Below are 922746 nucleotides of genomic sequence, written 5' to 3'. Positions count from 1 at the left end.
CCGCTACGGCCGGATGGCCGAATCGCCGTTCCGCTTCTACCGGGGTGCCGCCGCGATCATGGCCGGCGACCTGGCCGGCACACCCGACTCGGGTATTCGGGCCCAGCTGTGCGGCGACGCGCACATGCTGAACTTCCGGCTGCTCGGCTCCCCGGAACGGAACCTGCTGTTCGACATCAACGACTTCGACGAGACGCTGCCCGGGCCGTGGGAATGGGACGTCAAGCGGCTGGCGACCAGTCTGGTCATCGCCGGCCGGGAGAACGGCTACTCCGACAGCGAGCGCGCGTCGATCGTGACGTCGGCGGTGCGCAGCTACCGCGAGCAGATGCGCGCTTTCGCCGGGATGCGCACCCTCGACGTCTGGTACGCGAGGGTGGACGAGACGCACCTCCAGGCGCTGGCGGAGGGCTCGCTCCACACCCGCGGCCGCAAGAACGTGTCAGAGGCGCTGAGCAAGGCGCGCGGGCGCGACAGCATGCAGGCGTTCGAGAAGTTGACCGAGGTGGTCAACGGCCGGCGCCGCTTCGCCGCCGTGCCGCAGCTGATCACACCGGCTTCGGAACTGCTGCCGGGACAGGAACAGGATTCGGTCGAGGACCAGATCCGGGACGTCGTCGGACGGTACAAGCTCAGTCTCCAGTCGGACCGCAAACACCTCCTGCAGCAGTACTCCATCGTCGACATGGCCCGCAAGGTGGTGGGCGTCGGCAGTGTCGGCACGCGCTGCTGGATCGTCCTGCTGCTGGGCCGCGACGGCGATGACCCGCTGATCCTGCAGGCCAAGGAGGCCGGTGACTCGGTGCTCGCCGCGTACGCGGGCCCCAGCGAGTACGCCACCGGGGGCGAGCGGGTCGTGGCCGGCCAGCGGCTGATGCAGGCTGCGAGCGACATCTTCCTCGGCTGGCAGCAGACGCACGGGCTCGACGGCCTCGAACGGAGCTTCTACGTACGCCAGCTGCGCGACTGGAAGGGCATCGCCGAACCCGCCCGGATGGTGCCGCGCGGCATGCGGGTCTTCGCCGGCCTGTGCGGCGTGACCCTGGCGCGGGCGCACGCCCGGTCCGGCGACCGGATCGCCATCGCGGCGTACCTGGGCCGTAGCGGCGTCTTCGACCAGGCGCTCGTGCGGTTCGCGGAGCGCTACGCCGACCTCAACGAGCGCGACCACCAGCGTCTCGTGGACGCCATCGCGTCCGGGCGGGTGACCGCCGTCGCGGCCTGAGCCGGACCGGGCCGGCGCTTCGGCCAGTCGGCTGACACGGCGGGCGAGGTGCCCGGCCGCCTCCCGCGGCCGTGGCACTCTGCGCGCATGACAGCGGCGCAGGCGGGCCCGGCCGGGGCGGCGGGGAACGCGGGGAACACGAAGCTCATCCTGCTGACCCTCGCGGCCGGGCAGTTCCTGATGGCCCTGGACAGCTCGGTGATGAACGTCTCGATCGCCACGGTGGCGGAGGACATCGGCACCACGGTGAGCGGTATGCAGGGCGCGATCACGGCCTACACGCTGGTGATGGCGATGCTCATGATCAGCGGTGGCAAGGTCGGCGCGCTCATCGGCCGCAAACGGGCGTTCATGATCGGCTGCGTGATCTACGGACTCGGGTCCCTGACGACCTCGCTGGCCCCGAACCTGACGGTCCTGCTGCTGGGCTGGTCGTTCCTGGAGGGTGTGGGAGCGGCGCTGATCCTGCCGGCGATCGTGGCGCTCGTCGCCTCGAACTTCGGCAAGGCGCAACGGCCCGCCGCCTACGGCCTGGTCGCGGCGGCGGCAGCGGTGGCGATCGCGGTCGGACCGCTCATCGGCGGCGTCGCGACCACCTTCTTCTCCTGGCGCTGGGTGTTCGCCGGGGAGGTCGTGATGGTCCTCGTCATCCTGCTGCTGGCCCGGCGGATCGCCGACGCGCCCCCGGAGCACCGGCCGCGGATCGACGTAGTCGGTGCGGTCCTGTCCGCGGCGGGCATCGGGCTGTTCGTGTTCGGCATCCTGCGGACCAGCGAATGGGGCTGGTTCCGGCCCAAGGCCGGGGGCCCCTCGTGGTTCGGCGTCTCGCCCGTCGTCTGGCTGGTGATGGCCGGGCTGCTGCTGGTCTGGCTGTTCTTCCGCTGGGAGACGCGCCTGGTGGCGCGCGGTGTCGAACCGCTCGTCGACCCGGAGCTGCTGAAGAACCGGCAGCTCTCCGGCGGACTGACGATGTTCCTCTTCCAGTACCTCGTCCAGATGGGCGTGTTCTTCGTCGTCCCGCTCTACCTGTCGGTGGCGCTCGGCCTGTCCGCCCTCCACACGGGCGCGCTGATCCTGCCGCTCTCCATCACCCTGCTGGCCGCCGCGGTCGGGGTCCCCAAGTTCAGCCCGAACGCCTCACCCCGGCGCGTCGTGCGGCGGGGGATCCTGGCGATGTTCGCCGGCGCCGTCATCCTCATGGCCGCCCTCACCCCGGATTCCGGCGCGGAGGTCGTCACCGTGCCCATGCTGCTCATCGGGCTCGGGATCGGGCTGCTCGCCTCACAGCTCGGGGCCGTCACCGTGTCGGCCGTACCGGACGAGAAGAGCGCCGAGGTCGGCGGCATCCAGAACACCGTCACCAACCTCGGCGCCTCGATCGGCACCGCCCTCGCCGGGTCGATCATGATCGCCGTGCTGACGTCCTCGTTCCTCACCACCATCGACCAGAACCCGGCGATCCCGGCCGACGTCAAGACCCAGGCGCACACCGCCCTCGCCGGCACTGCCCCTTTCCTGTCGGACGAGCAGCTCAGTGAAGCCCTCGAAGCGGCGGGTACGGATCCGGTGGTGGCCCAGGCCGCACTCGACGCGAACGAGAAGGCACGGATCGAGGGTCTGCGGGCCGCACTCGCCCTCCTGGCTCTGGCGGCCCTGCTCGCCCTCTTCTTCACCCAGCGCATCCCCGCGGCCCAGCCGGCAGCGGGGCGCGGCCCGGCCGACGCCCCGTCATGACGGGTGCGGGCTCGGTGTCGTCCCGTCGGCGGGGGCGGACGTGTCCTCGGCGAGGAAGTCCACCACCGCGAGCACGAAGAGGAGAGCGAGGGCGAGTCCCACGACCACCCAGCCGGTGGGGTAGGACCACAGGACGTACACGAGGACGGCGATGGCCACCAGACCCCAGGTGAACCAGGAGCGGTGGCGCCGGATGAACGGGCCGACCGGGCCGGTACGCAGGCCCAGCCGGTCGGCGGTGGCACGGGTGGCGACGATGCCGGAGTGCCAGATCTGGCGGGCCGCCGTGGCGTACTTGCCGGGACCGGAGAGCCAGGCGGCGAGGGCGATCACGATGCCGAGGACCACGACCATGCGGATCGTCGTGCGCAGCAGGCGGATCATCGCGTCGTAGACGGAGCCGGCCGCGGCCTGGGAGACGGTGTCCGGGAGCGCGTTGAGGTAGACGGTGCGGAAGACGGTCAGGCCGAGCCCGAGGACGGCGACGGAGAACGCCACCGCGAGGGCCGCGGTGACCAGGATGCGGCGCCGGTGGGCGGAGAGCAGGACGCCCGCTGCGACGAACAGCACCGCGATGATCGGCAGCCACACGCCGAGGATCTGGAGGAGCCTGAAGCCGGTCTTGACCCGGCCGATGTCATTGGACTGCACGACGGTGAAGTCGGTGTGGATCTCGGGGATCTTGGCCGCGACGCCCATGCCGGCGTCCACCAGCCGCGTTTTCACCTGTTCGATCACCGGTGCGAGGTCGACGGTCACCGCGTCGTTCTTGATCTCCACGGCGCCGTCGCCGCTGCCGGTCAGGGCTTTGACGAGCGAGGTGTGGATGGTGCGGTTGGCATTGGTCCAGATCGTCTCGAACTGGTCCGAGGCGATGACGTCCTGCGCCTTCTCCTTCACGAAGCTGCTGACCGCGCCTTCCAGCGAGCTGCCGAGCTTGCCCAGTGCCTTCTGGAGCAGCGGCCGTTGGTCGGGGGCCACGTCCTCCAGCAGGGTTTCGAGGTCGAGGTGCTCCATCAGGGCGGCGGTGACGCGGTTCGCGGCGGCCGCCTGGACGTCCGGGTCGGACGCCAGTGGGGCGACCGTGGCGACGTAGCGGTCGGTGTTCCCGACGATGCTGGACGTCCAGGACGCGACGATGCCCAGGGGAGCCAGCACGCAGCCGATGATGATCAGGACGGCGGACAGCAGCGACTTCATCCGGTGCTTCGGCGGAGTCCGCTGCGCGGCCTCCGCTTCCAGGGCCGCGACCCTGGCCCGCAGTGCCACGAGTTCGCCCGCGCTCTCGTCACCCTGCATGGCTGACCTCCTACGGGGTCGGGAGCCGTGGATCCCGGAGGGATCGGTGGATGAGCTGTACCTGCACCGGAGCAGGCGGTGGCGGCTCCCCTTTGCCCCACAGCCTGCCCCGGTGCGCCGGGGACGGCATCTGCAGTTCGGCCGTACGAATGAACGCGGCGGGCGACAGGAACGCGGCGGGGGACGCAGCGCGGTCAGGGGTTCAGTGGAGGTGAACAGCTGCGGGCGCACTGGGCGCTGCCACGCGGCGGGAGGAAGTCCGTAGAGACCGGACGATCAAGGGAAAGGGGAGTACCCACCTCTTTCCACTCTCAAGTTATAACCCACAGGGGGGCTTGCGGCAAGGCCCCGTTCGTACCGCAGAATCGCTCCTCAAAGCCAGGACCTGCGAAAACGGGAGATCCCCATAGTGCGTGTGCTGTTGTCGGTTGACGGGTCGTTCGATGAGTCCGCGGGTGTACCGCCGCAGATCGGAGCTACTGACATGACCTCCCTGACCACCAGTGCGTTCGACCTTCCCGCCCGCCTCTCCCCCAAGGCCGACCCGGCGCTGATCGGCGGTGACGAGAAGCACTTCGCGGCCGTCGCGCAGAGCCTCGAACGGACGATCGCCGAGCTGTCCGACCGCTTGGAAGCCCTGCGCCGGGCCCCCGGCGGCCTGGGCCGGGAGGCGATGGACCGGGACGTGGAGATCCACCGGCTGACGGGTCGTCTGCGGGCCCTGCGACGCTTCGGGTTGGACCTGTGCCTCGGACGAATGGTCAGCGAGGACGACCCCGAGCCCGTGTACGTCGGGCGGCTCGGCCTCACCGACGGCGCGGGGGGCCGACTGCTGATCGACTGGCGCTCGCCCGCGGCCGAGCCGTTCTTCGCCGCGACCCACGCCAACCCGATGGGTCTGGCGAGCCGCCGCAGGTACCGCTGGACCCGCGGCCGGATCGGTGACTACTGGGACGAGGTGTTCACCGCCGACGCCTTCGAGGGGCACGCCGCGCTCGACGACCAGTCCGCCTTCATCGCCGGACTGGGCAGCAGCCGGTCGCCGCGGATGCGTGACGTGCTCGCCACCATCCAGTCCGACCAGGACGCGATCATCCGCGCCGGTTCGCGCGGCGCCCTCGTCGTCGACGGCGGTCCGGGCACGGGCAAGACCGTCGTGGCGCTGCACCGCTCCGCCCACCTCCTCTACTCCGACCCCCGCCTCGGTCACCGTCGGGGCGGCGTGCTGTTCGTCGGTCCGCACCAGCCCTACCTGGCCTACGTCGCCGATGTGCTGCCCAGCCTCGGCGAGGAGGGCGTGCAGACGTGCACGGTGCGGGACCTCGTCGCCGAGGGGGCCGGAGCCGGGGCCGAGGCCGATCCGCGGGTGGCGTTCCTGAAGTCGTCAGCGGACATGGTGAAGGCGATCGAGAAGGCCGTCCGGATCTACGAGGAGCCGCCCGCCGAGGGGATGACGGTCACGACCCCCTGGTCCGACGTCTGGCTGAGCCCGGACGACTGGGCCGAGGCGTTCGAGGCCGTCGCGGGCACTGCGCACAACGAAGCGCGCGAGCAGATCTGGGAGGAGCTGGTGACGATCCTGCTCGACAAGTTCGACGACGAGGACCTCTCGCCCGACCTGTTCGGCAGATCGCTGCGGTACGACGAGGAGCTGGTCGCGGCGCTCGACCGCGCGTGGCCGACGATCGATGCGGCCGACCTCGTCGGGGACCTGTGGTCGGTGCCGTCCTACCTGCGGATGTGCGCTCCGTGGCTCAGCCGCGAGGACGTGGCGGCGTTGCAGCGCGCGGACGCCCGGGCCTGGACGGTGTCCGACCTGCCGCTCCTGGACGCGGCCCGGCAACGGCTCGGCGACCCGGAGTCGGCACGACGGCTGCGGCGGCGGAGCGCCGCGGTGGCGGCCGAACGTGAGCGGATGTCCGGGGTCATCGACGACCTGCTCGCGGCCGACGACGACGGTGAGGGCGCGGTGACGATGCTGCGCGGCAAGGACCTGCAGGACAGCCTGATCGACGAGGGCGCGCTGCCCGGGGCCGACCCGGACCTGCTCGCCGGACCGTTCGCGCACGTCGTCGTCGACGAGGCCCAGGAACTGACCGACGCGGAGTGGCAGATGCTGCTGCTGCGCTGCCCGTCCCGCAGCTTCACCATCGTCGGGGACCGCGCCCAGGCCCGGCAGGGGTTCACGGAGTCGTGGCGGGAGCGGCTGGAGCGGATCGGGTTCGACCGGATCGACGTGGCCTCCCTGAGCATCAACTACCGGACGCCCGAGGAGGTCATGGCGGTGGCGGAGCCGGCCGTCCGCGAAGCGCTCCCGGACGCGAACGTGCCGACCTCGGTCCGCAGCAGCGGCATTCCCGTCGTGCACGGCTCCGTCGCGGATCTGGACGCGGTCCTCGACGGCTGGCTGGACGCGCACGCCGACGGGGTCGCCTGTGTCATCAGCGCCGAGGGCAGCGGGGCCGGGGCCTTCCGGGAGACCTCCCGGGTCCGGTCGCTGACCCCGGGGTTGTCGAAGGGGCTGGAGTTCGACCTCGTCGTCCTCGTCGACCCGCAGACCTTCGGCACGGGGATCGAAGGAGCGGTCGACCGCTACGTCGCCATGACCCGGGCGACGCAGCGACTCGTCGTCCTCACGAGTTCCTGACCCGGTCGTACGACAGCCGCGGTCCGCCCCCGGCCCCCGGCCGGGCGGACCCGCGGCGCCGGAGCACCGGGGCCACCAGGATCAGGAGGACCGCGGCGCCGTACGCGGTCGCGCCCAGCGCCGGCCGGTGGCCGAAGACCGGTGCGAGGAGGTAGACGGCCGCGCCCGCGAGGGCGAGGCCGAGCCATTCCCCGCGTCCGTCCAGGGCCACGAGGGCGATCAGGAGCAGGGCGTACCAGGAGTAGCCGGGGGTGAGGAGCGCGAAGGCGCACCCGGTGACCAGGAGGGCGCCGCTCCACGGCCGCGCGGGGTCGCCGCGCCGCATCACGTACAGGGACACGCCCGTCATGGCGGCGAGGAGCACCGGGAGCGTCCAGCCGTCGGGCAGGACGAGGCGGAGCAGGGCGTAGCGGGAGCCGGCGGAGGGGTCGTCGTAGCCCTCCTCGTCGACGTAGCCGCCGAGGTAGCCGAGGACGGAGTCGTGCGAGAGCAGGACGTAGGGCAGGTAGGAGAGCAGGGTGAAGGCAGCTGCGGGGACCAGGACGGCGGCCGCGTCGCGGACCCGGCGCACCCCGCAGAGCGCGCCCGGTAGGACGACGGCGGGCATGAGTTTGGTGGCGACTGCGGCGCCGAGGACCAGGCCTCCCGCTGCCCGGAGGCAAAGGCCGCGCTCGGCGACGAGACCGAGGCCGATCACGGCGAACAGCACGCCCAGGACGTCCACGTGCGCGTTGTTCACGGCTTCGATCGGTACGGCGGGGCACCAGGCCCAGTACGCGGCCCGGCGCGGGTCGGGGCCCCGGCGGCGCAGGATCAGCAGCAGCGCGCCCGTCACGCCGAGGGAGAGGAGGCCGGCGCCGATCTGGAGCGGCTTGTGCCGGGCTCCGGCCGGGGCGAGCCGGTCGACCGCCAGGAAGTACGCCTCGGCGACGGGCGGGTAGATGGTGTGCACGGCGGGCCGGTTGATGCGGGTGCAGTGCGGGACGGGGCCGCCGCCGGGAAGCGGGGCGCGGTCCGGGCCCGCGCAGGCGGCGCCCGTGGGAAAGAGCCAGGCGTCGCGCAGCCGGGCCGGTCCCGGGTCCTGCGGGGCGTGGTCGTACGGGGAGATGCCGGCCGATTGGACCCGCCCGTCCCAGGCGTAGCGGTAGGAGTCGGTGCTGGTACGGGGCGGGGCCACCAGCCCGGTCGCGGCGACGGCGAGGGCCCCGGCGAGGAGCAGGGGCCGGGCGCGGTCGGCCGGGACCCGGCGCAGCGCGAGCAGGGCGAGGGCGAACAGCGCCCAGCAGGCCGCGTACCGGAGGAACAGCCCTGCGGCGTCGGTGAAGTAGCCGTCGTGGCGGATGGTGAGGACGAGGGCGGCGGTCAGGGCGACGAGGGCCGCGACTGCGGTCGGGACGGTCGGGACGGTGCGCGGTTTCACCCCCGCAGCGTTCCAGCAACGGGCCCGCACGGGGCGTCCGCCGTCCCGCACGTCCGCATTCCGTAAGGTGTTCCGCCCGCCCACCGGGGCTCCGGCGAGGGTGTCATGGGCCCATGCGCTTCCCTCCGCCCCCGAACCCGCCGATCACCTTCACGGCGCGGCTGCACGACGCCCGTACCGCAATGGTGATCGGCCGCCTGCTCGGGCTCGCCGTCGTCGTCTGTTTCGCCACCGGTGTGCTCAGCCACTTCCTCCAGCACCCGCCGACCTGGCTCGCCGACCGGCTGCCGAGCCGCCCGTACTGGGGTTACCGGCTCAGCCAGGGCCTGCACGTGGCAGCGGGCATCGCCGCGGTCCCGCTGCTACTGGCCAAGCTGTGGACGGTCTACCCGCGGCTCTTCGCGTGGCCGCCGGTGCGGTCCGTACGGCACGCGCTGGAACGCCTCTCCGTGGCCGTGCTCGTCGCCGCCGCGATCTTCCAGCTGTTCACCGGGCTGCTGAACACCTTCCAGTGGTACCCCTGGCCGTTCTCGTTCGTGCCCGTGCACTACGCCGTCGCCTGGCTCCTGCTGGGAGCGCTGCTGCTGCACGTCGCCGTTCAATGGCCGGGGATCCGCGACCACTTCACCCGCCGTTCCCCGGGCACCCTGGCCCTTCCCGAGGCCGACGGGCCGGACCGGCGGCAGCTGCTGGCGGCCGTCGCGGCGGGGGTCGGTGCGGTCACGCTGACCACGGTCGGGCAGTCCGTCACCGCGCTCGGTCCGCTGGAGCTGTTCGCTCCGCGCAGCCCGGCCCATGGTCCGCAGGGGCTGCCGGTGAACCGTACGGCCGCCGCGGCGGGCGTCACCGAGGCCTCGCTGGACGGCTGGCGGCTGACCCTGGCCGGGCCGCGCCCGGCCGTCCTCACCCTGGCGGAGCTGCGCGCGCTGCCGCAGCACGAGGTGACCCTGCCGATCGCCTGCGTGGAGGGCTGGAGCACGTCCGCCCGGTGGACGGGGGTGCGGGTACGGGACCTGCTGGAGCGGGCCGGAGGGGGACCGGACGCACGGTGCCGGGTGGTGTCGCTGGAAGTGGCGGGCGCGTACCGGGTGATGGAGATGGGCCGCCTGTACGCACAGGACCCGCTCACCCTGCTGGCGCTGCGCCTGAATGGTGAGGTGCTGTCCCTGGACCACGGCTACCCGGCGCGGATCATCGCCCCGAACCGGCCGGGCGTGCTCCAGACCAAATGGGTCGGCCGACTGGAGGTGGCGTGATGGCCTTCCGGTACGCGGTCGGCGGCTTCGGCCTGGTCGTCATGGCCTTCGGCGGCTTCCTGCTGGTGGTCGAGCCCGAGCCGTGGCGGATCGCCCTGTGGCTCGCGGGCGGGGTCCTCGTGCACGACGGCCTGGTCGCCCCGCTGGTCATCGCGGTCGGGGCGCTCGGCGCGGCGGCGGGTGTGCGCCTGCGCGGGGTTCCGCGCGCCGCACTGGTCGTCGCGGGGTCCCTGACCGTGATCGCCCTGCCGCCGCTCCTGCGCCCCGGGGGCGTGGCCAACGCGTCGGTGCTGCCGCTGGACTACCCACGGAACTGGCTGCTGGCGATGGCCGCGATCGGCGTGCTCGCGGCCGCGCACGCGGGAGCGCGCGCGTGGGCGCGGGCGCGGGCGCGGCGGCGGCGCGCGGCCCTGCGGCACTGACGAGGGGCACGACGAAGGGGGAGTTGATGCCCGTGCGGCACCGACTCCCCCTTTCTCCTGACCTGTCAGCGCCGCAGGTCCACGAAACTGCGGCCCGCGGCCTGCCAGCTCGCGGACCGGGTCCAGCCGGCGTCCGTGGCTTCGCCGCACAGGGCGCGGGCGCCGAGCCGGGCCCACCAGAAGGGCGCCCCGTGGCCGCCGCGGCCGTCGTCGACGTGGACCTCTACCCGTTCGTCGACATCAGCGGTGGCCACCTCGACCAGCAAGGTGCCGTCCGGCGCGGCGAGTTGGGCGGCGCGGTGGAGCAGTGCGGCCGGGTCGCCGCCGATGCCGATGTTGCCGTCGATGAGCAGGACCGTGCCCCAGCGTCCCTCGCCGGGCAGCGGATCGAAGACCGACCGGCACAGGGCGCTGCCGCCGGCCCGCGTCGTACGGGCCACGGCCTCTGGGGTGATGTCCACGCCGAGCGCCCGGTACCCGCGTGCGGCCAAGGTGGCGACGAGGCGCCCGGGGCCGCAGCCGATGTCCAGGACGGGCCCCGTGCAGCGGGCGAGGACGCCCTCGTCGGCCTCGTCCGGTTCGGCGCACCACCGCTCCACGTCCAGCGGCAGGAGCCAGCCGTCCGAGCGCCGCAAGTAGAGGGGGCCCTGGCCGGCGCGCAGCGCGTCGGCGTAGGGGTCGGCCCGCCAGGCGAGGGCGGGTTCGGCGAGCTGGGCCGTCATCGGGTCACCGGGCACAGGCCCGAGTGCAGGGCGGCGAAGCGGGTACCGGGCACGGCGGCGGCGACCCGCGCCGCGTCGGCCGGGGTGTCCACGTCGCACAGCTGGGGCAGGTCCCGTACCGCCCGCCCGGAGGCGGTCAGTCGGGCGCGCTGCAGCCCGCCCGTGGTCGGCAGGGACATCGGCACTCCGAGGAGCAGGGCCGGGTCGGGCTCGGCCAGGCCGAGCGCCCAGAACCCGCCGTCGTCGGCGGGGCCGAACCAGGCGTCCGCCTCGCCGAAGTCGAGGCCGCGGGCGAGGAGGTCCGGGGTGACCTGCGGGGTGTCCATGCCGATGAGCAGGGCCGGTCCGGCGGCCCGGGCGAAGGCCGCGGCCAGCCTGGCGTCGAGCCCGCCGGCGCACTGCGGCACGACCTCGATGCCCTGGGGCAGCCAGGGACCGGGCGCTCCGTCGAGTACGAGGACGCGCCGCCGGGCCGGGGTGTCGAGTACGGCGGCCAGGGTGTCCTGGAGCGCGGCGCGCGCCAGGCGGGCGGCCTGCTCGGGGGTGAAGTGCGGGGTGAGGCGGGTCTTGACCCGGCCGGCGACGGGGGCCTTGGCGATGACGAGGAGGGTGCTCATCCGGAAACCCCCTCGGTGGGCGCGGACCGGATGCCCGGGGGCTCGGCGAGCACCTTGCGCATGTCCCGTACCGCCTGCCAGGTGCCCCGCCAGGTGCCGGTGACCTTGGACTTCCCGGAGCGGGGCAGGTAGGGGACGTCGGTCTCGGCGACGCGCCAGCCGGCGTCGGCGGCCCGTACGACCATTTGGAGCGGGTAGCCGCTGCGCCGGTCGGTCAGTTCCAGGTCGAGCAGCGCCTCGCGGCGCGCGACCCGCATCGGTCCGAGGTCGTGCAGGCGCAGTCCGGTGCGGCGGCGCAGCATCCGCGCGAGCGCAAGGTTCCCGGCACGGGCGTGCACCGGCCAGGCGCCGCGCCCCTGGGGGCGGCGGCGGCCGAGCAGCAGGTCGACCTCGCCCGCTGCGACGCCCGCCGCCATGGCGGCGAGCAGCCCGGGGTCCATGGAGGCGTCGCAGTCGCAGAAGCAGACCAGGTCGGCGCGGGCCGCGAGGAGCCCGGCGTGGCAGGCGGCGCCGAATCCGCGCCGGTCCTCGTGCACGACGGTGGCGCCCAGGTTCCGGGCGATCTCCGCCGAGCCGTCGGTCGAACCGTTGTCGACGACGATGGCGCGCCACCCGGCCGGCACGCGTGCCAGCACCCAGGGCAGCGCCTGCGCCTCGTCGAGGCACGGCAGTACGAGGTCCGCGCGGAGCGGAGCACAAGCTGATGAAGTCACCCTCCACACCGTAGGAATCAGGTCCGGGGAAAGGGGGCCCGCAGACCTTACGAAACGCGGACGCCGTCCCGCAGGAGGGGGTCTGCTCCACACCCGGGCCCGTGCGGGTGACAGCCTTGGGGCATGGCAGTGAGCGATGTGGACAGTACGAACGAGGGACCCGGCCCCGAAGGGACCGCCCGGGCCGGTGCCCTGGGCAGCGTTCTGGTCGTGGACGACGATCCGACCGTCTCGGAGGTCGTGGCCGGGTACCTGGAGCGGGCCGGATTCGCGGTGCGCCTGGCGGCGGACGGCCCGGCCGGTCTGCGTGCCGCCGAGGAGCACCGCCCCGACCTGATGGTCCTCGACCTGATGCTCCCCGGGATGGACGGTCTGGAGGTCTGCCGCCGGCTGCGCGCCGGGGAGAACGGCGGCCGGCCCGTCCCCGTCATCATGCTCACCGCGCGCGGCGACGAGGACGACCGGATCCTGGGCCTGGAGGTGGGCGCGGACGACTACGTGACCAAGCCCTTCAGCCCGCGGGAGCTCGTGCTGCGGGTGCGCTCCGTACTGCGCCGGGCGCAGGCCGGTGCCCCGGCCGGTACCGCGCAGGGCGGTCCGGAGGGCGGTCCGCGTCTCGCGGTGGCCGGCCTGGTGCTGGACCCGGCGGCCCGCCGGGTCCACAAGGAGGGCCGGGAGCTCGCGCTCACCCTGCGGGAGTTCGATCTCCTCGCCTACTTCCTGCGCCACCCCGGCCAGGTCTGCGACCGGGAGCGGCTGATGCGCGAGGTCTGGGGCTGGGACTTCGGCGACCTGTCGACGGTCACCGTGCACGTCCGGCGGCTCCGCGGCAAGATCGAGGACGACCCGGGGAACCCGCAGCTGATCCGGACCGTCTGGGGCGCCGGATACCGCTTCGAGCCGGCTCCCGACACCGGGGCCGCTCACGCCTTCCGGACGGAGGACGGCCATGCGTGACTTCCTGCTGATCGCCCTGTACGCGCTCCTCGGCGCGGGCGCCGCCGGGCTGATCGGGGCCGTGGCGCTGCGGATGCTGCGCCGGCGCAGCGTCGCCGTCTCCCTCACGATCGTCGCGGCGGTCGCCGTGACCGCGATGCTCGCCGGAACGCTGACCGTGGCCTGGGCGATGTTCCTGTCCTCCCACGACCTGGCCGTCGTGACCACGGTCGTCGCGACGGCCGCGGTCGTCTCCATGGCCACCGCGCTGCTGCTGGGCCGTCAGGTCGTGCGGCGCTGCCGGGAACTCGTCGGCGCGGCCCGGGTCTTCGGGGAGGAGGGTACGTTCGTGGCACCGGCCGTGCCCGCGCCCGCCGAGTTCACGGCGCTGAGCCGCGAGCTGGCCCTCACCAGCGAACGGCTGGCCGCCTCCCGCGAGCGCGAGCGGGCCCTGGAGGCCTCGCGGCGCGAGCTCGTGGCCTGGATCTCGCACGATCTGCGCACCCCGCTGGCCGGGCTGCGCGCCATGTCGGAGGCGCTGGAGGACGGCATGGCGGCCGATCCGGCCCGGTACCACCGGCAGATCCGTACCGAGGTCGACCGCCTCAATTCCATGGTCGGCGACCTGTTCGAGCTCTCCCGCATCCACGCGGGCGCGCTGTCCCTCACCCTGACCCGGATGTCCCTCCATGACCTGGTGGGCGACGCCGTGGCCGGCACCGACGCGCTCGCCCGCGAGCACGGCGTACGGCTGGTCGGCGAGGGGGTCGCCTCGCTCCCGGTGGAGGTGGACGGCAAGGAGATGACCCGGGTGTTGTCCAACCTCCTGGTCAACGCCATCCGTCACACCCCGGCCGACGGGACGGTCGCGATCGCCGCCGAACGCCGCGCGGACTCCGTGGTGCTCTCGGTCACCGACGCTTGCGGAGGCATCCCCGAGGAGGACCTGCCGCGCGTCTTCGACACGGGCTGGCGCGGCACCCCGGCCCGTACCCCTCCCTCGGGCGCGGGCCTGGGCCTCGCGATCGTCAGGGGGATCGTCGAGGCCCACGCCGGCCGCGCGGACGTCCACAACGTGTCCGGCGGCTGCCGCTTCGAACTGACCCTGCCGGCCGCGACCGGCTAGGGTCCGCCGCTCGTCAGGTCGAGGTCAGAAGAACATCCAGGCCGGGGTCAGGCTGCCGTTGATGGTGAACATGACTTCCCCGGCCAGACACGGTGGGTCTTGGTTCGCGACGGCTGCGGCCTGGGTGGGGTCGCCGTAGTTGCCCATCCAGCGCCAGGTCTTGAGCGCCTTCTTCGCGGTGATGCGCTGCTTGATCGCCACCCCTTCCTCCACGGAAAGGACTCGATCCATAGCGATTTCACCGTTCTGGTCCGCCATGCCATTCCTCCTGCTTCGATACTGAGCGTAGTGAGACGATTACATTCTGTATCCAACCGTACCGATGTGCTAGCCCCGAGGTCGGCGTGTCGGCCGCAGACCTGCAGGGTCTACCGCATCGGCCGATCGGCTTCGGCTTCCGGACCCCGGACCCCGGGCCCCGGTCCCTATTGCCGGGCCATTGCCGCCTGTTAGGCTGATCGACCTCGATCCGCAGCCGTGGTCCCTTCGGCACGGGATACGGCTACGGCCGTCCGGTGTCCGGCCAGGTGCAAGATCTCCGCCAACGCGTGGAAGGGTCTTGCCATGGACGGGTTCGAGCACGACGAGAAGGCGCCGCCCGGCGAAGCCAGTTGCCTGTTGACCGTCGTCAGCCCCCGCAAGGACGAGGGCAACAGCCCGACCGGGATCGTCGGCCGGCACCTGGCGCGGCAGTTGCTCGCCACGGGCCGGCACGTGCGGGTACTGGCCGAGCCCGACCAGTGCGACGGCTGGCCCGGGGCGGTCGAAGTCGTGGAAGGGTCCATCACCCGACCGCTGGAGTGCGCCCGGGCCTTCGACGGCGTCGGGTCCGTGTTCCTCGCCGGTGCCCGTCCGTCGACGGTCAAAGAAGCGCTCGCTCTCGCTCGGGACGCCGGCGCCGCGAAGGTCGTGCTGCTGTCGTCGCACGGGCCGGAGTACGAGGAGGCGAACCCGCCGGAGACCTGGTACTGGCTGGCGATCGAGAGGGCGGTGGAGCATTCGGGCATGGCCTGGACGCACATCCGGCCGTCGGCCGTGATGGGAGCCGTCATCGAGGGCACCTACCCGGCCACGGGGTCGGACTGGCCCGACACCGTCCGGGCCGACGGGGTGGTACGGGAGGCCTTCCTCGGTGAGGGGCACTACCCGTTCATCCACGAGGAGGACCTCGCCGCGGTGGCGGCCGCCGCCCTGACCGGTGACGACCACGTCGGGACGGTCATGGAGGCGGTGGGCCCGCCACTGAGCACCCGTGCACGGATACGGAGCATCGCCGCGGCACTCGGCCGTGACATCGCCATGGTCGATCTGGCGCCCGACGAGGGCCGCGCGGCTTGGCGCGCCCTCGGCTGGCCCGAGGGCGCGATCGACGTGACGCTGCACGCACTCGAGGTGTACGGCGCCCAGTACACCGAGCTCCTGCGGTGGACGCTCGACCAACGGCCGTCCGTACAGGACGTCATCGGCCGCCCCCCGCGCACGTACGACGCATGGGTGAGCGAGAACATCGACTCGTTCCGCTGACCTCGGCCGGCGGTCCGGGACCTGCGTACGTGCGGCGGGCCCCGGACCGTCAGCCCACCTTCCAGCCGACCTCGGCCGCGGTGCCGGTCGTGACGGACTTGCCGGCGGTCAGGGGCAGCTCGGGCTCGGAAACCTCCTGGCAGGGCTCGAACGCGGCCCCCCAGGCAGGGGCGAAGAAGGACGCGCGCTGCTGGTCGGTGCCGTGCAGGAGCAGCTTGAAGTCCGCTCGGATGACCAAGGTCTGCTACGCCTGTGTCACGGTCCCGTCGCACGGGAAACGGCCTGACCGGTGGCCAGTTCGGTCATGCCCGCGGCGAAGGGGACGGCCGGTCGCCAGCCCAGTTCGCGGCGCAGGCGCGCCGAGTCGGCGGTGATGTGCCGGACGTCGCCGAGCCGGTACTCGCCGGTGACGACCGGGGCCGGGCCACCACAGGCGGCGGCCAGCGCCCCGGCCATGTCACCGACGGTCCGCGGGTCGCCGCTGCCGACGTTGTACGCCGTGAAGCCCGCGGCTCCGGCGCCCGCGTCCGCCCGGGCAAAGTGCTCCAGCGCCACCGCGTTGGCCGCGGCCACGTCCCGCACGTGGACGAAGTCCCGGCGCTGTCCGCCGTCCTCGAAGACGCGCGGCGCCCCGCCCCGCGCGAGCGAGGACCTGAACAGCGCGGCCACCCCCGCGTACGGGGTGTCGCGGGGCATCCCCGGCCCGTAGACGTTGTGGTAGCGCAGCGAGATGACGCGTCCGCCGGTGGCCCGGGCCCAGGAGGACGCGAGGTGTTCCTGGGCGAGCTTGGTCGTGGCGTAGACGTTCCGGGGGTCCGTCGGAGCGTCCTCCGTGACCAGCCCCGGCGCCAGGTCGGCGCCGCAGACCGGGCAGCGCGGCTCGAACCGCCCGGCCCGCAGATCGCTCTCGGCGCGCGGGCCGGGCCGGACCGTGCCGTGGGCGGGGCACTCGTAGCGTCCCTCGCCGTAGACGACCATCGACCCGGCGAGCAGCAGCCGCGGCACCCGCGCCCGTGCCATCTCGGCCAGCAGCACCGCGGTGCCCAGGTCGTTGGCCGAGACGTAGCCGGGCGCGTCCCCGAAGTCCTTCCCGAGCCCCACCTTGGCCGCCTGGTGACAGACCGCGTCCACGCCTGCCAGCGCCTGCGCCACGGCATCCGGGTCCCGTACGTCCCGCCCGTCCCGCCCACCCTCCGCCAGGTCGAAGACCACCGGCTCATGGCCGCGGCCGATCAGCTCGGCGACGATGTGCGAGCCGATGAAGCCCGCGCCTCCAGTCACAAGTACGCGCATGCCCCGACGCTAAGCCGCGGACGGTCCTGCGCGACGCGCACCGGGCCGCACGTCACGGATCCGTAAGGACCCGGCCGGCGGCCCACCCGTGTCCGATCAGCGGACGGGACCCGACAGCGGTCCGGGGAGCGCCGGCAGGCTCGGGGGCAGTACGCGCGGAGCGGCCGGGACCTCGGCCGACGGGATCTCGGCGGAGCGGTTCTTCGCGGCCGGGTCCGGGGCGTGCGGCGCGGTGGTGCCGCACAGGGACCGGTCGCGGTAGTCCCGCATCGCGGCATCGGCCGGATGCGGGTCGAAGGCGGTGCCGTCCGCGTTGGGGCGCTGGTACTTCATAAGGTTGTACCCGATGGCGAACTGGCGGCGGCCGTCCGGGCTGGACAGGGCCCAGGTGCCGGCGCCGAAGACTCCCCCGTCATGGCCCCAGGCCGGGCCGCACGGCGTGTCGATGGAGTAGATGCCGAGGCCGTAGTGCATGACCACGGCGCCCGTCTCGTCCTTGACGTCGACGGTGGTGCGCATCTGGTCCAGCTGGCGGCGCGACAGGAGGTCGCCGCCCAGCAGGGCGCGGTAGAAGGTGTTGAGGTCCTGCGGGGTGGAGACGAGGGCCCCGGCGGTACCGGCCCAGGTCATGTTGTAGTCGCTGTAGTCCCGCGGCGGGTCTATGAGCCCGTAGAAGCTCTCGTACATGCGGGCGTGGGCCCCGCGGATGCGCGGGTCGGTACCGGGGAAGTAGGTGTCGCGCAGCCCCGCGCGCCGGATCACGTCCCGTGTGATCACCTGCTCCGGGTCCTGGCCCGTCACCTTGCGGAGCACCTCGCCGAGCAGCAGGTAGTTGGTGTTGGAGTAGGACCAGTCGGTGCCGGGCTCGAACAGCTGCGGCCTGGCCACCCCGTAGCCGATCAGCTCGGCGGGCTTGATCGTGCGGTAGCGGTGCTCGTCCAGGCTCTCCGTGGTCAGCTTCAGGAGGGAGGGGAAGGCGTCGCCGATGTAGTCGTGGATCCCGCTGGTGTGGTTGAGGAGCATGCGTACGGTCACCTTGCGGCCGCGCTCGCCGGGCAGCAGCTCGGGCACGTAGTCGCCGACCGGCCGGTCCAGGTCCACCCTGCCCTTCGCGGACTGCTGGAGGACGGCCACGGAGGTGAACGTCTTGGTGACGCTGCCGACGCGGTGCCGGAGGTCGGGGCGGACCTTGCGCCCGGTGGCGACGTCGGCGAGGCCGGCGGCGCCGTCGAAGCGCTCGCGGCCGTCGCGGACCCCGGAGTAGACGCCGTACACGCCCGCCTCCTGGATCGCGTTCAGCCCCGCCTGCAGCTGCGGCCGGTCGAGGCGCCGGCCGGCGTCCTGGCCGTAGCCGCTCGACGATTCCAGGACGGCGGCGCTCGCGGCCGGCGCGAGGCCCGCCAGCAGGGCCAAGGCGACGGCGGTGGCCGAGGCGGCGCGGCGCAGTCGCGGTGCGGGTCGGTCGGCAGGGCGGGTGTGGGGCACGGCGGCTCCTCGTCGGTGGCCCGGTGGGGCCCGGCGATCTTGGTCCCTTCAATTCTTCGCTCCGGACCCGCGCCGTGACCTCCTCCGTCAGGACGAATGGGGCATCAACCTCCAGAAGGAGAAGCACCTTGACAGGCCATTACATTTGTCACGCCCCGCTCCCGCGCCCGCCGCCCCGCCCGGCGCGCCACACCCGGGCCCGCGCACCCCCTGACCAGCGGAATGTGACTCCGCCCACCCTCCCTTGACCGGAGAAGGAAGGGCTACCTAACTTCGATGTCATGGCCCCCCACGACCGCACCCCGCCGTCCGACGCCTCCGGTGCCCCCGACGCGTCCGAGCTGGTCGATTTCGCCGTCGACCTCACCTCTCAGGAGGTGCTCCGGCGCGCCCAGGTGATGGCGGCCCTCGGCCCGGACTGGGATCCGATGGAGGTGCTCCTCGGTGAGGAGGCCGCCTACGACCTGCTCTATTCCGGGCTCGACGCGCAGCAGCAGCGCCTCTACGACGACCTGGTGGCGGCCGGTGTGCTGCCCGCGCGCGGAGACGGCCGTGCTGCCGCTTGACCCGCAGGCCGACCCCGGGCGACGTGCCTGGGTGGCCTGCCCGAAGTGTGCGGACGCGCGCGGCTGCGAACCCTGTGAGCAGCGGCGTACCTGCTCCACCCACTGGCGCTACCTGCTCACCAACACCGGCAGCATGCTCCACCTCCAGTGCCCCGGGTGCACCCACGTCTGGGTGCACGAGAGCGGCTTCGGAGCCACCCGCTCCGTGTGGAATCGCGGCACGGGCGCCCGACCCGGCTCCTGACCGCCGCGGCGGTCAGGAGCCGACCGCTAAGCGGGCCCGAGCAGGTCCAGGAGCGGGGCCAGTCCGCCCGGCCGCCGGTCGACCGGGAGGTGCTCGACGAAGTGCACCGGACAGCCGAGCGCCCGCGCGCCGCCGTCCGCCTCGACGCTGTCGCCGACCATCAGCACATCGGCGGGGGCCAGGCCCAGCCGGTCGCATGCCGTTCGGAAGATCACCGGATCGGGCTTCTGGATGCCCAGCTCGAAGGAGAGCACGTAGGCGTCGACCAGTTCGTCGAGCCCGTGCGTGCGGAAGACCGGTCGCAGGTCCCATCCGATGTTGCTGACCACGGCCACCGGCAGCCCCCGGCGGCGCAGTGCGCGCAGGGTGGGCCCGATGTCCGGGTAGGGGCGCCAGGCGGCGGGGGTCATGTGGCGGTCGTAGAGGGCCTGCTCCAGCTCCGGGTCCGTGATCCCGGCGGCGCGGGTCAAGCCGCCGTAGGCCGCCCGGTGCTGCTCGGCGCTGATGTCCCGCTGCTCCCACAAGGTGTCGAGGTGCGCCGGCACGTGCCGGGGCGACGGCCCGCCGGGCAGTGCGCCGTACTCGGTCAGCCGCCGCGCCGTCTCGCCGAACGCTTCCTCGGCCAGCGGGACGCCGGTCTCCGCGAGGGCGGCGGCGAGCCACTCCTCGGTCGACTCGACGCGCAGCAGTGTGCCGGAGAAGTCGAACATCACTCCTTTGATCATGTGGTGATCGTAGTCCGGTCACGGCTCAGGTGGTCGGGTGCAGCCTGAACGCGACGGGGGTGGTCGGTGAGTCCTCCGGACCCCCGTCGATGGCGGCCAGGGCGCTGCCCGCCAGCCAGGTCCGCCAGTCCACGTTCCAGTCGCCGAACCCGTTGTCGAAGGGCGCCATCTTCGCACCGCCGCTGTTGACCACCTCCACGATGTCCCCTTCGCGGACGGTCTCGAAGAACCAGGCGGCGTTCTCGGTGCTCATGCCCGTACAGCCGTGGCTCACGTTCTCCTCGCCCTGCGCCTCGACCGACCAGGGCGCGGCGTGGATGTACTCGCCGCTCCAGGTCACCCGGGTCGCGTAGGAGACGGGCAGGTCGTAGAACTCGCTGGTGCCGCGCTGGATGCCGACCGTGTCACCGCGCATCCGGACCTTGGACTCCTTGCGCAGCACGACCTTGATGCCGCTGCGGGTCCGGAAGCCCTCCTTGCCGGTGGTGACCGGGATCGTCCTGATGACCCGTCCGTTGCGGCGCACGGTCATCCGGTGGGTGGCGGAGTCGGTGACGGCCTCGATCCGGTCCGCGATGGTGAACTGCACCGCGTCGGAGGGGCCGCCGTAGTCGTGGTCCCCGACCTCGACCCCGTCGAGACCGCTGCGGACCCGGACGACGGTGTGGGCGGGCCAGTACGTACGCGGCCGGAAGTGCAGGGTCGATTCGTCGACCCAGTGCCACGCGCCCTCGACCTGGGGCTCCGAGGTCACCTGTAGGGCCCGTTCCAGCCGGGCGCGGGCCGGGAGGTCGTCGGCGGGCACGGGGCGGCTGAGGCTCGCCGTCACGATCTCCCCGGCTCCGTACGTGCCGGGTTCCGGCCCGAACTCGACCGTCAGCCTGCCCCCGTCCGGGGGCGGCGCGGTCCGGAACGCCATGGTCACGCCGACCGGGGTCCCGTCCCCGTCCAGCGCTCCGACCTGCACGGTGTAGCTCTCCCCCGCCCGCATCGGCTCGCTGTTGAGCCAGCGCTCGTTGTCCGGCGCGAGGGCGCCGGCCAGGTGCCGGCCGCGCCCGTCGCGCACGGTCACGTCCGTGAGGCGGCCCGCGTCCGCGAGGGCGATCTGGAGCGGCCCGCCGGAGTCCGTGGGGAGGACCTCCACCCGCGCGTCCCGCGCCGCGTCGCCGAGGGAGGGTTCCTTCAGTACGGATCCCATGCCGCGGGCGGTGGCCCGTACCCGCTGCTCCTGCCAGCCGCTGCACAGTCCGGGCCGGAACATGCGCACCGTGCAGGGCCCGTCGTCGGATTCCCGGCCCTCGTCCAGCACCCGTCCGACCAGCAGGGTGACCGCGGCCTCGCGGGGCACCCCCGCGAGGGCGGGCACCGAGGTGTCAGCATCGGGCGCCCGGCCCGGCGCTGCGGCGACGACCAGCATGGCCCCCGTCACAGCCACGGCGCCCCACGCCTTGGTCGGTTGTCTCCGTCGCATTCGTGGCATAGCCGTATCAAACCGACGTGGCGCCAAAATGATGATCATGCCTGCGGCGCTGCGGCCGAACGGGCACCGAAGAGAACTCGTACGGAGCACAGAACAGCCCCCGGACGAGCGGGGACCGGACGCCTGCCCGATACTCGCGTGCCCCCGGGGGACGTTCCCGCGACAATGCGGTCATGGTCATCCGCACAGTACGACGGGACGAACTGACGCTCCTCCAGGACATCGAGAGGGCCGCGGGGCGCTCCTTCCGGGACATCGGCATGCCGGAGATCGCCGACGACGAACCGTTGGCGCTCGACGAGCTCGACGCCTACCGACGGGCCGGACTGGCGTGGGTGGCGGTCGACGGGGCCGACGCCCCCGGCGCCTATCTGATCGCCGAGCACGTCGACGGCAACCTGCACGTCGAGCAGGTGTCCGTCCATCCCGACCGGGCGCGCCGCGGGCTCGGCCGGAGCCTGCTGGAGCACCTGGCGGAGTTCGCGAGGCGCGGGGGCGTGCCCGCCCTGACCCTCACCACCTTCACCGAGGTCCCGTGGAACGCCCCGTACTACGCGCGCTGCGGCTTCCGACCGATCGCGGACGCGGGGCTCGCTCCCGGCCTGCGGGAGATCCGCGAGCGCGAGGCGGCGCACGGCCTGGACCGGTGGCCCCGCGTCTGCATGCGGCGGGACCTGTGACACCGCCTGGAACCGGCCAGATGATCGGTTCCGCCGGGCGTGGAACTGTTGGCAATTCGATGAGGGATACGTGATGTTCGAAGGAAAGTTGGTCAGGCTGCGTGCGCTGCGCTCCCAGGACGCGGAGCACCATCTCCGCTGGCGCAACGACCCGGAGGTGGTGCGCTGGGCCGCGGCAGGTGACCCGTGCTTCGGCCCGGTCACGGCGGAGGCCGTCGGGCTCAGCTTCGACAGCATGCTGCGCCTGGTCCCGAGGGAGTCTGCCGTGTTCACGGTCGAGGACCTCGCGACCGGAAGGGTCATAGGCATGGCCGACTACCGGGACCTGGACCCGTACGCCGGAGTGGCCACGCTGGGGATCACCATCGGCGAACGGGAGTTCTGGGGTTGCGGCCACGGCAGGGACGCCGTACGGCTGCTCGTGGACCACCTGTTCGGCGCGTACGGCCTGAGCCGCCTGGAACTGGACACCTGGAGCGGCAACGAGCGCGCCGTGCGCGCCTTCACCGGGTTGGGCTTCCGCGAGGAAGGCCGCCGCCGGTCGGCCGCGCTGGTGGAAGGCAAGCGCTACGACCGCGTGCTCTTCGGAATGCTTCGACAAGAGTGGGCGGACCTTGCATGAGCGCGTGATCGTTCAGGCCCAGCGGCCGCTCTTGCCAGCAGGACGCGCGCGGTCCAAGGTTCGCTGTCATGATCACACAGATAGTGACGCTCATCGGTGTCCTCGTCGGTGCCCTGACCTCGTTCCTGGCGACGACCATGGCCGAGCGCACCCGACACCAACGGTCCATGGCGACGCGCTGGGACGAACGCAAACTCGACACGTACATCGAGTACGCCGCGTGCGTGAAGGAGATCTCGAGCACGGCCAAACGAGCGCGCCAGGCGGCAGCAGGAACGGATGTCCGGCGGGAGCACCTCGCCGCGATGGAGACGGCCGAGCTGAGGAGGTCCGTGCTGTTCGAAACCCTCGTCCTCCTGGCGTCACCAGCAGCGATCGAGGCCGCCCACGAAGTCAACCTCGCCCTGTGGCAGGAGGAAATCGCGACCAGAAACGACGGCGCCACGTCCCTGGAAGGGGATCTGATCGCCCTGATGAACCGCTATCACGAACAGGCCCGGGTCGATCTGGGCGTTCCTCGCACCGCCTGGCGGGGGTAGTGCTTCGTTGGCCGGCCGGTCTCGCGGGACCGGCCGACGTCGCTCGTCGCCGCTCTAGACGCCGGCCGAGGCCATCTCGATGATCGATCGGTAGTGGGCGGCGGCGGACACCACGCATGCGCGGTAGGTGCGGTTGTCCCTGACCACCAGGAAGTAGTCCCTGATCTGCTTCCAGTACTGGCGCAGGTAGCCGAGGCCCGGCACGAAGCCCGGGGGCCTGGGCACCAGGGCGAAGGCTTCGGAGCACTTCAGGATGCCACCGGTCACCTCCGACAGGACGTCCACCACATCGGCGTTCATGTTCCAGCCCGCGGCCAGTTGCGGGGTCCAGATGGAGCCGGCGATCTCCCGCAGCCGCTCCTGTTCCTCCGGGGTCGGGTCGTTCGGGGCGACGGGGGCGACCGTGCCGACCGGGTGGCCGCCGAGGGGAGCGGCCGCCTGCGCGGGCCCCGCGGCACCCACCCCCAGCAGAGCCCCCGCCGCGATCAGCGCGACCGCCGAAAGCCTGAGTGAACGTACCGCCATGTGTCCGCCCCTCCCGCGTTGCCGGAAGTCCCCTCCCAGGACCGGGCGTCGAGACTTCCACGGCCCCCGCACGCGGTCAACGGCGCCCGGACGGTCATGGCCGGATCCGTACGCGTCCGTACGCGTACGCACCCGCGGGCCTTCGCCGAGCGCGAACCGGCGTCGCGGAGGTGCTCGCGATGTGCTGAGGTTGCCCGATGGATCTTCTTGTACTGGGCGGGACGGCATGGCTGGGCCGTGAGATCACGCGGCAGGCGCTGGCGCGGGGCACGCGGTGACCTGTCTGGCGCGCGGCGAGAGCGGCGCCGTGGCGCCCGGTGCGCGGCTGGTGGCGGCGGACCGCAACGAGGAGGCCGCCTACGCGGAACTCCTCGACCGCGACTGGGACGCCGTGATCGAGGTGTCCTGGCAGCCGGCCTTCGTCCGCGGCGCGCTCGCGGCCCTCGCGGGGCGGGCCCGGCACTGGACCTACGTCTCCTCCATCAGCGCCTACGCCGACCACAGCGCGGTCGGCGCCGACGAGTCGGCCGCGCTGCTGGCACCGGCCGAGGGCGACCAGGTGGGGCGGGAGGAGTACGGGGAGGCCAAGGTCGCCTGCGAGGAGGCTTCGCGCACCGCGGTGGGAGACCGGCTCGTCATCGCCCGGGCCGGCCTGATCGGCGGCCCGGGCGACGCGAGCGGGCGGTCGGGGTACTGGGCGGCGCGCTTCGCGCGGGACGTGGACCAGCCCGTGCTCCTCCCCCGGTCCCCCCAGGTGGTGCAGACCCAGGCGATCGACGTGCGCGATCTGGCGGGCTGGCTGCTGGACCTGGCGCAGGAAGGAACCACCGGGACCTTCGACGCCGTCGGTCCCGTCGTCCCCTTCGACGACTGGGTCGCCCTGTCGGCCCGCGCGGCCGGGTACACCGGACCGGTGGCGCAGGCGGATCCGCAGTGGCTCTTCGACCAGGGCGTCGGGCCGTTCATGGGCCCGGAGTCGATGGCCATGTGGATGCCGGATCCGAAGTGGGCCGGCTTCTGCGCCCGCAGCGGAGCCGCGGCGCACGCGGCCGGGCTGCGCGACCGCCCGCGCACGGAGATGCTGGAGGACGTCCTGCGGTGGGAGCGCACCGAGGGCCTGGAGCGCCCCCGCCGGGCCGGCCTGAGCACCGCCCGCGAGCGGGAGCTGCTCACCGCACTCGCCGACGCACCGGAGTGACGCCGCGCGGGGGCCCGGGCGGACCACCGGGCCTTCGCCGCGAGCGGACGGCGGACGGCTGGCGGCGGGCGGCGGGCGGCGCGTCGACCGGGGCGGCCGGCCGCCGCTCCCCACGGAGGTCGCGACACCGGCTGCGGCTCGCTCCAGTCCGTACCGCCGGACCGACTCCTCCTCCTGGGGAAGGTCGCCACGAAGTCCAGGTCCCGTACGGCCACTTAGTGCATCAGCTGCGCGTACGGGGCCGTGAGCGCGGCGTCCCGGGGATGGCCGAGCCGCGTCAGCGTGGCCACCGCCGCCACGAGCGAACGGTGGACCGGGGAGAGCTCCGCCAACTCCCGTGCGGTGGACCAGCCCAGCATCCGTAGCAGCGGGTCGACCTCCGTGCGCGCGGTCGCCGTGGCCTCGTCGCCGCCGTCGCCGTCGCCGCGCTCACCCTTGCCGTCGGCCTGTTCGGCCTCGTGGGGCAGGGCCCACAGGGCCGCGCCCAGACGCATCGTCCGGCCCAGGGACTCGGCGTCGACGTGCCCGAGCACCTGTCGGACCCTCGCCACCGGCACCTGGCCGACCTGGATCACCGCGCGCACCAGCCGCAGCCGGCGCAGATGGCCCGCGCCGCCACGTGGGGCTCTGGCACAAGTCCTCCGTCGTGCCGCAGGGTTGGAGCCGCGGCCGGCGCGCGGCCGACCGGTTCGCGCACCGCTCGCCCGCGGCCGCGCCGGATCAGTGAACGCAGCCCGCGGTCACCGCCGTGGCCTGGTCGCCACGGTGGCCGCGACGGTGACGGTCCGGGTGCAGGTGCCGCTCGGGTAGTGCTCCAGGAGGGCGTGGCGCAGCTCGGACTCGAAGGCGTCCTTCCGTTCGCCGAACAGGGCCGGGTTGGAGCAGGCGCGGGAGAACTGCAGGCCGATCACCTGGTCCACCGTGCAGCGCGTGGACCGCTCCCACGCGGTGGTCTCGACGCGGGAGAACGCGGACTTCGCCAGGTGGTCCTCCGCGTCCCGCACTTCCTCCGTGTCCACCGGTTCGTCGCTCGGTCCGGCCCCCGGCCGCGTCGCCGCTCCGTGCGCCGCTCCGTGCGCCGTGCCGTGGTCGGGTCCGAGGAAGCGGGCGCGCACCTCGTCGACGACGGCCGGCCAGGCCGCCGCCACGGAGGTGACGACGACGATCCCACCGCGTGGCGCGAGCACGGCGTCCAGGTCGACCGGCACCTGCACCCGGTCCATCCGGTGGAACGCCCCGCCGATGACGCACAGGTCGATCCGGGGCAGGCACAGCCGGCCGATGCCGGCGGCGTCGCCGCGCAGCCAGGAGATGTTCCTGCGGCCCTGCTCCTCGGCGAGCCTGCACCCTTCGGCGAGCATGGCCGGCTCCGGGTCGACGGCGTAGACCTGCTCGGCCAGCGGCGCCAGCGGCAAGCTGATCGTGCCCGGTCCGGCGCCGAGGTCCAGCACGGTCTGGGAGCCGTCGAGCGCGAACCGGTCCACGAGGAGCGCGTAGAGCTCCGCCGGGTACGGGGGCACGTAGCGGGCGTAGTACGGGGCGGCGGACGCGTACGGGGTGCTCATGGGGTCCTCCCTGGCCGGGGTTGCATCCGCCGATGGTGGAGCACAACCCGGCCCTCGGCAGCGTCTGGCCCCGCAAATCCCCCGTACGGATGCCTGCCGTTCACCTGCGCCCGGTGTCGGATCAGTTCTGCGGGGTCAGCCGCTCCCACAGGAAGGTGTGGACGAGGGCCTCGTTGAAGGCCGTCTGCCGGTGGTCGGTGGCACCCGCGTGGCCGCCCCCGAGGTGCTCGTGGAAGAGGACGGGATGCCCGTGCTCGCGCAGCCGGGCGGCCATCTTGCGGGCGTGGCCGGGGTGCACCCGGTCGTCGCGGGTCGAGGTCAGCAGGAGCAGCGGCGGGTACGCGGGCCCGTCCGCCCGGATCTGGTGGTACGGGGAGATCCCCTCCAGGTGCGCCCGGTCGGCCGGGTCGTCGGGGTCCCCGTACTCGGCGATCCAGCTGGCTCCGGCGAGCAGCTTGTGGAAGCGGAGCATGTCGAGCAGCGGCACGTGCGCGACGACCGCGCCGAAGAGTTCGGGGTCGCGGGTGAGCATGGCGCCCATGAGCAGCCCGCCGTTGCTGCCGCCCTCGATGCCCAACTGCGCGGGGGTGGTGATGTCCCGGGCGGTGAGGTCCCGGGCGACCGCGGCGAAGTCCTCGTAGGCCCGGACCCGGTTCGCGCCGAGGGCCGCCTTGTGCCAGCCGGGCCCGTACTCGTGCCCGCCGCGGATGCCGGCGACGACGTACGTGCCGCCGCGCGCGAGCCAGGCCCGTCCGGTGACCGCGCTGTACTGCGGGACCATGGAGATCTCGAAGCCGCCGTACCCGTAGAGCAGGGTGGGGCCGGGACCCGGGCGGTCCTCGGGTCCGACGACGAAGTACGGCACCCTCGTGCCGTCCGCGGAGGTCGCGAAGTACTGGCGCACGGCGAGACCGGCGGTGTCGAAGAGCGCCGGAGCTTGCTTGAGGCCCTCGCTCTCGCTGTCGTCGCCGGCCGTGCCCCGGTAGAGGGTGGCGGGCTGGAGGAAGCCCGTGACGTGGTGGAAGTACTCGTCGCCGACGTCGGGGTCCGTGTCCGTGACCGAGGCGGTGGACAGCGGCGGCAGCCCCGGCAGCGGTGCGCGGCGCCAGCCGCCCTCGCCCGGAGTGAGGAGCTCCATCCGGGAGGAGACGTCGGCGCGGGTGCTGAGGATGAGGTGGTTGCGGGTCCAGCTGTACCCGGCGAGCGCGGTGCGCTCGTCCGGGGTGAACAGCACCTCGGCCTCGCGCTCCCCCGCCAGGTAGGCGTCGAGGTCGAAGGCGAGCAGACTGCCCGCGCCATGGCCGAGCCACGGGGACTTGGTGGTGACGGTCAGCCACCGGCGGTGGACGGAGGCGCCCGCGTCGTCCGGGACGTCGATCTTCAACGGCGGGCCGGCGGAGTCCTCCTGGAGCAGGAAGAGCTCCTGGTTCCAGAAGTCGATCTGCCGGTGGACGAAGTCCCGTTCGAAGCCGGGGGTGTCGTCGTGCCATCCGGACGCGGACAGGTCGGTGGGCCGGCCCTCGTAGACCAGCTGGGCGTCCGCGAGGGGTGTGCCGCGCCGCCAGCGGCGCACCTGGAGCGGGTAGCCGGACGCGGACATCGAGCCGGCACCGAAGTCCGTTCCGATCCACACCCGGTCGTGGTCGATCCATCCGATCCGGGTCTTGGCCTCGGCGACGGTGAACCCGCCCTCGACGAATTCCAGGGTCTCCAGGTCGAACTCGCGCACCACGCAGGCGTCCGCGCCGTCCCGGGACAGCAGGACGAGGGCGTGCCGGTGCTCGGGGGCCAGGACCCGGCTGCCCGCCCAGGCCCATTTCTCGCCCTCGGTCTCGGCCAGCGCGTCGAGGTCCAGGAGCACCTCCCAGGCCGGCCGGTCCGTCCGGTACTCCTCCAGCGTGGTCCGCCGCCACAGGCCGCGCACGTGGTCGGCGTCCTGCCAGAAGTTGTAGAGGTGGCCGCCCCGGCGGACGGTGTAGGGGATCCGGCCGTCGTCGTCCAGCACCTCGCGCATCTCCTGCTCGAGGACCTTGAACCCGGGTGAACCGGTCAGCTCGTCCACGGTCTCGGCATTGCGCTCCCGCACCCAGGCGAGGGCGGCGTCGCCGGATACGTCTTCCAGCCACAGGTAGGGGTCTACATCGCTCATCAGGCGATTGTGCAGGAAGCGGGGGCGGGTGTCCGCCGCCCGGCCCCCTCGGCCCGCGCCGGCCCTTCAGCCGTCGCCGGCCCCTCAGCCGTCGTCGGCCGCTCCGCCGTCGTCGGCGGTCGGGCCGTCGGCCGTGCGGCGGGCGTCGCGCAGCGCCGTGTGCACCGACCAGGTCACCGAGACCAGCGGGACCGCGACCACCGCGCCGACCACCCCGGCGGCGATGGCCCCCGCGACCACCGAGATCGCCACCACCAGCGGGTGCAGACTCACCGCCCGGCTCATCACCAGCGGATGCAGCAGATGGCCCTCGATCTGGCCGATGACCACGATCAGCGCGACCACCAGGCCCGCGACGAACGGCCCCTTCGCGGCCAGCGCGACCACCGCGGCGACCGCCAGCGCGACCGGCGATCCGACGAGCGGGATGAAGGCGGCGAAGAACTCCAGCAGGGCCAGCGGCACGGCCAGCGGGACCCCGAGGAAGTACAGCGCCAGCCCGACCAGGACCGCGTTCGTCGCCGCGACGAGGACGATCCCGCGGGTGTAGCCGGTGAACGTGCGCCAGGCCGCGCCGCCGCCGATGCCCACGCGGGTGCGCACCGACGGGGGCAGCTGCGCGCAGAACCAGGACCACTGCCGGTCACCGCCGTGCAGGAAGAAGAAGGAGGAGAAGGCTGCGAGGGCGAGCACGGTCAGGACGTGCACCAGGCGCCCGGCTCCGCTGAGCGCCTGGCTGAGCAGCGTGGAGCGGTGGCTCGACAGGTACGCGCCCAGGCGGGACTGGAGGTCGGTGAGCGCGTTCGGGTTCAGCCGGAAGGGTGGTCGCTCGAGGTACTCCTCGATGCTGTCGAGTCCCTCGCGGAACTCCCGGGCCAAGGTGGTACTCTCCCCGGCCACCGCCGTGCCGACCAGGGCCAGCACGCCCAGCAGGAGCAACGCGCTGCCGAGGAGGGTGACGGCGACGGCGACCGACCGGGGCAGCACGCGCGCGAGGCGCCGGGTGGGCCACCACAGCAGGGCGGTGACGACGAGGCCGAGGAAGAGTGCCACGGTGATCTCGTGGAAGCGGCCGAGCACGGCGAAGACCGCGTAGACGGCGGCGCCGACCACCAGCAGGCGCCAGGCGTACGACGCTGCCGTACGCAGGAACGCTGACACCGGCGGCATGACCCATGGGTGCCACACCGGGCCCGTGATGCCACGCGCCGGGCGCCGGATTCGCCCGTCCGTGATCGGTACGGGGCCGATGCGCAGAAAATCCGTTGCCCCGGCCGGGGCCTCCACGGACGATGGCATCTCGTGAGCACTTCCCGATGGACCGCCGTACTGCCCGATTTCACCCCGTTCCGTTCCGGCCGTGACTTCAGGCTGCTCTTCTACCAGGGCACGGTGACGTACTTCGGTTCGTTCATGGCGATGATCGCGCTGCCGCTGCAGATCAAGCACCTGACGGACTCGCCGCTGGCGGTCGGCGCGATGGGTGCGGTGGAGCTCGTTCCGCTCGTGGTCTTCGGGCTGTACGGGGGCGCCCTCGCCGACGCGGTCGACCGGCGGCGGATGATCCTGCTGACCGAGGCCGGGCTCGGGGTGCTCGCCCTGGTGCTCCTGGTGAACGCGCTCCTGCCGGATCCGCTGCTGTGGCCGCTGTACGTGGTCGCGGCGGGGGTGTCGGCCCTGAGCGGGCTCCAGCGGCCGGCCCTGGACTCGCTGATGGCGCGGATCGTGCCGCACGAGCAGCTGGCGGCAGCGGCCGCGCTGGGCGGGCTGCGCTACCAGTTCGGGGCGATCGCCGGTCCGGCGCTGGCCGGTGTGGTCGTCGCGTTCGCCGGTCACGCCGCGGCCTACTCCGTCACCGTCCTCGGGTTCCTCGCCTCCGTGCTGCTGTGCCTGCGGCTCAGTCCGGCGCCCCCGGTGAAGGGGGCCGAGCGTCCGTCGCTGCGCGGGATGGCCGAGGGCGCGCGCTACGCGTGGAGCCGGCCCGTACTGCTGGGGACGTACGCCGTGGACCTGGCGGCGATGTTCTTCGCCTTCCCGAACGCGATCTACCCCTTCCTCGCGGACGAGCTCGACGCGGTCTGGGCGCTGGGGCTGATGTACGCGGCCGGGGCGGTGGGCTCGCTGGTGCTCGGCATGACCAGCGGCTGGATGTCCCGGGTACGCCGGCACGGGCTGCTGGTGGTGTTCGGTGCGGCGGTGTGGGGCCTGGCGATCGCGGGGGCCGGCGCGTCCCGCGGCATCTGGCTCGTGCTGCTGTGCCTGGCGGTGGCGGGCGCGGGCGACATGGTGAGCGGACTGGGCCGGGCGACGATCTGGAACCAGACGATCCCGGAGGAGCTGCGGGGCCGGCTCGCGGGCATCGAGGTGCTCTCGTACAGCGTGGGGCCGCAGCTCGGGCAGGTCCGGGCGGGCACGATGGCCGGCTGGACCGGTACCCGTTCGGCCTTCTGGGGCGGCGGGCTGGCCTGCGTGGCGTCGGTGGCGGTGCTGGCCGCCCTGCTGCCGAAGCTGATCTCCTACGACGCCGAGACCGACGAGGACGCGCTGCGCCGCCGCGCGGCCCGCGAGTCGGAGCGGACCGGGGCGCCGACCTGAGGCCGGGACCGGCTCAGACGCCACTGGTCGCGGTGATCCTCCCGTCGGCGACGGCGGCGGTCAGCAGCGCGTGATCGGCGCGGGTGCGGTCCGCGTAGCGGAGCGCGAAGCCGGCCACGGCGCGGTCGAAGGTGTCGGCACCGCCGAGGTAGCCCGCGATGGCGATGCGGTCGCCGGTGCGGGCGTGGGCGCGGGCCAGGGCCCTGGCGCAGAGCTCGGCGTACCGGGCGAGCAGGCCCGGGGGCATGCCGGCGAGATCGGCCGACCCCTTCATGTCGCGCAGCTGCCGGCCGTAGAAGTGGCGCCCGGCGGGTCCGGTCGTCCAGCCGAGGAAGATGTCGCCCGCGGCCTGCATGCGGCGCTGGCCCGCGACCACCCGGTGCCCTTGGTGCTCGTGCTCGTCGTCCGGAAGGTGGCCCTGCAGGACGGACGGCACGGCTTCCTTGATCTGGAGGAAGAGCGGGTCGTCGGCGTCGCGTCCGAGGAGCAGCACGATGAAGCAGCGGGTCCCCACGCTCCCGACGCCGACCACCTTGCGCGCCACGTCGGCGAACCGGAAGCGGTCCAGCAGGAGGCGGCGTTCCTCGGGGAGGGTGCTGCGGTACTTGTCGAAGATTTCGTCGACCTCCCGCGAGTCCGCCCGGGCGAGGGGCTCCAGCAGCGGCGGGTCGTGGATGATCCGCCGGCGTCCGTCGCGCACCTCGGTGAGCTTGCCGAGGGCGCGCAGGCTGGTGCGGCGGCGGGCGCGCGCCAGGTTGGCCTCCACCCGGTCGCGCACTTCGCGCTTGCGGATGAGGGGCAGCAGGTCGGCGGTGTCGGTCCGGTGGTACCAGACGTCGAGCTCGCGGTGTCCGGCGAGCTCCCGGATCGTCTCCCGGTAGGCCCGGGCCACGCCGAGGGCCGCTCGCGCGGCGCGGTCGTCGCCGTGCCCGTTGTCGCGGGCGGCCACCGCGACGCTCGCGGCGAGCCGTTTGACGTCCCATTCGAAGGGGCCCGGGAAGGTCTCGTCGAAGTCGTTGAGGTCGAAGAGCAGGGCGCGTTCCGGAGAGGCGAACATCCCGAAGTTCAGCAGGTGTGCGTCCCCGCACAGCTGGACGGTCAGGCCGGTCTGCGGTGTGGTGGCCAGGTCGGCGGCCATGACGGAGGCCGCGCCGCGCAGGAAGGCGAGGGGAGATGCGGCCATCCGGCCGTAGCGGATCGGCAGCAGTTCGGGCACCCGGTCGGTGGCCTGCCGCTGGAGTACCCCGACGGGGTCGGGCCGGTCCGGCGAGGCGGTCCACCGCCCGTGCGCGGCACGGCCGGTGATCTTGCGGACGGCCCGTCCGCGCCGGAGCCGCTCAGCTGGACTGGTCATGCGCCGTTCCTCCTCGCCGGTCCCTCCTCATCCTCGCCGCACGGCTCCGGTCCCGCATGTCGCCGTCCCCGGAGCGGTCCGGGACGGCTCCGGGGACGGCTCCGGGACGGCTCCGGTCAGCCCTCGTTCTCGGCGAGGATCCGGTCGGCCGCGTAGTGCGGGCAGTTGAGGACGTGCCAGGTCACCGACAGTGACCCCGCTCCGGTCCGCAGGGTCCGCACCACTCCGTCGGCGGCGGTGGCCTTGCAGAAGGGGCACATGACGGTCTCCGGGCGCAGTAGATCGAACATGCCGTGTCCTTCCCGCAGCTTTCTCACACCGGACCAGTCCAGAACTATCAAATCCGGCGCCATTCGGCCGCAGTACCCACAAGTACGGATGGATATCTGGGGCCATGGCCGCACGGAAAGTGCGGCAGGACGGGAAGCAGGGGCATCCACGGGCGGCCGCCCCGGTCGGCGAGGACCCTTACGGCGGACCGGAGTTCGCCCTCGGAGCGGGGCGGGGCGGCCGGGCCCGCCCGTCACCCCGGCGCGGCGGATGACGTCGTACGGGTTGCGCGGGAGCGGGGCGGTGACGGAGCGGTGACGGGGCGCCGCCCGGCACCGCGCCGGGAGGTTCTTCGCAAATAGGGCGCACTCGCCGATACACCTACGAATCCAAGGTCATGCAGGGCCTCCGGGCTCGAATCCCGCGAGCATCTGTTCCAGCGCCGCCTGGTCCGGCCCCGTGAAGGGATCGAGACCCGGGACCGCGGCGATGGTGTCGATGAACTGCGTGGTCAGGCCCACCGCGGGCGGCAGGTGCGTGCACAAGATGGTCTGCGGGTCCATCGAACGCAGCGGGTCCACCGTGGTCAGGAACCGGTCCGGGTCCACCATCTGCACCCAGGGGCTGTCCACGCTCGCCCACAACCGCTGGGCGGCCCTGAGGTCCTCGGCCGGCACCTGGCCGACGTCGGTGCTCGTGGCGATGTCCGCGCTGGGCATGGGTCCGCCGAAGCAGTCGGAACTGAAACAGGTCCGCGAACGGTCGTCGTAGAAGCCGACGGTGGCCGGGTTGTCGAACAGCGGGGGCCGGAAGGCGTGCAGTGTCCGGTCGCCCACGTCCAGGCTCTGGCCCGGATTGAGGAAGTACACCCGGTCCATGGGCAGGGGCCGCTCCGTGGACATGATCCCGGCGCCCAGGAACGTCGTCACCAGCCGCGCTCCGGGTGCGGCTTCGAGCAGTGCGAAGAGGCCGCCCGTGTGGTCGCGGTCCGGGTGGGTCAGCCAGATCCACCGCACGTCGGCGGGATCGACCACCGAGCCGAGCGAGTCGAGGAAGTCCCGGTCGGGCAGGCCGAGGCCGGTGTCGACGACCACCGGCTGCTCGGCGTGCAGGACGAAGGCGTTGATCGGGAGGAATCCGATGCCCGGAACCTCCAGGCAGTCCGCGAGGACGGTGGTGTCGGGTCCCACCTTGTGCGTGCCCATGGCGTTCTCCACAGCTGTGCGGGGTACGGCTCCTTCCTCCATCGTGGCGCTCCCCGCTTGCGCCCGCGCGCGGGAGGCGGTAGCGGTACGGGCGGGGGCCGGCTCAGTTCGCGCAGTCCGTGTCCCGGGCCGGACGGCGGCCGCTCGTGAGGAACTCGGTGACGGCGCGGTCGCCGCACGCGTTGCCGTTGCCGAGGTACAGCCCGTGGCCGCCCTGCTCGACGGTCACCAGCCGGGCCCGGTCGCCCAGCGCCTCGCGCATCTTCAGGCCCCCGGAGAGCGGGGTGGCCGGATCCCGGCGGCTCTGGAGCATGAGGATGTTGGACGGGCCGTCGTCGGTGATCCGGGTCGGCTTCTGCACGGGGGTCTGCCAGAAGGCACAGGGCAGTACGTTCACCGGCATGCCGGCCGTGAGCGGGTACCGGGCGCGGTCCGCGTCGACCGCCCGCCGGTACGAGGCCGCGGACGCGTCCGGCCACGCCACGTCGTTGCAGATGACGCTGACCATGAGCGCGGCGTCCTCGTTCCGAATGGGCGCGGCGAGCTCCTTGGGGAGCACCGGGGTCGCCGCCGGGTCCTGCGCCGCCTGCACGAGTCGGGCGAAGGGGGCGAAGGCGGCGTCGGCGTAGAGCGCGTTCTGCAGGGCCTGACGCAGGCCGTTGCCGGTCAGCGGCACTCCCGGGGTCGTCGTCGTTCTCGGTTCGCGGTCCAGCCGGGCCGCGAGCGAGACGACGAGCGGCTCCACCTCCTGCGCCGCCGCGGCCAGTCGCAGGCCGTCCCGGTCCCGGTCGGGGTGGGTGGCCCAGGCCGCGAAGTCGGGGAGGCGGTCCGCCGCGCCCTGCGACATGTTCGCCAGCCAGCCGCGGGCGACCCGCTTCGGGTCGGGGTCGCCGCTGCTGTCGAGGACCCAGCGGTCGGTGCGCCGGGGGTACTTCTGCGCGTACACGGCGCCCACGTAGGTCCCGTACGAGGTGCCCCAGGCGGAGAGCTTCTGCTCGCCGAGCGCCTCGCGGAAGCGGTCCATGTCGCGGACCTGGTTGGCCGTGGTGAAACTGCGCAGCTCGGGGCCACCGCTGCGGGCGCAGGCCTCGGCGATGCGCCGGGACCGGGCGATGTTCTCGGTGATCTCGCCGTTCGGGCCCGGCCAGGAGCGCAGGCTGGTCAAGTACCGGTCCTCGGGGGCGAGGTCGCAGCTCGCGGTGGTGCTGGCGCCCACTCCGCGCGGATCGAAGGCGACGAGGTCGTAGGCCCCGGCGAGCTCCCGCCGCAGGGCGTCGCCCTTCTGCGTCAGGCGCTGCACACCGGACCCGCCCGGTCCGCCGGGTATCACGACCAGCGTGCCGCGCCGGGTCCCGGGACGGTCGCTGCGGATCCTGGAGACGGCGAGGGTGAGCTGCCGGCCGTCGGGATCGTCGTAGTCGAGCGGGACGGGCAGCTCTGCGCACTCCTGGGCGGCGGGCGCGTCCGGATGGGTGCAGCGGTGCCAGTCGAGCTGCGGGGCGGCGGGGGCGGGCCGGGCCACGGCCGGGGCGGCGGTCGCGGTCAGAGAGGCCGCCACGGTGGCCGTGGCGAGGGCGAGGAGCAGGGCCTTGTGCGGGTAAGTCGTCATGCCCCAAGCCTTGTTGATCTCGCCTCGGGGTCCCATCCGGCTTCCCGGTCGGCTGCCGCTGGGGCTAACCCCCCGCTCCCGCGCCCCGGCGGCTCAGGGGAGCGGCACGCCCCGGGCCGTGATCCAGAGCTCGTACCACTCCTCGTGCGTGAGCTCGGGTTCCCGTAGCGCCGCGTCGCGGCAGGCACGGATCCGCTCGGGGCGCGCGCTGCCGATGACCGGCGCGATGGCGGCGGGGTGCCGCATCAGCCACCACAGCAGGACCGACTCGGGCGTGGTGTCCTTCTGCCGGGCCAGCTCGGCCAGCAGCTGCGCGGTGGCCTGCTCGGCGGGCGTCTCCTCGCGTCCGGTGAAGCGGCCCTGCGCCAGAGCGCCCCAGGCCTGGAGGCGGATGCCGTGGTCGTGGCAGTGCTCCAGCGTGCCGAACGGGAACCCGTTCTGCGCGGATTCCGGTGTGTTGAGCAGGACTCCGGCCTCGACCCAGGCACGGCTGTGCAGGCTCATCTCCAGCTGGTTCGCCACCAACGGCACGTCGAGCCGGGCCTGGAGGTGGGCGATCTGCGCGGCACCCATGTTGGACACGCCGAAGCCCCGTACGAGGCCCTGGCGGTGCAGGGAGGTCAGCGCGGCGGCGATCGAGTCCACGTCCGCCAGCGGATCGGGGCGGTGCAGCAGGAGGACGTCGATCACATCGGTCCGCAGCCGGGTCAGGCTCTCCTCGACGCGCCGCGTGATGCTCTCCCCGCGCAGGTCGTACGTCCCCGGGCGGTCCTCGTCGCCCAGCCGGATCCCGCACTTGGTCTGGAGGGTGATGCGCTCGCGCAGCCCCGGTGTGCGCGCGAGCACCTCGCCGAAGACGGCCTCGGCCTTCCCGTGCCGGTAGATGTCGGCGTGGTCGAAGGTGGTGATCCCGCTGTCGAGGGCTGCGCCGACGGCCGCCTCGGCGGCGTCGATGTCCGCGGGCCCGTACGGTTCGGGGTCCCAGCTCCCGCCCAGGCCCATGCACCCGTACAGCACCCGGTCACCGCTCGGTCTCGTACTCGCGTTCGTCACCACCCCACCCTAGGCCGAGGCCCGTCGAGGGCCTGCGGTGGGGGCGAGCTCCGGGTCCTGGCGGACCATGCGGTGGTCCGCCAGCTCGGCTTCGGCCGCGGCCCGTTCCGCCTGCGGGCCCGAGGGTCGTCGCCTCGGCGGCCGTGAGGGCCCGGCTGGTCGTTTCGTGCCGGGCCAGGAGGTCGCCGTGGTCCGCTGCTGCCGGCGGTGCTCGCCGGTGACGGCCTCCGGTCGGCCCCGACCACGCCGGAGCGGTGGGGGCCGGGCCGTGGCCACGCGCCGCTACACCGCTGCGACGACCGGGCCCTGCGCGGCCCTGGCGTGCTGCATGGCCGTCAGCCTGCGGACGAAGAGCACGGCGAGGACGGCGGCCACGATGTCGAGGACGTCGCCGGCCAGCATCGTCGTGGCGGCGCTGCGCGTGGCCTCGATGGTCTCGGCGCTGGCGTAGGAGCGGCCTCCGTACCAGCCCAGGACCTTGGCGAGCACGAAGGTGCCCCACCAGAGGTTGACCAGTGTCAACCGGAACCACGGGCGCTGTCCGTCAGCGCCGAAGGGCGTGCTCGACGTCCAGGTGGTGACGGCGATCCGGTACGGCAGCACGAGGTTCGCGAACGGTATGAACCAGGCGCCGATGGCCCAGCCCCGCGGGAGCTTGTCCGCGCCCGGAGCGAGGACCTCGGCGTTCGTGCGGACCCGATGGAACCAGATGATGAAGACGATGCCGGTCACGATGGCGATTTGGCCCTGGAACATGCCTGCCCTGCCCGCAAGACGGTAGCCGTGGTCCAGCTCGGCGTCGCTGACCGCGGCGGATTCCGCCAGCAGCCTTTCCATGAGCGCGCGGGTGTTCCAGTCGGCGTGCCCGGCGAAGACGTCGAACCCGATGACCAGGGCGAACAGCACGGTCAGCGCGATGGCCAGGCCCACGGGCGGGCGCAGCCGTACGCCCTGCACATCGGGGGCCGCGTACGGGGAAGGCGTCGGCGGGCCGACCGGAACTGCGGACATGCTGAAGAACCCCCGGGGGAACAGAACACGGAGTGACGCGCCGGACCGGCGGGCCAGCAAGGAACTTACGCCAGCCGATCGCTCCGCGTCACGCGCGTTTGGCCTGGTCTTGCGACGTGCACCGCACGGCGTGCGGCGCGATGCGGAAGGGGTCGTGCCGGGCCCGATGCACGCTCTGACCGGCTCATACCCAATGATGTCCGAATGCAGAGACACACGGAGACCGGGCGGTGGTCGCGACGACGGTCGCTCCGCCGCCGGTTCGGCCGCACGGCGGCGACCCTGAGCCTGTTGACCGCGGTGGCGTGCACGTCGGCGCAGACACCGGAGTCGGCCACGGGCTCAGGTGCGGGTGCCGGCAAGGCCGACGAGGTCTCCGTGGCCACCTGGAACATGTGCGGGGTGCGGCAGTGGGGCTGCGAGAAGACCGGCGGCCCGAAGGAGAAGCTCCAGCAGCTGCGCGACCTGATCGGTGATTCCGGCGTCCAGGTCCTGCTGTTGCAGGAGGTGTGCTCCGAGGACCTGCAATCCTTCGCCCGCAGCCTCGGCCCGCAGTGGCACTCGGCCTTCGAACCGTACGCCGAGGTCGACTCGGCGGGCGGTCGCAAGCCCGTCGGCTGCACCGGGCAGGGCCGGGGCCAGGCGGGCTACGGTCTGCTGGCCGGCTCCCCGCTCGCCGACGTGGAGGCGATACCGAGCGAGCAGCCGACGGTGGGACTGCACCGCGGGATCCTGTGCGCGCGGGTCCCGGCCCAGCGCCTGCGGGTGTGCAACGCGCACCTCTCGCTGCGGGAGAGCGACGCCGACCACCCGGACTGGGACTTCCGCGACGACCAGCTGAGCTCGCTGGTCGCCGCCGCGTCGACGGACGCCGCCACGGTCTTCGGCGGCGACTTCAACACCCCGCCGCCGGTGAGCGACCGGAACACCTCCGCCTGGATCTGGCCCTCGGAGGCGTACACCACGTACCGCGAGTGCGACCAGAAGGGGGGCTCGAAGAAGGGGCGCGCCACCCTCAAGGACGGCACGAAGATCGACTACCTGTTCACCCAGCTCCCCCGCACCGCCTGCGAGGTGGTGGACACCAAGGCCTCCGACCACCGGCCGCTGGTGATGCGGGTGACCCGTCCCGAGGACCCGGCCACGATCAGTACCGTGGGTTGAAGAAGGCCCCCTGCGCGGGCACGGGGTAGGAGTTCATGATCAAGGTGAAGGGGACGGCCGTCCACGGGGAGGCGTTGCCGACGGCGTCCACCGCGATGGCCTCGACGAAGTGGTCGCCCTGGTTCCAGGCCCAGCCGGGCTCCCACACCCAACTGCCGTCGGCCCGTACCTCGCACGTCCCCAGGGCCGCTCCGCCCTCCTGGAAGTCCACGCGGACGGCGCCCGGCGCGTAGCCCGCGAAGCCGACGGCGGGGCCCGGCAGCTGCTGGTGGGCCGCCGGGGCGGTCACCGACAGGACGAGGCGCTGCGCCGGCCCGGGCATCGGCGCGGGCGCGGGGTCGTACTCGGGCAGGGCCGCGGACGCGTTCTCGACGGCCGTGAAGACCGCTTCGGTGCGCTCGGTCTGGTAGTTGTTCGCGTCGGCGGCGAACAGCCTGACGACGTGCCTCCCCTTGGGCCAGGGGCTGCTGCGTTCCCAGACCCAGGTGCCGTCCGCGGCAACGGGCGCGGAGCCCTTGTGCTTGCCGTCCTGCCAGAAGCTGACGCGGACGGCGCCCACGGCGGTGCCGCTGAAACGGACCAGGTTCGCGGGGACCCGCTCCTCCGTCGTCGGGGTGAGCACCACCGGCCGGGGGAAGGACTCGTCCTTCTGCACCAGGGAGGTCTGGGTCAGGAACGCGTCGATGGCCGACGTGTCGCGCTTGGGCTCCTCGTAGCCGTTGCGGACCATGCCGAACCGGGGGGCGATGCCCTCGACGAGGAGGTTCAACAGCCCTATCAGGGTGGGGAGGTTGCGCAGTGTGACTTTCCCGTGGTCGGTGATGAGGGGAGAGTCGTTGTAGACGAAGTTGAAGTTCTCGTGTGCCTGGAACAGCCTGACGAACGGCTCCACCTGGCTCGTGTACTGCTCGTCCTGGGGCGAGGTGACCAGGTAGATGTTGGCGGAGCGGTTCGCTCCGCTGTGCACCAGGTCGGGGAGGACGGAGTCGAGGACCCGTACGTTGTGGTCCGTCGCCTCGCCCATCATCACCCGGACCGCCTCGGGGTTGCCCTCCTTGACGCGGGTGCCGATCTGGAACTGGGGCACGCTGGCCACGATGTTCCTGAAGCCGTACTTGAGGCCGAAGAACAGGGCCGCGCTGCCGCCCTTGGAGCTGCCGAACATGGTCACTTGGTCCGGCGAGAGCGACAGGGCGCCCATGACGCGCGAGATGAGCCCGGCGACGGACTGCTCCAGGGAGAAGTCCATCCCCTTGCACAGGTAGTAGGTGTTCGCGCCGTCGAACAGGTCGCGGACCCACAGGATGTTGGAGCGGAGCAGGTCGAGCTTGCCGTTGGCCCAGCCGTACTCGTTGGTCGCGTAACGGTTCGCGAAGACGACGACCAGATGGCGGTTGCCGTTGCGCGCGTGGGAGAACCGGTACTCGATGGGCACCGCCCCGGAGGAGTCCACGCCGGTGAAGACGCGGCGCGTGCTCTGGGCTGTCTTAGACATGCTCGGAATCCATTCTTCTCGCCGGCTGGCGCGGCACCTGACCGAGGGTGCCTCCGTTCCAGGGACCTGCCTGACCTGCCTGACCCGTCTGCCCCGCCCCGCCCCGCGGACCCGCCGGACCCGCCTCGCGGCCGCGGACGGCTCCGACGGCGGGGGCCTGGGCCCGGGCGGGGTCGAGGTCCCCGCCGGCGATCAGGATGCGGTCGGTGAGCCGGGCAGAGGCGTAGCCGTCGTCGAGGTCGCAGAACTCCTGCTGGAACCAGCGGTAGCGGGCGGCGTAACCGTGCTGGATGCGGTCGATGTTGCGGATCGCCCCGATCAGCTCCGGGGAGGAGTACACGAGCGGGCCGGGGGCGGACTGCTCGAAGTCGAAGTAGAAGCCGCGCAGGGTGTCGCGGTAGTGGTCCAGGTCGTAGGTGAAGAAGAGGATCGGCCGCCCGGTGTTGACGAAGTCGAACATCAGGGAGGAGTAGTCCGTGATCATCACGTCCGCGATGAGCGAGAGGTCCGCCATGTCCGGGTAGTCGGACACGTCGAAGACGAAGCCGTCGCCGGCGCCCGGTACGGGGTCCACCACGTTGGGGTGGCGCCGTACGAGCAGGACGTGGTCGTGGCCCAGCTGCGCCTTGGCCTCGTCGAGGTCGATGCGGAAGTCGAGCTTGTACTTTCCGGGTGCGTAGAACTGGTCGTCGCGCCAGGTCGGCGCGTACATGATGGCCTTCTTGCCGGGCGGCAGGCCGATGCGGCGGCGCACTTCGGCCGCCCGCTGCCCGGAGTCCGCGCGGCGCAGGACGTCGTTGCGCGGATAGCCGCTCTCGACCATCTCGCCGGGGAACTGGAAAGCCCGCTTGAGGATCGGGGTGCTGAAGCTGTTCGGGGACACCAGCATGTCCCAGTTCTGCACCTCCTTCTCCACGCGCTCCAGGTACCGCTTGTCCGCGAAGTGCACGGCTTCGATGTCGTGTCCGATGCGCTTGAGCGGGGTGCCGTGCCAGGTCTGTACGACGACCTGTCCCTCGCGCTTCTCGAACCAGTCCGGCAGGTGGTTGTTGGCCACGACGTACTTCGCCCGGGCCATGGCCTCGTACCAGTCGGGGGACCACATGCGCACGGGCCGTGCGGAGGGGGGAACGTCCACCTGGTCGTCGCGCACCACCCACAGGTGTTCGAGGTCCAGGCCCCGGCGGACCATCTCCTCGTGCAGCGCGCGCGGGCTGTCGGAGTACTGGGTCCCCTTGAAGGCGTCGAAGAGCACGGCCTGCATCACAGGCTTGCGGCGGGCCGCCGGATACGTCTTGGTGCGCATCAGCTTCTGCCGGTAGGGGCCGCGGGCCTCGTCCGGCATCGCCGAGTGGACCAGCAGCGAGAGCCGGTCGTAGGCCTCCGACTGGAGCTCGTAGCGGCGCTCGTTGCTCGCCATGTCCTGGGGCAGGGTGGGGATCAGATCCTGCGTCATCTTGATCATGAGGTCGCCGGAGCGGTTCTCCGGGGTGACCGCGGAGGGGTCCTGGCGGCGCAGGAAGAAGTCCCAGCGGCCGGAGGCCAGCGGGATGTCGCCGGCCAGCGTGCGCATCGCGGCGGGGGTGACGACGAAGCGGAACTCGTCGCCGTACCAGGTGATCGGGGCGACGCGTTCCGCGCCGTGCGCACGGGAGCGCACGACGACGTGCGCCATGGCGTACTCGGACGCGTCGAGCATGTCCTGCGCGGCGTAGCCGACGACGACCTCCAGCGAGCCGTCCTCGCGCCAGGTGGCGGACTTGGCCAGCGGCAGGGTGTCCCGTTCGAACAGCACCACGTAGCCGGAGCCGTTGCGGTGCACGAAGACCTCGCGGTCCCCGCCGTCGGTCTGCAGCCCGGCCGGCATCCGGTAGTGGCCGTCGGTGGCGTCCTCCGCCATGACGGGGTAGATGGCCGCCTTGCGTCCCTCGACGTGGAAGGTGGTCTTCCAGCCGTTGGCACCGGTGTTCCAGGTCTCCGGGATGCCGTCCGAGGAATGGGTGCGGTGTCCGGGGACGAGCGCCTTGACCGGGATGCGGGTGACGAAGAGGTACCAACCCTCGCCGCCCGGCGTGAAGTTGACCCACGAGTCGTGGCGGCCGGCGCCGCTCATGCTGGTCACCCGGAACTTGGCCCACTCGGGGAGCTTGGGACCGAGGTAGACACCGCCGAGCTCGATGTGGTCACCGACGATGCGGTGCCGGGTGATGCGGCAACGGACCGTCTCGACGCGGAGCTTGAGCTTGCCCTGGAGGAACAGGGGCACCACGCGGACGTTCTTGTCCACGTACCGGTAGGGCGGGTTGGCGGCGCTGCCGGCGCCGCCCCGGGCTATGCCCTTGTAGCGGAACAGGCCGCGGCTCAGGACGCCCGCGGCGACGTCCCAGGTCCCCTCGACCCACTCGCCCTTGCGCTTGAGGCGGCTGGTGTCGAAGCTGACCTGGAAGCCGGACCAGTCGTAGCAATAGCGGTTCTGGTTCGAGTACTCGGTGGCCTGCGGGTAGTAGGTGGTCTTCGCCTTGGCGACGACCACGCGGCCCTGCTTCTTGTTGCGCAGCGCGATCGCCTTCATCGACATGTGCCGCTTGTGCACGTTGATGAAGCGGACGTACGCGGACCCCTCCAGGGTCAGGTGGTCGTTGTCGTCCCAGGCCGCCCGGATCAGCGAGCCGTGGAGCGAGAGTTCCTTGTCGAGCCGGTAGGCGCTCTTGTCGAGGCCGATCGAACGGTCGCCGAGGTAGGGGTAGTTGAGGTAGCGGTGGAAGCGTCGCTGAACGGGCAGGGGCCCGCCCTTGCGCTCGAACTCGACGACGTCGAGCAGTTCCTTCAGGCGCCCCTCGCGCACCAGGAGCCACTTCACCCGGGCGTCGGCGGGGAGGTCCTGGATGATGTCGGCGTCGGCCTCGTCCAGGAACTCGTTCGCCCACTGCATGAAGGCGTCCTGGTACTCCTCGTCGGCGTCCGGCAGCACCTTCAGGTGCAGCATCAGGTCCGACTTCAGGCAGGCCAGGTCGTACTTGCGCTTGTGGTCCGAATAGGACCGCGCACGGTGGCCGGCGAGGAAGCGGCTGACCGACTGCACCGCGGAGACACGGTCCTGGAGGTTGCTGAACTCGGTGTGCCGCTGGGTGATGGAGGGGGCCGCGCCGCCCTCGCGCCGACGCCAGAAGTAGACGATGTCCGTGAGGATGTCGACCTTGGCGGCCCGGAAGTGGGCGAACATGTTGACCCAGGAGTCCTCGTACATGACGCCCTCGGGGAACGCGATGTAGTGGTAGTCCCAGAAGGACCGGCGGAACACCTTGTTCCACACGGTGCGGTCGTAGATGAGGTCCGGCAGCTTGGTGATGTGCGTGCCGCGCCGGCTCTTCTGCATGGGCGCCTTGTGCAGGGGGGACTGCCACCTCTTGGTGGAGTTCATCATCTGCACGTTGCCCGACACGAAATCGGAACCGGAGCTTTCGAGGGTCTGCACGAGCAGCTCGTAGGCGTACTCGGGTATGACGTCGTCGCCGTCGACGAACGCGAGGAATTCGGCCTGCGGATGAGCGGCTCGAATGCCGACATTGCGGGCATGCCCCGGACCCATCGACTCCTGGCGCAGGAGTCTGAACCTGGGGTCGCGGCGGGCGAAGTCGGCGGCTATGGCCGTCGAGGAGTCGGTCGAGCCGTCATCGACCATGATCACTTCGAGTGCCGAGAACGTCTGCCGGGCTATCGATTCCAGACATTCCTGGAGGTATATCTCAACGTCCTGGAAGGGCACGACAACACTCAGGCGGGGCATACCTGCCACTCAGAAAGCTCCTCGATAGACACACTTCTCACGGCGCACCGGAAGTTGCCGGGACGCACCGCCAGACCCGCCCCTGAATCTGGTCACCCACCGCTCCCCGAACACTCGACCAGCCCCACCGCAGTCGACCGCACACTTATACGACCTTGACAGCGTCTGCGCAGCGTAGGGCAATCACTTAATGGCGAGCAAGTATTCATGAGCGCCTCACCCGCCCGAAGCTTCACGTTTGCGAATGAGCGGCGACTTCCCGCACCCGCGAGGCGGGTCAACTCCCGGTAGGCCCAGGGTGCGGGGCCCGGAAGCGTTGCTCCGGTCGCCCCAGGACGGGCATTCGGGTGAGGTGGATCACCCCACCCGACACCACGGGCCGAAGGCGAGGCCGGGGTCCGTCGGATCCTGCCGGGCGACCAGCAGCCCACCGTCCATGTCAATCATCGCGATCGTGACCGAGCCGCGGGCATCGAGCGAGATGGCCGGCAGCCCCGCGCACCGGTCCCCCACGGGCGCCCACCACGTGCCGTACTGCTCGCCCTCGGTCGGATAGGCGGCGATCTCCGGGTAACCCTCGGCCCCCCGCTGCAACAGGACGGTGCAGTCGTACCCGCCGATGCGCGTACGGGCGACACCCACCGGGCCCACGCCGCCCGCGCCCCCCAGCGGCATGAGTGCGGGCGACGGACCGGCGGGAGCCTGGGGGCGGTAGGCGATGACGCCGCCGTCCGCCGGGTGGCGCCAGAAGTACGTGCCGGTGCCGGGACCCGTCTCGCAGGAGCTGTACGTCCCCTCCACGGCATCGGCCTTCATGCGCCCGAGCCATCTGAAGTCGCTTCCCGGCACGTCCTGGCCCCAGTACGAGGCCCCGCCCCGGAAGGTGACCAGGAATTCGGCCCGGCCCTGGGCGGTCACCAGGGGGACGACGGACCCGCGCACCCATTTGCCCTGATAGTCGGCCCATTTACCCCATATGCCATCGGCGCGCCGGGTCCGGCCGCGCGCTCCCACGCCGAACCGGGTGGTCAGGACGTGGAGCGCGCCGGTGCCGTCGGGAAGCACGATCGGGTCTCCGGGCGGCGGCAGGGGCGCCCCCGACTCCGCCCCCGGCTCGGGCTGTTCCTGCCCCTGGGGCTGCTCCGGACCGCTCCCCTGCTCCCGCTTGCGTTCCGGGAACGGGTTGCCCACCGCGCGCCAGTCTCCGAGCGGGCGGCCGGTCTGGTACTGGGTGGCGATGATCAACTCACGGCCGCCCGGCGCCCCTTCCCGGAAGCGGGTGCCGGCGAACCAGACGAACCCGTTGGAGTCCTGGGCCAGCGTGAACCGGCCCGCCCATCCCTCGACGGGGAACAGCTCGGGGCCCTGCCAGACGTCGGAGCCGGGCGCGGACTCGGTCCAGCGCACCAGACCTTCGGCGCAGCTCGCGTAGGCGGTGAGCCGTCCGTCCCGTCCCAGTCGGAGCCAGCCCCGGGCCGCGCTCCCGCCGTCGGCTGCCGCGGCTATCTCGGAGCCCGGAACCGCAGGCGCGGCGGAGGTGGCACCTCGGTCCGCTTCCATACGTCCGCGTCGTGCCATGTCCTGCCTACACCTGCCCCAACTCGTACCTTTTGCCCCGCCTTCCCGGCGGACCGTTGGACAATTTACGGCAGAGGGGCAACCGGCGGGTGCCGGGGGCGGATGTCCACGACAGCCTCCGCTTCCGTGCAACCTAGCCTGATCCGCCCGCCTTCACCAGCAGCTGCCGGTCGCCCTTCGCCGCAGGTCGTAGCGTCGGCCGCGAGGCCGAAAAGCCGGGTACGGGTACTACGTGGGGAGTACGCCTGAAACGCTACGCCGGGGTGACGCGGCTGACGGCGGACGCCGTCTAGCGTGGCTGTATGGAAGAGCTGCGCGAGCGCCCGGGTCCCCCGTGGCGGCGGTGGGTGGAGCGGACCGGGCGGGGCCCGGCCTGGCGCTCGGCGCTGCTCGTGGCCGTCTTCACGCAGATCGGCGCGGGGTGGGCGGCGCACGCGCAGAGCGGGCGCGTGGCGCTGGACGGCTCCGCCCGGCTCCTGCTGCTGATCGGTCCCGCCCTGCTCGTGGTGCGGCACCGGTACCCGGTGGCCGTGGCGTACGGGGTCAGCGTCGTCACCCTGGTCTATGTGGGCGCCGGTTACCCGTACGGGCCGGTGTTCCTCAGTCTCGCCCTGGCCTGCTTCGCCGCCGTCGTCGCCGGACACCGCCGGGCCGCCTGGGGCGCCGTCGGTCTGTTCTGGGCCGGACACCTGCTCATCGGGCACTGGCTCTACCGCTGGCTCCCGCCCGCCGGGGACGGCCCGGCGCCCTGGACGCAGGAAGTGGGCGTCACCGCATGGGTGCTCGCGGTGCTCGCCGTCGCGGAGCTGGTGCGCGTGCGCCGGGAGCAGTGGGTCCGGGAACGGGCCGAGCGGGCGGCGGCCGAGAGACGCCGGGTGGACGAGGAGCGGCTGCGGATCGCGCGGGAACTGCACGACGTCCTCGCCCACAGCATCTCGGTGATCAACGTCCAGGCGGGGGTCGGACTGGCCCTGCTCGACTCCGATCCGGAGCAGGCCCGTACCGCGCTGGCCACCATCAAGGCGGCGAGCAAGGAGGCGCTGGGCGAGGTCCGGCAGGTCCTCGACACCCTGCGCTCCCCCGGCGAGGCGCCGCGCTCCCCCGCGCCCGGTCTGGACCGCCTCCCCGAGCTCGTGGGGCAGGCCGCGGCGGCCGGGCTGACCGTGGAGGTCTCGGTCGAGGGGGAGGCCAGGGCGCTGCCTCCCGGCGTGGACCTCGCCGCCTTCCGCATCCTCCAGGAGGCACTGACCAATGTGGTGCGCCACTCGGGGTCGCGCACCGCCCGCATCCGCCTCACCTGGCAGCCGCAGGCCCTGGAACTACGGGTGGACGATGACGGCCCGGCCACGGGCGGCACGCCGGGCGGCGGCAACGGCCTCGTCGGGATGCGCGAACGGGCCTCGGCCCTGGGCGGCACCGTCGAGGCCGGCCCGCGACCGGACGGCGGCTTCCGGGTGATCGCCGTGCTCCCGCCGACGGCCGACGCGTTCAAGGAGGACCCGTGATCCGCGTACTGCTCGCCGACGACCAACTGCTCGTCCGGGCCGGGTTCCGGGCACTGCTCGACGCCCAGCCCGACATCGAGGTGGCGGGCGAGGCCGCCGACGGCGAGGAGGCCGTTCGGTTGGTCCGGGAGCTGCACCCCGACGTCGTGCTGATGGACATCAGGATGCCGGTGCTGGACGGACTCGCCGCGACCCGCCGGATCGGCGGGGACGGGTCCCTGGCCGACGTGCGGGTGGTCATGCTCACCACCTTCGAGCTCGACGAGTACGTCTTCGAGGCGATCCGGTCGGGCGCCTCCGGCTTCCTCGTCAAGGACACCGAGCCGGAGGAACTACTGCGGGCGGTACGGGCGGTGGTCGCGGGCGACGCCCTCCTGTCCCCCGGCGTCACCCGCCGCCTGATCGCGGAGTTCGCGGCCCGCTCGAAGCAGCCCGCCACGGCGACCGGGCTGGGCCGACTCACCGATCGGGAACGGGAGGTGATGGCCCTGGTGGGCATGGGCCTGTCCAACGAGGAGATCGCCCGCCGCTTGGTCGTCAGCCCCCTCACCGCGAAGACGCACGTCAGCCGCACCATGGTGAAGCTGGGCGCCCGCGACCGCGCCCAGCTGGTCGTCCTGGCCTACGAATCCGGCCTGGTCCGCCCCGGCTGGCTCGGCTGAACCACCGTCCGGACCCCCACTGCGGTCCGTGTCGGTCGAACGCCTCCGGCGCGACCTGGGTGCGTGGCGGCCTCGGCACGGTCTCTTGGATCTGTCCGTGAGATCGTCGTGCTCGTGATGGAGTCCTGGGTGATCGATGACGACAGCCCTGTCCCGGTGTCGTCCGAGGTGGTGCTGGAGACCGTTCGGGCGAGGATCGCCAGCGATCGACTTGAGACGTGGCTGACCAGTTCGTCTGGTCAATCGCTGGCCTTCGTGACGAACACCCAGCGCGCGATGGTGGTGCTGTTCGATGGCGAGGACGGCGAGCAGCATGCGGTAGACCCAGGAGCGAGCGGATCGAGCGAGGGATTCGCCCTCTCCAACGGGCAGCACGATGAGTACCCGGATGAGGACACCGTGCCGATCGGTGAGGCGTTCAGGCTCGTGGAGCACATCGTCAGCACGGGATCCTGGCCTGCCGACGCGCGCTGGGTCGTCGATCGCTGAAGCGTCGACCCATCGCCGGACCCACAGCAGACGCCGGGCACCCGTCCACCCCGTGGCACTACCCGCAGTACGCCCTCGCTCAGCAGTCGTAGCCCTTGAGCGTCTTCGCGGCACCGGTGGCCGACTTCAGGTAGTCGTTCTCCGATTTCAGGCTCTCGTTCTCCGCCGTCGACTCCGCCAACTGCACGACCAGTCCGGCAGCCATGGACAGGAGCCCCTCGTTCTCCATCTGGAGCTCCTCGCAATCTTCCTGAAGCCTCTTCTTGTACTTCCAGGCGAGGACCCCGATGGTGGTGGCGGCCAGAACGCTGGCGCTGGCCTTGACCACGACCCTGGCCTTGCCGAACTTCCCTGCGACCGGCCCGGCGTCCTCCTTGCCGATGCAAACGTGGCCCGTCTGGTGCGAGTGCTGTTGAGCCTCGCCGAGATCGTCGCTCTGAAACGAGCACGATCCGCAGTGGTAATGGGTCATCAGTTGCTCCTCTCCCCCGGGGAGAGGAGCCTGCCACAGGACACGTGCCTCCGGCGACCAGTTGGTCATCCTCCGTACGCCCACCGACGCTGCGGGAGGGACAGGAGGGTCCATGGCCCGCCACGGGTAGCTCGTTCAGGCCTCTGGCCAGCGGAGATACGTCGGTTACCGGCCCAGGAGGTCGAGGTGGGCCGGACCTGCTGGTTGCCGGGATGGAGCCCGGGCAATTTCTGGTCGCTCCCGAGGGCCCGGCGGAACTGGCGCTCGACGGTGCCCTGGACGGGGACGTCCTCCGTCGCACCAGCGCCCAGGTCAACGCGGCGCCCCTCACCGGAACGCGTCCCAGAGCTCACGTTCCGGTGAGGTCAACTTGTCGTTGGGGAGCACCCGTATGCCGAACACGGCGCCGGCGCCCGGCACTCGCCTCGATGACCCCGCCCTTCAGTGTCCGAGCGACAGCAGCGGGACGTCGTTTCCGTTGAAGTACCACAGCGCACTCGTGTACCAGAGGACCACCACCACGACCACCAGCGCGCCCCCCGCCAGTGGCAGGGCCCAGCCCGGCAGGCGCCGGCTCCGTACCAGCAGGACCTTGGCGGCGAAGGCCCCGTAGAAGAAGCAGCCCGCGATCGAGTGCACGGCCACGCGCGAGCCGTTGAGCTGCACGCCGTACGCCTGGATGCAGTGCACCGTGATCGGGACGGTGAGAACGAACAGGACCACACCGACGATCCGGTGGGTGAGCGGCACCGGGCCCGGCACCCGGTGCACCCCGGGCAGCCGGCCGTACATCCACAGCGCCAGCAGCAACTGGACAGCGGCCAGCCCCAGGACGCCGGTGGCGAGCTGTGCCTTGAGGCGCACGGCATCGGTGTCCGCCCGGCCGAACAGCGTCGCGGTGTAGTCCGGCGTGTTGGTCCGACCGAACAGGAAGACGGCGACGAAGACCGCGACGGCAGCCGCGAACGCCAGTGCGAGAGCGAGCCTGCCTTCCGGGCGGCGCAGAGCGGGCCGGGCGTGCGACATCGTGCCTCGTCTCGGAACGCTGGGGGTTTGCGGTTCGCCATCCCTTGTACTCGCCCGGTGCGGCAGATGGCGGCCGACGCGGCCGTAGCGCCCCCGGCTCGTCGTCGACACGGCCGCAGCGCGCGGCGAGGGCGGTGTACCGCGGCCCGATCCCTGCCCGGCCGCCCGACGCAGGTCCGCGCACGCCCATGACCCGTGGCGAGGGTGTCGGGCGTCAGCAGACCGATCGGTACGGCAGGTCGGGCACGTTCTGCTCCCACTGCGCGCGGGTGAGGTCCCGGCCGACCCGCTCGCACAGCACCCGCGCCACGGTCTTCGGTTCGAGGTCGAAGACGCGGTGCGGGTGCTTCGAGGACGAGACGTGCAGCCGTCCCCGGGAGTCGAAGGCGAGGGCGCGCAGCAGTCCGGCGGACCCGCGCAGCGGATCGCCGAGACGGCGCCGGGCGGGTACGTCCCACAGCTGGATCCGGCTGTCGCCGACGATCGCGGCCAGGGTCTTGCCGTCGTGGGAGAACCGCAGCCCCGCCACCCGCCCGCCGAAGTCGTCGCCGCGGGTGGCCGCCGTACTCGACAGGCCTCCCAGGCGGCGGCGTCCCTCGCCGTCCCAGAGCGTGACCGTGCCCTGGAGGAGGCTCACCGCCAGCACCGAGCCGTCGTCGCTGAACTCCAGGTCCTGGATGACACCGGGGCCGAGGACGCCTCGCTCGACGGCCCGGGTGGCGAGGTCCACGCGCTCCCCCGCAGAGGTGACCAGGAGGGAGCCGTCGGGGCTGATCGCGAGGTTGGCCGCGCCGACGTCCGCGATCGTGTACTCCAGGCGGCCGGAGCCGAGGTCCCACAGTTGCAGGGCGCGCGTGATGGAGGCGGACCCGTCGTGCTCGGTGACCGCGACGGCCAGCCGGGTGCCGTCGGGGGTGAACGCGAACCCGCGTACGGAGACCAGGGGTTCGGGCAGGGTGAGCTCCGTGCGCAGCCGGTTCTCGCGGGTGTCCCACACCGTCACCCGAGGCTTGCCGTCCACGTGCCAGGAAGACGTGGCGAGGAGCCCCCCGTCACCGGAGTAGGCGGACGCACCGTCGTCGTCCCTGTCATCCGCGTCCGCGATGGACGACATGACCGGGTGGTGCGGCAGCCTGCGTTCCTGGCCGTCGGCGGTGCTCCACAGCCGGAAACGGTCCTCCGCGTCGCTGTCGGTGGCTCCCACGGTCGCGAGCGTTGCCGCGTCCGGGGCGAAGACGGCCTCGGGGACGTTCGCCTTGGCGGCCGCGTCCTGGAGTCCGTACGTCAGGTCCAGCGAACGGACCTGGCGGTCCCTGGCCACGTACCGCAGCAGCCGGCTGTCCGCATCGAAGGCGACGGACAGGTTCATGCCCCGGCTGTCCGTGTCCAGCCGGGGATAGCCGAACAGGACGGACGAGGTGGAGGTCCCGCTGTCGGCCCACACCTTCAGCTGGGTTTCGGTGACCTCTACGGCGAGCGCGCCGTCCGGGCTGAGGGCCGCCACCGAACCCGCGCCGAACCAGCGTACGGCGGTGCGCGAGGACACGTCCCACAGGGTGGAGGTGGCGCCGGTTCCGGTGTGGATCAGGCGCTTGCCGTCCGCGCTGAAGGCGAGGCTCTGGCCCTGCCCACAGGTGATCGTGGGATAAGGGGGCTCCCGGCGCAGTTCGACCGTCTGCCCGGTGGCCGTCGAGTACAGCTGCACGGGCCTGCCCGCCGGGCAGTGGGCGTAGGTCGCGCCGTCCTGGGACAGGGCGACGGCGCCGTCCCCCGGTGTGCGCAGCACCGGCCGGCCGGAACGGCCGTCGACGAGGAGCGCCTCGTCGGGAACCGTGGTGGTGACCGCGACCCAGGCGGCCTCCCGGGCCATCGCGACGACCTTGGGCGTCGGGCCGTCCGGGAGGAGCAGCGGGCCGGCTTCACCGGTCTTGAGGTCGATCAACCGGACCCCACGGCTCATCGGCTGCGCCGCGACGGCCCCCGTGGGATCCACGGCAGGCGGCATGTCGGGGGTGCCCTCGGGCAGGTCGGCCCGGCCCGTGCGCTTGCCGCTGACCACGTCCCAGACCTCCACGCTCGTCTGGGCGTCGAAGACGGCCAGGGTCCGGCCGTCGAGCAGGATGTCCGCGTGGTCGTCGTAGAAACCGGTCGAGACCTTGGCGAGGTTGTTGACGACGCCCCGCTCGTCCTGGCCCAGGGATCCGTACAGGGCGGCCCGCGCGTCGTCGACGGGGGCGATCCGCCAGGCCGCGACGCTGAGCAGGGCGGCCATCTCGGGGTCCGAGGTGCGCAGGCTCTCGGCGATGGAGGCCATCGTACGGGCGGACGCCTGACGGGCCCGTTCGTCGCTGACTCCCTTCTGCTGCCAGGCGACCAGGCCCGCCACGAGCGCGAGGGACAGCAGGGCCGCCGCGCCCGCGCGCAACCGCCGGGTACGCCTGCGGCGCGCTGCGGCCGCCTGGCGGCACGCCTCCAGGAACGCGCCCTCCAGCCGGCTCGCACGGTGCCGGCCCGGTGCCCCGGCCACGCAGGCGCGTGCCGCCTCCGGGGCGCTCCCGGCCGGGAGGTCCTCGGCCCGCCGGCCCTGCCCGTCCCAGTGCCCGGCGGCCGCGGTGAGCCAGCGCAGCAGGAGCAGGGCTTCGCGGTCGTCGTCCACCCAGTCGCGCAACCGCGGCCAGGCGCGCAGCAAGCCGAGGGAGGCGAGGCGTGCGGCGTCGTCCTCGAGGACGAGGAGCCGGGCCCCGGCGAGGGAGCCGAACGCGTCGCGCAGCGCGCTGCGTTCCTCGTACGGGCGGCCCTCGAGCCATTCGGCCGTAGCGGCGGTACGGAGGGTGTCCTGGGAGCCGTCGACGGCGGCGCCGGGGACGATCAGGCGGAGCGCGATCTCCCGTACGGCCTGCTGGACCGGCTCCGGCAGGCGCTGGTACGTGGTCTCCGCGGCGGCGCCGAGCGCCGGCTCGGCCGCGTCGGCGGTGGCGTCGCGCAGGCGCCCGGCGTTCTCCCGACCGGCGGCGAGCAGGGCCGCATCGGCCGCGTCGGCGGGTCCGCCCAGCATCCTCAGCAGGAGCGCGGTGGCGGTGGGGCGGTCCGCCGGGGCCTTGGCCAGCGCCTCGCCCACCAGCTCGCGCAGCGCGGGCGGCAAGGGGGTGAGGTCCGGGTGGTGTTCGGTGACCCGTACGACGACTTCGCCGATGTTCTCGCCGCGGAAGGGGTCGCGTCCGGTGGCCGCGAACAGCATCACCGCTCCCCAGGCGAAGACGTCGGCGGCGCCATCGGCGCGGCGCCCGGTGAGCACTTCGGGGGCCATGTAGCCCGGTGTGCCCATCAGGTGTCCGGTGTCGGTGAGCGACATGTCCGCGGTGCGGGCGATGCCGAAGTCGATGACGCGGGGGCCGTCGGGGCCGAGGAGGACGTTGTCCGGTTTGAGGTCGCGGTGGACGACACCCGCGCGGTGGATGGCGGCCAGGGCGGTGGCGGCCCCGGTGGCCAGCCGCACCAGCGCGTCGCCGGTGAGCGGACCCGAGTCGCGGACTGCCTTGCGCAGATCCCGGCCGGGGACGAACTCGCTGACGATGTAGGGTCGTTCGCCGTCGGTTCCGCTCTCCAGGACCCGTGCCGTACAGAAGGACTCCACGCGCTGCGCGGCGAGCACCTCCTTGGCGAACCGGCCCGCGATGTCGGGGCGGGCGACGAGTTCCGGGCGCAGCACCTTGACGGCGACGCGCTGCCCGGCCTCGTCGTAGGCCTCGTACACCGTCCCTTGGCCACCGGCGCCGAGCCGGGCGGCGAGCCAGTACCCCGCTATCCGTTCCGGATCCTCGCTGGTGAGCAACTCGGCCATGATTCCCCCTGGTTCAGCGTCCCCCGGGTGCGCGCGCGGAGGGTACCAAGCGGTGGGGCGACCGGGTAGGGGGCCTTCGTCAGCGCACTTGGATGCCGGCGCCGTACGGCTTGCCACCGCTGTGGCAGATCGCCGTGCTCGTGGTGCCCACGCGCCGCCACGTCGGGTCGTACACCGTGTAGTCCCTTGCCAGGGGCCTGTCGCACCGGGTGTAGACGCGGAACTCTCCCGTTCCGTTGGTGCAGGTTCCCGCAGCGGTCGTACTCGACTTGTACCAAGTGCTGCAGTCGTACGGATCGGCGGCGGCAGGTGTGGCACCCGCGACCGCCAGGCAGGCGCCCAGAACCATGCAACTGATCAGTGACAGAACGCGTTTCATCTGGCTGGTCCCTTCCCGATGACCGGTGCCTTCATGCCTTCAGACGCCGGGTCCGTCTTCCACTATGGGGCCCCTGGTACGGGTGGTCAGCGGCCGATGACCTTGTCCGCGCGGTCCGACTGGGGCCCCAGTTGCTTCAGTTCGGCCAGGAGTTCGCTCTGACCCGTCAGGAGCTCGGTCAGGATGCGGCGCGCCGCGCGCAGGAGGTCGGCCACGTCGCCGCCGGCCAGGGCGTAACTGACGGTCGCTCCGTCGCGGATGGAAACGACGATGCCGGACCGGCGCAGGACCGCCAACTGCTGGGAGAGGTTCGATGCCTCGACGTCTATCGCGGCGAGGAGGTCGCGTACGGGTACGGGGCCGTTCTGCAGGAGTTCCAGGACGCGGATGCGGACGGGGTGCCCGAGCATGCGGAAGAACTCGGCCTTCGCCTGGTAGAGGGGGACCTGCATTCCCATGAGTGCTCCTGCTGTTGCTTCAGACCTTGCTTGGGGGCGCGGGGCTTCCAGTCGACCGACCACCCATACATTCGTACGGACGGGCCCACGCACGCCCGGGGATTACCTGTTTCAGATGTGCCGGATTGAAGAATTCTTCAACTCGTGGGCATGCGTGGGCGCAAAAATGCCGGACTCAGAGCTCCAGGGCGGCCTCGACTCGCTTGAGCTGGTGACGGGCCATGGCCAGGTTGGACTGGGACTTGTCCAGTACGACGTACAGGAACAGGCCGCTGTGCCCCCGACCCTTGAGCAGCCGGATCAGGTGGTACTGGCCGCCGAGGGTGATGAGGACGTCCTCGATCTCGTCCTTCAGGCCCAGCATCTCCATCGTGCGGACCTTGGCCCGGATCACGTCCGTGTTGCCCGCGGCGGCGACCGTGAGGTCGAGATCCTTGCCACCGCCGAGGGTCCCCAGCGCCATACCGCTGGTGTAGTCCACCAACGCGGCTCCCATCGCGCCCTCGATCGACGTCATCGTCTCCTTCAAAGAGACCTCAACGTTCGCCATCGGATTCGCTCCCTTGCCTTCTACGGACTCCGCCCGGTGCTCAGTTCCTGGCAACACCGGACTGCTTGTGATCCAGACGTTACCGAGCGTGCGCGGCTGCGTACGGGGAACGGGGGATTGCGTGAAATGTGCGCATTACCCCCTGCTGTCCACCCCTGCTGCCCCGCGAGGCCCGGCCCGCACGCCCGTACCCCGGGTACTCCCGGGGAAGTACCCGGGGTGCAGCCGGCCGTACGACGACCGGAGCGGGCTTTGCGAGGAGTCTCGGGATGAGACGAAACGTCCGTGCTTCCGAGGAGACGAATCGAGATGGATACCTTCACCACCCTCGCCCACGACGGGCCCGGCCCGTGGATCCTGTTCCTTCCGCTGATCTGGGCGGCGGTCGTGGTCGGTGTCGTCACCGTGCTGCGCCGCACCGTCCGGCGCGGGCGCCACGGGGCGCCGAACTACGGTGAGCGGTCGCCGATCGCGGTCCTGGGGCGGCGCTTCGCCGCCGGGGAGATCGACGAGGAGGAGTACTGGCGGCGGCTGTCCGTCCTGGACGAACAGTTCGGCCGGTCCCTCAAGGACGGGGCTGCGTGACCCCGCCGAAGCCGGCCGCGAGACGGTCCAGGGTCGTGCGCATCCCGGCGCGGTTGACCGCGATGCGCCGGTCCGGGCTGGTGCCGGCGAACACCGTGCCGAGCAGCACGGTCAGCCGGGAGCCCCGGCCGGTGCGCAGGTCCTGCCAGGTCTCCGTGACGCGCGTGCGCTGGCCCTCCGGCTCGAAGCGGTATCCCCAACGTGCGATCGGCAGACCGAAGATGCCGACGTCGAAGGTGAATTCACCGGATCCGTCGGGCGTCTGCGCCGGTGCGCGCAGGGCCTGGATCCGGCCCACCGTGAACCAGAGGAACGGCCCTCTCCGGTTGAGCCCGACGAAGCGGCTGCCGGAGCGGGCCGGCGGCCGGGGCACCCAGACGCGGCGGCATTCGGGGCTCCAACGGCCCATGTTCCGCAGGTCGGACACCATCCGGTGGACGTCCGCAGGAGCGGCGTCCACCACGACGTGCTCTTCCAGGCTCCACCGGCGCTCGCTCACGATGCCCCTCCCCGAGATCGTCCCCGCTCCACGCCTGGAGTGTAGGCAACGAGGAGGGCCTCGGCGACGGCGGTGCGGGCATAGAGCACGGAGCGGCCGGCCCGGTGGGCGCTGACCAGGCCCGCGGCGCGCAGCGCGGTCAGGTACTGGGACACTCCGGCGGCCGAGAGCCCGGTACGGCGGGCCAGTTCGGTGGTGGAGGCGGGGGTTTCCAGTTCGGTCAGCAGCCGGGTGCGGGAGCGGCCGAGCACGGCGGCCAGGGCCTCGGTCCGGCCGGCGGGCCGGGGTTCCCACAGTGAGCCGGTGCCGCGCGCCGGATAGGCGAGTTGCGGCGGTTCCGGGGGCGTCACGCGGGTGAAGGGGACCGGTCCGGTGAAGACCGAGGGGATCAGCAGCAGCCCGGCGCCCGCCGTCCCGCGGGACAGGGGGCGGTGCCGGCGGGACAGCCGGAGCGCGTCGTCGCCCCAGCTCACCGAGGGGTGCAGGTCGTTGAAGAGGCGGCCCGCTCCGTGCTCGGCGGCCTGCCGGGCCCGGTGGAAGACATCGGCGTCGAGTACCGCGCGGATCCGCGCCCAGTAGGGTGCCAGGGCCAGCTCCCAGTAGGTCCCGATCTCTTCCGCGACCCGGGCCAGGCGGGCCCGCGGGTCGGCGTACAGGGTCCGCGTGCGCGGGCCGAGGGCTCCCCGTTCCCGTCGCAGGCGGTCGAGGTCCTGGCGGACCCGGGAGGTGGGCGTGGCCCGGATCCTGACCAGTTCCTCCGCCAGGGTGGGCGCCGGCCCGGTGGGCGCCGGGTTGAGGAAGTCGGGTACGTACCCCGCGGGCGGGATCAGTTCTGCCAGCCAGCCCCGGTCGAGGTCGGCGGCCGCCAACCGCGGCCGCACCTGCTCGGTCCAGGGCCGGTGCACGGGGGACCTGGCCCCGGAAGCCAGCAGCCGGTAGCTGGGCCCGACCTCCCACATCGGTGAGACCGCGAACCGCATCTGCGCGAGATCGCTCACGGAGAACGCCAGCTCGGCCCGCACCGCTCCTCCGAGGATTCAGTCATGCCCTAATCAATGGCCTGGCAGCCTACCGGGTGGCGATCATCCGGGCATGACCTCACAGACGACGGCCGCCGACGCGGCGGGCACCTGGAACCTCGGCGACCTGAAGATCAACCGGATCGGCTTCGGCGCGATGCGCCTGCCCCAGACCGGCGAGGCGTTCGCGGACGACGCCGTACCCCGGGACCGCGGCCAGGCGATCGGCGTACTGCGCCGGGCGGTCGAGCTCGGGGTGAACCACATCGACACCGCCGCGTTCTACTTCTCGCCGCTGCGCTCCGCCAACGAGCTGATCAACGCCGCACTGTCGCCCTATCCGGAGGACCTCGTGATCACCACCAAGGTCGGACCGGGCCGCGACCCCTCCGGGGTGTGGAGCCACGCCACCCCGGAGCGGCTGCGCGGCCAGGTCGAGGAGAACCTGCGCCAGCTCGGCCGCGACCACCTCGACGTGGTGAACCTGCGCATCGTCGGGACCGGCTCCATCGCCGAGCGCTTCGGCGCGCTGGCCGAACTCCGCGAGGCGGGCCTCATCCGCCATCTCGGCATCTCCAACGTCACGCCCGAGCACCTCGCCGAGGCCCGCGCCATCGCGCCGGTGGTCTGCGTACAGAACATGTACGGGATCGGGGTGCGCCCCGAGCACGACGGGTTCGTGCGCACCTGCGGCGAGCAGGGCATCGCGTTCGTCCCCTTCTACTCCATCGCCGGGACCGGACGGCAGGCCGGCGCGAGCGGTGCCGAGCACGAGGAGGTGCGTGCCGTCGCCCGGGCGCACGGCGCGAGCCCGGCGCAGGTACGACTGGCGTGGACGCTCGGGCGGGGGCGACACGTTCTGGCCATTCCCGGCACCGGTGACCCGGATCACCTCGACGCGAACGTGGCCGCGGGGGCCCTGCGGCTGTCCGAGGAGGATCTGGCCGTCCTGGAAGCCGTGCACCACGGCTGACCGGACCGGCCGGCAGGCCCCGCTCAGAGGTCGTCGGTCGGCGGGTCGGCCTCGTACACGTGGGGGGTGTCCCACTCCCAGTCCAGTAGTTCGGTGCCGCCGAGGACCACCTCGTCGGGGTCCGGCATGCCGGCGCGGCGCAGGAACTCGATGACGTCCTCGTCGGAGCGGGCCAGGCCCAGGGCCTCCTCTCCGTTCGAGGTCCGCAGGGTCACCTGCCGGCCCCCCGACGGGAAGATCCGGTGCACGACGACGGGTGCATGATGCATACCCCCAGCCTCGCCCCGTCGGCCCGGCCCGGCACCTCAGGGGGTACGGCCGACGCCGGCGGCGCGGTCGCCGCGCGTGGGGATGCGGAACGTGGAGGGGTCGGGGTAGGTGGCCTTCTCGGCCTGCACGACTTCCTCGATCGCGGCCTTGAAGGCGGGCTCGAAGAAGTCGACGGCCAGTAGCAGCCGCAGCCCCTCCACGGTGGGATCGAGCAGCGGGCGGGCCATGCGGGCACCGCCGCCCGCAAGGCCGGGGAAGCCGGCCCGGGCGGTCTCCGGTCTCTCGCCCGCGCGCTCGTCGAGACCGGCGGCCGCGTAGCCGGCGATCAGCGCGAGTTCGGCGAGGTACTTGCGGGCCCCGAGGGCCATCTCCTCGGCGCCCTGCAGGGTCTGGACGGAGCCGCCCGCCACTTTGAAGTCGTCGCTGATCCGCTTGAGGCCGCGCGCCTCGTACACGGCGCGCGCCTCCTCGAAGAGCCGCCCCGCCTCGTCGACCGCCTTCATCGCCGTCACCAGCTGGTCGATGTCGATCTCGCGCTTCACATTGCCTCCTGGTCCGGAACTGTGCTGCCCCGACCGTAGGAGGCAAAGCCACCGGTGCGGAACACCTGTGCGCAGTCCGTTATCTGTGCACTCGGAGCCGTCCGGGACCCCTCCCCCGGTACCCGCGTCAACTCGCCATGCGGTCTTGCGACTTGAAGCCCGGGTCCCAACAATGCGCATGACAACCGGAGGATCTTCGGTCGCATTGTCAGCAGAGGGGAACCCCCACATGAACAAGCCTCTCACCGGCGCATTACTCTCCCTGCTCCTTCTGGGAGCGGCGGCCACCCCCGCCGTGGCCGCGCCCACCACCACACCCGCGCCCCCCGCCACAGCAGCCCCCGCAGCCCCCGCCCCCGAGGCCACCGCCGCCGCGGTCGACTTCGCGGGCACCGTGGCCCTCAGCAACTGTTCCGGTTCCGTCGTGCGCGCGCCCGGCTCCCAGCCGAACGACCTCGCGCTGGTCCTGTCCAACGGGCACTGTCTGGAGTCGGGCTTCCCCGCGGCCGGCGAGGTCGTCAAGGACCGCCCGTCCAGCCGCTCGTTCTCGCTGCTCAACTCGGCGGGATCGAAGGTCGGAACGCTCCGCGCGAGCAAGATCGCGTATGCGACGATGACCGACACCGACATCTCGATCTACCAGCTCACCCGCACCTACGCCCAGATCCAGAGCCAGTACGGCATCACCGCGCTCACCCTCGAGGGCGCACGCCCGACCCAGGGCTCGGCGATCAAGGTGGTCTCCGGCTACTGGAAGCGGATCTACAGCTGCAACGTGGACGGCTTCGCCTACCGCCTCAAGGAGGGCGACTGGACCTGGAAGGACTCGGTCCGCTACACCTCCGCCTGCAACACCATCGGCGGCACCTCCGGGTCACCGGTGGTCGACACGACGACCGGCAAGGTCGTCGCCGTCAACAACACGGGCAATGAGGACGGCGCCCGCTGCACGGTGAACAACCCGTGCGAGGTCGACCAGAACGGCAACGTGACGGTCCGCCAGGGCATCAACTACGCGCAGCAGACGTACATCGTCGTCCCCTGCATCGCGCCCGGCAACAAGATCGACCTGAACCGCCCCGGCTGCGTGCTGCCCAAGCCGTAATCCCGCGCGTCCCCGCCCGACCGGAAAAGCCCCACGGCCGGGCCCCGGGCGGGGATACTCGGAGGCGTGGAACTGCACATCGATCATCGCTGGCTGCTGGAGCGGCAGGAGGCGCTGTTCAAGGACGTGGCGGTGGCCGACCACTCCGCCCTGGTCGCCGCCGTGGCCCGGCACCGGGTGAACACGCCCAGCCTGGAAGTGGACGACCCCGACGCCTACTGGCGCGCGGCCGCGCTGCTCGACGCGATCGTGCTGCTCCGACCGCTCCCCGACTCCAACGAATACTTCGCCTACGGGGTCGCCGTCGCGTACATCGAGGCCTGTGGCGAGGCGGTGGACGCCACCTACGAGCAGTGGCGCGACCTCATCACCGACATCCGCATGCTGCGCGCCACCGTCTTCGACGTGGCCGCCCGACTCCGCTCCTGGCAGCCGACGCAACCGGTGTGACGGCGCGGAGGACACAGCGCACGTGGCGGGCGCGAGGGCGCAGCGGACGTCGCGGTCAGCGCCTGCGCTGGGCGGGGGTGCCGACGAGGAGCGCGTCGGACACGAGGCGTGCGCCGCGGGAGAGCCGGCCCAGCTGCTCCAGCTCGATGGCGTACATCCTGATCGAGTTCTCGATGACCGACTCGGCGATGCCCATGGTGGGCAGCTCGGCGCGGCTGGTCTGCAGGGCCGTCCGCACCGCGCGCATCTCGTGCTGCAGCTGGAGCTGGACGTGCCGCGCCAGGAGCGCGTGGTGGCGAGTGAGGGTCAGGTAGCCGCCGTAGCGGGCCGGGAGCAGATCCCGCAGCCAGCGCGTGGCACTGCGCTCCCAGTCGTGCGTCCCGGGCGCCTTGACCTGCATGGGCCAGTCAGGGCTGAGGGTGTACGTGGCCGTCTGAGGCATTCTCGTCACTTCCGAGTGGAGTCGAACTCTGATCGAGACGTTCTTGGGGGGCGGCCTCGGCCCAGGGGTTGACCGAGGCCGCCATGGGCGCTCTGCGGGGATCCAAAGCCTGGACCCGACACGCGGTCGCGACCTGAGGAGGTTCGTCGTACCGCGAGTACGTTCGGGAGGACATGGGGGTCCTCCTTGGCATCTGGTGGATCCGGAGCGCCGTCGCCAGTAAACATATATACCGTCGAGTAAGCAAGCGTATGAAAAATTTCATGCACCGCGAGGGCTGAATATCGCCTGGTGAAGCAGGACGGTACGACCTAAAGGAAGAAGCCGTGCTGGTCGGCCACGTGCTCGTAGCCCTCCAGTCGGGCCTGGGTCCGCTCCGGGTCCGCGTCGGCCATCGCCTGCAACAGGGCCGCGGACAGCATTCCGGGCGCCGCGTACGAGTCGAAAACCAGCCGGGACCCGGTGCCCGCGGTCAGGGACACGTCCGCCTCGTCCACCAGCGGCCCCAGGGTGGGGTCCGTGATCAGGACCACACGCAACCCCGTACTGCGGGCGGCGCGGATGGCGGCCAGCGTCTCCTTGGCGTGTCGCGGCATCGCGAAGGCCAGCACCCAGGTCCCGCCGGCCGCCCTGGACTGCAGCAGCGCGTCGAAGGCGACGCTGCCGCCGCGGGTCACCAGGCGCACGTCGGGGTGGATGCGCCGGGCCGCGTAAGCGAAGTACTCCGCGAGCGAGACCGAGATGCGCAGGCCGAGGATGGTCAGCGGCACGGAGGCGGCCAGCTCGCGGCCGATGTCGAGCACCTGGTCGGTGTCGGCGAGCAGCCTGCGCACGTTCTCCAGGTTCTCGATCTCGGCGTCGACGGCTTCCTGCAGCTCGTTGCGGCGGATCTGCGCGCGGGTGTCCGGGGCGCCGGCGACGGCGCTGAGCGCGATCGGCTGCAACACGTCCCGCAGGGCGGGGTAGCCGCTGAAGCCGAGGGAGGCGGCGAACCGGGTCACGGAGGGCTGGCTCACGCCCACCCGCTCGGCCAGTTCGGTGATCGAGAGGAACGCAGCCTCGGTGAGGTGGTCGATCAGGTACTGGGCGATGCGGCGCTGGCCCGGTGACAGGCGGCGTCCGTCGAAGAGCGCGAGGAGCCGGTCGGCCGGAGGACGGACCTCTTCGGACGACTGACCCCCTGGTGTGATCGCAGCCGCTTGTGCGCGTGCCTGCTGCCCCGATGACACTCGAGGGCCTCCCTAACTGATGTCACTCGCGCTCCAACATAGCTCACCCCCTGTGGCCGATGATGATCAGTCCTGGGCGCGCGCGGTCACGGGGGCGTCGGTGCGGTCGCCCAGGAACTCGTACCAGCGGCGCTGGAGGCACAGGTAGCGGGTGTCGGCCTCGACGAGGTCGAGGAAGGAGCCGATCGTAGTGGTGAGGCGCTCGCCGAGGCCCGGATCGGCGAGGGCGCCGTCCTCGGTGAACGCCTGGTGGGCCCCCGCCAGGCTGAACATGTCCGGGTAGACGCGCGCACCGAGGTGCTCCAGCGGTACCCGCAGGGCCCACAGCCCGCGGTTGCCGCCGACCATCGAGGGCGAGGCCGACACCAGCAGGGTCTGCTTGTCCTTGAAGGGCTGCGGGCGGTAGCGGGAGACCCAGTCGATGGCGTTCTTGAGCACGCCCGGGACGGAGGCGTTGTACTCGGGGGAGGCGATGATCAGCGCCTGCGCGGCCTCGATCCGCGCGCACAGGGCCAGGGCCCCTTCGGGCAGTCCCTCGTCGGCCTCCACGTCGCCGTCGTACGGCGGCATCGGGAAGTCGCCGAGCGTGGCGGCCCGTGCGGTGGCGCCCGCCCGGGACACCAGGGCGGCGGCCAGGGAGCCGAGGCGGGCGTTGACCGATCCGGTGCGGGAGGAACCGGACAGGACGAGCACGTGCAGGGAGGTACGGGCGTGCTCGCCGTCGTGCGGACGGGCCGGATCCGCCGGGAAGTGGTCGGTGTCGGTCGGGTTCATGCCGTCTTCTCCTGCTCTCTTCCTGCGCTCTGCGGTGATCGGCCACACGCGGCGGGACCCGCACACTCCGGTGTGCGGGTCCCGTCCGGGCCGCGGGTCACTTCGCGCCGGGGTTCTCCCAGCGGTAGAACTCGTGGGCCATGGCGTCCTTCGGGCTGCGCCAGGTGTCCGGGTTGTGCGGGCTGATGTAGGCGGTCAGCCGCTCGCTGAGGTCCCGGAACTCCGGGTGCTCGGTGACCTTCGCGATGGCCGGGCCGGGCGGCCGGTCCGACTCGATCAAGTGCAGGTAGACGTCGCCGAACTGGAACAGGCTGCGGCGCGTGACCCCCACCAGGTGCGGGAGTTCACCCGCGTCCGAACCCGTGAAGAGTTCGGCGATGTCCGGGGCCGATCCCGGCGCCATCCGGGCGACGATGAGGGCGCGGTGCGTCTGGTTCATCCGGGTGCTCGCCTTTCGTCTCAGACTCGGCTGACGGCGGGGGCGCGGCCCTCGCGCTGGCGCTTCTCGATCTTGTCCCGGATGAGCGCCATCTGGATCGGGGAGTTGCGGTTGATGTTGTCGGTCATCCACGCGTCGTCGACGGGGGCGTCCGGCTTCATCGCGAAGTCCTGGGTCCACTTCATCCGGGTGCCGCCGGGCACCTTGAAGTACTGCCAGTGGATGTCCATGTGGGCGAACGGGCCGGTCTCCACGCGCCGGGCGCGGACGGTGAGGCCCTTGCGGTCGACGGTCCGCTCCGAGACCCAGCTCCACACCTTGCCGTTCTCGTCGGGGTGCATGGTCAGGCGGAAGCGGGTGGTGTCGCCCTTCTCCTCGATGACCTCCAGGGAGGCGTACTCGCTGAACAGCTGCGGCCAGCTGGGGAGATCGTTGGTCATCTCCCAGACGAGGTCCACGGGCGCGTTGACGGTGATCTCGTTCTCGGTGTGTCCTGGCATGTCAGGCTCCTGTCATCAGACTGTGGTTGACGAGGTCGAGGAATTCCCCGGGGGTCTTGCAGCGGTCGGCGCGGGTGGGCAGGGCCCGCCCCCGCCGGTTCTCCAGTTCGCCGACGATCCCGAGCAGGCCCAGCGGATCGAGGCCGTACTCGTCGAAGGCGGAGTGCGGACGGCTCGCCAACTCCGCGGGATCGACGGTGATGCCGGCCTTCTTCATGAGGGCCGCCAGTTCCTCCAGGGTCAGCCGGTCGGACATCTCGGTGCTCCCTTCTCCTACGAGCCCTTGCGGACGACGAGCGCGGAGTTCGACCCCATCCGGCCGCGGCTGAGCACCAGCGCGGTGCGCAGCTCCGCGGTGCGGGCGCGGCCGGTCACCACGTCGAGGTCGTGGCACACGTCGTAGACGTTCGGGGTCGGCGGGACGATGCCGTGCTCCAGGGCCAGCACCGCGGCCGCGGTGTCGAGGGCGGGAGCCGCGCAGTACGCCCTGCCGGTACCGGACTTGGGCGCCGTGACCGGTACCTTCCGCCCGTACGCACCGAGGGCGTCGGCGAGGGCGGCCGCCTCGGCCGCGTCGGCCTCCGGGGTCCCTATGGCGTCGGCGAAGACCACGTCGATCTCCTCGGGCGCGCAGTCGGCTTCCCGCAGGGCGCCGCGGATGGCGTGGGCGAGTCCCTCGCCGGACGTGTCCCGTCGCCGGGTGCCGGTGAAGGTCGCGCCGTGGCCGGCCAGGACGGCCCGTACGGTGGCGCCGCGGCGGCGGGCCTCGTCCTCGTCCTCGACGACGAACATCGCGCCGCCCTCGGCGGGGACGAATCCGCAGGCCTTGTCGGTGAACGGCCGGTAGGCGCGCTCGGGGTCCTCCCCCGTGCTCAGCCCCTCGTACTCCAGTTGGCAGACGATGGAGTACGGCGCCAGCGGTGCCTCCGTCGCCCCGACCAGCATGGCCCGGCTGCCCTGGCGGATCCCGCGGACGGCGTGCGCGAAGGCGTCCAGTCCGCCCGCCTCGTCACTGGCCACGACCCCGCAGGGGCCCTTCAGCCCGCGCCGGATGGAGATCTGTCCGGTGCTCGCGGCGTAGAACCAGGCGATCGACTGGTACGGGCCCACGAAGCGCGGCCCCTGCTCCCAGAGGTGCTGGAGCTCGCGCTGACCGAACTCGCCGCCGCCGGATCCGGCGGCGGTGACGACGCCCACGGAGAAGGGGTCGCCCTCGTAGTCGGCCCGGCCGAGCCGGGCGTCCTCCAGGGCGAGGTCGGCGGCGGCGAGGGCGTGGTGGGTGAAGCGGTCGGTCTGAACGAGGAAGCGGTCCTCGACCATGGCGCCGGGGTCAAAGCCCCGGACCTCACCCGCGACGCGCAGCGGCAGGTGCTCGCAGCCCGCCCTGGTGACCCGGTCCAGTACGTTGAGTCCGGACTGGGTCGCCTTCCAGAAGGCGTCGGCGCCCACGCCGTTGGGCGCGACGACTCCGATGCCCGTGATGACCGTACGGCTGGTCACGAGACCTCCTCCTTCGGTCGGGTCATGACCACGGCGGACTGGAATCCGCCGAAGCCGCTGCCCACCGAGAGCACGCTGCGCAGCTTCCGGCCGCGGGCGACGCGGGGTACGTAGTCCAGGTCGCACTCGGGGTCGGGCGTCTCGTAGTTCGCCGTCGGGGGTACCACCTGGTGGGTCATGGCGAGTACGCAGGCCGCCAGTTCGATGGCGCCGATCGCGCCGAGGGAGTGCCCCACCATGGATTTGATGGAGGTCATCGGCGTCTTGTAGGCGTGGTCTCCCAGGACCCGCTTGACCGCCGCGGTCTCGTGACGGTCGTTCTGCTTGGTGCCGGAGCCGTGCGCGTTGACGTAGTCGATCTCGTCGGCGGCGACGCCGGCCTCGGCAAGGGCGGTTTCGATGGCCCGGGCCATCTCCAGGCCCTCCGTGGTCAGCCCGGTCATGTGGTGGGCGTTGCCGAAGGTGGCGTAGCCGCCGATCTCGCAGTAGACGGTCGCACCGCGGGCGCGGGCGTGTTCCAGCTCTTCGAGTACGAGGACGGCGCCGCCCTCGCCGAGGACGAACCCGTCCCGGTCGGCGTCGAACGGCCGGGAGGCGTGGGCCGGGTCGTCGTTGTTCGGCGAGGTCGCCTTGATGGCGTCGAAACAGGCCACGGTGATGGGCGATATGGGTGAGTCGGAGGCGCCCGCGATGCAGACGTCCATCCGGCCCTCCGCGATGGAGTGCACGGCGTACCCGATGGCGTCGAGTCCCGAGGTGCAGCCGGTCGAGACCGTCTGGACCGGGCCCCGCGCACCCGTCTGCTCCGCCACGGCGGAGGCGAGGGTGGCGGGGGTGAACGCCCGGTGCAGGAACGGGCCGGCCCGCTTGTGGTCCACGTCCCACCAGGAGCCGGACTGGCTGACGGCCACGTAGTCGTGTTCCAGCCGGGTGGTGCCGCCGACGGCCGTGCCGAGGGAGACTCCGGTCCGCCAGGACTCGTCCGTGGTGAGGTCGAGCCCCGCGTCCTTCACCGCCTCCCGGGCGGCCACCAGGGCGAACTGGATGTAGCGGTCCGCCCGGTCCGCCTCGCCCGGTTCGAGGCCGTGCGCGGCGGGGTCGAAGTCGACCTCGGCGGCTATCCGGGAACGGAACCCGGCCGGGTCGAAGAGGCTGATCCCGCGCGTCGCCGTACGGCCGTTGGAGAGCAGGTCCCAGAAGTCGCGGACGCCGATCCCGCCGGGCGCGACGACACCGACTCCGGTGACGGCCACCCGCCGGCGGGTCACGAGACCGCTCCCGTGCGGTCCGGCGGCTGCTCCCACGCGGTGCTCTCCGGGTGCGGAGCCTGCTCGGTGTCCACGTGGCCGAGCTCGGGGCGCGGGGCCAGCGGGCCGAGGTGGAAGACCATGCGGGCCTCGGTGTCGCCCACGTTCCGGAAGCGGTGGCGCGTGTTGAGCGGGACGAGCAGTCCCTGGTCGGTGCGCAGCGGGTGGGCCTCGCCGTCGAGGTCGACCTCCAGCCGGCCGCTGACCACGTACACGAACTCCTCGGAGTACGGGTGGTAGTGCTCCGCGATCGACTCCCCGGGGGCCATGATCGCCAGGCCCATGAAGCCGCTGGTGGAACCCACGGAGGTCGGGGTGAGCACCGCCCTGAGGTCTCCGCCGCGCCGGCGGTTGGGGGGCGTCTCGCTGAGGTCCACGATGCGTGGGCGCTGTTGGGTCATGGCGGGTTCCTCCTGCGTGTGGGGAGAGCCTGGGTGCGGATGGATCGGGATCGGGGGGTGGAACAGGGGGGTGGAACAGGGGGCCGGTTGGCCGGGGAGGATCAGGAATCCGCGGGTGCCCGGCGGTCCGTGATCAGGTTCATGGTGTGGCCGGCGGTGCGGACCCGCCTGCCGACCCGGGCCGTCAACCGGTCGAGCACCGCCGCCTTGCGCGGTCCCGAGACGCCGAGGGTGGTGTCGGGCTCGGCATCGAGCGGGCCGCGGACGTCGATGAGCCGGACGACGATGTCGTCACGTTGGAAGATGCTGCTGCTCCGAACGGGGCTGCCCGGGTGGTGTGCGGCCGCCTCGTCCTGGCGGGCCAGGAACTTGGCGAGCGCGACGCCGCAACCGGGCTTGGCCGGGTAGAAGAGCGCGTGCCGCTGGACCTCGGCGGACTCGGGCTCGGGTGCGGCGATGTGGTGGACCGCCGGGAGCGCCGCACGCATGAAGAACATGCGCGCGGACTCCGGGTCGTTCAGGTTCCGGTCCTGTTCGAGGTAGGGGTTGATGGCCTCCTCGACGGCGCGCACCTCGGGCTGCTCGGAGACGTGCCGCAGGGCCGCCATCAGGTCGCCCTGGACCTCCACCGTCCGTACGACCCGGTTGCCGTGCATGAACAGGGACGTGCGGCACAGGCGGGTGTGGTCGTCGACCCGGGCCTCCGGGGAGGCGTAGCTGGAGAGGATGGACGCGACGTCCTGCTCGCTGCCCGGCTTGACGGTGAAGGTGAGGGCGTGGCGCACGATGCCGGCACCCAACCGGGGGGTCTGCTGCAGGCGCGCCGTGGCCGGACGGGCCTCCTGGCCGTAGCCGCGGCCGGTCTCCCGCAGGACGGTGAACTTGAGCGGGCGCATGGCGCGGGCGCACGCGCCCAGCGGCTTCACCTGTTCGGCGTGATGGTCGCTGTTGACCCATGCGAGGTACTGCGGGGCGCTTTCCCACTCGCTGGTGATGAGCCATTGGGAGGGATTCTCGAAGGACTGGCACAGCTGGTCGCTGATGTGGCCCGGAACCGACGCGATGTCGTGGCGGAGCTGTTCGTACGCCTCGAAGAACTGCTGCTGGGTCCCCTCGTGGAGGTCCATCAGCAGGACGACCCGGAGCATGGAGCCGTCGAAGGCTGACTGCGACACCCGTTCGGACAGGGTGGTTGTCATCTACTCACTCCTTCATGAGGGGGTGGAGATCCATCGCGTACGGACCCCTCGTCCGTCACCGGTGGCGTCCGCCCGGGCCGGCGGCCGCCTCGGTGGGGAACGGCAGGCCGGCGCGTCTCAGGGGGAGCCGCTGTCGCTCATCGTCATCCGGGTGGGGACGTACCGCTACATGTCCGGATCAAGCGGGTGACAACCGGCGAATCAACTGGGCCTGATCCCGGATCGCGGGCATAAAGAGTCCACTCCCCCACACAGAAAACAGGAGCCCGCAGCTGATGGAAGACAACGCCGATGTTCGCGTACCGGTTCTCGTCGTGGGCGGCTCCCTCGTGGGCCTGTCCACCTCGCTTTTCCTGAGCCGCCACGGAGTGAGGCACCTGCTGGTCGAGAAGCACTCCGGCACCTCCGCGCACCCGCGGGGCCGTGGCATCAACGCCCGGACGATGGAGCTGTTCCGCACGGCAGGGGCGGAGCGCGCGATCCGCCGGGCGGCGTCCGTACTGGAGGGAAACCAGGGCATTCTGCAGGCCCGCTCGCTGACCGACGGCGACCACAACTGGCTGGTCAAGTCGATCGATCCGGCCGGGGCACTGGCCCGGTTCAGCCCGACCGGCTGGTGTCTGTGCAGCCAGAACAACGTCGAGCCGGTACTGGCCGAACAGAGCCGCGGCATGGGCGCCGACGTGCGGTTCTCCACCGAGCTGATGAGCTTCGACCAGGACGCCACGGGGGTGAACGCCGTGGTGAAGGACCGGGAGACGGGCGAGCACATCACCGTGCGCGCCGACTTCCTGATCGCCGCGGACGGGCCGCGCAGTCCCGTCCGGGAACAGCTGCGGATCCCCCAGACGGGTAACGGCGAGCTGTTCCACAACGTGAGCGTCACGTTCCGCTCGGAGAAGCTCGTCGAGGTGCTGGGCGACCTGCGCTTCATCGTCTGCTACCTGATCCGCCCGGGGGCCGACGGAGCGCTGCTGCCCGTGGACAACAAGAAGCAGTGGGTCTTCCACGCCCCGTGGCACCCGGAGCAGGGCGAGACCCTGGAGGACTTCACCGACGAGCGGTGCGTGGACCAGATCCGCGACGCGATCGGCGTACCCGACCTGGACGTACAGATCGGCGGCAAGGCCCCGTGGCATGCGGCCGAACGGGTGGCGCAGCGGTATTCGTCCGGACGGGTGTTCCTGGCCGGGGACGCGGCCCACGAGATGTCCCCCACCGGGGCGTTCGGCTCCAACACGGGGATCCAGGACGCGCACAACCTGGCGTGGAAGATCGCCGCGGTACTGGACGGCTCGGCGGGCATCGGACTGCTCGACACCTACGAGGCCGAGCGGCTGCCGGTGGCCAAAGCCACCAGCGAGCGGGCTTCGGCCCGTTCGGCGGAACACAGCCACCCGGGGTACGCGCCGCCGCCCACCATGGGCGGCGGGCCGGGCAGCGGGGTCCTGACCACCGCCATGGGCTACTGCTACCCGAAGGGCGCGCTCGTCGGCGGCGCGCCCGAGCGGCCCGTCATCCCGGAGACCCTGCGGCTGGTCGGCGACACCGGGACCCGGGCCCCGCACATGTGGGTGACCCGGTCGGGTGAGCGGATCTCCACCCTGGACCTCTACGAGCGTTCCTTCGTGCTGCTCAGCGGCGCGGGGACGCCGTGGCAGGCGGCCGCGCAGCAGGTGGCGCAGCAGCTGTCGGTGCGGCTGGAGGCCTACACGATCGGCTCCGGGCCGAGTGTGGACCTGGTCCAGGAGGGGCGCTCGGACTGGACGGAGGCACACGCGATGAGCGCCGAGGGCGCCGTGCTCGTACGGCCGGACGGATTCGTGGCCTGGCGCTCGGAGGGAGCCGTGGCCGATGCCCCGGCGACGCTGCGCGAGGTCCTCTCGACGGTGCTGCGCCGGGCGTGACCACCTCGTCCCCGTTTCCGCCGGCCGTGCGTGCGGCCGGCGGAAGCGGTTCAGCGGCAGGCCCAGCAACCTGCCCAGCAGCCGGAGGCCGGTACGGCGGTGCGCCGGCGGCCGGGCCCGGCGCCCGCGGCCGCGTCGCCGCCGCCGGAGGTCCGCCCGGCGTAACACGCGACGACGACCGCGATCGCGGCCAGTTCCTCAGGGGCGGCGACGCCCCTCTCCACACGCAGCAGGCTCGCTATCGGGACATCCTTCGACATCGGCACGGCCTCTCTCACGGGGGCTGCGCGTGCGCCCGGTCGCATCGCGAGGGGCGGACCGGCTCGACTCCGGCGCGGGCTGCACACGGGTGGCTCGGCGCGCTGACGGGACGTGTTCCGCGTGAGCGAACCGGCCTGCGGACTCCGGTGGGACCACCTGGAATCCTGTCGCGACCGACGCTACAAGAGCGTGCCGTGCGCGGCACTTTGGACAGGTCGTGGTGACCGGCCACCGGCCGCTGCTGTGCCGGGGCTGCGCCGGCAACCTGTACGCCGTCTGCACCATGGACCACGCGGGCGGGAACGCGGGCGGAAAGTCGGCCGGGAAGTCGGGCGGGAAGTCGGCCGGCGCCGCGGTCGGGCAGTGGGAGGTCGACCACGAGATGCCCGTGCCGTGCCCGCTGTCCGGCCTGCTGCCGCTGACCGGGACGGCGGCTTCCGTCCATGACCTGCCCGGCGCCGAGGAGGTGCTCGGTCCGCCGGTGTGACGTACGGCGAGTTGGTCCGTACGGGTGAGCGTCCCGCCGCCGACCGTCGACCGGCGGCGGCGGGAGCTCCGGTCGGTGGCGCGGCCGCGCCTCGGCCAGGGGCGTCCCTCGTTCACTGGTTGAACTCGCCCTGCCCGTAAATGCTGTGCCGGTTCAATCTCTTGACGGCCCGTGAGGGCGCGGAGGACAGTGTCCAGCGGCACCGCTTGAGAGCGCTCTCAAGCTGTCCCATCCACTGACCCTTCCCCCCGCACCGCGCTTCGACGCGCTCCAGAGAGGGCACCCATGCACGAGACATCCGGCAGGAAGCAGCCGACGGCCCGGCGGGCCGCCTTAGCCGCGCTCAGCACGATCGCCGTGGTCGCGGCAGCCGCCGCGGCCGTGGTCCTACCCGCGAACGCCGCGGCTCCCCCCGCACCGGCCGGCTGGTCCCGGGTGTTCCTCGACGACTTCGACGGACCCGCGGGATCCGGGGTGAACACCGCCGACTGGCAGTACACCACCGGTACCTCCTATCCCGGCGGACCCGCCAACTTCGGAACCGGCGAGATCGAGACGATGACCGCCGACCCCTCCAACGTCTCCCTCGACGGCACGGGCAACCTGCGGATCACCCCGCGCCGGGACGCCGCCGGCAACTGGACGTCCGGCCGCGTCGAGACCCGGCGGGCCGACTTCGAGCCCCCGGCGGGCGGCACGCTCCGGTCGGAGGCCCGCATCCAGATGCCGAACGTGACGGGCCCGGCCGCCAAGGGCTACTGGCCGGCCTTCTGGATGCTCGGCGCCCCCTACCGGGGCAACTGGTGGAACTGGCCGGGCATCGGCGAGATCGACATCCTCGAGAACGTCCAGGGCCTCAACAACGTCTGGGCCACCGTGCATTGCGGCACGAGTCCGGGCGGCCCCTGCAACGAGACCTCCGGAATCGGCGGCCAGCGCGTCTGCCCCGGCGCCAGTTGCCAGGCCGGCTTCCACACGTACGCCGTCGAGTGGGACCGCTCGACCGCGGTCGAGGAGATGCGCTTCTACGTCGACGAGTTCAACTTCCATACGGTGCGGGCCGATCAGGTCGACGCGACGACCTGGACCAACGCCACGAACCACGGCTACTTCATCATCCTGAACGTCGCCATGGGCGGCGGCTTCCCGGACGCCTTCGGCGGCGGCCCCGACGCGGGCACCCAGCCCGGACACGCGATGGTCGTGGACTACGTGTCCGTCCTGCGCTCCACCGGCGGCACCACGCCGCCCACCACCCCGCCCACCACTCCCCCGACGACACCGCCCACCACCCCGCCGACCACGCCGCCCGGTCACCGCGACGCGTACACGGCGATCCAGGCCGAGTCGTACGACGGCCAGTCGGGCGTGATCAAGGAGAGCACCACGGACAGCGGCGGCGGCCAGGACCTCGCGGCGATCGGGAACGGCGACTGGGCACTGTTCCGGGGCGTCGACTTCGGCTCCACCCCGGCCAGGCAGTTCTACGGGCGCGTGGCCAGCGGTGCGGCCGACGGGGTCAGCGGGCTGGTCGAGGTACGGCTCGACGACCCGGCCTCGGCTCCGATCGGCAGCTTCTCGATCGCCTCCACCGGCGGCTGGCAAGCTTGGCGCACGGTGCCGGCGAACATCACCGCGGTCACGGGCACGCACGACGTCTACCTGACCTTCGCCAGCGGCCAGCCCGCCGACTTCGTGAACGTCAACTGGTTCGACTTCGGCCATTGATGCGCGGCGGCGCCGTCCACGCGGCACTCCGCGCGGACGGCGCACCGACTGTCCGTCCCGACTTCCACGTGCCGAAGCGCGTGCGCATCGCAGGCTCGGGAGCAGCTCGTCTCAGCTCGGCCCCGAAATCACCGGCCGAGCCGGTCAACAGGTCCAGCGCTGCCGTACGCAACAGGACTTCCACGTCCGGATCCGGGCGCCGTGCGGTGCCCGAGCTGCACCGGATCCCCGTAGTGTCCCCCGCCGGCACGAAGGAACGCCCCACCCTGTGCTGCGCTTGCGCCACCCCAGAGGGCCCGCACCGGTGACGCCTCGGTCCGGTTGCCCACCGGGGCAGGGGTACGCGCTCGGTCTGTCGGCCGAACGGAACGTACTCCGGACCGGCTCCGCTCGGGTCACCCGCACCCGCCGGCAACAGCGATGACGGGGGCCTGCATCATGACTGACCATCGGAACAGGTCATCGGGGGAGCCGTCATGCAGTTCCTCGTCCACGAGCAGCCGGTCGGGCGCGCCTCGACCAACTACATCGCGCGCGCCGACCTGGCCCCCTTCGGCCTGGACGACCACGTCGAGCAGCTCTGGCTCAGCGCGGTCGGCGACGGGACCTACGAGGTCGCCTGCATTCCCTTCTCCACCTACGGGATCGCCCTGCGCGACGTCGTGGTGCTCGACGACGACGGCTACGTCAGCGAGGTGGTCAGGAAGTCTTCACAGCGCACGCTGCGGCTCGTGTTCACTCCCGACCTGCCGCCCGCCGATCTCCAGAAGGCCGCTGACGAGATCAAGACCGAGATCGTCGCGGCAGACCTCCTGAGCGAGTGGAACGGCGCGCGCTCCCTCGCGGTCGACGTCCCGCCCGACGTCGACCCCTCCCACCTGTTCGCCGCCATGGAGGCAGCGGTCAACGCCGGCCACGCCTTTTGGGAGTGGGCCGACGCGATGCCCTTCGCCGGCCCCTCGTGACGGCTCCGCACTGCGCGAGCCGGGCGCCCCCAGCGCATGCCCGTCCTTGGACTTGCAGCCTCACGATCACGACGCGTCGATCCCTACGGAGCGCACGGGAGCTCCCCGGGTGAGGTCTGTAGGGTCCGGCACGTACACGGCGTTCGGCGGCGGGGCCGCAGCATCGTGCTGCCCGTCCGTTGCCCCTGACCTCTGCCTTGCCGCACGCCGTTTGGGCGTCATATGACGAGATCGTGCGCGCGACTCAGGGTTGCGCCTGCTTCAGCAGGCCCTTGACGGAAACCTCCGAATTAACGGAGATCCAGTAGAGTCCGTACCTCTCGCGCTCTCTTTCCAATTCGTTCTCGTCCAGGCTTTTATATATGTCATAGATCGACCGATTCTTCTTCTCTTTCTTAAAGTCAAACGACGAGATAAAGGCGTCTGGCTCGACTTCCGGGGACCAGAAAGCCGCCACATAGCGCGGTTTGCGTGTCAAATTGATCAAATTGACATTGTAGCGCACCCTGCCGTGATGCATAAGGAGCTCACCACAGCCGTCGGGCGGGCAATAATATCTCCCTTCCGACTTCATCCAGGAGAGTCTCTTGTATTGGAATTCCTCGTCGAGCTTCCCGCGGTCTTGCCTCAGGATGGCGAACTGAAGAACGGCGTCCAGCGTCTCGTACTTGATGTTCTTGGGGAGCGTGATAATTTTCTCCATCCTGAATTCTTCCCCGGACTCTAGTGTTGACCCAGGACCCTGGAACTGCCCGGCTGAAATGACCTCACCTTTGACTTTGCTCTCGAATGCCTGCGCCTCAGAGACCCACTGCGACCGCACGCTCGCCTCATCGTCGTTCCATTCCTTCAGCCCCTCGCCTGACTCGGAGAACTTAGCCGAGTATCCCCAGACCGTGTAGTCATCGACGACGATGTAGACCGGGATCCCTCCGGTGTTCTTTGCATAGAGCTTGAGGGGGACGTGAATGTAGGGCGAATCGGCGCCTGTCTGCGGTGTCCCGAATTCGGCTTTAAGTACGAAATGTAGGGGGGCCACAATGGGTTGATAGAGAATCGAATAACCGAGGCTGATGGCTGTCAGGAGTGCTGTGACGGCAACGCCAACCGCGAACTTTCTGGGGTGCGGTATCCCTCTCCACACCTTTTCGCGGATGAGGGTGCGGAGGGCCCACAGCGACCAGAGCCACAAGGCAAGGACGAGCAGGACAGTGGCTATGAATTCTTGTTCCTGCAGCCACAGAAAGAGGAGAAGGGTCGTGGTGACCAGCGCCATGGACACACCGAGAAGGACCAGTGCTCCGGACAGCCTGACCTGCCTGCGGCCCCAGTAGTCGACGACCGCAGGCAACGCGATGGCCTGAACGGCGCCCGCCAACAGGAACAGAGCACCGACCAGACGTTGCGCGAACGTCAGTGCTCCCCAGGCGTCTACCCAGCCGATGACGACGTGCAGAGCCAGTGAGCCGAGCAGCCCCACCAGCATGAGGACGATGACCACACGCCGTCTCCAGCCCCTGTCGTCGGGCCAGACACTGCTGTCGCCGCCGCGCCAGTAGACGCGCGAGGGGTCGTCGAGGTCCATGTCGTCGGGGTAGCCGAGGCGGCCGAGTACCCTCCGCAACTCCCGGGAGGACCAGGCGCTGCCCACCGTCTTACCGAGGATGGTGATCCGGCGTAGACCGCGCCGGTCAGGTGGCTCGACGATCACCCATGGTCGTATGCCCATGGGGTCAGGCTCGGCGTCCCGCCCGCCATGTGCACGGCGAGCTGCTGCGTTCGAATGAATCAGAGGATCGGACGAAGGTGCTCCAAGCCGTGGGCGAGACTGCGAAGGGAGAGGCGGGTGGCGTCCTTGAAGTCGCGGACATGGACGGTGTGGAGGCCGGCGGCGACCTCGACCCAATCGTCTCGCTGGCTGAGCGACGCCCGTCGCCTTCCGCCGGATCCACTCGCGCGCCACGGTCCTGACGGTCGCCTCGTCGCCGCAGATCCGGACGTCCGCGATCCCGGGCAAGTACGTGCGCTCGGTTTGCTCGCGGCGGGCACGCGCGGCGGCCATCAGATGAAAGCCACGTAGGCGACGACAGCCAGATCGCGGGGCCCGCCACAGCTCGATGTCGTCCTCGCCATCCGGGCCGGCATGGAACAGGCCGCGCAGGGACCGGTCGGCGATCCGGGCGCGCACCCGCCAGTGCGGATCCATGTCAGGCATCCCGCGTAGGCCCCAGTGCAACTCCGAGTAGGACAAGCCTGCATTGACATGCCGACGTGAACTTGGCCCCATTGAGCTGCGGTGACCTACAGCTGTCTTTCCGGTCCCGGCGTAGTTGCGAGACGGACCGGAGCCACGGTGTGGCCCCGCTCCGCGATCCCGGCCGCATGCATCGAGACATCTGAACTGTTCCTAACGGAGGCCACGTCGAGGCCGGGGAAACGCCGTACCTGGCTGCTGCCAGCGAGCTCGCCGAGGAGGTCGCCGTCCCGGGCCGCCGGGGGTCGGGCGTGCTCGGCTCGGGAGCGGGGTGGGGCGCGGCCTCCGGTGGACGGCCGGCGCGCCCCGGGACAGGCTGGTGAGCGACCGCAGCCGAAAGCCGCGCCCAGGAGGACGACCGTGCCCGACGAGGAACCCCGCGCCGAGCTGGACGCGCGGTACAGCGACGAGCGGGCGACGGCCGTGCCCTGGCGGGAAGCCGTCACCCGACTGGCCGCGGCGGAGCTGTACTGGCTGACGACCGTACGCCCCGACGCACGGCCGCACGTCACCCCGCTGATCGGGGTCTGGGCGGACGGCGCGCTGCACTTCTGCACCGGGCCCCAGGAGCGCAAGGCCAAGAACCTCCGCGCCAACCCGCACGTCGTCCTCACCACCGGGACCAACACCCTCCACGAGGGATTCGACCTGGTCGTCGAGGGTGAGGCGGCCCGGGTCACGGATCCCGACCGGCTGCGCCGGCTCGCCGCCGCCTGGGAGGCGAAGTACGGCGCCGAGTGGCATTTCGAGGTGGGGGACGGCGTGTTCGTGAATCCGGACGCGGGCGAGGCCGTGGTCTTCGCGGTCCGCCCCGGCACCGCCTTCGGTTTCGGCAAGGGCGGCTACAGCCAGACGCGCTGGCTCTTCTCCTGACCCGCGGCCGCCGCGGACGGCCCGTCCCGCGAGAACCCCGACGTCGGCGGGGTTAGGCTCGGAGCAGGTCGCGAAGGGGATGGTGCGCATGTGTCGCTGGCTCGCCTACTCGGGTTCGCCCATGCTCCTCGACACCGTGCTCTACCGCCCCGAGCACTCCCTGATCAACCAGAGCCTGCGGGCCAAGATGGGCGCCGAACCGACCAACGGCGACGGTTTCGGCATCGGCTGGTACAGCGCGGACGGCAACGGCACCCCAGCGGTCTTCCGGGACGTCGGCCCGGCCTGGAACAGCCGCAACCTGCAGGAGCTCTCCGCGCACGTCCGCTCACCGCTGTTCTTCGCGCACGTCCGTGCCTCGACGGGGTCGGCCGTCCAGCAGTCCAACTGTCACCCCTTCCGCCACGGACGCTGGCTGTGGATGCACAACGGCGCGATCGCGGACTTCCACCGGCTCCAGCGCGACCTGTGCATGGCTGTCGACCCGGCGCTCTTCCCGTCCATCGAGGGGTCCACCGATTCCGAGGTGATGTTCTACCTGGCGGTCACTTTCGGTCTCGACCAGGACGCCCCGGGTGCGGTGGCCAGGATGGCGGGGTTCGTGGAGCGCCTCGGCAAGGAGCACGGCGTACCGGAACCGCTCCAGATGACGGTGGCGGTGAGTGACGGCGTGCACGTGTGGGCCTTTCGCTACTCCAGCCAGGGAAAGTCCCGCTCGCTCTTCTACAGTTCCCGGGCCGAGACCGTCCGGCACCTGCACCCGGAGGTGCCCTACCTGAGGGAGGTCTCGGACGAGACCCGCCTCGTGGTGTCCGAGCCGCTCGGAGACCTGCCCGGAGTGTGGAACGAACTCCCGGAGAGCAGTTACGTGGTGATCCCCTCGGGGCCCGACTCGGACTACCTCCCCTTCGTCCCCGAATTCTGACCGCCCCCCGACCTCCGGGTCACGCGTCCAGGGGGCGCCAGGCCGGGCCGTCCCCGTCCTGTACTACGTGTCCGAACACCACGTCGGCGAAGTGGACGCCGAAGCCGATGGTGCCGGGCTCCGCCAGCTCGGCGACGAGGCGCTTGCGGTGGCAGGCGGTGCGGGCGCCGTCGTGGTCGAAGCCCGAGGACCATGCGGGGTGGTCGATCTGGAGGGGCGAGTGCACGGCGTCCCCGAAGGCGATCAGGCGGCGCCCGCCGCCGGTGATGACGTACTCGGCGTGTCCGACGGTGTGGCCGGGGGTGATCCGTACGCGCACGCCGGGGAAGACCTCCTGACCGTCCGTGATCGTACGTACGCGCGGTGCCAGGGCCGCGACCTGCTCGGTCATGCCCTGGGCCTCCAGGAGGTCGCGCCGCTCCCATTCGGGCTCGGACACCAGGTACTCGGCGTGGGCGAACACCGGCCGGTCAGCGCCGGGCGCGGAGTGGCAGGCCCAGCCGAGGTGGTCCGCGTGGAGGTGGGTGAAGGCCACCGCCTCCACGTCCTCGGGGCTGCGACCGAGTTCGGCCAAGCTGCGCACGAGCGCGCCGCCCCGGATCGTGGCGAGCGGGCCCTCCGGGGCCTCGTGCGACTGCGGGCCGAAGCCCGCGTCGATCAGCAGGGCGCGGCCGCCGTGCTCCACGAGCAGTCCGCCGACGCTCCCCACCAGGTGGCCCTCGGGGTCCAGGTACTGCGGATGCGCGGCCCACACCTCGTCGGTGCTGTCCTGGAGCAGCGACAGCGGCCGGAGCCGTACGTCGCCGTCCGGCACGTAGGACACCGTGGTGTCGCCCAGCCGTATCGAGCGGATTCCCGCCGGACGGCGCAGTCGCTCGTCCTGAGCCATCGTCATGTCAGCCATGGGTCATCTCCCGTGAGTTGCCATCAGGTCGCCGCGGTCCGCCGCGACGACGATCACCATAAGCATCAAGTTCGAATCATTCAAGCTGTAAATATTTCTGCTTCACGGACTTGCTAGGGTGATGGCATGACGACGCCCCCGGAGCTGCAGGCCATCGCCGAGCGACAGCTGTGCGGCCTGGTGAACGGACTGGCCCAGCGGATCTCCGAGCACGTGCGCGAGCGCGCCGCGACCCTGGGCCTCACCGCGTCGCAGGCGACCGCGCTGCGGGAGATGAGCGGGCCGATGACCATGCGGGAGCTCGCCGACCGCATGAGCTGCGAGCCCTCCAACACCACCTTCGTCGTCGACAAACTGGAGAAGCAGAGCCTGATCGAGCGCCATCCGCACCCCACCGACCGCCGCGCGAAGCAGCTCGTCCTCACCGCCGCAGGGATCGCACTGCGCGAGCGCCTCCTCGCGCTGCTCGCCGTGGACTCGCCGCTGTCCGGCCTCACCACGGAGGAACAGGGCGTCCTGCGGGGGCTGCTGGAACGGGCCGCCACGCGGCCGTAACCCGCCTGCGGGGCAGCAACCGGGCGCGGTCACCGGTTACCCTGCTGCCCGTCGAGACCACCACCCGTGGACACCGTGGAGGAGCATCCGTGACCGAGCCGCGTCCCGACAGCCGCCCCACCCTGGAGGCCGTCGCGGCGCACGCCGGGGTGTCGCGGGCCACCGCGTCCCGCGTGGTCAACGGCGGCGACGGGGTCCGCGCACATCTGGTGGACCGGGTCCGCACCGCGATCCGCGTGCTCGGGTACGTCCCCAACCACGCGGCCCGCACCCTGGTCACCCGGCGCACCGGGGCAGTCGCGGTGATCATCGCCGAGCCGGAGGTCCGGATCTTCTCGGACCCCTTCTTCTCGCGCCAGGTCCGCGGCATCGCCAAGGAGTTGACCGCACACGACGCACAGCTCGTCCTGCTCCTGGTCGAGGACCGCGGCGACTACGACCGGATCGAGCGCTACCTGGCCGGCGGCCACGTCGACGGGGCCCTGGCCTTCTCCCTGCACACCGACGACCCGCTGCCCGCCATCACCCGCCGCATCGGCATGCCCACGGTCTACGGCGGCCGGCCCGGCTGGACCACCGGGAGCGGGGAGGACGACGGCGAGGGCGTGGTCTACGTCGACGCCGACAACCGCGGGGGCGCACGGGAAGCCGTACGGTACCTGCTGGCGCAGGGCCGGAGGCGGATCGCGCACATCGCCGGCCCGCTCGACCAGACCTCGGCCGCCGACCGGCTGAGCGGCTACCGGGACGCGCTGGCGGCGGGCGGCCCGGAGTTGTTCGCCGAAGGGGACTTCACCCCGGCGGGCGGGGCCCGCGCGATGGCGGAACTGCTGGACCGGGACGCCGGTATCGACGCCGTCTTCGCCGGGAACGACCTGATGGCGACCGGCGCCCTGCGCGTACTGCGGGAGAGCGGCCGGACGGTGCCCGGGGACGTGGCGCTGGTCGGCTTCGACGACGCCGAACCGGTGGCGGAGAGCGCCGACCCGCCGCTGACGACCGTACGCCAGGACATCGAGGGCATGGGCCGTCTGATGGCACGGCTGCTGATGCACCGTCTGAACGGCGGTCCGGACGGGCGGCCGGCGGCGCCCGATCCGGTGATCACCGCCACGGCACTGGTGCGGCGCGCGTCGGCCTGAGCCGGCGGCGGACCGGGCACCGGACACCTCGCAGGGGCCCGCGGGACGGCGGGCCCCTGCGAACGGGGAGCGGGCGTTCCCGGATCAGCGCCGGGCCGGGCACTTCTTCCAGGAGAAGTGGTACACGCTGTTGATGCTGCCGTCCGTCGAGTCGAGTGCCATGAAGCTGGTGTGCGCCGGGTCCGAGGTGCCCACCTCGGCGCGCAGCTCGGTGTTGATGTTGAAGTTGCGCTGCTCACCGCAGGGTGCGAAGACCAGGGCCTCGACGCCCGTGGTGTCGGTCGCCTGCCAGTTGTCGACGAGCTCGCCGTTGAACTTGTGGGTGCGGTACGCGGTCTGGCTCATGCCCTGGAAGTAGTAGCTGGCCTTCTGCGTGCCGACCGCGCCCGGTGCGAGGCTGCCGAAGCCGCGGTAGTCGACCTTGGCCACGGCGTAGGTGTACCCCTGGGGGACGTGGACGTCGAGGGAGAGGAGGCAGTTCTTGCGGGCCTCGACGGCGGAGACGCCGCCGCCGGCCTGGGCCAGGTATTCGCTGTAGGTGACGGTGAAGGCCGAGTTGTCCGGCGACACGGCGACGGCGGCACTGCCTGGACGGCAGCCCGATCCGTTCACGGAGGCGACGTCCACGGTGACCTGGTCGGTGGGGGCCGAGGGCGCCGGGGACGAGGCCCCGGCGGCGGGGGTGAGCGCGAGGAAGGTCGCGGTCACGGCGGCTGCGGTGAATCCGGTGCGGAGGGACTTGATCACACCGCCATGGATAGCGGTCCGCAGCGGCCCCGGCCGGGCGACGGGCACGCGGTCTCACCTCGATGGCCGAAGCCCATCACCGGAGAAACGATAAATCTACTCAAACCCCTCCGCCGGATGGCCCCAGGTGGCGCGCAGCGCCGAGTCGCACCGGTCGATCGTTGCGATATTTCCTAATATCGGCGGCGTCCTTGAGGCAATCAGCGGGTTCTGGAGCCGGCCGGGGCGCCGGGCCCTCCTGCGGTGAGGAGTCCCATGTCCCGCACACCACGCCCGTCCCGCGCACCACGACCACGCCCCACCGCCCTGTCGGCGCTGGCGCTCGCCACCGCAGTGACCACCGCCCTGACCACCGCCCTGACCATCGCCCTGGCCGCAGCCGCCCCGGCCTTCGACCCGGCCTTCGCCGCGGCCCACCACACGGGCGACGAGGCCGGGGTGCTCGGCGAGGAGCACGCCCGCGCGCACGCACGACTGCGCGAGGCGGCCAAGGGCAATCAGGGCTATCCGCAGTCGAAGCGCACGTCGAGCCTGTCCTCCCTGGAGGCGTCCCAGCTCAAGGGCAACGCGAAGTTCGACGCGGCCCGGTTCGGCCGGTTCACCCGGTTCTTCCCCTCGCCCGATTTCGGCGTCCACGTGGCCCAGCTGCCGACGGGCAAGGTGCTGCTCTTCTCCTTCGAACGCGTGGAAGCCGATCCCACCAAGGAAACCGGGCCCACCAACACGGTCGGCCGGACCAACGCGGGCCGCGCCTACCTCTGGGACCCCGCGAGGGGGACCGGGGCGAAGGCCTTCAAGAACGTGCCGCCGCCGGTGGTGCTGATGCCCGACGGCGCCTACGCCCCGCGCCCGGCGCCGTTCTTCTGCGCCGGTCACTCCTACCTCCCCAACGGGATGGTGGGGGTGTTCGGCGGGAACGTCGGCGGGAAGGGCGGCAGCGGCGCCAAGCTGTCCTTCGTGTTCGACCCGTGGACCGAGAAGTGGTTCCGCAACCGCGACATGTCCGTGGGCCGCTGGTACCCCTCGGTGGTGACCGGGCCGGACGGCCGGCAGATCATCATGTCCGGCCAGTCCGAGCGCGGTACGGGCACACCCACTCCGGTGGTGGAGCGCTTCCCCGCGCTCGGGCGGCCCGTGCCCTGGCGTTCGTACGACATCCCGGCGAACGTCCCCGCGGAGCGGCTCCGGTCGCAGGCCCCCTTCCGCAACGACTATCCGCACCTCTTCTCGCTGCGGGACGGGATGATCTACGGGCTCGGCCGCGACGCCGACCAACAGTGGCTGTTCGACCCGGTCGGGGACACCCGCACCGACCTGCCGCGGCGGCCCGCCGACTTCCGGGGCTACGGTTCGGCCGTGCCGCTGCCGGCCGGCTTCCGGGGCCCTGACTCCGTCCTGGTGCTCGGCGGCGACCCGCGCGACCCGCTCACGTACCGGCTGTCCGGCGGCCGTTGGAGCATCGAGGAGCCGAGGGCCTTCGGCCGCACCCAGGACGGGACCCTGATCCTGCCCGACGGGACGCTGCTCACGGTGAACGGCGCCCTGGACACCCGGGACTACGGCAACGGGCCCTTCAACCCGAAGGCCGACCTGAAGTACCGGCAGATCGAACTGCGCGACGCGCAGGGCCACTGGAAGCTGGGGCCGGCCCAACGACTGCCCCGCGGCTACCACTCCAACGCCCTGGTCCTGCCGGACGGCCGGATGATGGTCACCGGGGACGAGCTCCAGCAGATCGCCAACGACCCCGACATCAAGGACGGGATGGACGGCAGCATCGAGCTCTACGAGCCCGCCTACCTGCACCGCGGCGCCCGGCCGGCGCTCGACCGGGCCCCGACGGGCGACCTCGGCCACGACACGGACTTCCAGGTCACGAGCTCGACGGCGAAGGACGTCACGCGGGCCGTGCTGCTGGCGCCGACGACCGTCACCCACTCGGTGAACACCAGCCAGCGCCACCTGGACCTGCGGATCACCGGTGTCCACGGCTCCACGATCGGACTCCGCACGCCGCCGGGCGCGACCGACGCCCCGCCCGGGTACTACATGCTCTTCCTGCTCGACGCGAAGGGCGTCCCCAGCACCGCGAAGTGGATCAAGCTGGGCACCCGCACCCGCACCCGCTAGGCCGGGGCCAACCGTACGACGGCCGCGCGCCCACCCGTACGGACCCGGCAGTCGAGCGGCCCCGTCAGCAGGGCCGCGTCGTACGGGAGCAGCTCCGCGCGGTCACCGGCCCGTTCGAGTACCGCCGGCCCCTCCAGCGCGACCACCAACAGCGTCCCGCCCGGCGGGACCGCGGCGTCGAGCGCACCCCGCACGACGGCGGTCTGCGCCTCCACCGCGCCCCTGCGGTACATCACGTTGAAGTTCACGACCGGGCCGGAGAGCAGCCGGCACTCGGTCGGCTCGTCCCCGGGGAAGTCCTGCGGCGCGAACCGCTCGTCCACGAGTCGGCGTACGCCCGCCACCGTGAGGTCCATGCCCGCGCCCTCGGCGAGGGTCAGGGTGCGCTCGATGCCGGGGAAGCCCGAGAACGGGCCGTCGGCGGCGACCTCGGCCAGGCTCACGCGCCAGCCGAAGGCGTCCATGTCCGCGCCTTCGGGCCAGACCGCGATCTCCCGGGTGACTCCCCCGCCGTTCTTCCAGACGGTGGCGGTCCGGTCGGCCGCCCGCAGGACGCGCAGCGCGCCGGCTCCGCTCACGCCGCCGGCCCGGCCAGCCGCTCGCCCAGCTCTGCGGCATCGGCGAGGAACCACGTCTGCGTCCCGCGGTTGCACTCGCGGACGAAGTCGCGCAGCGCCGGACTGGCCTCAGTGTGGCGCGAGATGTCGCCCAGGACGACGATGCCGACCCGGTACTGGACGAACTTCTGGATGATCGCGCCGGCGACGCGGGTGCTCAGCCGGAAGAACTCGTCGTCGAACCGCCCGGCGGGGATGACGACCCACTGGGCGCCCTGGTAGCCGGCGTCGCCGATGAAGTCGAGGGCCTCGCGTTCACCGGCGATGACCTCGCCCTCCGCCTCGCACATCAGCACGGACACGTCGTTGATCGTCTGCAAAGTACTCATGGAGGCCGAGGCTACTTCAGGCGCCCTTCTCCATCGAGGGGCGCAGGCGGCCCAGCAGGGCGTAGAGCGTCGCGCTCTCGGCCTCGTCGAGCGTGTCCAGCGCGCCGTGCACGGCCTGCATCTCCTCGCGCACGCGGCGGATGACCTCGCGGCCCGCATCCGTCGCGACGACGTTCTTGACGCGTCGGTCGGCGGGGTCCGGCTCCCGGCGCACCAGCTCGCGGGCCTCCAGCCGGTCGACGATGCCGGTCACGTTGGAGGCGTCGCACACCAGCAGGGTGGCGAGGCCGCGCATGGGTACGGGGCCGTCGAGCTGGGCGAGGACCCGGGCCTGGGTGGAGGTCAGGCCGTGCTGGGCCGCGGCGGCCGCGAACTCGCGCCATTGGGCGGTGCCGATCGCGGCGAGCAGCTCCAGCAGCTGGAGCTTGGTGGGGGTCTGCGTGGCGGTGTCGCTCATACCTGGAGCGTACTCAGGATGCTTCACATTATCAATTGTTTACTTGACCACCTTAACTATCTACGTCTACCGTCGGTCGAGTTACTTGAGAAGGTCAAACATCTGCGTTCCGAAGCTCTTCAGCTCCGAAACACGAAGAAGGTTCACCCCAGCCATGAGCACCCCCTCTCCCGCCACCACAGCCTCCGGGCACCGGAACGAGACGGTCATCGTCTTCGCCCTGAGCCTGGCCGCCATGGTCGTGTCGATGATGCAGACCCTGCCGGTGCCGATCCTCGGCCTCATCCGTGAGGACCTCGGCACCACCACGGCCAACGTGAGCTGGGTGACCACCGCCACCCTGCTGTCGGCCGCCGTCTTCACCCCGCTGCTGGGCCGGTTCGGTGACCAGCACGGCAAGAAGCCCACCCTGGTCGCCGTGCTCGGCGTCATGGTCGCCGGCTCGGTCATCTCCGCACTGGCGACCTCGCTGCCGCTGCTGATCCTGGGCCGGGTGCTCCAGGGAGCCGCCACGGCGATCTTCCCGCTGGCCCTGTCGGTCCTGCGCGAAGAGGTCCGGCCGCAGAAGCTGCCGGGCGCGATGGCCCTGGTCAGCGGCACGCTCGCGTTCGGCAGCGGGCTCGCGCTCGTCGCGACCGGGCTGCTCACCTCCGGCTCCGGCGCGGACTACCGCAACGCCTTCTGGATGGCGACCGGCTTCGCGCTCCTCGCCCTGCTCGCGGTGGTGTTCCTGGTCCCCGCGACCCGCCACAAGACCGGCGGGCGCACCGATTTCCTCGGCGCACTGACCCTCGGCATCGCGCTGCTGCTGCTCCTGCTGCCGATCTCCCAGGGCCACGAGTGGGGCTGGGGCTCCGCCCGCACGCTGGGCAGCTTCGCCGGCGCCGCCGTCATGGCCGCCGTCTGGGTGCTCGTCGAGCGCAAGGTGAGCGAGCCGCTCGTCGACATGAAGATGTTCGTCCACCGCCCCGTGCTCATGGCCAACCTGGCCGGTGTCCTCGTCGGCTTCGGCATGTTCGCGAACTTCCTGGGCGTCTCGTACCTCGTCCAGATGCCCGAGGCCCTCACCGGCTACGGCTTCGACGCGTCCATCCTGCGCGCCTCCGTGCAGTTCCTGCTGCCCGGCGCCATCGTCTCGCTGCTCGCCTCGCCCGTCGGCGGCCAGATCGTGCGCCACCGGGGTCCGCGTACGGCGCTGGCCCTGGCCGCGGCCCTCGGCGCGGCCGGCTTCGCCTGGCTGGTCCTGGACCACCAGCACAGCTTCTCGGTGATCGGCGCCGGGCTCGTCGTCGGTGCGGCCGTCAGCTTCGGCTACGCCGCCATGCCCGCCGTGATCATGTCCAGCGTCCCGCACCACCAGAGCGGCATCGCCAACGGCATCAACTCGATCTCCCGCTCCACGGGCAGTGCGATCGGCAGCGCCGTCGTCACCACGATCCTCGCCTCCAAGACCATCGAGCACCTGCCGGCGGGGGTCCCCCCGCTGCCCGCCGAGTCCGGGTTCACCCTCACCTTCGGGATCGGGGCGGTGGCCTTCGCGCTGGTCGCACTGATCAGCTGGATCGGCCTGCGCAGCGGGCAGGGCACCGTGGCGGCGGCCGCCGGACAGCCCGCGGCAGTACCCGGGACGGCGGAGCAGGCCGAGCAGGCCGGGACGGCGGAGAAGGCGGACGCCACCCGCTGACCGACCGCCCGTCCCGTCACCCGACCCGCCGGCCCGGGGGTCCGGCCTCCGCGTGTCGCTCGCGGCGGTCGGGCCCCCGGGCCCCGCATGGTGGGTGCATGAAGGCTACGGACGTCATCGTCGACGGTTTCGGACGCATCCGGGAGATCGTGCACGAGGTCGTGGAAGGGGTCCCGCCGGAACTGCTCAACGCGCGCGTTGACCCGGCGGCGAACTCGGTCACCTGGCTCATCTGGCACCTGACCCGGATCCAGGACGACCACATCGCGGACGCGGCCGGCGCCGAGCAGATCTGGGACTCCGGCGGCTGGTCGGACCGGTTCGCGCTGCCGCTGCCCGCCGGGTCGACCGGGTACGGACATTCGCCGCAGGACGTCTACACCGTGCGGGTCGACTCGGGCGAGCTGCTGCTGGGGTACTTCGACGCGGTGCACGAGCGGACCGCCCGCTTCGTGCACGGGCTCGCCGCCACCGACCTGGACCGGGTGGTCGACGAACGCTGGGATCCGCCGGTCACCCTCGGGGTACGCCTGGTCAGCGTGCTGGGGGACGACCTCCAGCACGCCGGGCAGGCGGCTTTCGTACGGGGCGTGCTGGAGCGGGAGCGGGGCCTGTGACGGGGCCTCGCGGGCGCCGTCGGCGTACGGGGGGGCACGCTCAGCACCGGCGGTGCCACCATGCCAGCTCCGGATCCGCCGCGGGATCGTGGTGCGTTCGCCCGAGCAGCACCTCGTCCAGACGCTCGACCTGCACCCGCAGTTCGGCGGCGGCCTTGGGCGGCAGCATGGACAGGGCCTCGTGCAGCTTGTCCCGGGCCCAGCCTTCGCCACAGCACGGGCAGGAGAACTCGGCCTCCCACCGTCTCCACCGGCGTTCGACGCCGTGGACGCGGACCGACCACACGCTCAGTGCGACGGACACGATGCCCGGCGCCAACCGACCCCGCTCGAGCACGCGGACGGCGGCGTTCGCCGCCCCCGACAGGCCGGGGACATCGCGATAGCGCACCCAGGGGCCCCTCCGGCCGCGTCCCTGCGGCCGAACCGAAGCCGGCGTTCTACGCGGCACGGCCCCTTCGGACATCTCTCATGGACGACATCTTCCTACAGCCACGATCGGCCGGACAGGACCGGGTCCCGCTGCCCGGGCCGCGGCGCCGCCGAGCGCGCCGCAGGACGTACGGAGGGCCGGGACCCCGTCCGGGTCCCGGCCCCTCGCGCTACGCTCCGCTCGCGTCGAGCATGCCCTCGCGCTCGACGATCTTCACGCGCTCGCGGCCCTGGGGCTCGCCGAGCGCCTTCTCGGCCGCGTCCAGCCGGTACCAGCCCTCCCACGTCGTGTAGCGGACGCTGCGCTCGGCGAGGAAGGCTTCGACGGCCTCCGGGGCCGGGGCGGCCGGCTCGCTCAGGCGGCCCTCCGCGTGGTCGGCGAGCAGGTTCGCCACCGTCTCGTTCGCGTCGCCCTTCGTGTGGCCGATCAGGCCGACCGGACCGCGCCGGATCCATCCGGTGACGTACGTCGACTGCAGGTGGCCACCGGCTTCGATCACGCGGCCGCCCTCGTCCGGGACCGTGCCGGACTCCACGTCCCAGGGGAGCTTGGGCAGCTCGTCGGAGAGGTAGCCGACGGCCCGGTAGACGGACTGGACGTCCCAGTCGGTGAAGGTGCCGGTGCCCTTGACGTTGCCGGTGCCGTCCAGCTCGGTGCGCTCGGTGCGCAGTCCGACGACCTTGCCGTCCTCGCCGAGGATCTCGGTGGGCGACTCGAAGAAGTGCAGGAACAGCTTGTGCGGGCGCTCGCCGATGTCGCGGATCGCCCAGTTCTCCAGGGTCTTGGCGACCATGTCGGCCTGCTTGTTGCCGCGACGGGTGGCTATGGAGCCGTCGTCGTAGTCGATGTCCTCGGGGTTGACGATGACCTCGATGTTGGGCGAGTGGTCCAGCTCCCGGAGCTCCATGGGGCTGAACTTGGCCTGCGCCGGACCCCGGCGGCCGAAGACGTGCACCTCCAGGGCCTTGTTCGCCTTGAGCCCGTCGTAGACGTTCGCCGGGATCTCGGTCGGCAGCAGTTCGTCGGCCGTCTTCGCGAGGATGCGCGCGACGTCGAGGGCGACGTTGCCGACACCGAGCACGGCGACCTTCTCGGCCTCCAGCGGCCAGGTGCGCGGGACGTCCGGGTGGCCGTCGTACCAGGAGACGAAGTCGGCGGCGCCGTAGGAGCCGTCGAGGTCGACGCCCGGGATGGTCAGCGCGCGGTCGGCCGTGGCACCGGTGGAGAAGATCACGGCGTCATAGAAGGACTGCAGCTCGTCGAGGCTGATGTCGTTCGGGTAGTCGACGTTCCCGAAGAGGCGCACCTGCGGCTTGTCGAGCACCTGGTGGAGGGCGGTGATGATGCCCTTGATCCGGGGGTGGTCGGGGGCGACGCCGTAGCGGATCAGGCCGAAGGGCGCGGGCATCCGCTCGAAGAGGTCGATGGACACACCGGGCTCGACGGCTGCCTCGGACTTCAGCAGCGCGTCGGCGGCGTAGATACCGGCGGGGCCGGCACCGACGATTGCTACCCGCAGAGGGCGAGGCATGGCAGAGGTTCCCTTCGAGCGACGGCAAGGTGGATCAAAGGGAACCCTAAACGAAGGTAAACCTAACTCGGCACCCGGTGTCTCTTTATGGCCACATAATCAAAACTTATGACCTCCCCAAGGACACCTTGGGGCATCGAGGAACTCGCTGGTCAGCAGGGACGCCAGCTGACAGACTGAAACCGCTTGATCACCCCAGGAGGACAACATGGCTGACGAAACCGACACCCCGCAGGACGAGTCCCCGGCCGAAGCCGCCAAGCGCAAGTTCCGGGAGGCCCTGGAGCGCAACGCGGCGAACGCCCAGTCCCAGCAGGCCCACCAGAGCCGGGCGAAGGTCCAGGGCGCCAGCAGCGGCCCCGGCGGCAAGAACAAGAAGGTCCGCCGCAAGACCGGCTGACCCTCGAACCCGAGGAGCTCGCCCCCGCCGCCACGGCCGGGGGTGGCTCGACCCGGCATTGGGCCACTCGGGTGAGTGGGGATAACCCGGGGCACCGTCGACAGTTGATCAGCACGTCCCGCCGAGGGCAGCCATCACACGCGACAGTGCGACCAGAAGGATCCCCACATGCTCAAGAAGTTCATGGCCACCGCAGCCGCCACCGCCGCCGTGCTCGGCGCGGGTGCCGCAGTCGCCTCCCCCGCGATGGCGATCGGCAACGACAACGGCGTGAACACCGTCAACGGCAACGGTTCGGCCCAGATCTACGGCAACCAGGAGACCCACGGCAAGATGAGCCCGCAGCTCGGCGCCATCCAGGGCTCGCTCAACAAGCTCTGCGTCGGCCTGCCGGCCAAGGTCAACGCCCAGTCCCTGCTCGCGGTCCTCGCCAACGTCGGCGTCCAGGACGTCAACGTCCTCGCCAGCCCGCAGAACCAGCAGTGCACCGAGAACTCCACCCAGGCCAAGGGTGACGAAGCGCTCTCGCACATCGCCAGCAACATCCCGGTCCTCTCCGGCAACCTCTCCGCGGGCAGCTGATCGGTTCGATCGCGCGCCGGTGTCACGCGTCACTCGCGACACCGGCGCGTTTCCTTTGGTCTAGACCTTGGCAGGTTCCGGCCATTTTCGCTTCAGTGGGCACCATTGCCCCCACGGCAAGTCCCCCCACTGAAGGAGCAGTTACGTGATGCGTGCGCTTCGCCTCCGCGCCCTCGCACTCGCCGCCGCCTCGGCCCTCACGGCCGGCCTCGCCCTCACCCTCCCCTCCTCCCCCGCCGTCGCCGCGACCCCCTGCGCCGGCGCCTGGACCTCCTCCGCCGTCTACACGGGCGGCATGAGCGCCTCGTACGGCGGCCACAACTGGCAGGCGAAGTGGTGGACCCAGGGCGAGACGCCCGGCACCACCGGCCAGTGGGGCGTCTGGTCGGACCAGGGCGCCTGCGGGAGCGGGGGCCAGGACCCGGATCCGGGCAACCCCACCGGATTCGTGGTCTCCGAGGCCCAGTTCAACCAGATGTTCCCGAACCGGAATCCCTTCTACACCTACAACGGCCTGGTCTCGGCGCTCTCCGCCTACCCCGGGTTCGCCAAGACCGGCGACGACACCACCAAGCGGCGCGAGGCCGCAGCCTTCCTCGCGAACGTCTCCCACGAGACGGGCGGACTCGTGTACATCGTGGAGCAGAACACCGCCAACTACCCGCACTACTGCGACGCGAGCCAGCCGTACGGCTGTCCCGCCGGACAGGCCGCCTACTACGGCCGCGGGCCCATCCAGCTCAGTTGGAACTTCAACTACAAGGCGGCCGGTGACGCGCTCGGCATCAACCTGCTCGCCAACCCGTACCTCGTGGAACAGGATCCGGCGGTCGCCATGAAGACGGCGCTCTGGTACTGGAACACCCAGAACGGCCCGGGCACCATGACCGCGCACGCCGCCATGGTGAACGGCGCGGGCTTCGGGGAGACCATCCGCTCGATCAACGGCTCCCTGGAGTGCAACGGCGGCAACCCCGCCCAGGTCCAGAGCCGCATCTCGAAGTACCAGAGCTTCACGCAGCTGCTCGGGGTGACCCCCGGGAACAACCTCGGCTGCTAGCCAGTGCCTGACAAATGATCACGGGCTGGTTCGCGGAGCCAGTGGATCAGCGAGGCCAGGACGACGCCGGCACGGTAGCGGTCGGCGAGCTTGTCGAATCTCGTCGCGATCGTAGAGCTCCCTGTCGAAGGCGGGCGGCCGGCCGCCGAGGCGCCCTCGGCGTCGGCGGTTGGCCGCTTGGTCGCGGCGCTTGTCGCCCAGGACTCGGGGCGATTTCGTGCGCGGGCGGCCGGTGTCGGCTCGCGGAACGCGGATCCCGTCGAGGACCTGACCGAATGCGGTGGCGTCGTCGACGTTGCCGGGCGTGAGCACGATGGACAGCGGCAGTCCCCGGCCGTCGACGGCGAGGTGGACCTTGGTGGTCAGCTCGCCTCGGGACCGGCCGAGGGCCTGGCGCGTCTGCGAGCCGACCGGATCTTCCAGTTCGTCCCCGTCCGCAGCCTCCTTTTACGTGCGCCGGCGGCGTGCTGGTGAGCACGGTTGATCGTGGAGTCGACGGCGACGGTCCACTCCACCCGGCCCATCGCGTCGTCGCGGACCTGCACATGCTCCAACAGCCTTGCCCACGTACCGTCCGCCTCCCAGCGGGCAAACCGCTCATAGACGGTCTGTCACGGAGCCCCGGTCCGCAACGGCCACAGCACACCATTGACCACCTGCCGGTGATCACGCCACGGCCGACCACGCCCATCCACCTGCGCCAACAAGGGCTCCATCCACTCCCACGCCGCCTCCGCCACACCGACCTGCCACAAGATCAATTTTCAGACAGGTGGCCTTAGCATGGGCACGCCATCCCCCGTGCCGTGTCCAGCCGACGGAAGACACCCATGCGCCTCCAGCGGATATCCGCCGCGACCGCGGCCCTCGCCGCGCTCACCACCCTCGCCACCGCCTGCGAGGACTCCCCCAAGCCGGGCCCGCCCGCCGCGAGCCCCTCCGCGAGCGCTCCGGGCGCCGCCCCCGCCTCCCCCACGGCCGCCGGCGCCGGCGCCGCGCCCGCCACGCTGGCCGGGGCGCAGGCCCACGTACAGCAGTACACGTCCTGCGAGAACCTCAGCACCGACCCGAACGACAGCCGGGTGCCGCTGAGCGGGTTCATCGGCGCCGGGGACTGGGGCATCACGGAGCGCGGCGTCTGCACGGACGAGAAGGCGCGGGGCGAGATCGTCCTCTTCCTGACCCCGGACATGAAGGCCTTCCAGCAGGCCGCCAAGGACCACGCCGCGAAGCTGCTCGCCGAGGGCCGGGACGACACCGACCTCGCCAGCCGCACGGTCATCGGCAAGACCTTCGCCCTGACCGCGCTCAAGACCGCCACCGCCGTGTCCCTGGTCAACCCGCCCAACTCCGACCTGCGCATCCTGAGCTGCAACCCCAACGTCTTCGTCCCGGAGGGGTTCAAGAAGGAGAAGGCCCTGGTCGAGGGCTGCTTCCTCACCGACTACGTCAACAGCCCCGACGGCCAGGGCAGCCCCCACCGCGGGGCGGTCCGCGACCCCTCCACCGAGGGAGCCGCGAAGCCGGGCCAGCCGTCCACCGGCAGCCCGGGCCTGCCGAGCGCCGGCAGCATCGCCGAGCTGAAGCAGCTCGTCAGCCCTCACACCGTCGACTGCACGAAGATGACCGTCACCGACGAGCACATTCAGTCGATCGACTACATGCCGGTTGTCGACGGCCCCCCGAGCGCCTGGGGCGTCAAGCAGCGGGCCGTCTGCGGCGAGCTCGGCGGGGAGCGGCGCGCGCACAACCTGAACTGGCTGGACACCGTCTCCGACATGAAGACCCTCCAGACCAAGGCCAAGGCGGCACAGCTGGCCGACCTGAAGGACGACGGGCGCCTCAAGGCCACCGCGAGCAAGCTGCTGGTCGGCACGAACATCGCCGTGGAGACCAACAACGCGAACGTCCGCCGCGGGCTGTACCAGCTCCAGTTCCTGTACCTGAACTGCGAGACCGGCTTCACCGCGCCGGCCGGCTACCGGCTGGAGAAGGCCCAGGTCGAGGGCTGCGTCCTGACCAACTACGAGCGCCCGAGCTGACACACGGCCGTCCGGGGCGTGCGCGGCGCGCCCCGGGGGGTATCGACTGGGGTGTTCCGCCATCCGCGCACCAGAAGCACCAGAAGCACCAGAAGCACCATGTCACTCTTCATCCCGGATTTCGACGAGACAAGCCTTAGGCCGTGTCGATCAGGGCGTGCGCAGCGCGGTGGCCAGCTGGGCCCGTGAGCGGACGTCGAGCTTCTGGTAGATCCGGGTCAGCCGGGCCTCCACCGTCTTGACGCTGAGGAACAGCTTCGCCGCGGCCTCCTGGTTGCTGGCGCCCTGGCTGACCAGCAGCGCGAGCCGGGTCTCGGCCTCGGTCAGGGTCGCGGCCGCCGGTACCCGCGCCGCGGCGCCGTCACCCGGGGCCGATTCCTTGGCGAGCTCCGTCCAGGGGGCGGCCCCGGCCCGGTCGAAGACCTCGGCCGCGGCCCGGAGCGCCGCGCGGGCCGGTGCGCGCCGGCGTCGGCGGCGCTCCACCCGCGCGAGGGCGAGCAGCGTACGGCCGCGTTCCAGCGGCAGCCGCAGGGCGTCGAAGCGCTGGGCGGTGGTCTCCAGCAGGTGCACGGCCCCGTCGGCGTCGCCCTGCGCGGACAGGCACAGCCCGCGGGCCCGGTCGAGGGCCGCGACCACCCCGGTCCGGCCGAGGCCGACGGCGACCGTGCGGACGGAGGCCAGCAGTCGGGCCGCCTCCTCGGGTGCGTCGGCGGCGATCAGGGCTTCGGCGAGCTCCCCGTGCCAGCGCAGGATCGAGGGGTCCACCACCTGCTGGGCGGCCTCCAGTTCGGCGACGCGGCGCAGGGTGGCGACGGCCTTCGCCGCCTCTCCCGTGGCGAGTTCGACGAGGCCGAGCGCGTGCAGGCTGCGGGAGAGGAAGACCTGGTCCTGCTCCTCCTGCGAGGCCTGGATGCCGCGCCGGGCGTAGCCGGCGGCCCGGGCGAAGCTGCCGCCCATGGCCTCGGCCATCGCGGCGACGTACCAGGCGGGGCCGGGCGAGAGGCCCGCGTCGATCGTGAGCTCGAGGGCCCGGCGGGCGTGGGCGGAGGCGGCCTCGCACCGGCCGCTGCGCAGTTCGACCTCGGTGAGGCTGCGCAGGACCTCGAAGACGTCCTCGGCGGAGCCGGTGCGCTGGACGGCGGGCAGCAGGACCATCAGTTGGCGACGGGCGTCGTCGAGGCCGTCGTCGAAGAGGGCGTGCCGGACGGCGAGGTACTGGGGCGCGTTGCGCATGCCGAGCGGTACCTCGGGGGCGGGCAGGGCGAGGGCCTCGGCGAGGATCGCCTCGGCTCCCGGGTCGCCGAGGATGCGGCCCATGCGGGCCCGTACGGTCAGGGCCATGGCCTCGGCGACCTGGTCGCCGCCGAGTGCGGCGAGCGCCCCGGCGCGGGCCGCGGCGTCGCGGGAGCGGACCGGGTCGCCGTCGCTGAGGTTGTGCTTCCAGGCGATCCGCAGCTGGACGGCGGCCTGGAGCGAGGGGTCCCCGGCGGCCTCGTCCATGGCGTACGCGATGGTCTCGTCGAGGGCGCCCAGGGCCTGGCCGGCGGCGTCGATCACGGCGAGCCGGGCCCGTACCCGGTCGGCGGGCGAGGCGTCGCGGGCCAGGACGGCTCCGGTGGCGCGGCGGGCGAGGTCGGCGCGGCCGGACCAGCCGGCGTCCTCGGCGGCCGCGACCAGGCGGGCCAGTTCCGCGCCGGCCAACGAGGACGGCGTGCGTTCGGCGGCGAGCAGGCCCAGTTCGGCGGCGAGGGCGCGCTGGCCCCGGCGGCGGCAGGCCGCGGCGGCCTCGGTGATCTCCTCGGCGAGCCACTGGTCGGGGGTGTCCACGGCCAGCGCGCGGTGGCGTACGGCCTGGACGGGATCGTCGACGGCGGCGGCCAGGGCCGCGTGTCCGGCGGCGCGTTCAGGCCAGCCGGCGTCGGCGGCGAGCGCGGTGGGCAGGGCGCCGGCGGTGAACTCCACGGAGCCGTCCTCGCCCACTCTGACCAGTGCGGCCCGTTCCGCCTCCGCCAGTTCGGCCTCGGCGTCGGGGCGGCCGGCGCGGCGCAGCAGGGAGATGGTGGGGCGGGTGGCGAGGGCGGCGAGCAGCAGGGTGCGGCGGGCCTGGGCGGGGGCCCCGGCGAGGAGCCGGCGGGCCACCTCGCGGGCCTGCCCGGAGACGGGCAGGGGGTCGGCGTGGTGGGCGCTGCTGTCGCGGGCCTCGGCGGCTTCGGCGAGGGAGTGGCCGAGGGCGAGGGCGAGGCGCGGGTTGCCGCCGCTGGCCTGGTGGATCCGGCCGGCGAGGCGGGCCGGAAGGCCGTGGCGGACGAGGAGTTCGGCGACCTCGTCGGCGCCCAGCGGGGGTACCCGGATGGCGGGGACGCCGGGGCCGCAGAGGGGTTCGCCCACCGGGACCCCGCCCTGGACGCATTCGGCGACCAGGACCCGGACGCGGGGCGGGGTGAGGCGCAGGGCGAAGCGGAGCAGGTCGGTGCTCTCGGCGTCGAGCCACTGGGCGTTGTCGAGGACGAGCAGGACGGGGTCGCGGTCGGCGAGGGTGCGCAGCACCTCGACCACGGCGAGGCGCAGGGCGATGTGGTCGCGGCCGGCCCGGGGGGCGTCGGCCTCCCGGCGCAGGAGGGCGATGGCGGTGCGCTGGGGCCCGGAGAGCTGTTCCAGGGCGCCGCCGGGTACGGAGGCGAGGAGGGCGGCGGCGGACGCCTCGGGTATCCATTGGTCGGCAGCCTCGGGGGCGAGGCAGAGCACGGTCTCGCGGCGCGATTCGGCCGCGGCCGCGACGGCGCGCACGACCTCGGTCTTGCCCGCGCCGGCGGGTCCGGTCAGGAGGGCCCGGCCGTGCGCGGTCAGCGCGCGGTCGACCGCCCTGATCAGTTCTCCGTGTCCGACACTTGTGTCAGCGTGCCCCGTCGCCGCCACCACGCACAGCCACCAGCCTCTCGGTCCCCAGCTCCGGCGCCCTTCCTGTGAGAGGCGACAATACGAGGTCGAGTGGCGGGCGGACACGGATTGTGACGCAGAAATCAGTCGCGTGCCGGGAAAACCCGTCGGCCCTGCCGATACGAGGTGTATCAGCAGGTCCGCGGGCTCGCTTTGGTCCGTACTATCTGGCCGTCAGGCCGAGTTGGCTCCTGATCAGAAGGTCAGGTTCCAGGAGTCGATCTTGCCGGTGTCGCCGCCGGCGTTGTCGTTGACCCGCAGCTTCCAGGTGCCGTTCGCGACCTCGGAGGAGGCGTTCACGGTGTAGACCTGGTTGATGTTGGCCGTGCTGCCGCCGGAGCGGTTGTGCAGGTTGTAGACGCTGCCGTCCGGGGCGATCAGGTCGACCTTGAGGTCACCGATGTAGCTGTGGACGATGTTCACGCCCACCTTGAGGGCCGCCGGGGCCTTGCCGGTCACACCGGTGACGGTGATCGGGCTCTCCACCGTGGCGTTGTCCGCGATGGCGTAGTCCGTGGTGTTCTCGCGGCCCGAGGTGGGCGGGGTCGAGGTCACGGCGGCGACGGTAGCGGCCGCGTCGGCGAGGCCGGCGCCGCAGCCACCGGTGCAGGTACCGGCCAGCGGGCGGGAGTTGGTCTTGATCGCCGACTCGATCTGGGCCGGGGTCAGCGAGGTGTTCGCCGACTTCAGCAGGGCGGCCAGGCCCGCGATGTGCGGGGCGGCCATGCTGGTGCCCTGGTAGGGCTTGTAGCTCTCGGCACCGGGGGTGGTGGTGCCAGCGTTCAGGGTGGAGAGGATCGCGTTCTCGGGGGTGGTGACGGTGCCGGGCGTGTCGGTGGCGCGGCGGGTCTCACCGCCCGGGGCGGCGATGTCGATGATCGCGCCGTAGTTGGAGTAGTACGAGCGGTCGCCGGCGCGGTTCGTCGACGCCACGTTGATCACGTTGTTGCAGCTGGCGGGCGAGTAGCCGGACGCGTTGGCGTTGCTGTTGCCGGCGGCGACCACGACGGTCGTACCGCGGGCGACGGCCGCGTTGATGGCGTTCTGGTAGCTCGTGCCGCAGGCACCCGGGCCGCCGAGGCTCATGTTGATGACCTTGGCGGGGGTGGCGTTGGCCGGGACGCCCGCGACGGAGCCGCCGGAGGCCCAGGTGATGGCGTCGACGATGTCCGAGGTGGCACCGCCGCACTTGCCGAGCACGCGGACGGGCTGGATCTTCGCGCCGTAGGCGATGCCGGCGACGCCCTTGGAGTTGTTGGTGGCCGCGGCGATGGTGCCCGCGACGTGGGTGCCGTGCCACGAGGAGGTGCTGGCCTTGGAGCCGACACCGCACTCGCCGTCGGTGGCGTTCCAGTCGCCCTCGTCGGCCGGGTTGGCGTCGCGGCCGTTGCCGTCGCGGGCCTCGGAGGAGGTGGAGATGAAGTCGTAGCCGGCGACGATGTTCGGCGCGACGTCCGAGTGGGCGACGTAGCCGGTGTCGATCACGGCGACGGTGACGCCGGAGCCCGTGGTCTTGTCCCAGGCACCGGGGACGTTCATGCCGGCGGTGGACTCGAAGAGGTCCCACTGCTTGGCGTACTCGGTGTCGTTCGGGGTGACGGCCTGGGCGTAGGCGCGGGTGTCCGGCTCGACGTAGGCGACGTCCGGGTCGGCGCGGAACTGGGCCATCACGTCCGCCGCGTCGGCCGGGGCGGTCGCACCACCCAGGTTGACGAGGGCGGCTCCGGTGCCGAGGCGACGGTCGAACTTCGCCTTCTTGTTGCCGGCCTTCTTGCCCTTGGCGGTGGCGTCATCGGCCGCCGCGGTGTTCGAACTGGCCTCGGTGGCCGAGGACTTGTATCCGACGATGAGGTTCTCGACGGGCGCGGTGGGGGCGACCGTGGCGGCGGGGGCCGCTGCGGGGGTCTCGGCGGCCAGGGCCACGGAGGCGGTCGCGGAGCCGGCGAGCAGGGTGACGGACATGGCCACCACGGATATGAGCCGACGTCTGGAAGAGTGCACGTGTTCCCCTTCGAGGGCCGTTTCCGGGCGTGCCGGAGCGGCCGGTCAGTGCAGTGTGGGAGGTTCCGGCGGCCGCGGGACCGGGAGCGAGTTGGTCGAGCTCGCCCCGGCTCCGCCGCGCGCCACGTCGCCCGAGCCGCAACAGCGGGGCTGGGCAACGGCGGTCCCGGCTCTCCCCCCGACCGGTACGGCCTTCACGCCATGTGGGGTGGGCGTGTGTGCCGTAAGGTCAGGAGAAGATCGCCGGTGGGCAGACAGTAGGCAACACGGGGATGAACTCGATACGGGGAAAACCCTTGTCCGCCCCCTGCGACTCCCCCCGGGGGTCCCTCGACAGGGGCTCTGACCAGGTACTTTCATCGTCCGCGCGATCATCGCGCAGGATGGGGGCGCAGACCGGGACGGTAACCGGAGGCGGTGCTACCGCGGCGGGAAGAGCCTGCGGAAGTACGTCCAGCTGGTCTCGTTCGGCTCGCTCCACTTCTCCGGCGCGTGGGCGAATTCGGGGTGGTGCTCGGCGATGTACGCGCGGGTGCGCTCCGGGACCTGCGCGTACGAGTCCAGCTTGCGGCCGCGGCAGTGGAAGGTGAGGCCGCCGGGGCGCTGCCCCTGTTCCATCCAGGGCAGCCACGGCGACATCCGGGTCCAGGACATGGTGGCGGGGACGCTCACCGCGTCGGTGGTCAGGGTGGCCGCGGGTGCGAAGAACTGGAACAGTTCCAGGGCGCGGTAGGTGTCGTCGGCAGAGTGGGCCGGGTACTGCGCGACCGGCAGGGGCGAGGGGTAAGCCAGCGGGATCTCCAGGCTGAAGCAGACCTGGTCGCCCAGTTTCGTCAGGGGGACCGGGAAGGGCCGCCACTTCTGGTTCGCCGGATCGTTCCAGACGTGGACCACCTGCTTGTCCTGCCAGGTCTCCAGGATCTCCCGGGTCCCGGGGTCGAGGTAGAACGCGGCCTCCCTGGACAGGAGTTGGTATCCGCCGAGCTCCTCGTCCGCGACGAGGCGCGCGACGTTGAGCCCTTCGAAGCCGAAGAGGCGCCGGTAGGGCTCGCCGGGGGCCCAGGAGTGGACGTCTCCGGTCCACCAGTAGGTGACCTCCGCGCCGTCGAGCGAGGCGCGGGTGCGGGCGAATGCGTGCAGGAGCTCGGCGGGTGTCAGCTCTGATGTCATACGGCCCACTGTGCGCGGTGGCCGCACGGCCGGACAAGCGGCCCCACGGACAACCCCTTTGGGCTGCCCCGCCGGTGACGCCTCAGGCAGCGCGACGCACGTGCAGATGGCCGTCGAGGGGGTAGGCGGGGGGCGCGGCCGCCAGCGTCCTGTCGTAGGCGTAGCCGCACTTGGCCGCGACGCGGCAGGATGCGGGGTTGTCCACCTGGTGGAGCAGTTCGAGGCGCTCCAGGCCGTCGGCCCGGAAGGCCTCCAGGGACCAGACGGTGAGGGCTTCCAAGGCCCGCGGCGCCACACCCCGACCCCGTGCTTGCGCCGCCGTCCAGTAGCCGACCTCGGCGGAAGCCTTGCCGGACGCCACCTCCTTGAGGACGACGTTGCCCACCAGCCGCGCCGGCGCCGCGCCCCGGGCCGCCTCCAGGACGGCGAATCCGAACCGGACCCCCGCCGCCCAGCCCCGCTCCTGGGCCCGTACCCACCGCAGTCCGTCGTCCTCGCTCGCCAGCCCGGGATCCGGGGCGGCCTCGACCAGCGCGGCGACGTCCTGCACGCGCCAGGGCCGAAGGACGAGGGCGGGAGCGGTCGGTGTGGCGGCGGCCTCGAGCGTGACGGAAGTGATCATCAGCCGATCGTAGCCAGTGCGGCCGGGCGGGCGGCGGCGGGCGACGGGCGGCGGGCGACGCGGGGTGACCATCTGTCGGAACGGCAGCGGGCCGTGCACCCGAATCAGGCACCTCGGGGGCGCTCGGAATGGGGTCGTGCGCGGCTCCGGCGGGCCCGCGGACGCGATTCGGCCGTGGTGCGCACCCCCGGTTCCGACCGGCTCCGGGCAGCCGCTCACCCACCCGTCCAGGGGCTCGACAAACCGGCTCTGACCTGGTGTTTTCCTTGGATTCACCTAGGCTGGGGAGATCTGCCGGACACCATCGGAGGGGACTTCATGAGTGACGAAGCGATCACGTACGACGCCAGCCACATCCAGGTGCTGGAGGGGGCCGAAGCCGTGCGCAAGCGGCCCGGGATGTACATCGGCTCGACCGGCGAACGCGGTCTGCACCAGATGCTCTTCGAGGTCGCCGACCGGGCGGTGAACGAGGTCGTGACCGGCCGCGCGGGCTCCGTCGGCGTGACCCTGATGGCCGACGGCGCCGTACGGGTCACCGACGACGGTCCGGGCATCCCCTTCGGGGCCGCCGAGGACCCCGACGGCCCCGGTCTCGAAGCCCTGTTGACCGACCTGTCGGCCGGGGCGAGGCCCGGCGACCGTCGCGCCGTGACCATGAGCCTCTTCGGCTTGGGGCCCGCCGTCACCAACGCCCTGTCCAGCCGGCTGACGGCCGAGGTACGGCGCGAGGGGGTCCTCCGGGTCCAGGAGTACGCGTGCGGCGTCACCGTCGCGCCGCCCAGCGCCGCGGGTCCGGCGACGGGAAGCGGGACCACCATCACCTTCCGGCCCGACGCCACCCTCTTCGGGACGACGGAGTGCTCGTTCGCCGTGCTGGCGGAGCGCTTCAGGGAACTGGCCTTCCTCAACCGGGGCCTGGACATCTCGCTGACCGACGAACGCCCTCCGGGCGGCCCCCAGACGGCGCGGTTCCGGTTCCTGGGCGGGGTGCGGGACTTCGTCGTGTCCCTCCGGGCGCAGCCGGGGACGCCCGTGCACACGGACGTCATCGGCTTCGAGCAGGAGGACCCTCGGATGGCGGGGACGATGGAGGTGGCCCTGCGGTGGTGCGGCTCCCGCGAGGAGCGGGTCCGCAGCTTCGTCAACAGCATGGCCACTCCCTACGGCGGCACCCATGAGGCGGGCCTGCGCGACGGGGTGGCGGCCGCGCTCGACGCGTACGCGCGGGCGCGGGGGCTGCTGACTGCGGCGGACCCCGACCTCGGCGCCGACCGCATCGGCGAGGGCCTGACGGCGATCGTGTCGGTCAAGCTGGACCACCCCGAGTTCGTCGGCGCGACACGCGGAGTACTGGGCAACGGCCCCGTACGCGCCTGTGTCGGGGAGGCCGTGCGGGAGCACCTCGGCGCCTGGCTGGAGCAGAACCCGAAGCAGGCGGTGGACGTCATCACCGAGATCCTGCGGGCCGACGCCCTCGACTGAGTGCTTGTCGCGTCCCGGCCGGCAGGCCGGCGGGCCAGCGGTCGGCCGGGGCGCGACGGTTCAGGCGTACCTCTCGAAGAGGGCCTGGACGTAACCCTCCAGCCTCTGCGTCAGGACACGGGCCGTCAGGTCGACCCGGCCCAGTTCGCGCCAGGGCACGCCGACCTTCTCCGCGTCCGGGGCGAAGCCCAGCGCGTCCAGGAGCCGCCAGTAGAGGTGGGAGGTGCGGTCCTCGGTCAGGGTTCCTCCCGCGGCGACGTAGCGGTCCGCGAAGCCCATCCCCGCGGGAACCCCGTGCAGCAGGGCGAGGGCCGTCGAGCAGTGCGCCACGTCCAGGTCGGCGGGCCCCCAGGAGGTCTCCACCCAGTCGACGACGCCGCTGATCCGAAGGTCCTCGTCCGTGCCGGTGAAGAGAACGTTCCCGGGATGGAAGTCCCGGTGCAGAAAGCGACCTCGATGGTCCGGCGGATCCCGGCGGATGACGTCGACCGCCCGCCGCCACAGCTCGGGCCGCCGGGTGTCCGCGGGCGGGCTCACCCGCTCGGGAGAGGCCCAGGCCTGATACGTACGGGGTCGCTCGTGCGCGGGTATCGGCAGCTGGTGGATGCGCACCAGTTGGCGGGCCAGCAGCTCCGCGCGGGCATCGGCGTTCCGATCGTCCACGCGCACGGTCCCCGGCAACAGGGACATCAGGAGGGAGGGGTGGTCGCAGTGCTGCGCCGTCGCGTCCACCGCCACCAGCGTGGCCGCGGGCAAGTCCGTATCACCGAGCAGGCGCAGGATCGCCGCTTCACGGGTCAGCAGGCCCTCCGCGTGCCGGACGAAGAAGGGCTTGACGAAGGACCGCAGGACGAGCGAGCGCCGTCCGCCCGGGCCGCTGAGGTCCAGGCGCCGCATCTGTGAGGTCCAGCCGCCGCGCAGCGGTACCACCTGCTCGATGCGTTCTGCCGCGGGCAATCCCTTCTCCACCCAGGAGCGCGTGGCACCCCAGCCCTCACCGGCTAAATCCGCGCCCATGCCCTCGGCCCCCTCGCCCCCGCTCATGGAGGCAGACTATCCGTCCCGGTGAACCATTGGCCTCACCTTCCCGGGCCGGCGGGCGGTCCGCGGAGCGTATGCATCACGGCGCCGTGCCCGTCATGCGGATGACCAGTTGACGGCAGGGGCGCTACCGGCAACCGTGACCGGCATGGGGAACGAACACCGGCTGCTCACTCTCGCCGTCTGCCTGGTCCTGGCCGGCGGACTGATCGCAGCGGTACTGGGGGCGTCGCGGGCGGCCGGTCCGCACGCCGGGACGGCGGACGGGCGGCCGGTCGCGTCCGACTACGTGGACATACGCGATGTCCCGCGCCTTGCGGCAACCGCTCCCGCCCCCGGGTCCGAGGGATCCGCCGGGTCGATGGTGGTGGATTGCGGCCGCAACGAGCAGGGCCACTACAACGAGGACAACCTCGTGGTCTCGCCCGGCCTGCTGGGCGGCGCCCATCACACGCACGCCTACGTGGGGAACCTCTCCACCAACGCGCTGTCGACGGAAGCCTCTCTGGACGCGGCCGCCACGAGCTGTGCGGGCGGCGACCGGTCCACGTACTACTGGCCCGTGCTGCGGCGCCCCGACCGCCCGGGCACGCGCCCGCACGAGGATTCGGCGGGGCACGGGAACGTCGGCGAGATCCTGCCGGAGACCTCGGTCCTGGTGGAGTTCCGCGGCAACCCCGTGAGCAAGGTGGTGCCGATGCCGCGCTTCCTGCGCGCGATGACCGGTGACGCCGTCGCGTACACGGCGGACACCGAGGCCGACGTCCGGGCCCGCTGGGGGTGTTCGGGCTCCCCGGACCGGGCCACCACCCGCTACCCGCGCTGCCCCGCGGGCGAACGCGTCACCCGCACCCTGGTCTTCCCGAGCTGCTGGAACGGCCTCGACACCGTCGGCGAAACGCACCGCTCGCACCTGCTCTTCACCGCCGCGAACGGCGTCTGCCCGAAGGACACCTTCCCGGTGCCCGAACTGCGCGTCTCCCTCGCCTACGACATCCCCCCGGGGCTGAACGTGGCCCTCGACTCCTTCCCCGAGCAGCGGCACAGCCCGAAGACCGATCACGCGATGTTCGTGAACGCGATGACCGACCGACAGATGGCCGCGGTCGTCCGCTGCCTCAACGAGGGCCGCGCCTGCCGGACCTGAGTGACGCAGGTCACGTGAACCGAATCCGTCCCGGTGGCGTGTTCCGACCGCACCACATATGCGAGGAAGACGGAGAGGGTGAGATGGCCGGACCACTGTGGCCCCGCACTCGGCGGGGCTCGACCGATGAGGCACTGATCAAGTCGGTGTACGAGGAGCACGGTCACGCCCTGCTCGCGTACGCCACCCGGCTGACCGGAGATCGGGCCGCCGCCGAGGACGTCGTACAGGAAACGCTCATCCGGGCCTGGCGCCACTCCGAGGTGCTGGTCAACGGAAAGGGCTCGGTGCGCGGCTGGCTGCTCACCGTGGCCCGCAACATCATCACCGACCGCTACCGGGCCAAGGCCGCCCGGCCGCCCGAGGTCTCGGGAGCCTCGTCCGCTCCCCCGGTGGAGGCGGACCACGCCGACTCCGTGGTGGACAGCATGACGGTCCTGGGGGCCCTCGATCAGCTGTCGCCGGAACACCGCGACGTCCTGAAGGAGTTGTACTACCGACAGCTCAGCGTCGCAGAGGCCGCCGACAGCCTCGGCATCCCGGCGGGTACGGTCAAATCTCGCTCGCACTACGCCCTCAAGGCGCTGCGCGACGTCTTCAAGAGCGACGGATTCAGGGACATCGGTTCCAGAGAAGGAAAGCGATCGGGCAGGCCGCCCCAGCAGCCCGCCGGACTGCGTGAGGTGGTGGCATGAACCGGCAGAGGCACGAGGAGGAACTGCTCGGCCCCTACGTACTCGGTGTCCTGGACCCCGAGGAGATCCGCCGGGTCGAGGAACACACGAGCGGATGCGTGCAGTGCCGGGAGGAGGTGGCCGCGTTGCGCGAGATGGAGGCGGCTCTGGGCGAGGTGCCCGACGAGGCGTTCCTCGACGGACCGCCGCACGGCGGTGACCTGCTGCTCCAGCGCACCCTGCGGCAGATGCGCGGTGAGCGGGCCGGTGATGCGCGGCGGCGGGCGGGGCTCGCGGGACTGGCGGTGGCCGCTTCGCTGGCCGCCGTGTTCTGGGCCGGTACCCAGCTGGGCACGGGCGATCCGGACGCCGTCGCGCTGCCTGCGCCGCCGTCCCCGACGGCCACGGCGAACCCTTCCCCACCGCCCGCCGGGACCAAGGTGCTCTCCGCGACCGACAAGGCCACGGGTGCGCGGATGACCGTACAGATGACGCCCGCCACCAAGTGGGTTCGGGTGCACGCGGCGGTCACGGGCGTGCCGCCGGGCGAGCGGTGCCGGCTGGTCGTGGTCTCCAAGAACGGGACGCGGACCACCGCCGCCGGCTGGGTCACGGGCAGCCAGGAGAACGGAGAGGCCAAGGGCGCGGCGCTGGACGGTTCGGCGGCCGTGGACCCGGCGGACGTCAAGGCGATCCTGGTCGAGAACGAGTCGGGCCGGACGTTCGTGTCCGTTCCGGTCTGACCGGACCGTTCCGCTGACCGGACCGTTCCGGTCGGCGGAACGGTCAGGCCGGAGCGCGGGCCGGAACGTGACGGAGCCCGGGAGCATATCCAGCTCCCGGGCTCCTGTGTGCCACCCAATTGCGCACACCGGCACGTTTAAGAGTCGCGGATCATTCTTAGATCGACGTGTTCTACCTTTGAACTACCGCGCCACGAGGAGAGGCACAGAGGGGACTTGAACCCCTATCCATCGATGATCGTCCACGCTCGGTCGATCCGGTGTTCGGCGGCGAATACTGAGACTGGAGCGATAATCTGAGATTGAAGGGCCGCCTCTACCAGCTTGGGCCACCCCGGCTCGCAATGCCGGGGGAGGGATTCGAACCCCCAACTGACACCCTCGTTCAGCTTCAACATCAGTTTCAGCTTGCGCTCTCGCGCACCTCCCGCAGACATACGGGAGGGGTTCTGTGGGCTACCTGAACAGGTAGCCGAACACCGCGTCGCCGACCCGCTGGTCGGTGACCTCGGCGCTGTTGGCCTCCTCGCGGGCGTACTTGACGGCCTGCTGGAGCTTCTCCACGCGGTCGATCAGCTCGTTGACCCGCCGGGCGGGCAGCGCACCGGAGAACTTCACGGTCGTCCAGTACCCGACCGGAACGTCCTCGTAGTACACCTCGACCTGCGCCGGGTGCTTCTCGGTGGCCTCGGCCTTCACGTGGTTGCGCGGCACCTTCTTGGTACGGATGGTGCGCACCGCGTCCGTCTTCCAGGAGTCCGTGGACGGGTCCAGGTTCCAGGATTCGGAGGCGTCCAGCACCGGCAGCTTCCGCACGAAGGTGTGCATGTCGGTGAGCTGCTTCTCCAGGAAGAGCAGGTACGGCACGGGCACCTGCGCCAGCAGGACCGTCCCGTCCACGACGACATCGGCGGCCGCGGTGCGGTTCGCCCAGTCCTTGGTGGCCGTCACGTCGAACAGCCGCGTCAGGGTCCCCGCCGTCGCCCGCAGTACGTCCTCGGCCTTGACCTGCACCCGGGTGGACTCGGGCGGCAGCTGCTCGCCCTCCTCGTCCTTGGGCTGGTAGGTCCGGGAGATTCCGGCCAGCAGGGCGGGCTTCTGGACGTCGTGGTGAGCTTGGGTGAGCTCCTGGAGGGACTTGGACTTGACGCCCTTTTCCACTGCGATGATCTGATTCAGCTTCGGCACGTGATCAACCTAGCAGTCGATTGTCCGATCATTCACCGGGATTTCCGGCACGCCCGCGCGGTCCAGCAGCCGGCGCATGTCCTCGGGCGGAAGCGCGGGGTTGGCGGCCGCGGCGGCCGCGGTGTCCGGGTCGTCGAGCAGTTCGCGGATCCGGGCCACGGGGAGCCGGGGGTCCCGGGCGGCGGCCCCGCGCGTATCGGGGTCCCGGCTGAGGCGGTCGAGGAGTTCCGGTGCCAGGCCGGGGTCGCGCAGGGCCAACCGCCGGCGCTGCGGGTCGGGCGAGTCGCCGAAGCGGGCGGCGAGCCCGGCGGCGGGGAAGCCCGGCCGGACGACCAGCATGCCCACGGCGCGGTGGGTGCCGTTCAGGTAGAGGTCGAGGAGCAGCTCGGGGGGCGGTTCCGGGTGGAACTCGGCGAGCAGCAGGCGTACGGCGAAGTCCTCGTCCCCCGCGAGCAGTTCGACGGCGTCGGCCGGCAGGCCGAGGCAGACCGCGGCGCTGCGGCGCAGCCAGGTGTGCGCGGACCGGGCGCACCGCCGCAGGAACTCGGCGTCCTCGCGGCGCTCCCACACCCAGTCGAGCGTGCCCAGCCGGGCTTCGGCGTTCACGGTGTAGTCGATGGCGGCGCGCTCGGCCTCACCGAGCTCGGGGCGGGCGGAGACCGCCAGCCGGACCCGCGGGTCCGGGTCGACGGCGAGGCGCGCCACCAGGTCGGGCGGAAGGCTCGGGTTGCCGGCGATCGCCGGAAGCCGTTCTCCCGCGGCGACCACGCGTTCGGCGAGCTCCCGGCTGAGCCGGCCGTTCCGCAGGACGTCGGTCACCCGCCAGTCGTCCCCCAGTTCCCCGACCAGCCAGGTGGTCCGTTCCTCGTCCTCGTGGCAGACCCGTTCGGCGGCCTCCCGCCGCACGTCGTGGTCGTCGTCGTGGAGGAGACGCTGCCGTGCGGCGTCCGGGAGCTCGTGCCAGGCACGTCGGCAGGCGGCCCGGCGGAACATCGGATCCTCGTGGTCCGCGAGCCCCGCCAGGACGTGGGCGGGCGTGCCGCCCCACTCGACCAGCTCCCGGCGCACCAGGGCCCTGGGATGGTTCGCCAGCCGCTCGTAGGCCCAGTCGGGCAGCGGGGCAACCTGCTGCCGGTAGGTCAGGGGGCCGACCGCGAGCGCGAGGTGGACCCCCGGGGCCGGGTCCTCGACCAGCCGGGCGCGCTGGTCGGGGTCGGCGTCGCCGTTCTCGGCGAGGGCGATCCGGACGTGGCGGTCCGAGTGGACCAGAACGGCCTCGACCACCTCCTGCGGCAGAACGGCGCGCCGCGCAACCGCCCGGCGCACCCGCTCGTCTTCGTGGCGGAGCAGTCGCACCAGCACGTCAGCCGGTGCGGCCGCGTTCCCTACGAGCCCGTGCAGCTGCCCCGTCCACCGATCGCCCATGCTCTTGGTCCCTCCCCCGTTGCCGAAGCGGGATCGTAACAAGGAAGCCCACAGCCGGACCGATCATCACATTGCGGTCCATGACATCCTGTGACGTCATGACTCGCCGGACGTATCGGCGGACGTCCGGGGAATATGGGGAAGGTCCATGAGGCTCTGCTTCCTGGTGGAGGAGCACTACCGCCACGACGGCATGCCCAACGAGGTGATCCGGCAGCTGACCGCGTGGGGGCACCGGGTGGACGTCGTACGGCCGGGCGGCTCGCTCCTGCGCATGACCGAGGTGGTGGACACGGGTGCGCACGATGCGTGGGTCCTCAAGACGGTTTCGGGCGGCCCGGGTCTGACGCTGCTCGAAGCGGCCGCCGCGGCCGGGACGACCACCGTCAACGACGCCCGGTCGATCCGCGGCGTACGGGACAAGGCGCTGGCCGCCGCTCTCGGACGCGGCCGCGGGCTCCCGCTGCCGCCGACGTACGCCGTGGCCCGCCCCGAATTGCTGAGGGAGGTCCCGGCGGCGGAGTACCCGCTCGTCGTCAAGCCCGCCGACGGCAGCTCCGGGCGCGCCGTGCACCTGGTGTCCTCGCCGGAGCGGCTGGAGTCGCTGCTGCCCGTGCTCGCGGGCGAGGGCCTGCTCATCGCCCAGCCGTACGTGCCCAACTCGGGGACGGACATCAAGGTGTACGCGGTCGGCGGGGAGCTGTTCGCGACCGAGCGGTGCTCGCCGCTGCACCCGGACCCCTCCGTGCGGGAGCGCCGCGTGCCGCTGTCGGCCGAGGTGGCGGCGATCGCCGCACAGGTGGGGTCGGTCTACGGGCTGGACCTGTACGGCGTGGACGTGCTGCTGGGCCCGGACGGGCCGGTGGTCGTCGACGTGAACGACTTCCCGAGCTTCCGTCAGGTGCCGGACGCGGCCGCGCGAGTGGCCCGGGCGGTCCTGGAACTGGCGCGGGCGGGCGGCCGCGCGCAGCAGCCGTTGCCCGTGCCGCTGCCGTACCCGCTGCCCCTGTCGATCCCGGCGCAGGTCTCGGCCGTGGGGGGCGACGGCGCGTGAAGATCGGTCTGATCACCCCGGAACCCGGGCATCCGCTGCTGGCGGACACCACGGCCCTGCTGGCCCCGGAACACGAGGTCGAGGCCCTCGATCCGCTGGCCCCGGAGGACGTGCCGCTGCCGCTCGCCGAGGTGTACCTGCTGAAGTCGCGGACGCCGCACGCGCTGGGTCTCGCACGCTCCCTGGAACGGCGGGGAGCGGCCGTGGTGAACTCCGCCTCGGCCACCGCGCTGTGCCAGGACCGCACGGCGATGGCCGAGCTCGCCCTGCGGGCCGGGCTCCCCTTCGCCGCGACCCGTACCCACGACTCCCTCGGGGCGTGGGCGGCCGGGGCCCGGCCGGACGCCCCCGTGGTGGTCAAGAGCCGGTACAGCCGCCGGGGCGACCTCGTCGCCCGCGTCGACGACGCGGCACGCCTGCGGGAGTTGGCGCGGGAGTGGCCGCACGAGCCCGTCGTGGTGCAGGAGTACGCGCCCAACAGCGGCTGGGACCACAAGCTGTGGGCCATAGGGGACCAGGTCTTCTCGGCCCTGCGCCGGTCCGAGCTCTCCCCCGGCGGCCGTGGCCCCACCCGTCCCCTGCCCCTGGCGGAACTGCCGTCCGGCTGGGCCGATCTGGTGCGCGAGGTGGGCGCGGTGTTCGCGCTGGACGTCTACGGCGTGGACGTCATCGACACCGGCGGCGGAACACCGCTGATCGTGGACGTCAACGCCTTCCCCGGTATCCGGGGCCAGGCCGGGGCCCCGGAGGCCCTCGCGGCGCTGGCCCTGCGCCGCGCCGCGGGGCGGACCTGAGCGCGGGGCCGGCAGGTCCGGACGGGGGAATGCGCGGGGCCTGACGGCCCTGGCCCGGTGTCGTGGCGCGCAGCGGCGGCGGACGCCGTGAGGATCGGGGCATGGGCGTCGTCCTGCCGGTCCTCTTCGCGGTGTTCGCGGCGTTCAGCAACGCGCTCGCCACTGTGCTCCAGCGGCGCGCCGCGCTCACCGTGCCGCAGAGCGACGGCTTCCGCCTCGGCCTGGTCCTCGATCTGCTGCGGCGTCCGCTGTGGATCGGCGGCATCCTGGCCGTGATCGCGGCGGGGGCCGGGCAGGCCCTCGCGCTGGCCACCGGCGCACTGGCGCTCGTACAGCCGCTGTTCGTACTGGAGCTGCCGCTCGCGCTGCTGATCGCCTCGCTGATGACGCGGCAGCGGCTGCCGCGGGCGATGTGGCTGGCCGTGGCGGGGGTGGTGGCGGGGCTCGGGGTCGCGCTCGTGGCCGCCTCGCCCATGGGCAACCGGACGCACGTGCCCGCCGAGCGTTGGGTGGTGGCCCTGACGGCGTGCGCGGTCGTCGTGGCCGCCCTGGCCGTGGCCGGACTGCGCCTGCCGCCCGGCCGCGCCCGGGCCGGCTGCCTCGGTGCCGCCACCGCCGTCTGTTACGCGCTCACCGCCGCGCTGATGAAGTCCGCGGTGCACGTCCTCGACGACGACGGCTTCGTCGCCTTCCTGACGACCTGGGAGACGTACGCCTTCGGGGCCAGCGGCATCTGTGCCCTGCTCCTGCTGGAACACGCCATGCAGGGCGGCCCGCTGGTCGCCTCGCAGCCCGCACTGACCCTCGGCGACGCGAGCATCAGCATCGCGCTGGGGGTGGTGCTGTACGAGGAACACCTGCGGTCGGGCTGGTGGTTGCTCCCCCAACTGCTGGGCATCGCCCTGATCTGCGCGGGCGTACTGGCACTGGCCCGGACCGGGGAGGGCGCGCCGTGAGGCCCGGTAGCCTGCCGGTCGGTCGAGCGGAGGGCGGGATCCATGCGAGCGGTGGTCTTCGAGCGGTACGGCGAGCAGGCCGAGGTGCGGGAGGTGGCCGAGCCGGGTCCGCCGGCGGGCGGGGTGGTGGTGCGGGTGGAAGCCACCGGGCTGTGCCGCAGCGACTGGCACGGGTGGATGGGGCACGACCCGGACATCGTGCTGCCGCACGTCCCCGGGCACGAACTCGCCGGTGTGGTCGAAGCCGTGGGGTCCGGCGTCATGAACTGGCGGGTCGGCGACCGGGTCACGGCGCCGTTCGTGTGCGCCTGCGGCAGCTGCGCCGACTGTGCGGCCGGTGACCACCAGGTGTGCGCGCGGCAGACGCAGCCCGGGTTCACGCACTGGGGGTCCTTCGCCGAGTACGTGGCCCTGGACCGCGCCGACGTGAACCTGGTGGCCGTCCCCGAGGAGCTCTCGTACGCGACGGCGGCCGGTCTCGGCTGCCGCTTCGCGACGGCGTTCCGGGCGGTGGTGGCGCGGGGCCGGGTGGCGGCGGGCGAATGGGTGGCCGTGTACGGCTGCGGTGGGGTGGGGCTCTCCGCCGTGATGATCGCGGCGGCGGCCGGGGCCCGGGTGGTCGCCGTGGACACGGCGCCGGGGGCGCTGGAGTTGGCGCGGGAGTTCGGCGCCGTGCACTGCGTGGACGCCCGGGACGGCGCCGACACCGCGCAGGCCGTCCGGGACGCGACCGGCGGGGGCGCGCACCTGTCCCTGGACGCGCTGGGATCACCGGCGACGGCGGCGGCCTCGGTGGCCGGGCTGCGCCGGCGCGGGCGGCACGTACAGGTGGGACTGCTGCCGGCGGCGGCCGGCGCGGCCGCCCTGCCGATGGACCGGGTGATCGGCTGGGAGCTGGAGGTCCTCGGCAGCCACGGCATGGCGGCGCACGCCTACCCGCCGATGATGGAAATGGTCCGCGGCGGGGTGCTGCGGCCGGACCTTCTGGTCACCTCGACGATCCCGCTCGAGGCGGCCCCGGCGGCGCTGGCCGCCATGGGCACGGCGGCCGGGCGCGGGGTCACGATCATCCTGCCGGGGGCGGCGGCGCGCGGCTGAGCCACGATCGCCCGACCCGAACGGGCGTGCGTGCGTGCGGGACGGGCGGGTGGTGGGCATGGGTTCCGGAGAGCGGGTGGCGGGCGCCGTGACCGTGGCGCTGGCGGTCGCCCTGACGCTGGCCGGCTGTTCCGGCGGCGCTGAGGGACCGGACGCCGGGAAGCCGGGCGCCCCGGCCCCGACCCCGTCCCCCGCCCCGCCGGCCCCCTCCCCCTCGGAGCCGGCGACCGGGCAGCCGGGCGCTCCGGCTTCGACGCCGGCCGCGGAACCGAGTTCTTCGGCCACCGGCGGGTCTGGGCCGGGGCGGACCCCTGCGGGCCCGTCGCAGATCCCGCAGGACCCGAACCGTGGAGCCGATCCGCCGCCGGCGAGCCGGAAGCCGACGCCGTTCGACCCGAAGGACCCCTCGGTCCCGAACTACACGGTGCCGCCTCCCGTGCGGTAGCCGGCGGCTCAGGGCTGCCCGGGCAGCGGTGAGCGTGCGTACGCGCCCGACAGCAGGTGGCCCGCCCCCGGTGCCACCGCGTCCAGGTCCAGGGAGCGCAGCAGCTGGTGGGCCGTGCAGACCGCCGCGGACACCACCGGTTTGCCGAGGAGCTGCTCGGTCTCCTCGATGGCGCCGAGCGAGGGCATCTGCACGCATGCCGAGAGCACGACCGCGTCGGCGTCGGCGTACTCCAGGGCCCGGGCGAGACCCGGCAGCCGGGCCGGGTCGTGGGCGGCGACGTCCAGGTTGTCGGGAATTTCGAGGGACTTGTGGTCGAGTACCTCGATGCCCTCGTGCGTCAGGTAGTCCACGACGGTCCGCGTGAGCGGGCGCATGTAGGGGGCCAGCAGCACGATCTTCCGGGCGCCGATGGTGTGCAGCCCGTGGACGAGGGCTCCGGCGCTGGTGACGACCGGGGCGGGCGCGCCGTTCTCTGCGGTCCGGGCGCGCAGGCGCTGCTCCGAGATGCGGTGGTAGCCGAGGCCCATGCTCATGATGGCCACCAGGCAGGCGTAGCCCAGTACGTCGACCCGGGCGTCGGAGAGTTCCACGGCGCAGCGGTCGGAGTCGGCGTCCATGGCCCTCAGCTGTTCCGGGGTCACGTGGGTCATGCGCATCCGGCTGGAATGGAAGGTGAAGCGCTCGTCGGGGACGACGGCTTGGCGGCCCCGGAGGATGGCCGGCACCTCCGTCTCCATGGTGACGTTGGAACTCGGCACGATCTGGCCGATGCGGTAGGTGCGGGGTGACACGGGTACTCCTTCTTGCCCGGGCGGGTCAGCGGGCGTCGACGACGGGGTTGGTCAGGGTGCCGATGCCTTCGACCGTGGCCTCGACGGTGTCACCGGGGCGCAGGAACTCGGGCGGGACCATGCCTGCGCCCACGCCGGACGGTGAGCCCGTCGCGATGACGTCGCCGGGCTCCAGGGTCATGCCGGAGCTGATGTCGGCGATGAGGCGGGCGATGGGGAAGAGCATGTGCCGGGTGTTCGACTTCTGCTTGGTGACGCCGTTGACGCGCAGCGAGAGGTCGAGGGCCATCGGGTCGGGGATCGCGTCGCGGGTGACGACCACCGGGCCGAAGGGGGCGTAGGAGTCCTGGCCCTTGGAGAAGAACCACTGTCCGGAGCGGCGCTGGTCGCGGGCGCTGATGTCGTTGACGATGCTGAAGCCGAAGATGTGCTCGTACGCGTCCTCCTCGCTCACCCGGAAGGCGGTGCGGCCGATGACCACGGCGAGTTCGCACTCCCAGTCCAGCTGGGTGGTCAGGTCGGCGTTGTGCAGGATCGGCGCTCCGGGGCCGGTGACGGCGGTGGCGGGCTTGCCGAAGAGGACGGGGCGCGGCGGCAGGTCCTTGTCGGTGTCGAGACTGCGGCTGGACTCCTCGACGTGCTCGATGTAGTTGAGTCCGACGCCGATGATCTTGCCGGGTCGCAGGGGGGCCCGCAGGGACACGGCCCCGATCCGGTGGACGGCCTCGGCGGGCCAGGCGGCGGGTCCGGCGGCCAGCAGTCCGCGCGCGGCCTCCTGGGCGCCGGCGCCGGCCCGGATGAACGACAGCAGGTCCGGGGGCAGTTGCGCGCCGGCCCGCCGGGCCAGGGTGGTGAGGTCCACGACGAGGTCGTCGACCTGGGCGCCGAGACGCACCGAAGCATCGTCGAGGGTGTAGCTGACCAATCGCATGGGGGCTCCTTGCGTATGAGGGGGTGCGGGGCGGAGCGGTTCAGGTGGTGGGCTGGTGGCCGCCGTTGTCGGCGTACGCCTCTTCCCGGTGGAAGCCGAGCGAGCGCATGACGGGGAAGTCGTTGAAGGAGAAGAGGCAGGCGTCCTCGGCCGGGTCGAGGTTGTGGTGCTCGTGCCAGGCCCAGGACGGGACGCAGAAGATGTCGCCCTGCTTCCACTCGAAGCGCTGTCCGGCGATCACCGAAACGCCGTGGCCCTTGGCCGCCGTGTAGATCACCGAGCCGGTGTGGCGGTGGGCGAGGGTGGCCTGGCCGGGGCGCAGCAGCTGCATGTGGGCGCCCATGGTCGGCATGACCGGGCCACCCGTCACCGGGTTGGTGTACTCGGCGATGACCCCGTCGTACGGGGAGCCCTCGGTCGCCTTCGCGAGGCCCCGCAGGGCTTCGTACGTGGGCTCCCAGGGATAGGCGAGCAGCGGCGAGTAGGGCCGGGTCCACTTCTCCGCCCCGTAGGGCAGCAGGTTCGCCGCGTAGGTCAGGACCGAGGAGTTGATGACCTTTCCGGGGGTCTGGTACAGCTCGGGGTGGACCTCGTAGAACCCGGCGTCCAGGGCGTTGACCAGGGGGATGTCGAGTCCGTCCTGCCAGATGACGGGGGCGTCGTCGGCGTCGTTGCCGTGCTCGTGCCAGGTGCCGTTGGGGGTGATGGCGAAGTCGCGGGGGCCCACCTTCAGCTTCTGGCCGTCGACGATCGTCCAGGCCCCGGTGCCCTCGTGGACGAAGCGCAGGGCCGCCGCCTGATGGCGGTGTGCGGTCATGGCCTCGCCGGGACCGATGATCTGGAGCCCGGTGTAGAGGAGTCCGGCGGCGGCGCTGACCTCCTTGCGGCCCGGGTTGACGAGCATGACGACCCGGCGGCCGGCGTCGTCGCCCTTGACGAGGCCGAGGGCCTTGTGGACCAGGGGGCGCAGGTCGGCGTAGCGCCACAGCACGGGCACGGACCGGGGCTGCGGGTACCAGGGCTCGATGTCGTTGGCGACGGTCCACAGGGCGCCCGCGTCGAGGGTGCCGAGCTCCTCGTAGTACGCGGTGAGCTCGGGGGTGTCGAAGACCCGGGCACGGCCGAGCACGGTGTCGTCCTGCTCGATGGTCATACGTCCTCCTCGGGAGCGGCGGGAGCAGCGGGAGCAGCGGGAGCGGTGAACGCCTCGGTCGGCGCGGCGGCAGCAGCGGGCGCGGTGAAGGTGACCGGCGGCCTCGGGCGGTTGTCCACTTCGAGGCGGAAGACGTCGAAGCGGTTGTAGTGGCCGACGATGTCGTGCATCTGCTTGGGCTGGATGCACCGGGCGAGGTCGATCTCGCCGTAGACGATGCCCTCGTCGTCGACGAGGGGCTCGGTGACCGGTCGGCCGTCGGGGCCGAAGATCCCGGACAGGGCGCTGCGGGGGCGGGTGAACTGCTTCCGCAGCTCCTCGTCGTCCCCGGCGACGGCGTCCACGATCTCCGGGGAGACGGTGGAGCAGGCGACGACGGAGAAGACCTTGCCCTCGAAGCTGTGGGCGGCGGTGCGGACGGCGATCGCGTCGGCCATGTCGTAGTCGGCGGGGGCGACGGGCAGGGCGATGTAGCAGGAGGCGTGGACGAGTTCGCCCTGCGCGAGGAGGGCGAAACGGGCCAGGGTGTTGGTGTTCTCGCCGCAGGCCAGCGCGCCGAGCGGGCCGACCGGGGTGTCGTGGACGACCAGCGAGCTGCCGTCGCCGCCGGTCCAGGTGAGCTTCTCGGCCCAGGTCGGCACCAGCTTGCGGTGCACGCCGAGGAGTTCGCCGTCGGGTCCGATGGTGAGCAGGGTGTTGTAGAGGACGCCGAGGCTGTGCGCGGCCCGCTCGTTGACCCCGATGACGAGGACGACGCCGTGCCGGCGGGCCGCCGCGCGCAGGGTGTCGACGTGCGGGCCGGGGACGTCGACGGAGGCGCGCTGGAGCCGCTCGAACCAGGGGGAGCCCTGGACCGGGTTCATCGTCCAGTTCCAGTAGGGGTAGCCGGGGACGAACGCCTCCGGGAAGACGACGAGTTCGGCGCCGCCCGCCGCGGCCTCGGCGATCAGGGCGACGGCCTTGTCGACGGTGGCGGCGGGATCGAGGTAGACGGGCGCGGCCTGGACGGCCGCTGCCGTGAAGCGGGGCGGGTGGTCCCTGTCCATGGGCGGGGGTACCTCCGGGCTCAAGGGTGGGCGGGAACGGCTGTGCGGGGCAGCCAGCGGCGGTGGACGGACTCGGCGGGCTGCCGCAGGAGTTCGAGGCGCGGCGGGATCCGGTCGGTGCGCGCCGACGGGAGCCGCCCGCTGCCCGCCCGCCAGGCGCGGGCCCAGGGCGCTGCCGGGCCCTGGTAGCCCTGGGCGGCCGCGGCGTGCAGGGTCCAGAGCGGGTCGTGGAGCTGGGCACGGCCGACGCCGCACAGGTCCGCCCGGCCGGCCAGGATGATCGAGTTCACGTCGTCGTAGGTGGAGATCGCGCCGACGGCGATGGTGGGGACCCCGGTGGCGTTGCGGATGAGGTCGGCGTACGGGGTCTGGTAGCTGCGGCCGTAGCGGGGACGCTCGTGCGCGACGACCTCGCCGGTGGAGACGTCGATGGCGTCGGCGCCCGCCTCGGCGAGCGCGCCCGCGATCCGGACGGCGTCGGCCTCGGTGGTGCCGCCCTCGGCCCAGTCCGCGGCGGAGATCCGCACGAGGAGGGCCTTGCCGGCCGGCCACGCCTCCCGTACGGCGCGCAGCACCTCGAGGGGGAGCCGCAGCCTTCCGGCCAGATCGCCGCCGTACGCGTCGGTGCGCAGGTTGGTCAGCGGGGACAGGAAGCCCGACAGCAGGTGTCCGTGCCCGTACTGGAGTTCCAGCGCGTCGAAGCCCGCCCGGTCGGCCCGCCGGGCCGCGGCCACGAAGTCCCGTACGAGCGCGTCCATGTCGGCCCGGTCGGCCTCGCGCGGCACCGGGCTCCGCTCGTCCCAGGGCAGTGCCGAGGCGGCGACCGGCCGCCCGCCGCCGTGGGTGGCCGCGCGACGTCCGGCGTGGGTCAGTTGGATGCCGAGGCAGGTGTCGCTCTGGCCGTGGACGAAGTCGGTGAGGCTCCGCCAGGCCGCCTCCTGTTCGTCGTTCCACAGGCCGGGGCAGCCGGGGGTGGCCCGGCCGTCGGCGCTGACGGCCGTCATTCCGGCGAGGACCAGCCCGGCACCGCCGACGGCCTGCGTGCTGAGGTGGACGAGGTCGAAGTCGCCGGGGACCCCGTCGCGCGCGGTGTGCAGGGCGGTGGGCGGTACGACGACCCGGTTGCGCAGCAGCAGGCCGCCCAGCGGGTAGGGGCGGAACATCGGCGGCACGGCCGAGGAGCGGTTGACCGCGGTGGTGAAGCCCTCGTCGCGCACGCGCAGCTTGTCGTAGGTGACGCGGCGGCTGCGGGTGAGGAGGTTGAAGGCGAACTGGTGCGGGTCCTGGCCGGTGTACCGGTCGATGTGCTCGAACCATTCCAGGCTGGCCTGGGCCGCGCGCTGGGTGGATTCCACGACCGGCCTGCGCTCCTGCTCGTACGCGGCGAGGGCGGTCGGCACGTCGGGGTGCTCGTGCAGGCTGGCCGCGAGCACGAGGGCGTCCTCCATGGCGAGCTTGGTGCCGGAGCCGATGGAGAAGTGCGCGGTGTGGGCGGCGTCGCCGAGCAGGACGACGTTCTCGTGCCGCCAGGTCCTGTTGCGGACGGTGGTGAAGCGCAGCCACTTGGAGTTGTTGGGGATCAGGCGGTGGCCGTCGAGGTGGCCCGCGAGGAGTTCCTCGCAGCGCCGGATGCTGTCCTCGTCGCTGGTGCCGGGCGGATGGTCGCGGTCGGCGAACTCCTCGAAGCCGGCGCGCCGCCACGCGTCCTGCGCCATCTCCACGATGAAGGTGGAGCGGGTGGCGTCGTAGGGGTAGGCGTGCACCTGGAGGGTGCCGAAGTCGTGCTCGTCGACGATGAAGGTGAAGGCCTCGAAGACCTTGTCCGTGCCGAGCCACATGTAGCGGCCGGACCGCTCGTCGAGGTCGGGGGCGAAGGTGTCGGCGTAGGCGGCGCGGGTGGCCGACCGAACGCCGTCGCACGCCACCACCAGGTCGTAGTCGGCGGCGAGTTCGGCAGCGGGCGGGGACTGGGTGCGGTAGCGGACGTCCACCGCCAGGTCGGCGCAGCGCTGCTGGAGGATGCGCAGGAGGTGCTGCCGGCCGAGGGCGGCGAAGCCGTGGCCGCCCGAGGTCAGGGTGCTCCCCCGGTGGCGGACGTCGATGTCGGTCCAGCGGGCGAACTCGGCCGACATCGCCTCGTAGACCTCGCGGTCGGCCTGGGCGATGCCGTCGAGCGTCTCGTCGGAGAAGACGACCCCGAAGCCGAAGGTGTCGTCGGGGGCGTTGCGTTCCCAGACGGTGACCTCCCAGTGCGGGGAGAGCTGTTTGGTGAGGGCCGCGAAGTACAGTCCGCCGGGCCCTCCTCCTATGACTGCGACGCGCACGGCGTGCCTCCTGCTGATGGTGCGGTGGTGAGTAGTTCCGGTTGCTGCGGTCCCGCCGTGCCGAGCAGGTCCCGTACCTCGGCGGGCCAGGGGGTCGCCCCGGTGGCGTGGGCGGCCGAGTGGGCGATGACCATGCGGCCCCTGGCCGCCTCGCCGCCCTGCGCGCCCCGTACGGTGAAGGCGTAGTGCAGGGAGGCCGTGCCGACCTTGGTGACCTTGAGTTCGGTGCGCACGGCGTCCCCGAACCAGAGGCGGGCCCGGTAGTCGGCCTCGAAGTGGACCCGGGGCGTGCTGCCGAACAGGTGCGAGAGGCCCAGGCGCTGGAGCAGGACGGCCTCGGCCGCCTCGACCCAGCGCACGACGGTGGAGTGGTGGTAGTGGCCGGCGGCATCAGTGTCGGTCCACTCGACGCGGCGTTCGACGACGACGCCGGCCGGCTCGACGGGCGCGGGAGCAGGGGCTGCCTCGGGGGCGGCGTCGGGGCCGGGGATGGCTTCGGCGCCGGGGGCCGCTTCGGGGCCGGGGGCGGCTTCGGGGCCGGGGGCGGCTTCGGTGCGGGCGCGTTCGCGCAGTTCACCGCGCCGGAGCTTACCGGTGCCGGTGCGCGGGAGCGCGGTGACGAACTCGACGGCGCGCGGGTACTTGTACGGGGCGATGGTCTGTTTGACGTGGGTCTGGAGCTCGCGGACGGTCGCCCCGTCGGCCGGGACACCGGCGCCCAGGACGACGTACGCCTTCACGAGCATGCCGCGCCGGGCGTCCGGGGCCCCGACCACCGCGCACTCCTCGACGTACGGGTGCGTGACGAGGGCCTTCTCGACCTCGGGGCCCGCGATGTTGTAGCCGGAGGAGACGATCATGTCGTCGCTGCGGGCGACGTACCAGAAGTAGCCCTCGGCGTCGCGGACGTAGGTGTCCCCGGTGATGTTCCAGCCGTTCCTGACGTACGAGGCCTGGCGCGGGTCCTCCAGGTAGCGGCATCCGGTGGGACCGGTGACCGCGAGGAGGCCGGGTCGTCCGTCGGGGACGGGGTCGCCGTTCTCGTCGACCACCGCGGCGCGGTAACCCGGAACGGGACGGCCGGTGGAACCGGGGCGGATGTCCTCGTCGGCCGCGGAGATGAAGACGTGCAGCATCTCGGTGGCGCCGATGCCGTCGATGATGCGCAGGCCCGTGGCGGCATGGAACTCGTGCCACACCGCGGCCGGGAGCGGTTCGCCGGCGGACACGCAGCGGCGCAGCCCGGCCAGTCGGTCCACCGCCCCCGCCTCCATGATCGCGCGGTAGGCCGTGGGCGCGGTGAACAGCACGGTCACGCCGTGCTCCGCCACGAGTTCGGCCAGCTGTAGCGGAGCCGCCTGTTCGATCAGCAGGGTCGCGGCCCCGGCGTGGAGGGGGAAGACCACCAGCCCGCCGAGCCCGAAGGTGAAGGCGAGCGGCGGTGTGCCGGTGAACACGTCGTCCGGGCGGGGTTTGAGGACGTGCCGCGAGAACGTATCGGCGTTGGCCAGGACGTCACGGTGGAAGTGCAGGGTCGCCTTCGGCCGACCGGTCGTACCGGAGGTGAAGGCGATCAGCGCCACGTCGTCCGCGGCCGTGACCACGGTGGTGAACCGGCCGTCCTTGGCGGCGCAGCGCGCGGCCAGGTCGTCCGGCCCGGGACCCCCGTAGGTGAGGACCGGCGGGCCGGGCGGACCGGGGCGGCGGCCCGGGTCGAGCTCGTCGGCGTAGCGGTGGTCGCACAGGGCGAGCGAGGGCCGGCTGATGTCGGTGAGCTCGGCGAGTTCTCCGGCGCGCAGCATCGGCATGGTGGTGACGGCGACCCCACCGGCTTTCAGGACGCCGAACCAGGCGGCGACGAGCCAGGGGTTGTTGGGGCCGCGCAGCAGGACGCGGTTGCCGGTCCGGAGGCCGAAGTCCTCGGTGAGGACCTGGGCGACCTGGTTGGCGCGGTGCTGCAGTTCGCCGTAGGTCCAGCGCTCGGTCGGGGTGAGCAGACAGGGGCGGTCGGGGCCGTGCCGCTCGACGGCGTCGTCGAGCAGGCGCTGGGCACAGTTGAGACGGTCCGGGTACTCCAACTCCGGTAGTTCGAAGTGGAGTTCGGGCCAGAGGAGGAAGGGCGGAAGCCGATCACGACAGAAGGAATCGGCGTATGCGGAAGGGGAGAGCTCCATGGGGCGGCACCTCGATCAGGGAGCAGCGGGGAGATGGGTGCACCGTATGTTGAATATTTGGCGACCGTCAACACATCGCTATACGAGAGCAGCCTCCAGGCACCCTGCCGCGACTCAGAGGACGGGGATGCGGACCCGGACCGCCTTGCCGAACTCCTGGGACACGACGAAGAGTTCGCCGCCCAGTTCGGCCGTCAGCAGCTGCACCATCAGCAGCCCGCGCCCGTCCTCGGACTCCGGGTCGACCTCCGTACGGGGCGCGGGCAGCCGCGGCAGCGCGGAGCCCCGGTCGGCGACCTCCAGTCGGAGCCAGCCGCCCCCCTCCGCGACGGCGACCCGCATCCGCCCCGCGACGCCCGCGTGCCGGACGACGTTCCCGACGAGTTCACTGACGACCACCGACAGGGCGTCCAGCACGTCGACGGGGACCCGCCAGCCGTCGAGGACGGCCCGCACCCGGGACCTGACCTGCGGAACGCTCGCGGCGACGGGGTCGGAAACCCAGTGGACGAAGCTTCGGGCCGCGGGGACCGCAGAGGGGTCGGCGATGGTGAGCATGACGTGCTCCCGGAGGGGGAAGGCGGCGGCGCCACTGCGGTAGCTCGTGTAACTGATCCCAAACATGGATCGTTTCTGGGCTTGTGGTCAGCGGAAACGCGTCGCTAGAGTCCTTGATTACACGTGTAACACGCTACGCCTCCCCCGGTGACTCGCGCAAGCATTCCGGACAAACGACGCGAAGCCTGCGTCCGTCCCACCGGCCAGAGAGCCACCGCTCCACCGGGACTCCGCTCCACCGCGCCACCGGGACACCGCCGAATTTGGAAGGGCCGCAATGACGCAATCTCCTCCCGTTCCTCCCGCCGAGATCGACATCGCCGACATGACCTGGCCGCCCCCGCCGTACCGGTCCCCCGTACCGCCCGTGACGGGCGCGGACGGCGTCCGCCGCTTCGACGGGATCACCTACGCGACCACGCCCGGCTACCGCCCCCGGCTGCTCGACGTCCAGGTGCCCGCCGGCGAGGGCCCGTTCCCGGCGGTCGTCTGGATCCACGGCGGCGGCTGGCTGGACGGCGACCGCCGCTACCCGCCGCCGACCGTCCCCGCCGACCTGCTGCACGGGGCGGTACGGGCGGCCGGCCTCGCACTCGTCTCCATCGACTACCGGCACAGCCTCGAAGCGCCCTTCCCGGCCCAGCTGCACGACGTGAAGGCCGCGATCCGCTACGTCCGCGCGTTCGCCGGTGACCTCGGCATCGACCCGGACCGCATCGGCGTCTGGGGCGAGTCGGCGGGCGGTCACCTGGCCGCCCTCGCCGGCCTCGTCGGCCCCCACAGCCCGCAGGGCGCGGCGCTGGAAGGCGCGGAAGGCGTCGGCTCCGGCGAGACCGGGGTGCGTGCCGTCGTCGACTGGTACGGCGTCGCCGACCTCGTCACCCTGGCCGAGCACCCCCTGCCGCCCATGCCGACGATGCCCGGTACGGAGTTCCCCGATCCCTACGAGGCCCTGCTCGGTGCCACCGTCGCCGAGCGGCCGGACCTGGCGCGGGCCGCGAGCCCAGTGACGTACGCGGACGGCTCCAATCCACCGCCGTTCCTGCTCGTGCACGGGACGCACGACGGCCTGGTCCCGTACAGCCAGAGCGAGGCCCTCGCCGCGGCCCTCGAGAGCGCCGGGGGCGAGGTCACCCTGCAGCCCGTGGAGGGCGCCGACCACATCTTCCTCGGCTCCTCCGACATCCCCGCCATCGTCGAGGGGGGCGTGGCCTTCCTGGCCCGGCACCTCGGCACGCGGGTCTGACGGCGCCGGTCCCGCACCCCTGTTCCGCCGCGGGGGCGCGGCCACGGCCGCGCCCCCGCGTTCCCTCCGCGTTCCTCCGCGTTCCCGTCACAGCGCACCCGGCCGCGGGCCCCGCCGCGGTCACGAGAGGCAGCCATGTCCGGCAACCCGACCACCACCACCCCGTACGGCAGACCCGCCGGACCGCATCGATCCGGTGGGCCCGGCCGGCGCGCCGGGGCCGGGGCGTCGCGCCGCCGCGGCGTCCTCGGCGCGGGCCTCCTGCTCCTGGGGGCCGCCGTACTGCCGGCCCTCGTCGTCCGCGCCGACACCGTGGATCCGCCCTTCCAGGAGCTGGACGACCGGTGGCTGATATGGATGGGCGGCCCCCACGAAGGGCCGTACCGGGCCGCCGCGGCGGCCCTGGACCTGTTCGGCGGGCCGCTCGGGGCGCTGCTGCCGCTCTCCCTGCTGATCCTGCTGCTCGTGCGCAGGCGCTGGGTCTCGGCCGGCTTCCTGCTCGCGGCCGCCCTCGGCGGCAACATGCTGGTCGTCCAGGGCCTCAAGCACCTGGTGGACCGGCCGCGCCCGGCCGACCCGCTGGTCCGCGTCGACCACGGCTCCTTCCCGTCCGGCCACGCGGCCACGGCGGCGCTCCTGGTCGTCGTCCTCGGGGTCCTGCTGGTCCCGGCCGCCCGGCGGCGGGCGTGGTGGATCGGGGGTGCGGCCTTCACGCTGGCGATGATGTGGAGCCGTACCTGGCTGCACGCGCACTGGCTCAGCGACACGGTGGCCGGGGCCGCGGCGGGCGCGGGGGTGGGACTGGTGGCGTGGTGGCTGTTCGGTCCGGCGCTCGCCCGGGAACGTGCCCGCGCCCACGACCGCCGGGGGGCGGCCGCGGGCGCGGGTACCGCCTGAGCGAGCGGGTCCTCCGGTCCGCGCACCGGCCGGGCCGGTTCCGGTCCCCGTGGCCGGGGACCCCTGCCGAGGGCGCGGAGGAGGCACGGTCGATGCTGTGACGGCCGTGCCCCGACGAGCAGCTCGGACCACGATGACCGACCACCTGCAGGCCGTGTTCGACATGGTGGGCCCGGGGCCCGACCGGCCCGGCGATCCTGACGCCTGGCTTCGTCTGGAGCAGGAGATCGGACGCGAACTCCCCGCGGACCACAAGTCGATCATCGACGCCCACGCCCCTGTCCTGCTCCACGGGCACCTCTACCTGACGTCCCGGGCGGACCTGGGCGGGACGATCCGGGAGGACGCGGAAACCTGGAACGAGTGGCGTGCCGGGGAGTCCGAGGCCCTGGCGCCGGACGCGGGACGACCGGCCCGCGAGACGTACGGCCCGGAACGCGGCAAGTGAGACGTCGCGCCGCCCGATCGAGGCCGGGTCGCCCGGACGGCCGTCACTGGTACGGGACGTCGATGCCGGCGGCGCGCAGGTTCGTCTCGACCAGTGCGTTCAGTCGGGCGATGGCCGGCGCCCGGTCCTCGCGGTGGTGGTTGACCAGTCCGTACCGGGAGGCGGTGTCGGACCGGCCCCGGGACGCCGTCGGCATCGTCAGGAGCGCCCGGTCGGCCAGCAGCTTGTCGGTCAGCAGCGACGCCAGTTCCTCGATGCGCGGGTCGTCGGGGTCCCAAGACGCCGCATCCGCCCCGCGTCGGGTCAGCTCCACGTGCTCCGGGTCGTCGAGCGAGCGGTGGAGCCGGGTCAGGAAGCCGTCGAAGACCTCCGGTACGAGTGCCCGGGCCAGCACCAGGGCTTCTCGTTGCGAGGCCACGTAGTCGGGTCCGAAGCCGAGCTCGGCGAGTCGGTCCAGGACCGCGCGGGCCCGGTCGGGCAGCAGGACGCGGTCACCGTCGGTGAGTCGGTGCAGCGTGTCCCGGCGTGCGATCAGGTCCTCGATCCGTTCGTCGAGCCGGCGACGGACGTCGTCCAGGGCCGCGGCGAACCTCTCGGGATCGGCGTCGAGGAGGTCGGCTATCTCGGCCAGCGGCACGCCGGCCGAGGCCAGGGTCCGGACCTGGACCAGCCGGAGCAGGTCGGCCGATCGGTAGCGCCGGTAGCCGGAGCCGTCGCGGTCCGGCTCGGCGACCAGGCCGAGCCGGTGGTAGTGCCGCACGGTCTTGATCGTGACGTCGACGAACGCCGCCGCCTGACCGATCGTGAGCCCGTCTGTCATCGGCTCAGCACACCTCCTGGTCGTGGGGGTTCCGGGTGATCGCGCGGGGGGCGATCACCGGGGCGAGGGTAGCCCGCACCGACCCTTGTCCGCGACGGGTGTTGACCTTGACCTCGGGTCAGGGTGCAGGGTCGACGCACGGCCACCTCGAAGGGGTCGTGGAGCCGCCGGGGCTGCCCTCGGGGCTGGCCCGGGCTGCCCCCGGGGATCCGACACCGTGGACAAGGGGAACCATGAGACGAACGAGCGACAGCGGACTGTCCGAAGCAGGGCTGCGCAGAGTGCGCAAGGTGCTGGCGCGGCACGTCGAGTCCCAGCGGATCCCCGGGCTCGTCGCCCTGGTCAGCCACGGCGGCCGGACGTGCGTCGAAGCGATCGGGACGATGCGCCACGACGGTGGCGCGCCGATGCGCCGGGACACGATCTTCCGGATGGCCTCCACGTCCAAGCCGGTCACGATGGCGGCGGCGATGGTCCTGCTCGACGAGTGCCGACTGCGGCTGGACGAACCGGTGGACCCCTGGTTGCCCGAACTCGCCGACCGGAGGGTGCTGAAGCGGCCCGACGGCCCGCTCGAGGACACCGTTCCGGCCCGTCGGCCGATCACCGTACGGGATCTGCTGACCTCCACGTTCGGGCTCGGAGTGGACTTCGCGTTGATGGACTCCCCGATCCGGGCCGCGGCCTTCGAGCGTCTCGACTACAGCGTGGCGTCCGGGCCGGCGCCCGGGCCGGACGAGTGGATGCGCCGCCTCGGCGAGCTGCCGCTGTCGTACCAGCCCGGCGAGCGATGGCAGTACGACCTCAGCAACGAGGTGGTCGGCGTACTGGTCGCCAGGGTCACGGGCCGGCCGTTGGAGGCGTTCCTGCGCGAACGCGTCCTCGACCCGCTGGGGATGGCGGACACCGGCTTCCACGTGCCCGCCGACCGGATCGACCGGCTACCGCCCCTGTACGGGCCCGATCCGCAGACCGGAGAGTTCCTTGTGTGGGACGAGGCGGCGGGCGGAAGGTCCAGCCGGCCCCCGGCGTTCCAGGGCGCCGGCGGCGGGCTGGTCTCCACCGTCGACGACTACCACGCCTACTTCAGGATGCTGCTGAACCACGGCGTACACGACGGCGAACGGATCCTGTCCCAGGCCGCCGTCGAGCTGATGACCACCAACCGCCTCACGTCCGGGCAGCAGGCCGCCCGGGACGCCATGTACGCGAACGTCGCCCACATGACGGTGGGGCAGGGACTGCACGGCGGCTGGGGCTTCGGAATGGCGGTACGCACCCACCGCAACGGCTACGCGCCCATCGGCCAGTTCGGCTGGGACGGCGGTACCGGCACCACCGCCCACGCCGATCCGGAGCATCGGCTCACCGGAATCCTGCTCACCCCGGTCGGGATGTCCACCCCGGATTCGTCGCGGCTCATGCACGACTTCTGGACCACCCTCTACCAGGCCGTGGAGGACTGACGGAGGCCACCAGGTCAGGAGGTCAGCAGGCCAGGCGGTCAGGACGTCAGGCGGTGGACCAGGACCGGCTTCACCGCCGGCACCGGCGCCGCCGTTCCGGTCTCGATCAGTTCGTGCACCGCGTCCGCGATCTGCGCGGCCGACGGCATGTCCAGCCGGACCGTGGTGAGCGCGGGCTGCTGGAGCGTCGAGAGGACCAGGTCGTCACAGCCGACCAGGGCGACCTCGTCCGGCACGGTGATGCCCTCGGCCTGCAGAGCGTGCAGCAGCAGGGCGGCGTACTCGTCGTTGTAGGTGAAGGCGGCGTCCAGACCGAGGCTCCGCCAGCGCCGGGCGAGCGCGCTCGCGGACTCCCGGGTGTAGGACAGTTCCAGCGGAGTAACGGTGGCCAGGTGCCGCGCAGCCACCGACTCGGCGCCCGCGAGGCGGGGCTCGGCGAGGGTGCCGAGGCCGCGTTCCTGGGGCATGACCACGCCGATCCGGGTGCGACCGCGGGCGATGAGGTGCTCGGCCGCGGTGGCACCGATCCGGGTGTGGTCAAAGCCGACGGTGTACACCCCCTCGACGGGACGGGACGCGAAGGCCAGCAGGCCGCGCACCCCCGCGCGGACCAGTACCTCGGCCGCCTGGGCGGTGAAGCGGTCGCCGTCCAGGGCGACGACGGCCGCGGGGCGCAGTTCGGCCCAGGCCCGGGCGGCGTCGAGGGGGTCGGCGAAGCGGCCCGCGTGCAGGACGGCCGTGTAGCCGAAGCGGTCGAGTTCGCTGTGCAGGTCGTCGACCCAGTCGCTGACGAGGCGGCCGATCGCGGAGATCGACGAGGGCATCAGGACGAGGTTGCTGCGGCCGGCGCGCAGGGACCGGGCGGCCGCGTGCGGTACGTAGCCGAGCTGCTTGGCCGCATCGAGCACCCGGGCACGGGTACCGGCGCTGACCCGGTGACCCTGGGTGTCGTTCAGGACGAAGGAGACCGTGGCGCGCGACACCCCGGCGAGGCGGGCCACGTCGGCGCTGGTGATGGATGCGGGGACGTGGGTGTCTCTGGTCATCGTCCCTCGACGCTCCTTCTGCTCGGATCGAGCATCCGTTCGAGGACCGGTCCGACTTGAGCACCGGTTTCGCTCGGGTGACTCCTTCCTTCTCAGGTTACACGAGTTAAATCAAGGGGGCGGGGGTGTGCAGGAGCCTGGAGGCTCCCGCGAGATCGGCGAGGGCGGTCACGACCGAGTCGAAGCGCATCGTCGTGCGGGTGCGCGTGTCGTACGGCCGCCACTGCGGCAGGTCGGGATGGTTGGGGTCGCCGGTGCGGACGAAGGCGATCCAGGCACGGTGCATGGCGTACGCGAGGCCGTCGCGGACGGCGGGGGCGAGGCCGGCCAGGAAGGGCGCGTGCGACCACTGGTCGAAGTTGTCGAAGACGAAGGGGAGTTCGAGGCAGTGCGCGGCGCCGAGACGGCCCTCGTAGGCGGGGGTCGGCAGGTCGAACTGGTAGGCCCATACGGGCCTGCCCGTCTCGGCGCGCGCCTCGGCCAGCCGCACCGCCGGCACCCGGAAGAGCTCGTCCGTGATGAGGTCCATCAGGACGTCGACGGGACGGGCTCCGGGCCGGGCCCGCTCGTACGCCGCGTACACGCCCGCCGCGGCTTCGCTCCCGAAGGTGTCCGCGATCCGGTCGGTCACCTGCTCCCGGGTGGCGGCGGCGTACCCCTCGTCGAGGGCGAAGCCGAAGTTGGCCTCCTCCCGCGTCCAGCCGATCATGACGTCGACGCCGACCGCGGCCCCGCTCAGCAGGGCCTCGGCGGGGTGGCCGCAGAGGGTGACTCCGTCGATCACGGGCAGGAACGGCGTCGGCCAGTACCCCCACCGCATGGTCTGCCCGAACAGCCCGGCGCCCGCTCCGATCAGCTCGGGCCAGGGCAGCTCGCGCAGCTCCGCCAGGTCCTTGGCTCCGGCCAGCTCCAAGTAGGCCGCGGTGCGCTCCAGGTACGCCTCCGGGCCGGGGAGGTCCAGGCCGAAGGGCGGGCTCTGCAGGATCACCCGCCGGATCAGGCCCTCGGCCTGCGGGTGACCGGCGAGGGCGGCGGTGGACACCGCGCCGCCGGATTGCCCGGCGACCGTGATGCGGTCCGGATCTCCGCCGAAGGAGGCGATGTTCTCCTTCACCCAGCGCAGGGCGGCGAGTTGGTCGGTGAGCCAGAAGTTGCCGCCTTCACCCGCCTCGCCACGTCCACCCGCCTCGCCACGTTCACCCGCCCCACCGCCTTCCCCGTCACCGGGGTAGAGGTAACCCAGCGGTCCGATGCGGTAGTTGATGCTCACCACGACGAGGTCACCGTCACGCGCGAAGGTCGCGCCCGAGTAACCGGGCAGCGAGCCGGAGCCGGACACGAAGCCCCCGCCGTGGATCCACATCAGGACCGGGCGCCGGGCGTCGTCGACGGCGGGCGTCCAGAGGTTCAGGGTCAGGCAGTCCTCGTCGAAGGGGGGCACCCCGTGCCCGCCGAGCACCGGGTCACCCCCCTCCACGTACATCTGCGGCGCGCTCGGGCCGTCGACGGCGGCGTCCCACGTGCCGCTCCAGCCGGCGTGCGGCTGCGCGGGTCTCCAGCGCAGGTCACCGACCGGCGGGGCGGCGTAGGGCACGGCCCGGAAGACCGTGACCCCACCCTCGTTCGCGCCGCGCAGGCGGCCTGCGGGCAGGTCCACCACCGTCCGGTCCCGGCCTGGGGGGTGAGGCATGAGCCGTTCCTTCCTCGCTGCCGCGCGCGGGGTGCGCGCTGCCGATCGAGAGTATGGCGCAATTTTGTCGAACGTCAACGCTGCTCAATAATTTGAGCTCCGGGGCGCACGCCTCACAGCCACAGGCTGTTCGAGGCCATCCGTTCGGACTCCGTCTCCAGCAGCGGAGCGAAGGCCCGCCACAGGACGAGACAGGTCCCGACGCCGACGAGGGCGCCGGCGACGGTGTCGCTGAGCCACTGGGCGTGGAGCCAGGTGCGGCTGCCCATCATGGCGAGGACGTACGAGGCTCCGAACGCCCACCACCAGCGTCGCGCGCGCGGCGGGAACAGCACCACCGCAACGGAGACCACCAGCGTCACCGCGCTGAACACCTGCCCGGAGGGGTACGAGCCGTCGCTCACCAGCACCCACGGGTGCGGCGGACGCGGCCGGTCCGCCACCTGCTTGAGGGGCAGGAGCACGACGAGGTTGGCAACGACGGTGACGGTGAAGACGAACAGCCCCGAGCGCCAGCGCCCGTAGACGCACAGGCAGCCGATCACCAGCAGCGGCAGGACCGTACCGAGCGGGCCGCCGAGCCGGTCGAGGACGGTGGCGAGGCCACCGAGGCCGTCACCGCCGGCGCCGGAGGACCCCGCAGTGGCGGAGTCGTTGACCGAGGCCGCCCAGCGGTCGTCGAGCCCCTGGAAGAAGGGCCGCCGGTCCAGCCGGAGCAGCAGCCCGGCCAGCAGCGCGAGGGCCAGGAGGGCGATGCCGAGGCCGAACGCATGACGCGGCGGGGCCGCCGGAAGGTGGTGCCGGGGCGGACGGACCGGCAGGGGCGGCCGGGACGGCGGCGGGGAGGAGGGCGAGGGGAGCATGGCGGGCCTTTCGCGGTCGTCTCCCCAGGCGGTGGGGGCACGCGGAGAGCAGGCACGGGACGGTGGAACGCAAGGGCGGACGCCGGGAGCGCCGTAGGGGAACACCTTCGGGACACGACTTCGGGACACGACTTCGGGGGCGACCGGAAGCCACGGGAACGCGGCGGCAGGCGCAGGGCCCCGGTGGCGCCGGGGGCGGGGGCAGCGCAGGGGGCGGGCGGGAAGCCCATCGGCGACGGGATCGTCGCGGTGCGGCACGGAGTATTGCCGATGCGTCACGACCGCCACAAGAGCAAGAGGACTTCTTGACACATCTGCCGCACCGGGCTGCTGCGACAGCTGGTTACACGTGACGTCACGCCGCCCCTCCCCCAGGGTCACGATCTGCACAACGACCCGCCGCGGGGCCTGGCGAAGCCTGGGAATGGGTGCTACACAGTGTCCACCGCACTTGGTGACACGTGTAACAACATCACGTTACGAACGTCGTCCGCCACCGCACGCCCCGACGGCGACGCCGTCCCGCGCCCGTTCACGGGCCGCCCCCTCTCGCACGCTCCCCTCTCGCACGCTCCCCTCTCGCACGCCACCTCCCCGCTCCGTCCCCCGAGGAGTCGTCATGGCCACGCCCGAAGTCGTCGAACCGTCCGTACCACCGACCGGGGAGCCCGCTCCCCGGCGTGGTCTCCTGTTCCTCCTGCTGGTCGCCAACTCGGCGATGATGGCGCTCTACATGGGCGTCGGCTCCGTCCTGCTACCCACCCAGGTCGCGGCGATCGCCCCCGACGACAAGGTCGCCGTACTCGGCCTGATCGGCGGCGTCAGCGCGGTCTTCGCCACCGCCTTCAACCCCATCGCCGGCGCCCTCTCCGATCGCAGCGGGCGCCGCAACCCGTGGATCGTGGGCGGTGGCCTGGCCTCGCTCGTCCTCCTCGCCCTCCTCGGCAGCGTGCGCACGGCGCTGCTCGTCGGCATCGGATGGTGCCTGATCCAGGCGACGATGAACGTCTACCAGGCAGCGGTCACCGCGATCGTGCCCGACCGGATCCCCGCGGCCCGCCGCGGCACCGCGTCCGCACTGGTCGGACTCGGCCTGCCGATCGGCGGTACGGTCGGCGTGCTCATCGCCTCCCGGACCGCGGACCAGCTGCGCACCGGCTACCTCGTCCTCGGTGCCGTCGTCGCCGGGTCCGCCCTGCTGCTCAGCGCCTTCTGCCGGGACGTCCCGCGCACCGGGCCCGCCGCCGCGACGCCCGCCCGGCCCAAGGGCGCCCAACTGGCCGCCTTCCTCTCAGCCCTGGCCAACCACGACTTCCGGTGGGCCTTCATCGGCCGGGCCCTGATGGTCCTCGGCTACTTCTCCGTCGTCGGCTACCAGCTGTACATCCTGGGCGACCACATCACGCTGCCCGACGGACTGACCCCGCCCGCCGCCATGGCCGTCCTCACCCCGGTGTCGATGGTCGCGATGGCCGTCTCCACCGTGGTGGGCGGTCTGTTGTCCGACCGCTGGAACCGCCGCAAGGTGTTCGTCGGCGTATCGGCGGCCCTCGCCGGGCTCGTCATGGTGGTCCCCGTGATCAGCCCGACCTGGACCGGCATGCTCGTCTTCAGCGCGCTCAACGGTCTCGCCTTCGGCTGTTTCATGGCGGTCGACACCGCGCTCGTCACCCTGGTCCTCCCGCGGGCCGAGGACGCCGCCCGCGACATGGGCGTCCTCAACATCGCGAACGCCGGGCCGCAGATCATCGCCCCGTTCGTCGCCTCGGCCGTCGTCACCGGCCTGGGCGGCTACACCCCGCTCTTCCTCGTCGGCGGGGCCCTCTCGCTGGTCGGCGCGCTCGCCATCCTCCCGATCCGCAGCGTGCGCTGACCCCTTGCCGGGCCCGCCCGTCCGCAAGCTCCGGCGGGCGCACGCCGAGGGTCGTGCGCCCGCCGGTCCCCACCCCTGCTCACCCTCGCCCCCCTCCCCTCCCAAGGAGCACCTGTGAGACGCAAGCGAGTTCTGCCGCTGGCCGCGCTGCTGCTGTGCACGCCGGCCCTGGCCGGCACGGCCCCGGCGGTCGCCGCGCCGCAGACCGCGCCCGCCGGCCCGTTGCGGATCCTGCTCACGAACGACGACGGCTACGACGCCCCGGGCATCCGCAAGGCCTTCGAGCGGCTGACCGCCGCCGGGCACGACGTCACGATCGTCGCCCCGCTCACCAACCAGAGCGGCACCGGCACGAAGATGATGAGCGCCCCGACGATCACCGTGAAGCACCCCGAGCCCAAGGTCTGGGCCGTCGACGGCACCCCGGGCGACTCCGTCGCCTTCGGGCTGGCCGAGGTGTTCGCGGGCGACGCCCCCGACCTGGTCGTCTCCGGTACCAACTTCGGCCCGAACGTCGCCGGCCTCGCCACCCACTCCGGTACGGTCGGCGGCGCCGTCGCCGCGCTGGAGCACGGCGTACCGGCCATCGCGCTGAGCACCGGGGGCGTCAGCGCGCCCGACCCGGTCACCACGGTCAACGCGATGGGGCCGACGCTCGACTTCGCCGTCAAGCTGATCGACCGACTGCGGACGCGGGCCCGGTCCGGGCCGCTGCTGCCCGAGGGCGTCGGCCTGAACGTCAACCACCCGGTGGTCGGCGCGGACGGCAAGGGAACGGCCGCGGGTGTGTCCCCGACCTTCCAGGATCCGCAGACCCTGCTCGAACCGGACTTCACCGACGCGGGCGACGGCACCTGGAAGATGACCGTCAAGGTCGACCTGCGGCCCGCCGCCAAGGGCAGTGACGTCGAGGCCGTGACCGCGGGCCGGATCGCCGTCAGCCCGATGAACGCCGACTGGAACACCGGGCCGGCCGACCGGGCCGTGACCTCAGCACTGATCGCCGGGCTGCGCCCCTGACGGTCCCGGCCGGGGCGGAGCCCGCACCCCGCTCCCGCCCCGGCCGGATCGCCCCGATCCACCCCGATCCACCCCGATCCACCCCGGCACGACATCGGCTCGGCTTCGGCACGCACCGGCAACATTCCAGGAGGACGGATGAAGAGGCCCGGGACACGGCTGCCTTCGGCAAGGTCCCTGCTCGGTACCGCACTCGCCCTAATGGCACTGCTCGCCTCCGCACCACCCGCGGGGTCGACCCCGTCCGGCGGATCACCGCACCCGGTGGTCACCGTCGCGCAGGGCACCCTGCGCGGCCAGTCCCAGGGCGGCGCGCAGGAGTTCCTCGGCGTCCCCTACGCCGCTCCCCCGGTCGGGGACGCACGGCTGCGAACCCCCGCGCCCGCGCCCCGCTGGCACGGGGTCCGGGAGGCCACCCGGCAGTCCCCGGCGTGCCTGCAGTTCTCGCCGTTCGGCCTGAGCGATCCGGCGGCCGTCAGCGAGGACTGCCTGTACCTGGACGTGTACCGGCCCCGGACCGCCCGCCCCGGAGCCCGGCTCCCGGTGATCTTCTGGATGCACGGGGGTGCGTACAGCCAAGGAACGGGCACCCAGTTCGGCGGGCGGACGACGGCCGACCTCACCGGGAGCGTGGTGGTCAGCATCAACTACCGGCTGGGGCAGCTCGGCTATCTCGCGCTGCCCGAACTCGGCCGGGAGAACGCCCTGCGCTCCGGATCCTTCGGGCTGTTGGACCAGATCGCGGCGCTGCGCTGGACCCGGGAGAACATCGGCGCGTTCGGCGGGGATCCGGGCAGCGTGACGATCTCCGGACAGTCGGCGGGCAGCGGTTCCGTCTGTGCGCTGCTGGCCGCCCCGTCGGCCGCCGGCCTGTTCCACCGGGCCGTGCTGCAGAGCGGTCCGTGCACGCTGCTGGGCACTCCGGACAGCGCGGACGCCGAGGGACAGTCGCGGTCCTTCGCCGCACGGGCGGGCTGCACCGCTTCCGCCGAGGTGGCCGCGTGCCTGCGCGCCGCCTCCGGAGCGGCGCTGGTGGAGGCGGCCCGTACGCTGCCCTCGCGGGGTCCGGCCTCCGGCGACGGGCTGCTGCCGGTCGCTCCCGCGCAGGCCATCGGGAGCGGTGCGTGGAACAAGGTGCCGGTGCTGATCGGGAGCACCCGCTCCGAGGCCCGCTTCTTCGTCGCCCTGACGCAGCCGTACCTGACCGCCGAGCAGTACACGGCGCAGATCCTGGCGGATCACGGGGCGGCCGGGCCCGAGGTGCTCGCACGGTACCCGGTCGCGAAGTACGGTTCGCCGTACCTGGCGCTGTCCGCCGTCATGACGGACTCGACCTTCGCGTGCCACACCGCGTGGACGGCGCAACTGTTCGCAGCCCAAGTGCCGACGTACGTCTACGAGTTCGACGACCCGCGGTCGCCGACGCTCGCGGGCGCGCAGGTACCGGGCCTGGACGAGTCGAACGCGCACAGTGCGGAGCTGGCCTATCTGCACGACTTCACGAGGGGCGAGCGCCCGCTGACGCCGGTGCAGGTCGCGCTCGGGAACCGGATGAAGCGCTACTGGGCGGCGTTCGCCCGCTTCGGTGCGCCCGTGGTGGCGGGCCAGACCCCGTGGCCGCCGACCGGTGCCGGAGCCGGAGCCGGAGCCGCCACGGTGCTCACCCTCGACCCGGCGGCGACGCGGACGAGCACCACGTTCGGGGCGGAGCACGGTTGCGCGTTCTGGCGGACCCAGCCTCCCCGGCCGCTCTGACACCGTGCCGGGGGGGTGGGAGCGGCGCTTCTTCGGTGAACGGGCCCGCTTCCTCCTCGCGGCCGGGCCGCCGCCGGACTCTGCTTGCCGGTGAACAACAGGGCCTGACAAGCTTCGCGGCATGGAGTCCCGCGAGAGTCCCGAGAAGAGCCCTCTGCTCCTGGTGGACGTCTGCCCTGGTCTCGTCGGCGAGGTAGCAGCCTTGCTGAGGGACTCACGTCCTGGAGACCCGATCGCGGACTCGATCTCGGGCCTGCCCTTTCACGGGATCTGCCGCAACTACGTATTGACGGCTCCGGAGGGGACGCCATCGCCGTGGGTCATCGCACTGGAGCGTGAGGCGGAGACGGTGTTCCTGCTGGGTGTTGATCCGTCTCAGTCCGTTGTCACTTGGGTTGATGTACTGGACGGACGAGATCCGCCGCCCGCCGTTCCCCTGTGATGGTGGGCTGGGCGACTGTACGCGCCTCGCCGGTGGCGAGGACGCGCCCGACGTCGTAGCGGGTGGCGGGCCGCCGGTTCTACGAGCCGAGCGGTTCGCCGGGGCCGGCGCGGGTGGGGTTCGGTTCACCGGAAGCGGCGTAGGAGCGCCTGCCAGCAGCGTCGACGTCGTCCGTGGCGGCGCCGGTGCCTGACCACCACGGCCGGACGGGCCCGTTCGCCCCACCGGTGGGTAGCTCCTCGACCGTCAGGCGGATCGCGGTGCCCGCGGTGATCGGCAGCGGGCCCGCATCGTCGAGCCGCGCGGCCCGGGGGGCAGCCGGGGACGGGCAGGTCCCACGCCTGCGCGGTCGCTGCCCCGTACCGGTCGGTGTGGGTGACGGTGACCGCGGTGGCCCCACCCCACGGGGCCGGGTCGCCGAAGACGAACGCGCCGCCGTGCTCGGGCGGGCGCGCCGTGCGGCGGGCAGATCCACGGCGGAGCCGGCCCAGCACCTCGGCGGGAAGATCCCTCAGGAGATGGGCGATGCGGGGCGCGTCGTAGCCGGCATCGAGGACGACCAAGATGTTCGCGGCACCCAGCCGGGCGACGTCAATCCGACCGAGGTTGATCCCGAAGTGCAACGCCCTGTGTCCGCGCCGATGTTCGGGAGCGACCGCCAGGTCCACGAGAGTGCGGACCGGACCATCGGTGCATACGTCCCGTTGAACCTCGCACTCGACCAGACCCACGATCCCCGCCTCCGTGCCGCAGCGACCCCGCCCACAGGATCTGGCTCCGGCCCGTGGCAGGTCCGTTCGATGACCAGACGTCAAACGGCGAGCTCGGCTTGCTCTTTGACCTTCGGCCGGGCCCCTGCCGTTTGGCCGCTCGCGAGCCAGTGGCAGAGTGAGCCGCATGATCGGACGCCTGTACACCGTTGTCATCGACTGCCCGGACCCGGATGAACTCGCCGGTTTCTACGAGAAGCTGCTGTCGCTCTCACGGCAGGCCGACACCGGCGAGTTCGTCGTGCTCCAGGACGCGGCGGGCACCCCAGTGGTCCTCTTCCAGCGGGTGGAGGGCTTTCGCGCGCCGCGGTGGACGGATCCCGCGCGTCCTCAGCAAATGCACATCGACGTGATGGTCACGGACCTCGACATAGCTGAGGCCCAGGTACTCGCCCTCGGCGCGAAGCTGCTGGATGGTTCGGACAAGCCGATCGGATACCGCGTCTACGAGGACCCCGTCGGCCATCCCTTCTGCCTGATCACTCCCGAGGGAGCCTGACACCGAGGCGGCCCTCGTCTGATCACGTGCTCCGACCAAGGTGCACCGATCGGAACCGCAGAAGCGGCACGCTTCCGGGACGAGTTGTTCGAGCTCGCTGACGCGGTGGTGTGTGCGCCGGGTGCGGTGCACTCGGCAGTCGAGCTGACGCTCCTGCCGCTGCCCCGGTGCCCCGGCTGGCCCTACTCGTTCGTCGCCGTGCTGGAGATGGGCGCCCCGTCCTGGACGCAGATGCTGGATGCGGTCCGACTCGGCCCGGCCGACGACGCCACTGCGGTGACCGCAGCCCAACTCCGTGACGTCGTCGAACAGCTCGTCGCGGCAGGCCAGTGGGTACCGGGCGAGCCCGACGTCGTCCTCGTGACGGACACCGGCTACGACGTCACCCGCCCGGCACGGGTCCTGCGGGACCTGCCCGTCGAGCTGGTCACCACGGGTCTACGCCCCGAGGGGAGGCCGGCCGCCGAAGCACCGGCCGGAGCTCCGCTTCGCCGAGCCCGAAACCTGGCCCGAGCCCTCCGTCACCACCCGCACGGCCACCGCGAACTACGGCAAGGCCGTCACACAGGCATGGGACCGTCAGCCGGTCGGTGCTGACCGGCTTTCCCCATGGGTGTCGCAGGTCCTGGACGAGGGCCGGGCGAGCCGGAGCTGGGTGTGGGCGGCGGTGATCGGCCAGGTCCAGCGGTCGGCCGCTTCTGGTGCGCGCAGTCCGGGCCGGGTCCGGCCGAGGGCCAGCTCGAACAGACGGAAGGTGTGACACCTGGAGACGAGGAGGCTCAGTCGGGCAGCGCCACGGTGAGGTCCACTTCAATGAGCTGCCCCGTGAAGCCGAGTTGGGCAACACCCAACAGCGTGCTGGCGGTGGTGAACGCCGGCCCGAGAGCTGAGTCGGTGAGCCGACGCCAAGCGACGCCCAGAACGTCTCTGTCGTCGCTCCGCACATAGATCACCGAGCGCACCACATGTTTCGGCTCGGCATCAACCGCAGCCAAGGCAGTGAGTGCGTTCACCACAACCTGCTCGACTTGCACCTCTAGCGATCCGGAACCGACGAGGGAACCACTCCGATCGAGCGGGCACTGCCCCGCCAGGTAGGCCGTACGACCGGTCTCCACCACGGTGATGTGGTGATAGCCGGGCGTCTCGTGCAGCTGCTCGGGGTTGATACGAGTGATCTTCGCAGTCATGCCCGCGAGTTTGACCGGCTGACCGCCGGTGCGCATCGCATTTTGTTCCACCGAGCAACACGCACAGCATCCAGAAGGTTGAAGATCAAGCTCAGCTTGTTCTTTATCTACCAAGATCTTCCGGGCTTGCCGATGGCCTTGAGGGTCTCGGGGCTGGACGTGGCTCGTCCTGGCCGCACACGCGCAACTCCGCCTCGCCCGGCCACTCGCACGGGACCTCCGCCGACCGTGGGAACGACCGGCGGAACCGAACAAGCTCACCCCGGCCCGCGTCCGCCGGGGGTTCAGGAACCTGCGCGCACGGACGGGCACGCCAGCTCGTGCACCGAAACCCACCCGACCGGGCCCCGGCCGCCCACTCGGCTCGCAGAACCAGCAGCCCGCCACCCGCTACGACGTCGGACGCGTCCTCGCCACCGACGAGTCCTACACCCGGCCCTCACACCACAAGGTCGGCACCAAGCCCCGGCGCACTGGATGAACGTCAAGCCTAGACTCTGACGATGATCGAGATCCTCGACAACCTGGACGTGCTGTCCCTACCACACCTCGACCTCACGACCGTCAAGATGGGCGGAACGGCGCTGGGAGCACCAGCCACCAGCATTCCACGCCGGATCATCACCCAGGCGCAGTCCTCCGTAGTCGCCCGCGGCGGGACCAACATCGACAGCGAGTACTACGACGCCGACGGGCGGCGGCTGACCCTCGACGAGGTCATCGACCACGCTGCCCAGTCAGACGGGTTCTTGTACTGCGCCGACAAGCTCACCTACAAGATTCGAGCCGGAGCCGTCGTCGGCTTCGCGATCTACGGACCTCATCTCTCCCATTTCGCCCACCTGACCTCGTACGAGGATCTCCTGGCCGTGTTCGGCACACCCGACACGGCTCACGAAGACGAGGCATACGGCGACCTCATGGGCTACGACAACTACTACTGGGGCGCACACAAGCATGTGCGGTGGGACGCCTGGGACGACCGAATAAGCCTGATCAACCTGGGCGCCTTCGAGGGCAACGCAGGTCCGTGACCTTGCCGGATCCAGGCTCCAGAGTGTGCTCCGGCTTGACCTTGATACTGACTGCCCGTCGTGGAACTGCCGCACTGACGTTAAACGTCAAGCTTAACCGCCTCGCCGAGGTGTACAGCATCACGAACAGCGCCGCGCCCGCGGAGATGCCAGCGCGGCCACCAGCAGCACAGGGCCGTCCTCGCATGACGGTCCCCAAGGCGCTGGCCACCGATGACGACGAATCAGAGGTCGTCACCGACTTCGCTACCGGCTACTTCGCCCGCCGGGACCAGGAGCAGCGGCACCGCGAGCGGGAGGCGTCGTACCTGGCACAGCAGGAGGAGCCGGAGCACGGCCCGCGGAAGGTGGCCCCCATCGGCTACCTCATCCCGGAACCACCTCCGCCACCTCCTCCTCCGCAGCCGCGACCGCAGGCGTACCAGCGACTCATCCAGCCGAGGTGACCATGAAGTGCTTCAACCCCTTGCGCCGGCCGCGGCACGCCCCTGCCGAGCCGATCATCGACCTCTCGACTCCTGAGGCCCGCGGCGACTACGCCGAGGCCCTGGCGGCCAAGGAGGCCGACTACCAGTCGAGGCTGGCGCTGGTGGACTTCTCCCGGCCGCCTTCCCCGCCGGTCGTCCGTCGCCGCGGTGACGGTGACCCGCCGCCGACTTTCGCCCGGGCGCGGAAGGCGGCGCGGCCCGTACCGCCGCGGGCGTCGGGCCTGCCCGATCTGGTGGACTGACGATGCGACGTACGCGTACGCGAGGCGACCAGCGACGGACCATGCTGCGGGGCGGCCCTGTGTTCATCGACGCCGACCTCCCCGTAGAGGAACCGGAGCCGGAGCCCGTACAAGAAGTTGTGAGCCCCGTTCGGGTGCTGGCTGAGCAGACCCTCGCCGAGCCCCCGCCGAGCTGCCCCAGGGCCCCCTACCGCCCCGAGGGGCCGCCGTCCTGGATGGTCTCCCCGGTGCCGGTGCTCAACGGCTCCGGTACTCCCGTCGCTTGGTCGGACGAGCAACCGTGGCGCGAGTGGGAGAGCCGTGTAGGGGCCGCGGCGTACGAGCTGCAACGCGAAGACGAGCGAGACCGGTTGCGCGAGGCCGCGGAGGGACGCGTGGCACAGCCCTGGACGGGCTACGAGGCACACGACCCGCTCGCTAAGACGAACGCCGTCGTCAACCACCTGCGGAACAGACTCACCGCCCAGCAGCGGCCCAGCGCGGACTCGTCAGGCCCTGGAACAGGACCGCACCGCCGAAGAAGGCGGAAGAGGAACTACCCGAAGCCCAGTGCTCCTTCACCCCTGTCGGCTGGTGGGAGTAACCCGCCGGCCCCTGACTTTCCGTACCCACCGAAAGAGAGCCCCACCATGGCCCGAGCAAGCCTCGGCGATCCGCTCGTACGCGACGAGACCGCACAGACCCCCGTCCCGATTCCCACCCCCACGTGGTACTCCGCCAGTGCTGACGGCGCCGCGGTACAGCCCCCGCTGCGTCCGGTACGCAAGGGCGATCCGCTCCCGGGCGGGTACGCCGCCGAGCGGGAGATCCAACTGTTTTGGCGCATGCCGCCCGGAACCGTCGACGGGTCGATGGCGCCGGGCTCCAAGGGCGTGGATGTGGTCCAGGTTCGCGGCTATCTCGTTTTCGTGGGTTCGCTGCCGATGCCTTCCCCCGGGCCCGCACCCCCACCCCAACACCCCCCGCCCCGGCCCCCGTTCCCGCAGGCCAGTGCCGTCCTCCCCCGCCCGTTGTCGTAGGCTGCGCAAGCGTGACTACCGGAACCGGCGGCATACTCGCCCCACTTGAACCCCAGGACCCCCGCGAGAACGCCGGCTACCGGCTGCTCGCCCGGATCGGCGAAGGCGGCATGGGGACCGTCTACCTCTCGCACACGCGCGGCGGCCAGCCGGTGGCACTGAAGCTCATCCGCCGGGAGTTCGGGCAGGACCCCGACTTCCGGCGCCGTTTCGAGCAGGAAGTGCAGGCCGCCCGCCGGGTGCAGGGCTACCACCTCGTCCCGGTCCTCGACCACGACACCACCGGCGCCACGCCCTGGCTGGCGTCGGTGTTCGTGCCGGGGCTGTCGCTGCACGACGCCGTGAGCACCTACGGTCCGCTCCCGCTGGACACCGTCTTCCAGCTGGTCGGCTGCACGGCGCGGGCGCTCGCCTCCATCCACGCGGCGGGGGTCGTGCACCGCGATCTGAAGCCCGCCAACCTCCTGCTCGGCGCGGCCGGTCCGTACGTCATCGACTTCGGGATCGCCCGGGCCGCCGACAGTACGCAGCTCACCCGGACCGGCGGGGTCATCGGCACCCCGCAGTACATGTCCCCCGAACACGCGCTGGGCGCCGAGGTCACCACCGCGAGCGACCTGTTCGCGGTCGGGCTCATCGCGGCGGTCGCGGCCACCGGGCGGCACCCGTACGGGGAGGGCGGGGCCACCGCCCTCGGTGTGCGGATCGCCAACACCGACCGGCTGCCTCCGGACCTGAACGGCTACCCGGCGGAGCTGCGGCCGTTGCTGGAGCGCTGCCTGACGGCGGATCCGGCGGAGCGGATCGGTACGGACGAGCTCGCCGCGATGTGCGAACTGTTCGTCGGGCGGCCGCTGAACGATTTCGACGGCTGGCTCCCGGAGCCGGTCGGGCTGGAGATCGCCCGACGGGTGCGGGCCGCGGAGAACCCGCCGGTGCCCACGGTCGCGGACGCGGGCGCGGGTACGGGCCGCGCGGGCGTTGGCGCGGGCGGATCGGGTACGGGCGGTACGGGCGCTGGTCCCGCCGGCGCCTTCGGCGGGGTGTACGGGGCGCCGACGGTGGGCGCGCCGCCCCGGCCCGCGGGTCCCCCGCCGGCCGCCGGCCACCCGACGCACCCCCCGGTGCCGGGCCCGGCGCCCGCGCCGGCCCCCGGACCGAAGCGGTTCCGGGGCGTGCTGATCGGGGCCGGCCTCGTACTGGCCGTCCTCGCGGGCGCCGGCGCGGTCCGGCTGCTCGACGGCGGCGGCGCCGCGAAGGACGACGCGAAGCAGGAGGGGCCGGTCGCGCCCGCCTCCTCCGACCAGGCGCAGGTCCAGGCCCCGGCTCCGGCCCCGGTCTCGTCCGGGCCCAAGACCGCGCCCTCGGCCTCCTCCTCGCCGAAGTCCGCGTACACGCCGGTCTTCCAGGACAAGCCCCTGACCCTGCGCGCGCCCTCCTCCAGCACCGGGACCCACGTCGACCTGGACGCCCCGCAGATCTTCCCGAAAGGAGCCATCGGCAAGACCCAGGGCATGGAGCTCACCTACCAGGACTGGGGCGACGCCGATCTGCGCTTCCTGACAGCCATGGGCAAGAGCACCGGCACCACGCCGGAGGAGTGCCGGGACGCCGTCGCCACCAACACCTTGGCCTCCAGGGTGGGCAAGGACGAGCTGAAGGCGGGCAAGACGCTCACGAAGGGGACGGTGCTGTGCACCGTCACCGGTGACAACAACCTGGCGATGCTCCGCATCACCGAGGTCGTGCTCGACACGAGCAAGGGGTCCATCGGCCCCATGCCGGACTACGTCACCGCACTCACCCTCTGGAAGATCGGCTGACGCCGTGGGCCGGGGCTCCCGGGGAAGCCCCGGCCCACGGACGTTGCCCTAGACGCCGGCGCCGGCCCCGGCCCGGCGCCGCGACGCGGCGAAGCCCAGCGCCACGTCGGCCGCCAGGAACACCAGCAGGCTGATCCCGAGCAGCGGTACGAACCAGCCCACGAGGGCCGTCGCGGCGGCCAGCGGCAGCAGCACCGTCACCGGCAGCTTCCGCCACGCTCCGCGCGGCTGCGGCCGGCCTGCCGACAGCTTGCGCTCCTTGGTCGGGCGGCGCAGCCACCACATGCGGTAGCCCCAGACGACCATGAACATCAGCAGCACCGCGAGCGCGGCCAGCGCCAGCTGGTTGGCGAGACCGAAGGTCAGGCCCATGTGCAGGTCGATGCCGAAGCGGGTCAGCTGGGGGAGCAGCGGGTAGTCGGCGAAGCGGAGTTCGTCCATGACCCGGCCGTCGGCGGGGTCGATGGCGACGGAGTCCAGGTGCACCGGCACCTGCTTGTCCTGCTCCTTGACCACGTACCCCTTGCCCTTCGCGGGCAGGGTGATCCGCAGGGACTCGGTGACCCCCGCGGCCCGCGCGGCCGCGACCGCGCCGTCGATGCCGATGGCGTCGGCCGGGGTGGGCGGCGCCGTCTGCGCGCCGTCGCCGGCGCCGTGCCCCGCGTGCTCCCCGCCGGCGTCCGCGGCCGGGGCGCCGGGCACCTTGGCGGCGTGCGGCCCACCGGTCGAGGGGTTCGTCTTCCACGTCGTACCTCCCAGGAACAGGGGCAGCACCCTACCGAAGCCGGGCAGCACCGCGCCCCGCCTTCGATGTGGCCCGCGGTGACATGGGCGAGCGTGCGGGTCGTCAGGGCCGGGTGCCCTGGACGATGAGGGTGCCGATGTGGCCGGACGTCGGCGCGTCGAGTTCGCGAGCCAGCACCTGCTCGAACCCCGCCGCGCGCATGAAGTCCTCCCACGCCTCCAGGGTGTAGCTGTACCGGTAGGTGAACATGGCCGGTCCCGCGAAGCCACCCTTGTACATGCCCTGCGGACCGTAGGCGCGGGGATAGCGGGCGGCTGGGAGAAGACGAAGCGTCCGCCGGGGTTGAGCTTGACGTTTTTGGTCCGCCATCGAACGGGGCTCGAACTTGTTCGGGGTTTCCCCTGTTCACGGCGTGTCCACGAGGCCAGGGCCTGATCCTGCGGGCAGAGGTCGGCGCGGCGCGTGGAGGCTGGATCGTGGGACAGGTCGAGCACGGGGTTCAACCAGACGCGTTCACGGCGGTGACGGCGTTCCGCACCGAGCTGTACGCCTCCCTGCTTGCCCGGGGCGATGCCCTCTTCGAGCTGTGTGACGCGTTGTTGTGTACCGACGGTCCAGTTCGCACGCTCGTGGACCTGGCCCTCGCGCCGGAGCACCGGCGAGGGCACGGCGCCCTCTACGCCGGACTGAACCAAGGCCGGATCGACGTCGCCCGGCTCCGCCGTGCCCTGGTCGGGGTGCCGCTGCCCCGCGCGGCCGACGGGCGTCTGGTGCTGGCGGTCGACGTCTCGCCGTGGCTACGGCCGGACGCCGACACGTGCTCGGACCGTTCCTTCTGCCACACCTTCGGCCGGGGCCTGGGCAAACACCAGATGGTTCCGGGCTGGCCGTACTCGATCGTTGCCGCGCTGGAGAGCGGCCGCACCTCCTGGACCGCCCTCCTGGACGCGATCCGGCTGGAGCCCGGCGCCGACCTCGCGGCCGTCACCGCCATCCAGGTCCGCGAGGTCGTCGAACGCCTCATCGCAGCGGGCCAGTGGCAGCGGGGCCAACCGGACGTCCTCGTCGTCCTGGACGCTGGCTACGACGCGCCTCGGATCGCGCACCTTTTGGCGGACATGCCGATCGAGGTCTTGGGCCGGCTCCGCTCGGACCGGGTGATGCGCAAGCCGGTCCCAGTCCCGTGGATCTGCCCGCCGCAGGGCGGTCGCCCGCCGAAGCATGGCGGCGAGTTCGTGTTCGGCGACCCGCACACCTGGGGCGAGGCGGCGGCGGTCACCTCCACGACCACGGAGCGGTACGGGATCGCGACCGCGCAGGCGTGGGACCGGCTCCACCCCCGGCTGACCCGCAGAGCCGCGTGGGGGAACCACGAAGGGCCGCCGCCGATCATCGAGGGCACCGTAATCCGGTTGACCGTGGCGAAACTGCCCAGCGGCGGGGTCAACAAGCCGGTCTGGCTGTGGTGGTCGGGCGCCGGGGTCGCTCCCGAGGACGTCGACCGGTGTTGGCAGGCGTTCCTGCGAAGGTTCGACGTCGAGCACACGTTTCGCCTGCTCAAGCAAACCCTCGGCTGGACTCGGCCCAAGCTCCGCGACTCCGCCGCGGCCGACCGCTGGACGTGGCTCGTCCTGGCCGCACACGCGCAACTCCGCCTCGCCCGGCCACTCGCACGGGACCTCCGCCGACCGTGGGAACGACCGGCGGAACCGAACAAGCTCACCCCGGCCCGCGTCCGCCGGGGGTTCAGGAACCTGCGCGCACGGACGGGCACGCCAGCTCGTGCACCGAAACCCACCCGACCGGGCCCCGGCCGCCCACTCGGCTCGCAGAACCAGCAGCCCGCCACCCGCTACGACGTCGGACGCGTCCTCGCCACCGACGAGTCCTACACCCGGCCCTCACACCACAAGGTCGGCACCAAGCCCCGGCGCACTGGATGAACGTCAAGCCTAGACTCTGACGATGATCGAGATCCTCGACAACCTGGACGTGCTGTCCCTACCACACCTCGACCTCACGACCGTCAAGATGGGCGGAACGGCGCTGGGAGCACCAGCCACCAGCATTCCACGCCGGATCATCACCCAGGCGCAGTCCTCCGTAGTCGCCCGCGGCGGGACCAACATCGACAGCGAGTACTACGACGCCGACGGGCGGCGGCTGACCCTCGACGAGGTCATCGACCACGCTGCCCAGTCAGACGGGTTCTTGTACTGCGCCGACAAGCTCACCTACAAGATTCGAGCCGGAGCCGTCGTCGGCTTCGCGATCTACGGACCTCATCTCTCCCATTTCGCCCACCTGACCTCGTACGAGGATCTCCTGGCCGTGTTCGGCACACCCGACACGGCTCACGAAGACGAGGCATACGGCGACCTCATGGGCTACGACAACTACTACTGGGGCGCACACAAGCATGTGCGGTGGGACGCCTGGGACGACCGAATAAGCCTGATCAACCTGGGCGCCTTCGAGGGCAACGCAGGTCCGTGACCTTGCCGGATCCAGGCTCCAGAGTGTGCTCCGGCTTGACCTTGATACTGACTGCCCGTCGTGGAACTGCCGCACTGAGGTTACTGAGCTTGTAGTCGTGGTGTCGTCAGTGTGAGTCCGGTTCCGGTGAGGCATCCGTCGATGATGTCGCTGCGGTATTGGATCTGGCGGAGGCCGTGTCGGAGCCGGCGTATGAGGTGGCTCGGGTCGGTGAAGGCCGTGTTGGCCTGGGTGGTGCGGCGGAGGATTGACCAGATGCCTTCCACGGGGTTGAGGTCAGGCGCGTAGGCCGGCAGGTGGTAGGCGGTGAGCCAGTCCTGCGCGTTGATGAAGGCCTTCATCCGGCGGTCTTTGTGGACGTTCAAGTTGTCCCAGATGAGGACGATGGGTGAGCCGAGTTGCTGGTGGGCGGCGATGAGGAGGTCGCGGTACTCGGTCCAGGCGAAGCTCTTGCGGCCGCCGCTCTTGTGATCGGCATGCTGTTTGGGCCGGTAGACGAGGCGGGAGCGTTCGCCGGGTCTGTAGCAGCACAGGGCTGCGATGGAGAAGCGCCGCTGGGAACGGCCGCGGACTCGGCTGACCGGTGTGGTGCCACGCTGGCTCCAGGTGCGGGAGGTCGGCGGCGTCATCGAGAATCCGGCTTCGTCGCTGAGTAGGCCCGGGGCGCGGTGCCGAGATTGCTCCCGGCCCGTTTCCCCGGACCTCTCGCCGAACCCGCCGTGCGCCTCTCGACGCAACGGGCTCTCCACGGTCTCTGCCGTCAGGTGGTTGCAGTGGCCCAGGGGCTGGGAATCGTGTTGCCGCGGTAGCGATACCGGGTGACCGGGATCGCGCTGATCTTCCGCAACTCGATCTCGCCCGCGCTGATCGGCAGCCATCGCCCGGTGGGGGTGGTGAGCCTTCTGCGGACGTCCGACCAGTTCCAGTGATGCCGCTCTTGCAGCAGCCGGATCACTCGCCACCAGACGAGGTTGTCCAGATTACTGAAGGTGCGCTTCGCAACGGCATGCCTGAAGTAGTTGGCCCATCCGTGGGTGACCCTGTTCAGATTGATCAGCACCACGGCCAGGTCCTGCTGCGACGTTCTGTGGGTGAGGGTACGGATCTTCGCCTTCACCGACCGGACGGGCCGGTCGGCGATGAAGGTGTAGACGTACCACTTGTCCGTTCCGCGCTTGCGGCGCCACTGGATGTGGAACCCCAGAAAGTCGAACCCCTCGCTCAGGTGCACCAGTTGGGTCTTGGCTTCCGAGAGCCGCAACCCCATCGGTGCGAGGACCTGGGCGATCTCCTCGCGCAGTGCCTCGGTGTCCTGCCTGGTCCCTTTGACCAGGACGACGAAGTCGTCCGCGTAGCGGACCAGCCGCCACGAGGGCAGGCCCTTGGCACTCCGCCGTTCGCGCCGACTGCTGGTGGACAGTTCCCCGTCCGGTTCCCATGCCCGGTGCAGGTGCTCATCGAGCACCGACAGGGCGATGTTCGCCAGGAGAGGGGAGATGATGCCCCCTTGCGGCGTGCCGGTGAAGGTCTCCTGCTGTTCACCGAGTTCCGTGAGGAGACCGGCCTTCAGGAACGCCTTCACCAGCGCCAGTACCCGCTTATCCTTGACCCTCATCCGGATACGGTCCATCAGCGCGACGTGGTCGATCTCGTCGAAGCACGCCGCGATGTCCGCGTCCAGCACCCACCGATAGCCGTGGGTGCCATAGAAGTGGATCTCGGCAATCGCGTCCTGTGCCCGCCGCTTGGGCCGGAACCCGTAGGAGACCGGCTTGAAGTCGGCCTCGAAGATCGGCTCCAGCACCAGCTTCAGCGCGGCCTGGACGACCCGGTCGGCGATCACGGGAATCCCCAGCCGCCGAACCTTCCCCGACCCGCCTGGTTTGGGAATCTTGCGTTCCCGCACCGGTAGCGGCCGGAACGAGCCCTGCCTGAGCTGGGCCCGTAGGTCGTCCAAGAATCCGGCGACCCCGAATCGCTCCTCAACGTCGGCGGCCGTCAGGCCGTCCACGCCGGGAGTGCGGGCTCCCCGGTTGCCGGCGACCCGGTCGAACGCCGCGATCAGCGTCGCCGGGTCGTGCACGAGGTTGAACAGATCATCGAACCGGCGGCCGGGATCGGCCGCCGCCCAACGGTGAAGCTTGGCCTGCATCTCCGATACCCGCTGGCGTGGACCCACCAGGTCCGCCTCCAGCAGAGCGCCGCTGTTCAGCGGTGCGTCTTTCGGCATTGCAGTCTCCATCCCTTCTCGATACCGCTGCCGCCCTTCCCCATGTGCGCGGGCTCTCCCCGGCTCGGAGTACTACGGCGGCTCCGCCCCACCCGGACCGTTCGGCGGTCGATGCGCCTATCCCCAACCGGGCACTGGCTGTGCACGACAGGGGAGTTGAGAACAGGTGGTTCCCGTGTTCACTGCGATTCGCTCGTTGGAGTAGGAGCCCGACTGTGTCCCTGCGGCATCGCCACGAGTACGCCGTAGACCTTCCTCGTGGCCTCCCGAACGGCTTCGAAATACCGGTCAAGGAGTTCCTCACTGCCACCAGGCAGCGAGTGCGCACCGCTTCCGGCCCAGATCCGCCAGGTTCGAGCCGGTGTAGTCGTTAAGAGACGTAAAGACGCCGGTTCCTCGCGTACTCCTCTCCATCCCGCTCGCCGGACCCGCACCATCTGGCAGTACTGGCACGTCCCGGCTTCGTCAGGGCCGCTCCCGCCCTCCCCGGCATCACCCGGATCAGGCTGCCCTCAGCTCCACCTCCCTGCTACGACAGGTCAGCGGTGAAGGTCTCTCACCTCCACACGAATCACAGCGCCTCACGGCGCAACTCAAAGACGATCCAGGCCCCGAGCGCCGCCGCGGTGTTTCCACGTGCGGCCACACGTCCTTCACCCAGCCGGCCACCGCCGCCTCGTCGCGCTCGACCGCACGACGGGCCGGAACCTGATGACTCCAGCCGTGTCTCCGCAGCATCTGCGAGATCCCCGACAGGGTCATCGACTTGTGGAACCGCCGACCGATCAGCGTCTTGATCCTGGCCAGCGTCCATCTCTGGTCCGGCCAGCCATGCGCAACCGGGCCCCTGGCCAGCTCCTCCTCGAGCACGGCGAACAGTGCGTCGCTCAGTTTCGGCCTGGACGCCGAGCCGCGGGACCGAACCCCGTTCCGGCCTGCCGCCTTCCAGGCCTGCCGCCACCGCTGGACCGACCGGACGCTGACCCGTAACTCCTTCGCGACGTCCGTACTGCCCCGCCCATCGGCGAACATAGCCGCTGCTTCCATCCGGATCCGCTCACGGAAGGCTTGCCTCTCCGCGGTCAGACCCCCACCCTGCGGATACCTCATACACCCGGCATACCGCGACGATCACCGATCGTCAGCCCCTACGACAACCCACCTTCAAGGTCAGTAAACGTCAAGCTCAGCTTGTTCTTTATCTACCAAGATCTTCCGGGCTTGCCGATGGCCTTGAGGGTCTCGGGGCGCTTGACGGTTTTGCCGACGTCGTAGCGGGGTGCCCGGTGTTTGTTCTTGGCGCCGGGTGGCCGTCCGGGTCCGGCGCCTTGAGGTTTGGGAACACGGGCCGGGCAGGCGAGATGAGCGCGGATGTTCCTGAACCCTCGGCGGACCCGGGCCGGGGTGAGCCGGCCGGAGGTGGTGGGCTTCTCCCAGGGCCTGCGGAGGTCCGCGGCCAGGGGCCGGGCGAGCCGGAGCTGGGTGTGCGCGACGATCAGGAGCCAGGTCCAGCGATCCGCGGCGTCAGGAGTACGGAGTTTCGGGGTGGTCCAGCCGAGGGTCTGTTTCGCGAAGCGGAAGGTATGCTCTAGATCGAAACGGCGGAGAAACGCCTGCCAGAAGCGGTCCACGTCATCCGCGGTGGCGCCGGTCTTGGAGGACCATAACCACACCGGCGGAGCATCCCGGTCCTTCGACAGGTGCTCAACCTTCAGGCGGATCAGCGTCCCTTCAACCAAGGGCAGTTCGCCTTCGTGGTCCAGCCATGAGGACCGGTGGGTGAGCCGTGGGTGGACCCGGTCCCATGCCTGGGTTTCGGCCTTGCCGTAGTTGGTGGTGTCCGTGATCGTGGTGATGGCCGGCTCGGGCCAGGTCTCCGGTTTGGCGAAGCGGAATTCCGGGCCGTGCTTAGGCGGTCGGCCATTGACGCCGTGCATCCTCGGTGGCTTGGGCAGGCGCATGACGCGGTCGGAGCGAACCCGGCCGACGAGCTCGACCGGCAGGTCGCGCAGGACCCAGGCCAGACGGGTGACGTCATAGCCCGCGTCACTGACGATCACGATGGCCGGGTCCCCGGCCTTCCACTGGCCGGCGGTGATGAGCCGCTCCACGACACCTCGCAGTTGGTCGGCCGTGATGGCGGTCGCGTCGTCCACTGGCCCCAGCCGCACCGCATCCAGGATCGCGGTCCAGGACGTGGCGCCCGGCTCCAGCACAGCGACGAAGGAGTACGGCCAGCCCGGAATGAACTGCGAGGCCGTCTTCGCACGGCCGTAGACATGACAGAACAGCCGGTCCGCCGAACAAGGCGCGTCCGAACGAAGCCACGGCGAGACATCGACCGCCAGGACCAGGCGTCCGCCGTCGAACCGCGGCAGCGACAGCCCGGCCAGCGCCATACGCAGCTGGTCGGCGTCGATCCTGCCGTGGTTCAGGCCGCCGTACATCGCTCCGTGGCCACGTCGATGCTCGGGCAGCAACGTCAGGTCCACCGGCGTCTTCACCGCCCCGTCCGCACACAGCATCGCGTCCACCAGCTCGAACAGCTCGTCGCGTCGCGCAGTCAGACACTCGTAGAACTCACCCCGGAAGCGTGACGCTTCCGCGAGCGCCTCCCTCCGGACAGCATCAGGCAGCAGACTCACCCTCACGGCCTTCGTCTTGGGTCACATGCACCTTGGTCGGAGCACAGGATCAAACGAAGGCCGCCCCCACGTCCGGCGAATCCACACGTGAGCCACCTAGTTCGAAGATCATTCGAGCTGACACACGGCTCCGTCACACTGTCTCGGCGCTGATGACGACGTCAACCGCGCGAGCCCATCCCTGCGGATCGTCAACCGAGACCCGAACCCGCCGCCTACCTGGCTTCCCGAGCAGGGAAGTGGTGAATCGGCTCTCGCCAACGACATCCCCCACTACGAGCCGACCGTCACTCAGCAGAAGATGCCCGTCGAACACGGTGGTCAGAGGCTCTCCGTCACTTCCGTGGTCATCCGCGTCACCATGATCCTGAAAGACTCGAACCTTGACCAGCGCAACCTGGGCCTGCACCCGAACGATGAGGTGCGTGTCGCACGCAGCGGCAGGAGCGCCGTCGAGGGCCAACGTGGTGGGGATCCACTCGGTCGAACCGAGCGCCATCACCGGGTGATTCACATACAGGTCTACCCCTGCGATCTGCACAGCCTGACTCCCAGTCCATCCGCGACATTCAGCGGAGGATAGAACCAGGCACTGACAAGAAGGCCCCGAGGTTAAAGAACAAGCTCAGAGCATGTTCTTCAAGGTCGGACCGGGCCGGTGGTGACATGGGGCAGCGGGGCAGCGGCGCGCCATCCGCCCCGAGCAAATCCGATGGCTCCGACTGCCTTCCGGCGACAAGACTGCACCGGTGAACGCCCTGCCACCGCCGACCGACCCGCTCCTCCTGCCGGTACGGGACCCGCGCGCCCGCGACCTCGTTCTCGACTACGCGGACATGCACGCCCTGGTTGCCGCACTGGTCCTGCCCGGCAACGCGTCGATGTACGTCATGAGCGCGATGGAAACCTCCCGCGAGCTCATCCGGCACTCCTACTACCGGTACGAGTTCGCCACCGTTGCCGTCACGCATTCCCTCTTCGCCCTGGAGCACGTCCTCGCCGAGCGTCTGGCCACGGAGGAACCGCTCCACCTCCTCATCGAGCGGGCCACCGGCGCAGGGCTCATCACGGCTGGACTCGCCGCCGAACTCGACCGCAGCCGACTGCTGCGCGACAAGCTCACGCAGGGCGCCGCCTCAAGTGCCGCCCTCGACCCGCTCCGGGCCGTCGCACTGGTGCGTGCCGTCTTCGATGCCGTCTCCTTGCTCCTTAGCCCGCCGTCCACGGCAGGGGCGACGGCCGCCGACGTGGGCGGAGCACGGCCCGACGGCGGCCTCGCCCGGCTGTGGGAGGACCACCGGCACGCACTGTTCCCCGACGGCTTCCGCGGCGTGGACTTCGGCGGCGTCGACCTGGTCCTCCTGGACGCCGACGTCGCCGGCCTCGTGGACAGGGAGCTGACGGGCGGACTCGACGGCAGCGGCATCGCCTACCTCTGGGGCTGCATCGCCGACCTCGACAAGATCGTTCCTCTGATCAACGAGGAGTACTGCGCCTCCTACTTCGCGCACCTTCGGACCATGGCCCAGGTGGCAGCGGCGCCCTACATACCCACCGCGACCTGACCACCGGCGTTGAAGCAGACTCGGGGTCTGCCGCGACCTCGTCGGGGTCCGGCTCGGTCGCGTTCTACCGTGACGAACGAGTACGGCCGGCGGGGATCATCAGATGTCTCTCCCCGCCCGGCCGAATGGGTGGCAGAACAACCGCCCCGCGCTGCACCCGGCGGCCGGCCGCCACCCGTTGCTCGGCTGCGCTGCTCGGGGCGGTGACCAGGGCGCCGACGGCCAGGGCGAGTACGCCGGTGGCCGGACGCGCATCCGTGCGTGAGCGGATCCCCCTTCCGCCCTCGCAGCGCATGCCGTGCCCCTGGCACCGCGGCGAGGGGGGCGCAACCGCTCCCGTCAGGCAGCCGGGGGCCGGGGGCGTCGCTGCGCCCACGGCCGGACCTCCTCCAGTTGCGCCGCGACCCGCAGGACGGTCACCTCGTCGTCCCGGCGGCCCACCAGTTGCACGGCGAGCGGCAGACCGTCCTCGCCGAGGCCCGCCGGGACGGAGGCGGCCGGGTGCCCCGTGACGTTCCACAGTGCGGTGTAGGCGACCATCGGGCGCGAGCGCGCCAGCGCCGTCAACAGCCCGGCACCGTCCAGCGCGCCCACCGGCCGCGGGCGCTCGGCGACGACCGGGGTCAGCAGCAGGTCCATGGTGGTGAACATGCGGTCGGCTCGCTGCGCCAGCCGCTCCCCCGCCCGGATCCCGCGCTCCACGGCGGACTCGGGGACCAGCCGGGCGAGCGCGAGGGTCCGTCGGGTGCGCCGTTCCAGCAGGTCGGGGCGCTCGACGGCGTCGGCCTCCGCCCGCACTCCACCGCAGAACTGCGCGGCGAACGGGGCCGTCGCGTCGGGGTAGCGGGGGTCGACCTCCCGTACGTCGTGGCCCAGTTCGCGCAGCGCCCGTACGGACTCCAGGACGGCCCCGACGTGTTCCGGATGCGGGCGCACCCCGGGCACGGCCGGCTTGACCGAATAGCCGATGCGCAGCCGGCCGGGCGGGGTCTCCAGGGCCTCCACCCAGCTGGTGGTCGCGGGGCTGGCGCTCCAGCGGTCGGCGGGGGTGGTTCCGGCGAGCACGTCGTAGAGCAGGGCGGCGTCGCCCACGCTGCGGGTCAGCGGCCCCACGGTGCCGAGGGCGTACCAGAGGTGCGGGGTCGGGGCGGTGGAGACCCGGCCGCGCTGGGGTTTGAGGCCGAACAGGCCGCAGCAGGCGGCCGGAATGCGGATGGATCCGCCGCCGTCGCCGCCGAGGGCCGCCCCGACCAGTCCGGCCGCGACGGCGGCGGCGCTGCCGCCGCTGGAGCCGCCGGGGGTGCGGGTGGTGTCCCAGGGGTTGCGGGTGTGACCGTGGGCGGCGGATTCGGTGAAGGGCCACTGGCCGAACTCGGGCATCGTCGTCTTGCCGATGACGACGGCTCCGGCGGCGCGCAGGCGGCGTACCGCTTCGGAATCGGCGGTGACGGGTGTCCGGTTGGCGGATCCGCCGAAGGTGGTGACCTGACCCGCGACGTCCAGTTCGTCCTTGACGGCGACGGGGACGCCGTGGAGAGGTCCGGTCGGCTCCGCCGCGTCACGGGCATCGGCCTCGGCGAGGGCCTGCTCGGCGAGGACGACGCGGAAGGCTCCGAGGACGGCATCGGTCCGGGCTATCCGGCGCAGCGCGGCCTCGACGAGGGCGCGTGAGGTGGTCTTTCCGGTGCGCACCAGCTCGGCCTGGTGCGCGACCCCTTGGAACATCAACTCCGCGTCGTCCCGGTCCTGTTCCTGCCGCCGTACGCCGTCCTCGGCCATGGACACCACCCTTTCCCCTTACCTCTCGGTAACTCCGGTGCAAGGCTGGTGTCCCGGCGCTCGCGCGTCAACCCCGGCAGGGGTAGCGGCGGTGGGCGGGCGGATCAGGCGTGCGGGGCGGCACCTACAGGGGGTAGCCGTCGGGGATCTTCGCGCAGGGCGCGTATATCCGGAAGACGAGCGTCCCGGTGTACTTGTACCAGTCCACGTGGACCTGGTCGCCGGTGTCCTGGTTCTCGTATCGAAAGCCCGTGCTGGAGACGTTCTGACTGATGAGCTTCCAGCCCTGCTGCGAGAGCCGGGAGCGGACGCGCTCCTGGGCCGTCCGGGCGGTGTCCTCCGGAAGGCCGGTGGTCTCCCGTTCGACGCTGAACGTGTGGACGTCCCCGCGGGCGCTGTCGATGTGGGCGAAGGCACGCAGTCCCCGGTAGTAACAGGCGCCCGTCTCCATCCGGTCGGATGGAGAGCGGGGCCCGGCGGGCAGGGCCAGATCGTTCTCGACGCGCTCGGCCTCCGCGCCGAGCCGTGTGGCGACGACATGCGGATCGACCTCGGGGTACGGTGCGCCGTTCCACAAGCGGTACGCGCCCCAGCCGGCGAGGAGGCAGCACATGACACCCCCGAGCGCCAGCGCCACGAGGACGGGACGGGAACGCGGGCGGCGGCTCGGGCGCGCCGGCACCGGTGCGGAGACGTACCAGGCGGAAGGCATGGTCAGAGCCTAGAGGGACGGGTCGAGCGGCATATCGGGGCGGGTACTCAGGTCGGCGTGAGTACCCGCCGCATCCGTCCGCCGCATCCGTCCGCCGCGACCGGGCCGCGCCGGGGCCGGGCCAGGCCAGGCCAGGCCGGAGCCGGGCCGCGCCGGGGCCTGGCCGGAGCCCGGCGGTGAAGTCCTGCGGTCAGGACGCCGCGGCCGGGGCCGTACGGCGGCCGCGGACGCGGAGCACCACGACGGACGTGGCCGTCAGCGCCACCACGACGGCCGCCAGCGTCAGGAGCCAGACCGGGACGCCGCCCACCGTGAGCAGCTCGTCGTGGTAGATCGCCCGGCGGTACGGGGTGTCCTTGGCGGTGGCGCGCAGTTCGTGGTCGGCGTCGATCTGCCCGGGCTCCGGGAACCGCTGGTCGATGGCGGTGAGGAAGACGGGCTCGGCCCCCGCCAGTGCGGCGAGCGGGCCGTTCTCGGGGCGGATGGTCCCCGCGAAGGTCACCTCGGGTGCGGAGCCGCCGATCGGGGAGGCGGGCTCCATGCGGTGGTCGGCGAGGACGTACAGGCCGAGGGCCTGCGGTGTTTTGGCCATCCGGGAGAGCCGCATCGGGTAGACCAGCCGGTCGCTGTCGAAGCGAATCCGCAGCGGGTCCAGGTCTCCGCGCAGCGGTCGGCCCTGCCCGCGCGGGGCCAGCCGTACCGCGACGTACTCCCAGCCCTGGTCCACGTACGGCTTGACCTCGGTGGCGAGGCGGTCGGGGAGCTTGAAGCCGTTGCTCTCCAGCCAGTTCTTCAGGGCGTCCGGGTCGGTGGCGGTGAGCCGGGCGACGTCGAAGGCACCGAGCTGTTCGCGGCCGACGACGCCGACCGGCGGCGCCGCGGCGCCGGGCGCCGGGGCTCCGGCACCGTCCCGCATGCCGCCGGAGGAGAAGGGCCAGTCCCGGTCGCGCGGCCAGAAGTAGCCCCGGGTCTTGTGCTCCGGCCGGGTGAGCCGATCCAGTTCGTCGAACATCTTGCCGTCGCCCAGCTCCACCGTGGCACGGCCCGGCACCGGCATGATCCAGGCGGCCCGGTGGGCGTCCCCGCCGACGGTGAACCGCATCACGATCTGCTCCGTACGGCCGTCCCAGCGCACCACGGAGGTCTCCCGGTCGACGGCGATCCGGGACTGGCCGTCGGGAACCATGGCCCCGCACCCGCACGCGTAGGCGGGGTTGACCAGTGCGCCCAGCTGGGTCGCGAGCAGGGCGAACAGGAGTGCCACAATTCTTCGTTTCATCCTCACGGGGTCTGTGACGAAGGCCCCCGTGATCCGGTTCCGACCCCCCTCGCCGACCACTGCGACCTGGCCTCATACTGTGCCCCATGACGGGGAGCGAGAAGCGGCAGCAGGCTCTGCTGCGCCGGTCCGCGGTGCTGCGCAGCCCGCTGGTTCCGGATGCCGTGGTGCTGGAGATCGCACGGCACGACTGGGAGTCCATCGAGTGCGGCTGCGGCCGCTCGGCGGGCCATCTGGTGGACGCCGTACGGGATGCCGCCGAGGGGCATCCTTCCGCGTTCCACGCGTTGGAGGGCCACGTCTTCTTCGCCGAGCACCTGAAGCCGCCCGCCCCGGCGGTGTGCGGTGTGCTGATGGCCGTATGGGCCGCGCACCCGCCCCGGCGGGCGACCCGCGAGGCCCTGCTGTGGACCCTGTTGGCCCTGCTGTGCACGGTGGACGACGGCGGCACCCACGAGGCCGGACTGTACGGGCAGTGCGCCGCCTTCATCCGTACGGGTATCGACGGCTTCCGCCGTGAGATCGCCGCCGACCCGGGCTCCGGGAGCGCCGCCTACGCGGAGGGCATCCTGGACATCCTCGGCCTGCCGGCCTGAGTCCGGAGGTCAGCCGGCCGCCGTCACACAGCGCCGTAGCCGTGCCACGGTGACGTCCTCCAGGGACTCGGCGAAGGTCCGCGGCGGTGACGCCGGGACCGCCAGCAGGGACGGGACCACCAGGACCGCGCAGCCGGCCGCCTCCGCGGAGGCGGCGCCGTCCGGCGAGTCCTCCACTGCGACGCAGGCCCCCGGTGCGAGGCCGAGGCGCCCGGCGGCCGCCCGGTAGGGGTCCGGGTGCGGCTTCGTGCGGGCGGTGTCGTCGGCGGACAGGGTGAAGGCGAAGGGGACATGGGCCAGGGAGCCCCCGACCACCGAGTCGACGACCACCCGCGGTGACGCGCTGACCAGCGCGAAGGGCACGCCCTCCGCCTCCAGTGCGGTCAGCAGCCGCTGGGCGCCGGGCCGCATCGGCGCCCCGGCCTCCACCCCGCGGAAGAAGCTCTCGGTGAGCGCCGCCGCCACCTCGGCCGGGTCTCCTCCTCCCGAGACCCGTACGAGGTGGGCGGCGGTGTCCTCCACCGCCCGGCCGACGACTTCCGGCGCGTCCGCGTCGGTGAGCCGGTGGCCGAGGCCGTCGGCTATCCCCTCGGTGGTGCGCCACCACAGCACTTCGGTGTCGACGAGGGTGCCGTCCATGTCGAACAGGACCGCGGCGAGGGTGCTCACGCGGACCCGGCCACGACGAGCACCGGCCGCTCGGCCAGTCCCACGGCGGCGCGCGCTCCCGGCACCAGCGCTCCCGCGTCCCGCGAGGGAAGGTCCGCCTTGACGCCCACCCCGCCCGGCAGTTCCAGGTGGAGCCGGGTGACGGAGCCGAGGAAGGAGGCGGAGACCACGGTGGCCGTGCCCTCGGCGTCCGCGGTGACGGTGACGTTCTCGGGGCGTACGAGGACCTGCACCTGCGGCGTCGTGGGGACCGGGCCGTCGACGGGCAGGCGTACGCCCGCCACCTCCACGAGGCCGGAGTCGGTGAGCCGTCCGGGCAGCCGGTTCATCGTGCCGACGAACTCGGCGACGAAGGGGGTGGCCGGGCGGTCGTACAACTCGGCCGGAGCGGCGCACTGCTCCAGCTTCCCGGCGTTCAGGACGGCGACCCGGTCGGCCATCGACAGGGCTTCCTCCTGGTCGTGGGTGACGAAGACGGTGGTGATGCCGAGGGAGAGCTGCAGGCGCCGGATCTCCTCGCGCAGGTTCGCCCGTACCTTGGCGTCGAGCGCGGAGAGCGGCTCGTCGAGCAGGAGCACGCGCGGGCGCAGGGCGAGGGCGCGGGCGAGGGCGACGCGCTGCTGCTGCCCGCCGGACATCTGGTGCGGGTAGCGGTCGCCGTGGTCGGGCAGGCCCACCAGGTCGAGGAGTTCGGCGGCGCGCTCGCGGCGCTCGGCCGCGCCGACCTTGCGCACGCGCAGGCCGAAGGCCACGTTGTCGCGGGCGCTCAGGTTCGGGAAGAGGCTGTAGGACTGGAAGACCATGCCGGCGTCGCGGCGGTTGGCCGGGACCCGGGTGATGTCCTGTCCGTCGACGAGGACCTCGCCGGAGTCGGGCTGCTCGAAACCGGCGACGACGCGCAGGGCGGTGGTCTTCCCGCAGCCGGACGGGCCGAGCAGGGCGAGGAGTTCACCGGGTTCGACGGTGAGGTCGAGCCCGTCGAGGGCGACGGTGGACCCGAACGCCCGGCGCAGGCCGCGGAACTCGACGCGCGCGCCCGCGGGCCGGTCGGGATCCGCCGGCTTCCTGGCCGCGGGAAGGGTGGTGGGCGTGGTGGACATGGACTCAGGACTCCTTGCGGGAGGTGGTGGCGGGTGCGGCCGCGGCCGTGGAGGGGGTGGTCCCGGCCCGGGAGAGGGCGATCAGCAGCAGCCAGGTGATCAGGAGGCTGAGGATGGAGACGGCCACCGACATCCGGGCCTGCGCTCCGGAGATCGAGACGATCCACACCGCGAAGGGCTGGAACCCGAGGAGGGAGGCGATGGTGAACTCGCCGAGCACCAGGGCCAGGGTGAGGAAGGCGGCGCCGGCGAGGGAGGCCCGCAGGTTCGGCAGCAGTACGCGCAGGACGACGTACGGCCAGCTCGCGCCGCAACTGCGGGCGGCCTCGACCAGGGTCGGCACGTCGACGGCGCGCAGGCCGGCGTCGAGCGAGCGGTAGACGAAGGGGAGCGCCAGGACCGTGTAGGCGAGGACCAGGACGACGGGGAACCGCTCGTTCTGGACGGCGATGAAGGTCTGGTAGAGCGGGGTCCGCGACAGGTGTTCGGGTCCCCAGCGCAGCACGGTGGTGATGCCGGTGACCAGCGCGATCGGCGGCACCACCAGCGGCAGCATGCACATGACCTCGACGACCGGGCGCAGCCGCGGGGAGCCGATGCGTACGGCCACCAGCGCGGGTACGGCGAGCAGCAGCGACAGTGCGATGGTCGCGGCGGCGAGGCCCAGGGAGAGCAGCAGGCTCTCGGTGAAGCCGTCGGCGGAGAGCAGCTCGGTGTACGCCTCGAAGGTGATGCCGTGGCCGGGCACGTGCACGGTGAAGACGAAGGAGGCGACGAGCGGGACGAGGAAGTAGGCGCCGGTGAGGGCGAGGACGGCTCCGCGCCAGATCGTGGGGCGTGGCCGGTTTGGCCGGCGGGCCGGGGTCCGCACCGGGGCCCCGGTCTGCGGTTCCCCGGTGTCCCGGGCGCCGTCGGAGTACCGGGTGGTCGGGGTCATCGCAGCCATCGGGCGCTCCGTCGCTGGAGGGGCAGGTAGACGGCCATGACCAGGCCGGCGATCAGGATCATGTCGAGGCCGAGGGCCAGCGCCACGTTCTCCTGGCCGGTGAGCACGTTCCCGGACAGCGCGTCCGCGATCTTGAGCGTGACCAGGGGGACGGAGCCGCCGACGAGGGCCGCGGCCGTGGCGTGGGCGGCGAAGGCCGTGCCGAAGAGCAGCACGAAACCGCCGAGCAGGGAGGGCGCGAGCACGGGCAGGCCGACGTGGCGCCAGAACTGCCGTGCGGTGGCTCCGCTGCTCTGCGCGGCCTCGCGCCATTGCGGGCGCAGTCCGTCCAGCGCCGGGGCGATCACCAGCACCATCAGCGGGATCAGGAAGTACAGGTAGACCACGGTGAGGCCGGTGAAGGAGTACAGGTTCCAGCCGAGTTCGGTGAGGTCGGCGAGCTGGGTGACGACGCCGGAGATCCCGACGGTGGCGATGAAGGCGAACGCCAGCGGTACGCCGCCGAAGTTGGCGAGCACCCCGGAGGCGGTCAGCGCGGCGCTGCGCAGGCCGGCGGAGCGGGAGGTGACCACGGCCTGGGCGATCACCACGCCCAGGACGCCGCCGACGAGTGCGGTGAGGGCGGAGAGCTGGACGCTGCCGATGAGGGAGCCGAGGTAGGGGCCCTGGAGGGAGCGCGCGAGGTGCTCACCGGTCACCCGGGTGGCGCCGCTCGTCGGGTCGGTGCGGGTGACCGCGCCGTAGGCCATGGCGCCGAGCGGGATGCCGAAGCAGAGTCCGGTGAAGGTGAGCAGCGGGAGGGTCGCGAGCCAGGTGCGCGGGGGTCGGTGGTGGAGGACATCAGGAGAGGGCCTTGTCCCACTTCTCGGCGAGGGTGGCCTTGGCCTTGTCGAGCTCCTCGGAGGCGGGGAAGGTCGGGGTGCCCTGGACCTGCGGGAGCTTGGCGACGGCGGCCTGGTCGGCGGTGCCGTCCTGGGTCATGCCGGGGAGCAGGACCGGGCGGGCGTACCCCTTGAGCCACAGGTTCTGGCCTTCGGCGCTGTAGAGGAACTCCAGCCACAGGCGGGCGGCCGCCGGGTTCGGGGCCTCCTTGTTGATGGCCTGCGAGTAGTACTGGGCGTAGACGCCGTCGGTGGGGACGGCGACCTTCCAGTCGACGCCCTTGCCCTTGAACTGGTCGGCGTAGCCGGCGTTCAGGTAGTCCCAGTCGATGGAGATGGGCGTCTCGCCCTTCTCGACGGTCGCCGGGGTGGACTCGACCGGGATGAAGTTCCCGGACTTCTTCAGCTGCCCGAAGAAGTCGATGCCGGGCTGGATGTCGGCGAAGGAGCCCTTGTTGGCGAGGGCCGCCGCGTAGACGCCGCCGAAGGCCGAACCGGACTTGGTGGGGTTGCCGTTGAGGGCGACCTTGCCCTTGTACTCGGGCTTGAGGAGATCGGCGAAGGTCTGCGGGCAAGTGGGGATGCGGGCGGCGTCGCAGCCGATGGAGATGTAGCCGCCGTAGTCGTTGGTCCAGCGGCCGTCGGCGTCCTTCTGGCCGGCGGGGATCTTGTCCCAGGCGGTGACCTTGTACGGGGCGAAGAGGTTCTCGGCCGCGCCGCTGCGGGCGAAGGCGATCCCGAGGTCCAGGACGTCGGGGGCGCGCTTCTGGCCCTTGCGGGACTTGACGGCGGCGATCTCGTCGGAGCTGGAGGCGTCCGGGTTCTCGCTGTTCACCTTGATCTTGTACTTGGCCTCGAAGGCCTTGATGATCTCGCCGTAGTTCGCCCAGTCCGGCGGCAGCGCGATCACGTTGAGCTCGCCCTCCTTCTGCGCGGCGGCGGCGAGGGCCTCCAAGGAGCCGAAGTCGGCGACCGAGGTCGCGGCGCCCGGCTGCACGCCGTTCTTGGCGCCGTCGGCGCCGCCGGACTTCTGGTCGGGTGCGGCACCACACGCGCTGAGCGTGGTGAGTACGGCGGCGCTGAGCAGAACGGCCGCACCGCGACGGGCGGAGGAACTGAGCACGGTCTCTCCCGGAGACGAAGGTGGATTCACTTGTCTGAACAAGTTGGCTCCAGTTCGCCCGGGCCCGCTGTACGGACGGTGAACGGCGCCTGTCGCCCGGAGCACGTCTCGAGGAAGAGAGAAGAATGACCGGAAGGAGTCGTGACAGAACCTGTTGGGATGATCATGGGAGACCGGTGCACAGCGATTCCGGCACGGCACCGCCGGAACACGGCCAGCAGGGGGCGAAGGGCATGAGTACGAGCGCGGGCACGGCCAGGTACCTGGAGATCGCCGAGGCGCTGCGCCGGGAGATCCTCTCGGGCGAGCTCCCCGTGGGGGCGCACCTGCCCTCGGAGAGCGACCTGGCGGCGCACTGGTCCGCATCGCGCGGGACGGTCCGCCAGGCGGTCGCCACCCTCGCCGCGGAGGGGCTGATCGGCTCCCGCCAGGGCGCGCGGCGCATCGTCCTGCGCCGGGAGCGCAGGCACAGCTTCGGCGAGCTGAACAGCTTCGCCCAGTGGGCCGAGGGGCTCGGCCACCGGGCCGCCAGCCGCTTCCTGTCGCGCACCCGCAGGCCCGCCACGGCCGAGGAGGCGGACCGGCTCGCGCTGGCCCCCGGTACGGAGGTCCTGGCCGTACTGCGGCTGCGGCTGCTCGACGGGGAGCCCACCATGGTGGAGCGGACCGCCTACGCCGACTGGGTCGCGGCGGCCGTCGAGGCACTGCCGGTGGACTGCCGCTCCGTCATGGACAGCCTGGCCGAGGGTTCCGGGGTCACCGCCCACTACGGCGAGCACCTCATCGACGCGCTTCCGGCCGGCAGCGAGGACGCCCGGCTGCTGGAGATCCGGCGCGGTAGCCCGCTGCTGCGCCAGCGGCACGTCTCCGCGACGGCCACCGGCCGCCCGATCGAGTGGTCCGACGACCGGTACCGGGCCGGCAGCGTGACCTTCAGTGTGAGCAACTCATCGGTAGCAACTCCCTTGGAGCGGCGCGTCGGAGACCAGTGACCGCATCAGCCGGCGGCAGCGGCGGTCTCGGTGATCGCCCCGGGCAGCCAGTCGGCGACGTGACCGGAGCCGAAGCCCAGGGCCGAGGCCCGGCCGTTGTCCATGGCGTAGGCGCGGTCGAAGGAGAAGGGCGAGGCGGCGGCGCCCGCCCCGACCACCCGGTACCGCGGCCGTCGCCCGACCCGCTCCGCCACCGCCTCGCAGAGCGCGAGCACGTCGGGCGCGCCGTGCGAGGCCGCGTTGACGGGCCCGGTGAAGGTCTGTCCCGCCGTCCAGTGCAGAAATTCGGCCATCTCGTGGTGATGGATGAACGAGGTGGCGTACGGGGCTTTGTGGACGTCGACGGGGGTCCCGGCCGCGATCCGCTCCACGTAGTGCGCGAGCCGCCCGGTGAACTCCGCCGGGCCGCCGCCGAGGACGTGCGCGGCGCGCACGCTGACGTACGGGAAGGCCGGGTCCCGCAGGAAGACGGCCTCGGCCTGCCGTTTCCCTTCGGCGTAGACGTACGCGGGCCAGGGCCCGGGGGCGCGGCCCGCAGCCCCCGGGAGCGGCAGCCGCGCGGGGTCGAGCGACGCCTCGGTGACCGGGACGGGGACGGCGGGGACGGGTACGGCAGGGGCGGGGACGGCAGGGGCGGGGACGGGGCCCACGGGACCCGGGCCGACGGGACCGGCGGGGAGCGTGGCCGGGTCGTAGACCTCCATCGTCGAGGTCATGACGTAGCGCCCGGTCCGCCCGGCGAACACCCGTCGGGCGACGGCGGCCTGGAGCGGTGTGTAGCAGACCTGGTCCACGACGACGTCGAACTCGCGCCGGCCCAGTGCTGCCCGCAGCGCTTCCTCGTCGTCGCGGTCGGCGACCAGGCGGTCCACGCCGCGTGGAGGTGCGCCGGAGCCCCGGTTGAGGACGGTCACCTCGTCGCCCGCCTCGCGCGCCCGGGTCACCAGGGCCTTTCCGAAGTACCGGCTGCCGCCGATGACAAGAATTCGCTTCATGCGTTCGACTGTGCCGCTGTATCGTCCCCCAGCGGAACCGACCAGCCGCTGAACGCATCGTAAGGAAAACTGATGATCGATGTGCACCGGCTGCGCGTCCTTCGGGCGGTGGCCGAGCACGGCAGCTTCAACCGGGCCGCCGGCGCCCTGCTGTTGACCCCGTCGGCCGTCTCGCAGCACATCGCGGCGCTGGAGCGCGCGGTCGGCCACCCGGTGGCGGTGCGCAGCACGCGCGGGGTCACCCTCACCGAGCCCGGCCGGCTGCTGGTGGAGGCCGCCGAGTCGATCTCCGCCGAGCTGGACCAGGTCCGCCACGCGATCGACCGGCTCACGGCGGAGCGGCCGCGCCTCACCGTCGCCACCTTCACCAGCGGGGGCCGGCACCTGCTGCCCGCGGCGCTGCCCCGGTTCGTGGAGACGCATCCGGAGGTGGAGCTGACGGTGCTGGAGAGCGAGCCGGAGGGCGCGGCGGCGATGGTGCGCGGCGGAGCGGCCGATCTCGCGCTGGCCTACCACTTCGACGGGCCGCCGCCCGTCCGCCCGGGTGAACGCCCGGGGCTCGACTGGGTTCCGCTGATGGAGGATCCGCTCTGGCTGGTGCTGCCGCCCGGCCACCGTCTCGCGGACCGGCCGTCGGTGGGTCTGGCCGAACTGGCTTCCGACCGCTGGGTGCTGGGCTGCCTCAAGACGGAGGGCTTCCTGCGCCGGTACGCGGAGCTCGCCGGCTTCGACCTCCGGGTGGCCGCCTCCACCACCGACTACTTCTTCGCACAGACCCTGGTCGCAGCCGGGGTCGGGGTCTCCCTGGTCCCGCACGTCTCGCTGTCCACGACAGGGGAGTTGATCGCGGTCCGCATCGAACCCCCGCGTCCCACCCGGCACATCGGGCTGGTCCTCCCCCGACGGCGGCGCCCGCACCCCCCTGCCCAGGCGTTCGCCGCAGCCCTGACCGCTGCCGCCGCCTCGACCCACACGCCGACCGGAGAGCGCCCTTGAACCATCTTCTGTGCGGACTGGCAGCCAATCCGGCGCTGCCGCCCGAACTGGTCGACCGACTGCTGACGCGCGCGCTGGAGGAGGCGGGGACCTGCCCCGACCGGGACGACGCCGACGAACTGCTCCACGATCTGACCGACCGCACCGATCTGCGCCGCGACCAGGTGCTGGCGCTCGCCGCGTACGCGAGGAGCACCGCCGTGCCCCTCGCCTACAGCGGGACGCTCACCGCCGCCGACGTGGATCCCGTGTCCTGGCCGTACGCGGCCATCGCCCTGATCGACGAGGGCCGCGGGCACCCCGAGTGGCCCCGTCTCCTCGCGGCGCACCCGGACGCCGAGATCCGCTGGAAGCTGGCTTCCTGCCCCGGCCTGCCGCCCGACGTCGTGGACCTGCTCGCCGCCGACCCGGATGTGGACGTGGTCGAGGAAGTGGCCCGCTGGACGGAGTCACCCGTCACCGCCCGCCTCGCTCACCACCCGGACCCCCGGGTCCGCATCGCGGTGGCGTTCAACCCCACCACCCCGCTCGAAGCCGTCCTCGCCCTGGCCGAGGAACCCGAACTACCCCTGCAATGGGCGCTGTCCGAGCGCACCGATCTGCCACAGGCGCTCTACGCCCGACTGGCCGCCGACCCGAACGACGGGGTCCGGGCCGCGTACGCGCGCAACCCCGGGGTCGGCCCGGAGCTGATCCGCGTCCTGGCCGCCGATCCGGAGATCCAGGTACGGCGCGCCGTCGCGGAGCATCCGCACGTGCCGCTCGACCTGCTGGCCGAGCTCGTCGTCGGCGACCGGGCGGCGTGGAACGCGCTGCCGCGGATCTCCGCCGCCACGCCGGCCGAACTCGCCGAGCTGGCCGGCTCCCGCCACGCGGCCGTACGGATGCTCGTGGCGCAGCGGCGCGACCTGCCCCCGCAATTGCGCGACGCGCTGGCGGTCGATCCGGACGCGTCCGTGGTCAGGGCCGTCGCACGGCACCCCGGCCTGTCCGAGGAGCTGCTGCGGGCCATGGTCGCGCGGCACGGCGTGCAGGTCCTCGCCGCGGTGGCCGCCAACCCGGACGCGTCCGGTCCGCTGCTGGAGTACCTGACGCAGCACCGACCGGGTGTGCGCAAGGCGCTCAAGGAGGTCGCCAAGCACCCCCACGCGACCGGCCCGGCCCTGCTCGCCTGCCTGTCGGACCGTACGTCCCGGCCGCTGGCCGCCGCCCACCCGGCGCTCCCGCCCGAGGCCATCACCGGGCTGCTCGCGGACGAGGACCACCGGGTGGCTGAGGAAGCGGCGGGCAACCCCTCGCTGCCGCGCGCCGTGATGCTGGAGCTGGTGCCCTGACGGTCCGTCGGCCGCGTCACCCCGCGGGCGACGGAGGGTGTCCCAGACGCGGGGCGGTGACCGAGCCGGGGGTCACCAGGCCCGTCTCGTAGGCGAGGACGACGGCCTGGGCCCGGTCGCGCAGCGACAACTTCGCGAAGATGCGGGCCACATGGGTCTTCACCGTGGCCTCGCTCAGCGTGAACTCGCGGGCCAGCTCGGCGTTGGAGAGCCCGTGGCCCATCAGGGTCAGCACCTCGCGTTCGCGCGGGGTCAGCGCGGCCAGCTCCTGCCGGGCGGCGTCCGCCGCCGCGGGGTCCGCGGCGCCCGCGCCCGGGCCGCAGCGCTCCACCAGGCGGCGGGTGATCGACGGGGCGAGCAGCGCGTCGCCCGTGCCGACCAGGCGGACGGCGGCGGCGAGGTGTTCGGGGGTGACGTCCTTGAGCAGGAAGCCGCTGGCCCCGGCGGCGAGGGCGGCGTACACGTACTGGTCGAGGTCGAAGGTGGTCAGCATGATCACCCGGCAGTACGGGGCTTCGTCGAGGATGCGCCGGGCGGCCTCCAGGCCGTCCATGTTCGGCATCCGGATGTCCAGGAGGACGACGTCGGGGCGCAGTCGGCGCACCGCGGCGACCGCCTCCACGCCGTCGGCGGCGACGCCGACCACGTCGATCCCGCGGGCGGTCAGGATCAGCCGGAAGCCGGTGCGGACCAGGTCCTGGTCGTCGGCGATCACCACACGGGGCGCGGGCGCAGGCGCGGGCACGGACGCGGACGCGGGCACGGACGCGGGCACGGGCGCGGCCGTCTCGTCCGGCGCGGTCACGGCCGCTCCAGCGGGATCCGGGCGCGCACCCGGTAGCCGCCGCCGAGGCGGCGGCGGGCGTCGAGGTCGCCGCCGTAGACGGCGACGCGCTCGCGCAGGCCGAGCAGCCCGCGGCCGGTGCCCTCGGCCTTCGGCCGGTCCCGGCCCCCGGCGGATGCCGGTGCGGGCGCGTGCCCCGTCAGCACGCTGGGTCCGCCGCCCAACACCTCCACGCGCAGCGCGTGCTCCTGGTACCGCACGGTCACCTCGGTCCTGCCTCCGTCCCCGTGTTTGAGCGCGTTCGTGAGCGCCTCCTGGATGATCCGGTACGCCGTGACGTCGATCCCGGCCGGGAGCGGGCGCGGCTCCCCGGATATGCGCACCTCCACCTGCAGCCCGGCGAAGGCGAACCGGTCGATCAGCGGGCTGAGCCGGGCGAGGCTCGGCTGCGGCGCCAACCGGGTGGCGCCCGCGGCCTCGTACGGTTCGTCCGCGCCGTCCTGGGCGGGGGCGAGCAGGCCCAGCAGGTGCCGCAGTTCGGTCATCGTGTGCCGCCCGGCCCGCTCCACGGCGCCCATCGCCGCCGCGGCCTCCTCGGGCAGGGTGGCGAGCACCTCGCGTGCGGCCCCGGCCTGGACCACCATCAGGCTCACGTTGTGGCTGACGATGTCGTGGAGCTCCGCCGCGATCCTGGCCCGTTCGGCGTCGACGGCGCTGCGGGCCGCGCCCTCGCGCTCCCGCTCCAGCAGCCAGCCGCGCTCCTCGAGCGCCACGCGGTGGCTGCGCCGGGCGCGCATCAGGGCCACGCCGAGCGCACCTGCGGCTGCCGCGGACACACAGGCCGCGACCACGGCGATGACCGTCCCCACCTCGAACTCCCCCGCCCCGTAAGCCTGGACGCCATTGTGCCGGACGGCCGGCATACATCCCCAGGATGACCTGCCCGTACGGTTACATCCGGGGGCCGACGCCGTGACCGCGGGCTCCGCCTTAGGTTCGAGCCATGACAAGTGATCATGACAATGCGCGGCAGGTCGTCGTACGACTGGACGGTGTGCACAAGGAGTACGGCGACGCGAAGGCCCTGGACGGTCTGTCGCTGGAGATCCGCGCCGGGGACGCGGTGGCCGTGATGGGCCCGTCCGGCTGCGGCAAGTCCACACTGCTCAACATGGTGGCCGGGCTCGACCGGCCGACCTCGGGCACCGTCGAAGTGCAGGGCCAGGACCTCGGCGGGCTGAACGAGACCGGGCTGGCGCTCTTCCGGCGCCGGCACATCGGCATGATCTTCCAGTTCTTCAACCTGATCGACGACCTACCGGTCCTGGACAACGTGGCGCTGGCCGCCCAGTTGACGGGCGCTCCGGCCCGACAGGCGCGCCGCCGGGCCCTGGAGCTCCTCGACGAGCTCGGCGTGGCCGACCGCCGCAACACCTATCCGGCGACGCTCAGCGGCGGGGAGCGCCAACGGGTCGCCGTGGCACGCGCCCTGATGAACCGTCCGGCGCTGCTGCTGGCGGACGAGCCGACCGGCGCCCTCGACAGCCGTTCGGGCGAGCAGGTGATGGACCTGCTGATCGACCTCAACCAGATCGGCCAGACCCTGCTGATCGTCACGCACGACCCGCAGTTGGCCACCCGGTGCGCGAGCCGTCTGGTCGAGGTCGCCGACGGCCGGGTCGCCCGGCAGAGCGCGCTGGAGGCGACCGCGTGAGCGCCGTGTGGCGGGCCTCGCGCGCGGCGGTGCGGCGCCGCAGGCTCCAGACCTTCGTCATCGGACTCGTCGTGCTCTGCTCGACGACGACCGTCCTCCTCGCACTGGGGCTGCTCGACGCCGCTTCCAGCCCCTTCGACAGGGCGTACGCCGCCCAGCGCGGCCCGCACACCGTGGCGACCTTCGACACGGCGAAGGCACCGCCGGAGCAACTCGCGCGCACCGCCCGGCGGCCCGGGGTGGAGGCCGCTGCCGGGCCGTTCGAGCAGACCGTCCTGGACGTTCCCGCCGGCTGGCTGTGGCTGGCGGGCGGCTCCCTCACGGTGGTGGGCCGGGCCGACCCGGGGGGCCCGGTGGACCGGATCGAGCTCCTGGAGGGCCGTTGGGCGACCGCGCCCGGCGAGATCGTCATCGGCTGGAACTCGTACGGCTCCCCCGGACCACGGCCGCTGGGAACCAGACTGGAAGTCCCCGGATCCGCCCCGCTGACCGTCGTCGGGGTCGCGGCCGGCGTGAGCAGGTCGGCGGGCGCCTGGGTCTCGCCCGAGCAGATGACCGCGCTGCGTCCGTCCGCCGCGCAGATGCTCTACCGCTTCACGCACTCCTCCACGGACGCCCAGCTGGCCGCCGCGTTGGCCGGGGCGACGGCCGAGCTGCCCGAAGGTTCGCTGACCGGCACACAGACCCATCTCGCCCTCCAGCAGGCCTTCTCGACCCTGGCTGGTGCCTACCTCCCCTTCATGACGCTGTTCGGTGTGCTCGGACTCCTGGTGTCCGCCCTGATCGTCGGGAACGTCGTCAGCGGGGCGGTGGTGTCCGGGTACCGGCACATCGGCGTGCTCAAGGCACTGGGCTTCACCCCGAACCAGGTCGTGGCCGTGTACCTGACGATGACGGCCGTGCCCGCGGTCGTCGGCGCCGTCCTCGGCACCCTGCTCGGCAGCGCACTGGCCGAGCCCGTCCTTCGGGTCGCGTTCTCCGGCATCGAGACGGGCCGTGCCGCCGTCGGCGACGTCGGTGCGTGGGTGTCCGTCGTCTGCCTGCTGGGGATGCCCGCCCTCGTCCTGCTCACCGCCCTGGTTCCCGCGCTGCGGGCGCACCGGCTGCCGGCGGCCCGGGCGATCAGCGCGGGCGGCGCCCCGCGGACCGGGCGGGGCCTGCGCGTGCAGCGCCTGCTCGGCGGCACCCGGCTGCCGCGTCCGGTCAGCCTGGGCCTCGGCCAGCCGTTCGCCCGGCCCGGACGCACCCTGATGACCATGGCGGCCATCGTCCTCGGCGTCACCACGGTGACCCTGGCGACCGGCCTGACCAGCACGATGCTCGCGTTCGGCGAGGCCGGCCGGGGCGACGGCGCCCGGATCCACGTGGAGGCGGGCGGACCGCTCAACGACCGGCCCGTTCCGGTGTTCGGTGACGGCCCGACCGAGGAACGGCTGCGGTCCCTGCCCGGCGCGACGGGGGTACGGGCCCGCGGGCTGGCCCAGGTGAGCCTGGTCGGGCAGGTCCGGCCCGTCTACGCCAACTTCTACCGCGGGGACGACCCCGCGGCCGCGGGCCGGATCGCCAGGGGACGGGAGGCGCGGGCGGCCGGCGAGATCACGGCCGGGCCCGCCTTCCTGACCCAGAACGGGCTGGAGGTCGGCGACCGGGTCACCCTGGCGATGAACGGCAGACAGGTGGCGGCGACCGTCGTCGGTGAGCTCGTGGAGGGCAACGCGCGGGCCCTGGACGCCACCTGGCAGACCTTCCTCCAGCTTTCACCGGGGGCCCGCGCCGCCGAGTACGAGGTGCGCCTCGCGGCCGGGGCCGACGTGCCGGCGTACGTGGAAGCGGCCGAGGCGGTCGATCCCGACCTGCGCGTATCGGTGCTGGACACCCGCAACGCCGCCACCGTCACCGTCGTCGCCTTCTCCTCGGTGTTCACCGTCCTGCTGAGCACCGTGGCGGCGCTCGGCGTCTTCAACACGGTCCTCCTGAGCATCCGGGAGCGCCGCCGGGACCTCGGCATGCTCAAGTCGATCGGGATGACCCCGCGGCAGGTCGTGGCGATGACCGTGACCTCGGTGGCGGGCGTGGGCGCGCTCGGCGGGCTGCTCGGTGTTCCGCTCGGGTTGATCGCGCACCGGCTGGTCGTGGACCACGTCGGGGTGGTCAGCTTCCCGGAGTCGATGAAGGACGTCTGGGACGCCCCGCTCGTGGCCGGCCTGCTGCTGGCGGGGGTCGCGATCGCCGTCCTCGGTGCGCTGGTTCCGGCCCGGTCGGCGGCCCGGATGACGATCGCGTCGGCCCTGCACACCGAATAGGGCGGCGCTCCGCGGCGGTTTATCCGTTCGCGTCCCCGGTGACCGGGCGGATAGTTTCGAAGCCATGCGAACACGTCCGGCCGACGCGCTGCTCCTGATGCTTCCCCCGGTGGTGTCCTGATGCCCCGTCACCGCAGGAAGGCCCGGCGTCTCGTGGTGGGCGGGGACGCGTACACGTGGTCGGTGCGGCACGCCCACCACCGGCCGGTCACCGGCCCGGCCCAGGACTGCCGCGAGACCGTCACCGTCCACCTGGCCGGGGCTCCGGGGTGCCTGCGCGTCGTCTTCCGGAAGAGGGAGCCCGGGAGGTTCTCCCCGAGCGGCTATCTGGGGCGGTCCGGAGAGGTCGCCCGGATCGACGGCGGGAGCCTGAACCTGTACGAACCGGGAACCGCCCTGGCCCTGATGGAAGCGGCCCGGGCCCAGGGATGGCGGCCCGGCGGCGCTTCGAAGGAGTTCGACGGCTGGTCCCTCTTCGACGCCGCGGTCGCGGCGCGGCCGCCCGGCTGAGGCGGCGACGGCCGGCGTCGTCGGTCCGAACGCGCCGTGAACTCCCTCTGACGTCCCGCCCCGTCCCCTCCTGTCCCGCCCCGTCCCGCCCGTCCCGAGTGAATTCGTCACTTCCCCGGGCCGGGGGTCGTTAGGGCCTGGGGGTTGACTCGGGGGCGAAGGGATGACGGAATGCGGCAGTTTCCTCTGGAGATGCACCACATGGCACCCGGCCGGGTGGTCGAGTGGCGGCTCAGGTCCACGGCGGTGGAGGCCGCCGACACGGGTGACCCGGTGGGTAGGAAGGCGTCCTTCAACCAGGACAAGCACTTCACCGTCGCCGAGGAGAGCAGGGCCGCCGACGACCCGGTCGCGTCGTGGGTCGCGGTGACCTTCGAAGTGACCGGGCGGCTGGACGAGCAGGCCCTGGCGCAGTCCCTGCTCTCCTTCGTGCAGCGGCACGAGGTCCTGCGGTGCGCGTTCCGCCGCCTGGCCGGCGAGGTGGCCTGCGAGCCGTTCGACCCCGCCGGGCTGACCCTCGAACCGCATCAGGTGGGCACCTTCGAAACCTCCGACCTGTTGCGCGACTTCCTCGTCGAGCGGTTCAAGCGGAGCATCGACACCCTTTCCTGGCCGCTGTTCATCATGGGTGCGGTGGAGCGCGAGGACTCCGCGACGGTCTACCTCGCCTTCGACCACATCGTCTGCGACGGCATGTCGATGCCGATCGTGGCCCGCGAGGTGTCCATCGGCTACGAGGCCCTGTGCCGCGGCGAGAGCGCCGAACTGCCGCCCGCACCCAGCTACCTCGACTTCGCCGAGGAGCAGCGCCGCCGCTACCTGTCCATCGACACGAGCGACGAACGCCTTGGCTACTGGAAGGCGTTCATGGGGGAGGGCGGCGAGTTCTTCCCGCGCTTCCCCCTCGACCTCGGTGTCGAGCCGGGCCGGATGTACCCGATCGTCAACGAGTCCTCCACCCTCCTGGACGCCGCCGAGGCCGAGGTGTTCGAGAAGACCTGCCTGGCGGCCGACGGCAAGCCGTTCATGGGGGTGCTCGCCTCCGTCGCCGTCTGCTTGCGCGAGGCCGGCGGCCCGGGCGTCTACCGCGGCTTCATGCCGGTCAGCGAGCGCGGCCGGGACACCTGGGCGCATTCGGTGGGTTGGTTCGTGAACACCCTGCCCATCGAGTTCGACGCCTCGCCCGGCCGGGACTTCACCCAGGTCATGGCCTCCGTCCGGGCCGGCTTCAGCGAGATGATGAGCCATCTCGACGTGCCGTTCGTCCGGGCGTGGCAGTTGCTGGCGCCTGAGGAGTTCGCGGCCCGCTCCTGGCCGTACCCGGTGAACTTCTTCTCGTACATCGACATGCGCAAGTGCCCCGGGGCCGAGCGCCACCACGAGTGGCGGCCCACCACCCACGTGTGGTCGGCGCGGGCCAACGGGGCCTGTTCGTGGTTCCAGCGGGACACGGACGGGATGCACATGAACTCGATCTACGTCGACACCCCGGCGGCCCGCCGGACCATGGGCGACTTCCAGGAGGGGCTGCGCCTCACCGTGCAGGAGATCGCCCGGTCCGGCGGGTTCCGCCGGCCCATCGCGCTGACCACCCCGCGGCGGCCGCTGCGGACCCCGCTGGACGTGGCGGCGATCGCCCGCCGCGGCTGAGCCGCGGCCGCATCAGACGGGCCGGGCCGCCGCCCGCAGACGGGCCGGCGAGGTGCGCCGCAGCAGGGCGATCCCGACGGCGAAGGCCCAGTAGACGAGCAGGGCGGCCGTCAGTGCCGTGTTGCCCCAGCCCACGGCGCTGTAGAAGCGGGCGGCGTCCGTCCCGAAGAACAGTGAGGGGACGAAGGCGAGGTTGACCGCGGCGACGGCGTGGGCCGTGTACCCGGTCCAGCGCGGCAGGACCCCAGCGCGCAGGATCGCGTACCCGGCAGCGGTGAGGAGGACCGCCGTCAGCAGCCGGGCGGCCGAGCCGTGCAACAGCATGTTGGCGTGGGCCAGCGGGCCGTCCACGGTCGGGTCGAGGCGCCCGCCGGGGTTCTCCAAGGCGATGCCCGCCTCGACGGACGCGGCGACCAGGGTGATGGTCACGTAGGCCAGTCCGGCGCCGAGGACCACGGTGGCCGGCCAGGCGAAGGCGGGGCCGGCGCCGCGGATGACGTGGCGCAGGCCCGCGAGGAAGACGAGCAGGGCCGCGCAGGTCAGGAGGTTGAGGAAGATCCGGGCCAGGACGTTGTCGGCGGGCGGCGGTCCGGAGTGGACGAAGTACAGCGGTACGGCGACGGCGGCGAGTCCGCCCGCCGCGATGCCGCAGATGCCCGTGAGTCGTAAGACGTGGTTCTCGTTCATCGGTTTCCCTCTGTCTCTGTTGCGGGTGGGGACTTCTCGATGCCGTCGAGCAGGCGCGCGATGCCGCAGGCCACGATCGGGGCGACGGCGCCGTCCTCCCCCTCGTCCAGACCCGGCTCGCCCGCGAGCGCACAGAGCGTGGGGAAGGCCCCCGGGTCGAGGCGCTCGGCGAGGACCCGTCCGTACGAGGCGGCGCCGGCCGGGTCGAGTTCGGTGGCGATCCGGGCCAGGTCGCGCACGGCGCCGGAGATGAAGGTGGCGAGCGGGATCAGCTCGCCGCGGTCGGCGCCGGAGCGCGCGAGGGGACTCAACAGCGCCTCGAACCAGGCGAGTTCGTTCGGTCCGACCGGGGCGCTGACCGTCGGGACCCGCACCATCCACGGATGGCTGCAGTACGTCGCCCAGAGCGCGTCGACCCAGGCCTCCACCTCGGCGCGCCAGCCCGCCCCGGTCGCCGCCGGCGGGCGGCCGCTGGCGACGTCGACCATGGCCGCGAGCAGGTGCTCGCGGCCCGGTACGTGCCGGTAGAGGGCCATCGCCGTACAGCCCAGCTCGGTGGCCACGCGCTGCATCGACAGCGCGCCCAGCCCGTCGGTGTCGACGACGGCCACGGCCGCGTCGACGATCCGGCGGGGGGTGAGGCGCGGGCGGCCCCCGGTGGTCCGCTCGGCGTCGACCCGCCACAGCAGGTCGGCGACGGCGGCGAGATCGGGCGGGGCGGCGGATCCGCCCGGCTCCCGGGGCTCACGGGGCATCGGGGCCCCTCCTCTCCGACGGCTAGCGGCGCGAGCGGTGCCGCATCGCACCCCAGCAGATGTTTACGTCATACACAAAGTATATGACGTAAACACGCTCGACAAGGGGGTGGGGAATCCGGGCCGCCCCCGGACCGCCGCGCCGCTCAGAGGCGGGCCGCGCGGGCCAGCAGCAGGATGCGTTCCTGCGCGTTGCGGGTGAGGGAGGCCGCCCGCTCGAACTCCGCGCGGGCCTCCTCGGTCCGACCCAGCCGCTCCAGCAGGTCTCCCCGTACGCTCGGCAGCAAGTGGTAGGCGCGCAGGGCCGGTTCCCCGGCCAGGGCGTCGACCAGCGGCAGGGCCGCCTGCGGCCCCTCGGCCATCGAGACGGCCACCGCCCGGTTGAGCTCCACCACCGGGGACGGGAGCAGTTGGACGAGCCGCCCGTACAGGGCGGCGATCCTCGACCAGTCCGTGTCCTCGTAGCGGACCGCTGCCGCGTGGCAGCCGGCGATCGCGGCCTGGACGGAGTACGGGCCTCTCCCCGCCCGACCCAGCGCCCGGGCGCCCCGGTGGATGAGCATGCGGTTCCACCGGGCCCGGTTCTGGTCGGCGAGCAGCACCGGTTCCCCGGCGGGTCCGGTGCGGGTGGCGATCCGGGAGGCCTGGAACTCCAGCAGCGCGGCCAGCCCGTGCACCTCGGGCTCCTCGGGCATCAGGGCGGCCAGTACGCGGGCCAGGCGCAGGGCGTCCTCGCACAGGGCGGGGCGGACGAGGTCGTCCCCGGCGGTGGCCGCGTACCCCTCGTTGAAGACGAGGTAGATGACCTCCAGGACCGAGGAGAGCCGTGCGTCGCGGTCGGCGCCGTACGGGACCTCGAAGGGCACCCCCGCCTTGGCCAGAGCCCGCTTCGCCCGGACGATGCGCTGGGCGACGGTGGCCTCGGAGGTCAGGAACGCGCGGGCGATCTCCTGGGTGGTCAGCCCTCCCATCAGGCGCAGGGTGAGCGCGATCCGGGCCTCGGTGGCGAGGACGGGGTGGCAGGCGGTGAAGATCAGGCGCAGCAGGTCGTCGTCGATGTCCTGCGGATCCGCCGGCTCGGCGGGCGGTGGCACGTCCTCCAGACTGCGGCCGACCTCCGCGAGCTTGCGCGCGTAGGTCTCCTTGCGGCGGACGAGGTCGATCGCGCGGTGTTTGGCGGTGGTCATCAGCCAGGCGCCGGGCCGGTCCGGGACCCCCGTCCGGGGCCACTGCTCCAGCGCCGCGACGAGGGCGTCCTGGGCGATCTCCTCGGCGATGCCGACGTCCCGCACGACGCGGGCGACACTGGCGATGATCCGCGCGGACTCGATCCTGAACACCGCTTCGACCGCCTGGGCCGCACTCACTGCCGTCACGGCCACCCATCAGAGCAGCCGTGACGGGGCAGGGCAAACGCGGCGCGGGCGCGCCGGGATCACATCTCCTGGATCTCCCGGACCTCGGCGCTCACCTTCCATTCCACCGGGTGGATCTCAAGGAACCGCCGGGTCCACTCGATGGCCTCGGCCTTGTCCTTGCACTGGGTGAGGGAGTAGCCGCCGACGACCTCCTTGGTCTCGGTGAAGGGTCCGTCGGTGTAGCTGATCTTCCCGCCGGACCAGCTGAGCCGGGTCCCCGCGGAGGTGGGGAGCAGCCCTGCGGTGTCGAGCATGACCCCGGCCTTGGTGATCTCCTCCAGCAGCGCGCCCATGCGCTGCTCGAACTCGGGCGGGAACTCGTCGCTGGGCAGGTCCTGCTCGTCGATGCGGATCATCGTCAGGAAGCGCGGCATGGTGGCTCCTCGGTCAGGAGGGCGGGGACTCTCCCCGCCTCTCACCCCTGCGTCGAACGGGAGACGCCCGGATCGACAGCCTCCGGGAAATTCTTCGAAGATTTTCCCGGCGCGGCCACCGAAGTCCCCCGTCCGGCCGACGCACCGGGGCACCGGGCGTCCGGACGGGATGTCACGACCGGACCTCACGGAGCCCACCCACACCTGGCTACTCACGAGTAGGATCGCGGGTCCGGACACCTTCGAGAGGATCCCCCGATGCCCCGCGTCTCCTCCCCCCGCCTGCTGGCCGGCCTCCTGGCCACGATGGCGGTCGCCCACGCGGCCGTGCCCGGGAAGTTCGACGCGATCATCCCCCGTTCGCTGCCGGGCAGCCCGCGCGCATGGACGTACGGGAGCGGGGTGGCCGAGCTCGCCCTCGCCGTCGGGGTCGCCCATCCGCGCACCCGCCGGGCGGCCGCGCTGGCCACGGCGGCGTTCTTCGTCGGCGTGTTCCCGGCGAACCTGAAGATGGCCGCCGACGCGCGCCACGCCTCCCCCGCCGTCCGGGCCGTGACGCTGGGCCGGCTGCCCCTACAGGTGCCGCTGGTGCTCTGGGCCCGCAAGGTGAGCCGGAACGCCTGAGGCCACCGGACCGGCCCGTGCACCGGCTACCGGGCGGACCCCGCCGTCAGCGGCTGTCTCCCGTCCAGTCCCAGTGGCCCGGGTCCCCCGTGCGGCGGCGGTAGTGGGCGCGGCCGCCCGCTCCGTAGCGCCCTATCTCCGTGGGGAGCCTGGCCTCTTCGGCGAGCTGGGGGCCGCTCCAGCCGGTGATGTCCAGGAGGAGCCCGTCGAGCGGCCCGCCGACGAGCTCGCCGTAGGTGTGTCCGGGTCGCGGTCCGGGGTCGGGGTCCTCGTGGTCGGCGCCGTATACCCGGCGCCGGAGCATCCTGTCGTCCATGCCGCTCAGTTTCACAGCCGCCACTGACAACGGCCCCGGCGGCCGCGGTCCGGTGGGGCGGCGATGATGGGGGCCGCCCTCCCGATCCGGGGAGGCGCACGAGCGAGGAGCGACACGCATGGCACGTCGGGTGCACCAGCCACTGGAGGACCAGGAGTTCGACTTCATCCTCTCGATGACGACCGGGCCCGTTCTCGCGTACTTCTGCGGCTCCTGGCCCAAGGCCGTCGAGGCGTGCCGCGCGATGGACGCCGTCGTCGGGGAACTGATGGAGGAGTACGGGACGCGGTTCACCGCCGTCCGCACCGACATGACCCGCTGCCCCGGGCCGACCGGGCGTTACGGGGTCGAGGGCGCGCCGACCGCCGTGCTCATCAAGGACGGTGGGGCGGTCGCGAGCCAGGCGGGGCCGATGACGCTCGAGGAGTTCCGGGCGTTCCTGGACGCCCACCTCTGAGGGTTCCGGCGTTCCGGGCTTCTGGAGTTCCGCGGTTCCGGGCGCTCAGAGCAGGGCTACGGCGCGTCGTTCCAGGGCGAGGGAGCCGTCCACCAGGCCGGCGAGCTCGTCGAAGAGGGCGCGCCGCCCCGGGGCGTCCGCGTCCGGGGCGGCCGCGCGCGCCAGTTCCGCGAGCCGGGACCAGTTGCCGGCCGAGTCGCGGAACAGGGCGGCCGCCTCCGGCCGTCCGGCGAGGTCGAGGAAGTCCGCGTAGAGCGGGCGGGTGGCGCCGGGGGCGGTCCACTCCTCCTCCAGGCACGCGTACAGCCGCCGGGTCCCCGAGAGGAAGGCCTCCGGGGAGCCGAAGCGGCGCTCCCAGCCGGTCCGGGTGCGGCCGTCGCGCAGTTGGGCGGCGAGCTTCTCCATCCCGGAGAAACCGAAGTTGACGTCGAACCTGTTGCCCAGCACCGGACCGGTGAGGCGGGCCGCGGTGGCGGCCACGGCCCCGTCGACGTCGGGCGGGCCGGTGGCGGGGCCGGTGGGCACGAGCATCCGGTGACGGCCCTTGCGGTGGCCGGTCCAGGCCTCGCCGAACTCACGCTCCGCGATCCGGTACGGGGCCGGGGCCCCGTCCTCGACGTAGAGGTCGTCGCCCTCGTACCCGGCGAGGACCACGGTGTACGGATCGGCTCCGGTCATCTCGTCCGAGGTACCGCCGTGCCAGGGCAGGCGGGACCGGTCGACGGTGCAGAACACCGGCCGTCCGGCGTCGAGGGCGGCGCGCACGCGGTCCCAGCGGGGCCGCGAGCTGTGGGTGACCTCGTAGGGGACGCGGAGCCGGTCGAGGGCGGCTTCCACCCAGGGGTCGGGGTGGGCCTGCGCGACGATCGTCAGCAGGGGCGGGTGCCCGGCGTACTCGAAGACGAAGTACATGAAGCCGATCCCGCCCGCGAGGCCCGCGATCAGTTCCTCCTCGTGCACGCTGCCGAGTGCGTGCCGGACGAGTGAGCTCTCGCGGTGCCGCCCGGTGCCGAAGTCCTCGTAGAGGAGTCCGGTGGGCTTCGGCCGGGGTGCCTGCTCGGTCATCGGGCCAGCGTAGCCGCGAGGTCCGACAGCCGGACTTCCTGTACAGTTGTCCAGGAAATACCGGCCGGTACGCCGGCACGGCGCAACCGCCCGTACATCGACCCCCCAGAAGTGGAGGCGGCCATGCACACGGTCGCATCGATCCTGATCGGCCTCGTGGCCGCGCTGCACGTGTACTTCATGGTCCTGGAGATGTTCCTGTGGCAGCGGCCCCCCGGGCGCGCGCTGTCCGGTTTCGACGCGGACACCGCCCGCCTCACGGCACCGCTCGCCGCCAACCAGGGCCTCTACAACGGCTTCCTCGCCGCCGGACTGGTCTGGTCGCTCGTGATCGACTCGCTCGCCACCCAGGTCTTCTTCCTCGTCTGCGTGGTCGTCGCCGGGATCTACGGGGCCGCGACCGCCAACCGCCGGATCCTCGTGGCCCAGGCGCTGCCCGGCGCCCTCGCCCTCGGCGCCGCGCTGCTGGCCGCGTGAGCCCGGAGGACCCGCGCACGGAGGACGGGCGCATGGAAGACGGGCGCACGGAAGACCCGCGCACGACCCGGACGAAGGGGCGACTGCGCGAAAGCCTGCTGGCCGAGTGCGCGGACCGGCCGCTCGCCGAGGTCAGCGTCTCGGCGGTGGTGCGCCGGGCCGGCGTCGGCCGCGCCACCTTCTACCTGCACTACGAGGACCTCACCGCGCTCGCCGTGGACGCCTGCGCGGACGTGGTGCACGCGGCGGTCGACGCCCTGCACGCCTGGCAGACCGGTCCGTCGCCACTCCCCCCGGCCCGGCCGCCCGCCGCGCTGGCCGCCTTCCTCGCGGAGGCGGCCGACCGGGCGCCGCTCTACCGGACCCTGCTCCTCCCGGGCGGCGGCGGCCCGCTCGGCAGGCGCCTCCACCGGGAGCTGCGCGCCCGGGCCCGGGCGGAACGGGCGGCGGTGGGCGCCCCGCACCCCGAGCTGGTCGCGTCGGCGGTCGCCGCCGCGTTCACCGGCGTGTTCGCGGACTGGCTGCACGAGGACATCCGGGCGGATCCGGAAACCCTGGCGGACCACTTGTGGCGGCTGCTCCTGGCCCTCCACCGCGCGATCGGGCCCGACGGCGGGCCGAGGGCGGCCCGGACCCGCTAGCGGGACCGTGCGGAACGCGCGAAGCCCCGCCGGGCGGGCCGGCGGGGCTTCGCGCCACGGGCTCGGCCCGTGAAGTGGACTACCTGAGGGGAACCACCTTCTCGGCCTGCGGACCCTTGGGACCCTGGGAGACGGAGTACTCGACGCGCGCGTTCTCCTCCAGCGACTTGAACCCGGTGGTCTCGATCGCGGAGAAGTGCACGAACACGTCGGGGCCGCCGTCGTCCTGCTGGATGAAGCCGAACCCCTTCTCCGAGTTGAACCACTTCACGATGCCTGTTGCCATCTGGCTGATCCTTCACAACGTTCCACTGCGGGCCGCACGCGCGGCCGTCTCGATCCTGCCCAACGGTCCCCCCGAGCACACGCTGGACGCGGCCAACCGGGGCGCGGCGCGCATTCGAACTTCTGGCCGCCTTGTCCGCGGAAAGGGGGAACGGCTCCGTGCGGAGCCCTTCGAGGGGCGCTCGGGCCGGGCCGCCGCGGCCGGACCCGGGCGCCGTTCACGCGCTGCTGTCCGCAGCGGGCAGCGGCGCGGCGGATCGGGGCCGAGGGGCTGCCGCGAGGGCCCGGCGCGGCCCACTGACGCGGCAGCCGAGGCAGTCGGCGTGCCCCGCTCGGGCGCCGGTGTCCCGGGTGCGCCAGTCCCAGTCGACCTCCGGCCGGGGTCCGCTCGGCTTGCCCCACCCGGCGAGGTGCAGCAGCCAGGTGACGATCCCGGCCACGACCACGATGCCGAGGCCGATCCAGATCCCGGGGATCCAGGCCGCGCACACGGCACCGCCCGCTCCGGCGAAGCCCAGCAGCGCCAGGGCGGTCCCGGTCCAGCCGGCCACCGTGTGGCCGAGGTCTACGTGGCCGTGCGCGCTCATGATTCTCCCTGGTCGGACCGACGGCAGTACGCTCGGAAGCGGGAAGCTTATTTCGCGAGGTAAGCATCTCACTTGCTAAGTAACTTAGATCCTAAGGAGTATGTGGGTGCAGGGCAAGACCCGCCCCCCGGCCACGGCCGGCGAGGCGATTGCGCGCATGGACCAGTACGTCGCCCTCGGCATCGTCGGCCAGCAGGAAGTGGCGCAGCTGCTCGGGCTCAACGTCACCGATCTGACCTGCCTGGGGCACATCCTGGGCGCCGGGGACGCCCCGCTCGCCGCCGGTGACCTCGCCGGACTGCTGGACCTCACCACCGGAGCCGTCACCGGCGTGCTCAACCGCCTCGAACGCGCCGGATACGCGCGGCGCGTCCCCGACCCGGCCGACCGGCGCCGGGTCCGGGTGGTGGCCGACCCCACGGCCGCCGCGCGGGTCGTCGCCGTGTACCAGCCGATGTACGACCGGCTGGCCGCCCTCTTCACCGACTACACCCCAGACGAGATCGCCGTGATCGCCGACTGGTTCGGCCGCGCGGCGGTCGAGATCCGCGCGCACTGTGCGCAGGTGCGGTCCGGGGAACTGACCGGGGAACTGACCGCCGGGGAGGCTTAGCCCCCGCTGGTACCATGGGCGGTTGACCATCTCCTTCTTTCTCCCCTCGTTCTCTCCGTCTCGAAAGGTCCTGCATGAGGAACCCGTCAGCTCATGGGCGCTTCGGTGTGAAGGGCGGTGCCAAGGCCGGTGCCCGGACCACCGCCAAGGCCCCCCGGACCCTCGGCCCGCAGGGTGAGTTCACGATGCACGCGCCGAAGGAGCCGGCGCTGGCGCCGGTGGAGTCCTTCGCCGAGCTCGACCTGCCCCTTGAGCTGGTGGAGACCATGGCCTCGCTGGCCGTGACGGAACCCTTCCCGATCCAGGCCGCGACGCTCCCGAACGCGCTGGCCGGCCGGGACGTCCTCGGTCGCGGCCGGACCGGCTCGGGCAAGACCCTCGCCTTCGGCCTGGCGCTGCTGGCCCGTACGGCGGGACAGCAGGCGGACCCGAAGCGTCCGCTGGCGCTGGTCCTCGTACCGACGCGCGAGCTGGCGCAGCAGGTGACCGAGGCCCTGGAGCCGTACGCCGCGGCCCTGAAGCTGCGGATGGCCACCGTGGTCGGCGGGTTGTCCATCGGCCGCCAGGTGAGCTCCCTGCGCACCGGCGCCGAGGTCGTGGTGGCCACCCCCGGGCGGCTCAGCGACCTGGTGGGGCGGCGGGACGTACACCTGGAGCGCGTGAAGATCACCGTGCTCGACGAGGCCGACCAGATGTGCGACATGGGCTTCATGCCGCAGGTCACGGAGATCCTGGACCAGGTGCACCACGCGGGCCAGCGGATGCTGTTCTCGGCGACCCTGGACCGCAATGTCGACCAGCTCGTCCGGAAGTACCTGAAGGACCCGGTCTCGCACTCCGTCGACCCGCAGGCGGGGGCGGTGTCCACGATGGACCACCACGTGCTGCACATCCACGCGGCCGACAAGGTCTCGGCGGCGACCGAGATCGCAGCCCGGGACAACCGGGTGCTGATGTTCCTCGACACCAAGCACGGGGTCGACCAGTTCGTGAAGCACCTGCGGGCGATGGGCGTACGCGCGGAGGGCCTGCACAGCGGCAAGTCGCAGCCGCAGCGCACCCGGACCCTGGCGCAGTTCAAGAGCGGGGCCGTCACCGTGCTGGTCGCGACGAACGTCGCCGCGCGCGGCATCCACATCGACGACCTCGACCTCGTGGTCAACGTCGACCCGCCCGCCGACCACAAGGACTACCTGCACCGGGGCGGCCGCACCGCGCGGGCCGGCGAGAGCGGCCGGGTGGTCACCCTCGTCACCCCGAACCAGCGCCGGGACATGGTCCGCTTGCTCTCCGACGCCCGGATCCGGCCGACGATCACGCAGGTGCGCTCCGGCGAGGCGGCGCTGACCCGCATCACCGGCGCCAAGGCCCCCTCCGGGGTCCCGCTGGCGGGCTCCGCGCCGACCGACGCCAAGGGCAAGCCCTCGGGCTCGGACCTGGCCTTCCGCGGCATGGGCACCCGCCCCGGCCGGGGCAAGGAGTCCCGCAAGACGATCGAGGCCCGCCAGCAGGCCGAAGCCCGCCGCGCGGCCCGGGTCCGCCGGGGCGTCTGACACGCGTACGCAGCACCACGCCCCCGGACCGGATCCCGGTCCGGGGGCGTGGTGTCAGCCCCGTCGGGTCGTCCCTTCCGGTGTCAGCCCCTGCGGCGGCGGTTGCGAGCCACGATCGCGCGGGTGACCACGGGCGGGAGCAGGTCCTTGGCCAGCTTGCGCCAGCGGACGCCGGGCCTGCGCGCGGCGGCGGGAGCGGGGGCGGGAGCGGGAGCGGGGACCGGCGCCGGTTCCGTCCGCGGCGCGGGGTGCAGCGGCTGGGGCACCGGCACGACCACGCCCCGGTCCTCGATGCGTACCAGCGGGCGGCCGTCGATCATCTCCACGTAGTGCCGGAGGTCGGCGCGCTCCTCCAGCCACGCGAGCAGCGCCGCCTGGTGGGGCTCGGGGTCCCCCCAGGTCGCGTAGAGCTTCATGGCCGAGACGCAGATGGGGCGCAGTTCGCCCGTGACCACCGCGGCCCACACGGCGGCCGCGACGCCGGGGGTGTGCTCGGAGCGGTAGTCGTCGAAGACCACCACGGCGTCCGGAACCGCGACCAGACGCGAGGACGCGATGTCCGTGACGACGTGCTCGTAGAGGTGCGAGGCGTCGATGTGCACGAACCGGCAGCTCGCCGGCTTGACCTGGTCGGCGACGACCGAGGTGGGGGCCTGGATAAGCGTCGGCAGCGCCTCGTGGAAGGCCAGGTAGTTCGTCTCGAAGCCGCGCCGCGTGAGCGTGGGGTAGGACTCGCGGTTCTCGGCGATGTTGAAGTCGTCCGTCGCGGGTGAGTCGAAGAGGTCACAGACGGTGAACTCCTCACCGGGCTGGAGGTACCGGCCGAGAAAGATCGCACTCTTCCCCATGAAGGCACCGAGCTCCAGCAGGTCGCCCGGCTGCCCCTCGCCGCTGTTCTGACGCGTCAGGAACCAGTCGAAGAGCGCCTGGTCGTAGGCCGAGAACCAGCCGTTGACCTCGTCGTACGTGGTGGGGACGAGCGGGGCTGGCTCACCGTCGGGGGTCGTGACGGAAGCTTGTGGAACGTGCGACACGGAGAGTCATCCTCCAGCGAAGTGGCATCGGTCTTCACGCTGATACCCGGCCGGGTAACGGCACCCTAAGCCCTGAACGGACGTGTGACGAGATGTGAGCAAGATCTTCCTGTTATTCATGCTCAGCGGACGGGGGCCCTCCGCGCGTGATGACCTTGAGCGGCACGCCCGGCCCGCGGGCAGTGCGGCCAGCGGCCTCGGCGCTCTCGCCCGGTGCGACGGCAAGGGCCTCCGGGTGGCGGCCCTGGCGCCGGCGCTCGGGCGGTGTGGCGTGGCGTCGCCGGAAGCGGCACGCCTCACTGGTCGAGTGGCAACTCCACCAGTTCTTCAGGAGGTTGGTCACCGCAACGCCGGTGGAGAGGGCTGCCGCGATCCGACGGCCAGACGATCAGGGTGTCGAACCCGGCCCTGCGTGAGTGCAGTTCGAGGGCTTCGAGGAGCGCCGATCCGATTCCCTTGATCCGCTGCGGCGGCATGACGAAGAAGTTGGTCACGTAGCCGATCGGCGTGTTGTCGCCGTACGGCTCAGGCACCCTCTCCACCGGGCAGAGGAAGACGTGGCCGCAGACCTCGCCACCGGTCTCCGCGACCCAGGCCAGCCAGCGGCCGTCGCCGAGCCGCTCGCGGATCCACTGCTCCGCCTCCTCCAGGGGCCGCGACGGGGCGGTGGTTCCACCACGGACGGCAGGCTGCCTGACGGGACGCACCAGCGGCTGCGACGATCGGAGGCGTGATCGCTTGGATGCACCGCACCCCACCCCGGCTGGTGTTATTGGTGTGCGTCGTTGCGGCCGGCCTGCTGGTCGGCGCAGCTGTGCACCTCACCGATCTGCTTCACCACGGCCTTCGGCCTTACGACTGGGCTCCGAGATGGCTCAACCTCTACTGGTCCTCGCTGGCGCTCCTCGACCCGCTCGCGGCTGCGCTTCTGATCGGCGGCAAGCGTCGAGGAACAGACCTCGCCTGCGTCATCCTGGCGACCGACCTCGCTGCCAACTGGTACGCGACCTACGGCATCCAGAGCAGCAACCTCGCTGCTCAGCCCGGCCTCCAGCGGTTGGTCGTCTTCGCCGCCCTCGTCCTGGGCACGGCGCCGTTCGTCCGACGGCGCCTCGCCGCATGAGCCGCTGCGAGAGACGGTCACCCCGGGGGCCTCTCGTCGCCATCGTCGGCGGCCCGATAGTGGTACGCGACCGCCCACCAGTCGTCGTCCGGGTCGGTGACACCGCGCCGCCTCCGGTCGTCGTCGGTGCCCCGGCGGATCCACAGCCGCAGCCTCTCGTCCCAGGGCCGCAAGAGCCGGATGGAGCTCCGTGCGGACCCGGTCCCGCAGCGGGTTCTCGCACACCGAGCGCCCCGAGGCACCCGGCGGCCACCCGGCGGCGACCCGCCCCTGGACGCCGCGCGGGCGCGCCAGCATCAGCAGCCCCGCCCACCGCGCATGTCATACCGGTTGGTCCAACCGATCGACACCGGCTCGGGATCGTAGCGGCGCACGGCTTCCGGCCGGGCCGCCGACAGCGGGTGGGCGAGCGGGGTCGGGCCGGGGCCGCGGCCCTTCTCGGTCAGCCGCGCCGCCCCCGGCCCGTCGATGTCGGGGTACCCGTCGAGCAGCAGCTCGGCGGCCGCCACGGTGAACGCGGATACGGTGAGGACGAGTTGGAGCGCGCGCCGAAGCCAGGTGCGCGAACACCGGGGCGGACACGCGGTTTCCGGCACGCCCGCCGGGGTCGGGCGGGTCCTGGTGCGTACGGCGGCCGGGTCAGGCCGGTTCCTCGACCAGCCCGAAGTCTTCGGGGAACTCCCGCAGGAACGCGCGGCGCGCAGGATCGCCCTCTTCCTCGGCCATCTGCCCGAGCACGTCGACGAACTCGCTGCGCTGGTCGTCCGACAGCCGGCCCAACAGGTGGGCCACCCACTCCAGCATCTTGACGGCGTCGTCCTGATCCATCTGATCGTCCTCGCTGCCATCGATGAACCGGAGGACGTCGACCAGGGCCTCCGTCAGAGCAAGGGTCAGCGACGGGTACACGGGCACGGATTCGGCCTCTCAGTAAGTGGACTAGATGGTGCGACCATCTGACCACACCCCACCGACATCGCCCCCGGCCGGTCCGGACGCGGGTGGGATCACGGCTCGCCCACCGTCACGTACGGGTCTCGCTCATGGATCCGTGTCACGCTGGTCGGGGCGGTTTCGCGGGACCAAGGCCCGGACCGACGCCCTGACCGGTTCAGAACGTGGTGCTGCGGCGCAGGCGTTCGACGGCCGCGTTGCGGACCCTGCGGGTGCGGGCGTCGGTGGCCAGCAGGGTCAGGGCCTCGTACGAGCTCAACAGGCGGACGGCGGTGCGCTGGCACCAGTCGGAGGCTGCGGTGAGCTCCTCGGCGGACCAGGGCTCACCCCGGGTGACGGCCTTGAGCAGGCTCCACTCCCGCAGCCGGCGCTCGGGGAAGGGCCGCCCGGCAAGGGCGGCGGCCATGGCCCGGGCCCAGGCGGCGAACTCCTCGTCCGCGAGCAGTCGTACGGCTCGCCGGTCGAGGTGGGTGACCACCGCGCTCTCGGCCATCACCCGGTCGGGATCGCGCAGTACGGCGACCACGACCTCCGCCTCGAACTCCGCGCCCGCGCCCGGGACCGGCGCCGCGGCCAAGGACTCCAAGTGGCGGACGTAGCGCCAGTGCTCGGGGGGCTCCTCGGCGTCGGGGCCGTTCATGGGGCCCCGCACCGGTATGCCCGTGGCGGGTCGCTGTTGGTCGTTTCCTCGCGCCATGGCACCCATTCCACACGATCACCACGAGCAGCCGGCGGTCAGGGTGCCGTCAGCGCCTGTTCAGCAGTGCGGAGCCAGCATCAGGGCCTCCGCACCGACCGGTCGGTAGCCCGCGGCCTGGAAGGCTCGGATGCTGCGCGCGTTCCCGGTGGCCTGTTGGGACCAGACCGGCTGCCCGTCGGGGACGAGGTGGCGGGCGGCACGGGCCAGCTCCCGGCCCAGTCCGCGGTGGCGCACGCCCTCGTCGACCTCGACCGCCGCCTCCCAGCGGCCCGCGACTCCACGGCCGAGGACGAGGACTCCCCCGGCCGCCGACCAGATCCGTACGTCGTGGCGGCGGCGCAGGGCCCTGCGCACGCGCGGGTGGTCGGGGTCGGTCGTCTCCACGAGCTCCAGTGCCGGTGCGCCGGGCAGCGGACCGGCGACGGTGAGCAGGTCGATCGTGTCGGTGCCGCGTCCCGTGCGGTCGAGCAGCGCGGCCAGGAACCGGGGGTTCATGGTGGCGGCCAGCGCGTCGCAGTCGAGGGCGGCGAGGGTGGCGCGGACCCAGTCCGGGTCCTCGTCCGTGAACACCACGGAGTGTGCGGTGAAGGCGATGACGCCCGCGTCGCGCCGGTGTTCCTGCGGGACCACGGTCGTGCGGCCGTCAGGGGGCGGGAAACGCCCCTCGGCGGCAGCGTCCAGGATCTCGGTCAACGTCCGCCCCATGACCGTCAGACCTGCTCGAAGTGGAACGACTTGATGAAACAGTCGCGGGGCTGGCCGATCGCGAAGAAGATGCAGTCCACCAGTGATTGCGAGGTGAGCGGGTCCTTCGCCGTGCGCGGCGCGCCCTCCCAGGACTCCGACAGCGGGTCGTGGTTGTCGAAGTCCGGCGGGTAGAGGGAGATGACGCGGACGCCCTGGTCGCGCAGCCTGCGGGAGAGGATCTCGGTGAAACCGGCCTGGGCGCTCTTGGCCGCGTAGAAGGCGGCGTGGGCGTCGGAACGGTGGTGGCCGGTCTCCCCGCAGCCGGAGACCATGGTGACGATGTCCGGCTTGGTCGACTTCAGGAGCAGCGGGAGGAAGGCCTTGGTGGCCAGGACGGTGCCGGTGGCGCCGGAGGCGAGGGTGTCGGTCACGTCCTCGTCGGACGCGGACAGCAGGTCCGTGCCGTGCTGGTAGCGGGAGCCGTTGTTGACGAGCACGTCCACGTGGTCGGTGCGGGCGGCGACCGCGGCGGCGAACTCCCGTACGGACGCGGGATCGGTGAGGTCGCAGGCGTAGGCGTGGACGCGGTCCGCGTCGTGGCCCTGGGCGCGGATCTCCTCGCGGACGCGCTCGGCGGCTTCGAGGGTGCGGGCGGAGAGGTGGACCTCGGCGCCCTCGCTCGCGAAACGAAGGGCGAGGGTGCGCCCGAAGTCGCGGCCGGCGGCCGTGATGACAACGCGGTGGTGCTCCAGTGCCATGTCTGCGCTCCTGATTCGTGGTCGGTACACATGATCTCAGGTGCGGGGCAGGGCGGTTGGGCCGGGGAGGGGGGGAGCGGGGAGGGGGACCGGGGAGGGCCGGGCCGTTCGGGACGCCCGGGGGCGCGGACGCGGACGCGTACCGGCCCTCCGCATCACGCTTCAGCCCTCGCCCGCCTCCTGGTCCGCCTCCGGCAGCGGAGCCCCAGTCTCCAGCAGGGTCTTGAGGCTGGACGCGAGCATCGGCCAGGCCCGTCCGCACATGCCGATCAGCGTTCCGCCGGGTTCGAAGTCCTCGTGCAGGATGGTCAGCCGTGCGAGGGTGTCGCCGACGGGCTCGATCTCGTACGTCACCTTCGTACGGCGCTCCTTCGCCAGTTCGGCCCGCAGTTCTTCGCCGATCCCGACCGAGGCCGCCCACTGCGGGGTGAAGGTGTGCCAGGTGTAGGAGAGCAGGCGGTCCGGGACGCAGTCGAGGACCACCTGCTCGGGGTCGCTGGTACGGGCCCCCCGCTCGACCCAGGCCATCGGCGAGCCCACCGCCCAGTCGGTCTCGAAGCTCAGGCCCCAGTACCGGCGGGTGAAGGCGGGCTCGGTGAGGGCCTGCCAGACCCTGGCGGGATCGGCCTGGATGTACAGGGTGTAGGTGATCGCGCTGTCGCTCATGGCCCCATGCTGCGGGACCACGGACCGCGGACGCCGGATTTCCCGATCATGGCGGTGGCCGCGGGGCGGGTCAGTACACGTGGAAGGCCAGCCCGCACAGCCCGAGGCCGGCCTGCACCGCGGCCCGCCACACACGGAGCGGGCCGTCCAGGACGCTTTCGCGGGGCTCGTGGTCCAGCCAGACCTGCTCCTGCGCCCGCACCCGCTCCGCCGGGCCGAATCCGAGGGCCCGCTCCACCGCGGGCAGTGCCCGCCGTGCTCCGGCTGCGGTCAGCAGGAAGTTCCCGCACCAGCCGGGCAGCAGGGCCGCGCGCTCGGGGCCGACGGCGTGGAACAGTGCGCTGACCGGGTACGCCTTGCCGTGCACCGACACGAACATCAGCTCCTGGTCCGGCTGTCGCTCCCAGACGTCGTCCACGAACGGGAACGCGCACAGGTCGTCGACGTGGCGGCCGGGACGGGTCAGGTCCTGGAAGGAGCGGATCGCCTCGTCCTCGGCCGGGGTGCACGTCCACCAGGTGCGGTGGTCGGGGAGCGGGGCACGCTGCCAGGCCGCCCAACGGCGGCGGGCCCGCGGGCACGTGCGGTCGGCCTCGATGGCCGCCGCCGTCCGCGGCGCGAGGTCCGCGATCACGGAGTCCTCGTGGCAGCTGATCGACCAGGCGCTCGTGAAACCCATGTGGTCGACGGTAGGGGGCGCCACTGACGGCGCCACTGACAGCGCCACTGACAGCCCACTGACAGCGCCCCCGGCAACGCCAGGCCGGCGCCGCCGACACTTCACCGGCGAGCGTCCTCCCCGGGGAGTTCCGTGGGTGGGGTGCGGGCGGGGACGGGGAGGCCGAAACGGGCGCGGGCGGCGTGGACCGCCGCGAGTTCGTCGGCGCCCGCCCGTCCCCAGTCGCTCAGTTCGCGGACCTGTTCGGGGGTGGCCAGCAGGCGTGCGTACTCCGGGTCCGTGCCCGGGGGGAGGCCGGTGAGGCGGGCCGTGGTGCGGGCGTGGGCGCCCTCTTCGCCGTGCCGGTAGCCGAGCGGGGCGGCGTCCTCGGTGGCTGCGGCCGTCGGGGGCGGGAGGTGGGCGGCGCCGGTGGCCCGGGAGATCAGCACCAGGACCCGGCCGTCGGGGGCGAAGAGCCAGGCCGACCGGTCCCGTACGGGCAGCCGCGCCGGTACCGGACCCGGGTGCCAGGCACCGTGCTGCGGGATCCGCCGGGTGCGCAGGACCCCGAGCCGGTCGAGGGCGGTCGGTGCGGTGGGGCGGCCGTCCTCGAGGAGGGCGGCACCGGAGCCGTTGATGCGGGCGCGCAGGGCGGACAGTGCGCGGCGGGCGTCGCCGTGGTCCATCAGGGCGGGCAGGTCGGCCGGTTCGGCGAAGTGGATGGCGGTGATCTCCTGGGCCGGGAGTCGGACGGCCTCGATCCGGTCGGGGGTCCAGGTACCGCCGTCGTAGACGTGCAGGATCTCGCCGGGGAAGCGCATCTCGGGCGGGAAGCCGGGGGTGTCGGCCGGGATCCAGTCCACGGCGAGGCCGCGCGGGTAGCGTCCGTCGACGCCGAGTTCCTCGCGCAGCTCCCGGGCGGCCGCCGCGGACGGCGCCTCGCCGGCGTCCACGGCCCCGCCGGGGAGCAGCCGGTCGGCACGGTAGTCGACGCTCTGGACGAGGATCCGGCCGCGGGTGTCGGTGACGAGGACGACGGCCGCGGTCCACACGGCGGCCCGCGAGGCCCCGTACTCCGCCGGGGTCATCCAGGTTCCCGTCCGCTCCCGCTCGTGTTCGTCGATCGCGTCGTGTTCGTCGATCGCGCCCTGGTCGGTCAGCTGCGGCATCGGACTCCGTTCACCGTGGGTGGACCTGCCGGCCTGTGCAACAGCGGGCACGGTCCCCGGGTTACGGCGCCCCGCCCGCCCTCTCCGACACGCAACGTCTTTGCCACCCCTATACCTCCTTATTACTTGGTTATGTACTCCCTGGTACGTTCCGGATGCGGACTGGCGGCGTGAAAGCCGTCGGTCCGACCAGCTTTCAGGCACCGCACGAACGCGACGGACCCGACGGACCCGACGGACCCAGGAGAGACCCCCACATGCGACGCGCCTCCCCCACGGGCACCGGCACCCCGGCGGAACCCGGCAGGAGGTGGACCGCGACGGGGATCGCCGGCGCGGCCGCGGGCGCCGCGGCCGTCGGCTTCGGCGGGCCGTACGCCGCCGGGCTGCTCCTCACCGGTGAGGAGGTCGCCGCGGGAACGAAGGTCCGCGGCGTCGCCATGGGCGGGATGAGCCGGGACGAGGCCCGGCAGACCCTCGACCGTGCGCTCGGCCCGGTCGCCGCGGCCCCGGTCGCGCTGCGGATCGGCGAGCGCACCGAGCGGGCCGACCCGGCGGCGCTCGGCCTGTCCCTGGACAGCGCCGCGACAGCCGACCGGGCCGCACGCACCGGTTCCGACCCGCTCACCGTGATCGGCCGGCTCTTCGCCTCCGGTGATCCCGATCTGGCCCCGGTGGTCCGCCTCGACGAGAAGGCGGCCCGCGCCGCCCTGGACGGCACCGGGAAGAAGACCGGGGTGCGGGCCCGGGAGGGCTCCGTCACCTTCGCCCAGGGCAAGGCCTGGGCGGTCGCCCCGGCCACGGGGATCGCCGTCGACGTGGACGGCTCGCTGGACGCCCTGCGCACCGGCTACCCGCGCACCTCGGACCCGGGCGGCGGAACCGAACCGCTCGCCCTGCCCGTTGGGCGGACCGAGCCGAAGGTGGGCCGGCCGGAGACCGACCGGGCCCTGAAGGAATTCGCCGAGCCGGCGCTGTCGGCCCCCGTCACCCTCGCGGTCGCCGGCCGGAAGATGTCCCTCTCCCCCGCCGTCCCCTCCAAGCACCTGAGCCTGAAAGTCGACGGCCGGGGCCGCCTCGCCCCCGTGCGCACCGGCGGCGGCCCGAAGTGCGAGCCCCAATCCCCGCTGGAGGGCTTCGACGTGGCCGTCGACCGCGTGTTCGTACGGGGCGGCAAGGAGGTCGGGCGGGAGACGATGAAGACCCGCCACACCCCGCGCGACCGTGTGACGTGCGGCGCGTGAGGGGCGCAGGCGCGCGGGCGGCGGCCCCGGCCACGGGGTCCGGCGGCCGGCTGGCCGGGGTCGACGCCGTACGCGGACTGGCCGTCCTCGGCATGTTCGCCGTGCACGTCGGCCCCAGCCCGGAGCCGGAGGGCGCCGGTTACCTCCTCGTCGCGGCCGACGGGCGCGCTCCGGCCCTCTTCACCCTGCTCGCCGGCTTCTCCCTGGTCCTCGCCCAGCGCGGACTGGACCCGGCTCAGCGCCCGCAGGGCTGGGCGCGCCGCTGGCGCCCGCTGCTGATCCGTTGCGCGCTGCTGGCCGTACTCGGCGTGTGGCTGGCCTCGTTGTGGCCCGGGATCCTGGTCATCCTGGCCTTCTTCGCCGTGTACTTCCTGGCGGCCGAGCCCTTCACCCGGCTGTCCACCCCGGTGCTCACCGTCGTGGCGGGCGTCTCGGTGGTGGCGGGCCCGCTGCTGTCGTTCCTGCTGGGCCCGGTGTTCGGGTACGAGGCGTCCGGGCGCGGGCTGGTCCCCGAGGTCGCCGATCTGGCCAGTTGGTCCGGGCTGGGTGCGGTACTGCTGGAGCTGCTGCTCACCGGGGCGTATCCGCTGGCCACGTACTTCCCGTACGTGCTGGTCGGCATGGCGCTCGCCCGGCTGTGCGAGGTGCGGGAGCGGTCCGTGGCCCGGCGGATGGCGGCGTGGGGCACGGTGGCCGCGTTCGCCGGATACGGCTCCGCGTGGCTCGCGAGCCACGTCTTCGGCGCCCGACAGCGGTTGCTGGAGACGATCTCCGTCCACCACCCGGAGGCCCTGGCCGCGGCCGATCCCGTACGGGAGGTGCTGCAAGGCCAGTACGGCGCCGTGCCCAGCACCTCCTGGGACTGGCTGCTGGTGGCCGATCCCTACAGCCAGACCCCGCTCGAGACCCTGGGCAACGCGGGGGTGGGCTGCGCCCTCATCGGCCTGTGCGCGCTCGCCGCACGGCACGGGGTGGGCGCGCGCCTGCTGCGGCCGCTCACGGTGCTCGGGGCGATGGCGCTGAGCGCGTACGTCGTCCACGCGCTGGTGCTGGCCGGTCCGGCACACGGCGCCGCGTCCTGGTCCGCCTGGTTGGCCTTCAGCGGCGCGGCCCTGGCCCTGACCTGGGCCTGGCAGCTGATCTGGGCCGAAAGCCCGCTGCGCCGCGGCCCGGTGGAACACGTGCTCCGGCTGGCCGCCTCGGGGCGTGGCCGGGCCTGAGCGCGCGCCGTCACCCGTCCGTGTGATGGGTTCGGCTCACGCGGCGCCGGTACGGCAGGGTGGGCGGATGCAGCTGCGCCTCGCCCTGCCCCTGCCCCTTGCCGCGCTCGTGTTGGCCACCGGGTGCCTGACGGTGCGTCCCGCCGCGCTGCCGGACGCGCCGCGAGCGGCGGAGCCCGCGGCGGCCCGTGCGCAGGAGCGGCAACCGACGCCCCTCGCACTGCCCTTGGGGCCGCTCCCGACGTCGCCGGAAGCCTCCTCGCCCGCGCCGCCCGCACCGCGCGCGGTCTCGGAGGCCGGGCCGCCACCGGCTCCGGCACCAGCGCCGGCCGCGGCCGAACGGCCGCACCGCCCGCGCCGGGTCGACACGAAGCCCCCGCGCCCCCGGCGGCCCGCCAAGCAGGTGAAGACCGCGGCCCCGGCGAAGCCCCGCAAGCGGCCGCCGACGGTGGCCAAGCCCCGGCCGGCGCCGCAGCGTCCGTACGACATGGCCTCCCTGTGCGAGGCGGCCAAGGGCATCGTGCATCCGTCCGTCGTCGCCCTCTGCCGCTGAGGGCGGCCGTGGTCCGCAGCGGCCGCGGGGATACCCTCGGAGCCGCGGAACGGACGACACGGGGAGCCAAGAAGATGTACGAGGCGGGGCCGTCGGCGGTGGATGCCGTGCGGGCGCTGAAGGAACTGGCGCGGGAGCGGCCGCACGAACTGGAGCTGTTCGACGGGTTCACGGACGCGGAGTTGGACGTCTGGGCCGTGGCGGTGCCCGAGGAGGTGCGGGCCGTCCTGCGGGAGATCGGCGGCTTGGAGACCGAGGACCACGAGTACCGCTTCGGACCGCGCGGCCGTGAGGTGTTCACGGACGGCTGCTGGACCCTGGGGGAAACCGACTTCGGCGAAGGCTCGCTGATCGTGGGGGTCGGGGGCGCCGGCTGGGGGCCCGTCGTCGCCGTCAACCCGTGGGGGTCCGACCCCGATGTCACCGTCGAGGCACCGGACTTCACCGCATGGCTCGCCGGCTTCGCCGAACGGTTCGCGGACGGGGTGGCGGACCGGCCGCGGGGGAAGTTCTCCGTTCCGGCCACCTCCACCGTCGAACTCGCCGAGGGAGCTGAGGGTGGCGAGGAGGATGAGGCGGGCCAGGGGCTCGACGCCGAGCTCGGCGCGCTCGTCGGCCGCGGCGACCCGCTCACCGATCTCGTCGACCTGCACGGCCTGCCGGGCTATCCGTGCGCCGTGGACTGGGAACCGTACTTCTCCACCTTCCACGACACGGCCGACACCGGAAGCAGCGAAATCCAGTTCCAGATCGTGGGTGGGGGTCGGGCCCTCCTGCTGCGCAGCGTGGTCAGCGGGGACTTCCTCGGCCGGGCCGTGCGCCGCCACCGCGTGCCGGCCGATGCCGCCCGGCGTGCGGTGGCCGAGCTGCGGGAACTGGCCGACGGCTGCCCCGGCTTCGTCGTGCTCGACGCGGGGTGCGCCGACTCCGTCATGGACGGCTGGGCGGTCCCGGTCCCCGAGGAGGTCCGGACCGTGCTCCGGGAGATCGGCGGAGTGGCGATCGCGGGAGTCCCGGCCCTGCGGCTGCTGCCCGGGGCGCCCGAGCACGCGGTGGACCCCGAACTGCACCGGATGCTGGGCGGTGACGGTTCGTACTGGCCGCTCGCCCGGATCGGCCACGGGCGCGGCCACGCCCTCGCGCAGATCCGCATCGACCCGGCGACCGGCCGGTGGGGGTACGTCGTCTCCGTGCCGGGCGACGGCGAGAGCCTGCGGGAGTACCCGGAGCTGGCCCTGCTCGCCGAGTCCCTGCCGGACCTGCTGCTGACCCTCGCACGGCTGGCCCGGAGGGCCGCTGCGGGCCCTGACTTCGCCGCGCGGATGGCCCGGGACACCCGGTGGCTGTTCCCCAACACCGGGGAGCCGTGGCCGCGGCCCGCCCCGGTCGGCGAGTGGGCCGGTTCGGCGGACCCGCTGCTCGCGGCGGCCACCGAGCTGCCGGACGGAACGCACGCCGCCGACCTGCGGGCCGTGCCGATCCCGAGCGACCTGTGCTTCTACCGGGCGGCCGGCTGGCCGTACGCGGCCCGGCTGGAGCGACTGCACTTCGCTGCGGCCGGCCAACTCGCCGCCGCCGTGCCCGTGCCCGTGCCGGTACCGGGCTGACGGCCCCGCGACCCCCGGGCCCGGTTCAGCCGACCGGCCCCGGCCCGGCTGCCCGGGGGTGGCGGGCGGTTTCGCTTGGATGGACCGGACGGGGCCCGACCGGAGCCCGTACCGCCCTCCACCCCCAGGGAGTCGCCATGACGAAGATCGCCCTCTTCGGCGCGACCGGCACCGTCGGAACCCGGGTGCTGCGCGAAGCGCTCCGGCGCGGCTACGAGGTCACGGCCGTCGTACGCGATCCCGCCGGGCTCCCGGACACCGTGAGCGGGACGGGGTCGAGGACCGGGACCGGGACCGGGACGATCGTGGTGGTGCGCGGCGACGTCCTCGATCCGGCGTCGGTGGCCGCGGTGGCGGCCGGGCACGACGTGGTGGTCAGCGCCTTCGGACCCGGCCTCGGGGACCCCACCGACCTGGTGACCGCCGCGAAGTCGCTGATCGGCGGGGTGCGGTCGCTCGGTGGGGACGCTCCGGCGCCGCGGGTGGTCATCGTCGGCGGGGCGGGGTCGCTGCGTACCCCCGGCGGCCCGCTGGTCCGGGACGGGGCCGGCGCTCCGGCGGCCGTCCTGGCGGTGATGCGCGCCCACGGCGACGCCCTGGACTTCCTGCGCACCGTGCCCGTGGAGCAGGTGCACTGGAGCTGTCTGAGCCCGCCCGCGCAGATCGCACCGGGCGAGCGGACGGGCACGTACCGGCTGGGGCTCGACGACCTGGTGGTCGACGAGGAGGGCCGGAGCCGGATCTCTACGGAGGACTTCGCCGTCGCCCTGATCGACGAGATCGAGCGCGACGCGCACGCGGGCCGACGGTTCACCGTCGCCCACTGAGCGACCGGGAGGGCGTGCACGAGGCGTGCGGACGGTGTTATTGGGTGGATGCGTCCGGTCGGGTTACCTACAGTGACGGGGCACCCGATGTCGAGCAGGAGCGGACCATGCGCATCCACTATCCCCGTACGCCGCACCTCCCCTGGTCCCCCGGGGCGGCGGCGGACGACGTCCGGGCCGTCGGACTGACGGGGTTGGCCGGGCGCGAGGTCGTGGTGACGGAGAAGCTCGACGGGGAGAACACCACCCTGTACGCGGACGGACTGCACGCGCGCTCGCTCGACTCGGCGCACCACCCCTCGCGGGCCTGGGTCAAGGGCCTCCAGGGCCGCATCGGCCCGGGGATCCCGGCCGGGAGGCGGGTGTGCGGGGAGAACCTCTACGCCCGGCATTCGATCCCGTACGAGGACCTGGACAGCTGGTTCTACGGGTTCTCGGTGTGGGACGGGGAGCACTGCCTGGACTGGGACCGGACCGTACGGTTCCTGCGCGGCCTGGGCGTTCCCACCCCGCGCGTGCTGTGGCGGGGCACCTTCGACGAGCGCGCGCTGCGCAAGCTGAAGCTCGACACGACGCGCCAGGAGGGGTACGTCGTGCGCACGGCGGCCGGTTTCGCGCGCGAGGACTTCGGCCGGTGCGTGGCCAAGTGGGTGCGGGGCGGCCACGTGCAGACGAGTACGCACTGGATGTTCGCGCAGGTCGTGCCGAACGGGCTCGGGCCGACGGCCCCGTTGTGGGCGGTGCGCTCGGGGGCCGAGGTCGATGTGCCCGGGCTGTCCGCCGCCCTCGGGATGAGCGGGACCGATGCCACCGCAGCCGCCGACAGCACCGGGGCCGCCGACGCGGACGAGGTCGCCGAGGTCGCGGCCCGGATCGACGGGGCGGGGCGGACCGGGGAGGACCGGCTGGCCGGTGTCCTGGCGGCCGTGCTCCACCGCGAGCCGCGGGCCCGGATCGCGGCGCGGATCGCTGCGGGCCCGGCCGGAATGGGGCTCGCGCGACGGGTCGCCGATCTGGTGGGGCTGTACCCGTACCTGCAACGGCCGTTCCCGGACGAGGACCGGCGGGCCGGGCTGGTCCGGATGGCCGCTGCGGCCGATCTCGGCGTGCTGCACGCGCTCGCCGGGGCGCTGGCGGACGGGCCCGAGGCGCGGGAGTGCACGGAATGGTCCGCGCTGTGCGCCGAGGAGGCCGGATTGCTCGGCCCGGATCCGTTGGAGGCCCTGCGGGCCGGGCTGCGCGAGGCGCTCGCCGGGCTGGGCACGGAGGCCGCGGACCGCTGCTGGGCCGAGGCGCGGCGGGCCTTCGCACGGGGCACGATCTCGGGTTCCGTGGTGGAGGAAGCCGTGGCGGCGACGTGGCAGTGGCGCGAGGGAACGTTCCCCCGGCTGGTGCAGCTGTGCGGACCTTCGGGCAGCGGGAAGAGCACCTTCGGCCGCGAACTGCCCGGGGTGGACGTGTACGTCAGTCTGGACGATCTGCGCACGGCCCGGGGGTCCCGTGCGGACCAGGGGGCCAACGCAGAGGTGTTGGGCGAGGGCCTGGACCGGCTCGACGCGGCCTTGGCCCGCGGCGGGACCGTGGTGTGGGACGCCACCTCGCTCACCGACCAGCAGCGCGGCCTGGCAGGCTCGGTCGCACGGCGCCGCGACGCGCTGGTCACCCACGCCGTGGTGCTCGTGGAGGAGGCGGAGCTGGTGCGGCGCAACGGCGTGCGCCCGCATCCGGTGCCGCCGCAGGTGCTCGCCTCGCAGGTGCACCGGTTCAGCCCGCCGTACGCCGGTCAGGCGCACCGGACGTGGTACATCGGTGCGGCCGGGGTCGTCGAGGACACGGCGGGCGGCCTCGCGGGCGGCTCCGCCGGCACGGGGCGGGGACGAGGGCACGGACAGGGACGAGGACGGGGAGCGCACTGATGCGTACCAGCGAGGAGCTCTACCACCAGGTCCGCTGGGACTCCCGGTTCGATCCGGCCCGGTTCGTGCTCGGACTGCTCCAGCGCGGGGCGGCACCGAAGCGGATCCCGCTGCCCTCCTTCGTGCCGGGCGGCGACATCCCCTGGCACCGGGTGCTGTTCGTCGAGGCGGACGGCGAGCTGGTGTGGGACCGCGCCACGGGCGTGGACCGGATCGATGTCACCGCGGCGGGCCGGGTCCGCGATCCGCGGCTGCTGCGGGCCCCGTTCTTCACCGCCCGGACCCCCCATGCGTGGGACCCGGCGGGCGGCGGCGCCTGGCGGCCCGCCGAGCCGGTGCCCGGCGGCGGCGCGGCCGCTGCCGCGCCCGCCTCGGTGCGGCTGCTGACCTGGAACACGCTCTGGGACCGGTACGACGCCCCGCGCATCTCCACCGCCCGGCGCAGGCCGCTGCTGCTGGCCGATCTCGCGGCCGCCGATGCCGACGTCATCGCGCTACAGGAGGTCGAACCCGAGCTGCTCGGGATGCTGCTGGCGGCGCCGTGGGTGCGGGCCTCGTACACCCTCGGTACGGATCCGGGCGGCCGGGACGTCGCCGAGTGCGGGCTGCTGCTGCTCAGCCGGCTGCCGGTGCGGGAGGCGGGGATGCACCTGTTCCGCCCGCACAAGGCGGTCACCGCCGTCACGGTGGACACCGCGGCCGGGCCCCTGGTCCTCGCGAACACCCACCTGACCAGCGACCACACCGAGAACGGCGACGTCCGGCGGGAGGCCGAACTGGCGCGGCTCGCCGAGGGGCTGGGCGGCGTCGAGGCCGGGGTGGCGCTGCTGGGCGACTTCAACGACGGCCGCCACGGCGCCCGGGGGCCCGCGGCCGCACTCGGCATGCGGGACGCCTGGAGCGACGTGCACGGGGCGACGGACGACACGCCGACCTTCGACCCGGTGGCCAATCCGCTGGCCGCGGTGGGCTCGCTGTCGGGCCGGGCGGCCCGGCTGGACCGGATCCTGCTGCGGTCCACGACGGCGCGGGTGGCCCGGGCCGCACTCCGCGGCGACTCACCTGCCCCCGAGGGGTTGTTCATCTCCGACCACTTCGGGGTGGAGGCGACGGTGGAGTTCGGGGAGCGGGGCGGTGCGCCCGCGCGCCTCGACGTACCGGCGACGGCACGGACGGCGGTGGCATGGCTGCCGCCGGCCCTGCCGGAGGCGGTACGGGAGCTGCGCCGCGAACTCGACCCGCAGGCCGGACGCTGGCCGGCGCACGTGAACCTGCTCTTCGGCTTCGTCCCGGAGTCCTCCTTCGTCGATGCGGTGCCGCTCCTGGCCGAGGCGGCCGCCGCGACCGGGCCGTTCCCCGTCCGGTTGGAGGGTGTGCACAGCTTCGGGCACCGTGAGGACGCCACGGTCTGGCTGGCCCCGGCCGCCTCCGGTGAGGCGCCGTGGCAGGAGCTCCGGCGCGCCCTGGCGGAGCGGTTCCCACGGCTGTCGGGGACGTACGGGTGATCACCAGGGCTACACCCCTCATCTGACGCTGGGGCGCAGCCGGGACCCGCAGCGCGCGGTCGCGGCCTTCACGGCCCGGCTCGGCGGCCCGGTGGCCGCGCGGGTCGGGGAGCTGGCCGTGCTCTCGCGGCGCGGGGACGGGCCGATGCGAGTCCGGGCGACGGTGGCGCTGGGGACGGGCGAGGTCCGTTGGGAGCCGGAGGGCTCGGACCGGCCGGAGACCGCGGACCGGCCCGGGCCCGCGGTCCGGGAGGAGGCCGCGGACCGGGAGGAAGCCGCCGGGTCGGTCACCGCGCGCGTCCGGGCGGCCCTGGGCGACGCGCAGGTGCACGTGGCCGGGTCGCGCCGCATGGGCTGTGCACTGCCGGAGTCCGACCTGGACCTCGTGGCGGTGCTGCCCGGTCCGGGCGATGTGGCCCTCGTACGGGACCGGGTGGCGGCGGCGCTGCCGGAGGCGGGGCGGCTGCGCGAGGTGACGGGGGCGCGGGTACCGGGACTGCGGTTCCGCGTCGGCGGGCTGTCGGTGGATCTGGTCGCGGTGGCCACCGGCGACCTGGATCCGGCGTACGCAGTGGCAGGGCGGGCGGAGCTGGGCGAGGCGGCCGCGCTCGCGCTGAGCGCGGTCAGCGACGCCGATGCCGTGCGGGAGGGGGTGGGTGCGCAGCGGCAGGCCGCGTTCGCCGGGCTGGCGCGGCGGGTGAAGGCGTGGGCGCGGGCCCGCGGGCTGGACTCGGCGCCGTTCGGCGGACTGCCCGGACTGGCCTGGGCGGTGCTCGCGGCGCGCACGGTGGAGGAGGTCGGGGCGCTGCCACCCGACGCCCTGCTGCGCGAGTTCTTCGGCAAGTGGGCCGCCTGGGACTGGCGGACGCCCGTCTCGCTGTCGGCGGCGGGCCCGGGCGCGGCGGAGGGCGGGCCGGACGCGGTCACGGTCCTCACCCCGTCGGAGCCGGTGCGCAGCTGCACGGCCCAGGTCGGGCCGGGCCTGCGCGACCTGCTGGTCCAGGAGTTGTACGCGGCCTGGGAGCTGTTGGAGTCCGGTCCGGCGGACTCCGTGTGGGCCCCGGGGCCACCGTCGTTGCACCGTCGGCACGCCGCCTGGGCGGTGGTGACCGTACGGACGGCCCCCGGGGCGGAGTTCGAGGAGACCCTGGGCCGGGTGCGCGGGCGACTGCGGGCCCTGCTCGGCGCGCTGGAGGAGGCCGGTGTCACGGACGCGCACGCCTGGCCCCGGCCCTTCGAGTCGGACCCGGCCCTGGCCCGCTACGCGATCGGCCTCGGCGCCGCTCCGCCCGACGCGGCGCGCCTGGCCGCCCTGGCCGGCCCCTGGCGGACCGGCCTGGCGGGGGTCGAGGTCTCCTGGGCGGCCGGCGGTGAGGTACCCGACCAGGTGTGAGGAGTGAGCGGTCAGGGGCCGTGGCTCAGGCGTGGTGGGTCAGACGTTGCGGGTCGTGGGTCGTGGGTCGTGGGCGCACGGGGGTCAGATCTCGATGATGATCTTCCCTGCCGTGTGACCTCCCTGGCTCAGCTCGAAGGCGGCCGCCAGCTCGCCCAGCGGGAACGTCGTGGCGACCGGTACCTTCAGCTGTCCGCTGTCGGCGAGCCGCCCCAGTTCGGCCAGGTCGCTGCCGACCGGGCGGACCCACATCCACTCGCCGCCCGCGCCGAGCACACTGGGGTCGGCGATGGAGGCGTGCCGGCCGTCGTCGTGGAGCACCTCCCGGGTGACGGCGCCGACGCCGCCGACGAAGTCCGCGACGACCGTGGGGCCGTCGGGTACGAGGGCCCGCACGCGCGCGGCGAGCCCGTCCCCGTACTCGATGGGTTCGGCGCCGAGTTCGCGCACCCGGTCGTGGTTGCGCGGGGAGGCGGTGCCGATGACCCGGGCGCCCAGTGCGCGGGCGATCTGCACGCCGAAGGAGCCGACACCGCCCGCCGCGCCGTGGATGAGGACGGTGTCGTCCTTGCCGGTGCCCAGGCGGGTGAGCAGCTGGTAGGCGGTGAGCCCGGCGAGCGGGAGGCCGGCGGCCTCGGCCCAGGTGAGGGAGGTCGGCTTGTGCGCGAGGGCGCGCACGGGCACGGTGACGAACTCGGCGAAGGTCCCGCCGTGCACGTAGTCCTTGCGGGCGTACGCGATGACCTCGTCGCCCTCGGCGTATTCGGGGGTGTCGATGCCGACCCGCTCGACGGTGCCGGCCACGTCCCAGCCCGGGACCACCGGGTAGACCACGTCCATCAGGGGGTCGAGCCCGCCCGCCATGATCTTCCAGTCGACGGGGTTGACGGCGGCGCACTTGACCCGGACGAGGACCTCACCGGGTCCGACCTTGGGCATCGGCAACCGGGTCTCGGAGAGCACCTCCGTCCCGCCGTACGTCTCGTACGCCATCGCCCGCATGGTTTCCTGGCTGCTCCGGCCCGACTGGGACATGTACCCGACCTCTCCGTGTGCTGGTGGAACCCGCCCCCGGCCCATCCCACCATGCACGAAGCGCCCGCCCCACGAAGCGGGGCGGGCGCGGCGCGGCGCGACACGGCGCGACACGGCTCGGCGCGACACGGCGCGACACGGCAGCGCGCTGCCGCGTGCTCACTCGTACTCGGTGCCGCCCTTGCGGGTCAGGTACGCCGGGCTGACCGCCTTGGCGATGGCGCGGCCGCCCACGACCGGGCTGTACCGTTCCGCCGCCGGCCGGATGACGACGCCCTCCCGCAGGTGCACCGCCTTCCCGGAGACGGTCTCGCGGCCGCTCGCCAGCTCCAGCACGGTGTCGAGGTCGTACGGGCCCTCGTACAGCCGCGGTACCAGCGGAAGCTCACCGTCCGTCAGGACGGCGGCCGGGTCCAGCCAGCGCGTGTGCCCGTCGATCTCGGCGGAGACGTCGAAGACGGCGTATCCGGGTGGCGCGTCGGCGGTACGGACGTCGGTCCCGTACGAGAGGTCCTGGACGCCCTTGCCGTACACCTCACCGAAGATCCCGACCCGGGACGCCCCGAGGCGGTCGGCCAGGGCCGCCGCGACCTCCGCCACGCGGTGCCCGCGTACGGCCCGCCAGTAGAGGTTGCGCTCGTCCTCCTTGAGCGCCAGCCCCTTCGAGCCGAACCCCTTGGAGGAGACGTAGGACCGCTCGCCCTCGGCCACGTACGTGAACAGGCAGGCGGTGCCGTGCAGTTTTTCGGTGAGGACGACCGGCTCGTCGGGCTCGAAGATGTGCGGGTAGCGCTGGAGGTTCTCGATGTCGACCCACGGCATGAGGTCGGCCGCGGCTTCGACGTCGCCGTTCATGGTCGTGGGTATCGGCGGGGCCCATTTGGTGATGCCGAGCAGCTCCGCGAAGTCCGTCCCTTCCTTGGCCGCCTGCGCCAGGTCCACATCGGCGAGCACGCGCGGCCTGCACACCAGTCCTTGCGAGAGTTCGCCGCGCAGCCGGACCGCCTTGACCCGGTCGGCGGAACCGCCCGCGAGCCGCCCGGTGAGGCCGAGCTCCTCGATCAGATCCGCCGGCAGCACGGCCTGTTCGGGGATGTAGACCGCGAACTCTCCCGTGCGGTAGGCACCCTTGGCGATCACGGCGCGGTACAGGCCCACCTGGGCCAGTTCCAGCGCATCCGCGTTCGGGTGCTCGTGGACGGTCAGTTCTTCGGCGGTGACGCGCAGGGTCGACATGGGACGGCTCCAACAGGGGTCGGGGACACGGCCGACGCCCGGTGGTGCGGCGCGTCGGTGACGACCACTCTGCTTCTGGCCATTTCCGCTGGTCCAGCGAATATCACGGTGTTAACCTGCCCGCCCCGGCACCCCTGTCGTCCCTGGCGTCCCGGGTTCCACGTCCCGCAGGAGGTCCCCGTGTCAGCTCGTCCGGTCACCGTCGTCACCGGCGGGAGCAGGGGCATCGGTGCGGCGACCTGTCTGCGGCTGGCCGCCGACGGGCACGATCTGGCGCTCGGATACACCCGGGACGCGGCGGCGGCCGGGGCCGTCGCCGAGCGGGTGCGGGCCGCCGGGGCCCGCTGTGTGACCGTGCGCGGTGACATCTCCCAGGAGTGCGCCGTGGAGCGGCTCTTCGACATCGCCGGCGCCGAACTCGGCGGGGTGACCGGGCTGGTGAACAACGCCGCGGTGACCGGCCCGCTGGGCCGGCTCGCCGATGCCCGCACCGAGGACCTGCGGCGGGTCGTGGAGGTGAACCTCCTCGGATACCTGCTGTGCTGCCGCCGGGCCGCCCGGGACATGGCGGCGGGCGGCGGCGGGGCGATCGTGAACGTCTCCTCCACGGCCGCCACCCTCGGCAGTCCCGGAGAGTACGTGCACTACGCGGCGACCAAGGCGGCCGTCGACGCGCTCACCGTGGGGCTCGCCAAGGAACTCGGCCCGGACGGGATCCGGGTCAACGCCGTGGCTCCGGGCATCATCGAGACCGACATGCACGCGGCGATGGGCGATCCCGACCGTCCGGCGAAGGCCGCGGCCGGGATCCCGCTCGGCCGGCCCGGCCGGCCCGACGAGATCGCCGGGGCGATCGCCTGGCTGCTCTCCGCGGACGCCTCGTACACGACGGGCACGGTGCTACGGGTCTCCGGCGGTCGCTGACCCCGTGGGACCGGCTGCCGGCAGGGCCGATCCGCGCGGCGGTCCGGCGCGGGACTCACATCCACGAGCCGTGCTGGAAGACCACCAGGAGAGCCAGCAGCATGACGAGGACGGCGCCGAGGCAGGAACGCGCGAAGGCCTTCGCCACGGCGTTCTCGTCCGGCGCGGGCGCGGACACCCGGTAGGGGTGCGGGGGCAGCGGCGGACCGGGTGGCGGGACCGGGACGGACAAGGGAACCCCCGTGGGCGCAGAGACGTTTCCGCCGGGAGCGGGGCTCACGAAAGCGCCCGCTCCTGCGTTCACCCTGTAGCTTGACAGAAGAACTGAACGCGTTCAATCAAATGGGTGAGGTTCCGTGCACCGCCTGCCGGATCGGCGGGCGGTCAGCCCATCGCCGCCCGGGTGGCCGGGCCGTAGACGCCCGGAGGGTCGCCCTTGATGGAGCGGTCGCGCTGCAACTGGCCGACGCCCCGCTTGGTCTGGCTGTCGTAGACCCCGGTGACGGAGACGTACGTGAACCCCTGCCCGCGGAGCAGCTCCTGTAGGGCGCGCACCTCGGAGCCGCTGTCGCCCATCCGCAGCGTTCCGGAGGAGCTCGGCGGGCTCGGGACCGAAGCGCTGGGCGAGGAGGGCGGTTTCGGGCCCCGGCTCGCGGACGCGCCCGGCTCCCGGGAGGGAGTGGGCGGTGCGGAGGCGGCAGCGGAGGCGCCGGGGGAGGATGCGGACGCGCTCGGGCCGGGTACGTCGGCCTCGGCGCCGGAGCCCGGGCCGCCCGCCGGCAGCTTCGGTACGGACAGCTCGGCGGGCGCCCCGGCCCGGGGCGGCTGCGGGTCGGAGCCGCTCAGCAGGATCACCAGGGCGCCCACCGCGGCGAGCGCCAACAGGGTCAGGGCGGCGAACGGAAGCCGGCTGCGGTGCCCCCGGCCGGCGCTGCGGCCCGCAGCCGGGGCGGAACCGGAGCCGGGCGCGGCACCGGGAACGGCGACCGGAACTCGGGATTCCTGGACGTGCGCGGGGCCGGGGAAGGCAAGGGGCCCGGTCTGCGGCCAGGCGGGCACGGTCGACCGGGGCGGCGGGCCCGAGTGGGCGACGTACGGGCGTACGAGCAGGTGGTCGTCGGGGACGATCCCGCTCTCATCAGGGTCCTGGCGCATGGTGGTCTCCCGGCGGGGACGGGGGCCGGCGCGGCGGTGCGGTGCCGGCCCCCACCCGGTCGGTCAGACTCCGCGCCGCCGGGCGGCGGGAGCCGGGGCCGCACCGGCGGCGGGGGCGCCGGGCGTGCCGAGTACGTCGCATGCGCTGTGTGCCGGAGAACCGCCGATTTCGGTCGGGTCGATCGACGGGCGAACGGATAGGGGCATCTGACGTATCTCCGAGGTGCGGCTCACGCTGTGGTGCTCGATCGGCGCACTCTTGCCCTCCGGCGGGGGCCGGGTCAAGCCGGGTGTCCGATCCGCCCCCGTCCATCCGATCTGTCGGGCGCGCCGCTCCCGCCGCTCCCCGAAATCAGCCGGGGGTGCGGGGGGTGCGGCGGATCGCCGCGACCCACACGGTGGCGGCCGCCGCGAACATCAGGGCGGCCCCGACGGGGGTGAGCAGCCCGACGGGCAGCAGCTCGGAGGTGATCAGGCAGAAGATGCCGAGCGAGACGGCGCAGACGGCCGCCCAGCCCTGCCACGGGGCGGCACCGGTCCCCGGTGCGGGTCCGACCCCCGGGGCGGGTCCGGCTCCCGGCCCGGCCGTGGGCTCGGGCCCCCCGAGCAGTCCGGGCCCTGTCAGTCCGGGCTCGGGCGGGCCCGACTCGGAGGGCGGCGCGGGATCGTTGCCGGGCGCGGCGGCTGAGGTCATGGATCGGCACTCCGTACGGTCGATCGGCGGGCAGGACACGGCGGTACGGGGAGCCGGGGGTCGCGCCTCCCCCTTCACCCGTACTGCCGTTCCAATTCCCCACGGGCCCCGGCCATTCCCGCCGGGCCGGTGTCACCCGCACGCGTGAGAGGAGGACCGGGCCGGCCCGGCCGTACGGCAAGGTGGTCGGATGCAGTTACGCCGTGCCGTGCCCCTCTCCCTCGTCGTGCTCCTCGCCAGCACCGGCTGCGTCTCCGTCGGGCCCGGGGATCCGGCTCCGGCTCCCGTACGGGGATCCGTACCGCCGGCCGAGGCGCCCGAGGTCCCGACGCCCCTGGCCCTGCCGTTGGGGGCCCTGCCCGAGGCCGCCGCGCCCGCTCCGGACCCGGCCCCGGACCCGGGCCCGAACCCGGGCGCGGACGCCCCGGAACAGGTCCCGAAGTCGGATCCGGAGCCGGCCCCGGAGCCCGCGCGCGAGCGGGTCGCGAAGGCGGCGCCGCCGCGGCGCAAACGGGCGCCCGGGCCGGCGCCGGCCCATCCCCGGCGGCGGCCGGCCCCGCCGCCCCGCCTGGACCAGCTGTGCGCGGCCGCGGAGGGCGCGGTACCGCCGTCCATCGTCGACCTCTGTCTGCGGCAGTACGGGCGCTGACCACGGCGTCCGTCGCCGGTGCGACGCTTGACCCTCCCCCTGTGTCAGACCTTGTAGTGGAGAGCGTCATGTTCACCATCGGAGACTTCGCCAAGCACGGCCGGGTGTCGGTCCGCATGCTGCGTCACTACGACGCCCTCGGACTGCTGCGCCCGGCGCGTGTCGACCCCTTCACCGGCTACCGCTCCTACGAGGCCGGGCAGCTCGCCCGCCTCAACCGGATCATCGCGCTCAAGGAACTCGGCTTCTCACTCGACCAGGTGGGGACGATCCTCGGCGAGCGGGTGGGTGCGGAGGAGCTGCGCGGCATGCTGCGGCTGCGGCAGGCCGAGCTGGAGACCGCCATGGCCGCCGCGGCGGCCCGGCTGGTCCAGGTCGAGGCGAGGCTCCGGACCATCGAGGAAGAGGGAACCATGCCCGCCGACGACATCGTCGTGAAGAGCCTCCCGCCCGTCCGGCTCGCCGAGCTGACCGGCACGGCCGGGAGTTACGAACCGCAGGACATCGGGCCGGTCATCGGGCCGCTCTACGAAGAGCTGTGCCGCCGGATCGAGGAGGCCGGAGTCGTCCCGACCGGCCCCGGCACCGCCTACTACGAGGACGCGGCCGCCGGCGGACCCGCGGGGGCCGTCCTCGTCCACGCAGGACTGCCGGTGGCGGCTTCGGTCCGCGCCGAGGACCTCGGGGGTGAGGTACGGATCGTCACGCTGCCGGCGGTGGAGCGGGCCGCCACCGTGGTGCACCGCGGCTCGATGGACGGCGTGTTGCCGACGTCGCAGGCCCTGGCGCGGTGGATCGATGCGCACGGGCACCGCTCGGCCGGGTACGCGCGCGAGCTGACCCTGGCCTGCCCGGAGGATCCGGACCAGTGGGTCACCGAACTCCAGGAGCCCCTGGCCGCCACGTCCTGACACCCTCGCCCCGCCCCGGTGCACGGACGGCGGGCCCCGCAGGTCCTCAGGGGCGGCGTCCGCAGGCGCGGGCGCACCGCCGGGCCGTGTCGCGCCGGGCCGTGCGCAGCCTGCGCACGGTGTTGTGGCCGCGCCGCTTCCACTCGCCCCGGGGCAGCGCGGCCCGCTGGCCGCCGCCCGCGATCAGGGCGTTGACCGGGGTCATCGGGTCGGCGGCCATCGCCTTGGCGAACAGGACGCCCACGACGAGCGGGACCAGGGCCACGGCCAGGGCCGAGCCGGCCGTGGTCACATGCTGCATGCGCGGGCTGGCGGCCCGGCCGCTCGGGGCGTCTGAAGTCATGTCCCCATTCGACCAGCAGCACGGCGTCGGGGAATCGGGGTGGATACTCAGGCCGTTGGGTGTGAGGTACTCAGACGGGCGGGATGGGTGGTGGGTGATGGCGGTACCCGGGCAGGGCTTCGAGCCCGCGACCGGCGACGGCCCGGCAGCGGCGCCCGGCGGGCGTGCGGCGGAGCTGCGCACCGCGTACGAGGGGTTGCTACAGATCCGCCGTCTGGTGAACGGCCCGGCGGGCGCGGCGGTTCCCGCGCCGTGGGAGGTACGGCAGCTGCCGCGCGCGGTGGCCCTCGTACTGGAGGCGGCGGGGATCGTGCCGTCGGCGCTGGACGCCCGGGGGGTGCGTACGCGGACGGGCTACCGCGTGGCGGCCGCAACGGAACCCGGGCGGGTGGAGGTGACCTGGCTGGGACCGGCGGGCGGCGGTGCGGCCGGGGAGGAACAGGAGCGGCTCGCGGCCTGCGCGGCCGTGCTGGAACGGCTGGGCTGGGTGTGTCTGCTGTACCGGGGCCCTCGACGGCGCCGCTTCCTGGAGGTGGAGCCCCCGGGCGGGCCGGGAGCGCCCGGAGGCGCCGCAGGGCCGGGCGGGAGCCCGCTCAGCTGAGGGTGAGCAGGACGACGTCCACCTCCTGGCCGCGGGCCATGGCGAAATCGCGGGTGCGGCCGGTGACGGTGAACCCGCACTTCTCCAGCACCCGGATCGAGCCCGTGTTGTCGGCCACCGCCCCGGCGTGCAGGGGGCGGGTGCCCTCCAGCCGGATCAACGCGGCCAGCGCCCGGGTGGCGATGCCCCGTCCCCAGTGCTCCGGGCCGATCACGTACGTCACCTCGCGCTCCTGCGGCGGCCCGAACACGGCGGCGTGGCCGACCACGACCCGGTCGGCCAGCACGGTGCGCAGGAGCACGGCCGGGTCGTTGCGCACCTTCGCCCAATGCGTGTCGAAGTGGCCCCGGTCGTAGTGGTACTTCCTGGTGATCGCCGCCATCTGCTGGAGGCCCGGGTGCGTCAACTGCTCCCAGAAGACGGCCAGGTCGTCGTCGTTCGTCTCGCGCAGCTCGATCTCCATGCGCGCTCTCCCTCTCCCCCGGTGTGCGATCTCGACGGCCCACCCTACGAGGTGCGCGGCGCGGGCCCGGTCCCGTATCAGGCGTAGCGTCCGGCCAGCGTGGTCACCGTCTCGGCGAGGGCGCGGCGCAGTTCGGGCGGGCCGAGCACCTCGACCTCCGTGCCCAGGCGCAGCAGGTCACCCACGGCGACGGCCTGGGACTCGACGGCGATCCGCAGCCGGACCCAGCCGTCCGCGTCGGCGGGGCCGGCATCGGCGAGCGCCCGGGTGCCGGCCGCCCCGAACTGCATCGGCAGCAGCCGCTGTCCGCGCGGGGACAGCCGTAGTTCGGCGGTCTGCTGGTGGAGGGCTGCGTGCAGGCGGCTGGTGGACTGCGACCAGTGCGCGGCCAGTTCGAATCCGGCGGGCCGTTCGAAGCGCTCCGCGGCGGTGTCCACCGTCAGGAACCGGGAGACCCGGTAGGTCCGTACGGCTCCGTCGGCATCCGCGACATCGGCGACGAGGTACCAGATGCCGCTCTTGAGGACGAGGCCGAGCGGATGCAGCTCGCGCCGTACCTCGCCGCGCCAGCGGCGGTAGTGGGTGCGCAGCACGTGCTGGTCCCAGACGGCCTGGGCGATCTGCGCGAGGTGCGGGACGGGGTCGGCCTCCCGGAACCAGCCGGGCGCGTCGAGGTGGAAGCGGTCCTGGATCCGGCGGGCCCGGGCGGCGAGCGCGGCCGGCAGCGCGGCCTGGAGTTTGAGCTGGGCGGCGGCCAGATCGGCGCCGAGGCCGAGCTCCTGTGCGGGTCCCGGTGCGCCGGCGAGGAAGAGGGAACCGGCCTGAGTGTCGGTGAGGCCGGTGAGGCGTGTGCGGTAGCCGTCGGCGAGCCGGTAGCCGCCGGCCGGGCCGCGGTCGGCGAGCACGGGGACGCCGGAGGCGCCGAGGGCGTCGATGTCGCGGTGGATCGTGCGCACCGACACCTCCAGCTCGGCGGCGAGTTCGGGGGCGGTCATCCGGCCGCGGTTCTGCAGCAGCAGGAGCAGGGAGAGGAGCCGGTCGGCGCGCATGGCGTCATTGTCACCCGTACCTGACAGAAGGTGTCAGGTACGGGTGCCAGCCTGGGGGCACGCCGGGCGGAGGGACCGTCCGGCCGCCCGGGAGGACCGTCATGCCCACGCCCGTTGAGACCGGTGGCCGCTTCACCTTCGCCAACTGGGAGGAGAGCCCCGTCGGCGCCGTGGACGCCGTCCCGCGGCTCGCCCACGCCCATGTCAACAACGCCTTCACCGGGGGGATCGCGGCCGCCGAGACCGCCTGCGACTACACGATCGCCTACACCGGGGAGAACATCGGCTCCTACAGCGGGATGGAGCTGGTCCGCGGCAGCGTCGACGGCCGCAAGGGCAGTTTCGTGCTGGAGGAGCGCGGCACCTTCGATGCCGGCGGCACGGTCTGTCGTTTCGAGGTGGTCCCCGGTTCCGGCACCGGGGACCTCGTGGGACTGACGGGCTCCGGAGGCTTCACCTACCGGCACGGCGACGCCTCCGTCGCGTACGCCTTCACCTACGACCTGGGTGAGAGCCCGTCCCGTTGAGGGCCCGGGCGTTGGCGGTCCCCCCGGTCGGCGGCAATCATGCCGGCGTCATCGCACCGTTGCGCTCCGCCCCGGCGGGAACGTTCGTGAGCGTGTCGCACCGAACGCGCGTGGCGGCGCTCCTCGAGGAATCGCCGCTCACCGCCGCAGCCGTCCTCGCGGACGTGCGGCAGCTGCTCGCACACGGCACCCGGCACCCGGCACCCGGCACCCGGCACCCGGCAATGCCACGCCGGGCCGGTGGCGTTGGCCGAGGACACGGTCGCCCCGGAGTCCGTCCGCGGTCTCGACGAGCTGATGGTCGACTGACGTCCGCTCCGCTCGTCGGGCCCCGCCGCCGGCGGGCGACCGGCGTTGTCAGTGGGTCCCCCTAGCGTCTCGAACATGACGCGGACCGCACATACCTTCGCCTACGCACGCCCTTCCTCACTGACCGCCGCCGAGGCGGGTCAGGCCCTCAACCTGGAGACGGCCGGGGGTCTGACCCCGGCCGGGGCGGACCCCCACCCCCAGTTCTTCGCCGGGTTCCTGAGCGCCCCTCAGGCAGCCGCGCGGGCCCTGCTCGCCGTCGCGGACGTGGCCGCGGCCCGCTACTACCGGCGCACCCTGCCCGCCTCGCTCGACCCGGTCGTCACCGGCAACGGCGACCGGCTGCGCTTCGAGTCCTTCTCCGGGTGCTGCGGGGTGTACGCCCGGCTCGACGTACTGCCGGAGGGTCTGCGCGGCGCCGACACCGGCCACGGCACCACCAACGTCGACGTCAACAACCCGCTGCGCGAGGCGTTGTCCCGGTTGAGCGGTGACGACCCGCTGCACCTGCGGGTCGGCCCCGACGAGATGGCGGTGACAACGCTCGACGGGCCGGTCGTGGAGAAGAAGGTTCCGCTGCCGGAGCGCTGGCTGCGCGGCTTCGCCGAGTCCCAGGCCGTCACCACCGGCTTCGACCTGCGGGCCGAACTGACCGCCGCCGAGGCGACGCGCTTCCTCCGTTCCCTGCCCCGTACGGCCGTGGGCGGCGGCGCCGCGAGCGGCGCCCTGTGGGTGGTTCCCGCCGGTCGTACGCTGCGCCCCACCACCCGGCCGGTGCCCGGCGCCGTCTGCCTGCCCGGCCCCGAGCGTCTCGCCGCCCTCCAGCGGGTGCTGCGGCACGCCACGGGCCTGCGCGTATACGGTCCGGCGCCGGCCGGGGCCGAACCCACCGCCTCCGCCTGGGAAGTCACCCTGCCCGGGATGCGGCTCACGCTCACCCTCTCCCCGGAGGCCGCCCGCGGCTTCTCCGGCGAGGGCGGCGTCCTGGAGGCCCTGGCCACCGACGCGGCGGCCGAGGACGCCGAGCTGATCTCCGTACTGCTCGCCTGGGAGCCGCGCATCGATCCGGCCGATCTGGCCGAACAGTCGGGGCTCCCGGTGGATCGCGTACGGGCGGCCCTGACCCGCCTCGGTACGGCCGGCCGGGTCGGCTACGACATCGCCGAAGCCGCCCACTTCCACCGCGAACTCCCCTACGACGCCCGCCGCGCCGAGCGGCACAACCCGCGGCTGGTCGCCGCCCGCTCCCTGCTGGCAGCCGGCGCGGTCACCCTGGGCGGGCCCGGTACCGCCCAGGTCACCTCCGGTGAACGCCGCTACCAGGTGCGCGAATCCGGCGGCGCACTCAGCTGCACCTGCCAGTGGTGGGCCGACCACCGGGGCCGCCGCGGCCCCTGCAAGCACGCGCTGGCCACCCGGATGGCCCTGCGGGCCGCCGCCTCCGCCGCCCCTTCCGCCTCCTCCGCCTCCTCTTCCGTCTCTCCCGTCCCTTCCGGAGCCGCACGATGAACCCCACCGCGACCCCCACCACGACCCCCGCCGCGCACCTCACCGAGGAGGTCCTCGCAGCCGTACGGGCGGGCCGCACCACCCAGCTGCCGGGCCTCCTGCGGCCGCTGGAACCCGTACAGCGCCGGGCGCTGCTCGCCGGCCTGAAGGAACTGCGCGGCGAACTGCGTTCCTCGCGGTGGGAGCGCTGGGAGGACCGCAACCGGATGAACCCGGCCCTGGTGGTGGCCGGAGCCGGCTGCACCACCGGGGCTGCGGCCGCGGCCACCTGGATCGGCGCCGCCGATCTGCGCCGCTGGGGGGCGCAGGCGCCCACCGCCGCACTGCTCGACGTCCTGTCCGGCCGGGATCCGAAGTGGCTCGGCGACCTCGCCCACCGGCTGGCCGCGCGGCCGGCCACCGCCGAACAGGACTACCCGCTGATCAGCGAACTCGTCCGGCTCGCCGGCGCTCCGCTGCCCACCACCGACGGCTGCGTGGAGGGCTGGGCAGCGGCCATGGGAGCCTCCCGTAGCCCCCTCGTGGTGGCCCTGCGCCGCGACCCCCACCTCACCGCGCTCGTCCCGCGGCTCTTCGAGACCGCCGAACCGGTCCGGTCCTTCACCTGGCCCCGGGAACCGCACCACCCCCACCACTGGCCGACCGCGCTGGCCGCCCTGGCCGAGGAGGGGCTCCTGGACCGCGCCGTGCTACTGGACGGGTGCACCGCACGGTTGCTGCGCGGCGGCAAGCCCGCCCAGCTCAAGCCCTACCAGGAGATCCTGGAAGCCCTCCGGCCGACCGCCGAGGAGGAACGGGAGCGGGTCGCCGACTGGATCGCGATGGCCGCCGACGCCCCGTCCGCCGTCGCCGGGACCGCCCAGCAGACCCTCGCCCGGCTCGCCGCGGCGGGCCACCTGGTCCCCCGCCGGCTCGCCGAGATGTCGGCCGCCGTCCTCTTCCGCCCCGAGAAGAAGCTGGTCCGCTCGCAACTCGTACTGATCGGCAAGGAGCTCACCCGCAACCCGGCCGCCGCTCCCGAGCTGCTGCCGGAGCTCGCCGAGGCGTTCGGGCACGCGGACACCGACATCCAGGAGCGCGCGCTGAAGCTGGTCGCCTCCCACCTCACCGACGATCCCGTGCTGCTCGCCGACCTCGCCGACCGAGCACACCTGTTGAGTCCGACCCACCGGGCCCGGGCGGTGGAGCTCCTCGGACCGGCCGCCGCTCCCACCGGGGAGTCCGGCCCTTACCAGGAGATCCTGCCGCCGCTCCCGGTCCCGGCTCCGCTCGCCCCGGCCCCGGAGACGGTCGCCGAGACCGTGGAGCTCGTCGCGGCGGTGATCAACGCGCGCGCCGCCACCGTCGAGGAGTTCGAGCGCGCCCTGGACGGGCTGGTCCGGCACGCGTACCGGGACCGTGCGGCCCTCGCCGAGGCGCTGCGGCCCGCGCTGGCGGACCGCTGGTGGCTGGACCCCGAACAGTCCCGTTACTACACGCAGGAGTTGCCCGGCCTGGAGCACGTGGCCGCCTGCGTCCTGGACGCGCCGCCCACGGGCACACCGGATCCGGCCCTCGTGTCCTGGCGCAGCGACTGCCACCACCCCGCGATCGGCGCCGCCACCCATGCGCGCGTGGCCGAGGCCGCGGAGCGCATCGCGTCCCGGCCGGTGCCCTTCCTCCTCGCCACGCCCACCGTGGAGACGGGCTCGCTGGACCCGCGCGTACTGGTCGCCCGCCTGGCCGAGTACGGCCGTCTCGGCGCGGACCCCGCGCCCGCGGACTTGGCCCAGGCCTTGCTGCGGGTCCGCCGCGACGCCTCCGTCATTCCCGAGGCAGCCGCCCTCGGCACGCCCGCGGGCGATCGGCTGGCCGCCTGGCTCGGCGAAGCGGGCCGGCCCGTGGCCGTCACCCGCCGTACCGCGCCCGCGGTGGAGCACCGGTGGGGCGGCGTGACGCCCGCGCGTCTCGTGCTGGACACGGCGCAGCGGACGACCGTGGTGCGCGAGTTCCCGCACCGGTTCCACGAGCTGGCGAAGGCCCGCACGGCGACCGACCGCTGCTGGGACGGCCGCGACGACACGTCGATGATCGCGGTCCTGCCCGAGGACCGGGAGGCCCTGGCCGCCTGGTGCCTCCCGGTCGTCACGGCCGGTGCCGTCAACGAGGCGCGCGAGTCGGCCGCAGCGCTGCCCCTGCTCGCCGCGGCCGGTGGACCGGCCGGCCCGGCCCTGCACCTGGCGGTCGCCACCGGGCTCGGCGCCCGGCACCCCGAGGACCGGCTGAGGGCCGTGGACGCGCTCCTCACCCTCGCCGCCCAGGGTGAGCTGGACGCCGTACGCCTCGGGTGCGATCTGGCCGAGCTGATCGCCCTGGGCACGGTCAAGCCCAGTCGGCTCGCCGACTCGCTGCGCACCCTCGCCGCCACGGGCGCGTACGCGACGACCTGGGCCGTGCTGGCGGCCGCCCTGCCCGCGCTGCTCACGGGGACGGCCGATCCCCGTGGCACCGGGGACCTGTTGTCGACGGCCGCCGACTGCGTGGAACGGTGCGGGGCGGCGGCGCCCGAACCGGTCGGGCTCGCCGCCATCACGGCCCGCGGCGGCACGTCGCGCCTGGTCGCCCAGGCGGCCCGGCTGCGTGACGCCCTCCGCCGCAACGAGGGGGTTCCCACCGCGGGCAACTGAACGGGGGCCGCACCGGAAGAATTGTTGAAAGCGGTCCAACTGTCCGGAAATATGCGGCCAATTTGGCGATGAGTGGACTGATGTTCCATCATCGTGACTGCACGTCAGCTTTCGGCGTGCGTCAGAGGGATACGGGGGCGCCGGGGGGTCCCCCGTTCACACCGGCCCGACTCCGCAGGCGAGTTCCGTCTCTCGCCGCGCCCCGCCGTGATTCCCGTTCCCGTTCCCGTCATCCAGGCAAAGGCTCATGTCCGCCCAGCAGCTCTCGGACCTCATACGTTTCGCCCGTCACAACTCGCCCTACTACCGCGACCTCTACGCGTCCCTGCCACCGCACGTCGACCGCCTCACCGACCTGCCGGTGGTCGACCAGCAGGACTTCTGGGCGGCCAACGCCCTGCACGACAGCCGTGTACTGACCGGCCCGCTCAGCGAGGCCACGGTCTACAAGACCGGTGGCACCACCGGGTCCCCCAAGTTCTCCGTCTACACCCGCGACGAGTGGCGCACGTTCGTCACCGCCTTCGGCGAGGGGCTCGTGGACACCGGACTGCGCCCGGGGCACCGCGTCGCCGACCTCTTCTACGCCGGGGAGCTGTACGCCAGCTTCCTCTTCGTCCTCGATTCGCTCGCCCACGCACCCGTGGACAACGTCCGCCTGCCGATCGGCGGCGGCGCGCCACTGGAATCGACCATCCCGACGCTGCGCGATCTCGCCGCCCAGGTACTGACCGGCACGACCACCACCCTGTGCCGGCTCGCCGAGCAGGTCGTCGCGTCCGGTGTCCGGATCGACTCGGTGGAGTTGCTCCTCTTCGGCGGCGAGGCCCTCTTCGACGACCAACGGCGGCTGCTGGCCACCGCGTTCCCGGGTGCCGAGGTCCGTTCCGTCGGATACGCCAGCGTCGACGCGGGCCTGCTCGGCCGCCCGGTGCCCGGTCCCGACGCCCGGGTGCACCGGGCCTTCACCCCGTACGCGGTCGTCGAGATCCTCGACGATTCCACCGACGAGCCCATCACCGAACCGGGGCGGCCCGGCCGGGTGGTCGTCACCAGTCTCTTCCGCCGCCTCATGCCGATCATCCGCTACCCCGCCGGCGACCGGGCCGAGTGGACCGGCACCGGGCCCGGCCACTTCAGGATCCTCGGGCGCGCCGAGGAGGGCGTGCGCGTGGGCCCCGTCTCCCTCTACACCCAGGACGCCCAGGACGCCGTGGCCGCGGCGGACACCGCGGGCCACGTGGTCGGCATGCAGCTCGTCGTCCGCCGCTGGGACGGCCGCGACGGGCTCGTCCTGCGACTGGCGACGGCCCCCGGTGACGACGCCCGCGACCAGGTCGCGGACGGCCGTGAGGCGCTGGCCCGGGCCGTCGTCGCGGAGCTGGAGACCGTACGGCCGCTGTATCCGGACAGCGTGCGTGCCGGGTTCGTGCACCCGCTGTCCGTGGAGTGGGCGCGCCACCGCGACCTCGCCGTCAACCCGCGCTCGGGCAAGCTCGTCCGCGTCCTCGACGAGAGGCCGACCGCATGACCGCCTCACCCGTGACCGACACGACCGACCCGACCGACACGGAGAAGGAGCCGGAGAAGGAGCCGCAGCCGCGGCCCGGGACCGGCGGTCGACGCGCTCCGCTGATCCTGCGCAACCGGGCCTTCGCCGCCGTATGGCTCGGGCAGGTCCTCACCCAGGCCGCCGTGCGCATGTTCCAGGTCGGCGTGTCCTGGTGGATCGTCGCCTACGCCGTGCCCGAAGCCCGGGGACTGGCCTCGGGGCTGTTCATGGCGGTCTGCACGCTGCCCGCCGTGGCGCTGGCGCCCGTCGTCGCCGGGGCCGTCGCGCGCATCGCGCACCGCTCGGTGCTGCGCACCGCCTCCGCCGTGGCCGGGGCCTCCTCGGCCGCCCTCGCGCTGTGGGCGTACGGCGGCGACCTGCCGCTCACCACCGTGTACGCCGCCGGTCTCGCCCTGGCCACCTGCCAGGCGTTCTTCGACCCGTGCCTGACCACGTCCGTCCCCGAGCTCGTCGACGACGCCGACATCGAGACGGCCACCGGCTTCGAGCTGTCCACCCAGTCCCTGGCCGGCCTCTCGGGAGCGCTGCTCGGTGCCCTGACCGTCGACCGGGCGGGCGTGGCCGGGCTGGCCGCCGGCTGCGCGGCCGCCTACCTCGGCGCCGCCGTACTCGTCGCGAGCGCCCGTTTCCGTACCGTCGCCGCGGGCGACGCGGACGGCGCCGCGGCCCCGACCCGGCGGCGCCCGCTCCGCCGCATCCTCGCCGAACTGCCCTCCGTACGGCGGATCTTGATCTGCTTCACCGCGGCGAACCTGTTCACCGCCGCCGTGTTCGTCGTCATCCCCCTCTACACCCGATCGGTCCTCTTCGGCGGGGGCGCCACCGTGGCCCTGCTGGAGGCCTCCCTGGGCACCGGTGCGCTCGTCGGCGCCTTCACCGGCACCCGCGTACCGGGACGGCCCACGGTCGCCGGCGCCTGGTGCCTGGCCCTGATGGCCCTCGCACTGGCGCTGCCCGGACTGTTCGCGCAGCGCCCGGTCGTCGCGGGCTGCCTGGCCGTGGCCGGCTGGTGCGCGGGGGCCGTCAGCGTGCGGTTCGTCGCCCTGTTCCAGCGGATGGTGCCGACGGCGGACAAGCCCGGCTTCTTCGCCGTGATGCAGGCCGTCCTGGGCGCCTCCCTGCCGGTGGCGTCCCTGGTGTTCGGCTCCGCCGGTGACTTCCTCTCCCCGCAGACGCTCTGCCTCGTACAGGGCATCGGGCTGCTCCCGGCCGCGTGCGCGCTGGCCCTGCTGGGCTCCCGTACGCCCGACCCGGCCGTCGCGGAACCCGCCGGAGGCGAGCGATGAGCCCCGTGATCACCCCGGCCGTCCGCGCGGACATCGCCGAGCTGCGCCAGCTCTACTACGCCGTCTACGGTCCGCACTACCCCGTGGCCCTCGGCACCGACCCGGCCGAGATGGCCCGGCTCATCGCCGACCCGCACTCCCTGTGGCTCGTCGCCCGCTGCGCCGACACCGGCGCCCTGACCGCGTCCGCCGCCATCCACGGCGAGGCGGGCAGCCGCACCGGCCGCCTGGAGGGCATCGCCGTGCACCCCGAGCACCGCTCGGCGGGCCTGGCCGCCGCCCTGACCGAGGCCCTGTGCGCCGGGATGCTGGACACGGGCCGTCTGGACTCGGTGTACGCGACCGTACGCACCGTCAGCGCCGGTCCGCAGCGCGTCGTCGCCCGCAACGGCTTCCGGCCGCTGGGCATCCTGCCCAACGCGGTGGACCTCAGCACCCGCGAGAGCCTCGCACTCTACGCGCGTCACGCCGCCGGAGTGCTCGACCGCCGGATCCCCGTCACCGAAGTACCGGCCCCGATGCTGCCGTTGCTGCGCACGGCCGAGTCCGCGCTCGGCATCGACTACCCCGGGGTCAGGGCCGCCGCCGGCCCGCTCCCGGAGCCCGCGCCGCACACGGCGGTCGAACGGCTGGAGGTGATCGAGGCACCAGCCTTTGTCCGCCGCCGTTTCCGCGAGCGGTTCCCGGGCGCCGGGGGCTGGTTCTACCCGCTGCACACCCCGAACGTGCTGCTCACTCCCGAAGACGGCCGGTTCGAGGTCTACGCCTACCTCAACCGCGCCGGCGGGTACGGCTGCCTCCTGACGGCCCACCCCGACCCGGCCGCTGCCGCGGCCCACCTCGAACCCGTCACCCGGGCCCTGGCCCGCGCGGGCGCCGGCTACGTCGAGGCCCTGGTGCCGCTCGCGCACCACGAGGCCCTCTCGGCCTTCCTCGCCCAGGGGTTCGTCGCCGGGGCCCTCTACCCGGCCATGCGCGCGGACGGCGACGGCTTCCACGACTACGCCGTGCTGTCCCGTTCCAGCGAGCGGATCGACTTCCGCGGCGTCGCCGTCGAACCGCCCCTCCAGCCGTACCTGGACTGCTACGTGTCGGCCTGGGCGTCGGCACACCTGCCCACTTCATCCGAGGTTGCCCCATGAGCCCCAAGAGCCCTGTGAACCCCCATCTCGCGCCGGTCTCCGTACCCGACCCAACCCTGCTGCCGCACGTGCAAGAGCTGTGCGACCTGACCGATCCGTACGCCTTCGGACCCGCGCAGGACGAACTGTTCGCCGCGGCCATGGCGGAGAGCAACGCCTGGCACACCGAGCGCTCCGCGTTCTTCCGCTCCCTGTACGAGGCCACTGCGCCGGCCGAGCCGTACCGTACGCCGCTCGTCCACGCGAACTTCTTCAAGCGGCACGAGGTGCTCTCCATCCCCCGCGAGGACGTCGAGCTGCACCTGACCTCCTCCGGAACCACGGGCCAGAAGTCGCAGATGTTCTTCGACGAGTGGACCATCCGCTCCGCCCAGCGCATGGTCGCCCGGATCTTCGAGCGCAACGGCTGGATCACCCCCGACCAGGAGGTCAACTACCTCCTCTACAGCTACGAGCCGGCCCCCTCCTTGAACCTCGGGACCGCCTTCACCGACAACTACCTGTGCGACTTCGCCCCCGCGCGCAGCGTCGCGTACGCACTGCGCAACACCGGCGGCGAGCACGAGTTCGACCCCTTCGGCTGCATCGCCGCACTGCGCCGCTTCGAGCGGGAGGACGCCCCGGTCCGCATCCTCGGCTTCCCGGCCTTCCTCTTCTTCACCCTGGAGCGGATGCGGGCCATGGGAATGCCTCCGCTGCGCCTGCCCGAGGGCTCCTTGGTCGTCCTCGGCGGCGGCTGGAAGGGGCACGCCGACCGGCGCATCGGCAAGGAGGAGCTGTACGCCCGCGTCACCGAGCAGCTCGGCGTTCCGGGTGAGCGGATCCGGGACACCTTCGGATCGGTCGAGCACTGCATCCCGTACATCGAGTGCGACCACCACCGGCTGCACGCCCCCGTCTGGTCACGGGTGACGATCCGCTCCACCCGCACGCTCGAACCCCTGCCCCACGGGGAACGGGGCTACCTGCACCTCGTGTCGCCGTACATCACCTCGGTGCCGGCGCAGAGCGTGGTCATGGGCGACCTCGCCTCCCTCCAGCCCGGCAGCGCGTGCGGATGCGAGCTGGAGACCCCCTGGTTCACCGTCCACGGCCGGGCCGGGGTGAGCCGCAACCGCAGCTGCGCGGTGGCCGCAGCGGAACTGATGAAGGGAATGGTGTGACCGTGAGCGTGCACCAGCACTACTGGCAGGGCGAGTTCATCGGCGACGAGGAGGCCGGGCGCCGGCTCACCGAGCTGCCGGCCGCCGTCGAGGCCGCGCTCGCGGAGGGCCTGGAGACCGAGACCGTCCTGGCCGCGTGCGACGCCCTCGCCACCGCGCTGTCGGACCCCGGGCATCCCGTACGGGCCCGGCTCGCCGCGCACCTGCCCGAGGGCGAGGACCCGGCCGTCCTGGCCGAGCTGGGCGGCCTCCTCGGCCGGCGGGAGCTGACCCGCAAGCTGCGCCGGGAGCTCGGCAGCGCGACGCCCGGCCGGTTGAACCGCGCCGATCCGCGCGAGACGGTCTACGAGGCGTGGGCGCCCGTCGGCCTGGTCGCCCACGTCGCGCCGGGCAACGCCGCGACGGTGGCGCCGCTGAGCATCGTCGAGGGCCTGCTCGCCGGCAACGTCAACGTGCTCAAGACCAGCAGCGACGACACCTTCCTGACCCAGCACCTGATGGCGGAGCTCGCCGCCCTGGACCCGAGCGGCGCACTGGCCGCGCGGATCGTCGTGCTGCGCTTCCCCTCCTCCCGCCAGGAGTGGCTGCGCCTGATGTGTGCGCCCGCGGACGCCGTCGCCGTATGGGGCGGGGAAGCGGCCGTCGAAGGGGTCGCGGCCCACGTGCCGGCCGGCTGCCGGCTGGTGGAGTGGGGGCACCGGATCTCCTTCGCGTACCTGACGGCCGACGCCTGGTCGGACGCCCGCACGCTCGACGCCCTGGCGGACGACGTCTGCCTGCTCGAGCAGGAGGCGTGCTCCAGCCCGCAGGTGGTCTACCTCGACACCGAGGACGAGGACGAGGTCTTCGGTTTCGCCGAGCGGTTCGCCGCGGTCCTCGCCGCCCGGCCGCCGGCCGCGGCGGGCGCTCCGGCCGGCGGCACGGACCCGGCGGAGGCGGCCGAACTGACCACCACCGAGCTGATGGCCCGGCTGGAGGAGCACCTGGGCCTGACCCGGGTGTTCGCCGCTCCCGACGGCTCGTGGCGGGTCATGGCCGACACCCGGTCCCCGCTGACCGCCTCGCCCCTGCACCGCAGCGTGTGGGTGAAGCCGCTGCCCCGCAAGCGGCTGATCGCCACCCTGCGGCCGATGCGCCGCTATCTGCAGACGGCGGGCATCGCGGGCAGCCCGGCGGACATCGCCGAGCTCTCCCGCACGGCCCTGGCCGCGGGCGTCACCCGGGTCACGCCGGTCGGCGCCATGCTGGAGAGCTACGCGGGCGAGCCGCACGACGGGGTCTACGCCCTGCAGCGCTACAGCCGCCGCGTCGCGGTCCAGGCCGAGCCGGCCGCCTTCGACACCACCGCCTGCCTGGACGACCTGGTGCGGCCCGTGGTGCTGCCGCGTCCCGCGGGGCCGCTGCTGGGCAAGGAGGACGTGCAGGAGCCGGCCCGCCGGCTGACGCGCGCCGATGCCGAGCTGTACTTCCGCAGCGGCGGCAGTACCGGCGCACCCGCGCTGTCGGTCTTCAGTTACGACGACTACGACACGCAGATGCACGCCGCCGCCCGCGGGCTGCTGGCCGCCGGCTACGACCCGGCCTCGGACCGGACCGCCAACCTGTTCTACTGCGGTGCCATGTACGGCAGCTTCATCAGCTTCTTCTCCGTCCTGGAACGGCTCGGCGGCGTGCAGTTGCCGCTGTCGGCGGGCCCCGACCACCGGGCCACGGCGCAGGCGCTGATCGACCACGGGGCCGACACCCTCTTCGGCATGCCCTCCTACCTGTGGCAGCTGCTGCACGCGCAGGAGGAGGCGCTGCGCGCGTACGGCGGCCTGCGCAAGGTGTTCTACGGCGGCGAGCACTTCACCGAGGAGCAGCAGCGCACCCTGAAGGACACCTTCGGCATCGAGGTCGTCCGCTCGATCACCTACGGCAGCACCGACCTCGGCCCGCTGGGCTACCAGTGCACCGAGAGCTCCGGCGGCGTCCACCACCTGCACGCCGACCTCCACACGATGGAGGTCCTGGACCTGGCGGAGGACCGCCCGGTGGTCCCGGGCGAGACGGGCCGGCTGGTCTTCACCACGCACGCCCGGCGCGGCCAGCACCTGGGCCGGTACGTGATAGGCGACCTCGGCCGGGAGGTCCCGGGCCGCTGTCCGTGCGGACGGCACGCGCCGCGCTTCGAGCTGCGGGGGCGCACCGGCGACGTGATGCGGGTGGCGACGTACTTCCTCAACTACCGGCGCTTCCTGGACCTGGCGCAGGAGCACGGCGGCCACCGGGGCGAGGTGCAGGTCCGGCTCGACTCCACCGACGCGCGGGAGCGGCTGACCGTACGGGTGGAGCGGGTCGCGGCGACGGATCCGGAGCGGCTGCGGGAGGTGTTCCTGGCCGGTTATCCGGAGCTGCGCTCGGCGGTGACGGAGCGGCTGCTGGACCTGGTGGTCGAGGCGGTGGACGGCGCTTCGCTGGACCGCAGCCCGACCAGCGGCAAGCTCCTCGCCGTCGTGGACGCGCGCGGCTGATGCGAGAGGGGGGCGCGGGACGGCTCGAAGGCTGTCCCGCGCCCCCCTCGTCCACGGGGCGCTCAGGTCACGGTGCGCCGAAGGTGAACGTCAGCTGCGGCGTCCCTTCGTTCGCCTGCGCCTCGGCGGACCACAGCCACAGGGCGTCCGTCCCGGTGCTGCTGAGCGCCAGGCCGTAGCTGCCGCCGAGCGCCGCCGCGACGCCCGCGGTGGTCAGCCCGGTGGTGTGCACCGCCGAACCGTCCGGGATCCCGGCGAAGGTGCCGAGCGCCGGACCACCCAGCGCGGGACGGTTGTTGTACGTGGTCCCGGCTTCGCTCCACGAACCGGTGACCGGGAGGACCGAGACGGTGTCCGTGGTGCCGGCGCCGCTCTGCGTGCTCGTCTTCACGCTGAGCACGGCCGACTTCAGTACCGTGCCGGCGGGCGCGGCGGGCAGGTCGAAGCGCAGGTAGCTCGCGTAGAAGGAGGTGCCGCGCACCGCGAGCGATCCCGAGGTGCCGTAGTTGGTGGCGGGCGCCCCCGCATTGGCGTAGGTGTCCTCCGCGGCGGCCACCTGGACCACCGAGTCGGCCGGGGCGGTGGCGAGTGCGTAGTGGTTCTGCACCTGCGCCGCGCTGAGCACCGTGGGGTAGACGGCGGTCTCGTCGAGCCGGCCCGCCCAGTAGTCGCTCGTGGGCCGGTCGGGCCAGCCGCCGAGGCTGTCGCCGCCGGCGTGCCAGTAGCCCGAGAAGTTCTCGTGGGTGGTGACGGCGAGGGTGCCCCTCTGGACTCCGTCCACGTAGAGGGTCATCCCGCCCGGGCCCTGGGTGGCGACGACGTGGTGCCACTGGTTGTCGTTGTAGGCGGCGGAGGTGGTGATGGTGCGGGTGGCTCCGGTGTAGACGCCGTAGACCAGCCGGCCGTTGTTGGTCATGTAGATGTGCTTGTCGTACTGACTGCTGCCGCGCGTCTGGTTGTTCCCGAAGCCGATGAGCTTGCCGCCCCGGGTGGTGTCCGTCCGGAACCAGGTCTCGAGGGTGTAGGTGTTGCCCACGGTCTGCCGCGCGTCCCCGTACACCTGGGTGTCCGTGCCGTTGAAGCCGATCGCGGTGCTCGCGCCGGAGACCGCGCCGGGCGTCTGCCGCAGGGCAGGGGCGTTCAGGTGCGTGCCGCTCCGGTTGCCGCCGGCCGAGGAGTCGGCGACGAAGGGCAGGGCCGATTCGTCGTAGCGCCAGTACTGCTGGGCTCCGTCGGTGCGGACCTGGTTCGGGTAGCCCTCGACCGCGGTCGGGACGGTCACGCTCGCCGTCGCGGACGGGGCACTGGTGTTGCCGGCCGCGTCGGTGGCCGTCACCCGGTAGGTGTACGACTGGCCCGCCGCCGCGGTGGTGTCGGTCCAGGAGGCCTGCGGCCGCTTGAAGAACAGCGAGTCGGCGGTCACCGTGGCGAGGGGGGTGGCGGCACCGTTGCGGTAGATCCGGTAGGTCAGCGCGCTGTCGTCGAGGTCGAGGCTGGTGCGCCAGCGCACCTGGACCTCACCGGGCCGGAAGCTGACCGCGCTCGCCACGGGCACGGTGGGTGCGCCGGTGTCCCCGGTGGAGGCGAACCGGGTCAGGCTCTGCTGCGCCGCGCCGTTGACGGTGGTGAACTCCCCGCCGACCCACAGGTACTGGACGCCGCCCTTGGAGCCGACGGTCATCACGCGCGGGCCGATGCCCTCGCCGATGCCGTCGTTGGTGTCGGGGGCCCAGCCGAGCTTGCCGGTCCCGGTGGTGGGTTGGGCGAGCAGGTGGTGGCGCTGGCCGTCGGGGAACTCGCCGACGCTGGAGCAGTCGTGCGCGTGCGAGGCGCTGTAGAGCACGCTCTGGTAGGGCAGGACGGCCTGGGTGGCGCCGAGGCAGGTGTCGCGCCAGCGCTGGCCGAAGTCGCTGAGGTTGAGGGCGATCCGACCGTCGAAGACCCCGCCGCCCGTGCCCTCGTTGGCGGTGTAGAAGCCGGAGGCGTCGGTCGCGATGTCCTTGACCACGGAGTTGGTCTCGATGAATCCGGCGTACGACTTGGTGAGTGCGCCGCTCGTCGCGTCGACGACGGCCAGTGCGTGGGTGTTCGTACCGTTGACGGTGAAGAAGTCGCCGCCGAGGATCACGTTGTCGCCGTCCGGGGTGACCTCGACGGCGCGACCGGGCTCGTCGGCATCGGCGGTGAAGGGCTTCAGCGCGCCGTCGGCCGCGCCGACGGCGGCGAAGCGCTGGCGCGGCTGGCCGGCGACGCTGAGGAAGTCGCCGCCCGCGTAGACGGTGTCGCCGGTGACGGCGAGGGCGCGCACGGTGGCCGCGAAGGCCGGGCGGAAGCCTTGTTTCACCGTGCAGCTCGCCACGTCGACGGCAGCGAGGCTGGAGACGGGGGTGCCGTTGACGGCACCGAAGTAGCCGCCGACGTACAGGGTCGCCTTGTCCGGCGAGAGGGCGAGCGCGCGGACCGTGGCGCTGCCCGAGCCGACGGTGAAGGACAGCTCGCAGGAGGTCGGGGCGCCGGTCGCGGCGTCGAGCGCGACGAAGTTCACGGCCGACCGCTCGTTTCCGGAGCCTCCGTCGGGCGGGCGCACGGTGGAGAAGGTGCCACCGACGAAGACCCGGCCGGCGGCCTCGGCGAGGGCCCAGACGACGCCGTCGGGCTGCCAGGTGGCCAGCGGGTCGGCGGTGAACGCGACGGGCGGGGTGACGGCCGCCGCCTGCGGGGCGAGGCCGAGGCCCGCCCCCAGGGCGGTGCCGGCCAGGGACAGGGCGAGCGCGGCCGCCGCCCCTCGGGATCTACGCATGAATCCCCCAGTTCGGTGTGCGGTACGGCCGTAGGGTGCGGCCGAACAGGCCATGGCCGAAAACCACCGAACAGCAGTCCACAGCCGTGCCTAAGGGCGCACCCTAGAGCGATTTGCGGCTCGATTCATCCCACTTGACGCATCGGATGCGAAAGAGCTCCGGCCCCCACGCCTGCCCCCGCCGTCACGCGCGGGGCTTCGCCCGGACGTGCATGCGCTCGCCCTGCCGCCCGAAGAGACTGAGGATCTCCACCGGCCGCCCGTCCGCGCTGGTGAACCAGTGGGGCAGCCGGGTGTCGAACTCGGCGGCCTCGCCGGGACCGAGGACCAGGTCGTGCTCGGCGAGCACGAGGCGCAGCCGGCCCTCCAGCACGTACAGCCACTCGTACCCCTCGTGCGTCCGCGGATCCGGCTCGCCACCCCGGTCGGGGATGAGCATCTTGTACGCCTGGAGGGGGCCCGGGCCCCGGGTCAGCGGAACGGCCGTGCCGCCGTTCGGGAGGGTGCGGGGGGTCAGCCGCACCCGGGGGTCCCCCACTTCGGGAGCACCCACCAGGTCGTCCAGGGGCACTTGGTACGCGGCCGCGAGCGGCAACAGCAGTTCCAGGCTGGGGCGGCGCTGGCCCGACTCCAGCCGGGACAGGGTGCTCTTCGAGATGCCGGTCGTCTCGGAGAGCGCGGCCAGGGTGAGACCGCGCCGGGCGCGCAGCCGTCTGAGCCGGGGGGCGACCTCGTCGAGGACCGCCTGGTGGGGGGATGGGGTGTCGTCCATCCGGCCATTGCACCCGGCCGTCCCGGAAACGGCAACAAGGTTTGCCGTCGGCCACCCGGCGCCCGCACCCTCCCGGCATGAACCCACCCACTGATTCCGCGACCGGACCCCGACAGCACCCCACCACCACCACCGGCGTCGGCGCCGACGATGACGCGGAAGCCGGCGCGCACCGGCCCGCGGTCCGGTGGGCGCTCGCCGGTCTCTCCCTGTCCGTGCTGCTGTCCTCGCTCGGCACCGGCATCGCCCACGTCGGCCTGCCGACCCTTGCGCAGGAGTTCTCCGCGTCGTTCCAGGAGGTCCAGTGGGTCGTCCTGGCCTATCTCCTCGCCGTCACCACCCTGGTCGTGGGCGTCGGGCGCCTCGGCGACCTCGTCGGCCGCCGGCGGCTGCTCCTGGCGGGAATCCTGCTGTTCACCGCGGCCTCGGTACTGTGCGCCGCCGCACCCACGCTCTGGCTGCTGGTCGCCGCCCGGGCGGTCCAGGGCCTGGGAGCCGCCGTGATGACGGCCCTCACCCTGGCGTTCGTGGGTGGGACCGTAGCGAGGGAGCGGACCGGCAGCGCCATGGGGCTGCTCGCCTCGATGTCCGCGGTGGGCACCGCCCTCGGTCCGTCGCTGGGCGGGGCCCTGCTCGCCGCGTCCGGCTGGCGTGCGCTCTTCCTCGTCAACGTGCCGCTGGGCATCGCGGCGTTCCTGCTCACCCACCGCCATCTGCCCGCCGACCGGCAGGAAGGCGGGGGCGACCGGCAGGAAGGCGGGGGCGACCGGCCCCGCTTCGACCACCTGGGGACGCTGCTGCTCGCGCTGACGCTCGCCGCCTACGCCCTCGCGATGACCGTCGGTGGCGGCCTCTCCGGCCCGCTCGGCACCGCCCTTCTGCTGGCCGCCGCCTGCGGGGTCGTCCTCTTCGTGGGCGTCGAGGCGAGGGCGGCCTCCCCCTTGGTCCAACGCTCGCTCCTGCGCGCTCCGGTGATCGGTGCGGGCCTCGCCTCGAGCGCGCTAGTGTCGACGGTGATGATGACGACGCTGGTGGTCGGGCCGTTCTACCTCGCCCGGACGCTCGGGCTCGGCCAGGCCCCGGTCGGACTCGTCCTGTCGGTCGGTCCGCTGGTCGCCGCGGTGACCGGGATGCCCGCCGGGCGCCTCGCGGACCGGTTCGGCGCGCAGCGCACGACCCTGCTCGGGCTCCTGACGATGACGGCCGGTTCCGTCGCCCTGTCCGTGACGCCGGCGTCGCTCGGTGTCCTCGGGTACGTCGCCCCGCTCGCGGTCCTGACCGCCGGCTACGCGGTGTTCCAGACGGCCAACAACACCGCCGTCATGGCGGACGCCGCCCCGGAGCGGCGGGGCGTCGTCTCCGGCATGCTGGGTCTCTCCCGCAATCTCGGCCTCGTCACCGGTGCGTCCCTCATGGGCGCCGTGTTCGCCCGCGCGTCGGCGACGGCCGACATCGCCTCGGCGCCCGCCGGTGCCGTGGCCACCGGCATGCGGTTCACCTTCCTGGTCGCGGCGGTCCTGATCCTGGTCGCACTCGCCGCCGTCACTGCGGCGGGCCGCGTCAGCGGGCGTCCGGACCCGGCAGGGGACGGCACAGCAGCGCGGCCGGGGAGGGGCGGGTGGCGGCGCGGGTGGTGAAGGCGATGCCCGCCGCGTACTCGGTGGGCGGGCACTGGCCCTTGTAGTTCCCGTAGGCGAACTCGCCGCCGGGGCCGCCCGCCGGGCGGTTGTCGCCCCGGTCGAACCACACCGTCCGGCCGCCCGCGGGGAGCGCCGTACGGGCCGGGGCGCACAGCCCCGCCGAGACCCGCTCGCCGCGCAGGCTGTAGCCGATGAGGAACTGGCCTTCCGGGCACTGGAACTTGGTGTATCCGGTGGCCCAGTCGCCGCCCGCCGGGACGTACCTCTCGTCGCGGACCACGGTGTGCCCGCCCGTCGGGGCGCGCAGGTCGGAGCTGGTGCACAGGCCGCGGCCACCGGTGTGGGCGAGCCCGGTGAGGCGGGCGCCGTCGGGGCAGACCGCCTTGCGGGCCCCGCTGTCCCAGTCCCCGGCGGCCCGGGTGCGCAGCGAGGCGTTGTGGTCGCGGTGGTCGGTGGTCAGCTGGTACCAGGCGGTGGTGGCGGGGACCGGTCCGGTGCGGCCGGGGGTGGTGACGAGCGGGGACCAGCGGGTGGTGCGCCAGTCCCCCGGGTCCAGGACTCCGGAGCGGCGGCCGGTCGCGTCGTAGCGCAGGAGCGCCCAGGTGTCGCCGCCGGGGGTGCCCTGGGCGGTGGTGCTCCAGCCGACGAGGGGCCAGTACGCGAAGTCGGCGTCGGAGCGCGTCAGGTACCCGGTGAGGCGGTCGAACCAGGCGCGCGGGGCGGCGGCGCCCTCGTCGGCCCCGATCCCGAACTCGCTGATCCACACGGGGGCGGTGAAGTGCGTGCCGGTCTCCGCGGACACGAAGAAGGCCTGGTCGTAGAGGGTCTGTTCGAGCTCCGCGGCGGTCATGTCCTGGTAGCGGGGGTCATGGGTCTCGCCCATGCCGGTCGCGCCGCTGTGCCGGGGGCCGGTGTACCCGTAGAAGTGGGCCGAGTAGACCAGCTTGTTCGAGGTGACCAGGGTGTGGGACAGGGTGCGTACGGGGGTGAGGGTGGGGCGGCCGTGCGGGAAGCCGTCCACGGGCAGACCGAACCAGTTGATGCCCTCGACGACGATCAGCAGGTTCGGGTTGGCCTCGGTGAGGATGCGGTCGGCGGCCTCCTGGGCGGCCGCGTGCCAGTCGTGGTTGTCGCCGAGGCCCCAGTTGGGGTCGTCGAAGAAGTCGCGGCGGACCTCGTTGTAGAGATCGGCGCCGACCACGCGCGGGTTGTCGCGGTAGCGGCGGGCGAGGAAGACCCAGTCGTCGGCCCACTGGGCGGTGGAGCGGCCGCTGTTCCAGCGTTCGTTGCCGTCGAGGCCGCAGCACCAACGGGTGGTGACGGTGTGGTTGTTGAGGATGACGGCGAAGCCGGCGTCGGTGAGGGCGGCGACCACGGCGTCGTAGACCTGGAGGGGCGTGCGGCCGCGCAGGGCCGGATTGGCGGCGACGGCGGAGTCCGGGACGGGGGTGGTGTCGCGCAGCATCTCGTTGGAGAAGGGCAGCCGGATGCTGTTGAGCCCCACGGCCCGGAAATCGGCGAGCAGGGTGGGCAGGGGGACGCGGTCCAGGCCGATCGGGATGCCGTGGGCGTTCTGCCCGCTGTGGTGCGTGGCGGGGTCGTTGCGGTCGCCCGAACCGTTCCAGGATCCCTGGGCCCCGTCCCAGTTCCCGGAGCGCAGGCGGAAGCGGTTGCCCTGCGCGTCGACGACGTACCGGCCCCGGGTGGACAGGGGCGGGGTCCAGGCCTCGGCGGGGCCCGTGGCGGCCCCGGGCCGGGCGGCGGCGTGGGCGGGCGGCGCGGACGGCGCCGTCAGGGCGCCGACCACCAGCAGGAGGGCGCAGAGGACCGCGCGTAAGAGGTTCTTCATCTCGCTCCTGCCGGAATTCGGCCGTCCCGGCGGGCGGCTGCCGCCGGCAGGTTACCGGCGGGTCGCTTCCGGGGGAAGGTGAAAGCGGGACGCTTTTCGGCGCGGATGACCTGCGGATGATCCACGGATGACCTGTGTCGGGCCCCGGGCGGCACCGGACGGCACCGGACGGCACCGATCGGAATCAGCCGGTGGACCCCCGGTCACGCACCGTCACCCTGCCGAAACGGCCCCGCGCGCGGCCGCACCCCTCTACCGTGCCCTGAGGTGATGTGGCACGGCACCGGAGGGCGGGGCGGATGGACGACGACGAAGACATGCGGCTGGCGGGAATGACGCCGGAGATTTCCCGCCGCACCCTCACCCTGCTGCGCGGCCTGGCGGGCCTCGAACCCCCCGAGCAGGTCCCCGAGGAGGCCATGGTCGTCGCCGACGCGGTCCTGGCCGAACACGGCACCGACGGGCTCCGCGTGCTGGTGATGACCCTGGCGGCCTGGGCGACGGCCCAGATCGAGAACGTCGCCGAGCTGAGCGGGCGCAGCCACGAGGCCGTCCTCGACGCGATGGAGCTGGCCTGCCTGGAGGCGAACGCCGAGGACACCCCCTAGGCGACCGTCCGGTGCCCCCGCAGGGCGGCGGCACCGGACGGTCGGGGTTGCGTCAGCTGGCGAGGGTGGCCACCGGCTCCAGGCCGTAGGTGCGGGCGTAGCCGTTCTCGATGCCCACGAGCAGGTCCACCACCTCGAAGTACCGGTCCCAGAAGGGGGTTTCGCGCAGCGCGTCGATCAGCAGCCGGTAGGCGTCGTGGTCGTCCGCCTCCCAGACCCAGACGTCGGTGACCCGCGCCGAGTAGAACTCCGTGTCGTAGAAGCGGGAGCGGACGCCGCGGGTGCGGGCCTCGATCACCGGAACGACCTGGGTGGTGAAGGCGTGGACGCGTTCGGCCACCGTCATCGCCAGCCACTCGGGCGTGGTCTTGACCAGTATGAACGCGGTGACCTGCGGCTCGGTTCGGTCAGTGGGCATCGACTGCCTCCGGCGTGGCGAGGACGGCGGGCTTGAGGGTCTGCGCGCACCACTGGGCGAAGCCGGTGGCCGGGCCCGGGCCCGCCTGTGGCGAGCGGGTGACGCCCGAGTCCAGGCCCTGGTCCTTGGCGCGCTTCATGTCGACCATGCCCTCGACGAACGCCGCGCCCAGGCCGTGGGCGAGCAGGGCGGACCGCATCGCGTCGAGCGACTCGCGCTGGTAGCGGACCGGACGGCCCAGTTCCGCGCTCATGATGCGGGCCAGGTCGTTGGGCGACAGGTCCTGCGGGCCGAGCACCAGCACACTGCCGACGCCGGTCCAGGAACGGTCCAGCAGCAGCCCGGCCGCCGTCGCGGCGATGTCGGCGACGGCCACCAACGGGGCCGGACGGTCCGGTGCGACGGTGTCGGTGAAGACCCCGTTCTCGCGGATCGAGTCGGCCTCCTCCAACAGGTTCTCGAAGAAGGACGGATTGGCCAGGGCGCGGTAGGCGACCCCGGAATCGGCGATCAGGTCGTCCATGGCCAGGGAGGCGGTGACCAGACCGGCCCGGCCGGCCTGGGGGGTGCCGCGGCCGAGCGCCGAGACGCCGACGACACGGCCGACCCCGTGGGTGGCGAACGCCCGCGCGGCCGGGCGGGTGAAACCGCTGTACGCCTCCTCGGGCGTGAGCGAGGCGTCCGGCGGCACCAACCAGAAGACGGCGTCGGCCCCGGTGAAGGCGCGCTCGACGGTCGCGGCGTCGCCGTGCGAGCCGGTGACCACCTGGACCCGTTCGCGCGCGGCTTCGGGGAGCCGGGCGGGATCGCGGACGACGACGCGCAACTCCTCTCCGTGCGCGGGCGCGGATTCGACCAGCAGCGACAGCAGCCGCCGGCCGATGTTTCCGGTGGGGGCGGTAATGACGATCATGAAAACCTCGGAGTCCGTAGCGAACCGGTGTGACCCCCTCATCGTGCGAAGGCCCACCGCATTGCCACAATGGGAACTTCAGCATCCAATCCTTGCCAGAAATGGAATAATGCCGGTGAGTAGCGCAGTTCCGCACCTCGACGCCAATCTCGCCGTCGCCCTCGACGCCCTCCTGACCGAGCAGAGCGTCACCCGCGCCGCCGCACGGCTGCGCACCTCGCCCGCGGCGATGAGCCGCACCTTGGCCCGGCTGCGCCGGGTGCTCCAGGATCCGCTGCTCGTACGGGCGGGCCAGGCGATGGTGCCGACGCCCCGCGCCGAGGCGCTGCGGGACGAGGCCGCCGCGGTGGTGCGCCAGCTGGAGGCACTGCTCACCCCGAGCGGCGGGATCGACCCCGCCGCCCTGCGGCGCACGTTCACCGTCCAGGCCTCGGACCTGGTCGGCGCGGCGCTGGCGCCGGGCCTGCTCGGGCTGGCCCGGCGCCGGGCGCCGGGGGTCTCGCTGCGAGTGCTGGCCGAAGAGTGGGAGGCGGGCCCCGCACTGCGTGAGGGCCGGGTCGACCTGGAGATCGGGGCCATCGACCACGTCGACCCGGAGACCCGGGTCGAAGAACTGGTCACGCTGCGCATGGCGGCCGGTGTCAGAGCCGGGCACCCGCTCACCGAAGGGGCCCTGACCCCCGATCGGCTGGCCGCGGCCGAGCACGTGGCGGTCAGCCGCCGGGGCCGCTTCACCGGTCCGCTGGACGCGGCCCTGGCCGAGCGGGGACTCAGCCGGCGGGTCAGCGCCGTCCTGCCCGGACATCTGGCGGCGATGGCACTGGCTGCGGTCGGCGACGTGGTCTGCCTGGTACCGACCCCGCTGGCGGGCGAGCCCCCTTCACCACTGGGCGACGCGGCACGCGCGATGGGGCTGCGGCTGCTGGACATCCCGCTGCCGCTGCCACCCCTGACGATCGGCATGGCCTGGCACCCGCGTCACAGCGCTGACGGAGCCCACCAGTGGTTGCGCGGCGCCGTACGCCGCGTCCTGCGCCCGACGCCCTAGGGGGCGCAGCAGGCCGCTGGAGCCGCCTTCCCGGACCGGCCGCGGAAGAAACCGCGTCCTGTCCGGCCGCGATATGGCGGGTGTCGGCGACACTGGGAGGGCAGGAGCGTCGTGGGGGGTCGTGATCGGAGGCCGTCGTGAGCACACCTTCCCCCATCCGGATCGCCGCCGTCCTGTCCACCGAGCACCGTGGACGGCTGATGTCCCAGGCCCGTGAGGTCAATTTCCCGGAGAGCGCGCGCATCTTCGACGAGGGCACCCGGGCGGATTCCTTCTGGATCGTGCGTTCCGGCACCGTGACCCTGGAAATCCCCGTCGCCGGCCGCCGGCCCGCGCCCGTGGAGAGCCTCGGCCCCGGCGAGCTGGTGGGCTGGTCCTGGCTGTTCCCGCCGTACGTGTGGCAGCTCGGCGCGGAGGCGATGACACCGGTACGGGCGTACGAGTTCGACGCCGCGACCGTGCGGATGCTGATGGACGCCGATCCCACCTTCGGCTCCGCGATCGGGCACTGGGTCGGGCGCGTCCTCGCGATGCGCCTCCAGCAGACCCGCACCCGCCTGCTGGAGCTGTACGCCCCCCGCCTCAGCAGCACCGCGTGACGACCTAGTCGCGCACGCCCGCCGTCTCGACCGCCCTGCGCCGTAGGCACAGCGCGGCGGGGACGACCGTGGAGACCACCGCCACGGCCGCGCACGCGCCGGACGTCGCCCCGAGGGCGCCCCACGGGATCACCAGGGCGCTCCTGACGTCCAGGAGGCCCAGTGCCGCCCGGACGCCGGCCAGGTTCAGGGCGGCGACCAGGGTTCCGGTGACCGTGCCGACGAGGACGACCAGCAGGGACTCCCCCGCCACCAGCCGCAGGACCTGCCACCGGGTGGCTCCGGCCAGGCGCAGCACCGCGAGGTCGCGGGCCCGGTCGGAGGTGGCCGTGACCAAGGTGCCCGCGAGCGCGATCCCCGTGTAGAGCAGGGCGATGCCGAGGACCAGCAGGAGGCCCGACCGGGTGGTGCGCCTGGTCCCGGGCCGGTTTTCGGACATCCACCGGTCCTTGGTGAGGACGCGGCCCCCGGCCTGCCGTGCGGCCTCGGCCAGCGCGGCGCCGACCGCCGCGCGGTCCGCGCCCGGGGCGAGGCGTACGTCGATCCGGTCCACGGTCGCGCCGGGGGCGTTGGCGGGGGTGACGTAGGCCCCGTTGCCGCCGGTGCCGACGCTCATCACGGCGGCGATCCGCAGGGCCTTGCGGGTACCGTCGCCGAGCCACACCTCGACGGTGGATCCGACGGTGTGCCGCTCCCATTCCTCGGTGACGATGACGGAGTCGTCGTCGAGGTCGGTGGCCGATCCGGCCACGAGGGGGAGTCGGGCCGTCCGGGCGAGGGCCTCGGGGTCCGCGGCGCGGGCGTCGGAGCGGATCAGCGCCGTGCCCTCCTCCAGCACGTGGACGGCGGTCGCCGCGGTGGCGGAGATCTCCGTTCCGGGTACGGTCCGGAACCGCTCGACCGCAGCCGGATCGAACCCGCCCGGGCCGGCCGTGACGACGTGGTCGGCGGTGGTCCGCTGCCGGATCTCGGTGGCCTTGGCCTCGTTCAGCGTGGCGGTGGTGCCCAGCAGGGAGCCGGCGAGGGCCACGGTGACCAGGACGGGGGCGGCGACAGCCGCCGTACGGCGGATGCCGGCCGCGGCGTTCTCCCGAATCAGCATCCCGCCGGCGCCCGGCAGCCGGGCGGGGAGCCAGGCGAACAGCCGGACCAACGGCCGCACCAGCACCGGCGACAGCAGCGCGAAGGCGACGATGAACAGCATCGGGCGGCTGGTGTACGTCTTGCGGTGGAGCAGGTCCGACGGGTCGCTGAGCAGGGCGTGGGCGAGGGTGGCGAGGCCCGCCAGCAGCAGTCCGGCGCCGAGGACCCAGCGGCCCGGGGTCATGGTCCGCGTCTCGTGGGCGGCTTCGCGCAGCGCCTCGGAGGGGGCGACCCGGCCCGCCCGCCAGGAGGCGGCGACGACTCCCGCGAGCGCGACGAGCAGGCCGGCCCAAAAGGCCGTGTGGAAGGGCCAGGTGGCGTCGCCGACGGCGAACCAGCGGGGTGCGAAGCCCTCGTCCACCAGGTACGAGACGAACACGGGCGCCCCGTACGCCCCGAGCAGGCAGCCCGCGGCGGAGGCCACCACGCCGAGCAACAGTGCCTCGGCGACCACCGTGCGCCGGATCTGGCCCGGGGTGGCGCCGGCCGTGCGCAGCAGGGCGAACTCCTTGCGGCGCTGGGCGACCGCGAAGGCGAAGGTGGAGGCGACGACGAACACCGAGACGAAGCCGGTGATGCCGCCCGCGGTGCCGAGTGCGGCGTTCACGGCGACCAGGGCCTCGCGCTCGCGTTCGGGGTCGGGGTCGGCGTGGCGGCGGTCCGGGCCGGTCAGGACCCGTACGTCGGCGTCCCGGCCCGGGAGCGCCCGGACGGCATCGCGCACGGCGTCCCGTACCGCGGTCGGGTCGGCTGCGACGACGAGGTGGTCGACGGCGGGCGAGAGCCGGGCGGCGCGGGCGTCGGTCCAGAAGACGGCGTCCTCGAAGCCGCGGTCGGCGACGGTGCCGACCACGGTCACGGGGCCGTGGTCGGTGCCGATCCGGGCCCCGGGCCGGGCCCAGCCGGTGGTGACGACCTCGTCGTCGGAGCGCGGGGAGCGGCCCGCGTCGAGGGTGTACGGGGCGAAGGCGGCGACCGACCAGGGATGGCCGACCAGTTGCTCCGGCCCGCCCTCGGCGCGAACGGGGAAGGACCGGTCCTCGGTGGTCGGGCCGAGGGCGGCCAGCCGCCGGGCGAGTTCGGGGGTGACGGGCCGGGGGTGGGCGAGCTTGCCGGTGCGCTCCCCGCCCGGGACGGGGACGCGCAGCACGTCGTCGCCCTTGACGACGACGGGGGCCTGGGCGAACCGCTCCGGGAGGCGCTGCGGGGCGTCCAGGGTGGCGGCGAGCCCGAGGCCCATGGTGGCGATGAGGCCGACGCCGAGGGCCAGGGCCACGAAGCTTCCGAGGAAGCTGACCCAACGGCCCAGAGCGGTGCGCAGGGCGATGGTCAGCACGGTGCTCCCTCCAGCGCGGTCATGCGGGCGGCGATGTCCTGGGCGCGTGCGCCCCGGAGTTCACCGTTCACCCGGCCGTCGGCGAGGAAGACCACGCGGTCCGCGTAGGAGGCGGCCACGGGGTCGTGGGTGACCATGACGACGGTCTGGCGTTCGGTGTCGACCATGGCCCGGAGCAGGGTGAGCACCCCGCGGCCGGTCTGCGAGTCCAGGGCGCCGGTGGGTTCGTCGCCGAAGAGCACCTCGGGGCGGGTGATCAGGGCGCGGGCCAGGGCCACGCGCTGCTGCTGCCCGCCGGACAGTTGCGCGGGCCGGTGCCGGGCCCGGTCGCCGAGGCCCACCCGGGCCAGGGCCTCGCGGACCTCGGCCCTGGCGGGGCGGCGGCCGGCCAGCCGCAGCGGCAGGGCGACGTTCTGTTCGGCGGTCAGGGCGGGCAGCAGGTTGAAGGCCTGGAAGACGAAGCCGATGCGGTCGCGGCGCAGCAGGGTCAGCCGGGTCTCGCCGAGCCCGCCGAGTTCGGTGCCGCCCACGCTCACACGGCCGGACGTGGGCCGGTCGAGTCCTGCCGCGCATTGCAGCAGGGTGGACTTGCCGGAGCCGGAGGGGCCCATGACGGCGGTGAAGGTGCCCCGGGGGACGTCGAGGGAGACCCGGTCGAGGGCGGTGACCGCCCGGTCGCCCGAGCCGAAGACCCGGGTGACGTCCTTGAGTTGGATCGCGTCGTTTTCCATGGCTCCAGCCAACCGTCGCGGACGGCGCGGCACAGCGGGCCCAGGCCGTGTCCCCGGGGTGGGGCCGGCCCTACCCCCGGAGGGGGTCCAGGCCCCTCAGGGCAGATCACAGGCGTGGTGCGGGAGGTTTCGGGGAGGTGTCCCGGTCGGTGTTCGGCCGATTCGGCGGTCCGCTCCCGCACAGGTCAGCCCGCTCGCACGGCTGCTGTCTGCAATCATTCGTACACGATGGGTGACGGAAAATGGGGGTCCGAACGGGCGTTCCCGGCTCGGGTCGGCAAGACTGCGTCCGCTATCCGAAACACCAACCCAAGGGAGTGTTCGAAATGCGGTCCATCGCAAGGGGTCTCGGGCTCGGTTCCGCCGCCATGGCGCTCACCGCGCTCACCGCGCTGGCCTGGCCGGGTACGGCCGGAGCCGCACCGACCGGTACGGAGAGCCTGTACGCGCCGTCCGCGCTGGTGCTCAGCGTGACGGCCGGGCCCGATGCCAAGAAGGGCACGGTCCTGCGCGCGGTGACCCTCGTCTGCGCGCCGGCGCCCGGCGGGACGCACCCGAACCCGGCCGCGGCCTGCGCCGAGTTACGTGCGAACGGCTCACGGCTCGACCCGCTGGCCGCACCGGCCGCCGGCGCCGTCTGTACCAGGGAGTGGAACCCGGTGACGGTGGCGGCCGTCGGCGTGTGGCAGGGCCGTCGGCTCAGCTACTCGTACACCTTCGCCAATCCGTGCGGCCTGCGGAACACCTCCGGCGCGCTGTTCGGCATCTGACCCTCGTGGAGCGGTGGGCCGGGCGGCGCCGTGCGACCGCCGTCCGGCCCGACTCGCAGGGGTCCCCGCCAATGCCGTCAACAGCACCGGATCCTCATCCCAGTTCGAGGCTGGTCACCCCGAAGAGCTCCGAGAGGGCGAGGTCCGGCGCCGGGCCGGTGTACATCCGGGCGGTCTCGAAGGCCGGGGCCAGGCCGAGGCGTTCGAAGAGCGCGGCGGCCGCCGGGTTGGCGTCCGGTACGTCCACGGACACCACCCCGTCGGGGGCGTGCCGGGCCAACTCCCGCAGCAGGGAGGCCGCCACCGCCGGGGTGGCCGCATAGAGCGGGCCGATCCGGTGGGCGGCGCTGGAGGGGCGGATCACGCCGAGACCCTCGATGTGGCCGTCCCGGACGGCGGCCAGGGCGGTGCGGCCGGGCAGCCCGGTCCAGGCGGACAGGAAGGCGTCCCGCGGCGCGGGGAAGAACCGCCGGTCGTAGGCGGCGAGCCGGCCGAAGGGCAGGGTGCCCGCGTCCACGACCTCGACCGCGCCGTCCTCGCCCCCCTGTGGGGCACCTTCGTAGCGGAAGTTGTTCCAGGCCGGACGGAAGCCCGATTTACGGTAGTTGGCCTGCTGGTCGACGACCCCGTCCAAGCCCACGAGCCGCCCGTCGAGCCGTTCCATCCCGGCGCGCCACAGCCGGATGCCGTACCCCTGGCCGCGGACGGCCGGCCGGGCGATGTAGAAGCCGATGAAGCCGAAGCCCGCGCCGTACCGCACGGCGGAGATGCAGGCCACCGGCTCGCCGTCCAGCCGCCCGACGAGGAACCCCTCCGGGTCGGCGACCGCGAAGGCGAACCGGTCCGAGTCCCCCGGGTTCCAGCCCTCCTCGTCGGCCCAGTCGCGGATCAGCCTCATGTCGGCGGCGCTCGCACCGACGATCTCGAATCCCGTCATGCCGGTGTTGTACCAGATGGGGCCGGTGTGCGCAGGGGTGCCTCATGAGCCGTCAGAAGGCGGACGAACGCGGCCTGATCGGCCTCCCGGTGGAGGTCGCTGACCTGCCCGTCCCCCACTTCGACGACGCGCCAGACCCCGTCCGCGCGCAGCGCGAGGTCGGTGGTCACGAAGGGGCAGCCCAGCGCCTCGACTGCCGCCCGGACCGGTTCGAGGGCCGACTCGAGGGCCGGTTCCGGGACCTCGCTGACCGGGCTGTCGGGGTGGGCGGTGACCAGCCGCGGCACCCCGTCCCGCCACCACACCCGTACCTCCGCGGCCGTCGCCTCCGGCGTGACGAACTGCTCGAAGGCCCGCACCACCACCCCGCCCGCCAGGAACTCGCCCTGTAGTTCGACGAAGCGGGCGACCACGCGGTGCAGCGCGGCCCGGTCGGCGAGGTCGGGCACGTAACAGGCCTCGTCCCACTCGTGCTTGCGGGACTTCACGTAGTCCTTGACGACGCCGGCTCCCGGCGGCAGGCCCGCCACCAGGGCCGCGAGGCCCTCCGAGTCCGGGACCGCCCCCGGCACCGCCGGCAACCAGCCGCTGACCGGGGTCAGGCCCGCGAAGGACTCGTACCAGCCGGGGAGTTCGTGCGCCCTGCGGTACGCCTCCGGGGTGACGACCAGCTCGCCACCGCGTCGACGCAGCGCCGCGTCCAGTGCGGCGTAATGGCCCGACGGGATCATCCAGCCGCGGTACCAGACGGCTCCGGTCCCCTCCGGCACGCGTGCGACGGCCCGTTCGGCGTCACCGGCCAGCAGTGCGTCGTGGTCGATGAGCAGGGCGGTGCCCCCGGCGTCGCGCAACTGCCGGGCCTGCGCCGCGAAGTGGGCGTCGGCCCGGCGCTCGTTCAACGGGTCGCGGCAGTAGAGGACGGTGGTGGTCGCGGTTGTCGTAGCCATGCACCCACCCTATGAGCGGCCCCGTCGATCACCGTACGGACTTCAGCCCGCGCAGATCACGTCGTCGAGCCGGATGGGGTTGGAGTCCAGACGTACGTACGCGGTGAAGGTGTCGGTAGTGCCGGAGGCCCAGTGGGTGGTCACGGTGGCCCAACCCACCGAGGCCATCTTCGCGACGGTGACCGGGCCGACGCTGATGTCCTGAGGCTCCTCCTGGGAGCAGAGCAGGACGTCGACCTCCTCATTGACCTGCTGTCTCTCCTTGAGGATCTGCGAGACCTGGTTCTCCCGGTCCTGATCGGAAGGACCGTGGTCACCGTAGAAGCCGATGAGGAACTCGCTGATCTGGGCGGCGGTGTGTCCCCTCCCCACGACGGCGGCGGGCGCGGCGAACGCGGGAACGGACGGCGTGATCGGGAGCGCGAGCAGGGGCAGCAGCAGGGCACCGAGGCGGTACGGCGTGAGCATCATGTCCGGTCTTGTACCCGCCGGGCCGTCGGATCGGGAGGGCGGGGCCCGGATCTCACTCCAGTGGGGGTCGGGATTCACCGCAGAAACGACCCTCCGGCGGGTGCGCGGAAATGGGCTCGCGGGCTGCCCGTACCCGTACGTAGGGTCGGTGCATGGGGAAGCCACTTGTCGCAGTGTTCAGCGGGGCCGGAATGTCGACCGACTCCGGAATTCCGGACTACCGGGGGCCCCAGGGCCTGTGGCGGCAGGATCCCGACGCCGAGAAGCTCGTGACCTACGCGTACTACATGGCCGATCCGGAGATCCGGCGCCGCTCCTGGCTGATGCGCGCCGAGATCGGCGCGCTCGGAGCACGGCCGAACGCCGCGCACCTGGCCGTGGCGGAGTTGGAGCGCGGTGGCACCCCGGTGCGGGTGATCACCCAGAACGTGGACGGGCTGCACCAGCTCGCCAAAATGCCCGACCGCAAGGTGTTCGAGCTGCACGGCAGCGCCCGGTCGGTGGTGTGCACGGCCTGCCACGCCCGATCGGGCATGGACGAGGCGCTGGCCCGGGTGGCCGCCGGGGAACCGGATCCCGCCTGCCTGGTGTGCGGCGGGATCCTCAAGTCGGCGACCGTGATGTTCGGCCAGCATCTCGACCCCGAGGTACTGGGGCAGGCGATCGCCGTGGCCAAGGGGTGCCAGGTCTTCATCGCCGTCGGGTCGACCCTGCAGGTGCAGCCCGCCGCGTCGCTCGCCGGGATGGCCGCGGAGGCCGGGGCCCGGCTGATCATCGTGAACGCGGAGGAGACCCCGTACGACCCGCTGGCCGACGAGATCGTCCGCGAGCCGATCGGCACCGCCCTGCCGGCCCTGCTGGCCAGGTTCACCTCGCCCTAGCCCCGGTTCTAGGTCCTGTCGTCACAGTGGCGTCGGCCGAGCCCGCAGCGTCCGGTGCCACGGGGTCTCCCCAGGCCCGCAGGGCCGAGGGGCAACCCGGGGGGTCCCCCGGACGGAGCCCGGGGGATCAGGTGCGCCGCCGGGCGGCGCGGGCCCGACGGGACGTTGACGGCAGGGCCTAGCCCGCGTCCGCCGCCCGGCGCATGTCCGCCACGTCCAGCTTCTTCATCTGCATCATGGCGGCGGTGGCCCGGGCGGCCCGCCCGGGGTCCGGGTCGGCGATCAGGTCGATGGCGCCCGGCGGAATGACCTGCCAGGACACGCCGAACCTGTCCTTGACCCAGCCGCAGACGCCCTCCTCGCCACCGTCCCCGGTCAGCGCGTCCCAGTAGTAGTCCGCCTCCGCCTCGTCGGCGCAGCGGATCTGGAAGGAGATCGCCTCGGTGAAGGGGAACTGCGGGCCGCCGTTGAGGCCGATGAACTGCTGGCCGTTGATCTCGAACTCCACGACCATCACGGAGCCGGCCGGGCCGGGGCCCGCCTCCGTGTACCGGCCGATCCGGCCGAGCTTGCCGTCCTTGAAGACGGACAGGTAGTAGTCGGCGGCCGCTTCCGCGTTGCCGTCGAACCACAGACACGTGGTGAATCCCTTGCCGCTCATTTCTGCCTCCGGGCCGGTGGATGGACGGTGGACACCGTCCCTCACATACAGACCGGCCCCGGACCCGAAATTCATCGGTGGGTCCGGGGCCGGTCCGCATTCAGCCGGTAATTCGCCCGTTCGGCTTACTTGGCGGGCTCCGCGCCCATCGCGAGCATGCGCTCGACGACGCGCTCGGCGGCGTTGCCCTCGTCCAGGTCGCAGAACTCGGCGCGGAACGCCGCCCGCGCCCCGGCGTACTCCGCCCCGACCGCGTCCGCGTTGCGCACGGCCTCGATCAGGCTCGCCGAGTCCGCGAGCAGCGGTCCCGGGGCCTTCGCCTCCAGGTCGAAGTTGAAGCCGCGCAGCGTGCCGCGGTAGTGCTCCAGGTCGTACGTGAAGAGCAGGATCGGCCGGTCGGTGTGCGCGAAGTCGAACATCGCGGAGGAGTAGTCCGAGATCAGCACGTCGGCGACCAGCAGCAGGTCGGTCGCGTCGGGCCAGCGGGACACGTCGACGACGAATCCGTCGCGGACGCCGTCGCGGACCTGCTCCGTCACGTGGTGGTGGCTACGGATCAGCAGGACGTGGTCCTCGCCCAGCTCACGGCGGGCCTGGTCCAGGTCGATCCGCAGATCGAGCTTGTAGCCGCCCGAGAAGCCCTCGTTGTTCTCGCGCCACGTGGGCATGTAGAGGACGACCTTCTTGCCCTCGGGCAGGCCGAGCCGGCGGCGGACCTCTGCGATCCGCTGCGCGTCGGGCCGCACCAGCGCGTCCGTACGCGGGGCGCCCGCCTCGATGACCTCGCCGTCGTAGCCGAGGGCGCGCTTGAGGAGGGGCGTGGCGTAGGAGCTCGGGGAGGCGAGCAGGGTCCACTGGGCGCTGTCGTGCTCCAGCCCCTCCAGGATCTCCGGGCTCGTGTAGTAGTCGTGGACGAAGTCGTGGCCGATCTCCTTGATCGGCGTCCCGTGCCAGGTCTGTACGACGACCTGGCCGGCGCGGCGCTCGAAGCGCCCCGGCACGGTGTCGTTGGTCACGAAGTAGCGGGCGCGGGCCATCACCTCCCACGACTCCACGCTGTTGTACTGCACGGCGCGGGCGGTCTCCGGGACCTCGGTCTGGCCGTCGCGGACCAGCCAGAGGTGCTCCAGCTTCTCGCCTCGGCGCACCAGTTCCTCGTGGATGGCGCGCGGCGAGTCGCCGGAGCCCTGCCCGTGGTGGGCGTCGTAGACGACGATGTCCTTGACCGGCAGGGCGCGCTGCGCCGGGTAGGTCTCGAAGCGGGCCACGCGCTGGGCGTAGTTGGAGCGGTCGTGCGGGCTGATCAGCGGGTCGGCGACCAGCACCATGCGGTCGTAGAAGCGGGTCTCGACCCGCATCCGGCGGCCCTGCACGGTGAGCGGGTGCGGCCCGGCGAAGAGCAGCCCGGGGCCCATCTGTACGGGGGCGCCGCGGTCGACACCGAGCAGTCCGGCGGTGGTCCCGCCCTGGGCGACCGGCCGCATCGTCGGCCACCAGCGGCCCTCGGGGAGCGTGGTGAGGCCGGCGTACGCCTCGGCGAGCACGGGCCGGAAGACGGCCTCGAAGGCGTCGCCGTCGCGGGTGACGGGGTAGCTGAACTCCACGCCGTTCGCGTTGTGCAGGACCAACTCGTACGGCTCGTCGGTCGGCGCGACGAAGCGGCCCCGCAGGGTGAGGGTGCCGTCTTCGGCGGCGACCCCGTCGACCAGCGGCGGGGAGGGCTGTACGGAGAGGGTCAGGTGTCCGGTGTTTCCGCGCTTGGCGAAGAGGGAGCGGCCGCCGTCCGCACCGGGCAGGGGCAGGACCAGGCCGTCGAATCCACCGCGCTCGTCGTGCACCATGCGGTGCTCGGTGCCGTCGGGACCGATGGCGGAGAGGCTCCAGGGCTCGGGGGCCCACTCGCCGGGCTCGCACTCGGCGTCCGGTACGGCGGCCAGGTCGGCCAGCGGGACGCGGGCGGTGAACGAGGCCCGGTCGGCGCCGGACGCCGCGCTCTCCAGCGGGAAGGAGAGCACCGTGCCCGTGGTGACGTGGACGGCCTGCAGCGCGGTGGATCCGACCGCCTCGGCGGAGAGTTCGCCGACGATCTCGACGGCGTCGTCACCCGCGGCGTGGACGTCCAGGGCGCGGGCGCGAACGATCTCCACCTGGATGGTGAGGGCGCCGGAGACCGTCGGGACGATCCGGACGTCGGGGGCCACCCAGTGCGGGGGCGGGTTCTGGCCGGTGTCGTTCTCCCCGCCGCGCAGGCGGGCGCGGTGCAGCCCGCCTGCGCCGGTGACGGCGATGGACGTGGTCCATATGCCCTGGTTCCACTTGCCGCCCGACTGGAAGATCGAGGGGTCGACGACGGCCGTGAAGCCGGCCCAGTCGGCGTGTCGCAGGGCGAGGTGCGGGGCCTTCACCGTGGCCATCGGGGAGGCGACGGTACGGGTGCTCACGACGGAGCGCTTGCGCTTGTTGCCCTCGCGGAAGACCAGCATCTTGCGGGAACCGAGGCGGCTCTCCGCACCGAGGTGGCCGGGCAGGGCGTAGCCGCGCAGCAGCAGCTTGCCGTCGGCCCAGGTGGCCTGCTCCAGGCGGCTGACGACGCGACGCTCGCGCGGACCGAGGGTGAGGATCTTGGCCGGAACCGGCGGACGGCCCTGCAGGAAGGGGTAATCCGCCTGCGGGCGGGCGAGGCCCTTGACCGGCACGCTGTAGCTGTAGTCGCGCTGGTGGTGCTGGAGCGCGATGAAGTCCTCGACGCGGCCTTCGCCGGCCAGGTACGCCTTGAGCCGGTCCGCGACGGTCAGGTCGGACCAGGGGCCGGTGCCGATCTCGCGGACGAGACCGCCGACCTCCTTGACGAACGCGGCGCGGAAGTCGGGGCCGCCCTCGCCGACGTACTTGTAGATGAGCGGGAGTTCCTCGCTCAGCACGTTGTGGTCGTAGTCGCGCAGGTAACGGGCGTACTTGGCGCCCTGCTTGGCCTTGAGGGACTCGCGGACCAGGCGGACGGACTTCACGCGGTCGATGAGGGAGATCGGGTCGGTGGAGCGCTGGGTGATCGAGCGCTCGCCGGTCTCGCGGACGCGCCAGTGGTAGACGCAGTCGCTGATGATGTCGACGCTGGAGGCGAAGTAGTGCGCGGGGATGCTGACCGGGGCGTCCTCGTAGAGGATGCCCTCCGGGTACTGGAAGCCGTGCCGGTCCCAGAAGCTGCGCCGGTAGACCTTGTTCCACGCGGTGCGGTCGGTGACCAGCGCCGGGAACTTCGAGATGTGGGTCTTCAGCTGGGTGCGGGCGAAGGCGGCACGGTGTCCCCAGGACTGCTGCATGCCGACGGAGCGGAAGCGCTTCACGTTGCCGCCCGCGAAGTCCGAACCCGTCTCGTCGAGCGCCTCGATGAGACGCTGGTAGGCGTAGTCGGGCATCGTGTCGTCACTGTCGACGAAGGCCAGGTACTCACTGTCCTTGTCGGCGTGACGGGCGCCCACGTTGCGGGCCGCACCGAGGCCCGCATTGTCCTGCATCACGACGCGGAAGCGCTTGTCCTTGGCGGCGAACGCCTTGGCTATGACGGCGCTCGTGTCCGTGGACCCGTCGTCCACGAGAATGACTTCGAAGTCTTCGAAGGTCTGGGATGCGATGGATTCCAGGCACTCGTCGAGGTAGAGCTCGACGTTGTAGACGGGGACGACGATGCTCAGGCGCGGCGGCATGGGTGGCGGTTTCTCCAGCGTTTTATGCTTTGTCGATGATCAGCTGCTCACAGCATCCTACTCTGTAACAGAGTCATAAACTCCACCCATATGGGGCATACGAAGCCAACCGCCAGGGCGGACGGCAAAGAATTCAGCCGTCCGCCACTTCGGCGATGCGGTTGGAGGCGGCCTGACCCTGCCCGGTGGGGCCGGTCAGACCTCCAGGTCCGCTTCGATCTTCTTCAGTTGATGCCGGGCCATCGCGAGGTTGGCCCGCCCCTTGTCGAGGGCCAGGTAGAGGAAGAAGCCCGTGGAACCGCGGGCCTTCATCAGCCGGATCAGGTGGTACTGACTGCCGAGGGTGATGAGGATGTCCTCGATCTCGTCCTTGAGGCCGAGCATCTCCATCGTGCGGACCTTGGCGCGCACCACGTCCGTGTTGCCCGCCGCCGCGACCGCGAGGTCGAGGTCCTTGCCGCCCCCGATCGTGCCGAGGGCCATGCCGCTGCCGTAGTCGACGAGCGCGGCACCGATCGCGCCTTCGATCGTGGTGGTGGCTTCCTTGAGTGCGGTCTCCACATTGACCATGAGAGGGTCCTCTTTCTCGTTTCTCTATGACTGGGACGTGAGGGACGTGTGACTGGCTGTAGCTGGATGTGGCTGTGGCGGCACGCGCCGGACGTGTCGGGCCCTGCCGCCGGCCGGAACGCGCATCACCCGGGCGGGGCTCCGGGACCCCGGCGCCCGAGGGTGTGGTCGATCAGTTCTGCTATCCGGAGACTCGAGCGCCGGGCTTCCAGGTGGAGGCGTCCGACGTTGACGCGCGGCTCGGCGGTCAGGGTGAGGACCGCCGCCAGGCCCGCCGCGTAGGTGGCGACGTACCCGTCCTCACCGCGCACGAGCAGTTCGCGGAAGGCGCCCTGACCGGTGCAGTCGCTGAGGCGCTGGGCCACCCCGAGGGCGGCGGCGGTCAGCGCCGCGACGGACTCGGCCTCGGCGGCGGCGCTGTCCTGGGCGAGCACGAATCCGTCGGCGCTCGCGGCGAGGGCACCGGTGAGCTGGGGTACCCGGGCCCGCAGCCTGCGGAGCTCGGCGAGTATCTCGGCCTCCGTCTCGGGGGGCACCGTACTCATGTCGGCCTTTCTCCTTTCGGGCTGCCTTCGCTCGGAGCGGTCGGCGCGCAGGGCCGGTCGCAGCGGGAGCCTCACAGACTTGCCTCCAGTGCGTCGCGTAACCGGCGGAGCAGCGCCACGTCCGGGGGTTGGGCCTCGGTCATCCAGTCGGGCAGGGGCGCCACGGCCGGTGGCGGGGCCGGGGTGTGCGGGGTCTCGACCAGTCCGGCCGCGGCCAGGCGCCGTACGTCGAGCAGGGTGTGGAAGGCGGGCCGGCCCAGGACCCACGCGAGGTCGGCCGGGGTGCGCAGGCCGTCGGCCTGGCCCAGCAGGGTCCGCTGCCGGGAGGTGATCGTCTGGCCCGGCGCGGCCGCCCGGGGTACGACCGGGGAGGTGTCCAGCAGGGGGTACGGCCAGACCGCGTCGAGCAGGTCCCGGCGGCGCCGGGTCTCCCGTTCGACGGCGGCGGCGGGAACGGAACGGACGGAGCCGATCCAGTGGGTGGCCCCGCGGCGGAAGCGGGAGGGCCCGCTGCCCGGGGAGAGTGCGAAGAAGGCGGCGTCGAATATGGCGGCGAGGTGGCATATCTCCAGCTCCCCGCCGGCGAGCCCGCCGCTGTCCACGAGGAAGCGGGCGACCTCGCCCCGGGCACCTGCCCGGTCCACGGCCTCGCGCCAGCGCTCGGGGGCGAGGCCGCCGCCGGTGGTGAGCAGTACGTCGAGACCGGGGGTGGCCGGGCTCTCCGCGTGGACTATTCGTCCGTCCTCCAGGAAGAGGGTGCCGCGGTCGCGGAGCAGGGCGCCGGTGGCGCGCTCCGCGGCGAGTCGGGTGAGAAGGGGGGAGACTGCGGCGAAGGCGTTCGCGGCCGTGGCGGTGGCCGGGGTGGTCATCTGAGAACCAGCCCCTCCGCCAGGGCACGGAGCCTGTGGCGCGCGAGGGCGAGATTGCCGTCCACGCGGTCGAGCCACAGGTGCAGGAATACGCTGCTGTCGAAGCTCGTCTCGACGAAGCGCAGTACGTGGTATCCAGTGCGGGTGGTGACGATCAGATCCTCGACAGGCGGGCCGGCCGGTAAGCCGGCGGACGAACCGGCGGAGGGAACGGCTCCGCCACCGTGTGCCGGGTCGGTTTCCGCCGGGGCGAAGGACTCGTACTCGGCTGCCGCCCGAGCCAGTTCGGCGGTCTCGGCGGCGGTGGTCTCGTGGTCACCCACGGGCGACTCCCCCGCGGTGCCGAGGGCCAGTCCGCTGCTCCAGTCGACCAGCGCGGCCCCACGCGCACCAGGCAGGGCCATGGCTTCGAGCAGGCATTCGTCGATCCCGGGCACGCGGGCTCCCCTCCCGGCCGGACGTGCTGAGTGCACGGTCGTACGGCGCGACAGGAGGGAACTTACTCAAGTTCCACTGTACGAAAGGGCGTTCTGGCATTTTCCGCTGGAACATGCCAGGAAGGGTGCGAGAGCTTGGCCGGAACGCGTCGGAATTTGATCACGACGCGAGCGGAAGATCGTCCGCGAGGCGGAACGACCCTCCCTCGCGCTGCACGTAGCCCTCATGGGTGAGGGTGCGCAGCAGGTGGTAGACGGTGGGCAGGGGGATGCCGGTGAGCCGGGCGAGCCTCTTGGCCGTCACCCCGCCTTCCGCGGACATCGCTTCCAGGAGGCGCAGTGCGCGCTGCACGGAGCCGATCAGGGTGGGTGTGCTGTCCTTCTGACTGTGGTCGCTGCCCATGACTAGTCCCCCTGCTCCGGTACGAGGCCTGGCAAACCCATCAAAGTGGCTCACTGGGCGCAAAACCAGCGGACTCGCGTAAACCTGAGCATAAGATCACCGCATCCCGGCCCCGGCGCGGAGCGCTAGCGCGTGCAGGTCACGTACGCGGGGAGCGGGGTGTCGGCGATCAGGTGGCGCGGCAGGGACAGCCCGAAGCGGCGTTCCACGACGGCGAGGGTGTGGCGGTCGCGGTCCGCGTCCGCCTCGTCGGCCGGACGGGCGCACGCGCCCTCCGGGGTGAGGATCCCGGCCGCGATCAGCTCCGGGAGTAGGAAGTCCGGCCGGTGGCCGCCGCGCCAGCACTCCTCGCCGAGGGCGAAGCAGCACACCAGCTCGCCGTCCCGGGCGTACGCGAACTGCTTGGGCGGGTGGTCGGACTGCGGGTCGAGGTGGACTGCCTCCACACCGCCCCGAGAGACCTCGGCGAGCCGTTCCGCTCCGGCCGGCTGACCGTGTTCGACGGCGAAGGCCCAACCGCCCCACCTGCCGACCCGGGCCACGCCGTCGCCGTCCACGGTCTCGGTGACCATGCTCCAGGCGTCGAACGCGCCCAGCGGCCCCGGGCGCAGGCCCGGCAGCGCGCCGAGCCGCGCGGCGAGTTCGTCGGGGGCTATCCCCCGGGCGAAGGTCAGGCCGACGAACCACTGGTCCCAGTCGGCCAGCCATCGGATCCCGACCGTCACGCCCTCTGCTGTGTCCGCCATGTCCGCACTCCCCACGGTTTGCCCACCCCGCCGGTGCTTGTTCACCGGCACGATAGTCAGTCCGCGGGCTTCTCCGGGAGGAGGCGCTCGACCATCGTCCGAATGAGCCCGTGCGCCGGGTGCGCATCCAGCATGGCGGGCGCGGTCAGGTCGTCCACGATCAGACCGAGCATCGCCAGGTACATCAGGACCACGCCCTGCCGGTCCCCCGGCAGGCCCGCGTCCAGGTGCCACCTGATGTTGGCCTCCAGCTCCAGGCCCTGGAAGGACGCGAGCTCCGCCTGGAGCTCGGGGCGCCGGGTGCCCTCCAGCCGGAGCTCCAGCATGGCGATGTGCACACTGCGTTCGCCCCGCATCCGTTCGAGGAGCCGGGTGAGCAGGACCTCGGTGTCCAGCGGGCCCTCGAGGTCCGCCGGGTCCGGGACCAGCCGCTCCCTGGTGCGGTGCAGGATCTGCACGAGCAGCTGGGAGCGGTTGGCGAAGTAGTTCGAGGCGGTGCCGATGGGCACGCCCGCCTCTGCGTCAACCGCGCGCAGGGTCAGGCCGCGCGAGCCCTCGCGCGCCAGGACTTCGATGGCGGCGTCGAGCAGTGCGGCGCGGCGCTGCGGGTTCTGGCGCATGGGCGGGTCCCTGGGTGTGGAGCGGCACATCGGGTGATCACTACAGGTGCAGTGATTCGCACACGGTAGCGGACGTGCCCGGTCCGGCCCCTCCCCACCACCCCCTCCCCCGTGTCAGGCTGCGCGTCATGGAGCGGATCATCGAGGAGATACGCGAGGACCTGTCCCGCCGGATCGCCGTGGCGGCGGACCGGCTCACCGATCGGACGCTGGCCGAGGACCCCGCCTACGCCGCCCTGCTCGGCCGGGCCGAGCTGCGCGAGCGGATCCACCACTCCCTCCGCCAGGCCGTCGAGGGGTTGCTCCGCAGCTCCCGGGGCCTGCCGGTGGAGCTCGCCGACGCCCGGGCCGTCGGCGCGCTCCGCGCCGAGCAGGGGCTGCCGCTCACCTCCCTCCTGCGCACCTACCGCCGCGGCGGTCGACTGCTCTGGCAGAGCCTCACGGAGGCCGTGACCGCGCACGACCGGGCGGCGCTGCCCCGGCTACTCCCCGGCGCGACCGCATTGTGGGACGTACTGGACCAGATGACGGACGCCGTGACGGAGTCGTACCGCCGGGCGGAGGCCGCGCACGGCGAGCGGGACCGGGAGCACCGGGCGGCTCTGCTCGACGTGCTGCTCGACGGCGGGGTCGGGCCGTCGGCCGCGGCCCCTTCCGCGCCCGCGGAAGTCGCGGCCGCGGAAGCGGCCGCCGCACGGCTGGGGCTGCCGGAGCGGGGCCGTTTCACGGTGGTCGTTCTGGCCGCCGACCCGTCCGGCGCACCGGTCGCACCGGTCGCCTGGGAGCCCGGAGCCGCCTCCGCTCCGCGCGTGCTGTGGCGCATCCGCGCCGACGGGGAGATCGGCCTGGTGGAGCTGGGCCACCATCCGCTGGAGTCCGTACGGGAACTGCTCGCGCCCCTCGGGGTGCGCGCCGGGGTCGGTCCGGTCGTCGCTGCGCCGACCGAGGTGGCCCGGGCGCACCGGCTGGCCGCCCTCGCGCTGCGCACCGCCCCCGAATCCGAGGGCCCGCGCACCGCACTGCTGGACGAACGGCTACCGGCGGCGCTGGTCGCGGCCCAGGCCGAGCTCGCCGGCCGGCTGCGCCAGGTGGTGCTCGGTCCGGTGCTCGCGCTACCCGCGCAGGACCGGCGGACGCTCCTGACCACCCTGGGCACCTGGCTGGCCTGCCGGGGCTCGACCACGGACGCCGCGCAGCGGTTGTACTGCCACCGCAACACCGTGTCCAACCGGCTGCGGCGCCTGGAGCAGCTCACCGGCCGCTCCCTGTCCGACCCCGGGCAGGTGGTGGAGCTGGCGCTGGCGCACGCGGCGGTGCTGCAGCGCGTCGGAGCGGAACCCGCTACCCGTCCCGCCGCGCCGGATCCGCGGCCCTCGCGGACTCCAGGAGGTACGGCACGTCGATCACCGCGACGCCCGGAGTGAACAGCAGTCGCGCCTTCAGCCGCAGGGCGTTCTGGTTGTGCAGGGGCTGCTCCCACCAGCGGCCCACCACGTACTCGGGGATGACCACCGACAGCATGTCCGTCCGGGAGCCGGCGGCCAGTTCCTCGACGTGGGCCATGATCGGGCCCACCACCTCCCGGTACGGCGAGTGCAGGATCTTCAGCGGCAGGCCGGTGTCGTGCGCGGTCCACGCCTCGCGCAGCCGGGTCGCCTCCTGCTCGTCCGCAGCGACGGTGACCGCCGTCAGGGTGTCCGGGCGCAGGCCCTGCGCGTAGCCGATGGCCTTGAGCGTCGGGGCCTGCACGGCGGCGACGAGGACCAGGACGTGGTGGCGGGCGGGCCTGCGCGGGGTGGCGTCGGGGGCGATGGCGACCTGCCGGGCGACCTGGTCGTAGTGGCGGCGGACGCCCTTCATGCCGAGGAAGAGCAGCGGCATGGCGATGACGACCAGCCAGGCGCCGTGGGTGAACTTGGTGAGCAGGACGATGACCAGGACCAGGGCGGTCAAGGTGGCGCCGACGGCGTTGATGGCGAGCCTGCGGTGGATGTGGATCCGCTCCTCCCGCGGAGTGGCGGGCGAGGCGAGCGCTGTGCGCCAGTGCCGGACCATGCCCGACTGGGAGAGGGTGAAGGAGACGAAGACGCCGATGATGTAGAGCTGGATGAGGCGGGTCAGTTCGGCGTCGAAGGCCACGATGAGGGCGATGGCGGCGAGCGCGAGGAGCACGACGCCGTTGGAGTAGACGAGCCGGTCGCCGCGGTTGAAGAGCTGGCGGGGCGCGTACCGGTCCTTGGCCAGGATCGAGGCGAGCATCGGGAAGCCGTTGAAGGCGGTGTTCGCGGCGAGGATCAGGACGCCCGCGGTGACGGCCTGGAGCAGGTAGAAGAGGAAGTTCCAGCTGCCGAAGGTGGCGCGGCCGATCTGGGCGAGGGCGGTGGAGGTCGCGGTGCCCGGGGGCAGGCCCAGTTCGGTGGGATCGGCCGCGACGTGCACCTGGTACGACATGGCGAGGGCGGTGATGCCGACGAACATCGTCACGGAGAGCACGCCCATCGCGGCGAGCGTGGTCGCGGCGTTGTCCGCCTTGGGCTTGCGGAAGGCGGGGACGCCGTTGCTGATGGCCTCGACGCCGGTGAGGGCGGTGCATCCGGAGGCGAAGGCGCGCATCGTCAGGAAGACCAGGGCGAGTCCGGTGTAGGTGTCGACCGGGATGATGGGGAGGTCGGCGGACTCGGCGCGGATGGTGTCGCCGGTCCCGAGCCGTACGGCGGCGACGGCGAACATGAGGTAGATGACGAGGACGAAGCCGTAGGTGGGGATGGCGAAGACGCGGCCCGACTCCCGTACGCCGCGCAGGTTCATCAGGGTCAGCAGCACCACGAAGGCGACGGACAGGACCACTTCGTGGTCGCTGAGCGAGGGAACGGCCGAGGTGATCGCGGAGACGCCGGAGACGACGGACACCGCGACGGTCATCACGTAGTCGACGAGCAGGGCGCTGGCGGCGGTGAGCGCGGCGGACTGGCCGAGGTTCTCCGAGCTGACGACGTAGGCGCCGCCCCCGCCCGGGTAGGCGTGGCAGGTCTGCCGGTACGAGGCGACGACGACGATGAGCAGGAAGACGATGGCGGCGGCCGCGTACCAGGTGAGGTGCAGCAGTGTGACGCCGCCGAGGGCGAGGATCAGCAGGATCTCCTCGGTGGCGTAGGCCACGGAGGAGAGCGGGTCGCTACAGAAGATCGGCAGGGCGAGTCTTTTGGGCAGCAGGGTCTCGCCCAGGCGGGCGGTGTCGAGGGGCTCGCCGACCAGCACGCGTTTCACATTGATGCGCCTCATTCGGGCATGATCGTGCATTTGATTCATGCATCATCCCTTTTGGGGCTTGTGTCACTCGGCGAGCTCCTCCGCCCGGTCCGCCAGCCACAGGTCATGGCGGGCACTGGGGGACTGCAGCAGGGAACGCTCCAGCAGCGCCTCGATCCGGGTCAGCCGCTTGCGGGCGCCGGGGACGGAAACGCCCAGCGCTGCAGCCGCCGGGAGGAGTTGGGCGTCGTGCGCCAGCCAGGCGCGGACCGTGGCACGGGCTTCCGCCGGGGCATCCGGTCCGGTCAGCGCGCTCAGATGGGTACGGGCCCACTCGGTCAGGCGCGGGTCGCGCAGCACGTCGTCGAGAGCGGGGGCGGCCCCGGAGGCATCGCCGGTCCCCGCCCCGGCTCCCGCACCCGGCCCGGCCCCGGCGCCGTTCTCCGACGTGAGCCGCAGGGCCAGGGAGAGCGCCGCCTGGTCCGCCAGCCGTGCGAGGTTCAGGCCGAGCAGCGCCTCGATCAGGCGGAGCCGGGCCGCCAGGGTGTTGCGGTGGATCTTCAGCAGCCGGGTGGCGTGCGAGGTGAAGTTCAGCCAGGCGTGGGCGGTGGCGCGCAGCTCCTGCGCGCCGGGGTCCTGGGGGCGCCGGGGCGCGTGCGCGTGCAGGGGCGCGAGCAGGGCCTCCGCCCAGCGGACCCCCGCCTCGTACGCGGCGAGGGCCAGTTCGGGGCCGGGCCCGAACCGGGCGTGTCCGTCACCGCTCGCCCGGGCGACGGCGAGCGCGTGGAAGGCCTGGGTGTAGGCGGCCGGTGCCTCGCTCAGGCCCGCCTCTGCGCTGACCCCGACCGCGCAGTCCGGCGCCGCCGCCACCAGTGCTTCGGCCAGGGGGTCGCCGGTGGCGGACACCGCGGCCGGGTCGGGCGGGGCGAGCACGATGAGGTGGCGCAGGTAGACCGGGCAGCGCACGATCCAGGCCCGGCCGCCCGTCAGTTCCCGGCAGATCCGCATGACTTCGCCGCGCCGTCCGGTGGGGCACTCGACGACGTACATCCGCATCGGGTCGGGCAGCTCGGAGCCCAACGTGGCGGAGATCTGGTGGGCGGTGGACAGCTGGCCGTTCATCAGCAGGTGGAGTACGGCTTCGCGGACCTGCGCCTCGGCGCGCCGGACCCGTTCCTCCCGCCGCCCGGCCGCCTCGGTGCGCAGCGCGAGGTCCAGCAGTACGGCTGCGTCCGCGAGGAGTGCGGGCGCGTCGGGGTGGTGCGGCTGCTCCAGTACGGCGGCCAGCGCGCGCCGGCCGTCCAGCGCGAACAGCAGGGTCGCGCGGTCGGCTCCGTGCAGGACCGCCGACCGTACGCCGCGGGCAGCCAGCTCGGCGGCACCGCGCACGGCGGCCTCGGGAGCCGGGCCGTGCTCCGCTGCGGCGTCCACCACCCCGACCCAGCCGCCGAGGTGGGAGGCGAGCCACTCCAACAGTGCGGCCGATCCCCCGGCGTGGACGAGCCGGTGGATCTTGAGGACGTCGTCGGACCGGGACACGGCCGCATTCAACCATCCAGCGCTGACTGTGCGCTGTGATACCGGTCTCGCCCGCTCACTGGGCAGGACGAACCCTGCGCATCTCCCGGCCTGCGCATAGGTTGGGGGACGAGCGGCAGGGTCCCGGCGGCTTCGATGGAATCGGACACGGGGGAAGCCACGGGATCCCGCTGCCCCTCACATCTTGCGCGCCGCGCTGCGGATGGCCTCGCGGATGCGGAAGTAGGTGCCGCAGCGGCAGATGTTGGCGATGGCGTCGATGTCCTCGTCCGTGGGCTCGCTCGTGCGCTCGAGCAGGGCGACGGCCGCCATGATCTGGCCGGGCTGGCAGAAGCCGCACTGGGCGACGTCCTGTTCGAGCCAGGCCTCCTGCACGGGGTGCAAGTCGTCCCCGTTCGCCAGGCCCTCGATGGTGGTCACCGCCCGGCCGGCGCACGCGGAGACGGGCACCACGCAGGGGCGGATGTCGGCGCCGTCCAGGTGGCTGGTGCAGGCCTTGCAGACGTCCACCCCGCAACCGTACTTGGGGCCGCGGACGCCCAGCATGTCGCGGAGCACCCACAGCAGGGGCAGGTCGTCGGGCGCGTCCACGGTGACGCTCCGCCCGTTGACGGTGAAGGTGTGCGAGGGCACTGCGTACTCCTGGATCCGGGACTAGCGGGGGTAGGGGGTGAAGTCGACGTCGAAGTCGAGAGGGAAGCTGCGCGGCTTGGAACCGGTGGCCCTGGCCCAGGCGTTGGCGATCGCACCGACGGCGGCGGGCACGCCGAGCTCGCCCGCGCCACCGGGCTCCTCGCCGGTGGCCGGCAGCACGAAGACCCGTACCTCGCGGGGGGTGTCGCGCTGCTTGGCCCAGTGGAACTGGCTGTAGCTGCCCTCCAGCGGAAGCCCCTTGTCGAGGTGCAGCCCGGCGCGCAGGGTGGTGGAGATCGCGTCGGTCAGGCCGCCGATCATCTGGGCCTCCAGTCCGCGCGGGTTGACCGGCAGGCCCACGTCCACGGCGATGACGGCCTTGGTGACGCGGACGTGGTCGGGGTCCCGGGTGTCGATCTCGACGAGGCACGCGGTGCGGGACTTGTACTCCTCGTGGAAGGCGATGCCCTGTGCGCAACCGGCCTCCATCGGCCGTCCCCAGTTCCCCTCCGCGGCCACCTTGTCGAGTACGGCGCGCTGGGCGTCGGTCTTCAGGAAGGTGCGTCGGAACCGGTACGGGTCCCGGCCCGTGCGGGCGGCGAGTTCGTCGACCACGATCTCCTCGGCTCCGCGCGTGTTGGCGGAGTAGACCGAGCGCCAGGAGGCGGTGGGGATCCCGGTGGGCACCTCGGTGAGGGCCTGGGTGGTGAGTCCGAAGTGGTACGGGGACTTCACCGTGGTCAGGAAGAGGGTCTGGGCGAGGGTGGCGTTGCCGATGCCGAGCGGCAGACTGGCCGCGGTGGCGGTGATGATCTCGCCCAGGCCGTGCCGGAAGTCGGTCTCGGCGGCGGCGACGCGGTGCTCGAAGCTGAGCACCTCGCCCAGCAGGTGGGTGGCGCGGATCTTGTGGTGGGTCGCGGGGCGCATCCGGCCGTGCCGGGTGTCGTCCACGCGGGTCCACATGAGCCGGACCGGACGGCGGCAGGCCTTGGAGATGCGGGCGGCTTCCAGGGCCGCGTCGAAGAAGAGCCGACGGCCGAAGGAGCCGCCGGCCTGGACCACGTGCACGGTGACCTTGGAGAGCGGCAGGCCGAGCTCGGCGGCGATGGTCTCGCGGGCCACGATCGGGGACTTGAGGCCGGACCAGATCTCGGCCCGGTCCTCGCGCACGTCGGCGATGGCGGAGTTGGTCTCCATCGGGGCGTGGCTGACGAAGGCGAAGTCGAACTCGGCGTCGACGTACGGGGTCAGCAGGGGCGGGACCAGCAACGGCGGGGTGGCGGCGCGCAGTTTGGCGCGGATCTGGTCGTCGGACAGCTGGTCGGCGGGTCCGGGCCCCCAGGTGACCTGGAGGGCCGCCTTGGCGTCGATGGCCTGCCCGAAGGTCTCGGCGACGACGGCGACCCCGGTCGGGACGGGCACCACGTGCAGGACGCCGGGCATGGCCCGGACGGCGGCGAGGTTGGTGACGGTGCGGACCGTGCCGCCGAGGGTGGGCGGGCGGCGCACGACGCAGGGCTTGGCGCCGGGCACGTCGAGGTCGAGGGTGTACTGCAGGGCGCCGGTGACCATGGCGCGGGCGTCGACGCGGCCGGTCGGCTTGCCCACGAGGGTGTGCCCGGCCCGCTTCTTGGGGGTGGCGCCGAGGACGATCAGGGTCGGGTCGGCGGCGGCCGCGGCGAGGTCGCCGTAGTCGGCGGTGCGGCCGTCGGGGGCGCGGACGGCGCCGCCGGCGGTGGTCAGTGCGGCCGGAGTCAGGTTCCAGCGGTGGGCGGCGGCCGCGACGAGACGGGCCCGGGCGGTGGCGGCGCACTGGCGGACCGGCCCGTAGAGGGAGCGGATGGAGTTGGAGGATCCGGTGAGCTGGTTGAAGAGCAGTTCGGGCCGGGCGTCGTCCAGTTCCACGCGTACGTCGGCCAGCGGCGCGTCGAGCTCCTCCGCGACCAGCATGGCCACGGCGGTGGTGAGGCCCTGGCCGACCTCCTCGCGCGGCAGCCGGAAGCGGATGGTGCCGTCCGCCTCGACGGCGAGCGCCAGCAGGGCCGAGGTGGGTGCGCCGGCCAGGATGAACAGGTCGCCCAGGTCGATCAGGTCGGCGACGGCCGGCAGGGAGGGCACCACGGCGTGGGCGGGCTGCGGGGCCAGCGCGTCGGCGCCGGCCCGGGTGACCAGGGCCAGGGTCGGTGCGGCCACGAGGTAGGTGAGGAAGGAACGGCGGCTCTGCCCCGCGGCGTGGTGCTGCCCGGTCATGTCGTTGTGTGTCCCCACGCTGCGCGGGCCCGCCCGCGCAGACCTCCCCCGGCTCATTACCGGCACGTAGGGTAGCGACCCGGCAGCGCGATGGGAAGGCCCGATCACGCCGCGTCATTTACGGCGACATCACTCCTTCGGGGGTATCTCGGGGGCCCGCCTTGATCCGTTCCTTACGCGATTCCCCGTCGGGCCGGGCTCGTACATCTCGGCCGTACGATCGAGCGACGGTCACCGGATGGTCTGATTCCGGCCGCTGTTCGCACGGCTCCACGACCCCGACCGGCTGGTCCCGTCACACCGCCCCGGAGTTCGCCTGACCGGATTCGTTCGCACGCCGCGAGCGGGGCGGCAGGCCTACGGCATATACCAGAAGCAAGAACGTAGCGGATGTTGCCAAACGTCTTACACACCGTCGCGCCCTGTGCAACAGTCGTTACCGGTCCTTCCTTCAGACTTGGCCGTGCCGCGCCTGTATCGGAGTTCTCATGCCGTCCCACCTGTTCGCGGACCGTCCCGCGCAGCCGCCCGAGCCGGGGTCGGTGGACGCGCTGATCTCGCAGACCCGACGGCTGCGCGGGGAAGTGGACGCGGTCCGCCGCGACACCGTCGTCGACGACGACGACGCCCAGGGCCGCTGGCAGCGCGCACTGTGCGATCTCGCCGTCCACCACCTCGACGACCTCCGCGAGCACCTGGGCCAGCTCAAGGAGGGCCTGCCGGCGGCGCCCGACATCGTCGAACAGCCGCAGGCGGCGCCCGAGGTTGGGCCCGAGGCCCAGATCCGCGTCGGCAGCGCCGAGTGGAACCTGCTGACCGACGAGGTCAGTTGGTCCGACGAGCTGTTCCAGATCTTCGGCCGTTCGCCCGAGTCCGGCGCGCTCCCCCTCGACGAACTGGGCTCGACCCTCTTCTCCGAGGACCAGCCGCTGCTCACCGCATGGGTCACCGCCTGCCTCGTGGACGGCAAACCGATCGACGGCGAGTTCCGCATCGTCCGGGCCGACGGCCGGGTCCGGACCTTACACATGAGGGCCGAGCCGGTACTCGACTCCGACGGCTGCACGGCATCGATGTGGGCCGTCCTGCGGGACGTGAGCGAACTGCGCCGGAGCCAGCGCGCGGTGCGCGAGTCGCGCGACTCGCTACAGCGTCAACGGGAGATCGCACAGACCGAGCGCCGGCTGGCGGTCGAACTACAGGAAGCCGTGCTCCCCCCGTGGCGCGGCTCCCTGCGGTTCCCGTACGGCAGCGCGGGCACGCTGGACGTGGCCGCGCACTACCTGCCCTCCGCGACCAGCGCGCTGATCGGCGGCGACTGGTACGACGCGCTCGAACTCCCCGACGGTTGCTCGATGCTGACGGTCGGTGACCTGACCGGTCATGGGGTGACCGCCACTTCCGGGATGGCGATGATGCTCGGCGCCCTGCGTGGCATGGCCATGGCGGGCATCGAGCCCGGCCCGCTGATGGGCTGGCTCAACCAGCTCCTGGAGACCTCCGTGCAGCCGGCGCTCGGCTCGGCCGTGTGCTGCCGCTACGATCCCGCGCGCCGGGTCCTCTCGTGGGCACAGGCGGGCCACCCGGCACCCCTGCTGTTCCGCCACGGGTCGGGGCGCTCCCTACTGCCGCCGGAGGGCGTCCTGCTGGGCGCGACCTCCGGAGCCTCGTACGGCCAGGCCGAGGAACACCTCGAAGTGGGCGACCTGCTGGTCCTGCACACGGACGGGCTCACGCCGCGCAGCATCGAGTTCAGCCGGGCGGACGGGACCGAGCGGCTGCTGGCGCTCGCGCCGCGGTTCGCGGTGGCGCGGTCGGCGCAGGAGTGCGTGCGGATCGTGATCGAGGAGTTCGGCGAGAGCGAGCGCGAGGACGACGCCTGCGTGCTGGTCGCCCGGGTCGGCGGGTAACGGGCTTCGAACTGCCGGACCGTTCGGACCGTCGGTTCAGCCACAGGGGCTTCAGGGCCGCGCCACGGGGCGCGGCCTTTCTCGTCTCCGTACGGGGCTTCGTGCACGGCGCGCGGCGAACCGTGCGGGGGCGGGCGTGGGACTACACCCCCGTACCGCGCGGGCCGCGCGGCGCCGGGGTGTCGGGGAGGGCCAGCTTGATCTCCTGGCGCAGGTCCTCGATGCGCGCGTACCCGGAGTACTGGGCGGTGAGCCGGTACATCTCCCGCAGCCGGTCCCAGGTCCGGTGCGAGGAGGTCTCGTTCATCGAGACCAGGGCGAGGCGCGCGTACCGGTCGGCCTGCTCCGGCTCGTCGGCGATGAAGCAGGCCGAGGCCATGGAGATGTAGTCGAAGATCTGCGAGCGTTGGTAGCCCTCGCCCCGCAGCCGCAGGGCCTCCTTGGCGTGGCGCGCGGCGATCGGCGCCGCGGCGGCGTCGTGGTCCGCGAGGGTCCGGTAGGCGAGGGCCTGCATGCCGTGCAGGTCGGCCTCGTCGAAGTGCTGCATCCAACTCGGCGGCGGTACGTCGCCCTTGTCGGAGACGAAGAGCTCCTCCGCTTCGCCCAGGGTGCGGCGCATGGCCTGGCCCTTGCCCATGGCGGCCTGCGCCCAGGCCTCGATGGTGTGCAGCATGGCGCGCGTGCGCGGGAGGGTCTGCTCGCCCGAGCCGGACTGGGCGAGCTTCATCAGGTCCAGGGCCTCGTTCGGCTTGCCCAGGTGGACCATCTGCCGGGCTGCGCGGGACAGCGCCTCGCCCGCGCGCGGCCGGTCGCCGCCCTCGCGGGCCGCGTGCGCGGCGATGACGAAGTACTTCTGCGCCGTGGGTTCGAGGCCCACGTCGTGGGACATCCAACCGGCGAGGACCGCCAGGTTGGCCGCCACCCCCCAGAGCCTGCGCTGGAGGTGGTCGGGGTGGTGATAGGCGAGCATGCCGCCCACCTCGTTGAGCTGGCCGACGACGGCCTTGCGCTGGAGTCCGCCGCCTCGGGACGCGTCCCAGGCGCGGAACACCTCCACGGAGCGCTCCAGGGCCTCGATCTCCTGGGAGCCGATCGGGGCGGCCTCGTAGCGGTCGTAGCCCGCTGGGTCGGCCTGGAAGGTTTCCCCGAAGTTCCGGGCCTCCTTGGCCAGGGCGGGGTCGGTGTGCAGCCAGTCGTACATGGCGTTGCTGAGGGCGGAGCCGGCGGTGAGCACCGCTCCCGCGCCCATCAGACCGCGACGGTTGAGCATGAGGTCCATTCCCGTGAATTCGGTGAGGACCGCGGCTGTGCGTTCGGGCGCCCAAGGCATCCCGTCGGGGTTCTCACGAGCCCCGTCCGGCTGCCGTCTGGAGGTGCGCCGCTGCCGTACGAACCCGAGGTCCTCGATGGTCACGACACGACCGAGCCGCTCGGTGAACAGTGCTGCCAGTACCGTGGGCACCGGTTCGCGGGGGGCCTCCCCCATGTCGATCCAGCGCCGCACCCGCGAGGTGTCGGTGGCCAGTTGGGGGTGGCCCATGGCCGCCGCCTGCCTGTTCACCATCCTCGCCAGTTCGCCCTTCGACCAGCCGGCCAGGCCGAACAGGTCGTTCAAGCGGGTGTTTGGACCTTTGCTCACGTCAAGCCCCCAGGTTCTCGGCTGAGTTGACAGTAGCCCGCTGGTAGGTGCCCAGCGACTATTCGCCAGGCTTCGCCAGGGCACGCCCGATGGTTCGCCACCTTGCCCCGGGTGTCAGGTAGGAATGCGCCTCCCCGACCCGGTTCACCGGCGGAACTCCCCAGGGTGAAGTACGGGATCCGGCGGGGTGGCGTACGCAACTCGTCGGCGCACGAAGGGATCCGTATCACCATGTACGCAGCAACGTCCTCCGTGTCCGCACCGGTCCGGTCGCACCGCACGCTCCCGGCTGGCGGCGGCCCCTACCTCGAACCCGGCCGCCCGGCGGCTCCGACACAGGGCGCCGTCCGGGCGCGGCGAATGCCGGGTACCGGATCCCTGCCCGTCAGCGGAAGAATCGACCTCTCGGGGCCGCAGGGGGCGCAGTTGCGCACCGCGCTCGCCTCCGTGCAGCGGATCTGTCCGGAGTTCGCCCCGGTGCAGGTACTGCGGCGCAGCGGCCGCTCGGTCCTCCTGGTCGGCACCACCGGACGGATGACCGCCGTCGCGAAGGTCTTACTGGACCACTCGCCCGAGTGGCGTGAGCGCTACCGGCACGAAATAGGGGCGTACCGGACCTTCGTCCGGCACCGCCCACCGGTCCGGGTCCCGCGGCTGATCGCCGCCGACCCCGAGAACTGCACGCTCGTGGTGGAGCGGATGGCCGGCCGGGTCGCGGCGCTGCAGCGGCACCCGGTGGAGCCGCCGCCGCGGGTGGACCTCCGAGCGGCCCTGGGCGCGGTGTCCCGGGTCAACCAGTGGCGGCCGCCGGCGGAGTCGTTCGGCACCCCGATGAACTACGCGCGGCGGATCGCCCGCGACTACGAGTTGGGCCTGCTGACCGACCGGGACCTCGGTGACCTGCAGAAGCTGCTGCACGGTGTAAAGCTGTCGGGCACGGCGCTGCAGTTCAACCACGGTGACGCCCTGCTGTCGAACCTGCTGCTGTCGCCGGCCGGTCCGGTCCTGCTCGACTGGGAGCACGCGGGTTGGTACCTGCCCGGGTACGACCTGGCCACGCTGTGGACGGTACTGGGCGACGCCCCGGCCGCCCGCGCCCAGATCAGCCGGCTCGCCCAGTCGGCCGGTCCGGCCGCGCGGGACGCCTTCCTGGTCAATCTGATGCTGGTGCTGACCCGGGAGATCCGGATGTCCGAGACGGCGGTGCAGCGCTCGATGTCGGCGACCGCCCCGAGCCAGCCCCTGCCGGTGGGCGCCCTGTCCTCCGGTGAGGAGCAGCGACTGCTGCTCCGCCGCCTGCACGACGATGCAGGGATGGCGCGCCGAGCGGTCCGCGCGGCGGTCGGCACGCGCTGACCGCCCCCCGAACGCGAAGCCCCGTGGCCCCCACCGCCACGGGGCTTCGCCGGTTCCGGAGTGCCCGTGGGCACCGCGGCGGCACGCAGCCGTGGCGGACGGAGCCCCCGGACGGGCCGCGGCCGGAGTACGGTCGGGCGGAGGTGAAGAGCAGGGCGGCGTTGTGGACTCCGCAGCCGAAGGCGTTCGCCAGTGCGGCGGGCACCGGCATCCGGCGGGGGCCGCCCGCGACCAGGTCCAGGCCGACCGCCGGGTCCGCGGATACTTGCCGGATGGATGGATCAAGGGATTCTTGGGTCAACACCACGCACGATTGGGCCGGCACGGTGGACGAGGACCATCTCGGTCGGATCCGCCGGAGGTCCGGGGAGTTCGTGCCGGGCGGGCCGGAGCACCTCGTTCTCGAGGTCGTCGCTTACGCCGCTGACGAGGCGGCGGGCCGGGGCGGCGGGCGGTGCGTGGTGACGCTGCACACCGACGGCTCGGTGTCGGTGAAGGATGACGGGCGGGGCACCGACACGCGGGTCGACGAGCACGGCCGGGTGGTGAAGAAGCCGGTCATGGCCACGAAGGACCTCCGGTTCTTCGACCTCCCGGAGGCGGAGCGGCTTCCGGACGGACATCCGCGTCGTGGCATGTCCGTGGTCGCAGCGCTCAGCGATTGGCTGATCCACACCAACCGCCGTGCCAACGGGTCCTGGAGCCAGCGCTACGAGCGCGGCGTCCCGGTGACCGACCTCCAGCCCGTCGAAGCCGACGGGACCACCGGAACCTGCGTCCGCTTCCTTCCGGACGAAACCCTGCGTTCGCGCTGGTCGTTGACCGCGGGTGAGCTGGCGCTATGGTCCGAGCACTGGCCCGACCTGACGGCCCGCCTCGAGGATCAGCGACACGGCGAGGACCGGCCGGGTCCGTGACCACGGGGCGGCGCGACCGGAGTGCACGGCGTGGAGGCCCTCCCCACCCTCCCCCTGCGCACGCGCCCGACGCCGGATGTCTTGACATCACATGATCCCCCGAACACCTTTTCTGACTCAGCATCAGAAATGCTGGAGGCACTTCCCCTCCTCCCCACACCGCTGGAGCCTGCCCATGTCCGCAAGCGCTTCACGCACCACCCCCGCCGCCCTCCCGTCCAGACGTACGGTCCTCGCCGGTACGGGGGCCGGGGTGCTCGCCGCCACCGTGCTGCCGTCCGCCACCGCCCGGGCCGACGGCGCCCAGGACGGGCCCGCGCTCGGCGAGTACGACGTCGTCGTGGTCGGCTCCGGGGCCGCCGGGATGACCGCCGCGCTCACCGCCGCCAAGCGGGGGCTGAGCGTGCTGGTGGTGGAGAAGGCCCCGACCTTCGGCGGATCGGCCGCCCGGTCCGGAGCCGGTATCTGGCTGCCCAACAATTCGGTGATCCTGGGCGCGGGGGTGCCGGACACCCCGCAGAAGGCGGCGACGTACCTCGCGGCCGTCGTCGGGCCCGAGGTACCGGCCGACCGCCAAGCCGCGTTCCTCGCCAACGGGCCGCGGATGCTGGACTTCGTGATGGCCAACAGCCCGCTGAAGTTCCGCTTCATGGAGGGATACAGCGACTACTACCCCCATCTGCCGGGCGGGCTGCCGAACGGGCGGTCCATCGAGCCGGACCAGATCGACGGGAACGTCCTGGGCGCCGAACTGGCCCGCCTGAACCCGGCGTACATGCCGGTCCCGGCCGGGATGGTGGTCTTCAGCCAGGACTACAAGTGGCTGAACCTGGCAGCGGTGAGCGCCAAGGGGCTCGCCGTGTCCACCGAGTGCCTGGCGCGCGGCACGAAGGCGGCACTGCGCGGCGAGAAGCCGCTGACGATGGGCCAGGCCCTGGCGGCCGGACTGCGGGCCGGGCTCCAGCGGGCCGGGGTGCCGCTGTGGCTGAACTGCCCGCTGGTGGACCTGGTCCAGGAGGGCGGCGCGGTCACCGGCGTGGTGGTGGAGCAGGAGGGCGTACGGGGCACCGTGAGGGCCCGGCGCGGGGTGGTCATCGGCTCCGGCGGGTTCGAGCACGACGCGGCGATGCGGGCGCAGTACCAGCAGCAGCCCATCGGCACGCAGTGGTCGGTCGGCGCGAAGGAGAACACCGGCGACGGGATCCGGGCGGGGCAGCGGGCCGGGGCCTCGCTGGCGCTGATGGACGACGCCTGGTGGGGGCCTTCGATCCCGCTGCCCGGGGAGCCGTACTTCTGCCTCGCCGAACGGACCCTGCCGGGCGGGCTGATCGTGAACGCGCACGGCGCGCGGTTCGTCAACGAGGCGGCGCCGTACAGCGATGTGGTGCACGTGATGTACGAGAGGGACCGGGGCGCGGTCGGCTCGCACATCCCGGCGTGGCTGATCGTGGATCAGAACTACCGCAACAGGTACCTGTTCAAGGACATCCTGCCGACGCTCCCCTTCCCGGACTCGTGGTACCAGGCGGGCGCGGCGAAGAAGGCGTGGACCTGGGACGCGCTGGCGGGTCAGATCGGGGTCCCGGCGGCGGCGCTGCGGGCGACGCTGGGCCGGTTCAACGCGCAGGCGTGGAGCGGCAACGACACGGACTTCCACCGGGGCGACACGGCGTACGACCACTACTACACGGACCCGGGCGTGCACCCGAACTCGTGTCTGGCACCCGTCTGGGTCCCGCCGTTCTACGCGTTCAAGATCGTGCCCGGGGACCTCGGTACGAAGGGCGGCATCGTGACGGACGCCCGGGCGCGGGCCCTGCGCCCGGACGGCTCGGTGATCCCGGGCCTGTACGCGGCCGGCAATGCGAGCGCTGCGGTGATGGGCCACAGCTACGCAGGGGCCGGATCCACGATCGGCCCCGCGATGACCTTCGGCTACGTGGCGGCGAACGCCATCGCGGACGCGTGACGCCCGCGACGGGGGATGCGGACGGTCAGCCCTGCTGGAAGAGCTCGGCGGGGAGCGGCTTCAGGAGGGCGTAGAGGTCATCGGTGATCGGGCGGTCCCAGCTGGCGATGGTGACCAGCACGTTGTCGCTGCGGTCGAACTGGACGCAGGAGATGCGGGACTCCGACAGCTTGATCTTCCGGACGATGAGGAGGTTGTCGCCCTGCATGACGGGGCAGTCCTCGACGCCGGTGACCTCGACGTCCTCGTCGTTCTCCAGTGCGTCGAGGAGCTGGGCCACCTCGAAGGGGATCTGGCCGTCGGTGAGGTCGCGGGCCGGGGATCCCTCCGGGAGGTTCCCGATGATCATCGCGGGGCCGCGTCCGCCGAAGAGGTCGTAGCGGAGGAAGACACCCTGGCAGCTGCCGTCGGGCGCGGGCAGCAGCCCGGCCCCGAGATTGCCCGGCCAGTCCCCCGGGTCCATGGCCAGGACGTCGAAGTCCGGGCCGGCGGGAGTGGCGGCGCGGTGGCGGCGGAGGAAGGACATGCCGCCATGGTACGTGGCCGCGCGGGTTTTCCGGCCCGGGGGCCCGCATCCGGGGAGCTGTCCGGTGCGGGCCCGCCGGCCCGGCTCGTCAGACCGGTGGGACGAGCGTGAACCAGTACGGGAGCAGGGCGGCGTCGCCGGTGACCTGCAGGGCGGTGGGCGGCAGGCGGCGCCAGAGGAACAGGGCGAGGTCGGAGGCGGTGCCGGAGGCCTCGACGTCCGCCGGGTCGGTGGCACCCGGCTCCAGCAGGACCTGGTCCCCCGAGAAGACGACCGTCCAGGATTCCGGGCCGTCGGTACGCCGGAAGCGGTACCTCTCCCCCGTGCCCGGCGGTGCCTGCTGCCAACCGCGGCGGGCCGGGGCCATCACCTCGATCGTCTGGGTCACGGCGTCGGCGGCCACGTCCGGGGCCAGGCGGCCCGCGGTGCCGGTCGCGGATTCGGCGTCCCAACGGTGCACGGCCAGCTCGATCAGTTGCATCCGGAGCCAGAATCCCGTGGTCTGTTCCACCGACCAGGTCCAGACCGTCGTGTCCGGCCCCAGCTCGTGGAAGAGCTCCGCCAGCTCCCGGGCGCCCTGCGCGAACCAGTCGGTCAGCCCGTCCGGGTCGTCGGGGACCTCGGGGAGGGTGAGGCCGGCGGGGTCGGGCGGGGCCGTCAGCCGTTCGCGCAGGACGTGCGCGAGGTAGCGGTGCACTCCGCCCAGGTGCCGGACCAGGTCGGCGACCGTCCAGCCCGGGCACGAGGGGACCGCGGGCACCGGCTCTCCGAGATCGAACGCCCGGCGCACGGCCTTCTCGAACGCCGCCGCCTCGGTCCGGAAGGGGGCGAGTCTTTCGGCATGATCCATACGAGCATGCCTGCCCACCGGGCGGCGGATCCGATCACGTTGAGCTACGGGCGAACGCCTCCAGCGCGTCCCTGAGCCCGGGCCGGTCGGTGCCCAGCTTGCGGCAGGCCGCCGACAGTGCCCAGTCCGGCGCGGGCAGCACCACGGCCTCCGGCAGGGTCTCCTTCTCGGTGCGCACCGCGAGGTCCGCCGCCTGCCGCTCCTCCTCCGTGAGCCCGTCCTCCCAGGCCAGACCGCACGGCAGGGCGCCGCCCAGTCCCAGCAGGGTGTCGGTGGTCTCCGCGGCCAGCCCGTCCGCACCGCATTCCCGCGCCGTCACCACGGCCTGCATCAGCACGTCCGCGTCGCGCAGCTCGGTGCCGAGCGCGGCCAGGGCGCAGGCCAGTTCGTAGCCCGCCGGTGAGGCCGAGAGCAGGGTGACCGCCTCCTGGAGGAGCCCGGCCCGCTCCTCGGGGGCGGCGACCTGCGCCGCCACCCGCAACGCCTGGCCGATGCCCGAGGCGGCGCCGAAGGCGCGGGCACGTCGGACGGCGTCGTCGGCCAGGGCGCGGGCCCGCTGCGGATCGTCCGCGGCCACCGCCCGGGCGAGGTGCAGCTGCCACGGGCACCAGGCCGGATTCTGGATGCCGCGCGGGGTCAGCCGCCGGTCGACCGCCTCCAGTTCGACGATCGCGGCCTGCACGTCGCCCCGGGCCAGCAGCAGTTCGGCGTAGACGGTCTGCGAGTCGGGGAAGACCACGGCCGCCGGGAAGGGGCTGCCGTACTCGTGCTCCCGGGCCAGCTCCCAGGCCTCCTCGGGGCGGCCCCGAGCGAGCAGGGTGGTGAGGAGGATGGCTATGGCGTACCAGTGCACGGGGGTACGCCGGCCGACCCGTTCGGCGAGGTGCAGTCCGGCCCGGGCCAGTTCCTCGGCCTCCACGAGCCGCCCGCGCCGGTAGCGGACGTAGGCCCGCAGGCTGTAGGCGAAGGAGAGGTGCGCCCCGCGCCAGCCGTGCCGTTCGAACTCGGCGGTGCCCGCTTCGAACAGCTCCTCGGCACGTCCGGGCCGGTCGGTGTACATGTGGGCCATCGCGACCAGGACCGGGACCTCGAATCCGCGGTCCTCGTGGGCCCAGCTGAAGGGCTGCTCCAGCACCCGTCCGGCGTGGTGCAGCACCACGTCGACCGGCTCGCCCCGCAGACAGGCGTCCCAGGCCCGCAGCCCGATGATGTACCGCTCGGTGAGGTCGCGCCCGGTCAGCCGGTCGGCGAGGCGGGAGAGCCGCCGGGAGCGGGCCGGGGAGTCGGTCTCGGCGGCGTTGAAGGCGTCCCACATGAACTGCTCGGACTGGAGGCGCAGCCGGGCGCGTACGTCCTGGGTGTAGGGGATCTCCCGCGCGAGTGATTCCGAGGCTTCGGCGAGCCGGTCGCTGTGCGCGAGGACTTGGGCGAGCCGGATGACGATGCCCTGGCGCAGGGCCGGGTCGTCGGAGGGCTCGGCGAGGGCGGCCCGCAGGTGGTTGACCGTGTTGGCGGGCTCGGTGAGCAGGGAGGCGCAGCCCAGTTCGTAGAGGACGGCGGCGCGTTCGTCGAAGTCCGGGGGTTCGAGCAGCGCGCGGGCGAGCTGGCGGCGGGCGGCCTCGGGGGCGCCGGCCCGGAGGTTCTCGCCGGCGGCCTCGCGCAGGGTGCGCACCACCCAGGGGTCGTTCTCGGGGTGGGTCTCCAGCAGGTGGCGGGCGGCCGCGGAGGAGCCGAGTCCGGCGTCGACGACGGCCGCCGCGGCCTTGCCGTGGAGGGCGACGCGGAGCGCGTCGGGGATGGCGCGGTAGATGGCGGTGGCGATGAGGGGGTGGACGAACTCCAGCCCGGCCTCGGCGTCGGGTTCCTCGGCGGCCGCCGCCGAGAGGATGCGGGCGTCGCGCAGCCGCCGGGTGGCGTCCACGGCCTCCTCGGCACCGAGTGCGGCGACCCGGGCGGCGATGTCCTGCGGGATGGCGGTGCCGAGGACGGCGCAGGCCCAGGCGAAGCGGACGGTGGAGGGGCCGAGCCGTTCGAGGCGGGCGACGAGGCCGCTGCCGCGCTGGGCGGCGGCGAGGTCGCGCAGCTGCGGGGCGTTCGCCTCGACCGGGGTCAGTCCCTTGCCGCGGACCTTGGCGGTGAGTTCGACCGCCTCGAAGGGGTTGCCAGTGGTGACGGCCCAGGCCTCCTGGCAGAAGGCGTCGTCGGCGTGGGGGCCGACGGCCTCGCGGACCAGGGTGGCGACGGCGGCCGGGGTGAGCGGGGCCAGGGGCAGCGGGCGCTGTCCCGCCCGCCCGGGCAGCGTACGGAAGGCGTCGGCGTGCTCGGGCAGTTCGTCGGGGCGGTAGGCGACGACGAGGAGCAGCGGGAGGTGTTCGGCGCGCGGGGCGAAGGCGGCGAGCCAGCCGAGGGACTCGGGGTCGGCCCAGTGGGCGTCGTCGAGGACGAGGGCGACGGGGGCGCGCTTGACGACGAGGTGGGTGAGCACCCAGTCGAGGCCGTCGCGCAGGCCTTGGGGGTCGGGCGGGACGCCCTGTTCGGGGGCGCAGAGTCCGAGGGCCGGGCCGACGATGGAGTACCAGCCCCCGAGGGCGGCGCGCAGCTCTTGCTCGGAGGTGCCGGCGAGCTGGGGCTGGATGAGCTGGCGGGCGACGTGGAAGGGCTGGCTCTGTTCCTGTTCGCCGCCGCGGGCGGCGAGGACGGTGCAGTTGCGGGCGAGGGCGCGGCGGCGCAGTTCGGCGAGCAGGGTGGTCTTGCCGAGGCCGGCGGGGCCGGAGAAGGCGAGCAGCGCTCCGCCCGCGTCCGGCCCGGGACCGGTGAGCTGGTCCAGGGCTTCGTCGACGATCGCGAGTTCGGCATCGCGTTCGACCATGGTGCGCCGTGTGCGGGTCCGGCGGTCCGTCATGGCTGGTACCCCCCAGGCCTGTTCGGGGGTTCAGCGTACGCCCGCGCGCAGCGCGGGGGATCCCAGTGCGGAAAAGAATCCGATCTTCTTTTCCGGGGAGCGTCAGTCCTGTAGGGAACGGGCCGCGAGGTCCTCGAGGACGGTCACGGCCTCGGCGGCCCGGTCGGCGGCCACGAAGAGGTGGTCGTGGTGGTAGCCGGCGATGACGTTGCAGCTCAGACCGTGTGCGCCGAGTTCGGTGGCGAAGGCGGCGGTGAGCCCGACGGCATCGAGGGCGGAGTGGATCCGCAGGGTGATCCAGCCGGCGGTGTAGTCGTAGGCGAGGCCGGCCGCGTCGGCGTCCTCCTGGCGCAGCACCAGGGTGAGGCCCTCGGGTTCGAGGACGGTGGCGACGGGGGTGGTTCCGGCGGGGACGGTGGTGCCGTCGACGGTGCAGAAGACGTACCGCCCCTCGTTCAGCTCGGGCCGCATGCCGCTCAGGAGTTTCCGCAGGTCGTGCTCTCCGCTCATGTGGCCACCCTACCGAGTGCTCGGGTCACGGCCGGTTCATCGGCGGCCCGCGGCCCCGCAGTGTGCCCGCCCCGCCGGGGCCGATGACCGCCTCCGCGGCGGCGTCGCCGTTCGTCCGGGGCCGGCAGGCCGGATCGAGACGTCGACCGTGGTCCCCCGATCAGCGGTCCAGCCCCGTACAGGTGGAGCGGGCCCGGTCAGGGGGGTCTTCGGCGTGGTGCCAGGACCAGCCCCGCACCTCGGGCAGCTCCTGCGGGTCACCGCCCGCCAGGCGTGCCGCCCGGCGCCGCGCCGCCGCCGGATCGCCGTCACCGAGGTGCGGGGCGGCGACGCCGAGCTGGAGCCACGGCCGACCGTCCCGTTCGGCCCGTAGGTCCGGGTGGATCAGCACCCGTCGTAGGCATCGTGGCGCCCGGCCCGGCCCGGCCCGGTCCGCGCGGCATCGAGCTCGCACTCCCACCGCCGCGACCGGTCCGCGTCCGCCCGGAGCCGCTCCGTCAGCAGGCCCGCCCCCGCCCGGCGGACCTCGCCCCGGTACGTGGCAGCCTCGAACCGGAATCCCGGCAGATCGACGCTCCCCCGGCCGGCCGGGTTCCGCCGGCCGTCCCGGACGACCTCGTCCCCCTCCCGTCGCACCGTCACGTCCAGCGCGCCGCAGCAGGTCTCTCCGTGCAGGAGGTCCGCGCCAGCCGTACCTCGTGGGGGTGCTCGTCGACCGCCGGGCTGCCACCCGACCCGAGCACGCCCCATGGATCCTCACCTGACCACCCCACCGAGGGACCGGCCAGGACGTCGCGCCCGTCGACCACGGGCCGGACCTGCACCCACCCCGCCGCCGCCGGCTCTGGCACCACGATGCGCAAGGCCGGTTCGCGATCCTCCCGGTACGCCCGGTACACCCCGCCTACGCAAGCCGCTTGCGCATCACGGTGCACATCGCCTCGTGGCGGCGCAGCGATCCGTCGGGAGCCCGCTCCGTCCACGCGTCGGACCGGCGGCCCCGGGCGACGTAGCCCAGCCGCTCGTACAGGGCCCGCGCCCGGGTGTTGTCCTCCTCCACGCCCAACTCGGCGTGGAGCAGCCCCCGGTTCCTGATCCGCAGCTCCGCCGCTCCGATCAGGAACGTGCCGATCCCGCACGACTGCAATGCGGGGTGGACGGCCAGCTGCCACAGCGTTCCGACGCCCTCCTCGGCCCGGTAGTCGATGCCTCCCTTGGCCACGGGGACGTCCGTCTCGGTGCAGACCGCGAGGTAGTCGACCTCGCCGAGCCGGGCGCGCTCCAACTGCCGCGCGACGCCCGCCAGATGCGTCTCGGTCCCCGCCCACCCGCACGACGCCAGGTCCGCACGCCTCAGGTCGCGCACGGTCAGCTTCAACACCACGTTGATCATCTTCACCGCCTCCGGCCAGTCAGCATCGGCGCCGCCCGCACCGGGCGCAACACCGTTTCCGCAGCTGGCCGCAGGCTCCGTCGGCGGGCTCCCGACCGCGGGGCCCCGCGGGGCCCGACCACGGGGCCCCCGGCCGGAGGATCGCAGCTCGTACACGGCCGCAGCTGGCCGTACGCGCGCGACGCCCCGGCCTGGGGGGGCGGGCCCGCGGGGAACGCCCGGTCGGGGTCAGGTCAGGTCGAACTCACCGCCCCGCGCGTTCAGTACGAACTTGTGCCACTCGTCCGGCGAGAAGATCAGTGAGGGGCTCTCGGGACGCTCGCTGTTGCGCATCGCGATGAAGCCCTCGACGAAGGCGATCTGGACGTCACCCACTCCCCGGCTGCTCGACTGCCAGTCCGCCCCGGTGAGATCGAGGTCCGGCTTCCCCCAACCAGCGAGGGGCTGTGAAGTCATGCTCTCGGCCACGTGCGTGCTCCTCCCGGTACGTCGTCCGGGGGCAAGGTTAACCACCGCAGCGGGTGCCGGACAGGCCACGGTGAGTCACCCGTGGCCGGTCCGGCCCGTCCGGCTCCCCGGCCGGCCCCTCCGTCGTCGGCCGGGCCCGTGTTCAGGAGGTCGGCTCCTGTGCCCCCACCAGCCACATGGCGAAGAACTGCGCGCCGCCGCCGTACGCATGGCCCAGCGCCCGACGGGCTCCCGGGACCTGGTGTTCCCCGGCCCGGCCGCGTACCTGGAGGGCCGCCTCCGCGAAGCGGATCATGCCGGAGGCGCCGATCGGATTGGTGGACAGCACACCGCCCGACGGATTGACCGGAAGGTCCCCGTCGAGTTCGGTGACCCCGGCCTCCGTGAGCTTCCAGCCCTCGCCCTCCGCCGCGAAGCCGAGGTTCTCCAGCCACATCGGCTCGTACCAGGAGAACGGCACGTACATCTCGACCGCGTCGATCTCCCGGCGCGGGTCGGTGATGCCGGCCTGGCGGTAGACGTCGGCCGCGCAGTCCTTGCCGGCCTGCGGGGAGACGAAGTCCTTGCCGGCGAAGAGGGTGGGCTCGCTGCGCATCGCCCCGCCGTGCACCCAGGCCGCCGGCTTCGGCGACCGGGCGGCGCCCGCCCGGTCGGTGAGGACCATCGCGCACGCCCCGTCCGAGGAGGGGCAGGTCTCCGAGTAGCGGATCGGGTCCCACAGCATCGGTGACGCCTGGACCTTCTCCAGGGTGATGTCGTGCTCGTGCAGGTGCGCGTACGGGTTCTTGATCGCGTTGCGCCGGTCCTTGTACGCCACCAGTGAGCCCACCGTGTCCGGTGCGCCGGTGCGCCGCATGTACGCGCGCACGTGCGGGGCGAAGAAGCCGCCCGCGCCGGCGAGCAGCGGCTGCTGGAAGGGGACGGGGAGCGAGAGGCCCCACATGGCGTTGGATTCGGACTGTTTCTCGAAGGCGAGGGTGAGGACGGTGCGGTGGACGCGGGCCGCCACCAGGTTGGAGGCGACCAGGGCGGTGGACCCGCCGACCGAACCGGCCGTGTGCACGCGCAGCATCGGCTTCCCGACCGCGCCGAGGGCGTCCGCCAGGTACAGCTCGGGCATCATCACCCCCTCGAAGAAGTCGGGGGCCTTGCCGATGACGACCGCGTCGATGTCCGCCCAGGTCAGTTCGGCGTCGGCGAGGGCGCGCGCCGCCGCCTCGCGGACCAGTCCGGCGATGGACACGTCGTGGCGGGCCGCCACGTGCTTCGTCTGGCCGATCCCGACGATGGCCACGGGCTCTTTACTCACCTTGCGTCCCCTTCCAGGACGGCGACCAGGTTCTGCTGGAGGCAGGGGCCGGAGGTGGCGTGGGCGACGGCCCGTCGCGATGCGCCGCGATGGATCCGGGCGGCCGCCTCGCCGATGCGGATCAGGCCGGCGGCCATCATCGGATTGGCGGCGAGCGCTCCCCCGGAGGGGTTGACGGTCACGTCGTCGGCGAGTCCGAGGGCCTTGCGGAGCACGACCTCTTGGGAGGAGAACGGCGCGTGCAGTTCGGCCGTGTCCACCGGGGCTTCGAAGACACCCGCGTGTTCGGCGGCGAGCCGGGTGGACGGGGAGTCGGTGAGGTCGCGCAGGCCCAGGCCGTGGGCCTCGATGCGGTGGTCGATGCCGGTGATCCAGGCGGGGCGTTCGCACAGCCGGCGCGCGAGGTCGCCGGCGGCCAGGACGACGGCGGCCACGCCGTCGCCGACGGGCGGGCAGTCTCCGGTGCGCAGCGGCCTGACCTGGTAGTCGCCCTGCGGGACGGGGCCGCGGAGCTGGGCGTGCGGGTTGGTGGTGGCCGCGGCCCGGCTGCGCGCTCCGACGGCGGCCAGGGCGCTCTCGTCGGTCTCGCCCGCGTCGATCAGGGCCTGGGCCTGGAGGGCGGCCAGGGCCACCGCGTCGGGCCAGAGCGGGGCGACGTAGTACGGGTCCAGCTGCCGGGTCAGCACGTCGCGCACCGACCCCGGTGAGGACTTCCCGTACGAGTAGACGAGCGCGGTGTCGGCCTCGCCGGTCTGGATCTTGACCCAGGCTTCGTAGAGGGCCCAGGCCCCGTCCATCTCGACGTGCGACTCGGAGATCGGCGGCCAGGCGCCGACCCCGTCGAGGGTCATGGTGAAGGAGAAGGCCCGGCCGGCCAGGTAGTCGCTGGAGCCGGAGCAGGTGAAGCCGATCTCGCCGGCCTTGAGGCCGGTGGCGGCCAGCACCTGGTGCAGGACCGGCATGACCATCTCGACTTCGCTGAGCTCGTCGGTGCGGCGCAGGTGGTCGCTCTGCGCGAAGGCGACCACCGCGACCTCGCGGGCGTATCGGGCCATCAGATGAGCTCCTTGTACGCGTCGTAGTCCGCGTCCGGTTCGCCGGTGGGGCGGTAGTGGTCGGGGTAGCGGCCGCCCTCGGTCCATACGGGCTCGACGCGCAGGCCCATGCGGACCTGGTCGTAGGGGATGCCGCCGATCCGGCCGTGGAGGGCGAGGTCGGCGCCGTCGAGGGCGATGTGGGCGTAGACGTAGGGGACCTCGATGTCGAGGTTCTTGGCCTTGATGTTGACGATGCAGTAGGTGGTGACGGTGCCGGCCGGACCGACCTCGACGCGGTCGGTGGTGGCCACGCCGCACGTGGGGCAGGCACCGCGCGGCGGGACGTACACCTTGTGGCAGGAGGGGCAGCGCTCGCCGACGGTCCGACGCTCGGAGAGGGCCGCGATGTACGCGGTCTGGGCGCGGCCGGGGCTGTAGACGTAGTCGAGGCGGGCCTCGGCGACGATGCCGGTGACGGCGTCGTCGAAGGCCCCGTCGTGCGGGACGGCCTCCCCGCCGGCGGGGCCGTCGTACGGTTCGAAGCAGGCGATGTCGGTGATGGCGCCGGTGCGCTCGGCGGCCCAGCGGACCCGTACGCGCATGCCGGTGCGGACGGCGTCGGGGCCGGGCGCGTCGAGGGCGTGCAGGAGGGCGGTGTCGGCGCCGTCGAGCTTGACCAGCACCCAGGCGAAGGGGGTGTCGAGGGGCTGTTGGGGGCGGGGCAGGTCGTTCCACGCCCAGGTGGTGACGGTGCCGGTGGCGGCGACCTCGACGAGCTCGCGGATCTCCTCGGCGGTGACGGGGTCGTACTCGACGGGCGGGACCATCACCGTGCCGGCGGAAGTCTTCACACCGAGGACGGTGCCCTCCCGCAACCCGGTGAGGAAGGCGCTCTGGACGGGCCCGAGGGACCGGGTGAACGGGAACTCGACTATGAGGGGCGCGCGGAGGATCTCCGGTGGGGAGGCAGCTGTCATGACGGTTCTCCGATGCGATCGATTCGGTGGTCTTCACTGAGAGGCCCTCGTCCAAGCCCCGCCGACGCCCTCCCCGCTCGGGGCGCCCCCTACCCGGCCCCGCCGGCCCCCTCCAGCCCCGCCGGCCCCCCTCCAGCCTCGCCGGCGTTTGAGGCGATCTTTCAGCCCCGCCGGCGTTTGAGGCGCGGGGGTCCGGGGGCAGCGCCCCCGGCAACGGCGCCGCACCCGAACACAGGCGCAGGCGCAGGCAACAGGCGGCAGCCACGGGCAAGGGCGGCCCGCGGCCCGACCCAGCCCGGCCCGGCCCGGCCCGAACTACTCGCGCCGATACACCGCGGGCCGCTTCTCCGCAAAGGCCCGCGCCCCCTCCCTCGCATCGGCGGTGTCGAAGATCGGCCACCCGCGCAGGAGTTCCGAGGCCAACCCCTCCCGCTCCGTCAGCTCGGCGGTCTCGTAGACCGACGCCTTGACCGCCTCCACCGCCAACGGCCCGCACGCATTGATCCGCTCCGCGATCTCCAGGGCCGCCGCCAGCGCCGTACCGTCCGGCACCACCCGCCCGACCAGCCCGATCCGCTCGGCCTCGGCGGCGGAGTACGGGCGGCCGGTCAGCAGCATCTCCAGGGCGTGCGTACGGGGGATCTGGCGCGGCAGCCGCACCGTGGAGCCGCCGATCGGGAACAGCCCGCGTTTGACCTCGAACAGCCCGAAGGTCGCGCCCTCGGCCGCCACCCGGATGTCCGTGCCTTGCAGGATCTCGGTCCCGCCGGCCACGCAGTAGCCCTCCACCGCTGCGATCACCGGCTTGCGCGGCCGGTGGTGGCGCAGCATCGCCTTCCAGTGCAGGTCGGGGTCGGCCTTGAGGCGGTCCCGGTACTGGTCGCCCGCCATGCCCTTCCCGGCCAGGGCCTTGAGGTCCATTCCGGCGCAGAAGTCCCCGCCCGCGCCGGTGAGGACCACCGAGCGGATCCCGTCGTCGGCGTCCGCCTCCAGCCAGCCGTCGTACAGCCCCACCAGCAGCGGAAGCGAGAGCGCGTTCTTCGCTTCGGGCCTGTTCATGGTGAGCACCAGCGTGGCGCCGCGGCGATCCACGGTCAGGTGTTCCGTCCCACCCATTGCCGTCCTCCCGTCTCAAGACCTAGAACAGGTTGCAGTAGGGGAGGGTGCAGTTCAATAGTTTTCTGACACTCAGTCAGATTTCTTGAGCGGTGCCCTTCCCAGTTGCCGTCTCCGGCGCTCTAATGACCGCCGGAACAGACCAGTCACGGGGTCAGGAGGAACGGTGGAGTACAACCTTGCCGACCTGTTCGAGTCGGTCGTGGACGTGGTCCCGGACCGCGAGGCCCTCGTATACGTGGACCACCCCGGGACCGGCGCCGAGCGCCGCCTGACGTACGCGGAGCTCGACGCGGCGGCGAACCGGATCGCGCACCACCTGCTCGACAGCGGCCTGACGGCCGGCGAGCACCTGGGACTTCACCTCTACAACGGGATCGAGTACCTGCAGACGGTGCTGGCCTGCCTGAAGGCCCGACTGGTTCCGGTGAACGTCAACTACCGTTACGTGGAAGAGGAGCTGGTCTACCTCTACAACGACGCCGATCTCGCCGCCCTCGTCTTCGAGGGCGAGTTCACCGAGCGGGTCGCGGCCGCACTGCCGCAGACGACGAAGCTCCGGCACCTGATCCGGGTCGGCCGGGCTCCCGACGGCGCCCCCGAGCCGTCGATCGCGCCGATCCCGTACGCGGACGCCGAGGCGGCCGGATCACCCGGGCGCGGGTTCGCGCCGCGCAGCCCCGACGACCTGTTCATCATCTACACCGGCGGTACGACGGGCATGCCCAAGGGCGTGATGTGGCGGGCCGAGGACCTCTTCTTCGCCGGGCTCTTCGGCGGCGAGCCCTCGGGCGAGCCGGTGAAGCGGCCCGAGGAACTGGCCGAGCGGGTCGCGGCTCGCGGCGCCGGGCTCACCTTCTTCCCCGCGCCCCCGCTGATGCACGGCACGTCGACGCTGACCTCGTTCATCGCCTTCAACTACGGCCAGCGAGTGGTCATCCACCGGAAGTACGCGCCCGAGGAAGTGCTCCGTACGATCGAGAAGGAGAAGGTCTCCAGCGTGTCGCTGGTCGGCGACGCGATGCTGCGACCGCTGATCGACGCCCTGAACGGCCCGCTCAAGGGCACGGACCTGTCGTCGCTGTTCAGCGTCTCCTCGTCCGGGGCGATCATGTCGGAGACGGTGCGCGCCGAGTTCCAACGGCTGGTACCGAACGTGCTGCTCCTGAACAACTTCGGGTCGTCCGAGTCCGGGTCCAACGGCCGGGCGACGGACGACTCCGGCCCGGAGAAGGGCTTCCGCCTGGAGGTCAACGACCGTACGCAGGTGGTGGACCCGGTGACGCACGAGCCGGTGGCGGTGGGCGAGCCGGGCCGCCTCGCCCAGCGCGGACACGTCCCGCTCGGCTACTACAACGACCCGGGGAAGACCGCCGAAACCTTCTTCCAGAAGGGTACGGAGCGCTGGGTGCTGCTCGGCGACATGGCGACCGTCGACGAGCAGGGCATCGTCACGGTGCTGGGCCGGGGCTCGCAGTGCATCAACACGGGCGGCGAGAAGGTGTACCCGGAGGAGGTCGAGCAGGCCCTGAAGTCCCACCCCGACGTGTACGACGCCCTGGTGGCGGGGGTCCCGGACCCGACCTGGGGCAACCACGTGGCCGCGGTGGTCCAGGTGCGGGAGGGCGCCGAGGCGCCGTCCCTGGACCAGATACAGAGCCACTGCCGCACCAGGCTGGCGGGCTACAAGATCCCGCGGCAGTTGGTCATCGCGCCCGCCATCCAGCGTTCCCCGAGCGGCAAGGCGGACTACCGCTGGGCAAAGGCGGTGGCGACGGAAGCGGACACGGCCTAACTGTCCACGCCACGCCACCCCGTCGCCGGGGCCCGTCTCAAGGATGGTGTCCCCGGCAACCGCCGTCACCGGTGCTCATCGTGCGGCCAACGGCGCCCTTGGCGCTGGATCCTTCCCAGCCTCGGGCTTGTCGTCTCCCGGGCAGCGGCCGGCCGACCATGACGATCGGGCGGGTGCCGGCGTAGATGACGACGTGGTGAGCCGTGGAGCAGCGGTAGTCCTTCGCGTGCTCGGCGATCGAACGGTCGCGGGTGGGTACGCGGCTGCCGTCCACCATGAGCACGGTGTTCCTACGGAACCGCTCGCGCGGCTGAAGCGCGATCTCCGGGCCGAGTGATCGACGGTCCAGTCAGCCGCCGACTTGGAGGCGCCGAGCAGCGGAGCGAGCTGCCGCGCGAGCGAGCTGCCGCATGCTCCATTTCGTACGCCAGTAAGCCGTGCCCAGGAGGATGCGAGCTTCGAACGGCAGACCCCACGGCCGTCCGCGCCGCGATTCCTTGGCGATCTCGCGACCAGCGACCAGCGACCACGAGGTAGCGCCTCGCCCCTCTGTAGTGGACCTTCAGCTACGGCCTCGTCTCCAGCCCTGCCGCCCGAACTCGACGTCACGGTCACGGTCTTGGCCAACGAGGAAGACGTCGGTGCGCGCGACATCCAGGAGTCGGTTCCCGGCCCGCGGTGATGTGAGCCGATGACGGTCACCGACTCCGGCCGCTCAGCTGGGCAGTTCGGCGCGACGGACGTCCGCCGAGAAGAGGCAGGCCACTGCCCCGAGACCGGCGGTTCCCCCGAACACGGCAAAGGCCGGAGCCGTCCCGAAGCCGGCCACCGCAGCACCGAAGACGGGTAGGGCCAGGGGGCCGACACCAAAGCTCGCGAGGCTCAACAGAGACATCACCCGGCCCAGATAGGCAGGTTTGCAAGCGGACTGCACAAGGGCGTAGGAGATACCGCCGTTCAGTCCGAGGGTCAGGCCCCCGACGGCTCCGAGAGCAGCCGCGATCAAGGGGCTCGGGGCCAGGGCGAGCGAGGCGATCGAGGCTGAACCGGCAGCGAGCGAGGCGATGTAGAAGACACCGGGGCGCGGCAGCCGGCCCATGGTCGTGAGCAGCAGCGCGCTCACGGCGGCTCCGACGCTGAACGTGCCGAGGGTCCAGCCGGCACCGGACGCTCCCCAGTCACGGTCACGCGCCAGCAGCACCAATCCGATGCTCAGGGGGGCGACACAGCCGAGTTCGACGACGACCAGGGCTAGGACGAGCATGCGGACAAGCGACTGTCTCCGCACGTACTGCAGCCCACTCGTCATCTCCTGCCACATTCCAGCGGCTTTGGCCTCTCCCGCTACCGCCTCCGGGTCGGGCTTCTCTTCGGGCAGCGCGCGTATGCGCACGGTGAAGAGCAAGGTCAACGACAGCGCGAAGAGACCGCCCGCGACAGCGAACGCAGCGGCGGGTCCGCTCAGGGCCATCACCAGACCGGCGAGCGGCGCCCCCAGGCTGTTGCCCAACCTGACTGCCAGGGACCGCATGCCCTGGACTCGCAGGACCTGGTCGGCGTCGGCGAGCCGGGCCGGAAGCGCGCCCACCGCGGGAAGAAACAGGGCGTCGGCCACGCCAAAGACAAGAGCGACCGCGACAAGCAGCCAAAGCCCCGGAGACGCCAAGGCAAGCACTGCTGCCGCGGCCAGGATCACCACGCAACGCACCGTGTCGCTGCCGATGATCACGTAGCGGGGACTGAAACGGTCCGCGATCACTCCGCCGCCCAGCATGAGAACGGCGCGAGGAACGGCGCCAACCGCCATGACGAGACTGACTTCCGCCGGTGTGGCGGTCCGGCTCGCCGCCCAGCCGAGAGCCAGGAAGAAGCAGCCGTTGCCCACCACCGAGGCGGTATAGGCAACCACCCAACGCACTACATTGGGATCGCGGTAGGCCGGCTTCGCTAACTCTCCACGTGCTGAAGTCTTGGTCGGTGGCATGCGCTCACTCCGGGTTCAGCGGGTTCGTGCGACTGTCATGTGGTCGTCTGACGGTTGCGGAACGCGATGCGCAGCATGGTCACCGGTGCCGCGCCGTCCGGGCGCAGGGAGGGGTCGCCGAGCCGCTCACCGTAGGAGCCCAGGATCTCCGAGAAGCGCTTCCCCACTTCGGCGAGTTCGGCGGCGGTCAGGTAGACGACGTCGTCGCCGAACCACTCCGCCCGGCGCCATTCGCTCGGTAGTTGGTGCCGGGTTTCGATCGCGCGCGTCATGTGCTCGAAGTAGCGCTCGGCCATGGCCGTGCTGAGTGCGTCGGCCGCCTCACCGTCGGCGTTCTGCCAGTTGGTGTACTGGGCCGTGGCGCGCCAGGGCTTCTCCCGGCCCTGACCGCCCTCGGCGTGTTCGACCAGGCCGTACTTCGCGAGCGTCCGCAGGTGGTAGGAGCAACTGGCGACGGACTCGCCGGTGAGCTCCGCGGCATGGGTCGCCGTGAAGGGCCCCTCGACCCTCAGCAGCGCGACCAGCTTCATACGGGTCGGGTGGGCGTAGGCGCGCAGAGCGCGGGGGTCCGTGAGGTGGACGGACCGCCGCAACCCCCCGGCGGCGTCGGGCGTGATCTCGGCCATGCTTCTAAAGATATCTTTCTAAAGAACTGTTTACAAGGGTGTCCGCCGAGCCCTCCCACAATCGCTGAGGCATGCCCAGGCTCCTAGCCTCACCGTTTCCGGTTGGGTGGAAGGCTGCGGCCAGTTCGTTGCCTCCAGGGCCGAGTAGCCGATATCCACAAGCGCAGGCGTCGACCGCCGCGGGTGAGGAGGGCGGCGACATGCAGCAACCGGTAACAGAGCTTGCCGCGCCATTCATGGGCGGCGAGGTGGTCGCACACATCCCACTCTCCGCGGGTGGTCGACCCTGTGCAGCCGGGGCCCGCCTGCGCTGTTGAGGGCGGTCGTGCGCAAAGGGATCACCCGCATCCAGGACGACCTCAGCGACCTCGGCGGGGATTCGCGCCGGAGGCGGACTTGGGAGGCATTTCGTCCGAACCGGTCGGAGAGTCCCCAGCACCAGCCCCTTGGCCGCCTAGGAGAACGCGGCGGCGCCAGAGGGCTTGGCGAGCTTCCGGGGTTCGGCAACCTCAGGTACGGCCGCCACCACCTACGACGCGTCCGGCAACACCCAGAACCTGACCTGGACGCCCGAGGACAGACTCGCCTCGGCCACCACCGGCGCGGGGACCTCAACCTGCGCCTACGGCACGGCAGGCAACCGCCTGCTGCGCAAGGACCCGGGCAAGACCACGCTCCACCTCGGCTCCACCGAACTCGCCCTCGACACCACCACCAACACGGATACCGGCACCCGTTACTACACGACCCCGGGGGGGCACGGTCTCGTCCGCACCTCCGACTGCCCCGGCCGCCTGGACCGGTGGAGCGCGGCTTCGTCGGCGGCACCCGGGACAGGACCACCGGACTCACCCACCTCGGAGCCCGCGAACACGACCCCGTCCTCGGCCGGTTCATCGCCGTGAACCCACTGATGGTCACCGACGACCCGCGGCTACTACACGGCCGAAGAAGGCCAGGAAGAGCTCCGAGAAGAAGACCCCTCTGGGGTTCACTCAAGCGAGCTGCTCTGCCAGTTGGGCCTGAACCAAGGATATCTTCGGCACATGGGAGGGATGGAAGAACCGCGTCCTGCCGGCGCTGGCCTTCGGGGCCTGCCTCGTGTTGGCCCTCGGTGACTGCGTGGTGGCGGGTGCGCTGGTTGCATTTGCCGCATTCGGCGGCGACTTACTGGCCACAGGGGAGGCGAACGGGGGCAGGACTCGGAAGATCTCTCCTGTGGACGGCTGCGGGCGGTACAGTCGCCGGCAGCATCGGCAGAGCAGCGACCGGGAGTTGGCGGGCTGCTCTTAGGAACAAGGCATTCCAGTACGAAACCGTGTCCGCATCCCGGACTGTCGGCGCTCCGTACAGACGAAGGTTCCCGGTCTCAAGGGGCCGGGAGGCGGAAGGAAGGTTTCGGTGAACGACACGTCCGGTACATACGCCACGACACTTGACCGCTCGGCCAAGCTGCTCGGTGCAGGAATCAATGCACATCTCTCGCTGGGGTTCTGCGGCGCGGGAAGCGCGAGCATAGCCGCCGGGCGCGGCTGCTGATGAGCGTGAAGGATAATACGTGAACATGAAGGAGAGAGAGCTGATCGCCTTACGGACCAGATCTTGGAAAATTCTGTCCGTGACCCTTCCTCCAACCCTCGGGATTTTCGGAACGGTGGCCGCGCTGAAGGGATTGGAAAGTGGTGGCGCCAGGGATTTCTGGTACGTAGTAGCCACTCTCCTGGCTCTCGCCGCCTTGATTCAGCGAATCCTTTCGTCTCGAGTTCTGCTCGAGCCGACCACTCTCACCGTCATAAACCCAGTCTTCACATACTCCTGCCCCCGGGAGTTCGTGCGATGGCCGGTCGTCGGTAGCGACGGCGGCCTGGAGATCCATCTCCGAGATGGAAGCGTCATCAATTCCTTCGCATTTGGAGGTTCACTCATCAGCCGAGCGCTGGGTACCGGCTCGAAAGCCGTGGGTGAGATTTCCGATTGGCTGAACACGCCACGCGGTGAAGTCGGGGATGAGATACACGTCCCGCGCAGAGAGTTGACGAGAACGTTGCTCCCGGAACTCACTTTCGCTCTGGCAGCCCTCTTCGCCGTGGTCGGCTTGGTCATCCGTACCGCCGCCTAGCGTAGTGCAGATCGAACTTCTGAATTCGCTCGAGAGCTCCGCCAGGTGCGCGTACGTACGGGGCAGGTCCCGGTCGATCCCAGCAGGGCGGACATCTCGCTACTGATGGCGGGAGTGGCGGCGGTGGTGGCCGTACCCCAGTGCGCTCGCGGCACTTGCACCGCCTCACCGCGGCGTGGACCGACACCGGCAGCACCAGCACCCAGCCCGGCCCGGCCCGGCCGTTCCCGCAATCGGCACCTGCACCAACAGCGCACCGCAGCCCGCAAGAGCGGCCGGGCGCTCGCTCAGGACGACGCAGGTGCGGGCGTGAGGGCCGGGGCGGAAGGCGCCGTGGGTGCGGTGGAGGTGTCGTCGCCTTCCACACAGGTCAGCGAGAGGAGGACCGGTGCCTGCCAACCCGGTGGCACCTCGCCCGAAATGCTGGTCAGGACCGTCCAGTTGTTCTTCGTCAGGGTCAGCATCTCCCCTCCCAGGTCGGGGCCGGGCTGCCAGCCGTGCTCGGAACGGGCCCGCGCGAAGGCCGCTGTCAGGGCGGCGTCCATCGTCTCCGGCGCGTGCCGTCCTGAGAGCCGTTCGTGGCACTTGCCCAGGCCCCCGGAGGGTTCCCTCTCCACCGTAATGCCCTCCGCCGCCAGTATGGAGGTCATCTCCGACACCACCGTGTCGGCGGGCAGCGGCGGACCCGAGAATCGCGGGGGCAGTGGGCCGAGGTCCCGCAGCGCGAACGCGCAGCCGGTCGCCGCTGCCGCCGTCAGCGCCGTCAATGCCAGGGACGCCAGGGCTGTGCGCGCCCGTATCCGTCGCACGATGATGTCGGTCCTCTCGGTTCGCAGTACGGCCGGCCAGTCTGCCACCCCTCCGATCTTGGCGAACCACCGGTGGGAAGGTCCGCCGCTGCGCAGCGAGTCGACGGGCTCGAAGCTCCTCGGCTACGGCCTCTTCGTCGCCCTCCTGGTCGCGGTCGGGAAAGCGCTCCCCCTCCTGAGCCTGCCGGAGCCGCTGACCTGGGCTCTGGTCGTCCTCATGGCCGGCGCCGGCCACCGCGCACGGAAACGCCGGCTCGGGTCCGCCGTCAGCAACTCCGCGGAGACCAGAGGGCGCGGGTTCAGGTGGGTCGGGGCCACCGTGCGGGCGAGAAGCGATCCGAGGATGGCGAACAGCGAGGCGAGCGCGGTCTGGTCGCCCTCGATGAGCCGCACCTTGGCCGCATGGAGGTACGGACCACTTCCAGCACGTCCGCGCGCAACCGAGCCCGGTGTACGGGATCGGTACGCCGAGGCTCCAGCTCGGCCTGGCGCGCCAGGGCCTGAAAGAGGTCCTCGAGGGCCGCGCAGATGGGCGAGCTGCGCGAGGGGCCGCGCACCTCACCGTCTCGTTCTCCGGCACCGCCCGGCACGCTTCGACTGCGCCGACAGCCATCAGGGTGGTGTGTTCGAGGGGCACCGAGCGGTTCAGCATGCGCCGATCGATCTCGGCGAGTGCGCCGATCACGCCGAGTGCGCCGAGAGGACGCCCAGGCAAGGGAACGGCCAGAGCAGCAGGCTGGACAGGACCGAGCAGCGGTGGTCGTCCAACCGCCGCTCCAGAAGTTCGGTCTCCGGGATCTCGGCGCCGGTCGGTGCCTGCGCGTTCAAGGTGCCTACCGTGCGGACGGCACGGGCGCTGACCGAGTTCGCCGCGTGTCGGCGCCTGGCGAGGCGGAAGACCCTCCCCCGAGGCATGCGCGATCGCCCCGTCCGCAGGGGAGCGACGAACCAGAAGGAAATCATGGCGCAGAGGCCGCTCGCACAGACGAGGTACACGAAAAGGCTCTTCAGCATGAGGACATCGTCCCGGCCCGCACTGACATCGCCGCTCCGTGCAGGCGCAGGGCGAACCGGGCCGCCGGGGCGGGGCGGGAGGCGCCGTCCGGTTCCGCGACCGGCTCCCGGTCCTCCTCCCCGTGGGCGCTGTCGACTCGTCCGCCGGTCTCCCGGAGTCGCCCGCGCTGCGCGGGTCGCACAGGATGGGACGGCGCTCGGCGTACGTGGTGAAGGTGGGCAGGCGGGCCATCAGAACAGACGATCACTCGTTCGAGTCATTGATTTAACCTGCGGATTCCTGGCAATCTACCGAATGATCGGTCGGTTCTCACGATGAGGTGACGGCATGGCGGTGTACACGGATCTCCACGACACGGGCGAGCGGCTGGGCCGCGACGAGCTGGCCGCCCTCCAGCTCACCCGGCTGCGCGCGACCCTGCACCGCGCCTACGAGAAGGTGCCCTTCTACCGGCAGGCCTTCGACAAGGCCGGCGTACATCCCGACGACTGCCGCTCCCTCGCCGACCTCTCGCTGTTCCCCTTGACCAGCAAGGCCGATCTGCGCGACCAGTACCCCTTCGGGATGTTCGCCGTGCCGCGCTCGCAGGTGCGCCGCATCCACGCCTCGAGCGGCACCACCGGGCGGCCGACCGTCGTCGGGTACACCGACGGGGACCTCTCCACCTGGGCGGACGTCGTCGCCCGGTCCATACGGGCGGCGGGCGGACGGCCCGGCCAGATCATCCACATCGCCTACGGGTACGGGCTGTTCACCGGCGGCCTGGGCGCGCACTACGGCGCCGAGCGCCTCGGCTGTACGGTCGTGCCCGCGTCGGGCGGGATGACGGACCGGCAGGTCCGACTCATCGAGGACTTCCGGCCGGAGGTCATCATGGTGACCCCTTCCTACATGCTGACCCTGCTGGACGAGATGGAGCGCCAGGGGATCGACCCGCGCGCCACCTCGCTGCGGACGGGGATCTTCGGCGCGGAGCCGTGGACCGAGGAGATGCGCCGGGAGATCGAGGAACGGCTCGACATCGACGCGGTGGACATATACGGCCTGTCCGAGGTCATCGGACCGGGCGTGGCGCAGGAGTTCGCGGAGACCAAGGACGGCCTGCACATCTGGGAGGACCACTTCTATCCCGAGGTGGTCGATCCGCTGACCGGCGCGGTGCTGCCGGAGGGCGAGCCCGGCGAGCTGGTGTTCACCTCCCTCACCAAGGAGGCCATGCCCGTCATCCGCTACCGCACCCGGGACCTGACGCGGCTGCTGCCCGGAACCGCCCGGCCGGCCTTCCGCCGGATGGAGAAGATCAGGGGGCGCAGCGACGACATGATCATCCTGCGCGGGGTGAACGTGTACCCGACCCAGATCGAGGAGGTCCTGCTGCGGACACCGGGCCTGGCTCCCCACTTCCAGCTGCGGCTGACCCGGGAGGGCCGGATGGACGCCCTGACGGTGCGGGTGGAGGCGCGTCGGGAGACGGACGCCGAGCGGCGGCAGGACGCTGGCGCCGCCGTGGTCCGGGCCGTCAAGGAGGGGGTCGGGGTCTCGGTCCGGGTCGAGGTGGTCGACCCGGAGACGCTGGAGCGTTCGGTGGGGAAGATCAAGAGACTGGTCGACCTCCGCGGAGCCGGGGAGGTCAGGGACACGCGTCCGGGCGGCTGAAACCACCCCTTCGGACTCATTTGGGGGTGGCTCCCGGGAACGGGTCGGCGCTCGGGGGTAGTGCATCAGGTGTGATCTCCACCCTCCGGCAGCTCTACGACCGGCTCCAGGGCTCCCAGATCGGGCTGGCCTGGAGCCGCGGCCGGGAGATGGAGCTGATGCACCGGGCGATGGGCTTCGCGGCCCTCGGCTTCCTCACCCTGGTGCCGCTGCTGGTGGTCGTGGCGGCCGCCGCACCTGGGAGCGGCTCGGGCTTCGGTCGCTGGCTCGGCCAGGCCCTCGGGGTGACGGAGGCCTCGCGGGTCCGGGTCGAGATGCTGTTCGGCGCCGCGGACCTGGCGCTGGAACGGACCACCGCGTTCGGTCTGGCCGCCCTCGCGGTGTTCGGCCTGACCTTCGGTTCGGCCGTGCAGACCGGCTACGAGAAGGTCTGGGACCTGCCGACCGCGCGTTGGCACACCATGTGGCTGCACGTCGTCTGGCTCGCCCTGCTGGTCTGCTACCTCGCCCTGCTCGTGGGGATTCCCTCTCCGTCGAACAACGCCATCGGCACGGTGCTCGGCGCCCTGGGGGACCTCGTCGGCACCTGCCTGTTCTTCATCGTCTCCCAGCGCCTGCTGCTCGGCGGCCGGGTCCGCTGGCGCGCCCTGGTGCCGGGAGCGGTCGCGACCAGCCTGGGGCTGCTGGGGTTGCGGATCTTCTCGCAGCTGGTGTTCTCCCCGCTCATCGCCTCCAACGCGGTGATCTACGGCCCCTTCGGCACCCTGCTCGTCGTCCAGTCCTGGCTGGTCGGGGTCGGCTTCGTGGTCTACGGCGGCGCGCTCGTCGGCCGGCTCGTGCACGAGCACCTCACCCGGCGGCGGCTGCGGCGCGACGGCCTCTACCCTCCCGAGGCCCCCGCCGCACCCCCTCCACGCCCCGACTGACCCGGCTCCCCGACCGGCCGTCAGCGGCCGGCCGTCAGCGGCCGGCCGTCAGCGGCCGGCCGTCAGCGGCCGGCCGTCAGCGGCCGGGCGTCAGCGGCCGGGCGTCAGCGGCCGGGCGTCAGCGGCCGGGCGTCAGCGGCCGGGCGTCAGCGGCCGGGCGTCAGCGGCCGGGCGTCAGCGGCCGGGCGTCAGCGGCCGGGCGTCAGCGGCCGGGCGTCAGTGGTTGGGCGTCAGTGGTTGGGCGTCAGTGGTTGGGGTTCGCGAAGCGGTCGCGCAGTTCCCGCTTGAGGATCTTGCCGCTGGCGTTGCGCGGGAGGGCATCCACGAAGAGCACCCGCTTCGGGGCCTTGAAATGGGCGAGTTTCTCCCTCGCGTAGGCCATCAGCTCCACCTCCGTCACCTCCCCCACCTCCCCGCGCGGGACCACCACCGCCGTGACCGCCTCGATCCAGCGCTCGTCGGGCAGCCCCACCACCGCCGCCTCGGCCACGCCCGGATGGGTGTAGAGCACGTCCTCCACCTGCCGCGAGGCGACCAGCACCCCGCCCGAGTTGATGACGTCCTTCACCCGGTCCACGACCGTGAAGTACCCCTGCGCGTCCCGCACCGCGAGGTCGCCCGAGCGGAACCAGCCGTCCCGGAAGGCCTTCTCCGTGGCCACCGGGTCGTTCCAGTACCCCAGACAGAGCTGTGGCGAGCGGTAGACCACCTCGCCCGCCGTTCCGTCCGGCACGTCCTTGCCGTCCTCGTCGACGACCTTCGCCTCCACGTGGCGCACCGGCCGCCCGCAGGAATCCATCCGCCCCTCGTGCTCCAGCGGTCCGAGCACCGTGGCCAGCGGGCCGATTTCGCTCTGGCCGAAGCAGTTGTAGAAGCCGAGCCCCGGCAGCCGCTCGCGCAGGCGTTCCAGGACCGGGACCGGCATGATCGAGGCCCCGTAGTACGCCTTCCGCAGCGCGCCCAGCTCACGTACCGCGAAATCCGGGTGATGGGACAGGCCGATCCACACCGTCGGCGGGGCGAAGAGGCTGTCGGCCTCCCCGGCCTCGACCAGGTCGAGGATCTGCTCCGCGACCGGCGCGTCCACGATCGTGTTCCGTGCTCCCACCGCCAGGTACGGCAGCAGGAAGACGTGCATCTGCGCCGAGTGGTAGAGCGGCAGTGAGTGCACGGGCCGGTCGTCCTCGGCCAGGTCCAGTGCCTCGATCGCGCTCTCGTACTCGTGGGCGAGGGCCCGGTGGGTCATCATCGCGCCCTTGGGCAGGGCGGTGGTCCCCGAGGTGTAGAGGAGCTGCGCCAGCGTGCTCGGATCCCGGTCGGCCTCAAAGGGCAGCGGCTCGGCCAGCTCCGCCAGGAAGGAGTCGGGGGCGTCGCGCAGCGCCCGTACCGGGTACCGGTCGGGAACGCGTCCGGCCAGGTCGGGGTCGGCGAGTACCAGGGCGCTCGCGGAGTCGTCCAGGATGTGCGCGAGGTCCTCGCCGGTGAGGTTCTGGTTGACCGGGACGTGGGTGAGTCCGGCCCGGGCGCAGGCGAGGTAGGCGAGGAGATAGGCGTCGCAGTTGTGGGCGAAGGTGGCGATCCGGTCCCCGGCGGCCAGCCCGTACCGCTCCCGCAGCACGGCGGCGCCGGTGGTGACGGCCGCGTCGAGTTCCGCGTACGTCCAACTCCGCTCGCCGTAGCGCACGGCCGGGCGGTCGGGAACCCGCCGCGCGCTGTCGTGCACCAGTCCGTCGACCGTGTTGTCCCGCACTGCCCGCAGTGCCCGCGCTGCCGTCATGCCGCGATCCTCGTCCTCCCGTACGCCCAAGGTCAATAACCGGATACCAAACGGGATGTTGACAGACCATCGGACCGGCTGAATGAGTGTGGGGGCACGGACGTACCGCCTGTCCAACGGGTAACCACGCCCATCCACAGGCTACTTGGGAGGACCGTTGCACCTCAGCACTCGTCCGATACCGATACTCCGCCGCGTCGCCCTCACGGGCGCCGCACTGCTCGCCGCGACGGCCGCCGTGCCCCAGGCCTCGGCTGCCCCGGTGCCCGACGACCGGACGGCCGCCGGCGGCGGTCTGTCCGCCGTCATCCGGTACACCGAGAACGGCATCCCGCACATCCTCGCCCGCGACTACGCGCGGCTCGGCTTCGGCACCGGCTGGGCCCAGGCCGCCGACCAGGTCTGTGTCCTCGCGGACGGGTTCGTGACCGTCGCCGGTGAGCGTTCGCGCTGGTTCGGTGCCGAGGCGGCGCCCGACTTCTCGCTCTCCTCGGCCACGAAGAACCTCTCCAGCGACCTGTACTTCAAGGGGGTGCGGGAGTCCGGCACGGTGGAGGCGCTGCTGGCGACACCGGCCCCCGCCGGGCCCACCAAGGACCTCAAGGAGCTGATGCGCGGCTGGGCCGCCGGGTACAACGCCTGGCTGGCCCAGAACGAGGTCACCGACCCGGCGTGCAAGGGCGTTGGCTGGGTCCGCCCGGTCACCACGGCCGATGTGGCCGCCCGCGCGTTTGCGGTCTCCGTCCTCGGTGGCCAGGGCCGCGGCATCGACGGCATCACGGCCGCGCAGCCCCCGGGCGCCGCGGGGACGCCGACCGGCCCGTCGGCGCGCCCGCAGCCCGCCGATCCGCAGCCCGCCGATCCGCAGGCCGCCGATCCGCAGGCCGCCGATCCGCAGGCCGCCGATCCGGCGGCCGCCGCCGAGGCCGCGCGGGAGTTCTTCGACACCGGTCGCTACGACATGGGCTCCAACGCGGTGGCCTTCGCCGGCTCCACCACGGCGAACGGCCGCGGACTCCTCCTCGGGAACCCGCACTACCCGTGGCACGGCGGGCGCCGCTTCTGGCAGTTCCAGCAGACCATCCCGGGTGAGCTGAACGTCTCGGGCGCCTCCCTGCTCGGCACCGCCGTGATCAACGTCGGTTTCAACGAGAAGGTGGCCTGGAGCCACACGGTCGCCACCGGCACGCCCGTGAACCTGCACCAGCTCGCCCTGGACCCGACTGACCCGACCGCCTACCTCGTCGACGGCAAGCCGGAGAGCATGACCCGGCGGACCGTCACCGTCCCGGTGGCGGGCGGTGCCCCGGTCACCCGCACCCAGTGGTGGACCCGCTACGGACCGGTGGTCTCCGACCTCGGACCGAGCCTGCCCCTGCCGTGGACCGCCCGGACGGCGTACGCGCTGAACGACCCGAACGCGGTGAACCTGCGCGGCTCCGACACCGCCCTGGCGATGGGCAAGGCCCGCTCGGTGGCCGGGATCCAGGACGCGCTGGGGCGCACGCAGGGCCTACCCTGGGTCAACACCGTGGCCGCCGACTCCGCGGGCGGCACCCTCTTCACCCAGACCCAAGTGCTTCCCCGGATCACCGACGAGCTGGCGGCCCGCTGCTCCACCCCGCTGGGCCGGGCCACGTACCCGGCCTCGGGGCTGGCGGTGCTGGACGGTTCGCGCGGTGACTGCGCGATCGGCTCCGATCCGGACGCCGTGCAGCCGGGCGTCTTCGGCCCGGCGAAGGCACCGACGCTACAGGGCGCCCCGTACGCCGAGAACTCCAACGACAGCGCCTGGCTGGCCAATGCCGACCGGCCGCTGACGGGCTACGAGCGGATCTGGGGCAACGTCGCCACCCCGCGCTCGCTGCGCACGCGCGGCGCCGTCGAGGACGTGTCCGCGATGGCCGCGAGGGGCCGGCTGACCGTGGCCGACCTGCAGGAACAGCAGTTCGCGAACCGGGTGCCGGCCGGTGACCTCGCGGCGGCCGACGCGGCGAAGGCGTGTGCCGACCTGCCGGGCAGGACGGCGACGGCGAGCGACGGCGGTGCGGTGGACGTCTCGGCGGCCTGCGGGGTGCTGGCGGGCTGGGACCGTACGACCGACGCCGCCAGCCGCGGCGCGCTGCTCTTCGACCGGTTCTGGCGCAAGCTGACGGCCTCGACGCCGGCCAAGGACCTGTGGCTGGTGCCGTTCTCGGCCGCCGACCCCGTACGCACCCCCCGTACGCTCAACCGGGCCGCGCCCGGCATCGGGCGGGCGCTCGCGGACGCGGTGGCCGAGTTGAAGGCGGCCGGGATCGCGCTGGACGCCCCGCTGGGCGAGCACCAGTTCGTGGTCCGGGGCGGACGCAAGCTGCCGGTGGGCGGCGGTACGGAGGCGCTCGGCGTCTGGAACAAGATCGAGGCGCCGTGGAACGCGGCGGCCGGCGGATACCCGGAGGTCACGCACGGCTCCAGCCACATCCAGGCGGTCGGCTGGGACGGCGGCCGCTGTCCCGTGGCGCGCACCCTGCTGACGTACAGCCAGTCCTCGAACCCGCTCTCGCCTTACTACGCCGACCAGACCCGGATGTACTCCGAGGAGCGCTGGGTCACGGCACGTTTCTGCGAGCGGGACATCCTCACGTCGCCGAAGCTGAAGGTGGTCCTGGCCCGCGAACGGCGCTGACGCGTGGCCCGCGTTCCTCTTCCCGGCCCCGACCCGGCCCGGGTCCCGACCCCGGCCCGGGTCCCGGCCCCGGTCCCTCACGGGCTGACGGCCAGGAAGAGGTACGCGGCCAGCAGCACGATGTGCACGCCGCCCTGGAGCAGCGTGGCGCGCCCGGGGACGATGGTGAGGGCGCTGACCACGACGGTCAGCGCGAGCAGCACCATGTGGATCGGGCCGAGGCCGAGCAGGAGCGGGCCGGAGAGCCAGATCGAGGCCAGGGCGATGGCGGGGATGGTCAGGCCGATGCTGGCGATGGCTGACCCGTAGGCCAGGTTGAGACTGGTCTGCACGCGGTCGCGGCGGGCGGCGCGAACGGCGGCGAGGGTCTCGGGCAGCAGGACGAGCAGAGCGATGATCACACCGACGACCGCCTGGGGCAGGCCGGCGGCCGCGACGGCCCGCTCGATGGTCGGGGAGACGGCCTTGGCGTCGCCGACCACCGCGACGAGCGCGATCAGCAGCAGGCCGAGGCTGAGGAAGGCGGTGCGGACGGTGGGCGGCTCGGCGTGACCGTCGGCGTCGCCGGAGCCCGTTCCGGTGTCCACGGGCAGGAAGTAGCTGCGGTGGCGGACCGTCTGGACGGCGACGAAGAGTCCGTAGAGGGCGAGCGAGGCGACGGCGGCGAAGATGAGCTGCGCGGCCGAGAACTCGGGGCCGGGCTTGCTGGTGGTGAAGGTCGGCAGGACCAGGCTGAGGGTGGCCAGCGTCGCGACGGTGGCGAGGGCGGCGCCGGACCCTTCGGGGTTGAAGACGGCGATCCGGTTGCGCAGGGCGCCGACGAGCAGCGACAGGCCGACGATCCCGTTGCACGTGATCATGACGGCGGCGAAGACCGTGTCCCGGGCGAGCGAGGCGGACTTGTCGCCGCCGTCGGCCATCAGGGTGACGATGAGCGCCACCTCGATGACGGTGACGGCCACGGCGAGGACGAGGGAGCCGAAGGGTTCACCGACCCGGTGCGCGACGACCTCGGCGTGGTGGACGGCGGCGAGGACCGCACCGGCCAGGCAGAGGGCGACGAGCGCCACGGCGAAACCGGGCAGGTCCCGCCCCCAGCTGAAGACGAGCGCGACCAGCGCCACCACGGGGACCACGACGGTCCAGTCGGTCAGGAAGGATCTGCGCTTAGTCGTACCCATATGTGCCAAGTTGCCAGATGCGTCCCTCAAGTGCGTCGCAAGGCACGCCTCCGGGGTCTTGACGTGGCGTTTCTCACGGATTACCCGGTGTGGCCGGTTCCGATCGCCCGGGCCGGATGATCGGGGGCCCGAGGATGGGGGCACGACCCCGGCGGACGCGCGGTCGGACGGGACCGAGGGCGAAACGACCGACCTGCACCGCACCGTGCTCTGGGCGCTGCTGCGCCACGTCTCCCCCGCGCCGGGGGCCGAGCGGCCGGGTCTCACCCGTGTGGTCCTGTGGGACGGCCATGCTCCGGGTACGTCGGTCGCCTACGACCTGCCCTGGTCGACGCGTACGACACCAACCTCCCGTGGGCCGGCGATCGAGGGGACACTGCGGCGGCTCGCCGCCGGGCCGCCGCCGGAGCCCGCCGTCCGGGACGGGCCGGGCATCCCCGTCGTTGACGCCGGCGCCGAGGCCGTGCGCTTCGGGGAGGATCCCGGGTACGACCGCAGCGACGCGCTGCACGCCGCGGTCTCCGTGCTGAGCCCGTTCTCCGTGCCCCCGGAGTCCGTGCCGGAGCCCGAGCTGCTGCTCGGCGGATTCCTGGTGACCGGCCCGGACACGGTGCGGCTGTACGTGGACCGGACCGATGGTCCGGCAGTGCCGGCAGGGCCGGCAAGACCGGCAGGCCGGCCGCTCGGATCGGCGTGGACGTGTCCCTACTGGACCTCGGGGGACGCGTACGAGGGGGGGTGCACCGCGCTGATGGCGGCACTGCCCTCCCTCGTACGGGGCGAGCTCGATCAGAACGCCTCGGAGGCCGAGGACCCGTACGGCGCCGGGGTGTGCGACTTCACGTACTGGTGACGTGGTCGGCCGGCGGGCTCACATCGCGCGCTCGTGGCCCTCCCAGTACGGATCGCGCAGCCGCCGCTTGTAGAGCTTGCCGTTCGGGTCGCGCGGCATCGTCTCGATGAAGTCGACCGTCTTGGGGCGCTTGTAGCCGGCGAGCTGCCGCTCGCAGTGGTGCAGGATCTCCGCGGCCAGGGCGTCGCCCGCGACGAAGCCCTCGGCCGGTTCGACGACCGCCTTGACCTGCTCGCCCCAGTCGGCGTGCGGGATGCCGAAGGCGGCGGCGTCCGCCACGGCCGGGTGGGTGAGCAGGGCCGATTCGATCTCAGCCGGGTAGATGTTGACCCCGCCCGAGATGATCATGTCGATCTTCCGGTCGCGGAGGAAGAGGTAGCCCTCCTCGTCCAACAGCCCCAGGTCGCCGACCGTGAAGAAGTCGCCGATCCGGTTCTTCCGCGTCTTGCCCTCGTCCTTGTGGTAGCTGAAGCCGCCGGTGTTCATCTTGAGGTAGACGGTGCCCAGTTCCCCGGCGGGCAGCCGGTTGCCGTCGTCGTCGAAGATGGCGAGTTCACTGATCGGCCAGGCCTTGCCGACGGTTCCCGGCTTCTTCAGCCAGTCCTCGGCGGTTGCGAAGGCGCCGCCGCCCTCGCTGGCCGCGTAGTACTCCTCCACACAGCCGCCCCACCAGTCGATCATCGCCCGTTTGACGTGGTCGGGGCAGGGCGCGGCGCCGTGGATGGCGTGCCGCATCGAGGAGACGTCGTAGGCGTCCTTCGTCTCCTGCGGGAGGGCGAGGAGCCGGTGGAACTGGGTCGGGACCATGTGGGTGTGCGTGCAGGCGTGCGTGTCGATCAGGCGCAGCATCTCCTGCGGGCTCCACTTGTCCATGAGGACGAGCGGGTGCCCGATGTGCAGGGCGGCGCCCGCGAATTGGAGGACGGCCGTGTGGTACAGCGGCGAGCAGACCAGGTGGACGTTGCCGTCGAAGGGCCGGATGCCGAAGATGCCGAGGAAGCCGCCCAGGTACGTCTCCTCCGGGAGCTTGCCGGGCAGCGGGCGGCGGATGCCGCGCGGGCGGCCGGTGGTGCCGGAGGTGTAGTTCATGACCCAGCCCAGCGTGCGGCCCTCGGGGACGGTCGCGGGCTGCCCGTCGAGGAGCTGCGCGTACGGCCGGAAGCCCGCGACCGCTCCGACGGCGTAGCGGTGGCTCGCGGGCAGGGCGGCCTCGTCGGCGGCGGCGGTGGCGGCGTCGGCGAAGCGCTCGTGGGCGATGAGGACCTTGGCTCCGGAGTCGGAGACGATCCAGGCGATCTCGGGGCCGACGAGGTGGTGGTTGACGGGGACGAGGTAGAAGCCCGCCTGGGAGGCGGCCAGATAGGCGGTGAGGAACTCGACGCCGTTGGGGAGGACGACGGCGAAGACGTCGCCCTCCTCCAGGCCGGCGGCGCGCAGTCCGTGGACGAGGCGGTTGACGTCGGCGTGCAGCCGGCCGGCGCTCCATTCCTCGCCCTCGGGGGTCACCAGGACGGCGCGCCCGGGGTCGGCGGCGGCCTGGGCCCAGAAGCCGTTGGGCGGCTGCTGGTCGGCGGCGGGGGTCGTGGACGTCGTCGCGGTCATGTCGGTCACGCCTCTCGGACTCGGCCGGCGATGCGGTTGATGCGGTCGATCGCCCTCTCGAACCCGCTGGTGAGGTCGTCGAAGACGGCCCGGACGCTGCGTTCCTCGGTCATCCGGCCGACGATCTGGCCGACGGGGGTGCCGAGCAGGGGCTGGATCTCGTACTTCTGGATCCGGGAGACGGCTTCGGCGACGAGCAGGCCCTGGAGCGGCATGGGGAGCGCGCCCGGGCCCGCCGGGTCGTCCCAGGCGTCGGTCCATTCGGTGCGCAACTGGCGGGCGGGTTTGCCGGTGAGGGCGCGGGAGCGGACGGTGTCGCCGGAGCCGGCGGCGAGCAGTTTCTCGGTGAGGGCGCGCGAGTGGAGGTCGGCCTCGGTGGTGGTGAGCCAGAGCGAGCCGAGCCAGGCGCCCTGGGCGCCGAGGGCGAGGCCGGCGGCGATCTGCTCGCCGCTGCCGATGCCGCCGGCGGCGAGGACCGGGAGGGGGTCGACGGCCTCGACGATCTCGGGGACCAGGACCATGGTGGCGATGTCGCCGGTGTGGCCGCCGGCCTCGTAGCCCTGGGCGACGACGATGTCGATGCCGGCTTCGGCGTGGCGGCGGGCGTGCTTGGCGCTGCCGGCGAGGGCGGCGACGAGGACGCCGTGGTCGTGGGCGCGCGCGATGACGTCGGCGGGCGGGGAACCGAGGGCGTTCGCCAGGAGTTTGATGGGGTAGTCGAAGGCGACGTCGAGCTGGCTCCGGGCGACCTGTTCCATCCAGCCGGTGATCCGCCAGCCGGAGGCCTCGCCCTCGGCGAGCTCGGGCACGTGGTGCTTGGCGAGGGTTTCGCGGACGAAGGCGCGGTGCGCGGCCGGGATCATCGCCTCGATGTCGGCTTCACCGATGCCGTCGACGGCCTTCTTGGCGGGCATGACGACGTCGAGGCCGTAGGGCTTGCCGTCGGTGTGCGCCTGCATCCAGTCGAGGTCGCGTTTCAGGTCGTCGGGGGCCGTGTAGCGGACCGCGCCGAGGACACCGAAACCGCCCGCTCGGGTAATCGCGGCGGCGACCGCCGGGAAGGGCGTGAAGCCGAAGATGGCGTGCTCGACACCCAGTTTCTTGCTCAGCTCCGTCTCCATGGGCGGCAGGATGCCGCAGCCCGGCGGTCGAGGGAAGAGATTTTCTGATGCAGTGTCAGATTCTTTACGGGTCGGTCGGTGCGGAGGGTGCCCGGTGGGCGGGCAGATACCCACTAGCGTGCGGAAGCGCCTGCGGCGCGCTCGGCGGATCCGGGAGGCCCGGGGCCCGTTCGCCCGCGGCGCGCTCGGCTGTTCCGGGAGGCTTCCGGGGCCCGGACCCCGGGCGGCGCCCTGGGCGGTGACGCCGCAGGGGTCGGCGGGGCAGTCCAGCCCCGTCGGCGTGTGAGGTGCGGAACCCGGGGCGGAGCGCCGGGAAACGGCAACGCGGGTCGGGACCATCCCAGCCCCGCCGGCATTGAGGCGCGGGCCCGGGGCGGAGCCCTGGGAGACGGCGCCGCAGGTGGACAGCGGACAGGAGGGCGGACATGACGGTACGCACGGGGGCTTTCGGCGTGGCGGGCGGAGGAGCCCGACCCGCACGGGCCGCAACGGGCGGCCCCGAGAAGACGAGCGGCCAGCCCGAGGGGACAGGCGGCCGGCCCGAGGGAACAGGCGGCCAGCCCGAGAGGACAGGCGGCCAGCCCGACGCGACAGGCGGCCGGCCCGAGAGGACAGGCGGCGGGCCCGAGGGAACAGGCGGCTGGCCCGAGAGGGCAAGCGGCCGGCCCGGAGCGGCCGGTGGCGGGTTGACGCGGCGACGGCTCGGGGCGCGACTGCTCGCCCTCGGCGGGGTGCTCGTCCTGCACGCCGCGCTCCCCGGCTCCGCGGGTGCCGCGGGTGCCGCGGGCGGCCCGGCGGAACGGCGCGCGCTCCAGGGCCTGCGGCTGCGGTACGGATCCGCCCGCCAGGCCGGGTTGCTGGAGAAGCACCTGGAGGGGGTGGCGGACGAGGCCCGGCGCTTCCTGGGCCCCTCCCCCGAACACCCCTACTACGCGGGGGCGGTGGTCCTCGCCGGCCGGGGCCGCACCATCGCCCTGCACCGTGCCATGGGGTACGCGGTCCGGTACGCGGACTACGACGGACGGACCGACCGGGTCAAGGAGTTCCCGGCGGCCGAACGGATCGCGATGGCCGAGGACACGGTCTTCGACCTGGCCTCGCTGACCAAGCTGTTCACCTCCGTCCTGGCCGTCCAGCAGATGGAGCGCGGGCGCCTGGAACTGGAGGCTCCGGTATGCCGGTACCTGCCGGAGTTCACCGGGGGCGGCAAGGAGATCGTCACGGTCCGTCAGCTGCTCACGCACACCTCGGGGTTGCGCTCCTGGGCGCCCTTCTACCAAGAGTCCACGCGGGAGGGGCAGCTGAGGCTGCTGTGGTCGGTCAGGCCGCAGGAGACCCCCGGGACCGTCTACCGGTATTCCGACCTCAACCTCATCGCGCTGCAACTGCTCCTGGAACGGATCACCGGTCGCACTTTGGACGTCCTGCTCCGCGACGAGATCACCGCTCCGCTCGGGATGCACCGCACTCGTTACAACCCACCGCGCTCCTGGCGCCGGGTGATCGCCGCCACCGAGGTGCAGCGCCCGCCCTGGTCCGGCCTGGACCGCGGGCTGGTGTGGGGCGAGGTCCACGACGAGAACGCGTACGCGCTCGGCGGCGTCGCGGGCCACGCCGGGGTCTTCGGCACCGCCTGGGACCTGGCCGTGCTCGCCCGCGCCCTCCTCGACGGCGGTGTCTACGCGGGCAAGCGCATCCTGCGCCCGGCCTCCGTCGAGCTGCTCTTCACCGACTACAACACGGCCTTCCCCGGCGACGACCACGGTCTCGGCTTCGAGCTCTACCAGCACTGGTACATGGGCGCCATGGCCACCCCGCACTCCGCCGGGCACACCGGCTTCACCGGCACCTCCCTCGTCCTCGACCCCTCCACCGATTCGTTCCTGATCCTGCTCGGCAACTCCGTGCACCCCGTGCGGACCTGGCGGGCCGGCAGCGCGCCCCGGGTCGCGGTCGGCAACCGCTTCGCCCGCGCCGTCCCGGTCCGCACCCGGCACGGCGGCGCGGCCTGGTTCTCCGGCATCCGGGCGGGCGCCTCGGGCACCCTCACGCTGCCGCCGCTCGTCCCGGCCACGGCCGCCGCCCGGCTGCGCTGCGCCGTGTGGTGGGACACCGTGCCCGGCGAGGGCGCCCTGCACCTGGAGGCCTCCGCCGACGGGGAGCACTGGGAAGCGCTGCCCTTCAGCACGCTGCGGTCCACCGGCGGCACGCCCGAGCAGTGGCCGCGGGGCTCCGTGAGCGGCTGGTCGGGCCGTGTCTGGCACCGACTCGAAGCCCCCCTCACGGCCGCTTGGGCGGGACGCGAGGTACGGCTGCGCTTCCGCCACACCGCGACCGGCCGCTACGTGGGGCGCGGGGCCTACGTGGACGTGGTCCGCGTGGCGGAACCGGGCCGCCTGCTCTTCGCGGAGGACCGCCCCGCCGACGCCGACCGCATCGAGGCCATCGGCTGGACCCGTTCGGCGGACTGACCTAGGCGGCGAGGTGGAGTGCTGCCCGGTAGGCGAGGCCAGGCCGCGCCGCTGCATCTCGACGTCGAAGCCGAGCGGGCGGCCGCCTCGGCGTCCTCGCCGCAGGCGGTGGCGGGTCTAGGCCGTCTCGCTCGGATCGTGCCGGGCCGCGACGCCCGGCACCGCACCTCGGTGCGTTGTCGGGGCGCCCGAGTACGTCCAGTACACGGGCGCCCCTCCGCCTTGCCCTGCTTCCCCTCGGCCCTGCGAGCCTGGGGAGACCCCAGGGCACCGGCCGCCGCGGGCTCGGTCGACAAGATCCCAAAGAGACGGCCTAGACGGACGGCTGCGGGATGACCGCGCGGATCCCGTGGCGTCGCAGGTGGGACCGGATGGCGCGGGAGGAGTAGGCCCGGTCCGCGAGCACGGCCAACGGCCGGGTTCGGGGCCGGCCGGGCCCGCTTCGTGGCACGCGGATGCGGGCCACCACCGCGTCGAGGCGGGTGCGTTGCCGGCGTGGCCCGCGGTGACGGTCAGGACCGGGGGCCGTGCACGGTCGTCGGCAGCCAGGTAGACCATGGCGCTCAGGCCGCCGCGTGAGCGTCCGAGGGCGTGGTCGGCGGGCTCGCTGCGGCCTTCAGCCCCTTTTTGCGTGCTCCGGCGGAATGCTGGTGGGCGCGGACGGCGGTGGAGTCGACCGAGACGGTCCAGCCGATGCCGTCATCGGCGTCCGCGGTCGCCAGCACGGCGGTCGGGATGTTCTGCCAGGTTCCGTCGACGGCTCATCTGATCAGCCGTTTGTGGGCGGTCTGGAGCGGGCCGAGCTCGTCGGGCAGGTCCCGCCCGGGCGCGTTGGCACGGTACTTCCACGCGATGGCCTCGAACGTTCGGCGGTGATCAGCCCACCGCCGTCCACCGACCGGATCGGCCGGCATCAGCGGCTCGATCCGGCCCCGCACCGCATCAGTGATCACTCATCGGGCCGACACATCCGATCGGCTGACCAACCCAGCAAAGGGACATCCGCGAGCCAGGAGACCCAGCCGGCTGCTCCCGCGGGGCAGTCGGGCCCTGGTCAGATCGTGACCGGGCCGTGGGCGGTGGCGAACTCGACCGAGACCAGGCCCGGTTCCTCATCCTCGACCCAGGTGACGTCGATCTGGTCGAGGGGGTGGTCGGCCGGTTCGCCGAGGAATTCGGCGATGGAGGCGGCGTCACCGGCGATGGAGACCCCGTGGATGGTGCTGGAGGTGCGCGGGTCGGCGCTCGGGCGCTCCTCGTTGGGGACCAACCACTGAAGGAAGTAGGGCAGTTGCGGGTCCTCCAGCAGTTCCAGCAGGCCGATCTGCTTCCACCTCAGGTCGAACCCGTCGGGGCGGACACGGTGGCCCTCGGCCGAGGTCCGGCCGAGGCGGGCCTCGACCGGGGCGATGTCGTCGACGGAGACCACCCAACCGAGCCAACCGCCGCCCTCGGCGGCGCGGCGCGCGACCGCCTGGCCGAAGGGTGCGCGGTCGGCGGCGGGGTGGTCCAGTGTGGTGACGACCTCGACGTAGGTGCCGCCGCTCAACGGGAGAATGAAATTGCGGGTGCCGAATCGCGGGTGCACGCCCCCGTCGACGAACCCGGCGCCGAGGGCCGATCCGATCCACTGGACGGTCGAGACGAAGCTGTCGCGGGCCACCGCATAGGACACGTGATCAAGTCGCACTTCGCCATCATCACCCGACCACCCGTACAAATCCCGACGCCACGCCCGCCACCCCGGCCCCAGCCGTGTCCGCGTCCGCGTCCGCCATGGATTCAGCCGTGGATCGGATCGATCATCGTCATCCCGGCGGGGAGGCCCGGTCGAAGCCGGGCAGCAGCGCTGCTGCCACAGGATTTCGATCCGGCATGCAGCACCCTGCGCACCGCACTTGCAAGAGACGACCTGGCCGACCCGCCGCCGCGGCAAGAAACCTAGGCCCTGTCGTCACAGTGGCGTCGGCCGAGGCCGCGGCGTCCGGTGCCACGGGGTCTCCCCGGGCCCGCCAGGGCCGAGGGGAAGCAGGGCAAGGCGGAGGAGCGCCCGTGTACGGGACGTACCCGCGTACGGGACGCACTCGGGCGCCCCGACCACGCGGCCAGGTGCGGTGCCGGGCATCGCGGGCCCGACAGGACCTTGACGACTGGGCCTAGTGCCGTACGAGGCAGAAGGGATGCCCCGCCGGGTCCGCGTAGATCCGCCAGCCGCGCCCGTCCGAGCCGTCGAGCAGCGTCCCGCCGGCGGCCAGCACCTCCTCCTGTGCCCGGTCCAGGTCCGGGACGCCGAGGTCCAGGTGGAACTGCTGGGGCCGGGCGGGGTCGGGCCAGCGCGGCGGGACGTGGTCCAGGGCCTGTTGGAAGGCGAGGACCAGGCCCGAGGGCGTGTGGAGCGTCGCCCAGCTCTCGTCGAGCGACCACCGCCGGTCCGGCTGGTTGACGTTCCCGCCCAGCAGGGACCGGTAGAACTCGGCGAGCGCCTGCGGCTCGGGACAGTCCAGGACCACGCATTGCAGTTCAGCGATCATGACCGGATCCTAGGTCTTACGCGCGGGGGCGCCCCGTCGATCGGGCCGGACCACGGGCCGGCGAGCGGCACCGGACGGCCAGACGACCTCCACCGGCGTCCCCTGCGCGCGGGCCGTCGCCACGGCGTCGCCCGTCCCGCCCCGCCTGCCGCCCGGACCGCCGTCCCAGACCGCGACCAGGAGCTCGGCCCGGCCGAGGAGCAGTCGGTTGGCAGCGGCGTAAGCGGTCGCACCCGCCCTTCGGTACGGCATGACCTTGACCTCGGCGGCTGCTCGCAGGAGGCGGTCGAACGCGGCGCCGTGCGGTCCGTCCAGCATGCGTGCGCGGTAGTCGGTCGAGGGGAGCACCGCCACCAGCCGCCCGCCCAGCGCGAGGACGGCGTCCGCGAAGACCGTGTCCGCGCCGGCGGCCAGGCAGGACATTCCGGTGAGCTCAGCGGCCGGGTAGCGGGCGAGCAGCGGGGCCAGCGCCCCTGCGACCAGGGGAAGGCTCGCCCCGGTGAGGTTCACGTGGCCCGTCACCGCGATGGTCGCCATGGCATCCCCGCTCCGCATCGAAGGACCGTCATCGAGCCGCCGAACGGCGACGCCCCATCATGCGGGTCCGGAACGGCCCCGGCCACGGAATTGGCCCTCGCGGAGCATCCGACCGGAAATGAGCCGCAGCGCCGCTGCCCCGGATCGGGTTCCGGGGCTGGCCGCCCGTGGCCGGATCCTCCGACGCGCGGGCCCGGAGCAGAAATCCAGTTGCTCGACCGAGCAGGTCGTGGATGCAATGGCCGGCATGGTGACCGAGGTCCGCCCGCCGCGACACGACGAGATGACTGCGTACTACCGGGCATTACCGTTCACAAACGGATTGCCGAGCTGGGAGCCCGCGGACGCGGCGTGGCACGGCGGCCCGGAGCCCTGGCCCCCACAGAACGCGCCTGCGAGCGCGGACCAGCTCGAGGAGTTGGCCGCGGCCGACATCAAGGACGACTCCTTCCACCCGGTCGCGGCGTTCGTCGACGGCAGGTGCGTCGGCGCATCCGGCACCCTCTCCTTCGAGGTGACGGTTCCCGGCGGAGGAACGGGACGCATGGCCGGCGTCACTTCCACCGGAGTGATCGCGACGCACCGCCGGCGCGGGTACCTGCGGCAGATGATGCAGGCCATGTTCGATGCGGCCCTGGAGCGGGGCGAGCCGTTGGCGATGCTCAGCGCGAGCGAGGGCAGCATCTACGGGCGGTTCGGATTCTCGCCCGCGACCTACCGCACCCGGTGGGAGCTGGCCCGTCACGAAGCCGCTCTCCTTCCGGCGGAGCCCGATCCCGGGTCGCTGGAGCTGGTCGACGCCGCGCAGGCGAAGCAGGCCTGGCCCCTGGTGCACGCGCAGGTGCGTGCCCACCGCGTCGGGGAACTCAGCCCTCTCCCCGGGCAGTGGGACGGGCTGTCCGACGGAGCGGACGGCACGAACGGGCCGCTGCGCTACCTCACCCACCGCGACCAGCACGGCCGTGTGGACGGCATCGCCAACTTCCGACTGCCGTGGTCTTCGACCACGGACCATGCCGGAAGTCTCGTGGTGGAGGCCCTGGAAGCGACGAACCCGGTGGCCTACCGTGCCCTGTGGGCACTACTGATCGACTTCGACCTCACCAAGACCGTCGTGGCGGCCGCCCGTCCGCGCGACGAGCCCCTGCGGTGGATGCTCACGAACCCGCGGGCGATGCGCATCACCCGCCAGACGGACAACCTCTGGGCGCGCCTTCTCGACGTCCCCCGCGCCCTGACGCAACGCTCGTACCTGACGCCCGGCGAGCTGAGGTTCACGATCGGCGACGACCGGATGTGCCGGGCGAACAACGGAACGTGGCACCTGAGGGCCGACGGCCCCGTGGCGACGTGCGTTCCCACCGACGAGACGGCAGACCTGACCATCACCCTCGCCGCGCTCAGCTCGCTCTACTTCGGGGGCATGTCGGCGCGCCACCTGGCGTGTGCGGGGCACATCACTGCGCACACCGACGGTGCGATCGGGCAGCTGGCCCGGATGTTCTGGACCGACCCCGAACCGCACAACTCCTTCGGCTTCTGACGGGGCGGTGGGCATCGGGCCCCGAGGGCCCGATGCCCGGGCCGGCCTGGAACGCGGGCCGGCCTGGAGCGCGGGCCGGCCGTCAGCGGTTCAGCAGCGTCTTCTGGAGCCAGTCGAAGACGACCTCGCAGTGCAGTTGCGGGGCCATGGGGGAACAGTGCAGCTGCGCGCCCTCGGCCGCCGTCAGTTTCAGGTAGTCCTTGGGCGAGGTGAGGGCGTCGTACATTCGGCGCGGCTGGCCGGGGTAGAACTGCTCGCCCTCGTAGTCCAGCACCAGGGTGGGTGCCTTGATGCGGCCGACGACGTCGGTGATCGACAGCGCCTGGATCCGGGTGGCGGGGGTGTAGAAGTCGGTGAACAGCTTTCCCCGACGGGCCTCGAGCATCGCGGGGATGGAGAACGGCTCGAAGCGCTTCTTCATCACGTCGGCCGCGTCCGGAGGCAGTTCGGGGACCACCTCCTTGTTCCAGATGTCGTTCGTCTCCTGCTTGTCCGGAGTGAGGATCTTCCGGATCTCCGGCGGGAAGCCCAGCCACGGCTCCACACAGCCCGGCATGGCCACCAGCGCGGCGATCCGGGTCTCGAACGCCGCCGCCCTCGGGGCGAGGTCCCCCGCCATGCTCAGCCCCGTGAGCGCGATCTTGTCCGGGTCCACGTCGGAGCGGGCCGTCAGCCAGTCGACGAGGGGCGTGACGACCTTCTCCCAGGTGGGCGTGAAGACGACCTGGTCCACGAAGAGCAGCTGCCCCTGGCCCGGCCCGTCGTAGACGAGCGCGTTCCAGCCCCGGTCCAGCGCGGCCGGGACCCCGTAGGTCCACATGTCCACGTTCTGGCCGTCGCTGCCGTTGGTCAGGATCACCGTCGGGCGCGGGGTGCCGGAGGTGTCGGGGCGGAAGAACCACACCGGCAGCGGCGTGGCGCCGTAGGGCACGTTCGCCTTCACCGGGGCGGGCTCGCACAGGCCGCAGAAGGTGTCCCAGGCCCCGCGTCCGGCCTTGTACAGCGCTTCCTCGCTGCCGGGGTCGTCCGAGCCCAGGACGAAGAACAGCGCCTGCGCGTAGTACTGGGCCGCGCGCAGCGCCCGGAACCGCTTGGTCTGGCCGTCTGCCGGGGCACCCGGGGGTGCCTCCAGGAGCTGGTCGCCGAGTGTGCGGAAGGTCTGCACGTACGTCTGCGCGGTCAGCCCGGCGGCATTGATCGTGTTCACGGCCGTGAGGACCTCGCCGACCTCGGCGGCGCCGGCGCCCGAGCCACCGAGCGCGAGGAGTCCGTTGAAGTTGTACGCCGGGTCCTTGAACAGCGTCATCGCACCCGGGGTGAGGCCGCCCGCGGCCGCGGTGGGCGGGGCAGAGCTGCTGGACGCCGCCGCCGGAGCGCCTGAGGCGCCGCCGCGGGTGCAGCCCGCCGCGAGGGCGGCGCCCGCCCCGGCGGTGAGCAGGGCACGACGGGTGGGGCCGGGGTGCCGATCACCGGATATGTGGTTCATGCCATCGGAACGTAGCCCCGAGCCGGCGCGGCGGCCTCCCGTCCCGTCCGGTGCGGACGGGACGGGGCATCCGGCCCCGTCCCCGGCCCGCCCCGAACCGCAGGTCGCGGGCCCCGTCCCGTCCTGTCCGCGCGGGCTTGCGAAGGCCGACCGCCTTGCGCCGGTCGGGGGAAGGGGCCCCGACCGGCCGGGGGGGAGGCCGATCGGGGCGGGCCCCGGCCGGCCAGGGGGGAGGCCGGCCGGGGCGTATCGGGAGGGGCGGGGACATCGGACACTCACCCGCACCACGTATGGATGAACGGTCAACCACCCCGGGAGGTTCCCGGCCCCGGTACCGAGCTCGCCATCCCCTCCCGGCCCGGAACGTCCTACGCTGAAAAGCGGCGGCCGAACCGGCGAGCGGCCCGCGGCCGCCCCCGTGGGCACCTGCCCCTCCCCCACTGCGCAGGTGCCCACCACGGCTTCGAGCGGCGGCGCCACGGCCCGAAGGACCCCGGCACCCTTCGGGTCAGGCCGCGTGGGCGAGGACCGCGTCGAGCATCCGCCGGGTGACGGAGGTCAGTTCGGCGAGGTCCGGGGCCGGGCGGGAGCGGGCGAGGGCGCCGGCCAGCCGGTCGTAGAGGAGCCCGTCCGTCCAGGCGACCAGCAGCTCGGCGGCCTCCTCGGACCGCCGCGCGCCGAGGGCGGCGAGGATGCCCGAGGCCCGGACCCGGGCCCGCTGACCCGCCCGGTGGAAGTCCGCCTCCAGTTCGGGATTGCGGGCCGCTTCCAGACTGAGTTCGAAGCGGGCCAACTGGCGCGCGCGGCCCTCCGTCAGCCAGCGGTACAGCAGCCCGGCCAGCGCGGCCGCGGCGCCCTCGCGGTCCGCCGCCGGGGGCGCGGGCGGACCCTCGGACGCGGGAGCGCCCCCGAGGTCGCGCAGGTCACCGGGGCCATCGAGATTACCCAGGCCGCCGAGGCCACCCGGGTCGCCCAGCTCACCGACGTCGGCCAGGTCCAGCTCGGCCAGCCGCTGGTAGCAGGCTCCGATCAGCGCCGTCCTCGTACGGAAGTAGTACGAGGTGCTCCCGGCCGGCAGCCCCGCCGCGCCGTCGACCGCGCGATGGGTCAGGCCCCGAAGCCCGGCGGCGGCGACGAGGTCGATCGCCGTGTCGGCGATCAGCGTTCTGCGATCCGCGGCAGGCGGGGTCTTGCGAGGGGTGGACATCGACACACTCTACATGTGTAGAGTGACGACATCGGACTCTACACATGTAGAGGATCCGGCCGGAGGAGTACCGAGGAAGAGGAAGCGGGGGACTCGTCATGTCGACGGTTCAGCGTCACGCGATCGTGGCAGGAGCGGGGATCGGCGGGCTCACCGCGGCCGTGGCCCTGCACCGACACGGCTGGCGGGTCACCGTGTGCGAGCGGGCGGCCGGGCCGACCGCGGTCGGCGCCGGGATCGTGCTCGCCCCCAACGCCCTGCGCGCCTTCGACACCATCGGCTTCGACCTCACCCGCTCAGCGGGCCGCACCGTACCCGCGGCGATGGGCCTGCGCCGCCCGGACGGCCGCTGGCTCAGCCGCGCCGACACCGCCGCGCTGGCCGCCCGCTTCGGCGGCCCGCCGCTCGCCCTGCACCGCTCGGCGCTGGCCGACGCCCTGGCGGCCGCCCTGCCCGCCACGGCGATCCGCTACGGCGTCGCCGTCACCTCGGTGGACGACGCCGACGGCGCCCCGGTGGTCCGCACCGACGCCGGCGACCTCCACGGCGCCGATCTCGTCATCGCCGCCGACGGCATCCACAGTCCCCTGCGCCGCCAGTACTTTCCGGACCATCCCGGCCTCCACCACAGCGGGGAGACCGCCTGGCGCACGGTCCTGCCCGCCACCGCGAGCGGCGCGGGGACGGCGACCGCCGAGACCTGGGGCCGCGGCGAGCGCTTCGGTGTGGTCCCGCTCGCCGACGGCCGGACCTACCTCTACGCCACGGCCGTCGTCCCCGCCGGCCATCGTCCCGCCGACGTCCGCGCCGAACTCCTGCGCCGCTACGGCACCTGGCACGACCCGATCCCGGCCCTGCTGGAGCGGATCGACCCGGCGGCCGTCCTCCAGCACGACCTGTACGACCTGGCGGCCCCGCTCCCCCGCTTCCACCACGGGCGCCTGGCCTGGCTCGGCGACGCCGCCCACGCCATGACCCCCAACCTGGGCCAGGGCGGCTGCCAGGCCGTCGAGGACGCGGCGGTCCTCGGCCACCTCCTGGCCGGCACCGATGCCGCGGGCGTCCCGGCCGCCCTCGCCGCCTACAGCGCGGCCCGCTGCGCACGCACCGACGCCATCCGCGTCCGCGCCCGCCGGGCGGGCCGGGTCGCCACCCTCACCCACCCCGTCGCGGTGGCCGTCCGCGACCTCGCCGTCCGCGCCACCCCGGCCCGGGCCGCGACCCGGGCGATGGCGGCGCTGTTCGAGGGATTCGCGCTCCCCGACGGAATGGACACCGTGCCCGCGGGCGTTGCCACTCGTTGATGAGGTTCGCTGACCGTTTCGACGCAGAGGCAGGCGGAGTCACATGACGACCGAAATCGACTGGGACCACCCGACCGACCCCCGGGAGGGAAGCTGGCAGCTGGACCACGTCAAGCTGTACGTGGGCTCGGGCGGCTCCGAGGGCCAGTACTGGAACGGCACCCAGACCCTTCTGCTCACCACCCTGGGCCGGGTGTCCGGCAAGCCCGTGCGGACCCCGCTCATCTACGGCGAGGCCGAAGGCGCCTACCTGGTCGTCGCCTCCAAGGGCGGCGACCCCGCGCACCCGCTGTGGTACCGGAACCTCTCCGAGCACCCCGCGGTCCGCATCCAGGTCGGCCAGAAGACCATGCAGGGCACGGCCCGCACCGCCACCCCCGAGGAACGCGCCGCGTACTGGCCGGTGATGGTCGGGCACTGGCCCGCGTACGACGAGTACCAGGCCAAGACGGACCGCGAGATCCCGATCGTCGTCATCGAACCCGCTGGATGACCCCGACGGAGGCGCCGGCGGGAGTCCGTCCCCCGCCGGCCCCTCCGGGGAGCGTCAGATCGAGCCGACGACCTTGCGCGGGCTGACGCGGACGACGACGCGCTCGGCGTCCTCCTTCGACGCCGGGTTGAAGTCCGCGTAGTCCTTGCCCGTGTACTTGCGCGACAGCTCGTTGATCAGCTCTTGGCCGCCCTCCGTGGTCAGTTCGGCGGTGCCGCGGACCTCGGCGTAGCTGTAGGGCGCGTTCGCCGGGTTGATCATGACCGTGATCCGCGGGTCCGCGCGCAGGTTCTTCTCCTTGCGGCGGCCGACCGTCGTGGAGACCAGCAGGTCGTCGCCGTCCCGGGTGAGCCAGGTGACCGACAGCTGCGGGCTGCCGTCCGGCTGGATCGTGGCCACGGTCGCGAAGACCGGGCTGTCGTCGATGAGTTTCTTCAGGTCGTCGGAGAGTGCGGCGGACACGGAGCGGTTCCTTCCCTCGGCTGACTGCCGTCCCCGGGCCGACTGGCCTCGGCGGGACCGGCAACGGACAGCCTGCAAAACCGCTGCCGCCCCGGGCAAGTTCCGCCGCCCCGTGCCGCACCGCGCGCCGCGGCGCCGGGCACCCCCGATTCCGGGGCGTGACCGGGCCGTGGGACCCGACCCGGTGGTCGGACGGGATGAGCACGATCCACCCGTACGGCCGAGTCCGGGCGGCCTAGTGCCCGAGTACCGCCATCGCCGCGTTGTGTCCGGGGACGCCGCTGACTCCGCCGCCGCGGACCGCGCCCGCCCCGCACAGCAGGACGTTGCGGTGGGCGGTTTCCACGCCCCACCGGCCGCCCTGGTCGGCGTAGGGCCAGGACAGGTCCCGGTGGAAGATGTGGCCGCCGGGCAGCCGCAGTTCGCGCTCCAGGTCCAGCGGGGTCTTCGCCTCGATGCACGGGCGGCCGTCCGCGTCGAAGGCGAGGCAGTCGGTGAGCGGTTCGGCCAGGTGCGCGTCGAGCTGCGCGAGGGTGGCCGTCAGCAGGACCTCGCGGGCCTGCTGGTTGTCGTGCCCGAACAGCCGGGCCGGCGCGTGCAGGCCGAAGAGGGTGAGGGTCTGGTAGCCCTGCTCCACCAGTTCCGGGCCGAGGATCGTCGGGTCGGTCAGGGAGTGGCAGTAGATCTCCGAGGGCGGTACGGAGGGCAGTTCGCCGGAGGCGGCCTCCGCATAGGCCCGGGCGAGCTCGGCGTAGCCCTCGGCGATGTGGAAGGTGCCGCCGAAGGCCTCGCTCGGGTCCACCGAGGTGTCCCGGAGCCGGGGCAGTCGGCGCAGCAGCATGTTGACCTTGAGCTGGGCACCCTCGGGGGCCCGCGCCGCACCCTCGGGCGGGGCTTCGCCGAGCAGTTCGGCCAGGGCCTGCGGCGAGGCGTTCACCAGGACCGTGCGGCCGACGACCCGGCCCTCCCCGGTCGCCGTGCGGAACACCACCTCGGCCGGGGCGACCCCGTCCGTGTCGATCCGCAGCACCTCGTGGCCGGTCGCGATCTCGGCACCGGCCGCCCGGGCCGCCGCCGCGAGGGCGTCCGTCAACGCGCCCATGCCGCCCACGGGCACGTCCCAGTCACCGGTCCCGCCGCCGATGACGTGGTAGAGGAAGCAGCGGTTCTGTGCGAGGGAGGGGTCGTGCGCGTCCGCGAAGGTGCCGATCAGCCCGTCCGTCAGGACCACCCCGCGGACCAGGTCGTCGGCGAAGTTCCGCTCCACCGCCTGCCCGAGGGGCTCCTCGAAGAGCATCCGCCAGGCGGCCTCGTCGTCGATCCGGGCCCGCAGCTCCGCCCGCGTGGGCAGGGGCTCGGTCAGGGTCGGGAACACCTTCTCGGCGACCCGCCCGGTGCTCCCGTAGAAGGCGCGCCAGCTCTCGTACTCCCGCTCCGAGCCGGTCAGCCGCGCGAAGGACTCCCGGGTGCGCTGCTCTCCGCCGCCGACGAGCAGTCCACCGGGTCGCCCGCCCCGTTCGGTGGGCGTGTACGAGGAGATCGTGCGGCGGCGCACCGCGAACCGCAGGTCCAGGTCGCGCACGATCTTCGACGGGAGCAGGGAGACGAGGTACGAGTAGCGCGAGAGTCTGGCGTCGACGCCCACGAAGGGGCGGCTGGAGATCGCCGCCCCGCCCGTGTTCCCGAGCCGCTCCAGGACCAGCACCGAGCGGCCCGCCCGCGCCAGGTACGCGGCGGCCACCAGGCCGTTGTGCCCGCCGCCCACGATCACGTCGTCGTACACGTCCCGCCCGAAGGTCGTCATGGCTCTTGGTAGCACACCTGGCCGAGCCGCTCCAGACAGTGGGCCTCGTCGGCGTGGGCGAGGGCCGTGTCGGGATGTTCGTCGCCGAGGGACCGCTCGAGGATGCCGGAGATGTCGCGGTAGAGGGGCAGCGCCTCGTCCCAGCGGCCCAGCCGGCCCAGCCCTCCGGCCAACTCCCGGCGGCTGACCAGGGTGTCCGGGTGCTCGGGCCCGAGCACCTCGGCGCGCAGGGCGCTCACCTGGCGCGCCTCGGCCACCGCTTCCGCCCAGCGCTCCAGCCGGCCCAGGTTGACGCCGAGGACGTGCCGGGCGCGCAGCGTCTCGGGGTCGGTGACCCCGTAGGCGCGGGTGCGGTCGCGGACCAGCCCCCGGAACAGGTCGAGGGCCTGCTGCGTGTTGCCGGTGCGGCCGAGCGCGATGCCGACCTCGTAGCGGGCGGCCAGGGTGTCGGGGTGGTCGCGGCCGAGCACCCGCTCCCGTACGACGCCGACCTCGTGGAAGGCGACCAGGGCCTCCTGCCAGCGCTCCAGGCGGCCGAGCGCGTACGCCGCCTCGTAGCGGGTCAGCAGGGTATCCGCGTGCTCGGCGCCCAGGACGGCCGCCCGGTCGGCGGCGACCTCGGCGGCGACGGCGTGGGCGTCCGCGTACCGGCCCAGCGCACCGAGCGCGCAGGCCAGGTTGTGCCGGCAGCGCAGGGTGTCGGGGTGGAGCGTGCCCACGGTCCGCTCGCGGGCGACGAGCACAGCCCGGTAGACGTCGTGCGCCTCCTGGTGGCGCCCGAGCCGGCCCAACTCGTACGCGGTCTCCTGGCGCGCCGCGAGGGTGTCGGGGTGGTCCGCGCCGAGCACCCGCGTGCGCCCCTCGGCCACGGCCGTGTACCCGGCGAGCGCCTCCTCGGGCCGGCCCGCGCGGCTGAGGGCGTACGCGCGCGCGTGGCCGGCGGCGAGCGCGTCGGGGCCGTTGCCCCGCGGGCCGGCGGGGCGCGGGAATCCGTACGCGGCGGTGAGCCGCGGGTCCTCTTCGGCCGCGGGACGGATGATGGTGGTGGTGCCGGGATGGACCGGGGGGTGCGCGCCGCGCGGGCGCGGCACCGGCTGGCCGCCCGAGGGGCGCGCGGCCGTCCAGGCTCCCGTGAGCACGGCCCATTCGCCGCTCGCCGGCCGGGCGTCGATGCCGGCCTTGCGGCCGGCGGTCATGCCGCGGGCCCAGGGCGGGAGCGGGGCCTGGGCGCCGGGCAGTCCGCCCGGTCCCAGCCGTGCCTCGACGAGCCGGCGGTGCACGTGGCGGGCGTCGCCCGGCCGGTCCTCGGGGCGCTTGGCGAGCAGGTCCAGGACCACCTCGTCGAAGTAGCCGGGCAGCTCGGGGCGGTGCTCGCGCAGCGGTACGGGCGCGTTGTCGCGGTGGCCGACCAGCACCGACCAGGAGTCGCCGAGGTCGAAGGGCGGGGCGCCGGTGGCGATCTCGTACAGGACGCAGCCGAAGGAGTAGAGGTCGCTGCGGTGGTCGACCTCGCCGCCCGCGATCTGTTCGGGCGACATGTAGTGCGGCGTGCCCATGGCCATGCCGCCGCCGGTGAGCTTGGCGGTGAAGCCGATGTCGTGGGCGAGGCGGGCGATGCCGAAGTCGCAGATCTTCACGGTGCCGTCGGTGAGCCGCATGATGTTGGCGGGCTTCAGGTCCCGGTGGACGACGCCCTGGTCATGGGTGTAGCCGAGGGCCGCGGCCATCTGCTCGGCGATGTCGACGACGACGTCCACGGGGAGCGGGCGCGTGTCGTTGTCCTCCAGGAGCTGGCTGAGGTTGCGGCCTTCGAGGAGTTCCATGACGAGGTAGAGCGGGCCGCCCGCGGCGCTGTCGTCGCCGAAGTCGTGGACGACGGTGACCCCGCGGTGCTGGAGGGAGGCGGCCACGCGCGCCTCGCGCCGGAACCGCTCGCGGAGCACCTGGGTGAAGTGGGCATCCTGCTCGGCGCCGATCGGCTTGAGGCACTTCACGGCGACCTGCCGGCCCAGCGATTCGTCCCGGGCGCGCCACACCTCGCCCATGCCGCCGCGCCCGATCAGATCGAGCGACCGGTAACGGCCCTGGATCAGTCTGGACTCCGCCATGTCTTAAAGCCGCCCCCGTTTTCGTGCTACGCCCTCCCCGGCCGGTCCAGTATGGCCGCTGATGTACGCAGTGTGTACGGCGAGGGGCGGCTCCCGGGGCCCATGCGGCGCATCGCTTTCAAGATGTGACCTGGAGGCAGCTGCCAGCGTAGACCTGCGGGAATGCTGCGCAGTACGCGCCCGGTGAGGCGCAGGCGCCGGGTGACGCTGCGCGGTGCCGGTGCGGACCGCCCGTACAGCTGGTGCGCCCAGCCCGGGAGGGAACCGTACGCCAGGCCGGCGACGGGCGGCCACAGCAGGTTTCGGCCACGTACGAGGAGGGGAGGGACGGGCGGGCCGCGCAGGAAGTCGTCCACGGCGAGGGCGTCGGGGCCGGCGGCGAGTTCGGGGCGGATCCGCTCGAAGTACGCGGCGAGCCCGGCGGTGTCGGCGGGGACCCCGGCCGGGTCGAGCCCGACGAGGCGGGCGTTCACGCGGTTCTCGTCGACGTAGCGGTCGGCCTGGGCGGGGGTCAGGGGGACGCCGGAGCGGCGCAGGACGTGCAGGAAGCTGTCGATCTGCGCGCAGTGGATCCACAGCAGCAGCTCGGGGTCGTCGACGGGGAAGCGTTCGCCGGTGTCCGGATCGGTGGCGGAGAGGTTGCGGTGGATCGTGCGGACGCGGAGGCCGGCGCGCTCGGCCGCCTCGGTGGTGCCGTAGGTGAGGGTGCCGACGAAGTCGGCGGTGCGCAGCAGCCGTCCCCAGGCGTCCGACCGGAAGTCGGAGTTCTCCATGACCCCGCGGACGGCGCGCGGGTGGAGCGCCTGGAGGTAGAGCGCCCGGAGTCCGGCGATCCACATCATCGGGTCGCCGTGGCACTGCCAGGTGACGGACGAGGGACCGTACAGCCCCGGGTCGGCGCCGGGGCGCGGCCCGTGGCGCGGCCCGGTCACGGTGGTCCCCATCCCGTACCTCCCCGTCGCAGGCGCCCGGCGGATCCAGCCTACCGATCCGGGGCGGCCGTCGGCGGCCGGCCGTCAGCGATGCGTACGGCCGGGGACGCGGCCGTCAGGGTCCCGTCGGGGGCGGGCCGGGGGCCGTGGAGGCGGGGACGGCTTCGGCACCGGAGCGTGCCGCCGCCGAGGGCGCGGTCCGTGGCGGCCGGGCCGCCCGTGGCCCGCCTGGCCATCGGGCCGGGGCGGGCCGGGGCGGGGCGGGCGTGGGCACGGCCGGGGTGGTCACGTACCGGGTGCTGGACGTCAAGCACGCCGGGGAGCGGGTGTTCGTGGCCGTGGCCGGCTGGATGGGCGACGACCCGCGGCCGGCGCCGTGCGGGGTCCGCTACGCGCCCCGGCTCATCGGCCGCCGCTCGGCGGCCGGTTCCCGTACGGCCACGGTCGTGGGCCGGCGCTGCGGGGCGGGCGGCATCCCGGCGGCGGACGTTCCGCTGCCCGCCGACGCCGGGCCCGGCGATCTGCCCGGGGTTCCGGTGGCGGGCGCGTACCAGCTGTCCATGGCCGCGGCCGACAACCTCGTGGGCCGCCCGCCGGCGATCGCGCCTCCGGGACGCCGGGCACGAGGACACGTCCGGGGCGTCGGCGGCATAGAGTTGCGGGGTGCAGCTCTACACGATCGGCGAGGCCGCCCAACTCCTCCGCGTCAGCACCGACACCGCCCGCCGCTGGGCGGACGCGGGCCGCTTCCCGACCTTGCGGGACGGCAACAAGCGGATGGTCGAGGGCGTGCACCTGGCCGCCTTCTGCGTGGCGCTCGCCCAGGAGGCGGCCGAGGGCGACGGCGAGTCCGCCACCTCGGCGCGCAACGCGCTGCCCGGGATCGTGACGGCGGTGACGCTCGGCGAGGTGGCCGCCCAGGTCGAGATCCAGTCCGGCCCGCACCGCGTGGTCTCCCTGCTGACCCGCGAGGCGGTCGAGGAGCTCGGTCTCGCGGTCGGCGTGCAGGCCGTCGCCCGCGTGAAGTCCACCAGCGTCCACATCGACCTCGACTGACGGCACGCAGGGGCCACCTCCCCCCACGCCCCGGTGCACGGGGAACCGGGTGGGACGCATCGGCAGGCCGCGGGCCGCGGCCCGGGGCCGGACCGTGACAGGGTGAAGGCATGACGACGCACCTCGAACCCCCGTCCCCTCCCCGCCCCCAGCCGTGGTCGGACACCGAGGCGGCCACGGCCCACCCGGACCTCCTCGCGGCGAAGGCCCTCGTCTACGACCCCTGCGGATTCACCTGCTCGCTGCCGGTCCCGGAGGCCGAGGGCGCCGCCTACGCCGCCCACGCCTTCACCCTGGACGGCCGCGCCGTCCGGTTCCGCGCGGCGAAGACCACCCCCACGAAGGTCGGCCAGTTCGTCACCGTCTGGAAGCGCTCCCCGGCCGGTCCCATCCAACCGTTCGACGCCGCGGACCCGGTGGACCTCTTCGTCGTCAGCACGCGCGACGGTGACCGCTTCGGCCAGTTCGTCCTCCCCCTGGAGGCGCTCCGCCGGCACGGTGTCGTATCGACGGACGGCTCCGGCGGCAAGCGCGCCTTCCGCGTCTACCCGCCCTGGGTGACCACCACCAACCGCCAGGCCGGCAGCGCCCAGAAGTGGCAGCTGGACCACTTCCTGGCCCTGCCGCAGGACGGGCCCGTCGACCTCGCCCGGGCCCGGGAGCTCTACGCGTGAGCCGGCCGACCAGCGGCACCTTGCACCACGTCGAACTGTGGGTGCCCGACCTCGACCGTGCGATCGCCTCGCTCGGCTGGCTCCTGGAGGCCCTGGGCCACACGCCCCACCAGCACTGGGCCGACGGCCGCAGCTGGCGGCTCGGGCCGACGTACCTGGTCGTCGAACGGTCCCCGGCCCTCACTTCCGACCGGCACGACCGCTGCCGGCCGGGACTGAACCACCTGGCCTTCCACGTGGAGGACGCGGCCGCGGTCGAACGCCTGGCCGAGGAGGCGACCGGCCACGGCTGGCGCCTGATGTTCCCGGACCGGCATCCGCACGCCGGCGGCCCCCAGCACTACGCCGCCTACCTGGAGAACGAAGACGGCTTCGAGGTCGAACTCGTCGCGACGCCCACCGCCGGCTGACCCCGTCAGGGGGCCGGATCGCGGCCCGTGGCGCGTTGCCAGTCCCGGTAGGCGGCGACGGCGGTGGGGAGCGTGGGGAAGATGCGCTCCGGGCCGACGGAGGACGTCAGGCCGTAGGCGTCGAGGGGGCGGCGCAGGTCCTGCTTGACGCGGGCGAGTGCGAACACGACGTCCCGCCGGGCGAGTTCCGAGCGCAGGGCCTCGACCGCGTCGAGGGCGGTGATGTCGACCTCGACGTTGGCCTCGGTGTTCAGGACGAACCAGTGGACGGGGTCGTCCTGGGCGGCGACCGAGGCCAGCGCCCGGCGGCGGAAGTCCTCGGCGTTGGCGAAGAACAACGGCGAGTCGTAGCGGTAGATGAGGAGACCGGGAACGGTGCGCGCGGTCGGATAGTCGTCGATGTCGTGCATGCCGGCCAGACCGGGCACCATTCCCTCGACCGCGTCGTGGGGGCGGGCGACCCTGGTGAGCAGTTCGGCGACGGACAGCGCCACGGCGAGGAGCACGCCGTACAGGATGCCGAAGGCGAGGACGCCGAGACCGCAGCCGAGCGCGAGCAGGAACTCGCGGCGGCGGAAGGCGGCCAGCCTGCGGAACTCGCCCACTTCGACCAGGCGTACGGCGGCGTAGACGACGATGGCGCCGAGGGCGGCGGAGGGGGTGTGGCTGAGCAGGGGGCCGAGGAAGAGGAGGACGGCGGCCACGCAGGCGGCGCCGACGAGGGAGTACATCTGGGTACGGGCTCCCGAGGAGTCGGCGAGGGCGGTGCGGCTGGCACTGCTGCTGACCGGGAAGCCCTGGAGGAATCCGGCGCCGAGGTTCGCCGTGCCGAGGGCCAGCAGCTCCTGGTTGGCGTCCAGGGGCCGTGGGTCGTCGTGCCGGGCGAAGGCGCGTGCGGTCAGGACGACGTCGGTGTAGCCGACCAGGAGGACACCGAGGGCCGGCAGCACCAGGTCGGCGAGGTCGGCCGGCCGGGGCAGGGCGAATGCCGGCAGGCCGGTCGGGACCGTGCCGATGACGTCGATCCCCTGGTTCTCGTCCAGCGCGAAGACCGCCACCACCGCGGTGGAGAGGGCGAGGACGACGAGCGGTCCGGGCAGGGGCCGTCGTAGCAGGGGCAGGGTGAACAGCAGGAGCAGGCAGCCCGCGGCCATCAGCGTCGTGGGCCCGTGCAGGTCGCCGATGTGGCGGAGGAACGAGAAGAGCTGGGGGAAGAACCCCGACCCGCCACCGCTGGTCCCGGTCAGGCGGGGCAGCTGGTCCACGATCATGATGAAGGCGACTCCGGCCAGGTAGCCGACGAGCACGGGCCGGGAGAGGAGGTCGGCCAGGAAGCCGAGCCGGACGGCCCATGCGACCAGGCAGAGCAGGCCGACGACGAGTGCCAGGGCTGCCGCGAGCACCGCGTAGCGCGCGGGGTCGCCGGCTGCCAGCGGCCCGACGGCCACGGCGGTCATGAGGGCGGTGGTCGACTCCGGTCCGACGGACAGCAGGCGTGAGGTGCCGCTCAGGGCGTAGAGGGCCATGGCGGGCAGCACGGCCCACAGCCCGACGACCGGGGGCAGACCTGCCACGCCCGCGTACGCCATGACCTGGGGAACCAGGTAGGCGGCGACCGTGATGCCGGCCAGGACGTCGCCCCGCAGCCACTTCCGCCCGTAGCCGCGGAAGGCGGGCGGGATCGCCGCGATCCGTCCGTGCTGGGGCATGGCACCTCCGGGACTCCGTGCGGGCCTGTGGCTCACCATCGTGCCGGGCGGAGGGCTGCGAGGAGGTGAAGCGCGCGAGCGGGCCGACCGCTACGTGCTGCTCTCCAGCAGCCGGAAGCCGGTGACCAGGTCGGGCCTGATCCGGATGGTGCCCGATGCGGCGCCCTCGACCCAGGGCCGCAGGAGGTGCGCGTAGCGCTCGATCTCGCCGGGAGCGGTGACGGCGGTGGCGTAGCCGGTGGCGACCACGCTCCACCCCAGGTGCGCGCCTTGGTCAATGGCATCGGCTTCGTAGGCGACGACCACTCCCGCGCCTTCCTGGGCCGCGAGCAGGGCCGCCAGTGTCGATCCGTCCGACACGCGGATGATGATGTCGCCGGCATCGAGAAGGTGGTTGACCGGACGCACGGCGGGCAGCGCGTGCCGGGTGAACACGAGCCGGCCCAGTGCGACGGTGCCCAACAGGTGCAGGGCCTCGTCAGCGCGGAGCTCTTCCATCTGTCGTCCCGGCGTGCTGACGGCAGTCGGGCCGGTGGTCGTGCCGGCCGTGTCGCTCTTCATCGTGGGCGTCCTTGGTCGAGCGGGCGGGATGCCAGGGCCCTGGCCCGCTGTTGGCTTCTCGAAGGGGCGTGGGCCCGGGGGCACGGCTGCGCAGCACCGCGGGCCGCCGGCCGTGCTCCTCGTCGTCGATCCCGCCCCTGGCGAACCGTTGCGCGAGGATCCGCTGGGCGACGGCCGCGAGCCGGCCGTCTGCTGCCAGGATCTCCGGCTGCACCGGGCCCCGGCATGGGCCGGTCGGCCCACAGCCGGGACCACAGGGCCCTGCCCACGACCGGCGTTACCACCAAGACTGAAGGCGGACTCGAACAGGAGGCCGCTCATGAGCACCCCGTCGCCCACCCGCATCTCCGAGGCGCTGCCCGCCGACTGCCGTTCCCGCCTGATGGAACTGGCCCGAGAGGTCAACTTCGCCGAGGGGACGCGCATCTTCCGCGAGGGCGGACGCGCGGATCGGTTCTGGATCGTCCGGTCGGGCACCGTGACCTTGGACGTCCACGTGCCCGGGCGGCGCGCCGCCGTCATAGAGAGCCTCGGCACCGGTCAGCTGGTCGGCTGCTCGTGGCTCTTCAAGCCGTACTCCTGGCGTCTGGGCGCCGAGGCGATGACGCCCGTCCGCACGTACGAGTTCGACGCGGCGCGCGTGCGGATGCTGATGGACGCCGACACCGCCTTCGGCTCTGCCCTCGGCCACTGGGTCGGGCAGGTCCTCGCCCACCGGCTGCAGGCCGCCCGCGTGCGCCTCCTCGACCTGTACGCGCCGTACGGCAGCGGCAGCTTCCTCTGATCGTCCGATCGTCCGACCGTCCGCACGGCGAAGGAGCCGGTCATGCCCGCATCCCGCTACACCGTCAGTGACGTCATGACGCACACCGCCGTCGCCATCGGCCGCGAGGCGTCGTACAAGGAGATCGTCGAGCTGATGCACCAGTGGAAGGTCAGCGCGGTCCCCGTCCTGGAGGGCGAGGGCCGCGTCGTCGGCGTGGTCTCCGAGGCGGACCTGCTGCCGAAGGAGGAGTTCCGGCGTACGGAACCCGCGCTGCCCGAGCAGTTGGAGGAGGCTTCGAAGGCCGGCGCGGTGCTGGCCGAGGAGCTCATGTCGAGTCCGGCGATCACCGTGCACCCCGACGCGCCCGTGGCCGAAGCCGCCCGGATCATGGCCCGCAAGCACGTCAAGCGCCTGCCCGTGGTGAACGCGCTCGGCATGCTGGAGGGTGTCGTCAGTCGCAGCGACCTCCTGAAGGTGTTCCTGCGGCCCGACGAGGAGCTGGAGGAGGAGATCCGCCAGAGCGTGCTCGCCGACCTGGCGCCCGGTACGACCTTGGAATTCGCCGTGCTGGACGGCGTGGTCACGTTGCGCGGCCCACTGCGGGACCGGGCCCTGGTCCCCCTGCTCGCGCGGGCGATCCGTGCGGTCGAGGGCGTGGTGGACGTCCGGATGGAGCTGGACGGCAAGGAGGGCACGGCCACCGCGGAGAGCACCCTCGCCGCCTAGGTCCTGTCGTCAAAGTGGCGTCGGCCGAGCCCGCGGCGCGCCCGACACCCCGGGGGTCCCCCGGACGGAGTCTGGGGGATGAGGTGCGGCGCCGGGCGTCGCGGGCCAGACGGGACGTTGACGACGGGGCCTAGCGCGGCTGGCGGGGCCGGCCTGCCTTGCTGCCGGCCGCGAGGTGCTTCGCGCGCCGTGCTGAGACAATTCCGATGGAACCGCACGGAACGGACCGAACCAGGGGCGATCATGTCCGATGATCCGAACGCCTCCGCCAAGGCGCCGGTCAAGGTGTTCCTCCTCGACGACCACGAGGTGGTCCGGCGCGGGCTGCGGGACCTCTTGGACGCGGAGCCGGACATCACCGTCGTGGGCGAAGCCGGCACCGCCGAGCAGGCACTGGCCCGCGGGCCGGCGCTCCGTCCGGACGTCGCCGTACTCGACGTCCGGCTGCCCGACGGCGACGGCATCACCGTCTGCCGCGAGCTCCGCGCGCGCATGCCGGGCCTGGCCTGTCTGATGCTGACCTCGTTCGACGACGAGGACGCCCTGCTGGACGCGATCATGGCGGGTGCCGCCGGCTACGTGCTGAAGCAGATCAAGGGCTCCGACCTGGTCTCGGCCGTACGCACGGTGGCCACGGGCCAGTCCATGCTGGACCCCGCGACGACCGCCCGTCTGATGCACTCCCTGCGCGACCCGGAAGCGGCGAAGCCACCGCAGGACGCCCGCCTGGCGGCCCTGTCCGAACGGGAGCGGGCCGTCCTCGAACTCATCGGCGAGGGCCTCACCAACCGGCAGATCGCCAAGCAGCTCTACCTGTCCGAGAAGACGGTCAAGAACCACATCTCACGGCTGCTGGGCAAGCTCGGAGTCGAGCGGCGGGTCCAGGCGGCCGTCATCGCCGCCCAGGTGCACGAGCACAACGCCGGGACGGCGAAGCAGCAGGAGCACTGACGACGGTCACGTCGTACGCGGTGACCTCGTAGACGGTCACCTCGTAGACGGTCACCTCGTAGACGGTCACCTCGTAGACGGTCACCTCGTAGACGGTCACCTCGTAGACGGTCACCTCGTAGACGGTCACCTCGTAGACGGTCACCTCGTAGACGGTCACCTCGTACGAGGTCACCGCTTCGGCGGGACCAGTGGCACCTTCCACTCCAGGCAGGTGCCCCGCTCCCCGTCGCCCCGCCCCCCGACCTCCATCCGGCCGCCCAGCCCTTCGGCTCGCTCCGCCAGGTTCCGCAGTCCGCTGCGCCGGCCGCCCCCGGACATCCCGGCGCCGTTGTCGGTCACGGTGATCGTCAGGTTCCCCCCGGCCGCGGCGATCGAGACCTCTACCCGTGTGGCCCGGGCATGGCGGGCGACGTTGGTGAGGGCTTCCCCCACCACGGCGAGGGCCTCGTCCGCGACGGCCGCCGGTACGTCGGTGTCGATCAGCCCCTCCATCCGCAGGGCCGGGGCGAAGCCCAGGACCGCAGCGGCCCCGTCCAGGGCCCGGACGAGGCGGGTGCGCAGCGTGGACGCCTCGCCGGGGGCATCGTGCTCGCGGAGCCCGAAGATGGTGGAGCGGATGATCTTGATGGTGTCGTCCAGGTCGTCCACGGCGCGCGCGAGGCGTTCGGACGCCTGGGGATGGTCGACGAAGCGCTGCGCGCTCTGGAGGGTCATGCCGGTGGCGAAGAGGCGCTGGATGGCCAGGTCGTGCAGGTCGCGGGCGATGCGGTCGTGGTCCTCCAGCAGGCTCAGCTGCTCGGCGTCGCGGCGCCGCTCGGCGAGCTCCAGCGCGAGGGCGGCCTGACCAGCGAACCCCGGCAGCGCGGCGACTTCGACAGCGGCGAACTGGGGGTGACCGTGCCGGCGGGCCAGGATCAGGACGCCGCTGAGCCGCTCCTTGGTGCCGATGGTGACGGCGACCGCCGGGCCGAAGCCCTTCCATCGCTCCGGTTGCACGGTCACGCACGCGTCGGTCGCCACGTCGGGGACCGTGATGAGGCCGTTGCGGGCCCCTCAGCTCGCCGGCGGAGCCGAGCAGGTAGAAGACGCCCGTGTCGGCGCTGGTGATGTCCTTGGCCCGCTCCAGCATGCCCTGGAGGACCTCGTCCTCGGGTGCTCCGGAGAGCAGGGCGCTGGTGATGTCGGAACTGGCCTCCAGCCAGCGCTCGCGCAGCCGTACCTCCTCGAAGAGCCGGGCGTTCTCGATGGCGATGCCGGCTGCGACGGCGAGGGTGGACAGCACCGCCTCGTCCTCGGCGTCGAACTCGGCTCCGCCGCGCTTCTCGGTCAGGTAGAGGTTGCCGAAGACCTCCTCGCGGACCCGGATCGGGACGCCGAGGAAGGAGTGCATCGGCGGGTGGTGGGCCGGGAAGCCGTACGAGGCGGGGTGCTGGGACAGCTCCGACAGTCGGAGCGGCTCGGGGTGGCGGATCAGCTCGCCGAGGATGCCGTGCCCGGAGGGCAGGTCCCCGATCTGCGCGCGGAGGCCGTCGCTGACTCCGACGGGCAGGAACTCGGCCAGCTTCTTGTGGTCCCCGATGACGCCGAGGGCCCCGTACTCGGCGTCCACGAGCAGCACGGCCGCCTCGACGATGCCGCGCAGCACCTGGGGGAGGTCGAGTTCCCGGCCGACCGACATGACGGCTTCGAGCAGGCCGTTCAGCCGGTCGCGGGTGCTCCTGACCTCGTCGATCCGCACCTGGAGTTCGTCCAGTAGCTCGTCGAGCCGCAGGCGCGGAGCACCGCTCCGGGCGGGCTGATCGCATGCGCTCATGCCCCACCTCCGGCCGGCAACGAGGACGACGGGGCCGTCGCCTCCACCGTAGCTCCGGGCCGCAGGACCTTCCCACTCGTCGCGACCGTACCGGGCCGACCGGCGGTCGGCGGTCGGCCCGGTACGGTCGGTCTGTGTCAGCCGGTGGGCACGGTGATCACCGGGCAGTGCGCCCGGTGCAGGAGGCCGTGGACGACGGATCCGATCCGCATGCCGGTGTAACCGCCGCGCCCGCGTCGGCCCACGACGACGGCCAGGGCGTGCTCGGCGGCCCGGGCCAGTTCCTCGACCGGGTGGCCGGTCAGGACCTCGTGCGTCACGTGCACGTCCGGGTACTTCTCGGACAGGCCGGCGGTGGCCTCGGAGAGCAGGGTGTGCCGGGCCCGCAGCGCCTCCTCCTCGGCGTCCAGCACGATCAGCGGCGGCTGCCACACGTGGACGACCCGCAGCGTCGCTCCCCGGAGGTCGGCCTCGTCGAAGGCGAAGGCCAGCGCGGCCGTGGCGGACGGGCTGCCGTCGATCCCCGCGACGACGTAGGGCGGCTGCTGGCTGATGTGCTCGGCGTCGCCCACGACGACGACGGGGCAGCGGGCCTGGGCGGTGACGGGCACCACGAGCGAGCCGGCGCTGAAGAACTCCGCGGTGCGGCTCAGGTGCCGGGAGCCGAGGACGATCATCCGGGCGTCCCGCGCCGCGCCGCCCAGGGCCGGGGCGGGAGAACCTCCCACCAGCTCGCCGGTGACGCTCGCCTCCGGGTGGCGGGCGCGCACCCAGTCGCACGCCGCTTCGAGCAGGTCGGCGGCGGCCCGCCGCAGGGCGATCTGGTCGGGGGTGTCGTTCTGCCCGGGGGTTTCGTCAGCGTGAGGGGTGTCGTGCCGGGGCGGTACCGCGAGGACCAGGCGCAGCGGGAGCCTGCGCCGGTGGGCTTCGTCGGCGGCCCAGGCCAGGGGAAGGTGCCACTCCCGATCCGGGTCGACGCCCACGACGATGCCGTGCCTTCCCGGCTGGTGGCCGTTCACGCCCGGCTCCCGAAATCGCCGCCGGTCCGGGGGATGAGGAGGACGGGGCAGTGCGCGTGGTGCAGCAGGCTGTGCGTCGCCTTGCCCAGGTTGGGGGCGAGCCCGAGGGGGCCGGGGGCCCGGCGGCCGCCCATGACGAGCAGGTCGGCGTGGCGGGACGCCTCGACCAGGACTCCGGCGACGGAGATGCTCTTCTCCGCGTCGGCCTGCACGTCCAGATCGGGGAATTCGCCGCGGATCACGTCCGTGGCGGCCCGCAGGGTCTCTTCGTGCCCGCTCGCGATCTCGTCGACGCCGTCGAGCATGCTGACCACCTCGCCGACCGACTGGAGGACGTTCCACACGTGCAGCAGCCGCAAGGAGGCCTTGCGCAGCTCGGCTTCCCGCGCGGCGTACCGGGCGATCTGGACGTCGTGCTCGTCGCGCACGGCGGCGAGGACCGTGCCGGTCTCGTCGGCCCCGTGGGTGCCCCGGACGACGATGACGGGGGTCATGGCGATGGCCGCGGTGCCCAGCCCCACCGATCCGAGCAGGAGGGAGTTGAATCCGCCCAGGCCCCGGTTGCCCACCACGACCGTGCCGTGGAGACCGGCGGCCCGGTGCAGGGCGGTGACGGCGTCCGCCCGGCTGAACTCGGTGGTCACGTTCAGGCCGGGGTACTCGGCCGCCACGGCCTTCACCGTGGCGTCCAGCAGCTCACGACCGTTGAAGCGGACCATTTCGACGGTTTCCGCCGGCAGGTAGAGGGTCCGGCCGTCGGTGTCGGCCCCGTAGACGACGTGGAGGGGACGGTCACGGCGCACCGCCTCCTGGGCAGCCCACAGGGCGGCGCTGCGCGCCGGCTCCGAGCCGTCCACGCCGACGATGACCGAGCTGGTGTCCGGGGTGCGGAAGGTGCTTTCCACGATTCCTCCCAACCGAGGATCCGATGAAGGACACCACTCACGCTGACACCTTCCGCGCTCCGGGAAGAGGGCCGCCCGGGACAGCCGAGGGGGCCAAAGGTCCCCATCGTCCCCCGTGTCGTCCGGGGCCCTTACGGCCCGGGACGGGACCGTTCGGCCCTCGATCTACGGGCGGGGGTCGGTGGAGGGTGGGGTCACACCCGACACCGGACACCAGCGTCGCGCGGCGCGGCGGAGCAGGAGGGCCCCATGAAGCGCATCAAGGTAGCGGACCTGATGACCGACGAGGTCGTCTCCGTGGCCCCGGTCACCGCCTTCAAGGACGTCGCGAAGCTCCTCGCCCAGTACGACATCTCGGGAGTCCCCGTCCTGGACGACGAGGACCGCGTGGTGGGCGTCGTTTCCCAGACGGACCTGCTGGCCCACACGGCGGACCCCCGCACGGCGGACCCCCACGCCTCCCAGCGGAACGGCTCGGGGACGGGACCGCCCACCGCGGGCGACGTCATGTCCGCGCCCGCGGTCACCGTCCACGCCGAGGACACGGTGGCCGACGCCGCGCGGCTGATGACCCGCCGGAGCATCGAACGCCTCCCCGTCGTGGACGTGGAGGACCGGCTCGTCGGCATCGTCACCCGCCGGGACCTGCTCCGCACGTTCCTGCGCCCGGACTCCGAGATACGCCGACGCGTCAGCGACGAGGTCCTCGTGGAGGTACTGGGCGTTCCGGCCGGTGACGTCGAGGTCCACGTGGTGGACGGCATCGTCACCCTGGACGGCCGTGTCGAGCTGCGCAGTCAGCTCGCAGCGCTCCTCAGCCTCGTCGAGCGCCTCGACGGGGTCGTCGCGGTGGCATCACGGGTCACCGCGCGCACCGACGACACGGCAACCGCCCACGCCGACCACGGCCGCCGCGCGATGCCTTGGTGATGCGGCGCCGGACCGCACGAAAGGAGTCGCAGCCATGAAGCACCTGCGCACCGTCGAGGACGTCATGACGCACGCCGCGATCTCCGTCGAGCGGGAAACCGCGTTCAAGGACGTCGTGGAAGCGCTGCGGATGTGGAACGTCAGCGCGCTCCCCGTCCTGGCCCAGGACGGAAAGGTGGCCGGCGTCGTCTCCGAAGCCGACCTGCTGATCAAGGCCCAAGGCCCCGGCGCGGCCCATGGCACCACCGCCGAGCAGCTGATGACCCGCCCGGCGGTGACCGTCACGAGCGGGGCCACCATCCCCACCGCGGCGCGTTTGATGGCCCGCAGACACCTCAAGCGCCTTCCCGTGGTCGACGGCGACGGTCGCTTCGTCGGCGTCGTCAGCCGCGGCGACCTGCTCAAGGTCTTCCTGCGCCCCGACCGTGACATCGGCGCCGAGGTCCGCGAGCTGATCGCGTACCAGCTGATCCCGCACCGTTCCGCCGAGGTGTACGTCCATGTGGCGGGCGGCATCGTCTACCTGCACGGGTCGCTGCCGGACCCGACGATGGAGGACGTCGTCGTGCGCGCCGCCGGCACCGTACCGGGCGTCGTGGACGTCAAGGCGGACTTCACCACCCCGGTGCCCATCACGAACGAGGCCGCACAGACAGGACCAGTCCCATGACCGCCACACCTCTCGACCCCGCCACCGTGGCCCGGCTCGTCGACGACGCCGTCACCGCCCCGTCCATGCACAACGCCCAGCCTTGGAAGTTCGTGTTCCGTGCGGGCAGCGGAACCCTGGACCTGTACGGCGATCCGGACCGCGCCATGACCCGGACCGACCCGAACCACCGGGCCCTCCAGCTCGGTTGCGCCGCGGCGCTGTTCAACCTGCGCGTGTCCGCGGCCCGGAACGGCCTTCCCGTCCGCGTACGGCTCTTGCCGGACGACGGCGAACCGTGGCTGCTCGCCACGGTGACCGTCGACGGAACGGCGGGCGAGGACCACCAGTTGGCCGCCCTGCACGGCGCCGTCCGGCGTCGCCGCACCAGCCGGTACCCCTTCGGCGACGAGCCGGTGCCCACCGCGCTGCTGGACGGCCTGGTGGCCGCGGCCCGCTTGGAGGGCTGCCGGCTGACCGTCCCGGACCCGTGGCACTTGGACACCGTGCTCGGGCTGGTCCGGGACGCGGAACACCGCGAGGAGATCGATCCGCTCGTCCGTGCGGAGACCGCGGACTGGGTCTCCCCCGTGCGGGGTGCTACGGGCGGGCGCCGCGACGGCATTCCCGCCGCCGCGTTCGGATCGAAGAGTTCCGCAGGCCCTACGCCCGTACGCGACTTCGGTCGGGCCGGGCCGGTGCCGGATCGTGGCTGGGCCGTGTTCGAGGAGCGGCCGCAGCTGGCCCTGCTCAGCACCTCGGGGGACACGAGGGTCGACTGGCTGCACGCGGGCCAGGCGATGGAGCGCGTCCTCCTCCAGGCCACTGCCGACGGCCTTGCCACCTCGATGACGTCCCAGCCCCTGGAATGGCCGGAGCTGCGGTGGACGGTCCGCGACCCGGTCGCGGCCATGGGACACGTACAGATGGTCCTCCGCCTCGGCTACGGACCTGTAGGGCCCGCCACGCCGCGCCGCCCGGTGACCGAGGTACTGGAAATCCGGGAGTAGGGGATCCGGGGGGAGAGGCGCCGGACGCCCCGTGGCCACTCGTTGCGGCTCCGTTTCGTTGCGGCTCCGTTCAGGGTGCGAGGTCTCGGCGCCGGAGCAGCAGATCGGCTAGGAGGACGCCCAGCGTCCCCACGCCGACCAGGATCCCGAGCTGGGGCCAGAGCACGCCGCCTCCGGCCAGGGCGTCGCCCGGGGCGTAGTAGTGGAACGGGCTGAGGAACCTGAGCGGGGCCGCCGGCCGCCATGCCAGCGCGATGAAGTTGACGGCGAATCCCACGGCTCCGATCGCGATGGTCGCGCCGATCACCTGGGCCCGCCGTCGTCCCCCGGCCGATACGGCCATCGCCGGCCCGATCAGGCACAGGGCGAAGCCGAGGCCCATGATCCCGGCGGCGAACACCCCGCCGATCGGCACCGCACGGCGGATGTCCGGTGACAGCGCCACCCCCACCGCCACCGTGAGGGTCGCGGCCGCGTTCAGGGCCAACGCCGCGAGCACCAGGGCGGCGGTCCGTTCGGCCAGCAGCCGGGTCCGGCTGACGGGCCGCACCATCACCAGTTCCACGGTCCCGGATTCCACGTCCGCCGCCACAGCGGCCGCGGCGAGCGAGCCGATCGCGGTGAGCTGCATGGCGATCCAGAACGGGTGCGTGAGGCCGGCGCCCAGCAGTCCGGCGTAACTGGCGATCGACACGTCACCGCTGGACCCGCTGAACGCGCGGTAGGCCGACGGCGGTCCCTTCCCGCCCGCGGAGAAGAGCTGCCCCGGAGGAACCGCGTTGGCGACCACCACGATGAGCGCCTCGAAGACGACCATGCCGACGAGCAGGGCGACCAGCATCCGGCGCCGCCGGTACAGGGCGAGCCACAGCAGGGGCCACCGCTCTCTCACGGCTCCTCCCGCCCGTCACCGTCGCGGTACAGGTCCATGAAGGCCTCGTCCAGACCGGCCTCCTCCACCGTGATGTCGACCACCGCCAGTCCGAGCAGGGTGCGCAGGGCCCCCACCACCTCGCTCGGCGGTACGAGCAGCTCCACCCGGTCACCCTGCCAGTGCGGGGCCCAGCGCTCGGCGCCGCCCAGTGGCCGTGCCCCCTGCCCGTCCGCGAAGGACAGCCTGATCCGTCGGGCACGGGCCTCGCGCAGGCCGGCCACGCTCTGGACCGTGACCAGTCGTCCGTCCCGGATGATCGCCACGCGCCCGCACGTACGCTGCACCTCCGGCAGGACGTGGCTGGAGAGCAGGACGGTGCGTCCAGCTGCGGCCGCCTCGCCCAGCAGGGCGAAGAACGTCTCCTGGACCAAAGGGTCGAGCCCCTCGGTCGGTTCGTCGAGCACCACCAGGCGCGGATCGTGCTGCATCGCTTGCACCAGGCCGAGCTTCTGCTTCATGCCCCGCGAGTAGCCTCCGACGGGGCGGGCGAGGACGGCGGGCGTCAGCCCCAGCCGATCGCACAGCTCGCTGCGACGGGGCACCGGAGCGCCTTGCAGCGCGGCCAGCAGATCGAGCGTTTCCGATCCGGAGAGTTCCGGGTACAGGCGCAGTTCACCCGGCAGGTAGCCCAGGTACGGGGTCACCCGGCGATGGTCGGCGATCGGGTCCAGCCCGAGCACCCGCACCCGTCCCCCGCTGGGCCGGAGCAGGCCGGTGAGGCAGCGCAGCGTGGTCGTCTTCCCCGCGCCGTTCGGCCCGAGGAAGCCGAATACCTCACCCGGTGCCACCGTGAGGCTGAGGCGGTCGATTCCCCTCACCGGTCCGTACCTCTTGGTCAGCCCGGTCAGCTCGATCGCCGGCCCGTCGCCCATGGTTTCAGTCTGGGCCTGCGGCGGGAGACGCGCCCGCGGTCTCAGTCATCGCCGGCCCCCTGGCCGGGCCGCAGGCGGCCGGACCACAGGGGCTCGATGCCCGCCCATTCGGTTTCCCAGGACCGTGCGCTGTGCGCGTCCACGATGCGCAGGCGCACGGCGACGAGGGCGCCGCCGACGAGCACGGTCCCGGCCAGCGCGCCGGCGCCGGCTGCCGCCGCGTTCAGGGCGATGTGGGCCCGGTCGGGCGGCGCTGCGGCCGCCCTGCCGTCGTCGTCGACCCACACGCGGACCGTGTCACCGCTGCGGGTCGCTGCCGGCACGGGGACGGCTTCCGTGTGCGTGCGGTGGGAGGGGTAGGACCAGGTGGCGGTGGCCACGGTGAGCGGCGGGCTGCTCGGCCGGTCACCGGCTCGCAGGGTGGCCCCGCCGACCGTGGTCGCCGTCACGGTGTGCCGGTGGCGCGCGGTGTCCTCAGCGGCACGGTGGCCGTCCGTCCAAGCGGCCCGCCCGAGGGCGAGACCGGCGATGACCGCCAGCAGGCAGGTCAGTGCGAAGGCGGCGTGCATACGGGTCCGGGTGCGGTCGGCCGCACGCCTGAGGGGGTTGCCCCTCGTCCCTCTCTTCCGTCGGTGCATGGCGCGCCTCCGTGCCGGTCCTCGCCGGTCCTCGCCGAGCCGCGGGCCCGTCCCTTCAGGCGGTGGCGAGCTCGGCGCTGATGTGGTGGGCCCACTTCCGGATCCGCTCGGGGTTGCGGAAGTCTCCGCCCTTGCCCTGGCGGGTCAGTGCCCTGGCGAGGAAGCCCGGGGTGTGGGCCGTGATGCTGCCGCCGAAGGTCATGTGCTCGCGCGCTCCGACCAACTGCATCTCCCGGGCGACGGCGGCGACCGGGGGAATGTCGTGCTCCTCGGCGGACCGGTCGAGCGGGCCGCTGCTGAACATCCACACCGGCCGGTGCCGCAGGGAGTCGGCGTTGCGTTCGGCACAGTGCTTGGCCTTGCTGCTCCAGTGGCCGGCGTAGAGGGAGCCGCCGATGACCACGGCGTCGTAGGTGCGAACGTCGTGAACCTCGTCGGCGGGCAGCACGACGGCGTCGAGACCGTCCTCGCGCAGGGTCTCGCCGATCCGTTCGGCGATGCCGGCGGTGGCGCCGTGCTGGGTGCCGTAGGCGACCAGGACTCGCTTGGTGCTCATGGCGGGTGCTCCTCGTTTCCGTGGTGGGGCCTGGTCCCACTGTCACGCGGCCGGCTGCCGGTCCGCTTGGGCCGGACGGATCCCTCCGGGGGCCGTTCGGTCCTCCGCGCGGCGGCTCCCGCGCGACCGCGGCGGTGGCCGCGTCACCCCTTGGGTAGCCGGAACCACCGTTCCTGGCCCGCGGCAACGCCTTCCTTCCGGTCGCCGGGCAGGACGACCGGCACCGGGCCCAGGAGCGACGGGGGGACGCTGATGCCGAGCCGGCCGGGCCGGAGCCGGATGCGGACGTCCCGGTGCCCCAGGTAGGAGATCGAGAACGAGGACCCTGGCACCTCGGAGAGGGGCACCGGGTCGATGTGCAGACCGTCGCCGTGGGGTTCGAGGCCGACGATGCCGCGCTCGACGAGGTCGAGGGTGCCGCCCATGGCGCCGAGGTGGATCCCTTCGCCGGTGGTGCCGCCCTGGACGTCGGTGATGTCGCCGAGCAGGGCTTCCTGGCAGTAGCGCCAGGCTTCCGGGCCCTGCTGCCGGGCGAGGACCCAGCCGTGTACGAGACTGCTGAGCGTGGAGCCGTGGCAGGTGCGCCGCAGGTAGTGGGCCACCGTCCTGCGCCAGAGGTCGTCGTCGAGGCGGTATCCGAGCCGGGTGAACAGGGATTCGAGTTCGGTGGGGCGGAAGAGGTAGCCGAGCATGAGGGTGTCGGCCTGCTTGGACGCCTGGTAGCGGTTGGGGGTGTCGCCCTCGGCTTCCAGGATGCGGTCCAGGCGGCGGATGTCGTGGTAGCGGGCGCGGTAACCGTCCCAGTCGAGCTCGGCGAGGTCTCCGTAGCCGTGGAACTGGCTGATCACGTCCTGGTGGAACGGCACGTACAAGCGGTACGAGACGTCCTCCCAGGAGCGGAGGTCGTCGGGGCCGATGCCGAGGTGCGCGAGGAGCTCGGCGCGTCGGGCTGCCGGGAGTTCCCCGTACAGTTCGAGGGCGCGGGCGAGCACCCACGCGGCGGTGACGTTGGTGTAGGCGTTGTCGTCTATGCCGGGAGCGGCGGCGTCCGGGTAGGCGTCGTGGTATTCGTCCGGGCCGACGACTCCGCGGATCCGGTAGCGGCCGAGGCCGATGTCCCAGGTCGCCGCGTCGGCCCAGAAGTGGGCTACGTGCAGGAGGAGTTCGGCTCCGGGGCCGTGCATGAAGCCGATGTCACCGGTGGCCCGCCCGTACCGCCACACGTTCCAGGCGATGGCCGATCCCACGTGGCGCTGGAGGTGGGAGTGGTCGGGCAGCCAGCGGCCGGAGCGCGGGTTGAGGTGCAGCCGCTGCGTCTCCTCGGCTCCGGAACTGCCGCTCTGCCAGGGGAACATCGCCCCCTTGACCCCGGCTCGGCGGGCGGCCTCCCGTGCCGCGGGGAGCCGTCGGTGCCGGTACATCAGCAGGGCGCGGGCGGTGTCGGGGAGGTGGAGGGCGAGGTGGGGCAGGACGAACAGCTCGTCCCAGAAGACGTGCCCCCGGTACGCCTCGCCGTGGAGGCCGCGGGCCGGGACGCCGACGTCGAGCTCCACGGTGTGCGGCGAGAGGGTTTGGAGGACGTGGAAGGAATGCAGCCGCAGCACCCGGCCGGTCTCACCGGGTACCTTCAACTCCCCGTCGTTCCAGAGACGTTGCCAGGACGCCCGGTGGGAGGCCAGCAGGTGGGCGAAGTCCGGTGCGTGTACGGCGCGGTCGATGCTCCGGCTCACGGGATCGGCCGGGGGACGGTCGAGCGAGCTGCACAGGGCAGCGGCCTTCACGACGACGACCGGGGCGGCCCGCCTGATCGGCAGGACGAACGTCTGGGTGGCGGTGGTTGCCGTGCAGGCCCTACCCACCGGCGCCAGCGGACGTGCTGTCGTCCGGACCGCGAGCCCGATCCGAACCCGTGAGGTGCTGGTGGTGCAGGACAGCCAGGCGGTGCCCTGCGCCTCCACCCCGGCCCGGTGCTCGACGAGGTGCCGCCCGGCCAGGGCGCGGTAGCGCTCGACGCCCGCGTTCGTGACGTCGCCGTCGAGTACGGACTCGATCTCGATCCTGCCGCGCCAGCCGTACGCCCTGAAGAGCGTGCGCTGCGCCGCCAGGTTCGGGTCGCCCATGTGGACGAGGCGGGTGTGCGTGACGCCCAGGCGGCGGCCCTCGGCGTCGTGGAAGAGCATCCGGCGGGTGAGCGTACCGCCGCGCAGGTCCAGCGATACGTGGCTGTGGCGCAGGGCCGGGTGGTCGGGCGTGAGCCAGTCGCCGGGCGGTGCGCCCTCGGGCAGGCAGCGGTACCGCAGGGCGGTCCAGTCCGGCAACCGGACCATGTCCTCGTTGGAGACCGTTCGTCCGCCGATGGTGGAGGTGAGCCGGTCGTAGCAGCCGGCGAGGTAGGTGCCCGGGTAGTGGACGCCGTCGGCGACGCTTTCGGGGGCTGAACCACGGGTGGCGAAGCGGCCGTTGCCCAGGGCGCACAGCGACTCGACCAGCCGCTCGGTCTTGGGGTCGTAGCGGTGGTACTCCCAGCGCCAGGGCGTGTTCACGGGCGGCGGGACCCTTCGAGGGCGGCGGGCAGTCCGCCGAGGTCGGGCAGGACGAGCTGGGCGCCGTACGTGCGCAGGGCGTCCCCCGTGCGAGGGTCGCCCCCGCGGTCGAGCCCCACCACCAGCCCGAAGCGGCCCCGGCGCCCCGCATCGACGCCTACGAGCGCGTCCTCCACGACGGCGGTGTGTGCGGCGGTGACGTCGAGCCGGCCGGCAGCTTCGAGGAAGAGCGCGGGGTCGGGTTTGCCCGGAAGGGCGAGCGCGGCCGCGTCCTCGCCGTCCACCAGGGCGTCGAAGTAGCCGATGAGCCCTACGGATTCCAGGAGGGCGCGGGCGTGCCGGGAAGCCGAGACGGCTGCGCACCGGATCGTCTTCTCCCGCAGTGCCCGGAGTACGGGCCGCACGTCGTCGAAGGTACGGACTCCTTCGGTCCGCACCATCGCGGAGAAGACCTCCTCCTTGCGGGCGGCGACCGCGTGGACGGTGGCGCACCCGGGCGGGTCCTCGGGCGTTCCGGGCGGGAGGTCGACGTGGCGGGCGGTGAGGAAGGCGCGTACGCCGTCGAGGCGGGAGCGGCCGTCGACCAGGTCCCGGTATTCGCGGACGGCATCGAACGGGCGCGGTCGTGCACCGCCGTGCGGTGCCTGCCACTCGGGGAGGCAGCCGTCGAAGGTCTCCTTCCAGGCGGCCGCGTGGCGGTCCGCCGTGGCCAGGAGCACTCCGTCGGTGTCGAAGACGACCGCGCGTAGGTCGATCATGAGTCGTGCACCACGCGACGGCCGGTGATCCGAGCCGGGGTGAGCTTCATCCAGTGGTTGCGCGGGCCGCCGGCCCAGGGCTGGGAGCGGGCCGCGGTGTTGAGGCGGTGGATCTCGTCCGGGTCCGTGACGGCCGCCAGTTCGCCCACGGCCAGCACGCTCCAGCCGGTGGCGGTCACGTCGTCGATGTTGTCGATCTCGAAGGCGACCTCGGTACGTGCCGCTGTGGCCGTGACGCCTTCCGCGGAGGTGCGGAAGGCGATGTCGGGCCCTGCGGTGAGGTAGTTGACGGGGAGGACGGCCGGGCCTTCGGGGGTGAAGACCGCGATGCGGCCCACGCCGTGCGTGTTCAGCAGCCGTCGGCATTCGGTCTCGTCCAGCGGTACGAGCACACTGTCGCGGTGGGCGCTCGCTCGACCGGCGACGCGCTCGGCGCCGGCGCCGGTCAGGTCGTCGACGGTGACGCCGAGTGCGTCGGCCATCCGCAGGAGCGTGCCGATGGCCGGACTGGCGGCGTGCTCTTCGAGGTAGGCGATGTACCGGCCGTCGGCCCCGCACCGACGCCCCAGTTCGTCGCGGCTCAGACCGAGGGCTTCGCGGCGGGCCGCCAGGCGGCGGCCCAGGTCGGTGCGTCCCGCCGTCCTGCCGGCTTCCTGCGGTGGGGTGCTCGGCACGTTCTTCACGGCACTCACGGCACTCACGGCTCCTGCGGCGGCACGGCGACCGTGTCGTGCTGCGGTCCGCCGAGCACGACCTTGAGGGCGCCGGTTTCACCGGCGCGGGAGAAGACGTCGTACGCCTCTTCCATCTGGTCCAGCTCGAAGCGGTGGGTGACCATCCCGGCCCCGGGCAGGCGGCCGGCGGCCATCATGCGCAGCAGCATCGGGGTGGAATGGGTGTCGACGAGGCCGGTGGTGATGGTGACGTCCTTGATCCACAGGTCTTCGAGGTGGAGGACGGCGGGCTTCCCGTGGACCCCGATGTTGGCGACCCGCCCGCCCGGGCGCACCATGCGGGTGCACATCTCGAACGCCTCGGGCACGCCGACGGCCTCGATGACCACGTCCGCCCCGAGCCCGTCGGTGAGGTCCTCCACCAGCCGCTCGGGCTCCTCGTCCGCGCTCGCGGTCGCATCGGCGCCGAGGTCGCGCGCGGCAGCGAGTCGGGAGGCGGCGAGGTCGACGGCAATGGTCCGCCCGGGACTGTAGAGCCGTGCCGTGGCGATGGCGGCCAGACCGATGGGTCCGGCACCGACCACGACGACGGTGTCACCCGGGCGCACGTTGCCGTTGAGCACGCCGACCTCGTAGGAGGTCGGGAAGATGTCGGCGAGCAGTACGGCGTCGTGGCCGGCCAGGGCGCTGGGCAGCGGGTGGACGGAGAGGTCGGCGAAGGGGACGCGTACGTATTCGGCCTGGGTGCCGTCGATGGTGTGGCCCAGGACCCAGCCGCCGCCTCCGCGGCACTGTCCGTAGTGCCCTTCCCGGCAGAAGCGGCAGCGGCCGCAGGCGGAGATGCAGGAGATCAGGACGCGGTCGCCGGGACGGACGCTGCGGACGTCGCCGCCGATCTCGACGACGGTTCCGACGGCCTCGTGGCCCAGGATCCGTCCGGGCGTGACGTCGGGGACGTCGCCCTTGATGATGTGCAGGTCGGTGCCGCAGATGGTGACGGCGTCGACCCGGACGATCGCGTCGGCGGCGTCCTTGACGGACGGGTCCGGTACGTCCTGCCAGGAAGTCTGCCCGGGCCCGTGGAAGACGAGAGCCTTCATGGCGCGGCCTTCTCTCTGTGTGTTCTTCGGAGTGTGCTTCGGGGTGTCCTTCGGGAGGGGTCACCGCCAGGCTGTGCCGCTGCGCCCGCGTCCCGCTTGGGCCGGTCGGCCCCTACCGGGGACCGGTCGGACCCCTCCCGAGGGGCCGGTCCGGTCCGGTGCGACGGTGGAGACCGGCGTCCGTCCCGAAAGGAGGGCTGCTGCCATGACCCGATCAGCCACGCCCCCCGCTTCCGCCCGCCCCGCCCTGCTCAGGTTCCTCGGCGGCGTGCGGAAGGTCACCGGCAGCACGTTCTTGGCCCAGAGCGACCACGCCCGGATCCTCGTCGACTGCGGACTCTTCCAGGGTGTCGCGGACCTGCGGCGCCGCAACCGGGACGGGCTTCCCCGCGATGCCTCGGACGTCCACGCCGTCGTCGTCACCCACGCCCACCTGGACCACTGCGGCTACGTGCCGCGCCCGGTCCGGCACGGGTTCCGGGGACCGATCCTGACCAGTGCCACCACCGCCCGTCTCGCCGAGATCGTGCTCCGCGACAGCGCCCGCCTGCAGCGGGAGGCCGCCGAGCACGCCAACCAGCACCGCTGGTCCAAGCACCGGCCCGCCAAGCCGCTCTACGACGATGACGACGTCGACCACACGGTGACGTTCTTCGACCCGGTACCGGTGGGCAGTGAGGTCGAGATCACGGCCGGCACGAAGCCGGTGCTGCACCACGGCGGTCACATCCTCGGCTCCGCCTGGGCCCACCTGACCCTGGAGGACGGCCCCGCCCTCGCCGTGAGCGGCGACCTCGGCCGCCCCGGACACCTGCTCCTCCTACCGCCCGAGCCCTTCTCCGGCGCCGACGTCCTGCTGATGGCGTCGACGTACGGCAACCGGCGCCACGACCACCACCGCGCGGTCCACGGCGAGGAGAGCGCCTCCGAGACCCTGCGCGACCGGATCGACCACGAGCTGGGCCGGACGGCCGTCTTCCCGAGGTCCGGGGAGGCCGTCCTGGTCCGCTGACCTGTTCGCCCCCGCCCCCGCCCCTTCCCCTTCCTCTTCCCCTCACGGCAGCGGCATCCCGCCCGCCTGCACCCGTACACACGCCGAGGACCTGCCATGACCTCCAGCCCGTACACCGTCGCCGACGTCATGACCGCGAAGGTCATCGCCGTCACCCCCTCGACCGGCTTCAAGGACATCGCCGCCGCGATGGAGCGGTGGAAGGTGACCGCCCTGCCCGTCGTCGAGGGCGAGGGCCGCGTCGTCGGCGTGGTCTCCGAGGCCGACCTCCTGCCGAAGGAGGAGTTCCACGAGCACGGCCCGGGCCTGATCGAGCAGATGCGCCGCCTCGGCGACACCGCCAAGGCCGGTTCCACCCGCGCCGAGAACTTGATGACCACCCCGGCCGTCACGATCCGCCCCGACGCCACCTTGCCCCGGGCCGCACGGCTCATGGCCGACCGGCACATCAAGCGCCTCCCCGTCGTCGACGCCGACGGCACCCTCATCGGCATCGTCAGCCGGGCCGACCTCCTCAAGGTCTTCCTCCGCACCGACGAGGAACTCGCCACCGAGATCCGCCGCACCGTCGTGGACCGCCTCTTCCCCCTCTCCCGTGAAGCCGTCAAGGTCACCGTGGCCCAAGGGATCGCCACCCTGACCGGCGAGGTGAAGGAGCCTGACCTGATCCTCCTGGCCGAACGCCTCACGGGCTCCGTCGAGGGCGTCGTGGACGTCCACTGCCGGCTCAACCACCCGGCCGAAGCCGGCAGTTCCTGACACCCCGACGACGTGAGCGTTCACTGATCGCGGCGGAACGACGTGAGATTCTGGCACGCATGACCCGGATCCTGACCCGCACGGACCTGTTGGAACTGCTGAACCCGTCGGACTGCATCCGGGTACTGCGCGACGGGTTCGCCGCCTCCGTGCAAAGCGCCCTGCCCGGCCAGCGGGTGCGCACCGACCTTCCCTTCCCGGGCACCGCGACCGCCCTGCTGCCCGGGCTGCTCCCCGGAACGGCCGCCTACACCGTCAAGGTCAACGCGAAGTTCCCCGGCGCGACCCCGGCCCTCCGGGGCGTGATCTGCCTCCACAGCGGCACCGACGGGGAACTGCTGGCCCTGCTCGACTCCGCGACCATCACGGCCTGGCGCACCGGCCTCGCCGCGGCCCTGGCCACCGACCTGATCGCCCGACCGGCCGACGACGGCGCCCGCACGGTCGGCGTGATCGGCGCCGGAGCCCAGGCCGAACTCACCGTCCGTGGACTGCGCACGCTGCGCTCATGGGACCGGCTCGTCGTCCATGACACCGATGTGCGGCGGGCGGCTGCCTTCGCGCAGCAGCACGATGGCACCGTCGCGTCCACGCCGACGGAGGTGGCCGCGGCGGCAGACGTGGTGGTACTGGCCACCTGGTCGCGTGAACCCCTGCTGTACCTGGAGGACTTGGTGCCGGGACAGCACCTGACCACGCTCGGCGCCGACGAACCCGGGAAGCAGGAAGTCGCCCCCGAAGTCCTCCTCTCCGCCCGACTGATCGTCGACGACGCCACGCTCGTCGCAACGCACGGCGCCCTCGCCAACGCCGGGTTGCCCTCCTCCACGGCCGCCGCCTCGCTCGGAGAGGTCCTCCGCGGTGAGGCCGTCGCCCGCTCCCACGGCCGGGAACTCACCGCCTATGCCCCGGTCGGCCTGCCCTGGCAAGACCTGGCCCTGAGCTGGCTGGCATTCCAGCAAGCCGATGCAGCGGGCACGGGAGCAACCCTCGACCTCCTGTCGTGACCCACTGGCGCCGCTGTGTGCGGGCGGCGCACCCACACCACGATCGGTCGCAGGTCCACCCCTTAGGGTCAGGGGACATGACGCCATCCACTGCCAGCAGCGCCTTCGACTCGCTCCGCCTCGACGCCCTGCCCGACCAGGACGCGTTGCGCCGGATCTACGAACTGCCCAAGGACACGGCCGTACGCAAGCAGATGACTGAACTCACCCAGCAGACGCGGCGGTTGATCGGATGCTCCTCACTGGTCCTGGTCGCCAGCGCGGACGCCGAGGGCAACTGCGACGTCTCCCCGCGCGGCGGACCCGCCGGGTTCGTCGCCGTCTTGGACTCACGGACGGTGGCGATCCCGGACGCGACCGGCAACAAGCGTCTGGACACCCTGCGGAACGTCGTCGCCACCGGACGGGCCGGGCTGCTGTTCGTCATCCCGGGGCGCACCACGACGCTCAGGGTGAACGGCCGGGCCTGCGTCTCCACCCGGCCGGAGCTGTTGGCGCAGCTGACCGCCGTGGGCAAGCCGCCGGCCAGTGCGCTGGTGCTGGGCATCGAGGAGGTCTACCCGCACTGCCCCAAGTCGCTGCTGCGCAGCGGGGCCTGGAAGCCGGAGCAGTGGCTGCCTGCGGACGCCCAGCCGACCTCGGCCGAGGTGACGTTGGCTCAGCTGCGGATGCCGGAGCTGACGATCGCCGACATCGAGCAGGCGGAGGCGGACTCGCTGAAGTACCGGTACGAGTAACGGCCGACCGCGGTAGAGCAGTCCGACGGCGGCCACGACGGCGGCGGCGCAGGCCAGGGCGGTGTTCTTGAGGCGGCGGGCGTCGTCGTGGTTGCCGAGGGCGAGTTCGCGGCTGACGTTGGTGGACGCGGCGCGGGAGAGGCCGACGGCAATCTGGAAGACGAGGTAGACCAGCTGGTGGACGGCCGTGCGCGCGGGGAGCGCGTCGGGGCCGAAGGAGCCCGCCATCAGGACGGTGACGGAGAAGGAGCCGGCCTCGGAGCCGTAGGTCGCGGCGGTCGGGATACCGATTCCGACGAGGCGCTTGACGGTGGCCGCGTCGGCCTTGGTGATGTCCAGTGTGAGGAGCGTTGCCAGCTCCTCGTTCTTCTTCGCGGAGTGCCCGGGTCCTGGCCCGGGTACTCCCCGCACTGCCGCTCCTGCTCCTGCTCCTGCTCCTCGCGCCGATCGGCCCCCGACGGGCACCCGAGGCCATCGACCGGCCCGCCACCGCCCCCTACGGTCGCGATGTCCTCAGCCGGCTGCGCCCCGGCGGCGCCGCCAAGGCGCTCGGTATCTCGGCCGGTCCATGACGATGGCGCGCCCCCTAGGACGAAGCCGAGTGCACCGCGCCGGCCCGGGCGGCCGTCGCGCACACCCGCCGGAGCAGGTAGTGCAGCTGGGTGCGCTCGCCCTTCGTGAGGGACGCCAGCAGGACGTCCTGCACCGACTTCATGTCGTCCTGCGTCGTCGTCAGAGCCGCCGTACCGGTCGGGGTGAGCGCCACCACCTCGTGGCGCCCGCCGATGTTGACGACCATGTCCTGTACCAGGCCCTGCGCCAGGAGATCGCGGATCACCCGCGAGACGTCCGCCGGTGGCAGGTCCATCTGCGTGGCGAGATCGCGCCGGGCGTGCGGCCCCCATTCGGCCAGCGTCCTGAGAACCGACTGGTGCAAAGTGCTCAGCCCGCCCGCGCTCAAACGCTCGGTCATCAACGCGTCCGCGGCCCTGCCCGCCGCAGCCAGGAGATACACGGTCTGCTCGGAGGGACTCGACGACCCGCTCCCCCTGTCGTACACGTCGCATCCAATCGCCGGGAGGGGGATGTCACCTCCGACCCGGGACACGCGGACAACGTCGGCTCCGGAACCGCCCGGAGCGCCGGGCCCGGAGGGCCAGGTGAAGTAAACCTAGGCGCAGCTTACTTACACCGGGCCCATTGGTCTACATTGACGTCGTCACTCGGCGGTCCGGTCAGCCAGGAGGCCCCGAGCGGCGGACTCCACGTACTCGTGGAGTCCGCACGCCAGCACCAGACCCAGCAGGGCGGAGACCGTCACCGCCGTCACCAGTCCGGCCACGGCCGCCTGCGTCCTACGGGCCGAAGGCCTGACCGGGACCGGCTGCAGCAGGGCTTCGACCCGCTGCGGGACCGGCCCGGTACTCACCGACAGCAAGGGGCCACGCCCCTTGCCCGCCTTCTCTGCGGACGCGGCGGCCAGCGCCGCGCGCGCGATCGCGGTCGCCGCCAGCCGCCGGTCGCCCACCGCCGAGGCCGCAGACTCGTCCGCCCACCGCTCCAGGTGGAAGTCCAGCGCCGGGCGCAGGGGCCGCAGGGCGGGGTGCACCGCGGCGGCCAGGTAGGCCGTGACGGACCACAAGTGATGGCGGCCCGTCAGGTGAGCCCGCTCGTGCCCGAGCAACACCTCGCGCTCCGCCGGGCCCAGGGTTTTGAGCATGCCCGTCGTCACCACGACCCGACCGTTGCGCCCCCGCCATCCCGGAAGCGCGAACGCCTGCGGCTCGGAATCCGGTACGACCAGGAGATCACCATCAGGCACGGCGTCGCCGGTGGACGCCCAGGCTCGGGCGAGCGTCGAGCGGCGTTCGTACCAGCGGCGGACGAGCAGCACCGCCTGGAAGGCCAGCACCGCACCGGCGACCGCCGCCACCGGAACGATGGCCGGCCATTCGGCAGCCGCCCGCGACAGCGGAATCTGCTCCAGGGAGGCGAGGAACGGTACGTGGAACAGGCCGATGAGCGCCGCGACGGTGCCTCCGGCCAGCAAAAGGGCGGCCCCGGTCAGCGCAGCACACGCTTCTCTCGGCGGCAGGAGCACGGCCAGCCGACGGGTGGCCGGCACCGCAGCCCAGGGAAGCACCATGGTCAGCATGACCACGGCCAGGACCAGGGTCATTCGCCGTCCCCGGACTCCAGGAGCAGACGCCTCAGCGCTTCCTCGTCGTCCCCGGACAGGGAAGAGACGAACCGCTTCAATACCAGGTCGCGTTGCGGCTCCCGCTCCAGCTCGCGGCGCATGCGCCCGGCCGCCAGCCCGGCGGCGTCGTCCGCCGCGGCGTAGGCGAAGCCCCTGCCCTCGCGGGTCCGTACGACCGTCCCCTTCTCGTAGAGGCGGGTGAGGATCGTCGTCACCGTCGTCCTGGCCAGGTCCCGGTCGAGCGCGGCGTTGATCTGCTGCGGCGTCAACGGCTGCTCCGCCGCCCACAGGACCGCCAGCACGTCCGCGACGAGTTCACCGTGCGGACGCCTCGCGTCGCCGCCGTCCTCCACCATCCTGCTACCGCCCCGCTGCCGCCCCGGACGGTACGCCCGGTCCGTCGAAAAAATAGGTTTGCCTTATCTAACTCTACGGGGGCCCGAGTTGCGCCCCGCCTCCCTACGCCGACGGGCGCCGCCCCCACCGCCCGGCCGATGGCCCGAGCCGTCAGGCGGCGGTCGCCCACCGGCTGCGCGGCGGCTGCGTCCGCGGTGCGCTCCGGCGCGCAGCCCCGGATGGCGGTGGTCGGCCAGTTCCTCCGTCGCCAGCAGAAGGTGGTGACGGCTCCTCAGAGCGCGTAGGTGTCGGGCTGTTCCTCCTCCAGGACCACGAGCTCGCTCCGGCTGCCCGCAGCGAGCACCCGCGCCTGCCGCAGCTGGCCAGTGGCGTGAGCCGGTGGCCCAGTACTGCCACCGGCCGCAGGTGCATGGCCCCGGGTACAACCAGCGGAGCCAGCACCGCGACGCTGCCTGCGGCAAACCCGGCGGGTCGACCAGACCAGCAGCCGGACGGCCCGCCTCGACGCGAGGCTCGTGACCAGCACGCGGCACACCGGACCGGCGAGGAGCGGCAAGGACACCAGCCGGCTCACGCGACGCCCCCGGCGTCGCCGTCCTCCAACAGGGCCCGCAACAGCGCCTCGTCCTCGTCGCTGAGCTGCGAGACGAAGCGGCTCAGCACGGTCACCCGGTCCTCGGTCGGCAGGTAGGCGAACCCCCGGCCGGACCGGGTGCGGGTGACCACGCCCTTCTCGTACAGACGGGACAGGATCGTCGTCACCGTCGTACGGACGCAGGAGAACCGAGCGCCTCCTGAACCTGTCCCGGCGTCAGCGGAGTCCGGCCGCCCAGAGCGCCGCCTGGACGCTCGCCCCCAGCCCACCGACGGGCTGCCGTTCCGCACGCGCATCCCTCATGGGAATCCCCTCACCACAACGGTCGCCTACAGTGACGTAGACCGTCTACATGGCTGTAGTCAATGATGTCGTCACCGCCCCGGTCCACTTACATCAGGGGAGCCGCCCACCATGGCCCCATCCGCCCACGTGGCAGTGCCACAGGCCGTGAACCTGCTCGACGCCGGATCCCTGCTGTCCGCATTCGGCGCGCTCGGCATCGCCGTCGTCCCCTTCGCCGAGACCGGCCTCCGCATCGGCTTCTTCCTGCCCGGCGACTCCCTCCTGTGCACCGCGGGCCTGCTCTGCGGGCCCGGCGGGAACCGCCCCGTCCACCTCTCGCTGCCCCAGATACTGGCCTTCGCCACCATCGGCGCGCTCCTCGTAGCGCAAGTGGGCTACCTGATCGGCCGACACGGCGGGCGCGCCCTGCTCGCGCGTGGCCGCAGTCGAAAACTCCACGACGGAGCCGCGCGAGCCGAGGAACTCCTCCAGCGCTACGGACACGCCAAGGCCGTCGCGCCGACCCGCTTCGTCCCGGTGGTGCGCACCTCGCTCAACCCTTTGGCCGGAGCCCTGGGCGTTCCTCTCCGCGTCTTCACCCTCGGGCAGGTCGTGGGCGGACTCCTCTGGTCCGTGGGTCTCGTCCTCGCCGGATACGCCCTCGGCTCCTCCGTACCCGAGATGGACCACGACCTCCTGCCGATCGTCGCCGTCGTCGCCCTCGTCTCCCTCACTCCGCTGGCCGTCGAAATGATCCGCCGCCGCGGGCCTCGCGCCCCGAACGGAACTGCGCATTGAGCCCGGTCTCCTGGCGACGGGTCAGCCGCGCAGGCGCTACGGCCTCCGCAGATGACGGCGATCTCCCGAACCCTGCGCCTCCGCCCTCCGGCCGACCCACCCCGGCCCCTGACTCCTCTGGACGGGAGATGCCCCAACACCCCGGTCACGCGGTGATCGTCGCCGCAGCGCTGCCCCTGGTCGTGAAGCACGGCACCTCGGTCACCACGTCGATGGTCGCCCGGGCCGCCGGGGTCCCGGCAGCCGCGGTCTTCACCGCGTTCCCCGACAAGACCGCCCTGCTGGAAGCCTGCGCAGCCGCGGCCCTCAGGGTGGACGAAGCGGTGGCGGCCCTCGCAGCGATAGACCTGGCCCAGCCACTGGAAACCCGACTGACATCGGCCGCCGTACACCTGCGCAGCTACGCGACCCGCCTGCTCCTGCTCGCTGATGCCGTGCCCCCGAGCCGGCCCTGGCTCCCCGAGCCCACGGAGAACTCCGGCGGGCCAGCCCGACACCAGAAGGAGCTCGCGTCGCTCCGAGAAGCGCTGACGGCTCTGTTCGAACCGGAACGTGAGCTCCTCCGGATGCCCGCGGAGCACCTCGCCCGGGTGTTCCAGTCGATGGTCTTGTCCGACGCTCCGTCCGGCCCTGCGGAATCCGTGCCGGCCGAAGAGCTGGTGTCGCTGCTCCTGTGGGGCGCGCTCCCCCCTCCCTGACCCGAAGCGGCAGCCGTCGGCGGCAGGCCGTGCTGCTGGCGGCGCTGGTCGCGTCCGCGCGCGGCGCACGGCGCACCATTCGGGGTGGACGAGGTCCTGCACCGCTGGGTGCTGGAACACCGCCCGCGCCGGGCGGTCGGACGGGCCGTGGCGATCACCGTGACGGGAAGCGAAGTGCCTGCCTACGTACTGGCGACGCTCGCCGGGGCCATGACCGTCAGGCGTCAGCGGTGGTGCGGGGCCGGGCCTGGCGGCCGCTCCTGATGATGCCGGCGCTGTGGGCCTCGGCCGTGGGCGTCAGCCGCGTGTTCCTCGGCATGCGGGACGGCTGCATCGAACAAAGGTGAAGGCACGTGGGCGCGATCAGTGGGGAACAAGCCGTGGTCCTGGGCATCGTGGAAGGGGTGACGGAGTTCCTGCCGGTCTCCCCCACCGGCCACCTCAAGATCACCGAAGGCCTGAGGTACGCATCCTCTCCGCCTGGGGACGCGGGCTGGCCGACCGGACGGGCCGTCACAAGCGCGGCGAGGACGACACCGACCTCAGGGACGCCATGCTGGTCGCCTCCTCCCAGATCCTCGCCCTGCGCTTCCCCTGCTTCTCCCGATCCGGCGCCACCATGTCCACCGGGCCTCATGTCCGACCCGGAGCGATCGCCTGGCTCCTGAAGTTCGTCGCCAAGCATTCCTTCAACGGATCGTCATCGGCGTACTCCTCCTCGGGCTGCTGGGCACCGGCGTCCTGCACGCCTGATCGCCAGGCGGGCCCGAGGGAGTCGTCACGCATCGTGTGACCAGGAGGTTGGCGCTCCGGTCGGCGTCCACGTCGGTCAGCTGGTGCGGAAACTGCCGGCGTACACGTCCGTACGGTTCTGTGGTGCGCCGGAGTGGGTCTCGGTGAGCACCGCCCGCACTCCCTTGTCGTCCGCCACCAGGCCTTGGTAGTCGCCGAGGAAGTAGCCCCCGGCGAACGGCGCCTCCAGCCAGTCGAAGATCCGCGAGATGCGTCGCTCGGTCCGGCGCTTCGGGTCCCCGTGCGGCAGGGTGGCCAGCTGGTAGGCGGTGGGCAGGGTGGTGGTGTCGCCCGGCTCGAGGAAGCGCAGGTCGTAGTAGGTGAGTGCGACCGTGCCCCGCTCGTCGACCGCGATCGACGGGGAGAAGGCCGGCACGTCCTCCGGGCTGATCAGCTCCGGGGCTCCCCAGGTGCGTCCGCCGTCGGTGGAGCGCACCAGCTGGACGGAGTCGAACCGGCCGCCGGAGAAGTCCGAGCCCTCGTACGCCATGTAGAGCGTGCCCGTCTTCGGGTCGACGGCCGGGCTGGGCAGGGTGGACCCGGCGCGCAGCAGCTTGGTGGGGTCGTTCGGGTCGACCTCCGGTACGGAGGTGTCCTTGGCCACGGTGACCGGGGCGCTCCAGGTCTCGCCGGCGTCGGTCGAGGTGACCACTTCGTAGCGGGCCTCGACGACGGTGCTCAGGTCCTCGGAGTAGGTGATCCGGTCGAAGAAGTCGTACAGGGTGCCGGTGTGCCGGTCGACGACGATCTGGTGGCCGATGGTCTGGGTGTTGGGCACGGTGCCGGTGTCGACGAAGGGCCGGGCCCCGCTCCACGTGCGGCCGCCGTCGCGGGTGACGGAGATGTAGCCCGGACCGTCGAGCGAGCTGGGGCCGGGCGGGTCGTTGTCGAGGCGGTTCCAGACCTGGTAGGCGGTGCCCTCGCGGATCGGGTCGGCGGTGAGCGAGGGCTTGTCGTTGAAGAACGGCTGCTCGTCGACGTGCGTGGTGGTGAGGTTCTGCCACGTGCGGCCGCCGTCGCGGGAGGTGGCTGCCAGGAGGCCGGTACGCGTGCTCTTGACGAAGTCGACGCCCTCGCCGCTCGCGTAGACGGTGCCGTCCGGTCCGGTGCTCACCCAGGGGTCGGTGGCCCGCTCGAAGTCCGCTCCGCCGGGGGCGCAGAGGCTGAACGGCAGCGTGCTCAGGTGGAAGGTGTGGCCGTCCGTGGTCCAGCTGGCCGCCAGGCCACGGGCGCCGCCGTCGCTCCAGCGGTCCTGCTGGAACACGGTGACCACGCGCTTGGAGTCGCGCGGATCGACGGACAGGTACGGCTCGACCTCGGTGGCCGGGTAGACGATGCTCTCGGGGGACCTTGCTCCGATGGTGCATTTCGCGTACGGGTCGCCCTGGGACACCTGGACCAGTGGCGTGCCGTCGGGGTTCCGGTCCGCTGCGGCGGGAGTCGCTCCGGTGACCGTGACGAGCAGGAGCGCGGCGGTGGTGACGGCGGTGAGGGGCAGGAAGACGCGCATGCGGGATCTCCTCCGGGCCTGTCGGCTGGGGCACGGGACCGCCGTCATCGGGGCGGCCCGGGGCGCGGAGGCGTACCGGAACGCGAGGGTGGTGCGACTCCGCTTGGTCCATTTCGGCGTTGCAGCCGGTGCCCTTGATGGGCCGAACGACGGAGTCGTCCCCAGGTATCACCGCCCGCGCCAGCGGGAAGGGTCCTCACCTCGTTCCACGGAACCCGTGCCTCCGGTACCGCCTCCGGACAGGCCGACCTTGCGAGTCCCTCTTCTGTCCCGGCGAGAAGTCCTCGTCACGCATCGCTAGCGGCGCACGCGCGGCATGCCGAGGCCGATCCAGGAGATGATCTCGCGCTGGATCTCGTTGTTGCCCCCGCCGAAGGTGAAGATCACGGCGCTGCGGTAGCCGCGTTCGAGCTCGCCGTGCAGGACCGCGCCCGCCGAGCCGTCCTTGAGGGAGCCGGCCGCGCCGACGATCTCCATCAGCCAGGCGTACGCGTCCCGGCGGGCCTCCGATCCGTACACCTTGACCGCGGAGGCGTCCTGCGGGGTGAGTGTGCCGGCCTGGACCGCGCCCACCATCTGCCAGTTGAGCAGCTTCATCGCGTCGAGCCGGGCGTGGGTGCGCGCGAGGCGGCCGCGGACCCAGGAGAGGTCGATGACCCGGCGGCCGTCGGCGAGTTTCGTCGCGGCGGCCCAGCGCTGGACGTCGTGGAGCGCCCGGATGGCCATCGTCCCGTGCGCGGCGAGGGTGACGCGTTCGTGGTTGAGCTGGCTGGTGATCAGGCGCCAGCCCTTGTTCTCCTGGCCGACGCGACGGCTCGCCGGGACCCGGATGTTCTCGTAGTAGCTGGCGGCGGTGTCGTGCGAGGCGAGGGTGTTGATGAGCGTGCAGGAGTAGCCGGGGTCCGAGGTCGGGACCAGGAGCATGGTGATGCCCTTGTGGGCGGGGGCGTCCGGGTCGGTGCGCACGGCGAGCCAGACCCAGTCGGCGGTGTCTCCGTTGGTGGTCCAGATCTTCTGTCCGTTGACGACGTAGGTTCCGGTCTCCTCGTCCCCCTCGCGCACGGCCCTGCACTTGAGCGCGGCGAGGTCGGTGCCGGCGTCGGGCTCGCTGTAGCCGATGGCGAAGTCGATCTCCCCGGCGAGGATCTTCGGCAGGAAGTACGCCTTCTGCTCGTCGGTGCCGAACTGCATCATGGTCGGCCCGACCGTGTTGAGCGCCATCAGGGGCAGCGGTACGACGGCCTGCGCGGCCTCGTCGAAGAAGATGAACTGGTCCATCGAGGTCATCCCGCGGCCGCCGTACTCCTTGGGCCAGCCGACCCCCAGCCATCCGTCGGCCCCGAGTCGGCGGATGGTGTCCCGGTAGAAGCGCTTCTGGGCGGCTGGGTCCTCGTAGCGGGCGTAGACGTCCTGCGGCACGAGCTCGGCGAAGTAGGCGCGCAGTTCGGTGCGCAACTGCTGCTGCTCAGGCGTGTATTCGAGGTGCACGGGCCCCTCCGGGGTCTCGCGGTCCGGCCGGTCGCTGTGGTGGCGGCGGTCAGAGTAGAACCTGTTCCAAGAATTCGGAAGGACCCGGGTGCCGGCCGATCAGAACCGGCGTTCATAATCGCGACCATGACGAGCCCACGCAGCAGAGCGGAATTCTTCGTCGAACCCGAGCGGGACGGCCGCTTCAGCGGCCCCGCGACCGGTGACGAGCGGCGGATGCTGGTCGCCTTCCTCGCGGACCACCGCGCCACCTTGGTACTCAAGTGCGCAGGTCTGGGTGCGGAGTTGGCGCTCCGGTCGGTGGAACCGTCCACGCTCTCCCTGCTCGGCCTGGTCCGGCACCTGGCCGATGTGGAGCGCCGCTGGTTCCGGCAGGTCCTGGCGGGGCAGGACGCGCCGCCCCTGTTCTCCTCGGCGCAGGATCCCGACGGGGACTTCGACGGAGCCCTGTCCGATCCCGCGGCGGTCGAAGCGGCCTGGAAGGCGTGGCGCGCCGAAGTGGCCTTCGCCGAGGGCTTCGTGGCCGAGGCGCCCGATCTGGACGTCGAGGCCGTCGACGCGTGGCGCGGGAAGGTGTCGCTGCGCTGGGTGCTGATCCACATGGTCGAGGAGTACGCGCGGCACAACGGGCACGCCGACCTCCTGCGCGAGCGGATCGACGGGGCCATCGGCATCTGAGACGCCCTGGGGCACCAACTCGCCTGAAACGTGGGTGTGGTGAGGCCGCCCGCAGCACAATGGGCGGATATGGACATCGACGCATGGCGCCGCGAGGACCCCGAGTTCACGCGGGCGGTGACGCAGATCCACGAGCCGGGCGCCCTCCCCACCGACCCCGGGATCCCGGCCCGGCACGCGTACTGGGAGTTGCTTCCGGGGGACGTACGGGCCCGGCTGCTCGAGAAGGCCGGCCGGTGCCTCACCTGGTGGGCCGGGCCGGATTCCGACGGGCGCCCCGCCGCTCTGGTGGTCGGGGACCGCGGGCTGTGCCGGGTCGGCCAGGTGCTGCGGGACGGGGCGGCGCAGTTCCGCGGGCAGCGCGCCCGGGTGGAGCCGGGCTCGCTGCACAGCCGCTCCTTCGACGGGAGGCCCGCGCCGGACGGACGCGCCACCGCTCCGGGCCTGCCGGGGGCTCCGGTCCTACGGTTGGACCTGGGCCCGGAGGCTCAGGGGGTACTCGGTCATTTCCCGCTCCCCGTACAGGACTTCCTGCAACGTCCCTTCCTCGCCGGGGAAGCCCGTGTCACCGCCGACTGGTACTACGACGAGACCGTCGAGCCCGAGCGGACCACCTGGTTCGTCGCCCTCGTCCTGTCCACCGAGCGCGCCCTGACGCTCGCCGAGGGCACCCGGACCATGGACCGGGGCGCCCGCCCGGACCAGGCCCGGTGGCACGGGATCCAGTACCACCGGGCCCGCCTCACACCGCGCTGACGCCCGACCCATCCAGCCTCGCCGGTGACCAGGGCGGCCGGGTCGATCCGCCCGTCGACGAGCCGGGGTGAGGGGGGCGCCGAACCCCTCGCGGGGCGGTGTGCCGGAGCCGGTTCAACATGCCGGGGAGCCCGACGCAGTTGACCACGACCGTGGGGCGGGCACGGGCCCCGGCCAGTTCGGCGCAGAGCGCCACCGGATCCTCACCGCCGGAGGGGTCGACCACTGCGGGCGCGCCCAGCCCGGCCGCCGCCGATCACCACGGCCGGGGTGCCGGGCGCCGCGGGCCCGGCCTGACCGGCAAGACCTCCGTAGGTCCAGCGAGTCCGGTACGGACCGCTCCCCCGGCGTCGACCTCCCAGGGCAGGCCGACGGACCCCGGTGCCGGCTCGGGAGCGCGTGCGCCGGGGCCGTGGGCCAGCACCCGGCCGGAGAACGCGTGGCCCATGACCACCGGGCCGGTCCGGGTCGAAGAGGAAGCTCGTGGTGCGCCGGCTCCCCGCCCGATGTCAGGTGAACAGGTACAGGACGTCGAAGTGGACGAGGTCGCGGGCCGTGTCGAAGAGGTACCGGCCCGAGGGGATCCCGTCCGAGGCCTGACTACCGGCGCCCTGGCCGTTCGCGTACGCGTCGAACCCGGGGCCGTGCTGCCAGGCCGCGCCGGCGGGCAGGTACGGCTCCAGCGCGGCGGGCAGGTCGGACGGCGCGCCGGCGGCGGCGAAGGCGTGGTCGGGCTTGCCGGTGATCGCGGCCGCGCCGCCGGTCGGCAGGTGGGCGACCCCGACCACGCGGACCCGGGAATCGGGGCTCGGGATGCTCCGGTCGTCGTCCGGGCCGTCGATGTCGTAGCCCAGCCAGTGCGCGTCGCTCAGCTCGCCCAGGAACGGCCCGAGCCGCCGGTTCAGCGGCTCCAGGTCGGTACGGACCTCGGGCCGGCGGGGCGGCTGGGGCCACAGGAGGTACGTCATGCCCGCGCCCACCGTCAGCAGCGGGAGGCCTGCGATCAGCAGGAACGTGCGGCGATTGGTACGTCCCCGCTGTGCGTCCATGATCGCCGCCCCCGTCGCCCGTCAGTTCAGGGCGCCGATCATAGCCGTCGCCGTCGCCGTCATCGCCGTACGGGCCGCCGTCAGGTACGGCCTGGGGTCCGCCGGGGTCAAGTGGGTGCGGATGGCTTCGGTCATCGCCACGTTCAGGGCGGTGCCGATGTTGACCTTGCGGATGCCGCCCGCGACGGCCGCCGTGAGCTCGGCGTCCGGCAGCCCGGAGGAACCGTGCAGGACGAGCGGGACGTCCACGGTCTTGGCCAGCCGGGCCAGCAGCACGTGGTCCAGGGCCGCGGTCCGGCTGGTCATCGCGTGGCTGCTGCCGATGGCGACGGCGAGGGCGTCGACCCCCGAGTCGGCGACGAACCGCCGGGCCTCGTCGGGGTCGGTACGGGCGCCGGGCGCGTGCGGGTCGAGCGGCGCGGCGCCGTTCTTGCCGCCGACCTCGCCCAGCTCGGCCTCGATCCACAGCCCGTTGGCGTGGGCCCAGTCGGCTGCGGACCGGGTGGCTTCCAGGTTCTCGGCGTACGGGAGTTGCGCGGCGTCGTACATCACCGAGCTGTATCCGGCGTCGCAGGCCCGCCGGAGCAGCTCGGGGCTCTTGACGTGGTCGAGGTGCAGGCCGACGGGGACCCCGGCGGCCTCCGCGCACGCGCCGGCGGCCCGGGAGATGGGCAACAGCTGCCCGCCGCGGAACTTCACGGCGTTCTCGCTCAGTTGGAGGATGACGGGCAGGCCGGCGGCCTCGGCCCCGGCCACGACGGCTTCGGCGTGTTCCAGGGTGATGATGTTGAAGGCGGCGACGGCCCGGCCGGCCGCGGCCGCCTCCAGGACCAGGTCGCCGGCACGGACCAGGCTCATCGGACCGCCTCCTCGCCGGTGGTGAGGATCACCGAGCGCGTGAGGTTGCGCGGCGCGTCCGGATCGAGCTGCTGGTGGGCGGCGACGGCGAGGGCGAGGCGGTGTACGCGGACCAGTTCGGCGAGCGGGTCGAGCCGCCCGGGCACCCATTGGGAGCCGGTGGCGCGCACCTGTTCGGCGAGCCCGTCGGGGGCCTCGTCGAGCGACCAGGTCACGGTGCCGGGCCCGGAGACGCTGATGGGCCCGTGCCGGTACTCCATCGCCGGGTAGGACTCGGCCCAGGACAGCGAGGCCTCGCGCATCTTCAGCGCGGCCTCGTGGGCGAGTCCGACGCTCCAGCCGCGGCCGAGGAAGGTGAACTGGCCCCGGCCGGCGATGTCGGCGGGCAGCGGCTCGACGAGGGCGGTGCGGGCGTCGGCGACCACGGACGGGGTGTGCAGTCCGACGTGGGCGCGCAGCAGGGTGAGGGCGGTGGTCGCGAACCGGGTCTGCACGACGGACTGTTCGTCGGCGAAGTCGAGGACGACCAACTCGTCCGCGGCGGTCATCACCGGGGTGGCCGGATCGCCGATGACCGCGGTCGTGGGCACGCCCGCGTCGCGCAGCCCGGCCAGCAGGTCCAGTACCTCGGTGGTGGTGCCGGACCGGGTCAGGGCCACGACCCGGTCGTAGCGGCGGTGGCGCGGGAACTCGGAGGCGGGGAAGGCGTCGGTCTCGCCGTGTCCGGCCTCCTCGCGCAGCACGGCGGCCGCCTGGGCCATGTAGTACGAGGTCCCGCACCCGACGATCGCGGTGCGCTCCCCCGGCTGCGGGAGCACCGCCCGGCGGGCCGGGGCCAGTTCGGCGGCCCGCTCCCAGCATGCGGGCTGCGTGCCCAATTCGTACGCGACGTGACTCATACAGGCTCCCTCGTGCGACAGGCGGGTCTGAATGCGTTGTGCGTGGAACGTCTTGCGCTTTCCTGCAAGGTAACTGGCACTTTCACGCAACTTCAAGCAACCACGGGGTGATCTGCTGGGTTAGTGTCGCGGGGTAGCCCGACTGAGGCCACGGACGAGCACGGGGCGAGCACGGGACGAGCACGGGAGGGGACGGCCGATGACCCGCAAGGAGCGCTGGCAGGCACTGCTGGACCTGCTGGTGGAACGGGGCGGGCTGGAGGTCGAACCGGCGGCCGAGACCCTCGGGGTGTCCGCCGCGACCATCCGCCGCGACCTCGACCAGCTCGCCGAGCAGCAGCTGCTGGTCCGGACGCGCGGCGGGGCGGTGCTGCACGGGGTCTCGTACGAACTGCCGCTGCGCTACCGGACCTCACGTCGCGCCGCCGAGAAGCACCGGATCAGCGAGGCGGTGGCGGCCCTGATCACCCCGGGCGAGGTGATCGGCCTGACGGGCGGCACCACGACCACGGAGGTGGCGCGCGCCCTGGCCGCGCGACCGGACCTTGCCCAGGGCTCGCCGGCGCTCACCGTGGTGACCAACGCCCTCAACATCGCGGGCGAGTTGGTGATCCGGCCACAGTTCAAGATCGTACTGACGGGCGGGGTGGCCCGCCCCCAGTCGTACGAACTGACGGGCCCGCTCGCCGAGCAGGTCCTCGGGCAGCTCGCCGTGGACACGGCGGTGCTCGGCGTGGACGGCTTCGACCCGCAGGACGGCGCGGCGACCCGCCACGAGGACGAGGCCTCGATCAACCGCCTGCTGTGCGAACGCGCCCGCCGGGTGGTTGTCGCGGCGGACTCCAGCAAACTGGGGGTCCGCGCTTTCGCCCGTATCTGCGCGACCTCGTCGGTGGACGTCCTGGTGACGGACACGGGCCTGGCGGCCGCGGTCGCCCGGGAGTTCGAGACGGTGGGCGTGGAGGTGGTCCGGGTGTGACCGGGCTGCGAGCGGGATGCGTGCGGGCTGCGACCGGGATGCGAGCGGGCTGCCTCCGCGGGCGGCGACCGGCGCGGCCACCGCCCACGAAGGCCCGGCGCGCTACCCCACGGCCTGCCGCGCATCGGCGAGCAAGGTCGCCAGGGTCATCTTGGTGACGTCGGCGAGGTAGCCGTAGTCGAGCGTGTCCGGCGTGTCCGACGTCTCGTGGTAGTGCGGGTTCCCTTCCCCCTCGTAGGCCCCGATCGTCACGTCGCCGTGCGCTTCGAACGGCATGTAGTCACTGGCGAAGATGGGGCCGAGCATGACCGGCAGTGCGGTGTGGTCCGCGGCGGCCTGCGCCATGACCGCGGCGAAGGCCTTTGACGCGGCGTCATTGTCCGGTACGGCGTTCCCCAGGTCGCGCTCCACCGTCACGGAACCGTCCACCGGCGGCCTCCCGACCATGTCCAGGTTCACGACCCGGTAGACCTCGCCGTCGGTGGCGTGGAGCTCCGCGGCATACTCCGTGGCACCCCACAGCCCCTGTTCTTCGCCGGAGAAGGCCACGAACTGGAGGGTGGAGGACAGCGCGACGGGGGCGAGCAGACGCGCGATCTCGAGCACCGCGGCCACACCGCTGCCGTTGTCGTCGGCCCCCGGCGCCCGTGCCGTGGTGTTGTTCAGGTCCGCCATGCGGCTGTCGTAGTGGGCGCACACGATGATGACGGGCCGACCGGCAGCCGTCCCGGGTTTGGTGCAGATCACGTTGTCGGCACTGTGACCGGCATTGGTCCACGTGCGCCGGACCACATCCGTGTACCCGGCCGCTTCGAACCGGCCCACGATCTCCTCGGCGGCCTGCCCGATGAGGGGCGAGAAGGTGTGGCGCGTGTGAAGGGCGGCGAGTGCCTCGACGGAGTCCCTCAGCTCGTCCGCCGAGACCGACTCGACCAGCGTGGTGGTGAACTCGTTCTTCTGCGTGGCCGCCCGCTTGCCTTCGGCCGGTGCCACGGGCTCGGCGACGCTGGGCGGGTAGCGCTTCTCGGGGGGTGCCAGCGGCAGCGCCGCACGTGTGTCTCGTTCCATCACAGGCCGCCTTCAGTCGGTGTTGAGGGCGGGTTGGCAGTAGGCGCAGCCGTTGTATCCGCGTGCGACCGCGTCTTCGGCACGGAGGAAGGGGATCTTGCTCCCGGCGCCGAGTTTCGACCAGTACGGGCAGGTGGAGACGTGGAGCTCGCCGCTGCGCGGATTGCCGAAGAAGAAGCCTTCGAGTTCCTTGACGGCGGTGATCTGGATGGTCATGCGGCCGGCGATCAGGCTGTCCTGGTACTGGGTGGCGATGAAGGGGTAGAGGCGGAGGTGGTCGGCGTGGTGGGAGAAGTCGATGGTGATGTCGGCTGCCGCCCGGTCGTCCGCCTCGAGGCGGAAGCCGTCGACGACCGCGGTGCTGCCGCCCTTCATTTCGAGCGTGGTGCGGACGGATCCCTTCTCGGTCACCTTGAGGTTGGTCAGCTCGGCGGACCCGACGATGCGGCTCAGCGTGCGGATCGAGATCTTGGTGTCGTCGGGCAGTGCCGTCGCGTCGAGGTGCCAGGAGCCGGAGGTGGAGGTCAGACCGCCGCGGAGGGCGATCGTCGTGCTGGTCTTGCCGCCCGGCGCGGCCATCTGCGGAACCACGTTGCGCTGCCCCACGTTGTTGTCGAACCTGATGACCCGGTCGTGCGGCACCGGCCCGTTGAGCGTGGCGGTGATGGCGGGGTCCGCAGCGCCGTGCACCACGGCCACCAGGCCCTCCTGCTCCACGATCTGCGGGGTCCAGCTGAAGGGCCCGACCCGTACGGACCCGCCGGGCGGGATCGGCTCGTCGATCACCAGGGTGCCCAGCGACTCGAAGTGCGTGGGCCAGATCATCCCCGTGCCCGGGTCGCACCGGAAGGCCTCGACCTGGAACCCGCCGCTCGCCGCCGCCTGGATCCCCCGGTTGTGCACCCGCACGTAGAGGAAGTTCGGCTGGTCGTTGATGGGCGCCTCGTGACCGAGTGCGGGGTTGTCGCCGGTGCTGATGTCGTTGTTGCGGACCCAGATGTCGGGGGAGGTCCAGTGCGGCGCACCGCTCGGCTGCGCGCCGAGGTCGGTGGGGTTGTCCGCGATGTACACGTCCACCGGCCGCCGTGCCCACAGCCCCTGGTTCACGAAGGCCTCGTCCATCACCTTGCTGTAGAGGCCACCGGTGAGGGCCGAGTCCGCGGTGATGCAGCCCTGGGCCATGCTGACGGCGTGCGCGAGGCCCGTGGAGGAGGAGTCCGGAACGATGAGCAACATCTCCAGCATCGTCTTGATCATCGCGTCGGCGGCTGTGATCCGTACGGCAGGATCGGTCGAGTCGCCCCCCATGCCCAGGTAGCACCGCCAGAGCGCCGTGCCCAGCATCGAGTTGCGGAGGTCGGAGGAGAAACCGTTGAACCCGGCGTCGTCGAACCGCTCGGAGCGGTCCAGCGTGCGCACCGTGCTCCACTGGTCGTTCACGTTGTTGTCGAAGGGGAACGTCTCGGTACGCCGGTGCTGCCCCGGGTTGAACCGGTCCCGGTAGATGGCGGGAAGCACGTCGCAGATGCTGTGCTCGTACGACCCGGACCCGCCGTGGTTGGCACCGAGCCAGTCGAACACGCCGTGGGTGTACTCATGGGCGATGACGCCGAGGTCGGCGGCATCGGGGGCGCCGCCCTCGCCGAAGCGGATCCGCGGGGGTGTCGTCGAGCCGAGCCACTCGCTGTTGTCCGCGCCGTTGGCCCCCTGGGCGTCGACGTCGACCTTGACCATGTTGGCATTGAGCGTCGTGTTTCCCAGGGTCCGGAGGTAGCGCGCGGTGGAGTCGAGCCAGTAGTAGGCGTTCGCACTCAGGAAGGCGCGGTTCTTGGGGTAGGTGTCGTACGAGAAGGAGGCTGACGTCTCCGCGGGTTGGGCGAAGGTCGGGGTGTCCCAGTCGTTGCACCGGAACCACTCCCCGTCGAGCCGGAACTTTCCACCGCTGGCGGGTGCGACCTCGGCCTGGACGTCGTGCCGGAAGCCGTTCAGCTTCGCCGCGCCGGACCCGGCGTGGAGCGTGCTGTCGTTGGACTCGGTCACGGGGTCGGGTGAGAAGACCTTGAGCGTGGCCGTCACGTACTTTCCCACGAGCTCGACCCAGAGCAAGGTGCCGGCGATGGCGTCCACGACGACGCGGAACTGTTCGAAGGGGCCGGTGGTCTCGACCACCAGATCGTGCACGAGGTGGAGTGCACCGTCCGGCTTCTTCCCCTTCTTCAGCAGCGCGACGGAAGCGGAGGGGTAGTCGCCCTCGGGCAGGGAGGGCCGGTCCGTGTCCCGCACGTAGACGAGTTCGTCCTTGATCACGTCGGCGGTTTCGAAGTCCTTCTTGAAGGGCGCGAGGGCGACCTTCAGGACGTCGGCCACCGTACGTGCGTCACCGGGGTCGGGAGCATCGGCGACGTCCATCTCCCCGGTGTGGTCGACCTGGATCACACTGGCCTGCTTGACATCGGCAACGGCCTGGACGGTGGCGCCCACCACCGGGAGATCGTTGTGGAACTGCTGGAAGCGCACGCGCAGCGTCGCCGCGCCTTCGGTCGATTCCACCTCGCGCAGATCGATCGAGCCGGTCTTCAGGTCTCCCGAGCGCGCCGCCATGAACGAGTCGATGGCCTTGCGCGCCGTCGACGCACGGGCCAGGGTCGCTCCCGGATCGACATATTTGCGCAGTACACCACCGGCATCCGCGTGTTCACCGACGTCGGGGACCATTCTCAGCGGCCGGTCGGCCTCCGGGCCCGGCATGTTCCTCTGCTGTTCACCGTTGTCCCGAGCCATGATGTCCTCCTCAACGCACATGCGGAGGGTAAGGAAACGCATCATCAGAGCGGGTGGATGCCCCCGGGCGCCCGTCGCGTGACCGTTCCGCTTACGGGAACCGCCGTGGACCATTGGCACTCTCAGCAAAAGCGTATCGTCGTCCGCCGACTCCTGCGACGCGAGCACGCGCCGCAAAGCCCCCCGCCCGCCCGGGAGATCGGGCTGCGGGCCGGACGGAACGCAGCTCGCGCCCCATGGCGCCCGGGACCGTCCGCTCGCGGATCCGGCCGCCGGACCCGGCGGTGCTCAGTGCGCCGGAAGTCGCTCCGATTCCCGGACCAGGGCGGCCAGGACGGGCGCGATCAGGGGGTGGTTCTCGCCGCCGCGGCGGGTGGCCGCGAAGACGCGGCGGGTGGCCGCCGGGCCCGTGACCGGGCGGACCTGGACCTCCTTGAGGTCCATGCCGCGCAGGGCCGAGCGCGGGACGAGCGCCACTCCGGCCCCCGCGCCCACCAGTGCCGTCACGGCGCGGAAGTCGTCCGAGGAGTGCACGAGCCGGGGCTGGAAGCCCGCCAGTTCGCAGGCGAGCAGCGTCACGTCGTGGCACGGGTTGCCGGGGTACTGGCCCACCCAGTCCGAGTCGGAGAGGTCGGCCAGCGACACCGCGGGCAGGTCGGCCAGCGGATGCCCCGAGGGCAGGACCGCGTCGAAGGGTTCCGCGTACAGCGGGAGGACGGACAGCCGCGCGTCGTCGGCGCCCGGGCCGCCCCGGTACTCGACGGCCAGCGCGAGGTCCGCCTCGCCGTCCAGCAGCTGCGGCAGGCTCTGGTCGCCCTCCGCGTCGCGGACCCGCAGCCGGATGCCCGGCCGTTCCAGCGCGAGCCGGGCGATGGCCGGGGCCAGTACTTCCGCGATGCCCGTCGCGAAGGCGGCGACGGTGACCTCGCCCGCCGAACCGCCCGCGTACGCGGCGAGTTCCGCCTCCGCCCGCTCCAGCTGCGCGAGCACCTCGTGCGCGTGGCCGAGCAGGATCTCACCGGCCGCCGTGAGCCGTACGCCGCGACCGCTGCGGGTGAGCAGCGCGTGGCCCGTCTCCTGCTCCAGCGCCGCGAGCTGCTGGGAGACGGCGGAGGGGGTGAGGTAGAGGGCTGCGGCCGCGGCGGTCACCGTACGGTGGTCCGCCACGGCCCGCAGGATGCGCAGCCGGCGGGGGTCGATCACCCCACCATTGTCTCAGGGTGCACGGACCCCTCCGACCTCCCGTTCCCCTCAGGCCCCGGCGGTCCCGAGGGCCGCACGGGCGTCGATGAAGGCGGCCACCGCGCGCTCGACGTCGGCCGTCGAGTGGGCCGCGGAGAGCTGGACGCGGATGCGCGCCGCGCCCATCGGCACCACCGGGTAGGAGAAGCCGATCACGTACACGCCGCGCTCCAGGAGCAGCTCCGCCATCCTGGCCGCCTCCGCCGCGTCACCGATCATGACCGGGGCGATGGCGTGGTCGCCGGGCAGCACTTCGAAGCCGGCCTCGGTCATCTTCGTACGGAAGAGCGCCGTGTTGGCCGCGAGGTGTTCGCGCAGGTCGCCGGCCGACTCCAGCAGGTCCAGGACCTTGAGGGAGGCCGCCGCGATGACCGGGGCGAGGGAGTTGGAGAAGAGGTACGGGCGCGAGCGCTGGCGCAGCAGCTCCACAATCTCGGCGCGGGCCGCGACGTAGCCGCCGGAGGCGCCGCCGAGGGCCTTGCCGAGGGTGCCGGTGATGATGTCGACGCGGTCCATGACGCCGTGCAGCTCGGGGGTGCCGCGGCCGCCGGGGCCGACGAAGCCGACGGCGTGCGAGTCGTCGACCATGACCATGGCGTCGTAGCGGTCGGCCAGGTCGCAGATCTCCGCGAGCGGGGCGACGTAGCCGTCCATGGAGAAGACGCCGTCGGTGACGATCAGCTTGCGGCGGGCGCCGCCCTCGGTGGCTTCCTTCAGGCGGGCTTCGAGCTCGGCCAGGTCGCGGTTGGCGTAGCGGAAGCGGCGGGCCTTGGAGAGGCGGATGCCGTCGATGATCGAGGCGTGGTTGAGGGCGTCGGAGATGACCGCGTCCTCGGCGCCGAGCAGGGTCTCGAAGACGCCGCCGTTGGCGTCGAAGCAGGAGGAGTAGAGGATCGTGTCCTCCTGGCCGAGGAAGGCCGAGAGCCGCGCCTCCAGCTCCTTGTGCACCTCCTGCGTGCCGCAGATGAAGCGGACGGAGGCCATTCCGTAGCCCCAGCGGTCCAGCGCGTCCTTCGCGGCGGCGACGACCTCGGGGTGGTCGGCGAGCCCCAGGTAGTTGTTGGCGCAGAAGTTGAGCACCTCGCCGGGGGCGCCGCCCGAGGTGACGGCGACGGCCGCGTTCTGCGGGGTGCCGATGACGCGCTCGGGCTTGTGCAGGCCGGCGGCGCGGATCTCGTCGAGGGTGGAGCGCAGGTCCTCGCGGACGGTCTCGAACATGGTGCGGTTCTCCTTGTGCGGCGGAGGGCGACGAGGGAGGGGGCCGGGCCCCGCGGAGGGGGGAGGGTTGCGGGGCCCGGCCGGGAGGGAGGTGGTTCGGTAGGCGTGGCGGGCGGGTGGTTACGCCGTCCAGTCCAGGATGATCTTGCCGCTGCGGGCGGTCGACGCCTCGTCGAAGGCGGCCTCGAAGTCGCGGTGCGAGTAGCGGCCGGTGATGACCGGGCTCAGGTCGAGCCCGCCCTCCAGCAGCACGGTCATCGCGTACCAGGTCTCGAACATCTCACGGCCGTAGATGCCCTTGATCGTGATCATCGAGGTGACCACCTTCGCCCAGTCCACCGGGAACTCCTGCGCGGGCAGGCCCAGCATGGCGATCCGGCCGCCGTGCGTCATGTTGTCGATCATGTCGCGCATGGCCTCGGCGCGGCCGGACATCTCCAGGCCGATGTCGAAGCCCTCGCGCAGGCCGAGCTTGGTCTGCGCCTCGGCGATCGAGGACTCGGCGACGTTGACGGCGAGGGTGGCGCCCGCCTTGCGGGCGATCTCCAGGCGCTCGGGGCTGACGTCGGTGATGACCACGCTGCGGGCACCGGCGTGCTTGGCCACGGCCGCCGCCATGATCCCGATCGGGCCGGCGCCGGTGATCAGCACGTCCTCGCCGACCAGCGGGAAGGACAGCGCCGTGTGCACGGCGTTGCCGAAGGGGTCGAAGATCGCGGCGACGTCCAGGTCCACGGGGGTGCGGTGCACCCACACGTTCTGGGCGGGCAGGACCACGTACTCGGCGAAGGCGCCGTCGCGGCCGACCCCGAGCCCGATCGTGCTGCGGCACAGGTGGCGGCGGCCGGCCAGGCAGTTGCGGCACTTGCCGCACACCAGGTGGCCCTCGCCGCTGACCAGCGCGCCGACCTCGATGTCCTGGACGTCCGCGCCCAGCGCCGCGACCTCGCCGACGAACTCGTGGCCGAGGACGAGGGGGGTCTTGACCGCGCCCTGCGCCCAGCCGTCCCAGGAGCGGATGTGCAGGTCGGTTCCGCAGATGCCGGTGCGCAGCACCTTGATCAGCACGTCGCCGGGGCCGTATTCGGGCTCGGGGACGTCCATGAGCCACAGGCCGGGTTCTGCCTTGTGCTTGACGAGTGCCTTCATGGGGTGGCTCCAGGCATGCGGAAGGGTACGCCGTGGGCGGACGGGCCCGAACGGCGGCGGTGACGTGCACCAATCTGCCGATCGGTGCGGTGATCAGTCCATCGAGACTTTCTTAAACGGGTCGACAGCGCAGCTTCACGCCTATGCTCCTCCCGTGACGGGGAAGGGGCTCGCGCTGGAGCTGGCGCGAGGGGAAAAGGGGAGGTGAGGGGCGTGCCGAGTCTGCGCAGCAGGGCGCTGTCGGCGGCGCTGATCGCGGTGGGGCGGCGAAGACGGTACGCGAGCGCGGAAGCCGTCCGGACCCGGGTGGCGGAGTCCGCCCGCCGGCCGGCCTCCCATCTGCCGCCGCGGTCGCTGGGGCGGGTCGCCGACATCTCGCGGACCTTCGTAGGGGCCTGGCCGGTGTACGACGTCTCCCCCCTCGGGGCGGAGCCGGCCGCCCACGTGCTGTACGTGCACGGCGGCGGCTACGTCCACGAGCTGGAGCGCCCGCACTGGGCGCTGATCCGGACCCTGGTGACCCGGGCGCGGGCGCGCGTGGTCGTACCCGCGTACATCCTCGCTCCGCGCGGTACCGCCGACCGGACCGTCCCGGTCGCGGCCGACCTGCTGAGCGGTCTGATCGCGAGCGGCGGCTCCGGCGGGACGGTGCTGATCGGCGACTCCGCCGGGGCCGGGCTGGCGCTGGCGGCCGCGCAGCGGCTGCGCAACCGCACGGGGGACCAGCCGTCCCGGATCGTGCTGATCTCGCCCTGGCTGGACGTGACCATGAGCCATCCGGACCAGGCGGCCATCGAGGCCGCCGATCCGCTGCTGGCCCGCCCGGGGCTGCTGGAGGCCGGGCGGCTGTACGCCGGAACCCTGGACGCCGAAGATCCCCGGGTGAGCCCGCTGCACGGCGGCTTCGCCGGGCTGGCGCCGATGACGGTGTTCACCGGGACCCGGGACGTGCTCACCACGGACAGCCGGGAGCTGCTGCGCCGGGCCCGTGCGGACGGAGCCGAGGTGGAGTTCCACGAGGCGGCGGGGCTGCCGCACGGGTACCCGCTGCTGCCCGTGCCGGAGGGGCGGGCGGCGCGCGAGCGGATCGTCGAGCTGATCCGGTCGACGGCGGAGCTGTGAGGGCACGGCGGTGACGGCGGAGCGCGGACGGCCTACACCGTGCAGGTCATCAGGGAACTGATCGGCCAGGCGCGGTACGCCGTCCAGTACGCCTCGTCCCGTTCGGCGTCGGCGGGCGGGGTCCGGTTCGGCTGCCAGCCGACGGTGACGAAGCCCGCCTCGACGGCGGCCTCGGCGAGGTCGGCGTGGGCCCACTCGCGGAATTCGAAGGGCACCGGCGGCTCGGTCAGGAAGTGCGCCTTGAGCAGCGGAGCGTCGCCGTCCGGGACCCGGTCGAGGATGCGCACTCCGTACGGCGACCAGTCCACGCGCGGGAACGCCCCCGCGTTGGGGACGATGGCGAGCAGCCGCCCGCCCGCCCGCAGATTGGCGCGGACGGACCGGAACATCGCGTGCAGGGACCTGCGGTCGGGCGCGTAGCTGAAGACGTACGCGGCGGTCGCCAGGTCGAAGGGGCCCAGGTGCGGGAGGCCGGCGGCGTCGGCGACGTGGTATTCGACGTCCGCCCGGTCCTTGGTCGCCTCGTGCGCGCGGGCCAGCCGGATCATCTCCTCCGAGACGTCGACGCCGACGGTCCGCCGGGCCCCGCCGCGGGCCAGCAGCCGGGTGTTGTATCCGTATCCGCAGGCCAGGTCGAGGGCGTCGAGCCCGCGCACCCCGCCGAGGGCGTCGAGGGCTCCGTGCAGGGTGTAGGTGTCGGCCGCGGAGAAGGCCGCCGTGCTCGTGGACTCCGCGTAGCGCTCGCCGATGGTGTCGTACTGGAACCGCATGCTCTGCCTTCCGGGGGCCTGCCGGGGGTGGGACGCCTGCGTATCGTGCCCCGCGGCGCCGTCCGGGCAGTGGTCCGCAATCCCGTGCGTCCCCCGGACGAGGGAAGCGGTCGGCCTATCGCGCCGGCCCGGAGCGCTCCGGGCCGGCCGTGGAGCGCTCCGGGCCGGCGGGGACCAGCTCGCGGGCGCAGGCGCGCAGCCAGGCGTGCGCCGGGTCGGCGTCGTGGCGCGGGTGCCAGGCCATGCCGAAGGGCAGGGGCGGCAGGGCGAGCGGGATCTCGAAGGCTGCCAGCCCCAGCGCGGCGGCGAGCGGCTCCACCTGGCTGGTCATCAGGCCGACCAGGTCGCTCTCGCGCAGGACGAACAGGGAGGCGGGGAAGGTCCCCACGCTGCCCACGACGCGCCGGGACAGCCCCTGCTCGGCGAGGGCGGTGTCCACCGGGCCTTCGAGGCGGCCGCGCCGGGAGGCGGTCAGGTGCTCGGCCGCGGCGAATCGGCGCGCGGTGATGCGACCGCGGAGCAGCGGGTGCCCGTGGCGTACGACGCCCAGCATGCGCTCGTCGGTGAGGTGCTCGACGCGCACCTCGGGGGAACGGGTGTCGACGACGCCGAGTTCCAGGTCGGCGACGCCCTCGCGCAGGGCGGGGACGTCCACGTGGCTCTCCGAGAGGAAGCGCAGCCTCACCCCCGGCGCCTCGCGGGTCACCCGGTTGAAGAGCGTGGCCGCGTACACGGCGGTGAAGGCGTCGTTGGCCAGCACGGTGAAGGTGCGGGTGAGCGTGGGCAGGTCCACCTCGGTGCCGGTGAGGAACAGGGCGCGGGCCCGGTCCACGACCGCGCGGACCTCGCCCTGCACGGCGAGCGCGTGCGGGGTGGGCACCATGACGCGGCCGGCCCGGACCAGGACCGGGTCGCCGAGGGCCTTGCGGATCCGGCCGAGGGTGCGGCTCATGGCGGGCTCGGACAGGTGCATGCGGGCCGCCGCCCGGGACACGCTCGCCTCCTCCAGGAGGACGTCCAGGGCGACGAGGAGATTCAGGTCCAACCCGGATTGCGTCACACGCATACATCCCTTGCACAACTTGCACTGGAAAGCAGATCGGTCCAACTCTACGGTGAACCACGGGTGATGGCCCCGGCCGGCCCGGACCGGCCCGCCGGCCCCACCCCTTCCCCTTCCTTTCGCCGTACCGTCCCCGACTCCGAGGAGGAGCCGTGCTCCGCCATGCCGTCACGCAGGATCCCGCCGTCCCCGCCCCCTCCCTCACCCGGCCCGCCCTGCTCGTCCTGTGCGCCTGCGTACTCGTCGCCCAGGGGATGGTCGCCGCCGTCAACCTGCTGATCCCCCAGCTCGCCGCGTCCGACCTGCATCCGGATCCCGGCGAGCTGCTGTGGTCGGTGGACGCCTACGTCATCGTCTTCGCCGCGCTGCTAATCCCGGCCGGGGCGCTCGGCGACCGGTACGGCCGCAAGGGCGCCCTGCTCTGCGGGCTCGGCCTGTTCGCCCTGGGCGGCGCCGCCAGCGCGCTCGCCCAGACCCCGGCCGTGCTGATCGCGGGCCGGGGTGTGTGCGGGGCGGGCGCGGCCCTGATCATGCCCGCCACGATGTCCGTCCTGGTCCACCTGAGTCCGCCCGAGCGCCGCGGCCGCGCCCTGGCCACCTGGACGCTGTCCGCGGGTCTCGGGGGCCTGGCGGGCAACGTCGGCGGCGGCCTGGTCGGGGAGTTCCTGACCTGGCGGGCCCTGTTCTGGGCGGTCGTCCCGCTCGCCGCCCTGCTCGCGCTCGCGGTCGCCCGCGCGGTCCCCCGTACTCCGTCGCAGCCCGCCGCCGCCGTCGACCCCCTCGGCGCGGCGCTGCTCGCGGGCGCGCTCCTCGCGGTGGTCTACGCGATCATCGAGGGCCCCACCCACGGCTGGGCCTCGGTGCAGGTCCTGACCGCCTTCGGCGCGGGTGCCGCACTGCTCTGCGCCTTCACCGGGCACGCCCTGCGCGCCGCCCGCCCGCTGCTGGACCCGCGGATCTTCCGCTCGCCCAAGCTGCGCGCCGGGGCGCTCGGCATCGGCACCGGCTTCTTCGGGCTCTTCGCCCTGTTCTTCGTCAATGCCCAGTACCTCCAGTACGCAAAGGGCTTCTCCCCCGCCCAGACCGGCTTCGCGATCGTCCCGCTCACCGTCGGCATGGCCCTGGTGCCCAGGTTCGGCGCCCGGCTCCAGGAGCGCACCGGACCGCGGCTGCCGGTCGGCGCCGGGCTCGGCCTGATCGGAGCGGGGCTGCTGCTGGTCTCCACCGCCGACGCGGGCACCCCGTACCCGCTGTACGCGCTCTACCTGCTGGTGCTGTCCGTCGGTACGGGCCTGTCCGCGCCCTCGTTGACGCTGACGGTGGTCACGGAGCTGCCCTCCCACCAGGCCGGGCTCGGCTCGGGGCTGAACACCGCGGCCCGGGAGATCGGCGCCGCCCTCGGGGTCGCGGTGGTCGGCACGGTGCTGGCCTCGCGCTTCCACGGGGACCCGCACGATCCGGCCCAGATCGTCGCCTTCACCGACGCGATGGGCACCGCGCTGCGCACGGTGGCCGTGGTGCTGTGGTGCGCCGCGGCCGTGGTGGTGACCGGGTACCGGACCTCGGGACGACGCGGGAAGGGCCGGGATGCACGAGCCACGGCCGAGGGCGCATGCTGACTGTGTGATGGCCAGAGCGGACAGCGCCGGCGCCGCGCCTGACACCACGGATGCCCCTGATGCGACGGCCCAGGTGCTCGCACGGGCCGCCATGAACGCGATGGAGGCCGTCGGTGGGTACGCGGCCGGCGTCTACCTGCGCTCGCCCACCACCGGCCTGCTCCTGATGGCCTTGTTCACCGGGCTGCCGCTCCAGCTGTTCCGGCCCTGGTGGCGGATGCAGGTGAACCGCCCGTACCCGGTCTCCGAGGCCTACCGGTCGGGGCAGGCCGTCCACCTGCCCGACGCGGAGTCGGCGATGCGCCGCTTCCCCCAGCTGACGGCCGGGCTGCCGTTCCCCTTCGGCTCGCTGTACGAGCCGGTAACCGGCGGGACGGAACGGTTCGGCGTGCTGGTGGTGCTGCGCGAGGCGACCCCGGGGATCCCGGTCGGGACCGCGGACCGCGAGCGGCTGCGAGGGGCCGCGGAGCAGCTGGCCGCCGACCTCACCGCGCTCGCGGCGGCCGGGGAGCGGACTCTCTGGGAGGGCGATCCGGTGGGCGTGCCGGCACCACCGCCCGAGGCCGGGGCCGAGGGCGCCCGCAGGGCCGCGGACCGGCTCGCGCAGGCCGTGCTCTCCCTGGACCGGGAGGGTCGGATCGGCTACGTGAACACCGCGGCGGAGGACCTGCTCGGCCTCGACGGGCCCCATCTGCGGGGACGGCTGCTGTGGGAGGCGCTGCCGTGGCTCGGACATCCCGCCTACGAGGACCACTTCCGGGCCGGTTTCATGTCCGGCGAGCCGGTGCACTTCCCCGCCCGGCGCGGCCGGCACGCGCCCGGGCAGTGGCTGTCGGTGGACTTGTACCCCGCGGCCGACGGCGTGACCCTGACCCTGGGCACGTCCGCGAAACCGGCCTACGCGCCCGAGTCGCGGGCCGGGCCGGACATGGACGCCGACGCCGACGTGGACGTGGACAGCGACATGGACGCGTACGCGGACCTCGACGCGTCCGCCGACGAGGCCTCGGCGCTGTACCGGCCGGTGGCCCTCGCCATCGCGCTGACGGAGGCGGTCACGGCCCGGCAGGTGTCGGCGGTGGTCACCGAGGAGCTGCTGCCGGCCTTCGGCGGCCGCCAGCTGGCGATCTACCTGCTGGACGAGCGGCATCTGCACCTGGCCTGGGAAACCGGCTTCCCGCAGGGCTTCCTCGACCGGTTCGACGGGGTCTCCCTCGACGTCCGACTGCCGGGCGTGGAGACGTTGACGACGGGCCGGCCGCTGTTCTTCGAGTCGATGCAGCACCTCGCCGCCGCCTATCCGGGCATCCCGCTGGACGCCGATGTCGGCGCCCGCGCCTTCCTGCCGCTGATCGCCTCCGGCCGGCCGGTCGGCTCGTGCATCCTCGGCTTCGACTCGCCGCGCGGCTTCAGCCCGGAGGACCGTACGGTGCTCACGGCGCTGGCCGGTCTGATCGCGCAGGCGCTCGCGCGGGCCCGGCGCTACGACAGCGAGGTGGAACTCGCCCGCGGTCTGCAGTCGGCGCTGCTGCCGCACCGGCTTCCGGTGCGCGAGCACGTGGACACCGTCGGCCGCTACCTCCCCGGCACCCAGGGCATGGACGTCGGCGGCGACTGGTACGACGTCGTCGAGACGGGCACCGGCCTGCTGGCCCTGGTCATCGGGGACGTCCAGGGCCACGGTGTGGCGGCCGCGGCGACCATGGGCCAACTGCGCAGCGCGGTACGGGCCTTCGCGCTCAGCGGCAGCACCCCGGCACAGGTGGTGAGCGGCACCAACCAGCTGCTCATCGACCTGGATCCGGGCCAGTTCGCGAGCTGCTGCTACATGTTGCTCGACCCGGCGTCGGGCTCCGTGACGGCCGCCCGGGCCGGGCACCCCCAACCGCTGCTGCGCCACCCGGACGGCCGGACCGAAGTGCTGGACCTGGCGGGCGGGGTGGTGCTCGGCATCGACCAGGAGGCCTCGTACCCGGTCACGGAACTGCGGCTGACCACGGGCTCGGTCCTCGCCCTGTACACGGACGGGCTGGTGGAGAAGCCGGGCCTCGACATCGACGTCGGGGTGGAGCGGCTGCGGACGGCCCTGGCGGCGGCCCGGCCGTCCCCGCTGACCGAGACCGCCGACCGGCTGATCAGCGAGGCGGGCAACACCGCCGACCGGCCGGACGACATCGCCCTGCTGCTGGCTTCCCGTACCGGCGGGGACCCGTAGGGGCGTCGTGCGGTCAGTCCGGGCTCGCCAGGGTGAGCGCGGTGTTCACCAGGCCGACGTGGCTGAACGCCTGCGGGAAGTTGCCGAGTTGGCGTCCGGCGAGGGGGTCGTACTCCTCCGCGAGCAGACCCACGTCGTTGCGTACGGACAGCAGCCGCTCGAACAGGGCGCGGGCCTCCTCCCGCCGGCCCGTCATGTGCAGGGCGTCGGTCAGCCAGAACGAGCAGGCCAGGAAGGCCCCTTCGTCCCCGGGCAGCCCGTCGACGGTGGAGCCCGAGGTGCTGTAGCGGCGGACCAGTCCGCTGCTGCCGAGTTCGGCGCGCACCGCGTCGACCGTGCCGATGACCCGCGGGTCGTCGGGCGGCAGGAATCCGACCCTGGGGATGAGCAGGGTCGCCGCGTCCAGCTCGGCGGAGCCGTAGTACTGGGTGAAGGTGCCCCGTTCGGGGTCGTAGCCCTTGGCGCACACGTCGCGGTGCACCTCGTCGCGCATGGCCCGCCAGCGTTCCACGTCCCCGTCCAGGGAGGGGTCGCTCTCCAGGGTGCGTACGGCGCGGTCGGCGGCGACCCACGCCATCACCTTGGAGTGCACGAAGTGGCGGCGGGGGCCGCGGACCTCCCACAGGCCCTCGCCGGGCCGGTGCCAGTTGCGTTCGAGGAAGTCGAGCAGCGCGAGCTGGATCCGCCAGGCGTGGCGTTCGGAGGGCAGTCCGGCGGACCGGGCCAGGTAGAGGGAGTCGATGACCTCCCCGTACACGTCCAGCTGGAGCTGGTCGACGGCGGCGTTCCCGACGCGGACCGGGGCGGAGGAGGCGTAGCCGCGCAGCCAGGGCAGTTCGCTCTCGGGGATCCGTCGCTCGCCGCCGATCCCGTACATGATCTGGAGGTCGGCGGGGTCGCCCGCGACCGCGCGCAGCAGCCACTCGCGCCAGGCCCGGGCCTCGTCGAGGAAGCCGGTGGACAGGAGCGAACCGAGGGTGAGGGTGGAGTCCCGGAGCCAGCAGTAGCGGTAGTCCCAGTTGCGGACGCCGCCGAGTTCCTCGGGGAGGGAGGTGGTGGCCGCGGCGGCGATGCCGCCGGTCGGGGCGTAGGTGAGGGCCTTGAGGGTGATCAGGGAGCGGGTGACCGCCTCCTGGTAGGGGCCCTCGTAGCGGCATTGCGAGGCCCATTCCCGCCAGTCGGCGCGGCTCTGCTCCAGTGCCTCGAAGGGGTCGCAGGGCTCGGGGCGCGGCCGGTGCGAGGGGTGCCAGGTCAGTACGAAGGCGACGCGCCGGCCGGCGGTGACCGGGAACTGGGAGCAGGTGCTGTTCGCCTCGCCCCAGGTGCGGACCGGGGGTTCGCTGCGGAACCAGGCGGAGTCGGGCCCGGCGATGGCGACCCGGTCGCCGTCGCTGCGGCGCACCCAGGGCACGACGTGGCCGTAGTCGAAGCGCAGGCGCAGGGTGCTGCGCATCCTGACCGTTCCGCTGATGCCCTCGACGATGCGGATGACGTCCGGGGCGACCTCGCGCTGGGGCATGAAGTCGGTGACCTTGACGGTCCCGGTTTCGGTCTCCCAGTACGATTCCAGGATCAGCGAGTCGTCGACGTAGGCGCGGCGGGTGCAGGGCTCTGCGATGGCGGCGTCGAGGGGGGCGATGCGCCAGTGGCCGTTCTCCTCCTCGCCGAGGAGCTTGGCGAAGCAGGCCGCCGAGTCGAAGCGCGGCAGGCACAGCCAGTCGATGGACCCGTCGCGGCCGACCAGTGCGCTGGTCATCAGGTCGCCGATGAGTGCGTAGTCTTCGATGGGTTGTGTCATTTGTGCGCTATTCCCCTGAATGTCCGGGGCCAATCAGCCCAGGCCCCGGACACCGCTCATGGGGTCGTAGTCGGTATCAGGAGATCGTGACGAACTGACCGATGCTCGGTACTCCCTGGGCGTCGAGGGCGAAGAGCATGTAGGTGCCCGGCAGGACCACACCGGTGTCGGCGGGCACGGACACCTGGTACGTGCCGCCTCCCGCGGCGGTGGACACCACGGGCACCCGGCGTTGGTCGTTGTCGGTGGAGTGGGTCGCGGCGGCGGCCCGCATCAGGACGAAGGACGCCACCGAGCCCTGGGTGCTCACCGTGAGCGAGGCACCGGGAGCCGCCCTGGGGGGCACGCCCGCGGTGATGGCGGGCCGCGGCTTCGGCGAGCCGTCGGCGTTGAGCAGGTACGGCGGGGTGAAGATCGCCCCGTCGGCGTGGTTGGTCGCGCAGTCGCCGCACAGACCGCCGCCGCCGGAGAAGATCCGCCCGTCGGGCAGCAGGTTGGCCACGCTGTGGTAGTTGCGCGGAACGGCCATGGTGGCGAGCGGGGTGAAGGCGCCGGTCGCCGGGTCCCACAGCTCGGGGGTCAGGACGGAGGTGGCGTCGCTGAAGGGCACCGGATAAGCCTGACCGCCGAAGACGGCCACCTTGCCGTCGGGCAGCACCACGCTGTTGCTGAAGGCGCGGGCGTGCTCCATGTCGCCCGTGCGGGCGGCCTGGACCTGGCTGCCCGAGATGCCCACGGTGTAGGCGCGCTGGGTGGCCGGGGTGTCCTGGTAGGCGGGCGAACCGCCCAGGGTGAGCAGTTTGCCGATGTCGTAGGCGACGGCGTTGCCGGTCATCGCGTCCGGGCTGTCGGCCCGGGTGCCGGCCGAAGTGACGCCGCCCTGGCCACTGGTGGAGATCCAGTTCATCTGCTTGCTCGGGCCCAGTTGCAGTACCTTGCCGCCCGAAGTGGCGTGCAGCCACATGTGGTTGTCGGCGCGGTAGGGTCCGGCCGGGTCGGCCGTGAGCGCCGGGGCGGCGGGAACGCCGGGCAGGCTGCGCCAGGTGCGGGTGTCCGGGGACCAGACCTCACCGGCCTTGTCGGTACCCGTGGATCCGCTCCAGGACCCGCCGAGGACGAAGGCCTCGCCGGTGGAGAGCAGGGTCATGGCCTGGTAGCCACGGGCTATGTTCATGCTCGTGGTGGCGGACCAGTTGTCGGTGGCCGGGTCGTAGATGCTCGCCTTCTCCGCGTTGCTGCCACCGGTGACCAGCACCCGGCCGTCGGCGAGCATGGCGATGCCGGGACAGAACATGTCGTGTCCGGTGTTGTCGATGCGGCGCTGGGTGACCTTGCCCGTCTTCAGGTCCAGGATCGCGGTCTGCGTGTAGCCGTTGCTGCCGCCGAAGCGGTCGACGGCGTACGCGGACCAGGCCAGGAGCTTGTCGCCGGGCAGGGCGGCGGTGGCCACCGGCACCAGCGGGAAGCCGGTGATCCGGCCCCAGGAGCCGTGGACGGCCGGGCTGGCCGGACCGCTCAGGCGGATCTCACCGGCGGAGGTCCACGGTCCGCGGCCGCCCGCCTCGCTGGTCACGGTCAGCCGGACGAAGCGGGCGGATGCGGCGCGGGTGAACGTGGCGGTCTTGACGGTTTCGTCGTCCCGCCAGGTGCCCACGGCCACCGGTGTGCCGAAGGTGACGCCGTCGGTGCTGGTGGCGATGGTGTACGCGCCCGCACGCCCGTTGGGCCCGGTGGAGCGGGGGTGGTAGACGAGGGCGGAGACGACCTCGGTGCGGTGCATGTCGATGGTGATGCTGTGCGGCAGCGGGGTGGGAGTGGGCGCGTACTTGCTGTGCCAGATGGTGTTGTCCTTGCCGTCCAGCACATTGGCCGCGCGGCCGTTCTCGCTGCCCGTCTCCTCGTCGCTCGCCGTGGCCGTCCATCCGGCGCGGGACAGGTCGATGGTGGCCGCCGGGGTGCCGGGGTCGCCCAGCAGGTCGATCTCGGCGGCGGAGGACCAGGGTCCGCGGCCGCCCGCCTCGCTGAGCGCGGTCAGCCGGACGAACCGGGCGCCCTGGGGGGCGAATCCGAGGGTCTTGGTGCTCGCGTCGTCCGCGAGCGTGCCGGTGGCGACCGGGGTCGCCCAGCTCAGCCCGTCGGTGCTGAGGCTGATGCTGTACTCACCGACGCGCCCGTTGGGACCGTTGGTGCGGGGACGGTAGATCAGGGCGGAGACGACCTCGGTGCGGTGCATGTCCACGGTGATGACGTGCGGCAACGGGGTGGGGGTGGGAGCCCACTTGCTGTGCCAGATGGTGGCGGTGTTCCCGTCGAGGACGTTGGCCGCGCGGCCGTTCTCGGCGCCCGTCTCCTCGTCGCTCGCCACGGCCGTCCATCCGGCCCGGTCGAGGATCGGAGCCGTCGGCTCCATCGCGTTCGCGGGGACGATGCCGTGGTGCGGCGATTGTTTGGCCGTCTGCTGGTCGAAGGGCACGGGCGCGGGACGGGGTGCCGGTGCGCGGCCGGCCGCTGCCGTGCTCGTGACCACGAACCACGGGGTCAGGCCGATCAGCAGGGAGCCGAGGCCGAGAGCGATGAGCAGGTGGGAACGGCGTATCGCGCGGTGAAAGGCGAGGAAGCGCCTGGACTGCAATCTGACCTCCTGGGGCGAACTGATGTGCCCCGTAGAACATAGGTGAGCACAGCAGCAAGTCGCCTGGAGTCAAAGAGAGTTGGCGCAAATCCATATGGCCGGTCACAATCGGTGGACACCGGGTGGGCCGCTGCGGCCCACCCGGCGTCCGCCGGTCAGCAGTTGCGCTAGTCGCGCACGAGGAGCAGTACGACGGCGAGGACCACGCCGAGGGCGACGGCGAGGGCGCCGTGCGCGAGGCGGTGGCTGCGCAGGACGGGCAGGAAGCGGTCGACGGCGTACCGTCCGGGGCCGGTGAGGGCGAGGGCCGCGGCGCCCGCGGTCAGCAGCAGCTCGTACTCGATGCCCTCCGGGGCGAAGAAGGCGCCGGCGCCGTGGACGGCGATCGCGTTGATGAGGGTGCCGACGACGGCGGCCCCGGCGAGCGGGGTGAGCAGTCCGAGGACGAGACCGAGCCCGCCGAGGGTCTCGGTGAGGCCGGCGAGGACCGCCATGGCGTCACCCGCGGGGTAGCCGCTGGCGGTGAAGAACTGGCCGGTGCCGCTGATCCCGCCGCCCCCGAACCAGCCGAAGAGCTTCTGCGAGCCGTGCGCCGCCATGGTCAGGCCGAGGACCAGGCGCAGGAGGAGCAGGCCGGTGTCGTGGCCCGGGGTGGAGAGGGCGGAGGTCTCGGGGCGTGCGGCCGGTGCGGCGGCCTGCGGCTTCGTCGCGGTGACGGAGGGGCTGGTCATCGGGGGGGTCCTTCCGGTCGGGGCGGCCCGGTGGGGAGGCAGGGAAAAGTTGTTCAAATTCGAACCGCTAGGCCCCGACCCTAATCCATTGATTCAAATTGGAACAACCCGTGTAGTCTGGGGCCATGGCTGAACCGAGATGGCTGGACGACCGCGAGATGCGCGCCTGGAGCGGGTTCCTCGCCGCATCGGCCCTGGTGAACCGCCGCCTCGACCAACAGCTCAAGGACGAAGCCGGGCTCTCGCACCCCCAGTACGAGATCCTCGTACGGCTCGCCGCCGCGCCCGGGCGCGAGCTGCGGATGACCGAGCTCGCCAACGGCCTGATCAACTCCAAGAGCGGGCTGACCTACCAGGTCACCCAGATGGAGAAGGCCGGCCTGGTCATCCGCCGCAGCTGCCCCTCCGACGTGCGCGGCGTCTTCGCCGTCCTGACCGACGCCGGCCGCGCCAAGCTGGAGGAGGCCGCCCCCGGCCACGTGGCGACCGTCCGGGAGGTCCTCGTCGACGTCCTCACCCCCGAGCAGCTCGACGCGCTCGCCGACGGACTGGGCGAGGTCGGCCGCCGACTGCGCGGCCAGGACACCTGAACGGATGCGGCCGCCGCCGAGGCATTGCCGGCCCGATATCGGGGTATAGGGCCGCCATGGACGGAAAGGTCTGGCTCGCCCTGGGCACGGTCATCGCGGTGGGACTCGCGATCGCCGCGGCCGTGCTGCTCGTACGGGTCTTCGCGGCCCGGCGACTGCTGGTCGACGCGGGGATCCCGCTGCGCGACAAGGCCCTGTTCTGGGCCGCGGTGATCTACACCGTCTCGCCGCTGGACCTGATCCCGGACCCGGTGTACTTGGACGACATCGGGATCCTGCTGCTGGCGCTGCGCTCGCTGCACGCGGCGGCCGGGGCCGTGCGCCCCACGAAGGAACCCGGCGCCGCCGCCTGAGGCGTCCGGTCAGACGTGCTGGTCGAAGAGGACCGGATTGCCGTCCGGGTCGACCACGAGGAAGCTGCCGGGGCCCGAGCCCGACTCGTCGACCTCGGTCAGGAACTCCACGCCCCGCGCCTTCAGCCGTCGCTGCACCTCCCGGACGTCGGTGAACGAGTCGAGCGCACGCGCGCTGCTGTCCCAGCCCGGGTTGAAGGTCAGCATGTTCTTCTCGAACATGCCCACGAACAGCCCGAGCACGACGTCGCCGTTCTTGAGGATCAACCAGCCCTGCCCGGGATCCCCGCCGAAGGCGGCGAATCCGAGGTTCTCGTAGAACGCCCTGGAGGCGTCGAGGTCGCGGACGGTGAGACTCACGGAGAATGCGCCCAGATCCATGCGCTCCAGCCTGGCCGCCCCCCGATCGGGCCGCAACCGCTCCCCGACCGGCGACGGGCGGGAAGCGGCAGGTCAGCCGGGGGTCAGCGGACGCCCTGGGGACGGAACTGGATGCTGATGCGGGGGCCGACGGCCCGCGCCGACTTGGGTACGGCGTGCTCCATGGTCCGCTGACAGGAGCCGCCCATGACCACGAGGTCGCCGTGCCCCAGCGGCAGCCGCAGCAGGGTGGCACCGCCGTCGCGGGGGCGGAAGGCGAGATCGCGCGGGTCACCGACGGAGACGATGGCCACCATCGTGTCCTCGACCCGGGAGCGGCCGGTCCGGTCGCCGTGCCAGGCGACGCTGTCGCGGCCGTCGCGGTACAGGCACAGGCCCGCGGTGGCGAAGGGCTCACCGAGCTCGGTGGCGTAGTGGCCGGTCAGCACCTCGCGGGCCTCCGTCAGCGAGGGGTGGGGCAGGGGCTCGCCCTCGGCGTAGAAGGCGAGCAGCCGGGGCACGTCCACCTCCCGCTCGTACATCTGGCGCCGTTCGGCGCACCAGGGCACGTCGGCGGCCAGCCGCTCGAAGAGCGCGTCGGCGCCGCTCAGCCAGCCGGGCAGGTGGTCGACCCAGGCCCCGGCCCCGAGGTCGGTCCGCCGCATGCCGTCGAGGGGGCCGAGCCGGATCTCGTCGCCCTGGTCGAAGAGGGACCCCTGAAGGCCCTGGACTGCGTGCATGGACCCAGCCTAACCCCATCACCCGAACACATGCTCGATTAACGTGCCGCGGCGCTTCAGCCCTGCGACGCCCCCGCCCCCGTGCCGGCCGACGGACGGCACAGCAGGGTGACGGCCACCGAGACCCCGGCGACGACGGCCATCGCGGCGCCCGGGGCGACGCACTGGGCCAGACCCCCGGCGACGGCGGCGCCGATGCCCTGCCACGTCATCCGGCCCGCCGACTCGACTCCCTGGACCTGACCGCGGATGGCGTCGGGGGTCTGTTCGAGGAGCTGCTCCTGGAGGGGCAGGGTGGCCGCGTACCCGACACCGGCGAGGAAGACGGCGACGACCGCTACCGGGGCGGGCGGGTGTACGGCGAACAGCAGGAAGGGGGCGGCGAGCAGCAGCCGCAGGGCGAAGGCGAGGCGGCGTCGCCGCTCGGCGGTGAGCAGTCGGCCGACGGTCAGGTCCCCGAGGAGCATGCCCGCCGAAGCGGCGGCGAGGAAGGCGCCCGCCCGGCCGGGGTCGTAGGACAGGAACAGGGCCTCGCAGCCGACGACCAGGCCGTTCGGAACCCACAGGTTCAACAGCAGCCTGCGGCGGCCGGGGTGGGCGAACAGCTCGGCGTTCGTCGTCCAGGTCCGGCGCAACCCGGGTCGGCGGGTGAGCCGGATCGAGCGTTCCCGGACGGTGGTGGCCACGACGCCCGCCCCGAGGGCGGTCAGGGCCGCGGCGACGACGAAGACCCCGTACGGGCCCAGGTACCGCAGCAGCGCGGCGCCGACGGCGTAGCCGGTGATCACCGTGGCGCCCGAGGTGACGTTCATCAGCGAACGGGCGGGCGCGTAGGCGGAACTGGGCACCACCTCGGCGAGCAGCCCCAGCCGGGTGCCGGTGCCGAGGGACTGGAAGAAGCCCAGCGTCAACAGCAGGGCGAACCGGGCCGCGAGCGGCAGCCCCGGGACCGCCTGGGCGGCGACGCCCACCAACGAGAGGAGTTGGAGCAGGAGGAGGGTCCGGCGGGGCCGTTCGCCGTCCGCGACGGACATCAGCGTCAGCGCGCCGAGCACCGTCGCGAACGTGGCGCCGTACATGCTCACGGCCGTCAGGAACGGGGAACCGGTCCGGTGGTTGACCAGCGCGCCGAGCGCGAAGCCGGACAAAGTGCTCGCGGTGACGGTGAGGGTGAAGCTGATGTACAGGCCGCTGAACTCCTTGTTGCGGAGCAGGGCGCGGTATCCGGTGGTGGTGGTGGCCGCAGGTGCGGCAGGACTGGTGGTCCGGTGTGAAGGCATGAAAAAAGCCTCCGGACACATGCACGGGGCATGCACGCCGAAGGCCAACGGGGTCATTTTAGCAGCCCTGCCGTCCAGTTGATGGACACTTCGGGTTCCCCGGGCCGTTCCGGATCCGCATTACCGCAGCGTAGGCGTGTGATCAGGGACTCACGGTCTTGGCCGCAGGCGCTGCGCGCGGTACCGTCACGGCGACATTTCCACATAGCGACGACGGCGAGACGGAAGCCCGGTGTGAATCCGGCATGGTCGCGCCACTGTGTGCTGCGACGGCATCTCCACGATGGCGTCGCAGCGAGTCAGACCCGAGGACCGTCGTCCTGCACCACCGTATGGGACGCGTTGTTCCCCGAGGAGGTTCCATCATGGCCGAGGCTCTCGCTTCCGCTGCCGTATCCACCCCCGCCGGCTCCCTGTCGGCTCCGCTGCCCGTGCGCGCGGTGCTGCCCTGGGCGCTCTTCGTCGGTCTCCTGATGCTCGTCGCCCTGTACTTCGTCGGTGCCGAACAGGGCGCCACGGCCGTGTTCGCCGGTGAAGGCGTGCACGAGTGGGTGCACGACGGCCGTCATCTGCTCGGCTTCCCCTGCCACTGAGAGGCCACGCACATGTACGCCTCTACTGTCAGAGGACTGCTGGTCCGCGGCATGCTCGCGGGCCTGATCGCGGGGCTCTTCGCCTTCGCGGTCGCCTACGTCGTCGGTGAGCCGCCGGTACGGGGTTCCATCGCCGTGGAAGAGGCCCAGGCCGCCCAGGACGCCGCGAGCGCCCCGAGCGCGCACGCCGGACACGGCGGTGACGCCGCGTCGGGCGAGGCCGCCGAGGAGGAGGAAGAGCTGGTCAGCCGACCGGTTCAGTCGACCTTCGGCCTGGCCACCGGTGTCCTGGTCTACGGGGTCGCGCTGGGCGGCATAGCCTCGCTCGCGTTCTCGTTCGCCCTCGGCCGCATCGGCGGGTTCAGCCCGCGGGCCACGGCGGCGCTCACCGCGGCGGGTGCCTTCGCCACGGTCTACCTGGTGCCGTTCCTGAAGTACCCGGCCACGCCGCCGGCGGTCGGCAACCCGGACACGATCGGTCAGCGCACCACGCTGTTCTTCCTGATGATCCTGCTCAGCGTGCTGCTCGGCATCGGCGCGATCGTCCTCGGGCGGCGGCTGGCACCGCGCCTGGGCAACTGGAACGCGACGCTGACCGCGAGCGCCGGCTTCATCGTCGCCGCCGCCCTGGCGTTCGTGTTCCTGCCGGACAACAGCGACGCCGTCCAGCCCGGTTTCCCCGCGGCCCTGCTGTGGGAGTTCCGGGTCGCCTCGCTGGCCGTCCAGCTCGTCCTGTGGGCCGTGTTCGCCGTCGTCTTCGGCGTCCTCGCCCAGCGGCTCCTGGCCGCGCGCGCCGACGGCGCCGAAGTGACGGCTCCGGCTCAGCAGGAGGCGCCCGCGCTCGGCTGACACCGGCCGCGCCGCCTGTGCCCGGGCCCCGCCGACCCCCTGTGGGGGTGGCGGGGCCCGGGCATGTGCGCACAGCGGCGCCCTACGATGTGCGCATGAGTGCGGGCAGGCATCTGGCAGGTGCACACGGTGCGCAGATCGCGCAGATCGCGCCGGGCGCACCGGACACGTCGGGCACATCGAGCACGCCGGGCGGGCCGGGCGGGCCGGAGCGGGGCGACCGGCTGGAAGCCGCTGCGTCCGTGCTCGCCCTGCTCGCCGACCGCACCCGCCTGGCCCTCATGGAGCGCCTCGGCCGGGGCGAGGCCGATGTCACCACCCTCACCGAGGCGTGCGGAGCCGCCCGACCCTCCGTCAGCCAGCACCTCGCCAAGCTCCGGCTGGCCGGGCTGGTCACCACCCGCAAGGACGGCCGCCGGGTCGTGTACGCCCTGGGTCACGGGCATTTGCGGCGGCTGGTGGACGAGGCCCTGAACGTCGCCGACCACCAGCTCGGTTCCCTCCCGCCGCACGACTGACCGCCGCGCGCCGGAAGCTGTCCCGCCACGATGGCGGCGAGCGCAAGCCCGAAGCCCACGAGCTGCACCGGGCCCAGTGTCTGGCCGAGCACCACGGCCCCGAGCAGTGCGGCGACCAGCGGCGAGAGCAGGCCGAGCACCGCGGCGGAGGTGACGGGGAGGCTACCGATGCCCTGGAACCACAGGACGAAGGTGGCCAGGCCGCAGACCAGGCAGAGCCAGAGGTAGCCGAGGAGCGCGGTCGGGCCGATGGCGGGCGGCGGCCCTTCGACGAGGAAGGTGACGGGGAGCAGGAACAGGCCGCCGGCCGTGAGCTGCCAGCCCGCGAAGGCGGTGGGGCCCATGCCGGCGGGCCGCCCCCAGCGCTTGGTGAGCGTCACCCCGAGGGCCAGCGTGGCCGCGGCGGCCAGGCCCGCCGCGATGCCCACGGTGTCGAACGCCGCGTCCGGGCCGATCACCACCAGGCCGATGCCCCCGACGCCGATCACGCCCCAGGTCAGGCGCCGGGCGGAGAGGCTCTCGTGGAGGACGGTCACGGCCAGCACGGCGACCATGAGGGGCATGGCCGCCGTCAGTGTGGCGGCCACACCTCCGGGCAGGCGTTCGGCCGCGACGAACAGCAGCGGGAACAGCAGTCCGATGTTCAGGGTGCCGAGCACCACGACGCGCCCCCACCAGGCCCCCCGGGGCGCTGTCCGGGTGAGCGCCAGGGCGATCAGGCCGGCGGGCAACGCCCGTAGCAGGCCCGCGAACAGGGGACGTCCCGGCGGCAGCAGCTCGGTGGTGACGATGTAGACCGTGCCCCACGTCAGGGGGGCGAGCGCGGTCAAGAGGGTGCGGGGCAGGTTCCCACGGGCCGTCCGTGCGGCTGGACTTGTCATGTCTCGGAGTCTCGTGGGGCCCGATCGATGAGTCCAACACATGTTTGTCAGCCCATCGATCGTGATCCACGATGGATCGATGGAGCTCCAGCAGATGCGCTACGTCCTCGCCGTAGCCGAGACGAACAGCTTCACCCGGGCCGCCGAGCGCTGCCTGGTCGTCCAGTCCGCCCTCAGCCACCAGATCGCGCGCCTGGAACGGGAACTGGGCGCGCGGCTCTTCGAGCGCACCAGCCGTCGGGTGCGGTTGACCCCGGCCGGTGAGGCGTTCCTCCCGGCCGCCCGTCAGTGTCTGGACGCCGCCGAGCGGGCGGCCGCCGAGGTCGCGGCGGCCGTCGGGGAGGTACGCGGGCGGCTCGCCGTCGGTCTGATCCCGACCGTCGCCGCGGTCGACGTCCCGGGGGCGCTGCGCGACTTCCGCCGGCAGTACCCGCACGTGCGCGTCAGCCTGCGGGTGGGCGCGAGCGAGGACCTGGTCGAGCGGGTCCGGGAAGGGGTCCTCGACGTGGCCTTCCTGGGGCTGCCGACGACCGCCCGGCCCCAGGGCGTCGCGGCCCGCGAACTCGCCCGGGACCGGCTCGTCGCCGTGGTCGCGCCGGACCATCCGCTCGCCGCCGAGCCGGCGGTGGACCTGCGCAGGCTCTCCCGCGAGGTGTTCGTGGACCTGCCGGCCGGCACGGCCGGACGGGTCCAGTCCGACCTGGCCTTCTCGGCCGCCGGTCTCACCCGTGACGTCGCCTTCGAGGTCACCAGCGCCGACTACATCGCCCGACTCGTGGGACCGGGTCTCGCCGTGGCCATGCTCCCCTCCGCCTACGCGCCCCAGCTCGCCGGCGTGGCGACCGTCGAGGTGACCGACGCCCCGGCCCGCGTCGAGTACGCCGTCTGGAGCCGGACCGGCCGCACCCCGGCGGCGGCCGCCTTCCTCACCGCCCTCGACGACCACGTCCTCGCGGGGGCCGCGGCCACGCCGGTGGACCGCGACGCCCGACCGGAACGGCGCACAACAGGTGCACAGGTGCGCACACGTTGACTACGCTGGATCCGACTGGTTCCACCGTGCTGTCATCGATCCGCCGACCGGGACGGGGACCGTGCTGTCCGTACTGCGCAACGACACCTACCGCCGGCTGTTCACCGCCCAGGTCATCGCCCTGGTCGGGACCGGCCTGGCCACCGTCGCACTGAGCCTGCTCGCCTACGAGCTCGCGGGCGAGCGCGCCTCGGCCGTCCTCGGTACCGCCCTCGCGATCAAGATGACCGCCTACGTCACCATCGCCCCGGTGATCGGCGCGGTCGCCGACCGGATCCCCCGCCGCGTCCTGATGACGGCCATGGACCTGACCCGCGCCGGTGCGGCGGTGGCCCTTCCGTTCGTCACCGAGATCTGGCAGATCCACGTCCTGATCTTCCTGCTCCAGGCGGCGTCGGCAGTCTTCACCCCGACCTTCCAGGCCACCGTCCCCGAGATCCTGCCCGCCGAACGCGACTACACCCGGGCCCTGTCGATGACCCGGCTCGCCTACGACCTGGAGAGCCTCTTCAGTCCGGTCCTGGCCGCGGCGCTGCTGAGCCTGGTCACCTACGACTGGTTGTTCGCCGGCACGGCCGTCGGCTTCCTCGCCTCCGCCGCACTGATCGTTGCCACGGTGCTGCCCGGACCCGCCCCGGTCGAGCGCACCGGCGGCTTCCGGACCAGGGCCGCCTTCGGCACCCGCCTCTTCCGGGCCACGCCCCGGCTGCGGGCCCTGCTCGCACTCGACCTCGCGGTCGCCGCCGCCGGAGCCGTCGTCCTCGTCGACACCGTCTCCCTGGTCCGCGGCCACCTAGACCGCCCGGCGGGCGCCGTCCCGCTCGCCCTCGGGGCGTACGGCGCCGGCTCCATGGTGACCGCGCTGCTCCTGCCCCGCCTCCTGCGGTCCTCCACCGACCGGTCGGTTATGCTCCGGTCCGCCTTCGCCCTCCCGGTCGCCCTGGCGGCCGGGGCCGCGCTCGCCGCGACCGGCCCGCGCGCGTGGTCCTGGCCCGCGCTCCTGGCCGTCTGGGCCGCGATCGGCGCCGCCAGCTCCGCCGTCCAGACCCCGGGCGGCCGGGTGGTCCGCCGCTCCACCGCCGACACGGACCTGCCCGCCGCGTTCGCCGCCCGCTTCTCCCTCTCCCACGGCTGCTGGCTGCTCACCTACCCGCTGGCCGGGTGGCTCGCCGCGGGGGCGGGGCTGCCGCTGACCGTCCTGCTCCTGGGCGCCGTGGCCCTGAGCGCCGCCGCGGCCGCGGCGGTGATCTGGCCGGCCCGGGACCCGTACCGGCTGGAACACGTACACCCCGACCTCCCGCCCGGTCACCCGCACCTCGTCGACGCCCGCCCGGCCACGGGCGGTTGGCGGCACGGGCACCACTACGTCATCGACCGGCACCACCACCGCTGGCCCGAAAAAACACCTGGCCGATCGTGCTGAGCGGCATTACGATCACCGCGATGACCACTCACTCCCTACACAGATCGGGGGTCCCGTCCACGCAAGGTGAGCGCTGATGCCCACCGATGACGTGCACGGGGATTCCCGCCTCTCCCTCTGGCTCCGCGTACGCGAGTACGCCGTGCCGGCGTCCATGATCGAGACCGCGACCGCCCGTCGCTCCGCCGGGGACTGGGCCGGGGCCTGCGCCGCCGCAGGCGTCGACGTCGACCTCGATCTCCGTTTCCTGGCGCGCTCGCGCGGCCACGAACTCGCGGCCCGGATCCGGGCCGACCTTCGCCACCTGGCGCCCGACCTGTTGCGCTGGCACCTGCCGCGCATCGCCCCCGACGGACTGCTGCGCCCCGGGCTGACCCTCACGCTGGCCCGGTACGACACGGTCGCGGGCGACGACCCGCATGCCGTGCGCCCCGTACCCACCGTGCACCTCGTGGCCAGGACCGCGCCCGCATGGGCGGACGGCGGTCAACGGATCAGCCTCGCCCTGTGGGACGGATCCCGCTCCGGGCAAGGCCGTTGGGCCGGCCCGCGCCACGATGCCCGTCCCGACCGACGGTTCCGCCTCGACCTGCACCGCCACCTGTGGGACGCCCGCAGGACCGACGAGCTGCGGGTCCGGTCCGGGGCCGACCGGCCGCCCGCCGAAGGCCTTCCCCCACTGGACCCCGAGCTCCTGGCGGCGCTCCCGCAAGGACACCGGTGCGCCGTCGACCGGTGGGCCGCCGAGGCCGGGATCCTGCTCCGCGCCGAGGGCCGGACCACCGGCAGCGTCGTCGTACGGCTGGGGGCCCGGCAGCGGCTGGTACTGGACCTGGCCGCGGACGGACCGGGGCCGCCCGCGGCGCGGATCGGGGCGGCGCCCGCCGACGGCAGCGCCTCCGCGCTACCGGTCCTGCCCGACGCTGCGGTCTGGACCCTGCCCGACCTGGACCTGATCCGCACCGGAGCCGTCGAGGCCGGGCGACTGCACCCGCTGGTTGCCCCGGCATTGGTACCGGACCGCACGCCGACCGGACCGGCCGGGACCGCGGACGAGGCGGGGCGCCCCCGCCTCGTCGAGTGCCGGGGCGCCCGGCACCGCATCGGCCTGGTCGACGGGGTACTGGCCGCACTCGACCACGACCCGGCCGAGATCCGCAGGGAGGAACTGCTGGCCGCGCTGACCGGCACTCCGCTGCCCTGCCTGCGGGCCATCGACGCGGCGCACCGTCGGCCCGACTGCCTCACCGGGGTCCGCGAACGCCTGGATCACGGCGACGTCGCCGGTGCGCTGGCCGTGGTGGAGGGGCTGCTCGGCTCCGACGCCCTGCTGCGCGCCGGAGCCCTGCGGGACGAGCTGGAAGCGGCCGCGCTACGGCGGATCACCTACGGGCTGTTCCGGGCGGGCCTGGCCGGGCCCGGCCCCGGCCGGATCCCCCCGGGGGCACATCGCCCACGGGACCACCGGCTCCGCCCGCGCCTGGCACGCGCCCGCTGACCCCGGGGCCTTCTCACCTCCCGCCCTCCCCCGGCTGGCCCTCCCCCCTCCCCCCTCTCCTCCGGTCCCCCGGACCGTCCCCCGTTCCTCACGAACCCACACAGGTGATCATCCATGCCCTCGCACACCCCGTTCCCGGCCACCGACGCCCCCGCTCAACTCGACGTCGCCGAGCGACTGCTGGCCCTGCTGCGCGACACGACCACCGAGCCGCGCCCCGACGACCAATTGGAGGCCCTGACCCTGGCCGTGGCCGCCGACCTGCCGGTACTCCTGTGGGGTGAGCCCGGCATCGGCAAGACCGCGGCCCTGACCCAGCTCGCCGAGAGCCTGGACCTGCCCCTGACCACGGTAATCGCCAGCGTGCACGAGCCGTCCGACTTCTCCGGCCTGCCCGTCGTCGGAGACGATCCCGCCGAGCAGGGCGTCCCGATGGCCCCGCCGGACTGGGCCGTGCGACTCGTACGGGCCGGGCGCGGGCTGCTGTTCCTGGACGAGCTGTCCACGGCGCCGCCGGCCGTCCAGGCCGCCCTGCTCCGCCTCGTGCTCGAACGCCGGATCGGTTCGCTCCAACTGCCGCCCGGCGTACGGATCGTGGCCGCCGCCAACCCGCGGGGCTCGGCGGCCGACGGCTGGGAGCTGAGCCCGCCCCTGGCCAACCGGTTCGTCCACTTCCAGTGGACCCACGACCACGACGTCGTGCTGCGCGGGCTCGGCGGGACCTGGCCCCGGACGACGCTGCCGCGCCTGGACTCCGGGAGACTGCCGGCCGCCGTGGACCACGCCCGTCGTGCCGTGTGCGGGCTCCTCACCACCCGCCCCGCGCTCGTGCACCGGCTGCCCAGCACCGAGACCCGCCGGGGAGGCGCCTGGCCGTCGCCCCGCAGCTGGGACATGACGATACGTCTGCTCGCCTTCGCCCACGCGGCCGGCTCCTCCAGGGAGGTGCTCTCCCTGCTGGTCAGGGGCACGGTGGGGGACGGTCCGGGGCTGGAGCTGCTGGCCTCCTTGGACCGGATGGACCTCCCGGACCCCGAGGAACTGCTCGCCGACCCGGCCGGCGCCGACCTGCCCGAGCGCGGAGACCGGCGCCAGGCCACGCTCGACGCAGTGGTGGCGGCGGTCCGGAGGCGCCCGGACAAGTCCCGCTGGGACGCCGCGTGGGCGCTGCTGGTCCGGGCGTTGGAAACCGGAGCCCCCGACCTGGTGGTCGTCCCCGCGACCACCCTCGCCGCGCTGCGCCAGGAGGACTGGGACGTGCCGGAGTCGATCGAGCGGCTCGCCGGAGTGGTGGACCTGTCCCGGCGGGCGGACCTGTCGCAGGAGCGGGCGGCGGCCCGGACCGGGGACCCGGTGGGGGCCGGCCGATGAGCGCACCGACGACGGGCACGCGGCGGGCGGGGGCGCAGCCGGCGGGTGCGCTGGACCTCGACAAGCTCTTCGCGGCCCGGCTGCACGCCGCCCGGGTCCGGCCCTACCTGGCGACGGCGCTGTTCGCCCTGCACACCGTGGAATCACGGCAGGTGCCGACGATGGCCGTCGACCGCCACTGGCGGTGCTACGTCTCGCCGGGGTTCGTGGACCGGACACCGGTGGAGGAGCTCGCCGGGGTATGGGTCCACGAGGTGTCCCACCTGCTGCGCGACCACCACGGCCGCGGTGACCGGGTCGCCCGGGAACGCGGGCTGACCGGCCCGGGCGAACGGCTGCGGATGAACATCGCCGCGGACTGCGAGATCAACGACGACGCGTTCGGCGAGGGGCTGGTACGTCCCGAAGGGGCGCTGACGCCGGAGGACCTGGGGCTACCGGCGGGCGAGCTGATGGAGGACTACCTGCGGCAGTTCAGGCTGGGACCGCTGACGCAGGAGCTGGTCTGGCTGGACTGCGGCAGCGGCGCCGACGGTCTGGAACGCGAGTGGGACCTGGGGCCGGACGGCGCACACGGCCTCAGCGCGCAGGAGCAGGACGCGGTCCGGTTCCGGGTGGCGCAGGGGATCAACGGCCGTCCGGGGAACGCACCGGCGGGGTGGCGGCGGTGGGCCGAGGAGGCGTTCCACCCGCCGCAGCCCTGGCGGGAGTTGCTGGGCGCGGCGGTCCGGTCGGCGGCCTCCGGTGCGGGCGCAAGCGAGGACTACAGCTACGCCCGGCCCTCCCGGCGCTCGACCGCGCTGCGCGGTGCCGTGCTCCCGAGCCTGCGGCGCAGGCCGCCCCGGGTCTGCGTGGTCATCGACACTTCCGGTTCGGTCAGCGACGACGAGCTGGGCAGTGCGCTGCTGGAGGTCGCCGCGATCGCGCGGGCCGTGGGCGGCCGTAGCGACATGGTCAGCGTGGTGCCGTGCGACGCGGCGGCCCGGATCGTGCACCCGCTGTGCAGCGGCGAGGGCATCCCGCTGCTGGGCGGCGGCGGAACGGATCTGCGCACGGGATTCGCCAAGGCCCTCGGCACGGGACCCCGGCCCGACGTGATCGTGGTCCTGACGGACGGACAGACGGCCTGGCCGGACACCCGACCGCCCTGCCGCACGGTGGTGGGCCTCTTCCACCGGAACCGGCGGAGCGGTTGGCGCGAGGACGACCCCGACTACGTGCCGGACGCCCCGCCCGCCTGGGCCCGCGTGGTGACCATCGGGTCCCCCGGCGCCCGCTGACCGGCATCCACCGGGCCGGACCGGAGATGACGGAACGTGCCCGGACAGGATACGAAGACCTCGTGAACGAAAAGACCCAGGCAGCGACCGTCCGCGTGTTCATAGCGCTCGCTCCGCCCGACGACGCGAAGGAAGAGCTGGAGCAGCGGCTGCAGCCGACCTACGCCGCGTACCCGCGCATGCGCTGGAACCGCATCGAGGACTGGCACATCACCCTGGCCTTCCTCGGCGAGCTCCCGGTCACCGCCCTCGAACTCCTGCGGCCGCCGCTCGCGGAGCTCGCCCGGGCCCGGCGGCCCCTGCGGCTCGCGCTGCGCGGCGGCGGACACTTCGACGAGCGGGTCCTGTGGACCGGGATCGACGGAGACCTCGAAGGGCTGCACCTCCTCGCCTCCGAGGTGCGCGCCGCGGTCACCGACTGCGGCATCCCCTTCCACGGCCGGCCCCTGCGCCCCCACCTGACGCTGGCGCGCTCCCGCCGCCACGACACCACGAGCGCGGTGGAGGCCGCCACCGGACTCGACGGGTTCACCGGCCGCCCGTGGGAGACCCGGCGCCTCCACCTCGTCGGGAGCAACACCGGCCGCGGCCCCGGTCCCATCCACTACCGCGACATCCAGGCCTGGTCCTTCGAAGGCGGCGGCGCCTGACACCTGCGGTGCCTGACACCGGCGTCGCCGCCGCGCGCGGGACCGGCACGGTTCGCGCCGCGGCTTCGTGCCACGGCTTCCTCCCGGTGGGCCGCCCGGCCTCGTATCGTGGCGACGGACGGACCGCCCGCGAGGGTCCGCCGGTGGTCCAGCCCGAGCCGAACACCCGCCGAAAGACCGGATGGAGTGGCATGAGGATGCTGATCAACAGCCCGCAGACCGTGGTCACCGACGCCCTGCGCGGGATGGCGGCCGCCCATCCCGAGTTGGACGTCGACGTGGAGCGGCGGGTGGTCGTACGGCGGGACGCGCGGTCGGGCGGGCGGGTCGGGGTGGTGTCCGGGGGCGGGTCCGGGCACGAGCCGCTGCACGCCGGGTTCGTGGGGTACGGGATGCTGTCCGCCGCTTGTTTGGGCGAGGTGTTCACGTCACCGGTGCCCGAACAGATGGTGCGGGCGGCCGCGGCGGTGGACTCCGGCCAGGGGGTGCTGTTCGTCGTCAAGAACTACACCGGGGACGTGCTGAACTTCGAGATGGCCGCAGAGCTCGCCGAGGAGGACGGCCTGCGGATCGAGCGCGTCCTGGTCGACGACGACGTCGCGGTGACCGACAGCCTGTTCACCGCGGGGCGCCGCGGCACCGGGGCCACCCTGTTCGTCGAGAAGATCGCCGGGGCGGCCGCCGAGGAGGGGGCGCCGCTGGACCGGGTCGCCGCGCTCGCCCGCCGGGTCGACGCGTGCTCGCGGAGTTTCGGGGTGGCGCTGAGCGCGTGCACCACTCCGGCGAAGGGCAGCCCGACCTTCGACCTGCCGGACGGGGAGCTGGAGTTGGGCATCGGCATCCACGGCGAACCGGGCCGGGAGCGGCGCCCGATGATGTCGGCGCGGGAGATCGCCGAGGTCGCGGTGGGCGCCGTACTGGAGGAGCTGGCGCAGATCGGTCCGGCGGACGGTCCGGTGCTGGCACTGGTCAACGGGATGGGGGCGACACCGCTGCTGGAGCTGTACGGGTTCCACGCGGAGGTGGCCCGGGTGCTGGCCGAGCGCGGTGTGCCGGTGGCGCGGGCGCTCGTCGGCAACTACGTCACGTCGCTGGACATGGCGGGGTGTTCGGTGACGCTGTGCCGGGCCGACGAGGAGGTGCTGCGGCTGTGGGACGCGCCCGTCCGGACCGCGGCGCTGCGCTGGGGGCTGTGAACGTATGGTGTCGGTGGGACTGGCCAGACGGGTGCGAGGCGAGGAGATCCGGTGCGTGACGCAGAGTTCTTCCGGCGCTGGATGGCGGCCGTCGCGGCCGCGGTGGAGCGGGAGGCGGACCGGCTGACCGAGCTCGACTCCCCCATCGGCGACGCCGACCACGGGAGCAATCTGCTGCGGGGGTTCACGGCCGTGCTCGCCGCCCTGAAGGCGGAACCAACGGAGGCGGCGCCGGGCACGGTGCTCCAGCTGGCCGGGAGGACGCTGATCTCGACCGTCGGCGGGGCGTCGGGACCGCTGTACGGGACGCTGCTGCGGCGTACGGGCAAGGCGCTCGGGGAGTCGGCCGAGGTGTCCGACGCCCAGCTGCGCGAGGCTCTGTCCGAAGGGGTCGGGGCGGTGGCCCAGCTGGGCGGGGCGGCGCCGGGGGACAAGACGATGCTGGACGCGCTGGTGCCGGGGGTGGCCGCTCTGGGTACGTCGTACCGGGCGGCCGGGAGCGCGGCGGAGGAAGGGGCGCTGGCGACGGTTCCGATGCAGGCGCGCAAGGGGCGGGCCAGCTATCTGGGCGAGCGGAGCATCGGTCACCAGGATCCGGGGGCGACCTCGTCGGCGCTGCTGCTGGGGGCGCTGGCGGACGTGGCGGAATCGGCGGGCGCGCGGTGACGGGCGAGCACGCGGCCCCCGACTCCCCTTCCGACTCCGGCCCCGGATCCGCCCCCGGCCCGGCCCTGGTCGGCATCGTGCTGGTGTCGCACAGCGCGCGGGTCGCGGAGGCGGTGGCGGAGCTGGCGCGCGAGCTGGCGGCCGGCGGACCCGTGGCCCCGGTGGCCGCGGTGGCCGCGGCGGGCGGCACAGCGGTCGGCGGCCTCGGCACGAGCACGGAGCGGATCCTCGCGGCCGCCCGCGAGGTGGACCGGGGCGCCGGGGTGGCTCTACTGGCCGACCTGGGCAGCTCGGTGCTGACGGTGAAGGCCCTGCTGATGGAAGACGAACTCCCGCCGGGGTCCCTGCTGTTGGACGCACCGTTCGTCGAGGGCGCGGTGGCGGCGGTCGTGACCGCGTCCACCGGAGCCCCACTGGCGGCGGTCGCGGCGTCCGCCGCCGACGCATACACGTACCGCAAGCTCTGACCGAAAGGGCCCGGCCGACCGGACGGCCCGACCGCGGGCGCCGCGGGCAGGCCGACCGCCCCCTACGGACGCCCCCTACGGACGCCCGCGGAGGGTTTCGATCTCGCGGCGCTCGCGCTTCGTCGGGCGGCCCGCCCCCCGGTCGCGGATGCCGACCACGGCGGCCTCCACGGGCGTGGGCGGCGGCGGGCTGTTGTCGATCAGGCATTCGGCGGCGATCGGGGCGCCGACCCGCTTGGACACGGGCCGCTTGACGACGACGATCCGCTCGCGCCCCGCGTGGAAGAGCCGTACCTCGTCCCCCGCGCGCACGGGCTGCGCCGGCTTGGCGCGCTCCCCGTTGACCTTCACGTGACCCGCCCGGCAGGCGGTCGCCGCGATCGAGCGGGTCTTGGTCAGGCGCACGGACCAGATCCACGCGTCGACCCGTACCGCGCCCGTTCCCGTTCCCTCATCAGCCATGCCCCGACTCTAGCGAGCCGGGCACGCCGGAACGGAACGAGTTTTGGCAGATGCGCCAAGAGGTATGGCATCTGCCATGGAGATCAGGCCAAGAGAATTGCAAATGCGCCACACGTACCCATACGTTGTCGCCCATGCAGTCCTACACCATCGGACAGGCGGCGCGCCTGCTGGGCGTCAGCCCGGACACCGCCCGCCGCTGGGCCGACGCCGGCCGGGTCGTGACCCATCGCGACGAAGGCGGGCGACGCCTGATCGACGGACGCGACCTGGCCGCCTTCTCCGTCGAGGTGGGCCAGGGCGCCCACCTCGAGGACGGGGAACCGTACACCTCGGCGCGCAATGCCTTTCCCGGCATCGTCACCGCCGTCAAACTCGGCGACGTGGCCGCCCAGGTCGAGATCCAGGCCGGTCCCCACCGCCTGGTCTCGCTGCTCACCCGTGAGGCCGTCGAGGAGCTCGGGCTGGAGGTCGGCATGCAGGCCACCGCCCGCGTGAAGTCCACCAGCGTGCACATCGACCGCACCTGATCCGGACGGCGCCGCCCGCCGACCCTCCGCGGTCCCCCGCACCACCCGCTCAGCACCACCGAACGTCCCCACCCGCTCCGCCCGTCACCGGCGCGGGTCACCACCGCGCGGTTCCGGCAGCAGGCCGGCCGCCGACCCGACCGAGGAGCGCCTGCTCATGTCCCCGATCACGATCCGTCGTACGGCCGCCGCCGCGCTGACCGCCGCCCTGCTCGTGCCGCTGGCCGCCTGTGGCGGCAAGAGCGACGACAAGGCCGCCGCCCCCGAGACGACCCCCGAGCCGAAGGCCGTGAACCTCACGGTGCTGGCGGCCTCCTCCCTCACCGACGTCTTCAAGACCGCGGGTGAGGAGTACCAGAAGACCCACCCCGGCACGAAGATCACCTTCTCCTTCGCCGGTTCGCAGGAGCTCGCGGCCCAGGTCAAGCAGGGTGCCCCGGCCGACGCGCTGGTCACCGCCGACACCAAGACCATGGACGGCCTGAAGGCCGAGACCGGCGACGCCGCCATCATCGCCAAGAACCGCCTGGTCATCGCGGCCGGCAAGACCAACCCGTTCAAGATCGACGAGCTCAAGGACCTCGCCGACACCAAGATCAAGGTCGTGCTCGCCGCGCCCGAGGTCCCCGTCGGCCGCTACAGCAAGCAGATCCTCGACGCCCAGAAGATCGAGGTGAAGCCGGTCTCCCAGGAGCCCAACGTCCGTGCCGTGCTGAGCAAGGTCGAGCTCGGTGAGGCCGACGCCGGTCTCGTCTACAAGACCGACTCCGCCAAGTCCGGCGACAAGGTCGTCACCGTCGAGATCCCGGACGACCAGAACGCCGTGGCCTCCTACCCGGCCGCCACGCTGAAGCAGTCCAAGAACGCCACGGAAGCGGCCGCCTTCGTGGCCTGGCTCAGCACCCCCGAGGCGCAGAAGATCCTCCAGGACGCGGGCTTCCAGAAGGCGTAACCGCCGGACGGACCCACACCCTCTGAGGGGCTGCCTGAACCGGGGGGACAGGCAGCCCCTCTCGGCGTTCTCGCGGACGGGCCCCCGGACCCGCCGCCGGCCGCCGGCCGCCCACGCTTCCCCCCACAACCGACACCCCAGCCAGGAACCCTCATGAGCAGACTCCGCGGCCGAGCCGGCACGCGCAGCGGCATACGCGTCCGTACCGGTGCCCGCACCCGGCCCCCGCTGGCCCTGGCGCTCCCCGCGCTGCTCGCCGTCGCGTTCCTGCTGCTGCCGCTCATCGGCATCCTCGTCCGCACCCAGTGGGGCCAACTCGGCTCCCACCTCACCAGCCCCGGCGTGGTCGAGGCCCTGAAGCTCTCGCTCCTGGTGTCCCTGTGGGCCCTGGCCCTCTCGCTGCTCCTCGGCGTACCGCTCGCCTGGCTGCTGGCCCGCGTGGAGTTCAAGGGCAAGGCCCTGGTCCGCTCCCTCGTCCTGCTCCCGATGGTGCTGCCGCCGACCGTCGGCGGTGTCGCCCTGCTGCTCGGCTTCGGCCGGCGCGGGCTGCTCGGCCCCTGGCTGGAGGGCACCTTCGGGATCACCCTGCCTTTCCACACGTCGGGCGCCGTCGTCGCGGCCACGTTCGTCGCCATGCCGTTCCTGGTGATCAGTCTCGAGGGCGCCCTCGGCGGTCTCAAGCAGAGCTACGAGGAGACCGCCGCCTCGCTCGGCGCCTCGCCGGTCCGGGTGTTCTTCACCGTGACCCTGCCCATGGTCGCCCCCGGCCTGATCGCCGGTGCGGCGCTGACCTGGGCCCGCGCGCTGGGCGAGTTCGGGGCGACCATCACCTTCGCCGGCAACCTGCCCGGCACCACCCAGACCCTGCCGCTCCAGGTGTACCTGCTGCTACAGGACAAGCCCGAGGCCGCCACCTCCGTCTCGTTGCTGCTCCTCGCGATCGCCATGGGCGTACTGATCGCCCTGCGCGGACGCTGGACGGGCACCCCGGTGGCCCGCGAGGCCGCTTCGACTCCGGTCCCCGAGGAGACCCTCACCTCCGACGCCGGCACCGCCGTCACCCACGCCGGCGACGCCGCGCCGCCCCACGACAGCGGCCGCTGGCCCCTGCACGCCACCGTCACCGGCTTCAACGAGCTCACCCTCGATGCGGAACCCGGCACCACCATCGCCGTGGTCGGCGAGAACGGCGCCGGCAAGACCACCCTGCTGCGCGCCCTGCTCGGCCTCACCCCGCGCGCCCACGCCGAACTGCGGCTCGGCGACGACGAGGTGACGGACCTGCCCCCGCACCGGCGCCAGGTGGCCTGGGTACCGCAGGACGGGGCGCTGTTCCCGCACCTGACCGCCGTGGCCAACACCGCGTACGGGCTGCGCGCCCGCGGGGTGCCGCGCGCGCGGGCCCGCCGCGAGGCCCGGGCCTGGCTGAACCGGCTGGACGTCCAGCACCTCGCCGACCGCAAGCCCGCCCAGCTGTCCGGCGGCCAGGCCCAACGGGTGGCGCTGGCCCGGGCGCTGGCCGCCCGCCCCCGGCTCCTCCTCCTGGACGAACCGCTGGCCGCGCTCGACCAGACCACCCGGGCCCGGGTCCGGCACACCCTGCGCACCCACCTGGCCGGCTTCGGCGGGGTCTGCCTCATCGTCACCCACGATCCCGTCGAGGCGGTGTCCTTGGCCGACCGGGTCCTCGTACTGGCCGACGGCCGGGCCCTCCAGGACGCGCCGCCCGCGGAGGTGACCCGGCACCCGCGTTCCCCGTGGGTGGCCCGCATGCTGGGGCGCAACGCCTGGCCGGGCACCGCGTCGGCCGACGGGCTCGCCCTCGCGGCGGGCGGTCGACTGGTGGTCGCCGAGACGCTGCCCGAGGGGGCGAAGGCGCTGGCGATCATCGCTCCGGAGGCGGTCTCGGTGCACCGGGACCGCCCGGGCGGCAGCCCGCGCAACGTCTGGCCGGGCACCGTACGGGAGATCACCGCGGTCGGTAGCCGGCTGCGCGTGCTGATCGCCTCGGCGAAGGTGCCCGACCTGGTCGCCGAGATCACCCCCGATGCGGCGGCCGAACTGGGCATCGTGGAGGGCGCCGCGGTGTGGACGAGCGTGAAGGCCACCGAGGTCACCCTGGTACGCCTCTGACAGCGCGGGCCGGATCCGGGCGCCCGGTGCGCGGCCGACGGTCCTCGGGGCGATCCCGCACAACCCAGGGCGGGCGCACGACGCAGGCCACGGCACCTCGCCACGTCGTCGGAGCACCCGAATGCGCCCGGTACGGAGGCGCCGCTGCGCCCGAGGCCCCTCCCCGCGGTAGCGGGGAGGGAGATGCACGGCACCGGACGCCGCGGGCCGCACCGCCGCCGCTTCGACGGGAGGACTTGGGCCGTCTCTTCCGGATCTTGCCGGGCCCGCGGCGGCCGGCACCGCACCTGGCCGCGCCCTCGGGGCGCCCGAGTACGACCAGGGGCGCCCCTCCGCCTCGCCTCGCCCTGCGTCCCCTCGGCCCTGGCGGGCCCGGGGAGACCCGTGGCACCGGACGCCGCGGGGCTCGGCCGACAAGATCCCAAAGAGACGGCCTAACCGGCGTCCTCCGGGGCGGCCAGGGCGAACTCGCACCAGACGCACTTCCCACCGCCCCGGGGCTCCACGCCCCACTCGTCGGCGAGCCGGTCCACCAGCATCAGCCCGCGCCCCGAGACCGCCCAGTCGCCCGCCTCGCGCCTCCTCGGCAAGGCGCTGCTCCCGTCCTCGACCTCGATCCGGATCCGGCCCTGCGCCGTGAGCCGCATGCTGACGTGGCCGCCGCCGTCCGTGTGGACCAGGGCATTGGTCATCAGCTCGTCCGCAGCCAGTTCGATCTCATCGGCCCGGTGCCGCGCTCCCCAGGCGGCCACCGCCGCCCGGATCAGGTGCCGGGCCAGCGCCGGGGCCTTCGTGTCACCCGGTTCCAGGCGATGCTGCAACGGACCGCCGCCGCGCGCGGTGGGGGTGCCGCGGCGGCGCAGTACGAGCATGGCCATGTCGTCCCCGCCGCCCGAGTCGCCGACCAGGTCGCACAGCACGTCGGCGAGTTCCTCCACGTCGATCGGGCCGCTGTGGACCGCCGCCATGAGCTCCCGCATGCCGGTGTCCTGCTCGGCGCCGGGGCGTTCGATCAAGCCGTCGGTGCACAGCAGCAGGGTGTCCCCGGGGTGCAGTTCGAGGCTGGTGACGGGGTAACCCGAGCCGGTGCCCGGCTGCTCGCGGGGCGGCAGGCCGAGCGGCAGCCCGCCGGCCACCTGGACCCGGTGGACGCTGCCGTCACCGCGCCGCACGACGGGGTCGAGGTGCCCGGCGCGGACCATCCGGGCCATCCCGGTGGTCAGGTCCACCTCGGCGTAGGTACAGGTGGCGAACCGTTCCGTCTCCAGCTCGCGCAGGAAGGTCGAGGCCCGGGCCATCGCCGCGCCCGGCGTGTGCCCCTCGACGATGTAGGCGCGCATCACGATGCGCAGCTGCCCCATGACGGCAGCCGCGTCCGTGTCGTGCCCCTCGACGTCGCCGATCATCACCCCGACCCGGCCCTCGCCGAGCGGGACCACGTCGTACCAGTCGCCGCCGATGTCCCGGCCCATCCGCGCGGACCGGTACCGTACGGCGATCCGCGCGCCCGGCACCTCCGGGATCCGGCGGGGCAGCATGGCCCGCTGGAGCCCCTCGGCCAGGTCGTGCTCCTGTTCGAAGAGGATGGCTCGCTGGAGGCTCTGCGCGACGCCGCTGCCGAGGGCCATCAGCAGGTTCCGCTCCTCGGTGGTGAAGTCGCCGTCCCGCGCGTAGAGCAGCCCGAGCGCCCCGATGGGCCTCCCCTGGGCGATCAGCGGGAGGTAGACGCCGCTGCGGACGGACAGCGGTTCGATGTAGGGCCACAGGTCCGGGTAGCGCTGCTGGAACTCGTCCCGGGAGACGAGGAAGACCGACTGCATGGTGCGCACGGCCTCGCTCATCGGGAGCTGCGCGTCGATCCGCGTGTACTCGATCTCGGGCACGTACGAGCCGAGCTGCCCCTCCGCGACCAGGTGGATGCGGCCGCCGTCGACGACGCCCAGCATCACGCTGACGGCGCCGAGGTGGCCGAGGGCCTGCGGGTCCTTGAGGATGTCGGTCACGTCGTTGACGGTGCGGGCGTGGGCGAGGATGGCGGTGGTCCGCTCCACGACGCCGGTCATCCGGCGCCGCCCTTCGATCTCCTCACCGGCAGCGCCGGGCTCGCCGGGGTCGTGGGCGGCGTCGCGGAGGATCCCGATGACGCGGTACGAGCGACCGGACGGGTCCCGCAGGATGTGCCCCTGGATGTGGGTCCAGGCCGGCGAACCGTCGCGCCGGCGGCTGCGGACGTAGGCCCCGTAGTGGCTCCGGCCGTCCTTGATCGCCTGCGCGACCCGGGTGTCGAGCCGGGCCTCCTCACCGGGGGCGAGGCGGATCCGGAGCCCGCCGGGGGTCCCGTCGTACTCGTCCGGGCGCAGGTCCAGCACCTCGAGGGCGGTGGGATCGAGATGCATCCGACCGTTGTCGAGGTCCCAGTCGAAGGTGCCCATGCGATTGAGCGCCAGGCTCGTGTCCGGCCGCGCGGGCCAGCCGACGTCGGAGTTCTCTGCCCTACGGGCCATGCAGCCAGGGTCTCACTCCGGCCCGCCGGTGTCCCTGCGGGCGGCCCGGACACCCTCCGTGCCCGGCCCGGCCCGGCACGCCGGCGGGAGCGCCACCGGCGGTGCGGGCGGCGGGGAACGGCCGCGGCACCGCAGGAGCCGACGGCCGCGGGGTTCAGCGCCGTCCGCCGTCCGGAAGGGTCGCGTCATGGACCAACAGGGCGATCTGGACCCGGTTGTTGAGGTCCAGTCGGGTCAGGATCCGGGACACGTGGGTCTTCACCGTGGGCAGCGCCAGGTGGAGCTCCCGTCCGATCTCCGCGTTGGAAAGGCCCCGCCCGACCGCCAGGGCCACCTCCCGCTCGCGCTCGGCCAGCAGCTCCAGCCGGGCGCGGGCGGCGGTCGCCCGGGTGTCCTGGCCGGAGTCGCCCGCCACCTGGTCGATGAGCCGGCGGGTGACGGCCGGGGAGAGCACCGGGTCCCCGGCGGCCACCGTCCGGATGGCCGTCACGATCTCCTGCGGAGGGGTGTCCTTGAGGAGGAACCCGGCCGCTCCGGCCCGCAGCGCGCGGAGGACGTGCGCGTCGGTGTGGAAGGTGGTCAGGACCAGCACCTCCGGGGCTCCCGGTTGTGCCCGGAGCCGCTCGGTGGCGGCCAGCCCGTCGACGCCGGGCATCCGGATGTCCATCAGCACCAGGTGGGGTCCGTGCGCGGCGACCAGATCGGGCACCTCCGCCCCGTCCGCGGCCTCCGCGACCAGCTCGATGTCCGGGGCACCGCCCAGCATCAGGCGCAGCCCGGCCCGGACGATCGCGTCATCGTCGACCAGCAGTACGCGGATCACCGGGGCTCCTCGTCTTTCGTGTCTCGTGGTCTTGAGGTCTTGTGTGTCGTGGCCTTGTGTGTCGTGGCCTGGTGTTTCGTCGTCCCGTGCTCGTCCCTCGGTCAGCCCTGCCAGGGTAGCCAGGCCCGCACCCGGAACCCGCCGCCGGCGGGGACGGCCGTCAGTTCCCCACCGGCCAGCCGGGCGCGTTCGGCCAGCCCGATCAACCCCTGCCCGCCGCCTTCGGCCGGCCCGGGCACCGTGCCCCGGGCCGGATCCGGTCCGGGCGGCGGAGTGTTGCGGACCTCCACCGTCAGCCCGTCGCCCGGGTTCCCGGTGACCCGCACGTCGGCTGCCGCGCCGGGCGCGTGTTTGCGCACGTTGGTCAGCGCCTCCTGCACGATCCGGTACGCCGTGCGCCCCACCAGCGGCGGCGGCGCGGCCCCCTCGGGCGGTCCGGCCAGCTCGATCCGTCCGCCCGCCGCCCTCGCCTCCGCCACCAGCCGGGGGAGGTCCGCCAGTTCCGGCTGCGGGCGCTCACCGCCCTCCGCGGACCCCGTACCCGGCCCTGCCCGGAGTACGCCGATCACCTCGCGCAGGTCGTGCAGCGCCAGGTGCGCGCTCTCGCGCATCACCCCGGCGGCCCGCTCGATCTCCGCCCGCGGGGCACCGGGATTGAACTCCAGGGCGCCCGCGTGCACGCTCAGCAGCGACAGCCGGTGGCCGAGTACGTCGTGCATCTCGCGGGCGATCTCCTCCCTGGCCTCCATCCGGGCCCGCTCGGCCCGCGACTCCGCGTCCGCCTCGGCCAGTTCGGCGCGCTCGCGCAGCGAGGCGATGAGCTGCTGCCGGGACCGCCGGAACAACCCCCAGCCGATGGCTCCGGCGATCAGGGCGAAGTACGTCACGGCCGAACCGGCCCGCTCCTCGGACATGTCCGGCAGCTGCCACAGGAAGAGCGGCAGCGGTCCGAAGACCAGGGCCGCCACCCATGCCGTGGCCTTCCACGGCCGGGTCGCGGCCACCGTGAACACCGCCACCATCGCCGGCCCGGTCAGGTAGTGCGCCACGCTGCCGGACAGGAGCAGCACCACGGCCAACTGGACCGGCGCGCGCCGCCGCAGCAGGACCGCCGCGCACCCGAGCCCGCCGGCCACCTGGTCGGCGGTCCGCCAGCCCGGGCCGAGGCTCTCCGCGACCGGGATGGACTGCGCGCTGACGGCGGCGAAACAGGCGGCGAAGAGGAACAGGGCCAGGTCGGCGGCCCAGTCCCGGCGGGTGCGGTGGATACGGCGCATGTCCCGGAAATCTACGCGGCCGGGCGCGGGAGCGGGCATCCGCGCACCGCAACGGATACTTAAGTACGAGCGCAGGAGCCCTAAGACCGATGACCGGGCCGGCGCCCGGCTCCTAACGTCGGAGCATGACCTCCACCTCGCCGAAGTCCCCGAAGTCCCCGAAGTCCCCGCTGGCCACCGTCACGGGTGCGCTGTGCTTCGTGCTCGCCGTCGGTGGCGCGAGCGGCCTGCTGCACGAGTGGCTCGGCTGGATCCACTTCATGGGCTTCCTCCGGTTCCTCGCCCCCGACGGCTACGAGATCTACAGCTACGTCGTCATGATCGCCCTCGGCCTCGCAGTGGGCGTCGCGGGCGACACGCTCGCCCGCCGCGACCGCGCCTGATCACCGGTCCGCTGTGGCGACGCCCCGTGACCGCGCCTCCTCCCCCGCTCGGGGAGGAGGCGCGGTCATGCCCGGGAGCGGTCAGCTTTCCTGGGCCGGGCCCTCGGGCTCGGGCTGGGGAGCCGTCCGGGGCGGTTCCTGCTGCGGCGCGGACGGCTGCTGAGCCGACGGCGGCGGGGGCGCGGACTGCTTCTGCGCGGTGGGCGGCGGCGGAGCGGTCGGGCGCTGGGGGGCGGCCGACGTCGGCGGGCGCGGCGCGGAAGACCTCGAAGTCGCCGGAGCCGTGGGAGACGCCAGAGCCGTGGGAGACGCGGGAGTCGCAGGAGTCGCGGGCGCGGACTTCGGCGTCGGTGACTGCGCGGACGGCTCGGAGGTCGGCTTCGACGGTGACTTCGACTCCTCGGACGGCTTCGACGGCGACGTCGACGGTGACTCGGCCGGGGTCTTCTTCGGTGACTCCGACGGTGACTCGGCCGGGGTCTTCTTCGGTGACTCCGACGGTGACTCGGCCGGGGTCTTCTTCGGTGACTCCGACGGTGACTCGGCCGGGGTCTTCTTCGGTGACTCGGACGGCGACTCCGACGGCGACTTCTTCGGGGACTCCGACGGTGACTCCGAAGGCGACTTCTTCGGTGACTCGGACGGCGACTTCGACGGGGACTCCGACGGAGACTTCGAAGGCGACTCGGACGGGGACTTCGACGGCGACTTCGAGGGCGACTCGGACGGGGACTTCGACGGCGACTTCGAGGGCGACTTCGACGGTGTCGGCGTCGTCACCGACGTGCTCGGGGTCGGGGACGTGCCGGACGGGGTCGGCCTCGGCGAGGTCACGGACGGGTTCGGGGCCGTCGCCGACGGGGGCGGGGTGAGCGGCGGTGTCGGGACGGGCGGCGGCGGGATCGGCCTGTCGGGCTTGGGCTTGCCCTGGTTGTCGCCCTTGGGGCGCTCGTACCACTGGTTGTCACGGTGGTCGTAGATCACGATCTTGTTGACGACAGTCGGCGCCGGTGCGATGGCCACCACCTTCGCCGGCTGGTACGAGGGCCACGTCTGCCCGAAACGCTTCGGGGCGGCCTTCAGCGGTACCGGCGGACCGAGCGGGTTGCCACACGCGCAGCGCACCCGCGGCACTCCCCGGTCGTCCACCAGCACGGCCGTCCCGGCCTGGAGCACGGCCTGGTAGGGGACGAGCTTGCCGTCCCGGTAGCTGTGGTTCGTCACCCGGGTGTCCATCCGCAGCTGCACCGAGGTGAGGGAGCGGAGGTATCCGGGAACCGCGGCCGGCTGGATGCCCTGCGCCTGGGCGAAGGCCGCGTTCTTGGCTGGGTCCGCGCCCAGCGATCCGATCAGCTTCTCGACGTCACAGCTGGCGACGTTCCTGGTGCCGCCGTACACGCCCGGCGCGGAACCGCTGACGCTCCTGGTACCCACCGGCCCGGTCGGGCTGGCGCTCGGACTGACCGTGCCCTGGGGAGAGGGCGGCGGGCTCTCCGGCGGGGGCGGCGCGCCCTTCACCACCGTGGACTCCGTGAAGGGGTCCGGGCCCGACGCGGCGACCGGCTGGAGGAACACCTCGCCGCCGGCGTTGTCGGCCTTCCCTCCGGGCCGGGTGAGGACCACGGCCAGCGCCACGACCGCCGCCACCGCGACCAACGCGGTGACGAGCCGTGGCACCGAGCGCCACCAGGGACCTCCGGCCGGTGCCTGACCCGAGCCTCCGGCGCCACCCGTGCCGCCCGGGCCACCGGGCCCACCCGGCGGCGCCGACGGCGGCGGCGGTGGCGGAGGCCCCTGCTGCCCGCCCGAGAGCGGGCCCGAAGGGGGCCCGGTGGGGCGTCCTGAAGACGGCGGTCGGCCGGAGGGTTGTGTGGTCACGGGCTCTTCTTCCCAGGAGGAGTGAGTTCCCCGGGGACCATTGTGTGCGCCGTCCGGGTGGTGCCCGCAAGCCGGGGATGTCACGGTGGCAGGGTGAGTCGGACGCCGGAATCGTCATCGTCGGGGGGCTCCGCGAGGGCATGGCGGGACGCCCTCGTCGCCGTCGTCGCGGGATTCGTGGTGATGACCGCGGTCGCCGCCGCCGGGCTGATGTGCGCGGGCGCTGGCGGCCTTCCGAGCGGCGCGTTCCCGCATGTGGTCGCGGCGGTCGTGGTGATGGCGGCGGGCGGTTCCCTGGAGGTGTCGGCCGGTGCCGGTTCGCTGGCGGGGGCGGACGTGAACCTGTCCGCGGTCCCCCTCTCGGTGACTCTGGCGGGCGCCCTCGTGACCGGCTACCTCTTCCTGCGCCCCCTGCACAACCGGGCCGTGGCCCGGCCCCGCGAACTCATCGGCCGTGCGGTCCCGTTGGTCGTACTGTGGCTGCTCGCCCTGACCAGCGCCGCCTTCCTCGCCCGTGAGACCTTCGGCATCTCCACGGGCGACTCCCCCATCGGCACCATCACCGAACTCCTGGACTCCGCGCCCACGGTGGGCTTCCAGGCCGACCTGCCGGCCACCCTCCTGTACGGACTGCTGTGGATCCTCGGCCTGTTGGTGATCGCCCTGCTGGTCTCGCGGCGCGCCCCGCTCCCGGCCCGGCTGGTCCGCTTCCACACGGCGCTGCGCCCGGCCGCCTTCGCCACGATGCTGCTGCTCCTCGCCTACGTCGTCCTCGGCATCGGGGTCGGCGTGGTCGTGGCCGTCACCCAGGGCCATGCCGACCGGACCCTGGCCGTGATCCTGCTCGGGCTGCCGAACCTCGTCTGGCTCGCGCTCACCCTGGGCTTCGGCGGCGCCTGGGAGGGCAACGTCGAGGGGCCCTTCGGGCTGCCGATGCCCCAGCTGCTGGACCAGGTCCTGCGCGGCTCCGACCCGTCCCGGATCGACGTGTCCGCGCTCGCGGAGCAGGACTCCCGGGCCTGGTGGCTGGTGGCGGTGGCCGCCGTCCTGCTGCTCGGCACGGGCGTGCTGGCGGCCGTACGCTCCCCCGCCCACGTCCGCCCCTGGCAGCACGCCCTCCACCTGGGCGTGGCCCTGGCGCTGGCGACCCTGACGGTCTGCCTGCTGGGTCGGATCCAGGCCCAGTTCGGCCTCTCCCTGCTGGGGATCGGCGAGGTGGACGGCCTCGGCGGCCAGGTCCACCTGGAGCCCGTGCTGTGGCGCAACGTCGGTCTCGGGCTGCTGTGGGGCGCGGTGGCGGGATTCCTGGGCGCCCTGCTGGCCCGTCCACTGCACCGTGGCGGCCGGGTCGACGAACCGGTCGCCACGACCACCGCGACACCCGAGTAGGCCGAGCAGGACGCGCGGGCGGAGCAGCACGAAGGAGCCGGGAGCGGCTCAGGCCGTCCCCCCGGGCGCCGGCCGGCTGAACACCGGCAGCGCCCACGCCGGCACCGGAGGCGGGGCGGGCAGGTCGGGGTGCGCGGCCCGCCCCGCCCCGCCCTCCGCCTCGCCCGCCTCCCCCGGCGGTCGGCCGCCCTCCCCCGCCCGCCGCAGGGCCCCGGTGAACTCCAGACAGCTGTTCCACCGGTCGTCCGGCGACTTGGCCAGCGCCTTCGCCAGGACCGCGTCCACCTCCTCCGGCAGTCCGGGCCGCCGCGAGCTCAGCGCGGGCGGGGCGTCGTACTGGTGGGCCCACAGCAGGGCGATGTCGTCGTCCCGTTGGAAGGGCGGTTCCCCGGCGAGGGCCTCGTAGACGACGCACCCCAGGCTGTAGACGTCGCAGCGGCCGTCCACCGGCTTCCCCGAGATCTGTTCCGGCGCCACGTAGGTCAGGGTGCCGACGAACTGCCCGTCGGTCGTGAACCCGGTCAGCGACAGCGACTTCTTCGTCAGCCCGAAGTCCGTGAGGTAGGCGTGTTCCGGGTGGTCCCGGTCCGTGCCCGGTGCGATCAGGATGTTGCCCGGTTTCACGTCCCGGTGGACCAGGTCGTGGGCGTGGGCGGCGTCCAGCGCGGAGGCCACCTGGCCGGCGATCCGCGCGGCCGTCTCCACCGGCAGCGGGCCCGTCCGGTCCAGCATCACCCGCAGGTCCGGACCCTCGACGAGGCGCATGGCGATGTAGAGCAGTCCGTCCGCCTCTCCCGCCTCGAACACGGGCACGATGTGCGGGTGCTCGATGGTCGCGGCCACCTTCGACTCGTGGGCGAACCGCTGCCTGAAGGTGTCGTTCCGGGCCAGCTCGGGGGCCAATAGTTTCAGTGCCACCCGCCGGTCGAGGCGCAGGTCCCGCGCCACGTAGACGACCGCCATGCCGCCGCGCCCGATCTCGCTCTCCACCAGGTACCCGGCGATCTGCTTCCCGCGCAGGTCGGTGGGGGACCCGCCGGCGGGCTCCGCCCGTTCCTCGTCCACCGTCAGCCGCCCCCGGGGTCGCGGGTCTCCACGATCCGCGTCGGGTCATGGGCCACCGCCCGTTCGGACCGGTCCCCGGGCTCTTCGCGCGGGATTGCGACCGCGTCGGTGGGGGGCGGTTCCCGCCGTACGGCGGCCCCGCCGGCCGGAGTCGTGGCCGCGGGCGGTTGCCGTGGCCCGGGTTCGGGCGCGGCCGGGCCGCCCGGGCCGGCGACGACCGCGTAGGTCGTCATGCGGTCCCCGTCGTCGTACAGCCACCGGCCCGACTTCTCGTCGTAGAGCCAGACCGATTCCCCGTCGATGACCACGCCGGCCCGCAGCCCGCGCAGCGAGCGGCGGAAGGCGTCGGCGTCGATCCGTCCCGAGGCGAGCTCGTCCACGGCCCGCCGGTAGCGTTCCAGGGCCTCGGAGCCGCGCGTGAGCAGCGGCCGCGGGTCCTCGGAGCGGACCGGGGGCCGTCCGCCGGCCGTCGGCGGCGGGTGCGGTACGGCGACCAGCAGCCGCCCGTCCACCCAGGCGGACCACCCGTTGGCGCACAGGACCTCCCCCCACTCCCCGCGCCGGGACAGCAGCTGCACGGGCAGGAACGGGTCGAGGGGCACGGTCGGCCGGCTGACGTCGGGGCCCTCCCAGGCGGGCAGTCCCTCCTGCGGCACCACATGGGTGGGCCGGAAGCCCTCCACCTCGCCTCCGGGTTGACCCAGCGGGCTGCTCATGGGGCCTACTTCCGCATGACGGTCGGCTCGTGGCGGCGCAGCAGCCGGGCGACCAGCACGCCGAACAGCACGGACAGGACGACGAGCATGCCCATTTCGAGGAGCCAGAGGTGGGCCTCGTGGTCGAACAGCGGGTCCTGGGTGATCTTGCCGGGCACGATCGCGCCGAGGTCGATGGTGCCCGCCATGGCTCCCATGGCCCACCGGGCCGGCACGAACCAGGCCAGCTGTTCGATGACGGGGACACCGGTGAGCTTCAGCAGGGAACCGCAGAAGACGACCTGGACGATCGTGAGGAGGACCAGCAGCGGCATGGTGACCTCCTCCTTGGTCACCAGGGCGGAGATCAGCAGGCCGAGCAGCATCGCGGTGAGGGACAGCAGGGCGACGGCGAGGGTGATCTCCAGGAGCGGTGGCATGAAGAGGCCGCGGCCACCGGGGGCGTTGATGGTGACGCCCGCGAGGCCCACGAGGGTGAGGACCACGGCCTGGGCGACGGTGATCGCGCCGAGGACCACCACTTTGGACATCAGGTAGGCCGACCGGGACAGGCCGACGGAACGTTCGCGCTGGTAGATGACGCGTTCCTTGACGAGTTCGCGCACCGCGTTGGCGGCGCCGATCAGGACTCCGCCCACACAGAGGATGAACAGGGCGTTCAGCGCCGTTTCGGCGTTGAGGGTGTTGCCGGCGAGTGCGCGGGTCATGGCGCCCATGACGAAGGGCAGCGCGACCATGATGACCAGGAAGGTCCGGTCGGACCTGAGCACGGCGGCGTACCGGCGGATCAGGGTGGAGAGCTGGGAGCCCCAGCTCTGGGCTTTGGGCGGCGGCTGCGGCGGGGCCCCGGCGGCCCGTTCGGCCTGCGCGGTGAGCGGGAGCCGGCCGGCGGTGACGTCGATGTGGCGGCGGTACAGCGGCGAGGCCCGGTACTCCCCGGCCCAGTCGCGGTCGCGCTGGTTCTCGAAGGCTTCGAAGGCCTCGGGCCATTGTTCGAAGCCGAAGAAGTCGAGGGCCTCCCCGGGGGCGCCGTAGTACGCGATGCGCCCGCCCGGGGCGAGGACGAGGAGGCGGTCGCAGCCTTCGAGGTTGAGCACGCTGTGGGTGACGACGATGACCGTGCGGCCGTCGTCCGCGAGGTCGCGCAGCATGTTCATCACCGAGCGGTCCATGCCGGGGTCGAGTCCGGAGGTGGGCTCGTCCAGGAAGAGCAGGGAGGGCTTGGTGAGCAGTTCCAGGGCGACGGAGACGCGTTTGCGCTGGCCGCCGGAGAGGCTGTGGATGGGCTGGTCGGCACGCTGTTCGAGGCCGAGTTCACTGATCACCTCGTCGACCCGGGCCTGGCGTTCGGCCTGGGCGGTGTCCTGCGGGAAGCGCAGTTCGGCGGCGTAGGTGAGGGCGCGCCGGACGGTGAGCTGGGAGTGCAGGATGTCGTCCTGCGGGACGAGGCCGATGCGGCTGCGCAGTTCGGCGTAGTCGCGGTAGAGGTCGCGGCCGTCGTACAGGACGGTGCCCTGATCGGCGGGGCGCAGGCCGGTCAGCGCGCCGAGCAGGGTGGACTTGCCCGCTCCGCTGGGGCCCACGACGGCGAGCAGGCATTTGGCGCCGACCGGGAAGGAGATCTGGTCGAGGAGGGTCTTGCGGCCGTGGTCGACGGCGACGGTGAGGCCCTGGACGTCGAGGGAGACCTCGCCGGTGTCCACGAACTCCTGGAGCTGGTCGCCGACGAGGCAGAAGACCGAGTGGCCGATGCCGACGATGTCGCCCTCGGCGACGCGGGTGGCCCGGGTCACGGCGGCGCCGTTGAGGTAGGTGCCGTTGTGACTGCCGAGGTCGACGATCTCGTAGCTGCCGTCGGCGAGGGCGTGCAGCTCGGCGTGGCGGCGGGACACGGTGAGGTCGTCGACGACGAGGTCGCTGTCGGGGGCGCGGCCAATGCGGACGGCGGTGCGGACGGGCAGCGGACGCACGGTCGTCGGCTGCCGGAAGGTGCCGGTCATGGCCGGGTTCGTCACGTCGGAGGGGCGGCCGGTGCCGGGCGCGGGGGGTGGTGCGGGCGGGGGTGGCGGCGCGGGACCGATGACGGCGGCGCGCGGCCCGTCGTCGACGCTGCCGAAGCGCAGTTCCGTGCCGACGCCGACGCTCCACTCGTGGACGCGGTGACCGTCGGCGAAGGTGCCGTTGGTGCTGCCCTCGTCCTCCAGCGTCCAGTGGTCGCCGTCGGGGCGCAGGATCGCGTGGTGCCAGGAGACGCGGGCGTCGTCGAGGCAGATCTCGCAAAGCGGGTCCCGACCGACGTGGTAGATCCGGTCGGGATCCATCTCGGTGGCGCCCCAGTCGGTCACCAGGACGAGCTGGGGCGCGGTCGGCACACTTGGGCGCTGGACCATGACCAGATTTTCCCACGATCGGGAAGGTCCGGCACCGGTCCGGCATCATCGCAGGTCAGAGGCCTCTTATGGGTAATGACAACGGTCCCCGTTGCAGCCTTTGCCGATCCCGCCGGGGTGCGCTTCACTTCACGCGACGGAACCGAACACACGGGTGCCGCGACGAGACGGGGGACGCCATGAGTGGGCACGACCACGCGCACGACGGCCACGGACACGGGAACGGGAACGGGCGCGCGAACGGGTCCGCGGGCCACGACCACGACCACGGCCACGGGCCCGGGGGGCACAGCCACGGCGTGGCGGCCGATGCCGACCGGCGCTGGCTGGCGATCGCACTCGCCCTGATCGGCGGGTTCATGGCCGTCGAGGTGGTCATCGGCGTCATGGCCAACTCGCTGGCCCTGATCTCCGACGCGGCCCACATGCTGACCGACGCGGTCTCGATCGTCCTGGCGCTGATCGCCATGCGGCTGGCCGCGCGCCCCGCCCGTGGCGGCTTCACGTACGGCCTCAAGCGGGCGGAGATACTCTCCGCCCAGGCGAACGGGCTGACGCTGATCCTGCTGGCGGTCTGGCTGGCGTACGAAGCGGTGCGGCGGCTGCTGGACCCGCCGCCGGTGGAGGGCGGGCTGGTCGTGGTGACGGCGCTCGCGGGCATCGTCGTCAACGTGGCCGCGGCCTGGTGCATCTCCCGGGCGAACCGTTCCACGCTCGTCGTCGAGGGCGCCTACCAGCACATCCTGAACGACCTCTTCGCCTTCATCGGCACCGCGGTCGCCGGTCTGATCGTGCTGACCACCGGTTTCCGGCAGGCGGACGCGATCGCCACGCTGGTCGTGGTGGTGCTGATGGTCAAGGCGGGTTACGGGCTGGTCCGCGAGTCCGGCCGGATCCTCCTGGAGGCCGCCCCGGCCCATGTGGACCCGGACGCGGTCGGCGACCGGCTGGTCGGGCACCCGCCCGTCACCGAGGTGCACGACCTGCACATCTGGACGATCACCTCGGGCCAGGCGGCGCTGTCCGCACACGTGCTGGTGGAGCCGGCGGGTGACTGCCACGCCGTACGCCGGGACCTGGAGCGGCTGCTCGACAAGGAGTACGGGATCACGCACACCACCCTCCAGGTGGACCACGCGCAGGAGTCCCTGCTCACGGTCGGCCGCGCGGGCGGGGGCGCCTCCGACGCGCACTGCGCGGACGCGCACGGTCCGGTCCACCGGCAGGGACCGCACGACCACTGACGGCAGACCGCGCACCCACGTCACTGGTCCGGGTCCGTACGGGGCATGGATGTACCCATGACACACAAACGCAGTGCCGGACTGCTCCTCTTCCGGCGGACCGGTCCGGAGCCGGAGTCCGGTGTCGAGGTGCTCCTCGGACACATGGGCGGCCCGCTCTGGGCCGGACGCGAGGCCGGGGACTGGGCCATCCCCAAGGGTGAATACGGTCCGGAGGAGACTCCGCGGGACGCGGCCCGCCGCGAGTTCACCGAGGAGATCGGGCTGCCCCCGCCGGAGGGCGACTACCTGCCGCTCGGCGAGGTACGCCTGACCAGCGGGAAACTGGTGACCATCTGGGCGGTGGAAGCGGATCTCGACCCCGCGCTGATGGTGCCCGGGACCTTCACGATGGAGTGGCCCCCGCACTCCGGGAACGTCCAGGAGTTCCCGGAGCTGGACCGGGTGGCCTGGTTTGCTCCGCCCCTGGCGCAAAACATGCTGATCCCATCCCAACTCCCGTTCTTGGAACGACTGTTGGGGCTCCTAAAGGTTTGACCCACACTTGCACTTGCCAACACCCTTACCTGCATGGACATTGCACACATGGCGAACGTCGTGCTGGTGGGGACCTTGGACACCAAGGGTGTGGAGTACGGCTGGCTGCGCGAGAGGCTGGTGCGCGCCGGAGTCGAAGTGGTACTGGTCGACACGGGAATCATGGGCGAACCCCGGGTGGCCGCCGACGTACCGCGTGATGCGGTGGCGCGGGCGGCCGGAACGGAACTGTCGGAACTGCTCACGGCCGCCGACCGGGGTGCGGCCGTGACCACCATGGCGAGGGGCGCGGAGGCGACCCTCTTACGCCTGCACGCCGAGGGCAGGCTGCACGGGGTGCTCGCCCTCGGCGGGAGCGGTGGCACTTCCATCGCCACCCGGGCGATGCGCGCCCTGCCGCTGGGCGTACCGAAACTGATGGTCTCGTCCATGGCGTCCGGGGACGTACGCCCCTACGTGGGCTCCTCGGACATCACCATGATGTACAGCGTGGTGGACATCGCGGGGATCAACAGCATCTCCGCACCGGTCCTGGCGAACGCCGTGGCGGCGATCACCGGGATGGCCCGGGCCTACGCCCGTACCTCCGCGGAGGGACGGCCGCCCCGGCTGGGCGCGGACGGCCGCCCCCTGGTCGCGGCGAGCATGGCGGGCGTGACCACGGCCGGGGTGGACGCGGCGCGCGAGCGGCTGACGGAACTCGGCTACGAGGTGCTGGTCTTCCACGTCAGCGGCTCCGGCGGCCGCACCTTGGAGACCCTGGCCGGCCAGGGGGTCTTCGCGGGCGTCCTCGACCTCACCCTCAGCGAGCTCGCCGACGACCTGTGCGGGGGCGTCCTCACCGCGGGACCGGACCGGCTCAGCGCGGCCGGGCGGGCCGGGATCCCGCAGGTGGTGAGCCTGGGGGCGCTGGACATGGTGAAGTTCGGCCCGCTGGAGAGCCTGCCCCGGCGGGTCCGCGACCGGGGCGTCCACGTCCACAATCCGTCCATCACGGTGACCCGTACGACGGCGGCCGAATGCGCGGAACTCGGCCGTCGGGTCGCCGCGAAACTGTGCGCGGCGAGCGGCCCCACGGCGGTCTGCGTCCCGCTCCGTGGACTGTCCACGCTCGGCGCGCCGGGCGGGCCCTACCATGACCCCGGCGCGGACCGGGCCCTGTTCTCCGCACTGCGCGAGGGCCTGCGGGGCAGTGCCACGAGGCTCTACGACTACGACACGCACATCAACGATCCGGCCTTCGGGCGGGCTGCGGCCGACCGGCTGCACGCCATGATCGGCGCCATGTCGGCCGCAGCCTGAGGGGGCCGCCGTGGTTGGGAACCGGCCACGGCGGAAACCACGTCCCATGGGGCGTCCGGCCCGGGGAGGGCCGGTGGACGCCGGTCCGGGACCGGTCGTCCGAGCGATGCGGCGGCGCCACACGGCAGGCAGGGGGCAGGAACGATGGACGACGAGCGGGCGGCATGGTCGGTCCCCGGCTACACGGAGGTCCGTGAGCTCGGTTCGGGCGGCAGCGGCCGCGTGGTGCTCGCCGTCCACGACGGCACGGGCACCCCGGTCGCGGTGAAGTACCTCAGCGACCGGCTGCGCCAGGATCCGGCGTTCGTCGGGGAGTTCCGGGCCGAGGCCCGGCTCCTGGGCGGGCTGCAGACCCCGTACGTGGTCAGGCTCTACGAGTACGTGGAGGCGACCGGCGGCGCGGCCATCGTCATGGAGCTGGTGGACGGCATCTCCCTGCGCGCCCTGCTGAAGCGGTCCGGGCGGGCCGACGCCGAGGCCGCGCTGGTGGTCCTCAAGGGGTCCCTGCTGGGGCTTGCGGCGGCGCACCGCGCGGGCGTCGTCCACCGCGACTACAAGCCCGAAAACGTGCTGGTCGCGCCGGACGGCTCGTCGAAGCTGGTGGACTTCGGGATCGCGGCGAACCGGGGCAGCACGCCCGGCGTGGCCGGAACCCCCGCCTACATGGCTCCCGAGCAGTGGCAGGGCCGGCCGGCCTCACCCGCAGCCGACGTGTACGCGGCGACGGCGACCTTCTTCGAGTGCCTCACCGGCCGCAAGCCCTACGACGGGGAGAACTTCGCCGAGCTGGCCGTCCAACACATCGAGGCGCCGGTGCCGGAGACAGAGGCGCCGGAGCCCGTACGTCCGCTGATCCGGCGCGGCCTCGCGAAGGCGCCCGAGCAGCGGCCGGAGAACGCAGAGGCGTTCGTGGCCGAACTGGAGGGCGTGGCGCTGGCCGCGTACGGGCCCGAGTGGGAGGAGCGCGGGCAGCGCAAGCTGGCGGCGCTGGCCGCCCTGCTGCCGCTGCTGTTCCCCTCGGCGGGCGGCCCGGCGGCCGGCACCACGGCGTTCGCCACGACCACGGTACCCAGCGGCTCCGGCTGGGCGCCGGGGCGCCGCGGTTGGCTCGCGGCGGGCGTGGCGCTGGTACTGGGCACCGTGCTGGTCCTGACGACGGACGCGATCGGCGCGGCCCCGGGCGCGGCTTCGGCGGTGAGCGCCTTCGCCACGACGAGTGCGGCCCCGCCCGGACCGGCCTCGCCGAGCGCGAACCCGAGCCCGAGCCCGACGGACTCCGCCTCCCCTTCGCCGAGTCCGAGCCCTTCGGCGTCCCCGAGCCCCTCGCCGTCCACGTCCACGTCCCCGTCGGCTTCTCCGTCGTGGTCGACGAGCCCCACCCCGAAGCCGACGGTGAGCTGGTCGCCCACGCCGACCCCGACGCCCACGCCCACGCCGACGCCCACGCCGACGCTGAAGGTCACGGACATCTCCGTGTCGCTCAAGACCGGCGTCTACCGGGGCGACGCGGCCATCTCGGTCAGCTCCCAGGGCACGGGCTCGGTCACCGTGACCGTGGAGTGGTTCCTGGGCAGCACGCAGGGCTCCTACTCCGTCCCCGACGGCGCGGAGTCGTTCGTGGTCCCGGCCGGCTCGACGGCCACCGAGAACAGGTCCCACACCTTCGCCCGCGGCCGTGGCTGCTACGGCGGGGTCCGCGTCACCACCAAGCCCACCGCCGGGAACAAGTCCGCGTCAGCCTCGCAGTACCTGCTGCGCTGCCAGGAGGAGGTGCCCCGATGAGCGGTTCCGGCGCCCCCGAGGGCGACGACTACAGCGCCACCGTGCTCGGCAGCCACTGGTTCAGCGGCCCCCCGGACACGACGAAGAGGATCGCTCCCGAGGAGGTGGTCCCCGACCGCGTCGAGGGCTCCGTGCTCCGGTTCGGGCCCGGGGTGACCGCGGCCATGCCCGCGCCGTTCCCCCTCGACGTCACGCGGGCCGTCGCGCCGTCGCCCCGGCGGCGTCCGGCCGGGCTGCGGCGGTACGCCCTCGCGGCGCTCGTCCTGGCCGCGGTCCTCGCGTACCTCGGGTGGCAGCGGCTCGGGCCCGGCATCGAGGTCCGGGACGTGGCCGTGAGCACCGATCCCAAGGGCCCGGCCTGCGACGCGGCGGCCGATGTGGTGGCCGTCGTGGCGACCAACGGGCGCCCGGGCGTCCTCACCTACCGGTGGGTGCGCAGCGACGGCACCCGGTCCGAGGAGCTGACCGAGCGGGTACCGCGCGGGCAGCGGGAGGCCCGGCTGCACCTGCTGTGGACCTTCCGGGGCACGGGGAGCTACCCGGCGAAGGCGGAGCTGCAATTGGTGTCGCCCGGACAGCGCACGGCCGCGGTGGACTTCACGTACCGCTGTTCCCCGTAACGGGCGCGGCCGCGGTGCCGGGCAGCCGGATGACGGCGCGTCCGCCGTCGAGGTCGACCCGGGTGCGCGGCGGGGCGCCGTCCTCCTCGTCGTCGCGCATGACGAGGGCGCTCTGCCGCTCCTTGAGCTCGTTCTGCTTGCCCGGCGAGAAGCTGGCGTGCAGCTGCTCGAAGCCGGTGGCGGACATCTGCCCCTGGCGTCCGTTCCACCGCCAGGGCAGCAGCCCGGCGCGGCCCGCGCGGACCAGTGCCAGGTCGAGGAAGGCCACGGCGGTGAGCACCAGAGCCAGACCGGGAAGGGTCATGAAGACGACGAAGCCCATGCGGTGACGGTAGCCGAAGCCGGGTTCGCGGGAGGCCCGCGGCCCCTCGGAGGAGCGGCCGCGGGCCGTTTCGCATTCCGCCCCCGCCGCAACCGGGGGACGGACGTCAGGGGGCTCCGACCGGGGTGGGAACCGGGGGTCAGAAGCGGGGGCAGAAGCGGGGTCAGAACCGGGCGTGCGCGGTGATGTCCGCCTCGAACTCGCCCGTCATCGCCGGGGTCACCGTCGGCCGGCACTGCCGGACCGCCGCCAGGTAGTCCTGCGTGGTCGCGCCCAGCTGCGCAGCCGCCGCGCCCCGCGCGCCCACCGCCTCGAGGTCCCGCTCGAAGGACACCTGCGCCGCGATCCGCGCCGCGTGCTCGATGTCGGCCGGTGTGAACAGCTCGGTGGCCGCCACCAGGGCGTTCACGTCGACGTCCGCGCGACCCGCCGTGTAGCGGGACCAGATGGCGGCGCGCGCTCCGGCGTCCGGGGTGCCGATCGGGATGAGGTAGTCGAAGCGCCCGGGCCGCAGGAAGGCCGGGTCGAGGGACCGGATGGAGTTGGTGGCGCAGACCAGCAGCCGCTCGTCCCCCTCCCGGAAGCCGGGTATCAGCTCCAGCAGCTCGTTCGTCACCCCGTGGATCCCGCCGGGCTGCGCGGGCTCGGTGCGCACCGGTGCGATCTCTTCGACCTCGTCGATGAAGACGAGCACGCGCTCCAGCTCGGCGATCCGGGCGAACGCGTCGCGCAGCGCCGCCGCCAGGTTGCCCTCGTCGGCGAGGCGGGAGGGCAGCAGTTCCACGAAGGGCCAGCCGAGCCGGGAGGCGATGGCCCGGGCGAAGGTGGTCTTGCCGGTGCCGGGCGGGCCGAAGAGGGTGATGGCGCGCGGCGGCCGCACCCCGTGCGAGGCGGCCCGCTCGGGCTCGGCGAGCGGCAGCACCACGCGCCGCTCGATGAGGTCCTTCTCCTTCTCCATGCCGGCGACCTTGGCCCACAGGTCGTTGGGGAGGAAGCGACCGCCGAGGTCGTCGAGGAGGCCCGCGGCCGGTCCGTGCAGCGGCTCGGTCTTCTCGAAGTAGGCGACGGCCGGCTGCCGGGTGTATCCGGCGTTGAGGAGGCCTTCACCGAGCATGTCCTCCTCGGGCAGGACGTACGCGATGCGGCCGACGCGCGCGGCGATGAGCCGCCGCTCCAGTTCGACGAGCAGGGCGCTGGCCAGGCCCCGGCCGCGCCAGCCGGCGGCGATCGCGATGCGCATGACCCAGGCCCGTTCGCCGGTGACGCAGGCGAGCGCCGCGCCGATGGGGACGCCCTGGTGGACGGCGACCACACAGGGCTGGCGGTCGGTCAGCGCGACGATGCACTCGGCGAGCGAGAAGACGGACTCCTGGCCGAGTTCGGCCGTGGTGTCGATCAGATGGACCACCGCTGCGAGATCGCTCTCGCGGTAGTCGTGGATGAGCCAGTTCACCGGGTACCGCCCCTCGTTCGTGCTCCTGCGGCGAGGCTAGGGGCGGGTGGGCCGGACGATCACGCTCCGTGGTGCACAACACCCGGGCCGGAAACCGTCCGTGGCGTCCATAGACTGGTGCTTTCCGCCGACGCCCCGCACCGAGGATCCGCGCACCTTCATGCCTTCCGACATATCCGCCCTGGCTGAATCCCGGTGTCGGCGCGTTCTGGTGTGGCTGGTCCCCCTGCTGTGGACCCTGGGGCTCGGTCTGTGGGGGCTCTCCCGGCAGGACAGCGTGTGGCGGGACGAGGCGGCGACCTGGCAGGTGGCCGGGCGGTCGGCGGGTGAGATATGGGCGATGCTCGGACACGTGGACGCCGTGCACGGGCTCTACTACCTGCTGATGCACGGCCTCTTCGAGGTGTTCGGGGCGAGCACGGCGACCCTGCGGCTGCCGTCGGTGCTGGCCGTCTCGGCCACCGCGGCCTGTGTGGCGCTGATCGGGCGGCGCCTGGCCGGGTTCTGGGCGGGGCTCGGCGGCGGGCTGGCCCTCGGACTGCTGCCGGCGGTCCAGTTCTACCTCCAGGAGGGTCGCCCGTACGCGCTGGTCGCGGCGGGGGCCGGGCTCTCCACGCTGCTGCTGGTCTCGCTCCTGGAGCGCGGGCCCGGACGGCGGGCCTGGCCGCGCTGGGCGGCGTACGGGACCACCGTGCTGGTGTGCGCCCTGCTGAACTGGCTGTCCCTGCTGGTGCTGCCCGCGCACGCGGCGACCTTGGGGTGGGTGCGGGCCGGGCGGCGGGTGTGGCTGCGCTGGGCGGCGTACGGCTCGGGCGCCGTGGCGGGGGCGCTGCCGCTGGTCCTGTTCAGCCGCGGCCAGTCCGACCAGGTGTCCTGGATACCGCCGCTGACCTGGCACATGCTGATCGGGCCGGGGATCCTCCTGGTGATCGGCGGGCTCGGCGCATGGGCGGAACGGGCGGACCGCAAGGCGCTCTCGGTGGCCGCGGTCGGCCTGCCGCTGCTGGCGGTGCCGCAGCTCGGGTTGATCGGGCTGTCCCTGGTGCAGCCGCTGTTCCAGGACCGGTACGTGCTGTTCAGCATGGTGGGGCTGGCGCTGCTGATCGGCGTCGCCCTGGGCGCCGCCGTACGGGCCTGCGCGCCCCGCTTCCCGAGGGCGGCGAACCTGCTGGTGCCGGGCGCGGCCGGGCTCTCGGTGCTGGCCCTGCTGCCGGTGGCGCTGGACAAGCGGGCCCCGGCCAGCCGGATCGACGACGTGCTCGCGGTGGCCGGCGAGGTGGCCGGGCTGAAGCAGGACGGGGACGCGGTGCTGTTCGTCCCGGCCGCGCGCCGGGACGCGGCGCTGGTCTCGCCCGGCGCCTTCGGGGGTCTGGCCGATGTGGCGCTGGCCGCGTCCCCGGCCGCCTCGGCCACTCTGAAGGGCGAGGAGGCGGACCCCGCGCGGATCCGGGCGGCGCTGCTCGACCAGCGGCGGGTGCTGCTGGTGACGGACGCGGAGAAGGTGGCGAAGCCGCCGTCGGCGGAGCGGGACAAGGCCAAGGAGGCGGTCCTGCAGGAGCACTTCGCGGTGGTGGCGGACCGGCAGGTGCGGGGGCGCCGGGTGACGGTGTACGAGCGGCGCGGATAGCCGCCGATCGGCTGCCGACATCCGACATAGCGGGTCCTGTCCGGGCATGCCCCGGGTTTCACACGAGCTTCACAGGATTCACAGGGGATTCATACGGAACACCATCCTCCGGACATAGGTTCGGCGGGCAGGGTGGAAAAATGATCCACTCCACGCTCCCTCGACCGGCCCGGCGCACCCGTGCGCGGCGGGCGTCCCGGATCCTGCTGGCGCTGTCCGCGACGGCCGTGCTGATCGGCGTGGACCTGCCCGACGACGCCACCGGACCGCCGCTCGGCGTGACCGCGTGGGCGCGCCCCGGCGCCACCGCCGACCGGGTGGGCGCGCTCTTCGCGGGCGGGCAGGGCCGCGGGCACCACTGCACCGCCGCCGTGGTGCACAGCGAGGAGGGCGATGTGATCGCCACCGCCGCGCACTGCCTGGAGAGCCCGCACACCACCGTCTTCGCGCCGGGCTACCGCGACGGCAAGGCCCCGTACGGATTCTGGAAGGTCACCGGCACCTACATCGCTCCGGGCTGGACGGACGGCCAGGACCCGGACGACGACGTCGCCTTCGCGACGGTGGCCCCGGTGGACGGCGGGCGGACCGGGAGCGTGGAGGACGTCGTGGGCGGTTTCCCGGTCGCCGCCGAGCAGCCGGACCACGCCAAGGTGACGATCATCGGCTACCCGCGGACCCTGGACGCCCCGGTGCGCTGCGCGAACACCACGGACCTGCTGTCCGCGACCCAGCGCCGGATCGGCTGCCCGGACCTCACCGGCGGCACCAGCGGCAGCCCCTGGCTGGTGAACGGGGCACTGGCCGGGGTGCTCGGCGGCTACGAGGGCGGCGGGAGCGTCCCGGAGATCTCGTACAGCGCGGTCCTGGGCGACCGGGCGGTAGAGCTGTACCGGCAGGCACGGTCCTGAGGCTTTGATCGTTCCGCCCCCGCCCCGCCTCCCCTAGCGGCCGACGGGGATGCGTTCCGCGTCGGGTGCCGAGGGCTGGGCGGGAAGCCGGTCGATCGACGGGCCGCGCGGGGTGCCCGACCGGATGTCTTGCACCCCGCGGCGCAGGCGGTCGCGCAGCAGCCGGCCGAGCGGGCGTTCCACGAGCCGGTGGACGAGCCAGGCGAGCAGCAGCATCGCGGTGATCACGCCGATGACCAGCGGTACGGGCGCCACGTCGTGCCGGAAGAGATGGATGAAGGTCAGCCCGGCCATCATGTGGATCAGGTAGAGCGGGTACGTCAGCGCTCCGGCGTGCGGGAGCCAGCGCCACTGGACACCGTCGAGGGCACCGAGGGCTATGGCCGCCATGAGGGCGAAGCCCAGGGCGATGATCAGGTGCACGGGCCAGGCGGGCGTCCGCTCGGCGGCTGCTCGGCCCAGGTTGCTGATCATGCGGGTGTGCACGTAGTGCTGCGCGAGGAGGAACTGGACGCCGACGACGGCCCACAGGACGGCGTTCGGCCGGAAGCGGCGCATCAGGTAGAAGCCGATGCCGGCGATGAAGTACGGGGACGAGGACGAGGCCGCGAAGAAGGACAGCACGCCGTTGTCGGCAGTGGGCGCCACGACACCGGCCAGGGTCCAGGCCGCACAGAACAGGACGCAGTTGCGATAGGTGACGCCGCGCATGACCACGATCGCGAACAGTACGTAGAACTTGAGCTCGACGAAGAGGGTCCAGTAGGCGTCGTCGATGTTCGGGACGCCGAGGCCGCCCTGGAGCATCGACAGGTTCACCAGGACATGGCTGAACGCCTTGACCTGCCTGACCTCGGGCCAGGCGTACAGCACGAGGGTGGTGAAGGCGACGGCCGCCCAGTAGGCGGGGAAGAGCCGGGAGACCCGGGACACCGCGAAGTCGCCCACCGTGCGACCCCAGGCGCTCATGCAGATCACGAACCCGCTGACCAGGAAGAAGATCTCGACGCCGACCCAGCCGTAGACGGCGAACGGGTGGGCGTTCGGGAAGATCTCCGCGGGCGCTTTCCCCCAGGCGCTTTCGAGGGCGAAGTAGTGGTAGAAGAGCACGCTGAGCGCGGCGAGGACCCGCACCCCGTCGAGGACCGCCAGGCGCCCGCCGGGGACCGCTCCGGCCGGCGCGCGGCCTTGGCCGCCCGCCCCCGACTCTCCGGCTGAACTGCGCGAGCTCATCCCTCGACCGCCTCCTCATATGTACGACTGTCCGATAACCGCCCTGGATCAGCGGAACCCTACAGCGCACCTACGCGCAGCTCACCTCACCGGTCCGGGAGCTATGTGAGCGCGGCCGGGGCCTCGAACCAGGTCGGCTCGTCGCTCAGGGCCCGGTGGATCCGCTCCAGGCCGAAGGGGTCCAGCGGCGGCAGCGCGTCCACCTCGAACCAGGCCACTTCGAGGGACTCGTGGTCGTTGGCCCGTGCCTCGCCGCCCGTCGCGCGGCAGCGGAAGGTGATGTCCTGGAACTGGCAGACGTCGCCGTTGGGGTAGGTGATCGGCTCCGTCATCTGGACGAGGACCACGCGCTCGACGACGCAGCGCACCGCCGTCTCCTCGTACACCTCGCGCACGGCGGTCTCGGCGGGCTGCTCCCCCGGCTCGGCGATTCCGCCGACCACCGCCCACTGCCCGGTGTCGGAGCGCCGGCCGAGCAGCACCCGGCCGAGGTCGTCGAAGACGATGGCCGTGACTCCGGGCAGCAGGAGCAGCTGGTGCCCGGCGGTGGCGCGGATCCGGCGGATGAAATCGGGAGTGGTCATGCCCCGACCCTACGAGGCCGCCGGACCGAATCCGGCCTCAGGCGGCGCGGCGCGAGCGGATCCGACGGTTCAGGATCCACCCGAAGCCGCCGGCGGCCAGCAGGAGCAGCGCGTATTCCGGCAGCGGACCGACGACCGTGGCCGGGGTGCGGCCGGAACGCAGCGGGATCTCGGTGACCAGCGCGTCCGCGGTGAACATCTCGGTCTGCGAGACGATCTTCCCGTCGGGGCGGATGACGGCACTGACCCCGCTCGTGACGGGGACGAGGACGGTGCGGCTGTGCTCGACGGCGCGGATCCGGTCCATGGCGAGCTGCTGGTAGGTCATCTGGGTCCGGCCGAAGGTGGCGTTGTTGCTCGGTACGGCGATCACCTGGGCGCCGGCCCGGACCGTGGAGCGGACGGCGTCGTCGAAGGCGGCCTCGAAGCAGGTGACCATGCCGACGCCGCTGCCGGCCATGTCGAAGACGCCGGGCTCCTTGCCGGGACCGAAGTCGCGGCGCACCCGGTCCACGTCGGAGCTGAAGAGGCGGACGACGGAGCGCATCGGGATGCGCTCGCCGAAGGGCTGGATCTTGCGCTTGTCGTAGGTCGCGGTGGGGCCCTTGACCGGGTCCCACAGGATCATCGTGTTGCGCAGCGGGCCCGTCTCCGGGGCCACCACGGCACCGATGGCGACGGGTACCCCGATGGCCTTGACGGCCTGGTCGATGACGGCGTGGGCGTCGGGCTCGGCGTACGGGTCGAGGTCGGAGGAGTTCTCCGGCCAGACCACGAAGTCGGGCTTCGGGGCGCGGCCGGCCCTGACGTCCTCGGCGAGCTGCACGGTGCGCTTGGCGTGGTTGTCGAGGACGGCCCGGCGCTGGGAGTTGAAGTCGAGGCCGAGGCGGGGCACGTTGCCCTGGATGACGGCGACCACGGCGGTGCCGTCCTCGGCCGCGTCGGAGACCAGCGGGCGGGCGGCGAGGCCCGCGCCGATCGGGGCGGCGACGGTGAGCGCGGCCAGCGCTGCGGTGGTGCGGCCGGGGTGGCGGCGGGCGGTGCGCAGGACCTCGTAGAGGCCGAATCCGCAGAGGGCGACGCCGAAGGAGAGCAGGGGCGTGCCGCCGAGGGCGGCGAGCGGGGTGAAGACGCCGTCGGCCTGCCCGAAGGCGAGCTTGCCCCAGGGGAAGCCGCCGAAGGGGGCCCGGGCCCGCAGGGCCTCGCCCGCGACCCACACGGCGGCGGCGAACAGCGGCCAGGCCCGGAGCCGGCTGACCAGGGCGATGCCGAGGCCGGTGAGGCCGATGAGGAGCGCTTCGAGGGTGCTCAGCGCCAGCCAGGGCACCGGGCCGACCTCCTCACCGGTCCAGACGAGGAGCGGCAGCAGGTAGCCGAGCCCGGCGAGGAGCCCGAGCCCGAAGCCGGCCCGGGCACGGCGGCCGTGGAGGCAGCCGGCGAGCAGGGCGAGGGCGAAGGGGGCCAGCCACCACAGCGGGCGGGGCGGGAAGCTGAGGTAGAGCAGCACGCCCGAGAGCGCGGCGAGCAGGGCGCGCAGCAGCCACAGCCCCTTGCGGTGCGCGGCGGACCGGGCGGTCGCGGGGGACGTGGCCGCGTCGGCCCGGGGCCCGTCGGCGGACTGTGAGGGCTCGTTCCCGGTCGTGCGGGTGACACTGCTGCTCATCTGGCGGAGTGTACGTCCCCGCACCTCGCGGACGGGTGAGCGCCCGGCCGCGCTCCGCGGGACCACCCCTACCGGGCGAGGGCGCGCAGGTGGGTGCGGATGACGCGGACGGCGTTCTCGGCGTCGTCGACGGTGACGGTGAACCGCTTGCCGTCGCCGAGGACGAGGGCCAGGCCCTCGCCGCGCCGGACGATGATCGCGGTGCCCTTTTCGGGGCGCCAGCGGTGGCCCCAGCCTCCCCATTGCTGCGGGGTGATGCTGGGGACGAACTCGGCGGAGGCGACCTCGGTGAGCCGGATCCTGCGGCGGGGCACCCCCATGTGGCCGCAGCGCACTTCCAGGGCCTCTGCGTCGACGGTGACGGCGACGTGTACGAAGGCCAGGGTGCCGTAGAGGATGAGCAGCCCGACGGCTAGGCAACCGATCACGGACATGAGCAGCGGGATGATGCCGGCGGTCCAGGCGTAGTCGACGGCGAGCTCGATGCCGAGCGCCAGACAGGCCGCGCCGACGGCGGCGAGCAGCCACTGCACGCGGTTGGAGGCGCGGCCCGCCCAGAGCGGACCCGGAGGGTGACCCGTCATGAGTAGCAGCGTACTCACGTTCCGCTTGCCCGCCACCGTCTCTCGCCCACTCGGTGCAGCGCGGCGCTATCACCACAGCCGTGGTACCACGCCTGCCGTACCACACCTGCGGTACCACGGCTGTGGTTAAGGTGGCATCGTGAATCAGGACCGGAGGGACCGGCTGCGGGACGCGGCCGTCGCCGTACTGGCGCAGGAGGGCGGGCGCGGGCTGACGCACCGGGCCGTCGACGCGGCCGCCGCCGTGCCGACGGGCACCGCCAAGAACTACTTCCCGACCCGCGACGCCCTGCTGCGGGCCGCGGCCGAACGCTGCGCGGAGCAGTACCGGGCGCTGGCGCAGACACCGTCGGGGGCCGGACCGGAGCCCGCCGGTGCGGCGCAGCTCGCCGCTCTGCTCGCGGGGCTGCTGCGCAACGCGGCCGGACCCGGCCGCACCCGCGTGCTGGCGTACCTGGAGCTCCAGGCCGAGGCGGCGCGCCGGCCCTGGCTGGCCGCGCTGCTGGACCCGGTCGCGGCGGCGGACTTCGCGGCGCACGCGCACCTGTTGCGCGCGGCCGGGCTGCCGGCCGGACCGGCGCGGGCCCGCGCGCTGACCCTCGCCCTGCACGGCGCCGTCCCCCACCTGCTGACCGGCGCCCCGGCCACCCTGGCGGCGGCCGGCCTGGACGACCTGGACCGCTTCGCGCGCGAACTGCTGGCGGCCGTGTGCGAGGAGGAGACCCGGTGATCACCCGAGTGGACCGGGCCGTGGGAGCCGTCATCGGCTCGGCGGCGGGCGACGCGCTGGGCGCGCCCTACGAGTTCGGGGCGGCGGGGGAACTGACCGCGCGCGGCGCCGAGATGGCCGGGGGCGGCGGTTGGGACCCCGGTGAGGCCACGGACGACACGCAGATGGCCGTCCTCGTCGCGGAATCCCTGCTGGAGTGCGGGGGTCTCGAACTCCCCGACGTCTTCGGCCGGTTCCAGCGCTGGGCCGCCGGGGAGCCCAAGGACATCGGACTGCAGACCGAGGACGTGCTGACCAACGGCGAGTCCTGGGAACTCGCCGCGGCCCTGCACTTCCAGATCAACGCACGGGCCGCGGGCAACGGTTCCCTGATGCGGGCCGCCACCTCGGCGGTCTACTTCGCCCCCGCGGGGCGGGAGGGGACCATGGACGCCGCCCGGCGGATCGCGGCCCTGACGCACGGCGACCGGGCCGCCTGGGAGGGGACCGCGATCCTGCACGAGCTCGTCCGCGTCGCCCTGGAAGGGGCCGATCCGCTGGCCGCCCTCCCCGCGACGCTCGACGCGGTCCATCCGGCGCACCGCGAGCGGTACGGCCGCGTGCTCGCCCCCGACTGGCATCCGGAGCTGGCCACCGAGTTCAACGGGGCGGTGTGGCCCTGCCTGGGCTCGGCCGTGTGGGCGCTGCGGACCACCAGCGGCTACGCCGAGGCGGTACGGGCCGCCGTGGACCTGGGCGGGGACACCGACACGGTGGCCGCGGTGACGGGGGCCCTGGCCGGCGCCCGGTACGGGCAGGGGGCGGTCCCGGAACACTGGACGGCGGCGCTGCACGTACCGCTGCCCGGGTTCGGGGACCGGGTCCTGGACGCGGACGACCTGCGCACGCTGGCTCAGCGGCTCGCGGCGGCCGGCTCCCGCTGAAGCTCCAGGCGCCGCCCCCTGAAGGCCGCGCGCAGCCGCCGGTCGTGCGTGACCAGGACCAGGGTGCCGCCGAAGTGGGCCAGGGCCGCCTCCAGTTCCTCCACCACGGCCGGGGCCAGGTGGTTCGTGGGCTCGTCCAACAGCAGCAGGTCGAGGGGGCGCGCCACCAGCCGGGCCAGCTCCAGCTTGCGGCGCTGACCGGCGGAGAGGGCGCGCACGGGGCGGGCGAGGTCGTCCGGGGCGAGCAGTCCGTGCTCCGCCACCCGGTCGGCGTGCTCCTGGCCGAACAGCTGGACGGCGGAACGCGGTTCGCGCTGCCACGGATCGTCCTGCCGGAGCAGCCCGACCCGCGAAGGCGCCCGTACGCTGCCCCGCGCGGGCTCCAGTTCCCCTGCGAGCAGGTGCAACAGGGTCGACTTCCCTGCGCCGTTGGGCCCGGTCACCAGGAGCCGCTCCCCCGGCGGCAGCGTGAGCGAGACGGGCGCGAGCCGTCCCGGCAGGGCCGCGTCGGAGATCTCCACCGCTCCCGCCGAACCCTCGGTGAACCGGCCGGTGAAGGAGAGCGGTCGCGGGGGCGGTGCGACCGGGCGACCGGTCAGTCGGTGCAGCCGTTCGCGGGCAGCGCGGATGCGGCTCGCGGCGCCGTGGGTCCGGGACCGGGCGCGGAAGGCGCCGGCTCCGCTGAAGCCGCGCGGCAGCTTGCGCGGGATCGCGGCGAACCGCCCGATGTTGGTGTCGGCGAGCCGCTCGGCGTCCCGCACCTCCTCGCGCCACTGCTCGTACTCCCGCTCCCCGCGGGCCCGTTCGGCGGCCCGGGCCGTGCGGTAGCCCGCGTAGCCGTTGCCGTAGCGGCGTACCGTCCGGCTGTCCTGGTCCACTTCGAGGACGGCGGTCGTGACGCGGTCGAGGAAGAGCCGGTCGTGGGTGACGGCGATGACGGTGCCGCGGTGGGCGAGCAGGTGCCCCTCCAGCCAGGCGACCGCCTCGTCGTCGAGGTCGTTGGTGGGTTCGTCGAGCAGCAACAGTTCCGGCTCGGCGGCGAGGGTCGCCGCGAGCGCGAGCCGGGAGCGCTGACCGCCGGAGAGGGTGCCGAGCGGGCGGTCCGGGTCGAGCTCGGCGCGTTCGCCGAGGCGGCGCAGGGTGGCCGCGACGCGCCGTTCGGCATCGTGGCCGCCGCGCGCCTCGTAGGCGGCCAGGAGGTCTCCGTACGCGACGAGTTCCTCAGGGCCGGCCCGGTGGAGCAGGGATTCCGCGGCGCGGATCCGGCGCTCCAGGGCGCGTACGTCCGCGAGGGCGAGGTCGACGGCCTCGCCGACGCGGGCGGTCGGCGGGAGGTCGAGGGTCTGGGCGAGGTGCCCGAGGCCGCCGGGGGCGGTGACGGCGACCTCTCCGTGGTCGGGGCGCTCCCGTCCGGCGAGGAGCCGGAGCAGGGTGGACTTGCCGGAGCCGTTGTCACCGACGACGCCGATCCGCTCGCCGGGCCGGACCGTGCAGCTGACGCGGTCCAGGACGACGCGGGTGTCGTAGCTCTTGGTGACCTCGGACAGGACGATCTGGGTGGTGGCGAGCGGAGCACGCAAGGGCGATTCCTTTGAGAGTCACGAGAGACGAACCGTTTCGTCTCGTTACATGCGCAACCGTAGACCAGGTCCGGATCGCATGCAAGACGATTCGTCTCGCCAGGGGGTGGGGGTAGTCGGCCGGTCAGCCGACGGGCGCGCCCTGACCCGCGAGCAGCCTGCCTTCGGCGTACGCGAGCGCGGCGGTGGGCAGGGCCCCCTCGCGCCCGCTGCGCAGCACGGTCAGTCCACCCGTGCGCGGCAGGTCGGGTGCGGGCCGCAGCCCGAGGCGGCGCAGCGCCTGGACCGCGACCGGCTCGGCGGAACCGTGGAAGACCAGTTCCGCGCCCCGGGTCCGCGCGGCGAGGGCGGCCCGGATGGTGCTCTCGACGAGCTCGTAGTGCGTGCAGCCGAGCACGACGTCGGTGACGTCGGCCGGGGTCAGCGCGGCGGCCGCGGCGACGGTGGCCCTCACAGCGGCGTCGTCGGCCGCCTCCACCGCGTCGGCGAGCCCGGGGCAGGGCACTTCGGTGACCCGCGCCCCGGTGGCGAAGTCACGGATCAGCCCGCGCTGATAGGCGCTGCCGGTGGTGGCGGGGGTGGCCCAGATCGCCATCCGGCCGCCGGCCGCCGCAGCGGGCTTGATCGCCGGCACGGTCCCGATGACCGGGATGGCCGGCTCCAGCTCCGCCCGCAGGGCGTCCAGGGCGTGCACGGTCGCGGTGTTGCAGGCGACGATCAGCGCGTCCGGGCGGTGCGCGGCGGCGGCCCGGGCGACGGTGAGCGCCCGCCCGGTGAGGTCGGCGGGGGTCCGCGGACCCCACGGCATGCCGTCGGGGTCGGAGGACACGACGAGTTCCGCGTCCGGCCGCAGCCGCCGCACCGCCGCGGCCGCCGCGAGGAGGCCGATTCCGGAGTCCATGAGCGCGATCTTCACCCGGCCACCTTAGTCGACCCCCGCCCCGCCGGGGCCCTGCACCCGCACACGACCGGCCCCCACCGGAGCCCGACACACCAACCCGCCCCCGGGGCGCGTGGACGCACACCGACCGACGCCCAGGAGCAGCGAAGCCGTCACCCCCGGGCCGCGAGGCCCCCGGCCGGAACCGGCCGGAAGGCCCCCCGCCGGGAGGCGCGGCCGCACCCGGGGTGTCCGAGTACGCACCCCAACCGGGGCCCGACGCACGAGCACGGCACAGCCGTCACACCCCTGCCGGGCCCCCGCCACACCCGCCACGCGGGTACGCACCACGAGGCCGCCACACCCGGGGCACCGGGATGCACACCACCCCGGCCGGAACCCCGCCGCACACACGACCGAAAGGCCACCGCACCCGGCCCGGGAACACCCCACCCCGCCACGAGGCCGCCGCACCGGGATGCACACCACCCCGCCCGGGAGGCGGCCCCACACCCGGGCCGGAAGGCCGCTGCTCCCACGAGTGGGCACCCACCACCCCGGCCGGGACCCCGCCGCACACACGACCGGAAGGCCACCACCCCCAGCCGGGGTACACCCCACCCCCGCCACGAGGCCGCCGCACCCGGGGCACCGGGATGCGCACCCCGCCGGGAGGCCGCCGCACCCGGGGTGTCGGGGTGCGGGACACGCCCGCCGGGGCCCGGCACACTGCCGGCATGGGCCTCCTCACCGCCGCCTGCGCGGCCTACGCCTCCCTCGCCGCCTGGCTCTGGCTCACCCTCGCCCAGGGCATGTTCTGGCGGACCGACGTCCGCCTCCCGCCGCGTACGGCCCCCACCCACTGGCCGTCCGTCGCCATCGTCGTCCCGGCCCGGGACGAGGCCGAGGTGCTGCCGCGGAGCCTGCCCTCGCTGATCGCCCAGGACTATCCCGGCGAGGCCGAGGTGATCCTCGTCGACGACGGCAGCACCGACGGCACGGGCGACCTCGCGCGCCGACTCGCCCGCGAGAACCCGGGGCTCCCCCTCACCGTCGCCGCCCCCGGCGACCCCGCCCCCGGCTGGACCGGCAAGCTCTGGGCGCTGCGGCACGGCATCCGGATCGCCCGCACCGCGCACGCCACCGAGCCCGATTTCCTCCTGCTCACCGACGCCGACATCGCGCACGAACCCGACAGTCTGCGCGAATTGGTCGCCGCCGCCACCTCCGCGGACCTCGACCTCGTCTCCCAGATGGCCCGCCTGCGGGTGGTCGGCCCGTGGGAACGCCTCGTCGTGCCGGCCTTCGTGTACTTCTTCGCCCAGCTCTACCCCTTCCGCCGGATCAACCGACCCTCAGCCCGGACGGCGGCGGCCGCCGGCGGCTGCGTACTGCTGCGCACCACGACCGCCGTGCGGGCCGGGATCCCCGACTCCATCCGCCAGGCGGTCATCGACGACGTGTCCCTCGCCCGCGCGGTGCACCGCTCCGGCGGCCGGATCTGGCTGGGACTCGCGGAGCGGGTGGACAGCGTGCGCCCGTACCCCGCACTCGCGGACCTGTGGCGGATGGTTTCGCGCAGCGCCTACGCCCAACTGCGCCACCAGCCCCTCCTGCTGGCCGGGACGGTGGCCGGGTTGGCGCTCGTCTACCTCGTGCCCCCGGCCGCCCTGCTGACGGGGCTCGCGGCCGGACGTCCGGCCACCGCCTGGGCGGGCGGCCTGGCGTGGCTGCTGATGGCCGGCACCTACCTGCCGATGCTCCGGTACTACCGCCAGCCGGCCGCGCTCGCTCCGCTGCTTCCGTTCACGGCGCTGCTCTACCTCCTGATGACCGTCGACTCGGCCGTCCAGCACTACCGGGGCCGCGGGGCGTCCTGGAAGGGCCGAACCTATGCCCGTCCGAGTGACGCCTGAAACGGCGAACTACCTCCCGAGGCAGCGTCATCCGAGGTCACCGCATTGTGACGTTACGTCAGCACGAAGTCGGTGCAACACCCAACCGGTGAGTACGAGTACGAACAAGATGGGGCGGAAGTGGCGAAACGTGCACGTGAACGTCAAGTGAAAGGTGAGGCCCTGACCTGCGAATATGCAGGTCAGCGCGGGGTTGACGCCACCTCGCTATGGACCCGGTGAAGTCGTGGGCTTAACTTAGGTCCCATGACCTCCCCCCGCTCCACTTATGGCGGCGGTTACTACTCCGCGCCCTCCTTCCCGGACACCCCCATCTACGACTCCCTCGTCGCCGAACGCGGCACTCCGCAGATCGCCCCGATCCGCGTCCCGGCCGCCTACGAGTCCCCGAGTGCCGGTTACTCGAGCGGCGGGTACCTGCCGGCTCTCGCTTCGTCCATGCCCGCGCTGCCGCCGGCCCAGCCCCAGCAACAACAGACCTCGGGGTACGGATACCCGTACCAGCAGCAGTCGGCCCCGCAGCCGATGCCGCTGCAGCAGGCGCCGGCCCCGTACATCCCGCAGCAGCAGCCGATGGCGGCCCGCGGCGGATTCGTGCCGCAGCCCCAGCCGCAGCAGCCCCGCCCGGTCGCCATGGCCACCGGGTACGAGGCGATGCGCCCGGCCGCGCCGCGTCCGATGCAGGTGCCCGCACCGGTGCCGGCCGCCTCGTACGAGGACCCGTACGGCCGCCCCTACCAGGGGCGCGGCTACTGACGGGGCTCTGAGGCGCGGACGGTGGAGGGGCTGGCAGGATGCCCCCCATGTCGAACTTGCACGTGCAGGCGCTCCACATCCATCCCGTCAAATCGGTAGCGGGGACCGCTCCCGACGAGGTGGCCGTGGAGCCCTGGGGTCTGTCCGGGGACCGACGTTGGGCGCTGATCGATCCCGAGGGCACGGTCATCACCCAACGCCGCCATCCCCGCCTCGCCCTGGCCGCGGCCCGTCCCGCGGGCGGCGGCCGGATCGCAGTGACGGCGCCGGGCATGGCGGAGCTGTTCGTGGAGGTGCCCGAGCCGGGTCCGCTGGAGCCGGCGGTGCTCTTTGGGAAGAAGGTCGAGACCGTGGCCGCGGCGACCACCGCGGCCGACTGGTTCAGCACGTACCTCGGGGAGCCGGTACGGCTGGTGCACATGGATGATCCGGCGGTACGCCGTCCCGTGGATCCGGACTACGCCCTGCCGGGCGAGATGGTGAGCCTCGCCGACGGCTATCCGCTGCTGATCACCACGCTCGCCTCGCTGGACGCACTCAACTCGCTGATCGCCCAGGGGGACCATCCCGGGGAAGGCCCCCTGCCCATGAACCGTTTCCGCCCCAATGTGGTGGTTTCGGGGGCAGAGGCATGGGCGGAGGACGGCTGGCTCCGCATCGCGATCGGCGACGCCGTCTTCCGCGGCGTGCGCGAATGCGGCCGGTGCGTCGTCACCACCACCGACCAGGAGACGGCGGAACGGGGCAAGGAGCCGCTGAAGACCCTGGGCAAGCACCGGCGGATCGGCCGGTCGCTCGCGTTCGGGAGGCTCCTGGTGCCCGTGCGGCTGGGTACGGTGCGCGTCGGCGACGAGGTCCGTGTCCTCGCGTGACGCGTCCGGGGCCCTCCTGGGGCAGGTGGGACGGGAGGGGCGGGTGGGTAGTCGCGGACCGGCGACCGGCCGCCCGGATTGACACCTTCGAGGGGCTCGGCGCCCGGGCTGGAACCAACTGGCACGACCAAGCCGTTGGATCAGTCAGGACAGAGGCGCAGACAGGCGGAGACTGGCACAAGTTGGGGGAGCCGGACCGTGCGGACAGCAATGGGTGTGTGGCGTTGGCGGCGCAATCCGCTGCGGCGGCCGACCGACCTCTTCGAGGCGTGGGTGGCGTTCGCCGCGCTGGTGTGCGTCCTGGTGGTGGCTCCCGCCATCGGCTGGGTCGCGGGCCTGCGGGTGGACGGTACCCTTCAGCAGGCCGCGCACCAGCAGCGGCAGGAGCGTCATCTCGTCCCGGCGGTGGTCCTGCGGCCCGCCCCGGAGTCGGCGGTGGCCGCGGGCGCTTCCGCGAGCGCCTCGGCCGACACGTCGACGCAGCGGACGGCCCCGCACCGGACGCAGATCGTGGCCGCGTGGACCGCACCGGACGGCAGCAGCCACCAGGGCACGGTGCCGGCCGCGGAGGAGCCGCCGCTCCCCGGCGAGCGGTTCCGGATCTGGACCGACGCGCGCGGCCGGCTGGTGGGGCAGCCGCTCGACCCGTCCGCGGCTGTGTTCCACGCGGGGATGGCGGGGCTGGCCGCCGCGATCTGCGTGGCCACCCTGGTGGAGACGGTCCGACGGCTGGTCGTACGGCGGCTCATGCATCGGCGGTACATACGTCTGGACCGGGCCTGGGCGGCGGCAGGACCGGACTGGGGCCGAGCGGGCGCGGGCAGTTGACCTGGCCGCTCATCGGCCCCGCGCGCGCTACGGTGGAGCGGCCGGATCGGTCGCTCCAGTGACTTCGGTGGCTGCGGTGACTTCAGACTTCCGTGGCATCGGTCGTATCGGCAGCGCGAGCACGAGGGTGGGGGCACGACAGCACCATGGTTCAGGGCACGGTCCAGGTAACGCACGGTGGGACTTCGCGGTGGCGGCGCCGCTCCGGTGAGTATCCGACGCTGACCGCTGCGCTCGCCGTAGCGGGCGACGGGGACGTGCTGACGATCGCCCCCGGCACCTACCGCGAGAACCTGGTGCTGGACCATGCCGTCACCCTGCGCGGGCCCGAGGGCGCGGCGGGGTCGGTGCGGATCGCCCCGCTCGACGGGGTGGCGCTGACCCTGCGCGCCTCGGCCGTGGTCCAGGACCTGTATCTGGAGGGCCAGGACCGGGCGGCGCCCGCCCTGCTGGTGGAGGACGGCTGCCCCGAGCTCACCGACCTGCGGGTGAGCACCCGCTCCGCCGCCGGCATCGAGGTCCGCGGCTCGGGAGCCCGGCCCCTGGTGCGACGGTGCACCGTGGAGAATCCGGCCGGCGTCGGCATCGCCGTACTGGACGGCGGCGGCGGAGTGTTCGAGGAGTGCGAGGTCGTGGCCGCCGGACAGAACGGCGTCTCGGTGCGCGGTGGCGGCCGGCCCCGGCTGGAGCGCTGCCGGATCCACCACGCCACGGGCGCGGGCATCGCCATCACGGGCGAGGGCTCGGGGCTGGAGGCGCTGGGCTGCGAGGTGTACGAGATCAAGGGCGCCGGGGTGCAGATCGCCGCGCGCGCCACGGCCCGGCTCACCGACTGCTCGGTGCACCGCACCTCGGCCGACGGGGTCACGCTCGACACCGACGCGCTGCTCGCCCTGGCCGGCTGCGACATCCACGACATCCCGGAGAACGCGGTCGATCTGCGGTCCCGTTCGGTGCTCACCCTCAGCCGCACCACCGTGCGCCGGTTCGGCCGCAACGGTCTGTCCGTATGGGACCCGGGCACCCGGGTGGACGCCGAGTCCTGCGAGATCCACGACAGTACGGGTGACTATCCGGCGGTGTGGATCAGCGACGGGGCCACGGTCTCCCTCGCCTCCTGCCGGGTGCACGACGTACCGGACGCGCTGTTCGTACTGGACCGCGGGTCGCGGGTCGACGTGGTCGACAGCGATCTGTCCCAGGTGCGCAACACCGCCGTCTCCGTGAGCGACGGGGCCACCGCGCAGCTCGACGACTGCCGGATCCGCGAGGCGGGGACCGGGGCCTGGTTCCGCGACCACGGCAGCGGCGGCACGCTCGCCGGCTGCACCATCGACGCCGTGCAGACCGGTGTGATCGTCACCAAGGGCGCCGACCCCGCCCTGGAACGGTGCACGGTCACCTCCCCCGCCGAAGCCGGCTTCTACGTGTCGGCGGGCGGCCGCGGCACCTTCACGGCCTGCCGGGTCACGGGCAGTTCCGGCTTCGGCTTCCACGTCATGGACGGCTGCCGCACCACGCTGACGCGCTGCCACACCGAGCGCTGCGCCCGCGGGGGCTACGAGTTCGCCGAGGACGGGCCGACCGCCGAGGAGTGCACCGGCGACGAGTCCGGCGCTCGTCCCACCGACCGGTCCGCCCCCGGCGGCGCGCCCGCCGGGGCGCGGGCGGGCGTCCGTACGGCCACCGGGACGCAGAGCCCTGCGGCGCGGCCGGCCCAGGCGTCCCCGCCTTCCGTGCCGCGGCCCGCGGACGGGGCGGAGAGCGGTCCGGCCGCCGCCGCGCGGGAGTCCGGCGAGATGCTGGGCCAGCTCGACGCACTGGTGGGCCTGGACAGCGTCAAACGCGAGGTGCGGGCGCTCACCGACATGATCGAGGTCGGCCGCCGGCGGCAGCAGGCGGGCCTGAAGGCCGCCTCGGTGCGCCGGCACCTGGTCTTCACCGGCTCCCCCGGCACCGGCAAGACCACGGTCGCCCGGCTGTACGGGGAGATCCTGGCCTCGCTCGGGGTGCTGGAGCGCGGGCACCTGGTCGAGGTGTCCCGGGTGGACCTGGTCGGCGAGCACATCGGTTCCACGGCGATCCGTACGCAGGAGGCCTTCGACCGGGCGCGCGGCGGGGTGCTGTTCATCGACGAGGCGTACGCGCTGGCGCCGGAGGACTCGGGCCGGGACTTCGGGCGCGAGGCGATCGACACGCTGGTGAAGCTGATGGAGGACCACCGGGACGCGGTGGTGGTGATCGTCGCCGGGTACACGGCGGAGATGGAACGCTTCCTGACGGTGAATCCGGGGGTGGCCTCGCGGTTCTCCCGGACGATCACCTTCGGCGACTACGGGCCGGAGGAACTGCTGCGGATCGTGGAGCAGCAGGCGGAGGAGCACGAGTACCGGCTCGGGGAGGGTACGTCGCAGGCGTTGCTGACGTACTTCACGGAGCTGCCCAAGGGCCCGGCCTTCGGCAACGGCCGCACGGCCCGCCAAACCTTCGAGTCGATGGTGGAGCGGCACGCGGGCCGGGTGGCCCAGCTCTCGGAGCCCAGTACGGACGAGCTCACCCTGCTGTACCCGGCGGATCTGCCGGCGCTGCCGGTCCAGCCCGCTCCTTGCTGACCGCGACCGCGACCCGCTGACCCGGCACCTCGGCCCTCGCGGCGGCGGCCAACCGGGCGAGCAGTGCGTCGCGTTCGGCGGCGAAGGCCGGATCGGCCTGGTAGTCGGAGTGGCCCAGGATCGGGGCGGGCAGGGGATGGCGGGCGCTGCGGCCGTAAGCGAGCGGGTCGGCGAGCGGGCCGCGGTCCACGTCCGGCTCCGCGCCGGGCAGCGCCGGCCCGCCGATGGGGTCGGTGGCCCGCCAGAGGTTGCGCCAGCAGTCGACCTCGCGGTGCAGGGCGGTGAGCTGCCGCGGGCCGAAGTAGGCGGGGAACCAGCGGCCGTAGAGGCGGCCGAGCGGGGATCCGTAGGTGAGCAGGGCGACCCGGCGGCGGGCGGGCGGCGGCAGCTGCCAGACGGCCGCGGCGGCGAGCACGCTGCCCTGGGAATGGCCGGAGATGACCAGGTGGCCGCCGGTGCGGCCGGTCCAACCGGCCATCCGCCAGGTCAGGTCGGGTACGGCCCGCTCGGCGTAGCAGGGCGGCGCGAAGGGGTGGGCGGCGCGCGGCCAGAAGGTGCCGACGTCCCACAGGATCCCTATGGTCCGGCGGGCGGCCGGGTCCCGGTAGGCGCGGCGGCCCCAGGCGATGAAGGCGGCGATACCGAGGCCGATGAGCCAGGACCCGGCGTCCTGGGCGGCGCGGGCGGCGGCTTCCAGCAGCGGCAGGGTCCCTCGGGCCGCCTCCCCCGGAACCTTTCCGCTGGACCAGGCTCCGGCCAGCGCGGCCGCGCCGAGCACCAGGGTGATCCCGGAGACGGCCGCCACGAACCAGGGCGCGGAATCGGTGAGCGCGGCCGCGGTCCGCGCCCCGGCGATCCGGCGACTGCGGGCGAGGTCCGGTGTCTCCCCGGGGTACTCGGCGGCCACGGCGGCGGCGAGCCGGCCCCGCGCCCGGGCCCCGAGCACCGCGAACCAGCCCGCGAGCAGCGCCAGTACGAGGAGCAGCGGGGGCAGTACGGCGGCCTGCCAGGACAGCAGCACGGGCGGCCCGGGCAGCGGGGCGCCGGGTGTCCCGGGCGTGGCTCCCCCGTCCAGCCAGTCGGCGACCCGCTGGGCGACCCCGCCGGACATCACCCCGCCGAGCGCGCAGCCGAGCATGGCGACGGCGGGTCCGCCGAGACCGTACAGGGCCGTCGCCGGGTCGGGGGCCTTGCGGTAGAGGTGGCGGGCGACGCCGGCGAGGGCGAGCACGCAGAGGCCCTGACCCAGCATGAGCACGCCGAAGGTCAGGTCCCCGGGGAGCCGTCCGGTGGCGGTCCAGTCGGGGCGCGACCAGCAGGCGTGCACGAGGACGGCGGCGAGCAGGGCCAGGGCGGCGGCGGGCAGCAGGGTGACGGCGGCCCGGTCGAGCCGGTGGTCGGGCCGGGCCTCGGTGCGGCCGCGCCGGCACACGACCGAGGCCACGGCGACGGCCCCGGCGGCGAGCAGGACCTGTGTGAGCGTGCCGAGGGCTGCGAGGACGGGGGCGTCGGCCCCGCGGTCGTGGCGGGCGGTCGGCACGGAGACGGCCACCGCCACGGTGAGCAGCCCGGCGGCGGTGTGCGCGGCGCGCAGCCGGGCCACGAGGCGGCGGCCGTACCAGAATCCGGGGCGCCCGAGCGCCGGCTCGGGGTCCGACGCGGTGTCCGGGTCGGCGGCGCCGGCGGGCGGGGGCTGGGACTCGTAGGCGCTCCAGGTGCGGTTCGACAAGTACCAGAGCAGCCCGGTCAACGCGGCGGGGACCAGGGCCCCGAGGGCGAGGCGCCGCCCGGGCTGGGCCCACCAGCCGCCCCCGGGTGCGAGGAAGCCCAGCCAGGAGCGGAACCGGGCGCCGGCGCAGCTCCCGGAGCCCGCGCACTGCCAGGCGAGGAGGTCGAGCGCGACCTCGCAGGCGGCGGCGATGAGCAGCACGGTCAGGCTGAGGGCGAGGATCCGGACGAGGACCCCGTACGTGCGCACGGCGTGCGGCGCGGGGTCGGCGGCGGGTGTGGCCGGCCGGGCCCAGTGGGCGAGGTTGGCCACCATGAAGGGCAGGAGCAGCAGCCACAGGGCGCGGGCGCCGTTGCCGGAGGTGAGCCGGGACCAGCAGTAGGCCTCGGGGACGGGTCGCCCGGCGTACCGCTCGGGGTGGGCCTCGGCGTCGGCGTCCTCGGTGCGGCGGAAGACGGCGGCGGTGGAGTCGCCGGTGACGCGGACGGTGCGCGGGTCGCCGAGCAGCTCGCCGGGGGCGGCGCCGGCGACTCCGTGGACCAGGAGTTCGAGGGCGAGGGGGGTGTCGGGCGGGGCGTGGGGCGGGGTGTCGGGCGGAACGTGCGAGGGGGCGTGGGGTGGGGAGGTGTCGGGCTGGGGGCGGTCGGGCACAGTGGCCTCCGCTCGCGGGGCGGGATCGGCGCGGCTCCAGCATCCCGCGCGGCACAGCCGCTGCCCAGGTCCCGCGCGGGGATCGGCACGGATCGGACGGGGTCGGTCAGCGGCGGGCGGGGGCGGACGCGATCGCTCAGGATCGGTCGTGATCGCTACGGACTTCTCACGGCTACGGGGCTATGGTGGCGCGCACGCCCGTCCAGAACCTCATCCCAGGGGGTACCGCCCATGGCTCGCCGACTCCGACCGGTGGGGCTCGACTTCATCGAGGACGCGCCGGTCCGGCTGGTCTTCGCCACCGACACCGTGGCGCCGCCCGAGGCCGTGTACCGGGCGCTCGCCGAGGAAGTGGAGGGCTGGGCCGACTGGTTCGGGGCGGTCACCCTGGCCCGCCCCACGCACGGGGGCGCGGGCCGCGAGATCAAGCTGAGGGGCGGGGTGCGCTTCCAGGAGACCATCATGGCCGCGGATCCGGAACGGCGGTACGCGTACCGGGTCGACACCACCAACGCCCCCGGGGTGCGGGCCCTGTTGGAGGAGTGGCGGCTGACCCCGGCCGGTACCGGCACGCACGTCCGCTGGACCTTCGCGGCGGACGGGCCGGCCCCCTTCCGCTTCGGCCTGGCCGTCGCCCGCCCGGGCCTGGGCCACTCCTTCCGCACGGCGGTCCGAGCTCTCGACCGGCGCCTCACCGCCCGGCGCGGCGCGGGTCAGTAGCCGGGACCGCCCTCGCGCCGGCCCCGCGGTGCACCTCGGCCGGTCGTCCGTAGCCCCCGCCCCGTGCCCGGGGCGGCCCGACGGGGCGTCAGGCGGCCGGTTCGCGCCAGACCCCGGTCGTCAGCAGCGTGTCGATGGTCTTCGCGTACGGGGCGATGTCGAGCCCCTGCGCCGCCAGCCACTCGTCGGAGTAGTACTTGTCCAGGTAGCGGTCGCCCGGGTCGCACAGCAGGGTGACGACGCTGCCCGTGCGGCCCTCCGCCACCATCTCCGAGATGATCTTCAGGGCGCTCCACACGCCGGTGCCGGTCGAGCCGCCCGCCTTGCGCCCTATCGCCGTCTCCAGCGCGCGACAGGCGGCGACGCTCGCCGCGTCCGGGACCTTCATCATCCGGTCGATGGCCCCGGGCACGAAGCTGGGCTCCATCCGCGGCCGGCCGATGCCCTCGATGCGCGAGCCGCAATCGCTGCTCGCGTCCGGGTCGTTGTTGGTCCAGCCGTCGAAGAAACAGGAGTTCTCCGGGTCGGGCACGCAGACGCGGGTGTCGTGCTGCATGTAGTGCACGTAGCGCGCGATGGTCGCCGAGGTGCCGCCGGTGCCGGCGGTCGCCACGATCCAGGCGGGCTCGGGGTACCGCTCCAGGCGCAGCTGCTGGTACATCGATTCGGCGATGTTGTTGTTGCCGCGCCAGTCGGTGGCCCGCTCCGCGTACGTGAACTGGTCCATGTAGTGCCCGCCCGTTCGGGCGGCGAGCTCGGCCGACTCCTCGTACATCTTCATCGGGTCGTCCACGAAGTGGCACGCGCCGCCGTGGAATTCGATGAGGCGGCACTTCTCCGGGCTGGTCGTGCGCGGCATGACGGCGATGAAGGGGACGCCGATCAGCTTGGCGAAGTACGCCTCGGAGACGGCGGTGGAGCCGGACGAGGCCTCGATGACCGGACGGCCGGGGCGGATCCAGCCGTTGCAGAGCGCGTACAGGAACAGCGAGCGCGCGAGGCGGTGCTTGAGGGAGCCCGTCGGGTGCGTGGACTCGTCCTTGAGGTAGAGGTCGATGCCCCACGCCTCGGGGAGCGGGAAGCGCAGCAGGTGGGTGTCGGCGGAGCGGTTGGCGTCGGCCTGGACCTTGCGGACGGCTTCCTTCAGCCAGGCCCGGTAGTCCGCGTCGCTGCGATCGACGTCGACGGTCGTGGCAGTCGTACCGGTGGTACCGGTGGTTCTGGTGGTGCCGGTGGTGCTCATGTGCCGCGCTCCTTCGTGGGTGAACTTCGCCCCCCTTCTTCGCAATGTACCCCTCCCACCTGCACAAACGTTCGCTTTGGGGATCCATGCGAATCCCTTTCGATCGCGTTCGGTTGCACTGCGCGGCACGGTGGGTGACCCTGGTGGAGCATTACCGAGGGTGCAGCACCCGTAACACTCATGTCGGGGAGTCGCAGCCGTGATCAGTCATTCCCGCAGGCACTGCGTCGTCGAACTGCAGGCCTTGCCGTCGCGGATCGGCCAAATCCGCAGAATCGTTTCTGCACAACTGCGCCACTGGGAGCTCGACCCGCTCATAGACCGGGCTGCGCTCGGCGTGACGGAACTGCTCAGCAACGTCCACCGCCATGCGCAGCCGGACAAGACCTGCACCGTGGAGATCGAACTCCGGCTCGGGCGCCTGACGGTCTCGGTCATCGACAGCGATCCGCGGCTGCCCGTCGTCCACGGGACGCGGGCGGAGGCCTTGGAGACCTGCGGACGCGGGCTCGCCCTGGTGGAGGCGCTCAGCGAGGCCTGGGGGGCGCGCGAGCGGCCCGACGGCCCCGGAAAGGCGGTGTGGTTCTCGCTCACGGCGGCCCCGCCCCGGGCGGCGCCGGTACGGCCGGTCCCCATCAAGGCCGTGCCCGTACGAGAACCAGCGCGTGCGGTGCTCCTGGCCGTCGATCCGGGGCCCGTCGCGACGGGCCTGCCGGTGGCGTCCCCGGTCGGCGCCCGCCCCGGGTGACCGGCCCGGTCCGGGGCCCGGCCCGGTCCGGGGCCCGGCCCGACCGGCGAGGACGGCCCGACCTGCGGTGACGGCCCGATCCCCGGGAACGGCCCGGGCGCGACGATCCAGCACGACGGCCCGGGCACGACCGCCCGGGCCGGTCGCGGACCTCGCAGACGGCCTTCAGACCAGGGCGCCCAGCGGATCGTCGAGCACCGGCTGCCACGCCAGCTCCGCCGCGCCGACCAGGCTGTTGTGGTCCAGGGTGCACGGCAGGATCGGCACCCCGCCGCTGCGTCCCCACAGGCTGCGGTCCGCGACCACCGCGCGCAGCCGCTCCGGGTCGGCGTACAGCAGCTCCCGGTGCAGCCCGCCCAGGATGATCCGGTCCGGGTTGAGGATGTTCACCAGGCCCGCGAGGCCGAGCCCGAGCCGGTCGATCAGCTCCTCCGTGGCTGCCCGTACCGCCGGTTCCGCGGGCTCGTCGCGCAGCAGGTCGCGGGCCTGCTGGAGCAACGACACCTCGGGGCCGGGGCTGCGGCCCGCTGCGGTGAGGAAGGCCAACGGGTCCGCCTCCACGTCCAGGCAGCCGCGGCTGCCGCAGTGGCAGGCCCGTCCCTCGGGGTTCACGGTGAGGTGGCCGACCTCCAGTGCCAGCCCCGAACTCCCGCTGTGCAGGCGACCGTCCAGCACCAGCGCCCCGCCGACCCCGCGGTGCCCGGTGGCCACGCACAGCAGGTGCTGGGCGCTGCGCCCCGCGCCGTGCCGGTGCTCGGCCAGGGCCGCGAGGTTGACGTCGTTGCCCGTCAGGGCCGGACCGTCGATCCCGGCCGCCTTCACGCACTCCGCGAAGATGGCCCGTACGGGAGAACCGGCCGGCCAGGCCAGGTGCAGCGGGTTCAGCGCCGTACCGTCCGGCTCCGCGACCGCCGAGGGGACCGCGAGCCCCGCCCCGACGCAGCGGCGGCCGCTCTGCACGAGCAGCTCCGCACCCGCCTCCACGACCGCGCCCAGCACCTGCGCCGGATCGGCGGAGACGATGACCTTGCCGGGAGCGGTGGCCACGATGCGGCCGCCGAGGCCGACCAGAGCGGCGCGGAAGCCGTCCGAGTGCACCTGGGCGGCCAGCGCCACCGGGCCATCCTCGGCCACCGAGAGCCGGTGCGAGGGGCGGCCCTGGGATCCGCCGGTCCCTCCGGCTCCGCCCGGGCGGGAGTCGACGCGGATCAGCCCGAGGGCCTCCAGCTCGGCGGCGACCGCTCCGGCGGTGGCGCGGGTCACCCCGAGCTCGGCCGTCAGCACGGCGCGGGTCGGGGCACGGCCGGTGTGGACGAGCTCCAGCGCCGGCCCGAGCGCGCCGCGCCCCCGTTCCAGCCTGGTCCGCGCAGCCGTACCGGAAGCGGATGGCGCGGTCACATCCCCCACCCGCGGCGGGGCCCCGTTGCCGTTCATGGCATCGATCCTCGCATGATCGGAGGGTCCCGGGTGCCGCCGCTCAGCCGAGCCCGCCGACCCGGAGTGTGATGTTCAGCCGCCCGGTCAGCTCGAGCTCCCGCGGGCCCGTGTCCGGCAGGACCTTCGGCACCCCGTGATAGGCCAGCCGGCTCTCCGCACCGAAGACGAAGAGGTCCCCGCTGCACAGCTCGACGTCCCGGTACGGGCGCCCGCGCGAGGCGGTGTTCCCGAAGCGGAAGACGCAGGTGTCGCCGAGGCTGAGCGAGACCACCGGCGCCGGTGACCTCTCCTCGGCGTCGCGGTGCATGCCCATGCGGGAGTCGCCGGCGTAGAAGTTGATCAGCGCGATGTCGTAGGCCGCCCCGGTCCCGGACGGCGGCGGGTCCCCGTACGCGGCGGTCACCGCCTCCCGCCCCAGCTCGGCGAGCCACGGCGGCATCGGTTTGACCGGTGCCCCGTCGCCGTCGACCACGGTGCGCGCGTACCCGTACGGGTACCAGTGCAGGCCGAGGCACACCTGGCGGGCGGTCATCACCCCACCGCCCGGGGTGCGTACGGTGCGCAGGCCTGCGGGCGGCCGGGCCCACGCGCGGCAGGCCGCCAGCAACTCGCGCTGGCGCCCCGCCCCGAGCCAGTCCGGCACGTGAACGGCACCGGGAGCGATCACGGTCCGCTCGCGCGGAAAGAGTTCCCCGTCCATGCTCTCCATTGTCACGGGCGGGCTGATAGGACTCACGGTATGGAGATCACCGAACATGTGAAGACCCTCGCCCGCGAAGGCGAGCTGCTCGCCGAGGTGGCCGAACGCGCCGGTACGGACTCCGCGGTCCCCACCTGCCCGGGGTGGCGGGTCACCGACCTGCTGCGGCACACCGGCTCGGTGCACCGCTGGGCCACCGCGTACGTCGCGGAGCGGCGGCTGGAGCCGGTGGGCTTCCCGGACGCGCCGGAGCTGGTCGGCGGCGAGCTGCTGGCGTGGTTCCGGGAGGGCCACGCGGACCTGGTGCGGACCCTGCACGAGGCGCCGGCCGACGTGCAGTGCTGGACCTTCCTGCCCACCGCCCCGCCCTCGCCGGTGGCGTTCTGGGCCCGGCGGCAGGCGCACGAGACCGCCGTGCACCGGATGGATGCGGAGGCCGCGCTCGGCGTGCTGTTCTCCGCGGTGGAGCCGCAGTTCGCGGAGGACGGGGTGGACGAGCTGCTGACCGGCTTCCACGCCCGGCCGCGCAGCCGGGTGCGGACCGCCGAGCCCAAGGTGGTGCGGGTGCGGGCCGCCGACACGGGCGCGGTGTGGACCGTGCACCTGTCGGCGGCGCCGGCCCGTACGGTGCGGGGCGATACGGGCGAGGTGGCCGACTGCGAACTGACCGGCGAGGCGGCATGGCTGTACGCGGCGCTCTGGAACCGGACCCCGGTGGCGGGTCCGGGGGTGACGGGCGACCCGGCACTGGCCCGGCTGTGGACGGAGACGGCCGGAATCTGAAGGGCGGGCGGGGGGCTTGTGACGGGCCGTGCACGCTGTGAAACTGCACGCATGGAGCGACGTACGCAGGCGGACCGGGACGCGATCACCATCGAGATCGGCTACGCCTTGGTCAGCGCCTGCTTCGCGGCCGCCCTCGCCTTCGGCGCGGTGTACGGGTCCGTGCTGGTGTTCTCCCCCTCCCCGTCGACGCGCCGGATCCTGGCCGTGGCGGGCGGCATCCTGGCGGCGGTGGTGTTCCTGCTCCGGGTCACGCACGTGCTGCTCGGATTCGCCCGCCGTCCGGAGAACGACGGGCGCTGACCGGGGCACGGCGCGACTGATCGCCGCCCGCGAGGAGGGACGACATGACCGGTGGGGCGGGCGCGGGGAGTCGGCGGGACGCGGGCGGGGCGGGGCGGGGCGTCCGATCGCCTTGGTCACGGGGGCGGGACGGTCGGCGGGGATCGCGTCGTCCGTCGTGCTGGACCTGGCTCGGGCCGGGTGGGACGTGGCCTTCACCTACTGGTCTCCGTACGACGCGCGGATGCAGTGGGGCAGGGAGTCGGGTGCGCCCGAAGCGCTGCGGTCGAAGGTGACGTCCTCGGGGGCGAAGGCCCACGCGGTCGAGGCGGACCTCAGCGACCCGGCCGTGCCGGCGCAGCTCTTCGACGGCGTCGAGGGTGCGCTGGGGAACGTCACCGCGCTGGTGCTCTGCCATGGCGAGTCGGTCGATTCGGGTCTGTTGGACACCACGGTGGACGGCTTCGACCTGCACTTCGCGGTCAACGCGCGGGCCACCTGGCTGCTGGTCCGGGAGTACGGGCTGCGGTTCCGCGGGCCGCACGGCAGCGGCCGGATCGTCAGCCTGACCAGCGACCACACCGCCGGCAACCTGCCGTACGGGGCGAGCAAGGGTGCGATGGACCGGATCACGACCGCCGCCGCCCACGAGCTCGCCCATCTGGGAGTGACCTGCAACGCCGTCGATCCCGGACCGACCGACACCGGGTGGATGACCGAGGGGCAGAAGGCGGACCTGATCCGTTCCACTCCCCTGGGACGCCTCGGTGTGCCGCAGGACTGCGCGAACCTGGTCACGTTCCTCTGCTCCGCCGAGGGGGGTTGGATCAACGGCCAGCTGCTCCGGAGCGACGGCGGCCTGGGCTGAGCGAGCGGCGGCCTGGGCGTTCCACCGCCGCCGGCACGCCGCACCCACGGCTGACGCGGGCACCGGAGACGCCCCGCGTCAGGGGGCGGCAGCCGGAGGCGTCCGGATGTCAGAGGCATCCGCTTCGATGAGCGGATGACCGTCTACGACGTAGCCCGCCGGCTTCCCGCCATCACCGATCTGCGGGACCTGTGCCGCTCACTTGCGATGCTCGATGCGATCTTGAGTCCGGACTGGGAAAGCCGGTACTACTCCTTCGACGCGGGTTGGGCCGTCGGCGAGGAGATGGCCTCGATGCGCGACGGATCGGGAGACGCGTACTCCATCGTGTTTTCGGCGGCCGGCGGCTACGTCCGCGGCTTCGGCCATGAATCGGCGATGAACCCGTACGGCAACGGTGGTGCGCCGTGGCCGGGAGTGATCGACGACGTCCCCGAGGCCTTTCGGCGCTTCGTGGAAGAGCCTGCGTTCACCGACGAGGACGGCGTCCCCGTCATCACAGCCTGCTTGTGGCGGGGTGCGGCCGACGATCAGTGGCGGCACGGGGCGATCGAGTTTCCCGCGGGCCGTACCGATCCTGATGGGACGACAGCACTGTTCACGCTCCTGGTGGACCGTTCGCCGGAAGCGTTCCAGCGCTTCGCCGAGGACTACTACGAGGTCCCCGTGGACCTGGGTGCGGTGAGCGACGTGTACGCGTTGCGCCCGTTGGACCAGGAGCTCGTATCGTCGCTGAACGCAGCGGTCGCCCTGGCGGATCTGGCCCGGGACGTCTCCGAAATCGGCTATCCGCAGCCCGCCGGACGGTCGGTCTGACTCCTGCACCGGTCCCGGGGGGTCCCGTGCGCGGCGCCCGGCCCGGTCACGCGGACCTCTTGTCCGCCGCGAGGAAGGCCCCGCCCTCTCGGCGGGCATCCGAGGCAACCTGACCGGCGGCCGCCGGTGCTTCGACGGCTCCGGGAGCGGTCGGCTGCGCGGCGGCGGAGGGCGTGCGGTAGGCGCGAAGGGGTGCGTTGGTCACGGCCACGGCGGCGATCGCCAAGACGGCGGACAGTCCGCCGAGGACCAGGGAGAAGGGGGCGGAGGTGGCGGACGCCACCAGACCACCTCGGAAGTTGCCGAGCTCGGGGCCGGCGACACCGATGACGTGTTCGACCGAGGAGACCCGCCCCCGGTACGCGTCCGGGGTCTCCTGTTGGACCAGGGCGCTGCGGGTGACGACGGACACGGTGTCGGCAGCGCCCGCCACGGCCAGGCAGCCGAGCGCCAGCCACAACGGCTCCGCCAGCCCGAAACAGGCCAGCGCCAGGCCCCAGATGCAAGCTGCGGACAGCTGTACGAGGCCGCCGCGGCGCCAGCGCGTCACCGTGCCGGAGGGCAGACCGGCCGTGATTCCCCCGACCGCGACGGCCGAGAGGAACAAGCCGAGGGTCCGCGGGTTCCCCCCGAAACGGATCTCGTTGACCAAGGGGAAGAGCGCGATGGGCATGGCGAGCAGCGTGGTGGACAGGTCGGTGGCCATCGCGCCCCACAGCGTCGGGCGGCGCAGGACGATCCGCCAACCGCCGCGCTCCGGTCGGCGTCTGCCGCCTGCCGCGCCGGTGCCTTCGGGCCGCATGGCAGGCAGGCGGATCACCGCGAGCATCGAGAACGCCGTGGCCGTCGCCTGGATCGCGTATGCGGCAGGGACATCCCAGCGGGCGATGATCAGCCCGGCCATCGCGGGCCCGGCCAGCATCGCCGCCTGGAAGGAGATGTTGGTCAGCGCAAGACCGGCCGCGACCTGGTCGGCCGGCAACAGCCGGACCGGGAGGGTGCGCCGGGCAGGAGCGCCGAGCCCGCTGCAACCGGTCCCCACGGCGACCAGGGCGAGCAACAGGAGCACGCTGTTGTTGTTCGCCAGGGCCTGGGCACACAGCCCTGCGGCGGCCAGCACCTGGCCCGCGGTGGTGGCCCGCAGCACCGCACGGCGGTCAACGGCATCGGCCAACGTGCCGCCGAGCAGCCCGAACAGCACCATCGGCAGGCCGGTCGCGAGCCCGATGGCTCCGGTACCCACGGGGCTGCGGGTCAAGTCCCAGACCTGGGCCAACACCGCCACATTGGCCATCTGCTGGCCGAGTTGAGAAACCGAGGTACCGATCCACAGGTCGCGAAACGCCTGACTGCTGCGCAGCGGGCGGGTGCCGGTCACGCCCACCACCACCACGAAGCCCGCGGGCTCACCGTCCGTGCGCCCTCAGCCGAGGGTGGCCGCGTACGTGGTCTGGGTGCGGTACTTCCATGTCGGGCCCGCGTTCCAAGGGTTGGGCATGACCGTGCTGGTCGCGTACGCGTAGCCCGCGCCGCGGGCGAAGGCCGTGCGCAAGGTGGCGCGCATCGCCTCGGGGTCGGGGACGTCGTGGACCAGGTGCCAGAACGCCGTCCCGCTCGGGTCCAGTTCGGTGCCGGAACGGTAGCCGGAGAGGCGGTCGAAGACGTTGCCGCCGAGCCAGCCGGCGCCGGTGTACGCGGCGTATGTGTCCTCGAACGTGACGAAGACGTCCGCGGTGCGGTGACCCGGCTCCAGGTAGCAGTCGGCTATGGCGGTGCCGGGGTTGTTGACGACGAGGTCGGGCGCGGCCGGGTCGGCCGCGTCCATCACCTCCTGGACGTAGCGGCGCAGCTCGGCATAGTAGTCGCGGGTGGAGTTGGCGGGGCCGCAGTCACGGCTGACGACGTCGAAGAAGATGCCGTCGACGTGGAGACGGCCGTCGGGGGTCTTGAGGTAGTTGTCGACGGAGGCCTTGGCCGCGGCGATGTCGCGGTTGCCGTGATCGGTGTGGACGTAGCCGAGCACCCGGGTCTTCTCGCCGGTGGAGGTGGTGCGGGCGCGCAGCGCGTCGGCGCGGGCCCGCCAGGGACCGTCGAACGGGGAGTCGCCGTTGCCCGGGTTCAGTACGACCACCGAGGGGGCCGGAGCGGTGGCGGTGAGGTCGGTCAGCATGGGGTCGTTCGCCCAGACGTACGCGGGGACGCCGATTTCCAGGCCCCGCACGCCCGGCGTCCGGGGAGTGGGGGGCGGGTCGGGCACCGGCGCGGCCGGCCCGGACACGTCGCGTGCCGCGGCGATGATGGCGGGCGCCGACGCGGCCAATAGGGCAGCGACCAGGGCGGCGTACAAGGCCTTCACGGCGCGGGGCATGAACGTTTCCTCCGGCGGCGGCGGGGGGCGACCCGAGGAACACTAGACGGGCGGCCCGTCGTTCAAGGCTGAACCGTCCGCATTCGCAGGGGGAACAGAGGAGCGAGCCATCCCCTCATCATGTGAATCTCCTGGATCTCCCAGATCTCCCAGATCTGGGACATCTCCTGGATCTCCACAACGGTCCGCGCCTCCGCCCTCCCGTCACACGGCCGGCAGCCCGACCCCGTGCGCCAACTGGTCGGCGGCGTGCGCGAAGAAGGCGGCGCGGTCCTCGACGACCCGGTTGAACTGGCCGAACAGTTCGAAGGACACCAGCCCGACCAGCTGGGCCCAGGCGGCGACCAGAGCGGCGGTGACCGCCGGGGGCAGGCCCTCGGCGAAGTCGGCGGTCATCCGGTCGGCCTCGGAGCGCAGGGCGGGCGGCAGCGGCGGGAGGGCGAGGCCCGGGCCCTCGTACGCGGCGCGGAGGATGCCGATGAAGGTGTTGCCGACGCGGGAGGCCGGGCCCACGGTGTCGACGGGGGCGCTGTAGCCGGGGACCGGGGAACCGTAGATGAGGGCGTACTCGTGCGGGTGCTCCAGCGCCCAGGAGCGGACGGCCTCGCAGACCGCGATCCAGCGGGCGCGGGCCGGGGCCCCGGCGGCACGGGCGCGGGCGTCGGCCACCTCGGCGGCCGAGCCGACGCTGTCGTACGCGTCGATGATGAGGGCGGTGAGCAGTTCGTCCCGACTGGGGAAGTATCGGTAGAGGGCGGAGGAGACCATGCCCAGCTCGCGGGCGACGGCGCGCAGGGAGAGCTTGGCGGCGCCCTCGGCCGCGAGCATGCGGCGCGCCTCGTCCTTGATGGCGGCGGTGACCTCGATGCGGGCCCGCTCCCTGGCCCCTCGCACGGTGTTCATGCGGGTCAGTCTGCCACGTGAACGGAGCACTGCCCAGAAACCGGATCGCCGCTCCTATGCGAGAGCACCGCTCTTGCTTTGGCACACCGATCCGTGCACACTGCTCTCAAGCGAGAGCAGTGCTCTCTCATTGGAGAAAGCGGCCCCGGAGGTCACGATGAACGCGCCCACCCCGTACTACGTCCAGGCCACCTCGTTCGAGACCCGCTTCAACTCGCTCTTCGGCAAGCTGGCCCGCTTCGGCATCAGTCTGGCGGGAACCGCCGAGCTGTCGGTGCGCGGCCGCAAGTCCGGCGAGATGCAGCGGATCCCGGTCAACCCGCACACCTACGAGGGTGCCCAATACCTGGTCTCGGCCCGCGGCCACTCCCAGTGGGTCCGCAACATGCGGGTGGCGGGCGGCGGCGAACTGCGCGTGGGGCGCAAGGTGCGCGCGTTCACCGTCACCGAGATCACCGACCCGGTGCAGAAGGCCGACATCATGCGCGCCTACCTGGAGAAGTGGGGCTGGGAGGTCAACCGGTTCTTCCAGGGCGTCACGGCCAAGTCCTCCGACGCCGAACTGCAGGCGGCCGCCGGCGACCACCCGGTCTTCCGGATCACGGTGTCCCGCTGACCCGTGCCCCGTATCCGGCCGCCGCTGTGGAAGGCGGCCGCTGTGGCGGGCCGCCGCCCGGACGGCGACCGCCCCGCCCGTACCGGTCGGCCACTCGGTCGAACGGTCGGCGCACCCGCTCCACCAGCCGCTCCCACAGGTGGTGCCGCCACAGCCGGAGCGGCAGCCCCCGGTGCGGCACGAAGGACCACAGGTCGTCATCGGCCTCGTTGCCGCGGGGGCGGCCGCGCAGCGGTTGCAGACAGCGCCGGTCCACCGTGCGGTGGAGCCGAGCGACGTGCGCCAGGGCGATGACCCCCTGCCGGCGGACCTCCCGGTCCGGTCCGGTCCGGTCCGCCGACTCCAGCGCCCTCGCCACCACGGGGAGCACGGCCCCGGGGTCGGCGTGGTGGAGGGCGAGCCCGATCGCCGCCACCCCGACCTTCGGCTCGCCGCGCCGGAACGCCGCGAGGACGACCTCCGGCCGGTCCGCCCCGAGGAGGTTCGAGCCGCCCCGCCGGTCGGGACCGCCGGCCGCGCCTCCGTCGCCCCCGCGCCCGACGCCCTCTAGCCCTTGCCGCCGCTGCGTGCGGCTGCCGCCGCCTGCCGGGCGTCCATCATGTGCAGCGCCTTGCGGGCCAACGGGTACGTACGCACCAACTCGGCCAGCGTCGTCGAGCCCCGCGTGATCCGGGCGAACGCCCGCCACGCCGGACCGAAGCCGGTGATCGCCGCGTGCAGCATCCGCGGCCGCACCTCGAAGAGGTTCAGCATCCGCTTGCCGACCCCCATCTCCACGCCCAGCCCGGCCTTCACCGCGAAGGCGTAGTTGAGCGCCTGGCGGCGCGCGTCCACGGCGTCCTGCGCCTCGGAGATCTTCACCGCCCACTCCCCCGCCAGCCGCCCGGAGCGCAGCGCGAAGGAGATGCCCTCCCGGGTCCACGGCTCCAACAGTCCGGCCGCGTCGCCCGCCACCAGCACCCGGCCGCGCGAGAGCGGCGATTCGGGCTTGCGGCAGCGGGTCAGGTGCCCGGAGGAGACGGCCGGTTCGAAGCCGGCGAGTCCGAGCCGGGCGATGAAGTCGTCCAAGTAGCGCTTGGTCGCGGCGCCCTCGCCCTTGGCCGAAATGACCCCGACGGTCAGGGTGTCGCCCTTGGGGAAGACCCAGCCGTAACTGCCTGGCAGCGGGCCCCAGTCGATCAGCACCCGCCCCTTCCAGTCCTCCGCGACCGTCGCCGGGACGGGGATCTCCGCCTCCAGGCCCAGGTCCACCTGGTCCATCTCCACCCCGACGTGCGCGCCGATCCGGCTCGCGCTGCCGTCCGCACCGACCACCGCGCGGGCCAGCACGATCTCCCCGTCGGCGAGCACCACGGCGACGGTGCGGCGGTCCGGCACGGCCGCCCCGTGCTGTTCGACGCGGGCCACGGCCGTACCCGTACGGACGGTGGCGCCGGCCTTCTCCGCCGCGGCGACCAGGCCGGCGTCGAACTCCGGGCGGTTGATGAGCCCGAACAGCATGTGCTTCGAGCGCCGGGTGCGGGTCAGCTTCCCGTCCATCGAGAAGGTGACCGCGTGGATGCGGTCCTTGAGGGGCAGCACGAAGCCCGGGGGCAGGGCGTCGCGCGAGGGGCCGATGATGCCGCCGCCGCAGGTCTTGTAGCGGGGCAGCTCGGCCTTCTCCAGCAGCAGGACGCGCCGCCCGGCCGTCGCCGCGGCGTACGCGGCCGAGGACCCGGCAGGTCCCGCCCCGACCACGACCACGTCCCACACCTCGGCGGTCTCCCCGGCCGCCTCGTCGCCCGCCCGCTGGGCGTCCTGCCCCGTGCCCGTGCCCTCGCCTGCGTCTGCACCCGCGCCTGCGCCTGCGCCTGCGTCCATGCCTGCGCCTGCGCCTGCGTCTGCGTCCATGCCTGCGCCTGCGCCTGCGTCGCGTACGTCGTCGTCGCTGCTCACGATGTGTTGCTGCTCCTGATCACCCGGTTGCTCCGATGCCGGGGAAATCCTACGGCGAGACACCGCCCCGTCTCGCTGTGCGAGGATCAAGACTGCCTTTCGCCGTACCCGACATACGCACACCCCGCGGATGCGGGCGGCGTACTACGGAGAACAACGTCGCACCCAAAAGGAGCGTGCCCATGTCCCAGAATCCGATCGCCGAGACCATCGCCTCGCTGATGCCCCGCGCCAAGCAGGAGCTGACCGAGCTGGTGGCCTTCCAGTCGGTGGCGGACTGGGCGCAGTTCCCCAAGAGCGAGAGCGAGGCCGCCGCGAACTGGGTGGCCGACGCCCTGCGCGTCGAGGGCTTCCAGGACGTCGCGCTGCTCGACACCCCCGACGGAACCCAGTCGGTCTACGGCTTCCTGCCCGGCCCCGAGGGCGCGCCGACCGTGCTGCTCTACGCGCACTACGACGTCCAGCCGCCGCTCGACGACGCGGCCTGGACCTCCCCCGCCTTCGAGCTGACCGAGCGCGACGGCCGCTGGTACGGGCGCGGCTCGGCCGACTGCAAGGGCGGGTTCATCATGCACCTGCTGGCGCTGCGCGCGCTGAAGGCCAACGGCGGCGTGCCCGTGAGCGTGAAGGTGATCGTCGAGGGCTCGGAGGAGCAGGGCACCGGTGGCCTCCAGCAGTACGCCGAGGCGCACCCGGAGCTGCTGACCGCCGACACCATCGTCATCGGCGACGCGGGCAACTTCCGTCTCGGCCTGCCGACGGTGACGGCCACCCTGCGGGGCATGTGCCTGGTCAAGGTGAAGATCGACACGCTGGGCGGCAACCTGCACTCGGGCATGTTCGGCGGCGCCGCCCCCGACGCGCTGGCCGCGCTGATCCGCGTACTCGACTCGCTGCGCGCGGCGGACGGTTCGACGACCGTGGACGGCCTGGCTTCGGACGAGGTGTGGGACGGCCTGCAGTACCCGGAGGCGGACTTCCGCGCCGACGCGAAGGTCCTGGACGGGGTCGAGCTCATCGGCGAGGGCACGATCGCGGACCGGCTGTGGGCCCGCCCGGCCGTCACGGTGCTCGGCATCGACTGCCCGCCGGTGATCGGCGCGACGCCGTCGGTGCACGCGAGCGCCGGCGCCCTGATCAGCCTGCGGGTGCCGCCGGGCGTGGACACCGCGGCGGCGGTCAAGCTGCTGCAGGCGCACCTGGAGGCGCACGTCCCGTGGAAGGCGCGCCTCAAACTGGAGGTCGTCGGCCAGGGCCAGCCGTTCCGGGCGGACACCGACAGTCCGGCGTACGCGTCGATGCGCGCGGCCCTGGAAGCCGCCTACCCCGGCCAGGAGATGCAGATCAGCGGCATGGGCGGGTCGATCCCGCTGTGCAACACGCTGACGTCCCTGTACCCGGAGGCGGAGATGCTGCTGATCGGGCTGAGCGAGCCGGAGGCGCAGATCCACGCGGTCAACGAGAGCGTGTCGCCGCAGGAGCTGGAGCGCCTGTCGGTGGCGGAGGCCCTCTTCCTCGTCAACTACGCGGAGTCCAAGCGCGCCTGACCCCCTGCGGTACCGGCCGACCGCCTCGTGTACGCCCAGGGCGCAGTGCGCCCTGGGCGTATTACGCTCCCGGTGGATTCGGCCGCACACGGCGGGCGGACGGTCGTACGTTCGCCGTATGGATCTTGTCGAAGTACTGCCGAACCGGCTCCACATGCTCCGCTTCCCCATCGGCCAGGCCTATCTCTGGCAGGACGGTGAAGCCCTCACCCTGATCGACACGGGCCATGCCGGATCCGCCGACCGGATCGAGCAGGCGATCCGGTCTCTCGGGCTGGCGCCCGAGCGGCTGGAGCGGATCGTCCTCACGCACTGCCATGGCGACCACGTCGGGGCGGCGGGTGAGCTCGCCGCCCGCTGGGGCGCGCGGGTGCTGGCGCACCGCCTGGACGCGCCGGTGATCCGGGGCGAGCGGCCGGTGCCCGAACCGGTGCTGCTGGACTGGGAGATACCGCTGTACGCGCACGCTCTGACCGTCCCCGAGGCACCGCCCACCGCGGTCGACCACGAGGTGGAGGACGGGGAGGCGCTGGGCTTCGGGGACGGGGCGTACGTCGTCCACGCCCCCGGCCACACGGACGGCAGCATCGGGATCCACCTTCCGCGCCACGGCGTCCTGTTCACCGGTGACTGCATCGCCGCCGTCGGCCCGCTGATGCTGGGCGTCTTCAACGTGGACCGCGCCCGGGCGATCGCCACCTTCCAGCGCCTGGCCGCGCTCGCCCCGTCGATCGCCTGCTTCGGCCATGGCGACCCGCTGACGGAGAACACGGCGGAGGCCCTCGCCAAGACGGCGCACGAGGCGGCCGCTGCTGGCTGAGGTCCGCCTCCGGGGCCGCCCGCACGCTCCCGGCGGGCCCCGGGGGTCAGCCCAGCCCCGGCGGTTCCCAGCGTGGCGCCGGAGGATCGTGCGCACGGCGGTCCGGGAGGGTCAGCCGCACGGCCGTGGTGCGCAGGGCGACGGCCAGCGGACGGGCGAGCTGATGGCCCATCCGGCCGGCCTGTCGTGCGGCCTTGGCCACCGCCTGGCTGCGCGGCCGGCGTTCGACGTCGTAGCGGACGAGCGCCGCCTCGACGGTGGGTCCGGTGGTGAGCGCGGCAGCCAGGGTGACCGCGTCCTCCAGCGCCTGGCAGGCGCCCTGCCCGAGGTTCGGGGTCATCGCGTGCGCCGCGTCGCCGAACAGCGCGATCCGGCCGACCGCGTACGACGCGAGCGGCGTGCGGAGTTCTCCGACGTCGTGGTGGAGCACGTCCTCGGGCCGGGTCGCGTCCAGCAGGGCGGGGACCGGGGCGCGCCGGTCGTGGAACCGCACCCACACCCTGCTGACCTGCATCGACGGGCTGGTCTTCGACCGGCTGGCGGGCGGTGGCGACGTTCCGCGCGAGGCCCTCGAAGGCCTGCCTCGTCGCCGCCGCCCTGCGTCCGCCGGAGCAGACGGGGCAGCCGGATCAGCCGGATCAGCCGGATCAGCCGGTGGGAACGCCCGCCTCCAGGTAGAGGGGGCGGCCGCGTTCGCGGGCGCGCAGGGCCCAGCGCAGGCGTTCGTAGCGGTGCTGCGGGAGCATACCGGCGGCCTCGGCCTCCGTGACGAAGCGCCAGGCCCGCAGTTCCGGGCCGGGCAGCCGGAGCCGGGCCGTCGCCTCGTCCGAGAGGCGGCCGCCGTCGAAGAGCAGGCGCAGCCCGCCGTAGCCGGGCGGCTGGGGCGGCTCCCAGTCGACCACCAGCAGCCCGGGCGTCCGTTCCAGTACGACGCCCAGTTCCTCCGCGACCTCCCGTACGCCCGCGCCCGCGGGCGCCTCGCCCGCTTCGACGACTCCGCCCGGGAACTCCCAGCCCGCCTTGTACGTCGGATCCACCAGCAGCACCCGGTCCTGCTCGTCGAAGAGCAGCACCCCGGCCGCCACCGTCTCCCGGGTGGGCTCCGGGGTCTGCACGATGTCGCAGACCTTCGCCGTCTCCGAACGGACGGCCTCGGCTATGCGCTCCGCCGTCTCCCGCGGGGTCAGCACCCCGTTGTCGATGACGTGCGCGTCACCGGTCAGCCAGCCGAGGGCCTGCTGGTAGACCGGGATGTGGTCGTACGCCCACTGGCGGACCCGGAGGTCGACCTCCGCGGGCTCCCCGAGTTCCTGCCGGGTCGCGATCCGCTCGCGAAGGATCGTTTCCGCAGGAGCCAGCAAGACGTGCCGCACCGGGATCCGACGGGCCGCCAGCCCGCCGAAGATCTCGTCCCGGTACTCCTGGCGCAGCAGCGTCATGGGTACGACGAGCACCCCGCCCAGTTCGGCGAGCATCGCCGCGGCCGTGTCCACCACCAACCGCCGCCAGCTCGGAAGGTCCTGATAGTCGGTGATCTCGGCCAGTCGTTTGGGCGGCAGCAGCACGCGCAGCGCGTCGCCGATGAACTCCGGGTCGAACAGGGTGCTGTCCGGCAGGATTCCGGTCAGTTCGCGGGCCGTGCTGGTCTTTCCGGCGCTGAACGTGCCGTTGATCCAGACAATCACGTCTACCCCTCTCCCCATGGCTCGTCCGGAGCCCCCTGTGGCTTGCCCGCCCCAGCCTGCCACGAAAACCTCACGATCGGCCCAGTGCTTATCCTCGAGGTCAAAGCCCCGCCCGTGAGCTCCGGAGGATTCGCCACCGTGCCCCACAACCGCCGCCCGTCCGAGCTCCGCTACGGCAACCGGCCGACCATGAAGGACGTGGCGTCCCAGGCGGGCGTCGGCTTGAAGACGGTGTCGCGCGTGGTCAACGGCGAGCCGGGGGTGACCCCCGAGACCGAGCGACGGGTCCAGCAGGCCATCGAGGCCCTCGGCTTCCGCCGCAACGACAGTGCCCGTGTGTTGCGCAAGGGCCGTACCGCCACCGTGGGCCTGGTCCTGGAGGATCTCGCCGATCCCTTCTACGGCCCGCTGAACCGGGCGGTGGAGGAGGTGGCCCGCGCGCACGGGGCGCTGCTCATCAACGGCTCCAGCGCCGAGGACCCGGACCGGGAGCGGGAGTTGGCGCTCGCGCTGTGCGCCCGCCGGGTGGACGGGCTGATCGTGATCCCGGCCGGGGACGACCACCGCTATCTGGAGCCGGAGATGCGGGCCGGCGTGTCAACGGTGTTCGTGGACCGCCCGGCCGGGCGGATCGACGCGGACGTGGTGCTGTCGGACAGCTTCGGCGGCGCCCGGAACGGGGTGGCCCACCTGATCGCGGGCGGCCACCGCAGGATCGGTTTCATCGGCGACCAGCCCCGTATCCACACGGTGGCCGAGCGCCTGCGCGGCTACCGCGCGGCGATGACGGACGCGGGCCTGCCGGTGGCGCGGTCCTGGGTCTCGCTCGGGTCCACGGCCCCGGAACGGGTCGCGGCGGCGGCCGCGGCGATGCTCACGGGCCCGGACCCGGTGACCGCCGTCTTCGCCGGCAACAACCGGGTGACGGTGACCGTGGTGCGGGTCCTCGCGGGGCACGGCCGGCCGGTCGCGCTGGTCGGCTTCGACGACTTCGAGCTGGCCGATCTGCTCCGTCCGGGCGTGACGGTGGTCGCCCAGGACCCGGCGGCCCTGGGCCGGGTGGCCACGGACCGCCTCTTCCAACGCCTCGCGGGCGCGGACCTGACCCCGTGCCGCATCGAACTCTCGACCCGGCTGATCGCCCGGGGCTCGGGCGAACTCCCGCCGGCCGACTGACCCGTCGCTCCCGTGGAGTTCTCCCCCGGACGGCGAGCGCGCGTACGCCCGCACCCGGGACCGAGGGACCGCGGCGTGGGACCCGACGACCCGCGCCCCGAGCTGCCCGCGACGCCGCCGCTGCCCCTGCCCCTGCCCCTGCCCCTGCCTGACGAAGGGCCGAGCGGACCGGAGTTCCCGCGGGAGCGCGCCCCCGCGGCCCCGTGGACACCGGACGGGCCCGACGGCCACCGGGCCGCCTCGCGCCTGCCGCTGACCGGGCGCACCGCCGGCGCCGTCCTGGGGGGCCTTCGCGGCCGCCGGGGAGGACGGCACCCTGCGGTTACGGATGCTGCCGGGTCCGCACGCGCCGGCGGCCCGGCCCCGGTGGTCCGGGGCCGGGCCGCTCGTGGCGCCGGGATCAGTTGGTGGCCGTCAGGGTGGCCGAGCGGCGCGGGATGGCGAAGGCGTCCAGTTCCGCGCGGGTCAGGCCGGTGAGGGCGGTGACCTCGTCGGTGCCGACCGCGCCGCAGTCGAGCCCGCGGACCAGGTAACCGGCCAGGGCCTTGGCCGTGGCCGGCTCGTCCATCACGTCGCCCTCGATCTTGGCCACGTACGCCTTCAGGCGCGCGGCGGCGGCCTCCAGGCCCTCGCGGTAGAAGGTGAAGACGGCCGCGTAACGGGTCGGCAGGTGCGCCGGGTGCATGTCCCAGCCCTGGTAGTAGGCGCGGGCCAGGGCGCGGCGGGTGAGGCCGTAGTGCAGCTTCCACGCCTCGTGGACGTGCTCGGTGGTGCCGATCGGCAGGACGTTGGTCGAGCCGTCTGAGACGCGTACGCCGGTGCCGGCGGCCGCGACCTGCATGATCGCCTTCGCGTGGTCGGCGGCGGGGTGGTCGCTCGACTGGTACGCGGCGGAGACGCCGACGCAGGCGCTGTAGTCGAAGGTGCCGTAGTGCAGGCCGGTGGCGCGGCCCTGGGAGGCCTCGATCATCCGGGCGACCGTAGCGGTGCCGTCGGAGGCGACGATGGACTGGCTGGTCTCGATCTGGATCTCGAAGCCGATTCGGCCCGGGCGCAGGCCCCGGGCGGTCTCGAAGGCCTCCAGCAGCTTGACGAAGGCGCTGACCTGCTCGGCGTAGGTGACCTTCGGAAGGGTCAGGACGAGGCCCTCGGGAAGGCCGCCGTGCTCGAGCAGGCCGGAGAGGAAGATGTCCGTGGTGCGGATGCCGCGGTCGCGGACGTTGGACTCCATGCACTTCATGCGGATGCCCATGTACGGCGCGTTGGTGCCGTTGGAGAAGGCCTCCGAGACGAGGCGGGCGGCGCGGGCCGCGGCCTGGTCCTCCTCCTCGTCGGACCGGACGCCGAAGCCGTCCTCGAAGTCGACGCGGAGGTCCTCGACCGGCTCGCTGAGCAGCTTGGCGCGGACCCGGTCGTAGACGGGTACGGCCAGCTCGTCGGAGATGCCGAGCACCTTGGCGAAGGTGGCGGCGTCCGGGGCGTGCTCGTCGAGGGCGGCGAGGGCCTGGTCGCCCCAGGAGCGGATGGTGTCCGCGGCGAAGACGTCACCGGGTACGTAGACCGTGTGGATGGGCTGCCGGGTGCCGGGGTCGCCCGGGTAGTGGCGCGCGAGTTCCGCGTCCACCGGCGCGAGGGAGGCGCTGATGCCCTCGCTGACCGCGCCTGCGAGGCTCGTCGCCACCTTCTCCTGCTGACCCATCGTGCACTCTCCTCTTTTCCACTTCACGGAAGCTTAGATCCGCATAGCAGAATTTAGTCACGGGGTTCCGCTCCGTCAATGGTCCCCCTGCCGTCCTGGACAAACGACTCAGGGCCCCGCGGTGACAAACACCACACGGCCCCGGAGCCGGAGAGTACGCAGGTCAGCTGCTACGAGCCGGATCAGGCGGGGCCTGCGCCGCCCCCAGGCGGGGAACGAAGAAGGCCGTGACGAGGGCCGCGGCCGGCCACATCGCCAGCCCCCAGCCCACCGCCGCGTAGACGGCCCTCCCGTCGTCGGCCATGATGCCGCCGAACAGCACCGCGTTGAACAGCCCGGCCTCGGTGCCGAGCCAGGCCACCCACGGGTCCCGCCGGACCACCGCACCCACCAGCTCATGGACGAGGTAGGACAGCAACAGCAGCACGACCCCCGACAGGAGCAGGACCAGCACGCCCACCCACCACGGGGCCGGCGGCCACAACAGCAGCAGCACCCCGATGTAGATGCTGGCCGACAGCGCCGTCCCGAGCCCGTGGTTGTCCTCGTCGGCCACGTCGGAGGAACTCATCAAGGCGAGCAGCGCCACCAGACAGGCGAGTGCGAGACCGAACGTCCCGGCGGCCGTCGCGTCCCATTCGTCCACGGCGACGAGCTGGGCGTACGCCCCGGCGGAGCCGAGCAGCGAAGCCCACAGGAGCCGCGGCCGGGCTCCGGGTACCGACGGGGCCGCAATCGGGTGGCGGGACCCGGTGCGCACACCGGGAGCCGGCGCGGGCGGATCGGTCTCCACGGCGGTCCCGATCTCGCGCCCGGGCGTCCGATCGGCCACGGTCCGGGAGCGGGACCGGGACCGGGATCGCGAGCGGGAGCGGGCACCGGTCGCCGCCTCGCGCAACCGGTCGATCACCAGCTGCGCATCGGCCGGGCGCGCCGCGGGATCCTTGGCCAGTAGCTCCAGCACCAGCCGTTCCAGTTCCTCGGGCACCGCGGGCCGGAGGTCCCTGATCGGAACGGGCTCGCCCGTGAGGTGCTGCGAGAGCACCGACAGCCCGGAGCCGGTGAACGGCGGCCTGCCGGCCAGCAGTTCGTACAGCACGCAGCCGAGGGAGTACAGGTCGCTGCGGCCGTCGATGCGACGGTCGCCGCGCGCCTGCTCCGGGGACATGTAGGTCGGCGTGCCGAGGGCCGCGCCCGTGGCCGTCAGACCGGTCCCGGTCTCCTCCGCGAGGCGGGCGATGCCGAAGTCGCAGAGGGTGACGTCGGCCTCGGCGGACCCGTGGACCATGATGTTGGCCGGCTTGATGTCCCGGTGGACCACACCGGCCCGGTGCGCCGCGGCGAGGCCCTCGCAGATCTGGACCGCCCACCGGCCCACGGCGGCCGGGTCCACGCCCGAGCGGTGGTCGCGCAGCACGGCGGTCAGGGGCCTCCCGCGCACCAGCTCCATCACGAGGAAGAGCACCGGGCGGCCGTCGACCTCGACCTCGCCGTGGTCGTGGACGGTCACGATCCGGGGATGGGTCAGGCCCGCGGCCGTGCGGGCCTCTTTTCGGAACCGCTCCTCCAGGAGGTGGTCACCGGCCACGCCCCGGGCGATCACCTTGACCGCGACCTCCCGGTCGAGCCGCAGGTCCCGCGCCTGCCACACCTCGCCCATCCCACCGGCCCCGAGCCTGCGCTCCAGCCGGTAGCGCCCCTCCAGTAACGCGCCCCGCATCGGAAGAACTCCCTCCCCCGTTCCCGCCCTCCCCGGGCTGATCGCAGCGTACGGCCCTGCGCCGGCCGCACGAGAGGAGTTGGCGGAGCACCCCCCGTTCGGGAACAACGAGGGCCGGAGACGACGAGGGCCTCCCGGTCCGGTGGGGACGTCACCGTCCGCACCGGCCCCGGAAGGCCCTCATTCGTTCGTGCACCCGGTACGCGTCGCGTCCTCGTCCCGGGGGTCGGGGCGACTAGCCCTTGCGCGCCTTGATCTCGTCGGTCAGCTGCGGGACGACGGCGAAGAGGTCGCCGACGACGCCGTAGTCGACGAGGTCGAAGATCGGGGCCTCGGCGTCCTTGTTGATGGCCACGATGGTCTTCGAGGTCTGCATGCCGGCCCGGTGCTGGATCGCGCCCGAGATGCCGGAGGCGATGTACAGCTGCGGGGAGACCGACTTGCCGGTCTGGCCGACCTGGTTGGAGTGCGGGTACCAGCCGGCGTCCACGGCGGCACGCGAGGCGCCGACGGCCGCACCGAGGGAGTCCGCGAGGTCCTCGATGACGTGGAAGTTCTCGGCACCGTTGACGCCACGGCCGCCGGAGACGACGATCGCGGCCTCGGTCAGCTCGGGGCGACCGGTCGACTCGCGCGGGGTGCGACCGGTGACCTTGGTGCCGGTGGCCAGGGCGCCGAAGGTGACGGCGAGCGCCTCGACGGCGCCGGCGGCCGGGGCGGCCTCGACCGGGGCCGAGTTCGGCTTCACGGTGATGACCGGGGTGCCCTTGGAGACGCGGGACTTGGTGGTGAACGACGCGGCGAAGGCGGACTGCGTCGCGACCGGGCCCTCGTCACCCGCCTCCAGGTCGATGGCGTCGGTGATGATGCCCGAGCCGATGCGGACGGCCAGGCGGGCGGCGATCTCCTTGCCCTCGGCGGAGGACGGGACGAGCACGGCGGCCGGGGAGACGGCGTCGTACGCGGCCTGGAGCGCGTCCACCTTCGGTACCACGAGGTACTCGGTGAACTCGGGGGCGTCGGCGGTGAGGACCTTGACCGCGCCGTGCTCGGCGAGCACCGCGGCGGTGGCGTCGGCACCGGCGCCCAGGGCGACGGCGACGGGCTCGCCGATGCGGCGGGCCAGCGTCAGCAGCTCGAGGGTGGGCTTGCGGACGGCGCCGTCCACGTGGTCGACGTAGACGAGAACTTCAGCCATGGGACTGCTCTCCTGCGATTGCGAAGTGTCTGGGGGCTAAGAGGGGTGGCCGAGGTTCTTAGATGAACTTCTGGCCGGCCAGGAACTCGGCCAGCTGCTTGCCGCCCTCGCCCTCGTCCTTGACGATCGTGCCGGCGGTACGGGCCGGGCGCTGCGCCGCGGAGTCGACCGCGGTCCAGGAGCCTTCGAGGCCGACCTCGTCGGACTCCAGGTCCAGGTCGGACAGGTCCCAGGACTCGACCGGCTTCTTCTTGGCGGCCATGATGCCCTTGAAGGACGGGTAGCGGGCCTCGCCCGACTGGTCCGTCACCGAGACGAGCGCGGGGAGGGAGGCCTCCAGCTGCTCGCTCGCGGTGTCGCCGTCGCGGCGGCCGGTCACGGTGCCGTCCTCGACCTTGACCTCGGAGAGCAGGGTGACCTGCGGGACGCCCAGGCGCTCGGCCAGGATCGCCGGCAGCACGCCCATGGTGCCGTCGGTCGACGCCATGCCGGTGATGACCAGGTCGTAACCGGCCTTCTCGATGGCCTTGGCGAGCACCAGCGAGGTGCCCATGACGTCGCTGCCGTGCAGGTCGTCGTCCTCGACGTGGATGGCCTTGTCGGCGCCCATCGAGAGCGCCTTGCGCAGCGCGTCCTTGGCGTCCTCGGGGCCCACCGTCAGAACGGTGATCTCGGCATCGTCGGCCTCGTCGGCGATCTGCAGCGCCTGCTCGACGGCGTACTCGTCGAGCTCCGACAGCAGGCCGTCGACGTCGTCACGGTTGACGGTCAAGTCCTCGGTGAACTGCCGGTCGCCCGTGGCGTCGGGCACGTACTTCACACAGACAACGATCCTCAGGCTCACGCCGGCTCTCCTACCGCATCGTCTTTTCTGGTACCGCCTTATGCAGGCAGCATAGGCGCCTTGTCGGGCGGATCCCGGTCGGGGCGGCCCGCGCTCCGAAGGGAATGTTACTCGTCAGTACATCGTGGGTCCCGCCAAGCCGCAAGGCTGGTGAGCTGTGATCTGCCCAACGCCGCCCAAGCCTGCCCAGCAGGGACGATTCAGTCGCGCAACGCGTTGAAGCGTCCCTGGTGGTACAGCAGGGGGCGGCCTTCTCCGGCCGGGTCCCCGATGACCGCCTCAGCGATGATCACACGATGTTCGCCGGCGGGCACACGTGCGACCACCCGGCAGACCAGCCACGCCAGTACGTCGTCCAGCACCGGCACCCCGTGCGGGCCGCTGGCCCAACCGGTCGGCGGTCCGAAGCGGTCGGCTCCGCTGCGGGCGAACAGGCCCGCCAACTCCCGTTGGTGCTCGCCCAGTATGTGGACGCCGAGGTACTCGCTGTCGCGCACCGCGGGCCAGCTGGAGGCCCCGGTGGAGATCGTGAAGGACAGCAGAGGCGGATCGGCGGAGACGGAATTGAGCGAAGTGGCGGTGAACCCCACCGGGCGCCCGCAGTCCTGGGCGGTGATCACCGCGACCCCCGCGGCGTGCTGTCGGAAGACCGAACGCAGCAGGTCGGGCGAGCCCGTGCGGGCCGTCCCGGTGACCGTGTCGGTAGCGGTTCCGGCGCCGGAGCGGGGGGAGAGGGGGGAGCGGGGGGACGGAGCCGTCGGGACCGTCGGGACTGTCGGGACCGTCGGAGCAGTCATCAGGGTTCTGCCTTCTGCCGCGGGACACGCGGGCGCTGTCGGGGATCGGGGGCCGGGCTGTTCAGTGGCCCCGACAGCGCGCGCTCGCGTGGCGGACGAGGTCCACATGGACCCGTCCGTAGAGCAGGAGTTCATACCGCATGCCGCCAGCGTGGCGATCTCCCGTGGACGCAGTCAAGCGAGATCGGGCAGATGTCAGGCGCGTCACGCTGTGTGCGGGCGCGCGCACCGGCGCCTCCGGCCCCACCGGCCCCGCCGCGTCGGGCCGGCCGACGGCCGGGCCGCGCGTCATACGGCCGCCCCGAGGGCGGCGATCACGTCCACCTTGCGCGGCATTCCGGCCGCCCGCCGCACGATCCGGCCCGCCCGGTCCAGGACCAGCACGGTCGGGGTCTTCTCGATCCCGAGGGCCCGCACCAGTGCGAGCCGCTCCTCCGCGTCGATCTCGATGTGCGCCACCCCGTCCACCATCGCCGCGACCTCGGCGAGGATCCGCCGCGTGGCCCGGCAGGGCTGGCAGAAGGCGCTGGAGAACTGCACCAGGCTGGCCCGCTCCCCCGGTTCCGCGCCCAGTTCGGCCGCGCCCAACCGGGTCCGCGCGTCTTCCTGCTCGAGCACCCGCGCTCCCCTCGCCGCATTTCGTCCGCGTACGTCATCCTCGTACGCTCGTCCGTGGATCGGAGCGCTCCACGGGCCCGCGACATTCCCGGCGTGATGAGAATCTCGCCGGGTAGGGGCTTCTGGACTGGCCAGCGGGCCGCGTATGGGGCACGATCCCCATGGTCGCGTACCTACGCTTCCGTAACTTCCGGCCGGGAGCACCTCCCCAGGCAGAAAGCGGGGTCTCCCCACCATGGCTGAGCTCGTCTACCCTCCGGTGATCGGCGCCGCGCACGGACTCTTCCGCGCGCTGGACATCCGTATCGACATGAAGGGCACCGAGAACATCCCCCGCAAGGGCGGTGCGGTCCTGGTGTCGAACCACATCGGATACCTCGACTTCATCTTCGCCGGCCTGACGGCGCGGCCGCAGAAGCGCCTGGTCCGTTTCATGGCCAAGGAGTCGGTGTTCCGGCACAAGGTGTCCGGTCCGCTGATGCGCGCGATGAAGCACATCCCCGTCGACCGCAAGCAGGGCGAGGCCGCCTACCAGCACGCCCTGGACTCGCTGCGGGCCGGCGAGATCATCGGCGTCTTCCCCGAGGCGACGATCTCCCAGTCCTTCACGCTCAAGAGCTTCAAGTCGGGTGCCGCGCGCATGGCGCAGGAGGCCGGGGTCCCGCTGATCCCGGTGGCGCTGTGGGGCACCCAGCGGCTGTGGACCAAGGGCCGTCCGAAGAACCTCAAGCGCAGCCACATCCCGGTGACGATGCGCGTGGGCGAGCCTGTGGAGGCCCCGGCCGACCAGTACGCCGGCGCCATCACCCGTCGGCTGCGCGAGCGCGTGCAGGAGCTGCTCGACGCCGCGCAGCGCGCCTACCCGGAGAAGCCCAAGGGCGCCGACGACTCGTGGTGGCTCCCGGCCCACCTGGGCGGAACCGCGCCGACGGCGGCCGAGGTCCGCGACGCCGGCTGATCGGCTCCGCCCGTGACGCAGGGCTCCCGGGCCGCCGGTACTCAGTACCGGGCACCGCCGGGCGCGGCGAAGCACTGCCACTGCGGCTCCCCGTCCGGGACGTGCACCCCGGCGTCACCGTTCCTGCCGGGACGGTGCCCGCCCCACGTGCCGTAGGGGTCCCACGTGCCGTAGGGGTCCCACGCGTCGTGCGGGTCCGCTTCCGGACCGGTGTGGCCGGGGGGTTCGCACGGGGCGGCGAAGCACTGCCACTGCTGCCCGCCGGCCGGGACGTGCACCCCGCCGTCGGTGCCGTCCGCCGCGATCCCGTGCGGCGCCGTCGGGGTGGCGGCGAACGCGGTCGTGGGTACGAGCACGCCTCCCGCGGCGATGGCGGTCGAGGCCACGAGGCAGGGCGCGGCGTCGGGGTCAGGATCGGAGTCGGGGTCGAACGTGGTGGGTCATGACCGTTCTCCTCGCGAAGGAAGCCGGAATGATCCCTCCAGTAGGGCGCACCCGGCGTCTCCCGTCATGCCGCTGGATCTCGTGGCTTGACGGATCGAAGGGTCCCCGGTCCGACCGCCCACCGGTGTGCGCGAGCGCGTGGCCGTACGCGGCGACGGCGACGGCGACGGCGACCTCGCACGATCGGGGGCGAGCGGACTTCGCGCGGGCCTCAGCCCTCCCCCTCCGTCTTCCGCCGGCGGTGGGCCGCGACCCGCGCCCGCGTGGCACAGCTGCCGGAGCAGTAGCGGCGCGCGCTCCCCGGCCCGGTGGCGAGGAAGAACCGCCCGCAGCCCGCCGCGGCGCAGGCGCCCCAGGCGATCCGCCCGTACTCCGTGAGCAGCTGGGCCAGCGCGAGGGCGCCCGAAGCGAGGAACCAATCGCCCCAACCGGCCTCGTCGCCCCGGTCGACGTGCAGGTGCCAGGGGTGGCCGTCGTGTCGGGTCAGGCGGGGGCGGGTGCCGTACTCCGCGAACAGCGCGTTGAGGGCCTCGGCAGCGCGGTCCTCGTCGCCCTCCCCGAGCACCTCGCCCATCCGCCGGGCCGCGGCGCGCAGTTCGGCCGCGCTCGCCTCGGGGAACGCCTCCTGCGTGAGGTCGGCGGGACGCTCCCCGTGCCCGGCCAGCAGCTCCGCGAGCGCGGCGCGGGGCAGTTCGGGGGTCGCCCGGACCGCTTCGGCGAGGTCGATCAGCCTCCGGGCCGCCGAGAAGCCGCCCCGTGCATCACCCGTCCGCACGTCCATCCGCACATCCTTTCGCGATACACGCGCATGGCGTAACGTCTTGCGCGTCTATGGCGTTACATCATACGGGGGAGGGTCCCATGGGCGGGTTCGGGCGGTACCTCGCGGCGGCGCTGGCCGCACGCATCGCCTCGGAGGGCATGGGCATGGCCGTGGTGCTGCTGGCCCTGGAGCGCACCGGGAGCGCGGCGCACGGGGCGTTCGTCCTGACGGCCTGGCTGGCCCCGCACGTCCTGGCGGCCCCGCTCGCCGGCGCCGCCGCGGCCCGGACCCGCCGGCCGCGCCTGTTCCACGTCGGCGCCCTGGCCGGGTTCGCGACGGCCGTCGCGGCGCTGACCGCCCTGCTGGGCCGGGCCCCCGCCCCGCTGGTGCTGGTCGTGGCGGTGCTCGGCGGCTCCTGCGGGCCGATGGTGACGGGCGGGCTGTCCAGCCTGATCACCGGCCTGGTTCCGGCAGGACCCGGGCGGGACCGGGCGTACGGCTGGGACGCGGCGACCTACAACGCGGCGGCCGTCACCGCGCCGGCGGCGGTCGGCCTGGTCGCGGCGCTGGGCTCGGCCGGACCCGCCATGGCCGTCCTGGCGGCGTCCGGAGCCCTGGCGGCCGCACTGGCGGCCACCCTCCCGTACGAGGACCAGGGCGCGGGCCGGGCTCCCGGCGCGCCCCGGGCCGGGCTGGGCGCGGGGCTCGCGGCCCTGTGGCGGGTCCCTGAGCTGCGGGCGGTCACCTCGGCGACGACCCTGGGCTTCGTGGGCATCGGATCGCTCACCACCGTTTCGGTGCTGCTGGCCACGGAGCTCGGCAGCCCGGGCGGCGGGGGCGTGCTGATGACGGCCTTCGCGGTGGGCGCACTGGGGGGCTCGCTCACGCTGGGCCGGATGACGTCCGCGGAACCCGGCCGGCTGGTGCGGTGGGCGCTGGCCGGGACCGGGGCGGCCCTCGCGGCGGCCGCGTTCGCCCCGTCGGTGGCCGTGACGGCGGCGCTGTTCGCGCTCGCCGGGGTGTGCGACGGGCCGCTGCTCACGGCCACGCTGCGGATCCGCGCACAGTACGCGCCGGAGGAGGTGCGGACCCAGGTGTTCACCCTGGGCGCGGGACTGAAGGTGACGGCGGCGTCGACCGGGGCGGCCCTGGTGGGGATCGTGGCCGACGCGCCCGCGGCGGCGCTGCTGACCGGGATCGCCGGGCTGCTGCTCGCGTCGGCGCTGCTGCACGTCCTGGCGGTGGCGCCGGAGCCCGGACGCCCCCGCCGGCCCGGACGGCGCGGACGGCCCGCCCGCGCCGGTGCTACAGGGCCGTCGGCAGGTTCCGCCACGACTGCGGCCGGTCCGCGGACTCCTGAAGGGCCCTGAGCACGGCCGGGTGCGGGGCGGCGCAGAGCTCGGGGTAGTCGATCTCGCCGAGTTCCGGGCGTACGGGGAAGGCCAGCCGTTCCCGGTCGAGGTCGAACCGGGCGTCCACGCCGGGCTTGTTGCCGCGCGGGTCGAGGCGGGACCAGCGGGTGCTGCCGGGCAGCCGCAGGGCGATCAGGCCGTGCACGACGGGGTTCGCACCGTCGTCGTCGGCGAGGCGCTGGTAGCACAGGGCCCCCGGGACGCCCTGGGCGCGCAGCAGGGCGACGAGGGCATGGGATTTGGCGTAGCAGATGCCGCCCGGCACGGCGAGGACGTCGGACGCCCGCCAGACGACGCGCGGGTCGCCCGAATCGCCCGAGTGCGGGATGGCGTCGCGGACGTACTCGAAGGCGACCTTCGCGTATGAATATGCGTCGCCACTGGCGGACCAGAGGGCGTCGGCGATTTCCTGTACGACCGGATTCCAGTGGTCGATCACCCCATCGGACGCCAAGTAGGCGTGGATGTCCGGGCTCTGTTGGATCAGCTGCATGGCCGGAGCATAGGCAAACCCCCGACCGTAGATCAATGGATTTACGGTCGGGGGTATAGCTATGCAATTCTTCGGATGTGCCGACTAGCGCGCCAGCTCTTCCTTCAGCGCCTGGAGGAAGCCGTCCACGTCCTCTTCCTGGGTGTCGAAACCGCACATCCAGCGGACGTCACCCGCGGCCTCGTCCCAGAAGTAGAAGCGGTATCGCTTCTGGAGCCGCCGCGAGACCTCGTGGGGCAGCCGCGCGAACACCGCGTTCGCCTGCACCGGGTAGAGGATCTCCACGCCGTCCGTCTCGCGCACGCCGGCGGCGAGACGCTGCGCCATCGCGTTGGCGTGCCGGGCGTTGCGCAGCCACAGGTCCTTGGCGAGCAGGGCCTCCAGCTGCACCGACACGAAGCGCATCTTGGACGCGAGCTGCATCGACATCTTGCGGATGTGCTTCATCTGCCGGACCGCGTCCGGGTTGAGCACCACCACGGCCTCGCCGAACATCATGCCGTTCTTGGTGCCGCCGTACGACAGCACGTCCACGCCGACCGCGTTGGTGAAGGCGCGCATCGGCACGTCGAGGGAGGCCGCGGCGTTGGCTATCCGGGCACCGTCGAGGTGGACCTTCATGCCGAGCCCGTGGGCGTGCTCGCAAATGGCCTTGATCTCGTCCGGCGTGTAGACCGTGCCCAGCTCGGTGTTCTGGGTGATCGACACGACCTGCGGCATCGCCCGGTGCTCGTCCTCGAAGCCCCAGGCCTCCTGGTCGATCAGCTCGGGGGTGAGCTTGCCGTCCGGGGTCGGCACGGCGAGCAGCTTGAGGCCCGCCATCCGCTCCGGCGCGCCGCCCTCGTCCACGTTGATGTGGGCGCTCTTGGCGCAGATCACGGCGCCCCAGCGGTCCGTCATCGCCTGGAGGGCGGTGACGTTCGCGCCGGTGCCGTTGAAGACCGGGAAGGCTTCTGCGTACGGCCCGAAGTGGCTGCGCATGACCTTTTGCAGGTGTTCGGTGTAGTCGTCCTCGCCGTAGGCGACCTGGTGGCCGCCGTTGGCGAGCGCGACGGCGGCCAGGACCTCCGGATGCACTCCCGCGTAGTTGTCGCTCGCGAACCCGCGCACCGCCGGGTCGTGGTGGCGCCGGGCGTCGGTCTTCCCTGCCTCGGTTGTCACGGTTGCGGAGTGAGCCACAGACGCTGTCCGTTCACATCGATGGCGGGCCGCTCCCAGACGCCGGCGATGGCCTCGGCCAGTTCCGTCACGTCGGTGAAGCCCGCGAACTTCGCATTGGGACGCTCGGCGCGCATCGCCTCGTGCACCAGTGCCTTGATGACCAGGATCGCAGCTGCCGCTCCGGGGCCCTCGTCACCCCCCGCCTTGCGGAAGGAGTCCGCCATGGCCAGGGTCCAGGCCTCGGCCGCCGCCTTGCCCGCGTTGTACGCGGCGTTGTTGGCGACCGGCTTGTGCGCCCCGGACTGGCTGATCAGCACGTAGCGCCCGCGGTCGCTGCGCAGCAGCCCGTCGTGGAAGGCCAGCGAGGTGTGCTGGACCGTGCGGATGAGGAGCTTCTCCAGGAAGGTCCAGTCCGCGAGGTCCGTATCGGTGAAGGTCTTGCTGCCGCGCCAGCCGCCGACGAGGTGCACCAGGCCGTCGATCCGGCCGAACTCCTTCTCGGTCTGCTCGGCCCAGGCCTTGGTGGCGTCCAGGTCGAGCAGGTCCACGGTGTCACCGGTGATGGTGGCGCCACCGTGGGCGTAGCGCGCTGCGTCCACGGCCTCCGCGAGGCGCGCCGGATCGGCGTCGGACGCGATGACCACCGCACCCGCCTCGGCGAGGCGGAGCAGGGTGGCGCGGCCGGCGGGCCCGCCGGCCCCGGCCACCGCCACCACCGCTCCGTGCAGCTTTCCGTTGCCGTTCCCGGAGCCGTTCATCTGTGCAGCCTCCTGTGGGCGAGTGCTCACGCGGCGACTCGCTCGGCCTGCTCCGCGTTCAGGGCGGTGATGCCCTTGGTCGCTGCGATCGTGCCCTTGAGCTTCTTGGCGAGCGCCTCAAAGAACATGCTGAGCGGAAACTCGTCCGGAAGCACGTCGTCCACGAGCTTGCGCGGCGGCTGCGTCAGGTCCAGGGCGTCGGGGCCCTTGGCCCACTTGGAGCCCGGGTGCGGGGCGAGGTAGGTGGAGACCAGCTCGTACGCCTTGAACCAGTGCACGAGCTTCGGGCGGTCGATGCCGGCCCGGTACAGGTCCTCGATCTCGGCGCACAGCTGGTTGGTGACCTGCGGGGCGCGCATCCAGTCGATCTTCAGCTTGTTGTCCGTCCAGCGCACGACGTCGTGCTTGTGGAGGTACGCGAAGAGCAGCTGGCCACCGAGGCCGTCGTAGTTGCGGTTGCGGTCGCCGGAGACCGGGAAGCGGAACATCCGGTCGAAGAGGACGGCGTACTGCACGTCACGGCCGTGCTCGTTGCCCTCGGACTCCAGCTTCACGGCCTCCTTGAAGGCGGTGAGGTCGCAGCGCAGCTCCTCGAGGCCGTACATCCAGAACGGCTGGCGCTGCTTGATCATGAAGGGGTCGAACGGCAGGTCGCCGTGGCTGTGGGTGCGGTCGTGGACCATGTCCCACAGGACGAACGCCTTCTCGCAGCGCTCCTGGTCCTCGACCATGCGGGCGATGTCCTCGGGCAGGTCGATGCCCAGGATGTCGACGGCGGCCTCGGTCACCTTGCGGTAGCGGGCGGCCTCGCGGTCGCAGAAGATGCCGCCCCAGGTGAAGCGCTCGGGGGCCTCGCGCACGGCGATGGTCTCCGGGAAGAGCACGGCGGAGTGGGTGTCGTAGCCCGGGGTGAAGTCCTCGAAGGTGATGCCGAGGAAGAGCGGGTTGTCGTACCGGGTGCGCTCCAGCTCGGCGAGCCACTCGGGCCACACCATCTTGAGCACGACGGCTTCCAGGTTGCGGTCCAGGTTGCCGTTCTGGGTGTACATGGGGAAGACGACGAGGTGCTGGAGCCCGTCGGCGCGCTCGGCGGCCGGGTGGAAGGCCAGCAGGGAGTCGAGGAAGTCCGGGACCTTGAAGTCGTCCGCGGCCCACTTGCGCAGGTCGGCGACGAGGGCCCGGTGGTACGCGGCCCCGTGCGGGAGCAGCGGCGACAGCGTCTCGACCGCCGCGATCACGCGTTCCACCGCGGCCAGGACGGTGGCACGGCCGTGCGCGCCCTCGACCTCGAAGTCGATGGAGCCGTCCGTGGCCTGCCAGGGCCGGATCTCCTCCACGGCGGCCTTGAGCTCGGGCCACGCGGGGTGGTCTACCACCCGCGCTCCGGCGGTTATCACGGCGCCGCCGGTACCGGGCACAAGAGTTTCCGTCATGTCACTTCCTCCACAGGAGAACCTCACGTATGGGCAGAGTATGCGCGCGAGGCTCTCCCCCTCAAGAGGGAACTCGGGAAATTATCCTGCCTCACCCCCCATTTCACCGGAAGTCTTCCCGTTCGTTGCTGCGGAACCGACCACTCCGCCCAATTGCGCCAAGGCTTCTCCGGCCTAAAGCCGCCCGTCGGTCGGGACGCGACGGGCGGAGCCCGAGGGGCCGCAGAGGCGCAGATCACACGCCTCGAAAGTGTGGAATGACCTTTTCGCCCCATTGCCTCAAGGTCTCCAGGCAGGCCTCCTGCTCCACCGTGCCCATCTGGATCAGGCACATGATCTCGTCGGCACCCGCCTCCCGCAGCCGCTCCACGTACGCGATCGCATCGTCGGCGGTCCCGTACGCGTGGTCGGCGTTGAAGGTGGCCGTCGACGTCGGCCGGACCGGAATGTCCAGCTCGTGCAGCCGGGCCACCACCTGCTCGGCCGCCCTGCGCATCTCCGCGGCCTCGTCCGCACCCGCCACCACGGCCTCGTCCGGTACGCCGGCCCCGCCGTACCAGTGGCCGATGGACTGGGCGAAGAACCGCTGCCCTCGGGTACCGATCCGGCGCGCCTCCTCCCGGTCGTCGAGCACGATCGTCGGGCACAGCACGGAGAAGTGGTCGTTGACCACGGTGGACACGAACCGGCTGCCGTCCCGCCCGGCGATCGCCGCGTCGTAGACGGAGCGCATCCGCGCGATGGACTCGGGGCCGGCGAAGCCCATCACCAGCGCCCCGATCCCCAGCTCGGCCGCCCGGACCAGGGTCTCGCCCCGGCTGCACGCCAGGAACAGCGGTGGGTGCGGGGTCTGCCGCGGCCTCGGCAGGATCGGGTGCGGGTCGATGTCGATCAGCTCGCCGTGGTACTCCAGCTCCTCCTCCTGCCAGGCGCTACCGATGATCCGCAGGGCCTCCTCGACCTCGGCCGCGGTGCGGTCCCGGTCCACCCCGCACAGCGAGGTCTCCTGCTCGGTGCCGCCGCGCCCGGCCCCGAGGTCGAGGCGCCCTCCCGAGAGCAGGTCGAGCATGGCGGCCCGCTCCGCGACCCGCACCGGGTGGTTGAAGTTGAAGGGCATGCACACGACGCCGTGGCCGATGCGTATGGTGTTCGTCCTGGCCGCGACCCAGGTCAGGAAGATCTCGGGGGCACTCATGTGGGCGTACCACTTGAGCGAGTGGTGCTCGACCGCCCAGATCCGGTCGAATCCCATGCGTTCGGCGAGCACGGCCTGCTCGACGCAATCGCGGATGAGCCGGTGCTCCCGTTCCACCGTCGGGTCGGCAAGTTGGGCTTCGAAGATCACGGAGAATTTCACTGTGCCTCCAGGGTTGGATCGCGTACCCGGTCTCACTTCAATTCGAAATATGACTAGTAGTCAGGAGTCGAAGAAGCAAGAGCTGCCGCCGACCGCGTGGGCCGTTCTCGGCCTGCTCTCCTTCCCCGGCGAGCGGACCGGCTACGAGCTGAAGAAGTGGGCGGACTCCTCCCTGCGCTTCTTCTACTGGTCACCGGCGATCAGCCAGATCTACGCAGAGCTGCGCCGTCTGGAGGAACTGGGCTACGCGGCCTCCGTGCGCTCGGGACCCGAGGAGGCGCGCGCCAAGCGGCGCTACGCCATCACCGACGCGGGACGGGGCGCGCTGGCCGACTGGGCCGCCGACACCGGTGAGGCCGGACCCCCCGTGCTCAAGCACGGGCTGCTGCTGCGGATCTGGCTCGGCCACCTGGCCGAGCCGGAGCGGCTGCGCGCGATGGTCGACGAGCACCTGGAGCGCACCCGGGGCGAACTGGCCGCCGTACGGGAGGCCATGGAACACGCGAGCGGCGTTCCGGAATGGACCTTCCCGACCCTGGCGCTGCGCTGGAGCGAGCGGCAGCACCTGGCCGAACTGGAGCTCGCTGAGGCCCTGCTCACCGACCTGGACGGGCTCGCCGGGCACCGTGCGGAACCGGGCCGTCAAGCCGACGGAGACGCGCCCACGCCCGGGTGATGCGACAGGCGCGGCACCGCTCCCGGTGGAGCGCACGACCCTGGCGGGAAGCGGCCGGGACGCTCCTCCGGGGCCGTGCACGCCCGGTCCCTTCGCACCCGCGGCGCACTAGCATGCGACCTCATCGCGCGCGGCCGGTCGGGACACCGAAGCCGCGCGGGGAGCCGCCGTCGACGGAAGCGAGAGAACCTTGACTTTCCTCACCATCGGTCACCGCGGGGTCATGGGTGTCGAACCGGAGAACACCCTGCGGTCGTATCTCCGAGCGGAACGTTGTGGCATGGACGTCATCGCCCTGGACCTGCGCCTGAGCAAGGACGGAGCCCTCGTCGCCGTGCACGACCCCGAGGTGGACCGGACCACGGACGGCTCGGGGGCCGTCGCCGATCTGACCCTGGCCGAGCTGCGCGGGCTGGACGCCGGACAGGGCGAGCACGTACCCGTCCTGGAGGAGGTCCTGGACGCGGTCCGGGTGCCGCTCCAGGTCTTCGTCGCCGACCTGGCCACGACTCCGGTGCTCGCCGAGCTGATGCTGCGCCGCGACCTGACCTCCCGGGTGGAGGTGGCCTCCGACCGGGAGGCGGTGCTCGCGGAGACGGCCCGGCTGGTGCCGGGCGTACGGACCGTGCTGCACGCGGCCTCCCCCGGCAGCGGAGCCGCGTCCGTCGTGGACCGGGCACTGGCCGTGGGCGCCGCGGCGATCGCCGTGTACATCCACCGGCTCAGCCTGGAGACGGTGGAGTCGGCGCACGCGGCCGGCCTGCGCGTGACGGGCCGGGCGGTGGACACCCTGGACCTGTTGCGACTCGCGCGGGCACTCGGACTGGACGCTGCGGCCACGGACTTCCCGGAGATCCGCAGCACCGGCCGCTTCACCGCCTGACGGCGTCCGGGGACGGCGCGGGATGGCCTGCGCTCAGAGCGACTTGACCAGCAGCTCGAAGGCGAGGTCGTTGCGGAGCGGAACGCCGAAGCGCTCGTCACCGTAGGGGAAGGGGCTCATCTCGCCGGTGCGCCGGTAACCGCGGCGCACGTAGTAGGCGATGAGCTCCTCCCGTACGTGCACCACCGTCATCCGCATCTCCTTGGCGCCCCACGTCTCGCGGGCGCGGCGCTCGGCCTCGGCCAGGATCTCCTTGCCGAGGCCACCGCCCTGGAGACCGGGGCGGACCGCGAACATCCCGAAGTAGACGTGGTCGTCCCGGTGTTCGAGTTGGCAGCAGGCGACGAGCTGGCCCGCGCGCTCGACGACGAGCAGGACCCCGTCCGGGGCGGCGATGACGGCGCGGACGCCGTCCGGGTCGGTGCGCTGCCCGTCCAGGTAGTCCGCCTCGGTGGTCCAGCCGGCCCGGCTCGCGTCCCCGCGGTAGGCGGACTCGACGAGTTCCACCAGTTCCGACACGTCCGCCTCGACGGCGCTTCGGAAACTCAGGGCGGCGTGCTGGGCGGTCGACATCGGGCGCTCCGTTCAGTGCGGCGGCATATGACATGCCGGGAAGGCAGGGAGAGCGTATCCCGGAGCCGCGTGAGGGTGGTGTGAGAGGGGCATCTCTCCCCGTGACGCCGACGAACCGGGAGGTTCCGCCGTGCACGGTTCCGCCTCTTCCCTCACCACTTCCGTCTCCTCCTGGCTACTGGTGCTGCTGTGCGCGGTGAGCGGTGCGTACTGCCTGCGGCGGGCGCGGGGGTCGGACGGAGCCGCCGCGGAGGCGGTGATGGGATTCGGGATGGCCCTGATGGCCGTGCCCCTCGGCGGGCTTGGCGACGGGTGGCGGGCGACCGTGCTGGGCGTGGTCTTCTGCGGCGCGGCCCTGCACGCCCTGTGGCTGCTGCGGGGCGGACCGCACCACGCGCACCATCTGGTGGGCTCGCTGACGATGGTCTACATGGTCCTGCTGGCCGGGCCCGCGTCGGAGCACGGGCAGGAGCACTCCCAGGCGGCCGGGCCGCCCCTGCTGACGGGCGCGCTGCTCCTCTACTACGCCGGGTACGTGGTGCTCGGCGGCACCCGGCTGATCACCGCCGGCGACACCGTGTCCCCGCGACCGATCGCCGAGCGGGGCGGACCCACCGAACTCGTCCGCGCCTGCCGACTCGCCATGGGAATGGGGATGTTGGCCATGCTGCTCACGATGTGACGGCGGCGCCGGACGTGTCCTGCGTCACCAATGGCCCGAGGGCGTACCCGCAGGTAGCCCCTCGCTCATAGGCTGGCGACCATGATGGTCCCCGCCGTTCTCCTGTTGCTCGGCGCCCTGACCGCGGTGCTCGCCCCCCGTCTGCTGGCCCGGGCCCGATGGCCCGAGCGCGAGCCGGTCGTCGCGCTGTGGGTCTGGCAGTGCGTGGTCGGCGCCGTGCTCCTGTGCTTCGGGCTGTCGATGCTGCTGAGCGCGGCGGCCGCCTGGCAGGAGGTCCGGGGCCGGCTGTTCGCCTCCGCCCCGCGCGGGGTGGTCGACGCCTACGCCCTGGGCGCGGCCGGCGGGCCCTGGGCCGCCGCCACCGCGCTCGTGTTGGCGGGCGGCGGGCTGTGGACCGGGGCGATGCTGACCGGTGAGGTGCTGCGGGCGCGGGCCCGACGGCGCGCGCAGGGCAGCGAACTGCTGGTGCGGGCCCCGCTGCTGCCCGGGGAGGACCCCACGGGCGCGCGGCTCGTCGTTCTGGAGGGTCCCCGGCCGGACGCCTGGTGGCTGCCGGGAGCGGCCCCGCAGCTGGTGATCACGACGGCGGCGCTGGGCCGGCTCAAGGGCAGCCAGCTGGACGCGGTGCTGGCGCACGAGCAGGGTCACGCGGCGGCCCGACACGACTGGCTGCTGAACTGTTCGCGGGCGCTGGCCCGGGGCTTCCCGCAGGTTCCGGTCTTCGCGGCGTTCGAGGCGGAGATGCACCGGCTGGTGGAGATGGCCGCCGACGACGTGGCCTCCCGGCGGTTCGGCCGGCTGACGATCGCGCTCGCGCTGGTCGGACTCAACGAGGACCGGGGGGTGTTCGCGGCTTCCTCGCCCGAGCACGCCCACGTTCCGCAGCGGGTGCGCAGGCTGCTGTCGGCGACGCCCCGGCTCTCCCCCGGCCGCCGGCTGCGGCTGACGGCGCTGGCCACGCTGGTCCCGGCGATCCCGCTGCTGGTGGCCTTCGTACCGGGGCTGAGCGCCCTGGCCTGAGCCGTCCGCCGCGGATCCTGACCCCGGGCAGCGTCCGCCGCGGATCCTGCGCCTGAGCGAGGGCGCCTCCGCGGACGTCCCGGGACGGCCCCCGCCCGCCACCCGTACGGTCGACATCTCGCACACGAGGACGGCTGCACGGCTGTCCCCGCCGCTCCCGGCACGGCTCCGTACCGGCCTGGTCAGGGCCAGTACGCGCCGTGCGAGGGCAAGGCGGCGCCGCAACTCGGCCGGAGCGCGGCCCACTTCGCACGGGTGGCGGTCGACGGACCGCACGCCCGGCGCTGCCCGGGGCCGCCGGGCGGGCGACGGTGCGAGGATCTCGGTATGCGGAACGATCACTTTCGGTGGACGGGCATCGGCTGCGCCCTGCTCGCGGCGGTCCTGACGGCGCTGGTGGTCGCGCAGTGGCGGCCGCTGCTCGCCCACGACGAGCGGGTGGCCCGTGATCTCCACGCCCACGCCGTCACCCACCCCGGGGTCACGCACCTGATGCAGGTGCTGAGCGACTGGGTGTGGGATCCCTGGACCATGCGGGCACTGGCGGCGCTCGCCTGCGCGCTGTTGTGGTGGCGGGGCGATCGGGGGCGGGCGCTGCGGGTGGCCCTGGCGACCCTGGCGGCCTCGGCGCTACAGCAGGGGCTGAAGGCTCTGGTGGGGCGGGAGCGTCCGGTGTGGCCAGATCCGGTGGACTCGGCGCAGTACGCGGCCTACCCGTCCGGCCACGCCATGACGGCGACGGTGGTGTGCGGACTGCTGCTGTGGCTGCTCCCCCGCCCGGCCCCGGGCCGGGTCCGGGTCGCCTGGGTGGTCGCCGCCTGGGCGGTGGCCGTGGTCTCGGTGCTCGGGGTCGGCTTCACCCGCGTGTACCTCGGGGTGCACTGGTCGTCGGACGTGCTGGCGGGCTGGCTCCTGGGAGTGGCCCTGGTGGCTCTCGCGACGTCCGGGCCCGTCCGCGAACGCGGTTGCGACCCGGTGGAACGGTGAGGGTACGGCGTGCCTGCCCTGGATGATCCCCCGTGTCACCCAGAGCAGGCGACCCCGTGCGCTGAGTATATTGGCCAGGAGCCAGTCAACGCAGGAGTAAGCATGTCCCCGCGCAGCGCATCGGTCAATGAAGAATTGCGCAGACGTTCCCGGGAGCGGCTGCTGCAGTCCACGGTCGAACTCGTGGCCGAGCACGGCTACGAGGCCACGACGCTCGGCGACATCGCCGACCGGGCGGGCACGGCACGCGGCCTGGTCTCGTACTACTTCCCGGGCAAAAGGCAGTTGTTGCAGTCCGCGGTGCACCGGCTGATGTACCTCACCCTGCACGCCGCGCTGGAGCGGGAGCCCCGCAGCGAGTGCGGGCGCGAGAGGCTCGCGCGTGCCGTCGACGCGGTCCTGGGGCTCGCCCGGGACGAACCCCTGCTGATGCGCACGCACATGGCGGGCATCCTCACGGCCGAGGGCTTCGTGCAGTGCCCCGAGCAGCAACGGCTGGCGGAGCTGCTGCGGGACACCGTCGTGCGGTACGGCTCGGCGGACCCGGACGCGGACTATCCGCTGCTGCGGGCCCGGCTGATGGGCGCGGTCGTGGCGGTCCTGCTGCCCGGCGCCCCGATGCCGGCGCAGCGGCTGCGGGCGGATCTGTTCCAGCGCTACGGGCTGGACTGGGGGCTCGGCGTTCCGCCGGACGGCGGGCCGCCCGGCGGAACGCCTCCCTCACCCCCTTCGCACCCGCCGCACCCCTGAGGTCAGTGGTACTCGGGCTGGGTCTGCACGTTGAGCCGGTCCATCCGGACCCGCTTGGCGCTGTCGGTACGCCGGTCGTCGAGCCGCAGCACGTCGAGGCCCTTGACGATGTCGTTCGAGTAGACGTGCCCGTTGTAGTAGTACGCCGACCAGGACCCGCCGAGTCCGAGCTGGTCCGTCGTCAGCGGTCCGCGCTCGAAGTAGGCGATCTCCCTGGGCCGGGCGGAGTCGGTGAACTCCCATACGGAGACGCCGCCCTGGTACCAGGCCTGCACCATGATGTCGCGGCCGCCGCCGACCGGGACCAGCGAACCGTTGTGGGCCACGCAGTTCTCGGTGTCGGCCTGGTGGCGCGGGATCTTGAAGTAGCTGCGGAAGGCGAGTTTGCGCTGGTCCCCGCGGCCGGTGATGTCGTAGATCCCGTCGGCGCCGCGGTCGGGACCGGTGGCCTCGTTGCAGGTGGCGCCGCCACCGCCGCCGAGTTCGTCGGTGAACACCACCTTGTTCGCGCGCTCGTTGAAGGTGGCCGAGTGCCAGAACGCGAAGTTCACGTTGTCCTGGACGCGGTCGATGACCCTCGGCTGCTCGGGCTCGCTGATATCGAAGAGGATGCCGTCACCCATGCAGGCGCCGGCGGCCAGGTCCTTCGACGGCAGCACGGTGATGTCGTGGCAGCCGGTGGTCTTGGAGACGCCGGGGTGGGTGGGCTCGCCCGGGTTGCCGCCGTCGGGGAAGAGGACGGGGAAGGCGACGACCGCGGCCTTCGTCGGTGCCTTCTTCGGGACCTTCACGACCGAGATGCCGTCGTGCGGCGGCTTGCAGTCGGGGAAGGCCTCGTTCGGGGAGTACGAGGCGACGTAGAGGTAGATGTCGCGGTCGCCCGGCACCAGGGTGTGGGTGTGTGAACCGCAGGCGGTCTCGACGGACTTGACGTACTTGGGGTTCTTCTTGTCCTTGATGTCGAAGATCTTGATGCCCTCCCACGAGGACTTCTCCGTGGCGGGCTGCGGGACGCTGTTGCAGGAGTCGTCGCTGCGCGAGGAGTCGGTGGAGAGGAAGAGCAGGTCGCCGTGGACGGAGACGTCGTTCTGACCGCCGGGGCAGAGCACCTGGGTGACGGTCTTCGGCGCCTTCGGGTTCGCGATGTCGTAGATGGTGAAGCCGCTGTAGCTGCCCGCGTAGGCGTACCTGCCCTGGAAGGCCAGGTCGGTGTTGATCCCCGTGGGGTCGCTGCTGGGGATGTTGGCCACGTGCTTGACGTTGGCGCTGTGCACGATCTCGTCCTGGCCGGGGATGTCGCCCGGGGCTTGCTCCCGGCCCTCGGCGGGGCCGGCGCCGTGCTGGTGCGCGCTGGCGGGCGCCAAGTCGCCCGGGTCGGGGGTCGCGGCCGCCGGTCCGGCCGCCAGGAGCGTGGCGAGGAGTCCGGCCGCGGCGACGGCCACCCCCACCCTCCTGTTCCGCACCCGGCTGGTGTGTAGCGAGGTCACTGTGCCCTCCCTTGAGAGTCCGATCGGTTCCGCCCGCGAGGGAGCAGAACCAGGACCCCGGAAGTATCTTCCTTTCATGGACATGGCAAAAGACCCAGGGGTTGGACGCCGGGCCTTACCGGCGCCGCCCGTCCGGTTCACCGCAGTGCTGGCGGCCGCCGCCGGCCTCCTGCTGACGCTCTCCGGCTGCCAGGGGGACCGCGGTACGGACCGGGCCGACGACGGACGGGCCACGGTCGTCGCGCCGGGCCGGCCGGGCGAGGCGGCCCGCCGCCTCACCCCCGAAGAGGCCGCGAAGGCGAAGCCCGACGACAGCCCGAACGCCGCCGACCACGCCTACGTCTCCCGCATGATCGAACACCACCGGCAGGCCCTGACGATGAGCGCGCTGGCACCGGAGCGGGCCGCGGCGGACGCGGTCAAACGGCTGGCGGAACGGATCACGGCGGCCCAGAAGCCCGAAATCGGCGCGATGGAGAAGTGGTTGGCCCGCCACCCCGCCACGACCACGCCCGCAGCACCGGCCGCGCCCGGGGCCCCGGCCACGCCCGCGGCCCCGGCGGCGGGTCACGACCACGGCGCGATGCCGGGCATGGCGACCGAGCAGCAGCTGGCGGAACTGGCCGCGGCCGGGGGGACCGACTTCGACCGGCTCTTCCTGAAGCTGATGACCGCCCACCACGAGGGCGCCGTGAAGATGGCGGGCGAGGCGCTCGCGGGCGGGAACAACGTGGCGGTGGAGGAGATGGCCACCGAGGTGGTGGCCACGCAGAGCGCCGAGATCCACCGGATGCGCACGATGGGCTGACTCCGCGGGGGGCCGGTGTCATGCTGGGACCACCTGCGGGAGGAGCTCCGCCGTGCTTCGTGTCGCCGTCGTCGGATCGGGCCCCAGCGGGGTCTACGCGGCCCAGACCCTGGTGCAGCAGCGCGAAGTGCCCGGGGTGCGGGTGGACGTGCTCGACCGGCTCCCCGCCCCCTACGGGCTCGTCCGGTACGGGGTCGCCCCGGACCACGAGAAGATCAAGTCGCTCCAGGGCAACCTGCGCACCGTGCTGGAGGACGAGCGGATCCGCTTCCTCGGCAACGTCGAGGTCGGCGGGGAGGCGCTGCCCACGAGCCGGCTGCTGGAGCTGTACCACGCGGTGGTGTACTGCGTGGGCGCGGCCCGCGACCGGATGCTGGGGATCCCCGGCGAGGAGCTGACCGGGGTGCACTCCGCCACGGCCTTCGTGTCCTGGTACAGCGGGCACCCGGACGCCGCCGCCGAGGCCTTCGACCTGCCCGGCGTGGATGCGGCGGTGGTCGTCGGGGCCGGCAACGTCGCGGTGGACGTGACGCGGATCCTGGCCCGGGGCCGGGCCGAACTGGAACCGACGGACATGCCGCAGCCGGCCCTCGGCGCGCTGGCGCAGAGCGGGGTGCGCGCGGTGGCGATGGTGGCCCGGCGCGGTCCCTCGCAGGGCAAGTTCACCACCAAGGAGCTGCGTGAACTGGGCACGCTGCCGGGCGTGGACAGCTGGGCCGATCCGGCCGAGCTGACCCTCGACCCCGTGTACGCCGACCCGGGGGCGGCCGCCGCCCTGCCGGCGGTGGCGCGGCGGAACCTGGAGGTGCTGCGGGGCTGGGCCGGGGAGGCCCCGGGCGAGGGGCCGCGCCGGATCGCGCTGCGGTTCTACCTGCGCCCGGTGGAGATCCTGGGCGGGCCGGACGGCCGGGTCACCGGGGTGCGTTTCGAGCGCACCGCCCCGGACGGCCGGGGCGGGGTGATCGGGACGGGCGCCCACGAGGACATCGAGGCGCAGTTGGTGCTGCGCTCGGTCGGGTACCGGGGCGTTCCGCTCGCCGGGCTGCCCTTCGACCCGGCGAAGGGCACGGTCCCGCATGCGGCGGGCCGGGTGCTGCGCGCGGGCCGGGCCTCGGTCGGCGAGTACGTGGCGGGCTGGATCAAGCGCGGCCCGACCGGGGTGATCGGCACGAACCGGCCCTGCGCCAAGGAGACCGTGTCCTCGCTGCTCCAGGACGCGGGGGCACTGGCCCGGCGCGAGCTCCTCGGGGACCCGCTGGACGCCCTGCGGGCGGCGGGCCTGCACGCGGTGGAGTGGCCGGGCTGGCTGGCCATCGAGGCGGCCGAAGTCGAGCTGGGGCGCTCCCTGGGTCGTCGCTCGGTGAAGATCCCCGACTGGACCGGCCTGCTGGCCGCGGCCGGCTCGAGCGGGGCGTAGGCCGTCCCTCCCCGGCGTCGCCCCTGCCGGGATTCCGTGGCCGCGGGGCGGGGCTCCTGCGGCGCCCCCGACCTCGTGCCGCGTGGGACTGCCGGCCGTCGGCCACCGCCCTCGCGGAGGTGCTTCCGGGTGGTCGTCCGGCCGCGATGCCCTCGTGCGGGGAGTGTCGCCGGGCCCGCCCGCGCGCGGGGGCCGATCATGTCGCGGGAGCGAAGCCCCGGAGCAGCATGCGGATGGAGTGTCATGGCATCGAACGGATTCCGCCGGTCACGGGACGGGTGGCGGCCCTGGGTCCTCACCATGGGGGTGACGGCGCTGCTGGTGGCGACGTCCTCGTACGCGGCGGCGGCCGGGGCGGGCACGGCGGTCCGGACCCAGTCCGGCATCGCGCACCAGGCTCCCGGGGGTGCCGCCCGGTGCCCGGACCACACCGCGGCCGGCGGCCACCGGGGGTGGTGCCCCCCGCCCCGCTGCGAGGCGGGGCCTCCCGGCTGCGAGGGCCCCGGTGAGCCGCTCGGTGACGTCACGGTGATCAAGGAGGACGGGCTGACCGGCGACCCCCTGGCCGGCGCCGTGTTCGCGCTCTGGGAGGAGACCAACGGCATCCCGGGACTCCAGACCACCGGCAGCGACCCGGACTCCCCGATCGGCGCCTCCTGCACCACCTCGGCCGACGGCACGTGCACCCGCACCCTGCCGACCGGCGTCTACTACTGGCAGGAGACCCAGGCCCCGCCCGGTTACGACCTGCCCCTGAACCCGGTGTTCGGCCCACTGGTACTGACGGCGGAGAACATCGCCGAAGGCGTGACGGTGACCGCCGAGAACACGCCCACGCCCGTGTGACCGCCCGTGCCGTCGCCCGAGCCGCCCCTCTCGGAGCTCTCTGCCGAACTCATCGCCCATATGGAGGAGAACGGGAGGGACATCGAGGTCACCACGGGCGACATCGGCTCGCAGGAGTGGGGGATGAACCCGCGGGCACAGCGCGCCGGCGACGTCGTGCTCACGCGGCTGGTCTTCGGCAGGCCAACGACTGGGCCGGCACCGTGTTCGACTGCATCCCGGCCGACGAAATGCTGGGCCACTACTGAGCCCGTCCCCGGGCGTCTCAGCCGGTCCAGACCGTGTGGGTCATCTCGATCTGCCAGCCGTCGCCGAGCTCTTGGCACAGGGCGGCGAAGGCGGTGTCCGCCTGTCGGCGGAACAGCTGCCACTCCTCGAGCGGCCACGGCGACGGGGCCGGCGGGTCGTCCCAGTCGATCGACGACTGGTACCACGCGCACAGCCGCACCAGTTCGGTCCGGGTCTGCGCACTGATCGGCAGCCGGTCCAACTCGCAGGGGGAGCCGTACGGGCCGTCCAGGTCCGCGGCGGCCGGCCACAGCGGGGTGTGCGGGACGCCGGCTTCGAAGAAGAACCGCAGACGGGGCAAGACACCCCCTAGACGGCGAGCCGGGCGGCCTCGGCCGCGGCCGCTGCGAGGACGCTGTCGAGGAGGCCCGGGAAGAGCGCCTCCAGTTCCTCCCGGCGCAGGGCGTTGAGCTTGGTGGTGCCGCGGTAGGCCTGGCGTACGACGCCGCTCTCGCGCAGGACGCGGAAGTGGTGGGTGGTCGTGGACTTGGTGACCGGCAGGTCGAAGTACGAGCAGGCCAGGTCCTCGGCCGAGGCGGCCAGGTCCAGGACGATGGACAGCCGGACCGGGTCGGAGAGCGCGTGCAGCACGCCTTCCAGGCGGATCTCGTCCGCCTCGGGGTGGGCGAGGGTGCGGGAGGTGTCCCGTTCCGTCATGTCCCTGCTCCACTCACTCGATCGGTCCGCTCGGATGGTGCGCGTCCCCATCGTACGAGAGTCGTCGAAGGAGTCGGGCGGGGCGTCGAACCCGGAGGTACGGCTCCGGAGCCGGCGGCCCCGGAGCCCTACCCGCGTCACCAGGAGCGGTGGTACTGCTCGGGGGTACGGATCTCCCCGCCCAGCTCCTTGGCCGCGCGACGGGCCCAGTACGGGTCGCGCAGCAGTTCCCGGCCCAGCAGGACGGCGTCGGCCTCCCCGTTGGCGAGGATCTTCTCGGCCTGCTCCGGTTCGGTGATGAGGCCGACGGCGGCCACGGGGAGGGCGGTCCCGGCCTTGACCCGGGCCGCGAAGGGGACCTGGAAGCCGGGGCCGACGGGGATCTGCGCGTGCGGCGCGAGGCCGCCGGTGGAGACGTCGAGCAGGTCCACTCCGTGCTCCAGCAGCAGGTCCGCCAGCCGGACCGTCTCGTCGGCGGTCCAACCCTCCTCCTCCAGCCAGTCGGTGGCGGAGATCCGGAAGAGGAGCGGGAGCTCCTCGGGCCACACCGCCCGTACGGCGTCCACGACTTCGAGGGCGAAGCGGGTGCGGTTGGCGAAGGAGCCGCCGTACTCGTCGGTGCGCCTGTTGCTGTGCGGGGAGAGGAACTCGCCGATGAGGTAGCCGTGGGCGCCGTGGATCTCGACGACCTCGTAGCCCGCGGCCAGCGAGCGCTCGGCGGCGGCCGCGAACTGGCGGGTGATCTCCCGGATCTCCTCGACCGTCAGCTCGTGCGGCACCGGGTGGTCCGCGGAGAACGGCAGCGGGCTCGGGGCGACCGGCTGCCAGCCGTGCTCCTCGGGCCCGACCGGCCGCCCGCCCTTCCAGGTGCGGTCGGTGGAGGCCTTGCGGCCGGCGTGCGCGATCTGGATGCCGGGGACGGCGCCCCGGGCCTTGACGAAGGAGGTGATCCGGCGGAGCGCCTCGACCTGGGTGTCGTTCCAGATGCCGAGGTCGTAGGGGGAGATCCGGCCTTCCGGGGAGACCGCGGTGGCCTCCTGGATGATCAGCCCGGTACCGCCGGCGGCACGAGCGGCGTAGTGCGCGAAGTGCCAGTCGCCGGCCACGCCCGCGTTCGGGCCGAACGCCTCGGCGCTGTACTGGCACATCGGGGCCATCCACACCCGGTTCGGGATGGTGACGGTACGGAGCGTGTAGGGCGCGAACAGGGCGGCGAAGGCGGCGGGTGCAGCACTCATCAAACTCTCCAGATACGACCGGGCATGCCGGGGATCGACTAAGTACGAGAGACACCGTACTACGAATTCCCTCGTACTACGAGATCTCTCGTACAAGCTCGTCGAGTTCTGCCCGCAGCGCCCCGGCCAGGGCCGCCAGGTCCGGGACGGCCGCCGCGTCGGCGACCAGTCCGTAGTGGACCGTCCCCTTGTACGTGGAGACCGCGACGGCCAGCGACTGCCCCCGGGCCAGCGGCGCGAGCGGGTACACCTCACGGACCGGGCTGCCGCCGAGGGTGAAGGTGAAGCTCGGCAGCGGCACGCTGGTGACCAGGATGTCGAAGAGCAGCCGGGCGGCCTGGGCCACGAGCGGGCCGCCGAGCCGGTGGCCGAGCGGATGGACGTGATCGGCGAGCAGGGCGACGGCCCCGGCGCCGCGGGCGGGTCCGGCGTCCTTGTTGCGGTCCATGGCGACGCGCACGCTGTCCAGGCGGCGCAGCGGATCGGATTCGGCGAGCGGCAGCCGGAGCAGGTAACCGGAGAGCCGGTTCCCGGCGCCCCCCGAACCGCCGGGTCCGCGGCGGCGGGACACCGGGATCAGGGCGCGCGGTCCCGCACCCCAGGGTTCGGGATCGCCCCGCTCCGCCAGCCAGCGCCGCAGTGCGCCCGCGACCAAGGCGATCAGGACGTCGTTGACGGTACCGCCGGCGCCCTTGCGGACGAGGTTGACCTCGTCCAGGTCGAGCGCGAGTCCGGCGACCGCACGGGCGCCCGAGCCGGTGGAGTCCGTAGTGAGGGCCGCCGGCACCCCGAGCGGCAGTCCGGCGCGGGCCACGGCCGCGCCGATCTCCAGGGCCTGGCCGACGTCCTGGACCCGGGCCGCCAGGACTCCGGGGAGCCGGCGCAGGACGGAGCCGCCCCGCTGCTCGGGGACCGGGCGCGCCGGTGGCCGCGGGGCCGTCGCCTCGTCGAACAGGGTGGCCGCGAGGGCCAGCGCCCCCATGCCGTCGGCGAGGGCGTGGTGGAACTTGAAGAGCACCGCGAAGGAGTCCGGATCGGGCCCGGCCAGTACGTGCGCCTCCCACGGGGGCAGCGCCCGGTCCAGCGGCCGGGCCATCAGCGGTCCGGCGGCGGCGTGCGGGACGGCCTCGTCGGTACGGACGAGGAACACGTGCCGGGCCGGGTCGAAGCCGGGGTCCGGTGACCAGGCTGCCGCGCCGAACGGCAGCAGCACGTCGCGGATCCGGCGGCGCAGGCGCGGGACGGCCGCGCAGCGGGCGGTGAGCAGGTGCGCGGCCCGTTCCGCGGCGCCGGGCCCACGGGCGCGGAAGACGGCGAGGGCACCCAGGTGCATGGGGTGGTCGGCGGATTCGATCCGCCAGAAGGCGAGGTCGAGCGGGGACAGGTGCTCGGTGGCCACATACGTCCTCTCGCGTGCGGCGGCAGTGACCTGAAGTCAATCCATTGCGGACACCCGCATGCAAGCAACAATCATTTCCGCGCGGTAAATGATCGGTATTGATCTGCTCATCCGCAGCCCCGCACCGTCCGCCGGGTCACTGTCACCGGACAGGTGCAGACTGGCCGAAAAGATACCCTGCAAGGTACGCCCGGCGAGGGCGACGAGGTCCGGAGGTGCCGGCCATGGCCGACGCAGTGCTGCTCGTGGGAACCCGCAAGGGACTCTTCATCGGCCGTCGCCGGGACGGGGCGCCCTGGGAGTTCGAGGGGCCCCATTTCAACGCCCAGGCCGTCTACGCGGTCGCCGTCGACCGCCGGGGTCCGGCGCCCCGGCTCCTGGTCGGCGGGGACAGCTCACACTGGGGGCCGTCCGTCTTCAGTTCCGACGACCTCGGGGCGACCTGGCGGGAGCCCGCCGCGCCCGCCGTGAGGTTCCCCCAGGACACGGGGGCCTCCCTGGAGCGGGTCTGGCAGCTGCAACCGGCCGGCCCCGAGGCACCCGACGTGGTGTACGCGGGGACGGAGCCGGCCGCGCTGTTCCGCTCGACCGACCGGGGCGACTCCTTCGAACTGGTCCGCCCGCTGTGGGAGCACCCGAGCCGCGGGAAGTGGGTACCGGGTGGCGGCGGCGAGGGCCTGCACACGGTGATCACCGACCCGCGCGACCCGGACGCCGTGACGGTGGCCGTGTCCACCGCCGGGGTGTTCCGGACCCGGGACGGCGGTGCCAGCTGGGCGCCGTCCAACGAGGGGGTCTCGGCGGTGTTCCTGCCGGACCCGCACCCCGAATTCGGCCAGTGCGTGCACAAGATCGCCCGGGACGCCGGGGACACGGACCGGCTGTACCTGCAGAACCACTGGGGCGTGTACCGCAGTGACGACGCGGGCGGCCGGTGGACCGACATCGGCGGCGGGCTGCCCTCCGACTTCGGCTTCGCGGTCGCGGCCCACCCGCACCGGCCGGACACCGCCTACGTCTTCCCGCTCAACGCCGACTCCGACCGGGTCCCGGCCGAGCACCGGTGCCGGGTCTTCCGCACCCGGGACGCGGGCGCCACCTGGGAGCCGCTGGCGCGCGGGCTCCCGGCCGGGGACCACTACGGCACGGTGCTCCGGGACGCCCTGTGCACCGACGACGCGAACCCTGCGGGCATCTACTTCGGCAACCGCAACGGCGAGGTGTACGCCAGCCACGACGACGGCGACAGCTGGCACCTGCTCGCCGAGCACCTGCCCGACGTCCTGTGCGTGCGGGCGGCCGCGTTCGGCCAGTAGAGTGATCCACTGTGGCAGCACGACCGTTGAACGAGATCGTCGAGCCGGGCTGGGCCCGGGCTCTGGAGCCGGTGGCGGGGCAGATCGCCGCCATGGGCGACTTCCTGCGCGCAGAGATCGCGGCGGGGAGGCAGTACGTACCGGCGGGAGCCAACGTGCTGCGCGCCTTCCAACAACCCTTCGACGAGGTCAAGGTACTGATCGTCGGGCAGGATCCCTATCCCACGCCCGGACACGCGGTGGGGCTGTCCTTCTCGGTCGCCCCCGACGTACGACCGGTACCGCCGAGCCTCGACAACATCTTCCTGGAGATGCACCGGGACATCGGCACCGGACGCCCGGCGAACGGCGACCTCACCCCGTGGACCCGGCAGGGCGTCCTGCTGCTCAACAGGTCGCTCACGACCGCGCCCCGGCGCTCCAACGCGCACCAGGGCAAGGGCTGGGAGGCCGTCACCGACCAGGCCATCCGGGCCCTGGCCGCGCGCGGCAAGCCGCTGGTCTCCATCCTCTGGGGACGGGCTGCCCGCAACCTGCGGCCGCTGCTCGGCGAGCTGCCCGTCGTGGAGTCCTCGCACCCCTCCCCCAAGTCGGCCGACTACGGCTTCTTCGGCTCCCGGCCGTTCAGCCGGACGAACGAGTTGCTGGTGGGTCAGGGGTCACAGCCCGTGGACTGGCGCTTGCCGTCCGTCAGTTGAACGTATCTGATATTCACCGGATAAATACGGACAGATGCCTCGCGAGAAGGCCCTGCCCGAACACCTTGTTCCGATAAGCCAGTAGCATGCGGCGCCATGAGCTCCCCCACTGGGCCCGCAAATGGCCTGCCCGTACGAATGCCGCGACCCCGCCAGACCGGACGGCACCGCCGGCCCGAGCCCGCGGTGGCGCCCGAGGGCGCGCCCGCGCTGGTGCTCGCCGTGCCCGGTGCCCCCTCGGCCGCCTCGCGAGGGCTCGCGGAAGAGATCATCAGCATCGGCCGCTCCGAGCTGCCGGGCCTCGACGCCCGGATCGGCTTCCTCGAAGGTGACGACGACACCGAGTTCCCGTCGCTGTCCGGCGTCCTGAGCGCCGTCGCGACCGAGCGCGTCGCGCGCGCGGAGTTCGCCCGCGCGGCCGGCCACGAGGTGCCCGCGCCGACCGGCCCGGACGCCGTGGTCGTGCCGCTGCTGGCCGGCCCCGACAGCGATCTGCTCCGCCGGATCCGCCAGGCGTTGATGGACTCCTCGGCCGCCGCCGAGCTGGCCGACGTGCTCGGCCCGCACCCGCTCCTCGCCGAGGGCCTGCACGTGCGGCTCTCCGAGGCGGGGCTGGCCCGCGCCGACCGCGCCCGGCTCTTCACCGTGACCACCGCCGCCGACGGCATCGTCCTGGCCACCACCGGCGGCGAGGAGGCCGTTCAGGCCGCCGGGATCACGGGCATGCTGCTCGCCGCCCGGCTCGCCGTGCCCGTCAAGGCCGCCGCGCTCGACCAGGAGGGCTCGGTGGCCGCGGTCGCCGAGCAGCTGCGCCGCGAGGGCTCCACGCTGCTCGCGCTCGCCCCGTACCTGATCGGCCCGGAGGCCGCCGACGGGCTCCTCGACACCGCCTGCAAGGAGGCCGACTGCGCCACCGCCGAGGTGCTCGGCGCCTACGGCGCGCTCGGCAAGCTGGCCGTCGCGCAGTACGCCGCGGCTCTCGGGATCGCCCAGGACGCCGCCGCACACTGACCCGCCCGTACGACGCGCAGGGCCCCCGATCGCCACGATCTCCCGTGGCCGTCGGGGGCCCTTTCGCACGCCCGGGCGCGCCCGCATCAGCCGAGGACCACGCAGGTGGCTGCGGGCACGGCCAGCGAGCCGGCCCGGTGCGGCTGGCCGGTCAGCGGGTCCACGTCGAACCAGGTGACGTCCCCCGAGCGCTCGTTGGCGGCGTAGAGCCGGTTCCCCGAGGGGTCGGCGGCGAGATCGCGCGGCCACGCGCCGCCGCAGTGCACGGCGCCGGTGAGCCGCGGCTTGCCGGGCCCGTCGGCGAGGGAGAGGGTGACGAGCTCGTCGACCCCGCGGACGGCCGCCCAGACGAACCTGCCGTCGGGCGAGGCGACGATCGCCGAGGGGTAGGCCCGTACGGCCCCTGGAGCGCCCTCGGAGGCCACCGGGACCTCGCCGACCGGTTCCAGTCGCCCGGACGCGCCGTTCCAGCGGCAGACGGTCACCTGCGGCTCCAGCTCGTGCAGTACGTACGCCACCGCGCCCTCCGGGTGGAAGGCGAGGTGGCGGGGGCCGGTCCCGGCGCGCAGTGCGGTCTCGGAGTGCACCCGCAGCGCCCCGGTGGCCCGGTCCAGCGCACAGACCCGTACCGAGTCGGTGCCGAGGTCCACGCTGAGCACCCAGCGACCGGTCGGGTCGGGCAGCACCTGATGGGCGTGCGGGCCCTCCTGCCGGCCGGTGTCGGGGCCGGAACCCCGGTGCGGCAGGACGCGGGAGGGGCCGCCCGGGCGGCCGTCGGCGGCGAGCGGGAGGCTACTGACACTGCCGGAGGTGTAGTTGGCGGTGAGCAGGCTGCGCCCGGTGACGCTGAGGTGGGTGGGCCCGGAGCCCCCGACGCGGACCGCCGCGCCGAGGGGGGCGAGGCCCGCCGCGGTGGGCCGGAAGGCGACGACCGCGCCGCGCTCGATCTCGTTCACCGCGTAGAGCACGCCGGTGGAGCGGGAGAGCGCGAGGTACGAGGGGTCCTCGGCTGCGGTGACCGCGAGCGGGGTCAGCGCCCCGGTCTTCGGATCCACGGCCGCGGTGGTGACACCGCGACCGCCGGCCGAGGTGAACGAGCCGATGTAGGCCCGGGGTTCACCGCTCCGGTCCTTGCTGTTCGCGCCGCGCACGTCAAGCGCCTCTCACCGCTGCCGGATCCGTCCGGAGCCGACGGTAACAGAAGGTCTAGACCAGATCCCGCCCCTGGGACCGCTCCAGCGCGCCGGGGTGGTGGACGTAGGCCGTGCTGCTGCCGCGGTCCTCGTAGGTGCGGTGGAAGACCGGGGTCGCGGAGCCGGAGATCGGCGGCACGATCCAGGACCAGTCCGCGCCCACCTCGCGCCCCTTGCGCTCCTCCCGCTCCATGTGCGACAGGAAGCGCCGGGACTCGGTGTGGTGGTCGGTGATCGTGACCCCGGCGCGGTCGAAGGAGTGCAGGACGGCCCGGTTCAGTTCGACGAGCGCGCGGTCCTTCCAGAGGGACCGGTCGCTGGAGGTGTCCAGGCCCAGGCGGCGGGCGACGGCGGGCAGCAGGTTGTACCGGTCGGTGTCGGCGAGGTTGCGCGCGCCGATCTCGGTGCCCATGTACCAGCCGTTGAACGGCGCGGCCGGGTAGTGGATGCCGCCGATCTCCAGGCACATGTTGGAGATCGCGGGTACGGCGTGCCAGCGCAGCCCCCAGTCCGACCAGCCGTCGCCGTCGGGATGGTCGATCGGCACCTCGAGGACGGCGTCCGCGGGGGTGTCGAACCAGCGGGGTTTGTCGTCGACGCCCTGGACCACCAGCGGCAGGAGGTCGAAGGGGGTGCCGGGGCCGCCGGGCCAGCCGAGCTGGAGGAGGGCCTCGGTGAGCGGGGCGTTGCGGGCGTCTCCGACGGTCATCGACGGGTGGTCTCCGTAGCCCGCGTACCGCACCAGCTGCTCGCTCCAGATCAGCGGGCCGGGCCGGGCCGGGGTGTCCGGGGCGAAGACCGTGATGGTGGCCCTGATCCGACCCCCGTTGGTCGCCTCGCGCAGGTGGTCGAAGCACTCGGCGGCGATGTCGTCGGCGTCGCCGAGGTCGCGGCGGTCGCGGACCCGCAGCGAGTTCCAGTAGAGCCGACCTATGCACCGGTTGCTGTTGCGCCAGGCCACTCGGGCCCCGTGGACCAGCTCCTCGGGGGTGTGCACGTAGCTGCCGGTCTCGGCGAGCTCGGCCCTCACGGCGGCGAGCCGGACGCGCGGATCGCCGGCGTCCGCGTTCTCCCGATGGAAGAGTCGGATGAACTCCTCGGCCGCTTCCCACACCTGAGCGGCAGTGGAGCGTTGTTGAAGAATTTCCATTCCGGGCGGTTACCCCCTGTCCGACCAGATCCACCCTGTACGTGCCCGATGAATGTGCAATCCACAATCACCCGTTGTACATGCCGCAGGTCAAGCATGGGGTGATGGCAGCGAAGGGCACCCCTACGGGTGATCCTTCGCGGATCGGACCACAGCGGGGCACGCGGAGGCGTACGATCCGGCGCGTTGCGGGAGTCGACCGTGCGCCGGTTCAGCGGCAGGGGCGGCTCATGTAGAGCGCCTGCTCGCCGGCCGCCGGCGTGCCGCCGTACAGCGCGGTGTCGAGGCCGCAGAAGGTGAATCCCATGCGCCGATAGGCGTGCACCGCGGGGGCGTTGACCGAGCTGACCTCCAACCACAGGTGCTCCGCGCCCCGTTCACGGGCGAACCGCTCGGCGCACTCCATCAGCGCGCGACCGATGCCGCGGCCCCGGTGGCCGGGCGAGACCTCGATGTCCTCGACGGTCAGCCGCCGGTTCCAGGGGGCGTAGCCGACGGCGACGAACCCGCAGAGCAGGTCGCCGTCGAGGGCCACGAAGGTCCGCGCGTCGGCGTCCGGGTCCTGCCCGCCGCCGAAGACCTGCTCGTCGTGCTCCTCCGGCGGGAACGCCTTGTGCACGGGCGGGTCCACGGGAACCTCCCGGAGCAAGAAGCCGAAGCCCGCGCCGCCGCCCGGGCCGGGGTCACTCACCTCGAAGACCGTGGCGGTGGTGAAGGAGCTGTCCAGGGCCTCGATGGCGCCCGCGTCCTCGGGACGGGCGGGGCGGTAGACGATTCCGTCGGCTGAACCGTGTGCGGTGGTCATGAGATCCACCGTACGCAAAAAATCCCCCGGCCGAATTGGCTGCCGAGGGAGGGGAGAGCGTATATTCAATAGTTCACGACTTCGCCTGAATCAAAGTCGTGGTGAAGCTCACGAGGACACCGTATCGCGGCAGGAGTGCAATTGTCAACCGAGGAATTCCGGAAAGAGCAGCAATTCGTCACCGACCTCTATAGGCGCCTCGACGGTCTGCGTGACCAGGCCGAACGGGCGGTCGAAGGGGCGCTGCGCGATGTCGGTACCGGGTTTCAGGCACGCCTGGAGCGGGACGTCCTGGTCGCCGAGCAGTCCGGTCTGCTTTCCGCCCTGAATGCGGGCGAGAACGGCCTCTGTTTCGGCCGTCTGGAGTTCTCCGACGGCCGGGACCACCACATCGGTCGGCTCGGAATCCGGGCCGATGACGCGGAGCGCACTCCCCTGGTCCTGGACTGGCGGGCGGACGTGGCCCGCCCCTTCTACCTCGCCACCGGTCACACCCCCATGGGGCTGCGCCGCCGCCGACACATCAGCAGCCGGGGGCGCGTGGTCACCGCCCTGCACGACGAGATCCTCGACCTGACCGACGCGGAGCGCACCGGCCACGAGGGCGCCGACGCGGACGCCGTGCTCCTCGCCGCGCTCGACGCCGCCCGGACCGGCCGGATGCACGACATCGTGCGCACCATCCAGGCCGAGCAGGACCGGATCATCCGCTCCACGCACCGCGGGGTGCTCGTCGTCGAGGGCGGTCCCGGCACCGGAAAGACCGCGGTCGCGCTGCACCGCGCCGCGTACCTGCTGTACGCGCACCGGGAGCTGCTCGCCCAGCGCGGCGTGCTGATCGTCGGACCGGGCCCGGCCTTCCTCGGCTACATCGGCGGGGTGCTCCCGGCCCTCGGCGAGACGGGCGTACTGCTGGCCACTCCGGGCGAGCTCTTCCCCGGCGTGCACGCCACCGCCGCCGACCGCCCCGGGGCCGCCGCGGTGAAGGGGCGGGCCGCGATGGCGGAGGTCCTCGCCAAGGTGGTGGCCGACCGGCAGTGCCTGCCGGAGACCGTACCGGCGGACACCGGCGAGGAGTACGACACCGTCCCCGAGCCCGCGCTGGAGATCGACCACGAGGAGTACGGCACCCTGCTGCTGGACCGCACCATGGCGTACGGGGCGCGGGACCGGGCCCGGGCCACCGGGCTGCCGCACAACCAGGCGCGTCCCTCCTTCGCCTTCCCGATCATCGATGCGCTCACCGCGCAGCTCGCCGACCGGCTGGGCGCCGACCCGTACGGCGGTCCGAACCTGCTGGGCTCGGACGACATCGCCCAGCTCGGCAAGGAGATCGCGACGAGCGCGGCCGTGCAGGCGGCGATCGATGCGCTGTGGCCCTCGCTCACCCCCCAGCGGCTGATCTCCGACTTCCTGGCGGACCCCACGCACCTGCCCGCGCACGAGGCCGACCTGATCCGGCGGGCGCCCGCGGCCCGGCCGGACTGGACCCCGGCCGACGTGCCGCTCCTGGACGAGGCCGCCGAGCTGCTCGGCGAGGACGACACCGCCCGGCGGGCCGCCGAGGAGCGCGACCGGCAGCGGCGCATCGCTTACGCGCAGGGGGTGCTGGACCTGTCCGAGGGCTCCCAGTCGTACGAGTTCGAGGACGAGGAGAGCGAGTACCTCGCGGCCCACGACATCATCGACGCGGAGCGGATGGCCGAGCGCCACGAGGAGGCCGACCACCGCAGCACCGCCGAGCGGGCCGCGGCCGACCGCACCTGGGCCTTCGGGCACGTGATCGTGGACGAGGCGCAGGAGCTGTCGGCGATGGCGTGGCGGCTGCTGATGCGGCGCTGCCCGACCCGGTCGATGACCCTGGTCGGCGATCCGGCGCAGACCGCCGACGAAGCGGGGTGCGGCTCGTGGGAGCGGGTCCTGTCGCCGTACGTGGGCGAGCGCTGGGAGCTGGTCCGGCTGGGGGTCAACTACCGCACTCCGGCCGAGATCATGGAGGTGGCGGCGGCCCTGCTGCGGACGCGCGATCCCGGCTTCGAACCGCCGCGTTCGGTACGGGCCACCGGGGTGCGGCCGTGGGTGCAGGCGACCGGCGACCTGACGGCGGCGACGCGGGAGGCCGTGGCGCGGGAGCTGCCGGCCGAGGGCCGGCTCGCGGTGATCGCGCCGCGGGCGCGGCACGCGGCGCTGGGCGCCGTACTGCCGGGGGTGCGCGCGGGAGCGGAGCCGGACCTGACCCAGCAGGTGGTCCTGCTGGACCCGCGCCAGGCCAAGGGGCTGGAGTTCGACACGGTGATCGTGGTGGAACCGGACGAGCTCCGGCCGAGCGACCTGTACGTGGCGCTGACCCGGGCCACCCAGGCCCTCGGAGTGGTGCACACCGCCGGCCGGCTGCCGGCGGGGTTGGCGGACGTCCCGGAGGGGCTGCTCAGGCGCTGATGACCAGCGGCGCCCGGGGGTCGGTGCGCAGCGGGGTCGCCAGTGCCACGAGGGCGTGCTCCAGGCCGTGGAGATGGGCGAGGGCCGGTTCCGCGGCGGCGGGCCGGGGGTGCGGCACGGTGGTGGGCCCGGGAGTGCCGTGCGGGGCGGTCAGGGCCTCCACCGCGGCCTCCACGCGCCAGCAGGCGGCGGCCAGCCGGGCGTCGTGCGAGGCCTGCGGGTCAGCGGCGACGGCGACCAGCCCGCGCACGTCCCGGGCGCAGTCGTCGAGCAGCGCGAGCACCTGCCGGGCCCGGGCCTTGCGGGCGCGCAGCGGGCTGAGCGGGTGGACGAGCGGCGCGAGCGCCATCCGTACCCGGCCCAGCAACAGCTCGAGCTCGGCGGCGTGCGGGGCGGGGTCGGCGTCCGGGTCGCCCGCGAGGCGGTCCAGGGCGGCCGCGGTGGAGGCGCGCACGCAGTGCAGGGCGCGCTGGATCCACGCGTCGTTGGCGGCGTGGGTGGTGACCGGAAGGATGAGCACGACGGCGAGGGCGGCGCCGAGCGCGCCGATGGCCGTCTCCTGGAAGCGCAGGAGCAGCAGTCCGGGGTGCAGGACGCCGAGGAGCCCGTAGAGCAGCCCGGCCATGACGGTGACGAAGAACATCATCCAGGAGTACGAGGGCGCGGCCGTGTAGAAGATCCCGAAGACGCATACGGCGACCAGGGCCGCGGTGGGCGCCGGCGCGCCGTGCAGGGGTACGGCGATCAGCAGCCCGGCGGCGATGCCGAGGACGGTACCGAGCACGCGGCGGAAGCCCCGGACGAGGGTCTCGCCCCGGGAGGCGGTGTTCACGAAGATCCACCAGGAGGTGCCGACGGCCCAGTACCAGCGGTCGTCGGAGAGCGCCTGGCCGATGCCGAGCGCGAAGGCGCAGGCGGCGGTGGCCTGGAAGGCCTGCCGGGTGGTCGGCCGCGCAAGCCCGGTTCCGGGCAGGCCGGGCGGGGCCGCGGGGGGCGGGGTGCGCCGCTCGATGGGCCACAGCACGAAGCGCACGGCCCCGGCGGCCAGGAGCGCCAGGCCGACGGCGGCGTACAGCTCGGGCAACTGCCCGGGCCGGGCGTGCAGGAACTGGGTGACGAAGAACATCATGAACGCGAAGATCCCGAGGGCGTGTCCGCGCGGGCCGAAGCGGCGGGCGTACACCCCGGCGAACACGACGGCGAGGAAGGCGCCGTCCCGGGCGAGCGGCACCCCGTGCAGGGTGGTGGCGAGGGCCAGGACGGGGAATCCGGCGACGGGCAGCAGGGCGGTGGTCCGGCGCTGGGCGCGGACGTCCGCGTCGAGCACGGTGAAGAGGGCGAGCAGGGCCGCCAGTCCCCCGGTGATGGAGGCGGTCAGGGAGAGGCCGCACACCTCGGCGAGGGCGACGGCGGCGACGACGCCGATCACCGCGCGGGCCGAGTTCCGCAGTCTCATACGCCCCGGATCCGGAGCCACGAACATCCTCTTCACGGCGGTGTGCCGCCCCCCTTGCAGTGGTGCGCGCCGGCCCGGTGCCGCCCGGGGGTGGTGGGCGGTGGACGGGCACGGCGAAGGCGCCGCGCTCCGGAACCGGCTTCATTGCCGTCCGGCGCTGCGCGGCGCCGTAAGTACATGGATACGCCACAGATAAGCATCCGCGGGCCCACTGGCTCAACCGAGCTCGCCGACACTGGGCCATTGGTACATCCTGTAAGCCGACTCGTCGGCCATGGACCTACCAACGGACCAGCCCGCCGGGCGCCCTCCGGCGACCCGGGTCACGGCCCCGACGGGCCCGGCGCACCGGCCGGGACCCGCCCTCGTGACCGACTCTCGTCCACGTGACCACGCGCTGTTATCGTGCAGCGACCCGCGGGACGTACGGAAGGGGACCGACGTTGGCGCGCACGGCGGAGTCCGGGGAGGCCGAGGCGTTCAGCCGGGCCGCTGTGGCGGTCTTCCGGCTGAACGGACGGTTCACCGCCGCCCTGGACCGGCTCGCGCTCGCCTCGGGGCTCAGTGCCGCGCGCTGGCAGATACTCAGCACGGTGACGGAAGAGTCACTGTCCGTGTCCGCCGTGGCCCGGCGGTTGGGGACCACCCGGCAGAGCGTGCAGCGCATAGCGGACCTGTTGGTACGGCAGGGGCTCGCGGCCTATCTGGACAACCCGGCGCACCGGCGGGCCAAGCTGCTCACCGCCACCGAGCAGGGCGTGGCCGCGAAACGGGAGATCGACTCCTGTCTCGCCGAGCTGGCGCGGCAGCTGTGCGAGGGCCTCGGCGGCGAGGAAGAGGTATACCGCACGGCCGAGGTGCTGCGCGGCCTGTCCGGCGCGTTGTCGTCCATCGGATCCGACGACTCTCAGTGAGGCCCACGCGCTTGTCCACCGCTATACGGACAAGCTGGCCTGAAACTGCCCATGTTTTTCCCAAGAGTTGACTGCACCGAGAGACGCTCTTTGCGGTACCGTTCGCGCCTGACACGGGGTTTCGAGGCGGGGGACCTTTTGAATCGGTTTGTCTTCAGAGTGCTGGGGCCGCTCCTCATCCAGACCGATGACGGTCCGTTGCGCATCAACGGCCGGCGTCAGGCCACGGTCCTTTCGATGTTGCTGCTCTACGCCGACCGGATCGTTTCGGTGGACACCCTGGTGGACGCCGTTTGGCCGGAATCTCCCCCGGCGACGGCCCGCAACCAGATCGCCATCTGTGTGGCCACCCTCCGCAAGACCTTCAAGCAGGCCGGGGTGACCGATCTGTTGATCACCTCTCCCCCGGGCTACCTGCTGGCCAAGGGAGAGCACCGGATCGACGTCCAGGAGTTCATGGAGCGGGCCGAACAGGGGCGGGACGCCGCCCGGCACGGACGGACCGAGGAGGCGTGCACCGAGTTCGAGGAGGCGCTGAGCATCTGGCGGGGCTCCGCACTGGACGAGCCGTCCGGCTCCCGACTGGAGGCGGAGACCACCAGGCTGGAGCAGATGCGGCTCGCACTGATGGAAGAACGTGCCGGGCTGATGCTCCAGCTGGGCCGCCACCGCGCGCTCACCGGTGAGCTCACCGAGCTGGTGGCCCGCCACCCCCTGCGCGAACAGTGCCGCGAACACCTCATGCTGGCCCTGTACCGGTCGGGGCAGCGGGCCGAGGCCCTCGAGGTGTTCCTGCACGGCCGCCGGTTACTCACCGAGCAGCTCGGGATCGAACCGGGTCCCGGACTTCGCCAGCTGCACGAACTGATCCTGCGCGACTCCCCCGAACTGACCCGGCCCCCCGCCGCGGCGGCGCCCGCGCCGGCGGCCCTGAGCACCATCCCGGCACAACTGCCCGCGGACGTGATGGCGTTCACCGGTCGGCAGCGGGAGATGACCTCGCTGGACCGGCTCCTGAAGGAGCCCTACAACCCGCACACCCCGGCGCTGGCGACCATCGTCGGCGTGGGCGGAGTGGGCAAGACCGCGCTCGCGGTGCACTGGGCGAGCCAGGTCGCCGACCAGTTCCCGGACGGCCAGCTCTTCGCCGATCTGCGCGGGTACGACGAGGAGCACGCACCGGTGTCCCCCGCCGCCGTGCTCGACCGCTTCCTGCGCGCCCTCGGGATCGGCGCGCCCCAGATTCCGGCGGATCCCGACGAGCGGGCCTCGCTGTTCCGGAGCCTGCTCAGCACCCGCAAGACACTGATCGTCCTGGACAACGTACGTTCCTTCCACCAACTCAGACCCCTGCTCCCGGGTGGCGGACGCAGCGTGGTGCTGGCCACCAGCCGGGAGAGCCTGGGCGACCTGACCGGGGACTACACGGCGCTGACCCTGCGGCTGCGGATGCTGGAGCCGACCGAGGCGACGGCGCTGCTGATCAAGCTGGCCGGGGCCGACCGGTTCGGCAGCGACCCGGTGGCGGTGGAACAACTCGGCGCCCTGTGCGACTGCCTTCCCCTCGCGCTGCGGATCGCGGGCGCGCGGCTGGCGGCCAAACCCAATCTGAGCGTACGGAGCCTGGTGGCGCGGCTGCGCGACCACCGCTCCCGCCTCGACGTGCTGAGCCCGGGCGAGGGCGGGGTGCGCGCCGGCTTCCGGCTCACCTACCGGGACCTGCCGCCGGAGACGGCCCGGATGTACCGCAGGCTCGGCCTGCTGCGCACGGCGGACTTCGCCGCCTGGGCGGGGGCGGCCGTACTGGACACCGACGTGTGGCACGCGGAGGAACTGATCGACCACCTGGTCGACGCACAGCTGCTGGAGGTGGCCGAAGCCGAGCCCGGGCGGGCCGCCCGCTACCGCTTCCAGGACCTGCTGCGGCTGTTCGCCCGTGAGCGGGCGGAGTCGGACGAGCCGGAGGGGGAGACCGACGCCGCGCTGGAGCGGGCCTTCGCGTCCTGGCTCTGGCTGGCCGAGGAGGCGCACCGGCGGATCGACGGGCGCCGGTTCCCGGTGGGCCGGACGCCGGCACCGGCCCCGCGCTTCCTGCCGGAGCTGGCCGAAGAGCTGCTGGCCGCGCCGATGGACTGGTTCGAGTCGGAGCGCACCGCCGTCACGGACCTGGTGGCGCACGCGGCGGAGACGGGCCGGGCCCGGTACGCGTGGACGCTGACCGAGAGCGCGGTACCGCACTTCGAGACGAAGAACTACTTGGAGGACTGGCAGCGCTGTGCCGAGCAGGCGCTGGCCTCGGCCCGGCGCTCCGGCGACGAGCCGGGCGAGGCGACGATGCTGCGGCTGCTGGGGTCGCTGGCGATCTACCAGCGGCGCTACGAGCAGGCCGAGGGCTGGAACATGGCCGCGCTGCGGCTGCTGCGCACCACCGGTGACATGGGCGGGGCGGCGCTGGCCCAGCGGAACCTGGCCATGTGCGCACGGTTCCAGGGCGACTGGGAGCGGGCCCTGGAGTACTGCGAGGCGGCCCTCAGCGGGTTCCACGCGTCGGGTGACATCGGGAACGAGGCCCATCTGCTCGGCTTCCAGGCGCAGATCGAGCTGGACCGGGGCAACGTGGGCGGCGCGCTGCCCCTCGCGGAGCGGGCGGTGGCGCTCAGCCGGCGCACCGGGTCGGTACGGGCGGAGGCGCAGAGCGTGTACCGGCTGGCTGAGGTCCGACTGCGGGCGGGAGACCTGGGCGAGGCCGCGGAAGCCTTCGGCGCGGTACTGCGGCTGACCCGGGGCGAGGGCGACCGGGTCGGGGAGGCGCACGCGCTGCGGGGGCTGGGGCAGACGCAGTGGAGCCAGGGCCTGCTGTCGGCGGCGGGAGGGACGCTGCAGCAGGCCCTGGAGATCACGGATGAGCTGGCGGACCGTTTCCTGTACGCCCGGGTGGAGACCGATCTGGGCTGTGTGGAGGCGATCGGCGGCCGCCCGGCGGAGGCGGCGGAGAGGTTCGGGCGGGCACGGGCCGCGTTCGGCGAAGTCGGCGCGCAGCCCTGGCGGGCGCAGGCGGGCCGGCTACTGGCGGCGGTCCAGGGCGCGGCGGGTGGAACGGCCGATGGGGGCGAGCCTGGCGGTGGGGGCGAGCCTGGCGGTGGGGGCGCCGGTGAGCTGCCGCATCGTTCCTTCACCGCGGCGGAACTGACCTCGCTGCTGACGCACCCGGAGGAAGAGAAGGCCTGACGGCCGGCGGCGCGTCGAGCGGGGCGGGGCGGGGCAAGAGGGGGCAGGAGCGGGCGGGTCAGCCCCAGGGCATGTCGCCGTGCTTGCCACCGCCGCCGGGGTGCGGGGGGACCAGCGGCTTGACGACGCCCCAGGGCATGTCGTCGTCGGCCTGCACGGTGGTGTGCGCGTCCGCCAGGACGGCGGAGGCGCCCCCCGCGCCGACGAGCACCCCCGCAAGAACGACCAGGCAGGCCGCCGCCGTCGTGTTCGCCGTCTTCACCGTCAGCGTGCTGCGCATCTGGGAATCCCCTCTCGGTGGAGCATCACTGCCGCTCGCTGCGGCATGAATGGAACAGTAGGGACGCCTCCTTTTTCTTCTGTGTTCCATCGATTTCGTGACCCGGGCCGCCCTCGAAATCGCCACGATATCGAGGAGACAACGCACTCCACTAGCTTCGTTCAGAGATTCTTCTCCATGAATCACGGATGGGGCGGTAGATGGAATTCCGAGTGCTCGGGCCAGTCGAGGTACGCCGGGACGGCCGCCGGGTCGCGTTCTCCGGGGCGAAGCTGCACACCGTGCTCGCGGCGCTCCTCTTGGCCCGTGAAGAGGTGATCTCCGACGAACGGCTGTGCCGACTGCTGTGGGGATGGGCCCCACCGGCCACCGTCAGCGCACAGCTCTACACCTATGTTTCCCGCTTGCGCAAGATTCTCGGCGACGACGTTCTGATCGATCGTCGGCCACCTGGATATGCCATGAGCATCGGTAATGCGACCCTCGACCTGAGCGAATTCGAGAAGCTGGCGCTCAGCGGCCGCGAGGCACTGGTCGCCGAGGACTTCGAAAAGGCCGGTGAGCTGCTGCGCCGCGCCCTGGCCCGGTGGAACGGCCTGCCCTTCGCCAACGCCACGGAATACCTCGCCGACGCCGAGGCGCCCCGGCTGACGGAGGCCCGGGCGGTCACCCTGGAGCACCGCATCGCGGCCGATCTCGCGCTGGGCCGGCACGAGCAGATCACCGGCGAGCTCACCGGACTGGTCGCCGAGTTCCCGCTGCGCGAGCGCATCCGGTGCCAGCTGATGACCGCCCTGTGCCGGTCGGGGCGGCAGGCGGACGCCATCCACCTCTACCACCACGGCCGCGTGGTGCTCGCCGACGAGCTGGGCGTCAACCCCGGCGAGGAGCTCCAGGCCACCTACCGGGCGCTGTTGGAAGGCACGCTGGACCGGCGGCCGCGCTCCGCGCCCGCCGTGTTGACCGGCCCCCGGCGAGATGCCACCGGCCGCCCGGACGGCGCCCCGGCCATGCTGCCCCCCGACACCGTCGACTTCACGGGCCGGGAGCCCGAACTGGAGCTGCTGTGCCGTGCGCTGGCCCCCGATGCGCAGGGCCCCGGGCGGCCCCGCCGGGTCCTGGTCACGGGCATGGCCGGACTCGGCAAGACCGCCCTGGCCGTCCACGCGGCCCACCGCTGCCAACGACACTTCCCCGACGGGCAGTTGTACGCCGACCTGCGCGAGCCCGACGGCACTCCCCGGCACCCCACCCGGGTGCTGCGCGGGCTGCTGCGCGCGCTGGGGCCGCTGGACGACGTACTGGACACCGAGGAGCAGGACCAGCTGGTCCGGCTCTACCGGGAGCGGACCCGGGGCAGGCAGCTGCTGATCGTGCTGGACAACGCCTCCGGGGCGGCGCAGTTGGGGCCGCTGCTGCCCAACACCCCGGAGCCGGCGGTCCTGGTCACCGGGCGGACCGCCCTGCCCACCGTGGCCGGGGCGCACACCGTGGCCCTGGCTCCCCTGGCGCGCCGGGACTCGTTGGAGCTGCTCTCGGCAGCGGCCGGTCCCGCCCGGGTGGCCTCGGCGCCCGGTGCGGCGTCCGCGATCGTCGAGCACTGCGCCGGTCTGCCGCTGGCCCTGCGGATCGTCGGGACCAGGATCGCCGCCCGGCCGCACTCCACCCCGGACCGACTGGCCCGCCGGCTCGCGGATCCGGTCACCCGGCTGCGGGAGCTGCACTCGGGCGATCAGGACGTGCACGGCTCGCTGCTGCCGTCCTGGCGGGCGCTGGACCCCGAGGTGCGGGCGGCGTTCCCGGCGCTGGCCGCGCTCGGTCCGCAGCCGTTCCCCGCCGCGGCGGCGGCGCTGTCGCTCGGCCTGCCGGAGACCGAGGCCGAGCGGCTGCTGGAGGCGCTCGCCGACGCGGCCCTGCTGGAGGTCAGCGGCGCGGACGAGTGGGGCCAGCCCTGCTACCTGTTCCATCCGCTCGTACGGCTCTTCGCGCTCTCCCTGGACGAGGGGGCCGCGGCCGACCGCGGAGCCGCCGCCGGGGCGGAACATAACCGGCGGCTAACTCACCGACCCTAGCCTCGCCCTGCCCCGCAGCAGGGCGCTCCGGCCCGCAACCATCCCAGGCACGCACCAGCCAACGGCCCGTAACACCGAATGGAGTTGGACCATGACCGAGCTCCTGCCCGCTCGCGCGGACAGTGCCGCGTCCTTCCCGATGACCGAGACGCAACAGGCACTGATGATCGGGCGAGGTGAAGCAGTCGAGCTGGGCGGTATCGGCTGCTACGGATACTTCGAATGGGAGCGTGCGGACCTCGATCCCGAGCGTTTCGCCACCGCCTGGCGCAAGGTGGTCGCCCGTCACGACATGCTCCGCGCGATCGGCCGCACGGACGGCACGCAGTGGGTGCCGGCCGACCCGCTGCCCTTCGAGATACCGGTCGTGGACCTGAGCGGGCTGTCCGCCGACGCCTCGCGGGAGCGGCTCGCCGCGCTGCGGGACGAGATGAGCCACGTGGTCTTCCCGGTGGGCAGCTGGCCGTTGTTCGACCTGCGGATCATCCGGCTGGGCGGTCCGGGGAACCTGAGCCGGGTCCACCTCGGGATCGACCTCCAGGTACTGGACGCCTCCAGCGCCTTCCAGGTGCTCTTCCCCGAGCTGGTCGACCTGTACGAGGACCCGGACGCCGAACTCCCGGAGCCCGGCATCGACTTCGCCGAGTACGCCCACTGGCGTGCCGACGCCCTGCCGCACACCGAGGCCTTCCGCGCCGCCCGCGACTACTGGCTGGAGCGGGTCCCCACCCTGCCGCCGGCCCCCTCGCTGCCCACGGGCGGATCCGCCGCCGGCGGCGGCGAGGTGCGCTTCGACCGGCGCGAGCACCGCCTCTCCCCCGAGGACTGGCAGCGCTTCTCGACCCGTGCGCGCGAGGCGGGGCTGACGCCGTCGGTCCTGCTGACCGCCGCCTTCGCCGAGGTGGTCCGGTGCTGGGCGGAGGAGTCCGACTTCACCATCAACTACCCGATCTTCCAGCGCCCGGCGGTGCACCCGGACATCGCCGGCGTCCTCGGTGACTTCACCAATGCCGTGATGCTCGCCGCCGACGGTTCCGGCGCGACCTTCCTGGACCGGGCGCACGCCCTGCGCGACCAGCTCGCCCGCGACGCGGAGCACGGTGCCTTCAACGGCGTGCGCGTGCTGCGCGAGCTGACCCGGCTGCACGGGGTGGGCGCGCAGGCCGGCATGCCGGTGGTCGTCACCAGCCTGCTCGACTACCCGGTGCGCAGGCCCGTCACGGACCTGGGCCGGGAGGTGTACTCGATCTCACAGACCCCGCAGGTCTCGCTCGACGTACAGCTGCGCGAACTGGCCGGTGAGCTGCGCGTCATCTGGGACTTCGTCGACGGGGCATTCGCGCCCGGCTTCGTCGACGCCGCCTTCGGCGCGTACGTGGACCTCCTGGAGCGGCTCACGCGGGATGCGCAGTCCCTGCACGCCCGGCGGTTCGACCTGATCCCGGCGGCCGAGCGGACGCTGCGCCGCCGGGTCAACGACACCGCCGGGCAGATCCCGTACACCACCTTGCACGAGCTGTTCGCCCAGCAGGTGGAGCGCACCCCCGGTGCCGAGGCCGTGGTGGACGCCTCCGGGCGGCGCCTGACCTACGCCGAGCTGGCCTCGTACGCCTGGCGGATCGGGCACACGCTGCGGGACCACGGGGCGGCCCCGGGCGAGCTGGTCGCCGTGGTGATGGAGAAGGGCTGGGAGCAGTACGCCGCGGTGTACGGGATCCTCGCCTCCGGCGCCGCCTATCTGCCGCTGGACCCGTCCGTGCCGCCGGAGCGGTTGCGCCGCCTGCTCACCGAGGCCAACGTCGACCGGATCCTCACCCAGTCCTGGCTGGACCCCCGGATCAGCTGGCCCCCCACGGCCCGCCGCTACCGGGTGGACAAGGACTTCGAGTCCGGGACCGACACCCGGCCCGAGACCGCGCAGACCCCGGCGGACCTCGCGTACACGATCTTCACGTCGGGCTCGACCGGTGAGCCCAAGGGCGTGATGGTCGACCACATCGGCGTGGTCAACCTGATCCGCGACGTCGCGACACGCTTCGAGGTCGGTGCGCGGGACCGGCTGCTGGCCATCTCCGGGCTGCACTTCGACGCCTCGATCTACGACGTGTTCGGGGTCCTGACGCAGGGCGGGACCGTGGTGCTGCCGCCGCCGTTCGAGCACGCCGAGCCCGACGTCTGGGCCGATCTGGTCCAGGCCGAGCAGGTCACCCTGTGGAACTCCGTGCCCGTCCTGATGGAACTGCTGGTCGGCGAGGCCGAGGTGCGCGAGCGGCGCGGCGGCGGCCGGCCGCTGGAGTCCCTGCGGCTGTCCGTGCTCTCCGGCGACTGGATCCCGCTGACGCTGCCGGACCGGCTGCGGGCGCAGAGCCCCCGGATCCAGGTGGTGGGTTCGGGCGGTCCGACCGAGACGATCTGCTGGTCGCTGTTCCAGCCGATCGGCGAGGTCGACCCCTCCTGGACGAGCATCCCGTACGGCAAGCCGATCACCAACCAGCGCTACTACATCGTCGATGCGTCCGCCCACGAGCGCCCGCTCGGGGTGGTCGGCGAGATGGCCGTGGCCAGCGACGTCGGGCTCGCACTCGGCTACTGGAACGACCCGGAGCGCACCGCGAACCGCTTCGTGCACCTTCCGGAGAGCGGCGAACGCGCCTATCTGACCGGTGACCTGGGCCGGTACCTGCCCGACGGCAGCATCGAGATCCTGGGCCGGGACGACTTCCAGGTGAAGATCCAGGGCCACCGGATCGAGCTCGGCGAGATCGAGGCCGTACTGCGCCAGGACGCCGAGGTCGAGGCGGCCGTGGTGGTGGCTCCGGCCAGCGCGCACGGGGTGCGTCGGCTGCACGCCTTCGTCGTGGCCGGGGCCGGGGCGGCCGGTCCGGTGCTGGAGCGGCTCGCCGCGCAGTTGCCCGGCTCCATGGTGCCGGCCGCGCTCACGGTGTTGCCGGAGCTGCCGCTGACCCGCAACGGCAAGGTCGACCGGCTGCTGCTGGCCTCTTCCGCCGGGCGGCAGCAGTCCGCCGACGAGGCGGCCGTGCGCAACGCCGGGGACGGGCCGGGCAGCGCCCTGGAGCTCGTGGTGTGTGCGGCGGTCGCCGACATCCTCGGCCTGGACGGGGTGGCGCCCGGTGACAACTTCTTCAGCCTGGGCGGCGATTCGCTCAGCGGTACCCGGCTGGCCGGTCTGCTCAAGGAGCTGCTGGGGGTGCCGGTGCCGGTGAAGACCGTGTTCCAGAACCCGCTGATCTCCGAACTGGCCGGAAAGATCGCCGCGGACGAGCAGCACGGCGCGGAGGCGGTCGCGGTCGCCGAGGCCTTCGGCGAGCTGGACGACGAGACGGACACCGCCGATGCGGACGGCTGAGGACCCGAGCCGGTTCAGCACGGCCATCACGGACGATTCCGAGAGGGGACAGTCATGAGCCTCACCCTGCCCGCGCCCGTCACCGATCCGCTGGACGAGGACGGGCTCCGGGGCGGCGCGCCACGGGTGCCCGCGCCCGACCTGATCGATTTCGCCGCGCACGCCAACACCCGCCTGAGAGAGCGCGATTCCGTCCTGTACGACCTGCTGGCCCGGGAGTCGGCGCGCCAGCGCGACACGCTGATGATGGTCGCGGCGTCCAGCGTCGCCGATCCCTCCGTGTTGGCCTGCGAGGGCAGCGCGCTCGGCAACCTGACCGCCGAGGGATTCCCCGGGAACCGCTACCACGCCGGCTGCGGGGTCGCGGACGAGATCGAACGCCTCGCGATCGACCGGGCGTGCGCGGCGTTCGGGGCCCAGGACGCGATCGTGCAACCGCACTCCGGCTCCTCCGCCAACCTCGCCGTGATCACGGCGCTGTTGAACCCCGGTGACTCCCTGCTCGGGCTGGACCTGGACTGCGGGGGCCACCTCACCCACGGCTCCCCCGCCTCGGTGACCGGCCGCTACTACCGCGCCCACGGCTACCGGGTGACACCGGAGGGGCTGCTCGACTACGCCCAGATCCGCGAACTGGCCCTGGAGCACCGCCCGAAGCTGATCGTCTGCGGGGCGAGCGCCTACCCCCGCAGCATCGACTTCGCCCGCTTCCGGGAGATCGCGGACGAGGCCAACGCCTATCTCCTGGCCGACATCTCGCACATCGCTGGACTGGTCGCGGCCGGCCTCCACCAGAGCCCCGTCGACCACGCCCACGTGACCACCACCAGCACCTACAAGCAGCTGTACGGCCCGCGCGGCGGTCTGATCCTGCTCGGCAAGGAGGCCCGCAAGGCCGGACCGGAGCGCGGCACCCTGGCGGCGACCCTGCGCCGCGCCGTGTTCCCGTTCACCCAGGGCACGCCCGACCTGGCGTCGGTGGCGGCCAAGGCGCGCGCCCTGGACTTCGTGGGGAGCCCGGACTTCGCGGAGGTCGCCAAGCGGCTGGCCGACGGCGCGCAGGCGATCGCCGAGCGGCTCCTGGACCGGGGGTTCCGGCTGGTCACGGGCGGTACGGACACCCACATGGTGCTGCTCGACCTGCGCGGCACCGGCGTCACCGGGGACATCGCCGAGCAGGCCCTGGAGTCCTGCGGAATCGTCGTCAACCGCAACCGGGTCCCCGGCGACACCACACCCGTCCGGGTGACGGGCGGACTGCGGCTCGGCACCAACACGCTGGCGGCGCGCGGGATGGACCACGCGGTGGCCGCCGAGTGCGCCGACCTGGTCGCCGACGTCCTCACGGCGCTGCGCGCGCAGGGCGGCGTACTGCCGGACGTGCTGCGCGACCGGGTGCGTACCCGGGTGTCCGAGCTGTGCGCCGCCCACCCCCTGCCGGGGTACCTGCCGTGACCTTCAGCGGCTTCCCGCCCTCGGCACTGCGCCTGTACGAGGACCTCGCGGCCGACAACAGCAAGGAGGCGTGGCGGCTGCGCCACCGCGAGCGGTACGAGCGTGACGTACGTGCGCCGATGGACGAGCTGGCCGCTGAACTGAGCGCGCATTTCCGGGAGTCGACCGGATCGGGCGAGGTGCGGGTGCTCGGCCCGGTCCGGGACACCCGGATGTCCCACGACAAGTCCCCGTACAAGTGCTACCAGGGCGCCTATCTGGATCTGTTGCCCTGTCTGGGCCTCTGGGTGCACCTGGACCGGCACGGCCTCTACGCCTCCGGCCGCTGGTACCCCTACGCCGGGGCCGAGGTCGCCCGGTACCGCGCCGCCGTCGAGGAGGAGGACGGCGGCGCGGAGCTGGCCGCGATCGCGGGCCGGCTGGAGGACCGGGGGTTCACCCTGGGCGGCGACCGGCTCAAGTCCCGGCCGCGGGGGGTCCCGGCGGACCACCCGCGGCTGGGGCTGCTGCGCCACCGCAAGATCGACGCGGGACGCCGCCTCGGTCCGGACGTCGGGCTCCACACGGCGCGCGCCGGGGAGCTGGTACGGGAGACCTGGCAGCTGGTGCGTCCGTTGCTGGACTGGGTGGCGGCCCGCGAACTCACCCCACGGCCCCGCGAACGAGGAGTTGACGTACCGTCATGACCATCGGGAGTTTCGAGACCGTCGATCTGCGCAGCGACACGGTGACCCGGCCGGGTCCCGGGATGCGGGCCGCGATGGCCGCGGCCGAGGTCGGCGACGACCTGTTCGGGGAGGACCCGACCGTCCGCGCGCTGGAGGACCGGATCGCCGGGCTCTTCGGCTTCTCCGGTGCCCTGTTCACCCCGTCCGGGGTGATGGCCAACCAGATCGCCCTCCAGCTCCTCGTCGGTCCCGGCGAGGAGCTGGTGTGCGACGCCGAGGCGCACGTCCTGGCGCACGAGGAGGCCTCCCCGGCCCGCTACGGCGGGATCCAGACGCGCACGGTGACGGCGGAGCGGGGGGTGCTCACCGCGGCCCTGCTGGCCGGGGTCGTCCGGCGGGGGAACCCGTACACGCTCGGCACCCGTGCGGTGGAGGTGGAGCAGACCCACACCCGGGCCGGCGGCACGGTCCACCCGCTGGACACGCTGCGCGCCGTACGGGAACTGACGTCCGGCGCGGGCGTCGCGGTCCACATGGACGGGGCCCGGATCTGGAACGCGATGGCCGCGACCGGCACTTCGGCGCGCGCGTACGGGCGGACGGCCGACTCGCTGTCCGTGTGCTTGTCGAAGGGGCTGGGCGCGCCCGTCGGCTCGGTGCTCCTGTTGTCGGCCGAAAGGCTGCCGCGGGCCCGGAAGTTGCGGCACGGTCTGGGCGGTGGCATGCGCCAGTCGGGCATCCTGGCGGCTGCGGGACTGTACGCCCTGGACCACCACGTGGAGCGGATCGCCGAGGACCACGCCCACGCCGCGCTGCTGGCGGCGGGGCTGCGGAACGCGGGGTTCACCGTGCGCCCGCCGGAGACCAACATCGTCCTCATCGAGGTACCCGGCGCCGACGAGGTCGTCGCACGGGCCGCCAAGGAAGGAGTACTGGTGACCGCGCCCGGCCCGGAGACGGTCCGGCTGGTCACCCATCTGGACGTAGGACACAAGGCGTGCCGGCGGGCCCTCGGGGTGCTGGCCGCCGTGATGACCGATGTCGTCACCGGGTCGCGGGACACCGCGGCCGCGGGACGCTCGTAGGCAGCGGAAGAGAGCGAAGTAGCAGCATGAGTTTAGAAGTACGACCCGCCACGGCGGATCTGTGGGACGACATCCGCCAGGTGCTCCAGCCGAAGAAGAGCGCGCACACGTGCTGGTGCATGGCGTGGCGGCTGTCCACCGGCGAGTACGGGCGGCTCACGGCGGACGAGCGGGGCGAGCACCTGCGCGGCCTCATGGAGAAGGCCGATCCGCCGCCCGGGGTCCTCGGGTTCCTGGACGGCGAGGTGGCGGGCTGGTGCAACGTGGCCCCGCGCCGGCAGCTCGACCGGCTGACCTCCTCGAAGACGATCACACCGGTGGACGACCTGCCCGTGTGGTCGGTGACCTGTTTCGTCGTGCGCAAGGACTTCCGGGGCAAGGGGGTCGCCTCGGGCCTGCTGGAGGGGGCCGTCGAGCATGCGCGCGCCCACGGCGCGCCCGCGGTCGAGGGGTATCCGGTGGACCCGGAGGGCGGCCGGGTGAATCCGACCCTCGCCTATGTCGGGACGATGGACATGTTCGAGCGGGCGGGCTTCCGCCGGGTCCACCGCACCGAGGCCAAGAGCGACAAGCGGCACCGCTGGGTCATGCGCCGCGACCTGGTCTGACGGCCTGGACGGTACGCGGAAGGGGCTCCCGCCGTGCGGGGGCCCCTTCCGCGTGGACGCCGGTCAGGGCGTGTGCGCCGCGATGTCCCAGAGGTGGGCGGGACGTCCGCACCGCAGGGCCTCCCAGGCCGCGCGCCGGTAGCAGCCCGCCACCAGGCCGTCGCGGACCAGGCCCGAGGCACCGTGCAGATGGACCGCGTCACGGGTGACGTCGAGCGTGGTCTCCGCCGTGAGGGCGATCAGTCCGGCAGCCTCCCCCGCGGTGAGCCGGTCCGCGTCGAGGTCGCGGGCCGCGTCCCCCACGGCCCAGCGCACGGCGTCGAGCCGGGCCAGCAGGCCCGCCACGCGCAGCCGGGGGCCCTGGTGTTTGACCAGGGCCTGGCCGAACTGCTGACGGCCGCGGATCCGGGAGACGACCGCGGTCAGGGCGGCCGCCGTGATCCCGGCCAGCAGCGAAGCCTGGTGGACGGCGGCGCGCAGACCCACGCGGGCGAGGGCCTGTTCGGCGGCGAGGCCGCTCAGCAGCACCGCCTCGGCGGGCAGCCGTACCTCGTCGAAGACGGCGCCGGCGACGGCTCCCCCGCCGTGGTCGCGCAGCGGGCGGACCCGGACGCCCTCGGTGGGCAGGGGTACGAGCGCCACGCACGGGCCGTCGGGACCGCCGGCCAGGACCAGCAGGGCGCCCGGGCCGACTCCGGCGGCGAAGGGGCCACCGGTTCCGGTGAGGACGACGCCGCCGGTGTCCGCGTCCGGCTTCCAGGTGATGCCCGGCGGTACGGTGCCGCGCGGATCGGGCAGCCGGCCCGGCACGGCGAGTTCCAGTTCTCCGGTGCGCACCTGGTCCAGGACGTTTCCGGCGGCTTCGGGGGCCAGCGGGCCGAGGCCGGAGATCAGGTCCAGGGCGAGGAGGGTGTCGGTCAGCGGGAGGGACTGCATCGCGTTGCCCGCCTCCTCGCACACCATGGCGATGACCGCCTGGCCGAGGTCGAGGCCGTCGTGGCCGATGGGCAGGGCGAACTCCCACGCGCCGACCTGGGTCAGCGCTTCCCAGGCACCGGCGGGGGTGTCCCCGTCGACCTCCAGGCCCTGGCGCACGGTGAGCCGGAGCTGCCGGAAGAGCGAGTCCTCGTCCTCCCGCTCCCGCCAGCGCTCGGACGCCGCCGCCGGGCCCTGGCCGCCCGTGTCGTTCCCGCTTACCGCCTGTGATGTCACGGCCGTACCTCCGCCCCTGAGTCGAGACGCAGCCGGGCCAGCGTCTCCAGCATCATTTCGGCGGTGCCGCCCGATATCCGCATCCCCGGGGCTTCGCGCAACGCCGCATCGAGTGGGTGTGCCACCCCGTCGACCTCGGGGTCGTCGAGGGTCATGCTCGTGTCGCCGTCGAGTTCGGCGGCCCACCAGGCCACCTCTGCGGCGAGTTCGGTGGTGTACCACTTGGCGGCGGCGGCCTCGTCCTCGTTGAGTTCGCCCCGGTCGAGGCGGGTGAGGACGCGGCGGACCAGGGTTCCCGCCGCGAGCAGCCGGGCGTTGAGCTTGGCCAGGCCGATCTGGTCGTGCTGGCCGGCCTCCAGCCGGTCGGTGTGGGCCTCCAGCCGTTCGACGGCGGCCCGGTACCAGCGCAGCGCCTTGACGTAGTAGTCGAGTCCGGTGCGCTCGAAGGCGAGGGTCTTGACGACGATCGCCCAGCCCTGGCCGGTCTCGCCGACCACGTCGTCGGCGCTCACGGCGACGCCGTCGAGGGTGACCTCGTGGAAGGCGTCGTCGCCCATGCCGGGGATCTGTCGGATGGTGACGCCGGGCTGGGCCAGGGGGACGAGGAAGAGGCTAAAGGCGTCGTCCTCGCCGCGGGCCAGGCACAACCCGTAGTCGGCGAGCCGGGCGAAGAGCGAGTGGACCTTGGTGCCGTACAACTTGTAGCCGCCTTTGCCGTCGGAGACGGCGCGGGTGGAGAGGATGTTGAGGTCGGAGCCGGCCTGGGGTTCGCTGAAGAGCACGCAGCCGAAGGCGGTGCCGGCCGCGAAGCCCGGCAGGTGCCGGGCCTTCATCGCCGGGCTCGCGACGCCCAGCAGGGTGGAACCGACGATCTGCACGGTGAGGGTGTGCAGCAGGTCGGGGACGTCGTGCATGGCCAGTTCCTCGACCAGCACGGCGGCCGCGACCTGGCTGATGCCGCGGCCTCCGTACTCCTCGGGCCACTGGGGCGCGAGCAGGCCCCGCTCGCCCAGGGCCCGGTGCAGGGGCCGGGGGTCGCGGGTGCGCCGGGCCTCGGCCACGGGGGCCGAGACCAGGATGTCGTGGATGTCCTCGCGCAGGGCCCGCATGGGGGTGCGGGGCACATCGGCTCCGCTCCGTACGAGCCCGCAGTCCGCGGGCGCACGGTAGAACTCGGTGGTGAGCACGGGCAACTCCCTAGGTGGTGAGTGGGGATGCGGGCGCGGCGACGGCCCGGTCCAGCACGTCCTCGATTCCGGTGAGCAGCCCTCGCACGTCCTCGGGCGCGGCCGCGTGGCGGTTGTACTCGGCGGTGCCGCCGATCTCCCCGTCGCGTTCCACGAGGCCGATGCAGGCGAGCGCGGCGGCCGGGTCGGGGCTGTAGAGCTCCAGGTGCCGGGCGGGCGGCCCGGGCAGCTGGCCGACCTCGATGCCCGGCAGGTCCAGGGGGACCGACGGGTAGTTGTGGAGGGCGAACAGGACGTTGTACGGCGGGGGCGTCCCGTCGCCGAACAGGACGTCCACGGGCAGGCGTTGGTGGGCGAGCGCCTCGGCGACCGCGGCCCGGGTGCGGTGCAGCAGCTCCCGGAAGGCGGGGCCGCCCGCGAGGTCGATCCGGATCGGTACCACGGTGGTGAACTGCCCGACGGCGCCTTCGAGCGGTCCGGCGAAGCGGCCGGCCGCCGGGGTGCCGATGACCACGGAGGTACGGCCGTCCCTGCGGGCCAGTACGACGGCCAGCGCGGCGAGGAGCGTCATGAACGGGGTGGCTCCCTCGGCCGCGCCCAGCTCCAGCCCGGCGTCGACCGGCCCGCGGGCGAGCCGTACGGGCAGGTGGCCGCGTTCGAATCCGCCGGGCGCCCGGGGTGCGGGCGGGTCGGCGGCGAAGGCGGCCCGGCGGCGGGTGAGTTCGGCGGAGCCGTCGGGTCCGGCGAGCCACCGGTGCTGCCAGTCGGCGTAGTCGGGGAACTGGAGCTCGGGCGGGGTCGAGCCGCCCGGACCCGCGCCCCCGCGGTAGCCGGCGGCCAGGTCCGCGAGGAAGACCCCGGAGGACCAACCGTCGAAGACCGCGAGGTGGGAAGCGAGGATCAGGACGTGCTCGTCGGGGGCGAGCCGCAGCAGCCGGAACGCGCTGGTGCGGCCGCTCTCCAGGTCGAGGACGGTGGAGGCGCTCTCGGTGCTCTGCAGGGCCACGCGATCGGCGGCGGCCTGCGGGGTGAAGCCCGAGAGGTCGGCCCGGGTGAGCCGCAGCACCGGTTCCTCGTCCACGTGCAGCCGCGGTTGACCGGTGGTGGAGACGGTGAGCCGGGTGCGCAGCGCTTCGTGGCGGCGCAGCACCCCGGTGAGGGCCGCCACGAGCCGCTGCGGATCGAGCGGGCCGGTCAGCCGCAGGGCGTGCGAGCCGGTGGCGACGGCCGGGTGGGTGCGCTCGCGGCGCCACAGCCGGGCCTGGAGCGCGGTGGGCGGGACCGGCCCCGCGCCGGAGCGCGGGGCCGGGTGGGCGGGTACGGGCTGCCGGGCGGCCAGCATCAGCCGGGCGAGTTCGCGCTTCGCCTCGGGGAGCGCGGCGAGCGCTCCTTCGAGCCCGGCCGGGTCGGCCATCAGGAGCCGTCCGGCTGCTGGAGGGAGCCGAGGAGGGCGGCGGCCTCGTCGTCGCTCATGTTCTCGATCTGCTCGAAGACCGCGAGCAGCCGGTCCTGTTCGCCGGCGGCCTCGGCCTTGGCGGCGCGGACCAGTTCGGCCAGTCCCGCGACGGTCGGGCGGCCGAAGAAGTCGGCGAGGGCGATGTCGATGCCGAAGAGGGCGCGGACCCGGGAGACCACGATGGTGGCCTGGAGCGAGCTGCCCCCCAGGGCGAAGAAGTCGCCCTCCACGTCCGGGTTCTGCCATTCGAGCAGCGGGGTGAGGATGTCCCGGCAGATCTGCTCCTCGACGGCGTCGCGCGGCGCGGTGCCGCCCTCGCCCGACTGCTCGGTGGGCAGGGGCAGGGCTGCGGTGTCGACCTTGCCGTGCGGGGTGAGGGGCAGTTCGTCCAGGACGACGACGACCGGGACCATGTAGCCGGGCAGCCGGCCGGCCGCGTAGGCGCGCAGGCCTTCGGCGTCGGCGACCTCGGAGGCGTACGAGCCCACCTGTTCGACGGTGACGTAGGCGGCCAGCATGCGCTCGCCGCCCGCGGCGGGCTGGGCCACCACGACGGCCTGCTGCACGGAGGGGTGCCCGGTGAGCACGGACTCGACCTCGCCCGGCTCGATGCGGTGGCCGCGCACCTTGAGCTGGCGGTCGGTGCGGCCGAGGAAGTCCAGGTTGCCGCCGGGCAGCCAGCGGACCAGGTCGCCGGTGCGGTAGAGGCGGGCCGTCTCGGGGCCGTCCGCGTAGGGGTTGTCGGCGAAGCGGTCGGCGGTGAGGTCGGGGCGGCCCAGGTAGCCGCGGGCGACGCCGGGACCGGAGACGCAGAGTTCACCGGGTACGCCGGGCGGGACCGGGCGCAGCCGCTCGTCGAGGACGAAGGCTTGGTGGCCGGGCATGGGGCGGCCGATCGGCGGGTTGCGGTCGTAGCTGCCGGTGCAGTCCATGAGCGTGACGGCGACGGTCGCCTCGGTGGGGCCGTAGCCGTTGACGAACCTCCGCTCCCCCGCGGTCCATTCGGCGACGAGTCGGCCGGGGAAGGCCTCGCCGCCCACCGAGACCAGTCGCAGGTCGGGCAGTCCGGCTTGGTCGAGCAGCGGCAGGAGGGCGGGCGGGAGCTCCGCGACGGTGACCGCGTCCTCGCGCATCCGGGTCTGGAGCAGGGCCGGGTCGCGGCGCTCGTCGTCGGTGGCGATGACGAGCGAGCCGCCCGCCAGCAGGGTGGTGAAGATCTCGAAGACGGAGACGTCGAAGGTGAGCGGGGCGAACTGCAGGACCCGGTCCTCGGCCCGGACCTCGTAGGCCTTGGCGATGGTGCGGGAGAAGTGGGTGACCGAGCGGTGCTCGATCATGACCCCCTTGGGGGTGCCGCTGCTGCCCGAGGTGTAGAGCACGTAGGCCAGGTCGCCGGGCGTGGCGGTCGGTGCGAGGGAGGGGACCTCCCGGACGGGGGCCGCCGTTCCGGTGGTCACCAGCTCCAGCGGTACGGGCAGCTGCGCGGCTTCGTCGACGAGGGCGTGCCGGACCTTCGCGTCGGCCAGTACGGTACGGGTCCGCTCGGCCGGGGCTGCCCGGTCGACCGGGATGTAGTGGGCGCCCGCCTTGAGCACGCCGAGGACCCCGGCCACGGCGGCCGGCCCGCGGGACACGCACACGGCGACGGGGTCACCGTGGCGGACGCCGCGGTCGCGCAGCCGGTGGGCGATGGCCTCGGACCAGCGGTCGAGGGCCGCGTAGTCGAGCCGGGTGGAGCCGTGGCGGACGGCGACCGCGTCGGGGTGGATGGTGGCCCGCTCGCGGAACGCACGGTCCAAGGTGGTGGTCCAGGCGGCTTCGTCGACGGGGCCGCCGCGGGACAGCTCGCGGGCGTGCCGGGAGGCGGCCGGCTCCTCGACCAGGCTGATGTCGCCCACCTGGAGGTCGGGGTTCTCGGCGACCTGCTCCAGGACCTGGCGGAAGGCGCCGAGCAGGGCGCTGGCCGTGCCGTGCCGGTAGAGGGAGGTGTTGTACTCGAGGGAGAGTTCCAGACCGTCGTTCTCTCCGACGAGGAAGCTCATGTCGAACTTCGCTGCTCCGTCGTGCAGTTGGTCCATGGTGAACTCGACGTCCGCGGCCTGCGCCCGGTGGGTGCCCCAGCGGCCCAGCGAGGTGAACTCGATCTGGAAGAGCGGGTGGCGCAGCGGGTCGCGCACCGGGCGGACGGCTTCGACCACCTGCTCGAAGGGCAGCTCGCTGTTGGTGAAGGAGTCCATGACGGAGGACGCGGTGCGGGTGACCAGCTCGCGGAAGGTGAGCTGGTCGGTGACCTCGGTCCGCAGGGTGATCATCTGGACGAAGCAGCCGATGACCTGCTCCAGATCGGGGTGCGGCCGGGAGGCGCTGGCCGTGCCGACGACGACGTCCTCGGTGCGGGTCCAGTGCCGCAGCAGCGCGTTGAAGGCGGCGAGCAGGGTGGTGAAGACGGTGGTGCTGCCCGCGTCGGCGAGCTCGGTGAGGCGGTCCAGCAGCTTCTGGTCGAGGGTCAGTTTCAGGCCGCGGCCGTCGCCGCGGGTCTCGGGGCCGCGCGGGTGGTCGGGCAGGACCTCGGTGGCGACGGCCCCGGCCAGGATCTGGCGCCACTTGGTCGCGAGCGCCCGGCCGTGCTCGTCGTTCTCCAGCTTGGCGCGCTGCCAGGCGGCGAAGTCGGCGTACTCGACGGCGAGTCTGGGGGCCTCGGGGCGCTTGCCCGCGGCGGCCGCGGCGTAGCTGGCGGTCAGTTCCTCGGTGAAGATCCGGGTCGAGCCCGGGTCCCAGGCGATGTGGTGGACGACCCAGAGCAGGACGTGCCGCTCGGCGGCGAGGCGTACGAGGTGGGCGCGGACGGGCGGGGCGGCGGCGAGGTCGAAGGGGGCGGCGGCGCAGCTCGCGGTGAGCTCGGCGAGTTCGCGGTCCGCGTCCTCGCTGCCGGACAGGTCGGTGCTCTGGACGCCGAGCACGAAGGAGGGGACGGGCTCCTGCCAGGGGACTCCGTCGATCTCGACGAGTTTGCTGTGCAGCACCTGGTGGCGGGCGACGACGGCGTTGAGCGCCTCGTGCAGGGCGGCCCGGTCGAGGGGGCCGCCCAGGCCTATGGCCAGGGCTATGTTGTTGCGGGCCTTGCCGGCGCCGAGCTTGTCGACGAACCACATCTGCTCCTGCTGGAAGGAGGAGCGGGAGCGCGGTCCGTGGTCGGCGCGCCTCAGTTCGATGCGCCGGCCCACGCCGGCCGTCATCTGGTTGCGCATCCGTCCCAGCAGCCGGGAGCGCTGTCCCTGGGGCAGACGGCCGAGCCGTTCGGCGAGATCAGACATGGGTTCCTCCGTTGCGGTGCAGGTCGACGAGGAGAGCGGCGAGCCGGTCGGGCAGGTGCTTGGCGAAGTAGTGGCGGCCCCCGGGGATCACGGCGAGGCGTACGTCGGCCGCGTACCGGCCCCAGGCGCGGTAGCCGTTCTCGTAGCCCTCGGTCGCGTCGTCGGCGTCGCCGATGATGCAGGTGAGCGGGGTGGCGAGGGGCCGGTCGTAACCGCCCGGGGTACGGGCGAAGAAGCGGGCGGCCTCGGTCATGTCGTGGCGGACCATCCGCAGGACCGCGGTGAGGTCGCTGTCGTCGAGGACGCCGTCGAAGCCGTCCATGGTGGTCAGGTAGGCAACGAGGTCGTCGTCGCCGGAGACGCGCTCCATCTCCAGGGCGTACTCGGGGTCCTCCTCCGGGAGGGCCGCGGCGAGGTCCAGGGCGATCGGGCGCTGCCCCATCCGTTCCAGTACGTGGGTGGTCTCCAGCGCGGTGACGACCCCGGCGCAGTGGCCGTAGACCGCGTACGGTCCCCGCACGGTGCGGGCGATCTCCCGGGCGGCGAGTTCCGCGAACTCGGGGACCGGCAGCATCGGGCCGGGGCGCAGCGGGTCGTGGCCGGGCGGGGAAACGGCCAGGAGCTCGATGTGCGGCGGGAGCTGGGCCGCGAGGGGTTGGTAGGCGATGGCGTCGCCGCCGCCGTGCGGGAAGCAGACGAGGGTCAGCGCGGTGGTGCCGGCGGGGCGTTCGGGGGTGAGCCGGTGCAGCAGGCCGTGTGCGGCCGTTCCGGCTGCGCCGAGTTCGGCGCTGCGGGCGGCGAGCCCGGCCGGGGTCGGGTTGCTGAAGAGGTCGACGACGCGCAGGACGGTGGCTCCGCCGTCCGGCAGGGCGGTGGCGACGGCGCGGACCGCGCGCACGGCGGCGAAGGAGTCCCCGCCGAGGGCGAAGAAGTCGTCGTCGGGCGCGACGTCCGGTACCCCGAGCACCTCGGCCCAGACTGCGGCGATCCGCAGGGCGACCGGGTCCGCGTCCGCGGGTGCGGGGGCGGGCCGCTCCGGGGTGGGAGCGGCGGGGCGCGGGTCGGGCAGGGCGCCCCGGTCGACCTTGCCGTTGGGGCTCAGCGGCAGCCGCTCCAGCAGCACCAGTTCGGCGGGGACGCAGTGCGGGGGCAGGACCGCGCCGAGCGCGGTCCGTAGGGCGGCGGTGTCGAGGCCCGCGCCCTCCTCGGGGACCACGTAGCCGACGAGCCGGTCGGAGCCGGCGGCAGCGCGGCGGGCGGTGACGACGGCCTCGCGGACGCCGGGGCGCTCGCGCAGTGCGCTCTCGACCTCGCCGGGCTCGATGCGGAGCCCGTTGAGCTTGATCCGGAAGTCGGTGCGGCCGAGGAGTTCGATGGTGCCGTCGGCGCCGTAGCGGGCCAGGTCGCCGGTGCGGTAGAGGCGTTCGGTGCGGCCGGGTGCCAGCTCGACGTGGACGAACTTCTCCTCGGTGAGCTCGGGCCGGTTCAGGTAGCCGCGGGCCAGTCCGACGCCGCCCAGGTGGAGTTCGCCGGGGACGCCGACGGGGACGAGGCGGTCCGTCGGGTCGAGGACGTAGGCCAGCTGGTTGGCCATGGGCCGCCCGTACGGGAGCTTCGTCCACTGCGGATCGACCCGGCCGACGGGGAACTCCACCGAGTGGATGGAGGCCTCGGTGGCCCCGCCGAGGGCGACGAAGGACAGCCCGGGCGCGAAGGCGCGGATCCGGTCGGGCTGGGTGACGGGGATCCAGTCGCCGCCGAGGAACGCGGTGCGCAGCTTCGGCAGTCGGGGGCCGCCGGCGTGTTCCAGCTGGTCGGCCAGGAGGCCGAGGAGGGCCGGGGCGGAGTTCCAGACGGTGACGCCGTGCCGCTCGACGAGGTCGGCCCAGTGCGCCGGGTCCTTGGCGGCGGCCGGGTCGGGCAGCACGAGCGTGCCGCCCGCGGCCAGGATGCCGAGGGTCTCGTAGACGCTCATGTCGAAGCTGGGCGAGGACAGGGCGAGGACCGAGTCGCCGGGTCCGATGCCGTACGAGCGGTTGAGGTCGAGGATGTTGTTGACCACGCCCCGGTGTTCCAGGGCGATGCCCTTGGGGGTGCCGGTGGAGCCGGAGGTGAAGATGACGTAGGCGAGGTCCCGGGAGGTGACGGGGACGGCCGGGCGGGTCGCGGGCAGCTCGGCGAGCGCGGCCCGGTCGGTGTCGAGCAGGACGTGCGCGGTGCCGGCGGGGACGGGCAGCCGGCCGATCAGCTCCGCGTCGGACACGACGATGGGCGGAGCGGAATCCCGCAGCAGCAGCGCCAGGCGCTCGGCCGGATAGTCCGGGTCGAGGGGGACGTAGGCCCCGCCGGCCTTGAGGACGGCGAGGATCGCGGTGACCAGTGCGGGGCCGCGGCGCAGGCACAGGGCCACGGTCCGGTCGGGGCCCGCGCCGGCTTCGACGAGCCGGTGCGCGAGCCGGTTGGCGCGCTCCTCCAGCTCCCGGTAGGTGATGTTCCAGCCACCGAGTCCGCCCAGGATCACGGCGGGCGCGTCGGGCCGCCGGTCGGCGTGCTGCTCGAACAGCTCGTGCAGGCAGGCGTCCTGGGGGAAGGGGGCGCGGGTGGCGTTCCAGTCGTCCAGGGCGGCCCGGCGCTCGGCTTCGGTGAGCAGCGGCAGGGCGGACAGCGGGGCTTCGGGGCGGTCGAGGGCCCCTTCGAGGGTGGTGAGGAAGTGGCCCAGTAGCCGGTCCACGGTCGCGGCGTCGAACAGGGCGGTGGGGTACTCCACGAGGGCGCGGACGGCGGTGCCGGTGTCGTGGACGCTGATCATGAGGTCGTACTTGGTGGCGTGCGAGGAGAAGTCGATGGGCTCGGTGGCGAGGCCCGCGAGGCCCGGGGCGGTGTCCGGGGTCTCGTCGAGGAGGAACATCACGGAGGTGAGCGGCGGCCGGCTGGGGTCGCGGGGCAGCCCGAGGGCGTCGACGATCAGGTCGAAGGGCAGTTCCTGGTGCGCGTACGCCTGGAGGGTGGTGTGACGGGTGGTTCGGACCAGTTCGGCGAAGCCGGGGTCGCCACCGGTCCTGATGCGCAGCGGCAGGGTGTTGACGAAGAAGCCGATGAGTTCGCTGAAGGCCGGGTGGTCGCGGCCGGAGACGGAGGTGCCGACGACGATGTCCTCCTGGCCGGTCCAGCGGCGCAGGGTGGCGGCGAAGCCGGCCAGCATCGTCATGTAGAGGGTGGCGCCCTCGGACTTGCCGAACTCCCGCAGCCGGGCGATGAGCCGGGGCGGGAGGTCGATGTAGCGGGAGGCTCCGGCGTGGCCGAAGACGGGCGGTCTGGGCCGGTCGGTGGGCAGGTCCACGGGGCTGGCGCCGCCCAGCTCCTCGCGCCAGAAGGAGGTGAGGCCCTCCAGCCGGTCCCCGCTGATGCGGCGGCGCTGCCAGGTGGCGAAGTCGGCGTACTGGAGGGCGAGCGGGGCCGCGGCCCCGGCGGGCGCCCCGGTGCGGGCGGCGTAGGCGCGCTCCAGTTCGGTGTAGAGGACCCGCATGGACCAGCCGTCGGTGACGATGTGGTGCAGGTTGAGGACCAGGACGTGGTCCTCGGGGCCGATCCTGCCGAGCCGGGCCCGCAGCGGGACGGCGCCGGCCAGGTCGAAGGGGGCGCCCGCGTCGGCGTCGTAGAAGGGCCGGGCCGCCTCCTCGTCGGGCAGTTCGGTCAGCGGCAGGGGCAGCCGGTAGCCGTCCACCACGCGGGGCAGGGCCTCGGTGGCGCCCTCCTGGTAGGTGTAGACGGTCCGCAGCACCTCGTGGCGGTCCACGACGTCCTGGAGCGCCGCGTGCAGGGCGGGTACGTCGAGCGGGCCGCGGATGCGGGTGGCGACCGGCACGTTGTAGGCGGGGCTGCCGGGCTGGAGCTGGTCGATGAACCAGAGGCGGCGCTGGGCGAAGGAGAGCACCGGCGGGTCCGCGGGGTCGCGGGGTGCCGGCTCAGGGTCCTCCCGTACGGCGGCGCGCCCGCCGGTGCGGCCCGTCAGGGCCTGGAACAGTGCCCGGCGGGACTTCGGCAGTGCGGCTATGCGTTCGGCGAGGGACTCGCTCACCTTGAGCCTCCGTGCGTCTTCGGGAGTCGGGAGAGGGATACGGCGAGGGGGCGCCACGGGTCGCGGCGCCGGGTGCGGACGTGCGGGCGTACGGACCTGCGGGCACGTACGGCGGTGCGGGCGCGTGCGGCGGTGCGGCAGTGCGGGTGAGTGCAGTGGTGCGGGCGTACGGACCTGCGGGTGGGTGCGGGGCGCAGTGTGGAGTGGGTGCCGCTGGGCCGGCACCCACTCCCACACCCCTGGCGGGTGCCGATCAGGCGGTGATCCTGGCCTCGTCCGCGGCCGGAGAACCCTCGTCGGCGGTGTCGTCGCCGCCGGGCATTTCCTTGATCTTGGCGACCGGTCCGGTGAGCAGGGTCAGGCCGCCGATGATGGTGACGGCGCCGGCCACCGCGAGGCCGCCGGTCAGGCCGATCGCTTCGCCGAGCGCACCGCCGGCGAAGTAGCCCAGGGACAGGGCGCCGTACACCGCGGAGAGCGCGGTGCCGCTGACGCGGCCCATCTGCTCGTTCGGGGTGACGCCCTGCACGAGGCTGAGGACGTGGATGTCGAACATCGGCGAGACGAAGCCGATGATGGCCTGGACCACGATCAGTCCGACGAAGCCGCCGACCGCGCCGCCCGTCGGCACCAGGATGTAGCCGGCGCCGAGCACGACCGCGGTGATGACGAGCAGGCGGCCCACCGAGAGGCTCTTGGAGACGACCTCGGAGAGCACCGCGCCGACGATGACGAAGACCGACATGACGGCGAAGGCCGCGCCGACCTGGCCGGGGCTGAGGTTCAGCTCCTTGTAGGCGTAGACGATCAGGACGGCGTCGCCCATCGCGGCACCGAGGTTGACCACGACGTTCGCGGTGAACAGGCCGCGCAGGACCGGGTTGCCGAAGAGCGTCTTCATGCCCTCCTTCATCTCCGCCTTCGCGGAGGCCTTGCGGTCCTCGGTCCGCTCGCGCACGTCCCGGTGGCGGATGACCAGCAGGGCGATGAGCGAGATGAGGAAGGTGAACGCGTCGGCGGTGATGGCGCGTGCGGCGCCGAGCAGCTGGATGAGTGCGCCACCGGCGCCCGCGCCGACCGCCTCGGCGACGCTGCGGCTGATCTGGAGCTTGGTATTGCCTTCGATGAGGTTCTCGGTGCCGATGAGCTGGGGCAGCCAGGACTGGTACGAGACCTCGAAGAAGGTCGTGAGGCAGCCGGTGATGCCGGCCACGATGAAGAGGTGGGTCATGCTGACGGAGTCGAGCGCGAACGCCAGCGGAATCGTGGCCAGGGCCAGGAAGCGGCCCAGGTCGGCAACGATCATGACGGTGCGCCTCGACACCCGGTCGGCCACCAGCCCGGCGATCGGGGCGAGCAGCAGGAAGGGGAGGAAGCGCAGCGCGCCGAGCACGCCGACCTCCAAGGCTCCACCGCCCAGCACCACGACCGCAAGGGTCGGTAGTGCCAGGAGGGAGATCTTGTCGCCGAAGTTGCTGACGGTCTGCCCGAACCACAGGCGATTGAAATCGGAATGCCGACCGAGTGCCATGTCGACGCCCTTTTCTGATTGGGTACGGAATTGTCGGACGGCACTGACGCTATGGACCCCGAGTTAGACCCCGGTTATGAATTCCGGGACTATAGACCGCTTGTAGACATGCGATGAGTTCAGCTGGAGAACCGTGCGATGTCGGCGCTCTCGCGGGCGATCCCGGCCGCCACGGCGGGGGTGTGGGACTCGGTCCCGGGGAAGGGTTCGACCGTCACGGGCACCCCGCGGCGGCCGCCCGACCAGGTGCCGACGGCCAGGCCGTCGACCAGTACGGTGGCGCGGATCTGCCCGCCGCCGGGCCACACCCGGCGTTCGTGTGCGGCGGGCACGGACAGGTCCCGGCTGCGGTAGCCGACGAGGTAGTTGTCGTAGGCCGGCAGCAGGCGTACGTCGGGCTCGTCCGGGACGGGCACCGGCTCGGACCCGGTCTCCCGTACGGCGGCCCACGCGTTCTTGCCCGTGGTGGCCTTCAGCCCCGACCAGTGGACGAAGTCCAGGGCGTCGGAGGGCCCGTACGCCGCACGGTAGCGGCGCGCGAGTTCGCGTTCGGCGGCGGCCCCGGTGAAGGGCAGGGGGCCGGTCGCGGGCAGCCAGTCGTCGAGGAGGACGAAGGTGGCCTCGCCGCCCTGCTGCGGTCCGTGGCAGATGCGGCCGGTCAGGGCGGCCCGGCGGATCAGGTGGAAGGCGGACTGTCCCTTCGGCTCCACCCCGAGGGTGGTGAGCCGGTCGGTGAGCTGGGCCCGGGTCAACGGCCCCTCGCCGTCGATCGCTTCGGCGATCAGGCGTTCCGAGCGCGTGCACAGGGACTCGTCGAGGCCCAGTTCGCGCAGCCGCCGGGCGGCGAGCGCGAGGTAGACCGGGCCGAAGAGGGCCAGCAGCCATCGGGCGTCGGCGGCGGGCACCAGCTGGAGGGTGCCGCGCATGAACCAGCCGCGGACGGCGGTGCGTTCGGTGTCGGTGGCCCGGCGCACCGCCTCCTGCGTCAGCCCGCGGCTCCGCACCCGCAGCCCCAGCTCCGCCGCGGGCAGGTCCTGGGCCTGGACGGCCAGCACCCGGTCGAGGACGGCGGCGACGGATTCCTCCCGGACCTCGCCCCCGATCGCCTGTGCGCGCGCCCTGAGCAGCCGGTCGGTCGTACGTCGTTCCACGTTGTCCAGTCTTTCAGCCGAGCGGCCGTGGCCGCGTCTTCTCGTTGCGGGTACGGCCGCTCCTGCTCCGAACGACGCCGAGGCCCTGCGCCGGGCGGCGAAGGAGCCGCCCGGCGCAGAGCCGGACCGGAGCGTGCGGCGGCCGTCAGCGCCTGCGGCGCAGCACCGCGTAGTAGCCGGGCAGCCGCAGGGCGTCGGAATCCGACCTGGGGTCGATCGCGTGCAGTTCTATCGCCTCGTCCTCGACGACCTCCCACCCGTCCGCGCCGAACGCCTCGGCCAGTTCGGGCCGGGTGAAGCGGTGCGAGTGCCGGACACCGGCCGCCTCCAGCGGGCCGACCAGGTCCTCGGCGCGGCCCCGCTTGCCGCCGACGAAGCCGAGGTAGCCGAAGGAGTTGCTGGAGTAGTCGGGCTCGTGCACGATCAGCGTGCCCTCGTCGCCCAGCAGCCGGTCGGCGACCGCCGCGAGCCGGGCCCTGGCTTCGCCGTCCAGGACGTGGAAGACGCCGCGGACGAAGATGTTGTACGGCCCCTCCCCCAGGACGGCGGCCTGCTCGGCGTCGGTCATGTCGATCGCCAGGTAGTCGACGTTCGGCACTCCTTCGGCCTCGCGCTTGGCGTGGTCGATAGCGCTGACCGAGACGTCGACGCCGATGACCGAAGGGTAGTGCGGGGCGAGTTCACGGCTGTAGCGGCCGTTGCCGCAGCCCAGGTCGATGACCGGCAGGCCGCTGCGGAAGTGCCGCTGCGCCTGGTCCAGCAGCCAGCGGAACTCCTCGCCGCTGTCGGCGTCCCAGATGACGTCGCCGCCGCGGCCGGTGCGCCGGATCCCGGCCCAGTACCGCTCCCAGGCGTCGCCGGTGTCGCGCTCCTCGGTCTTGCCCGGGGCGGCGTCCTCTGCGCCGGGCGGCGGGGAGTGGCGCTCCCAGACCTCGTCCTCGGCGAGGGCGTCCAACAGGGCGGTGAACTCCTCGAACATCGAGTCGATCAGTCCGTCCGGGTAGACGGCGGGCAGGAAGTCCCAGTTGAAGGTGAGGCCGTCGGGCTTCTCGAAGACCTGGAAGTCGAGGGAGACCTGCGGGGTCTGGGAGATGCCGTAGACCGGGGCGCCCAGCTCGGTCTCCTCGTACTGCGGCGGGTGGCCGGCCAGGCTGGTCATCACCACGGGCATGGCCGGGGCGAGGGAGCCGCGCAGTTTGGTCAGCTCGCGCAGCACCTGCACCCCGCTGAAGTAGCGGTGCTCCAAGTCCGCCCAGAGCCGGCGCTGGACGGCCTGGGCCCGTCCGGCGAAGGTGGATTCCGTCTGCTCGACGGCCAGCAGCAGGGTGGTCGTGGTGTCCGCGAGCAGCGAGTTGACCTGCGGGTGCAGCGGAAGGCGGTTGAACAGCGGGAAGTTGATGGTGAACCGGGCCTGTCCGGCGGCCCGGCCGAGGACCTCGGCGTAGGCGGCGGCCAGCACCCCGGAGGGAGTCACCTCGCGGGCGTGCGCGCGCTCCTGGATCCGGCTCCACCGCTCCGGGGCCACGACGTGGCTGCGGCGCTCGAAGCGGACCGGCAGCTCCGGGGCGTCGGCCGGCCGCGCGGGCAGTTCGGGGGCGGGCGGGAGGGTGGCTAGGCGGTCGCGCCAGTACCACTCGGAGCGGCGGTACAGCTCGCTGTCGCGCAGCGAGTTCCCGACGGCGAGGACGTAGTCGCGGAAGGTCAGCTCCAGCGGGGCGAGTTCCGCACCGGGCTCCACGTAGTAGGTGACCAGGTCCGGGATGAGGACCTGGAAGTAGCTCCAGGCGTCGGCGACGAGGAAGTCCAGGCAGAGGTGGATCCGGGCCCGGCCGCCGCCGAGCAGGCTGATCCGCACGTCGAACAGCGGCCAGGCGTCGCCGTCGAGCACCTGGTGGGACAGCCGCTCGCGCAGCGCCGCCAGCTCGGCCTGCCGGGCCTCCTCGTCGAGTCCGCCGAAGTCGGTGACGGGGATCCCGTAGGCCGGGATCTCCTCGAAGACCTGCTGGGTGCCGTCGGGCAGGACCCGGGTGCGCAGGGCGTCGTGGCGTTCGACGAGCCGGCGCCAGGCGCCCTCGAAGCGCGGTACGTCGAGCTGCTCGCTCTCCCACTCGAAGTAGCCGTGGCAGCCGACGTTGCCCAGTTCCACGAGCCCGCCGCGGCCGATCCACAGCGCCTGCTGGCTCTCGGTGAGCGGGAAGGGCTCGAAGCGCGCGGCGGGGTCCGGGACGATCGCCGGCAGTCCGCCGAACGAACCGCGGCCGCCCGTGCGTTCGGTGGTGACGAGGGTGGCGAGCTCGGCCACGGTGGGGCAGGTGGAGAGGTCGGAGAGGCTGAGCTCGACGCTGTAGCGGCGGCGGATCTCGTCGATCAGCTGGAAGGCGAGCAGCGAATGCCCGCCCAGCTCGAAGAAGTTGTCGTGGATGCCGACGCCGTCGGTGCGGAACGCCTCGGCCCACAGCCGGCTGAGCCCGTCCTCGACCTCGTTGCGGGGGGCCTCGTAGCCGGCGCCGACCGCGTCGCGGCCCTCGGGGGGCTCGGGCAGGCTGCGCCGGTCGACCTTGCCGTTGGGCAGGCGCGGGAGGGAGGGCAGCACGACGACGACGGCGGGGACCATGTAGTAGGGCAGGGTGCGGGCGACATCCGCGCGCACGGCGGCGGGGTCCGGGTCGGCCGCACCGGCCGGGGACACGTAGGCGATGAGCCGCTTGTCGCCGGGGCCGCGCTCCTGGGTGACGACGACGGCCTCGGCGATGTCGTCGAGGCGGGCGAGGTGCGTCTCGACCTCGCCGAGCTCCACGCGGAAGCCGCGGATCTTCACCTGGGAGTCGGACCGGCCGAGGAGTTCGACGGCACCGTCCTCGCGGCGGCGGGCGAGGTCACCGGTGTCGTAGAGCACCGGGTGCGGGTCGTCGGGGAGGAAGTTGGGGTGGAACTTCGCGGCGGTGAGCTCGGGGCGGCCGTGGTAGCCGGCCGCGACCCCGGCGCCGGAGACGTGCAGGCGGCCGACCTCGCCCTCGGGCACCGGGCTGCCGTCCTCGTCCAGGAGGTGGACGCGGAGGTTGGCGATGGGCACGCCGACCGGGACCTGCCGGGTGGCGCGGACCTCCTCGGAGGTGGCCTGGCTGGTGAAGTCGGTGCCGGCCCCGAGGTCGAGGCAGGACAGGACGTTGGTGGTCTCGGTGGTGCCGTAGGTCATCACGACCCGGAACGGGGTGTCGACGGGCGGCCAGCTGTGGACGCGCTCGGCAGTGGTCACCAGGATCCGCAGCGCGGTGTCCGCGGGCCAGTCCAGGCCCCAGGCGGGCTCGGCCAGGGCGGCCACCAGCATGGTGTGGGTGATGCCCGCGCCGACGAGCCAGTCGCGGATCTGCTCGGGGGTCTGCGCCTGCCCGGCCTCGGGGATGTGGATCGCCGCGCCGGCGGGTAGATAGGCGAGCCACTCCATGATCTGGACGGCGAAGCCGGGGGTGGACATCCAGGAGGCGCGGTCGCCGGGCCGGACCCCGTAGGCGCGGGTGGTCCAGTGCACGAGGTTGGTGAGCGCGCCGTGCCGTTCCAGGACGGCCTTGGGGGTGCCGGTGGAGCCGGAGGTGTAGATGAGGTGGCTGACGGTGTCGGGTCCGGTCACCACGGCGGGCGCGGTGTCCGGCAGGTCCTGCCCGGCCGTGGCGACCTCGGCCCGGGGGACGTCCTCGGGTATCCGGCGACCGAGGTCGGCCGGGGTGAGGACGAGCAGCGGGGCGGCGTCGGCGATCATCGCCGCGAGCCGGTCGTCGGGGTTGACCGGGTCGAGGGCGACGATCGCGGCGCCCGTCTTGAGGATGGCGAGGGAGCCGATGACGTACTCGGCGCTGCGCGGGTAGCAGAGGCCGATCCGGGTGCCTTCGGCGGCTCCGCGGACGATCAGGGCGTGCGCCAGCCGGTTGGTGGCGGCCTCCAGTTCGGCGTAGGTCCAGCTGCGGTCGCCCTGCGCGAGGGCGGTGGCCCGGGGGGTGCGGGCGGCCTGTTCGGCGAGGAGCTGCGGATACCCGACGGCGGGGAAGGCGGCGTCCGAACGGTTGAAGTCGACGAGTGCGGTGGTCACAGTGCGGGCCCTTTCTTACTTCGCGAAGGCTCGGCTGCGCAGCAGCCGCACGGGGAGACTGTTGATCCCCCAGGTGAAGTTGGAGGAGTTGAAGGTGACGGGTCCGGCCAGTTCGAAGCCGTCGAGCACGCCGAGCATCTCGGTGAGCAGGGCGCCGAGTTCGAAGCGGGCGAGACGGGCGCCGAGGCACAGGTGGCGGCCGTGCCCGAAGGCGAGGTGCCGGTTGGGGCGGCGGTCGACCCGGAAGGCGTGCGGGTCGGCGAAGACGTCCTCGTCACGGTTGGCCGAGACGTTCCACAGCGTCACCCGGGCGCCCTCGGCCACCGGGATCCCGTTGATCTCGGTGTCGCGAACGGCGGTGCGCAGGGCGTGCACCCCGGGAGTGGTCCAGCGCAGGACCTCCTCGACGGCCGGGGCGATGCCGTCGGGTCCGAGGCCGCGCAGCAGCCGCCACTGGTCGGGGTGTTCGGCGAACATGTGGACCGCGCCGGCCGCCGAGTAGCGGGTGGTCTCGTTGGCTCCGGAGAGCACCCCGTTGAGGTTGAAGACGATCTCGTGGTCGCTGAGCGGCCGCTCGACGCCGTCGCCCTCGTCCACGAGGGTGTCGTGGGCGATCTGGCTGACCAGGTCGTCGCCGGGGCGGGCCCGGCGCTCGGCGAGCAGCTCGATGAAGTAGAGGAAGATCTCCGAGTGCGCATTGGTGCGCACCTCGTCGTCCGGGGAGTCGAAGGCATCCGTGGTCAGGGCCCCGATCCAGGCCCAATCGGCGCGCGGGATGCCCATCATGGCGCAGACGACCCGGTTGGGCAGCTGCTTGGCGAGGTCGATGAAGTCCAGCTCGTCGCGTTCGGCGGCCTCGGTCACCAGCTCGCCGACCACCTTCTCGACCATCGCCTCCAGGCGCGGCATCTGCTGCGGTCCGAAGGCCTGGTGGAGGGCCCGCTTGAGCCGCGTGTGGTGGGGGACGTCGGAGACGATGAGCATGCGCTGGGCGACGGCGGCGACGGCCGCCGGGTCACTGCCCAGGCGCATCCCGCGCGCCGAGCTGAAGGTGTCGCTGTCGGCGTAGACCTCTCTGATGTCGCGGTGGCGGGTCAGCGCCCAAAAGCCCCCGTCCGCGCTGCCGGGCTCGGGGTGCCAGTGAACGGGCGAGTGGGCGCGCAGCCAGGTGAAGGTGGGCCAGAAGTCGTTGCGGCCGAAGGGGCCCGGGTCGAGCAGGTCGATCTCCATCTCAGGCTCCTCGCAGGCTGAGCGGGCGGATGTCGGGCCATTGGGCGTCCACGAAGCCGGCGCATTCGTCCTCGGTGCCGTCGAACCCGGCCGGCGTCCAGCCGTCGGGGGTCTCGCGGGTTGCGGGGTACAGCGCGTACTGCCCCTCGTGGTTCACGAGGACCTGGTGGGTGGTGGGCACGGTGTCCTCCGGACTCGGGCGGGAGTGGACGGTCGGGCGCTCAGGCGCCGGTCGTGGTGGGGGCGGGAGCCGGCCGATCGGCGCCCGCGGCCCGGAGCAGGGCGGTGAGGTGGTCCAGTACGGGCCGCGGGCGGCGCAGTACGGCGTGGTGGCCGCCCGTGGTGGTGTGCCGGGTGAAGGCGGCGGCGGTGACCGCGGCCCAGCCGTCCAGGTCGGCGGAGCTGACGGTCTCGTCGCCGTCGGCCCCCCAGGCGTGGACGGGCACGCCGAGGCGGACGCCCGGCTCGTGGACGTAGCTCAGGGACAGTTGGGCGTCCTTGCGGAGCATCGCGACCATCAGGGCGCGGGTGTCCTCGTCGAGCAGTTCGGGGTCGAGGCCGGCCGTGTCGAAGAGCTTGTCCAGCTCCTCGCCGTCGTCGACGATGCCGCGGCCGGCGCCGTCCCAGTGGCCGGGGGCCCGGCAGCCGCTGACCACCAGGGCCCGCGGGGCGACCCGGCGGGAGACCTCGTAGCCGAGGAGACCGCCGAAGCTGTGGCCGAAGACGATCAGCGGCCGACCCGCGGCAACGACGTCCCGCAGTTCCGCGGCGATGGCCAGGACGGCCTCGTCGAAGGTGTCCGGCATCGGGTCCCGCCAGCGGTTCTCCCGGGCCGGCAGCTGTACTCCGTACACCTGGGCGATGCCCGCCAGCTCGGGCTGCCAGGAGCGGAACTGCTGGCAGCCGGCCCCGGCGGGCGGCAGGCACAGCAGCACGGGCAGGGCCCGGTCGGCGGGGTCGGTCGTCCAGGTGGAGATCCAGGCGCCCATGGCTCAGGACCCTTCGGCGGTGTCGTCGGCCGGGTCGGCGGCGGTCGCCTCCCGCTCGGCGGAGAGCCGGTCGAGTTCGGCGGCGAAGTGCCGGGCCGTCGGTTCGGCCAACAGCGCGCCGAGGCCGACGCGCAGCCCCGTGACGCGGCGCAGTTCCGACACCGCGCGGGCGGCGGCCAGCGAGTGGCCGCCCAGCTCGAAGAAGTCCGCGTCGGGGCCGGGGACCTCGGTGGCGAGCACGTCGGCCCAGACGGCCATCACGATGCGCTCGCTCGTGGTCGGGCCGGCGCCCGGGGGCGCCACCGGTGCGCCGGGCGTCCGTTCCGGTTCCAGCAGGGCCTTGGCCAGCGCCTCGCGGTCGGCCTTTCCGGTGCTGAGGGTCGGGATCCGGTCGAACACCCGTACGGTGTGGGGCACCGCGGCCGCGGGCAGCTGCTTGCGGCAGCGTTCCACGACCAGGTCGGCGAGGCCCGCCGGGTCGGCGCCGGGGGCCGCGACCACGGCGAGGCCGAGGGTCTGCCCCGAGGCGAGCGGGCAGCAGGCGGCGGCGACGACCTCGGGGAGTTCGGCGGCGATCCGCTCCACCTCGCCCAGTTCGATGCGGTGGCCGCGGATCTTCACCTGGTCGTCGCGGCGGCCCCGGTACTCCAGTTCACCGCTCGGCCGGCGCACGACCACGTCTCCGGTGCGGTACATGCGCGTGCCGCCGCCCTGGAAGGGATCGGGCAGGAAGCGGCTCGCGGTGAGTCCGGGACGGCCCCGGTAGCCGCGCGCGACGGCGGGGCCGCCGAGGTAGAGCTCGCCCTCGGTGCCGGCGGGCACCGGGCGGAGCTCCTCGTCCAGGACGTACGCGCGGTAGCCGGGCAACGGTCGTCCGATGGTGGTCACGTCGTCCCCTCGTCGGCTGTCGGCCCAGGTCGCGGCGATGGTCACCTCCGTCGGCCCGTACACGTTGAGCAGCCGCCGGCCGCGGGCGAACCGCTCCGCCAGCGCGGCCGGGCAGGCTTCTCCGGCGACCACGACCACCTCGGCGGTGTCGATCCCGGCTCCGTGGGCGGCGAGCAACGACGGGGTGAGGGATACGGTGCGCAGACCGGCGGGCAGGGGCTCGCGGCCCTCGGCGGCGGCCTGGCGCAGCCCGTCCAGGGAGAGGTCGGTCAGGGCGACCCCCTGGCCGTGCGTCAGGTAGAGCAGGGTGCACCAGAGCCAGCCGTCGAAGGCGGGCGAGACGGCGTTGAGGCCGAGCCCGCCGGGGGGCAGGCCGAGGCCGCCGAGGGCCTCCACGAAGGTGTCCAGGCCCCGGTAGGTGACCTCGACCCCCTTGGGGCGGCCGGTGGTTCCGGAGGTGTAGATGAGGTACGAGCAGCTGTCGGGGGCGGGTACGGACACCGCGAGCGCGCCGGGGGCGCTGCGGCGGATGTCCGCGGGGGCCAGCAGGGTGATCCCGTCGGCCTCCAGGCCCGTGGGGACCTCGGGGGCGACCAGGACGCCGGCCCCGGCGTCGTGCAGGACGCGGCCGAGGCGCTCGACGGGATGCGCGGGGTCCAGCGGGACGGCGGTCGCGCCGAGGCTCCAGACGGCGAGCAGGGCGGGCACGCTCTCCCGGGACCGGCCGAGCAGCAGTCCGACGGAGGTCTCCGGTCCGACTCCGGTCCCGGCGAGCGCGGTGGCGTACCGGGCGGTGCGGGCGGTGAGCGCGGCGTAGGTGAGGGTGCCGTCGACGGCCTTGACCGCGGTCTCGTTCGGCTGTTCGCGGGTCCACCGCTCCAGGCGGGCGAACAGCGGCGGGAGAACCCCGTCGGCCGGTCCGGCGGAGCCCGGTTCGGCCCGTGCCGCCCGGGGCGGTGTGTCGTCGGCCGGTACGACCGGGGCGGTGGCCCCGGCGGACTCGGCGTGCCGGTCGGTCATCCGTCGTTCCTCTCGGTGTCCGCCGGGCGGGCGGCCGCGGTGGCCCGCAGGCGCGGGCCGACCACCTGGCCCCCCGTACCCTGCGGGAGCTGCATCGACTTGGTCTCCAGGAAGGCCTCCAGCCCGGCGGCGCCGCATTCGCGCCCGATCCCGGACTGCTTGAACCCGCCGAACGGGGCGGCCGGGTTGAACTGGCCGCCGTTCACGTCGACCAGGCCGGAGCGGAAGCGCCGGGCCACCCGTTCGGCGCGGGCGCCGTCGCCGGACCAGACCGCGCCGTGCAGTCCGTAGCGGGTTGCGTTGACGATCCGGACCGCTTGGTCCTCGTCGTCGTACGGGATGACCGAGAGCACCGGCCCGAAGATCTCCTCCTGGCCGATCATGCTCAGCGGGTCCACGTCGGCGAAGATCGTCGGCTGGACGTAGTAGCCGGTGTCCAGGCCGGCGGGCCGGTCGGGTCCGCCGCGGACCAGCCGGCCGGCGCCCTCCTCGACTCCGCGGCGGATGTGGCCGGTGACGCGGGCGTGCGCGGCGGCGGAGACCAGGGGGCCGAGGTCGGTGGCGGGATCGCGCGGGTCTCCGGTCACGTACCCGGCCATGGCCTCTCCGGCGAGCCGTACGGCCTCGTCCTGGCGGTCCCGCGGTACCAGCAGCCGGCTCCACTGCAGACAGGTCTGGCCGGTGTTGAAGAGCATCTGGTCGACGGTGGCGGCCACGGACGCGGCCAGGTCGGCGTCGTCGAGGACGAGGCTCGCGTTCTTCCCGCCGAGTTCGAGGTGGACGCGCTTGACGGTGTCGGCGCCGAGCGCGGAGACCTCGCGGCCGGCCCGGGTGGAGCCGGTCAGGGAGACCACGTCGATCAGCGGGTGGGTGACGAGGGCGGTCCCGACGGCGGCGCCGGTGCCGACGACCATGTTGAAGACGCCCGGCGGCAGGTCGGCCTCGGCGATCGCCTCGGCGAGCAGCCGGGCGTGCAGCGGGGTGATCTCGCTCGGCTTGTGCACGACCGTGCAACCGGCCGCGAGCGCGGGGAGGACCTTCTGCACGGTGAGCAGCAGCGGGGTGTTCCACGGGGTGATGCAGGCGGCCACTCCGGCGGCCTCGCGCACGACGAGCGAATGACCGACGCGCTCCTCGAAGGCGTAGGAGGCGGCCGTCTCGACGCAGTGCGCCGCCATGCCGAGGGAGAGCCCGACATGGGTCTGGTGGGCCATCCGGGCGGGTGCCCCGACCTCGGCGGTGATGGTCTCGGCGAAGCGGTCGGCCCGGACCTCCATGGCCTCGACGACCCGGCGCAGCAGTGCGGTGCGTTCGCGCACCGGGGTGGCGGCCCAGCGCGGGAAAGCGTCCGCCGCGGCGCGCGCGGCCAGGTCGGCGTCCCGGGCGGTGCCCGCGGGCACGGTGGCCAGGGCGCGCTCGGTGGCGGGGTCGGTGACGACCAGGCGGCCGTCGGCGTCGGAGGCGACCCAGGCGCCGCCGATCCACTGGTCGGTGTAACGGGGCGGTAGGGGGGCCGCGTCGGGCTCGGCCCCGGCGGGTCTGGAGTCCTGTGGCTCGGTCGGCACGGTCAGCACGGTCACGGTGGGGTCCTCACTCGGTCACGGGATCACGGGCTCGCTGATCAGCTGGGTCGGTGTCACGCGGTCGCCTGGTCGGCCGCGCGGGCCAGGGCGGCCGCGGCCCGGTTGTCGGGCCTGGCCCGCCGCACGGGGCGGGCCGGGACGGTCGTACGGACGTCCGGGCTCCAGGCGGGGGTCCCGGTCCGGCGGGCGGCCGGACGCAGCGCGCGGACCGTGGCGGGCGGGGCGCCGGTGGCGGAGACGGGGGCGGAGGCGGAGGCGCGCGCCACGGCCGGGATCAAGGTGGCGAGCAGCCGTTGGGTCTCGTGGCCGGGTGCCACGCCCAGCTCGTCGCGCATCCGGCGGGCGCACAGTTCGTACCAGCGCCGGACGCAGGCGAGTTCACCGCGCCGGCCGTGTGCGGCCATCAGCGCGCGGTAGGTCTCCTCGTGATGGCGGTCGATCTCCAGCGTGCGCTTGCAGATCTCGATCAGTTCCACGAATTCCTCGCGGGCCTCGGCGTCGGCGCGCAGCACGCCCAGGGCCCGCAGCGCGAGCGCCCTGAGGTACTCGCGCTGTTCGACGACCCAGTCGGCACTCTCGCCGCGCAGGAACTCGCCGCCGTAGAGACCGATCGCCGCCCGCAGCCGGGTGCGGGCGAGCGGGGCGTCGCCGGCCGCGGCGGCGCGCAGCCCGGTGTGCACCAGTTCCTGGAAGCGGTCGAGGTCGGACCACAGTCCGGTGATGTGCAGGACGTAGCCGAAGTCCCGGTAGACCAGCCGGATCCCGGAGTCGCCGGGGTGGTCGGGGTGGGCGTCGAGCACCCGGCGCAGTGCGTGGGCGGCGACCTTCAGGGAGCTGCCCGCCGCGGCGTCGGCGCCGGGCCACAGGGATGCGTAGAGCCGGTCGCGGGTGAGCATTTGGCCGCGGTGGACCACGAGGTACTGGAACAGGCCACGGGCCTTGCCGGCCCGCCAGCGCTGGACGGGGGCGCCGTTGACGGTCAGCTCGAAGTCACCCAGGAAGCGGACCCGTACCGCCGGCTCCGCTGTCCCGTCCGCTGCGGTGGTCATCGCGTCCTCCCGGTGGTTTTCAGCCTGCCGCTCTGCCTGCGAGGAGTGTGTCCGGGGGGTCTACAACGGCCCTACAACGGCTGGATCCGATCGGTGTAGAGCGGTGATAGGGCGTTTTTCGACACTGATGAGCACGACCACCCGAACCGCCGAATCCGAAATGAGGGCTGTTTCATGACCAGCAGCGACACCCGGCTTCAGAAGGTCGTCATCCTGGGCGGCGGCACGGCCGGCTGGATGACCGCCGCATACCTCGGAAAGGCGCTGCAGGGAACGGTCGACATCACCGTGCTCGAAGCGCCGACGATCCCGCGCATCGGTGTCGGCGAGGCCACCGTGCCCAACCTCCAGCGTTCCTTCTTCGACTACCTGGGCATCGCCGAGGACGAGTGGATGCGGGAGTGCAACGCGAGCTTCAAGATGGCCGTGCGCTTCGTCAACTGGCGGACCAACGGGCAGGGCGAGTCGACGGCCCGCGAGCTGCCGGGCGGCGGTCCGGACCACTTCTACCACCCGTTCGGGCTGCTCCCCGACTACGACCAGACCCCGCTGTCGCACTACTGGTTCAAGCGCAAGTACGAGGGCCGCACCACCGAGCCGTTCGACTACGCCTGCTTCCGCGAGCCCCCGGTGATGGACGCGATGAAGGCCCCGCGCTGGCTCGACGGCCGGCCGGCCACCCGGTACGCCTGGCACTTCGACGCCCAGCTGGTGGCCGACTACCTGCGCCGGTTCAGCACCGAGAAGCAGGGCGTGAACCACGTGCAGGACGAGATGGTGCGGGTCGAACAGGACGAGCGCGGCTACGTGAGCACGCTGCACACCAAGGGCGGACTGGCCCTGGACGCCGACCTGTTCGTGGACTGCTCGGGCTTCCGCGGCCTGCTGATCAACCAGGCGATGCAGGAACCCTTCATCGACATGAGCGACCACCTGCTGTGCGACAGCGCGGTGGCGACGGCCGTCCCGCACGACGACGAGGCGAACGGTGTGGAGCCGTACACCTCGGCGATCGCCATGTCGTCCGGCTGGGCCTGGAAGATCCCCATGCTGGGACGCTTCGGCACCGGCTACGTGTACTCCAGCAAGTTCGCCGACCAGGACACCGCCACCCGCGAGTTCGCGGACATGTGGGGCCTGGACGTGGAGGAGACGAAGTTCAACCACATCCGCTTCCGCGTCGGCCGCAACCGCCGCGCGTGGGTGAAGAACGTCGTCAGCATCGGCCTGTCCTCCTGCTTCCTGGAGCCGCTGGAGTCGACCGGCATCTACTTCATCACCGCCGCGATCTACCAGCTGGCCAAGCACTTCCCGGACAAGACCTTCAACGACGGCCTGATCAACAGCTTCAACCACGAGATCGAGGTGATGTTCGACGACACCCGCGACTTCATCCAGGCGCACTTCTTCTACGCGCCGCGCAACGACACGCCGTTCTGGCAGGCCAACAAGAAGCTGGTCCTCCCCGACAACATCCAGCAGAAGATCTCCGCCTACAAGGCGGGCCTGCCGATCAATTCGCCGATCACCGACGAGTCGACGTACTACGGCAACTTCGAGGCCGAGTTCCGCAACTTCTGGACCAACGGCAGCTACTACTGCATCTTCGCGGGCCTCGGCCTGGAGCCGGACGCCCCGCTGCCCTCCCTGGCGCACCGGCCGGACTCGGTGGCCGCTGCCGAACCCCTCTTCGACGCGGTCAAGCGCCAGCAGCAGAACCTGCTGGAAACGCTGCCCAGTGCCTACGACTACCTGCGCCAGCTGCACGGCGCGTAAGGCCCACCGCTCCCACGGCCCGGCAGTACGGCTCTCCCGCCGGCTGCCGGGCCGCAGTTGCTTCAGCCACCTCAGGAGTCAGACATGCCCCACCGCTCCGTGCCCCATCCCGCCGCGCCGGACGAGTCGGCCGGGGTCCAGTCGGCGGACCTCCGTCCCTTCATGGCCGCCTTCCCCACCGGCGTGTCCGTCGTCACCACGCTGGACGCCGAATCCGTGCCGCACGGCCTGACCTGCACCTCCCTCGCGAGCGTGGCCCTCGTACCGGCAACGCTCGTGGTGTGCATACGGGCGGCGAGCCCGACCCTCGCGGTGCTGCTCGCCGAGGGACACTTCGCCCTCAACCTGCTGCACGAGCGGGCCCGCAGCACCTCGGACCTGTTCGCCTCCGGGGCGCCCGACCGCTTCGACCACGTCGAGTGGCGGCTGCCGCTGGGCGCGGGCGGACCGCACCTGACCGCGGACGCGCACGCGGTCGCGGACTGCGCCGTGGTCGAAACCGTCGGCTTCGGGGACCACACGGCCGTCTTCGCCGAGGTCCGCCGCGTGACCGTACGGGACGACCGGGACCCCCTGCTCTACGGGCTGCGCCGGTACGCCCCTTGGTCCGCGGCGGCCGCGGCCCCGCAGCCGGCTCTGCAACAGGCCCCGCAGCCGGCTCCGCACCGCGACCTCCCCACCGCCCTGCGCCCCGCCACGCCCGATGGAGGTACCCGTGTCGTCCGTTGACCCGCTGCCCGCCCTGCTGGTCGCCGTTCCGGTGGTGATCCTGGCCAGTCAGGTGGGGGCCGCCGTCTGCCGCCGGTTCGGCCAGCCCCCCGTGGTGGGTGAGATCGCCACCGGCATCCTGCTGGGACCCTCGCTGCTGGGCTGGCTCTGGCCGCAGGCCCAGCACGCGCTCTTCCCGCCGTCCGTGCTTCCGTACACCTCGGTGCTCGGACAGCTCGGGCTGCTCGCCTTCATGTTCCTGGTCGGGCTGGAGCTGGACCTGAAGAGCCTGCGCGGTCACACCCGGGTCGCGGTGGCGGTGAGCCAGGCGGGCATGCTGCTGCCGCTGGCGCTGGGCGCGCTCCTGGCGGTCGCGATGTACGGCGGGTTCGCGCCCGAGGGGGTGGGCCGGATGCCGTTCACCCTGTTCATGGCCGTGGCCATGGCCATCACCGCGTTCCCGGTCCTCGCCCGGATCCTCATCGACCGGGGCCTGTACGGGACTCCGCTCGGGGCGCTCGCCATGGCCTGCGCGGCCGTGGACGACGTCGTCGCGTGGTGCCTGCTGGCCCTGGTGGTGGCCCTCTCCACGGCCGGGTCCCCGATGGAGGCGGCCACCACGGCCGGCCTCGCCGTGGCCTTCACGCTGGTCATGCTGTACGCGGTGAGACCGCTGCTGGCCCGCTGGTCGGCCCGCGCCGACCGGGCCGGCGACGCGGCGGTGCTGGTGGTGCTCTTCAGCGGGCTGAGCCTGTCCGCGCTGGCCACCGACCTGATCGGCGTGCACGCGCTGTTCGGGGCGTTCCTGTTCGGGGTGGTCACCCCGCGCACCGGGCAGCGCATCGAGGCTTCGGCGGCCCGGCTGCGCGCGTTCACGGTGCCCGTGCTGCTGCCCCTGTTCTTCGTGCACACGGGTCTGCGCACGGACATCGGGGGCCTGACGGCATCGCCCGAGCTGTGGCTGTGGACGGCCGCGATCCTCTTCGTCGCCTTCCTCGGCAAGTGGGGCGGCGCGGCGGGTGCGGCGCGCGCCTGCGGAAGACCGTGGCGGGAGGCCCTGTCGATCGGGGCCCTGATGAACTGCCGGGGGCTGACCGAGCTGGTGGTGCTCAACGTCGGTCTGGAACTCGGCGTCATCGGGCCGCAGCTGTTCACCATGCTGGTGCTGATGGCCCTGGTGACGACGGCGATCACCAGCCCGGCCCTGACCCGGTTGCGCGCCGGGAAGGAGGTGGGCCGCCGGACCCCCGCGCAGGCCGAGCCCGAGAGCGCCCTCTCCGGACCCTGACGGGCGGGCCGGACCCGGAGGGTGCCCGCCCCGGTCGCACCACGGCTGTTCAGGCGCCCTCCGGCCCGGTCGGTACGCACAGCACCGGGATCGGCGACAGGTGCAGGAGCTTGTGCGGCGTGGAGCCGAGCAGCGCTCCGCGCATCGGGCTGTCGCCCCAGCTGCCGACGATGATGACGCGGGCCCGGTGGCGCTCGGCAGACTCCAGCAGGGCCTGCGCGGGCTTCTCGTCGGCCACCTCGACCGTGGAGGGCACCCCGGCGGCGTCGGCCGCCTCGACGGCGTGCGCCAGCGCGCTGCGGCCCGCCTGGCGGACGGCTTCGCGGTGGGCGCGGGACTCCTCGCCGGTGGGGCCCGGGGCGGCCGCCCCGTAGACGAGGACGAGGGGCTCACCGAAGGCGGTGGCCACCTCCAGCGCCACCTGCAGGGCCCGTTCCGCGCCAGGAGATTCGTCGTATCCGAGGACTACGGACATCGGGGGCTCCTAGGGGGACTGGTGCTTCCCTGCGTGGACGAGTTCCGGGTCGACGACGCCGCGGCGCTCCCGCCAGAACCTGCCGTCCTGGACCCGCCAGAAGCACATGACGGCCACGCCCACGAGCGCGATGCCGATGCCGATGACCAGGGGCGGGCCGAGCCCGAGCCAGGAGACCCCGCTGGCGGAGTTCTCCGGGTTGGACATGTCGCCGATCGACTCCACCAGCAGCCAGGTCAGCAGGCCGGCGCCGACCACCGGGCCGAGGCCGATCAGGAAGAAGTTGTGCGGGTTCTCGAACAGGTGGCGGCGGTAGTAGATGGCGCAGGCCAGGCCGGTGAGCGCGTAGTAGAACGCGATGAGCAGGGAGAGCGCGGTGAGCGAGTCCAGGAGCGCGTTCTCGCTGATCTGGTTGACGATCAGGTACCAGCCGATGGCGATGCCGGCCACCCACCACGTGCTCACGTCCGGGGTGCGGAACCTCGGGTGGATGTGGGCGAGCCCGTGCGGCAGCGCGTGCCGGCGGGCCATGGACAGGGCGGTGCGGGAGGCGGGGATGATCGTGGTCTGGGTGGAGGCGAGCGCCGAGGTGCAGACGGCGAGGAGCACCACCCAGTCCCAGCCGCCCATGACCTCGTGGGCGAGGACCGCGAAGATGGCCTCCTCCTCGCCCGCGTTCTCGGCGAGGTAGACGGTGCCCGCGTAGGCGACGACCGCGAAGCCCACGGACAGGTAGGTGACCAGGAGGATCACGGTCGACCACAGGCCCGCCTTGCCGGGCGCGGTGGCGGAGTTCTCCACCTCCTCGGTGAGGTTGACCGCGGACTCCCAGCCCCAGTACATGAACACGCCGAGCAGCAGCCCGCCGGTGAGCGCGGCGCCACCTGCACCGAAGGGGTTGAGCCAGCTGAGTGAGGGCTCGATCGATTCCAGGGTGCTGGTGTCGGCGTAGACGCGGTAGATGGCGACCACGGCGAAGGTCAGCAGGAAGAAGACCTGGGCGAGGATGAGGATGTCCTGGAGGTGGGCCGAGAGCTCGGTGCCGATGACGCAGATGCCGGTCATGGCGAGGATCACCACGACGGTGAGGCCCTGCCGGATCCAGGCGTTGGCGGCCCAGCTGTCGAGTCCGAAGGCGAGCAGGCCGAAGTTCACGGCGACGTCGGCGAGTGAGCCGATGACGAGGACGCCGGTCATGGCGATGGCCCAGCCACCGAGCCAGCCGGCCCAGGGGCCCATGGCCCGGGTGACCCACGAGAAGGTCGTCCCGCAGTCCTGGTCCACCTTGTTGAGGTAGTAGAAGGCGGCGGCGATGAGCAGCATCGGGACGAAGGAGGCCAGCATCACGCCCGGTGCGTAGATCCCGACCAGCGCGACGATCGGCCCGAGGACGGCGGCCAGGGAGTAGGCGGGCGAGGTGGAGTTCAGGCCGATGACGAGCGCGTCGAGGAATCCGATCGCGTTGGCCTTGAGCCTCGCGTCCTTGCCCTCCGGTCCGGCGCCCGCATCGCCGTCGTCCATGTACGAGTCGTGACCCATGTACGCATGGTCACGCAGTCGGCACCGCCCCGCGAGGCGAGGCGGTGCCGGACGGAGCTCGGGCCGGGCCTCGATCAGGGGCGGGTGTTCCAGCCCGCGATCACCGGGAGGCCGTGCTCCGTGGAGAGCACGCTGACGGTGCCGGTGCGCAGCAGGAACAGCCGGCCGTGCTCGGGCTCCAGGCGCAGGTAGCGGGCGGTGAGGACGCGCAGGAAGTGGCCGTGGGCGACGAGCACCACGTCGCCGCCGTCCGCGCGGAGCACGGGGGCGACCCGGGCCAGGGCCCGGTCGGCGCGGGCACCCACCTGGGTGGCGCTCTCCCCCGGATGGTCGCTGTCGCCGGGCGGCACGCCGTGGGTCCACAGGGACCAGTCCGGCGTGGTCTTCTGGATCTCCGCGGTGGTGATTCCCTCGTAGCCGCCGTAGTCCCATTCGTACAGGTCGGGGTCGGGCCGCCCGCCCGTGAGCCCGGCGAGTTCGGCGGTGGCGACGGCCCGGCGCAGCGGGCTGGTCAACACCAGGGCCGGCTGCCGGTCCCGGAAGAAGGGGGCCAGCGAGATGGCCTCCTCGACGCCTCGTGCGGTCAGTGGAAGGTCAGTAAGCCCGGTGTGGCGCCCGTTCGCGCTCCAGGCGGTCTCGCCGTGCCTCACCAGCAACAGGTCACTCATCCTCGGGACCCTATGCGCTCCGGCATGTCGGTGCCGGAGCGCCCGGGCGGGCGTGTCACTGTCGGGCGTGATGGACGAGAACCGGGAGGCCGGGCGGACGGCCGGTTCGCCGCTGCTCCCGCCGCGCATGCCCGCGCTGATGGTCGTACTGACCTGGGTGACCGGGATGGTGGAAGCGGCGAGCCTGCTGGCGCTGGGGCCGGCCTTCACGGCGATGCAGACGGGCAACGTGCTGTTCCTGGCCTTCGGTGCGGCCGGGGCCGGGAGACTGGAGACGCTCGCTCCGGGGGTCTCCCTGGCCGCGTTCGTCGTCGGGGTGGTCTGCGGGTCGCATCTGGAGTCCGTGACCGAGGTCCGCGGGAGGCGCTGGTTCGTCATCGGCCTCATCGCCGAGGCGGGGCTGATCCTGGCGGCCGCGGGCATCGGCTGGGGGCTGGCTCCGCAGTACGGCTCCCCGGCCCCGCGGCATCTGGCGGCGACCGCGGTGCTGGCCCTGGCGATGGGGTTGCGCAACACCACGATCATGCGGGCGAACGTGCCGGGCGTACCGACGACGCTGGTCACCCGGTCCATGACCGCCTTCCTGGGGGCTTCGGCCATGGGGCGGGAGAACACGTACGGGTTCGGGACGGCCGGCTGGAGGCTGCGCGGCCTCTCGGTCCTGGCCATGTTCGCCGGCGGGTTCCTCGGGGCGCTGCTGCTGCGGGCCGGTTGGACGGTGGGCTGGCTGCTGCTGCCGGCCGCCGCGACGGTGCTGGTCGTGGGCCTGCTCTACCTGAGCCAGCCCGGGCTGCACACGGACCAGGCCCCTGGCCGGGAACAGCCGGGGTGAACGGGGCCATTGGTACAGTCGGGGCGTGGCGGTGGACGAGCTCGACACCAGAATCCTGCGCCTGCTGATCGAGCAGCCGCGCACCAGTGTCCGCGAGTACGCCCGGATCCTGGGCGTCGCGCGCGGCACCCTACAGGCACGGCTGGACCGGCTGGAGCGCACGGGCGTGATCACCGGCACCGGGCCGGTGCTCTCCCCCGCCGCCCTGGGCCATCCCGTGCTGGCCTTCGTGCACATCGAGGTAACCCAGGGCCATCTGGACGACGTGGGTGACGCGCTGGCCGCCGTGCCCGAGATCATCGAGGCCTTCTCGATCACCGGCGGCGGGGACCTGCTGACCCGTGTGGCGGCCCGGGACAACGGGCACCTGGAGGACGTGATCCAGCGGCTGATCCAGCTCCCGGGCGTGGTCCGCACCCGTACGGAGGTGGCGCTGCGCGAGCGGGTGCCGCACCGGCTGCTGCCGCTGGTCGAATCCGTCGGCAGGAATGCCAACAAAACCTGACAGGATGGTGGAGACAGGACACGAGCGGCAGGACGGGCCCACCGGATGATCTCCGTCATATTCGATCTCGACGGCACCCTCGTGGACAGCGAGCCGAACTACTACGAGTCCGGGCGCCGCACCCTGGAGCGGCACGGGGTCCCCGATTTCACGTGGGAACAGCACTCCCGCTTCATCGGCATCGGCACGCTGGAGACCCTGGAGATCCTGCGGGAACGGTACGGGATCCGGGCACCGGTCGAGCAGCTGCTCGCCGAACAGAACGCCGCCTACCTGGAGCTGGCCCGCACCCGGACCGAGGTCTTCCCGCAGATGCGGGGGCTCGTCGAGCGGCTGCACGGCGAGGGCGCGGCCATGGCGGTGGCCTCCGGTTCCTCGCTCGCGGCGATCGACGCGGTGCTGTCGGGCACCGGGCTGGACGCGCTACTGACGACGGTGGTCTCCGCCGAGGAGGTGGCGCACGGCAAGCCCGCTCCGGACGTGTTCTTGGAGGCGGCCCGTCGGCTGGGCGCCGCACCCGCCGACTGCGTGGTGGTCGAGGACGCGGCGCCCGGGGCACGGGCCGCGCACGCCGCGGGCATGGCCTGCATGGCGGTCCCGTACGCCCCGGACATCGCGGGGGACCCGGCCTTCGCCTCCGCCGGGCTCCTCTTCCCCGGCGGCCGTCCGGAGTTCAGCGCGGACGTGGCGTACGACTGGCTCGCCGCACTCCGGACCGCGTAGCCCCTCCGGATCCGCTCGTGGGTGGTGTCGCTCCGGCGCGGCGGGCGGATCTCCGGTTTCGGGACGGGCCAGGCGGCCGAGCGGGGCCACCGCGTCGCCGACGGCCACGGGCCGGAAGAACTGCGCGTCGGCCTGCTCGACGGCCGCGCTCGCCCGTGGGGCCAGTTCGGCTCCGGCGTCGGTGCCGCGCAGCCGCTCGGCCCGGGTGTCGGCCGGGTCGACCTCACGCTCGACGAGCCCTTTGCGGTCCAGGGCGCGCAGGACCCGGGAGGTCATCTTGACGTCGGTCCGGCCTGGCGGGCGACGGCCAGCTGATCGAGGTGCGCGCCCCGGGTGTTGAGCCACCAGGTGCAGGAGAGCAGCACGCACTGCACGTGGGTGAGGTCGAGCGGAGCCGGGGCCGTGGCGATGTCGCGCTGCCAGCGCAGGGTGGTGTGCCACAGCAGGAACCCGGGGCTGAGGAGCATCAGCGAAGCGCCGGCTCGGCCAGCGAGGTCATCGTGTCGGGCCGGTCGGCGGTGATGCCCGGGCCGATCTGCGGGCCGACCTCGTCGGCGGCCGTTGCCGGTGATCTCCATCCGGGACACGAACCGGATCCGGTCCTGGCCGACCGGGTCGATCCGGTGGACGGTCCGCAGCAGCAGGTCGCCGGAGCTCACCTCGTCGACGAACCGTTCGCCTTCGACCGCCTCGGCGATGCGCAGCGGGATCGGGGCTTCCCCGGGCGGCGTCATCGTGATCTGCGTACCGACCGAGAAGGGACCGTCGATCTCGATCTTCTGGATCCCGGCGTTCCAGGGGCGGGACCCGCCGAAGAGACCCCGTCCGTTCCCTGGCGCCCTACGTGGGCGCCTGTCACCATGCCTGCGTGACCGCGACCCTGACCCCGGGCCCCCGGAGCGGCGGACCGCGCCGATGGCCGCTGCTCGGCAACCTCCCCGCCTTCGCCCGCGATCCCCTGGCCTTCTTCGAGTCCCTGCGCGACGGCTACGGGGACTGGGTGCCCTGGACGCTCGGCCCGCAACGCAACATCCTGGTCTCCCGGCCCGAGCACGCCGGTGAACTGCTCGGGGCCGTCGAGTCCACCTTCCGGCCGACGGAACTGGGCTGGGCCTTCCGCCAGTTGCTGGGCAACGGGGTGGTCGTCGCCACCGGGGACGACTGGCGGCGCAAACGGGCGCTGGTCCAGCCCGCCGTCCGGCCGCGCCAGGTGCGTTCGTACGCCGCCACGATGGTGGAGTGCGCGGACGCCCTGGCGGACGGCTGGCGCGCGGGCCAACGGATCGACGTGCACCGGGAGATGGCCGGGCTCACCCAGCGGATCGCCGTGCGCACGCTGTTCGGGAGCGACGCCGCCGGCCGGGAGGCACCCATCAGCGCGGCCATGGCCACGGCCCAACGGGAACTGGGGGCGGAGTTCCGCGGGCTGACGCTGTTCCTGCCGCCCTGGGTCCGCACTCCCGGACGGCGCCGGATGCGGGAGGCCGTGGCGGTGCTCGACCGGGAGATCGAGCACGTCATACGGGAGCACGAGGCCGCATCGAGCGCCGGCGCGGAACGCGACGACCTGCTGAGCCGACTGCTCGCGGCCCGCGACGACACCGGGGGCCCGCTCTCCCGCAAGGAGCTGCGGGACGAGTCGATCACCCTCTACATCGGCGGCCACGAAACCACCTCGACCACCCTGACCTGGACCTGGCAACTGCTGTCGGGGGCGCCGTCGGCGCGGGCCCGGCTGACGGAGGAGCTGGACCGGGTGCTCGGCGGACGGCTACCGACCTACGACGACTACGCGCGGCTGCCCTGGACCCGTCACGTGGTCAAGGAGGCCCTGCGCATCTATCCGCCGATCTGGCTGATCTCGGCGGTGGCCACGGAGGGGGCGACGCTCGGCGGGCGCGCGGTGCCGGCCGGCACCTCGGTATGGACCAGCCCCTGGTCGATGCACCGCGACGCCCGGTGGTTCCCGGACCCGGAGGCCTTCCGCCCCGAGCGCTGGGACGCGGACGCCCCGCATCCCGTGCCCGAACACGCCTGGTTCCCCTTCGGCGGCGGCCCGCGGGCCTGCCTGGGAGCGCGGTTCGCCCTGGTGGAGGCCGCGCTCGTACTCGCCGTGCTGGCACAGCGGTTCCACCTGGACAGCGGGAGCGAACGGGCCGGGGTCTTCCCCGGGCTCACCCTCCAGCCGACCGGTCCGGTCCTGGCGACGCTGCGCCGCACCGGCACCGGCAGCGGCACCGACGCCGGGATCGGCACGGACGACGCGAAGGCCCGTTGAATCACCGGAGGGGCTGAACCCTGATTTCGAGACGGCGCGTCCAGCACACGAGACACCGTCGAGCCCGCCCGAGCCAGGTGGCTTGGTTTCGCCGCATGTTGCCTTCAGCCATGCTTGCCGATCGACACGCTCGCACCGCCGTCCACCATCGCCTCTGCCGGGGCAGATCTGATCGCGGACGGGACGCCGCACGGGGCGATGGCCGTGTCCCTGCAGCGCGTGGCCCTCGGACTGGCACTCGCTCGCGACCGCCCGGCTGGCCCTGGTCTTCGGGGAGTCCCTCAACGCCGACGCCGGGATCGGCTTCCTGATGAAGCAGGCGCGCGAGGGGGTGGCCCCGGAGCTGGCCCCGCGCGGCCTGCTGGCGTCGTAGCCCGGGAAGATCCGCCGCCCGCCGCAAGTTAGTAGAACCGTGAACGACATGATGCGGGGCGCGGACGGCCCGGTGGACGTGGACGGGCCGGTGGACGTGGACGTGGTGGTCATCGGCGCCGGGCAGGCCGGCCTGTCCAGCGCCTACCACCTGGCGCGGGCGGGGCTCGACCACGTGGTCCTCGACCACGCACCCCGCCCGGGCGGGGCCTGGCAGTTCCGCTGGCCCTCGCTCACCTACGGCAAGGTCCACGGCATGCACGCCCTGCCCGGCATGGAGCTGACCGACGCCGACCCGCTGCGGCCGTCGTCGCAGGTCATCGGGGAGTACTTCGCCGCCTACGAGGACCGCTTCGACCTGCGCGTACGCCGGCCCGTGGACGTGTCCGCCGTACGCGAGGGGGACGCGGGGCGGCTGCGCGTGGAGACCTCGGCGGGCATCTGGTCGGCCCGGGCCCTGGTCAACGCCACCGGGACCTGGGACCGGCCGTTCTGGCCGCGCTACCCGGGTCAGGAGACCTTCCGCGGCCGCCAGCTGCACACTGCGAACTATCCGGGGCCGCAGGAGTTCGCGGGGGCGCGGGTGATCGTCGTCGGCGGCGGCACCTCGGCCGTGCAGCACCTGCTGGAGATCTCCGAGGTGGCGGCGGGGACCACCTGGGTGACCCGGCGGCCCCCGGTCTTCCGCGACGGCGGCTTCGGCGAGGCCGAGGGCCGGGCCGCGGTGGCCCTGGTCGACGAGCGGGTGCGCCGGGGACTGCCGCCGCAGAGCGTGGTCAGTGTGACGGGACTCCCGCTGAACGACGCCGTCCGGGCCGGTCTGGCCTCGGGCGTGCTGGCCCGGCGGCCCGTCTTCGACCGGATTACCGCCACGGGCGCCGTCTGGGCCGACGGGAGCCGCGTGGACGCGGACGTCATCCTGTGGGCCACCGGCTTCCGGGCGGCCGTCGACCACCTCGCCCCCCTGCGCCTGCGCGAGCCGGGCGGGGGCATCCGGGTCGAGGGGACCCGGGCCGTGCGCGACGAGCGGATCCACCTGGTGGGCTACGGCCCGTCGGCGTCGACCATCGGCGCCAACCGCGCGGGCGGCGCCGCGGTCCGCGAGATCGGCCGGCTCCTGGCCCGCGAGCGGGCCGGCGTCCCGGTCCCGGTCCCCGTACCTGTCCCCGGCCCCCTGCCCGGCCCCGGCCCGGCGGCCTGAGCCCGTCGGCGGGCCTCAGCCTGCCCGGGCCTCGGGTTCGTCGAGGGGGATGATCCGGTCCGGGGTGCCGCCGGCCGCGCGTGCCTCCCGGGTCGAGTACACCCGACCCGTCCCGTCCCGCACCTCCAGAGCCGGATCGGTCCAGCTCTCGGTGGCCTCCGGGACGAGGATGCGCGTGGTGCCCCGCTCCGCGTCGTGGATCAGGAGCGACACGATGGCGTGGAGCTGGCGGCCCATATCGCCGAGCCCCTGCTCCGGGTGGTCCTTAGGGCCGTCGATCTGGATCGTGAAGTAGCGGTCCTCGACCCAGATGCCGCCCTTGTCCAGCCATTCGCCCTCGCCCACGCGCACGCCGTCCACCCAGAGCCGGGCCTTGCCCGGATGGTCGCGGAAAAGGAGCACCGACCGGTGGTCGTCGCCGTCGGCGAAGGTCACGTCGATCTCGTGCGGGGACGAGCAGTCCATGAAGCTGCTGCACGCCCCGGGTATCCCCCGTGCCGATAGCTCGCGAGTTTCTCGCCCGGCGGTACGACGGGGTCCTGACTGCAGGTCCCGGCGAAGCGGCAGGCCCGGTCGACACGCCGGGTGCAACCGATCCCCATCGCCGCGACGTCGCGCGCCGCTGCCTGCGAGAGCAGCTCTCCCAGGCGTTCCACGTACCGTTCCTCACCGACCAGGGCGGTCAGTTCGGCCTCGTCGTACCACCAGTGGAGCAGGTCCACTCCGACGGGGGAACGGGCCAGCCAGCCGCGCCACTCGACCACCCTGCTGCCCCAGTGTTCGACCATCCGCTCGTACCCTGCCCGCTCGGCGGCCGCAGCCGCCCTCGCGTCCGCGTCCAAGCGCGCCTGGATGCGCTTGCCGATCGACTCCGTATCGAAGGCCGGCCCGTCGACCGCTTCCGCGCTCCCATCGGCCTTCGCTTCAGCGTTCGTCTTCGCTCTCCACGGCCATTTCACCGTTCGCCCCCTCGGTCCACTCGCTCGGCAGGCCGCCGATCGTAGAACCGCTGCCGCGCCCACCGCCCCTCATTTCCCGGCGGGACCGGCCCGACCCGTGCGGGAGCCGGCGCCCGCGCGGATCCGGTTGAACTCCGCGACGTGCTTCCTGTGTTCCTCGTACGTCGCCGAGAAACGGGTGTCCCCCGGCTTGACGGTGACGAAGAACAACCAGTCGCCGGGCGTCGGGGCGACCGCGGCTGCCAACGCCTGCAGTCCCGGGCTGTCGATCGGCGCGGGCGGCAGTCCCTGGCGTGCGTAGGTGTTGAAGGGGCTGTCGATCCGGGTGTCGCTCAGCTTGGTGTCCACCGTGCCGCGGTTCAGCGCGTAGTTGATGGTGGAGTCCATCTGGAGCGGCATCGACCTCGCCAGCCGGTTGTGCACCACCCGCGCGACCTTGCCCATGTCGGCGCGGCCTTCGGCCTCCGCCTCGATGATGCTGGCCAGGGTGGCCGTCTGGTACGGGGTCATCCCGTGGGCCTTGCCGCCGTCCACGACGGCCTGGGTGGCGAGCTTCTGGTTCGCCGTCCGCACCATGTGCGCGAGGAGGATGGCCGGGGTGGACTTCGAGGTCACCGGGTACGTCGCCGGGAAGAGGTAGCCCTCCGGATTGCCCTTGGCCTCCGCGGGCAGGGCCAGCCCGGCGGTGGTCACCGCCGCCTTCGTGGATCCCGGCGGGAGCTTCAGCTCGCGGTCGACCGCGGCGTACACCTGCGCGGCCCGCCAACCCTCGGGGATCAGCAGTCGGCGCGGCGTCTCCGGCACTTCGCCACCGCGCAGCATCGGGATCAGGGCGCTCGCACCGAGGGCGAGCAGCGTGCCGAGGAAGAGCGCCAGCCGGCCCCGGCGGGTCAGCCGGGAACGGCGTTGCGGCGGCCGGTACTCATGGCGCATGCGGGAACGCTAACCCGCGATTCATTGCATGTCCGGCACCCGACCCGTGCGCCGGTCGTACGGTCACACATTTACCGGAGCCAGCTGGACGCCCTCGGGCGGTTCGGGCGTGAGGGCGGCGTCCCGGTCCCGGCGGACCAGGGCCGCGTACCGGCCGTCCCTCTTGAGCAGCTCCTCATGGGTGCCGCGCTCGGCGATGCGCCCGGCGTCCAGGACCACGATCTGGTCGGCGTCGCGGACGGTGGAGAGGCGGTGCGCGATGGTGATGGTCGTACGCCCCGCGGAGAGGTCGTCGATGGCCCGCTGGACGGCGTGCTCGGTACGGGTGTCCAGGGCGCTGGTGGCCTCGTCGAGGATCAGCACCGGTGGATCCCGCAGGATGGTGCGGGCGATGGCCAAGCGCTGCTTCTCGCCTCCGGAGAACCGGTAGCCCCGCTCGCCGACCAGGGTGTCGTACCCGTCGGGCAGGGAGGCGATGTGGTCGTGGATCTGGGCCGCGCGGGCCGCCTCGGCGATCTCCTCGTCGGTGGCGTCCGGCTTGGCGAAGCGCAGGTTGTCGGCGACCGAGGCGTGGAAGAGGTAGGTCTCCTGGGAGACCACGCCGATCGAGCGGGCCAGGGAGTCGAAGTCGAGGTCGCGCACGTCCACCCCGTCCAGGGCGACCCGTCCGCCGGTGACGTCGTAGAGCCGGGGCACCAGGTAGCTGAGGGTGCTCTTGCCGGAGCCGGTCGGGCCGACGACGGCGAGGGACCCGCCGGCCGGAACGGTGATGTCGATCCCCGAGAGGGTCGGACCGTTCTTGGCGTCGTACGTGAAGTGCACGTCCTCCAGGGTGACCTCGCCCTTGGCCCGGTCCAGCCGCACCGCGTCCGCGCGCTCGGTGATGTCCACCGGAAGGTCGAGGTACTCGAAGATGCGGGCGAACAGTGCGAGTGAGGTCTGTATCTGCACGCCCGTCGACAGCAGGCTCACGGCGGGCCGGAACAGTCCCTGCTGGAGCGTGACGAAGGCGACGAGGGTGCCGACGGAGAGCGAGGGGGCGCCCGTCTGGAGGGCGATGCCGGCGGCCCAGTAGATGAGGGCGGGCATCGCAGCCATGACGATGCCGATCGTGGACATCCGCCAGCGCCCGGCCATGCTGGAGCGCACTTCCAGAGCGACGAGCTTCTCGGACTCGGCGGAGAAGGCGGAGGTGAGGGACTCGGAGCGGCCCATGGTGCGGCCGAGCAGGATGCCGCTCACCGAGAGCGACTCGGTGACCGTCGCGGCCATGGCGGCCATCTGCTTCTGCCGCTTCATGGTGATCTTCTTGCGCTCCCGGCCGACCCGCCGGCTGATCCACACGAAGACGGGGAGCAGGAGGAGCGAGACGAGGGTGAGCCGCCAGTCGAGCGCGAGCATGGCGACCACGGAGGCGATGACGGCCGTCAGGTTCGAGACGAGCGAGGTCGCGGTGGAAGTGACGGTGGCCTGCATGCCGCCGATGTCGTTGGCGATGCGGGACTGCACCTCTCCGGTGCGGGTCCGGGTGAAGAAGGCCAGCGGCATCCGCTGGAGCTGTGCGTAGACGGCGGTGCGCAGGTCGTGCATGACGCGCTGGCCGACGGTGGTGGAGATCAGGGTCTGGAGCACGCCGAAGACGCTGGTGACGACGGCGGTGAGGATCATGCCGAGCGCGAGCAGGCTGAGCAGCCCGGTGCGGCCCTGCGGGATCGCGACGTCGAGTATCTCCCGGAGCATGAACGGGGAGGCGACGCCGACCAGCGAGGAGGCGCCGACCAGCAGGCCGACGACGGCGAGCCGGCCGCGGTAGGGCCGGAACAGTCCCACGATGCGGCGCAGCTCGCGCGGCTGCTCCGCCGGGGCGGGACGGGCGGGGTCGAGGGGGTCTTTCGATGGGATCCACTTCGGTTCGTCGTGCGGCATGGGCACCCTCTCGGGGGTCTGGGTCAGGGGTCTGGGTCTGGGTCAGGGGTCAGGGGTCAGGGGTCAGCGGTCAGGGTCGAGGTCCTCGCGATGTCCCCTTCGGCGAATTCGGGGCCATTGGAGCATAGGTCATTGTTACCTATGCTCACAATGAACGGCATCCTGATATTGTTCCCGCATGAGCTCCGCCTCCGACACCGATCGCCTCCTCGCCGAACAGCTCCTGCGCCTGACGCGCAGGCTGCACCGGATCCAGAAGCGCCACATGGTGCCGCTCGGGATCACTCCCGCCCAGAGTCGTTTGCTGCGCCTCGTCTCGCACTACGAGGGCGAGCAGGCACCCCGTATGGCGGATCTCGCCGCCCGCCTGGAAGTCGTGCCGCGCGCGGTGACCACCCTCGTGGACGGCCTGGAGGCGGCCGGGTGCGTACGGCGCGCGCCGGACCCCGCGAACCGCCGCGTCATCCGGATCGAGCTCACCGACAGCGGCCGCGCCACGCTGCGCCGACTGCGCAACGCGCGAACCGACGCGGCGGAGGAGATCCTGGCTCCGTTGACCGCCGACCAGCGCGAAGTGCTCGGCGGTCTGTTGGACGCCCTGTCGGACGCCCCGGCGGAGCGCACCTGCTGAGTAGGCCACCCGTGGGCCTCGACGACGCAAGGGGTCGCAGATGCCGCTGCTGGAACCGAAGCCGGGTGCCCTGCGCCCCCGCAGCATCAGCGGCCCCGCCCCCGACCGGCTCCCCGGGCACCGGGCCGGCGGCACGCCCGAGCCGCTGCGCACCGAGCTGACCGAGCTGCTCGGCCCCGAGAAGGTGCTGTGGAAGGTCTCCGACCTGGTCCGCTACGCCTCCGACGCCTCCCCCTACCGCTTCGTACCCCAGGTCGTGGTGATCGCCGAGGACATCGACGACGTCTCGGCGGTGCTCTCGTACGCCCACGGCCGGCAGCGCGAGGTCGTCTTCCGCGCCGCCGGGACCTCGCTGAACGGCCAGGCGCAGGGGGAGGACATCCTGGTCGACGTACGCCGCCACTGGGCCGGGATCGAGGTGCTGGAGGAGGGCCGGCGGGCCCGGATCCGGCCCGGCACCACCGTGGCCCGGGCCAACGCGGCCCTCGCGCGGCACGGCCGGATCCTCGGCCCCGACCCGGCCAGCGCGATCGCCTGCACCCTCGGCGGGGTCGTCGCCAACAACGCGTCCGGCATGACGGCGGGCACCACCCGCAACTCCTACCGCACGCTCTCCTCCCTCACCTTCGTCCTGCCGGGCGGCACCGTCGTGGACACCGCCGACCCGCTGGCCGACGAGGAGCTGTCCCGTGCCGAACCGGCCCTGTGCCGCGGGCTGATGGAGATCAAGCGGGAGATCGAGGCCGATCCCGCGCTGGTCGCCCGGATCCGCGCCAAGTACGAGATCAAGAACACCACCGGCTACCGCCTCGACGCCTACCTGGACGGCACCACCCCCGTCGAGGTCCTGCGGGGGCTCATGGTCGGCTCGGAGGGCACCCTCGGCTTCATCTCCGAGGTCGTCTTCGACACCCTCCCGCTGGACCGCGAACTCTGCTCCGCCCTGCTGTTCTTCCCCTCGCTGCCCGCGGCGGCCGCGGCCGTGCCCCTCTTCAACGGGGCGGGAGCCGTCGCCGTCGAGCTGATGGACGGGAACACCCTGCGCGCCTCGGTCAGCGTCGCGGGCGTGCCCGCCGACTGGGCGGACCTGCCCCGCGAGACCACGGCCCTCCTCGTGGAGTTCCGGGCACCGGACGAGGCCGGCCGGGACGCTTGCGCGCAGCGCGCCGCCCGGCTCCTCGACGGGCTCGACCTGGTCGCCCCGGCGCCTTCGGTCACCAACGCCTTCACCAGCGACCCGAAGACCGTGGGCGGCTACTGGCGGGCCCGCAAGGCCTTCGTCACCGCCGTCGGTGGTGCCCGCGCCCGGGGCACCACCCTGATCACCGAGGACTTCGCGGTGCCGCCGTCCCGGCTGGCCGAAGCCTGCGAGGCGCTCCTCGCGCTCCAGGCGGAGCACGGTTTCGACGCGGCCGTCGCCGGTCACGCCGCCCACGGCAACCTGCACTTCATGCTCGCCTTCGACGCCGCCGACCCCGCCGACGTCGAGCGGTACGGGGCCTTCATGGAGGCCTTCTGCCGGCTCACCGTGGAGCGGTTCGACGGTTCCTTGAAGGCCGAGCACTCCACGGGCCGCAACATGGCCCCGTTCCTGGAGCTGGAATGGGGCCCCGCGGCCACGGCCCTGATGTGGCGCACCAAGCGGCTCGTCGACCCGCAGGGGGTGCTCGCGCCGCGCATCCTCCTCGACCGCGACCCGCGGGCCCACCTGCGCGGCCTGAAGACCATTCCGCAGGTGGAGGCGGTGGTCGACCCGTGCATCGAGTGCGGCTTCTGCGAACCGACCTGCCCCAGCGGGGACCTGACGACCACTCCGCGCCAGCGCATCGTGCTGCGCCGCGAGATGCTGCGCCAGCAGCCCGGCTCCCCCGTGTTGGACGGACTGCTCGCCTCCTACGGCTACGACGCGGTGGACACCTGCGCCGCCGACTCCACCTGCAAGCTCGCCTGCCCGGTCGGCATCGACACCGGGGCGTTGATGAAGGACTTCCGCCACCGCCGCCACGGCCCCCGCGAGGAGGCCGCCGCCGCGCTGGCGGCCCGGCGGTTCGGGGCCGCCGAGTCCGCCGCCCGGGTCACGGTGGCCGCCGCCGACCGGATCCCCTCCCGGGTCGGCGACCGGCTACTGGAGGCGGTCACCGGGGCCGCGCGCAGGGCCGTACGCCCGGACCTGGTTCCGCAGTGGTCGGCGCAGCTCCCCGGCGCCGCCGCCGGTCACCTGCCGCCGACCCGGCGGGTGGGCGCCGCGGCCGTGTACTACCCGGCCTGCGTCAACCGGATCTTCGGCGGCCCGGCGGGCCGGCCGGGCCCCTCCCTGCCCCAGGCCGTCGTGGCCGTGTCGGAGCGGGCCGGGCGGCCCGTCTGGATCCCCGGCGACGTCGCCGGCACCTGTTGCGCGACGATCTGGAACTCCAAGGGCTACGGGGCCGGCGCCCGGGTGATGGCCAACCGGATCGTCGAGGCGGCCTGGGGCTGGACGGCCGGCGGGCTGCTGCCGCTGGTCGTGGACGCCTCCTCCTGCACGCTGGGCATCGCGCGCGAGGTGGTCCCGTACCTGACACCGGAGAACCGTGCCCTCCACGCGGAACTGCGGGTCCTCGACTCGATCGCGTGGGCCGCCGAGGAGCTGCTGCCGCGTCTGGAGGTCCGGCGCAGAGTGGGCTCGGCCGTGCTCCACCCCACCTGCTCGATGCGGCACTTGGGCGACGAGGACCGACTGCGGGCGGTCGCCGAGGCGTGCGCCGAGGAGGTGGTGGTTCCCGACGACGCGGGCTGCTGCGCCTTCGCGGGCGACCGGGGACTGCTGCACCCGGAACTGACGGCCTCGGCGACGGCGCGCGAGGCGGCGGAGGTGACGGCGCGGGCCTTCGACGCGCACCTGTCGGCGAACCGGATGTGCGAGGTGGGCATGGACCGGGCGACGGGGCGGACCTACTACTCGGCCCTGCTCGAACTGGAGCACGCCACCCGCCCGTGAGCGCCGGGGCGCGCAACCCCCCTGACCAGGCGCCACGTTCTCCGCCGCCGCCGCAAACCTGCTGGCCGCAGCGTACGTCCCACGGAAAATCGATTGCCCGGCGTCAGTCCTGAAGGCGAACCTTGCTTGGTTTGGACCACTCGACCAGTCATGGGGCGTCATGCAGATCAGCGATCTTCCGTATCCGGATCCAGGGGTACCCGACGCTCGCTCCGGCCCCCGGTTCCTGCTGTGGCTGGGGCGTGGTCAACTCGGCGGACAGCTCAAGAGCCTGTGCTGGGGGATGCTGCACTTCACCGGCGTCGCCGCACTGCCGTACGCGGTGGGCCTCGGCGTCGACGCGGTCGTCGACCGCCGGCCGAACGGGCTGCTGCTCGTCGGCCTGCTGCTCCTGGTCACCGGCATCGCCATCTCGGTCGGCGATTCCATGCTCCACAGCACGGCCGTCACCAACTGGATCACCGCCGCGGCACGGGTGCAGCAGCTCCTGGCGCGCAAGACGGCCGAGCTGGGCTCCGCCCTCACCCGCCGGGTCGCCGCGGGTGAGGTCGTGGCGGTGTCCACGGGCGACGTCGAGAAGATCGGATGGTTCGTCGAGGCGGTCTCGCGCTTCCTCGCGGCCGTCTTCTCCGTCGTCCTCGTCTGCGTCGGGCTGCTGTTCTACGCCCCCGAGCTCGGCGTGGTCGTGGCCATCGGCGTCCCGCTGATCGCCCTGGCCCCGCTGCCGCTGCTGCCGCGCGCCACCCAGCGCGCCGACGTCCAGCGGGAGAAGGCGGGCAAGGCCACCGAGCTGGCCTCCGACACCGTCGCGGGCCTGCGCGTGCTGCGCGGCATCGGCGGTGAGGAGCTGTTCCTCGGCCGCTACCGCGAGGCCTCTCAGGAGGTTCGCGAGGCAGCCGTGCGCAGCGCCCGGATGTGGGCGCTGATCTCCGCGATCCAGGTGGTGCTCCCGGGCGCGCTGATGATCACGGTGGTCTGGTACGGCGCCACGCTCGTCTCGGACGGGCGCATCGCGGTGGGCGAGCTGGTCGCCGCGTTCAGCGCGGTCGCGACCCTGCTCTACCCGCTGCGGCACTTCCAGGAGATCGCCATGGCGTACTCCTTCTCGCGTCCCTCCGCCCAGCGGGCCGCCCGGGTGCTGTCACTGACCCGGACGGACGCCGCCGGCGAGCGTCCGGCGCGCACCGACCCGGTGACGGCACCGGCCGCGGGCGGGGACCTGTACGACCCGCGGACCGGGCTGCTGGCCCCCGCGGGACGGTTCACCGCCGTCGTGTGCGGGGATCCGGACCTGGCCGGGCGGCTCGCCGAACGCCTGGGCGGCCATCCGATGGACGGCGACCCGGTGTCGGAGGCCGGAACCGAAGCGGAGGCCGACGCCGGGACCGGTTCCGGGGCAGGTTCCGGGACCGGTTCCGGGGCAGGTTCCGGGGCCGACGAGGTCGGGGCGCCGTCCGTGCTCCTCGGCGGAGTCGCGCTGGACGAGCTCGAGCTGGACACCGCGCGCACCCTGGTCCTCGTCCAGGACAAGGATCCGGTGCTGCTGTCCGGGACCCTGCGGGAGCTGTTCGACGTCCCGGCCTCCGGAGCGGTCGAGTCCGGTGCGGCGCTGGGCGCGGCCCAGTGCGCGGACGTCCTGGACGCACTGTTGCAGGCGGCGCCGGACGGGGTCGAGGACCCGATGGACGCCCGGATCACCGAGCGCGGCCGGTCCCTGTCGGGCGGCCAGCGCCAGCGGCTCGCCCTGGCCCGGTCCCTGGTCACCGACCCGGAGGTGCTCGTGCTGGACGAGCCGACCTCCGCGGTCGACTCGCACACCGAAGCACGGATCGCGGACGGGATCGCGGCCCTGCGCGCCGGGCGGACCACGGTGGTGCTGGCGTCCTCGCCGCTGCTGCTGGACCGCGCGGACCGGGTCGTGCTCATCGACGGGGGCACGGTGGCGGCCGTCGGTACCCACCGCGAGCTGCTCCAGCGCGAGCCGCGCTACCGGGCGGTCGTCACCCGCGAGACCGATGAGGAGCAGCGGCTCAGCGGGCTGGAACTGACAGAGCTGGCAGAAGCACTCACAGAGATCGAGGAATCCGCATGATCGGCGTGGCGCCGCCGGAGTACGATCCGGCGGCCCCCGACTCGGCCGCGACCCTGCCCGTGGGCACGTCGGCGACCGTTCGGGGCTATGTGCGCGACCTGTTCCGGCGCCACCGGCGGGCCTTCGTGGCGCTGGTGAGCGTCAACGCGGCCGCGGTGATCGCCTCCATGGTCGGCCCGTACCTGCTGGGCCGGGTCGTGGACGACCTCTCGGCGGGGGCGCGCGAGCTGCATCTGGGGCGTGTGGCACTGCTGTTCGCGCTGGCGCTGGCGGTCCAAACGTTCTTCACCCGGCTGGTCCGGCTGCGCGGGGCGATGCTCGGCGAGGAGATGCTGGCCGATCTGCGCGAGGACTTCCTGGTGCGGTCGGTGGGTCTGCCGCCGGGCGTGCTGGAACGGGCCGGTACCGGTGATCTGTTGTCGCGGATCACCACCGACATCGACCGGCTCGCGAACGCGATGCGCGAGGCCGTGCCGCAGCTGGCCATCGGTGTGGTGTGGGCGGGGCTGCTGTTCGGGGCGCTCGCGGTGACCGCGCCGCCGCTGGCGCTGGCCGCGCTGGTGGCGCTGCCGGTGCTGGTGATCGGCTGCCGCTGGTACTTCCGGCGGGCACCGTCGGCGTACCGCTCGGAGGCGGCCGGCTACGCGGCCGTCTCTGCGGTGCTCACGGAGACGGTGGACGCGGGCCGCACGGTCGAGGCGCACCGCCTCGGGCCGGAGCGGATCGCGCTGTCGGAGCGGCGGATCTCGCAGTGGGTGGCGTGGGAGCGGTACACGCTCTTCCTGCGGATGGTGCTCTTCCCCGTCATCAACGTCACCTTCGTGACGATCCTCGGTTCGGTGCTGCTGATCGGCGGCTTCTGCGTGATGCGGGGCTGGATGTCGGTCGGGCAGCTGACCACGGGCGCGCTCCTGGCCCAGATGCTGGTCGATCCGATCGGTCTGATCCTGCGCTGGTACGACGAGTTGCAGGTCGCCCAGGTCTCGCTCGGCCGCCTGGTGGGTGTACGGGAGATCGAACCGGACGCGGGGGACGCGAAGGTGGCGCCCGAGGGCAGGGACGTGCGGGCCCAGGAGGTCCACTTCGGCTACCGGGCGGGCGTGGACGTCCTGCACCAGGTGTCGATGTCCGTGCCGCCGGGCACCCGGATGGCGCTGGTCGGCCCCTCGGGAGCGGGCAAGTCCACCCTGGGACGGTTGCTCGCGGGCATCTACGCGCCCCGGACCGGCGAGGTCACCCTCGGCGGGGCGCAGCTGTCGCGGATGCCCGCGGAGCGGGTGCGCGAACACGTGGCCCTGGTCAACCAGGAGCACCACGTGTTCGTGGGCACGCTGCGGGACAATCTCCTCCTCGCGCGGACGGGCGCCGGTGACACCGAGCTGTGGGCGGCGCTGGCGGCGGTGGACGCCGACGGCTGGGCGCGGGCCATGGAGGCCGGCCTGGACACCGAGGTCGGTTCCGGCGGCACGGTGCTGACCCCGGCGCAGGCGCAGCAGATCGCGCTCGCCCGGCTGGTGCTGGCCGACCCGCACACGCTGGTGCTGGACGAGGCCACCTCGCTGCTGGACCCGCGCGCGGCCCGGCACTTGGAGCGCTCGCTGGCCCGGGTGCTGGACGGCCGCACGGTCATCGCCATCGCCCACCGGCTGCACACCGCGCACGACGCGGACGTGATCGCGGTGGTCGAGGGCGGCCGGATCAGTGAACTCGGCTCGCACGACGAGCTGGTCGCGGCCGACGGGGCGTACGCCGCGTTGTGGCGGTCCTGGCACGGCTGAGCCCGTGACGGAGGCCCGTCAGCTGGTCCGGGGAAGTCGGACGGCCTCGATCACCAGGTCACGGAGCACTGCTTCGACCAGGTGATCGGGGCCGACGACTTGGGTGACCCGCAGGTCGTGGTCGGCGCCGAGGACCCCCGAGCGGTCCTCGGCCCGCGGGTCGGCCGTGACGGCCTAGATGAAGCCGAGGGCCGAGGCTCCGCCGAAGCCGCCCAGCAGGATGAAGACCGGCATGAGGACCTTCAGCTCCACCCAGCTTCCGGCGCGGAACCGCATCGCCTTCGGCGGGCCGATCGGGTACCAGCGCTTGCCGGCGATCGGCAGCGGCCACAGGACGGGGCAGCCGGAGACGGTGAGTGCGTCGCCGATGTCGTGGACCAGGGCCCCGAGCACGATCGGCAGGCCGAGCCAGAGGTACTCCTGGCCCGCTCCGTCGAACAGCCAGTTCGCGCCGTTGCCGGGCTGGTCGAGGACCCCGGCCAGGATCCACGCGCTGGTCGCGCCGAGCAGCCAGACCAGGACGTCGCTGGACATCCGGGCGGCCCGCCACAGCAGGCCTTCGACCGCGAGCACCAGGTGCACGAAGAGCAGGGCGAGCACGCCCCAGCGGTCGGCGGTGACGGCGAGCAGGGAGGACCCGCCGCCGATCAGGACGGCCCAGAGCCAGGTGTGCGTCAGGGTGCGGTGGCCCCCGGTGCGACGGGCGTCCTTCGTGGAGCGGGTGCCCTTGTAGACGGCGTAGGAGATCTTGTCGACCACCTCGCACACGCCTTTGGAGAGCGGGCCGAAAGCGCGGGAGATCGTCGCCGACTTGTGATCGAGGTCGGGGGCGAGTGCCGCCCCGGCGCAGATCAGCGCTCCGACGACGAGGACGGGCCAGGGCATGGGGTGTCCGGCGGCCGCGGTGGCTGCGCCCACCCCCAGCCAGGCCGCTGCCCCGGACAGTGAGTGCGCCGGACCCATCATGGTCGTTTCCCGCCCCGCTGGTGTGTGGTCGGGCCCGGTCGACTGTTTCGTTCGGGCCGCATCGACGGCACAGCGTACCTTCGGTGATCTTCATTCCGTCCGCCGGTTCCCTGATCCGGGGGGAAGCCAGGCAAGATGGGGGGTGTGACCCTCATTGATCAGCTCCCGCCGAACGCCGACCCCGACGCCCTCTTCGAGGCTTTCTCCTCGTGGGCGGAGGACCAGGGCATCACCCTGTACCCGGCTCAGGAGGAGGCGCTGATCGAGGTCGTCTCCGGGGCCAACGTGATCCTGTCCACCCCGACCGGCTCCGGCAAGAGCCTGGTCGCCGCCGGCGCGCACTTCACCGCCCTGGCCCAGGACAAGGTCACCTTCTACACCGCCCCGATCAAGGCGCTGGTGTCGGAGAAGTTCTTCGACCTGTGCAAGCTCTTCGGCACGGAGAACGTCGGCATGCTGACCGGCGACGCATCCGTGAACGCGGACGCCCCGGTGATCTGCTGCACCGCCGAGGTCCTGGCCTCGATCGCCCTGCGCGACGGCAAGCACGCCGACATCGGCCAGGTCGTGATGGACGAGTTCCACTTCTATGCCGAGCCGGACCGCGGCTGGGCCTGGCAGATCCCGCTGCTGGAGCTGCCGCAGGCGCAGTTCATCCTGATGTCGGCGACCCTCGGCGACATGAAGCGGTTCGAGGAGGACCTGACCCGGCGCACCGGCCGGCCCACCTCGGTCGTGCGTTCCGCGACCCGGCCCGTCCCGCTCTCGTACGAGTACGTCACCACCCCGATCACCGACACGATCACCGAGCTGCTGGAGACCCGGCAGGCTCCGGTCTACATCGTGCACTTCACCCAGGCCCAGGCGGTCGAGCGGGCGCAGTCGCTCATGAGCATCAACATGTGCACGCGCGAGGAGAAGGACAGGATCGCCGATCTCATCGGCAACTTCCGCTTCACCACCAAGTTCGGCCAGAACCTCTCCCGCTACGTCCGGCACGGCATCGGTGTGCACCACGCCGGCATGCTGCCCAAGTACCGCCGCCTCGTCGAGAAGCTCGCCCAGGCCGGTCTGCTGAAGGTGATCTGCGGTACGGACACCCTCGGCGTCGGCGTCAACGTCCCGATCCGCACGGTGCTGTTCACCGCGCTCACCAAGTACGACGGCAACCGGGTCCGCACGCTGCGCGCCCGGGAGTTCCACCAGATCGCGGGGCGCGCCGGCCGGGCCGGCTTCGACACCGCGGGCTACGTGGTCGCGCAGGCCCCCGAGCACGTCATCGAGAACGAGAAGGCGCTCGCGAAGGCGGGCGACGATCCGAAGAAGCGCCGCAAGGTGGTGCGCAAGAAGGCCCCCGAGGGCTTCGTCGCTTGGTCGGACACCACGTTCGAGAAGCTCATCGCCGCCGACCCGGAGGCGCTCACGTCGCGCTTCAAGGTCACCAACATCATGCTGCTGTCGGTCATCGCCCGGCCCGGCGACGCCTTCCAGGCGATGCGCCACCTGCTGGAGGACAACCACGAGCCCCGCAAGGCGCAGCTGCGGCACATCCGCCGGGCCTTCGCGATCTACCGCTCGCTGCTGGACGGCGGTGTGGTCGAGAAGCTCGACGCCCCGGACGCGGAGGGCCGCACCATCCGGCTCACCGTCGACCTCCAGCAGGACTTCGCGCTCAACCAGCCGCTGTCCACCTTCGCCCTGGCCTCCTTCGACCTGTTGGACCCGGAGTCCCCCTCCTACGCGTTGGACATGGTCTCGGTCGTGGAGTCCACGCTGGACGACCCGCGGCAGATCCTGGCCGCCCAGCAGAACAAGGAACGCGGCATCCAGGTCGGCCAGATGAAGGCCGACGGGATCGAGTACGAGGAGCGGATGGAGCGGCTCCAGGACGTCACCTATCCCAAGCCGCTCGAAGAGCTGCTCTCCCATGCCTACGACGTGTACGCCAAGAGCCACCCGTGGGTGCGCGACCACCCGGTCTCCCCGAAGTCGATCATCCGCGACATGTACGAGCGCGCGATGACCTTCACCGAGTTCACCTCCTTCTACGAGCTGGCCCGTACGGAGGGCATCGTGCTGCGCTACCTGGCGAGCGCGTTCAAGGCGCTGGACCACACCATCCCCGACGACCTCAAGTCGGAGGACCTCCAGGACCTGATCGAATGGCTCGGCGAGCTGGTCCGCCAGGTCGACTCCAGCCTGCTGGACGAGTGGGAGCAGCTGGCGAACCCGGAGGTGGAGACGGCGGAGCAGGCCCAGGAGAAGGCCGACCAGGTCAAGCCGGTCACCGCGAACGCGCGCGCCTTCCGCGTCCTGGTCCGCAACGCCATGTTCCGCCGGGTGGAGCTGGCCGCCCTCGACCACGTCAACGTGCTGGGCGAGCTGGACGCCGAGTCCGGCTGGGACGCGGATGCCTGGGGCGAGGCCCTGGACGGGTACTGGGACGAATACGTCGACCTGGGCACCGGACCCGACGCGCGCGGCCCGAAGCTCTTGCAGATCGAGGAGGACCCGGCGCACGGCCTGTGGCGCGTCCGCCAGACCTTCGCGGACCCCAACGGGGACCATGGCTGGGGCATCAGCGCCGAGGTCGACCTGGCCGCCTCCGACGAGGAGGGCCGGGCCGTCATCCGGGTCACCTCGGTCGGCGAACTCGGAGCGCTCTGACCGTCCGCCACATCCCGCCGCACCCGCCCGACCCGCCGGACCCGCCGGACCCGACAGTGGAGATCCTCTGATGACGAACCCCGCCGAGAGACTGGTCGATCTGCTCGATCTGGAGCAGATCGAGGTCAACATCTTCCGCGGCGCCAGCCCGCAGGAGTCCCTCCAGCGGGTCTTCGGCGGGCAGGTCGCCGGCCAGGCGCTGGTGGCTGCGGGGCGCACCGTGGAGAGCGACCGCCCGGTCCACTCGCTGCACGCGTACTTCCTGCGCCCCGGCATCCCCGGGGTGCCGATCGTGTACCAGGTGGAGCGGGTGCGCGACGGGCGGTCCTTCACCACGCGCCGGGTCACCGCGGTCCAGCAGGGCAAGACGATCTTCAATCTCACCGCCTCCTTCCATCATCCGGAGGAGGGCAGCATCGAGCACCAGCTGCCTCCTCACCACGTCCCCCACCCGGACACGCTCCCCAAGGTCGCGGACGAGATCCGCGAGCACCTCGGGGCGCTTCCGGAGGCACTGGAGCGGATGGCCCGCCGCCAGCCCTTCGACATCCGGTACGTCAACCGGCTGCGCTGGACTCCCGAGGAGCTCAAGGGATCCGATCCGCGCAGCGCGGTGTGGATGCGTGCGGTCGGCCCGCTGGGCGACGACCCCCTCATCCATACCTGCGCCCTCACCTACGCAAGTGACATGACCCTCCTCGACGCCGTGCGCATCCCGGTGGAACCCCTGTGGGGCATGCGCGGTTTCGACATGGCCTCGCTGGACCACGCCATGTGGTTCCACCGGCCCTTCCGGGCGGACGAGTGGTTCCTGTACGACCAGGAGTCGCCCATCGCGCACGGCGGCCGGGGCCTGGCCCGGGGCCGCATCTACGACGTGGAGGGCAGACTGCTGGTGTCCGTCGTCCAGGAGGGTCTCTTCCGCCCGTACCCCGCCAAGCCGTCCGAGTCCGCCCCGGAGAACTGAGCACACCCATGTCCACCCCTGCCGTCCCCTGCCCCTGCGGGCTGCCCGCCGCCTACCCGGAGTGCTGCGGCCCCTTCCACTCCGGTGCTCGCTCGGCGCCCACCGCCGAGCGGCTGATGCGCTCCCGGTTCAGCGCCTTCGCCGTCGGCGACACCGCCTACCTGCTGCGCTCCTGGCACCCCGCCACCCGTCCGGACCGCCTCGACCTGGATCCCGAACAGCGTTGGGAGCGACTGGAGATCCTGGCCACCGAGCGCGGCGGGATGTTCGAGACGGAGGGCTCGGTGGAGTTCCGCGCCCACTACCGCGAGGGCCGGCACACCGGCTCGCTGCACGAGCACAGCAGCTTCTCCCGCGAGGCCGGGGCCTGGGTCTACGTCGGCCCCCTCTCCCCCGTCGACTTCGACTGACCCCGCGCCCCCTCCAGGGCGAAGTCCAGGCTGGTGCGGTACCAGTGGATCTCGTCCGGCGGGCCGGCCTTCAGTAGCCCGCTCGCCACCGCGGCCGCCGCCGGAGCCTGCGGGTGACCGTACGGCGGGGGCGGGCCGAGGGCGGCCAGGACGATCCGCTCCGCCGGGTCGGGAACGGCCGCCAGCAACTCGTCCTCGGGCAGCACGGAAGCCAGTACGGCGGCGCGCTCCCACGGGTCGGCGGTTCGTCTCAGCAGCAGCCCGACATGCCGCCCGCGCCACGTGCGCGGGCGCAGATCCGCCTTGGCCGCCATCAGTTCCCGGTCCGCCGGGGGCGCGGTCCCGCGCAGCATTCCCGGATCTCGCGCGGCGAAGCTCCGTAGCTCCGCGGTCAGGTAGAGCCACACCACGGCGCGGTACCGGTTGATCCGGTAGCCGACCGGGATCACGTGCCCGCAACGCGCGAGCCGCGTGAAGCGGCTCGGACCGACCCCCACCACCTCGGCCGCGGCCTCCGCCCCGGCCACCGTCTCGACCCGCTCGCGCAGCGCGCCCGGCGGGCCCGTCACCGACCTGACCCGGTCCAGCTCGGCCCGTGCGTAGCGCGCGGCCCCGGCGAGCGTGCGCGGCCCGGCCCGCACGATCCCCAACTGGACGGCCCTGGCGAACTCGCTCCGGCTCAGCCCCAGTTCACCTGCGGCCTGCGCGCCGCCCACCCACACGTCCCCGGCGCCGCCGACCCCAGCACCGTCGGCCGCAGCGCCGTCGGCCACAGCGTCCCGAAGTGCGGTCCCCATCTGCTTCATTACGGTCCTCCCCCACGAGCAGTGATTACTCTGTGTGAAGACCGTAACTCGGTGCAATGACACCCCGCGAGCCCTGTGGATAACGTCCCGAGCGGCGCCGAAATCGGCCCGGCTCAGCCGCCGGTGATGCGCCGCTCCGCAACTCCCAGGTGCTCCCCCACCCTGTTGACCAGCAGCGTCATCTCGTACGCGACCTGACCGATGTCGGACTCGGCGGCGCTCAACACGCACAGGCTGCTGCCCGCGCCCGCCGCCATGACGAAGAGCGCTCCCTCGTCGTACTCGACCATCGTCTGCCGCACTTCACCGGCCCGGAAGTGGCGTCCGGACCCCTTGGCAAGGCTCTGCAATCCGGCCGCGACAGCCGCCAGGTGTTCCGCGTCCTCCCGCGCCAGCCCCGCGCTCGCCCCCGTGACCAGGCCGTCGTTGGACAGCACCACCGCGTGCCGCACCTGCTGGACCCTGCGCGTCAGGTCGTCCAACAGCCAGTCCAGTTGCTTGTCCAGTGCCATTCCCAGCCCCTCCCCGTTGACGTCGGCCACATGGCCGCGCCCCACCCCGCGTACTTGTGCCGCAAGCCTTCCCCACCAGCGCCTTTCGGGCAAGGAGGATGTCCCCATGGCGAAGAAGATGACTCAAGAGGAATGGAGGGCGTTCGTCTCGCACTCCACCCGCACCGGAAAGCTCTCCACCGTGCGCGAGGACGGAAGTCCGCACATCGCTCCCATCTGGTTCGTGCTCGACGGCGATTCCTTCGTCTTCAACACCGGAAAGGACACCGTCAAGGGGCGCAACCTCGCCCGCGACGGCCGGGTCGCGCTCTGCGTGGACGACGACCGGCCGCCCTTCTCCTTCGTCGTCCTCCAGGGCCGCGCCGAGATCACCGGGTACACCGACGGCCCCGACGAACTGCTCGCCTGGGCCACCCGGATCGGCGCCCGCTACATGGGCGAGGAACAGGCAGGATCCTTCGGGCGCCGCAATGCCGTCCCGACCGAACTCCTCGTCAGGGTTCCGATCGACAAGGTGATCGCGCTCGCCGGTGTCGCCGAATGACCGGCCCCTGACCTCGGATCGCAACCCCGGCTCCCGAGCCCGGGATCCCGAGGCCCGACCTCCGTTGCCTGACTCCCCGTCCCGCCGCCCCGGCCGGTTCACACGGAATCGGCCTGCGACCCCACCGAGTCCAACAGCCGGGCGGTGTGCACCCGCCCGGCGTACTCGACCAGCCTGATCAGCACTTCCTTCCCCGAGTCCCGGTCCCGCGCGTCGCACAGCACCACTGGCGTCCCCTGCTCCAGGTCCAGGGCCCGCGCGACGTCGTGCGCCCCGTACCGCCGGGCGTCCGTGAAGCAGTTGACGGCCACCACGAACGGAATGCGCCGGTGCTCGAAGTAGTCCACCGCCGGGAAGCAGTCCTCCAGCCGTCGCGTGTCGGCCAGCACCACCGCGCCCAGCGCGCCCAGCGACAGTTCGTCCCACAGGAACCAGAACCGGTCCTGCCCCGGCGTGCCGAACAGGTACAGGGACAGCCCGGAGCGGATGGTGATCCGCCCGAAGTCCATGGCCACCGTCGTGGTCGTCTTCTGGTCCACGCCGCCCGTGTCGTCGACCAGTTCGCCCGCCTCGCTCAGCGCTTCCTCCGTCCGCAGCGGCCGGATCTCGCTGACCGCGCCGACCAGCGTGGTCTTGCCCACTCCGAACCCGCCCGCCACCAGGATCTTCAGGGCGAGTGCGGCCAGTTCGGGGTCTTCCCCCGGACCGGGGTCCGCGCCCTCGTCCTGGACCGGGGCCGGTCCGCCAGCTCGATCGTCGTACTGTCCCATCAAAGCGCTCGCAATCCCTCGATGACTTCACGCAGAATCCGCTCGTCCGGCAGCTGTGCGGGCGGTACGGGCCGGCTGACCTTGACGTGCCCGCCCTCCAGCAGGTCCCCGAGGAGCACCCGCACCACTCCCACGGGCAGGTCCGCGTCGGCGGCGAGTTCGGCCACCGACTGGGTCTCGGACCGGCAGAGTCCGAGCAGTGCCCGGTGTTCGGGGCCCAGCAGGGACTCGGCCGCCTCGTCCGTGCCCGCCGGGTCGACCACGACCAGCGCGATCAGGTCGAAGCGGACCCCGTGGGGTCCCGGCTTCGTGCGCCCGCCGGTCACGGCGTACGGACGGACGAGCGGGCCCGCGTCGGCGTCGTACCACTGGCCGTTCATGTGCCGGACCGCCGCCCTCAGCCGGCGGCCGGCGGGCGCGCCGCGAACCGGGGCGGGGTGTAGAGGTGCTCGCCCACCCGCTTCACCAACCGGGCCATCTCGTAGGCGATCAGGCCGATATCGGCATGGGCGGCACTGAGGACGGCCAGGCAGGAACCGTCGCCGGCGGCCGCTACGAAGAGGAAGCCCTCGTCCATCTCGACCATCGTCTGGCGCACTCCCCCGGCGTGGAAGTGCCGGCCCGCGCCCTTGGCCAGGCTGTGGAAGCCGGAGGCCACCGCGGCCAGGTGCTCGGCGTCCTCCCGGCTGAGCGCGCTGGAGGCGCCGACCGCCAGGCCGTCGTTGGAGAGGACCACGGCGTGCCGGACCTCGCGCACCCGGAGCACCAGGTCGTCGAGCAACCAGTCCAGTTCGCCGGATCTGCGGCCGCCGTCGAGGTCGATCCTTTGGTGTTCGATCATCACACTTCTCCTTCGCTGCCTTCGTGAGGGGAGTTCTCCTGGGCGCCGCGGACCCAGCCGGCCCGGTAGGCCGCCATCCGGTCCCGGGCCTGCTCCGGGCTGCGGCCCGACGGCTCCTCGGGCAGACGTGATGCGGCCGGGGCCTTCGGGGCGGGGGCCTCCCGAAGCTGCGGGACGAGACTGGCCTGGCGCACCCGGCGCGGCAGCTCCGTCACCGAGGCCGCGGGCGCTGCGGCCGCCTGGGTACGGGCGTCCGCCCCGCCGAGGGCGCGCGGCCGGAGCGAGGCCACCGGGGCCGGGCGCGGCTCCTCGCGCACGGGGTTCGGGGCCGGAGCCGGGGCCGGGGCCGGAGCCCCGGACTGCGCGTCCTCCCGTACGACGGTCATGGCGGGTGGCCGTTCGGCCCCCGCGACCGCCTTCGGTGCCGGAGCGGCAGTCGACGGCTCCGGGCGGGGCGCAGGGCCGGATTCCGGGGCCTTGCCGTCGGCGGAGGCGGAGGCGGAGGCGGAGGCCGAGGCGGAGGCCGAGGCGGAGGCGGGGGCTCCGGCCGTGATCGCGCCCTGGAGCATGGAGTTCGGCAGGAGCACCACCGCCGTGGTACCGCCGTAGGGCGACGTGCGCAGGTGCACCTTCACTCCGTGGCGGGCCGCGAGGCGACTGACCACGAAGAGCCCGAGCCGGTCGCTGTCGAAGAGGTCGAGGGACTCGGACTGCTCGATGCGGCGGTTGGCGTCGCCGAGGGATTCGGGGCCCATGCCGAGTCCGCGGTCCTCGACCTCCAGGACGTAGCCGGTGCCGACGGGCTCGCCGCTGACCCGGACCTTGGTGTGCGGCGGGGAGAACTGGGCGGCGTTCTCGATGAGTTCGGCGAGCAGGTGGGTGAGGTCGGCGACGGCGCCCCCGACCACGGCGGCTTCCGCGAGCTGCCGGACCTCGATCCGCGGGTAGTCCTCGATCTCGGAGACGGCGGCCCGCACGACGTTCGTGAGGGGGACGGGCATCCGCCAGGCCCGGCCCGGGGCGGCACCCGAGAGGATGATCAGGCTTTCCGCGTGCCGGCGCATCCGGGTGGTCAGGTGGTCGAGGCGGAAGAGGTCACCGAGCTCGTTCGGGTCGTCGGCGCGCCGCTCCATCGAGTCGAGCAGGGTGAGCTGCCGGTGTACGAGGACCTGGCTGCGGCGGGCGAGGTTGACGAAGACGCCGGAGATCCCGTCGGCGAGTTCCGCCCGTTCGACGGCGGCGCTGAGCGCGGCCCGGTGGACGGTGCCGAGGGCCTCGCCGACCTGGGTGATCTCGTCCTCGGCCGGCGGCCCGGGCGGGGTCTCGGCGGCGACGTCGATCTCCTGGCCGGCGCGCAGCCGTTCCATCGCATGCGGGAGTTTGCGGTGGGCGATCTCCAGGGCGGTGTTGCGCAGCGAGACGAGTTCGACGACCAGCACCCGGCCGATCCGGACCGAGATGACGAGGGAGGCGGCGACGGCCGCCAGGCCCAGCAGCACGGCGGCCCCGGCCGGGGTCAGCGCCCCTTCGGTGAACGGGTCGGCCCGGTCGGCGGCCGCGGCCCGTGCGGCCGCCTCGACCTCCCTCATCGAGGAGGCGATGGCGTTGTGGGCGGCCTCCCATCCGGCGGGCACTCCGCGGCTCTCCTTGGAGGTGCCCGCGGCCAGCGCCCGGTCCTCGGCGCCGGTGAGGTCGGCGTAGGCGGCGCTCTTGGCGGCGGACTCCCAGACGGCCTGCTGGTCGGCGGGGAGGTCGCGGGCGGCGGCGTCCGTGAGCGCGCGGCGGGACTCGACGGCGCCGGTCAGCTGCCGAAGCGTTTCGGCCGTGCGCGGGCCGGGGGCGGCGAGCAGCGCGTCCTCCCGGGACAGCAGTTCCGCGGCGCGCGAGAACTCGAGCAGGACCCGGGCGTCGGGGCCGAGTTCGGCCTTCTCCCCGCCGGTCAGGGCGCCGCCGACGGCGAAGGCGGAGTCGACCACGCGGGTGTAGATGGTGTAGGCCGCCTCGGGGGTGGCCCGGCGGTCGGTGATGTCCTTGCGCGACGCACCCAGGCCTTCGGCCGCGGCGACGAACGCCTCCAGCCGGACCACGACGTCGGATCGGTAGGCGCCGGAGTCGGCGACCGTGTGCTGGTCACCGAGCCGCAGCCGCTGTACGGCGGCGTCGGTCCGGCGGGCCTGCTGGTCCAGGGCGCCCTGGTCGGAGGCGGGGTCCGCGAGCAGACGGACGGCGGCGCGCCGTTCGGCCTGGAGTTCGGTGACGGCCGCGACGACGGGCGTGCGTACCTCGGTGTCGACCTGGTGGACGCGGCTGAGCCGGGCCACGTCCTGGGCGGTGTTGACGGTGGCGAAGGCCCAGAGGGCGAGGAGCGAGACGACCGGGACCATCAGCAGCGAGACGATCTTCGCGCGGACGGTGGCCGGGCGCAGCCGCAACCGCGGCCGGGATCCGCTCGCGCGCGCGGCGGGCGGGTCGGGCCGGTGGCCCCGGAGCTCTACCGGTTCCTCGGCCGGCGGCCCGGCGTGGGCCCGGCGGCCGCGTGCCGGGGGCGCGGGCATCCGCGGCGCCGCTGCTTCCGGTCTTCTGCGGGGTGTTCGCATGGGTTCCTCGTTCCGGGCGGTGCCTACGGGTGCGGTGTGGCGGGTGTGGGGCGAAGGGGCGGGGCGGGTGATGCTGAGAGGAGGGGTGGTGCAGCAGCGGGTGATGGCCGGTACGCGGCGGTGCGGTGCCGCCGGGTCGGCCCGTTCCACGGGCCTGCGGTGCGCGGTCAGTGGGCGGCTGCGGTGCGCTCCCCCAGGTGCTGCGCCGAGGCGGAGGCGGCGCGTTCGTCGACCGTCGGGGAGAGCGCGATGAAGGCGGCGGTGATGAACAGGTAGGAGCCCAGCCCGACGGCGAGCGGGAAGATGAACTGCATGGCCGTGGCGCCGGGCAGGGCCGCGTCCGAGGGGCTGACCCTGACGGCGACGGCCATCATCCCCGTGTAGTGCATGCTGCTGACGGCGGCGCCCATGACGAGGGAGGCGACGGCGACCGCCACGGGTGCCTTGATGTTGAGCGCGGCCCACAGGGCGGCGGTCGCCGCGATCACGGCGATGGCGACGGAGAGTCCGACGGCGAGCGGGTCGTAGGAGACGTCGCCGTGCAGACGCAGGGCCGCCATGCCCAGGTAGTGCATGCTGGCGACGCCGAGTCCGGTGGTCAGGCCGCCCAGTACGAGGGACCGGCCGCGCTCCTTGCCGTACCCGACGGCGAAGACTCCGGCGCCGACGACCAGCACGGCGACGAGCAGGCTGAGGATCGTGAGGGGCACGTCGTAGTGGATCTCGGTTCCCGTGACCTCGAAGCCGAGCATCGCGACGAAGTGCATGGTCCAGATGCCGGTGCCGATGGCGGAGGCCGCGGTGAGGAGCCAGTTGCGGCGGGAGGCCCCGGTCGTGGCGAGGGCCCGGACGGTGCAGCGCAGCCCGAGGGCGGCGCCGATCGATGCCATCACGTATGACAGCGCGGGTGTCAGCCAGCCGTAGGCGGCGTGGTCCAGATGTCCCAGGTGTCCCATGGCCACGGGACGCTAGTCCGGGTGAGGGCGCGAACAGGGGGCGCATTTCGAAAGCAGCTGGAACTGCTGGAATATGACAGAGCTACGTTCATCTTCGATCACACCACGTGCCAGCTTGCGCACGGTCCGCAGGCGCGCGGGCACGCGGGCGACTGCCCGTGGGGGATCATGGGCGCATGAGCGAAGACCACACACACGTGCAGGAGTTCTTCGGGGCGCGTGCGGCCGACTGGGACCGCAAGTTTCCCGGGGACGGGCCCGCGTTCACCACCGCCGTGACCGAGTTCGGACTGCGGCCCGGGGACCGCGTGCTCGACGCGGGCTGCGGCACCGGGCGGGCCATGACCGCTCTGCGGTCCGCCGTCGGACCGTCCGGGACCGTGCTCGGGGTGGACCTCACCCCGCAGATGCTGGCCGCCGCGCGGCGGGCGGGGCGGGACGCCGAGGGCGCCCTGCTGCTCGCCGACGTGGCCCGGCTGCCGCTGCGCGACGAGGTGCTCGACGCGGTGTTCGCCGCCGGACTCATCGCCCACCTGCCCGACCCGGCGGCGAACCTGCGCGAGCTAGCCCGGGTGGTCCGCCCCGGTGGCGGGCTCGCGCTCTTCCACCCGATCGGGCGAGCGGCCCTCGCCGCACGTCACGGTCGCGAGCTGACACCGCAGGACATGCGGGCCGAGCACAACCTCGGCCCGCTGCTGACCGGTTCGGGCTGGAACATGGTCTCGTACGTCGATGACGACGACCGTTTCCTGGCGCTGGCCGTACGTCGCCCCTGAAGACGTTCGTACGTCGGCCACGCGCCCGGGGTCCGCGGAGGTGCCCGGGATCAGGCCGGAGGCTGGGCCTCGGCTCCGGCGGGCCGGCGGGGGTGCGGAACGGGGCAGCCGCCCGAGCCGGGCACGGGGAAGGTGCCGAGCTCACCCACGTCGTAGCCGTCCGGATAGCCCTTGATCTCCGGGTTCTGGCGGGCGTAGTGGGGGGCTCGACGCGGGGGCAGGAGCCGTACCGCGCGGCCGCGCAGCCACAGGGCGCCCTGGACGAGGCGCCGGACCGGGGCGCGGGGGGTCTCGTACCGGAAGGCGTCCAGCAGTGACTCGTCGAGGAGGGCGAGGCTCGCGCGCCGCACGGCGGGGGCGACAGGCGCCGGGTACCAGGAGGCCATGAGGTCGAGGGTGGAGTCGGCGACCTTGCGGGCTCCTTCGTCCCAGCCGAAATGTGCCTGTTCGTAGGCGTTGAGGGTGGTTTCGAACTCCTCGTAGGAGCTCGGGACGTCCGTGATGCCCAGGTGGCGGCCGAGGGTGGCGTAGTAGTTCGCGCAGGCCCGGCGCTCGTGGTGGGTCAGCGGACGCCAGCCGTAGGCGTCCAGCCAGCGTGCCGGAATCACCACGAAGGTGCACAGGACGTACCGCATGTCCTCGTTCGAGATGTCGTAGCTGCGGTGCATCTGGTTGACACGGCGGATGGCGGTGCGCGCGGTGTCGCTCTCGAAACCGTGCTCGACGACCGCGTCCAGGAGCAGTGCGGTGTCGTCGTAGCGCTTTTGGGTCCGGTCGGTGAACTCGGCCGTCTCGGCCAGCAGGCCGCCGATGCTCGGGACGGCATAGGTCCGGAACAGGGCGAGTTCCAGGGCGCGGCTGAAGTCCCAGGGGAACTCGTAGGTGGCGGTGAGCCGGTAGATGGCGAGAAAATCCTTGTCGGGATCAAGACGGAGGATCTCCCTCAGCCGATCGTAACGCTGCACCAGGTGTCCCTTTCTGTGGCGGGTCCCCAACTCTACGTGCAGGTAGCAGCCTTGGAAATCGTATCCCGCAAGCTCTCGACGGGCGGGTTACCCGCTGGTTAAGGTGCGCCGACGAGAGAGCTACCAGGAGGCCAGGTGTCCGACGACGAGGGTGGCGGCTCGCTGTACGTGCTGACCGCTGTGCTGCTGACCCCCGCACAGTTCCCCAGCATCCTGGGCGACGACTTCCCCGAAGCCTGCTCCCTGCTGGGCGTGGCGCCGAACGGGGAGGGCTACGGGCTGGTGCTCGGCCAGGACGAGGAGGGCGCGCGCTGGACGGTCGTCGTGGACGACGTCTCGCTCGTCGCGACGGCCATCGCCTCCTGGGACTGCGGGATGGAGTACGACCTGTCCCCCGACGAGCGGACGATCGTGGTCTCGCTGGCGGGCTGGCCACTGGAGCTGTCGGTGGCCGCGTCGGGAATCCCGGAGCCCCACGATCCCGAGCAAGGAGCGGACGGTACGGGGCGGGTCCCGCTCGCCCCGCCCTCGGCGGACGCATGGGGTCCGGTGCAGCGACGGATGGGCGCGGACCAGATCGCGCGGGAGTGGGCGGACTGGCGGGAGCGCGTGGCCACGGACGGCGGGGCGGCTGCCGCCGCACACCCCGGGCTCGCACGGGCACTGGAGGAGGCCGTGGCGTACACGAAGACCCCGCCACCGCCCGGCCGGGTGCGGTCCTCGTTCGCCGGCGAGGGGGCCCGGACGCTGCGGGTGGACGGGCCCGGCTGGTCGCTCGTGGCGCGTACCGGCGAGGCGGCCTTCGTCCTGCTGGACGAGGAGCCGAGCGAGGTGCTCACGGTCCCCCACGAGGGAGACGCGGACCAGCTGGACCTGCCGGACCTGCTGACGGCACTGGACCGCATCGCGGTCCGCCCGTCGTGAACACGAGCCGCAGCGGGCAACAGCGGTGACGGCAGCCGCAGCCGCAGCCGCAGCCCGATGGTGGCCCCATACCGGGCGGTCCGTCGGCGGCCGGCCTCAGGGCGAGGACCGTCACAGCTCGTCACAACCGAAAAGAATCGGCCACCGAGACTGAAAATCGCTCTGGATCCCCTTCCTCCGGAATGATCGAATCGGCCAGTCAAGCGGCTCAAAGGCGCGTACCCCGCACCTGCGGCCCATTCCACGACGGAGGCCATTCTTGAATTCCATGTCCTACCTGGACCTGCACCGGGAAGTCTCGCAGGACATCGACGCGGAGATCGACACCGCGCTGGAGCGGCTCGGCCCACTGGCGAGCACGACCAGGAACTCAGTGGCCAAGCTCTTGGAGCACCGCAAACTGAGACATCCCCTCTCGGTGCTGCCGCTCCTCACGCACGCCATAGAGACCGGCAATCCGAAGCCGGCCATTCCGCTGTCCGCCGTCCACCTGCTGTGGTGGACCTCGGCCTGCTATCTCGACGACCTGGCGGACGCCAACGGCGCCTCCATCTCCGGCGAGCTCACCGAGAACGAAGCGCTGCTCGCATCCGTCATCACGGGGAACTCGCTCCCCATCCAGATCCTCCTCTCGCAGGACCTCCCGGAATCGTCGCGCAGCGCGCTGATAACCGAGATCCTGAACGGCTGGATCATCGGCGTCGACGGACAGATCGACGACATGCGCGGGGACGTCTGCACCGCCTCGCGGAAATCGGTGGTCGAGACGTACCGCGGCAAGTCCGGTGCGCCGTTCGGAATGATCACCGCAATGGCCGCGATATTCTCCGGAACAACGGCCGAGAAGGTGGAGCTGTGGCGTGAATTCGGCTACGTCTTCGGCATCCTTTGGCAAATATTCAACGACCAGGAAGACATCCTGTCCGGCCGCAACGAGGACCTGCTCAACGGTACGGTCACCTATCTCCTCGCCTCCGTCATCGAGGACGCCTCGCCCGATTCCCGGGAGCACGTCCTGGGCCTGTGCGCCACCGCCGGGCGCTCGCATCACGCCCGAGCTGAACTGGAGGCACTGCTGCGAACGCCCACCGCTCTCGACCGGTACCGGGCGGAGATCGACGCGTTCCGCGCCGAGGGGTACCGAATCCTGGACGAACTGGGCGGCGACGAGACCTACTTGCCGGTACTCCGACACCTCGTGGACCACGCGTCCCAGATGCTGCTCGAAGCGGAGCTCGCCCCGGCCGTCGTGAGCGGCGCCGCCTGACCCGGCCGCCGCCCGGGCGGGCCACATCTCTCGGGCGTCAGCGCCACCGAGCGGGTACGCGCCCGAGTCCCGCCCCGCGGCCGTGCCCGCCGGGCTCCGCACCGAAGCCGGAGCCCGGCCGCCCTGCCGGGTCAGCGCGCGGCGGCCGCGGTCAGCGGCCGATCTGCTTCCTGGATATACCCCGCAGACGACGCCGCTGGGAGGAGTCCAGCAGGAGGTACGCGGCGACCGGCACGCCGATCAGGACCAGCAGCCCGGCCCAGAACCCCACGGTCCAGAACAGCACGATGGCTGCCACGACTCCGGCAACCGCGATCTTTCCGCTCGTGGACATCTGCGGACACCTCCTCCTGCCGTCGACCACCACTACCCCGCTCAACGCGCCGTCGCGACCGCGCGTTCCCCTACACCCGAACGGTCTTCGAAGTGACCCGGGTCACGGTCGCGCCCCCGTCGTCGGACACCTTCGATGGGATAACCTCGGCCACCCCGTACTCGGTAGTCAAATTTGAGGAATGCGTGCTCTTCGAGATCTCCGGCCTCATCCACCACCACTCCGCCGTCTTCCTCCCCGCCGACCCGCCGCGCAACGGCCGCATCGCCCTCTGGCGGACCGCCGACGCGTCGCCCGGCGCCCCTGCCGGGGTCGACGCCGATGCCGATGCCCCGTCCCACGAGGGCGGCTTGGAGGAGCTCCCGGTCATCACCCCCGACCTCCGCCGGGCCACCGTGGCCGCGCGCGTCCTGTCCGTGGACGAAGCCCTGCCCCTGCTCACCCGCGCCCGGGCCGCGGCGGCCGAGGCGGGTCCCGGCGACCCTGCCGACGGAACTGGCGGCCCGGCCGACGGAACCGACGACCGCGCCACGGTGTTCTGGGGCGCCGCCGCGCTGCTCGCCCTGCGCTTCGCCGCGCGCGGGCAGCTCCTGCCCGGGCTGAGCCCCACCGGCCACGACGCGTGGCGGATCGGGCCGCTCGGGGCCGACGACCTCGACGAGGTCCGGGAACTGGCCGCCGCCATGCCGCCCGCCGCCCGTTGCGTCCCGCTGAACGCCGACGGGGCGCCGCCCCGGCTGCCCTCGCCCGAACCGCTCCTGCGGGCCTTCCTCGACGCCGTCGCCGACACCCTCCCCCGCTCCCCCGCCGCCCCCGTGGTCGCCGGTGGCCCCGCCTACGCCGACCGCCCGCCGCAGCTCCACCCCGAGCTGCGCGGATGGGCCGCCGAGGTGGCCGCCGGCCATGACGCCGGAGTCCGGATCTCCCTGCGGATCGAACTCGAAGGGGTCCTCGACCAGGTCCTCGACGGGGTCCTCGACGCGGCCGCGGCGCAGCGCCCCGAAGCCGCCCCCGCCTTCCGAGCCGTCCTGCAGCTGCACAGCCTGTCCGACACCGCCCTCGTCGCCGATGCCGCCGACGTCTGGGCCGGTTCCGGTGCCGCCGCGGCCGCCTTCCCCCCGAGCGCCCGGATGGACGCCCTCCGCGCCCTGCGCCGCGCCTCCCGGCTGTGGCCCCCACTCACCCCGCTGCTGGGCGCGGCCGTCCCAGACGCGGTCGAACTCGCCGACGAGGAGGTCACGGAGCTGCTCGGCGAAGCCGCCACCACCCTGGCCGCCGACGGGGTCCAGGTGCACTGGCCGCGCGGGCTCCTGCGCGACCTGAACGCCCGAGCCGTCCTCGGCTCCCCCGACGACACCACCGCGAGCGCCCGCCCCTCGGGGCTGCTCTCCCCCGGCGTCCTGCTCTCCTTCAGCTGGCGCCACGCCCTCGGCGACCAGGGCGATCTCACCCGCGCCGAACTCGACCGTCTCGCCGAAGCGAAGCGCCCCCTGGTCCGGCTGCGCGACCAATGGGTCCTGGTCGATCCCGCCGAAGCCCACCGGGCCCGCGCCCGCCAGGACCGTACGATCGCGGCCGCGGACGCGCTGGCCGCCGTACTCACCGGGTCGGCGGAGATCGACGGCAAGCGGGTCGACGTAGAGGCCACCGGTCCGCTGGAGGGGCTGCGCGCGCGCCTCGCCACCGACCCGCAGGAGGCTCCCGGGGCTCCCGACGCCCCCGGCGCGCCGTCGGAGCTGCGGGCCACCCTGCGCGACTACCAGCTGCGCGGTCTGCGCTGGCTGGACCGGATGACCTCGCTCGGCCTCGGCGCCTGCCTCGCCGACGACATGGGCCTCGGCAAGACCGTCACCCTCATCGCGCTCCACCTGCACCGCAACCGACCCCCGGCGCCCGGCGCCGGCACCGACCCCGCCATCGCCACGGCCGGACCGACCCTGGTCGTGTGCCCGGCCTCGCTGCTGGGCAACTGGCAGCGGGAGATCGAGAAGTTCGCCCCCGGCACCCCCGTACGCCGCTTCCACGGCCCGGACCGCAGCCTCGCCGGGCTCACCGGGCTCACCGGGCTCACCGGGCTCACCGGCGGGTTCGTCCTCACCACCTACGGCACCATGCGCCTGCACGCGCCCGAACTAGCCGCCGTCCGCTGGGGCATGGTCGTGGCCGACGAGGCCCAGCACGTCAAGAACCCCCGTTCGGCCACCGCCAAGGCCCTGCGCACCATCCCGGCCCCGGCCCGCGTGGCCCTGACCGGCACCCCCGTCGAGAACGACCTCGCCGAGCTGTGGGCCGTCCTCGACTGGACCACGCCCGGGATCCTCGGCCGCCTCGGCACCTTCCGATCCCGCTACGCCGACCCCGTCGAGAGCGGCCGCGACCCGCAGGCCGCCGCGCGACTCTCCGCACTCGTCCGGCCGTTCCTGCTGCGCCGCAAGAAGTCCGACCCCGGCATCGCACCCGAGCTGCCGCCGAAGACCGAGACCGACCACACCGTCACCCTCAGCCGCGAACAGACCTCGCTCTACGAGGCGGTCGTACGCGAAACCCTCGCCGCGATCTCGGAGGCGGACGGGATGGAGCGGCGCGGTCTGGTGGTCAAGCTGCTGACCTCCCTCAAGCAGATCTGCAACCATCCGGCCCACTACCTGCGGGAGCACGGCCCGGCGGAACGCGGCGCCAAGGAGGCCGGCGACGGCGGCGCCCGCTCCGGAAAGCTGGAGCTGCTCGACGAACTCCTCGACACGATCCTGGCCGAGGGCGGCTCGGTACTGGTCTTCACCCAGTACGTGGCGATGGCCAGGATCTTGGAGAAGCACCTGGCCGGCCGCGGGATCGCCTCGCAGTTCCTGCACGGCGGGACGCCGGTGCCGCACCGCGAGGAGCTCGTCGACCGCTTCCAGGCGGGCGAGGTCCCCGTCTTCCTGCTGTCCCTGAAGGCGGCGGGCACCGGGCTGAACCTCACCCGGGCCGGGCACGTCATCCACTTCGACCGTTGGTGGAACCCGGCCGTCGAGGAACAGGCCACCGACCGCGCCTACCGCATCGGCCAGACCCAGCCCGTACAGGTCCACCGGATCACCGCCGAAGGCACCGTAGAGGAGCGCATCGCCGAGCTCCTGGCGCGCAAACGCGCACTGGCCGACGCCGTCCTCGCGGGCGGCGAGGGCGCGCTGACCGAACTGACCGATGCCGAACTGGCCGAGCTCGTGGCGCTGCGCCCGACCGCGCGCGGGGAGTGAGCGATGAACACCCGAGACCCGTACGAGAAGACCTTCCCGGCCGTGGCTCCCACCCGCGGCCGCGGCTTCGCCCACACCTGGTGGGGCCATGCCTGGCTGCGCGCCCTGGAGGACAGCGCGCTCGACGGGACGCAGGTCAAGCAGGGTCGCCGGTACGCGCGCGCGGGCTCCGTCGGCGCGGTGTCGGTGCGCCCCGGCGGGCTCACCGCGGTGGTGCGCGATCCGGACGGGACGGCGCACCGGACGGACGTGCTGGTACAGGAGTTCACGGAAGCCGAATGGGACCGCCTGCTGGATCTGGCCGCAGCGGAGGCCGGGCACATCGCGGCGCTGCTCGACCGGGAGGTGCCGCCGGAACTCGCCGAGGACGCGGCCGCGGCCGGGGTGGAGCTGCTGCCCGGCATCGGAGACCTCGACCCGCGCTGCGACTGCGGCGAGTGGGACCACTGCCCGCACACGGCCGCGCTCTGCTACCAGGTGGCCCGGCTGCTGGACCAGGACCCGTTCGTACTGCTGCTCCTGCGGGGCCGGGGCGAGCGCGAGCTGGTGGCCGAACTGGCGGAGCGGAGCACGGCGGAAGCGAAATCGGACGCAGCCACAGCCGCAGCCGCTCCGCCCGCGCCCACCGACGAGGGTGTTCCGGCGGCGGAGGTCTTCGCGGCGGGCGCTGCCCTTGCGGCCCTGCCGCCGCCGCCGGAGCTGCCACAGGCGCCGGGCCATCCTCCGACGCTGGACACGGAGACCGAAGCGCACACGGGACTCGACGTGGACGCGGTGGAGTTCCTGGCGCAGGCAGCCGCGGCCGAGGCACATCGGCGGCTCGCAGAGGCGCTGGCTCCGGGACACGCCCATCGTGCCCCGGCGGCTCCGCTCACGCGCGCCGAAGACGCCGTACGCCTCGCCGCGCAGGCCGGTGACGTCCGGATCCGCTCCCGCCTGGCGGCGGCTACCGGGCGCAGCCGGGCCGAGATGGAACTGGCCGTACGCGCCTGGGGCTTCGGCGCGGCCCCGGGCCTGGCGGCGCTGGGGGACGACTGGACGCCGGGCCGGAGCGAACTGGCCCGTGCCGGGTCGGCCCTGGCCGCGGCCTGGGCGGACGAGGGGGCTCCGGTGCTCCGCCGGGTCCGCGCCCGCTGGACGGAGGCGGGCACCGACCGCCAGCTCCGGCTGGGCCGGGAGGGGCGCTGGTGGCCGTACCGCCGCGAGGCGGGTCGGTGGATCCCGTCGGGGCCCTCCGCCCCGGACCCGGCCTCGGCGCTGGAGGCCGATCCCGCCCCATGAGGTTTCGGCCCGCGCGGGCCGCGTACCGCCGGCGCCCTGGCCGACGTACGGCTTGCCGGGACCCGGTACCGGGACGACGATGGGGACGCTCCGCAGCTCCGTGGCGCCGTAGCTCGGTCATTCCGCAGTTCGACAGTTCGGCAGCTCGGTAGTTCGATAGTTCGGCAGTTCGGCAGCTGCGCTGCTCCGTACCGCAGCACCTCGGGAGGGTGACATGGGCGATCCGTCGGTGGCGCTAGCGGGCGGGGCCGATCCGGCTGCGCGCACGCGCGAACTACGGCGGGCCCATGCCGCGTTCACCCGGGACGGGCGGGTCGAGGGCCCGGTCCGGGCGGTCATCGCGCGGTCCTGGCGGCGGTGCGCGCGGGCCCGCCTCAGCCCGGAGTGCGCACCCCGGGTGGAGCTCGCGGAGGCGGAGCTGCGCTCGTACCGCGAGGAGCATCCGCTGGCCCGGGTGATGCCGCTGTTCCGGGATCTCGTGGGGGCGTTCGCCGCGCACGGGGCGCACCTGCTGGCCGTGTGCGACGCGCGGGGCAGCCTCCTGTGGGTGGAGGGCGAACCGGGAACCTTACGGAGGGCCGAGGGCCTCGGCTTCGTCCCGGGCGCGCGCTGGGCGGAGTCGGCGATGGGGACCAACGCACCCGGGACGGCGGTCGCGACGGGCGAGCCCGTGCAGGTCTTCCGGGCCGAGCACTTCAGCCGCCGGGTCCACCCGTGGACCTGCGCGGCGGCCCCGGTGCGGGACCCCCGGACGGGCACGCTCCTGGGCGCGGTGGACATCACCGGGGGCGACGGCCTGGCCCACCCGCACTCCCTCGGCTTCGTACGGGCAGTGGCCCGGGCGGCGGAAGCCCAGTTGACCCTGTTCGAACCGGATGCGCCGGTCGCCGGGGACACCCTCGCCGCCCTCGGCCAGGACGAGGCACTGCTGGTCACCGCCGGTCGCAAGCTCCGGCTCGGGCGGCGGCACAGTGAGATCATGGCGCTGCTCGCGCACCATCCCGAGGGCTTGTCCGGCGAGGAGTTGGCGATCGCCCTGTACGAGGACGAGTCGGTGTCACCGGTGACGTTGCGCGCCGAGATCTCCCGGCTGCGCGCCCTGCTGGGGCCGTCGGCGCCGCTTTCGCGCCCGTATCGCACGGCCGGTCCGCTGGACGCGGATTTCACCGTCCTGACACGGCAATTGGCCGCCGGTGCGGTGTCCGCGGCCCTCCACCACTACCCCGGCCCCCTGCTGCCCGGCTCCACCGCGCCCGGCATCGTCCGGCTGCGGCGCCGGATCGAGGACCAGGCGCGGGCTGCCGTGATCGCGCGGGCGGATGTCGGACTGCTGACGGACTGGGTGTGCAACCCGTGGGGCGCGGACGACCCGCAGGCGTGGCGGGCGCTGGCGGCCGCGCTGCCCCCCGAGCGCCGGCCGGCCGCGCTGGCCCGCGTGCACGCCCTGGACCGGGAGCTCGGCGCGCGCCCGGGCCCCGGCGGACGGCGGCGTGCAACGTATCCGCAACCTGCCCGCTCCTAGCCTCGACCCGAGCGCTGTCCGACGGCGGTCGGCGCCCGGCAAGGGGAGGACACCATGGCCCGCTACGCTGCGCCCGGTACCGAGGGGGCGCTCATGTCGTACGCGTCCCGCTACGACCACTTCATCGGCGGCGAGTACGTTCCGCCCGCCCGCGGCCGGTACTTCGAGAACCCCTCCCCCGTCAACGGCCGGGTCTTCACGGAGGTCGCCCGGGGCACGGCCGAGGACGTGGAGCGGGCGCTGGACGCGGCCCATGCGGCGGCGCCCGCGTGGGGGCGTACGTCGGTCGCCGAGCGGGCGTCGATCCTCCTGCGCATCGCGGACCGGACGGACCAGCACCTGGAGGCCCTCGCGGTCGCGGAGACCTGGGAGAACGGCAAGCCGGTGCGGGAGACCCTGGCGGCCGACCTGCCCCTGGCCGTCGACCAGTTCCGGTACTTCGCGGGAGCCCTGCGCGCGCAGGAGGGCGCGCTGAGCCAGATCGACGACGACACCGTCGCCTACCACTTCCACGAACCGCTGGGCGTGGTCGGACAGATCATCCCGTGGAACTTCCCGATCCTGATGGCGGTGTGGAAGCTGGCCCCGGCTCTGGCGGCCGGAAACACGGTGGTGCTGAAGCCGGCCGAGCAGACCCCGGTGTCGGTGCACTACTGGCTGGGCCTGGTGGCGGACCTGCTGCCGCCGGGCGTGGTCAACATCGTCAACGGCTTCGGGGAGGAGGCGGGCAAGCCGCTCGCGTCCAGTCCTCGGGTGGCGAAGATCGCCTTCACCGGGGAGACCGCCACCGGCCGGTTGATCATGCAGTACGCGGCCGAGCACCTGAAGCCGGTCACCTTGGAACTCGGCGGCAAGAGCCCGAACCTCTTCTTCGACGACATCTGGTCGACGGACGACGACCTGCGCGACAAGGCCCTGGAGGGCTTCACCATGTTCGCCCTCAACCAGGGCGAGGTGTGCACGAGCCCGTCGCGCGCGCTGATCGAGCGGGGCCGGTACGGGGACTTCCTCGACGCGGCGGTGGCCCGTACCGAACTGATCGTGCCGGGGCACCCGCTGGACACGGAGACGATGATCGGGGCGCAGGCCTCGGAGGAGCAGCTGAAGAAGGTCCTGTCGTACGTGGACATCGGCCAGCGGGAGGGCGCGAAGATCCTTACGGGCGGCGAGCGCCGACACCTGGAAGGTGATCTCGCGGGTGGCTTCTACGTCCAACCGACCATCTTCGAGGGCGACAACCGGATGCGGATCTTCCAGGAGGAGATCTTCGGGCCGGTGGTGTCGGTGACCTCGTTCCAGGACTTCGACGACGCCCTGCGGATCGCGAACGACACGGCGTACGGCCTGGGCGCGGGCGTCTGGACGCGGGACATCAACACCGCCTACCGCGCGGGCCGCGCGATCCAGGCGGGCCGCGTCTGGACGAACTGCTACCACGCGTACCCGGCACACGCCGCCTTCGGCGGCTACAAGCAGTCGGGCATCGGCCGCGAGACCCACAAGATGATGCTGGAGCACTACCAGCAGACGAAGAACTTATTAGTAAGCTATTCCCCCAAAAAGATCGGCTTCTTCTAAAGTTTGAGCACGGTGTCTGACCTGCACAAAAGACCGGTCGGGCGCCGATCCCTGGTCTCACGACAGCTCCCGAAGTCAGGTGATTTCAGGTTTCACTTGCCTCCAGTACCCCACTTCATAGAGAAGATCCGGGCCGTGCACGGGCCAGCCCGATCGCCGGTCCACCGCGCATACCAGCAGACACTGGCCACCTTCGCAACCAGCCGGCCCACCGACGCACGGTCGACCGCTTCATCCCTGCTCTCGACTGTGCCGGACATCTGTCGGCGCTTCTCCCTCGTCGCTCTGGCATGCGTCGGTGCGCGGTGCTCCGGGCATTCCGTGCGCAGAGACCACTCGGATTCGGGACTCCGCAGGCCTGACGAGTGAGCGCGCGGGTGACCCTGACCGCGTCACGGCGTTGCTCGTCCGTCGTGAACTCGGGCCGCCCGGCGCCTTGGTGTGCAGCGATGGCTGACAGGTCGGCTGTTGCCGCGTCCCGGCGGTCGGGCGGTGGTGGCGTTCCGTTCGCGTCCGTGTCCGCGAGGACGTGCCCAAGGAACGTTTGCGGAGCCGCCGATCAGCACCGGTTGGCCAAGGGTGCGGAGTTCGGCCACACCGGCCATCACGACTGTGCTTCCTTGGCGAGGCCGAGTCCCGGGTCGACCACGGGCCGCTCCGGTGCGATGGCCGCGGGGTCGGCCAGGCCGCGGCGGAATTCGTTGACGAGGGCCACGCCCGCCTCTGCCGCCTGCCGGGCAATGTTGGCGCGCATGGTGTCGCCGGACACCATGACGTCCTCGGCGGCCGGCCCCCGGACGACCAGTTCCTCGCGCTCTTCGACGCTGGGGGTGCCGGGACGGGTCGATTCGCCGCCGACGTCGACCATGTCGGTGCCGGCGGGTACCGGCTGAGGACCGTCCGCTCCGGGATCTCGCGCGCTTCGGCGACCGGCGCGGCGGGGCTTCGCCCGCCAGGGCGGTGTACTCCGTATCGATCACGCCGAGCAGCCTCTTGCGGGTGACCAGGCGATGCCGAAGCCACTGGCAGAACTGGACCCGGGCGATTTCGGCCCTGACCGCGTCCACGGGACGACGGAGGATGCGGTGCGGTTGTTGATGGCCTTCTCACGCGGAGGAGCAACAATTTGGCGGGTTCCTGACGCCTGCGCCTCGGGCCGTCAGTGATCCGTATGGACTTGGTCGCCCGTCGTCAAGGTCCCGTCATGGGGTGACCATCGGCGCGGGGAAGCGGGGATAGCTTCGGAGTCGCGCCCCGGACTGCCTCCCCGCATCCGGGCCTCACCTGCCACTCGTGGTTCCTCTGGGAGGGCCCCATGTGTTTGTTCCAGTACGACGACGAACCGGAGCCTGAAGAACGCGTCCCGGCCGGACCCCTGTACGTGCCGGTCCTGCCAGGAAGGGCTGAGGTGGTGGTACGCCTGTTCCGCACCCCGCTCGGAGCCCGTACCGCCGTGGGGTTCACAAGTGCGGAGCAGCTGGCCGCCACCCTCGGGGACAACCGGCCCTGGATCCGTCTCTCCGAGTCCGCGCTCCGTGCAATCGCGGAGCCGGTAGGAGCGTCGCTACTAACGATCGATCCGACCCTGACCGCTCCTGCGGTCACCGCGCCGGCGATGGCGACCGGTTCGGTCACCGCGCCGGCGCCGCAGGGTCCCGACGTCGCCACCCGGCTCGTCTGAAGGGGACCCCACCATGACCATCACTGACCTCCCCAATGCTCCGGCCGCTGCCGGTGGGCTGACCGTGTGGCCCGCGTCCACCACCCGACTCCCGCACGGCGGCCTAGCCGTCGGCGGAGTCCCCCTCGCCGAGATCGCCGACCGGTTCGACACACCGGCCTACGTACTGGACGAGGGCGAGGTGCGCGGGCGCTGCCGGACCTACCGGGACGCCTTCCCCGACGCCGACGTGCTGTACGCCGCCAAAGCCTTCCTGTGCCGCGCCATGGTGCGGTGGGTCCACGAGGAGGGACTGGGCCTGGACGTGTGCTCGGCCGGGGAGCTGGAGCTCGCCGTCACCTCCGGTTTCCCGCCCAAGCGCATCGTGCTGCACGGCAACGCCAAGTCGCCCCGCGACCTGGAGGCGGCGCTGCGCCTCGGCGTGGGCCGGATCGTCATCGACAGTCCGTCCGAGATCGCCAGGATCGCGGCCGCCGTAGGCCCGGGCGGGCGCCAGAAGGTCATGGTGCGCGTGGTGCCGGGAGTCTCGGCAGGCGGCCACGACAAGATCCGCACCGGTACGGACGACCAGAAGTTCGGCCTGTCCCTCACCGACGGGGGCGCGCAGCACGCCGTGAAGCGGATCCTCGGCCAGCCGCAGCTCGAACTGACCGGCCTGCACTGTCACATCGGATCGCAGATCACTGAGGTGAAGCCCTACCTGGTGGCCCTGCGCCGGATGGTGGGGCTGATGGCGCGCATCCGCGACGCGTACGGCGTCGTCCTGCCCGAGCTGGACATGGGCGGCGGCCACGGCATCGCCTACCGGCCCGGAGAACCCGCCTTGGACCTCACCGCGCTGGCCCGACGGCTGCGCGCGGAGCTCATCGAAGGCTGCGCTGCTGCCCGGCTGACCGCCCCACGGCTCCTCATCGAGCCCGGGCGGGCCGTCGTCGGGCCGGCCGGAGTCGCCCTGTACCGGGTGCTCGCCGTCAAGCACACCGGCGATAAGGTGTTCGTCGCCGTCGACGGCGGCATGAGCGACAACCCTAGGCCCGCCCTGTACGGGGTGCGTTACGCGCCCCGCCTGGTCAGCCGCACCTCGGCCGCCGAACCCCGTACGACCATGGTCGTCGGCCGCCACTGCGAGGCCGGCGATGTCCTCGCCACCGACGTGCACCTGCCCGGCGACATCCGCCCCGGCGACCTGCTCGCCGTTCCGGTGGCCGGCGCGTACCAGCTGTCCATGGCATCCGGCTACAACCTGGTCGGCCGCCCCGCCGTCGTCGCCGTCCACGAGGGCACTGCCCGGCTCCTTGTCCGGCGCGAAACCCTGCAGGACTACCGGAGCCGGGACATCGGCGTCTAAGGCCACGCCAAGGCACGTTCGCCGCCTGCGCTTCTTCCTGTCTTCATGGTGAGATGCGGGAAGAAGTGGTCATGGACGATCGCGACGCGTAGCCATCCGAGCTGCGATCGCGTAGGTGCTGCGGCCGGGCGGATCGTCAGCCCTGATGACCGCCCGGCGCCTGCAGCAGCCGGTCCAGCTCCTTTCCGGCCTCTTCGTATCCGGCGTCGGAGATCCGTTGCAGCTCACGCAGGTCACCGGCTGCGGCCGCGCGTCGCGTGAGCAGCAGCCCGGCGTGTCGGGATCCCTCGTCCAACAGGTCGCTCAGCTCCGCGAGGTCTCCGGCCGCGTCCGCGAGATCAGCCAGCCGGTCCAGTGCGGTCTCGTTGCCCTCGTCGGCCAGCTCGCGGAGGGTCTCCCGATCAACATTCGTGTTGTCCATGACGCCATACTGCAGCCCTGCCCCAGGGGCAAGGTCAAGTGGGACGATGGCCAGGTGATCACCATCGGGCAGTTGGCCGGCTACATCGGAGTGTCAATCAAGACCGTCCGCGTCTACCACGACAAGGGGCTGCTCCCCGAGCCCGACCGCGATGCGTCCGGCTACCGGCGTTACGGTGCGAACGACGCCGTCGCTTTGATCAAGATCCGGACGCTGGCCGAAGCCGGTGTCCCGCTGGCCCGTATTCGCAATCTGAGAGCGGCGGGCGAGGAGGAACTCCGGCAGGCGCTGGGCGAGATCGACGACGAACTCGACGCCCGCATCCGCAGCCTGTAGGAAACACAGAGCCGCCTGCGCCAGCTCGCCGCCGGACGCCTGCTGCCGCTGCCCGACGAAGTCGCCTCCCATCTGGACGACCTGGCCCGTTGGGGGTTCACATCCAGGTGACTGGACCTGCAACGCGACCTGTGGATCCTCGTGTTCGCCACCCACCCGGACCGCGCGACCATCCTGTTTCACGACCAGGCCGACATCTTGGCCGACCCGACCCTACGGCAGCTCTTCCTCGCCTACGACCACGCGTACGACCTCGACGCCGACGACCCGCGCCTCCACGACCTCGCCCGCCGCATCGCCGAGGCCAACCGGGAGCGCTACGGGTCCAACGAGCTTCCCGGCCTGGATGCAGACTCCGAGATCCCCGCCCTCATCCAGGGCACGGTCAACGCCTCATCCCCGGCATGGGAACGACTCGACTCGCTCATCCGCGCCCAACTGAACGCATGACGTAAGCACCCTGGAGCGACCCGCGCGACGCGCATCCCGACACAGTCGGCTGCGCCCCAGGCACCCGTGAACGCGACTCGCCGATCGCTGGCACCCTCCACTACTCGGTGATACCGTATAGCTGTACTCGGTACTACGTAGTACCGGTGACGCCGAGGAGGAAGACTTGCGATGGACGACCTGACGGAGATGCTGAAGGGCACGCTCGAAGGGTGCGTGCTCGAGATCATCGGCAGCGAGGAAACCTACGGGTACGCCATCACCCGTCAGCTGAACGAGCTCGGCTTCGCCGACGTCGTCGAGGGGACGGTGTACACCATCTTGCTGCGACTGGAGAGGAACGGACTCGTCCAGGTGACGAAACGACCATCCGGGGTCGGCCCCCCACGCAAGTTCTACGCACTCAACGACGCCGGCCGCGAGGAACTCGCGAAGTTCTGGGCGAAATGGCAATACGTCTCATCACGCATCGACAAGCTCAAGGAGGGCGGGAGATGAACTTCTGGGAGACCATCACAGGCAGCGATCTCACCAGGGAATGGAAGGCGTTCGAAGCCCGGGCCAAGGCCCTGCCAGACGACTACCGGGCGGCGTGGGAACAGATCAAGGGCGGCCTCTTCCCCCACGGGGACTTCACCGGCCGCAACCTGATGCCGATCCTCGACGCCGCCCTGGGCCTGCTCGAAGAAACAGCGGCGGACGGGCAGAGCATCCAGGAGGTACTCGGCGACGACATCCGAGGCTTCTGCACGGCACTGGCCGGCGGCGAAGGGGCCCGAACCTATCGCGACCGGTGGCGCGAGCAGTTGAACAGGAACGTCGCAAGGAAATTGAGCCGGCTGGGAGGCTGACGTGGGCATCCAGGACATCATCGAGGGCAAGAAGCAGTGGCGGGCGCACATGGCCCGGGTCAAGGCGCTCCCGCCGGACTACCAGATCGTCTACAAGGAGATGCAGAAGTACCTGTTCAAGGTCGGACCGATCGACCTGCCTGACGGCCCCCTGCTCCCCGGGATCGTCGACTTCTTCGAGGAAGGCGTCGCCTCGGGCAAGGGAGTCTTGGAACTCATCGGCAACGACGTCGCCGCGTTCTGCGACGACCTGATCAAGGACTCACGCACCTACGCGGACGCCTACCAGGAGTCCATCAGCAGGGAACCCGGTACGGCCGAGAAGTAACACCCGTCGCCTCATGCCAGTGGGCGTAGTAGCCCGCACGCACGGTTCGTTCGCCTCGGCGCAGCGCGAACAGGCGCGAGCCGACCGGTCACCGGAAGCCGCCGCAGATCCTGTCCACCGAGGTGGTCGAGCAGACTGGCGATACCTGGCTCAGTCCTGCCCATGCCCCCGGCGAGCAGGTCTCCGGCGGCGGGCCGCTCGACACCATTCCCCAGGACGACACGACTGAAGTGCAGTACGGACGGTCACTCAAACCGGGTTCCGAGAGCCTCCACTCCCCTGCGTCTCCAGCCTCCGAAAGGAAGCCATCATGCCTTCATCTGTCATGCCCACATCCAGGCAAGGTGACGGTCATTCGTCGCCGACCGCCGTCTCCGCCGTCGGGCTACGCAAGTCATACGGCGAAAAGCTCGTCCTCGACGGGATCGATCTGCACATCCCGGCCGGGTCCGTGTTCGCGCTGCTCGGCCCGAACGGCGCTGGCAAGACCACCGCCGTCAAGATCCTGTCCACGCTCATCACCGCCGACGCCGGTGACCTGCACGTCGGCGGGCACAACCTGGCTGCCGACCCACAGGCGGTCCGTGCCGCGATCGGTGTCACCGGGCAGTTCTCCGCCGTCGACGGACTGATCACCGGCGAGGAGAACATGCTCCTCATGGCGGACCTGCACCACCTGTCCAAGAGCGAGGGACGGCGGGTCGCCGCCGAACTCCTAGAGCGCTTCGACCTGGTAGAGGCCGCGAAGAAGCCCGCCTCGACCTACTCCGGCGGCATGAAGCGCCGCCTCGACCTCGCTATGACGCTGGTCGGCAGCCCGCGGATCATCTTCCTCGACGAGCCGACGACAGGGCTCGACCCACGCTCCCGCCACAACATGTGGGGCATCATCCGCGGCCTCGTCTCCGACGGCGTCACCGTCTTCCTCACCACCCAGTACCTGGATGAGGCCGACGAACTGGCCGACCGCATTGCTGTGTTGAACGACGGAAAGATCGTCGCCGAGGGCACCGCCGAGGAGCTCAAGCGGCTCGTCCCGGGCGGGCACGTCCGGCTCCGCTTCACCAACCCGGTCGCGTACCAGTCCGCCGCTGACGCCCTGCGCGAGGTCACCCGGGACGACGAGGCACTGTCGCTGTCCATCCCCAGCGACGGCAGTCAGCGCGAACTGCGCTCCATTCTCGACTGGCTCGACTCCGCCGGCATCGAGGCGGACGAACTGACCGTCCATACCCCCGACCTCGACGACGTGTTCTTCGCCCTGACCGGCCCAGCCAACGTCCCCAACCAGCCCAAGGAGACCGTCCGATGAGCTCCCTCTCCCTCGCTGTACGTGACTCGAACACGATGCTGCGCCGCAACCTCCTGCACGCATGGCGCTGCCCGTCAGGGACCCTGAACCTGCTGCTCACGCCGATCATGATGCTGCTGCTCTTCGTCTACATCTTCGGCGACGTGATGAGCGCCGGCATCGGCGGCGGCGGCGCGGACCGCTCCGACTACATCGCCTACATCGTCCCCGGCCTGCTGCTGATGACCGTCGGCAGCACCGTGATCGGGGCCGCGGTGTCCGTCTGCGTGGACATGACCCAGGGCCTCACCGCCCGCTTCCGCACGATGGCGATCTACCGGGGCTCTCTGCTCGTCGGGCATGTCGTCGGCGGCGTGCTGCAGTGCGTGATGAGCGTGGTCCTCGTCGGCGCCGTCGGGGTGGCGATGGGCTTCCGGTCCACGGACGCCACGGCACTGGAGTGGATCGCGGCGTTCGGGCTGATCACGCTGTTCGCCCTGGCACTCACCTGGATCGCGGTCGGCATGGGCGCGGCCAGTCCGAACCCCGAGGCGGCCGGCAATATGGCCATGCCGCTGATCCTCCTGCCGCTCATCTCCAGCGCATTCATCCCGGCCGGTACGATGCCGGGCTGGTTCCGGCCGATCGCTGAGTACCAGCCCTTCACCCCCGCCATCGAGACCCTCCGCGGCCTCCTCCTCGGCACCGAAATCGGCAACAACGGCTGGATCGCGATCGCCTGGTGCGTCGGCCTGATCGCGCTCGGCTACCGCTGGTCGACGGCGCAGTTCAACCGCCACCCGAAGTAACCGAGACGACCGCGCTGGCCGCCTCCAGCCCCGTCCGCGTGCAGATCTGCAGCCGTATGCCCGGCCGGTGGCAGGGCTGATCGCCACCAGCCAACGTGGACCGTGCGGCTCTCAACGCATACCCCCGCAGCCCTGCTCCAGGACATCACCTTCGAACTCGCCTACGGCCAGGGACACCGGCAGCACCGGACCAGCATCGCCCGACCCGCGTCCCGCCTGACTACGTCGCTCCACCCCCCTCCGGGTCCTCGGACACCGCGCGCAGGATCTCCCTGAACGTGATGTTGTAGACCAACAGGTGGTAGGTACCGTCGGCTTCCCCGCGCAGGGTGTCACCGCCCGTCTTCACTACGTACTCGCTGCCAAGGCCGGCGAGCACCTCGTGCAGGTCGGGCGCGTAGTCGGCCAGGGCCTTGGCGACGGGAACACGCAGCGCCGGGCCGAGGTCCAGCTTCTTCTATGCCCCGAGGCCGAGCGCGACGAGGACGTCTCTCATCGCGTGCGCCTGTGCTTGGGTGTGACGGCCGGGTTCGCGGCCCGTGGTCGCTTCTACGATGGCCTGTGCCGCTCCCACCGACGTCTGGACTTGCGCGTCCTCGGCCAGACCGTTGCAGGGCGGGGACGTCTCCCGCCCGTGGAAGAACGATGCCGCTACGGCGCCCAGCAGTCCCAGGCGTACTCCGGCGGCGGTCCCTTCACCGGCACGGCACGGCTCATGGCTGGTCGACCCCGAGGGGGGCGACGCACCCGTGTCGCGTGGCCGACTCCGCGGCGAATGCGCGGAAGGCCTGACGTACCTGGTCGGAGGCGGGGGTGCGCGGGTCGAGTGCCTCCATCGTGTACAGTGCCTGTCCCGCAGCGCAGCTGGCCGTCGTCCAGGACTTGGACTCGGTGGTGCCCGAGGGGCCGACGTAGTCGTACGGGCCTCGGAGCGGGTCTCGGCGCGGGGCGGTGGGGTACGGTCCGTAGTAGGCGGCGAGACGGAAGGTGCGCTCCCCGCCGTCACCGGCGAGGACGCACTGCTCGATGGGAGCGGTGCCGTCCGCCTCCGTTTCATAGCTCGGCAGACCCGTTTCCCGGCAGGTGCCGGTCGCTTCGCCGGACTTCTGCAGATCCGCGAACGCTCCAGCACGTACGTGAGGCTTGTCCCTGTCCGCCGACTCACAGCCCTCTGCCGCGGCGGCCCGCTCAAGTGCGCGGGTCACCAACGCAGCCAGAGCCTCGCGTCGCTCCTGAACTCCCCCGCCGCTCCCGGATCGCACTGCGGTCATGCTGAGGACGAGATCGTCCTCGGACATCACTTTGCCGCAGGGCAGCAGGGCCGTAGCGTACGATTCCGCGCCGCCGCCGATCGACACCATGACGGGCCAGCCGCCGCCGACCGGCACGAGGAGCGACTGCTGGTCCCTGGCGAGGATCTGCTGGGTGTGCAGCACGACCGAGTCGGGGCTGGAGCCGCGTTCCACCGTCACCGTCAACGATGCCTTGCCACCGGGATCAAAAGCGCGGCAGCCGAGGCTGCCCATGTTTCTGCCGCTTACCCGGTCGGCACCCAGAAGTCGTTCCATCTGGGACGCGTCCACCATCTCACCGCAGGCGTCGGCCAGTGCCCGGCCGTCCCGCCAGCTGTCGAACGCTCCCGTCGCGTACACGATGCCGCCTCCGGCTGCCAGGACGGCGACGGCCGCGGCAGCCGCGATGGACTTCTTCATCAGGACAGTCCCCTGTGCAGGTCGGCGAGGGCTTGGTTGCGAGAGGCGCTGTAGTGGAGGTCCGACTGGTCACGGAGGTAGTTGACGACGCTGTCCGTCATGGGGTCCCTTCCGCGGCCGTTGGCCCATTGGTTGATCAGGTCGTGGGAGCCCTGCGATTTGGCGCCCATCTCCTTGGCCACGCCGACGTTTGCCACCTGGTCCGCCTCCGCCTTGACGTCCTTCGACCATTCGTAGGTGGCCGCGTCCACCATGCGCTGAGCGGTGTCGCCAATCCCGGGGATGAGGGTCAGGGGTGCGCCCGCCCCGTGGTAGGAGTAACGGGCCACGTCATCGATCCATGCCTTCTTGGCATCCCGGTCGTCAAGGATGACGTCGACGCCGATCGCGTTGAACACGCCCGCGCCCATGCCGACGTCGGCGGTCCGGTTCTCCCAGTCCTTGTTGTTGCTGTAGGCGGGGTCCGCTCCGGCGAGAGAGCGGGCGGCCTGAGCCCGTTCGGCATCGTAGAGGTGCGCGAAGTTCTCCGGATTGTCGGAGACGCCGCGGAGAACCCGGGTGAGGGAGTCCTGGGCGACGTTCAAGTGGCCTCCGTCGCCGTCCTGGAGTACCTGTCCACCCGACACGTGGGCGTACCGCGGGTCGTGGGTGAGGGTGTTGTGGGTGTCGGGGGCGTAGTCGACAAGGGAGCGTGCCAACGGGTCACGGAGGTTGGCTTCGATGCTGTCGCCCTTCGTGTCCTGGTCGAGCAGGTGCACCGTGCTCTGCATGACGCGGGCCTCGCTCACGCTGTGCTTGCCATCACTGGGCTGCGTCGTGTCTCCGGCCGGATGCCCAGTGGTACCGGCTTCGATGACGGCACCCAGCCCGATCCGGTTGTCTCCGTCCACCTTGTCGGTGCCGTCCAATTCGATGTTGCCGCGCCAGTTCGTCGTGTTCGTGATGTCCCAGTCCCGGTCCTTCAGCAGGTACTGGAGGTTGTCGTTCTTGCCGTCGGGTCCCGGGTCGAGGTAGGAGGTGGAGGTGGCGGGGTCGCGACCCATGATGCCGAGGACTCCGTCGAGCGGGTCGTTGGCGAACCACCCCCTGTCCTTGCCGTTGTAGTCGCCGTAGAGGTCCCAGACGTCCGGGTTGCCGCCCTGCTTCTTGTCTTCGGCCTTGCGGATGTCGGTCGCGAGGTCCTGGAGGAAGGGAGCGGAGTAGCCGTCGCCCTGCTGCATCAGGGTGACCAGGCTCTGGTAGCCGCGGACCTCCTGACCGTGGCCCTTGGCCACCGTGTTGACTGCCTCGCCGGCGACCTTGAGGTCGTACGTGTCCAGGCCCGCCGTCTTCAGCTCGGCGCGGAAGTCCTTGTAGAACTGCGACTTCGGGTCCTGCATGGCGTTCGACAGGGAGTTGGCGAGGCCCTTCTGCAGGTCCAGGTAGCGCTGCTTGTTGCCCTTGTCGTCGCCGTGCGCGTGATCGTTGAGCTTGTTCGTGAACTTCAGCGTGTTCTCGGCGCCCATGCCGTTCAGGAAGGTCTGGGTGAACTCGGGACGCGAGGAGTTGTCACGGAAGGAACGGTTCAGCTCGGCGTAGTCGGCGGCGGAGACCTTCTCGCCGCTGTTGATGCGGGTGGCGATGTCCTCGGCGTTGCGGGCCTCGTAGACCTCGATGTCGCCCTGCGCGCCGGCGTTGAAGCCGTTGAGCTGGTCGTCGGCACCCTTGCCGAAGGCGTCCTTGTTGCTGTCGACACCGACGGCTTCGAGGGCTAACTTGACGCCCTGATCAGCGTCGTCGAAGGCCTGAACGAGGTCCTTGATCCGCTGGGCCCAGGCCTCGATCGTCTTGTTCAGCGCGGCCACGGCCTCCGGGTGATCCCGCAGGTACATGCGATCCTGACCGGTGAGCTTGCTCTCGTCCTGCCGCACGCTCCCCCGGGAATCGACGACCAATCCCTCCTTGACGGCATCCGCGCAGACGGAATCGAGCCTCCTCTTGAGGTCGACGAACTGGGTGTGGGCGTCACGGAGCAGAGAGGCCACGGCTTTCGCCTGGGTCTGGGCAGCAGCGTATTCGTAGCGTGTGCCGGCGAAGTTGGTGTGGGCGACGCCGGCGCTGACGCCGGTCCAGTCCGGGCCCATCGTGATCTTCTGAACCGTGTCCTTGTATCGGTCCTCGACCTTCTTGATCTCGCCGGCCATGGATTCCCACTTGTCGGCCGCCGTCGTCAGCAGGCCCAGATCCGTCGTCATCACTTCGTTGTACGTCAGCACCTACTACCCCTATATCCCGTGGAGCTTCGACTGGCCGATCGGCCGGAACTGGTCACCCAGACCGATGTCATTGCGCACGAACAGACCCGATGCACCCCGCAGGGCAATCTTTTCCGAACCAAGTCGGCCCATCAGAACCGCGACCTGCTTGTCCCAGGTATCCGCGACCTTCTTCAGGCCCGCTGCGGTGTCCCACCCGTCAAAGCCCTTGACCGTGGTGTTCGTCGCCTCGTCCGCGTGCTCCGTGGACGACTTCGTCTTATCCTCGAGCTCATTCTCGATCGTGTACGCAGCCGCCGTCTTCTCCGCCGGCGTGGACCCGAAGGTCCCCGATCCCCCAGGTGCGAGCGGCCCCGCCGGAGCACCTGTTCCGTTCAACCGCATATCGACCTGCTGACCCGATGCGTCAGCGCGCGACTGGCCCCACTCCCGCTCGAAATCCCCCATGTTGGTCCCTCCCCCATCGATCTCTCGTGATCATAGACATAGCAACTGCACACATACCAAGCCCGCAGCACCGGTGGCCCTCGAGGTCATCGGCCACTCGCGAGGGCCGCTGCGGCTCATAGCGGCTCACTGCCTGCACGAAGATCGATGGCGCCGAAGAGGCACATTCCGCGCGGCGTGCAGGGCGACAGACATGGGGGCGGGCTGGCCGCCTGCGCGGGTTGTAGAAGCTGGCGAGCCGCCGCTCATGTCATCGGCGTGCAAGGGTCGAACCGCTGCAACACCAGGACGAAACCTCATGGCAGAGCTGGCCGCCCACCGGGTGTAGGTGGGTCGGCCAGGCCACGCAGGAAGCCTGTCACCCTGGCCGTGGGGATTATCGATAGCAACGCCCCTGTCGCGAGTACCTGCGGCGATGGGGCATCCGGCACGCCATCACCACAACCGTCTTGTCCGTCGTCATCCACCTCCGGGCATGACCGCCCGGACAAGTCTTGGGGATTGGAGCAGCAGCGCCTGGTCGCCCGGTGCCACGCCTCGGCGATCCGCCTGTCAGCGGCTTCCTCAAGGTGTGCCACTGCCCGCCCGGCCACCTCCCGCGAGCTGGCCCACCAGCATCACGACGAAGCCGGCGACGAGAAGCGCGCCACCGGTCAGGGTGCCCCAGTGCCGGGTGCCTGCGTCGCTGATCACCAGCCCGAAGACCACCTGCCAGCACAGCGCGAGGGCCGCCACCAGCTGGCCCAGGCCATAGAGGCGGGGGCTGCGGACGTGGCGCCGGTTCATGGGGAGCACCCAGCCACGGGTGAGCGCCGCCATCCCGGATGCGGCGATGAGGAAAGCGATGAGAACCAGAGGTGCGGCGAGGTACAGCTTCAAGTTCTTTCTCCTTCGCGGCTGACCCGCGCCGCACGCGAGCGTGATCACGACACTTGGCACACCTCGCGGCCACGGGCTTCACCGCGGGCCCCGTGATCGGCCGGACAAGCCTGAACGATCAAGCAGACCACGTGAGCCGCCGGCCCCGGAATCCCCACCCCGGGAGCCGGGCGGCTCATGTGTTGTGTGACGGGATCGGCACGCGGTGCGTCGGCCCGGCCCCCCACGGCCCGGACCTTGCGTCCTTCGGCGGTGTTCAGGTCACACGCCTCCAGCCGCGCGCCACGGACCGTCATCCCGGTCCGTCGCCGCATCAGTCTCTCCCGTCAACACAGCCCTGGCAGCACTCCTTGACGCCTTCCTTCCGCGCAGCGATCGATCTTGACGCACCCCTGATGACGTGCATAAAGGAGGCGTCAAAGGCCCGTTCGGAAACTTGTCTCCGCAGGTCGGATGCGCTGGGATGGGTTCATGAACAGCGGTCCGCGCTACGACGACCGGCCACCGAATCCGGTGCCGCCGGCAGCGCCCGCTGCCCGCCCGGCCGTCTGAAATCGGTCGCGCGTCGTCTGCGTACCTGCCACCACCGCCTGAAGGGCGTTGTTCGGGGCGCCGTACGCATCCCCTCCTTCACCGCATGAACTGAACCCGTGCCCCGCGTCCCGCCGGGGCGACAGGCACGTCAGCCATGCCCGTTTCCAGGAATCCGACATGCCTTCATCCCTGTCCGGACGTACCGTCCTCGTCACCGGCGCCACCTCCGGCATCGGCTACGAGACCGCCCGCCAGCTCGCCGAGCGCGGCGCCACCGTCCTCCTGCACGGCCGCACCCCCGATGAGGCGCAGGCCGCCGCCGACCGGCTGATCACCACTGTCGGCATCAACGGCTCGTACCTGCGGCCGTTCGCCGCCGACTTCGCCCACCTCGACGAGGTCGAGAGCCTGGCCTACGCGGTCGTACGCGAGCACCCGCGCCTCGACGTGCTCGTCAACAACGCCGCCATCGCCGCGCCTGAGCGCCACACCGTCACGGCCGACGGCAACGAGATCGCCTTCCAGGTCAACTTCCTCGCCCACTACCTGCTGACAAACCTGCTCGAGTCGGCGCTCACCACCGACCCGGGCGGCCGCGTCGTCAACGTCTCCTCCGCGCTTCACCGCACGGCCACCATCCAGTGGAACGACCCGCAGCGACTGCGCCGTTACTCCCGCCTCGCCGCCTACGCCCAGTCCCAGTTGGCACTCACCGTCTTCGCCGCGGACCCGCGTGTCACCGCCGTCTCCGTCAACCCCGGGATCTGCGACACCGGGCTCCTCCCGCTGTACGGGAACGAGGGCGCGCCCGCCTCCGAGGGGGCACAGCACGTCGTCCGCCTCTGCGACCCGGCCACCGAAATCGTCAACGGCGCCTACTACGACCGCTCCGAGCACGTCAGACCGGCCGCGGCCGCCACCGACGACCGGACCGTCAAGCGCCTCAACAAGCTCGCCGACCTCCTCGTCGGCCACACCGCCTGAAGGGGTCCACAGACATGTCCAAGCGCGCACGCAAGAAGAGGGCCCGCCGCAAGAAGGGCTCCAACCACGGCAGCAAGCCCTCCTGCTAGCCATCAGCCCACCCCGTGGGGCGGCCCTCCGACAGGGCCGCCCCACCTTCGTGCCCCCGCGAGGAAGCACCGTGATCAACCTGCCCTCCCACCGACTTCCGGGCCTCGTCCGCTGGTTCCCTGTCGGCGCACCGGGCTCGGGCGCCCTGACCGAGCACGTCCTGACCACCGATGCCGGCCGCTGGTGGGTGGACCGCGTCATCCAGCCACGCGTCATCGCCGCCGAATGCGGGGACCACGTACTGCTGCTCGGGGACCCGCAAGCGCTGACACCCCAGGACCTGGCGCACTTCGCCCACCGGTACATCGAGGCACCGGGCCAGTTCCGGCCGCTGATCGGAGCCGCGTTCGACCGCGTCGTGCCCTGGCAGCGCACGGTGTACGTCAAGCGCACCACGGCACCGGCCGCACCACGCCCGAGGGGGATCACGCTAAGGCGGCTGACCACTCAGGACGCCCGGGCGCTCCGCACGCTGCCGCCCGCGATGGACCTGATCCACCGCACCTGGGGCGGCCAGGACGCGCTCGCCCGTTCCGGTTACGCCTGGGCTGCGTTCCGTGGCGGCCGCGTCGTGGCCGTGGCCTGCACCTACTTCCTCGGCACCGCCTACGAGGACATCGCCTGCGTCTCCGTGCCCGACCCCCGCCTTCAGCACCTCGCACTCGCTTGTGTCGACGCACTGTGCTCGGACATAGCCACCCGCCGGCGCACCCCCAGCTGGACCTGCTCAGTAGGCAACCGGGCCGGTCGCCTGCTCGCCTCCAGCGCGGGATTCCGCGCCGAACGCGAGTACGGCCACTACGCGGTCGGTGCTCCTGCCGCCACCGGAAGAACGGCAGCAGGATGAGGAGCGATACTCGCCCGATGGACTCCATATACCGCAGTGCGGCGGGCCGGGAGCACATCCACCGCTGGTGCACCGACCAGCTCGACGCGTGGCCGGTGCCGCACGAGCGGTCTCAGGTGACCGCCAACGGAGCACTGACCCACCTGGTGACCGCCGGATCCGGCCCGACCACGGTCGTCTTCGTACCGGGGACGAACTTCAGCGCCGCCGCGTCCCTGCCGCTGGCCACGGCCCTGACCGCGGCCGGACACCGGCTCGTCATGGCGGACGTCCCCGGACAGCCCGGCCTCAGCTCCGAGAAGCGCACGATCTCCGGCGTCCGCCTTCCCTGGTACGGCGCCTGGCTGAGCGAGGTGCTCCAGGCGGCCGCGGCGGGGCCCACGGTGGTGATCGGCCACTCCTTCGGCGCCGCGATCGCACTCTCCAGCCCGTCACCGCGCATCGACCGGCTCGTCCTCGTCTCCCCTGGGGGACTGTGCAGGCTGCGCCTGACCCCCGGCCTGCTAGGCGCCTCAGCCGCCTGGTTCATGCGGCCGACCCCAGCCCGCAGCACCCGGCTCCTGCAAGCCATGCTCGCGCCCGGCCACCAGCCGCGCGCGGAACTGGTGGAGTGGATGACACTGGTCGCGCGTCACTCCCGCTCCAGCGGAGCCCCCGGAACGGCTGACCTGCCCCCGCGAGCGATTCCCCGACTGGTCGCCACCGGTGCGCACGACACGTTCCTGCCACCGCGACGACTCGCCCGTGTCGTCCGCGCAACACTCGGCACCGGCCTGCACGTCATCCCCGACGCCGGACACCTCGCCGTCGAGGAACACCCCGACCGTCTGGCGGCCCTCGTATGAGCCGGAACCCCGGCCACGACGGCCTGCCCGCCATCGCCGTCCTCGGCGGGTGGCATGAGCTCGCCGTTCGGGGACTCACTCTGGAAGCCGATTCGTTCAGCATCAGCTACATCGTCACCCCGGCGCTGCCGCAGTCCGTACTGCTCACCCTCGACGCGGAGGACGACCTCGGCAACACGTACGTGGACTGGGGCGGCGTCTACGACACGAGCCCGGACCGCCGCCGCACCCAAGGCACCATCACCGCCCGTCCTGCACCCCCGCCCACCGCACGCCACCTCCAGGCACGGCTCACCTTCCTCCGGGACGGCGAGGCGTTCCCGTACGACCTGTCCCTGGACCTGTCCTGAACCGGAGCCCTACCGGAACTCGGCCAGTCGGGGTCGCAGGCCGAGGACGGTCAGCCCGGCCACAAGCAGCAGCGCCGCGCCGGCCGCCGGGGCCAGCGTGGTCAGCGCCCCGCGTCCCTCGTCGACGGCCCGGTCGAAGTGCCGCTGGTTGGTGGCAGTGACCTGGTCCAGGGCCTTCATCCACTCCCCGAAGTGGGCGTTGGAGGTGTCCGCTGCCCAGCCGACGCAGAAGACCGTGGCCTCCTGGGTCTTCCCCTCGGCCACCAGGCGCCGGAAGGTCCGGTCGTCGCGCTGGTACACGGCGTACGCCGCGACCGTTTTCTCGGCCGCCTCCCGCTCCCCCGCGAAGGTGATGTTGTCCAGCTCGCGCCGGTACTCGCCGGTGAACCGTCTGTCCTCGTGGTTCTTCCGGTACGCGGCCCAGGTCTCGTCGAGCCGCTGGTCGTACGTGTCGAGTCCCGCGCCCGTGATTCCGTACAGCTGCTGTGACTTGTCGAGGAAGGTCCGCTCGTAGTCAGGCCGACGGCCGGGGTCAAGGAGGTAGCGGCTCTCGTCCGCGTTGGCGTCGTATCCGATCGCTTTGGACCGTGACAGTGCGATGACGGAATCGAAGGAGTCCCGGCGGGCCACCTTCATCTGCTCGTCGTTGATCGTGAGCAACTGTGCACCACACAGCAGCGCGATCACGGCGCAGAGCGTGGCGGCGATCAGCCCCGGGTTGAAGACCCGCTGGAAGCGGTGGGCGAGACGGATCTGGAGCAGGACAAGTGCGGCGACCAGCACTACCCCGAGGACGGCTTCAGCTGTCCGCTGCACGGTGAGGTCGCCCCGCGCCGCATCGTACTGCCGCTCGTACACCGCGTCGTTGGCGTCGACGAGCTTGCGGGCCTCCGGGAGCAGTCGGCCGGTGAGGAGGTCGGTCGCGGTCCGGTAGTCCTCGCGGGCGGCGTCCTTGCCGCCGGGGTGGCTGTCGTTCTCCAGTGCCCGCCCGATCAGCTCCTGGTAGTGCGCGAAGTCGTCGGTGAGTCCCACGACGACAGACTCGGTGGCCGGGTCGCCCTCCGAGGCGGCCGCGAGCGTGCGCAGCGAGCGGCTGATGGTCTGCTGGGCGTCCTTGTAGAAGCCGTTGGCCTTCGTGTACGACTCCTCCAGGCGGCTCTTACCAGACCCTGAATCGCCGCTGGAGAGCAGGATGTTGGCGGCCTGTGCGTCCATGTCGTTGAGCGCGAGGTTGAGCTGGGTCGCGGAGAGGGTGCGGGGCACGTCACGCTGCGCCGTCTGGTTCCAGGTGGCGGCCGCTCCAGTCGCCGCGACCGCGAGCAGGATCAGCAGCCCGGTGGCGAGGAGTACGCACGCCGCTCGGGCGAGGCGCAGGCGGCCGGGCAGGGTGCCCCAGTAGCGGTCGGTGAGCCGGCGGGCCGGCCGGGCAACGGTCAGCGGAGACCGCCGCGGCTGCCTTCCTCGTGGTTCCCCTCCGTCCGCCGCTCCAGGGACCAGCCAGCTCGGAACGTCGGGTACGGGGATCTCCGCAGCAGTCTCCGGGGCCCCCGCCCCCTGGCCGTGCTCGGTACCGGCGGTGATCGTCACACGCCCTCCAGCCTCCCACCCGGGGCCGCTGTACGTCCCGTGTTCACGTCAGCATCAGGCTCAACTGTTCGAAAGGACCGGCGTGTTGATGACACCCATACGCGGGGAGATCGGAATTTTGACGTGCCCTTGACAGTACCGCGATTCCGCGCTCGTGCGACGTTGGCAGATCGCCAATAGGAGTCCGTCAGGAATCCGCGCCACGGCGTCAGTAAGCCGTCAGGGTTCGGCTCCGATGGGTCCAGCCGCCATAGCGTCATCCTCATGGGACGACGCTTCACACTGTCTGCGACCGGTGCGCGTGCGGAGCGCGCGAACCCTGCTGGACCGTGCGCATACGACATCCACTGGGCAGGTGAGAGACGTACGGCGATCCGCGCCGCCTCCCTGCTGTTGGCGGCCCTGCTCGTGGTGGACACGGGCGCCGGCTACCTCAGTATTCCCCGTGCCGCCCTCTGGACCGGCTTGGCCGCCCTCTTCTTCGTGATCCTGCTGCCGCCCAAGGTCATTGCGCGCCCCGGCCTGCTGATCGTCCGCGGACTGCTGGTCGAGCACAGTGTCCGTACCGATTCCCTCGTCTCGGTCCACTGGTTCGATGGCGTGGCTCAGCGCATGGTCCTGCGGGACGTGGATGGCAGCGGGGTCGAGATCGACCCCACCGTCCTCGCCCGCAATCCTGCGCTGTGGCGGCGTCTCGACGCGGACACCGTCACGTCGCTCCAGCGCGGCACGCTGGCGTGTGGCGTGACCGCGCTGCACCAGCTGGCAGAGCGCATCGACCGCGAGACGGCGCATACGGTCTTCAAAGTCTCCGGCTTGCACTGACCAGCGCTCGGGCACCGGGCACCCCAGGGCCATTTGCAGGCCTCTCCTCCTTCCATCCGGGATCATTCGGCGGCCTCCTCATGCCGCGCGTGCACGGGCCGCAGTCTCTGTGCCTACGCTCGCGCCGTGTTCAACGTGACGGGTCTGCTGAAGCGTCTTGTGATCGGCCGGGCGATGCGCAGCGAGGAGCTGGGCGAGACCCTGCTGCCCAAACGCCTCGCGCTCCCGATCTTCGCCTCCGACCCGCTGTCCTCGGTGGCGTACGCCACGCAGGAGATCTTGCTGGTGCTGACGCTGGGCGGCCTCGCCTATCTGCACTTCACTCCGTGGATCGCGCTGGCGGTCGTGTTGCTGATGACCGTGGTGGTGCTCTCGTACCGGCAGGTCGTGCACGCGTACCCCAGCGGCGGCGGATCGTACGAGGTCGCCTCGACGAACCTGGGGCCCTCTGCCGGTCTCGTGGTGGCCGCCTCGTTGCTCGTCGACTACGTGATGACGGTGGCCGTGTCGGTCGCCTCGGGCGTGGACAACATCATCTCGGCGTTGCCGAGCCTGGCCGCGCACCGGGTGGGACTCGCGGTCGGCTTCGTCGCGCTCCTGACCGCGATGAATCTGCGCGGCGTCCGCGAGTCGGGGCGGGCCTTCGCCACGCCGACGTACCTCTTCATCGGCGGCGTGCTGATCATGGTGGGGACGGGGCTCTTCCGCTATCTGCTGGGCGACGCCCCGGTCGCGGAGAGCGCCGCGTACGGCATCGAGCCGGACCCCGCCGACGCGGGCCTGGCCGGGTTCGCCCTGCTGATGCTCGTGCTGCGGGCCTTCTCCAGCGGCTGTACGGCTCTGACCGGCGTTGAGGCGATCTCCAACGGCGTGCCGGCCTTCCGCAAGCCCAAGTCCGTCAACGCGGCGAAGACCATGCTGGCCATGGGCGCCATCGCCATCACCATGTTCGTGGGCGTCACCACCCTTGCGATGGTGGCCAAGGTGCACATCGTCGAGGACCCCTGCCGGCTGACCGGGCTGGCGGACTGCGAGGCGTACACCCAGCGCACCGTGATCGCCCAGCTGGCGGCCTCCGTCTTCGGCGGCTCGGACAGCTTCGGCTTCTACTTCATGCAGGCGGCGACCGCGCTCATCCTGATCCTGGCGGCCAACACCGCCTACAACGGCTTCCCGCTGCTCGCCTCGATCCTCGCCCAGCACCGCTATCTGCCCCGGCAGCTGCACAACCGCGGCGACCGGCTGGCGTTCTCCAACGGCATCCTGGCGCTCGCGACCGTCGCCGCAGTGCTGCTGTGGGTCTACAAGGCCAACGTCACCGACCTCATCCACCTGTACATCCTGGGCGTGTTCACCTCCTTCACGCTCTCCCAGCTCGGCATGGTCCGGCACTGGAACCGCGAGTTGCACGCCGAGACCGACCCGGCGGTGCGCCGCCGCCATCAGGTCGCCCGGTCCGTCAACGGCCTGGGCGCGTGCGTGACCGGGCTGGTCCTGGTGATCGTGCTGGCCACCAAGTTCACCCAGGGCGCCTGGCTCGCCGTACTCGCCGCGCTCGTTCTGTGGGTGATGATGCGTGGTATCCGGCGCCACTACGACCGTACGGCGGCCGAGCTGACCGTCACCGATCCGCGAAGAGAGCTGGCACCACCGCCCCGGGTCTTCGCGATCGTGCTGGTCTCCACCATCCACAAGCCGACCCTGCGGGCCTTGGCCTATGCACGGGCCTTCCGCCCGAACCACCTGGAAGCGCTCACCATCTCCGTGGACCGCGAGGCGGCGGACTCACTGAAGCGGCAGTGGGAGGAGTACGGGATCGAGATCCCGCTGAAGATCCTCGATTCCCCGTACCGTGAGATCACCCGCCCCGTCGTCGAGTACGTCCGCTCGATCCGGCGGGAGAGTCCGCGTGACGTGGTGGGCGTCTTCATCCCCGAGTACGTCGTCGGCCACTGGTGGGAGAACCTCCTCCACAACCAGTCCGCGCTGTGGCTGAAGAGCCGGCTGCTCTTCACCCCGGGCGTCATGGTCACCAGCGTCCCGTGGCAGCTGACCTCCTCTGCGCACGCCGACCACCCCGCCGCCCGCGCCCCCGGCTCCGTCCGCCGCGGAGAACCCACCCGGAATTCCGAGACCCCGCGGTGACCGCCTCGCGCATCGCCCCGCCGCAGTGACCGTGCATGGGCCCACCAAAGCCACAGCTCCCTCCCCGTAACCGGACAGACCCTAGGAGTTCCCCTACGAGCTCACGCAGCCTCTCCCCTGGCGAGCGTCAGACGGCGAGCGGGGCCGGTCGCATAGTGCACGTACTCTCGGGTCAGGCGGAAGCCCGCCGACCATGCCAGGAGGCGGCTGGGGCGGTTGTCGCGGGAGCAGGTCCAGCTGGGCGTACGGCTGCGGGCGGCGATGTCCTGGCACAGCGCGGTGACGCAGGCGAGCGCGAGGTGCTGCCGACGGTGGCCGGGGTCAGCAAGAGCGGCGACGTCCTCATACCCGCTGCCGAGGAAGTACGTGCAGGCCACCGAGAGGGCGCGGCCCCGGTGGAAGGCTCCCCAGCCGAGTCCCGAGGCGGCGAGCTGCTCCGGGCCGCCCCAGGTCCTGTGGATCCAGGCCGCCTCGGGTCCGAGAGCGACGAGTGCCGACGCGTCCTGCGGGGTCAGCCGGCGCACCGTGATCCCGGGTGCCGGGCGGGCGGCCAGAGCGGGCGCCTGGTGTACATAGACCATGCGCTCCCACGGATCGACGCGCGCGAACGCGCCCCCGAGGGCGGGCACGAAGCGGGCCGGGGCCTCGATGTACCTGCCCGCGAAGGGAGCGAGGGCCTCGGGAGACAACACGCCCGGGTCTCCTCGCAGCAGGACGTGATCCCCGCTGGAGACCGCCACGACCCGCGGGTCCACCGCACGGTCAGCCCACCACTGACCGGCGCCAGTGGCGATGACGTGCTCGGGGAGGGCCGCGACACCCGGGGCCCCGCCGGGGAACCAGCGGGCGAGGGCGGGGAGACGGGTGGGAAGGAGCTGGATCACGACGGATGCCGCCTAGGTGGAAGGGAAGAGGTGCGGGGGCGGCCCGGGACGGTGGGCCGCCCCCGCGGGGGAACCAGCGCGAGCGGGAAGTCAGGCGCTGGCCGGCCTTGCGGCCGTGGTTGGCTTTGTTCGCGCGTCGGGCTCGCGCCCTCAGGCAGAGTGGCCGACGAGCACGTCGGCGAGCTTGTTCAGCCGCTTGACCGTACGCTCCTCGGTCGCGCCGGAGGCGGGCTCCATCCGCTCGCTCCTGTCGTAGTAGGCCCCGTTGACGATCTCGACCGCCGGGTCGCACAGCCGCACGACGTGGGCGGCCCCCTCGGACGGCGTCGCGCCTTCGTGTCCGTACAGCGGCCTCAGGGCGGTCTCGCACACGCCCGGGTTCACGGAGACGGCGGTAACACGCGGGTCAGAGGCGAAGACGGTGAGCGCGAGCTGCGACTGCGCGTACGCGGCGAGGCGGGAGTAACGGCGGGTCCGGTTGGGGTCGTTCCACATGATGGAAGCGGTGCGGTGCATCGAGGATGAGACGTTGACGACGCGGCCGCCCGGGTCGGTGGTCAGGACCGGTTCCAGCAGGTTCGTCAGCAGGTAGTGGGCGAGGAAGTTGACCTGGAAGGAGAGCTCGTTGCCGTCCGGGGTGACGGTGTGGCGCTCCGGCGCCGCGACGGCGGCGTTGTTGACCAGGACGTCGAGGTGCGGGTACCCGGCGGTGATCCGGTTCGCGAGCCGCTCCACCTCGTCGAGGTGCGCGAAGTCCGCCGCACACGGGCGCAGCATGTCCACGTCGACGTCAGCGGTGGCGATGAGGCGGTCCACAGCTGCCCGGGCCTCCGCAGGCGTACGGCCGTGGAGCAGGACCGTCGCGCCGCACTCGGCGAGCCGGCGGGCGGTCTCGTATCCGATGCCGGAGGTGGCGCCGGTGACCAGGATGGTGCGGCCGGACAGGAATGAAGGCATGAGTGGTTCCAGGGGAAGGGCATGGACGCAACCCCGTGCGGGAAGCGGCCATACGGTGATGGTGGACGGGTATCACGTACGGGGGCGTCAGCACGCCCGGCGGTACACGTGTCCGCGGCGGGCCCCAAAGGGACGGGCCGGGAGTCGACGGGTGCTAGCGCACGGAAGGTGAACAGGGCGCTTCGCCGACGGCACCCGATGCGGTGGCCGGTCGTCGTGGCGCTGACCGATGTTCATGCCATCCATCCAACTTGCCTGTGACAGCTGGTTCAAGAGCCCTGATGGCCTTCTGATGAGCCCTTGACGGACTTCAGCCGAGGCCGGGGATGGTGGACACCACCAGGTCGATGAGCTTGATCCCGATGAAGGGCAGGACGAGGCCTCCGAGGCCGTAGACGCCGAGGTTGCGCCGCAGCAGGTCGTGTGCGGAGGCGGGCTTGTAGCGGACGCCGCGCAGAGCGAGCGGGATGAGGGCGATGATGATCAGGGCGTTGAAGATGATCGCCGAGGTGATGGCGGAGGTCGGGCTGTGCAGGCCCATGATGTTGAGGGCTCCGAGGCCCGGGTAGGCCGCGGCGAACATGGCGGGGATGATCGCGAAGTACTTCGCGACGTCGTTCGTGATCGAGAAGGTGGTCAGCGCGCCCCGGGTGATCAGGAGTTGCTTGCCGATCTCGACGATGTCGATGAGCTTGGTGGGGTTGGAGTCCAGGTCCACCATGTTCCCGGCCTCCTTGGCGGCCGAGGTACCGGTGTTCATTGCCACGCCAACATCGGCCTGGGCGAGGGCCGGGGCGTCGTTCGTACCGTCACCGGTCATCGCGACGAGCTTGCCGCCCGCCTGCTCCCGTTTGATCAGTTCGAGCTTGTCCTCGGGCGTCGCCTCGGCGAGGTACTCGTCGACGCCGGCCTCGGCCGCAATGGCCCGGGCCGTCAGCTCGTTGTCGCCGGTGACCATGACCGTGCGGATACCCATGGCGCGCAGTTCGGCGAACCGCTCCCGGATTCCTTCCTTGACGACGTCCTTGAGGTGGATGATGCCGAGGACCCTCGGCCCGTCCCAGTCATGCACGGCGACCAGCAGGGGCGTGCCCCCGGACTCGGACACGGATGCCGACCACGCGGCGGCTTCCGCCTGAACGGTCCCGCCGCGCATCGCCACCCAGTCGCAGACCTGAGCGGTCGCACCCTTGCGGATCGCACAGCCGGCGCCATTGTCCCAGCTCAGGTTGATCCCGCTCATGCGGGTGCGGGCGCTGAACTCGGTGAAACGGGGGTTGCTGAGGTCCTCTTGGGCGACCGACTGGAGCCCGTACTGCTGGGCCAGGGCCACGACCGAGCGGCCTTCGGGCGTCTCGTCGGCGAGGGACGAGAGCTGGGCGGCGTCCGCGAGCTTGGCCTGATCGACGCCGGGCATCGGGATGAAGGCCGCGGCTTCCCGGTTGCCGTGGGTGATGGTGCCGGTCTTGTCGAGGAGGAGGGTGTTCACGTCGCCCGCCGCCTCGACCGCGCGGCCCGACATCGCGAGGACGTTGCGCTGCACCAGACGGTCCATGCCCGCGATGCCGATGGCGGAGAGCAGCGCGCCGATGGTGGTGGGGATGAGCGTGACGAGGAGCGCCACCAGGACGGTCGTCGACTGCGCGGCGCCCGCATACGCGGCCATCGGTTCGAGGCTGACGACGACCAGGATGAACACGACGGTCAGGGCGGCCAGCAGGATGTTCAGCGCGATCTCGTTGGGGGTCTTCTGTCGGGACGCGCCTTCGACGAGGGCGATCATCCGGTCCAGGAAGCTGTTTCCGGGGCGTGAGGTGACCCGTACGACGATCGAGTCGGACAGGACGGTCGTACCGCCCGTGACCCCTGACCGGTCGCCGCCGGACTCCCGGAGAACCGGAGCCGATTCGCCGGTGACGGCGGACTCGTCCACCATCGCCGCGCCGTCGACCACGTCCCCGTCGGCGGGGACCAGCTCCCCCGCTTCGACGAGGACGAAGTCGAAGGGCTGGAGCTCGGCCGGCGTGACCACCTCGGTCTCGGCGCGGCGCAGGTTGGTGCCGTACGTCCAGTGGTTCAGCCGCAGCGCGACCGTGTCCGTGCGCGCCTTGCGCAGCGACTCGGCCTGGGCGCGACCGCGGCCTTCGGCGACGGCCTCGGCGAGATTGGCGAACAGGACCGTCAGCCACAGCCAGACACTGATCACCCAGGTGAAGACGGACGGGTGGATGAGCGCCGAGAGCGTGGTCAGGACAGATCCAACCGCGACGACGAACAGCACCGGCTTCTTGATGAGTTCACGGGGATGGAGCTTGTGCACCGCCTCACCGAGGGAGGCCGCCAGCCGCTCGGGCTCCAGCATGTTCGCCTGCCCGGGACGTTTGCGGGACGGGCGGGTGAGCGGTGTCCGCGGCGGGGTTCCGAGACCTGGAGGAACGTGCTGCGCGGCGGCGCGAGGCATGAAGAGACCTTCTCAGTGGGATGTGGGATCCGCTGGGCCACCCGACGGGGTGGGCAAGGATTCGGGAAGAGGGGAGTCGCCGCCGGGGACTGTCACCATGGACCCCCTCGGCCGTCACGTGAGCATGGGCCCCCGGCGGCGCAACAGGCAGGAAACTACTGCCCGCTCAGGGGGTAAGGCGCATGCAAGCGGAGGAATTGGCACCTTCTTGATGGCAGCGCACGGGAAGCGTCAAACCATCATCAAGGGCACGTCAACGTGCGTCGGCTGTGACGCGGAAGCGCAGTCGGCAGATCACGGCGTCGGTGTCGCGGCGGACAGCGTGGGCCACAACCGCGCCGCGCTGGTTCTGCAGCAGCCGCTGCCAGAGACGGGCGGGTTCGGTCTCCGGAATGAGGACGGTCACCTGCGCGTCCGGATGGCTCCGGACGAGCTCCCGCACATAGCCGGACACTGGGCGGCCGAGGGAGCGCGTCTCCGAGGGGAGTTCGATGAGGTCGACGCCGGGATTCCACAACTCCCAGTCACGCCGGAGGGCTTCGGCGCTCTGACGGTCCTCAGGTGTGGGGTGGGTGACGGTGACGGCGAGGACTTCGTCGCCTAGGGAGCGGGCGGCGGTCAGGGCCTGACAGGTCAGTCGGGACAGACCGGAGACGGGGACCACGACCAACGAGTGGGCCCTGTGCGGGGGCTGTGGGACGCGGCCGAGTTCGAGGCGTTCGCCGATCTCGGTGTACGCACGGTGGACCTTCTCGAAGCCGAGGACGACCAGCGGCAGCGCGAGCACGATCAGCCACGCGCCCTCGGTGAACTTGGTGGCGGTCACGACGACGGCCGAAACACCGGTCAGCAGGGCGCCGAAACCGTTGAGGTCAGCCTTGGCCTGCCAGCCCTTGGGGCGTTCGCCGTACCAGTGCCGGACCATGCCGACCTGGCAGATGGTGAAGCCGACAAAGACGCCGATGGCGAAGAGCGGGACGAGGGTGTTGGTGTCGCCGCCGGAGAGGACGAGCAGGACGGCCGATACGAGGGCCAGCCAGACCACCCCGTGCCGGTGCACTTGGCGGTCCGCCTTGAGGGCGAAGACGTGCGGCAGGTGGTTGTCGCGGGCCAGCAGGCTCATCAGCACCGGAAGCCCGCCGAAGGAGGTGTTCGCGGCGAGCGCCAGCAGCACCATGGTGGCGAACTGGACTATGTAGAAAGCAGCGTTGTGGCCGAACGAGGCGTCCGCAAGCTGGGCCAGGACCGTGACGCCGTCGACCGGCTGGAGGTGGAAGCGGCCGATCAGGACCGACAGCCCGATCAGCATGACGCCGAGCAGCGCGCCGAGGGCCACCTCGGTGTGCTGGGCGCGGCGGGCAGCCGGCGCACGGAAGGACGGCACGGCATTGGCCACGGCCTCGACGCCCGTCAGGGCCGAGCAGCCCGCGGCAAACGCCTTCAACAGCAGCAGCGCGCCGACGCCGGTAGCGCCCTCGCCGAGCGCGGAGGCATGTCCGGCCGCGGAGGCGGTGCTGACCGGGCCGTCGCGGAAGAGACCGACCGTGATCATCACCAGGATCGACCCGACGAAGAGCGCGGTCGGTACGAGGAAGGCCTTGGCGGAGTCCACGACCCCGCGCAGGTTCACGGCGGTCACCAGCACCAGAACCGCGAGGCAGATCCAGACCCGCTCCCCGTGCAGCCCGGGGAAGGCTGAGGTCAGGGCAGCCACGCCGGCGGTGACTGACACCGCGACGTTCAGCACGTAGTCGAGAATGAGCGAGGCAGCCGCGACCAGGCTGGTGCGCCGGCCCAGATGCCGCTTGGCGACCGCGTACGAGCCTCCCCCGTCCGGGAACGCGGCGATCACCTGGCGGTACGAGGCAACCAGTACCGCGAGCAGGGCGGCGATGGCCAAGGTGACGGGGAGCGTGAAGCCCATGCCGTAGGCACCGGCCGCAGCCAGGACCAGGACGATCGCCTCGGGCCCGTACGCCACGGACGCCATCGCGTCGAGCGACAGCGCGGCAAGGCCCTGGAGGGCAGTCAGCTTGTGCCGGTCCCCGGCCCCTGTGCCGCTGGTATCAGGGGGCTCCTCCTGGGCCGACCCCTGAGTGACCGTGGTCGGTTCTCCTGCGTGCATGGCCATTTTTCGCCGGTCCCTCCGAATGAACAAAGTCAGGACAGCGTCGGAGCCGTAGGGGTCGGCCGCCAGCACCCTTGGCGCATTTCATACGCCCACCCCCGCACTCTTCACGTGTTCCATACGCATGGGCACATGCGGCGTAAGGGGTCCGTCAAGAGGGGCTGCCTCGCGTTGCCCCGGCTCCGCGGAGATGCATGCTTGATCTGGGCGGAACATGCCTGACCAGTACGAAGAGGAGAAGCTACTGATGAACGCGGAGAACGTGGTCGGCCTGCTCATCGCCCTCGCGCTGCTCGGCTATCTCGTGGTCGCTCTGATCAAGCCCGAGAAGTTCTGATCGACGCGCTGCATCACGATCGGCCTGTCCGGACGGGAGGCCTCACATGTCCGGGTACTGGTTCCGGCTCCGCGACCGCGTCGCCTTGGTCGCGGCCCTCGTGGCCCCCTTCTTGGTGGCGCTCGCACTCGTGCCTTTCCGTGCAGGTCTTTCGGCGACGAACGAGGCGCTGATCATGGTCGTCGCGGTGGTCGCGGTCGCCGCTATGGGAAGCCGCGCGGCGGGAGCACTCGCCGCGCTCTCAGCGGCCGCGTGGTTCGACTTCTTCCTGACCGAGCCCTACCAGCAGTTCGCCATCTCTGACCGTGCAGACGTCGAGACGGCTGTCCTGCTGCTCATCGTCGGCTTGATCGTCTCGCAGCTGGCCGCGCGTGCACGCCGTCTCCAGGCGGTCGTGGTGACCGACGCCGCGCATCTGTCGAGCCTCCAGGGAACCGCTCGGCTGGTCGAGGACGGCGGCACACCGGAAGCGGTGGTCGAGTACGTGCGCCGGGAGCTCGTCGGCCTGCTGGGTCTGCGCGGCTGCCGCTTCGAGTACGGGACCCTGATCGGGCACCTGCCGCGCCTGCAGCACGACGGCAGCCTGTGGCTGCGCCGCCCGGGCCGGATCACGGAGTACGCCGCCTGGCCCGACGGGGAGACCGAGCTGCGGGTCGTCGGCGGCGGCCACTACTACGGCCGCTTCCTCCTCGACCCGCACCCCGGCCGCCCCCTGCCGCCTGAGGAAGCCCGTCTGGTGGCCGTCGCGCTCGCCGCCCAGGCCGGCAGCGCCCTGGACTCGGCCGGCCTGTCCCACCAGGGCTGACCGGGTCCGACGGGCCCATTCCCGTAAGAGTGGCGTTAAGGGTTCCCATGCGCCCGTATGGACCCCGTCAAGGTGTCTTAACACCCGGCTGAAGACACGGTTATCTCGTCATCGGCCATCTGGCCGATTCATTTCCTTCCCTCTTCATCCAGGAGCTCACGGTGGCCGATCTGGCCTTCGTCGTCACCACGGTCGCGGTATTCGCGTTGGTGGCTCTCATCGCCCGGGGGGTGACCAAGCTGTGAACGCCGAAAACATCATCGGCCTCGTCGTGGCCGTCTCCCTGCTCGGATACCTCGTCCTCGCCCTCGTGTACCCGGAGAGGTTCTAGCCACCGATGAGTCCCGTTCTCGCTGGTGTGCTCCAGCTCCTCGCACTGATCGCCGCGCTCGCGCTGGCCTACCGCCCCCTGGGCGACTACATGGCCCGCGTCTACTCCTCCGAAAAGCACTACAAGCCGGAGAAGTGGATCTACAAGGCCATCGGCGCCAACCCGTCGGCCGAGATGCGCTGGCCCGCCTACCTGCGCGCCGTCCTCGCCTTCTCCGCGGTCTCGGTCCTCTTCCTGTACGCGCTCCAGCGGGCGCAGGGGATCCTGCCCGGCTCGCTCGGCTTCTCCGCGATCGACCCGGACCAGGCCTTCAACACCGCCGCCTCGTTCGTGGCGAACACGAACTGGCAGTCGTACTACGGCGAGCAGGCCATGGGCCACGTCGTCCAGACGGGCGGCCTGGCGGTGCAGAACTTCGTGTCGGCTGCCGTCGGCATGGCCGTCGCGGTCGCGCTCGTACGCGGCTTCGCGCGCTCCCGCACGGGTGAGCTCGGCAACTTCTGGGCCGACATGGTCCGCGGCGTGGTCCGCATCCTGCTGCCGATCTCCGTGATCGGCGCGATCGTCCTGGTCGCGTGCGGTGCGATCCAGAACTTCGCGGGCATCCACGAGGTCGGCCAGTTCATGGGCGGCAGCCAGCAGTGGAACGGCGGGGCTGTGGCCTCGCAGGAGGTCATCAAGGAGCTGGGAACGAACGGCGGCGGCTACTTCAACGCCAACTCCGCGCACCCCTTCGAGAACCCCAACCCGTTCTCCAACCTCTTCGAGATCTTCCTGATCCTCGTCATCCCGTTCGCGATGACCCGCACCTTCGGCCGCATGGTCGGAAGCCTGCGCCAGGGCTACGCGATCCTCGCGACGATGGCCACCATCTGGATCGGCTTCACCGCGCTGATGATGTGGACCGAGTTCGCCCACCACGGCCCGGTCTTCGACATCAGCGGTGGCGCTATGGAGGGCAAGGAGACCCGGTTCGGTGTCGGCGCCTCCGCGATCTTCTCGGTCGCCACGACGCTGACCTCGACGGGCGCAGTCAACTCCTTCCACTCCTCGTACACGGGTCTGGGCGGCGGCATCCAGCTGCTGGGCATGCAGCTCGGCGAGATCGCCCCCGGCGGCGTCGGCTCCGGCCTCTACGGGATGCTGATCATGGCGATCATCGCGGTGTTCATCGCCGGTCTGATGGTCGGTCGCACGCCCGAGTACCTGGGTAAGAAAATCGGCACCCGCGAGATCAAGTTCGCGGCCTGCTACATCCTCATCACCCCGGCGCTGGTCCTCGGCTTCACCGCCGCCGCGATGGCGCTGGACACCCCGGCGAACTCGATGACGAACTCCGGCGCGCACGGATTCTCGGAGATCCTCTACGCCTACACCTCGGGCGCCAACAACAACGGCTCCGCCTTCGCGGGCCTGAACGCCGACACGCAGTGGTTCAACAGCACCATCGGCATCGCGATGCTGCTGGGCCGCTTCCTGCCGATGGTGTTCGTCCTCGCGCTGGCCGGCTCGCTCGCCGAGCAGAAGCCCGTCCCTGAGACCGCGGGCACGCTCCGTACCGACAAGCCGCTCTACACGGGCCTCCTCGTCGGCACGATCCTCATCGTCACCGGTCTGACCTACTTCCCGGCCCTGGCGCTGGGTCCGCTCGCCGAAGGGCTCGCATCATGAGCACCGCCACACCCACCAGGGCTCCGCACCAGGACGTGCCCACCGGCCACAAGCCGGACGCCGGACGGGTGGGCGGCGGCCTGTTCGACCCGAAGCAGCTGCTGAAGTCCTTCCCGGACGCGGTGAAGAAGCTCGACCCGCGCGTCATGATCAAGTCCCCGGTCATGTTCGTGGTCCTGATCGGTTCGGTGGTCACCACCGTCCTCGCGATCAAGGACCCGACCGACTGGTTCGGCTGGGCGATCACCGCCTGGCTGTGGCTGACCACGATCTTCGCAAACCTCGCGGAGGCCGTCGCCGAGGGCCGCGGCAAGGCCCAGGCCGACACCCTGCGCAAGGCCAAGACCGACTCCGTCGCACGCCGCCTGACCAAGGACGGCAAGAGCGAGGAGCAGGTTCCCGGTGCGGAGCTGCGCATCGGTGACCTGGTGGTCTGCGAGGCGGGCGACGTCATCCCCGGCGACGGTGACGTCGTCGAAGGCGTCGCCTCAGTGGACGAGTCCGCCATCACGGGCGAGTCCGCCCCGGTGATCCGGGAGTCCGGTGGAGACCGCAGCGCCGTCACCGGCGGTACGAAGGTGCTCTCCGACCGGATCGTCATCAAGATCACGACGAAGCCCGGCGAGACCTTCATCGACCGCATGATCGCCCTCGTCGAGGGCGCGGCACGGCAGAAGACGCCCAACGAGATCGCGCTGAACATCCTGCTCGCCTCGCTGACCATCGTCTTCCTGCTGGCGGTCGTCACCCTGCAGCCCTTCGCGATCTACGCGGAGGCCAAGCAGTCCATGATCGTGCTCACCGCACTACTGGTCTGCCTGATCCCCACCACCATCGGCGCGCTGCTCTCCGCGATCGGCATCGCCGGCATGGACCGCCTGGTCCAGCGCAACGTCCTCGCCATGTCCGGGCGTGCCGTCGAGGCGGCCGGCGACGTCTCCACGCTGCTGCTCGACAAGACCGGCACCATCACCCTCGGCAACCGCCAGGCCTCCGAGTTCGTCCCCGTCAAGGGCACCACGGCGGCGGAGCTCGCCGATGCCGCCCAGCTCTCCTCCCTCGCGGACGAGACGCCCGAGGGCCGCTCCATCGTCGTTCTGGCGAAGGAGAAGTACGGCCTGCGCGAACGCCACCAGGGCGAGCTGGCGCACGCCGAGTGGATCCCGTTCACCGCCCAGACCCGCATGTCGGGTGTGGACGTCGACGGCAAGCAGACCCGCAAGGGCGCGACCGGCTCGGTCGTCGCATGGGTGAAGGAGCAGGGCGGCCAGGTCGCCGAGGACGCGCAAGCGCTCACGGACCAGATCTCCCAGGCCGGCGGCACCCCTCTGCTGGTGGCGGTCAAGGACGACAAGGGCGCCCGTGTGCTGGGTGTCATCCACCTCAAGGACGTGGTCAAGGAGGGCATGCGCGAGCGGTTCGACGAACTGCGCCGCATGGGCATCAAGACCGTCATGATCACGGGTGACAACCCGCTGACCGCGAAGGCCATCGCCGAAGAGGCGGGTGTCGACGACTTCCTCGCCGAGGCCACCCCCGAGGACAAGATGGCCCTCATCAAGCGGGAGCAGGCCGGCGGCAAGCTCGTCGCGATGACCGGCGACGGCACCAACGACGCCCCCGCCCTCGCGCAGGCCGACGTCGGCGTCGCCATGAACACCGGCACCTCGGCCGCCAAGGAGGCCGGGAACATGGTGGACCTGGACTCCAACCCCACCAAGCTCATCGAGATCGTCGAGATCGGCAAGCAGCTCCTCATCACCCGCGGCGCCCTGACGACCTTCTCCATCGCCAACGACGTCGCGAAGTACTTCGCGATCATCCCGGCCATGTTCGCGGTGGTCTACCCGGGCCTCGACAAGCTCAACATCATGGGGCTGTCGTCCCCGAACTCCGCGATCCTCTCCGCGGTCATCTTCAACGCGCTGATCATCATCGCGCTCGTGCCGCTCGCCCTGAAGGGCGTCCAGTACAAGCCGACCAGCGCCGACAAGATGCTCCGCCGCAACATCGGGATCTACGGACTCGGCGGCCTCATCGCCCCGTTCATCGGCATCAAGATCATCGACATGCTCATCACCCTCATCCCCGGAATCGGCTGATCTGCGATGAACACCTCCGTATCCAGCACCCTCCGCCTGATCGGCGCGGGCCTGCGCGCCCTGCTCGTCCTCACGGTTATCTGCGGGGTCATCTACCCGCTCGCCGTCACCGGGATCGCCCAGGCCCTGTTCAACGACAAGGCCAACGGCTCCGAAATCAAGGACAAGAGCGGCCAGGTCGTCGGCTCCTCCCTCATCGGGCAGAGCTACAACCTGCCCAAGCAGAACCCCGACGACGCCGAAGAAGCGGTCAAGCCGGACCTCAAGTGGTTCCAGCCCCGCCCCTCCAACGGTCTGGGCAGCAACAGCGTCAACATGCAGTACTCGCTGATCCTGTCCGGCGCCACCAACCGGTCCGCCGACAACGGCGCGGTCAACGGCAAGTGCACCAAGGACGCTGACGAGGGCACCCTCTGCGCCCAGGTCATCGCCGCCAAGGACGCCGTCGTCACCGACAACTCCACCGCGGACTACAAGGTCAACCCCGAGGACGTGCCGGCCGACGCCGTCACCTCCTCCGGCTCCGGCCTGGACCCGGACATCTCCCCGGAGTACGCCAAGCTTCAGATCCACCGGGTCGCCGAGCAGAACAAGCTCGACGTCAAGCAGGTCGAGAAGCTCGTCGCCGACCACACCACCGGCCGGACCCTCGGCTTCATGGGTGAGCCCCGCGTCAACGTCCTCGAGCTCAACACCGCCCTCAAGGCACTGACCAAGAGCTGATGATTCCCGTAGCAGGGGTCCGGAGTCGGCGGGACGTGGCTCGTTCGCGTCCCGCCGACTCCGCCCCGTACCCATTGAAAGAGGAAGGCCCCACACCGATGATCAAGGTGCTGGTGGTGGAAGACGATGCTCAGCTCGTCCGCGCACTCAAGATCAACCTGCAGGCGCGGAAGTTCGAGGTGGAGACGGCTTCCGACGGAGGGAGTGCCGTCAGACTTGCCGCTGCCCGCAAGCCGGACGTCATCCTCCTGGATCTCGGTCTGCCGGACATGGACGGCATCGATGTGATCAAGCGTGTCAGGGAGTCCAGCAGCGTACCGATCCTCGTCCTCTCCGCCCGCCACACCTCCGAGGAGAAGATCCTCGCCCTCGACGCGGGCGCCGACGACTACGTCACCAAGCCGTTCAGCATGGACGAGCTCCTCGCCCGGCTGCGGGCCGCTGTCCGCCGCCGGGAGATCCCGGCACCCGCCGACGAGGTCTCCGTGGTCACCACCGACGACTTCACCGTCGACCTGATCGCGAAGAAGGTCAAGCGGGGCGATCGCAGCGTGCGACTCACCCCCACCGAGTGGCACCTCCTGGAAATCCTCATCAGCAACCCCGGCCGGCTGATCAGCCAGCGACAGCTGCTGCTCGACGTGTGGGGGCCCACGTACTCCGAGCACACCAACTACCTGCGGGTCTACATGGCCCAGCTGCGCCGCAAACTGGAAGCGGACCCCTCGCACCCGAGGTACCTGATCACCGAGCCCGGCATGGGCTACCGCTTCGAGGGATGACAAGAAAATGGGACGCGGCAAGTTTCGGATCTACCTGGGCTCGGCCCCCGGCGTCGGCAAGACGTACGCGATGCTCTCGGAGGGCCACCGACGGGTGGAGCGCGGCACCGATGTCGTCGTCGCCTTCGTCGAGCATCACAACCGTCCGCGCACCGAGGTGATGCTGCACGGCCTGGAGCAGATCGCACGGCGCGAACTGGAGTACCGGGAATCCACGTTCACCGAGATGGACGTCGATGCGATCCTCGCGCGTCGCCCCGCCGTCGCGCTGGTGGACGAGCTCGCCCACACCAACGTCCCCGGCTCGCGCAACACCAAACGCTGGCAGGACGTCGAGGAACTCCTCCAGGCCGGCATCGACGTCGTCTCCACCGTCAACATCCAGCACCTGGAGTCCCTGGGCGACGTCGTCGAAACCATCACCGGCGTCCGCCAGCGCGAGACGGTCCCCGACGAGGTCGTACGACGCGCCGACCAGATCGAGCTCGTCGACATGTCCCCGCAGGCCCTGCGCCGCCGCATGGCTCACGGCAACATCTACAAGCCCGACAAGGTCGACGCCGCCCTGTCCAACTACTTCCGCCCGGGCAACCTGACCGCCCTGCGCGAACTCGCCCTGCTGTGGGTCGCCGACCGCGTGGACGAGTACCTCCAGGAATACCGCGGCGAGCACAACATCCGCTCCACCTGGCAGGCCCGCGAACGCATCGTCGTCGGCCTCACCGGCGGCCCCGAGGGACGCACCCTCATCCGCCGCGCCGCCCGCCTCGCCGAGAAGGGCGCCGGCGGCGAGGTCCTCGCCGTCTACATCGCCCGCAGCGACGGCCTGACGGCCGCCTCGCCGAAGGAACTCGCCCTCCAGCGGACCCTGGTCGAGGACCTCGGCGGCACCTTCCACCACGTCATAGGCGACGACATCCCCGACGCGCTGCTGGAGTTCGCCCGCGGCTGCAACGCCACCCAGATCGTGCTCGGCGTCAGCCGCCGCCGCTCCTGGCAGTACGCCTTCAGCCCCGGCGTCAGCGCCACCGTCGCACGCGAATCCGGACCCGACCTCGACGTCCACATCGTCACCCACGACGAGGCCGCCAAGGGCCGCCGCAGCCTGCCCGTCGCCCGCAGCGGACGGCTCGGCCGCTCCCGCCTCATCTGGGGCTGGATCGTCGGCATCGCCGGTCCCGCGCTCCTCGCGCTCCTCCTGAGCCAGGTCGTCCCCGACCTCGGCCTCGCCAACGACATGCTGCTCTTCCTCACCTTCACCGTGGCGGCAGCACTCCTGGGCGGCCTGCTCCCCGCCTTGGCTTCGGCGGCCTTCGGGTCGCTGCTCCTGAACTACTTCTTCACGCCGCCGGTCCACAAACTCACCATCGCCGACCCCAAGAACATCGTCGCCATCGCGATCTTCGTCGGCGTCGCCGTCTCCGTGGCCTCCGTGGTCGACCTCGCCGCCCGCCGCACCCACCAGGCAGCCCGGCTGCGCGCCGAATCCGAGATCCTCTCCTTCCTCGCCGGCAGCATCCTGCGCGGCGAGACCGCCCTCGACGCCCTGCTGGAGCGGGTGCGCGAAACGTTCGCCATGGATTCCGTGGCACTGCTGGAGCGTGGCAGCGAAGTCGACCCGTGGACCTGCGCGGGCAGCACGGGCACCGGTCCGGTCAGCCGCCCCGAGGACGCCGACGTCGACATGCCGATCGGCGAGAACATGGCGCTGGCCCTGACCGGCCGGGTGCTGCCCGCCGAGGACCGCCGCGTGCTCGGCGCCTTCGCCGCCCAGGCCGCCGTCGTACTCGACCGCCAGCGACTGGTCGGCGAGGCCGAGGAGGCCCGTCGTCTGATCGAGGGCAATCAGATCCGCACCGCGCTCCTGGCCGCTGTCAGCCATGACCTGCGTACTCCGCTGGCCGGGATCAAGGTCTCCGTCACCTCGTTGCGCTCCACCGACGTCGACTGGTCCGAGGAGGACCGGGCCGAGCTCCTGAAGGGCATCGAGGACGGCGCCGACCGCCTCGACCATCTGGTCGGCAACCTTCTCGACATGTCCCGCCTCCAGACCGGCACCGTCACCCCGATCATCCGGGAGACCGACCTCGACGAGGTCGTCCCGATGGCCCTGGCCGGCGTACCCGATGACAGCGTCGACCTCGACATCCCCGAGACGCTCCCGATGGTCGCCGTCGACCGCGGCCTGCTGGAACGGGCCGTCGCCAACATCGTCGAGAACGCCGTCAAGTACAGTCCCGGCGGTCAACCCGTCCTCGTATCCGCGAGCGCCCTCGCCGACCGCCTCGAACTCCGCGTCGTCGACCGCGGACCCGGTGTCCCCGACGAGGCCAAGACCCGGATATTCGAGCCTTTCCAGCGTTACGGAGACGCGCCCGCGGGCGCCGGTGTCGGGCTCGGCCTCGCGGTCGCGCGGGGCTTCCTGGAAGCGATGGACGGCACCTTGACCGCAGAGGACACCCCCGGCGGCGGCCTGACGATGGTCATCACCCTGCCCGTCAAGGACGGGGTGCAGCCGGGACTCCCCCATCTCCCGGCCGACGCCACGACCTGACCCGGCCGGCCCGCGCCTTCGGGGACGGACTCACCATCCGGGGTCGGGAGTGGCCGGGTCGGCCCGACGTGCCGGGTGGGGCTGGACGCCGGTCATCAGGACGTCCAGGCCCCGCCGGGTCGTCGCGAGCACGACCCGGTCGCCGGCCCGCAGGACGCGGCCGTGCGGCGGGCGCCAGTCGAAGCCGGTCTCCCGCGGCACGTACAGACCGCCCAGCGTGTCCGAAGAGGAAGCCGTACGGTACGCCGCCGAGCCCTCCGACGAACCCACCGCCAGCACTCGCCATTCGTTCCGCTTGAACGCCTCGTGGATCGAGAATCCCTCCAGCTCGGGGTGCCCACCCACGTCCACCACGGTGAACAGCAGCACCCCGCGCTCGACCGGCATCACTCCGAGGACGTGGCGGCCCATCATCGCCGCCGCGAACGAGGGCGCCGCCAGCGCCGACACACTGCGGCTGCGCGTCGGCGCGTGCGGGTACGAGGCCCGCAGCGTGTGCGAGACGGTGGCCGCGAAGTCGTCGTCGTAGAGCCGCATGACCACCCTGATGTCCGGATTGGCCTCGCGGGCGGCCATCACGATGTCCAGGTTGGCGCTGTCGTCCTTGCTGAGCACGAGGAGCGACTTCGCCCGGCCGATCCTCGCCAGGTCGAGGACGCGCGGGTCCGTGGCGTCGTCCAGGAGCAGAGGAACGCCGAGTTCGCGGGCACGGGCGACGCCGCGTGCCTGCGGGTCGCGTTCGATGACGACCACCTTGTGGTGGGTGGTCCGCAGCCGACCGAGAACCCGCGTACCGATCTTGCCGAGGCCGACCAGGACGATGTGGTCGCCGAGAGCCTCGGTGGGCGGGTGGGCGGCGGCAGCGGTCCGGAACGCCTCGCTGGCGTTCATGGTCGCGGCCACGACGAGGGGCAGCACTGCCAGCCCGACGAAACCGGCGACGAGTTGGAGCACCCGGCGCGTCGGCTCCTCGTCTGTCGCGGGGTCTCCCATGGTGAAGATGTCCAGCATCGGCAGATAGACCGCCTTCCACAGCGGTATCCCGTCGACCAGCGTCAGCGTGGCGAGCGAAAGCATCACCACGACGGCGGCGAGGAGTCCGAAGACCGACATGACCTCGCGCGAGACGAAGACCTTCCAGGGCAGTTGCGTGAGCCGGTCACGGAGCCAGCCGCCCGGCCTGCGCGGGTTGGCCGGTGCCTCCGGGGCCTGGTCGTGGGTGACCTCCTCCAGCATCAGTCGGCCGTGCGTGAACTGCCGGTGGTACGAGGTGACCGTGTCCGGGAGGAGCTGCGTGCCGTCGGCACCGGGAGTCTCAGCGCTGTCCTGGCTTCGCGGGTCGTCGCGGTCCGTCCCGGAGAACACCGCCAGCGTGGCGAGGTCCGAGGCGTGCGGCGCCTCGCCCGCCGGACGCACCACACCGCGGAACACCTTGCCGTCGACCTGGAGGGTGTGCCCCTGGCCGAGCGCGGCGGCGGCCACCAGCTCGGGCACGGCGGTGTCGGCGTCGGAGAGCACGGTGGTGGAGGCGTCGACGAATCCTTCCTCCAGGTCCGGGGTGCGAGCGGCGACGGCACGGTCCAGGAGTTGTTCCAGGTGACGACCGCGCTCGCGGTGGTACATCCGGATGACCAGCCGGATCGACGGGTTGAGGGTGCGGGCGAGCAGCGCGGCCATCATGTTGGTCTGGTCGTCGCCGTAGGTGAGGGCGAGTGCGGCGGCCCGCTCGACTCCTGCCGCCCGCAGTGTCTGGTCATCGGGGCGGGCCGAAATGATCAGTTCCACGGGCGAGCGCGGGTTGTGGTGCAGTGCGTCGATCTCCCCACCGTGCTCATCACGACGGGACGGCAGCACCACCGTGACAGTCTCACCGCACACGGCGTCGAGCTCGACCGCGAGGCGACGGGCCAGGCCGTCGTCCCCGCAGATCACCATGTGCTGAGAGCGTGGAGCAACATACGGCAGTAGAGGGAGAGTTGAGGTCACATCTGATCAGAATGGATCGGCGGCGCCACGGTTGCACTCGCACGCGAGTTCGCCGTCAATGTTGCGTATGGACCGACGCCGGGACGGAACGGCGGGCCAGCCGGGCGATGGCGAATGAAAACCATCGCCACGGCTGTAGTCGGCGCCCGTCAGCCAGGCCCCACGGCACGCCGTGGCGCGAGGGGCGCGGGAACGCCAGGCAGGGACAGCGTCATGGTCAGGCCGCCTCCGGGGGTGTCCTCGGGTGTCAGCGTGCCGCCCATCGCCTCGGCGAGTCCCCGGGAGAGTGCGAGCCCGAGCCCGACGCCCGTCGTGTTGTCGGTGTCGCCGAGGCGCTGGAACGGCACGAACGCGTTCTCGCGGTCCGCCTCGGGGATTCCGGGCCCACGGTCTACGACCCGGAACTCCACCCGGTCGTCGAGCGCGCTGGCCGTCAGCAGAACGCGCTGTCCGGGCGGGGTGTGCCGGGCGGCGTTGCTGAGCAGGTTGGCGACCACCCGCTCGAGCAGTGGTGGGTCGGCCAGCACCGCAGGGGCCTCTTCCACGCTCCGGATGTCGACGACGGGCGCATCTGCGGGCATTCCGTCCAGTGCGGCGGGCAGCACTTCCATCAGGTCCGTGGCTCGTAGGTCCAGCTTCAAGGCCCCAGCCTGCAGGCGGCTCATGTCGAGGAGGTTCTCGACGAGGCGGTTGAGCCGGGCCATCGACTCGTCGGCGGTGGCGAGGAGTTCGCCGCGGTCCTCCTCGCTCCACGCCACGTCACGGGCGCGCAGGGAGGCGATGGCGGCCCAGCCGGCCGCGAGAGGTGTCCGTAGATCGTGACTGACCGCCGCGAGGAGTGCTGTACGCATCCGGTCGGCTGCCTTGACGGGTTCGACCTCGGCGGCCGCCTCGGCCAGCCGGGCCCGTTCGACCGCGACCGTGACGTGCGCGGCGAAGGCTGCCAGGACACGCCGGTCGGAGGCGGACAGCGGACGCCCCCGCAGTACGAGATACCCGCCCTGGCCCACCGGGACCCACACGGACGAGGTGTTCTCCGCACCCGGTTCGGCGGTGAGCTCGACGGAGTCCATGCCGAAGGTCTCCCTGGTCCGTTCGAGGAGCGCGGGAACGGCCTGGTCCCCCCGCACGATGGAGCCGGCGAGCGAGGAGAGCGTCTCCGCCTCGGCCGTCGCCCTGGCGGCCCTGCGCGACAGCCGCAGCGACCGGTCGATCGTGGCGGCGACGGTCCCCGCGACCACCGCGAACACCACCAACGCGAGGATGTTGTTGGGCTCGGCGATGGTGAACTCGCCGACCGGCGGAATGAACCAGTAGTTCAGCAGGAGCGAGGCAGTCACGGACGCGACGAGGGCCGACACCACTCCGCCCACGCACGCCACTCCGACCACCGTCACCAGGAACAGCAGCGCCTCACTGGTGAGGTTGAGGCTGCCCCGGGTCTGGTCGAGCAGAAAGGTGAGCGCGAGCGGGAGCACGAGACCCAGTACCGGTCCGGCGATCAGGCGGGAGTTCGGCAGAGTCCGCCTTCGCGAGGGCAGCAGTCTTCCGTGTCCCGCCCGTTCGTGCGTGACCATGTGAACGTCGATGTCCTCGGACAGTGCGACGATCGTCTCACCCGTACCCCGCCCGGTGAGGAAGCGCTCTACGCGACCGCGTCGGCTCGTACCGATCACCAGCTGGGTGGCGTTCTCCGCGCGGGCGAACTCGGTGAGCGCCGTGGGCACATCCTCACCGATCAGGGAGTGGTAGGTGCCGCCGAGGCTCTCGACAAGGGCGCGTTGGCGGACCAGCGCTGAAGCCGACGCTCCCGCTGCCAGGCCGTCGCTGCGCGCTATGTGCACGGCGAGGAGGTCGCCGCCCGCCGAGCGGGCGGCGATCCTGGCAGCCCGCCGGATGATCGTTTCTCCCTCGGGTCCGCCGGTGATGGCGACCACCACCCGCTCCCGGGTCTCCCACACTCCCCCTATGCCGTGCTCGACGCGGTACTTCTGCAGTGCCTCGTCCACGCGCCCGGCCACCCACAGCAGCGCCAGCTCCCGCAGCGCGGTGAGGTTTCCGACCCGGAAGTAGTGGGACAGGGCCGCGTCGACCTTCTCCGGGGCGTAGATGTTCCCGTGCGCCATGCGCCGTCGCAGCGCCTCGGGTGGCAGGTCCACCAGCTCTATCTCGGCGGCCCTGCGCACCACTGCGTCCGGAACGGTCTCGTGCTGCGGGACCCGGGTGATCTTCTCGACGACGTCGCCCAGGGACTCCAAATGCTGAATGTTGACGGCCGTCACCACGTCGATCCCCGCCGCGAGGAGCGCCTCCACTTCCTGCCAGCGCTTGGCGTGGCTTCCGCCGGAAACGACGGAGTGGGCCAGTTCGTCGACGAGCGCCACCTCGGGCCGCCGTTCCAGGACGGCCGCCAGATCCATCTCGGCGTACGAGCCACCCCGGTACGTACGTTCCACGCGTGGCAGAACCTCCAGGCCGGCCAGCTTCTCCTCGGTCAGGCGGCGTCCGTGACACTCGACGAACGCCACGACCACGTCCGTCCCCCGGTCCGCCCGCCGCCGCCCCTCATCCAGCATCCGGTACGTCTTGCCCACGCCGGGGGCCGCCCCGACAAAGACCTTCAGTCTTCCGGGCCGGACAACCGCCTCCGCCACGTCACGTGCCTCCTCACGCCGAAGAACGCCCCGGTCCACGAAGGGGCTCCCCTGGGTGGCAGAGGCACACAAGTCCTGCTCACGCACATCATCGGGCGAAATTCCGCCGGATCGCGGTTGAGCGCGAGCACATTGACGCTGTCCTGACACAGTCCATGCGGATATGGTGAAGGCGGTGTGCCGGGAAGTCTGGTCGGCGTGACGGGTCACGTGGCCCCGATCTCGATTCCAGGGGTCCAAGGGGCGGCATGCGCAGCGTCGGTACGGTCTTGTTTCTCGTCGTCCTCGCCACCATCGTCGCGACCGGTGCCCGCCGCTGGCGCATACCGGCTCCCTCCTTGCTCGTCGTCGCGGGCCTCTTCGTCGCCCTGCTGCCCGGGGCCCCCGAGATACACATCACCCCCGAGATCATCGGCCTCTTCGTCCTGCCGCCCCTGCTGTACGCCAGCGCCGAGGAGCTGTCATGGCGCGAGCTGCGTGCGGTGTGGAAGCCGGTGTCCGTGCTCGCCGTGGGTCTCGTACTGGCCTCGGCCGCGGCGGTGGGATTCGTGGCCTCCGCGCTGACTCCCCTGTCCTGGCAGATGGCGCTGGTCCTCGGGGCGGTGCTCGCGAGCACCGACCCGGTGGCGGTGACCGCGCTCGGCCGACGCCTCGCGCTGCCGCCCAGGGTCCAGGTCATGGTCCAGGCCGAGAGCCTGTTCAACGACGCCACCTCCCTCGTCCTCTTCCGGGTCGCGGTGAGCATCGCGATCGCCTCCTCCGCGGTCTCCTGGGGCAGCGCCGGCACTGAGTTCGCGGTGCTCGCCGGAGGCGGAACCCTGATCGGGGCGGCGATCGCCGGCGTCGTGATGCTGATCCGGCGCCGCATCGAGGACCCGGTCCTGGAAACGGTGGTCGCGCTCGTCACCCCGTACGCTGCCTACGTCCTGGCCGAGACCGCCCACACCTCTGGCGTCACGTCCGTGGTCGTGGCCGGCGTCCTCGTGGGCGGCAGCGGCGATCGCCTGACCAGCGCACGCATACGCCTCCAACTGCACGCCGTCTACGGCACGGTGGTGTTCCTCCTCGAAAGCGTGGTCTTCAGCCTGATCGGGCTCTCCCTGCCGGGCCTGATCCGCGAGCTGGGCGACGAGAACAGACTCTGGCCGGTCTACGCACTGGCTCTGGCGGGCACCCTCATCACGGTACGGATCCTGTGGATCTTTCCGCTCTCCGCCCTCCTCCAGTGGAAGAACGGGAAGGCCAAAACCAACTGGCGGATCCCCGCCGTCCTGTCGTGGGCGGGAACCCGCGGTGTCATGCCCCTCGCCGCGGCCCTGTCCATCCCCATCGCCGCCGCGGACGGATCTGCGCTGGCGCAGCGCCCTTTGGTACTGGTCCTGACCTCGTCCGTCGTGGTTGTCACCCTCGTCGTCCAGGGCTTCACCCTCGCCGCGGTCGTCCGCCGCTCTGGGATCGGTCTCGAACCGGATCACACCGAACGTGAGGAGATCGGCGCGCGACTGAGTCTGGCCGAAGCGGGTCTGCGCCGGCTGGACGAACTGTCAGGACTGGAGGCCGCACCCGAGGCAGTGCTCGATCGGCTCCGCCGTGCCCTGCAGGCCCGCAGCGACCACGCCCACGACAGGCTCGGCGACGACGAGGCGCCGTACGAGTCCGCCGACCAGGTCTACCGACACCTGCGCCGCGACCTGATCAACGTCGAAGCCGCCGAACTCCGGCGCCTCTATGACGACCACCGCATCAGCGACACCACCCGCCGCCAGCTCCAGCGCACGCTCGACCTGGAGGAGGCACGGCTCTCCGACCTGTGAAAGCCCCTCCACGAATAACCCGTCAACATCGCATCAAGATTCCGGAAAACCGCGCGGGAGCCCCTCCGGCGGGGAGATGGCGAATCAGCCATCTCGCCCATCCGGAGCTCTTTCCGTTGCCCGGCGGGCCAAGGCCGGCAGGAGCGCTGCCTGGAACGTCTCCGTTCTGCCGCGCGTTCCGCCGATTCGGGGTACTCAACGGGAACCGGCCATCCGATCCGGCCCTATTGCAGCGCCAGGAAGCGGATCCATAGCCTGATGGCGCATCGAGAGTCCCTTTACTCGAACCCCGCTCGAACCGAATGAGTCGGCAGGGGAAGGCTCGCACAAGCCGCGGAAGGGATCACCATGAGCATGCGCAGTACACGCCCTCTGCTTTCGCTCTATCGAGCCATTTACACGACCGGCGTCGTCGCCCCTCTCATGGCGGCAATTCTCGCGTTATGGTTCGGCCTCAGCCGCCCGAGCTGGACCGGGCTGATCGTTGCGGCGGCTATCATCGGACTCCTGCTCTTCATCGCACGAAGGCGCCTGGCGGAATTTCTCTCACTGCGTCACCTGCCGGGGCCGAAGCCTTCGTTCTATCTCGGGAACACGGTCGACCTGCTGGCCGGCGGGCACGGCGGCCGGCACGAAACGCTACAGGCCCTGCACGACGAGTACGGGCCCGTCGTTCGACTCCATTTGGCGTGGGGGAGCTCCCCCTTCGTGTCGCTGTCGTACGTGTCCTCCAACCTCCACAAGAAGGACCTGGACTCGCACCGTCGAGCCGACCGCACCGTACTGGCCAGAAGCCTCATGGGTGTGGAGGGAGGCGAACTGCACCGTTCCCACCGGCAGGTGATGTCACCGTCCCTGACGAATCGCCGCGTCGCGGAACGGGCTTACGTCCTGACGGACGTGTCCAGCGTGTACGTGGACAAGTGGAAGCACGTGGACGAGACGTACGACGGCCTGCAGTCCGACCTGCGCGACTGGAGCGTGAACTGCCTCAGCGCCTTCCTCTTCGGTGACGACTGGCATGTGCAGGCGGATCTGCACGAATACCACCGCGCGCTCGGAGCCATCGAGGAAGAGGTGAGCTTCCGGGCCTTCCACCCGTTCTTCGTCAGGTGGATCTTCCCGAGGCGGCGGCGCCGGGTCAGGTCCGCATATCGCCAGGTCGCCGCCGTCCTCGGCGCGGTGATGACCCGCCGCGAACAACGCGTTCCCGCCGCCTGTCCGGCACACCAGCGGCCGGACGACCTGCTCGACCGGGTGACGCAGTCGCCGTGGTCATCCGAGGACCGTGTCGAGGAGATGATGTCCCTGGTCCTCGGCGGCGCCGATCCGATGTCCTACGTCCTATCGCAGGCACTTGTCATGCTGTCCCTGGATCCGCACGTGCAGGAAAAGGCACGGAAGGCGATCGAGGCGGCCCCTGCGGAGGACGGCGACACCATCCCGGACCCTTACGTCCGAAACATCGTCTACGAGACGCTGCGGCTCTTCCCGCCGGTCCCGTTCAGCGCGAAATTCACGAACGACCTGACCCTGGAGGAAAGGGGCGGGAACATCCCGCCTGGCACGGTCGTCATGTGGATGAAGAACGCCATCGGGAAGAATCCGAGCGTTTTCCGCGAGCCGGACCGCTTCAACCCGGACCGATTCTCGGTAGACAGCGCAGAGCACGACACCATCAACGGTTTTCTGCCCTTCGGCGCCGGCCCTCGGCACTGCATAGGAAACCGGCTCGCCGAGCAGCAGTGCGCCGTCATGCTGACCGAAATCCTGAGGAACTTCTACGTCGTTCCGGTCGAGAACATCAAGGTGTCGTTCCATTCGACGATCTCCGTGGTGCCGTCGGCCGTGCCGGTCAGGCTGGTCGAGCGCTGAAAGGATCCGACATATGACAGAGCCTGACAGGCCCGCACCGATCGCTCTGCACCGCGCCGAAGGTGAGGGAGAGGCTCTTTGGTTTCTCGATTTCCTCGCGACAGTCAAGGGTTCGTCGGCGGAAATGAACGGGGCGGCGTCCGTCATCGAACACCTCGGCCGGCGCGGCTCCGGCTCGCCACTGCACGTACACCACAACGATGACGAGTGGTGGTACGTACTCGACGGGGAGATGACCTTCTGGGTGGCCGGCCAGGTCATTCAGGCAGAGACCGGCTCCTTCGTCTACGGCCCCCGCCACGCGCCCCACACGTTCCTCGTCACCTCCGACGAGGCCAGGTTCCTCCACGTCACGGAGCCCGGAGGATTCGACGGATTCACGCGTTCCCTCGGGAGGCCCGCGCGCGCCCTGGAGATTCCGTCGGAAGAGATCGCCCCGCTGGACCTTGAGCGACTGCCCGCCATCGCCGCCGAGTACGGAATCGAGGTACTCGGACCTCCCGGCATCCCGACCGCGATCCCCCACTTCGGACACCAGAAGGAGACCTCGTGACCATGACCATGCCCTCACCGCTCTCGGACCCGTCCATCGTGCCCGACCCCTATCCCGTGTACGCCGACCTCGCTCAGCGCGAACCGGTCCACTGGTCCGAAGGACTGAACGCCTGGGCGGTCATGACGTACGCCGACTGCGCCGCCGCGCTGAAGGACCACCGGCTCAAGGCCGAGCGGATGGAAGAGGTGCTGGACGTGAAGTTCCCGGGCCGGCCGCTGCCGCCCGACAGCATCTACCACCGGTTCACCAAGAACGTCATGATGTACACCGACCCGCCCCGTCACGACGCGCTCCGCAGGTCCACCCAGACAGGCTTCACCCGCGCCGCCCACGAGCACTACAGCCAGGTCATCGCGCGCGTCGCGGCCGACCTGGTCGCCTCGATCCCCCAGGGCACGAAGGAGATCGACGCCGTCTCCGCCCTGGCCGCCGAGCTCCCCGTGCGCTCGGCCGTACGAGCCTTCGGTGTTCCGGAGGAGGACCTGGACTTCGTCATACCGTGCGTGGACACCCTCATGACGTACTGGTCCGGGCCGCAGGACCAGCCCGTGGAACTCGACCGTCTCCTCGAACTCCTCACGGACCTGCACACCTACGCTCAGGAGCTCGTCGAGGGCAAACGCGGCAAAGTCGTTCCGGACACGGTCATCGCACGCCTCGCGGCCGCCCAGCACCAGCTGACCGAGACCACGCCGGAGCAGACGGTGCACCAACTCGTGCTGCTCTTCATCGCGTTGTTCGCCCCCACGACACCGGGCTCCGTCAGCAGCGGCATGCTCTCCTTCGCCCGCAACCCGGATCAGATCGCCCGCTTCCTGGCTGACCCCGCATGCGTCGACAACACGGCGAACGAGGTGGTCCGCTACAACGCGTCCAACCAGTTCACCTGGCGCGTCGCGAAAACGGACCTTGAGGCGGCCGGCGTACGCATCGGGGCGGGGCAGAGTGTCGCCCTCTTCCTGGGCGCGGCAAACCGGGACCCAGGCAGGTTCGAGCGGCCCAGCGCGTTCGATCTCGACCGGCCCAACAGCGCCAAGCATCTGTCGTTCGGCCTCGGGATCCACTCCTGCCTCGGCAGGCAGATCGCCAACCTGCAGCTCAAGTGGTTCTTCGTCGCACTGTTCGCACGCTTCCCCGGCATCCGGCCGGCCGGCGAGCCCATCTGGAACCCGAACCTCGAATTCCGGTCCCTGCAGTCGCTGCCGCTCAGGCTCAGCTGACGGGAGCCACCCCCGGCGCCTCCCGCCTCATGCGAGGAAACCGTGAACTCCAACGCCCTTCCCACCCTCACATCCGCCCACCCTGCCAAGGCCTCGGGACCTGACGGCATCGCTGTCGCCGACGAGGCCGAGGAGTTCCTGCGCCAGTTCCACGCCGAGCATCCCAGCCAGCCCGTCCCGCTCGGCCGACGTCTGCACCAGGTCCGCGCCGCCATCGACGCCGCGGGCACCTACCGGCACACCCCCGGCGAACTCGCCTTCGGTGCCCGCGTCGCGTGGCGCAACTCCAGACGCTGCATCGGCCGCCTGTACTGGAACAGCCTGCGCGTCCTGGACCGCCGGGACGCCACCACACCGGAAGAGATCCACCACCACCTGTGCGAACACCTGCGCCAGGCGACCAACCTCGGCCGCATCCGCCCCGTGATCAGCGTCTTCGCCCCCGACACACCCGGCCGACGTGCCCCCCGAGTGTGGAACGACCAGCTCATCCGCTACGCCGGCCTCCGCCGCGACGACGGCACGGTACTGGGCGACGCGGCGTACGTGGACTTCACCGAGCTGGTGCGCAGGCTCGGCTGGCAGGGTCCCAGTGGCCCTTTCGACGTACTGCCGCTGGTCATAGACACCGCTGATGACAAGCCCCAGCTCTTCGGCCTGCCGCGGGATCTGATCCTGGAGGTTCCCATCACCCACCCGGACTGTCCGCGCATCGACGATCTGGGCCTGCGCTGGCACGCCGTACCGGTCATCTCCAACATGCGCCTGCGGATCGGCGGTATCGACTACCCGCTCGCCCCGTTCAACGGCTGGTACATGGGCACCGAGATCGGCGCCCGCAACCTCGTCGACGAAGACCGCTACAACCTGCTGCCCAGCGTCGCAGCCTGCCTCGGCCTGGACACCAGCAGGGAGAGCACGCTGTGGCGCGACCGCGCACTGGTCGAACTCAACGTCGCCGTCCTGCACTCCTTCCATGTCGCGGGCGCCCGGATCAGCAACCACCACACCGAGTCCCGCAACTTCCTCACCCACGTGGGCAAAGAACAACGCCACGGCCGCTCCGTCCCCGCGGACTGGAGCTGGATCGTCCCCCCGGTGTCAGGCGGCATCACCCCCGTCTTCCACCGCTACTACGACGATGCCGACCGACGCCCCAACTTCTACCCCGACGACCGCGAGCGCGACGGCGCGTCAGGCCAGAACGGATGCCCCGTGCGACATTGACCCAGGCCATTGGCTCAGGGGTTGACCACCTCGGATCTGGGGAGCACTGGGTTTCAGCGCAACGGCGAGGCCGGCGAGAAAGAGCGCCGAAGGCGCGGAGCTCCGTCGGCAACGGAAGACCCGACCACACGCGACACCCAGCACCCAGCACCCAGGGCTCCGTCGTTCTGGCTGAGCATCCGGTTTGATCACGTGACGCCAGGGTGACGAGTACCGGACGGCGTCGCCAGAACGACGGGGCCCTGAGCCGGCACCACACGGAAGGGCACACGGCTCGGCGTCGGTTCCGCGTCAGCGTCCCGCCCAGGAGGCGTCAGAACTGCGTCAGGGCCCTATCGCGCACGCCTACGATGCCGTTCGCTGGAGAGGTTGAAGTCCTCATGAGGGGTATGGGCGAGTACGGGTGAGTACCGAGACTGTCGTAGGCATCGTCGTCGCAGTGGGCCTGGTCGGATATCTCGTCCTGGCATTCTTCTTCCCGGAAAAGTTCTGACCAGTCGGTCTCAGGCGCGGTGGGCCTTGTGGCCGGGCCTGGGGCGCACTGCCTGCCAGCCCCAAGAACCGCACCTTCCTTCGCCGCCCGAAGAAGTACGACGAGGGCGACCAGAACCGCCAGGGACCAAGCCGGCCCCAGCGTTCTGAGGGTGCGACCTCACCGGCCCGTCACCGCGTGACCCGGGCGCGGAAGGCCTCCATGGTCAGGGTCTTCTCGGCGGCAGGAAGGGTGATGGTGAAATTCTCGCCGAAGGAGTCGTACGTGGTGGCGCTCGTGCGCCCGTCGACCCGGCTGCTGAGGGCCCCCGTCCCCGCCCCGCCGCAAAGCAGGGGGCCGGTCCTCGACATACCGTCAGAGGCACGCCAAAAGTGACGACTTGGGCGCGGCGCCCTGTCCGCGCGCACCGGCAGCCGCCGACCAGACACCCCGTGTGCCTCCGCCCGCGATCGTGGGCGGAGGCACACGGTTGTGTCCGGTCAGATCGCGTCGACCACCTCCGCCACGGTGAGGCGGGACAGGCTGTCCGGGCTCAGCCGGTGTCCCTCGACGACCAGGTACTGGTCGGCTGCCCCAACTCGGAGCGCGACCGCGTTGTCCGGCCTGCGGTAGAAGTCGGGGTCGTGACCTCGGACTGCGTTCAGCGCGAACTCCCGAGCCAGCTCCAGGGACATCGGCTCGGACGTGCGGATCTCCGCGCCGTACCGGTTCTTCGTCAGACCGATCTCCGCTACCACGACGTGGCGGCCTTCGCCCATGGTTCTTCGTTCCCCTGTCCGGTGATCATCTTCGGTTTCGGATCGCAGCGTAGATCACCCCGCTCGCGGGAGACGCACGAGGGCTTCCGAACCTCCCAGGCGGAACCGGGAGCCCCGCAATCCGGCTCACCACCACTCGCAGTCGCCCGTCAGTCTCCCGGGACGTCTGCCACCGCGGTACGGCCGGCCGCTGTCGGAAGCGTGAGCTTCATCGCGAAACCGCCCCCGCTGGCAGCGGGTTCAAGGGCGCCGCCCATGGCCTCCGCCAGGTCGCGGGACAGCCGCAGGGCGAGACCTTCCGGACTGCGCCCCCGATGCGGCCCCGGCGCCGCGCCCTCGGGGGCCTCGCCGTTGCCGTCCGTCACCCGGATCTCCAGGAAGCTGGGCCGGACCTGCGCGGTGAGCCGCGCGGGCCGGTCCGCAGGACTGTGGCGCTGGGCCTCAGCCGCGAGCGCCGTCAGGACCCGGGTGAGGACGGCGGCGTCGGCAATCACGTCCGGCACCTGCTCCGGAAGGCTGCACTGGAGCGTATGGCCGGGGCCGAGGGCATCGAGTACGGCGGTCAGGACCTCGTCTACGTCGACCGGGCGCAGGTAGAGGTCGAGCGCCCCGGCGTGCAGGCGGCTGAGCTCGTCGAGGTCGGTGACGAGCCGGCCGGCGCGGCGCACCGATGACCGGGCGGTATCGAGAATGCGGGCCTGCTCGGCGTCGGTCGGGGTGCGCAGGCCGTGCAGGGCCTCGTCGGCGGTGTGCAGCGGGTCGCGCAGGTCCCGGCCGGCGGTGAGCAGGAGTGAGGCCCTGGTGTGCTCGGCTGCTGCGCGGATGCCGGATTCGGCGTCGTGGGCGGCGAGCCGGCCGTGGGAGTACGCCATACCCAGCTGCGCCGCACACACACCGAGGACCCGCTGATCGTCGCTGCTCAGAGGACGCCCCCTGGCAGCCAGGGTGAGGCTCCCGCCGGCGGGGCGTTCCACGTCGGCGTCGTACGGGCGCTCGGGTGGATCCTCACCGGTACTGGCGACGACGTACCAGCGGGGATCGGCCGGATGCGCCGCATCCCTTTCCAGCAGGCTGACCGCATCCAGGCCGAAGTCCTCCCGTACCTGTTCGAGCAGGGTCGGCAGGTCCTGGCCGTGCATCATGGCGGTGGCCAGTCGGCTCAGCGCAAGGGCCTCGGAGCTCGCGCGGACGGCCCGGTACGTGCTGCGTGCGGCCGTGCCCGCGGCCATGCCGACGATGACGGCCGTGACGACGTACACCACCAGCGCGACGACGTCGGCGAGGTGCTGGACGCGCAGCGAGTGCATCGGCGGGGTGAAGTAGTAGTCGGCGAGCAGTCCCGCGGCAAGAGCGGCCACCAGTGCGGGAACGAGGCCACCGACCAGGGCGATCACGACAACGGCGAGCAGGTAGAGCACCAAGGCGAGGGAGAGATCCACGTGCTCGCCGAGAAGAACGAGCACAGCGGTCAGGCCCGGGAGCGTGATCGCCGCGAGCAGCATCGCCGTCCAGAAGCGCCGTGGGCCGGTGGCGCGGCTCGGGTGCGGCAGTCGCAGCGGGGAAGTCGAGCCGGCGGCGTGCTCATGGGTGATCACGAGTACGTCGATGGGGCCGGATCGCCGGATCGTCCGGTGCCCCACACCGCCGCGGAGGAACGTGGAGAGCCTTCCGCGGCGGCTCGCGCCCAGCACGATCTGCGTGACGTTCTCGGCCTCCGCGAACTGGAGCAGCGCCTCGGGGATGTCGTCGCCGGTGGTCTGGTGGTAGCTGCCGCCCAGTGACTCCACCAGGGCCCGCTGGGCGGCGAGGGTGGCCGGATCGCCGTGGGTGAGGCCGTCGCTCGGTACGACGTGCAATGCCAGCAGCTCACTGCCGGGGACTCGGGCGCTGATCCGGGTGCTGCGGCGGATCAGAGTTTCTCCCTCGGGGCCGCCGGTGAGGGCGACCATGATGCGCTCGCGGGTTTCCCAGGGGGTGGTGATGCCGTGTTCCGCGCGGTAGCGCTGCAGTCCTTCCTCGACGCGGTCGGCGAGCCACAGGAGGGCGAGTTCGCGCAGGGCCGTGAGGTTGCCGACGCGGAAGTAGTGGGTGAGGGCGGCCTCGATGCGGTCCGAGGGATAGATCTCGCCGTGCAGCATGCGTCGGCGCAGCAGCTCGGGCGGCAGGTCGACCAGTTCGATCTGGTCCGCGCGGCGTGCCACCTCGTCGGGCAGGGTCTCGCGCTGCGGGACACCAGTGATCTGCCGGACCACATCACCCAGAGACTCCAGGTGCTGCACGTTGAGCGTGGTGACAACGTCGATCCCCGCATCGAGAAGGTCCTCAACGTCCTGCCATCGCTTGGCATGGCGGGACCCGGGCACATTGGTGTGGGCCAGTTCGTCGACCAGGGCGGCCTGCGGGCGGCGGGCGAGCACCCCGTCGAGGTCCATCTCGGTGAAGCTCGCCTCCCGGTACTCCATGGTTCGCCGGGAAATGATCTCCAGCCCCTCGGCGAGGGCAGCGGTGGGCCGTCGCCCGTGCGGCTCGACGAAACCGACCACCACGTCGGCGCCTGCCTGGGCCAGACGCTGCCCTTCCTCGAGCATCGCGTATGTCTTTCCGACCCCGGGGGCGGCCCCGAGGTAGATCCGCAATCGCCCACGCGCCATCGACGGGCTCCTGCCCGCTCGTCACACCCCCTCGGCCCCCGCATCCCATGGTGCGCCCAACCGCGCTCCCGCGCTCGCAATCCGCGCGCAGGATCGCCGGTCAGGCGCCCCGATACGAGAAACGGCTGCTCTCGGGCGGCATGGCTTCCCCACACACGGTGTCGAGGACGGCGGCGAGGCAGCGAATCGGACCGTCGTCCCCGGGCTCAGCCTCCTTGGCCGGTGCCTCTCGGACGCTGCGCACGCGTGATCAACACCAGGGCGAACAGCAACACCACGGTACCGGGCATGGTGAACATGGTGCGGTAGGCGGAATCGACCGCCAGGAGACCGATCAGCTGGATGCCCAGCGCGATCGCGATCAGGAGTTGCGCCCAGCCGAAAAGCCTGACGCGGACGATGTGCCGCCGCTGCCAGGGCAGCAGCCAGCCCCTGCTGAGTGTGGCGATGCCGGAGCCGGCGAGCAGTAGCGCTGTGACAGCGATCAGTGCGCCGATGCCGTAACGGATCCCCATGCGGGCGCTCCTTTCAGTGGGTGTGTGCCATGGGTGATTGTTGTGGGCCTTACGAGGGCCCGGCCGACCGGGCCTGCGGATCGTGGTCGATGTACTGACCGCTTCGGATCAGTCGGCTTCGGCACGGGCTTCCACGTCCTCGATGCCGGAAGGACGTCCGGCTCGGACCCAGCGGAGGTAGAAGGCTCCGCCGATGGCGAGGGTGGCGACCAGGGAGAGGACAGGCCAGCCGCGGAGGAGGTTCACCAGGAGGGTGAAGGCCACCGCGACGGCCGCCATGGCATTCAGCCAGGCGAGGGCGGGCTTGCGCTCGGTACGGGCGAAGCGGGTCATGGCCATCAGCCCCACGAGGAAGCTGACGAACACCGCGACCGCGTAGAAGAGGACGAGTTCCTGCTCCTCCCCTGCCGCGGCCACGATGATCACAGCCGCCGCACCCAGGTAGACGAGGACGGACCAGTACGGGGTGTGGTGCCGGTTCGTCCGGCCCAGCGCTGACGGCAGGACGCCCGGGTGCTCCGGGGATCCGGCGAGGGCCTTGAGGAGTCCGGGGCCGGCCTGGAACGAGGAGCTCGCGGCAGCCAGGAGCAGGAGGGAGCTGGTGAGCTGGAAGGCTCCGTAGAGCCAGCCGGAGCCGGTGGCGGCATGGGCGATGTCGGCGATCTGGGTGGAGTCCTTGCCCGGGATGCCAATGCGCAGGCGTACGGCGAGCACGGTCAGGGCCAGGGTGAGGCCGCCGACGATGACCAGGAGAAGGGCGAGCGTACCGCGCCCGAAGCGGCGGCGGTGGGTGTCGTCCAGCTGCCCGAGCTGGGCAATGGCCGTGGACGGCGCCTCGATGCCGGTGGCCAGGGCCATCGCGACGGGGAAGGCGAGGACGACCGCAAGGGCGGCGGAGCGGCCCGGGTCGGTCGAGGCCGGGGCCTCGCCGACGGTGTGGGGCGAGACGAAGCCGTGTACGAGTACGGCGACGCAGACGAGTACGAAGAGCACGGTCATGACGGCGAACAGCAGCCGCCCGCCGTGTCCGAACCAGGTCAGCCCGGCGACGACCAGCAGCAGGAGGAGGGCGAGCGGGACGCGGAAGGGCGCGGCGGCGGGGAAGAGGGCGATCACGGCGCTGGCGGCGGCCGCGATGGAGATCCCGATGGTCAGGACGAAGTCGACGACGAGCGCGCCGATCGGTACGAACGTCCAGCGCGGCCCGAAGGCCCGCCCGGCCGCGGCCGCCGCCCCACCGCCCTTGGGGAAACGGCGCACCAGCTGCCAGTAGTTGGCGGTGACCACCACGACCAGGCCCACCACCAGCGACATCGTCGGCAGCAGTAGGGCGAGATCGCCCTGCAGGGCGCGCAGCGCCGCCTCGATGGCGTACGCGACGGAGGAGACTGGATCTGCGATCACGGCGAAGGCGAACGCGAAGAAGAGGACCGAGCGGCGCGGACTGCGGCGGCCGGGCCCGCCTGGCAGGGGCGCAGGCGCAGCGGACTGCTGTATGGCGGTCATGAGGGATGCCTTTCAAGGCGAGAGCCGGAGCCCACGGAATGGCCCATGGCTCCTGACCGCCGACCAGACTTCCCGGCACACCAGTCGTCAAGAATACGTCAGAAGTCCGTTGCCGAAGAGCCGAAATCCGCTGTGTTGACAGGGCACTTGAACGCTGAGCCCGCTGGCCAGCCGCATGGCTGCGTCCAGTCAGCGGCCGGTGACCACGGCTGCTCCGGTCGCCGTCAGGTCGGCGGTGCGGTTCAGGCGTGCGTCGCGGTGAGCTTCGGCTGCCAGGAGTTGAGCAAAGACATGGGAGGCTGCCCCTTTTCGCTGTCGGGAGTGGTGGTGGCGACATCGTGCCGTGTGGCGCCGGTATACCGCCGGTTCCTGCGGACCCAGGGCGCGTCGCGCCCTACCACCGCTTCGCCTTCCTGGCGGCGATCGTGCGGCGGATCCCGTACGCGGCGGCGCCCGCGGCCAGGACCGCCGCGCCGGTGATCACCGATGAGCCTGGCAGGGCGAAGGCCAGGACCAGGCAGCCGGCCGGCCCCACCACGGGGATGATCCGCGCCGGCCGTCCTTCGGACGCTGTGAGGGTCCAGGCGGAGGCGTTGGCGATCGCGTAGTAGACCAGGACGCCAAAGGAGGAGAAGCCGATCGCCCCGCGTACGTCGGCGGTCGCGGCGAGCACCGCGACGACCGCACCGACGACGAGCTCGGCCCGGTGCGGCACCTGATTGCGGGGGTGGACGGCGGCCAGGGCGTGCGGCAGGTGCCGGTCCCTGGCCATCGCCAACGTCGTGCGCGAGACTCCAAGAATGAGCGCCAGCAGCGACCCGAGCGCCGCGAGCGCCGCACCGGCACGGACGACCGGCGTCAGCCAGCCCGCTCCTGCTGCCTTCCTCCGCCCGTCATGGCCTTGCATCACACGGCACGACCTCGGAGGAGGCCAAGATCCGGGCCAGTTGCGGGCCAGCACCGGTCCGCCGAAGGAAGACACGTCAATTCTTCCTGGTCAGGAGCGGTGTAGCGCGTGTACCACCAGCACTCCAAGAACTTATTAGTAAGCTATTCCCCCAAAAAGATCGGCTTCTTCTAAAGTTTGAGCACGGTGTCTGACCTGCGTAAAAGACCGGTCGGGCACCGATCTCTGGTCTAACGACAGCTCCCGAAGCCAGGTGATTTCAGGGTTCACTTGCCTCCAATACCCCACTTCATAGAGAAGATCCGGGCCGTGCACGGGCCAGCCCGATCGCCGGCTCACCGCGCGTACCAGCAGACACTGGCCACCTTCGCAACCAGCTGGCCCACCACCGACGCACGGTTGACCGCTTCATCCCTGCTCTCAACTGTGGCGGACATCTGTCGGCTTCTCCTCGTCGCTCTGGCATGCGTCGGGCGCCCGGTGCTCACCTCCGGGAATTCCGTGCGCAAAGACCACTCGGATTCGGGACTCCGCAGGCCTGACGAGTGAGCGCGCGGGTGACCCTGACCGCGTCCGCCGTTGCTCGTACGTCGTGAACTCGGGCCGTCCGGCGCCTTGGTGTGCAGCGATGGCTGACAGGGCGGCCACGTTCCATGAGAGCCAGGATTCGCTCCCCTGCCGCCAGACGCGGGGAGACCTGCTGCAGGCAGCCGACTCCGCTCGGCGTCACAAGGAGAGTTAGTAGTTGCCGACCGCCGACAGGTATCGGTGGTCGGCTGTCTCGCTGTCGGTGGTGAAGCGGGGAGCTACTCTGATCTGCTCCCGACTCGGCGCGACCTTCACCGTCTGCGCTTCGGTGTCGATGACGGTTATCGCACCCGCCGGGATCAGCACGCTCTGGCCGAACACCCACGCGCCGGTGTCGACCACCAGGTGCTGCATGCCGGGCTGGTCCTGCTGGCGGTCCACGTGCCCGATGACGCCGTCAGCGGCCTCCACGGTGAAGCCCACCAGCGAGTGCCGGGACGTATAACCGCTGTCCTGCGCGTACATCCACACACTGCTCACAGATTCGTCTCCTCACCCTCGACAACCAGGCCCAGGGCCTCTCGGGTCGTATCGCCCCTCCTCATTCCCCGGCATGCGCCGGACAGTCGAGGGCTGCCAGTGAGGGCCTCAATGGGGCATGGGGCCGAGCGACATCCCGGCTGGCGCTCGCAAGCGATGCGCCCCGGCCGGAACACGACCACAGGAACCCGTACGCGCGTCGCTCGTGCGGTTAGCGGCCGCAGCCAGGCCGCCCCCGTCTGGCCTTTGCGGCGGCCAACCGGCCGCCGGCCTCGCAGTCGTCCACGGCAGATGGCCGGCACGCACGGTCCCTCCGGCTGAAGCCTTGCGGCGCGGCAGACCGGTCTGGACACAGACCAGGGCCGCGCAGCAGACGCTGCGCGGCCCTGGTCCGGTATGCATCGGATCCCGCCGACACCGAAGGCGTCCGCTGTCCGGACGGAAGGGTGGGCGCCCGCAGAGTCCGGAGACGGGGTGGCGAAGCTCAGGCCGGGTTGATGTTCTCGGCCTGGGGGCCCTTCTGACCCTGGGTGACGTCGAACGTGACGACCTGGCCTTCCTGGAGCTCGCGGAAGCCCGAGGAGTTGATCGCGGAGTAGTGGGCGAAGACGTCCGGGCCGCCACCGTCCTGAGCGATGAAGCCGAAGCCCTTCTCCGCGTTGAACCACTTCACAGTTCCCGTAGCCATGTCTCTTGCCTTCCAGTCGATGAACGCCTCCCACACCATGCGGAAGACGGAGGTGATCGCCCTGGTTCCTGCGGCACAGCACAGCAAAGCGCCCACGCCGAAAAGCGTGGGCAAAGGGAACTTCCGAACCACGACAGCTGACTCAAACGCTACACGCCCACAACACCCCGTCACCAGAGGGAGCGGGCACGCGTCGTGCGCGTGCCGCACCCCGCGGCCATCGAGGGATCGGGCGGCCATCAGTCCTTCTCATGTGCCGCTGCCCGGGCAGGACGGTTAACGGGTTTGCGTGTGGCGTTGGCATCACCTCGGAGAAGCCCACAGTGGGGCAGGTGGCCCGACCGCATCGCAGCTGCGCCCGTGCGAAGGGGGTGTCCTGCAGGCCGGCAGGATCGTTTTGACGATCGTGACGGATCATCATTGGGAGCCTTCCAGCCCCCGGGCCGAGGTGGGCAGCGGTAAGCGCAGAGCCGAGGCTCGTATTCCGGAGCAGACGCCCCGTCGGCCTTTCGGCCACCCCGCACACGCCCGTGCCCAGGTCACCGCAGAGGCTCAGGACCAGGCCACACCCTTGTACACACAACTCGCCGCGAAATGGGCAGCCCGCGGCGCCACCGTCCCCTGCCTCCCCGACCCCCTGTGGCAGCGCCTGACGTCCATCGAACACCTCGAACGGGAGACTGAAACCACCCTGCGTCAGCTCCACCTGGCAGGAATCGCCCAGCCCACTGAAGGCCCGCTGGGCACCGATCAGCCGTGGACACTCCCGTGATCCACTCATCGCTCGTGTGCCAGGGCTGCTCTGGCACCCTCCACGCCGTCTCCACCGCCCATACCCACTTCGCGCACCTGCTCAGCTGGGAGGTCGACCACGACCACACACCCGCCTGCTGTCCCCTGCGTCCCTTCCTGCCGCTGACAGGTGAAGCCGCTCACATCCACGAACTCGCCCACGCCGACCGCGTCCTGACCACACCGACCTGACACTGCCCGGGACAGTCGACAGACACGGGAAACATGCGAGGGCGCCACCCACGAGCGGCATCTCCAGCTGATGTCGATGCGTAAGCGGGCGGGGCGGTTGTCGAGGCACCTGCGGACCGCGTCCCGGGACGGCAGGCGCAGTCTCTCCCGGTCGCGTTCACCAGCCGAGGCGGATGAAGCCCTAGCGGCCGCGAGGACCACCGTGCAGGGGTGGGGGCGGGCGGCCTGCCGAGGGCCAGGGAGCACGTCCGCCTCCTGCGCTCCTGCTGTCCAAGGCGGCTCATCAGCTCCGGCCACCTCATGCCGCAGCGGTGGGTGCGCCGATCCGGCGGCACGATGGTCTTCGGCGTTGACGCGCTGCGCTTCCTCGAGTCGGTCCTCGAGGTGACGATCCGGCAGGCCGCCTCGATGGGGGTGCCCCGGTCGACAAGTTCCCGGGCGCCGGCGGCGATGCGCAGCTGATAGCCGGAGTAGCGCCGGTGTCCACCGGCGGAGCGGACCGGGGTGATCAGGCGGTCTTGCCGTGGAAGTCGAACGTGGTGTTCACGTGTTCTCCCATCCAGAGGCTGGCCGTGGTCGAAGGCGGGCCGGAAGTGGATCAGTGCCGGGAAGGCACAGGCGCGGTGGTGCCGTCTGTACGGGAACCGGGGCGAGGCACCGGTCCACGAGCCGGGTCTGCCGTCGGGTACCGCTGAGGGCGATGAGCGGCGGGAGGGCGAGGGCGGCCGAGAGGGAGCCGACCAGGGTCGGTCCTGTCCTGGAAGAAAACCTCCTCCTGGTCAGTAGGCGGCGAGGGAGATGGCGGTGTAATGGGCGGTGAACGCTGCCACGGCAAGGCGTGGAAGACCTCGTGGTAACCGAACCAGCGGGGTGAGGGGTCGGAGCGCTGGAGGGCGTAGACGACCGCGCCCGCGCTGTAGAGGAGCCCGCCGGTCACGATCAAGCGAGTACGGCGGGATCTCGCGGCAGAGAATCTAACTACTCGTCAGTAGAGTCAGCAAACCCCGTCGGTTATGCCGGTGGCGATCAGGCCCGGCGAGGGCGGTGCGGGCGCGCTGTTCGGTGTCGAGGTCGGCGGATTGGGCACCGAGGGTACGGGCGGCGGCCTTGACTCATCCTTCCCAGCGGCGGCTTCGGCGCCTGCTACGCCGAGCGGGCCATGCCCACCTGGATCTGACCTGCCCCACAGGTCAGGACGCCAATCCCACAGGCCGGGACCGCCCTCGTGCGGTCCCGGCCGTGCGGCCGTCAGACCTCGTCCAGATCGTCGGCGTCGGGGGCGCGGAAGGGGCGCAGGCCCTGGCTGGGGCTGTTGGCCTTGATGTTGAACAGGGCCCAGGAGGTTGATGCCGGTCCTTGGGCACGAGAACCTCAACGTGCTCGGTCGCTACTGCTACCCCGCCTCCAGCCGACTCCAGCGCCCTGCGGCCCCTGCGCGACCCGGACACACTCGAACTGGACGATGACGACGACGGCGGGTAGGGCTGATCTTCCACAGGGGCCGGGGGGCGGGGCTGGGGCCAGGAGAGTCCCGGGACAAGCCAGGTGCGTCCGTCGCTGCCCCGGTCCGCCCGTCACAAGGCGGCCCTGGGAGTGCATCAGCTATGGGGGCGGGCGCCCGTCACGTGCTCGGCCGCGGCCGCCCAGGGGGGTGGGGTGTCTCGTTTCCTGACCCGGAGTCCGAAGGCGACGCCGATGAGGACGAGCGCGGCTCCCGCGATCTGGTTGAGGGAGGCGGTTGCCGTGCCGGTCACGGACAGGGCCAGAAGTGAGGCCAGGGGGATGAGGCCGTTGAAGAGGCCGGTCCGGCCGGTGCCGAGCCGCTCGACGGCTCCGTACCACATCAGGAAGACGACCATGGTCACGCCGAGGGCGAGGAAGGCCAGTGCCGAGAGCTCGGCGCCGCTCGGTCGCCGCAGCACAGGGGTCCCGGTGACCGAGCCCGTGATCACGGCGGTCAGGAGGAGCATGCCCGAGGCGAGTGCGCACGCGTAGGTGATGGCGGTCAGCGATCCGAGCGCCTTGGTGGCGGGCGCACCGAGCAGTGTGACCGCGCACACTCCGGTGAGGGCCAGGCACGACCACGCGAAGCCCTGGGCGCTCCACTGCACTGTGCCGCCGGTGGACAGCTGTGCCACGGCGGACCCACAGGCCACACACAGGGCCCCGGCCATCAGACTCCGGGAGGGACGCACCTGAGCGAGCAGGGACTGGACCAGGACGATGATCAAAGGTGCGGCGCCCAGCGCGACACCGACATTGCCCGGCGAGGTCATCGAGGTGGCGTAGACGAGCACGACGCCGTACCCGGCCATCCCGGTCGCGGCCAGCAGAAAGACCCATGCCATCTGGGCCGGGGAGGGCCGTATGAAGGTGTGCCTGCGTATGCGGGCCCAGATCAGCAGGAACACGGTCGCGAGCCCGTAGCGGACGGCCTGCCCGCCGATGAGCGGATAGCCGTGAAGGTGGGTGGCAGCGGCGACGGACCCGCCGATGAGGCATACCGCCCCGAGAGCCAGGGCGGCCCCGGAGCGTTCTCGTGCATCGAACATCATGCGGCCACGCTGACATCGATGCGTCGTAAGCAGAAGTACGATATTGCTCACTAGGCAGTAAGGGGAACTGATGATTGAGGTGCAGCGGCTCGTCCTGTTCCGCGAGGTGGCCCACCGCGGGAGCTTCGCCCGCGCGGCCCAGGCACTGCAGATGACCCCGTCGGCGGTCTCCCAGCAGATGGCGGCCCTCGAACGCGCCGCCGGGTTGAGGCTCTTCGAACGCAGCACCCGAGGCGTCACCCTCACCCCGGCGGGCCAGATCCTCGCGCGCACCGCCGACACCGTCCACGGCGAACTGCACCGGGCCCACCGGACACTGGCCCAGCTGCGTGACCAGGGCCCGCCCACGGTGACCGTCGCCACTTTCCCCAGCGCCGGCGCCTTCCTACTCGCGCCCGCACTGGCAGCACTCGCGGCGCGACGCGACACCCACGTCGACACAACGGTGATCGAATCCGAACCCACTCAGGCTCTGGCCGCCCTCGGTGACGGCCGCGCCGATATTGCCCTCGTCTACCACTTCAACACCAGGCATCCCCCACCGAGCTGGAAGGACGCCGCAGCCCGCTGCACCTACCACCCGCTCCTGCACGATGACCTGCGCTTGGTTGTATCCGCCGACCACCGACTCGCCTCGCGCCGAGCGGCCCGTCTCGAAGACGTCGCCGACGAACCATGGATTCACGGATGGGACCTGCTAGGAGACGCGGTCGACGCGCTCACCTCCGCGCACGGCCTCACGCCCAAGGTGGTCTGTCGCTCCAGCGATTTCCGCTTCATGCAGGCGCTCGTCGCGGCGGGAGTCGGAATCGCCCTCATCCCTTTCCTGGCCGTCGAGGACCGGAACGACACCCGCGCCCTGCCCGTCACGCCCACCGCCAAGCGCCGCATCGGCGTCTACACCGCACCAGGCACGCCACCCACGCCACCTGTGCGCGCACTGCTCGAAGCCCTCCAGGAGCGAGCCGAAGCCCTGCACCCGGACTGACCGCTGCCGGGCCGCCGACCGGACCCGACGCCGTTCACCGCACCCAGCCCCGCCGCAGGAGACCACCGCCGGAACCCTCGTCCACCGGCGTCGCCCGCGAAGTAGCGGCCCGGAACCGGATTCGCACAAACGATGGCACCCTCGAGTGATCAACGCACCACCCACGGATGACATGTGATCGTGGAGGCACAGGTGCGTGACTACGGGTTTTCGCCGGCTCAGCAGGATGAGATTTTGGAGACGCTGGCGCGAGGGGCAGACGTTCAGTTTGATCGGGCGGGTGCTCGGGGCGCCGATGCATCACGTCCGTCAGTTCCTTTACCAGGGCGGCGGTATCCGTCTCACTCCGCGGTAGCGATCAGCGCGGCATCTGACCGGTGGCGAACGCGACGAGATATCCTGAGGCATCACCGCCGGAGAGTCCGCCCGGCAGCTGGCCGGAAGGCTGGGTAGATCGCCTTCGACCGTCTCCCGCGAAATGGCCCGCAACAGTGGCCGGGACCGCTACCGATCCGCTTCCGCCGACGAGGCCGCCTGCACGTGTGGGCGCCGGCCCAAGCTCACCCAAAAGCCCGCTCTGCGTTCGTCGAGCGCCCCAGCCGCTACAGGGCCATCGTCGCGCTCCCTGACGGCATCAAGGCCGAGCAGGTCACTCCGCACCTCACCATGAGCCTCCTCGGCATCCCGCCGCAACTGCGGCGGACGCTCACCTGGGATCGAGGGCGAGAGATAGCCGAGCACCAGGCCATCACCGCCGAGACGGGAGATGCCGATCTACCTCTGCAAGCCTCGGAGCCCGTGGCAGCGCGACACCAACGAGAACACCAACCGGCTGCTTCGGCAGTACCTGGCCAAGGGCGCGGACCTCCGTACGTTCAGCCAGGCCGACCTGGATGCCATCGCCCATCGCCCATCGCCCATGAACTCAACCATCGGCCGCGCAAGACCCATGGCTACCGCACTCCGGCAGAGGACTACGCTGGCCTCTTGAACAGCGGTGATGCGCTAACCGCTTGAGCTCGCCATCCTTTGCCAGTGAACTACGATCGGCTCTCAGAACCCGTTCTCACGCAAAAGAGGGACGGACCTCCTTCTGAGACTTGCATTCTGCGAAAATCCGGACCCATGACGGGCCCTCAGCAGCCTTCCCCGACCAACCGGTCGGACGCCGACGATGTCGAACAGCACGCCTGCGAAGTGTGACGCACAGCCCGGCTCGCCATGCCGCTCGCGCGGCTGTGCAGTCGCCTCCGCCTACCACACCCGCCGCTTCAGCAAGGTGCCCCGCCTGTCGAAGGTGCCCACCGCAGTCGGGCCTGCGCGCCCCCGAAGTCCGTCCTGCTCACGGGAGTGACAGCGCGTACTCGGGCGGGTCCGGCGCACAATGAGTTCAGGGTGTACCGCTGGACGAGCACCGAGCTGGGTGTCACGCAGCGTCGAACGTGGCCGGGGTGACGGCAGCGGTGAGCCCGCCCAGGACCGCCGCCGCGATCGCCGACAGGCGAGGAAAGGGCCTCCTGCGGGGGAGGATGTTGCGCGCATGTCAGAACGTACCGACAAGTGCGGTCGCGCGCGGCGTCCTGGAGCCTGTGAATCCGGATTGCGCGACGCCCTGCGCTCGCAACCCGGCGTCCCGTTCTGCCCGGTGCGTTCCGCACCGCCGACAGTGGTGCCCCCGCCGTCCTTGCCGTCCGCGCCCCTTTCCGAGGGGGCTGCCCACCCGGGGCACAAAGCCCTCGGGGGTAGCTCACCGCCCTCGCGACGGACCGGTGGACGGGCCCACGGCGGGAACTCATCGTCGCGCGAATGGCTCCTTCTCCGCACCGCCCACGGCGCCCGGGCCGGACGGCTCCTCGGTTCCAGGACACTTCGGCTCGTCTTCCGTGGTCCGGGCGGGCAGGGTCTGCTCGGCCCAGATCGTCCCGCCCGTGCGTGTGGCGGCTGCCCCAGCGCTGGGTGAGCTGGGCGACGAGCAGCAGACCGCGGCCGCCCTCGTCGAGGCACCGCTTCTACTTCCGCGAGCGGATGGCCGTGACCGCCTTCAACTTCGGCAAGCCCCTCGACTGACGAGAGCCCCGCCGGACGGGCAGGACAGGCAGGCCACCTTCGCGGAATTGGCTTTCCTTTGGTGACGGTTGGCCTCGCTAAGTTTCGTGGCATGCGAATCCAGATCGTAGACGCCTTCACCACCCAACCCTTCGCCGGAAACCCCGCCGGTGTCTGTCTGCTCCCGGCCGGGGAGTGGCCGGACGACACGCGGCTGCAGCAGATCGCCGCGGAACTGAACCACGCGGAGACGGCCTTCGCCCTGCCGCTGCCGGCCGGGGGCGAGGCCGATTGGGAGATCCGCTGGTTCACCCCAACCGTCGAGGTCGGCCTGTGCGGCCATGCCACTTTGGCCACGGCGCACTCGCTGGAACGGGACGGGCTGCTGCCGGCCAGCGGGTCGGTGCGGTTCCGCAGCCGCTTCCACGGCCTGCTCATCGCGCATGCCGGGGAGGAGGGGGAGATCACCCTGGACTTCCCGGCCGCGCCGGCCATCGAGGTCCCCGTCCCCGGCGGCCTCGCCAAGGCGCTGGGGCTGCGGCCCGAGGCGACCTTCCGTACCGGCGCCCTAGGCCATCTCCTGACCGTGCTGCCCGACGAGGCGGCCGTACGGGGGCTGCGCCCCGACCTCGGGGCGATCGCGGCCCTGACCAGGCGCGAGGAACTGTGGGGGGTCATCGTCACCGCCGCTGCGGCCGCGCCGGGGTCCGGCTACGACTTCGTCTCCCGCTTCTTCGTGCCCGCCAACGGCATCCCCGAGGACCCGGTGACCGGCAGCGCCCACACGGCGCTCGCCCCCTACTGGTCGGCACGGCTGGGCAGGTCCGGCGTCCTCACCGGATTCCAGGCGTCCGCCCGCACCGGCCTGGTCAGTACGGAGCTGCGGGCGGACCGTGTCCTGCTCACCGGGCACGCGGTCACCGTCCTGGAGGCAACCCTGCGCGCCTGACGGTCCGCCCGCGGCGACTGTGACCGCGGGACCCCTGCGGCGGCGTCTTCCCTGGCGCCCGCGTCCCCGTCGCCGTCCGCTTCGGCATCCGCGTCCGCGACCGTTCCCGCCTCCCCTTCTGGTACTCCGACGGCTGTCGGCTCCTCGGTGCCCTCGGCCCGACCCGGCTGAGGGGCGCGGTCGACACCAGGATCCAAGTAGGAACGGCACAGCCAGATCATCCAGGCCAGCGCAGAACCGCGCCACGGCCGCCTTCAGGAAACCGATCGTCGGGTCATCGCTCGCCCGCACACCCTGATGACCCTGATCACGGCCTGTGAAAACCTCCGACAGCACCATCGGCGGCCGTGCCGCACACCGCGATCCACACCTGACGCAGCAGGATCGCGGCGGCGTCCAGGTCTTTGAGGGTGCGCAGCCGCTGCTTGGTCATCTTGGTGCTGGAGGAACGGATCAGGTCGCCCATCACCAGATCGAACACCTCGATCGCCTCGTCTGCGGCGATCTGCGGCATCACCGCGGCGAACGCCACCAGGGTGGCCAGGCGCCGGTCCCCGCCGAGGTCGGAGACAGCCTGAGCGCGGGCCGCCCGCGCAAAACGCACCAGCGCCTGGAGCCGTCCCCGGGGGTATCGCGGACAGGTCCCAGGCGGTGCCGCCCAAGGTGTTCAGCGCCTCGTACCGCTCCAGGGCCTTGCTCACCCCGCGCGCGGTGATGTCCCGGGGTGAGCGCCGCAGTCGGTCCAGCTCGGACAGGCGCTTGCTCGCGGGGACGACGACCAGGCGCTGCAAGCAGGCGGCCTGTTCCTCGGTCGGGGCGGCTGCGAGCGTTGCCCACAGGCGTTTCTCGGCGCGCTCGCGTGAGCCGGAGACCAGCCGTTCCAGCACGGTCACCCCGGGCAGCACCACTTCTTGACGACCAGCCGCTTGGTGGCCAGGTCGAACAGCAGAGTCGGGCGCTCGGAGCCGATCCACGCCGCTGGTACATCCAGCGGGCCAGCGAGAACCACTGGTCGAACTCGAACTTCGTGTATCCGTATCCCTTGCGGATCTGCTCCTGGTGGTCCCAGCGGTGCTCTCTTCCGCCGTAGCCTGCGAACTCCGCCGGGTCCAGGCCCAGCTGCTCGGCGACGTAGTCGACCACGACGCCGGGCACCTGTTCGGGGTTGTCCAGGAACGTTCCCAGGTACCGGACGGTCCCGAGCTGGACCGCCCAGCCGATCCGGTTCCGCGCGCCCTTGGCGGCCATCGCCCGGCGCCGCGCGGTCTGGTCGAGTAGGAAGGAACCGGCGAGCTGTCCCTCGTCCGGGTCCTCCGCGAACCGGCCGAAGCGCCGTCGCTGGTCCTCGCTGAGAAAGTTGGTGGGCACCGCGCGCTCCTTGATCGTTACCGTTGACTCGCGCGCGACGTTCCCAGCCCGTCCAGCCGTCTGCTCGCTGATCTTCCATTCCGGTCCGGATCACGGACCACATCTGATAGGGGTCGCCGTAGCGGGCACTGGCACGGCCCCGCACGTGGCGGTGGAGTCGCCTGCGCAGCCTGATCAGCGCGGAGAAGCGGGCCACGGACAAGGAACGGCTGGCGACGATGGCGCGGCTGGAGAGGAATCGCGGTGAGTCGTCCCCGTGTGAGGAGGTGAACGCCGTGGCCACGGTGGTGGAGCAGTGACGACGAGGCGGAGGCGGCGATGCGTGCTGTTGGCCACCCGCGTCGGCCCTGGTCTCGGAGCAGCCCGACGGTCACGCCTGGTCAGAATCGGTTTCGAGCTGGCTCGCCTGGGCCCGCAGCCACGCCGTCAGCTGGCGGACGCGTGCGTCTTGCTCGGGTGGTTGACGGCTGAGGAGGTGGTAGCTGGTGCCGTCGGGGACGAAACCGAAGGGTGCGACGAGTTGTCCTCGCTCCAAGTCGTCGCGGACGACGGCATACGGGGCGATCGCGACCCCGACGTCGGCCGCGGCAGCCTGGAGAGTCAGGTAGAAGTGCTCCAGGGTCTGCTGGGAGGCGGGCTCTGCTTTCATGCCGGTGATGCGTCGCCAGTCGTCCCACGCCTGCGGCCGCGTACCGGTATGCAGAAGGGCTGCCCCCGTCAGGTCGGCGGCGCCGGTCAGGCGGGCCGCGAGATCGGGCCGGCAGACGGGTCCGATCCTCTCTGCGAACAAGCGGGTCCGGCTCACCTTTTCGGGAAACGGAAAGTCGTCTCGGCGGATCGCGAGGTCGATGTTGTCCCGCTCGAAGAAGACGGGGCCGCCGCCTGCGGACAGGTGGACGGTGACGTCCGGCACGTTCACGGCCAGATCGGGCAGCCGCGGAATGAGCCACCGCATCAGGAGTGTGGGCTCGCACGAGAGGGTGAGCGGTCCCGCGGGTGTGCGGTGCGAGATCTGCCGGGCGGCCGCATCGATCTGATCGAGTGCGTCCCGGACGACGGCCGCCAGCTGGCGCGCCTCCGGGGTCGGTCGCAAGGCGCGTGTCTGCCGCTCGAACAGTGATATCCCAAGGGACCGCTCCAGGTTCTGGACCTGTCGGCTCACCGCGCCGTGCGTCACATGCAGCTCCTGCGCCGCCACGGTCATGCTCGCATGCCGGACGGTCGCTTCGAAGGGCAGCAGAGCATTCAGAGGGGGCAGACCCGACCATCGCATACATGAATTTTACTCACAGGTCTCGTGAGAATGAATCGTTTGTCCAGCCCTTTTGCCGGAATGACTATTGATCCAGTCACAGAAAACGCTGACCTATGGAGAGGTGGGACATGACATTCCGCAACGACGTGCGGTCGGGCATCGCCATTCTGGCGGATGACCTCACCAGCGCCGGGGACGGTGCCGCGCCGTTCCGCCGGGCCGGCCACGACGCCCGAATCCTGCTCTCCACCCCGGCAGCGGTGCCGCGGCACGCCACGGGCGTGACCGCGGTCGACCTCGGAAGCCGCGTACTGGACGAGGAGGCCGCCGCTATGCGTACGTGGCGCGCGGCGCGCCTGTTCGCCGACTCCGAGCTGCTCTTGAAAACGGTGGATTCCACCCTGCGCGGTCATGTCGCGACAGAGGTCCGGGCTGCGTGGGCGGGATCGCGTAGGCGGGCCGTCGTCATTGCTCCGGCCTTCCCCGCGGAGGGCCGGGTGACGGTGGAGGGAGTCCAGTACGTGCGGGGTGTACCGGTCCACGAGAGCGACTTCGCCCGCGACCCGGTACACCCCGTGCGGTGCTCGGACCTCCCGACGCTGTTCCCGGAGGCTGTGCTAGCAGGGCCGGGACTCGCGGCCGAGCTGCCCGAGCTGATCGGCAACGGTGACCTGATCGTCTACTCCGCCGCCAAAGACGGCGACCTCGACCGCCTGGTGGCAGCGGTGCCGCGCCTCGACGACGTGCTGTGGGTCGGCTCCCCGGGGCTGGCGGCCGCCCTGGCCCGAAGGTGCGCACGCGCCGGCGGCGCTGCGTCGGTGCCCGCGCCGGCCCGACGCCCGCTGATCGTCGTCGGCAGCGCCAACCCGGCGACCCGGCGGCAGCTGGCCGCGCTCCGTGCGCGGGCGGATGTCCAGGGGGTCACCGTCAGCGGCGATCCGGCCGCGGCAGTGGAGACGCTGCGCGGCCTGACGGCCCCAGTCCTCACCCTGCAAACACCCGATGAACGCCGCGCGCCACAAACGGCGCGAGCACTCGCCCGCTCTCTGGCAGCGGTCGTCCAGGCGCTGACCGAAGAGCACACGGTCGACGCGCTCGTCGTCACCGGGGGGGAAACGGCTGCGACCGTGCTCCAGGCCCTTGGTGCCACCGGCATCGGCCTGCTCGACGAACCCGAACCCGGCGTCGCCCGCGGAACTCTGCTCGGGCAGCTCCCCCTCCCCGTGCTGATCAAGGCGGGCGGCTTCGGCGACGACGCCATGCTCCTGCGCCTGTGCCACCTCATCCGACATCCCCTCGACCCAGGAGAGCACGCATGACCCCGATCGCCATCACCATGGGCGACCCCTGCGGAATCGGCCCCGAGATCACCCTCGAAGCGTGTGCCGATCCCCGGCGCACCGTGCCCGTCGTCGTCATCGGCGACGTGGACGTCCTCGCCCGCGCCGACCGGGTCGCCGGAACACGCCTCATCCTTCGCCCCATCGCATCAGTCGACCAGGCGGCGTTCGCACCCGGCACGGTGGACGTCCTCACCGAGAACCGCCTTCCGATCGACCTGCCCTGGGGCACACTCGACGCCCGCGCGGGCGCGGCGTCCTTCCAGTACGTCCGCCGCGGTATCCAGCTCGCCCTGGCAGGCGAGGTAAGGGCCCTGGTGACCTCGCCGATCAACAAGGAAGCACTCCGCTTGTCCGGCGTCCCTTACCCCGGGCACACCGAGATGCTCGCCGACCTGTCCGGCACCACGGACTACGCGATGATGATGGCCACCGACGAGCTGCGGGTCGTCCTGGTCACCGTGCACCAGTCCCTCCGCATCGCAATCGACGCGATAACCACCGCCCGCGAACTCGACATCATCCGCCTGACCCACCGCACACTCCAGCGCAGCGGCCTGCCCGCCCCGCGCATCGCCGTCGCCGGCCTCAACCCCCACGCAGGAGAGAACGGCCTGTTCGGCCGCGAGGACCTGGACATCATCACCCCCGCCATCCAGGCCGCGCAGAGCGAAGGCATCCAGGCCAGCGGACCCTGGCCCGCCGACACCGTCTTCATGCGAGCCCGCGCCGGAGCCTTCGACGCCGTGGTCGCCCAGTACCACGACCAGGGCCTCATCCCCGTCAAGTACCTCGGGATCGAACACGGCGTCAACATCACCATCGGCCTGCCCTTCGTCCGCACCAGCGTCGACCACGGCACCGCCTTCGACATCGCAGGTCTCGGCACGGCTGACCACGCCAGTCTGCTCACCGCCCTGCGCCACGCCGACCGCCTGTCCTCCGGGGCACCGGACCGCCCCTGACCACCGACTCGAATCAACCCCGGAACAGCAAGCCGAAGGACACCGTGGACTTCATCTTCATGCTCACCCGCGACGACCGCACGGTCACCGACTGCCTCGATGTCCTCGACACCATCAAGGACCTCGGCATCACCCACATCGGGTTCAAAGACATCGGCGTCGACCGCGACACCCTCGCTCAGCTCCACACCCGCATCAAGGACATGGGCGCCACCACCTACCTCGAAGTCGTCAGCACCGACCGGGACCAGGCCCTTGCCTCCGTACGGACAGCCACCGAACTCGGCGTCGACTGGCTGATGGGCGGTACCTGGATCGAGGAGACCCTCAACCTCCTACACGGCACATCCATCGGCTACCTGCCCTTCGCCGGAGAACCCCTCGGGCACCCCACCCGCCTCGCCGGCAACCCGGACCGGATTGCCTACGACTGCCGACGGGCGGAAGCCGCGGGCTGCGCCGGCGTTGACCTCCTCGCCTACCGCGCCACCGATGCCGACCCCCTCGACCTGGTCCGCGCCGCCCGCGCCACCACCACCGGCCGCCTGGTCGTCGCTGGCTCCATCACCAGCACCGACCAGATACAGGCACTCGCATCAGCCGGAGCCGACGCCTTCACCATCGGATCCGCCGCCTTCGACGGCTCCCTCCAGCCCCACGCAGGAACCATCCGATCCCAACTGGCCGCCGTGGTTGGTCTATCAGGAATCAAGAATCAAGTGTGATTCGGCCACCTCGCACGGGACCCCACTCCATCGAACGCAGCCGCCCCACAACCTGAACCACGACAGGAAGGGGCAGATGAAGCCACCGCCATTTGCGGGCGTCGGCAATCGGTTTCTACTACCCGAGGCGTCCAACGGCACTCCGCAGTAGCCGTCACGATGGTGAGTTCACTCCGCCCGGGCTACTGCCGCAGTAAATACCGGATTTACTGCGGCAGATCCTCTATGGCGATCTCCGTGACCTGCGCCGGAAGCTTCCGGTCGCCGGGGTGAGGTGTACGCATTTACTGCGGCAGTGCCGGGAGGGCGGGGCGGGCGTGACGATCGAACCAGTGACCGAACTCGGGGCCAGGGGCGCGTTGCGTTTGCCACGCGCCCGAGTCGTACCCCTGTCCGCCCCTCCGGCCACGTACACCGCGGCGGTCGATCGGTACCTCACCGGCGCAGGGATCGCGAAGTCCTCCGCGCGGATCTACCGGATCTCGCTGACGACGTGGGGCTGGATGCTCGCCGGGCAGAGCGCGCCGACCGGGCCAACCCACCGTGGCGCGAAGCCGCCCGCCGTCCCCGTCGCCATGATCGACGATCCGGTGCTGCCGGAAGTGCTGGCCGAGCTGGCGGCGGCCCGGGCGGACGAGATGGACGCCCACACCGTCAACCGCGAGCTGTCCATCGCGCGCAAAGCGATCGGATGGTGGCAGCGCCAGGGCTGGACCACCTGTGACCCGACTATCGGCATCGAGCGGCGCCCGGCCCCGCCGGACCGCACCAAGGCCCTCGCGGAGAACCAGATCGGCGCCCTGTGGCGCCTGGACGTCGCGCTGCGGGAGAAGACGTTCTGGAAGATGCTCTACGAGTCCGCCGCCCGGGCCGATGAGGCGCTGTGCCTGAACGTCGAGGACCTGCACCCGGGCGACAAACGCGGCCGCATCCTGGCCAGGGCGGGGCGACGGAGTGGATCCACTGGCAGTCGGGCACCGCCCAACTGCTGCCGCGCCTCATCGCCGGCCGCAGCCGCGGCCCGCTGTTCCTCACAGGCCGCAAGCCGCCCTCCGGAACCCCGACGCTGGACGTGTGCCCCGAAACCGGTCGCGCCCGGCTCTCCTACCGCCGGGCTGAGGAGATCTTCGAGGAGAACACCCGACTGCTGGCCAACCCCCTTGCCTCACCCGAGGACATCGAAGACCTGGACGGCTGGACCCTGCACTGTCTCCGCCACAGCGCGCTCACCCATGACGCCGAGGGCGGCACCTCCACTCCGATGCTGCTGGCCCGCTCCCGCCACGCCTCCGTCCGCTCCCTGGAACGCTACGCCCGCCCCGGCGTCGACGCGGTCGCCCGGCACGTCGCCGAACGCGACCCGGCAGCCCGACGCACCGCGCCTTGGTGAACGTGACGCGGGAACACGGCCTCGACTTCCCAGGTGCCGCTGTGACAGGGCGCGGAGGGCGAGACAACCTGTCAAAACTTCTGACAGCAACACCGGTTTCCTGTTCCATTCCTACTTGGACCCCTACCTCTGACACAGAGTTGTGGCACCAGCTTTTGACACAGGTCGAACTGCGGGGACGTGACCACCGCGCGACCATCGGGTACCTGTGCCACATCCATGCTTGTGAGACAGCCGAAATTGGCGCCCTGGTCCCGAAGTTTCAAGGCCGGCCGATCCTCCACGAGCTGTGGCGCACGCTGGCGCAGGCAACGTCGTTCCTTTGCGGCTGTTGAGAGGTCTTGAGGCCGTCGGGTCCGGGGGAAGACGGCTACGGTGATTCCCTCATCAGTCTCGGGTCGCAGGCCGACCGGGCCCCAGGCCTTCAGCGCCGACGGACTTTCGTACGCAGATGTCGGTACGGGCGGGAATCGGTTGGTCGAGGGGAGTTTAGGTGTAGGCGTCCTCGACGGCGGCTTGTCGCACGGTATGCAGTGTCGACTGGAGACGGTCCAGATCGGTCGAGGCCAGAGCGAGGCGGATCGCCTGCGGCGTATGCGTCGAGGTGGTGAACGGCTCCGCTGTGGTCACCGAGATGTGCCGGCGCGCGAGGGTGGCGGTCAGGCGATCGGCACGTGCGCCGTCGGGCAGTGTCAGCCAGGTGAAGTAGGACGAGGGGTGGCCGATGAGTGGTAGGCCTGCCAGCTCTTGTCTGGCGAGTGACTGGCGGGCCTTGGCGTCCTCTCGTTTCTGCGCTTCCAGGCGGTCCACCGTGCCATCGTCGAGCCAGCGGCAGGCGATCGCGGTGGTGAGGGCGGGGGTGTTCCAGGTGGTCACCCGAATCGCGCGTTCGAGTGACGGCACCGCAGAGGGCGGGGCGACGACGAAGCCGACCCGGAGGCCGGTGGCGACGCTCTTGGACAGCCCCGAGACGTAGACGGTGATGTCCGGCGCAGTCGCGGCCAGAGGCGGTGGAGGGTCCTCGGCCAGGAAGGCGTACGCAGCGTCTTCGATGATGAGCGAACCGTACTGGCGGGCGATCTTGATCAGGCGGGTTCGGTCCCTTGCAGGCATGACCCAGCCCAGAGGGTTGTGCAAGGTCGGCATGGTGTAGATCGCGCGCACAGGGCGGGTAGCGCACAGCTTCTCAAGAGCATCGAGATTCGGCCCGTCGGTGGTGGTGGGTATGGGCTCCAGGCCGAGTTGAAGGGCGTGCGCGAGCACCTTGAATCCCGGGTAGGTGAGCGCGTCGACCGCGACAACGTCGCCGGCTTTGAGCGCGGCCATGACAGTGATGGCCAGGCCCTGCTGCGCACCGTTGACGATGAGGATCCGATCGGCGTCGGTGGTGATTCCTCGGCGCCTCAGGTGCCGTGCGATCGAGGCTCTGTCCTGGGGACGCCCTCGATGGGGTTGGTAGCGCAGGAGCGAGTCGAGATCACCGGAGGTGGCCACCTCCCGCAGGGCCTGCCGTAGGAGATCGGCTTGGCCGGGCAGCGAGGGAAAGTTGAAGGTGAGGTCGACCGCGTCCGTGGCAACGACCTGCTGATCGATGCCATGACCGGCGGGAACTGCGATGTCACGCACGAACGTGCCGCGGCCCTGTTCCCGGCTCACCAGACCCATCGCTTCCAGCTGGGCGTACACCCGAGTCGCGGTCACCACGGCGATACCCTCACGGGCGGCGAGCCCGCGGTGTGTCGGCAGCCGCACGCCTGCGGCGAGCCGCCCCGTCCGGATGTCGGATGCGAGCGCGTCGACCAGCGTTTTGTACCGCGAGGCTGCCATGCACCGAATTGTATCCATGACAATTCTTTGACCGTCATGTTCACGGGTCTTTACCGTCAAGAGCCACGCCACCGATACGGAAGGGCAACCGCCATGCACATCGCCATCCTCACCTTCGAGGGCTACAACGAGCTTGACTCTCTGATCGCGCTCGGAGTACTCAACCGCATCAAGACCGACGACTGGCGCGTCACCATCGCCACCCCCGCAGCCAAGGTGACGTCGATGAACGGGGTGGTCATCGAGCAGATGTCCACCCTTGAGGAGGCATGCGCCGCTGACGCCGTCATCGTCGGGAGCGGCATCGCCACCCGCGAGGTCGTCGAAGACCCGGCGACCATGAACATCCTGCGCCGCCTGGACCCCGCGCGCCAACTCATCGCGGCACAGTGCTCCGGCGCGCTCGTGCTGGCCAAGCTCGGCCTGCTAAGCGACATCCCCGCCTGCACCGACCTGACCACCAAGCCCTGGGTCGTCGCCGCCGGCGTCGAGGTACTCAACCAGCCCTTCTACGCCAAGGACAACATCGCCACCGCCGGTGGCTGCCTGGCCTCGCAGTACCTCGCCGCCTGGATCATCGCCCGCCTCCAGGGCAACGACGCCGCCGAAAGCGCGCTGCACTACGTCGCCCCGGTCGGCGAGAAGGAGGAATACACCGAGCGCGCCTGGCGCAACATCACCCCCTACCTGCCTGCTCCCACACCGGCGCTCGTCTGAACAACGAGCCGCAGGCAGCGACCGTCCAGGAACCCACGCCCCCGGCGGCCTAGCGCCGCTCGTTCGCGGCCCGCACCTACCGGACTCTCAGGTAGGAGACGACGTTGTGCATGACCACTTTGCCCATCACATCTTCTGGATGTTCCAGGGGTTGGAAACACATCTCCGTCCACATGGACCCGGCGCACGACGGAACTCATCGCCGCGCGAGTGGCTTTCCCCCACCACCGCCTACGGCGCCTCGGCTGGATCCTGTGTCGCTTACGGTGCCTGAGGCCCGTTCTCCGCGCGTCCGGTGGGCAGGGCCTGCTCGGCCCAGATCGTCTTGCCCGTGCGGGTGTGGCGGCTGCCCCAGCGCTGGGTGAGCTGGGCGACGAGCAGTAGACCGCGGCCTCCCTCGTCGAAGACGCGGGCCCGGCGCATGTGGGGGGCCGTGCTGCTGGAGTCCGAGACCTCGCAGATGAGCGCTGTGTCAAGGATCAGGCGCAGTTGGATGGGGGATCCGCCGTAACGGATGGCGTTGGTGACGAGTTCGCTGACGACGAGTTCGGTAACGAAGCCGAGGTCCTCCAGGTGCCAGGTGGCCAGTTGCTCGCAGGCCAGTGCACGGGCGCGGGCGACGGAGGAAGGGTCCGCGGGTACGTCCCAGACGGCGACCCTGCTGGCTTCGAGCGCACGGATACGGACCACGAGGAGTGCGACGTCGTCGGCGGGCCGGTCGGGCACCAGACTTCGTAGGACTCCGTCACAGATCTCCTCCAGTGCACGCCCGGGGCCGCCGAGGGCCCGGCGGAGCATCGCGAGTCCGTCGTCGAGGTCGCGGTCGGGGGCGTGGACGAGGCCATCAGTGTAGAGGGCGAGGATGCTGCCCTCGGAGATGTCGAACTCCGCGGTTTCGAACGGCAGACCGCCCAGCCCCAAGGGGGGTCCTATCGGCAGGTCGAGGAAGGAGACCTTGCCGTCAGGGGTGACCATGGCCGGGACAGGGTGACCGGCGCGGGCCATGGTACAGCGGCGTGAGACGGGGTCGTAGACGGCGTAGAGGCAGGTGGCTCCGACCTCGCCCGGGCTCGGTGGTTCCTCGGCGGCATCCTGTGTCCGCTCGGAGTCCAGGCGCAGGACGATGTCGTCGAGCTGGGTGAGCAGTTCGTCGGGGGCGAGGTCGACGTCGGCGAGGGTGCGTACGGCGGTGCGGAGCCGACCCATGGTGGCGGACGCCTGCACCCCGTGGCCGACGACATCGCCCACGACGAGGGCCACCCGGGCTCCGGATAGGGGGATGACATCGAACCAGTCGCCGCCGATGCCTGCGCGGGAGCTCGCTGGCCGGTAACGGGAGGCGACCTCTACGGCCGCCTGTCTGGGTGCGTGCTGCGGGAGCAGACTGCGCTGGAGGGCGAGTGCCGTGTCGCGTTCCCGTGTGTAGCGGCGGGCGTTGTCGACACACACCGCCGCGCGTGCTGCGAGTTCCTTGGCGAGCAGCAGATCGTCGTCGTCGAAGGGTTCCGGTGTCCGGTGGCGGCCGAGGATCGCCAGGCCGAGCGTGATGCCGCGGGCCCGCAGCGGCACCACCAACAGGGTATGGATGCCGTGGGTGTCGATGCTTCGGACACTGTCAGGGGAGTCCGCGGCCCACCATCGCCGCCCGGCTTCGTCGACGGCGTGGAACAGACCGCGGCCGTCCGTCAGCACGCGTCCCTGCGGCGAGTCCTTGCGGTAGCCGTGCGTGGCACCGACGGGGATCGTCACCTCGGGACAGCCCTCTAGCACGGACCGGCAGGCGGTGCGACGGAAGACGGGCGCAGCATCGGGCATAGCGCCCGTCTCGTCCCCGGCCAGCGCGGACTCCAGCAGGTCCACGAGAGCGAAGTCAGCAAAGTGCGCCGTGTACACCTCGGCCAGTTCCTCGGCGGTGCGGGCCACGTCGAGGGTGGAGCCGATCCTAACGCTGGACTCGTTGAGGACGCTCAGTCTGCGCCGGGCGAGGAACTGCTCTGTACTGTCCATGGCCGCCAGACACAAGCCTCGTATCCGGCCCGCATTGTCCTTCAGCGGGCTGAGGGACACCAGCCAGGCGTGTTCGCGGGGCTCGCCGGGGACGTGTAGCCAGGCCTCGTACGGCATGGTCTCGCCCGTGCGCAGGACCCGCTGCACCGCGTCACCAAGGCCCTCGAAGCCGGGGAGGCGCCGCAGGCCGTCGACCGATTCGCCCACCCGACGGCCGAGCAGATCCCTGGAGGGCCTACCCATCACCCCCTCCATCGCGGAGTTGGTGGACACCGCGAGCCCGTCCTGGTCGAAGAGGGCCACCGGGACGGGGAACTGCTCCAGCGCCCACTTCTGCAGCTGCGCCGCCGGCTCTGGCACGGTGGCCGTGAGAAACCAGTGGACGGCACCGGCCCCGTCGAGCAGCGGGTGCGCGTCCAGCCGCACCTCGACGGGGTGGCCGTCCCGGTGCTGCACCACGACCGTACCGCTCCACTCGTCCGGCTCGGCCAGGCTGCGCAGGGCATCGACCGGCAGTGGTTCGGCCAGCAGATCCGCCACGGAGCAGCCAATCACGTCCCCGGGCTCGAAGCCGAGCAGGCGGCGGGCCGCGTCGCTCCACGCGGTGACCAGCCCTCCGGCGTCCGCCGCCGCTGCGGCGGGGCCCCGGTTCACCGATGCGGCCCTGCGCTCGTCCACGGGTTCATCCTTCTCGACGGCACCAGTGTTAGTACTCATTGTGCGCCGGACCCGCCCGAGTACGCGCTGTCACTCCCGTGACCTGGACGGACGTCGAGGGCACGCGGGCCCACGACAGCAGGTACTCCGCTCTACGGCAGGCGTTGCCGGCCGCAGACAGGGCCCGCTCCGGCGCGTGATCGTGTGTCGTGAGGGCTGGGAGACGGCTTCTGCCCTGCTGTGACTCCGCGGGCCTCGCCGGGGCCGCTCATCGATGGTCGAGGCCCCATCGGTTTGAGGTGGCGGAGGGGGCGGTCGTGGCACTTTCCGCCGCCCCGGTGTCCGCCTCACACCGCTCCCGGTCCGGCGGCGAAATCAGCCGGTGAGCAGCGAGCCGGTCGGTCCGGAACGTCACCTCCGGTACCCCGTCGCCGCCTAGGCGGTCGATTCCTTCGGGCAGTTCATCGGCGGTCAGGGGGGTGCCGGCGTAGACGGCCATGAGGACGCCGGTGCATGCGTCGCGTTCCGCAGCGGATAGGCCCGGCGGGAGCCCGAAGAGCCGCTTCTCGCTTCCATCCGTTCCCAGTTGCACTCGAAGAGCCGGACTCAGTTCGTTGCCCGACGCCGTGGCGGTGAGCCGCCAGAACTGGACCTGTACGGTGACTGGTGCGCACAGCGGCCGGCCGTCGGCCGTGCCCCGCGGGCGGACCTCGACGACTGCCTCCTCGCCGGACGCGTCCTCATCGAATGACACGGCGGAGCGCAGCCACTGCGCCTGTTGCTGCGCTGACCAGCCTCCGTCGTCCCGGCAGCCGCTGGCTTCCACGCCGTCGGCCCTTCCCGCACAGCCGGTCGCCAGCAGTGCGGCAGCCGCCGCCAGCGACGTCAGCGAGGCGAGTGCGATGGGCGTTCTGGACATTGTTTCCCTCGATCGGAGTGGGCGCGGCCGGACGCCTAGACGGGCGGGCGGGAAGCAGTCTCGCCCGCCAGCCGGGGTGGCGGGGGCGTCGGGACGGGCATGTCTCCGTTCTGTGATCGCCAGACGTAGGCGGGTGTTCACAGGCCGTCGCGCAGTCCGTCTCGCCGAGAGGGGCGCCGTCTGGCCCAGCTCTGCAGTGTCAGCTGCTCAGCTTCCGACAGCACCAGTGGTGGCAGCCTGTTATCGCCCATGCCATGAGGACACCGGACCCACATGATCTGAAACAGAACACGACTCATGGGGCGAGCCCACACCTCAAAACCCGGTCACTAGGGCGCGTCACGGGCAGTGGGTCCTGGACCAGGATCAGGCGGGAGTGGCGTCCGCCGGTGTGGCGCCGGTGGGGGTGTTGCGGATGAACTCGCTGATGAGCAGGGCTGTCAGATCGGGTTGGTCGCGCATCACCCAGGTGCGGCTGTCGGGAATGGTCTCCAGCTGAGCGCCGGGCACGATCGCTGCCAGTCGCTCGCCGTGCGCGTAGGGGAAGAGCCGGTCCTCGCGGGCGAAGGCCAGCAGGGTGGGCCGGTCGAAGGAGGCGAGCCGCCTTGCCGGTTCGAGCAGGGCCGTGGGGACGATCCCACGGGTGACCTTGACGCAGTCGCGCCGGACGCCGGGGTCGGCGAAGAAGGCCCCCAGCCAGTCGTCGATCAGATCGTGGGGCAGTGCGCCCCTGGTCAGCAGGCCGAACCCGAAGGGCATGCGACGAACGGCACGCAGCCGCAGGGCCTGGAAAACCAGGGTGAGCAGACCGGGCACCCTGGAGGCGGGGACAAGTGATCTGAACCAGGGTGACGGGCAGTTGTCGAAGCACTCGCCGTTGGTGAGGACGAGACGCCCGATCCGCTCGGGATGACGGGCGGCGACGAGCTGGGCGACGGCGGTGCCGAGATCGTTGCCGACCAGGGTCACCCGGGGCAGATCGAGCGCGACGATCAAATCCGCGACCAGCCGGGCGATCCCCGGGAGGCTGAGGTCCGTGCCGGGGTTCATCGGGGTGCGGTGGGCACCGAGGGGCAGGTCGGGGGTGATGCACCGGAAGTCCGGGGCGAGCCGGGCGACGACCGGTTCCCAGAGCCTGCTGTCCATGAGGTACCCGTGCAGAAGCAGCACAGGCTCGCCTTCTCCGGTGTCCCGGTAGTGGACGGTTCCCTGGTCAAGCGTGAGCTGTGGCATGGCGGGCACCCTTCGGGGCAAATTACGTACAGACTGTATGCATGTAGAGTGGCATACAGGCTGTACGGAACTCAAGGGGGCAGGATGGAATCGACCGGCACCAAGCACACCCAGCGTTCCCGGGCGACCCGGGCGGCTCTCATCGCCGCCGCCCGGTCGCTGTTCGGCGAGCGCGGCTACGCGGGGGTGGGGACCGAGGAGATCGTCCGGGCCGCCGGGGTGACCCGGGGGGCGCTCTACCACCAATTCCGGGACAAGAACGATCTGTTCGACGCCACGGTGCAGACGGTCGAGGCGGAGCTGACCGAGCGGATCGCCGGGCAGGTCATGACGACCGCCACGGATCCGGTGCAGGCGCTTAAGGCGGGGGCGCGCGCGTTTCTCGACGCCTTCGCCGAGCCGGACGTGGAACGCGTTCTGCTGCTGGACGCCCCAGGGGTGCTGGGCTGGCGGCGGTGGCGGGAGATCGGCCAGGAGCACGGCCTCGGAGTGATCACGGCGGCCCTGGAGGCGGCGATGGCGGCCGGGGCGCTGGCCCCCCGGCCCGTACCGCCGCTGGCCCACATCCTTCTCGGCGCGCTGGACGAGGCGGCGCTGATGGTCGCGCACGCGGACGATCCCGGGGCCACCCGCACGGAGATGACGGAGGCACTGGAGCACCTGGTGGACGGGCTGCTGGTGCGGAACGGGAACTGAGCGGGTGCCGTCCGCCGATCCTGTGCGCGGTTGCCCGATCCACCAGGTACCAGGCGACCTCGCGTTTCTCCGGCGGGCCGTACACCTTCGCCGTCGCACTGTAAGGACAAGGGCGTCCCCGTCCCGGACATCGCGAAGAAGCTCACCATCAAGATTGGGAAGAACGCAGGCAAGTCCCCATCCGTCGCATCCCTCTACCGAGCACTCGCAGAAGCTGAACATGCCGTCGCAGACCACGGCCTGCCGCTTCGGCCCAAGCCCGTCCGCATCCGCCGCCCCGGGGAGCCGCTTACCCCCGAAGAGATCGACCTCCGCGACCGGCTCCAGGCCCAGCCCCACCCAAACGCCGGAGCCACTCCCCTTGGATGACCTGGCGACCGGCGACCCCGGCGAACGCCTTCCCGCCGGGGTCCTGCTCTCGCAAGATCAAGTGCTTAGCGTTAATGGCTGTTCTGATGGTCCCCTTGGCCGATCTCCGTCTCCAGCGCCCGCCACATCGCGCCCGCATCCAGATCCGCGCCGCTCTCGGCAACCAGGTCCTGCTGCTCGCTCCACAGCCGGAACACCCCATCGAGCATCCGTGACGCCTTCGCCACTCGGCCCCGGGCCGCCACCCAGTCCCGGTCCGGCGCGCGGCGCGCGGCGCTGATCAGCCTCACCTGCATCAGCAGCACGAACAGAGCCAGCGCGTCGTCGGTCGCCGCGGCCTCCATGTGCCGGCTTTGGGGCTTACGTCGGCAATACCCATGGACGTGATCTTGCGGGCATGGTGCCGAGCGCGGCCGGCCCACGGCAGGCGCCGGTCCCGGTTTGGTCGTAAGCTGGGCGCTTCAGTCGTCGATCGTTTCGGATCCTACAGCTGGCGCGGCTTGCCTCCGGGGCCGGTAGGTGAGGGCGTCGGTCAGGCGGTCGGCGTCCAGGGTCAGACGGACGATGTGGTGGTCTGATATACCCGGTTCGACCTCGATCACGTCGAAATCCCTCACCGCTCCGAGTAGGGCGGGCGTGGCGTAGATCCTGTCGATCCGCGTGTCCGGGCCGTGCGTCGGACTGGCGTTCATCGTGCGGGACGCGGCTGCCTTGTCGCCATCGCGGGTGCTCGCCCAATAGCGGGCCACGTCCTCCAGGCCGGCGGTGCGCAGAGCCTCGTCAGGGCAGGTGTCCAACAGCCGCTGCCCATCGGGGCCGATGTGGGAGCGGTGGAGCCGGTGCGGCCGGTCGGCGATCTGTTCCAAATCCGGCAGGGGGAGGTCCCCTTCCAGACCGGGCACCGGGTAGGAGTTGTTGTCACCGCCCATGAGGGCAGGCATCAGCATCCGCTCGCCGTCCGGCATCGTCCACTTGCGGTCGGCCCACTTCGTCAGCCGCTCCACCTCGGCCTGGCGGGTTGTGGCCGAGGCGTGGTTCAGGTGATAAGAAGCCACAACAAGGGGCAGGGACTGGCTGCCGCCTGGTGTGAAGCGGAAGACCGCAACCGTGGGTGGATGAACCCAAACAGGGCCGACGTCCTCACACTCCCTCAGCGGCTGGAACAGCGTCGGGTTCGCGAAGACGGCCGTGCAGGCTCGGGGGCCGAGCCAGCCGCGCAAGCCAAGGACAGCCTCAACCTCGTACATGATCCGGTTGCCGTCCGCCGCAGCACCATCCATCTCTTGGCGGAGGACGAGGTGAGGGTCGAGGGATGCCAGCAGCTCGTGAGCACGCCGCCGCTTGGTGGTGTCACCAGCACCGTTGCGTTTGAGGTTCCAGCACAGGACTGTCACATGCTGGCTCATGCGTTCACCTTTGAAGAGAGAAGAGAGTCGTCTTCGCGTCGCCCGTAGCCTCATCCCCGAATTGGACGATTTGGGCACCGTCAACAACCATCAGATGTCGTTCTGCCCAGGTCGGCCCTGCGGTTCCTGTACGACCTGCTGGTCGTGTGACAACGCCAGCGGGGGACGCTCTGGCGCCGACTTCCAGCGAGCCGACAAGTTGATCGACTCGGAGCTACTGTGCCGATCGGCCAGCACCTTTTCTAGCGCAAGTTTCCGATCATTCATCGTCGAGAGAATCGAACGTTAGCCTCAAGTCAGGTTCAGGCGCTGACGGTTTCCGTGAGCGGCCCGTCGCCACCGTCACGTTACTCACGTTGATCCACGGCTTCGAAGAGTTCCACGGATGCCACGGAGGTGGGCGCGACGCGGGTTGTCACCCGGTGACGCCACCGATCGTGAGGAGTGGGTCCGCCACCTTGTCGCCCTTCAACCAGCTCGGCCGCGCCCGGCCTCCAGCACCATGCGGCAGCCCGCCGTGCCTACCCGCCCGCTGTGGGAAGGACAGCCCTTACGTGGTGGCCCCCAACCTGCGAAAGGAAAGCTCCCGATCGTGGCGAGGCTTGATCTGCAGCGCGAACGCGGCCGGCCCGGCGTTCCTGGCGCTTCAGCCGTGACCACCTCCAGCCCCTTGACGATCGCGACGGGGCACCCCGCGGGGAAGCAGCCGATGCCCGAGCCCGCGCCGGATCGTCAATGCACGCTGCCACGGTGAGAGCCAGCTTCGGCCCTGGCCTGCGGGCTGGTGTATCCCGTTGACGCGGCTGCCGTGATACCTCGGTGGTGGGCAGTCGAGAGGCAGGTCATGCGGGATAACGTGTCGACGTACCGCGGATGTTCAGGTACAAGTCGAGGAGTTTGACCGTGGCGAAGGCTGTGGCCCCGATGCGCAGAGCGTTGACTCCGAACCAGGCCCAGGCAAGTGTGCCGACGCGCGCCGGGTCGTTGATCGGAGGCCCGAAATACAGCGTGCCGTTGATTTGCGTGACGGCGACGAAGGTGAGCGCGGCCATAGCGAGATGGCCGCAGGTGGCGAGTCGCAGGCGAGTCTGGTTCGCGGGCGACAGCCCGCCCCGCTTCAGCCAGAGAAAGGCCAGCGAGCCCAGTACCGGGACAGCCACGATCGCATAGTAGAAGACCGGGTTGGTGACCGAATGATACGGGTCCCACAAAGACTGGGCTTCCACAGCATGTGCGCCCATCATCATGTTCGGGACATCGACGATCTCCTCATAGAGGAAACCGAAGAAGAACCACGCGTGACGCAGAACCGCTGTGCCCACAGCGGGGCCTATACGGCATGCAAGGGGGTCGCCTCCTGGATGGAAGAATAGAGCCGACCTCCATCAAATAGTCAAACTCTTTACATATCAACTTGCTTGAAGACTCGCGCGTAGGGAGGGGGGCGACCTCCCTCGCCTGCTGACGGGGGAAATGACCGACCTCAGCAAGGCGATCGACTTGATAGGCAGCGCTGCAGCAAGCCGGATCAGTATCAACCAGATACACCTAATTTGCTTGGAACGCTGGGGCATCAGGGACTCATGAGCACGGGTCAGGTCGTCGGCCCCGTGCTGACGACTGCCGCCATCAGCGCTATAGCCATCCCGGATGGAGGCTCGGGGGTATGCGCGTCGTGAAATGGCCAACGACAGACGCAGGGTGCTGCTGCCCGGCGTCTCGGTGCTGGCCAGGCAGGTGTCGGAGGCCCGCACGGGGCCGAGTGGCGTCTGTACGAGGCGGTAGCCCGCCGCGCGCCGGGCCCATGATGCGCTCGTGCCGGCGCCCGCCCTGCGGCCGCACCTTTGACGGTGGGATCAGCGGCTCCGCGATTCCCACAGCCCGTCCGGAACAATCCAACTCCAAGTACCCCTTCTGGCGGATTGCGACCTTCGGTACGGCAACCTCACCAGCCGCGACGACCTCATCGACATGATTCACCTCGACCGAGCAGGGGAAAGGCCGCCTGTTCATGCCAGGACTCGCCGTCGCAAACCAAAAGCTGAACCGCCGAAACGCGGGCGGTGACCGGCAGACGGCCGGTGAGGGCGGCCTCGGCCTCGTCGAATACGCTCCGCTCCTGACCATGGGCCACCGTCAGGTGCGGGACGACCTCGACGAACCGGCCCCCATAGGGCGGGACCTCCGGCCATCGTTCGCAGACGGCTTGAGTAAGAGCCCGCAGCGGACCCCCCGGTGTCGGCACCAGGAAGAGCACGTCGGGGAACCGCCCGAAGCATTCGAACCGGATGTCGAAGGCTCCGTGGGCACCAACGAGTAATTCGAGCGCGCCGAGCACGTCGGCATCGATGCGGCCATGGTCCAGAAATGGATAGAGCACCGTCACGTGCGCCGGAAGCCTGGCTCCGGCCGAGGAGTCGAACCGCCGGCGCCATCCGCCCACGAGCGGCTCGGCTTCGGGCACCTTGACCAACAGCAACGTTTCGCCTGCCTGATACAGGCCCGACTGGTCTTCCGGCATGCCTCTCCCTGATCCCGTCCGGTCTCATAGGACCACACGCCGAAGAGCGTCGCAGCGTGTTGGGACGAGTCGGCGGAGCGGTGTTCCGAATCCGTCGAACCGCAACTACGGCGAGGCGCTTGGCTTCCCCGCGCACCGTATTGCGGCAGCTCGTACCGCCTGCCTTGGTCCGGTCTCGCGTTCCCCGTATCGCGGCTGGAGGCCCGTTTCGCCGAGGTGCTTGGGGGCTCACTGCTCCCCTAGAGTCATCCATTTCTCCGGTTTCTCCAGTGATGCGAAGCCCACCTTGGCGTAGACCGCGTGCGCGTCCGCCGTGGCCAGCAGGATTCGACGCAGGCCGTAAGGAGAAAGATGGTCCCGGATCGCAGTGGCCAGAGCGGTTCCCAGGCCCTTGCCACGTGCGTCGCGTGCGATGTAGACGTCACACAACCAGGCGAAGGTGGCCGAGTCAGTGACAACACGGGCATAACCGACCTGGGCGCCTGAGACGCTGTCGTAGACGCCGAAGTTGAGGGAACAGGCGATCGCCATGTCCTGTTTTTCCCTGGATCGACCAACGGCCCAGTAGGAGTCCTGTGACAGCCACTGGTGGATCAGCGCAGGATCGAGGCGGGTGGGGTCTGCGGATATCTCATATCCGGTAGGAAGTTCAGCGTTCATGAGTGTATTGATCCAGTCTGTGCAACTGACCAACCGGCGCGGAATTCGGCATCCGAGTCCGGCCCGTGTTGTCCTGCTCTTATGGACGTCGAATCGGCTTCGGCGGCTAGGAATCTGAGCATGGGTCTTCCTCTGACGAGATGCGGCTTACGTTTGCTGTGCCAGTGCCACTGGCTGGGGGAACTCTCGGCGCGACCGCCTCCTATGGTGGCAGGCCGGCTTGAGCGCTTGGCTGCCGAGGGTGTCGGCCGAGACGCCGAGGGAAACCGTAGCGCTGGGGCGGGCAACCCGGCTCTGTCTCAGCCCCGGGTTCTTGCAGCACGCGTCCACCTCGTCGACCTGAACGCTTGCCTACGCGCTGGTGGAGGCGGAGCGCTTTTGCGAAGCGACAGTCGTCTTCCAAACCTTCGCAGGCGTGGTGACGTCGTGGCCGCGGGCGACATCAGGAGATGCAGTGCAGCGATATACCAAAGCGGCCGAACCCGCCAGACGGCGCTGGGCGGTCTGAATGGGCCGCCAGTTTGAATCCTCAGGTCGAGAAACTGCTCTGCCGGACGCGGCATCCTTTACGTGACATCGCCGACGCTCTACCGGCCGAGCCGTCAGAGAGAAGTCGTGACCGACTCCGCAAAAAGATGGCGTCGAATCTGGCCCGCTCCCCCGGATGGGTTCACCCGACAGCGACCAGACGACGGCTGTCGGACCGGAAGTATTGCAGCAAGCCGCTCATGCTGGCAGCTCCTCCAAACGTCCGTTCGCGACGAACGAGACTTCGCCGCCGACCTGTACCGAGCGGACGTCCCCGCTTGGGCCCTGCGCGCTGATCGTCATCTGGCTGGGACGGCCAGTGAACCGGCCCTGTCTGAGGACCACCTTTTCCCCGTCGCGGATGCGGCCGTGGCGGCGCAGATAGGCGGCGGCACATCCTGCTCCGCTTCCGGTCGCCACGTCCTCGACGATGCCGTCGTTGTTCCAGTGCCGTGACTCCAAGGTGTCGGCATCGAGGAGATAGGCGAACTGTGCGCCGAGACTGGAAAGCGGCGTGTCGAGATCGAAAGCGATCCGGGCCCGTTCGAGTGCGCCGCTGCGTACCGGCAGCACCAGGTAGCGCAGGCCGGTGGAGACCACCTCGGGCGGGAGATCCGCATCCAGGTCTTCTTCATTCAGCGAAAACCAAGACGCCAGGTCCTTGCGGTCCGGCTGGCCGAGGAAGGAGGGAGCGCCCTGATCCAGCACGCTCGCGTACTGCCCAGGACCACGCCGGTGTGTGGTGATCTCCACCGTGCGGGCTTTCAATTTCATCGTCCACGTCTCACGGTCGCCACTGCCGTGCAGCGCGTGCAGGACGCAGGCGGCTCCGATGACAGGGTGGCCGGCGAAGTCGAGTTCCTCGACGAGGTCGAAGACGCGGGCCCGCCAAGCTCCGTCTCCCGCGTCCTCACCTGTCAGGAAGATCGATTCGAAGTGGCGCATTTCCCGCGTGATGGCCGCCATCTGGTCGCTGCTGAGCTGGGCGGCATCGGGGAAGACAGTGAGGCTGTTGCCGCTGAAGGGCCGAGAGCTGAACACATCGACGTGGAAGTAGTGCATGGGACTGACGCTAATGATTCGCTCCTTCAGATGGAACTACCCAATGAACAGGGGGCCGTATAACGTGCGGTTATGGCCTTCGACCGCGATCTAGAGACGTCGTTGCTGCGGATGTTCGTCAGCTGCGCCCGCCTCGGCAGTATCAGTCGCGCCGCAGCCGCGCTCGGGTACAGCCAGCCGGCCCTCAGCCAGCAGCTGCGGAAGCTCGAACGCTCCGTCGGACAGCCACTGCTGCACCGTACGGCCACCGGAGTGAGCCCGACCAAGGCTGGCGAGGCATTGCTGCCCTATGCCGAGCGGATCCTGGCCCTGTCTGCCCAGGCGCTCACAGCAACAAGGCGAACGGTGACGGGTCATTGCGGTGTGGGACTGATCGAGGACCTCGCCGCTGCACCGTTTCCCCAGGCACTTGCCGATTTTGCCCGCCTTAACCCCGAAGCGACGCTGGAAGTGGTCAGCGCTCCTGGGCCGTACATGAGGGAGGCCTTTTCCTCCGGACGCATCCACATCGCCCTGTGTGATCCGTCCTACCTGCCCGGCCTACCGCGCTGGACGATTCGGTTGCCGCTGAGATGGGCCGTCGGGCCCGGACTGGATCCAGACGCTGACCCCCTCCCTCTCGTGCTGTTCTCCCTGCCGTGTCGCTGGCGCACGCCGGTGCTCGACGCGCTGGAAGCCAACGGACGTACATGGCGTGTTGTTTTCGAAAGCACCAGCCTGGCCGCCGTGCAAGCCGCCGTCCGGGCCGGCCTCGGCGCTGCGGCTCTACTGCCCGCCTGTGTGGAACCCGGCACCGCCGCGTACGGCGGCCTGCCAGAACTTCCTGACGTCGAACTGGGTCTCATACGGCGGGCAGGCACTGAAGGCGATCCGCTCATCGACGCGGTCGAAGACGTGCTCAGACGTCTGGCCTGACAAGAGCAGGGCCCCCGCGGCTCATGCGGTCACAGCACCAGCTGCTCAGCAGCCTGGAGCAGTGCCTGTCGGGCGGCTTTGATGGTGGGGTGCTGGCCGCCTCCGCGACGCACGGCAGTGAGCAGTCTGCGTCTGTGATGAGCCCGTGGCAGTGGCTGTATGGGGACGGTCGGGGGACGGCCGTGCCATGCCAAACCCGGAAGCAGCGCGGCCGCATGACCCTGTTCGGCTAGCCGCAGATGCAGGAAGTGATCGGTGGACTCGTAACGGATGTCGGGTTCGAAGCCTGCTTCGCGGCACAGTGCCATCGACCAGCGGCGAGCCATGGTTCCTTCGGGCTCCATGATCCACGGCTGTCCTGCCAGGCTGAGGAGAGCCTCCATGGGGTCGGCCACGCCCCCAATGGCCGGATGAGCCAGATGCAGGGTGTCCTCACACAACTCCTCCTGCTCCACCTCTACGGGCCGGGGACCGGGAATACCGGGGTACTCCACGTCGATGATCAGATCGAAGTCACGCGCTAGCAGAGCAGAAATGGCACTTTCCCGCTCCATCTGAGTGAGATGGACACGCAGCAGCGGATGAGCGGTATTCAACAAGTTCAGTGCGGTGGGGACCAGGGCCAGCGCCGCACTCTGAAAGGAGGCGATGCGGAGTGTTCCGGTCAAATCGGCCAAGGATGTCGCGATGTCGGTCTCTGCGCGTTCCAGCCGCTCCAGGACAGCCTCGGTGTGGGCGACGAGAATCTCCGCCTGTTGGGTGAGGCGTACCCGCCGACCGACGTGTTCCAGTAGCCGAACGCCGACCTCGGATTCCAGCAGCGACAACTGCTGAGAAATGGTCGATGGACTGTAGGACAAGGCAGCAGCAACGGCGGCCAGCGTGCCGCGGTGCTTGAGCTCCCTGAGAAGTCTGAGCCGGTGAAGATCGAACATGACAGCGCCTGAAACAGCTGGCTTTCTCGTGGGAGAGCTTGTGCCGGACGCGCAGAGTGTGATGTCACGCTACGCCTCGCGGTTGACTCGGGCTGACGGCGGCGGATTACACCTGCCCTACCGAACATCTGTTCGAAAAGAGCGATTGATTGACCCGGGCTTACTGTGCCGAACGGCATGCGCCTTTTCCAGCGCAGGTTTCCGATCGTTCATCGTCGAGAAAACCGAACGTTGTCGACTTGTTCGCGCTCACATGTCGAAGTCCACGGTGAGCTCGTCCGATGCGGGGCGGGTCTGGCAGGTCAAGACGTATCCCGCAGCCACCTCCGCGGGCTCCAGGGCGTAGTTGCGGCGCATGTCCCCCCGGCCCTGGGTCACCAGGGCGCGGCACGTCCCGCAGACGCCGCCTCTGCAGGCGAACGGCAGGTCGGGGCGGAGCTGTTGGGCAGCGTCGAGGACGGTCCGGTCCCGGGGGGCCGGGAACGTGGTGACCCTGCCATCCAGGACGACGGTGACTTCGCTCGTGGCGAGACCGATCGCCGAGACCTCGTGGCGGGCGGCGGGCGGCTCTTCATCGGCGTGGAACAGTTCCTGGTGGATTCGGTCAGCCGGGACGCCGAGCCCGGCCAGGATGGCGCTGGAGTCACGGACCATGCCGTGCGGACCGCACAGCCACCATTGGTCGACGCCGTCGGTGTCGACCAGGGCATCGAGCAGGGCGGTGAGCCGCGCCGCATCGAGGCGGCCGGAGAGCATTTCGGCCCCGCGCGGCTCGCGGGACAACACGTGAACAAGCTGGAAGCGGGCCGGGTACTGGTCTTTCAGATCTGCCAGTTCGTCCGCGAACATCACCGAATCGGTGCGCCGGTTGCCGTAGAGGAGGGTGATGCGGGACGAGTCGTCGGCGGCGAGTACGGAGGCGGCGATCGACAGCATCGGTGTGATGCCGGACCCGGCAGCGATCAGCACGAAGTGGCCGAGGCCACCGGGTTGACCGGAATCACCGGGTTGACCGGCTGCGCTGAGGTCGGGGGTGAAAGCACCGACCGGCCCCATCACCTCAAGGATGTCTCCCGGGCGCACACCGTGGACGAGCCAGGACGAGAACAGGCCGCCGGGGACCACGCGGATGCCGATGCGCGGTGGTGCCCCGACGGGGGAGCAGATGGAGTAGGAGCGGCGCTCGTCGCGGCCGTCGATCTCCCGGCGCACGGTGAGGCACTGGCCGGGGAGAAACGCGAATTCCTCGGCCAGACGGTCCGGTATCGCGAGGGTGAGCGCGGCGGCGTCGGAGCACAGCCCCTCAACCGCTGCGACGCGCAGGGCGTGGAAGGTGGGACGCAGACGGGTCCGCGCCGTGACGGGGGGACGGGAGGGGATCGTCATCAAAGGTCCTTGAGGTGCTCGAAGGGCTCCAGGCAGGTGCCGCAGCGGCGGAGCGCCAAGCAGGCGGTTGCGGCGAACCGTGAGATCTCCTCGGTATCGACCGAGGCGCAGCGCGGGCAGGGCACATCCGCCGGGGCCGGCCCGAGGGACAGCCACACCGGCCCGGATTCGCTGAGGCGCCGAGGCCCCGGTGGTGCGATGCCGTGTTCGGCGAGCTTGAGGCGGCCCTGGGATGTGATCCAGTCGGTAGTCCAGGGCGGGTCGAGCACGGTGACGACCCGAACGGCGGGAAAGCCGTCCGCCTGCAGCCGGGTGGCGGCTTCAGCCCGCATCTCGGCCACGGCGGGACAGCCTGAGTAGGTCGGGGTGAGCCGCACGACGACCGTACCGTCCTGCTCCACCTCGACACCGCGGAGCACTCCGAGGTCGGCGAGGGTCAGCATGGGCAGTTCAGGATCGGGGATCTCGCAGGCGGTACGCCAGGCGCGGTGCGCCGCATCTCGGCGGTGCTCGCCGGCTTCCGCGAGCGTCACCATTGCGCCTGCGGGTGTGCGCGGGCGATGCTCTGGAGTTCGGTGAGGAGCGGCGCCAGGTGTTCGGTACGGTCACCGTCGCGGCCGGAGCCGGGTATGGCGGGGGCGGACGCCGGGCCGAGAGGCAGGACCTCGGAGGGGTCGAATCCCGCTCGCACCAGGACGTCGGCGAGATGCCGCAGCGTCCGGTCGGCGACCACTGCGGACTCGGCGCCCAGACCGGCTGCGGTCCGGTCGGTCAGTGGTTCTCCCAGCCAGGGCGCGACGTCGAACAGCGCCGTTCTGAGACGGTCACGGGACTCGGGAGTCCCGTCGCCCAAGCGCACGGTCCACACCGCGGCGTAGTGGCAATGGTAGGAGAGCTCCTTCACGCTCTTGGCGGCGATGGCGGCGAGCACCGGATCAGGAGCGCTGGTGAGCTCCTCGAAGACGGCCAGCCGCCAGACCGACATGACGAGCAGCCGTGTGATCGTGAAGGCGAAGTCGCCGCCGGGCAGTTCGGCCAGCCGTAGGTTGCGGAAGCCGTCTGGATCACGGAAGTACGCGTACGCGTCCTCGCCGCGGCCCGTACCGTCGGCCCGTCCCGTCCTGGCATACAGCAGCCGGGCCTGGCCGAGCAGGTCGAGGCCGATGTTGGCCAGGGCGAGTTCCTCCTCCAGTTCCGGGGCGCGTGTGCACCACTCGGCGAGCCGCTGGGCGGACACCAGGGCGTCGTCGCCCAGGGCCAGACAGCAGGCGGCAAGGTCTCCGGCGTCGATGCCGTCCGGCACCCTCTGGTCGATGCCGTGCAGGGGGTCGGTGAATCCGGTGCCGAACGCCCACTGCGCGTTGTCGTGGTCGACGTACAGATCCTCGTGACTCATTGGCGGCCGCTCCTAGATGTGGGGTACGTCGTCGGGGATGTCGTAGAAGGTCGGGTGCCGGTAGACCTTGTCGCCGCTGGGCGCGAAGAAGGGATCCTTCTCGGCGAGGGTGGAGGCGGCGATGGAGTCGGATCGCACGGCCCAGACACTCACGCCCTCGTTGCGCCGGGTGTACAGGTCGCGGGCGTGGACAAGGGCCATCGCGTCGTCGGGCGCGCGCAGGGAGCCCACGTGGACATGGTTCAGTCCACGCTTGCCCCGGACGAACACCTCGTACAGCGGCCACTCGTCCCGTATGCGGACGGGTCCGCCGGCGGAAGTCCGGTCGGTGCCGCTCATGCCGCCGCTCCTTCACGCACCCGGGTCGCCCGCTTGGAGGCATGGGCCGAGGCCGCCTCCCGCACCCAGGCGCCCTCCTCGTGGGCGGCCCGGCGCCGTGCAATCCGTTCGGCGTTGCACGGTCCGTCGCCGGAGACCACGCGCTTCAGCTCGTCCCAGTCGGGGGCGCCGAAGTCGTGGTGCCCGCGCTCCTCGTTCCACCGCAGGCCGGGGTCGGGCAGGGTGACGCCGAGCTTCTGGGCCTGCGGCACGGTCATGTCGACGAACCGCTGTCGCAGTTCGTCGTTGGAGTGCCGTTTGATCTTCCAGGCCATGGATCGCGCGGAGTTGGGCGAGTCGGCGTCCGGCGGGCCGAACATCATCAGCGACGGCCACCACCAGCGGTTCACCGCGTCCTGCACCATCTCCCGCTGCTCGTCGGTGCCGCGCATCATCGTCAGCAGGAGTTCGTACCCCTGCCGCTGGTGGAAGGACTCCTCCTTGCACACACGGACCATGGCGCGCCCGTACGGGCCGTACGACGTCCGGCACAGGGGCACCTGGTTGCAGATCGCCGCGCCGTCCACGAACCAGCCGATCACGCCGACGTCGGCGAAGGTCTCGGTCGGGTAGTTGAAGATGGACGAGTACTTCTGGCGGCCGTCGATCAGACGCGCCGTCATGTCCGTGCGGTCCGCCCCGAGGGTCTCAGCCGCGGAGTAGAGGTACAGCCCGTGCCCGGCCTCGTCCTGCACCTTGGCGAAGAGGATGGCCTTGCGGCGCAGCGAGGGTGCCCGGGTGATCCACTCGCCCTCCGGCTGCATACCGATGATCTCGGAGTGGGCATGCTGGGCGATCTGCCTGATCAGCGTGGTGCGGTAGCCGTCGGGCATCCAGTCCCGGGGCTCGATGCGCTGGTCGCGGGCGATGGTGTCCTCGAAGGTGGCCTCGGGGCCCTGGGGCCCGGATGGTGTGACGGTGGGGGTGTTCATGGGGTATGCGTGTCCCGTCGTACTCGATGAGTGGGTCAATGGCCGCGGAAGGCCGGGCTGCGGCGTTCGAGGAACGCCGTGACGGCTTCGCGGTGGTCCTCGGTGGCGCCGAGCCGGCGCTGGATCACGGCTTCGCGCTCCAGCGCGGCCGGCAGCGTAGCGGTGGCCGCGGACCGCAGCAGTGCCTTGATCTCTCGGTGGGCGGCGGTGGGTCCGCCTGCGAGGGAGCGGGCGACGGCCAGCCCCTCAGCCGTGGCCGAGCCGTCCGCGACGACGCGGTGGACCAGGCCCCAGCGTTCGGCGTCCTGTGCGGAGAAGCGGTCTCCGAGGAGCATGAGTCCTGCGGTCCGCGAAGGACCGAGCTGGCGGGCGAGGCCGCGGGCGACCCCCGAGTCGGAGGCCAGGCCGATGCCGGTGAAGGCAGTCGCGAAGTGGGCTCCTTCGGCGGCGACGCGCAGATCCGCGCAGAGCGCGATGCCGAGCCCAGCCCCGACACATGCGCCCTCGACGGCCACGACGAGCGGGACCGGCAGCCCGTGCAGCTCCTTCAGCAGCGGGTTGTAGTCGTTGGGAAGGTTCGCGAAGGCCGCCTCGGGCGCGGTGTTCAGCTGCCGGGCGTGCTCCCTGAGGTCCTGGCCGACGCAGAAATGCCTTCCGCGGGCAGTGATCAGGGCAGCCCTTACACCGCGTGCGGTGTCCGTGGTCAGGCGGCGTGCCGCCATGAGGAGGGCGCTGCGCATATGGGTGTCGAGCGCGTTGCCGCTCCCGGGACCGCGCAGCTCGATGACGGCCACGGCGTCGGTGACGTCGTAGGCGACCCCGTGACGGGCGGGACGGCCCGGCTCCTGAGCCTCGGTGGGCGCACCATCGGTCACGGCCATGAGTAGAACCCCTTCCCCGTCTTGCGGCCCAGCTCGCCGCGGGCGACCTTCTCCCGCAGCAATGCCGGCGGGGCGAACCGCTCCCCGAGCGTCCTGTGCAGGTGGTCGGCAATGGCCAGCCGTACGTCGAGACCTACTACGTCGGTGAGGCGCAGCGGCCCCATCGGGTGCCGGTATCCCAGGCGCATGGCCGTGTCGATGGCCTCCGGCTCGGCGACCCCCTCCTCGACCATGCGGACGGCCTCCAGACCGAGGGCCAGGCCGAGACGGCTGCTGGCGAATCCCGGCGAGTCCTGGACGACGACCTTCTGCTTGCCCAGGGCGTGCGTCCAGCCGACCGCCGCCGTCAGAGTCTCCCCGGTGGTGTCGGGAGTGAGGACCAGTTCGACGAGCGCGGAGACGGGCACCGGGTTGAAGAAGTGCATGCCCAGGAAGCGTCCCGGCCGCTTCAGGGCCGCCGCGAGTTCGGTGACCGGCAGGGAACTGGTGTTGGTGGCGAGCACGCACCGCTCCCCCACGGCCCGCTCGGCGGCGGCGAGCAGCCGGGCCTTGAGCGCGGCGTCCTCCGGTACCGCCTCTACGACGAGATCGGCGTCGGCCGGTAGTTCGGCGATCGAGGTGACGGCGGTGACCCGGTCCGGTACGTGATCGGTGGCGGATCCGCCGGGCCCCTCGCGCTCGGCGGCCTGCCTCAGCCCGTCGGCGATGCGGTTCAGCGCGACGGTCGCGGCCGCTTCGTCGTGTTCCACGACGACCACGGACGACCCTGCGGCCGCGAAGGACTGGGCGATACCGGTCCCCATCCGGCCGCCGCCGATCACCCCCACGACGGCGGGCGGTACTGATGCCAAGGTCATGCCCGGCCTCCGTTCTTCTCGTTCTTCTCCAGGAATCGCGTCATGCGCTCCTCCTTGTCGCGGCCCTCGAACAGCACGGCCTGGGCGAGGTCGTCAGCCACCGGATGGGCACCCGGGGCGTCGGTGACGAGCTTGGTCAGCCGCAGGGCAAGCGCCGAGGAACGAGCCATGCGGTCCAGCAGGGCGTGTGCCTCGGCGTTCAGCCGCTCGGCCGGTACGACGTCCGTGACCAGCCCACAGGCGAGCGCGGCAGGTGCGTCGAGGTTCCGCCCGGCGAGCAGGACCTGTTTGGCCACCGACTCGCCGAGCAGCTCCCGCAGCCGCCAACAGGCCCCGGCGGCGGCGAGGATGCCCAGGCCAGGTTCGGGGTTGCCGAAGACGGCGTTTGGCCCGGCGATCCGAATGTCGCAGGCGTACGCAAGCTCGGCGCCGCCGCCCAGCGCCCAGCCGTCCACCGCGGCCACGGTGGGCAGGGGCAGCCTGCGTACCCGCTCGAACAGACGGCTGTTGATTCCCTGCAGCGCCTCCTCCCGGCCACGCCAACGCAGTTCGGCTATGTCGGCGCCGCCGGCGAAGACCCCGCCGTGCCCGGTGAGCAGAAGCAGCCTCGGCGCGCGCTCCAGGTCCTCGCACACGCGATGCAGTTCGGCGATCATGCCGCTGCTGATGGCGTTGCGAGCCTCCGGCCGGTGCAGGGTCACGACAACCCGGTCCGCGCCGGCCTCGACCCGCAGGGTCTCGTACGCCGTGTCGTCCCGCGTGCTCATACGCGCTCCACCAGCATCGCCACGCCCTGGCCGACCCCCACACACATGGTCGCCAGTCCCCGTCGGGCGTCCTCGCGTTCCATGCGTCCGAGCAGGGTGAGCAGGATGCGGGCGCCGGAGCAGCCGAGCGGGTGTCCGAGGGCGATGGCGCCGCCGTCGGCATTGACGCGGTCCTCGTCGAGCCGCAGGCGTCGGACGACTGCCAGCGCTTGGGCGGCGAAGGCCTCGTTCACCTCGACGGCGTCCAGGTCGTCGGACCGCCAGCCCGCGCGGGCGAGTGCCTTCAAGGTGGCCGGCACAGGCCCGAGCCCCATCAAGCGGGGCTCGACCCCGGCCGATGCGGCGGTGACGACGCGGGCCCGGGGGGTGAGCCGGTATCGTTCGACCGCCGCCAAACTCGCCACCACGATGGCAGCGGCCCCGTCGGACAGCGGCGAGGAGTTGCCCGCGGTGATGATCCCGTCGCTGCGGAAGGACGTGCGCAGTCCGCCGAGCTTCTCCAGCGAGGTGGACGGCCGAGGCCCCTCGTCCTGGGTCACCTCGCCGTCCGCCACCCGCACCGGCACGATCTCTTCCTTGAAGCGGCCCGCCCTCTGGGCGGCCTCCGCCCTGCGGTGGCTGCGCAGCGCGAAGGTGTCCGCGTCGAGGCGGGTGATGCCGTCCAGGGCGGCGACCTCCTCGGCGGTCTCGCCCATGGACAGGCTGGTCGCGGCCGGGAAGCGCGGGTTGGTGAAGCGCCAGCCGAGGGAGGTGTCGTGGACCTCGCCGGGCCGGGCCCAGGGCGTGCCGGGCTTGGCCATCACCCAGGGGGCACGGGTCATCGACTCCACTCCGCCCGCGACGACCAGGTCTGCCTCCCCCGCACGAATCGCCTGGGCGGCCGAGGCGACGGCCGTCAGTCCGGACGCGCACAGCCGGTTGACGGTGTATCCGGGCACGGTGTCCGGCAGTCCGGCCAGCAGGACGGCCATCCGGGCCACGTCCCGGTTGTCCTCGCCCGCCTGGTTCGCGGCGCCGAGGATCACCTCGTCCACGGTGTCGGCCGGGATGCCAGAGCGACGTACCGCCTCGCCGACCACGAGGGCGGCCAGATCGTCGGGGCGTACGGAGGCCAGGGCGCCTCGGTGGCGGCCGAGCGGAGTGCGGGCCCCGTCGATCAGGTAGACCTCATCATCACGCATCGACGTGCTCCTCTGCGGGTGCGTGGCGCCGGGACTGGACGACCGAGAAGCGTCCGGTGACGAACGCCGGGTCGGTGAGGGCGGCATTGGCCGCGGGGTTGGCCGCGGTGCCGTGGAAGTCGCTGAAGGCGGCGGACTGGTTGACGAAGACCGCGCCGGTCAGGTTCTCCGACAGGTGCACGCCCGCCTCCAGCGCGGTTGCCCGTGCCGCCTCCAGCACACCCTCGGCGGTGGCGTACACGGAGGCGGTCAGCGCGCCGTGGCGCCGTACGGTGTCGTGCAGGAGACGCAGGCCGTGCGCGGTGGAGTCGGTACCGATGACGAAGGAGACCGGCCCGAACCACTCGCTCGTGTATGTCTCTTCGTCGGTCTCGGCCTCGAGCCGGACCAACAGCGGGGAACGGACGGCCGCGTCCGGGAAGTCCGGGTGGGTGATTTGCCTCGACGGATGGGCGACACGGTCGAGTTCCGCCGCCTCCGCCACGCGCTTCAGGACACCGTCGTTCACGATCGCGCCGAGGGTGGCGGCCGCACGGGCCGGGTCGCCGAGCAGCCTGTCCAGGGCGGCGCCGAGGTCGGCGGCGAACTCGTCGGCCGTACGGCGCCCCTGGTCGGTGGGGAAGCCGTTGCGGGGAACGAGGATGTTCTGCGGGGTGGTGCACATCTGGCCGCTGTAGAGCGACAGGGAGAAGGCGAGGTTGCGCAGCAGACCAGCGTAATCGTCCGTGGAGTCCACGACGACGGTGTTGAGCCCGGACTTCTCGGTGTGGACCGCGGCCTGGCGGGCGTTGGTCTCCAGCCAGTCGCCGAACTCGCTGGAGCCGGTGTAGTCCACGATGCGCACATCGGGGTGGGTGGCCAGGGCAGGGGCGGTGCGCTCGTCGGGCTTCGCGGCGGCGAGCAGTACCACGTCCGGATCGAAGCCGGCCTCCGCCAGCACCTCACGGGCTATCCGCACGGTGATCGCCAGTGGCAGCACGGCACGTCGATGAGGCTTGACGACCACCGGGTTGCCGGTGACCAGACTCGCGAACAATCCCGGATAGCCGTTCCAGGTGGGGAAGGTGTTGCAGGCGATCAGCACTGCCACACCGCGTCCCACGGTGGTGAAGGTCTTGTCCATGACGAGCGGGCCGCCCTTGCGCTGGGGCTTCCTCCAGCGGGCCGCGACCGGATGGCGCGTTTGCTCGTTCCATGCGTGGGCGACCGCTTCGAGACCCCGGTCCTGGGCGTGTGGACCGCCGGCCTGGAACGCCATCATGAAGGGCTGGCCGGTGGTGTGCTGGACGGCGTACGCGATCTCGAAGGTCGCCTCGTTCAGCCGGGCGAGGATCTCGGCGGCGACGCCGGCCCGGGTGTCCGGGCTCGCGGCGCGCCATGCCACTGCGGCTGACTTGGCCGTCGCGACGGCCACATCGGGCGCCAGGTACGGGTAACTGACGCCGAGCGGGAAGCCGTAGGGCGAAACCTCGGTGGCGGGCACGGTGCCGGTGGCCGGATGCCCTTCGATGCGGAAGGGCTGGCCGAGGAGGCCGTGGAAGGCGGCCTCGCCCAGCCGGGATGCCTCGGCCCCGTACGCAGAGGTACTGGGGGTTTCCGGGTACGGCGTCCAGTAGGTGCGGTCGGCGGCACACTCCACCGCCTGGTCGAGCAGCGCCGCATGGCGGACGAAGAAGTCGGGATGCTGGTCGGTGGTCACTGAGAGCTCCTGGCCGAACGTTCGGTAGGTTTATGGGTGCAAGGCGCCTGGGCAGACGCGGGGGAAGCGGGCGTGGATCAGACGTCGGCGAGCAGGATCGCCGGGCGTTCCACGCAGTCGGCCACGAAGCGCAGGAACCCGCCGGCCACACCGCCGTCGCAGACCCGGTGGTCGAAGCTGAGGGAGAGCTGCATGACCTTGCGGACGGCCAGCTCGCCGTCCACCACCCAGGGTTTGTCCACGATGCGGCCCGCGCCGAGCAGAGCGGCCTCAGGGTGGTTGATGATGGGCGTGGATCCATCGACACCGAACACGCCGTAGTTGTTGAGGGTGAAGGTCCCGCCGGTCAGACGGTCGGGCGGCAGGGCCCCGTCGCGGGCCAGCCCGGTCAACCGGGCGAGCTCGGCAGCCAGTTGTGCGGTCGTCATGCGCTGTGCGTCGCGGACGACGGGGACCACCAGGCCGCGTTCGGTCTGGGCTGCGAAGCCCAGGTGCACCTCGCTGAAGCGGACGATCTCCCGCCGCTCGGTGTCGACGGTGGAGTTCAGCTCCGGGAAGCGGTGCAGTCCGGCGATGCAGAATCGGGCGAGCAGGGCCAGCAGCCCGATGGGGCGGCCGGGGTCTGCGGCCTGCATGGCCTTCCGGGCTTGGAGCAGGCTCGTCGCGTCCACGTCGACCCAGGTGGTGGCGTCGGGGATCTCGGTGCGGCTGCGGGAGAGCTTGTCCGCGACCGCGCGGCGGACTCCGCGCAGCGGGATGCGCTCAGGGCCGGCCGGCGCCGGCCGAGCGTGCGGTGCGCGATCCGCCGACTGCTGCCGGTCCGGGGTGACCGGTGCGGTATCGGGGTCCGTCGCCAGCTGGCCGGCCCGCCCAACGGCCTGCTCGACATCTCGTCTGAGCACGACCCCTGCGGGACCCGATGGCGCCAACGCGGCGAGGTCGATCCCGTGTTCCCGCGCCATCCTGCGTACGAGGGGAGATATGACCCGGGGAGCGTGCAGCTCTCCGGACGGCGCCGCCTCGGCACCAGTGCCGCCTCCCGTCGCGGCGCCCCCGCGTCGGCGGCGGCGACGCGGTGCCGGGCCGTGGCCGGTGCCGTAGCCGATCAGGACGTTGCCGGACCCGGCCTGCTCCTCCTCCCGGTATCGCTCAGCGGCAGGGTCGGCCGACGTCGAATCGACGGGAGGCTGGGCGCCCGGGCCCTCCCCCGCGCCGTCGGGCCGGCCGGAAGTCGGCGTACCCACCGTGATCAGCGGCTTCCCCACCTCCAGCGCCGTACCCGCCTCCGCGTGCAGTTGCAGCACGGTGCCCGCGTAGGGGACCGGCACCTCGACTGCGGCCTTGGCGGTCTCGACCTCGATGACGATCTGGTCGATCGTCACCGTGTCACCGACCGCGACCTTCCACTCGATGATCTCGGCCTCGGTCAGCCCTTCGCCGAGATCGGGCAGCCGGAACAGCTGCTCCTGAAGCGCTGCGGTGCTCATGCGGCCGTTCCCTTCAGCAGATGCCGGGTGTCCGGCGCGTCGCTGAACTGGAGACGGTCGACGGCGTCGAGGATCCGGTCGACGCTGGGCAGATGCGCGTGCTCCAGCTTCGGCGGCGGATACGGGATGTCGAAGCCGGCCACCCTCAGGACCGGCGCGGCCAGCGAGTGGAAACAGCGCTCCTGCACCCGTGCGGCGATCTCCGCCCCCACGCCGGCGAATCCCTGGGCCTCCTGGACGACCAGGCAGCGCCCGGTCCGGTGTACCGATGCCGTGACCGTCTCGTCGTCGAAGGGCACCAGCGTGCGCAGGTCCACGACCTCCAGCTCGATGCCATCGGCCGCCGCCGCTTCGGCCGCGGCCAGCGCCACCGGCACCGACGGCCCGTACGCGACGACCGTGGCGTCGCGGCCCTTCCGCCGGATCGCCGCCTGCCCGAACGGCAGCGCTCCGCGCCGCTCGAGGTTGACGTCCTCCTTCGACCAGTACAGCTTCTTCGGCTCCAGGAAGACCACCGGGTCGGGGTCGGCTATGGCGTCGCGCAGCAGCCAGTACGCGTCCTCGGCCGTCGCCGGGGTGACGACTTTCAGGCCCGGGGTGTGCGCGTAGTACGCCTCGCTGGAGTCGCAGTGGTGCTCGACTCCCCCGATGCCGCCCGCGTAGGGGATACGGATCACCATCGGCAGCGCGAGCCGCCCCCGGGTCCGGTTGCGGAGCTTGGCCACGTGTGAGGCGATCTGTTCGAAGGCCGGATAGGCGAAGGCGTCGAACTGCATCTCCACCACGGGCCGGAAGCCGCCCATCGCCATGCCGACGGCCAGTCCAACGATGCCGGCCTCGGCCAGCGGGGTGTCGAAGCAGCGCTGCTCGCCGAAGTCGCGGGTCAGCCCGTCGGTGATCCGGAAGACGCCGCCGAGCGGACCGACGTCTTCACCGAAAACGAGCACGCGCTCATCCTCGCGCAGTGCGTCGCGCAGGGCGGCGTTCAGCGCCTGCGCCATCGTGATCTTGGCCATGGCCGTCAGTTCTCCTGAGTGTCGAGTGCGGGGGAAGCGGCGTCTTCGGCCAGCTCGGCCGCCAGCAGGGCGCGCTGTTCGCGCAGCTGCGGAGTCGGCTCGGCGTAGACGTGGTCGAAGAGCTCCAGCAGATCGGGCACGGACTCCTCGTTCATGCCCCCGCGCAGCTCTGTCGCCAGGGTCTCGGCCTCCTCCCGCACCGCCGCGACATCCTCGTCGGTGAGGGCGCCGCGGGCCCGCAGGTACATTTCAAGACGGCTGACCGGATCGGCGGCACTCCACCGTTCGACCTCCGCCGCGTCCCGGTAACGGGTCGCGTCGTCGGCGTTGGTGTGCGCGTCCATGCGGTAGGTGTGCGCCTCGACCAGGACCGGTCCGTGCCCGGCACGGGCGTGCTCGACCGCCGCGGTCAGCACCGCCAGCACGGCGACCAGATCATTGCCGTCGACCTGTTCGGAACGCATCCCGTGTCCGATGCCCTTGTACGCGAGGGCGGGGGCCGCGGACTGCCGGGCCAGCGGCACGGAGATCGCGTACTTGTTGTTCTGCACAAAGAAGACGACCGGCGCGCGGAAGACGGCAGCGAAGTTCAGCGCCTCGTGGAAGTCCCCCTCACTGGTCGCCCCGTCCCCGACGAGGGCCATCGCCACACCGTCTCCGCCTGTGCGCCGCAACGACTCCGCCATGCCGGTCGCGTGCAGCACCTGAGTGGCCAGCGGGGTGCACTGGGGGGCGACGCGGGTGGCGGCCGGGTCGTATCCGCAGTGCCAGTCGCCGCGCAGCAGCGTCAGCACCTCAAGGGGGTCGATGCCCCGGGCGACCAGGGCCACGGAGTCGCGGTAGGTCGGAAACAGCCAGTCGTCCGGGCGCAGCGCGAGCACGGCGCCGATCTGGCAGGCCTCCTGGCCGCGGCTGGACGGGTAGACCGCGAGCCTCCCCTGCTTGGTCAGCGCGGTGGCCTGGGTGTCGAACCGGCGTCCCACGACCATCCGCCGGTAGGCCTCGCGCAGCGCCTCCGGCGCAGGCTCTGTGTAGCCGGGCGCGGGCTTGGCCACCGGCGTGCCGTCCTCGGCCACGAACCGCACCGGCGTGAGGGACGGCAGGAGGCCCTGGACCGTCTGGCGAAGGTTCTTCACGGGCATGGAGGCCACTCACTTTCTCTGGACACTTGACGCGAGTATCGTCGCTATTGCGGAATATCTGTTCAAGGTTTCAGGCGAACCAGCGACGGACTGCCGAACGACGCGCTCTAGGAGGGCAAAGTGTCCGAGCAAAACACATCTGCGGAGTCCATGACCGGACGAACTGCCGTCCGGCTCGACGACACCGACCGGCACATCCTGGCCGGGCTCCTCGACGACGGCCGGGTGTCGATCAAGGCGCTCGCAGACAAGCTGCACATCTCGCGCGCCAACGCGTACACGCGTATCAACAGGCTGATGGCCGAGGAGGTCATCACGGGCTTCAGCACGCAGCTGAATCCGCAGCGGGCCGGCCTCGGCACGAGCGCGTACGTGACGTTGACGATCGATCAGAATGCGTGGCGGGACACCTCCCGGGAACTGCGCGAGATCCCCTACGTCGAGCATGTCACCCTCGTTGCGGGCGACTTCGACGTCTTGGTGCTGGTCCGCACTCCGGACAACTCGGTGCTGCGCCGGGTCGTGCTGGAGCGCATCCAGGCGGTACCGGGAGTGCGCTCGACCCGTACCTGGCTGGTCTTCGACGAGGTGCGGGGACGCGGGACGCACTGGACTGCCTGACCGCTCGGTCACTCAGACGTCGACCAGCGCGGCAGCGGAACCCGCGGCCGGCGCCGGAGCCCGAGGCGACTCCGCAGCCCCGATGGGGGTCGGTCTCGGGGCCGCCTCCACGACAGGAGCCGGGGCGGTCCCGGCCGCATGCTGCCGAGACCGCACCACCCGGAACCGCCCGGTGACGAAGTGGGCGCCCTCGGGGGGCAAATCCGCGCCCGCTGAGGAGGGGTCCGCGGGGAAGTCGTCTGCGAGGTTCTGCACCAGGTGCACCCCGGCGTCCAGTGCTGCCGTCTCGGCGACCGCCAGCACCAGCGGGTCGGTCGAGTGCACGGTGGCGTACGACGCCCCGTGGCGGCCCACCGTGCGGCGGAAGAGCGCCAGACTGTGCGACGTCGAGTCGGTACCGACAAGGAATGAGACGGGCCCCGGCCACTCCCTGGCGTAGATCCGTTCGTCCTGCGCCGCCAGCCGGACGAGCAGGGGGCTGCGCACATCGGCGGCCGGATGAGTCGGATGGCGCAGCGCTCCGGAGGCATGGAGCACGGTGCCGTACCGCGTGGCCTCCGCCAGCCCCGCCCGCACCGTATCGCTGGCGATCGCGCCCAGCAGCCTGGCCACACGTGCGGGATGCCCGAGCAGGCGGTCCACGGCCTCGCCCAGGTCGGCGCCGAAGTCCCCCAGACTCTTGTGCCCCTCATCGGTCGCGATGCCCGTCGTCGGCACCAGGATGTTCTGCGGCGTGGTGCGGACCGTGCCGCTGCACCGGCACAGGGAGTGGGCCAGGCCGCGCACGAGATCCCGGTAGTCACCGGTGGAGTCGACGATCACCGTGTTCAGGCCGGTCCGGTCGACGAACGTGGCGGCTTGGCGGGCGTGTTCCTTCAGCCAGCCGGCGAACTGCGCCGATCCGGTGAAGTCGACGATGCGCACCCCCGGGTCCGTGGCCAGCCTCTCGTGCAGCCGTTCCGCTGGTTCCGCCACCGCGAGGGTCACGATGTCCGGTGGGTGGCCGGCCTCCGCCAGCACCTGCCGGGCGACGCGCACGGTGATGGCCAGCGGCAGCACGGAACGCGGATGCGGGGCGACGATCACCGGGTTGCCGGTCACCAGGCTGGCGAACAGACCCGGGTAGCCGTTCCAGAGCGGATAGTCGGGGCAACCGATGAGCAGCGACACTCCGCGGGGCACCAGGGTGCTGGTGCCCCGCATCGGCGACGGTTGCCCGCTCCCTTGGGTCCCTTGGCCGCTCTCCCAGCTCAGGTCCGCCGGAACGCGCTCCGACTCCGCGAAGGCAAGGGCCACGGCCTCCAGCGCACGGTCCTGGGCGCGCGGCCCCGCGGACCGGAACGCCGCCTGCGGCGGCTGCCCCGTGGTGTGCTGCGCCGCAAGGGCCAGCTCATGGCTGCGAGTGTTCAGCCGGCGCAGTATCTCCACGGCCAACCCGGCTCGTCGGCGGAGCCCGGCTGCGCGCCACCCGGCCGTCGCCTGAGCGGCAGCCGCCACCAGAGCTGCGGGGTCGCATCGCGGGTAACTGATGCCCATGCCGATCCCGTATGGCGAGGACTCGGTGCACACCCGGCCCAGCTCGCCGGGCTGGTCGAGATCGAAGGGCCGTCCCAGCAGGGAGCCGAAGACCTTCCCAGCTGTTCGGACCGATCTCATCCCCGCGTCGGCAGCATCCTGTCCGGTCGCCTCCGTGAAGGGCCGCCGGCATTCACCGGCGGCGAGGGCCCGCACGGCTTGCTGAAGCAGTTCGCGATGCCGCTCATAAGGACCAGGGCGCACGGCCTTCAGCCTCTCCAGGTCGCGGCGAGATCGAGGAAAGCCTCGTTCTCCTGCGGCAGTCCGATCGTCACCCGGACGCCCTCCCCGAGGAACGGGCGGACCACGACGTGCCCGCCAAGACAGTGGACGGCGAAGTCAGCGCTCTCGTCCGCAAGCGGTAGCCACACGAAGTTGGCCTGGGAGTCGGGGACTTCGAAGCCCAGCGCGTGCAACATCAGAGTCACGCGCTCCCGTTCGACGACCGTGAGGGCGGCCCGCCGGGCGACTTCCGCGCGCTCGCCGAGGGCGACGACGGCGGCTTCCTGCGCGAGGGCGCTGACGCTGAACGGTACCTGCGCCTTGCGCACATGAGCGGCGATCCACGGCGGCGCCACGCAGTAGCCGACGCGCAGTCCCGCCAGTCCGTAGGCCTTGGAGAACGTCCGCAGAACCACCACGTTGGGGCGGTCGCCGAGCAGGGCCAGGGCATCGGGGACCAGCGCCGGATCCGCGTACTCACGATAGGCCTCGTCGACGACGATCAGCACGTCTTCCGGGACACGGTCCGCGAAGTCGAGGAGCGCCCGCTCACCGACCGCGGTGGAGGTGGGGTTGTTTGGGTTGCAGACGAAGACCAGCCGGGTCCGATCGGTGATCGCCGCGGCCATGGCGTCGAGGTCCAGCGCATGGTCGCGCAGCGGGACCCGTACCGCCACACCGCCTGCCACCGCCGTGAGAATCGGATACGCCTCGAAGGACCGCCATCCGAAGACGACCTCGTCGCCGAAGCCGACGACCGAGTGCAGCAGCTGTCCGCAGACCTCCGAGGATCCGGCGCCCACCGCGATCCGCTCCGGCTCGACCTCGTGGTGCCCGGCTATCGCCCGCACGAGGGAAGTGGCGCTCAGGTCGGGGTACCTCGACACGCCGCCGGCCAGCTCCGTAAGCGTTGCGGCTACACCGGGCAACAGCCCGTAGGGGGATTCGTTGCTGGCCAGCACTACCGCACCGGGCAATTTGCGGCCCGGGACATAGGCGGGCAGCTGTGTCAAGGATGAACGGACACGCACCATGCTCGACTCGCTTCTGAATCGGTGGGGCCCGAGGCCGTGCCTCTGGGCACTTGACAGGTAAAGCGTGAACATCAGAGGTCAAACGCTCAACTGTTTAGAGAATTCGGCGACAGATCGCATCAATCCGGCAGCCGGCACAGCATGCCGTCTCCTCGCCTGCTGGTTCGGACCCCTGTCACGAGACAGACTGGAGGTAGCCCACCAGACGTCGATGACTACTCTCGGCTACAGGCCGGACTCACTGGTTGTCCCGGCACCGGCCACCGACACGGTCCGTCAGAACTGGTCCCCCACGCACTCACGAGGTGCCCGCACGCCGCCCGCTCCGATGAAGAAGACGGAGCCCAAGTCGCCACTCCACCAGGCTAGTTGCCGTCAACTGCGGCAACTCTCCCGCTGCGACGGCCGACAGTGCAGGAACGGCCGACCGTGGTGGTGGGTGCACTCGTTGTCCCTTCTTGCACGTAGGGCTCCCGCCGGTGCTCTCAGCCCGTCATCCCCCGCCCGGGATGCCGGATCTGCCCGAACTGTGAGGGAGGTGACATATCCGGACTCGGAGCAGGCATCACACACGGGAACCACGGGCGCGCTCGACGAAGAGGTTGCGGTGGCACGTGCGACTCACGCTCCTGCCCGCGGCAGAATCCTGCAGTCGCACAGAAGTAAGCGCAAATAAAGACGCCTTCGTGTTGGATAAGCCATGCTTACTGCGCGCCGCTGCGGTAGATCCCCGTCTCTCGCCTCCACGGTGCCCGGAATCCGCGCTGCTGCCGATGACCAGAGCTCAGCCGGCCTGACAAAACAGGCTCAAACAGCTCGACACCGCCGCGGGCCATACCCCAGCCTGCCGCACCAGCGGCGTGTGACCCGACCGCCACCAACCGGGCCCGTCCGCGGAACGGCCGCCCAGGCCATGGAGTCGATGAGGTGCCTGATCAACGCGCAGCGCACAGCGCGGACTGCCTCCCCTCATCGCCAAGTTGTGCCCTCCGAACACTGCCTGCCGTGATTCCCTCGTCGCCGCCGACGGTCCGGGCGCCCTGAGCCTCCCCGGGCGGACTGATCGCAGACGCCGGCGGCACCGGGCGCCCGCCAGGGGCAACCACTGACCAGCGCGTAGGCGTCCCCGCCCCAGACTCGAGGCCAATGGCGCCTCACCACGTGGACACGGGCTCGACTCAGGCTAGTCGAGGGCGCGCCACGGCTTCGGGAACCACACCCAGCGCCCATTGACGTATGCCATGCCGTCGTACGCCATACCGAGCGCTTCGCCCGGCTCCAGATACTCCCACTGATAGATCGTCGTTCCCGGTTTGAGGTAAGGGGCCACCCTCTCGTATCCACCGGGGAATTCTTCGCTAACCTCACTCGGCCAATCCCTGATGGCGTCTGTGGTAGCCTTCGCCACCTTGATTTCGGTCTTTTCAGGGTCAATGTCAAGCGTGGCGGTGGGCTTGGACCAGATCCACTCTTCGTACATTTTCTCGGCTTTGGCCGCGAACTCCGGCTCGAAGACCGCTGCATAGTCGGCGGCATTCGGCTCCAGTGAAGCCACCACATCATTGTCAAAACGTGCAGCTATGATCAGCTTCCGGAAACCTGCATCCGTGTTCGGGTATTGTGCCGCCTGAGTTGTGCTCGACGACGTCTCGGTGGGTTGCATTACCTGACCATTCGTGGAACACGCACTCAGGCTCAACAGACACACAACATAGAAGAGGGCGAAGCGATTCTTCACTTGTTTCTTTCTTGTGCGAGTGAGGCGGGTCAGACGTCCTACCTCATCGAAGGTTGTGACCTACTCATCCCGCAGCACGACGGATGAGCCGCGGGCGGGGACGGATTGAGACGGCGAGGCCCCCCAGGACGAGCAGCAGGGATGTCATTCGAGTCATTTCATTTCTTCATTGTTTCCTGCCCGCATCACGGTATGGCGATGGCACTTGTTCAGCGGGTCCACTCGGGCGTGGCAGGCGGTCGTCGCCCATGTCAGCGGTCGTCGCCCCTGCGGGGGTGAACCGGGCCGGCCCGGTCAAGCGGTCACTGCTGCGTCAGAAATCCCGTGAGGTAAGCGCGTTCAGCCTCGGTGAGGCGCCGCGGGCGCTTGCCCTCCAGGTCGTAGGGAACCATCGTGGAGGCTGCCCTCGCGTACAGAGTCCCTTCGTCCTTCACCTCGTAGGCGAGGCTGAATGACACCGCCCTGAGGCCGGTAACCCAGACCTCGACGGTGACTGGCGTCTCGCGCCACTCCAAGGGCGCCTTGTACTCGATCTCGTGCTTCGCGCTCACGCAGCCCGCTGTGAAGGTGGCCACACCGGCTCTTGCGGCATGGCCACCGAGTATGTCGCTGCGCGCTTCCTCCAGATAGGTGAGGAAGACGGCGTTGTTGACGTGCCCGTAGACGTCCATGTCCGACCAACGGACTGAGCAGCGGTATTGATGGCGAGTCATTCCACTCATTTCATTTCGTCATTATCACCCGCCCGGAATCGGGGCAGGGCGACGGGCATTGCCTCAGCGGTCTACTCGGGCATGGTCGGCGGTCGTGCCGCTTGCTGGTTTCCGTGACGGATAAAGCCCCGCGGAGCCTGCTTCGTCCCGGTCCACAGCAGTGCGGTGGAGTGAGGCGCGCACGGTTCTCACCCACCCGCTGCAGCTCCGTCAAGGGCGATCCCTTGGCGCCGACCCGCGGCCCACAGCCGCTAAGCCCGGCAAACATAACACGGTCATAAACAGTCATTTTTTTCCAACGGTACTACTCGGAAACTCCCACTTGATCACCACACGAGTCGGGCGGCACAGTATTCGCGGACTGGTCGTGGGCGCCGGCAGGACGATTGACATCCCCGCCATGGGGTACCGGCATCGCCCTCGCCGAAAGGACTATCACGCCACGAGGCAGCTGCCGCCCGATGCAGCTCAGGGCAAACCATCGGTGGCCCGCGAAGTGCGGGATCTCGCGCCCTTGGATGATGGCAATTCCAGGAGCTGCCCCAGCGCAGCAGCCGCCGAACCGATTCGTGAGTGCATTCAGAATATGAATGCACTAGGTTGTGGCCATGCCTCGTGCCTCATTCGCAGCGTTCCACTGTTCGCTGTCGCGCTCCCTGGATGTGATGGGTGACTGCTGGTCACCGCTGGTCTTGCGCGACATCTCTCTCGGCATTGACACTTTTGAGGAGCTGGCCCGCGACCTTGGCGTGTCCCGCGCACTGCTGAAGAATCGGCTCGACAGACTCGTGGACGGCGATGTGCTGGAACGGGTCGAGTACTCCACGCGTCCCCAGCGGTTCCGTTACGTGCTCACCACATCAGGACGGGAGCTCGTGACGGTGCTTTTGGCACTCACCCAGTGGGGCGACCGCTGGCACGCGCCGGATGGTCCGCCGATCGTGTTTCGGCACCACTGCGGAGAGGTCCTAGAGGTGTCCGTCACCTGTCGTACCTGCAGTGGAGCGGTTCATCCGGAGGGCGTCTCGGTCCAGCCGGGCCCGGGCGGGCGCGCAGCGCCCGGCACTCTCGTCATTGCCGAGCGCCTTGCGGGGATGGCATGACTGATCACGTCGCAGCTTGGCGAATGGCCGGCGAGGCGGGGGATGCGAGAGCGGCAGTAGCCGCTATGTCCGAGGACGTTGAGCTCGTTTCGCCACTGACGGACCGGTTCACGTTTCGGGGGCACCGTGAACTCGAGGAACTCCTGACGAGCGTGTTCGAAGTGTTCACCGGCATCCACTACGAGGCACAGTTCCAGGAAGGACAGCACGCGGTCCTGCGCGCCGCGGGTCATGTCGGTCGCCTGCGGTTGGAGGAGACCCAGTATCTCGATCTCGACGATGAGGGCCGTATCCGACGCCTCACCCTCATGATGCGCCCGCTCACAGCCGCCACCCGTTTCCTGCGCGTGCTTGGGCCTCGGGTTGCGAGCCGGCAGGGACGGCCGGGCACGGCGGGAGTACTCATCGTGGCGGGCGCATGGCTCGACTCGGTCGTGGCCGGCGGAGATCGGGTCTTCATGCCCATGGCCAGTCCTGATCGGTCACGTCGACCAGTCCAGGTCGACCGCCCACCGGCGTGATCGGCTGTCGGCGGTGTTCCTCCACCGCCGAGGCGTCCATGTCGGGGGGCGACGCTCATGCCCACGCCGGGCTGCCATGTTCGCGGCCACGAGACCGGTGATCAGTCAGCGCCACGATGTCGCAACGTCGAATCACGGCAGCGCTCATACGGAAAGAGGTTTCCGCATCACGTCACTACACGACAGCGGTCAGCACCCCAGGAGCCTCCCAAGGACGATTGTTTGGCAGCACCCGACCTGGGACGGGCGCCACGATGCATGTATTCACAAATGATCGAATGTGTCAGTGCACCGCCGAACGGCTGGTCGGGGGCTCATGCAATGACTGCCCGGACCTGTGTTGTCAGCATTCGCTCGAGCGCCAGCAGCGCTTCGGGGGCGTGGCGGGTGTCGAGGCGTACGGTGTAGATGAACCGTGTCAGCTCCGGGTTGGCCAGCGGTCTCGCGACAACATTGGCCACACCGCGGGGCAGGGCCAAGCGGGGCAGTACCGCGACACACAGGCCTGCGGCAACGAAGCCCAGGATGGTGTTGAAGTCGTCTCCCTCGTACTTCAGTCGGGCCTCGAAGCCTGATGTCTTGGCCATCTGGGCAAGCAGCTCCAGCCGCAGCGCGGCCTCGGGCGCGGCGACCCACGTCTCACCGGCCAGGCTCGCCAGGTCGATGACCTCCCGGCTGGCCAGCTCGTGGCCCGCGGGAAGCACCGCCACGACGGGGTCCCGTGCAACCAGGGTCCGGCGCAGTGTGCGCGGCGGCGGCTGGGGAATGAAGTCGTAGTCATAAGTCAGGGCAAGGTCGGCGTCTCCCCGTTTGATCCGACCGTAGCCGGCCTCGGGCTCCAGCTGCGAGAGGCTGACCCGGACGTCGGGGTACGACGTTTGCAACTGCGCGAGAGCCTTCGGGACGATGCTCGTGGCGGCCGAGGTGAAAGCGCCGAGCCGGATCCGCCCGGACGTGCCGGCACGCAGGGCGTCGAGTTCCAGTGCAGCTGCGGCCAGCGCGGAGCGTACCCCTTGTTCGGCATCGAGGAGGACCTGGCCGGCGGGCGTGGGACGCACGGGACGGCGCTCCAAGACTCGAAGGCCTGCGCGGCGTTCGAGTTCGGCGATCTGCTGAGAGACGGCGGGGGCGCTGTAACCGAGTTCGCCGGCGGCGGCAGCGAACGAGCCGTGGCGCACCACGGCCTCCAAGGTGGCGAGCAAGCGGGGATCTGGCATCTGCATGGGTTAAGCCTGACTTACCTCACACAAAGATGTCATTTCTTGTGCTTAAGGAGGAACGCCAGCAGGATTCTGCCACCAGGCAAGGGGCGTGACCCGTCTCGCTCAGTGCCGTGGCCGTCCCCTTACCCATGCCGCGAGGTGCACCCGTGCACCGCCGTCCGTGCAACGGAGCCCTGCCGCCCCACCGTGATGCGTTGCCCGCAACCGTCGCCGGGCCGGGGTTTCAGGGGGTGGTCAGTCATCTGACTGGATTTGACTGCTGCATGGGAAAGGGGCGCTGCGTGCGCAAGCCACTTATCGGAATCACCACTTACCTCACCGACGCGCGGTGGGGAGAGTGGGAGCTGCCCGCCGCACTGCTGCCCGCGGCGTACGCCACATGCGTTCAGGCCGCCGGAGGCCGGGCCGTCCTTCTGCCGCCCGATGCGCCGGGCGCGGCGGCGGACGTCATCGCGCGATTGGACGGCGTCATCCTCGCCGGAGGTGAGGACCTGGATCCCGCCCTGTACGGGGCCGAGCCCCACCCGTGTGCGGGGACTCCGGTCCCCGCCCGCGACCGGTGGGAGCGCGCTGTCCTCAAGAACAGTCTGGACCGTGACATTCCCGTCCTCGGAATCTGCAGGGGCATGCAGCTGATGAACGTTCACGCGGGCGGCACGTTGATCCAGCACCTGCCCGAGAAGGTGGGTCACGACGGCCACAACGGGTATCTCGGACTCTTCACGCCACATGCCATCACCACCGTGCCGGGCACCCGTCTGGCCTCGCTCCTGCCCGGGACCAGACAGGTGGCCACGCACCACCACCAGGCAGCCGACCTCCTCGGCGCAGGCCTGGCGGTCGCGGCCTACGCCGAAGACAGCACAGTCGAGGCCATCGAAAGCACCCGGCACCACTTCGCCCTGGGCGTGCAGTGGCACCCCGAGATGAGTGCCGACCAAGCAGTGATACAAGCTCTGGTGTCGGCAGCCCGGCAGCGTACAACGGCAGGGTTGCACGAGTCGGCTGAGCGGCAAGCACCGGTCGGTGGCGTTCCCCTTTAACGTCTTGTAACGCCTCGCGCCACTGTCAGCTCGGCCACCACATCCGGCAGCGAAGCGGCAGCTGCCAGCACACCGGCAGCGTCGCTGCCTGCCCTGCACTAGTGTGATGCGCCTGAAATCTGAGGTGTAAGTGGCTAGGTGGTTTTGGTGCCGGGTGGGGTGACCTTCGCGAGGTAGTCCGCGAGCGAGTTGAGGATCTCGTCGGCGGTCTTGGTCCAGGTGAAGGGCCGTGGGCTCTCGTTCCAGGTGGCGATCCACGCCCTGATGTCATCCTCGAGGGCTTTGACGGAGGTGTGGACGCCGCGGCGGATGAGTTTGTCGGTCAGCAGGCCGAACCACCCCTCGACCTGGTTCATCCAGGAGGAGCCCGTGGGGGTGAAGTGGATGTGGAAGCGGGGGTGTTTGCCCAGCCAGGTCTTGATCTCGGCGGTGTTGTGGGTGGCGTAGTTGTCACAGACCAAGTGCACGTCGAGGTCAGCGGGCACCGCCGTGTCGATGCGGGCCAGGAACTTCTTGAACTCGATGGCCCGGTGGCGGCGGTGGAGCTGGGATATTACGGTGCCGTCGGCGATGTTGAAGGCGGCGAACAGGCTGGTGATGCCGTGCCGGTAGTAGTCGTGGGTGCGGCGCTCGGGCATCCCCGGCATCATCGGCAGGACCGGCTGGGACCGGTCCAGTGCCTGGATCTGGGACTTCTCATCGACGCAGAGAACCACCGCTTTCTCGGGCGGGTTGTGGTAGAGGCCGACGACGTCGACGACCTTCGCGACGAACTGCGGGTCGGTGGAGAGCTTGAAGGCGTCCTGGACGTGGGGCTTGAGGTCGAATCTCTTCCAGATCCGCCCGATGGTCGATTTCGACAGTCCGCTGTGCTTCGCCATCGAGGCCCGCGACCAGTGCGTGTCACGGCCTGGCGCAGTCTCCAGCGTCGCCACGATGACGTCCTCGACCTGGTCCAGCAGGATCGACGGCGGCCGGCCCACCCGAGGCTCGTCCGCCAGCCCATCCAGCCGACGGGCGACGAAGCGAGAGCGCCATCGGTTCACCGACTGCTCGCTGACCCCGAGCTCGCCGGCGACCTGTTTGTTCGTCCCGCCCTCGGCGCACACCAGCACGATCTTCGCGCGCAGCGCGAGGTACTGGGCTGTCTTCGCGCGCCTGGCCCAGCGGGTCAGCTGTGCTCGCTCGTCCTCGCTCAGTACCAGCTCCGCCTTGCGCCGTCCCGGCCGCGGCGCGTCCGCCAGGCCCGCCATCCGACGAGCGGCGAACCGCGACCGCCACTTGCGGGCCGTATCCGCTGTGACGCCGCACTTCTCGGCCACGCGGATGGTCGGTAGCCCCTCCGCGCACGCCAGCACGACCCGGGCCCGCTCAGCCAGACGAGGCCCACCTGACCCGCCTGCCCAACAGGTCAGATCAGCCAACTCCTCAGCAGATAAGACGACTTCAACAGCACGTGGCCCGGGCGACATAGCAACACCCTAGCCACTTACACCTCAGATTTCAGGCGCATCACACTAGTGACCTGGGTCTGAGGTGTGTCGTGAGTGGGGTATGAGTCGTCCTGGTCCGGAGATTCCGCCGTTGTCTTCTCAGCGGTCGCGGATCGTACTGGAGTGCGCAGAGGGGCACTCGGTCATGGAGGTGTCGCGGCGGCTGCGGATCGCTCCGGAGTCCGCACCTGGCGCGGCGCTCCTTCGAGCACGGCCTGGACGTGCTGGGCGACGAGCCACGGCCGGGTATCCCACGGAAGATCACGGACGCGGATGTCGAGCGGGTGATCGTCAAGACGCTCGAAGAGAAGCCGAAGAACGCGACGCACTGGTCGACCCGGTCGATGGCCGCGGCCACGGCCACGGGCATGTCGCAGTGGACGGTCTCATGGATCTGGCGGCGTTCGCCCTGGCCCCGCACCGGTCGCACACGTTCAAGCTGTCTGACGGGCCCGCTGTTAATCGACAAGGCCCGCGACGTCGTCGCGCTCTGCCTCGACCCGCCGGAGAAGGCCCCTGGTCCTCTGCGTGGACGAGAAGTCGCAGATCCAGGCCCTGGACCGGTCCAAGCCGGTCCTGCCGATGATGCCCAGCGTTCCAGAACGCCGCAGCCACGACTACATCCGCGCCGGCACCACCACCCTCTACGCGGCCCTGGAGGTCGCCACCGCAAGTCATCGGATCACTCCCACCGCCGCCACCGGGCCGCCGAGGTCGAGAAGTTCGTGACCAAGCTCGACAAGGGAGTGCCCGCAGACCTCCAGGTCCATCTGATCCTCGACAACTACGCCACCCACAAGACACCGGACGGGAAGAAGTGGCTGCTGGCGCACCCGCGGTTCCACCTGCACTTCACACCCACCAGCGCGTCGTGGCTGAACCTGGTGGAGAGGGGACGCTGCTGGAAGACGACATGAAGCGGGTGCGGAACAAGTCCGGGGCCACCCGGCTCGGCTTCCCTACGGCACCTTTCCCTGCATTCCGGCTGCCCTCCTTCAGTAGCCGTCGGTCCCGGGCTCGGTGCCGTCGTCGGCGACGGCCTCGCCGAGGCGGAGCACACGGCCGGGTTCGTCGGCGTCGTGGGCCGCCCGGTCCGCGTAGATCCTCAACTCGTCCCCGGTCAGGACGACGAGGGGATCGGTCCACGCCTCGGTGTCTTCCGGCACGAGCAGGCGCGAGGCGCCCCGCTCGATATCGTGGATCAGCAACGAGGCGATCCAGCCCCCTCCCGGGCCCCATCTCTGCATCGGATGGTCGTCCGGGCCCATGGCCTGCACCACGTAGAACCGGTTCCCCTGCCAGTGGCCCCCGAAGTCCAGGGCCACGTCCGCTTCCACCTGGACGCCGTCCACCCACAGGCGAGATGCCCACTTCTCGTCCTCACGACAGGACACCGCACGATGCCGGTCGTCAGGGCTGAACCTCACCCTCAGCCAGGTGTCCCCGTAGAAACCGCTGCACGCTCCCGGCGCCGGGCCCTCGCGACGGCCCGGCGCGGCCGGCTCCAGAGCGCAGATCTCCGGAGTGCGACACGCCCGGTCGATGCGCCGTTCGCACCCCATGCCCGCCGCCGCGCAGTCACGGGGGGACGCCCGGGACAACAGCTCGCGCCCCCGCTCCTGGTACGCATCCTCCCCGACCAGGGCCCGGTAGGCCTCCGCGTGTCCCCACCACGCGAGCAGGTCGACGGCCACCGGCGAGCGGCGCAGCCACGGCCACCACTCCACGCCCTGAAGGCCCCAGTGCCGCAGCACCCGGCTCTCCGGGGCCTCCGCTCCGCCGAACCCCTTCTGCGTTCGGTGCTGCCTGTCCCATCGCCATTTCATGATCCCGCCCTCCCTGTACGGCCTCCGAGATCATGAGAAAGCATCGGACGCCAAGAGAGCAAACTGCTTTGCCGACCGGAAGAGGAACCGTCGGCGTGAACGTACTTGAACTGCTGCTGGCTGCGACCGATGTCGGAGGGACACGCGGCAGGCCTCCCGTTGGCGCGCGATCTTCCCGTGAGCAATCGAAGCGGCAGCGCTGCCGTACGCCGCGACTGATCTCGGAGGTGGTCGTGGGATCTGCGGATCAGTCGTGGTCGAGACCGAGCAAGGCTTGTTCACCCAGCCGCGGCCGGAGCCGCCCGGTGACGCCGTGGCCAGCCCGCTTGCCCCTCCCGAAAGAGCGAAACGGACATCACCTCACGCACCGCCCTCTGAGTAGACCGTCGACGTCCCACCGGGATGCGGGAACCGGGAAACTAGGGCGGCAATCTACGTAGTTCCACGGATGGCTCGTGGTCGGATGTCTGGAAGGATCATGAGCCAAGGGCCAAGCCCCGGTGCCTGCCGCAGTGGCGTATGAGCGTCCGCCACTCCTCGTGTAGTCGCACGGGGCAGGGCATGACGGGCTCAGGCTCGCGTCGTTGGCCGGGTGATCGACGCGGGGACGGGGCGGGGGTCGCGTCCGACGGATCGTGATCGTTCAGGCAGGGGTGCTGCTGGTCGGGGCGGCCGCGATCGTCTGCGCGATGCTTTGGGCGGTGGAGCCTTATCAGGACGTCACGGGACTCCGCCATCCGCGTCTGTGCTCGGGGGGCGTACCGACCCCGGCCGGGGCCACGCGCGGCTGCATCGCGCGGGAGATCGGCAGCGTGACGGGGCGACACGTCCGACGGAGTTGAACTCCGATGGAAGCGAGGCCACGTCGAAAGTGACGCACTACGTTGTGACGTACCGGCGCGCCTCCGGGTCCGAGGCGGGCCGGGAGGTTGCCTCCTCCGTTTACAGCGCCGCCGGGGGCTGGGGAGCGCGCGGACCTGGAGACCTGGCGGGATGCGGTGGTCGGGATCACTGTGGCGGACAAGAGCGACGAATTCGATCCGCCCACCGAGGATGTCCTCACGAACGCCGTGATACTGGCCTGGACCAGGCTGGGACTGGTCCTGTGGTTCCTGCTGGGCGCCGGGACGCTCCGCCACCTCTTCGGAATCACCGGTCTCCGGGCCACGGGTGGGTCCTGTTCGGCTACTGGCCAGTCCTCATGGTTCCGTTACACCCTGACCTACGAGCTGAGCACATCGGACTACGGAGGGGCCTGGTGCTCTGGGTTTTCTTCCTGATGCTGGCCGCGTTCTGCGTCTTCGGCTCCTACAACGAAGTCCTGTCGCGGGTGGCGCTCGGCCGCTGGTCGGAGGCGAGACGCTCAAGGTGAGTGAGACTCGAGCTCAGGGGGTGGCCGCGTGGCGACTGACGGGGAGAGTGTCAGCCTGGCGTCCTTGAATGTCTGCTGCGGAATGTCCAACTCGCTGCGGCCCGTGAAGAAGCGAGCGGCCGAGTTCTGCCGCCGCCTCGAGCGGACGGAGGTGGACATCGTGAACTTCCAGGAGGTCTGGACCCCGCGTCTGCAAAGGTTTCTCGCGCTGCACCTGCCGTCGTTCCCGTTCGTCGCCCGCAGGTCCGGCATGCTCGGTCAGCCGGCCGGAGGCCTGGTCTCCTTTTCCAGAAAGCCGTTGCGGGCAGTCCGGTACACGTCGTTCCGCGGCACGCGGCCGCGAGCTGGCGGCCCGTTGTTCCGCTGCGCGGTGACATTGGGCAGCCGTCTCCAAGGCGTCCTGGCCTTCGAAGTCTCCGGACACCGAACGGTGGTGGCCAACGTGCATCTGGCCGCGAACAGGGACGGGGATTGGTCGGCGGGCAACCGGCACGAAGCCCTGCAGATGGCGCAGCTGACGAGGTTCCACCGGGTCGTGCGGGAGGCGCGCGACCGGGACACCGACCTGGTGATCGCCGGCGGCGACTTCAACCTCCCCAGCAGTTCAGCTCTGTATGAGGCGCTGGTGGACGAAGGTGGATGGCGGGATCCGTTCGCCGCAGCGGACCTGCCCACCTTCCACGCCGAGCTGCTGCCTGCCGGTGCATCGGCGTACCGGGTCGACTACCTGCTCGTCCACGGTGACGCCGCCCGTTACCCGGTCACCGGGAGCGGTCTGCTCTTCACGGAGCCGGTCGCGATGCCGTCAGGCGGCACGGCATTCCTGTCGGACCACATGGCACAGGTAGCCACGATCGGACGCAGGTCAGGTCCCCGACCTGCTCAATGAACGCACCGGAGGCACGTTGGCTGATCGCAGACGAGACGGCGCACCAACAAGTCGATGACCACCGACGCCCAGCGACAGCGGTATCGGCGAGATGCCGCTGATTGCGGCCGTGGACACGATGCGCAGCCATGCCGCAGCAGGGGCAGTCCACGGCGCGGTCGTCCGGAGTACGCGAGGTGACGTGGCCTGTACCACCCTCCACGAACACACGCTCGACCAGACCCGTCTTCAAGTGTGGAAACACGATGTCCCATGTCCAGCAGCGATGCCGGCGGCGTTGTCGTGCACGGACACGGCGAGAACCGCCACCACAATCACCATGCGCCACACGTCAACGGCCAGGCCGTGCTTGAGCCCGGTATTCTTTGGCCGCATCACGCCCGCCGACTCCGCGGGCACCCCGGCCGCCCTGTACATGCTCTGGATGTCGAGCACCCAGGCTCGGGTCCGCCTTCCGCCGCGCCCTCTCCCGCACCTGCCAGCGCAGCAGGTTTGTTCTTGGCGCCGGGTGGCCGTCCGGTGCCGGCGCCTCGGGGATTGGGAACACGGGTCGGGCAGGCGAGGTGAGCGCGGATGTTCCTGAACCCCCGGCGGACCCGGGCCCGGCTGCGATCCGGACCACGCGTCCTTCACCGTCGCGCTGACCGACCGGCGCGAGCTGTTGCGCCACCCCTGTCTTCTGCACGTGCCCCAGGCCGCCGACGCTTTGGCCAGATCGCCCGGCTGGGAGCGGGAGCTGATGCTCTTCGACTGGCGGCTGATGCCTGAACCCGGGGCGGCCGGGAGTTGGGGGGCGGGACGATCGGACCGGCCTGCGCCGTAATGGCGTCCATCCGCCGCCACCGTTTGCGGGCGTGGCGGCCCTGCCGCTGGCACAGATGGTGCTGCATCGGTTCGGGGGCTTCGGCACGGGCTTCATTCCGCCGGATGCCGGATGCCCAACCGGCCCGACGCGGTCTCCACCGGCCCCGGGCAGAGCGCGAGCACACGGATGCCGCGCCGCCGTTACTCGTGGCGGAGCGCGAGGCTGAAGTTCAGCACGAAGGTCTTGGACGCGCCATAGACGGCGAAGTACGCCGTCGGCTGGAAGGCGGCTGTGGACGCCACGTTGACCACCGATCCACGGCCGCCTTCGAACAGGTCAACGCCACGCTGTCGCAGCTCAAGCGGTACTGGGCGGAGATCCGGGAGAGCGGCGACCCCGAAGAGTCCCCCGCCGTCGACGCGCGAGGCCGGAATCCTCGCGTTGCACTGAATCCGACCCGACCATGGAAGAGGGCTGTCTTGACTTGGCTGTTCGCCGTTCCTCGGTACGCTGTTACGTCTCCGGGAGAGCGCAACCCTCATCGAGGTCGAGAAAGTCGGCCGATGGGGGTGGACCGTGCAGGTCGGGCCTGTCGAGCAAGGGGCGGTGGTGAGTCGCTGTCGGGTCTCTTCCCCCGCTCGTTGCCCAGCTCACATGGTGACGGTCGCGCGGACCAGGTTGTGGTCCGATAGGCCCTCCATCCTCTCGACCGCTGCGTTGCTGACAACAGCGCCCCGCACGACCACGTGGTCGATCCACTGCGACTTGGAGCCTGACGTGCGCGGCCGTGTCGGCAGGCCGTCCGGCGGGAGGTCCGCGACAGCGAAGCCAGTACCCAGAGCCGACGCTACGGTGGCACGGTCGGTGTTGAAGTCCCCGAGAAGTATTGCTGCGTATCCCCGCGAAGAGGCGGCCAATTCGGCCAGGCGTGCCAGCTGGCGCGTGCGCCGCTGATCGCCGCTCACGTGCGTGGCGACGATCAGCGTTCCGGCGGTCTCGACGGCGAGCGCGCCCTTCCCCGGGTCGTCCTCGAAGGACTCGGCAGCGACCTCCCGGCTCGGTCCGTCGACCAGGAGCACGAGGTACTCCTCGGGGTCGCGCAGCGAGCAGCTCCCGTGGCGCGGTGCTGGGACGCGCGGGTACCTCAACGCGTGGACACTCCGGCCGGTCAGGGCAAGGCGGAGGCTGGCCAGTTGGTCACCGCTAACTTCCTGCAGGGCGATGACGTGCTCGTCTCGTCCCACCAGCAACGCCGTAACCGCGGCGATCCGCTCCGACTCGTCCGGGCAACCCCTCAGGGCGTCCTCACCCCAGTTCTCGGCGTGGACGCGGTGCAGAACATTCCAGCTGGCAACCGTGATCATACGTCGCGATGTTAGAGGTCCTAAGAGGCTGTTGTCTTTCCGATCTTGAAAGATGTCCGTCGAACGGGAGTCCCGATCGGGTGGTCGCGGGGTGCTCGGCGCATGCGGGTGGGGCCTCCTGAACAGCTCGTTGGTGTCGAATCACCGAGCAACATCAGGGCGCCCTGGTGCCGCAGTGTCCCGTGTTGTTGGGTGGGTCGTCCAGCTCGGTCGCCCTGGAGTGTGACTGCTTGGCTCACCGGTTCGGAAACGCTGCCGATCACGAGGCCCGGCAGCCGCGTTATCCCTCGGACATGACGGACGAGGAGTGGTCGGCCGTCCGGCCGCTGCTGCCGGTGCCGGGCTGGCTGCGGGGCCGGGGCGGGCAGCCGGAGGCGTACTGTCACCGGGCGATGCTGGACGCGATCCGCTATCTGGTGGACAACGGGATCAAGTGGCGGGCGATGCCGGCTGACTTCCCGCCGTGGGACCGGGTCTATGCGTTCTCCGGCTGCGCGGTCGGGTCCGCGAGAAGGCGGGGCGGGATACGGAGCCGACGGCCGGCGTGATCGACTCGCAGTCCGTCAAGGCGGACGCCGTGGTCGGCGCCGACAGCCGCGGCTTCGACGGCGGGAAACTGGTCAACGGGCGCAAGCGGCATGTCGTGGTCGACACTCTCGGCCTGTTGCTGGGCGTGATGGTCACGAGCGCGGACATCGGTGACCGCGCCGCCGCGAAGGTGCTGCTCGAGCAGGTGGCCGACGCACACCACCGGCTGGAACTCGTCTGGGCCGACGGTGGCTACACCGGCAGCCTCGTCGAGCACTGCCTGGCCACGCTCGCCCTGGTCCTGGCGATCGTCAAGCGCAGTGACGACATGCGCGGCTTCGTGGTGCTGCCCAAGCGGTGGATCGTCGAGCGGCTCTTCGCGCACCTGATGCGAAGCCGCCGTCTGGTGCGCGACTTCGAACGCCGCGCGATCAGCGCCGAGGCGATGGTCTACTGGTCGATGACCATGGTCATGACCCGCCGCCTGGCCCGTTCACATTCGGCGCGAGTGTGAACCGGCCCGGCGTCGGCTCGGCCAGCCAGCCCCGCGCGACCAGGCGTTTCGCCTTCGACCGCAGTGCCTCCACCTTGGCCGGCACCACGTCCATGCCGAAGGCGGAGGCCATCTCCTGGCAGGTCAGCGGGCCCTGACCGAGACGGACCCGATCCGCGAGCACGGCCAGGATGCGCTGGTAGTCCGCCGACAGTGCCGACGCGTCCAGCCCCTCGCGCCACACCGGAACCTGCGACTTCGTCTTCGCCGCCACGGGCACTGACGCCTTCACCCCGGCTTCCGTCCCGGCGCCGCCCGGCAGGTCGCTGCCCACCACGTCGGCTGAACTCCCGCTCTGCGCGGACAGCACCGCACCCACACGCTCGCGGGCGATTGTCCACTCCAGCCACTCCTGCTCGGCCGTCGCGAGCTCGGCCTGGATGCGGTCGGCTTCCTCACGCAGCCCGTCCACACGACGACGGGCGGCAAGCTCGTGCTGTTCCAGCAGTCCGACAACCGACGGCATCCACGACCTCCACAGGAGCGACGAAACGACGATCCATCACTCCCACACGAACACCGCCCCTACCCCTGACCAGCTGAAACGCAGTCGTCAGACTCGGAAAGACAACAGCCTCTAACAGAAGCCGGTCGAGGTGTGCCTGTCGGCTTGGATGCTCGTTGGTCTGGCCGTGGGAAAGAGGGAGTCTCGTCCGTGGATCATCTCGGATGAACTGTGGTGGTCGATTGAGCCGTTGCTGCCGATACGGGGGCCGAAGCTGAAGCCGGGCCGGCCGCTGGTGCCGGACCGCCAGGCCTTGTGCGGGATCTTGTTCGTGCTGCATACCGGCATCCAGTGGGAGTACCTGCCCCAGGAGCTGGGTTTCGGTTCGGGCATGACCTGCTGGCGCCGCCTCAAGGCCTGGAACAAGGCCGGCGTCTGGGACAGGCTCCACGTGATCCTGCTCGAGAGGCTGCAGGCGGCCGAGCAACTCGACTGGTCGCGGCCGGTGATCGACTCCAGCCATGTCCGGGCCGCTCGACGAGGACCAAAAGCGGGCCCAGCCCGGACCGGTGGTGGCCACAATCGCGCCGTCGGGCCGGTCCGCGGTGGGCTGCGCCGCGTACCGGCACACCAGGCCAGCGACCCGCCCGCACAGCAACCCGCCATCCCTCCCAGCATCACCGGGCTGTCCGATCAGGGCTGTCGTGGGCAAAGAGGGTGATCTCGGTGCCGTGACAGACGATCAGTTCACCCCCGGTGGTGGTCGCCGCGGCCCTGATGGGGTTCGGGAAGCACAACTCCGGCCCAATCTGCTGGCCAGTGTTCAGGTCCCAGGCGCGGATGGTGCAGTCGTCTCCTCCGGTGATGACGACCGGTCGGCTGTTGAGAGTGGTGACCGACACGGTTCGTATGGGAGCGGTGTGACCGATCAGGGGTTGGCCGAGAGCCTCGCCGGTGGTCAGGTCCCAAACACGCCCTGTCGCGTCCTCGCCAGCGATGGCAGCCACGGGACGGCCCTCAACGGTCGCCGTGGCCACCGCGTTGACCCAGCTCTCATGATGCCCGAACGGTAGGCTTTGCCAGGTTGTGAGGTCCACTGCACGTAGTTCGCCGTAGCTGCCGCAGGCGATGACGACAATGGGACGGTCCGCAACGGTGGCCACGGCCAACGCCCGCACCCAATGGGCATCCAGCCGGTGGAACTCACGCCGGGGAATTTCCCGGGACAGTTCTTCCAGCCACAAGTGTCCTTGACCCTCGTCGGTGCCCAGCCGCAGTTCGGCCCGCAGCAGAGCGCCCTCGCTTTTACCGTGTGGCGGCCCCTCGGGCAGGCCCCAGAACCGTACGCTTCCGTCGTCCTCGTCACCGTCCAGGTCGAGCCGGTCGTTGCCGCCGGTGATGGCGTACGTAAGGCCGTCGACGGTGGCCACGGCAACCGCGTTCACACCGCCACGGCGGTGGCTTCCGAGCCAGCGGACTGACCGGCCGGTCGTCAGGTCCCACAAGCCCACGTGACCGCCGCCCGTTACGACCACCTGCCGACCTTCGATCGTGGCTGTGGCCAGGGACCTGGCCACGCCGTCGCCGGCCCACGCCTGGCCGACTGATCGGCCATCGGCCAGGTCCCATACCCGTACGGTCCCGTCCTCGCCGCTCGTCACGGCGACGGGACCCTCGTCGAGGTCGGCGACCGCCACAGCGCACACGGCAGCGGTGTGACCGGTGCGGTGTGGATCCGCCAGAAGGTCCCAGATCTGGACCCGCTCCTTCTCACTGCAGTGGGTGACGGCGACAGGGCGGCCGTCCACGCAGGCCGTGAAGACGCCGCTCACCACGCCCGATTGTCCGGTGAGGGGCTGACCCAGGGGGCGGCCCTCCGCCACATCCCACACCCGAACCGTCTTGTCATCACTGCCCGTGACAGCAACCAGCCGCCCCTCCAGCAAGGCCACCGCCACCGCCCGCACCGAACGGGTATGCCCGGTGAGGGGTCGGCCGAGAGGGCGGCCCTCCGCCACATCCCACACCCGCACCGTGTGGTCATCACTGCCCGTGACAGCAACCAGCCGCCCCTCCAGCAAGGCCACCGCCACCGCCCGCACCGAACGGGTATGCCCGGTGAGGGGCTGACCCAGGGCGCGGCCCTCCGCCACATCCCACACCCGAACCGTCTTGTCATCACTGCCCGTGACAGCAACCAGCCGCCCCTCCAGCGAGGCCACCGCCACCGCCCGCACCCAGTCGGTATGCCCGGTGAGGGGCTGACCGAGAGGGCGGCCCTCTGCCACATCCCACACCCGCACCGTCTTGTCGTAGCCACCGGTGACTGCCACCGGGCGTCCGTCGAGGACGCCCACAGCGATCGAGGCGATGTGCCCGGTGATCGGCGGCCCCACTGGGCGGTCGGTTTCGACGTCCCACACCCGCACTGTCCCCTCGCGGGTGTGACGAACGACAACCAGCCGCGTCCCGAGGGCCGTCACCGCGAAGGGCCTGACGCCGTCGGAAGGCCTGGTCCGGTTCTTGTCGGTGATCAGGGACCACACCCACGAGGCGAGGCCGGCAGAGGCCACGGCCTGGCGGCCCTCCGGAGTCGTCAAGACGACCTCCCGCACGTCCCTGCCGGACGGCCCGGCCCCTGGAACAGGCGTCGCCCCGCTCGCCGCAGGCCGCCCCGCCCAGAAGTCCGCCACGTGTCCCCCGTTCGACCAGGACGGCCACCAGACTCCAGCAGGGCCCTCTCCGTCGGCCACGTGCACGGCACGCACCACTGCGGCCAGCTGTGGGTGGTCGGTGCGAAGGGCATGCATTCCCAGCAGCCAGCGCCGGACACCCGCGTCGCGGCCCCTGTAATGCAGGGACGCTCGGTACACCGCGGCCGACTCCCGTGCCCGGTGACCTGCGGCGCTGTCGAGCAGCGGGACTACGAACTCCGGATCGGCATGAACGAGGAATGCAGGATCCATGAGCAGGGAGTCCACGGACCCGCCGGACAACGCTTGTGCTATCGCCGTCTTCTGCTCAGCCCACCCAGCTTCGGACCATCCCCCAAAAGGTTCCGATGGCGTACCAGCCAAGACATCGTTGTGGCCCACGCGTCCACCCCCGTCACAGCAGGGCAACCTGGATGATGCCCCACCTCCACAGTGGCAGGCAATGATACATGTCGTGATCTTCCAAGGGCCGACGTTCCACCGGTCGGAACCGGACACCGAGCGACTACTGCCATGTGTCAGGTGAGGCTGGCACGCCTCCATGTCGGCCACCGCCACGCCGGACGCAAGGCACAAGGGTGTTTGCGCCCCTGGGATGAGTGAGGCGCATCCTGCAGACGAATGACGCAAACATCCACTTGCTGCTGTGAAGTCAGCCACGACACCGCCCGGCCCCCAGCTGCTCGGCGTACCGGAAAGCGGCTCCCAAACGACCGGCTGAGCCGCATGAGTTAAGCTGCTCGGCCGTGCCCACCGAGCAGTGGGCGACCGTTCTGAAGCAGCCGGAGACGGTCGCCTGGCTCATGTCACCGTGCGGGGTGGAAGAATGCGCAATCCGGCGGACGGTGCTTTGTCCGACATCTGGGTTCCCCGGTGGACTCGCTCGGAATGCGGAGGCACATCGTTGTCTCCGGTCAGCACTGTGGTGACCACGGTGCTCGACGGACACCGTGTCGCCGTCACCGCTGGCAAGGACACCGCGTGCGTGTGGGACCTGACCGACGGCAGCTGCTCCGGTGAGATATCGGTCGGTGCGGTGGAGGACATGGCGATCGTCCCGTTCGGAAATCGTCCGGCGGTCGCCGTCCTCGGCCACGATTCGCGCAGGGTCGGACTGTGGGACCTGGCCGCTGGACACCATGTGTCGGACCTGCCTGCCGAGGATACCCAAGCCGTGGCCGTAGTCATGATCGATGCCTGCCCGGTCGTCGTCACCGGCCACGAGGACTGCACGGTACGGCTGTGGGACCTGACGACTTGCCGGCAGATCGGTTCCCCCCTTGTTGGTCACACAACCTGGGTGGCCCACGTGGCCACTGCGATGGTCGACGGCCGTGCCGTCGCCATCACCGGCGGTGGCATGGACCTAGACCACGACTGGGACGAGAAGATACGAATCTGGGACCTCACGGAAGGCAGGCAGCTCACATCATTCCCCACCGCAGACGGCCCAGTCTCCGCGATCGCCGTGATGACACTCGGCGGCCGTCCCGTCGTAGTGGCCGGTTACTGGGACGGGCGGTTGGAACTGTGGGACATGACTACGGGACAGGCTCTCAGGGCATGGCAGGCCGAAAGCCTCACCGACCTCCTCTACCGGCCCGCCGGAGTCAGTGCACTGCAGACCATGGTGCTGCGTGGCCGCACCGTCGTGCTGGCCGGTCACGACGACGGCACCCTGCGGATCTGGGACGTGGCAACCGACGAACAGACCGGACCGACGCTCCAACTCCCCATCTGTGAGGGCGCCTCCGCACGCCAGCGGTCACTTGGGGCAAGGCGTCGTCGCGTGAGGCTGGCCATCGGTCCGGAAGGCGGCCTGGTCGCCTGCGCCGGCCAGGAGGTGGCGTTGCTGTACTACGGCGGGACGGCGCAGGGGTGTGACAGCGCCTGACCGGTCGCCGTTGCCGCTCGTGGCGCCGAGGCTTCCCCCCGGCTGTAACTGACGTCCTGGCCTGACCAGACCGGCGGCCCGCTCCGAAGCGGACCACCGAGACGCCGCGCCGACGGGGTTTTCCAGCGCCGTCGGCACGGGTTCGCTCCAGCGAGTGGGAGTGTTCGCCGAACAAACGGCCTTTCTGACTCTGTTCGTGAGAATGAGCAGCGATTCGGGCGGCAGCGGATCCGTGTCAGGTGGCGCGGATGTTCACGTGATTCGACGGCAGCCGAATACGGCCAAGTAGGTGGCCAGCACCACTCGATGCCCGACCGGTCGAACCACCAGCGGGGCGCCCAGCATCTCCTCGACCACGTCGTAGCCGGTTGCGGACCTGGTCCACTGGCTGCGGGATCACCGCCCGGATGTCCCGTTCGCGGAGGTGGGACCGGATCATGCGTGAGGAGTACGCCCGGTTCGCGATCACCGTTGGCGCCAGACCGATGCCACCATAAGTGCCCGGTCGGCAAGCGGCAGACAGTCGATGGCTGGGCAAGATTCGACCGCGCGCTCCTTCACCGGGGGGTGCGGGGACGGAAGTCCGCTGCACGTTGAGTGAGACAACCCGGATTCTCATGGGTGTACGGCTCCGCTCGTGGCGGCAGCACCCTGCGTGACTTCGACAGCGCCGGACGCCTGGAGCCGCAGCACTGCCACCTCGGGGCCGAACGCGACCACGAGATCACCATTCGGTGCGGCTGTGAGCGCGTGCACGGGCAGAGGGAGCAGATAGTCGGTGGTGGCCCTGCGCCCTGTGGCCAGGTCGAGGAACCGCACGGTGTTGTCATGGCTGATGGCCGCCACGAGTCGCCCGTCATCGGTGCTGCTGACGGCTATCGCCCCGCTCGCACCTGACTCGGTGAGCTCGTGGCTGCCGACCTGGGCCATGGAGCTGAGGTCCCACAGGCAGACCGTTCCGTCCCGCCCCTTTGTCACCGCGGCAGGACCGCTGGGCAGCGTCGCGGTGGCCACCGAGGTCACCCAGTCCGTGTGGCCGGTCAATGGCCCGTCGATCTGGCGGCCGGTGGTGAGGTCCCACAGCCGCACCGACTTGTCCCAGCCGCCCGTCACCGCGACGGGCCGTCCGTCCAGAACAGTGGTGGCAACGGCTGTGACCCGGCTGGAGTGACCGGTGAGAGGCTCGCACAACGCCTTGCCAGTGTTGAGATCCCAGACCCCCACGGTGCGGTCGCTGCCCGCGGTGACCGCTACGGGCACTCCGTCCAGGTTCGCCGTGGCCATGGCGAGGACTCTGCCGTGGTGGCTGGGCGTCGCCGAGCGAACCTCTCGGCCGCTGACGGGATCGAGAATGTGCAAGGTCGCGTCCGGGCCGGCGGTCACGACGACCGGGCGCCCGTCCACGTCCGCTGTCGTCATGACGGCTGCCACGGTTTGCGAGGCATCGGTGACCTGCTGACCGGTGGCCACGTCCCAGGTCCGTACGGTCTTGTCGGAGCCCGCGGTGATGGCCACGGGCTTCCCGTCGAGAATCGTCGTGGTGAGGGCGACGACGGCGCCGGTATGACCGGAGCGGTGCCGGCCACCACCGTGAACCTGGGTGAGATCCCACATGCGCACCGTGCGGTCTTCGCCCGCGGTCAGGGCCACCGGACGTCCCTCCACGAGGGTGGTGTCGAGGTCCCACACCTGGCCGGTGTGCCCGGTAAGGGGCTCGCCCTGCTGCATCCGGGTCTCCAGATCCCACACCCGCACGGTCTGGTCCAGGCTGGCGGTCACCGCCAGCGTCGCTTGCCCGGCGGGCACGGTGTCCATGGCGCACACCCGCTCCGTGTGGCCGGTCAGCGGCCGCCCCGAGGGCCACCCTTCCACCGCGTCCAGCACAGTGACCGTGCCGTCCGGTTCGGCGGCGAGCGAAACCATTCGCCCCTGCAGCACCAGGGACCGGGAAGTGGCCCGAGGCCCGACTCCTACCGCGTTCCCGGTACTGATGCGGCCGCCTCTGCGGCCCGCTATCAGGTCCCACAGGTCTGTTCGCTCACCCGGGTCGGGGGGACAGGGCCAGCAGTCCGTCCCCGGCAGGGGCACTCCTGATGGCTCGGATGTCGTCGGTGCGCTGAGTGCTCGTGGTCAGGTCCCAGACGTGCAGTGCCTGATCGGCTCCCGCACAGAGCACGACCCTGCTCGCGCCCAGGACCGCGGTCTCACGTCTTCGGATGGACGCGTCTTTGTCGCGGTAGTCGGCGGTCCAGTTCCCGACCAGTTCCGGTTCGGCCTGATAGTCGAGGGTGACGGCGACCACTCGGTTGTTGACCGCTGTCAGAGCTGACACGCCTGACAAGTCCTCCGCCTCCAACAACCCGAGCTCTGCCCGCTCGGCTCCTTCGATCGGGTGACCGGTGATGAGGTCCCACACGCGCGGCGGCTGGCCTTCCTCCTCAGTCACAGCGAACGGCCGCTGTCCTTCGACCAGGAAGGCATCCACGACCGCGAGACGCTCGGCGACCTGACGGTCGGCCATCAGATCCCACACCTGGACCGGTTGGTTCACGGCGGCGGCAACGGCGACGAGGCGCCCGCCCAGCACACCTATGTCCGTGACCCAGGGGAACGCGCTGATCTGGGCCCCGGTGAGCAGGTCCCATGCCTGCAGTGTCCGGTCCTTCCCCATGGTCAGAGCCACACGGCGCCCGTCCGGGGTCGCGCACTCCACCATGTCGACGAGTTCGCCTGCAGAACGGCCTGTCTCCAGATCCCACACGCCCACCGGCCCAAAGGCGTGCAGTGTGAACGCCAAGGCACGCTCGTCCACCAGAGCCGTGGCCACGGCCAGCAACTCGGCCGTCACCGACGACACCGGGTCGGTATGGCCCGTCGTCAGCTCATGCCGCAGCCTCCCGGTCGTCAAGTCCCACACCCGCACAGCCCCGTCCTTGCTTCCCGCAACGGCGACCGGCCGATGGTCGACAACCGCCGTCGCCACGGCCGTCACAGGAGCGTCGTGGCCTGTGAAAGCGCGCAGGAACCGAGGGTCGGAAGCAGAGCCGCTCGCCCACTCCGGAACCCACTCTGGACCGGGCTGCCCCGGCACATCCGCGCTCCCGAACCATGCGGCGAGTTCCGTCTCACCCAGCCGTGCCGCGTCCAGCGTCAGCACCTGGCGTCTCTGAACCGGCACCAGCGTCCGGTGCACTTCCGCCGAAGCCCGGTACACCGCTGCTACGGCCCGACTCCGAGAGTCGTCTGCACGGCCCAACAGCTCGATGACACGTGCCGGTTCCGTCGTGAGAAGGAGACTGGGATTCGACAACAAGGAATGCATGTCATGCGGCTCTTCCGCCGGTCCTTCGCTCATAGCCCCCGAGACTACGATCCGGCACTGACATGGGGGCCGTAGTGTGGATGGTGAGCCAGCAGTCTCCGCGGCAGGCGCCAGCCCTACAGCGTCGCCCATCGCCTGCTCGCAAGGCGGACGCGGATGCGGTGTGGAGGCGTTGACCGCTCGCGGCCATCACCAGCAGCCCGAGGCAAAGCCCAAGGCCGAGATCGTCAGCCCCGGCAAGGGACTCGGCGTCCGCTCCGGCCCGGCACCCACTACAAGCAGCAAGGCAAGATCCCGACCGGCACGGTGGTCAAGCTGCAGTTCAACGGCCAGCGCCTACGCTCCCTGCGCCGCGGCCTCGCCGACCTGCACCAGCCCCGCCGCTGCTTCCTCGGCAGCGGAGAAGTCGACCTCCTGGAACTTCCACGACACGATCCGCGCCCCCGCCGGAACGCGGTACACGTACTGCATACCGTTCTTGAACCCCGGCTGCAGCTGGTCGTTGCACTCCGGGTTCCCCTGCAGCTTGTACAGGTCCTTGATCGCGTCGTACCGGCGGCCCTGGTCGTCGATCAGTGAGTTCGCCACGGGATAGCCGCACGTGAGATCCATGCTGGCCTTCGTCTCGTTGCGAACCATCGTGTCGAGCACGATGAACACCGCCCCGTCCCCGGCCTTCACCGTCGCGGTTTCGCCCTGGTCGGTCTGCTTGATGCTGTCGGCCCGGGTCACCTTGGTCACGGTCACGTACGCGCCGCCGCTGCGGGCCTCGGTGCCGACTGCGGAGCCTGCAGCAGAGGGCGACGAAGACGGCGCGGCAGAGGGTACGTCTCCATCGGGGGTATCCGGAGTACGCGTGTCCTCCCGGACCGACGCGGACGCCTCCGGCGCTGCTGCCCCCTGGTCGGAGACCAGGGTGTAGACCAGACCGCCGGAGGTGGCGGTCAGGGCGGCGGCCAGGCACACCGTGGCCGTTTTCCACGGGTTCCGAGGAGGCCCCGGCGCGTTCTGAGGCTTGGCCGGTATCGCATCATGCTGGATGTCGGTCATGGATCCGGCTCCTCGGGAGTACGGGAAAAGGCTGGGCGCGCCGCCCCCATCGGGGTAGGAGCGTCCAGCAGCAACCACCGGATGGTATTGGGGCTGATGCCGTTAGGTGCTGCTTTTGCCTCTGTTGGTAGGCGCAATCCGGACGTCGGCACCTACCATCGGGCCCCGGACAAGACTGCGTTGCCTTCGCCCACATGGGAGGAGTGAAGATGGCGGGAATCGAAACCGTGTCCAACGGCGCAGAGCCCTGTCTAATGATCTACCTGCGGGCACAAGGCGGGCTCCGGGAGTCGGATGCACGCGCCCGACCACGAACCACCACGACGCAGATGAGACGTATGACAACCAAGATCCGGGCCATTCACGGGCCAAGCCACGGGAACTTGGCCCGACACGTGCCATCTGGGCTGGTCAGCGACGGTACGGCGCGTGTACCACCAGCACACGAAGAACCTCCTGGTCTCGTACGCGCCGAAGCGCCTCGGCTTTTTCTAGACGCACGAGGAAGGGCGTCTGACCTGGCCTTTCTGCCGTCAGGCGCCTGTCCTTGACTCGCTCGAAGCGCTTTCAATCCGGTATCGCACGAACCGGGACCGCCGGCGCCCCACCGTCTGGGGTGGGGCGCCGAGTTGAGCAGCGACGTCCTCGTTCGAGACATCATCAGCACGCGCACGTACGATCCGACGCCGCAGGGCCCGCACCTGCGGCGTGAAACGACGCCGCGCCCGCTCCTCGAGCGCGGCCCGTTCCTTCTCCGACAGCGTCAACTCGGCCTTCGGCTGCTCGATCCGTGCCAGGGGGCGAGCCCGCGCATCCGAACAGAGTTCCCGACTCAGAACACTAGGTACCGCTGGTCGCGGCGCGGGTGAAGAACTCGATCTCGGCCATCGAAACCTGCTTGTCGGCGCCCACGTTGAACGCCGAGCGGATGACGAACCTGACGCTGACGACGTTCTGTGCCCGGAACTTCCGCTGTTGCGGCCCGCTCACCTGGTCGAGGGTGATCTGGCGCGTGGTCTGCTTCCCGTCGGCCGTGATGATGATCGCGTCCATGCGGTGCGGCAGCGCGGCCTCGGAGAGGTCCGAAGCCTTGGTGGAGATGCCGGACGTGATCAGGATGTCCAGCAGGCGGGTGGGTTCCTTGAAGCGCGCCTCTATCCACTTCCCGTCGGCGGACTGCGAGACGCCGGGGCCCCACCAGCTGTTGTTGATCTTGTCGAAGAGCACCTTCGGCGGGTGGCCGTCGAAGGAACGGGACGCCTCGGCGGAATCCGGGGTGACCTGGGCCCGCTTCGCGAAGTGGTCGCGCGCCGCGCTCCATGCCGTATTCACGTTGAACGCCCCGTGCGGACCCGCCTCGTCGGTGGGTTCCGCGCTGGGAGCCTGGACGCGGGGGCGGGCCCCGGCGGGCACGCCGGGGAGGACCGGCGCGACATCCGGTGCCGGTGCGGCGGCGCGCTGGTCGGCGACCGGAACGAGCAGCGCCCTGGCGCGCGCTCGCGTCCGGGGTCGCGCCCGCCGGGGAGGCGGCCGGTGCGACGGGAGCCACCGGGACGGTGGGGAGGGTCTCCTCCTCCGCGCGCGCCGCCGTCGGCGATGCGGCGCTCACGGGTCCGTGGACCGCTTCCCGCACCGGGCCCGCGTTCCCTGCCCGGGGGGCGGGATCACCGGCATCAGGACCGAGGCCGGGGCCGGAATCGGGGTCGGGGTCGGGGTCGGGGTCGGGACCGCGCCCCGGGCTGCCCTCAGGATCGGACTCGGCATCGCCGTCGGCCGACGTGCCCCCGCCCGAGCCCGAAGAAACCGACGCACCCGACGCACCCGCGCCGCCTTGCCGACCTGCCGTCCCCGTACCCCGTTCCTCCTGCCCCGGGGTCCAGCTCATTACCGCGCCGCAGCCGTCGCAGAACGACTGCCCCGGAGTCGAGCGCGTACCGCATTCAGCACAATGACGTGACGTGTTCCCCGCGTTCCCCGCGTCGGCGCCGACAGCTGCGGACGACGGGGTGGACGGGGAACCCTGCTGATTGGTCACCTGTCGGAAGTCCTTTCGGGGGCGGTCACCTGGACCGTGTAAGGCATATGGGCGGGGCGAGCTGCCGCTACGAGCCGCTCCAGCCGGTGTTCGGCGGCCGGGTCGGGCTCCGGCAGCCGTACGGTGACGTGCAGATGCGGCCGCCGCTCGCCGGGGACCGGGCCCAGGGGCCGCGCGTCCCAGGCGGCCGCGCCGCTCTCGGTGATCTCCGGCTCCACTCCGAAGGCGAGCCGTATCGTCTCGGACAGTCCGCGCCGGGTCCCACGGATCCGGTGCAGCCGTACCGCGGCGGTCACCGCGGCGCGCAGCGCGACCGTCGCTTCCGTGTCCTGCGGACGGCCGGTGGCCGGTGGGGCCGGCGCGGCTTCCGCCGGTTCGGCGTCCGCGGGGCCGTCTGCGCCCCCGGCAGCGTCCGGCCCGTCGCTTTCCGCACCCACCCAGCTGCCGAGCCAGCGGGTGAAGTCCGCGGGCGCGAGCGACGGCGTGAAATAGGCGTCCAGGCAGTCGAGCACGTTGTGCAGCGGTGCGAGGGCCTCGTCGATACCCGCGACGAAGCGCTGCGCGAGGTCGTCGTCGGCGAACACCGCCGGCAGCATCACGCCCAGCGGCGCGGAGGAGCCGAATCCGTCGACGGAGCCGCGCATGCTCCCGCCGGCGTTCACGACGCGTCTCCTCTCACCCGGACGCGGTGGTCGAACGAGAAGGCGAGCGCGGAGGGTTCGAGGTCGATCCGCTCCGTGGGGTCGCCGCGCCGGCCGCTGAGCGGGTCGGCGGGGTGCAGCAGCACATCTCGTCAAGTACGCGCTGCCATTCCTTGACGTACTCGTCCAGCTGTTCCCGTCGCATGACCAGCTCGACGCAATACCCCGGCGTGCTGGCGTCGTACCTGCGTTGCGCTTCTCGCTTCTGTGCGCAGACACCGTCGCGGTCGAGTCCCGCCGCCTTCTCCTGCACGTTCTTTCGGATTACCTCTTCAGGCTCGAACACTCTTCTCCTCAATTCAGCTGACGACCTCGTCGGACCGATACGCCCACTGCGGCGGCGCAGCGACACGACATGCGACGCGGGAGAACCAGAACAACATCGAATCGAGTCGCCGTCCGGCAGGTTCGCGACGTGAACCATCACGCGACGTTTTTCCTGCGCGGACAGTTTCTCGACCCGTTGACCTGCTGAAACACCGGAACTGGTGACACTCTGTGGGTGCAGCCGGATCACTCTCGACGCCGCAAGGGGTCGGTTGTTGGTGTCGGTAATCTGCCAGAAGATGGTGCCCGTTTCTGCTGGGCTAGAGATCACGCAACTCTGCACGTGATGCCCAACTCAGGACGGAATTCATGTCCACAGCAACCGCCACTTCTATCCAATCCCCCGCACCGACGGACCGCTCGCCGTTCATCTCTTGGCTGGCCGTCATTTCGGTCATGCTAGGGATCTTCTCCATCGTCACGACCGAGATTCTTCCGATCGGCCTTCTCACGTCGATCGGATCGAGTTTCACCATTTCGGACGGAATGGCTGGTCTCATGATGACCATGCCAGGATTCCTCGCCGCGGTCTCGGCCCCCGTGGTCACGGTGGCCACCGGGCGGATCGACCGGCGGGTCATGCTGGGTGTGTTCATCCTGCTGCTGACGCTGGCCAACTTCCTGGCCGCCGTCGCCTCGAGCTACTGGCTGGTCCTGATCTCCCGCGTCATGGTGGGCATCACCATCGGCGGATTCTGGTCCATCGGCGCCGGACTCGCCAGCCAGCTGGTTCCCGCGAAGTCCGTGGGCCGCGCGACCTCGGTGATCTTCTCCGCCGTACCGCTCGGCTCCGTACTCGGCGTGCCGCTGGGCACGTTCATCGGTGACATCGCAGGCTGGCGGACGGCGTTCCTCGTCATGGGCGGCTTCACGCTGGCCGTCCTCGTGCTGCTGCTCGCGGTCGTTCCGCCCCTGCCTTCCGACCAGGCGACGCGCCTCGACGTCCTCGGTGGAATGCTCCGAAGCGTCAACACCCGCTTCGCCCTGGTCATGACTTTCCTCGTCGTGCTCGCCCACTTCGGCACGTACACCTACGTCACCCCGTTCCTGGAGCAGGTGACCCATGTCAGTTCGGGTCTCATCACGGTCTACCTGCTCATCTACGGAGCGGCCGGCATCGCCGGCAACTTCCTAGGCGGAGCCACGGCGGGACGCTACCCGCGGTCCACCTTCGCCACGGCCGCCGCGCTGATCGCCGGCGCGACCCTCCTCCTGCCCGTCCTGGGGCACTCGGACGCCGGCGCAGTGGCACTACTGGTCGTCTGGGGCGTCGCCTACGGCGCTGTCCCGGTCTGCTCCCAGACCTGGTTCTCCAAGGCCGCCCCGGACTCCCCCGAGGCGTCCTCGGTCCTCTTCACCGCCTCCTTCCAGGCCACGATCTCCATCGGAGCCTTGGTCGGAGGGGCTGTCCTCGACCGCTCCTCGCCCTCCGCAGTCATGGTCCTGGGCGGACTGGCAGCCGTCCTGATGGTCCTCGTGGCCTGGGCCCACTGGGCCGGAAGGTACAGGTGGCCCAAGGCCTCCTAGCCACACCGCGATCGGGGCGGCCGCCCGCCCCAGCCCATGGAGCGCGCCCTCGTCGACGCCATGACGCGGACGGTCGAAGTACGCGTCAGCTGACCCGAAGACCGACCGCCAGGGTCAGCTCGAGGACCCGGTGGGGCGATGCGAGATCCGGAAACACCTCCCGGAGCTGCGACATCCGGTACCGAACGGTCTGGGGATGGACGAACAACGCCGCCGCCACCTCGTCCCGCCTGCCCTGGTGCAGCAGCCACGCCCGCAACGTCTCCTCCAGCCGCCGTGCGGTCGCGACGGGCAAGGTCCGCAACGGCGCGAGGGCTCGGGCCCGCAGGTCTGCGAACGCGTCCACGTCGGCGCTCAGCACCAGCTCGGGCAGGTGCTCCTCGGTGTCGCGGATGTCGGAGGAGAGGGAGCGCGCGCGTACGGCTCGTGCGTACGAGGCGGATGCACGGGTCCATGGCCGGGCCGGGCCGACCACGGCAGCGCGGTCGGTCAGCTGCCGCAAGAGATGCGACCGGTCGGCATCGGGGACCAGCAGCACACCGAAGGCGTCCGGCAGATCGTCGAGGACGAGGGTGCTCGGGTCGAGCGCCCGGTAGGCGGGCCGGGCCTGGGCGGCGGGCAGCAAGACGGCGGTCAGCGAAACCGGAGGCTGCCACCCGGCCCGTTGAACGGAGGCCAGCAGCACGTCCGGGCTCGCACCGGCGAGGAGGTCGCGGGCCAGGTGTTCCAGGTGGCGCTCGTGGTCCCGGCCCCGGGCGGCCAGTTCGTCGGCGTGGCCCGCGGCGCTCGCGGCGGAGAGCTCGTCGATGTAGGCGAAGGTCAGCTCGGCGAACTTGGCGACCTCGGCGGCAGGCAGACCTGCGGGTACGGCACCCGCTGCCAGGCATCGCCAGGCCACGCGGGCGCCGACGCGGTAGGCGCTGAGCAGGGCGTCCATCGAACGCCCGTCGCGCACCTCGCCCCGGCCCAGCTCGTAGGCCGCGTCACCGGCGTCGCCGCCCGTGGCGTTCCCGCTCGCGAGGTCCAGATAGTGCCCCAGGGCGGTGCGGACCGCTCGGCGGATGGTGACGCCCATGCGGCCCGAAAGGGCGTTGGCGTAGGGAGGGACCTCGTCGATGATCGCCTGGACGACCTCGTCGGCGGTGGTCTTCAGCCCGGCCCGGATGGCGGTGACCGTCGCCTGCTCCAGGACCAGTTCGGTGACCCTCCGGATTGGATGGCTCATGTTTTATTCCCTGCGAACAATCCAGCTGACCAAATTTACGTCTTGCGGTCAGGACTTTACGCCCTGAGGCGCATCAAGCTAGGGCCATGACAAGTACAACCCTCCGCAGTGGGGCGTGGAAACTGCTGGAGATGATCACGACGCCGCTGCTGCCGTCGGACTACCTCGACCTGGTCAGCCCGCTGCGTGCGGGCGCTGACCTGCGTGGGCGCATCGAGGCCGTACACCCCGAGACGGCTGACGCCGCGACCATCGTGATCAGGCCGGGAAGGGGCTGGCGCGGTCACACGGCCGGTCAGTACGTGCGGATCGGGGTCGACGTCGACGGGAGGCGCCTGTGGCGCGCCTACTCCATCACCTCGCCGACGAACCGCCAGGACGGCCGCGTCACGATCACCGTGAAGGCGATCCCGGACGGCAAGGTCAGCAACCACCTGGTCCGCAAGGCGAAGCCCGGCACGCTGGTCCAGCTCGACCAGCCGACCGGTGACTTCGTACTGCCGAAGGCCCGGCCCGCCAAGGTGCTCTACCTGACGGCCGGCAGTGGCATCACGCCTGTGATGGGCATGCTGCGTGACATCGAGTTCGACGACGTCGTCATGGTCCATTGCGCGCCACGGCCACAAGACGTGATCTTCCGCAACGAACTGCACGACCTGGTCGCGGACGAGAAGCTGCGGCTCACCGAGGTGCACACCGACACGGACGGCGTGCTCGACATCGCCCGGCTCGACGAACTGGTACCCGACTGGGCCGAGCGCGAGACCTGGGCCTGCGGGCCCGCGGGCCTGCTCGACGCCGCCGAAGAGTTTTGGAGCGAACACGGCGTCGAAGAGCGCCTGCACACCGAACGCTTCCGCCCCAGCATCGTCGTCGCCGGTGATGGCGGCGAGGTCACGTTCAGCGCCACCGGCAAGAGCGTCGACGCGGACGGCGCCACGCCGTTGTTGGACGTCGGCGAGGAGGCCGGCGTGCTCATGCCGTCCGGGTGCCGTATGGGCATCTGCTTCGGCTGCGTCACGCCGCTCAAGGCGGGCGCCGTCCGCGACCTGCGCACCGGCGAGATCACCGAGGCCGAGCCGGGCGTCCTCATCCAGACCTGCGTGTCCGCCGCGGCGGGCCCCTGCGACATCGAACGGTAGGAGCACCTTGACCGCCATCGACCCCACCGCCCACCTGACCGCGGAGCAGATCGAGGAGCTCGGCCGCGAGCTGGACGCGATCCGCGACGAGGTGATCGCCAGCCGGGGCGAGAAGGACGCCGCCTACATCCGGAAGGTGATCTCGGCGCAGCGCAAGCTCGAGCTGGTCAGCAGGGGCGTGCTGCTGTTCTCGTTCTTCCCGCCCGCGTGGCTGATCGGCACCGCCGGGCTGTCCGTGGCGAAGATCATGGACAACATGGAGATCGGCCACAACGTCCTGCACGGCCAGTGGGACTGGATGCGGGACCCGAAGATCCACTCCACCACCTGGGAGTGGGACCACGTCTCGCCGTCCGACCAGTGGAAGCACTCGCACAACGAGCTGCACCACACGTACACCAACGTGATCGGCAAGGACAACGACCTCGGCTACGGCATCATGCGCGTCGACGAGGACCAAAGGTGGCACCCGTTCCACCTCGGCCAGCCGCTGTGGAACTTCCTCAACGCCTGCTTCTTCGAGTACGGCATCGCAGCGTACGACCTGGAGCTCGGCAAGAACCTGCACAAGCGCCGCCGCAAGAACCCGGAGTTCCGCGCGCGGGCCAGGGCCGTGGGCCGCAAGATCCGCAAGCAGGTGCTCAAGGACTACGTGATCCACCCGCTGCTGTCGGGCCCCTCGTTCCTCACCACGCTCGCCGCGACGTTCACCGCGAACCTGGTCCGCAACATCTGGACCCATTCGGTGATCATGTGCGGGCACTTCCCCGAGGGCGTGCAGGTCTTCGAACGCCGGTCGATCAAGGGCGAGACGCGCGGCCAGTGGTACCTGCGCCAGATGATGGGCTCGGCGAACATCAGCGGCAGCAGGGCCATGCATTTCATGACCGGCAACCTCTCGCACCAGATCGAGCACCACCTGTTCCCGGACCTGCCGAGCAACCGGTACGCCGAGGTCGCGGTGAAGGTGCGCGCACTGTTCGACAAGTACGAGCTGGAGTACGTCACCGGGCCGCTGCCCAAGCAGGTGTTCTCCGCGTGGCGCAAGGTCTTCCGGCTCTCGCTGCCGAACAAGAAGCCCAAGGTCGATACGCCGGACCGCGAGCAGGAGCTCGTCGCTGCCTGATTCCCGGTACCGGTTCAGATCTTTCGGCCGTACCGGCCGTACCGGCCGTACGGGCGGCACCGCCGGGTTCGGTGAAATGCCCTTCCAGTAGCCCTCGATCGCGTCCGCGACACCCCACTGGACGAGACGGTGAAGCGTCTGGTGGCCCACGTGCGCGAATGCCGGCCGGACCTGATCGTCACCCACGACGCCCACGGGTCCTCCGGGCACCCCGACCACATCCACACCCACCGGGTCACCCTGCTCGCCGCGCACTCGGCCGGCGTCCCCGGCGCCTTCCCCGGCGCCTTCCCCGAGGCCGGGCCCTCGTGGCAGCCCACCGCTCCGTACCTCTCGGCACACCCGGAGTCCGCCGGCTCCGGCCGCGCCAGCCTGGTGTCCGGGGTCGGCAAGCGCCTTCACACGGTCCCGGACGAGATGGTCACCGCAGCAGTGGACGTCCGGCCCCGGCTGGACCTCAAGTGGGCTGCCATCCGCGCACACCGTTCGGAGACAGCCCGAGCCCGCTCGCTCCCGGCCCTGCTGAGCGGGCTCTCGGCGCAGGACCGGGAAGAGATCCTCGGCACCGAGTACTTCATCCGTCACGACCTCGCCTCGACGCACCCCAGCGTCCGCGAACTATCGGCCTGAAGGGCTCGGAGGGATCCCTGGGGAGGCAGGGAGGCGCATGCACTGCCGAGCCGCATCCGGACGCCAACGCGCAGCAGACCGGTCACAAAGATCGAACTCGTGTGACTGGCCTGCTGGAAGGCGCGTGGGCGAGGGGACTCAGAACTGCTCCACCAGCTCTGCGCTGATCCGGTTCCAGCTCGGTCGGGGGCAAGGTTGCGTAGGCCTGCGCCGTCCCCTCCCTCGTGGCAGTTCCACAGATCCAGGTGGAGCCGGCGTCCTGGACGGTGTCACGCAGGACGGCCGGGAGCGTGAAGCCGGACAAGCCGCACACACTGCCCGCCGCTGCCGTACGTTGCTGCGCTGCGGGCGCGATCCGGTCGGGCGCTCTCAGCGGCTCGTGCTGCGCACAGCCGGCCCTGCCACTGCCCGCCGTTTCCGGACCGGTCACGGACCAGGGCCCGACCCAGCCGGCGGATTCTGGGCCCTGCCGGACGCGGCTCCGCTCCGCTGGACTGCGGCCGTACCTCTGGTCACGCGCCTTCGGCCAGCCGGTGGCCCGGCGGGTGCCCGTTCGGCGAGGGCGAGGCCGCTCCGGTCGAGCGGGCGTACTCGGTGGGAGTCTGACCGTAGTGCTTCTTGAAGGCTCGGGTGAAGTGACTGCCGTCCGCGAACTGCCAGTGTGCGGCGAGTTCCGAAATGCTCAGGCGCCCTGACGGCGAGACCAGGGCGAGCCGGGCCTCGTGCAGTCGCCGGTGGCGGATGTAGGTGGTCACCTGCTCACCCACCGCGGCGAATGCCCGGTTCAGCGTACGGACGGAGACGTTGAGTTCACGCGCGAGCACCGCCGGAGAAAGTTCGGGATCAGCGAGCCGACGGTCCGCGAGGTCCTTGGCCGCCTGGGCGAGCGCGGGAGCCAACCGGGGTTCTACGTCGTCGAACCGGCCCTTCGCCACCGCCTTGGTCAGCTCGATCAGGGTGGCTTGGGCAGCTGCCACACCGGCCGGGCCGAGGTCGGCCACGGTGGTGTGGATCACGTCTGTAAGGGCCGTCAGCAAGCGCATCTCGGCCGAGTCCGCCGGCCCGGTGATGACCCGGGTCCCGAGCAGGGGTTTGAGCTCGCCGGGGGGCAGGACGAGGAACTTCGCCGTGAGGTGCGCCGTCGTCTCGAAGGCCGTCAGGCGCCCGAGGTGCCGGACGAGGAACTGCCCGGCCGACACGGTCTGGTCGCCGTAACCGGGCGGGCCGCCCAGAGTCCATGCGCCGCGCCGCACGACGTACATGGCAACCAGATCCTGATCGCCGCCCGGGACGTCCGCGGTCCGGGTTGCCGACGCGGCGTGAAGATCGGCGATCGCCGCGCCGTGCACTTTGGCCACGTTGCCCTTGACCCGGAAGTCACCGATCGTGTCCGGGCTGAAGGCCGGCAGTTGGAAGACGTCGTCGCCGACCTGCGTCTCCCACCCGCGCCGGAAAGCGTCGAGTCCCCGCGGTGCGGAGCCCGGGGCGGTCGAGTCCACGGCGAACACCCCGCGTGCGCCGTCGACCTCCGCTCCAGTACCGTGCATCCCTCTCCGGTCCTCTCGTATTCATTGCTTCAGCGCCATCCTGTGGTGATCGTGTGGTGATCGTGTTCCGCAGGATGGCGCCATGACTCATATGGACACCGTGCCAATCTTCCTATAGGTGGCTCGCATTGCAGCGGTCGAGAGCCGAGCTGATGCTTCTGATGCGGCGAGACGAGCTGATCGCCCGACTACGCGCCGCGGTGGTCGGTTCGCCCCGGGCTTCGTTTCGACGACCGGGACTCCTTCGCCGCCTCGGTCAGAGCCCCGCCGGAGGTAACGGCAAGTGGCTGGCGCTCAGTTTGCCGCGTGGGCCGATGGCGTCGGCCACGCCCAGGCAGGTGCTGCCTCGGAAGACACCGAGTTCGTAGTGCACGGACCCGGCGTCGAAAGAACGGACCGTGAGCGCGACCTCGTAGTCGCCCGGGTAGGTCACCTCACCGAGATACTGGATCTCGTACGACCAGGGCGGCAGATCCGGCACCGAGCCCCGAGCGGTCGTCCCGATCGAGTCCAGGGTGAATGCGGCGACGGCCTCGTCGTACCAAGTGGCCAGTGCGATGAAGTTGACGTGCTGGTTGGAGTCGACGTCACCGATCCGGGAACGCAGCGGGGCCCCGTACGCGTAGTGGGCACGGTGCAGGCGCTCGGGGCGCGGACGGGTGGCGGCCGGCCTTCCCGCCACCCCTGCCTCCGGTAGCTGCATCTCGTCGAGATCGGCGATCAGCTCGTCTGGAAGCGGGAGCGGCCCCGACTTGCCGGCCAGCACGACCGTCGCGTCGCCACTGCCCACACGCTCGTCGCCGACCACGACCTCCTGTCCGAAGGTGACGGAGGAGCGCCCGACCCGGCGAACGCCGGTGTGCACCTGCACGCGGGTACCGACCGGTCCAGCCGGAGCGAGCCGGCTGACCCGTTGACCGACGAGCAGTATCTGGAACGGGCCGAACCCCCGCTCACCGATGAGGCGTTCGAAGCGGTGCAGCCGTAGCCGAATCCGGGCGTCTTCCAGCCAGCGGGCCATGCCGATCGTGCTTGCCGAGCCGTCTCGGCCGAGATCAGCCTGTCGCACCGGGACGTCGACCTGGACGCCGGCACTCTGATGTCCGTGCCGGCGCCGACTCCGGTCACCTGCTGCTTGCACGGCTCGACCGTCAGCGGGCGATCGAGATCGCGAAGGGGGTGAATCCGGTGGACCGGATGACGTGCGGGACGAACAGGATCGCGGCCTCCGTGGCGCGGGCGGTCCGGATCCCGCCGAGGTCGGTGATCCATTCCTTGTGCCAGCCGAGGTCGACCAGCAGTTCGCGGACGGTCTGCTTGGCCAGCGGGTCCTCGCCGGAGAGGAAGGCGGTGGGCGTCTGGGTGAGCGTGGCCGGCGCGGTCATCACCGGGAAGAGCATGGTGTTGAGCGTCTTGACGACGTGCGTTTCGGGGAGTGCTTCCTGAAGCTGTTCGGCGAGGCTCGAGCCGGGGTAGATGAGGTCGGCGGGCAGTCCGTCCGGTCCGTCGACGGTGGCGTTGGAGACGTCGATGAGGATCTTGCCGTGCAGCTCTTCGCGCAGGGCGGCGAGACGTTCCAGGGAGCCGGCGCCCGGGGTGGCGTTGATGACGATCCGGGCCGTCCGGGCAGCGTCGGCGGCGGCCCCCGGCGCGCGGTCCGCGACGGTCACCTCGTGCCCGGCCCGGGTGAGGGCTGCGGCCAGGTTGCCGCCGACGCGGCCGTTTCCGAGAACTGCGATCGTGGTCATGGTGATGTGGTCCTTGCGTGGGTGCGGTTGTGGTGTGCGGGATCAGCGGGAGAGCGTGGCGACGGCCTCGGCATGGACGCCGGGCGCGGTGGCCAGGAAGCTGTCGCTCTGCGGGGTCCAGGGGCGGCCCTCGGCGTCGGAGATCCGTCCGCCGGCCTCGGTGACGAGCAGCGCGCCGGGCAGCAGGTCCGCTCGGGCGCCGGCGAACTGCCAGAAGGCGTCGATCCGGCCGGCGGCGACGTTCGTCAGGTGCAGGGTCGCGGGTACGGCGGTACGGACGACGAGCGCGTCGAAGAGCATCGCGGTGATCGAGGAGCCGACGCGCCGTACGACCTTCTCGTCCTCGTCCGGCCGGGCCTGGCTGGTGGCCACGATGCTCAGGCCGAGGTTCGCGGTCTGGGAGACGTGCAGCGGCCGGCCGTCGAGGTGGGCGCCGGCGCCGGTGAGCGCGGTGTAGGTCTCGCCGGTCAGCGGCAGGTGGACCACGGTGAGCACCGGCTGGTTCTCCCGTACGAGGGTGGCCGTCACCGCCCACTCCGGGAGGGCGTGCAGGTGGTTGACGTTGCCTTCGGCCGGGTCCACGACCCACCACTCGCCGGGCGGCAGCGCCCCGCCGTCCAGCTCGTCCTCCACCCAACTCGCCTCCGGGCGCAGGCTCGTGAGACGGGGGCGCAGGATGTCGAGGGCCGTGTTGTCGTTGACGGCGAGCGCGTGCATCAGCTCGTCGCGGGTCTCGTAGCGGACCACGTCGCCGAAGCGCTCGCGCAGCGCCGCACCGGCGGCGCGCACGGCGGTCGCGGTGCGGTCGAGCAGGTCGGCGTCGGAGGTGACGACATCAGTGGTCTGAAGCGTTTCGGACATGGTGGTGCTCCTGTCTGAGGAGGGGTGATGAGGCCGGTCGGGCCGAACTGCGCGTTGCTTCTCGCGCTTTCGTTTCGAAGGTATAGAGCCCCACCATTAACCTCAAGTGCATGTGAAGAACGGCAAGGATTACTCACATGCAATTGAATGTGGACCTGCCCGCCGCGCCCTGGCCGCGGGCCTGCACGTCAGGCCGCATTCGGCGCAGGACGGGTGGGGATGAAGCGCGTTGTGGAAGCGCCGTGGGCGCGGAAGAAGGCTCAGTCGAGCAGTTCGGCAGCCCGTTCGGCGATGGCGTAGACGGTCGCGTTGGTGTTGGCCGAGGGGATGGACGGCATCACCGAGGCATCGGCGACCCGCAGTCCGGCGATTCCGTGTACGCGAAGGTTCGCGGGGTCGACGACGGCATCGGCGTCGGTTCCCATCCGGCAGGTGCCGGTGAAGTGGAAGTAGGGGCCGGTCGCCTTGCGGATGAACTCTTCCACGGATTCGCCGCTCGTCCCGGAGCCCGGCACCGCTTCCTGCTTGCGCCAGTCGGCGAACGCGTCGGCCTCCCCGATGCGGCGTGCCACTGCCAGGCCCCTGCGCATGACCTCCAGGTCACGGTCGTCGCTCAGGTAGCCGGGGTCGACGACGGGAGCGCTGGCGGGATCGGCGTCCGCGAGGCGCACGGTGCCGCTGCTGTGCGGAGCCATCGCGGAGAAGGCGATGGAGTAGCCGCCCGCCGGCGGCTGACCCCATGCCGACGGGAGCGGTGCGGCAACGACGTAGACCTGAAGGTCCGGCCGGGCCGCGGCGGGGTCGCTGTACAGCAAGCCCATCATTTCGGCCGGCGGGTTGGCAGGAACGAACGGTACGGGCCGGCTGGCCTCGTACACCACGCCCGCCATCGGATGGTCCTGCAGATGGGATCCCACTCCCGGCAGGTCGGCGACGACGCCGATGCCGTGTTCGCCGAGGTGTCGTGCCGGGCCGATCCCCGACAGCATCAGGAGGTGCGCGGAACCGATGGCCCCCGCGGTCACTATGACCTCGGCGCTCTCGACGGACAGGTGCTCGCCACCCACGGTGTACTCGACGCCGGTGCAGCGGCCCGCGGTGATGCGCAGCCGCTGCACGGTCGCGTCCGTGACGACGTCCAGGTTCGGCCGGTCGAGGAACGGACGGATGTAGGCGTCGGCCGCGCTCTGGCGGGTGCCGCCGGGCAGATTCATGTCACTCCACCCGAACCCGGTCTCCAGCCCGCCGCCGATGTCATCGGCGCGTGTGAACCCGGCCTGCACCGCGGCGTCGACGCACGCCGTGGCCAGGGGATGGGGTTCCGGAACCGGGGCGACCACGACCGGCCCGTCCGTGCCCCGCACGGAGGCGTCACGACTGCGCGTGCGCTCGCTGCGGCGGAAATAGGGCAGCAGATCGTCGAAACCCCAGCCCGGAGCACCGAGTCCGGGCCATTCGTCGTAGCCGGAGCGGTGCCCCCGCAGGTGGTAGAGGCCGTTGATGCTCGACGATCCGCCGAGCGCCCTACCGCGCAGCACGTCAGCGGCCCTGCCCGTACCGGCCTGCACGGTCGAGGCGCCCAGCCAGAGGGATGACGGGTCGAACCCCAGGAACCCCCAAGGGGACGCCATCGCCTCGGTCGCGTCCCCGGCTCCCGCCTCCAGCAACAGCACCCTCACGCCGGGGCGTTCCGAAAGCCGGGAGGCAATCACGCACCCCGCCGTCCCCGCTCCCACCACGACATAGTCATAAGGACTCTGGCCCATCATGTCTCCGCTTCCCACGGCAGCACTGTCCGACCACCGGGTTTCAGGAAAAGAGCTCCTCGACGATCAAAGAGCTGATTGCTTGCACGTACGAAAGGGGCCGAAAAGTTGGGATGGTTCTCTTCAGGTCGGCCCTGTGCCTCGCTCGTCCGCCGCCGAGCTCGGCGCGCAGAAGGCGTGGAGCCGGCTGATCAGCGGCGAGCGGGCTCCAGTGGGACAGGACTGTCCGCAGGCAGGCTGCGCGCGCTGCTGGTGCTGACGGACACCGAGATGTCCCGGTGGCAAAGGATCATCTTGATCCGAGGGGCCTGGGCGCGCCCGGTCCGGCCATTGCCGATCACCCTGTTGGGGATGTCCGTGTCGGCGCCGGTACCTGCGATGACGGCCATGCGGCTGGACTTCTCTTGTTTCACGCGTTTCTTGTCCTTGGTGTGTACCCGTCCAGGAACAGCCCGGGTTTCCCTTCTGCCGTCGAATCTTAGGAATACCGACACGGCACGTACTTGAACCTGCGCGACGTTCGTTCGGAACCTCAGCGCCATACGAGTGGCAAGTGGCAAGACGGTCGGCGTCACGCAGCACTGGGTCAGGCTGCTCGTCGAGGGCCCGAGGCGCTCGGCGGCGAAACGGCCGCGTGGCCGGTGCAGCAGCCGTGAACGGCGGTGCGCAGCCGTGAACGGCGGTGCGCAGCCGTGAACGGCGGTGCGCAGCCGTGAACGGCGGTGCGCAGCCGGGGCGCAGCGAGGGATCCGGCGGGAAAGTGCCGGGGCCGGGGGCAGGCTCCCGCGATCGTCAGGGGCGTAGCCAGATCGGGTTGGTGAGGGCGGCCGGCGGCCCGGGGAGGGGCGGCGCCTGGGGTGGATGCCGGACTTCTGCGCGGACGTAGGCGGTGCGGGCGGGCGTCGTGCGCCATTCGAGGGCCGTCGCCGCGGGCACGGTGAGGGCCAGGCCCTGGTCCGTCACCAGCCGCAGCTCGCAGCCCGCCGCACCGGTCACCGACAGCCGTACGAGGACCTCCGCGCCTGGATCGGCCACGGCCAGCCCCTCCCCGATGCCCGCGTGGGCCCCCCGCGGGGTGACCGCGGTGAAGTCCACGGAGACCGCCGAGGATTCGGCGGCGTAGGCCCGTCCGGCGCGCAGCCCCGCCAGTATCGACTCGCGGGACAGGTCGTCGGCCAGGACGACGGTCTGGGGACCCCCGATGCGGTCCGGGTCGCGGTGGTAGTCGCTGTGCGCCAGAGCGGGCAGCCAGCGGGCGCCGTTCGCCCCGCACAGGGTGGCGTCCCAGGAGGCCAGGGACACCTCGTCGTCAGCCGTCCAGGGGCCGTTCCACACTTCCACGGCGTCGGCCTCCCCGAGGCCGAACTTCCAGGCGCAGCCGATGCAGGTGGCGTGCGGATGTGCGGGCACGACCAGGCCGCCCGCCTGCCGGACCGCGCGGGCGAATCGGGCGAAGCGGCCGTCACGGGCCCGGTAGCGCCAGTCGATGAAGGTGCCCGGGTCCGTGCCCACGGCCAGGACGTGGCCGGTCCGTGTGGTGACCTCCTCACCGGTGAGGACGAGGAGCCCGCTGTCGGCGGCGCCCGCCCAGGCGGTGTGGGAACTGTGGGTGTTGTGCTCGGAGGTGTTGACGAAGTCCAGGCCGGCGGCGCGCGCGAGGGCGATGATCTCGGTCGGGGTGCGGCGGCCGTCGGAGTGCACGGAGTGGACGTGGCAGTCCCCGCGGTACCACGCCCGGCCCCGGCCCGGGATGCGCTGGGGCGGGTAGGCCACGGGGACGGAGGGTGCCGGTGCGCCGTGGACGAACGTGACGGTGATCTCGTAGGGCAGACCCTGCGGTGCCACGGTGTAGGGGCCGAGGGCTATCTGCCAGCGGCCGCGCTCCAGGGGGCCCGGCAGATAGCCGGGGGTGGCTTCGTCCCCGCGGAGGAAGAATTCGCTCCGGGCACCCCCGGACCAGCCGCGGAAGCCGCGGCCGCCGAGCGCGGTGCCCCGCTGGTCGAACAGGCCGATGTCGAGGGCGTTTCCCGGCGTGCCCGGCGGGGTGGGCGGCTTGTCGTAGCGGTAGGAGACGCGCAACTCGCGCACGCCGGAAGGGACGTCCAGCGGCACGTACACGAAGTCCGGTGCGCCGGGCGGGATCGTGCCGCGCAGGGTCGTGGTCGTGGTCGGTGCGGGTCCCCCGCCCGCGCCGACGGTGGGCGAGGGGGCGGCGACGGCGGTGGCCGAAGCGGCTGCCTGTGCCAGTAGTGCTCGTCTACTGAGGGCCATGGAGCCCAGGATCCCGAGAGCAGGTGAATACGACGTGAACACGTCAATATCACCATCCCGGGGCGGAGCAACCGCGGCCGGGTGGGCGCCGCACAGCCCGCCGCATGTCGCGCGGACGAGGGAGGACCCGCTCCGGGCCCGACCCCGGCTCACCGTCCCGCGGCAGCGCCGTCGGCCCCCGTCCCCGGCGGGTGCCCATCGCCCCTTGGGCTTCTCCTCGTACCGGATGCTGCGTGCGCCGCCGTCGTAGCGCGGGTACCACGCGCGCTACGACGGGGCGGACCTGCCTCGGGAGGGGTCAGAGCCGTTGATGTAGGGGTCAGAGCCGGTAGATGTAGAGGCCGACCATCACCGCCGCTCTCGAACGGGCCCGCCCCCACGACCTGGTACTGGTCTCCCCCGGCAGCTACCGCGAGACCGTACGGGTCCGCACGCGCCAGGTCATCCTGCGCGGCACCGACCGCAATCGGGTGGTCATCGACGGCGAAGGGCGGCGCGGCAACGGCATCGCGGTCACTGCCCCCGGCGTCACCGTCGAGAACCTCACCGTCCGAAGCCACTTGCAGAACGGCGTCCTGGTGACCGGACTGGAGAACGTCCCGCGGCAGGACCATCACCCTCACCGATCGCATCGACTGGCGCGGGCACCACGGCTACGCGGAGCTCCGCGACGACGCCGCACCGCCCACCCGGGAGCTCGTGCACTGGACCCCCGACGGCTTCGCCAACCAGCCCCGCTGGACCGGGGGCCTGCCCGACCGGCCCCCCGCCTCCGGGTGGAACCACCGCCCGCTCCAGCCGCACTCGGCCGCGCTGGACTCGATGCTGCTCCTCCTCCTGCACCTCGGATCCGACCGGCCCGACAACGCCCAGCTCCTGGCCCGCAGCGACGCCCGCTGGCTGCGGACCGGATCGGCGAGGTCCCCGTCAGCGCGGGCGCCCCCGTGGGCAGCGGCCGGCTCGGCAACACCGCTACTGGATCGACGCGGACGGCGGGCTCCTGCGCTTCCAAGCCCGCCTGGGCGGCGCGGTCCAGTGGGCCAGCGCCGAACTCCCGCGGACCCGCCCCGCCGCACCCCTTCCCGACCCGCCGGCACAGCTCGCGCGGCCGACCGCCGGCCGGAACCACCTTCGCCACGTCCCTGCGGCGCTGACCGGTGCGTCCTCGGCCTGGGACGGAGCGCGCACCGTCCCGCCGCGCCGCGCTCCGCGGGGTGTGATGTACTCCAGTCGATCAGCGTTCTCGGTAGCGTGATCACCTACTGCGTGGAGTGACCATGTGCTCGGCTGGTCTGCACGAGGAATGCCGGCGGAGAGTAGCGAGGTTGCGATGAGTGAACTGACGAAGCCCGAGGTCGAACTTCCGGAGGGCGACGCTCCCGAGGAGCTGACCATCCGGGACCTCGTCGTCGGGGACGGCCCCGAGGCGAAGCCGGGCAGGGTCGTCCGGGTTCACTACGTCGGGGTCACCTTCGAGTCCGGAAGGGAGTTCGACGCCTCCTGGGACCGGGGCCAGCCGTTCAAGTTCGCCGTGGGTGGTGGCAGGGTCATCAAGGGCTGGGACCGGGGACTCAGGGGGATGAAGGTCGGCGGTCGGCGCCAGATCGTCGTTCCCCCGCGCCTCGGCTACGGCAACCAGTCCCCCTCGCCGTTGATCCCGGCGGGTTCCACGCTCGTCTTCGTGGTGGACCTCCTCTCAGTGGTCTGAGGACGGCCTGCTGCTCGATGCCGTCGACGACTTCGCCTATCCCCTGCCGGTGACGGTGATATGCGAGGTTCTGGGCGTGCCGCTGGAGGACGAGCCACGCTTCCACCACTGGATCGAGACCGCCCTGGACGCTTGGGAGTACGGCCCCGAGACCGCCTCCGAAGAGTTCCGGAGCCGGCTGGCCGGGGGCAATCGGGCCCTGCAGGAGTTCGGACGGTTCGCAGTGGAGCTGTACGACCGGTACGCCCGGCAGCCCGGCCCGGGCATGCTCTCAGCGATGGTGCACGAGGACGGCCCGGAGGGACGGATGCCGAAGGGCCTGCTCACGAGCAATGCCGTGCTCCTGCTCTTCGCCGGGCACGAGACCACGGTCAATCTCATCGCCCACGGCGTGCTCACCCTGCTGCGGCACCCCGACGAGCTCGACCTCGAGCGCCGCGACAACCAGCACCTCGGATTCAGCCAGGGCATCCACTTCTGCTTCGGCGCTCCGCTCGCGCGGCTCGAGGTCCAGGTCGCGGTCGGCGAGTTCTTCCGCCGGGTGCAGAACCCCCGGCTCGTCGAGGACCCGCCGCCGTACCGGCGCAACCAGATCTTCCGCGGACCCCGGCACGTACTGGTCGACATCGACGGCGTCCGGGACTGACCCGGTGTGAGATGACGGTCGGGAACCGTGGCGGAAGTCCGCCGCACCTAAGGCGAAGTGACGCCCACTCAGCAGGCACCGCTGCCGTGGTACGACGCCCCGTCAGGCCGGTGTGCACGCGCGGCGTACGCTGGGGTTCCGTCTTGCGGCCGGGACAACAGAACAAGGGAAGGCTGACGTGCGAACTCCCCTCTCATGGCTTGCCGGCAGGTACTCGCTGGGAGCGAGAAGCGTCAGACTGGCCGCACTCGGTTCCGTCACGGCAAGCATCGCGATCACCGTGACCGGTGGGATCGTCCGCGTCACGGGCTCCGGTCTCGGCTGCACCGACTGGCCCATGTGTACGGGAGAGACGCTGGCCCCCACTGCGGAGATGGGGATGCACGGCGCCATCGAATTCGGGAACCGGCTGCTCACCGGGGTGCTGTGCGCGGTGGTGGGCTGGGTCATCATCACCGCGCGCCTCCAGGAGAAGCCGATGCCCGCGGTGCTGCGCGGGGGCTGGGCACAGTTCTGGATCGTCGTACTGAACGCGGTCGTCGGCGGAGTGACCGTGTGGATGCGGCTGAGCCCGTACATCGTCGCCGCGCACTTCCTCGCCGCCGCGCTGCTGCTCACGGCCGCGGTGTACACCTGGCACGCGGCGAACGCGGCGTACGCGCATGCCGACGGTGAGCGGACCGGAGCACCGGCCCCCCTCGCGCCGGCCCCCCTCGCGCCCCGGTCCGTCGCGCGGATCCGGGCGCTGTCGACGGCTCTGGTCGCGGTGACGGCCCTCCTGGTCGTCGTGGGCACGCTCGCCACCGGTTCCGGACCGCACGCAGGTGACTCCTCCGACGTGGCGCGGATGCCCTTCGACTGGACGGGCGTGACCGTCGTTCACGGCGTGCTGGCCGGGGCGACCCTGGTCCTGGCCGGAGCCCTGTTGTCGGTGCTGCCCGGGGACGGCTTCGGCGCCGCGCGCCGCAAGACGGCCGTCTTCCTGGCCGTGCTCCTCGGTCAGGGCCTCGTGGGGCTGGTGCAGTCGCTGACGGCCCTGCCGTCGCTCCTCGTGATGCTCCACCTGCTGGGCGCGGCGCTCGTGTGGACCGGGGTGCTTCAGGTGCACTTCACGGTCAGGAGGGCCCGTCCCGGCCCTTCGGATCCGCTCGGCGATGGCGGTACACCGCTGCCGCATCCGCGGGGCGCGTCGACGTACGTCTGATCCGTCGGGAGACCGGGGGACCTCGTCCGGAACGTCGGGAGCGGGTCCGTGCCGTGAGGCGCACCGCCCGGCTCGGAGCCGTGCCGGAGCCTGGTCAGCGACCGCAGGTCAACGGGTTGCCGAAGGTGCGGACCGCTCCAGCACGGCCGCCGCCGGATCCGCCCCGTCACGGCTGCGTCGTCCACGCCCTCGTGCGGGCGATCAGCACGATCAGCTGGAACACGGCCAACACCACCAGGGCCCACTTGCAGACGGCCGCCCAGCCCACGATCTGGAAGAGTTCATCGATCCGCTCCGGTGTCATGTCGCGCCCGGACAGCTTCCACTGGTGCGTGTCCTCCACCGCTTCCACCACCACCAGAGCACCGATCAGAAGGCGACGTCGGGAGGGCTGGGTGGCCCGTCGCAGGGAGGGACTCGGGTCCTCCGAGCTGCGGACCCTGGCGCCGAGGGCGATCAGGGCCCGGGAGAGCAACCACGCGTACAACAGGATGAGAACCGCGTCGATCGCGACGTACCAGCGGATCAGCAGTCGCGCCTCGGCTCCCCCGGTCGTTGGGGCGAGGACCCGATCGTGTCCTTCGCTCGCGAACGCGTCGAGGCAGGCCTGCACGTACGGCCCCGGATCGGGGCCCCGGGTGTTGAACCACACGCACCAGGCCGTACGGGCTGCCGTGCGGGCTTCGTTGGAGCTGGGATGGAAGGAGACCAGGCTGCCCCAGCTCGCAGACGGATACCCCGGTGCCTCGATCCGGCCGAGGGCGGCGTCCACCTGACCCGCGACGACGAACAGCGTCACCAACAGGACCAGTGCCGGCGCCACCCTCCACCGCAACCCCTGTGGCCACCACTTCACTTGCCCGGGCATGACCTGGCTCCCACTCGGTCCACGGGCCACATCGTGATCGTTGGTGATGATCGGGCGTAAGCCGCCGAACGGGTAGCGCCCGCGGCACGTCTCGAAGCCGGTGCAGATGCGTGTCGACCGGGCGGCCGGATCCGCGAGCAGGTGCGTGAGCCGCAGCGTGAGCCGCAGCGTGAGCCGCAGCGTGAGCCGCAGCGTGAGCCGCAGCGTGAAGGGCTGTCAGGAGCAGCCCCCGTACAGTCCAGCGTACCCACGCGCCAACGATGGCGCAGTCCCACACCGTGGTGAACGGCCCTGGGGTCACGTGCGAAGGTTCGCGCCCCCACCCAAGGTCTCAAGATGCACACGCACAGCCATCACCCTAGTGTGGTTCGGGGGGAGTCATCGCACCCCGGGGGTTATTCGTGGCCGCAGCAGCCACTGCACTCCAGGGAGACAGCATGGCCAAGCATCGCGCTGCCCGCCGTCCGACCTCGGTGTACGCCCTGGCCGGCATCCGGCTCTTCAACGGCGTCACCGGACTACTGGCGCCCACCCTGCTCATCCGGCGCCTCGACCCCGACCGTGACGTCAGTCCGGCTGCGGTCTACGCCTTCCGGCTCTTCGGGATCCGTACGATCCTGCTCGGTCTCGATCTGCTCACCAACCGCGGCCAGCGGCTCCAGGAAGATCTTCGAGAGGGCGTGCTGATCCACGGCAGTGACACCGCCACCGCCGCCCTGCTCGGCCTCCGCGGCCAACTGCCGCCCCGCACCGCCGCCCTGACCACGCTCATCTCAGCCGTCAATACGACCCTGGCCGCCAGTGCGGCCGACTTCGGGAGGAGGAAGGGGAAGTGACCACGGAGTCCGGCGCTCCACCGACCGAAACGGGCTTCGACTTCATCGTCGTCGGCGCGGGCGCCGGCGGTGGACCGCTGGCGGCCAACCTCGCGGCCTCGGGCATGCGCGTCCTTCTCCTCGACGCGGGAGGTGCCGAGGAGAACGACAACTACCTGGTTCCCGCCTTCCACGCCGATGCCTCCGAGGACCCCGTTCAGCGCTGGGACTACTTCGTACGGCACTACGCGGACGAGCAGCAGCACCAGCGCGACAGCAAGCTCGTGCCGGGCGAGGGCATCCTCTATCCGCGGGCCGGGACAGTGGGCGGCTGCACCGCGCATCACGCGCTGATCACCGTCTATCCCTACAACCGCGACTGGGACGACATCGCGCGCGAGACCGCTGACGCATCGTGGGGGAGCACCGCCATGCGCCGCTACTTCGAGCGGCTGGAGCGCTGTACGTACCGCCCCCGCCCCAAGGAGCCGCCCGCCAATCGGTTCTTGGCCGCCTTGCTGAAGCTCCTCCCCTTCGTCGCCGCCCGGTACCGCAACGACTCGCGCCACGGGTTCGACGGTTGGCTGCCGACCGAGCTCGCCGACCCCGAACTGGTCATACGCGACCAGCAGTTGTTGAAGGTGATCCTGTCCGCCGCGCAGGACACGCTCGCCGACTTCATCGGCCGGCCGCTCTCCCCTCTGGAGGGGCTCGGATCGTTCGTCGATCCCAATGACTGGCGCGTGCAGACCGAGGGTCTGCAAGGGCTGTGGCAGATCCCGATCTCAACGGCCGGCGGACGGCGCAGCGCCGCCCGCGAACGGGTGCGGGACGTACGGCGCAGCCATCCGGACAACCTGGTCGTCCGGACGCACTCGTTGGTGACGCGGGTCGTACTGGACGAGGACGGGGCGGCGACCGGCGTCGACTACGTGCACCAGCCGCACGCCTACCGGGCCGACCCCGGGACCCGGGACGGTCGCGCGCTGCCGGTCCCGCGCAGGGTGCTCGCTGCCCGTGAGGTGATCCTGGCCGCAGGGGCGTTCAACACGCCCCAACTGCTGATGCTTTCGGGCATCGGGCCGCGTGAGGAGCTGGAACGGCACGGCATTGCCGTACGCGTCCCGCTCCCGGGCGTGGGCGCGAACCTGCAGGACCGGTACGAGATCGGCGTGGTGAGCCAGATGGACCGCGAGTTCCCGGTCATCGAGGACTGCGATTTCCACGCGCCGGAGCCCGGAGCCGTGCCGGACCGCTGCTACCGGGCCTGGCAGCTCGGCGACGGCCCGTACACGACCAACGGTGCCGTCGTCGGGATCACCCGCAAGTCCCTCCCGTCGCTGGACGCCCCCGACCTGTTCATCTTCGGCGGCCCCTTCGACTTCCACGGCTACTACCCCGGCTATTCGCACGACCTGACGAGCCACCGCGACCGCTTCACGTGGGTCATCCTCAAGAGCCGGACCCACAACACCAACGGCCGGGTGCAACTGCGCTCCGCCGACCCCCGGGACACCCCCCTGGTGAACTTCCACTACTTCGCCGAGGGCACGGACGAGCAGGCGAGGGACCTCGACGCCATGGTCTCCGCCGTGCAGTTCGTGCGCAGCATGAACCGCAGTGCCGACTCCGTGATCCGCACGGAGCTGTGCCCGGGAGAGCAGGTCGGCGACACCGAGAGCGTCCGCCGCTTCGTACAGGACGAGGCATGGGGCCATCACGCGTCGTGCAGCTGCAAGATGGGCCGGGCCGACGATCCCTCGGCCGTCGTGGACAGCCGCTTCCGGGTACGTGGCGTGGACCGCCTGCGGATCGTCGACGCCTCGGCCTTCCCCCGCATTCCCGGCTTCTTCATCGCCGTTCCGATCTACATGATCAGCGAGAAGGCGAGCGACGTGATCCTCGGGGACGCAGCGCGCCCGCGAACCGCCCTGGCCGCCTCGCGACACCCGACCTGACCCGGGAACCGATCCTGAGGAGCCCCACGATGAGTACGCAACGACGCCCCGTCCCCCGACGATCCGACTCCGGATACCGCTCATCCCTACCCTGGCGGATCATCACCCGCATCGCCGAGTTCGTCGACCGGCGCACCGGTTGGGACCACCTGGCGGTCACGCCCGGCCTGCTGACCCTGTTCGGGCTGCGGGTCAAACTCCGTCAGGAGAACCTCCACGACACGTCCCGGCTGCCCTCCGTCGACCTCCCGACCCCCGCGCCGCCCTCCGATGCCCACCGGGTCAACCGGACTGCCGACGGCAGCCACAACGACCTCGACGAACCGCGCATGGGCATGGCGGGAACGCGCTTCGGCCGGAACATCCCGCTGGACAAGATCGCCCCGGCCACGCCGGAGAGCGTCCTCGCGCGGCCGAACCCGCGCGAGGTCAGCCGCGTCCTCCTCACCCGCCAGGAACTGATCCCGGCCGAGTCGGTCAACTCCCTGGTCGCCGCCTGGTTGCAGTTCATGGTCCGCGACTGGTTCAGTCACGGAACCAGCCCCACGGAACGGCCCTGGGAAGTTCCCCTCCTGGACGACGATCCGTGGCCCGAACGCCCGATGCGGATCATGCGGACACCGGACGACCCGACCCGGGACCCCCGGTCGCCCGCGGGGACTCCCGACACCCGCGTCAACGTCTCGTCCCACTGGTGGGACGCATCCCAGATCTACGGGACGAACGAGGCGGAACAGCGCCAGGTGCGCACCGGCAAGGCGGGCAAGCTGCACCTCTTCGGCGACGAGGCGACCCCGCTCCCGTCCGACCCCGCTCTCGACCCCTCGCGCGTTCCCGGCTTCTGGCTGGGCCTCGTCATGATGCAGAACCTGTTCGCCCAGGAGCACAACGCGATCTGCGACCACCTGCACGCCGTCTACCCGTCCTGGGACGACGAAGAGCTGTTCCAGCGGGCCCGCCTCGTCAATGCCGCGCTCCTCGCCAAGATCCATACGGTGGAGTGGACGCCTGCCGTCATCAGCCACCCCACCACCGTCAAAGCCCTGCGATCCAACTGGTGGGGCATCGCGGGCGAGCGCGTCCACAACTTCTACGGCCGGATCACGGAGAGCGAGACCCTCAGTGGCATCCCCGGCAGCAAGACGGACCACTACGGCGTCCCGTACTCCCTCACCGAGGAGTTCGTGGCCGTCTACCGCATGCACCCGCTCGTCCGCGACAAGTGGCACCTGCGCTCCGCCTCCGACGACTCCACCCTCAGCAACTGCACCTTCCGCGACATCGCCGGGCCTGCGGCGCTCAACGTGCTGAAGACCAAGGGAATGGCCAACCTGCTGTACAGCTTCGGCACCCTCCACCCGGGACTGGTGACCCTGCACAACTTCCCCCACTTCCTCCAGGACTTCGAGCGCCCCGATGGGGAGCGACAGGACCTCGCCGCCACGGACATCCTGCGCAACCGGGAACTGGGCATACCCCGCTACAACGAATTCCGGCGGCTGCTGCGGCTGAAGCCCGCGGCGAGCTTCGAGGACCTGACGGACAATCCCGTGTGGGCCAAGGAGATCGAGCGGCTCTACGACGACATCGAAGATGTCGACCTGACGGTCGGCATGTATGCGGAGAAGCTTCCGACCGGATTCGCCTTCAGTGACACGGCGTTCCGCATCTTCATCCTGATGGCCTCGCGCCGACTGAACAGCGACCGTTTCTTCACCGACTACTACACCCCCGAGGTGTATTCCAAGGCCGGCATGGCCTGGATCGATGACAACAGCATGATCACCGTGCTATTGCGCCACTATCCGGAGCTGCGCACGTCTCTCGCGGGACTTACGAACGCGTTCGCGCCCTGGCACGTCGCCACGGGCAGCGGGCATTCCTGACGGGCGATGACCGCCCGGCAGGATGAGGGAAGGTTCTCCAAAGAGGAGCCCGAAATGGACGATCGAGCGCACGAGGAACGCGCAGAATCCGGCCGCGAGGGCACAGGCCTATGCCTGTCCGGTGGCGGATACCGAGCCATGCTCTTTCACGCCGGCGCCCTACGGAGACTCAATGACGCGGGCTGGCTTCGCAAAATAGACTTCATCTCCAGCGTGTCGGGCGGTTCCATCGCCGCCGGCGTCCTCGGCCGCTACTGGAACAGATTGAGATTCAACGACGCGGACGAGTCCGCCTTGAATTTCGATGCGGAAGTGGTTGATCGCATCCGCGCCTTGGCTCGCCTGAACATCGACCGACGGTCCGTAATCGGAGGTCTACTCCGCCCCAGGGCGAGCATCGGGGAACGAGTCGCAGCAGCGTTTCGAGACAATCTGTTCGGTGACTTCACACTGCAGGATCTTCCGGAGCATCCCCGCTTCATCATCACTGCCACGAACCTCCAGACCGGAAAATTGTGGCGCTTCTCCCGCCCCTACATGCGGGACTGGAGCCTACCGAAAATAGAATTCCCCACCACTAGTCTCGCGACCGCCGTAGCCGCTTCATCAGCCTTCCCTCCCTTCCTGTCACCGGTCAGCATGTCTATCGCTCCTTCAGAATGGCTCGATCCACCCGGATGGAACGCACAACTACCTGACCATGTCATACTCAGCGACGCAGGCGTTTATGACAACCTAGGCTTGGAACCGGTCATCAAGCGATGCGAGACAGTGCTCGTCAGCGACGGGGGCGGCCAGATGGAGTCAATGGTTGAAATTCCTCACGATTGGCCGCGCCACCTCCTGCGCGTGCTGGATGTCATCGACAATCAAGTACGAAGCCTGCGGAAGCGTTCACTCATTTCCTCCTACGAGGACGGATCCTTCAAAGGAGCATACTGGGGGATTCGTAGCGATATCGAGAAATACAGGGTCCTCGACGCCCTTCCGGTTACCCGGGATCTCACTCAAAATCTCGCGAAGACACCAACGCGCCTACACGCCCTACCTGATGGCACGCAGGAGCAGTTGATCAACTGGGGATACGCCATCTGCGACGCAGGGCTCAGAAGTCGGGTGGACACTGCGCTCAATGCACCCACGTCACTCCCCTACCCGAAATCAAGCCTGGAGCGTAGTCGGGATTGATTCACCATGTCCAACCACTACAGCATCAATTGCCTTCCATGCGGCCACGGCGACAGCATTCTCGTCGAATACGGGGATCGAACGGATCCGTCACGGATTTTGATCGACGGTGGTCCCGCGAGCCACTACGAGACGCTGCGGGAAGCCCTCAGGGCCATCCCCAAAGAGCGCCGCTCTTTTGAGTTGCTGGTGGTCAGTCACATAGATACTGACCACATCGACGGCGCGCTGATCCTGCTACAGGATGAGGACCTCGGAGCCACCTTCAACGACGTATGGTTCAACGGCTGGCCTCAATTGGAATCCATCTCCGTGAATACGCCACCGGACGTCTTCGCGCCGCAGCAGGGTGAGTTTCTGGGATCCCTGCTCCAGGAGCATCATTGGAACGCCTCATTCCAGGAATATGATGGCCGTGTGGCCGTCCCGAGTTCTGGCCCGCTGCCTTCGCTACAGCTGTCGGGCGGCGCTACGATCACGTTGCTTTCCCCACCGGACACGAAGCTGCTGGCCTTGCGAAAGGCATGGACCAGAGCACTCAGGGAAGCAGGCATGAAGCCCGGCGACTGGGTGGACGCCGCAGCGCGCCTGGCACAGCGAAAGGAATACAAGCCGAAGGCTCCCCGAAAGGATGTGTTCGCCGCCAAGGCATTCGGCTCCGACTCATCTGCGGCGAACGGGGCCAGCATCGCGTTCATCCTCGAGTACCGGGGGTGCAAGGTGCTCTTCGGCGCCGATGCGCATGTGGCGGTCCTTACCAACGCCCTGCACCGTCTCGCCGAGCAGCAAGGCGTTGAGCGAGTTCTCCTCGACGCGGTCAAGCTTCCTCACCACGGCAGCATGGCCAACATAGACGGCGAGTTTCTCGATGTGATCAAAGCCCCGCGATTCCTCGTGTCCACCAACGGCGCCCACTTCGGACATCCGGACCCGGATACCATCCGGCTGCTCGCAGATCGGGCACCGGGAGCAGAGATCAGATTCAACTATCGCAGCGACACCACACAAATATGGGAGGACACGGAACTCGCGGCCACTCAGAACATTCAGCCAATTTATCCACCCGATGGCCAGGTTCTCGATCTCACCCTCTGAGGATCACCATGAATTTCGAGAATTTCGATGTCGACGTGCTGGCGGGCCGAAGGAACCAGTTGTGGGTTTCGGCGCGTTCCCGCCTAGGGGCCGTCTACGCCGTACCCCGACCCGGCTGGCCCGAGGAAGAACTCAGAGAAGCCGGTACCACCCTCAGGGACGCTGTCCTCCACGCAGATGTGGTCCCCGAAGAGACACGGCAGATCGGAAAAATGTTGCAGGAGGTGCTCTTCGGGGATCCCGAGGTGCTCGCATTGTTCCAGCGAACGCGCGGTGCGGCTGCCGACCTGGGCCGCCCGCTCATCGTTCGGGTGCTGGGCGCGCCGCACGAAATCGCCGCTCTGCCCTGGGAGTTGATACTTGACCCCGAGGGCGGCAGTCACGAGTTTCTCACTCTCGCACCGGCCGCACATGTCATCAGGTGCGCCAGAGCACGCACCTTCCCGATTCCCACGCACCCCATTGAGCCACCGCTTCACATCCTTTTGGTGCTGTCGAGCCCCGAAGACAATACACTTCCCTTCGACCTCTATGAAGAGAAGAGGAGCGTATTGAGCGAGCTTGCACCTCTGGTCCACAGCGGCAGGATCACCGTGGACGTGGAGGAGCGCCCCAGCATGGAGAACCTACGCCGGTGCATCAGTAGGCGCACCCGCGGCTATCACGTCGTTCACTATCTCGGCCACGCCAGCCGGGCAGGCCTGATACTTGAAACCCGCATGGGAACCGTGCGCGAGATCGATGCGGTTCAATTCACCCGCCTACTGCACAGCTGCCCCGAATTGCGACTGGTAGTGTACGCCGGATGCCTCACGGCGGGCCCTCCACTGGAAGAAGAATTCGAGTCATCTTCGAGAGACAACTGGAAACTGTCGCCCAGTATCGCGGACCTGAGCGTACGGGTGGCGGCTCCGGCCGTGATAGGCATGCAGGCCGTGCTCCCCTTTCCGACTCAGCGCATATTTGCCAGGTTCCTCTATAGCGCATTGGCCAGTGGCCGGGGCCTCGCCGATGCGGTTCAGCTGGCTCGCACCGCAATTCGAAGTGATGAGTTCGTAGGAAGCTACCTTGACTGGGCAGTCCCTTCCCTGTTCGTCGCCGGCGCCGACCCTGGCCCCGTTCTGGACATCAGTGCGCCGGCAACTCCTGTCCGTCGTCCCGTGCGGCGGGAGCTCAAGCTCGGTCTCGAAGAGGAGGAGGAGCGCTCCTTGTTCGCCAGGCCGTCGTCACTCCGCCAAGCGGTGAACGTCGTCAGTGGCCGTAGCTCGGCCCGTACCCTCGTCATCACCGGTGCGCCTGGTCTGCGCACGCCGTTCGTGGCCCGCGTACTCGATGACCTGACGGACGATGTTTCGCTCGTGCTGTACGTGCACGCACGGGAGTTCGCGGGTGCACCGGATCCCGTACTCCTGCTGTGTGAGTGGGTCACGGAACTGCTCACCGGACTCGACGGCCGGGACCGGCAGCCTCAGCCGGGGTGGAACGGAGCCACGTGGTGGAAGCGCGTGTTGGAGGAGATCACCGCATCGCCGGCGGTTCTCGTGTTCGACGGTCTTGAGGATCTCTCCGAGATCGCATCCGAAGACCTACGGGGTGTCTTCCGCGAGTTGACCCTGCGAAGCGGTCAGGCCCGGTTGGTGCTCGCAGGGTTGGTAGACCGCGATGACCTTCTCGACCCCCGGGCCGGCCGATACACCAAGTTGATAACTCTGCGTCCGCTGGAGTGGGAATCGGTGTTCCGCTGGATCCGCTGGAATTTCCCTGAACTTCTCCGTCACGAGGAGGATCGCCTCCTCGCTTGCTACAAGGCGGGCCTCCAGGACGACTTGACCCTCTGGACCCGGCTTGCGGAAAAGGTCGCGAGTCAGCCCACCACTGATCCGATCGGCCACGTTCCCGGCTTGCTCTCGGCCCGCCCCGAGATCCCCGACTACACCAGCGTCCCACCCCTGCGAGCGGCTCTCGCCCACCCGGACGTCGCGGGAAAGGTCGAGGCCTTCGCCGATTGGATCACCGCTCTTGCCAGCGATCACAAGGTGGGCGGCCGGGTTCTGACCCCCGGCCGCACCGGTGAACCCTCCCCCATCGCCGAGCTGCTGCCCGTGGAGTCCCCGTTCACACCTCAGTACACAGCGACGGACGGCGACACCCTGGGCTGGGTGAACACAGCTGTGAGCGAAGGGACCAATGTGCTGCTCTTGGATTTCGGGCGGCCCGGGCATTCTGAGATATGGAGCCGGGTCTGCTCGCGGTTGAAGCAGGACCAGGTACTCCTCATAGGAATCGGCGGCGACACCGGGGACACGGAGCCGAACTATCCCGGCTGGTGCAAGGACGTACTCACCGTCGGCGCGCTGGCCAACAACCAACCGGCGCGCTCGGCGACCTGGGACCCGGCAGCACGAAAGCCCGAACTGTTCGCCCCGAACGATCTGGCCTGGGCCGACCCGCCCCACGCCTTCGTCGACATCCGGCCCGGCAGCTACCAAGCGGCTCTGGGGGTGCTGGCCGCTGCACTTCTGGTCTGGTCGGTCGACAGGTCACTCAACGCCGAGCAGGTCCGAAAGATCCTGCTGGACACCGCTCGACAGTCCTCGACGACACGCGATGCGAAACGCAGGCGCTTCCGGGCACTGGACCTCGATGCGGCGCTCGCCCGTGCCCGGACCCGTCTGCTGGTGAAGGTCCTCGAGCACGGCCCGGCCAGTAGGCGTGAACTGGTGGCCGCTGCCGGACTGTCCCGCACCGTCACCCGTCCACTGCTGGAGGGGCTGCTCGCCGACCGGACGATACGGGTGGTTGACAGCGGGGACGAGAAGAAGTTCGAGCTATCGGACGGCGCAGCCGCTGCGTGAACGACTCGCGGGCCGGGTCGGGAGCGCGCACGTCAGGGCGGGGATGGCCGGCCGGCTTCGCCCCGGGCGTTGGCGGCGCTTACGATGCCGGTATGGATCAGCAGGCGAGGGGCGCGATGAAGCCGCTCGGGCTGCGTTCCCACCTCCTGCTGGTCCTGGCCGTGCTGGTGGGCCTCGTGGGCATGCACGGCCTGGGGCCGGGCGCCGTTCCGGTTTCCGCCGCCGCACCCGGGTGCGCGGCCTCCCACGGGACGGCCCTCGCGCACGGCACGCCTGCCGCCGACGAGCACGCGATGCAGCACGGCGGCGCTTCCGCGCGGGCCGATGAGCCGGCCGGTGACGGAAGCGGCGGGCACACCCAGCACGCGGATGCGACCTGCGCCGCCGCGGGCACGGCGGGCGCGCCCGTCCTGCCCTCCCCGGCCGCCGCCCCGAGCGGCGTCGCGGCCGTGCCGGTCCTCGGTACCGGGATCAGCATGGGCGGTGCGGTCGGCGGACGCGCGCCACCGTCACTGAGCGAATTGCAACTCCTGCGCATATAGGGCGGCCCGAGCACTCGGACCGTTCCCTCCCCCGGCACGCCCCGACGCGCGCGTGCCCTCACCGCAGGAGCAGCACCATGACCAGCAAGCGTTCCCTGATCCGCCGTGCCACGGCCGTGGCCGCGGCCGCCACCGCCGCACTCGTCCTCGCCGCCTGCGGCGGCAACGGCGACGGCGCCGGCTCGGCCCACGACGGACACGGCTCCTCCGCCTCGCCGTCCACCCCTGCCCCGGCACGGCAGGGCGACCACAACGCCGCCGACGCGGCCTTCGCCCGGGGGATGATCCCCCACCACCGGCAGGCCGTCGAGATGGCCGACCTCGCCGCGGCCCGCGCGGAGTCCGCAGAGGTGAAGAAGCTCGCGGAGGAGGTCAAGAAGGCCCAGGATCCGGAGATCAAGACCCTCTCCGGCTGGCTGGCCTCCTGGGGCGAGAAGGTCCCGGCCACGGACGAGGGCCACGGCGGACACACCATGTCCGGCATGATGACCGCCGAGGAGATGAAGCAGCTCGCGGCCGCCTCCGGCAAGGCGTTCGACACGGCCTTCCTCCGGATGATGGTCGAGCACCACGAGGGCGCCGTCGCCATGTCCGAGACCGAGCAGGCCGAAGGCACGTACCGGCCCGCCAAGGACATGGCCGCAGCGATCATCACCTCCCAGAGCGCGGAGATCGCCCGGATGAAGACCCTCCTCGGCACGAGCTGACCGGCACCGGCCGGCGGGGGCGGGCAGTCGACCTCGGCTGCCCGCTCCCTGCTGCTGAGCGCGTGCGCCCACGCCTCGCGGTTTTCAGGGCGGCGGATGGTCCTCGGGCGGGGACCGGTACGACTCGGGGCGCGGCTCCATCCGGACCACCACGTCCGCGAGCCGCCCGCAGAGCTGCTTGATCTCCTCGTACGTCCGGTCGCGTTCGGTGATGACGGCCGCGAGCAGGAGGGCCGTCAGTGCGGTCGTGCCGTTGAAGGCCTGGAGCGTCACCATGGTGGCGAAGACGTCGTCGCCGACGAACGGGCCCCGGTCACCGGCGGCCGCCAGGACCGCCAGCGTCACCACGGCGAGCGCGCACGGCGCCGCGCCGGCCAGCCGGAAGCGGAAGGCCGCCCAGATCAGGAACGGCGAGACGAGGAAGAGCAGGTTCGAGTCGCGCGAGCGCGTCGCCAGCAGCGTGACGAAGAGCGTGCCGAGGGCCAGCGCCACCGCTTCGAACCACCGGCCGGGGCCGGCCCCCGATAGCCACCAGGCCTTGCGCAGCACGAGCAGGAAGGGGGTGACGACGAGGATCCCCATCGCGTCACCGGCCCACCACACCGACCACGTGGGCCAGAAGTCGCCGGCGTCCAGTGCTCCGGAGAGGACCAGTACCCCGGTACCGATGGTCGAACTGATCGACATCCCGGCGAGCGCGCCGAGGAAGACCAGGGCCAGTACGTCCCGCAGGCGGTCCAGCTCGTTCCTGAACCCGGCCCTGCGCAGCATCAGGCAGGCGCAGACCGGCGCGAGGGTGTTGCCCGCGGTGATGACCAGTACGGAGAGCAGCGAGGGCCCGAGGAACACATTGGCCAGGAACGCGCCCAGCGCGATGCCCGGCCAGACCCGGAGCCCCATCATGAGCAGCGCGGCCAGCGCGACGCCGGTCGGCGGCCACAGGGGGGTGACCTGGTCCCGGACCAGCTGCTGGAGGAGCCCGATCCGTGCGGCCGCGTAGTAGACGGCGGCGACGGCCAGGATGCGCAGCGCGGTGGACCCGAAGCGACCCATCTCCGCGCTGCTCACGACAGCAGTCTGCGCTCAGATCGCGCCACCGGCGACCCCAGCTGTCCCCGTGGCCCCGTCGGTCAGCCCGGCTCCTGGGGGCCGTCGTAGCGGACGACGAGGACCGCGGCGTCGTCGCGGTGTCCCGTCAGGTCGGCCACTTTGACGACGGCGGAGGCCAGCACGTCGGGATCGGCGTCGAACCCCGCCCGCACCAGTCTGACCACCTCGGCCAGACCGGACTCCATCGGGTAGTGCGGGCCCTCCACCACTCCGTCGGTGAGCAGTACGAGCACTCCGGCCTCCGTCAGACGCCGGTGCGTCACCGGGTAGCGCTCGCCCGACAGGATGCCGAGCGGCGGCCCACCGCGGTCGAGCGCGATGCCGTGACCGCCTCCGGCCGTGGCCCAGACCATCGGGACGTGGCCGGCCCTGGAGACCGTCAGATCGCGGGTGACCGGGTCGAAGCGGAGGAAGCAGCACGTCGCGAAGAGGCCGCGCCCCATGGCGATCAGCAGATCGTTGGCGCGGCCCAGTACCTCCCGGGTGTCGCTCGTCGTCTGCGCGAGGGCGCGCAGGCTGGTGCGCACCTGTCCCATGAAGGCGATGGCCTCCACGTCATGCCCCTGCACGTCACCGACCGTGAGCCCCAGCGACCCGTCGTGCATGACGAAGGCGTCGTACCAGTCTCCGCCCACCTCCAGGCCGCCCCGAGAGGGCGCGTACCTGGCGGCCAGACGCAGCCCGGGCAGCTGCGGCAGCCCGGGTGGGAGCATGTGGCGCTGTAGGGCCACGGCCAGTTCGACCCTGGCCCGCTGGTACTCGATCCGGTCCAGGGCCTGATCGACGAGCTGCCCGAGAGCGACCAGGAGTTCTTGCACGTTGTCGGGCGGCTCGGGACGGTGTCCGCGCATCACGGGCTCCTGGCTCTCCCCCGGCCTCCTCACCTCACCCTAGGCGCTGGCCCCGCATGCCTCCACAGCGGTGGAGCGCGGTGAAACAGCAGGCCGAAGGCGGGTGCCGGGCCCCGGGGGGGCGCACACGGTGGTCTCAGGGCGGGCTCAGGGCCCGATCTCGAACTCGGGGGCCTCGAGGCCCTTCAGGCATGCGGTCTTCGGCGCCGCCGGGTCGTCGAAGAACGAGACGGTGATCTCCTGGGCGCACTTCGAGGTGGCGAACACGACGTGCGGCTCGTACGGGACCGTGACGACCTTGGCCTTGCCCAGCGTGCTGGCGACGTACGGCCCGTTGTCCGCCCCGGTCTGGGCGTCGAACCCGCCCGACAGGGCGAGGGTCGGGATGTCACCGCGCGTGACGTCCCGGACCGAGGGCGACGCCGCAGGGACGTTCCAGGCGTCGCAGTCCGGGTGGAGGAAGGTGAGCTGCGGGGCCTGGGCCTGTACCGAGCTCGGGAAGGACGGGAACGTCGCCCGTCCGCCCCGGAGCGCCGCCTGCTCGCTCTCGTACGGTGTCCACTGGCTGCAAAAAACGCCGTAGGCGAGGCCGTGCGCGGTCCTGCCGATGGCCTGGGGGCTGAGCTTGCCGCCCGCCCACTGCTGGGCGATCCGCTGCGGCTTGCCGTGCGCCAGCTCGTCGAGCGCGGCGGGCACCTGGGGCGCCACGTGGGTGGCGGAGGTCATCCAGTTGACCAGGGCTCCGCCGTCGAGGACGACCTTCACCGGCTTGTCGCTGCCGGGGAGGGTGACGGTGGTGGTGACCGGCTTGGCTTCGAGTTCGCGCACCAGCCGGTCGAAGGTGGCCGACAGGTTCGGATAGCGCTTGTTGCACGCCGGCTGGTCCGCGCAGGCCTTGAACAGGCCGTCGAAGCCCTGCCGGGCGCTGCTCCAGGTCGCTGCCGACCCGGACTTCGACGGCGGCAGTATGCCGTCGATGCCCACCGAGCGGAGCCCCTCGGGGTGCAGCCTCATGTAGGCCAGTGCCAGGTGGGTGCCGTAGGAGATGCCGAACAGGTTCCACTTCTCGATGCCCAGCGCCTTGCGCAGGTCCTCGTAGTCGGCGGCGCTCTCGGTGTCGTTGTAGGCGCTGAGGTCGATGCCGCGGCCCGCCAGTCGGTCGCGGCAGGCCTTCGTGGCCTCGACGTGCAGGCGTTCGGTGGACGGGGCGTCGTAGACGAGGCCGACGGAGCGTGCGTTGAACTCGTCGATGTTGGGGCAGAGGAGGTTCGGCTCGGCCGAGTACGTACCGCGCTGGGACATGAAGATCACGTCTCGGTCGCGGTTCAGGCCGCCGTCGATCGCCATCTTCGCCTCCCCCACGGCGTCGTCACCGGGTCCGCCCGCGAGCCACACGATGGGGTCGGGTTTCGGCTCGTCGGTCGCGGCGGGGACGATCGCGACACCGAGCTCGATCGTTTTGCCGGTCGGGGCGGCTCGGTTCTCGGGGACGGTGAGCGTTCCGCAGCGGGCCTCGTCGAGCGCTTCGATCGGTTCCGGCGTCTTCGGGCAGGGGCCCGGTTCGAAGCGGGCGTCGCCCACCGTCCGGGCGACCGTGCCGATCGGCTCGTCGGGGCCGGCGCTGGCGTCGGTACGGGACTGCGCCGGAGCGGGCGCTGCGAGCAGGCCGGAGACGAGGAGACCGGTCACCATGCCGGCCGACGTCGTCAGGAGCCGTCGAGCGGTGCGGCGCCGACGGGGTGCTGGGTGAGATGCCATCTGCCCTCCCGGTCATTTCGGGATGATCGTGAACGGTTCGGGCTCCAGGCCGTCCACGCAGCTGGTGTCGGGGGCGGTCGGGCGAGCGAGGAACGAGGCCAGGACGCGTTGCGCACAGGGCGACTGCGGGACCACCCAGTGGCCGATCCCGGGGATCTGTACGGCGGTCGAGCGGGACAGGTCGCGGGCCACGCCCTTCGCCCAACTCGCCCCGGTCTTCGCGTCGAACGTGCCGGAGACGAGGAGCGCGGGCACCGAACTGACCGTGGCCACCCGCTGGACGGACGCGCGGTCCGCAACGTTCCAGACCCGGCACACCGGGTACTGGAAGGGAAGTTGCGGCACCTGGGCCAAGACCGTGTCCGGCCACCCGGGGAAGGCCTTGCGCCCCGCCTTCAGCACGTCGGGTTCCGAGGACCCCGGCGCCCACTCGCTGCACGCCACCGATTCCGTCAGGCCGTGCGCGAACGCGCCGACGTTCTGGACCGATCCGGCCGCGCGGGCCCGTGCGAATCGCTCCGGGTTTCCGCGGCTGAGCTCGTCGAGCGCCGCCGGGAGGTCCTTGGGTCGGGGAGCGGAGGCGACGATCAGGTTCAGCAGCGCGCCCCCGTCGAGGACGACCTTGACCGGCTTCCCTCCGCCCGGCGGCGGGACGTTCAGCGTCAGGGGGTGCGCCTCCAACTTGCGCACCTGCTCCGTCAGCATGCGGGGGAGGTCCGGGTACCGGCTCTTGCAGGCGGGCTGCGCCGCGCACGCCGCGAAGACGTGGTCGATCCCCTCGGCGGCGCTGCTCCATCCCCACGGCAAGGTCGCGCTCTGGGGAGGTGTGACCGAGTCGATCGCCACGGCGCGGATTCCCTCGGGGTGCAGGCGCAGGTAGGTCAGGGCCAGGTCGCTGCCGTAGGAGTACCCGTAGACGTTCCACCGGGGGACGTGCAGCGCCTTGCGCAGGTCGGCGAAGTCGGCGGCGTTCTCGGTGGTGTTGTAGGCGCTCAGGTCGACGCCGTCGGCCGTCAGGCGGTCGCGGCACTCCTTCACGGCCTTCAGCATGAGCCGTTCCGCCTGCTTCGCGTCGTAGCCCAGGCCCACGGCACGGGCGTTGAAGCGGTCGATCTCAGGGCAGGCGAGGTTCGGCTGGTCGTAGAGGTTGCCGCGCTGGGCCATGACGATCAGTTCGCGGCCCTTGTTCAGGCCGGACTCGACGAGGAACGGAATGTCGTCGAACGTATCGCCACCGGGGCCGCCCGCCATGAACACCACGGGGTCCTGGGCCGGGGTGGCCGGTTCGGCAGCCGGAATGACCGCCGCGGCGAGCTTGATGGTCCGGCCGCCTGGGCGGGAGCGGTTCTCGGGAACCTCGAGGTACCCGCACCGTGCGTCGGCGAGCGCGGCGATCGGCTCGGGCGGCTTCGGGCAAGGGCCGGGCACGAACCGGGACGGGGCCGGCGAACCGGTCCGAGTGGTGGACTGGGCGGGTGGTGACGGCGTGCTGCTCGGTATGGGGCCGAACGCTGCCAGGGAGACCAGAGCGGCCGCGGCGGTCACCGCGTGGATGGCGTGCTGTGGCATGGGTTCTCGTTCCTCTGCCGAACATCGGCGGCGGCCCCGCCGGGCCCGGGCGCGGCAGTGGTGTGGACGGAACGCTCGCTCTCGACGCTACCGGGTGGACCGTACGCGCGCACGCGGAGCGATCGGCAGCCCGCGCAGCGGCGGGCGGGCGGCGGCGGGGCGGGCGGCGGATGGCGGGCGGCGGGCGCCTAGCCGAGGGACCCGCCGATGGGCTGCTCCGTCCAGATGGTCTTGCCGGTGCCGGTGAACCGGCAGCCCCATCGGTCGGTGAGCTGGGCCACGAGGAACAGGCCCCGGCCGCCCTCGTCCGTTTCCCGTGCACGACGCAGGCGCGGCTGGGTGCTGCTGGGGTCGGACACCTCGCAGACGAGCACCCGGTCGCGGATCAGCCGGAGCCCGACCGGTCCCCCTGCGTAGCGGATCGCGTTCGTGACGAGCTCGCTGGCGACGAGTTCGGTCACGAAGCCCAGTTCGTCCAGCTGCCACTCGGACAGCTGGCCCACCACCAGCTCACGGGCGTGCGCGACGAGCGAGAGGTCGGCTTCGAGTTCCCACTCGGCGACCTGGTCGGGCGGGAGCGCGTGGATGCGGGCGAGCAGCAAGGCGGCGTCGTCGACGGACTCTTGGGGCCGCACCCCGTCGAACACTGCCCGACTGAGTTCGTCGAGCGGCAGCCCCGGGTCGGCTCCGGCGAACGAGCCCCTCAGTCTCTCCATCCCCTCCTCGATGTCGCCGCCCCGGCTCTCCACGAGTCCGTCCGTGAAGAACGCGAGCATGCTGCCGGGCCGCACGTCGAACTCCGTCACCTCGAACGGCACTCCGCCCACCCCCAACGGCGGCCCCGGCGTCACACCGAGGAAGACCGGTTCCCCGTCCGGCGGCAGGAGGACCGGCGGCGGATGTCCGGCGGCGGCAGTGGCGCACTGCCCCGTCACCGGGTCGTAGACCGCGTACAGGCACGTCGCTCCCAGCACCGCCGGCTCCGAGCGCTCCGAGCGCCCCGCATGCTCCGCGTGGGATTCGCTGGTCATCTGCTCCTCGGAGAAACCGAGCACCAGGTCGTCGAGGTGCGTGAGCAGCTCGCCCGGATCCAGGTCGAGGTCGGCGAGGGTCTGCACCGCGGTCCGCAGGCGCGCCATGGCCGCGGTGGCGTCGAGGCCGTGGCCGACGACGTCCCCGACGACGAACGCGACGCGCAACGACGGCAGGGGGATCACGTCGAACCAGTCTCCGCCGACTCCCGAGCCGCCGCCCGCCGGCTGGTAGACGCCCACCGTTTCGGCGGCGGCGGAGTCCAGGGCCGAGCGCGGCAGCAGGCTCCGCTGCAGGGTCACCACCGACCGGTGTTCCTTGGTGTAGCGGCGCGCGTTGTCCACGCCGAGTGCGGCCCTGGACACGACGTCCTTCAGCAGTGCGGCGTCCTCCTCGCCGAACGCGGAAGGCAACTGACTGCGCCAGACCGTGACGCAACCGAGGATCAGGCCGCGTGCGTAGAGCGGCATGGCTACGGAGGAGTGCGCTCCGCTGGGGACGAACAACGGTAGGGCCGTCGGATTCACGCCGAGCTCGGCTTGCAGGACGGCGACGTTCGGCACCAGCACGGGCAGCCCCTCCATGAGGGGGCGCATCAACGTGCTGTCCGTCACCGGAGGAAGCGTCTCTCCCACCGCCAGCAGGTCCTCGGCGGATATCTCCGGGCTCTGCGCGGCGGAGGTCCGGCGCAGGCGGACGTCGCCGCTGGTGTGGAAGTGCGGGGGCTCGTCGCCCACCAGCACGTTCTCGGCGATGTCCACGGTCGCCAGGTCGGCGAAGTCCGGGACGAGCAGATTCACCAGGGTCTCGGCCAGCTCTATCACGTCCAGGGAGGTGCCGATGCCCGCGGCGGCGGCTTGGGCGAGCCCCGTCCGGCGTCTTCGCGCATCGCGCTCGGCCGCCTCCTCCGCCGTTTCCGCCGGGGCGACCAGGACGAGCCACTGCGTGGCGGCGCCCGCACCGCCCGGAGCGTGAGCCGCGAGCCGGACGACCGTGCAGGCCAGCGGGACCTTTTGGCCGGTGTGATCGCCACCCGGAACGGTCATCAGGTGCCCGACCGGTCCCGTATCCGCTCCGGTGCGCGGCACCATCCCCAGCAAGGGCGCGCAGGTCTGGCCCGGTGGGCATTCCAACAGCGTCGCGGCCCCCTGCGAACGGGCGATGACCACGCCTGCGTCATCCAAGACGACCGCTGCCGTGCCGCTGACGGAGCCCGGGGCCGGCCCCGGGCCGCGATGCTCCGGTTCACGCATGTCGCCTCCACGCACCGTGACCTTCAGTATCGTCCCCGGGCGGGGCCCCGGCGACCCGCAGCACCGCGACCGCAGCACCACCGGTGTCCGGCACCTGCGGCCCGGAAGGGACAGGGGTCCCTTCCGGGCCGCCGTGTCAGGACGGGAGCCAGGACCGCCAGGTGGCCTCGTTCCGTTCCGCCCAGCGGGCCGCCGCTTGCTGCGGAGACAGCTTCTCCTCGGCGATCATCAGTGCGACGTCGTTCTGCATCTCGGTCGTCCACCGGAACTTCTTCAGGAAGGCCGCGGCGTCGCCCCCGTCGGCCGCGAAGCGGGCGTTGAGGAACTTCTGCAGCGGCGTGTGCGGGTAGGCACAGGCCACCTTCTGCGGGTCGGCGTCGCAGCCCTCCTTGTACTCGGGCAGCGCCACCTCGGTCATCGGGACCTTCTCGAACAGCCACTGGGGCTTGTACCAGTAGCTGAGGAACGGCTTCTTCTCCTTGGCGAACTGCTTGATCTGCGTGATCTGCGCCGCCTCAGAGCCCGCGAACACGACCTGGTAGTCGAGGTCCAGGTTCTTCACGAGGGCCTTGTCGTTCGTCACGTAGGACGGGGAGCCGTCCAGCAACTGGCCCTTGCCGCCGCTTTCCGCGGTGCGGAACTGGTCGGCGTACTTGTTGAGGTTCTTCCAGTCGGTGACGTCCGGGTGTTCCTCGGCGAAGTACGTCGGCACGAACCAGCCGATGTGGCCGGTCACTCCGAGGTCGCCGCCCCGCTCGATGGTCCCCTTGTCGTCGATGTACCGCTTCTCCTGCTCGGGGTGGCCCCAGTCCTCCAGGATGGCGTCCACCCGGCCCTGGCTGAGCGCGTCCCAGGCGGGTACCTCGTCGATCTGGACGGTGTCCACCCGGTAGCCGAGTTCGTGCTCCAGCAGGTACTGGGCCACGGCGACATTGGCCTGCGCGCCCACCCACGACTGCACGGACAGCGTCACCGTGCGGGAGCCCTTCGCGTCGGCGTACGGGGAGGCCTGGCGGGTCATGTCGGCGGCGCCGCAGCCCGTGAGGGCCGTCAGTGCGAGGGCGGCGGCCGCTGCGAGTGCGGCGGAGCGTGTGGTGCGAGCCATGTCAGGCCCCCTTTCCGGCGGGGTCACGGCGACCGGTCGGCTGGGTGACGCGGTCGAGCATCAGGCCGAGGCAGACGATCGCCGCGCCGGCGACCAGGCCGGTCGCCAGGTCGCCCTGAGCGAGGCCGAAGACGGCGTCGTAGCCGAGCGCACCGCCGCCCACGAGGCCGCCGATGACGACGACGGCGAGGACGAGCACCACGCCCTGGTTGACGGCCAGCAGCAGCGCGGGCCGGGCCAGCGGCAGTTGGACCTGGAGCAGTTGCTGCCGCCCGGTCGCGCCCATCGAGCGCGCGGACTCCAGCGCGGCCGGGTCCACCGCGCGCAAGCCCTGGGTCGTGATCCGCACCACCGCGGGCAGCGCGTAGACCACGGCGGCCGCGGCGGCCGGGGCGCGGCCCACGCCGAAGAGGGCGACGACGGGGATCAGGTAGACGAACTGCGGCATCGTCTGGAAGACGTCGAGCACCGGACGCAGCGCGCGCCCCAGACGGCTGCTGCGGGCCGCGGCGACGCCGAGGGCGAAGCCGATCAGCAGGGTCACGGCAACGGCGGCCAGGACTTGGGACAGGGTGTCGAGCGCCGGGTCCCAGACGCCGAGGACACCGATTGCGGCCATCGCCAGGACGGCGGTCGCAGCGGTGCGCCAGGTGCCGATGAGCAGGGCGAGTACGCCGACGGTCAGCAGGACCGTCCACCAGGGCAGCCACTGCAGTCCGTCGCGCAGGGGATTGAGGACCCCTGTGGTGAAGTGCCCCGCCCAGTCCGCGGTGCCGCCGATGAGGGGCACGCCGGAGTAGAGGTGGGCGGTCATCCAGTCGACCGCTTCGTTGACGGGCCCGGCGATGTCCACCGTCCACGCGTCGGGCCAGGAGAGCCGGTCGAGCAGGCGGGCTCCGACGGCGACGGCGACGGTCACCGCCGCGGCGACGGCCCAGCGGATCCCGGACCGGTCGGCCGGGGCCTGGCCGATCCGCTCCCCCGCGGCGGCGGTGACCCGGTCCAGGGCGATGGCGAGCAGCACGATCGGCACGCCCGCGGCGAGGGCGGCGCCGACGTCGACGGAGGCCAGGGCCTGGTAGACGCGGTCGCCGAGACCGCCCGCGCCGATGACGGACGCGATCACGGCCATTCCCAGTGCCATCATGATCGACTGGTTGACGCCGAGCAGCAGTTCCTTGCGGGCCAGCGGCAGCCGGGCCGTCAACAGCCGCTGTCTGCCGGTGGCGCCGAGGGAGGTGGCGGCCTCCACGACCCCGGCGTCCGCGTCGCGCAGGCCGAGCGCGGTGAGGCGGGCCATGGGCGGGGCCGCGTAGACGACGGTCGCGAGGACGGCCGCGGGCACGCCGATGCCGAAGACGAGGACGACGGGCAGGAGGTACGCGAAGGCCGGCAGCACCTGCATGGTGTCCAGTACGGGCCGCAGGATCCGGTGCATCCGGTCCGACAGGCCGGCGGCCAGCCCGAGGAGGCCTCCGAGCAGCACGGACGCGGCGACGGCGACCACCATCAGGGCGAGCGTCTGCATGGTGGGCACCCACATGCCGAGCAGTCCGCACACGGAGAAGGCGGCGAGGGAGGTCAGCGCGAGTCGGACTCCCGCCACCCGCCAGGCGAGCAGCGCGGCGGCGGCGGTGACGCCGGCCCAGCCGAGGGCGAGCAGCACCAGGTACACGGCGCGGACGGACAGGACCACGGCGTTGCTGACGTGCCCGAAGAAGTAGAGGAAGAGCGGGTGGCCGTCGCGGTTGTCGATGATCCAGTCACTGGTGCGCTCGAGCGGTCCTGACAGGTCGACGGAGAGCGCCGCGGGCCAGTTCCCGGCGCCCAGGAGGACGCAGCCGAGGACGAGCCCGAGCGCCGCGCAGACGCCGATGAGCCGACCGCGGTGGTGCGCGAGCGTGCGCAGCACTCCGGGTCCGTCGTCGGTGGGGGGTGTGGTGGTGGTCGTGGTCGTGGGGCGCGGCGGGGCGGGGGTGACGGTGGTGGTCATCGGTTCCACCGCCCGGTGTGGGCCGGCACCGCGTCGGTGCGGGCGTCGGCGCCGATGCCGGCGCCGGTCGTGCCGCACGGCGGCGGCCAGGTCGTATGGCCGTACATCAGGCCACCGCCTTTCCCGTCCCGGCCGGTATCCCGGCGACGACACCGAGGAGTCCCGCGCGGTCGACCACGCCGAGGCACCTGCCGTCTTCGACGACCCGCGCGTTCTCGCCGGTCCGGGCGACGGCCTCGATGGCCTCGTGGACGGTGGCGGTCGGGGCGAGCGCCGGGCCGGCCTCGGACTCGTCGGTGAGTGCGGGGCGCATCGCCGAGCGAACGGTCAGCACCTGCTCGCGCGGCACGTCCCGGACGAAGTCCCTGACGTAGTCGTCGGCGGGTGCACCGACGATCTCCTCCGGCGTGCCGAGCTGCACGATCCGGCCGTCGCGCATCAGCGCGATGCGGTCGCCGAGCTTCAGCGCCTCGCTCAGGTCGTGCGTGATGAAGACCATCGTGCGTCCCTCCTCCCGGTGCAGGCGCACGACCTCCTCCTGCATGTCCCGGCGGATGAGCGGGTCCAGCGCGCTGAACGGCTCGTCGAACAGCAGGACCTCGGGGTCCACGGCGAGGGCCCGGGCGAGGCCCACGCGCTGCTGCTGACCGCCGGACAACTGGCCCGGCCTGCGGTGCTCCATGCCGTCCAGGCCGACCTTGGTGACGAACTCGGCCGCCCGGTCGCGCCGTTCGCCGCGTCCCACGCCCTGGATCTCCAGCCCGTAGGCGATGTTGTCGAGCACCGTCCGGTGCGGGAGCAGCCCGAAGTGCTGGAAGACCATGGCCGCCCGGTGCCGGCGCAGCTCGCGGAGCCGGCCGGTGTCCATGGACAGCACGTCCTCGCCGTCGATGGAGATCGTGCCCGAGGTCGGTTCGATGAGCCGGGTGAGGCAGCGTACGAGCGTGGACTTGCCCGAGCCCGACAGGCCCATGACGACGAAGACCTCGCCCTTGCGGACGTCGAAGGAGACGTCGCGGACGGCGGCGGTGCAGCCGGTGCGCTCGCGCAGCTCGGCGGCGCCGAGGGCGGCGAGCTCCTTGTCGGCGGGCACGCGGTCCGCCTTCGGACCGAAGACCTTCCACAGGTCGCGGACGGAGAAGACGGATTCCGCGGAAGAGTGCGGCGGGGTGTTCATCGGGTGGTACCTCCCAGCAGGTCGGCGCACTTCTCGCCGACCATGAGCACGCCGATCATGGGGTTGACGGCGGTCATGGTGGGGAAGACGGACGCGTCGGCTATCCGGATGCCGTCGAGGCCCCGGATCTTCAGGTCGGGCGCGACGACGGCGAGTTCGTCACCTGCGGCCCCCATCCGGCAGGTGCCGGCGGGGTGGTAGACGGTGTGCGCGACCTGGCGGGCGTACGCGCTGAGTTCCTCGTCGGAGGTCACCTCGGGGCCCGGGCAGACCTCGCGCTTGAGCCAGCCGGCCAGCGGTTCGCTGGCCGCGATCCGCCGGGCGATGCGGATCCCGTCGACGAGGGTCCGGCCGTCGTAGTCGTCCTCGTCGGTGAAGTACCGGAAGTCGAGCGCGGGCTTGACCTCGGGGTCGGCGCTCGTCAGGTAGAGCCGGCCGCGGCTGCGCGGTTTGGGGATGTTCGGGGTCATCGACACGCCGTGCGCGGGCCGTTCGTACCCGAGGCGCTCCGGATGGTCGGTGAAGGGGATCTGGTAGAAGTGGAACATCAGGTCCGGGCCCTCGGCCTCGGGGTCCCGGCGGACGAACAGTCCGGCGTCGGAGTCCATCGCGGAGTTCTCCGGGATCGGCCCGTGCGTCTCCCACACGATGACCGACTCGGGGTGGTCGAGCAGGTTCTCCCCGACGCCCGGCAGGTCGTGCACTACGGGGATGCCGAGCTTCTCCAGGTCGGCGCGCGGCCCGATGCCGGAGTGCAGCAGCAGGCGCGGCGTGTCCACGGCCCCGGCGCACACCAGGACCTCGCGCCGGGCGCGTACGACGTGCTCCGCACCCTCCTTGGTGCGGATGTGCACGCCGGTGGCACGGGTGCCTTCCAGTTCCAGCCGGAACGCCCAGGTCTCCAGGGCTATGTGGAGGTTCGGTCGGTCCAGGAACGGGTGCAGATAGGCGACGGAGGCGGAGGAGCGCTTGTTGTTCTCCGGGTGGTAGGCGAGGTCGAAGAAGCCGACGCCTTCGTCGAAGGGGGCTTTGTTGAAGCCCTCGACCCGCGGCACGCCGAGTGCGCTCTGCGCCGCGTCGACGAAGTCCCGGGCGATGGCGTTCCGGTCGGCCTCGCCGACGGAAACGATGTTGTTGCGCAGCCGGGCGAAGTAGGGGTCCATGGACTTCGCGTCCCACCCGTCGGCGCCGGCGTCGGCCCACTCGTCCCAGTCGGAGGGAAGGGGTTTGAAGGCGATGAGGGTGTTGTGGGAGGAACAGCCGCCCAGCACCCGCGCGCGGCTGTGGCGGATGTGCGAGTTGCCCCGGGGCTGCTCGGTCGTGGGGTAGTCGTAGTCGAGCTCACCACCGAGCAGACCCATCCAGCGGCGCAGGGTGAGGACGTCGTCGCGGCCGACGTCGCTGGGGCCGCCCTCGATGACGGCGACGCTGACGTCGGGGTCCTCGGTCAGCCGGGACGCGATGACGGATCCGGCGGTGCCACCGCCGACGACGACGTAGTCGTACACGTGGTGCTCGTTCATGTTCAGCCCTTCGCCGTCGTTCCCGCGAACCAGCGCACGGGGCGCGGGGCGAGGTTCTGGTAGATGTGCTTGGCCTCGCGGTATTCGGCGAGACCGCCGGGGCCCAGTTCGCGGCCGATGCCGGACTTTCCGAAGCCGCCCCATTCCGCCTGCGGCAGGTAGGGGTGGAAGTCGTTGATCCAGACGGTGCCGTGCCGCAGCAGGCCGGCGACCCGCCGGGCCCGGTTTTCGTCGGAGGTCCACACCGCTCCGGCGAGGCCGTACTCGGTGTCGTTGGCGAGGGCGACGGCCTCTTCCTCCGTGCGGAAGGTCTCCACGGTGAGGACCGGGCCGAAGACCTCTTCACGGACGACGCGCATGCCGCGGTGGCACCGGTCGAGGACCGTGGGCCGGAAGAAGTAGCCGGGGCCGGCCGGCCTCCCGCCGCCCGCGCGCAGGGCCGCGCCCTCGGCGAGGGCGGAGTCCACGTACGCCTCGGTACGCGCCAGCTGGGCCGCGGAGACGAGCGGACCGCACTCGACGCCGGCGTCGGTGCCGCGTCCCAGCCGGATCAGTTCGGCCCGGCGGGAGAGCTCGGCGACGAAACGGTCGCGCAGCGGCTCCTCGATGATGAGGCGGGAGCCGGCGGAGCAGACCTGGCCGCTGTGGATGAAGGCGGCGTTGAGCGCCTGGTCGACGGCGGTGTCGAAGCCTTCGGGCGTCGAACAGGCGTCGGCGAAGACGACGTTGGGGTTCTTGCCGCCCAGTTCGAGTGCGACCTTCTTGACGCTGTCGGCTGCCGCCCGGGCGACCTTGGTGCCGCTGACGAGACCGCCCGTGAACGAGATGAGGTCGACTTGGGGGTGCTCGGCGAGCCGGGCGCCGACCGTGTCGCCGGGGCCGGTGACGATGTTGGCGGCGCCGAGCGGAAGTCCGGCCTCCAGGAGCAGTTCGACCAGCACGACGGTGGTCAGCGGGGTGATCTCGCTGGGCTTGATCACGAAGGTGTTGCCGGCGGCGAGCGCGGGCGCGATCTTCCAGCTGGCCTGGAGCAGCGGGTAGTTCCACGGCGTGATCAGGGCGCAGACGCCGACCGGCTCGTGCACGACGACGCTGCGGATCTCGTCCGAACCGGCGTCGACGGGCCGCCCCTCGACGTTCTCGTCCTCCACGAGGTCGGCGAAGTAGCGGAAGGCGTCGCGGACGCAGTCGACGTCGATGCGGCCTTCCTGCAGCGTCTTGCCCGCGTCCCGGCTTTCCAGGGCGCCGATCCGTTCGCGGTCGCGCTCCAGCAGTACGGCGACCCGGCGCAGCAGGGCGGCCCGCTCCGCGACGGGCGTGCGCGGCCAGGCACCGAAGTCGAAGGCGGCTCGCGCCGCGGCCACGGCGTCGTCGGTGTCCGCGACACCGCCCTCCGCCACGACCTCGAAGGGGGTCGCGTCGACGGGGTCGATGATCTCGCGCGTGGCTCCGGACAGGGCTGCGCGCCACTCTCCGCCCACGTGGATGGTCTGCTGTGCTGCCGTCACGGTACGTATTGCCTTTCGTTCCTTTGGGTCCCCCTGTCGGTCAGACCGACGTGGTCCGGCCGCCTGCCCCGACTCCCGAAACCCATGCGCAATGCATCGCGGAGAGTGTTCCGCTTCACTCGCTAAAGCACCCTAAATAGGGACATACGGCACAGCTCTTCGGTGTGAGGCCGACGCACCGCAGCGGCTCAGGAGGGGGGACGTCGCGGACTCACCCGTTCGGAGTACGTGACCCGCGGGACGACGGGTCGGGTGTTTGCGCAGGTCGGGTTCACCAGGGGCCGGGGGCGGAGGGGACGGAGCGGATCCCCCCGCAGGCAGCGCACCGGGGATGCCGTTTACCTGGCAGCACGCTTCCAGCGGACAGGAGGAGGAGCTCATGGCCAAGCAGGGCAGGAAGAAGGCCGCCTCACCCGGAGCGGCGAGGGCGAGGGCGAACCTGGAACGCGCCGTCGCCGACGTCGACCGCGTGCTGGGGCTGCAGGAGATCCGGACCGGTCGGGGTGGCGGCGCGGCGATCGCCGGCTTCCACAGCACCCAGTCGATCGGTTGCAGCACCTACAGCGTGGCCTGCCGCCCGGAGTAGATGTGACTCCGGAGATCCAGCACGTCCGCCGGGGCCGCCCACGCCGCCCCGGCGGATGAGCACCCGTGGAGCAGCAGGCGGCCATGGCCGCCCACCACCTCTTCGGCCTCGTCGACGACCGGCACTACGAGCCGCTGTCGCGCCGGGCCATCACCCCGCACTACCGCGACGCCCTTCAGCGGCTGCTGCCGGACACCTGGGTACTGGAACGCGGTGACGTGTGGCTGCACGCCCGAATGGTGGCGGGCGTGGCGGGCGTGGCAGGCACGTCGGGCGTCCCTCGGCGGACGGCCCCGCCGCCCACCCAAGGCTTCAAGATCCACGTCTCCTCCGCCCCCGCGCACGCCGTGCGGCTGTTCGATCTCGTCGTCCCCGTGTGCGCGGAGAACGGAGTCGAGTTCAAGACCGCCGCCGATCCGGTGATGCTGGGCGTGATCAACTCGAAGACCCAGGAACGCGGGTTCTCGGGCAAGTTCATGACGATCTATCCGCCCGACGAGGACGTCTTCGTCGGGCTGATCGAGACCCTCTACCGGCGAACGGTCGACGAGGCCGTCGAGGGCCCGTACGTCCTGTCGGACCGCCGCTACCGGGACAGCAAGGTCCTCTTCTACCGCTACGGGGGCTTCCGGCCACCGCGGCGGCTCAACATCGACGGTACGCAGAGCACGTTCCTGGTCTCCCCCGACGGCACGTACGTGGCCGACGAGCGGCTGCCGTACTTCCGGCTGCCCCCTTGGGTCCGCGACCCCTTCGCCGAGGAACCGGCCTCGGAGCCCACGGCGGAGCCCACGGCGGAGCCCGCGGTGGATTCCACTGGGGAACCGGCCGCCACCCTCCGAGACGGCCGCTACCGCATCGAGGGCGCCCTGACGTTCTCCAACGCCGGCGGCGTCTACCACGGCACGGACGGCGTCACCCGCAAGCCCGTCGTCGTGAAGGAGGCCCGGCGCCTCACCAACTGCTGGACGTCCGGAGACCGCACGGTCGACTCGGTCGACATGCTGCGCCACGAGTACGACGTACTGCGCCGGCTGGAGGGCCTGGAGTTCGTTCCGAGTCCGGTCGACCTCTTCCAGGAGTGGGAGCACACCTTTCTGGTCGAGGAGCGTGTCCACGGCATCGCGTTCCACGACTTCTGGGCACAGGACGACGTCATCCTCGCGCCGTACATCCGCCGGGAAGGGCGGGTGGAACGGTTCGTCCCCCGCTTCCGGGAGGTCGTCGGCCGCCTGATCCACATGATCCAGGAGGTGCACGCCCGCGGGGTGGTCCTCGGCGACCTGTCGCCGAACAACATCCTGATCGACGCCGAGACGCTCCGGATGTGGTTCATCGACTTCGAGAGCGCGGTCCACGAGGACGACGAAGCGGCGCTCCTGGCCTACGGCACGCGCTGGGGCACCCCCGGATTCCTCCACCCGGACCGCGCCTCCCGGGACCGGCTCCTTCCCTGTGACGACTGGTACGCCGCCGCCATGCTCCTCTACAGCAGCGTCGTCCCCGCCACCGCGTTCTTCGCCCTCAACCCCCGCGCGCAGGACCTCTTCCTCGACGAGCTCGTCGCGCTGGGCGTTCCCGCCCGGGTGAGGTCCGTCGTGTCGTGCCTGACCGCCGGCCGGGTGGACGAGGCGAAATCCGTGCTCGCCGACTGGGAGGACGGGTGACGCCGTGCGGCCCCTGACGAACGACACCCTCGCGTCCGAAGGGGGTGCCCCGGCCCACCCGGACGCGGAAGTACGGCGCACCCTCGGAGGCATCGCCGACACCCTGCTCCGCACCTACGACGCCCGGCGCACCGACCGCCTCTGGCCCGCCGACTACACGGTGTTCACGACGAACCCGCTCAGCGTGGCCTACGGGGCCTGCGGGCCGGCCCTGTTGCTGCGCTCCCGGGCGAGCGCCCGGGGGCCCGCCGCCGCGCTGCCCGCCGAGGTGACCGCCTGGATGCTGGGGCAGCGCCTCGGCACGGACACCTATCCGCCCGGGCTGTACGTCGGGCTGGCCGGCATCGCCTGGGCCTTCCACGATCTGGGCTGGGAGGACCGGGGCGAGGCCGTGATGGCGATGCTCCACTCATCGCCGCTGCTGTACGACGAACCGGGCATGTTCTTCGGAGTCGCCGGGTGGGGGCTGGCCTCGCTGCACTTCCACGCGAGGACCGGGAAGCAGGTCTACCTCGACCGCGCCGTGCAGGCGGGGGAACACCTGCTGAGGACCGCCCGGGAGGAAGGCGACACCTGCTACTGGCGGTCCTCCCACGACGACGCCCTCCACTACGGATACGGCCACGGGGCGAGCGGCATCGCCCTCTTCCTCCTCCACCTGCACCTGCTGACCGGCGACGCCCGCTTCCGGTCGAACGCCGTCCGCGCCCTGGAGTTCGATCTGGCCCGTGCGAGCGAGAGCGGTCTCGGCCTGCAGTGGCAGAGGGTCCAGGACGACCCCGTCGTGTACCCGTACTGGATCCACGGGGGCGCCGGCGTCGGCAGCGTGCTGATCCGGTTCCACGACCTGCTCGGCATCGAGCGGTACGGCGACCTCGCCCGCCGGGTGGCGGACGACACCTTCGTCAAGTACTCCTACTCCCCCGGCCTCTTCGAGGGCCTGGCCGGCATCGGCGAGTTCATGCTGGACATGTACTCCTTCACCGGCGAACGGGAGTACCGGGACAGGGCTCGCGACATCGCCGGAACCATCCTGTGGTTCCGGGTCGAGAACGAGGACGGCGTCGCGTTCCCCGGCCGCTGGCTCAACCGGATCGCCCACGACTACGCGACCGGCTCGGCGGGCATCGGCATGTTCTTCTCCCGGCTCGTGTCCCCGGGCGAACGTCCCTTCGTCGACCTCGGGCGGCCTTGAGTTCGGGCCACCGGCCTCCCGCTTCGCCACCCCGCTCGGCATCGGTGTCAACGGCTCGGGACCCCGGTCGCCTCCGACGGGACCTCAGATGGGGTCGGTCACGTCTCCCGGAGCGGTGCGTACGCCTCGGCTCCGATGCCGAACGTCCAGGCCACGCCCTGGCGGGCCGTCCGGGTCGTCGGCGGTACCCGCAGCCAGTAGGTGCGGCTGGTGCCGTCGGGCTCCGGCGTCGAGTTGACGACCTCCACCATCACGACGGCCTCGTCGTCCGGCATGGGTATGCGCCACAGGACACCCGTCTCGTCCCGGTGCACGGGGGCGGCCCCCGACTCCCGCAGGTAGCGGTCGTATCCGTAGAACTCCAGCATCACCCGGCGCAGTTCGGCGTTCTCCTCCTCCCGGATCCGCTCCGGCGTGAGCGTGCCCAGTCCCGCCAGGAACTCGGCGGGAACGGGCATGCCCCGCCACGCGTGCAGCGCGAACCCGTCGGGGAACGCCAGCGCCGGCCCGTCCCCGCGGTCCAGCCTGCCCGCCTCGTCGCGGTGCAGCTCCACCGGGCGCTCGCACAGCACGGCCAGCCGTTCGTAGGGCCACCACCAGCCGGCCGAGCGGGCCAGGACGCCGAGTCCGTGCAGGGGCGCGCCCTCGCGCGTGTCGAAGGCGCACAGCCAGGCCGCGTCGTGCTGCCCGAGCACCGCGTCCAGGAGCAGCAGCCGCAGCGACCGCTCCTCGGCCGCGGGGACTGCGGCCCCGGCCGTCAACTCCTCGACCAGACCGGTGCGGATCCGCTCCGTCAGGCGTTCCGTGTTCTCCCACAGGCGGCCGCCCGTCGCGCTCCAGTGCCGCCCCCAGCCCTGCGGGCCGAGCCGCCGCTGCACGCGGTCCCGTTCGGCCGCCCACGGCGCGCTGCGCACCGCCTCCCGCACGCCGCGCCCGCGCGCGGCCGGCCCGCACGGCCCGTCGTCCTCGCCGAGCAGGCGCACCGCCTCGCGGGGCGAGCCCGCCCAGACGATCCGCTCCGGCTCCGCCAGGCCCGCGGCCCGGTACGCGAGGCGCACCCCGGCCTCCGCGGCCGCCCGATCGGCCGGCCCGGTGGCCGCCGCGGCCGTCCGCCACACGTCGATGTCCATCAACACGATCCCCGATCCCCCACTGTCCGACACGCTGTCAGTCCGCCACGATCCGTACGGATCCGGGTATGTACTCCCGCTGCCGCACGACCCGGTACCAGCCCTTGGGCAGGGGTATCGCAGCGTGCTCCTCGTGCACCACCCGCCCGCCGTCCGGGAGGTGCAGCAGCAGCGGGCCGAAGGCTCCCGGTTCGCGGACGAGCCGCCCGGGCCCGAGCACGGCGTGGGCGTGCCCGGTGACCTCGCCCAGCGCGAGGACCATCCGGCCCCGCCCGTCCCGCGGCTCCTGGTCCGCGTCGGCCGCGTGCGGCGGCACCGCCGACTCGTCGAGCGGCACGATGAGCACGTCCCCCTGCCGGTACATGGGTGTCCCCTTCCTCCCGCGCCGCCCGGTGCGCCGCGTCCTCCTCCGAAGGTAGGGGGCGGGTCTGACAACGGCCTTCTTCCCGGCCCTTTCCCGGCCCTGCCTCGGACCCTGTCAGTGCCCCTTGGTACAACTTGCAGCACATCGGACGCGATAGGCGAGGAACGGCGGGCACCCCATGAGTCACCCGAGACACCTGACGGAATCGTGCGGGCTGCCCGTCTTCGATTTCCCGAGCCCGGAGGACTCCGGCACGACGCCCCTGCCCGCGGCGGACGCCGTCGCCTGGCGGATCTCCAGCGACAGCTACGACAGCGAGGAGAGCTGGACCGAGGTGTTCGCCCGGTTCCGCGCCGCGGTCGACACGACGGCGGTCCGTGCGATCGTCGTCGGTGCCTGGGAAGAGGCCTACGAGAGCGGGCCCGAGGAGATCATCGCCGCCCTCCTCGACGCACGCCCCCACCTGCCCGCGCTGCGCGGCCTGTTCCTCGGGGACATGCATTCCGAGGAGTGCGAGATCTCCTGGATCACCCAGAGCGACGTCGGCCCGCTCCTCGACGGCTTCCCGGAGCTGGAGGAGTTCGGCGTGCGCGGCGGCTCCGGGCTGGTCTTCCCCGCCGTCACGCACCACAAGCTGCGCTCCCTGACCGTCGAGACCGGCGGCATGCCCGCCGAGGCGGTCCGCGGCGTCGCCGCCAGTGACCTGCCCGCCCTGGTCCACCTCGACCTGTGGCTCGGCACGAGCGAGTACGGCGGGGACGCGACGATCACCGACCTGGCACCTGTCCTCGACGGCGACCGCCTGCCGCGCCTGCGTCACCTGGGCCTGCGCAACAGCGACATCCAGGACGAGATCGCCGCGGCCGTCGCGTCCGCTCCCGTCGTCGCCCGCCTGGAGACCTTCGACCTGTCCATGGGCGTCCTCACCGACCAGGGCGGCGCCGCCCTGCTCTCCGGCCAGCCCCTGACGCACCTCAAGAAGCTGGACCTGCACCACAACTACCTCGGTGGTCCGCTGCGCGAGCGCCTCCAGGAGGTCCTGGGCGGCGCCGGTGTCACCCTCGACCTGGACCGCGGCCACGCCGAGGAGGACGAGGACGACGGCCGGGTCTGGCGCTACGTCGCCGTCGGCGAGTAGCGCGCGGGCCATGACGGAGCACGCACCACCGCCGCGCTGGGCGGTCGTCGGCAACCCGGAGAACCGGCGCGTCGCCCTGTTCTCCGGGGCGGTGCGCGACGCCGGGCTGCCCGCGCCGCGCGTCGTGCCCTGGACGGACGTCCTGCGCGGGGGCGGCGCCGCCTTCGCCCGCGACGAGATCGTACGGATCGAGTCGCCCGGGGAGAACGCCGAGGTCGACCGGCTCCTGCGGGGCGCCGGGGACCCCACTCGGGTGGAGGGCGGCGCCCGCTGGTACGCCGCCTTCACGGCGGCCGTCCGGACGCTGACCGGCGGCCGGCGCCTCGACGACCCCGACGAGCTGGCCGTCCTCTTCGACAAGCGGCTCTGCCACGAGGCCCTCGCCCGCGCCGGGGTCCCCGTTCCGCGGTCGCCGACCTCCGGCGGCAAGGCTCCGGTGCGCGGCTGGGACGACGTACGGGCCCTCATGGCCGCGCACGACATGCCCCGGGTGTTCCTGAAGCCGGCCCACGGGTCCTCGGCCTCCGGTGTCGTCGCCGTCGAGACGGCCGGCGGGGGCCGGATCAGGGCGACCACCTCCGTGGAGCGCGCGGAGGACGGCCGGCTGCACAACTCCCTGCGGGTCCGGCGCCTCACGCGCGAGCCGGAGGCCGCCGCGCTCGTCGACGCCCTCGCCCCCGACGGGCTCCACCTCGAACGGTGGTGGCCCAAAGCCTCCCTCAAGGACGGGTCGGCCGACCTGCGCGTGGTCGTCGTGGCCGGTCGGGCCACCCACGCCGTGGTCCGCACCAGTCGGACCCCCCTGACCAACCTCCACCTCGGCGGCCGGCGCGGCGACCTCGCCGCCGCGGTCCGGGCCGCGGGCCCCGCCTGGACCGACGCCCTGCGGACCTGCGAGCGGGCCGCGGCCTGCTTCCCGGGCACCGCGTGCGTCGGTGTCGACCTGCTGCCCGCCGTCGGTTGGCGCCGGTTCGCCGTCGCCGAGGTCAACGCCTTCGGCGACCTCCTGCCGGGCCTGACCGGCCTGCCCGGCAGCGGCGCCGAGGGCCAGGACACCTACGCCGCGCAAGTGGCCGCCGCCATCCGAAGACACGTACAGCACCACCCCCCGAGGAACCACCGTGCACCCGCCTGAGTCCCCAGCGCTCCCGCTCCCCGACATGAACGAGGTCGTCGGCCGCGACGACCTGCTCCTGCTCACCCTGGACACCCTGCGCCACGACGTCGCCGTCGAACTGGCCGCCGCCGGGCGCATTCCGAACCTGGCCCGGCACCTGCCCGGGGGCGTCTGGGAGGAACGGCACGCCCCCGGCAGCTTCACCTACGCCTCCCACCAGGCGATGTTCGCCGGTTTCCTGCCCACCCCCGCCCGGCCCGGCCCGCACCCCCGGCTGTTCGCCGCCCGCTTCGCCGGCAGCGAGAGCACCGCCGGCCGCACGTACGTGTTCGACACCCCCGACCTGGTGTCGGGCCTGGCCGCGGCCGGGTACCGCACGGTGTGCATCGGTGGCGTCGGCTTCTTCAACAAGCAGGGCGCGCTGGGCGACGTCCTCCCGAGCATGTTCCAGGAGAGCCACTGGGAACCTGCCTTCGGCGTCGCCTCGCCCACCTCCTTCGAGGCGCAGGTCGAACGGGCCGAACGGGTCGTGGCCGCGCTCCCCGCCGACCGAAGGCTGTTCCTCTTCGTCAACGCCTCCGCGCTGCACCAGCCCAACTGGTTCCACCTCGCCGGTGCCACCGCCGAAGCGGGCGACACGCGCGCCACCCACGCCGCCGCCCTCGAGTACGTCGACCGGCACGTCGGCCGGCTCCTCACCGCCATGAGCTCCCGCCGCCGCTGCTTCGCGATCGTCTGCTCCGACCACGGCACCACCTACGGCGACGACGGCTACACCGGCCACCGCCTCGCCCACGAGGCCGTCTGGACCGTGCCGTACGCCCACTTCTTCCTGGAGCCGTCCGCATGACCGCCCCCGCACCCGCCCCGCTCGCGCCCACCGCGCCGCCGTCGGGCAGCCCGTACAGCGCCTACGTGTACGCGTACCCCCACAAGACCGCGTACCGGCCGCTGCCGGAGCGGCCCGCCCTGCGGGACCTGTGGCACGGCGAGCGCAAGGACGCCCTCTCGCTCTACCTGCACATACCCTTCTGCGAGGTCCGCTGCGGCTTCTGCAACCTCTTCACCCGCATCGGCGCCCCCGACGGGCTCACCGGTCGCTACCTCGACGCCCTGGAGCGCCAGGCCACCGCCGTCCGCGACGCCCTCGGCGACGACGGCCCGGTCTCCTTCGCCAACGCCGCCTTCGGGGGCGGGACGCCGACCTTCTTGAGCGCCCCCGAACTGGAACGGCTCTGCGACATCGCCGAGCGGCGCATGGGCGCCGACCTGCGCGCCGTCCCGCTCTCCGTGGAAACGTCCCCGGCCACCGCCACCGCCGACCGGCTCGCCGTCCTCGCCGAGCGCGGCGCCACCCGCGTCAGCATCGGCGTCCAGAGCTTCCTCCCCGAGGAGGCCCGGGCGGCCGTGCGCCCCCAGCGCCGCGCCGACGTCGAGGCGGCGCTCGGCCGCATCCGCGACGCCCGGGTCCCCGTCCTCAACATCGACCTGATCTACGGCATCGACGGCCAGACCCCCGCCACCTGGCGCACCTCCCTGGACGCCGCCCTGGCCTGGCGCCCCGAGGAGCTGTACCTGTACCCCCTGTACGTCCGCCCGCTCACCGGGCTCGCCCGGCGCACCGCCCTGACCGACCGGGCCTGGGACGAGCAGCGCCTGAGCCTGTACCGGCAGGGCCGCGACCACCTCCTCGCGCACGGCTACGAGCAGGTGTCGATGCGCATGTTCCGGCTGGCCGGTACGGCGCCCCAGGGCCCGGACGACCACGCCTGCCAGACCGACGGCATGATCGGCCTGGGGTGCGGCGCCCGTTCCTACACCTCCGCGCTGCACTACTCGTTCGACTACGCCGTCGACATGGGCGAGATCCGCGGCATCATCGACGACTACACCGCCACCGACGACTTCACCCGCGCCGTCCACGGCCGGCCCACCAACGGCGACGAGGCGCGCCGGCGCCACCTCCTCCAGTCGCTGCTCCAGGCACAGGGCATGCCGGTCGCCGACTACCGGGAGCGCTTCGGCGCCGACCCGCACGAGGACTTTCCCGCCGAACTGGCCGCGTTCGCCGCCCGCGGCTGGCTCGACCAGGACGGCACGGGCCCGCTCCTGCGCCTCACGCCCGAGGGCCTGGCCCACTCCGACGCGCTCGGCCCCGAGCTGTTCTCACCGGCCGTACGGGCCGCGATGGCCGCCTACGAGGCCAAGTAGCCGCCGTGGACCTCACCCTGCTCTACCGCGGCCCGCTCGCCTCCTGCGACTACGACTGCCCGTACTGCCCCTTCGCCAAGCGGCGCGACACCACGGCACAGCTGCGGGCCGACCGGGCCGCCCTCGACCGGTTCACCGGCTGGGCGCGCTCCCGTGCCGGTGAGGACCGGCTCTCCCTCCTGTTCACCCCGTGGGGCGAGGGGCTCGTCCGCTCGTGGTACCGCCGCGCACTCGTCGACCTCTCGCACCAGCCGCACGTCGACCGCGTCGCCATCCAGACCAATCTGAGCTGCCGCACGGACTGGCTCGCGGAGGCCGACCCCGCCGCGCTCGCCCTGTGGTGCACCTACCACCCGGGGCAGACCCCGTACGAGCGCTTCCTGGGCAAGCTGCGCGACCTCGCCGACCGGGGCATCCGCCACAGCGTCGGCATCGTCGGCCTCCCCGAGAACCTGGAACACGCCCGCAGGCTGCGCGCCGCGCTGCCCGCCCACGTCTACCTGTGGGTGAACGCGGCCGACGGCCACACCTACACCGACGCCGAGGCCGGTACGTGGACCGCCCTCGACCCGCTGTTCCCGTACAGCCGGCACCCGCACCGCTCGGCCGGACTGCCGTGCCGCACCGGTGAGTCGGTGATCTCGGTGGACGGCGACGGCACGGTCCGCCGCTGCCACTTCGTCCGCGCCGAGCTCGGCAACCTCTACGACGGCAGCTACCGGACCGCGCTCGGCCCGCGTCCGTGCCCGCTGACCACCTGCGACTGCCACATCGGCTACGTCCACCTGGAGACGCTGCCGCTCTACGACGTCTTCGCGGGCGGCGTCCTGGAACGCGTCCCGGCGGCCCGCACGCCCCCGGCGCCCCTGGTTCCCCTGCTCAGGAGGCCCCCGGCAGCGGGCTGACCGGCCGCCCCCCGGCCGCGATCTCGTCCCGCAGGCGTACGGCGAGCCCGCCCCGATCGCCGAGATCGCGTGCGGTGGTCACTCCCGTGGCGAGCAACCGCCCGGCCCGGTCGGCCATCGCGGCGTAGAGCTCGGCGTCCGAGCAAGGTCGTCATCCTCTCCCGGACCCCACCGGAACGCTATAAACTTAGGTCAGCCTAACTCCCGCTGCCGCTAGGAGACTTCATGCCCCCGGAGACCGCCTTCGCCGCGTACGGGCTGCCCGGTGAGCCGGGGTCCGAGGAGTTCTGGGCGGCGGCCGCGGGGCCCGGGGCGGTGCCTGCCGTGGGCGGGGGCTGGACGACCCTGTTCCTGTGGCGGGGCGCCGCGGCCCGGATCGGCTTCGAGAGCTGGTCGCCGGAGGTCCCCCTGCGCCGCTGGGGCGACACGGACTGTTGGTACGCCGAGGTCCACATGCCCGCTCGACTGCGGGTGACCTACCAGTTCCTCGTGGACGACGCCGCGCACGCCGACCCGTTCAACCCGGCCGGGGCGGGCGGTGACCGGTCCGTCGCCGCCACCCCGGACGCTCCGGCCCAGCCGCACTGGCCCGCCTTCGGGGCGGATGACGTCCTGCCCCTCCCGCGGACCCGGGTCCGCTGGGCGAGCGAGCGGCTCGGCGGGCGGCGGACCGTACGGGTCCACGCGGCGGGCGGCGGCGGGCCCGTGGTGCTGCTGCTGGACGGGGACGACTGGCTGTACCTGCACCCGGCCATGACCGCCTTCGACTCCGCCGTCGCCGCTGGTGAGATGCCCCCCGTCACCCTCGTCTTCCTGCCGACGAAGGACCGGGAGGCCGAGTTCGGGTGCCGGCCGGAGCTGTGGGAGGCGGTCCGGGACGAACTGCTGCCGCTGGTCGCGGAGTCCGGCGCACCCGTGGACGGGGAGCGTCTGGTGGTCGCCGGGCAGAGCCTGGGCGGGCTGAGCGCGGTGTACGCGGCCCTCGCGTTCCCGGACCTGGTGTCCCGGGTGGCCTGCCAGTCGGCCTCGCTGTGGTGGACACCCGGCGCCGTGCGGTCGGCGGACCCCCTCGGCGGCCCGGTCGGCGGCTCCGTCGCCGCACGCCTGCGGGAGCGCCCCGACCTGTCCGGCCTACGGATCGCCTTCGACGTGGGGGAACACGAGACGCGGATGCTGCCCCACTGCGAGCTGGTCGAGACCCTGGCGGAGCGGGCCGGAGCGACCGTGCGGGCTTCCCGGTCGGCGTCGGGCCACGACCGTGCGGGCTGGCGCCAGGCCCTGCTCCGTGACGTGGCCTGGGCCCTCGGCTAGGTCCTGTCGCCACAGGGGCGTCGGCCGAGCCCGCGGCGTCCGGTGCCGTACGGGGCGAGGCGGAGGCGCGCTCCGTGTACGGGACGTACGCGGGCGCCCCGACGACCTGGGCGTCCCCCGGACGGAGTCCGGGGGATCAGGTGCGGCGCCGGGCGGCGCGGGCCCGACGGGACGTTGACGACAGGGCATGGGGCGTGACCGGCGGGGTCCAACGGGTCAGCGGGCCACCGCCAGGCAGTACTCCTCGTCCCCGGCGAGGAGGTTGCGGTGGGTGTCCTCGGCCGTGATGACCCCGTCGTCCAGGACGAGCACGCGGTCGGCGGCGTCCAGGAGGGCCGGGCTACTGGTGATCACGACGGTGGTGCGGCCCCGGCGCAGTTTCGCGATGTTGCGTGCGATGAGCTGCTCGGTGACCGCGTCCACGGCCGTGGTCGGATCGTGCAGGACGAGGATGTCGGAGTCGGCGGCCAGGGCGCGGGCCAGGGACAGCCGCTGGCGCTGGCCGCCGGAGAGGTTCGCACCGCGGTCGCGGACCCCGTGGTCGAGTCCTTCGCGGTGGAGGGCGACGACGTCGGTCAGCATGGACGCCTCGACGGCCTCGGCGACCGTGCGGCTGGTGCCCGACGGGTCGATGTTCGTGCGGAGCGTGCCCGCGAAGATCTCTCCGTCGTACGGGTTCACCAGCATGTGCGCGCGGACCGCCTCGATCGACAGGGCGGCGAACTCCTCCCCGCTGACCCGCACCACTCCTTCGTACGCGTGCGGCGGGACCTTGACCGCCAGGATCGCGGCGAGGTCGGCCGCCGCCCGCGGCTGGTAGGGGGCGATCGCCACGAACTCGCCCGCCGGGACCTGGAACTTCAGGGCGCGCAGGGCCCCGTACCGGACGCAGTCGACCTCCAGGCCGCCCCCGGCGGCCGGGCGCTCCGGCCCGTGGGTGGCCACCGGGGGCGCGGTCAGGACCAGCGCCATGCGCTCGGCCGAAGCGCGGGCCATCATCACGTATTTGGGCATGTCCGAGAACAACTTCAGCGGTTCCATGATGAACTGGGCGAGCCCGACGGCCATGACCAGCTCCCCGACGGTGATCCGGCCGTTGAAGGCCAGCCAGCCGGCCGTCAGGGTCACGCCGGCGGCGAGCGCCGCGTTGAGGGCCGTTGCGGTGCCCGTGTAGGCGCCGTTCACCCCGGCCACGGTGATCGCCTGGCGCTTGGCCTCCGTGCTGACCTTCCGGTAGGACCGGAAGGCGGCGTGGTTGCCGCCGAAGCCGTGCAGCGGGCGCAGGCCGGTGATCAGGTCGGCCACCTTCGCGCCCGCCCGGGCCACCCGGGCCTGCTGTTCGCGGGTGCTGGAGCCGATCCGCCGGGACATCACGCTCAGGATGGAGAGGATCAGGGCGGTGCCCACGATCACCAGCAGGCCGAGCCGGACGTCGGCCAGTCCCAGGGCGACCGCCGCGACCAGCACGGCGACCAGTGAGCTGATCAGCAGCGGCACCACCTCGATGATGTCGGCCGTCTGGTCGGCGTCCTCGGTGGCGATGGTCAGCACCTCGCCGGACTTGAGGCCGGCGTCCCTGGCGACCGGTTCCAGCCCGCAGTCCGCGACCCGCACCCGCCAGCGGTGCGCCTCGGTCGTGTTGGCCTTCTGCAGGATGCGCATGCCGAACCGCCACGACAGCGACACGGTCGTGATGATCACTGCCAGCGCGCCGATCGACAGGGCGAGCGCACCGGGGCTGCGGTCCTGCATCGTGTGCTCGACGATCAGGCCGAGCGCGATGGGGAAGGCGGTCTCACCGGCCTGGTACAGGCCCATGAGGACGGTGCCCCAGGTCATGGCGCCGATGTTGCGGCGCAGGGCGGTCTTGAGGATGTCGGACCCCGGTCGGGGCCGCTGCGTGTCAGGACTTTTCATCGAGGTGACGGGCAATCATTTCCGGGGTTCGCAACGTGAAGAGATCACGGACCGTGATCACAGGACCGTACTCCCGGCGGAGCAGGCCGATCAGCCGCACCGCCAGCATGGAGTGCCCTCCCAGGGACACGAAATCGCTCAACGCGCTCACCTCGTCGTCGTCCAGGTCGAGTGCTTCGGCGAAGAACTCGCACACGACGGTCTCGGTCTCGGTCTCCGGGCCGCGCTCCCCCGCCGTGGTCAGCGTGCCGAGCGGCTTGGCTTCCGGCAAGGCCTTGGTATCGGCCTTCCCGTTCACGGTCAGCGGGATGCGGTCGACTTGGGCGTAGTGCGTCGGGCGCAGGAAGTCCGGTAGCCCCGCGCCCACTTCGGCGGCGACCGCCGCCAGGTCGGAGCCGTCGAGCACGAGGTAGGCGGCCAGTCGGTACGCGCCGTCGACCTGCGGGTCGGGCTGGGCGACCGCGGCGGTGAACCGCACCGCCGGGTGCGCGGCGAACGCGGCCTCGACCTCGCCCAGTTCGACGCGGTGTCCGCGGATCTTGACCTGCTGGTCGGTGCGGCCCAGGTACATCAGGTTGCCGTCGGGGCGCCGGGCCACCAGGTCCCCGGTGCGGTACATGCGTGCGCCGGGTGCGCCGAAGGGGCAGGCGACGAACCGGTCCGCGGTCTGGGCGGGCTGCCCGAGGTAGCCGCGGGCGATGCCGATGCCCGCCACGTACAGCTCGCCGGGGACGCCGTCCGGCAACGGCCGCAGCCACGGGTCCAGGACGTACACGTCCGTGTTGTCGATGGCCACGCCCACCACCGGGTCCTGGCATTCGAACGTGCCGACGCCCAGGGTGTTGATGGTGTATTCGGTGGGGCCGTACAGGTTGTAGCCGGCCGTGCCCTCGGTGTCGGCGAGCCGCTGCCACAGGGTCGGGGTGACGGCCTCGCCGCCCAGCAGCACCAGGGCCGGCCGTCGCTCGGGGTGGTCGAGCAGGCCCTCGGCCACCAGCTGCTGCGCGTAGGTCGGGGTCACGTTGATGACGTCGATCCCGTGCTCCAGGCAGTACTCGACCAGGCGCGGGGCGTCGCGGCGCAGTTCCTCGTCGCAGATGTGCACCTCGTGGCCGTCGGCGAGCCAGAGCAGCTCCTCCCACGACATGTCGAAGGCGAAGGACACGGTGTGGGCGATGCGGAAGACCCGGTGGCCGTGGTCCGCCAGTACCGGCTCGAAGATCCGGCGCTGGTGGTTGATCAGCATGTTGGTGAGCCCGGCGTACTCGGTCACCACGCCCTTCGGCCTGCCGGTGGATCCGGAGGTGTAGATCGTGTACGCGGGGTGGCGCAGGCGGTGCGGGTCGTCGGGTGCGAAGGTCACGAACGGCTCGGCCCCGGGCAGGGGGCGGTCCAGTTCGATCAGGTCGCCGGTCAGCCGGGGCGACACGGCGCTCACGGTGAGGGTCACGTCCGGGCGGGCGTCCGCGACGATGGCCGCGATCCGTTCGTCCGGGTGGTCGAGCTCCAGCGGTACGTACGCGGCGCCCACGCGCAGTACGGCGAACAGCGCGACGATCGAGTCGAGGGAGCGCGGGACGGCGAGGGCCACCGTCGTCTCGGGTCCGATGCCGCGTGCGGCAAGCACGCCCGCCAGCTCGCGGCTGCGGTCCCGGAGCCGCTCGAAGGTCATGGTCCGGCCGTGGGCGACGAGCGCGATCCGCTGCGGATCGCGGTCGGCCGCCAGGTCGAACCGGTCGACGACGGTGTCCGTGCCGACCTCCGTGCGCGCGGCGGGCACCGGCTCGGGCCCCGCGCCCGGCAGCCCGCCCAGCGGCCCGGTGGCGCGGGCCATCTCTGCGAGCAGGTCCAGGTAGTCGTCGAGGAGCCGTCGGGCCGCCCCGGTGTCGTGGTCGCGGTACTCCAGCTTGACCGTGAGCCGGTCGCCGGGGGTGACGACCCAGGTGAACGGGTAGTGCGTGGAGTCGTCGGCCCGTACCGCGGTGATGCCGTGCCGGGTGTTCATCTCGGCGAACGCGTCCATGTCCAGGAAGTTCTGGAGCACGAACAGGTTGTCGAACAGGGTGTCGTGACCGCCGGCCCGCTGGATCTCGCCGAGCCCGAGGTGCTCGTGCTCCATCGCCTCGACCCGGGCCGCCTGTACGGCCGTCAGGTACTCCCGGACGGTGTCGTCCGGCCGGGCCCTGGTCCACATGGGCACGGTGTTGAGCAGGACGCCGACGACCTCGGAGAGGTCCTCGCCCTCGCGGCCGGAGACGGTCACGCCGAACACGGCGTCGGCGCGGCCCGTGCGGGCGCCGAGCAGGAGTCCGAAGGCGCCGGTCAGCACCGAGTTGAGGGTGACGCCGTACCTCCGGGCGACGTCCCGCAGCAGCTGTGACCCTTCGGCGGAGAGGGTGTGCACGAGCGTGCGCGGCAGGTCGTCGACCAGGGCCGGCGCCGGTCCGGCGAGCAGCGTCGGGCCGGGCAGACCGGTCAGGTGCTGCGCCCAGAAGCGTTCCGAGACGGCCGGGTCCTTGGCGTCGAGCGCCCGGGCGTAGTCCTCGAACCCGGGCATGGCAGGGGTCGGGTGCGTCAGTTCGCCGGCCACGGCGGCCTCGTAGGCGTCGAACAGGTCCCGCAGCACGATCTCGCGGGACCAGCCGTCCCACAGCAGCAGGTGGTAGCTGAGCAGCAGGCCGTCGCGGTCGCCGGGCAGCCGCACCACGGTCAGGCGGATCAGCGGCGGTTCGCCCGGGTCGAAGCCGGTGTCGCGGTCGCGGGCGAGCAGGGCGTCGACCTCCGCGTCGCTCGCGAGCTCGACCGTACGGACGCCGACCCGCCGGCCCGCGCCCAGGACCTGGACGGCCTTGCCGTCGTCGTCGGTGGTGAAGCCGGCGCCCACGACCGGGTGCCGGGCGATCACCCAGGCCATCGCCTCGGCCAGCGCGTCGGTGTCCAGGCGCCGGTCGAAGGTGAACCAGCTCTGTGCGACGTAGTGTCCGGCCGGGCCCGCCAGCTGCGCCTGGAAGAACAGGCCGCGCTGGAGCGGGGTGACCGGCGCCGTGCGCTCGGCGGTCGTGGAGGCGACCGCGATGTGTTCCAGGGCGGCGCGCCAGTGCTCGGTGATCTCGTCGGGTACGCCCTCGGCGAGGGTGAAGACCGCGTGCAGGCTTCCGGTGGCCGCGTCGGTCCAGGCATTGACCTCGACGGCGTACGGGCTGCCCTCGTCGACGCCGGTGAGGTGGAGGGCCTGCGACTCGCTGCCCCGACCGAGGTAGTTGAACAGCACCTGCGGGCGGGCGGTGAGCAGGGGGGCCGTCTGCGGGTTGAGGTACCGCAGCCCGCCGTACGCGACGTGCGCGCGCTCGTCCGGCTGGCGTTCGAGGACCTCGCGGGCCGCGGCGACGGGGTCGGTGTGCGCGGTGAGGCGCACCGGGGCGATGGCGGTGAACCAGCCGACCGTACGGGTGTAGTCGTGGTGTGCCGAGGCCGGGACCCGGCCGTGCCGCTCCAGCTCGATCGCCAGGTCGGTGGGCGAGGGCTGGATGCGGGTGAGCGCGGTGCGCAGCGCGCCGCACAGCAGTTCGGTGAGGCCGACGCCGAGTGCGGCGGGCGCGGTGCGCGTCACGAGGTCGCTGACCTCGGGCGGGAGTACGACCGTCCTCTCGCGCGGCCGCTCGGCCACGGGCAGCAGCGGGGGTGCCTGGAGGGTGGTGATCCAGTGCCCGAGGCCGTCGGTCTCGTGGGCCGAGCGGTCGGCCAGTGCCTGGGCGTACTCGGCGTAGGAGGTGGTCGGCGGCGCGAGCGGGTTCCCGCGCAGGGCGGTGGCGATGTCGTCCAGCAGTACCAGCCAGGAGACGGCGTCGACGGCGAGGTGGTGCACGGTGACCACGAGGGTCCCGGTCGCCTCCAGCCAGGTGAACGCGATGACGTCCCCGGTTTCGGGGTCGAGCCGTCCGGCGGCTTCGTCCGCGGCGGCCGTCGCGTCGGGCGCGTCGCTGCGTACGACGGTGACCGCGCGGGCGGGTTCGGTGCGCAGGGCCCACACCCCGTGGTCGGTGCGCAGCCGCAGCCGCAGGGCCGGGTGGGCGGCGACGACGGCGTTCGCGGCGCGCTCGGCGTCGGCGTGGCCGGTGCCCTCGGCCGTGACCAGGGCCCGGGCCTGGGCGAACCGGGCGAGGGATCCGCCGAGTTCGCGCCGGCGCAGGATGATCGGGGTCGGTGTCAGCGGGCCGTCCTCGCGGGGTGCGGGGGCGGGTGCGCCGGGCGCCGCGGGGTGCGGGGTGTGCGTCGCCAGGTGTTCGGCGAGCGCGCGCGGGGTCCTGAGCAGGAACACGTCCCGGGGGGCGATCGCGAGGCCCAGGGCCCTGGCCCGGTTGACGACGGTGATGGCGAGGATGCTGTCGCCGCCGGCCCGGAAGAAGTCGCTGTCGCCGTCGACGGCGGTGCCGGGCAGGGTCTCGGTGAAGACGTCGACCAGGGCCGTGAGCGCGGAGCCGGTCGTGGAGGCGGTCGTGGAGGCGGTCGTGGAGCCCGTCGTGGCGGCCGGTACGTGCTCCGGTGTGCCGTACGCCGCGGCGCGTGCGGTCAGGGCCTTGCGGTCCAGTTTGCCGTTGACCGTCAGGGGCAGGGCGTCGACGGACAGGACCAGGCCGGGGACCATGTGGGCGGGCAGCTTCGGGGCCAGCAGGCCGGCCAGGGCGGCGGTGTCGAAGGGGACCCGGCCCACGACGTGTGCGACCAGGTGGTCCGCGCTGTCGGCCACGGTGACGGCCGCGTCGACGACGCCGTCGAGTTCCCGGATCGCGGACTCCACCTCACCGAGCTCGATGCGGAAGCCCTTGAGCTGCACCTGGTCGTCGGCCCGGCCGGTGAACTCCAGCTCGCCGTCGAGGGTTCGGCGGGCGAGGTCGCCCGTGTGGTACATGCGGGAGCCGTCGGCCGCGAAGGGGTCCGCGACGAACCGGCCCGCGGTGAGGGCCGGGCGGCCCAGGTAACCGAGGGAGACCTGGTCGCCGGCGACGTAGATGGCGCCCACCCGGCCCGGCGGGACCGGTCGGAGCCGGTCGTCGAGCAGGTGGGTGACCAGTCCGGGGATCGGGCCGCCGATCGGGCTGGCCCCGGCGCCGAAGCGGAAGTCCTCGTCGGTCAGGACCCGGTGCGTGACGTGCACGGTGGTCTCGGTGATGCCGTACATGTTGACCAGCTCGGGCCGGGCCGTCCCGTGCCGCTCGACCCAGCCGCGCAGCCGCCCGGGATCCAGTGCCTCGCCCCCGAAGACGATCCGGCGCAGGGTGGTGACGGGTGCGTCGGCGTGCCGGTCGGCCTCGATGAACTGGTAGAAGGCGGAGGGGGTCTGGTTGAGGACGGTCACCCCGCGCTCGCGCACCAGGCGGTGGAAGTCGACGGGTGAGCGGGTCAGTGCGTACTCCGGCACGAGGAGCTCGCCGCCGTGCGCCAGCGCGCCCCACAGCTCCCACACCGCGAAGTCGAAGGAGTACGAGTGGAACTGGACCCACACGTCGTGCGGGCCGAAGTCCATGTCGGGTCGGGTGTTCGCGAGCAGGGTCACCACGCTGGAGTGCGGGACGACGACGCCCTTGGGCCTGCCGGTCGACCCGGAGGTATAGATCACGTACGCGGGATCGTGCCAGTCGGCCCCGGGCCCGCCGGCGTCCCCGGCGACCTGGGCGTCTCCGGTGACCTGGCCGTCTCCGGTGACCTGGGCGTCTCCGGTGACCTGGGCGTCCTGCGGCGGCAGCTCCCCCTGGACGAGCACGCGGGCCGGTACGCCCGCCCGGGCCAGGAGCCGCGTGAAGCGGTCCCGGTGCTCCCGGTCCACGAGCACGACCTGCGGAGCCGCGTCGGCGAGGACGTACTCCAGTCGTCCGTCCGGGTAGGCGAGGTCCAGCGGTACGTACGCACCGCCCGCGGTGACGACGGCGACGAGGGCGATGACCTGTTCGAGGGAGCGCGGGACGGCGACGGCGACCCGTTCGCCCGGCCGGACACCGGCGGCGCGCAGGGCCGAGGCCAGCTCGTCCTTCGCGTCGGCCAGTTCGCCGTAGGTCAGTGACCGGCTGCTGCCGTCGAGGGCGCACTGGGTGACGGCGACGGCGCCGGGATCGCGGTGCGCGGCGGCGTCGAACAGTGCGCCCAGCGTCGTCGGGGTGATCGGGGCGGGGGTCCGGGTGCCCGTGGGAGCCAGGTCGTCGACGAGGTCGTCCGGCCGGGTGAGCAGGCCGGTGAGGGTGCGGGTGAAGGTGTCCAGGACCGTCCGGGCGGTCGACTCCCGCACCAGCGCGCCGTCGTAGATCAGGTTGAAGCGGGGGCGGCCGTCGAGGGCGCGCTCCACCACGAGGGTCAACGGGTAGTGCGGGGCGCCCTCGTTCACGATGTCGCTGATGACGAGCGTGTCCTCGGGCCCGCGCAGGTCCGCGACGTCGGTGGCCACGTCGAACACCACCAGGGTGTCGAAGAGCGGGCCGGCTCCGCTCAGGCGGCTGATGCGTGCGAGCGAGACGTGCTGGTGCGCCAGCACCGCGCTCTGGTGGTCCCGGACCGAGGCGAGCAGGTCGCGCGCCGGGGTGGTGGCGGCCCACCGGGCGCGCACGGGGATCGTGTTGATGAACAGGCCGACCATGTCCCCGATGCCGGGCACGTCCGCGTCGCGCCCGGACACCGTGGAGCCGAAGACGACGTCCCTGGCGTGCAGGAGGCCGCCGAGCGTGACGGCCCAGGCGCTGTGCACGGCCACGCTGAGCGGCACACCGGCGGACCGGGCTGCCTCGTCGACGTCCCCCTCCGGGGAGGTGGCGGTGTCGGCGAACCGGTCGGACGGCGTGTGCCCCTCGGCGACCAGCGAGGGGCCGGGGAGTTCGGCAAGCTGCTCTCGCCACACCCGGTCGCTCTCGTCCTCGTCGCGTCCGGCGAGCCAGCGCACGTAGTCGGTGAAGCCGCCGAGCGGGTGCACGGTCCCCGGTGCGTGGTATTCGGTCAGCAGTGCGCGGAGCATCGGCGGCACCGACCAGCCGTCGGCGATGATGTGGTGCACGGTCTGCACCAGGACACTGCGGGCGGGGCCCGTACGGATCAGCGTGTACCGCATCAGCGGTCCGCTCGCCAGGTCGAACCCGGCACGGCGGTCGCGCTCGGCGTGCTCGCGGATCTCCTCGTCGGTGATGCCGGGGCGGTCCAGGGTGGTGAACGGGGCCTGGACCCCGCCCTCCAGTACGGACACCACGCGGCCGTCCGCGAGGGCCGTGAACCGTGCGGCCAGGTTGGGGAAGAGCGTGAGCAGTCGGGTGGCCGCCGCGGCGAGCCGCTCGGCGTCCACCTCGCCGTCCAGGGTCAGGAGCTGCTGCTCGACGTAGCTGCCCGCGGAGTCGTCGTCGAAGACCGAGTGGAAGTAGAGGCCCTCCTGGAGCGGGGTCAGCGCCAGGACGTCCCGCAGCGCCGGGCCGTCCAGCTCGTCGACGTCGGCCTGGGTGAGTGCGCGCAGGGCGAAGTCGCTGGGCGAGTGGCCGCCCGTGCCGAGTGCGGTCAGGTCGACGACGGCCAGTGCGGCCAGTCCGGCCAGGGCTTCGCGGAAGTACCGGCCGATGGTCTCGATGTCCTGGTCGCCGAGCAGCCCGTCGGGCCAGGAGAGGGTGGTGACCAGTTCGTACGCGCCGCCGGCCGTGGCGGGTTCGGCGATCGCGTTGAACTCCAGGGCGCGCGGGAGCCGCATCCGGGGGTCGCGCTTCTCACCCAACTGGCCGGTAGTGTGGGCGAGTTCCCAGTCACCGGCGGAACCCGCGTCGAACCGGCCCAGGTAGTTGAACAGCACCTGGGGTGCGGGCGCGTCGAACGCGGCGTCGGCCAGGTAGCGCAGGGCGCCGTAGGAGACGCCGTTGCTTGGCACCCGGGCGAGGTCCTCCTTGACCGCCTTGAGCGCGGCGACCAGGTAGGCGGGGGCCGTCAGGTCGGCGGCGGCGCCGGGGTCGACGGTCACCGGGAACAGGGTGGTGAACCAGCCGACGGTCCGCGACAGTTCCGGCTCGAAGCCGGCGGAGTCCGCCACGTGGCGTCCTTCGCGGCCGTGGCCCTCCAGCTCGATGTGCGCGAACGTCTGGTCCTGGCCGAGGTCGCGGCGCCACCGGGCGAGGGTGACGGCGAGCGCGGTCAGCAGCACGTCGTTGACCCCTGCGTGGAACCTCGCGGGAACCTCGCCCAGGAGCGCGGCCGTGACCTCGGGGCCGACCGAGAGGGTCGTCGTGCGTTCGCGGGCGACGGTGTCGGTCGCGGACAGCGCGCGCCGGCCCAGCGGCGCGTCCGCCCCCGGCAGCGCGCGCCGGTAGTGGTCGCGGTCGGCGTCGAAGCCCGCCCGCTCCAGCAGCTGCGTCCAGCGCCGGAACGACGTGCCCACCGGGGGCAGGTCGATGGGCGCGCCCGAGACGTACCAGCGCCAGGCCGTGGAGAGGTCCTCCATCAGGATCCGCCAGGACACGCCATCGATGACCACGTGGTGGGCGACCAGGACCAGCTGGCGCGCCTCGCGGCGCCAGACGGCGCGCAGCATCACGCCGTCGGCCGGGTCCAGCCCGTCGGTGGCGAGCGCGACGCACGCGTCGAGGGGCAGGTCGCTCTCCTGCCAGCGCGTTACGGCGTGCTCCGCCTCCGGGATCTCGAAGCTCCAGCGCTCGCCCCGCACCAGCTTGGCGCGCAGCATGTCATGCCGTGCGACCACGGCGGTGAGGACGGCGTCGAGCCCGTCGGCCGTCAGGTCCGCCGGGGTGTTGAGCACCACCGACTGGACGAAGCCGTCGATGGCGTCCGTGGTCGCGCCGAGCCACTGCACGATCGGCGATCCCACGACCGTACCGGTGGCGACGTCGCCGTGGTCCACGGCGGCTGCCTCCCGGTCCGCGACCGCCGCCAGCGCGCCCACGACGCTGTTGGTGAAGATCTGGCGGGCCGTGACGTGGAGGCCCGCTTCGCGCAGGGCGCTCAGCAGGGAGATCGCCAGGATGCTGTCCCCGCCGAGCTGGAAGAAGTCCTGGTCGACGCCGACCGCGTCGCGCCGCAGCACCGCCGCGACCGCCGCGCACACCAGGCGCTCGTTCTCGGTGACGGGCGGGGCGAGCGCGCCCGCACCGGTCTGGGGCTCCGGCAGCGCGCCCCGGTCGAGCTTGCCGTTCGCGGTGAGCGGGAACTCCTTCATCACGACGATGTGGGTGGGCACCATGTACTCCACCATGTGCCCGGTGGCCCACTCCTTGACCTCGTCGGCGCGCAGGTCCTCGCTCCCGGTGGCGGGGATCACGTAGCCCACGAGGTAGGTGCCGCCGGCCGTGTTCTTCTTCGCGACGACGCAGGTGTGGCGTACCGCGGGGTGCTCGGCGAGGCCGACCTCGACGTCCTCGATCTCCAGCCGCATGCCTCGGATCTTGATCTGGTTGTCGGCGCGGCCGAGGAAGTCCAGGGATCCGTCGGGGGCGAAGCGGGCGAGGTCACCGGTGCGGTACAACCGGGACCCGTCCGTGGCGAAGGGGTTCGCGACGAACCGGGAGGCGGTCAGGCCGGGCGCGCCCACGTAGCCGCGCCCGAGCAGGAACCCTCCGACGTACAGCTCGCCGCCGACCCCGAACGGGACCGGACGCAGCTCGTCGTCCAGCACGTACAGCTGGGTGTTGGGGTTGGGCTTGCCGATCGACGTCGACAGGCGTTCCGCGGCGCCTCGGTAGATCACGTGCGAGACGCCGATGGTCGTCTCGGCCGGGCCGTAGCCGTGGTACATGGGTATGTCGAGCCGGGTGCGGAAGCGCTCGTACAGCTCCGGGGTCAGCACCTCGCCGCCGCACCACACGTGCCGCAGGCTGTCGAGGCGTCCGGAGTCGCCCGCGATCTCCAGCAGTACGTCCAGCATGGACGACACGAGGTAGGTGAAGGTGACGCGCTGCTCGGCTATCACGCTCAGCAGGTGGTGCGGGTCGCGTTCGCCGCCGGGGCGCAGGACCACGAGCCGGCCGCCGCACACCAGCGGCAGGAAGATCTCGTTGATGGAGATGTCGAAGGACAGCGGCGCCTTGAACAGGGACGCGTCGTCGTGGCCGAAGCCCAGGATCTCGTCGACCTGCCACAGCAGGCGTTCGCTGATGGCCTCGTGGCGGATCATCGCGCCCTTGGGCCGGCCGGTCGAACCGGACGTGAAGATCACATAGGCCAGGGCGTCGCCGGGGACGGTGAGAGCGGTTCCCTCGCCGGGGTAGGAGCCGAACCGCCAGTCGCCGAGGTCGACGGGCACGGCTTCCGGTTCGTCCGGGGCGTGTTCGCCCGAGTCGTTGAGCTGCAGTACGACGCGGGCGTCGGCGATGACCACGGAGCGGCGCGCGGCGGGCCACTGCGGGTCGAGGGGGACGAAGGCGGCTCCGGCCTGGAGCACGCCGAGCAGGCCGATGACCATGGCGGCGGAGCGGTCCAGGGAGATGGCGACGACCTGTTCGGCGGTGACTCCGCGTGCGATCAGGTGGTGGGCCAACTGGGCCGAGAGCTCGGCCGCCTGGCGGTAGGTCAGCGAGCGGTGCTCGTCGACGATGGCGACGGCGTCCGGCCGCAGGCGGGCCTGCTCGCGGAACAGCTCGACGATGGTCGGGCGGATCCGGTCCGCCCCGGTGTCGTTCCACTCGGCCAGGGTCGCGAGTCGCTGCGCGACACCGGACGGGCCGATGGTGGAGAGGGGCCGGTCCGGGAAGTCGGCCAGGTCGTCCAGGGCGAGCTGTGCGTCGGCCGGTACGACGCCTTCCGAGAGGGTGATGCTGCGGCCGTCCTCCCCGTCCGGGCCGTCCGTCCCGACCTCCCAGCCGGCGGCTGCGGCACCGCCGTTGTCCGCCCAGCCGAGGACGTCGGCGAACAGGGTGCCGGGGGTGAGTTCCAGGCCGTCGGGGCTCTGTCCCGTGGCCCAGTAGGCCAGTGCGATGGCGCAGGCCCGGGCGATGGTCGTATCGCCGTAGTCGCCGGATCGCCGGCGCACGTCGGCCAGGCGGGTGGCAGGAAGCAGCACGAGACGAGCGGTCGATTCCGTCATCGCAGGCTCAACGCCCTTTCCACATCGATATGTTGGCCCAACCGAAAAAAGGGGCGCCCTAGCTGCCTTCGCGCCAGGCCCGCCACAGTCGTGCGTAGCGGCCGCCCAGGGCCACCAACTCCTCGTGCGTCCCCTGCTCCACGACGCGTCCCGCGTCCAGTACGGCGATCCGGTCCGCCGCCATCGCCTGGGTGAGCCGGTGTGCCACGAACAGCGTGGTCCGGCCCGCGCAGGCGGCGAGCACGGCCCGTTCCAGCTCGGCCGCGCCCTCGCTGCCCGCCTCCGCCGTGGACTCGTCGAGCACCACGACGGGCGTGCGGCCCAGCACCAGCCGGGCCAGGGCGATGTGGGCGACCTTGGTGACGTCGAGGCGTTCGCCGCCCTCGCCGACCAGGGTGTTCAGCCCCTCGGGCAGCGCGTCGACCCATCCGTCGGCGCCGACCGTGCGCAGGGCGTCCCTCAGCTGGGCGTCGGTCGCCTCCGGTGCGGCCAGGCGCAGGTCCTCGGCGAGCGGACCGGAGAAGACGTGCGTCTCCTGCGTCAGGATGCTGACCAGGGCCCGCGCCCCGGCCTCGTCGAGACCGGCGAGGTCGATGGACCCCATGCGCACCGATCCGGCCTGCGGGGTGCCGATGCCGGCGATCAGCGCGGCCAGGGTGGACTTGCCCGCGCCCGTCGCCCCGACCAGCGCGAGCGAGGTGCCGGCCGGGATCGTGAGGTCGACGTCCCGGACGACCGGATCCTCGGAGTCGGGATAGCGGAACGTCAGCCCGCGCACGGTCACCTGCACCGGGTCCGGCGGGTCCGCCGCCCGCGCCGCGGCCAGGGCGCCCACCAGCCGGTCCTCCGCGTCCTCTTCCAGTACACCGACCAGGCGGGTCAGGCTCGCGCCCGACTTCTGCGCCTCGTCGAAGGTGAACATGATGGAGCCGAGCGGGGTGAAGAGGCGGTGGAACAGCAGGGGGGCCGCGGAGACCTCGCCGAGGCTGGCGGCGTCGGCCTCCAGCAGGGCGTACCCCACCACGATGATCAGGACCAGTCCGATGAACTCGGCGCGGTTCTCCCGGCCGACGAAGCGGCCGAAGAGCCGGAACACCTCGATGCCGAGTTCGCGCACCCGCCACGACTCGTGGGTGACCTTCTCGCGGACGGCCCCTTCGAGGCGGTACGCCCGGACCGTGTCTATCCCGTTCAGCCCGCTGATCAGGGCCTGCGCACGGTCGGCCTGGGCCGCCCGCTGCTTCTGGTAGAGCGGGGCGGAGCGGGGCAGGTACCAGCGCAGGGCCAGCCCGTACGCGGGCAGCGCGCAGGCACCGGCCAGTCCGAGCCGCCAGTCGAGGCCGAACATGCCGAGCGTGGCGATGACGACCAGCACCCCCGCCGAGAACACGGTGGGGACGGCCGTCCTGATGCCCTTGGACAGCACGGCCACGTCGTCGCCGACCCGGGAGAGCACGTCTCCCCGGCCGACCTGCTCGATCCGGGCGCTCGGCATCCCCAGCACCGCCCGGACGGCGCCTTCGCGCAGCCGGGCGAGCAGGTCCGCGCCGAGGCGCCCGATGAGGTAGGTCGACAGGGCGGTGGCCGCCGCACCGAGCAACGCGGCGGCCACCATCAACACCCCGGTCGTGACCAGGATCGAGCGCGGTCCGCCCGCGACCACCCCGTCGACGACCCGGCCGAGCAGGAGCAGCGGGAGCACCTGGAGGGCCGCCCCCGCCACCGTGGTGAACACGGTGGCGAAGGTCAGCCACGGCACCTCGCGGCAGTGCGCCGTGACCCAGCGGGTGGCCTCGCGTCCGGTCGTGGTGCGCAGGGTCGACGGGGCGACGCGCGTGGCGGTGGTGCTCACACTTAACCGACCGACTTGACGAGTTCGTCGATCGCGTACGGCAGGGAGAGCAGGGTGCCCTGGGACATGGCCGCGCCGACGGCCGGGCCCTCGCTGTCCAGGAGGTAGGAGACCTTGCCGTTCTTGACCGCGTTCAGGTTGGTGAACAGCTGGAACTTCTTCAGCGCTTCCTGGTCCGCCTTGTCGGCGATGACGAAGATGCGGTCGACGTCGACTAGGTCCATGCGCTCCGGGGAGAGCGTGGTGTAGAACTTGCCGTCCGCGATCTTGTCGATCTCGGTCTGGCCCTTGTAGCCGATGCCCGTCACCAGCCGGCCGCGCACGTCGGTGGTGGTGAACGGGGCCACCGAGTCCTTGTACCAAGACAGGGGGACGGCGGTCTGGTTCGCGAAGTCGGGGTGCGCCTTCTTGGCCGTGTCGAGCTTTTCCTGGATGCCCTTCACCAGCTCGGTGCCCTTGGCCTCCTGGCCGAGCGCCTTGGCGATGTGGACGGCGTTGTCCTGCCAGGGAGCGCTGAACGGCTCCTTCTCGGCCTTGGTGCGGCCCACCGTCGGGGCGATCTTGGAGAGCTTCTCGTAGCCGGCCTGGTCGATCTCGGAGTACACGGCGATGATCAGGTCCGGCCGCAGGGCCGCGATCTTCTCGTAGTTCGGGCCGGCGTCACCGTTGTTCATGACGACCTCGGGGCGGGCGTCCCCCCACTTCTCCTTCACCCACGGCCACTGGGTGTTGATGTCGGGGGAGGTGCCCGGTGGGTTCGGGTACTGGTCGACCATGCCGACCGGCTTGATGCCGAACGCCAGGATGGCCTGGTCGTCGGTGTACCCGACCGAGACGACCCGCTTGGGGGCCTTCTCGACCTTGGTCGATCCGAAGGCGTGCTCCACGGTGACGGGGAAGGTGCCCCCGGCGGCCGGGGCGCCGTCGCTCTTCTTGTCGGCCTGGTCCGCCGAATCGGAACCGCATCCGGCCAGGAGGCCGACACCGAGGGTCGCGGCGGACACTCCTGCCGCCAGCCGCTGCCAGGGCTTCATACGTGTCGTTCGATGGAAAAGCATCCGAAATCCCTTGCTTTCGTGCCGTCCATTGCAGTTCCGCCCGAGGGCAGCCAAACCCTACCGCGCTCAAGTGAGGCTAGCCTAGCCTTACTTGCAACGTAACTTTGTTTGATCTAAGGGGTGTTCACGTGGGCGCGCCCGATGGGCACGATGAGCGGTCGGTCGCCCACCGGGTCGTCGATCACCTTGGCGCGCAGCCCGAACGCCTCGTACAACAGCTCGGCGGTGATCACGTCACGGGGGTGCCCCTGCGCAAGGATCGAACCGGCCTTCATCACGATGAGGTTGTCGCTGTAGCGCGTGGCCAGGTTGAGGTCGTGCAGCACCAGGACCACGGTGCATCCCGACTCGTGCAGGTCGTCCACGAGGTCGAGCACGTCGATCGCGTGCGCCAGGTCCAGATAGGTGGTCGGCTCGTCCAGGAGCAGCAGGTCGGTGCCCTGGGCCAGCGTCATCGAGATCCAGACCCGCTGCCGCTGCCCGCCGGACAGCGCGTCGACCGGGCGGTCGGCCAGGTCGGACACCCCGGTCATGGCCAGGGCCCGCGCCACGACGTCGGCGTCGTCGGAGGACCACTGCCGCAGCCAACTCTGGTGCGGATGGCGGCCCCTGGCGACGAGGTCGGCCACCGTGAGCCCCTCGGGCGCCACCGGCGCCTGCGGCAGCAGGCCGAGCTTCTTGGCCACGTCCCTGGTCCTGAGCCGGCCGATGTCCTCGCCGTCCAGCACGACCGATCCGCTGGTCGGCTTGAGCAGCCGGGACAAGGTCCGCAACAGGGTCGACTTCCCGCACCCGTTGGAGCCGATGATCGTGGTGATCACCCGGGGTGGGATCGACACGTGGAGGTCGTCGATGACGACCCGGCCGCCGTACCCGACGGTGACCCCTCTGGCCGCCAGCCGTACGACCTCGCCCCCGTCCGACTCGATCCCGGCGATCTGCGATACGGCCACAACTCCCCCTGCGGTAGGCATGTCTGAAGGGTCCGGTGTCTGGTGTCTGGTGTCTGGTGTCTGAGCGTCTGGTGTCCGAGGGCCTGCGGGGACGCCGGCTAGCGGAGGTTGGCCCGCACCAGCAGATGGATGAGGAAGGGACCGCCGATCACCGCGGTCACCACGCCGACCGGGAGGGTGATCGGCAGTGCCGTACGAGCGACCAGGTCCGCGCCGATCAGCAGCAGGGCTCCGACCATCCCGGAGGCCGCCATCGGCGGTGTCGGGCACTTCGCGAGCCGCATCGCCACCTGCGGCGCCACCAGCGCGACGAACGGGACCGGGCCGGCCGCGCTCACCGCCACGCCGGCGAGCAGCACGGCGCACAGCAGCAGCACCGCGCGCACCCTCGTGTACCGGACGCCCAGGCCCGCGGCCACGTCGTCACCGAGGTGCAGCGGTTTGAACTGGAACGCGACCACCGTCACGACGACCATCAGGGCGAGGGTGCACCACAGCGCCACGCCCACGTCGTCCCACGACCGGTTGTCCAACGAGCCGACCAGCCAGGCCTGGGCCCGGGCCACGTCCCTGATGTCGGCCGTGACCAGCAGCCAGGTCGTGACCGCCTCCATCACGGCGCTCACCGAAATGCCGATGAGGATGAGCCGGAAGCCGTCGATCCCGCGCCGCCACGCCAGGAAGTACACGAGGAGCCCCGTGCCGAGCCCGCCCGCGAGCGCCGCCCCGGACAGGCCCACGGAGCTGACGACCGCCGCGGCGGTCCCGCCCGACACCGTCACCAGGAACACCGCGACCGCGCTGGCGCCCCCGGTGATCCCCAGGATGTCCGGGCTGGCCAGCGGATTGCGCGCGATCGACTGGGTGATCGCCCCGGACACCCCGAGCGCGACGCCCACGACGAGCCCGGCCAGGGCGCGCGGCATCCGTAGGTCCATGATGACGAACTGGTCGACCTGCTCGCCGCCGCCCACGACCGTGGCGATCACCCGCGACAGGCCGATCGGGAAGTCCCCCACTCCGATGGACACGCAGAACACGAGGAAGGTCGCCGCCGCCAGCAGCAGCGTGACGCACACGACCCACGGCCGCCACACGAACGAGACGGGGCCGAGCCGCACGCCCGGCGTCACTGGCGCCAATGCCTTCACCTCGGTCACCTCGGTTCCGGTCATGCGCTCTTGAACTTTCCGCGCCACACCAGGGCCGCGAAGAACGGGGCTCCGAGGAGGGCCACGACGACCCCCGCGTCCAACTCCCCCGGCCGCACCAGCAGGCGCCCCGCTATGTCGCAGACCAGCAGGACGACGGCGCCGAGCAGGCCCGCGTACGGCACCAGCCAGCGGTAGTCCGGTCCGGTCAGGTACCGGGCCATGTGGGCCACCATCAGGCCGAGGAAGGCGATGGGGCCGCACGCCGCCGTAGCGGCTCCCGCGAGCAGGGTGATGGCGGCGATGCCGATGGTCCGGCTGAGCACGATGTTCACCCCCAGCCCCCGCGCGACGTCGTCGCCGAGGTTGAGCAGGTTCAGGGCGGGCAGCGTGATCAGCGCGAGCACCAACCCGACGGCGATGAACGCGATCACCGGCCAGATGACGTCGAACCCGACACCGGCCACGGAGCCCGCGTTCCAGAACCGCAGGGCGTTCAGCGAGGCCTTGTCGGACAGCGCGACCGCCGTGGTCATCGCGGCGAGGAACACCGTGACCCCTTGTCCGGCCAGCGCGAGGGTCAGCGGGTTTCCGGCCCCCCGGCCGATGCTCGCCAGTCCGAAGACGACGACGCCGGCGGCCGCGGCCCCCAGGAAGGCGAACCAGACGTACTGGAACGGGTTGGCGAACCCGAACAGGGCGATCACCAGCACCACCGCGAAGGAGGCACCGGAGTTCACGCCCAGCAGACCGGTGTCGGCGATCGGATTGCGCGTGTACCCCTGGATCAGCGCCCCGCCGACCCCCAGGGCCACGCCCGCCGCGACCGCGAGCACCGTGCGCGGCACCCGTACGGTCCGCACGATCAGCCGTATCTCGGTGAGCCGCTGGTCGGGGTCCGGCGCCGCCGATAACCCGCGCCACACCTCAGCGGGAGTCAGCGCCCGCGCGCCGACGGCCAACGAGACCACCACGGCGGCCAGGAGGACCAGCACCAGGGTGACCGAGCCCACGACCCGCCGCCGGCGGGCCTCCGCTACGCCCCTGGGCACGGGGCGTTCCACTGCAATCGTGCCCATGTCGCTCTACGTCATCCCTTCGTCCACCGCCCGGACGGGTCGGCACGCCGACGCAACCGCGACCGAAACTTAGGCAAAGCTAAGCTGATCCTCTGGCGCGCTGTCGATAGACAAAACGGGCACGCGGGAGTGAGGGGCCGCCAACTCGCCCCTAAATATGCACTGTTGATCGATTAGATTAGCCTAACCTTACTTGACTTGATCGGTGCCGCACAAACGCGCCCCGGTCCATGGCCGGGGCGCGCTGCGGTCCGCGAGGAGTCCGGGCCGTCAGGTGTGCAGGCGGCTGTTGGGGCCGTCCTGGTCCCCGGCGCTCTCGTCGTTGAACCAGTAGTCCCCGGCCGCCAGGTACCGGAAGGAATGCGTGCTCTTGCTGGGCAGCTCGACGGTCACGGCGCGCTTGCCGTCCTTGCGTCGGGCCAGGGTGTGGACACCGGGCTGCCAGTCGTTGAAGTCGCCCACCACGCTGACCGGTCCCGGCGGGGTGTCGACGGGCAGGATGAAGGTGACCTCGGTGTGGTCCTTGCGCAGTTTGCGCTCCAGCATGGTGAGCTCCTGACAACGACAGTGGGGGTGGTACGCCGCCCATAGTCGGCGGCGGACGCACCGGACGCATCCCGGCGCCGCCACTCCCACCACGGACCCACCACATCGAGTGACCCGCGGGCACGCAATGTCACCCTGCGTGTCGAGGCTCCCGGGATACCGTCCCTCCGCTCCCGTCAAGGTACGAATGGCCGGGACTACGGCCTCGTCCCGCCTCCGGGCACGGTGGATATCGACCTTCCTGCGCGAGAGCAGGAGCGAATCGCCGTCCGTACCGGAGGCATCCATGTTCCGCCGCGCAGGGGCCTTCGTGACCCGTCACCCCCGACTCGTCCTCGTCGGCGCGCTCGTCTTCCTCGTCCTGTCCGTCGTTTTCGGCATGGATGCGACCGGACGGCTGAAGACGCAGGGGTACGACGATCCGCGGTCCGAGTCCAGCCGCGCCGCGCACCTGGCCGCCGAGCGCCTGGGCGCCTCCCCGAACCTGGTCCTGGTAGCGGAGAGCGGCAGCGGCTTGGTGGACGGCCCGGCCGCCCGCAGCGCGGGCGCGCAGCTGACCGGAAGGCTCGCCGCGCAGCCGCACGTGAGCGCCGTGGCCTCGTACTGGACCGGCGGCGCGGCGGAGCTGCGCAGCCGCGACGGCCGCGCCGCGATGCTGGTCGCCCACGTGGACGGCGAGGGGGAGGAACTCGCGGCGCGGGCCGAGCGGCTGCGCGCGGAGCTGACCACCCCGGCCGGCGCCGACAAGACCCTGGCGGTGCACGTCGGGGGGAGCGCCCTCGTCGACGCCGAGCTCCAGGACATCTCGGAGTCCGACCTGAAGCGGGCCGAGGCCGTCGTCCTGCCGGGCACCCTGATCCTGCTGGTCCTGGTGTTCGGCAGTGTGGTCGCCGCGGCCCTGCCCCTGCTGATCGGGGTCCTCTCCATCGCCGGGACGCTGCTGGTCCTGAGCCTCCTCGGCCGCGTCACCGACGTGTCCGTCTTCGCGCTGAACCTCACCACGGCGCTCGGCCTGGGCCTGGGCATCGACTACGGGCTGCTGGTCGTCTCGCGGTTCCGGGAGGAGCTCGCCGCCGGATTCCTGCCGAGCACCGCCGCCGTACGGACCGTCCGCACCGCGGGCCACACCATCGCCTTCAGCGCCGCCACGGTCTGCGCCGCGCTCGCCACGCTGCTGGTGTTCCCGCCGTACTTCCTGCGCTCCTTCGCCTACGCGGGCATCGCCGTGGTGGCGATCGCGGCGGTGAGCGCCATGACCGTACTGCCCGCCCTGCTCGCGCTGCTCGGGAAGCGGGTGAACGCCTGGGCCGTGCCGTGGCGCCGCGCGGTCCGCTCCGGCTCCCGGTCCGGATTCTGGGAGGGGCTGGCGCAGATCGTCGTACGCCGCCCGCTGATCGCGGCACTGCCGGTGATCGGCCTGCTGGTGCTGCTCGCCGCGCCCTTCGCGCACGCCGAATTCGCCACCCCCGACGACCGGGCGCTGCCGCCCGGCGCGTCCAGCCGGCAGGCCGGTGACCTGGTGCGCGACCGGTTCGACATGAAGGGCTCCGGCGCGCTGACGGTCGTCACCACGGGCAACGCCGCTCCGCCGGAGCGGGTGGAGTACGCCCGCCGCCTGTCCGCGTTCCCACAGGTCGCCCAGGTCGCCGGACCCGACGGCGGCTTCCGGTACGGGGAGCGGGCAGCGGTGTCCGTGCCGGCCTCGGCCACCACCCGGCCCGCCGGGGACGGCCCGGTCCAGCTCTCCGTGGTGCCGCTGGTCGACCCCCAGTCGCACGCCGCCCAGCAGCTCGTCCACGACGTCCGTGCGGTCCCCGCCCCCGCGGGTACCGAGGTACTCGTCGGCGGACCGAGCGCGGTCCTGGTCGACGCCAAGGCCACCGTGGGCGACCGGATCCCGCTGGCGCTCGCACTGATCTCGCTCACCACCTTCGCGCTGCTGCTGGGCTTCACGCGCAGCCTGCTGCTGCCGCTGAAGGCCATCGCGCTGAACGCGCTGAGCCTCGCGGCCGTCCTCGGCGCCATGGTGTGGGTCTTCCAGTCGGGTCATCTCCACCAGCTGCTCGACTTCACGCCGGGACCCCTCAGCACGACCATGCCGGTGCTGCTGTTCTGCATCGTCTTCGGGCTCTCGGTGGACTACGAGGTGTTCGTCCTCGCGCGCATCAAGGAGGCGCACGAGGCCGGGCAGGACAACGCCCGCTCGATCGTCACGGGCATGGCCCGCACGGGCGGCATCGTCACCACCGCCGGCGCGCTGCTCGCCTTCACCCTCCTGAGCTTCGGCACCTCGCAGGTGTCCCTCTTGCAGTTCTTCGGGATCGGCGCGGGCCTCGGCGTCCTCCTCGACGCCACGCTCGTCCGGGGTGTCCTCGTACCGGCGCTCATGCGCCTGGCGGGCGGCCTGAACTGGTGGGTGCCGCGTCCCCTCCGGCCCAAGGAGCCGCTCCCGGCGTCCCGTCCGCCCCCGGCGCCCGTCCGCAGGTGTCCCACGGCCCGGCCCGCCCTGCGGACCCCGGCCCGCGCGCGCCACTGACCGCCGTCGCCCACCCGCCGCCCCTCCCCTACCCGTCCCCTCCCGTACCCCCGTCTCACCCCCCTCTCACCCCCCTCTCACGGCAAGGAAGAACTCCCATGACCGACATCGCCATCACCGGACTCGGCTGCCGCTTCCCGGGCGCTCCCGACATCAGCGCCTACTGGAAGCTCCTGCTGAGCGGGGAACGACAGTTCTCCGCCGTGCCGAAGGAGCGCTGGAACCATGAGACCTTCCACGAACCCGGCAATCCCTCCGCACCCCACGCCGCGTACACCGACCAGGTCGCCTTCCTGGACGACGTGGACCGCTTCGACGCCCTGCACTACGGCGTACCGCCCGCTCGCGCCCGGGCCATGGACCCGCAGCACCGGCTGCTGCTGGACGTCACCCGCGAGGCCCTGGACGACGCGGGGCTGGGCCGGGGCGACTTCGACCGGGAGAACACCGGGGTCTTCTGCGGAATGTCGGTGTCCGACTACAAGGACCTGATGTCGGCCCCCATCCGGGCCATCGCCCTGGCGGAGGACGCGCGGCAAGCCGCGGCGGACCCCGGCGACCTCCTCGACGCCGTCAAGGACCACGCGGGATCGCTCGGCACCGTACAGGCCTTCAGTCTGCCGGGGAGCCTGCTCAACATGGCCCCCGGCACCGTCAGCCGGCACTTCGACCTCGGCGGGCCCAGCTTCGCCGTCGACGCCGCCTGCTCCGGCTCGCTCGTCGCCCTGGACCAGGCCATGGCCCAACTGCGCCAGGGCAGCTGCCGGATCGCCGTCGTCGGCGGCGTGTACCTGAACCTCACGCCCGACAGCCTGATCGGTTTCTCCACGCTCCGGGCGCTGTCCGCCACCGGGGTGTGCCGCCCCTTCGACGAGGGGGCCGACGGTTTCGTCCTCGGTGAGGGCGCGGGCGCCGTCGTCGTACGGCCGCTCGCCGATGCGCTCGCCGCGGGCGACCGGGTCTACGCGGTGATCAAGGGCATCGGCTCGGCCAACGACGGCGCGTCCCCCGGGCCGTTGGCGCCCGCTCCCGAAGGCCAGCTGCGCGCCATGCGCCGGGCCTACGACGACGCGGGGGTCGCCCCGTCCACGGTCGGTTTCCTGGAGGCCCACGGGACCGGTACCGCCACCGGCGACCGCGCCGAGGTCGAGGCGCTGCGCCGGCTGCGCACCGAGTACCCCGACGACGACCCCTCGCTGTGCTACGTCGGCGCGGGCAAGGCCCTCATCGGACACTCGTTGTCCGCCGCGGGCATCGCCGGACTGATCAAGACGGCCCTGGTCGTCCACCACCGGACGATCGTTCCGCAGCCGCGGACCGCCCCGCACCGGGGCCTGGGCATCGACGCCGCGGGCCTGCGCCTCGCCGACGCCCCGCGGCCGTTTCCGGACTCCAGCGCTCCGCGCCGGGCCGCCGTCAGCTCGTTCGGCTTCGGCGGGACGAACGTCCACGTGGTTCTGGAGGAGCGGCCCGCCCCCGCCCCTGCCCCTGCCCCCACCCTCGCCCCCACCCCTGCTACCGGCCGTCTCCCGGAACGCACCGGGGAGACCGGGGCCGCCCCGGACACCGGTCCTCAGCTCGTCCTGCTCTCGGCCGGCAGTCCGGAGCTCCTGGACCGGCACATCGGCGAGGTTCTCGACGCACTCGACACGCCGGACCCCGCCCCGCTGGCAGCCGTGGCCCACACCCTCGGCTCCCGCCGGCCGCTGACGGCCCGGCTCGCGATCGTGGCCGACGACACGGAGGCCTTCGTCCGGCGGCTGCGCCGCGCCCGCGAGCAGCTCGTCGAGGGCGACCGGGGCGACCTGGGGGACGACGCCTTCGCCGCCGACGCCCCGCTGCCGGCCGAGCGGCGCCGGCTCGCCTTCCTCTTCCCCGGTCAGGGGAGCCAGCGGCCCGGCATGATGCGGGACCTCCACGAGCGGTTCCCCGGCTTCCGGGCGACCGTCGACGGCCTCGGCGCCGCGGCCCGCGAAGCCACCGGCTTCGACATCGGCGACCTGCTGTACGGGGAGGCGGCGACCGCCGAGGGCGACGCCGAGGAGACCGGGCGCCGGCTCTCCTCCACCGAGGTGTGCCAGCCGCTGCTCGGGACCGTCCAGATCGCCGCCACCCGGCTCCTCGCCGGCTTCGGCGTCGCTCCCCACCTGGTCCTCGGCCACAGCGTCGGGGAGTTCGCCGCGGCCGCTGCGGCCGGCGCCCTCACCGACGAGGACACCGTGCGGCTGCTGGTGCGCCGGGGCGCGACCCTGCGGGAGGCCGAGAGCGGCCTGCGCGGCGGGATGCTCGCCGTACAGACCGACAAGGAGACCTGCCGCCGGCTGGTGAACGGCATCGACGACGTGTGGCTCGCCTGCTTCAACCAGCCGCGGCAGGTCGTGGTCAGCGGCACGCCGCACGGACTTGACGCCATGCGCCAGGCCTGTGCCGAGGCGGGGGTCGTCACGGTGGCGCTCGACGTGTCGAACGCCTTCCACTCGCCGCGGCTCGCCGCCGCGGACGAGAAGATGCGCACGGACCTCGCCGAGCGCCCCGTCAACAGCCCCGTCCTCCCGTTCGTCTCCTCCGTGAACGCGGAGGTCTGCACCGACCCCGAGCGGTTGCGCGAGCTGTGGGCCCGGCACGCGTCCGCGCCGGTCCAGTTCGGCGATGCCGTGCGCACCGCCTACGACCAGGGGGCCCGTGTCTTCCTCCAGGTGACCGGCGGCAATTCGCTCCTGACCTCGGTCCGCCGCAACCTCACCGACCACGGCGACGTCCACGTCGTCCCCGTCGCCGGGGCGGCGCCGGACGGCGGCCGGAGCTTCGTACGGGCCCTCGCCCGGCTCGCGGTCCTGGGCGCCCCGGTCGACCCGCGCCCCCTGGTTCCCCAGGAGGAGCGCCGACTGCTCGACCTGCCGGTGGCGAAGCTCGCCACCCAGTCCTACTGGATGCCCCGCCGGCGCCCGGGGGCGACGGGCACCTCCGCCCCCTCCCACCGGCCCCGGGCCCAGTCCCGGCCCGTACCCCCCGAGGAGACCACGATGAACGCCTCGCCGCTCCACCCGATGGACGAACTGATCCGGCTGGTCCAGCAGCAGACGGCGCTGCTCGCCCGCCTCGCCGAAACCCTCCCCGGGCCGAACCCGGCCACGGAGGCCGCGCTGCTGGCCCGCCTCGCCGAAACCCGCCCCGAGCCGAACCCGGCCGCGCAGGCCGCCGCCCCGGCGGCGGCCGAAACCACCCCGGTACCCCCGGCCGAGCCCGACGCGCCCGACGCGCCCGACACCGAGGAACCCCCGCCGGCCGGGGACCCCACCACGGTCACGGAGTCCGTGCTCGCACACGTGGCCCGGGTCAGCGCCTTCCCGATCGCCCACCTGCGCGACGACCAGCTGCTGATCGACGACCTCGGTTTCGACTCGCTGATGCTGACCGACCTGTTCTCCTCCCTCAAGCGGCAGTGGCCGCAGTGGACCCGCGACGAAACGGCCACCGACCGGCCGACCGTCGGAGGGATCGCCGCGATGATCGTGCGCTGCTGCGGCGACTCCGTACCGGCGGCCCCCGTCCCCGTCCCCGTCCCCGTCCCCGTCCCCGAGCAGCGTTCCGGAACCGAGGGGACCCCGGCACCGCCGCCCGCCGACCCGCCCGCCCCCGAAGCCTGCGCCCCGCCGACGGCCACGGACCCGGCCGCCACCCCGCTGCCCGAGCAGCACACACGGATCGAGTGCTTCCCGGAGGTCACCGCCCACACCGAACGCGTCGCCGCCCTCTCCGAGCTGGGGCTGGCCAATCCCTACTTCCTCGTCCACGAGGGCGCGCTGACGGACACCACCGTCATCGACGGCCGGGAACTCCTCTCCTTCTCCAGCTACAACTACCTGGGCATGGCGACCCACCCGCAGGTGAACGAGGCGGCCCACGAGGCGATAGAGCGCTGCGGCACCTCGGTCTCCGCCAGCCGGCTGCTCTCCGGCAGCCGCCCGCTCCACCTGGAACTCGAGAGCGAGATCGCCGACCTGCTCGGATGCGAAGCGGCGGTCACCCTGGCCAACGGCCATGCCACCAACGTCACCGTGATCGGCCACCTCGTCGGGCCCGGGGACCTCATCGTCCACGACTCCCTCGCGCACGACAGCATCCTGCAGGGGTGCAGGCTCTCCGGCGCGACCCGGCGGCCCTTCCCCCACAACGACGCCACCGCACTCGACGCCCTGCTGACGCAGGTCCGCGACCAGTACCGGCGGGTGCTCGTCGTCGTCGAGGGCGTCTACAGCATGGACGGGGACATCGCCGACCTGCCCGCCCTCGTCGACGTCAAGCGCCGGCACGGCGCGCTGCTGATGATCGACGAGGCGCACAGCATCGGAACGATCGGCCGGACCGGCCGCGGCATCGGCGAGTACTACGGCATCGACCGCGCGGCGGTCGACCTGTGGTCGGGCACGCTGTCGAAGGCGCTGGCGAGCTGCGGCGGCTACGTCGCGGGGAGCCGCCCGGTCGTGGAGTACCTGCGCTACACCGTGCCGGGCTTCGTCTACAGCGCCGGAATGACCCCGGCCGACACCGCGGCCTCGCTGACCGCCCTGCGCATGCTGCGCGCCGAGCCGCAGCGGGTGGCCCGGCTCTCGGAGAACGCGGCCCTCTTCGTCCACCTCGCGCGCGAGGCGGGCATCAACACCGGGGACAGCCATGACACGCCGGTCGTGCCGTGCATCGTCGGGGACTCGCTGAAGACCCTGCGGCTCGCGGAGGCCCTGTTCCAGCAGGGCATCAGCGTGAACCCCATCCTCCATCCGGCCGTACCGGAGGAGCTGGCACGGCTGCGGTTCTTCATCACGTACGACCACACGCCCGGCCAGATCCGCCGGGCCGTGGCCGCGCTGGCGCGCGAGCTGCTGCTCCTCGACTCGGACAAGGACCTGGTCTCATGACCGCCGCCACCGTGGACGCCGCCTTCCGGCCGATCGCGGCGGGCCGGGTCCACCGGTGGGGCGGGGCCCTCCTGATCGTGGCCCGGGCCCGCGAGCTCCGGCAGGTGCCGCCGCTCTCACCGGCCGAGCGGCGCGTGGTCCGCGCGCTGCCGACCTGGCGGCAGGCCGAGTGGACGGCCGGTCGGCTGCTCGCCAAGCAGCTGGTGGGCGAGGTGGTCCCGGCGCCGGCGGACTGCGTGGAGATCCTCCCGCGGGACGACGGCAGTCCCCGCATCGTGGTCGGTGGCAGCCCGGTGGTCGCGCTGCACGTCTCCATCAGCCACACCACCGGGTACGTCGCCGCGGCCCTCGCGCCGGAACCGGTCGGGGTGGACCTGTGCGAGCTCGCCTCGGCCGACGCCGTACGCCGGGTCGCGGACCACTTCCTGTCGCCCGGGGAGCGCTGCCTCATCGACGGGGAGCGGCCCGACGCCGTGGCCGGGGCCTGGGCGCTGAAGGAGGCCGCGGTCAAGGCCGACCGGAGCGGGGTCTTCGGCGCCGCTCCGCGCGGCATCCCGATCCTCGGCCTCCGGCCGCCCGTCCTCGGCGGACGGCGCCGCGCGATGGTGTGGCGGACGGACGGCGCGGCGCTCGCCCTCGTCCTGGCGCACCCGGTGGCCGGGTGCCCCGCGTGACGGAACTGCGTTGGTGCTCCTTGCCCGGCTGGATGATCCTGGTCAAAGGAGCGCCTGGCCGTGCACGTCCCCGTGGGGCGGCGGCAGCGGAACGAGCGAGGGCGAGATGAGTGGCGATGGAGCGAGTTCCCACCTCTCCTGGTGAGCGGCCCGAAGAAACGGGCGCCTCCCTCGAGTCGGCCTACACGGCCTCGGCGACGATCAACGAGCAGGGCATCGTCACCGAGTGGAGCGAGGGCGCGACCCGGCTGCTCGGCTACGTCCCGTCCGAGGTCGTGGGGCTGCCCGCCGCCCACCGGCTCGCCGACGTCCTCAGTGACGCGGCGCGGCGGGTGCCGTCCGAGCAGGAGCGGTGGAGCGGCACGGTGGCGCTGCGCCACCGGGACGGTCACCGCATGGAGGTGGCACTGCTCGCGCACCGCTGGACGTCCAGCGGCGGCAGCACCAAGTGGTTCGTGGTGTCCGCCGTCGGGGGCGCATCCCGATCTCCCTGGGACGAACCGCTGAAGGAATGGGCGTTCACCCAGTCCCCCTGCTTCCTGGCGATCTTCAACGCGGACCTGCGACTGGTACGGGCGAACACCGGCATGGAGCGCACGCTCTCCCTCACGGAGGCCGAGATGCGGGGGCTACGACTGCCGGAGATCGCGCCGGATCCCGTGAGCGACGAGACCGAGCGCCGGATGCGCTTGACGTTGGACTCCGGTGAGCCGCAGTACATGGAGGCCTTCGTCCACCCGACGGGCGCCGGCGCGGAGCACGGTTGGGCCACCTCGCTGGCGCCGTTGCGGGACCAGGACGGCCGGGTGCACGCCGTATGTCTGGCCGCGCACGACCGGAGCGGGGTGGAGGGCGTCCAGCACCAGATGCTCCTGACGGACGAGGTCGCCACCGCGCCCATCGGGACCACGCTGGACAGTGTCCGCACGGCACACGAGCTGGCCGACGCCGCCGTCCCCCGGTTCGCCGATTTCGCGGTCGTGGACCTGCTGGAACCGCTCCCGCGCGGCGACGAGCCGTCCTCGGTCCAGGCCGACGGGCCGGTCACCGTGTGCCGTGCCGCGGCGCGGTCGGTCCTCGACGGAACGCCGGAGTCCAGGGTCCCCGTCGGGGACACGACCAGCTATCCGCCGCTGTCGCCGCCCGTCGAAGCGCTGGTCGCGGGCCACGGCGTCGTGTACGGGGCCGAGGACCCGGCCCTCGCCCACTGGGCGGCCCAGGACCCCGGAGCCGCCTGGATCGGGGAGTACGGGGCCCACTCGATCATGGTGGTGCCGATGCGGGCCGGCGGGGGCACGCTCGGTGTGGCCGTCTTCAGCCGCCACCGGCGCCGGGAGCCCTTCCAGCCGGAGGATCTGCGGGTGGCCGGGGAGCTCACGGCCCGGGCGGCGGCCGGGATCCGCAACGCGTACCGGTCCGGCCGGGAACACACGACGACCATGACGCTGCAGCGCAGCCTGCTCCCGCACACGCTGCCCGATCAGGCCGCGCTGGAGATCGCCTCCCGCTACCTGCCCGCGGCCGGCGAGGCCGGTGTGGGCGGCGACTGGTTCGACGTGATCCCGCTGTCGGGCGCCCGGGTGGCCCTGGTCGTGGGGGACGTCGTCGGCCACGGCATCCGGGCCACCGCCACCATGGGGCGGCTGCGCACCGCCGTACGCACCCTGGCCGATGTCGACCTGGGACCGGACGAGCTGCTCACCCACCTCGACGACCTCGTCATCCACCTGTCCGCCGACGAGGGCGACCAGGAGTCCGGCGGGGAGACGGCCGGGGGCATCGGCACCACCTGCCTCTACGTGGTCTACGACCCGGTCATCCGCCGCTGCACGGTCGCCCGGGCCGGCCACCCGCCGCCCGCCGTGGTCTCCCCGGAGGGCTCCGTGTACCTCCTGGACGTCCCGGCCGGTCCCCCGCTCGGTCTGGGCGGCCTGCCCTTCGAGACGCTCGAGGTCGAGCTGCCCGAGGGCAGCATCCTCGCCCTCTACACCGACGGTCTGTTGCAGGCCCGCGACCACGACATCGACGAGGCGCTGGACAGCATGTTCGCGGCCCTGGTGCGGCCCGCGGACACGCTGGACGCGGTGTGCGACCGGGTACTGACGGCCATGTTGACGCACCGCCCCGACGACGACGTGGCCCTGCTCGTCGCCCGGACCCGGAGCCTGCACGCCGACCAGGTCGTCGTCTGGGACCTGCCCTCCGAACCCTCCGTGGTCGCCACGGCCCGGCGCCAGACCACCGACCAGCTGACGGCCTGGGGGCTGGAGGAGGCCGCCTTCGTCACCGAGCTCCTCGTCAGTGAGCTGGTCACCAATGCGATCAGGTACGGCCAGCCGCCCATCCAGCTGCGGCTGATCCACGAGAAGAACAGCACCCTGATCTGCGAGGTCTCCGACGCGAGCAGTACCGCCCCGCACATGCGGCGGGCCCGGACCTTCGACGAGGGCGGGCGGGGCCTGCTGCTGGTCGCCCAGCTCGCCGAGCGTTGGGGCACCCGGCACGCGGCCATCGGCAAGACCATCTGGGCCGAGCAGTCCCTCACCGAGTACTGAGGACGCGTACGGGGCTGGGCGATATGCACGGAAATGTTCCCTGTGACGCGCCTGTGACAGTCGGCGGACAGCTTCATGAAGTCCCGCCGACAAGCTCTTTATCAGGGACAAACACCGACATTCAGGTATACGTTCCCTGCTTCCGAGGACGTGAGCAGTGATGACCAGACCGATCCGTCGGAGGAAATCATGAGCCTCACCCTCGTCGCCCCGCAGACCGAAACCACCGCCCCCACCCTCGCCCCGCGCGAGCAGGAGGCACTGCGCCACATCGCCGCAGGCTGCACCTACCTGCAGACGGCTCGCCAGATGGGGCTCTCCAAGCACACGGTCGACGCCTACCTGCGCCGCATCCGCGCCAAGCTGAACATCAGCACCACGGCCGAGATGACCCGCCTGGCCATCTCGATGGGGCTGTGACGACCGCGGAACTCGCACAGGAATGACGTACGCAGCAGGGCCGTCCCGGCCGGTACCGGCGGGACGGCCCTGAGCCGTTCTCAGGGGCCGTCGGGCCGGCCGTAGAAGATCGGCCGGGCCCAGACCGGGGGCTCCCGCGGGGGCGCGGAGTCCCCCGGGACACCGGGGGGACGGGAGTCCTCCCGCGCCGGCGGATCGGCGTAACGGCCGTTGCCGCCTCCCGTGGCGGCGCGCAACGCGGCCACGAATTCGAGGCAGGACCCGTAGCGGTCCTCGGGGACCTTCGACAGGGCCTTGGTCAGTACGTCGGCGGCGGCGGGAGCGATTCCCGGCCGCCTTTCCGTCAGCGGGGGCGGGGGGTCGTACTGGTGCGCCCACAGCAGCGCCGCGTCCTCCTCGCGCTGGAAGGGCGGCCCGCCGGCGAGCGTTTCGTAGACGACGCACGCCAGGCTGTAGAGGTCGCACCTACCGTCCACCGGCCTGCCGGAGATCTGTTCCGGCGCCATGTAGTCGAGCGTCCCGACGAACTCGCCGTCCGTGGTGAACCCGGTCAGCGCCAGCGCCTTCTTCGTCAGCCCGAAGTCCGTGAGGTAGATGTGCTCGGGGTGCTCGCTGTCGGTGCCCGCCGCGACCAGGATGTTGCCGGGCTTGACGTCCCGGTGCACGAGATCGTGGTCATGGGCCGCGTCGAGCGCCGATGCCACTTGGGCGGCGATCCGCAGGGCGGTCGCCACGGGCAGCGGGCCCTCGCGGTCCAGCAGCGCGCGCAGGTCCAGGCCGGAGACGTAGCGCATGGCGATGTAGAGGACGCCGTCGGTCTCACCGGCTTCGAAGATGGGCACGATGTGCGGGTGGTCGATCGATGCGGCCACCCGCGATTCGTGCGTGAAGCGGCGTCGGAAGGTCTCGTCCCGGGCCCGCTCGGGGGCGATGAGTTTGAGCGCGACCGTACGGTCCAGGCGCAGGTCCTTCGCGCAGTAGACGACGGCCATGCCACCGCGGCCGATCATGCGCTCCACCCGGTAGCCCGCGATCTGCTTGCCGATGAGGCCCGAGGCACGGCCCGCGTACACGCTGAGGTTGGATGCCTCGCTCATCGGGCGCCCCCCTCACCCTGCCGGGTGGCGCCGCCGGACGCGGCAGGCCGCTCTTCCATACCTGGAAGTCTATCGAGCGCCCCACCCGCGCGCCGCCCCGTCGAGCGGGACGGGCGGGACGGGCGCGCATGCGGACGCGCACCGGGGCCGGTCCCCTGTAGGGGACCGGCCCCGGTGCGCGCCGCGGTCCGTGGCGGTCAGTCGTCGTCGTTGCCGCCGGCGCCTCCGTTACCGCCGAAGCCGCCGGTGGTCCCGCAGCCGAAGCCGATGCAGAGGCCGCCGTCGCCGCCGGTGCCGCCCTTGCCGCCGTCACCGCCGGGCAGTGCCACCCCGCCGGTGCCGCCGGTGCCGCCGTTGGCGCTGCCGTTGCACGTCCCGGCGCAGATGCCGCCCTTGCCGCCGGTGCCGCCGGTCCCGCCCGGCACGCCCGTGACGCCGGTGCCGCCGTTGGCGCTGCCGTTGCACAGACCGGCGCAGATGCCGCCCTTGCCACCGTTGGTGCCGTTCACCGATCCCTCGCAGCTGCCCGCACAGACCCGGTCACCGACACGGACACTGCCCTTGTCCACCTTGACTCCGCTGAGCACCGCCCGGCCGTCGAACCGGCCCCCGCCCGGATTCGCGTCGCCGTCCGCGAACGCGGAGACCGTCTGGACGGACGGCGCCGGGGCCGCCGTGGCGACCGGTGCCATGGCACCCGCGCCGATCAGTGTCGCCGAAATGATGAGACCGAGCCGAAACTTCGTGGATCGCGTACGCATGAGAATCTCCCTTGCCTGGAAAATGCTTTCCGTGACGCGGCTGCGGATTCCCGATGTCCCGCTTTCCCGCGTTCCTGTCGAATGGGCCCGATCGATGTCCGGCCGTTCTTTCCCCGAGGTTTTCCGGCGCCCCGGCCCGGTGCGGACCGGGGCGCCGGGGCCTCACGAGCGGACGTCGTCTCCCATCAGGGCGAACCAGTCGCCGTCGACGTAGTACTTCTTCCAGGTGTCGATCTGCTTCTCCGAGATCTTGTACTTCTCGGCGATCTTCTTCGTGGTCTCGTCCGCGTCGTCGGCCGCCAGCACGATGAGCACGATGCGCACCTTGTCGACCACCGTCAGGTCCGCCTTCGGCTTGTCGGGCAGGTCGTCGAACGTGAAGCAGCCGACCCCGCCGGGCTGGCCGGGCTCACCCGGCTGACCGGGCTCGCCGCCCCGGCCGCCCTTGCCGCCCTCTCCGCCCTTGCCGCCGGCGCCGAAGCCGACGCAGTGTTCCGGGTGGTCGGCCGGGGCCGAGGCGCTGATGTTCGCGGGGGTGTGGGACTGCGACGCCTGCGCGGCGCACGCCGTACCGGTGACGAGGGCCAGAGAGGCCGTGACCAGGATGATCGGACGCTGCCAGGACTTCGTGAACATGAGGGGTTTCTCCGTTTCGGCACATACCGACGAGGGGGTGTGGGGGGTGGGGGTGGAGGCCCGAAGGCCTCCACCCCGTTGAGCGGGTACTGCGGTGAGCGGTCAGAAGAGGCTGCCGCCACCGGCGCCGCCGTTGCCGCCCTCGCCACCGATCAGGCCACCGAAGCCGCCGTCTCCGGCCTTGCCGCCGTTGCCTCCGTTGAAGAAGCTGAAGCCGCCGTTGCCGCCGTTGCCGCCCTTGCCGCCCTTGACGAAGCCGTCGCCGCCCCCGCCGCCACCACCGGCGTTGCCGCCCTGGAGGACGCCGAAGCCGCCGTCGCCGCCGTTACCACCGGCGCCACCGATGCGGCCTTCGCCGCCACCGCCGCCACCGCCACCGGCGCCACCGAGCAGGAAACCGTCCCCACCGGTACCACCGTTGCCACCCTTGCCACCGGTGCCCACTACGCTGCCGCCACCGGAGCCACCGGCACCACCGGCGCCACCGACGAGACCGCCGGTACCGCCCTTGCCACCGTCACCTCCGGCGCCCCCACCGTTCGGGAGGGCCGTAGCGACGTGGGTGGCCACCGGAGCGGCCGAGGCCATGGACGCCGGGAGCACAACTCCTCCTGTGACCACGGCGGCCGCGGCGACGAGAGTGGCGACGCGGAAACCGCGGCGGGTGGGACGAACAACGTTGTTGGTGTGCATCTTGCGGTTCATGACTTTCTCCTACAGATTCAAGAGGGGTGTATGACGTACCCGGATTTCCGGGACGCTGCGGTGATGTCGACGAAGGAAGAGGTATTCCTTTTCTTTCGTCTGCCTCGTTTTGTTTCCGGTGAGGCCCGCACCACAAGTAAGCCCCGGGGGCCACATCCGGGTCATGTTCCGGAAACTCGGGACTTGACACCCTCATGAACTTCGCCTAAAAGCCTCCGCGGCCGGGCGGCTGCCCGGCCGGGACGGGGCCTACGCGCCGGATGGCGGGGCCAGGGCCCGCAGCCGGTCTTCCAGGGCGCGGACCTCCGCGAGGGAGGAGGCGTACATCTGCGGGAGCTCGGCCGCGAGCTCGCGCATGAGGCCGACCGCCTCCGTGGCGGCCGCCAGGCCCTCGGCGAGGTCGGTCCCGGCCTCGGCCCGCACCCGGGCGTGGAACGCCAGGGCCAGGGCGAGGTCGCCCCGCCGGGCCACGGGGTTGATCGCGGCCTGCTCCCGCATCATCGCCAGCGCCTGTGTGGTGACCTCGGCCGCCTCCCGGAGCCGGCCCAGGTCGGCCAGGGCGGCCGCGAGGAGGGAGAGCGCGTCGGCGAGGAGCGCGCCGTGGACGCGGGGATCGCCCTGGTCCAGGTCCCGCAGGATGGCGACCGACTCCTGCGCGGCGGCCAGCGACGCCTCTCGGCTGGAGTGCGCCCGGGCGAGGTTGCCGAGCGCCATCGCGACGTCGCGCCGGTGGACCGCCGGGTCGTCCCGGGCCAGCTGCCGGTAGAGCGCCACCGCCTCCCGGGCGCTCCGCAGCGCCCGGCGCCCGTGGTCGCGCACCGACCTACGACGGGCCAGGTTGTTCACCGCCCGGGCGAGCCCGAGGGTGTGGGCGGCCGGGTCCGCCGAGGTCAGCCGCCGGTACAGGGCGACGGACTCCTTGGTGACCTTCAGCGCCTCGACGTGCAGCCCCAGGCGGGACAGCACCACGCCGAGCAGGTTGAGCGCGTTGGCGAGCTGCGGGCGGTACGCGGCGTCCCTGCGGGCGAGCCTGCGGTACAGGCCCACGGACTCCCGGGCCATCGCGAGGGCCTCCTGCGGGCGGCCGAGTCCCCACAACGCGGTGGCGAGGCCCATCAGGGTGGCACCCAGCGGTGCGGCGAAGGGCGCGTCGGCCTGCTGCGAGCGGCTCAGGGCCACGGCCTCGGAGGCGGTGCGCAGGCACTCCTCCCACCGCCCGAGCTTCGACAGCGCCTCGCAGCGGAACACCAGGACATAGGCGCGCGAGGCGGCCGCGCCCAAGGCTTCGAGCGGACCGGTCCAGGTGTCGGTGCTCCGTTCCCGGTAGAGCCGCGCGGCCTCGTCGGTCGCCGTCAGGGCCTCCTCGTACCGGCCGGCGAGCACCAGCCGGGCGCTGAGCTCGAAGGCCGCCAGGGCCGGGTCGGGTACGTCGTCGGCCTTCGTCTTCCCGTCAGGCATGGGGCCCCTCGCTCTCGCGGGGGACCGGGGGCGGCCCCCGCCGTCCGGCCCCGCCCCGGGGAGCGGGGCGGGGCCGGGAGGGTTCAGCGGGACTCGACGAACGCTTGGCCCTGGTGGCCCTCGGCGGTGCAGGAACGCTTCTCCGCGGCGGTCATCTTGCGGCTCTTGACCACCACCGCGTTGCTCTTGCCGTCCGTGCCGTTCTTGGCCGGGCTGGTGATCGTGTCCTGGAAGAACCAGTAGTAGTGGCTCCACTTGGGGCTGTCGTAGTGGGTCTGCCAGGTACCGGAGACCTTCTGCATCACCTGGGCGCGCGAGATCCATCCGACCTCGCCGGGCTTCACCGTCATGTTGAGCGAGCTGCTCTCCGAGTGACTGCTCGACCAACTATGGCTGTAACTCGCGGTTACGCTCAGGTCAACGATGCCCGCTATCTTGCCTCCCGCCGTAACGGAGACGCCCAACGAGTCGGTGGAGCCCACCGTGTCGTCCCAGGTCATCGACTGGGTGGCGTCGGACGTACTGCAGTTGAACAGCGAGTTCGACACCTGGCGGAACTCACCCAGGTACGCCTCCCCGAGCTGGGGCGAGTTGAAGGTGCACTTGCCTTCGCCCGAGGCGCAGTCCGCCATGAGCTGCTGCCGGGTCGGCTGGTCGGCGGCGGACGCCGGAAGGGTGGTCGCCGCAGCGACGGCGCAGGCCGCGACCGCCATGGTCAACGCGCGTGCCGCGTAACGCCTGACGCGGTGTGTGGTCATCGTGGTGCCTCTCACGGTACTGGGGGGATCGGTGAACCGCCGTACGACAGGAGCCCGTTCACTCGCCCCCGCCCGCACGGCCGATCACCGCCACTTGCTCCTGAGATTCTCCCGACCTACCGGAGGGGTACGGTCCATTTCAGTCAACCCGCCGCCGGGCACAGGACCGTGAGCTCCGGGCCGAACGCGACCACGAGCCGCCCGCCCGGCGCGGACGCGAGCGCGCCCGCCGGGAGCGGCAGCGCGTACTCGTTCCCCTCTCCTCCCTCCTCGGCGGGGTCCCAGAACCGCACGGCCTGGCCCTGGCCGATGGCCACCACCGGCCGGGCGCCCCCGACGGTGACGGCCACGGGCCCGTTCGGATCCGTCTGGCCGGTCAGGGGGTCGCCGGTCTCCCGCATCGTGGCCAGGTCCCACAGGCGCACCGTCTTGTCCCGGCTCCTGCTGACCGCGACGGGCCGACCCTCGACCAGCGTGGTGGCCACCGCTGTCACCCAGTCGGTGTGGCCGGTCAGGGGTTCCCCGATCGGCAGGCCGGTGGTGAGGTCCCACAGCCGTACGGTCTTGTCCCAGCTCCCGGTGACCGCGACGGGCCGCCCCGCCAGTTCCGCCGTCGCCACGGCGGTCACCCGGCTGGTGTGGCCGGTGAGCGGTTCGCCGACCGGGCGGCGGGTGGCGAGGTCCCAGATCGCCGCGGTGCGGTCGGCGCCGGCCGTGACCACGACGGGCCGGCCGGCCAGGGTCGCGCCCGCCAGGGCCAGCACCCGGCCGTGATGGGTGGCGACGGGCTCGCCGAGGTGTTCCCCGCCCACCGGATCCAGCAGGTGCAGGGTGTCGCCGGAGCCCGCGGTCACGACCACCGGCCGCCCGTCCACCTCCGACGTGACCATGGCGGTCACCTCCCCCTCCAGGCCGGTCACGGGGTCCGCGACCTGCTGCCCGGTGGCCAGGTCCCAGACGCGCAGGGTGCGGTCGGCGGCTGCCGTGACGACCACCGGGCTCCCGCCGACAACGGCCGTGGTGATCGCCGAAACCGTTCCGGTGTGGCCGGTGCGGGCCGGACCGGACCCGTGGGTGTGGGTGAGGTCCCAGGTCCGGAGCGTGTGGTCGGCGCCCGCCGTGACGGCGACGGGCCGCCCGTCCACGACGGTGGTGGCCACGTCCCAGACCTTGCCGGTGTGGCCGGTCAGCGGCGGGCCCACGGGCTTTCCGGTGGCGCGGTCCCGTACCACCACCGTGTCGTCCTGCTCCACGGTGAGCAGGACCGGATCCCCGCTGTCGGACGGGCCGTTGCCACGGCCGGAGATCCGGTGCCAGAGGTCCCCGTCCCGCTCCGGGCCGGGCGGGAAGGCCGGCGCCGTGCCGCTCGCGCCGAGGGCACCGATCACCCGCATGCCGTTCACGCGCTGCCCGTCGTCCGTCAGGTCCCAGATGCGCTGGGTCCCGTCCGCTTCGACGGTGAGGGCGACGGTCCGTCCGTCCAGCACCGCGGTCTCCCGGGCCCGGGCCCGTACCAGGGCGCCGTTCTGGCGGGCGAGGGCCAGGGGGCCGATGAAGCGGGGCTCTTCGCCGTCGAGGCCGACGGCGACGGCACGTCCGTGCACGACCGTCACGGTCGTCACGCCGGACCGGTCCGCGCCGCCGGACAGGGCCGCGTCGGCCGAGGGGGCCTCCACCGGCTCGCCGGTGGCCAGGTCCCACAGCCGATGCTCCGCCTGGCCGGGCCCCTGGTCCGGCTCCCGGTCCGACTCCCCGTCCGGCTCCCGGTCCGGCTCCCCGGCGGTGACGGCGAGCACGCGTCCGTCGAGTTCGACGGTCCGCACCACCTCCAGCGAACGGGCCAGTTGATCGCCGGTGCCCAGGTCCCACACGCGCACCGTCCGGTCGACGTCGATGTCGTCGACGGTGAGGACGACACGGCGGCCGTCCAACAGCGCGAGGCCGGCCGCCGACGGGAAGGCGGTGACCCGGCGGCCGGTGAGCAGGTCCCCCACGTACAGGGTCCCGTCGGCCCCGAGGGTGAGGAGGACCCGGCGCCCCTCCAGGACGGCGCTCTCCACCAGCCTGACGAACTCCCCTGCCGCACGGCCGGTGGCCAGGTCCCACACCAGGACCGCGTCGTCGCCGTGCAGGCTGAAGGCCACGGGCCTGCCGTCGGCGACCGCCGTGGCCACGGACAGCACCTCGGCCGTCATCGAGGACACCGGGTCGGTGCGGCCGGTGACCGGATCGTGGAGTTGCCCGCCCGTCGCGAGGTCCCAGACGCGCACGGTCTTGTCCCGGCTGCCCGAGACCGCGACCGGTCTGCCGTCGACGATCGCGGTGGCCACCGCCCGCACCGGGCCGCCGTGGCCGATGAGGGGACGCAGCCGCCGCTGGTCCGGTACGGGGCCGTCGGCCCACTGCACGGTCCACCGCGCATCGTCGGGCTGGGCGTTCACGTCGTCGGGCGCACCCGTGGAGGTCTCAGACATGCTCCCGAGGCTAGACACCACCTCTGACATCGCCCTTCCCTACCACACCGGGTACCGCCGGCCGGAGCGTGCGGACCACCACCATTTCGCCCCGTACCGGGCGGCACTTCGGTGGGGGGCGCGGGCGGAGATTATGCGGGGCCACCGCCCATGTGCGCCTGGAGCGGATGGCGTTGAGTCGGACCTGTCGATCGGCCGGCCAGGAATCCACAGCAGCGCGCGACCCGCGCTCCCGACGTTCGAGGAGGTGATCCGGATGAGCGTCCTCAAGCTTCAGAACATGGAGGCCCGCGTCACGCCCAGTGCTGCCGCCACCATCAGCCTGACGAGCAGCAGCAGCGACTGCTGCAAGGCTCCGCGCGAGCCGCAGAACCCGAACTGACCCGTCGGGTCCGTGCGGGGGCTCGGCGCGCCCCCGCACGGACCCGTCGTTCCCGACGGCCGCTGCCGCTGCTGCCGGCGGCCCCCAGGACGATCACAGAGGCTGACATGCGCAACGAACGCTGGGTCTACCGCTTCCTCTTCGCGTGGAACGACACACTGTTCTTTGACCCGCTCGACGTCTTCTACGAGCCGAACGCGGACCACTTCCTCGCCGCGTTCGACGAGCGGGTGCGGGCCCGGTTCGTCCGCAGCGGCATCTGGTGGAGCTTCCGGCACAACCAGGACCTGCCTGCGCAGGGCTGGAAGATCCACGTTTCGTCGAGCCACCGCCACGTACGCGAGGTCGCCGCCTCGGTGATCGGCCACCTGACGGAACGCGAGATCGATTTCAAGATCGCTCTCGATCTCAACATCTTCGAGATGCTCAACTCCAAGGCCATGTCCCGGGGCAGCGGCGGCAAGCTCGTCACCGTCTACCCGCGCGACGACGAAGAGTTCCGCACGTGCCTGGCGGACCTCGCCCGCCTCCTGAAGGGCGTCGAGGGCGCCTACGTCCTGTCGGACCTGCGGTACCAGGACAGCAAGGCCCTCTACTTCCGCTACGGCCAGTTCCTCGACACCCACACCGTCGACGTCCTCGGCCGCAGGCTGCCGCAGATCCTCGGACCGGACGGACCCGTCCCCGACGACCGGCGCCCGGGCCATGCGCAGCCCTCCTGGGTGCCCTGGCCGTTCGACGACTGGCGGCCCGCCGACGACGACGAGGGGGACGACGGCCTGCTCGGGGGCCGCTTCCGGGTGACCGGCGCGATCCAGTTCTCCAACAGCGGCGGCGTGTACACGGCCGAGGACACCGCGGACGACGACCGCCCGGTGCTGCTCAAGGAGGCCCGGCCGCACACCAACATCAACCCGCGCCAGGACCACGACGCCGTGGACATCCTCGGCCGCGAGTGGATGTTCCTGAACCGGCTGGCCGACGCGGGCTCGTACCCGGCGCCGATCGCGAAGTTCCAGCACTGGGAACACCACTACATCGCGGAGGAGTTCGTCGACAGCTCCGACCTCCGCTCGGTGCTCCTGGAACGCAACCCGCTGGCGCGGCCGGGGTTCGACATCGAGCGGTCGCGGGAGTACCTGCGGACGTTCCTCGCCGTCTTCCGCGGGCTGGCCCGCGCGATCCGGGCCGCCCACGACCGCGGGGTGATCCTCGCCGACTTCACCGCCGCCAACCTGCTGATCAACCCGGACACCCACGAGGTGACCATCGTCGACCTGGAGGCCTGCCGGCTGGCCGAGAGCGGCGACGCCGCTCTGGCGAAGCCGGTCGAGCTCTACACCCCGGGGTTCAGCCTCTCCCGCAACCGCTTCAAGGCGTACGGTCCGGAGGGCGACCGGTACGCCCTCGCGTCCACCATGGCGTACTTCGTCTTCCCGATCGCCGCCATGTCGTACCTGCGCGAAGACGTCCTCGACCTGTACCGGATCTTCATCACCGAGGGCCTGGGCTGGCCGGAGCGGGTGCACCGGCTGATCACCGACCTGGCCCGGGACCGGATGGACCTCACCGGCCTGCTGAAGGCCCTGGAGGACGAGGCCGCACTGCTCGACGCGGTCGAGGCCCTCCCGTCGCACCCGGTCGTCGAGGAGCGGCTCGCCCTGGCGGAGACGGAGGCCGGGGTGGCCGCGTTCGTCGAAGCCAGCGCCGACACCGACCGCGACACGCTCTTCCCCGTGGACCCCTTCGCGCACGTCACCAACCCGCTGAGCCTGGGCTTCGGGGCGAGCGGCGTCCTGTGGGCGCTGCACGCCAGCGGCGTCCCGGTCCGGCCCGAGTGGCGCGCCTGGCTGAGCGGCAAGCTGACGGACATCGATCCGGCCCGCTACCCGGACGGGCTCATGAACGGCCTGTCCGGCATCGCCTGGGCGGCCGACTCCCTCGGGCTCGGCACCCAGGCCAGGGAGCTGCTGACCCGGGCCAACGAGCGGGCGGTGGAGAAGGGCGACCACACCTTCTACTACGGCCTCTCCGGGGTCGGCATGACGAACCTGCGCTTCTTCCTGCGCGGCCACGACCCCCGCGACCTCGCCGCGGCGCAGGAGTGCGCGCAGGCGCTGTACGAGACGGCGCAGCGCGACGGCGGGCAGGCCCACTGGCTCAACGAGTTCACCGCGAAGGAGCCGCTGACCGGCCTGGGCTTCGGGCAGGCCGGTGTCGCGATGTTCCTGCTGCGCATGCACCAGATCACGGGAGAGGAGCGCTACCTGCGGCTCGGGCGGGAGGCGCTCGCCTGGGAGATGGCCCACGCCAAGCCCATCGACGACGAGGGCGGCCCGGTCATGTTCGAGCACGAGGGGACGATGGAGCCGTACGTCGAGGTCGGTTCCGCGGGCGTGCTGAAGGTGCTGCTGCGCTACGGGGACACCGACGCGGCCCGGACCGTGCTGCGCGGGCTGGACGTCCGCTACTCGGTCATGCCGGGCTACGCCTTCGGTATGACCGGGGTCGCCGACGCGCTGCTGGACGCGGCCGAGTTCACCGGCGACCGGTCGTACCGCGACACGGCGCTGCGCCAGCTCGACTTCGTCCGGAGGGTCTTCCTCTTCGAGCCCGCGGAACGTTTCGGACTGCCCCGCGCCGAGGGCCGGCCGCCCCTGCTGGCGCTGCCCGGTGAGGGCCTGCTGCGCTGCTCCACCGACTACCTCACGGGCTCGGCGGGCGTGCTGCGGGTGCTCCACCGGGTCAACCGGGGAGGCCCGGCCGACTTCCTGCTGGACGAGGTCGGGCGGTGAGGCAACTGTGGGTCACGCTGCGGGGGCACCGTGCCCCCTTCGTGGTGGTCCTCGTCGCCGAGGTCACCATGAGCGGGCTGGAGGCGCTGCTGCACCCGCTGCTGCTCAAGGCCCTGTTCGACGAGGCGATCCTGACCGCCGACCTGCGGCGCTTCCTCTTCCTCGGCCTCGCGTACCTCGTGCTCGGGCTGACCCTCAACCTCACGGGGTACTGGATCGCCTGCCGGCGCAAACGGTTCGAGAACGCGTTCACGCTGGTGCTGGAAACGGAGCTGCTGGGCCGCGCCCTCGGCCTGGACGGGCGCAAGGTGTCGCGGGCGGGCAACGCCTCGTACGTCAGCCGCATCCACAACGACGTGTCCCAGGGGGTGCTGCCCGCCGTCGACGTGTCCCTGCGCATCGCGCGCCAGGCGGTCGCCTCGGTCGTCTTCCTGGGGGTGCTGCTGTACTTGTCCTGGCAGGCCAGCCTGGTCCTGCTGGTGATCGTGCCGCCGCTGGTGTTCGTGAGCAACCGGCTCGGCAAGCGGATCGAGGAGAACACCGGTCCCGAACGCGAGGCGGAGGCCCGGTACATCAACACGCTGACGCGGACCCTGGAGGCCTTCCCCGCGCTGCGCGGTCTGCCGTCGCTGCTGCCGGGGACGCGCCGCGCGAACCAGGACGCGCTGCGCGGCTTCCTCGGCATCACCTTCGTCAACTTCCGGCTGGCGCAGCGCCAGCGGACCCTCAGCGACCTGGTGATGAACCTGTCGGACACCGCTTCGATGGTCGTCGGGGCCTTCTTCGTCTTCTCCGGCCGGATGTCCTTCGGCAGCTTCCTCGCGTTCGTCAACTCGCTGTGGCGGGCGGTGACCGGGATGTTCGACCTCATCAACATGATCCCGCAGGCCCGTCGGAGCACCGCCGTCCTCGAACGGATCGAGTCCCTGCGGGAGGCCGAGGAGAACCCGTACCACGACGAGGGGGCGCTGGTCCGGGTCCACGGAGCCCGTGTCGTGTACGGCGGCGGCGCCGACGAGGACGGGTACGGGGCCGGGTCCGCGTCCGGGAAGAGCGAGGTGGCCGGGGTCTCGTTCGACGCCTTCGAGCTGCACGCCGGCGAGCACGTGCTGCTGCGCGGCCCCAACGGCTGCGGGAAGACCACGCTGCTGCACATCATCGCCGGGACGCTCGCCCCCGACGCCGGGTCGGTCACCCTGCCGCCCCGGGTGGCGAGTCTGACCGCTCCGGTGAACCTGCCCCCGCTGCCGGTGCGCGACCTCGTCCCCGACGAGCGGCTGCGCGCCGCGCTCGACCTGGACGCGGCGGCCGACCAGCTGCCCTCGGCGCTGTCCTCGGGCCAGCGCCAGCGCGTCGGGGTCGCCGCGCTCCTGTGCGAGGACGCGGACGCGTACCTCGCCGACGAGCCGTTCGCGAACCTCGACGACCGGGGCAGGGAGCTGGTGTTCCGGCTGCTGCGCGAGCGGACCGCCGGGCGCGCGCTGCTCGTCGTGCACCACGGGGACGAGGACCTCGACGGCCGCTTCGACCGCGTGGTGACCCTGGCGGCCGGCCACCCGCTGGCCCGCCTCTCCTGAACCGGGCCCGGGTCGTCTCCTTCGGATCGTGTCGGCCGAGCCCGCGGCGTCGGGTGCCACGGGCGCTCCCCAGGCCCGCCAGGGCCGAGGAGCGCCCGTGTACGGGACGTGCTCGGGTGCCCCGACGACGCGGCCCGGTGCGGTGCCGGGCGTCGCGGGTCCGGCACGATCCGAGGGAGACGGCTCAGGCCACCAGGTCGCGGGTGGCGGTGGCGAAGGCCGTCCGGTTCGGGTGGCCGGTCTTCTGCAGGAGGCTCGCCACGTGCTTCTCGACGGTGCGCAGCGAGATGTGCAGCCGGCCGGCGATGTCCTTGTTGCTGATGCGTTCGGCGACCAGCCGGGCCACCTCGAACTCGCGGACGGTGATCCCGCAGCGGCGCAGGTCCGGCGGCACCCGCTCGGTGCCCGTGCGCCGTTGCCGGACCGACGCGCCCATCCCGCGCAGCAGCGCCCGGCTGGCTCCGGCGACCGCCTGGAGGCCGGCCCCGTGGAAGTACTCCTCCGCCTCGCGCAGCCACTCGACCGGCGTGCCCCAGCCGTCGTCGTACGCCGACTGCGCGACGAGGCGCAGACACAGCCTGCGTGCCATGGGGAAGGGGCCGGCCGCCTCGAGCGCCTTGCCCGCGGCGGCCGTCGCCTCGTCGGGGCGGCCCTCGCGGCCGAGCAGCACGGCGTGCGCCAGGCCGGTGAACTGGTGGTTCCAGCGGGTGGCGCCGGCGCTCGCCAGCGTGACCTCGGCGTGGTGGCGCCGGCCCATGCGGCCGTCCAGCACGCCGAGCAGCAGGATGATGCCGTGCTTGCCGAACCCGCCCATCGCGGGGTTCTCCGCGTCGTAGGCGAGGGCCTGCGCGAACTCCTGCCCGGCGGCTTCGTGCCGTTCCTCCAGCAGCGAGCAGAACGCGCGCGCCAGCCCGTACGACATCGCGCGCACGCCGGGCGCCGCGTCCAGCAGCGGGGTCAGTCGCTCGAGTGCTCCGTGCATCTCGGCGCGGCGGCCCTGGTGGGCGTACCGTACGGCCTCGGCGAGCCGCAGCATGGCCAGGGGGCGGCCCAGTCCGAGCCGCGAGGCGTCGACGGCGGCCTCCCGGATCCGGTCCCGGGCCTCGTCGAACCGGCCCTGCTGGATCCGGTCCAGCGCGAGGACGAAACCGGTTTCGTGGACCAGGGGCAGCAGGCCCATGTCCAGGGCCTCGCGCCGGGCCTGTTCGATCCGCGTGGGCCGGCCGTCGTGGCTCGCGGCGACGATGGCCAGGTGCACGTCGGCGGCCGTGCGCGGGACCGGCAGCCGGCGGGCGAGGGCGATGGCGCGCGCCCGCCGGAAGTGGGCCGCGGCCGTCGGCTCGTCGTGTTCCCGGGCCAGCTGCCCGAGCAGCAGCAGGGCCCTACAGGTCACGTCGGGCAGGTCGACGCGCTGGGCGGCGTGCAGGGCCCGGAGGGCGTACCGGGTGGCGGTGCGCAGCCGGTCGGGGGCGAGCCGGCTCAGTTCCACGTGCACGGCGGAGAGGTCCACGAGGGCGGCGTACTCGTCGGCCGGGTGGCTCCCGAGCAGCGCGCGGGCGATGTCGAGGTGCCACAGGGCCTCCGCGGGGCGGCCCGTCAGGGTGGCGATGTCGCTCAGCCGGGCGTGGAGTGCGGCGCGGCGCTCGGCGGGTATGCCGTGCTCGCCGCCGTCGCCGCCGAGGGTGTCCAGGACGGCGGCGGGCGCGGGCATCCGGTCGAACCGCGCCGAGCGGGCGACGGCGTCCAGCAGCCGCTCCAGCACCGTGGCGTGCAGCTCGGGCGCGGTACCCGGTTCGACGAGCCGGTGGGCCCGGGCGAGCAGCTCCACCTCCCGGTCGACCGCGCCCTCGCCCGTCGCCCGCCCGGCCGCCTCGACGTACAGGCGGATGGCCTCGGGGGTGTCGCCGGCGTTCTCGTGCAGCTGGGCGGCGTGCTCGCACCAGGTTCCCGGCAGTCCGGGGTGGAGATCGGCGAGGGCGCGCGCGGCCCGTCGTACGTACCGGGCCCGCTCCCCCGGGCCGAGGTCGTCCCGCAGGGCCTCGGCCGCCAGCGGGTAGCGGAAGGTGTACCACTGGGCGCCCGGCCCGTCCGGCGTGATCAGGTACGAGGCGACCGCGGCGCGCAGGGCGGCGGAGAACTCGGCGTGGTCGCGGCCGATGGCCCGCTCGAGTACGGGCAGTGCGAAGCGCCGGCCGAACAGGGCCGCCATGCCGAGGAGTTCCGCGCCGAGCGGGCCGAGCCGTTCGACCTGGCGCCTGACGTTGTCCGCGACGGTGGGCGGGACGGACGGCGGCCGCTGGTCGTGGCGGGCGGGGCGGCGGCCGGTGAGGTCGTGGACGAGCTCCTTGACGACGAAGGGGATTCCGGCGCTGCTGTCGACCGCGCGGTGGACGAGGTCGGGACAGACCTCGGCCGGGGGGACGCGCAGCTCGGCCGCGACGAGCAGGTGCACGTCGGGGCGGCTGAGGGGGGCGAGGTCGAGCACCGCGGCGGCCCCGCGCTGGCGGGCCCGCGTGGCGAGTTCGGCCGCCGCGCCGGGTGCGCATCCGGTGACGAGGAGGAGTACGGCCGGCTGGTGCCCGATGTTGTCGAGGAGGTATTCGACGACCGCCAGCGTTCCGGCGTCGGCGTCGTGCAGGTCGTCGAGGACGAGCAGGCAGCCCTGCCGTTCCCCGACGACGGTGAGCAGGCGCAGCATCGTTTCGGCGACCACGAGGTGCGACGCGGCGTCGGCGTCCCGGGCGCCGGTCAGCAGCCGGGCCATGACCGGCCCGTAGCGGCCGAGTTCCTCCGGGTCGGGCAGCAGGCCGGCCCGGGACAGCAGGAGCAGCGCCTCGACCAGCGGCCGGTACGGGACGGGGGAGCCGACCGCGCTGGCCCGCCCCCGTACGGTGACCATGTTCGTCTCGGCGGCCACGGCGAGGGCCTCGGTGGCGAGCCGGGTCTTGCCGACACCGGGCTCGCCGGTGACGAAGAGTGCCGCGCCGCGCCCGGACCGGGCGGCCGCCAGCGCGAGCATGATCTGCCCCATCTCAGGGCCGCGGCCGATGAGTTGCCCTCGCCTCGGGTGCGGGCCGCCGTCCGGTCCCGCGACGGTACAGTCCTCCGGCAGCGCCGGCCAGAAGATGGACACCGGCTCGTCCCCTTTCCGGCGGGCCGTCCGAGGCGCCGCCGGGGATGACGATATGGACGGTGGGCGTGCCCCCTGTAGCCGTCCGTTTGGGGGGCTTGTGGGGGTGGTCAGCCCGCGTCGAGACTGTCCTCCCGGACCCGCTGGGCCAGGTCGAGCTTGGTGTAGGTGGGGCGGCCCGCCTGCTGGTACTTGGCCTTGACCCGGTCCAGGTAGTCCTTGGCGGTGTGGACGGTGATGCCGGCGCGCCGGGCGGCGGACTTCAGGGTCAGTCCGGAGGCGTAGTCGAGGAGGATCTGTCGTTCCCGGGGCGAGAGGCGGGGGCGTGCGGGGCTGTCGTCGTAGGCGCAGGCGAAGGCGAGTTCCGCGGAGAGGGCGCCCTGTCCCGAGGCGAGGTCCTTGATCGCGGCGACCAGGGTGGGCAGGTCGTGGTCCTTGGTCAGGTAGCCGTCGGCGCCCGCCCGGATGGCTTCGATGATCCGGGACCGGTCGGGCACGGTGCTGATCATGAGGACGCGGCTGCCGGTCCGCAGCAGCCGCCGGATGTTGTCGGCGGGGGCGGAGCCGTCGCGCAGGACGAGATCGAGGAGGACGATGTCGGGAGGAGAGTAGCCCGTCGCCCCGAAGCCGTACGGCAGTTGTGCGTCCGGTGCGCCGAGGAGTTCCCCGACGGTGGCGGCGGTCGCCACGAGCCGTAGCTCCGGCACGCCGCCGAGCCAGGCCCGCAGGCCGTCGAGGAGCATCCGGTCGTCGTCCACCACCGAAACGGTGATCACCCGGGCCATCTCAGCTCCACCCTCACGCCCTCGCCGGGGGCGGTGTCCACGGTCGCCCGGCCCCCCACCTCCGCCATCCGGCCGTGGACCGAACCGCGCAGGCCGAGGCCGGGCTCGCACCGCGCGGGGTCGAATCCGGGCCCCCGGTCGACCACGGTGACGACGGCTCCCCCGCGCCCGTCCGGGTCCCTGGTGGCGGTGAGGTAGGCGTGTCCGGTGCCCGCGTGGCGCCGTACGTTGTTCAGGGCCTCGCGGACGGCGTCCCCCAGTGCGGCGGCGACCTCGGGGGGCACCTGCGGCAGGTCGTGGTACTGGGCGGTGACCCGCAGTTGGAGGCTCTCGAGGTGTCCGACCGCCTCCTCCAGGGCCGTGCCGATCTCCCGGTGGTGGACCTCCTCGGCGGTCTGCTGGATCAGGCGGCGCAGGTACGCGGCCTCGCGGGCGCAGCGCTGGCGCACCTCGGGGGCGTTGGCGTCGACCGAGCCGGAGGCCAGGGTGGTCAGGGTGGCGAGGACGGTGTCGTGCAGCGCCCGGTGGTGTTCCAGCCGCTCGGCGTAGCGCGCCTTGTGGGCCTCGGCGGCCACCGCGCGGGCGTTGGCCTCGTCGAGGAGGCGGCCCTGGCGGAGCAGGTACCACCGGAAGAGCCAGGTCATCACGGCGGAGGACACCAGCGAGTTGGTGTGGCCGAGAATCACGGCGGGGCTCGCGCCCACCGCGTGGTAGCCGATGAAGTGGGTGCCGATGAGGAGGCCGATCACGATCAGGGCGTGGAGCCGTCGGAGGGAGATGGCGGCGACGGCGCTCGCCGAGCCGCCGAGCAGCATGGCCCAGGCGATCGCGGGCGGTTCGCGCACGCCGCCCCAGGCCCAGAGGGCCAGGGGCAGGGCGCAGCCGGTGACCAGGACGTCCGCCCAGATGTGCCGCCGGTCGAACCAGCCGCGCCGCAGCGCGGCTCCGTAGGTCAGCGCGCTCAGTCCCAGGGCGGCGGCGAACCCTGCGTACTGCAGGGCGAGTTCCGACCGCCGCTGGGCGACGGCGAGGGCGCCCACCGTGAGATGGCTCGCCCGGTACAGCAGGGTGGCCACGATCAGGAAGGACTGGGCGCGTTGCAGGCCCGATGCCACCCCGCTCGTCCCCCGCCGTGCCCGTATGCGCCGTACCGGTAAGGACAGCAACGCCAAGACCACACCTTCCCTTACCGATGTGCCGGTGACATCTGCCATTTTGCCCTAGCAGGTGCACGTCAAATAGGCGCGTACCGGCCTGCTCACGGGCTTGGCCGAGGTGCCACCACAGGTCGGCCGGAAAGGTGTTCCCGATACCCGTCCGACGCCCGTCCGGCGCCCGCCGGCCATGGCAACGGCGCAATGCCGACACCGGCGCCGGGCGTCAGGGGCGTCCCCGGTGGCGGGATCGGTCTCCTGCCTCGCCCGCGGTCGAGGGAAAAGATCGGCGGGTGGGTGGTGGCGCTGCCTAGGGTGGCCGGATGGACGGGATGCGGATCGTGGCGGACCAGGGTGAGTGGCGGGGCGGGTTCGAGGAGCGGGTGCTGGCCGGGTACCGGGCCGCGGGCTGTGCGGAGCCGCTGGCCCGGGCCTTGCTCGAGCGGGCGGTGGAGGGCATCGACGGCTGGACGGTCGCCACGGACGGCACCGGGTGGATCGCGGTCGGGGTGACGGAGGACGACGGCGCGACCGTGGGGCGGATCCATGACGTGACGGTGCCGCGGGGGCGCGCGTGGGCCGAGCGGTGGTGCGCCGAGCGCGGGGCGGGGCGGGTGGAGGTCCGGCTCACCGGCGGAGCGGGAGAGTTCGCCGACTACCCCGTACGGCAACAGATCCGCATCGGCGTCACGGCCGAACGGCCCGAGGTTCCGCCGGGCCTGACGGTCCGCCCGCTCACCGAGGAGGAGTACCCGGCCTGGTACGCCGCCGAGGAGGCCGCCTACGTCTCGGACGTCGTCCGGTCCGGAGCCCTGACGCCGGAGCAGGCCAAGGCGAAGTCCGACCAGGACTTCGCCCGTTACCTCCCGCAGGGGTTCCGGTCACCGGGCCACGCCTTCTACGTGATGGAGGCCGACGGCCGGGCGGTCGGCACCGGCTGGGTGAACCACGGCTTCCTCCCGGGCGTCACCTTCGGATTCTCGCTGGAGGTGTACGAGGAGCAGCGCGGCAAGGGCTACGGCCGGGCCGCGATGGCCCTCGGCCAGTGGGCCACCCGGCAGGGCGGCGACGAGGCGATGATGTTCAACGTCTTCGGCGGCAACGACGTCGCGATGAGCCTGTACGACAGCACCGGCTTCGCCGTACTGGACGAGTACCGCTCGATCGCCCTCTAGGTCGATCGGGGCCGGGCCCGGCCCCGATCGGCAAGACGCCCCCGGGGGCGGGCCTCAGTCCCGTGTGACCAGGCTGGTGACGAGCGCTGCGGTACGCCGGTGCCAGGCGCCCGCGCCGCGGAGCATCGCGTGCCCGCCCGTGGACATCGGGATGGCGGTGGCGTCGGCGCCCGCGAGCCGGGACCGGCGGACGAACTCCCAGGACCCGGCGGCCGAGGTGACCCGGTCCGCCTCGTCGTGCAGGAGGTAGAGCCGGCGGCCCGCGAGGTGGTCCACCGGTTCGCCCGGCGGACACCAGGGGGCGAGGGCCACCACGCCGTGGACCAGGGGTGCGCCGGCCGCCCGCAGCGCCGCCCGGCCGCCCATCGAATGGCCGACCAGGACCACCGGTACGTCCCCGGCGAGCCCGCGCAGCCGCGCGAGGGCCGCCTCCGCGTCCCGGGCGGCGTCGCAGCGGGAGCCGTTCCAGCCGCGGTGCCGGTAGCGCACCTCCGCCACCAGGACGTCGCGTCCGCGCGTCGCGCGGACGACCGCGGCCGCGAAGGGCCGCATCCGCAGCGCGGGCAGGTTGACCAGGGGCGGCGGCTCCGGCCCCACCTCGCGCCCTCCGTGCAGCAGCAGGACCGCGGCGGCGGGTATCGCGGGGGACGTACGGAGCACGAGTGCGCGGCCCTCGCCGGTGGACTCCGCGTCCCGCTCGGTCCCGGTCGTCACCCCGCCTCCCCGTGCGTGCGGCGCGGCGGGCGCGGGAAGAACCCGCTGGTGCGGGCGGCATAGGCGGCGTAACCGGGCCGGTCTGCCATGTGCGCCTCCAACAGTCTCTTGCCGCTGCCCCAGATCAGCAGCGCGCTCATCACCAACGGTGAGACCAGCGTGAGTGCCGCAGTCTGCCAGGTCGCGCAGGCCAGCAGGTAAAGGCCCCACCAGACGAGGAAGTCACCGAAGTAGTTGGGGTGCCGGGTCCAGCTCCACAGGCCGCGGTCCATGATCGTTCCACGGTGCTCGGGGCGTTCCTTGAAACGGGCCAGCTGGAAGTCGCCGACCGCCTCGAAGAGCAGTCCGGTCGCCCAGAACAGCAGGCCGACGGCGGCGAGCGGCCCGAGGGGAACGGGCACGTACGACGCGGCCTGCACCGGCAGCGAGACGAGCCAGACCAGCGCGCCCTGGAGGAGGTAGACCTTGCGCAGGGCGTAGAGCCGGGTGCTGCCCGGCGCCCGGGCGAGCATGCGGGCGTAGCGCGGGTCCTCGCCGTGCCCCCGGCCGCGCCCGGCGATGTGCAGGGCCAGGCGCAGCCCCCACACGGCGGTCGCCGCGGCGACCGCGAGACGCCGGCCGTCGTCGCCGTACCCGGCCGACAGCAGCCAGCTGGTGAGCGCCACCGCGGCGAAGGCGACTCCCCAGGCGACGTCGACGATCCGGTGCAGGCCCTTGACGGCGGCCACGGCGAAGGTGACCAGCATGACGGCGAACGCGGCGCCGGCCGCGCCGGCCAGGTTCAGGGACAGCGCGCCCCAGTCGACTCCGGCGGACAGGGCCTGGGCCCGGTCCAGGGCTTCGCCGGTCATCGGGGCTCCCGTGGCCCGTGGTCGTCGGCGGTGAGCAGGAGTTGGCGCACGTCCAGGTAGCGCGCGCGGAAACCGGCCTCGGAGTAGGCGAGGTAGAGCTCCCACATGCGGTGGAAGGTGCGGTCGAAGCCGAGGGCGGCGACGGAGTCGGCCCGGCGGTCGAACTCCTCGCGCCACAGCCGCAGCGTCTCCGCGTAGTGGTCGCCGAAGCCGTCGTCCGCGACGGTGCTCAGCCCGGCGGCCGCGCTCGCGCGGGCGATCGCCTCACGGGAGGGGATGACCCCGCCGGGGAAGATGTACTTGCTGATCCAGGTGTGCGTGCGGGCGGTGAGGAGCATGCGCTCGTGCGGCATGGTGATGGCTTGGAGGGCGACGCGGCCGCCGGGGGCGAGGAGCCGGCGCAGGGCGGCGAAGTAGGTGTCCCAGTACTCGGCGCCGACCGCTTCGATCATCTCGACGCTGACGACGGCGTCGAAGGAGCCTTCGACGTGCCGGTAGTCGCGCAGTTCGACGGTGACCCGGTCGCCGAGGCCGGCTGCGGCGATGCGTTCCCGGGCCAGGTCGCGCTGCTCGGCGGAGAGGGTCACGGTCAGCACCTCGGCACCGCGGGAGGCGGCCCGGATCGCCAGCTCGCCCCACCCGGTGCCGATCTCCAGCACCCGGGTGCCGGGGCCGACGTCCGCGAGGTCGAGGAGCCGGTCGATCTTGCGGTGCTGGGCTGCGGTGAAGGTGGTGGGTGAGGCGGGGAAGGCGGCGAAGACCGCCGAGGAGTAGCTCATGCTCCGGTCGAGGAACAGCGTGAACAGTTCGTTGGACAGGTCGTAGTGGCGGTGGATGTTCTCCCGCGCCCCCTCGGGGGTGTTGCGCTGCTGCTCCGGGCGCCTGCGCACCCAGGCTTCGCGCAGTCGGCGCAGCGGCGCCGGCACCAGGTCGTCGACGTGGGTGGCGAGCACGGTCAGCACGTCGACCAGGTCGTCGCTGTCCCATTCTCCGGCCATGTACGACTCGCCGAAGCCGATCAGGCCGTCCGCGCCGATCCGGCGGTGGAAGGCCCCGGGGTCGTGGAGGGTGAGGGTGGGCAGCGCCCCCTCCTGCCGGGGAACGCGGTACGCGGACGGCTCCCCGCCCCCGTGCCGGACCCGCAGCGGGAGCCGGGCGAGGGCCCGGCCGATGATCCGCTCGGCGACGGCGGTGCGCAGGGCCGGGGCGTGGGGCGGCCGGGCCACGTCGGGCCAGCGCGCCGGGTCGACGGGGGCGAGCGCGCTCTCGCGGGCCGGGAGGTACGAGACGGTCACAGGGTGCCTTCCTGCGGGGGACGGACGGGACGGGGGCGGACCGGGAGGCCGCGGAGGAAGAGGCGGATGCCGTGGATGCGGATGCCGGCGGAGACCCGGGCCGTGGACCACGGGTGGCGCAGGGCGGCGCCGAGCAGGGCACGAACACCGGCCGGGCGGTGCGTGCCCCGTACGGTCGCGGTGAACGGGCAGGTCCCGTCGTCGTGGCGCAGTTGCACGGTCAGGTCGAGGTGGTCGCCGGGGACGGGCAGCCGCATCCGGTAGAAGCCCTCGACCGCGAAGAACGGCGAGACGTAGAAGTCCTTGGGGACCTCGGACAGTCCATCGACGCCGGGGCGCAGCAGGTAGCAGTGGCGCTCGCCGTAGGTGTTGTGGACCTCTGCGACGACGCAGACGGGGGTGCCGGCGCGGTCGTGGCACCAGTAGAGGGTCAGCGGGTTGAAGACGTGGCCGAGGACCCGGGCGTGGGCGAGCATCAGGACGCGCCCGTCGGCGTTCTTCACCCCGTGGGCGGCGAGTTGGGCCTGCAGGCCCGCGCGCAGGGTGGGTGCCCGGCCGCCGAAGTGGTCACGGGGGTCGAACCGGGCCAGCGGGCGCAGCGCCCGGGGTATGCGGGGTGGATCGTCGATGTCGATGAGCCACAAGTAGGTGCGCTGGAGGAAGGCGTGGCGGACGGGGGTGGTGCGGGCGTGGGCCACGGTGCACTCGTACAGGGCCGGTACGCGGGGCGGGGTCAGCCGCACGGGGGTGCCGTTCACCACTGCACCCCCAGGGCCTCGGCCGCGGCGACGCCGGAGCGGCAGCCGTCCTCGTGGAAGCCCCAACCGTGGTAGGCGCCGGCGAAGGCGGTCACGGGCGTGTTCAGCCGGGGCAGTTCCTGCTGCGCCGCGACGGACCGGGGGGTGTAGACGGGGTGTTCGTACACCATGCGGGCGATCACGTCGAAGGGGTGGACCCGGCCTCGGGCGTTGAGGGTGACGATGTGCGGCTCGGCGGTCGGCAGCTGCTGGAGCCGGTTCATGTCGTAGCTGACCTGCACGCTCTCGGGCCGGGCGGAGCAGGAGGGGAGCCAATAGTTCCAGGAGGCGCGCGCGTGCGCGGAGCGGGGCAGCAGCGAGGTGTCGCCGTGCAGCACGGTGGGGTTGCGGGAGTACGTGAAGGCGCCGAGGATCCGGACCTCGTCCTCGGTCGGATCGGCCAGCAGGCGCAGCGCCTGGTCGGGGTGGACGGCGATGACCACGGCCGCGTACGGGGTCGAGTCGCCGTCCGGGGTGAGCACGCGCGCGTGGTCGGCGGCGCGCGTGACGGCCCGGACCGGGGTCGAGGTGCGGACGGAGGTGAGGTGCTTGGCGGCCTTGGCCACGTAGCTCGCCGAACCGCCCGTGACCGTACGCCACTGCGGGGACCCCTTGACGGAGAGCAGTCCGTGGTGGTCCAGGAAGCGGAAGAGGTAGCGGGCGGGGTACTGGAGTGCGGTGTCCGGTGCGCACGACCAGACGGCCGCGACGAGCGGGATGGCGAAGTGGCCGACGAAGTAGGGGGAGAAGCCGCGCCGGTCGAGGAACTCCCCCAGGGTCTCCCCGTCGTCGGGGGAGGCGAGCGTCTGGCGGGCGGCGCGGTGGAAGCGCGGCACGTCGGCGAGCATGCGCAGGTGGCGGCCGCGCAGCAGGTTGCCCCCGCCGAGCAGTCCGGCCGCGCCCCGGGCACCCGCGTACTCCAGGCCGCAGCCGTCGCACCGGACGGACATGCTCATCTCGGATTCCTGGGTGGTGACGCCGAGTTCGCGGAACAGCCGCAGCAGGTGCGGGTAGGTGCGCTCGTTGTGCACGATGAATCCGCTGTCCACGTGGACCGTTCCCGCGTCCTCGGTGGGCAGTTCATGGGTGTGAGCGTGGCCTCCGAGGCGGTCGTCCGCCTCGTACAGCACCACGTCGTAGGTGCGTTGCAGGATGTGGGCGGCCGTCAGCCCGGCCACGCCCCCGCCCACCACAGCGACTCTCTGCCGGTCCACGTCACTCAACCCCTCGCGCTCGCCTGTCCGCACGGCCGGTGCCGGGCGTTTCACGGGTACTTCGGTGCAGGACGGGCGGCGGATGGGATCTTGTTTCGACGGGTCCCGCGGGCCGGTCGGCTCCACCACCTCCGCCACCTCCGCCACCTCCGCCACCTCCACCACCGCGCGCCTCGCCGCCGAGGCAGTGGCGCATCCGGTGCAGCCCCCGCCGGGCGTGGCTCTTGACGGTGCCCAGCGGCAGTCCGGTGCGCTCGGCGATCTGGGCCTGGGTGAGGTCCGCGTAGAAGGCCATGGCCAGCACCTCCCGCTGTGCGCGGGGCAGTTTCGCCAGTTCGCCGGTGACGAGCAGCCGGTCCAGGACGGTTTCCGGGCCCGCCGGCGGCTCGTCCGGGGGCGGCAGGGCGGCGCCGGCCGCGGTGACCAGGTCGAGCCTGCGGGTACGGGCCGTGAGCGCGTCGGCGATCTTCCGCCGGGTGATGCCGACGAGCCAGCCGGGGAAGGGGCCGCGCTCCGGCCGGTAGTTGGCCCGGCCCTGCCAGGCGGCCAGGAAGACCTGCTGGCTGACGTCCTCGGCCTCCCTGGAATCGCCGAGGGTGCGGGCCGCCAGGGCGAGGACGAGCCCGCCCCAGCGCCGGTACGCGGCGCTCAGGCACCGCTCGTCGCCGCGTACGAAACCCTCGGCGACCTCGTGGTCGCAGAGCTGGTCCCGGGCCGCGGCCGCGGGGGACGGCCTGGCGGTGACGCTCTGTGCGGTCATGGCGACTGCTCCTCGGGGCCGGGACCGGTTCCCGTCCAGATTCCGACCCGCTCGTGCATCGATTCCACTCGCATCGGTTGTGCGTCGCATGATGGAGTCATGAACGAGCCCGCACCGCCCGGCGAGCCCGCGCCCGCCGGGCCCGCGCACGGCATCACCACCGGAGCCGTGGCACGCCGGCTGGGAGTCGCCCCTACGACGCTGCGCTCCTGGGACCGGCGGTACGGCATCGGGCCGGCCGCCCGCGAGGACGGCAAGCACCGGCGGTGGACCTCCGGGGACATCGCGGTCCTCCAGGAGATGTGTCGCCTGACCGCGTCGGGGGTGCCGCCCGCGGAGGCCGCGCGCGCCGCCCTGGCCGGGACGGTGCCCGCCGCTCCCGCCGCGCCCGCCGCACCCGCGCCCGCGGCGCCCGCGGCCGCCACCGCCGCACCGGCCCGTCAGCCGGGTTCGGGCAACGGCCTGCCGCTCGGCGACGTGCGCCAGGAGTGCCGGGGGCTGGGCCGGGCCGCGGTCCGCCTCGATTCACCGACCATGGACGAGATGCTCGGCTCCCTGATCGGCGAGTACGGCCTCGTCACGACCTGGGAGGAGGTGATGGTGCCGACCCTGCACGCCGTGGGGCGCAAGTGGGAGACCTCGGGCGACCAGTACGTCGAGGTCGAGCACCTGCTCTCCTGGCACGTCTCGACCGCGCTGCGCCGCGTGAGCATCGGGGCGCCGTCCGGACCCCGGGCGAGCACTCCCCCGATCCTGCTGGCGTGCGTACCGGGCGAGCAGCACACGCTCCCGCTGGAGGCGCTCGCCGCCGGTCTCGTCGAACTGGGACTGCCCGCCCGGATGTTCGGGGCGGCGGTGCCGCCCGAGGCGCTCGACCAGGCCGTGCGCCGGACGGGACCGGTCGCGGTCGTGCTGTGGGCCCAGGCGCGCTCCACGGCGCACCACGCCCTGGCCCGGCACGTCGCCGACACCACCTGGGGCGTCAAGGGCGCCCGGGCCCGGACCACGGTCCTCCTGGCGGGTCCCGGCTGGGCGGGGCCGGTGCCCGCCCCGGGCATGCTGCGCCCCGGCGGGCTGCGGGAGGCCCTGGGCCTGCTGCGCGCACTGTGCGAGGCGGCGGCGACCGCGGTGGGACGGGGAGGCGCAGGAACGGCCCCTCACCGCTCCTGACCGGCACGGGCCTGCTCGACCACGTCGCGGATCGCCCGCGCGACGAGCCGCGGCTGCTCGACGGCGATGCCGTGGCCGCTGTCGGTGTCGGTGACGTGCCGGGCCCGCAGGTCCTCGGCCAGGCGCCGCTGCGCGGCCAGCCAGGCCGGCCAGGTCGATCCGCCTCCGACCGAGAGGTCCCAGGGGTGATCGGAGGTGAGCACGACGGCGGGCAGCCCCTGCGGCAGGGCCGGCGCCCCGCGCAGCTCCCGCACGGCGGCGGGGTAGTCCGGTGTTTCGAGGCCGTTCCCGGTGTCCATGGCCCGGACCTTGTCCATCCACGCCGACCACTGGGCCGGTGTCAGGGTGTCCTCGAGGAACGGGGAGGCGCCGTCGACGGTCACCAGCCCGGCGGTCCGCGCCGGTTCGGTACGCGCGAACAGCGAGGCGATCATCGCTCCCCACGAGGCACCGACCAGGACGTACGGCGGGTGCTCACCGGCCGCGGCGAGCGCCGCCCGCAGGTCCCCGACGCCCGCCGCCGCCGTGGTGGGCTGGGTCACCGGCGTCGAACGGTTCGGCGTACCGTCCAGCCGGGTCGTGCCGGGACGGTCGTAGGCGCACACCCGCGTGGACCGGGCGACCTCCGGGAGCACCGCCGACGGATCGGGCTTCGGATCGGCCCCCGGACGCGCGGCGTCCGCGATGTGCGTCCACTCGTCGGACGCGCCCCTGGCACCGGACACGAGCACGACCGTGGGGGATCCGGATCCGCGGCAGTCCAGCAGCACGCGGCGGCCGCCGCCGATGTCCACCGGGCGGGCCCGGCCGTCCCCGTCGTCCCGGGCCGCCCCGGGCGCCGCCCCCGCGCACAGCGCGAGCGAGAAGGCGAGGGTGACAGCGGCGGCGGACACGTGACGGGCCCGGACCAGGCGTCTTCCGAACACCCGTCCAGTTTGGCACCCGGCGGTGGCCGCCGACAGCCGGTGGGGTCACGGGCCGTCCTTGCCGCGGGCCCGCCGGAAGCGGGCGAGCCCTTCCGGGAGCCCGACCAGGGGGTCCGGGTAGTCGTACCGGGCCCGTTCCGGGCCGGCCAGCCGCCAGGGCTCGTGGACCGAAGGGCCCGGCAGCCCGGCGAGTTCCGGGACCCAGCGCCGTACGTACGCGCCGTCGGGGTCGTACCGCTTGCCCTGGATCACCGGGTTGAGCACCCGGTTGGGGCGGCTGTCGGTACCGGTGCCGGCCACCCACTGCCAGTTGAGCTGGTTGTTGGCCACGTCGCCGTCGACCAGCAGGTCGAGGAAGTGGCGGGCTCCGGCGCGCCAGTCGATGTAGAGCGTCTTGGTCAGGAAGGACGCGGCGAGCAGCCGGCCCCGGCCCGGCATCCAGCCCTCGTGGGCGAGTTGCCGCATGGCCGCGTCCACCACGGGGTAGCCGGTGCGGCCCTCCTTCCAGGCGAGCAGGTCGGCCTCGGCCGCCTTGCCGCGCCGCCAGCGGTCGGCCCGGGTGCGGTAGTCCCGGGCGGCGGCGCCGGGGCGGGCGGCGAGGAGCTGGTACTGGAAGTCGCGCCAGCAGAGCTGCCGAACGAAGGCCCCGGCGCCCGCCCCGCCCCGGGACCGCGCCCGGTACACGGCCTCGGCGGCCGAGACCGCGCCGAAGTGGATGTACGGGGAGAGCCGGGAGGTGGCGTCACCGGGCAGGTCGTCGTGGCCTTCCTCGTACCCGTCGGCGTACTCCCCCAGCCAGTCCGCGAGCCGTTGTCTGCCCTCCGGCTCGCCCCCGGTGGCCAGGCCCGCCGAGACGGCGGCGACCGCGGCGCGGGACGGGAGCGCCTCGGAGCGGATCGCTCCGGGCACCCGGACCTCGCGCGGCGGCGCGAGCGGCTCGCGCAGCCGCTCGCCCGACCAGCGCCTGAAGTACGGGGTGAAGACGGCGAAGTGATCGGATCCGCTCGGCGTCACGGCGCCGGCGGGCAGGGCGGTGACCACGCCGTCGTGGACGTACAGGCGCCGCCCGTCGGCCTCCAGGGCGCTGCGCAGCCGCTGCTCGCGGCGCAGGGCGAAGGCGCTGCACCCGGCCGCCATGTGCACCTCGTCGGCGTCGGCCTGCCGTACGACGGCGCACACCTCGGCGACGGGGTCCCCCGAGCGCACCACGAGCCGGCCGCCGCGCTCGCGCAGCCCGGAGTCGAGTCCGGCCAGGCAGTCCGCGAGGAAGGCGAGCCGGTTGGGCGCCGCGAAGCCGGCGCGGTCGACCGCCGGGTCCCGGACGAAGAGCGGAACGGTCTCGTTCCCGGGGCCCAGCGCGGCGCGCAGCGGCGGATGGTCGTGGACGCGGAGGTCCGAGGTGAACAGGACGACCGAGACGTTCATGGTGCTGCTCCTGGCATCGGGCCACCGGGCGGACCCTGGAGGTGCCGCGCGGTGGTCGCTGGGCTGGCCTTGCCCGTCATTCGGTGCGGGCGGCCGCGGCGGATGCAGCGGATGCGGGGGGCGCGGCGGATCCCGGGGACGCGGCCGGGCCGCGGTCGTCACCCGCCTCCGCCGTGCGCGCGATGTTGCGGGCCATGCCCCCGAAGACCACGGCGTGGAACGGCGAGACGCTCCACCAGTACAGGTGACCGGCCAGGCCGCGCGGGTGGAAGAGCGCCCGCTGCCGGTACCGGGTGCGGCCGTCCCCGTCCTGCTCGGCGTACATCTCCAGCCAGGCGAGGCCGGGCAGCCGCATCTCCGCGCGGAGCCTGAGCAGCCGGCCGCGTTCGATCTCCTCGACCCGCCAGAAGTCCAGCGAGTCGCCGACCCGCAGGTGTGCGGCGTCCCGGCGGCCGCGGCGCAGTCCGACGCCCCCGACGAGCCGGTCGAACCGGCCGCGGACGGCCCAGGCGAGCGGGAAGGAGTACCAGCCGTTCTCCCCGCCGACCCCCTCCACGACCCGCCACAGGGCCTGCGGCGAGGCTTCGACGGTGCGTTCGCGCACGTCGGTGTAGAGACTGCCGCCGGCCCAGTCGGGGTCGGTGGGCAGCGGGTCGCTCGGCGCGCCGGGCACGGAGGCGGAGGACCAGCGGGTGAGGACCTGGGCGTCGCGGACCTTCTGGAGGGCGTAGGTGAGGGCCGTGTCGAAGTCGAGGGGGGTGCCGGGCGGGTCGGGCACCCACTTGGCGATGTCGTGCTCGTCGCAGACGACCTCGTACTTGAGGGACTCCGCGAGGGGACGGGCGATGGCGCGGGGCACCGGGGTGACCAGGCCGACCCAGTGGCTGGAGAGCCGCGGGGTGAGGACCGGTACGGGCAGGATGAGCCGTTGGGGCAGCCCGTCGACCCGGGCGTAGCGGCGCATCATGTCCAGGTAGGTGAGGACGTCGGGGCCGCCGATGTCGAAGGCGCGGCTGACCTCGGCGGGCATGCGGGCGCTGCCGACCAGGTAGCGCAGTACGTCGCGGACGCCGATGGGCTGGATCCGGGTGCGCACCCAGCTGGGGGTGACCATCACGGGCAGTCGCTCGGTCAGGTAGCGGAGCATCTCGAAGGAGGCCGAGCCGGAGCCGATGATGACGGCGGCACGGAGCACCGTGGTGGGGACCCCGGAGTCCAGGAGGATGCGCCCGACCTCGGCGCGGGAGCGCAGGTGGGGCGAGAGGTCCCGGTCGGGAACCCCGCTCGGGGTGAGTCCGCCCAGGTAGACGATGCGGCGGACGCCGGCGGCGCGGGCCTGCTCGGCGAAGTTCCGTGCGGCCAGTCGGTCGGTGTGCTCGAAGCCGCGCCCCGTGCCGAGGGCGTGCACGAGGTAGTAGGCGACGTCCACGTCCTGGAGGGCGGGCAGGAGCGACGCGGCGTCGGTGACGTCGCCGCGGACGATCTCCGCCTGCCCCGCCCAGGGGTGGTCGCGCAGCTTCTCCGGGGTGCGGGCGAGGCAGCGCACCCGGTGGCCCGCGGTGATGAGCTCGGGGACGAGCCGGCCGCCGATGTAGCCGGTGGCTCCGGTGACCAGGCACCGTGTGCCCGGGGCCGAGGGTCCTTGTGCGTCCGTCATGGAGTTGCTCCGATCGGGTGTCGCGGGTACTCCCCCGGAGCTCTTCCGGGGGCAGGGTCCGGCTGGATGCACGGACCGCCGCCCACGCGCCGATCGTCCGGAGCGCGCCTACTTCGGCATGAGGACCGTGTCGACGACGTAGACGGTGGCATTGGCCGTGGGGACGTTGCCGCAGACCACCTTGGAGGAATCGTTCACCTGGTAGGCGGTGCCCGAGCCCTTGGTGGTGATCATGCCCTTCTGGAGCGTCTGGAAGGAGCCGCTCCCCAGTTGCTGCGGGGTGAGCTTCTCGCCGACCACGTGATACGTGAGGATCTTGGTCAGGGTCTCCTTGTCGGCCAGGACCTTGTCGAGGTCCGCCTTCGGGATCTTCGCGAACGCGTCGTTGGTCGGCGCGAACACCGTGATGTTCTGGGCGTTGTTCAAGGTGTCCACCAGGCCGGCCTTCTTCACGGCCGCGACCAGGGTCGACAGCGCCGGGTTGTTCGAGGCGGCGGTGGCGACCGGGTCCTGCGCCATGCCCTCGAAGGAGCCCGCGCCGCTCGTGGGCACCGAGGCGCACGCCGGACCGAACGGACCGCCCGCGCCGGTGTCGATCTCGCCGATCGGCTGGGGTGAGGAGACCGCGTCGGGCGCGGCGGCACCCTGATTGCTCGTACTCTCCTCCGAACAGGCGGACAGTGCCAGCGGAAGCAGCACTGCGGCGGTCACAGCGAGGGCGGTACGGCGAAAGGTGCGCATGCTCATGGTCTCTCCTGCGTCTACGGGACTCACCCACCGGTGAATCACGCCGTCCATTCGGCTCCGGCCCCCATCCGGATGGCCCCGTCACCCGAACGAGTGGCGACCCGCACAAGCTGCCGAACAACGCTTCGGGGGCTGCCGAAGGAAATGTCCGCCCGCGACCGATCCCCCTGCCCCTCGGCTCCGAATGAGCTGTGCAACCGAGTACTCCTGGAGGACCTCCCCGGTGAGAGAGAACGTGCGCATAGGCCGGCACCCGTCGGCCGCCCCTGACCTGCCGGAACTGATGGGCCGGGTGGCCCGCGGTGATCAGCAGGCGTTCACGGCCGTCTTCGAGGCGGTGTCGGGCCCCGTACTGGGCCTCGTGCGGACCGTGCTGCGGGATCCGGCCCAGTCCGAGGAGGTCGCCCAGGAAGTCCTGGTCGAGCTCTGGCGGACCGCCGCCCGCTACCAGCCCGCGCGGGGCTCGGTGATGAACTGGGTGCTGACCCTGGCCCACCGCCGGGCCGTCGACCGGGTGCGTTCCGCGCAGGCGTCCACCAACCGCGAGAAGCGGGCGGCGCTGCTGGACCACACCACGGCCTACGACGAGGTGGTGGAGCAGGTGGAGAGCCGGTTGGAGCGCGAGCAGGTACGGCGCTGTCTGCACGGACTCAGCGAACTCCAGCGCCAGTCGGTCACCCTGGCCTACTACCGCGGCCTGACCCACCGGGAGGTCGCGGAGTTGCTGTCCCTACCGTTGGGTACCGTGAAGACACGGTTGCGCGACGGGCTCATCCGGCTCCGTGACTGTCTGGGGGTGGGCGTGTGAACGCCGCGGATCCGCACACGTTGACGGGCGCGTACGCGCTCGACGCACTGGAACCGGAGGAGCGGGCCGCCGTCGAGCGGCACCTCGCCGACTGCGTGTCCTGCACGCAGGAGGTCCGGGAGTTCTCCGAGACCGTCACGCGCCTCGGGCTCGCCGTGGCGGCGCCGCCGAGCGCCGCGCTGCGGGACGAGGTGATGCGTCGGATCGCGACGGTGCGCCAGGAACCGCCCTCGACGGTCAGGGCCGCGCGCGGCGGCCACGTACGGCCCCGCTGGCGGCCGGTGCCGAGCTGGGCACTGGCGGCCTGCATCGCGGGGGCCGTGGCGCTCGGCGGTGTCGCGGTGGCGCAGTACGAACAGGCCGAGGACGCCCGGCAGCAGGCGCAGCAGGCCCGTCTCACGAACGATGCCGTCGGCTCGGTCCTCGCCTCCGCCGACGCCCGGGTGACCACGGCGCCGCTGCGGGGCGGAGCGGTGGGCACGGTGGTCGTCTCGGCCGCCCGCAACCAGGCGGTCTTCGCGGCCTCCGGCCTGCCGGCGCCGCCCAGCGGGAAGGTGTACCAGCTCTGGTACGACGACGGCGGCGGGAAGATGCGTTCGGCGGGGCTGATGGACGACGGTGCCCCGGCGACGGCCACCCTGCTCGACGGCCCGGTCAACACGGCGTCGGGGATGGGCGTCACCGTCGAACCGGCAGGCGGCTCGCCGCAGCCGACCTCGGCTCCGGTGGCCCTGTTGGCCTTCCCGACGGCCTGAGCCGGGCGCCGGTCAGAGGGCCGGGGCGGCCCGGAACCGGTTGCGGTATTCCGTCGGCGTCGTGTCGAGCGTGCGGCGGAAGGCACGGACGAGGGTGTCGGTCGTGTGGAAGCCGCAGACGGTCGCGACGCGCTCGAGGGTCTCGTCCGTGGACTCCAGCCGGTTCCGGGCCGATTCGACGCGGGCCGATTCGACGTAGGCGGCTGGGGTCGTCCCCAGTTCCGTCGTGAAGATCCGGGTGAGCTGCCGTTCGCCGACGTGCGCCTGTTCGGCGAGGTCGGCGACGGTGAGCTGCCCGGCGAGGTTCCGCGTGATGTAGGGGCGGAGCTCCTCGATGCGCCGGGTGGTCGACACCGGTTCGAGCGGGACGCTGAACTGGCTCTGTCCGCCGCCTCCCTCGGGTGAGGCGGCGGACGGTCCGTTCAACCCGCCGTCGCCACGAGGCGGCGCAGTGCGGCGTGGGCGGGCGGGCCCCAGGTGGGCTTGCCGCCCGGTCGGCCACGGACGCCGGCCTCGCCGATGAGGACGCCGCCGAGGGCCCGCTGTGCGGCCCAGCCGCGGGCGCGGCGCAGGGTCGCGTCGTCCGCGGTCGGCCGGTAGGCGGCGTGGAAGCGGTCGGCGGCGCCGTCCGGCAGCAGGATCCAGGGGGCGGCGAGGTCGCTGGCCGGATCGCCCGCGCAGAGGTCACCGAAGTCGATCACGCCGCAGAAGGTGCCGTCGGCCGTGAGGACGTTGGCCGGATGGAGGTCGCCGTGGAGCCACACCGCCGGGCCCGTCCAGACGGGCGCGGCGACCGCGTCCTCCCAGACCGCGCGGACGGCGTCCGGGTCCGGGATCAGCCCCTGCTCGGTGGCCGAGGCCAGCCCCTCGACGAACCCGTCGGCGATGGCCGCCAGCGGCCCCCCGCGGCCGTAGTTGCCGACGGGTGCCCCCTCGGGAGCGGGTCGGTGGAGGGCCGTCAGGAAGGCGGCCAGCCCTTCGGCCGCGTCCGTGGCGTTCGTGGCGGGGGCCCGGTCGGCGGGCTCGCCGGGGACCCAGGTGGTGACGATCCAGGGGCGCGGGAACCTCTCGGAGGGTTCGCCGATGCGCTGCGGGACGGGAACGGGCAGGGGGAGGGTCGGAGCGAGGGCGGGCAGCCAGGCGTGCTCCTTGCGCAGCAGCACGTCCGCGGACGGAGTCGCCCAGGGCAGCCGGACCGCCAGGTCGTCCCCGAGCCGCCACAGCTGGTTGTCCCAACCACGGGCCCCGAACCGTACGGGGCGGTCCGCCAGGTCGGGGTGCTGATCGCGTAACAGGTCCCGGACCAGCTCCGCGGTGACCTCTGTTTCGGTGTGCGTCATGCGGACCAACCCTAGGCCGTCCCTTTCGGATCTCGTCGGATGAGCCCGTGCCGTCCGGTGCCACGGGGTCTGCCCGGGCCCGCAGGGCCGAGGCGTGACGCCAGGGCCCGCGGGTCCGGCGGGATCGGCAAGACGCCCTCTGGGCCGTCTCGTGCGGATCCGGCCGGGACCGCCTCCGCGAAACCTCGGGGCGTCAGAGTTCCTCGCCGAGCGGCAGTCGGTGGATGCCCGGCAGGTACTCGTCGAGCTCCCCCGGGGTGAACCGGAACATGCCCACGACGTGCCAGAACTCGCCGGCCACGTCGCCCTCGTACTTGTACCCGCCGGCCGGTGTCAGCGCCGCCCAGCCGTCCGCCATGCCCATCAGCGTCGCCCGCAGGGACGGCGGTTCCCCGTCCGCCGGGACGTTCCACAGCCGTACGGTGCCGTCCTCGGCGCCGCTCGCCAGGGTCGTGCCGTCCGGGGAGAAGGCGAGCGAGAGCACCCGGCCGGTGTGACCGACGAGGTCGGTGAGGTGCTCGCCCGTCGCGGCGTCCCACAGGCCGACGGCCCGGTCGTCGCCGCCGGTGGCCAGCAGCGGGCGGCTCGGGTGGGCGGCCACCGCCCACAGCCTGCCGCCGCGTCCGCGCAGGCGCAGATCCGCCCGCCCCTCCCGCCAGACGACGGCCGTCCCGTCCCAGCTCGCGCTGGCGAGCCAGGTGCTCCCCGGGCCGTACGCGACGCCGTACACCCGGTCGGCATGCCCGCCGAGCTGCTCCACGAGGGCTCCGCTCCGGGCGTCCCACACCCGTACGAAACTGTCGTCACATCCGGTGGCCAGTACATCGGCGTCCGAGCGGAAGGCGATCGAGCGGACCCGGCCCCGGTGCTCGGTCAGCGTCGACACGGGGGAACCGGTGGAGCGGAACCAGACGCGTACGGAATCGTCGTCGTTGGCGGTGGCGAGCAGGGTCCCGTCGGCGTTGAACGCCTCCGCCCAGACGTGCTCGGTCTCTGCGTCGAGCTCCCTCAGGTATTCGCCGCCCACCGGGTCCCAGAGGTACATGTCGCCGTCGTTGCTGGCCGTGGCGAGGAGGGATTCGAGGGGGCTGAAGGCCGCCGAGACCAACCGGTCGCCGCGCCCGGTGAGCTCTTCCGTACGCCGACCCGTGCGCGTCTCCCACAGCCGTACGACCCCGTCGTTCCCGGCCGTGGCCAGCTGCGTGCCGTCCGCGCTGAAGGCGACTCCGCTGATCCGGCGGCCGTGGCCGCGCAGGATGCGCTTGCCCTGGCCGGTGGCCGCGTCCCAGATCTGCGCGCCGCCGTCGTTGCCGACGGTGAGCAATTGGCTGTCGCCGGGCCGGAAGGCGCACGCCCAGGCCGTGCCGCGGTGCTCGGTCGGCTGCTGGGGGTGGAGGGCGATCGTGTACCCGTGGGGGCGTCCGGTGACCGTCCACAGCCGGACCGCACCGTTGCTGTCGCAGGACGCGAGGAGCTTCCCGTCGTCGCCGAAGAGCACCTGGTAGACGGCTCCGGTGCCCCGTTCGAGGATTCCGGCGGGGGTGCCGACCACCGGGTCCCAGAGCCGCACCTGACCGTCGGTGTCGCCGCTGGCGAGGAGGTTGCCCTCGGGGTGGAAGTCGAGGACGTAGACCCGGCCGGTGTGTCCGGTGAACTCGTGCAGCAGCCGCGCGTCGGCCGTACGCCAGATCCGCACGGTGCCGCCCCGCCCGGGCGCACCCCGGTCGGCGGTGGCGAAGAGGGTCCCGTCGGGGCTGAACCGGGCGCGGTAGACGGCCCCCTGGTGGCCGTCGATCTCCCGGACGCAGTGCCCGGTGGTCAGGTCCCAGAGCCGTACCTTCGCGCCCGCGTCCCCGGTGAGCAGCTGACCGTCCGGTCCGTGGACCGCGGTGTAGACGGGCGCGGTGTGGCCCGGCAACCGGTGCACGGGTTGGCCGGTGGCCGTGTCCCAGACCGTGACCAGGCCCTCGCGGTCGCCGGTGGCGAGCACCGTGCCGTCCGCGTCGAAGGAGACCGGCCACACGCCGTCGGGGTGGACCTGCAAGTGGTGCCGGCACGCCCCGGTCACCGGGTCCCAGAGGCGCACCGCGCCGTCGGAGCCACCGGTGGCGATGACGTCCGGCCGGAACTTCACCGCGTACACGCGCCCTTCGTGCCCCTGGAGGGTGCGCACGGCGCGGCCGTCGTCGGCGCCGCAGACCAGGATGGAGCCGTCCTCGCTGCCCACCGCGAGGAGTTCGCCGTCGCTGCTGTACGCGATGGGTTCGGGGAGGCGGCTGGTGCGCATGCCGAAGCCGTACGGGACCCCGACGGCGGAGGGCCGGAACCCGGCGTCCACGGGCATCCCCGGGGCGATCGCGGCGGTCCCGAGCTCGGGGGCCGACCGCACGCCGTCGTCCATCGTCACGTCGATGAGCGCGGCCCGGTGCCAGCGGCTGCCGGTCAGCAGGGCGCCCCGCAGATCGGTCCGGGTCAGCCGGGCCCGGCTGAGGTTCGCGCCGGTCAGGTCGGCCCGGCTCAGGTCGGCCCGGTCCAGGCGTGCACCGATCAGCCGGGTGCCCCGCAGCAGCGCGCCGGAGAGGTTGGCGCCGATCAGCCGGGCGTCCGTCAGGTCGGCGTCGGAGAGGTCGACCCCGGAGAAGTCGCGGTGCGAGAGGTCCTCACCGGCCAGCCGGGCACCGCGCAGGTCGGCGTTGGCCGGCACCCGCAGCCGGTCGGAGATCCGGACGGCGTTGGCGCGGGCGGCGTCGCTGACCGCTCGCCCCGGGGCGTCGAGCACGTCGCGCACCCAGCGGGCGCACTGCTCGTGGTCGGCGAGGTCGCAGAAGAACTCGACGGCGAGCTGGCTGAGCGGGCGCGCGAGGAGCAGGGTGTGCTGGCCGCGGGCGAGCTGGCGGGCGGCCTCGCGCGCCACCAGCCATTCGATGACGGAGCCGTGGATGAACTGGAAGACCCCGTCGTCGCTGCGGACCAGCAGGCTGCCCGCGCCGACCGCCTGGGCGCGCTCGGAGGGGGTGAGCGGGGACTCGGTGAGTTCGTTGAGGGTGCCGGCCACGGTCTCGGTGAGCTCGTCGAGCCGCAGGGCGCTGCGACCGCTCTCCCACAGCCGCCAGGCCAGCGCGGTCACCGCGGCCCACAGTTGGTCGATGGTGAGCCCGGGCGGCGCGCCGGGCCCGCCCTGGCCGCGCCGTTCCTCGTGTTCGAGCCAGGAGGTGAACACGTCTTCGTACAGCCGGGCGGCGCTGAGCGCCCGGCCCGCTCCGGCGACCGCGCGCAGCTGGTCCTGGCTCAGATCGGCGACGAAGGAGAGCAGCCGGGGATTGCGGCAGAGCATCAAGAGGTCGGGGATGTTGCGCAGGAGCTGGTAGCGGCGGTCGGCGGCGCGCTCGTCGCCGTAGCTGCGTACGAGGTAGGAGCGGATCTGGGCGGGGGTGAAGCCCTCGACGGCCAGGATCCTGCGCTGCGGGAGCAGGCCGACGCGCTCGCCGAGCGCGGTGAGGACCTGGGCGTGCGACTTGAAGTGCTGGGTGCGGCTGCTGACGACGATCTTGGCGTGGTCGACGGCCGCGTCGAGGAGGACCTGGAGGTGGTCGGCGGCCCGGTCGTAGCTGACCCGGTTGACCAGTTCGTCGAAGCCGTCGAAGAGCAGGACGACGCGGCCCTGGGCGAGCATGTAGCGCAGGGCCCGCAGGTCGATGGTGTCGACGTCGTGGCCGGCCAGGTGTGCGGCGACCAGGCCTTCGAGGCTGTGCGCCCGGTCGAGGGAGTTGAGCGGGATCAGCAGCGGGGTCAGGTGCGGGAGCTGTTCGGAGATGCGCCGGGCGAGCTCGCGCAGCGCGAAGGTCTTGCCGTGTCCGAAGTCGCCGAGGAGCAGGACGAACCGGCCGTGGTCGGACTCCAGCAGCTCCAGCAGTTCCTCGACGAGTCCGTCCCGTTCGTGGACGGCACCGTCCTGGCCGTCGGGGCGGTCGGCGTCGCGGTAGCGCTGGGGGAGGTAGAGGCCGGGGGCGTACTGCTCGCTGCTGCTCAGCCGGGCCGTCTGGGCGGCGACGTAGCCCCGCAGGTCGAGCAGGCCCTGGAACTCGATGAAGCTGCGGACCCGGACCCGGACGCCGTGGGCGGCGGCCCGGCGGCGCAGTCCGCCGGCCGGGGCGTCGCCCGCGTACACCAGGACGGCCTCGGAGCCGGTGTCGGTCGCGTGCACCTGGGCGATGAAGCGGTCGAGTTCCTCCTCGGTGGGGCTCCCGGGGTGGACGGCTATGCGCTGCTGCTGGACGACGCCGTCCTCCTGCTCCCGCCAGGTGGCCATGATCTGCACCATGTCGCCCGGTTCGCGGCGCGGGACGTCGCGCAGCCGTACGCCCTCCCGGCGCACCCGGCAGATCTCCTTCACCCGTTCGGCGAGCGAGGCGGCCGGGTCGTCCAGGGGGGCCCGGCCGCCGGCCCGCTCGACGTTGATGACGGCGGGCAGTTCCGGCACGGGGAAGACCCGGCGGGTCTGCCGCCACGCGGCGGGGAAGGTCTCGGACGCGGCGGTGATCCGGTCGTCCCAGCGGGTCACGCCCTCGGCGCCGACCTGGAGCAGCTGGAACCTGGCGGGGGCCGCGGAGCCGAACAGGGGCAGCTCCCAGGCGCCCCCGGACGCCGGGGAAGGCCCTGAAACCCCCGGAGCCCCGGCGAGCTGGGTGCGGCTGGGGGCCGAGGTGGTGGTGCGCGGGCCGCCGGTCGGCCCGTGCAGCAGCAGGTGGAGCCGCGGGGCGGCCAGCCGGGCGAAGGTGTCGGCGTCCCGCAGCCCGCCGGGGCCGCCGACCGCGTCGCCAGGGCGGCGGCCGTCGGTGAGCGGGTGGCGGAGCGCGCCGATGCGCAGCCAGCCCTCCTCCTCGTACCGGCGCATCGCCTCGGCGAACCAGGCGGCCTGGTCGCGGCCGATGAAGCCGTACTGCTCCTCGGCGCGGTGGCTGTAGGCCATGGAGGAGTTGAATCCGGCCACGACCGTGCTCAGTTCGGGCACCGGGAAGAGGGTCCAGGGCTGGTCGCTGTCGAAGACCGTGTCCAGGCCCTGGTAGAGGCCGCGGAACAACCGGGTGTAGTGGCGCCATTTGGGCCAGTACGGAGGCTGCGGCGCCACCTCGTCGGCCTCGCAGGTGTGGAAGTAGGCCTGGGAGGCGGCCTGGTTCACGTCCTGTGCGCCCGGTACCACCATCACCCGCTGGGGGACAGGTCGAGCTGGGAGCGCAGGGCGGTGAGGAAGCTGAGGGCCTGGTCGCATTCGCGCGGGCTGCCGGACGCGGTGAGGTCACCGGTGACCACCATCAGATCGGGGGCGGGTGCCCCCGCGTCCCTGAGCATGATGAGGTCGCCGCGGATCTGCCGGCTGAGCGCGTCGGGTTCGCGGCCGCGCCCGAAGTCGGGCCCGGCCAGGTGCAGGACGGTCACGGTGTCCCGGGCGCCGTGGCCGGCCGCGGCGGCCTGCGGGTAGAGCGGCGCCCTGGCCGGCCGCCGGCGTCCCGACCAGCCGGGGCCGGCGAGCGCGCTCGGCTGCGGCTGACCCGGATTGGGCTGCTCCGGGTGGCGCAGGGGTCCCGGTCCGCTCCCCCTCCCGGTCCCCGGGAAACCGGGACGGCGGCCCGGTCGGGCGTGGCCGTCGACGGCCTGCCCGACCCGGTTCAGCAGCAGGGAGCGGGCCGCGTCGATGTCCGCCACGCCGACGAGGTCGACGTAGGTGATCGTGGCGAGGAGTCCCTCGATCGGGATCTCGTCCACCCGGACGGTCAGCAGCCTCCGTTCGGGCGACTCGGGCGAGGCCCGGAGCGCGGCCTGCCATTCCATGCGACCGTAGGTGGAACGCTCGTAGTGGCGGGACAGTACGGCGATGACCGCCAGGGACTCGCTGACCCCCCGGTCCATGAAGTCTATGAAGTTGGTTCCCGGTACGAAGTCCCAGGCCTGCACCACCGTGCGGTAGCCGGCTTCCTCCAGGGTCCAGGCGATCCATGCGGCCCATTGTTCGTCTGCCGGGGAGTAACTGATGAAGAAGTCGAACTCTCTTGCGGGAGCGCCGAATTGCCCGTCCGTCATCATGACTCCATCGTAGGGCCGCACCCCCGGCGGCGGGTTTGTCCCGGCAAGGACGGGTCGGTCCCCCGCGGGACGCCGGACACCCCGCCCGGGCGGGCGTGTCCGATTCCTTCCGCCCCGTCTGATGCCGGGGCGTGTGTATGTGCGAACCTGTTCGCCGTGTCCCTCCTCAGGCGTCTGCATCCACTGGACTGGCTGGCCGGCGGCCTACTCGTACTCGGTGCACTGTGCGTCGCCACGGGCCTGCTGCCCACCGCACCCGCCACGGACGTACTGGAGCGCATCGGTCCGCTGGTGGTGTTCCTGGCCACCGTCATCGTCCTCGCCGAACTGACCGGCAAGGCGGAGGTCTTCGACGTCGTCGCCACCTGGGTGGCCCGGGCGGGGCGCGGCAGGTACCCCCTCCTGTTCTGCCTCTGCGTGCTCTTCGCGTCCGTCACCACCATCACCCTCAACCTGGACACGACGGCGGTCCTGCTGACCCCGGTGATGCTGGCGCTGGCGACCCGGGTCGGCATCGCGCCCGTACCGCTGGCGATGACCACGGTGTGGCTCGCGAACACGGCCAGCCTGCTGCTTCCCGTGTCGAACCTGACGAACCTGCTGGCCGCGGACCGCATCGCACTGACCCCGTCGGAGATGGCCGCCACCATGTGGGCGCCGCAGTTGGCCGCCATCGTGGTCACGATGGCCTGCCTGTGGGGCTTCTACTGGCGCCCGGGACGCCGCGCCGAGACCCGCTACACCCCTCCGCCCCTGCCGCGCCCCGCGGATCCGGTCCTGTTCCGGGTGAGCGCGGTGGCGTGCGCCGGATTCCTGCTGGCGATCCTGCTCGCCGACGTGCCGCTGTGGTCGGCGTCCATGGCGGCCGCGCTGATCGTGGTCGTGGCCTTCTGGGTGCGGGGCCGGGCGGCGCTGCGCCTCTCCCTGATCCCCTGGCGGCTCCTCGTCCTGGTCCCGGGGATGTTCCTGGTCGTGGAGACGGTCAACGCCCACGGGCTGCACGAGGTCCTCGCGGCGGCGATGGGCTCCGACAACGGCGTCGGCGGCATGCTGCGGTCGGCGGCGGTCGGCGCGGGCTTCTCGAACGTGCTGAACAACCTCCCGGCCTATCTGGCGGGCGAGGCGGCGATCCCGGTGGCCAACCACGAGCAGCTGCTCGCCCAGCTGATCGGAGTCAACGTGGGGCCGGTCATCACGCCGTGGGCCTCGCTGGCCACCCTCCTGTGGTTCGAGCGCTGCCGCTGGCACGGCACCCGGATCGCCCTGGGCCGCTTCTTCGGTACGGGCGTCGTGCTGGCGGTGGCGGGCACACTGGCGGCGACCCTGGCGCTGGCGGCCATCACCTAGCCGGGCGGGACGGTACCCACCTCTCCCAGCAGGTACGCGAGGGTCTCGCCGCGCGCCGCCACGAAGCTGCGGCCGGTGTCGGCCCCGGCGAAGCCGGGTCTGAAGGTCGCCCCGGACAGCGTGCGCAGCTCCACGCCCGCCTCGGCCGCGAGCAGCGCCCCGGTGGGCAGGTCGACGCCCTCGGCGCGGTAGCCGACGAACGCGTCGATGGTGCCGCGCGCCAGCAGGCTCCAGCCGAGCAGCGGCGCCCACAGCTGTAGGACGCGCCGGCAGCGCAGCTCCAGCACCGCGCGCAGGGCCACCGCCGTCGCGTCGCCCCGTTCCACGGCGTACCCCTGGGTCCAGGCGACCACGGGGCCGGGGCGCGGCAGGGTGGGGTCGGGGCCGGGCAGCGCGCCGGACGGCCCGTGGGCCCCGTACCCCCTGACCGCGTGCCAGGTCTCCCCGGTGACCGGCTCGTGCACCACGCCCATCACCGGGGTGCCGCCCAGGCACAGTCCGATCCCGACGGCGTAGGTGGGCAGCCCGATCACGACGTTGTTGCTGCCGTCCAACGGGTCGACCAGCCAGGTCCGTTCGCCCGCCGCATCGAGGAGCCCGGCTTCTTCGGAGAGGATCCGGTCGTGCGGGAAGTGCCGCTGTATCCGGCTGAGCACGAGCTTCTCGGCGGCGAGGTCGAGGTCCACCTGCACGTCCCCGGACCCGCCCTTCGTCCGTACGCACCGCGCCGTGCCGAAACGCCTGCGCAGCAGGCCGCCCGCCTCCTCCGCCGCGGAGACCGCGACCTGCCTCTCGTGGTCGAAATCAGGCCCGCTGCTCGGCATCGATCCTCCTGAGGGCGGTGTGGACGCTGCGCACGGTCTGCGCGGTGTCGCACAGCCGGCGGGTCGTGCGGCGCGGTCGGCCGTCGAGCGGGCCGAGCGAGAGGTCGAGCTGCCCGGGGATCGACGTGCCGTGCACCAAGGTGGCCGCGGGTTCCACGCCCTCCAGTGCGGTGGCGTGGAACTCGCCGGCCGCCAGGGTGTACGTCTCCCCGCCCGCGCTGATGTGGGCGGGGCCGGGCTCGCTCCGTACGAGGTGGGAGGTCGGCCGGATCTCGTCCACGCCGTCGCTCCCGCTGAACACCTCGAAGATCCGGTGGGTGGCGCCCTCCTCGCCGTCCCGGACCGCGCTCGTCCGTACGGGGAGGTTCGCCACCCGCCCGTACAGCACGCGGCTGCGCAGTTCCCAACTGTGGGCGTGCATCGGTGACGCCTCCGGATCGGCACGGTTGCCGATCTCGAAGAGGTGCACGCAGACTCCGCGCGGACCCTCTCTCACCAGTGGCAGGCAGAGGAAACCGAGCGGATGACGGACGGCATGTAACTCCCGTGTTCCGGAGGCGATTTCCTCCAGGGTGACGAGAGTGCTTTCGAGCTCGCGGTCCATGGGCACGCGCCGGAGCGCATCACCTCCTGTAGGGGTCCTCCGCGTGCAGGGCCTTTTCGATGATCTTGCCGATGTCGCTGTCGGTGAAGATGCGCGGCAAGGGCAGCTGCAGGTCGTCGAAGAGCGTCCGCACCTCGTCGACGGTGGGCTCCTGGCCGAGCGGGGAGGCGACGCGCAGATCGAGCACGGTCGCCTGCTCTCGGCTCTGGTGCAGCTCGGTCACGTAGTAGTCGTAGAGCGGCTGCCCCCGCTCCACCAGCAGGTTCACCCGGGACTGGTCGTCCTGGGTGATGACGAGGCAGGTCTCGGACAGGTCGAAGCGCAGGGTCGGCACGGCGGCCGACAGGTGCACGCTGATCTCCAGTGTGGTCAGCTGCCGCTGGTACCAACAGGCGGCGAGGACGGTCGCGTACGACTCGCGGCGGACCCGGTCGGTGGTCCACACGTCGTCGCCGCGCCGCTGCCCGCCGAACATCTGCCGGAACCGGGCGTAGGCGGCGCAGGCCCGCTCGTCGGCCGGATTGACGATGTCGATCTTCACGTTGAGCTGCGAGCGCTGTTCCTTCGCGGCGGCCACGCACAGGGGCAGCGTGACCGCCCGCAGGTAGGTGCCCGTACCGCCCTTGAAGTACCAGAGGTTGGTGTGTTGGCGGGCCTTGCGCAGTGCCTCGCCGACCTCGTTGCCGGAGAGCGAGCGCACCATCGCGAGGTCTTCCAGCGCCTGCCGGGTCCCGCTCATCGCCTCCTGGATGCTCGCGGGCCGGCGCACCCGCTCCACGATCGACCCGGTCGCGAGGAGGCCGAGCACGACGAGGGTGGCGCCGGAGGAGACGTCGTCACTGATGACGTCTCCGAAGATGTCGAGGAGTCCGACCGCCATCGCGATGCCCAGGGCGACCACGACGTCGGCGTTCCGCAGCACCCAGGCAACGAAGCGTTCCAGCCGCCCTACGTGCGCCGCCATGAACGCACCCCCCTCCCCCACCCGTGTTCCGATGGTAGGAGACGCGCCGGTGGCGCCACCAGAGGGACTTCACGTCGCGCGGTGGCCCTCAGCCCCGTCGCCGTCGCCGCCGTCGCCGCCGCTGTCACCGTCGCCGCCGCCGTCGCCGTCCCTGTCAGCGTCGCCGGCGCCGGCGCCGGTCAGCAGGCGGGAGCGCAACCGCTGCGCCGTCCGCTCCGACAGGCCGACCCGGTCCGTGAGGTAGCCGTGCACGGATCCGTACCGGGCTTCCAGGTCCGCGAGCACCAACTCCATGATCACGGCGGGGGCGCGGCCGTAGCTGGGCCACTTCATGACCCGGCCCGGATGGGCGGCACGCCAGTCGGCGGCGAGGCGTTCGGTGGCCAGCTCGGTGAGCGCGAAGTCGGCGAGGACGTCGGCCCGGTCCACCCCGAGCAGGGTCAGCAGGAAAACTCCGATGAGCCCGGTCCGGTCCTTGCCCGAGGTGCAGTGGAAGACCAGGGGGGCGGGGGCCTGCGCCAGCTCCTCCAGGACCTGCCGTATCTCCTCGGCCCCGTCCTCGGTGACCTCGGCGAACCGGTCCGCGAGGTACCGCCAGGGGTCGATGTCCGGGTCGATCTCGGCCTGGTCGTAGGGCCGGTGCTCGATGCTCAGGTTGACGTAGCGAAACCGCTCCGCCTCGGGCACCCGCCCCTTGGTCTCGATCTCCCACGGATACCGCAGGTCGATCACGGTCCCGATCCCGAGCTCCAGGAACCGCTCCCAGTCGCCGTCCGCCAGCTTGCCGAGCGAGTCGGCCCGGTACACGGTCCCCCACCGCACGGTGCGGCCGTCGGCGGACCGATAGCCGCCCAGGTCCCGGAAGTTGTGCAGACGCTCGAACTCGACGTGTCGCTCCATTGGATGCCTCCCCCGTCTTCGGACTCCTTACCGGTCACCTTGCCGCAGGTCGGCCGCCCGACGGGGGGACCGCGGGAGACTGGGCCGAAGATCACAACCGCCGGACGGGGCCTGGCCCTCGGCGGCGGGGACGGGGTACCACCGACGTCCCCGTCTCGATGCCGGCCATGCCGGCCATGCCGTCCGGGACGCCGCCCCGGTGTGGGGCCGAAGGAGCCGTCGATGCGAGTCGGGGCATCGGCGGAGTTGACGAACGCCGTGCGGACCAGCGCCCACTGGAGCGCCCGGCCGTGAACCTCGCCCGTGGAGCCCCTGGGGAGGTTCACGGCCGGGACGGGCCAGCCGTTGGACGCCCAGCGCGTACCGACCCGGTTCGTGCGCGCCTCCGGGTACCCCCGTCCCCACCGGGGCCGTTCAGAACGTCAGCCGGAACAGCGCGCCACCGCCCGGGGCGGCCTCCGCCGTCAGCTCGGCGGAGTGCGCCCGCGCGATCTGCCGGGCCATGGCGAGGCCGAGCCCCGACCCCGGCAGGGCGCGGGCCGCGCCGGCCCGGTAGAAACGGTCGAAGACGTGCGGCAGGTCTTCCGGCGAGATCCCCGGGCCGTGGTCACGGATCGTCAGCGCCGGTCCGCGGCCCGGGAGGCCGGCCACCAGCTCCACCTCGACGGGCAGCCCGTTCCCGCTGAACTTGGCCGCGTTGTCGAGCAGGTTCCCCAGCAGTCGACTGAGTCGCGCGGGGACCCCCGGCACCACGACGGGCTCGGCCGGCACGCGTACGTGGAAGGGCACGGCCGGCCAGTGCGTGCGCGCCGCCTGCGCGCAGTGCTCCACCAGCGCACCCAGCCGGACCTGTTCCACGAGCGGCTGCGGCTCTTCGTCGCGTGCGAGCTCGATCAGGTCGTTGACGAGCCCCGTCACCTCCCGCAGCTGCCGCCCCAGTGCGGCCGAGGCACGGTCGCGCTGGTCGGGGGTGAGCCGATCGGCCCGGGCCAGCAGTTCGGCGTTGGTCCGCAGTGCCGTCAGCGGGGTGCGCAGTTCGTGGGAGGCGTCCGCGACCAGTTGGCGCTGGGCGGCGACCGACTGTTCGAGCTCCCCCAGCATGGTGTTGAAGCTCGTGGCCAGCCGGGTGATCTCGTCCTCCCGTCCCGGTGGCGGCAGATCGATCCGGTGCCGAGCGTCGCGGGTGGCGGCGATCCGCTCGGCCGTCGCGGTGAGCCGGGCGACCGGGGCGAGGCCCGTCCGCGAGACCCAGGACCCCAGCAGCGCGGCCAGCAGCACGCCGATCACCGCCGTCAGCACCAGCCACTGGGCTGCCTCCTCGATGCCGTCCTCGACGGTGTCGGCCCGTAGGGCCACCTGGAGGGCGCGCCCCTTGGCGTAGTCGGTGGTGAGCATCCGGGCGGGATATCCGGCCACCGTGATGTTGGTGTAGTAGGGGGCCTTCCGGCCCGCCGCGACCTCCCGCGCGGCCGGGTCCACGGGCAGCAGTCCCGGGGTCGCGGGGTCCTCGGTCGGGTCGGCGGCCACCACCTCCGCGCAGGCGGGGGCCGCCAGGAACCTGCATTCCCCGGCCAGGGTGCTGGGCGCGGCCCCCGGGTTGCGCTGGGCGGCCAGCCGCGCGGACTGGGTGAGGCTGAGGTCGAGCTGCTCGTAGAGTGCGGACCGGACCACCAAGAACGCCGCCACGCACACCCCGACGGCCACGAGGGCCACGGCGGCGGTGACCGACAGCGCCAGCCGGGTGCGCAGGGGGCCGCGCCTGCGCCAGACGCGGCCCAGCCGCCGGCGGCCGCCGCTCACGCCGCGTCCAGCCGGTAGCCGACCCCGTGGACGGTGTGCACCAACCGGGGCTCGCCCGCGGCCTCCAGCTTCCGGCGCAGGTAGCCGACGTAGACGGCGAGGGAGTTGGAGTCCGGCCCGAAGTCCCGCCCCCACACCAGTTCGAGGATCAGCTCGCGCGGGAGCACCTGGCCGGGGTGGCGCAGGAGCAGCTCGAGCAGGGCCGCTTCGGTACGGCTGAACTCCAGCGGACGGCTGCCCCGGCGCCCGGTCCGGGTCGCGGGGTCGAGTACGAGGTCGGCGAAGCCGAGCGGGGCGGCGGTGCCGGTGGGTCCGGGCGCGGCCCGTCGCAGGAGCGCGCGGACCCGGGCGACCAGCTCGTCCAGGGCGAAGGGTTTGACGAGGTAGTCGTCGGCGCCCGCTTCCAGTCCGTCGACGCGCTCGCTGACGGAGTCGAGCGCGGTCAGGACGAGGACGGGGGTGCGGTCGCCCAGCGCCCGCAGCTGTCGGCACACGGCGAGGCCGTCGAGTACGGGCATCATCACGTCGAGGACGACCGCGTCGGGCTCCCAGGCCGCGACCTGCGAGAGGGCCGCGAGCCCGTCCGGGGCGCCCCGCACCTCGTACCCCTCGACCGCGAGGCCGTCCTCGACGGCTGCCCGCACCTCGGGCTCGTCGTCGACGACGAGGATCCGCTGCCCGCCCGCGCCGCCGGTACTACGCGTACTGCCGGCGCTGCCTGTGTTGCCTGTGTTGCCCGTGCTGTCCGTGGAGCTCATGGCGCAAAGCCTGCCAAAGGCTTCTGAGAGAACCTCTTAGAACGCTCTTAGGGTCGAGGTATGAGGGTGCTCGGGAACCGGCGCCGCGGACCCCTCGCACCGCAAGGGCTCCGGCTCCCCACTGTCCGTGCCGGTCCAGGCAGATCCGGCTCGCGCTGCCTCCGGTGGCTCCCCGATTGGCTCCCCGAGTACCGCCGCTGGCCCTCAGCCGTCGGGGCGCTTCCACACTTCGGGGCCGCCACCCTCCCAGGTGATCGGCCCGTCCTCGCTCAGGTCCACGTCCTCCAGGCCGGCGCGACGCAGGAACTCGGCAACGTCCGTCGGGGTGTGCGCACGCCCGAGGTCCACGTCCACTCCGAGCGCATGAACGGTGACCTTCCGGCCGCCCTTCGGGGACACCGGATGCACGATGATCTCCGTCTGATCCGACATGCCCCCCAGCCTGCCGTGCCAGCGCCAGTCCAGCACGCCGAGCGCGCTGTCCGGCCGACGGTGCGTGCAGGAATCCGCACCGAGACGCGGCCGGTACGGGCGACCGTGGCCCCTGGTGGAGCAGGCGATCCACACACGGCTCCGGAGGCCCCGTGCGTCTCATGGCCTTCAGCAGGCCAGGGGGCGTAGAACTGCCCGAGCAGGTCCGGACGGTCCACGAATGGGCCGCGCGTCCCGCTGCCCTGTTCCGCGGTCTGCGACAGCCGCTATGCAAGCTCGCCCGTACTCCTTCCGCCCTGAGCTCCCACAGCTGGCTGCCTTGCGGCCCATCCATGTTGAGCGCCCTTCCACGGCCCGAGGACGGCCCGGGAGGGCGCTCCGTCGTGTCGGTCTACTGATCGCTCGTTCCGCTGGCCGACGAGATGGCTCCTACGGCCACTTCGAGTTGCCGCATTACGCTCCCACGGCCGGGTAGCTTTAGTTACCATACCGGGGTGGCAGAATCGGCGGAGCACCAATTCCTATCTGCGTGCACGGCAGAAATCCTAGAGAGATTGTCGCGCACTACCCTGTACGCATACGTAGAGGCTGAACGTCGAAAATTCGACTTCGCTTGCGAACTCCGACGCGACTGGTCACGGCCGCTCGTAGGGCAAACCCTCTGGAATCACACGGCTGGGGTGGATAAAGATGTCCGCACCATGCTACTCGACGCGGAAGCCGACATCTGCACGTACGTCGCCAGGGACACAATCAAGGCTCGGCGACTCCTCTCGGAAGCCATAAAGGACTTCAAGTCAGGCCGCGATCTCGCTCGATCGCACCGGCTACGCGTTTTTTGGATTCCCGAAGGCTTCGATGCCGATGATGAGAGTCAGCGCAATTTCGTGGCCGAGCTACTTGAAGAGCAGGTCAGTAGAGACATCCTCATGAACGTCGTCTTCGGCAATCTAACTGCCGAAGACGTGAGGTTCTTTGGGCGCACCAGCGGTCTAGCGGGCTTGCACCTTGCTCTCTTGTTTGTCATCTCAACAGCCTCTGAAGAGTTCTCCAGCACTCGCGACTTGGCCGAAGAACTTCAGGTCTCGCAGGGAGCGGTGAGGGAACGCCTGATTAGGCTCGCGGGGTGCGGCCTGTTAAGGCAATTCGGAGGTGGCGCAACCAGGGCGGGTGCCACTTTGAAGGGGCGAGTCTTTTTGGATTTCTGCGGTGTACTTCGCCGGGAAATCAGTTCGGGGAGCCTGTCGGCCGAATTGCTCCACTTGATGCGGCTGCTAGACATGCGTTACGCGCCGTCTGCTTTGAAATTTGCTCGAGATAGTCTTCATCTCGCGGGGCCAGCCTTGACCGAGGTGCCCGAAATGGTTACTGGTCGCCTGGTGAGCACTATCGAGGCGGCAGAAGAGCGATGGGGTGTTGATTTGCAGGACATACCTCACGTGATTCACGAAGGTAGGGACTGGGGCTTGGCGGGGGACGAACTCGCTCGGAGATTTCGCGAGGAAAGTCGGCGCTACGACCCGTGAGGTCGGCGGACCGGCTTTGGGCTGGAGTTGCTTTGGGGCGACTGATCATGGCCCCGCGCCGTGCGCGGCGGGTGCCTTGATGCAGCAGGGAACTCTCACCACTGCGAACCGCGACGGCTTTCAATAACGTTCCTCGGCGTTCAAACCGTGAGGGCTTCCCCCCAACACGCTTTCCAACTGTCCGAACGGCCGTACGAGGGCGTTCGTAGGGGCTCACGGTGCCGTGCGCGTACGGCGGGTGAAGGCTGCGTGGTTCTGGGCTCGTTGAAGCGCGCCCCGCGCGATGATGAGCAGGCTCGATGCGAACCGAGGGAGCAGGAACATGTATGACTGCGTGGGATGCGAGCGGCCCCGGCAGGGGCTGTTGTTCGGCTCCGGAATGGGAGAAGCGAAGTTGTTGTGCCGGCGCTGCCAGAGCGCTGACCAGAAGGAACTGGTCAGCTCCCTGGATGACCGCGCCCGGGGCGTACTCAACCGAGATGCCGACGGCGTGCGCTGGCCGTACGGCCCGAACATCTACGTCCAGATGCGGGCGGACCTGCTGGACTGGGCGGAGCAGCACGACCTCAAGAGCGGCAACACCGGCTGCTCGTCCAAGCTCCACTGGCTCGACAAGGGCCGCTGCGCCAAGAGGGAGTGCCGCGGTAGGCCGGGGTTCTACGACCACACGACCACGTGGCTTTCCCGGACCACCGGAAGGCCCGCTTTGGTCTTCAACCAGCCGTACGGACAGGTAGACCCGGCCAAGGTTCGGGAGTCCATCAGCGAGTACCCGTCCCTCACAGCCGAGGTCGGGCCGGAGAGTTGGTACGGCGCGGGCACAACCGGTGTCTACATCTGGAACAACGGCAACCGCTCCCAGGCTGCAGAGGGTGGCGGCACCCTTTCTTGACTCCCGCGGTACCCACCCATCGCGCGTTGACGAGGACGAGCTTCCGGACTCCTGACACCTCCCGCGACGCGGCGACGTCGCTGATCACGGAGTGCGCTGTCGTCAACTCACCCGCACCACGCAAGTGGAGCAGCTGGGCCACAGCAGCCGCTGCCGGCCGCACCCTGCTCCACCACATCGGACTGGCGCACCAGGGACGCAGCGAAAAACTCCACGGCATCGACGACAGCCGCATCCCCGTCGTCTGCGTCAACGCCCCGCCCGAGCCCGGCTCCCCCGCCGACTGGTCCGCGACCCTGGCCGTCTTCATCGGCTGGAACCTGTACCGCAGTGACACCGAGCAGCGGCCCGTCCAGCGGATGTAGAGACTTCACCGGACCTGCGGTCCACGTGATGCGCCACGCTCGCACAGAGCTCTGTCTGGTCGACGGATCGACCGGCTGCGGCTAGAGGACCTGCAGCCGACGTTCGACTTCTTCGACTACCTCGCCGACGAACTCGGGCTGACCGTCTTCTGGAGCGGCATCGGCTCCAGCGACATCCTCCGCGAAGCCCGCGCTGCGCGTTTCCCCGCCCTGCGCCGCCCCACCGAGTCCACCGTTCCCATCCGGTCGTGCGCGCTGCCCCTCCCCGACGAGGTGCGCGCCACCGTGGAGGCCCACAGGAAGCTGGTGCGGGTGGCGGTCAGGGGCGGGCCGCAGCCAGGAGGACGTCGCCGCGGCCCCACCGGGCGGCCGGGGCTCGGCGGGCTCTCCGGCGGGGGGCGCCGCGAGGGCGGTCAGGAGGGCGGCCACGGCCTTTGCCGCATCACGCGGTCCGCTGCGCGACGAAGCCGCAGAGCGCGGCCAGGGCCCGCCGGGCGGGGAGGGCCGGGAGGACCTCCAGCGCGGTGCGTGCACGCTCCAGGCGGTCGTGCATCAGCGCTTCGGCCCGGGCGGGCGCCGGCGAGCGGCGGAAGAGCTCCAGCGCACGGCGGTGTGCGGCGGGGCCGGCCGCGGCACCCGCGGACAGCAGGTCCCGCAGCTCCGCGTCGCGGGGGTCGTCCCCGGCGAGCGCGAGCAGGACGGGCAGGCTCGGTACGCCGGCGAGCAGGTCGTTGCCCTGCTCCTTGCCGGTGCTGTGCTGGGGGGCGGCGAGGTCGAGCAGGTCGTCGGCGATCTGGAAGGCGATGCCCAGCTGCTCGCCGTACTCGGCCAGCGCGCTCACGTGGTGGGCGGGGGCGACGGCCTGGAGCGCGCCGATCCCAAGGGACATGGACAGGAGGGCCGCGGTCTTGCCCTCGCAGACCCGGAAGTAGTGCTCCACCGGGTCCTCGCCGGGGCCGGGGCCGGGGCCGCACAGTTCGCGCAGCTGGCCGCTGACCAGCCGGCCGGCGGTCTGCGCGTTGAGGTGGACCGCGTCCGGGCCCAGGGCGGCCGCCAGCTGGGCGGCCCGGGCGAGCAGCCAGTCCCCGCCGAGCACGGCCGCCTTCTCGCCCCAGCGCGCGTTCACACTGGGGACGCCGTGCCGGACGGCCGCCGCGTCCATCACGTCGTCGTGGTAGAGCGAGGCGACGTGCACCAGTTCGGCGATGACCCCGGCCTGGACGACCCCGTCCCGCTCCGGCTCGCCGAACTCCGCGCCGAGCAGCACCAGCAGCGGGCGCAGGCGCTTGCCTCCGGCCGCCGCGAGGTGTCCGGTGAGCAGGGAGATCCGCGGGTCGGGTGCGCTGTGCGCGCACTGGTGGAGCAGCTGCTCCACGCGGCCCATAGCTTCCTGTATCCGTGCCTCGAACTCCGGCGCGCGAAGGCCCAGCCGCCCCAGGATCCCGGAGTCCGCCACACGCTCCGGCAGGGCGTGCGCAGCCTCGTACAGATGCTTCACAATCACGGGGAATCTCTCTGTCGCACGGGCGGATCTCCGTCCGCGCCACTCGTGCGCGCATACGGGAGTTTCCCTCTCGTTCCGTCCGCGACCGCAGCGCAACCGTCGTGACATGAAGATGCCAGCAGGGCCCGGGGCTGCGGCGACAGGAAATCGTCAGCTTCGTGCCAACCTTTTCGGCATCGGCTTCCGCCCAGAACAATCCGGTTACGCTCACCGGCGAGATCACCGAAGTTCTTTGAAGGGCTGCCGAATTGCGCAACCGAGTCTCTCTCGTCACGGCTCTCACGGCCGGTCTGCTCTGCCTGTCGGCCGGCCTCGCGACCGCCTCGCCGGCGACCGCGCCCGCCTCCGGGACCGGAGCCCCCGCCGGGCGGGCCTGTACGGACGTCAAGCTGTCCGGCGAGCTGCCCGCGCCCCCGGCCGGCATGACGGTGCAGCAGGAGATCACCATCGGCGCCGACTGCACGCCGCAGCTGGGCCCGGCGCGGCTGGTGCCGGTGGCGGGCGCCAAGGCCGGCGCCGCGGAGAAGGTCACGACGACCGCCCTGAGCGCCTCCGGCGCCCAGGCCGCCGGCACCCGGCAGTTCAAGAGCTGGTCGGAGATGTACGACTGCTGCAACATCCGGATGACCGGCCTGTACACGACGTCCACCTGGGACGCCGACGGCGCCCTGGTCACCTCGGCGAGCACCGAGGCCACCCAGCAGTGGAACCGCGAGCCGTGGAACGCCGGCTGGTCGCTGGTGTCCTCCTCGAAGTCTGCCGACTGCGTGAGCGGGTGCTCGGTATCCCGCAACGAGGCGCACGCCACCTTCTCGTACCGGGGCATCTTCGACCCGACGGGCAGCTGGTACGAGAACAAGCACCACTCCTACGTGGAGCTCAAGGCCGACGGCACCGCCTCGTGCCGCTTCGACGTCGACCTGAAGCACACCTTCATCGGCTGGAACTGGCAGCGCGGCTGCGCGTGAGCGGCTGAGGCTCCGGAGATGTGAGGAGGCCTGGCCCCGTCGGGGCCGGGCCTCCTCATGTGTACGTGTACGGAGGTCAGTCCTGGCGGGGGCCGACCGTGATCAGCCGGTACCGGCTTCACCTCGCGGCCAGCCGCGTCCGGGCCGCGAGGTGATCGCCGAGAAACGGCCTGGCGGCGCGGCAGGTTGCTGCCAGATGTACCTCATGTGCAACGGGGCTCGCGCGACTGGACGCCAGAATGATCAGTCTCAGGTATACGTACTAAGGAGTCCCATGTTTGGAAGGATCGGGCGGACATCCGTCAAGCATCCCTGGCTGACCATTCTTGCCTGGGTCGTGGCCGCCTTCGCCCTGGTTGCGTTGGCGCCTGCCCTCAAGTCGACGACCGATCAGGCCGATTTCCTTCCGTCACACTATGAGTCGGTGCAGGTCGGCAAAGTACAGGAACGGGCCTTTCCTGAACAGGATCAGCCGGCCTCCATCGCCGTCTTCTGGCGCGATGACAACGGCCCGCTGACGGACGGCGACAAGGCTGACGTCGCCAAGGTCACGGAGAGCCTGGACAAGGCCGGATTCAACCTGGTCAAGAAGATCGAGACCAGCCCTGAGGCCGTGTCCCCCAATGGGAAGATAGCGCTGGCGAGCGTTGTCGCGAGCGTCAAGGATCCCTACGACGAGAAGCTGCTGGAATCGGTCAAGGAGCTGCGGAAGAAGGCCGCCCCACTGCTTGAGGGAACCTCCCTCAAGATGGGTCTCACCGGCTCCGCGGCGGACGCGCTGGACAGCCAGGAGTCGTCCGGCGACACCGACGCGATGATCATGATGGCGACATTGGTTCTGATCATCGTTCTGCTCGGGGTGATCTTCCGCAGCCCCCTGATCGCGCTCCTGCCGGTACTGATCATCGGCGTGGTCTTCATGGTGGCCAACGGGCTCATCGCCACCGCCGCCGAGGTCTTCGGTCTTGAAGCGGACGCCTCGGTCTCCGCCATTCTGATCGTCGTGCTGTTCGGAGTCGGCACCGACTACATCCTCTTCCTCCTCTTCCGCTACCGGGAAGCGCTGCGGGAGGGCCAGGCGCCCAAGCAGGCCATGAGCGACGCGGTGGCCAACGTCGGGGAGACCATCGCGTCGGCGGCAGGGGCGGTCATCGTGGCCTTCCTCGCCCTGCTCCTTTCCTCCCTCGGCATGCTGCGCGCCATGGGTCCGGCCCTCGCCATCTCGGTCGCGGTCACCCTGATAGCCGCGCTCACCCTGGTCCCCGCGATCTTCTCGCTCCTGGGCGAAAAGGCGTTCTGGCCGTCGAAGGCCTGGCGCAAGCAGCCCAAGCACACGCTGGGGAAGCGAATCGGCGACCTGACGGCGCGCCGTCCCGGTGTCGTCGCGGGCGTGTCCGGCGGGGTCCTCGCCGTGCTGGCCGCAGGTGTGCTCACCTTCCACCCGACGTTCGACGCGGGAAGCTCTCTCCCCGACGACCTCGAGTCGGTGGTGGCGATGGAGAAGCTGCAGAGCGGATTCCCGGCCGGGCAGACCGACCCCACCTGGGTCGTTCTGGAGAAGACGTCCGACGGCAAGCTCGAGCAGGCCGAAGTCGAGGCGTTCGAGAAGAAGCTGGCCGCGTCCGGCTTCGGGGAGGTCTCGCCCGGCGTCATCGGGGCCGGGGGTGACGTGGCCCAGTTCGCCGTGCTGCTGAAGGAGAAGCCGTCCTCGGACGCGGCCATGGAACTGGTCTCGGGCAAACTCAGGGACGCCGCCCACGACGCCGCACCCGAAGGCTCCCGAGCCCTGGTCGGCGGTCTCACCGCCGTCTTCGCGGACATCCAGACCGCAGTCAACCGTGACTATTCCCTGGTGTTCCCGATCGCCGGGCTCGCCATCATGGTCATCCTCGGACTGCTGCTGCGCAGCGTCGTCGCCCCCTGGTACCTGATGCTCGCCGTGGGGCTCGGATTCGGCGCCGCGCTCGGTTCCACCGTATGGCTGTTCCAGGGCCTGCAGGGTAAGGACGGCCTGCTCTTCACCCTGCCGGTGATCGTCTATCTCTTCGTGGTGGCGATCGGCACGGACTACAACATCCTGATGGTGGCCCGGCTCCGCGAGGAAGTACGCCGCGGACAAAATTCCGCCGATGCCGTGCGCCACTCGATCACGCACTCCGCTTCCACCATCGGAGCGGCCGCGATCATCCTGGCCGGCACCTTCGGCGTCCTGCTGCTCGCCAAGAACAGCATGCTTCAGCAGATGGGCTTCGCCGTGGCCTTCGGCATCCTGCTGACGGCCTTCGTCATGGCGCTGCTGCTGGTGCCCGCCGTCACCAAGCTGATCGGCCCGCGCGCCTGGTGGCCGGGGATCAAGTCGGACACGGCCCGGCCCGCCGAACCCGGGCCCCTGCTCACCGAGGCCCCGGCCGGGGACCGCGCATCCGTGTGACGGGCCGGTGAGCGATCGGACGGCCGGGGCTGTGCCAGCCCCGGCCGTCCGATCGTGTCCCGGTATGTCGGCGCGCTCCACAGTTACGTGAGGAATCGGTATGCATCCGGCTGTTCTTCTCCCGGTGGCACTGCTCACCACGACGATCGTTCTCCTCGGTCTCACCGCAGGTGCCAGGCGTCTCCTCGGCCTGCAGCCCGGCAAGGGCCGCACGGTGCTGACGGCGGCGGTGGGTCTGATGGCGACCATCGCGGTCGGATTCGCCATGCGCGAGCAGGAACAGTCTCCCGGCCTGGCCAGCGTGCAGTTCGGATCCGGTTTGCTCGCCGCGATGGGATTCCTCTTCGTCGCCGAGATAGTCTTCCCCAAGGGCGCCTGGACCGGTCTGATGAGCTGGCCCAGGTCGCTGCGCCGCCGACTCGCGAGGGCCAGGCGCTATGCACTCCTCAGCCGAATCGTCGTACGGCATGGACTCGGCCGCTTCCTCCGCCACCGGGCCAGGAACGGACCCGCCGCCGGCGACGAACGCGCGCGCCTCGCCCCTTCGCTGCGGCTGGCGATGGAGGAAGCCGGGGTCACGTTCATCAAGATGGGCCAGGTCCTGTCCACTCGCTACGACATGATGCCCCCGGAGCTCATCGCCGAGCTGGGCAAACTCCACCATCAGGCCACCCCCGACCCGTGGGATGCCGTCGAGCGGCTCATCAGGGAGGAGCTGGGCAGCGACCCCTGGGAGGTGTTCGACGAGTTCGACCGTGAGGCGCTGGCAGCAGGGTCGATAGCCCAGGTGCACCGGGCCCGTCTCAAGGACGGCAGTGAAGTGGTCGTGAAGGTCCAGCGGCCCAGCAGCGAATCCGTGGTCGTCGACGACCTCGAGATCCTCTTGCGGTTCGCCCGGAAAGTGCAGCAGCGCACCGAGTGGGGACGCAACGTCAACGCTGTGGCGCTGGCCGAGGGGTTCGCCGCCTCGCTGCACGAGGAGCTCGACTTCCGGACCGAGGCACAGAACATGATCGCTGTGTCGACCGCGATGTCCACAGCGGCCGCGGACCGGATGATCCACCTTCCCGCGGTCTACGAATCGCTCTCGACCCGGCGCATGCTGATCACCGAGTGGCTGGACGGCGTACCGCTCAACAGCGCGGCCGGGGTGCTCAGGGAGCAGGAAGCCGACCCGATGGCACTGGCCCAGCAGCTGCTGGGGTGCATGCTCCACCAGGTCATGGTCGGCGGGGTGTTCCACGCCGACCCTCACCCCGGGAACGTCCTGTTGCTGCGGGACGGCCGGCTCGCACTGCTCGACTTCGGTTCAGTGGGGAGGATCGACCGGGTCTTCCGCTCGACGCTGCGCAACATCCTCGTCGCCGTGCACCGCAACGATCCGATGGCCCTGTGCGACGCCCTGCTGGAGCTCGTCTCCCATCCGGAGGACATCGACGAGCGGGCCCTGGAGCGTGCTCTCGGGCGGTTCCTCGCCCGGCACTTCGCGCCTGGGCTCCGCCCCGACCGGGACATGTTCACCCATCTGTTCCAGCTGGTGTCCCGGCACGGGCTGAACGTCCCCCCGGAACTCGCCGCGGTCTTCCGTTCGCTCGCCACCCTGGAGGGATCGCTCGGGCGGCTGGTGCCGGAGTTCGACATCGTCGCGGGTGCCCGCGAGTACGCCGTGGCCCTGCACACCGAGAAGTTCCAGCCCGGCACGCTGAGCAGGACCCTCGCCGACGAAGCCATCGGCCTGGTGCCGATCCTCCGCCGCATTCCACGGCGCATCGACCGGATCGGCAGTGCCATCGAGAACGGCCGGCTGACCGTGAACGTGCGGATGCTCGCCGATCCTCGCGACCGCAGGTTCGTGCGCACCCTGGTGCACGAGACGCTGCTGACCGTGCTGTCGAGCACCATCGGCCTGATGGCCGTCCTTCTGATACGCACGGACGGCGGTCCCCGGCTCGGTTCCTCGCTGAGTCTCTTCCAGCTGATCGGATACAACCTCCTGGTACTGAGCGGGGTGCTCGTCCTGCGGACCCTCTTCGCCATCTTCAAGGCCCAGCGCTGACACAGGGCCGACGCGCGTCACGGCCCGGGCCTGCCGGACACACGAACACGTCCCGGCACTTCCTCCGTGGGGAAGGGCCGGGACGTGCGGTCAGGGGACGCGCGGCGGCGCCGGGGCAGGACTCAGGCCGCATCCATGACGTCGGCCAGGGACTTCGGCCGCATGTCGGTCCAGTTCTCGTTGATGTGGTCCAGGCAGGCCTGGCGGCTGTCCTCGCCGTGCACGACGGTCCAGCCGGCCGGCACCTCGGCGAAGGACGGCCACAGAGAGTGCTGGTTCTCCTGGTTCGTGAGCACGAAGTAGCGGCCGTTCTCGTCCTCAAACGGGTTGGTGGCCATGATCAACCTTCCTTCTTCATTGTGGGAACTGCGGCCGGGGCAGAAACGTTTCGGCGAAGAGCGGACCGAGCCGCGCCCCGGAACCCTTCACATCAGCTGATGGAGCAGGGGGCTCCGAGCACCCCGCCGACTGCGGCACACAGCACAGTCGCGGCGGGCATCAGGCGGCTCGCGCCGGCTCGAGTTTGCCGAGCAGCAGGTCGTAGGCGCTCTCCAGGGAAACAATCTGCTTGAACTCGGACTCGGGCAGTTTGACGCCGTACTTCTTCTCGAGCACGACGACAACCTCCAGGGCCATCAGAGAGTCGACCTCCAGGTCCTCGACGAACCGTACGCCGTCGGTCAGCTCGGAAACCTCGACGTCCAGCACGTGTGCCACGAGCGCGCGCAGTTCTTCCTTTTCCAGCACGATTCAGGTCCCTTCGAGGGGGCGGGTGCTCAGCACGGGCCGAGCAGGGGACAGGCGGCGGTGGCGCCCGCTGAACGAAGACGACGGCAGGAGGCGGCCGGTGTGCTCACCGCTCAGCCCCGGGGGCCGCGGCAGCGCAGCCGTACCCGTCCGCGCCGGGGGCCGCCGGGAAGCCGGCTTCAGCAGGCTGGTGGCACGGCCGGGTAGGTCTTCGCCGACCGCGGGGCCGGCCGTCCACCTCGTAGGCCTGCTGCGGCCGGAATCCTGTGCGCTCGAACCCTCGAAGCCCGGCTCGGCCGGTGACACCCCGGCACAGGTCCTCGAAGAGTCCCTCGACACCGGAGCCCGTGGCGGCGACCACGCCCGTCCCGATGCTGGGGCGGATCGTCACGGCCCCTCCTTGTTCGTGTCGTACCGGCCGGTCAGTTCGGCGCGTTGGTGACGCCGAAGGGCGAGAGCGTTGTTCCGCACGACCGGCAGGTCGATGTCGAGCACGGCGAGGATCTCGATGGCACGGAGCGAGCCGGCCTCGTGGTCCTCGTTGCGAAGGCTGACCTCGCTGACCACAGTTAGTCGCACAAGAATGGTGCGTCGGCGCTTTCTTCTCTCACAACGGCTGCTGCAATAACCTGCCACCTTCGCAATCGAATTCGGGATCCGGACCGGCCACGGGGGTCAATTCCCCACAAGCCCGCAGCACCGCGTCACTCAGAGCGGCGGCGGCGTCGGTGGCGCAGCCGCTGAGGCGGCGGTCGGGCACCATCGGCATCCGGACGGACGGCCCGGACAGGACCAGAGCGCCCAACACCTCGCCTGCTCCGGCACTTACCGAACGGCATGGGAAACAGCACCGGGCACCATGGGATCGGGGCCGTACGCCCAGCCTCTCCGGCGCACGGCGACCGGGCCCGCTGACGCCGGGCGAGCCGTCCCCACCACGGCCGGATCGACGCCCGCCGCGCGGTCCACTGAGGTGGCTATGCAGACCTGCACGCTGCCGCGACGGCGGTAGAGCCTGGCGTCCAGGCCCGTCACGGTGCACAGATCGGCAAGGATCGGGAGGGCTTCCTGAGCCAGCCGGTCCTGGCGGGCCTCGACGGTGAGAAGGCCGAGCCGCGGGCCGAGCACGAACCGGCCCCGAGAGTCACGGCTGAGGAGGCCCAGCCGTTCCATGGCGTGGGCTATCCGATAGGCCGTGGCACGCGAATAACCGCTGCGCGCGATGAGTTCGACCAGTGTGGTCGGGCCCGCCCCGACGATGTCGAGCACGACCGAGGCCTTGTCCAGCACGCCGACCCCGCTCGTGGGCAGCGGCCGGGCCGCAGTGCTCATCGCTGCGGCTCCAGTCGCGCGCGGATGTCCCGGATGAGTGCGTCCCGCTGCTCCACGAGGTAGAAGTGACCGCCGGACAGAACCCTGAGAAAGAAACCCTTGGGCGCGATGTCCGCCCACCCCATGACCTCAGCGACCGATATGTCGGGGTCGCTGTCGCCGACGTACCCGACGACCGGGCACGCCAACGGTACGCCGCGCCGCGCGGCGTACCGTGCGACGGCGGTGAAATCCGCGCGGATCGAGGGGAGCACCAGTTCACGCAGGTCCGGGTCGTCCAGTAACGCCGAGTCGGTGCCGCCAAGCCGTGCGACCTCAGCGAGCAGCTCCTCGTCGGACCCGAGAGCGGTGGACCGGGGGGTGAGCAGGTGCGGCGCCTTGCGGCACGAAACCATCAGGAGCTCCGGGACGACCTGGTGCCGGGCCTGGAGACGGATCGCGATCTCGTGGCCCAGAGTGGCCCCCATGCTGTGGCCGAAGACCGCCAACGGCACGTCAAGGTAGGGCAGCAGTTCGGCGGAGATCGCGTCGGCGAGTTCGTCCAGGTCGGTCAGGGGTTCCTCGGCGATCCGCTCCTGACGGCCGGGATAGCGTACGACGAGCACTTCGACGTCCTGCCCGAAGGCCCCGCCCCAGCTGTGGAAGAGGCCGGCCGAACCACCTGCGTGCGGCAGGCAGAGCAGCCGTAGCCGGGGCGGCACTTTGGTCCCGTATCTGCGCAGCCAGCTGCTCCGGGTGTCGATTCCCATGGTTCGTCGCTCTCCTCGCTCACGTGCGGTCGTCCGGCCAGGCGCTGGGAAAATCCACGGCGCGGGCGGCCGCAGGGGTCCGCGGCGGCACATCGGGGAGATCGTGTCCCCCGGTTCCCCGTCCGGCCGGGCACCAGATTCCACGCGCCGGCTTCCCGAGGTCCGCGGGGGTCCGGATCCGGTCGTCGGATCTGCGGACCCCCGCGCACCGGCGCAGGCACCGCACGGGGGGATGACGGGCCGCCGGCAACGGAAGTTCCTGGGGAGGAACCCCGCACCTGCCGGCCATCAAACTCTTCACGCCCCCCTGCGGCAATAGAGCCTTCAGGATGCTGCCAGCCCGTATTCCACGGGTGTGAAGCGCTCCGGATTCGAGCGCATTGACAGCGCCATGTCCGTGATCGGCCGGGCCGTGACCCGTTTCATCCCCGGGCTCTGCGTCCCGGTACGGCGACAGGCGCCAGCAATCCGAGTTCGGCGGCCCTGACTCCGGCCTGGAAGCGGAAATTCGCCCCGAGCAGTGCCATGATCTCGGCGACATAGCGGCGGTAGGTCCGCACGGAGACGGTGAGCTCGCGGGCGGCCACCTCATCAGTGACGCCGCCGCGGAGTGCCCACAGGATCTGCTGGACAAGGCCGGCCCGGTCGCGATCGCCGAAGCTCACACGCTCGTCGGCGGGCACAGCGGTGCTCCACACGGTCTCGAAGAGGGTGTGGAGCGTGTGCAGCACTTCCGGGGACTTGATGAGCGAGGCCCGGCGGCCGACCGCGGATTCGGCCACCACCAGGGCTGAGGTGCCGTCGACGACGAGCGCCTGCACCGGGGGCACTCGCGCCACCCGGACCTCCACCGCCCTCTCCCGGCCGAACTGTTCCTCTACGAGCGACTCGTTGAGTAGAGCAGGACTGGACAGCACACGTACGGACACCGAGTCCTTCGCACCGTAGATCATTTCCCGCTCCGCACCGTCGGCCCGCTCGCGTTGCTCGCTGGCGTCCGGTACCCGGGCATGCACGATGTCGATGGTGCGCTCGGCTCCGCAGATCAGTTCCTGGGCCACCTCGAGTACGCCTGCGTACCCGCCGCCCACGATGGTGATCTCCCGTTCCTGGAGACTGCGGCGCCGACTACCTGGCGAATGTCGCCGACCGACCGGTGGTGTCCGAGGTCGCCCCAGGTGAGATCCGGGCCGCGCTGCCACCGCACCCGCCGGAGAAGGGACCCCGTCACGGTGTATCAGTTCGAGGAATTTCCGCCCTGCTTCCCGCGTGGCGGGATCAGTGGCGGCCGCGGCCAGGGCCGCGTGGTCGATCCCCAGGTCACGGCCGATACCGGCGATCACCTCGGGATCGGAGATGTCCTGGCCCAGCTGCCAGCGGGCACGGTACACGGCAGCGATGTACTCCGGACCCCGTCCCAGCTTCTCGGCCACCAGGTAGCCGAGGTGGGAGACCTCCCAGTGCGGTTCCCGGTCGACCGGCCAGACCATGTCGAGACCCCGCTCCTTCGCCAGTCGGCGCACGTCCTGGAGGATGTAGAGGTGCTTCTCACGGGACATCGGGACGTACGGCAACCGGACGCCCTGCTCCTTCAGCTCCTCGTCGGCGGCGGCGTCGGGCTCCCAGAACGGGAGCCAGTCGATCTCGGCGGCCACGTCCGGGTAGTGGTCGGTCAGATCCCGGTAGGCCATCCAGGCGTAGGGGCTGCGGAACGAGAAGTACCAGCGAGGGCCTCTTTTGGCCACCGTGACCTCCATGGGGTCTTGGTATCGGTCGGTAGGCGGTGGGACTTCCGGCCGGTCGGGCCGGAACGCGGCCCCCGCCTCGGCGCGTGGGTCAGTGAAGGCGGAGCAGGGCGCAGCCGACCGATCCCGTCCGGTCCACGGCCGTGACCAGCCCGATCCGGCCGACGGCGCGGTCCCTGTGCGTCTCGGCGTAGGCGAGGAGGGAGACGATCTGGAAGCCGGCCGCCGCCGCCCCGGTGTCGCCGATCAGCTCGTGGGGCGCGAGGTTCACCCATGGGGTCTCGCCGAGCAGCTCGGCCACGGCAGCCGACTCCTCCACACCGGCCCGGTCCGGGTTCCCCGATCCCGCGTGCGCGACGGTCTCTTCAGGGGTGCATCCGGCCTGGGCGAACGCGCGGCGCAGGCAGGACGCGAGTGCGGCACGGACATCGCCTCGCAGTACGACGCCCAGTTCCACAGCGAGGATCTCGGCGAGCACCGGCTGGGTGGCGTCTCCGGCCGGCTCGACCAGCAGCATGGCGCTGCCTTCACCGAGTGTGACGGCCGAGTCCGCCGCGTGGTGTTCCAGCCATGCGCGGGCGGAGGAGAACTCCTCGGAGGTGCCGCACAAGACGCTTTCCGCGTGGCCCGAGGAGAGCAGCCGACGAGCGTAGTTGAGGGCGTGCAGTCCGGCCGAACGGCCGCCTGCGATCGTGGTGTTGGGGCCCTTGAGCTGGTACCAGATGGCGCTCTGCCCGCTGGCGCAGTTCATCACGGTGTTCGGGAACTGCGCGGGGTCGACGAAGAAGGGCTGCTCGCCGGTGAGCGAATCCCGGGTGAAGTCCATCATGCTCTGGGCGCTGCCGGTGGTGGTGCCCAGGGCGAAGGCGGCGCCTTCTCCGGTACCCACCCGCTGGTTGCGCTCGCTCTCGCCGAGGAGCGCGCCGACGGCGGTGACGGTCAAGCCGGTGACCCGGTCCATGGAGCGGGTGCCCTTGCGGCCGAGGGCCTCGCGGACGCTGAATCCGGGAGCCAGGCAGGCCTCCGGCCCGGGCGCGGACTCGAATCCGTCACCGAGTGGGGCGCTCGTTCCCCGGAGGCCCCGGATGCCTTCGATGAACGCTGCTCGGCCGATGCCGAAGGGTGAGACGGCGGACCACGCGGTGATGACCGGGCGGCGGCCGGCCGTTGCGGTAACACTCATGATCGTCACGTTTCTGTAGTACGGCTGGAGTGGAGGGTGGGCCGACGCACCAGAACACCGTCGAGGAAGTCCCTGATCTCGGAGACGAACCTGGTCTGCTCGTCGACCATGGGGAAGTGCCCGCTGTCCGCGAGGATGCGCAGCCGGCCGTCGGGCAGTGCGTCGGTGAGCGCCGCGGCGTTGTGGAGCGGTGCGGCGATGTCGTGGTGACCGCCCAGGACCAGGCAGGGCACGGTGATCCGGGCCGTCTGGAGCTGCGGGGTTCGCAGGTACAGATCGAAGAACCTGATCCAGCCGTACGGGCTGACCCATTCCCTGACCCGCTCGGCCATGGCCGCTTCGGTGTCGGGGGGGATCCGGCCACCGGAGTGGGCCCGGATGCCCTCCTGGAGGATCAGGTGGAAGTCGCCCAGGTAGTGGGTGATGGTGGCCCAGTCGAACTCCTCGTGGGAGCCCCGGTAGAACGGGGAGACCAGAACGAGGGCGCGGATACCGAACCGGGCGAACGGGTCGCTGCCGGCCCGGCTCTCGCGGTCGAGGAGTTCCAGCAGGATGTTCGAGGACATCGAGTGCGCGACCACCACGTCCACCGGACCGGGTACGGCCGTCACCGCCTGCTCGACCCAGTGGGTGACATCGGGCTCGCGAGCCCAGCCCGGTACTCCCTGTCCGCGCCAAGGCAGCTGGGCCGACCACACCTCCAGGCCCGGCGAGAGCTCTCGGCCGCAGGCGTCCCACACGGTGTCGGTGCCGGCCAAGCCGTGCAGGAAGAGCGCCTTGGGGGCGCCGGGTGCGGCGGCACCGGGGTGCCGCCTCACCACGACCGGACCGGTGGGGCCGGGCAAACCGATCACCCGTGGCTCCCGGTCGGTGCCAGCAGGGCCACGCCGGAGGCGGAACCCGCCGGGCCGGCGGTCGCCACCGCGTAGACGGATCCGCTGCCCCCGCCGTCGAACCATCCGGTGGCCGCGGCCGCCTGCAGGACACCCAAGGCACCCGACGCCTCGCCGAGGCCGGGTCCGAACCCGTCCCGCGGAACTCCGGGCAGCAGGTCGTCGGGAAGGTCGCCGGCCGGAGCATGCCAGCGGGCCGGCGCCGTGTTCGCGGCGCCGCGGGCGGCGAGCGAGGCGACGCAGGAGCGGACGTCCCGGGTCATCGCGTAGCCGCGGTAGACGGCGCGCACCCGGGCGGAGCGGTCGCGGGCGGCGGCGTGTCGCTCCAGGACGACGGCCGCGCCGCCGTCGACTCCGGTCCGGCCGTCGCCGAGGAGCCGTCGCACGACCTCGTTGTCGGGCTCCACCCCGATGACCAGGACGCGGTCCGCCCGGCCCGAGGTGATCATCGTGGCACCCCAGTGCAGGGCGTCCAGGCCGGATGTGGCGCCATTGCAGACCATGAGGTTGGGGCCGCGCAGGCCGAACCTGATGGCTGTCGAGGAGGCGACCACGTTGCTGGAGGCGTTGGGCAGGTCCATGGGCGAGGTCGCGGAGACCGTCTGGGAACGGATCGTGTCCAGGGCGCGGGCCACGGTGTCCAGGTTGCCGAAGTTGGAGCTGGCGACCACGCCGACGCTCTCGCCCGGGACGGCCAGGCCGTCCGTGCCTAGCAGCCCGGTGTCCCGCAGGGCTGCCTGGGCCAGGCAGTACGCGAGCTGGGTGGCCCGGTCCTTGAAGCGCAGGCCCTTCTTGCCCACGAGCGCGGCGGGGTCGATGGCCGGCGCCCCGGCCGGCGGGCCGGCGAGCAGGGACTCGGGGCTGTCGGCGCCGGGCACGAGCACGCCGACTCCTGTGATCACCACGGTGGTGAGGGCGGCGCTGCTGCCGCCGTTGCCTGGAGTGCTCATCGGGAGGCCTCCACGATCGCGACCGCGTTGATCCCGCCGAACCCGAATGCGTTCAACTGCATGGTCCGCATGTGCTGCTCGCCGGGTGCGCCCGTGACGAAGCGGAACCCCTCCGCTTCGTCGACGGGATGGTCCAGGCCGACCGTAGGCGGGACCCGGCCCTCGTCCAGGGCCCGCAGGCCGATGACGAGGTTGAGCAGCCCGGAGCCGCCCGACGTGTGCCCGGTCATCGACTTGATGGCCGTCATCAGCGGATGACCCGCGTCGGTGCCCAGCACCTCGGCCAGCGCGATCGCCTCGGCCTCGTCGTTGAGCAGCGTCCCCGTGCCGTGCAGCATGACGAGGTCTACGTCGTCGGGGCGGACCCCGGCCATGGTGTGTGCCTGCCGCATCGCCTGGGCGATTCCGGCAGGAGAGGGGGCAGTCGCGTGATAGGCATCGCAGTTGACCGAGACTCCGCGCAGCAGGCCGTGGACCTGCTGGCCCTCGTGCTCCTTGCGCAGCACGATCGCGGCAGCGCCGTCGCCCATGAGCACACCGGTGCGGTCACGGTCGAAGGGCCGCACCCGTTCGGGCGCTTCGGGATGTACGCGCTCCACCCCCGGCGACTCCCGGTCCATGGCCCTGATACCCGAGAAGTGCGAGGGCTACTGCCAGGGTGTGGACGGCCGGGCCGGCCCCAACCTGGCGTGCGAGGGGTGCGGGCGGGCCGTGGCGACCCGCATGGACGACTGCGGACTGTGGCAGACCGTGTGGCTGGAGCCCGGTGCGGTCGTACGCCGCCCCTCGGGGTTCCCCGCCGGTCCACCTCCCGACTGGGACGAGCTTGAGCGCGCCGAGCACCGCGTCCCACCCGTCGAACCCGACGGGTCGTGGAGCCGTCGCTGGGAGGCGGCGGTCGGGGTCGCGCTGGCCCGCCTCGTGGCAGCCACCGGGGACCGCCCTGTGATCCTTCCCGCCGATGGCGTGACCGAGCTGCTCGGCCACGCCATCGGCCGGTACCTGCTGGCCGGGCCCGATGCCCGTACCGTGGGGCTGGCCGGCCCGGGAATCTGCACGCCCCGGCCCCGTCCCGACGTCCTCCTCGTCCCCTGCCACCCCCTCACGGGCACACCCTGGCGCCCACCCGGCGACGACGCTGCCGTGGTGCCGCTGGACAGCGGAGTCTGGGCGTACCTCGCCCACCCGGGGGAAACGTCACCGATGCCCGCTACGGGGGTACTTCCGGACGGTGTCCTGCGCGACGACTATCCCCTGCCGCCGCGCCCCAGACTCCCGCTGACGCCCCACCACCGCGCCTCCGAGTACGCCCTGGCCGGGCTGCCCGCCATGCGCGCCCCCCGGCTGCGCAGATACCACGACGCGTACCGATCATGAACGCCTGACAGTGTCTACGGCGCCGCGATCGCAGCGGTCCGCTCCGAGGCCGGTGGGCCTCCAGGCGTCCTGGCCCAGCACTTCGGACAGGCGTTGTTCGAGGCGGGCGACGTGCCCGGCGAGTCGGGTGTTGCGTTCAGTGAGGTTGGCCAAGTCCGTCAGCAGGGAGTTCCGGCTGACCTGCGGTCCGGTGGGGCCGTCCGGTAACTGGGCGGCTCTGGTCAGCACGGCGGCGTGGAGGTCTGCGTGACGGTAGATGAGGCTGCGGTGGACGGCAGCCAGCCGAGCGACGGAAGTGACGCTGCGGCAGCCGAACCGTGTCACCGGTACGTCGAGGTCATCTCCATCAAGCCACCGATGCCGGAGCCGGCTGAGCTATGACCTCGATCCTCGGGCGGGTGAGAGACAGGTAGTCGGCGGTGGCCAGCGCCACCGACCGGTCGAGTCGGGCCGCGTTGAAGAAGATCTCGTCGTGGACGAGCAGCGCGGGATCGACCACGAGTTCCAGGTCCTGGTGGAAGGCGAAGGGTGTAATCGAGCCGCTGACGCACCCGGCGAGCCGCTCGGCGACCTCTCGGACCCGAACGACGCCTCCGTCCCGGAGTACAGGACCCTCAGCTCCTCCAGGTCGACTCTGCGGTCTCCGGGCACGACGGCCAGCACGTAGCGGCGCGCCTTCCGCCCCAGGGCCACCCGGACCACCAGGCACTTGGCCGCCTGCCCCAAGGCGTGTCGCCGGACCAGGCTGGCGAGTTCGGTCCTTCCCCCCGGCTCGTGTTCAATGAGCCGGAAGTTCGCCCGGGTCCGCTCCAGCAGGGCCACCAGCCTTGTGTACGTACTCCCGGTTGTATCCATGGGCACTTCCTTGAGAGACAGAACCTTTCGAGGCAGGGATCGAACTGGTCATACGCCGCTCGCGGCCAGACGGTCCTCTCCGACCGGCGGCGTCAGGGACGGCTCCTCCCAGGTCTGCGGTTCGCCGAAGTGCTGCGCCACCCAGGCCGGGTTGTACACCGAGTCGAGGTAGCGGTCCCCCTGGTCCGGGGCGAGGGCCACAGCCGTGATCTTCTCGTCCTGGGGCCGCGCGGCGAGCCAGCGCAACGCACCGCTGACGACGGTCCCGGTGGAACCGCCGAACAGGAATCCCCGCCTGGCCATCGCGTGACAGCTCTGCAGGGTGTCCCGTTCCGACACCATGACCACGTCGTCGACGAAAGCGGTGTCCAGCAGCCGCGGCTTCACCCCCGCCCCCAGTCCGGGGATCATCCGGTGCGCCGCGGGACCGCCGAAGGTCACCGAGCCGATGCTGTCGACCGCCACCACCGTCACTGGCCGCTCACGCTCGCGGAAGTACCGCGCGCAGCCCATCAGAGTGCCCGTGGTGCCCGCCCCGACGAAGAGAACGTCGAGCTCCGGGAACTCCGCGGCGATGGCGGGCCCCGTTCCGCGGTAGTGAGCCAGCCAGTTGTGAGGGCTCGTGTACTGGTTGAGCCAGACGTATCTGGAGTCGTACGAGCACAGCCGCTGGACGTAGTCGATCCTGGCGCCCAGCAGCCCGTGCTCCTTGTCGGGACGCGAGATGATCAGTACGCGCGCGCCCAGGGACTCCATCATCCGACGGCTTGCCGCGTTGCAGCGGGAGTCCGTGACGCAGAGAAAGCCGTAACCGCGGCTGGCAGCGATCATGCTGAGCGCGATGCCGAGGTTGCCAGAGGAGGATTCCACGAGTATGGCGCCCGGGGTGAGCCGCCCGTCGCGTTCGGCGGCGAGCACCATCTCCAGGGCAGCCTTCAGCTTGACGGAACCCGTGAGGTTCAGCCCCTCACACTTGAGGTACAGGGGAACGTCGAAGACGGGCTTGAGGTCGACGAAGAGATCGTCGACGTTGAACTCGTGCGGGGCGGATATGACCGGCACTTCATCACCGTGATTCGTCTGAGGCGTTGCCTAGGAGCGAGCACGTCCGTAGCGGTCCAGCTCATGGAAGAAGCCGTCGACGACGGCGAGCCGGCCTGCTTTGAGCAGCTGGTCGTGGACGTACCGGCCCAGGGCGATGTCGAGTACCCCGAGGCCGAAGGGGGAGAAGACCAGCGGGCGGTCGACGGGGAGTTCGACCCTCCCCTCGAGCACGTCGTAGAGGGTCCCGTCGAGGAAGTCCCGGTTCCCCGTGATCTGCTCCGCGAGATGGGGGGACGTGTCCGCCTTGAGGCAGTGCTCCACGTCGTCGACGATATTGGTCGAGGCGAGCAGGATCTCGGGGGCCAGGTCCCGCAAGGACACGTTCAGGACCAGCGGATTGTGCGCGAACCACGACACCTCGTGGACATACGGGGTGCCCGCCACGGTGGCAAAAACCACCAGGTCGCTCTCCCTGATCAGCTCCTCGGCGCTCGACCGCACCGTCACCGGCGTGCCGCCCGGCCGGCCGGCCAGGTAGCCGGAGAAGGATTCGGCGTGCTGGGACGACAGGTCGTGGACGTTGATCTCATCGAAGCTCCAGTCGGCCGCCTCCAGATAGGTGTGGATGTACCTGGCGATCAGTCCGGTTCCGATGAAGCCGATCCGCCGGGGCCGGTCGCCCCGGCTGAGCCGGTCGGCGGCCAGGGCCGCGGAGGCGGCGGTACGGGAGGCACTGATGATGGAGCTCTCCATGCAGGCGAACGGGTAGCCGGTCGCGTGGTCGTTGAGGATCAGCACCGCCGACGCCCGGGGGATCCCCGCCGTGACGTTCTCGGGGAAGCTCGATATCCACTTCAGTCCGTCGGTCCGCTGCTCACCGCCGACCGAGGCGGGCAGGGCGATGATCCGGGAGCTGGGCCGGTCGGGGAAGCGGAGGAAGTACGACGGCGGATTGACCGTCTCCTCCCCGCCGTGCAGTCGGTAGGTCTCCTCCACCAGGTCGATGACCTGCTTCTCGTTTCCCGAGAGGACATCGGCCACCTGGCCGCCGGAAATGACGGAGAAGGACGGGACAACGTGCTGTGAGGACATGGGCGAGTGGGCTCCGTTCGTGAAGCGTGAAGACTGTTCACTGGGCTAGGGGTAGCGGGCCGCCGGCCGCGCCATCGGACCGGGCTCAGGACCCGCCGGAGATGCGGACCGGGTCCCCAAGGACCACGGCCACCTCCCGCTGCCCCTCGAAGGACTCCCGGCTGTGGGCCATACGGAGGTTGTCCACGATCATGAGGTCGCCTGCCTGCCAAGGCTCACGGAGCGTGAGCTGCTCGTAGACGGCGTTGATCGCCAGCACCTCGTCCTCGGTCAGGGGCAGGCCGTCGCCGTACAGGGTGTTGAACGGCAGCCCGTCATCGCCGAATTCGAACTTCAGGTACTCCCGGATCGCCGGGTCGAGTGTCCACTCGTTCAGGAAGGCGATCTGGTTGAACCAGCCCCGGCGCCCGGTCACGGGGTGCTCCAGCACGGCGGCGGACCGCTGCCTGGTGCGCAGGTCGCCGTTGCTCCGCCAGGTCGTTTCGATGCCGCGGGCCGCACAGTACGCCGCCACCGCCGCACGGTCGTCCACACCGAAGGAGTCGCGCCTGCCCACGCCGACGGTGTCCGTGTAATTTCGGTCCAGCAACCAGCCTTCCTCCTCGAACCGGGAGACCAGCTGCGGGTCCAGCGCCTCCAGGACCGCGTGCGAATCCGAGACCCCCGTCACTCCGCCTGAAGTAGGCGCGGCCAGACAGGCGAAGAGGAGCGTGGCAGGCACTTCCCGCGCGTAGCTGAGTTCGTGGTGCATGCACATCGGCTGGTGAGCAGGCCATTCAGAGGATGAGTACACCCCCTCCGCCAGGACCTTCCGGGAGGCGAAACCCTCCCGCTCGACGACGATCCGGTCCAGAAGCTCCCTGCTCACCCGCGCCACGGTGTCCGCGTCGCCCAGTCCGAGTCCTCGGACCAGCAGTGCCCCGTGCTCGGCCACGGCCGCCCGCAGGAACGTACGGTGTTCGGCGGCCCAGGCCACGGGGTCCACCGGGGCGGGGCCCTGGAGCCCGAGCATCGCGGGCCTGCCGGCCGTCTTCTCCACCCGGTACCGGGCGTGTGGACCCAGGTCCGTGATCAATTCCATCCTCCTGCCACTTCCCTACGTTTTCGTGTTCGTGTCGGCCAGCTGGGCCAGCTCGGCCAGGGTGGGGTACGTGTGCACGTCACGCAGGGTGAAGGCGCGCTCCATCCGTACGACGAGCTGAACAGCCGAGAGCGATGAGCCGCCCCGGTCGAAGAAGTCGTCGCCCCGCCCGATCTGCTCGGCGGGCAGCCTCAGGACCTCGGCCCAGGCCTCGGCCAGCTTCCGCTCCGCCGGCGTGCGGGGAGCCCCCCACTCGCGCTCGCTCTCGCCGAGTTCGGCGGCCAAGGCGGCCAGCGCACGCTTGTCGATCTTTCCGTTGCCGGTCAGGGGCAGCGCGTCGAGATGCTCCAGCCTGCGGGGCACCATGTATTCCGGCAGTACCTGTGCCAGACGCTCGCGCAACTCCTGTGCCGGCTCCGTCGAGCCCGACTGGAAGCCGACCAGGTGGCGTCCGGCATCGGGGCTCTCCACAACCACGACCGCGCCGTCGCGTACCCCGGGCAGGCGCAGCAGATGGTTCTCGATCTCGCCGATCTCGATCCGGAACCCCCGGATCTTGACCTGGGCATCCCTGCGGCCAAGGAATTCGAGTGTGCCCTCGGGCAGCCACCGGCCGAAGTCACCCGAACGGTAGAGCCGCAGGCCGGGCCGGTGCGGATCCAGGCCGAAGGACTGGGCGGTGCGCTCCGGGTCGTTGACGTAGCCTCGGCCGACGCACACTCCGGAGAAGACGATCTCTCCAGGAGCTCCGAGCGGCACCGGGTGGAGGTTCTCGTCAGTGACGTATACGGAGACGTTGTTGACCGGCCGGCCGAGCGGTACGGAGTCCCGCTCCGGCACCCGGGTCATCACCTCGTGGTTGGTGTCGTCGCTGGTCTCGGTCAGCCCGTACGCGTTCATCAGGGCGATGTGGGGGAACCGGGCGAACCAGCGCACGGTCAGTTCCTTCTTCAGCGCCTCGCCCGTGACGGACACACAGCGCAGCGCGGGCAGCTCCCGCGGCCGGGTCTCCAAGCGCGCCAGCACCACCTCCAGATACGAGGGAACCGCCTGCAGCACCGCGACGCCGCCCTGCTCGATGGTGTCCAGGTAGCGGTCGACGTCGAGGATCGCCTCCTGCTCGACGATCAGCGTGCGACCGCCGACGACCAGAGCCGCGACGAGCTGCCACAGCGAGATGTCGAAGGACTGGGGAGCGGTCTGCGCCACCACCTGGCCCTCGCCGATCCCCTGGTCGTCGATCTTGGCGTACAGGTGGTTGACGAACCCGGCGTGCTCGCACATCGCGCCCTTGGGCTCCCCGGTGGAGCCCGACGTGAAGTACAGGTACGCGAGCTGGTCCGCCGCGACCGCCACACCGGGGTTGCCGTCGGGGTGCCCCTCAGCACATGCCGCCGTGACGTCAAGAAGCTCCAGCTCCGGCCAGGCAGCCTGCTCCAGGTGTCCCGGGCCGCCGGCCTCGGTGAGGACCAGGCGGCAGCCGCTGCGCTCCAGGGTCCTGGCCATCCGGTCGGCCGGGGCATGGGGCTCGATGGGCAGATAGGCCGCGCCCGCCTTGAAGATGCCGATGACCGAGGCCATCCAGTCCAGGTTGCGCTCCGTGACCACGGCGATCACGGCCTCCGGCCCGAGGCCGCGCGAGAGCAGGGCATGGGCGATCCGGTTGGCGCGCGCGTTGAGTTCGGCGTAGGTCCAGCTCTCACCCGCGTGGACGGCGGCGGTCTCCGTGGGCCGGACGGCGGCCTGTTCCTCGAACAGCTGGTGGAACCGCCGGTCCGGTATCTCCCGCTGGGGGCCCGCGAGTTCGACGAGCTGGTGGTGCAGCTCCTGTTCGGACAGCAGCGGGCGGTCACGACAGGGTGCGTCGGGCTCCGCGACCAGCCGCTCCAGCGCCGTCACGTAGTAGCCCGCGATCCGCTCGGCGGCCTCTGCGTCCAGCACATCGGTGCGGTAGCCCAGGGTGATGCCGGCACCATCGGGCCCGTCGAGCAAGGAGGTCGTCAGTACGATCCCGGAACCCTCTGGGGCCGTATAGGCGCCGCCGAGGTCGAGGACGGTCTCGAACGCCCCGTCCACGGGGAGGTCCTCAGCCCGGTCAGCCGCCGCGAGCAGCTCGCGCCAGGATTCCCCGTCCACCGCGAGGCAGCGCCGGACGGGTTCGGCCTGAACGTTCGCGGCGTTGGTGGCCGGAACGTATCCGGTCACGAGGCGGCGCTCGCCACTGAGCGCGGACAGCACTACGGCATGCGCGGTGAGCAGGGCCGCCCCCCAGCCCTGAGCCAGCTGCCGGACGTCCTCCGCGATCCTGGCGGGAACCGTGCGGGACAGCTCCGCCCACGCGAGGGCCCCGCCGGGCCGTACCCATCGCGGGATGATCCGCTGGGGTGCTCCATGGTCCGTCATACTGCATTCCTTTCTTCCGGACGGCCGGCCACCGGTGCGACGCGAGCAGCATCGCCCGTCCCGTCCCGCTCCTGACCGTTCGGGGGCATCGCAGGTCAGCGCGGGGAGGCCTCTGCCACGACCTTGCTCCGGCGATCGGCGGGATCCGCTTCGGCCGGCACGGCGTTGGACGCGGAGCGCGCCTATCCTTCCCGCTGGGTCATGGCCACCAGGACCTTGCGGTCCCCTGTGAACGGGCGGCGGCCGTGCGAGGTGAGGAGGTTGTCCACCATCAGCAGATCACCGGTGGACCAGGGCTCGGCCAGCGTCGTCTCTTCGTACGCACTGGTGATCGTGGCGAGTTCGTCCGCGGTGATCGGTGTCCCGTCGCCGTAGTAGGCGTTGCGGGGCAGCCCGTCCTCGCCGCAGATCTCCAGCAGGCCCTCGCGGGCCGCCTCGGGCAGCGCGTGTACATGGAAGAGATGCGCCTGGTTGAACCACACCTTCTTCCCCGTGACCGGGTGCACCGCCAGCGCCGGACGCTTGTGGCGGGTACGCAGCAGGTCACCGTCCCACTCCGTCTGGATGCCGTGGTCGGCGCAGTAGCGCTCCACCTGGCCCTTGTCCTCGGTCTGGAACCCCTCCTGCCAGGACAGGCCCATGCCCACGCGGTAGGTGCGGGTGTAGAGCACCCCGCGCTCGGCGAAGCGCTCCACGAGCGCCGAGGGGAGCCGGTCGAGGACGGCCGAGCTGTCCGCCACCGGCGTCTCCCCGCCCGAGGCCGCGGCCAGTGCGCAGAAGAAGAAGACGTTGTGCGGCCAGTTCGCGGAGTAGGCACTCTCGTTGTGCTGGGGGATGCTCTGGTCTGCCGGGTACTCCGTGGAGGTGTAGACCTTCCCCGTGACGCGGCTGCGCGGCGTGGACCGTTCGTTGTACTCCAGGGTCCGCCCGCCGATCTGCTCGGCCAGGTCCGCGAGTCCGGCCTGCTCGACGAGCCCGCTGCCCTTCACCATCACGGCACCGTGCTCGTACATCGCCGAGCGGAGCGCCTCGTTGTTCTTCGCGAACCAGGCACGGTGATCCCCGTCCTCCGCGCGACGCACCCGGGCTATCCGAGTTCCGTTGTGCTCCAGGACATCGATTTCCGCCTCAGTGAAAGAACTCCCCATCGCTACCCCTCCGCGCTCGGTTCGAACCCGTCCGTGGTTCCATCAAAATACTGTCGGCCGGCGCCCCGCCGCCCCAGTCCTCAACGAATCTTTGAATACGCATCCCGGGGGATGGGCGAAGAAAGTCAGGCGGCCATCATTTTCTGAATCTCCGTCATAAGCATCGTGAGAGCGGACCGCTCCGGGAGCGTGGTGTCCGGGTGCCAGAGGTCAGCCAGCAGACAGGTGCGCGCGGTCGCCCCCTTGTTCCATGCCTCGTGCTCGAAAGAGTAGTCGAAAAGGAGGGTCTTTCCCTCCTCCCACGGCCGGGTCTCCCCGGCCACCCTGATCGCGGCACCTTCGGGTATGTCGATGGCGAGGTGGAGATTGATGCTGAAGTTCCACAGGTCGCAGTGCGGCTTGATAACGGCGCCGGGCAGCAGGGTCGAGAAGTGGGATTCGAGCAGCGGGCAGATCACGCCCGTGTCGACGGCGTGCTCCTTGAGCATTCGGTAGGCGGTCGGGGCCACCGCTGCGGAGTCCGGCACCAGCGCGCCGTCCCGGTAGAGGTACAGGGCCTGCCAGTTGTTCTGGCGGACGAGGTAGTGCTCGTAGTCGGAGAAGCTCGCCCGGCGCTGCGCCCAGGCCAGTTCGTGCTCCGACTTGATCTGTGCGGACTCGGCCTCCAGAGCGTTGACCAGAGGCAGGAGCTCGGGGTAGGCGTACGGGTCGTGCCAGGGCACCTGGGGGATGCCGGGCAGCACCCACTTGGCCGCCTGCTGCAAGGGGTGACGCTGTTCGCTCCGTCGCCTGGGTTCCAGCATCTCCTCGACCCGGGCCAGCGAATCGGCGCCGTGCTCCGACTTGACGACCTCGAAGTAGGCATCGATCTCAGGGGTCACTGTCTTCTTCTCCTGTCTGGAAGTGGCTGCTCCGGGCCCGGTACCGCCGGTTACACAGGCGGGGTCCCGCTGGTCCGGTGCGATCCACCACTCACCGAACGCACGATCGAGCAAGGCGTTCGTCCCGTCGCGTCGACGGTGGGCCGCTCGAAGAGTCCGCAGACGTCTGCGTCTGGACCGAAAGCCACGTTGATCCGCCGGATCGCCTGGACGGTCAGTATCGAGTGGCCGGCCAGTCCGAAGAAATGGCCGTGAGCCCGATGCGGGCACGTCGAGGACCTATTCGCAGATCCCGAAAGCAGCCTCTCCCGCCGGATACTCACTGTCAACGGCCACGAGGAGGCCGCTCCCACAAGATTTTCGAAATGGCCTGCGTGAATAGATCCTCGTCAGGTCCACGACTCGGGCCACTGCCTCCGCGGCCACCTGTACCGTCCCGGTCACGCAACTCACTCTCCCTGCACGCGAAGGGGGCCGCCGCCGGATGGCTGCGGCCCCCTCGGTCAGCTACTCGGACGTCTTTCCTCTCCAGCGCACCGGACCATTTCCGATCAAACTCAGACACCCGAGAAAAGCGCCCGCTAGAACCTCTCGCGAGAATACGCGGAACCTCCCTGGGGGATTGAGGCAACCGAAATCCGGCAAAGAGTTGCCGGCGGGACCCGCGCGGCAGCGCGGAGAGCCCTCAGCTCCTGATGGTGACGGGCAGCGAGCTGATCCCGGTCAGGAAGTTCGAGTGGATGCGCCGCACCGTCCCGGATATCTCGATCGAGTCGACTGTCTCCCTCAGGGTCGTCAGCAGCGCGCTGATCTCGGTTCTGGCCAGGAAGGCGCCCAGGCAGAAGTGTGGACCGTAACCGAACGTCAGGTGCTTGTTGGGGGTGCGGTCCAGATCGAAGGTGTACGGCTCGGGGAAGACGTCCTCGTCCTGGTTGGCCGAGCCGTTCCACAGCGTCACCCGGTCCCCCGCCTTGATCAACTGGCCGTTGACCACGGTGTCGTAGCGGGCCACCCTGCCGAAGTGCATGGTCGGCGTCGTCCACCGCAGCACCTCCTCGGTGGCCCGCTCGATGTCGGCCCCGCCGCTCCGCAGCGCCTCCCACTGATCCGGGTACTCGGTGAAGGCCTTCACCGCACCGATCATCGACAGCCGGCTGGTCTCGTCCCCGCCGAGGATCAGGCTGTAGCAGTTGAAGACGATCTCGTCCTCGGTCAGCTCCCGGCCGTCGATCGTCGATGTCGCCAGCACGCTGATGACATCGTCCTGGGGATCGTCCCTGCGCTCCTCGGCAAGGCCGGAGAAGTACATCAGGATCTCGTTGCGGGCCATGCGGGCGTCTTCCTCGGTCTCCGACGCGTCGTCGGAGCTGAGGGCCGACTTGTTCAGCTTCAGCAGCGAGGCACGGTCCTCCTCGGGCACGCCGAGGAGATCGCAGATGGTCGACATGGGGATGTGCGCGGCCACATCGGCGGCGAAGTCGCAGGACCCGCGTTCCACCACGGCTTCGACGCGCTGCCGCGTGTTGCGCCTGACCTGTTCGGCGACCCGGTCCAGGGCCTTCGGGGAGAAGGCCTTCAGCAGCACCTTGCGGACCTCGCGGTGACGCTTGCCGTCGGTCACGGCCAGCATCTTTCCCGCCGCCGAGTCACCGCCGTTGAGCAGCGTGGTGAGCAGGTTCCCCTTGGCGGAGACGAACCGCTCGTTGTCGCGGTAGATCTCCATCACATCGGCGTACCGCGACACCACCCAGAAGCCGGCGCCCTGCTTGGACTCCGGATGCCAGTGGACCGGGCGTTCGGTGCGCAGGTGGCGCCAGTAGCCGGTCAGATCGGTGGTGTGGTGCGTCGCCGGGTCGGCGAGGTTGACCTCGTCGAGCTCATGGGCGGCGATCCCGTCGGTGGTGGTCCTGCCGGTGGCGACGGGCATCGTACTGTTCACAACTCTGTCCTCCTCTGCTGTCCGTGGGGTGGGGTTACTCGAATTCCGGCAGTCGCTCCGCAAGCACGCGGCCGATCTCGGCGAGCGGCCCCGGCTGGGTCATCTCCTGGTGGGAGCACGCCACCTGATGGCTCTCGAGCCGGCCGTCCAGGAACGGGCGCCAGCCGTCGGCCGCCTTCCCCACCAGATGCGCGTCGGCCCCCGGGTCCGGCGTGGCCACGAAGGCCAGGACGTCGGCGGCGATCCGTGGCGGCTGCCATCCGGCCGCGAGCCGCACGTTGTTGTTCACGACGTGGACAAGACGGGAGACATGGCGCCGTTCCATGAACGCCGAAGAACCGCCCTGGCGCTCCAGTGCCGCCCACAGCTCCTCCTCGGTCGGCGGGCGCCCTTCCGCCAGTGCCGAGACGTCCACACCGACCAGGCTGAGCAGAACCGAGAGGATGCCGTACTCGTCGAACTCATCCTCCTCGTCGCCCGAGGCAGGACCGGCGAACCCCGGCGAGAAGTCCAGCGAGACGAGCACAGCCGTCTTCTCGCCCTCACGCTCGAGTGCGGCTGCCATCGACTGGGCGACGCTCACGCCGAACGACCAACCGAGCAGGTGGTACGGGCCGTTCGGCTGCACCTTCCTGATCTGCTGGATGTAGTCGGCGGCCATCTCCTCGACCGTCGCGGGCAGCGACTCGTCCGAGTCGAGGCCGCGGACCTGCAGGCCGTAGACCGGCCGGTCCTCGACGTGCTGGAGCAGTCCCGCGTACATGGAGCTGAGGCCTCCGAGCGGATGCACGCAGAACAGCGGCGCCAGCGTGCCCCGCGTCCTCAGCGGCAGCAGTACGGCGAACCTGTCCTCGTCATCGGCGGGAACGCCCTCTCCCAGCTTCGCCGCCAGTCCGGCGACCGTGGGCGACTCCCACAGCACGCGGAGGACCGGGATCCGCTCGGATAGGGTACTGCGGATCCGGCTCGCCAGGTGAGCGGCACGAAGGGAGTTCCCGCCGAGGTCGAAGAAGTTGTCATCGAGGCCGACCTTCTCGACACCGAGCGCCTCCGCGAACAGTCCGCACAGGATCTCCTCGCGCGTGGTACGCGGGCCCCTGCCGGTCACGGACTGGGAGGCCGGGGCGGGCAGGGCCGCATGGTCCGGCGACCCGTCGGCCCGGTCGTGGAGCTCCGTCTCGCGATCGGCGGGATCAGCGATGTCCAGCGCGCCGACACTGAGCTCGGGCGTCCACGCGATGGCCTCCAGGACCACCTGGAGCCGGGCCACCAGCCGCTGCGCGGTGTCGGGGGTGATCAGATCGGGGCGGTAGCTGACTCGCAGGTGCAGCCGGCTGCCCGGCATGACATCGAGCGTGAGCGGATAGTGCGTGGAGTCCTCGGCCTCGAGGTCCACCACCGACAGCTCGGCGCCCGACTCCTGCCCGCCCTTCGCGTCGAACGGATAGTTCTCGAACACCACAAGGGTGTCGAAGAGCTCGCCGAGACCGACGGACGCATGGAGGTCGGACAGCCGCACGTGGTGGTGTTCGATCAGGTCGGACTGCTGGCCCTGGAGCCGCGTCAGCAGCTCGGCCAGCGATTCCTCCGCGGAGAAGCGGACCCGTACCGGCAGGGTGTTGATGAACAGCCCCACCATGGACTCGACACCCTGGAGCCCCGCCGGACGGCCTGAGACCGCTCCGCCGAAGATCACGTCATGGCGGCCCGTCACCTGGCCGAGGAGCACTGCCCAGGCACCCTGGACCATGGTGTTCATGGTCAGCCCGCTGCTTCTGGTGCGCTTCGTCAGCTGCTCGGTGAGCCCGTCCGGAAGCTCGACCACCAGGTGCTCCGGCACCACGGGAGCGCGGTGCGGGTCGGCGGCCGCCAGCAGGGTCGGCTCGGACACCCCTTCCAGCGCGGTCCGCCATGCGGCCTCGGCGGCCTCGGGGTCCTGCCGGTGCAGCCAGTCGAGGTAGTCCCGGTACGGAGCCACCGGGCCCGCCGACGAGTCGTCGCCGCCCTCCTCGTAGATCGTGAACAGCTCGGTCAGCAGCAGTGGCATCGACCAGCCGTCCAGCAGGATGTGATGGTTGCTGAACAGCAGCCGGTAGCTCTGCGGAGCAAGCCGCACCAGGGTGAGACGCAGCAGCGGCGGCCGGGACAGGTCGAACTGCCGGAACCGGTCCTCCGCGACCAGCCTCGCAAGCTCCCGGGCGCGATCGGCCTCGCCCAGATGGCTGAGGTCCACCTCGGCCCAGGGGAGCTCCACCTCTCGGTGGATCACCTGGATCGCCGCTCCGGACTTCGTGTGCCGGAACTCGGCCCGCAGATTGGCATGGCGGCGCAGCACGGCGGCGCCGGCCGCCCGCATCGCGGCGGCGTCCACCTCCCCTTCGAGGGTGAACACGTACTGGACGGTGTAGACGTCCCGCTCCCCCTCCAGCTGGGCCTGGAAGAAGAGACCCTCCTGCAGGGGCGCCAGCGGAAGGATGTCCTCGACGGCGGCGGGGGTGTCCCCCTCCAGCGCGGCGATCTCGTGCTGGCTCAGGGACACCAGGGGGACATCGGAAGGCGTGCGCCCGCCGGCGCCGGGCTTCCCGGCGTGCTCCGCCAGGATGGTCAGTGCACGCACCCAGCTCTCCGCCAGCTCACGGACCTCCGCCTCGGTGAACAGCGCCTGCGGCCACTGCCAGCTGGCCGTCAGACGTGCTCCGTCGGCATGACCCGTCGTGGAGGCGAGCACCTCGAGAGCGTGTGCCACCGGCATCAGCGGATCGTCTCCGCCGACCACCGCGTCGTCCGCGGCAGGCGACCACGGTGCGGTGTCCGGCCGCCCGCCCGCGTCGAAGCGGCCGAGGTAGTTGAAGCCGATCTGCGGCGTGGGCGCCGAGGCGAGCGCGGGTGCGGTCTCCGGGTTGAGGTAACGCAACAGGCCGTAGCCGATTCCGTTGTCGGGGATGGCGCGCAGTTGCTCCTTGACCGCCTTGAGCGCCCGGCCCACCGCCGGGCCACCCGACCACAGCTTGTTCCAGTCCAGTCGCCCAGGGTCCAGCCTGACCGGGAACACCGTGGTGAACCAGCCCACGGTACGGGACAGGTCGATCCCGTCGATGATCTCCTCGCGGCCGTGGCCCTCAAGCGAGAGCAGCAGGTCCGTGCGGGCATCGGGGTCCTTGCGCTGACGGTGATCGGCCACCGCCAGGGCCAGCGCGGTCAGCAGTACGTCGTTGATCCCGGCGTGGAAGAGGGCGGGCACCCGGGTGAGCAGGGCGTCCGTCACCTCCGGGTCCAGCTGGACCTCCAGCGACGTGACGGTCCCGGCCAGGTCCCGTGCCGGGTCCAGCGCCGAGTCGCCGATGAGGTGGGCGTCCCCGTCCAGGCGCCGCTGCCAGTCTGCGAGTTCGGCAGTACGAGCCGGGGCCTGGGCGGCTTCCCCGAGCCGGCCGGCCCAGGTGCGCAGCGACGTCCCCACCGGCTGGAGTTCCGGCGTCCGCCCCGCGGAGACTGCCGTCCAGGCCTCATCGAGGTCCGGGAGCAGGACGCGCCAGGACACGCCGTCCACCGCCAGGTGGTGCACCACGACGATCAGACGGCCCTGCTGTCCGGAGCCGCCATCCAGCCACACCCCCTGGATCACCGCCCCCTCATCCGGGTCGAGCCGGTCCACCGCGGCCGCACCGTGCTCGGCCACCGCGTCCCGAACGCCCTCGGCGTCAAGACCGCGGATGTCGACCCGGTCGAGCACCCCTGCCGCGCTCACCGCCCCGTGCGGTGCGACCTCGAAGCCCCAGGTGCCGTCGGCGGCCCGGGACAGACGCATCCGCAGCGCGTCGTGCCGGTCCAGCAGGGCCTGCACCACCACGGTGAGTTGGTCCCAGGTCAGCTCGGACGGAGTGTGCAGCACCATCGACTGGCTGAAGCGCTTGATCTCCGACCCCCGCTCACGCAGCCAGTGCACGATCGGGGTGGCCGGCAGGGCACCGATTCCGGCGCCCGCGTCCACCGCCACGGGGGTGTCGAGATCGGTGAGGGTGGCGGCGATCGCCGCCACGGTCTTGTGCTCGAAGACGTCCTTCGGGGACAGGGCGAGACCCAGTCTGCGGGCACGTGCGACCAGTTGGATGGAGACGATGCTGTCGCCGCCGAGCTCGAAGAAGCTGTCGTGGATGCCGACCGCCTCGCAGCCGAGCACCTCGGCGAACAAGGCGGCCAGCTTCTCCTCCCGCGGGGTGCGCGGTGCGGCGTCCGCACTCGCGTCGGCACCACTGGTGAAGTCCGGCGCGGGCAGGGCCTTGCGGTCCAGCTTGCCGTTGGGAGTCAGCGGGAGGGCGTCCACGACGACGACCGCGGCCGGGACCATGTACTCGGGCAGCAGACCGGCCAGGCGCCCGCGCAGCGCTTCCTCGTCGAGCGCCCCGCCCTCGTCGGGCACGACGTACCCGACGAGCTGCCGGTGCCCCGGCTGGTCCTCGCGCACCACGGCAGCAGCGCGGGCGACCTGCGGGCACCGGGCGAGGGCCGACTCCACCTCCCCGAGTTCGATCCGGAAGCCGCGGAGCTTGACCTGGTCGTCGATCCGGCCGAGGTAGTCGAGATCGCCGTCCGCCTGCCAGCGGCCCAGGTCGCCGGTCCGGTACATCCGCGCGCCCGGCGCACCGTACGGGTCGGCCACGAACCGCTCCGCCGTCAGGGCGGCCCGGTTCAGATAGCCGCGGGCAAGCTGGGTACCCGCGATGTACAGCTCACCGGGGACGCCGACCGGAACCGGCTGCAGCGCCGCGTCCAGGACGTAGATCGCCGAGTTCCACATGGGGCGGCCGATCGGGACGGGTCCGGCCGGCACCGCCTCGCCGGGCCCGATCCGGTACTCCACGCAGCCCACGGTCGCCTCGGTCGGCCCGTACTCGTTGACCACCGTGGCCCCCGGACGCTGCCGGCGCCACTCCTCGACCACCTCGCCGAGCAGCATCTCGCCGCCGACGACCAGTTCGCCGGTGGGCGAGAACTCCTCGGGCAGCAGTCCGAGCAGGGCCAGATGGGACGGGGTCGCCTTGAGGAACGCCGGGCAGGGCGCACCGGATCCGGGCCCCTCCAGCGCCGTGACCCGTACACATCCGCCGGAAACCAGGGGCGCGTACAGCGCGGTGACCGTCAGGTCGAACGAGACGGGTGAATGCAGCAGCGCGCTGTCGGCCACCGACGGGTAGTGCTCCCGCGCGTACTCCAGGTACACCGCGACCGAGCTGTGGGCCACCACCACCCCCTTGGGACGGCCGGTGGAACCCGAGGTGTAGATGACGTACGCCGGGTTGGCAGCCGTGAGCGCGGCGCGCCTGTCGCTGTCCCGCGGATCGGTTGTCACCGCACCCCGCTCCGCCGTGACAAGCAGCACCCGTACCCCGGCCGGCACCGCGGCAGCGGTCCGCGAGTCGGCGAGAACCAGCTCCGGGGCGGCATCGGACAGCATGAACCCGATGCGCTCCGCCGGGTACTCGGGGTCGATCGGCACGTAGGCGGCCCCGGACTTGGCCACCGCGAGGAGGGCCACCACCAGGTCGGCCGAGCGAGGCAGTACCACCCCCACCAGACGCTCCGGCCCCGCACCCGCGGCGATCAGATCATGCGCCAGTGCGTTGGCCCTCGCGTTGAGCTCCGCGTAGGTGAGGGTCGACTCCCCCTCGACGAGGGCAGGCGCGTTCGGGGTGCGGGCGACCTGCGCCTCGAACAGGTCGGGGAGCAGCCCTGCGGGTTCGACCACCCTGGCCTGGTTGAAGCCCACCAGGATCCGCTCGCGCTCGTCGTCGGTGAGCACGTCGATCTCGGTGAACGGTCGGTCCGGGTTCTCCGCGACAGCGGTGAGCAGCCGCTCGAGGCGGGTGCAGATGTCCTGGACAGTGGCGGCGTCGAAGATGTCGGCGCTGTACTCCACCACGCCGCCGATGCCGTCCGCCGCGCCGTCGTCCGTGTAGTGGTCGGTCAGGCTGAACGACAGGTCGAACTTGGCCACGTGTGCGTCCGCGTGTGCCGCACCCACCGAGAGGCCGTCGATGTCGAGGTGGGCCTCGGCCACGTTCTGGAAGGCGAGCATGACCTGGAACAACGGGTTCCTGGAGAGCGTGCGTTCGGGATTGATCACCTCGACGAGGCGCTCGAAGGGCAGATCCTGGTTGGCGTACGCCGCCAGGTCGGCCTCCCGGACCCGGACCAGCAGGTCGGCGAAGCTCGGGTTGCCCGACACATCGGTGCGCAGCACCAGGGAGTTGACGAAGAACCCGACCAGATCGTCGAGGGCCTCGTCGGTACGTCCCGCGATGGTCGAGCCGAGCGGGATGTCGTCGCCCGCACCGAGGCGGCTCAGCAGCGCGGCGATTCCGGACTGCATCACCATGAAGAGCGTGACGCGCTTCTCGCGTGCCAGGGCAGCGAGCTTGCGGTGCAGTTCCGCGCCGAGCCGCACCGGGACGACGCCGCCCCGGTAGGTCGAGACGGCCGGGTGCGGCCGGTCGGTCGGCAGGCTGATCTGCTCGGGAAGCCCCGCCAGGGTCTTCTGCCAGTAGGCGGTCTGGCGGGCTATGGTGCTGTTCTCGTCCGCCATGTCGCCGAGGAGCCGCTGCTGCCAGATGGTGTAGTCGGCGTACTGCACGGGCAGCGGATCCCAGGCCGGGGCCTGACCCCTGGCACGGGCCGCGTAGGCGGCCGAGAGGTCGGCGGCCAGCGGGCCCGTCGAGGCTCCGTCTCCCGCGATGTGATGGATCAGGATCAGCAGGACGTGCTCGGTCTCACCCAGCGCGAAGAGCCGGGCCCGGAAGGGGATCTCGGACCTGATGTCGAAGCCGTGGCCGATCGCCGCGGTCAGTTCGGCTTCCAGGTGCTCCTCATCGGTGTGGACGACGGGCAGCTCGGGCAGGTCGTCGAGGACGACCTGGTACGGCTTTCCGTCGATGTCGTGGAAGACCGTCCGCAGGCTCTCGTGCCGGGACACCACATCGCCCAGTGCGGCCTGGAGCGCCGACCGGTCGAGGACGCCTGAGAGCCGCAGAGGAAGAGGGATGTTGTACGTGGCGCTCGGCCCCTCGAGCCGGTTGAGGAACCACAGTCTGAGCTGCGCCAGCGACAGCGGGATCCGCTCGGTCCTGTCGACGGGGACCAGCGCGGGCCTGCGGTCGGTGTCCGCGCCGGCCAGCCGGTCGGCGAGCTGGGCTACCGACGGTGCGTCCCACAGCACCCGCAGCTGGATCTCCACGGCGAAGGTGGAGCGGATCCGGCTGATCAGCTGGGTGCCGAGCAGCGAGTTGCCGCCGAGCTCGAAGAAGCTCTCGTCCATGCCGAACCCGGTGACACCGAGCAGCTCGGTGAACAGACCGCAGAGGATCTCCTCGCGCGGGGAACGCGGAGCCCGGCCGCCGCCTGATCCGAACTCGGGCGCGGGGAGCTTGGAGCGGTCGAGCTTGCCGTTGGGAGTCAGGGGAAGTTCGTCGAGGACGACGAAGGCGGCGGGCACCATGTAGTCCGGCAGCCCGGCGCCGGTGCGGGTGCGCAGCTCGGCGGCGGCGGGGACCCGTGCGCCCGGGTCGGCGACCAGATAGGCGATCAGCTGCCTGGTGTCCGGTCCGTCCTCGCGGACCACGACGACGGCCTGCCCCACCTCGGGGAAGGCGGTGAGGGCCGACTCGATCTCACCGAGCTCGATCCGGTGGCCCCTGAGCTTGACCTGGTGGTCGGCGCGGCCGAGGAATTCGAGTTCGCCGTCGGCACGCCAGCGGGCGATGTCGCCCGTGCGGTACATCCGCGCCCCGGACTGCTCGAACGGATCCGCGACGAAACGCTCGGCCGTCAGACCGGGCCGGTTCAGATAGCCGCGCACCACACCGTCACCGGCGATGTAGAGGTCGCCCGCGACCCCCGGAGGTGTCGGCCGCAGGCTCCCGTCCAGGACATAGATCCGGGTGTTCCACACGGGCCCCCCGATGGTGGGGGTGGTTCCGTCGCCCGCCACCGCGGCCGCACTGGACCAGACGGTGGTCTCGGTCGGCCCGTAGAGGTTGGTGACGCTGCTGCCGAGCCCGCACATCGTGGCCGCGAGCCCCGAGGGCAGTGCCTCGCCGCCGACCAGCATCGTCAGTCCCCGTACCCCTTCGGGGTTGGCGGCGGTGACCGCCTGCCACAGCGAGGGGGTGGCCTGCATCACCGTCGCACCGGTCGTGGCGGCGAACGCGGTCAGCTCGCCCGGGTCACGCACCACCTCGCGGGAGGCGATGACCACGCCCGCACCGCTGATCAGCGGAAGGTACATCTCCAGCGTGGCGATGTCGAAGGCGACCGTGGTGACCGCGAGCAGCCGGTCACGGTCGGTGAGCCGGAAGCGGTCCTGCATCGCGCAGAGGAAATTGGTGACGGCGCCACGCGGCACCACCACTCCCTTGGGCCTGCCCGTCGACCCCGAGGTGTGGATGACGTAGGCCGGGTTGTCCGGAGACGTGGCGACGGCGGGCCCGGGAACCGCCGGCGCCGACGCGTCCAGACGTGCCAGTACGGCGGGATCGTCGAGGGCGATCCGCTCCGGGCCCTCGACGCCGAAGAGCCCGGCCGTGGCGGAGGTCACCAGTGCCAGGGAGGGCCGGGCGTCCTCCACCATGTACGTGATGCGCTCAGTCGGATACTCCGGGTCCAGCGGCAGATAGGCGGCCCCGGACTTCAGCACCGCGAGCAGCGCCGTCAGCAGTTCGGCCGTGCGCGGCAGTGCCACGGCGACGTACTCCTCGGGCCCAGCGCCCCGTTCGGCGAGCAGCGCCGCAAGGCGGTTAGCCCGCGCGTCCAGCTCCGCATAGGTCAACGTGGCCTCGCCGTCCGTCACCGCAACGGCATCCGGCGCCTGTGCCACCCATGCGTCCACCAGGGTCAGCAGATCACCGGCGGACACCTCGTGCGCGGTGGCGTTCCACTCCACCAGCACCTGTTCGCGCTCGTCCGGCTCCAGGATGTCCACCGCGCGCAGCGGGAGCTGCGGGGTCAGGGCGATCGCCTCAAGGACCCGCTGCAGCTGACGCGTAAGCGCCAGGGCTGCGGCATCGTCGATCAGATCGGAGCGGTAGCCGACCCTCAGACCCAGGCCGGCCTCCGCGGGCATCACCATCAGGGTGAGCGGGTAATGGGTGGAGTCCTCACCGGTGAAGTCGGTGACGTTCAGCGCGTCGTCGGACTCCTCGGGCTTCCCGGCGCCGACAGGGAAGTTCTCGAACACCACGAGGGTGTCGAACAGTTCGGGCAGTCCGGTGAGCCCCTGCACCGCGGAGAGGCTGAGGTGCTGATGGGGGATGAGGTCGGACTGCTGGTCCTGCAGCCGGCCGAGGAGCTCGACCAGCGGCTCACCGGGCTCCATGGCCACCCGTACGGGAAGGGTGTTGATGAACAGGCCGATCATCGACTCGACCCCGTGGATCTCCGGTGGCCGGCCGGCGACGGTGGCTCCGAACAGCACGTCCTGGCGGCCGGTCAGCTTGCTCAGCAGTACGGCCCAGGCACCCTGCACCAGCGTGTTCAGGGTCAGCCCGCTGGCCTGGGTACGGACCCGAAGCTGCTCGGCGAGCTCCTCGGGCAGGGTGATCCTGAGCTGCTTGGGCGCCGCGGCCTTGCGGCCGGCGTCGGCCGGCACCAGCAGGGTCGGTTCGACGACCCCGTCGAGCACCTTGCGCCAGGCGGTCTCGGCGGCGGCGCGGTCCTGACGCCGCACCCAGTCGAGGAACTCGCGGTAGGGGGTCACCACCGGCAGACCGGTGGCGTCGCCACCCCGCCTGTAGAGGTCGAGCAGCTCCCCGACCAGCAGCGGCATCGACCAGCCGTCCAGCAGGATGTGGTGGTTGCTGAGCAGCAGCCGGTGCTGACCGCCGCCGAGCGCGATCAGGGTGAACCGAAGCAGCGGAGCCTTGGCGAGATCGAACCGGCGGTAGCGGTCGTCGGAAATGAGCCGGTCGAGCTCCTCCTCCCGCTCGGTGGCGTCGAGACCGGAGAGATCGATCTCCTCCCAGGGCAGCTTCACCTCGCGATGGATGACCTGCATCGGCTCGCCTGACTTGCGCTGCCGGAACCCGGCCCGCAGGTTCGGGTGCCGCCGCACCAGGGCATGCACGGCTTCCCGCAGCCGGGCCGCGTCCACCTGGCCTTCAAGGCTGAACACGAACTGAACGGTGTAGACGTCCAGTTCCTCCTCGTCGAAGCGGGCGTGGAAGTACATGCCCTCCTGCAGCGGGGACAGCGGCAGGACGTCTTCGATCCTCGTACGACTCACTTTTCCATACCCCATTCGATGTTCAGCTCGTCTTCGAGTTCATCAATCTCGTCCTGCCCCAGGGAGCTGAGGCCCAGGTCGGAGGGCGTGTGGCCACCCGTCTCCGGGTTCTGCGCATGGCTCACCAGGACATGAAGGGCGCGGAACCAGGTCTGCGCCAGGTTCTCGACGGAGGACTCGTCGAAGAGCGCGTCCGCCCACTGCCAGGTGGCGGTGAGACGGGGCCCGTCGGCGTGGTTCTCGGTGATCGCGCTCACCTCCAGGGCGTGCGCCACCGGCATCCGGGGGTCGTCGGCGCCGTATGCGCCGCCCTCAGGGGCCGGGGCCCAGTCGGCGAGCTCCTTGGACGCTCCTGTGTCGAAACGGCCCAGGTAGTTGAAGCCGATCTGCGGCTCGGCGTGTGCCGCCAGCACGGGTGCGGTCTCCGGGTTGAGGTGGCGCAGCAGCCCGTAGCCGATTCCGTTGTCGGGGATGGCGCGCAGCTGCTCCTTCACCGTCTTGAGGGCCTGCCCCACGGCCGGTCCCGCGGCCCAGACGTCCCGGTGGTCCACGGGACCCGGATGGAGACGGACCGGATACATCGTGGTGAACCAGCCGACCGTACGGGAGAGGTCGACCCCGCCGAGGAACTCCTCCCTGCCGTGGCCTTCGAGGGCGAGCAACAGCCCGTTCCCGGACCCGCCCGACCCGCGCTGTCTCCGCCAGTCGGCGATGGCCAGCGCGAGCCCGGTCAGCAGGACGTCGTTGATGCCCGCGTGGAACGCGGCCGGGACGGTGGTGAGCAGAGCCTCGGTGGCCTCCGCCGGCAGGGTGAGGGAGAGCGAGCGGACCGTGGCGGCCAGGTCGCGCCCGGGATCGACCGGGCACTTCCCGATCAGCGGGTCAGGCTGCTCCAACCGCTCTCGCCAGGCGTCCAGTTCGGCGACCCGCTTGGGTTCCCGCGCGGCCCGGGTCAGCTGCTGGGACCAGCGGCGCAGCGAGGTTCCCACGGGCATGAGCTCCGGCGTGCGCCCGGCGGCGACCGCCCGCCAGACGGCGGCCAGGTCGGACTGGATGATCCGCCAGGACACGCCGTCCACGGCCAGATGGTGGACGGCGAGGAACAGCCGGCCCCGCCGGTCGGGTCCGGCGTCGTACCAGACGGCCTGGACCATCACTCCGCCGTCCGGGTCGAGCCGGTCCCAGGCGCTCTCGCCCTCGGCGGCCAGGGTGGCGCGGAGGGCTTCGGTGCCCTGCCCGGTGATGTCGACGCGACGGATCAGGTCGTCCGCGATGACCTTGCCGCGCGGTGCGACCTCCAGCTGCCAGTCGCCCTCGCTCCTGGAAAGGCGCAGCCGTAGCGCGTCGTGGTGGTCGAGCAGCGCCTGCACCGTGTCCGTCAGCTGCTCGCGGGTGATACCCACCGGAGTCTGCAGCAGCATGGACTGGTTGAACCTTCCGATGCCGCCGCCCCGGTTGCGCAGCCAGTGCACGATCGGGGTGAGCGGCACCTCGCCGGTCCCCGCCAGCGCGTCCTCGCCCCCGTTGCCGTCCAGCGCGGTGGCCGCCGAGGCGAGCGCGGCGACACTGCGGAGCTTGAAGACGTCCTTGGGGGTGAAGACCAGGCCGCGGTCGCGGGCCCTCGACACCAGCTGGATCGAGGTGATGCTGTCCCCGCCGAGGTCGAAGAAGCTCTGGTCGGGCCCGATGTCCCGCACGCCGAGGAGCTCGCCGAACAGCTCCAGCAGCACCTTCTCCACCGGTGTGCCGGGCTCCCTGGCCCCGGCCTGGACCTCGATCGCGGGAGCGGGCAGCGCCGCGCGGTCGAGCTTGCCGTTGGCGGTCAGCGGCAGTGCTTCGAGCTCGATGAACGCCGACGGGACCATGTAGTCGGGCAGATCGGCCGCGAGTGCGTCGCGCAGCACGGCCGGATCCGGGGCCTCTCCCCCGCGCGCCGGCACCACATAGGCCACCAGGCGTTTGGCGGCCGGAGGATCGTGCCGGACGACGACCGACGCGGTGCCGACCGCGGGCTGCCTCCGCAGCAGGTCCTCGATCTCCCCGAGCTCGATGCGGAATCCGCGCAGTTTGATCTGGTCGTCGTCGCGGCCGATGAACTCGATCTCGCCGTCGGCCCTGCGCCGCGCGGTGTCGCCCGTCCGGTACATCCGGGTCCCCGCGGGGCCGTACGGATCGGCTACGAACCGCTCGGCCGTAGCGCCCGACCGGCCCAGGTAGCCCCGGGCGAGGCCCGCTCCGCTGATGTAGAGCTCACCCGCCACACCGGCGGGGACGAGCCGCAGCCGGTCGTCGAGGACATGGACCCGCATGTTGTCCAGGGCCCGGCCGATCGGCACGGTGGCCGGGACCAGCTCCGCGTCGCTCATCCGGTGGCTGGTGGCGAAGGTCGTCGTCTCCGTGGGGCCGTAGCCGTCGGTCACCACGAGTCCCGGGCAGTGCGTGAGCGCGCGGCGCACCGACTCGGCCGGCACCACGTCGCCGCCGGTCCACACTTCCCGTACACCGGTGAGGCTGCCGGGGGACTCCTCGGCCACGAGGCGGAAGAGACCTGCTGTCAGCCACAGCCCGGTGACCCCGCGCCCGGAGATCAGCTCGCCGAGCCGCGTCACATCGAGCGGGCCCGGAGGAGCCACGACGATCTCGCCGCCGCCCAGCAGCGGCGCCCAGATCTCGTACGTGGTCGCGTCGAAGGCGTACGGGGAGTGCAGCAGCACCCGCTCGTGCGCGCCGCCGCGCCAGCGGCGGTCCAGGGCGAGAGCGACCACACTGCTCTGGGTGACCGCCACCCCCTTGGGCGTGCCGGTCGAACCGGAGGTGAACATGATGTAGGCGAGCTGCTCGGGGTGGGTGTGGACACCCGTGTCCCCATCGGACTCCCGGGCGATCGACTCGTCGGTGTCGACGACGATCAGCTCACTGCCGTCGGCGAGTTCCGGCACCGGGACCGCGCTGTCGGCCAGGAGCACCGACGCCGCCGTCTCGTCCATGGTCCTGATGATCCGGGCGGCAGGGAAGCGCGGGTCGAGCGGCACATAGGCGCCGCCGGCCTTGAGCACCGCGAGGGTGGCGGTCACCAGGTGCTCGGAGCGCTCCATGAGGACCGCGACCGTGGACTCGGCCCCGATCCCCGAACGGATCAGACGGTGTGCCAACCGGTTGGAGCGCCGGTCGAGTTCCCGGTACGTCAGGGTGAGTTCGCCCGTGCTCAGCGCGATCGCGTCCGGGGTCTCGCGTACCTGCTCGGCGAACCTGTGCGCGATGGACGTGGCCGAGGACTCCGGCTCGTACGTGTCCCCGCTGCCCTGGGCGCGCAGGGCCTCCCGCTCCTCGGAACCAAGCACGTCGATGTCCGCCACCGGCCTGGCCGGGTCCGCCGCGACGGCGGTCAGCAGGCGCTCCAGCCTGCCGTGCAGGGCCACGACGGTCGCCTCGTCGAAGAGGTCGCCGCTGTACTCGATCGCGCCGTCGATCCCGGCGGCCGAGCCGTCCTGTGCGAACTGCTCCTTGAGGCCGAACATCAGGTCGAACTTGGCGATGTCCAGGCCCACGGGCTCGGGGACCATGGTCAGACCCGGCAGTTCGACGACCGCGTCCGAGGTGTTCTCGAAGCTCAGCATGGTCTGGAAGAGCGGGTGCATGGACAGCGAGCGCTCAGGGTTGAGCGCCTCCACCAGCCGTTCGAAGGGCAGGTCCTGGTGGGCGTAGGCGGCGAGTCCGGTCTCCCGGACCCGGCGCAGCACCTCCTCGAAGCTGGGGTCTCCGGAGAGATCCGTACGCAGCACCAGCGTGTTGATGAAGAAGCCGACCAGATTGTCGAGCGCGCCATCGGTACGCCCGGCGACCGCGGTTCCGACCGGGATGTCGTCGCCGGCGCCGAGCCGGGACAGCAGGGTCGACACGGCCGCCTGGAAGAGCATGAACATGGTGACCTCATGCCGGCGGGCGAGGTCGGACAGCTGCTGGTGCAGTCCGGCGTCGAACCGGATCTGGATGCGGTCCCCCCGGTAGCTGGCCACGGCGGGCCGCGGCCGGTCCGTCGGCAGCGCCAGCTCGGCCGGCAGGTCCGCGAGCTGCTCGCGCCAGTACGCGAGCTGCTGGGAGATGGCGCTCTCGGGGTCGTCCTCCGAGCCGAGCACCTCACGCTGCCACAGCGCGTAGTCCGCGTACTGCACGGGCAGCGGCTCCCACACCGGGGCCGCGCCGTCGAGCCGCGCCGCATACGCCACCGACAGGTCACGGCCCAGCGGAGCCATCGACCAGCCGTCACCCACGATATGGTGCAGCACCATCATCAGGACGTGCTCGTCGCCACCGCGGGCGAACAGCCGCAGCCGCACCGGCAGCTCCCGGACGAGATCGAATCCCGCGCCGGCGGCCTCGGTCAGCGCCTCGTCGAGTTCGGCGGCCGAGAACGCCGACGCGTCCACCACCTCAAGCTCGGGGACGTGGTCGACGACGACCTGCCGGGGTGTCCCGCCGGTCTCGGGGAACAGCGTCCGCAGGCTCTCGTGGCGCATCACGACGTCGTTCAGCGCGTGCCGCAGCGCGTCCACGTCCAGCGATCCGCGCAGCCGCAGTGCGAGCGGAAGGTTGTAGGTCGGGCTGGGGCCCTCGAAGCGGTTGAGGAACCACAGACGGCGCTGCGCGAAGGACAGCGGTACGTCGTCGCCGCGCTCCATCGGCGCCAGTGCCCGGCGGCCCGTGCCGCCCTCGGTGATCCGCCCGGCGAGACCGGCCACCGTGGGAGCCTCGAAGACACTGCGTACCGACAGCTCGACATCGAGCACCGTACGGATGCGGCTGATCAGCCTGGTCGCCATCAGCGAGTGCCCGCCCAGCTCGAAGAAGCTGTCGTCGATGCCGACGTCCGGCACGCCGAGCACTTCGGCGAACAGCACGCAGAGCGCTTCCTCCCGCGCGGTACGCGGTGCCCGCCTGGCCGTCGCGTCCAGCGCGGGAGCGGGCAGCGCCCGCCGGTCGAGCTTGCCATTGGGGGTCAGCGGCAGCGCATCCAGCACGATGAACGCCGACGGCACCATGTAGTCGGGCACCTCGCCCGCGACGAACCGCCGCAGCGCTTCGGCGTCGGGGACATCCCGTCCTGCCGTCGGCACCACATAGGCCACCAACTGCTGCACTCCCGGACGGTCCTCGCGGGCCAGGACGGCGACCGACGAGAGGTCCTCGTGCCTGCCCAGTGCGGCCTCGATCTCACCGGGTTCGATACGGAACCCGCGGACCTTGACCTGGTGGTCGATGCGTCCGATGAACTCCAGCTGGCCGTCCAGGCGCCACTTCACCAGGTCGCCCGTGCGGTACATCCGCGCGCCGGGCGCCCCGTAGGGGTTGGCGACGAACCGCTCGGCGGTCAGCCCGGGGCGCTTGAGGTAGCCGCGTGCGACGTTACTCCCCGCGAGGTAGAGCTCTCCCGCCACACCCGTCGGGACCGGGCCGAGATCCGAGTCGAGCACATAGACCTGGGTGTTCCAGATGGGGCCGCCGATGGGCGCGGTGGCGGGCCACCCCGTCCGGTCGGCGGGAAGCGTGCCGGCGGTGACGACATGCGTCTCGGTGGGTCCGTAGTGGTTGTGCAGCGTGCGGTCGACCCCGCCGCCGTAGAACGCCCTGATGTCCTGGGTGAGTACGAGGGCCTCCCCGGCCTGGGCGATGGTCTTCAGCGCGGGCAGCTCGCGGCCCTGCTCGACCGAGGCCGCAGCCAGGGCGTCCACCACCAGCTGGGGGGCGTACATCTCGTTGACCTGGTGTTCCTCCAGCCAACGCACCAGCTGGGAGGCGTCCCGACGGGTCTCCTGGTCGGGGACGACCAGGGTCTTGCCCGACATCAGGGTGGACAGGATCTCCTGCGCGGACACGTCGAAGCTGATCGCGGTGAACTGGGCCACCCTCGCTCCGGCCGCGCCCGCCTCCGCCGGTCCGATCGCGGACTCGTGCCAGGACAGCAGGTTCAGCATCGCCCCGGCCGGCATGACGACCCCCTTGGGGCGCCCCGTCGACCCCGAGGTGTAGATGACGTAGACGGGAGCGTCCGGGGTGAGCGGTGCCACCCGCTCGTCGTCGCGTACGGCGGCGGGGTCGAGCGATGCCAGCGCGTCCAGGGTGGCGCGCTCATCGAGCGCGACGTACGGGGTCCGCACACCGTCCTGGTCCTGCCAGGTTCCGGTGTCGGTGAGGACCACCGCGGGGGCCGTGTCGCCCAGCATGAACGCGATGCGGTCGGCCGGGTAGTCGGGGTCGATGGGGAGGTAGGCCGCACCGGCCTTCAGTACCGCGGTGATCGCGACGATCAGCTCTGCGGACCGGGGCAGGAGCAGCCCCACCACCGACTCGGGTCCGATCCCCCGTCCGATCAGCAGCCGCGCCAGACGGTTGGACCTGGCGTCGAGTTCGGCATAGCTGAGCACGGACTCGTCCGTCACCACGGCGGCGGCTCCGGGAGCCAGGGCGACCTGGGCCGCGAACATCGCGGGCAGACCGGTCGCTTCAATCGCGTGGTCGGTGTCGTTGTTGCGCACCAGCAGTTGGTGGCGCTCGACCGGGTGCAGGATGTCGAGGCCCGTCACGGGGAGCCGCGGGTCAGCGGCGGCCGCGGTCAGCAGCCGCACCAGGCGCTCGGCCAGCAGCTCGACGGTCCTGCGGTCGAACCTGTCGGAGCTGTACTCGATCTGGCCCTCGATTCCGTCGGGCGAGCCGTCGCTGCCGCGCAGCTCTCCCATGGCGAAGAACAGGTCGAACTTGGCAACCGTGTTGTCGAGCTCCAGCCCCTCGGTCCGCAGCCCCGGCATCACCAGCGAGGCGTCCGGGTTGTTCTGCAGCGTCAGCATCACCTGGAACAGCGGGTGCATGGAGAGGGAACGCTCGGGGTTGAGCACCTCCACGAGCCGCTCGAAGGGCAGCTCCTGATGGGCGTACGCGGCGAGATCGGCATCCCGGACCCGGGCCAGCAGCTCACGGAAGGTGGGCCTGCCCGAGACGTCCGTGCGCAGCACCAGGGTGTTGAGGAAGAAGCCGACCAGATCGTCGAGCGCGTCGTCGGTACGTCCCGCGATCGGTGTGCCGATCGGAATGTCCTCGCCCGCACCCGACCGTGACAGCAGTGCCGCGACACCAGCCTGCAGCACCATGAACAGACTGGCCTGACCGCTTCGGGCCAGCTTGAGCAGCCGCTGGTGCAGCAGGGCGTCCAGCCTGAACGGCACGGAGCCGCCCCGGTAGGTGGCCACGGCCGGGCGCGGCCGGTCCGCGGGCAGCGCCAGCTCGGCCGGCAGGTCCGCGAGCTGCTCGCGCCAGTACGCGAGCTGCTGGGAGATGGCGCTCTCGGGGTCGTCCTCCGAGCCGAGCACCTCACGCTGCCACAGCGCGTAGTCCGCGTACTGCACGGGCAGCGGCTCCCACACCGGGGCCGCGCCGTCGAGCCGCGCCGCATACGCCACCGACAGGTCACGGCCCAGCGGAGCCCTCGACCAGCCGTCGGCCACGATGTGGTGCAGCACCATCATCAGGACGTGCTCACCATCGCCGCGCGAGAACAGGCGCACCCGCACCGGCAGATCGCGCGTCAGGTCGAACCCGCCACAGGCGAACTCCTCCAGCGCCTCGTCCAGCTCGGCTGCTCCGAACGCCGAGGCGTCCACCACCTCGAGCCGGGGCAGCGCCCCGTCGCCGTCGAGCACCCGCTGGCAGGGCTGTCCCCCGGTCTCGGGGAACACCGTGCGAAGGCTCTCGTGCCGGACCGCGAGGTCACCGAACGCCGCCTCGAGGGCGGCAGCATCCACATCGCCGTACAGCCGCAGCGCCATCGGCACGTTGTAGGTCGGGCTCGAACCCTCGAAGCGGTTGAGGAACCACAGCCTGCTCTGCGCGAAGGACAGCGGCACCTCGCCGCCACGCTCCATCGGCACCAGCGCCCGGCGGCCCGTGCCACCCTCGGTGATCCGGCCGGCGAGACCGGCCACCGTGGGAGCCTCGAAGACGGCACGCACCGACAGCTCGACGCCGAACACGGCGCGTGCCCTGGTGATCAGGCGCGTCGCCATCAGCGAGTGGCCGCCGAGCTCGAAGAAGCTGTCATCGATACCGACCCTGGGCACGCCCAGCAGCTCGGTGAACAGCGCGCACAGGATCTCCTCCTGCGGAGTGCGCGGAGCCCGGGAGGACAGCGTGCCGGCCAGGACCGGCTCGGGAAGCGCCTTGCGGTCGAGCTTGCCGTTCGGGGTCACCGGCAGCGCGTCCAGCGCGACGAACGCCGACGGCACCATGTACTCCGGCAGCGAATCGCCCAGATACTCCCTCAGCGCGCCGGGACCGGGCACCTGGAACCCAGCGGGTGGAACCAGATAGGCGACCAGACGCTTGTCATCGCCGGACTCGTCCACCCGGACGACGACCACCGCCTGGTCGATGTCCTGGTGGGCGGTGAGCGCCGACGCGATCTCGCTCAGCTCGATCCGGAACCCACGGATCTTGACCTGCTCGTCGGCCCTGCCGATGAACTCCAGCTGTCCGTCATCACGCCACTTCACCAGGTCGCCCGAGCGGTACATCCGTGCGCCGGGAGCCCCGTAGGGGTTGGCGACGAACCGCTCGGCGGTCAGCCCGGCCCGGTGCAGGTACCCCCGGGCCAGCGCCTCCCCCGCGATGTAGAGCTCTCCCACGACTCCGGGCAGGACCGGGAGCAGGGCCGCATCCAACACATGGAGCTGGGCGCCGTCGACCGGGACACCGATCGGCGGAACACCGGATCCCGACAGCGTGCCGCTCATCGAGGCGCAGACCGTGGACTCGGTGGGGCCGTAGGCGTTGACCATCAGGCGCCCCTTGGACCAGGCGGCCACCAGTTCGCCGGACGTGGCCTCGCCCGCCACCACCAACGTCCGGAGCGAGGGCAGATCCTGCGGTGCGAGCACGGCGAGCGCCGCCGGCGGGATGGTGCCGTGGGTGACCCCGTGCTCGGCTATCACGTCCACGAGCCCCTGCCCGGGGAGCAGCCTGGCCGCCGGGGCCAGTACCAGGGTGCCGCCGGTGAGCAGCGCCATGGTCAGGTCCCAGAAGGCCGCGTCGAAGCTGGGCGAGGCCATCTGCAGCACCCGGCTGCCGGGCCCCGCTCCGAGCCGCTCGGCCTGGGTGGCCGCCAGGTTCGCCACACCGGTGTGGCTGACGACGACCCCCTTGGGCCGTCCGGTCGATCCCGAGGTGTAGATCACATAGGCGGGCGACGCCGGACTCACAGGGGCGGCCCTGTCGGCATCGGTCAGGTCGGTGCCCAGATATGCGTCGAGGCCGGCCGCGAGAGCGGGCTCGTCGAGCAGGAGCCGGGGGAGAGAATCCACCCGGGGCAGCCCGGCGGCGGACTCGGCCGTGCTGATCAACAGGGCGGGGGTGGAGTCGGTGAGCATGTACGTGATGCGGTCGGCCGGGTAGGACGTGTCCACCGGCAGATAGGCCGCACCGGCCTTGAGTACGGCGAGGATCGCGACGACCAGTTCGGGGGAGCGCGGCAGGGCGAGCGCCACCAGACGCTCGGGGCCGATGCCCCTCGCGACCAGCGACCTGGCCAACTGGTTCGCTTTGCCGTTCAATTCCGCATAGGTCAGCGCCGTGCCCTCGTAGCACACGGCCACCGCATCCGGGTTCTCCCGCACCTGCCGCTCGAAGAGCTCGGGCACGGGCTCCCCCGTACGGTGCGGGTCCTGGCCCTGGCCCAGGGCCAGGACCCGGTCCCGCTCCGGGTCCGTGAGCACCCCGGTCCGGCCGATCAACCGGTCGGGGTCTTCGGTGAACTGTCCGAATACCTGGACGATCCTGGCGCCGATCGCCTCCGCGCGTTTCTTCCCGATCAGGTCGGACCGGTATCCGATGCGCAGTTCGAGACGGTTCCCGGGGATCGCCGCGATGCTCAGCGGATAGTGGTTGGCGTCACTGCCCGATGCTCCGGTGAGCTGTATCGATCCCTCGAGGCGGTCGAAGTCGTCTTCCTCGATCGGATAGTTCTCGGTGACGGTCAGGGTGTCGAAGAGTTCCCCGAGGCCTGCGAGACGCTGTACTTCCGGGAGGGACAGGTGCTGGTGCGGCATCAGCTCGGTCTGCTGGTGCTGAAGCTCGGTCAGCATGGCGGCCAGCGAGGTCCAGGGGTTCAGCCTGACCCGTACCGGCAGGGTGTTGATGAACAGGCCGACCATGGACTCGATGCCCGGTACCTCGGGGGGACGCCCCGAGACCGTGGACCCGAACACGATGTCGTCCCGGCCAGTGAGCCGGCCGAGCACCAGCGCCCAGCTGCCCTGCAGCACGGTGTTGAGGGTGAGGCCCCGGCTGCGGGCCGTCTCGACGATCCGGCCGGTGAGCTCCTCGGGCACGGTTACCGTCAGATGCTCGGGAGCCGTGGCGTCCGGGTCGCCTTCGGCATCCTTCCCGGCCAGCATGGTCGGCTCATCGACGCCAGCCAGCGCCTCGCGCCAGGCGTCCTCCGCGGCGCGCCGGTCCTGTCGGCCCAGCCAGGTCAGATAGTCGCGGTAGGGGGCGACCCGGGGCATGCCCACGTCGTCCCCGCCGCGCCGGTAGAGCTCGAAGAGGTCCAACAGCATCAGGCCGTTCGACCATCCGTCCAGGACGATGTGATGGTGCGTCACCACAAGGCGGTGGCGCCCTCCGCCGTAGCTGACGAGGGTGAAGCGCAGCAGCGGAGCCGCGGTCAGGTCGAACCGGTCCGAGGCGTCCTTGTCCCGCAGCTCGACGAAGGCCGCTTCCTGGTCCTGCGGGTCGAGACCGCTCAGGTCGACCTCGCGGAGCGGCGGTTCGACCTCGCGGTGGATCACCTGGACGGGCTTGCTCAGCTTCTCGAAGCGGAAGCCGGCCCGCAGGCTGGCGTGCCGGCGCAGCAGCGCCCGCACGCTCGCCTGCATGGTCGGGAAGTCGATCTCCCCCTGGAGGTCGAGAACGGTCTGCGCGACGTAGATGTCGAGCGACTGGTCCTGGTACAGCGAGTGGAACAGCAGCCCTTCCTGCAGGGGCGCCATCGGCAGGACATCTTCAAACCCCGGCCTGGTCGTCACAGCGTTCTCCATTCGTCTTCGAGCAGATCGATTTCGTCCTGGTCCAGCGCTGCGAGCGCGAGGTCGGAGGGGGTGTAGCCACCGGACTGGGAGGTGTCGGCATGCCGTACGAGTGCGTCCAGCGCCCGGAACCAGCCCTGCGCCAGTTCCCGGACGTCCTCTTCGCCCAGCACCGCCTCCGGCCACGACCAGGTCGCCACCAGTTCCGGGCCGCCGGGGCGGTCCACGGTCACGGCGTTGAGCTCCAGTTCGAACGGCGCGGGCAGGTCGGCGTCCTGGCCGTCGGTGAGGAACTCGCCCTCGGGTGCGACCGACCAGTCATCGACGGGAGAGCCTCCGTCGGTAACCGCGAACCGGCCGAGGTAGTTGAAGCCGATCCGGGGCTTCGCCAGTTCGGCCAGAACCTTCCGGCTCTCCGCGTTCAGATGGTGCAGCAGGCCGTAGCCGAGGCCGCTGTCCGGTACCCGCAGCTGTTCCTTGATCCGCTTGGCCACCCGGCCTGCGACCGGCCCGCCGTCCCACAGTTCCCGCCAGTCGACGGCTCCCGGCTCCAGACGCACCGGGTGCAGGCTCGTGAACCAGCCGACCGTACGGCTCAGGTCCACGCCCTCGATGATCTCCTGCCGGCCATGGCCCTCGAGGCCGATCAGCACGGGCCCGTCCGCGCCTCCTCGTCTGCGCCGCCAGTCGGTGACCGCCAACGCCATGGCGATGAGCAGGACATCCTCGACGCCCGCGTTGAAGGCGGCGGGCACCCGGGTCAGCAGCGGCTCCGTGTCGGTGCTCGGCAGGGTCAGCGTGACCCGCCGCACGGTGGCGGCGACATCACGAGCCGGGTCGAGCGGCTTGCCCAGGGGGGCGCCGGGAGCCGCCAGGACCTCCACCCACCGGTCCAGCTCGGCGAGGCGCTCGGGCCGCCCGGCCTCGTGGAGCAGGTGCTCCGTCCACCGGCGGAACGACGTGCCCACCGGGGCGAGCCGAGGGATGCGCCCCGAGGACAGTTCCTGCCACGCCTCCCGCAGATCGGGCAGGAGGATCCGCCAGGAGACGCCGTCCACGACGAGATGGTGGAGGGCCAGCAGCAGTTTGCCGGGCCGTGCGGCACCGGCATCGAACCAGACCGCCTGCACCATCGTGCCGGACTCCGGCGACAGCCGCCGCCAGGCACGTTCGGCATGGTCCTGGAGGAGCGGCAGCAGTGCGGTGTCTTCCTCCCCGGAGACCTCGTCGTACCCGGAGATGTCGACCCTCCGCACGAACGACTCCGCGCGCAGCTCTCCGGCCGGCGGAATCTCCATCCGCCACTCCCCTGCCTCGGGGGTCATCCGCAGCCGCAGCACGTCATGGTGGTCGACGATCGTCTGGAGCACGCCGGTGAGGACGCCGGCGTCGAGGCCGGCGGGCACCTGGAGCAGCATCGACTGGCTGAACCCGTCAACGGTGCCGCCCCGTTCCCGCAGTCCGTGCATGATCGGTGTGGGCACGATCTCCCCGGTCGCCACGTCGGGCTCGGTCGAAGCAGTGGCTCCCTTCTCGGTGGCGACGGCTGCCAGAGCGGCCACCGTCTTGCAGGCGAACATGTCCTTCACCGTGATCATCAGCCCGGCCTTGCGGGCTGCCAGCACCACCTGGATGGAGACGATGCTGTCACCGCCCAGCTCGAAGAAGTTGTCGTCGATTCCGGCTGGCTCGGGCAGCCTCAGAACATCGGCGAACACGCCGCACAGGATCTCCTCGTTCCTGGTACGAGGGGCACGCGAGTCGCTCGCGTTGTCGAAGACGGGCACGGGGAGCGAGCTCCGGTCCAGCCTTCCCACGGCAGTGAGCGGCAGTGCGTCCAGGACCACGAAGGCCGCAGGGACCATGTGCTCGGGCAGCACGCCGGACACATGCGCACGCAGTGCACGGCCCTCCGGCGCGCCCCCCGCCACCGGCACCACATACGCCACCAGCTGTTCGACGCCCGGCTGCGGCTCATGGACCACCACAGCGGCCCGGTCCACACCGCCGTGCCCGCTCAGCACGCGCTCGATCTCGCTCAGCGCTATCCGGAAACCACGGATCTCGACCTGGTCATCGGCACGCCCGACGAACTCCAGCTGCCCACCGGCACGCCAGCGCACCACGTCACCCGTGCGGTACATCCGCGCACCGGGTGCCCCGAACGGATCGGCGACGAAGCGCTCCGCCGGCAACGACGCCCGATCGAAGCAGTCGCGCGCCGTACCCGCCGCGGCCACATACAACTCCCCGGCCACCCCGGGCAACGCCGGCCGCAACGAGCCGTCCAGCACATGGGCCCGGGTCCCCGACAGCATCGACGAGAACTCCTCGGACTCCACCGCCACCGCGTCCGGAGTCCGCGCCTCGTGCGCCGCGAACAGCTCGGACAACGCCGCCCGCACCACCGGCTCATCGGCGCCGTTCCACCCCGAGAGCAGCTGACGGCGCTCGTCCACGTCCAGGACGTCCAGTTCACCGACGGGCCGTGCGGGTTCCGCGACCGCGGCTGTGAGCAGCCGGATCAGCCGCTCTCCGATCCGCTCGACCGTTTCCCGGTCGAAGAGGTCGTCGGCGTACTCGATCTGTCCGATGAGGCCGTCGGGTGCGCCGCCGGAGGTCTGCTGCTCACCGAAGACGAACTCCAGGTCGAACTTGGCTCCGTCGGAGGGCACCTCCTCGAGGCCGATGCCGAGGCCGGAAGGACGGGGCAGGTCCGACGACGTGTTCTGGAAGGTGAGCATCACCTGGAACAGCGGGTGCCTGGAGAGGGAGCGCTCCGGCTTCAGCACGTCCACCAGGCGCTCGAACGGCAGGTCCTGGTGGGCGTGGGCCGCCAGGTTCACCTCCCGGACCCGCTCCACGAGCTCCTGGAAGCCGGGCTCGCCCGAGGTGTCCGTGCGGAGCACCAGGGTGTTGACGAAGAGACCGACGAGATCCTCGGTCGCCTGGTCGGTGCGCCCCGCGATCACGGTGCCGATCGGGATGTCGTGGCCCGCGCCGAGGCGCGTCAGGGCCGCCGCGAGTCCGGCCTGGACCACCATGAACAGGGTCGCGCCCAGTTCCTGGCTCAGCGCCACCAGCTCCCGGTGCAGCTCGCCGTCGAGACGCAGCTCGACGATCCCGCCCCGGTGGCTGGCGACCGCGGGCCTCGGGCGGTCGGTGGGCAGTTCGAGCTGGTTCGGCAGATCCGCGAGACGGTCCGCCCAGAAGCGCTCCTGCCCGGCCAGCGTGCTGCCGGGGTCGTCCTCGTCGCCGAGGACCTCGCGCTGCCAGAGGGTGTAGTCGGCGTACTGGACCGGCAAGGGCGTCCAACCGGGTGCCGTACCGTCCAGGCGCGCGGCGTAGGCCTCGAACAGATCACGGACCAGTGGCTCGATCGACCAGCCGTCGCCGGCGATGTGGTGCAGCACCACGAGGAGTACGTGTTCCTCGGGGCCGACCGCGAACAGCCGGGCCCGCAGGGGGACCTCTGTGGCGAGGTCGAAGCCGCGCGCGGCCGCGTCGGCGAGCGCACCGGGGAGGCCGGCCCCACTGACCTCCACCACTTCGAGAGAGGGACGTACCCGCTCGGTGTCGAGGATCTCCTGACGGGGCACACCGGCGGTCTCGGCGAAAACGGTGCGCAGGCTGTCGTGCCGCTCGAGCACATCGGCCAGTGCCGCCTCCAGCGCCGAACGGTCGAGCTCCCCGGTGAGCCGGAGCGCGAAGGGGATGTTGTAGGCGGGACTGGGGCCTTCGAGCTGGTGGAGGAACCAGAAGCGCTGCTGGGCGTAGGAGAGCGGAATCCGGTCGGGCCGCGGCCTGGCGGCGAGCGGGACGCGCACCGCGTCCGCCTCACCGACGATCTCGGCCAGGCCCGCCACGGTGGGCCGCTCGAAGAGGTCGCGTACGGCGATCTCGGCGGACAGGGCCGTACGGATACGGCTGACCAGGCGGGTGGCGATGAGCGAATGGCCTCCCAGGGCGAAGAAGTTGTCGTCCAGTCCGACCCGTGCAAGACCGAGGACCTCGGCGAACAGGCCGCACAGCACCTCCTCGTACGGAGTGCGGGGCGCACGGGACCCGTCCGATACCTCGTAGGCGGGGGCGGGCAGCACCTTCTTGTCGATCTTGCCGTTGGGGGTGAGGGGGAGCTGGTCGAGGACCACGAAGGCACTGGGCACCATGTAGTCGGGAAGGAAGGCAGCGGCGTGCTCCCGCATCGCGGTCACGTCCAGGCCGTCGTCGGCTCCGTGCTCACCATCGGCGGGCACGAGATAGGCGACCAGGCTCCTGGCGCCCGGCGTGTCCTCCCGGATCACCACCACGGCCTGAGCCACCTCCGGGATCCGGGCCAGCACCGCCTCGATCTCGCCCGTTTCGATCCGGAAGCCGCGGAGTTTGACCTGGCCGTCGGCCCGACCCACGAACTCGAGCTGCCCGTCGGCACGCCACCGCACCACGTCACCGGTGCGGTACATCCGCTCGCCCGTACCCGTGAACGGATTGGCGACGAACCGCTCCGCCGTGATCCCGGGACGATTGAGGTACCCGCGGGCCAGGCCGTGCCCCGATACGTACAGCTCACCGGGAACGCCTACCGGTACGGGCCGCAGGCCATCGTCGAGGACATAGGCACGCGCGTTGACCACGGGCCGGCCGACCGGAGCCACACCATCGCCACCGTCCAGCACCGCGAAGGCAGCGGCCACCGTCGTCTCGGTGGGACCGTACCCGTTGACCATCCGGCGCCCCCGAGACCAGCGCCGCACCAGATCCGGCGGGCACGCCTCGCCCGCCACCGTCAGCGACATCCCTTCGGGCAGCCCGTCGTCGGGCAGTACCGCCAGCGCCGCGGGAGGCAGGGTCGCCTGGGTGATGCGCTGTTCGGCCAGCAGCTCCACCAGGGGCGCTCCCGGCATCAGCCGCTCCTTGGGAGCCATCACCAGCGTCGCGCCCGACAGCAGGGCCAGGGCGATCTCGGCGAAAGCCGCGTCGAAGCCCGCCGCCGCGAACTGCAGCACCCGGTCCCCGGCGCCGACGGCGAAGGCCTCCCTCGTGGAGGCCACCAGGCTCGCGATGCCCCGATGGGTGACGCCCACCCCCTTGGGGCGGCCGGTCGAACCCGACGTGTAGATCACGTACGCGAGGTGCGGCACCACCGACGGCGCCGACCGTTCGCCGTCACCCACCGCTCCCGCGGGCAGCGCGGCCACCGAGAGAGGGACCTCCGGGCCATCGAGCACCACGAGTGCCTCGTCCGCGACCGGAATCCGCTCGGCTACCGCACCGCTGGTCAGCACCAGAGCGGGGGCGGCGTCCCGCAGTATGTACGCGATGCGCTCAGCCGGGTAGTCCACGTCCACCGGCACGTACGCGGCCCCGGACTTCATCACCGCCAGCAGCGCGACGACCAGATCGGCCGACCGGGGCAGCGCGATCGCCACCAGCTGCTCGGGGCCCATCCCCTGCCCGATCAGATACCGGGCCAGCCGGCTCGAGCGTGCGTCCAGCTCCGCGTACGAAAGGGATTCCCTCTCGAAGACCAGTGCACAGGCGTCGGGAGTGCTCGCCACCTGCGCGGCGAACTGCTCCGGGAACGTCTCGCAGGGGAGCTCGCGCCCGGTGTCGTTCCACTCCACCAGCATCCGCCGCCGCTCCTGGGCGGACAGCAGATCGATCCCGCCGACCGGCCGCTCGGGGTCCTCCACCGCCGAGGTCAGCAGCCGCTCAAGACGTACGCACAGCTCCCGCACCGTCCCGGGGTCGAACAAATCGGTGCTGTACTCCACCAGGCCGCCGATGCCCGCCGGTTCACCGTCGGCGTCGTAGTGGTCCGTCAGGCTGAAGGAGAGGTCGAACTTGGTGACGGTCAGTCCGACGGGCTGCTGACCGACGTGCACCCCGGCGAGGCTGAGCTCCGCGTCATCCGTGTTCTGGACGGTGAGCATGACCTGGAAGAGGGGGTGGCGGGCGAGCGAGCGTTCGGGGTTGATCACCTCGACGAGGCGTTCGAAGGGGATGTCCTGGTGGGCGTAGGCCGCCAGGTTGCGGTCCCTGACCCGCTCGACCAGCTCACGGAAGCTCGGGGCGCCGGAGAGGTCGGTGCGCATGACCAGGGTGTTGACGAACAGCCCGACGAGGTCCTCGGTCGCCTGGTCGGTCCGTCCCGCGATCGCCGTGCCCAGAGGGATGTCGTCACCGGCGCCGAGACCGGACAGCAGAGCGGCCACGCCGGCCTGCAGCACCATGAACATGCTCGACCGGGTCTGCGCGGCCAGCTCCGCCAGCCCGCGGTGCAGAGCAGCGGGAATCAGCACGGGAACCGTCGCACCCTGGTTGCCGGCCACCGGAGGCCGGGGCCGGTCCACCGGCAGCGCCAGCTCCTGGGGCATCCCGGCGAGCTCGGCGCTCCAGAAACCGATCTGCTGGGCGATCACGCTGCCCGGATCGGCCTCGTCGCCCAGGGTCTTCTCCTGCCACAGGGCGTAATCCGCGTACTGCACCGGCAGCGGCTCCCACCCCGGAACCTCTCCCAGCGACCTCGCCTCGTAGGCCTGCGACAGGTCCCGCAGCAGCGGAGCCGCCGACCAGCCGTCACTGGCGATGTGGTGCATCACGATCAGCAGCACGTGATCGGTGTCACTCAGCGCGAACAGCCGTGCCCGGAACGGCAGGTCACCGGCGAGATCGAAACCGAGCGCCGCCTGCTGCGCCAGCCGTTCCCCGAGATCGGCCTCAGTGACCGCCTCCACCGTCAGACCGATCCGGGCCCGCTCCGAACCCGGGTCCAGAACCAGCTGCCGCGGCACCCCGTCCACCTGCGGGAACACCGTCCGCAGACTCTCATGACGCGCCACCACATCACCCAGCGCCGCTTCCAGCGCCTCCCGGTCCAACCCGCCCGTCAACCGGAGGGATTCACCCAGGTTGTAGGTGGGGCTGGGGCCTTCGAGCTGGTTGAGGAACCACAGCCTGCGCTGGGCGAAGGACAACGGCACCACATCCGGGCGCTCCATCGCCACCAACGCCCCACGCACCGCACCCAGATCACCGAACACCCCGGCCAGACCCGCCACCGTCGGATGATCGAAGAGATCCCGCACACTCAGCTCCGCGGACAGCTCCGCACGCACCCTGCTGAGCAACCGCGTCGCGAGCAGCGAATGCCCACCCAGATCGAAGAAACTCTCATCGATACCCACCGACGGCACACCCAGCACCTCGGCGAACAAAGAACACAGAACCTCCTCCACCGAACTCCGCGGACCACGCCCCCCGGCCGCCCCCGCCACCTCCGGCGCCGGCAGCGCCGTGCGGTCCAGCTTCCCGTTCGACGTCAGCGGCAGCCCCTCCACGACCACGAACGCCGACGGCACCATGTACCCGGGCAGCACAGCGGCCAGCTCCTCACGGAGCACCTCCGCATCCACCACACCATCAGCCACCACATACGCGACCAACCGCTGATCACCCGGCGTGTCCTCACGAACCACCACCGCACCCTGAGCAACCCCGGCACAACGGCCCAACACCGCCGAGATCTCACCCAGCTCGATCCGGAACCCCCGGATCTTCACCTGGTCATCGGCCCGACCCAGATACTCCAGCACCCCGCCCTCGACCCACCGCGCCACATCACCCGTGCGATACATACGCGACCCCGCACCACCGAACGGATCCGCCACGAACCGCTCCGCCGTCAACCCCGCCCGCCGCACATACCCACGAGCCAACTGGGAGCCCGCGAGGTAGAGCTCTCCCGCCACACCTTCGGGAACCGGCCGGAGCCACTCGTCGAGGACATAGGCACGGGTGTTCCACACGGGCCGCCCGAGCCGGGGCTCCACCGCGTCCGAGACCGGCCAGTAGACGGTCTCGACCGTCGCCTCGGTGGGGCCGTAGCAGTTGAGGCTGCGCGTGCTCGGCGCAGCGCGCAGGGCGGACCAGAGGGCTGCGCTCATGCCCTCGCCACCGACGATCATCAGCGTCGGCCGGTGCCGCTCGTTGTCCAGCATCCCCTCCCGTACCAGCTGCTCCACATAGCTGGGGGTGAGGTCGAGCATGTCGATGCCGCGGTCCGCCACATAGGCGGAGAGCGCTCCTGCGTCCCACCGAATGTCGTCGTCGATGAGATGCAGCTCATGACCGTCGAGCAGCCACATCATCGCGTCCCAGGACGTGTCGAAGGTCATCGACGCCGTCAGGGCGGCCCGGACCTGCCGGCCGACGGCCTGTGCCGATGGGCGGACGAACTCGGACTGGTGGTGGTGGAAGAGGGCGTGCAGGTTGCGGTGCTCGACGAGGACGCCCTTGGGCAGCCCGGTCGAGCCCGATGTGTAGAGGAGGTAGGCCGGGTGCGAAGGCAGCAGCGCCACGGTTCGGTCGTTGTCCGTCGGATCCGTGACGGGGCGCCCCGCCACGGCCCGCTCGGTGCCGGCGTCGTCGAGCACCAGCAGGACCGTCCCGTCCGGGACGTTCAGCGCGCTCGCGTACGCGGAGAGGGTGACGACGACGACGGGCGCCGCCTCGTCGAACATGAAGCCCGTGCGTTCCGAAGGACCCTGCGGGTCGATGGGATGGTGGACGGCGCCGGCCTTGAGTACGGCCCACAGGGCCACCATGGCCTCGTCCGTGCGGGGCAGCGCCAGCGTGACCACTCGCTCGGGACCGGCTCCCACGGCGATCAGATGGTGGGCCAGGCGGTTGGCGCGTGCGTTCAGTTCGGCGAAGGTCAACCGGACGTCGCGGTAGACCAGCGCACCGGCCTCGGGGGTGCGGCTCGCCTGGGCCTCGAACTGCTCGACGACCGTGGCGGGGGTCAGCTCCCTCTCCGCGCCGTTCCATTCCGAGAACATCAGGGTGCGCTCGGCGGCGCCGAGCAGATCGATGCGGTGCACAGGCCGGTCAGGGTGGGCCGTGACCTGGCCGAGCAGCTGGATCAGCAGGCTGGCCATCCGCTCGATCGTCGGACGGTCGAAGAGGTCGGTGCGGTACTCGAAAACACCCTTGACGCCGTCGGGCGTGCCGTCGGCCGTGTGGTGCTCCAACAGGTCGATGGAGAGGTCCATGTTCGCGACCACGCGCTCACCCGGGACGAACTCCGCCTTCAGCGGCGGGAACGGAATCGTCCTGGGCGGAAGATTCAGGATGGTGAGCATGACCTGGAAGAGGGGGTGGCGGGCGAGCGAGCGTTCGGGGTTGATCACCTCGACGAGGCGTTCGAAGGGGATGTCCTGGTGGGCGTAGGCCGCCAGGTTGCGGTCCCTGACCCGCTCGACCAGCTCACGGAAGCTCGGGGCGCCGGAGAGGTCGGTGCGCATGACCAGGGTGTTGACGAACAGCCCGACGAGGTCCTCGGTCGCCTGGTCGGTCCGTCCCGCGATCGCCGTGCCCAGAGGGATGTCGTCACCGGCGCCGAGACCGGACAGCAGAGCGGCCACGCCGGCCTGCAGCACCATGAACATGCTCGACCGGGTCTGCGCGGCCAGCTCCGCCAGCCCGCGGTGCAGAGCAGCGGGAATCAGCACGGGAACCGTCGCACCCTGGTTGCCGGCCACCGGAGGCCGGGGCCGGTCCACCGGCAGCGCCAGCTCCTGGGGCATCCCGGCGAGCTCGGCGCTCCAGAAACCGATCTGCTGGGCGATCACGCTGCCCGGATCGGCCTCGTCGCCCAGGGTCTTCTCCTGCCACAGGGCGTAATCCGCGTACTGCACCGGCAGCGGCTCCCACCCCGGAACCTCTCCCAGCGACCTCGCCTCGTAGGCCTGCGACAGGTCCCGCAGCAGCGGAGCCGCCGACCAGCCGTCACTGGCGATGTGGTGCATCACGATCAGCAGCACGTGATCGGTGTCACTCAGCGCGAACAGCCGTGCCCGGAACGGCAGGTCACCGGCGAGATCGAAACCGAGCGCCGCCTGCTGCGCCAGCCGTTCCCCGAGATCGGCCTCAGTGACCGCCTCCACCGTCAGACCGATCCGGGCCCGCTCCGAACCCGGGTCCAGAACCAGCTGCCGCGGCACCCCGTCCACCTGCGGGAACACCGTCCGCAGACTCTCATGACGCGCCACCACATCACCCAGCGCCGCTTCCAGCGCCTCCCGGTCCAACCCGCCCGTCAACCGGAGCGAGAAGGGGATGTGGTAGGTGGGGCTGGGGCCTTCGAGCTGGTTGAGGAACCACAGCCTGCGCTGGGCGAAGGACAACGGCACCACATCCGGGCGCTCCATCGCCACCAACGCCCCACGCACCGCACCCAGATCACCGAACACCCCGGCCAGACCCGCCACCGTCGGATGATCGAAGAGATCCCGCACACTCAGCTCCGCGGACAGCTCCGCACGCACCCTGCTGAGCAACCGCGTCGCGAGCAGCGAATGCCCACCCAGATCGAAGAAACTCTCATCGATACCCACCGACGGCACACCCAGCACCTCGGCGAACAAAGAACACAGAACCTCCTCCACCGAACTCCGCGGACCACGCCCCCCGGCCGCCCCCGCCACCTCCGGCGCCGGCAGCGCCGTGCGGTCCAGCTTCCCGTTCGACGTCAGCGGCAGCCCCTCCACGACCACGAACGCCGACGGCACCATGTACCCGGGCAGCACAGCGGCCAGCTCCTCACGGAGCACCTCCGCATCCACCACACCATCAGCCACCACATACGCGACCAACCGCTGATCACCCGGCGTGTCCTCACGAACCACCACCGCACCCTGAGCAACCCCGGCACAACGGCCCAACACCGCCGAGATCTCACCCAGCTCGATCCGGAACCCCCGGATCTTCACCTGGTCATCGGCCCGGCCCAGATACTCCAGCACCCCGCCCTCGACCCACCGCGCCACATCACCCGTGCGATACATACGCGACCCCGCACCACCGAACGGATCCGCCACGAACCGCTCCGCCGTCAACCCCGCCCGCCGCACATACCCACGGGCAAGGCCGGCCCCGGCCACATAGAGCTCTCCCGGCACACCTTCGGGAGCCGGCCGCAGTGCGTCGTCGAGCACATAGGTACGGAGATCCCCGATGCCCTCACCGATCAGGCTGCCGGTCCCGGCGGCGGCCCTCGCACGGTCCAGCTCGATGTAGCTGACATGCACCGTGGTCTCGGTGATGCCGTACATGTTGATCAGCTTGGGCGCGTCCTCGGCGTGGCGCTCGTACCACTCGCCCAGGCGCCACAGCTCCAGCGCCTCTCCACCGAAGACCACGTAACGCAGGGCGAGTCCGGCCCCGGTCTCCGGGTCGTCGGCGTCGGCCTGGGTGAGCTGGTAGAAGGCCGACGGCGTCTGATTGAGTACGGTGACCCGTTCGTGCGCCAGCAGCTCGAGGAAGTCCCCGGGGGACCGTGAGACGTCGTAGGGCACCACGACGAGGCGACCGCCGTGCAGCAGCGGTCCCCACAACTCCCACACCGAGAAGTCGAAGGCCGCGGAGTGGAAGAGCGTCCAGACGTCGTCGGGGCCGAAGCCGAACCACCGCTCGGTGGCACGGAACAGCCTGATGACGTTGCGGTGCGGGACGAGCACGCCCTTGGGGCGTCCGGTCGAACCCGATGTGTAGATCACGTAGGCGGCATTCGAGGGACCGACCGGGGCCGGCCGCTCGTCCTCGTTCAGGTCTGTGGCCGCATGAGCCGCGATGAGCGCCGCGGTGGCGGGGTCGTCCAGCAGCACCGCCTGCGCCCCGGTCCGTACCTCGGTGCCGAACGTACTGGAGGTGAGCAACAGGACGGGTCGCGAGTCCTCGAGCATGAAGGCGATGCGCTCCGCGGGATAGGCGGAGTCCACCGGGACGTAGGCGGCTCCGGACTTCACCACGGCCAGCAACGCGACCACCAGGTCCAAGGACCGGGGCAGTGCCACTGCCACGAACTGTTCGGGACCCGCGCCGCGCGCGATGAGCAGCCGGGCCAGCCGGTTGGAGCGCTCGTTCAGCTCCGAGTACGTCAGGTGTTCGCCCTCGCAGGAGACCGCGACGGCCGTCGGAGCCGCGCTCGCCTGTGCCTCGAAGAGCTCGGCCAGCGTACGCCGGGAGTCGTCCGCCACCGTGTCGTCCGTGGCGCCGCCGCTCCACTCCACCAACATCCGGTGCCGCTCGTCGGACGGCAGGATCTGCAGGGACGCCACGGGTGCGTCCGCGCCGGCTCGGGAGAACTCCGTGATCAGGTGCACCAGTCGGCGCGTGTGCTCGGCCAGAGCCTCCGCCGTGTACAGCAGCGGACTGGCGGAAAGGTCGATCCGCACGGCGCCGTCGTCGTTGCGGCCGTCGACGACCACCATCAGGTCGTCGTCGTGGCCGCCGGCCAGGGTGCGGACCGTGGAGCGGTGCCCGGCGAAGGTCACGTCGTGGGAGGAGAGGATGAGGTTGACGCGCGGGCCCACCAGGCGTCGCCCGCCCGTGACCGCCCCCAGGTCCCGGCGCATGTTTTCGTAACGGTAGTGCTGGTGCTTGAGGGACGACCTCATCTCGCGCAGGACCTGCCGCAGCAGCCCGGCCACGGTGTCCCCGGGCCGCACCGCGATGCGCAACGGCACCACGTTGGAGACCATGCCGGGGATGTCCCGAACCGCATGGGCACGGGCGGCGACGGGCATGGCCAGGACGATGTCCTGCTGCCCCGTCACCGCGTGCAGGTAAGCGGCCTGCGCCGCGACGAAGACCACGGGCCAGGGAAGTCCCAGCCCACCGACGAACGTGCGCAGTTCGTTCACCGCTTCAGGGCCTATCAGGCCGCTGTGCCGCAGCATGCCCTGGGGCATCCGCTGCGGCTGCTCCGCGAATCCCGCTACGTCGGGCAGGCCGGCGAGCCGCTCGGACCAGAACCTCCGGTCCTCGACGAACTGCGGCGACGCCCGGTAGCGGGTCTCCGCGGCGACCAGTTCCTCCAGCGTTCCCGCCGGGGCGGCGGGCACGCTCCGCCCTTCGGCCAGCGCGGTGTACACCTCGGACACCCGGCGCGGCACCAGGCCGATGCCCCGGCCGTCGAGGGCGATGTGGTGGCAGCGGATGTAGAAGGAGAACCGTTCGTCGCCGAGCCGGAACAGCGCGAGAGTGACCAGCCGGTCGCCGGCGGGATCCACCGGGGCACCCAGATCGGCCCTCGTCCACGCCTCGGAAGCGACGTCCGGGTCGGCTTCGGAGCGCAGGTCGACCATGCGCAGCTCCGGTCCCGCGGAGGGCTCCAGGACGACTTGATAGGGGCCGTCGCCGTCGTCGGCGAAGCGGAGACGCAGGGCTTCGGTCTCCTCGACCACCTGCCGTACGGCCTGCTCGAACAGCGCGGTATCGACGGCACCGGTGATGTCGATGATCTCGGCGAGGCTGAAGACGGGGCTGTCCGGCTCCAACTGCTGCGCGAACCAGATTCCGGACTGCCCTTCCGTCAGAGGTAGCCGTCGACTCTGGTCCATCATCATTTCACTCCACGTTTTCTAGGATCGGCCCAACTGCCGAGAGGCCGCCTGACAATCTCGACTCAATCGAGCCCTGACATTCCGTCAGGCGGCACGGATAGAAGACCCGCCTCGAATAGCGGCAGTAACACGTTAGGCGCTCGGGGGCCAACCGTGCGCACCACTGAAAAGAATTCGATACGCATCCGGCGGACGATGGGGCGAGGGCGATTCAGACGCCGCAACCCAGGTCTTCCTTTATTGAAGAATTTTATATTCAATTCTCGCCTCACACCGTGAGACCGCGGAGGGCTGACGGGTAGTTTCATGCCCGAGCCGTTACTCCATCGGATCCGGAGACAACATGGATTTCAGCCTCTTCTACTTTGCCAACAACGACGCCGAGGACAGCGACCGGTACCGGCTGCTGATGGACGGTGCCCGCTTCGCCGACGACCACGGCTTCGCCGCCGTATGGACGCCCGAGCGGCATTTCCATCCCTTCGGCGGCCTCTACCCGAACCCCTCGGTGACGAGCGCCGCCGTGGCGGCGGTGACCAAGCGGGTCGCTGTGCGCGCGGGTAGCGTGGTGGCCCCGCTGCATCATCCGATGCGGATAGCAGAGGAATGGTCGGTCGTCGACAACCTGTCGAACGGCCGGGCCGGAATCGCCTTCGCCTCCGGCTGGCACGCCGCGGACTTCGCACTCCGACCGGAGAATTACGAGGGCCGCAGGAGCGAGCTGCTGAAGACGGTCGAGACGATCCGCCGGCTCTGGAGGCGGGAGCCGGTGCAGCTGACCGACGGCGCGGGGGAGCTGGTGGAGCTCACCATGTACCCGCCGCCGGTCCAGCCCGAACTGCCGGTATGGCTGACCAGCTCCGGCACCCCCGAGACGTTCACCCTGGCCGGCACGAACGGCATGGGAATGCTCACCCACCTGCTCGGACAAGACGTGGACGTGCTCGCGCAGCGTATCGACGGGTACCGTCGGGCCTACCGGGACAGCCCCCAGAACACCTCAGGCCAGGGGCATGTCGCCCTGATGCTGCACACCTTCGTCGGCGCCGACCGCGAAGCCGTCAGGGAAACCGTGCGCGAACCGTTCTCCCGCTACCTGGCCAGCTCCTTCGACCTGGTGGTCAAGGCGGCGGAGGCAGCCGGGGTCGACGGTGCCTCCATGTCCGCGGAGCTGAAGAGCATGAGCCCGGAGGACCTGGAGTTCCTGGTCTCCCAGGCCTTCGACCGCTATTTCGAGACCAGCGGCATGTTCGGCACCGTGGACGACTGCATGGCGGTGCTGAAGCGCCTCAAGGACGCGGGGGTCGACGAGGTCGCCTGCCTCATCGACTTCGGCGTGGCCGGCGACCGGGTCATCGAGAGCTTCGACGACCTCGCCGAGCTCCACGACACCTGGCGTGCCCACGAGGCGGCGCGCTGACGTCCGCTCAGCGCCGGGACACTCCGGGGCCTTCGTCGGCCAGAGGTGCTCATCTCCTCCTGCCCGACGAAGGCCCTTCTGCGTCCGTCCTGTTCACACCGCGGTCGCCGGCCCCACCAGCCGGGAAGCCTCCCAGGCCCGGCTCATCTCCGCGAACTCCACCACCTGGCCGCCCAGGGTCCGCAGCTGGCCCGCCACACCGGGATCCCCGCACTGCCCCTCGCCCCTGAACACACCGGTCTCGGTGTTCACCGCGACGCCCAGCGGAGTGGGCCAGCCGCGCAACGCGTGTGTGGTGGTGCGCAGAGAGGCGAGCGCCGACACCGCCCCCTGCCAGCCTTGGCCCACCGCCAGACATCCGACGGCGCGGCCGGTGAAGTACGGCCGGCCGTCATCTCGCAGGTCTTCCACATAGTCCAGGACGTTCTTCATCAGCCCGGAGACGGTGCCGTGGTACGCCGGGGTCGCCACGATGATGCCGTCCGCCGCCGCGATCAGCTGGACCAGGCGCCTCGCTCGCGGCGCCCGCAGCGAGGTCCGGGGATCGTACAGCGGCAGGTCGAGCTCGGAGCTCGTGATCAGCTCGACCTCGGCGCCCCGGTGTTCGGCGGCCTCGATACTGATGCGCAGCGCTCGTTCCGTGGTGGAGCCCTCGCGAGGCGAACCACCGATCCCGAGCACTGAGATGGGCCTGGTCATGATCCGTACACACTCCGATTCCGCACATCTGTGGCAGGCCATCTGCCGAAGGGGATTTCCCGCTAGCGAGCCACCGCGCGGCGGTAGGCGCGGGTGGCCAGCGGCATCATGACGGCGAGCAGCAGCACCGATCCCGCCAGTGCGAAGGGCACCGGATGCCGGAGGGCGAAAGCACTGTCGGCCGTGACCGCGGTCGGGTTGCCCCACAGATCGCGGCACGCACTGACCACGGCGCTGATGGGGTTCCACTCCGCGATGGTCCGCAACCAGGCGGGAAGGTTGTTGAGCGGGATGAAGGCCGCGGAGAGGAACGACAGCGGCATCGTGATGAACGTGGTGATCGAGCTGACCGCCTCGGGGTTGCGGATGAGGAGGGCCAGGACCACACCGAGCCACGACACCGCGAAACCGAGTAGCAGCAACAACCCGAAAGCGGCCACGGTCTCCAGCGCGTTGCCGTGCGGACGCCAGCCTATGAGGAGGCCCACCACGGTGATGCCGATGCAGGAGATGAAGGTGAGCGCCAGGTCGGAAACGGTGCGCCCGATCAGCACGGCCACCTGGGACATCGGCAGCGAACGGAACCTGTCCACCAGCCCGTTGTTCAGGTCGTCGGCGACACCGATCGCCGTCGTCCCGATGCCCGCCAGCATCATCTGCACGAAGATGCCGGCCATGATGTACTCGCGGTAGTCACCCCCGCCGGGGACTTCCATCGCGCTGCCGAACAGGTAGCCGAACACGAGGACCAGTGCGATCGGCATGACGGTCACGCCGATGAGCTTCTCCGGAATCCGGATCAGATGGCGCATGTGCCGGCCGACCAGGGCGGCCGAGTCGCTCAGTACGATACTCATCGGGACACGGCCTCCGCGGCTGCCTCTTCGACCCCGTCGGCCTCTCCCGGCCGGTCGGTCAGTTCCAGGAATACGTCGTCGAGCGATGGCTTGCGGACAGAGAAATCGACGACCCCGAGCCCGAACCCGAGGCTCTGGAGTGAGTTCGAGGCGTCGGCGATCCCTCTCAGACCGGTCTCGAGAGCGACTGACAGCCGGCAGTTCTCCGCGTCGGTCACCGGGCTCGTGAAGCCGACCCGCTGCAGCGCCTCGGCCGCCGGCGGGAGTGAGTCGGCCGAGGCGAACGTGATCTCGAGGCGTTCTCCTCCTACCGTGCGCTTGAGCTCGTCGGAGGTCCCCTCCGCCACGGTGAGGCCCTTGTTGATCACCATGATGCGGTCGGCGAGCTGGTCCGCTTCTTCCAGATACTGCGTGGTCAGCAGCACCGTCACTCCGCTGCGGACCTGTTCACGGACCATCTCCCACAGCACGAGGCGGCTCGCGGGGTCGAGCCCGGTGGTCGGCTCGTCCAGGAAGAGCACGGGAGGACTCGCTATCAGACTTGCCGCGAGGTCCAGCCGTCGGCGCATGCCGCCGGAGTAGGTGGAGACGCTGCGGCCGGCTGCCTCCGTCAGCTCGAACTGCTCCAGCAGTTCCTGCGCCCTGCTCCTGGCCGCCTTCCGGCCGACGTGGAACAGCTTCCCGATCAGCTCCAGGTTCTCCCGGCCGGTCAGGCGTTCGTCGAGCGCGGCGTACTGTCCGGTGAGACCGATCCGCTTGCGTACTTCGCGCGGCTGGGTGGTGACGTCGTACCCCGCCACGACCGCCTGTCCGGCGTCCGGAACGATCAGCGTGGTCAGTGCCCGCACGATGGTGGTCTTGCCGGCGCCGTTGGGGCCGAGCAGCCCCAGCACCGTGCCTGCCGGAACGTCGAGGTCAACACCTTTGAGGGCTTCGTGATCGCCATAACGTTTACGCAGCCCTCGTGCAGAAATAGCAATGTCCACGAGCTCTCCTTATAGCCGATTCGCCGAATGCGTGCTTCTGCCTATCGGGCCGAATTAAACCTACCGCCCGGACGATTGAACACCGCAGTTGCTTTCAAGTATTCGAACCGGACTCGCCTGCGGGCGCAGGGCTGATTCAAAGTCGTGGTGGTCTTGTGAGACGCCTGGTCACGACGGTGTGATGATCGGGAGGAAGGCCGCCACGGAAGCAGCGAAGCTCCGGTTGAAGACGGATGACCTTCCCAGGTCGCCGTCCATCACCGGAGCTTCGATGTGCCGCCGGTCTGCCACCGTCTGCTTGGCCAAGTCGCCTTCGCGTCAGCACCGTGCGCTGCCGTCGCTGGCCGAGCGGCTGGCCGTGCTGCCCGATCCGCGCCGACTGCGCGGGGTGCGTCACCCGTGCGTGGCGGTGCTCCTGGTCGCCGCGTGCGCGGTGACGGCCGCTGCCCGCTCGTGGACGGCGATCGCTGACCGCCCGCCGCTACGACCGAGAGGCAGGGCACGGCCGCCGTGAGACCCGCGCCACCCGGGTACTGACCGTCACCGGACTGGGCCTGGACTTTCCCCATGTTGTCCAGGCCGCCCGCATCCTGCGCAACCGCGTCGATGCCGCGAGTGGGAAGTCCACCCGCGAGACCGTCTACGCGATCACCGGCCCGACCTCGGCCGAAGCCACCCCGCAGAAGATCGCCCAACTGGCCGGATCGCAATAAACGATCGAGAACCGGCTCCAACACGTCCGCGACACAACCTTCGCCGAGGACGCCTCCAAGATCCGCACCGGGCACGGCCCGGCCAGCATGGCCAACCTCCGCAACCTCGCGATCAACGCCCTTCGCGCCGCAGGTCACCGCAGCATCGCCGCCGGACTCCGCGAGGTCTCCTACGAGCCCTTCACCCACCCGCTCAAGCTCCTGGCCATCAACTGACCAGCACCACAGAAAGATCACCAGAACTTTGAAATCAGCCCTGCCCGCGGGCGGACCGGTGACGTAGCGTCATGAGGTGCGTCACAGAGCGGGCCATTCACCGGGCACGCTCAACTCACCTGACTTAGAGTGGAGGATATCCAGGCAGAAGTTGACATTCCGTCAAATGCCTTCAGCCGTCCTATACCCGAGGAGTCCGCGGTGAGCGAGACGTTAGAATCTGCCCAGGGTCGGCAGTCTGGTGGCCGGGGCACTCGGGCCGGCTACTGGGGCTTCGGGCTCGCCGTGGGATACGCCGTCTTCGTGCGTTTCTATCAGGGAGCGGGCGGCATGATAGGTGTGCCGGGGACCTCCAAGCCGGAGACCCTGCCCTCCTGGTACATGGCCAACTACGTGGCCGGGCTGGTTATCCTGCTCGGCGGAGTGGCCTGCCTTTTCCTCACCCAATCGCGTGTGCGGACGATTCCGCGCTGGTCACCGCTCCTTCCTGGGGAACAGATTCCCAGGCCGCTCATGCTGGTCGCATGCCTGAGCCCGGTGCTGCTGGGTGGAATCTTCAGCGTGACACACGGCGTCGCTGGAGGCTTCACGCATCTGCTCGAACTGTGCGGCGCCATCGAGATTGACTACCCGGACGAGTGGGAAACCTTGAATGTGACCTCGATGAACCTGTGGAACATACTGTTCTATGAGCCTTGGTTCATCGCCATGGGAATCTGCCTGCTCGGTTCCGCACTGCAGTACCTCAGGGACACCGGTTCGACAGAAGCTGCTGTCGACAGGGTCAACCGAGTATCCATCGCCCTCATAGGAGTCCTCACGATAGCCTCCTCCCTCAGCGTCATCATGGGCTGGAATGTCGAAATCGGCTGAGACATGATGTTTCGGCAGGTAGTGATCAACGGCATGATCACTACCCGCCGACGGCCACTCAAACCTCGTAAGACACTTTGATATTGTCAATGAGAGCCAGTATGGCTCGCGCGGAGGGAAGGGCCATGAGACCTTCCCTGGTGAGCCGGGCCCCACTTGAATCCCGAGTGAACAACTTGGCTCCGAGCGCACGTTCCAAGCATTTTATCTGGTAGCTGATGGCGGGTTGTGAGTAACCCAGAACCTTCGCCGCCTGATCCATTCTTCCTATTTCGGCGATCGAAACGAAGGCGCGAAACTCGCGCTCATGCATTCTTCTGCTCCATCCCGTGCAATGTGCTCAAAACAGTCGCGATACAGCTTCCCCTCCGTCACGTCAACTGGAACGGCAACTTCCTGCAGACGCGTTGTAGAGCTGTCAATCGCCTTCCGCCCGTGAGCTGTCCGACCCGGCCACCCGATGGCAGCACAAATTCATGATGACGGGGCGCCCTGCGCCCGCACCAGGCAGACGGCAACTTGCTGCAGGGCGCGTTGTAGAGCTGTCAATCGCCTTCCGCCCGTGAGCTGTCCGACCCAGCCGCCCGATGGCACAAGAAATTCTTGTCGACGGGGCGCCCGGCGCCTGCACCCTGCCGCGACGGGTGTCCCGGCAGGGCTGATTCAAAGTCGTGATGGTCTTGTGAGACGCCTGGTCACGACGGTGTGATGATCGGGAGGAAGGCCGCCACGGAAGCAGCGAAGCTCCGGTTGAAGACGGATGACCTTCCCAGGTCGCCGTCCATCACCGGAGCTTCGATGTGCCGTCGGTCTGCCCCGTCTGCTTGGCCAAGTCGCCTTCGCGTCAGCACCGTGCGCTGCCGTCGCTCGCCGAAGGGTTGTCCCATAACTGCCGGTCACGGGCGAGATGATCTTGTTCTGGCTGGTGTGATCACGGCGTCGGAGCCGTCCTGGATAACCCCGTTCACCGGGCTGAGCCCGAGGCAGTTCGGCAAGCTGGTGACGGTTCTGCGGCACGGGGGCGCGGACGCGGTCCGCGGCGAACTCGGCCGCGCGGAACAGGCTCTTGCCGCCGCCGAGGAGCGCGAGGCCGCCACCGCCCGGCAGCAGCAGCAGCAGCCCGAGCCTCCGCCGTGGCTGGTCGCGCGCGGGACCGGCACGCGCTGCGCTCCGGCCGCCCGAGCAGGTGCGCCAGTTCCTGGCCGAGGGCGTGCCGGCCTGTATCCACTGTCGCCCGGACACCGCCGGCCAGGAGAAGTTCAGCGGGGTGAGGGACAGCTACTACGTCAATGCCGATGCCGCGGTCCTCATGAGGCTGATCCCTTGGAGTGGACACCCTGACAATGGATCTTGATGGTCCAAGGAGGGACGTCCAGGTGGGAACAGGTCCTCGAGGGCTTCCTCACGTCGAACTCGACCAGCCGCTGGTCGCTGGTGAGCCCGATGGCGGTGAGGGCAACCGCCGGCATCACCACAGCGCTGCTCCGTGCGTACCGTCAACGATTTCGCGGTTCCGATCACCTCACCGCACTGTCCGTCCGCTGCCAGCGGGGAGTCCACGCGGACGGGTCACCGGTCGCCTTGCCGGCGAACAACTGTGGAGACTGTGGCGCAGCGCCCCACGAGGGCGGGGCCGTTGGACGCGTACCAGGATCCGGGTCTTCAGGAACCGGGGTGCGAGCAGGGCTGCGATCTGAGTGAGGACGCCTCGCGTCACAGACCCGCCTCCCGGCGGCGGCCGCGCAGGACGAGGGTGACGTCGCGGCGGGCTTCGGCGAGCAGGTGCCAGCGGAGGAAGCGCCCGCCGTCGGTTCGCACGCACAAGGTCGCGGCGACGTCGAATCAGCTGCACCGAGGCAGACGGGGACAGGCGGCGTGGCCCGGATCGGGCCCCGACGCCCGGCGTTGCGGGCAGCGGCCTACCAGGCGCCGCGGTCGAGGGTGTTCAGGGTCAGGATGGCGGCCACTGTGGCCAGGAAGACGATGCCGCCGACGATGTCGCGGGAGCCCACCCGAACGTGGGCGATGATCGCGCCGATGAAGTAGAGGATCAGGCCGGACGCGGCGAGCGTGCTCAGGAGCGGGACGGCCAGGCCGGCCAGGAGGCCCAGAGTTCCCGCTGCCAGTATCCCGCCCAGGACCGGCACGTACTTCCGTGGGATGCCCTTCATGTCGGCCTGGGTCTTGGGGTAGTCGTGGCCGATCAGGTAGGTGACGGCGGCAGCGCCGTTGAAGAGCACGCCCAGGATGGTGACCGCAACGAAGGCGGTGTGCACGTTCTCTCCGATCTGCAGCCGACGTCTGTTTCTCACTGCCCACTACGCAACGCCGCGTTCCAGTCGTGCAGTTGGGGCCCGGTGACGCTGCGCAGCGGTGATCCTACATGTCTGATCAAGCGAAGAACCGGTTGTACGAGCTACTCCGGTCACGCGTGCCGGTTCGGGATGAATCCGCCCGATCCACCCTCCTCGTACAGGCCCGCCTCAAAGCGCCGCGCGAGTTCGACCCGGCGGGTCTTCAGCGTCGCCGTGCGCGGCAGTTCGGCCAACGGGATCTGGACCGGCTCCGCCAGTTGCGGGTACGCGGCCGCGGCGGCGCGCCAGCGGGCCAGGGTCCAGCGGCTCGTCGCGGTGGGTACAGACGACCGGGACCGCGCGGGAGTCGGGGACCGCCACTGGCACCGCCACCCGGGCGTCGACGGCACTCCAGCGCGCCTCCTCCGCGCACGACCGACTCGGTCGCCCTCACGGGCGCCCCGAGCACGACCAACTGGTCGATCAAGTTCACGGTGACCAACGGGGGCGGGGGCGGTACGTTCCACTCGTACTGCACGGCCACGCCCAACCAGTCCTCGGCCTTCACCTGGCAAGAGCCCACCACCACACCGCGCCCCCGGAAGCCCCCGCCCCGGGGGCGCGGCACTTCGACGAGGAACCTGGGCGTGGCCATGGAGTCCACGCCGACCTGATCGCCAGTCTTCCGGGCAGCCAAGGCACCGCTTCGACCTGCCCGGGCACTCGACACCCAGGGCGCGGACCTCGGACTGCCGGACGGACCTGCCGGGCCGACGGCGCCTTCCTGATCTCTTCGGGAGCCGGGCCGGCCTCCGTCTCGGCACCGGACACGGGTGCGAGCTCGGCACGATCCCGTCGCCGGCCCGGCGGAGCCGTCCCCGGCCGGGGGACTGCCGGTGCCGTGCACGCTCAGCCCGGCTGTTTGATGCTTTCGATGATGCGGGCGAAGCCTTCCTCGCCGTGGCCGGCGTCGATCTGGCGTTGGATGAGGCCCTGGACCATGGCGAGCACCTCCGTGCTGATGCCCTGGTCGGAACTGGCGGCCAGGAGGTCACCGAGGCTGGAGAACGTGAGGCTCTGCTGTCCTTCGACGGTGTAGTCCCCGCCGTCGATGACCGCGGCGAAACCCTCGAAGGCTCCGGTCATGGCGGTCAGCCACGGGGCGGCCATGGCGGCGAACTGCCGCGCGGTCACTCCGGCGGGGGCCACCATGGCGGCTCCGTGCATGAATCCGGCGAACATGACGTACATGCCCGCCAGCAGGGCGAGGTCGTACAGGGATGCCAGCCCGGCGTCCTCACCGAAGTACGTACTGCTACCCCACACGTCGAGCAGCGGCTTGTACCGCTCGAAGACGTCGGCCGATCCGCTGTAGAGGACCGAGGAGCCGGGCCCGCCGATCATGGGCGGTACGGCCATGATGCCGCCGTCCAGATACGCGATACCGGAGTCGGCGGCCCAGGCGGCCAACTCCCGGGACTCGGCCGGGGTCGTCGTGGTGACGTTGATCAAGGTTCGCCCGGCCAGCTCACCCGCGAGCGGGGCGAGCACCTCGCGGACCGATGCGTGGTCCAGCAGGCACGCGATCACCACTTCGCCGGCCCCTACCGCTTCGCCGGCCGTTGCGGCGGCCCGCGCGCCCTGCGCGACGAGGCCGTCCGCCTTCCCCGGGGAGCGGTTCCAGACCGTGGTCGCGTACCCGGCCTTCACCACGGCGCTGGAGAGGGCACTGCCCATCGCTCCCAGCCCGAGCACACTCACCTGGACGCTGCCGCCGGTGTTGTCGGTCGTCATTTCCTGGAGCTCCTGTCGAGTCGTCGTCGTTCGCCTCGATTCTTCGCGCCGCCAGTAAGGTTGACCAGTACGGACTAAATAGTGGGGTACTCACCCGCAGGTGAGTACGGCGAGGAGGAGCCCATGGCGACTTCGGGACGGCGCGGCCCCTATTTCTGCGGCATCGACGCGGCCATGGACGTGGTCTCCGGCCAGTGGAAGCCGCTGATCCTGTGGGAGCTGCACCACCACGGAACCCGCCGGTTCGCCGAGTTGCGGCGGGGCCTGCCCGGCGTCAGCGAGAAGATGCTGATCCAGCACCTGCGGGAGATGGAGGAGGACGGGCTGGTGCACCGCGAGGTGTACCGGCAGGTGCCACCGAAGGTGGAGTACTCCCTGACGGAGACCGGCGTCTCGCTCAACGCTGCCCTGGCCTCTTTGGGGGAATGGGGCACCGAACGCATGCACCGCATCGGAGCCACGAAGGTCTCCGTCAACGCCGGAGGCGGCGCCGGGGCAGGGAACGCAGGCGTCCGGGGTTCCTGACCACCGGAGCCCCCAGTGGACGCGGGCACTGTCGGCCCGCCGCTGCGGCCTGCCTGGCTGCCCGCCTGCCCGCCTGCCCGCCTGCCCGCCTGCCCGCCTGCCCGCCTGCCACGGTCGTGCTGCTCCCGGCGCGCCCAGCACGACCGCTCTCCCAGCCCCCGAATCCCTCGCCGCCGCGGCAGCCGCCCAGCCCTGCCCGCAGTCGGGATGCGTGACGCCCCGCCGCCGACCGGGCCGGTGTCGGTGCGCCGACGCCCCACGACCAGGAACTCACGGCCGACAGCGCAGGCGACGCGAAGCGGCCACGGAAGCCTGGTCCGGCGGTTGGCGTGGTCCGGCGGTGGCAGCCCCGCAGCCAATGCCCGGGCCCAGCATGGGGCGCGAGAGCGGGACGACAGGCCTGACAACATGCTCGACAATGACCGCATGGATGTCACTGAGCTGCTCGAATCGGCTTCGCTTCTGGTCCCGGAAGAGGTCGCTACCGAGAACGACATCTCGGTGCGAGACGTCTGGGACTACCTCGCCCACGACGAATGGCAGATCGCGCTGAGCCTGCTGGAGGAGCTCGGGGACGGGCATCCGCTGCCCTTGACGTTCTGGGAGCAGCTTGCCGAGGCGGCTGAGCAACTCCGCCTGAAGCGGAGCGCGACTTGGTGCCACTGGCGGTGTTCCGAGATCCGAAACGGGGTGATCCGGGCGGATCTGATGCTCCGTCCAGCCGCGGAAGCGCGACGCAAGACACCAATCTCCGGTCACGGCGTACTGTGGCCCATGTGGGACATCGGGAACCTCTCACCCACCGGGGGTACTTCGGTGAGTATCGCCAGGCTCTGGGTTGAGGACGTGCCCGTACTGGAGCCTGGCGGCCGAGCCACGGTCCGCCTCATTCCCCTCACCCCCACTGACTGGGCGCACGTCGAAGCCGGCCAACGGATCAACATGCACGAGAACCGCACCGTGGCCGGCACCGCAGTCGTGCTGGAGGTGCACCTCCCCGCACCCACCACGCCCACGGTTAGGAACTGATTTGTCCCGACCTCGCGCTGGTGCGGAGATCTCCGTACTTGGTGGAGCGCTCACCGGAATACGCCGACAACCTGTCAAGTGGCGTCGAGGCCCCCTCTGATCGATATGCGCTGGTGATCCTCCGCGACTGCCGCCTCAAAGGTGTCGGCGTCCACCACGCCATGCTCGGCATCGCCCGCCTACACAACCTCACCTCTTCTCGGGCCTCCTTCGTCCGCGGCGTCTCCCCGCCCAGGAGATCGTGCAGCTTGGTGGAGGACCCTATGGGCCAGGCGCCTTTGGATGCGGATCAGGCGGTCATCCGACGCCAGCAGCCACACCGCACGTGCGGCGTTCTCGATGACACCGCGGGCAAGGGAAACCTGGGCGTGGGTGTGCAGGGTGGCCGTGACCCGGTCGGTGGATTCCTCGGTGAGCACGCTGGTGCGCAGGGCGCGTAGGTGGTCTCCGGCCACGGTGAGGGCGAGCCAGGCGGCGTGGGACAGATGATAGGGAGCAACCGCGACGTCCTCGTCTTCCAGGTCGCTCCCCGCTGCTGGCTTCCAGGGTCCGGCCGACGGGTCGGCGGTTGTGAGGTCTTCGAACTGTCGGCCATGCTCCAGCAACTCGACCAGAGCATGCAGGTGCTGCTGTTCGTCCCTGTCCTCCATCACCCGAGACTAGGGTCTGTCGTCAAAGTGATCTTGCATTGTGGATCATGGTTGGGTGATACGTCGCCATGAACTGTCGGACGCCGAGTGGGAACTGGTGCAGCCGTTGCTGCCTCGGCCTGTGCTGGGGCGGCCGCGGCTGGACGACCGGACGATCCTGAACGGGATCGTGTGGAAGTTCCGGACCGGGGTCGCCTGGCGGGACGTGCCTGACCGGTACGGGTCGTGGGCCAGCCTCCACACCCGTTTCCGCAGGTGGGCATCTGACGGAACCTTCGATCGGATGCTCCAGGCCGCGCAGGCGCAAGCAGACGCGGCAGGCGACATCGAGTGGCTGGTCTCGGTGGACTCCACCGTTGTCCGTGCCCACCAGCACGCGGCCGGGGCCCGAAAAGGGGGCTCCGCAGCCCGGCCCTCGGCCGGTCCCGCGGCGGACTGACCAGCAAGATCCACCTGGCCTGCGACGGCACGGGCAGACCCCTCGCGTTCGTCCTGACCGGTGGGAACACGAACGACTGCACCCAGTTCACCGCCGTGATGGGCGCGATACGAGTGCCCCGGACCGGACCGGGCCGACCGCGCATCCGGCCCGACCACGTCATCGGCGACAAGGGCTACAGCTCGAAGGCCATCTGTACTTGGCTGCGGCGCCGCGGCATCACGCACACGATCCCGGAACGGTCCGATCAGGTCCGCAACCGTGCGCGGCGCGGCAGCCGGGGCGGCCGGCCGCCGGCCTTCGACAAGCAGGTCTACAAGCACCGCAACGTGGTGGAACGGTGCTTCAACCGACTCAAGCAATGGCGCGGCATCGCGACCAGATACGACAAGACCGCCCAGGCCTACCAAGCAGCCGTCACCCTCGCCTCGCTCCTGATGTGGGCGTGACACTTTGACGACAACTCCTAGGGGGGTGTTCACGAGTGGGCCTGACCAGCCGATGTCCCGGCCCGTTGAAGATCGCTTCCCAAGTGAAGGGTGATCGCTTCCCGTTCCGGACAGCACCTAGGACGGCTGGGCGACGGGCACGCGAAGCCTGCCCTCACCGATTCGAAAGGTGAGGGCAGGCTTCATGTCGCTTCGTTCGGTCGGCGGCTACGAAGGCCAGCGGCTCGGAAGGCTGTCACTGCTACTGCCAACCGGGAGTACCCCGTGGTCAGGTGTGATCGTCCGCCAGGTGCCCTCCGGGTCTTCCCGTGTCAGGAAGAGGATGACTCGCTGGCCCTCGCGCAGCGGATCCCCGTCCGGGTAGGGGTCGCCGCCCGAACACTTCTGAGGTGTGGAAATGACCTTGAGGTTGCTGTAACCGATGTCATCTCCCTTCAGAACAGGAAGCCCCTTGGTACTGACCGAATAGGCGTGCGCTTCGGTACCGAAGACCGCCTCGTTCCCCACCCGCTCCGTGACGTCTGCGGTAACGACGTAATCCGCATCCTTGAGGGCTTCCTGCGGATTGGAGTAGACGGGCCACTCGGGGCATGCATCACCTTCGGCACCGGAGGCCGAGGAGCAGGCCATCAGGCCACCGAGAAGAAGTGAGACCAGCAAGAATCGTGCCTTCATGGTGGGCGTCCTGTTCCCGCAGGCTCCGGAGTCATCCGGTGGCGAGCGTTCCCATGTTGTACGTAGAGGTGTACCCGATCCAACTGTAGTGTTTCGCTCCTCCGAACGATCCGGAGTGCACACCTCGTGCGACGTTGCCCGTGGAGCTACTGGCAACGGCACCGCCGCTGTCACCACCCGCACTGGAGTATGAGGCCGCGGACTGCCCGTATACGACACAGCCGCAAGTGCTGCTGGTGTGGCTCGCGTTGGTGGACGAGATCGTCCCGCAGCGCGCATTCTCCGAGTTACGACCGAACAGGCAGGCGGTGGAGCCGACAGACCCCAGCGATGATCCCGTCACCACCCGGGCCTTGTTCGCGGCATTCTGATACAACCACGGCTGGCCGCCGCTGGGGATCGAGATGAAGCGCATATCGGCGTGGGTGCCGTTCGTGAGGGCATTGGTGCCGGTCAGGGAGCCGTAGGTGGCACTCCCAGAGGCGACCGATCCGCTGTTTGTGCCCCACCAGCAGTGTCCGGCGGTCAGCGCCCCGCGCACACCGCTCCGGTTCACGACCCAGCCGATGCTGCACAGCGAGTTTGACTTGCTGATGCCGACACCACCGCGGCGGGGCGAGTCACAGGCGTTGCGGGACGTACACGCCTCGTCAGCCCCGTCACCCTCGGTGATGATCGCGGGGATGTCGAGCCGGGCCAGGACATCTCGTACGCCGGCCTGCTCGACTCCCGGGCGGAGGACTACCTTGAGCCCGTTGGTGGTCACGTCTTCCTCGACGGAGATGACGGGTATATCGGTGCCATCCGCCTTGGCGGCCCACTTCCACACGGCTTCCATGGCACCGGTGAGCTCGGTAGTGGAGTGCTCGACGACACGGAATTCGACGTCGGAAACCGTGCTGCCCGAATTGAGAGCTGATTTCATGAGCGCGTCCTGCCGATCCGGTGCCGGCAGGGCTCCGGCGAACTGGACGACCAGGCGTCCATCGCGGCGGTTGTCGAGGAAATGCCCGGCAAATTTCTCCTGCTGGGAGAATTCGCGCACGACGGGCTCAACCGCGGACACAAGCGCGTCACGACGCTTCATCTCCGACGCCTCGGCAGCCGTTCCAATGAAACCCCACTCGTTGACGAGTCCCTCCTCACGGATGCCTACCGAAGGGGTCAGGGCCTCCCGGCCCCGGAGGATTTCGGCCAGCTTGCTCTCCGTGGCCTCGAAACCAAGCTCCCTGCGCAACCGCAGAGAATCGTTGACAACGCCGCCTTCCACCTGCTGAAGCAGCACATTGGGCGCAGGGACTGACGCGGGGCGTGCGACTGCAGGGGCAGCGGCAGCGGTAGGGACGGCCATTCCGGTTATCGTCAGAATGGCCAGCATTATGGATCTGAGCTTCATTGAATCCCCCCGGAAATGATTGGCGCCACTGACACAGGGACGCCCCTCGGGGCTACTACGGAACCTCTGAGCCCTGAGGCATGGCCAAAATCTGCTGAGACAATAGAACTTGCTTCCGGCTGTTGCAAGAGCACCGCGAACCGGACACTTCCATTCCGCAACTCGGGAAGATTTCGCGCGCAGCATAGATGAGCAGCGTCTCGATCGGCCGCCCATGGAGATTTACAGCTGAAACCGTTCCTGAAGTTGTCTCAATAACCCCGACCGCCGCCCCCGAGTCCACGGGGCAGTTGGATCAACTGCTTTCCAGGCCGTCGGCAGAGCCGACTCCACCGCGTGATCGCGGCCTGGGAGGAAGGGGCAGGAGTCGAGCAGGTCCGCCGTCGGCGAGTGCTGCAGGAGATCAGTGAGCTTCTTCGATGTGGCCACCGATCGGGTGACGGTCCGTGAAGCGAAACGAGCGAGGCCCCCGGGCTGTTGATCGAGATGTCTGACGTCTCAATCACGTTGCTCGGGGGCCTCGTTGGTCGTCCATCCTGCCGCAATCGACCTGCCGCACGCACTCGTGGAGTGGGTCACCATGCTGATCGTCACCCGTGAGGGCGACCGGCGCTGCAAGCTCCGTCCGTCCCAGCGCGCGATGGTGGCACTGGTGTACCTGCGCGAGCACACCACTTTGGCGAAGATCTCCGCCGGCTTCGGGATCAGCGAGTCCACCGCCCATGCCTACACCAGCGCGGTCGTCGACCTGCTCGCCGCGCGTGCGCCGGGTCTGCTGAGGACGCTGCGCGAGCATGATCCCGACTTCGTCCTGCTCGACGGAACCCTCGCCGAGTGCGACCGGGTCGGCGACGGCCGGGCCGACTACTCCCACAAGCACCGGCGCCACGGCGTGAACGTGCAGGTCGTCACCGATCCCGGCGGCCGGCTGCTGTGGCTCTCGCCCGCCCTGCCGGGCCGCACTCACGACCTGACCGCCGCCCGCACCCACCAGATCATCCGTATCTGCGAGCGCCAGGGCGTTCCCATCGTGGCCGATCTCGCCTACCAGGGCGCCGGTCCATGGCTGACCACGGGCATCAAACGCAGGCCCCTGCAGGAACTGACCCCCACCGAGAAGACCCGCAACCGTGCCCTGGCCGCCACACGGGCACCCGTCGAACGCGGCGTCGCCCGCCTGAAGTCCTGGCGGATCTTCCGCAGGTCCCGGTGCAGTCCCAACCGCATGACGTCAATCGCCAAGGCCGTCCTCACACTGGAGCTGCAACGCTGAAGAAGCTCAGTGACCGGCTGGTCCTGGTCACTGTCCGCCTCGCTCACCAGCGCGGGCTCTTCCGCGGCTGGCGAGGCGACCTCGGCGTCGACACGACCCCGTTCCCCGCATGGCACCAGCCCCACCCGGACTGGAAGGACCTGTCGTCGGTCGAGATCACGGCGGGCCGGCATCACTGCGGCGGCTCCAGCGACGGCGTCTTCGGGCACTCCGCCACCCTGGTGATCGCTGCTTCCCGGCAGCGCCCCGCCGGACATCTCCTGGAAGGGAAGCGCGTCAGCCGGCATCCGCAACTCGCCTTCGGCGCCGTCCTCGACACCCCCGGCAACCCTCTCCGGCCGACGCCCGGTCAGTGACCGCGGCAGGCCGAGCAATCGGACACCACGTCGAACACACCCCGCAAACGCCGAGATCCCGCCCCGCCTTGCGGCGGAACGGGATCTCGTGACGTTCACGCTCAAGCGGTGTGCTTATGGATCACGCCGAGGTAGTGGCGTTCACGAAGGGGCACGTGGTCGTCACGGCGAGGCGTGAAGAACACCGCGCAGACATTCGCGGGGTGGGTGAGGATGCTGGATTGTTCTCCGAACGTGAGGCGGTCGTTGATGTCGTGGCGGCAGTCGACGGCGTCAAGGCCGGCAACCAGGTCTTCTCGGAGCACTGTGGAGGGGTAGGACTCTGAGAGGGCGGTTCGTGAGTCTTCGGGTGGTTCTGGTGTCGCCCGATGGTGTGGGTGGGGGCTGAATCCGCCGATTCCCGCTCTCCGATCTGTTGATGTGACGAGGTGACTGAACGCAAGCCGTACCCGAGTGACTTATCGGACGGGCAGTGGGCGTTGATCGAGCCGGTGATCACGGCGTGGAAGGACCGGCACCGCTCGGTCAGCGGCCACCAGGGCGCTTACGCGATGCGGGAGATCGTGAACGCGATCCTCTACCAGGCCGGACCGGTTGCCAGTGGGCCTATCTCCCGCACGATCTGCCCCAGAAGAGCGCGACGTACTACTACTTCGCGGCCTGGCGGGACGATGGGACCGACCAGGTCATCCACGAGCTCCTACGCTGTCAGGTCCGTGAGAAGGCCCGTCGATTAGAGGACCCGACCCTGGTGGTCCTGGACACCCAGAGTGTTCACGCGGCCGCCGGGGTCCCCGCCTCGACCACAGGCCGGGACGCGGCGAAACGGGTCACGGGCCGCAAGCGGGGGCTGGCCGTGGACGTCCTCGGCCTGGTCATCGCCGTCATCGTCCTCGCCGCGAACACGCACGACAACACCGCCGGCACCGCCCTGCTCGACCAGGTCTCCCAGAACACCGGCGGCACCGTCAGCAAGGCCCTGGTCGACCAGGGCTTCAAGAGCCACGTCATCATGCACGGTACCCGCCTGGGTATCGACGTCGAGACCGTCCGGCGCAATCCGCAGGCGACGGGGTTCGTGCCGCAGCCCAAGCGATGGCGGGTCGAGCAGACCTACGGGACCCTGATACTGCACCGGCGCCTGTCCGCGACTACGAACACCGTCCGGCCTCGTCAGCCTCCCGTGTCTACTGGGCCATGACCCACGTCATGGCCCGCCGCCTCACCGGGACGGCCACACCCACCTGGCGCGATCCGCAAACAGTGGCCGCGTGAACATCCAGCCCCTCCTCGACGCTCTCGACATCCAGGAGAACGCAGCTCAGGCCCTGGCCGACGACCTCCGCACCCAAATCGACGAACTCACGGCCCAGCTGCGGGAAGCCGAGACTCACCTCGAGCACCTCGCCATCACCCGGAGAATTGTCACGGGCCTCGCCGACCGGCTCCCGACCGGCCTGCCAGATCTGCCCCAACACCCCGACTACCCCCGTATCCTCGCCGTCTTCAACGACGAGACGGGGCCACTGCGGTCCCAGGAAATCTGCGATGCCCTCGACCGTGAACCGCTGCCGAAGAACATCGAAGGCACACGGGGCAAGCTGAAACGCCTGGTCAAGCTGGGCATCCTCACCGAGGACACCGTCGGCTTCTTCACCAAGAAGCAGTGATCAGCCGAGCACCACGACCACAGCCCACCACAGCCTCACCCGGAAACAGACATCACCTCACGAACCGCCCTCTTAGAACGTTCTTAGGGCGCACCGGGAGTGTGCGCACATGACCACCACACCCCACACATCCGCGGCGCTCTCCGTCGTGATCGGTGCGGGCGGCACCGGCGGGCACATCTATCCCGGTCTCGCCCTCGCGGAGGCGCTGCGCGCCGCCGTGCCCGGAGCCGTGATCTCGTTCATCGGGACCGAGCGGGGCCTGGAGACCGAGCTGGTCCCCGGCGCCGGCTACCGCCTGCACACCGTCGACATGATCCCCTTCGATCCCGCGCTGGGCGCGAAGCGGTACCTGCTCCCCGCGGCGCTGCTGCGCTCGGCGCACCAGGCGCGTTCGGTGATCCGGGCGCAGGGTGCCCACGTCGTCGTGGGCATGGGCGGGTATCCGAGCGCGCCCGCCGTGCTCGGTGCCCGGCTGGCGGGGCTGCCGGCCGTGATCCACGAGTCGAACGCGGTGCCCGGCCGTGCCAACCAGTTCGCGGCCCGGCTCACCCCGCACGTCGCGGTGGCCTTCGACCGCAGCCGGAGCCACCTCTCGGGCGGTGAGCGGGCGCTGACCACCGGAATGCCGATCTCGGCTGCCCTGTCCGGCCTCGCGGAGCTGCCCGGACCGGACCGGGTGGCGCTGCGCGCCGAGGCCCGGCGCGCGCTCGGGGTGCCCGCGGGGCGCCGGCTGGTCGTCTTCAACGGCGGCAGCCTGGGCGCGGTCCGCCTCACGCGGGCGGCAGCCGCGCTGGCCGACCTCTGGCAGTACCGGGACGACGTACAGCTGTTGGTCAAGACCGGTCCGGCCGCGCTGCCGGACGCGGTGGCCGAGCTGGCGGCGTCCGGCGGGCAGCGGATCGCTCGGGCCGTGCCGTACCTGGACCGGATGGACCTCGTCTACGCGGCCGCCGATCTGGTGGTGTGCCGTGCGGGCTCCGCGACCGTCGCCGAGCTCGCGGCGACCGGGGTCCCGTCGGTCCTGGTGCCCTACCCGCACGCGCCCGGCGACCACCAGACCCACAACGCGCGGGTGCTGTCGGACGCGGGAGCGGGACTGCTCCTGCCCGACGCCGAAACCACCGCCGACCGTCTCGCCGGCCTCCTCGGGCCCTTGCTGGCCGACCCTGCGCGGCTGTCGGCGATGGCCGGCGCCGCCGACCCCGGCCCGCACGCGCGGGCCGCCGAACTGCTGGCCGCCGAAGTCCTCCGCGTCGCCGGCCTCGTCCCCACCCCCGTCATCTCTGATCTGGAGCGCATATGAACAGCTGGACCGACCGCACCGTCCTCGTCACCGGCGCGGAGGGCTTCATCGGCTCGACGCTGGTGGACCTGCTGGTGGCGCGGGGTGCGCGGGTGCGCGCCTTCGTCCACTACAAGCCGTACGCCGAGAAGGGCCACCTGGCGCGCTACCTCGCCGACCCGGACGGTCCGGTGGAGATGTGGGCGGGCGACGTCCGTGACGCGGGCCGGGTCAGCGACGCGGTGGCCGGCTGCGACACCGTCTTCCACCTGGCGGCGCTGATCGGGATCCCGTACAGCTACGCCTCGCCGGGTGCGTACGTGCAGACGAACGTCACGGGCACGCAGAACGTGGCGGAGGCCTGCCGGCGGCACGGTGTACGACGCCTCGTGCACACGTCGACCAGCGAGGTCTACGGGACGGCACTGACCGCCCCGATCTCCGAGGGCCACCCGCTACAGCCGCAGTCCCCGTACTCCGCGTCGAAGATCGGCGCGGACATGATGGCGCTCTCCTTCCACCACGCCTTCGAACTCCCGGTGACGGTGGTGCGCCCGTTCAACACGTACGGGCCGCGGCAGTCGGCGCGCGCGGTCATCCCGACGATCCTGGCGCAACTGCACGCGGGGTCCCGCGAGATCCGCCTCGGCTCGCTCACGCCGACCCGGGACTTCACGTACGTGACGGACACGGCGGAGGGCTTCCTCGCGGTGGCGGAGTGCGACCGGGCCCTGGGAGAGGTGGTCAACCTCGGCACCGGTACGGAGATCTCGGTCGGCGCCCTGGCCGAGGCCCTGATCGCGGCTTCCGGCCGG

Annotated in this window: 777 protein-coding genes and 41 pseudogenes (2 of these 818 only partly in view); 352 read left to right on the top strand and 466 right to left on the bottom strand. The window is 72.0% G+C overall.

Features of this window, described 5'->3' with window-relative positions:
- Window positions 1-1225 carry the 3' portion of a DUF2252 domain-containing protein gene (locus OG594_RS19645; RefSeq protein WP_266600668.1) on the top strand. 215 nt of this gene lie to the left of the window's left edge, so 1225 of the gene's 1440 nt are visible here — the last part of the coding sequence; the start codon falls outside the window, past its left edge; the stop codon is at window positions 1223-1225.
- 87 nt (window positions 1226-1312) lie between these two features.
- Window positions 1313-2959 carry an MFS transporter gene (locus OG594_RS19640; RefSeq protein ID WP_266600666.1) on the top strand — a complete coding sequence of 549 codons (1647 nt, stop codon included), beginning with the start codon at window positions 1313-1315 and terminating at the stop codon, window positions 2957-2959.
- On the opposite strand, the gene OG594_RS19635 is transcribed toward OG594_RS19640, so the two are convergent.
- The gene (locus OG594_RS19635; protein WP_266600664.1) at window positions 2954-4258 is read right to left on the bottom strand and encodes a hypothetical protein; all 1305 of its coding nucleotides are present in this window, start codon (window positions 4256-4258) and stop codon (window positions 2954-2956) included. The two genes, OG594_RS19640 and OG594_RS19635, sit on opposite strands and share 6 nt — an antisense overlap.
- A 484-nt stretch (window positions 4259-4742) precedes the next feature.
- Here OG594_RS19635 and helR point away from each other — a divergent pair, with 484 nt between their 5' ends.
- Entirely contained in the window at window positions 4743-6905 is a 2163-nt protein-coding gene (gene helR / locus OG594_RS19630; RefSeq protein WP_266600662.1) for an RNA polymerase recycling motor ATPase HelR, read from the top strand.
- Here helR and OG594_RS19625 read toward each other — a convergent pair.
- A complete protein-coding gene (locus OG594_RS19625) occupies window positions 6892-8325 on the bottom strand; it encodes a glycosyltransferase 87 family protein (RefSeq protein ID WP_266600660.1) in 1434 nt (477 codons plus the stop codon). The genes helR and OG594_RS19625 overlap by 14 nt on opposite strands.
- Window positions 8326-8438: 113 nt before the next feature.
- Here OG594_RS19625 and OG594_RS19620 point away from each other — a divergent pair, with 113 nt between their 5' ends.
- Window positions 8439-9581, top strand: coding sequence for a molybdopterin-dependent oxidoreductase (locus OG594_RS19620; RefSeq protein WP_266600658.1), 1143 nt, complete (start codon window positions 8439-8441; stop codon window positions 9579-9581).
- On the top strand, window positions 9581-10003 hold the full coding sequence (locus OG594_RS19615) for a hypothetical protein (protein WP_266600656.1): 423 nt from the start codon (window positions 9581-9583) through the stop codon (window positions 10001-10003). The genes OG594_RS19620 and OG594_RS19615 overlap by 1 nt, the downstream gene beginning before the upstream one ends.
- 65 nt (window positions 10004-10068) lie before the next feature.
- Here OG594_RS19615 and OG594_RS19610 read toward each other — a convergent pair whose 3' ends face one another.
- Genes OG594_RS19610 through OG594_RS19600 form a run of 3 tightly spaced genes read right to left on the bottom strand, consistent with a single transcriptional unit; the run spans window position 10069 to window position 12055 of the window.
- Window positions 10069-10725, bottom strand: coding sequence for a bifunctional 2-polyprenyl-6-hydroxyphenol methylase/3-demethylubiquinol 3-O-methyltransferase UbiG (locus tag OG594_RS19610; RefSeq protein ID WP_266603048.1), 657 nt, complete (start codon window positions 10723-10725; stop codon window positions 10069-10071).
- Entirely contained in the window at window positions 10722-11342 is a 621-nt protein-coding gene (locus OG594_RS19605; protein WP_266600654.1) for a DUF2064 domain-containing protein, read from the bottom strand. The genes OG594_RS19610 and OG594_RS19605 overlap by 4 nt, the downstream gene beginning before the upstream one ends.
- Complete coding sequence (locus OG594_RS19600) at window positions 11339-12055, bottom strand: glycosyltransferase family 2 protein (RefSeq protein WP_266600652.1); 717 nt, start codon at window positions 12053-12055, stop codon at window positions 11339-11341. Before OG594_RS19600 ends, OG594_RS19605 begins: the two co-directional genes overlap by 4 nt.
- 123 nt (window positions 12056-12178) lie before the next feature.
- On the opposite strand from OG594_RS19600, the gene OG594_RS19595 reads away from it, so the two are divergent.
- Together OG594_RS19595 and OG594_RS19590 are read left to right on the top strand one after the other, a co-directional pair.
- A complete protein-coding gene (locus OG594_RS19595) occupies window positions 12179-13012 on the top strand; it encodes a response regulator transcription factor (RefSeq protein ID WP_266600650.1) in 834 nt (277 codons plus the stop codon).
- Window positions 13005-14117: a sensor histidine kinase KdpD gene (locus OG594_RS19590; RefSeq protein WP_266600648.1), complete on the top strand. Its 1113-nt coding sequence runs from the start codon at window positions 13005-13007 to the stop codon at window positions 14115-14117. Before OG594_RS19595 ends, OG594_RS19590 begins: the two co-directional genes overlap by 8 nt.
- Before the next feature lie 24 nt (window positions 14118-14141).
- On the opposite strand, the gene OG594_RS19585 is transcribed toward OG594_RS19590, so the two are convergent.
- A complete protein-coding gene (locus tag OG594_RS19585; protein WP_266600646.1) occupies window positions 14142-14375 on the bottom strand; it encodes a hypothetical protein in 234 nt (77 codons plus the stop codon).
- Window positions 14376-14681: 306 nt separating this feature from the next.
- Here OG594_RS19585 and OG594_RS19580 point away from each other — a divergent pair, with 306 nt between their 5' ends.
- A complete protein-coding gene (locus tag OG594_RS19580; RefSeq protein ID WP_266600644.1) occupies window positions 14682-15641 on the top strand; it encodes an NAD(P)H-binding protein in 960 nt (319 codons plus the stop codon).
- Window positions 15642-15690: 49 nt separating this feature from the next.
- Here OG594_RS19580 and OG594_RS19575 read toward each other — a convergent pair whose 3' ends face one another.
- The 3 genes from OG594_RS19575 to OG594_RS19565 form a co-directional block, all read right to left on the bottom strand.
- Window positions 15691-15879 (bottom strand): hypothetical protein, encoded by a 189-nt coding sequence (locus OG594_RS19575; protein WP_266600642.1) that lies wholly within the window; start codon window positions 15877-15879, stop codon window positions 15691-15693.
- Between the two features lie 17 nt (window positions 15880-15896).
- Window positions 15897-16934 carry an NAD(P)-dependent oxidoreductase gene (locus OG594_RS19570; RefSeq protein ID WP_266600640.1) on the bottom strand — a complete coding sequence of 346 codons (1038 nt, stop codon included), beginning with the start codon at window positions 16932-16934 and terminating at the stop codon, window positions 15897-15899.
- A 96-nt stretch (window positions 16935-17030) separates the two neighbouring features.
- A complete protein-coding gene (locus OG594_RS19565) occupies window positions 17031-18419 on the bottom strand; it encodes a serine hydrolase (protein ID WP_266600638.1) in 1389 nt (462 codons plus the stop codon).
- A 281-nt stretch (window positions 18420-18700) separates the two neighbouring features.
- On the opposite strand from OG594_RS19565, the gene OG594_RS19560 reads away from it, so the two are divergent.
- Both OG594_RS19560 and OG594_RS19555 read left to right on the top strand, forming a co-directional pair.
- Window positions 18701-18985, top strand: a complete 285-nt coding sequence (locus OG594_RS19560; protein WP_266600636.1) for a DUF6400 family protein — start codon at window positions 18701-18703, stop codon at window positions 18983-18985.
- Window positions 18972-19229: a hypothetical protein gene (locus tag OG594_RS19555; RefSeq protein WP_266600634.1), complete on the top strand. Its 258-nt coding sequence runs from the start codon at window positions 18972-18974 to the stop codon at window positions 19227-19229. The genes OG594_RS19560 and OG594_RS19555 overlap by 14 nt, the downstream gene beginning before the upstream one ends.
- Window positions 19230-19255: 26 nt before the next feature.
- On the opposite strand, the gene OG594_RS19550 is transcribed toward OG594_RS19555, so the two are convergent.
- Window positions 19256-19954 carry an HAD family hydrolase gene (locus tag OG594_RS19550; RefSeq protein WP_266600632.1) on the bottom strand — a complete coding sequence of 233 codons (699 nt, stop codon included), beginning with the start codon at window positions 19952-19954 and terminating at the stop codon, window positions 19256-19258.
- Window positions 19955-19979: 25 nt separating this feature from the next.
- Window positions 19980-21389: an Ig-like domain-containing protein gene (locus OG594_RS19545; RefSeq protein ID WP_266600630.1), complete on the bottom strand. Its 1410-nt coding sequence runs from the start codon at window positions 21387-21389 to the stop codon at window positions 19980-19982.
- A gap of 218 nt (window positions 21390-21607) precedes the next feature.
- Between OG594_RS19545 and OG594_RS19540 the strand changes: the two genes are divergently transcribed.
- From OG594_RS19540 to OG594_RS19530, 3 genes are all read left to right on the top strand, one after another.
- Window positions 21608-22114 (top strand): GNAT family N-acetyltransferase, encoded by a 507-nt coding sequence (locus tag OG594_RS19540; protein ID WP_266600628.1) that lies wholly within the window; start codon window positions 21608-21610, stop codon window positions 22112-22114.
- 73 nt (window positions 22115-22187) lie between these two features.
- Window positions 22188-22736, top strand: coding sequence for a GNAT family N-acetyltransferase (locus OG594_RS19535; RefSeq protein WP_266600626.1), 549 nt, complete (start codon window positions 22188-22190; stop codon window positions 22734-22736).
- A gap of 68 nt (window positions 22737-22804) precedes the next feature.
- Window positions 22805-23275 (top strand): hypothetical protein, encoded by a 471-nt coding sequence (locus OG594_RS19530; RefSeq protein WP_266600624.1) that lies wholly within the window; start codon window positions 22805-22807, stop codon window positions 23273-23275.
- 54 nt (window positions 23276-23329) lie between these two features.
- On the opposite strand, the gene OG594_RS19525 is transcribed toward OG594_RS19530, so the two are convergent.
- Window positions 23330-23800, bottom strand: a complete 471-nt coding sequence (locus OG594_RS19525) for a hypothetical protein (protein ID WP_266600622.1) — start codon at window positions 23798-23800, stop codon at window positions 23330-23332.
- A 197-nt stretch (window positions 23801-23997) separates the two neighbouring features.
- Here OG594_RS19525 and OG594_RS19520 point away from each other — a divergent pair.
- A pseudogene (locus OG594_RS19520) lies at window positions 23998-24998 on the top strand (NAD-dependent epimerase/dehydratase family protein).
- A 218-nt stretch (window positions 24999-25216) separates the two neighbouring features.
- On the opposite strand, the pseudogene OG594_RS19515 reads toward OG594_RS19520, so the two are convergent.
- From OG594_RS19515 to OG594_RS19500, 4 genes and pseudogenes are all read right to left on the bottom strand, one after another.
- Window positions 25217-25603 (bottom strand): annotated as a pseudogene (locus OG594_RS19515) (transcriptional regulator); the annotation flags it as partial.
- A 135-nt stretch (window positions 25604-25738) separates the two neighbouring features.
- Window positions 25739-26563, bottom strand: coding sequence for a class I SAM-dependent methyltransferase (locus OG594_RS19510; protein ID WP_266600620.1), 825 nt, complete (start codon window positions 26561-26563; stop codon window positions 25739-25741).
- A 121-nt stretch (window positions 26564-26684) separates the two neighbouring features.
- Window positions 26685-28712 carry a prolyl oligopeptidase family protein gene (locus tag OG594_RS19505; RefSeq protein ID WP_266600618.1) on the bottom strand — a complete coding sequence of 676 codons (2028 nt, stop codon included), beginning with the start codon at window positions 28710-28712 and terminating at the stop codon, window positions 26685-26687.
- A gap of 84 nt (window positions 28713-28796) precedes the next feature.
- A complete protein-coding gene (locus OG594_RS19500) occupies window positions 28797-29882 on the bottom strand; it encodes an AI-2E family transporter (protein WP_266600616.1) in 1086 nt (361 codons plus the stop codon).
- 132 nt (window positions 29883-30014) lie between these two features.
- Between OG594_RS19500 and OG594_RS19495 the strand changes: the two genes are divergently transcribed.
- Window positions 30015-31307 carry an MFS transporter gene (locus OG594_RS19495; protein ID WP_266600614.1) on the top strand — a complete coding sequence of 431 codons (1293 nt, stop codon included), beginning with the start codon at window positions 30015-30017 and terminating at the stop codon, window positions 31305-31307.
- Window positions 31308-31320: 13 nt separating this feature from the next.
- Here OG594_RS19495 and OG594_RS19490 read toward each other — a convergent pair whose 3' ends face one another.
- From OG594_RS19490 to OG594_RS19465, 6 genes are all read right to left on the bottom strand, one after another.
- A complete protein-coding gene (locus OG594_RS19490; protein WP_266600612.1) occupies window positions 31321-32661 on the bottom strand; it encodes a DUF2252 domain-containing protein in 1341 nt (446 codons plus the stop codon).
- Window positions 32662-32777: 116 nt separating this feature from the next.
- Window positions 32778-32951: a hypothetical protein gene (locus OG594_RS19485; RefSeq protein ID WP_266600610.1), complete on the bottom strand. Its 174-nt coding sequence runs from the start codon at window positions 32949-32951 to the stop codon at window positions 32778-32780.
- Between the two features lie 375 nt (window positions 32952-33326).
- Window positions 33327-34136 (bottom strand): MBL fold metallo-hydrolase, encoded by an 810-nt coding sequence (locus OG594_RS19480; protein ID WP_266600608.1) that lies wholly within the window; start codon window positions 34134-34136, stop codon window positions 33327-33329.
- A gap of 103 nt (window positions 34137-34239) precedes the next feature.
- On the bottom strand, window positions 34240-35745 hold the full coding sequence (locus OG594_RS19475) for an alpha/beta hydrolase (protein WP_266600606.1): 1506 nt from the start codon (window positions 35743-35745) through the stop codon (window positions 34240-34242).
- 93 nt (window positions 35746-35838) lie between these two features.
- A complete protein-coding gene (locus tag OG594_RS19470; RefSeq protein WP_266600604.1) occupies window positions 35839-36798 on the bottom strand; it encodes an aldo/keto reductase family oxidoreductase in 960 nt (319 codons plus the stop codon).
- A 282-nt stretch (window positions 36799-37080) separates the two neighbouring features.
- On the bottom strand, window positions 37081-37809 hold the full coding sequence (locus OG594_RS19465; RefSeq protein WP_266600602.1) for a DUF4328 domain-containing protein: 729 nt from the start codon (window positions 37807-37809) through the stop codon (window positions 37081-37083).
- 204 nt (window positions 37810-38013) lie between these two features.
- Here OG594_RS19465 and OG594_RS19460 point away from each other — a divergent pair, with 204 nt between their 5' ends.
- On the top strand, window positions 38014-38973 hold the full coding sequence (locus tag OG594_RS19460) for an endonuclease/exonuclease/phosphatase family protein (RefSeq protein WP_266600600.1): 960 nt from the start codon (window positions 38014-38016) through the stop codon (window positions 38971-38973).
- On the opposite strand, the gene OG594_RS19455 is transcribed toward OG594_RS19460, so the two are convergent.
- From OG594_RS19455 to OG594_RS19445, 3 genes are all read right to left on the bottom strand, one after another.
- Window positions 38957-40468, bottom strand: coding sequence for a hypothetical protein (locus OG594_RS19455; protein ID WP_266600598.1), 1512 nt, complete (start codon window positions 40466-40468; stop codon window positions 38957-38959). The genes OG594_RS19460 and OG594_RS19455 overlap by 17 nt on opposite strands.
- Window positions 40461-44255, bottom strand: a complete 3795-nt coding sequence (locus OG594_RS19450) for a bifunctional glycosyltransferase family 2 protein/CDP-glycerol:glycerophosphate glycerophosphotransferase (RefSeq protein WP_266603046.1) — start codon at window positions 44253-44255, stop codon at window positions 40461-40463. The genes OG594_RS19455 and OG594_RS19450 overlap by 8 nt, the downstream gene beginning before the upstream one ends.
- A 357-nt stretch (window positions 44256-44612) precedes the next feature.
- Entirely contained in the window at window positions 44613-45833 is a 1221-nt protein-coding gene (locus OG594_RS19445; RefSeq protein WP_266600596.1) for a hypothetical protein, read from the bottom strand.
- A gap of 302 nt (window positions 45834-46135) precedes the next feature.
- Here OG594_RS19445 and OG594_RS19440 point away from each other — a divergent pair, with 302 nt between their 5' ends.
- The 3 genes from OG594_RS19440 to OG594_RS19430 all read left to right on the top strand — a co-directional run bounded on the left by OG594_RS19440 (window position 46136) and on the right by OG594_RS19430 (window position 48489).
- A complete protein-coding gene (locus OG594_RS19440; RefSeq protein WP_266600594.1) occupies window positions 46136-47338 on the top strand; it encodes a sensor histidine kinase in 1203 nt (400 codons plus the stop codon).
- Window positions 47335-48000, top strand: coding sequence for a response regulator transcription factor (locus tag OG594_RS19435; protein ID WP_266600593.1), 666 nt, complete (start codon window positions 47335-47337; stop codon window positions 47998-48000). The genes OG594_RS19440 and OG594_RS19435 overlap by 4 nt, the downstream gene beginning before the upstream one ends.
- A gap of 129 nt (window positions 48001-48129) precedes the next feature.
- Window positions 48130-48489: a hypothetical protein gene (locus OG594_RS19430; protein ID WP_266600591.1), complete on the top strand. Its 360-nt coding sequence runs from the start codon at window positions 48130-48132 to the stop codon at window positions 48487-48489.
- A 79-nt stretch (window positions 48490-48568) separates the two neighbouring features.
- On the opposite strand, the gene OG594_RS19425 is transcribed toward OG594_RS19430, so the two are convergent.
- From OG594_RS19425 to OG594_RS19400, 6 genes are all read right to left on the bottom strand, one after another.
- Window positions 48569-48961 carry a hypothetical protein gene (locus OG594_RS19425; protein ID WP_266600589.1) on the bottom strand — a complete coding sequence of 131 codons (393 nt, stop codon included), beginning with the start codon at window positions 48959-48961 and terminating at the stop codon, window positions 48569-48571.
- A gap of 441 nt (window positions 48962-49402) precedes the next feature.
- Window positions 49403-49987 carry a DUF6529 family protein gene (locus OG594_RS19420; protein ID WP_266600587.1) on the bottom strand — a complete coding sequence of 195 codons (585 nt, stop codon included), beginning with the start codon at window positions 49985-49987 and terminating at the stop codon, window positions 49403-49405.
- 214 nt (window positions 49988-50201) lie between these two features.
- Window positions 50202-53828, bottom strand: a complete 3627-nt coding sequence (locus tag OG594_RS19415; RefSeq protein ID WP_266600585.1) for a WD40 repeat domain-containing serine/threonine protein kinase — start codon at window positions 53826-53828, stop codon at window positions 50202-50204.
- Between the two features lie 79 nt (window positions 53829-53907).
- Entirely contained in the window at window positions 53908-54207 is a 300-nt protein-coding gene (locus tag OG594_RS19410) for a hypothetical protein (RefSeq protein ID WP_266600583.1), read from the bottom strand.
- 86 nt (window positions 54208-54293) lie between these two features.
- Complete coding sequence (locus tag OG594_RS19405; protein WP_189742766.1) at window positions 54294-54659, bottom strand: helix-turn-helix transcriptional regulator; 366 nt, start codon at window positions 54657-54659, stop codon at window positions 54294-54296.
- Between the two features lie 181 nt (window positions 54660-54840).
- Window positions 54841-55215: a hypothetical protein gene (locus tag OG594_RS19400; protein ID WP_189742363.1), complete on the bottom strand. Its 375-nt coding sequence runs from the start codon at window positions 55213-55215 to the stop codon at window positions 54841-54843.
- A 309-nt stretch (window positions 55216-55524) separates the two neighbouring features.
- Here OG594_RS19400 and OG594_RS19395 point away from each other — a divergent pair, with 309 nt between their 5' ends.
- Window positions 55525-55800 (top strand): SHOCT domain-containing protein, encoded by a 276-nt coding sequence (locus OG594_RS19395; RefSeq protein ID WP_266600579.1) that lies wholly within the window; start codon window positions 55525-55527, stop codon window positions 55798-55800.
- Here OG594_RS19395 and OG594_RS19390 read toward each other — a convergent pair.
- Together OG594_RS19390 and OG594_RS19385 are read right to left on the bottom strand one after the other, a co-directional pair.
- Window positions 55781-56299 carry an SRPBCC family protein gene (locus OG594_RS19390; protein ID WP_266600577.1) on the bottom strand — a complete coding sequence of 173 codons (519 nt, stop codon included), beginning with the start codon at window positions 56297-56299 and terminating at the stop codon, window positions 55781-55783. The two genes, OG594_RS19395 and OG594_RS19390, sit on opposite strands and share 20 nt — an antisense overlap.
- Entirely contained in the window at window positions 56296-57321 is a 1026-nt protein-coding gene (locus OG594_RS19385; protein ID WP_266600575.1) for an ArsR family transcriptional regulator, read from the bottom strand. The genes OG594_RS19390 and OG594_RS19385 overlap by 4 nt, the downstream gene beginning before the upstream one ends.
- 70 nt (window positions 57322-57391) lie before the next feature.
- Here OG594_RS19385 and OG594_RS19380 point away from each other — a divergent pair, with 70 nt between their 5' ends.
- Complete coding sequence (locus OG594_RS19380; RefSeq protein ID WP_266600573.1) at window positions 57392-58291, top strand: aldo/keto reductase; 900 nt, start codon at window positions 57392-57394, stop codon at window positions 58289-58291.
- 23 nt (window positions 58292-58314) lie between these two features.
- Here OG594_RS19380 and OG594_RS19375 read toward each other — a convergent pair whose 3' ends face one another.
- Entirely contained in the window at window positions 58315-58560 is a 246-nt protein-coding gene (locus OG594_RS19375; protein WP_266600571.1) for a hypothetical protein, read from the bottom strand.
- A gap of 36 nt (window positions 58561-58596) precedes the next feature.
- Window positions 58597-59103 (bottom strand): hypothetical protein, encoded by a 507-nt coding sequence (locus OG594_RS19370; protein WP_266600569.1) that lies wholly within the window; start codon window positions 59101-59103, stop codon window positions 58597-58599.
- A 229-nt stretch (window positions 59104-59332) separates the two neighbouring features.
- On the opposite strand from OG594_RS19370, the gene OG594_RS19365 reads away from it, so the two are divergent.
- Both OG594_RS19365 and OG594_RS19360 read left to right on the top strand, forming a co-directional pair.
- Window positions 59333-60208 (top strand): serine protease, encoded by an 876-nt coding sequence (locus OG594_RS19365; RefSeq protein WP_266600567.1) that lies wholly within the window; start codon window positions 59333-59335, stop codon window positions 60206-60208.
- 66 nt (window positions 60209-60274) lie between these two features.
- Entirely contained in the window at window positions 60275-60658 is a 384-nt protein-coding gene (locus OG594_RS19360; protein WP_266600565.1) for a toxin Doc, read from the top strand.
- 55 nt (window positions 60659-60713) lie between these two features.
- On the opposite strand, the gene OG594_RS19355 is transcribed toward OG594_RS19360, so the two are convergent.
- The 10 genes from OG594_RS19355 to OG594_RS19310 all read right to left on the bottom strand — a co-directional run bounded on the left by OG594_RS19355 (window position 60714) and on the right by OG594_RS19310 (window position 68449).
- A complete protein-coding gene (locus OG594_RS19355) occupies window positions 60714-61100 on the bottom strand; it encodes a hypothetical protein (RefSeq protein WP_266600563.1) in 387 nt (128 codons plus the stop codon).
- A gap of 311 nt (window positions 61101-61411) precedes the next feature.
- On the bottom strand, window positions 61412-62329 hold the full coding sequence (locus tag OG594_RS19350; RefSeq protein ID WP_266600561.1) for a MurR/RpiR family transcriptional regulator: 918 nt from the start codon (window positions 62327-62329) through the stop codon (window positions 61412-61414).
- Between the two features lie 66 nt (window positions 62330-62395).
- Complete coding sequence (locus OG594_RS19345; protein WP_266603042.1) at window positions 62396-63028, bottom strand: NADPH-dependent FMN reductase; 633 nt, start codon at window positions 63026-63028, stop codon at window positions 62396-62398.
- 172 nt (window positions 63029-63200) lie between these two features.
- Window positions 63201-63542: a TcmI family type II polyketide cyclase gene (locus tag OG594_RS19340; protein ID WP_266600559.1), complete on the bottom strand. Its 342-nt coding sequence runs from the start codon at window positions 63540-63542 to the stop codon at window positions 63201-63203.
- Window positions 63543-63562: 20 nt separating this feature from the next.
- Window positions 63563-64042 carry an SRPBCC family protein gene (locus OG594_RS19335; RefSeq protein WP_266600557.1) on the bottom strand — a complete coding sequence of 160 codons (480 nt, stop codon included), beginning with the start codon at window positions 64040-64042 and terminating at the stop codon, window positions 63563-63565.
- 1 nt (window position 64043) lies between these two features.
- Entirely contained in the window at window positions 64044-64298 is a 255-nt protein-coding gene (locus tag OG594_RS19330; protein WP_266600555.1) for an acyl carrier protein, read from the bottom strand.
- A 17-nt stretch (window positions 64299-64315) separates the two neighbouring features.
- Window positions 64316-65542 carry a beta-ketoacyl synthase N-terminal-like domain-containing protein gene (locus OG594_RS19325; RefSeq protein WP_266600553.1) on the bottom strand — a complete coding sequence of 409 codons (1227 nt, stop codon included), beginning with the start codon at window positions 65540-65542 and terminating at the stop codon, window positions 64316-64318.
- The gene (locus OG594_RS19320) at window positions 65539-66810 is read right to left on the bottom strand and encodes a beta-ketoacyl synthase (RefSeq protein ID WP_266600551.1); all 1272 of its coding nucleotides are present in this window, start codon (window positions 66808-66810) and stop codon (window positions 65539-65541) included. Before OG594_RS19320 ends, OG594_RS19325 begins: the two co-directional genes overlap by 4 nt.
- Window positions 66807-67250, bottom strand: coding sequence for a cupin domain-containing protein (locus tag OG594_RS19315; protein ID WP_266600549.1), 444 nt, complete (start codon window positions 67248-67250; stop codon window positions 66807-66809). The genes OG594_RS19320 and OG594_RS19315 overlap by 4 nt, the downstream gene beginning before the upstream one ends.
- Window positions 67251-67351: 101 nt before the next feature.
- Window positions 67352-68449: a SchA/CurD-like domain-containing protein gene (locus OG594_RS19310; RefSeq protein WP_266600547.1), complete on the bottom strand. Its 1098-nt coding sequence runs from the start codon at window positions 68447-68449 to the stop codon at window positions 67352-67354.
- 275 nt (window positions 68450-68724) lie between these two features.
- On the opposite strand from OG594_RS19310, the gene OG594_RS19305 reads away from it, so the two are divergent.
- Window positions 68725-70356 (top strand): FAD-dependent monooxygenase, encoded by a 1632-nt coding sequence (locus tag OG594_RS19305; protein WP_266600545.1) that lies wholly within the window; start codon window positions 68725-68727, stop codon window positions 70354-70356.
- A gap of 50 nt (window positions 70357-70406) precedes the next feature.
- Here OG594_RS19305 and OG594_RS19300 read toward each other — a convergent pair whose 3' ends face one another.
- A complete protein-coding gene (locus OG594_RS19300) occupies window positions 70407-70616 on the bottom strand; it encodes an acyl-CoA carboxylase epsilon subunit (RefSeq protein ID WP_266600543.1) in 210 nt (69 codons plus the stop codon).
- A gap of 218 nt (window positions 70617-70834) precedes the next feature.
- Between OG594_RS19300 and OG594_RS19295 the strand changes: the two genes are divergently transcribed.
- The 3 genes from OG594_RS19295 (at window position 70835) to OG594_RS19285 (ending at window position 73797) form a co-directional block, all read left to right on the top strand.
- Window positions 70835-71104, top strand: a complete 270-nt coding sequence (locus OG594_RS19295) for a hypothetical protein (RefSeq protein WP_266600541.1) — start codon at window positions 70835-70837, stop codon at window positions 71102-71104.
- Between the two features lie 285 nt (window positions 71105-71389).
- Window positions 71390-72832, top strand: coding sequence for a glycoside hydrolase family 16 protein (locus OG594_RS19290; RefSeq protein ID WP_266600539.1), 1443 nt, complete (start codon window positions 71390-71392; stop codon window positions 72830-72832).
- A gap of 476 nt (window positions 72833-73308) precedes the next feature.
- Window positions 73309-73797: a DUF4265 domain-containing protein gene (locus OG594_RS19285; protein WP_266600537.1), complete on the top strand. Its 489-nt coding sequence runs from the start codon at window positions 73309-73311 to the stop codon at window positions 73795-73797.
- Window positions 73798-74041: 244 nt separating this feature from the next.
- On the opposite strand, the gene OG594_RS19280 is transcribed toward OG594_RS19285, so the two are convergent.
- Window positions 74042-75508: a hypothetical protein gene (locus tag OG594_RS19280; RefSeq protein ID WP_266600535.1), complete on the bottom strand. Its 1467-nt coding sequence runs from the start codon at window positions 75506-75508 to the stop codon at window positions 74042-74044.
- 713 nt (window positions 75509-76221) lie between these two features.
- Here OG594_RS19280 and OG594_RS47380 point away from each other — a divergent pair.
- The 3 genes and pseudogenes from OG594_RS47380 to OG594_RS19270 all read left to right on the top strand — a co-directional run.
- Window positions 76222-76374 (top strand): annotated as a pseudogene (locus OG594_RS47380) (hypothetical protein); the annotation flags it as partial.
- 37 nt (window positions 76375-76411) lie between these two features.
- Complete coding sequence (locus OG594_RS19275) at window positions 76412-76924, top strand: pyridoxamine 5'-phosphate oxidase family protein (protein ID WP_266600533.1); 513 nt, start codon at window positions 76412-76414, stop codon at window positions 76922-76924.
- 88 nt (window positions 76925-77012) lie between these two features.
- Window positions 77013-77849, top strand: coding sequence for a class II glutamine amidotransferase (locus OG594_RS19270; RefSeq protein ID WP_266600531.1), 837 nt, complete (start codon window positions 77013-77015; stop codon window positions 77847-77849).
- Window positions 77850-77868: 19 nt separating this feature from the next.
- Here OG594_RS19270 and OG594_RS19265 read toward each other — a convergent pair whose 3' ends face one another.
- Window positions 77869-78753 carry an MBL fold metallo-hydrolase gene (locus OG594_RS19265; RefSeq protein WP_266600530.1) on the bottom strand — a complete coding sequence of 295 codons (885 nt, stop codon included), beginning with the start codon at window positions 78751-78753 and terminating at the stop codon, window positions 77869-77871.
- A 126-nt stretch (window positions 78754-78879) separates the two neighbouring features.
- On the opposite strand from OG594_RS19265, the gene OG594_RS19260 reads away from it, so the two are divergent.
- Both OG594_RS19260 and OG594_RS19255 read left to right on the top strand, forming a co-directional pair.
- Window positions 78880-79308, top strand: a complete 429-nt coding sequence (locus tag OG594_RS19260) for a MarR family winged helix-turn-helix transcriptional regulator (protein WP_266600528.1) — start codon at window positions 78880-78882, stop codon at window positions 79306-79308.
- 89 nt (window positions 79309-79397) lie between these two features.
- Window positions 79398-80450 carry a LacI family DNA-binding transcriptional regulator gene (locus OG594_RS19255; protein ID WP_266600526.1) on the top strand — a complete coding sequence of 351 codons (1053 nt, stop codon included), beginning with the start codon at window positions 79398-79400 and terminating at the stop codon, window positions 80448-80450.
- A gap of 84 nt (window positions 80451-80534) precedes the next feature.
- Here OG594_RS19255 and OG594_RS19250 read toward each other — a convergent pair whose 3' ends face one another.
- The gene (locus OG594_RS19250) at window positions 80535-81197 is read right to left on the bottom strand and encodes a DUF4360 domain-containing protein (protein WP_266600524.1); all 663 of its coding nucleotides are present in this window, start codon (window positions 81195-81197) and stop codon (window positions 80535-80537) included.
- A 255-nt stretch (window positions 81198-81452) separates the two neighbouring features.
- Between OG594_RS19250 and OG594_RS19245 the strand changes: the two genes are divergently transcribed.
- On the top strand, window positions 81453-83327 hold the full coding sequence (locus OG594_RS19245) for a glyoxal oxidase (RefSeq protein WP_266600522.1): 1875 nt from the start codon (window positions 81453-81455) through the stop codon (window positions 83325-83327).
- On the opposite strand, the gene OG594_RS19240 is transcribed toward OG594_RS19245, so the two are convergent.
- Genes OG594_RS19240 through OG594_RS19230 form a run of 3 tightly spaced genes read right to left on the bottom strand, consistent with a single transcriptional unit; the run spans window position 83324 to window position 84730 of the window.
- On the bottom strand, window positions 83324-83905 hold the full coding sequence (locus OG594_RS19240; RefSeq protein ID WP_266600520.1) for a HutD family protein: 582 nt from the start codon (window positions 83903-83905) through the stop codon (window positions 83324-83326). The genes OG594_RS19245 and OG594_RS19240 overlap by 4 nt on opposite strands.
- On the bottom strand, window positions 83902-84273 hold the full coding sequence (locus OG594_RS19235) for a DUF4180 domain-containing protein (protein WP_266600517.1): 372 nt from the start codon (window positions 84271-84273) through the stop codon (window positions 83902-83904). The genes OG594_RS19240 and OG594_RS19235 overlap by 4 nt, the downstream gene beginning before the upstream one ends.
- Window positions 84274-84289: 16 nt before the next feature.
- A complete protein-coding gene (locus OG594_RS19230) occupies window positions 84290-84730 on the bottom strand; it encodes a MarR family winged helix-turn-helix transcriptional regulator (protein WP_266600515.1) in 441 nt (146 codons plus the stop codon).
- Between the two features lie 154 nt (window positions 84731-84884).
- Between OG594_RS19230 and OG594_RS19225 the strand changes: the two genes are divergently transcribed.
- Together OG594_RS19225 and OG594_RS19220 are read left to right on the top strand one after the other, a co-directional pair.
- Complete coding sequence (locus OG594_RS19225; RefSeq protein ID WP_266600513.1) at window positions 84885-86414, top strand: MFS transporter; 1530 nt, start codon at window positions 84885-84887, stop codon at window positions 86412-86414.
- A 98-nt stretch (window positions 86415-86512) separates the two neighbouring features.
- Window positions 86513-87031, top strand: coding sequence for a DUF664 domain-containing protein (locus OG594_RS19220; RefSeq protein ID WP_266600511.1), 519 nt, complete (start codon window positions 86513-86515; stop codon window positions 87029-87031).
- 40 nt (window positions 87032-87071) lie between these two features.
- On the opposite strand, the gene OG594_RS19215 is transcribed toward OG594_RS19220, so the two are convergent.
- The gene (locus OG594_RS19215; RefSeq protein WP_266600509.1) at window positions 87072-87422 is read right to left on the bottom strand and encodes a hypothetical protein; all 351 of its coding nucleotides are present in this window, start codon (window positions 87420-87422) and stop codon (window positions 87072-87074) included.
- Window positions 87423-87633: 211 nt separating this feature from the next.
- On the bottom strand, window positions 87634-88995 hold the full coding sequence (locus tag OG594_RS19210) for an FAD-dependent oxidoreductase (protein ID WP_266600507.1): 1362 nt from the start codon (window positions 88993-88995) through the stop codon (window positions 87634-87636).
- 208 nt (window positions 88996-89203) lie between these two features.
- Here OG594_RS19210 and OG594_RS19205 point away from each other — a divergent pair, with 208 nt between their 5' ends.
- The 3 genes from OG594_RS19205 (at window position 89204) to OG594_RS19195 (ending at window position 91037) form a co-directional block, all read left to right on the top strand.
- Window positions 89204-89395 (top strand): DUF5302 domain-containing protein, encoded by a 192-nt coding sequence (locus tag OG594_RS19205; protein ID WP_266600505.1) that lies wholly within the window; start codon window positions 89204-89206, stop codon window positions 89393-89395.
- Window positions 89396-89563: 168 nt separating this feature from the next.
- Window positions 89564-89977 (top strand): rodlin, encoded by a 414-nt coding sequence (locus tag OG594_RS19200; protein WP_266600503.1) that lies wholly within the window; start codon window positions 89564-89566, stop codon window positions 89975-89977.
- 148 nt (window positions 89978-90125) lie between these two features.
- Entirely contained in the window at window positions 90126-91037 is a 912-nt protein-coding gene (locus OG594_RS19195) for a glycoside hydrolase family 19 protein (protein ID WP_266600501.1), read from the top strand.
- Here OG594_RS19195 and OG594_RS19190 read toward each other — a convergent pair.
- Window positions 91034-91795, bottom strand: a pseudogene (locus OG594_RS19190) (IS5 family transposase). The gene OG594_RS19195 and the pseudogene OG594_RS19190 sit on opposite strands and share 4 nt — an antisense overlap.
- A 72-nt stretch (window positions 91796-91867) precedes the next feature.
- On the opposite strand from OG594_RS19190, the gene OG594_RS19185 reads away from it, so the two are divergent.
- A complete protein-coding gene (locus OG594_RS19185; protein ID WP_266600499.1) occupies window positions 91868-93079 on the top strand; it encodes a hypothetical protein in 1212 nt (403 codons plus the stop codon).
- Between the two features lie 150 nt (window positions 93080-93229).
- Here OG594_RS19185 and OG594_RS19180 read toward each other — a convergent pair whose 3' ends face one another.
- The 4 genes from OG594_RS19180 to OG594_RS19165 all read right to left on the bottom strand — a co-directional run bounded on the left by OG594_RS19180 (window position 93230) and on the right by OG594_RS19165 (window position 99809).
- Complete coding sequence (locus OG594_RS19180; protein ID WP_266600497.1) at window positions 93230-95998, bottom strand: LuxR family transcriptional regulator; 2769 nt, start codon at window positions 95996-95998, stop codon at window positions 93230-93232.
- Between the two features lie 213 nt (window positions 95999-96211).
- Complete coding sequence (locus OG594_RS19175; RefSeq protein ID WP_266603040.1) at window positions 96212-97978, bottom strand: S8 family serine peptidase; 1767 nt, start codon at window positions 97976-97978, stop codon at window positions 96212-96214.
- A gap of 459 nt (window positions 97979-98437) precedes the next feature.
- Entirely contained in the window at window positions 98438-99187 is a 750-nt protein-coding gene (locus OG594_RS19170; protein ID WP_266600495.1) for a DUF1838 family protein, read from the bottom strand.
- Between the two features lie 82 nt (window positions 99188-99269).
- Complete coding sequence (locus OG594_RS19165; protein WP_266600493.1) at window positions 99270-99809, bottom strand: GNAT family N-acetyltransferase; 540 nt, start codon at window positions 99807-99809, stop codon at window positions 99270-99272.
- A 318-nt stretch (window positions 99810-100127) separates the two neighbouring features.
- Here OG594_RS19165 and OG594_RS19160 point away from each other — a divergent pair, with 318 nt between their 5' ends.
- Window positions 100128-101294: an ATP-binding protein gene (locus OG594_RS19160; protein ID WP_266600491.1), complete on the top strand. Its 1167-nt coding sequence runs from the start codon at window positions 100128-100130 to the stop codon at window positions 101292-101294.
- A 60-nt stretch (window positions 101295-101354) separates the two neighbouring features.
- Here the strand turns inward: OG594_RS19160 and OG594_RS19155 are convergent, their stop codons facing one another.
- Window positions 101355-102338: a phosphotransferase family protein gene (locus tag OG594_RS19155; protein WP_266600489.1), complete on the bottom strand. Its 984-nt coding sequence runs from the start codon at window positions 102336-102338 to the stop codon at window positions 101355-101357.
- A 145-nt stretch (window positions 102339-102483) separates the two neighbouring features.
- On the opposite strand from OG594_RS19155, the gene OG594_RS19150 reads away from it, so the two are divergent.
- The 3 genes from OG594_RS19150 to OG594_RS19140 all read left to right on the top strand — a co-directional run bounded on the left by OG594_RS19150 (window position 102484) and on the right by OG594_RS19140 (window position 104899).
- Complete coding sequence (locus OG594_RS19150; RefSeq protein ID WP_266600487.1) at window positions 102484-103482, top strand: DUF1996 domain-containing protein; 999 nt, start codon at window positions 102484-102486, stop codon at window positions 103480-103482.
- 83 nt (window positions 103483-103565) lie between these two features.
- Window positions 103566-104177, top strand: coding sequence for a sigma-70 family RNA polymerase sigma factor (locus OG594_RS19145; RefSeq protein ID WP_030725819.1), 612 nt, complete (start codon window positions 103566-103568; stop codon window positions 104175-104177).
- Window positions 104174-104899: a zf-HC2 domain-containing protein gene (locus OG594_RS19140; RefSeq protein WP_266600485.1), complete on the top strand. Its 726-nt coding sequence runs from the start codon at window positions 104174-104176 to the stop codon at window positions 104897-104899. Before OG594_RS19145 ends, OG594_RS19140 begins: the two co-directional genes overlap by 4 nt.
- Window positions 104900-105355: 456 nt before the next feature.
- On the opposite strand, the gene OG594_RS19135 is transcribed toward OG594_RS19140, so the two are convergent.
- A complete protein-coding gene (locus tag OG594_RS19135) occupies window positions 105356-106087 on the bottom strand; it encodes a hypothetical protein (RefSeq protein WP_266600483.1) in 732 nt (243 codons plus the stop codon).
- 9 nt (window positions 106088-106096) lie between these two features.
- Window positions 106097-107512, bottom strand: a complete 1416-nt coding sequence (locus OG594_RS19130; RefSeq protein ID WP_266600481.1) for a hypothetical protein — start codon at window positions 107510-107512, stop codon at window positions 106097-106099.
- A gap of 148 nt (window positions 107513-107660) precedes the next feature.
- On the opposite strand from OG594_RS19130, the gene OG594_RS19125 reads away from it, so the two are divergent.
- The 5 genes from OG594_RS19125 (at window position 107661) to OG594_RS19105 (ending at window position 111859) form a co-directional block, all read left to right on the top strand.
- Window positions 107661-108566: a RimK family alpha-L-glutamate ligase gene (locus tag OG594_RS19125; RefSeq protein WP_266600479.1), complete on the top strand. Its 906-nt coding sequence runs from the start codon at window positions 107661-107663 to the stop codon at window positions 108564-108566.
- Window positions 108563-109360 carry a RimK family alpha-L-glutamate ligase gene (locus OG594_RS19120; protein WP_266600477.1) on the top strand — a complete coding sequence of 266 codons (798 nt, stop codon included), beginning with the start codon at window positions 108563-108565 and terminating at the stop codon, window positions 109358-109360. The genes OG594_RS19125 and OG594_RS19120 overlap by 4 nt, the downstream gene beginning before the upstream one ends.
- Before the next feature lie 101 nt (window positions 109361-109461).
- Window positions 109462-110316 (top strand): DMT family transporter, encoded by an 855-nt coding sequence (locus tag OG594_RS19115; protein WP_266600475.1) that lies wholly within the window; start codon window positions 109462-109464, stop codon window positions 110314-110316.
- A 42-nt stretch (window positions 110317-110358) separates the two neighbouring features.
- Entirely contained in the window at window positions 110359-111414 is a 1056-nt protein-coding gene (locus OG594_RS19110; protein ID WP_266600473.1) for an alcohol dehydrogenase catalytic domain-containing protein, read from the top strand.
- A gap of 58 nt (window positions 111415-111472) precedes the next feature.
- A complete protein-coding gene (locus OG594_RS19105) occupies window positions 111473-111859 on the top strand; it encodes a hypothetical protein (RefSeq protein WP_266600471.1) in 387 nt (128 codons plus the stop codon).
- Window positions 111860-111867: 8 nt separating this feature from the next.
- Here OG594_RS19105 and OG594_RS19100 read toward each other — a convergent pair whose 3' ends face one another.
- From OG594_RS19100 to OG594_RS19065, 8 genes and pseudogenes are all read right to left on the bottom strand, one after another.
- Entirely contained in the window at window positions 111868-112599 is a 732-nt protein-coding gene (locus OG594_RS19100) for an Asp/Glu racemase (protein WP_266603038.1), read from the bottom strand.
- A 79-nt stretch (window positions 112600-112678) separates the two neighbouring features.
- Complete coding sequence (locus tag OG594_RS19095; protein ID WP_266600469.1) at window positions 112679-113584, bottom strand: fumarylacetoacetate hydrolase family protein; 906 nt, start codon at window positions 113582-113584, stop codon at window positions 112679-112681.
- 40 nt (window positions 113585-113624) lie between these two features.
- The gene (locus tag OG594_RS19090) at window positions 113625-114737 is read right to left on the bottom strand and encodes a cupin domain-containing protein (RefSeq protein WP_266600468.1); all 1113 of its coding nucleotides are present in this window, start codon (window positions 114735-114737) and stop codon (window positions 113625-113627) included.
- Window positions 114734-115783, bottom strand: a complete 1050-nt coding sequence (locus OG594_RS19085) for a carbon-nitrogen hydrolase family protein (RefSeq protein WP_266600466.1) — start codon at window positions 115781-115783, stop codon at window positions 114734-114736. Before OG594_RS19085 ends, OG594_RS19090 begins: the two co-directional genes overlap by 4 nt.
- Window positions 115784-115803: 20 nt before the next feature.
- Window positions 115804-118107 carry an FAD-dependent monooxygenase gene (locus tag OG594_RS19080; protein ID WP_266600464.1) on the bottom strand — a complete coding sequence of 768 codons (2304 nt, stop codon included), beginning with the start codon at window positions 118105-118107 and terminating at the stop codon, window positions 115804-115806.
- Window positions 118089-118679 carry an acyl-CoA thioesterase gene (locus OG594_RS19075; protein WP_353962635.1) on the bottom strand — a complete coding sequence of 197 codons (591 nt, stop codon included), beginning with the start codon at window positions 118677-118679 and terminating at the stop codon, window positions 118089-118091. The genes OG594_RS19080 and OG594_RS19075 overlap by 19 nt, the downstream gene beginning before the upstream one ends.
- Window positions 118671-120281: pseudogene (locus OG594_RS19070) on the bottom strand (AMP-binding protein); the annotation flags it as partial. The gene OG594_RS19075 and the pseudogene OG594_RS19070, both read right to left, overlap by 9 nt.
- 114 nt (window positions 120282-120395) lie before the next feature.
- Window positions 120396-120905 carry an ATP-binding protein gene (locus tag OG594_RS19065; RefSeq protein WP_266600462.1) on the bottom strand — a complete coding sequence of 170 codons (510 nt, stop codon included), beginning with the start codon at window positions 120903-120905 and terminating at the stop codon, window positions 120396-120398.
- Window positions 120906-121116: 211 nt separating this feature from the next.
- Between OG594_RS19065 and OG594_RS19060 the strand changes: the two genes are divergently transcribed.
- From OG594_RS19060 to OG594_RS19050, 3 genes are all read left to right on the top strand, one after another.
- Window positions 121117-122085: an alpha/beta hydrolase gene (locus OG594_RS19060; protein WP_266600460.1), complete on the top strand. Its 969-nt coding sequence runs from the start codon at window positions 121117-121119 to the stop codon at window positions 122083-122085.
- A gap of 135 nt (window positions 122086-122220) precedes the next feature.
- Window positions 122221-122982: a phosphatase PAP2 family protein gene (locus tag OG594_RS19055; protein WP_266600458.1), complete on the top strand. Its 762-nt coding sequence runs from the start codon at window positions 122221-122223 to the stop codon at window positions 122980-122982.
- A gap of 133 nt (window positions 122983-123115) precedes the next feature.
- Window positions 123116-123430: a hypothetical protein gene (locus tag OG594_RS19050; protein ID WP_266600456.1), complete on the top strand. Its 315-nt coding sequence runs from the start codon at window positions 123116-123118 to the stop codon at window positions 123428-123430.
- Window positions 123431-123473: 43 nt separating this feature from the next.
- Here the strand turns inward: OG594_RS19050 and OG594_RS19045 are convergent, their stop codons facing one another.
- Complete coding sequence (locus OG594_RS19045; RefSeq protein ID WP_266600454.1) at window positions 123474-124250, bottom strand: MerR family transcriptional regulator; 777 nt, start codon at window positions 124248-124250, stop codon at window positions 123474-123476.
- A 233-nt stretch (window positions 124251-124483) separates the two neighbouring features.
- Here OG594_RS19045 and OG594_RS19040 point away from each other — a divergent pair, with 233 nt between their 5' ends.
- Window positions 124484-125716 carry a serine hydrolase gene (locus OG594_RS19040; RefSeq protein ID WP_266600452.1) on the top strand — a complete coding sequence of 411 codons (1233 nt, stop codon included), beginning with the start codon at window positions 124484-124486 and terminating at the stop codon, window positions 125714-125716.
- A gap of 38 nt (window positions 125717-125754) precedes the next feature.
- Here the strand turns inward: OG594_RS19040 and OG594_RS19035 are convergent, their stop codons facing one another.
- The 3 genes from OG594_RS19035 to OG594_RS19025 form a co-directional block, all read right to left on the bottom strand.
- Window positions 125755-126762, bottom strand: a complete 1008-nt coding sequence (locus OG594_RS19035; RefSeq protein ID WP_266600450.1) for a LacI family DNA-binding transcriptional regulator — start codon at window positions 126760-126762, stop codon at window positions 125755-125757.
- Between the two features lie 106 nt (window positions 126763-126868).
- A complete protein-coding gene (locus OG594_RS19030; RefSeq protein ID WP_266600448.1) occupies window positions 126869-128452 on the bottom strand; it encodes a carboxylesterase/lipase family protein in 1584 nt (527 codons plus the stop codon).
- Between the two features lie 113 nt (window positions 128453-128565).
- Window positions 128566-129315: a phosphatase PAP2 family protein gene (locus OG594_RS19025; RefSeq protein ID WP_266600446.1), complete on the bottom strand. Its 750-nt coding sequence runs from the start codon at window positions 129313-129315 to the stop codon at window positions 128566-128568.
- A gap of 619 nt (window positions 129316-129934) precedes the next feature.
- Here OG594_RS19025 and OG594_RS19020 point away from each other — a divergent pair.
- The 6 genes and pseudogenes from OG594_RS19020 to OG594_RS18995 form a co-directional block, all read left to right on the top strand.
- Window positions 129935-131188, top strand: coding sequence for an MFS transporter (locus OG594_RS19020; protein WP_266600444.1), 1254 nt, complete (start codon window positions 129935-129937; stop codon window positions 131186-131188).
- A 114-nt stretch (window positions 131189-131302) separates the two neighbouring features.
- On the top strand, window positions 131303-132208 hold the full coding sequence (surE, locus tag OG594_RS19015) for a 5'/3'-nucleotidase SurE (RefSeq protein WP_266600442.1): 906 nt from the start codon (window positions 131303-131305) through the stop codon (window positions 132206-132208).
- Between the two features lie 138 nt (window positions 132209-132346).
- Window positions 132347-133963: a carboxylesterase/lipase family protein gene (locus OG594_RS19010; protein ID WP_266600439.1), complete on the top strand. Its 1617-nt coding sequence runs from the start codon at window positions 132347-132349 to the stop codon at window positions 133961-133963.
- A 121-nt stretch (window positions 133964-134084) separates the two neighbouring features.
- On the top strand, window positions 134085-134405 hold the full coding sequence (locus OG594_RS19005; protein WP_266600437.1) for a hypothetical protein: 321 nt from the start codon (window positions 134085-134087) through the stop codon (window positions 134403-134405).
- Between the two features lie 897 nt (window positions 134406-135302).
- Window positions 135303-135674, top strand: coding sequence for a VOC family protein (locus OG594_RS19000; RefSeq protein WP_266600436.1), 372 nt, complete (start codon window positions 135303-135305; stop codon window positions 135672-135674).
- A 21-nt stretch (window positions 135675-135695) separates the two neighbouring features.
- Window positions 135696-136254 (top strand): annotated as a pseudogene (locus OG594_RS18995) (transposase); the annotation flags it as partial.
- Here the strand turns inward: OG594_RS18995 and OG594_RS18990 are convergent.
- A pseudogene (locus OG594_RS18990) lies at window positions 136252-136433 on the bottom strand (transposase); the annotation flags it as partial. The pseudogenes OG594_RS18995 and OG594_RS18990 sit on opposite strands and share 3 nt — an antisense overlap.
- A gap of 20 nt (window positions 136434-136453) precedes the next feature.
- Complete coding sequence (locus OG594_RS18985; protein ID WP_266600434.1) at window positions 136454-136864, bottom strand: RidA family protein; 411 nt, start codon at window positions 136862-136864, stop codon at window positions 136454-136456.
- Between the two features lie 154 nt (window positions 136865-137018).
- Between OG594_RS18985 and OG594_RS18980 the strand changes: the two are divergent.
- From OG594_RS18980 to OG594_RS18955, 6 genes and pseudogenes are all read left to right on the top strand, one after another.
- Window positions 137019-137345: pseudogene (locus tag OG594_RS18980) on the top strand (transposase); the annotation flags it as partial.
- A 22-nt stretch (window positions 137346-137367) separates the two neighbouring features.
- The gene (locus OG594_RS18975) at window positions 137368-137898 is read left to right on the top strand and encodes a hypothetical protein (protein ID WP_266600422.1); all 531 of its coding nucleotides are present in this window, start codon (window positions 137368-137370) and stop codon (window positions 137896-137898) included.
- A 185-nt stretch (window positions 137899-138083) separates the two neighbouring features.
- Complete coding sequence (locus OG594_RS18970; RefSeq protein WP_266600432.1) at window positions 138084-138344, top strand: hypothetical protein; 261 nt, start codon at window positions 138084-138086, stop codon at window positions 138342-138344.
- Window positions 138341-138628 carry a hypothetical protein gene (locus OG594_RS18965; protein ID WP_266600430.1) on the top strand — a complete coding sequence of 96 codons (288 nt, stop codon included), beginning with the start codon at window positions 138341-138343 and terminating at the stop codon, window positions 138626-138628. The genes OG594_RS18970 and OG594_RS18965 overlap by 4 nt, the downstream gene beginning before the upstream one ends.
- Window positions 138629-139257: 629 nt before the next feature.
- On the top strand, window positions 139258-139647 hold the full coding sequence (locus tag OG594_RS18960; RefSeq protein ID WP_202197326.1) for a hypothetical protein: 390 nt from the start codon (window positions 139258-139260) through the stop codon (window positions 139645-139647).
- Between the two features lie 11 nt (window positions 139648-139658).
- The gene (locus OG594_RS18955; RefSeq protein ID WP_266600426.1) at window positions 139659-141470 is read left to right on the top strand and encodes a serine/threonine-protein kinase; all 1812 of its coding nucleotides are present in this window, start codon (window positions 139659-139661) and stop codon (window positions 141468-141470) included.
- Window positions 141471-141518: 48 nt separating this feature from the next.
- Here OG594_RS18955 and OG594_RS18950 read toward each other — a convergent pair whose 3' ends face one another.
- Both OG594_RS18950 and OG594_RS18945 read right to left on the bottom strand, forming a co-directional pair.
- Window positions 141519-142244, bottom strand: a complete 726-nt coding sequence (locus tag OG594_RS18950) for a PepSY domain-containing protein (RefSeq protein WP_266603034.1) — start codon at window positions 142242-142244, stop codon at window positions 141519-141521.
- A gap of 73 nt (window positions 142245-142317) precedes the next feature.
- Window positions 142318-142562 (bottom strand): annotated as a pseudogene (locus OG594_RS18945) (SAM-dependent methyltransferase); the annotation flags it as partial.
- 129 nt (window positions 142563-142691) lie between these two features.
- Between OG594_RS18945 and OG594_RS18940 the strand changes: the two are divergent.
- The gene (locus OG594_RS18940) at window positions 142692-144158 is read left to right on the top strand and encodes an NF041680 family putative transposase (protein ID WP_266600424.1); all 1467 of its coding nucleotides are present in this window, start codon (window positions 142692-142694) and stop codon (window positions 144156-144158) included.
- 22 nt (window positions 144159-144180) lie between these two features.
- Window positions 144181-144711 carry a hypothetical protein gene (locus OG594_RS18935; protein ID WP_266600422.1) on the top strand — a complete coding sequence of 177 codons (531 nt, stop codon included), beginning with the start codon at window positions 144181-144183 and terminating at the stop codon, window positions 144709-144711.
- Window positions 144712-144791: 80 nt separating this feature from the next.
- Here OG594_RS18935 and OG594_RS18930 read toward each other — a convergent pair whose 3' ends face one another.
- The 5 genes from OG594_RS18930 to OG594_RS18910 all read right to left on the bottom strand — a co-directional run bounded on the left by OG594_RS18930 (window position 144792) and on the right by OG594_RS18910 (window position 150127).
- Window positions 144792-145340 carry a transposase gene (locus OG594_RS18930; RefSeq protein ID WP_266600420.1) on the bottom strand — a complete coding sequence of 183 codons (549 nt, stop codon included), beginning with the start codon at window positions 145338-145340 and terminating at the stop codon, window positions 144792-144794.
- Between the two features lie 131 nt (window positions 145341-145471).
- Entirely contained in the window at window positions 145472-146941 is a 1470-nt protein-coding gene (ltrA, locus tag OG594_RS18925; protein WP_266600418.1) for a group II intron reverse transcriptase/maturase, read from the bottom strand.
- 501 nt (window positions 146942-147442) lie between these two features.
- Window positions 147443-148051: a winged helix-turn-helix domain-containing protein gene (locus tag OG594_RS18920; RefSeq protein WP_266600416.1), complete on the bottom strand. Its 609-nt coding sequence runs from the start codon at window positions 148049-148051 to the stop codon at window positions 147443-147445.
- A 92-nt stretch (window positions 148052-148143) separates the two neighbouring features.
- Window positions 148144-149586 (bottom strand): NF041680 family putative transposase, encoded by a 1443-nt coding sequence (locus tag OG594_RS18915; protein WP_266600414.1) that lies wholly within the window; start codon window positions 149584-149586, stop codon window positions 148144-148146.
- Window positions 149587-149719: 133 nt separating this feature from the next.
- Complete coding sequence (locus OG594_RS18910; protein ID WP_266600412.1) at window positions 149720-150127, bottom strand: hypothetical protein; 408 nt, start codon at window positions 150125-150127, stop codon at window positions 149720-149722.
- A 208-nt stretch (window positions 150128-150335) separates the two neighbouring features.
- Between OG594_RS18910 and OG594_RS18905 the strand changes: the two genes are divergently transcribed.
- Together OG594_RS18905 and OG594_RS18900 are read left to right on the top strand one after the other, a co-directional pair.
- On the top strand, window positions 150336-151151 hold the full coding sequence (locus tag OG594_RS18905) for a hypothetical protein (RefSeq protein ID WP_266600410.1): 816 nt from the start codon (window positions 150336-150338) through the stop codon (window positions 151149-151151).
- 103 nt (window positions 151152-151254) lie between these two features.
- On the top strand, window positions 151255-151416 hold the full coding sequence (locus OG594_RS18900) for a hypothetical protein (protein ID WP_266600408.1): 162 nt from the start codon (window positions 151255-151257) through the stop codon (window positions 151414-151416).
- A 74-nt stretch (window positions 151417-151490) separates the two neighbouring features.
- Here the strand turns inward: OG594_RS18900 and OG594_RS18895 are convergent, their stop codons facing one another.
- From OG594_RS18895 to OG594_RS18885, 3 genes are all read right to left on the bottom strand, one after another.
- Window positions 151491-152930 (bottom strand): amidase, encoded by a 1440-nt coding sequence (locus tag OG594_RS18895; RefSeq protein ID WP_266600406.1) that lies wholly within the window; start codon window positions 152928-152930, stop codon window positions 151491-151493.
- A gap of 124 nt (window positions 152931-153054) precedes the next feature.
- Window positions 153055-153642, bottom strand: coding sequence for a hypothetical protein (locus OG594_RS18890; RefSeq protein ID WP_266600404.1), 588 nt, complete (start codon window positions 153640-153642; stop codon window positions 153055-153057).
- 190 nt (window positions 153643-153832) lie between these two features.
- Window positions 153833-154921, bottom strand: coding sequence for a DUF2330 domain-containing protein (locus tag OG594_RS18885; RefSeq protein WP_266600402.1), 1089 nt, complete (start codon window positions 154919-154921; stop codon window positions 153833-153835).
- Window positions 154922-155007: 86 nt separating this feature from the next.
- Here OG594_RS18885 and OG594_RS18880 point away from each other — a divergent pair, with 86 nt between their 5' ends.
- Window positions 155008-155517: a hypothetical protein gene (locus OG594_RS18880; RefSeq protein ID WP_266600400.1), complete on the top strand. Its 510-nt coding sequence runs from the start codon at window positions 155008-155010 to the stop codon at window positions 155515-155517.
- A 9-nt stretch (window positions 155518-155526) separates the two neighbouring features.
- Here the strand turns inward: OG594_RS18880 and OG594_RS18875 are convergent, their stop codons facing one another.
- The 5 genes and pseudogenes from OG594_RS18875 to OG594_RS18855 form a co-directional block, all read right to left on the bottom strand.
- The gene (locus OG594_RS18875; RefSeq protein ID WP_266600398.1) at window positions 155527-156186 is read right to left on the bottom strand and encodes an HAD family phosphatase; all 660 of its coding nucleotides are present in this window, start codon (window positions 156184-156186) and stop codon (window positions 155527-155529) included.
- Window positions 156183-157286, bottom strand: a complete 1104-nt coding sequence (locus OG594_RS18870) for an ABC transporter ATP-binding protein (RefSeq protein WP_266600396.1) — start codon at window positions 157284-157286, stop codon at window positions 156183-156185. The genes OG594_RS18875 and OG594_RS18870 overlap by 4 nt, the downstream gene beginning before the upstream one ends.
- A 4-nt stretch (window positions 157287-157290) precedes the next feature.
- The gene (locus tag OG594_RS18865) at window positions 157291-158232 is read right to left on the bottom strand and encodes an ABC transporter permease (RefSeq protein ID WP_266600394.1); all 942 of its coding nucleotides are present in this window, start codon (window positions 158230-158232) and stop codon (window positions 157291-157293) included.
- Window positions 158220-159044: pseudogene (locus OG594_RS18860) on the bottom strand (ABC transporter permease); the annotation flags it as partial. The gene OG594_RS18865 and the pseudogene OG594_RS18860, both read right to left, overlap by 13 nt.
- 28 nt (window positions 159045-159072) lie before the next feature.
- Window positions 159073-160200 carry an ABC transporter substrate-binding protein gene (locus tag OG594_RS18855; RefSeq protein WP_266603032.1) on the bottom strand — a complete coding sequence of 376 codons (1128 nt, stop codon included), beginning with the start codon at window positions 160198-160200 and terminating at the stop codon, window positions 159073-159075.
- Window positions 160201-160469: 269 nt separating this feature from the next.
- Here OG594_RS18855 and OG594_RS18850 point away from each other — a divergent pair, with 269 nt between their 5' ends.
- The gene (locus tag OG594_RS18850) at window positions 160470-161228 is read left to right on the top strand and encodes a GntR family transcriptional regulator (RefSeq protein ID WP_266600392.1); all 759 of its coding nucleotides are present in this window, start codon (window positions 160470-160472) and stop codon (window positions 161226-161228) included.
- A 5-nt stretch (window positions 161229-161233) separates the two neighbouring features.
- On the opposite strand, the gene OG594_RS18845 is transcribed toward OG594_RS18850, so the two are convergent.
- Entirely contained in the window at window positions 161234-162223 is a 990-nt protein-coding gene (locus OG594_RS18845; RefSeq protein ID WP_266600390.1) for an NAD-dependent epimerase/dehydratase family protein, read from the bottom strand.
- A gap of 72 nt (window positions 162224-162295) precedes the next feature.
- On the opposite strand from OG594_RS18845, the gene OG594_RS18840 reads away from it, so the two are divergent.
- On the top strand, window positions 162296-163219 hold the full coding sequence (locus tag OG594_RS18840; RefSeq protein ID WP_266600388.1) for a LysR family transcriptional regulator: 924 nt from the start codon (window positions 162296-162298) through the stop codon (window positions 163217-163219).
- A complete protein-coding gene (locus tag OG594_RS18835) occupies window positions 163216-164553 on the top strand; it encodes a hypothetical protein (RefSeq protein WP_266600386.1) in 1338 nt (445 codons plus the stop codon). Before OG594_RS18840 ends, OG594_RS18835 begins: the two co-directional genes overlap by 4 nt.
- A 16-nt stretch (window positions 164554-164569) precedes the next feature.
- Here the strand turns inward: OG594_RS18835 and OG594_RS18830 are convergent, their stop codons facing one another.
- On the bottom strand, window positions 164570-165298 hold the full coding sequence (locus OG594_RS18830; protein ID WP_266603030.1) for a response regulator transcription factor: 729 nt from the start codon (window positions 165296-165298) through the stop codon (window positions 164570-164572).
- Between the two features lie 56 nt (window positions 165299-165354).
- A complete protein-coding gene (locus tag OG594_RS18825) occupies window positions 165355-166206 on the bottom strand; it encodes a sensor histidine kinase (protein ID WP_266600384.1) in 852 nt (283 codons plus the stop codon).
- A gap of 134 nt (window positions 166207-166340) precedes the next feature.
- On the opposite strand from OG594_RS18825, the gene OG594_RS18820 reads away from it, so the two are divergent.
- From OG594_RS18820 to OG594_RS18805, 4 genes are all read left to right on the top strand, one after another.
- Window positions 166341-167051, top strand: coding sequence for an ABC transporter ATP-binding protein (locus tag OG594_RS18820; RefSeq protein ID WP_266600382.1), 711 nt, complete (start codon window positions 166341-166343; stop codon window positions 167049-167051).
- The gene (locus OG594_RS18815) at window positions 167048-169354 is read left to right on the top strand and encodes an FtsX-like permease family protein (RefSeq protein ID WP_266600380.1); all 2307 of its coding nucleotides are present in this window, start codon (window positions 167048-167050) and stop codon (window positions 169352-169354) included. The genes OG594_RS18820 and OG594_RS18815 overlap by 4 nt, the downstream gene beginning before the upstream one ends.
- 120 nt (window positions 169355-169474) lie before the next feature.
- Window positions 169475-169864, top strand: coding sequence for a hypothetical protein (locus OG594_RS18810; RefSeq protein WP_266600378.1), 390 nt, complete (start codon window positions 169475-169477; stop codon window positions 169862-169864).
- A gap of 171 nt (window positions 169865-170035) precedes the next feature.
- Entirely contained in the window at window positions 170036-171514 is a 1479-nt protein-coding gene (locus tag OG594_RS18805) for a condensation domain-containing protein (RefSeq protein WP_266600376.1), read from the top strand.
- A gap of 12 nt (window positions 171515-171526) precedes the next feature.
- Here OG594_RS18805 and OG594_RS18800 read toward each other — a convergent pair whose 3' ends face one another.
- The 4 genes from OG594_RS18800 to OG594_RS18785 form a co-directional block, all read right to left on the bottom strand.
- Window positions 171527-172201 (bottom strand): hypothetical protein, encoded by a 675-nt coding sequence (locus OG594_RS18800; protein WP_266600374.1) that lies wholly within the window; start codon window positions 172199-172201, stop codon window positions 171527-171529.
- Window positions 172198-172956: a TetR/AcrR family transcriptional regulator gene (locus OG594_RS18795; protein WP_266600372.1), complete on the bottom strand. Its 759-nt coding sequence runs from the start codon at window positions 172954-172956 to the stop codon at window positions 172198-172200. The genes OG594_RS18800 and OG594_RS18795 overlap by 4 nt, the downstream gene beginning before the upstream one ends.
- Before the next feature lie 146 nt (window positions 172957-173102).
- Window positions 173103-174323 carry an RNA polymerase sigma factor gene (locus OG594_RS18790; protein ID WP_266603028.1) on the bottom strand — a complete coding sequence of 407 codons (1221 nt, stop codon included), beginning with the start codon at window positions 174321-174323 and terminating at the stop codon, window positions 173103-173105.
- Window positions 174324-174391: 68 nt separating this feature from the next.
- Window positions 174392-174748 (bottom strand): YciI family protein, encoded by a 357-nt coding sequence (locus tag OG594_RS18785; protein WP_189742561.1) that lies wholly within the window; start codon window positions 174746-174748, stop codon window positions 174392-174394.
- Window positions 174749-175006: 258 nt separating this feature from the next.
- Between OG594_RS18785 and OG594_RS18780 the strand changes: the two genes are divergently transcribed.
- Window positions 175007-175372: a hypothetical protein gene (locus OG594_RS18780; protein ID WP_266600368.1), complete on the top strand. Its 366-nt coding sequence runs from the start codon at window positions 175007-175009 to the stop codon at window positions 175370-175372.
- Window positions 175373-175418: 46 nt separating this feature from the next.
- Here OG594_RS18780 and OG594_RS18775 read toward each other — a convergent pair whose 3' ends face one another.
- Window positions 175419-175688 (bottom strand): hypothetical protein, encoded by a 270-nt coding sequence (locus OG594_RS18775; protein ID WP_266600366.1) that lies wholly within the window; start codon window positions 175686-175688, stop codon window positions 175419-175421.
- Between the two features lie 118 nt (window positions 175689-175806).
- On the opposite strand from OG594_RS18775, the gene OG594_RS18770 reads away from it, so the two are divergent.
- Window positions 175807-176145 carry a co-chaperone YbbN gene (locus OG594_RS18770; RefSeq protein ID WP_266600364.1) on the top strand — a complete coding sequence of 113 codons (339 nt, stop codon included), beginning with the start codon at window positions 175807-175809 and terminating at the stop codon, window positions 176143-176145.
- Between the two features lie 45 nt (window positions 176146-176190).
- On the opposite strand, the gene OG594_RS18765 is transcribed toward OG594_RS18770, so the two are convergent.
- A complete protein-coding gene (locus OG594_RS18765) occupies window positions 176191-177210 on the bottom strand; it encodes a BtrH N-terminal domain-containing protein (protein WP_266600362.1) in 1020 nt (339 codons plus the stop codon).
- 123 nt (window positions 177211-177333) lie between these two features.
- Between OG594_RS18765 and OG594_RS18760 the strand changes: the two genes are divergently transcribed.
- Window positions 177334-177687, top strand: a complete 354-nt coding sequence (locus tag OG594_RS18760; RefSeq protein WP_266600360.1) for a DUF1304 domain-containing protein — start codon at window positions 177334-177336, stop codon at window positions 177685-177687.
- Between the two features lie 32 nt (window positions 177688-177719).
- A complete protein-coding gene (locus OG594_RS18755; RefSeq protein WP_266600358.1) occupies window positions 177720-178328 on the top strand; it encodes a TetR/AcrR family transcriptional regulator in 609 nt (202 codons plus the stop codon).
- A 79-nt stretch (window positions 178329-178407) separates the two neighbouring features.
- Here OG594_RS18755 and OG594_RS18750 read toward each other — a convergent pair whose 3' ends face one another.
- Window positions 178408-178614 (bottom strand): cold-shock protein, encoded by a 207-nt coding sequence (locus tag OG594_RS18750; RefSeq protein WP_033213830.1) that lies wholly within the window; start codon window positions 178612-178614, stop codon window positions 178408-178410.
- Between the two features lie 217 nt (window positions 178615-178831).
- Entirely contained in the window at window positions 178832-179200 is a 369-nt protein-coding gene (locus OG594_RS18745; RefSeq protein WP_266600356.1) for an HGxxPAAW family protein, read from the bottom strand.
- A 106-nt stretch (window positions 179201-179306) separates the two neighbouring features.
- Between OG594_RS18745 and OG594_RS18740 the strand changes: the two genes are divergently transcribed.
- A complete protein-coding gene (locus OG594_RS18740; protein WP_266600354.1) occupies window positions 179307-179813 on the top strand; it encodes a MarR family winged helix-turn-helix transcriptional regulator in 507 nt (168 codons plus the stop codon).
- 185 nt (window positions 179814-179998) lie between these two features.
- Window positions 179999-181366 carry a DEAD/DEAH box helicase gene (locus OG594_RS18735; RefSeq protein ID WP_266603026.1) on the top strand — a complete coding sequence of 456 codons (1368 nt, stop codon included), beginning with the start codon at window positions 179999-180001 and terminating at the stop codon, window positions 181364-181366.
- Between the two features lie 83 nt (window positions 181367-181449).
- On the opposite strand, the gene OG594_RS18730 is transcribed toward OG594_RS18735, so the two are convergent.
- Together OG594_RS18730 and OG594_RS18725 are read right to left on the bottom strand one after the other, a co-directional pair.
- Window positions 181450-182400 (bottom strand): class I SAM-dependent methyltransferase, encoded by a 951-nt coding sequence (locus OG594_RS18730; protein WP_266600352.1) that lies wholly within the window; start codon window positions 182398-182400, stop codon window positions 181450-181452.
- Between the two features lie 296 nt (window positions 182401-182696).
- Complete coding sequence (locus OG594_RS18725; protein ID WP_266600345.1) at window positions 182697-183107, bottom strand: GNAT family N-acetyltransferase; 411 nt, start codon at window positions 183105-183107, stop codon at window positions 182697-182699.
- A gap of 23 nt (window positions 183108-183130) precedes the next feature.
- On the opposite strand from OG594_RS18725, the gene OG594_RS18720 reads away from it, so the two are divergent.
- On the top strand, window positions 183131-183523 hold the full coding sequence (locus tag OG594_RS18720; protein WP_266600343.1) for a hypothetical protein: 393 nt from the start codon (window positions 183131-183133) through the stop codon (window positions 183521-183523).
- A gap of 17 nt (window positions 183524-183540) precedes the next feature.
- Here OG594_RS18720 and OG594_RS18715 read toward each other — a convergent pair whose 3' ends face one another.
- The 9 genes from OG594_RS18715 to OG594_RS18675 all read right to left on the bottom strand — a co-directional run bounded on the left by OG594_RS18715 (window position 183541) and on the right by OG594_RS18675 (window position 189115).
- Window positions 183541-183696, bottom strand: coding sequence for a hypothetical protein (locus OG594_RS18715; RefSeq protein ID WP_266600341.1), 156 nt, complete (start codon window positions 183694-183696; stop codon window positions 183541-183543).
- A gap of 123 nt (window positions 183697-183819) precedes the next feature.
- On the bottom strand, window positions 183820-184119 hold the full coding sequence (locus OG594_RS18710) for a hypothetical protein (protein ID WP_266600339.1): 300 nt from the start codon (window positions 184117-184119) through the stop codon (window positions 183820-183822).
- A 43-nt stretch (window positions 184120-184162) separates the two neighbouring features.
- On the bottom strand, window positions 184163-184438 hold the full coding sequence (locus OG594_RS18705; protein WP_266600337.1) for a hypothetical protein: 276 nt from the start codon (window positions 184436-184438) through the stop codon (window positions 184163-184165).
- Between the two features lie 196 nt (window positions 184439-184634).
- Window positions 184635-185174: a hypothetical protein gene (locus OG594_RS18700; RefSeq protein WP_266600335.1), complete on the bottom strand. Its 540-nt coding sequence runs from the start codon at window positions 185172-185174 to the stop codon at window positions 184635-184637.
- 60 nt (window positions 185175-185234) lie between these two features.
- Window positions 185235-185882 carry a GNAT family N-acetyltransferase gene (locus tag OG594_RS18695; RefSeq protein ID WP_266600333.1) on the bottom strand — a complete coding sequence of 216 codons (648 nt, stop codon included), beginning with the start codon at window positions 185880-185882 and terminating at the stop codon, window positions 185235-185237.
- Between the two features lie 5 nt (window positions 185883-185887).
- Window positions 185888-186622, bottom strand: a complete 735-nt coding sequence (locus OG594_RS18690; protein ID WP_266600331.1) for an SDR family oxidoreductase — start codon at window positions 186620-186622, stop codon at window positions 185888-185890.
- A 162-nt stretch (window positions 186623-186784) separates the two neighbouring features.
- On the bottom strand, window positions 186785-187288 hold the full coding sequence (locus tag OG594_RS18685) for an SRPBCC family protein (protein ID WP_266600329.1): 504 nt from the start codon (window positions 187286-187288) through the stop codon (window positions 186785-186787).
- Window positions 187289-187358: 70 nt separating this feature from the next.
- Window positions 187359-187967 (bottom strand): hypothetical protein, encoded by a 609-nt coding sequence (locus tag OG594_RS18680; RefSeq protein WP_266600327.1) that lies wholly within the window; start codon window positions 187965-187967, stop codon window positions 187359-187361.
- Window positions 187968-188068: 101 nt separating this feature from the next.
- Entirely contained in the window at window positions 188069-189115 is a 1047-nt protein-coding gene (locus OG594_RS18675) for an NUDIX domain-containing protein (protein ID WP_266600325.1), read from the bottom strand.
- 257 nt (window positions 189116-189372) lie between these two features.
- On the opposite strand from OG594_RS18675, the gene OG594_RS18670 reads away from it, so the two are divergent.
- The 7 genes and pseudogenes from OG594_RS18670 to OG594_RS18640 all read left to right on the top strand — a co-directional run bounded on the left by OG594_RS18670 (window position 189373) and on the right by OG594_RS18640 (window position 199380).
- Window positions 189373-190359, top strand: coding sequence for a peptidoglycan binding domain-containing protein (locus tag OG594_RS18670; RefSeq protein ID WP_266600323.1), 987 nt, complete (start codon window positions 189373-189375; stop codon window positions 190357-190359).
- Complete coding sequence (locus tag OG594_RS18665; protein WP_266600321.1) at window positions 190356-191579, top strand: DUF418 domain-containing protein; 1224 nt, start codon at window positions 190356-190358, stop codon at window positions 191577-191579. The genes OG594_RS18670 and OG594_RS18665 overlap by 4 nt, the downstream gene beginning before the upstream one ends.
- 67 nt (window positions 191580-191646) lie before the next feature.
- Window positions 191647-192132 (top strand): hypothetical protein, encoded by a 486-nt coding sequence (locus tag OG594_RS18660; RefSeq protein ID WP_266600319.1) that lies wholly within the window; start codon window positions 191647-191649, stop codon window positions 192130-192132.
- A 74-nt stretch (window positions 192133-192206) separates the two neighbouring features.
- Window positions 192207-193739 carry a hypothetical protein gene (locus tag OG594_RS18655; protein WP_266600317.1) on the top strand — a complete coding sequence of 511 codons (1533 nt, stop codon included), beginning with the start codon at window positions 192207-192209 and terminating at the stop codon, window positions 193737-193739.
- Window positions 193740-193876: 137 nt separating this feature from the next.
- On the top strand, window positions 193877-194566 hold the full coding sequence (locus OG594_RS18650) for an NAD(P)-dependent oxidoreductase (RefSeq protein ID WP_266600315.1): 690 nt from the start codon (window positions 193877-193879) through the stop codon (window positions 194564-194566).
- Window positions 194567-194673: 107 nt separating this feature from the next.
- Window positions 194674-196482, top strand: a complete 1809-nt coding sequence (locus OG594_RS18645) for an RNA ligase family protein (protein ID WP_266600313.1) — start codon at window positions 194674-194676, stop codon at window positions 196480-196482.
- Window positions 196482-199380, top strand: a pseudogene (locus OG594_RS18640) (poly(A) polymerase). The gene OG594_RS18645 and the pseudogene OG594_RS18640 overlap by 1 nt, the downstream one beginning before the upstream one ends.
- 84 nt (window positions 199381-199464) lie before the next feature.
- On the opposite strand, the gene OG594_RS18635 reads toward OG594_RS18640, so the two are convergent.
- The gene (locus tag OG594_RS18635; protein WP_266603024.1) at window positions 199465-200382 is read right to left on the bottom strand and encodes an NADP-dependent oxidoreductase; all 918 of its coding nucleotides are present in this window, start codon (window positions 200380-200382) and stop codon (window positions 199465-199467) included.
- Between the two features lie 192 nt (window positions 200383-200574).
- Window positions 200575-201651, bottom strand: a complete 1077-nt coding sequence (locus OG594_RS18630; protein WP_266600311.1) for an RNA ligase (ATP) — start codon at window positions 201649-201651, stop codon at window positions 200575-200577.
- Between the two features lie 180 nt (window positions 201652-201831).
- On the opposite strand from OG594_RS18630, the gene OG594_RS18625 reads away from it, so the two are divergent.
- Window positions 201832-202575, top strand: coding sequence for an SDR family NAD(P)-dependent oxidoreductase (locus tag OG594_RS18625; protein ID WP_266600309.1), 744 nt, complete (start codon window positions 201832-201834; stop codon window positions 202573-202575).
- A 55-nt stretch (window positions 202576-202630) separates the two neighbouring features.
- Here OG594_RS18625 and OG594_RS18620 read toward each other — a convergent pair whose 3' ends face one another.
- The 3 genes from OG594_RS18620 to OG594_RS47115 form a co-directional block, all read right to left on the bottom strand.
- Window positions 202631-202807: a hypothetical protein gene (locus OG594_RS18620; protein ID WP_266600307.1), complete on the bottom strand. Its 177-nt coding sequence runs from the start codon at window positions 202805-202807 to the stop codon at window positions 202631-202633.
- A gap of 152 nt (window positions 202808-202959) precedes the next feature.
- Complete coding sequence (locus OG594_RS18615; RefSeq protein ID WP_266600305.1) at window positions 202960-203730, bottom strand: peptidoglycan-binding protein; 771 nt, start codon at window positions 203728-203730, stop codon at window positions 202960-202962.
- Between the two features lie 352 nt (window positions 203731-204082).
- Window positions 204083-204424, bottom strand: a complete 342-nt coding sequence (locus tag OG594_RS47115) for a hypothetical protein (protein WP_323185246.1) — start codon at window positions 204422-204424, stop codon at window positions 204083-204085.
- 190 nt (window positions 204425-204614) lie between these two features.
- Between OG594_RS47115 and OG594_RS18605 the strand changes: the two genes are divergently transcribed.
- Window positions 204615-205073 (top strand): hypothetical protein, encoded by a 459-nt coding sequence (locus OG594_RS18605; RefSeq protein ID WP_266600303.1) that lies wholly within the window; start codon window positions 204615-204617, stop codon window positions 205071-205073.
- A 68-nt stretch (window positions 205074-205141) separates the two neighbouring features.
- Window positions 205142-205984 carry a MerR family transcriptional regulator gene (locus OG594_RS18600; protein ID WP_266603022.1) on the top strand — a complete coding sequence of 281 codons (843 nt, stop codon included), beginning with the start codon at window positions 205142-205144 and terminating at the stop codon, window positions 205982-205984.
- Between the two features lie 46 nt (window positions 205985-206030).
- Here OG594_RS18600 and OG594_RS18595 read toward each other — a convergent pair whose 3' ends face one another.
- The gene (locus OG594_RS18595; protein ID WP_266600301.1) at window positions 206031-206327 is read right to left on the bottom strand and encodes a hypothetical protein; all 297 of its coding nucleotides are present in this window, start codon (window positions 206325-206327) and stop codon (window positions 206031-206033) included.
- A gap of 97 nt (window positions 206328-206424) precedes the next feature.
- On the opposite strand from OG594_RS18595, the gene OG594_RS18590 reads away from it, so the two are divergent.
- Window positions 206425-206928 (top strand): hypothetical protein, encoded by a 504-nt coding sequence (locus OG594_RS18590; RefSeq protein ID WP_266600299.1) that lies wholly within the window; start codon window positions 206425-206427, stop codon window positions 206926-206928.
- Here OG594_RS18590 and OG594_RS18585 read toward each other — a convergent pair.
- Together OG594_RS18585 and OG594_RS18580 are read right to left on the bottom strand one after the other, a co-directional pair.
- Window positions 206921-207391: a GNAT family N-acetyltransferase gene (locus OG594_RS18585; RefSeq protein WP_266600297.1), complete on the bottom strand. Its 471-nt coding sequence runs from the start codon at window positions 207389-207391 to the stop codon at window positions 206921-206923. The two genes, OG594_RS18590 and OG594_RS18585, sit on opposite strands and share 8 nt — an antisense overlap.
- Before the next feature lie 77 nt (window positions 207392-207468).
- Window positions 207469-208440, bottom strand: coding sequence for a YafY family protein (locus OG594_RS18580; protein WP_266600295.1), 972 nt, complete (start codon window positions 208438-208440; stop codon window positions 207469-207471).
- A gap of 101 nt (window positions 208441-208541) precedes the next feature.
- Between OG594_RS18580 and OG594_RS18575 the strand changes: the two genes are divergently transcribed.
- From OG594_RS18575 to OG594_RS18540, 8 genes are all read left to right on the top strand, one after another.
- Complete coding sequence (locus OG594_RS18575; RefSeq protein WP_266600293.1) at window positions 208542-208967, top strand: DUF3224 domain-containing protein; 426 nt, start codon at window positions 208542-208544, stop codon at window positions 208965-208967.
- A gap of 384 nt (window positions 208968-209351) precedes the next feature.
- The gene (locus OG594_RS18570) at window positions 209352-210785 is read left to right on the top strand and encodes an SWIM zinc finger family protein (protein ID WP_266600291.1); all 1434 of its coding nucleotides are present in this window, start codon (window positions 209352-209354) and stop codon (window positions 210783-210785) included.
- On the top strand, window positions 210782-213451 hold the full coding sequence (locus tag OG594_RS18565) for a DUF6493 family protein (RefSeq protein WP_266600289.1): 2670 nt from the start codon (window positions 210782-210784) through the stop codon (window positions 213449-213451). Before OG594_RS18570 ends, OG594_RS18565 begins: the two co-directional genes overlap by 4 nt.
- Window positions 213452-213698: 247 nt before the next feature.
- Entirely contained in the window at window positions 213699-214982 is a 1284-nt protein-coding gene (locus tag OG594_RS18560; protein WP_266600287.1) for a phenylacetate--CoA ligase family protein, read from the top strand.
- Window positions 214979-216310 (top strand): MFS transporter, encoded by a 1332-nt coding sequence (locus OG594_RS18555; RefSeq protein ID WP_266600285.1) that lies wholly within the window; start codon window positions 214979-214981, stop codon window positions 216308-216310. The genes OG594_RS18560 and OG594_RS18555 overlap by 4 nt, the downstream gene beginning before the upstream one ends.
- Entirely contained in the window at window positions 216307-217452 is a 1146-nt protein-coding gene (locus OG594_RS18550; RefSeq protein ID WP_266600283.1) for a GNAT family N-acetyltransferase, read from the top strand. Before OG594_RS18555 ends, OG594_RS18550 begins: the two co-directional genes overlap by 4 nt.
- A gap of 14 nt (window positions 217453-217466) precedes the next feature.
- The gene (locus OG594_RS18545) at window positions 217467-218615 is read left to right on the top strand and encodes an acyl-protein synthase (RefSeq protein WP_266603020.1); all 1149 of its coding nucleotides are present in this window, start codon (window positions 217467-217469) and stop codon (window positions 218613-218615) included.
- A 2-nt stretch (window positions 218616-218617) separates the two neighbouring features.
- Window positions 218618-221128, top strand: a complete 2511-nt coding sequence (locus tag OG594_RS18540; RefSeq protein WP_266600281.1) for an acyl-CoA reductase — start codon at window positions 218618-218620, stop codon at window positions 221126-221128.
- A 67-nt stretch (window positions 221129-221195) separates the two neighbouring features.
- On the opposite strand, the gene OG594_RS18535 is transcribed toward OG594_RS18540, so the two are convergent.
- Both OG594_RS18535 and OG594_RS18530 read right to left on the bottom strand, forming a co-directional pair.
- Window positions 221196-223928 carry a DNRLRE domain-containing protein gene (locus OG594_RS18535; protein ID WP_266600279.1) on the bottom strand — a complete coding sequence of 911 codons (2733 nt, stop codon included), beginning with the start codon at window positions 223926-223928 and terminating at the stop codon, window positions 221196-221198.
- A gap of 184 nt (window positions 223929-224112) precedes the next feature.
- Window positions 224113-224700, bottom strand: a complete 588-nt coding sequence (locus OG594_RS18530) for a helix-turn-helix domain-containing protein (RefSeq protein ID WP_189742638.1) — start codon at window positions 224698-224700, stop codon at window positions 224113-224115.
- A gap of 77 nt (window positions 224701-224777) precedes the next feature.
- Between OG594_RS18530 and OG594_RS18525 the strand changes: the two genes are divergently transcribed.
- On the top strand, window positions 224778-226337 hold the full coding sequence (locus tag OG594_RS18525) for an MFS transporter (RefSeq protein ID WP_266600275.1): 1560 nt from the start codon (window positions 224778-224780) through the stop codon (window positions 226335-226337).
- Here OG594_RS18525 and OG594_RS18520 read toward each other — a convergent pair.
- Window positions 226261-228189: a glycoside hydrolase family 5 protein gene (locus OG594_RS18520; RefSeq protein ID WP_266600273.1), complete on the bottom strand. Its 1929-nt coding sequence runs from the start codon at window positions 228187-228189 to the stop codon at window positions 226261-226263. The two genes, OG594_RS18525 and OG594_RS18520, sit on opposite strands and share 77 nt — an antisense overlap.
- Before the next feature lie 299 nt (window positions 228190-228488).
- Between OG594_RS18520 and OG594_RS18515 the strand changes: the two genes are divergently transcribed.
- A complete protein-coding gene (locus OG594_RS18515) occupies window positions 228489-228797 on the top strand; it encodes a hypothetical protein (protein WP_189742644.1) in 309 nt (102 codons plus the stop codon).
- 52 nt (window positions 228798-228849) lie between these two features.
- Here OG594_RS18515 and OG594_RS18510 read toward each other — a convergent pair whose 3' ends face one another.
- Together OG594_RS18510 and OG594_RS18505 are read right to left on the bottom strand one after the other, a co-directional pair.
- Window positions 228850-229215, bottom strand: a complete 366-nt coding sequence (locus OG594_RS18510) for a darcynin family protein (RefSeq protein ID WP_266600271.1) — start codon at window positions 229213-229215, stop codon at window positions 228850-228852.
- On the bottom strand, window positions 229205-230128 hold the full coding sequence (locus OG594_RS18505) for an NAD(P)H-binding protein (protein ID WP_266600269.1): 924 nt from the start codon (window positions 230126-230128) through the stop codon (window positions 229205-229207). Before OG594_RS18505 ends, OG594_RS18510 begins: the two co-directional genes overlap by 11 nt.
- Window positions 230129-230237: 109 nt before the next feature.
- Here OG594_RS18505 and OG594_RS18500 point away from each other — a divergent pair, with 109 nt between their 5' ends.
- Complete coding sequence (locus OG594_RS18500; protein WP_266600267.1) at window positions 230238-231176, top strand: LysR family transcriptional regulator; 939 nt, start codon at window positions 230238-230240, stop codon at window positions 231174-231176.
- Window positions 231177-231313: 137 nt separating this feature from the next.
- Entirely contained in the window at window positions 231314-231775 is a 462-nt protein-coding gene (locus tag OG594_RS18495; RefSeq protein ID WP_189742646.1) for a Crp/Fnr family transcriptional regulator, read from the top strand.
- Window positions 231776-231779: 4 nt separating this feature from the next.
- Here the strand turns inward: OG594_RS18495 and OG594_RS18490 are convergent, their stop codons facing one another.
- Both OG594_RS18490 and OG594_RS18485 read right to left on the bottom strand, forming a co-directional pair.
- Window positions 231780-234254, bottom strand: a complete 2475-nt coding sequence (locus OG594_RS18490; RefSeq protein WP_266600265.1) for an ABC transporter permease — start codon at window positions 234252-234254, stop codon at window positions 231780-231782.
- Entirely contained in the window at window positions 234248-234985 is a 738-nt protein-coding gene (locus OG594_RS18485) for an ABC transporter ATP-binding protein (RefSeq protein WP_266600263.1), read from the bottom strand. Before OG594_RS18485 ends, OG594_RS18490 begins: the two co-directional genes overlap by 7 nt.
- Window positions 234986-235311: 326 nt before the next feature.
- Here OG594_RS18485 and OG594_RS18480 point away from each other — a divergent pair, with 326 nt between their 5' ends.
- The gene (locus tag OG594_RS18480; RefSeq protein ID WP_266600261.1) at window positions 235312-235755 is read left to right on the top strand and encodes a subtilase-type protease inhibitor; all 444 of its coding nucleotides are present in this window, start codon (window positions 235312-235314) and stop codon (window positions 235753-235755) included.
- Between the two features lie 94 nt (window positions 235756-235849).
- Here the strand turns inward: OG594_RS18480 and OG594_RS18475 are convergent, their stop codons facing one another.
- The 3 genes from OG594_RS18475 to OG594_RS18465 are packed head-to-tail and all read right to left on the bottom strand — an operon-like array spanning window position 235850 to window position 238110.
- Entirely contained in the window at window positions 235850-236692 is an 843-nt protein-coding gene (locus OG594_RS18475; protein ID WP_266600259.1) for a GNAT family N-acetyltransferase, read from the bottom strand.
- Window positions 236689-237639: an ATP-grasp domain-containing protein gene (locus OG594_RS18470; RefSeq protein ID WP_266600257.1), complete on the bottom strand. Its 951-nt coding sequence runs from the start codon at window positions 237637-237639 to the stop codon at window positions 236689-236691. The genes OG594_RS18475 and OG594_RS18470 overlap by 4 nt, the downstream gene beginning before the upstream one ends.
- 42 nt (window positions 237640-237681) lie before the next feature.
- Window positions 237682-238110 (bottom strand): hypothetical protein, encoded by a 429-nt coding sequence (locus tag OG594_RS18465; RefSeq protein ID WP_266600255.1) that lies wholly within the window; start codon window positions 238108-238110, stop codon window positions 237682-237684.
- A gap of 152 nt (window positions 238111-238262) precedes the next feature.
- Between OG594_RS18465 and OG594_RS18460 the strand changes: the two genes are divergently transcribed.
- Window positions 238263-238991: a Sir2 family NAD-dependent protein deacetylase gene (locus OG594_RS18460; RefSeq protein WP_266600253.1), complete on the top strand. Its 729-nt coding sequence runs from the start codon at window positions 238263-238265 to the stop codon at window positions 238989-238991.
- Window positions 238992-239169: 178 nt separating this feature from the next.
- Here the strand turns inward: OG594_RS18460 and OG594_RS18455 are convergent, their stop codons facing one another.
- From OG594_RS18455 to OG594_RS18415, 9 genes and pseudogenes are all read right to left on the bottom strand, one after another.
- Window positions 239170-239652, bottom strand: coding sequence for a VOC family protein (locus OG594_RS18455; protein ID WP_266600251.1), 483 nt, complete (start codon window positions 239650-239652; stop codon window positions 239170-239172).
- A gap of 125 nt (window positions 239653-239777) precedes the next feature.
- Window positions 239778-243356, bottom strand: coding sequence for a bifunctional glycosyltransferase family 2 protein/CDP-glycerol:glycerophosphate glycerophosphotransferase (locus OG594_RS18450; RefSeq protein ID WP_266600249.1), 3579 nt, complete (start codon window positions 243354-243356; stop codon window positions 239778-239780).
- A gap of 195 nt (window positions 243357-243551) precedes the next feature.
- Entirely contained in the window at window positions 243552-243926 is a 375-nt protein-coding gene (locus OG594_RS18445; protein ID WP_150255694.1) for a hypothetical protein, read from the bottom strand.
- Window positions 243927-244051: 125 nt separating this feature from the next.
- Window positions 244052-244471: a roadblock/LC7 domain-containing protein gene (locus OG594_RS18440; RefSeq protein WP_266600241.1), complete on the bottom strand. Its 420-nt coding sequence runs from the start codon at window positions 244469-244471 to the stop codon at window positions 244052-244054.
- A gap of 71 nt (window positions 244472-244542) precedes the next feature.
- Window positions 244543-245340, bottom strand: a complete 798-nt coding sequence (locus tag OG594_RS18435) for a transcriptional regulator (RefSeq protein WP_266600239.1) — start codon at window positions 245338-245340, stop codon at window positions 244543-244545.
- Window positions 245337-245777 carry a hypothetical protein gene (locus tag OG594_RS18430; protein ID WP_189742668.1) on the bottom strand — a complete coding sequence of 147 codons (441 nt, stop codon included), beginning with the start codon at window positions 245775-245777 and terminating at the stop codon, window positions 245337-245339. Before OG594_RS18430 ends, OG594_RS18435 begins: the two co-directional genes overlap by 4 nt.
- A 187-nt stretch (window positions 245778-245964) precedes the next feature.
- Window positions 245965-246180: pseudogene (locus tag OG594_RS18425) on the bottom strand (helix-turn-helix domain-containing protein); the annotation flags it as partial.
- 125 nt (window positions 246181-246305) lie between these two features.
- Window positions 246306-246926 carry a DUF6461 domain-containing protein gene (locus OG594_RS18420; RefSeq protein ID WP_266600235.1) on the bottom strand — a complete coding sequence of 207 codons (621 nt, stop codon included), beginning with the start codon at window positions 246924-246926 and terminating at the stop codon, window positions 246306-246308.
- A 56-nt stretch (window positions 246927-246982) separates the two neighbouring features.
- Window positions 246983-247546, bottom strand: coding sequence for a TetR/AcrR family transcriptional regulator (locus tag OG594_RS18415; RefSeq protein ID WP_266600233.1), 564 nt, complete (start codon window positions 247544-247546; stop codon window positions 246983-246985).
- Between the two features lie 128 nt (window positions 247547-247674).
- Between OG594_RS18415 and OG594_RS18410 the strand changes: the two genes are divergently transcribed.
- The gene (locus OG594_RS18410; RefSeq protein WP_266600231.1) at window positions 247675-248970 is read left to right on the top strand and encodes a helix-turn-helix domain-containing protein; all 1296 of its coding nucleotides are present in this window, start codon (window positions 247675-247677) and stop codon (window positions 248968-248970) included.
- Here OG594_RS18410 and OG594_RS18405 read toward each other — a convergent pair.
- From OG594_RS18405 to OG594_RS18390, 4 genes are all read right to left on the bottom strand, one after another.
- Window positions 248888-250828: an APC family permease gene (locus OG594_RS18405; protein WP_266600229.1), complete on the bottom strand. Its 1941-nt coding sequence runs from the start codon at window positions 250826-250828 to the stop codon at window positions 248888-248890. The genes OG594_RS18410 and OG594_RS18405 overlap by 83 nt on opposite strands.
- A gap of 51 nt (window positions 250829-250879) precedes the next feature.
- On the bottom strand, window positions 250880-252334 hold the full coding sequence (locus tag OG594_RS18400) for a CdaR family transcriptional regulator (RefSeq protein WP_266600227.1): 1455 nt from the start codon (window positions 252332-252334) through the stop codon (window positions 250880-250882).
- A 177-nt stretch (window positions 252335-252511) separates the two neighbouring features.
- The gene (locus OG594_RS18395; RefSeq protein ID WP_266600225.1) at window positions 252512-252967 is read right to left on the bottom strand and encodes a (2Fe-2S)-binding protein; all 456 of its coding nucleotides are present in this window, start codon (window positions 252965-252967) and stop codon (window positions 252512-252514) included.
- Window positions 252968-252988: 21 nt separating this feature from the next.
- Window positions 252989-255217 carry a xanthine dehydrogenase family protein molybdopterin-binding subunit gene (locus tag OG594_RS18390; protein WP_266600223.1) on the bottom strand — a complete coding sequence of 743 codons (2229 nt, stop codon included), beginning with the start codon at window positions 255215-255217 and terminating at the stop codon, window positions 252989-252991.
- A gap of 488 nt (window positions 255218-255705) precedes the next feature.
- On the opposite strand from OG594_RS18390, the gene OG594_RS18385 reads away from it, so the two are divergent.
- Window positions 255706-257127: a PP2C family protein-serine/threonine phosphatase gene (locus tag OG594_RS18385; protein WP_266600221.1), complete on the top strand. Its 1422-nt coding sequence runs from the start codon at window positions 255706-255708 to the stop codon at window positions 257125-257127.
- A 142-nt stretch (window positions 257128-257269) separates the two neighbouring features.
- Here the strand turns inward: OG594_RS18385 and OG594_RS18380 are convergent, their stop codons facing one another.
- Window positions 257270-258766 (bottom strand): hypothetical protein, encoded by a 1497-nt coding sequence (locus OG594_RS18380; RefSeq protein WP_266600219.1) that lies wholly within the window; start codon window positions 258764-258766, stop codon window positions 257270-257272.
- A 231-nt stretch (window positions 258767-258997) separates the two neighbouring features.
- Between OG594_RS18380 and OG594_RS18375 the strand changes: the two genes are divergently transcribed.
- From OG594_RS18375 to kstD, 3 genes are all read left to right on the top strand, one after another.
- A complete protein-coding gene (locus OG594_RS18375; RefSeq protein ID WP_266600217.1) occupies window positions 258998-260122 on the top strand; it encodes an aminoglycoside phosphotransferase family protein in 1125 nt (374 codons plus the stop codon).
- 272 nt (window positions 260123-260394) lie between these two features.
- Window positions 260395-261039: an ATP-binding protein gene (locus tag OG594_RS18370; protein ID WP_266600216.1), complete on the top strand. Its 645-nt coding sequence runs from the start codon at window positions 260395-260397 to the stop codon at window positions 261037-261039.
- A gap of 175 nt (window positions 261040-261214) precedes the next feature.
- Window positions 261215-263008, top strand: a complete 1794-nt coding sequence (gene kstD / locus OG594_RS18365; RefSeq protein WP_323185245.1) for a 3-oxosteroid 1-dehydrogenase — start codon at window positions 261215-261217, stop codon at window positions 263006-263008.
- Window positions 263009-263033: 25 nt separating this feature from the next.
- Here the strand turns inward: kstD and OG594_RS18360 are convergent, their stop codons facing one another.
- From OG594_RS18360 to OG594_RS18305, 12 genes are all read right to left on the bottom strand, one after another.
- Complete coding sequence (locus tag OG594_RS18360; protein ID WP_030723069.1) at window positions 263034-263534, bottom strand: hypothetical protein; 501 nt, start codon at window positions 263532-263534, stop codon at window positions 263034-263036.
- 88 nt (window positions 263535-263622) lie between these two features.
- The gene (locus OG594_RS18355) at window positions 263623-264384 is read right to left on the bottom strand and encodes a maleylpyruvate isomerase family mycothiol-dependent enzyme (protein ID WP_266600214.1); all 762 of its coding nucleotides are present in this window, start codon (window positions 264382-264384) and stop codon (window positions 263623-263625) included.
- A 34-nt stretch (window positions 264385-264418) separates the two neighbouring features.
- A complete protein-coding gene (locus tag OG594_RS18350) occupies window positions 264419-267253 on the bottom strand; it encodes an AAA family ATPase (protein ID WP_266600212.1) in 2835 nt (944 codons plus the stop codon).
- Window positions 267254-267388: 135 nt separating this feature from the next.
- Window positions 267389-267796, bottom strand: coding sequence for an ACT domain-containing protein (locus tag OG594_RS18345; protein ID WP_266600210.1), 408 nt, complete (start codon window positions 267794-267796; stop codon window positions 267389-267391).
- Window positions 267797-267956: 160 nt separating this feature from the next.
- Window positions 267957-268187, bottom strand: a complete 231-nt coding sequence (locus OG594_RS18340; RefSeq protein WP_266600208.1) for a hypothetical protein — start codon at window positions 268185-268187, stop codon at window positions 267957-267959.
- Window positions 268181-268432: a hypothetical protein gene (locus OG594_RS18335; RefSeq protein ID WP_266600206.1), complete on the bottom strand. Its 252-nt coding sequence runs from the start codon at window positions 268430-268432 to the stop codon at window positions 268181-268183. Before OG594_RS18335 ends, OG594_RS18340 begins: the two co-directional genes overlap by 7 nt.
- A gap of 268 nt (window positions 268433-268700) precedes the next feature.
- Complete coding sequence (locus tag OG594_RS18330; protein WP_266600204.1) at window positions 268701-269189, bottom strand: N-acetyltransferase; 489 nt, start codon at window positions 269187-269189, stop codon at window positions 268701-268703.
- A 228-nt stretch (window positions 269190-269417) separates the two neighbouring features.
- The gene (locus OG594_RS18325) at window positions 269418-269657 is read right to left on the bottom strand and encodes a DUF397 domain-containing protein (RefSeq protein ID WP_266600202.1); all 240 of its coding nucleotides are present in this window, start codon (window positions 269655-269657) and stop codon (window positions 269418-269420) included.
- 142 nt (window positions 269658-269799) lie between these two features.
- Window positions 269800-270966, bottom strand: coding sequence for a thiolase domain-containing protein (locus OG594_RS18320; protein ID WP_266600200.1), 1167 nt, complete (start codon window positions 270964-270966; stop codon window positions 269800-269802).
- The gene (locus OG594_RS18315; RefSeq protein WP_266600198.1) at window positions 270963-272021 is read right to left on the bottom strand and encodes a thiolase domain-containing protein; all 1059 of its coding nucleotides are present in this window, start codon (window positions 272019-272021) and stop codon (window positions 270963-270965) included. Before OG594_RS18315 ends, OG594_RS18320 begins: the two co-directional genes overlap by 4 nt.
- On the bottom strand, window positions 272021-272980 hold the full coding sequence (locus OG594_RS18310; protein WP_266600196.1) for a Zn-ribbon domain-containing OB-fold protein: 960 nt from the start codon (window positions 272978-272980) through the stop codon (window positions 272021-272023). The genes OG594_RS18315 and OG594_RS18310 overlap by 1 nt, the downstream gene beginning before the upstream one ends.
- A 315-nt stretch (window positions 272981-273295) precedes the next feature.
- Entirely contained in the window at window positions 273296-274096 is an 801-nt protein-coding gene (locus OG594_RS18305) for a crotonase/enoyl-CoA hydratase family protein (RefSeq protein WP_266600194.1), read from the bottom strand.
- Between the two features lie 166 nt (window positions 274097-274262).
- On the opposite strand from OG594_RS18305, the gene OG594_RS18300 reads away from it, so the two are divergent.
- Window positions 274263-275891, top strand: coding sequence for an acyl-CoA synthetase (locus OG594_RS18300; RefSeq protein ID WP_266600192.1), 1629 nt, complete (start codon window positions 274263-274265; stop codon window positions 275889-275891).
- Window positions 275892-275940: 49 nt separating this feature from the next.
- Here the strand turns inward: OG594_RS18300 and OG594_RS18295 are convergent.
- The 3 genes and pseudogenes from OG594_RS18295 to OG594_RS18285 form a co-directional block, all read right to left on the bottom strand.
- A pseudogene (locus OG594_RS18295) lies at window positions 275941-276381 on the bottom strand (IS5/IS1182 family transposase); the annotation flags it as partial.
- A 225-nt stretch (window positions 276382-276606) separates the two neighbouring features.
- Window positions 276607-277875 (bottom strand): MFS transporter, encoded by a 1269-nt coding sequence (locus OG594_RS18290; protein WP_266600190.1) that lies wholly within the window; start codon window positions 277873-277875, stop codon window positions 276607-276609.
- A gap of 35 nt (window positions 277876-277910) precedes the next feature.
- Window positions 277911-278501 (bottom strand): helix-turn-helix domain-containing protein, encoded by a 591-nt coding sequence (locus OG594_RS18285; protein ID WP_266600188.1) that lies wholly within the window; start codon window positions 278499-278501, stop codon window positions 277911-277913.
- A 482-nt stretch (window positions 278502-278983) separates the two neighbouring features.
- Between OG594_RS18285 and OG594_RS18280 the strand changes: the two genes are divergently transcribed.
- Window positions 278984-279406, top strand: coding sequence for a hypothetical protein (locus OG594_RS18280; protein ID WP_266600186.1), 423 nt, complete (start codon window positions 278984-278986; stop codon window positions 279404-279406).
- 653 nt (window positions 279407-280059) lie between these two features.
- Window positions 280060-280620 (top strand): hypothetical protein, encoded by a 561-nt coding sequence (locus tag OG594_RS18275; protein ID WP_266600184.1) that lies wholly within the window; start codon window positions 280060-280062, stop codon window positions 280618-280620.
- 287 nt (window positions 280621-280907) lie between these two features.
- Here the strand turns inward: OG594_RS18275 and OG594_RS18270 are convergent, their stop codons facing one another.
- Window positions 280908-281477, bottom strand: coding sequence for a hypothetical protein (locus OG594_RS18270; protein ID WP_266600182.1), 570 nt, complete (start codon window positions 281475-281477; stop codon window positions 280908-280910).
- A 633-nt stretch (window positions 281478-282110) separates the two neighbouring features.
- Window positions 282111-282257, bottom strand: a complete 147-nt coding sequence (locus tag OG594_RS18265; RefSeq protein ID WP_266600180.1) for a hypothetical protein — start codon at window positions 282255-282257, stop codon at window positions 282111-282113.
- A 514-nt stretch (window positions 282258-282771) separates the two neighbouring features.
- Here OG594_RS18265 and paaK point away from each other — a divergent pair.
- Both paaK and OG594_RS18255 read left to right on the top strand, forming a co-directional pair.
- Window positions 282772-284100 (top strand): phenylacetate--CoA ligase PaaK, encoded by a 1329-nt coding sequence (gene paaK, locus OG594_RS18260; RefSeq protein WP_266600178.1) that lies wholly within the window; start codon window positions 282772-282774, stop codon window positions 284098-284100.
- A 71-nt stretch (window positions 284101-284171) separates the two neighbouring features.
- Window positions 284172-285026, top strand: a complete 855-nt coding sequence (locus OG594_RS18255) for a YhjD/YihY/BrkB family envelope integrity protein (RefSeq protein WP_266600176.1) — start codon at window positions 284172-284174, stop codon at window positions 285024-285026.
- A gap of 244 nt (window positions 285027-285270) precedes the next feature.
- Here OG594_RS18255 and OG594_RS18250 read toward each other — a convergent pair whose 3' ends face one another.
- Window positions 285271-286785, bottom strand: coding sequence for a fatty acyl-CoA synthetase (locus OG594_RS18250; protein WP_266603015.1), 1515 nt, complete (start codon window positions 286783-286785; stop codon window positions 285271-285273).
- A 175-nt stretch (window positions 286786-286960) separates the two neighbouring features.
- Between OG594_RS18250 and OG594_RS18245 the strand changes: the two genes are divergently transcribed.
- Window positions 286961-289471: a penicillin acylase family protein gene (locus OG594_RS18245; protein WP_266600174.1), complete on the top strand. Its 2511-nt coding sequence runs from the start codon at window positions 286961-286963 to the stop codon at window positions 289469-289471.
- Between the two features lie 77 nt (window positions 289472-289548).
- Here OG594_RS18245 and OG594_RS18240 read toward each other — a convergent pair whose 3' ends face one another.
- Window positions 289549-290652 (bottom strand): calcium:proton antiporter, encoded by a 1104-nt coding sequence (locus OG594_RS18240; protein ID WP_266600172.1) that lies wholly within the window; start codon window positions 290650-290652, stop codon window positions 289549-289551.
- Between the two features lie 205 nt (window positions 290653-290857).
- Here OG594_RS18240 and OG594_RS18235 point away from each other — a divergent pair, with 205 nt between their 5' ends.
- Window positions 290858-291505: a hypothetical protein gene (locus tag OG594_RS18235; protein ID WP_266600170.1), complete on the top strand. Its 648-nt coding sequence runs from the start codon at window positions 290858-290860 to the stop codon at window positions 291503-291505.
- A gap of 18 nt (window positions 291506-291523) precedes the next feature.
- Here the strand turns inward: OG594_RS18235 and OG594_RS18230 are convergent, their stop codons facing one another.
- A complete protein-coding gene (locus tag OG594_RS18230; protein WP_266600168.1) occupies window positions 291524-293107 on the bottom strand; it encodes an acyl-CoA synthetase in 1584 nt (527 codons plus the stop codon).
- Window positions 293108-293112: 5 nt separating this feature from the next.
- Window positions 293113-294228 (bottom strand): nitronate monooxygenase family protein, encoded by a 1116-nt coding sequence (locus OG594_RS18225; protein WP_266600166.1) that lies wholly within the window; start codon window positions 294226-294228, stop codon window positions 293113-293115.
- A 686-nt stretch (window positions 294229-294914) separates the two neighbouring features.
- Here OG594_RS18225 and OG594_RS18220 point away from each other — a divergent pair.
- On the top strand, window positions 294915-296699 hold the full coding sequence (locus OG594_RS18220) for a serine hydrolase (protein WP_266600164.1): 1785 nt from the start codon (window positions 294915-294917) through the stop codon (window positions 296697-296699).
- Between the two features lie 319 nt (window positions 296700-297018).
- Here OG594_RS18220 and OG594_RS18215 read toward each other — a convergent pair.
- The 4 genes and pseudogenes from OG594_RS18215 to OG594_RS18200 form a co-directional block, all read right to left on the bottom strand.
- A pseudogene (locus tag OG594_RS18215) lies at window positions 297019-297613 on the bottom strand (IS5 family transposase); the annotation flags it as partial.
- Between the two features lie 140 nt (window positions 297614-297753).
- Window positions 297754-298389, bottom strand: coding sequence for a VOC family protein (locus OG594_RS18210; RefSeq protein WP_266600162.1), 636 nt, complete (start codon window positions 298387-298389; stop codon window positions 297754-297756).
- A 466-nt stretch (window positions 298390-298855) separates the two neighbouring features.
- On the bottom strand, window positions 298856-299230 hold the full coding sequence (locus tag OG594_RS18205) for a VOC family protein (protein ID WP_266600160.1): 375 nt from the start codon (window positions 299228-299230) through the stop codon (window positions 298856-298858).
- Window positions 299231-299239: 9 nt separating this feature from the next.
- A complete protein-coding gene (locus tag OG594_RS18200; protein ID WP_266600158.1) occupies window positions 299240-299767 on the bottom strand; it encodes a hypothetical protein in 528 nt (175 codons plus the stop codon).
- A 247-nt stretch (window positions 299768-300014) separates the two neighbouring features.
- Between OG594_RS18200 and OG594_RS18195 the strand changes: the two genes are divergently transcribed.
- Window positions 300015-301310, top strand: a complete 1296-nt coding sequence (locus OG594_RS18195; RefSeq protein ID WP_266600156.1) for a GNAT family N-acetyltransferase — start codon at window positions 300015-300017, stop codon at window positions 301308-301310.
- A gap of 82 nt (window positions 301311-301392) precedes the next feature.
- On the opposite strand, the gene OG594_RS18190 is transcribed toward OG594_RS18195, so the two are convergent.
- Both OG594_RS18190 and OG594_RS18185 read right to left on the bottom strand, forming a co-directional pair.
- A complete protein-coding gene (locus tag OG594_RS18190; RefSeq protein ID WP_266600154.1) occupies window positions 301393-302796 on the bottom strand; it encodes a S9 family peptidase in 1404 nt (467 codons plus the stop codon).
- Between the two features lie 508 nt (window positions 302797-303304).
- Window positions 303305-304003, bottom strand: coding sequence for a TetR/AcrR family transcriptional regulator (locus tag OG594_RS18185; protein ID WP_266600152.1), 699 nt, complete (start codon window positions 304001-304003; stop codon window positions 303305-303307).
- Window positions 304004-304101: 98 nt separating this feature from the next.
- Here OG594_RS18185 and OG594_RS18180 point away from each other — a divergent pair, with 98 nt between their 5' ends.
- Both OG594_RS18180 and OG594_RS18175 read left to right on the top strand, forming a co-directional pair.
- Complete coding sequence (locus OG594_RS18180; RefSeq protein ID WP_266600150.1) at window positions 304102-305307, top strand: FAD-dependent monooxygenase; 1206 nt, start codon at window positions 304102-304104, stop codon at window positions 305305-305307.
- Between the two features lie 43 nt (window positions 305308-305350).
- Window positions 305351-305800: a nitroreductase family deazaflavin-dependent oxidoreductase gene (locus OG594_RS18175; RefSeq protein ID WP_266600148.1), complete on the top strand. Its 450-nt coding sequence runs from the start codon at window positions 305351-305353 to the stop codon at window positions 305798-305800.
- A 54-nt stretch (window positions 305801-305854) separates the two neighbouring features.
- Here OG594_RS18175 and OG594_RS18170 read toward each other — a convergent pair whose 3' ends face one another.
- The 5 genes from OG594_RS18170 to OG594_RS47110 all read right to left on the bottom strand — a co-directional run bounded on the left by OG594_RS18170 (window position 305855) and on the right by OG594_RS47110 (window position 311668).
- Window positions 305855-306262: a PPOX class F420-dependent oxidoreductase gene (locus tag OG594_RS18170; RefSeq protein ID WP_266600146.1), complete on the bottom strand. Its 408-nt coding sequence runs from the start codon at window positions 306260-306262 to the stop codon at window positions 305855-305857.
- A 235-nt stretch (window positions 306263-306497) separates the two neighbouring features.
- Window positions 306498-308066 (bottom strand): NAD(P)/FAD-dependent oxidoreductase, encoded by a 1569-nt coding sequence (locus tag OG594_RS18165; RefSeq protein ID WP_266600144.1) that lies wholly within the window; start codon window positions 308064-308066, stop codon window positions 306498-306500.
- On the bottom strand, window positions 308063-310174 hold the full coding sequence (locus OG594_RS18160) for a serine/threonine-protein kinase (protein ID WP_266600142.1): 2112 nt from the start codon (window positions 310172-310174) through the stop codon (window positions 308063-308065). The genes OG594_RS18165 and OG594_RS18160 overlap by 4 nt, the downstream gene beginning before the upstream one ends.
- A gap of 26 nt (window positions 310175-310200) precedes the next feature.
- Window positions 310201-311118 carry an oxygenase MpaB family protein gene (locus tag OG594_RS18155; protein ID WP_266600140.1) on the bottom strand — a complete coding sequence of 306 codons (918 nt, stop codon included), beginning with the start codon at window positions 311116-311118 and terminating at the stop codon, window positions 310201-310203.
- A 376-nt stretch (window positions 311119-311494) separates the two neighbouring features.
- Complete coding sequence (locus tag OG594_RS47110) at window positions 311495-311668, bottom strand: hypothetical protein (protein ID WP_323185242.1); 174 nt, start codon at window positions 311666-311668, stop codon at window positions 311495-311497.
- A gap of 101 nt (window positions 311669-311769) precedes the next feature.
- On the opposite strand from OG594_RS47110, the gene OG594_RS18145 reads away from it, so the two are divergent.
- The 3 genes from OG594_RS18145 (at window position 311770) to OG594_RS18135 (ending at window position 313246) form a co-directional block, all read left to right on the top strand.
- The gene (locus OG594_RS18145; protein ID WP_266600138.1) at window positions 311770-312162 is read left to right on the top strand and encodes a molybdopterin-binding protein; all 393 of its coding nucleotides are present in this window, start codon (window positions 311770-311772) and stop codon (window positions 312160-312162) included.
- A gap of 110 nt (window positions 312163-312272) precedes the next feature.
- Window positions 312273-312836: a MepB family protein gene (locus OG594_RS18140; RefSeq protein WP_266600136.1), complete on the top strand. Its 564-nt coding sequence runs from the start codon at window positions 312273-312275 to the stop codon at window positions 312834-312836.
- Window positions 312833-313246, top strand: coding sequence for a VOC family protein (locus OG594_RS18135; protein WP_266600134.1), 414 nt, complete (start codon window positions 312833-312835; stop codon window positions 313244-313246). The genes OG594_RS18140 and OG594_RS18135 overlap by 4 nt, the downstream gene beginning before the upstream one ends.
- Before the next feature lie 5 nt (window positions 313247-313251).
- Here OG594_RS18135 and OG594_RS18130 read toward each other — a convergent pair whose 3' ends face one another.
- Window positions 313252-314955 carry a SulP family inorganic anion transporter gene (locus OG594_RS18130; RefSeq protein WP_266600132.1) on the bottom strand — a complete coding sequence of 568 codons (1704 nt, stop codon included), beginning with the start codon at window positions 314953-314955 and terminating at the stop codon, window positions 313252-313254.
- 90 nt (window positions 314956-315045) lie between these two features.
- The gene (locus OG594_RS18125) at window positions 315046-315516 is read right to left on the bottom strand and encodes a pyridoxamine 5'-phosphate oxidase family protein (protein WP_266600130.1); all 471 of its coding nucleotides are present in this window, start codon (window positions 315514-315516) and stop codon (window positions 315046-315048) included.
- A 319-nt stretch (window positions 315517-315835) separates the two neighbouring features.
- On the opposite strand from OG594_RS18125, the gene OG594_RS18120 reads away from it, so the two are divergent.
- The 3 genes from OG594_RS18120 to OG594_RS18110 all read left to right on the top strand — a co-directional run bounded on the left by OG594_RS18120 (window position 315836) and on the right by OG594_RS18110 (window position 317959).
- Window positions 315836-316300, top strand: a complete 465-nt coding sequence (locus OG594_RS18120; RefSeq protein WP_266600128.1) for a Crp/Fnr family transcriptional regulator — start codon at window positions 315836-315838, stop codon at window positions 316298-316300.
- A 42-nt stretch (window positions 316301-316342) separates the two neighbouring features.
- Window positions 316343-317008: a CBS domain-containing protein gene (locus OG594_RS18115; protein WP_266600126.1), complete on the top strand. Its 666-nt coding sequence runs from the start codon at window positions 316343-316345 to the stop codon at window positions 317006-317008.
- Between the two features lie 243 nt (window positions 317009-317251).
- On the top strand, window positions 317252-317959 hold the full coding sequence (locus tag OG594_RS18110; RefSeq protein WP_266600124.1) for a response regulator transcription factor: 708 nt from the start codon (window positions 317252-317254) through the stop codon (window positions 317957-317959).
- On the opposite strand, the gene OG594_RS18105 is transcribed toward OG594_RS18110, so the two are convergent.
- The 4 genes and pseudogenes from OG594_RS18105 to OG594_RS18090 all read right to left on the bottom strand — a co-directional run bounded on the left by OG594_RS18105 (window position 317901) and on the right by OG594_RS18090 (window position 321699).
- A complete protein-coding gene (locus OG594_RS18105; protein ID WP_266600122.1) occupies window positions 317901-318134 on the bottom strand; it encodes a hypothetical protein in 234 nt (77 codons plus the stop codon). The two genes, OG594_RS18110 and OG594_RS18105, sit on opposite strands and share 59 nt — an antisense overlap.
- Window positions 318131-319775, bottom strand: a pseudogene (locus tag OG594_RS18100) (GAF domain-containing protein). Before OG594_RS18100 ends, OG594_RS18105 begins: the two are co-directional and overlap by 4 nt.
- Before the next feature lie 137 nt (window positions 319776-319912).
- Window positions 319913-320794, bottom strand: coding sequence for a universal stress protein (locus OG594_RS18095; protein WP_266600120.1), 882 nt, complete (start codon window positions 320792-320794; stop codon window positions 319913-319915).
- Entirely contained in the window at window positions 320791-321699 is a 909-nt protein-coding gene (locus OG594_RS18090) for a universal stress protein (protein WP_266600118.1), read from the bottom strand. Before OG594_RS18090 ends, OG594_RS18095 begins: the two co-directional genes overlap by 4 nt.
- 249 nt (window positions 321700-321948) lie before the next feature.
- Here OG594_RS18090 and OG594_RS18085 point away from each other — a divergent pair, with 249 nt between their 5' ends.
- From OG594_RS18085 to OG594_RS18075, 3 genes are read left to right on the top strand one after another with little or no spacing between them, the layout of a single operon-like run.
- Window positions 321949-322629, top strand: coding sequence for a CBS domain-containing protein (locus OG594_RS18085; protein ID WP_266600116.1), 681 nt, complete (start codon window positions 321949-321951; stop codon window positions 322627-322629).
- A 34-nt stretch (window positions 322630-322663) separates the two neighbouring features.
- Window positions 322664-323299, top strand: coding sequence for a CBS domain-containing protein (locus tag OG594_RS18080; protein WP_266600114.1), 636 nt, complete (start codon window positions 322664-322666; stop codon window positions 323297-323299).
- Entirely contained in the window at window positions 323296-324288 is a 993-nt protein-coding gene (locus OG594_RS18075) for a nitroreductase family protein (RefSeq protein WP_266600112.1), read from the top strand. Before OG594_RS18080 ends, OG594_RS18075 begins: the two co-directional genes overlap by 4 nt.
- A 70-nt stretch (window positions 324289-324358) precedes the next feature.
- On the opposite strand, the gene OG594_RS18070 is transcribed toward OG594_RS18075, so the two are convergent.
- The 8 genes from OG594_RS18070 to OG594_RS18035 all read right to left on the bottom strand — a co-directional run bounded on the left by OG594_RS18070 (window position 324359) and on the right by OG594_RS18035 (window position 332363).
- Window positions 324359-325180 carry an ABC transporter permease subunit gene (locus OG594_RS18070; RefSeq protein ID WP_266600110.1) on the bottom strand — a complete coding sequence of 274 codons (822 nt, stop codon included), beginning with the start codon at window positions 325178-325180 and terminating at the stop codon, window positions 324359-324361.
- Window positions 325177-326094 carry an ABC transporter ATP-binding protein gene (locus OG594_RS18065; protein ID WP_266600108.1) on the bottom strand — a complete coding sequence of 306 codons (918 nt, stop codon included), beginning with the start codon at window positions 326092-326094 and terminating at the stop codon, window positions 325177-325179. Before OG594_RS18065 ends, OG594_RS18070 begins: the two co-directional genes overlap by 4 nt.
- A 41-nt stretch (window positions 326095-326135) precedes the next feature.
- Entirely contained in the window at window positions 326136-326663 is a 528-nt protein-coding gene (locus OG594_RS18060; RefSeq protein WP_266600102.1) for a hypothetical protein, read from the bottom strand.
- Between the two features lie 124 nt (window positions 326664-326787).
- Window positions 326788-327288 carry a flavodoxin domain-containing protein gene (locus OG594_RS18055; RefSeq protein ID WP_266600100.1) on the bottom strand — a complete coding sequence of 167 codons (501 nt, stop codon included), beginning with the start codon at window positions 327286-327288 and terminating at the stop codon, window positions 326788-326790.
- A gap of 143 nt (window positions 327289-327431) precedes the next feature.
- Window positions 327432-329831: a glycoside hydrolase family 65 protein gene (locus OG594_RS18050; protein ID WP_266600098.1), complete on the bottom strand. Its 2400-nt coding sequence runs from the start codon at window positions 329829-329831 to the stop codon at window positions 327432-327434.
- Entirely contained in the window at window positions 329828-330589 is a 762-nt protein-coding gene (locus OG594_RS18045; RefSeq protein ID WP_266600096.1) for an HAD family phosphatase, read from the bottom strand. Before OG594_RS18045 ends, OG594_RS18050 begins: the two co-directional genes overlap by 4 nt.
- A complete protein-coding gene (locus OG594_RS18040; RefSeq protein ID WP_266600094.1) occupies window positions 330586-331290 on the bottom strand; it encodes a pyridoxamine 5'-phosphate oxidase family protein in 705 nt (234 codons plus the stop codon). The genes OG594_RS18045 and OG594_RS18040 overlap by 4 nt, the downstream gene beginning before the upstream one ends.
- Window positions 331287-332363 (bottom strand): zinc-dependent alcohol dehydrogenase family protein, encoded by a 1077-nt coding sequence (locus OG594_RS18035; RefSeq protein WP_266600092.1) that lies wholly within the window; start codon window positions 332361-332363, stop codon window positions 331287-331289. The genes OG594_RS18040 and OG594_RS18035 overlap by 4 nt, the downstream gene beginning before the upstream one ends.
- A 205-nt stretch (window positions 332364-332568) precedes the next feature.
- Between OG594_RS18035 and OG594_RS18030 the strand changes: the two genes are divergently transcribed.
- From OG594_RS18030 to OG594_RS18015, 4 genes are all read left to right on the top strand, one after another.
- Window positions 332569-333375 (top strand): MBL fold metallo-hydrolase, encoded by an 807-nt coding sequence (locus tag OG594_RS18030; protein WP_266600090.1) that lies wholly within the window; start codon window positions 332569-332571, stop codon window positions 333373-333375.
- Window positions 333376-333471: 96 nt separating this feature from the next.
- A complete protein-coding gene (locus tag OG594_RS18025; protein ID WP_266600088.1) occupies window positions 333472-334134 on the top strand; it encodes a CBS domain-containing protein in 663 nt (220 codons plus the stop codon).
- A 59-nt stretch (window positions 334135-334193) separates the two neighbouring features.
- A complete protein-coding gene (locus OG594_RS18020; RefSeq protein WP_266600086.1) occupies window positions 334194-335141 on the top strand; it encodes an ornithine cyclodeaminase family protein in 948 nt (315 codons plus the stop codon).
- A 77-nt stretch (window positions 335142-335218) separates the two neighbouring features.
- A complete protein-coding gene (locus tag OG594_RS18015) occupies window positions 335219-335878 on the top strand; it encodes an MSMEG_1061 family FMN-dependent PPOX-type flavoprotein (RefSeq protein ID WP_266600084.1) in 660 nt (219 codons plus the stop codon).
- A gap of 27 nt (window positions 335879-335905) precedes the next feature.
- On the opposite strand, the pseudogene OG594_RS18010 reads toward OG594_RS18015, so the two are convergent.
- Window positions 335906-336289, bottom strand: a pseudogene (locus OG594_RS18010) (MATE family efflux transporter); the annotation flags it as partial.
- Between OG594_RS18010 and OG594_RS18005 the strand changes: the two are divergent.
- Entirely contained in the window at window positions 336229-336450 is a 222-nt protein-coding gene (locus tag OG594_RS18005) for a hypothetical protein (RefSeq protein ID WP_266600082.1), read from the top strand. The pseudogene OG594_RS18010 and the gene OG594_RS18005 sit on opposite strands and share 61 nt — an antisense overlap.
- A gap of 14 nt (window positions 336451-336464) precedes the next feature.
- Here the strand turns inward: OG594_RS18005 and OG594_RS18000 are convergent, their stop codons facing one another.
- The 4 genes and pseudogenes from OG594_RS18000 to OG594_RS17985 all read right to left on the bottom strand — a co-directional run bounded on the left by OG594_RS18000 (window position 336465) and on the right by OG594_RS17985 (window position 339333).
- Window positions 336465-336851: a MarR family winged helix-turn-helix transcriptional regulator gene (locus OG594_RS18000; protein WP_266600080.1), complete on the bottom strand. Its 387-nt coding sequence runs from the start codon at window positions 336849-336851 to the stop codon at window positions 336465-336467.
- 246 nt (window positions 336852-337097) lie between these two features.
- Window positions 337098-338057, bottom strand: coding sequence for a M56 family metallopeptidase (locus OG594_RS17995; protein WP_266600078.1), 960 nt, complete (start codon window positions 338055-338057; stop codon window positions 337098-337100).
- Window positions 338054-338434: a BlaI/MecI/CopY family transcriptional regulator gene (locus OG594_RS17990; protein ID WP_266600076.1), complete on the bottom strand. Its 381-nt coding sequence runs from the start codon at window positions 338432-338434 to the stop codon at window positions 338054-338056. Before OG594_RS17990 ends, OG594_RS17995 begins: the two co-directional genes overlap by 4 nt.
- A gap of 571 nt (window positions 338435-339005) precedes the next feature.
- Window positions 339006-339333, bottom strand: a pseudogene (locus tag OG594_RS17985) (BlaI/MecI/CopY family transcriptional regulator).
- 111 nt (window positions 339334-339444) lie between these two features.
- On the opposite strand from OG594_RS17985, the gene OG594_RS17980 reads away from it, so the two are divergent.
- From OG594_RS17980 to OG594_RS17965, 4 genes and pseudogenes are all read left to right on the top strand, one after another.
- Window positions 339445-340113, top strand: coding sequence for a DedA family protein (locus OG594_RS17980; RefSeq protein WP_266600074.1), 669 nt, complete (start codon window positions 339445-339447; stop codon window positions 340111-340113).
- Between the two features lie 128 nt (window positions 340114-340241).
- The gene (locus tag OG594_RS17975; RefSeq protein ID WP_266600072.1) at window positions 340242-340811 is read left to right on the top strand and encodes a TetR family transcriptional regulator; all 570 of its coding nucleotides are present in this window, start codon (window positions 340242-340244) and stop codon (window positions 340809-340811) included.
- 84 nt (window positions 340812-340895) lie between these two features.
- Complete coding sequence (locus OG594_RS17970) at window positions 340896-341075, top strand: hypothetical protein (RefSeq protein WP_266600071.1); 180 nt, start codon at window positions 340896-340898, stop codon at window positions 341073-341075.
- An 89-nt stretch (window positions 341076-341164) separates the two neighbouring features.
- A pseudogene (locus OG594_RS17965) lies at window positions 341165-341564 on the top strand (undecaprenyl-diphosphate phosphatase).
- A 76-nt stretch (window positions 341565-341640) separates the two neighbouring features.
- On the opposite strand, the gene OG594_RS17960 reads toward OG594_RS17965, so the two are convergent.
- Both OG594_RS17960 and OG594_RS17955 read right to left on the bottom strand, forming a co-directional pair.
- Window positions 341641-343113, bottom strand: coding sequence for a sialidase family protein (locus OG594_RS17960; protein ID WP_266600069.1), 1473 nt, complete (start codon window positions 343111-343113; stop codon window positions 341641-341643).
- 297 nt (window positions 343114-343410) lie between these two features.
- Window positions 343411-344601, bottom strand: a complete 1191-nt coding sequence (locus OG594_RS17955) for an acyl-CoA dehydrogenase family protein (RefSeq protein WP_266600067.1) — start codon at window positions 344599-344601, stop codon at window positions 343411-343413.
- A 126-nt stretch (window positions 344602-344727) separates the two neighbouring features.
- Between OG594_RS17955 and OG594_RS17950 the strand changes: the two genes are divergently transcribed.
- Together OG594_RS17950 and OG594_RS17945 are read left to right on the top strand one after the other, a co-directional pair.
- The gene (locus OG594_RS17950; RefSeq protein ID WP_266600065.1) at window positions 344728-345279 is read left to right on the top strand and encodes a DinB family protein; all 552 of its coding nucleotides are present in this window, start codon (window positions 344728-344730) and stop codon (window positions 345277-345279) included.
- Between the two features lie 69 nt (window positions 345280-345348).
- Window positions 345349-346035 (top strand): hypothetical protein, encoded by a 687-nt coding sequence (locus tag OG594_RS17945; protein WP_266600063.1) that lies wholly within the window; start codon window positions 345349-345351, stop codon window positions 346033-346035.
- A gap of 509 nt (window positions 346036-346544) precedes the next feature.
- On the opposite strand, the gene OG594_RS17940 is transcribed toward OG594_RS17945, so the two are convergent.
- The 3 genes from OG594_RS17940 to OG594_RS17930 are packed head-to-tail and all read right to left on the bottom strand — an operon-like array spanning window position 346545 to window position 348841.
- Entirely contained in the window at window positions 346545-347084 is a 540-nt protein-coding gene (locus OG594_RS17940; RefSeq protein WP_266600061.1) for a hypothetical protein, read from the bottom strand.
- A gap of 21 nt (window positions 347085-347105) precedes the next feature.
- Window positions 347106-347942 carry a class II fructose-bisphosphate aldolase gene (locus OG594_RS17935; RefSeq protein ID WP_266600059.1) on the bottom strand — a complete coding sequence of 279 codons (837 nt, stop codon included), beginning with the start codon at window positions 347940-347942 and terminating at the stop codon, window positions 347106-347108.
- The gene (locus tag OG594_RS17930; protein ID WP_266600057.1) at window positions 347939-348841 is read right to left on the bottom strand and encodes an SIS domain-containing protein; all 903 of its coding nucleotides are present in this window, start codon (window positions 348839-348841) and stop codon (window positions 347939-347941) included. Before OG594_RS17930 ends, OG594_RS17935 begins: the two co-directional genes overlap by 4 nt.
- A 199-nt stretch (window positions 348842-349040) precedes the next feature.
- Here OG594_RS17930 and OG594_RS17925 point away from each other — a divergent pair, with 199 nt between their 5' ends.
- Window positions 349041-349820, top strand: coding sequence for a DeoR/GlpR family DNA-binding transcription regulator (locus OG594_RS17925; RefSeq protein WP_266600055.1), 780 nt, complete (start codon window positions 349041-349043; stop codon window positions 349818-349820).
- A gap of 102 nt (window positions 349821-349922) precedes the next feature.
- Here the strand turns inward: OG594_RS17925 and OG594_RS17920 are convergent, their stop codons facing one another.
- The 5 genes from OG594_RS17920 to tdh all read right to left on the bottom strand — a co-directional run bounded on the left by OG594_RS17920 (window position 349923) and on the right by tdh (window position 357278).
- Window positions 349923-350888 (bottom strand): M28 family metallopeptidase, encoded by a 966-nt coding sequence (locus OG594_RS17920; RefSeq protein ID WP_266600053.1) that lies wholly within the window; start codon window positions 350886-350888, stop codon window positions 349923-349925.
- A 12-nt stretch (window positions 350889-350900) separates the two neighbouring features.
- Window positions 350901-353669 (bottom strand): hypothetical protein, encoded by a 2769-nt coding sequence (locus tag OG594_RS17915; protein WP_266600051.1) that lies wholly within the window; start codon window positions 353667-353669, stop codon window positions 350901-350903.
- A gap of 288 nt (window positions 353670-353957) precedes the next feature.
- Window positions 353958-354872, bottom strand: coding sequence for a LysR family transcriptional regulator (locus tag OG594_RS17910; protein WP_266600049.1), 915 nt, complete (start codon window positions 354870-354872; stop codon window positions 353958-353960).
- A gap of 48 nt (window positions 354873-354920) precedes the next feature.
- Window positions 354921-356129, bottom strand: coding sequence for a glycine C-acetyltransferase (locus tag OG594_RS17905; RefSeq protein WP_266600047.1), 1209 nt, complete (start codon window positions 356127-356129; stop codon window positions 354921-354923).
- Between the two features lie 120 nt (window positions 356130-356249).
- A complete protein-coding gene (gene tdh, locus OG594_RS17900; RefSeq protein ID WP_266600045.1) occupies window positions 356250-357278 on the bottom strand; it encodes an L-threonine 3-dehydrogenase in 1029 nt (342 codons plus the stop codon).
- Between the two features lie 213 nt (window positions 357279-357491).
- Here tdh and OG594_RS17895 point away from each other — a divergent pair, with 213 nt between their 5' ends.
- Entirely contained in the window at window positions 357492-358400 is a 909-nt protein-coding gene (locus OG594_RS17895) for an alpha/beta hydrolase fold domain-containing protein (protein WP_266600043.1), read from the top strand.
- 32 nt (window positions 358401-358432) lie between these two features.
- Here the strand turns inward: OG594_RS17895 and OG594_RS17890 are convergent, their stop codons facing one another.
- Window positions 358433-359170: a class I SAM-dependent methyltransferase gene (locus OG594_RS17890; protein WP_266600041.1), complete on the bottom strand. Its 738-nt coding sequence runs from the start codon at window positions 359168-359170 to the stop codon at window positions 358433-358435.
- Window positions 359171-359285: 115 nt separating this feature from the next.
- Window positions 359286-360236, bottom strand: coding sequence for a LysR family transcriptional regulator (locus tag OG594_RS17885; RefSeq protein ID WP_266600039.1), 951 nt, complete (start codon window positions 360234-360236; stop codon window positions 359286-359288).
- A gap of 149 nt (window positions 360237-360385) precedes the next feature.
- On the opposite strand from OG594_RS17885, the gene OG594_RS17880 reads away from it, so the two are divergent.
- Both OG594_RS17880 and OG594_RS17875 read left to right on the top strand, forming a co-directional pair.
- Entirely contained in the window at window positions 360386-361852 is a 1467-nt protein-coding gene (locus tag OG594_RS17880) for an MFS transporter (RefSeq protein WP_266600037.1), read from the top strand.
- A gap of 7 nt (window positions 361853-361859) precedes the next feature.
- The gene (locus tag OG594_RS17875) at window positions 361860-364067 is read left to right on the top strand and encodes a SpoIIE family protein phosphatase (RefSeq protein ID WP_266603013.1); all 2208 of its coding nucleotides are present in this window, start codon (window positions 361860-361862) and stop codon (window positions 364065-364067) included.
- 13 nt (window positions 364068-364080) lie between these two features.
- Here the strand turns inward: OG594_RS17875 and OG594_RS17870 are convergent, their stop codons facing one another.
- The 3 genes from OG594_RS17870 to OG594_RS17860 form a co-directional block, all read right to left on the bottom strand.
- Window positions 364081-365865: a glycoside hydrolase family 15 protein gene (locus tag OG594_RS17870; RefSeq protein ID WP_266600035.1), complete on the bottom strand. Its 1785-nt coding sequence runs from the start codon at window positions 365863-365865 to the stop codon at window positions 364081-364083.
- Window positions 365866-365941: 76 nt separating this feature from the next.
- Window positions 365942-368497, bottom strand: coding sequence for a discoidin domain-containing protein (locus OG594_RS17865; RefSeq protein WP_266600033.1), 2556 nt, complete (start codon window positions 368495-368497; stop codon window positions 365942-365944).
- A 167-nt stretch (window positions 368498-368664) separates the two neighbouring features.
- Complete coding sequence (locus tag OG594_RS17860) at window positions 368665-369228, bottom strand: DoxX family protein (protein ID WP_266600031.1); 564 nt, start codon at window positions 369226-369228, stop codon at window positions 368665-368667.
- A gap of 125 nt (window positions 369229-369353) precedes the next feature.
- On the opposite strand from OG594_RS17860, the gene OG594_RS17855 reads away from it, so the two are divergent.
- Window positions 369354-369818 (top strand): MarR family winged helix-turn-helix transcriptional regulator, encoded by a 465-nt coding sequence (locus OG594_RS17855; RefSeq protein ID WP_266600029.1) that lies wholly within the window; start codon window positions 369354-369356, stop codon window positions 369816-369818.
- A gap of 56 nt (window positions 369819-369874) precedes the next feature.
- Window positions 369875-370171 carry a YkvA family protein gene (locus OG594_RS17850; protein WP_266600027.1) on the top strand — a complete coding sequence of 99 codons (297 nt, stop codon included), beginning with the start codon at window positions 369875-369877 and terminating at the stop codon, window positions 370169-370171.
- 9 nt (window positions 370172-370180) lie between these two features.
- Here the strand turns inward: OG594_RS17850 and OG594_RS17845 are convergent, their stop codons facing one another.
- The 3 genes from OG594_RS17845 to OG594_RS17835 all read right to left on the bottom strand — a co-directional run bounded on the left by OG594_RS17845 (window position 370181) and on the right by OG594_RS17835 (window position 372551).
- Window positions 370181-370552, bottom strand: coding sequence for a VOC family protein (locus OG594_RS17845; protein ID WP_266600025.1), 372 nt, complete (start codon window positions 370550-370552; stop codon window positions 370181-370183).
- An 83-nt stretch (window positions 370553-370635) separates the two neighbouring features.
- The gene (locus OG594_RS17840) at window positions 370636-371271 is read right to left on the bottom strand and encodes an alpha-ketoglutarate-dependent dioxygenase AlkB (protein ID WP_266600023.1); all 636 of its coding nucleotides are present in this window, start codon (window positions 371269-371271) and stop codon (window positions 370636-370638) included.
- Window positions 371272-371327: 56 nt separating this feature from the next.
- The gene (locus OG594_RS17835; RefSeq protein ID WP_266600021.1) at window positions 371328-372551 is read right to left on the bottom strand and encodes a hypothetical protein; all 1224 of its coding nucleotides are present in this window, start codon (window positions 372549-372551) and stop codon (window positions 371328-371330) included.
- Window positions 372552-372916: 365 nt separating this feature from the next.
- Here OG594_RS17835 and OG594_RS17830 point away from each other — a divergent pair, with 365 nt between their 5' ends.
- The 3 genes from OG594_RS17830 to OG594_RS17820 all read left to right on the top strand — a co-directional run bounded on the left by OG594_RS17830 (window position 372917) and on the right by OG594_RS17820 (window position 374511).
- Complete coding sequence (locus tag OG594_RS17830; protein ID WP_189733983.1) at window positions 372917-373144, top strand: CbtB-domain containing protein; 228 nt, start codon at window positions 372917-372919, stop codon at window positions 373142-373144.
- A 12-nt stretch (window positions 373145-373156) separates the two neighbouring features.
- Window positions 373157-373993: a CbtA family protein gene (locus tag OG594_RS17825; protein WP_266600018.1), complete on the top strand. Its 837-nt coding sequence runs from the start codon at window positions 373157-373159 to the stop codon at window positions 373991-373993.
- A 95-nt stretch (window positions 373994-374088) separates the two neighbouring features.
- On the top strand, window positions 374089-374511 hold the full coding sequence (locus OG594_RS17820; RefSeq protein ID WP_323185238.1) for a metalloregulator ArsR/SmtB family transcription factor: 423 nt from the start codon (window positions 374089-374091) through the stop codon (window positions 374509-374511).
- Here OG594_RS17820 and OG594_RS17815 read toward each other — a convergent pair.
- Window positions 374430-375392 (bottom strand): EamA family transporter, encoded by a 963-nt coding sequence (locus tag OG594_RS17815; protein ID WP_266600016.1) that lies wholly within the window; start codon window positions 375390-375392, stop codon window positions 374430-374432. The genes OG594_RS17820 and OG594_RS17815 overlap by 82 nt on opposite strands.
- A 79-nt stretch (window positions 375393-375471) precedes the next feature.
- Here OG594_RS17815 and OG594_RS17810 point away from each other — a divergent pair, with 79 nt between their 5' ends.
- From OG594_RS17810 to OG594_RS17770, 9 genes are all read left to right on the top strand, one after another.
- Entirely contained in the window at window positions 375472-376425 is a 954-nt protein-coding gene (locus tag OG594_RS17810) for a LysR family transcriptional regulator (RefSeq protein ID WP_266600014.1), read from the top strand.
- Window positions 376426-376486: 61 nt separating this feature from the next.
- Window positions 376487-377848: an MFS transporter gene (locus OG594_RS17805; protein ID WP_266600012.1), complete on the top strand. Its 1362-nt coding sequence runs from the start codon at window positions 376487-376489 to the stop codon at window positions 377846-377848.
- Between the two features lie 76 nt (window positions 377849-377924).
- The gene (locus OG594_RS17800; RefSeq protein ID WP_266600010.1) at window positions 377925-379346 is read left to right on the top strand and encodes a hypothetical protein; all 1422 of its coding nucleotides are present in this window, start codon (window positions 377925-377927) and stop codon (window positions 379344-379346) included.
- Between the two features lie 114 nt (window positions 379347-379460).
- On the top strand, window positions 379461-380717 hold the full coding sequence (locus tag OG594_RS17795; RefSeq protein WP_266600008.1) for a MoxR family ATPase: 1257 nt from the start codon (window positions 379461-379463) through the stop codon (window positions 380715-380717).
- Window positions 380714-381997: a VWA-like domain-containing protein gene (locus OG594_RS17790; protein ID WP_266600006.1), complete on the top strand. Its 1284-nt coding sequence runs from the start codon at window positions 380714-380716 to the stop codon at window positions 381995-381997. The genes OG594_RS17795 and OG594_RS17790 overlap by 4 nt, the downstream gene beginning before the upstream one ends.
- Window positions 381998-382059: 62 nt before the next feature.
- Window positions 382060-382647, top strand: a complete 588-nt coding sequence (gene thpR / locus OG594_RS17785) for an RNA 2',3'-cyclic phosphodiesterase (protein ID WP_266600004.1) — start codon at window positions 382060-382062, stop codon at window positions 382645-382647.
- A 191-nt stretch (window positions 382648-382838) separates the two neighbouring features.
- Window positions 382839-383843, top strand: coding sequence for a dihydroxyacetone kinase subunit DhaK (dhaK, locus tag OG594_RS17780; RefSeq protein WP_266600002.1), 1005 nt, complete (start codon window positions 382839-382841; stop codon window positions 383841-383843).
- Between the two features lie 51 nt (window positions 383844-383894).
- Entirely contained in the window at window positions 383895-384509 is a 615-nt protein-coding gene (gene dhaL / locus OG594_RS17775; RefSeq protein WP_266600000.1) for a dihydroxyacetone kinase subunit DhaL, read from the top strand.
- Window positions 384510-384574: 65 nt separating this feature from the next.
- Window positions 384575-384976 carry a PTS-dependent dihydroxyacetone kinase phosphotransferase subunit DhaM gene (locus tag OG594_RS17770; protein ID WP_266603009.1) on the top strand — a complete coding sequence of 134 codons (402 nt, stop codon included), beginning with the start codon at window positions 384575-384577 and terminating at the stop codon, window positions 384974-384976.
- Between the two features lie 75 nt (window positions 384977-385051).
- On the opposite strand, the gene OG594_RS17765 is transcribed toward OG594_RS17770, so the two are convergent.
- Complete coding sequence (locus tag OG594_RS17765) at window positions 385052-385438, bottom strand: RNA-binding S4 domain-containing protein (protein ID WP_266599998.1); 387 nt, start codon at window positions 385436-385438, stop codon at window positions 385052-385054.
- A 134-nt stretch (window positions 385439-385572) separates the two neighbouring features.
- On the opposite strand from OG594_RS17765, the gene OG594_RS17760 reads away from it, so the two are divergent.
- The 3 genes from OG594_RS17760 to OG594_RS17750 all read left to right on the top strand — a co-directional run bounded on the left by OG594_RS17760 (window position 385573) and on the right by OG594_RS17750 (window position 389053).
- The gene (locus OG594_RS17760) at window positions 385573-385968 is read left to right on the top strand and encodes a molybdopterin-binding protein (RefSeq protein WP_030730138.1); all 396 of its coding nucleotides are present in this window, start codon (window positions 385573-385575) and stop codon (window positions 385966-385968) included.
- Between the two features lie 157 nt (window positions 385969-386125).
- Window positions 386126-386920 carry a molybdate ABC transporter substrate-binding protein gene (gene modA / locus OG594_RS17755; protein ID WP_266599955.1) on the top strand — a complete coding sequence of 265 codons (795 nt, stop codon included), beginning with the start codon at window positions 386126-386128 and terminating at the stop codon, window positions 386918-386920.
- 153 nt (window positions 386921-387073) lie between these two features.
- The gene (locus OG594_RS17750) at window positions 387074-389053 is read left to right on the top strand and encodes an ABC transporter permease (RefSeq protein WP_266599953.1); all 1980 of its coding nucleotides are present in this window, start codon (window positions 387074-387076) and stop codon (window positions 389051-389053) included.
- Window positions 389054-389487: 434 nt separating this feature from the next.
- Here the strand turns inward: OG594_RS17750 and OG594_RS17745 are convergent, their stop codons facing one another.
- From OG594_RS17745 to OG594_RS17735, 3 genes are all read right to left on the bottom strand, one after another.
- On the bottom strand, window positions 389488-391557 hold the full coding sequence (locus OG594_RS17745) for a SpoIIE family protein phosphatase (protein ID WP_266599951.1): 2070 nt from the start codon (window positions 391555-391557) through the stop codon (window positions 389488-389490).
- Window positions 391558-391711: 154 nt separating this feature from the next.
- Window positions 391712-392380 carry a response regulator transcription factor gene (locus OG594_RS17740; protein ID WP_266599949.1) on the bottom strand — a complete coding sequence of 223 codons (669 nt, stop codon included), beginning with the start codon at window positions 392378-392380 and terminating at the stop codon, window positions 391712-391714.
- Window positions 392381-392481: 101 nt separating this feature from the next.
- Window positions 392482-393657: a sensor histidine kinase gene (locus OG594_RS17735; RefSeq protein ID WP_266599947.1), complete on the bottom strand. Its 1176-nt coding sequence runs from the start codon at window positions 393655-393657 to the stop codon at window positions 392482-392484.
- 125 nt (window positions 393658-393782) lie between these two features.
- On the opposite strand from OG594_RS17735, the gene OG594_RS17730 reads away from it, so the two are divergent.
- Together OG594_RS17730 and OG594_RS17725 are read left to right on the top strand one after the other, a co-directional pair.
- Window positions 393783-394040, top strand: a complete 258-nt coding sequence (locus tag OG594_RS17730; RefSeq protein WP_266599945.1) for a hypothetical protein — start codon at window positions 393783-393785, stop codon at window positions 394038-394040.
- 301 nt (window positions 394041-394341) lie between these two features.
- Window positions 394342-395019, top strand: coding sequence for a hypothetical protein (locus tag OG594_RS17725; protein WP_266599943.1), 678 nt, complete (start codon window positions 394342-394344; stop codon window positions 395017-395019).
- 17 nt (window positions 395020-395036) lie between these two features.
- On the opposite strand, the pseudogene OG594_RS47105 reads toward OG594_RS17725, so the two are convergent.
- Window positions 395037-395438, bottom strand: a pseudogene (locus OG594_RS47105) (DUF6777 domain-containing protein); the annotation flags it as partial.
- 573 nt (window positions 395439-396011) lie between these two features.
- On the opposite strand from OG594_RS47105, the gene OG594_RS17710 reads away from it, so the two are divergent.
- Window positions 396012-397307 carry a streptophobe family protein gene (locus OG594_RS17710; RefSeq protein ID WP_266599937.1) on the top strand — a complete coding sequence of 432 codons (1296 nt, stop codon included), beginning with the start codon at window positions 396012-396014 and terminating at the stop codon, window positions 397305-397307.
- Window positions 397308-397355: 48 nt separating this feature from the next.
- Here the strand turns inward: OG594_RS17710 and OG594_RS17705 are convergent, their stop codons facing one another.
- Genes OG594_RS17705 through OG594_RS17695 form a run of 3 tightly spaced genes read right to left on the bottom strand, consistent with a single transcriptional unit; the run spans window position 397356 to window position 401478 of the window.
- Window positions 397356-398372 (bottom strand): serine/threonine-protein kinase, encoded by a 1017-nt coding sequence (locus OG594_RS17705; RefSeq protein WP_266599935.1) that lies wholly within the window; start codon window positions 398370-398372, stop codon window positions 397356-397358.
- 2 nt (window positions 398373-398374) lie between these two features.
- Window positions 398375-399088 (bottom strand): hypothetical protein, encoded by a 714-nt coding sequence (locus OG594_RS17700; protein WP_266599933.1) that lies wholly within the window; start codon window positions 399086-399088, stop codon window positions 398375-398377.
- Window positions 399089-399093: 5 nt separating this feature from the next.
- Window positions 399094-401478 carry an FHA domain-containing protein gene (locus tag OG594_RS17695; protein WP_266599931.1) on the bottom strand — a complete coding sequence of 795 codons (2385 nt, stop codon included), beginning with the start codon at window positions 401476-401478 and terminating at the stop codon, window positions 399094-399096.
- Window positions 401479-401657: 179 nt separating this feature from the next.
- On the opposite strand from OG594_RS17695, the gene OG594_RS17690 reads away from it, so the two are divergent.
- From OG594_RS17690 to OG594_RS17670, 5 genes are all read left to right on the top strand, one after another.
- Entirely contained in the window at window positions 401658-402722 is a 1065-nt protein-coding gene (locus OG594_RS17690; protein ID WP_266599929.1) for a cation diffusion facilitator family transporter, read from the top strand.
- Window positions 402723-402779: 57 nt separating this feature from the next.
- The gene (locus OG594_RS17685; protein WP_266599927.1) at window positions 402780-403259 is read left to right on the top strand and encodes an NUDIX domain-containing protein; all 480 of its coding nucleotides are present in this window, start codon (window positions 402780-402782) and stop codon (window positions 403257-403259) included.
- 48 nt (window positions 403260-403307) lie between these two features.
- On the top strand, window positions 403308-404561 hold the full coding sequence (locus tag OG594_RS17680) for a Tm-1-like ATP-binding domain-containing protein (RefSeq protein ID WP_266603007.1): 1254 nt from the start codon (window positions 403308-403310) through the stop codon (window positions 404559-404561).
- A gap of 144 nt (window positions 404562-404705) precedes the next feature.
- A complete protein-coding gene (locus OG594_RS17675; RefSeq protein ID WP_266599925.1) occupies window positions 404706-406343 on the top strand; it encodes a serine/threonine-protein kinase in 1638 nt (545 codons plus the stop codon).
- Window positions 406340-406963, top strand: coding sequence for a hypothetical protein (locus tag OG594_RS17670; protein ID WP_266599923.1), 624 nt, complete (start codon window positions 406340-406342; stop codon window positions 406961-406963). The genes OG594_RS17675 and OG594_RS17670 overlap by 4 nt, the downstream gene beginning before the upstream one ends.
- Here the strand turns inward: OG594_RS17670 and OG594_RS17665 are convergent.
- Together OG594_RS17665 and OG594_RS17660 are read right to left on the bottom strand one after the other, a co-directional pair.
- Window positions 406941-407285: a DUF6191 domain-containing protein gene (locus OG594_RS17665; protein WP_266599921.1), complete on the bottom strand. Its 345-nt coding sequence runs from the start codon at window positions 407283-407285 to the stop codon at window positions 406941-406943. The two genes, OG594_RS17670 and OG594_RS17665, sit on opposite strands and share 23 nt — an antisense overlap.
- Before the next feature lie 163 nt (window positions 407286-407448).
- Complete coding sequence (locus OG594_RS17660) at window positions 407449-408738, bottom strand: ATP-binding protein (RefSeq protein WP_266599919.1); 1290 nt, start codon at window positions 408736-408738, stop codon at window positions 407449-407451.
- A 160-nt stretch (window positions 408739-408898) separates the two neighbouring features.
- Here OG594_RS17660 and OG594_RS17655 point away from each other — a divergent pair, with 160 nt between their 5' ends.
- Together OG594_RS17655 and OG594_RS17650 are read left to right on the top strand one after the other, a co-directional pair.
- Window positions 408899-410365 carry a glycosyltransferase family 39 protein gene (locus OG594_RS17655; protein WP_266599917.1) on the top strand — a complete coding sequence of 489 codons (1467 nt, stop codon included), beginning with the start codon at window positions 408899-408901 and terminating at the stop codon, window positions 410363-410365.
- Between the two features lie 140 nt (window positions 410366-410505).
- Complete coding sequence (locus OG594_RS17650) at window positions 410506-411276, top strand: serine protease (RefSeq protein ID WP_266599915.1); 771 nt, start codon at window positions 410506-410508, stop codon at window positions 411274-411276.
- Between the two features lie 33 nt (window positions 411277-411309).
- Here the strand turns inward: OG594_RS17650 and OG594_RS17645 are convergent, their stop codons facing one another.
- The 4 genes from OG594_RS17645 to OG594_RS17630 form a co-directional block, all read right to left on the bottom strand.
- Complete coding sequence (locus OG594_RS17645) at window positions 411310-412509, bottom strand: acyltransferase (protein ID WP_266599913.1); 1200 nt, start codon at window positions 412507-412509, stop codon at window positions 411310-411312.
- Between the two features lie 101 nt (window positions 412510-412610).
- A complete protein-coding gene (locus tag OG594_RS17640) occupies window positions 412611-413093 on the bottom strand; it encodes an NUDIX domain-containing protein (RefSeq protein WP_266599911.1) in 483 nt (160 codons plus the stop codon).
- A gap of 37 nt (window positions 413094-413130) precedes the next feature.
- On the bottom strand, window positions 413131-414756 hold the full coding sequence (lnt, locus tag OG594_RS17635) for an apolipoprotein N-acyltransferase (protein ID WP_266599909.1): 1626 nt from the start codon (window positions 414754-414756) through the stop codon (window positions 413131-413133).
- A gap of 68 nt (window positions 414757-414824) precedes the next feature.
- Window positions 414825-415340 (bottom strand): hypothetical protein, encoded by a 516-nt coding sequence (locus OG594_RS17630; protein WP_266599907.1) that lies wholly within the window; start codon window positions 415338-415340, stop codon window positions 414825-414827.
- A 139-nt stretch (window positions 415341-415479) separates the two neighbouring features.
- On the opposite strand from OG594_RS17630, the gene OG594_RS17625 reads away from it, so the two are divergent.
- Window positions 415480-416070, top strand: coding sequence for a TetR/AcrR family transcriptional regulator (locus tag OG594_RS17625; RefSeq protein ID WP_266599905.1), 591 nt, complete (start codon window positions 415480-415482; stop codon window positions 416068-416070).
- Window positions 416070-416993, top strand: coding sequence for an ADP-ribosylglycohydrolase family protein (locus OG594_RS17620; RefSeq protein WP_266603005.1), 924 nt, complete (start codon window positions 416070-416072; stop codon window positions 416991-416993). Before OG594_RS17625 ends, OG594_RS17620 begins: the two co-directional genes overlap by 1 nt.
- On the opposite strand, the gene OG594_RS17615 is transcribed toward OG594_RS17620, so the two are convergent.
- Together OG594_RS17615 and OG594_RS17610 are read right to left on the bottom strand one after the other, a co-directional pair.
- Window positions 416963-418573 (bottom strand): ATP-binding cassette domain-containing protein, encoded by a 1611-nt coding sequence (locus tag OG594_RS17615; protein ID WP_323185235.1) that lies wholly within the window; start codon window positions 418571-418573, stop codon window positions 416963-416965. The genes OG594_RS17620 and OG594_RS17615 overlap by 31 nt on opposite strands.
- Window positions 418574-418697: 124 nt before the next feature.
- On the bottom strand, window positions 418698-419489 hold the full coding sequence (locus OG594_RS17610) for a glutamate racemase (protein WP_266599903.1): 792 nt from the start codon (window positions 419487-419489) through the stop codon (window positions 418698-418700).
- A gap of 701 nt (window positions 419490-420190) precedes the next feature.
- Between OG594_RS17610 and OG594_RS17605 the strand changes: the two genes are divergently transcribed.
- The 5 genes from OG594_RS17605 (at window position 420191) to OG594_RS17585 (ending at window position 426437) form a co-directional block, all read left to right on the top strand.
- Window positions 420191-421369: a glycosyltransferase gene (locus OG594_RS17605; RefSeq protein WP_266599901.1), complete on the top strand. Its 1179-nt coding sequence runs from the start codon at window positions 420191-420193 to the stop codon at window positions 421367-421369.
- Window positions 421370-421615: 246 nt separating this feature from the next.
- Window positions 421616-422125, top strand: coding sequence for a DUF6643 family protein (locus OG594_RS17600; RefSeq protein ID WP_266599899.1), 510 nt, complete (start codon window positions 421616-421618; stop codon window positions 422123-422125).
- 47 nt (window positions 422126-422172) lie between these two features.
- Window positions 422173-422997: an MOSC domain-containing protein gene (locus OG594_RS17595; protein ID WP_266599896.1), complete on the top strand. Its 825-nt coding sequence runs from the start codon at window positions 422173-422175 to the stop codon at window positions 422995-422997.
- Between the two features lie 210 nt (window positions 422998-423207).
- On the top strand, window positions 423208-423825 hold the full coding sequence (locus OG594_RS17590; RefSeq protein ID WP_266599894.1) for a hypothetical protein: 618 nt from the start codon (window positions 423208-423210) through the stop codon (window positions 423823-423825).
- Window positions 423826-423971: 146 nt separating this feature from the next.
- Window positions 423972-426437 carry a right-handed parallel beta-helix repeat-containing protein gene (locus tag OG594_RS17585; protein WP_266599892.1) on the top strand — a complete coding sequence of 822 codons (2466 nt, stop codon included), beginning with the start codon at window positions 423972-423974 and terminating at the stop codon, window positions 426435-426437.
- On the opposite strand, the gene OG594_RS17580 is transcribed toward OG594_RS17585, so the two are convergent.
- Window positions 426379-428709: a hypothetical protein gene (locus OG594_RS17580; protein ID WP_266603001.1), complete on the bottom strand. Its 2331-nt coding sequence runs from the start codon at window positions 428707-428709 to the stop codon at window positions 426379-426381. The two genes, OG594_RS17585 and OG594_RS17580, sit on opposite strands and share 59 nt — an antisense overlap.
- Before the next feature lie 339 nt (window positions 428710-429048).
- Here OG594_RS17580 and OG594_RS17575 point away from each other — a divergent pair, with 339 nt between their 5' ends.
- The gene (locus OG594_RS17575) at window positions 429049-429537 is read left to right on the top strand and encodes an SRPBCC family protein (RefSeq protein ID WP_266599890.1); all 489 of its coding nucleotides are present in this window, start codon (window positions 429049-429051) and stop codon (window positions 429535-429537) included.
- Window positions 429538-429625: 88 nt separating this feature from the next.
- Here the strand turns inward: OG594_RS17575 and OG594_RS17570 are convergent, their stop codons facing one another.
- Entirely contained in the window at window positions 429626-430780 is a 1155-nt protein-coding gene (locus OG594_RS17570) for a PLP-dependent cysteine synthase family protein (protein WP_266599888.1), read from the bottom strand.
- 199 nt (window positions 430781-430979) lie between these two features.
- Here OG594_RS17570 and OG594_RS17565 point away from each other — a divergent pair, with 199 nt between their 5' ends.
- The gene (locus OG594_RS17565; protein WP_266599886.1) at window positions 430980-431528 is read left to right on the top strand and encodes an ATP-binding protein; all 549 of its coding nucleotides are present in this window, start codon (window positions 430980-430982) and stop codon (window positions 431526-431528) included.
- Between the two features lie 165 nt (window positions 431529-431693).
- On the opposite strand, the gene OG594_RS17560 is transcribed toward OG594_RS17565, so the two are convergent.
- Both OG594_RS17560 and OG594_RS17555 read right to left on the bottom strand, forming a co-directional pair.
- On the bottom strand, window positions 431694-432962 hold the full coding sequence (locus tag OG594_RS17560) for an ROK family protein (RefSeq protein WP_266599884.1): 1269 nt from the start codon (window positions 432960-432962) through the stop codon (window positions 431694-431696).
- Between the two features lie 43 nt (window positions 432963-433005).
- Window positions 433006-433665 (bottom strand): alpha-ketoglutarate-dependent dioxygenase AlkB, encoded by a 660-nt coding sequence (locus tag OG594_RS17555; RefSeq protein WP_266599882.1) that lies wholly within the window; start codon window positions 433663-433665, stop codon window positions 433006-433008.
- A 39-nt stretch (window positions 433666-433704) separates the two neighbouring features.
- On the opposite strand from OG594_RS17555, the gene OG594_RS17550 reads away from it, so the two are divergent.
- The 4 genes from OG594_RS17550 to OG594_RS17535 all read left to right on the top strand — a co-directional run bounded on the left by OG594_RS17550 (window position 433705) and on the right by OG594_RS17535 (window position 436414).
- Window positions 433705-434448: a maleylpyruvate isomerase family mycothiol-dependent enzyme gene (locus OG594_RS17550; protein ID WP_266599880.1), complete on the top strand. Its 744-nt coding sequence runs from the start codon at window positions 433705-433707 to the stop codon at window positions 434446-434448.
- 51 nt (window positions 434449-434499) lie between these two features.
- A complete protein-coding gene (locus tag OG594_RS17545; protein ID WP_266602999.1) occupies window positions 434500-434751 on the top strand; it encodes a DUF6332 family protein in 252 nt (83 codons plus the stop codon).
- Between the two features lie 112 nt (window positions 434752-434863).
- The gene (locus tag OG594_RS17540; protein ID WP_323185234.1) at window positions 434864-435598 is read left to right on the top strand and encodes an SDR family oxidoreductase; all 735 of its coding nucleotides are present in this window, start codon (window positions 434864-434866) and stop codon (window positions 435596-435598) included.
- Window positions 435599-435733: 135 nt separating this feature from the next.
- Window positions 435734-436414 (top strand): hypothetical protein, encoded by a 681-nt coding sequence (locus OG594_RS17535; RefSeq protein WP_266599878.1) that lies wholly within the window; start codon window positions 435734-435736, stop codon window positions 436412-436414.
- A 46-nt stretch (window positions 436415-436460) separates the two neighbouring features.
- Here the strand turns inward: OG594_RS17535 and OG594_RS17530 are convergent, their stop codons facing one another.
- The 3 genes from OG594_RS17530 to OG594_RS17520 all read right to left on the bottom strand — a co-directional run bounded on the left by OG594_RS17530 (window position 436461) and on the right by OG594_RS17520 (window position 439685).
- Entirely contained in the window at window positions 436461-437792 is a 1332-nt protein-coding gene (locus tag OG594_RS17530; RefSeq protein ID WP_266599876.1) for an MFS transporter, read from the bottom strand.
- A 45-nt stretch (window positions 437793-437837) separates the two neighbouring features.
- Window positions 437838-438782 (bottom strand): spherulation-specific family 4 protein, encoded by a 945-nt coding sequence (locus OG594_RS17525; protein ID WP_266599874.1) that lies wholly within the window; start codon window positions 438780-438782, stop codon window positions 437838-437840.
- A gap of 204 nt (window positions 438783-438986) precedes the next feature.
- Window positions 438987-439685 (bottom strand): TetR/AcrR family transcriptional regulator, encoded by a 699-nt coding sequence (locus OG594_RS17520; protein ID WP_266599872.1) that lies wholly within the window; start codon window positions 439683-439685, stop codon window positions 438987-438989.
- Between the two features lie 157 nt (window positions 439686-439842).
- Here OG594_RS17520 and OG594_RS17515 point away from each other — a divergent pair, with 157 nt between their 5' ends.
- A complete protein-coding gene (locus tag OG594_RS17515) occupies window positions 439843-440301 on the top strand; it encodes a nitroreductase/quinone reductase family protein (RefSeq protein WP_266599870.1) in 459 nt (152 codons plus the stop codon).
- On the opposite strand, the gene OG594_RS17510 is transcribed toward OG594_RS17515, so the two are convergent.
- Both OG594_RS17510 and OG594_RS17505 read right to left on the bottom strand, forming a co-directional pair.
- The gene (locus tag OG594_RS17510) at window positions 440285-440716 is read right to left on the bottom strand and encodes a hypothetical protein (RefSeq protein WP_266599868.1); all 432 of its coding nucleotides are present in this window, start codon (window positions 440714-440716) and stop codon (window positions 440285-440287) included. The genes OG594_RS17515 and OG594_RS17510 overlap by 17 nt on opposite strands.
- Before the next feature lie 131 nt (window positions 440717-440847).
- Entirely contained in the window at window positions 440848-442053 is a 1206-nt protein-coding gene (locus OG594_RS17505) for a geranylgeranyl reductase family protein (protein WP_266602995.1), read from the bottom strand.
- 365 nt (window positions 442054-442418) lie between these two features.
- Here OG594_RS17505 and OG594_RS17500 point away from each other — a divergent pair, with 365 nt between their 5' ends.
- The gene (locus OG594_RS17500; RefSeq protein WP_266599866.1) at window positions 442419-443783 is read left to right on the top strand and encodes a dipeptidase; all 1365 of its coding nucleotides are present in this window, start codon (window positions 442419-442421) and stop codon (window positions 443781-443783) included.
- Between the two features lie 118 nt (window positions 443784-443901).
- Entirely contained in the window at window positions 443902-444603 is a 702-nt protein-coding gene (locus tag OG594_RS17495; RefSeq protein WP_266599864.1) for an MBL fold metallo-hydrolase, read from the top strand.
- Between the two features lie 69 nt (window positions 444604-444672).
- On the opposite strand, the pseudogene OG594_RS17490 reads toward OG594_RS17495, so the two are convergent.
- A pseudogene (locus tag OG594_RS17490) lies at window positions 444673-445093 on the bottom strand (FAD-dependent monooxygenase); the annotation flags it as partial.
- Window positions 445094-445250: 157 nt separating this feature from the next.
- Entirely contained in the window at window positions 445251-446288 is a 1038-nt protein-coding gene (locus tag OG594_RS17485; RefSeq protein ID WP_266599862.1) for an NUDIX hydrolase, read from the bottom strand.
- 189 nt (window positions 446289-446477) lie between these two features.
- Between OG594_RS17485 and OG594_RS17480 the strand changes: the two genes are divergently transcribed.
- The gene (locus tag OG594_RS17480) at window positions 446478-447464 is read left to right on the top strand and encodes a LacI family DNA-binding transcriptional regulator (protein ID WP_266602993.1); all 987 of its coding nucleotides are present in this window, start codon (window positions 446478-446480) and stop codon (window positions 447462-447464) included.
- Window positions 447465-447864: 400 nt separating this feature from the next.
- Here OG594_RS17480 and OG594_RS17475 read toward each other — a convergent pair whose 3' ends face one another.
- From OG594_RS17475 to OG594_RS17450, 6 genes are all read right to left on the bottom strand, one after another.
- Window positions 447865-449163 (bottom strand): aldolase/citrate lyase family protein, encoded by a 1299-nt coding sequence (locus OG594_RS17475; protein ID WP_266599860.1) that lies wholly within the window; start codon window positions 449161-449163, stop codon window positions 447865-447867.
- 163 nt (window positions 449164-449326) lie between these two features.
- On the bottom strand, window positions 449327-450883 hold the full coding sequence (locus tag OG594_RS17470) for a serine/threonine-protein kinase (protein WP_266599858.1): 1557 nt from the start codon (window positions 450881-450883) through the stop codon (window positions 449327-449329).
- A gap of 235 nt (window positions 450884-451118) precedes the next feature.
- Window positions 451119-452081 carry an electron transfer flavoprotein subunit alpha/FixB family protein gene (locus OG594_RS17465; RefSeq protein WP_189734140.1) on the bottom strand — a complete coding sequence of 321 codons (963 nt, stop codon included), beginning with the start codon at window positions 452079-452081 and terminating at the stop codon, window positions 451119-451121.
- A gap of 58 nt (window positions 452082-452139) precedes the next feature.
- Window positions 452140-452925, bottom strand: a complete 786-nt coding sequence (locus OG594_RS17460; protein ID WP_030012969.1) for an electron transfer flavoprotein subunit beta/FixA family protein — start codon at window positions 452923-452925, stop codon at window positions 452140-452142.
- A 200-nt stretch (window positions 452926-453125) separates the two neighbouring features.
- Window positions 453126-453722 (bottom strand): flavin reductase family protein, encoded by a 597-nt coding sequence (locus OG594_RS17455; protein ID WP_266599853.1) that lies wholly within the window; start codon window positions 453720-453722, stop codon window positions 453126-453128.
- Between the two features lie 288 nt (window positions 453723-454010).
- Complete coding sequence (locus OG594_RS17450; protein WP_266599851.1) at window positions 454011-454340, bottom strand: thioredoxin family protein; 330 nt, start codon at window positions 454338-454340, stop codon at window positions 454011-454013.
- A 235-nt stretch (window positions 454341-454575) separates the two neighbouring features.
- On the opposite strand from OG594_RS17450, the gene OG594_RS17445 reads away from it, so the two are divergent.
- Entirely contained in the window at window positions 454576-455298 is a 723-nt protein-coding gene (locus tag OG594_RS17445) for a 1-acyl-sn-glycerol-3-phosphate acyltransferase (RefSeq protein ID WP_030013039.1), read from the top strand.
- Between the two features lie 41 nt (window positions 455299-455339).
- Here OG594_RS17445 and OG594_RS17440 read toward each other — a convergent pair whose 3' ends face one another.
- Together OG594_RS17440 and OG594_RS17435 are read right to left on the bottom strand one after the other, a co-directional pair.
- Window positions 455340-455654, bottom strand: a complete 315-nt coding sequence (locus tag OG594_RS17440; RefSeq protein WP_266599849.1) for a hypothetical protein — start codon at window positions 455652-455654, stop codon at window positions 455340-455342.
- A gap of 299 nt (window positions 455655-455953) precedes the next feature.
- Window positions 455954-456523 carry a CGNR zinc finger domain-containing protein gene (locus OG594_RS17435; protein WP_266599847.1) on the bottom strand — a complete coding sequence of 190 codons (570 nt, stop codon included), beginning with the start codon at window positions 456521-456523 and terminating at the stop codon, window positions 455954-455956.
- An 80-nt stretch (window positions 456524-456603) separates the two neighbouring features.
- Here OG594_RS17435 and OG594_RS17430 point away from each other — a divergent pair, with 80 nt between their 5' ends.
- On the top strand, window positions 456604-457875 hold the full coding sequence (locus tag OG594_RS17430) for an MFS transporter (protein WP_266599845.1): 1272 nt from the start codon (window positions 456604-456606) through the stop codon (window positions 457873-457875).
- On the opposite strand, the gene OG594_RS17425 is transcribed toward OG594_RS17430, so the two are convergent.
- The 5 genes from OG594_RS17425 to OG594_RS17405 form a co-directional block, all read right to left on the bottom strand.
- Entirely contained in the window at window positions 457811-458410 is a 600-nt protein-coding gene (locus OG594_RS17425) for a transglutaminase family protein (protein WP_266599843.1), read from the bottom strand. The genes OG594_RS17430 and OG594_RS17425 overlap by 65 nt on opposite strands.
- An 84-nt stretch (window positions 458411-458494) precedes the next feature.
- On the bottom strand, window positions 458495-459571 hold the full coding sequence (locus OG594_RS17420) for a low specificity L-threonine aldolase (protein WP_266599838.1): 1077 nt from the start codon (window positions 459569-459571) through the stop codon (window positions 458495-458497).
- Entirely contained in the window at window positions 459568-460329 is a 762-nt protein-coding gene (locus tag OG594_RS17415) for an SDR family NAD(P)-dependent oxidoreductase (protein ID WP_030010776.1), read from the bottom strand. Before OG594_RS17415 ends, OG594_RS17420 begins: the two co-directional genes overlap by 4 nt.
- Before the next feature lie 26 nt (window positions 460330-460355).
- Window positions 460356-461762 carry a DUF6421 family protein gene (locus tag OG594_RS17410; RefSeq protein ID WP_266599833.1) on the bottom strand — a complete coding sequence of 469 codons (1407 nt, stop codon included), beginning with the start codon at window positions 461760-461762 and terminating at the stop codon, window positions 460356-460358.
- Between the two features lie 235 nt (window positions 461763-461997).
- Window positions 461998-463119 (bottom strand): LLM class flavin-dependent oxidoreductase, encoded by a 1122-nt coding sequence (locus OG594_RS17405; protein ID WP_266599831.1) that lies wholly within the window; start codon window positions 463117-463119, stop codon window positions 461998-462000.
- Window positions 463120-463168: 49 nt separating this feature from the next.
- Here OG594_RS17405 and OG594_RS17400 point away from each other — a divergent pair, with 49 nt between their 5' ends.
- Both OG594_RS17400 and OG594_RS17395 read left to right on the top strand, forming a co-directional pair.
- Window positions 463169-463795 (top strand): PadR family transcriptional regulator, encoded by a 627-nt coding sequence (locus tag OG594_RS17400; protein WP_266599829.1) that lies wholly within the window; start codon window positions 463169-463171, stop codon window positions 463793-463795.
- A 190-nt stretch (window positions 463796-463985) separates the two neighbouring features.
- Window positions 463986-464678 (top strand): glycerophosphodiester phosphodiesterase family protein, encoded by a 693-nt coding sequence (locus tag OG594_RS17395; RefSeq protein ID WP_266599827.1) that lies wholly within the window; start codon window positions 463986-463988, stop codon window positions 464676-464678.
- A 33-nt stretch (window positions 464679-464711) separates the two neighbouring features.
- On the opposite strand, the gene OG594_RS17390 is transcribed toward OG594_RS17395, so the two are convergent.
- On the bottom strand, window positions 464712-465251 hold the full coding sequence (locus OG594_RS17390; protein ID WP_266599825.1) for a GNAT family N-acetyltransferase: 540 nt from the start codon (window positions 465249-465251) through the stop codon (window positions 464712-464714).
- Between the two features lie 130 nt (window positions 465252-465381).
- On the opposite strand from OG594_RS17390, the gene OG594_RS17385 reads away from it, so the two are divergent.
- The 4 genes from OG594_RS17385 (at window position 465382) to OG594_RS17370 (ending at window position 468690) form a co-directional block, all read left to right on the top strand.
- The gene (locus OG594_RS17385) at window positions 465382-465933 is read left to right on the top strand and encodes a DUF5134 domain-containing protein (RefSeq protein ID WP_266599823.1); all 552 of its coding nucleotides are present in this window, start codon (window positions 465382-465384) and stop codon (window positions 465931-465933) included.
- Between the two features lie 81 nt (window positions 465934-466014).
- On the top strand, window positions 466015-466953 hold the full coding sequence (locus OG594_RS17380; protein WP_266599821.1) for a M56 family metallopeptidase: 939 nt from the start codon (window positions 466015-466017) through the stop codon (window positions 466951-466953).
- 327 nt (window positions 466954-467280) lie between these two features.
- A complete protein-coding gene (locus OG594_RS17375; RefSeq protein ID WP_266599819.1) occupies window positions 467281-467940 on the top strand; it encodes a phosphatase PAP2 family protein in 660 nt (219 codons plus the stop codon).
- A 102-nt stretch (window positions 467941-468042) separates the two neighbouring features.
- On the top strand, window positions 468043-468690 hold the full coding sequence (locus OG594_RS17370) for a TetR/AcrR family transcriptional regulator (RefSeq protein ID WP_266599817.1): 648 nt from the start codon (window positions 468043-468045) through the stop codon (window positions 468688-468690).
- 2 nt (window positions 468691-468692) lie between these two features.
- On the opposite strand, the gene OG594_RS17365 is transcribed toward OG594_RS17370, so the two are convergent.
- Entirely contained in the window at window positions 468693-470177 is a 1485-nt protein-coding gene (locus tag OG594_RS17365) for an LVIVD repeat-containing protein (protein WP_266599815.1), read from the bottom strand.
- Window positions 470178-470259: 82 nt separating this feature from the next.
- Here OG594_RS17365 and OG594_RS17360 point away from each other — a divergent pair, with 82 nt between their 5' ends.
- From OG594_RS17360 to OG594_RS17350, 3 genes are all read left to right on the top strand, one after another.
- Complete coding sequence (locus tag OG594_RS17360; RefSeq protein WP_266602991.1) at window positions 470260-470985, top strand: DUF305 domain-containing protein; 726 nt, start codon at window positions 470260-470262, stop codon at window positions 470983-470985.
- Window positions 470986-471037: 52 nt separating this feature from the next.
- Window positions 471038-472402 (top strand): FAD-dependent oxidoreductase, encoded by a 1365-nt coding sequence (locus tag OG594_RS17355; protein ID WP_266599813.1) that lies wholly within the window; start codon window positions 471038-471040, stop codon window positions 472400-472402.
- A 243-nt stretch (window positions 472403-472645) separates the two neighbouring features.
- On the top strand, window positions 472646-473248 hold the full coding sequence (locus tag OG594_RS17350; protein ID WP_266599811.1) for a prealbumin-like fold domain-containing protein: 603 nt from the start codon (window positions 472646-472648) through the stop codon (window positions 473246-473248).
- Window positions 473249-473513: 265 nt separating this feature from the next.
- On the opposite strand, the gene OG594_RS17345 is transcribed toward OG594_RS17350, so the two are convergent.
- The 4 genes from OG594_RS17345 to OG594_RS17330 all read right to left on the bottom strand — a co-directional run bounded on the left by OG594_RS17345 (window position 473514) and on the right by OG594_RS17330 (window position 476830).
- Window positions 473514-473837, bottom strand: a complete 324-nt coding sequence (locus OG594_RS17345) for a hypothetical protein (RefSeq protein WP_266599809.1) — start codon at window positions 473835-473837, stop codon at window positions 473514-473516.
- An 8-nt stretch (window positions 473838-473845) separates the two neighbouring features.
- Window positions 473846-474193: a helix-turn-helix transcriptional regulator gene (locus tag OG594_RS17340; RefSeq protein ID WP_266599807.1), complete on the bottom strand. Its 348-nt coding sequence runs from the start codon at window positions 474191-474193 to the stop codon at window positions 473846-473848.
- A gap of 137 nt (window positions 474194-474330) precedes the next feature.
- Window positions 474331-475431, bottom strand: a complete 1101-nt coding sequence (locus OG594_RS17335; RefSeq protein WP_266599805.1) for an NADH:flavin oxidoreductase/NADH oxidase — start codon at window positions 475429-475431, stop codon at window positions 474331-474333.
- A gap of 76 nt (window positions 475432-475507) precedes the next feature.
- On the bottom strand, window positions 475508-476830 hold the full coding sequence (locus OG594_RS17330) for a wax ester/triacylglycerol synthase family O-acyltransferase (RefSeq protein ID WP_266599803.1): 1323 nt from the start codon (window positions 476828-476830) through the stop codon (window positions 475508-475510).
- Window positions 476831-477054: 224 nt separating this feature from the next.
- On the opposite strand from OG594_RS17330, the gene OG594_RS17325 reads away from it, so the two are divergent.
- The 3 genes from OG594_RS17325 (at window position 477055) to OG594_RS17315 (ending at window position 479855) form a co-directional block, all read left to right on the top strand.
- Complete coding sequence (locus tag OG594_RS17325; protein ID WP_266599801.1) at window positions 477055-478146, top strand: exo-alpha-sialidase; 1092 nt, start codon at window positions 477055-477057, stop codon at window positions 478144-478146.
- 11 nt (window positions 478147-478157) lie between these two features.
- Entirely contained in the window at window positions 478158-478844 is a 687-nt protein-coding gene (locus OG594_RS17320) for a uracil-DNA glycosylase (RefSeq protein WP_266599799.1), read from the top strand.
- Window positions 478845-478940: 96 nt separating this feature from the next.
- Window positions 478941-479855, top strand: coding sequence for a sirohydrochlorin chelatase (locus tag OG594_RS17315; RefSeq protein ID WP_266599797.1), 915 nt, complete (start codon window positions 478941-478943; stop codon window positions 479853-479855).
- 86 nt (window positions 479856-479941) lie between these two features.
- On the opposite strand, the gene OG594_RS17310 is transcribed toward OG594_RS17315, so the two are convergent.
- From OG594_RS17310 to OG594_RS17300, 3 genes are all read right to left on the bottom strand, one after another.
- A complete protein-coding gene (locus OG594_RS17310) occupies window positions 479942-481006 on the bottom strand; it encodes a lactonase family protein (protein WP_266599795.1) in 1065 nt (354 codons plus the stop codon).
- A gap of 55 nt (window positions 481007-481061) precedes the next feature.
- On the bottom strand, window positions 481062-482198 hold the full coding sequence (locus OG594_RS17305; RefSeq protein ID WP_266599793.1) for a nitric oxide synthase oxygenase: 1137 nt from the start codon (window positions 482196-482198) through the stop codon (window positions 481062-481064).
- A 211-nt stretch (window positions 482199-482409) separates the two neighbouring features.
- Complete coding sequence (locus OG594_RS17300; RefSeq protein ID WP_266599791.1) at window positions 482410-483003, bottom strand: GNAT family N-acetyltransferase; 594 nt, start codon at window positions 483001-483003, stop codon at window positions 482410-482412.
- Window positions 483004-483144: 141 nt separating this feature from the next.
- On the opposite strand from OG594_RS17300, the gene OG594_RS17295 reads away from it, so the two are divergent.
- Window positions 483145-485442 carry an ATP-binding domain-containing protein gene (locus OG594_RS17295; RefSeq protein ID WP_266599789.1) on the top strand — a complete coding sequence of 766 codons (2298 nt, stop codon included), beginning with the start codon at window positions 483145-483147 and terminating at the stop codon, window positions 485440-485442.
- Here OG594_RS17295 and OG594_RS17290 read toward each other — a convergent pair.
- Window positions 485432-486925, bottom strand: a complete 1494-nt coding sequence (locus OG594_RS17290) for an FUSC family protein (protein ID WP_266602989.1) — start codon at window positions 486923-486925, stop codon at window positions 485432-485434. The genes OG594_RS17295 and OG594_RS17290 overlap by 11 nt on opposite strands.
- Window positions 486926-487341: 416 nt before the next feature.
- Here OG594_RS17290 and OG594_RS17285 point away from each other — a divergent pair, with 416 nt between their 5' ends.
- Complete coding sequence (locus OG594_RS17285; protein WP_266599787.1) at window positions 487342-487812, top strand: MarR family winged helix-turn-helix transcriptional regulator; 471 nt, start codon at window positions 487342-487344, stop codon at window positions 487810-487812.
- A 159-nt stretch (window positions 487813-487971) separates the two neighbouring features.
- Window positions 487972-491040, top strand: a complete 3069-nt coding sequence (locus OG594_RS17280) for a BTAD domain-containing putative transcriptional regulator (RefSeq protein WP_266599785.1) — start codon at window positions 487972-487974, stop codon at window positions 491038-491040.
- A 58-nt stretch (window positions 491041-491098) separates the two neighbouring features.
- Here OG594_RS17280 and OG594_RS17275 read toward each other — a convergent pair whose 3' ends face one another.
- The gene (locus OG594_RS17275) at window positions 491099-491320 is read right to left on the bottom strand and encodes a hypothetical protein (protein WP_266599783.1); all 222 of its coding nucleotides are present in this window, start codon (window positions 491318-491320) and stop codon (window positions 491099-491101) included.
- Between the two features lie 200 nt (window positions 491321-491520).
- On the opposite strand from OG594_RS17275, the gene OG594_RS17270 reads away from it, so the two are divergent.
- From OG594_RS17270 to OG594_RS17245, 6 genes are all read left to right on the top strand, one after another.
- The gene (locus OG594_RS17270; protein ID WP_266599781.1) at window positions 491521-493392 is read left to right on the top strand and encodes an AfsR/SARP family transcriptional regulator; all 1872 of its coding nucleotides are present in this window, start codon (window positions 491521-491523) and stop codon (window positions 493390-493392) included.
- Window positions 493393-493483: 91 nt separating this feature from the next.
- Window positions 493484-496759 (top strand): amino acid adenylation domain-containing protein, encoded by a 3276-nt coding sequence (locus tag OG594_RS17265; RefSeq protein ID WP_266599779.1) that lies wholly within the window; start codon window positions 493484-493486, stop codon window positions 496757-496759.
- A 54-nt stretch (window positions 496760-496813) separates the two neighbouring features.
- A complete protein-coding gene (gene glyA / locus OG594_RS17260; RefSeq protein WP_266599777.1) occupies window positions 496814-498214 on the top strand; it encodes a serine hydroxymethyltransferase in 1401 nt (466 codons plus the stop codon).
- Complete coding sequence (locus OG594_RS17255) at window positions 498211-498900, top strand: DUF2461 domain-containing protein (protein WP_266599775.1); 690 nt, start codon at window positions 498211-498213, stop codon at window positions 498898-498900. The genes glyA and OG594_RS17255 overlap by 4 nt, the downstream gene beginning before the upstream one ends.
- The gene (locus OG594_RS17250; protein WP_266599773.1) at window positions 498897-499967 is read left to right on the top strand and encodes a low specificity L-threonine aldolase; all 1071 of its coding nucleotides are present in this window, start codon (window positions 498897-498899) and stop codon (window positions 499965-499967) included. The genes OG594_RS17255 and OG594_RS17250 overlap by 4 nt, the downstream gene beginning before the upstream one ends.
- Window positions 499968-499993: 26 nt before the next feature.
- Window positions 499994-500575, top strand: a complete 582-nt coding sequence (locus OG594_RS17245) for a GNAT family N-acetyltransferase (protein ID WP_266599772.1) — start codon at window positions 499994-499996, stop codon at window positions 500573-500575.
- A 63-nt stretch (window positions 500576-500638) separates the two neighbouring features.
- Here the strand turns inward: OG594_RS17245 and OG594_RS17240 are convergent, their stop codons facing one another.
- The 14 genes from OG594_RS17240 to OG594_RS17175 all read right to left on the bottom strand — a co-directional run bounded on the left by OG594_RS17240 (window position 500639) and on the right by OG594_RS17175 (window position 525347).
- Entirely contained in the window at window positions 500639-501787 is a 1149-nt protein-coding gene (locus tag OG594_RS17240; protein ID WP_266599771.1) for an acyl-CoA dehydrogenase family protein, read from the bottom strand.
- Window positions 501784-502974, bottom strand: coding sequence for an acyl-CoA dehydrogenase family protein (locus tag OG594_RS17235; RefSeq protein ID WP_266599770.1), 1191 nt, complete (start codon window positions 502972-502974; stop codon window positions 501784-501786). Before OG594_RS17235 ends, OG594_RS17240 begins: the two co-directional genes overlap by 4 nt.
- 10 nt (window positions 502975-502984) lie before the next feature.
- Window positions 502985-504388 carry a condensation domain-containing protein gene (locus OG594_RS17230; protein ID WP_266599769.1) on the bottom strand — a complete coding sequence of 468 codons (1404 nt, stop codon included), beginning with the start codon at window positions 504386-504388 and terminating at the stop codon, window positions 502985-502987.
- Entirely contained in the window at window positions 504388-507744 is a 3357-nt protein-coding gene (locus tag OG594_RS17225) for an amino acid adenylation domain-containing protein (RefSeq protein ID WP_266599768.1), read from the bottom strand. Before OG594_RS17225 ends, OG594_RS17230 begins: the two co-directional genes overlap by 1 nt.
- The gene (locus tag OG594_RS17220; protein WP_266599766.1) at window positions 507737-511822 is read right to left on the bottom strand and encodes an amino acid adenylation domain-containing protein; all 4086 of its coding nucleotides are present in this window, start codon (window positions 511820-511822) and stop codon (window positions 507737-507739) included. The genes OG594_RS17225 and OG594_RS17220 overlap by 8 nt, the downstream gene beginning before the upstream one ends.
- A gap of 253 nt (window positions 511823-512075) precedes the next feature.
- On the bottom strand, window positions 512076-513353 hold the full coding sequence (locus tag OG594_RS17215) for an MFS transporter (RefSeq protein WP_266599764.1): 1278 nt from the start codon (window positions 513351-513353) through the stop codon (window positions 512076-512078).
- Window positions 513354-513472: 119 nt separating this feature from the next.
- Entirely contained in the window at window positions 513473-514504 is a 1032-nt protein-coding gene (locus OG594_RS17210; protein ID WP_266599762.1) for a winged helix DNA-binding domain-containing protein, read from the bottom strand.
- A 145-nt stretch (window positions 514505-514649) separates the two neighbouring features.
- Complete coding sequence (locus OG594_RS17205) at window positions 514650-518588, bottom strand: amino acid adenylation domain-containing protein (RefSeq protein ID WP_266599760.1); 3939 nt, start codon at window positions 518586-518588, stop codon at window positions 514650-514652.
- 15 nt (window positions 518589-518603) lie between these two features.
- Window positions 518604-519818 carry a cytochrome P450 gene (locus OG594_RS17200; protein ID WP_266599758.1) on the bottom strand — a complete coding sequence of 405 codons (1215 nt, stop codon included), beginning with the start codon at window positions 519816-519818 and terminating at the stop codon, window positions 518604-518606.
- Between the two features lies 1 nt (window position 519819).
- A complete protein-coding gene (locus OG594_RS17195; RefSeq protein ID WP_323185307.1) occupies window positions 519820-520077 on the bottom strand; it encodes an MbtH family NRPS accessory protein in 258 nt (85 codons plus the stop codon).
- A complete protein-coding gene (locus tag OG594_RS17190; protein WP_266599756.1) occupies window positions 520040-520807 on the bottom strand; it encodes a thioesterase II family protein in 768 nt (255 codons plus the stop codon). Before OG594_RS17190 ends, OG594_RS17195 begins: the two co-directional genes overlap by 38 nt.
- A gap of 3 nt (window positions 520808-520810) precedes the next feature.
- On the bottom strand, window positions 520811-522715 hold the full coding sequence (locus OG594_RS17185; RefSeq protein ID WP_266599754.1) for a non-ribosomal peptide synthetase: 1905 nt from the start codon (window positions 522713-522715) through the stop codon (window positions 520811-520813).
- On the bottom strand, window positions 522712-524196 hold the full coding sequence (locus OG594_RS17180) for an aldehyde dehydrogenase family protein (RefSeq protein WP_266602987.1): 1485 nt from the start codon (window positions 524194-524196) through the stop codon (window positions 522712-522714). Before OG594_RS17180 ends, OG594_RS17185 begins: the two co-directional genes overlap by 4 nt.
- 155 nt (window positions 524197-524351) lie before the next feature.
- Window positions 524352-525347 (bottom strand): BTAD domain-containing putative transcriptional regulator, encoded by a 996-nt coding sequence (locus OG594_RS17175; protein WP_266599752.1) that lies wholly within the window; start codon window positions 525345-525347, stop codon window positions 524352-524354.
- A gap of 174 nt (window positions 525348-525521) precedes the next feature.
- Here OG594_RS17175 and OG594_RS17170 point away from each other — a divergent pair, with 174 nt between their 5' ends.
- The 3 genes from OG594_RS17170 to OG594_RS17160 all read left to right on the top strand — a co-directional run bounded on the left by OG594_RS17170 (window position 525522) and on the right by OG594_RS17160 (window position 529119).
- Window positions 525522-527123 carry a tryptophan halogenase family protein gene (locus tag OG594_RS17170; RefSeq protein ID WP_266599750.1) on the top strand — a complete coding sequence of 534 codons (1602 nt, stop codon included), beginning with the start codon at window positions 525522-525524 and terminating at the stop codon, window positions 527121-527123.
- An 84-nt stretch (window positions 527124-527207) separates the two neighbouring features.
- The gene (locus OG594_RS17165) at window positions 527208-527852 is read left to right on the top strand and encodes a flavin reductase family protein (protein ID WP_266599748.1); all 645 of its coding nucleotides are present in this window, start codon (window positions 527208-527210) and stop codon (window positions 527850-527852) included.
- Complete coding sequence (locus tag OG594_RS17160; RefSeq protein WP_266599746.1) at window positions 527827-529119, top strand: cation:proton antiporter; 1293 nt, start codon at window positions 527827-527829, stop codon at window positions 529117-529119. Before OG594_RS17165 ends, OG594_RS17160 begins: the two co-directional genes overlap by 26 nt.
- Window positions 529120-529168: 49 nt before the next feature.
- Here the strand turns inward: OG594_RS17160 and OG594_RS17155 are convergent, their stop codons facing one another.
- From OG594_RS17155 to OG594_RS17145, 3 genes are all read right to left on the bottom strand, one after another.
- Window positions 529169-529594, bottom strand: coding sequence for a universal stress protein (locus OG594_RS17155; RefSeq protein ID WP_266599744.1), 426 nt, complete (start codon window positions 529592-529594; stop codon window positions 529169-529171).
- Window positions 529595-529603: 9 nt separating this feature from the next.
- Complete coding sequence (locus tag OG594_RS17150) at window positions 529604-531115, bottom strand: APC family permease (protein WP_266602985.1); 1512 nt, start codon at window positions 531113-531115, stop codon at window positions 529604-529606.
- Between the two features lie 92 nt (window positions 531116-531207).
- Window positions 531208-531801, bottom strand: coding sequence for a histidine phosphatase family protein (locus OG594_RS17145; RefSeq protein WP_266599742.1), 594 nt, complete (start codon window positions 531799-531801; stop codon window positions 531208-531210).
- 70 nt (window positions 531802-531871) lie between these two features.
- Here OG594_RS17145 and OG594_RS17140 point away from each other — a divergent pair, with 70 nt between their 5' ends.
- The 3 genes from OG594_RS17140 to OG594_RS17130 are packed head-to-tail and all read left to right on the top strand — an operon-like array spanning window position 531872 to window position 533861.
- Window positions 531872-532633, top strand: a complete 762-nt coding sequence (locus OG594_RS17140) for a YoaK family protein (RefSeq protein WP_266599740.1) — start codon at window positions 531872-531874, stop codon at window positions 532631-532633.
- Window positions 532634-532658: 25 nt separating this feature from the next.
- A complete protein-coding gene (locus tag OG594_RS17135) occupies window positions 532659-533138 on the top strand; it encodes an Lrp/AsnC family transcriptional regulator (RefSeq protein ID WP_266599738.1) in 480 nt (159 codons plus the stop codon).
- A gap of 45 nt (window positions 533139-533183) precedes the next feature.
- Window positions 533184-533861, top strand: coding sequence for an HAD family phosphatase (locus OG594_RS17130; RefSeq protein WP_266599736.1), 678 nt, complete (start codon window positions 533184-533186; stop codon window positions 533859-533861).
- A 231-nt stretch (window positions 533862-534092) separates the two neighbouring features.
- On the opposite strand, the pseudogene OG594_RS47100 reads toward OG594_RS17130, so the two are convergent.
- Window positions 534093-534206: pseudogene (locus OG594_RS47100) on the bottom strand (hypothetical protein); the annotation flags it as partial.
- A 523-nt stretch (window positions 534207-534729) separates the two neighbouring features.
- On the opposite strand from OG594_RS47100, the gene OG594_RS17115 reads away from it, so the two are divergent.
- The 3 genes and pseudogenes from OG594_RS17115 to OG594_RS17105 all read left to right on the top strand — a co-directional run bounded on the left by OG594_RS17115 (window position 534730) and on the right by OG594_RS17105 (window position 537712).
- Window positions 534730-536139, top strand: coding sequence for a cytochrome P450 (locus tag OG594_RS17115; RefSeq protein ID WP_266599732.1), 1410 nt, complete (start codon window positions 534730-534732; stop codon window positions 536137-536139).
- Between the two features lie 114 nt (window positions 536140-536253).
- Window positions 536254-536379 (top strand): annotated as a pseudogene (locus OG594_RS17110) (ABC transporter permease); the annotation flags it as partial.
- 181 nt (window positions 536380-536560) lie between these two features.
- The gene (locus OG594_RS17105; protein WP_266602983.1) at window positions 536561-537712 is read left to right on the top strand and encodes an FAD-dependent oxidoreductase; all 1152 of its coding nucleotides are present in this window, start codon (window positions 536561-536563) and stop codon (window positions 537710-537712) included.
- 15 nt (window positions 537713-537727) lie between these two features.
- On the opposite strand, the gene OG594_RS17100 is transcribed toward OG594_RS17105, so the two are convergent.
- The 4 genes from OG594_RS17100 to OG594_RS17085 all read right to left on the bottom strand — a co-directional run bounded on the left by OG594_RS17100 (window position 537728) and on the right by OG594_RS17085 (window position 541530).
- On the bottom strand, window positions 537728-538177 hold the full coding sequence (locus tag OG594_RS17100; protein WP_266599730.1) for a hypothetical protein: 450 nt from the start codon (window positions 538175-538177) through the stop codon (window positions 537728-537730).
- Complete coding sequence (locus OG594_RS17095; RefSeq protein ID WP_266599728.1) at window positions 538144-538671, bottom strand: hypothetical protein; 528 nt, start codon at window positions 538669-538671, stop codon at window positions 538144-538146. Before OG594_RS17095 ends, OG594_RS17100 begins: the two co-directional genes overlap by 34 nt.
- A 69-nt stretch (window positions 538672-538740) precedes the next feature.
- Window positions 538741-539604 (bottom strand): endolytic transglycosylase MltG, encoded by an 864-nt coding sequence (gene mltG / locus OG594_RS17090; protein WP_266599726.1) that lies wholly within the window; start codon window positions 539602-539604, stop codon window positions 538741-538743.
- 63 nt (window positions 539605-539667) lie between these two features.
- Window positions 539668-541530, bottom strand: a complete 1863-nt coding sequence (locus OG594_RS17085; protein ID WP_266599724.1) for an ABC transporter ATP-binding protein — start codon at window positions 541528-541530, stop codon at window positions 539668-539670.
- Window positions 541531-541708: 178 nt separating this feature from the next.
- Between OG594_RS17085 and OG594_RS17080 the strand changes: the two genes are divergently transcribed.
- The 4 genes from OG594_RS17080 (at window position 541709) to OG594_RS17065 (ending at window position 549008) form a co-directional block, all read left to right on the top strand.
- On the top strand, window positions 541709-542161 hold the full coding sequence (locus tag OG594_RS17080) for a MarR family winged helix-turn-helix transcriptional regulator (protein ID WP_266599722.1): 453 nt from the start codon (window positions 541709-541711) through the stop codon (window positions 542159-542161).
- 40 nt (window positions 542162-542201) lie between these two features.
- On the top strand, window positions 542202-545138 hold the full coding sequence (locus tag OG594_RS17075; protein WP_266599720.1) for an FAD-binding and (Fe-S)-binding domain-containing protein: 2937 nt from the start codon (window positions 542202-542204) through the stop codon (window positions 545136-545138).
- A gap of 160 nt (window positions 545139-545298) precedes the next feature.
- Window positions 545299-547230 carry an ABC transporter ATP-binding protein gene (locus OG594_RS17070; RefSeq protein ID WP_266599718.1) on the top strand — a complete coding sequence of 644 codons (1932 nt, stop codon included), beginning with the start codon at window positions 545299-545301 and terminating at the stop codon, window positions 547228-547230.
- Window positions 547227-549008, top strand: coding sequence for an ABC transporter ATP-binding protein (locus OG594_RS17065; protein WP_266599716.1), 1782 nt, complete (start codon window positions 547227-547229; stop codon window positions 549006-549008). The genes OG594_RS17070 and OG594_RS17065 overlap by 4 nt, the downstream gene beginning before the upstream one ends.
- 174 nt (window positions 549009-549182) lie before the next feature.
- Here OG594_RS17065 and OG594_RS17060 read toward each other — a convergent pair whose 3' ends face one another.
- Window positions 549183-549974, bottom strand: coding sequence for a metal-dependent hydrolase (locus tag OG594_RS17060; protein ID WP_266599714.1), 792 nt, complete (start codon window positions 549972-549974; stop codon window positions 549183-549185).
- A 144-nt stretch (window positions 549975-550118) separates the two neighbouring features.
- Here OG594_RS17060 and OG594_RS17055 point away from each other — a divergent pair, with 144 nt between their 5' ends.
- From OG594_RS17055 to OG594_RS17045, 3 genes are all read left to right on the top strand, one after another.
- Window positions 550119-552641, top strand: coding sequence for an RNA helicase (locus tag OG594_RS17055; protein WP_266599712.1), 2523 nt, complete (start codon window positions 550119-550121; stop codon window positions 552639-552641).
- Window positions 552642-552711: 70 nt separating this feature from the next.
- Window positions 552712-553608 carry an acyl-CoA thioesterase II gene (locus OG594_RS17050; protein WP_266599710.1) on the top strand — a complete coding sequence of 299 codons (897 nt, stop codon included), beginning with the start codon at window positions 552712-552714 and terminating at the stop codon, window positions 553606-553608.
- Between the two features lie 8 nt (window positions 553609-553616).
- On the top strand, window positions 553617-554018 hold the full coding sequence (locus OG594_RS17045) for a YchJ family protein (RefSeq protein WP_266599708.1): 402 nt from the start codon (window positions 553617-553619) through the stop codon (window positions 554016-554018).
- Here the strand turns inward: OG594_RS17045 and OG594_RS17040 are convergent.
- On the bottom strand, window positions 553982-554824 hold the full coding sequence (locus tag OG594_RS17040) for a DUF6397 family protein (protein ID WP_266599706.1): 843 nt from the start codon (window positions 554822-554824) through the stop codon (window positions 553982-553984). The two genes, OG594_RS17045 and OG594_RS17040, sit on opposite strands and share 37 nt — an antisense overlap.
- A gap of 113 nt (window positions 554825-554937) precedes the next feature.
- Window positions 554938-555336, bottom strand: coding sequence for a roadblock/LC7 domain-containing protein (locus OG594_RS17035; protein ID WP_189734290.1), 399 nt, complete (start codon window positions 555334-555336; stop codon window positions 554938-554940).
- Between the two features lie 106 nt (window positions 555337-555442).
- Here OG594_RS17035 and OG594_RS17030 point away from each other — a divergent pair, with 106 nt between their 5' ends.
- The gene (locus OG594_RS17030) at window positions 555443-555880 is read left to right on the top strand and encodes a PPOX class F420-dependent oxidoreductase (RefSeq protein WP_266599703.1); all 438 of its coding nucleotides are present in this window, start codon (window positions 555443-555445) and stop codon (window positions 555878-555880) included.
- 98 nt (window positions 555881-555978) lie between these two features.
- Here OG594_RS17030 and OG594_RS17025 read toward each other — a convergent pair whose 3' ends face one another.
- The 5 genes from OG594_RS17025 to OG594_RS17005 form a co-directional block, all read right to left on the bottom strand.
- A complete protein-coding gene (locus OG594_RS17025; RefSeq protein WP_323185232.1) occupies window positions 555979-556650 on the bottom strand; it encodes an ATP/GTP-binding protein in 672 nt (223 codons plus the stop codon).
- Window positions 556650-557030, bottom strand: coding sequence for a DUF742 domain-containing protein (locus OG594_RS17020; RefSeq protein WP_030009157.1), 381 nt, complete (start codon window positions 557028-557030; stop codon window positions 556650-556652). The genes OG594_RS17025 and OG594_RS17020 overlap by 1 nt, the downstream gene beginning before the upstream one ends.
- Before the next feature lie 17 nt (window positions 557031-557047).
- A complete protein-coding gene (locus tag OG594_RS17015; protein WP_266599701.1) occupies window positions 557048-557491 on the bottom strand; it encodes a roadblock/LC7 domain-containing protein in 444 nt (147 codons plus the stop codon).
- Entirely contained in the window at window positions 557491-560088 is a 2598-nt protein-coding gene (locus OG594_RS17010) for a nitrate- and nitrite sensing domain-containing protein (protein ID WP_266599699.1), read from the bottom strand. Before OG594_RS17010 ends, OG594_RS17015 begins: the two co-directional genes overlap by 1 nt.
- Before the next feature lie 167 nt (window positions 560089-560255).
- A complete protein-coding gene (locus OG594_RS17005) occupies window positions 560256-561035 on the bottom strand; it encodes an MHYT domain-containing protein (protein WP_266602979.1) in 780 nt (259 codons plus the stop codon).
- A 185-nt stretch (window positions 561036-561220) separates the two neighbouring features.
- On the opposite strand from OG594_RS17005, the gene OG594_RS17000 reads away from it, so the two are divergent.
- On the top strand, window positions 561221-561820 hold the full coding sequence (locus OG594_RS17000) for a class I SAM-dependent methyltransferase (protein WP_266599697.1): 600 nt from the start codon (window positions 561221-561223) through the stop codon (window positions 561818-561820).
- A 50-nt stretch (window positions 561821-561870) separates the two neighbouring features.
- Here the strand turns inward: OG594_RS17000 and OG594_RS16995 are convergent, their stop codons facing one another.
- On the bottom strand, window positions 561871-562788 hold the full coding sequence (locus OG594_RS16995; protein WP_266602977.1) for an oxygenase MpaB family protein: 918 nt from the start codon (window positions 562786-562788) through the stop codon (window positions 561871-561873).
- 132 nt (window positions 562789-562920) lie between these two features.
- On the opposite strand from OG594_RS16995, the gene OG594_RS16990 reads away from it, so the two are divergent.
- The gene (locus OG594_RS16990; protein ID WP_266599695.1) at window positions 562921-563709 is read left to right on the top strand and encodes a hypothetical protein; all 789 of its coding nucleotides are present in this window, start codon (window positions 562921-562923) and stop codon (window positions 563707-563709) included.
- A 268-nt stretch (window positions 563710-563977) separates the two neighbouring features.
- Window positions 563978-564976, top strand: a complete 999-nt coding sequence (locus OG594_RS16985) for a polyprenyl synthetase family protein (RefSeq protein ID WP_266602975.1) — start codon at window positions 563978-563980, stop codon at window positions 564974-564976.
- Between the two features lie 151 nt (window positions 564977-565127).
- Here the strand turns inward: OG594_RS16985 and OG594_RS16980 are convergent, their stop codons facing one another.
- Complete coding sequence (locus OG594_RS16980) at window positions 565128-565310, bottom strand: hypothetical protein (protein ID WP_202202783.1); 183 nt, start codon at window positions 565308-565310, stop codon at window positions 565128-565130.
- Window positions 565311-565495: 185 nt separating this feature from the next.
- Here OG594_RS16980 and OG594_RS16975 point away from each other — a divergent pair, with 185 nt between their 5' ends.
- The 4 genes from OG594_RS16975 to OG594_RS16960 all read left to right on the top strand — a co-directional run bounded on the left by OG594_RS16975 (window position 565496) and on the right by OG594_RS16960 (window position 572930).
- Window positions 565496-568549, top strand: coding sequence for a DEAD/DEAH box helicase (locus OG594_RS16975; RefSeq protein WP_266599691.1), 3054 nt, complete (start codon window positions 565496-565498; stop codon window positions 568547-568549).
- Between the two features lie 3 nt (window positions 568550-568552).
- On the top strand, window positions 568553-569830 hold the full coding sequence (locus OG594_RS16970) for an SWF or SNF family helicase (RefSeq protein ID WP_266599689.1): 1278 nt from the start codon (window positions 568553-568555) through the stop codon (window positions 569828-569830).
- A 214-nt stretch (window positions 569831-570044) separates the two neighbouring features.
- On the top strand, window positions 570045-571352 hold the full coding sequence (locus OG594_RS16965; RefSeq protein ID WP_266599688.1) for a GAF domain-containing protein: 1308 nt from the start codon (window positions 570045-570047) through the stop codon (window positions 571350-571352).
- Window positions 571353-571406: 54 nt separating this feature from the next.
- A complete protein-coding gene (locus tag OG594_RS16960; RefSeq protein ID WP_266599686.1) occupies window positions 571407-572930 on the top strand; it encodes an aldehyde dehydrogenase family protein in 1524 nt (507 codons plus the stop codon).
- 430 nt (window positions 572931-573360) lie between these two features.
- Here the strand turns inward: OG594_RS16960 and OG594_RS16955 are convergent.
- A pseudogene (locus OG594_RS16955) lies at window positions 573361-573807 on the bottom strand (dihydropteroate synthase); the annotation flags it as partial.
- A 438-nt stretch (window positions 573808-574245) separates the two neighbouring features.
- Here OG594_RS16955 and OG594_RS16950 point away from each other — a divergent pair.
- Together OG594_RS16950 and lysA are read left to right on the top strand one after the other, a co-directional pair.
- Window positions 574246-574611 carry an SAV_915 family protein gene (locus OG594_RS16950; protein WP_266599684.1) on the top strand — a complete coding sequence of 122 codons (366 nt, stop codon included), beginning with the start codon at window positions 574246-574248 and terminating at the stop codon, window positions 574609-574611.
- A 13-nt stretch (window positions 574612-574624) separates the two neighbouring features.
- On the top strand, window positions 574625-575959 hold the full coding sequence (gene lysA, locus OG594_RS16945) for a diaminopimelate decarboxylase (RefSeq protein ID WP_266599682.1): 1335 nt from the start codon (window positions 574625-574627) through the stop codon (window positions 575957-575959).
- A 136-nt stretch (window positions 575960-576095) separates the two neighbouring features.
- On the opposite strand, the gene OG594_RS16940 is transcribed toward lysA, so the two are convergent.
- On the bottom strand, window positions 576096-576380 hold the full coding sequence (locus OG594_RS16940) for a hypothetical protein (protein WP_266599680.1): 285 nt from the start codon (window positions 576378-576380) through the stop codon (window positions 576096-576098).
- A 54-nt stretch (window positions 576381-576434) separates the two neighbouring features.
- On the opposite strand from OG594_RS16940, the gene OG594_RS16935 reads away from it, so the two are divergent.
- From OG594_RS16935 to OG594_RS47375, 8 genes and pseudogenes are all read left to right on the top strand, one after another.
- Window positions 576435-576716 (top strand): MerR family transcriptional regulator, encoded by a 282-nt coding sequence (locus tag OG594_RS16935; protein ID WP_266599678.1) that lies wholly within the window; start codon window positions 576435-576437, stop codon window positions 576714-576716.
- A 141-nt stretch (window positions 576717-576857) separates the two neighbouring features.
- Window positions 576858-577166, top strand: a complete 309-nt coding sequence (locus OG594_RS16930) for a MerR family transcriptional regulator (protein WP_266599676.1) — start codon at window positions 576858-576860, stop codon at window positions 577164-577166.
- A gap of 171 nt (window positions 577167-577337) precedes the next feature.
- Window positions 577338-577664, top strand: a complete 327-nt coding sequence (locus tag OG594_RS16925; protein WP_266599674.1) for a PadR family transcriptional regulator — start codon at window positions 577338-577340, stop codon at window positions 577662-577664.
- Window positions 577661-578017 (top strand): DUF1048 domain-containing protein, encoded by a 357-nt coding sequence (locus OG594_RS16920; protein WP_266599672.1) that lies wholly within the window; start codon window positions 577661-577663, stop codon window positions 578015-578017. The genes OG594_RS16925 and OG594_RS16920 overlap by 4 nt, the downstream gene beginning before the upstream one ends.
- Window position 578018: 1 nt before the next feature.
- A complete protein-coding gene (locus OG594_RS16915) occupies window positions 578019-578345 on the top strand; it encodes a DUF1048 domain-containing protein (RefSeq protein ID WP_266599670.1) in 327 nt (108 codons plus the stop codon).
- A 325-nt stretch (window positions 578346-578670) separates the two neighbouring features.
- Entirely contained in the window at window positions 578671-579657 is a 987-nt protein-coding gene (locus tag OG594_RS16910; protein WP_266599668.1) for an ATP-binding cassette domain-containing protein, read from the top strand.
- A complete protein-coding gene (locus OG594_RS16905; protein ID WP_266599666.1) occupies window positions 579654-580445 on the top strand; it encodes an ABC transporter permease in 792 nt (263 codons plus the stop codon). Before OG594_RS16910 ends, OG594_RS16905 begins: the two co-directional genes overlap by 4 nt.
- Window positions 580446-580529: 84 nt before the next feature.
- Window positions 580530-580721: pseudogene (locus OG594_RS47375) on the top strand (hypothetical protein); the annotation flags it as partial.
- Here OG594_RS47375 and OG594_RS16900 read toward each other — a convergent pair.
- The 5 genes from OG594_RS16900 to OG594_RS16880 form a co-directional block, all read right to left on the bottom strand.
- The gene (locus OG594_RS16900; RefSeq protein WP_266599664.1) at window positions 580666-580824 is read right to left on the bottom strand and encodes a hypothetical protein; all 159 of its coding nucleotides are present in this window, start codon (window positions 580822-580824) and stop codon (window positions 580666-580668) included. The pseudogene OG594_RS47375 and the gene OG594_RS16900 overlap by 56 nt on opposite strands.
- A 334-nt stretch (window positions 580825-581158) precedes the next feature.
- The gene (locus OG594_RS16895) at window positions 581159-582157 is read right to left on the bottom strand and encodes a hypothetical protein (protein ID WP_266599662.1); all 999 of its coding nucleotides are present in this window, start codon (window positions 582155-582157) and stop codon (window positions 581159-581161) included.
- Window positions 582157-584391, bottom strand: a complete 2235-nt coding sequence (locus OG594_RS16890; RefSeq protein ID WP_266599660.1) for a hypothetical protein — start codon at window positions 584389-584391, stop codon at window positions 582157-582159. Before OG594_RS16890 ends, OG594_RS16895 begins: the two co-directional genes overlap by 1 nt.
- A 30-nt stretch (window positions 584392-584421) precedes the next feature.
- Complete coding sequence (locus OG594_RS16885; RefSeq protein WP_266599658.1) at window positions 584422-584859, bottom strand: hypothetical protein; 438 nt, start codon at window positions 584857-584859, stop codon at window positions 584422-584424.
- Between the two features lie 564 nt (window positions 584860-585423).
- The gene (locus OG594_RS16880) at window positions 585424-585738 is read right to left on the bottom strand and encodes a hypothetical protein (protein WP_266599656.1); all 315 of its coding nucleotides are present in this window, start codon (window positions 585736-585738) and stop codon (window positions 585424-585426) included.
- A 711-nt stretch (window positions 585739-586449) separates the two neighbouring features.
- Between OG594_RS16880 and OG594_RS16875 the strand changes: the two genes are divergently transcribed.
- From OG594_RS16875 to OG594_RS16860, 4 genes are all read left to right on the top strand, one after another.
- Entirely contained in the window at window positions 586450-587256 is an 807-nt protein-coding gene (locus OG594_RS16875; RefSeq protein WP_266599654.1) for an SDR family NAD(P)-dependent oxidoreductase, read from the top strand.
- 160 nt (window positions 587257-587416) lie between these two features.
- Window positions 587417-588193: a GNAT family N-acetyltransferase gene (locus OG594_RS16870; RefSeq protein WP_266599652.1), complete on the top strand. Its 777-nt coding sequence runs from the start codon at window positions 587417-587419 to the stop codon at window positions 588191-588193.
- A gap of 17 nt (window positions 588194-588210) precedes the next feature.
- Window positions 588211-589038 (top strand): alpha/beta fold hydrolase, encoded by an 828-nt coding sequence (locus OG594_RS16865; RefSeq protein ID WP_266599650.1) that lies wholly within the window; start codon window positions 588211-588213, stop codon window positions 589036-589038.
- Window positions 589035-589388 (top strand): hypothetical protein, encoded by a 354-nt coding sequence (locus tag OG594_RS16860; RefSeq protein WP_266599648.1) that lies wholly within the window; start codon window positions 589035-589037, stop codon window positions 589386-589388. Before OG594_RS16865 ends, OG594_RS16860 begins: the two co-directional genes overlap by 4 nt.
- Before the next feature lie 9 nt (window positions 589389-589397).
- Here OG594_RS16860 and OG594_RS16855 read toward each other — a convergent pair whose 3' ends face one another.
- A complete protein-coding gene (locus OG594_RS16855) occupies window positions 589398-590975 on the bottom strand; it encodes a hypothetical protein (RefSeq protein ID WP_266599646.1) in 1578 nt (525 codons plus the stop codon).
- 264 nt (window positions 590976-591239) lie between these two features.
- Here OG594_RS16855 and OG594_RS16850 point away from each other — a divergent pair, with 264 nt between their 5' ends.
- Window positions 591240-591800, top strand: a complete 561-nt coding sequence (locus OG594_RS16850; protein ID WP_266599639.1) for a hypothetical protein — start codon at window positions 591240-591242, stop codon at window positions 591798-591800.
- A 126-nt stretch (window positions 591801-591926) separates the two neighbouring features.
- Window positions 591927-593945 carry an APC family permease gene (locus tag OG594_RS16845; RefSeq protein WP_266599637.1) on the top strand — a complete coding sequence of 673 codons (2019 nt, stop codon included), beginning with the start codon at window positions 591927-591929 and terminating at the stop codon, window positions 593943-593945.
- A 101-nt stretch (window positions 593946-594046) separates the two neighbouring features.
- Here OG594_RS16845 and OG594_RS16840 read toward each other — a convergent pair whose 3' ends face one another.
- The 4 genes from OG594_RS16840 to OG594_RS16825 all read right to left on the bottom strand — a co-directional run bounded on the left by OG594_RS16840 (window position 594047) and on the right by OG594_RS16825 (window position 600378).
- The gene (locus OG594_RS16840; RefSeq protein WP_266599635.1) at window positions 594047-594829 is read right to left on the bottom strand and encodes a GNAT family N-acetyltransferase; all 783 of its coding nucleotides are present in this window, start codon (window positions 594827-594829) and stop codon (window positions 594047-594049) included.
- Window positions 594830-594979: 150 nt separating this feature from the next.
- Complete coding sequence (locus tag OG594_RS16835; RefSeq protein WP_266599633.1) at window positions 594980-595786, bottom strand: SDR family NAD(P)-dependent oxidoreductase; 807 nt, start codon at window positions 595784-595786, stop codon at window positions 594980-594982.
- 310 nt (window positions 595787-596096) lie between these two features.
- A complete protein-coding gene (gene kdpB / locus OG594_RS16830) occupies window positions 596097-598148 on the bottom strand; it encodes a potassium-transporting ATPase subunit KdpB (RefSeq protein ID WP_266599631.1) in 2052 nt (683 codons plus the stop codon).
- Window positions 598149-598500: 352 nt separating this feature from the next.
- Window positions 598501-600378 (bottom strand): APC family permease, encoded by a 1878-nt coding sequence (locus OG594_RS16825; RefSeq protein WP_266599629.1) that lies wholly within the window; start codon window positions 600376-600378, stop codon window positions 598501-598503.
- A 211-nt stretch (window positions 600379-600589) separates the two neighbouring features.
- On the opposite strand from OG594_RS16825, the gene kdpF (OG594_RS16820) reads away from it, so the two are divergent.
- The 8 genes from kdpF (OG594_RS16820) to OG594_RS16785 all read left to right on the top strand — a co-directional run bounded on the left by kdpF (OG594_RS16820) (window position 600590) and on the right by OG594_RS16785 (window position 609680).
- Window positions 600590-600712, top strand: a complete 123-nt coding sequence (gene kdpF, locus OG594_RS16820; RefSeq protein ID WP_266599627.1) for a K(+)-transporting ATPase subunit F — start codon at window positions 600590-600592, stop codon at window positions 600710-600712.
- Between the two features lie 46 nt (window positions 600713-600758).
- Window positions 600759-601517: a DUF4118 domain-containing protein gene (locus OG594_RS16815; RefSeq protein WP_266599625.1), complete on the top strand. Its 759-nt coding sequence runs from the start codon at window positions 600759-600761 to the stop codon at window positions 601515-601517.
- 241 nt (window positions 601518-601758) lie between these two features.
- Window positions 601759-601848: a K(+)-transporting ATPase subunit F gene (kdpF, locus tag OG594_RS16810; RefSeq protein ID WP_033223114.1), complete on the top strand. Its 90-nt coding sequence runs from the start codon at window positions 601759-601761 to the stop codon at window positions 601846-601848.
- Window positions 601849-601854: 6 nt separating this feature from the next.
- Window positions 601855-603519, top strand: coding sequence for a potassium-transporting ATPase subunit KdpA (gene kdpA / locus OG594_RS16805; RefSeq protein WP_266599623.1), 1665 nt, complete (start codon window positions 601855-601857; stop codon window positions 603517-603519).
- Window positions 603516-605621 (top strand): potassium-transporting ATPase subunit KdpB, encoded by a 2106-nt coding sequence (gene kdpB, locus OG594_RS16800; protein WP_266599621.1) that lies wholly within the window; start codon window positions 603516-603518, stop codon window positions 605619-605621. The genes kdpA and kdpB (OG594_RS16800) overlap by 4 nt, the downstream gene beginning before the upstream one ends.
- A 6-nt stretch (window positions 605622-605627) precedes the next feature.
- Window positions 605628-606344, top strand: a complete 717-nt coding sequence (locus tag OG594_RS16795; protein ID WP_266599619.1) for a potassium-transporting ATPase subunit C — start codon at window positions 605628-605630, stop codon at window positions 606342-606344.
- Window positions 606345-606442: 98 nt separating this feature from the next.
- Window positions 606443-607126 carry a response regulator gene (locus tag OG594_RS16790; protein WP_266599617.1) on the top strand — a complete coding sequence of 228 codons (684 nt, stop codon included), beginning with the start codon at window positions 606443-606445 and terminating at the stop codon, window positions 607124-607126.
- A gap of 7 nt (window positions 607127-607133) precedes the next feature.
- On the top strand, window positions 607134-609680 hold the full coding sequence (locus OG594_RS16785; protein WP_266599615.1) for a sensor histidine kinase KdpD: 2547 nt from the start codon (window positions 607134-607136) through the stop codon (window positions 609678-609680).
- A gap of 30 nt (window positions 609681-609710) precedes the next feature.
- Here OG594_RS16785 and OG594_RS16780 read toward each other — a convergent pair whose 3' ends face one another.
- A complete protein-coding gene (locus tag OG594_RS16780) occupies window positions 609711-611615 on the bottom strand; it encodes an NAD-binding protein (protein ID WP_266599613.1) in 1905 nt (634 codons plus the stop codon).
- A gap of 200 nt (window positions 611616-611815) precedes the next feature.
- On the bottom strand, window positions 611816-614320 hold the full coding sequence (locus tag OG594_RS16775; protein ID WP_266599611.1) for an ATP-binding protein: 2505 nt from the start codon (window positions 614318-614320) through the stop codon (window positions 611816-611818).
- A 248-nt stretch (window positions 614321-614568) separates the two neighbouring features.
- Here OG594_RS16775 and OG594_RS16770 point away from each other — a divergent pair, with 248 nt between their 5' ends.
- The 6 genes from OG594_RS16770 to kdpF (OG594_RS16745) all read left to right on the top strand — a co-directional run bounded on the left by OG594_RS16770 (window position 614569) and on the right by kdpF (OG594_RS16745) (window position 621505).
- Window positions 614569-616134: a Na+/H+ antiporter gene (locus tag OG594_RS16770; protein ID WP_266599609.1), complete on the top strand. Its 1566-nt coding sequence runs from the start codon at window positions 614569-614571 to the stop codon at window positions 616132-616134.
- Window positions 616135-616482: 348 nt separating this feature from the next.
- A complete protein-coding gene (locus OG594_RS16765; protein WP_266599607.1) occupies window positions 616483-618009 on the top strand; it encodes a cytochrome P450 in 1527 nt (508 codons plus the stop codon).
- A gap of 13 nt (window positions 618010-618022) precedes the next feature.
- Window positions 618023-618562 (top strand): quercetin 2,3-dioxygenase, encoded by a 540-nt coding sequence (locus OG594_RS16760; RefSeq protein WP_266599605.1) that lies wholly within the window; start codon window positions 618023-618025, stop codon window positions 618560-618562.
- A gap of 2 nt (window positions 618563-618564) precedes the next feature.
- A complete protein-coding gene (gene txtE, locus OG594_RS16755; protein WP_266602973.1) occupies window positions 618565-619785 on the top strand; it encodes a 4-nitrotryptophan synthase in 1221 nt (406 codons plus the stop codon).
- A 108-nt stretch (window positions 619786-619893) separates the two neighbouring features.
- Window positions 619894-621012: a nitric oxide synthase oxygenase gene (locus tag OG594_RS16750; protein WP_266602971.1), complete on the top strand. Its 1119-nt coding sequence runs from the start codon at window positions 619894-619896 to the stop codon at window positions 621010-621012.
- A gap of 403 nt (window positions 621013-621415) precedes the next feature.
- Window positions 621416-621505, top strand: coding sequence for a K(+)-transporting ATPase subunit F (gene kdpF / locus OG594_RS16745; RefSeq protein ID WP_266599603.1), 90 nt, complete (start codon window positions 621416-621418; stop codon window positions 621503-621505).
- A gap of 170 nt (window positions 621506-621675) precedes the next feature.
- On the opposite strand, the gene OG594_RS16740 is transcribed toward kdpF (OG594_RS16745), so the two are convergent.
- From OG594_RS16740 to OG594_RS16705, 8 genes and pseudogenes are all read right to left on the bottom strand, one after another.
- Window positions 621676-621855, bottom strand: a complete 180-nt coding sequence (locus OG594_RS16740; RefSeq protein WP_266599601.1) for a hypothetical protein — start codon at window positions 621853-621855, stop codon at window positions 621676-621678.
- Between the two features lie 129 nt (window positions 621856-621984).
- Complete coding sequence (locus tag OG594_RS16735; protein ID WP_266599599.1) at window positions 621985-622263, bottom strand: hypothetical protein; 279 nt, start codon at window positions 622261-622263, stop codon at window positions 621985-621987.
- A 149-nt stretch (window positions 622264-622412) separates the two neighbouring features.
- Window positions 622413-624914: a DUF4118 domain-containing protein gene (locus tag OG594_RS16730; RefSeq protein ID WP_266599597.1), complete on the bottom strand. Its 2502-nt coding sequence runs from the start codon at window positions 624912-624914 to the stop codon at window positions 622413-622415.
- A gap of 206 nt (window positions 624915-625120) precedes the next feature.
- Window positions 625121-625429: a hypothetical protein gene (locus OG594_RS16725; protein WP_266599595.1), complete on the bottom strand. Its 309-nt coding sequence runs from the start codon at window positions 625427-625429 to the stop codon at window positions 625121-625123.
- 108 nt (window positions 625430-625537) lie between these two features.
- The gene (locus tag OG594_RS16720) at window positions 625538-626935 is read right to left on the bottom strand and encodes an amino acid permease (RefSeq protein WP_266599593.1); all 1398 of its coding nucleotides are present in this window, start codon (window positions 626933-626935) and stop codon (window positions 625538-625540) included.
- 394 nt (window positions 626936-627329) lie between these two features.
- Window positions 627330-627818, bottom strand: a pseudogene (locus OG594_RS16715) (amino acid permease); the annotation flags it as partial.
- Between the two features lie 762 nt (window positions 627819-628580).
- On the bottom strand, window positions 628581-628910 hold the full coding sequence (locus OG594_RS16710) for a PRC-barrel domain containing protein (RefSeq protein ID WP_252308802.1): 330 nt from the start codon (window positions 628908-628910) through the stop codon (window positions 628581-628583).
- Window positions 628911-629394: 484 nt separating this feature from the next.
- Complete coding sequence (locus tag OG594_RS16705; RefSeq protein ID WP_008735947.1) at window positions 629395-629598, bottom strand: cold-shock protein; 204 nt, start codon at window positions 629596-629598, stop codon at window positions 629395-629397.
- A 768-nt stretch (window positions 629599-630366) separates the two neighbouring features.
- On the opposite strand from OG594_RS16705, the gene OG594_RS16700 reads away from it, so the two are divergent.
- A complete protein-coding gene (locus tag OG594_RS16700; protein ID WP_252308803.1) occupies window positions 630367-630582 on the top strand; it encodes a hypothetical protein in 216 nt (71 codons plus the stop codon).
- A 312-nt stretch (window positions 630583-630894) separates the two neighbouring features.
- Here OG594_RS16700 and OG594_RS16695 read toward each other — a convergent pair.
- The 3 genes and pseudogenes from OG594_RS16695 to OG594_RS16685 form a co-directional block, all read right to left on the bottom strand.
- A pseudogene (locus OG594_RS16695) lies at window positions 630895-631097 on the bottom strand (MerR family transcriptional regulator); the annotation flags it as partial.
- A gap of 264 nt (window positions 631098-631361) precedes the next feature.
- Window positions 631362-631525: pseudogene (locus OG594_RS16690) on the bottom strand (hemolysin III family protein); the annotation flags it as partial.
- A 655-nt stretch (window positions 631526-632180) separates the two neighbouring features.
- Window positions 632181-633137 carry a DMT family transporter gene (locus OG594_RS16685; protein WP_252308804.1) on the bottom strand — a complete coding sequence of 319 codons (957 nt, stop codon included), beginning with the start codon at window positions 633135-633137 and terminating at the stop codon, window positions 632181-632183.
- A 70-nt stretch (window positions 633138-633207) separates the two neighbouring features.
- Here OG594_RS16685 and OG594_RS16680 point away from each other — a divergent pair, with 70 nt between their 5' ends.
- From OG594_RS16680 to OG594_RS16665, 4 genes and pseudogenes are all read left to right on the top strand, one after another.
- Window positions 633208-634125: a LysR family transcriptional regulator gene (locus OG594_RS16680; RefSeq protein WP_252308805.1), complete on the top strand. Its 918-nt coding sequence runs from the start codon at window positions 633208-633210 to the stop codon at window positions 634123-634125.
- A 406-nt stretch (window positions 634126-634531) separates the two neighbouring features.
- Window positions 634532-634795: a helix-turn-helix domain-containing protein gene (locus OG594_RS16675; RefSeq protein WP_323185306.1), complete on the top strand. Its 264-nt coding sequence runs from the start codon at window positions 634532-634534 to the stop codon at window positions 634793-634795.
- Window positions 634796-634818: 23 nt separating this feature from the next.
- Window positions 634819-635142, top strand: a pseudogene (locus OG594_RS16670) (IS30 family transposase); the annotation flags it as partial.
- A 1141-nt stretch (window positions 635143-636283) separates the two neighbouring features.
- Complete coding sequence (locus OG594_RS16665) at window positions 636284-637120, top strand: PhzF family phenazine biosynthesis protein (protein ID WP_252308806.1); 837 nt, start codon at window positions 636284-636286, stop codon at window positions 637118-637120.
- A gap of 307 nt (window positions 637121-637427) precedes the next feature.
- Here the strand turns inward: OG594_RS16665 and OG594_RS16660 are convergent, their stop codons facing one another.
- The 3 genes from OG594_RS16660 to OG594_RS16655 form a co-directional block, all read right to left on the bottom strand.
- Window positions 637428-637724 (bottom strand): hypothetical protein, encoded by a 297-nt coding sequence (locus OG594_RS16660; protein ID WP_266599590.1) that lies wholly within the window; start codon window positions 637722-637724, stop codon window positions 637428-637430.
- The gene (locus OG594_RS47370) at window positions 637634-638488 is read right to left on the bottom strand and encodes a DUF4158 domain-containing protein (RefSeq protein WP_353962631.1); all 855 of its coding nucleotides are present in this window, start codon (window positions 638486-638488) and stop codon (window positions 637634-637636) included. Before OG594_RS47370 ends, OG594_RS16660 begins: the two co-directional genes overlap by 91 nt.
- A gap of 370 nt (window positions 638489-638858) precedes the next feature.
- The gene (locus OG594_RS16655) at window positions 638859-639761 is read right to left on the bottom strand and encodes a LysR substrate-binding domain-containing protein (RefSeq protein ID WP_252308809.1); all 903 of its coding nucleotides are present in this window, start codon (window positions 639759-639761) and stop codon (window positions 638859-638861) included.
- Window positions 639762-639871: 110 nt separating this feature from the next.
- On the opposite strand from OG594_RS16655, the gene OG594_RS16650 reads away from it, so the two are divergent.
- From OG594_RS16650 to OG594_RS16635, 4 genes are all read left to right on the top strand, one after another.
- Window positions 639872-641062 (top strand): four-carbon acid sugar kinase family protein, encoded by a 1191-nt coding sequence (locus tag OG594_RS16650; RefSeq protein ID WP_252308810.1) that lies wholly within the window; start codon window positions 639872-639874, stop codon window positions 641060-641062.
- On the top strand, window positions 641059-642048 hold the full coding sequence (pdxA, locus tag OG594_RS16645; protein ID WP_252308811.1) for a 4-hydroxythreonine-4-phosphate dehydrogenase PdxA: 990 nt from the start codon (window positions 641059-641061) through the stop codon (window positions 642046-642048). The genes OG594_RS16650 and pdxA overlap by 4 nt, the downstream gene beginning before the upstream one ends.
- A gap of 44 nt (window positions 642049-642092) precedes the next feature.
- A complete protein-coding gene (locus OG594_RS16640) occupies window positions 642093-642773 on the top strand; it encodes a HisA/HisF-related TIM barrel protein (protein WP_252308812.1) in 681 nt (226 codons plus the stop codon).
- Between the two features lie 883 nt (window positions 642774-643656).
- Window positions 643657-644163 (top strand): site-specific integrase, encoded by a 507-nt coding sequence (locus tag OG594_RS16635; protein ID WP_252308813.1) that lies wholly within the window; start codon window positions 643657-643659, stop codon window positions 644161-644163.
- A 489-nt stretch (window positions 644164-644652) separates the two neighbouring features.
- Here OG594_RS16635 and OG594_RS16630 read toward each other — a convergent pair whose 3' ends face one another.
- Entirely contained in the window at window positions 644653-645990 is a 1338-nt protein-coding gene (locus OG594_RS16630) for a PLP-dependent aminotransferase family protein (RefSeq protein ID WP_266599585.1), read from the bottom strand.
- Between the two features lie 93 nt (window positions 645991-646083).
- On the opposite strand from OG594_RS16630, the gene OG594_RS16625 reads away from it, so the two are divergent.
- A complete protein-coding gene (locus OG594_RS16625; protein ID WP_266599583.1) occupies window positions 646084-646707 on the top strand; it encodes a DJ-1/PfpI family protein in 624 nt (207 codons plus the stop codon).
- Between the two features lie 261 nt (window positions 646708-646968).
- On the opposite strand, the gene OG594_RS16620 is transcribed toward OG594_RS16625, so the two are convergent.
- From OG594_RS16620 to OG594_RS16610, 3 genes are all read right to left on the bottom strand, one after another.
- The gene (locus OG594_RS16620) at window positions 646969-649392 is read right to left on the bottom strand and encodes a SpoIIE family protein phosphatase (RefSeq protein ID WP_266599581.1); all 2424 of its coding nucleotides are present in this window, start codon (window positions 649390-649392) and stop codon (window positions 646969-646971) included.
- Window positions 649393-649639: 247 nt separating this feature from the next.
- Complete coding sequence (locus OG594_RS16615) at window positions 649640-650290, bottom strand: hypothetical protein (RefSeq protein WP_252308817.1); 651 nt, start codon at window positions 650288-650290, stop codon at window positions 649640-649642.
- Between the two features lie 366 nt (window positions 650291-650656).
- Window positions 650657-651523 (bottom strand): alpha/beta fold hydrolase, encoded by an 867-nt coding sequence (locus OG594_RS16610; RefSeq protein WP_266599579.1) that lies wholly within the window; start codon window positions 651521-651523, stop codon window positions 650657-650659.
- Between the two features lie 84 nt (window positions 651524-651607).
- Here OG594_RS16610 and OG594_RS16605 point away from each other — a divergent pair, with 84 nt between their 5' ends.
- Complete coding sequence (locus OG594_RS16605; protein ID WP_252308819.1) at window positions 651608-652219, top strand: TetR/AcrR family transcriptional regulator; 612 nt, start codon at window positions 651608-651610, stop codon at window positions 652217-652219.
- A gap of 440 nt (window positions 652220-652659) precedes the next feature.
- On the opposite strand, the gene OG594_RS16600 is transcribed toward OG594_RS16605, so the two are convergent.
- From OG594_RS16600 to OG594_RS16575, 6 genes are all read right to left on the bottom strand, one after another.
- Window positions 652660-652932: a hypothetical protein gene (locus tag OG594_RS16600; RefSeq protein ID WP_266599576.1), complete on the bottom strand. Its 273-nt coding sequence runs from the start codon at window positions 652930-652932 to the stop codon at window positions 652660-652662.
- 117 nt (window positions 652933-653049) lie between these two features.
- Window positions 653050-653994 (bottom strand): endonuclease/exonuclease/phosphatase family protein, encoded by a 945-nt coding sequence (locus OG594_RS16595; RefSeq protein ID WP_266599574.1) that lies wholly within the window; start codon window positions 653992-653994, stop codon window positions 653050-653052.
- Window positions 653995-654836: 842 nt separating this feature from the next.
- Complete coding sequence (locus OG594_RS16590) at window positions 654837-655316, bottom strand: hypothetical protein (protein ID WP_266599572.1); 480 nt, start codon at window positions 655314-655316, stop codon at window positions 654837-654839.
- Between the two features lie 641 nt (window positions 655317-655957).
- Entirely contained in the window at window positions 655958-656515 is a 558-nt protein-coding gene (locus tag OG594_RS16585; protein ID WP_252308823.1) for a 2'-5' RNA ligase family protein, read from the bottom strand.
- 228 nt (window positions 656516-656743) lie between these two features.
- Entirely contained in the window at window positions 656744-657175 is a 432-nt protein-coding gene (locus tag OG594_RS16580; RefSeq protein WP_252308824.1) for a GNAT family N-acetyltransferase, read from the bottom strand.
- A 726-nt stretch (window positions 657176-657901) separates the two neighbouring features.
- Entirely contained in the window at window positions 657902-658765 is an 864-nt protein-coding gene (locus OG594_RS16575; protein ID WP_266599569.1) for a PhzF family phenazine biosynthesis protein, read from the bottom strand.
- Between the two features lie 72 nt (window positions 658766-658837).
- Between OG594_RS16575 and OG594_RS16570 the strand changes: the two genes are divergently transcribed.
- Window positions 658838-659680, top strand: coding sequence for a LysR family transcriptional regulator (locus tag OG594_RS16570; protein WP_266599568.1), 843 nt, complete (start codon window positions 658838-658840; stop codon window positions 659678-659680).
- A gap of 29 nt (window positions 659681-659709) precedes the next feature.
- Here the strand turns inward: OG594_RS16570 and OG594_RS16565 are convergent, their stop codons facing one another.
- The 14 genes from OG594_RS16565 to pdhA form a co-directional block, all read right to left on the bottom strand.
- On the bottom strand, window positions 659710-660615 hold the full coding sequence (locus OG594_RS16565; protein WP_266599566.1) for a LysR substrate-binding domain-containing protein: 906 nt from the start codon (window positions 660613-660615) through the stop codon (window positions 659710-659712).
- Between the two features lie 249 nt (window positions 660616-660864).
- Window positions 660865-662001, bottom strand: a complete 1137-nt coding sequence (paaE, locus tag OG594_RS16560; protein ID WP_266599564.1) for a 1,2-phenylacetyl-CoA epoxidase subunit PaaE — start codon at window positions 661999-662001, stop codon at window positions 660865-660867.
- The gene (gene paaD / locus OG594_RS16555) at window positions 662001-662537 is read right to left on the bottom strand and encodes a 1,2-phenylacetyl-CoA epoxidase subunit PaaD (protein WP_266599562.1); all 537 of its coding nucleotides are present in this window, start codon (window positions 662535-662537) and stop codon (window positions 662001-662003) included. The genes paaE and paaD overlap by 1 nt, the downstream gene beginning before the upstream one ends.
- A complete protein-coding gene (gene paaC / locus OG594_RS16550; protein ID WP_252308830.1) occupies window positions 662531-663397 on the bottom strand; it encodes a 1,2-phenylacetyl-CoA epoxidase subunit PaaC in 867 nt (288 codons plus the stop codon). The genes paaD and paaC overlap by 7 nt, the downstream gene beginning before the upstream one ends.
- Before the next feature lie 12 nt (window positions 663398-663409).
- Window positions 663410-663736 (bottom strand): 1,2-phenylacetyl-CoA epoxidase subunit PaaB, encoded by a 327-nt coding sequence (gene paaB / locus OG594_RS16545; RefSeq protein WP_030830736.1) that lies wholly within the window; start codon window positions 663734-663736, stop codon window positions 663410-663412.
- Complete coding sequence (paaA, locus tag OG594_RS16540) at window positions 663733-664707, bottom strand: 1,2-phenylacetyl-CoA epoxidase subunit PaaA (RefSeq protein WP_030830738.1); 975 nt, start codon at window positions 664705-664707, stop codon at window positions 663733-663735. Before paaA ends, paaB begins: the two co-directional genes overlap by 4 nt.
- 35 nt (window positions 664708-664742) lie before the next feature.
- On the bottom strand, window positions 664743-665588 hold the full coding sequence (locus OG594_RS16535) for an enoyl-CoA hydratase/isomerase family protein (RefSeq protein ID WP_252308832.1): 846 nt from the start codon (window positions 665586-665588) through the stop codon (window positions 664743-664745).
- Window positions 665579-666445 carry a 3-hydroxyacyl-CoA dehydrogenase family protein gene (locus tag OG594_RS16530; RefSeq protein ID WP_266599558.1) on the bottom strand — a complete coding sequence of 289 codons (867 nt, stop codon included), beginning with the start codon at window positions 666443-666445 and terminating at the stop codon, window positions 665579-665581. Before OG594_RS16530 ends, OG594_RS16535 begins: the two co-directional genes overlap by 10 nt.
- Entirely contained in the window at window positions 666442-667212 is a 771-nt protein-coding gene (locus tag OG594_RS16525; RefSeq protein WP_030830748.1) for an enoyl-CoA hydratase/isomerase family protein, read from the bottom strand. The genes OG594_RS16530 and OG594_RS16525 overlap by 4 nt, the downstream gene beginning before the upstream one ends.
- Window positions 667209-668393 carry a thiolase family protein gene (locus tag OG594_RS16520; RefSeq protein ID WP_030830751.1) on the bottom strand — a complete coding sequence of 395 codons (1185 nt, stop codon included), beginning with the start codon at window positions 668391-668393 and terminating at the stop codon, window positions 667209-667211. The genes OG594_RS16525 and OG594_RS16520 overlap by 4 nt, the downstream gene beginning before the upstream one ends.
- Window positions 668386-670092: a phenylacetic acid degradation protein PaaN gene (paaN, locus tag OG594_RS16515; protein WP_266599554.1), complete on the bottom strand. Its 1707-nt coding sequence runs from the start codon at window positions 670090-670092 to the stop codon at window positions 668386-668388. The genes OG594_RS16520 and paaN overlap by 8 nt, the downstream gene beginning before the upstream one ends.
- Before the next feature lie 77 nt (window positions 670093-670169).
- Window positions 670170-671579 carry a dihydrolipoamide acetyltransferase family protein gene (locus OG594_RS16510; protein ID WP_252308836.1) on the bottom strand — a complete coding sequence of 470 codons (1410 nt, stop codon included), beginning with the start codon at window positions 671577-671579 and terminating at the stop codon, window positions 670170-670172.
- Window positions 671576-672595: an alpha-ketoacid dehydrogenase subunit beta gene (locus OG594_RS16505; protein WP_252308837.1), complete on the bottom strand. Its 1020-nt coding sequence runs from the start codon at window positions 672593-672595 to the stop codon at window positions 671576-671578. Before OG594_RS16505 ends, OG594_RS16510 begins: the two co-directional genes overlap by 4 nt.
- 5 nt (window positions 672596-672600) lie before the next feature.
- Complete coding sequence (gene pdhA, locus OG594_RS16500; RefSeq protein ID WP_266599550.1) at window positions 672601-673737, bottom strand: pyruvate dehydrogenase (acetyl-transferring) E1 component subunit alpha; 1137 nt, start codon at window positions 673735-673737, stop codon at window positions 672601-672603.
- A 150-nt stretch (window positions 673738-673887) separates the two neighbouring features.
- Here pdhA and OG594_RS16495 point away from each other — a divergent pair, with 150 nt between their 5' ends.
- The gene (locus tag OG594_RS16495) at window positions 673888-674358 is read left to right on the top strand and encodes an Lrp/AsnC family transcriptional regulator (protein WP_030302939.1); all 471 of its coding nucleotides are present in this window, start codon (window positions 673888-673890) and stop codon (window positions 674356-674358) included.
- 12 nt (window positions 674359-674370) lie between these two features.
- Here OG594_RS16495 and OG594_RS16490 read toward each other — a convergent pair whose 3' ends face one another.
- From OG594_RS16490 to OG594_RS16475, 4 genes are all read right to left on the bottom strand, one after another.
- Entirely contained in the window at window positions 674371-676014 is a 1644-nt protein-coding gene (locus OG594_RS16490; RefSeq protein WP_252308839.1) for an aldehyde dehydrogenase family protein, read from the bottom strand.
- A 128-nt stretch (window positions 676015-676142) separates the two neighbouring features.
- On the bottom strand, window positions 676143-677189 hold the full coding sequence (locus OG594_RS16485; RefSeq protein WP_266599546.1) for a histidinol-phosphate transaminase: 1047 nt from the start codon (window positions 677187-677189) through the stop codon (window positions 676143-676145).
- Between the two features lie 1183 nt (window positions 677190-678372).
- On the bottom strand, window positions 678373-678927 hold the full coding sequence (locus OG594_RS16480) for a hypothetical protein (protein WP_266599544.1): 555 nt from the start codon (window positions 678925-678927) through the stop codon (window positions 678373-678375).
- A 302-nt stretch (window positions 678928-679229) separates the two neighbouring features.
- A complete protein-coding gene (locus OG594_RS16475; protein WP_252308842.1) occupies window positions 679230-679640 on the bottom strand; it encodes a thioesterase family protein in 411 nt (136 codons plus the stop codon).
- Window positions 679641-680248: 608 nt separating this feature from the next.
- Between OG594_RS16475 and OG594_RS16470 the strand changes: the two genes are divergently transcribed.
- Together OG594_RS16470 and OG594_RS16465 are read left to right on the top strand one after the other, a co-directional pair.
- Complete coding sequence (locus OG594_RS16470) at window positions 680249-680743, top strand: helix-turn-helix domain-containing protein (RefSeq protein ID WP_266599536.1); 495 nt, start codon at window positions 680249-680251, stop codon at window positions 680741-680743.
- A 65-nt stretch (window positions 680744-680808) separates the two neighbouring features.
- Entirely contained in the window at window positions 680809-681264 is a 456-nt protein-coding gene (locus tag OG594_RS16465; protein ID WP_252308844.1) for a hypothetical protein, read from the top strand.
- Window positions 681265-681578: 314 nt separating this feature from the next.
- On the opposite strand, the gene OG594_RS16460 is transcribed toward OG594_RS16465, so the two are convergent.
- Window positions 681579-682487, bottom strand: a complete 909-nt coding sequence (locus OG594_RS16460) for a LysR family transcriptional regulator (protein WP_266599534.1) — start codon at window positions 682485-682487, stop codon at window positions 681579-681581.
- A gap of 281 nt (window positions 682488-682768) precedes the next feature.
- On the opposite strand from OG594_RS16460, the gene OG594_RS16455 reads away from it, so the two are divergent.
- Entirely contained in the window at window positions 682769-683530 is a 762-nt protein-coding gene (locus OG594_RS16455; protein WP_252310514.1) for a gamma-glutamyl-gamma-aminobutyrate hydrolase family protein, read from the top strand.
- Between the two features lie 134 nt (window positions 683531-683664).
- Here OG594_RS16455 and OG594_RS16450 read toward each other — a convergent pair whose 3' ends face one another.
- On the bottom strand, window positions 683665-685002 hold the full coding sequence (locus OG594_RS16450) for an IS630 family transposase (protein WP_266599532.1): 1338 nt from the start codon (window positions 685000-685002) through the stop codon (window positions 683665-683667).
- Between the two features lie 242 nt (window positions 685003-685244).
- Here OG594_RS16450 and OG594_RS47095 point away from each other — a divergent pair.
- The 3 genes and pseudogenes from OG594_RS47095 to OG594_RS16440 form a co-directional block, all read left to right on the top strand.
- Window positions 685245-685358 (top strand): annotated as a pseudogene (locus tag OG594_RS47095) (IS630 family transposase); the annotation flags it as partial.
- Between the two features lie 193 nt (window positions 685359-685551).
- The gene (locus OG594_RS16445; protein ID WP_266599530.1) at window positions 685552-685752 is read left to right on the top strand and encodes a hypothetical protein; all 201 of its coding nucleotides are present in this window, start codon (window positions 685552-685554) and stop codon (window positions 685750-685752) included.
- Entirely contained in the window at window positions 685749-685940 is a 192-nt protein-coding gene (locus tag OG594_RS16440; protein ID WP_266599528.1) for a transposase, read from the top strand. The genes OG594_RS16445 and OG594_RS16440 overlap by 4 nt, the downstream gene beginning before the upstream one ends.
- A gap of 78 nt (window positions 685941-686018) precedes the next feature.
- Here the strand turns inward: OG594_RS16440 and OG594_RS16435 are convergent, their stop codons facing one another.
- On the bottom strand, window positions 686019-686849 hold the full coding sequence (locus tag OG594_RS16435) for a hypothetical protein (protein ID WP_266599526.1): 831 nt from the start codon (window positions 686847-686849) through the stop codon (window positions 686019-686021).
- Between the two features lie 1400 nt (window positions 686850-688249).
- Between OG594_RS16435 and OG594_RS16430 the strand changes: the two genes are divergently transcribed.
- Window positions 688250-689110 carry an endonuclease/exonuclease/phosphatase family protein gene (locus OG594_RS16430; protein WP_266599524.1) on the top strand — a complete coding sequence of 287 codons (861 nt, stop codon included), beginning with the start codon at window positions 688250-688252 and terminating at the stop codon, window positions 689108-689110.
- A gap of 228 nt (window positions 689111-689338) precedes the next feature.
- Here the strand turns inward: OG594_RS16430 and OG594_RS16425 are convergent, their stop codons facing one another.
- The 3 genes from OG594_RS16425 to OG594_RS16415 all read right to left on the bottom strand — a co-directional run bounded on the left by OG594_RS16425 (window position 689339) and on the right by OG594_RS16415 (window position 691279).
- Window positions 689339-689545 (bottom strand): hypothetical protein, encoded by a 207-nt coding sequence (locus OG594_RS16425; protein ID WP_252308850.1) that lies wholly within the window; start codon window positions 689543-689545, stop codon window positions 689339-689341.
- A 570-nt stretch (window positions 689546-690115) separates the two neighbouring features.
- Entirely contained in the window at window positions 690116-690217 is a 102-nt protein-coding gene (locus OG594_RS16420) for a hypothetical protein (RefSeq protein WP_266599520.1), read from the bottom strand.
- A 348-nt stretch (window positions 690218-690565) separates the two neighbouring features.
- Complete coding sequence (locus OG594_RS16415; RefSeq protein WP_266599518.1) at window positions 690566-691279, bottom strand: endonuclease/exonuclease/phosphatase family protein; 714 nt, start codon at window positions 691277-691279, stop codon at window positions 690566-690568.
- A 293-nt stretch (window positions 691280-691572) separates the two neighbouring features.
- On the opposite strand from OG594_RS16415, the gene OG594_RS16410 reads away from it, so the two are divergent.
- Both OG594_RS16410 and OG594_RS16405 read left to right on the top strand, forming a co-directional pair.
- A complete protein-coding gene (locus tag OG594_RS16410; RefSeq protein ID WP_266599516.1) occupies window positions 691573-691827 on the top strand; it encodes a transposase in 255 nt (84 codons plus the stop codon).
- A complete protein-coding gene (locus OG594_RS16405; protein WP_266599514.1) occupies window positions 691824-692321 on the top strand; it encodes a transposase in 498 nt (165 codons plus the stop codon). The genes OG594_RS16410 and OG594_RS16405 overlap by 4 nt, the downstream gene beginning before the upstream one ends.
- Here the strand turns inward: OG594_RS16405 and OG594_RS16400 are convergent.
- A complete protein-coding gene (locus OG594_RS16400) occupies window positions 692278-692826 on the bottom strand; it encodes a hypothetical protein (protein WP_266599512.1) in 549 nt (182 codons plus the stop codon). The two genes, OG594_RS16405 and OG594_RS16400, sit on opposite strands and share 44 nt — an antisense overlap.
- Window positions 692827-692974: 148 nt before the next feature.
- Between OG594_RS16400 and OG594_RS16395 the strand changes: the two are divergent.
- Window positions 692975-693367 (top strand): annotated as a pseudogene (locus tag OG594_RS16395) (transposase); the annotation flags it as partial.
- Between the two features lie 115 nt (window positions 693368-693482).
- Here the strand turns inward: OG594_RS16395 and OG594_RS16390 are convergent.
- Window positions 693483-695405: a WD40 repeat domain-containing protein gene (locus OG594_RS16390; protein ID WP_266599510.1), complete on the bottom strand. Its 1923-nt coding sequence runs from the start codon at window positions 695403-695405 to the stop codon at window positions 693483-693485.
- 1039 nt (window positions 695406-696444) lie between these two features.
- Here OG594_RS16390 and OG594_RS16385 point away from each other — a divergent pair.
- Entirely contained in the window at window positions 696445-697413 is a 969-nt protein-coding gene (locus tag OG594_RS16385; protein ID WP_266599504.1) for a WD40 repeat domain-containing protein, read from the top strand.
- A 331-nt stretch (window positions 697414-697744) separates the two neighbouring features.
- On the opposite strand, the pseudogene OG594_RS16380 reads toward OG594_RS16385, so the two are convergent.
- The 9 genes and pseudogenes from OG594_RS16380 to OG594_RS16345 all read right to left on the bottom strand — a co-directional run.
- Window positions 697745-697882, bottom strand: a pseudogene (locus OG594_RS16380) (IS5/IS1182 family transposase); the annotation flags it as partial.
- A gap of 146 nt (window positions 697883-698028) precedes the next feature.
- Window positions 698029-699336, bottom strand: a complete 1308-nt coding sequence (locus tag OG594_RS16375) for a WD40 repeat domain-containing protein (RefSeq protein WP_266599502.1) — start codon at window positions 699334-699336, stop codon at window positions 698029-698031.
- Between the two features lie 115 nt (window positions 699337-699451).
- Window positions 699452-700570, bottom strand: coding sequence for a hypothetical protein (locus tag OG594_RS16370; RefSeq protein WP_266599500.1), 1119 nt, complete (start codon window positions 700568-700570; stop codon window positions 699452-699454).
- A gap of 501 nt (window positions 700571-701071) precedes the next feature.
- Window positions 701072-701785: a hypothetical protein gene (locus OG594_RS16365; RefSeq protein WP_266599498.1), complete on the bottom strand. Its 714-nt coding sequence runs from the start codon at window positions 701783-701785 to the stop codon at window positions 701072-701074.
- 533 nt (window positions 701786-702318) lie between these two features.
- The gene (locus OG594_RS47365; RefSeq protein WP_353962634.1) at window positions 702319-702486 is read right to left on the bottom strand and encodes a helix-turn-helix domain-containing protein; all 168 of its coding nucleotides are present in this window, start codon (window positions 702484-702486) and stop codon (window positions 702319-702321) included.
- A 139-nt stretch (window positions 702487-702625) separates the two neighbouring features.
- Window positions 702626-703117: a hypothetical protein gene (locus OG594_RS16360; protein WP_266599496.1), complete on the bottom strand. Its 492-nt coding sequence runs from the start codon at window positions 703115-703117 to the stop codon at window positions 702626-702628.
- Between the two features lie 699 nt (window positions 703118-703816).
- Window positions 703817-704464: a phage tail protein gene (locus OG594_RS16355; RefSeq protein WP_266602942.1), complete on the bottom strand. Its 648-nt coding sequence runs from the start codon at window positions 704462-704464 to the stop codon at window positions 703817-703819.
- A gap of 31 nt (window positions 704465-704495) precedes the next feature.
- The gene (locus OG594_RS16350) at window positions 704496-705119 is read right to left on the bottom strand and encodes a hypothetical protein (RefSeq protein WP_266599494.1); all 624 of its coding nucleotides are present in this window, start codon (window positions 705117-705119) and stop codon (window positions 704496-704498) included.
- A complete protein-coding gene (locus OG594_RS16345) occupies window positions 705109-705357 on the bottom strand; it encodes a hypothetical protein (RefSeq protein ID WP_266603170.1) in 249 nt (82 codons plus the stop codon). Before OG594_RS16345 ends, OG594_RS16350 begins: the two co-directional genes overlap by 11 nt.
- On the opposite strand from OG594_RS16345, the gene OG594_RS16340 reads away from it, so the two are divergent.
- A complete protein-coding gene (locus tag OG594_RS16340; RefSeq protein WP_266599492.1) occupies window positions 705245-706375 on the top strand; it encodes an MFS transporter in 1131 nt (376 codons plus the stop codon). The two genes, OG594_RS16345 and OG594_RS16340, sit on opposite strands and share 113 nt — an antisense overlap.
- Before the next feature lie 85 nt (window positions 706376-706460).
- Here OG594_RS16340 and OG594_RS16335 read toward each other — a convergent pair whose 3' ends face one another.
- Window positions 706461-707600 carry a CdaR family transcriptional regulator gene (locus OG594_RS16335; protein WP_266599490.1) on the bottom strand — a complete coding sequence of 380 codons (1140 nt, stop codon included), beginning with the start codon at window positions 707598-707600 and terminating at the stop codon, window positions 706461-706463.
- Window positions 707601-707686: 86 nt separating this feature from the next.
- On the opposite strand from OG594_RS16335, the gene OG594_RS16330 reads away from it, so the two are divergent.
- From OG594_RS16330 to OG594_RS16320, 3 genes and pseudogenes are all read left to right on the top strand, one after another.
- Window positions 707687-708742: a ferredoxin reductase gene (locus OG594_RS16330; protein ID WP_266599488.1), complete on the top strand. Its 1056-nt coding sequence runs from the start codon at window positions 707687-707689 to the stop codon at window positions 708740-708742.
- Window positions 708743-708749: 7 nt separating this feature from the next.
- Window positions 708750-709868 (top strand): acyl-CoA desaturase, encoded by a 1119-nt coding sequence (locus OG594_RS16325; protein WP_266599486.1) that lies wholly within the window; start codon window positions 708750-708752, stop codon window positions 709866-709868.
- 114 nt (window positions 709869-709982) lie between these two features.
- Window positions 709983-710498, top strand: a pseudogene (locus OG594_RS16320) (PIG-L deacetylase family protein); the annotation flags it as partial.
- Window positions 710499-711010: 512 nt separating this feature from the next.
- On the opposite strand, the gene OG594_RS16315 reads toward OG594_RS16320, so the two are convergent.
- The 7 genes from OG594_RS16315 to OG594_RS16285 form a co-directional block, all read right to left on the bottom strand.
- Complete coding sequence (locus OG594_RS16315) at window positions 711011-712045, bottom strand: helix-turn-helix domain-containing protein (protein ID WP_266599484.1); 1035 nt, start codon at window positions 712043-712045, stop codon at window positions 711011-711013.
- Between the two features lie 256 nt (window positions 712046-712301).
- On the bottom strand, window positions 712302-713066 hold the full coding sequence (locus OG594_RS16310; protein ID WP_266599482.1) for a hypothetical protein: 765 nt from the start codon (window positions 713064-713066) through the stop codon (window positions 712302-712304).
- 130 nt (window positions 713067-713196) lie between these two features.
- Window positions 713197-713793: an NADPH-dependent F420 reductase gene (locus tag OG594_RS16305; RefSeq protein WP_266599480.1), complete on the bottom strand. Its 597-nt coding sequence runs from the start codon at window positions 713791-713793 to the stop codon at window positions 713197-713199.
- Between the two features lie 42 nt (window positions 713794-713835).
- The gene (locus OG594_RS16300) at window positions 713836-714654 is read right to left on the bottom strand and encodes an inositol monophosphatase family protein (RefSeq protein ID WP_266599478.1); all 819 of its coding nucleotides are present in this window, start codon (window positions 714652-714654) and stop codon (window positions 713836-713838) included.
- Window positions 714655-714914: 260 nt separating this feature from the next.
- Window positions 714915-716420, bottom strand: a complete 1506-nt coding sequence (locus OG594_RS16295; RefSeq protein WP_266602938.1) for a GMC family oxidoreductase — start codon at window positions 716418-716420, stop codon at window positions 714915-714917.
- Between the two features lie 191 nt (window positions 716421-716611).
- Window positions 716612-716995 (bottom strand): hypothetical protein, encoded by a 384-nt coding sequence (locus tag OG594_RS16290; RefSeq protein ID WP_266599476.1) that lies wholly within the window; start codon window positions 716993-716995, stop codon window positions 716612-716614.
- A 217-nt stretch (window positions 716996-717212) separates the two neighbouring features.
- Window positions 717213-718691: a CehA/McbA family metallohydrolase gene (locus tag OG594_RS16285; protein ID WP_266599474.1), complete on the bottom strand. Its 1479-nt coding sequence runs from the start codon at window positions 718689-718691 to the stop codon at window positions 717213-717215.
- 1330 nt (window positions 718692-720021) lie between these two features.
- Between OG594_RS16285 and OG594_RS16275 the strand changes: the two genes are divergently transcribed.
- The 3 genes from OG594_RS16275 (at window position 720022) to OG594_RS16265 (ending at window position 722249) form a co-directional block, all read left to right on the top strand.
- Window positions 720022-720399: an FKBP-type peptidyl-prolyl cis-trans isomerase gene (locus OG594_RS16275; protein ID WP_323185228.1), complete on the top strand. Its 378-nt coding sequence runs from the start codon at window positions 720022-720024 to the stop codon at window positions 720397-720399.
- 49 nt (window positions 720400-720448) lie between these two features.
- Window positions 720449-721045, top strand: a complete 597-nt coding sequence (locus OG594_RS16270; RefSeq protein WP_266599472.1) for a hypothetical protein — start codon at window positions 720449-720451, stop codon at window positions 721043-721045.
- Window positions 721046-721157: 112 nt separating this feature from the next.
- Entirely contained in the window at window positions 721158-722249 is a 1092-nt protein-coding gene (locus OG594_RS16265) for a COX15/CtaA family protein (RefSeq protein ID WP_323185227.1), read from the top strand.
- A 166-nt stretch (window positions 722250-722415) separates the two neighbouring features.
- Here OG594_RS16265 and OG594_RS16260 read toward each other — a convergent pair whose 3' ends face one another.
- A complete protein-coding gene (locus tag OG594_RS16260) occupies window positions 722416-723072 on the bottom strand; it encodes a hypothetical protein (RefSeq protein ID WP_266599468.1) in 657 nt (218 codons plus the stop codon).
- Between the two features lie 482 nt (window positions 723073-723554).
- On the opposite strand from OG594_RS16260, the gene OG594_RS16255 reads away from it, so the two are divergent.
- From OG594_RS16255 to OG594_RS16220, 8 genes are all read left to right on the top strand, one after another.
- A complete protein-coding gene (locus OG594_RS16255; RefSeq protein WP_266599466.1) occupies window positions 723555-723953 on the top strand; it encodes a hypothetical protein in 399 nt (132 codons plus the stop codon).
- The gene (locus OG594_RS16250; RefSeq protein ID WP_266599464.1) at window positions 723950-725890 is read left to right on the top strand and encodes a GMC family oxidoreductase; all 1941 of its coding nucleotides are present in this window, start codon (window positions 723950-723952) and stop codon (window positions 725888-725890) included. The genes OG594_RS16255 and OG594_RS16250 overlap by 4 nt, the downstream gene beginning before the upstream one ends.
- 29 nt (window positions 725891-725919) lie before the next feature.
- The gene (locus OG594_RS16245; protein WP_266599462.1) at window positions 725920-727776 is read left to right on the top strand and encodes a peroxidase family protein; all 1857 of its coding nucleotides are present in this window, start codon (window positions 725920-725922) and stop codon (window positions 727774-727776) included.
- 54 nt (window positions 727777-727830) lie between these two features.
- On the top strand, window positions 727831-728964 hold the full coding sequence (locus tag OG594_RS16240; RefSeq protein ID WP_266599460.1) for a patatin-like phospholipase family protein: 1134 nt from the start codon (window positions 727831-727833) through the stop codon (window positions 728962-728964).
- Window positions 728965-728970: 6 nt separating this feature from the next.
- Window positions 728971-730059 carry a ComEC/Rec2 family competence protein gene (locus tag OG594_RS16235; protein WP_266599458.1) on the top strand — a complete coding sequence of 363 codons (1089 nt, stop codon included), beginning with the start codon at window positions 728971-728973 and terminating at the stop codon, window positions 730057-730059.
- An 8-nt stretch (window positions 730060-730067) separates the two neighbouring features.
- Window positions 730068-732914: a CHAT domain-containing protein gene (locus OG594_RS16230; protein ID WP_266599456.1), complete on the top strand. Its 2847-nt coding sequence runs from the start codon at window positions 730068-730070 to the stop codon at window positions 732912-732914.
- A gap of 92 nt (window positions 732915-733006) precedes the next feature.
- On the top strand, window positions 733007-733456 hold the full coding sequence (locus OG594_RS16225; protein WP_266599454.1) for a DUF6153 family protein: 450 nt from the start codon (window positions 733007-733009) through the stop codon (window positions 733454-733456).
- Window positions 733457-733533: 77 nt separating this feature from the next.
- The gene (locus tag OG594_RS16220) at window positions 733534-734163 is read left to right on the top strand and encodes a DUF305 domain-containing protein (protein WP_266599452.1); all 630 of its coding nucleotides are present in this window, start codon (window positions 733534-733536) and stop codon (window positions 734161-734163) included.
- A gap of 84 nt (window positions 734164-734247) precedes the next feature.
- Here the strand turns inward: OG594_RS16220 and OG594_RS16215 are convergent, their stop codons facing one another.
- The 10 genes from OG594_RS16215 to OG594_RS16170 form a co-directional block, all read right to left on the bottom strand.
- On the bottom strand, window positions 734248-735231 hold the full coding sequence (locus OG594_RS16215; protein ID WP_266599450.1) for an MASE1 domain-containing protein: 984 nt from the start codon (window positions 735229-735231) through the stop codon (window positions 734248-734250).
- 62 nt (window positions 735232-735293) lie between these two features.
- A complete protein-coding gene (locus OG594_RS16210; protein ID WP_266599448.1) occupies window positions 735294-736124 on the bottom strand; it encodes a PP2C family protein-serine/threonine phosphatase in 831 nt (276 codons plus the stop codon).
- A 147-nt stretch (window positions 736125-736271) separates the two neighbouring features.
- Window positions 736272-737816 (bottom strand): alpha/beta fold hydrolase, encoded by a 1545-nt coding sequence (locus tag OG594_RS16205; RefSeq protein WP_266602934.1) that lies wholly within the window; start codon window positions 737814-737816, stop codon window positions 736272-736274.
- A 78-nt stretch (window positions 737817-737894) separates the two neighbouring features.
- Window positions 737895-739451, bottom strand: coding sequence for an alpha/beta fold hydrolase (locus tag OG594_RS16200; RefSeq protein WP_266599446.1), 1557 nt, complete (start codon window positions 739449-739451; stop codon window positions 737895-737897).
- A gap of 188 nt (window positions 739452-739639) precedes the next feature.
- Window positions 739640-741736, bottom strand: a complete 2097-nt coding sequence (locus OG594_RS16195; protein ID WP_266599444.1) for an ATP-binding SpoIIE family protein phosphatase — start codon at window positions 741734-741736, stop codon at window positions 739640-739642.
- Between the two features lie 136 nt (window positions 741737-741872).
- Window positions 741873-742841: an ABC transporter substrate-binding protein gene (locus OG594_RS16190; protein ID WP_266599442.1), complete on the bottom strand. Its 969-nt coding sequence runs from the start codon at window positions 742839-742841 to the stop codon at window positions 741873-741875.
- Window position 742842: 1 nt separating this feature from the next.
- Complete coding sequence (locus tag OG594_RS16185) at window positions 742843-744834, bottom strand: ABC transporter permease subunit (protein WP_266599441.1); 1992 nt, start codon at window positions 744832-744834, stop codon at window positions 742843-742845.
- 106 nt (window positions 744835-744940) lie between these two features.
- On the bottom strand, window positions 744941-746011 hold the full coding sequence (locus OG594_RS16180; protein WP_266599439.1) for a glycine betaine/L-proline ABC transporter ATP-binding protein: 1071 nt from the start codon (window positions 746009-746011) through the stop codon (window positions 744941-744943).
- Window positions 746008-747534, bottom strand: a complete 1527-nt coding sequence (locus OG594_RS16175; protein ID WP_266599437.1) for a GMC family oxidoreductase — start codon at window positions 747532-747534, stop codon at window positions 746008-746010. Before OG594_RS16175 ends, OG594_RS16180 begins: the two co-directional genes overlap by 4 nt.
- 2 nt (window positions 747535-747536) lie before the next feature.
- Window positions 747537-749042: an aldehyde dehydrogenase family protein gene (locus tag OG594_RS16170; protein ID WP_266599435.1), complete on the bottom strand. Its 1506-nt coding sequence runs from the start codon at window positions 749040-749042 to the stop codon at window positions 747537-747539.
- Between the two features lie 379 nt (window positions 749043-749421).
- On the opposite strand from OG594_RS16170, the gene OG594_RS16165 reads away from it, so the two are divergent.
- The 3 genes from OG594_RS16165 (at window position 749422) to OG594_RS16155 (ending at window position 752490) form a co-directional block, all read left to right on the top strand.
- Complete coding sequence (locus OG594_RS16165) at window positions 749422-749628, top strand: hypothetical protein (RefSeq protein WP_266599433.1); 207 nt, start codon at window positions 749422-749424, stop codon at window positions 749626-749628.
- Window positions 749629-749693: 65 nt separating this feature from the next.
- On the top strand, window positions 749694-751295 hold the full coding sequence (locus tag OG594_RS16160) for an RIO1 family regulatory kinase/ATPase (RefSeq protein ID WP_266599431.1): 1602 nt from the start codon (window positions 749694-749696) through the stop codon (window positions 751293-751295).
- Window positions 751296-751299: 4 nt separating this feature from the next.
- Window positions 751300-752490, top strand: coding sequence for a lanthionine synthetase C family protein (locus OG594_RS16155; protein ID WP_266599429.1), 1191 nt, complete (start codon window positions 751300-751302; stop codon window positions 752488-752490).
- A gap of 98 nt (window positions 752491-752588) precedes the next feature.
- Here OG594_RS16155 and OG594_RS16150 read toward each other — a convergent pair whose 3' ends face one another.
- Both OG594_RS16150 and OG594_RS16145 read right to left on the bottom strand, forming a co-directional pair.
- Window positions 752589-753623: a DUF6745 domain-containing protein gene (locus tag OG594_RS16150; protein ID WP_266602932.1), complete on the bottom strand. Its 1035-nt coding sequence runs from the start codon at window positions 753621-753623 to the stop codon at window positions 752589-752591.
- A gap of 34 nt (window positions 753624-753657) precedes the next feature.
- Window positions 753658-753984 (bottom strand): hypothetical protein, encoded by a 327-nt coding sequence (locus OG594_RS16145; protein ID WP_189734523.1) that lies wholly within the window; start codon window positions 753982-753984, stop codon window positions 753658-753660.
- Between the two features lie 178 nt (window positions 753985-754162).
- Here OG594_RS16145 and OG594_RS16140 point away from each other — a divergent pair, with 178 nt between their 5' ends.
- The 5 genes from OG594_RS16140 to OG594_RS16120 are packed head-to-tail and all read left to right on the top strand — an operon-like array spanning window position 754163 to window position 759355.
- Complete coding sequence (locus OG594_RS16140) at window positions 754163-755122, top strand: STM4015 family protein (protein WP_266599425.1); 960 nt, start codon at window positions 754163-754165, stop codon at window positions 755120-755122.
- Between the two features lie 10 nt (window positions 755123-755132).
- Entirely contained in the window at window positions 755133-756257 is a 1125-nt protein-coding gene (locus OG594_RS16135) for an STM4014 family protein (RefSeq protein WP_266599423.1), read from the top strand.
- 25 nt (window positions 756258-756282) lie between these two features.
- Window positions 756283-757089, top strand: coding sequence for an STM4013/SEN3800 family hydrolase (locus tag OG594_RS16130; protein ID WP_266599421.1), 807 nt, complete (start codon window positions 756283-756285; stop codon window positions 757087-757089).
- Entirely contained in the window at window positions 757086-758450 is a 1365-nt protein-coding gene (locus OG594_RS16125) for an STM4012 family radical SAM protein (protein WP_266599419.1), read from the top strand. Before OG594_RS16130 ends, OG594_RS16125 begins: the two co-directional genes overlap by 4 nt.
- Before the next feature lie 5 nt (window positions 758451-758455).
- Complete coding sequence (locus OG594_RS16120; protein WP_266599417.1) at window positions 758456-759355, top strand: STM4011 family radical SAM protein; 900 nt, start codon at window positions 758456-758458, stop codon at window positions 759353-759355.
- Window positions 759356-759365: 10 nt separating this feature from the next.
- On the opposite strand, the pseudogene OG594_RS16115 reads toward OG594_RS16120, so the two are convergent.
- Window positions 759366-759488: pseudogene (locus OG594_RS16115) on the bottom strand (amidohydrolase family protein); the annotation flags it as partial.
- 92 nt (window positions 759489-759580) lie between these two features.
- Here OG594_RS16115 and OG594_RS16110 point away from each other — a divergent pair.
- Window positions 759581-760666 (top strand): alpha/beta hydrolase-fold protein, encoded by a 1086-nt coding sequence (locus tag OG594_RS16110; protein ID WP_266599415.1) that lies wholly within the window; start codon window positions 759581-759583, stop codon window positions 760664-760666.
- A 216-nt stretch (window positions 760667-760882) separates the two neighbouring features.
- Here OG594_RS16110 and OG594_RS16105 read toward each other — a convergent pair whose 3' ends face one another.
- From OG594_RS16105 to OG594_RS16070, 8 genes are all read right to left on the bottom strand, one after another.
- Complete coding sequence (locus OG594_RS16105; RefSeq protein WP_266599413.1) at window positions 760883-762583, bottom strand: ABC transporter ATP-binding protein; 1701 nt, start codon at window positions 762581-762583, stop codon at window positions 760883-760885.
- Complete coding sequence (locus OG594_RS16100) at window positions 762570-773630, bottom strand: non-ribosomal peptide synthetase (RefSeq protein WP_266599411.1); 11061 nt, start codon at window positions 773628-773630, stop codon at window positions 762570-762572. The genes OG594_RS16105 and OG594_RS16100 overlap by 14 nt, the downstream gene beginning before the upstream one ends.
- 58 nt (window positions 773631-773688) lie before the next feature.
- Window positions 773689-775482, bottom strand: a complete 1794-nt coding sequence (locus OG594_RS16095) for an ABC transporter ATP-binding protein (RefSeq protein ID WP_266599409.1) — start codon at window positions 775480-775482, stop codon at window positions 773689-773691.
- Window positions 775483-775484: 2 nt separating this feature from the next.
- The gene (locus OG594_RS16090) at window positions 775485-776540 is read right to left on the bottom strand and encodes an iron-siderophore ABC transporter substrate-binding protein (RefSeq protein WP_266599407.1); all 1056 of its coding nucleotides are present in this window, start codon (window positions 776538-776540) and stop codon (window positions 775485-775487) included.
- Window positions 776541-776653: 113 nt separating this feature from the next.
- A complete protein-coding gene (locus tag OG594_RS16085; protein ID WP_266599405.1) occupies window positions 776654-777514 on the bottom strand; it encodes an ABC transporter ATP-binding protein in 861 nt (286 codons plus the stop codon).
- A gap of 77 nt (window positions 777515-777591) precedes the next feature.
- Window positions 777592-778668, bottom strand: a complete 1077-nt coding sequence (locus OG594_RS16080) for an iron chelate uptake ABC transporter family permease subunit (RefSeq protein ID WP_266599403.1) — start codon at window positions 778666-778668, stop codon at window positions 777592-777594.
- A complete protein-coding gene (locus OG594_RS16075) occupies window positions 778665-779723 on the bottom strand; it encodes an iron ABC transporter permease (protein WP_266599401.1) in 1059 nt (352 codons plus the stop codon). Before OG594_RS16075 ends, OG594_RS16080 begins: the two co-directional genes overlap by 4 nt.
- A gap of 270 nt (window positions 779724-779993) precedes the next feature.
- Complete coding sequence (locus OG594_RS16070) at window positions 779994-780269, bottom strand: isoamylase early set domain-containing protein (protein ID WP_030009921.1); 276 nt, start codon at window positions 780267-780269, stop codon at window positions 779994-779996.
- A 310-nt stretch (window positions 780270-780579) separates the two neighbouring features.
- Between OG594_RS16070 and OG594_RS16065 the strand changes: the two genes are divergently transcribed.
- The 5 genes from OG594_RS16065 to OG594_RS16045 all read left to right on the top strand — a co-directional run bounded on the left by OG594_RS16065 (window position 780580) and on the right by OG594_RS16045 (window position 791370).
- Window positions 780580-782805: an MMPL family transporter gene (locus tag OG594_RS16065; RefSeq protein ID WP_266599398.1), complete on the top strand. Its 2226-nt coding sequence runs from the start codon at window positions 780580-780582 to the stop codon at window positions 782803-782805.
- A 98-nt stretch (window positions 782806-782903) separates the two neighbouring features.
- Entirely contained in the window at window positions 782904-787721 is a 4818-nt protein-coding gene (locus OG594_RS16060) for a type I polyketide synthase (RefSeq protein WP_266599396.1), read from the top strand.
- The gene (locus tag OG594_RS16055) at window positions 787718-788395 is read left to right on the top strand and encodes a 4'-phosphopantetheinyl transferase superfamily protein (protein ID WP_266599394.1); all 678 of its coding nucleotides are present in this window, start codon (window positions 787718-787720) and stop codon (window positions 788393-788395) included. Before OG594_RS16060 ends, OG594_RS16055 begins: the two co-directional genes overlap by 4 nt.
- Before the next feature lie 116 nt (window positions 788396-788511).
- On the top strand, window positions 788512-790950 hold the full coding sequence (locus OG594_RS16050; protein ID WP_266599392.1) for a SpoIIE family protein phosphatase: 2439 nt from the start codon (window positions 788512-788514) through the stop codon (window positions 790948-790950).
- A 189-nt stretch (window positions 790951-791139) separates the two neighbouring features.
- Window positions 791140-791370 carry a response regulator transcription factor gene (locus OG594_RS16045; RefSeq protein WP_266599390.1) on the top strand — a complete coding sequence of 77 codons (231 nt, stop codon included), beginning with the start codon at window positions 791140-791142 and terminating at the stop codon, window positions 791368-791370.
- A gap of 80 nt (window positions 791371-791450) precedes the next feature.
- Here OG594_RS16045 and OG594_RS16040 read toward each other — a convergent pair whose 3' ends face one another.
- From OG594_RS16040 to OG594_RS16010, 7 genes are all read right to left on the bottom strand, one after another.
- The gene (locus OG594_RS16040; protein WP_266599388.1) at window positions 791451-792467 is read right to left on the bottom strand and encodes a serine/threonine-protein kinase; all 1017 of its coding nucleotides are present in this window, start codon (window positions 792465-792467) and stop codon (window positions 791451-791453) included.
- Window positions 792468-792664: 197 nt separating this feature from the next.
- Entirely contained in the window at window positions 792665-793228 is a 564-nt protein-coding gene (locus OG594_RS16035) for a hypothetical protein (protein ID WP_266599386.1), read from the bottom strand.
- 162 nt (window positions 793229-793390) lie between these two features.
- Window positions 793391-793864, bottom strand: a complete 474-nt coding sequence (locus tag OG594_RS16030) for a hypothetical protein (protein WP_266599384.1) — start codon at window positions 793862-793864, stop codon at window positions 793391-793393.
- Between the two features lie 102 nt (window positions 793865-793966).
- Entirely contained in the window at window positions 793967-794569 is a 603-nt protein-coding gene (locus OG594_RS16025) for a hypothetical protein (protein ID WP_266599382.1), read from the bottom strand.
- A gap of 249 nt (window positions 794570-794818) precedes the next feature.
- Window positions 794819-796027 (bottom strand): tetratricopeptide repeat protein, encoded by a 1209-nt coding sequence (locus OG594_RS16020; protein WP_266599380.1) that lies wholly within the window; start codon window positions 796025-796027, stop codon window positions 794819-794821.
- Between the two features lie 83 nt (window positions 796028-796110).
- A complete protein-coding gene (locus tag OG594_RS16015; RefSeq protein ID WP_266599378.1) occupies window positions 796111-796785 on the bottom strand; it encodes a hypothetical protein in 675 nt (224 codons plus the stop codon).
- A 143-nt stretch (window positions 796786-796928) separates the two neighbouring features.
- Window positions 796929-799259: a WD40 repeat domain-containing protein gene (locus OG594_RS16010; protein ID WP_266599376.1), complete on the bottom strand. Its 2331-nt coding sequence runs from the start codon at window positions 799257-799259 to the stop codon at window positions 796929-796931.
- Window positions 799260-799515: 256 nt separating this feature from the next.
- Between OG594_RS16010 and OG594_RS16005 the strand changes: the two genes are divergently transcribed.
- From OG594_RS16005 to OG594_RS15995, 3 genes are all read left to right on the top strand, one after another.
- Entirely contained in the window at window positions 799516-799641 is a 126-nt protein-coding gene (locus tag OG594_RS16005) for a class III lanthipeptide (protein WP_199810350.1), read from the top strand.
- 107 nt (window positions 799642-799748) lie between these two features.
- A complete protein-coding gene (lanKC, locus tag OG594_RS16000) occupies window positions 799749-802436 on the top strand; it encodes a class III lanthionine synthetase LanKC (protein WP_266599372.1) in 2688 nt (895 codons plus the stop codon).
- Window positions 802433-804013, top strand: a complete 1581-nt coding sequence (locus OG594_RS15995; protein WP_266599370.1) for an ABC transporter ATP-binding protein — start codon at window positions 802433-802435, stop codon at window positions 804011-804013. The genes lanKC and OG594_RS15995 overlap by 4 nt, the downstream gene beginning before the upstream one ends.
- A 184-nt stretch (window positions 804014-804197) precedes the next feature.
- Here the strand turns inward: OG594_RS15995 and OG594_RS15990 are convergent, their stop codons facing one another.
- The 3 genes from OG594_RS15990 to OG594_RS15980 all read right to left on the bottom strand — a co-directional run bounded on the left by OG594_RS15990 (window position 804198) and on the right by OG594_RS15980 (window position 809043).
- Complete coding sequence (locus OG594_RS15990; RefSeq protein WP_266599368.1) at window positions 804198-807146, bottom strand: LuxR family transcriptional regulator; 2949 nt, start codon at window positions 807144-807146, stop codon at window positions 804198-804200.
- A gap of 107 nt (window positions 807147-807253) precedes the next feature.
- The gene (locus tag OG594_RS15985) at window positions 807254-807928 is read right to left on the bottom strand and encodes a response regulator transcription factor (protein ID WP_030011604.1); all 675 of its coding nucleotides are present in this window, start codon (window positions 807926-807928) and stop codon (window positions 807254-807256) included.
- Window positions 807916-809043 carry a sensor histidine kinase gene (locus tag OG594_RS15980; RefSeq protein WP_266599365.1) on the bottom strand — a complete coding sequence of 376 codons (1128 nt, stop codon included), beginning with the start codon at window positions 809041-809043 and terminating at the stop codon, window positions 807916-807918. The genes OG594_RS15985 and OG594_RS15980 overlap by 13 nt, the downstream gene beginning before the upstream one ends.
- Window positions 809044-809405: 362 nt before the next feature.
- Between OG594_RS15980 and OG594_RS15975 the strand changes: the two genes are divergently transcribed.
- Window positions 809406-810257: a GNAT family N-acetyltransferase gene (locus tag OG594_RS15975; RefSeq protein ID WP_266599363.1), complete on the top strand. Its 852-nt coding sequence runs from the start codon at window positions 809406-809408 to the stop codon at window positions 810255-810257.
- A 54-nt stretch (window positions 810258-810311) separates the two neighbouring features.
- Here OG594_RS15975 and OG594_RS15970 read toward each other — a convergent pair whose 3' ends face one another.
- The 6 genes and pseudogenes from OG594_RS15970 to OG594_RS15945 form a co-directional block, all read right to left on the bottom strand.
- Window positions 810312-810971: an alpha/beta fold hydrolase gene (locus OG594_RS15970; protein ID WP_266599361.1), complete on the bottom strand. Its 660-nt coding sequence runs from the start codon at window positions 810969-810971 to the stop codon at window positions 810312-810314.
- Complete coding sequence (locus tag OG594_RS15965; RefSeq protein ID WP_266599359.1) at window positions 810968-811822, bottom strand: DUF1295 domain-containing protein; 855 nt, start codon at window positions 811820-811822, stop codon at window positions 810968-810970. Before OG594_RS15965 ends, OG594_RS15970 begins: the two co-directional genes overlap by 4 nt.
- Window positions 811819-813117 (bottom strand): cyclopropane-fatty-acyl-phospholipid synthase family protein, encoded by a 1299-nt coding sequence (locus tag OG594_RS15960; protein WP_266599357.1) that lies wholly within the window; start codon window positions 813115-813117, stop codon window positions 811819-811821. Before OG594_RS15960 ends, OG594_RS15965 begins: the two co-directional genes overlap by 4 nt.
- Complete coding sequence (locus OG594_RS15955) at window positions 813114-813875, bottom strand: DUF1365 domain-containing protein (RefSeq protein ID WP_266599355.1); 762 nt, start codon at window positions 813873-813875, stop codon at window positions 813114-813116. The genes OG594_RS15960 and OG594_RS15955 overlap by 4 nt, the downstream gene beginning before the upstream one ends.
- Window positions 813872-815128, bottom strand: coding sequence for an NAD(P)/FAD-dependent oxidoreductase (locus OG594_RS15950; RefSeq protein ID WP_266599353.1), 1257 nt, complete (start codon window positions 815126-815128; stop codon window positions 813872-813874). The genes OG594_RS15955 and OG594_RS15950 overlap by 4 nt, the downstream gene beginning before the upstream one ends.
- A 190-nt stretch (window positions 815129-815318) precedes the next feature.
- Window positions 815319-815888: pseudogene (locus OG594_RS15945) on the bottom strand (sigma-70 family RNA polymerase sigma factor); the annotation flags it as partial.
- A gap of 99 nt (window positions 815889-815987) precedes the next feature.
- Here OG594_RS15945 and OG594_RS15940 point away from each other — a divergent pair.
- A complete protein-coding gene (locus OG594_RS15940; protein WP_266599351.1) occupies window positions 815988-817058 on the top strand; it encodes a MerR family transcriptional regulator in 1071 nt (356 codons plus the stop codon).
- Here the strand turns inward: OG594_RS15940 and OG594_RS15935 are convergent.
- The 4 genes from OG594_RS15935 to OG594_RS15920 form a co-directional block, all read right to left on the bottom strand.
- Window positions 817046-817984 carry an alpha/beta fold hydrolase gene (locus tag OG594_RS15935; RefSeq protein ID WP_266599349.1) on the bottom strand — a complete coding sequence of 313 codons (939 nt, stop codon included), beginning with the start codon at window positions 817982-817984 and terminating at the stop codon, window positions 817046-817048. The genes OG594_RS15940 and OG594_RS15935 overlap by 13 nt on opposite strands.
- A 45-nt stretch (window positions 817985-818029) precedes the next feature.
- On the bottom strand, window positions 818030-819409 hold the full coding sequence (locus OG594_RS15930) for a deoxyribodipyrimidine photo-lyase (protein WP_266599347.1): 1380 nt from the start codon (window positions 819407-819409) through the stop codon (window positions 818030-818032).
- A gap of 76 nt (window positions 819410-819485) precedes the next feature.
- Window positions 819486-821066 carry an SDR family oxidoreductase gene (locus OG594_RS15925; RefSeq protein ID WP_266599345.1) on the bottom strand — a complete coding sequence of 527 codons (1581 nt, stop codon included), beginning with the start codon at window positions 821064-821066 and terminating at the stop codon, window positions 819486-819488.
- Between the two features lie 108 nt (window positions 821067-821174).
- The gene (locus OG594_RS15920) at window positions 821175-821813 is read right to left on the bottom strand and encodes a fasciclin domain-containing protein (protein ID WP_266599343.1); all 639 of its coding nucleotides are present in this window, start codon (window positions 821811-821813) and stop codon (window positions 821175-821177) included.
- A gap of 223 nt (window positions 821814-822036) precedes the next feature.
- On the opposite strand from OG594_RS15920, the gene OG594_RS15915 reads away from it, so the two are divergent.
- On the top strand, window positions 822037-822621 hold the full coding sequence (locus OG594_RS15915; RefSeq protein ID WP_266599341.1) for a sigma-70 family RNA polymerase sigma factor: 585 nt from the start codon (window positions 822037-822039) through the stop codon (window positions 822619-822621).
- Complete coding sequence (locus OG594_RS15910; RefSeq protein ID WP_266599339.1) at window positions 822618-823376, top strand: anti-sigma factor; 759 nt, start codon at window positions 822618-822620, stop codon at window positions 823374-823376. Before OG594_RS15915 ends, OG594_RS15910 begins: the two co-directional genes overlap by 4 nt.
- A 12-nt stretch (window positions 823377-823388) precedes the next feature.
- On the opposite strand, the pseudogene OG594_RS15905 reads toward OG594_RS15910, so the two are convergent.
- The 4 genes and pseudogenes from OG594_RS15905 to OG594_RS15890 form a co-directional block, all read right to left on the bottom strand.
- Window positions 823389-823763, bottom strand: a pseudogene (locus OG594_RS15905) (helix-turn-helix domain-containing protein); the annotation flags it as partial.
- A gap of 35 nt (window positions 823764-823798) precedes the next feature.
- Window positions 823799-824716, bottom strand: a complete 918-nt coding sequence (locus OG594_RS15900; protein ID WP_266599337.1) for an aminoglycoside phosphotransferase family protein — start codon at window positions 824714-824716, stop codon at window positions 823799-823801.
- Window positions 824717-824909: 193 nt separating this feature from the next.
- The gene (locus OG594_RS15895; RefSeq protein WP_266602930.1) at window positions 824910-829919 is read right to left on the bottom strand and encodes a pentapeptide repeat-containing protein; all 5010 of its coding nucleotides are present in this window, start codon (window positions 829917-829919) and stop codon (window positions 824910-824912) included.
- Window positions 829919-830797 (bottom strand): TIR domain-containing protein, encoded by an 879-nt coding sequence (locus OG594_RS15890; protein WP_266599335.1) that lies wholly within the window; start codon window positions 830795-830797, stop codon window positions 829919-829921. Before OG594_RS15890 ends, OG594_RS15895 begins: the two co-directional genes overlap by 1 nt.
- A 156-nt stretch (window positions 830798-830953) precedes the next feature.
- Between OG594_RS15890 and OG594_RS15885 the strand changes: the two genes are divergently transcribed.
- The gene (locus OG594_RS15885; RefSeq protein ID WP_266599333.1) at window positions 830954-832144 is read left to right on the top strand and encodes an SLC13 family permease; all 1191 of its coding nucleotides are present in this window, start codon (window positions 830954-830956) and stop codon (window positions 832142-832144) included.
- Here the strand turns inward: OG594_RS15885 and OG594_RS15880 are convergent.
- The 7 genes from OG594_RS15880 to OG594_RS15850 all read right to left on the bottom strand — a co-directional run bounded on the left by OG594_RS15880 (window position 832141) and on the right by OG594_RS15850 (window position 838426).
- Window positions 832141-832968: an inositol monophosphatase gene (locus OG594_RS15880; protein ID WP_266599331.1), complete on the bottom strand. Its 828-nt coding sequence runs from the start codon at window positions 832966-832968 to the stop codon at window positions 832141-832143. The genes OG594_RS15885 and OG594_RS15880 overlap by 4 nt on opposite strands.
- A complete protein-coding gene (locus tag OG594_RS15875; protein WP_266602928.1) occupies window positions 832949-833572 on the bottom strand; it encodes a hypothetical protein in 624 nt (207 codons plus the stop codon). The genes OG594_RS15880 and OG594_RS15875 overlap by 20 nt, the downstream gene beginning before the upstream one ends.
- 19 nt (window positions 833573-833591) lie before the next feature.
- A complete protein-coding gene (locus OG594_RS15870) occupies window positions 833592-834536 on the bottom strand; it encodes a hypothetical protein (protein ID WP_266599329.1) in 945 nt (314 codons plus the stop codon).
- A gap of 69 nt (window positions 834537-834605) precedes the next feature.
- On the bottom strand, window positions 834606-835436 hold the full coding sequence (locus tag OG594_RS15865) for a tyrosine-protein phosphatase (RefSeq protein WP_266599327.1): 831 nt from the start codon (window positions 835434-835436) through the stop codon (window positions 834606-834608).
- Window positions 835437-835850: 414 nt separating this feature from the next.
- Window positions 835851-837236 (bottom strand): cell wall metabolism sensor histidine kinase WalK, encoded by a 1386-nt coding sequence (locus tag OG594_RS15860; RefSeq protein WP_266599326.1) that lies wholly within the window; start codon window positions 837234-837236, stop codon window positions 835851-835853.
- On the bottom strand, window positions 837233-837994 hold the full coding sequence (locus OG594_RS15855; protein ID WP_266599324.1) for a response regulator transcription factor: 762 nt from the start codon (window positions 837992-837994) through the stop codon (window positions 837233-837235). The genes OG594_RS15860 and OG594_RS15855 overlap by 4 nt, the downstream gene beginning before the upstream one ends.
- Window positions 837995-838198: 204 nt before the next feature.
- Window positions 838199-838426: a hypothetical protein gene (locus OG594_RS15850; RefSeq protein WP_266599322.1), complete on the bottom strand. Its 228-nt coding sequence runs from the start codon at window positions 838424-838426 to the stop codon at window positions 838199-838201.
- A gap of 680 nt (window positions 838427-839106) precedes the next feature.
- On the opposite strand from OG594_RS15850, the gene OG594_RS15845 reads away from it, so the two are divergent.
- The 3 genes from OG594_RS15845 to OG594_RS15835 all read left to right on the top strand — a co-directional run bounded on the left by OG594_RS15845 (window position 839107) and on the right by OG594_RS15835 (window position 841209).
- The gene (locus tag OG594_RS15845) at window positions 839107-839952 is read left to right on the top strand and encodes a hypothetical protein (protein ID WP_266599320.1); all 846 of its coding nucleotides are present in this window, start codon (window positions 839107-839109) and stop codon (window positions 839950-839952) included.
- A 322-nt stretch (window positions 839953-840274) separates the two neighbouring features.
- Window positions 840275-840844: a hypothetical protein gene (locus OG594_RS15840; RefSeq protein WP_266599318.1), complete on the top strand. Its 570-nt coding sequence runs from the start codon at window positions 840275-840277 to the stop codon at window positions 840842-840844.
- 26 nt (window positions 840845-840870) lie between these two features.
- Window positions 840871-841209 carry a hypothetical protein gene (locus OG594_RS15835; protein ID WP_266599316.1) on the top strand — a complete coding sequence of 113 codons (339 nt, stop codon included), beginning with the start codon at window positions 840871-840873 and terminating at the stop codon, window positions 841207-841209.
- Between the two features lie 442 nt (window positions 841210-841651).
- Here OG594_RS15835 and OG594_RS15830 read toward each other — a convergent pair whose 3' ends face one another.
- A complete protein-coding gene (locus OG594_RS15830; protein ID WP_266599314.1) occupies window positions 841652-842713 on the bottom strand; it encodes a polyprenyl synthetase family protein in 1062 nt (353 codons plus the stop codon).
- A gap of 248 nt (window positions 842714-842961) precedes the next feature.
- Between OG594_RS15830 and OG594_RS15825 the strand changes: the two genes are divergently transcribed.
- The 3 genes from OG594_RS15825 to OG594_RS15815 all read left to right on the top strand — a co-directional run bounded on the left by OG594_RS15825 (window position 842962) and on the right by OG594_RS15815 (window position 848168).
- Complete coding sequence (locus OG594_RS15825; protein ID WP_266599312.1) at window positions 842962-843681, top strand: hypothetical protein; 720 nt, start codon at window positions 842962-842964, stop codon at window positions 843679-843681.
- Between the two features lie 274 nt (window positions 843682-843955).
- Window positions 843956-846112 (top strand): MMPL family transporter, encoded by a 2157-nt coding sequence (locus OG594_RS15820; RefSeq protein WP_266599310.1) that lies wholly within the window; start codon window positions 843956-843958, stop codon window positions 846110-846112.
- A 100-nt stretch (window positions 846113-846212) separates the two neighbouring features.
- A complete protein-coding gene (locus tag OG594_RS15815) occupies window positions 846213-848168 on the top strand; it encodes an AarF/ABC1/UbiB kinase family protein (RefSeq protein ID WP_266599308.1) in 1956 nt (651 codons plus the stop codon).
- A 122-nt stretch (window positions 848169-848290) separates the two neighbouring features.
- Here the strand turns inward: OG594_RS15815 and OG594_RS15810 are convergent, their stop codons facing one another.
- The 11 genes from OG594_RS15810 to OG594_RS15760 form a co-directional block, all read right to left on the bottom strand.
- The gene (locus OG594_RS15810; protein ID WP_266599306.1) at window positions 848291-848506 is read right to left on the bottom strand and encodes an MbtH family protein; all 216 of its coding nucleotides are present in this window, start codon (window positions 848504-848506) and stop codon (window positions 848291-848293) included.
- 160 nt (window positions 848507-848666) lie between these two features.
- Entirely contained in the window at window positions 848667-848915 is a 249-nt protein-coding gene (locus tag OG594_RS15805; RefSeq protein ID WP_266599304.1) for an acyl carrier protein, read from the bottom strand.
- A 106-nt stretch (window positions 848916-849021) separates the two neighbouring features.
- Window positions 849022-849306 carry a hypothetical protein gene (locus OG594_RS15800; protein ID WP_266599302.1) on the bottom strand — a complete coding sequence of 95 codons (285 nt, stop codon included), beginning with the start codon at window positions 849304-849306 and terminating at the stop codon, window positions 849022-849024.
- Window positions 849303-849494 (bottom strand): hypothetical protein, encoded by a 192-nt coding sequence (locus tag OG594_RS15795; RefSeq protein WP_266599300.1) that lies wholly within the window; start codon window positions 849492-849494, stop codon window positions 849303-849305. Before OG594_RS15795 ends, OG594_RS15800 begins: the two co-directional genes overlap by 4 nt.
- A gap of 246 nt (window positions 849495-849740) precedes the next feature.
- Window positions 849741-850247 carry a helix-turn-helix domain-containing protein gene (locus OG594_RS15790; RefSeq protein ID WP_266599298.1) on the bottom strand — a complete coding sequence of 169 codons (507 nt, stop codon included), beginning with the start codon at window positions 850245-850247 and terminating at the stop codon, window positions 849741-849743.
- Window positions 850244-850996, bottom strand: a complete 753-nt coding sequence (locus tag OG594_RS15785; RefSeq protein ID WP_266599296.1) for a thioesterase II family protein — start codon at window positions 850994-850996, stop codon at window positions 850244-850246. The genes OG594_RS15790 and OG594_RS15785 overlap by 4 nt, the downstream gene beginning before the upstream one ends.
- Before the next feature lie 422 nt (window positions 850997-851418).
- The gene (locus tag OG594_RS15780) at window positions 851419-852753 is read right to left on the bottom strand and encodes a DsbA family protein (protein ID WP_266599294.1); all 1335 of its coding nucleotides are present in this window, start codon (window positions 852751-852753) and stop codon (window positions 851419-851421) included.
- 79 nt (window positions 852754-852832) lie between these two features.
- The gene (locus tag OG594_RS15775; protein ID WP_266599292.1) at window positions 852833-853924 is read right to left on the bottom strand and encodes a beta-ketoacyl synthase N-terminal-like domain-containing protein; all 1092 of its coding nucleotides are present in this window, start codon (window positions 853922-853924) and stop codon (window positions 852833-852835) included.
- Between the two features lie 5 nt (window positions 853925-853929).
- A complete protein-coding gene (locus OG594_RS15770; protein ID WP_266599290.1) occupies window positions 853930-854778 on the bottom strand; it encodes an alpha/beta fold hydrolase in 849 nt (282 codons plus the stop codon).
- On the bottom strand, window positions 854775-855767 hold the full coding sequence (locus OG594_RS15765) for a beta-ketoacyl synthase N-terminal-like domain-containing protein (RefSeq protein WP_266599288.1): 993 nt from the start codon (window positions 855765-855767) through the stop codon (window positions 854775-854777). The genes OG594_RS15770 and OG594_RS15765 overlap by 4 nt, the downstream gene beginning before the upstream one ends.
- A complete protein-coding gene (locus tag OG594_RS15760) occupies window positions 855764-856366 on the bottom strand; it encodes a hypothetical protein (RefSeq protein ID WP_266599286.1) in 603 nt (200 codons plus the stop codon). Before OG594_RS15760 ends, OG594_RS15765 begins: the two co-directional genes overlap by 4 nt.
- Before the next feature lie 19 nt (window positions 856367-856385).
- Here OG594_RS15760 and OG594_RS15755 point away from each other — a divergent pair, with 19 nt between their 5' ends.
- Window positions 856386-857144, top strand: coding sequence for a hypothetical protein (locus tag OG594_RS15755; RefSeq protein WP_266599284.1), 759 nt, complete (start codon window positions 856386-856388; stop codon window positions 857142-857144).
- Window positions 857145-857490: 346 nt separating this feature from the next.
- Here the strand turns inward: OG594_RS15755 and OG594_RS15750 are convergent.
- The 11 genes and pseudogenes from OG594_RS15750 to OG594_RS15700 all read right to left on the bottom strand — a co-directional run bounded on the left by OG594_RS15750 (window position 857491) and on the right by OG594_RS15700 (window position 902332).
- Window positions 857491-857999, bottom strand: a pseudogene (locus tag OG594_RS15750) (YbaK/EbsC family protein).
- A 48-nt stretch (window positions 858000-858047) separates the two neighbouring features.
- Entirely contained in the window at window positions 858048-859061 is a 1014-nt protein-coding gene (sbnA, locus tag OG594_RS15745; RefSeq protein ID WP_266599282.1) for a 2,3-diaminopropionate biosynthesis protein SbnA, read from the bottom strand.
- 30 nt (window positions 859062-859091) lie between these two features.
- Window positions 859092-860135 (bottom strand): 2,3-diaminopropionate biosynthesis protein SbnB, encoded by a 1044-nt coding sequence (sbnB, locus tag OG594_RS15740; RefSeq protein ID WP_266599280.1) that lies wholly within the window; start codon window positions 860133-860135, stop codon window positions 859092-859094.
- Window positions 860136-860220: 85 nt separating this feature from the next.
- Window positions 860221-861216, bottom strand: coding sequence for a TauD/TfdA family dioxygenase (locus tag OG594_RS15735; RefSeq protein ID WP_266599278.1), 996 nt, complete (start codon window positions 861214-861216; stop codon window positions 860221-860223).
- Window positions 861217-861231: 15 nt separating this feature from the next.
- A complete protein-coding gene (locus OG594_RS15730; RefSeq protein ID WP_266599276.1) occupies window positions 861232-863619 on the bottom strand; it encodes an amino acid adenylation domain-containing protein in 2388 nt (795 codons plus the stop codon).
- 182 nt (window positions 863620-863801) lie between these two features.
- Window positions 863802-864767, bottom strand: coding sequence for a TauD/TfdA family dioxygenase (locus tag OG594_RS15725; protein WP_266599274.1), 966 nt, complete (start codon window positions 864765-864767; stop codon window positions 863802-863804).
- 125 nt (window positions 864768-864892) lie between these two features.
- Window positions 864893-865648, bottom strand: coding sequence for an aspartyl/asparaginyl beta-hydroxylase domain-containing protein (locus tag OG594_RS15720; RefSeq protein ID WP_266599272.1), 756 nt, complete (start codon window positions 865646-865648; stop codon window positions 864893-864895).
- A gap of 685 nt (window positions 865649-866333) precedes the next feature.
- Window positions 866334-867575, bottom strand: a complete 1242-nt coding sequence (locus OG594_RS15715; protein WP_266602926.1) for a cytochrome P450 — start codon at window positions 867573-867575, stop codon at window positions 866334-866336.
- A gap of 46 nt (window positions 867576-867621) precedes the next feature.
- Window positions 867622-877857 (bottom strand): non-ribosomal peptide synthetase, encoded by a 10236-nt coding sequence (locus OG594_RS15710; RefSeq protein ID WP_266599270.1) that lies wholly within the window; start codon window positions 877855-877857, stop codon window positions 867622-867624.
- Window positions 877854-888938 carry a non-ribosomal peptide synthetase gene (locus OG594_RS15705; RefSeq protein ID WP_266599268.1) on the bottom strand — a complete coding sequence of 3695 codons (11085 nt, stop codon included), beginning with the start codon at window positions 888936-888938 and terminating at the stop codon, window positions 877854-877856. The genes OG594_RS15710 and OG594_RS15705 overlap by 4 nt, the downstream gene beginning before the upstream one ends.
- On the bottom strand, window positions 888923-902332 hold the full coding sequence (locus OG594_RS15700) for a non-ribosomal peptide synthetase (protein ID WP_266599266.1): 13410 nt from the start codon (window positions 902330-902332) through the stop codon (window positions 888923-888925). The genes OG594_RS15705 and OG594_RS15700 overlap by 16 nt, the downstream gene beginning before the upstream one ends.
- A 343-nt stretch (window positions 902333-902675) precedes the next feature.
- On the opposite strand from OG594_RS15700, the gene OG594_RS15695 reads away from it, so the two are divergent.
- Window positions 902676-903752, top strand: coding sequence for an LLM class flavin-dependent oxidoreductase (locus tag OG594_RS15695; protein ID WP_266599264.1), 1077 nt, complete (start codon window positions 902676-902678; stop codon window positions 903750-903752).
- A 93-nt stretch (window positions 903753-903845) separates the two neighbouring features.
- On the opposite strand, the gene OG594_RS15690 is transcribed toward OG594_RS15695, so the two are convergent.
- From OG594_RS15690 to OG594_RS15680, 3 genes are all read right to left on the bottom strand, one after another.
- Window positions 903846-904451, bottom strand: a complete 606-nt coding sequence (locus OG594_RS15690) for an NADPH-dependent FMN reductase (protein WP_266599262.1) — start codon at window positions 904449-904451, stop codon at window positions 903846-903848.
- 62 nt (window positions 904452-904513) lie between these two features.
- A complete protein-coding gene (locus tag OG594_RS15685) occupies window positions 904514-905308 on the bottom strand; it encodes an ABC transporter permease (protein WP_266599260.1) in 795 nt (264 codons plus the stop codon).
- Window positions 905305-906294, bottom strand: coding sequence for an ATP-binding cassette domain-containing protein (locus OG594_RS15680; protein WP_266599258.1), 990 nt, complete (start codon window positions 906292-906294; stop codon window positions 905305-905307). The genes OG594_RS15685 and OG594_RS15680 overlap by 4 nt, the downstream gene beginning before the upstream one ends.
- Before the next feature lie 181 nt (window positions 906295-906475).
- Here OG594_RS15680 and OG594_RS47360 point away from each other — a divergent pair, with 181 nt between their 5' ends.
- The 3 genes from OG594_RS47360 to OG594_RS15670 all read left to right on the top strand — a co-directional run bounded on the left by OG594_RS47360 (window position 906476) and on the right by OG594_RS15670 (window position 908096).
- Window positions 906476-906808, top strand: coding sequence for a transposase family protein (locus OG594_RS47360; protein ID WP_353962630.1), 333 nt, complete (start codon window positions 906476-906478; stop codon window positions 906806-906808).
- Between the two features lie 286 nt (window positions 906809-907094).
- The gene (locus tag OG594_RS15675; RefSeq protein WP_266599256.1) at window positions 907095-907223 is read left to right on the top strand and encodes a hypothetical protein; all 129 of its coding nucleotides are present in this window, start codon (window positions 907095-907097) and stop codon (window positions 907221-907223) included.
- A gap of 201 nt (window positions 907224-907424) precedes the next feature.
- The gene (locus OG594_RS15670; RefSeq protein ID WP_266599254.1) at window positions 907425-908096 is read left to right on the top strand and encodes a hypothetical protein; all 672 of its coding nucleotides are present in this window, start codon (window positions 907425-907427) and stop codon (window positions 908094-908096) included.
- 58 nt (window positions 908097-908154) lie between these two features.
- Here the strand turns inward: OG594_RS15670 and OG594_RS15665 are convergent, their stop codons facing one another.
- The gene (locus tag OG594_RS15665; protein WP_266599252.1) at window positions 908155-908409 is read right to left on the bottom strand and encodes a LysR family transcriptional regulator; all 255 of its coding nucleotides are present in this window, start codon (window positions 908407-908409) and stop codon (window positions 908155-908157) included.
- A 605-nt stretch (window positions 908410-909014) separates the two neighbouring features.
- On the opposite strand from OG594_RS15665, the pseudogene OG594_RS15660 reads away from it, so the two are divergent.
- Window positions 909015-909134 (top strand): annotated as a pseudogene (locus tag OG594_RS15660) (IS5/IS1182 family transposase); the annotation flags it as partial.
- 881 nt (window positions 909135-910015) lie between these two features.
- Here the strand turns inward: OG594_RS15660 and OG594_RS15655 are convergent.
- From OG594_RS15655 to OG594_RS15645, 3 genes and pseudogenes are all read right to left on the bottom strand, one after another.
- Window positions 910016-910372: a DoxX family protein gene (locus tag OG594_RS15655; RefSeq protein WP_266602924.1), complete on the bottom strand. Its 357-nt coding sequence runs from the start codon at window positions 910370-910372 to the stop codon at window positions 910016-910018.
- A gap of 149 nt (window positions 910373-910521) precedes the next feature.
- Window positions 910522-910762, bottom strand: a pseudogene (locus OG594_RS15650) (hypothetical protein); the annotation flags it as partial.
- A gap of 537 nt (window positions 910763-911299) precedes the next feature.
- Window positions 911300-912184, bottom strand: a complete 885-nt coding sequence (locus OG594_RS15645) for an NAD(P)-dependent oxidoreductase (protein WP_266599250.1) — start codon at window positions 912182-912184, stop codon at window positions 911300-911302.
- Window positions 912185-912307: 123 nt separating this feature from the next.
- Here OG594_RS15645 and OG594_RS15640 point away from each other — a divergent pair, with 123 nt between their 5' ends.
- From OG594_RS15640 to OG594_RS15630, 3 genes and pseudogenes are all read left to right on the top strand, one after another.
- Window positions 912308-912709, top strand: a complete 402-nt coding sequence (locus OG594_RS15640) for a helix-turn-helix domain-containing protein (protein WP_266599248.1) — start codon at window positions 912308-912310, stop codon at window positions 912707-912709.
- Between the two features lie 408 nt (window positions 912710-913117).
- Window positions 913118-913738 (top strand): hypothetical protein, encoded by a 621-nt coding sequence (locus OG594_RS15635; protein ID WP_266599246.1) that lies wholly within the window; start codon window positions 913118-913120, stop codon window positions 913736-913738.
- A 116-nt stretch (window positions 913739-913854) separates the two neighbouring features.
- Window positions 913855-913932: pseudogene (locus OG594_RS15630) on the top strand (IS5/IS1182 family transposase); the annotation flags it as partial.
- Here OG594_RS15630 and OG594_RS15625 read toward each other — a convergent pair.
- On the bottom strand, window positions 913918-914388 hold the full coding sequence (locus OG594_RS15625) for a hypothetical protein (RefSeq protein WP_266603168.1): 471 nt from the start codon (window positions 914386-914388) through the stop codon (window positions 913918-913920). The pseudogene OG594_RS15630 and the gene OG594_RS15625 overlap by 15 nt on opposite strands.
- Window positions 914389-914446: 58 nt before the next feature.
- Here OG594_RS15625 and OG594_RS15620 point away from each other — a divergent pair.
- A pseudogene (locus OG594_RS15620) lies at window positions 914447-915276 on the top strand (IS5 family transposase).
- Between the two features lie 207 nt (window positions 915277-915483).
- Here the strand turns inward: OG594_RS15620 and OG594_RS15615 are convergent.
- On the bottom strand, window positions 915484-915951 hold the full coding sequence (locus OG594_RS15615; RefSeq protein WP_266599244.1) for a hypothetical protein: 468 nt from the start codon (window positions 915949-915951) through the stop codon (window positions 915484-915486).
- Between the two features lie 31 nt (window positions 915952-915982).
- Window positions 915983-917236, bottom strand: coding sequence for a S1 family peptidase (locus OG594_RS15610; RefSeq protein WP_266599242.1), 1254 nt, complete (start codon window positions 917234-917236; stop codon window positions 915983-915985).
- 634 nt (window positions 917237-917870) lie between these two features.
- On the opposite strand from OG594_RS15610, the gene OG594_RS15605 reads away from it, so the two are divergent.
- A complete protein-coding gene (locus OG594_RS15605) occupies window positions 917871-918620 on the top strand; it encodes a transposase (RefSeq protein WP_266599240.1) in 750 nt (249 codons plus the stop codon).
- Window positions 918557-918976 carry a hypothetical protein gene (locus OG594_RS15600; RefSeq protein ID WP_266603166.1) on the top strand — a complete coding sequence of 140 codons (420 nt, stop codon included), beginning with the start codon at window positions 918557-918559 and terminating at the stop codon, window positions 918974-918976. Before OG594_RS15605 ends, OG594_RS15600 begins: the two co-directional genes overlap by 64 nt.
- 101 nt (window positions 918977-919077) lie before the next feature.
- On the opposite strand, the gene OG594_RS15595 is transcribed toward OG594_RS15600, so the two are convergent.
- A complete protein-coding gene (locus OG594_RS15595) occupies window positions 919078-919281 on the bottom strand; it encodes a hypothetical protein (RefSeq protein ID WP_266599238.1) in 204 nt (67 codons plus the stop codon).
- A gap of 123 nt (window positions 919282-919404) precedes the next feature.
- Here OG594_RS15595 and OG594_RS15590 point away from each other — a divergent pair.
- The 4 genes and pseudogenes from OG594_RS15590 to OG594_RS15575 all read left to right on the top strand — a co-directional run.
- Window positions 919405-920251, top strand: a pseudogene (locus OG594_RS15590) (IS5 family transposase).
- Window positions 920248-920646, top strand: a complete 399-nt coding sequence (locus OG594_RS15585) for a hypothetical protein (RefSeq protein WP_266599236.1) — start codon at window positions 920248-920250, stop codon at window positions 920644-920646. Before OG594_RS15590 ends, OG594_RS15585 begins: the two are co-directional and overlap by 4 nt.
- A gap of 109 nt (window positions 920647-920755) precedes the next feature.
- Window positions 920756-921952: a glycosyltransferase gene (locus OG594_RS15580; RefSeq protein ID WP_266599234.1), complete on the top strand. Its 1197-nt coding sequence runs from the start codon at window positions 920756-920758 to the stop codon at window positions 921950-921952.
- On the top strand, window positions 921949-922746 hold the 5' portion of the coding sequence (locus OG594_RS15575; protein ID WP_266599232.1) for an SDR family NAD(P)-dependent oxidoreductase. The gene runs 198 nt beyond the window's last position; the window shows 798 of its 996 coding nt (coding positions 1-798); it begins with the start codon at window positions 921949-921951; its stop codon lies beyond the right edge, outside the window. The genes OG594_RS15580 and OG594_RS15575 overlap by 4 nt, the downstream gene beginning before the upstream one ends.

The sequence above is a fragment of the Streptomyces sp. NBC_01214 genome (genome assembly GCF_026340975.1).
Classification (GTDB): Bacteria; Actinomycetota; Actinomycetes; order Streptomycetales; family Streptomycetaceae; genus Streptomyces.
The sequence above is the reverse complement of the archived record's forward strand: the minus strand, read 5'-3'. Positions and strand labels throughout refer to the sequence as shown.

Coding starts and splice junctions, on each gene's coding strand:
- OG594_RS19640 (WP_266600666.1), top strand. CDS start 1,313: ATGACAGCGGCGCAGGCGGGCCCGGCCGGGGCGGCGGGGAACGCGGGG.
- OG594_RS19635 (WP_266600664.1), bottom strand. CDS start 4,258: ATGCAGGGTGACGAGAGCGCGGGCGAACTCGTGGCACTGCGGGCCAGG.
- helR (WP_266600662.1), top strand. CDS start 4,743: ATGACCTCCCTGACCACCAGTGCGTTCGACCTTCCCGCCCGCCTCTCC.
- OG594_RS19620 (WP_266600658.1), top strand. CDS start 8,439: ATGCGCTTCCCTCCGCCCCCGAACCCGCCGATCACCTTCACGGCGCGG.
- OG594_RS19615 (WP_266600656.1), top strand. CDS start 9,581: ATGGCCTTCCGGTACGCGGTCGGCGGCTTCGGCCTGGTCGTCATGGCC.
- OG594_RS19610 (WP_266603048.1), bottom strand. CDS start 10,725: ATGACGGCCCAGCTCGCCGAACCCGCCCTCGCCTGGCGGGCCGACCCC.
- OG594_RS19605 (WP_266600654.1), bottom strand. CDS start 11,342: ATGAGCACCCTCCTCGTCATCGCCAAGGCCCCCGTCGCCGGCCGGGTC.
- OG594_RS19595 (WP_266600650.1), top strand. CDS start 12,179: ATGGCAGTGAGCGATGTGGACAGTACGAACGAGGGACCCGGCCCCGAA.
- OG594_RS19590 (WP_266600648.1), top strand. CDS start 13,005: ATGCGTGACTTCCTGCTGATCGCCCTGTACGCGCTCCTCGGCGCGGGC.
- OG594_RS19585 (WP_266600646.1), bottom strand. CDS start 14,375: ATGGCGGACCAGAACGGTGAAATCGCTATGGATCGAGTCCTTTCCGTG.
- OG594_RS19580 (WP_266600644.1), top strand. CDS start 14,682: ATGGACGGGTTCGAGCACGACGAGAAGGCGCCGCCCGGCGAAGCCAGT.
- OG594_RS19570 (WP_266600640.1), bottom strand. CDS start 16,934: ATGCGCGTACTTGTGACTGGAGGCGCGGGCTTCATCGGCTCGCACATC.
- OG594_RS19560 (WP_266600636.1), top strand. CDS start 18,701: ATGGCCCCCCACGACCGCACCCCGCCGTCCGACGCCTCCGGTGCCCCC.
- OG594_RS19550 (WP_266600632.1), bottom strand. CDS start 19,954: ATGATCAAAGGAGTGATGTTCGACTTCTCCGGCACACTGCTGCGCGTC.
- OG594_RS19540 (WP_266600628.1), top strand. CDS start 21,608: ATGGTCATCCGCACAGTACGACGGGACGAACTGACGCTCCTCCAGGAC.
- OG594_RS19535 (WP_266600626.1), top strand. CDS start 22,188: ATGTTCGAAGGAAAGTTGGTCAGGCTGCGTGCGCTGCGCTCCCAGGAC.
- OG594_RS19530 (WP_266600624.1), top strand. CDS start 22,805: ATGATCACACAGATAGTGACGCTCATCGGTGTCCTCGTCGGTGCCCTG.
- OG594_RS19525 (WP_266600622.1), bottom strand. CDS start 23,800: ATGGCGGTACGTTCACTCAGGCTTTCGGCGGTCGCGCTGATCGCGGCG.
- OG594_RS19510 (WP_266600620.1), bottom strand. CDS start 26,563: ATGAGCACCCCGTACGCGTCCGCCGCCCCGTACTACGCCCGCTACGTG.
- OG594_RS19505 (WP_266600618.1), bottom strand. CDS start 28,712: ATGAGCGATGTAGACCCCTACCTGTGGCTGGAAGACGTATCCGGCGAC.
- OG594_RS19500 (WP_266600616.1), bottom strand. CDS start 29,882: ATGCCGCCGGTGTCAGCGTTCCTGCGTACGGCAGCGTCGTACGCCTGG.
- OG594_RS19490 (WP_266600612.1), bottom strand. CDS start 32,661: ATGACCAGTCCAGCTGAGCGGCTCCGGCGCGGACGGGCCGTCCGCAAG.
- OG594_RS19485 (WP_266600610.1), bottom strand. CDS start 32,951: ATGTTCGATCTACTGCGCCCGGAGACCGTCATGTGCCCCTTCTGCAAG.
- OG594_RS19480 (WP_266600608.1), bottom strand. CDS start 34,136: ATGGGCACGCACAAGGTGGGACCCGACACCACCGTCCTCGCGGACTGC.
- OG594_RS19475 (WP_266600606.1), bottom strand. CDS start 35,745: ATGACGACTTACCCGCACAAGGCCCTGCTCCTCGCCCTCGCCACGGCC.
- OG594_RS19465 (WP_266600602.1), bottom strand. CDS start 37,809: ATGTCCGCAGTTCCGGTCGGCCCGCCGACGCCTTCCCCGTACGCGGCC.
- OG594_RS19460 (WP_266600600.1), top strand. CDS start 38,014: ATGCAGAGACACACGGAGACCGGGCGGTGGTCGCGACGACGGTCGCTC.
- OG594_RS19455 (WP_266600598.1), bottom strand. CDS start 40,468: ATGTCTAAGACAGCCCAGAGCACGCGCCGCGTCTTCACCGGCGTGGAC.
- OG594_RS19450 (WP_266603046.1), bottom strand. CDS start 44,255: ATGCCCCGCCTGAGTGTTGTCGTGCCCTTCCAGGACGTTGAGATATAC.
- OG594_RS19445 (WP_266600596.1), bottom strand. CDS start 45,833: ATGGCACGACGCGGACGTATGGAAGCGGACCGAGGTGCCACCTCCGCC.
- OG594_RS19440 (WP_266600594.1), top strand. CDS start 46,136: ATGGAAGAGCTGCGCGAGCGCCCGGGTCCCCCGTGGCGGCGGTGGGTG.
- OG594_RS19425 (WP_266600589.1), bottom strand. CDS start 48,961: ATGACCCATTACCACTGCGGATCGTGCTCGTTTCAGAGCGACGATCTC.
- OG594_RS19420 (WP_266600587.1), bottom strand. CDS start 49,987: ATGTCGCACGCCCGGCCCGCTCTGCGCCGCCCGGAAGGCAGGCTCGCT.
- OG594_RS19415 (WP_266600585.1), bottom strand. CDS start 53,828: ATGGCCGAGTTGCTCACCAGCGAGGATCCGGAACGGATAGCGGGGTAC.
- OG594_RS19410 (WP_266600583.1), bottom strand. CDS start 54,207: ATGAAACGCGTTCTGTCACTGATCAGTTGCATGGTTCTGGGCGCCTGC.
- OG594_RS19405 (WP_189742766.1), bottom strand. CDS start 54,659: ATGCAGGTCCCCCTCTACCAGGCGAAGGCCGAGTTCTTCCGCATGCTC.
- OG594_RS19400 (WP_189742363.1), bottom strand. CDS start 55,215: ATGGCGAACGTTGAGGTCTCTTTGAAGGAGACGATGACGTCGATCGAG.
- OG594_RS19395 (WP_266600579.1), top strand. CDS start 55,525: ATGGATACCTTCACCACCCTCGCCCACGACGGGCCCGGCCCGTGGATC.
- OG594_RS19380 (WP_266600573.1), top strand. CDS start 57,392: ATGACCTCACAGACGACGGCCGCCGACGCGGCGGGCACCTGGAACCTC.
- OG594_RS19375 (WP_266600571.1), bottom strand. CDS start 58,560: ATGCATCATGCACCCGTCGTCGTGCACCGGATCTTCCCGTCGGGGGGC.
- OG594_RS19365 (WP_266600567.1), top strand. CDS start 59,333: ATGAACAAGCCTCTCACCGGCGCATTACTCTCCCTGCTCCTTCTGGGA.
- OG594_RS19355 (WP_266600563.1), bottom strand. CDS start 61,100: ATGCCTCAGACGGCCACGTACACCCTCAGCCCTGACTGGCCCATGCAG.
- OG594_RS19340 (WP_266600559.1), bottom strand. CDS start 63,542: ATGAACCAGACGCACCGCGCCCTCATCGTCGCCCGGATGGCGCCGGGA.
- OG594_RS19335 (WP_266600557.1), bottom strand. CDS start 64,042: ATGCCAGGACACACCGAGAACGAGATCACCGTCAACGCGCCCGTGGAC.
- OG594_RS19330 (WP_266600555.1), bottom strand. CDS start 64,298: ATGTCCGACCGGCTGACCCTGGAGGAACTGGCGGCCCTCATGAAGAAG.
- OG594_RS19315 (WP_266600549.1), bottom strand. CDS start 67,250: ATGACCCAACAGCGCCCACGCATCGTGGACCTCAGCGAGACGCCCCCC.
- OG594_RS19310 (WP_266600547.1), bottom strand. CDS start 68,449: ATGACAACCACCCTGTCCGAACGGGTGTCGCAGTCAGCCTTCGACGGC.
- OG594_RS19305 (WP_266600545.1), top strand. CDS start 68,725: ATGGAAGACAACGCCGATGTTCGCGTACCGGTTCTCGTCGTGGGCGGC.
- OG594_RS19300 (WP_266600543.1), bottom strand. CDS start 70,616: ATGTCGAAGGATGTCCCGATAGCGAGCCTGCTGCGTGTGGAGAGGGGC.
- OG594_RS19290 (WP_266600539.1), top strand. CDS start 71,390: ATGCACGAGACATCCGGCAGGAAGCAGCCGACGGCCCGGCGGGCCGCC.
- OG594_RS19285 (WP_266600537.1), top strand. CDS start 73,309: ATGCAGTTCCTCGTCCACGAGCAGCCGGTCGGGCGCGCCTCGACCAAC.
- OG594_RS19270 (WP_266600531.1), top strand. CDS start 77,013: ATGTGTCGCTGGCTCGCCTACTCGGGTTCGCCCATGCTCCTCGACACC.
- OG594_RS19265 (WP_266600530.1), bottom strand. CDS start 78,753: ATGGCTGACATGACGATGGCTCAGGACGAGCGACTGCGCCGTCCGGCG.
- OG594_RS19260 (WP_266600528.1), top strand. CDS start 78,880: ATGACGACGCCCCCGGAGCTGCAGGCCATCGCCGAGCGACAGCTGTGC.
- OG594_RS19245 (WP_266600522.1), top strand. CDS start 81,453: ATGTCCCGCACACCACGCCCGTCCCGCGCACCACGACCACGCCCCACC.
- OG594_RS19235 (WP_266600517.1), bottom strand. CDS start 84,273: ATGAGTACTTTGCAGACGATCAACGACGTGTCCGTGCTGATGTGCGAG.
- OG594_RS19230 (WP_266600515.1), bottom strand. CDS start 84,730: ATGAGCGACACCGCCACGCAGACCCCCACCAAGCTCCAGCTGCTGGAG.
- OG594_RS19225 (WP_266600513.1), top strand. CDS start 84,885: ATGAGCACCCCCTCTCCCGCCACCACAGCCTCCGGGCACCGGAACGAG.
- OG594_RS19220 (WP_266600511.1), top strand. CDS start 86,513: ATGAAGGCTACGGACGTCATCGTCGACGGTTTCGGACGCATCCGGGAG.
- OG594_RS19210 (WP_266600507.1), bottom strand. CDS start 88,995: ATGCCTCGCCCTCTGCGGGTAGCAATCGTCGGTGCCGGCCCCGCCGGT.
- OG594_RS19205 (WP_266600505.1), top strand. CDS start 89,204: ATGGCTGACGAAACCGACACCCCGCAGGACGAGTCCCCGGCCGAAGCC.
- OG594_RS19200 (WP_266600503.1), top strand. CDS start 89,564: ATGCTCAAGAAGTTCATGGCCACCGCAGCCGCCACCGCCGCCGTGCTC.
- OG594_RS19195 (WP_266600501.1), top strand. CDS start 90,126: ATGCGTGCGCTTCGCCTCCGCGCCCTCGCACTCGCCGCCGCCTCGGCC.
- OG594_RS19185 (WP_266600499.1), top strand. CDS start 91,868: ATGCGCCTCCAGCGGATATCCGCCGCGACCGCGGCCCTCGCCGCGCTC.
- OG594_RS19175 (WP_266603040.1), bottom strand. CDS start 97,978: ATGTCCGTCACCCTGCTCGCCGGCTCCGCGACCGCCTCCGTGGCCCTG.
- OG594_RS19170 (WP_266600495.1), bottom strand. CDS start 99,187: ATGACATCAGAGCTGACACCCGCCGAGCTCCTGCACGCATTCGCCCGC.
- OG594_RS19165 (WP_266600493.1), bottom strand. CDS start 99,809: ATGATCACTTCCGTCACGCTCGAGGCCGCCGCCACACCGACCGCTCCC.
- OG594_RS19160 (WP_266600491.1), top strand. CDS start 100,128: ATGAGTGACGAAGCGATCACGTACGACGCCAGCCACATCCAGGTGCTG.
- OG594_RS19155 (WP_266600489.1), bottom strand. CDS start 102,338: ATGAGCGGGGGCGAGGGGGCCGAGGGCATGGGCGCGGATTTAGCCGGT.
- OG594_RS19150 (WP_266600487.1), top strand. CDS start 102,484: ATGGGGAACGAACACCGGCTGCTCACTCTCGCCGTCTGCCTGGTCCTG.
- OG594_RS19145 (WP_030725819.1), top strand. CDS start 103,566: ATGGCCGGACCACTGTGGCCCCGCACTCGGCGGGGCTCGACCGATGAG.
- OG594_RS19140 (WP_266600485.1), top strand. CDS start 104,174: ATGAACCGGCAGAGGCACGAGGAGGAACTGCTCGGCCCCTACGTACTC.
- OG594_RS19130 (WP_266600481.1), bottom strand. CDS start 107,512: ATGGGCGATCGGTGGACGGGGCAGCTGCACGGGCTCGTAGGGAACGCG.
- OG594_RS19125 (WP_266600479.1), top strand. CDS start 107,661: ATGAGGCTCTGCTTCCTGGTGGAGGAGCACTACCGCCACGACGGCATG.
- OG594_RS19115 (WP_266600475.1), top strand. CDS start 109,462: ATGGGCGTCGTCCTGCCGGTCCTCTTCGCGGTGTTCGCGGCGTTCAGC.
- OG594_RS19110 (WP_266600473.1), top strand. CDS start 110,359: ATGCGAGCGGTGGTCTTCGAGCGGTACGGCGAGCAGGCCGAGGTGCGG.
- OG594_RS19105 (WP_266600471.1), top strand. CDS start 111,473: ATGGGTTCCGGAGAGCGGGTGGCGGGCGCCGTGACCGTGGCGCTGGCG.
- OG594_RS19100 (WP_266603038.1), bottom strand. CDS start 112,599: ATGGAGACGGAGGTGCCGGCCATCCTCCGGGGCCGCCAAGCCGTCGTC.
- OG594_RS19095 (WP_266600469.1), bottom strand. CDS start 113,584: ATGCGATTGGTCAGCTACACCCTCGACGATGCTTCGGTGCGTCTCGGC.
- OG594_RS19090 (WP_266600468.1), bottom strand. CDS start 114,737: ATGACCATCGAGCAGGACGACACCGTGCTCGGCCGTGCCCGGGTCTTC.
- OG594_RS19085 (WP_266600466.1), bottom strand. CDS start 115,783: ATGGACAGGGACCACCCGCCCCGCTTCACGGCAGCGGCCGTCCAGGCC.
- OG594_RS19065 (WP_266600462.1), bottom strand. CDS start 120,905: ATGTTTGGGATCAGTTACACGAGCTACCGCAGTGGCGCCGCCGCCTTC.
- OG594_RS19060 (WP_266600460.1), top strand. CDS start 121,117: ATGACGCAATCTCCTCCCGTTCCTCCCGCCGAGATCGACATCGCCGAC.
- OG594_RS19055 (WP_266600458.1), top strand. CDS start 122,221: ATGTCCGGCAACCCGACCACCACCACCCCGTACGGCAGACCCGCCGGA.
- OG594_RS19050 (WP_266600456.1), top strand. CDS start 123,116: ATGACCGACCACCTGCAGGCCGTGTTCGACATGGTGGGCCCGGGGCCC.
- OG594_RS19045 (WP_266600454.1), bottom strand. CDS start 124,250: ATGACAGACGGGCTCACGATCGGTCAGGCGGCGGCGTTCGTCGACGTC.
- OG594_RS19040 (WP_266600452.1), top strand. CDS start 124,484: ATGAGACGAACGAGCGACAGCGGACTGTCCGAAGCAGGGCTGCGCAGA.
- OG594_RS19035 (WP_266600450.1), bottom strand. CDS start 126,762: ATGACCAGAGACACCCACGTCCCCGCATCCATCACCAGCGCCGACGTG.
- OG594_RS19030 (WP_266600448.1), bottom strand. CDS start 128,452: ATGCCTCACCCCCCAGGCCGGGACCGGACGGTGGTGGACCTGCCCGCA.
- OG594_RS19025 (WP_266600446.1), bottom strand. CDS start 129,315: ATGCTCCCCTCGCCCTCCTCCCCGCCGCCGTCCCGGCCGCCCCTGCCG.
- OG594_RS19020 (WP_266600444.1), top strand. CDS start 129,935: ATGGCCACGCCCGAAGTCGTCGAACCGTCCGTACCACCGACCGGGGAG.
- OG594_RS19010 (WP_266600439.1), top strand. CDS start 132,347: ATGAAGAGGCCCGGGACACGGCTGCCTTCGGCAAGGTCCCTGCTCGGT.
- OG594_RS19005 (WP_266600437.1), top strand. CDS start 134,085: ATGGAGTCCCGCGAGAGTCCCGAGAAGAGCCCTCTGCTCCTGGTGGAC.
- OG594_RS19000 (WP_266600436.1), top strand. CDS start 135,303: ATGATCGGACGCCTGTACACCGTTGTCATCGACTGCCCGGACCCGGAT.
- OG594_RS18985 (WP_266600434.1), bottom strand. CDS start 136,864: ATGACTGCGAAGATCACTCGTATCAACCCCGAGCAGCTGCACGAGACG.
- OG594_RS18975 (WP_266600422.1), top strand. CDS start 137,368: ATGATCGAGATCCTCGACAACCTGGACGTGCTGTCCCTACCACACCTC.
- OG594_RS18970 (WP_266600432.1), top strand. CDS start 138,084: ATGACGGTCCCCAAGGCGCTGGCCACCGATGACGACGAATCAGAGGTC.
- OG594_RS18960 (WP_202197326.1), top strand. CDS start 139,258: ATGGCCCGAGCAAGCCTCGGCGATCCGCTCGTACGCGACGAGACCGCA.
- OG594_RS18935 (WP_266600422.1), top strand. CDS start 144,181: ATGATCGAGATCCTCGACAACCTGGACGTGCTGTCCCTACCACACCTC.
- OG594_RS18930 (WP_266600420.1), bottom strand. CDS start 145,340: ATGACGCCGCCGACCTCCCGCACCTGGAGCCAGCGTGGCACCACACCG.
- ltrA (WP_266600418.1), bottom strand. CDS start 146,941: ATGCCGAAAGACGCACCGCTGAACAGCGGCGCTCTGCTGGAGGCGGAC.
- OG594_RS18920 (WP_266600416.1), bottom strand. CDS start 148,051: ATGAGGTATCCGCAGGGTGGGGGTCTGACCGCGGAGAGGCAAGCCTTC.
- OG594_RS18900 (WP_266600408.1), top strand. CDS start 151,255: ATGTCTCTCCCCGCCCGGCCGAATGGGTGGCAGAACAACCGCCCCGCG.
- OG594_RS18895 (WP_266600406.1), bottom strand. CDS start 152,930: ATGGCCGAGGACGGCGTACGGCGGCAGGAACAGGACCGGGACGACGCG.
- OG594_RS18890 (WP_266600404.1), bottom strand. CDS start 153,642: ATGCCTTCCGCCTGGTACGTCTCCGCACCGGTGCCGGCGCGCCCGAGC.
- OG594_RS18885 (WP_266600402.1), bottom strand. CDS start 154,921: ATGAAACGAAGAATTGTGGCACTCCTGTTCGCCCTGCTCGCGACCCAG.
- OG594_RS18880 (WP_266600400.1), top strand. CDS start 155,008: ATGACGGGGAGCGAGAAGCGGCAGCAGGCTCTGCTGCGCCGGTCCGCG.
- OG594_RS18870 (WP_266600396.1), bottom strand. CDS start 157,286: ATGTCCACCACGCCCACCACCCTTCCCGCGGCCAGGAAGCCGGCGGAT.
- OG594_RS18865 (WP_266600394.1), bottom strand. CDS start 158,232: ATGGCTGCGATGACCCCGACCACCCGGTACTCCGACGGCGCCCGGGAC.
- OG594_RS18850 (WP_266600392.1), top strand. CDS start 160,470: ATGAGTACGAGCGCGGGCACGGCCAGGTACCTGGAGATCGCCGAGGCG.
- OG594_RS18845 (WP_266600390.1), bottom strand. CDS start 162,223: ATGAAGCGAATTCTTGTCATCGGCGGCAGCCGGTACTTCGGAAAGGCC.
- OG594_RS18840 (WP_266600388.1), top strand. CDS start 162,296: ATGATCGATGTGCACCGGCTGCGCGTCCTTCGGGCGGTGGCCGAGCAC.
- OG594_RS18820 (WP_266600382.1), top strand. CDS start 166,341: ATGACAAGTGATCATGACAATGCGCGGCAGGTCGTCGTACGACTGGAC.
- OG594_RS18810 (WP_266600378.1), top strand. CDS start 169,475: ATGCCCCGTCACCGCAGGAAGGCCCGGCGTCTCGTGGTGGGCGGGGAC.
- OG594_RS18805 (WP_266600376.1), top strand. CDS start 170,036: ATGCGGCAGTTTCCTCTGGAGATGCACCACATGGCACCCGGCCGGGTG.
- OG594_RS18800 (WP_266600374.1), bottom strand. CDS start 172,201: ATGAACGAGAACCACGTCTTACGACTCACGGGCATCTGCGGCATCGCG.
- OG594_RS18795 (WP_266600372.1), bottom strand. CDS start 172,956: ATGCCCCGTGAGCCCCGGGAGCCGGGCGGATCCGCCGCCCCGCCCGAT.
- OG594_RS18785 (WP_189742561.1), bottom strand. CDS start 174,748: ATGCCGCGCTTCCTGACGATGATCCGCATCGACGAGCAGGACCTGCCC.
- OG594_RS18780 (WP_266600368.1), top strand. CDS start 175,007: ATGCCCCGCGTCTCCTCCCCCCGCCTGCTGGCCGGCCTCCTGGCCACG.
- OG594_RS18775 (WP_266600366.1), bottom strand. CDS start 175,688: ATGGACGACAGGATGCTCCGGCGCCGGGTATACGGCGCCGACCACGAG.
- OG594_RS18770 (WP_266600364.1), top strand. CDS start 175,807: ATGGCACGTCGGGTGCACCAGCCACTGGAGGACCAGGAGTTCGACTTC.
- OG594_RS18765 (WP_266600362.1), bottom strand. CDS start 177,210: ATGACCGAGCAGGCACCCCGGCCGAAGCCCACCGGACTCCTCTACGAG.
- OG594_RS18760 (WP_266600360.1), top strand. CDS start 177,334: ATGCACACGGTCGCATCGATCCTGATCGGCCTCGTGGCCGCGCTGCAC.
- OG594_RS18755 (WP_266600358.1), top strand. CDS start 177,720: ATGGAAGACGGGCGCACGGAAGACCCGCGCACGACCCGGACGAAGGGG.
- OG594_RS18750 (WP_033213830.1), bottom strand. CDS start 178,614: ATGGCAACAGGCATCGTGAAGTGGTTCAACTCGGAGAAGGGGTTCGGC.
- OG594_RS18745 (WP_266600356.1), bottom strand. CDS start 179,200: ATGAGCGCGCACGGCCACGTAGACCTCGGCCACACGGTGGCCGGCTGG.
- OG594_RS18735 (WP_266603026.1), top strand. CDS start 179,999: ATGCACGCGCCGAAGGAGCCGGCGCTGGCGCCGGTGGAGTCCTTCGCC.
- OG594_RS18700 (WP_266600335.1), bottom strand. CDS start 185,174: ATGGCGCGAGGAAACGACCAACAGCGACCCGCCACGGGCATACCGGTG.
- OG594_RS18695 (WP_266600333.1), bottom strand. CDS start 185,882: ATGGGGCGGACGTTGACCGAGATCCTGGACGCTGCCGCCGAGGGGCGT.
- OG594_RS18690 (WP_266600331.1), bottom strand. CDS start 186,622: ATGGCACTGGAGCACCACCGCGTTGTCATCACGGCCGCCGGCCGCGAC.
- OG594_RS18685 (WP_266600329.1), bottom strand. CDS start 187,288: ATGAGCGACAGCGCGATCACCTACACCCTGTACATCCAGGCCGATCCC.
- OG594_RS18680 (WP_266600327.1), bottom strand. CDS start 187,967: ATGGGTTTCACGAGCGCCTGGTCGATCAGCTGCCACGAGGACTCCGTG.
- OG594_RS18675 (WP_266600325.1), bottom strand. CDS start 189,115: ATGCCGCAGCTGACCGACCAGGGCGCGATCGACGAACACGACGCGATC.
- OG594_RS18670 (WP_266600323.1), top strand. CDS start 189,373: ATGCGACGCGCCTCCCCCACGGGCACCGGCACCCCGGCGGAACCCGGC.
- OG594_RS18660 (WP_266600319.1), top strand. CDS start 191,647: ATGCAGCTGCGCCTCGCCCTGCCCCTGCCCCTTGCCGCGCTCGTGTTG.
- OG594_RS18655 (WP_266600317.1), top strand. CDS start 192,207: ATGTACGAGGCGGGGCCGTCGGCGGTGGATGCCGTGCGGGCGCTGAAG.
- OG594_RS18650 (WP_266600315.1), top strand. CDS start 193,877: ATGACGAAGATCGCCCTCTTCGGCGCGACCGGCACCGTCGGAACCCGG.
- OG594_RS18645 (WP_266600313.1), top strand. CDS start 194,674: ATGCGCATCCACTATCCCCGTACGCCGCACCTCCCCTGGTCCCCCGGG.
- OG594_RS18635 (WP_266603024.1), bottom strand. CDS start 200,382: ATGCGGGCGATGGCGTACGAGACGTACGGCGGGACGGAGGTGCTCTCC.
- OG594_RS18630 (WP_266600311.1), bottom strand. CDS start 201,651: ATGTCGACCCTGCGCGTCACCGCCGAAGAACTGACCGTCCACGAGCAC.
- OG594_RS18615 (WP_266600305.1), bottom strand. CDS start 203,730: ATGCGCCAGGACCCTGATGAGAGCGGGATCGTCCCCGACGACCACCTG.
- OG594_RS47115 (WP_323185246.1), bottom strand. CDS start 204,424: ATGACCTCAGCCGCCGCGCCCGGCAACGATCCCGCGCCGCCCTCCGAG.
- OG594_RS18605 (WP_266600303.1), top strand. CDS start 204,615: ATGCAGTTACGCCGTGCCGTGCCCCTCTCCCTCGTCGTGCTCCTCGCC.
- OG594_RS18600 (WP_266603022.1), top strand. CDS start 205,142: ATGTTCACCATCGGAGACTTCGCCAAGCACGGCCGGGTGTCGGTCCGC.
- OG594_RS18595 (WP_266600301.1), bottom strand. CDS start 206,327: ATGACTTCAGACGCCCCGAGCGGCCGGGCCGCCAGCCCGCGCATGCAG.
- OG594_RS18590 (WP_266600299.1), top strand. CDS start 206,425: ATGGCGGTACCCGGGCAGGGCTTCGAGCCCGCGACCGGCGACGGCCCG.
- OG594_RS18585 (WP_266600297.1), bottom strand. CDS start 207,391: ATGGAGATCGAGCTGCGCGAGACGAACGACGACGACCTGGCCGTCTTC.
- OG594_RS18580 (WP_266600295.1), bottom strand. CDS start 208,440: ATGCGCGCCGACCGGCTCCTCTCCCTGCTCCTGCTGCTGCAGAACCGC.
- OG594_RS18575 (WP_266600293.1), top strand. CDS start 208,542: ATGCCCACGCCCGTTGAGACCGGTGGCCGCTTCACCTTCGCCAACTGG.
- OG594_RS18570 (WP_266600291.1), top strand. CDS start 209,352: ATGACGCGGACCGCACATACCTTCGCCTACGCACGCCCTTCCTCACTG.
- OG594_RS18565 (WP_266600289.1), top strand. CDS start 210,782: ATGAACCCCACCGCGACCCCCACCACGACCCCCGCCGCGCACCTCACC.
- OG594_RS18560 (WP_266600287.1), top strand. CDS start 213,699: ATGTCCGCCCAGCAGCTCTCGGACCTCATACGTTTCGCCCGTCACAAC.
- OG594_RS18555 (WP_266600285.1), top strand. CDS start 214,979: ATGACCGCCTCACCCGTGACCGACACGACCGACCCGACCGACACGGAG.
- OG594_RS18550 (WP_266600283.1), top strand. CDS start 216,307: ATGAGCCCCGTGATCACCCCGGCCGTCCGCGCGGACATCGCCGAGCTG.
- OG594_RS18535 (WP_266600279.1), bottom strand. CDS start 223,928: ATGCGTAGATCCCGAGGGGCGGCGGCCGCGCTCGCCCTGTCCCTGGCC.
- OG594_RS18530 (WP_189742638.1), bottom strand. CDS start 224,700: ATGGACGACACCCCATCCCCCCACCAGGCGGTCCTCGACGAGGTCGCC.
- OG594_RS18525 (WP_266600275.1), top strand. CDS start 224,778: ATGAACCCACCCACTGATTCCGCGACCGGACCCCGACAGCACCCCACC.
- OG594_RS18520 (WP_266600273.1), bottom strand. CDS start 228,189: ATGAAGAACCTCTTACGCGCGGTCCTCTGCGCCCTCCTGCTGGTGGTC.
- OG594_RS18515 (WP_189742644.1), top strand. CDS start 228,489: ATGGACGACGACGAAGACATGCGGCTGGCGGGAATGACGCCGGAGATT.
- OG594_RS18510 (WP_266600271.1), bottom strand. CDS start 229,215: ATGCCCACTGACCGAACCGAGCCGCAGGTCACCGCGTTCATACTGGTC.
- OG594_RS18505 (WP_266600269.1), bottom strand. CDS start 230,128: ATGATCGTCATTACCGCCCCCACCGGAAACATCGGCCGGCGGCTGCTG.
- OG594_RS18500 (WP_266600267.1), top strand. CDS start 230,238: ATGCCGGTGAGTAGCGCAGTTCCGCACCTCGACGCCAATCTCGCCGTC.
- OG594_RS18485 (WP_266600263.1), bottom strand. CDS start 234,985: ATGGAAAACGACGCGATCCAACTCAAGGACGTCACCCGGGTCTTCGGC.
- OG594_RS18480 (WP_266600261.1), top strand. CDS start 235,312: ATGCGGTCCATCGCAAGGGGTCTCGGGCTCGGTTCCGCCGCCATGGCG.
- OG594_RS18475 (WP_266600259.1), bottom strand. CDS start 236,692: ATGACGGGATTCGAGATCGTCGGTGCGAGCGCCGCCGACATGAGGCTG.
- OG594_RS18470 (WP_266600257.1), bottom strand. CDS start 237,639: ATGGCTACGACAACCGCGACCACCACCGTCCTCTACTGCCGCGACCCG.
- OG594_RS18465 (WP_266600255.1), bottom strand. CDS start 238,110: ATGATGCTCACGCCGTACCGCCTCGGTGCCCTGCTGCTGCCCCTGCTC.
- OG594_RS18460 (WP_266600253.1), top strand. CDS start 238,263: ATGGGGAAGCCACTTGTCGCAGTGTTCAGCGGGGCCGGAATGTCGACC.
- OG594_RS18455 (WP_266600251.1), bottom strand. CDS start 239,652: ATGAGCGGCAAGGGATTCACCACGTGTCTGTGGTTCGACGGCAACGCG.
- OG594_RS18450 (WP_266600249.1), bottom strand. CDS start 243,356: ATGCCGCCGCGCCTGAGCATCGTCGTCCCCGTCTACAACGTCGAGCTC.
- OG594_RS18445 (WP_150255694.1), bottom strand. CDS start 243,926: ATGGTCAATGTGGAGACCGCACTCAAGGAAGCCACCACCACGATCGAA.
- OG594_RS18440 (WP_266600241.1), bottom strand. CDS start 244,471: ATGAGTACGGTGCCCCCCGAGACGGAGGCCGAGATACTCGCCGAGCTC.
- OG594_RS18435 (WP_266600239.1), bottom strand. CDS start 245,340: ATGACCACCCCGGCCACCGCCACGGCCGCGAACGCCTTCGCCGCAGTC.
- OG594_RS18420 (WP_266600235.1), bottom strand. CDS start 246,926: ATGGCGGACACAGCAGAGGGCGTGACGGTCGGGATCCGATGGCTGGCC.
- OG594_RS18415 (WP_266600233.1), bottom strand. CDS start 247,546: ATGCGCCAGAACCCGCAGCGCCGCGCCGCACTGCTCGACGCCGCCATC.
- OG594_RS18410 (WP_266600231.1), top strand. CDS start 247,675: ATGGAGCGGATCATCGAGGAGATACGCGAGGACCTGTCCCGCCGGATC.
- OG594_RS18405 (WP_266600229.1), bottom strand. CDS start 250,828: ATGAGGCGCATCAATGTGAAACGCGTGCTGGTCGGCGAGCCCCTCGAC.
- OG594_RS18390 (WP_266600223.1), bottom strand. CDS start 255,217: ATGACCGGGCAGCACCACGCCGCGGGGCAGAGCCGCCGTTCCTTCCTC.
- OG594_RS18385 (WP_266600221.1), top strand. CDS start 255,706: ATGCCGTCCCACCTGTTCGCGGACCGTCCCGCGCAGCCGCCCGAGCCG.
- OG594_RS18375 (WP_266600217.1), top strand. CDS start 258,998: ATGTACGCAGCAACGTCCTCCGTGTCCGCACCGGTCCGGTCGCACCGC.
- OG594_RS18370 (WP_266600216.1), top strand. CDS start 260,395: ATGGATGGATCAAGGGATTCTTGGGTCAACACCACGCACGATTGGGCC.
- kstD (WP_323185245.1), top strand. CDS start 261,215: ATGTCCGCAAGCGCTTCACGCACCACCCCCGCCGCCCTCCCGTCCAGA.
- OG594_RS18360 (WP_030723069.1), bottom strand. CDS start 263,534: ATGTCCTTCCTCCGCCGCCACCGCGCCGCCACTCCCGCCGGCCCGGAC.
- OG594_RS18355 (WP_266600214.1), bottom strand. CDS start 264,384: ATGGATCATGCCGAAAGACTCGCCCCCTTCCGGACCGAGGCGGCGGCG.
- OG594_RS18350 (WP_266600212.1), bottom strand. CDS start 267,253: ATGGTCGAACGCGATGCCGAACTCGCGATCGTCGACGAAGCCCTGGAC.
- OG594_RS18345 (WP_266600210.1), bottom strand. CDS start 267,796: ATGAGCGGAGAGCACGACCTGCGGAAACTCCTGAGCGGCATGCGGCCC.
- OG594_RS18330 (WP_266600204.1), bottom strand. CDS start 269,189: ATGATCAACGTGGTGTTGAAGCTGACCGTGCGCGACCTGAGGCGTGCG.
- OG594_RS18315 (WP_266600198.1), bottom strand. CDS start 272,021: ATGGCCCGATACGCCCGCGAGGTCGCGGTGGTCGCCTTCGCGCAGAGC.
- OG594_RS18310 (WP_266600196.1), bottom strand. CDS start 272,980: ATGACAGCTGCCTCCCCACCGGAGATCCTCCGCGCGCCCCTCATAGTC.
- OG594_RS18305 (WP_266600194.1), bottom strand. CDS start 274,096: ATGGGTGGGACGGAACACCTGACCGTGGATCGCCGCGGCGCCACGCTG.
- OG594_RS18290 (WP_266600190.1), bottom strand. CDS start 277,875: ATGCCACCGACCAAGACTTCAGCACGTGGAGAGTTAGCGAAGCCGGCC.
- OG594_RS18285 (WP_266600188.1), bottom strand. CDS start 278,501: ATGGCCGAGATCACGCCCGACGCCGCCGGGGGGTTGCGGCGGTCCGTC.
- paaK (WP_266600178.1), top strand. CDS start 282,772: ATGGCGGTGTACACGGATCTCCACGACACGGGCGAGCGGCTGGGCCGC.
- OG594_RS18240 (WP_266600172.1), bottom strand. CDS start 290,652: ATGGGTACGACTAAGCGCAGATCCTTCCTGACCGACTGGACCGTCGTG.
- OG594_RS18230 (WP_266600168.1), bottom strand. CDS start 293,107: ATGACCGCGACGACGTCCACGACCCCCGCCGCCGACCAGCAGCCGCCC.
- OG594_RS18225 (WP_266600166.1), bottom strand. CDS start 294,228: ATGGAGACGGAGCTGAGCAAGAAACTGGGTGTCGAGCACGCCATCTTC.
- OG594_RS18205 (WP_266600160.1), bottom strand. CDS start 299,230: ATGATCGCTGAACTGCAATGCGTGGTCCTGGACTGTCCCGAGCCGCAG.
- OG594_RS18200 (WP_266600158.1), bottom strand. CDS start 299,767: ATGGCGACCATCGCGGTGACGGGCCACGTGAACCTCACCGGGGCGAGC.
- OG594_RS18195 (WP_266600156.1), top strand. CDS start 300,015: ATGGTGACCGAGGTCCGCCCGCCGCGACACGACGAGATGACTGCGTAC.
- OG594_RS18190 (WP_266600154.1), bottom strand. CDS start 302,796: ATGAACCACATATCCGGTGATCGGCACCCCGGCCCCACCCGTCGTGCC.
- OG594_RS18185 (WP_266600152.1), bottom strand. CDS start 304,003: ATGTCCACCCCTCGCAAGACCCCGCCTGCCGCGGATCGCAGAACGCTG.
- OG594_RS18180 (WP_266600150.1), top strand. CDS start 304,102: ATGTCGACGGTTCAGCGTCACGCGATCGTGGCAGGAGCGGGGATCGGC.
- OG594_RS18175 (WP_266600148.1), top strand. CDS start 305,351: ATGACGACCGAAATCGACTGGGACCACCCGACCGACCCCCGGGAGGGA.
- OG594_RS18165 (WP_266600144.1), bottom strand. CDS start 308,066: ATGACGACCTTCGGGCGGGACGTGTACGACGACGTGATCGTGGGCGGC.
- OG594_RS18160 (WP_266600142.1), bottom strand. CDS start 310,174: ATGGCGGAGTCCAGACTGATCCAGGGCCGTTACCGGTCGCTCGATCTG.
- OG594_RS18155 (WP_266600140.1), bottom strand. CDS start 311,118: ATGGGGACCACCGTGACCGGGCCGCGCCACGGGCCGCGCCCCGGCGCC.
- OG594_RS47110 (WP_323185242.1), bottom strand. CDS start 311,668: ATGGACAGCTGGTACGCGCCCGCCACCGGAACCCCGGGCAGATCGCCG.
- OG594_RS18140 (WP_266600136.1), top strand. CDS start 312,273: ATGACGACGCACCTCGAACCCCCGTCCCCTCCCCGCCCCCAGCCGTGG.
- OG594_RS18130 (WP_266600132.1), bottom strand. CDS start 314,955: ATGCCCCAGCACGGACGGATCGCGGCGATCCCGCCCGCCTTCCGCGGC.
- OG594_RS18125 (WP_266600130.1), bottom strand. CDS start 315,516: ATGAAGAGCGACACGGCCGGCACGACCACCGGCCCGACTGCCGTCAGC.
- OG594_RS18120 (WP_266600128.1), top strand. CDS start 315,836: ATGAGCACCCCGTCGCCCACCCGCATCTCCGAGGCGCTGCCCGCCGAC.
- OG594_RS18115 (WP_266600126.1), top strand. CDS start 316,343: ATGCCCGCATCCCGCTACACCGTCAGTGACGTCATGACGCACACCGCC.
- OG594_RS18110 (WP_266600124.1), top strand. CDS start 317,252: ATGTCCGATGATCCGAACGCCTCCGCCAAGGCGCCGGTCAAGGTGTTC.
- OG594_RS18085 (WP_266600116.1), top strand. CDS start 321,949: ATGAAGCGCATCAAGGTAGCGGACCTGATGACCGACGAGGTCGTCTCC.
- OG594_RS18080 (WP_266600114.1), top strand. CDS start 322,664: ATGAAGCACCTGCGCACCGTCGAGGACGTCATGACGCACGCCGCGATC.
- OG594_RS18075 (WP_266600112.1), top strand. CDS start 323,296: ATGACCGCCACACCTCTCGACCCCGCCACCGTGGCCCGGCTCGTCGAC.
- OG594_RS18065 (WP_266600108.1), bottom strand. CDS start 326,094: ATGGGCGACGGGCCGGCGATCGAGCTGACCGGGCTGACCAAGAGGTAC.
- OG594_RS18060 (WP_266600102.1), bottom strand. CDS start 326,663: ATGCACGCCGCCTTCGCACTGACCTGCCTGCTGGCGGTCATCGCCGGT.
- OG594_RS18055 (WP_266600100.1), bottom strand. CDS start 327,288: ATGAGCACCAAGCGAGTCCTGGTCGCCTACGGCACCCAGCACGGCGCC.
- OG594_RS18045 (WP_266600096.1), bottom strand. CDS start 330,589: ATGATCGACCTACGCGCGGTCGTCTTCGACACCGACGGAGTGCTCCTG.
- OG594_RS18035 (WP_266600092.1), bottom strand. CDS start 332,363: ATGAAGGCTCTCGTCTTCCACGGGCCCGGGCAGACTTCCTGGCAGGAC.
- OG594_RS18030 (WP_266600090.1), top strand. CDS start 332,569: ATGACCCGATCAGCCACGCCCCCCGCTTCCGCCCGCCCCGCCCTGCTC.
- OG594_RS18025 (WP_266600088.1), top strand. CDS start 333,472: ATGACCTCCAGCCCGTACACCGTCGCCGACGTCATGACCGCGAAGGTC.
- OG594_RS18020 (WP_266600086.1), top strand. CDS start 334,194: ATGACCCGGATCCTGACCCGCACGGACCTGTTGGAACTGCTGAACCCG.
- OG594_RS18015 (WP_266600084.1), top strand. CDS start 335,219: ATGACGCCATCCACTGCCAGCAGCGCCTTCGACTCGCTCCGCCTCGAC.
- OG594_RS18000 (WP_266600080.1), bottom strand. CDS start 336,851: ATGACCGAGCGTTTGAGCGCGGGCGGGCTGAGCACTTTGCACCAGTCG.
- OG594_RS17995 (WP_266600078.1), bottom strand. CDS start 338,057: ATGACCCTGGTCCTGGCCGTGGTCATGCTGACCATGGTGCTTCCCTGG.
- OG594_RS17990 (WP_266600076.1), bottom strand. CDS start 338,434: ATGGTGGAGGACGGCGGCGACGCGAGGCGTCCGCACGGTGAACTCGTC.
- OG594_RS17980 (WP_266600074.1), top strand. CDS start 339,445: ATGGCCCCATCCGCCCACGTGGCAGTGCCACAGGCCGTGAACCTGCTC.
- OG594_RS17975 (WP_266600072.1), top strand. CDS start 340,242: ATGCCCCAACACCCCGGTCACGCGGTGATCGTCGCCGCAGCGCTGCCC.
- OG594_RS17960 (WP_266600069.1), bottom strand. CDS start 343,113: ATGCGCGTCTTCCTGCCCCTCACCGCCGTCACCACCGCCGCGCTCCTG.
- OG594_RS17950 (WP_266600065.1), top strand. CDS start 344,728: ATGACGAGCCCACGCAGCAGAGCGGAATTCTTCGTCGAACCCGAGCGG.
- OG594_RS17945 (WP_266600063.1), top strand. CDS start 345,349: ATGGACATCGACGCATGGCGCCGCGAGGACCCCGAGTTCACGCGGGCG.
- OG594_RS17940 (WP_266600061.1), bottom strand. CDS start 347,084: ATGGACGCACAGCGGGGACGTACCAATCGCCGCACGTTCCTGCTGATC.
- OG594_RS17935 (WP_266600059.1), bottom strand. CDS start 347,942: ATGAGCCTGGTCCGTGCCGGCGACCTGGTCCTGGAGGCGGCCGCGGCC.
- OG594_RS17930 (WP_266600057.1), bottom strand. CDS start 348,841: ATGAGTCACGTCGCGTACGAATTGGGCACGCAGCCCGCATGCTGGGAG.
- OG594_RS17925 (WP_266600055.1), top strand. CDS start 349,041: ATGACCCGCAAGGAGCGCTGGCAGGCACTGCTGGACCTGCTGGTGGAA.
- OG594_RS17920 (WP_266600053.1), bottom strand. CDS start 350,888: ATGGAACGAGACACACGTGCGGCGCTGCCGCTGGCACCCCCCGAGAAG.
- OG594_RS17915 (WP_266600051.1), bottom strand. CDS start 353,669: ATGGCTCGGGACAACGGTGAACAGCAGAGGAACATGCCGGGCCCGGAG.
- OG594_RS17905 (WP_266600047.1), bottom strand. CDS start 356,129: ATGTTCGAGACCGTCCGCGAGGACCTGCGCTCCACCCTCGACGAGATC.
- tdh (WP_266600045.1), bottom strand. CDS start 357,278: ATGAAGGCACTCGTCAAGCACAAGGCAGAACCCGGCCTGTGGCTCATG.
- OG594_RS17890 (WP_266600041.1), bottom strand. CDS start 359,170: ATGCGGTTCCAGTACGACACCATCGGCGAGCGCTACGCGGAGTCCACG.
- OG594_RS17885 (WP_266600039.1), bottom strand. CDS start 360,236: ATGCGTGTGACGCAATCCGGGTTGGACCTGAATCTCCTCGTCGCCCTG.
- OG594_RS17875 (WP_266603013.1), top strand. CDS start 361,860: ATGGCCAGAGCGGACAGCGCCGGCGCCGCGCCTGACACCACGGATGCC.
- OG594_RS17870 (WP_266600035.1), bottom strand. CDS start 365,865: ATGACACAACCCATCGAAGACTACGCACTCATCGGCGACCTGATGACC.
- OG594_RS17860 (WP_266600031.1), bottom strand. CDS start 369,228: ATGACCAGCCCCTCCGTCACCGCGACGAAGCCGCAGGCCGCCGCACCG.
- OG594_RS17855 (WP_266600029.1), top strand. CDS start 369,354: ATGGCTGAACCGAGATGGCTGGACGACCGCGAGATGCGCGCCTGGAGC.
- OG594_RS17850 (WP_266600027.1), top strand. CDS start 369,875: ATGGACGGAAAGGTCTGGCTCGCCCTGGGCACGGTCATCGCGGTGGGA.
- OG594_RS17845 (WP_266600025.1), bottom strand. CDS start 370,552: ATGGATCTGGGCGCATTCTCCGTGAGTCTCACCGTCCGCGACCTCGAC.
- OG594_RS17840 (WP_266600023.1), bottom strand. CDS start 371,271: ATGCACGCAGTCCAGGGCCTTCAGGGGTCCCTCTTCGACCAGGGCGAC.
- OG594_RS17835 (WP_266600021.1), bottom strand. CDS start 372,551: ATGCCTTCACACCGGACCACCAGTCCTGCCGCACCTGCGGCCACCACC.
- OG594_RS17830 (WP_189733983.1), top strand. CDS start 372,917: ATGGCCGAGGCTCTCGCTTCCGCTGCCGTATCCACCCCCGCCGGCTCC.
- OG594_RS17825 (WP_266600018.1), top strand. CDS start 373,157: ATGTACGCCTCTACTGTCAGAGGACTGCTGGTCCGCGGCATGCTCGCG.
- OG594_RS17820 (WP_323185238.1), top strand. CDS start 374,089: ATGAGTGCGGGCAGGCATCTGGCAGGTGCACACGGTGCGCAGATCGCG.
- OG594_RS17815 (WP_266600016.1), bottom strand. CDS start 375,392: ATGACAAGTCCAGCCGCACGGACGGCCCGTGGGAACCTGCCCCGCACC.
- OG594_RS17810 (WP_266600014.1), top strand. CDS start 375,472: ATGGAGCTCCAGCAGATGCGCTACGTCCTCGCCGTAGCCGAGACGAAC.
- OG594_RS17800 (WP_266600010.1), top strand. CDS start 377,925: ATGCCCACCGATGACGTGCACGGGGATTCCCGCCTCTCCCTCTGGCTC.
- OG594_RS17795 (WP_266600008.1), top strand. CDS start 379,461: ATGCCCTCGCACACCCCGTTCCCGGCCACCGACGCCCCCGCTCAACTC.
- OG594_RS17790 (WP_266600006.1), top strand. CDS start 380,714: ATGAGCGCACCGACGACGGGCACGCGGCGGGCGGGGGCGCAGCCGGCG.
- dhaK (WP_266600002.1), top strand. CDS start 382,839: ATGAGGATGCTGATCAACAGCCCGCAGACCGTGGTCACCGACGCCCTG.
- OG594_RS17765 (WP_266599998.1), bottom strand. CDS start 385,438: ATGGCTGATGAGGGAACGGGAACGGGCGCGGTACGGGTCGACGCGTGG.
- OG594_RS17760 (WP_030730138.1), top strand. CDS start 385,573: ATGCAGTCCTACACCATCGGACAGGCGGCGCGCCTGCTGGGCGTCAGC.
- modA (WP_266599955.1), top strand. CDS start 386,126: ATGTCCCCGATCACGATCCGTCGTACGGCCGCCGCCGCGCTGACCGCC.
- OG594_RS17750 (WP_266599953.1), top strand. CDS start 387,074: ATGAGCAGACTCCGCGGCCGAGCCGGCACGCGCAGCGGCATACGCGTC.
- OG594_RS17745 (WP_266599951.1), bottom strand. CDS start 391,557: ATGGCCCGTAGGGCAGAGAACTCCGACGTCGGCTGGCCCGCGCGGCCG.
- OG594_RS17735 (WP_266599947.1), bottom strand. CDS start 393,657: ATGCGCCGTATCCACCGCACCCGCCGGGACTGGGCCGCCGACCTGGCC.
- OG594_RS17730 (WP_266599945.1), top strand. CDS start 393,783: ATGACCTCCACCTCGCCGAAGTCCCCGAAGTCCCCGAAGTCCCCGCTG.
- OG594_RS17700 (WP_266599933.1), bottom strand. CDS start 399,088: ATGAGCAGCCCGCTGGGTCAACCCGGAGGCGAGGTGGAGGGCTTCCGG.
- OG594_RS17695 (WP_266599931.1), bottom strand. CDS start 401,478: ATGGTCCAGCGCCCAAGTGTGCCGACCGCGCCCCAGCTCGTCCTGGTG.
- OG594_RS17690 (WP_266599929.1), top strand. CDS start 401,658: ATGAGTGGGCACGACCACGCGCACGACGGCCACGGACACGGGAACGGG.
- OG594_RS17685 (WP_266599927.1), top strand. CDS start 402,780: ATGACACACAAACGCAGTGCCGGACTGCTCCTCTTCCGGCGGACCGGT.
- OG594_RS17680 (WP_266603007.1), top strand. CDS start 403,308: ATGGCGAACGTCGTGCTGGTGGGGACCTTGGACACCAAGGGTGTGGAG.
- OG594_RS17675 (WP_266599925.1), top strand. CDS start 404,706: ATGGACGACGAGCGGGCGGCATGGTCGGTCCCCGGCTACACGGAGGTC.
- OG594_RS17670 (WP_266599923.1), top strand. CDS start 406,340: ATGAGCGGTTCCGGCGCCCCCGAGGGCGACGACTACAGCGCCACCGTG.
- OG594_RS17665 (WP_266599921.1), bottom strand. CDS start 407,285: ATGGGCTTCGTCGTCTTCATGACCCTTCCCGGTCTGGCTCTGGTGCTC.
- OG594_RS17655 (WP_266599917.1), top strand. CDS start 408,899: ATGCCTTCCGACATATCCGCCCTGGCTGAATCCCGGTGTCGGCGCGTT.
- OG594_RS17650 (WP_266599915.1), top strand. CDS start 410,506: ATGATCCACTCCACGCTCCCTCGACCGGCCCGGCGCACCCGTGCGCGG.
- OG594_RS17645 (WP_266599913.1), bottom strand. CDS start 412,509: ATGAGCTCGCGCAGTTCAGCCGGAGAGTCGGGGGCGGGCGGCCAAGGC.
- OG594_RS17640 (WP_266599911.1), bottom strand. CDS start 413,093: ATGACCACTCCCGATTTCATCCGCCGGATCCGCGCCACCGCCGGGCAC.
- lnt (WP_266599909.1), bottom strand. CDS start 414,756: ATGAGCAGCAGTGTCACCCGCACGACCGGGAACGAGCCCTCACAGTCC.
- OG594_RS17630 (WP_266599907.1), bottom strand. CDS start 415,340: ATGACGGGTCACCCTCCGGGTCCGCTCTGGGCGGGCCGCGCCTCCAAC.
- OG594_RS17605 (WP_266599901.1), top strand. CDS start 420,191: ATGGGCCTCCTCACCGCCGCCTGCGCGGCCTACGCCTCCCTCGCCGCC.
- OG594_RS17600 (WP_266599899.1), top strand. CDS start 421,616: ATGACCTCCCCCCGCTCCACTTATGGCGGCGGTTACTACTCCGCGCCC.
- OG594_RS17595 (WP_266599896.1), top strand. CDS start 422,173: ATGTCGAACTTGCACGTGCAGGCGCTCCACATCCATCCCGTCAAATCG.
- OG594_RS17590 (WP_266599894.1), top strand. CDS start 423,208: ATGGGTGTGTGGCGTTGGCGGCGCAATCCGCTGCGGCGGCCGACCGAC.
- OG594_RS17585 (WP_266599892.1), top strand. CDS start 423,972: ATGGTTCAGGGCACGGTCCAGGTAACGCACGGTGGGACTTCGCGGTGG.
- OG594_RS17575 (WP_266599890.1), top strand. CDS start 429,049: ATGGCTCGCCGACTCCGACCGGTGGGGCTCGACTTCATCGAGGACGCG.
- OG594_RS17570 (WP_266599888.1), bottom strand. CDS start 430,780: ATGAGCACCACCGGCACCACCAGAACCACCGGTACCACCGGTACGACT.
- OG594_RS17560 (WP_266599884.1), bottom strand. CDS start 432,962: ATGAACGGCAACGGGGCCCCGCCGCGGGTGGGGGATGTGACCGCGCCA.
- OG594_RS17555 (WP_266599882.1), bottom strand. CDS start 433,665: ATGGACGGGGAACTCTTTCCGCGCGAGCGGACCGTGATCGCTCCCGGT.
- OG594_RS17550 (WP_266599880.1), top strand. CDS start 433,705: ATGGAGATCACCGAACATGTGAAGACCCTCGCCCGCGAAGGCGAGCTG.
- OG594_RS17545 (WP_266602999.1), top strand. CDS start 434,500: ATGGAGCGACGTACGCAGGCGGACCGGGACGCGATCACCATCGAGATC.
- OG594_RS17535 (WP_266599878.1), top strand. CDS start 435,734: ATGACCGTCTACGACGTAGCCCGCCGGCTTCCCGCCATCACCGATCTG.
- OG594_RS17525 (WP_266599874.1), bottom strand. CDS start 438,782: ATGCCCCGCGCCGTGAAGGCCTTGTACGCCGCCCTGGTCGCTGCCCTA.
- OG594_RS17520 (WP_266599872.1), bottom strand. CDS start 439,685: ATGAACACCGTGCGAGGGGCCAGGGAGCGGGCCCGCATCGAGGTCACC.
- OG594_RS17515 (WP_266599870.1), top strand. CDS start 439,843: ATGAACGCGCCCACCCCGTACTACGTCCAGGCCACCTCGTTCGAGACC.
- OG594_RS17500 (WP_266599866.1), top strand. CDS start 442,419: ATGTCCCAGAATCCGATCGCCGAGACCATCGCCTCGCTGATGCCCCGC.
- OG594_RS17495 (WP_266599864.1), top strand. CDS start 443,902: ATGGATCTTGTCGAAGTACTGCCGAACCGGCTCCACATGCTCCGCTTC.
- OG594_RS17480 (WP_266602993.1), top strand. CDS start 446,478: ATGAAGGACGTGGCGTCCCAGGCGGGCGTCGGCTTGAAGACGGTGTCG.
- OG594_RS17475 (WP_266599860.1), bottom strand. CDS start 449,163: ATGGGTCAGCAGGAGAAGGTGGCGACGAGCCTCGCAGGCGCGGTCAGC.
- OG594_RS17470 (WP_266599858.1), bottom strand. CDS start 450,883: ATGCGGGGCGCGTTACTGGAGGGGCGCTACCGGCTGGAGCGCAGGCTC.
- OG594_RS17465 (WP_189734140.1), bottom strand. CDS start 452,081: ATGGCTGAAGTTCTCGTCTACGTCGACCACGTGGACGGCGCCGTCCGC.
- OG594_RS17455 (WP_266599853.1), bottom strand. CDS start 453,722: ATGACTGCTCCGACGGTCCCGACAGTCCCGACGGTCCCGACGGCTCCG.
- OG594_RS17445 (WP_030013039.1), top strand. CDS start 454,576: ATGGCTGAGCTCGTCTACCCTCCGGTGATCGGCGCCGCGCACGGACTC.
- OG594_RS17435 (WP_266599847.1), bottom strand. CDS start 456,523: ATGGACGTGCGGACGGGTGATGCACGGGGCGGCTTCTCGGCGGCCCGG.
- OG594_RS17430 (WP_266599845.1), top strand. CDS start 456,604: ATGGGCGGGTTCGGGCGGTACCTCGCGGCGGCGCTGGCCGCACGCATC.
- OG594_RS17425 (WP_266599843.1), bottom strand. CDS start 458,410: ATGCAGCTGATCCAACAGAGCCCGGACATCCACGCCTACTTGGCGTCC.
- OG594_RS17415 (WP_030010776.1), bottom strand. CDS start 460,329: ATGAACGGCTCCGGGAACGGCAACGGAAAGCTGCACGGAGCGGTGGTG.
- OG594_RS17410 (WP_266599833.1), bottom strand. CDS start 461,762: ATGACGGAAACTCTTGTGCCCGGTACCGGCGGCGCCGTGATAACCGCC.
- OG594_RS17400 (WP_266599829.1), top strand. CDS start 463,169: ATGACTAGTAGTCAGGAGTCGAAGAAGCAAGAGCTGCCGCCGACCGCG.
- OG594_RS17390 (WP_266599825.1), bottom strand. CDS start 465,251: ATGTCGACCGCCCAGCACGCCGCCCTGAGTTTCCGAAGCGCCGTCGAG.
- OG594_RS17380 (WP_266599821.1), top strand. CDS start 466,015: ATGATGGTCCCCGCCGTTCTCCTGTTGCTCGGCGCCCTGACCGCGGTG.
- OG594_RS17375 (WP_266599819.1), top strand. CDS start 467,281: ATGCGGAACGATCACTTTCGGTGGACGGGCATCGGCTGCGCCCTGCTC.
- OG594_RS17370 (WP_266599817.1), top strand. CDS start 468,043: ATGTCCCCGCGCAGCGCATCGGTCAATGAAGAATTGCGCAGACGTTCC.
- OG594_RS17360 (WP_266602991.1), top strand. CDS start 470,260: ATGGCAAAAGACCCAGGGGTTGGACGCCGGGCCTTACCGGCGCCGCCC.
- OG594_RS17350 (WP_266599811.1), top strand. CDS start 472,646: ATGGCATCGAACGGATTCCGCCGGTCACGGGACGGGTGGCGGCCCTGG.
- OG594_RS17340 (WP_266599807.1), bottom strand. CDS start 474,193: ATGACGGAACGGGACACCTCCCGCACCCTCGCCCACCCCGAGGCGGAC.
- OG594_RS17335 (WP_266599805.1), bottom strand. CDS start 475,431: ATGAGTGCTGCACCCGCCGCCTTCGCCGCCCTGTTCGCGCCCTACACG.
- OG594_RS17325 (WP_266599801.1), top strand. CDS start 477,055: ATGGCCGACGCAGTGCTGCTCGTGGGAACCCGCAAGGGACTCTTCATC.
- OG594_RS17315 (WP_266599797.1), top strand. CDS start 478,941: ATGAGCTCCCCCACTGGGCCCGCAAATGGCCTGCCCGTACGAATGCCG.
- OG594_RS17305 (WP_266599793.1), bottom strand. CDS start 482,198: ATGGAAATTCTTCAACAACGCTCCACTGCCGCTCAGGTGTGGGAAGCG.
- OG594_RS17300 (WP_266599791.1), bottom strand. CDS start 483,003: ATGACCACCGCACACGGTTCAGCCGACGGAATCGTCTACCGCCCCGCC.
- OG594_RS17290 (WP_266602989.1), bottom strand. CDS start 486,925: ATGTTCGTGGCTCCGGATCCGGGGCGTATGAGACTGCGGAACTCGGCC.
- OG594_RS17275 (WP_266599783.1), bottom strand. CDS start 491,320: ATGCGCAGCACGCTGACGGTGAAGACGGCGAACACGACGGCGGCGGCC.
- OG594_RS17270 (WP_266599781.1), top strand. CDS start 491,521: ATGGAATTCCGAGTGCTCGGGCCAGTCGAGGTACGCCGGGACGGCCGC.
- OG594_RS17265 (WP_266599779.1), top strand. CDS start 493,484: ATGACCGAGCTCCTGCCCGCTCGCGCGGACAGTGCCGCGTCCTTCCCG.
- glyA (WP_266599777.1), top strand. CDS start 496,814: ATGAGCCTCACCCTGCCCGCGCCCGTCACCGATCCGCTGGACGAGGAC.
- OG594_RS17250 (WP_266599773.1), top strand. CDS start 498,897: ATGACCATCGGGAGTTTCGAGACCGTCGATCTGCGCAGCGACACGGTG.
- OG594_RS17245 (WP_266599772.1), top strand. CDS start 499,994: ATGAGTTTAGAAGTACGACCCGCCACGGCGGATCTGTGGGACGACATC.
- OG594_RS17230 (WP_266599769.1), bottom strand. CDS start 504,388: ATGGCCGACCCGGCCGGGCTCGAAGGAGCGCTCGCCGCGCTCCCCGAG.
- OG594_RS17225 (WP_266599768.1), bottom strand. CDS start 507,744: ATGTCTGATCTCGCCGAACGGCTCGGCCGTCTGCCCCAGGGACAGCGC.
- OG594_RS17215 (WP_266599764.1), bottom strand. CDS start 513,353: ATGGCACTCGGTCGGCATTCCGATTTCAATCGCCTGTGGTTCGGGCAG.
- OG594_RS17200 (WP_266599758.1), bottom strand. CDS start 519,818: ATGGAGATCGACCTGCTCGACCCGGGCCCCTTCGGCCGCAACGACTTC.
- OG594_RS17190 (WP_266599756.1), bottom strand. CDS start 520,807: ATGGGCGCCTGGATCTCCACCTGGACGACCGACCCCGCCGACCGGGCC.
- OG594_RS17185 (WP_266599754.1), bottom strand. CDS start 522,715: ATGACCGACCGGCACGCCGAGTCCGCCGGGGCCACCGCCCCGGTCGTA.
- OG594_RS17175 (WP_266599752.1), bottom strand. CDS start 525,347: ATGACCACCGCAGCGGACGGGACAGCGGAGCCGGCGGTACGGGTCCGC.
- OG594_RS17170 (WP_266599750.1), top strand. CDS start 525,522: ATGACCAGCAGCGACACCCGGCTTCAGAAGGTCGTCATCCTGGGCGGC.
- OG594_RS17165 (WP_266599748.1), top strand. CDS start 527,208: ATGCCCCACCGCTCCGTGCCCCATCCCGCCGCGCCGGACGAGTCGGCC.
- OG594_RS17160 (WP_266599746.1), top strand. CDS start 527,827: ATGGAGGTACCCGTGTCGTCCGTTGACCCGCTGCCCGCCCTGCTGGTC.
- OG594_RS17155 (WP_266599744.1), bottom strand. CDS start 529,594: ATGTCCGTAGTCCTCGGATACGACGAATCTCCTGGCGCGGAACGGGCC.
- OG594_RS17150 (WP_266602985.1), bottom strand. CDS start 531,115: ATGGACGACGGCGATGCGGGCGCCGGACCGGAGGGCAAGGACGCGAGG.
- OG594_RS17145 (WP_266599742.1), bottom strand. CDS start 531,801: ATGAGTGACCTGTTGCTGGTGAGGCACGGCGAGACCGCCTGGAGCGCG.
- OG594_RS17140 (WP_266599740.1), top strand. CDS start 531,872: ATGGACGAGAACCGGGAGGCCGGGCGGACGGCCGGTTCGCCGCTGCTC.
- OG594_RS17130 (WP_266599736.1), top strand. CDS start 533,184: ATGATCTCCGTCATATTCGATCTCGACGGCACCCTCGTGGACAGCGAG.
- OG594_RS17105 (WP_266602983.1), top strand. CDS start 536,561: ATGATGCGGGGCGCGGACGGCCCGGTGGACGTGGACGGGCCGGTGGAC.
- OG594_RS17100 (WP_266599730.1), bottom strand. CDS start 538,177: ATGGACTGCTCGTCCCCGCACGAGATCGACGTGACCTTCGCCGACGGC.
- mltG (WP_266599726.1), bottom strand. CDS start 539,604: ATGCGCCATGAGTACCGGCCGCCGCAACGCCGTTCCCGGCTGACCCGC.
- OG594_RS17085 (WP_266599724.1), bottom strand. CDS start 541,530: ATGCCGCACGACGAACCGAAGTGGATCCCATCGAAAGACCCCCTCGAC.
- OG594_RS17080 (WP_266599722.1), top strand. CDS start 541,709: ATGAGCTCCGCCTCCGACACCGATCGCCTCCTCGCCGAACAGCTCCTG.
- OG594_RS17075 (WP_266599720.1), top strand. CDS start 542,202: ATGCCGCTGCTGGAACCGAAGCCGGGTGCCCTGCGCCCCCGCAGCATC.
- OG594_RS17070 (WP_266599718.1), top strand. CDS start 545,299: ATGCAGATCAGCGATCTTCCGTATCCGGATCCAGGGGTACCCGACGCT.
- OG594_RS17065 (WP_266599716.1), top strand. CDS start 547,227: ATGATCGGCGTGGCGCCGCCGGAGTACGATCCGGCGGCCCCCGACTCG.
- OG594_RS17060 (WP_266599714.1), bottom strand. CDS start 549,974: ATGATGGGTCCGGCGCACTCACTGTCCGGGGCAGCGGCCTGGCTGGGG.
- OG594_RS17050 (WP_266599710.1), top strand. CDS start 552,712: ATGACGAACCCCGCCGAGAGACTGGTCGATCTGCTCGATCTGGAGCAG.
- OG594_RS17045 (WP_266599708.1), top strand. CDS start 553,617: ATGTCCACCCCTGCCGTCCCCTGCCCCTGCGGGCTGCCCGCCGCCTAC.
- OG594_RS17040 (WP_266599706.1), bottom strand. CDS start 554,824: ATGAAGCAGATGGGGACCGCACTTCGGGACGCTGTGGCCGACGGCGCT.
- OG594_RS17035 (WP_189734290.1), bottom strand. CDS start 555,336: ATGGCACTGGACAAGCAACTGGACTGGCTGTTGGACGACCTGACGCGC.
- OG594_RS17030 (WP_266599703.1), top strand. CDS start 555,443: ATGGCGAAGAAGATGACTCAAGAGGAATGGAGGGCGTTCGTCTCGCAC.
- OG594_RS17025 (WP_323185232.1), bottom strand. CDS start 556,650: ATGGGACAGTACGACGATCGAGCTGGCGGACCGGCCCCGGTCCAGGAC.
- OG594_RS17020 (WP_030009157.1), bottom strand. CDS start 557,030: ATGAACGGCCAGTGGTACGACGCCGACGCGGGCCCGCTCGTCCGTCCG.
- OG594_RS17015 (WP_266599701.1), bottom strand. CDS start 557,491: ATGATCGAACACCAAAGGATCGACCTCGACGGCGGCCGCAGATCCGGC.
- OG594_RS17010 (WP_266599699.1), bottom strand. CDS start 560,088: ATGCGAACACCCCGCAGAAGACCGGAAGCAGCGGCGCCGCGGATGCCC.
- OG594_RS17000 (WP_266599697.1), top strand. CDS start 561,221: ATGAGCGAAGACCACACACACGTGCAGGAGTTCTTCGGGGCGCGTGCG.
- OG594_RS16985 (WP_266602975.1), top strand. CDS start 563,978: ATGTCCTACCTGGACCTGCACCGGGAAGTCTCGCAGGACATCGACGCG.
- OG594_RS16980 (WP_202202783.1), bottom strand. CDS start 565,310: ATGTCCACGAGCGGAAAGATCGCGGTTGCCGGAGTCGTGGCAGCCATC.
- OG594_RS16970 (WP_266599689.1), top strand. CDS start 568,553: ATGAACACCCGAGACCCGTACGAGAAGACCTTCCCGGCCGTGGCTCCC.
- OG594_RS16965 (WP_266599688.1), top strand. CDS start 570,045: ATGGGCGATCCGTCGGTGGCGCTAGCGGGCGGGGCCGATCCGGCTGCG.
- OG594_RS16960 (WP_266599686.1), top strand. CDS start 571,407: ATGGCCCGCTACGCTGCGCCCGGTACCGAGGGGGCGCTCATGTCGTAC.
- OG594_RS16950 (WP_266599684.1), top strand. CDS start 574,246: ATGTGTTTGTTCCAGTACGACGACGAACCGGAGCCTGAAGAACGCGTC.
- lysA (WP_266599682.1), top strand. CDS start 574,625: ATGACCATCACTGACCTCCCCAATGCTCCGGCCGCTGCCGGTGGGCTG.
- OG594_RS16940 (WP_266599680.1), bottom strand. CDS start 576,380: ATGGACAACACGAATGTTGATCGGGAGACCCTCCGCGAGCTGGCCGAC.
- OG594_RS16925 (WP_266599674.1), top strand. CDS start 577,338: ATGGACGACCTGACGGAGATGCTGAAGGGCACGCTCGAAGGGTGCGTG.
- OG594_RS16920 (WP_266599672.1), top strand. CDS start 577,661: ATGAACTTCTGGGAGACCATCACAGGCAGCGATCTCACCAGGGAATGG.
- OG594_RS16910 (WP_266599668.1), top strand. CDS start 578,671: ATGCCCACATCCAGGCAAGGTGACGGTCATTCGTCGCCGACCGCCGTC.
- OG594_RS16905 (WP_266599666.1), top strand. CDS start 579,654: ATGAGCTCCCTCTCCCTCGCTGTACGTGACTCGAACACGATGCTGCGC.
- OG594_RS16895 (WP_266599662.1), bottom strand. CDS start 582,157: ATGAAGAAGTCCATCGCGGCTGCCGCGGCCGTCGCCGTCCTGGCAGCC.
- OG594_RS16890 (WP_266599660.1), bottom strand. CDS start 584,391: ATGACGACGGATCTGGGCCTGCTGACGACGGCGGCCGACAAGTGGGAA.
- OG594_RS16885 (WP_266599658.1), bottom strand. CDS start 584,859: ATGGGGGATTTCGAGCGGGAGTGGGGCCAGTCGCGCGCTGACGCATCG.
- OG594_RS16875 (WP_266599654.1), top strand. CDS start 586,450: ATGCCTTCATCCCTGTCCGGACGTACCGTCCTCGTCACCGGCGCCACC.
- OG594_RS16865 (WP_266599650.1), top strand. CDS start 588,211: ATGGACTCCATATACCGCAGTGCGGCGGGCCGGGAGCACATCCACCGC.
- OG594_RS16860 (WP_266599648.1), top strand. CDS start 589,035: ATGAGCCGGAACCCCGGCCACGACGGCCTGCCCGCCATCGCCGTCCTC.
- OG594_RS16850 (WP_266599639.1), top strand. CDS start 591,240: ATGGGACGACGCTTCACACTGTCTGCGACCGGTGCGCGTGCGGAGCGC.
- OG594_RS16835 (WP_266599633.1), bottom strand. CDS start 595,786: ATGCCTTCATTCCTGTCCGGCCGCACCATCCTGGTCACCGGCGCCACC.
- kdpB (WP_266599631.1), bottom strand. CDS start 598,148: ATGCTGGAGCCCGAGCGGCTGGCGGCCTCCCTCGGTGAGGCGGTGCAC.
- OG594_RS16825 (WP_266599629.1), bottom strand. CDS start 600,378: ATGGCCATGCACGCAGGAGAACCGACCACGGTCACTCAGGGGTCGGCC.
- kdpF (WP_266599627.1), top strand. CDS start 600,590: ATGCCTGACCAGTACGAAGAGGAGAAGCTACTGATGAACGCGGAGAAC.
- OG594_RS16815 (WP_266599625.1), top strand. CDS start 600,759: ATGTCCGGGTACTGGTTCCGGCTCCGCGACCGCGTCGCCTTGGTCGCG.
- kdpA (WP_266599623.1), top strand. CDS start 601,855: ATGAGTCCCGTTCTCGCTGGTGTGCTCCAGCTCCTCGCACTGATCGCC.
- kdpB (WP_266599621.1), top strand. CDS start 603,516: ATGAGCACCGCCACACCCACCAGGGCTCCGCACCAGGACGTGCCCACC.
- OG594_RS16795 (WP_266599619.1), top strand. CDS start 605,628: ATGAACACCTCCGTATCCAGCACCCTCCGCCTGATCGGCGCGGGCCTG.
- OG594_RS16790 (WP_266599617.1), top strand. CDS start 606,443: ATGATCAAGGTGCTGGTGGTGGAAGACGATGCTCAGCTCGTCCGCGCA.
- OG594_RS16785 (WP_266599615.1), top strand. CDS start 607,134: ATGGGACGCGGCAAGTTTCGGATCTACCTGGGCTCGGCCCCCGGCGTC.
- OG594_RS16780 (WP_266599613.1), bottom strand. CDS start 611,615: ATGGTGATCTGCGGGGACGACGGCCTGGCCCGTCGCCTCGCGGTCGAG.
- OG594_RS16770 (WP_266599609.1), top strand. CDS start 614,569: ATGCGCAGCGTCGGTACGGTCTTGTTTCTCGTCGTCCTCGCCACCATC.
- OG594_RS16765 (WP_266599607.1), top strand. CDS start 616,483: ATGAGCATGCGCAGTACACGCCCTCTGCTTTCGCTCTATCGAGCCATT.
- OG594_RS16760 (WP_266599605.1), top strand. CDS start 618,023: ATGACAGAGCCTGACAGGCCCGCACCGATCGCTCTGCACCGCGCCGAA.
- txtE (WP_266602973.1), top strand. CDS start 618,565: ATGACCATGCCCTCACCGCTCTCGGACCCGTCCATCGTGCCCGACCCC.
- OG594_RS16740 (WP_266599601.1), bottom strand. CDS start 621,855: ATGTCGAGGACCGGCCCCCTGCTTTGCGGCGGGGCGGGGACGGGGGCC.
- OG594_RS16735 (WP_266599599.1), bottom strand. CDS start 622,263: ATGGGCGAAGGCCGCCACGTCGTGGTAGCGGAGATCGGTCTGACGAAG.
- OG594_RS16730 (WP_266599597.1), bottom strand. CDS start 624,914: ATGGCGCGTGGGCGATTGCGGATCTACCTCGGGGCCGCCCCCGGGGTC.
- OG594_RS16725 (WP_266599595.1), bottom strand. CDS start 625,429: ATGGGGATCCGTTACGGCATCGGCGCACTGATCGCTGTCACAGCGCTA.
- OG594_RS16720 (WP_266599593.1), bottom strand. CDS start 626,935: ATGACCGCCATACAGCAGTCCGCTGCGCCTGCGCCCCTGCCAGGCGGG.
- OG594_RS16705 (WP_008735947.1), bottom strand. CDS start 629,598: ATGGCTACGGGAACTGTGAAGTGGTTCAACGCGGAGAAGGGCTTCGGC.
- OG594_RS16685 (WP_252308804.1), bottom strand. CDS start 633,137: ATGATGTTCGATGCACGAGAACGCTCCGGGGCCGCCCTGGCTCTCGGG.
- OG594_RS16680 (WP_252308805.1), top strand. CDS start 633,208: ATGATTGAGGTGCAGCGGCTCGTCCTGTTCCGCGAGGTGGCCCACCGC.
- OG594_RS16665 (WP_252308806.1), top strand. CDS start 636,284: ATGCGAATCCAGATCGTAGACGCCTTCACCACCCAACCCTTCGCCGGA.
- OG594_RS16655 (WP_252308809.1), bottom strand. CDS start 639,761: ATGCGATGGTCGGGTCTGCCCCCTCTGAATGCTCTGCTGCCCTTCGAA.
- OG594_RS16650 (WP_252308810.1), top strand. CDS start 639,872: ATGACATTCCGCAACGACGTGCGGTCGGGCATCGCCATTCTGGCGGAT.
- pdxA (WP_252308811.1), top strand. CDS start 641,059: ATGACCCCGATCGCCATCACCATGGGCGACCCCTGCGGAATCGGCCCC.
- OG594_RS16630 (WP_266599585.1), bottom strand. CDS start 645,990: ATGGCAGCCTCGCGGTACAAAACGCTGGTCGACGCGCTCGCATCCGAC.
- OG594_RS16625 (WP_266599583.1), top strand. CDS start 646,084: ATGCACATCGCCATCCTCACCTTCGAGGGCTACAACGAGCTTGACTCT.
- OG594_RS16615 (WP_252308817.1), bottom strand. CDS start 650,290: ATGTCCAGAACGCCCATCGCACTCGCCTCGCTGACGTCGCTGGCGGCG.
- OG594_RS16610 (WP_266599579.1), bottom strand. CDS start 651,523: ATGCCACAGCTCACGCTTGACCAGGGAACCGTCCACTACCGGGACACC.
- OG594_RS16605 (WP_252308819.1), top strand. CDS start 651,608: ATGGAATCGACCGGCACCAAGCACACCCAGCGTTCCCGGGCGACCCGG.
- OG594_RS16600 (WP_266599576.1), bottom strand. CDS start 652,932: ATGGAGGCCGCGGCGACCGACGACGCGCTGGCTCTGTTCGTGCTGCTG.
- OG594_RS16595 (WP_266599574.1), bottom strand. CDS start 653,994: ATGAGCCAGCATGTGACAGTCCTGTGCTGGAACCTCAAACGCAACGGT.
- OG594_RS16585 (WP_252308823.1), bottom strand. CDS start 656,515: ATGCCGGAAGACCAGTCGGGCCTGTATCAGGCAGGCGAAACGTTGCTG.
- OG594_RS16580 (WP_252308824.1), bottom strand. CDS start 657,175: ATGAACGCTGAACTTCCTACCGGATATGAGATATCCGCAGACCCCACC.
- OG594_RS16575 (WP_266599569.1), bottom strand. CDS start 658,765: ATGCACTACTTCCACGTCGATGTGTTCAGCTCTCGGCCCTTCAGCGGC.
- OG594_RS16570 (WP_266599568.1), top strand. CDS start 658,838: ATGGCCTTCGACCGCGATCTAGAGACGTCGTTGCTGCGGATGTTCGTC.
- OG594_RS16565 (WP_266599566.1), bottom strand. CDS start 660,615: ATGTTCGATCTTCACCGGCTCAGACTTCTCAGGGAGCTCAAGCACCGC.
- paaE (WP_266599564.1), bottom strand. CDS start 662,001: ATGACGATCCCCTCCCGTCCCCCCGTCACGGCGCGGACCCGTCTGCGT.
- paaD (WP_266599562.1), bottom strand. CDS start 662,537: ATGGTGACGCTCGCGGAAGCCGGCGAGCACCGCCGAGATGCGGCGCAC.
- paaC (WP_252308830.1), bottom strand. CDS start 663,397: ATGAGTCACGAGGATCTGTACGTCGACCACGACAACGCGCAGTGGGCG.
- paaB (WP_030830736.1), bottom strand. CDS start 663,736: ATGAGCGGCACCGACCGGACTTCCGCCGGCGGACCCGTCCGCATACGG.
- paaA (WP_030830738.1), bottom strand. CDS start 664,707: ATGAACACCCCCACCGTCACACCATCCGGGCCCCAGGGCCCCGAGGCC.
- OG594_RS16535 (WP_252308832.1), bottom strand. CDS start 665,588: ATGGCCGTGACCGATGGTGCGCCCACCGAGGCTCAGGAGCCGGGCCGT.
- OG594_RS16530 (WP_266599558.1), bottom strand. CDS start 666,445: ATGACCTTGGCATCAGTACCGCCCGCCGTCGTGGGGGTGATCGGCGGC.
- OG594_RS16525 (WP_030830748.1), bottom strand. CDS start 667,212: ATGAGCACGCGGGACGACACGGCGTACGAGACCCTGCGGGTCGAGGCC.
- OG594_RS16520 (WP_030830751.1), bottom strand. CDS start 668,393: ATGCGTGATGATGAGGTCTACCTGATCGACGGGGCCCGCACTCCGCTC.
- OG594_RS16510 (WP_252308836.1), bottom strand. CDS start 671,579: ATGAGCACCGCAGCGCTTCAGGAGCAGCTGTTCCGGCTGCCCGATCTC.
- OG594_RS16505 (WP_252308837.1), bottom strand. CDS start 672,595: ATGGCCAAGATCACGATGGCGCAGGCGCTGAACGCCGCCCTGCGCGAC.
- pdhA (WP_266599550.1), bottom strand. CDS start 673,737: ATGCCCGTGAAGAACCTTCGCCAGACGGTCCAGGGCCTCCTGCCGTCC.
- OG594_RS16495 (WP_030302939.1), top strand. CDS start 673,888: ATGACCGGACGAACTGCCGTCCGGCTCGACGACACCGACCGGCACATC.
- OG594_RS16490 (WP_252308839.1), bottom strand. CDS start 676,014: ATGAGATCGGTCCGAACAGCTGGGAAGGTCTTCGGCTCCCTGCTGGGA.
- OG594_RS16485 (WP_266599546.1), bottom strand. CDS start 677,189: ATGGTGCGTGTCCGTTCATCCTTGACACAGCTGCCCGCCTATGTCCCG.
- OG594_RS16475 (WP_252308842.1), bottom strand. CDS start 679,640: ATGACTCGCCATCAATACCGCTGCTCAGTCCGTTGGTCGGACATGGAC.
- OG594_RS16470 (WP_266599536.1), top strand. CDS start 680,249: ATGCCTCGTGCCTCATTCGCAGCGTTCCACTGTTCGCTGTCGCGCTCC.
- OG594_RS16465 (WP_252308844.1), top strand. CDS start 680,809: ATGTCCGAGGACGTTGAGCTCGTTTCGCCACTGACGGACCGGTTCACG.
- OG594_RS16460 (WP_266599534.1), bottom strand. CDS start 682,487: ATGCAGATGCCAGATCCCCGCTTGCTCGCCACCTTGGAGGCCGTGGTG.
- OG594_RS16450 (WP_266599532.1), bottom strand. CDS start 685,002: ATGTCGCCCGGGCCACGTGCTGTTGAAGTCGTCTTATCTGCTGAGGAG.
- OG594_RS16435 (WP_266599526.1), bottom strand. CDS start 686,849: ATGAAATGGCGATGGGACAGGCAGCACCGAACGCAGAAGGGGTTCGGC.
- OG594_RS16415 (WP_266599518.1), bottom strand. CDS start 691,279: ATGATCACGGTTGCCAGCTGGAATGTTCTGCACCGCGTCCACGCCGAG.
- OG594_RS16410 (WP_266599516.1), top strand. CDS start 691,573: ATGACGGACGAGGAGTGGTCGGCCGTCCGGCCGCTGCTGCCGGTGCCG.
- OG594_RS16400 (WP_266599512.1), bottom strand. CDS start 692,826: ATGCCGTCGGTTGTCGGACTGCTGGAACAGCACGAGCTTGCCGCCCGT.
- OG594_RS16375 (WP_266599502.1), bottom strand. CDS start 699,336: ATGGTTTCGCTCGCCGCCGAACCGGACGGCACGGTCACTGTGCTGGAC.
- OG594_RS16365 (WP_266599498.1), bottom strand. CDS start 701,785: ATGACCGACATCCAGCATGATGCGATACCGGCCAAGCCTCAGAACGCG.
- OG594_RS16355 (WP_266602942.1), bottom strand. CDS start 704,464: ATGCGCGGCTCCGTCGACGGATTCGGCTCCTCCGCGCCGCTGGGCGTG.
- OG594_RS16340 (WP_266599492.1), top strand. CDS start 705,245: ATGCTAGGGATCTTCTCCATCGTCACGACCGAGATTCTTCCGATCGGC.
- OG594_RS16345 (WP_266603170.1), bottom strand. CDS start 705,357: ATGGTCATCATGAGACCAGCCATTCCGTCCGAAATGGTGAAACTCGAT.
- OG594_RS16335 (WP_266599490.1), bottom strand. CDS start 707,600: ATGAGCCATCCAATCCGGAGGGTCACCGAACTGGTCCTGGAGCAGGCG.
- OG594_RS16330 (WP_266599488.1), top strand. CDS start 707,687: ATGACAAGTACAACCCTCCGCAGTGGGGCGTGGAAACTGCTGGAGATG.
- OG594_RS16315 (WP_266599484.1), bottom strand. CDS start 712,045: ATGCACGGTACTGGAGCGGAGGTCGACGGCGCACGCGGGGTGTTCGCC.
- OG594_RS16310 (WP_266599482.1), bottom strand. CDS start 713,066: ATGGCCCGCTGGCTGGAAGACGCCCGGATTCGGCTACGGCTGCACCGC.
- OG594_RS16305 (WP_266599480.1), bottom strand. CDS start 713,793: ATGACCACGATCGCAGTTCTCGGAAACGGCCGCGTCGGCGGCAACCTG.
- OG594_RS16300 (WP_266599478.1), bottom strand. CDS start 714,654: ATGTCCGAAACGCTTCAGACCACTGATGTCGTCACCTCCGACGCCGAC.
- OG594_RS16295 (WP_266602938.1), bottom strand. CDS start 716,420: ATGGGCCAGAGTCCTTATGACTATGTCGTGGTGGGAGCGGGGACGGCG.
- OG594_RS16285 (WP_266599474.1), bottom strand. CDS start 718,691: ATGGCCCTCAGTAGACGAGCACTACTGGCACAGGCAGCCGCTTCGGCC.
- OG594_RS16275 (WP_323185228.1), top strand. CDS start 720,022: ATGAGTGAACTGACGAAGCCCGAGGTCGAACTTCCGGAGGGCGACGCT.
- OG594_RS16255 (WP_266599466.1), top strand. CDS start 723,555: ATGGCCAAGCATCGCGCTGCCCGCCGTCCGACCTCGGTGTACGCCCTG.
- OG594_RS16245 (WP_266599462.1), top strand. CDS start 725,920: ATGAGTACGCAACGACGCCCCGTCCCCCGACGATCCGACTCCGGATAC.
- OG594_RS16240 (WP_266599460.1), top strand. CDS start 727,831: ATGGACGATCGAGCGCACGAGGAACGCGCAGAATCCGGCCGCGAGGGC.
- OG594_RS16235 (WP_266599458.1), top strand. CDS start 728,971: ATGTCCAACCACTACAGCATCAATTGCCTTCCATGCGGCCACGGCGAC.
- OG594_RS16230 (WP_266599456.1), top strand. CDS start 730,068: ATGAATTTCGAGAATTTCGATGTCGACGTGCTGGCGGGCCGAAGGAAC.
- OG594_RS16225 (WP_266599454.1), top strand. CDS start 733,007: ATGGATCAGCAGGCGAGGGGCGCGATGAAGCCGCTCGGGCTGCGTTCC.
- OG594_RS16220 (WP_266599452.1), top strand. CDS start 733,534: ATGACCAGCAAGCGTTCCCTGATCCGCCGTGCCACGGCCGTGGCCGCG.
- OG594_RS16210 (WP_266599448.1), bottom strand. CDS start 736,124: ATGCGCGGACACCGTCCCGAGCCGCCCGACAACGTGCAAGAACTCCTG.
- OG594_RS16205 (WP_266602934.1), bottom strand. CDS start 737,816: ATGGTGACCGGTCTCCTCGTCTCCGGCCTGCTCGCAGCGCCCGCTCCG.
- OG594_RS16200 (WP_266599446.1), bottom strand. CDS start 739,451: ATGCCACAGCACGCCATCCACGCGGTGACCGCCGCGGCCGCTCTGGTC.
- OG594_RS16195 (WP_266599444.1), bottom strand. CDS start 741,736: ATGCGTGAACCGGAGCATCGCGGCCCGGGGCCGGCCCCGGGCTCCGTC.
- OG594_RS16190 (WP_266599442.1), bottom strand. CDS start 742,841: ATGGCTCGCACCACACGCTCCGCCGCACTCGCAGCGGCCGCCGCCCTC.
- OG594_RS16185 (WP_266599441.1), bottom strand. CDS start 744,834: ATGACCACCACCGTCACCCCCGCCCCGCCGCGCCCCACGACCACGACC.
- OG594_RS16180 (WP_266599439.1), bottom strand. CDS start 746,011: ATGAACACCCCGCCGCACTCTTCCGCGGAATCCGTCTTCTCCGTCCGC.
- OG594_RS16175 (WP_266599437.1), bottom strand. CDS start 747,534: ATGAACGAGCACCACGTGTACGACTACGTCGTCGTCGGCGGTGGCACC.
- OG594_RS16165 (WP_266599433.1), top strand. CDS start 749,422: ATGGCCAAGCAGGGCAGGAAGAAGGCCGCCTCACCCGGAGCGGCGAGG.
- OG594_RS16145 (WP_189734523.1), bottom strand. CDS start 753,984: ATGTACCGGCAGGGGGACGTGCTCATCGTGCCGCTCGACGAGTCGGCG.
- OG594_RS16140 (WP_266599425.1), top strand. CDS start 754,163: ATGAGTCACCCGAGACACCTGACGGAATCGTGCGGGCTGCCCGTCTTC.
- OG594_RS16135 (WP_266599423.1), top strand. CDS start 755,133: ATGACGGAGCACGCACCACCGCCGCGCTGGGCGGTCGTCGGCAACCCG.
- OG594_RS16130 (WP_266599421.1), top strand. CDS start 756,283: ATGAACGAGGTCGTCGGCCGCGACGACCTGCTCCTGCTCACCCTGGAC.
- OG594_RS16125 (WP_266599419.1), top strand. CDS start 757,086: ATGACCGCCCCCGCACCCGCCCCGCTCGCGCCCACCGCGCCGCCGTCG.
- OG594_RS16110 (WP_266599415.1), top strand. CDS start 759,581: ATGCCCCCGGAGACCGCCTTCGCCGCGTACGGGCTGCCCGGTGAGCCG.
- OG594_RS16105 (WP_266599413.1), bottom strand. CDS start 762,583: ATGAAAAGTCCTGACACGCAGCGGCCCCGACCGGGGTCCGACATCCTC.
- OG594_RS16100 (WP_266599411.1), bottom strand. CDS start 773,630: ATGACGGAATCGACCGCTCGTCTCGTGCTGCTTCCTGCCACCCGCCTG.
- OG594_RS16090 (WP_266599407.1), bottom strand. CDS start 776,540: ATGCTTTTCCATCGAACGACACGTATGAAGCCCTGGCAGCGGCTGGCG.
- OG594_RS16085 (WP_266599405.1), bottom strand. CDS start 777,514: ATGCCTACCGCAGGGGGAGTTGTGGCCGTATCGCAGATCGCCGGGATC.
- OG594_RS16080 (WP_266599403.1), bottom strand. CDS start 778,668: ATGACCGGAACCGAGGTGACCGAGGTGAAGGCATTGGCGCCAGTGACG.
- OG594_RS16075 (WP_266599401.1), bottom strand. CDS start 779,723: ATGGGCACGATTGCAGTGGAACGCCCCGTGCCCAGGGGCGTAGCGGAG.
- OG594_RS16070 (WP_030009921.1), bottom strand. CDS start 780,269: ATGCTGGAGCGCAAACTGCGCAAGGACCACACCGAGGTCACCTTCATC.
- OG594_RS16060 (WP_266599396.1), top strand. CDS start 782,904: ATGACCGACATCGCCATCACCGGACTCGGCTGCCGCTTCCCGGGCGCT.
- OG594_RS16055 (WP_266599394.1), top strand. CDS start 787,718: ATGACCGCCGCCACCGTGGACGCCGCCTTCCGGCCGATCGCGGCGGGC.
- OG594_RS16050 (WP_266599392.1), top strand. CDS start 788,512: ATGGAGCGAGTTCCCACCTCTCCTGGTGAGCGGCCCGAAGAAACGGGC.
- OG594_RS16045 (WP_266599390.1), top strand. CDS start 791,140: ATGAGCCTCACCCTCGTCGCCCCGCAGACCGAAACCACCGCCCCCACC.
- OG594_RS16040 (WP_266599388.1), bottom strand. CDS start 792,467: ATGAGCGAGGCATCCAACCTCAGCGTGTACGCGGGCCGTGCCTCGGGC.
- OG594_RS16035 (WP_266599386.1), bottom strand. CDS start 793,228: ATGCGTACGCGATCCACGAAGTTTCGGCTCGGTCTCATCATTTCGGCG.
- OG594_RS16030 (WP_266599384.1), bottom strand. CDS start 793,864: ATGTTCACGAAGTCCTGGCAGCGTCCGATCATCCTGGTCACGGCCTCT.
- OG594_RS16025 (WP_266599382.1), bottom strand. CDS start 794,569: ATGAACCGCAAGATGCACACCAACAACGTTGTTCGTCCCACCCGCCGC.
- OG594_RS16020 (WP_266599380.1), bottom strand. CDS start 796,027: ATGCCTGACGGGAAGACGAAGGCCGACGACGTACCCGACCCGGCCCTG.
- OG594_RS16015 (WP_266599378.1), bottom strand. CDS start 796,785: ATGACCACACACCGCGTCAGGCGTTACGCGGCACGCGCGTTGACCATG.
- OG594_RS16010 (WP_266599376.1), bottom strand. CDS start 799,259: ATGTCTGAGACCTCCACGGGTGCGCCCGACGACGTGAACGCCCAGCCC.
- OG594_RS16005 (WP_199810350.1), top strand. CDS start 799,516: ATGAGCGTCCTCAAGCTTCAGAACATGGAGGCCCGCGTCACGCCCAGT.
- lanKC (WP_266599372.1), top strand. CDS start 799,749: ATGCGCAACGAACGCTGGGTCTACCGCTTCCTCTTCGCGTGGAACGAC.
- OG594_RS15985 (WP_030011604.1), bottom strand. CDS start 807,928: ATGGCCCGGGTGATCACCGTTTCGGTGGTGGACGACGACCGGATGCTC.
- OG594_RS15975 (WP_266599363.1), top strand. CDS start 809,406: ATGGACGGGATGCGGATCGTGGCGGACCAGGGTGAGTGGCGGGGCGGG.
- OG594_RS15965 (WP_266599359.1), bottom strand. CDS start 811,822: ATGACCGGCGAAGCCCTGGACCGGGCCCAGGCCCTGTCCGCCGGAGTC.
- OG594_RS15940 (WP_266599351.1), top strand. CDS start 815,988: ATGAACGAGCCCGCACCGCCCGGCGAGCCCGCGCCCGCCGGGCCCGCG.
- OG594_RS15930 (WP_266599347.1), bottom strand. CDS start 819,409: ATGAACGTCTCGGTCGTCCTGTTCACCTCGGACCTCCGCGTCCACGAC.
- OG594_RS15925 (WP_266599345.1), bottom strand. CDS start 821,066: ATGACGGACGCACAAGGACCCTCGGCCCCGGGCACACGGTGCCTGGTC.
- OG594_RS15920 (WP_266599343.1), bottom strand. CDS start 821,813: ATGAGCATGCGCACCTTTCGCCGTACCGCCCTCGCTGTGACCGCCGCA.
- OG594_RS15900 (WP_266599337.1), bottom strand. CDS start 824,716: ATGACGCACACCGAAACAGAGGTCACCGCGGAGCTGGTCCGGGACCTG.
- OG594_RS15895 (WP_266602930.1), bottom strand. CDS start 829,919: ATGGTGGTACCGGGCGCACAGGACGTGAACCAGGCCGCCTCCCAGGCC.
- OG594_RS15890 (WP_266599335.1), bottom strand. CDS start 830,797: ATGATGACGGACGGGCAATTCGGCGCTCCCGCAAGAGAGTTCGACTTC.
- OG594_RS15880 (WP_266599331.1), bottom strand. CDS start 832,968: ATGCCGAGCAGCGGGCCTGATTTCGACCACGAGAGGCAGGTCGCGGTC.
- OG594_RS15875 (WP_266602928.1), bottom strand. CDS start 833,572: ATGGACCGCGAGCTCGAAAGCACTCTCGTCACCCTGGAGGAAATCGCC.
- OG594_RS15870 (WP_266599329.1), bottom strand. CDS start 834,536: ATGGCGGCGCACGTAGGGCGGCTGGAACGCTTCGTTGCCTGGGTGCTG.
- OG594_RS15865 (WP_266599327.1), bottom strand. CDS start 835,436: ATGGAGCGACACGTCGAGTTCGAGCGTCTGCACAACTTCCGGGACCTG.
- OG594_RS15855 (WP_266599324.1), bottom strand. CDS start 837,994: ATGAGCTCCACGGACAGCACGGGCAACACAGGCAACACAGGCAGCGCC.
- OG594_RS15850 (WP_266599322.1), bottom strand. CDS start 838,426: ATGTCGGATCAGACGGAGATCATCGTGCATCCGGTGTCCCCGAAGGGC.
- OG594_RS15840 (WP_266599318.1), top strand. CDS start 840,275: ATGTATGACTGCGTGGGATGCGAGCGGCCCCGGCAGGGGCTGTTGTTC.
- OG594_RS15820 (WP_266599310.1), top strand. CDS start 843,956: ATGTTTGGAAGGATCGGGCGGACATCCGTCAAGCATCCCTGGCTGACC.
- OG594_RS15815 (WP_266599308.1), top strand. CDS start 846,213: ATGCATCCGGCTGTTCTTCTCCCGGTGGCACTGCTCACCACGACGATC.
- OG594_RS15810 (WP_266599306.1), bottom strand. CDS start 848,506: ATGGCCACCAACCCGTTTGAGGACGAGAACGGCCGCTACTTCGTGCTC.
- OG594_RS15790 (WP_266599298.1), bottom strand. CDS start 850,247: ATGAGCACTGCGGCCCGGCCGCTGCCCACGAGCGGGGTCGGCGTGCTG.
- OG594_RS15785 (WP_266599296.1), bottom strand. CDS start 850,996: ATGGGAATCGACACCCGGAGCAGCTGGCTGCGCAGATACGGGACCAAA.
- OG594_RS15780 (WP_266599294.1), bottom strand. CDS start 852,753: ATGGAGGTCACGGTGGCCAAAAGAGGCCCTCGCTGGTACTTCTCGTTC.
- OG594_RS15775 (WP_266599292.1), bottom strand. CDS start 853,924: ATGAGTGTTACCGCAACGGCCGGCCGCCGCCCGGTCATCACCGCGTGG.
- OG594_RS15765 (WP_266599288.1), bottom strand. CDS start 855,767: ATGAGCACTCCAGGCAACGGCGGCAGCAGCGCCGCCCTCACCACCGTG.
- OG594_RS15755 (WP_266599284.1), top strand. CDS start 856,386: ATGGCCCTGATACCCGAGAAGTGCGAGGGCTACTGCCAGGGTGTGGAC.
- sbnB (WP_266599280.1), bottom strand. CDS start 860,135: ATGTCCTCACAGCACGTTGTCCCGTCCTTCTCCGTCATTTCCGGCGGC.
- OG594_RS15735 (WP_266599278.1), bottom strand. CDS start 861,216: ATGGAATTGATCACGGACCTGGGTCCACACGCCCGGTACCGGGTGGAG.
- OG594_RS15730 (WP_266599276.1), bottom strand. CDS start 863,619: ATGACGGACCATGGAGCACCCCAGCGGATCATCCCGCGATGGGTACGG.
- OG594_RS15725 (WP_266599274.1), bottom strand. CDS start 864,767: ATGGGGAGTTCTTTCACTGAGGCGGAAATCGATGTCCTGGAGCACAAC.
- OG594_RS15715 (WP_266602926.1), bottom strand. CDS start 867,575: ATGCCCGTCGCCACCGGCAGGACCACCACCGACGGGATCGCCGCCCAT.
- OG594_RS15705 (WP_266599268.1), bottom strand. CDS start 888,938: ATGGAGAACGCTGTGACGACCAGGCCGGGGTTTGAAGATGTCCTGCCG.
- OG594_RS15700 (WP_266599266.1), bottom strand. CDS start 902,332: ATGATGGACCAGAGTCGACGGCTACCTCTGACGGAAGGGCAGTCCGGA.
- OG594_RS15695 (WP_266599264.1), top strand. CDS start 902,676: ATGGATTTCAGCCTCTTCTACTTTGCCAACAACGACGCCGAGGACAGC.
- OG594_RS15690 (WP_266599262.1), bottom strand. CDS start 904,451: ATGACCAGGCCCATCTCAGTGCTCGGGATCGGTGGTTCGCCTCGCGAG.
- OG594_RS15685 (WP_266599260.1), bottom strand. CDS start 905,308: ATGAGTATCGTACTGAGCGACTCGGCCGCCCTGGTCGGCCGGCACATG.
- OG594_RS47360 (WP_353962630.1), top strand. CDS start 906,476: ATGATCGGGAGGAAGGCCGCCACGGAAGCAGCGAAGCTCCGGTTGAAG.
- OG594_RS15675 (WP_266599256.1), top strand. CDS start 907,095: ATGGCCAACCTCCGCAACCTCGCGATCAACGCCCTTCGCGCCGCAGGT.
- OG594_RS15665 (WP_266599252.1), bottom strand. CDS start 908,409: ATGCATGAGCGCGAGTTTCGCGCCTTCGTTTCGATCGCCGAAATAGGA.
- OG594_RS15645 (WP_266599250.1), bottom strand. CDS start 912,184: ATGACGACCGACAACACCGGCGGCAGCGTCCAGGTGAGTGTGCTCGGG.
- OG594_RS15640 (WP_266599248.1), top strand. CDS start 912,308: ATGGCGACTTCGGGACGGCGCGGCCCCTATTTCTGCGGCATCGACGCG.
- OG594_RS15635 (WP_266599246.1), top strand. CDS start 913,118: ATGCTCGACAATGACCGCATGGATGTCACTGAGCTGCTCGAATCGGCT.
- OG594_RS15625 (WP_266603168.1), bottom strand. CDS start 914,388: ATGGAGGACAGGGACGAACAGCAGCACCTGCATGCTCTGGTCGAGTTG.
- OG594_RS15615 (WP_266599244.1), bottom strand. CDS start 915,951: ATGAAGGCACGATTCTTGCTGGTCTCACTTCTTCTCGGTGGCCTGATG.
- OG594_RS15580 (WP_266599234.1), top strand. CDS start 920,756: ATGACCACCACACCCCACACATCCGCGGCGCTCTCCGTCGTGATCGGT.